Below are 663,081 nucleotides of genomic sequence, written 5' to 3' on the forward strand. Positions count from 1 at the left end.
TTTCTGCATCTAGCATCGTTCCGTGGTAAGTAACCGTTAAGGTAGGATCGCCCATAGTAATCACCAAATCCTGCTGGGTAAGGTCAAAAGCAGCAAAGCCGTCGTTGTTTACATCGCACTCAATAAGGTTTCCGGGAGCCGTGTTAACCGTGGGTGGGGTATCTATAATCAAATCGATACTACGACTGCTATCAAAACAACGGTCATCGTTTCGGTTTTCTAAACGAATATAGACGGTCTCGCCCGGAGCGTTAACAAAATAAGGGTTTGGCAATGGGTTGGCATCGTTGTCTGCATCCACCTGGCTGCCATGATAGGTAATGAAATATCTGGAAGATGGCTCGCCATCAAGTACCAAAGAGTTGAACTCCACTGCTAGATCCACAAACTCGCCGCCATCACCATCAGCATCGCAATAGCTTGCGGTGGCTGGAACCAACCCAGCGATAGCACGGCTGAAGTAAATTTTAAAATCAGTTAAATCAAAACAGCTTCCACTATTATCCTCGATGCGTGCATAAATAGATTGTGGCGATGGGGGTACAATAATATGCACACCGCCAAGGATCTCATTGGTGTCATCAAAACTGTCTTGGAAACTTTGGTAATATTTTATCGTGAACTGCGCAGGGTCCTGAGCACCCAAAATATTTGCGTCGTTGTCTGTTAAATTGAAAACTCCCGCTGTCGTGCCATCATCGCATTGGTAAAGATTTACCGGAGTATTTGCAACGGGCTGGGGTCTAAATGTAATTACAACAGAATTACTATCTACACTACAAATACCATCTACTGCTTCCACTCTATAAATACCATCTGCAGTAACTACCAATGTTGGATTTGTAGCACCGGGAATAGCAATGTTATTTCTAAACCACTGAATATTAAATGGAGGATCGGTAACACCTGAATCTAAAATAACTGGCCTACCCAAACAAGCTGGACCTGGATTAAGAAGAATACCTGCTGTACTTAAATCAACTGGGTAAATATCTTCGTTGTTTGTTTCATCCGTTTCAGATACAATACCAGTTCCGTTTCCTATATCATCAATTACTGCTCTCAAGTTAAAATTGTTGGGAGTGGCAATTGGAATATTTAAAGTTATAGTACCACTTTCAGAACCACCAATAGGAATAATAGTTGTTGTTGTGGTTTGCCCAATAAGTGTTGCATCTGCATAAAATGCAATTGGTGTATTTGCCGGTAATTCATTCGTACTATTGACGTTATAAACTGTGTATTCTACATCCAAGTTATTATTCTCACAAAGCACACCCAAGTCATCAATTTCAATAGTAGCATCGGGAAGTTCTGAGTTTACACTGGTAATAATATTATTCACCATTATAAAATCCTGATGAGACTCTAATTCAATGAGGATACTAGTATCACCAGCAGCCACAATTCCTGATAAATTGTAAAAGTCCAAATCCATATTGTAGTTCTGGACATTTCCGGGAGCCCCGACATAAGAATTTGTTCCGTTGAATGCGTTATTTGCAGGATTTAAAGCATTAGAAATTAATGTTCCATTAATAAAAAGACTTTCTCCATTGGCGATTTCCTGTTCTCCTTCCCAAGCTAAAAACCCTATTTTCGAAAGTACATCCGAACTTACATCTATGTTAGTTAATGTAATACTGAGGTTATTATTATTTGCTGATACACTTTCTAAACCATCAAAAAGACTGATTTGATTTAGCAAAAGCGAAGGGTCTTCGTATATTACGTAAATTGCCCATCCACCAAAGTTAGTACCGCAATAGCCAGGAAGCAAGGCTTGTACGTCCATGTCTGCAAACGTATAAGTGCCATTTCCTGTTGCACCTACAAGAGCGGTAACATCTGAATAGGCCGAAAAGTATGGATTACCATTAAAAGTATGGCTAAAAATACGCTGGGCGCTAATGGGTGTTCCATTCATAGAAACATCAAAATCTCCTGTACCTATAGACCCCCAGTATAAATGAGCTGAAACAAAAGTCTGTCCAGGCGATAAAGATAAACTAGCACTACTCTGTAGCATCTGTCCGCAATACCCATTAAAATTTGGCTGTGAGTTCAGCGTATTACCTACTGCTGTAAAATCATACCTACCATTAAATTGCTGAAATAATGTTACGGCCTGTGAAAAAATAAAAAGTGGAAAAAGTAAGGCTAAGAAAAGTATTAATTTTTTCATAAAACTTGGTATTACAGTGCCAAATATATTGAATACATTGTTTTTCTTTTTATATTTTCGCAAAAAAAACATCTTAATGCCTCAATTTAACATAGATATTTCAAAAACGTCCAATCCGAATATTATAAAATTCGTTGCTAACTCGCTCTTAACCCGCTCCAGTAGCTACGAATTCAAAAATATAGATGAAGCAAAACCGAGCCCTTTGGCGCAGCAACTTTTTTATCTTCCATTTGTAAAAACGGTATATATTTCGCAGAATTTCATCGCAATCGAGAAATATGACATAATTGCATGGGAAGAAGTACAAGAAGAAGTGTCCGAATCCATTTTAGAGTACCTAAATGAAGGAAAATCTGTAATTGCCGAACAAGACACTCCCAAAAAAGTTGCCATAACCATTTATGCAGAAAGCACCCCCAATCCTTCAGTAATGAAATTTGTGGCTAATAAATCTTTAGCAACTGGAGTTTTTGAATTTAAAAACATCGACGATGCCACTCATTCGCCCTTGGCAATGGCATTGTTTAATTTCCCTTTTGTAAAAGAAGTTTTTATTAGCGAAAATTATGTTTCGGTGATGAAATACAACATTTCCGAATGGCAGGAAATTTCAATGGAATTGCGCGATTTTATCCGCAAATTTATTGAAGATGGAAAAACAATATTGAATGATGAAATATTAAATGCAACCACTACCGATGCAAATATTTCATCTACAAATAATACTTCTGAAAATTTTTCGGAGAATCACACAGACTTTGAAAAGGAAATAATTTCTATTTTAGATGAATACGTAAAACCTGCCGTAGCACGCGATGGTGGAAATATTCGTTTTGATTCTTTCAATGAAGAAACTAAAACAGTAAAAGTTATTTTGCAAGGTGCTTGCAGTGGTTGTCCATCTTCCACAATAACTTTAAAAAACGGAATAGAAACTATGTTGAAAGAAATGCTCCACGGTAAAATAAATAGCGTGGAAGCTATAAATGGATAACCTCACCTTATAGCGTTAGAAATCATTACCTTTTAACTTAATTTTCAGAAAATTAGGGCTTAATATTTGTATTTTGAAGTTTCACTATTTTTAACTTAAAACCAAAAATATGGCAGTATTAAAAGTTATTGAAGTTCTTGCAAGTTCAGACAAAAGTTGGGAAGACGCCACTAGAAATGCAGTTAAAGAAGCATCAAAAAGCGTGAAAAACATTCGCTCCGTTTATGTAAACGAACAAAGTTGCGTGGTTGAGGGCGGTGACAACATTACCAAATTTCGCGTAAATGTAAAAATCACTTTTGAAGTGAATTAATAATCTAAAGACCTTAACGGAATACGCTTTTGGAATTCCAAAAGCGTATTTTTGTTTTTCTGAAATCCCGTTATGCGACTACTATTTACACTTTTAGCCTCACTAATTCTACTTGGCTGTAATTCTTCAACTAAAAAAACCTTGGAAACACAAAGCTATACAAACGATTTAATAAAGGAAACAAGCCCTTATTTACTTCAGCACGCACACAATCCAGTTAATTGGAACGCTTGGAACGAAGCTACATTGCAAAAAGCAAAAAAAGAAAAAAAGCTAATGATTATAAGCGTTGGCTATGCTGCTTGCCACTGGTGCCACGTAATGGAGCACGAAAGTTTTGAAGATAGCACTGTAGCCGCTGTAATGAACAAGAGTTTTATTTCGGTAAAAGTAGATCGCGAAGAAAGACCCGATGTAGATCAAACTTACATAAATGCTGTTCAATTAATGACGGGAAGCGCCGGTTGGCCTTTAAATGTTGTTACACTCCCCGACGGAAGACCCGTTTGGGGCGGAACCTATTTCAGGAAAAATGATTGGATAAATGCCTTGGAACAAATACAGGAAGTTTATACCAACGAGCCTGAAAAATTGATCGCCTACGCAAACCGATTAGAAGAAGGAATTAAAAGCATGGATCTAATCCATTTAAATACGGATGAGATTATTTTTAAAGATTTTCCACTTGAAAATATTGTAGCGGATTGGTCGCGGAAATTCGACACGAAAAATGGCGGTTTTCAAGGTGCACCAAAATTTATGATGCCGAACAATCTTGAATTTTTGCTACGGCAAGCCATTGAAAAAAATGACGCCGAGCTACTAAATTTTGTAACGCTAACTTTAGACAAAATGGCTTATGGCGGCCTTTACGACCAGATTGGCGGCGGATTTTCCCGCTATAGTACAGACGAAAAATGGCACGTACCTCATTTTGAAAAAATGCTTTACGACAATGCGCAACTTGTTAGCCTTTACAGTAACGCATATTTGGTAACCAAAAACCCACTTTACAAAGAAGTAGTTGCGGAAACTTTGCAGTTTATAGCGCTCGATTTAACTAACAAAGAAGGCGGTTTTTATTCGTCGCTGGACGCAGATAGTAAAGATGAAAATGGCAAGCTGGAAGAAGGCGCATTCTACGTTTTTACTTCGGAAGAATTGCAGAAGCAGCTAAAAGATGATTTCAATATTTTTAAGGAATATTACAATGTAAACAGTTACGGAAAGTGGGAAAACAACCACTATGTCCTGATTCGCAAAAAGACGGATGCAGAAATTGAAAAAGAATTCGGGCTTACTTCTGAAGCATTTCAACAGAAAAAGAATAATCGGAAAGAAACACTTCTCACCTATCGCAACAAAAGGGACAAACCAAGATTGGACGACAAAACCCTAACTTCTTGGAATGCATTGATGCTAAAAGGATATGTGGATGCGTATAAAGCTTTCGGCAAAAAAGAATACTTAGATGCAGCTTTAAAAAACGCAGCTTTTATCTCTAAAAATCAACTTCGGAAAGACGGGGTGTTATTTCACAATTATAAAGATGGCAAAAGCAACATCAACGGTTTTTTAGAGGATTATGCTTTTACAATTGAAGCATTTGTAGACTTATATCAAATAACCTTGGACGATAAATGGCTCGACCTTTCCAAGAAAATGGCTGATTATACAATTGCTAACTTTTTCGATTCGGAAAAACACATGTTTTATTTCACTTCAAAAAATGATCCGGCCATTGTTACCCGAAACTTTGATTATCGCGACAATGTAATTCCCGCTTCAAATTCTGCAATGGCTAAGAATCTTTTTCTGCTTTCAAAATATTTTGAAGAAACCAATTTTGATGAAATTTCGCATCAAATGCTGAAAAACGTTTCCGAAGAAATAAAACAATATCCAAGTGGTTTTTCTAATTGGATGGACTTGATGCTAAACTTCAAAAGTAGTTTTTATGAAGTTGTTGTTGTAGGCGCTAATGCACCAGAAATAATAAAAGAACTAAATACAAATTATCTTCCGAACATAATTATTGCCGGAAGTACAGGCGAAAAAGATGGCCCACTTTTTGAAAATAGATATGTGCCCGATGAAACCCTTATTTATGTTTGCGAGAACAATGCTTGCAAACTACCCGTTACAGACACAAAAATTGCAATTAAATCATTAAACAAAAAAGAATAAATTTTTATGGAAAAATTTCAAGACTTAGATATTTACCTTGAAAAGTATGGCCAAAAGTTACTCGATTTTTTACCGAGTGCGATTGGAGCAGTTGTAATGTTACTGATTGGCTTTTGGATTATTAAAGTAATAAATCGGTACACAAAAAAGTTTTTCGACAAAAAAGAATACGATCCAACGCTCGAAAATTTTATTGCGAGTCTTATAAATTGGGGTTTAAAAATCATCCTTTTTGTTTTGGTTATTACGCAACTAGGCGTAGAATCTACTTCGCTAGTTGCAATTATTGGTGCGGCAGGATTGGCAATTGGTTTAGCATTACAAGGTTCGCTCGCCAATTTTGCGGGAGGTATTTTAATCCTGTTAATAAAACCGTTTAAAGTAGGCGATTTTATAAGCGCCCAAGGTGTAGATGGAACCGTAAAAGAGATTTCAATTTTCAATACTAGCGTAATCACTTTTGGAAACCAACTTGCTATAATTCCGAATGGACAATTGAGTAACGATAATATTATTAATTATACTATAGAAGGGATAAGACGCGAAAACTTAACCTTTGGTATTAGTTACGATGACAATATAAAACAAGCAAAAGAAATTCTTTTAGCTTTGGTGAATGAGCAAGAAACAGTTTTAAAGATTACAGACAAAATGCCGATGGCTGCCGTTGCTGAATTGGGTGATAGCTCGGTTAACCTTACACTGCGTTATTGGGCGAAGAATGAAGACTTTTGGAACCTGCGATGGCTAATTTTAGAAGAAGGAAAAGCAAGGCTTGAAGCTGCTGATATTTCTATACCTTACCCACAACGCGATGTACACCATTTTAATTTGGAAACACTACAGAAATAAATTGTTATGTTTGTAGAAATATAGCCTATTTTTATATCAATCATTAAAAATTCAAATATGAAAAAAATAATTTTAACCTCGCTTGCTGTTATGCTTTTAGTTCCGGCAATTGCGCAACGTACCAATACCAATTATAATATTTATGATAGAACCATAGATCTTAATCAAAAATCATTGGCTTTCGGACTTACAGAAGCACAATTTGAATCAATAAAAGACGAGGCTTATGCCAATCCCAATTTTGTTCAGGGGAAAATATTTCAAGGAGATCAGCTTGTACAAGATGATGTTCCGATGCGATATAACGCTTTTGCAGATGAAATTGAAATCAAAAAAAATGTGTCTGATGTAAGTTATGGCGCTTTAACAAAGTCACCAGATATATTCGTAAAAATATTTAGAGACATTTATGTTTTTGTTCCATTAGATGGCAGCAACGAAAAAGGCGGCTATTTTAACGTACTTAGCGATGGAAAAACATACGATCTTTACAAGAAGACGAAAGCTGTTTATAGAGAGCCACAGAAAGCTAAAACTAGCTATCAAAGAGATTCTCCGCCAGCATTCCCAAAAACTGTTACCTATTATTTGGTTCAAAATGGATCATTCTTAGAAATGCCAAATGGTAAGTCTAAAATTCTTAAAATGATGGATCGTAAAAAAAGCGAGATGAAAAGTTATATTAAAGACAATAATATAGATTTAGACAAAGAAGCAGATTTAATAAAAGCGATTAGCTACTTCGATTCAATATTATAAAGCAGTGACGCTAACCCAACATAAATTCCTTTAAATAAAAAGGCTCAAAATAAGCGACATTTTCTGTGTCGCTTATTTTGTATTTGGCCTCTGCCAAACTTGCCATACCGGCTGATGACGGAAAATTATTGTCAAGAAAAACTGCGTTTTTATTAGTACACAATTCTTCAAACTTGTTTGAACCATCGCCAAGGAAAATGGTTTTAGATTCTTCTAAATAGTCACTAAATGAATTCTCGTTTACTATTTCAGCTCTGGTTTCTCTAATTTGTTTTTTTTCAGCATTAAAAACTGCTGAATACACTTCCATTCTTCGAGCATCGAGCAGCGGGATAATGTAGCAATCTTTATGATCAACCTGTCGTGCAAGAATCTCTAGCGTTGAAATTGACAGTAACGGAATATCTAAAGCAAAGCACAATCCCTTGGCTGCAGATACGCCAATTCTAAGCCCAGTATAAGAACCCGGACCTTTACTAACTGCAATAGCATCTAATTGATTTTTATCAATTTTAGCTTCTGCTAAAACCTCTTCAATGAAAACATGAAGCTTTTCAGCGTGTGAATATTTTTGATTGTTTTCTTCGCGAATCGCTTTTACCTCACCCCCAACAGAAACAGCAACCGAACAATTGGTAGTAGCAGTTTCAAGACATAAAATTACAGCCATTATTTTTCCTTTTTTTCCGCTTTGGGATCAATAACCTCGACCTTATCACCTTGTTTCAACGATTTGGTAACTGTGTTATAAGGCCCAATAATAACGGTTTCACCCTCTTTTAAGCCTGTTATTATTTCAATATTAGAATCGTCTTGTATACCTGTTTTTACAACGCGTAATTTTGCTTCTTCACCTACTTTAACATAAACCGCCTCAAACTTTTCGTCGCTTGTAGTTGTTGTTTGACTGGTATACAGTTTCTTTGAATCTGTGGTATCTGTTTTTATAACAATTGCACTAATAGGCACACCAATTACATTCTTCTTTGTAGTGGTAATTATATCTACAGTAGCTGTCATTCCAGGTCTAAAAGGTGAATAGCTTTCAGGTTTTCCTTCAGTTAAGGTTTTATAAGAATCTGGAAGAATTCGAACTTTCACTTTAAAGTTTGTTACTTGATCTGCAGTTAATGCACTTTCTGCACTATTTGCAATTTCACTAACTACCCCTCGAAATTCACGTTTTAAATACGCATCTACCTCAACAATTGTTGAATCGCCCACAGAAACTTTTACAATATCATTTTCGTTTACGTCAACTACTACTTCCATATTTTGAAGGTTTGCCACGCGAACAATTTCGGTTCCTGCCATTTGGGCTGTTCCCACTACTCGCTCGCCTAATTCAACCGACAGCTTTGAAATAGTTCCACTCATAGGCGCATAAATGGTGGTACGAGAAAGATTATCTACAGACTGCTTAACATTTGCTGAAGCACTTTGAACGTTGTAAAATGCCGCTTTTGAGTTTGCTTTCGCCATATCATAATCGGTTACCGATTTGTCCCATTCAGCTTTAGAAATAACGCCTTTCTCAAATAGTGATTTGTTGCGATCAAAATTAAGTTGGGCATTCTTTTCGCTCGCTTGGGCCTGTGTTAACTGAGCGCGAACATTCTGCAAACCTGCTTGCGATTGACTTACCGCAGCCTGAATTAAATCTGGGTTTATTTTAACCAAAAGATCGCCTTTTTGTACAGTTTGGCCTTCTTTAACGGGAAGTTCAATAATTTCTCCTGAAACTTCAGAAGAAAGCGCAACTTCTACTTCGGGTTGAATTTTTCCTGTTGCGGCAACGGTTTCAACTATATTGATGGGCGAAATCTGGGTGATTTCAACTTCTTTAAAATCGCCTGTATTACCGAACCAACCTGCTTTCTTTCCAACAAGAAGAACAACTATAAGCAACACAACAACTACAACAATCCAAATGATAGTTTTTTTCTTCATACTTAAAATTTTAATTCGCTAGCTGGAACTCCAAAATACAATTCCAAAACTTTCAATTTGAAAATATATTCAAATTTAGTTCTGTTCTCTTCAATTAAAGAATTATCGTAGCGTAATTTTGATTGACTAAAGTCGAATGCATTGGTTAACCCAACATCAAAACGATCTTTTGCATATTGATATGCTAGCTCTTGCGATTCAAGCGCAACGGTTGCAGATTCATACGCTTTAAGCGCACCATTAGCATCTACATAGGCTTGGTATACACTAGATTCTAAATCTAACCTTGTTTGCTCTAATTGATACTCCGTATTTTTTAAATTTATCTTACTTCGCTTTACATTACTTCTTACGGCAAAACCATTAAAAATAGGAACATTAAGTTGTAAACCATAACCAATACCATCGTTTAAGTAAAGCTGGTCAACAAAATCGGTTTGTAATGGGTCGTTATCTGCATAACGTGTATTGTAACCAAAAAATGCTGAAAGTGTTGGGTAATAGCTACCGCGCGAAATTTGCAAATCTTTCTCAGCCAAGTCTACACTTTTTTGAGCAATCTTTACTTCGGAACGCGTTTCTTTTGCGCTTTCAATTATTTCTGAAACATCTTTATCTGCAATGCCTCCATCGATAATTTTGTACTCCTCGTCAGCAATATCAAAATTTGTATAGTCTTTAATCAATAAAAGTTGCGCAAGGCTTATTAAAGAAATCGTGACAGTATTTTCTGCTACGGCCATACGTTGTTTTTCGCTTGCATCAGTAGCTTTAATCTCTAAAAGATCGCCTCGGGGAAGCACTCCAGCGTCCACAAGATTATTGGTTCTATCTAATTGTTCGAGCGTTACTCTGTTTTGAGAATTTGCAACTTCTAAATTTGCTTTATTCAGCAAAACTTGTAAATATGAATTTGCTACGGTAAGTGCAATATCATCTTTCATTTTGTCTAAACGATACTGAGCTGCTAATTTTGTTAGCTTAGAACGTTGCAATTGGCGCACATTTCTAAGTCCATCAAAAAGTGTAAGCCCTACGTTAATGGAGCCCGAAGCAGATCCAAAAGTAGTATTCTCAAGTTGATTATTTGTAGGGTTTAAACCTAAACCTGTATTTTTTGATGCACTAGCGCTACCGTTTACTGTAGGTAGAAAATTACCAATTGCTTCTAGTTTATCTATTTCGCTGCTCTCTAATTCTAGCTCGCTCTGTTTTACCGAAATATTATTTTCAAGTGCATGATTCACACATTCCTGCAAAGTCCATTGTTTGGTTTGGGCTGAGAGTGAAATACTGAGTATCAAAAAAAAGAAAGGGATTGCTATCTTCTTCATAAGTTTATCTATTGATGAATAAGTCTTTTGCAATGCTAATGCGTTACAAAATTTATGAAATTATAATTTTAAATTGAACTGATTTATATTCTAAAAAGGACGTTTAGCCACGACCACCCGTTACTGGCGCTGGTTTTAATATGTTCCAAACTTTAATGTCGTCATCTTTGGAAACTCCGCTCTTTACCTCAACATCTATTCCGTCGCTCACGCCTAATTCTATATCTCTTCGCTCAAATTTTTGATCGCCAACCATTACCTCAACAAAAGGTTTCTGTGTTTTTGGATCAAACTGAACTAAAGCTTCTTTTATGGTCAACACATTTTCTGCTTTTGCCAAAATAATAGAAGCGTTGGCACTAAGTCCTGCACGAATAAAAGTTGAAGTTGTGTCTAGATTTTTCATCGTTCCCTTTATTTCAAACTGAATTGCGCCATTTTCGTCTATTCCCTTTGGAGCGATATAATCTAGTTGGGCATTGAAAGTTTTTTCAGGAAGTGCGCCCACAGTAATCTCTAACGGAAGACCTTCTTTAATTTTCCCCACTTCGCTTTCATCAACTTTTCCTTCAAAAATCATTTTGTCTACATCGGCCAAAGTAGCAATTGTAGTTCCATCGTTGAAATTATTCGACTCAATTACTTGATTTCCAGTTTTTACAGGTACATCTAGTACCATTCCTGAAACTGTTGCACGAATTTCCGTATTTGCAGAAGAACCCATTCCACTTGTAGTTCCTGTTTTTACGATATCGTAATTTTGACTAGCAGCGGTTAAGCCAACTCTTTCTTGCTTTAATCTTTGCTCGCTTTGATCGTAAGACAATTGTGCGTTGTCAAATTCATTGGCAGAAATTACGCCTTTCTCAAACAATTGTTTCTGGCGGTTATAAATGTTCTTTTGGTTTTCGAAAGCAAGACGCGCGGTTTCAACTTGGGTGCGTACGCTGTTTATGTTGCTTTTGGCGCTGTTTAAAGAGGAAACATTTGGCACCACTTTTACTTTCGCAATTAGGTCTCCAGCTTTTACAATTTCACCTGCTACTACAAAAATCTCGTCAATAATTCCTGAAATGTTTGGTTTTATAAGCACTTCTTCCTTCGGAACAATGCTTCCTGTTGCCACAGTTTTTTTAACAACTGTACCCATTGTTGGTTTTTCAGTTTCATAAATAATAGGGTCTTCTATATTTTTTGAATAGAGCCAATACATAGAAACTGTAAATAGAATCGCAATGGATGCAAGGATGATTATGGTTTTAGTTTTTTTCATTTTGTTGATTGTTGAAATTTTGGTCTTTAATTGATGATTTTTTCAGGTTCATTTATGTGCCCAACAATGGCAAATGCTTAACCTTATGATATGTTAGCGCTAATGTTATACAGTGCTGTAATTCTTTCACTGGTATTTTTTCTTTTAATTTGAAAACGATAGCCCGATTGTCTTCAAAATTGAATTTGTCTTTATAAATTGTTCTAAATGTAGTAACCAGCTTGGATGTACATTTAAAGTAGATTGCAAACTGATCTGGGTTTTTCAACTTCCAATCCATTCGAATGGTGCTTCCATATTTTGTTAAATAACTCGGTTCACTCCATTTGAGAGTTTCCTCCAGTTCTTTAAGTTCATCGATCTCAGATGCCGTTTTTAAAACCAATTCGCGAAGCTGAAGCATTTGTTCCTTCACTTGTTCGGGATAATTTTCAAAAACTGCCACAACTTTTGGATCGCTTATTAATTTCATTACCACTTAATTTATTCTGTCCTTAATGCTTCAACAGGTTTTATTTTTATGGCATTCTGCGCGGGAATTAACCCTGCCAAAAGACCTGAAACAATCAAAATAGTTAATGCTATAAATACAACGCCAATGTTAACCGAAGGGTTTATAAACATCATTTCGCTGGTGTCCATTCCGCTGAGTTGATAATTTACAAGCCAAAGTACCGCAGATGCCAATACAATTCCTGCCATCCCAGAAACGATGGTTAAGAAAATAGATTCTAACAGTATTTGTGAGCGAATGCTTCCCGGCGTAGCACCTAAAGCTCGACGAATACCGATTTCTTTAGTGCGTTCTTTTACTACAATTAGCATTATGTTACTAATGCCAATAATTCCTGAAAGCAACACTAAAATACCTACGAAATAGGCCACAAAATTAAGTGCCGTAAATAGGCCAGATATTTTGCTGTATTCTTGATAAAGATCAAAATTTCCAATGGCGCGATCGTCGTTCGGGTTTATAGTGTGACGTGTTTTTATAACGTCAAAAACTTGCGATTTCAATTCTGTAATTGAATAACCATCTTGAGCGGTAATTGCCATCCAACCTACAATGTCGCCCATATTAAATGCTTGTGAAAACGATGTAAAAGGCACATAAATTTCCTTTTGCATTTCTTCGGGATCGCCATTATTTCCTTTCTTTTTATAGGTGCCAATGACCATAAAATTAACGCCATTAATTTTAATATAAGAGCCTATAACTTCTTCACCGGGATCGTATAACGCACTTTGAACCCCGCTCCCGATTATTGCAACTTTTCGTTTTTCATTTATATCGGAATAGCTAATAAACCGTCCCGAAGTAATATCCATGGGCTGCTGCTCAATAATTTCGGGATAATCGCCATAAACATTAAAAGCACCAGTTTGAAGACCACGTACCACGTTATTACTTCCGCGAAAACCTCCTAATTGATTTCTGGGTGAAACGAAGCGTAAGCCTTGTACATTTTGTTTTAAAGCATCAATATCGCTCGTTTTGAAATTATAACGGCGACCCTTTGGTAATCCTTTATAAGGTTGCGAAGCGGTCTGCGTCCACATAAACATAGAATTAGTGGCCATGCCGTTAAAACCTTGTTTAATTCCGTTTTCTAAACCGTTGCCGGCTGCGAGTAAAATCACCAATATAAAAATACCCCAAAGCACTCCAAAAGCAGTCATTACGGTTCTAAACCAATTGCTGCTAAGAGCTTCAATAATTTCGGCCCAACTGTCTCTACTAAATAATTTACTCATCGCGTAAAGCTTCTATGGGTTTAATATTTGCGGCTCTATAGGCGGGGAAAAAACCAGCAACAGCTCCAGCAACCACAAGTATAATAACCGTTGTAATTGCAACTGAAAAGTCTACTGAAGGGTTTCTGATATAATCTGTTTCAATAAATGGTCCTACTAATTGCAATAGGATGAGACTAAATATTAAGCCCATAAAACCTGCGATTGCGGTAACAAAAATAGATTCGTGAAGTATCATTCCAATGATGGACCAAGGCTCAGCGCCAATTGCTTTCCGGACACCAATTTCTTTAGTGCGCTCTTTTACGATAATTAGCATAATATTACTTACTCCAACTACGCCAGCAATGATAGTACAGATACCAACGCCCCAAAAGAACCAAGTTATCATTTTATTGAGATCGTAAAAGCGTTTTGCATTTTCCAAAGTATTGTTCACATTTACCGCTCTGGTATCATCTGGCGATATAGTGTGCTTGGTTTTTAAATCTGCTTCTAAACCTGCAGAAAAGGCTTCCGAAGCAGCCAATGCATCGATGTAATTGTCGTGCTGTTCAATTGTGAAAGCAAGCGATCTAAGTTTATCGCCAGCATTGTAAACGCGTTGTGCTGTGGTTAATGGGATAAAAATGCGGGTTTCTTCGCGCTCTCCACCTGGGTCTGAATAAACTCCCACAACCTTAAACTGTATTCCTGCAACGTCTATATATTCACCCATTGCATTTTTTCCACCAAATAAATCCAGATAAACTTGGTTTCCTATAATTGCGTTTTTTTCAAATGAATTAAGATCGTTCTGATTTATGTATCTTCCTTCAACTAAAGTTGCGTTTTCAAGAAATTGATAATCGGCACGAACGCCTTCTACTCTATAACTTCCGCTTTCTTTTTTATAAGTAGTTAATTGCCCCCATCTACTGAAAACTCCAGATTTAAGTTCAATTATATCTTCGTTTTTATTAACCGCCATATCATAATCGCGGTTGTCCATTTCTATTATGCGGCCGGGATTCATCCCTTTATATTCTATGGAAGTAACATTTGTCCAAACGCTAATGCGGTTTGCAGCATCATTTTCGAATTGTTTTGAAACGCCGTTAGACATCCCTTGCCCGATGGCTAAAAGAATAACCAATATAAAAATACCAGATGCCACGGAAAGACCCGTTAAAAAAGTCCGAAGTTTGTTTTTGCGGATTGCTTCAAAAATTTCCTGCCAGCGTTCAATACTAAACATAAACCTCGCTTTTTGCTCGTACCTGTTTTACAACAGAGTCGTCAATAATTAACCCATCTTTTAGGTTTACGATTCTTTTGGTCATATGCGCAATATCGTCTTCGTGAGTAACAATTAAGATTGTTTTTCCCTCGTCGTTAATGCCTTGTATTAGTTCCATAACTTCATAAGAAGTTTTGGTGTCTAGCGCTCCTGTAGGTTCATCTGCAAGTAAAACTTTAGGGTCACTCGCTAAGGCGCGGGCAATTGCCACACGTTGTTTTTGTCCACCAGAAAGTTCGTTTGGTAAATGTGAAGCCCAATCTGCCAAGCCAACTTTTTCTAGATAATGCATTGCTCTTTCAGTACGAATATTGCGTTTTACCCCTTGATAATAAAGCGGCATAGCAACATTTTCTAAAGCAGATTTGTAGTTTATGAGGTTAAAAGACTGAAAGATGAAACCAAGAAATTTATTGCGATAGCGGGCTGCAACTTTTTCATTCAAGTTTTTAATTAATGTTCCGTCAAGAGTGTAAGTTCCTTCATCTGCTTCATCAAGAATACCCAAGATATTTAGCAAAGTGGATTTTCCAGATCCGGAAGAACCCATAATGGAAACCATTTCACCTTCAGCAACCGAGAAGTTTATTCCTTTTAAAACATGGAGCGAGTTTTTGCCCATGTGATACGATTTGTGAAGGTCTTTTATTTCTATCATCCTAAAAATTATTGATTTGCAAATTACAAGGGAAATGCCTCGCAAATGTGAAATTCATGTTAAGACTTAAAATCGAAAGTGATTGCAGTCAGGTATAAGACTCCAACAGCTCGAAAGTGTTACAATATCTTTCGATAAACTACAGTGTTTTTTCTGCGCGGGCCTTTTTTCGACTTCTATAAATGGCATATCCGATGGCGGCAATAAGTAGATAAGGGAAAATCATAAGATACACGATTCCGTTATTGATGCCTTTTGCGGTTTGCCCGCCTTCTTCACTTTCTAAAACCGCACGACACATGGCGCACTGAGCTTCAGCGGGAATTGCGATTAAGAGACAAGCAACTAATACTATGAGAAGGGTTTTAGTATTCATTATAAATTTATTTCTGCAAAAAACTAAAGATGAAAAATAATATTAATTAGTATCTTTTTACGTTCTTCTATCTCCTATTCTTAAATATAATATGGCGAAATCATTAAGTAAACAATAACGCCTGTAACGGCTACATACAACCAAAGCGGGAACGTGATTCGCGCAATTTTTCTATGTTTATAAAACTGACCCGAAATACCTCTAGCAAAAGTTACTAATACAAAAGGAATAACGATAATGGAAAGCGAAATATGGGTTAAAAGAATAAAATAATACACATATTTTATAAAACCTTCACCGCCAAAAGGGGTTGAATCTGAGGTCATATGATAAGCCACGTACATTATCAAAAATAAAGCTGATAATATAATAGCCGTTTTCATTAGGCGCTCGTGCAGTTTTCTATTTCCTTTCTTTATTTGAATAACCGCGACTATCAAAATAATTGCGGTAAGTGCATTAATGCTCGCATATATTGGCGGTAAAAAACCCAATCGCTCCACTCCTGGAATTTTTACGGTAAACAACACTGCTACAGCTAAAGGTATAGCGATGGACAGTATCCATATCCATACATTGTAATTTCTAGGTTTTTGAGTGGTTGATTCCATTCGTTATAAAAGTTTTTTAATATCTTCTTTTAGCATTTTAACTGCTTTGTCCTCTAGCCCGTCGTAATAAATAATAGGGTTTTCGTTTTCATCTATCCTAGAGCGAATTTTGCCATTTTGATCAATAAGTGCAAAAAAGCCAGAATGTTCAAAACCACCATCTACTTCAGGAGTCTCGCCTACGTAAAGATTGAAACCTTCATTTGCTAGCTTAAATATTTTCTCCTTTTCACCAGTTAATAGATGCCATTGAGGCTTGGTTATGCCTTTGTTTTGAGCATATTCTTTTAAGATAGCTGAAGTATCGTATTCTGGATCGATAGAAAATGAAGCGATTGCCATGTTTGGATTTCCTAAAAACTCGTTTTGAATTTTTAGCATGCTTTCTGTCATAATTGGGCAAATGGACGGACAAGTTGTAAAAAAGAATTCTACAACATAAACCTTGTCTTTGTAGTCGGCATTTGTAATGGTTTTACCGTTTTGATCGGTAAAGCTAAATTGGGGCACTTCACCAATTGTTGCAAGTTCTGGACCTGAAATTTTATTTATAATTTTTGGCACTACCCAAATTCCAAAAACTAAAATAATGAATGAGATTCCTATGTATGAATAGTTCTTTTTCACGATGAATATTTTATATAATTTTTAATGTTATTGCTTATTACTCTTCCTATTGAGTTCTTAAGGTTTTGAACGTATTAAATTTCTCTGTTGGAATCGTATTTTTTTAAAGCTCTTCTGTATTCTGCCAAAAGCACTTTTACGTCGTCGCTCATTTTATTGTTTATCTCTGCAATGGTACTCGAATCGAAACCATACATTACACCTTCGTCGTCGTCATCGTCGCGACCACGAAGACTGCGCTCTTTATCGATTATAAAAACGTAGGGCGTAGATAAATTGGCATCCAAACTTATGTTTGATTTTAATGATTCGAAAACCATTTTAATATTTTCAGCTGAACCAAAAGCGAAGAACCAAGAATCTGTGGGTGCTATCTGCTTCAGTTTTTCTTCAATGTTTCTAGCCTGCTCCTCTGTGCCTTCGGGAAGTAAAATAACAAATTGAAATTCGTTAAACTGATGGTTTTTTGTGTAGATTTTATGCGCTAAGTTGTAGGCATAGGCGCGATGTGCCTCCAAATCATTTCCGAAGAAACCCAAAACTGTAATACGATTTTCGAGTTGTACAGAACCGCCGTCGAGCGTTTTAAAATTTTGAAGTTCAGTAACAGAAGTGGTGAGTACAGGTAAGGTAGCGAAGTTATTTTTTCCAGAAGCAAAAAAAACATAGACTGTAATAGGCAGTAAAAATAGGATGCCGAGAACCAAATATTTCTTCATTGTTACAATTTTTCACTACTTAAAATAGGGTAAAAGTAGTCTGGCAAAAATACAGGGTAAAACCCCCTTGAGCAATGTTTTGGATGTTAAATTTAGAAATTTGAATCATAAAAAAAGCCCTCACAAAGAGGGCTTTAATATAAATCTGTTTTTCAACTTAGAAGTTAAACTTTATAAATCCGTTTTTATAAACTTCGTGAATATAATCTCCTTCAATAAGAAGCAACAACACCAAATATGCAATAAGGAATATGGTTGTCCAAACCGCTGCTCTACGCAAGGCTGGAGTTTCATCACGCATGTGCATAAAGTCCCAAGTAATGTAGTAGGCTTTAAAGATTGTAAGTAATATGAATATCCAGTTAAGTAAGTTTAATGATAAAAACTTAGTATCTGCCAAAATTTCTGGTCTAATAATACCCAATGCTACTTCAATTATAGTAACAACAGAAAGTACTACAAATACGCCCCAGATTTTGTGAACGTTAGATTTAAACTTTAGAGTTCCTCTAAAGATTGCTAATTTATGTGCTTGCTCGTGTGCCATTTTTTAAATATTGAAATATCTATTATACAAGATAAAAGAATGTAAATACAAATACCCATACTAAATCCACAAAGTGCCAGTATAGTCCAACCTTTTCAACCATATCGTAATGGCCGCGGCGTTCGTATGTTCCTATTATTACATTGAAAAAGATAATACAGTTTAATAATACCCCGATTGTTACGTGAAACCCGTGAAATCCTGTTATAAAGAAGAAAAAGTCTGCAAACAGTGGATGCCCATATTCATTATGGCGAAGATTTGCTCCTTCCACAACCATATTACCATCATTCACAAGTTTTGCAATAGACTCTTCTCTAGACAGAACAATATGCTGCCCGTCTTCACCTTTGTTTGGTATTCTCAGTAAAAGATTGTCGTTTGCCAAAAATCCTTCTTTTACTTGTTCGAATGAAACACTTGGTTGATAAGCTAAATCCTGCTTGTACCAGATTCCTTTCTCTTTAGTTTGTTCTACTCTTAGTCCATTGTTTTCAGCTGCAAAATCAGCAAGCGCTACGCGTTCACCTTCTTTATCTAAAAACTGAAGTATCTGCCCACCGTGAGTTTCAACTGCACCAAAATCACCTTTAATAAAGGTATTCCATTCCCAGGCTTGAGAACCCAAGAAAATGAAACCACCAATAATGGTTAAAAACATATAGAAAATTACTTTCTTCTGCTGCATTTTATGACCGGCATCCACAGCTAATACCATGGTTACAGATGAGAAAATAAGAATGAAGGTCATAAAGGCCACATAGTACATGGGTGCCTCTACGCCGTGCAGAAAAGGAAAGTGTGTAAAGACTTCATCGGCAATAGGCCAAGCGTCAACAAATTTGAATCGAGACATTCCATAAGAGGCCAAAAAACCTGCGAATGTCAATGAATCGGAAACGATGAAAAACCACATCATCAATTTGCCATAATTGGCCTTCAGGGGATCGTTTCCGCCGCCCCAGGTTTTTCCTTCGGTACCTGTTTTTACAACAGTTGCTTCCATAAAAAGAGTTTGGTTTTAAATAAAGGTTCAAAAATACGTTTAATTTTTATTTAACGAAATATAAAAATAAAAACAGGTAAATCCATACAATATCTACAAAATGCCAAAAAGTTGCAGCTAGTTCAACGCCAAGGGTTTTACCGTTTTTATATTTTTGTTTATACTGATTATAAATTACAACCAAAAGCGATATTAGCCCTGCAAAAACGTGAGCAACGTGCAATAGCACCACCAAATAGATAAACGATGTAGTAATACTACTTGTAGGTCCTGTAAAATTATAACCATCTTGAATAATTTCTGCAAATCCTACAAATTGAAAGATAACAAATAATATTCCTAAAATAAAGGTTGAAACTAAAAGGGACAATCCAAGAACGTTCTGTTCTTTTTTGATTGCCTTTAGCGCAAAATGTACCGTCGCACTACTTATTACTATAAGTGCAAGACTTATGTAAAAAGCTGGCGGTATTTTAAAATCGGTCACCCAATCTGGTCGCTCTTTACTTACCACATACGCACTTGTTAGTCCAGCAAAACTCATTGTTAAGCTAATAAGGCCGAACCAAAGCATATTCTTTTTTGCTCTGTTAATTTTCAGATCTTGACTTCCTTGGGTTAAATCCATTTTATTTATTTCTTATATATTCTCCGAAACCAATAGTGTTTCGGTTATCTTAAAAATTTATCTACTACATAAATAATTTGTAGCAAAGTAATATAGCTAACGCTTGCAAGCATAAGCTGCTTTGCGGCGACTGACGTTTTTTCTTTATAAAGTCTAATTGCATAATACAACAACCCTATGCCCAACAACCCTATTAAAGCTCCAGAAACAGGGGTTAAATAAAGTTTCCCCGTTATTCCTAAAACAGGAACTAAAGAAACTAGCACCGTCCATATTGAATATAAAATAATTTGTATCGCCGTTCCTTTATCTCGCTTTCCATTCGGGAGCATAAAAAATCCTGCCTTTTTATAATCTTCAAATAGAAACCAGCCAATAGCCCAGAAATGTGGGAATTGCCAAAAAAACTGAATCATAAACACGGTTCCGGGTTCAATACCAAATTCACCTGTAGCTGCAACCCACCCCAACATAAACGGAATTGCTCCTGGAAAAGCTCCCACAAAAACCGAAAGAGGCGTTTTTGTTTTTAAAGGCGTGTAAAGGCTTACATACATAAAAATTGAAATGGCACCAAACATTGCCGTTATTGGGTTTATTGAATATAAAACAGCAATACCGATAACAGTTAATACACTAGCCAGTATAAATGCCGATTGAACAGTCATCTGTCCAGCGGGTAGCGGTCTGTTTTTGGTACGGTCCATTAGTGCGTCCAAGTCTTTTTCAATTATCTGATTGAAAACATTTGAGGCGCCTACCATACAGTAACCACCTACACATAATAGAAAGAGAATATAAAAATCTATGGAGTCTGCCCCTAAAAGATATCCTGCTACAGAAGAAAATACAACGCTAACGGAAAGCCGAAGTTTGGTAATTTCGGTAAAATTACCAATTAAGGACGGAGTGATTGACTTTGTATTAGTAACAGACAAGTTCTTCTTTTTAAACGGTGCAAAGATACGTCTACTGTATTTTCTCCGCAATATATAATCAACAATCTTCTGCGTTTATTTCAGCAATTGTAGTATTTTAATCCAATATTTCAAACTAAACAAATATGTTCGCAAAAATTACCTTCAACACCATCTTCTTATTATTCGTTTTAACTACATATGCTCAAAGCGATACTGGAGAAAAAAACAATACAAAGCTTATAAAAATAACCAATAAGGTCTATATGCTTCAAGGCAACGGTGGCAATATTGGGCTAAGCTTTGGCAACGACGGCATTTTTATGATTGATGACCAGTATGCCGAGGATATTGAACAAATTCAAAAAGACATTAAAAAAGTAAGCAACAAACCAATTCGGTTTTTGATTAACACACATTTTCACGGCGACCATACCGGCGGAAATGCAGCGTTGGCAGAATCAGGAACGATTATTTTTTCTCAAGAAAATGTACGCGATCGGCTACATAAAATGATAAAAACCGATTCAAAAAAGATTTCTGAAGACATTCTTCCCGTAGTTACTTTTAAAGAAGACCTAACATTTCATTTTAATGGTGAAAGAATATATGCCTTTCACGTACATAATGCACATACAGATGGGGACGCCATGGTTTACTTTCCAGATAGTAACGTGTTACATACTGGCGATGTTCTCTTCAACGGAAAATATCCTTATATCGATACCGAAAACGGAGGAAGCCTAAAAGGTTGCATTACCGCACTTGAAATGGCTTTAAAAATTATTAATGAGGATACTAAAATAATTCCCGGACACGGTAATTTAGCAACTTATGAAGATTTAAAGCTGACTATAAATATGCTTACAACGCTTTACCAACGTGTAAAAACTGAATACATAAAGCAAAAAACTGAGGCTGAAGTTTTAAGTATGACGGAACTCACCAAAACCTATGACGATCGAGGTTATGGCTCAGGTTTTATTAAAACCGAAGCTTTTGTAAAAATGTTATATAGTGAAGTAGCTAAAGAACGTGGGCCTATAGAAGAGATGGAAGCGACGAACAAAGAAGCTTTAAAAAAGTATGAGCAAATGCAAAAGGAAAGAGAAGAAAAACAGAAAGAATAACTTCTTAAAAATCGTAATACCAGTTAAATAAATCTGTTCGCACACCAAAATTCACCCACGTGGTTTGGTTTTCAAAGACCGTTTTAGTGTCAACTTGTGGATTGAAATCCCTAAATATAAAACTGCCATAAATTTTTAAATTTGTGGCAGGGTTTATTATATATCCCGTCTGTAATTCAGCATGGAAAAAATTTGTTGTATTTCCTTGAGCCAATTCATTGCCGTTATCTGAAATACGGTCATCTTCCGTTCCATAAATATCTCCTCCATAGAAGAAAGAATCTTCATCAGTATTAAATTCAAAGCCTCGTTTTGCAACAATAAATTTGGCATCGCCATAAATTCTTCCTCTTTGGTAGCGTGCTATTGCAATAAATTCTGAAAAATTGGCGCCAAGCGTATGGGCTAAAGATTGATTGTTGTGACCATAATTTAGCACCACGGTGTTGTGCGAGTAAGTGTATGGACGCACACGATTATATTCGGCTTGCAGATATAAATTTTTAATTTTGAAGGCATCGTAATATTTAACTCCAAGTTGAAATCCAGTCTTGTTTTTATAGCTTCCTTCCCCTCCAACAACGTCGCTGGCTGAAAATTCATCAATTATAAGTTGCCCATAAAGGTTAACTTTATCATTCACCTTGTATTTTGAGGTGAGCCCGATTAGCGCATTTCCACCACGAGACCCAGTTGAAAATTGAATAGCCTGATAGAAAATAATCGGGTTTAGGTAATTCATATCAAAACCTCGATTATTATCATTCTCCCAAACTACAGATTCAAATAAGCCAATATTCAATCTTTTTGTAATATTATAACTCAGATAATGATTTGCCACAAATTTGGTGCGAAAGGAGCCATCTGCAGTAACTTCCGGGCGTACATCACGAAGGGACATCCAAGTGTTGGTATATTTAAGCTTCCAAAATGTGGTGTTTAATTTAAAAAATGGATACGAGCTCGCATTGTCGCTCATTAATAATGAACGATACCCGTCTCCTAAAAAGGTATTACCATGCCCTAATTGAATATTGAAATATTTTGAAGGTGTATACGAAATATGCCCAGTAGTAATTGGGTAATCGTAAGAGTTCGTTCTATATTCCTTTGCAATACCACGACCAGGAATAATTGCTGGATTACCACCATCGGGACGAATAGACTCTGCATAGCGATTAAAATAATCTGCAAAACGACCTTGGCTTTCATAAATAACCCCGAAGAAGCCAATTTTATCTCCAATACCACCTTGTGCATAAACCAGCCTCGTATTGTTATAGGTATTTAAATCTGCATCAATATCTCTTCCTAATTGTAAATCAACTCCTGGATCTAAGGTTATCCAATAATCTTTTCCTTTTATAGTAACAAAATGTTCATCCCATAATTTGCGGCTAAACCACGAAGTGCCACTTTTGGAAATTTCTTTATTTGCGGCCTCAAAATCATAGTATTTATTTACATCTGAATAGACGTATGGTTTCTGTGCAGTGTGATTGTTTAAACCTACACGATTCAGCGCAGGATCGAACAAACTATAATTATGGTGCGACAATGGAATATTGATATTACTACCGTACTCTTCATTGCTATAAGGCAGGTTCACCATTTCGTCGTACTCTTCGGTTAAGCCTGCCCTTTCGTTATTTACGGTTATTGGCGTGGTCTGAATAATACTTTCGCCCGGAGCCACTAAAGGGATAGCAATGGGAAGCGTAAATTGAACATAGGCCGGACTGCCATTATAAGTTGCGGGAGATACTTCTGGGAGCGATTCAAAAACACGGACTGCCTCTATTTTTAGTTCATCATAAATGGCATCTGTATAAAGCACTTTGAATTTTCCTTCCTTAGTAACTTCAAAAAGCACATTTACATTCCCTTTATAATTTTGCGCAAACACCTTCTCGGGAACTTGAAAATTTTCAAAAATGAATTGTTGCAAGGTAGTTGTGAAACAATTTTCCAAAGCAGCAACTTCGGCCGTTTCACATTCCTCAAAAACAGGATATTTCTCGTACTGCGCAGATGGAATTTGTGCGAAAGAAACTATTGAAAAACAAAGTATAAAAAGAAAGAAAAGCTGTTTCATTGGGTAATGCTCGTTTAAAGTCGAAAGATACAGTTTTTTTATAATGAGCAGATTCAAAAAAAGCTCCCATTTTCTGTGGGAGCTTTTAATATATATATAAAAAATCTTAATGAATTTGAAAAGCAATAGGTACGGTATACATTACATCTACATTTTTATCGCCCTGTTTTCCGGGTTTCATTTTTGGAAGATTATTTACAACACGCTGTGCTTCCTTCTTTAAATTAGCGTTATGTGAATTGGCAACTACGTCTGTAATAAATCCATTGGAATCAATTTTGAAATTCACATAAATTCTGTGGGTTTCATTAGGACTTAAACTCTCTAAATACTCTTTTCTGAAATTTTTATTTATAAAAGAATTAATTTTTGAAGACATACACTCAATCTTCTCGTTGTTTGTCGCTAAACTTTCACAACCAGGAAACACAGGCACAAATTCAACATTTAATACAGATCTAGTAATATTTGAGGCGGGTTCTTCCACGGTTTGTTTAGGCCCCGCTGGCACTTCAACTAAAGGAGCATCGGTTGCGGCTATTGGAGTTTCAATAACTTTAGCACTATCTGGCGCTACAATAAAAACTGAGCTTTTAACTACTTTTTGAATCGGAACTTGCTTCTGTATCACCTTCTTTGCTGGCTCAATAATTTTGGGTTTTTCAATATCCAAAACATAATTAATCATAGCTGGCTCTTCCACGGTTGTTGGAATATAACGTTCTGCCGTTTTTTTATTTATTTCGAAATCAGTTTGCAGTACAAAAAAGACAAGTAGCATACTGGCAATAACCCCAATTTGAAAAAACAAACGTGAGTTCCATTTTATGTTAGTCTGCTTTTTTTCTACTCTTTTGTTTCTGGTACTCTCTACAGTTGTTTTCATAATTAGGTGTTTTAAAGGGTTACACTTATATAAATATCAACTGTTGTGCCAAAATGCAAAAAGCCCTGTCTTTACTAGTAAAGACAGGGCTTTTAAAATTTAAATATTTTATTTACTGAATATCGAAAATTATAGGAAGTGAATAAAGAACCCCAACTGGTTTTCCTCTTTGCTTTCCAGGCGTCATATTAGGAAGTGAATTTACCACGTCCATTGCTTCTTTTTCAAGTCTTGGGTGTGGTGCACGAGCACGTACATCTACAACTTTTCCGTTTCTATCAATTTTGAATTGAACTGCAATACGCTGTCTTCCTTCCAAACCTAGATCTGATGCAAGGTTAGAGTTAAATTTCTTATTAATGAATTCACTAATCTTAGAAGACATACATTTCTTCTTAGCATCGTTAGATTTTTCTCCTTCACAACCAGGATATACAGGAACATTTTCAATTACTGCAAAAGGTACATCAGCAATTTCTTCCTCTACTACCTCTTCTTTAATCTCTTTTACCTCTACAATTTTTTCATCTTGTTTCGCTTCCGTAGATTCTATGATAGTTTCTTCCTCCTCAGCTTCGTCTTCAATAACGTCAATAATTTCTGGCGCTGGCGGTGGTGGTGGTGGTGGTGGTGGTGGTGTTAATTGTTGTGTTACTGGAATTTCTTCTTCAAGTTCGTCACCTACGTCAAGTTTTCCGTAGTCGTTATCAGACTTGTCATAAGATTTCCATTCAATTGCTTGCCATGCAAGAAAAAGCATTACGACCATACCAAGCTGAAAAAACATCATGCTTCTACGGCCTACGTCTGATTTTGGATTTTTTTTGGGTTCCATAATAGTGGGTTTAACTAGTTGCTAAAATATAGAAATTATCGTTCAATATAAAACTTAATTAAAATTTTAAAAATTTAATTTTTGTTTTATGCTTTTGAAAAAAAAGATACCGAGTGTTGCGCCTAATAAATTTGCTGCAACATCTAAAATATCTGCACTGCGTGAATTTGTGAACAGCTCTTGAGATATCTCAATTATTATGCCATATAGCAATACCGAAAGCAGTAGTATTAAAATCCATCTATTTTCGAACCGAAAGCTATTCTTAACATAAAAATAGAGCAACCAAAGGTTAACAAGAATAAAATAAATGAGCAGATGTATTAATTTATCTGCTTCATAAATTTGGGTTTTAGGCAAATCTTGACCCGAAACAAAAAATAGACCGGTAATTGTTATAGTATAAAATAGTGCTATTAACAGTAACGGTTTATCCGCCAATAAGCGTTTTATAAGCGGCATCATCAAGTAATTCTGCTATTTCATCTGGGTTTGAAATCTTCATTTTAATCATCCAACCTTCTCCGTAAGCGTCAGAATTCACCTTTTCGGGCTCAGACTCTAGGTTTTCATTGAATTCAATTATTTCACCTGTAAGCGGCAAAAACAAGTCGGAAACTGTTTTTACAGCTTCTACTGTTCCAAACACTTCGTCTTTATCCATAGTGTCTCCTACGGTTTCTACTTCCACATAAACTATATCGCCTAGCTCGCTTTGAGCAAAATCGGTGATACCGATAGTTGCGACATCGCCTTCAACTTTAATCCATTCGTGGTCTTTAGTGTATTTTAAATTTGTTGGTACGTTCATAACAATTATTATATATGCGATTATTTTTTAATTTCCAAAATTATACCTCAATGTAAACCCACTTCTAATAGTAGTTTGTGGGAAAGCCGTAGAAATGGCATATTCAGAGAAGGTATGGTCGTAATAGAATAGTGCGGTTAGATTTTTGCTCAGTGCATAATCTATAGAAAGCTGTGCTCCATAAATGGTTTGGCCAGCAGTGGTTTGGTTATTTAGAATATCTAAATACCTAACAATTGTAATATTATCTCTTCGGGAAAGATCTATTTTAAAGTTTAAATCGCTTACTATAACAGATTTTTTACCTCCAAAATTAGTCGCAACTCGTAGATCCTTTATTCGGTATCCAAACCCAACAATATACTCGTTTCCTTTTATTTCAGTAAGCAGGTTGTTTGCAAAACTTAAGGATAAAGCTCGATCTTTCCGCATTTCAGCAAGTATTTTGACTGAATTTTTCATTTCAAAATCCACTCGTAATAATGGCGAAAATTGTTCGGTTAAATTCACATTGGTCAATAATGTTTTCACCTTAAAGTTACCAGCCTGATCTACATCTTCCGGTGCATTAGCATCGTAATCTAAATTAGACTGAAATTGGTTTACAGTATAACCTGCGCGATATCCATGTGTAAGTGAAAAACGTTTGAAATTTTTCTTAAACCAAGCAATATTCATTAAACCAGTATATTTAATATCCCAGTTTGGAAGTGGTATATCTCTAAAAATTCCGGTTTTTTCTTTTGAAGCATCGCTGCCTTTATATGCCGCAAGAAATGATGGTAATAAAACGTCTTGACTGTTTCTTCCAAATCCTACAGGATACCCCAAGGAATCGCGTGGAATTGCTGCACCTTGATAATGATCTTCGGCAAGCCTATTTGCCACTGTCAATCTATTTGATCTGAAATCGTCAAAAGCAGCCGAAGTGATTTCATCACTAGTACCAAAAGCAGTTTTGATTAATAAGGTTGAAATAGTAAAGTTACCAAAGGTGTTTGGCGTCAATGATTGGTATAAATCGTCTTGAACTATAAAATTTTCTGAATAGTTTTCTGAATAAATTCGGCTTCCATTCACATCAACAGTTAAATCATTAATTGGTTGCAAATTGGCCTGAATATCCATTTGGCGACTTTCAACTTCAGTGTACTGTTCGTTAAATTCTGGATATAATGTTAACCAACCTTTACGCGCCGCTAACTCTCTTACTTCAGCCTGACTTCCTAAAACAAAACCTGTTGTTGGTTTTAATGTTCCAATAAACCCTATTGAAGGTAGATAACCCGGTAAGAAAATACCATTGTTTTCCTGATAGTTAAACTGTACTTTCCTAAGCATAGTTGCTAAACCTATAAATGTATTAATGGCTTTATCACCAGCATTAAGCCCGCCGCTGGAGTTTGCACCACCATTAAGAACACTCGGAGTATTATTTTTCCCGCCTGATAATGAATTATTTTTCTCTGCCTCTAGCTTACCTTCTCGCTCGTTTTTGCCTTCGTTTCCAGATTTTGAATTCGCCGCTCCACCGCGTTCATCGCCCGCAGATTTTGAGGTTTTACTTTTTCTAATTTTAGTTAGTCCCACATAACGGTAAAAACCATTCATGTCTAAACTAGAATTAATTTGATGTGTACTTGCGTTCTGAATTGAGTTTCCTAGATTATAAACATTTCTGCTTCCGTCACTAAGCTCAATTTCAATCTCGTTAAATTGATTACTGCCGCGCTCCCATTGATAGTCACCTGTATATGAATAGGTAGTTCTTAAGAATTTTAGAAACGGAAACTTGCTGAAAGGCAAATCGTAATTTAGTTGCAACGACTGAAAATGTTGGTTTGGATTACCCACATCGAAGAAACCATCCCAAACACCAATTTGATCATCAACAAGACCATTTTCGTCTAAATAATTATTTACAACCATATTGTTGGAAGACGTAAAATTGAATCGCAACGATTTGGTTAAATTATGGTTGACGGTGTATTGCCAGTCAAAAAGATAATTACGTTGATATAAAATTGGTAATCCCTGATTGCCCGCAAGCAAATCGAGTTCTCTAAACTTCTGCTCGTTGTATTGACGCGTAATATTGGAACTAATCGATATATTGGTAGGCAAATAATTAAAGTTGAAATCTTTTAAAAACTGCCAATATTTACCTGTAAATAGCGAGTCAATCTTTTTGAAAGGCTCCACCGGCTTTGCCGTAAAGTTATAGTTGTAAGTAGCTCCGGCTCGAACGTTTTGTTCCAGTGCATCTTCTACTTCAAAATCGTGATGATCTGTTTGATTATATGAAAAAGAACCCGTTAAATTTTCTACATCGTACACTTTGGGTTTACCCTCACCGCTTCTTTCTTTTCGAACACCAATAAAGTTTATACTTTGACGCTTCGTATAATCTACTGCTTGTTCCTTTATTCGATCCTTGTCTTCTTGGCTCTCCGTGTTATCAAGACGTGCATCTAATTCAATATCTTGAAATTCGGGATCGTATTGCGGTGTAATAAGTTCTTCGGAACGACCATAATTGAATGGCAACTGAATACCCCATTTTTTCGGAAGCAGTTGACCAAGATTTACATTTGTAACTACATCATATTGCTGAAAGTCTTCACGACTACGTTGATTTGGCCCTTGTTCAATAGATCCAAAACCAATGGTGCTTTTCTTACCTGTTGCACTTATAGTTGCAAAGTCGGCTATGTTAGCATCCATGCTTACTACCGCAGCCCAACCGCCTTCATTTTTAAGTTCAGACATTCTTAGTTCATTGAACCAAACTTCTCCACATAAATCGTTATTGGTACTGTTTCTTACCCCAATCATAATTGTCCGAACGTTTCCGAAACTTGGGTTACCTTTTATACCTATTGTAAGTTCATTCTCTCCGCCCGAAATACTTCCTTCAAGTTCCGATTGTGTGTAGAAAACTACATCGGTTGAATTTAAAGGCGTACGTGTTTTTACTTCCTGCAATAATTCTAAAGGCAGGTTTAATCTGTTTGCAACAGGCCAAATGTCTTCAGCAGATGTTGCTCCAAAATTAGTTGGGTTTAATGGAATTCGAACTTCGTAATAGTTATTTGTAAGGTCGTTACCCAAACGCATAAATGCTACTAATTGACCATTACCCAGCGCCGTTTCATTCTGCAACGATTCTGCGTGAATAAACATTTCCAGATTTTTATACTGGCGCATGTCGACATTAAAATTTTTATAAACAGAACGTCCATCGTTTGGCTCTAAACCACATACGCGCATAGCAAGAGATTGCTCGTTTTCACGTATAATATTATTGTTGTTGTTTAACTCTTCACGTTCCAATCCTGGAGGAAGTCTGTAAGGAATTGGCTCACGATTTTCGTTTTCTTCAATACTTACGGCTTCTACTTCAAATAAAGTATCGTCGTTTGAAGGATCTTCGAAAGTTACTTCGTCTAAAGTTTTTTGATATTTTCTGTAATCGCCACGCACTAATTCCATGGTACCAAAACGCAGTATCGTATTTTGTGAGAATTGAGAAAGGAACATTCGCATAAAACGAATAGATCTGTAATCTGAAATACCCCCTTTTGCTTGGTCTGGTTTATTAATTGGAACTTTAAACTGAACCCAACGCACCGGAAGTACATTATTATCTTGTGTCGTGATTTCCAACTCTTTTACATCGGAAATATAAGAGTTGTTTTGTCTGTTCATTCCAGGATAAACAGGCACATTGTATTCAAAATAACTGTTAATCGTATTCATAGTATTATCACGATTAATATCTTCTACATCGGGCTGGGCTGTGCTTCCACGGTTTGTATTTGTAACTTCTACAGGCGAATTTCCTTCGGTTCCATTATATTTTAAATAGCGATCCAAAAGACTTCCTTCTGCTTGTAAAAAGTATTGGTAATCATCGTTTGAAGGATCATTGCCAAATTCTGCTCCAAATTTTGCGATTTCTTGAGCATTGCTTAAACCATCGAACCCCACATCTTGATTGGCGCGTTCATCTCCTTGGGTGTCAAAAGTATAAACAAGAGATTGGTTTAAAGGCACTTTACCCCAAGCGGTTGAAGTAGTATTACCCGTCTCTCCATCTGCTGGCAGACCGTTTTCATATTGTTTTCTTCCATCTTTAAGAAGATCTTCAGAAACGCTTCCTAAGTTGAAATTTATATTTCCTCCTTGGTTGCCGCTGGTTTCATCGTAAATAAAAGGGTCCATTACCCAAAACTGAATATACTCAACGTTAGACTGTTCAAAATCTGTAGTTGTAAGCGGTCTCATTATTCCACCAAAATTGTCTGCTGGACTCGGAAGCGGCTCACCGTTAGCGGCTGCGGGATTATAATTGTATTCCCCACGTTGGGTTGGGTAATATGCCAAATCTAAAGTAAATAATGCCTGTGTTTGACCTTGAATAATATCTTGGTTCGGGAAAATTTCATCTCTAAAAACACGACGGGTAAATGGTGAAGATAGCTCTTCATCATTAATTCCTTCGGGGCGTTGGCTACTGTAAAATATAGGATCAATAGTATACCAAGCTAATTTAGCACGTTTATAATTATAGCGAAGATTATCATTCTCCAATTCCCCTCCATAATCTAGCGGTGTACTCGCCAAAAACCAACTTGAAGGCGAGCTAATGTCGTTTCCAGTTTGCGAAGCTTCAAAATCATCTACATAAACCGTGGTTTTTCCATCAAAATCTGCAACTTTTGGAGCTCCCGGTTTTAGATATGCAAATTCCCCACGCAAAGAAAGATTAGATTCTACATCTGTATCTATGTTTGGAAGTTTATTCACCAATCGGGTAAGAAACGGAACCTCGGTCGAATAATTTAGGTTCATACCATAAATGGTATTGTTTATAGGCTCAACACCGTAAGAGGATTTTTGAGTTAAAGGACGTTCGTTAAGATTTAAATAAGTGGCGCCCATTAAAAACTTATCGCTGAATTTATGCTCCACATTCAAACCTGTAAAGCGTTTGCTCTGTTGCCCGAATAGTGAATTATTTTCAGTACTTACTGAAATTGGAATATTACTATTTAATAAAGATGGATCCAAAATTTGAACGCGTCCCAATTGATAGTTTACGGTATAATCAACTCCTTCAACCAATGTTCTTCCACCAGCAGTAACAGTAACCGAACCCTGTGGAATATTGAAAGCTCCAATAGGAATTCCGTCTGCCCCTGTAGATTTGTATGAACCTTTTAATTGAAATTTATTTTTTTCACTTTCCTCTTGTTCAGCTTGTGTTTTTGTTCCGGTATAAAGTGTTCTAAAAACATACTTTGCCTGATTAGGGTTGTAAGTTTCTGGCATAGAATAATTAGCCGGCGCGGTGGCCAAACTCAACTTTTCAAACAAATGCTCACCAAAAGGCTCGACTGATGTAAAAATAATTCGCCCGTTTTGTGCATCTACCGTAATTCCTGGTAAGAAATCAAAGAATCCATCGCCACCTTGTTGCGGGTCGTTATTAAAGTTCAATCTATCGAGATTGAAGACTTTTAATAGAATTTGGTCTTTAACATCTTCCGGTAGTTCCGCTCCAGCCGCCGTTAAATAGTTTAACGGTGAAGGGTCAGTATAAAGAATATTAAGTTTGAAATCTTCCTTTTCTAGTTGGTATGCTCCAATTGGATAGATGTTTTTCATCATCAAATCCCAAATTGGTTCATTCACATTTGTAATGCTACTTTTCAAAAGTTTAACCACAAGATTTTGAGCAAGCCCAGTTTCTTGTTCAGGTGGAATTCCTGTTCCACCGCCTTCTTCTGGTAGCGTACCTCCGTTTGCTTCAACACCATCGCTAGAAAATTCACCAACTTGATAAACTTTTCCGTTTACGGTATATTGAAATGAAACCGCTAATACTTCATCATTGGTTAAACGTTGATTTAACGAGATATAACCCAATTGCGAGTTTAAGGAATATTCTCCCCCATCTAATCTTCGGGCACTTTCTAAGGTTACATAATCTATTCCTTCACTTACATTAACACCAGTAAAACCTTGTCTTACCGTGGCAACATCACGAATTAATGGGTTTAACAACGTTTGCGCTCCGCCATTTATTCCGAAAGGGTTAAAATCGTTATTTCCGTTGTCAGGATATGCATTTCGAGAAGCGTTTATAAAACCTCCTGGAGGCATATTTAAACCAACATTTAGTGGATTAGACTCACCAATATCCTGCAATGCTACAATGTTCCGAACATTTTCGGTACGGCTGGTACGGTTGGTAATCCAAACTTCCATTCTAGTAATTTGAACGTTACTATTTATGAATGGATATTGCCCCAAGGCACGGTTATAATTATCTCTAAAGTAATGTGATAAAAAGAAGTGACGATTTTCGTCATAATCTAAAGCGAAAAGCTCAAAGTCTGTAATTGTTGCACCACCCTCCGCAGCTACTGTACGGGTCTCAGATTTTTGTTCAGAGAAAACTCCCGTAATAGTGGTTTTACCAAATTGAAGCTGTGTTTTTACTCCAAAAAGACTTTGCGCCCCTTGAATTAAAGAACTGTTAAGTGGCATACTTACGTTACCTACTTCAATTTTTTGAATAATATCGTCTTCCGTTGGAGTGTACTCCAACTTAATTTGGTTTTGAAAATCGAAAGTGCTTTCGGTGTCGTAGTTTGCGTTAACCTGAAGTCTGGTTCCAACTTTTGCCAAAAGGCTTAAACTAATCCGTTGGTCAAAATCAAAAGAAAAATTACTTCGATTTCTTGGAGAAAATGATGGGTTATCCTGTTTTGTATAAAGAAGTCCAAGATCCATTTCTACAGAACCTTGTGGAATTACCTCGATAGAATTTCCGCCGAAAATAGATTCGAAGAAATTTGAATTCACATAAAAAGTAGGTAGTAAGTTTTTTTGTTGTTCTTCCGAACCTTCTTTTCTACCGTCCGCTGCATCAATCTTTTCTTTGAAATATGCCTTCATCTGCTCCTCTTGAATAAGGCGCTGATATTCCTCTGGCGTAAGAATTATGGGGTAGGTAATTTTAAAACTACCCAAATTTTGGGTATAAATGTATCTGTCTGTAATCGGGTCGTAAGTATAGAGGTTTTGAATGCTTGTTGGATTTGGGAGATCCATGCGCCCCATCTCACTACCAACAGCAGTGGAGTCCTGCGCCAATGAAGCATTGCCGACCAATATGAAACTTACAATTGCTAACAGCTTAAAAAAGCCACCCTTGTGAACGTAATTTTTTGCCTTCAAATTTTACAAATTTTTTAAAGCTTGTTTAATGATCATTTCTACCGAAGCATCTGGATTCTCCTTTACAATAGCATCCACTATTTTATCGGACTGTTTACGAACAAAACCTAGCGTCTCCAAAGCAGATAACGCTTCATTTTTGTTAGTATTGCTTGTTCCCGCAGAAATAGATGACAAACCGTATACTTTTAAAATCTTATCTTTTAAGTCCAAAACCACACGTTGTGCTGTCTTGGCTCCTATTCCTTTTACAGATTGAATCGTTGGTAAATCGTTCTGCGCAATGGCATCAAGCACTTGTTCTGGTGCTAAAGAAGACAACATCGTTCTTGCAATACTAGCCCCAACCCCCGAAACACTAATTAACAATTTAAATATTTCTCGTTCCGCAACACTCGAAAATCCGTAAAGCGTATGAGCATCTTCCCGCACTAGTAAGTGGGTAAATAACTTCACATTTTCACTTGAAGGAAGTTCAGAATATGTGTGCAATGAAATATTAATAAAGTATCCCACTCCATTGCAATCTATCACTACATCAGTTGGATTTTTTTCAACCAGTCTGCCCTGTATATGGGTTATCATATGTTAACGAAAACTTAAAGGTTCAAATATAGTATAATTATTTGCAACTGCCATTGGGGTTTTTGCGAAAATATTGAGGGGAAAGCTATGTATTTACTTGCTTCCTTGCTCCCGCACAGCTTTCTCTTTCTGTTGTGCATCTACAACAGCCACGGCACTCATATTTACAATTTCTTCAACACTAGCACCCAACTGCAGAATGTGAACAGGCTTGCGCATTCCCAACATAATTGGGCCAATGGATTCTACACCGTTTAACTCTTTCAGTAATTTGTAATTACTGTTTGCCGAATCTAGATTTGGAAAAATAAGTGCGTTTACTTTTTTACCAGCCAATTTTGAAAACGGAAATTTCTTTTTGAGCATTTCAGGGTTTAGCGCAAAATCAGTTTGTAACTCGCCATCAACAATCATATCTGGATTACTTTTATGAAGCAGGTCTACCGCCTCCCGTACCTTGGTAGCATGCGGATCTTTTGAAGAGCCGAAGTTGGCGTATGAAATCATTGCAATTACGGGTTGCAAACCAAACATTTTCATCGTGTAATTGGTCATTTGTGCAATCTTTGCAAGCTCTTTTGCCGTTGGATCTATATTTATAGATGTATCAGAAATAAACAACGGGCCGCGTTTAGTAAGCATCACGTTTGTGGTTGCTACTTTAGTAACACCTTCAAATCTTCCTACGGTTTCAAAAACTGGCACTACCACAGCTGGGTAGGAACGTGCGTAACCAGAGATCATACAATCTACATCGCCTTCACTCAGCATCATTCCAGCGAAATAATTTCGCTCACGAATAAGCTTTTCGGCAGTGTAAAGTGAAATTCCGCTTCTTCTACGTTTTCCCCACAGTTTTTGAGCGTAATACTGAAGCTTATCAGCATTCTCATCATTTTTTGGATCGATTATTTCAATGTCGGCATCAAAATCTATCTGTTCCATCAACTCGACGATAATTTCTTTTCTTCCCAATAAAACAGGGATGCCAATACCCTCTTCGAAAACAATTTGTGCGGCTTTTAGCACATCTAAATGATCGGCTTCCGCAAAAACAATTCTCTTTGGAGCCAGTTTTGCTCGGTTTACTAATAATCTAATCATTTTATTGTCGCTACCCATGCGCTCATAAAGCTCCTCTTGGTATTCTTCCCAATCGGTAATATTTGTAGTAGCAACACCACTTTCCATTGCAGCCTTCGCTACAGCGGGAGGGACTGCGGTTATAAGGCGTGGATCAAAAGGTTTAGGAATTATATATTCTTTCCCAAATGTTAGTCTGGTTTCGCCATAAGCAATATTTACTTGTTCTGGAACGGGTTCTTTGGCAAGGTCGGCCAATGCTTTTACAGCAGCCATTTTCATCGCTTCGTTTATTTTTGTAGCGCGAACATCTAATGCTCCACGAAAAATAAACGGAAATCCAAGTACATTGTTTACTTGATTAGGATGATCGCTACGGCCTGTTGCCATAATAATATCTTTTCGCGTTTTTACAGCTAGATCGTATTCAATTTCCGGATCGGGATTTGCCATTGCGAAAACAATGGGGTTTAGAGCCATGCTTAGAAGCATTGAAGGCGTTACAATATCTTTAACCGAAAGGCCAACAAAAACATCGGCATCTACCATGGCTTCGTCCAGCGTGTCAATTTTTCTATGTGTGGCAAATTCTGCTTTTTCATCGGTAAGGCTGTCGCGGTCATTACGAATAACACCTTTACTATCCAGCATTACAATGTTTTCATTCTTCGCGCCAAAAGCTTTGTAAAGACGGGTACACGAAACTGCAGCAGCACCAGCCCCACTAATTACAATTCTAGCGTTCTCAATTTTTTTCTCAGATATTTCTAATGCGTTTAATAATGCCGCAGCAGAGATGATTGCCGTACCGTGCTGATCGTCGTGCATTACAGGAATATTCAATTCTTCCTTTAACCTTCTTTCAATTTCGAATGCTTCGGGAGCTTTAATGTCTTCAAGGTTTATGCCCCCAAAAGTTGGTGCAATGTTTTTAACTGTAGCAACAAATTCATCTATATCTTCGGTTCCTATTTCAATATCAAAAACATCTATATCTGCAAAAATTTTAAAAAGCAACCCTTTGCCTTCCATCACGGGTTTTGAAGCTTCGGGACCAATATTCCCCAAGCCTAAAACGGCGGTTCCGTTGGTAATTACTGCAACGAGGTTTCCTTTGTTTGTGTATTTATATGCGTTTTCAACATTTTTCTCTATTTCTAAACAAGGTTCCGCAACACCCGGCGAATACGCTAAAGATAAATCTCGTTGTGTAGAATAACTTTTTGTAGGAATAACCTCAATTTTCCCAGGTCTTGGTTTTGCGTGATATAAAAGGGCTTCTCTACGTTTGCTTTGTTTGCTCATATGTCTATACTATTAATCCGGTGTAACCTTTTTGATACTTGTTATTTCACAATTACCCAAAAGACCTACAAAGTTAGAATGTTAGTTGTAATGACGAAAATTTGAAAGTTAATCTTTCAAGAAGTTTATATTTCGTTTTAAGCCCGAAAATTTAGTCCGTTTTACCGCACTATTCTTGAATATTTTCTGAAAAACATCTTCGGTGATTTCTTCCCAGTCTTTTTTAGACATAGAAAGCATTTCGAGATTTGGGTTGAAAAGTGACTCGTTGTGTGGTTTGCTGAAACGGTTCCACGGACACACATCCTGGCATATATCGCAACCAAACATCCAATCTTCAAAATTTCCTTTTTGTGAAGTTGGGATTTCATTTTTCAATTCAATAGTGTAATACGAGATGCATTTACTGCCATCCACAATTCTATCGCCCACAATCGCGTTTGTGGGGCACGCATCTATGCAAGCGGTGCAACTGCCGCAGTGATCGGTTACGGGAGTGTCATATTCCAACTTTATATCGACTATTAATTCGGCAATAAAGTAAAAAGAGCCCAGCTGTTTTGTAAGCAAATTGCTGTGTTTGCCAATCCATCCCAAACCGCTTTTTGCCGCCCAAGCTTTGTCTAAAACCGGTGCAGAATCTACAAATGCACGACCCTGTACATCGCCTATTTCTTCGGAAATAAAATGCAGCAATTGTTTCAACTTGTCTTTTACTACAAAATGATAATCGGTGCCGTATGCGTATTTTGAAATTTTATAGGTTTCTGAAGTTTGTGCTTCAGAAGGGAAATAATTCAGCAATAAAGAAATAACACTTTTGGAGCCGGGAACCAAAATTGTTGGGTCCAGCCTTTTGTCGAAATGGTTTTCCATATACCCCATTTCGCCATTCATGTTTTTATTAAGCCAGCTTTCCAAACGTGGCGCCTCCTCCTCTAAAAATTCTGCTTTGCTAATTCCACAGGATAAAAAACCGAGACGCTTGGCTTCGGTTTTTATTAACTGCGTATATTTTGAAGTATTCTCTATCAAGTTTTATCTGTAATTAAATTCCAAAATAGCATTTTTTGGCTTAAGCGTTATGAGCGGTTTTATTTCAATTGGCGTGTTTTTTTCAGAAATCTTGTACGTTTTCACTATTTCGGCAATTGCCTGAATCATTTCGTACATCGCAAAATTATTGCCAATACACATCCGTGGACCGGCACCAAAAGGAAAATACTGACCCGAAAAGTGATTGGGATTTACATCTGAAAATCGCTCGGGTTTAAATTTTTGTGGCTCGTCCCAATTTTCAGGATTGGTATGAATTTCTAATATTGAAAATAACAAACTAGAATTTTTAGGGATAAACATATCTCCAAATTCATCGTCCTCAATATTTACACGGTCAATAAAATAAGCCGGCGGATAAAGACGCAACGATTCTTCAATTACATTTTTGGTAAATGGGCAATGCTTTATAAAATCTATTAAGGTTTCTGTTTTTTCTTCCGCCTCGGTAATTTCAGCAAAAAGTTTTTCCTGAATTTCAGGGTTGCGAGCTAACAATTCGCAAGTAAATGTTAGCGCATTCGATGTTGTTTCGTGACCCGCCGTAAAGAGAATTAGTATTTCGTCAATCAGTTGCTCATCTGCCATTGCGCTGCCGTCTTCGTATCTAGCATCCAAAAGCATATCGAGCAAATCGTCTTCCCGCTTTGCCGATTGGCGTCTTTCGTTAACTAGTTTTTTAAGAATATTGCGGGCGTCATTAGTTTCAGAAATATGTTTTGCGATTTTTCCGCTCAGTTTAAACCACCAACCAAGATACGGTTGTCGTAATTCCTTCACCAGCATTTGCTGGGCAGATTCAGTAATGTGCTGAAGTCTGTTAATTTCCTTTTGATCAACGGCGCTACTGAAAAGTGACTTTACAACAGTTTGAAATGCGAGGTCGTTAAAGACAGGAAAAATATCATTGGCGCCAGCTGTTTCAATTTTTATCAGTTCCGCTTTTATGGCACCGTGAATGGTATCCAACAAATTAACCAATTGCTTTTTATGAAAAGCGGGTTGAATAAGTTTTCGCTGTTTTTGCCATAATTCTCCTTCGGAAGTTAAAAGTCCGCGACCTACATATTTAACGAGATCGCGTGTTTGGATGGGCGATTTTGTAAAGTTTTTGTGGTTTTTCTGAAGTGCATATTGCGCAAAACCAGCATCGCGAGAAAAAATAACCGATTTGCCAAAACCAAGTTTCAATCGAAAAGTATCCCCTTTCGTTTCAAAATTTTTATGGTGAAATGGCAATGGGTTTTTGAGTATCTGAGTAGAATGAATCAAAAAACGGAAGGCAGAAACCGACGGAATTTTCTTTGCTTCCATAATAAGTTTTTAAAATAATCCGCCTTGCGATGGGCTTTTCACCTTTCCAAGGTGTTTATATGCGGCATCAGTAACTTCTCTTCCGCGAGGGGTTCGCATGATGAAACCTTGTTGTATTAAAAATGGCTCGTACACTTCTTCAATAGTTTCAGGGCTTTCGGAAACTGCCGTGGCAATTGTTGTTATACCAACGGGGCCTCCTTTAAATTTTTCGATGATGGTAGATAAAATTTTATTGTCCATTTCATCTAAACCATGAGCATCAACGTGCAATGCATCTAACCCAAATCTTGCGATTTTAATGTCAATTTTTCCATTACCTTTTATCTGTGCAAAATCACGGATTCTTCGCAAAAGTGCATTTGCAATTCTAGGTGTTCCACGACTTCGGCCAGCGATTTCCACAGCGGCTTCCATAGTAATAGGAACGTGCAAAATTCCGGCGCTTCGCTCTAATATGGTGGTAAGTAGTTCTGTAGTATAATATTGTAATCTAGAAGAGATGCCAAAACGAGCGCGCATTGGGGCTGTTAACAATCCTGAACGGGTAGTCGCACCAATAAGCGTAAAAGGGTTCAGATTTATTTGAACTGAACGCGCATTCGGTCCAGATTCAATCATAATATCTATTTTGTAGTCTTCCATTGCAGAGTAAAGATATTCTTCCACAATGGGGCTTAATCTGTGTATTTCATCAATAAAGAGCACATCGCGCTCGTCGAGATTGGTGAGTAATCCTGCAAGATCGCCAGGTTTGTCTAATACTGGACCAGAAGTAACACGAATGTTTACACCAAGTTCGTTGGCAAGAATATAAGCAAGGGTGGTTTTTCCCAATCCTGGAGGTCCGTGAAACAGAGTGTGATCCAATGCTTCACTCCGCAAGTTTGCCGCTTGAACAAATATTTGAAGGTTTTCCAATGCCTGATCCTGCCCAGTAAAATCGTCGAAGCTAAGGGGGCGCAGTTTCTTTTCAATATCCAGTTCCTGAGATGAGAGATTTTCTCCAGTAGGATCGAGGTTTTCGTTCATAACACAAATATAGCAATCCTTTGGATGCCCTATAAAAAAATAGAGCCATACTTTTCAGCATGGCTCTTGAAATAAATAGTAGATTCCTCACTTCCTACATATTATTAACTCAATAGTGTAAAGATAAGACAAAACATTTAAAGTTATACTACGTAGTAGTACGCAATTTTTACGTACAAAAAAGCCCTATCAATATTGAAAGGGCTCTTTTGTAAGGAAGTATGTAGGATTATTTAATGATCCATCTCGTCTTCGTTATCTTGAAGTGGGACGTTTTGCGGTATAAAATCCTGTCCAGGAATTACATAATCCGTTTCGTCTTTATTCAGTTTACTGTAGTCGTAAGACCAACGATATACGTGTGGAATTGGACCATCCCAGTTTCCGTGTATGTGTTTTATTTCTGTTGTCCACTCTAGTGTTGTAGCTCTCCAAGGATTCTTCGGGCCAATTTTTCCGAAGAAAATTGAATGGAAGAAGTTGTATAAAAAGACAACCTGAACAGAAATAGTAATGATTGCGAAAATAGTCATCACTACGTTAATGTCTGCCAAATCATCAAAATATGGAAATGCTGTATTACTATAATATCTTCGTGGTAAACCTGCCATCCCCACAAAATGCATAGGGAAGAAAATACCATAAGCACCAATTGAGGTTACCCAAAAGTGAATATAGCCAAGTTTCTTATTCATCATTTTACCTTCAAACATTTTTGGGAACCAGTGATAAACTCCCGCAAGTAGGCCATAAAGTGCAGATATACCCATTACCAAGTGGAAGTGAGCAACTACAAAATACGTATCGTGAACGTTAATATCTAAAGCACTATCACCAAGAATAATACCTGTTAATCCACCAGTAATAAATGTTGAAACGAAAGCTATAGAGAACAACATTGCCGTGTTCATCTGTAAGTTTCCCTTCCAGAGTGTGGTTATCCAGTTAAAAGCTTTTACTGCTGAAGGAATTGCAATCAGAAGGGTTGTAAATGTAAATACAGACCCAAGGAAAGGATTCATCCCAGAAATAAACATATGGTGTCCCCAAACAATAGTTGAAAGGAACGCAATTGCGAGAATGGATGCAACCATGGCGCGATAACCGAAAATTGGTTTTCGAGAGTTTGTTGCCATTACTTCGGAAACAATACCCATCGCTGGTAGAATTACAATATATACTTCAGGGTGCCCAAGGAACCAAAATAGGTGCTCGAACAATACCGGTGAACCACCCTGATGGTGTAATACTTCACCTGCAATATAAATATCTGAAAGGAAGAAAGAAGTACCAAAACTTCTATCCATAATTAACATTAGCGCTGCAGAAAATAAAACTGGGAAAGATACTACCCCAATAATTGCAGTTACAAAAAACGCCCAAATTGTTAACGGAAGGCGCGTCATAGACATACCTTTTGTACGTAAATTAATTACGGTAACAATATAGTTTAGCGACCCCAATAAAGACGATGCAATGAAAATAGCTATTGAAATTAACCAAAGCGACATTCCTGCTCCAGAACCTGGAATTGCCTGAGGCAACGCACTTAAGGGAGGATAAATTGTCCATCCTGCAGAAGCGGGTCCCGCTTCAACAAACAATGAACAAAGCATTACAAAACTTGATAAGAAGAATAGCCAATAGGAAATCATATTCAAGAATCCAGAGGCCATATCTCTTGCACCAATTTGCAAGGGAATTAATAGGTTACTAAAAGTTCCACTTAATCCTGCAGTTAATACAAAGAAAACCATGATGGTTCCGTGAATGGTAACTAACGCAAGGTAAACACTTGGATCCATTACGCCATCGGTTCCCCATTTTCCTAAGAAAATTTCGAAAATGGTGAATTTATGGTCTGGCCAAGCCAATTGTAATCTAAACAATAAAGACATTAATATACCAATAACTCCCATAAACAAACCTGTAATAAGGTATTGTTTAGAAATCATTTTATGATCTTGGCTAAAGATATATTTAGTTACAAATGTTTCTTTATGATGATGCCCGTGATCGTCATGGTGATCTTCTACTGCGTGGACCTGTTCGTGTGCTGACATATCTATTTAAGCTAATATTATTTAGTTTCTTTACTAAGCTGATCTCCTAAGGTAGGCTGTTCTGCCAACCATGCTTTATAGTCTTCTTCAGATTCAACTATAATTTTCATTTGCATGTTGTAGTGACTTATTCCGCAAATCTTGTTACATAAAAGAATGTAATCAAATTCATATGAATCTAGCGCTTCTTCACCGTTGGCGATAAGTTTAACGCTATTTTCTTTTCTGATGTTATTGATTCTTGCAACCTTTTCAACAACGTACTCATCCTGTCTCATTTCTTCCGTAGTAATTGTAGGAGTGAAAGCGAATTGAGTTATCATTCCTGGAACACAGTTCATCTGAGCTCTAAAGTGAGGCATATATGCTGAGTGTAACACGTCTTGAGAACGCATTTTGAACAATACTTTTCTACCAACTGGTAAATGAAGTTCTGTTACTATTTTATCATCTTGTCCGTTCGGGTCTGCAGGATCTACACCTAATTGGTTTATTCCGGCTATCAATCGAACGTTTGCTTCTCCTAGCGTATTATCATTTCCACCGTAACGGGCTTTCCAGTTAAATTGCTGTGCATATAGCTCAACAATTAGTGGATCGTCATCTTTGTCAACATTCATAATATCGGTCCAAGTAAATAGACCGTAGATAATAAGACCGGCAAGAACGATTACAGGAATAATAGTCCAAATAAACTCTAGCTTGTCATTATCTGCGTAGAAAGTTGCTCTTTTTGTTTTGTTACCTCTGTATACAAAAGCAAACCAGTGGAGCAACCACTGTGTAAGGATTCCCACCAAAAAGATGACAACCATAGAGATCAACATTAAATTGTCAATTTCGGATCCGTGCTCAGATGCCGATTGTGGCAATAATGTATCGCCCCAAATCCAAAAGGTCAGTATGGCTAAAATATAGATGAAAGCTAAAAAGCCCATCATTAAATAACCATTCATGTTATTGTCCTTATCCGAAGCTATTTCGGAATGAATTGTTGGCTTTACTTGAGCCAATTGAAATATTCTGTTCATTTGCCAAACAGAAATTCCAAAAAGAATAATTACTAATACAACTAGAAATGCGGTCATCTTACTATATCTTCTTTAAACTAAATGATTAAAAATGGTAGTTTTCACTTTCTTTAATAAACGGATCATTCTTCGGTCTTAAGGATACTTTGCCCAATCCCGTTCCAACAACGAAAATGAAAAGTCCTGCAAAGAATAATAGCGCTGCTATTTCTGGAATTCCAAAACCCCAGTTATGGCCTACTGTTGAAGGCATCACCAATAAGAAAATATCTATATAATGACCTATCAATATGAATACAGCAGCAATAACAACAAACCAAGGCACTCTTTTATAATCGCTATTCATCAATACTAGAATAGGGAATACAAAATTAAGGATAAGCATTCCGAAAAACAACAATTTGTATTCTTGTATTCTTATAATAAAATAGGTTACTTCCTCAGGAATGTTAGCATACCAAATTAGCATAAATTGACTGAACCATAAATAAGTCCAGAAAATACTAAAGGCGAACATATATTTTGCTAAATCGTGCAAATGCTTATCACTTACAAAAGGAATCAATCCTCGACTCTTCAAATGTATTGTTACAAGAGCAAGTACAGTAATTGCCGATACAAACATACTAGCAAAAATATACCAAGGAAATAGTGTGCTATACCAGTGTGGAGTCATAGACATAAACCAATCCCACGACATTGTTGCTTCTGTTAACAAGAAGAACAAAAGGAAAAATATAGACATTTTAAAGTTCTTTCTATATGGTCCATAGTTATTAGCCTCTGCTTGTGCTAACGAATTTTTTCTAGAAAAATGACGATATAGGTTCCATCCTAAAAGGTAAATTACGGCACGAATTAAAAAGAAAGGCAAGTTAAGATATCCAGCTTTACCCTGTAGAATTTTGTCTTCCGCAACTAACTCTGCGTTTTGCCAAGGGAAAAAATGTGTTCCAGCAAATGCTACTATTAAAACAACAATAATAGAACCCGGAAGTAAATAAGACGTAATACCCTCCATAATTCTATAAAGAACCGGAGACCATCCTGCCTGAGATGCAAATTGAATTGCATAAAAAACTAATACTCCTAGCGCCAACATCATAAAGAAGAATGCTGCTACAAATGTTGCCGACCAAGGTCTTGTTTGCATTTGGTGCAAAACATGCTCTTCGTGTGAGCTTGCGCCATGGCCTTCTGGCTTTAAGTCAGTCGCATGCTCCATAGCTGCTTCTGAATAGCCTTCCACTCCACGGGCAGTATCTACAAAATTCGCTGTGCTTTCATCGCCATGTCCTTCGACAGCGTGACTTTCACCGTGTTGGCCTTCCTGTTCGGCCATGATTTTTTTAACATCTTCTACAGTCTTTGGGGTCGTAAGAAAACCATAGGTCATTCCTGCAAGTCCAAGGACCATTATAATGATAGAAAACAGTTTTAATTTACTAGGTAGCGTGTACATATCTTTAGCTATTCTCTTTAATTCCTTACTTTTTATCTACTTCGGATGCATTAACTGCTTCCATATTTTTTCCTGTTGATCCATTTACTGAATCTGTAGCAACACTTGCAGTTTCAAGAATTCCGGGCTCACCATTCAGCGCCGCCTTAAGATCCATAACGTGCATTGCAATTTGCCAGCGTTCCTTTTCATTTACTTGGCCAGCATAAGATCCCATTGCATTTAGACCATAAACTTGAACGTGGTTGATACCTCCAGGTACAATGTTTCGTCCTGCATCGGCATAGCTAGGAATACCTAAAAACTTTTCGCGTGTTACCAAAATTCCTTGTCCATCACCTTTGTCTCCGTGACAAACAGCACAATACACTGTGTAGAGCTGCGCACCAACGGCTATATTCTCTTCGTTAACTGGGTAAGGGCTTTGTGATTCGGCTTTTGCAAGTTCTAATCCAGCTGTACTGTTTTCGTAATCATACGCTGTATAACCACGAGGTATCGTATTAGCCGGTGGATGCATTGCCTCCTGCTGGTCTGGAAAAATTTGATATTCTCCGTATGTTTCATAGCCTACTGGCTCATACATATTAGGAAAATACTGATAATTTGGCTTTTTATCGTTAAAACAAGAAACCATGGTTGCAGAAGCAATAATGGCAATTCCTATGTTTATTAATGTTTTCATATTAATGGTCTTGCTCGTTTTCAATTAGACTAATTTCCGATGCACCAGTATCATACAAGAACTTCGTTAACTTTTCAACATCGTGATTATCGGCATCAACTTCCATTAAAAAATGGTCGTCTGTTGTACGTAAATCTGGATTTTCAGCTTTTTTAAATGGCCAAAGTTTACTTCTCATATAAAACGTTATAACCATTAAGTGAGCTGCAAAAAATACTGTAAGCTCAAACATAATAGGAATAAACGCTGGCATGTTCTGATAAAACGTGAAGCTTGGCTTGCCCCCTATATTCTGTGGCCAGTCTTGAATCATTATAAAATTCATCATAATAACAGCAACACTCAATCCAGTAATACCGTACAAAAATGAAGCTATCGCAAGACGGGTTGGTGCCAATCCTACTGCGTGGTCTAAACCGTGTACAGGGAATGGTGTAAAAACCTCAGAGATATGATAGTTTGCAGCGCGGGTCTGCTTAACGGCCTGTAATAATAGGTCGTCATCAGTGTAAATAGCGTGTATCTTTTTAGAAGCCATAATTAGTTCTTGTTTTTTAGCATTAGTGCCTGTCCAGCCCAATCATCTCTCTTGGCCCTTCCTGGGAATTCACTAATTATCTCGTCCAATAAATCGTATTCGCGGTCAGTCATTCTACTTACCTGCTCAAAGGTGAAAATTCCAAGTTGATGAAGTTTCTGTTCCATTACTGGTCCAACTCCACTTATCTTTTTAAGATCATCTTGTTTTTGAACCGATGGATCAAATGTTCCAACTGCACTCAATAAGTTATCTATTTTACCTCTATGAGCTTCAAAATCAACTTCATTGTTTTCAACATCATTCTCTGGCTCATTGAAAGCAGAATCAAAATCTTTATCTTCAATATTGGCAGATGGTCCAGCATCGGCAGGATACCCCTCTACTGATTGTACATGACTATGATCGTCACCGTGCACGGCACGCAATCTTTTAAAAGACTCTCCAGAAGATTTCAAAATTGTTTTTACCTCTGCTTGTGCAATTACTGGGAAAGTACGTGCATAGAGTAAGAAAAGCACAAAGAAGAAACCAATCGTTCCCATAAAGGTTCCGATATCAACAAACGTTGGTTGAAACATCGCCCAAGAAGAAGTTAAACGGTCTTTACTTAAATCGATAACGATAATATCAAAACGCTCAAACCACATCCCTATGTTAATAATAAGGGCAACAATAAAGGTATAAACAATATTTCTTCTTAATTTTTTCACCCATAGTGTAAGGGGCACAATAAGGTTACAGGTAATTAATGCCCAGAATGCCCACCAGTATGGTCCCGTTGCGGCACCAAAAGAAAGGTAAACGTAATTTTCATAAGGAACACCAGAATACCATCCAATGAAGTATTCAATAATATAAGCAACGGTAACGATTCCACCCGTAAGTAGAATTACCTTGTTCATATATTCAATATGTAAAACTGTGATATAAGCTTCAAGATTTGAAACTTTTCGCATAATAATCAAAAGTGTTTGCACCATTGCAAAACCTGAGAAAATTGCTCCCGCAACAAAGTATGGCGGATAAATAGTACTGTGCCATCCTGGAACTACAGACGTAGCAAAGTCAAAGGATACAATTGTGTGTACCGAAAGCACCAATGGTGTAGCCAAACCTGCCAAAACAAGCGATACTTCTTCAAAACGTTGCCAGTCTTTTACGCGACCGCTCCATCCAAAACTAAGGATGCCGTATATTTTTTTCTGAAATGGGCTATTAGTTCTGTCACGAATCATTGCAAAATCAGGAAGTAATCCTGTCCACCAGAATACAAGTGATACAGAAAGATATGTTGAAATTGCAAATACATCCCAAAGCAAAGGTGAGTTAAAGTTCACCCATAGCGATCCAAACTGGTTTGGAATAGGAAGTACCCAATAGGCCAACCAAGGACGACCCATGTGGATAATAGGGAATAATCCAGCTTGAACTACTGCGAAAATTGTCATTGCTTCCGCAGAACGGTTTACAGCCATTCTCCATTTTTGACGGAAAAGTAGCAATACCGCAGAAATAAGTGTTCCGGCGTGACCAATACCTACCCACCATACAAAGTTTGTAATATCCCAAGCCCAACCAATGGTCTTGTTTAATCCCCAAACCCCAATACCGGTTGATACGGTGTAGATAATGCATCCCAATCCCCATAAAAATGCTATAAGGGCAATGGTAAAAACAATCCACCAAGATTTATTGGCCTTTCCCAGAACGGGTGCCCCAACATCTACACTGATGTCATGATAGGACTTCTCTCCCAGAACCAACGGCTCTCTTATAGGTGCTTCGTAGTGTGACGACATATATAATTCTTAAATAATTGGTTTTTTATTAATTTTTATGCTTCTGATGTATTTTTCACAATAGCGTGATAGAAAACATTTGGTTTTGTACCAATATTCTCTAGAAGATGATACATCCTATCATCTTTTTTCAGCTTTAACACTTCAGAATTTTCATCGTTTTCATCCCCGAACACCATTGCGCCCGTATCGCAAGCTTTTGAACAAGCAGTTTGGAATTCACCATCTTTAACTGGTCTTCCGTCGCGCTTAGCATCAAGGATTGATTTTTGCGTCATTTGAATACACATAGAACATTTTTCCATAACCCCACGAGAACGTACTACCACATCTGGGTTAAGCACCATTCTACCAAGATCGTTGTTCATGTTATAATCAAACTCGTCGTTTTCGTTATACAAGAACCAGTTGAAACGACGCACCTTGTAAGGACAGTTATTTGCACAATAACGAGTACCCACACAACGGTTATAAGCCATTTGATTCTGCCCTTGACGTCCGTGTGATGTTGCCGCAACTGGACAAACAGTTTCACATGGAGCGTGGTTACAGTGTTGACACATTACAGGCTGGAAAGCAACCTGAGGATTTTCCTGTGCCGGAACTTCAACTACTTTATAACTATCAAAAGCAGGAAGATTTTCTAGCATTTCAATTTCATCCTTGAAAGTCTCACCCGCAGAGTAATATCTGTCAATACGCAACCAGTGCATATCACGAAATTTCCGTACTTCTTCTTTTCCTACAACAGGAACATTATTTTCAGCGTGACAAGCAATAACGCAAGCGCCACAACCAGTGCACGCATTAAGATCTATAGAAAGATTAAAGTGATGCCCAATACTTGTATCGAAAGGACTCCAAAGATCTGCTTTCTCTTCACGAACTGATATAGGACTATGATCGTAATCAGTTACTGGAATAGTATTCCAAACTGATTTGTCTTTTGTATTAAAAATTTCAAGGGTAGTTTCCTTAATAATATCTTCACTACGCCCAGCCATTGTGCTTTGCAATTGCACACAAGCAAACTCGTGCATTCCACTAGCCTTTTCAATAGAAACTTTTTGAATATTCGAAAAGTTCTGATAAAGCTGGTATGCGTTTACACCTGTTTGCATTTCTTCTTGAATTGCAGCAGTTTTACCATAACCTAAAGCCAAACCAACAGAACCTTTTGCCTGTCCGGGCTGAATAATTACTGGTATGTTTTCAACTACAACATTGCCCAATTTCACATTTACATAACTCCCGTTCAGGGCGCCATTTGAAACGTGTGTATTTTCAAGGTCTAAAGCTTCCGCATCTGCAGCCGAAACTGTAAGAAAGTTATCCCAAGACGCTCTAGTAATAGGGTCTGGAAACTCTTGTAACCAAGGGTTGTTAGCTTGTTGACCATCTCCTAAACCTGTAGAGGTATATAAAGTAAGGTCATATCCGCCTTCTTGTGAAAGGAAGGAAAGAGCTCCGTTAGTAGTGCTTTCTTCTATAATACCAGCACCTTCAGAAGCAGGAGTTAATTTCTCCATTGATACTTCGGCTTCACTTGAAACAAATCCATCGTGAAGTGCTTGACTCCAAGAACCACCAGCTATAACTGAAGTAGTCCAAGTATCCTTTAAGTAATCGTAATATTTTTGAGTGTTTCCTGTCCACTGTAATATGCTATCCTGAAATTGACGCGTATTGAATAACGGACGGATTGTTGGCTGTGTAAGGCTATAAGTACCTTTCTTCATTTGCGCATCGCCCCAAGACTCCAAATAGTGTGGAGTAGCAGCAACCATTTTTGCCATTGAAGCTGTAGCATCTTGCTTCATAGCAAATGCAAGACTCATTTCAAGCTTTTTGTAGCCTTCAGCAAATTCTTTTGTATTTGGTAATGAATAAACCGGATCAACACCAATGGTAATTAAACCTTTGATACTTCCAGATATCACTCCATTTACAACATTCATTACTTCACTATTGCTTCCTTGTCTAATTAGCAAAGGCTTTTTAGCATCCATCGCCTCACTATTGGCATTGAAATTAAGCGCCATTGTTTGTGAAGCAACGTCTGGTAAATTTGTAATCAATAAAGCTTTGCTTCCAGCTTTTTGAAGTTGTGCTTTTGCTTTGTTAACGGAAGCCGTAATATGTTCTGGCAGCCCCGAAGCGCTTCCTCCTGTTAATGCTTTTAGTATTTCAACTTGTTGTGAAGGTGTAGCTGGCACACGCTTGTCTGCTTTTGCACCAGTTAAAGACATGTTTGCCTCAAACTGAACGTGGCGAGACATTTTACCGTTTTTCGGAATACGCCCTTTTGCATACCCTTTACTATAACTTCCACCTTGCCAATCTCCTAAGAAGTCAGCACCCACTGAAACAATTACTTCAGCTTTTGAAAAATCGTAGTCTGGTAGCGCACGGCTTCCGTATTTATTTTGAAAAGCATCCAAAGCTCCCGAACAAGACACTGTATCATATACAACGTGACGTACATTTGGGTATTTAGCTGTGAATTCAGAAATTAATTTTGACGCAGAAGGACTTGCAAAAGTTTGAGTAAGCAACACCATGTCTTTTCCAGACATTTCGTTCATTTTCTGCGCAACAGCAGTATCGAACTCTGGCCAAGTTACTCCGGCTCCGTCCAACATTGGACCTGTTAATCTATTTTTATCGTATAACGAAAGTACTGAAGCGTGCACACGTGCATTTGCGCTTCCACCATTAATCGCTAAATCGTTTCTTTCAATTTTAATTGGGCGTCCTTCTCGAGTTTTAACCAAAATATTGGCAAAATCGAAACCATCCGCCATGGTAGACGCATAATAGTTTGCAACTCCAGGAACTATATCGTGAGGTTGAACAACATAAGGAATAGACTTAACCACGGGACCCTCGCAAGCTGCTAATGTAGCCGCTGCTGTGGAAAAACCCACATATTTTAAGAAATCACGACGCGTGGTTGAAGAAGATTCTAATGCTCCTTTATTGCCAAGAAACTCGTCTGTAGGTATTTCAGTTACAAACTCATTGTCCTGTAGCGCCTTCACAATTGTGCTGTCTTCGTTCAGCTCCTCAACACTTTTCCAGTATTTCTTGTTTGATGCCATATTGCTATCTGTAATTTTCCTTTAATTTTATTAATAATGACATTTTCCGCATTCCAATCCACCCATCTCGGCGATTGTTAACTTCTCAACTCCATATTTCTTAGAAAGCTCTTCGTGTATTTTGGCGTAATATTCATTATTCGCCATATTAACGTTGGTCTCTCTGTGACAATTAATACACCATCCCATAGTAAGCGGCGCAAACTGCTCTACAATTTCCATTTCTTGAATTTCTCCGTGACAAGTTTGACAGGCAACACCTGCAACTGTAACGTGCTGTGAGTGGTTAAAATACACAAAATCTGGAAGGTTGTGAATACGCACCCATTTAACAGGCTCGGTTTTACCGGTGTACTCTTGATTTTCTGCATCCCATCCTACAGCATTATATAATTTTGCTATCTCGCCGTCATAAAATTCTTTTGAATATTCTTCGGTAGCTGTTTCAGGAGCCACTTCCGAAATATTTTTATGACAATTCATACAAACATTTAATGAAGGAATTCCTGAAGTTTTACTTTTTCTAGCAGAACTGTGACAGAAATTACAGTCTATCTGATTATCACCAGCGTGAATTTTATGTGAGTAGTGTATTGGTTGTACAGGAGCATATCCTTGATCAACGCCAACCTGCATTAAATAACCGTAGCCAAAATAAGCCCCAGAAAGCAACAAGAATATAGAGAAAACCAAAACCAAGAATTGGTTTTGAACAAACGCCTTCCAGATTGGAGTGCGCTTTTCTTTTTCTTCATATACAACACCATTAGCCTCAGCAATTCTTTTAAGTGTATTAGTTACCAAGTAAAGCATTATTACCAATAACAAGAAAATAAGCGCTAGCGCACCTATCACTAAAGTATTTGAAACAGAACCAACACTGCCAGTTGTACTACCGGCACCTGCAGCACCTGGAACAGGTTCCGGGGGTGCAGCTTTTGGCTGATCAACATAAGCAAGTAAATTGTCTATATCGCTATCACTTAGCGCAGGAAAGGCTGTCATTATAGCCTTGTTGTTTTCTTCAAATATTTTTACTGCTATGGCGTCGCCAGATGCAATAAGCGCTTGACTGTTTTTAATCCACTTATTCAACCAATCGCGATCATACTTTTCGCCAACACCTCTAAGAGCTGGTCCAACTGCCTTTTTATCCAGTTTATGACACGCAGCACAATTGGCTTTAAATAAAGACTCCCCTGCAGCAACATCACCTCCAGTACTCGCTGCAGCAGCTTCCGCTGGTGCATCTTGTGAATATATGGTAGTTGAAAAAGTTAGTAAAAACACTAACAAAAGAAGTGGCAATTTTGAGCGTAGATGTATAAAATTCACCTTTTTCATCTGTTGATTATATTGTTTTTTATTGGTATTCGGAATTCGCAAAAAAATCATTTCGGTTTTAGGGCGAAACTCTTTGATGTGCTAATTTCTTTACAAAATGATTAATTTACTGTCGATAGTTTTGGAACAGAATTGGTTACTGATTACTGGAATCTTTAGACTCATTCCGCTCCACAAATAAAGGCACAAAAGTACATTATAAAGTCGATTTTGAAAATGCAAACAAAGTGTTAACTATTAATTTATATCTGTTCTAAATAATAATTTGGCTGTCCACAATGTTATTAAGTTTTACCTTTGCACAAAACAAATAAACTTATGAATCTACAAACCTATTCCAAAATTTTAATTGTCAGCATTTTAATCACTTTTATTTCTGGCAATTGCCTAGCACAAAGTGCTACGTTAACGGTCAATACAGATTCAAAGATTACACAATTGCTGAATTTGAAAAAAGAATTGGAAAAGGAAAATAAACTTTCTGATGGTTTTACAATACAGTTGTATTATGGCGAATTGGACAAAGCGAATCAAATTCTAAGAAAATATCGCGGAAGCCACACAAATTGGCCAGCTTCTATTGAATACGAAACACCTAATTATAAAGTTTGGGCAGGAAATTTTTCTTCGCGAATTGAAGCAGAAAGAGCCCTAATGGAAATTCAACAAAGCTTTTCTGCTGCGTTTATTTTGAAACCGGAACGAAGAAAATAGAACTTATTCTTCGGTAATTTAACTGCTTATATTCCAGCTTTATTTATTTTCTCGTCTCTATCAATATCTCGAGAAGACTGAATTTTGTTGGGCTTTCCAAACCAGTTTTTCATTCTATTGTAATCTACATAGTAACTAATTCGCATTGAAATACTATTCAATTGTGGCTCATCAAATAAATTGCTGAAATTGTTTAAAAGATTAATCTGCGAATCGCGAATATAGCTTTCCATCGCATTTCTATACAAAATTGAAACTTGGCTTCCTGGTGCAAACCACCACGAAAATCTTAAATCTACATTCCAATTATTATAAGTTGCATCTCTATTTTCGTTAAAAACAGTGTTTGCTACAAGCGACCCATCATTCTGTAAAGTTAAAAACTCACTGTATTCCACTTCGGAATAATAATGGCGAAAAGATAAATTAAGCGCCATTTTATTATTGAAAATGTATTGTGACTCCAATGCATTAACTACCGTGTTTCTATCACGTTTTCCGAAAATAATATCATCCGCAGCTAAACCCACAAAACCTTCTTCTTTATCTGAAAGAGCCACATTTGTGCTAAAATAAATTTTCCATTTATCCGAAACTCGATACTGCGGTGCAAACCGAAGATTCAAATTACCACGTCCATCTTCGTCGTATTTATACCAGTCTATATTTACATCAACGGCCAATTTTTTCCGATAATCTGTGGAAAACCAACCCCAAAAATCATAGTAATCCGGTACTTCTACAAACCTTCCATTTACACGCGGCTCATAAATATCGTTACTACCAAAAGGAGTCATTTCAAACCCACCACCAAAAGCAAAAAACTTTTTAGTTGTAAAACTAGAATTGAAGTTGAAGGTGAAATTGTTATAAAGATCTGTCTCCAGTCTGCGTGTATAATTTAAGTTGAAATTAAGATTCAGATTATTTAAAAATCCCTTTGGCTGAAGATATCTATAACCGTAATAGCCGTAGTAATTAATGAAATTCGTTTCGCCAGAATAACCCATATCATTAATATCGTAATCTTGTGTGCGAAAATTGATATTTGCAGATATACGGTTTTTGCCGCTAATCTTCGCCATTCCCGCAAAACCTTCCACCCCAAATTTTGTAGTATCTTCTTCAACCCAACTACCTTCAACATTTGCAGAATAATTAAAAGTGTTCTTTTTATTGGTCAAATCTAAATAAAGCCCTGTTGCATTTGCATCTCTAAAATTGCCTTCGCGAATAACGTTTGTATTTACAATTGAAACCGAAGAGTTATCTCCAAAACGCTGATCTAAAACCATAATATTATAGTTTGCGAAAGGTTCTACAACCTCTTTCCTGGTTTCACCATTTTGGGCATTTCTAATGTCGGCGTAGGTTCTTTCAGTAATTGCATTAAAAACACCTATTCCCAGATTTCCGTCTGTTCTTCCCGAAATTTTAAAGGCATTTATAAGATCGACAGACCCAGCATAGTTTTCAATTTCTTCATTCTCTGCAAGATTCGGATAGCGCGACGGCGAGCCACCTACTCTGCGCGAATAGAAAAGATTTCCTTTTGTGAAAAGCTCAGTTCCCTCTGTGAAAAACGGTCTATTTTCTTCGTATTGCGTCTCAAATGCTGAAAGATTTAATATTTCGGCGTCAAACTTAGATTGTCCAAAATCTGGAATCAAAATCATGTCTAAAGTAAAGGCGTCGTTGATGCCATATTTAAGGTCCATGCCACCGTTAATTGCGGTTTTAGTCGTGTCATCATAATCATCTACATAAACCGAAACGTACGGCTGAAATGAAAGTCTTGTGGGTGATTGTACGTTTTCAATTCCATAAATCTCCCCGTCATAAATTGAAAAGGAGCCTTTGGTATTATCTATTGGACTCCAAGAATAACGTGTTCGCGTTCTTCGCACCTCCCGCTCCATATTTAAGCCCCATTCTTGTATATTTTTATTTGGAAATCGCACTTCAGAATAGGGAATAAAAAGTTCAGCCACCCAGCCGTCGTCATTTATTTGTACTGCACTGTACCAGACACCGTTCCACGAGCTGTCCTCATTGTCGTTTGTCATTTTAGCGTCGTATTGCACTCCTGCGGCAGTTATAATAAACTGTAAACTTTGTTGCCTATCATTGTAACCGTTTAAAAGAACGAAGAAAAAATCGTCGTTACCAATTCCGTCTCTTTCGGTAAGTTCCTTTAAAATTTTATCGGGCTCTGGATCCTTCATCGTTGCACCAAAGTAAATCCCCAAATCATCATAAATAATTTTAACCTCTGTATTTAAGCTATCTGGTATTTTCCTGCCATTGTTTGGTTGGCGCTCCACAAAATCGGTTGCAATTGGTGCATTTTGCCAAGCAGCATCGTTTAAAACACCATCAATTTTTGGAGCTTCAGTTGTACGGAGAATGGTTATTTTTTTTCTTGGAATACTATCACTGGTCTGAGCGAACATTACGCTACTGAAAGACAGAAGCGCCAAGAAGAAAATGCTTTTTGATGAAAAGTACATTGGGTTTGGTTTGCTTAATAGACCACGAAAAAATTGAATTGTTACACCCAATCTGAAGAATTCTAAATTAATTAAATGAAAAACGACCTGAAAAAATGATTTTCAGGTCGTTCTAAAATTTAAATTATGGATTAATTATTTCAGCTTCTTCTTCACTGCAACTTCTTGGAACGCTTCAATAATATCGTTCTCATAAATGTCGTTGTAATTTTTCACCTGAATACCACAATCATATCCTTTAGCAACTTCTTTCGCATCATCTTTGAATCGCTTTAAAGAAGAAAGCTCGCCAGTGTAAACAACCACACCTTCACGAATTAAACGGATATTAGAGTTTCGGAATATTTTTCCGGTAAGAACCATACATCCAGCGATTGTTCCTACTTTCGAAATTTTGAATGTTTCTCTGATCTCAGCAGTTCCGCTAATTTCCTCCTTCATTTCAGGAGAAAGCATACCTTCCATTGCATCTTTAAGATCGTTTATAGCATCGTAGATAATTGAATATGTACGGATATCTATTTCTTCCTTATCTGCAATTTGGCGCGCGTTACCCATTGGGCGAACGTTAAAGCCGATAATAATTGCATCGGAAGCTGAAGCTAACAACACATCACTTTCGGTAATTGGACCAACAGCTTTATGAATTATATTAACCTGAATTTCTTCGGTAGAAAGTTTTTGGAATGAATCTGTTAATGCTTCCACAGAACCATCCACATCACCTTTAAGAATAATATTAAGCTCCTTAAATTCACCAAGTGCAATACGTCGTCCAATTTCGTCAAGCGTAATATGACGTTGTGTTCTTACAGACTGCTCACGTTGTAATTGTGTACGTCTTGTAGCAATTGCTTTGGCTTCACGTTCATCTGCAAACACATTAAATTTGTCTCCAGCCTGTGGTGCTCCGTCTAATCCTAGTACAGATACAGGAGTTGATGGACCAGCCACTTTCACGTTATTACCGCGTTCATCCTGCATTGCTCTCACTTTTCCGCTGTGTTGACCTGCTAATACATAATCACCAACTTTTAGCGTTCCTCCTTGTACTAATACTGTTGAAACATATCCACGACCTTTGTCTAGGAAGGCTTCCACTACAGTACCGTTTGCTTGGCGGTTTGGATTTGCAGTTAATTCAAGTAATTCAGCTTCAAGTAATACTTTTTCAAGTAATTCTTTTACACCATCTCCAGTTTTTGCCGAAATGTCGTGCGATTGAATTTTTCCACCCCAATCTTCAACTAGTAAATTCATCTGGGCAAGTCCTTCTTTAATTTTTTCAGGATTTGCGTTGGGCTTATCTATTTTGTTTATAGCAAAAACTATTGGAACACCAGCTGCTTGCGCGTGGCTAATTGCTTCCTTAGTTTGTGGCATAATATCGTCGTCTGCCGCAACTACAATAATTGCAAGATCGGTAACTTGAGCTCCACGGGCACGCATTGCGGTAAACGCTTCGTGACCAGGAGTATCTAGGAATGCCATTTTTTGACCACCATCTAGTTCAACACCGTAGGCACCAATATGCTGGGTAATTCCACCAGACTCACCGGCAATTACATTCTCTTTACGTATATAATCTAAAAGTGAAGTTTTACCGTGATCAACGTGACCCATTACGGTAACGATTGGCGCACGTGGCTGAAGATCTTCTGGAGCATCTACTTCGTGAATGATAGATTCGCCAATATCGGCCGTTACGAATTCAACTTCATAACCAAATTCATCAGCAACGATAGTTAATGTTTCAGCATCTAGACGTTGGTTCATCGTTACCATCATACCTAAACTCATACAAGCTGAGATAATTTTAGTAACCGGAACATCCATCATCGTTGCCATTTCGCTTGCAGTAACGAATTCCGTAACTTTAATAAGTTTGTTATCGGCTTCCTGTTGTGCAAGTTCATCAGATTTTTGACGGTGCGTATCTCGTTTTTCTCGACGGTATTTAGCACCTTTTCCTTTGGAAGATTTACCTTGAAGTTTTTCCAAGGTTTCACGTACTTGTTTTTGCACGTCTTCTTCGCTTGGCTCTTCTTTTGGTGTGTTACTTCTTCCTTTTCTATTTGCCGCTCCCGCATTAGATCCTGGTCCGCGATTATCTCGGGTGTTTGAACTTCCAGGTTTTGGAGCTTCTTTACTTATGCGGCGTCTTTTGCCTTTAATGTTTTTCTTATCGTCGGCCTTAACATCTTTTTTCTTCTCCGGTTTTTTAAACTGGGTAAGATCGATTTTTTGACCAGTAAAGTTGGGGCCTTCAAGTTTTCGATACTGTGTAGTAACTGTATCTGAAACTTTTGGGGCTTCCGTTGTTTCTTCTTTCTTCGGCTCTTCCTTTTGGACAGCCGGAGCTTCTTTAACTGTTTCTTTCTCTTTTTCTTTAGCAGGCGCTTCAGCTTTAGGAGCTTCTTCTACTTTAGGCTTCTCTTCGGCTTTTGGCTTCTCTTCAACTTTAGGCTTTTCTTCAACTTTAGGCTTTTCTTCCTTAGGTTCTTCTTCCTTAGCTTTTTCTACTTTTTCTACCTTAGCTACTTCCTCTTTTGCCTTTTCTTCTACTACGGGAGGTGCAACAGCTTCAGTTTTTTCAACTTTCACTTCCTCCTTTTTAGCTTCTTTAGGCTCCACTGGTTTCTCTTCAACTTTCGGCTCTTCCTTTTTGGGTTTGCCTGTAGCCAAATCGATTCTTCCAACCTGCTTAGGGCCGTCCAGTTTTGCTCCAGCTCGTATAACGCGAGTAGCTTCTTCCTTCTTCTGCTTTTCTTCAAGTTCGCGCTCACGCTCAAGACGAAATTCTTCTTTCTCTTTACGCTTTTCCTCACCGACCTCTTTGGACTCCATCTTCTTACTCTTGTCGGTCTCAAACTCTTCAAAAAGAACTTTGTATTCTTCGTTAGAAATTTTCGTAGTAGGACGCGCGTCAACTTCGTGACCGTGATCTTTTAAAAATTCCACGGCACGATCCAACGAGATATTAAATTCGCGCAATACTTTGTTTAGCCTTATCGATTTTTCTTCAGCCATAAATGCTTTTTCCTATGTTCTTTTTAAAAAATTTGTATAAAAGTAATTAAAGTTTCAACTACTCTTCAAATTCTTCTTTTAATATATTTATAACGTCGCGGATTGTCTCTTCTTCAAGATCGGTACGTTTTACCAAATCGTTGATGTCGTGTTCTAATACGCTTTTAGCCGTATCCAATCCTATTTTACTGAATTCTTCAATAATCCAACCTTCTATTTCGTCAGAGAATTCTGATAATTCAACATCTTCTTCTGCGCCTTCACGAAGCACATCTATTTCATAACCTGTTAATTGCCCGGCAAGACGAATATTGTGTCCGCCACGGCCAATTGCTTTACTTACTTCTTCTGGGCGAAGAATAACCTCAGCACGTTTTTTAACCTCATCAATTTTTACCGAAGTAACTTTTGCAGGGCTAAGTGCTCTCGTTATATATAAGGTAAGGTTGCTAGTGTAATTAATTACATCTATATTTTCGTTACCCAATTCACGAACAATACCGTGAATTCTAGATCCTTTCATCCCAACACAAGCTCCTACAGGATCAATACGATCATCGTAAGAATCTACAGCAACTTTTGCTTTTTCACCAGGAATACGAACCACTTTCTTAACTGTAATTAAACCGTCAAAAACTTCAGGAATTTCCTGCTCAAATAATTTTTCAAGAAAAATTGGAGCTGCCCTCGACATAATAATCGTGGGTTTGTTCCCTTTTAAATCTACGCTTTCAATAATTCCACGTACGTTATCTCCTTTTCTGAAAAAATCAGAAGGAATTTGTTTTTCCTTTGGAAGTATAATTTCGTTGCCTTCATCATCTAGCAATATAACTGCACGATGACGAATGTGATGCACCTCGGCAGTATAAATTTCACCTTCAAGATCCTTAAATTGCTTGTAAACAATTGTGTTATCGTGTTCGTGAATTTTCGAAATAAGGTTTTGGCGCAATGCTAAAATAGAACGGCGGCCAAGATCTATAAGTTTTACTTCTTCTGAAACATCTTCACCAATTTCAAAATCTGGCTCAATTTTTTGTGCTTCACTAAGAGAAATTTCCTCGTTAGGATCTTCCACTTCTCCATCAGCCACTACTACACGGTTTCTCCAGATTTCAAGATCGCCCTTGTCTGGGTTTACGATAATATCAAAGTTATCATCGCTTCCGTATTTTTTCTTTAGCGCATTTCTGAAAACGTCTTCAAGTATCGCCATAAGCGTTACTCTATCTATTTGTTTGTCGTCTTTAAATTCCGAGAAAGAATCGATTAGTGCTAAGTTTTCCATATCAATTCAATTAAAATGTTATCATCACTTTTGCTTCCATAATATCTTTATAAGGCAATACTGCCTCTTTCTGAACGGTTACTTTTCCTTTACCCACGGGCTTCGGTTCGCGTGCAGTCCATTTTAGAGTGCAACTCTCCTCGTTCGCGGCGGTTAATTCACCTTCAATTATTTCGTCATTTTTGGTTCTTATCTTTAAGTTTCTGCCTAAATTTTTTGTGTACTGCCTTGGCATTGTCAATGGTTCTGAAACACCAGACGACATAACTTCTAAAGAAAAATCATATTCTTCACGATCTAAATTATGTTCTATTTTGCGACTAACAGCCATACAGTCTTCAACTGTAACGCCTTTATCGCCGTCCAGAATGACCCGTATTTTGTTGTCTTCAGAAATATTTAGGTCGATCAAAAACAATGATTTGTTTTCTTCCAGTGCACTTTTCAGCAGTTGTGCTACATTTTCCCGCATCATTTTAAGCTATAAAAAGAGGGGACTTTAGTCCCCTCAGATAGTTTCGTATCAAATTCGGTGCAAATATACTATAATTTTTAATATTATAAAAACCAAGCGCAAACGATTTATTTTTGTAATTTAAGGCTTCTAATAAACACGAAAACAACCAACCAATTTATGAAACGTATCCTCGTACCAACAGATTTCTCCGAACAAGCCGAAAACGCTTTAAAAGTTGCTATTAAACTAGCCCAAAAACACAAAAGCGAAATTTTTGTTCTCCATTCCATGGAAATGCCACTTCACCTCGCTACAACAAGCGATTCGGGCAGTCTTCCAGAGTCGTTTTTCTTTATTAAACTTGCCGAAAAACGCTTTGGCGAACTTAGGGAAAAACCATATTTGGACGGTATAAATATAAACGAAACTATTGGTCACAGCGAAATCTATGAAGATATTGAAGAAGCGTGCTCCAAAAACCATATAGATTTAGTTGTAATGGGCTCTACCGGCGCAAGCGGATTTAAAGAAATGTTTGTGGGAAGTAATACCGAAAAAGTTGTGCGAACTTCCAAAACCCCTGTATTAGTTATAAAAAATAATCATCCAGAATTTGAAGTAAAAGATTTTATTTTCGCAACCGATTTCTCTGAAGAAGGACGTGGCGCATTAGATAAAGCGCAAAAATTCGCAAAAATGGTGGGTGCAAAAATGCATTTACTCTTTGTAAATACGCCAGCTAATTTTAATACTTCTTCAGACGCACAAAAAATAATGGAGAATTTTGTACGCGGAATGGGCGTTGAAAACTACACATTAAATATTTACAATGACACCTCGGTAGAAAAAGGCATTCTTAATTTCGCCAATCATATAAAAGGACAACTTATAGGTATGGGCACACACGGTCGCAAAGGTATTTCCCACTTTTTTAATGGAAGCATTAGCGAAGACATGGTAAACCACGCTAATATGCCAGTAATTACCTTTAAAATTTAATGAGGTATTTACTGCTAGCAATTCCATTTCTATTTCTTAGTTGTAACCAGTACAGCAATAAAAAAATGCCAGTAAAAAATCTGGTAATCGAAGAATCTCCTGCCATTTTAGTCGAAAAACCCGAACTTCCCGAAGGTGCACTAATGGCAGATTTTTTCGGGAATAAAGACTCCATCTTCGCTATTATTCAGAAAATTGATGTTGAGAAACAAACCACGCGTATTGGTTTTCAAAAAAATCGCTTACCCGAAATTTTAATTCCTGAAAGCTTTGGCGCTGATCTAAAAATCTTAAAGCTAAAGAATTTTAAGAATGATGTTTTATTGGTTAACGCGAAGCTAAAAGACACAAATTTTAATGAGTACTATTTATTTGTTTGGAATGATTCTGCTTGGAAACAACCTGTAAACCGCTTTGCAATTCATAAAAGTAATATGATAGATACGTTAATTCCCATAATCAACAACCCAAAAGACAGCACACAATTGTTGCGCTATTATTCTGTATTTAATATGGATAGAAAAAGTGAGAAAAAATTCACTTGGAAATTGATGCAGGAAAGTGTGCCTATTGAAGAATAAATTATTTTCTCCTATCTACCAAATCTACAGGCTTACGGCTTAAGGGCGGAAAACGAAGCGCCTCGATTACTTCATGATTAGCAAATTCAACTTTTGGAGCTACCCGAAGTTTCGCTCTAAAATGATCTTTTATTTTCAGTAATAATTCCTCTGAGTTATTTTCTGAAGCAATTTTAATTAAAATTTCGTCTGTCCCTAATTCATTGTGAAAAATTTCTATAACGTAACTTTCTACTTCTTTAAAATCGTTTAAAATATTATACATCGCAGGCGGATATAGCGTGGTTCCTTTATATTTTATCATCTGCTTTTTGCGGCCTACAACAGGCCCGAGACGTAAAGTGTTTCTTCCACATTTGCACGATTCAGTAAAAGCTTGAACCATGTCGCCAGTTTTAAAACGAAGGAGTGGCATAGCTTCAACACCTAAAGTGGTGATTGTTAACTCTCCAATTTCACCATTTGCGACTGTCAAATTAGCATCGTCAAGAATTTCTGCAATTAAGAGTTCGGGGTGTTGATGACCGCCATTATGCATTTCACATTCGTTGAAAGCGGCACTCATTTCAGTGGAAGCGTAAGTTGAAAACAGTTCAATATCCCAGTCCTTTTTTATTTTTTCGGCTAAAATATTCAATGAAAAATCTTGCTCTCTTATGGGTTCACCAATACAGATTGCCGCTTTCACACCCGTATTTTTTAAGTCTATTTTGTGTTGTTGCGCGTATTCAATTAATTTTAAAAGGAAAGAAGGAACAGTAATTAAATAGGTGGGTTTAAATTTCTTAATAGTATCCCACTGCAACTCTGGTATTCCCGAACCCACACGAATAATACCTGATCCCAATTTTCGTGCGCCCAAAAAATAGGCTAAGCCTGCCATAAAACGGCGGTCCATTGTGGTCATTAATTGTAAAATATCTTCTTTTACAACACCGCTGCAAGCGAAAGAAATAGCTTCATTATAAGCCAATCGTTCCAAATCATTATCTGTTAAAGCAAAAGTAACGGGATCGCCCAAAGTGCCCGAAGTAGTTACATAATCAACGATTTCAGATTTTGGAACACAAATAAAATCATCGTTAAATTGCTGAAGATGATCTTTTGTAGTTACTGGAATTTTTTGAAGATCTTCCAAAGTACTAATTTCAGAAATTACTATTTTATGCTCTTTGAAAGTGCGTTTGTAGAACGCTGAATTTTCATTCAAATATTGAAGCGTTTCCTTTAGTTTTTTCTCTTGAAGAATTTTAATTTCTTCTTTGGATGCTTTTTCTATTTCTGGAATCATTTTGAAAATTTCTTTGCGGCATTTGCGACTTTGCGGTAAATTCTCCAACACAGAAGTGCTAAGAACGCAGTATTATTTTTTAAGTTTTTGGAGATATTTCTCAATTTCCGTTCTATCCGGAACTGTTGTAATCTCTTTTGTCAGTGCCGTTTCAAAAGTCTGTTTTGCGGCGGCATCGTAATTTTTTTCAAAGTAATACTTTCCAGTTAAATAATAGGCTTTCCAGTACTCGGGATTTTTTTGCTGTAATGCTGAAAGGGTTTCGGGCAAAATAATTTCATCTTCCTCAATTGCCGTTTCCACTTCCCGCTCCAAAACTCGGTATTCTTCGTAATCTTTATACGTCTTTGAATACACAAAAGGATCTTCAGGTATATTTTCAACTGAATTAGAAAGAGAGGTTTTAGCCGGATTTCCTTCTCTATTTTTAAATATTTCATCTAAATTATAAGAAACAAATTCTCCCAATTGATACGGATTTGAAGAAACCCAAACCTCTTTGCTTTCTGGTTTAAAAACAATGCCGTGATGTGCTAAAAGCTGATTCAACGCTTTTTCATTTCCGAAACCAATTTCTTTATCGTCCAACCCATTCTTGTTTCGAAGTATGGCAACGGCGCCATCCACATTCAGCTTTTCATCTTCTGATATTAATTCTTCCATCCGTTCAAAACGATACATGGAGTGGCTTTCTGCAATCCATTCGGTATTTCGGTTATCGTTTTTGTAAGCTTCACTTTGAAAGTGATTACTACAAATTAGTTTGTCTGTATTCTCAACTTCATAAACCCCAAAATTATCAGGCGAGACTTCAATAATCGCGGCTTTTTTATCTTTTGCGCTTCCTATAAAAATAGCTTCGGAAACAAAAACTTCACGTTTTTTAGCAATTGCTATAGCTTCTTCAATGGTTGAAGCATATTGCAGAATTTCGCGCGTTACAATAGAAATAGGTGTTTTCGCCGCTTTTGGAATTTTAGATTTTCCAGCATTTATGGTGACCGTTAACCCTTGGTCGTTCATCCCCGACACTACCCCAACCATTCCACCCCAAGTAACAGACATAAATTTATGCCCTTCGGAAGGATTTACGAAGGCAATTATTTTTTCCTTCGCAAATTCATCGCCTGCGTAAAAGTCAAAATTTCTTCCAATAAGTAATTCGCCATCCTCAGTTTTATCATACCAAACTGCAAAAGAAGAACAGCCCACGAGCATCAAATCTTTCATGGCGTGACCAATATCGTGCGCTCCGTGTAGGTAGAGCAACCGTAAATAAGGCTCGGCAATTTCACTAAAACTCGAAGAAGAATATTGCGAAAGCCCATAAATTTCAGCTTTGTACTCCTCGGGAATGTGCAAATACATTTTACGATTGTACCAAGCTAGAAATTTCCGAAGTAAATATTGTTGCGCTTTAGAAGGCACCAAATCTTCCACTTTATTGAAAAAAATAGCTTCCTGCTTTTGCATTAAATCTTGGGTTAAACTTCCAGTTATTTTACCAATTTGCAACGGGTTTCCTTCCACATAAAGTTCCCATTGGCCTTGTTTGTTTTTCAGAAGTGAATTATTGCCCGCTATAAAAGTGGAGTCGTTTATTTTTACTTTTTCAGGAATCGAATCATCGTAGCCACTTACATCTGGGCGATTGTGAATAGATTTTGAAACCCCGCATGAATTCAGAAAGACTATTAATAGCGTAAGTGTTAAAACTCTTTCTGAAAATTTCATCTTAACTATCTTGTTTTTTTCAGTTTTGCAGCCCTATTATTTGTTTGTGTAAAAGCCTTGTTTTCCTTGTAATCCAGCCATTTTTGGCCAAGAGATTTCCTCATTACATTTTCAAAATGCCGCATAAAAAACACATTGTAAAGCATATTTACAATCCTTTTTGGGTGTCTTGGAAACGCACGAAGCGTCATTGAAAAACCACCGTTCAAATATTTTATAAAATGCCAGTAGCCGCTTGGCATATAAAGCGCATCGCCGTGTTTCATTGTTGTGTGAACGCCTTCCAAATATTCTAAAGCCGGATATTTCTCAAAATCTGGATTGTCTAAATCTATGCTTTCTAAATTGTGCACCGCGAAAGGTATTTTGTACAAATATTTAGTTTGTTCGGGGGAAAAAAGCATCACGCTTTTAGTGCCGTGAAAATGAAAATGCACCAAATCTGCCAAATCCATATCGTAGTGTGGTAAAACTTTGGAACCTTCGCCGCCAAAGAAAAGCACGGGCAGCCGTTTGAAGAATTTTAAACCGATATCGGGATATTCAAAATCCTTTAAAAGTTCTGGCAATTTCATCTTTAAATCGTAGAAGAAAATACGCAGATTGGTTGGTTTGGTTTTAATTAATTCAATGTAATCTGCCATTTTCATTTCGGTGGCGGGTTCGGCAGAATTTTGCTTTCCTTTGGTTGGTTCGTTGTTGTAAAGTGGAACAATCTGATCGCCGGCATGCTGCTGAATATAATCTAAATTCCATTTTTGAAAAGCCTCCCAGTCTTCGGTCAAGCCTTCAATTAAAACTGGCTTTTGGGGTTTGTAATAATTTTCAATGAAATCCTCTTTAGAAATATTTCGAATTCTTTGAATTGGTGTTGTTCTGATTATCCCCATATCACAACGCGTTTAAGTAATTTCTTCTGTTTTGGTGGCTTCCAGTATTTTATTCAGCAAATATTCGCCTCCCAATATTTCTGAACAAGTAACCACACCACTAATGGTAACGCCCAAAATACCGTGCATATTTAAACTTTGCCCAGTAAAGAATAGGTTTTTCACTTTCGTGCGGGGCGAAATAAAAGACTTTAAAGGATTGTTTGCATCCTTTACATAACCATACATAGAACCATTATTACTGCCAATATAATCCCGATAAGACAAAGGGGTTGACGCGTAAACAGACTCAATGCAATCACGAAGATTAGGAAATTTTTTCTCGAGTTCTTTAATGATTATCTCAGATTTGTAGGCTTTAAATTCTTCGTACGTCTGCCCTCTATCGTTTTTCTGAGCTGCCGTATTAAAGGTGTCTAACCAAGGTTCCATTTCGCTAAAACGCATATAGGTCATCACCGTCATATTATCGCCAAATTCCTCAGTATCCTTTTTGATTCCCATGGAAACCATATAATTTTCAGGCCAGCTTTCTTGTGTATAATCGTAGGCATTCCAAGTGTTACGATAATCTTTAAAGTGGTAGTAATTGTGATTTATGTATTTAAAACAATCTGGTTTCATTACCAAATAAAGACTAAAAGCCGCGATTGTGCTTTCAATATTTTCGATCCTTCTTGTGAAGGATTTTCTAAAATTTTGTTGTCCAATTAATTGCAGCGTTATTTTTGGATCGATATTCGAAATAAATTTATCACCCTCTATAGTTTTTCCATTCGCTGTCTCCACCGAAGTAACCACTCCATTTTCCGTGTTGAATTTAGTTACTTCGTGCCTTTTAAAAGCTTTGCCACCATTTTCGCGCAATCTATCCAAAAGCGCTTTGGTTATTTGGCTTCCTCCGTTAATGCAACGGTAGGAGCTTTCAATGTACGAATTCACCGAAAGCGCGTGCATATAAAAAGGGGTGCGCTCACTTTCTCCAGCATACAGCAAATTGCTTCCGCCTAAAACCGCTCGCAGCTTTTCGTTTTTAGTAAGAGATTCTATAAAATCCTTCGCTTTCAACTCAAATAAGGAGGTGTTTTCATAATACGGTTTTCCAAGTTTTAGCTTGTAAAGCGGAAAACAGTTGCATATTTCCTGCATTTTTTTACAATACGCTGCTATCGCTTTTTTTTCTTCGGGGAAATCGGCAAGTAAGATTTTTTTGAAGTTTTCGTAACCCTGAGCGTGCCTGTATTCTTTCGGATCATTGTCAAAAGTGATAACGTCGAATCCATCTTCGTCCATCTTTTTTAGCGTAATGTCGTCTAGAATATCTAAATACTTGAAATAGCTATACAGATTTTGACCTTCGGAAAGTCCGCCAATGTAGTGCACTCCTGTATCAAAAATAGTTTTGTCGCGAACAAATGTTTGTAGATTGCCGCCAAACTGCTGGTTTTTTTCGAGTACGCAAACACTGTAGCCTTCTTTGGCAAGAATAATTCCAGAAACCAGCCCGCCAAGGCCACTTCCAATAATTACTACATCAAATTTTTCATTCATTCTGCCTTGTTTCCGGATGGTTTAAAGATACTAATATTAGCAGCCCGATACACAATTTGAAATCCTAAAGTATCCATAACTTCTGTGTTGTTTGCTAGAGCATTTTTCAGTAAAACTATCGTATCTATTGGAAGATTGGGGATTTGTTCAATCACCTTTGAAGAGATTTTCGCCGAACTTAGTATTAAAGTTTTTACGTTTGAAGGCAATGAATCTTCCACCGAATCTATAAAGTTAAGTCTCCCGAATTTTTGGGAGATATAACTATTTTGAAGTGTTGATCTAATTTCAGAACTTTCAATTAAACTGAAAATTTTTCGATCGGGTCCATCTAGGGCGAAAAGAAAATCTAACTGCCCAAAATCTTCCGAGATATGTAAAATGTTTCCCCTTTTTTCAACTTGGCGGATAATTTCAAAATACGTTTCCGCACTTTCACTTAAATCCCTTTTTACATTCTTAAAAAGTGTATCGCCTTTATAGCGAAATTCTTCCAAAACAATTTTATGAAAATACGTAGGACCTTCCATCTTTTCACGAAGTTTTAAAAATTCACTTTTGAAAAATGCGCCAACTTTTTTCGCTTGCTGACTATGGTTTTCTCCCAAAGTATTGTCCTCGGCCTTAATTCGCGCTAAAATTTCAACTGTTATACCTCCGTCTTTTATTATAAAACTTCCCTTGGGGTTAACTTCGCTATTTCCGTGTATTAAAACTGGCAGAATATCTAAATTAAATTCATTCGCCAAATAAAACGCTCCTTTGTGAAAACGCTTAATTTTATTGGTTGGGCTGCGGGAACCTTCGGGAAAAATCATCAATGAATACCCTTGATCTATTTTTTTCTGAAGTGGTTCCAAACTGTTTTCGATACCGCTAGAAACCGGATAAAAATCTGCTCGCTGCACAACTTTCCCAAAAACTGGCGAATTATAAACCCAATCATTCACCAAAAAACAAATTTTAGGATGCAACATTCCAACCGCCAAAATATCGAGAAAAGAGGTGTGATTTGCGATAATTACAGCCGGTTTTGAGAAATCTTCGGCAGTTTCATTTATCACCTTTTTCTTTACAAATGGGTTGGTATAAAGAACCGATTTCATATACTTTGAAATCACTTTATGCAACCAACTCATTTTCTTCTTTTTGCTGATAGGCAGTAGCGGCATCACGGTTACGCTGTAAATTGAAAGCAAAATACCACCAAGTCCGAAATAGCCAAATGAAAGTACAGAATGAATAAACATTCTCGGGCTAATGGGACGCTTTGTGCGACTGCCAATAAATAGTTTAAAAAGCAATGGCTGCATCGTAAATGCAGTTATCATTGCTGAAAAAATCCCAATAATCGAAACGATAGAAATAGAATATAAAGCAGGATGTTTCGCAAAAATTAATACGCCAACCCCCAAAATTGTGGTCAACACAGAAAGCATTATGGAGGTTTTGTGTGTTGCCATTACTTTTTCGCCAGTGGCCAATTCTTTCAGCAAACCTTTGGTCATAAAAATGCTATAATCGATGCCAAGTCCAAAGATAAAAGTGGAAATAATAATATTAAAAATGTTGAATTGAATGTGAAAAAGACCCATTATTCCCAAGGTCAAAAACCAAGTTAGAAAAATGGGAGCAGCAGTAACTAGAGTAAGCGACAAACTTCTAAAGAATAGAAGAAGTATCAGTAGCACGGCGATCAAACAATACCCAATTAAACTATTGAAGTCATTTTTTAAATTGCCTAAAAAAGTCTCGTTCATTTCCTGGCGGTCTATTACGAGTGTGTTTGCAATGTTTTTGAAAACACTTTTTATTTCCGAAGTGTTCTCATCTTCTAGTTTTATTACTGTAGTAATTGTGGTAAAATCAGCCTTCGTGGTTATATAATCCTCCAAAAGAACTGAAGGAATTTGCTGATAATCTTCTGGTTTTAGAGTTTCAAAGTCTTTCTCTAAAAAAGTGTAAAACTGCGTGAATGTTGTAGGTTTAAAACCGCGTTTATCACCACTTTCTATTAAATTAATCTGAGTGCTATCTTTTCGGGTTTCGCTCCAAAATTGCTTCCACTCAGCAATTTTTTTACGTTGATCCCACTGCGAATGCACCAATGCACCAATGGAACTAAAACTTTTAATCCTTCCTTCGCTCTTCAACAATTCCAGTTTTTCGTGAATGGAATCATTCAGTTGTAAAGTGCCTTCTACAGACTTGCCGTAGGTTGCGAGATAAATCGATTTTGAAGAAATATCAGTGAGTTCATCCAAATGCTGCATTGCAGCTTTTATTTCTTCGGGTTCATAATTTAATTTTGAAATATCTTTATCGAATTTCACACGTTGAAAGCTGAAAACACTCACAACCAATACAGCTGCTAGACCTATAAGCAACCATTTATTCTTGTGAAAAGGATATTCTGCAACTCTGTCTAAAACGTTGATTTGCTGTTTCCGAGAAAGTGGATTTTTGTAAACCAATGGTATAAAAAATAGCGCAAAAACCGAAGCTCCCAAGACACTAACGGCGGCAAAAATGCCTAAATCTTGCAATGCTTGCGAATCTAAAAACAAGAGACATAAAAACGCTAAAGCAGTAGTTAAGCTACTCATTAAAATGGGTTCGGCTACATCTTTATACAGACTTTCCAGCGTTTCATTATTGCGAATGTGGGTTAAAATATGCAATGAGTAATCTAATGTTACGCCCAGTAAAACCGAACCAATCCCGAGTGATATCGCAGAAATTTCCTGTCGCAGAAAATATAATAAAGTTACCGCTAGCAAGCCTCCAAAAATGGTTGGGATAAAGAGAATAACGGGAACGTAAATTTTTCTATAGTAAAAAATAAACACCAAAATTAGCAGTGTCATTGCGACGCCTACTGTTAATTGAATGTCGCTTTTAATTTGGGCCGCATTGGCAACGGCTATAAGTGCCGCGCCAAAATACTCGCTGCTCACCGTTCCAGAATATTTTTTATTTAACGAATTTTGAAGCGTATAAAGTTTTTCAGCAAAGTGGGTGTTTTCAGCGGTTTCGCTGCTTCCAAATTTTGGGGTTATAAAAAGAAGAATGTTCTTCTCATCTTTACTAATTAGGAAACCGTCTTTCAATATAAAATCATCGGTTACGCCAAGTTCTCGCAATTTCTTTAATGCAATAAAGGAAAGTCCCAGCGGGTCTTTCAAAATAAAATCTTTTGAAACAATGCCCGAAGGTGAAATAAGTGTTCTGAAATTAGCTTCGGTTATGGTGGAAACACTGTCTTTTTGAAGTTTTTCTGCAATAATTTTATAATCTTCCTTTTCTAGAAAAAGCGGTAGATTTTCATACACAAAATTCATCGTGCGCTGAAAATCGTCATCATTTACTTTTCCGCGAATGTTTTTAATGTAATCTCCAGTTTGGGTATTTAAACTATCCAAAAACTCCGTGGCATATTCGGTTAAATCTTGGATTTTAGCATAATCACTTCGGTGGATATTTACTATAATCTTATCGGTAAAATTAACTGTCTTCAGTACTTTTTGAAGATTTTTAGCATCTTCATTAATAGGAATAAGTTTCGAAATATCTTCTTCAAACCGAATTTTGGATACAAAAAAAGCAAGTCCAAAAAGCACCAAAAGCAGCAGCAATACGCTGCCCACTTTATTTTTCAGCAGAAATTGATACCTTTTAAAAAACCATTTACCCATTGTCCAAAATCTTTTTCCTTTCAAAAAACGTCAAAAACACATAACCCATCAATCCACAAAAAATAGACGCTGAAACTGAAAGAACAAAACTGCCAACAATATAGGATTTTAAATATTTCACCAACTCCATACTTGGTTCAATTTCGCTAATGGTAAGCACAAAGTTTTCACCCAACAACCAACTCCCCAATTTTAAGCTGATAAAAAGAATAAGCGGAATGAAAGGCGGAATACTAACGTTACTAAATGCAAAGGCAATTACTTTGTTCAAGTTAAAAAGTATTGCCAAAAAAAGTACCACAACTGTGTGAAAACCCCAAAGCGGTGAAAGACCAATAAAAACGCCAAGTGCAATGGAAAATGCCTTTTTTTCAGCGGAGTCGTCACTTCCCAAAAAGTCTTCCATAATAAAACGCTTGAGACCTTTTTTTTTCAATTTTCTGAAAATATCTCGAGGTTTTATATAAAGAAATGTTAGGATTACTAACCAAGTATTTAAAATGCTGATACGCGTGAAATCCTTAAACGGACGAAAATGCGAAACCCTATCTTCTGTTTCGTAATGAATTTTTATCGGTATGTTTTTCACTTCAATACCGTGCCAAGCCGCTTTTACAATGGCTTCAATTTCAAATTCAAATTTTTGAGTGTAAAATTTCAGCTTTTTCATTGCAAAAAGCGGGTACAGTCGAAAGCCTGATTGGGTGTCCTGCAAGCGCGTTCCCGTTTCAACCCAAAACCAAAAGTTGGAGAATTTGTTCCCAAAACCACTTTTTTTAGGAACGCCCAACTGAGTCATATTCCTCGCTCCGATGAGTAGAATTTCTTTATTTGAATCTTTTTCCAATGCTTCAATAAACGCTGGAATATCTTCGGGAAAATGCTGCCCATCACTGTCTATAGTGATTGCATAATGAAAACCCCAATTATCGGCTTGTTTAAAACCTTGGCGCAGCGCATTGCCTTTCCCCCTATTTTTTGAAATATGTATTTGCGGAATTTGCGGAAACTGAGACAATATCTCTGCCGTAGAATCTGTGGAACCATCGTTTACAACTATTACATTTTCCGTATAAACTAAAACCTCTTCAATGACTCTTTGCAGCGTTTTGGAATTATTGTAAGTGGGTATAATCACGCAGCATTTCAGTGTTTTTAATTTTTCTGAAAATGGTTTTTGGCTCATTGATGATTATAAATTACAAATCTAGTTTGGGTAAAAATATGTTATTCGACTATAAGTTTTCAAGATTTCAGAAAATGATTAAACACCAAAAGGTTCAGCGTTAATCAATCCCAATATTCTTTTCAGCCAGAAATCTATTGTAAATTTTAAGAAATATTACAATTTCTTCGGCTTGATTCTGTTCCATCACCCGAATTACCAATTTCACTTTTTCAACTTTTCCCTTTTTATTAAGAAAACCTACAAATACATTTATGAATGCTCCATTGGAGCGATAAGAAATATCTTGGAAGTCATACGCCCTGGAAAAATCATACAAAACCGGATCAATGTAATACTCATCCAAGCGACTTCTCATAATCCCTAATTTCAAGTAATCTCCTTCAAAACTGGCGCGAAATGGGCGACTAGCACTTTTAAGATCAAAAGCATACGTGTTTATTTTTTGTAAAATTATGGACTTTACTTCTTCAATGGAAAGAGGAGATGGCGGCGGAGCTTTCCGAAAAACTTCAACCGAGCCATTCTCAAAAACGATTTCTTTTATTTCAGATCTTGCAATAGTATATGTAGGTCCGTCAGGGTTTTGTGCGCTTTTATATTTAAAGCCCTCGTCGTTGGCTTCAATTATTTTAGCTTCAATTTTCTTTTCTGATTTTGAAAAGATAATATCCTGGGCAAATACATTTGAACACCCAATAAATAAGAAAATTATTATATACCTCATAATTCAATAACCTTAAAAGTAGCATTCAACTTTAGCGCAACTGTTTCATCGAAAGAAGTAATGTTTTTCACTTTCACTTCTCCATTTTCTTCAGTAATATCAATAGAAATTTTCAATACAGCATTTTTTTTAGGATTAATAATTGCCGTGAATTTAATATTGGACGAAACAGCCAATAATAAATTTTTACCCGTTTTATCTTCAGTCAATTCTTGTATAATTTGAATCATACAAACACCCGGCATTACTGGATTTCCTGGAAAATGCCCTTTAAAAATCGCATGTTTCTCGTTTAATTGAATCGTTGCCAAAATTCCGTCGACCGTAGTCTCGGTACTAATAACTTTATATAATCCTTCTATTAACATATTTGTTTTAATTGAATTATGGAGTTCGGGAATTTCCCGCTTTTTAGAAAATTAATCTCCGGAGATTATTCATTTTTGAATTTTTCCAAGTCTATCGCTAGCTTAATATTGCTGTGTTTTATTGTAATTATCTCCGCAATATTTTCTTCGGAAGAAGTAAAATTAATCACCACTTTTTCTTTCGATTTTGATGTATTTACAATTTTATCGAGCTTATCATTCTTGTTGTTCAGAAAATAAAAATTGAAACTTTTATCTAATTGTGTTTTATAAAGCCTTTGATTTTCGGTTTCATAAACTGTTATAACCTCAGCACTTTCGTTTACTAACAATTTAAAATCGTCCTTTAAAACATTAATAATAAATTTTTTGTCTAAATTTTCCACTACAAAATGCTTCGTAAAAGTATCGTCCTCAAACTGAAAATCGAACAGTTTGCTGCCAAATTCGGTTGTAAAAACAACGCGGTGATTTTCGGGAGCAATTTTTTTTACAATCAATATTCCTCCAAAATTTTTACCATAAACAGCAATTTTCGCCTTATACACATAATCAATTTCTGGATTTGAAAAATAAGGGTTTTCTACTGTAGTTTTCGTGAATTGCACTTGCCGCAATCCTTCGGTAGTTTTTAAAGAACACGACGCCAATGCTACAATTGCGAAAAAACTAATTGCTAAAAACCGAATCATTTACTGTGTTATTTAAAACGCGATTACTGAAAATAATTCGCGTAAAATCCTGCGATGGCTCCACCATTTTTACCTCGTAAACCTGCGCATCATCTTTATTAAAAAGCAGCTCAAAGGACGCTATGTAACCGGCTATTTTTTTGTCTTTCGGAATAAATACTGCTTTTATATTTTTTGAAGATTTAAAGAAGGAAACCGTAAAATCGGCATCATTAAACATATTCCCTTTTACGCTACTTACAATTAATTGGTTCAGCTTTTTGAATAGTTTACTATTACCAATATCCACTTTACTTTTAGTACCGCCATCATTGATGAGCAGTTGATCTTCCTTGAAAATTACACTGTATTGGTATGGGTTTGTGTATTCCCACTTTACCAAATCTGGCGCTTTAAAAACCATTTTTCCCGACGTTTTTACATCTTCCGTTAAAAAGTCGAGGTGTTTGTATTGCACAAAATCGGTCTTTATCGTTTTGGTTGTTTTTGCCGTAGCGATTACTTTTTCTTTAAAAGAAGCAATTTCAGAAGTATTCATTGCAGTTTCCTGCGCTTGAAGCGAGCCGCCAATAATAAAAAATAGTAATAGAAAATAATTACGCATAAGCTTCAATTTCAAGTAAGCGGTCCACCGGAACCGACTGCAATTTGTGCGATTGCAAAAATAGCAATAACTGTTCCAACACAGCTAGCGTTTTTGCACTGCTATCGTGGAGCAGAATGATATCGCCCTTTTTTAGGTTGGTAGTAATTCGTTTTAAGATTTTTTCTTCGGAAATATTTGTGGTGTCCAAACTGCGTTTACTCCAGCCGACTGAAAAATGTTCCGAGCTTTTTAAAGCCTTTTTAATATTCGGATTGGTTACGCCAAAAGGTGGACGAAACATTTTCATTTCCTTCCCCGTGATTTCTTTAAGAATTGAATTGGTTTGTTTCAATTCTGCAACAATTTTTTCTGCAGAATAAAACCCGAAATTTTTGGAATGTGAATACGAATGATTCCCGATTGTGTGGCCTTCATCAATAATTTGACGAACTATTTCCGCGTGGTTTTCCGCATTTTTACCGATTAAAAAGAAAGTAGCTTTTGCGTTGTGCGCTTTTAAAAGCGATAAAACTTTTAGCGTGAAATCTGGGTTTGGACCGTCATCAAAAGTGATTGAAATATAATTTCCTGTAACTTTGTAGTTGTAATTTAAGGATTGAAAATGATAATTCAACTTAATTTGAAAAGACCCGATTGCAGTAATTATAATCCAAATAAGCACGAACAAAACATATAACCAAGCTGGAATATCGCCAAAAAAACCTGCGAGCAGCAATCCAAAAAAGATTACTAAAGCCAACGCGTTTATGGTGTAAAATCTCAACATTTTTTCAGCAGAATTAAACTATGGTTTTCACCGCGGTATTGATTGTAACACAAAACCGTTTTAATTTCGGTAAGCTTAATGGCGTTAATTTTTACGATTTCGGGAATGGTCTGCGATTTCAATATTTTGGAAGCAAGCCAAAGCCCAAAAGCAGAAACAGTATAGTTTTCGCCAACTAAATGTTTGTAAAAAACTTGTTGGTTATTTTTAAAAATTCCTTCTGAAAGTTGCTGGTAATAATCATCAAAATTCACGTTGCCATTGTTGCCCAAAATAACAATATCAACATCGTCCACCGTCAAATTGTTTTGCGCTAAAAAGCTTTCGATGGTTTTTGAAACCTTTTCTTTTTGAAGCGTATTATAAGTTTCAACCGCGAGCAATTCAGCATAACAAGATTGTTTTTTTTCATTTGAAACCACAAAGAAATTTGCGCCTTCACTAAAAACAGCACCTTCGGTTTTAGCGTCTAAAACACTGGAAATAGTTGCGTCTTCACGCTTTATATGGTTAATAATGCGATGAGCTTTTATAGTATGTTCTTCCAATTCCTCAACGCCGCCCACTAATATATTTGCTGCTTCTTCATTTTCTAATTGCATTTTGGCATCGAGCAAAGCAGATTCAAAGGAAATTGCCGAATGCACATAAGTAAAATTATAAGCTTTGCATTCCAATCCCAGCGCAATCTGGCCAGCAACCGTATTGTGCGTACTTTGAATAAAAGCGGTGGGTGTCAAATATTCTTCATTGTTATCGATAATAGCGCTCACAAATTTTCCCGTCTCAATCATACAGCCCAATCCAGTGCCAGTAATAATTGCGTCAACGGTTTCAATTCCGGCTTCAGCCATCACAATTTTTGAAGCGACCACACCCATTTTAATGCCTTTGGCCATTCGGCGGGCAGCAATTGGCGAAATATATTGTTTGTAATCTGGATTTTGGGCGAAAATTATAGGGTCTTTATAATCAATAATTTCATCCAAAAAAGAAGTGTTATCAAAAGTTTTTTGAGGCGAAATAGAAGCGATGCTGTTTATGTAAACTTTCTTCATTACGCTTCTTTTGAAAATATTACGGTTGAACAATTTCCACCAAAACCAAGTGAATTTGAAAGCACCGATTTCAATTCCTTTTCTTTCAATTCCGTTTGCGGTACCAATGAAAATTCCTTCATCGGGGTTTTAAAGTTTAAGTTTGGGAAAATCACATTATTTTGAAGTGCTAAAACGGAATAAACTGCCTCAACGGCTCCAGCTGCTGCCAGCGTGTGTCCCGTAAAAGCTTTTGTGGAACTGAAATCAGGCATCAATTCACCAAAAACTCGTTGCATTGCGCGGCCTTCCGAAAGATCGTTATTGCCAGTGGCTGTTCCGTGAGTGTTAATGTAATCAATTTCTGAAGGTTTTAAAGCTGCAACTTTCAATGCCTTTTCCATCGCTAAAGTTGCGCCTTCTCCATTCTCAGAAGAAGCGGTTTGATGGAAAGCATCATTTGCATTTCCGTAGCCTTTTACATAGGCGAGCACTTTTTTGTTTTCGGCTTTTACAACTTGGTCGCTTTCCAAAACCAGAAATGCTGCGGCTTCACCGAGATTCAATCCTTTTCTGTTTTCGTCGAAAGGAGAATTGTAAGTATCGCTCAAAATCATCAAAGTTTTAAAACCGTTGATAGTAAATTTTGAAAGACAGTCCGTCCCGCCCACCAAAACACGATCCAATTTTCCAGATTTTATTAGTCGGGCGCCAAGCATAATTGCATTCGCAGCGGAAGAACAAGCGGTGCTTATCGTTGTTACCAAGCTTTCTTCAATTCCTAATTGTAAAGCGATTTTTTGGGTAGAATCTCCAGCGTGATGGCTTTCAATGTATTTTTGTAGTGGCTTTTCTGTCAGGTAATCGTAATAATATTTTTCGGTCATATCCATTCCGCCCACGGTGGTGCCAGAAATAATACCTGTTTTGTATTTTTTAATTTCGGTTATTCCAGCGTTCGCAATCGCCTCTTTTGCGGCAATCGCACCGAGCAATGCTGTTCGAGAATAATTGTTTTCTGAGGGAAGGCTGAGCTGCAATATCAATTCATCATTAGAAAATTTTACTTCTCCAACCATAATTTCAGTACGATGAATAGTTTCAATATTTTCAACGCGAGAAATGCCTTGTTTTTCGTTTATGAGCGCATTATAATTTTCCGCCACATTGTTGCCAATGGCAGAAATTATACCCATTCCCGTTATGGCTACGCCTTTGCTCATTTATTGATTGTACTAAAAAATTCGACCGCAAATTGACTGTGCTAAATATGAAACACGCCATCAATTCAAGACTATTTATAAGAATTATTTTGTGCGGTGTTCTAAAATATAATCTGCCATTGACTGTACAGATTCAAAAATTTCTCTTCCTTCTTTTGGGTCGCTCAAGCGGATGCCGTAATCTTTGTCTAGCATCACTATAAGTTCTAAAGCATCAATAGAATCTAAACCTAAACCGTCGCCAAAAAGCTTGTCATCATCTGCAATCTCAGCAACTGAAACATCTTCGAGATTTAATTGTTCAATGATTTTTGCTTTTAATTCTTGCTTTAAGTCACTCATAATTTATTGTATAATCTGTTTATTTCTTCAATGTCGTGTTCAGTTTCGCCCCTTTTTTCAACTAAATAAAGGAAAGCTTCGTAGCTATTTTCATCAAAATCTACCCAGCCACAAAGTACTTTTTCTGCTTTACCACTTCGCAATAAATTGTTGGCGTACAGTTGCAAATGCTCGGCATTAAAGTGATCAAAGATAAAAAAACTATTTTCAGAATACAGGCTGTGTTTGATACTTATCTCGCCCAAACATATATTTGGAAGCGTGTAAACAAAAACCGCTGGACTGGGGTAATATTCAGCATCGTTTTCTATAGCAGTTTGATGTTTTCGGTCTGTATCTAAACTGGAAGCCTTGTTTGAAAAAATAAGGGCTACGTTATTTTCTTTTTCGTTTAAGTTTACATTCTTCAACAATACTTCGGCCGCCAAAAAAGCGAGTTTGCTGAGATTATCCATTTTAAAAAACTTGGGATAATCTGTATTTAAAAATTTGTAAGCATTCTTTATAAAGGTTGAAAAATTTTCGGGAGTATCACTAAAAAGCAGTTTGCCATTTACTGAAACAGTATGGTTTTTAATGTGGGAATAACTTGTTATGTAAAATTTCTCAATCAACTTTTTAAATTTATTTTCTCAAACATTTTATACAAAAGCACACTGGTTAGCTATTTATTTTTGCGAAAATTACCGCGGTGTTGCAACCTCCAAAACCCGACGCGGTTTTTAGGAATGTCTGCAAGTTTTTGGGTGTATTGGTTTTGATGATATTCATATTTTTTGAAACGCCAATTTCGGTAAATCCTTTGGATGAAAAAAGTGTGTTTTTTTCCAAAGAATGCATTCCCACAATGGTTTCCAACAATCCTGACGCCCCCAAAGTATGTCCGAAAAATCCTTTTAAACTGTTAATTGGAACTTGCTCCATTCCCAAACGACTAAAGGCGATAGCTTCCATTTCATCATTAAAAGACGTTGCTGTGCCGTGAGCGGAGATATAATCTATATTTAAAGCATCCATCTTAGCCTCTTTAAGCGCAGCTTTTACACTACGGAAAAGTCCTTCGCCAGTGCGGGAAGGGCCAGAGATATGGTTTGCATCGTTGCAAGTGGCGTCTCCCAAAATTTCAACCGCCTCTTTCGGAAGATTTTCTTTTGAAGAAGTAACCAAAGCACTTGCGGCAACTTCCCCGAGATTTATGCCTACCCTATTTTTATCAAAAGGTTTGCAAGGTTCCGCAGATAAAGCTTGAAATGAATTAAAGCCAGAAAGAATAAACTTTGTTACCAAATCGCCACTGGCTATAAAAACGTGATCGTATTTTTCTTCAGAAATAAAACGTTTTGCCACAGAAATAGCTAAAACTCCCGAAACACAGGCATTGGATACTACAATAGCCTCATTTTTAAAGCCGAAAAAATTCTGAATTACTTTCGCCAATTCGCTTAAATACGCCCGACTTTCAGGGAAATCGCTCTCTTTTTCGAGCACATTAATATTTCCTTTTGTAGTTGAAATTATAAGTCCAACTCTTTCATTTAAAGGTATATTAGAAGCATCAATTACTTTTTTCAAAGAAAGAATTAGCATTTGTTCAAGTTTTGTAAACTTTAAAGCATCCGCAATTTTGTTGAATTCCTCCTTTATTACTTCCGAAGAGATTAGGGAAGCACAGAATGGTTCAGGCAAAAGCGAGCGGTCGTCATGTTTAGCCAAGCCCGAAACTCCTTTCAAAATATTTTCCACAACAGTATGGCTGTCAAAGCCCAAGTTGCTATAAATATTGTTGTATGAAAGATATGTTTTAATCATTTTTTACAGACCCATTTGTTTTTTCCAATGTGCAAAAAAGTCAGGATTTGTCAATGAAAGTTTGCCTTCATTATCTAAAAATACCTGAATGGTTTCGCCTATACAAACCAACCTTTCTTTGGGGTCAAAAATGCTATACCTAAAAATCATTTTTGCCGCCGGCGAATCTATAAAAGTAGTTTTTATGGTCGCAACATCGCCGTAGCGTAGTGGTAGCTTGTGTTCGCAGGAAGATTTTACGATTGGCGAAGTATATCCGTTGGCTTTCTGTTCTAAATACGAAATGCCGTGTTCGCGCCCAAAAGCTTCTCTACCATCTTCAAAATATTGAATATAATTACCGTGCCACACAATTCCCAAGGGATCGGTTTCTGTGAAACGCACGCGTATTTCAGAAGTAAAACTTATTTCTTTTTTAGAATTAGCTAGCATTTTTTTCGACTATAAATTATTCCTGGCAGAATATACAATTAATTTTTTCCCGCTAAAGGTTTCTGCTGTGTGTGTGCTTTAAATTTTGCCCAATACAGTTTTCATTTCGCTGACAGCAACAATTTTACCTTCGCATTCGGTTTGAGCGGTTATCAATGTAACGCCCATAATTTCGTGAAGAATATTTACAGTTGTTTTTAGTTCTTTGCCAACATCCGGAAGTTCAAAAATTTCAACACTTTTAATAGCGCCAATATAACCAGTTGGAGCGGCTTCTTTTCTTAGAAAAAATTGATAACCTGTATAAAGCGCAACAGTTTGAGCCATATGCTCAATTAAACCGGGGGCGGCGAATTTGTTATTTTTCGAAAAAATATTTTCTTCGGAAATAGTTAATCCCGCAACCACTTTTCTCTCTTCAAAATGAAGTAATTTATCTACCATTACAAACGGTGCTCTCTGCGGAATTAACGTTCCGAGGAATTCTTTGTCTGTGATTATTTCGGTGAAAATATTCATTTAAGTTTTTATTTTGAATCGTTATCTGTTTCCCAAAAGTCGAAATAATTAAACCATTGCAAGGGATGTTTTTTCAAAATCCATTCAACGCTTTCAGTATATTTTTGCAACAAACCTTGGGCATCGCGATTTTTTACTTCCGCTTGACGGGCGTATAAATGATAGTGATTGTTAGTTTCTTTCATTACATAAACAAACAACACAGGCACCTTCAATCTGCTTGCCAATAAAAATGGACCAGCGGGAAAATTTGCATTCTTTCCCATTAAGGATCCCGTCAATATTTTTTGATCTTTCATATATCTATCGCCCGTAAAGCAGACCAATTCGCCATTGCTAAGCGCATTGTGGATTTTAAAGATATGCGACATGTCTTCTTCGACCAAAATAAATTTCACCTTAGAACGTACGGTAACTTTTTCCATATATTCTTTGATTTTTACATGTTCGGCATCTGTAGCAACAAGGCTAATTTGCGAACGAGTATCAATTTCTTCGAAAAAATATTCGGCGATTTCAAAGTTACCAACGTGGGCACTAATTAAAATACCGCCCTGTTTTTTGTCTAAAAGGCTTATAATATTCTCGACGCCATCGCACTCGTGTGTAAACCTATCTTTTAAACCAGAAGAAATTGCGGCTTTATCTATGATGGTTTTTCCGAATACGTAATAACTTTTATAAACGCTGAAAAGACTCTTCAGCAAAGAATATTTTAGTCTTTTTCGAAAATAGTAGTAAATGGAACGTGTGCTTTTGCCTGCAAAGAAAACATAATATAACGCAACAAAATAAAGCAGTCCGTAAGCGGCGCGAATCCCTAATTTCCGAATAAAAAATATAAAGATTTTATACCCAAAAACGGTTCCTTTGCTTTTACCTTCCCACTCACCTGCCATAAACAGTTATTGAAAAATTTAGCTTATTTTCGTTTCAATCAGGTCGTAAAAATCTTGAAGTGTTATTACATTAAGGAAATCTTCACCAGTCAATTTTACGCCAAAATTGGCCTCAATGGCAACTACCAAATCCACAAAATCCAAGCTGTCCAACTCTAAAGTTTCCTTTAGATTGGCCTTTGGTTGTATATCATCAGTTTCTACCTCAAACTCATCTACCAAAAAGTAGTTTATCTTCTCAACTATAACTTCTTTATTCATTTTACTAGGTGCACTTTTTAATAATTAATGCGGAATTGGTACCACCAAACCCGAAAGAATTGGACAAAAATACATCTATTTTTTTGTCTAACGTTTTGTTAACAAGGTTTAATTTGGAGGCCGCCTCATCAGGCGTTTCAAGATTAATATTTGGTGCGATAAAGGAATGTTCCATCATTAACATAGAATAAATAACTTCGCTCGCTCCTGCCATCCAACATTCGTGACCAGTCATTGATTTTGTAGAACTTACAAATGGGCCTTTTTCGCCAAAAACATCAATAATTGCAAGCGCTTCGTTTGCGTCGCCAACGGGCGTTGAAGTTGCGTGTGCGTTTACATAATCAATTTTAGCCTTATCGATGTTTGCTTGTTTCAAGGCCATTTTCATCGCTCTTGAAGGACCATCAATATTTGGTGTTGAAATATGTTCTCCATTAGATGAAAAACCATAGCCAATAATTTCACCCAAAATTGGGGCGCCACGTTTTACGGCGCTTTCGTAACTTTCAATTACCAAGGTTGCAGCGCCACCGCTAGGCACAAGTCCGTCGCGGTCTTTATCAAAAGGACGGCTTGCTTTTGTGGGATTAGATTGTGTAGAAAAAACACCTAAACCATCAAAACTACCCATTGCGAGTTCGTTAATTTCCTGCGCTCCGCCAGAAATAATACAATCCTGTAACCCATTTTTAATTAAGAAATAAGCCATCCCAATAGAGTGGGAACCGCTGGCACAAGCGGCACTGATAGTAAAATTTATGCCTTTTAATTTAAAAATTGTAGAGAGATTCATCGTTACCGTAGAGTTCATGGCTTTAAAAATAGCGCCAGAACCAACTAGGGTTGTATCTTTTTTTTCACGAATCTTATCTACAGATTCCATTACAGATTTTACTGTACTATCGTTTCCGTAGAGAATTCCCACTTCGTTTTCATCGAGAAATTGTTGGTCAATTTTGGCATTTTTTAGTGCTTCCGTAGTTGCAGCGTAGGCATAAGCACCTTCTTGCCCCAAACTAATGCGTTCCCTTCTGGAGAGCTGTTCCTTTAAATTAGGCTCTTCTACCCAGCCCGTTAAACAGGAACGATAGCCGAATTCTTTACGCTTTTCATCGTAAATAATACCAGACTTACCGTTATACAACGACTCTTTAACTTCTTCTAAGTTTTTACCAATGCAGGAATAGATGCCCATTCCAGTTATAACTACTCTTCTCACGTCTCCTTCAGATTTATGAATAAATTCCGCCATTAATATTTATTACTTCCCCGGTAATATACGAAGCTTTTGGTGATGCCAAAAAGCTCACCAAATGTGCTACTTCTTCCGCTTCGCCAAAACGGTTGGCTGGGATCAATTTTTTTAGTTCCTTTTCGTCAAGTTCTGCGGTCATGTCACTTTTAATAAACCCAGGAGCTACAGCATTTACTGTTATATTCCGCTTTCCAATTTCTTGCGCCAATGCTTTTGTAGCACCGATAACGGCTCCTTTTGCAGCGGAATAGTTTACCTGGCCTGCAGTTCCCTTTAAGCCAGAAACTGAAACCATATTGATAATTCTTCCATATTTGTTGACCAATAATTTTTGAATCAATGCATTTGTAACATTATAAAAACCATTCAAACTGGTGTTTATTACACTGTGCCAATCGTCTGGTTTCATCCACATAAAGAGACCGTCTTTAGTGATGCCCGCGTTATTTACAAGCACTTCAATTATAGCGTTTTTATTGTTTTCGTGCCATTGCTCCAATGCTTTATTTACTGCGTTGGCATCGGTAACGTCAAACTGGATTATTTCGCCTTTGCTGCCTAATGCTTCAACCTCTTTCAATGTTTGAAGGGCTGCTTCTTTATTGCCGTTATAATTTATAAGAAGGGCATATTCTAAATCCTTTGCCAATTGAATACAAATTGCGCGACCAATACCGCGAGAACCTCCCGTGACTAATGCGTATTTCTGTTTTAGATTTTTTTCTTCCATTGGTGTATTTTGTGGTGAATTATATCTTAGACTCCAAGCTGATTGTCGGAATTATACTATTTCTGAAGTTATTTTGAAAAATCCATCAAAAACTCTTTCACTTTATTCACGTAGGGGTACATTACAACATCTTCCTTAAAAACCGGAACAATTGCACGAATTTCATCATACATTTTCTTGGTTTCTGAAGAAACTTGGTCTTGCACTTTTAGGTATTCTATTGCCTGAACAATTGTTATAAGCTCGATTGCAACAACTTCAAAAGAATTTTCAATTACTTTTTTTGTAATCAACGCAGCGTTTGTGCCCATACTCACAATATCTTGATTGTCGTTATTATTTGGGATGCTATGCACGTACATTGGGTTACTAAGCATTTGGCTTTCGGCAGTTGTGGAAGTTGCAGTAAACTGTACTCCCTGCATTCCAAAGTTTAGCCCCAATTTTCCTAAATTAACAAAAGGAGGTAAAATGTTGTTTAATTTTGAATTGAGCAAATAGTTTAATTGACGTTCAGAAAGCATCGTCATTTTTGCGACGACTATTTTCAGCTTGTCCATTTCTAAAGAAACATAATCGCCGTGAAAATTTCCGCCGTGATATACATTTCGCTTTTCAACATCTACAATTGGATTGTCGTTAGCCGAATTTACTTCTTCAATTAGTACTTTTTCAACAGTATTCAGCGTATCCAAAACAGGTCCTAAAATTTGCGGCACGCAACGAAGTGAATAGTATTCCTGTACTTTTTCTTCAATAACATTCTCGCTTTTTGACCCGTTATAAAGATGATGTTCTCGCTTTCGGGTTAAGCTGCTATCTTTTAAATGAACGCGCATCATCTCTGCAATTTTACGCTGCCCCTCATGTCTTTTTGTTTCATTTAATTCAAATGAAAGGTGGTCGTCATACGCTTTTACAATTTCATTTATTGCAGACGAAGCTTTAATCATCCACTTCAAAATTCGCTTTGTGTAAAGCACATTTACAACGCCAATACCCGTCATTACTGAGGTTCCGTTCATTAAAGCTAAACCTTCGCGAAGCTCTACTTTTATGGGTTGCAGGTTTTCAAGTTTGAAAACTGCTTCGGTATTTTTACGTTCGCCTTTATAAAAAACTTCGCCTTCGCCAATTAAAACCAACGCCAAATGAGCAAGTTGAACCAAATCGCCACTAGCGCCAACGCCGCCGTGTTCGTAAATAAGTGGAATAATATCTCTGTTTAATAATTCGCTCATCAATTCAATAACCGAAGGATGAACCCCACTGTGGCCAAGGCTCAAAGTGTTTAAACGCGCAAGCATGGCAGCCCGAACATATTGCGGAGAAATTATATTTCCGGTACCCGACGCATGGCTGCGGATAAGATTATATTGCAATTGTATGCGCTGATCGTCCTTAATTTTATACTGCGCCATCGGGCCGAAACCAGTGTTAACGCCGTAAATAATTTTATTTTCAGAAAATTCTTTTAGAAAGTCAAAACTTTTTTGAACTCTTTCTAATATATCTTTGTGAAGTTGGACAGTATCGTTTTTGAAGATAATTTCATCAAAATCAGCAATTTCCAGTTTTCCTTTTAATATTGGCATTTAGGCTTGAATCAAATGTTTTGTTAAATTAATTTTTCCAAATACTATGAAAATTTTAGATTGTAAATTTAGAGTTTTTTAATAATCTTTAACTTAATAATTATGAATGATAATGCTGTAGATGTTTTAATAATTGGCGCTGGACCTTCGGGTTGCGTAGCGGCTTCCTATTTAAAAAACAACGGTATAAGCATAAAAGTTGTTGAGAAAAGCGTCTTTCCACGTTTTGTAATTGGTGAAAGTCTTCTGCCTAGATGCATGGATCATTTTGAGGAAGTAGGACTTTTAGATTGTTTGATGGAGCAGAATTTTGAAATAAAGTCGGGCGCCAGATTTTTAAAAAACAATGTAGTTTGTAATTTTGATTTTGGAAAAAAACATACTTCAGGTTGGGATTACACCTGGCAAGCTCCGCGCGCAGATTTTGACCAAACCCTCGCAAACGAAATCGTAAAAAAAGGTGTGGACGTATCTTTCGGACACGAAGTTACTGCGGTTGATTTTGATGAAAAGGGTCATTCAACTACAACTGTAAAAGACGAAAATGGCAACGATTATAAAATAACTGCGAAATTTATAATTGACAGTAGTGGCTATGGCAGGGTTTTGCCGCGATTACTAGATTTGGAAAAACCTTCGACTCTAAATCCAAATTCTGCAATTTTCACCCACTTAAAAGAAACTGAACGCCCCGAAGGTGTTGAAGGCACGCTAATTACTTTTGATGTAGTAATGGACGACGTTTGGCTTTGGGTAATCCCATTTTCAAACGGAAATACAAGTATTGGTTTTGTGGGTCCAACGGAATTTATTGAATCTTTCCAAGGAACAAATACTGAGAAACTCCAAGAAATGCTGAAAATCTCAGACTATTATTACGACAGACTTAAAGATTTAGAATTTCTATTTGAGCCGCATATTATTAAAAACTATTCAAAAGCGGTGAAGCAGCTTTACGGAAAAGGCTATGCCCTAACGGGAAATAGTGCCGAATTTTTAGATCCGGTGTTTTCTTCCGGCGTAACTTTTGCCACAGAATCTGGATTGAAAGCCGCCAAATTAATTACAAAAGAATTAAAAGATGAACCAGTTGATTGGGAAAAAGAGTACACAGACTACATTATGAAAGGCGTAGATGTTTTTAGAACCTACGTTAGCGAATGGTACTCTGGCAATCTTCAGAAAATATTTTTTCACCGTCCTGAAAACCCTGTAATAAAAGAACAAATTTGCGCGGTACTTGCGGGTTATGTTTGGGATGAAACCAATCCTTTTGTAAAAAACCACGACCGACTTGTAAAAACGGTTGCGAAGGTTATTGATATGGAGAATGAGACGGTAAGCTAATATTTGCTTTTTTAAATAGCAATATATTAAAAATTCCCAACCTTTTTCAAGATTGGGGTTACAGCGCGGAAACGACTGAAACACAAAAGCCTGCTGCTTTTGTATTTCTGCCACCCACGGTCACGTGGACCAACAAAATAGTAATTTCAAAAAATACATAAAAAACGAAAAATCCCAACCTTTTTTAAGATTGGGATTTATAGCAAAGGGAACGACAGAAGCACAAAAGCCTACTGCTTTTGTGTTTCTGCCACCCACGGTCACGTGAGCCAACAAAACAGTAATTTCAAGAAATACATAAGAAATGAAAAATCCCAACCTTTTTCAAGATTGGGATTTAATTTTTGTTGGCCCACTAGGGCTCGAACCTAGACTCTTCTGTACCAAAAACAGACGTGTTGCCAGTTACACCATGGGCCAATTCAATAAATTTGGATTTTCATCCACCAAGGCTAAAAAAATATTTTCTAGCTTAGGAGGTGCAAATTTAATACAAAGTTTGTCTTGTACAAACATTTCATTAAAAAAATTTACAGGCATTTTTCACTTTTATCAAATTAGTTGAAAATATCACTTCATATTGCACGTTACCACATTTACATACTTGGGCTATCTATATATTTAGTAAATTCGTCCCATTAAAATTTAAATGCACTTATGGGGTCTTTCAACTTTACAAAATGGAATAAAATTACAGGCTGGCTGGTCTTTGCTATCGCCCTAATAACCTACTGGTTAACCGTTGAACCAACCGCTAGTTTTTGGGATGCGGGAGAGTATATTACAACCGCCAGTAATCTGGAAGTTGGTCACCCACCAGGAGCTCCATTGTATCAATTACTCGGAGCGTTTTTCAGCATCTTTGCTTCTGATGCCTCCCAAATTGCACTTACAATTAACTTAATGTCTGTTTTTTCTAGTGCATTTGCTGTTCTATTTATGTTTTGGTCGCTTACTATTTTGCTTACCAATGTGGTTTCAAAACACCAAGAAATTCAAAAAACTAACGCCATGGCTATTATTGGTAGCGCAGCAGTTGGCTCGTTAGCATTTGCTTTTACTGACAGTTTTTGGTACAGCGCTGTTGAAGCAGAAGTTTACGCTAGTGCCGCATTTTTAATGTCGGTTCTATTTTATACAGCTTTACGCTGGGAACGCGAAATGCTAGAACCTGGCGGCAACCGATGGGTAATTCTTATCGCTTTTATTATTGGACTTTCTTTTGGGGTTCACTTTATGGCTCTGCTAACTATTCCAGCAATCGGATTTTTATATTTCTTTAAACATTATAAAACCGTAACCGTAAAAAACTTTATCGTTGCAAACATTGTGACCGTCGCGATTCTGCTATTTATTTTTATCTTTTTGCTTCCAATGACATTAAAGTTCTTTAGTGCTTCAGAAGTATTTTTTATAAACAGTATCGGTCTACCTTTTAACTCAGGGACTATTATTGCCGGCCTGCTGTTTATATTCGTATTCATATACACTTTACGATTAACTCGAAAAAAAGGATTTGTACAGTTAAACACCCTTTTGCTTTGTATTCTCTTTATTTTTATAGGCTTTTCTAGTTGGTTAATGCTACCAATACGCGCAAATGCCGGAACAGTAATTAACGAAAACAATCCGAACAACGCTCGCGAACTTTTAGCGTATTACAACCGTGAACAATACCCCGAAACACATCTTTTTTATGGGCCGCTATTTACTGAAACCTATGCTGGCTTAGATGAAGACAATCCCTATAAAGACGAAAAACCTAAATACGAAAAAGACGAAGCCACCGGCAAATACATTATTGTAAATAACTATAAAAATGCTGGCCAAAACACCGAAGATTCGCAAAAGGCATTTATGCCCAGAATGTGGAGCACAGAGCACAACGCCAACTACATGGAGTTTACTGGCGGTTTAGACTTTTCGGTTAAAAGTGAATATTTAAGCGAACCTCGATTAGTAGATGAGGTGAATAAATTTAAACAAGCCTACAATCAAGGCCTCGTAGACAAAAGCGATTACGATAAGTTTCTGAAAAACTTTGGCCAATATCTCGACATCCAAAAACCATCCTTTTATCAGAATATGAAATTCATGTTCGAGTTTCAGTTTGGTTATATGTATTGGCGTTATTTTATGTGGAATTTTACCGGAAGACAGGATGATGTGCAAGGCCAATACACAGATCTGCACGGCAATTGGCTTAGCGGTATAAAATTTATTGACGAACTGCGGTTAGGTAATCAGGACATGTTGTCTAGTGATATGACAGATAACAAAGCTCGGAATACATACTTTTTCCTTCCGCTAATTCTGGGAATAATAGGTTTAGTATTTCACTTTAAGAACGATCAAAAAAGCTTTTGGGTGCTATTAGTGTTATTCCTCTTTACAGGTTTAGCGCTGAAGGTTTATTTAAATGAAAGACCTTTTGAACCTCGAGAGCGGGATTACGCGCTAGTAGGAAGTTTCTATGTATTTGCCATGTGGATAGGTTATGGGGTTTACGCTCTTTTCGACATGATGAAAGACTATGTGAAACCTAAAATAGCACTTCCGGTTGTGCTAACCATTTCGGCTTTGGCAGCTCCTATTTTACTTGCTACCCAAAACTGGGATGATCACGACCGCAGCAACCGTTATACTGCCCAATCAATGGGAAAAATGTATCTAGATTCCTGTGATAAAAACGCTATTCTCTTCACAATTGGAGATAATGACACCTTTGCACTTTGGTATGCACAAAACGTGGAAGGCTACAGACAAGATGTTCGTATTGTGAACACGAGTTTGTTCCAAACCGATTGGTATATCGACGATATGAAGAAAAAAGCCTTCACAAGCGACCCTATTCCTTCACAATTAACACACGATAAATATCGCTGGGGAACGCGCGACTTTTTAATCCATCAAAAAACTACACAGGATACCATCGATATTAAAACGTGGATGAATTTTGTGGCCAACGATAGTCCAGCAACCCAAATGGAACTTCCGAGTGGGCAAATGGTGAACACTTTCCCGTCAAAAGTACTTCGTATACCTGTAAATAAAGAAGCAGTTTTGAGAAGCGGAATCGTAGATCCAAAAGATGCTGATAAAATAGTTCCGTATATAGATATTAATCTAAAAGGCGACATTCTGTACAAAAATAGAATGATGATGCTAGATATTATCGCAAACAATAACTGGGAGCGTCCAATTTATTTTAGCGGCGGAAGCTTTGGCGACGACGATTATCTTTGGATGAAAGATTACCTGCAATTAGATGGTGTGGTCTATAAATTGGTGCCAATTAAAACAGCATTAGACAAAAGAAGCCCGTTTGATATGGGTCGAATTGACGCCGATAAAATGTACAATATTGTTATGTCTTGGGATTGGGGTAACAGTGGTAGCCCAGATATTTACCACGATACCGAAACCCGAAGAAATGGTATAACCTATAGAAGTAATTTGGCACGTCTTGCCGAAGCCCTTATAAATGAAGGTAAAATGGACAAAGCTGAAAAAATACTCGATCTTGGTATGGAAAAAATGCCAATAGATTATTTTGAATATTATTCGCTATTGGAGCCATTCGTAATTGGGTATTATGAACTTGATAAGCCTGAAAAAGCTAGAAAGGTATATGAAGATGTTTCAAAAAAATACCAAGAACATCTTAAGTATTACAACAGCTTAAAATTCAACAAGCAGCGCGCTATTGCCGAAGATATAATAAGCGATATGGAACGTTATAGAAGCTTGGTGCAGTTAGTTACCGTGTACGACGAAGAGCAATACGCTAGATCTGAAGCAGAAGAATTCAACGAATATTTAAAACTATTCCGTCATTTCTATTCTCCAGACGAAGCTATGGATTTAGACAGAGATGTAGAAAAAGACTCGACCATCGAGATTCCTTTAGATTCTAATCTTTTAGAATAAATGGAACGTACGCCATCAAATTGATGAAAAACCGGTAAATTAAAACGATTTGCAACTACGCTTTATAAAGATGCCCAAATTAATTCAGTGGTTATACCCTGAACGAATTTGGGCATTTTCGCGTAAAAAGAATGCCGTTTATCTCACTTTTGATGATGGTCCAATTCCTGAAATTACGCCCTGGGTTCTTGATGAACTTAAAAAATACAACGCCAAAGCCACCTTCTTTTGCATAGGCGAAAATGTTCAAAAACATCCAGCGGTTTTCAAAAGAATACTTGCCGATGGCCATTGCGTGGGTAACCACACATTTAACCATTTAAACAGTTGGAAAACACAGACTGCGGAATATGTGGATAATGCAGAAAAAGCGAGTATACAGATGAAGAATGCTTCATCTGAAATAAAGAAGCTTCAATCGAAAATCGTCAATCAAAAACCGCTTTTCCGACCGCCGTATGGTAAAATCACACAAAAACAGGCGAAAATTCTTCAGAAAAAAGGTTTCAAAATTGTAATGTGGGATCTAATTAGCTACGATTATGACGCAAACGTTTCCGAAGAAAAATGCCTTAAAAATGTATTGAATAATATTAAACCGGGAAGTGTAATCGTTTTTCACGATAGTTTAAAAGCAGAAAAAAATCTGCGCTATGTGTTGCCGAAGGTATTAGAATATATTGCAGCGAAGGGCTGGAAATTTCGCTCCATTCAACATTAATCCTTCTTCATTAAACATTAAATCAAACGTACTCATTCACAAGCCCAATTAATGTATTGGCATCTTGTTCCCCACTTTGGCGCCATTTCATTTCGCCATCTTTATAAATCATTAAAGTGGGAAGTCCCTTAACGCGTAGCGCGTCAGCAAGTTCCTTGTTTTTTTCAACATCTATTTTTATAACCCGAGCCTTGTCGCCAAGTGCGGCAGCAACGTCCCTTAAAACAGGGTGCATTTCTTTGCAGGCCTCGTCCCATTCTGTGTAAAAGTCGAGCAGAACTGGAATTCGCGTTTCAATTAATTCTCCAAATTTTGACATTAGCCTAGTATGTTAGTTGAATAACTGTATTACAAATATAATAAAATTAGTGCCTAAAGTACCTATGTGTTCTAAAGTGCTTAAAGATTTAAAAAATGAGGCATTTTAGAATATTTAGCGTGTTAAGTAATAATTTCTTTTTTGGTAGTGAGCGGGCTCTTTCTTTTAAGTTGGATGACAGTAATTTCTGGCCAAATGCCTACTCTCCCTGGATAACCTAAAAAGCCAAAGCCACGATTTACATTTATATATCTTCCAAATTCCTCATAAATCCCCGCCCAGTTTTGGTATCTATATTTTATGGGGCTCCATTTTATAATTCCTGGAATTTCAATCCCAAACTGCATTCCGTGTGTATGCCCACTTAAAGTTAAATGAAAAAAGCGCGGATCTTCTTTTACTTTTGCTTGCCAATGCGACGGATCGTGACTCATCAAAATTTTAAAATCTGTATCTGAAATTCCTTCGCAAGCTTTATCGAGATCTCCAGCTTGTTTAAAACCATTTAAACCCCAATTTTCAACACCAACCAAAGCAATTTTTTGACCGTTTTTTTCGATGTATCTGTTTTCATTCAGCAACAAATCCCAACCCATTTCCTGTTGAAGAATTTTTAATTTCCGAAGATTTTCAGCTTTTTCTGAAGCACTATCCCAATTAACATAATCGCCATAATCGTGATTTCCTAATATGGAAAAAACACCATGGGGAGATTTCAAACTCGAAAAAAGTTGCTTCCAATCGTTCATTTCTTCGGCAATATTGTTTACCAAATCGCCCGTAAAGAGAATTACATCACTTTGTTGATTATTGATAAGATCTACGGCGTATTCCACCTTTTTATGGTTGTCAAAACTACCGCTATGTATATCGCTAATCTGCGTTAACGTAAACCCATCAAATTCTTCTGGCAAGTCATCAAATTCTAAGGCATACTTTAATACTTTGTAATTGTATTTGCCTTGAATCATTCCATAAAGCAAGGAAGCAAAAGGGATTGCGGCAATCCCCAAAGCAATTGTACTCACAAATTTTCTTCGCGAAGCCATAAAACTAGTTTCGTCGCTTCCAGCAACTTTCATAAAAATGCCAACAAAGAACCTTCCAATATCTTCGCCGAACATAAAAATTATTATAATCAGCTTTGGAACAAATACTGCGAGAAAAATTCCGAAGAAATACATTTTTGGCGGCTGCATCATTTTTGCAGTGCCCAGAAAGGAGAGTTCATAAATTAAACCTGCTAAAACTGCCAACGAAATAAAGACGTACCAACCGTGTATCCACGGACTTTTAGTCACAGCTTTAACTGCTTGAAAGGCATAAATATCAACAAGAATATAAATGACAATAAAAATGAACCAACGCATAGAGTAGAAACAATTTTTAAAGATAGTAGGTTTCAAAAAACTGAAACTGTAGTTCACTTTATTTTAACGGTTTTAGTATCTTTCTCAGCATATATATCTAAAATGCGAAACACTTTACCTCTTCTCTTTTTACTTTGTTCAATTTTCTGTTTTTCGCAGGAGAATCCTTCAACCCAAAAACTTAGTTCGTTCGTAAATCCCTTTATCGGCACAGGCGGCCATGGGCACACTTACCCTGGCACGACGATGCCTTTTGGGATGATGCAGTTAAGCCCCGATACGCGTTTGGACGGCTGGGACGGCTGCAGCGGCTACCATTACAGCGATGAATATATTTATGGCTTCTCGCACACTCACCTCAGTGGAACAGGCGTTAGCGATTATGGCGATGTGCTTTTGATGCCTACAAATACAGTGAATTTCAATAATGGCGCCAATAGCGAAAAGGGCTATCGCGCACATTTTTCGCATAAAAATGAAACTGCTTCTCCGGGTTATTACAAAGTTTTGTTGGATGAAACCAATATTGAAGCGGAACTCACGGTTTCAGAACGCAGCGGGATTCACCATTACACTTTTCCGAAAGATTCAAAACAAATTGTAATTTTAGATTTGGAACATCGCGACAAAGTTTTAAGTGCAGGAATTAATATTATTTCCGAGACTGAAATTTCTGGCCACCGACATTCCGATGCTTGGGCGAAAGATCAGCGACTTTTTTACAATATTCAATTTTCTCGACCGTATAAAAAAGTTGAATATTATTCCCCCTCTGGTGACAAGGCAGTCAATCCAACCAAAGCCGCTTTTGAATTTGATGCTTCCGAAGGGAACGAGCTTGAAATTAAGGTTGCAATTTCCGCCGTTGACGAAGCTGGTGCAAAGCAAAACTTAGAAACCGAAATAGGCACTAAAACCTTTCAACAGATAAAAACCGAAGCTGAAATTGCTTGGGAAAAACAGCTGAGGAAAATCGATGTTTCGACTACGCTCAACAACCAATCATCAGCAAACCGGGGACTGAGCCGAGCCGAAGTGCTCAACAATAAAAAAACAATTTTTTACACTGCGCTTTATCACACGATGCTAGCGCCAAACCTTTATCAAGATGTTGATGGCCGTTACCGCGGAATGGATTTAGAAATTCATCAAACAAACGATTTTCAGAATTTCACCGTTTTTTCACTTTGGGACACCTATCGTGCTGCACATCCACTTTATACCATCATTGAAAAAGAACGAACAAACGATTTTATAAATTCACTTTTAGCAAAATACAACGAAGGCGGAATCCTCCCCATTTGGCCATTGGCGGCAAATTACACGGGTTGCATGATTGGCTACCACGCCGTGCCCGTAATTGCCGATGCCTATTTAAAAGGAATTCGTGGCTACGACACCGAAAAAGCTTTTGAAGCAATGAAACACAGCGCAATGCAGGATAAATTGGGGCTGAAAAGTTATAAGGAATTTGGCTTTATCCCAGTGGAAGAAGAAAGCGAATCGGTTTCAAAAACTTTGGAATACGCTTACGACGATTGGACGATTGCAGAAATGGCAAAAGCAATGGGAAACACCGAAGATTATAATAAATTTACTGAAAGAGCGCAGTATTATAAAAACGTTTACGATCCCGAAACCAAGTTTATGCGTGGCCGTTTCCGAAACACTTGGTTTGCGCCTTTTGACCCCTACGAAGTGAATTTTAATTACACTGAAGCCAACTCGTGGCAATACAGTTTTTATGCGCCACAGGACATTTCTGGTTTAATGAATTTAATGGGTGGAAAGGCTGATTTTGAAATTCAACTCGATAAACTTTTTACTGCCGAAAATAAAACTTCGGGTCGCCAACAGGCCGATATTACTGGGCTCATTGGTCAATACGCCCACGGAAACGAACCGAGCCACCATATGGCTTATCTCTACAATTTTGTAAATAAACCCGCGAAAACACAGGAAAAAGTCCATCAAATTTTAACTGAATTATACCAAAATGCTCCCGACGGTATTTCTGGCAACGAAGATTGCGGACAGATGAGCGCATGGTACATTTTTAGCGCATTGGGTTTTTATCCGGTAACGCCCGCAAGTAATCAATATATTATTGGAACGCCTTTATTTGAGAGTGCTTCCATTAATTTGGAAGATGGAAAAACGTTTAAAATAACAGCAGAAAATGTTTCAGATAAAAATAAATATATCGCTTCTGCAACACTCAATGGGAAACCTTTAAAGCGAAGTTTTATATATCATTCGGAAATTATTAACGGCGGAAAACTGGTTTTTAAAATGACCGACAAACCTTCAACTTGGGCAACAAAAGATGAAGATATCCCTAAAACAGAAATCACCGAAAACCTGATTATTCCCTCCCCTTTTATCGCAAAAGGTGATGTTGCTTTTAAGAATGAAACTGAAATTTCACTTGGCGTTGTTGCATCACAAACCGCAATTTATTATTCCTTAAACAATTCAGAATTTAAAAAACACAACCAGCCTTTTACAATTTCGGAAGAAACAGAATTGAGAACTTACGCTTCCGATGGTTATGGAAAAGAAAGTGAAATTCTCACAACTCATTTCTACAAAATAGACCCAAACCTCAGCATAACTTTAGAAACCGAATACGCCAACCAATATAACGGCGGCGGAAAGAACGCCCTGATTGACGGCATTCACGGCGCAAACGATTTCCGGACTGGAACCTGGCAAGGCTATCACGATTTAGATTTGAAAGCGACTGTAGATTTAGGTTCAAATAAAGAAGTGAACACCGTTTCAGTAAGTTTTCTGCAGGACCAACGCAGCTGGATTTTTTATCCCACGGAAATTATATGCTTAGTTTCAGAAAACGGAACCGATTTTACGCAGTTGGCAGTTCAAAAAATAGAAGCCGAAAAACCTTCGGAAGAAACAGAAATAAAAACGATTGAATTTGAAGTTGGAAAAAATATTCGATTCATAAAAATCACGGCTAAAAACTTCGGTAATCTTCCAAAAGGGCATTTGGGCTATGGCGGAAAAGCTTGGCTTTTTGTGGATGAAATTGAAGTGAAATGAACCCCGACTAAACCTGACAGGTTTTTGAAACCTGTCAGGTTTGTCAAAATTATAGTATTATGAAACGCAGAAAATTTATTCAAAATGCATCGCTTTCCACACTGGGAATTGCAGTGGGAACATCTGTTTTTGCTTCTGAAATAAAAACTTCTATTTCCGAAGAAATGAAACCTAAAAATGAAGCTTCTGGTTTCCCGATGGCAATTGCCACTTGGAATGTAAACGATAGCACAGCCGAAGCTTGGCGCGTTTTACAGGAAGGGAACTCTTCGCTCGATGCCGTGGAAAAAGGCTGTATGATTGAAGAAGCCAACGCCGAAGGGCAATCTGTTGGCATTGGCGGTTTACCCGATCGCGATGGAAACGTAACGCTGGATGCCTGCATTATGAATAAAGATGGCGACTATGGTGCAGTGGTTTATCTTCAAAATATTATGCACCCAATCTCTGTTGCTCGAAAAGTGATGGAAGATACGCCACACGTAATTTTGGCAGGAAAAGGCGCAGAACAATTTGCAATTTCAAAAGGGTTCAAACCTGTAGATTTGCTAACCGACGCTTCAAAAAAAGCATACGAGGAATGGAAAAAAACTTCGCAATACAAACCTATTATCAATATTGAAAACCACGATACCATCGGGATGCTCGCCATTGACAAAAACGGCGATATTTCTGGGGGCTGTACCACCAGCGGCTTGGCTTACAAAATGGCCGGCCGTGTGGGCGATTCGCCTATAATTGGTTCAGGACTTTTTATCGATAATGAAGTAGGCGGCGCAACAGCAACAGGTTTGGGTGAAGAAGTATTAAAAACCGTCGGCAGTTTTCTGATTGTTGAATTAATGCGCCAAGGCAAAACCCCGCAACAAGCCTGTGAAGAAGCAATTGGGCGAATTATTAAAAAGACTCCCGATTATAAAGATTTTCAAGTGGGTTATATTGCCGTAAACAAAAAGGGAGAAACGGGTTATTACGCAATTCACGATGGATTTTGGGTAACACGATATCAAAACGATAAAAACGAAAACTTTCCTTCCGATTTTTACGATAAAAAATAAACGCTCTGCGTCCTTTACGACTTTGCGGTTATCTTTTCACCGCAGAGTCGCTGAGAGCGCAGAGAAAACCAAATTCAACAACTAACCATGACCGAAAAAAAATCCTTCCGCTCCGCATTTATCACTGTTACTGTTTTATTTTTCCTGTGGGGTTTTATCACTGTTTTAGTTGATAGCTTGGTTCCGCGATTAAAAGACGTTTTTGAACTCAGTTATTTTCAGGCGGGATTAGTTCAATTTGCTTTCTTTTTGGCGTATTTGGTAATTTCTGTCCCAGCGGGAGCATTGCTTTCGCGAATTGGATATCAAAAAGGAATTATCGTAGGTTTGGTTACTATGGCTTTGGGCTGTTTGCTTTTTTATCCCGCAGCTGCCGACAGACAATTTTGGCTTTTTATGGTTGCTTATTTTACGCTCGCAGGCGGAATTACCATACTCCAAGTAGCGGCAAATCCGTACGTTTCGGTCTTGGGAAGTGAAGATGGCGCATCCAGCAGATTGAACCTTTCACAAGCATTTAACTCTTTAGGGACGGCGATTGCTCCTTTAATTGGCGCTTGGTTTTTGTTGAGCGACACTATAAAATCTTCGGAAGAAATTTTAGTTTTAACAGATATTGACAGAACTTCCTATTACGTTTCAGAGGCTTCTGCTGTACAAATACCATTTCTTTACATTGCCGCGTTTATCGGGCTATTGGCGCTTCTTTTTGTTTTCATAAAACTTCCCGCTATTTTAGAAAAAAGCCCCGTAGGTGGTTACAGAAAACTTCTGAAAAACAAAATAGTAATGTTCGGCGCATTGGGTATTTTCGTTTATGTAGGTGCCGAAGTAGCAATTGGCAGTTATTTAGTGAATTTTATTTTATGAGCATGAATATGTCTGAAATAATTCAACAAAACGATGCTATGCGTTACATAGCCGAGCAATTACTAAACATGGATTTAAGTGCGATAGACAGAAAAGCGATTGTAGGAGCATTTGTGGTTTTTTATTGGAGTGGCGCCATGATTGGAAGATTTGCAGGAGCCTATCTAACTAAAATTATGAAACCCTCCAAAGTGCTTTCAATTTTCGCCTTATTAGTAGTCGTACTGCTTCTAGTTTCAATGAATACAAATGGTTTAACCGCTATGTGGTCTATTCTTGCCGTTGGACTTTTCAACTCTATTATGTTCCCAACAATCTTTGCTTTAACCATTGATGGTTTGGGCGATTTAAAACCACAAGCATCTGGTTTACTTTGTATGGCTATTGTGGGTGGCGCAGTTATCCCGCCAGCTTATGGGTTTTTAACAGATAACGTCGGGTTTAAAATCGCGCTTCTTTTATTGATTGCATGTTATGGCTATATATTTATTTTTGGCAGAATGAAAAGCCGAACCATCCAATAGCGAATTTGCTTCATTCACTAAAAATATCTTACCATTCACTATAAAATTTAATCCTGCAGAGCATCCATGTGATACATTTAGAGTGATTTAACTCCCGAATCCTTAAAATTTCACAAAATGAATAATGCACTTATTTATATTACAGCGGGAGCCATTTTTGACACTTTTGGCGATTTACTCATGAAGAATTGGGTTGTTAGCAGTAGTAAAACCCATTTTGTTGGGGGAATGCTATTTTATATTATTGGGCTAAGTTTTTTAACGTATAGCTTCACGTTTAAAAACATTGTTGTTGCCTCAGTAATTTTCTTAATTTTTAATATCGTTCTACTTTCTCTTGTAAACTGGATAGTTTACAATGAATCACTTTGCGGAAGAGAACTTACAGCCTTGGGACTGGGGTTGGTCTCAATTATATTATTTGAATATAATTGAAAAAAGCCGCGATGGAGAGCGGCTTTCTTCAAAATGATAATTAACAACATTGAGTTTTAAAAGACTCTTATTGTTAGCCTTAAATTTAAAATTGGAAGTTTTTCTTCTAAAATAATCGACAATGATCTCTATTCAGAAAACATCAATTCACCATTGCTTTCCATCTCTTTGAATTTCATTACAAGCTCCAAAGCATCAGGAATTACGTCGCTACAGCAAATTATAAGTGAGCCTTTAACTGCGTTTTTAACGGCGTATGTGATAGCATCTTTTTCTGATGGGATTATTGTAGTTTTTTTATTGGCATCCCTCATTTTAATACCATCATTAAGCATCTTAATTAGTGCCTCTTCAGATTTACCGCGCAAATGCTTGTCTTGACGGATAATAATTTCGTCGAACATATCAGCGGCTATGCTTCCTAATTCATTCGTATCTTCTTCTCTTCTATCGCCCACACCTGCAATAATGCCAACTTTTACAGTTGCTTCCAGATTATCGGTGAAGTTTTTTAGCGCGCGCATACCTGCGGGATTATGGGCATAATCGAGTAAAATACTGAAGTTTTCAAATTTGAAAAGATTCAATCTTCCCGGCGTTTGTGTAGCCGAAGGGATAAAAGTTTCCAACGCCATTTTCATATCTTCAATACTAATTCCGCGAACGTTTGCTGCAATTACAGCTGGAAGAATGTTTTGAATCATAAAAGTAGCTTTCCCACCGTAGGTTAACGGAATGTTTTCAGCTTTCATAATGCGCATTTTCCAAGTTCCACGGCAAAGGGTTACGTATCCATGTTCATATACTGCTGTAATGCCGCCCAATTTCTGAAGTGCTTTAATTCGCGGATTTTCTTCGTCCATAGAAAACAGCGCGAGGTTACAATTTATGGTTCTTCGCATTTCATAAACCAAATCGTCATCGGCGTTAAGGATTGCGTATCCATCTGGCAAAACTGTTTCTGGAATAACTCCTTTTACTTTTGCAAGCTGTTCGATTGTGTGAATTCCTTTTAAACCCAAATGGTCTGCAGCAACGTTTGTTACAATCCCTACATCACATTTTTTGAAACCGAGACCGGCACGTAATAATCCACCGCGAGCACATTCCAATACTGCAAAATTTACCGTTGGGTCTTTTAGTACAAATTCTGCACTTGCAGGGCCCGTACAATCGCCCTTCATCAATAATCTATTTTGAATATAAACACCATCACTTGTAGTATAACCTACTCTGTGACCTTTCATTTTTGCCATATGGGCAATTAAACGAGTGGTGGTAGTTTTTCCGTTTGTTCCAGTAACTGCGATAATAGGAATTCGTCCCGTAGTTCCCTGCGGAAATAATTTATCCACCACAGGAGAGGCAACATTTCTGGGCAAACCACTAGTTGGCGCCAAGTGCATTCTAAATCCTGGACCTGCATTTACTTCTAAAACAGCCCCTCCAGTTTCTTCCAGAGGTTTGCTTATGTCTGTAGTCATAATATCAATTCCGCAGATATCAAGATCTATTATTTTTGAAATGCGTTCGCACATTGATACGTTTGAAGGATGTACAATATCTGTAATATCCTCTGCAGTTCCACCGGTACTAAGATTTGCAGTATCTTTTAAGATTACAACTTCACCTTTAGGCGGAATGGTATCTTCTGTATAACCTTTGGCACTAATGATTGTTCGAGTTAAGTCATTAATCGTGATTTTTGTGAGTACATTTTCATGACCATAGCCACGGCGTGGATCCTTATTTACAATCTCCACTAATTCTGTTATTGTAGATTTTCCGTCGCCCACTACGTTTGCAGGGGTACGTTTGGCGGCTGCTACTAACACATTGTTTATTACTAGCAAGCGGTAATCTTCGCCAGTTATATATTTTTCTATAATTACTTTTGGTGAAACAACTTTAGCTGCGTGAAATGCAACTACTGCATCTTCGTAGTTTCTAATATTTACAGTAATTCCGCGACCGTGATTTCCCCCTACAGGTTTTACAACCAATGGGAAGCCAACATAGCTGCATGCTTCTTCCAAACTACTTTCGCGGCCAATAATATCGCCTCTCGGAACGAGCACTTCAGCTTGCTCTAAAAGGTATTTTGTATCTTCTTTATCGCAGGCAATTTCAACGCCAATACTGCTAGTTTCTGAAGTTACCGTAGCTTGAATTCGTTTTTGATTTGCGCCATAACCTAATTGACAAAGTGAATATTTATTAAGACGAATCCAAGGAATTCCACGTGCTTCGGCTTCTTCAACAATAGATCCCGTACTTGGGCCCAAACGCACCTCTTCACGAATTTCACGCATTTTTTGGATATCCGCTTCCAAATCATAATCTTCTCCGTCTATCAACGATTGACATATATCTACTGCTATTTTTGCAGCATAACGACCTACGTTTTCTTCAATATAACTGAACACAACATTGTAGACTCCACTTTCACCATAATCGCGAGTTCTTCCGAAGCCCGTATCCATATCTGCTAAAGTTTGAATTTCCAACGCAATATGTTCAATAATATGCCCCATCCATGTTCCGTCTTCCACTCTCTGAAAAAACCCACCCGGTGCGCCTACGCTACAACGATGACTGTACATGCTTGGAAACATTGCTTTAAGCCGATCACTAAAACCTTCAATCTTATTGGACGGACGTTCCTCCATTTCCTCTAGATCTAAGACCATTACTATTAATTTATGACGGCGTACAGACCAGTAATTTGGCCCCCGCATGGCGTTGATTTCTCTAATTCGCATATGTTGACGGATTTCTTTGTTTAGTATGAATTTGATAAATATATGATTAATTTTTATAACAATTACCGTATTTTTGCGCTCAAACTAAATAAATTCATGAGCGTAAAAGGCACCCTAATCCCCATAGGTGGAAATGAAGATAAAGGCAACGGAGAAAATGAAAGATATACTCTTGAGTATATTCAGGACGGTATACTTTCCCGCGTGGTTAGAGAGAGTGGCGGCATAGATGCTACTATAATCGTTATTCCTACGGCCTCGAGCATACCTGTTGAAGTGAGTGAAAACTACCTTGATGCCTTCAAAAAACTGGGTTGTAAAAATGTGCATATTATGGACATTAGAAACCGCGAAGATTCTGAAAAACCAGAATTTTTAGAACTGATGCAGAAAGCAAACTGCGTGATGTTTTCTGGTGGCGACCAGTCAAAAATTGTAAAGTATATTGGTGGAACGACACTGAATAAAATTATACAAGAAAAGTACGAAAAAGAAGAGTTTGTTATAGCCGGAACCAGTGCTGGAGCAATGTGCATGAGCGAAGAAATGATTACTGGCGGAGGCGTGCAAGAAGCATTTACCAAAGGCGCTGTTAGCATGGGCCAAGGAATGAGTTATATACCAAACTTTATTATCGATTCGCACTTTATACGTCGCGGACGTTTTGGTAGATTGGCTGAAGCCGTTGCTAGATTTCCTTCAAGAATAGGAATAGGCCTTGCAGAAGATACCGGACTAGTAATTAAAAACCGCAATAACTGCGAAGTAATTGGCTCGGGAATGGTAATACTTTTTGATCCACGCAGACTTATTCACAACAACCAAGCTTCTGTTGAAGAAGGTCAGCCAATGTCTATCACCAATTTAAAAACACATATTTTGGCAAATGGCGACAAGGTTGATATAAAGGAGAAGCGTGTTCATATTTCACCCATTCATCTTGAAATGACCGACGCAGAAACGTTGTAATTGTTTATTGTAAATTACAATGGTATCAGTCCTTATAAATTTCGGTTCCCGTTTTTCCATCCGAAGTTTTAAAAGCGCGGTACATCCCTTCAGTATTGAAAGGCATTGCTATGTTTCCATTGGCATCTACGGCAATTAGGCCACCGTCGCCGCCAATTTCTAAAATTCTTTTATGGATAACTTCTTTAGTGGCTTCTTCAACAGTCATTCCTTTGTACTCCATTAAACACGAAACATCATACGCCACAACAGCGCGAATAAAGAATTCGCCACTACCTGTACAGCTTACTGCGCAGGTTTTATTGTTTGCATAATTTCCAGCGCCAACCATTGGGCTGTCGCCTACTCGGCCCCAGCGTTTGTTAGTCATTCCCCCAGTTGAAGTTGCGGCTGCAATATTGCCGTTTTTATCGCAAGCAACAGCACCAACGGTACCAAACTTACCTTCCTTTTTCATACTGTGATCAAGTTGAAATGTATCGCTATCCTTAATATTTTGCCATTGCTGATATCTGTGCTCGTCATAGAAATACTCGGGAGTTTCCAGCGTATAATCTAAACTTTTGGCAAATCGCATCGCTCCTTCCCCAGCAAGAAAAACGTGATCAGATTTTTCCATAACATCGCGTGCTAAAGAAACAGGGTTTTTAATTCCTGTTATTAAAGAAACCGCACCAGCATTTAATGTCTTGCCATCCATAATGGCAGCATCCATTTCGTGAGTGCCATCGTTTGTAAAAACACTGCCTTTTCCTGCATTAAAAAGTGGTGAATTCTCAAGATGATTTACAGCAGTTTCAACAGCATCCATTGCGCTGCCGTTTTTATCAAGAATTGCATATCCCTTCTCAAGTGCTTCATTTAAAGCCGTTTTATACTGCTCTTCCTTTTCAGGCGTCATCAATCCTTTTACAAGTGTTCCGGCACCGCCGTGGATTACTAGGGAATATTTTTTATTCATGTCACTGCCCGCAAAGGCGGGTATCTTTTAATTAATAGTTCTTTTGTTTCGGACAAAAGTAAAGCTTGTTATCCATAACTAATGCGAAAAATACAAATTGTCAGGAACAATAAATCATTTCAATTATAAATTTCTTTTTCACATAAAAGCATTCAATTGTGAAGGGTTCTTTTTATTTTTGAATCAAGATTTACGAATAAAATTAACTTGTCCGTTCGAGCGCAGTCGAGAACTACTTTTAAGGGCGTTAGTTCTATAAACCTCTCGACTGCGCTCGAGAAGACACTTCAAAAAATGTCAGAAAAAAAACGCTTATTTCTTGTTGATGCTTACGCCCTAATTTTTAGAGGGTATTTCGCTTTAATTAAAAACCCACAAATAAACAGTAAAGGTCAAAATACCTCCGCCATTATGGGGTTTATGAATTCCTTAATAGACGTTGTAAAAAGAGAACGCCCAGACCATTTGGCCGTTTGTTTCGATAAAGGCGGCAGCGAAGCCCGCAACGAAATGTTCCCAGACTACAAAGCGAATAGAGACGAAACGCCAGACGCCATAAGGCTTGCCATTCCTTATATCTATACCATTCTCGAAGCTATGAAAATACCAATTATGGTGAAAGAAGGTTTTGAAGCAGACGACGTAATTGGCACATTAGCAAAAAAAGCCGAAAAGGAAGGTTACACCACTTATATGGTAACCCCCGACAAAGATTTTGCGCAGTTGGTTTCAGAAAATATATTTATGTATCGCCCCGTTTTTGGAGGTGGGTACGAAACTTGGGGGATTCCAGAAGTTCAGAAAAAATTTGAGGTAAAAGACCCTCTCCAAGTAATTGACTTTTTAGGAATGATGGGCGATAGCAGCGATAATATTCCCGGTCTTCCTGGTGTTGGTGAAAAAACAGCGAAGAAATTTTTAGCAGAATTTGGCTCCATGGAAGGTTTGCTTGCAAACACCGCAAAGCTAAAAGGTAAAATGAAGGAAAAGGTTGAAGAAAACGGTGAGCTTGGTTTACTGAGTAAAAAGCTAGCAACTATTATGCTGGATGTGCCCGTTGAATTTAATGAAAAAGATTTTGAAATGTGTCCGCCCGATACTGAAAAAGTTTTAGGGATATTCGATGATTTGGAATTTAGAAGACTAAAAGATAATTTCCTAAACGCGTTTTCTATAGAAGGCATGGCCTCACTGGGTACAAGTCGTGGAAGCCAAGAAAACAACAACACTAGCACCACAAAACCCAAACCAGCTAAAGATACCGCTGCCGGTGAAGGTCAGTTTTCGCTTTTTGGAAACGCTGGCGATACTTCGGTAGAAATAAAAGACTACAACACGCGCGCAACTATTAAAAATACGGAGCATTTCTACCAAACCGTAAAGCCAGGAATGGGCACCAAGTTGTTTCTTCAAAATTTGATGAAGCAGAAAAGTGTGTGTTTTGACACCGAAACCACGGGTTTAAATCCGTTGGAAGCAGAATTGGTTGGCATTGCTTTTTCTTGGGAAAAAGGAAAAGGTTTTTACATTCCATTTCCTGATAATAAGGAAGAGACACAACAACTTTTAGAAGAAATTCGTCCATTTTTTGCAGATGAATCCATTCAGAAAATTGGTCAAAATTTAAAATACGATATTAAAGTATTGGCGAAATACAACATTTCAGTAAAAGGAAAATTGTTCGATACTATGCTTGCGCACTACCTCATAAACCCAGATATGCGCCACAATATGGACGTTTTGAGTGAAACGTATTTAAATTATACGCCCGTTTCAATCACCGAATTAATTGGCAAAAAAGGTAAAAACCAACTCAACATGCGCGACGTAAATGTTGAAAAACAGACCGAATATGCCGTTGAGGATGCAGATGTTACTTTTCAGCTAAAAGAACATTTCGAAAAAGAATTGGGAGAAGCAAACACACAAAAACTTTTTGATGAAATTGAGGTGCCCTTGCTTCGGGTGTTGGCAGCTATGGAATTGGAAGGAATAAATCTAAACGAAGATTTCTTGAAAAAACTTTCTGTAGAATTAGACAAAGACATTCTTCAGCTTGAAAAACATATTTATGAAGAAGCAGACGAAACTTTCAACATTGCTTCGCCAAAGCAGTTGGGTGAAATTCTCTTCGGAAAAATGAAACTGATTGAAAAGCCGAAAAAAACAAAAACCGGTCAATATTCCACGGCCGAAGATGTGCTTTCCTATTTAGCAAAAGATCATAAAATTATTCGCGATGTATTAGAATATCGCGGGCTCGCAAAACTAAAAAGCACTTATGTTGACGCATTGCCCGAACAGGTTGAAAAATCCACTAGCCGTGTGCATACTGATTATATGCAAACCGTTGCTGCAACAGGCAGATTGAGTAGTAATAACCCAAACCTTCAGAATATACCAATTAGAACTGAGCGCGGACGCGAGGTTCGGAAAGCATTTATTCCCAGAAATAACGATTTCGTTTTAATGGCTGCAGATTATAGTCAGATAGAACTTCGAATTATCGCAGCTTTAAGCGAAGAAGACAATATGATTGAAGCCTTTAAAAACGGCGAAGATATTCATGCTTCCACCGCTGCGAAGGTTTTCAATGTTCCTTTAAGTGAAGTAACCCGCGAACAAAGAAGCAATGCAAAAACAGTAAACTTCGGGATTATCTACGGTGTTTCTGCTTTCGGCCTCAGCAACCAAACAGATCTTTCTCGTGGCGAAGCAAAAGATTTGATTGAAACCTATTATAAAACCTATCCAAAACTGCGCAACTATATCAGCGAGCAAATAGATTTTGCACGTGAAAATGGTTATGTAGAAACAGTGATGGGCAGAAGACGCTACCTAAAAGACATAAACGGAAGTAATCAAGTAGTGCGTGGCGCCGCTGAACGAAATGCGGTAAACGCCCCGATACAGGGGAGTGCGGCAGATATCATTAAAATTGCGATGATAAATATCTATAAAAAGCTGGAAGAGGAAAATTACCAGAGCAAAATGCTACTCCAAGTACATGATGAATTGGTTTTTGACGCTTACAAACCTGAGTTAGAAAAACTAAAAACCATGGTAAAGTACGAGATGGAAAACGCTTACAAACTCGCCGTGCCATTGGATGTAGATATGGGCGTGGGAGAAAATTGGTTAGAAGCTCACTAAAATTATTGGCATAAAAAAAGCCGGAAGATAAACTTCCGGCTTTTTACTATTTATAAAAGTAAGTTTACTGTTTTGTGTAAACAAAAGTAATGTCTTCAGTAACCGTAGTAGTTGTTCCGTTATCGTCAACTTCTACAAAGAAACCTTCTTGAATTACATAGGTAAGAGTATTACCTGAAAGTGTTGCAGCTTGGTTTGATCCAGCAATAGTAAGAGTTACATCATTTCCATTTTGAATGTATGCAAAAGGAGTTGACTCATCTTCAGAAACACAAGTTATTGTGTATTCGTATTCGTCAGTTGTACCTGCAACTATTGTAAGTTCAATATCTGCATAGCTAGTGCTTAAAGCAGTACCTGTTGTTCCATCAGCATTGAACGTAAGGGTTTCGTTTTGGTAACAGCTAGTTTCATCCATAACACTTGTTGAAGTCGAACCATCATTATTTAGGTCGTAAGCGTTTTCGGTGTTAAAAGCTGTCAATTTCCAAGTTCCTTCGATAGATGTGTCACTGCTGCTGCTATCATCATCGCTTGAACAAGCAGTAAAAGCAATTGCTAAAAAAAGTAATCCAAATAATTTTTTCATAGTTATATTTTTTTTTGTGGGCGCAAAACTAGATGAAATTAAAGCGAATGAGTTCTATTAAATGTTAAATAAACAAGTGAATATTTGCGCCTAATCAGCAATCTAGTGATGGCGAAATTTGAAAGTGCAGTAAATTTAAATTTTCAAGGCAACGTTTTTATAATATGAAGCATTTCATTTATACTAGTTGTTGATTCTATTTCTTGCTTAAACAAATAGTCCAAATTTGCCAATAGAAAATAAGTGAAATAATAATCAATTTCCTTTTCAAATACATTAAAATGTTCGCGGAAACTGCCAATATTAACAAAAGATGCTGAATGCATAGATATAACGTCTATAGGAGCAAAACTTACAATAAAATTTGATTTGGCAATTTTTCCTCTTTCAGAATTATTATGCTTAAGTTCCGATTTTGCAGATGAGAAAGAGCTCGTGCGAGAATTTTGATTCAAATATTTTTGAAAACCACTATCCTCACCTTCTTGTAATCGTCCATCAATATGAACATTCTTTTTTATTCCTTCTTTGTAATTTAGTGAACGTAAATTATCATTTTCTATATCATCAAGTTTCTTTTGATAAAACTCCTTTAAAATTATAAAATATAGAGTAAATATTAAATCGAAAACACAAATAGAATCATTTTCTAAAATTCTAGGAAATGACTTTTTAAGATAATGTTCATGGGCTAAATTTTCTTCAATATTTTTTAAAATTAAAAATCTATTCAAAACCTTTTTAATTTTTCGTGGATTACTAAATCTTAATGATGAAAAGAATCTATCCAATATATTTGAAATTGACATTTGAGCACCTTGAAAAGAATAAATTGATTCCGTAGGAAAATAATGTAAAAATAATTTTATGCTATTTGAAAATTTCGGAATAGAAAAAGATATATCAAAAATCTTTTCTAAATATTCATCGGATTTAATTATATCCCCGTACTTATTATTTACTGCTTCCCTAACTGCTTTTTTATCAATTCCACAAAAGAAAATAGTCTTCTTTCCGTAAGTGAAGAATAATTTTAAAGCAGAAAGCAGGTTTAACACATTTTCAGGTTCGCAACGGTCTAAATCATCTATAAATACAATATTGTAATTAGGATTTTTCCCTTTTGTATTCAAGTTCTCCCACTTGATAAAATCTTCCTTAAACTTATTCTTAGATTCTAAAAAAGATTTCTCTTTCTTTTCAAATGGAGCTACAAGTTCTTTCCCATTTATATTAAAAACAGGTGATTTTAACGTAATTGATTTAGTAAAACCTTCTAATAAATTTCCCGCAACTTCTTCAATATCCTCAAATAACTTTTTAGATTTTGATTTAGAATTTTCAAGTAAATATTCCATTAAAGAAAGTGGCAAGTTTGAGTCACTTTCAAATTCCCAAGCTTCAAAAAAGAATGTATTAAAAGTTTCTTTAAGATCCTTTTCAAGGTATTTCATCAAAGTGCTTTTACCACTTCCCCATTCACCATAAAGAGTAAACATTTTAATTTCAGTAAATTCTTGAGTATTGCTTTGTAAAAATGTTTTTATTAAATCGCCTTTTTCAATGATCCCTAAGTAATCATTTTCAGGTGTTAAATCCTCGATCGGAAGGTTTGGTAATAACTTTGACATGAGATTAATTTTAAAAAAATGAATTTACGGATTAATAATATACTTTCCGCTAATTGAAATTTTCCTTAAATAAATGATATTATTATTTGAGAACATTACAAACTAGGCCAAGGCGTTTACTATATTCAACTGTATTCTGGGAAAAATGTGGCTTTAAAAAAGTTTGTGAAGGAATGATTCTGAATTCATAATTCTGATTTATTTCAGTCTTATGTCTTAAATCTTACAGCGAAGCGGTCTTACGTCTTTAATGAAATCCATATCTTTAAAAAAATATTTCCCAATGTTATGGAGGACGATAACTACAAACTTATTTCAAAAAAGAAACCGGCTTATCCCATTACAGATGAGCTTTTAAAGTACTTAACCCGTCACGGAAGAACTATTAAAATTCCTATCTATTACGACGATTTATTGCGTTTTCAAGGCTCGGTTTCAGTATTCGATAAAAACGGAAAAGACACTTTGTGGGTGAGCGTTTACTATTCTGAATTTGAAACCGAAGAGATTAATCAGAGCCTAAAAAGAGTTTATTCCATTTTACACTCTGACGGAAGCGACACTATTTTTCCGTACTTAAATATAGATAATATTGATTTTTGCACCTTCGGAAATTCAAAGCCATTTAGAATAAAAGTGCGTAACATTTTGAATGACAACTATCTTTTCTTCTACATTAAAAAAGCCGATGCCTCACGCATCTACGGTTTGGAATTAGAAGATTTACTTTCGCCAAACCACATCAATTTCTTGGTGAGAAAAAACACTTTGATTGAGGAACACATTTCAGGCATTCCTGGTGACGATTTTATAGAAAACCATTTAGACAATTGCTCGCACCGCGATAAAATGGAAATCGCTAAAGAATTTGTAAAATTCAACGAACGCTGTTTTGTACGCTTATTGGGCGATATGCGCTCCTACAATTATGTTATGGTGCTAACCCACGATTTTGACCGAATTCAATATAGAATTCGCGCTATCGATTTTGACCAACAAAGTTATGAGGGGAATGCTAAGGTATATAAGCCTCAATTTTTAAAAGAGAATAACGCGTTGGTAGAAATGACAATGAAGCTGCTGCAGCAAACTTCCATAGATCAGTATATAGGTGAAGAAAGATCGTTATTAGCTAAACGAGCTACAAGCATGAAAAAGAGATTGAAAGGTTTAATGAGTTGCATGAAAAATGACAATATAGCACCACCCGAAAAAATTAAACAATTAAAGATGGATCTTTTTGAATTAACGGGTGATATAAGATTTAAAAAAGCCCGTAATATGGGCGAAGTATTACAAAGCGCGCTAGATTTCGTGATCCGGAATTACAAAAGTGAAAATCCATATATCCTTAGATAGTCTTTAAATAGTTAATTGAAAATGATTCAAAAAACTACATCTAAAATGCTCCTTAAAACTAGAAGCAAAATAAATATTGTAAGTATTATATTATGCACGCATAGTAATTACTATCTTTAAAGCATAATTTCAAATTTAAAAAAACGACTTCCATGAAAATCAAAAAAGTATTGGTTGCCAATCGCGGCGAAATAGCCATACGAGTATTACGTGCGTGTGCAGAAATAAATTTGAAAACGGTTGCCGTTTATACGTACGAAGATCGCTATTCGCAACATCGTTACAAAGCCGATGAATCCTACCAAATAGGTGAAAACGACCAACCTTTAAAACCGTATTTAGACGGTAGTGCCATCATTGCTTTGGCAAAATTGAAGAATGTGGATGCAATCCATCCAGGTTACGGATTTTTATCTGAAAACTCCGAATTTGCACGAAACTGTGCCAAAAATGGAATCATTTTTATTGGTCCAGATCCAAAAGTGATGGATGCCTTAGGAGACAAAATTACAGCGAAAAAGATTGCTGAAAAATGCAATGTTCCCGTTATACAAAGCAACATTAAAAAACTTTCTTCGCTTAAAATTGCACTTTCTGAAGCAGAAATTATTGGCTATCCTGTAATGTTAAAAGCGGCCTCTGGCGGCGGCGGACGCGGCATGCGAATAATCCGCAATGATGACGATTTAAATAATAATTTTGAATCTGCACGAAGTGAGTCGCTTAATGCTTTTGGCGACGACACCATGTTTCTCGAAAAATATGTGGAAGACCCGAAGCACCTGGAAGTACAGATTGTAGCAGATAACCACGGTAACATTCGTCATTTGTTTGAACGCGATTGTTCTGTACAACGCCGACACCAAAAAGTAGTAGAGATTGCTCCTTCTTTTAATGTTTCAGAAAAAGTAAAACAGGAGCTTTACAAATATGCTATAAAGATTGCCGAAGAAGTGAACTACAACAATGTGGGCACCGTGGAATTTTTAGTAGATAAAGAAGACTACGTTTATTTTATTGAAGTTAATCCACGGATTCAAGTAGAACACACGGTAACCGAAATGGTAACTGGAATAGACCTTATAAAAACACAGATTTTTGTTGCTGGCGGCTACAAACTTTCAGACACACAAATAAAAATATACGATCAGGATTCACTGGCAACTTACGGTTTCGCGATGCAGTGTCGTTTAACAACGGAAGATCCCGAAAATAATTTTACGCCAGATTACGGCACAATTACAACCTATAGAAGCGCAGGCGGAATGGGCATTCGGTTGGACGCAGGTAGTATTTATCAATCCTATAGCGTTAGTCCGTTTTTTGATTCTATGCTTGTAAAAGTATCCGCTCACGGACGCACTTTGGACGGCGCCGTTCGGAAAATGTCTCGCGCTTTAAGAGAATTTCGAATTCGCGGGGTGAAAACGAATATTCACTTTCTTCAAAATGTAATTCAAAATGAAACATTTAGAGAAGGAAAAGCAACCGTAAATTTTATAGCCAATACACCTTCTTTATTCGATATTAAACTTCCGCAAGATCGTACTTCAAAAATCGTAAATTATTTAGGTGAAGTAATTGTAAACGGCAATCCAGACGTAAAAACGTTCGATAAAAATAAAATTTTCAGAACTCCAAAAGTTCCAAAGTTTGAAGCTGAGATAGAGTTTCCAAAAGGGACAAAAAATTTGCTCACCGAGCTAGGACCAGAGAAATTCTGCCTTTGGCTGAAGGAAGAAAAAAAGATACATTACACAGACACAACCATTCGCGATGCACACCAATCGCTACTAGCCACGCGAATGCGTAGTTACGATATGTTGCAGGCAGCTGAAAGTTTCGCTAAAAACCATCCCAATACTTTTAGTATAGAAATGTGGGGCGGCGCTACTTTTGATGTTTGCCTCCGGTTTTTAAATGAAAGTCCATGGACACGTTTGCGCGAACTTCGCAAATTAATGCCGAATATACTTTTTCAAATGTTGCTTCGCGGGTCCAATGGCGTGGGTTACAAAGCATACCCAGATAATTTAATTGAAAAATTTATTGAGACTTCTTGGGAAAACGGCATCGATATTTTCAGAATATTCGATTCGTTAAACTGGGTAAAAGCTATGGAGCCAAGCATCAATTTTGTTCGAAATAAAACAGGCGGAATTGCTCAAGCAGCTATAAGTTACACGGGTGATATTCTCGATCCAAATGAAACAAAATACACCTTAAAATATTACACTCAGCTTGCAAAAGACTTAGAAAATGCCGGCGCGCATATGATCGCCATTAAAGATATGGCTGGTCTTTTAAAGCCTTATGCAGCAGCGGAACTTGTTGCGGCATTAAAAGACACGGTTAAAATTCCGTTGCATTTGCATACGCACGACACTTCTTCCATTCAATCTGCTACTTATTTAAAAGCCATAGAAGCGGGTGTGGACGTGGTAGATGTGGCTTTGGGCGGACTTTCCGGACTTACCTCCCAGCCCAATTTTAATTCTATTGTAGAAATGATGCGCAATCAGCCGCGCGAAAATAAATTCGATATTACTAAATTGAATGAATTTTCTAATTACTGGGAAGACGTACGCGAAAAGTATTATCCGTTTGAATCTGGCTTAAAAGCCGGAACTGCCGAAGTTTATCAGCACGAAATACCCGGCGGGCAATATTCTAATTTGCGTCCGCAGTCTGAAGCGCTTGGCCTTGGCAACCGTTTTGATGAAGTAAAAAAAATGTACGCGCAGGTAAATAAAATGTTTGGAAACTTGGTAAAAGTTACGCCAAGCTCTAAAGTGGTGGGCGATATGGCTATTTTTATGGTTACCAATAACCTTACTCCTGAAGATGTAATGGAACGCGGTGAGGATATTTCATTCCCAGAATCTGTAATCAATTTCTTTAAGGGCGATTTGGGGCAACCTATGGGCGGTTTTCCTAAGAAATTACAAGCTATCATTTTAAAAAATAACGAAGCTTATACCGAAAGACCCAATGCGCATTTGGAACCAATAGACTTCGATTCAGAATTTAAAGTTTTCAGTAAAAAATTCCAACAAGGGTTTACAAGACCAATAGAATTTGAAGATTTTCTCTCTTACAGTTTATACCCGCGAGTTTTTGAACAAGCGCACGAAAAATACAAGAAGTACGGCAACCTTGCTATACTTGCTTCGGAAAACTTTTTCTACGGAATGAAACTTCAGGAAGAAGCCATTGTTGAATTAGAACCAGGAAAATCTATTATTGTAAAACTTCTTTCAGTAGGAATCCCGAATGAAGATGGGGTTCGTATTGTTTTCTTTTCGGTAAACGGTGAAAATCGTTTTGTAGAAATTAAAGACCTCTCAATAAAGGTAGAAAAAGAAGTAAACGTAAAGATTGATCCGCAAGACACTAATCAATACGGCGCTCCTTTACAGGGAAGTTTATATAAAATACTAGTGAAAAAAGGACAGGAAGTTAAAAAGAACGACCACCTCTTTATTATTGAAGCCATGAAAATGGAAAGCACGATTACAGCAAATAAAGCCGGAAAAATAAAATCTATTTCTTTAAAACCAGGTACAATGGTAATGAAAGACGACTTGGTGGTGACGGTGGAATGATATTAATTGATCGCTTCAAAATTGAAATTATTCGATTCAGTTTTTATTTATGCGTGAGCTCAAAAAAAATTAAGCCGTAACTTTATGATTAACATTGTTTTGGAATTTTGTAAATTACAACACACTTAATTATTTGGCATGAAGAAGATAATTACGATTCTCGCAATTCTATTTTCTATATTCAGTATAAATGCCCAGGATCCAAACATACTTTGGCAACGAACTATTGGTGGTGGTGATACTGAGGAAATATGGGCTATGCAGGAAACTGACGATGGAGGCGTAGTTCTTGGCGGTCAATCATTTTCAAACATTTCAGGTGAAAAAAGTGAAAATAGCCAAGGAGCATCAGATTTTTGGGTCGTTAAATTAAATTCCTCTGGAGATATAGAATGGCAAAACACGATTGGAGGTAGTGATGAGGAATACCTATATACTTTAGAAAGCACGTTAGACGGAGGCTACATCTTGGGTGGTACATCCCGTTCAGACATTTCGGGAGATAAAACAGAAGATTCAATGGGGCAAGAAGATTATTGGGTCGTGAAAATTGATGCTTCTGGAGAAGTTCAATGGCAAAATACTATTGGAGGTCAAGGTAATGATATATTGACCTCTATTGTTGTAGTTTCGGACGGAACCTACTTGTTAAGCGGACATTCCGACTCTGATATATCTTCAGATAAATCTGAAAATGCTATTGGAGCCACTTTTGATTTCTGGGTAGTTAAAATTGATGCACTTGGAACTATTATTTGGGACAACACTATTGGAGGAACTGGTGACGATAACGCTGGTGCTGCCATACAAGCAACAGATGGGGGCTTTGTGATTGCCGGATTTTCGCACTCGAATATATCTGGAGATAAGACTGAAAATTCACAGGGATTATCTGATTATTGGGTCGTAAAATTAGACGCAACTGGAAACATCGAATGGCAAAATACCATTGGAGGGAGTCAATCTGATTTTTGTTACAAAATAATTAAAGATACGGATGGCGGATACATCGTGGCTGGTGATTCCAATTCGGATATATCTGGTGATAAAACTGAAATCAATCAAGGTAATGGAGATTATTGGATATTAAAGCTGGACAGTGTAGGGAACATTGTATGGCAGAACACCATTGGAGGTAACGATGGAGATAGCTGTTTTACAGCAATCCAAATAGGCGATGGTAAATATATGGTCGGCGGGTATTCAGAATCAAATATTGGAGGTGATAAAACAGAAAATTCCAATGGCAATGCTGATTACTGGATCGTTGAACTTGACAATGCTGGAAATATTTCTGACCAGAATACCATAGGCGGAAATTTTTTCGACATATTAATAACATTAGCAATTAATACTAGCGGCGAACTGCTTCTTGGTGGTGGCTCATCTTCTTCTATTTCTGGCGATAAAACGGAGGCTTCACGAGGCGCTGGTGATTTCTGGGTACTAAAATACGCTATACCCTTAAGTCTTGACGAGAATTTATTAACAGATACTATTACTCTATACCCCAACCCAGTGAAAAACAGTTTGTATATTAATACTCAAAACCAACTAATAGATCGCGCAACTATTTATAACGCTACAGGCAGTCAAATTCTGAAACTGGAAATTGATGCCATTTCAACAACTGTAGATGTTTCAAGTCTCAATTCGGGAGTATATTTCCTGCAATTGCATTCAGAAGAAAAAGTAACTTTGAAGAAGTTTGTTAAAGAATAGCCTAACAGTTACTTAAACTTCAGATAAAATTATATTCTCACCCCTTGCTTTTCAAATAAATAAGATTACATTTGCACCCCTCTTAGACAAAATCCGTTTTGTTTTAGGATGAGAAAACAATGAATTATTAACAATTGACAAAAACTAAATGGATACATTAAGTTACAAAACAGTATCTGCCAATAAGGCAACCGTTGTAAAGGAATGGTTACTGGTAGATGCGGACGGGCAAACATTGGGTCGTCTTGCAAGCGAAGTTGCTAAATTACTTCGCGGTAAGCACAAACCAAGTTTCACCCCACACGTAGATTGCGGTGACAACGTAATTATTATTAATGCTAGTAATATAAACCTTACTGGTAACAAATGGGCAGACAAAACTTACATTCGCCACACAGGTTATCCTGGTGGACAACGTAGCCTTACCGCTACAGAAATGTACAAGAAAGACCCTGCAAGGCTTGTTGAAAAAGCTATAAAAGGAATGCTTCCTAAAAACAAATTGGGCGCGGAAATCTTCAGAAACCTTAAGGTTTATGCAGATGCTAACCACGGTCAAGAAGCACAAAAACCTAGAGCTATTAACTTTAACGACAACAAGTAATGGAGACAATTCACAAAATAGGTAGAAGAAAAACCGCTGTTGCACGTGTTTACCTTAAAGAAGGTAAAGGAAACATTACTATCAACAAGCGTGAGTTTGAGAATTACTTTCCTACTGGAACACTTCAGTATAAAGTAAAGCAACCTTTAGTACTTACAGAAAACGAAACTACTTTCGACATTACAGTAAATGTATTTGGTGGTGGTATTACAGGACAAGCAGAAGCTATTCGTCTTGCAATTTCACGCGCTATGTGTACGCTTAATGACGAAAATCGCGGTATCTTGAAACCAGAAGGTTTACTTACAAGAGATCCAAGAATGGTAGAGCGTAAGAAATTCGGACAGAAGAAAGCTCGTAAGAAATTCCAATTCTCTAAACGTTAATATTACTCAACTCTATTGGGTATCTCACTTGGGATACCCAATTACAGTTGAAAAGTTCATAATCATTATTAATTATTAAGCTGTTAACCCGAATACTTCGGGAGTTAGTTTAGCATCTAAACCAAAGTCTGCTTCGGCGGATGGGTTGCTATCCTTTCACAGAACGTAAACTAAAACAAAAATGGCAAAAAAAGTAGAAGTAAAAGACTTACTTGAGGCTGGTGTGCACTTTGGCCACCTAACTCGCAAATGGAACCCGAACATGGCACCGTATATCTATATGGAGCGCAACGGGATTCACATCATCAACCTTTACAAAACCGCTGCAAAAATTAGCGAGGCTAATGAAGCCCTTAAGAAAATTGCAGCCAGTGGACGCAAAATTCTTTTTGTAGCTACCAAAAAACAAGCAAAAGACATCGTTGCCGAAAAAGCAAAGAATGCAAACATGCCTTACATCACTGAAAGATGGCCTGGCGGAATGCTAACTAACTTTGTAACTATCCGTAAAGCCGTTAAGAAAATGGCTTCTATTGATAGAATGAAGCAAGACGGAACTTTCATGACGCTTTCTAAGAAAGAGCGTTTGGCAGTAGATCGTCTTCGTGCTAAATTAGAAAAAAACTTAGGTTCAATTTCTGATATGAGCCGTCTTCCTGCAGCACTTTTTATTGTTGATACAACTCGCGAGCACATTGCAGTTGCTGAAGCATTAAAATTGAAAATTCCAATCTTTGCAATGGTAGATACCAACAGTGACCCACGTGTTATTGATTACGTAATTCCATCTAACGATGATGCTTCAAAATCTATTGAAAGCATTATGGATTTTGTTTCTGAAGCTATCGTTGAAGGACTCTCTGAAAGAAAATCTGGAAAAGACGAAGAAGAAGAAGGTGATGATTCTGGAATGGCTAAAAAAGCTAGAGTTCCTAAAAAAGAAAAAGAAGAGAAAAAAGCTACGGCTGAAGTACCTTCAACAGACGAAGCTGACGTAGAAACAATGAAAGAGGCTAAAGAGCCTGTAAGTCAGAAATCGAAAAAAGAAGTTCTTAACGAAGAAGAATAATAACAGTATTTAAAAATTTAAAAGTCGTTTGGTTCTTTTCTTGTCTGAAAATAAATTGAACGACTTTTTTAATATTAAACCTAAAAACATTTATACCAATGGCAAACATAACAGCCGCAGAAGTAAATAAACTTAGACAAGCTACCGGAGCCGGAATGATGGACTGTAAAAAGGCATTAGTTGAGGCAGAAGGAAACATGGAAGAAGCAATTACTATCCTTCGTAAAAAAGGACAGAAAATTGCAGAAAAAAGAGCAGATCGCGACTCAAGTGAAGGTGTTGCAACTGCAAAAGTGAATAGCGATAACACAAAAGGTGTTGCTATTTCATTAAACTGTGAAACTGACTTTGTTGCTAAAAACGATTCATACGTTGAAATGGCAAACAAATTGGCTGAAGTTGCACTAACTACTTCTTCTAAAGAAGAATTTTTGGCTGCAGATTTCGGTGGAATGACCGTTGCTGAGAAATTAACTGAGCAAACTGGTGTAATCGGTGAGAAAATAGAAATTGGTGGTTTCGAAATTTTAGAAGCTCCATACGTAGGTTCTTATGTACACGTTAACAAAATTGCAGCTTTAACTGGTCTTTCAAAAGCTGTTGATAATGCTGAAGAGTTAACAAAAGATGTTTCGATGCAAGTTGCCTCGATGGGTGCAACTACACTTTCTTACAAAGATTTTGACGCAGAATTTGTAGCTTCAGAAACTGAAGCAAGAATTGCTGTTATTGAAAAAGACAATATTGAATTAGGCCGTTTGGGTAAAACGCTTAAGAATGTACCAAAATATATTTCAAGAGCACAATTAACTCCAGAAATTTTAGCACAAGCTGAAGCAGACGCAAAAGCAGAATTGAAAGCTGAAGGCAAACCAGAACAAATCTGGGATAAAATTCTTCCAGGTAAATTGGAGCGTTTCATTAGCGACAACACTACAATGGACCACGAAAAAGCATTGCTTGATCAAAACTTTATTAAAGACGACAAAAAGAATGTTGCAGATTACGTAAAAACGTATGGCGATGTTGAAGTTGTGAACTTCAAGAGAGTTTCTCTAGCTTAAGCTATTGGGTACTTATAATACAAAAAGAGGCTGATTAATTTCAGCCTCTTTTTTTTGTATCAAATCCTGAATTTATTTTCAACTTTTTTTCTTTCCACCGCATCAATAATTTTCTTTATTTTTGCGCAGTAAAAATCTTCTATGCACTACAAAAGAATTCTTTTAAAACTTTCCGGCGAAGCCTTAATGGGCGATCAACAATATGGTATTGATCCCATTCGAATTAAGGAATACGCCCAAGAAATAAAACAGATTACTGAAAAAGGTGTGGAAGTTGCCATCGTTATTGGCGGCGGAAACATTTTTAGAGGATTATCTGGAGCCAGCAGCGGAATGGATCGCGTGCAAGGAGACCATATGGGAATGCTTGCAACGGTAATCAATGGATTAGCCCTACAGAGTGCTTTAGAAAATGAAGATGTCCCAACACGTCTGCAAAGCGCGATTAACATTAACGAAGTTGCCGAACCTTTTATTCGCAGAAAAGCAATTCGCCATCTGGAAAAAGGTCGCGTAGTAATATTTGGAGGTGGAACTGGAAATCCTTATTTTACAACAGATTCCGCAGCCGTTTTAAGAGCTATTGAAATTGGTGCAGATGTAATTATGAAGGGAACTCGCGTAGATGGAATCTACACCAGCGATCCCGAAAAAGACAAAAAGGCAACAAAATTCGATTTTATTAGTTTTGAAGACGTATTGCAAAAAGGTTTGAAAGTTATGGACACCACTGCTTTCACTCTAAGCCAAGAAAACGAATTACCAATTATCGTTTTTGATATGAATACCAAAGGAAATCTTTTAAAAGTTGTTTCTGGCGAAAAGATTGGAACGAAAGTAAATTTATAAATCCTTAATCCGCTGCAGTGGGAATTTAGGCGTTTAGAGAATAATATTGAACTTTGAATATTGAATTTTATGGAAGACGAAATAGATTTTATAATTGACGGCGCCAAAGAAGCCATGGATAATGCGTTAAAGCATTTAGACAAAGAATTAGTAAACATTCGTGCCGGAAAAGCTTCTCCATCAATGGTTGGTAGCGTTATGGTAGATTACTACGGAAGCCAAACTCCATTGAGCCAAGTAGCAAATGTAAGCACACCAGACGGGATGACTATTACCATTCAGCCTTGGGAAAAAGGAATGATTCCAGTAATAGAACGTGGAATTCATCTTGCAAACATAGGTTTCAACCCAATGAATAATGGTGAAAGTGTAATCATTAGCGTGCCACCATTAACCGAAGAACGCAGAAAAGATTTGGCCAAGCAAGCTAAAGCTGCTGCCGAAGAAGGCAAAATTGGTGTTCGCAACGACAGAAAAAATGCAAACAACGAAATAAAAGGTTTGGAGATTTCTGAAGATTTAAAGAAAAGACTTGAAGAAGATATTCAAGAAATGACCGACTCTCACATCAAGAAAATTGACGAAATATTGGCCAAGAAGGAGAAGGAAATAATGACTGTATAACACAATTTTCGTTAAACAAAATACAATAGAGCGGCCTAATAGCCGCTTTCTTTTTACTTTTATTCCACTTAAAACCAACTTTTCCGAATGCAAAAAATCCTTTTTCTTGTTTTTTTCAGTGTTGCCTATTACGCTGTTTCACAGGAGCCTGCGATTAAAACTGATAATGATACTATTGCAAATGTTGCAGATAAAAAGGATCACCCCCTTTCATCGGGATATTATCCAATAGGTTTTTTCGACATCGATTTAAAGACCATAATTAAACTCAATAATTATGAAGGCTTACGACTAGGCGTGGGCGGATTAACAAACGACAAACTTTTTGAAAACTATAAACTTGGAGGTTATTATGCCTATGGGTTTAAAGATAAAACTTCTAAATTTAGCTTAGGCGCTAGCGGCCGAGTTAACAGAGAAAAGAAAGCTTGGGTGAGCGTGTATTATGCAGACGATGTAAAGGAAATTGGTACTTACGATTATTTAACCGATGCCCGCGTATATTCTATTTTTGAACCGCGACTCGTAAATATTACCCAATTTTATAAATACCGAAAATGGTACGCCAATATTACCAGCGAACTAACGCCAAAAATGCTGGCGGAGTTTCGTGTGGAGCATAGCAATGTGGAGAATATTGAAAATTATTATTTTATTGACGACGGCGTTCCATACACCGACTATCAATTGGCGGAGGCTACGGTTTCTTTCAGAATAAGTCCGAAGACCAATTTTTTTACTAATGAAGATGGCACCAAAGAATATTTCGACGGTTTTCCGAAGATTAGTGCGCAAATAACGCAGGGCTTTAAAGATGTAGTTGGTAGTGATTTCAGCTATACTAAATTTGGGTTGAAATTGGATTATTTCATAAAACGAACTGATTTATCGTCAACCAATATTCTTTTGGAAGGTTCGCTTGCTACGGGCGATGTGCCGCTTACACACCTGTTTCACTCCTACCCTAACCAGCCAACAAAAGATGAAATTTTACAACGATTCTCGGTAGCTGGGGTTCAAAGTTTTGAAACAATGTATTTTGGTGAATTCTTTTCAGATAAATTGACTACGCTGCAAATAAAACACAGTTTGCGCAGGTTTGATCTCGGCGAAAAATGGAAGCCAGAATTGGTGCTAATTACGCGCCACGCTTTGGGAGATATGGATAATATAGAAAATCATTTCGGGATTCCTTTTAATACGCTGGATAAGCTATATAATGAAACGGGTTTTGAAGTAAACAAAATTCTTTTCGGGTTTGGACTAAGCGGGGCTTACCGTTACGGTTATTACAACCTTCCCAACTTTGCCGATAATATTTCGTTTAAGTTTACATTTTATTTGCAGATATAGACGCAGCTATTTATGTGTTGGATATTGAAATATATATTAATCCGAAACTGTACATAATGTAAAAATGAAAATCTATTCAAAATTATTGACATCGATTCCGAGCATAATGTTTCTTCTGTCCTTATTAGACATGTTAACTATTGAATTAATTTGGAAAACTTTTCCAAGTATGGACGCATATTACACTCAATTTATTTCGATTTATATATTGACAGTGTTATCAAGGATATATTTGATAAGACGACTTTGGAGTTTTAAATTCATTGAAAGAAGCAGACGAATTAATTGGACGTTTTTAATGATATTTATCTTTACCCCAATAACAACACTGTATTATATATGGAATAAAGACGCCCAATTAAATAAAGAGAATAAGCAACTCACCGAAACAACAGATACTGCAATATCATAAAAACACTATGTCCAAAAATAGGCCATATTTCAAAAAATGCCGAGAATTGAACTTCAAACTGAAATAAAAGCCGATAAGAAAGTGGTATTTGACCTTTCTAGAAGTATCGATTTGCATAAAATTTCGACCGAACATACGAATGAACAAGCAATTGCTGGAAAAACAAGCGGGCTAATCGGACTTAATGAAAGTGTGACTTGGAGAGCGAAACACTTCGGGATTTATCAAAATCTGACTTCCAAAATCACGGAATTTGACCGACCAAATTACTTTGCAGACGAAATGGTTAAAGGAGCGTTTAAAGAATTTAGACACGAGCATCATTTTGCAGAATTGAATGGCGGAACATTAATGACGGACTTTTTCGAATATAAATCACCTTTTGGAATTTTAGGAAAATTAGCCGACAAGTTATTTCTCAAAAAATATATGATTGAATTACTAACTAAACGGAATAGAATTGTAAAAGAATTTGCGGAATCTGAAAAGTGGAAAGATTTAATAACTGAATAAAGAATATGACAATGATTGTACAATCTTGGTTTTCCCCTGTTAATGGAAATCTACAAAATCTTTCAAAGCAGTTCGTCTTTTAATAAACCCCATTCCAAAATACCCTTCAAAATAAATCCCCCACTTATCGCAAATAACTACCTTTGCTAATTCTTTAAAAAATTGCTTTGAACAAACTTTTCAGCATTGGGTTTTGGAGCTGGGTGGCCCGTTTTATTTTACGGAACCGTACCTGGATTTTAGTAGTTATTGCAGTCATTACCGTACTGCTCGCACTGCAATGGAAGAATATGCGCTTCACCTATACCGAAGCCAATCTCCTGCCAGACGACCATCCCGTAAATCTTGAGTACGACCAATTTCTTTCGCATTTTGGCGAAGAGGGCAACCTCATTGTAATGGGGGTGAAGGATTCTACCATTTTTACACCTAAGAAATTCGCCGCTTGGAATCAACTTTCTCAAGACATTAACGAATACAACGAGGTAGAACTTACGCTTTCCGTTGGTAATCTGCAAAAGCTCGAAAAGAAAACTGACACCACAGGTTTTGAATTGGTTCCTTTTATAAAAGACTCCATTTTTACAGATGCGAATCTTGCGGCGTACAAAGACGAACTTTTCAACAAGCTACCTTTTTACGACGGACTTATTTACAGTCCGGATAAGCAGAGTATTCGTTCTGCCATTTACCTTAAGAAAGACATTGTAAACACGCCCGCACGAAGAGATTTTGTAGTGGAAGATCTTATTCCGTTAATCAAAAAATTTGAAGAAGATACCGGCGTACAAGTGCACACTTCGGGCATGCCGTACATTCGCACGCTAAATTCGCAAAACATTATTGACGAAATTGGGCTGTTTATTGGTGCGGCGCTTTTTATTACTTCACTTATATTTTTCTTCTTTTTCCGCTCTTGGCGCGCCACGTTTATCTCTATGTTAACCGTGATTATCGGCGTTATGTGGGCCTTCGGGTTTTTAGGATTAATGCATTATGAAATTACAGTGCTTACGGCTTTAATTCCGCCTTTGATAATTGTAATCGGGATCCCGAACTGTATATTTCTCATCAATAAATATCAGCAGGAAATAAAACTGCACGGTAACCAAGCAAAATCTTTACAACGCGTAATAGCCAAAGTTGGTAACGCAACTTTAATGACCAACCTAACAACGGCTTCGGGTTTCGCCACATTTATTTTGGTGAAGAGTGAGCTCTTGAGCGAATTTGGTATTGTAGCTTCCATAAATATTGTCGCTATCTTTTTATTGAGTTTGCTTATCATCCCTATTACGTATAGTTATATGGCGGTGCCGAAAAATAAGCACCTAAAGCATTTAAACAAAACGTGGATAAACGGTTTTGTTAACTGGATTGAACGTATGGTTAAAGAGCGCCGCATTACCATTTATATTGCTGCGGTTGTTTTGTTATGTGCCAGTATTATTGGCATTTTCAATATTAAGATTTCCGGTAGCCTAATTGAAGATATGCCGAAGAACTCTGGTTTCTTTGAAGATATCCGCTTTTTTGAAAAGGAATATGAAGGTATTATGCCTTTAGAAATAATGGTGGATACGAAGAAGAAAAAAGGCGTTATGGGTCTTTCTACCTTAAAACGTATTGACGAATTGCAGGATCACATTAAAGAAATTCCTGAATTTGCGAAACCACTTTCAGTAGTAGAATTGGTGAAATATTCTAAACAAGCTTATTATAACGGCAATCCGGAATATTATCAATTACCAAACAGCCAAGAAAAAACATTTATACTTAGTTACGCTAAAAGCAGCAATACCAACACAAATCTACTAAACAGTTATGTGGACAGCACAGGGCAGTTTGCGCGTATCACTACTTTTATGAAAGATACCGAGCCAGATAGGTTTAAGCGTATTGAAGAAGATTTAAATTCTGAAATTGCTAAAGTTTTCCCGGCAGATCGGTATAATGTTACGGTTACGGGGAAAGCGCTAGTTTTCCAAAAAGGAACCCATTATTTGGTGAACAACTTAATTCTTTCGCTGTCGCTTGCTATTTTCTTGATTGCAATTTTTATGGCGTGGATGTTCCGAAGTTTTAAGATGATTTTAATTTCACTAATTCCAAACTTGCTGCCACTAATTATAACCGCTGGAGTTATGGGCTTTGTGGGTGTTCCTATAAAACCTTCAACTATATTGGTGTTTAGCATCGCATTCGGAATTTCGGTGGACGACACTATTCACTTCCTCGCAAAATACAGGCAGGAATTAATAGCCAACAATTGGAAAATTAAAAAATCGGTTTTTGCGGCTTTACGCGAAACAGCGGTTAGTATGTTTTATACTTCTATCGTGCTTTTCTTTGGGTTTTCTGTGTTTACCATTTCTAGCTTTGGCGGGACTGTAGCTCTGGGTGCCTTGGTATCTATAACGCTACTTTTCGCAATGTTATCTAATTTATTGTTGCTACCCACGCTCCTACTTTCATTAGAAAGAAGTATCGCGAATAAGCAGACGATGAAAAAACCTGCAATCGAGATTTTAACCGATGACAAAGAAGAATTGAATAACCAGTAAGCAGCGGCAGTTTGCAGTCTTTAATAAGATATATTCTCCGTTTGGAATTTGGCGCTTTTCTTTTTTTGAAATTTTTTTAAAAGTATATTTGCTCCCCTTAAAATTAATACTATGCAAAACAAAACTATAGTTGAATTGTTGAAATGCGAACCAAGCCACCACGAAGTAATGGTGCGCGGTTGGGTACGTTCTTTTAGAAGTAACCGCTTTATTGCTTTAAACGATGGATCAACAATTAATACGCTGCAATGCGTAGTAGATTTTGAAAATTTTGATGAAGAGGTTCTTAAAAAAGTAACCGTGGGCGCTGCTATTGAAGTTAGTGGTTTGCTGGTTGAAAGCCAAGGCCAAGGTCAAAATGTAGAAATTCAAGTTTCAAAATTAACCGTTTTAGGCGAAGCGAATCCGGAAGACGTAAAACTTACCATCCTTTCTCCTAAAAGACATTCTTTGGAAACTTTGCGTGAGCAAGCACATTTGCGAATTCGCACCAATACTTTTGGCGCTGTAATGCGCACGCGTTCCAAACTGGCTTTTGCCGTTCATGAATATTTTCAGAAAAACGGGTTTAATTATATGCACTCACCAATTATAACTGGAAGCGATGCTGAAGGTGCTGGTGAAATGTTCCGAGTTTCAAATTTAGATTCAAAAAACCCTCCGCTCGATGAAAGTGGAGAGGTTAATTACAAAGAAGATTTCTTCGAAAAAGAAACCAATCTTACCGTAAGCGGGCAGTTAGAAGCCGAAACCTATGCAATGGCACTTGGGAAAGTTTACACTTTCGGCCCTACTTTTAGAGCCGAAAACTCAAACACTAGCCGCCACTTAGCTGAGTTTTGGATGATCGAGCCAGAGGTTGCTTTTAACGATTTAGCCGATAATATGGATTTGGCAGAAGATTTCATAAAGTACGTTATAAACTATGCTTTGGAAAATTGCGCCGACGATTTAGAATTCCTAGAAAACCGATTATTGGAAGAGGAAAAAAGCAAGCCGCAAGACGAACGCAGCGATATGAAGCTTCGCGAAAAGCTAAGTTTTATTTTGGAAAACAATTTCAAAAGAGTGAGCTATACCGAAGCCATTGATATTTTGAAACGTTCTAAACCAAATCAAAAGAAAAAATTTAAATATTTAATTGAAGAATGGGGTGCCGATCTACAAAGTGAGCACGAGCGATTTTTAGTTGAAAAACACTTTAAATGCCCAGTAATTCTCTTTGATTATCCCGCAAATATCAAGTCGTTTTACATGCGCCTAAACGACGACGGAAATACAGTACGTGCCATGGATGTACTTTTCCCTGGTATTGGTGAAATTGTAGGTGGTTCGCAGCGTGAAGAACGTTACGATGTGCTGTTGGAGAAAATGAAGGTGATGAATATTGACGAAAAAGAATTGTATTGGTATTTAGATCTTCGCAAATTCGGAACGGCTGTACACAGTGGTTTTGGATTAGGTTTTGAACGTTTGGTTCAGTTTACAACAGGAATGGGTAACATTCGCGATGTAATTCCTTATCCAAGAACTCCGGGCAACGCAGAATTTTAAATATGTTGGGTGCTTACTTCTATCACTAGTCTTAAAGCATCCGTCTTCTTCATAACTTTATATTAAAACTGGCTACTTCACTATTTTAGTAGCTGGTTTTTTTTAACTTTATCTGGTAGTAATTATACCTATGTTAAAGCAACAATTAAATTTTAAACTTTCCCAAAAATTATCGCCTCAGCAGATACAGTTGATGAAGATGATTCAACTCCCTACGCAAGCTTTTGAGCAGCGTATATCTCAGGAATTAGAGGAAAATCCAGCATTGGAAGGCGGAAAAGAGGAAAGTGATGACTTTGATGATGAATTTAAAAACGATGAGTACGACGACGATTATGATGAAGGCAACGAAGTAATTGAAACCGACATTAACGTCGACGATTATTTAAGCGATGACGAAGTGCCAAGCTATAAACTTTCGGCAAATAATTACAGCGCAGACGATGAGGAACGGCAAATGCCTTACGCGGCCGGAACTTCATTTACGCAGTATTTAATGCAGCAATTAAATACGTATCGCCTAACGGAAGAAGAAAAAGAAATTGCACAATTTTTGGTGGGTAGTGTAGATGAAAGCGGCTACATACGTCGCGAGCTTCAAGATATTGTAGATGATTTAGCCTTCACGCAGAATGTTTATACTTCCGAAGATAAGGTTGAAAAAGTACTGAAAATAGTTCAGGAATTAGACCCTGCTGGTGTGGCGGCGCGTGATTTACAAGAATGCTTATTAATTCAATTAGAGCGAAAAGAACACAAGCATTCCGTTGCTTTGGCGATTGATATTATTGATGAGTCTTTTGACCATTTCAGCAAAAAACATTACAAAAAACTTATTCAGAAGCTTGATATTACCGAAGACCAGCTTCGAGATGCTATTCACGAAATTGAAAGCTTAAACCCAAAACCTGGCGGAACTTATTCCGGTAATAATAGAATTGTGGAACACGTAGTACCCGATTTTGCAATTAAGATTGTGGACGGCGAATTGGATCTTACCTTAAATGGAAGAAACGCACCAGAGCTTCACGTGAGTCACGATTACACTAATATGCTAAAAGGCTACAAAGAGTCTAAAGAAAAGTCTAAGGCGCAAAAGGACGCTGTAATGTTCATTAAACAGAAGCTAGACGCAGCCAAATGGTTTATAGATGCCATTAAACAACGCCAGCAAACGCTTTTTGTAACTATGAACTCCATAATGCATCATCAAGAGGAATATTTTTTGAGTGGCGATGAGCGCAAGCTAAAGCCTATGATATTAAAAGATATTGCAGATAAAATACATATGGATGTCTCCACAGTTTCACGTGTTGCAAATAGTAAATATGTAGACACGCCATACGGAACAAAGTTGATAAAGGAGTTTTTCAGCGAATCGATGAAAAATGACCAAGGCGAAGATGTATCTACTAAAGAAATTAAGAAAATTCTAGAAATAACTATTTCCGAAGAGAATAAGAGAAAACCACTTACAGACGATAAACTAGCTAAAATGCTACTTGAAAAAGGGTATCCGATAGCACGGCGTACCATTGCTAAATACCGCGAACAATTGGATTTGCCAGTGGCGCGATTACGAAAGGAGATTTAATGAGAATTTTTCTAAAAGCAGCTTCGTATATTTTTCATCCATTGCTGATGCCGCTCATGGGCACCGTACTTTATTTTATTGTTACTCCACGATATTTGGAACCTCAGTTAATGCGTGCCAATCTTTTTGGCATCGCGATTATCACCCTTTTTATTCCAATAGTTGTTTTCTTCCTTCTGAAAAATTTAGGAGTAGTGAATACCATTTATTTGAAAGATGTAAAGGAGCGAAAATTCCCTTTAATGATTCAGTGTATCCTACTGCTACTTATCATTAAAATGATATTTGATCCTTATGATGATCCTGAACTTTATTACTTCTTTGTTGGCTTGCTTTTTTCTGCCTTTAGTGCGCTTGTAATGGTGCTTTTTAAGATGAAAGTAAGTTTACACCAAATGGGAGTAGCGGGTATTTTAATGTTTCTTGTTGGCTTGAGCGCTCACTTTAAAATAAATCTTTTGGTAACTATAAGTTTCTTTTTATTTGTGAATGGCTGGGTTGCTTCATCTCGCTTAAATAGTGATGCGCATACGTATCCCGAACTCGGAATAGGATTTATGTTGGGAGTTATTCCGCAATTGATTTTATTCAATCTTTGGTTATAGAATATAGAAAAGTAAACCCACTTTTAAAGTTTTAAAATCTACACTTTCTCCATCTATGGTTTCAGCATTCTTGAAAAAGGGATTTATACTATAGGAAGCAAAAAAATTAAAAGTATTATACCCCAAGCTGACCGTAGCAGAAAGTCTCACGGGGTCGAATTCTGGAATCTTCGTTTGAGTAACCGAGTTTCCCGTCTGTTTGAAAGTTGATTTGTACCAATATGCATATCCCACTCTAAAACCAGTGTACACTCTCCAAAACTTATAGCTAGACGCAGTTGATGTTCGCCATCTAAACTCTATAGGAGCTTCTATAACCGCCATATTAAAGCGATTTCGTGTATATTCTACGTTATCATCTAAAATTCTAAAGAAGGTTTCGTCGGTCTCCGTTTCACCTATAAAAAGATTTTGTCCAAATTGGTCCAATGCAATACCGGCACCGATGGCAATAGCCAAGTTTCGACGTTTATTGATTGGCATATCTCTTAAAAATCCAAACTGAACTCCTCCAGAAAGACCACGAATAGTTCCGCCAGATGGAAGCCCTAAAGGAACATTATAGGTTACACCAATATAAAATTGGTCTTCACGATATAATGAATCCACACTCGCGGGAGGAATAGTATCCTGAGCTATAGTTTGAAAAGAAACTAGAACCAGAAAGGAAGTAAAAATATATTGAAGTGCTCTCCGCATAATGACCAAAGATAAATGTATTTTCAAGAATATGGGATACAAAAAAACGCCTTGAATCGAAATACGACACAAGGCGTTTATAAAATTAAGTCGATTAACTTATTGGCCTACTTCATTTCCAGGAGTAGTAATATAAATAAGTTTTAACATATTTAAATCACGTAATTCCTGTTTAATATCCGTAACCATACCAGTATTTGTTTTCTCATCAACTTTAAGTGCTACCATTACTTTATCCTGAAGTTCAGGAAGTAGTTTTTGGCGTGCTTCGGTTAATGCGAATTTAATATTGGTTATATCTGTGTATTTATCGCCAATCTGGATTTTAGCCTCAGAACCATATTTATCTTGGTATCTAGAGCTTGGTTTTCCAGCATATATATAAACAGATCGATCTTTTTTCAATTTTTCAACCTGATCTGCTTTTGGCAATTTATTCTGAACAAGCAAATTGTCATCACGCAATACTGTTACCACCATAAAAAAGAATAATAACATAAAGACGATATCTGGCAGAGACGCTGTGTTTACTGCAGGTAATTCGTTACTTTTTTTCTTTCTAAACTTTGACATAGTTGTATTATTATTGTCCAGATTTCTTTGGTTCTGCTTCTGAAAGTTTCAATGGAAAGAGTTTTTGAATATTCTCTAATTTCTCTTGAGTTGCCTCTAAATTCCCTTTAAAACTTCCTTCATCTATGGATTTACTCATTTCGGTAAATTTCCATCCGTAAAGCCTTTCAGCCTCCCTATCTCTCAGAAAATTGTATGCAGCTACCAATTCATTTTGAACGGCAATGTACATTTTATAAGAAGTAAGTCTGTCATTTTGAACAGAGATTACTGCCTTATCTGGGTTATCTGATGAATCTGGATTACGTTGTCCTTTGCAATAATTGCAATATTCTGGGCTGCCTGAAGCTGCTCCACCATTATCAAGAAAAGTGATTGCTGCTTGACGAAGATCTTTAAGCTCCATCAATTTTTCTTCAACTAATAATTGATCGTTCCTGTTTACGTTTACAATAAAGAGGTTCTTTTCTTTAATTTTTGGCGGGTCAACAACATCTTCCTTAGGTGGTAGCTGTCTCGCGATTCCTTTATCCTTTTCAATGGTAGTTGTTACCAAGAAAAAGATAAGTAATAGGAAAGCGATGTCAGCCATCGACCCTGCATTTACTTCGGGTGTTGCTCTTCTTGCCATTATTTTGCTACTTTTTTGATTCCGCTGAAAACCATTGAGCCAACAGCGATTACAGCTAATATGTAAAAGGTGTATAATCCTGTACCAACCCATTTAGATCCGCTTTCAGAAAGCATTTCGCCTTCTTGCATTGCCATTGGATTTGAATCTGCTAAAACGTAAGAGATTACTACTATAAGTACAAAAGCTCCTACAGAGATAAGCGTATTTTTAAGGTTTCCTGCGAAAATTCCTTTTAAAACAAAGAAGAGAACAAACACAAGCGTAATTGCAAATGTAATGTAAGCAACATACAAGAAACCATCAACTCCTTCGCCAGTTGCTGTTACGGCCACGTCACCTTTGGTGATGATCATTGCAAGAAAAATGGTTCCTGCAACGCCTAGAAGCAACGCTACTATTTTTAATATTTTATGTAATGCCATCTTGTGGTTTGTTTAGATTTTGTTTTTTGTTTTGTAGTCGAACAACATGTCGATCAAGGTAATGGAAGCATCTTCCATACTGTTAACGATACTATCGATCTTAGCGATAATATAATTATAAAAAATTTGAAGTATAATAGCCACGATCAAACCAAATACGGTTGTTAAAAGTGCAACTTTAATACCACCTGCCACAAGTGAAGGGTTCATATCACCCGCCGCCTGAATTTTATCGAAGGCAATAATCATCCCGATTACCGTACCCATGAAACCAAGCATTGGCGCAAGAGCGATAAATAGAGAGATCCAAGAAACATTCTTCTCAAGTTGACCCATTTGAACACCACCGTAGGCAACAACTGCTTTTTCAGCAATGTCAATACCTTCGTGGGCGCGGTCTAAACCTTGATAATAGATTGAGGCAACTGGGCCTTTAGTGTTTCTGCACACTTCTTTAGCAGCTTCAATTCCGCCACTGTTTAAAGCGTCTTCAACTTCTTGTGCTAGTTTTTGAGTGTTTGTAGTAGAAAGGTTAAGGAAGATAATTCTTTCAATAGCAATTGCCAATCCAAGAATTAAACACAATAATACGATCCCCATAAATCCAGGACCACCTTCTACAAAACGCTCTTTTAACTCTTGGTGGAATCCTTTATCAGGTTCCGCTGCTGGGGCCGTTTCATCTTGAATAAAGGAAACTGTGGCTGCTGTTACCAAAGCTTGTGAACTAGTTGGCATTGTCTGCGCTGTTGTAGCGTTCGCGTTTAATGTGCCTACAAATACCATTGAGGCAACCGCCATAATAGAAAATAATTTTTTCATTGCTATCGACTTAAAGTTTGTTTTTAGTTAAAGGTTTAAAGATATAAAATAATTTAGTTAATCTGCAAGAATATTAATTTGTATGAAAAGGATGACCTATTTCGTTTTAAAACCGCTACAGGAAGATCTTTTACTTTCAAATTAATTAAGAACTTATACATTTCCATCGGGACTAGCACTAAGACGCTTATCTTAAAATACTATGCTGAAAATACATTTTACTATATAATGACAAAGATTAATTTTTCTCTCCCAAAAAGTATTTGCAGAGAGGAAGGGATTCGAACCCTCGATACGCTTTTGGCGTATACACGCTTTCCAGGCGTGCGCCTTCGACCGCTCGGCCACCTCTCTAAATTTTATTACCTCCGTTCGTCGTCTACTGCGGAAGCACAAATATATTTCAAATATTCTGGGAAAATACCGCCCTTAAAAACTGGGAAAGGCATCTAGCTCGAAACGAGTGCCAAATATCAAAAAAAAAACAACGCAATAAAATAATTTAAGAGGTTAATTTATAGCATTTCTCCGCGCAAAGAGGTTTCAAATATGGTTTTGAAGCTGTTAGCCGAAATATTCTGCCCTAATAAATACATAAGTTTTGCCAATGCTGCTTCGGTAGTGCAATCTTTTCCGCTAATTACACCTATCTTTTTAAGTTCTGTACTAGTTTCATAAAGCCCCATATTAACACTTCCACCCGAACACTGGGTGACATTTATAACAGGAATCCCCTTTTTTATCACAGCTTTTAGCGGATTTAGAAACCAATCGGCATTAGTAATGTTACCTGCACCGTAGGTTTCCAGCACCAATCCTTTCATTTCTGGATAATCAAAAAGATATTTAATTGTAGCTTCATCAATTCCGGGAAACATTTTTACCAAAAGGATATTGCTTTCCAAGATTTTATGAACTTTCAGCTTTTTTCTTCTATTTGGCCTATAAAGCGCTTCATTATTAACTACTAAATGAACCCCACTCTGTACTAGTTCTGGGTAATTAAGCGATGCGAAAGCTTCAAAATGTTCCGCATTTATTTTTGTGGTTCTATTAGCGCGGTATAATTTGTATTCAAAATAAAGACAAACTTCAGCAATTTTTGAAACTCCTTTTTCCTGAAGCGAAGCAATTTGAATGGAGGTTATTAAATTTTCCTTTGCATCTGTGCGTAAGTCCCCAATTGGTAGTTGCGAGCCAGTAAAGACCACAGGCTTTCCCAAATTTTCTAACATAAAACTCAATGCTGAAGCGGTATACGACATTGTATCACTACCGTGCAACACAACAAACCCATCCATTTCGTCATAATGCGCTTCTATAATAGTAGCAATGTCCACCCAATATTTCGGACTCATGTTGGAACTATCGATTGGTTTTTCGAATGTAGTGGTGGTAATATTACAATCCAATAGTTTGAGTTCGGGAATATGGTTCAGCAATTCATTAAAATTGAAATTGCGAAGCGCGCCAGTTTCAAAGTCCTTTATCATCCCGATGGTTCCGCCGGTATATATAAGGAGTATGTTGGGGTTAGTTTTCATTTTGGCACTTTTTTATAGTAATTTATTGCAAATTCTGGGGATGTTCCTCAAGGAAACTTAGCATTTAGGTTTTCAAAAATAACTCAAAAATTGCGGCTTAACGCATTGGTTAAACAAAAACCCAAAAGCACCAACCAAAAAGGCCAGCGCTTCAATTATATTAAATTTAAAAGTGAAAATTGTATTATAGAATAGTAATATTAATTATTATGAAGTCGTCTAATCCAGATTTGAATTTCAATTCATAATCGCCCGGAGTGGAAGCGCTAAAATTATAGGTCGCCGATATTCTGTCTATAGACTGTGTACAGGCGCGACACTCATATTCAGCATTTACAACAATGGTTTGCGAGTTTCCATCGCGAGTTTCTTCAAATTCATTGAAAACACCACAACCGTTTTTAACAATAAAAATAACCTCTATTGGAATGGTTTCACCAACATTGCCAGTGTCTGGAGCGTTTATACTTTCAACATAGGCGGTCTCGAAGGTTGACCCACAGTCATCTTGGTCATCATCATTATTACAGCTAATTAATGATGAAAAAATTACTAATACGAATAAATAATATTTCATTGCTTTATGTTTTTAAAAGTTAGAGCCTAATATTAAATCTTAAAAATATCCTTAGAATTCTCAGTAGTAACCCGAGCTATTACTTCTTCCGAAACATTGTAAATCTCAGAAAGCTTCTTGCAAACAAACGCTAAAAAACTGCTTTCATTGCGCTTACCGCGAAAAGGTGCCGGAGCAAGATAGGGCGAATCGGTTTCCAGAACGATTTTCTTTAACGGAATCTGGTTCAGAAAAGTATCAATTTTTCCGTTCTTAAAAGTAACCACGCCGCCAATGCCTAGTTTCATATTATATGAAATTGCTTTATGCGCCTGTTCCAAAGTACCCGTAAAACAGTGAAATATTCCGAAGAGATCATCGCTTTTTTCTGTTTCTAAAACTTCAAAAATTTCATCAAAAGCATCACGACAATGTATCACGATAGGTAATTTGTACTTTTTCGCTAACTGAATTTGTCTTTTGAAAGCTGTTTTTTGAATGCCCAAAGTAGAAGTATCCCAGTAAAGATCTATGCCAATTTCACCAACAGCGTAAAAACTTCTGCTTTTGAATTGTGCCTCCACGTGAGCCAATTCTTCTTCAAAATTTTCTTTTACCGAGGTTGGATGTAAGCCCATCATTAAAAAAACGTTCTCTGGGAATTCCTTTTCCAAAGCATACATAGCTTCGGTATATCCAGAATCGATGGCAGGAATAAAAAAGCGTTTTACGTCTGCCTCAAAGGCGCGACGCATCATTTTATGACGGTCGTCTGCAAAAGCATCGCTGTATAAATGGGTGTGCGTATCTGTTAACATAGCACAAAGCTACTTATTTTGTTTGCTATCTTTGCACAAAAAAATTAATGCAATTACGCAAATTTATTGAAACGGAGGGTTTTTACCGTGTTCCATTAAAAAGTCTTGCCACGGGACACTATCTGTTTTCCGCAAAAATCAATGGTGTTTCAGGTAATTTTATTTTAGATACGGGCGCTTCTACAAGCTGTGTTGGCTTGATTGATAGCGCACATTTTTTGTTGGTTAGCGAAGAAAGCCTCATAAAAGCCGCTGGAGCCGGCGCCACAAATATGGAAACCATGCTTTCTCGCAGAAATAAATTCAAAATAAAAAATTGGAGCATCAAAAATATGGACTTTGTGCTTTTTGATCTTTCGCACGTAAATGAGGCACTTCAACAAGCTAATGAAGGCCCAATTCACGGAATAATTGGCGCCGACTTTTTAAAAGAACACAGAGCGATAATAGATTATGGTAGAAATTGTTTTTATATTAAATAGAAGGATCCCTCGTGATGCGTTTATTTCCAATAATTTGAGTATTTTTAGCTTCCTCTGATATAACTCAATCGTGCTTAAAAAAATAATAGCATTCCTCCTCATTATTTCAATGTACTCTCTTACAGTACATGGGCAAGATATTAGGCAATTTGAAAAGATTGTAAATACAACAAAAAGCAAAACACAAAAACTTACTGCGCTAGACAGTCTATTAAAGCGCACTTTCTCTACAAATCAAGATGCTTTTATTAAGTATAGCCTAATATACATAGACCTAGCTTTAGAAATAGATAGCATTGAGTTGGCTGCTAAAAAAGCAATGAATCTGCAGTATCCGCTAACAAACTATGCAAACGATCCGTTGAATGCAATCACTATCATTAACAGTGTTTTAGCTCGTAAATACAAAATAAATAACAGCCTTATATTGGGCAGCTTGTATATTAAACGAGGCAGCGCTAATACCAAAGTAGATCTAAACAAGGCTATTGAAGATTACAATACGGCGCTTGAAATAATTCCGCAAGAAAACACTTTGCAAATAGCAGACATCTATTTATTTCGAGGCCAAGCATACTCACAGATGGGGAAGTTTGTTCTAGCGGGTGAAGATTTAACCCGCGCCTATACTATATACGAGCAGAAAAAAGCCTACGATTATATGGTTTATGCACAACAGGGTATTATTAGCATGTTTAGCATGAACGGTTTTTACGAAAAATCGAAAATAGAACGCGATGCGCTCATTAAAAAAATGAAGAGCTTAGAGCTTAATAAATTTATATCCTACGAATATTACAATCAGGCACTTGATTATAAAAAGATGGGCAATACAGATTTAGAGTATAAATCTTTATTATTAGCTGAAAAGAGCTTCGACCATTCCAATACAAATAAAGCAGTTTATGTAGGTATTCTTTCAAGGCTTATAGAATATTATTGCAACGAAAACCAAATTAGCGAGGCTGAGAAATCTTTGACTGCAATAGAAGCCTTAGATTTAAATATCTCAGGAAATCCTGCTGCCGAGCTAAATTATTTAAGCGGAAAAGCAAAATATCTACAAACAATAGGAAGGTATGAAGCAGCATTGGCACTAGCTCAGAAAACACTAAATCTTGCCAAAAAGCTCGGAATTGAAGATGAAATAATGCAAACCCATTCACTGTTGTCTGAGATTTATTTCGACATGGGCGAGTACAAGAAAAGTATTCAGAACTCCCAAGCTGCTACTGAAATAAAAGATTCCATTTATAACCGAAGTACAGCAAACGCACTTGCATATTATCAAACACTCTACGAAACCGAAAAAAAAGAAAAAGAACTAGTAGCGAAAACCTCCAACATAAGTCTTTTAGAAAAGGATAATGAGAGTTTTAAAAAAGCCCTTCTTTTTGGTGGAATTGCAATTCTATTGGGCTTTGGCCTTATCTTGCTCTACAGAAACCAAAGACACTTAAAAAGCCATAAAGTGCTTCAAGAAAAATTTAGTCAGGAATTACTTATATCGCAGGAAAGCGAGCGCAGAAGAATCTCGAAAGATCTTCACGATGGCATTGGCCAGCAACTATTGGTGATAAAAAACAAATTGACAAAAAGCGGCGATGCAGATACCAAGAAAATGGTGAATGACACTATAGAAGAAGTGCGTACCATTTCTCGCGACTTACATCCCTTTCAACTTCAAGAGCTCGGCATTACCAAAGCCATTGAATACAACATCAACTTAATAGACGAAAACACAACCCTTTTTATTTCTGCTGAAATTGATAATATAGACAATATATTCACAAAAGAAGACGAAGTAAATATCTATAGAATTATTCAAGAAAGCCTGAGCAATATCTTAAAACATTCACACGCCGAAGCGGGAAAAGTTTCAGTGAAAAAATTTGCAAGCAACGTTTTAATTTCCGTGCGCGACAATGGCGTGGGTTTCGATTTTGCCGAAAAATATCAAGACGTAAAATCTTTAGGCTTAAAAACATTATTAGAACGTACCCGATTTTTAAAAGGACAAATGAAGGTAACGTCTAAAAAAGATACCGGCACGGTGCTGGAATTTCAATTTCCATTATGAACAAAACTACACCATCTATTATTATTGCAGACGACCATCCCCTCCTATTGAAAGGATTAAGCGACTTTTTAATTGAAAAAGGCTATAATCTTTTAGGAAGTGGCAACGACGGAAGAGAGGCTTACAATCTAATAACCCAGAAAAAACCAGACATTGCAATTCTAGATATTCAGATGCCCTATATGTCTGGATTAGAAATTGCGCAACAATGTAAAGGAGCCAATATTGACACCAAAATAGTTTTAATTACGCTTCACAAAGAAAAGGAACTGTACCAAAAAGCTAAAGAGTTAAATATATTTGGTTACATCTTGAAAGAATTCGCTTTAGAAGAAATTGAAAACTGCATAAAAACAGTTAAAGAAGGCGTTCCTTTTTTCAGCGAAAAGATAAAAGAACTTATAGGTGTCGTGCAATTGGAAGATGGCGAGCTCGATATGCTTACTCCTTCAGAGAAAAAGATTTTAAAACTAATTGCTCAGGACAAAACGAACAAGGAAATTGCTTCGCAACTTTTCATCTCGTACCGAACAGTAGAAAAACACCGAAGCAATATTATCACAAAACTCAAGATTGAACCCAAAACAAATAGTTTGCTTATTTGGGCAAAAGAACATCACGACAAGTTGCTATTGTAATAATTCGAAAAAATAAATTTACGTGTTACCACGTATTTCATATCTCTATTTTATGACGGATATTTACAATATGAAAGATTCGGTATCTATAGAAGATAAGAGAAAGAGTTACCGCAAAATGCTAAAAGGCAAGAAATCTGCTATTATAGTATTAATTGTTTCGATTGTTTTAATTCTTTTATTGAACCTAATCAACACGATTCTTTTTAACTAAAAAATTGTTTACTAGCTAACCAAAAAAATCCGGCTCTAAAGGCCGGATTTTTTATTGATAATTATTTTATTTTGAAATTATAATTCCAAAGCACGTTTTACATCGTCGTTCATCAAAAGTTCTTCAGGACTTTCCAATGCTTCTTTTATTGCTACTAAGAATCCAACAGATTCACGACCATCAATAATTCTGTGATCGTATGAAAGCGCAAGGTACATTACTGGTGCAACTACAATACCACCATCGCGCACTATAGCACGCTCCACAATATTGTGCATTCCTAAAATGGCAGATTGCGGTGGATTAATAATAGGAGTAGAAAGCATACTTCCGAAAACACCACCGTTAGAAATGGTAAACGTTCCGCCAGTCATTTCATCTACTGTAATTTTACCGTCACGAGCTCTAATTGCAAGTCTTTTTACCTCGTCTTCAACACCTCTAAAACTTAAGTTCTCTGCATTTCTAATTACAGGAACCATCAATCCTTTTGGTCCAGAAACAGCAATTGATATATCTTTAAAATCGTAGGTAATCATATAATCACCATCAATCATTGAGTTTACATCTGGGTATAGCTCTAATGCGCGCACCACTGCCATTGTGAAGAAAGACATAAAACCAAGTCCAACTCCGTGCTTTTCTTTAAACTGTTCTTTATATTGGTTACGCAGAGCAAAAATAGCAGTCATATCTACTTCGTTAAAAGTAGTTAGCATTGCGGTTTCGTTTTTTGCAGAAACTAAACGCTCGGCAACTTTTCTGCGAAGCATTGAAAGTTTTTTACGTTCGCTTCCACGGCCACTAGCTCCAGGAGTTCCCATAGATGGAGTAGCATTGTTAGCGTCGTCTTTAGTAATACGTCCATCACGACCTGAACCCTTTACATCTTTTGAAGACATAGATTTTTCGTCAAGAATTTTCTTGGCTGCAGGTGAAGGTGATCCAGTGGCATAGGTTTTTTTATCTTGCTCTTGATTTGGAGTAGATGATTTTGAAGGAGCTTCTTCTTTCTTCTCTTTAACAGGCTCTTCCTTGTCTCCGCCAGGTTTTTTAGCATCTGTATCAATTATGCAAACTACTTGCCCAACTGCTACAACATCTCCTTCTTCAGCTTTCAAAGTAATAATACCACTGGCTTCCGCTGGAAGTTCCAATGTTGCTTTATCACTATCTACTTCAGCGACTGCTTGATCTTTTTCAACATAATCGCCATCTTTTACAAGCCAAGATGCTATTTCAACTTCGGTGATGGATTCTCCCGGAGACGGGACTTTCATTTCTAATGCCATACTATTGCTTTTTAATATAAACCTGAGTTTACAAGTCTTTAAAGTTAATTTCTTTTTGTCTTTCTATAAAATTTTTAGAAAGTCGATTACATATTTTTATCAAAAACATTCTCAATCACTTTAGCGTGTCGTGCTTTTGATCTAACCGTACTACCGGCGGCAGGGGCTGCATACATTTTTCTGCTACAAACTCTAAAATTTCTAGCTTCTTCATAATGCATAATTAAATGTGAATAGGCTCCCATATTCTTAGGTTCTTCCTGCGCCCAAACCACATCGTCTGCGTTTTTGTACTTTTTAATTATTTTATTCATCGCGTCTATTGGCAATGGGAATAACTGTTCCACACGTACCAAAGCCACATCATCTCTTTCAAGTTCTTCTCTTTTTTCAAGCAAATCGTAATAAAATTTACCTGAGACAAAAACAAGTGTTTTCACTTTTGCCACCTTAACTTCAGCATCATCAATCAACATTTGGAAACTTCCGTTTGCAAATTCTTCTTTTGTTGAAACCACTTTTGGGTGACGAAGTAAACTTTTGGGTGTAAAAACGATTAACGGTTTACGATAATCTGTTTTCAATTGTCTTCTAAAAAGGTGAAATAAGTTTGCTGGGGTAGTAACATCTGCTATAAACATGTTGTCCGTTGCACACAATTGAAGGTAGCGTTCCATTCTTGCAGAAGAGTGTTCTGCGCCTTGACCCTCATAACCGTGCGGCAATAGCATTACCAAACCATTTTGCAGTTTCCATTTATCTTCTGCTGCAGAAATATATTGGTCTATCATTATCTGCGCTCCATTGCTGAAATCACCAAACTGCGCTTCCCAAATTGTTAATGAATTTGGACTAGCCATAGCGTAACCGTAGTCAAAACCTACAACGCCGTATTCGGAAAGTAGCGAGTTGTAAATATAAAATTCACCTTGATCGCCCTTTAAATTATTTAGAAGTACTACTTCTTCCTCACTGTCTTCAACCGTTATAACAGCGTGACGGTGCGAAAACGTTCCACGCTCCACATCTTGCCCGCTCATACGTATATCGTGACCTTCATTTAGAAGCGATCCGTAGGCAAGTAACTCGCCCATGGCCCAATCTAATTTATTTTCGTCGAAATACATTTTGTGCCTCGCTTCAACAAGTTTGGCTATTTTTTTAAGGAATTTTTTATCCTCTGGCAATTTTGTAATCGCCTTAGCTATTTCGTCTAACTTTTTCAGGTCGAAAGTAGTATCGACCGTCTGCATCATTTTTTCTTCTTCGGCGTAGTTGTATCCCTCCCACTCGTCCTGCATAAATGGAGTGATGGTAGTTTTGTCTTCTTTTCTAGAATCCTCTAAATTTTCTTCTAGCTTATCTTTATATTCTTGCTCAAGTTTTGCTGTGTAATCTTTATCAATCACACCTTCAGCAATAAGCTTTTCAGCATAAATATCTCTTGGGTTATCGTGTTTCGAAATTGCTTTGTAAAGTTTTGGTTGCGTAAAACGTGGCTCATCGCCTTCGTTATGACCATATTTTCTATAGCCCAACAAATCGATAAAAACATCGCGACCAAATTCCATTCGGAAGTCTAAGGCAAAAAGCATAGCATGCACAACTGCTTCAACATCATCAGCATTTACGTGAAGAATTGGCGAAAGTGTTACTTTTCCAACATCAGTACAATAGATTGATGAACGCGCATCTAAGTAGTTTGTGGTAAAACCTATCTGGTTATTTACTACAATATGAATTGTTCCTTCAGTTTTATAGCCGTCTAACTGTGCCATTTGCACAATTTCGTACACAATTCCCTGTCCAGCAATTGCAGCATCACCGTGAACAATAATTGGCAATACTTTATTTGGATCACTTTTATGGTGGTCATCCTGCTTGGCACGGGCAATACCCTGTACCACTGCCCCAACAGTTTCCAAGTGGGAAGGGTTTGGCGCTATATTTAAATTTATTTCTTTACCAGATTCAGTTGTACGTTTTGAAGTCCAACCTAAGTGATATTTTACATCGCCGTCAAAAATGTCTTGTGCGTAATCTTTTCCGTCAAACTCGCTAAAAATGTCTTTTGCGCTTTTTCCGAAGATATTAGTAAGGGTACTTAAACGGCCACGATGCGCCATTCCCATTACAAATTCCTTCACGCCTCTTTCTGCTGCACTTTCAATTAAAGTATCTAAAGCAGGGATTAAGCTTTCGCCTCCTTCCAAAGAAAAACGCTTCTGCCCTACGTATTTTGTATGAAGAAAAGTTTCAAAAGAAACCGCTTCATTAAGTTTTTTAAGAATGTGTTTTTTGTGCTCGTTCGTTAAACTAGGTTGATTATCATTTACATTCAACTTTTGCTGAATCCATTGAATTTCATCCGGTTTACGAATGTACATATATTCAATCCCGATAGAATCGCAATAAATACTTTCGAGGTGTTTTATAATTTCTTCGAGTGTAGCGTCGCCAATTCCCAAAATTTCACCGGCTCTATAAGTTGCTTTTAGATCGTGCTGTGAAAGGCCGAAGTTTTCTATTGCTAAGGTTGGGGTGTATTTTCTGCGATCACGTACAGGGTTTGTTTTTGTAAAAAGATGCCCGCGGGTACGGTAACCATCAATTAATTTTACAACTTGAAACTCCTTAACAACATCAGAGCAAATAGCTCCCACATCGTATTGTGGTGTTTCTCCAGGCTCATCTGTGCCAAAAAATTCTTGTGCACTATTCTCCTGTCCAAAGTCGAAACCTTGAAAAAACGCTCGCCAACTTGGCTCAACGCTATCCGGGTAGTGTAAATATTTTTCGTAAAGCTCAGCGATTTGAGCTGGGTGAATCGCATTTAAGAAAGAAAATTTATCCATGCTAAATATACAAGTAAGTCATTTTGATAAAACGGTACAAAAATACAACAATTACACAAAATAGCCGACCTGATTTTATATATTTATAGTTGAAAAACCTTAAAGTATTCACAATGAAAAAGACTGGATTTAGCTATGTTGGCAATTCATTTATTGTAATGTTTTTTCTTTTAAGCATAACCTCATGCTTCGGTCAAAACAATACAAATGAATTTTGGCAACATGTGCGTTTTGGTGGAGGAATCGGTCTAAGTTTTGGCGATGGTTTTTTCAGTGGAACACTTGCGCCAAGCGCCATTTATCAATTCAACGATCAGTTTGCAGCCGGAGTGGCGCTAAATGGAACCTACGCCAGCCTAAAAAATAATTACAACGCCACTATTCTGGGCGGCAGCGTTCTCGCACTTTATAATGTAATTCCAGAAATTCAACTTTCTGCAGAATTTGAAGAATTGAATGTAAACCGAAATTATAAATTTGATATTGAAGAATTCACCGAGAATTATTGGTATCCAGCGCTATTTGTTGGTGTAGGTTTTCACAGCAATAATTTTACTATCGGTATTCGTTACGACGTGCTTTACGATAACGAAAAGAGTATTTATGCGAATGCTTTTGCCCCCTTTGTACGCGTTTATTTTTAAACGTTTCGCTCCATCAAATTTTTTCCAAATTCACGTAGTTGTTCTTTTTTCTCTTCTGAAATATTTATTTCGTCTAAAAGAGAATACGCCAAATTACTGTATTTTTCTATTTCAGTTTGTGTTGCTTCCGCAGCACCAGAAGCTATAAACACCTCTTTTACAGTAATGATTTTATCTCTCGGGTCTTTCGGATTTATACTGAAAAGATGCTCCAATTCATCCGACTGAACAGCCGTGCCTTTTTGCAACGCCGTTAAATATAAAAATGTTTTTTTATTCGAAATAATATCTCCACCCACCTGTTTCCCGAAGGTATCCGGATTTCCGAACACATCTAAATAATCGTCCTGTAACTGAAAAGCAATACCTAAATTTCTTCCAAATTGGTAAATTTTGTCTTTATCGCTTTCTGAAGCTTCGGCTACAATTGCACCCATTTGCATTGCTGCACCTAATAGTACTGCAGTTTTGCAGTCTATCATTTTTATATATTCCTCTAACGAAACATCGTCACGGGTTTCAAAATCCATATCGTCTTGTTGCCCTTCACAAACCTGAAGCGCGGTTTCGCTAAATAGTTTTGCAAGCTCCTGAAACATTTGTGGCTCGTAGTTTTCGAAAAAACGATATGCTAAAATTAGCATCGCATCGCCCGAAAGTATGGCTGTGTTTACATCCCATTTTTCGTGGACCGTCCGTTTTCCTCTGCGCAAAGGCGCATTATCCATAATGTCGTCGTGGATAAGTGAAAAATTATGAAATAGCTCAACAGCCAATGCGGCACTCATTGCTTTCTTGAAATCTGAACCGAAAAAATCGCATACCATTAAGGTTAGTGCTGGCCGAATACGCTTTCCACCCAATGAAAGTATATACTTTATAGGGTCGTAAAGTTGGCGCGGCTCTTTTTGAGCAATAGCTTTTTCAAGGTTATTGTGCAGCTCTGTATTGTATTTCCTTAAAATATCCATTCGTCAAAAAAAATTTCGGCTAAAGTAAAACAAGCTAATCAAATGCCCTCAATTAATGTTGAAAAATACTGTGAATGTTAAGGTTCTGTTAATAATATAAAACCAAGGAAACTATTTTTGTTTTTATAGTTTCCGTGACATATATTTGCACCCGATTATGAAAGAAAAAATTGTTCAAAAAGCAACAGGGCTTTTTTTAAAACTTGGTTTTAAGAGTGTTACAATGGATGATATTGCCAATGAGATGGCAATATCAAAGAAAACCATTTATACACATTTTAAAAATAAAACCGACTTGGTGAAGGAATGCACCTGTAATACGTTAAATGAAATTACTCAGGGTATAGACGAAATTTGTTCCCTCAATCAAAACCCAATTGAAGAGATTTACGAAATAAAGAAATTTATAATGGGTAAAATTGAAGACGAATATTCTTCTTCACAATATCAGCTTCAAAAGTACTATCCCGAAATAAGTGAAAATCTTAAAGAAAGTCATTTCGAAAAAATGATGGAATGTACCCGCACAAATCTTCAAAGAGGAATTGAACAGGGGCTTTACCGAAGCAATCTGGACACAGATTTTATTGCACGGCTTTACTTTTTGGGTATTCACGGCACAAAAGACCAAAACCTTTTTCCTGTAGAAAAATTTACACGGAAATTTATTACCGAAGAATATATTGAATATCATTTAAGAGGAATTGTAACATCTGAAGGTTTTATTACACTAAAGAAATTCATAAAAGAGCATCAAACTAATGATTAAAAAAATTCTAATTTTCAGTTTCGTAATGTCTGTTACTTTAGGTTTTTCGCAAGAGCAGAAAGACTATAGTTTCAATTTACAGGAAGCAATCATTTTTGCTTTAGACAGCAATTATGCATCTATAAATGCAAGACGCGATATTGCAAAAGCAATAAAGCAAAAGTGGGAAACTACGGCTTCGGGACTTCCGCAAATTGACGGTACTATAAGCTATCAAAATAATCTAAAACAGCCCGTAACTTTGATTCCGGCTGAATTTGGAGGCGGCGAGCCCGGCACTTTTACACCTATCACTTTTGGAACCAAACAAAGTGCAAGTGCCATTGCCACACTTAACCAACTTATTTTTGACGGTAGCTATCTTGTAGGTTTAAAGGCAGCCAAATCGTTTTTAAGTTATTCTGAAAATACCAACGAAAAAACCCGTTTGGAAGTGCGGAAAGGTGTTATTAATGCCTACGGAAGTGTTTTACTAGCTCAAGAATTAGTAGATATTTTTGGAAAAAACAAGACAAATCTCGAGAACAACCTCAATGAAACCCGTAAAATTTTCGAAAACGGTCTAGCTGAAGAAGAAAGCGTAGAACAGCTGGAAGTAACTCTTTTAGATATTGAAACCCAACTCAATAACGCACGCAGAAGTCAGGCTATAGCCAAACAAATGTTTAATCTTTCCTTGGGAATAGATGTGGAAACACCTGTTATATTAACTGATGATTTGGATGAATTAGCGAAGCAAAATATTAGCCTTGCCCTACTCAATTCGTCATTGAATGTGGAGGATAATGTGGATTATAAAATTGCAAACAATCTTGTAGAGCAACGCTATTTTGAAAATCGTCTAGAAAAGAGCAAATACCTTCCAAGTCTTACCGCATTTGTTAATTACGGAACTTCCGCCAATAGTGAAGATTTCAGTTTTTTCAATGGAGACCAAATATGGTATCAGTCGTCGGTTTTAGGACTGAGTTTAAATATACCAATATTCAGTAGCGGACTTCGAAACGCGAAAGATCAACGCACTAAAATAGCTTTAGATCAAGCAAAAACAGATTTTGAACAAACGCAACAACAGATAAAGTTAGATTTAACAACGGCTCAAAGTAATTATCAATTCGCAATTGAAAATTATGAAAACTCGAAGAAAAACCTATCGCTTTCAGAACGTATCGAAAACAAGAATCAAATAAAATTTACGGAAGGTTTGTCAACGAGTTTCGATTTACGTCAAGCACAAATTCAACTTTATACCGCGCAACAACAATATTTTCAATCTATGCTACAGGTAATAAACGAAAAGGCAAATCTTGAAACCGTTTTAAATATTCCGCAGTTGCGAATTAATTACAAAGAAATTAAAGGACAGTTTTAACCATACCAAACTCATAAACTTTTTAATAAATCAACAATGAAAAAAGCAATTCTACTATTAATAACAATCATCACGCTTGCTTCTTGCGGTGGAGATAACAAATCTGTCGATGCCGTTATTAACGATGGCGATATGGCAGCTGTTAAGGCCAAAAGAACCGAGCTTAATACGCAACAACGCGAATTGAAAAGCGATATCGACAAACTCAACGCCTACATTGATGCAAACGAAAACAAGGATCGCCCAGCACTAATTACCGCAGAAGTTATAACAGACACCATTTTTAAACATTACGTAGAAGTACAAGGAAATGTAGAAACAGACCAAAACGTGGTACTAAATGCAGAATATTCTGGAGTACTTACTAACGTGTATGTTAAGGAAGGGCAAAGTGTATCTAAAGGGCAACGTCTTGCTAAAATAGACGATGGCGGCCTGTCTAGTCAAGTGGCGCAACAGGAAGGACAAATGGCTTTGGCAAAGACCACTTTTGAACGCCAACAAAGACTTTGGGAGCAGAAAATAGGTTCAGAAATTCAGTTTCTGCAGGCTAAGACTACTTATGAAGCATCCAAAAACATTACAAACCAATTGCGCTCTCAGTTGAGTAAAACAATAATAACTGCGCCTTTTAGCGGGGTTGTTGACGAAATTATTTCAGATCCCGGACAAGTTGTTATTCCTGGTCAAAGTCCTATAATTCGTTTGGTAAACTTGAGCAATATGTATGTGAAAGCTAGCATTCCAGAAACCTACCTTAAAAACATAAAAAAGGGAACACAGGTAAAAGTAAGACTCAATTCAATAAACGAAGAGTTTGAGGGAACGGTGCGTCAAGTAAGCAATTATATAAATCCGAATAATAGAAGTTTTGATATTCAGATTGAAATTCCAAATAAAGACGGCCTTGTAAAACCAAACCTCATCGCTGTTGTTAAAGTGAACGATTACAGCGCTGAAAATGCTATTACAGTTCCCGAAAATATATTACAAGAAAATGCAGCAGGCGAAACAATTGCATATCTATACCAACCTGTTACAGATTCTGAAGGAATTGCAAAACGTGTGCTTCTTAAAACTGGTCTTTCTTATGAAAATCATACAGAGGTAAAATCTGGTCTTAAAAAAGGCGACACCATTATTAAAGAAGGCGCAAAAACACTTCGTGATGGACAAAAAGTAACCATCAAAAACTAAGAAACCAATCGCATTATGAGTAAGAATCCGTATAAAGAATTTAGCATTTCCTCTTGGGCAATAGACAACAAAATGACGGTCTATGTGGTTATGGCTATCATCCTATTTTTGGGTGCTTTCGCATATTACAGCATGCCGCGCGAGGCTTTCCCAGAAATTATTGAAACTAAAATTTACATTAGCTCTGTAAACCCAGGAAACTCTGCCGAAGACGTAGAAAAATTTATAACCGAACCTTTAGAAGAAGAATTTAAAGATATTGGTGGTGTAAAAGAAATTACCTCAACAACGCTTCAGGATTACTCTATTATTATTGTTGAATTTGAAGAATCTGTAGAAATTCCTGTAGCTAAGCAGTTGGTAAAAGACAAAGTAGATCAGGTGAAAGCTGAAACTACCTGGCCCACGTTAACAAATGGTGGAAAAGTAGAGCCTAATGTTTTCAACTTAAACTTTTCAGAAGAAGTACCTATTCTAAACATTAACTTAACGGGAGACTATCCTGTTCAACAGTTAAAGGTATATGCCGAATATCTTCAGGATAAAATTGAATTACTTCCGCAAATAAAAGAAGCAACCGTTCGTGGTGCCGAAGAAAAGGAAGTTGAAATAGCCGTAGATATTTACAAAATGACGGCTTCCCAAGTAAGTTTCGACAATATTATAAATGCGGTAAAAGGAGAAAACAGCACTATTTCTGGAGGAAACATTATAACAAATGGAGTTCAGAAAAACATTCGTATTACAGGTGAAATTGAAGATCCAAAAGAGCTTGAAAATGTAGTCGTGAAAAAGGATGATGGTATTATTTTTCTAAAGGATATCGCCGATATTAAATTTAAAGAAAAAGATGCCACAACCTTCGCTCGTGAATACGGGGAGCCAGTTGTGATGCTCGATATTAAGAAACGTGCCGGAAAAAACATGATCGAGGCCGTAGAGCAGATTAAAGTGATTGTTGCAGAAGAAGAGGCAAATTATTTGCCGCCAGGCTTGCAAGTTACCTTAACCAACGATCAATCTATCAAAACAGAAAATCAGGTAAATGATTTGGTGAACAACATCATCTTCGGGGTACTCTTAGTTGTTTTGGTTTTAATGTTTTTCTTAGGTTTTAGAAACGCACTTTTTGTAGGTTTCGCTATTCCGCTATCCATGCTTATGTCGCTGTTTATTCTTTCGGCATTTGGGTTTACGCTAAATACCATGGTGCTTTTCGGTCTCGTAATGGGGCTGGGAATGTTGGTAGATAACGGTATTGTTGTGGTAGAAAATGTGTACACTTTAATGAGTGAAGGCATGACCCCGCGAAAAGCTGCCAAACAAGGTATGGGTGAAATTGCTTGGCCTATTATTGCTTCCACAGCAACTACGCTAGCTGCGTTTTTCCCACTTGGATTGTGGCCAGGAACCATCGGTAAGTTTATGATTTATTTCCCCATCACACTTTCCGTAGTACTTTCATCATCGCTATTTGTAGCCTTGGTAATTAACTCTATGCTTACTTCAGAATTTATGAAAACTGAAGAAGAACCAATGACAAAAAAGAAGCTAATTCGTTGGAGCTTAATTTTACTGGGCATTGGTATTTTACTCTTAGTGGTTGGTTTTGCAATGGATATAGCCGCTTTTCGTGGCTTTGGAAACTTGGCTATTCTAACTGCAATTTTGCTTTGGGTTTATAAATATATTCTTGCAGGCGCGGTAGATTACTTTCAATATAAATCGCTTAAAAAGCTAGAGAATTTTTATGAAGGAATTCTGAAATACGCTTTGCGCGGAAGGAAAGCCTACGTGTTCTTCTTTGGAACATTTATACTTTTAATTCTATCTTTTGTTTTAGTAGGAATCGTTCAGCCAAAGGTGCTATTTTTCCCCGAAAATGAACCGAATCAGATTATTACTTACATAGAATATCCGCAGGGAACCGACATCCAAAAAACGAACGAGCTTACCCAACAAGTAGAGCAACGTGTTTTTAAAGCTATTGAGAAATACGATGACAATGGTTACAATTATATGGTAGAATCTGCCATTTCGCAGGTTGGTCAAGGTGCAGGAAATCCACAGACAGATGGCGGACAAAGCAACGAAATGCCGCAAAAAGGAAAAATAACCCTTTCTATGCGCGACTATCAACTGCGCCGTGGTGTAAAAAGTAGTGATGTTTTAGAAGAAGTGCGCGAGTCTGTAAAAGGATTTCCCGGAGCTTCCATTATTGTTGAAAAAGATGCTGCTGGTCCGCCGGTAGGCTATCCTATTAACATTGAATTGAGTGGTGAAAACTATGAAGAAATGCTTCGCCAAGCTGAAAACCTGCGTTCTTACATTGAAGGATTAGGCATAAGTGGTATTGAAGAATTGAAGATAGACGTTAATAAAAGCAAGCCCGAAATGGATGTAACCGTGGACCGTGAAAAAGCAGGACAATTAGGTATTTCTACAAGTCAAATTGGGCTCACGTTACGTCGTGCTATTTTTGGTGAAGAAGCTTCAACCTACAAAGATGGTGACGACGATTATGAAATAAACGTTCGCCTTTCAGACAAATCGCGTTATGATGAAAGCGCGCTTTTCAACCAACCAATAACCTTTCGAAATAATCAAGGGAATATAGTACAGGTGCCTATTTCGGCAATGGTTACTAAAAATAATACTGCTTCTTTTAGTTCCATAAAAAGGAAAGATTTGAAGCGTACAATTACAGTTTATTCCAACGTAATTGGTGGTTATAACGCCACCGAAATTGTAACCGACCTTAAAACTGAATTGCAGGGTTACGATCTTCCAAAAGGTATAAACCTTGCCTTTACAGGTGAGCAGGAAGAACAAGCAGACAATATGGGCTTTTTGTTAATGGCGCTGTTTTTTGCAATGGGAGGAATTTTGTTAATCCTCGTGGCACAGTTTAACTCGCTTTCCAAACCGGTTATTATTTTAACTTCGGTGGTCCTCAGTTTGGCGGGAGTGTTCCTCGGACTTGTAATTTTCCAAATGGATTTCGTGGTAATTATGACGATGATGGGTATTATATCGCTCGCAGGTATTGTAGTTAACAACGCTATCGTGCTAATAGATTACACCCAAATATTAATAGATAGAAAAATGTACGAGCTGGAAATGGAAGATGACGATATGCTTACGAAACGTCAGTATTTCGATTTGATAGTGGCTGGTGGAAAGTCTCGTCTGCGCCCGGTATTGCTAACTGCAATAACAACCGTACTTGGGCTTGTGCCTTTGGCTATTGGTTTTAATATAGATTTCTTTGGGTTATTTACAGATTACAGCCCTAACATATATATTGGTGGTGACAACGTAATTTTCTGGGGGCCACTAGCGTGGACAGTAATTTTCGGATTGATATTCGCAACTTTCTTAACGCTTATTGTGGTGCCGGTAATGTTCTATTTGGTGAACCGCGCTAAGATTAGATTCAGAAAAAAGCGCAAAATGAAGGAGATTAAGAAGATGAAAGCGAAAGGGCTACCGCAGCGAGAACAGCTGAGTTAGATAGTCACTTTTCTAAAAAACAAATGCCCTTTCTACAATTTTGCGGAAAGGGCATTTATATTCTAAAGAATTCTTTATTGATTTTCGGTTAATGGAATTGGGAATAAAGACCAAACATCATCTTCTGGTCTATCTATTGGCAAGGTGTTCAACCTGCCATAGCGACGCATATCTATCCATCGGTGACCTTCTGCGTATAACGAATATCTTCGTTGTTTCAACATTTCATTAATTAATGCTTCTGTGGTAACAGGGCCTGTATAAGGTGTTAAACTGGCACTGGCCCGTATTAAATTAAGGGCATTTACCGCTTCTGGCATATTTAAATAGATATTGGCCTCAGCGTATAATAAAATGAGTTCTTCATTTCTAATTATTGGTATTGGAGCAGTTCTGGAGGTATATCTGTTTAATGCATAGTTGCCAGACAGACCGTCTTGACTTAAGGGTTCATCCAGTTCAACCACTTTTCCCAATCGGGTATCTCCGGCTTCAGCTTCTGATACAAATAGCGGTTGTACAACTCTCGCATCTGCTGCAGTAAGCCCTTCTATGGAATTAAATAATGAATTTGAAATATCTGTTTGATCTAACGAAAAGGTGTAGAATATACCTGTATTCATATTTGCATTGTCTAAAGTGAAAAACGAATTGTTCAAAAACGTCAATACTGCAGGAAAATCTTCTTGATATGCTGCTACTCGCGCTGCAATAGCATTATTCGCCTTCAAAAAGGTAGATGGTGTATTGAAATCATCAAACCCTGAAGACAAAATAAATGGGAAGTTACTACCCCCACCAGCAAGATCTGCTGCTCCTTCTACTAATAAGCTTCTAATTCCTGCTAAAGCTTGTGCTTTGTTTACAAAGTCGCCTAGGTTATTTTCATCTGCCACATCTAGTCGTATTCCATTTGCATCAGTCAAGTTAAGATTCAACAGAAGCTCATAAGCTTTAAAGGTTTTCAAAAAACCCTTTGTAGCATTTATTTCCTGTGGCGTAAAAAGTGCAGATAAATCTTGGCCTTCAATAAAACCCAGAATTAAATTTGCGTTTTTAACTGTTCTGTAGCGTGCGGCCCAAGGCCCCGTAAGGTAGAACGTATTGTTATCTAGCACTAATCCTTCCCTTCCTAACAAATCTCCCGTAAAACGAGGGTCTGCGCTTGAAAAGCGATAATACTCACGTCCAATTACTCCGTTGTCATCGAAATAATTATCTAATCTTATCCTCGAACTATAGAGAATACCACCTACAAGATCCTGTAAGTCTCCACGAGTAAGATTTTCTTCAAAATTCCCCACTTCTGCATTATTTAGATCCGAAAACTCTTGCACCTCGCAAGAAACTGCCGCTCCTATAATGAGTGTGATTAATATAATTTTATAACTAAATTTTCTCATGATTTTTTCTTTTAAAAATTAACGGATACATTAAATAAATACCTTTTTGAAGAGGGAAATGGTAAAACATCAACCCCTGTAAAAATGGACCCTCCACCAAAATTGGATACTTCTGGGTCATAACTATTATAATCAAAAAAGTTGAGTAAGTTAGATCCAGAAAAGCCGAGTTTAATATTGTCTATGCGTCCGCCCAATAAGTTAGATAAGGTTTTCTTTTGTATTGTATAATACAACCCTATTTCTCGTAAACGCACATATGATGCATCTTCTGTGTGCACATCTGCGTTACCTCCTGGCCTGTATTCTCCATTTACAACAAGTCCTTCAGGATCTACTGTTAGGTCATCAAAATCGTGAGATGTTTGATTTAAATCTGTAAGTAATGTAGTTAGGTTAACGTTATCGCCTCCCTTTTTCCATTGCCATAACATAGATAATTCTACATTTTTATACTTTAGGCCGTTATTAAATCCTACTTGAAAATCTGGTTCGGCATCGCCAACAACTCGTAATTCACCATCAAAACTACCTACAATTTGTGTGGCACTCTGGCCTTCTTCAATTCTGAAAGTACCCAACCCTGCTCCAAATGCGCCTACATTAAAAGGAGGCACTCTCAGTTCGGTTATTTCTGAAGTATTCTTAAAAAAGTTCACTCCAAAATCCCACTGAAAATTAGTTGTTGAAATGGGTGTTGTATTTATTCCAATTTCAATCCCTTTGTTCTGAAGTGTTCCAGCATTAACAAACTGAGAGGTATATCCTGTTGAAGGTTCTAAATTGGCTTGTAGAATTAAATCTTCAATCGTCTTAATATAATAGGTTGCTGAAAGACTTATCTTCCCGTTAAGAAAGGCAAGATCAGTACCAAATTCTAATTCTTTTTGACGTTCAGATTTCAAATTAGCATTTCCTCTAACACCAATCAAACTAATACCTAAAACGCCATCAGTTGAATTTGCGTTATACGAGGTGAACAAAGCACCAAACGGCGGAAAGTTTCCAGCTTCACCATATGCTACACGTAGTTTAAATTGGTTCCAACTTGATGAATCTTTCCAAAAATCGAATTCATTTAAACTAACTGCTAAGGATGCTTTAGGGTAATAGAATAGCTCATTTGCATCTCCGTTGTTAGAAGATTTATCTCCACGCACACCCAAAGTAGCAATCAACATATCTTTATAGTTAACCTCTTCTTGTACAAAGAAACCTGAATCTTCTTGTTTAAGTCTAGTTTGGTCAACACCCGTATTTGCAGCCTGGTCTACATTGGTTCCCGAAGCAACCAAACCAGTAGCAGTAATTATCTGTGTGTTTTGATCAAAATACTCTCGCGTTAAACCTGCTTGCGTTCTAAAGCTAACATTACTATCAGTAAAATAATTATGAACTAGGAAAGCCGATAGGTTGTAGTTTTTATTTTGAGTATTTCCTTGGGCAGAAACTCCGTTTAAGCCTCCATTAGATAGCTTTTGAAATTGTAATTCCTTGGGAAATATCGCTCTAGTTTTCTGTCCGTAAAAATCGAGACCTCCACGTAAAATTAATTCAAGGTTAGAATTTTCTGCTTTATAAATGTCCAGATTTGCAGATCCTCCCATAATTATACGGTCCACCGTTTCATTGTTTGTAACCAAATCTCGGGTTTGTAATGGGTTTGAACTATTGTTAGGATGATCTGGATAAATACCATCTGCATTGGGAAACAATTGATCCCAAGGTCTAGTAGTTGTTAGAGCAATCCCAATAGTAGTACCACTATTATCATTGTTAAAAAATCCTCTATCTGAAGAAGAATTAATATAATTTGTACTCAAAGAAAACTTTAAAAAATCTTCAGGCTTATGGTCTAAGTTAAGGCGTAAGGATGTTTTTTCATAACCTGTCCCTCTTACAATACCATCTTCATTATTATGGGTAACGCCAGCAAAAAATTTAGATTTTTCATCGCCACCACTCATACTAAAGTTGGTAATGCTAATTACTCCGTGTTCGCCATAAACTTCTTTTTCATAATCTATAAGTCTTCCAGCATCTCTAGCAGCAATAAAGGCAGCCAAATCAGCCTCTCCAAAACTTTTTAACACTCGTGCTTCGGTATAATCCCGAACACCTAATAGGTTAATAGCTTCAGTCCAACCTGTAGATTGTGAAAATCTAAATTGCGTTTTACCTGCTTTTCCACGTTTTGTGGTAATAAGTACAACTCCAGCCGCCGCTCTTGAACCATAAATAGCAGCTGCGGAAGCGCCTTTAAGTATTTCAATATTTGCGATATCATCTGGGTTTATATCTGCAATTCGGTTAGTGGGATTGTCTTGGTTAGAAGAACTTCCTCCTTGCGATGCGGCAGAAACAGTATTTAAACCAGCGGCAATGGAAGAGTTATCTACATACACCCCATCTATAATATAGAGCGGTTGTGTATTTCCTTGAATGGAAGTAGCACCACGTAACTTTACAGAAAGTCCCCCACCGGGAGCTCCAGAATTTGCATTTACGATTGCTCCTGCAAATTTACCGTATAAAGCACCGTCTAATGTGGAAGGCGGTGTCCTTCCAGTGAGTTCTTCGGCTGAGATAGTCGCAACGGCATTTGCCGAGTTCGATCGTTTAACCGATGTAGCTAATCCAGTTACAACCACTTCGTCTAAAGCTTGCGCAGATTCTGCAATTGTAATAGAAATTGCACCCGCGGTAGAAGCAGTATATTCCTGCGTTTCAAAACCGATAGATGAAAAGACCAGTGTTGCTGGTAATGATGCCACTTTGATGCTGAAATTACCTTCAGCGTCGGTTGTGGTTCCGTTTGAGGTTCCTTTTTCAATTACATTTAAAAAAGGAACAGTTACATTATTTTTATCTACCACTTTTCCCGATAACTGCGTCTGTCCAAACGCAATACAAGGAAAAATTAAAAATAAAAAAAAGAACCTTCTAATAGTAGTGTATTTTTGTTTCATAAGTAAAGGTTTTTTATTGAATCCCTAAAATAGTGTTAATTTCTTAATGATAACAACAGTATTGAATATTTTTATTCACTATTTATTAGCATTTTCTTTTGTTTATGATGATATGTTTAAAATATAAGCTTCAGCATAAAATGAAAACATAAAGATTCACTCTGTGCAATTTTCTCAAAAGCTAAGTTGCCCCATTAAGTGTATTTAATCATTTATAGTTTCGAATAATAATCCCTTCAAAACCACGCCAATTCATTTAATACTTATTAAATTTGCACCCTTAATTTTTTTCAGAATATAATGTACAGAACGCACAACAACGGCCAGATTCGCTCGGCAGATATCAATAAAGAAGTAACCCTTTCCGGATGGGTGCAAAAAACTCGCGACAAAGGCTTTATGGTGTGGGTAGACCTTCGCGACCGCTATGGCATCACCCAACTTATTTTTGATGAAGAAAGAACTTCAAAAGAAGTGATTGAAAAAGCTTCAAAATTGGGCCGCGAATTTGTAATACAAGTAACAGGAACCGTTATTGAACGCGAATCTAAAAATCCAAACATGCCAACTGGCGATGTGGAAATCTTAGTTTCTGAATTAATTATTCTGAATGAATCTTTAACTCCACCTTTTACGATAGAAGATGAAACCGACGGTGGCGAAGATTTGCGAATGAAATATCGCTATTTAGATATCCGCAGAAAACCAGTGCGCGAAAACCTAATATTTCGTTCAAAGGTTGCAATGGCAGTTCGCAATTTTCTTTCAAAAGAAGGATTTATTGAAGTAGAAACCCCGTATTTAATAAAATCTACACCTGAAGGCGCGCGCGATTTCGTAGTTCCTTCCCGTATGAATGAAGGACAGTTTTACGCGCTTCCGCAGTCACCTCAAACCTTTAAGCAATTGCTAATGGTGGGAGGTTTAGATAAATATTTTCAAATAGTAAAATGTTTCCGCGATGAAGATTTGCGTGCAGACCGACAGCCAGAATTTACACAAATAGACTGCGAAATGGCCTTCGTGGAACAAGAAGATATCTTGAACGCTTTTGAAGGTTTGACCAAACATTTGCTGAAAGAAATTAACGACATAGAAATTTCCGAATTTCCACGAATGACTTACGACGATGCAATGTCGAAGTACGGAAACGACAAACCAGACATCCGTTTCGGAATGGAGTTTGGCGAGTTGAACGAAGTTGCTCAACATAAAGATTTTGGCGTTTTCAATCAAGCCGAATTGGTTGTGGGTATTGCTGTTCCCGGCGGAAATGCTTTAACCAGAAAAGAAATAGACAAATTAATAGACTGGATAAAACGCCCACAAGTGGGTGCTTTAGGAATGGTCTATTCACGTTGTAATGAAGACGGAACCTATAAATCTTCGGTAGATAAATTTTACGATCAAGAAGATTTGGCGAAGTGGGCAGAAGTAACTGGCGCAAAAACTGGCGATTTAATCTGCGTGCTTTCTGGAGCAAAAAATAAAGTAAGAGCCCAATTGAGTGCGTTGCGCATGCATTTGGCAGAACAACTCGGTTTACGTAAAAATGACGAATTTGCACCATTGTGGGTTGTAGATTTTCCACTTTTGGAATGGGACGAGGATACAAATCGTTACCACGCTATGCACCACCCCTTCACTTCTCCAAAACCTGGACAGCTTGAATTATTGGCTATAAAACCTGGTGAAGTAAAAGCAAATGCTTACGATTTGGTTTTAAATGGAAATGAAATTGGCGGCGGATCAATACGTATTCACGATAAAAAAACACAAGCTTTAATGTTTGATTATTTGGGCTTCACACCCGAAGAAGCAAAAGCGCAGTTTGGCTTTTTGATGGATGCTTTTCAATACGGCGCCCCACCCCACGGCGGAATTGCTTTCGGATTGGATAGATTAGTTGCCATTTTAGGTGGCCAAGAAACAATTCGTGACTTTATCGCCTTCCCAAAAAACAACTCGGGCCGCGATGTAATGATAGATGCTCCGGCACCAATAGACAAAAAACAATTGGATGAACTTCATCTAAAAGTTGAAATAAAATCTTAAAAAAAATCCTGCTTCTGCAGGATTTTTTGATAGCTTTAAAGATGCCAACACAAAAACGAAATTTATTTACCCGCTTCCTAATCTGGAGAATAAAGCACATTCCGCAAAAGCAGTTTGTTTTTATTCTGAGTATTGCCGTAGGGCTATTGGCAGGGATTGGAGCCGTGGTTTTAAAAAACCTTACCCACCTTATTCAACATCTACTACAGGGTAAACTTATTGTTCAGTACCAAACTGCTTTCTATTTTATATTTCCGCTTATTGGATTAACCTTGGCATTTTTAGCAATGCGTTATATTATTCGCAATAAAGTTAGTCACGGTATTCCTTCTACACTTTATGCAATTTCTAAAAGAAAAGGTTTTATGCGGCCCTTTCAGATGTTTGGAAGTCTTATTACAGCACCAATAACAGTAGGGTTTGGTGGCTCTGTAGGTCTTGAAGGACCAACCGTTGCTACGGGAGCAGCAATTAGCTCCAATCTTGCGCGTTTTTTCCATATGAATCAGCAAACCAGAACGCTATTGATTGGTTGTGCTGGCGCTGGCGCTATGTCGGCCATTTTTAAGGCACCCATTGCGGCAATTATTTTTGCAGTAGAAGTTTTTAGTTTAGACCTCACCTTGGTTTCAATGGTGCCACTTCTTTTGGCTTCGGTTTCGGCCATTACTACTTCCTACTTTTTTCTTGGAACAGATATTTTACTTCCTTTTGAAATCACTGAAAAATTTACAATTAAAGATATTCCTTTCTATATTTTGTTAGGACTAGTTGCATCGATGGTGTCTATTTATTACACTAAAATGTATTCCAATATTCAGGATTTTTTCGAAAAAATAGCTTCGCCAATTAAGCGTTTATTAATCGGCGGGATTGGTCTCGGTATTTTAGTTTACTTCATCCCTCCGCTTTATGGGGAAGGTTTTGATGTAATAAACAATCTTGTACAAGGAAATCCACAAGCTGCTTTAGAAAACAACTTTTTTAATTTAGATCTTACCAATATTTGGGTTGTTATATTGTTGTTGGCGGGGTTAGTAATTTTTAAAATTATAGCCAGCGCGCTCACATTTGGAGCAGGTGGCGTTGGTGGTATTTTTGCTCCAACCCTATTTATGGGAAGCATTATGGGGAACTGTTTTGCTAAAATTCTCAACAATATTGGCATACTAAATAATCCTGTTTCTGAAAGTAATTTCACACTTGTGGGAATGACTGGCTTAATGGCTGGAGTGTTGCATGCGCCATTAACAGCAATATTTTTAATTGCAGAAGTAACAGGTGGCTATGAACTTTTTATACCTTTAATGGTTACGGCGGCAATTTCATTTTCAATAACTAAATATTTTATTCCGCATTCCGTTTACACTATGGAGCTTGGCCGAAAAGGAGATCTTATTACACACGATAAAGACCACGCGGTATTAACTTTGATGGATATTGAAACCGTTATAGAGCGCGATTTTATAGCTATTTATCCTGAAATGACTCTTGGCGATATGGTACACAATGCTGTGGTAAAATCTAAAAGAAACCTTTTTCCGGTACTCGATAAAGAATCGAATACTTTAGAAGGTGTTATTTTATTGGACGACTTGCGCCCCGTTATGTTCGACCAAAGTTTATACGATGAAGTGCGAGCAAAAGAACTGATGCATAATCCACCAGAATTAATTGATTTGAAAAAGGATAAAATGACAGAGGTTATGAAAAAATTTCAAGACTCAGGCGCATGGAATTTACCAGTTATTTGTGAAGGAAAATATTATGGTTTCGTTTCAAAATCGAAACTGCTTACCGCCTATCGCCGAAAACTAATTGATTTTTCGAGTAAATAATTTTGAAAACAATACAAAAATGAAACTCTTCATCAACATACTTTTTATCGCAGTAGTTATTAGTCTTAGCGTTGGATTTTATATAAAAACAGACGACGAAGCGACTGGGAAATTAATTATTGGCCTAAGTTTAATGGTTGGCTTTTTTATATTGATGCCTTTATTTATCTATCATAGATGGAAAAACAGAGATGTGAAAGAATATATGCTTACCAAAGAAAATATTAAAAAAATGCAAGATTATCAGAAAGAAAAAAAGATTTAGACAAGCTGCTTGCTTATATTATTTAGATCTTTTCTCAGCAAAAAATCGCTTTAAAAGTTGAGATGCTTCTTCCGCCATTACTCCGCCCGTCATCACCGTTTTAGGATGTAATTTTGTTTCTAAATTAATACATCCTCGCTGTTCATCTCTTGCGCCATAAACTATTTTTGAAATCTGACTCCAGAATAATGCTCCCGCGCACATTTGGCAGGGCTCAATAGTTACATAGAGTGTGCAATCGATTAAATACTTTCCACCCAAATAATTTGCTGCAGCGGTAATTGCTTGCATTTCTGCGTGGGCTGTAACATCGTTCAATGTTTCAGTTAGATTGTGCGCACGTGCAATTATTTGATTGTTTATAACGATTACCGCACCAATGGGTATTTCGTCTTTTTCATTGGCCGCTTCAGCTTCTTGCAAGGCGCGTTTCATAAAATAAGTGTCGTCGTAGGGGGCAATTATGTTCAATGTTTCAGGTTTCAGGTTTTGCCCGATTGTATTCGGGGTTCATTTCAAAATATATCGTATTAAAACGAAATTACAAATAAACGAATTCTCTTAATAACAATTTCGCAATAACCGTATCTTTACACCGTGCCAGAAAACATCTTAAATACCATCAATTTCCCCAAAGATCTGCGGAAAATTTCAAAGAAAAAATTGCCGCAATTGGCGAAAGAACTGCGTGAATTTATAATTAATATTATCGCCGCGAAAGAAGGTCATTTGGGCGCTAGCCTTGGCGTGGTAGAACTTACCATCGCACTTCATTACGTATTTAATACGCCAGATGATATTTTGGTTTGGGACGTTGGTCACCAAGCATACGGACATAAAATATTAACGGGTAGAAAAGAGATTTTTCACACCAACCGACAATTGGGCGGGATTAGTGGATTCCCAAAACGCGAAGAAAGTGAATTTGACACTTTTGGCGTTGGGCACAGTAGCACTGCTATTTCTGCAGCACTCGGAATGGCAATCGCTTCAAAATTAAAAGGTGAAACTGAAAAACAGCACATTGCAATTGTTGGCGATGCCTCTATCGCCAGCGGAATGGCTTTTGAAGCTTTAAACCACGCAGGCGTTACAGATACCAATATTTTGATTATTCTAAACGATAACGCTATCGGCATCGACCCAAGCGTGGGAGCGTTAAAGGAATATTTCACTAAGGTGAAACAAAATGGCGCAAAGGATGCAGATAATATTTTTGAGGCATTAAACTTCAATTATTCTGGACCCATAGATGGCCATAATTTGGATTTGGTAATTTCTAAATTGGAGCGATTGAAAGGGGTTTCAGGTCCAAAAGTACTTCATGTAATTACAACAAAAGGAAAGGGTTTACGGCAGGCAGAAGAAAACCAAGTGGTTTATCATGCGCCCGGTAAATTTGATGCGCTTACTGGCGATCTTGCCCCAAAGACTAATAATGTTCAGCCACCAAAATTTCAAGACGTCTTCGGAAAAACGTTGGTGGAACTTGCTTCAAAAAACGAAAAAATTATAGGCATTACCCCTGCAATGCCTACGGGAAGCTCTTTAAAATTTATGATGGATGCATACCCCGATCGCGCTTTTGATGTTGGTATCGCGGAACAGCACGCAGTTACCTTTGCTGCGGGTTTAGCCACACAGGGATTTAATGTTTTTTGTAATATTTACTCCACATTTCTTCAACGTGCGTACGATCAAGTTATACACGATGTTTGCTTGCAAAAATTACCTGTGATTTTCTGTTTAGACAGAGCCGGAATTGTAGGTGAAGATGGACCTACACACCACGGTATTTTCGATTTAGCATATTTAAATTGTATCCCCAACCTCATCATTTTTGCTCCTCGCAACGAAATTGAATTGCGAAACATACTATTTACTGCACAAGAGGGATTGCAGTTGCCAATATTTATAAGGTATCCACGCGGAAGAGGAACGATTTTAGATTGGCAAAAACCTTTTAATAAAATTGAAATAGGCAAAGCCGAAATACTTCGGGACGGTAGCGAAATTGCAATATTAACTATTGGAAGCATGGCAAATAATGCGCTGGCTGCAATAGAAATGCTACCCACGCTCCAACAAGATAAAGTTGGACTTGTTGACGTGCGCTTTTTAAAACCGTTGGATAAAAGCTTGCTGCACGAAATTTTCACGAAATATAAAACTGTTATTACAGTTGAAGACGGTACTATAATAGGTGGCCTGGGTACTTCGGTTGTAACTTTTGCTTCAACTTATAAATATAATAACCCAATACAAATTTTGGGTATTCCAGACGTATTCCCAGAACACGGAACTGTTGAAGAATTACAACAACTTTCGGGCATTTCTTCAGAAAAAATAAATCAGACACTTCAAAATTTATTATAAAAAAAAGAGGCTCTTTCGAGCCTCTTTTCAAATTCAAAATATAATAATTATTAGTTGATAATCAACTTGGTTGTTTGTGAACGATCAGCGCTTTCGATCTGCATCAAGTAAATACCTGAAGTAAGACCGGATGCATTGATAGTTGCAGACTGGTGAAGTTCTATATTTTGGTTGAATACCTTTCTTCCGTTAATATCAAAAATAGAGATGGTAGCTTCTCCTACATCTACGCGAGACATAATGCTAAGCTGACCATTTGAAGGATTTGGATAAACAATAAAATTATTTTGAATACTTCCATTGTCATTCACACCTAATTGGCATTCCAGTGGCACATCAAAAGCTTCCGTACCATCAGATCTACTATTGGAACTTCCTTGAATTGCCGAAAATCCTAACCCTCTTCTTGCAAAAGCACGCCAGATTATACATCTGTTTGCGCCTGCATTGGCTAATAAGTCTGCTTCAATTATAGCATTCCTTCCATCTACAAAACCTGGACTACAAGGCTGAATTTTCAATCCATCTGTCACCAATTGCAAAGCAATATTATTACCGCCACTACCATTGTATATGTCGGCATCAAAACCGTGCTCGTCTATTAGATCCCAGGTCATTTCCCACAACATGGCCGCCCATACTGAGCCAACACCGTGTGGGACAGCTTCAGATTTTATATCGTCATAGGTATGAGGGTTTACACCAAAATTAGTGCTGTAAGGATACGTTCTGATTCCGTTCGGCGCGCCAGAAGCATAAGCTCCAACTGGTCTAACGGTTGAGCCTTGGTCTCCGGGGTAAATGGTCATTACCATACCAAAATAATCACTCCAACCTTCTCCCATTTGCTCCTCATTTTGCAAACAACCTACATTAAAGCGTCCACCCGTAAGTCTGTTTGAGATTCCGTGGCCATACTCGTGTAGCACAATTTCCGTATCCAGGTCACCGTCCTTATTGGACGGAACATTTGTTCCATTGATGGTTCCATTTACAGAGCCTCCTAGAAGTTCAGCAATAATTGGGTTACCATCCACATCAGATATTGCAAATGCAGGAATAGTAACTTGGCAACCAACAACGCCGGCTCCCATAAGAGGTGGTGCACCGGCCACATTGTTCACTATAATTGCAGCAATGGCTCCGTTGTTTTGGGCGGCCAAAACTTTAAATCCGAATTCACATTCGCCCCTACGTATCACAACAATTTTACCGTTTAAGGCACCGCCATTGGTTATATTATCGCAACCGTCATTTGGATCCGTGGATGGGCCTGAATTGTCATCTTGTATCAAGGCCAAATCTCCTGTTAAATTTAAAGGGATACCACCGCCAAAACCTGCCGGAACACCGCTATAAACGCCTGCCAATGGGCCACCGTTTATTGAGAAAATATCAGAGATAGGGCCTCCTGCGCCTCCCGTCCAAATGTACATTTGCATTCTCGGATTGCTTCCGTCTGGTGGGGTTCCAAAATTTGCATTGTTGGTTCCGCCGCCATCTTGTCCTTCTGCATTTACAGAATCGCCTTCGGAGCCGCCATTGCCGTAATTATTTTCCTGAAAATTTCCGCTGGCCTCATCAAAACCATATTGATACATCACGTCGTGCACAATATTATTCAAATAGAACAAATTTGTGGTGGCAGCATCCCTAAAATCGGCTGGGGATTGTGGTAAATTGAAAGGAAAATCAAAATGTAAAGAAGCACCTCCATCTGGCGAAGGACCCGAATCTGTATTACACAGGTCTAAATAGGCATAGGTGTTATTCCCTCTTGTTATTGTAAATTCTGCACCTGCCGCACCATTGGTATCGTGCCATCCATAAGGGGATGCTGTTGCGTCTTGGGGATCTATTTCCAATGTATCTGGACCATCATCAGGGCTTCTGAGCGGCAATGCAAAAACTCTATATTGAGCATTGGCAAGATTGGTTTCTACAACCTTGACGCTATTTTCAAATAAAACACTTTCGCCCTTATTTGAAAAATGGTTGTGCTTTGCGTTAAAGTCTGGCAATTCGCACTGCGAAACCCAATCCATGGTTTCTAATAGTTCGCCAGTAAGGGCGTCTATACGGACGTTGTAATAATGGTCTGCGCTCAACAAATAGATGCTCAGGTCCCAAGCCAATTTTAAGCTGTTGGTAGCTTCCATTTTCTGAAATACCAATTGTACAGGAATGTTTTCCAAAGAAATATTTCCTTTTGAAAATACATAGGAATGATCTATTCCCGTTTCAAGCAAAGTTAGGTTGGTAGGAGCTCCTAGCCCAAGAATTCCTGCTGCTTTTACTATTGCCATATTAGGAGTTAATACCGAGGAAGTGGCATTCACTTTAGAAGCAATATTTTGAACAAAAGAAACTTTCGCCATTGAAACGGCACCATCCTTTATAACAAAAGGCGAAGTGGAATTGAATACCTTAATGCCTTGATAACGTTGTTCCACATAAACAGTATTTGCTTTTAGGCTTTTGGAAAAACTCTGTGATGCAATGTTAACGTCGGCAATATCCTGAGGTTGCAACGCAAATTGTGATCGGTTGTTCTGCAGGTACGTATTTACCGCAGATGAATAATCTTGCGCAAAGGAAAAATTGAACGCAAGAAAAATAAGAAAGTAGAAAAGTTTTTTCATATGAATTAGTTTAAATTAAAAATTAAGGAATAGGTTGTTGAAATTTTCACTTCTAAAATTATCATAATAACATGGCTTTACAATCTGAAAATCACTATTTAACATTCCTGAGAGTAAGATTTTATTGATTCTTCTTTAATTTCTAAAAATCTTGAGCACATTTCCTAAAGTCAATCGGGAATTGTCATTACAAAGAAATAGACCATACGCGTAAATTTATTTGTTTTTGGCAAACTCAACATCAAATAATATATGTGAAAATTTGTAAAACTGCGAGTGCATCTACTTATGCCAATCTATTCTGAGAAGTTGTTAAGCAATATGGGGCAATAATAACCCGATAAATATTTTTGGAATCCCAGCTATTTTCTCCGAGCAAAGCAATGTTGTAGAATTACAACAACTTTTGGGCATTTACTAAGAAAAATAAAGCAGACGCTTCAAGATTTATTATAAAAAAAAGAGGCTCTTTCGAGCCTCTTTTCATATTCAAAATATAATAATTCTTAGTTGATAATCAACTTGGTTGTTTGCGAACGATTGGCACTTTCAATTTGCATTAAGTAAATACCCGTGTTAAGTCCACTTGCATTTACATTAGCAGTTGTGTGTATTTCAAGTTGCTGAGTAAATACTTTTCTACCATTCATATCGAAGATAGAAACAGTTGCATCACCTACATCTAAGCGAGATTTTATAGTAATTTCTCCATTAGAAGGGTTTGGATAAACAAGGAAATTATTTTCTAAGTTTCCGTTATCAGCAGTACCTAATAAACATTCTACTGGAACATCAAAAGCTTCTGTACCATCAGATCTGCTATTTGAACTTCCTTGAATTGCGCTTAAGCCAAGTCCTCTTTTAGCGAATGCTCTCCAAATAAGACATTTGTTTGCACCACCATTTGCTATTAAATCTGCTTGAATAATGGCATCGCGACCATTAACAAAACCAGGACTACAAGGTTGTAATTTCATTCCGTCAAGTACAAGTTGCATAGAAATGTTATTTCCACCAGTTCCATTGTAAAGATCTGGATCAAAACCGTACTCGTCAATTAAATCCCAAGTTAAATCCCATAACATTGTAGCCCATACTGAACCAACTCCGTGTGGTACTGATTGTGATTTAATATCGTTATAAGTAAAATCATTTACCGCGAAATCTGAGCTATAAGCTTTAGCTCTTAATCCTAAACCTGATATTCCTTGGCCTATTGCATAAGTTCCAGTTCCACGTGCGTCATCTCTAGTATCGCCAGCTTTTATGGTCAATATAAATCCTAAGTAATCACTCCATCCTTCGCCCATTTGCTCTTGATTTTGTAAACATCCGGATTGTGCTGGACCACCAGTTAAACGGTTTGAAACACCATGACCATATTCATGTGCAATAATAACGTTATCTAAATCGCCATCGCGCTGAAAGTTATCAGTTCCCGATCCATCATCTACTAAAGTAGCATTAATAGTATCTCCGTTAAGAAGTGAAGTTATAAGCGCTTCTCCGTCTGATTTATAAATCATAATAGCAGGAATTGTAATCTGCGCACCATTTCCACCCATAGCGGTTGGATCTGTAGGCGTATCATTTACTACAATTACGGCTACTGCACCTTCGTTTTGTGCGTTAAGTACTTTTACAGTAAAATTACAAGTTCCTCTTCTCACTACTGCAATTTTCCCAGTAATATTCGCTCCATTTGTAATAGCATCACAACCGTCATTAGTATCTGTAGAAGGGCCTGCATTGTCATCTTCTACCACAACAAGATCTGCAGTGATTGGTGTATTTGTAAGTGGTGGCGCAAATGTAGAATCCATAGCGTAATACTGACCAGAAAGCGGGCCAGTGTTAACTGTTAAATATGTTCCTAAAACAGTCCCTGGAGCGCTCCATAGATACATTTGCATTCTTGGTTTTCCACCATCAGGAGGTGTGGAGAAGTTTGCATTATTCGAGCCACTACCATCTTGGGCATCTGCTAATACAAAATCGTTTTCTGAACCAAGGTTTGTGTAATTTTTTGATTGAAAGTTACCACTAACCTCATCAAAACCGTACTGATACATTACATCGTGCATCATATTGTTCATATAGAACAAATTGGTAATTGCTCCATCTCTAAATGCTGCTGGAGCTCGAGGCAAGTCGAAAGGAAAATCGAACGTAAGGGTTGGACCACCTTCTGCGGTATCACCAGCACCATTATTTCCATTTGCATCTTCCATAGCTAATACATTATTACCGCGTGTATGCGTATATTCTTCGCCTACAACGCCATCAGTATCGTGCCATCCAAAAGGAGATGCAACAGCATTTGATGGGTCTGGCACTAATTGATCTGGGCCATTATTTGGTCCTATTAATGGTAATGGGAATACTCGGTAAGCGGCAACAGCAGTCGTCATTGACATGCTAGGCTCACTAGTAGTACCGAACAAAACGCTATTAGAAGTAGCATGTGAATGTGCCTCTTCGCCAAAATTACAGCTAACTACCCAATCCATTGTATCTAATAATTCACCAGTCAGAGCATCTATACGAACACTGTAGTAATGTGATGCATCTAAAGGATAAATACTAAGGTCCCAAGCTAGTTTTAAAGCTTCTGTTCCTTCCATTTTTTGATAAACCAATGCTACAGGAATATTTTCTAATGAAATATTTCCGTTAGAGAAAACATAACTATAATCTGAAGTAGTTTCTACTAAATTTAAGTTTGAAGGACCCTGCAAACCAAGTGAAGTTGCAGCTTTTCCTATTGCACTTAATGCAGAGATTGAAGGTGTGGTACTATTTATTTTAGCAGAAACATTTTCTGTAAATGAAAGTTTTGCACTATAAACTGCTCCATCTTTAATAACAAAAGGAGAAGTAGAATTAAAAACCTTAATACCTTGGTAACGTTGTTCTACATATACATTGTGAACCTGCATATTTTTTGAAAAACTCTGCGAGCTTATGGATACATCTGAAATGTCTTGTGGTTGCAGCGAATACTGCGATCGATTTTGTTGAAGGTACGTTTTTACCACATTACTGTAATCCTGCGCATAGGATGCATTAACAGCAAAAATGATAAGTAAGTAGAGAACTTTTTTCATAAGCTTTAAGTTAAGTTTTTAGGTGAATTTAATTTTAGATACGAGATATCTAAAGGATTTTGTTAAAATTTCCTCAAAAAAGGAATGATAAAAATATCATAAATTGACAATATAACAGTCTAAACCTCAATTTTTAACATTTAACTTCAACATAATTTGCGGATTATTACATTCCTCCTTTAATCTTTTGAAAAATCTGTAGGGCATTTCCGTCTGTTAATCGTGAAATGTAATTACAACATTCCATTAAATAATTATAAACTGACGGCGACTTTTCAAGTTCAAAATCGATAGTTCGTAATAAAAGTTTATCGTAGTGACGTGCCTTACCATTATGCTGATTTTCAAATGCAGTAGTGAATGTATCCAGCAATGTGGTTAAAATTTTATATCCAGCAATTTCTTTCTCAGAAACTTCTGTGCTTTGATACACCTTTTCAATACTAATTTTTATGATGTCGGCAATTTGCACTTTGTACTCACTTTTATCCAACAATGCTTCTGAAAATGTTCCCTTTAGAATTTCCTCTTCGTTCGCAATAAAAATTGTTGCTGCTTCGGCAATTAACGTATTTATTGCTAATGACCGTAAATAAGCCAATCTATCCTGCGATGTTTTTAATGCTGAATACACATCTGTTTTTAAGGTGTTTCGCACTAAATTGATTAAATATTCCAGCGCCATTTCTTCTTCAATCAAACCTAGATTGATGCCATCTTCAAAATCAATAATAGTATAACATATATCATCTGCCGCCTCCACAAGATATGTTAGTGGGTGGCGAGAATAGCCATCATTACCTCTACTTATAAGACCTAATTCTGAAACTACTTCATTAAAAAATTCAGTATCACTTTGAAAAACGCCAAATTTTTTATCGGCAACATGTGTTGTAGGTTTTTGTGGAAGTGATTGTTTTGGATATTTCATAAACGCACCCAAAGTGGCGTAGGTTAGTCGAAGCCCGCCTTCAACCCCATTTTTAGATTCCGTCAAAATTTTAAAACCGTTGGCATTTCCTTCAAAAGCTACCAAATCCTGATATTCCTTTTCGGTTAGCAGCTCTTTGAATCGCTTCCCATTTCCGTTTAAAAAATAATCGCCGATTGCTTTTTCGCCGCTGTGTCCGAATGGCGGATTACCAATGTCGTGTGCCAAAGCAGCCGCAGCCACAATTGCACCAAAATCGTTAAACTGATACCCGTGCACATTCTGTAATTGTGGATGTTTTTTCAGAATTGCTTTTCCTACCGTTCTTCCCAAAGAGCGCCCAACAACGGAAACTTCCAAACTATGTGTTAATCGCGTGTGTACAAAAGAGGTTTTAGACAAGGGAATAACTTGTGTTTTGTCTTGCAAGCTGCGGAAAGCCGAAGAGAAAATAACGCGGTCATAATCTACTTCAAAACCCAAGCGGGTTTCGTTTTCTTCAATCCGTAGTCTTTTGTTTTTATCTCCGTGCTTTCGTAGCGAGAGCAACTGTTCCCATTGCATCATAATTATAAAGTTTTGAAGGCAAGATACTATTTTCAAAAAGCAATGCAAGCATATTTTTTTGGTTTCCGCTTAACCTTTAGCTAACCCTAAAATGACCAATTGGTAACAGCCAATTAACACCTTCTTTACACAAGCACGGTTTCTTTGCACCAATAAATCAATCGACAAAAATGAAAACAATAATTAAACTTTTAATCTTCCTTTTTACCGCTACGAGCTTTGCTCAAGAAAATGGTTCTATAGCAGGTAAACTGACAGATACTGATTACAATAACGAACCGCTGCCTTTTGCAAACGTATTTATTAAAGGTACTACTATAGGTGTAACCTCAGATTTTGACGGCCTATATGCAATTGAAAATATAAAGCCAGGAAACTACACAGTGGTTTTTAGCTTCGTGGGTTATGAAACTGTTGAAATTCCAAACATAACAGTAACCGCTAACAAAATTACAAATATAAACGTGCCAATGAGCGCGAGTGCGGCAGCTCTGGACGAGGTGGTAATTAAAACCACAATTAGAAGAGAAAGCGAAGTAGCTTTATTATTAGAACAGAAAAAAGCAATCGCTATAAAAGAAAGTATTGGCGCCGAACAATTATCGCAACTTGGTGTTTCTGATGCTGCGGGGGCAACAACTAAAATTTCCGGAGTTTCGAAAACAGACGGCAGTGGGGCTATTTTTGTACGTGGACTGGGTGATAGATATCTATTCACTACTTTAAACGGACTCCCTATTCCGTCAGACAATATTGAAAGGAAAAATATTAATCTGAATCTTTTCCCAACGCGACTCATTCAAAGCATTGACGTAAGTAAAACCACATCGCCAAATATTTCTGCAGATCAGGCTTCGGGAAATATTGACATCAACACAAAAGAACTTTCGGGCAGCAATCTACTTTCAGCAAGTGCAAGCACTTCTATTAACACTAATGTAATGAGCAACGGTGTTTTTAACAACTTTAAAGTTTCACCAAATTATAACGATGTATCCTTCGGGTTTTACCAAAAAAGTATTCCAACTAATCGCGCCATTACAGCACAAAGTTGGAGTCCAGAAGTTGTAGATTTTCCTATAAATAGATCTTTTTCTTTAAGTGCTGGAACACGAATTGGCAACAAGTTGAGTGTTCTTTTTACCGCTGGTCAGTCTGAAGAATTTGAATACAAAGAAGGTGCTTTTAAACAATACCGCTCCAACTTTCTCGACGATGTAATTCCTGATGCAATTACTTGGAATAAAGAAGTAGCAACTTCTGGCTTGTTTCATATTAGATTTAGAGCAGATGACAACAACGATTTTAAATTCAACACTTTACTAATAAACAAAATTGAAGATGAAGTGTTTGAAGGCGGACGTTCTGGGGAAGCCATTATTTTTGAAGAAACTGATCCCGCAGAAGATTTATCGCAATTTATACGCGACCAAAACTTAAAGAAAACTTTGCTTTCTGTAACCCAACTTAGCGGGGAGCATAAAATTGGTGAAAGAAACGAATTAGATTGGGCGGCTGGTTACAACTATTTAAGTGCAGATGAGCCAAACCGTATTCGCAACGAAGTTAACTTTAATGACGAAACCGTTCAACTTGGTCGTACGGGTGGATTTCAGCAACGAAAAAGTATTCAGAAAATTAAAGACACAGAATACAATGGCCGTTTAAACGATTTAATAAAAATTATTAACGAAGAAGAAAATCTTTTTCACATAAACATTGGCGGAACGTTCCGTAACAAAACCCGTGATTTCGGTTCGCAATTTTTTGGAGCTGAAGAAACCGTAACCAATGCCATTAATCCTAATTCCATTGATGAAATTTCAGATATTTTCACCGAGGAAAATTTCAATAACGGCTTATTAAAAAGAAATACACTATCTCCAGATTTTTACACCGGCGAGTTACAATCTACAGCTGGTTATACAAATGTTACTGGAGTTAGCGGAAAAATAACCGTACAAGCTGGATTAAGATTTCAGAGAGATGAAATTGATGTAAACTGGGATGTAAACAATTTCGCTGGAAGAATAGGAAGCGTCAACAAAGATTACCGCAGGGTATTTCCTTCTTTCAATGTAAAATATGCGCTTAACGAAAAGAACAGCATTCGTTTTGCAAATAGCTACACTACTACCCTTCCCGAATTTAAAGAAATTGCACCTTTTGAATATGTTTCTACAGTGGGTCAGGTTACTCGTGGTAATCCAGATATTGAAGCCTCTCTAAATAGAAACTTCGATTTAAAGTGGGAATTCTTCCCTACAAATGATCAATTGCTATCGCTTACAGGTTTCTACAAAGTAATTGAAGACCCAATCAACAAAGTTCAGGATAGAGGTTCAGCAGGTGTATTTTCTTACTTCAATGCTGGTAACGAAGCCGAAGTTTACGGATTAGAAGTTGAAGGTCGCTTAAATCTAATTTCGGGCGATGATAGACCTAATTTAAAACTAAATGTAAATGCTTCTAGAATGTGGCATAAACAGGATTTAAAAGAGGTTTTTGACAACGATGGAAACTTTGTAAGAACTTTTAGATACAAAGGCTTAACTGAAACAGATCTACAAGGAGCATCGAACTGGATTGTAAATGGTTCCTTAAATTTTAATACAAATACCGAAAATCCTTTTGAAGCTACCATCTCCGGAAATTATGCTTCAGATAGAATTTATGCATTGGGAGCTCCAGAATTTCAATCCTCGGGAGATATTAACTACAACGACGCTATTATTGAAAAAGGCTTTGTTTCGTTGGATTTAATTCTAAGTAAAAAGATAACCGAAAATTTTAAAATAGGTATTTCAGGAAAAAACATTTTAAATCCTGAAATAAAAAGAACTCAATTAATTAAACCCAGTACCACAAATGTTGAAACGGAAGAAACTGTTCTTTCATACACGCGGGGTGCGCAATTAGGCTTAAACCTTAATTATACTTTTTAAACACAAAATGTCTAACTTCAATTAACAATTAAAATGAAAAACTTTAAAAAATTTGCATTATCAATTGCAGTAGTAAGCACGCTATTCCTTACGGGTTGTAGTAGCAATGATGATTTTACATCAGGTGAAGAGGAACCTGTAGAAAACACACAACTTACAGGTTCATTGGAATCTGATCGAATTTTAGATTCGTCTGTTCAATACTCCGTTACCGGACCTTACCTTGTAAAATCTGGCGCTAAACTTACTATCCCTGCTGGGACAGTAATTGTTTCACAAGACGGAACAGATAAATACATTGCCATTGAGCAAGGTGGAAAAATCGATATTCAAGGTACTTCTTCAAGTCCTGTTGTAATGCGTTCGGCAAGTAATAACCCTGGCGATTGGGGTGGATTATTACTTTGCGGGAAAGCAAAAACTACTGAAGGCACAAATGTAATTGCTGAAGTAGGTGGTCTAATTTATGGAGGTAACGACGACTTGGACAACTCTGGTAGTATTCAATATTTAATAATTAAAAATGCCGGGGCTCAAATTAATACGGAGTCTCAATACAATGGACTTACGCTTTATTCAGTAGGCTCAGGAACTCAGATTTCAAACGTTGCGGTTATTGATGGCGCAGATGATGGTGTTGAGTTTTTTGGTGGAACAGTTTCTGCTTCAAACCTATATTTTGAAAACAACGAAGACGATTCTGTAGATTGGACTGAAGGTTGGAATGGTACAATTACAAACACTTATGTAAGTCATTCAAAGGCTTTTTCAACTGCAATAGAAGCAGATGGCGATAACAACAATCCGAAAATTGTAAACTTCACGGCAGTATCTACTGTGGGTGGAACGGCGCTTCAATTCAAAAAACAATCTGGAGCAACTATTACTGGGCTTTCTCTTTTAGGGTACACAACTAGAATTGATATGAAAGACAACGGTCCGTTGGCAAATGTGATTATTGAAGGTGAGGCTGCAAATCCAGCAAATGGTTATGATCGTCCTGCAACGGTAGCTTTATCTTTATTTGCTTGGGCAACTGAAAACATTTCAGACACTGCGGTACTTCCTAGCGCCATTACTGGCACGACAGAATTAAACCCATCACTTGTTTATCTACTTCAAGGTACAACGCTCGTAAAATCTGGTGGAAAATTAATTATCTCTGCAGGAACTATAATTATTTCAGAAACAGGTACAGACAAATACATTGCGGTAGAGCAAGGTGGAAAAATAGAAATTAATGGAACCAACGAAAACCCAGTTGTAATGAAATCTGCAGGTGGAAATCCGGGAGATTGGGGTGGACTTTTACTTTGTGGTGAAGGTATAACTACGGAAGGTGTTGATGCTATTGCAGAAGTTGGCGGCCTAATTTACGGCGGAACAAACAATAACGACAATTCTGGAAGCATAGATTATCTTGTAATTCGTGGCGCAGGCGCACAGATTAATTCTGAATCGCAATACAACGGGCTTACACTTTATTCAGTTGGTGCTGGAACTTCAATTAAAAACGTAGCAGTTATTGATGGTGCTGACGATGGAATTGAATTTTTCGGCGGAGCTGTTTCTGCATCAAATTTATATTTCGAAAATAATGAAGACGATTCAGTAGATTGGACAGAAGGCTGGAATGGAACAATTACTAACACTTATATTCTTAATAATGGTTCAAGTTTCTCTACAGCTTTAGAAGGTGATGGCGATAACAACAATCCTTCTTTCGTAAACTTAACGGCTATTAACACTAGCAGCCCAGGGAGCGGAATTGCCCTTCAATTTAAAAAACAATCTGGAGGTACGTTTACCAATATATTACTTTCTGATTACGGTACCCGTGTAGATATGAAAGACAATGGGCCAGTACAGAATATTATTGTTAATGGTACTCCTTTAACATCTGCACAAGACGATGTTTTTAACGGTACCCCAGTAGATATTTCAGAGTGGAATTGGATTAGCAAGTAAATAAAATTTTTAATTCTACGACTAAAAAAAGAGCCTCTTTAATTTAAGAGGCTCTTTAATTTTGAAATAGTTTTAGAATTACGGATTGTTTGAAACAATGTTTGTATCAGTCATTTTCCAAGTTTCTACTTTGGCAATTCTCGAATCGCGGTAAGAAACTTCACGTTTAGTATCTCCTTGGTAAAAAACCCAAGTACCTACCTTTTCACCGTTCTTATATTGCGCAATAGCAGTTTTGTTGCCATATAGATCATAACTTATCCATTCTCCAGTAAGTTTGTTGTCTTCGGTGTAATAACCTGTTTGGGCTACGGCTCCATTATCGTGATATAAAGTGGCTTCAATAATATCTCCGTTTAAGATATAGGTATTCTTCTTAATTTCTTGTGCTACAACTATTGTAGTCAATAAAAGGAGTGCTAGGGTAGATAGTATATTTTTCATTTGTGTAGTTTTTAATAATGCAGGATATTCAAATTTACAAAATTAACGCTTACGAAACCTTTTGGTAACCTTATGATAACATTAAACTTACAACAAGTTAATTTTGTGGTTGTTACGTTTGTAATAATTAACACTAATTAATAACTTAATGATTTAGTAAATCTAAATTCACACAAAATGAACATTTGATTATTTTCTTTGCATCTGTCTTATGTAAGGCAAATTTTAAAATCGTTTAGTTTTTGTCGACTAGATTTTAATCGGGCTGTTCCAATTTGGGCAGCCCTTTTTTTTGCCTATTGAAATGCCTAATCAAGCTATTAATGATAATATTTAGGAAACATTCAGTTAACATTAAATTAAGTTATTTGCAGTGACAAAAACTAAAATTGATTTAAATGAAACTTAAAATATTTACAGCTTTATTGCTGATTCTATCCATTAATGCCTTTTCACAAGAAATAGAAGGCCCGAAATTTGGAAAGGGAATTCTAAACATAGTAGGAAAAGACAGCACTTGGGCAATGAACTTTGCGGCTAGGATGCAATTTCTCTCCACAACCTCTTGGGATTACGATGGAGACCAATACGGAAAAGCCGAATCAAATTTCTTAGTGCGAAGAGCGCGTTTAAAATTTTCCGGTTTCGCATACAGCCCAAAACTTAAATACAAACTTGAATTAGGACTTTCAAACCGAGATCTTGCTGGAGCTTCAGAGTTTACCAGTAATTCCCCTAACTATATACTAGATGCAGTTGTAATGTGGAATTTCTACGAAAACTTTGAACTTTGGGTGGGTCAGACTAAATTACCAGGAAACAGAGAACGGGTAGTTTCATCTGCCAATATGCAATTTGTAGATCGTTCGTTGTTAAATAGCAGATTCAATATAGACCGAGATTTAGGACTTCAGCTAAGGCACCAAACCGATTTTTCGGATAGCTTTGTAATGCGCGAAATGATAGCAGTATCGCAAGGTGAGGGCAGAAACGTTACCACAGGCAACCTTGGTGGTCATCAATACACTGGCCGACTTGAAATTTTACCCTTTGGAAATTTTAGCAATAAAGGCGATTACGTTGGAGGCGATCTACAGAGAGAGCCTAGTCCAAAACTTGCCTTGGGCGCTACCTACGATTTTAATCAGAATGCGGTTAAAAACCGAAGCAATCAAGGATCTTATATGGTAAACGATGCCGGTTTTTACGAAACCAATATCTCTACCCTATTTGTAGATGCCATGTTTAAATACAGTGGTTTTTCACTAATGGCAGAATATAGCAACCGTGATGCAGAAGATGCCTTAGCCAAAAATGCCGATGGAAGTTTAACTGGAGATGTAGTTCAGGTGGGCAATGGTTTAAACCTTCAAGCAGGTTATTTATTTAAAACAAATTGGGAAGTTGCTGGTCGATACACTACAATAGATTTAGATCAAAATATAACTGGTAAAGATGTAGAAAACCAGTACACGCTGGGTGTTTCCAAATACATTGTTGGCCATAAACTAAAGGTACAATCTGATATTAGCTACACCTCCATTGGCGGCGAAAATGACAACTTGATGTACCGTCTTCAACTGGATGTTCATTTTTAAAATTTCATAATTAAAACTCAAAACTAGTACGGTAATAATTGCAATTTGTTCATCTGCAATTAATATTCAGATAACATAGATAACGGTTCTTTGTAGTGCAAAAACTAAACATAATAGAAATGAAAAAAGCAATTACAATCCTCGCACTGGTTTTTATAATAGCAGCTTGCGGTGATAAAAAAGATCAAAACGCAACTTCAGAAAATGATTCTGAAAACTTAGAAGGAACCATTAAAGTAGACGGTTCTAGTACTGTTTTCCCAATTACTGAAGCAGTTGCAGAAGAATTTAGAAGTATTCAACCAAATGTAAAAGTTACTATTGGAGTTTCTGGAACAGGCGGTGGATTTCAGAAATTCTCAAGAGGAGAAACCAATATCTCCAATGCCTCCCGCCCAATTAAGGATAAAGAAATTGAAGCCAGTGTAGCAAACAATATTAAGTATATACAGCTTGAAGTAGCTTACGACGGACTTGCAGTTTTGGTAAACCCAGAAAATGATTGGGTAGATAGTTTTACCGTTGAGGAGCTAAAGAAAATTTGGGAGCCAGCGGCTCAAGGCACAATAATGAAATGGAACCAGATTCGTCCGGAATGGCCCAATGAAGAAATTCATTTATACGGACCCGGAATTGCTTCTGGAACTTATGACTACTTTACTGAAGCCGTTGTTGGCAAAAGCGGTTCGAGCCGCGGAGATTACACTGCCAGCGAAGACGACCACGTTTTAGTTCAAGGTATTATAGGAGATAAATTCTCTTTAGGATTTTTCGGATTAGCTTATTATGCCGAAAATCAAGACAAGTTGAAATTGATTGGTGTAAACAATGGAACCGAAGTTGTAAAACCAACTTTAGAAACTGTTAGCAACGGAACTTACGCGCCACTATCCAGACCATTATTTATTTATGTGAATAGCACTTCGGTAAAATCTCCAGAAGTAATAGCATTTGTACACTACTATCTTGAAAACGCTGGAGAATTAGCTACAGATGTGGGTTACATTCCGCTTCCATCAGAACTGTATGCAAAACAGAAGAAAGATTTCCAAGCCTTTGTTGAAAGTAACAAATAAACAAAGTTGGATTGGGAAAATTCGGGTGTCCATCCGGACACCCGATTTCCTTAAAAAATTTTACTGATGCAAAAAATAAAAGAACTAGTCATTGAAAGAGCGCTTTTGGCGAGTTCGTTGATTACCATCGCGGTTACCATCGGAATTGTACTGGTATTATCCATCGAAGCATTTCAGTTTTTTAGTGAAGTTTCCATTTTCGATTTTTTCACAGATACGCAATGGACTCCGCTATTTACCGAAAAACACTTTGGAATTCTCCCGCTTTTAACGGGAACCATGCTAACTTCGTTTATCGCAATTGCGGTAGCGCTTCCAATTGGACTCACCATAAGCATCTACTTAAGTGAATACGCTCCGCGTTCTTTCAGAAAAATAATAAAACCCATATTAGAACTTCTGGCATCAATCCCGACAGTGGTTTACGGATTTTTCGCATTGATTGTTGTAACTCCTTTTTTACAGCAATTCATTCCAAGTCTTTCAGGTTTTAACTCGCTTTCCGCAGGTATTGTAATGGGTATTATGATTATTCCATACATTTCTTCAATAAGCGAAGATGCGCTGCACGCTGTGCCGCGTTCATTGCGAGAAGCTTCGTTCGGAATGGGTGCCACAAAACTTCAAACCGCTTTTAAAGTAATTGTACCCGCCGCCTCTTCGGGGATTATTGTCTCTATTATATTGGCAATTTCTCGGGCTATAGGCGAAACAATGATTGTAGCAATAGCCGCAGGACAACAACCTCGGTTCACTTTAGATCCTACCGTTCCCGTAGAAACCATTACAGCATATATTGTGCAAGTAAGTTTGGGCGATGTGCAGCACGGGTCCTTGGAATATCGCACAATTTTCGCTGCGGGTATCACCCTTTTCGTTTTCACCTTTTTACTTAATACTATCAGCTACAGAATCCGTAAAAAATACCAAGAAAAATATGAATAACATCCGCAAAAACAGGTTGAAAGACCAGATGTTTAAATTCTGGGGAATCTTTTGTACGCTCATAGGTTTGGTGTTGCTTGTAATTTTTATTGGCGATATATTAATTGATGGACTTTCCAGAATTAACTGGGATTTCATCACGAATCTACCTTCTCGAAAACCTGAAAATTCAGGAATTTACACCGCTTTAATGGGAAGTATTTGGATATTACTTCTCACTACAATCATTGCATTTCCTATTGGTGTAGCCGCTGGTATTTATTTGGAAGAATATTCAAAAAAGAACAGGCTTTCGGGATTATTAGAAATAAACATATCAAACCTAGCCGGTGTTCCCTCAATTATTTACGGGCTTTTGGGACTTGAAGTGTTTGTTAGATTAATGGGTCTTGGCGCCAGCGTTTTAGCAGGAAGTTTAACATTGTCTCTGCTAATACTTCCTATTGTAATTGTTGCAACTAGGGAAGCGATTAAAGCAGTTCCTTCTTCAATAAAAGATGCTTCAAATGCTATGGGAGCATCCAAATGGCAAACCATTTGGCATCAAATTTTACCAGCATCGGGTGGCGGAATTTTAACAGGGGTAATTCTTGCCCTTTCACGAGCAGTGGGCGAAACAGCGCCTTTAATTGTAGTTGGCGCTTTGGCATACGTGCCCTTTGCTCCTCAAAATCCAATGGACGAATTTTCAGTAATGCCTATTCAAATATTTAATTGGATATCTCGACCACAAGCAGGTTTTATTGAAAATGCAGCGGCTGCAATTATTATCCTGCTCGCTATAACTTTTGTAATGAATGGAATCGCTGTGTATTTCAGAAATAAATGGCAGAAAAAATGGAAATAACTATGGAACCTTCTATAATGAAAATTAATACATTAGATAGAATAATTGACCCATCCCTAAAAAAAGTACCTAAAATAGACATTCAAAATGTGAAGGTATGGTACGACGATTTTATGGCTATTAAAGGAATTGACATGACCATAAAACAAAATACCGTTACAGCATTTATTGGACCTTCAGGCTGCGGAAAATCAACTTTTTTACGGATGATAAACCGAATGAACGACTATGTGGATGGATATAAAATGGAAGGAAAAATAAAGATAGACGGCGATAATATTTACAAGAAAAGAGTAAATGTTGAAGAGCTTCGAAAAAAAGTAGGGATGGTATTTCAAAAACCAAATCCATTTCCCAAATCCATTTTTGATAATGTTGCTTATGGACTAAAAATCCAAGGTATAAAAGACAAAGATTTTATTGCTGAAAAAGTGGAATCCTCTCTAAAACAAGTTGCTTTATGGGAAGAAGTTAAGGATGATTTAAAAAAATCTGGAATGGCATTATCTGGAGGGCAGCAACAACGTCTCTGTATTGCCCGCACTTTGGCAGTAGAACCATCCATTATTTTGATGGACGAGCCAACTTCGGCACTCGATCCAATTTCAACTGCAAAAATTGAAGATTTAATTTTTGAACTGAAAGAAAAATATACCATTGTAATTGTTACTCACAATATGCAACAGGCAAGTAGAATAAGCGATTATACTGCCTTTTTCTATATTGGAGAACTTATTGAATTCGACAAAACAAAAAAAATCTTCACAAACCCAGAAAAAACACAAACCGAAAATTACATAACCGGTCGTTTTGGTTAAAAAATAAAATTATGGTTGTAAACGCAGAACAACAAAGAGAAGTATTGAATCAGTATGGTTTAGAAATGCTTACACTTTGCCAATCTCAGTTGGAAAAAGCAAAAAATGCTTTTGTGAATCACGACGGCGATTTGGCAGAAGAAGTAATAAATACTGAAAAACGTGTAAATGCGCTGGATTTAAAAATAGAGAAAGATTGCGAAAAATTCTTGGCGCTCTACACCCCCGTTGCCATCGATTTGCGCTTTGTTATGGCAATACGCAAAATCAATTTCGATCTGGAAAGAATAGCAGACCATGCAGAGGGCATTTCTCAATATGTGGTAGAAGAGAACAAACCCATTGAAGCAGCACTATTAGATGCTTTAAAGTTTGAAACAATGTACGAAACGGTAAACTCCATGTTCGAACTTATTACTACAGCTTACGAGGACAAAGACGTGAAAACCGCTCGAAAAGTATTTAAAATGGACAAAGTGCTTGATAAAATAAACCGTAAGTCCTTTAAGCTCATTGAAGCCGAAATAAGAAACAATATCGAAATAACTGGTCAGGCGTTAATACTTTTCTCCGTGATAAAAAAGATGGAACGGGTGGGCGATTTATTAAAAAACGTAGCCGAAGAAATCATCTTTTTCATAGAAGCAGAAGTAGTAAAACATAAAAAGAAAAAATAAATGCTCGGCCTTATATTTAAAGGGTTTAGCGGTATTTTCATAATTTGGTAACCTTTTCGTAACATTGATAAGCGTATTTTAAAGTAATTTTGCGCCGTTACTTTCAATAAAAAATCAATGGATAATATCTACTTATTAATGATTGTCGCGCTTGCAGCGCTCGCCATAGCAGATCTTGTGGTAGGGGTAAGCAATGACGCCGTAAATTTCCTTAACTCTGCCATAGGTTCTAAAGCCATCTCTTTTAGAACCATTTTAATTATTGCCAGTTTAGGTATTTTCATAGGAGCCGTCTTCTCTAGCGGGATGATGGAAGTGGCTCGAAAAGGAATCTTCGTTCCCGGAGAATTCTATTTTGATGAAATCATGATTATTTTCATGGCGGTAATGATTACCGATATTTTACTGCTAGATTTCTTCAACACTATTGGGCTACCCACGTCTACGACCGTTTCAATTGTTTTTGAACTCTTGGGAGCAGCAGTAATTATGGCACTTATAAAAATTGGCCATAACGATGCAGAAACTATTTCTTCTCTTTCTAAATATATTAACACTGAAAAAGCAGTAGAAATTATAATAGGAATACTCTTGTCCGTGGTAATTGCATTCACCATTGGTGCCGTAGTTCAGTATCTGTCAAGGCTACTGTTCACTTTTCATGTGGAACGTAAAATGAAATATTTCGGCGCTATTTTTGGCGGTGTGGCTTTAACTTGTATTAGTTATTTCATCCTAGTTAAAGGTTTAAAAGGAACTCCTTTTTATAGCAGTTTCCACGAAATTATTGATGATAAGCCTTTATGGATAATTGGTGGAGGACTGGTTTTTTGGACTATTTTCTCCGAGCTTTTTATGAAGATTTTCAAAAAGAGCATACTCATAATTGTAATAGCAGTTGGTACATTCAGTCTCGCTTTAGCTTTTGCGGGGAATGATTTGGTAAACTTTATTGGAGTTCCAATGGCGGCATATCATGCCTATATAGATTGGGCTGCATCTGGTGTAGCTGCTACAGATTACAATATGTCTAGCCTAGCAGAAAAAGTGCCAGCAGAGCCTTTACTACTATTTATTGCCGGTGGAATTATGGTGCTAACATTATGGTTTTCAAAAAAAGCACGTACCGTTTCGGATACTGAAATAGACCTGGCGCGTCAAGGAGAAGGCCACGAAAAGTTTAACCCAAATATGCTTTCAAGATTTTTGGTTAAATCTAGCACCCAGATTTCCCTTTATTTGGATTTTATTCTTCCAAAGTCACTTCAGCAGAAAATAGACAAGCGTTTTGAAAAACCTGTTGTTAATCTTCCGAAGCATAAAACGTACGAATTACCTGCTTTTGATATGATACGCGCTTCCATAAACCTTATGGTTGCAGGTATTTTGATCGCTACAGCAACTTCTATGAAATTACCACTTTCCACAACCTATGTAACATTTATGGTTGCTATGGGGACCTCACTAGCAGATAGAGCGTGGGGTCGCGAAAGTGCCGTTTACCGCGTTGCTGGTGTACTAAATGTTATTGGCGGGTGGTTTTTTACTGCCTTTGTAGCCTTTACTGCGGCAGGAGTTTTAACCTATTTAATTTTTATAGGAAGAGGCGCAATGATAGCTGTTTTATTATTATTAGCCATTCTGCTTTTAGTGCGTAATTATATTTCGCACAAAAATAAAGTGAAGATTAAACAAGATAAAAGCGGTTTAAAGAAAACCGAAAGTAAAACTGTACAAGGAATTATTTCTGAAAGTGCCGAACACATTAGTAATGTTGTTTCGCGCTCGAATAAAATTTATACCGATATGCTTCGTGGGCTTGCGAAACAAGACACTAAAAAGCTGAAAAAGAGTAAAAAAGGAGTTAAAAAATTGAACGATGAAGTTGAAGAATTACGTGATAACATCTTCTATTTTATTAAAAACCTGGATGACACTAGCGTTCGCGGAAGCAATTTCTACATAGTTATTTTAGGATATTTAACAGATGTGGTGCAGTCTTTAGAGTTTATATCTAAAGCCAGTTACAAACACGTAAATAACAATCACAAAGCGCTTCGTTTTAACCAAATAAAGGACTTGCAGGAGATAGACCAACATTTGGAAGAACTGCTAAATGAAATTGAAGATATTTTCATCAAAAAGGAATTCAAGCGAATTGGTAATGTACTTGAGAAAAAAGATGAAATCTTTGAGAGCCTTTCTAACAAAATTGAAAAGCAAATAGCACGTACCCGAACCGAAGAATCGAGCCCGAAAAACACAACGTTGTATTTCAGCTTATTGCTTGAAACCAAAGATTTGGTAACTGCTTTGATGAATTTGATGGAAGCATACCATTCAAGTTTCAAGAAAGCGTAGTGCCAATAAAATTCATTTAAATAAAAAACCCCAACGGTCATTTAGACTTTTGGGGTTTTACATTTTTAAGAAACGTTTAGATTTAGATTACGATCCGCACATCAAACAATCGTCTTCCGGAGCGTCTTTAGATTGCGCTAACATTTCACGAAGTTGCTGTGGCGTCATAGGCTCTGTTGATGCTTCTTCGGTGATAACAGCTTTAACTTCGGTTCCAACAGTTTTCTTTTTCTCTTCTTTTTTAAGCGTGAATTTAATCGCATCCACAGCACTTTTTGTGCGTAAATAATACATTCCAGTTTTCAATCCACTTTTCCACGCATAGAAATGCATCGAAGTAAGTTTTGCCATGTTTGCGTTTTCCATAAACAAGTTTAACGACTGGCTTTGGTCTATAAAATAACCGCGATGACGGCTCATATCTATAATGTCTTTCATAGAAAGTTCCCAAACCGTTTTGTACAATTCCTTCAATTCCTGTGGAATATTATCCACATCTTGAATAGAGCCGTTGGCATGCATAATTTCTTCTTTCAAATCCTCGTTCCAAAGTCCAAGTTCCACCAAATCATTTAAAAGGTGTTGATTTACAACAATGAATTCTCCAGAAAGAACACGACGTGTATAAATATTTGAAGTATAAGGTTCAAAAGCTTCGTTGTTTCCAAGTATTTGGGAAGTTGAGGCAGTTGGCATAGGTGCAACCAAAAGCGAGTTTCGAACGCCGTTCTTTTTTATTTCCTTTCTAAGTTTGTCCCAATCCCAACGGCCGCTGAGTTCTTCGTCTTTTATTCCCCATAAATTATGTTGAAATAATCCTTCGGAAATCGGGGAGCCTTTGTACGATTCATAAGGACCATCAGTTTTCGCCTCTTCCATTGAAGCAGTTAAAGCGGCAAAATAAAGCGTTTCAAAAATCTCTTGATTTAGTTTTTTAGCTTCATCACTTGTAAATGGCATGCGAAGCATAATAAACGCATCCGCCAAACCTTGAATTCCCAAACCAACTGGGCGATGGCGGAAATTTGAATTCTGCGCTTCAATTACTGGATAGTAATTTCGGTCAATTACCCGGTTTAAATTTTTGGTAACACGTTTGGTTACTCTAAAAAGTTCTTTGTGATCAAACTCGCCATTTTTTATAAACATTGGCAAAGCGATTGAAGCCAAGTTACAAACCGCCACCTCGTCTGGCGAAGTGTATTCCATAATTTCAGTACACAAATTTGAAGAACGGATGGTTCCTAAATTTTTCTGGTTGCTCTTCCGATTGGCTGCATCTTTATAAAGCATATAGGGTGTTCCTGTCTCTATTTGAGACTCAAGAATTTTCTCCCAAAGTTCGCGTGCTTTTATCGTTTTTCTACCTTTATTTTCTGACTCATATTTATGATAAAGCGCTTCAAATTCTTCGCTATGGCAGTTGTAAAGATCTGGGCATTCATTCGGGCACATCAGCGTCCATTCTGCATCGGCCTGAACACGTTCCATAAAAAGGTCTGGAATCCACATGGCGTAAAAAAGGTCGCGTGCACGCATTTCTTCTTTTCCGTGATTTTTCTTTAAATCTAAAAAGTCGAAAATATCTGCATGCCAAGGCTCAACATAAATAGCAAATGAGCCTTTTCGCTTTCCGCCACCTTGATCTACGTAACGCGCCGTATCGTTAAAAACACGAAGCATCGGCACTACTCCATTCGATGTGCCATTTGTGCCAGAAATATAAGATCCCGTAGCACGTACATTGTGAATTGATAATCCAATTCCCCCTGCAGCCTGCGAAATTCTTGCTGTTTGTTTAAGCGTATCGTATATGCCGTCGATACTATCATCTTTCATTGTAAGTAAAAAGCATGAAGACATCTGTGGCTTCGGCGTTCCGCTATTAAAAAGTGTGGGTGTGGCGTGTGTAAAGTATTTTTTAGACATCAGCTCATAGGTTTCCTTTACCGACGCCAAATCATTCATATGAATTCCAACGGAAACCCGCATTAGCATATGTTGCGGACGTTCTGCTATTTTTCCGTTTAATTTCAACAAATACGAACGTTCCAAAGTTTTAAATCCGAAATAATCATAACCAAAATCACGGTTATAAATTATTGTTGAATCAAGATCTTCAGCATTTTCTTTAATTACTTCATAAACCTCATCACTCAATAATGGAGCTTTTTTTCCGGTACGTGGATTTACATATTCGTAAAGATCCGTCATTACTTCAGAAAAAGTCTTTTTTGTGTTTTTGTGAAGGTTAGAAACAGAGATTCGCGCAGCCAAACGTGCATAATCTGGGTGCGAAGTAGTTAATGTTGCGGCAATTTCTGCAGCCAAATTATCCAGTTCGCTGGTGGTTACACCGTCGTAAAGCCCTTCAATAACGCGCATTGCAACTTTTACTGGGTCTACCAATTCGTTTAGCCCGTAACACAATTTGCGTACACGTGCCGTAATCTTATCGAACATTATGGGTTCTTTACGACCATCTCTTTTTACTACGTTCATTTTTTTAATTTTTGTTGGTTAGATACTTTTGATGCTATGGATACTGTTGATACTATGGATGCTATAGATTTTATGGATATATTTTACAATAGAATCCACTTAGAATCGACAGTATCTACCTAGTATCAATAGTCTAAAATTCTGCGTCGAAACTAATTTTGTTCGATTCTTTATCTTTATTGGTAACACCAGCTTTTTGGTATTCTCCCACGCGCTTTTCAAAGAAATTTGTTTTCCCTTGAAGCGAAATCATATCCATAAAATCGAATGGGTTTGTAACATTGTATTCCTTTTCGCAATCCAATTCAACCAAAAGTCTATCTGTTACAAACTCTAAATACTGCGTCATTAATTTAGAATTCATTCCAATTAAACTTGCCGGAAGAGATTCAGTTATAAATTCACGTTCAATATTTAAAGCGTCCACAAGTATCTCGCGAATGCGTTGTTTTGGCACTTTGTTAACCAAATGGTGGTTATGAAGATGTACCGCAAAATCGCAATGCACGCCTTCATCTCTAGAAATTAATTCGTTCGAAAAAGTAAGCCCAGGCATTAATCCGCGTTTTTTCAACCAGAAAATAGAGCAGAACGCGCCAGAAAAGAATATGCCCTCCACTGCCGCGAAAGCTATTAAACGCTCGGCAAACGAATCGCTTTCAATCCATTTTAAAGCCCAATCGGCTTTCTTTTTAATTGCTGGAAAAGTATCGATAGCATTAAAAAGTTGATCTTTTTCCTTTTCGTCTTTAACGTAAGTATCTATAAGCAAAGAGTACGTTTCACTGTGAATATTCTCCATCATTATTTGGAATCCGTAGAAGAATTTTGCTTCACTATATTGAACTTCATTTACGAAGTTTTCTGCAAGATTTTCATTCACAATTCCATCAGAAGCAGCAAAAAACGCTAAAATGTGTTTTATAAAATAACGCTCATCGTCATTCAATTTTCCTGACCAATCGGTAAGGTCTTGGTGCAAATCAATTTCTTCGGCAGTCCAAAAACTAGCTTCGCTTTTTTTGTACCACTCCCAAATATCGTGATGTTGGATTGGGAATATTACAAATCTGTTTTTGTTTTCTTGTAAAATTGGTTCAATTGCACTCATATGTCCTTTGAATTATAGATTAAAATTACTGTTACTCGGGACTAACAAATATGAATAAATTAAAGGGTTATTTGGGAAGAAATGAAGTGTGTTTTTCAACAAGTTTTCAACACGTGATTCTCAATTGTTTACAAATTTTAGAAATTGAAAATATTCAATTAATTGATTTAAAGAGACTTGAAGTTATTTTATAGGCGTTCCGGAAGAAAAATGTTTACAAAAAACGCAAACAAATCACTCGTTTTGAAGACTTTACTTTAACTGAAGTTTGAGAAAAAAAGCCACGAATGCACGAGTTTAAAAGGAATATTTCAATTGAAAAAAGGTCTCGACCTCAGATTATACTAAGCGAAGTGGAAGGATTGGACCAGACTTTTAATTCGTGAATTCGCGGCGAAAGAATTTAGTTTATAAAATTGAAACCACAATAAGGAACCAAAACTTCTGGAATTTTAATTCCATCTTCGGTTTGGTAGTTTTCAAGAATTCCTGCTAATACTCTTGGCAATGCTAATGCACTTCCGTTTAAAGTGTGCGCAAGTTTATTCTTTCCATCCGTATCCTTAAAACGAAGCTTTAATCTATTGGCTTGAAAAGTTTCAAAATTTGAAACCGAAGAAATCTCCAACCAACGATCTTGAGCGGTTGAAAATACTTCAAAATCATAAGTCAAAGCTGCAGTAAATCCAAGGTCACCACCACAAAGACGAAGTATTCTATAAGGTAATTTCAGCTCGCGAAGAATTCCTTTAACGTGCTCCACCATTCCGTCTAAAGCAGCGTATGAATTATCGGGATGTTCAATACGAACGATTTCAACTTTATCAAATTGGTGCAAGCGATTTAAACCACGAACGTGGGCGCCATAACTTCCAGCTTCTCTACGGAAACAAGGCGTGTAAGCTGTACAGGTAACTGGAAAATCTACATGATTCAGCAAATTACCTCGAAACATATTTGTAACGGGCACCTCAGCAGTTGGAATTAAATAAAGGTCGTCAACTCCCGCATGGTACATCTGCCCTTCCTTGTCTGGCAATTGACCCGTTCCATAACCAGAAGCTTCATTAACCAAATGTGGAACTTGGTATTCTGTATAGCCTGCAGAAGTATTTTTATCTAAAAAATAAGCAATTAAAGCACGCTGCAATCGCGCACCTTTTCCTTTATAAACAGGAAAACCCGCCCCGGTAATTTTTACGCCGAGTTCAAAATCGATGATGTCGTATTTTTTGGCAAGTTCCCAGTGCGGCAATGCACCTTCTATAAGCTTTGGAATTTCGCCTTCTTTATAAACTTCTTCGTTGTCGTTTTCATCAGTTCCCGCCGGCACTAAATCGTTTGGGATATTTGGAAGCGTATATAAAAGCTGTTGCAACTTTTCGGCAGCAGCTAACATTTGGTCATTCAGTAGTTTTGAAGATTCCTTCAATTCAACTGTTTTTTCTTTTAGCTCGTTTGCTTTTTGTACTTCACCACTTTGAAAAAGCTTTCCAATTTCTTTTGAATAGGAATTACTTTGCGCCAACACCTCATCTAATTGCGCTTGCGAACCACGACGTTCTTCATCTACTTTTAAAATTTCTTCTAAAGTAGAAGTAGCATCAATGCCACGTTTGGCAAGGGCTTTTACGTAATTATCTTTGTTTTCGCGGATGTCGTTTACTTGTAGCATTTTCCTATATTATTTTGAAGCGCAAAGTTAGGGAAATCAGCCTATTTTTTAACAGACTTTTCATCATAATCCTTAGGAGACGGCAATATCCATTCACTATGCTTAAATGGGTGCCATTCTTCTGCAGCCAAATCTACATTTGGATTCGTTAATGGATGGTAAACACCATTATTAACACGAACCGTAGCTTGCATATAAACAGCCACATCTCGTCCTTTTTCAGCTTCAACGGCTTTTATTTTTTGGGCTAGCTGCCACATTATATCTGGCTTTGTTGCCACGGACCCCTGCTGTTTGGTTCCGAGCAGGATTCTGTAATTGTAAGGTTTTCTTTTCCCAGTTTCTTTATCGGCAACATAGACGGTTAATGATCCACTTTTGGAGCGAAGCATCATACGCCAACTAAGGCGATGGCCTTCTTCAGTCCAAAGCACATCATCCTTAAAAAACCAATGTCTAAGCGGAAGTCCAAGCTGAAACAGAAAGTAAATCGAGAATACGCCAACAATCAAATTTTTGTGCTTCGGTACGATTATTTCATCTTCCGTGTAGAGTATTTTCTTCGGAAGAAAACGCTTTTTAAGTATTTCGGGCGAAAAGAAAAACAATGCAAAAGCGATGGACATATATGGAAAGATGCCAATTTGAAATATAATTGAGTTGAAAAGATGAAAAAATATAGAAATTACAAAGCCCAATACACGTGTTCGTTTCCAAAGTAATAAAGGCACGATTAGCAAATCGAAAAAGATTCCAGAATATGCAATAGCCCAATGCACCCAGTTTTCTTGAAGCAAATCGCCAATTAGCCAATAATGCTTTCTACCTTCCAATAATAATGCGGCCATTGAAGCATCAAGCCAGTCTGGATAGAATTTTGCAACCGAAGCGTATGTGTAAACAATCCAAACTTGCAGAATCAAAATCAACAAAACCCAGCAAGGCATAGCGGGATTTTTAACTTCCGGATTTATTTTCGCATCGAGGGAAAACCAACGGTTTGCGGGTAGAAATGCCATAATCCAGCATAGCAACATCATTAAATAATAGTGATTATTGTAACTGCTTTTTTGCATTAAATAAACGGCGGTCCACATAATTGCGTAGGCAATCATGCTAAATTTATATTTGTAGCCCAGCATCACAAAAATGCCGAAGATGCCCATAATAACGAAGTAATAATACATTAAATCGCCTTGTAGATACTGTAGAAAATCGAAGCCAATAAAGTTGAAGGTGAAGGGCGGTTCTACCAAAGTACGCCGTACCCATCCTGTAAATATTGCGCCAAAAGCTTCAATAGTAATTAAAAGACCGAACACTGCCCGAAAAAGGACAAGCCCAATATTATCTACTTGTTTAAATAGAAATTTATTCACGCTCTTTTAAATATTGAATTGCGAAAAGTTCATCCTTTAAAATTTCTTGACGTAGTACTTCTAAAGAATCGAAGTTTTCTTCGTCTCGAATAAATTTTAAAAATTCTATCGTTATTTCTTTATCGTATAAATTTTGATTGAAATTGAGAAAATGAGTTTCTATAGTTTTCTCCTTTCCGCCAACGGTCGGATTGGTACCAATACTTGTAATTCCGAAGATTTTTTCTCCGCCGATTATAGATTGCACAATATAAACGCCGTTTTTTGGAACCAATTTGTAATTCTCTTTTAACTTCAAATTTGCCGTCGGGTAATTAATGGTACGACCAATAGCTTTTCCTCGAATAACCTCGCCGGAAAGTATATAATTATAACCCAAATAACTATTTGCTGTTTCAATATCGCTTTCAGTTAAAGCTTTTCGAATTTTTGTGGAACTAACGGCTACATCATCAATTTCTTTAGCCGAAATCTCTATTACTTCAAAATCATACGTCCGTCCAAATTCTTTTAAATCTTCAATACTGGCGTTTCTGTTTCTTCCAAAACGGTGATCGTATCCAATAATTATTTTTTTCGCTTTTAAGCTATTTACCAAAATATCGCGCACATATTCTAAAGCAGTCAATCGTGAAAAAGCGTGTGTAAAGGGATGAATTACTAGATTATCGAGGCCTGTGTTTTCAAGCAATTCTGTGCGTTCTGTAATTGTATTTAAAAGTTTGATGTCTAGATTTTGTTGAAGCACCATCCGTGGGTGCGGAAAAAAAGTAAGTACAGTAGAATCTAAGTTTTCCTTTTTGGCGGTTTCAACGAGGCGTTTCAAAATAGCTTTATGACCAATGTGGACGCCATCAAAAGTGCCAATGGTAACCACGCTTGGGCGGTCATTTTTAAAAGCGGAAGCTGCCGAATATTTCTTCAAAATTATTTTCCGTTAAATGTATTCATAGTAATGTTAATTCCTGCGAGTGCAAAAGATTCAATAATATTACAACTTAATTCCAAACGTTCTGGCAGTTGTTTATCTTCTTCGGCTTCCCAATCGCCCAGCACATAATCTACTTGTCTTCCTTTTGAAAAAGCATCACTAATTCCAAAACGGAAACGGTTGTAATTTGTGGTTTGCAGCGTGTTTTGAATATCTTTCAAACCGTTGTGGCCGCCATCGCTACCTTTTGTTTTTATTCGAATAGTACCGAAAGCCAAATTTAAATCGTCTGTAATAACCAGCATATTTTCCAACGGAATTTTCTCTTTTTCTAGCCAGTAATTTACGGCCTTTCCGCTTAAATTCATAAATGTACTTGGTTTCAAGAAAATAAAAGTTCTTCCTTTTACTTTATGCGAAGTAACATCGCCCAATTTAGCAGTTTCCCAAGTAAGTGCATTTTTTTCGGCATAAAAATCAAGTACTTTAAAACCGATGTTATGACGGGTATTTGCATATTTTGGGCCAATATTCCCGAGTCCTACGATAAGAAATTTTTTCATTGGATCTTTTTCTTCTGTAATAATATCGGTCTTCTTTACCGAAAAAAGGGTTTTGAAAAATGAAAACATAATGTTTTTAATCTTGGGTAAAAATAAAAAAAGCACCCCGAATTAACAGGATGCTTTTTACTTATCTTAAAAAAAGAATTTATTCGCTTACTGCAGCAGCATCATCAGTTTCTGTAGCTGGAACTTCTTCTCCTTCTGCACCTTCAACTTCTTCTTCAACTTCATCCACAACTGCGGTACGTGAAGTTCTAACTTGACAGATAACAGTGTTATCTGGATGCATAATTTTATAATTATCTGTTTTAAGAGATTTCGTGTACATTTTAGCACCAATACGCATTTCGGTAATGTCTGCTTCAATAAAATCTGGAAGATTTTCTGGCAAAGCTTTTACACGAAGTTTACGCGTAACAATACGCAAAGTACCACCGTTACGAACACCACGTGCGTTACCTTTTGTACGTACAGGAATTTCCATAGAAACTTCTTTTTCGTCGAAAATTTGGTAAAAATCAACGTGAAGAATACGGTCAGTCACTGGGTGAAATTGTATGTCCTGAAGGATAGCATTCATTTTTGTGCCACCTAGGTTAATTACAACCGTGTGTACGTCTGGAGTGTAAACCAAGTCTTTAAATGCAATTTCATCTGCTGTAAAGCTGATTGGTTCTTCCCCTCCGTAAACTACGCAAGGAACCATTCCAGCATTACGTAGGGCTTTCGTTGCCTTTTTGCCCACGCTTTCTCTTTGTGATCCTTTAATTGTAATAGATTTCATTTTTTCTAAAAGTTATTTATTAATAATAATCCCTAAAAAGCTGTTTTTTAGGGAGTGCAAAGATAGATTTTATTTTGGAATTACGTTTTGCGTTTTAATTCTTTTTGAATCAAGACGAAATAAATAAGGAAAAGGGATTTAAGAGATTCAAGAAAATAAAGGTTAAAAACGAAAATCCTTCAATTTACTTTGAATTACCTAGTTACTTAGCTCCCTTAAATCCTTGGTTCCAAATAGAAGTTACATCAAAAACTTACCGCTAATAGATTTGTTCGCGTTTACGCTAACCATAACATCAGCGAAAAGTTTAGCACAACTTATTACTCTAATTTTTTTGCTCGGTTTTGTTGGAATTGAATCTGAAACAATAAGTTCTAACATTTGCGATTTTTCTATTCGCTCGTAAGCATTTCCAGAAAGAAGTGGATGTGTACAAACGGCACGAACGCTTAAAGCACCGCGCTCCATCATTAAATCTGCAGCTGTGGTTAGCGTACCTGCAGTATCTACCATATCATCCACCAGCACAACGTTTTTTCCTTTTACGTCGCCAATAAGTTCCATGTGCGAGATAATATTCGCCTTTTCACGCTGCTTGTAACAGATTACTACATCGCTATTTAAAAATTTTGAATAAGCGTACGCACGTTTTGAACCACCCATATCTGGTGATGCTATGGTAAGATTATCGAGATTTAAACTGCGTAAATAGGGAAGAAAAATAGTTGAGGCAAAAAGGTGATCCACAGGTTTTTCAAAAAACCCTTGAATTTGATCTGCGTGCAGATCCATTGTTATAATTCGTGTAGCGCCTGCAGTTTCCAGCATTTTTGCAACTAATTTTGCTGCAATCGGAACGCGAGGCTTGTCTTTTCTGTCTTGGCGCGCCCATCCAAAATAAGGCAACACAGCTGTAATATGACGTGCAGATGCGCGTTTTGCTGCATCAATCATCAATAGAAGCTCCATTAAATGGTCGCTATTTGGGAATGTTGAACCTATTAAAAATACGCGACTTCCGCGAACAGATTCTTCAAAAGAAGGTTGAAATTCGCCATCACTATAATGGGAGGTAATTACTTTTCCCAGTGGAATTCCGTAGGCATCTGCAATATCTTGTGCTAGGGCTTCACTTTGTTTACATGCAAAAATCTTGGGGTCTGGTGCGAGAGTGGACATTTTTTGTGGTTTTTGTTAAATAGGTTACAAAGGTAAAAATTAATAGTGAGCGATATTTAAAAAAATAGGGAGATAAAATTTAAAGTAATTTATAATTATTTGTTTATTTTTGCCTCCCGTTTGCTCGAGTGGCGGAATTGGTAGACGCGCTGGATTCAAAATCCAGTGTTTTAGGACGTGCGGGTTCGATTCCCGCCTCGAGTACAAAAGCCTTAACAGCAATGTTGAGGCTTTTTTAATGCTTTTATTTTAATGTTTAAATATTCCGGAATTCCCCGAATCTTCTGGGACGCCTCGAGTAAAACGTAAAGCTATTAAACGAATCCCCAGTCGATTTTGCCAACTTTAATTATTCCAAAAACTAAGCTATTTTTAATGAGAAATCTATCTTACATTAGCTATATTTGGGCAAATCCTCAAAACGCTATTCCCAATGACAGATTTCTGGTTGTATTTTAATCTTGGCCTTCAACATGTATTGGATTGGAAAGCCTACGATCACATTCTATTTTTGATAGTTTTGTGTGCTGCCTATAATTTTTCTTCCTGGAAAAAATTATTAATCTTAGTTACAATGTTTACCGTTGGGCACACGCTGTCGCTTCTTTTAGCTACTTATAATGTGGTTAGTGTCTCGGGAAAAGTTATTGAATTTTTAATCCCTGTCACCATTTTGGTCACCGCGCTCTTTAACCTGTTTACTGCTGGAAAGGAAAAGAAAATGGAGAAGATGGGCATACTTTATATTACTACCATATTTTTTGGGGTAATTCACGGTCTTGGTTTCGCTTCCTTTTTTGCGGCACTGGACAGTAGTAAAGAATTACTTCCGTTGTTAGAATTTGGCTTAGGTATTGAAGGTGCTCAAATAATAATAGTTATACTCTTTTTAATTATAGCTTTCATTTTTCAAACCATATTCCGTTTCAATAAAAAAGATTGGGTTTTAGTTGTTTCATCTCTGGTTATAGGAATGGTGATACCCATGCTAATAAACAACTGGAATTTTTGAGTATACGGTAATTCTTGAAAGATTCAAAGTTTACATTCGAAGACTTCAAAAAAACAGAATAGCTGGCGTTTTCAGAGGTAATTTTCAAAAAAACAAATTCCAACTTCCTCATTTCATGGATGCCTCTGTGCATTTGGCAATAACTTAACTACATTTTTTTTGGCAGTGGCGTAACTTCAAAGTAATTTCGTTGCCGATTTAAAAGAATAAATTGCCATTAACTATATAGTAACCAACCGAAATGAATAAAATAAACATGCTCCCTTTTCCTTTCTCAAATATTTTAGGAAGATGAAAGAAATGAAACAACGCAAATACGATATTGCGTATCTCAGAATGGCGCAGGAATGGAGCAAACTTTCCTATTGCAAAAGAAGACAGGTTGGCGCGCTTATTGTAAAAGACAAAATGATTATAAGCGATGGTTACAACGGAACCCCTACAGGTTTTGAGAACATTTGCGAAGACGATGAAGGCTATACAAAATGGTACGTTCTTCACGCAGAAGCAAATGCTATTTTAAAAGTAGCCTCGAGTACACAGGCGTGCCAAGGTGCAACACTTTACATTACTATGTCGCCCTGCAAGGAATGCAGCAAATTAATTCACCAAGCGGGAATTAAAAGAATGGTTTATCTAAACGAATATAAAGACAACTCCGGCATCACCTTTTTAGAGAAGGCAGGCGTTAACATACAGCACATTTCAGATTTGGAATTACAATAATGGAAAATCAAACTTCGACAACAATTAGCAAACAAAAAAAATACTTGCCACTGTGGATTGGATTGGCGCTAGCAGTAGGTATTTTTATTGGGTCGAAGCTTAATTTTAGTGACAGCACAGAAAAAATATTTGCTACAAATTCTAAGAAGGACAAACTCAACAGACTCATAGATTATATAGATTATGAATATGTTGATGATGTAAACACAGACAGTATTGTAGATGTTACCGTTTACGGAATTCTCGAAAACCTCGATCCGCATTCCGTTTATATTCCCAAAAAAGAATACCAGCACAACGCAGACGATATGCGCGGCGCTTTTATTGGCATTGGTGTAAGCTTTTATATTTATAAAGATTCCATTGCGGTAATTCGTTCTATTGAAGGAGGTCCCGCAGAAAAAGCCGGAATTAAAGGTGGCGATAGAATTATTTATGCCGACGGCAAAAAACTTTTTGGCGAATTGGTGCAGCGCGATAGCATCTCCAATTATTTAAAAGGTGAAATAAATAGTAAAGTTTCACTCGATGTTTATCGCCCTAGCGAGAAGAAAGTTTTGGAATTTAACGTTAGAAGAAAGCAAGTGCCGCTTGTAAGCGTAGATGCATCCTATAAAATAGATGCAGATTTAGGCTACATTAAAATAAATCGTTTTTCCGAAACTACGTTTAAAGAGTTCGAATCTGCTCTCGAAAAATTGAAAGATCAAGGTGTTACAAAATTAGTTTTGGACCTTCGTAATAATCCCGGAGGTTATATTTCGACGGCTGAGCGTATTGTTGATGAATTTTTGGAAAACGACAAACTTGTTTTAATCACAAAAAACAAAAGTGGCGATATAAACAAAACCTATGCTACACGCCGTGGCGATTTTGAGCACGGAAAATTGTATGTGCTTATTAACGAAAACTCCGCCTCTGCGAGTGAAATTGTAGCTGGCGCTTTGCAAGACAACGACAAAGGAACCATTATTGGTCGCCGTTCTTTCGGGAAAGGATTAGTGCAACGCGAAATGTCGCTTGGCGATGGCAGTGCCGTCCGTTTAACTATTGCGCGTTACTACACTCCTACTGGCCGTTCTATCCAGCGTCCGTATGGTAAAGGGAATGACACCTATTACAGCGATTACGAAAAACGTTACCGCAATGGCGAATTGATTCACGCAGACAGTATAAAAGTAGCAGATTCACTAAAGTACAAAACGCCTAAAGGAAGAGTAGTTTATGGAGGCGGGGGTATTATACCAGACGTCTTTGTTCCCAAAGATACTAGCGTAGAAAATGAAACACTTCAATATGTTTCCCGAAGTGGGTTTATGAGTTATTTCATTTTTGAATATCTCGAAAAAAACAGAAGTTTATTTAAAGGGATGAATTTTGAAACCTTCAGAAAAGACTTTAAGTTAGATGATAATGTTTCGAAAGAATTTATTGAATACGCCAAATTCAACGAGGCGCAGATAGATTTAACGAACTATGCCGAAGATCTAAAAAGAACACTGAAAGCAAACATTGCTCAACAACTCTTTGGACCAAATGAGTATGAAATTATTCTAAACGAAAACGACCTAATGCTCCTGAAAGTTTTGGAGCTGGAAGCAAACAATCGTTTGGATAAAAAGTAGCCTTTTTACTTTTTAGATTGCGCTTCTATTCTTCTAGAAATAAGCAAGATTGTTAACAGCAACATTCCACAAAGCCCTGCCAATATACATATAAAGGCAATCGCACTATCCCCTACTAAAAGGTTATCGAAATCTAATTTGGTCATGTTAAAAACTGTCATTCCAGCGGCCAACGCAATCAATATATAAATAAATATTTTCATTCTATTTTAGTTAAATAGTTCCTGAATATTTGAGGTGAAAAGCTTCACCGCAATTGCCAGCAAAATTACACCAAATATCTTTTGAATTACCGCAATTCCGTTCTTTCCTAAAAAACGTTGCAGCTTCCCCGACGTTTTTAAAACGGCGTAAATTATTATGATGTTTACAAAAATGGCGACAATTATATTTTCAATAGCATATTCGGCACGCAAAGACAGCAAGGTTGTTAAACTTCCTGGCCCCGCAAGCAACGGAAAAGCCAACGGAAAGATGGATGCCATGTCTGGACTGGTATCTCCTTCCTTAAAAAGAGTAACTCCAAGAATCATTTCAAGAGCAATAAAGAAAAGAATAAGCGCACCTGCAACAGCAAACTCATTTACGTTTACACCAATAAGCTTTAGTATGCTTTCACCCAAAAAAAGAAAAACCACCATTACAATAGCCGCAATTATAGAAGCTTTCGCAGAATTAATATGACCGGCCTTTTCACGGAGCCCAATGATAATAGGAATATTCCCTATAATATCAATTACCGCAAAAAGCACCATTGTAGCCGTTACTATTTCTTTGAAATTTAATACCATACCTTTTTTTTCGATTTGCAAAATTAGGTAATATAATTGTTAAGCCTAAAACAAAAGGAGGTTAATAAAAGCACAATTTCTTCTATGTAGATAGCGGAAACAATTTATCTTTGCCGGATGTTTCAACTGGGAAAGACAATAGTTTCTGAAGATATAATAGAAAAAGATTTTGTGTGCAATCTTCATGCATGTAAGGGTGCTTGTTGCATTGAGGGCGAGGCAGGCGCTCCTGTAACAGAGGAAGAGATTTCAATACTTAAAGAAATCTACCCAAAAGTAAAACCTTTTCTTCGTCCCGAAGGGATTGCCGCAATTGAAAAACAGGGTACGCATATTAAGACCGATATGGACGAACTGGAAACTCCATTGGTTGACGGAAAAGAATGTGCCTATGTAACTTTTACCGACAGCGGTATTGCAAGTTGTGGTATTGAAGATGCTTTCAACGCTGGTGCCACAGATTTTATGAAACCTATTTCGTGCCATCTATATCCTGTGCGAGTGCAAGAATACAGCGAGTTTTCTGCGGTAAATTATCACCGTTGGCCTATTTGCGACGACGCTTGCACTTTGGGTAAAGAATTACAAGTACCGGTATATAAATTCGTAAAAGGTGCACTTATCCGAAAATTTGGCGAAAACTGGTACACCCAACTAGAAAAAGTGGCTTCAGAAATGTAACGCTTCAAATTACCTTATTTTTATATTAAAAAAATCTTGCTAGTAAAGTCCAATTAGCACCCCTTTTATATAGGCATTGTTTTTGATAATTTTTATAAGAATCCTATACCTATCAGGTCATTTGCTTATATTTACGGCATGCGGAATATTCTTTTCATATTATTCTTTTTTACTTTAACAGCAAGCTTTTCACAGAGCGAAGCATTGGCAAAAAACTATTTTGAACAAGGGGAGTTTGAAAAGTCGTTGCGTATTTATGAAAAACTTATTGTAGAAAACCCATATAGGCTAGACTATTTTATGGGGTTGGTACAAAGCAATCAACAACTTGAAAATTTCACTGAAGCTGAACGACTCATAAAAGAAAAATTAGACAACGGCAGAAATTTTCCGCAACTTTATATAGAATTAGGCTACAACTTTTCGCTTCAAAATAAAACAGAACTCGCCACCTTAAATTACAATAAAGCAATTGAAGTAATAGACGTTAATCCCAACTTTTCGTATAGTATTGGTAAGGGTTTTGAAAAATTCAGCCTACTCGATGAAGCTATTGTAGCTTATGAAAAAGCAATGGCATTAAGTGAAAAGTTAGATTTCAACATGCAGCTTGCTCAGATTTATGGCGAACAGGGTAAGTTAGAAAAAATGTTCGATAGCTATTTGGGGCTTGTAGAAAAAAACACTGAATTTAAAAGTTCAGCGCAACGCTATTTTAGTCTTTACACAACAGAAGATGCCAACAATGAAGCCAACCTGTTGCTTAAAAAAATACTCTTGCAACGCTTGCAGCAAAACCCAGAGATACTTTACAATCAATTATTAAGTTGGTTATTTATTCAGCAAAAAGAATATAAAAAAGCTTTTATACAGGAAAAAGCTATTTACAAACGTCTTGGCGACAACCTAGGCGGAATCACCGATTTGGCATATATTTCTATTGCCGATGAAGATTATGAATCTGGAAGAGAGATTGTAAATTACATAATTGAAAATTCGTTTACGCCACAAAATAAACTTCAGGGTAACCAGATACTTATGAAAATGGAGGTGAAAACTGCTACCACAAAAGAATATCCCGAAGTAGAAAAAAAGTTTGAAAAGCTTTTAGATGAATTTGGACGAAATCGTGACACATACTTGCTGCAAATAGATTACAACCACTTTTTAGCTTTTCAATATAACAAAAAAGAGTTGGCAATTGAAAATCTAAAAACTTTAGGAAAGCAAGATTTAACAGCCTACCAAGAAGCTCGCGTAAAAATGGAACTCGCAGATATTTTGGTTTTTGATGAAAAATTTAACGAAGCCCTTATTTACTATTCACAAATACAGAAAAAAGTACAGAGCGATGTTTTGGCACAGGACGCACGTTTTAAAGTAGCACGCACCAGTTACTTTAAAGGCGATTTTGAATGGTCGCAGGTGCAACTAGATGTATTGAAAAAATCTACTTCGCAGTTAATTGCCAACGATGCAATGGAGCTCAGCCTGTTAATTCGCGACAACTCTTTGGAAGACTCTACGCAAACCGCACTTAAAAAATACGCGCGCGCAGATCTTCTGTCTTTTCAAGATAGAAACACAGAGGCAATCGCTGTTTTGGAAGATATTTTAACCAACCATAAAGGCGAAAAAATAGAGGACGAAGCACTTTTTAAGCAAGGAACGGTTTATGAAAAGCTTCACGAATACACAAAAGCTGAAGCCAACTATTTAAAAATTATAGAATTTTACAGCGACGATATTTTAGCCGATAATGCCCACTTTCGACTAGCGCAGATTTACGAAGAAAAATTAAATCAGCCCGACAAAGCGAAAGCGCAATACGAAGCGATAATCTTTAACTTTGCAGACAGTATTTATTTTGTAGAAGCACGAAAGAGGTTCAGAGAGCTTCGAGGCGATGCAATTAATTAGAAATCAGATATTATAAAATGTACATTTATACCGTAACCACAAACATAGAAGAAACTATCCAAGACGCTTGGCTTCAGTGGATGAAAAGTGAACATATTCCCGCTATGTTGGCCACTGGAAAATTCAGTAAAGCATTGATGACCCGCGTAATTATTGAAGAAGAAATGGGCGGCATTACTTATTCCGTACAATTTTATACAGACAGTAAAGAAACACTTAATAAATATTACGCCGAAAATGCAAAAGAACTTCGCGCGCAAAGCAAACCTTTTGAAGGAAAGTTCGTAGCCTTTCGCACCGAACTTGAAATTATTGGCGAAGCTCACAACGAACATTTTAAAAAAAATTAAAACCCGCTGCGCCCTTTGCAAAAAACCTTTGCGTACTTTGCGGTTAAACTCTTTTCAAGGTTTTTAAATGAAAAAGAAAAACCCAAACCCACAGAAAGATTCTAAGGATTCTGGAGCCGTACGCGCCAAAAAACACTTAGGCCAACATTTTTTAAAAGATGAAACTATTGCCGAAAAAATTGGCGATACACTTTCGCTTGATGGCTATAAAAATGTGCTCGAAATTGGCCCCGGAATGGGCGTGCTTACCAAATATTTAATTCAAAAAGATATAGACGTAATTGCAATGGATCTCGACACCGAATCTATTGCCTTTTTGAAAGAAAATTACCCGAATAAAAACCTGAAAATAATTGAAGCAGATTTTCTAAGATACGATCTTACTCAGCTTTTTGGTGATGAACAATACGGCATAACTGGCAATTTTCCGTATAATATTTCAACACAAATAGTTTTTAAAATGTTGGAATGGAAAGAGCAAATTCCAGAATTTACAGGAATGTTTCAAAAGGAAGTAGCACAACGTATATGCGAAAAAGAAGGCAGCAAAGCCTACGGTATTCTGTCAGTTTTGGCACAAGCATTTTATGATGCCGAATATCTTTTCACTGTCCCGCCTTCGGTTTTTAATCCGCCACCAAAAGTAGATAGCGGTGTATTGAGACTTCGACGTAAAGAAAATTTTACGATTGCTTGTGATGAAAAGATGCTTTATAAAGTTGTAAAAACCGCTTTTCAGCAACGTAGAAAAACACTTCGCAATAGTTTAAAATCGTTTAATCTTTCAGATAAAATAAAAGAAGATACTATCTTTGGCCAACGTCCGGAACAACTTTCCGTATCGCAGTTTATAGCGCTTACCAAAAAACTAGAAAATGATGCAATTTCAACTGACAGATGAGTTTATCGAGCAGGTTGAACAGCTTATCGCCAATAATAATGGTGATGCGCTGGAAGCGCTATTGGTAGAGTTTCACTTTGCTGATATTGCAGAATTACTTCAGGAACTCAACACAGAAGAGGCTACTTACATCGTAAAATTACTGGACAGTGAGGTAACCAGCGAAGTGTTAATTGAGCTGGATGACGATTTCCGGGAGCGCATTTTAGACAAACTTACCCCTTCTGAAATTGCCGACGAGCTGGATGAAATGGACACCGATGATGCTGCAGATATTATTGCAGAGTTGGATGACGATGTTCAAAGACAAGTTATTGGCCACATTGAAGATGAAGAGCACGCGGCAGATATTGTAGACTTGTTGCGTTATGACGAAGACACTGCAGGTGGTTTAATGGCGAAGGAACTTGTGCGGGTTAAAGAAAGTTGGACCGTTGCAGGATGCGTTCGCGAAATGCGCCGACAAGCCGAAAATGTAACCCGAGTTCATTCTATATACGTTACCGACAAACACGGAAAATTAAAAGGCAGACTTTCATTAAAAGATTTACTTACCGCCCCTGGTCGTGCACATATAAGCGAGATTTACATACCAAAAGTAGATTATGTATACGTGCACACCGAAGCCGAAGATGTGGCGCGAATCATGCAGAAATACGATCTAGAAGCCATCCCCGTTGTTGACGAAGAGGGAATATTAGTGGGAAGAATTACCATTGATGATATTGTAGATTTCATTAAAGAAGAAGCAGAGAAAGATTACCAAATGGCGGCTGGTATTAGCCAAGATGTAGAGGCAGATGATGGTATTTTTAAACAAACACGGGCCCGCTTGCCGTGGCTTTTAATTGGAATGTTTGGAGGTCTAGGAGCAGCCAGTATTATTACGGGTTTTCAAGACATGATGAGCACTTTTCCAAAAATAATAATTTTTGTACCGCTCATTCAAGCAACGGCAGGGAATGTGGGAGTTCAAAGTAGTGCTATCGTAGTGCAGGGTCTCGCCAATAATTCATTAAAAGGCAATCTTTTTGCACGTTTGCTTAAAGAATCTACTTTGGCTTTGGTAAATGGAAGTGCAATCGCACTAGTAGTATTAGTAATTAGCCATTTTCTGTTTTTCACTACTTATTTGGAATCTATCAGCATTGGTATTGCAATTATATCTGTTATTATTTTAGCGGCTTTAATTGGAACTTTTATACCCATCCTTTTGGATAAAAGAGGTATTGACCCAGCAGTTGCAACTGGGCCATTTATTACTACCAGCAACGATATCTTCGGAATACTTACTTATTTTCTAATTGCAAAAATGATTTTAGGATTTTGAAATCAGACATCTTTAAAAACCGCTTTATTGTTCCGCCCTCAGCTATTGATGGGCTCAACCACGTAAACAATATTACGTATTTGCAGTGGTGTCTTGAAACTGCAGAAGAACATTGGATTTCCAGAACTTCAGATGATCAGCGTGCGCAAAATGTTTGGGTAGTTTTAAACCATTTTATTTCCTATAAACATCCTTCTTTTTTAGGCGAAGAATTGGAAACCCAAACGTGGATTGAAAAATATGAAGGTGTAAAAAGCGAAAGGCATTACAAAATCATACGTATTGCAGACGGTAAAACAATTGTAGAAGCGCAAACACTTTGGTGTTTCTTAGATGCAAAAACCTTTCGACCTACTAAGATTACTGAAAAAATCTCTAATCTTTTCCTGTAAATAAAGTGGGGAAACAATTCAACCTCAAAACCATTATTTTCAATACTTTTGTTCGGCTTGCTAGGTTTTCCTATCGGCAATAATTCTGTAAGATTTCGAACAACTTTTAAGTCTTAAAACTGATACAATTGAGCGTTTTCAAAAAACTTTTTAAACAAACTTTCATTTACGGTCTTGCCACAGTATTGCCTAGATTGCTCACAGTTATACTTGTGCCTCTTTATGTGAAAGTACTGCTACCAGAGGAATACGGAATATATTCTACCGTAATGGCTTTCCTTATTTTAGGAAATGTTTTGCTGAGTTATGGAATGGAAACTGCCTTTTTTAGGTTTATCACCAAACACACTTCGCAGCAAAAAATTGTGCAATCCACCACGCTCAGCTCGCTCACAATTTCCACCATAATTTTTTTAGGAATTACGCTGCTATTCAGAAATTTTATAGCAGAAGCTTCCGATTTTAAACCAGAGTACGTAACCTACGGCCTAATAATTCTCGCATTGGACGCTTTAGTGGTTTTACCATTTGCGTGGTTTCGCGTTAATGAAAAACCTACGCGCTATGCGGTAATTAAAATTTTTAATGTTGTTATAAATCTTGCTTTCAATGTTTTTTTCCTTTTAATATTACCCAAACTAGCGGAAACTAGTACGTATTGGAATGCATTGTGGTTCCCCGAAAACAAAGTGGCCTACGTTTTCATCGCAAATTTAATTGCCAGCGCAGTAACGCTTTTGGTACTGCTTCCACTCTATGTGAAAATAGGTTTCAGATTTAATAAAACCATTTGGAAACAGATGATGAAATATGCCATACCAGTTCTTTTTGCCGGTATTGCTTTTAGTATAAATGAAGCCTTTGACAGAATTCTTCTGAAATATTTACTCCCCGAAAATATTGCCGAAGTACAAGTTGGACTTTACTCTGCTTGTTACAAATTGGGTATGTTTATGACGCTTTTCGTGATGGCATTCCGTTTGGGGATTGAACCGTTTTTCTTTAATCATTCTGAGCATAGCAATGCAAAAAACACCTACGCTACTATTACCAAATATTTCACGCTTTTTGGCTGTTTAATCCTTTTGTTCGTGGTAGTGTATATTGATATTTTTAAACGAATTTTAATTCCAAATAGCCAATATTGGGAAGCGCTTAAAATTGTGCCACTCATCCTTTTGGCTAATCTGTTTTTAGGAATTTACCACAACCTTTCCGTTTGGTATAAAGTTACTGACCGAACAAAATACGGCGCTTACATTTCGGTATTTGCCGCTGTAGTAACCTTGGTTTTGAACTACATTTTAATTCCATATATTGGTTATATGGGTTCAGCAATTGCAACACTTGCGGCCTATGGCAGTATGATGGTGCTTTCGTATCTTTACGGACGTAAATATTACGACGTGCCCTACGAAGTGAAAAAAATAAGCGGCTATTTGCTGTTGGCCATAGGTTTTTCGGCAATTTCGTTTTATGTTTTCAACGGAAATATTTGGGTAGGAACTGCGTTGTTAGTAGTGTTTGCAGCAACTATGTTCTATTTTGAAAAGAATGAATTTTTGAAAATAATCAGAAAATAATCATTTCGGCTCCGCTCAATGACCAGGTTTGTTCCCTGAGCGGAGTCGAAAGGAACTATTAAAAAATAATATGAAAATTAAAATAATTAATAAATCCAATCATCCTTTACCGTCCTACGAAACTATTGCTTCGGCAGGAATGGACCTTCGCGCAAATGTTGATAGTCCTTCAACTTTAAAACCGTTGCAGCGAGCCATTGTAAAAACTGGACTTTTTATTGAATTGCCAATTGGTTACGAGGCGCAAGTTCGCCCACGAAGCGGTTTGGCAGCAAAAAAGGGAATCACCGTTTTAAATTCTCCCGGAACCATCGATGCAGATTATCGCGGTGAAATAGGTGTGATTCTGGTAAACCTTTCCAACGAAGATTTCACCATTGAGCATGGTGAACGTATTGCACAATTGGTAATTGCAAAACACGAACGTGCCGTTTGGGAAGAAGTTGAAGAATTGAGTGATACCTCACGCGGAGCTGGGGGTTTTGGTTCGACTGGAACAAAATAACAAATTCCTGCGAAGGCAGGAATCTCTGATCGGCATATAATGAAATTATGGTATGTTTATATAATGACAAACAAAACAAATTCCGTCTTATATGTTGGAATTTCAGATAATATAGAAGAACGCGTAAAAGAGCACAAACTCAAAAAATATCCTGATAGTTTTACAGCCAGATATAATTGCAACAAATTAGTTTATTTTGAAGAACATAAAACTGCGGAATCTGCTATTATAAGAGAGAAACAACTCAAAAAGTGGAAAAGAGATTGGAAAATCAATCTTATAAAAGATATGAATCCACAATGGAATGATTTGACAACAAATTGGAATTTAAAGAAAATAAGTTTAATAACTAATTCCTGTTTTCTCAGGAATGTAAATAGAGACCCCTGCCTTCGCAGGGGATAGATATGAAAATAATAGTCCCAATGGCAGGCCGTGGAAGCCGTCTTCGCCCACATACACTTACAGTTCCAAAACCTTTAATCCCCGTTGCTGGGAAACCAATCGTTCATCGTTTGGTTGAAGATATTGCTGGAGTTTTAAATGAAGAAATAGACGAAATTGCTTTTATTTTAGGCGATCCTGCTTTTTTTGGAGATGATGTAATTAAAGAGCTTAAAGAACTTGCTCAAAGTTTGGGCGCCAAACCTTCTATTTACCGTCAACTCGACCCTAAAGGTACTGGACACGCTATTATGTGCGCCAAAGATTCGCTTACCGGACCAGCGGTAATTGCGTACGCAGATACTTTAATTCGTGCCGATTTCGATTTAAACAAAGATGCAGATGCGGTAATTTGGACTAAGAAAGTAGCAAATCCAGAAGCTTACGGTGTGGTAAACCTCAACGAAAAGGACGAAATAATCGAGCTTGTTGAAAAGCCAAAAGAATATGTGAGCGACCAAGCCGTTATAGGTATCTATTATTTTAAGGATGTGGCGCAGCTTAAAAATGAATTGCAGTACGTTTTGGACAACAACATCATTAATGGAGGTGAATACCAAATTAACGACGGTATTAAAAGAATGATGGCAGCCGGAAAAATTTTCAAAACTGGAACGGTTGACGAATGGATGGACTGCGGAAATAAAGAAGTAACGGTAGAAACAAACCGAAAAATGTTGGGCTTCCTTTCTGAAGCAAACCGACCTTTGATTTCTGAAAATATCAGTAATGAAAATTCAAAAATAGTTGAACCTTGCTTTATAGGCAAAAATGTAAGTCTTAAAAATAGTACTGTTGGCCCATACGCCTCTATTGGCGAAGGCACGGTAATTGAAGATAGCACGGTAAAAAACAGCATTATTCAAACCAATGCAACAATCAAGAACGCAAATTTAGACAATGCAATGATTGGCAATTACGCTACTTTTGATGGCGAGTTCACCAATGTGAGCATTGGCGATTATTCTGAATTAAAATAAAATTCCTGCGAAGGCAGGAATCTCATGATTTGAAACTAAAAGTTATATATATCGCTCTATTTCTCTTCGGAATAATTCTTCCGCAGCAATTTGTTGCGCAGGAAATTAAAAGCGATTCCATTCAAAACCCAATGGATGAATTGGGCGATGTTACCGATGCTTTTCAAGAAAACTTTTTCGAAGCGTTGAAGCAAAAAGCAATAGAAAATTACGAACTGGCGCTTACAGCTTTGCACAAAGCCGAAAAAGCGGCTAAAAGTGAAGAAAACAAAGCTGTTGTTTATTTTGAGATGGGGAAAAATAACACCTACTTAAAACAGTACGCTGAAGCAGAGGCAAACTTCAACAAAGTTGTAAAAACACAAGGCGATAGATTAGATGTTTTGGAGCAACTTTACGAGTTGTATCATCAACAAAAAGAGTACGAAAAGTCCATTCCATTGGTGCAACGGCTAATTCCTTTTGACGAAGATTACAAAGAAGATTTAGCAAACCTTTTCGCTCTTACAAAGCAATATGACAAAGCTTTGGAGCAGTTAGACGAACTTGACCAAGTTTGGGGCGAAAGCGATATTAGGAATGCGCTGCGAGCCCAAATTTATCGCGCCACCGGCAATGCCGAAGGTGCTATAGAAAATTTAGAAGAAAAGATTGAAAGCAATCCTAAGAACGAAAAGGAATATTTAAACCTCATCTATCTTTATAGCGAACAAGGGAATAAAGAAAAAGCCTTCGACGCAGCAAAGAACCTTTTAAAAAGCAACCCGAAATCGCAACTCGTTCATCTGGCGCTCTATAAATTTTATTTAGATGGCGGAAATGCTGAAGAAGCAATAAAATCCATGAAAATTGTTTTTGCTTCAAATGAAGTTGACAAAGAAACTAAATATAAAGTATTGGGTGATTTTATTCAGTTTGTAAACGACAATCCAACTTTTGAAACTGAATTAACAGCAATTGTAGATAAATTTTCAGTTGAAAACGGACGTGTTTACGAAAAACTCGGAGATTATTATTCTGCGAAAAACAGAAAAGAAGACGCGCTAAATGCCTATGAAAAAGGCATTTCTCAAGATCCAGACAATTACAACCTTTTGCGAAATACGTTGCTCTTTCAAATTGACTTTAAAAAATATGAAGCTGCCGCAAAATTGAGTTCCGAAGGTCTCGAGATTTTTCCGGCGCAAGCGCTTTTATACTTGTTAAATGGTGTTGCAAATAATGGACTTGAAAAAAGTGACGCAGCTATCGAAAGTTTAGAAATTGGCTTAGATTTTATTTTAGGAGACCCAAAAATGGAACGGGACTTTTACGAACAACTTGCTTACGCGTATGCTAAAAAAGGTGATTCAAAAAAGGCCAAAATGTATACTGATAAAGCCGCAACAACCCAAATGCCGAAATAAAATTTATGAAACTGAAACCGTTTTACCTCTTGTTTTTATTGGTTCTGGCTTCCTGCGGTGGAGCCAAGAAAATTACAAATATTGAAAGCACTTCTGCTAAAGAAGTAATTTCTGCCCATAAAGCTGCAGCCCCAGATTTTAAAACTTTAGCAGGCCGTGTACAATTGGTTTATGAAACCGACGAAAAACTGCAAAGCATTACGGTAAGTCTTCGGATGGAAAAGGACAAAAATATTTGGATAAAAGCTTCTCTTTTGGGAATTACCATTGCTAAAGTTTTGATTACGCCTACAAGTGTGAGTTATTACGAAACCATCGGAAATACTTATTTTGAAGGCGATTTCGCTTTATTGGGCGAATGGATTGGGACTTCAATTAATTTTCAACAAGCCCAGAATTTACTTTTGGGACAATCAATTTTCACTTTAAATCCTTCGGAATATAAATCTGAAATTGTTCAGAAAAAATTCAAAATTCAACCTAAGCAGCAGCCTCAAAATTTTATACATTCGTTGTTTTTAAATCCAGAAAATTTCAAAATAGCTTCCGAATCACTATCGCAGCCAAACGCTGAACGACTTTTAAGTATTCGTTATGGCGATTATCAAAAAATTGAGGAACAATATTTTCCCACATCAATTTTAATAGACACTTCAGAAAAAGGTTCGAAAACGAAAATTGAAGTTAATTATAAAAAAATAGATTTAAATGCAAACGTGAGTTTTCCATTTGAAATTCCACAGGGTTACGAAGAAATACAACTTAATTAAATGAAGCATTTGCGCACCTATCTTTTTTTATTCGTCTGTTTAATTACGGTTTCAACGCTTTCTGCGCAAGTAGATAAACAAAAGGAACTCGAGGAAAAACGACAGGCCATTCTTGCTGAAATAAAGCAGATAAATTCTCTTCTTTTTAAAACCAAAAAGGAGGAAAAATCTGTGCTTTCTCAGGTTGAAGATCTTAATCAGCGTATTTCGGCTTCAGAAAATTTAATACGAGTTACCAATCAACAGGCCAATTTACTTACCCGAAATATTAATAGTAATATTGAAAAAATTAGCGCACTGCGCAAAGAATTGAAAATTATGAAGGCCGATTATGCGGCAATGATTCAAAAGTCGTACAAAAGCAAAAACCAGCAGAGCCGAATTATGTTTTTATTGTCTTCGCAGAATTTTTTGCAGGCATATAAACGTGTTCAATATATGAAGCAATATGCTAAATTCAGAAAAAAACAGGGCGAAGGCATTAAGGCGAAAACAGAAGAGCTTCAGCAATTAAATGGAGATTTAATTGCACAGAAAAAAACCAAACAAAAGCTAATAGCCGAAAACGAAGTAGCGAAATCGCAATTAACTAACGAACGAAAAGACCAGCAGGCATTAGTGGCAACGTTGAAAAAAGACGAAAGCAAATTTGCTTCACAAATTAGAACAAAACAAAAACAGGCAGACGCGATAGACCGACAAATAGATGACCTTATTAGAGCGGCAATTGAAGAAGCAAACAGAATTGCACGGGAAAAAGCACTTGCCGCAGAAAAAGCAAAGGGGAATACAACACCGACAACAACGACCACAAAGAATGTAATTACCAAACCAGCAAAATCTGATGAGTTCGCATTAACAGCGGAAGACAAAGCGCTTGCGGCTAGTTTTACAAACAACAAAGGCAAACTGCCTTGGCCAGTTGAAAAAGGGATGGTTGTAAAAAGTTTTGGAACCCATCAACACCCACAATTTCCGAATGTTACAACAAACAGTAGCGGTGTGGAAATAGCAACGGCAGATAACGAGCAAGTACGTTCTATTTTTGAAGGACAGGTTATGTCTATTCAAATAATAAAAGGAGCTAACAAAGTAGTCTTTATTCAGCACGGTGATTATATTACGGTTTATAGTAATCTGGCTACAGTGTCCGTTAAAAAGGGCGACAAGGTTTCCACCAAACAGACAATAGGTACTGTGGCGAAGAGTTCTACAGAAGGAAGAACCGTTTTGAAGTTCTATATTTATCAAAATAAAACAAAAATAAATCCCGCAGATTGGATTTATAGAATGTAAAAAGGGAGCCAAAATGGCTCCCTTTTTTTTATATAGAAATTAGTAATTCTTACTGAACTATTAATTTTTTGGTTGCAATCTTCTCACCTGCTTTTATTGTAATAAAGTAGATTCCACTAGCATAGGTTGAAACGTTTAAGACGCCTACCGTTTTACCAGCCATTTCGTTTTCAGAAATAGTCTGTAACCTTTGACCCAAGCTATTGAACAATGTAATTGAAACATTGTCTTGCACTTGGTTATTCAAATTAATAAACACTTCACTTGACGATGGGTTTGGATAAATTGACACATTCGTGAAATCTTGTTCAGTAACACTCAAAACACCACTTACATTTACGTTGTCTATAAAAGTACCGTTTCCATAACCGTTGATGTTCACAAAACGAAATTGAACATTTTCACCTAAATAAGGAGCTAAATCTATGGTTTCGTTACGCCAATCACCTGCCGAACCTGGCGTCCAGTTTCCTGTAACATATCCAGAAACTGTAGATAAATCAAGTCCTTCTTTATAATAAATTTGAGTAAAACTAGCGCCACAATCAATCGACACATCTACTCTAAGAGCATCAGACAAACCACTAGAATATTGGGCTTTTGCCAAATCAAAATCCAATGCTGCCGAACTTGCCATAGTTAAATCGATAAATAGCGTTTCCAAAGCATCTTCTTCTCCAGCCGCATTGTAGTTAAAATTGTCCATAAATGCCGTAACCGTTGGCGAACCACCGCTTCCAGGAATATTTGTGCGCTCTTGCCATGTATCGTTGTTGTCTGGGTTAAGTAAATTCCAGCCAGAAGGAGGCACACCGTTTACATCAAATGGTTCAGAATAATCTAACTGTTCAGCTTCCGTAGCCGCGTAAAACGCAAGGGCATCGGTGTCGTTATTTGAGTTTTCATCCCCGCTCAAGTTTACAGTAACTGTAAGTGTGTAATTGCCCGAGTTCGTAATATTTAAAGGCGTGGCAAAATTGAATACAGTTTGCTGGCCAGAAGCTACAGTTCCTGTAAAAGTTTCAGTAACTACAGGATTACTGTCTAACTGATAAGTAACATCAAAGTTACCTTGTGAAGCCACACCCGTATTCAAAATTAAAATTGAAACAACCGTAGGACCAGGATTACAAACTAAGTTGAAATCGCTGGGTTGATTGTTACTTTCTACTCCCACATCGTTTCCTAGAGAACAATTTAATAATCCACCTGCGTAGTAGGTGGCAATTGTTCTTCGGCTTTCCCAACCAGCTGTAGCATTTTTGGCAACGGCCGCAAACCACATAGCATTGGTAGGATCTGTAATTGGAACTGTAATACTGTTAGTTGTAGAAGTACCTACAACTTCCATGTATTTTGTGCCTAACATATAAAAATCGTAAGATTCTGCACCTGCAACTACATTCCAAGCAAAGGTTGCTTCATCTGGACAAACTTGATTTGCTTGCACATTTGTTACTAAGGGTGCAATAGAGAAATTCTCATCACTAACGTCTTGCGAACCACCATTACTAACTCTAATTAATGCATTTCCGGTAACCGAGTTAGGTACACTCCATCCATAATTAGTTGTAGTATTAGGAACAGTTGCAATAGCATTCCAGCTACCACCATTATTTGTAGAATATTCAAGTACAAAATCTGAAGTAGTATTTACTGGAACAGCATCCCAATGAATAGATTCTGTTTCACCTGGAACGAAGCTTTCGCCTGCGTTCGGATAAGTAACAGTTACATTATCTGAAATGATTTCGTAAACCACAAAATATTCCTGCGGACCAACGGGAACGTTGAAACCTGCAATATTTACAGTATAATTACCCGAAGCTGGATTATTAATAAGTACTTGCTCCACGTTATTTAAATGGTCTGGGCCATTAGTTGCAGGCAAATCTAATGTAACCACATTGGGAGTTGGATCCAAAATATAAGGTTCCAAAACGTTGTTTGAAGGGTCTGTAACTAATAAATCTAAATCGTTTACCAATGCCGGACTAGCACCTGGTGCAGCTGGAGTATCACTCCAATACACCATAAACCTTACTTGCTTGGTACCAGCAGGTACAGAAATACTGTGGCTCTTTGAAACACCTTGCGAAACTTGATCAGACAAGAAGCGATTTTCTTCAACAAGCTTTGCGGCGCGAAGTCCGTTTACAATTCCCCAACCAAATTTGAAATCTGGTCCAACATTTCCAGCATCATTCGCAGTATTAAGTAAAGTTGCCTTTATTAATGCAGATGGAGGTAATACATTCCCGTTTGCTTCAGAATATGCTTGATAAAGTTGTGCTGTAATACCAGCTATTCCTGGTGCCGCTCCTGAAGTTCCACCAAAACTTTGATACGTATTGTTTTCAGAAGTAGAAATTTGGTTTTGACCATTTGCTGCAATATCTGGCTTAATTCTTCCATCATGCGCTGGACCACGACTACTGGAGTTAACTAGCGAGCCATCAAAAAATACGTTTGCAGTTGCAATTACGTTTTTTCCCTGTTTATGTCCGCCAGTTATGTTTCCCCATTGGTTTCCTGCTCCGTATCCACAATTATTATTGTTAGAGTTACCCGCAGAAAATACATGCTGTAAGTTTGGCAATGTTTTTACCTGTGTGTCTACCGTTTGAGTAATTGTAGTATAACCTGCGTTGCAACCATTACTATAAGAAGAATTGGTAATAACCGCATCCCCGCTATTAATAAGCGAAACTGTTTGAGAATCTAAAAAGCTAGGCTGGTAATTCACTACATATAACAACGATCCTGCCGCCATTCCTCTATTGGAAGGGTTAAGGTTTCCAGCGCCAGACATAATGCCTGAAACACCATCGCCGTGAGTTTGGCCAGTGCCACTTGCGTTTGAATTATCTATTCTACCCTGAAAATCGATATGTGGACCAACAATACCATCATCGCGGCAAATAACACCTATATCTAAGCCTGTATAGTTTCTTCCAGCAGATGTTTGAGTATCAAGATTGCTTGAACGGTGTAAACTTCTTCCACGGGTATCATCTGGAATCGATGGGGCTACAATTAGCTCAACCCATTTAACGAACGCTAGGTTTGTTAAATCTTCCAAGCAATTATCCGGAATGGAAAGGTCTATATTATTAGAACCTTTATATTGTTGTTTAACCGCTATTTGGCGTTCGGCTAATTGCTGAATAACAAATTCGGCGGTAACGTGTTTATGAAATTGAAGTGTAACCAAAATGTTATTGCCATCCATCGCCCAGTTATCGAATGGCGGATTTTTTAAATCCGTAGAAAGTTTTACGATAGATTGTACAGGAGTTATAGAGCGCACACCGCTATTTCTAAGAAAACTCACAGAAGTGTTCTTAGGAAAATAGAATAGGTAAGTTTTATGTGGAATGTATTCTAATAATTCTAGATTGTTGTTTTTAAAAGAATCTTGGATTTGCTGTGTCGGCGTTTCATAAAATTGAACCCACCCCACATATCCATTTGCCATTCTTGCAGATTCCGGCATTTGGCTCCATTGAAAATTGGCAATATTTTCAGGCATTTCGATTGTTTCGCCTTGAAAATTAATGTTAGAAGAATTTTGACCGAAAGACATTGAAAATACCAATGTTAAGGCTAAAAAAAAGGAACTCCGAAAAGAAAGAATTGTAGTTTTTCCCATAGTTGAAATAGATTTTATATTAGATTCGAAAAAATCCTTTTTTGAGAGATTCGTGAGAATTTTTCAAGAAAGGATTTCAAATATATTTAATACCTCTATTAAAGCAGTCAAGAATATGCAAAAATATTCCGCTTTTAACATAAATATGTTCGTTAAAAACCAACTGTATCAACTAATTGAGAAAACAATGTTGTTTTATTGAAATAAGGCTCTAAGCTCCGTAGCATCTTTCGGCTTCATTTTACCAGCAAGAACGAGGCTCAATTGCTTTCTTCGAAGTGCGGCTTCAAAACGCAATTTTTCAAGTTCTGTTTCAGGAACTATTTCGGGTACGCGTACCGGACTGCCCATTTCGTCTACAGCTACAAAAGTATAAATGGCTTCGTTGGAAAGGCTTCTTTCGCCACTTTCGCGATCTTCAATAAAAACGTCCATATACACTTCCATAGAACTAGTAAAAGCTCTCGATACCTTGGCTTCAACAGTTACAACACTTCCCAACGGAATCATTTTGTTGAAAGCAACGTGGTTTACTGAAGCGGTAACTACAATTCTGCGGCTATGGCGACGGGCTGCAATACTAGCCGCGCGATCCATTCTTGCTAATAGTTCGCCTCCAAACATATTGCCAATCGGGTTTGTTTCGCTAGGCAATACCATATCGGTATAGATAGTTAAAGAATGTTGAGGTGTTTTGGGTTGCATCTTTATTTTTTTTTGCAAAGATACCGAAGAATAGAATAATGAAAAGAGAAAACAGAATAAAGAAATAACCCGCGCTGTTTACTAAATACTGAATATTGATTACTTAATTTCCTGCACTAAAAGCCAGGCATCAGCATTTTCGGAACGCTGAATTTCTAGAAGTTTCCGCTCTGCTTCCGTTTTGTCGTCAAAGCTAGCATACAAAACTTGGTGAAGTCCGTAGCGATTGGCTTCCATTTTTAGCGGGGTATATCCCTTTTCTCGCAATTGCGCTACTTTTTTGGAAGCATTTTCTTCCATTCGGTACGCGCCAGCGACAAGATGATAAATTCCAGTGTGTTTTGGAACTTGTAAACTCAATACAGGCAACGGATTTTCAATTATAAAAGTGGCTTCCTGTATTTGGTTTTCAATTAGTGAATTGGCCTTTTCTCTTTCGGCGTAATTAAATTTTTGCACCTGATTTTCATAAACTTTCATGCCTCCAAAACTGATAGCGGAAAGCGCAATTACTGCAATTGCAGCATATTTTAAATATGGTTTTGCGGCTCTTCTTTCTGGTGTAAAATGTATTGGCGCTTTTTCTTCCAAAGCTGCAACCTTTTGTTTGTATGCTTCGCGCGTTATTTTTGGTGAAACGAATGAAGAAAGACCAAAAGCCGTAGTACTATAATTGTGTTGTTGCAATGGTTCAAACTGAAGCGATTTTTCTTCGTTCAGTATAAATTCGCCTATATTTTTAAATGCTACCGTTTTACCTTCGTAAAGCTCTTTGGAAATTTGAGCCGTAAAATTTCGGATTCGTTGCAAAGCCGTTTCATAACTACATTTTTCAACTGATGCAACATAGTTTGCAAACAAACCATCGTTCGCCTGTAATTGTTTATTAAAAGAAACAATTTTTGAAGGCGGATGAAATGTATTTGAGGCATCGTCTATGTGTGCAGATTTATAGCGCGTTAAAAATGCGCCAAACCCAGGAATAATAACACATTCGTATCGATAAAGTAAATCGGCTAAGTAGGTCGTGAGTTGCATAAAAACAAAATTAGCCTTTTTTGAAAGCAATCCAATTTTTGTTTTGGTAATTTATTAACAACTTAAAAAATTGTATTTTTAAATAATCTCCCCTCCTAAAAATTTTAAATCATGATTTCGAAAGACGAACTGCGTTATACGCTTGCCTTACAGCGAATTCCTAATCTGGGTGATATTTCGGCTAAAAAACTTTTGCGAAAAATGGGTTCTGCGGAAGCGATTTTTAAAGAGAAAAAAAGTAATCTCGCCAAGATTGATGGCATCGGACTTTTGCGATTAAAAGACCTAAATCTGAACCGGCAATTGGAAGAAGCCGAAGAAGAAATGCAGTTTATTGAAGCTAACAATATTGAATACAGTTATTTCAAAGACAAAACCTATCCTGATAAATTGAAGCATTGTTTAGATGGTCCCATTCTTTTTTTTCACCGAGGCAATATAGATTTAGTTGGAAAAAAAATAATTAGTATCGTTGGCACCCGAAAAATTACTAGTTATGGCAATGCTTTTTGTAAAAGTATAATTGAAGAAATCGCGCCACTAAATCCTGTAATTGTTTCGGGCTTAGCGTATGGAGTTGATATTTGTGCACACAAAGCAGCTATTGAAAATAAGTTGCAAAATATAGCATGTTTAGCGCACGGCTTAAATCAAATATATCCAAAAGATCATAAAAGATACGTTCAGAAAATTGAGGAAAATGGCGGGTTCATTTCAGAGTTTTGGAGCAGCGATGCTTTTGATAGAAACAACTTTTTAAAACGCAACCGAATCATCGCAGGTCTTTCTGAAGCTACAATAGTTATAGAATCTGCAGAAAAAGGTGGAAGTTTGGTAACGGCTGATATTGCAAATTCATACGACCGCGAAGTTTTTGCCGTTCCGGGAAGAGCAACGGATAGCCAAAGTCGAGGCTGCAATAATTTAATAAAACAGCAAAAAGCGCAATTGCTTACTAGTGCGGCAGATATTATTTATATGCTGGGCTGGGAATTGAAAGAAAATCAAAAACCCAAACAGACCCAATTATTTGTTGAACTCGATGAGGAAGAAAAAGTAATATTCCGCTTTTTAAAGGAAAAGGAAAAGGTGTTGTTAGACACTATTGCACTGGAATGCAACATTCCAGCCTATAAAGCCGCTAGCATTTTAATGAATATGGAATTGAAGGGAGTTGTGCGTCCGTTGCCGGGGAAATTGTTTCAGTTGGTTTAATACCCCACCTTTTCTCGAACTCTTTTTAAAACACCATCAGCAACTATTCTAGCCTTTTCTGCACCCGAAGCTAAAGCTGCATCAATTTCGGGAAGGTTTTCCATATAATAATTATAGCGTGTTCGCTCTTCCGAATATTTTTCGACTATTAATTCAAACAAAGCTTGTTTTGCATGGCCGTAGCCGTAATTTCCAGCTTCGTAGTTTTTTCGCATTTGCGCAATTTCTTCTTTTGAAGCCAGTAATTTATAAAGTCCAAAAACATTGCAAGTATCTGGATTTTTTGGTTCTTCCAGCGGTGTGCTGTCAGTTTCAATACTTAAGACTTGCTTCCGTAGCTGCTTGTCGTTCAAAAATAAATTAATAATATTCCCTTTCGATTTACTCATTTTAGCACCATCTGTTCCAGGAATATACATCGTTTCTTCCTGAACTTTCCCAGAGGGCATTACGAAAGTTTCGCCCATCTGCGCGTGAAAACGAGAGGCAACATCGCGGGTTATTTCAATATGCTGCATTTGATCTTTCCCGACGGGAACAATTTCGGCATCATACAAAAGTATATCCGCAGCCATCAACATGGGATACGAAAAAAGTCCTGCGTTTACATCTTCCAAACGATCTGCTTTATCCTTAAAGGAATGTGCCAACGTTAATCGCTGAAACGGGAAAAAGCAACTTAAATACCAAGAAAGCTCCGCTGTTTGTGGCACATCACTTTGGCGGTAGAAAACAGCACGTTTAATATCTAATCCGAATGCTAACCAAGTGGCAGCAACACTATAGGTATTTGCGCGAAGGGTTTCTGCATTCTTTATTTGCGTTAGCGAGTGCATATCTGCAATAAAAAGAAAAGAATCGTTCTTTGCGTTGTTTGCCATCTCAATGGCGGGAACGATTGCCCCTAAAAGGTTTCCGAGGTGTGGGGTTCCGGTGCTTTGTATTCCTGTAAGTATTCTGGACATTGTTCTAAAAAATTTCAGCAAAGGTACTTTATTTGATTTATTTGCATCGTTCAAATCGTTACTTTTGACCCTCAATGAAACTATTTCAACAAATTTTCGCGACCTTTTATCGCATCTGGTTCTATTTAATAATAGCCTTGGCAACCATATTGCTTTTCCCCTTTCTTATTATCAGTATTTTAAAACGTTCATGGTATCCCCTTTTCTTTAAGGTTGCACGAACTTGGTCTGTATTTATAATCTACGGAATTGGTTGCTACCCAATAATTAAACACGAAGTTGGATACGAAAAAGGCAAGAGTTATATGTTTGTGGCTAACCACACTTCGATGACAGATATTATGTTGATGTTTTATGCAACCAAAAATCCCTTCGTTTTTGTCGGCAAAAAGGAATTAGCGAAAATTCCACTTTTCGGATATATTTATAAACGCACTTGTATTTTGGTAGATCGCGGCAACACAAAAAGTCGTGTTGAAGCTTTCCGAAGAGCCGAAATACGTTTGAACGAAGGATTGAGTGTTTGCATTTTTCCGGAAGGTGGTGTGCCCGAAGATCTTTCGATGATTTTAGACGAATTTAAAGATGGTGCTTTTAGGCTTGCAATTGAGCATAAAATACCGATTGCTCCTATGACATTTCACGACAATAAAAAACGTTTTCCATATTCATTTTTTAGGGGCAGGCCTGGAAAAATGCGGGTGAAGATTCATAAACTAATCCCGACTGAAGGTTTAACTTTAGAAAACCGAAAGGAGTTAAAAAAGGAAACGAGAGAAGTGATTTTGAATGAATTGTTGGAACCAACGGTTTGAAATAGTTCATTGCCTCATCCTAATGGACTGCGCAATACTACGCTGTTTTTTGAAGTTAAATTTCCAGCCATTAGTTTACCATTAGTTCTGAAACAGACTCTTGAGATTCCTGCCTTCGCAGCAATAAAAAAACCGTCCTATGGCGCAGAACGGTTTCTTCTCTCAATCATTTTGTCTGAAGTATAATCAAACAAGTTCAACTAAAAACTAACCTAAAATTTAAAACTCAATCCGCTATAAACACCCAAGTAATAGGGTTTGAAATCTACAGACGAATCGGTATAAGGGTTGAGCTGGTATTTAAACATGGGTTCAATATTAAACGTAAATTTTTTGGACAATTTGTAGTCCAAACCCAGCCCAACGTTAGTTGAAAAACTTACTGTGGAGAGATTATTAGCTTCTCCCAACACACTATTAAAATCATCAGCTTTTACTGAAATTTCGTTATTGCCTAAAAACAGAGTGCTTACACCGCCAATTATGTTTACGCCAAATTTACTGTCAATTACTGCGTATTTAAGTTCCACCGGCACTTCGTAATAATTTATATTTTGAATAAGTTTAGCGTCCCCTTGCGTAGATTTCAGCATAACATCTCCAAATCCATTTGACGGATTTGCGTTTGCCAGAGTCCCTTTGTCTACGGCGGTAATTACGATATCCCTACCCCCATAATCTACTGATTGTAACGCTAACGCTACAGGACCTGTGCCCACGTCAATACCAGAAGTGCTATAACTTAAATCTACGTTATTAACACCTGTACGAACACTCAACCTATTATTTAAAGCATAACTTACCTGAACTCCATAGCTCATATTTACATCGCCTTGCTGCGCATTGTCTCCAAATGTTGGGTCTATGGAAGAACCATTGCCAAGACTACTATAATAAACTGGCGCTACGTTTGGCGCAACAATCCAGCGGCGTTCGGGCTTTTGTTTAATTTTCTTTTCGGAAACTGTTTCATCCTCATTTTCTGCTATAGCTTCGAAAATTGATTTTTTATTTTTGTTTTCTTTAGCTATTTGCTCCTCGGTTTTAACCAAGCTTTTTTCAGAATTTTCCTTTTTTGAATTTTCATTTAAAGCAACGCTCTCCTTTTTGGAGTCGAAAATAGTTGCGTCCTTATTTATAATATTCTCGTTGGTTTTTTCTTCGTTATTATTCGAAATAATCTTTTCAGATATATTTTTCGAAGTAGCTACACCTTCTTTTAAAGTATTCTTTGAAGTTTTTTCTTGAATCAAATTTTTATTCGAATTCGCATTCGATTGTGAAGCCTTCTTTTCAGTACTATTGGAAGCAACAACAGAATTATTTACGTTTTCAGAAGAATTTTTGAAAGCTTTATTTGAGGTTTTTGTTTCACCTTTATTATTTGAAGATTGATCTTCAGAGGTATTTGAAACCTGTGTAGCATCATTCTGAAGCATTTTATCTTCCGAAGCTACTTTAATATCGTTCGATTGATTTTCAATTTCAGATTTATTTTCTTGAAGTTGCTTTTCAGCTCCTTCAATATTCTGATCAGTAATTTCAGTGCCAACAATGGTATTGGAAGAATTGTGAAGTGAATTACCAACCGTCAATAACAAAGCAACTAACGCAGCAACACCGCCAAGTTTAATCCACAGTGGAATAACCTTACGATCTTTTTTCTCCTCTTTCAACGACGCTTGGATATTTTCCCAAATGCGCGGCGAAGGAGTAGCTTCAAAATTCTTGAAACCTTCGTTAAAAATGTTGTCTATGTTTTTCTTTTCTTTCATTCGTATTCCTATAAAAGGAAAATTTTTTGAAAATCCCCTACCCTAAAGCAGGGGGTTTTCTTTTTTCAATCTAAACAATCATACAATGCTTTAAGTGTTATAATTTGTAGCATTATAATCTTCAATTTTATTTTTCAAAATCGTTCTGGCGCGTGCCAGGTTTGACTTAGACGTACCATCGCTGATTCCTAACAATTCTGCTATTTCTTTGTGCTGATAGCCATCCATAACATACATACTAAAAACTAATCTGTATCTTTCTGGCAGCTCTTGCACAATTTTCAGTAAAAAATCCAGCGGAATTTCTTCGCTTTCAATTTCAACCTCAGCTTCATCTTCAATTTGGCCCTCATCAACTATTTGAAAAGTGCGTTGTTTTCGGTATTTCTGAAGAACGGTATTTACGGTAACCCGTTTCATCCAACCTTCAAAAGAACCTTTGCCATTATACTGCTCAATCTTTTTAAAAATTGTTATAAAAGCATCCTGCAAATTGTCTTCTGCCTCTGTGTAATTAGGCGAATAGCGAAGACAAATAGCGAAAAGAACTCCGTTGTACTTTTTGTACAATTCGCCCTGCGCCGTTGCATTCTGCTTTTTGCATTCTATTATGAGCTCGTCTAATGTCAAATGCGGTACCTTGAGTTATCGTTCCGTTGTAAATACCTCTTTATTTAGAGGGCAACCGTACTAATCAAGGTTCCTACATTTTGTAGATACCAGAGTATCAAAAGGGTTGCGTGGTTGGCTGAAAAATTATTGATTTAACGCTGCAATGGCGTCCTTAATTTTCTTTTCCAGTTCGTCCATCAATTCTGGATTGTCTAGAAGAAGTGCTTTTACAGCGTCGCGACCCTGACCAAGTTTTGTATCGTCGTAGCTAAACCATGAACCTGCTTTTTTGATGATTTCAAAATCAACGCCAAGATCAATTATTTCACCAACTTTGGAGATTCCTTCGCCGTACATAATATCGAATTCCACTTGTTTGAATGGTGGGGCCACTTTGTTTTTCACAACCTTCACACGGGTTTTGTTACCCATTGCGTTACTATCGCTATCTTTTATTTGTGTAGAACGGCGAATATCCAATCGCACCGAAGCGTAGAATTTTAGTGCGTTACCACCCGTTGTAGTTTCCGGATTTCCGAACATCACCCCAATTTTTTCACGCAATTGGTTAATAAAGATTACCGTACATTTTGTTTTGCTGATTGAACCCGTAAGTTTTCTAAGTGCTTGACTCATTAAACGTGCGTGAAGCCCCATTTTGCTATCACCCATTTCGCCTTCAATTTCGCTTTTTGGCGTTAAGGCAGCAACAGAGTCAATTACAACGATGTCTATTGCCCCACTGCGTATTAAGTTATCGGCAATTTCTAGCGCTTGTTCCCCATTGTCGGGTTGCGAAATAATAAGGTTTTCTACATCTACGCCAAGTTTTTCAGCATAGCCACGGTCAAAAGCGTGTTCTGCGTCAATAAATGCCGCAATTCCACCTTTTTTCTGCGCTTCAGCCATTGCGTGAAGCGTAAGTGTAGTTTTACCCGAAGATTCTGGGCCGTATATTTCAATAACTCTTCCGCGCGGATAACCGCCAACGCCGAGTGCTACATCTAAGCCAAGTGAACCGGACGGAATTACTTCCACATCTTCAACAGCGCGATCGCCCATTTTCATTACAGTTCCCTTCCCGTATGTCTTGTCTAATTTATCGAGAGTAAGCTTTAAAGCTTTCAGTTTTGCGTCTTTTTCAGTGCTCATTTTCAGTGTGTTTTATAATGGAATTTTAGTTAGCTAAGATACTATTTCTTTGCGCTTGAGGCAAAATTTAAATCTAAAGGGGGAAGGATTTTTGTTAACAAAAATGACGGCTTGAACCATAGCTTGTCCCGACACTTTATCGGGAACGGTTTGAAACACGACTTTTTGAAATATGATGTTTTGAGGTTCTATACTAAATTTGACAAAGATGCGAAAAGTAAAAGAAGCTTTCTAAAAAGTAGTTTTGATGGTCAGTTCGAGCGCAGTCGAGAACTTAAAGTTTCTGACTTATAATTAGGACTCGACTGCGCTCGACCAGACAAAACGATCGATTTTACTTTTCAGACAGCCTCTTCCTTGTCTTTTGTTATCGCTTTTATTCCTTTATAAATTTTTTAATTGTTGAATTACCGCTTCCATCTTCAATATCCAAAAAATAAATTCCACTGGAAAGATTGGAAACATCGACAGAAACCTGTTTTTCAAACTCCAAGGTTTGGGTGCTTAACAGTTTGCCTTCTATATTGAAGATTTTTACTTTTAGGTTTCCTGTGCTGCTTTTTGAAGTTAAAAACAGTTCGTTTTTGGCGGGGTTGGGATGGATTAAAAAAACACTTTCTTCTTCGGTAGAAATACCCAATATGCAATCTTCTGAATAAACAAAATCTGCAGCTATGACCCAGCTATCGTAAGGAGGTGCGTGATTTGTTGCAGCCGTCTCATCATCTACTTTTACACAATCCAGCTCTGTAAGTTCGCAGGGCTCCCCTTCAAACTCACAAGGGAGGGTTATATTGAGTATGGCATTGTTGCCGTTTTTTGCATCGAGGGTTTCCAAAAAGATTAAATTTTCACCAAATAATATTTCTAAAAGGCTATTATTGGATAAGTTTAAAGAGCTAATAAGCATATTAAAACCTGCCGAATCACTACTACAGTAGAGTTCTTTTAGCTGAAGATTATCACTAACATCCAAAACCGATAAGTAGTTTCCCGTGACATCTAAAATTTCCAATGCAACAAAGTCTTCAATACCGGTAATGTCATTTATCCCTTTGTGATTAAGATTAAGGGATATGACCATTGCTACATCACTCGTCAAAACTTGTCCATTTACAATGCCGTCACTGTCAATGCCTAAATCAATCAGAGCTTGTTCAAATATTGGGTCTGGAATATTTGTGGTTTGTGCAAAAGATATTACGCTAATATTGAAAAGCAGGACGTATAGCAGTGTTTTCATAATCTATTGTTTTAAAAATTTTTCAACTATTAAATTACCGTTTCCATCTTCAATATTCAAAAAATAAATTCCGCTGGAAAGACTGGAAACATCTAAGGAAACCTGTTTTTCAAAATCCAGGTTTTGGGAGTATAATAGTTTGCCTTCTATATTGAAGATTTTTACTTTTAGATTACCAATTTCTACTTGTGAAATTAAAACAAGAGCGTCATTTACAGGATTGGGATATACGATGAATTCCTTCTTATAAAAGTCTTTATTTGATAGTGTATAATTCTTAAAAACAGCCGTTCCGCCTAGTGGAGTACCCAGTGTAAGGACAATATCTCCTCCTTCTTGGGTGATATCGTACCAAAATTCATTTGAAATAAAACCGAAATAAGAATCCTCAAAAAGATCGTGTATTTGTTCACCACAATTATTGGTGGTTGCGACAAAACCAGTCGCCGTTAAGTAATTTGGCAGATTAAAGCTATATGTGCCGTTAAAGGTGTTGCAGGCCCCTTCACCATTAAAATTAAAATCTTCTGATATCAATAGATATGGGGCAATTGGAGGATCAATTTCAGCAACATTGTACAAGACCGCCAAATCATCCCTTTGAACGGTTCGTAAATACCACGTATTTTCAAAGAGTTGGGTGTCTTGTGCAAGGCAAATTGAAAAAGAATGTAAACAGATAAAAAAATATATTTGTTTCATATTCAATAAATTTAGAACAATTTACAACAAGTATCCTTTTTTAATCAATGGGGTTTTCCCTGTACCGTTGTGCTATTTTTCCTACGAATTAACAATTTCTAGGCTACTACCCTCTTCTTTCAAAAAAGTAGCTTTTCCAATTTTATTAAAAAATGTACTTTTGCAACTTTATAAATTAATTCTTTTCACTCTAAAAAAAGTATAGCATGCAACTGTACAATAAATTAAGTGCAAAAGAGAGGGAAACACTTTTGGAACAGGCCGGCGAGGAACGGCTAACCCTTTCTTTTTATCAATATGCCAAGATTGGCAATCCACATCTTTTCAGAAATCATCTTTTTGTAACCTGGCACGAGCAGGATGTTTTGGGCCGTATTTATGTGGCTCACGAAGGCATCAACGCCCAACTTTCCGTTCCGGCAAAACGTTTTAAGGAATTCAAGGAATTTCTGGACGGAATTTATTTCTTGAAAGACGTTCGTTTAAACATCGCCATTGAACAGGATTTAAAATCGTTTTTAAAACTGAAAGTAAAAGTCCGCGATAAAATTGTGGCCGATGGTTTGAACGACGATTCTTTTGATGTTACCAATAAAGGAATTCACGTTGATGCCCTAAAATTCAACGAACTTATTGAAGATCCAAACGTTGTTTTGGTAGACATGCGAAACCATTACGAAAGCGAAATCGGCCATTTTAAAAACGCTGTAACACCAGACGTTGATACGTTTCGCGATTCTTTAGATATTATTGAAGAAGATTTAAAAGATCACAAAGAAGATAAAAAACTGGTTATGTATTGTACCGGAGGCATTCGTTGCGAAAAAGCTAGCGCTTACTACAAACACAAAGGTTTTAAAAATGTATTTCAGCTTGAGGGCGGTATTATTGAATATGCACGCCAAGTAGAAAACCAAGGTTTGGAAAATAAATTCATCGGGAAAAATTTCGTTTTCGATCACCGTCGTGGCGAACGAATTACCGAAGACGTTATTTCGCACTGCCACCAATGCGGCGAGGCCTGCGACGAGCATACAAACTGTGCAAACGAAGCCTGCCACTTGCTGTTTATTCAATGTGAAAAGTGTGCGATAGCAATGGAAAGCTGTTGTTCTGAAGAATGTGTTTCAATAATTCAATTACCCGAAGAAGAGCAGAAAAGACTACGCCAAGGCATCCTGAACAGCAACAAAATTTTTAAGAAAGGACGTTCGGAAAAGTTGAAGTTCAAGAAATAGTCCTAAGTCCCCCTTACCCCCAAAGGGGGAATAAAAATTTTGCGAATCCCCTCCCCTTTGGGGAGGGTTAGGGAGGGGACTTCAAAAATCTAAAATCGCCAATATAAAATCGTAAATTTTATTGGTATCTTTACTGATTAATTATTTGTTTAATTTTCGTCCCTTTTCAATTGGAAAAGGGCTTTATATATAAAAAATATGGGCTGTACCAGCTGTGCCACGGGTGCCAACGGACAGCCAAAGGGATGCAAGAACAATGGTACTTGCGGAACCGATGGCTGTAATAAACTGACGGTGTTCGATTGGCTTTCAAATATGCAACTTCCTGCCAATATGGAACCGTTTAATGCGGTGGAAGTACGCTTTAAAAACGGAAGAAAAGAATTTTTCCAAAATCCTGAAAATCTTACTCTCAGCATTGGCGATGTTATTGCTACTGAAGCTTCACCCGGCCACGATATAGGCATTGTAACGCTTACCGGTGAATTGGTTCGGGTGCAAATGAAGAAGAAAAGGGTGCCAATAAAAATTGAAACACTCTTAAAAGTTTACCGAAAAGCTTCGCAAAAAGATATTGATATCTGGCAAGGCGTTCGCGACAAAGAGGCCGATGTACAAAAACGTTCGCGCGAAATTGCTATCCGCCACGGGTTGCATATGAAAATTAGCGATGTAGAATTTCAGGGCGATGCTTCAAAAGTTATTTTTTATTACACCGCCGAAGAACGCGTAGATTTCCGTGAATTGATAAAAGAATTCGCTCGTACTTTCAACACGCGTATTGAAATGAAACAAGTTGGTTTTCGTCAGGAAGCTGCTCGTTTGGGTGGAATTGGAAGTTGTGGCCGCGAACTTTGCTGTTCTACTTGGTTAACAGATTTTCGTTCGGTAAATACTTCCGCAGCGCGTTATCAGCAGCTTTCACTAAATCCGCAAAAACTTGCCGGACAATGTGGTAAGTTGAAGTGTTGCTTAAATTATGAGTTAGACACTTATATGGAAGCGTTGGATTCTTTCCCAAGTACAGAAATAAAACTTCAGACTGAAAAAGGAACTGCGACTTGCCAGAAGATAGATATTTTCAAAGGCTTGCTATGGTATGCCTATGAAAAGGAGTTTATGAATTGGCACGAATTAACTGCAGAAAAGGCCAATGAAATAATAGAACTCAACAAAAAAGGTAATAAACCTTTGGCACTAGAGGAATTTATTATTGAAGTGCCAAAAGAGGAAAAAGAACCATACAGCAACGTTGTAGGTCAAGATAGTTTGACCCGTTTTGACAAACCTAAACAAACAACTAAAAAACGCCGAAATAAAAGCAGGAACAAGAAAGAGAAGACTGAAGCTACTACCGGCAATGCTCCTAAAACCAACCAAAGAAATAAACCTACAAAAAAACCAGGAAATAGACCGAGCAATAAAAACAGAAATTCCAAGCCAAAAAAAGATGAATAAATTACTGGCTATTTTATTGACTGTTGTTCTTTTCGCTTCTTGCGAGTCTGACACGGTTTTTAGTGAAATCCGCGCTATGGACGATCATTGGGGCGCTAATGAAGTGGTGGCATTTACGCTACCACAGATGGATTCACTAAAGCAGTATAATCTCTTTGTAAATATTAGAAACACGAACGAATATAAATTCAATAATATATTTTTGATTGTTTCAATAAATTTTCCCCACGGAAAAACGGTTACCGACACCCTTGAATACCGCATGGCAAATCCCGATGGTTCGTGGATGGGCCAAGGAATTGGCAATGTGAAAGAAAACAAATTATTGTACAAAGAACACGTACAGTTTTCTGAAGAAGGCAATTATACAGTAGATATTGCCCAAGCAATGCGCAATAATGGCGAAGTGGAAGGCGTTACAAAACTCGAAGGCATTACAGATGTTGGTTTCAGCATTGAAGAAGCTATCAAATAGTAAACAAATATGGCAACAAAAAAGGCAAGTCCTAAAAAAAAGAAACAGAACGATGTAGGTCGTCACATTAAAACTTTTTGGAAAATTTTCGCAGGGTTTATACTCGTGATTATATTGTTCTTCTTATTTGCATCTTGGGGGCTTTTTGGAAGCATTCCTGATGAAACCAGCCTCGAAAATCCAGAAAAAAATCTCGCTACGGAGATTATTTCTTCAGACGGAAAAACAATCGGTAAGTTTTATAAAGAAAACAGAACACCAGTTCCGTTCGATTCTTTGCCCGATCATTTAATAAAGGCTTTAATAGCTACTGAAGATGTTCGTTTTTACGACCATTCCGGTATTGACGGAAGAGGAACTGTTCGCGCCTTTGCATTTTTGGGTACTCGTGGTGGTGCAAGTACTATCACCCAACAATTGGCAAAATTATTTTTTACAGACCAAAGAGCATCTAATAAACTAGAAAGAGTTCTTCAAAAAATAAAAGAATGGATTATTGCTACCCGTTTAGAGCGTCGTTATACCAAAGAGGAAATAATTACAATGTACTTTAACGAGTACGATTTCCTAAATCAAGCCGTAGGAATTGAAAGTGCATCACATATTTATTTTGATAAGCCACCTTCGCAATTATCAACTGCAGAAGCTGCAATGTTAGTTGGAATGTTCAAAAATTCCTCTCTTTTTAATCCTAACCGACGTCCAGAAATGGTTCTCGAAAGAAGAAATGTTGTTTTGGCTCAAATGGAGAAATACAGTTATATTTCTGAAAAGGTAATGGATTCGCTGCAAGCCCTTCCGCTAAACCTAAAGTTTACACCACAAGGTCACGATGAAGGAAGTGCAACTTATTTCCGCGAATATGCGCGTCAATTTATGGAAGACTGGATAAAGGAGCATCCAAAAGCAGACGGCACCAAATACAATATTTATGAAGATGGTTTAAAGGTTTATGTAACGATAGACAGCAAAATGCAGGAATATGCAGAACAGGCAGTAAAAACCCATATGGCGCGACTGCAAGAAACTTTTGACGAGCAAAACATAAAGAACAAAACGGCACCATTTCGCGATATTACTGAAGAAGAAACCGAAAGCATTTTAAATTCCGCAATGCGAAAAAGCGATCGTTGGCGCGAAATGAAAAAGCAAGGAAAAGATGAAAAAGAAATCATAAAAAGCTTTAAAAAGAAAGTCGCGATGCGCGTTTTTTCCTGGAAAGGCGATATTGATACTATTATGACGCCGCTGGATTCCATCCGTTATCACAAATCATTTTTGCAAGCAGCAATGATGTCCATGACTCCACAAACTGGCGAAGTAAAAGCCTGGGTTGGTGGCATTGATTACAAACATTATAAATACGATATGGTGAAAAAAGGAAAACGCCAAATAGGTTCCACCTTTAAACCTTTTGTTTATGCTACTGCAATGGACCAAATGCATATGTCTCCATGCGATACTTTGCCAAATACCATTTATACTATTCCAGCAGGTAAACACCATTTATTACAATCGTGGACCCCTAAAAACGCAGGTGGCGGATATGGTGGAATGGTGACACTTAAATACGCACTAGCAAATTCCATAAATACAATTTCAGCAAGATTAATAGACCGTGTTGGTCCAGAAACCGTGATAGATTTGGTGAAAAAGATGGGTGTAGATACATCAAACATGCCCGCTGTACCTTCAATAGCACTGGGAACTCCAGACGTTTCAGTATATGAAATGGTGGGTGCATATAGCACTTTTGCAAATGAAGGGGTCTATATAGAACCTATATTAATTCAAAGAATTGAAGATAAAAACGGAACAGTATTATATCAAAACGTACCAAAAACGAAAGACGTTATTAGTAATGAAACGGCATATGTAACTGTTAGTTTAATGGAAGGTGTAACGCAATCTGGAACCGGCGCCCGTTTACGAGGCACTTGGGCAAAAGACAACGCCTATTATAAAAGTGTAATAACAGGATATCCGTATGATTTCAAAAACCCTATAGCCGGTAAAACTGGTACAACCCAAAACAATAGTGATGGTTGGTTTATGGGAATGGTTCCAAACCTCGTTACAGGCGTTTGGGTTGGTGGAGACGACCGAGCAACACACTTTAGCTCCACACGTTATGGCCAAGGCGCAACTATGGCATTGCCTATTTGGGGAAGCTATATGAAAAGCTGCTATGCAGATGAAGATTTGGGCGTTTCAACGGGCGATTTTAAACGTCCTGCGAATCTCTCTATTGAAACCAATTGTTCCAAATGGCGCGAAGGAGACCCAGACGTAGAAGAAATTCCAGATGAATTCGATTTCTAGAAAAATATCTCTTTAATAAACTGAAACCTCGCATGTATTTGAAAACCTGTGAGGTTTTTTTATAGAATGGAATTTCGTAATTTTCAGAAAATTTTAAAAATGATAAAAAAGACAGTTTCAAACGTTCGCGAAGCCTGTGAAGGCATTCAGGACGGAATGACTTTTATGCTCGGTGGCTTCGGTCTATGCGGCATTCCCGAAAATATTATTTCTGAATTGGTTCGAAAGAATATCCAAAATGTTACCTGTATTTCAAACAATGCTGGCGTGGATGATTTTGGACTCGGCCTCTTACTGAAAAAACATCAAATAAAGAAAATGATTTCTTCCTATGTGGGTGAAAACGCTGAATTTGAGCGACAAATGCTCAGTGGCGAAATGGAAGTTGAGCTGTTGCCGCAAGGCACTTTGGCGCAACGATGCGAAGCTGCGCGAAGCGGAATTCCTGCGTTTTATACTCCCGCAGGTTACGGAACCGAAGTTGCCGAAGGAAAAGAAACTCGCGAATTCCACGGAAAAATGTATGTAATGGAAAAAGCATTTGAAGCAGATTTCTCCTTTGTTAAAGCTTGGAAAGGCGACGAAGCCGGAAATCTTATCTTTAAAGGAACCGCCAGAAATTTCAACCCTGCAATGTGCGGTGCTGGAAAAATTACTGTCGCCGAAGTGGAGGAATTGGTTCCTGCTGGCGAATTAGATCCAAATCATATTCATATTCCAGGAATATTTGTCCAACGTATTTTTCAAGGAGAGAAGTACGAAAAAAGAATTGAGCAACTAACGGTTAGAAAAAGAAACTAATGGCACTTTCAAAAGAACAAATAGCACAACGAATTGCAAAAGAGGTTAAAGACGGCTACTATGTAAACTTAGGAATCGGTATCCCGACACTCGTAGCCAACTTTGTACGAGACGACATTAATGTAGAGTTTCAAAGCGAAAACGGAATATTAGGCATGGGACCTTTCCCTTTTGAAGGAGAAGAAGATCCAGATTTAATTAATGCGGGAAAACAAACCATTACTGCCCTACCCGGCGCTTCGTTTTTCGATTCTGCGATGAGTTTTGGAATGATACGCGGGCAACATGTTGATTTAACAATCCTAGGTGCAATGGAAGTTTCGCAAACTGGAGACATCGCAAACTGGAAAATTCCAGGGAAAATGGTGAAAGGAATGGGCGGCGCTATGGATTTAGTTGCATCTGCAGAAAACATTATTGTGGCAATGATGCATACTAATCGCGAAGGTGAATCTAAACTATTAAAGGAATGCAGTTTGCCACTCACTGGTGTAAAATGTGTGAAAAAAATAGTGACCAATCTTGCAGTACTCGAAATAATTGACGGACAATTTCATTTACTTGAACGTGCTCCAGGAGTTTCTGTTGAGGAAATTCAAAATGCAACTGAGGGAGATTTAATTATAAAAGGAGATATTTCAGAGATGAAATTTTAAGAATTAAACGATTCTTTGCTTTCCTAAAACCATGATTTTCATGGTTTTTTTACGTCAAAAAAACACGAAAAAGCTGTCAAATGTTAAAATATAGTGCACTTCATCGAGTTTATATGCTTTTAGTCGTTTTAACCAAACATTGTTTCTATATTCGTCATCCCAAATCTTACCAACTTAACCTCACATGGAGAAAGTAATCAGATCATTAAATAGCACTAAAGAATTGTTACGCAATGTGCTTTTCATTTTAAAAAAAGTGTTTTTATTGAACTGATCTTTTTCTTATGGTTTTTGCCCCAAATCTGTCATAGGCAGAGATATAATTAAACCCGTTCCTTCGTGAGGTTAGAACGGGTTTTTTGTTTTTAAGATTTTCTTCTAAATAGCTTTTTGCTTTCAAAGGCCTAAAAATTCCAGATTTTATTAATTCGAAAAACATCCAAACAATATTGTGTGTGATGCCTACATAATATTTCACCGGAAACCATAATATTTCAAAATTCTACAAAAAGGAAATTTAGCTAAGCAAGTAGATTTAAAGGAAAACAGAGTTCAGTAAATCTAAAATTTTCACATATATTTTGGATAACGAACCACCAAATTATAAGCAAAAGTTAAAGTTTTATGCGCTTTATCGATTAATTGTGCATTTAGTCGTTTTATATTGATAATGTTCTCATATTTGAAGTCCCAAATCTTACCAACTTAACCTCATATGGAGAAAGTAATCAGATCATTAAAAAGCACCAACGAATTGTTACACAATGTGCTTTTCATTTTCAAAAAAGTGTATTTATTGATCTGATCTTTTTCTTATGGTTTTTGCCCCAAATCTGTCATAGACAGATACTATTAAACCCGTTCCATCGTAAGATTAGAACGGGTTTTTTTTTAAAGATTTTCTTCTAAATGCCTTTCGGAATAGCAGCAATTAATTTTTTTGAATATTCAGTTTGCGGATTTTCATAAATCTCATCGGCATCGCCCAATTCTTCTATTTTGCCTTTATTCATAACCAAAAGTTGGTCCGACATATATTTTACCACCGCCAAATCATGTGATATAAAAATATAGGTAAATCCAAAATCGGTTTTTAGCTCATTCAACAGGTTTAAAACCTGGGCTTGTACCGAAATATCTAAAGCAGAGACAGACTCATCGCAAATAACAAGTTTAGGTTCCACAACGATGGTACGTGCAATGCCAACACGCTGTCGCTGCCCACCGGAAAGTTCATGTGGATAACGATAAAAGTAGGTTTCATCCAACCCAACCCTTTCAAGCAATGTAAGCACCCGCTCCTTTCTTTCCTTTTTAGATTTGCCCAAGCCGTGAACCTCCATGGGTTCCATTAATGCTTGACCAATCATCAATCGTGGATTTAATGACGAGTATGGATCCTGAAAAATAATCTGTATTTCCTTCCGAAGGTTTCGAATTTCTGTTTTGGAAAGTGTAGTGAGCTCCTTTCCTCTATATTTTATGCTGCCCGCTGTGGCTTTTTCGAGCTGGAGAATAGCTCTTCCCAAAGTAGATTTTCCACAACCAGATTCACCAACAAGCCCCAGAGTTTCACCTTCAAAAACTGAAAAGCTAATATTGTCAACTGCTTTTATCGTTTTCTTTTTAGAAAAGAATCCAACGCTGCTAAAATAATATTTATCTAAATTGGAAACCTCTAAAATTGGTTTCTGAGTATAAATTTGTTTGTGTCTTTTGGCGCGTTCCACCGGTTTTACTTCCCTAGGTTTAAAACTTTTATCGGCGATGGAGGCGATGGTTGGTAATTTTGCTAAACGAACATTTAACGAAGGTCGCGATGCCAAAAGCGCCTTGGTATATTCCGCCTTCGGGTTTTTGAAAATTTCAATAGTCGTTGCTTTTTCAACAATGGCACCTTTATACATTACCACTACGCTGTCAGCAATTTCGGAAACCAAACTTAAATCGTGCGAAATAAAGAGCATCGCCATTTTAGTTTCCTTTTGAATACTTTTTAATAGTGAAAGTATTTCCTTTTGAACCGTTACATCAAGCGCCGTAGTAGGTTCATCTGCAATTAGTAGTTTAGGTTTGCAGGCAATGGCCATTGCAATCATAACCCGTTGCATTTGTCCGCCACTTATTTGGTGCGGATAGCTATTAAATATTTCCGTTGGTCGCGGTAGTTTAACCTTTTCAAAAAGTGAAATGGTTTCCTTTTTTGCTTCCGAAGAATTCATTTTTAAATGAAGTTGGAGTATTTCAGCAACTTGAACACCGCATTGCAGCGATGGATTTAAAGCACTCATGGGTTCTTGAAAAATCATTGCAATTTCACTACCTCTTATTTTTCTCAAATCCTTTTCTGAATTTTTCAATAAATCTTTTCCATTAAAAAGTATACTCCCAGTAAGTGTAGTTTGCTTTTTGGGTAGCAACCCCATAATGGAAAGGGAGGTAACAGATTTCCCCGAACCAGATTCACCCACAATCCCGACAATTTCATTTTCAGAAATGTTGAAAGATATGTTATGTAAAACAGCAACGTTTTTGTCTTTATTTCCGAATGAAACAGATAAATCTTGAACTGAAAGTAGGGGTGAAATTTTCATAGTTTTCAAAGATAGGACAAACGAAAGAAATAAAACTTTAACTGCAGTTCGTCGAATAAAATTGCATTTCATCAATTATTGTTGTTCTTTTAAATGTTTTTAATAATAAATCGAACCTTTTTATTCACTTAATTTATATTATTATGAAAAAAATTAACAAGTTCGTTTTTCTTTTCACACTAGCAATTTTTGCCTTTTCTACGGTGGTTACCGCTCAAGACAAAAAAGATGAGAAGAGGAACGTTAAGCAACCACCAAGTCTAATAGTTTTTGACGCTTCACAATCGTACTCGCTTCAAAATTCTACTCAAATTTTCAAAGAAGTTTTAAATCCCTCACCACAAACTTCGTTCACATCGCTAAAACAAGAAAACGATCCTTTAGGATTTACGCACCAAAAAATGCAACAGTATTATAATGGTGTAAAAGTAGAATTCGCAACGGTAACACTTAGCAGCAAAAATGGAACGGTACAAGCATTAAATTCTGCGTATTCCCCAATTGCTGAAGATTTTAATGTAACTCCTTCAATTAACAAATCGCAAGCTTTAAACAGTGCTATGGCACATGTTGGAGCTTCAAAATACTTATGGCAAAATACTGCCGAAGCAACTTTGGCAGATTACCAAGAACCAACGGGCGAATTAGTAATATTTCCTAAAATGGAAAATATTACTGAAACTAATCGTCTTGCCTACAAATTCGATATTTATGCCACCGCGCCTCTTTACAGAGCCGATGTTTATATTGATGCCAAAACAGGGCAGTTTATTATGGAAAACAAAAAAATCCACCACGCAAATGTGCCAGCAACCGGAACCAGCCTTTATAATGGTAACGTTTCCTTTACAGCAGATAATGCCTCTGGACCTTACCGTCTGCGCCAAACGGCCGATGGGAGTGGAATCCAAACTTTTGATTTAAATAATGGTACCAACTATAACAACGCTTCTGATGTTACTAGCGGTTCAACTAATTTCACATCGAACGCAACGGGTGTTCAGGCTCACTTTGGTGCTGAACGCACACATAAATATTTCAGCCAAAAGCACGGCAGAAATTCTTACAACAACGCTGGAGCGGTTATAAAATCGTACGTTAGCTACTCTTCTAATTATGTGAATGCTTTCTGGGATGGAAGCCGCATGACTTATGGCGATGGCGATGGTACCAACTACGGACCATTAGTATCATTAGATATTTGCGGTCATGAAATTTCACACGGTGTAACTGAATATTCTGCAAATCTTGTGTACAGCTACCAATCTGGCGCATTAAACGAATCATTTTCTGACATTTTCGGAGAATCTATTGAAAAATTTGCTTCAGGAACTAACGACTGGTTAATGGGAGATGACATTGGTGCTGGCGGTAGCGGTGGAGCTTTACGTTCTATGAGCAATCCAAATGCATATGGCGACCCAGACACCTATCAAGGAACAAATTGGTATGCCGGTTCTGGAGATTCTGGAGGAGTTCACACAAATTCTGGGGTGCAAAACTTTTGGTTTTATATTCTGAGTGTTGGTAAAACCGGCACTAATGATAAAGGAGACAGCTACAACGTTACCGGTTTAGGGATGGATAAAGCAGCTGCAATTGCTTACAGAAATCTTACCGTTTATTTAAATACTAACTCGCAATACAGCGATGCCCGAAATGGTGCTATTCAAGCAGCAAAAGATTTATATGGTGCAGATAGCCCAGAAGAAATAGCAACTACAAATGCGTGGTACGCAGTAGGTGTTGGTGCAGCATACGGTGGTGGTGGCGGAAGCGGTTATTGTGCTTCACAAGGAAACAGTGTTAGCGACGAATATATTAGCCATGTACAATTAAACACTATTAACAATGCTTCGGGCGCGCAGCTTTATTCAGACTTTACAAGTATTTCTACTTCATTGAATGAAAGCGCTACTTACACTATTACTGTTACTCCAACTTGGACCGGAACAGTTTACAGCGAAGGTTACGCAGTATGGATTGACTATAACGGTGATGGCGATTTTAACGATGCAGGTGAATTGGTTTGGTCTAAAGCCGCATCAACAAATACCCCAAATAGCGGAACGTTCACAGTACCTTCGGGAACAATGGGCGGAGAAACTAGAATGCGGGTTTCTATGAAGTACAACGGAATTCCAACTTCTTGTGAAACCTTTAGTTATGGTGAAGTGGAAGACTATACAATCAATTTAGGAGGTGCAGGACCAGATACTCAGGCTCCGACAGCACCATCAAGTTTGGTTGCTTCAAACGTTGCAAAAACTACACTTACACTTTCGTGGAATGCTTCCACAGATAATATAGGAGTTACAGGTTATGAAGTTTTCCAAGGTAGCACAAGCTTAGGAACTGTAACAGGGACATCGGCTAATATTACTGGACTTACCGCTTCAACTGCATATTCATTTAAAGTTCGTGCAAAAGATGCGGCTGGCAATAATTCGCCTTATAGCAATACCGTAAATGTAACAACACTTTCAAACACGGTAACATATTGCTCATCGCAAGGAAACAATACAAACGACGAATATATAGATCGAGTTCAACTAGGAAGTATTAATAATCTTTCTGGCAACAATGGAGGTTATGCAAATTTCACGAGCATTTCTACTACCTTAACAAAAGGAAGCAGTAACACGATTACCATTACTCCAAAATGGACTGGAAGAACATATAATGAGGCATACAGAGTATGGATTGACTATAACCAAGATGGTGATTTTGATGATTCAGGAGAACAGGTTTATTCACGTTCAAAAACTACAGCTTCTTCTATCTCTGGAAGTTTTACAGTACCGTCATCTGCACTTTCGGGAGCAACAAGAATGCGTGTTTCTATGAAATACAATGCAAACTCTTCTCCTTGTGAAACATTCACCTATGGCGAAGTGGAGGATTATACTGTAAATATTAGCAGCTCTGTTAATCAAGGTATTACTGGAGAAACTAGATTTAACAGTACGGATATGTCTATCTATCCAAACCCTGTTAAACACACGCTAAACGTTGCGTTGATTGACGCATTAGGTACAGATTACGTAATTTACAATGTAATAGGCCAGATTGTTAGCAAAGGAATGTTTACTGAAAGTTTAGATGTTACATCATTGCAAAGCGGTGTTTACATCATTGAAGTAAATACTGAAAACAATAAACTTATGAAACGATTTGTAAAAGAATAAGTATAGTTAGTTGAATGTAAAACGGCCCGCTTCTTAGTTGAAACGGGCCGTTTTTTTAGTGTGGAATATTTTTTAAAGTGGGTCGCCTACTTTAATATCGCATCTGTGTCCCGGTTGTCCGTGAGCTGGATTTATGCCATTTCCAGAACCTGTAATTGGCACAGCATTCGTATTATTTATTACTGGTGCTTCGTTAGTACTTCCCGCAGCAGCGTTCAATGGCGCACCTACAGGAATATCACAACGGTGACCAGGCTGACCGTGAGCTGGATTTATTCCGTCTGCGGTAATTGTAGTTGTATTATTTGAATTTGGAACTACATTTTGTAGCGCCTGTTTCTTTTGGTCTAGTGTTGCTTCCTGCACTGTGGCAGCTGCATTTTCTTCAGTGGTGGTCTTTTTGTCATTACATGAAATAGAGAACATTGAAACAGCGAACATCGGGATCAAAAATAATTTTGTGTTGAATCTTAGAATTTTCATAGAAGTATATTTTGAATATGGCTGGTAAAGCTACTAAATTTTCGATAGAACTCCCACCGAAAGGTTTAGCTTCAAAAAAAAATCTAAACAGAAAGTATTTCGTCCTGTACTAGAAGCGCTTCATTCCGAAGTTTTAAGAAGATTTGTGCAACGGTAATGGTGTCTTTTTCGCAGTATAAAATAATTCTGTCAATATCCTTTTCTACATAAAACACACTGCGCACTTGGCTCCCGTCAATATCGTCTTTTGGCGAAGGAATGCCTAAAACGTGCGCCATCAATTTAAGAGAAGTAAAGGTTTTGTAATCACCAAATTTCCAAAGTTCTAGCGTATCTAAATGCGGAACCTCCCAAGGCTTTTTCCCGAAAAGATCAAGTTTAAAGGGAATATCTACACCATTAATAATCATCCTTCGGGCAATGTAGGGAAAGTCAAATTCCTTCCCGTTGTGTGCACAAAGTAAATGATGCGGCTTGTTGAAATGTGTTTCGAGCAGGGTTTTAAAATCCTTCAGTATTTTTACTTCATCGCCGTGAAAACTGGTTACACGAAAATTACGAACATCGCCTTTCATCACAAAGTAGCCTACCGAAATGCAGACTATTAAACCAAACTCTGCCCAAATACCTGCACGTTCGTAAAAGTCTTCGGCAGAAATATCATCTTTTCGTTGATATTTGCTTTTCAACTCCCAAAGTGTTTTTGAAGTGTCGTCCAATTCGGCATAATGTTCGTGCTGCGGAACTGTTTCAATATCCAGGAAAAGGATATGTTCCAAATTTATACGCTTAATCATAATTCGAAAATTTCAATCGGGGAGAAGTTTAAAGCTACGGAAAATTATTGATTTTCACCAAGCATCTTATATACCTCATCAACGTAAACATAAAAATCGGAACTAAAAGGCATTCCAGTTTTACCTCCACGCTGATGCCCCAACCTTACAATAATCAAATCATCCTCGGGAATTACAATTACATATTGCCCGAGAATTCCACGCATCACAAAAATATCTTTCCCCAAAAAGTCGCTTAACCAAAACCCATAACCGTATTCGGGGCTTTTCGCAAAACGAGGCTTTATTGATTTCGCCACAAAAGCAGAATCCAAAATTTGCTGGCCGTTCCATTTACCGTAATCTTTATACAATTTTCCGAAACGCGCAAAATCCCTCGCGTTGCTGCCAATACAGCAATAGGCCTTAACCAACCTGTTCTTTTCATCATCAATTTGCCACAGTGCTGGTTGTTCAAAACCCATCGGTTTCCAAAAACTTTCGTGTAAATAGTCACTCAAATCAACACCTTCGTTTTGAAGCGATTTTTGAATCACCATCGCCAAAAGTTGTGTGTTTCCGCTTAAATATTTAAAACTTTCGCCTGGTTTTTCAACAACTTTTAATTTCAAAATGATTTCTGCCAAATCAGCGTCATAATACGCCCGTGCGGTCATTCCAAAGGGATTGGAATACGATTCATCCCAATCTAAGCCCGAAGCCATAGAAGAGAGATCGCCAACTGTCAAACCCGTTTCGGCGTATTGTGGGTAAAAATCGCTAACGGGTTGATCCAAAGCTTTTATAAATCCATCGTCAATGGCTTTCCCCAGCAATGCAGAAGTAATACTTTTCGCCATTGAAAAAGAATTAGTCTGCGAGTTTTTTCCAAAGCCATCAAAATACTTTTCAAACCAAATACTATCATTCTTAATAACTAAAAAAGCAATTGTCCCCAACGTATCGTTCCTTTCAGAAAGCGTTTCGGTAGCTTCTACGGAGTTATAATTTTTATGAATAGGCCAAGGCTGCAGTTTGGTACTCGCAGGAATTTCTTCGTTTTCGAAAAATCCAAAGTCATTAATATAGGCAGTGGTGTGCCCGTGCAGATAAACCACCCAAACGCCTTTCAAAATATAGCCGTAGCCCGAAATATAAAGCCCGATTACCGAAACGATTAGCAGTATAAAGATCCATTTGAAAAATTTCGCAAGTCTTTTCATCTAAAACAAAGATTGCTGCGGCGAAGGATTTTCGTGCTCCAACAACCACTTTTTTCGGTGTAAGCCACCGGCATAACCCGTGAGTGATCCATCGCTACCAATAACGCGATGACAGGGAATGATAATTGAAATTGGGTTTTTTCCATTAGCAGATGCTGCAGCGCGAATTACTTTTGGATCGCCCAATTGGTTCGCCATTTGCTGATAGCTAGTAGTTTTTCCAAAAGGAATTTCCTGTAATTGGTTCCAAACTCGTTTCTGAAAATCGGTTCCATTCGGTGAAAGTTTTAAATTGAATTCCTTCCGCTTCCCCTCAAAATATTCATTAAGTTGGGTAACCGCATCTTTCAACTCTTCCGGAATTATTTCAGAAATAGTATCCGTTTCAGCATCCTTAAAAAGCACGGATGAAAGTCCTTCCGCATCTCCTTTTAGTTCCAAAACACCTACTGGAGTTTGTATAAAAATTGTTTCCATTATTCATTATTCTCGTTAGGTTCGGAGTCTTCATTTATTTGAATTCCCATGCGTTTTGCACGTTTTTCCCAGTTTTTACGGGCTTGCAGTTGCATATCTTCAACATTATCACTCTCGTCCATTATTTCGAGGCCTAATAATGTTTCAATAATATCTTCCATTGTAACTACTCCAATGGTATTTCCAAAATCATCAACAACAGAGGCAATATGCATTCTATGTTTTATAAAAGTCTCAAAGAGTTCCGGAATAGGTTTTTCGGCAGAAACAACAAAAATTTCTCGTCTAATATCGCTCAAAAGTTTATCTCCTCGTTCTTCTATAATTTCTTCCAAAACATCATCGCGTAACACAAAACCGGTAATATTATGTGTTTTGCCTTTATAAACAGGAATACGTGAAAATCGTAGATTTTTATGCAATTGATGAAATTCTTGCAGGCTTGTGCTCTCATCTTCTTGGGTAACCACAGTAAAGGGTGTCATTACATCCATCGCTTTTACAGATTTAAAGACGAGTAGATTTTTAATTACCGTTGTTTCGTTTTCCTCAAAAACCCCTTCCTCTTCCGCAGCATCGGTTATAGCCATAAACTCTTCGCGACTCATGGAACTTACATGCGCAGATTTACCAACCATGCGCGTAACGAGCATCAATACCCAAATTATACCTGTATATTTTAAAGGGAAAATTATAATTTTTAAAAAAAGTGCGGTAAAGGATCCTAATTTTTTCCAATAGGTAGCACCTATTGTTTTAGGTATAATTTCTGAAATCACTAAAATAAGCATCGTCATTATGGCTGAAACAACCCCAACGATATTCATCCCAAAAAATTCAACTTTATAAGGCAATTTTTCGGCTTCAACACCTACCAGTATCGCACCAACTGTGTGTGCCACTGTGTTTAGCGTTAATATTGCGATTAATGGTTTGTCAATGTCTTTTTTAAAGTTGGTAAGTGTTTTTGCGTAGCTTTTACCTTCTTGGGTTTTCATCCGCAAATAAGTGGGCGTGAAGCTTAGCAGCGCCGCTTCCATTATAGAGCATAAAAACGAGACAAATATTGAAATAAACGCATAGACTAATAGTAAGGTCATAGTTGGTTTTAATTTTCAACTAAAATAAAGATTTATAATACGCTCTACGTGTAACACTTTGTTAATACATAAAAAAAACCGCCAAGTGTGGCGGTTTTTCAATTTTCATTGCGAATTTAATTATGAAGCTTTCAACAACGGTTTTAGCGTACTTTCCCAACGCTTGGCGTCTTGCAGGCATACAAACGGGTCTCTAGTGTACTCTTCGTCATTAGACTCTATGTAAAATGGTATTTCACGACGACCCGTTTTTTCTACAAATTCTAGTCCCACCCAATCAAGTGTTTTTTTGTTTTGATTAATACTTTTAGCGCGACAATCCTGCACTTCTTCCATATTAATAATCTTAAAATCGCCAGTGGGATTTGTCTTTGAAGAATAGACCAGTTTTTTTGAAACCTCATCTACTGCTATAATGCAGTTACCAATAAAGTCGATATTTTTTAATTGAATTCCGTTGTTTTGAGAAAGTTGCGAAATAGTTTTTCGTATTTTCTTTTCTTTGCCACCTGCAGTTATTATTAAATAAATTACAGGCACAACTATTAATAGCATTAGGACTACCCCAACAAGGGTTATGTTTATTTCCATGATGAAAAAATTTTTAGGTGAAATATTTGATTGAAAAAATGGCTTGAAAATCAATTCAAACGAGCTGAATAAATTAATTCAGAATCACCAAAAAAAATGGAAAGGAAATATATGACGGAAGATAAGCTCCCGTTTGTCTTTTGAAGAATAAAAGCTATTATCAGTTGAAGAAACACTGGCTAAAGAAAAATTTTGATTCGAGACATATCCTCGTACAAAATCCAAGCCCAAGTATTCATTCTGCGAAACAGTTTGTGAAACCTCACCTGTGGCTAAATCATTAAAAACAAAAGGCTTGCCGTGATTTTTTTCCTGAAGACCAGACACAACTGCCGACTTATCGCTGAGGTGTAAATTTTCTCCAGCAGTTGCAACATTGCCGAAAACCAAAAATATGGCAGCGGCAACCAACAAATTATTTATATGTTTTTCAACATGTTTCACGGGGCAAAAGTATGTCAATTTTGAATTGACAAAGCTAAAATTTTGCTAATTATTTATTCTTAAATATTACCAACCTACATACTTAGGTGGTTCTATATTTTTAAGATTTAGATAAACTATTAATTGCCCACGATGGTGCGTAACGTGATCTTGCAGAAGATTCAAAATTTGAAGTTTGCTTTTGGAACCCGCAAAAAATTCGACGGTTTCTTTCAACTCAGAAACATCTGTTTTTTCAAATGCTTGATAGGCGTTGTTAAATGAATTTTTTAAGTTCTGGATAATTCGCTGTTTTTCATTTTCAAATGTTGAGATTTCAGCTTCTTCCTTTTTAAAATATGTAGCTGCCAGCCAATCTATATTACTTTGAATATGGATTAGCTGTTCCGCAAAACTCATTTGACGCTCTGTAGGTTTAAAAGCATAATCCTCTTCGGGCATTGCCTCGGCAATAGCTACCAGATAATCTCTTGAGTTTTGCCATTTTTCAAGAAAAGCTTCTTTCACATCACTTTGCTGCGAAAAACCAAAACTTGAAGTAAGTAATAAAAAGATTAGCGAATATTTCATAGCTTGATTATGATATCAGTTTTACAGCATCCTTTGCGAAGTAACTTGCAATCATTGAAGCACCAGCACGCTTTATGGCGGTTAACTGCTCTAACATTACCGCATCATGGTCCAACCATCCTTTTTCGGCAGCGGCTTTCAGCATTGCATATTCGCCACTAACTTGATAAACTGCCACGGGAACATTTACCGCTTCTTTTATATCGCGCACAATATCTAAATAGCAAAGTCCTGGCTTAACCATAACAATATCTGCCCCTTCATCAATATCCATCAGCGTTTCTCTTACTGCTTCATCGCGGTTTGCATAATCCATTTGGTACGTTTTCTTATCCTTCGGAATATTCTTCGCATCCACCGGTGCAGAGTCTAAAGCATCGCGAAATGGTCCGTAAAATGCAGAAGCATATTTAGCACTGTAAGCCATAATTCCAGTATCAAAGAAGCCTTCGTCTTCTAAAAGTGTTCTAATTTCAAAAATGCGGCCGTCCATCATATCGCTAGGAGCAACAATATCTGCTCCAGCTTGGGCGTGGCTTAAAGCCATTTCGGCCAAAACCATATTAGAGTCGTCGTTCATTACTTTTCCATCAGAAATAATTCCGTCGTGTCCGTAACAAGAAAATGGGTCCAAAGCAACATCCGTCATTACAACCATTTCTGGCACTGCATTTTTTACGGTCTTTATAGCACGCTGCATCAATCCATCAGCATTTAGAGCTTCTTTACCACTATTATCTTTTAATTTTTCATCAACCTTCACAAAAAGTAACACAGACTTGAGACCGAGGTTCCAAATTTCCTTTACTTCCTTTTCAAGTATGTCTAAACTAAGCCTGTAATAATTTGGCATGGAAGCAATTTCTTCTTTCACACCCTTACCTTCCACCACAAAAAGTGGTACAATAAAATCATTTGGACTAATAATAGTTTCTCGAACCAAGCTTCGCAAACTTTCATTGGTTCTCAATCTTCGGTTTCTTCTTAATGGGTACATAATCTTAAATTTTCTGTCAGGTCGAGCGCAGACGAGACCTATTTATTTCTCAATATTTTATAAAAACCTCTCGACTGCGCTCGAGGGGACAAATCTTTAAATCCAGTTTTTTGGCTTTCTTAATACTTCAACCAATTTCTCTTCCTCGCTTCCAGGCTCGGGATGATGGTCGTATTTCCACTGGACATGTGGTGGCAAACTCATTAAAATACTTTCGATTCGTCCATTGGTTCTCAATCCGAAAAGCGTCCCTTTATCGTGTACCAAGTTGAATTCAACGTAACGACCACGGCGTATTTCCTGCCAATTTTTGTTTTCTTCGGTGTAAGAAAGATCTTTCCTTTTTTGAACAATTGGCAGGTAGCTTTCAATAAAACTATTACCCACTTCGGTTACAAAATTATACCAATTTTGCATTGTCATTGAATCTGTTTCTTTTAAATAATCAAAAAACAATCCTCCAATGCCTCGTGCTTCTTCGCGATGCGTGTTCCAAAAATATTCGTCACAACGCTTTTTATAGGTCTCATAAAACGCTGGATTGTGTTTGTCGCACGCGGATTTACAAACTTGGTGAAAATGTTTTGCGTCCTCTTCAAATAAATAATAGGGCGTTAAATCTTGTCCGCCGCCAAACCAACTATCTACAATGTTTCCTTCGGAATCGTACATTTCAAAATAGCGCCAGTTCGCATGAACTGTTGGCACCATTGGGTTTTTTGGGTGAAGCACCAAACTAAGGCCGCAAGCAAAGAAATCGGCATCTTTTACACCAAAATATTGCTGCATGCTTTCCGGCAGTTTTCCGAAAACTTCGCTGATGTTTACGCCGCCTTTTTCAAAAACGTTACCATTATCAATTACACGCGTTTGACCGCCACCACCTTCTGGACGTTTCCAAAGGTCTTCTCTGAATTTTGCTTTTCCGTCAATTTCTTCCAAAGAGGAAGTGATTTCGTTTTGCAAATTTTTTATATATGTTACAAATTGTTCTTTCATTTTCATGCCCGCGAAGGCGGGTATCTTTTAATTCGAATCTAATTCGTTATTTATAATTTTTCGTTTTGATGTTTCCAAAACCTTTAAAGTCTCCGTGCTTGCCGCAGTAACCGATAATGGTAAAACCAAAATTATCCCAATCACAGGAATCAAAAGCATTAGCATAAAAATCATTCCGTTACCAATAGCCAAACCTTTATTCCTTTTCACAAACTGAATGCTTTCCGAATATTTATAATGCCGTTCCAGCGTGTAATCCATATTTCCGAAACCTGCATAATAGCTTTGTACCAAAAACAATAAAACCGAAGAAATAATGCCTATTACTGGTATAAAACCTATCAAAATTATCGGAATTGTTAGTAATAGTTCCATCACTAAATTCCGAACGTTTATCCGAACTCCGCGCCAAAGTTGTGATGCGTTTGAAGTCTTTCTGTGCACGTGGTTTATTCCAAAAAGATGCTTTTCAATTTTTTCTGAAACAGGACTCATAAACGGGGCGCTCAATGCCATAACAATATGACGGTAAAGAATAAGCCCCAAAACAATAATTATAAGCGCACCAATAAACTCGCTGATGGTTCTAAAAGTTTCTGCGCCCCATTCCCAAAACCAAATTTTTGAAATGAAAGCGCCAAGATTATCACTCAGCCCCCAAGCAGAAAAACCAATGGCAACCGCGGTGAAAAAACTGATGGCCATAGGCACCATAAAGTATTTCCAAAGCCCAAGTTCATTGATGAGCTTGAAAGTTCCTGTGTATGCCTTTATGCCTTTTAGTATGTTTTTAATCATATCCCATTCCCGCGATATCGGGAATCTTTTAATTGTTATTTTGCTATATATACAAGCTTCAATTCCACACTTCCAACTTCACCAACACTTTCAATTTTCACAGCTTCTGAAGCCTTTTGTTTTAAATATGAAATGGTTCCCACTTCATTTTCATCCTTTACATTTTCGTAAAGAAAGATTCCCACTTTATTATTGTGCAAATCCATTGCTCTTTCTAAAGCTTCGTTAGGTGAAAAATCTTCGTGCCAATCGGTAAATTTCTTTGCCCACTCTTTTGCCAATTCTTCGTTATTGCGCCATTTTAAACATCTTTTGATTATTAAAATTACCCAAAGCGCATGTCTAAAAGCGTTCGCTGGATTGCTTAAATGGTGTTTGCTGCCGTATTCTTTATAGGCAATATTCATACATTTCCGTGTTGCTAAAATAGTTGGAAACGCGTAAATAGGATTTTTCAGAAATAACCACAGCAACCCAAAAAGTTGCTTAAAATCCAGCCTCTTTAAAATCCGCCAAAGCATCTAATCTTGTTTGTATTCCTTAACCGCATCAATAAACGCACCTGCGTTTTCCAAGGGAATATTTGGCAAAATACCGTGACCTAAATTTACAATATATCGGTCTTTTCCAAATTCATCTATCATCTGTTTTACCATCTTTTTTATTTCTGATGGCGGACTAAATAGACGCGTGGGATCAAAATTTCCTTGAAGGGTAATTTTTCCGCCAGTTAAATAACGTGCGTTTTTAGGCGAACAAGTCCAATCTACACCTAATGCAGACGCACCACTCTTCGCCATTGTATCTAAAGCAAACCAGCATCCTTTTCCGAAAGCAATTACATGCGTTTCATCTTTTAAGGCATCAATAATTTGCTGCATATACTGCCAACTAAATTCTTGATAATCTGTTGGCGAAAGCATTCCGCCCCAACTGTCAAAAACTTGTACCGCATTTACGCCAGCTTTTACTTTTTCTTTTAAATATAAAATAGTGGTATCGGTAATTTTCTGAAGTAATTGGTGTGCGGCAACAGGTTGTGTAAAACAAAATTCCTTCGCTAAATCGAAGTTTTTACTTCCCTGACCTTGCACGCAATAACACAAAATAGTCCACGGACTTCCCGCAAAACCAATCAACGGTATTTCGTCATTCAGTTTTTCTTTGGTCATTTTTATGGCCTCCATTACGTAACCAAGAGTTTCGTCAATGTCTGGCACAATTACGCGATCCAAATCTTTTAATGTGCGAATTGGATCTGGTACCCAAGGACCAATCCCCGGTTTCATCTCCACGTGAATATTCATAGCCTGTGGAATTACCAATATATCGCTAAACAAAATTGCCGCATCCATTCCGTATCTACGGATTGGTTGCACGGTAATTTCACTTGCAAGTTCTGGTGTTTGGCAGCGGGTGAAAAAGTCGTATTTCGCTTTTATTTCTTGAAATTCTGGCAAATATCTTCCAGCTTGGCGCATCATCCAAACGGGTGGTCGTTCCACGGTTTCACCGCGGAGGGCTTTTAAGAATAAATCGTTTTTAATCATAAGTTCTCGTTCCAAACCTGACAGGTTTTTAAAACCTGTCAGGTTTATTAATTTACATTATTCAATATTTTAACCGTTTTGGCAATTACGCTTTCCACGGTTGTGGTATTTGCAATTTGTACGTTGATTGTATATTTTTTTGCTTCCTCGGCAGTTGTGGTGCCTATGCAAATTGCTGCGCTCGTAATAATTTTGTTTTCTGAAAAAAAGCTTCGCACGCCGCTCGGGCTGTAAAACAAAACCGCATCGAAGGGTCTTTCAAATTTTTTCGGATTTAAGCTAGTTCTATAAACTACGATTTCCTTAAAAGAAATATTATTTTCTTTCAGTTTTGAAGGTATTTCATCGCTGCGAATATTTCCGCAGAAAAAATGAAACGTATCATTTTTATGATTTTCCACCAAATACTCCGATAATTCTGAAGCATATTCGGTCATTTTAATCACGTTTAGGCCATTTTCTTCCAAAAGAGATTTTGTTTTTTCGCCCACGCAATAGCAATTCTGAATTTTGGATTTTGAATTCTGAATGGATAAAACAGCATTTTGACTGGTGAAAATGGCGTTTTTAACATTTTCGGGAACTTTAAATGGCTCGAAATCAATTTTTATGGCATTATAATCCACTAAGGAAACAGCAGCATTTATCAACAATTCTCTTTGAGAAGGACTCAATTTTTTAGTTGAAAGAACGCTTTTCATTTAAAGTGAAATTAGTTGCTGATCTGCGATTTAATTTGCGCCATCAATTCACTCCCGCCCCTTTTTAGAATTTGCAAGGCACAATCCTTCCCGAAACCTTTGTAATTTGAAGTTAAAACTGTCTTTTCAATTTCTAGTTTTGTCTGCCCATCTAAAGAGAAAAGACATCCTTTAAAGAGGATCTCATCGCCTATTATTTCGGCGAAAGCGCCAATAGGTGCAGAGCATCCGCCTTCTAAGGTTCTCAAGAATTCACGCTCAATATGGGTGCAAATTTCGGCAGTAAAAATATTTAATTTTGAAGTGGCTTCTTTGCAGAAATCATCATTTTCTAAAGCTACAATTACCATTGCGCCCTGTGCTGGCGCTGGAAGCATCCAGTTTAAAATAGTTGCTTTACCTTCAAAATCGGAGCTTTTAATATACTCCCCGTCTATAAAACCTAAGCGTTCCATTCCGGCTTTTGCAAAAATTGCTCCAGCCCAGTCATTATCTTTTAACTTCTGTAGTCGCGTGTTAACGTTTCCGCGTAAATCCACAACTTTATGATTTGGATATCTATGAAGCCATTGCGCCTGTCGTCTTAAGCTACCCGTGGCAATAGTGTTTGGCATTTCATAATCCATTTCTTCGCTGCTGCTTACTAAAATATCTTCTGAAGAAGCGCGTTCCAAAACTGCCGTTTGTACAATTCCATTTGGCAATTGCGTAGGCACATCTTTCATGCTGTGAACAGCTATGTCTACTGTGCCATTGATCATTGCCACATCTAAGGTTTTGGTGAAAATACCAGTGATGCCCATTTCATATAAGGGCGTATCTAGCACTAAATCGCCAACAGATTTTACGGGCACGAGTTGCGAGTTATACCCTAAATCTTCAAGTTTTGATTTTACAGTGTTAGCTTGCCAAAGTGCAAGTTGACTATCGCGAGTACCAATTCTAATTGTTCTTTTCAAGATTAGGCTGTTTGAAGTTGGAAAACTCTTCTTATGAGTTCTATACTTTCGGCGGAACCTTCTTCGCCCTTTAAGTGATTAGCGAAGTGAGTAGTAATTTTTTGAATAAGGCGGTCGCTAATTATTTCGGCTTGCTCCTCATTAAAACCATCAATTTTTTTACGTTGATAGTCTATTTCACCTGCTTTAATTTCAACAAGTTTATTCTTTAATGCATTTATGGTTGGCGCATATTTTCTGTGATCTGCCCATTGGTTGAATTCCTTTTCAATTTCAGCAATAATTTTTTTCGCTAAAGGCAATTGCGCCGCACGTTGTTCTAACGTTTGGTCTGTTACCGCAGAAAGATGATCCATATGTACTAACGTCACCAATTCATTCTCCAAAACATCTTCAGAAACGTTTTTAGGAATTGAAAGATCTATAATTAGCAATGGTCTTTTTAGATACAGTAATTCTTTTGAAATAGTAGGTTGCTGCGCTCCAGTTGCTACTATTAGCAGATCAGATTGTGCAATTTCACTTTGAATATCGGCGTAGTCTTTAACGATTAAGTTAAATTTACCCGCAACTTTTTCAGCCTTTTCTTTGGTGCGGTTTATTAAAGTAATATGGTCGTTTTTAGTGTGCTTAATTAAATTTTCGCAAGTATTTCTGCCAATTTTCCCAGTTCCGAAAAGCAAGATATTTTTTTCAGAAATGTAAGGCACACGAGCCATAATGTATTGTACGGCAGCAAAACTCACCGAAGTTGCACCCGAAGAAATTCCAGTTTCATTTTTTATTCGCTTGCTAGCCTGAATAACCGCATTTGCAAGTCTCTCCATAAATGGATTGATAATATCGTGCTTTTTAGATTCGCGAAAAGCATTTCGCAACTGACTAATAATTTCAAAATCGCCTAAAATCTGACTGTCAAGTCCGGTGCCTACAGTAAAAAGATGCGACACAGCGTCGTGGTTTTTATAAATATAAGCTACTTTTTCAAACTCTTCAACGGTGCCGTTAGTGTGTTCGCAAAGTAATTTTATAAGTTGGTATGGATGCTGTGCAAAACCGTATAATTCTGTACGGTTGCAAGTGGAAATTACAGATAGGGTTGGAATTCCATCTGCCTTAGCTTGCAATAATATTTTTTCTTTTGCTATATCATTAATACTGAAATGACCACGAATTTCAGCATCGGCCTTTTTGTAGTTGAGCCCGATGGCATAAAAATTACCTTCGAGTGATTCCCCAGAATATGACTTCAAGTTATTTTTCATCAACAATATATTTGAGAAATGAGAATGCTTTTCAGACGTTCTAATTCGGAATGCAATGTCTAAAACACTCCTTTTGGTTAATTTATAATTTATTGGTTGACATTATATTTAAAAACTGAGCAAATGTAAGCGCATTGTTTTTTAAAAAATAACGCCAGCGGTATCTTTTATGTCGGTGTTAGTTAAAAATGGTCGAAAACTGATATTTATCATACATATGCCCTAAATTCGCGGTTCCCGACCTACAATAGTTATGTTTTATTTAGAACTATTCTAAATAAAATCAATTTAAATGCACTATGGAATTACATAAAAATGTCGCTCAAAGTTTTTACGAAGAAACCAAAATTGAACCAGGGTTTTTTATCTTAAAATTCAACAACGAAAGTGATGAAAATCAAACTTTTATGCGCGAGGTGAGCTCTACTTTCATTCAGTTTCACTTTTGTATAAAAGGAGCCGCATCCTTTCTTTTTAATGAAGGCAGTTACACGCTTCCAATTACTGAAGAAAACTCGCTACTACTCTATAATCCACAGCGCGATTTGCCCATGAACATTATGCTGGAAAAGCATTCTTGGGTGATTTCTGTTTTGCTTCCTATCAATAAATTTCACAGTCTTTTTTCTACTGAAGCAAATTATATTACTTTTTTAAGTGAAGAAAACAAAGACCGGAAATATTATAAAGATGGTCGCATTTCGCCATCTATGGCAATTGTGCTCAACCAATTGATGAATTACAACCTGCATCCAACAATAAAACCACTGTATTTTAAAGCGAAAGCCTACGAATTACTGAGTTTGTATTTCAACCGGCCCGCAGATGCAGATGTGGAACAATGTCCGTTTTTAGCAGACGAAGACAATGTGGTTAAAATAAAAAAGGCAAAAGAAATAATGATTGCGAGAATGGCAGAACCACCCACGCTGCAAGAATTAGCAGACGAAATAAACTTGCCTATAAACCGCCTAAAAGAAGGTTTTAAACAAATTTATGGCGATTCCGTTTTCAGTTTTTTATTCGATTATAAAATGGAAGTGGCGCGCCAACTTTTAGCAACAGGATCGCACAATGTAAACGAAGTGGGATTAAAAGTGGGCTATAGCACCTCGAGCCATTTTATTGCTGCATTTAAAAAGAGGTTTGGCACTACGCCCAAAAAGTTTTTGATGGGGTTGAATGCATAGTATTTACAAAGTACTACCAATTACTCATGTCTCATCTTTAGCGTATTTTTACATTTCCAACTCCATTCATGACACCCGAAACTGAAATTATATCCATCATTTTTAAAGACCTTACCTTCACCCCCGAAGAAAGCCAGCTTTTAGCGCGCACTTTTAAAAAATTACAACTTCCCAAACACAGCCTTCTTTTAGAAGCAGGCCAGCAGGTTTATGATCAATATTTTGTGGTTAGTGGATGTCTGCGTACATATTATATAGATCCAGAAGGAAAAGAACACACCGTACAATTCGCGATTGCAGATTGGTGGATTAGCGATTACACCGCCTTTTTTAACAGCAGCACTGCCGTAATGCATATTGAGTGCATACAAGATGCAACTCTTTTCAAAATTTCAAAACAAGATATGGAAATGCTTTATGAAGCCATGCCGCATCTTGAATCCTACTTCCGTAAAAAGATGGAGCGCGCCTTTGCATCTTTTCAAAAAAGAATTATCTCCAACTTAGCACAATCTGCCTCCGAGCGTTATTTAAATTTCATTCACACCTATCCCAATATTGAGCAAAACGTTAAAAACTACCATATTGCTTCCTATCTAGGCATCACTACTCAAAGTCTTAGCCGTATTCGTAAAGAGCTGGTTCAAGGGTAGTTTATTACCATAGGTCAATTTTTTTTGTGGTTTATACAGCGTAACTTTGTTTCAATTAAAAAAGGCATTGCAAAAGCAGCATGTTATACGCTGCACTACTAGAAAAATTGCACGCTAAACTATTCAGTATGAAACAAAAATTGATATTTCTAACGGTGATAATCGCCGCTTTGGTTGCTTCTTGTGGAAACTCACAAGAAAACAAACCTACAGATGAAGAAACAAAAACATTAAAAGAAGAAAAGATGAAAAAGGTATTATTTGTATTAACAAGCCATTCAGAATTAGGAAACACGGGTGAAAAAACAGGATTTTGGATAGAAGAATTTGCTGCACCTTATTACTTATTAAAGGATAAAGGTGTTGAAATTACTATTGCTTCGCCTAAAGGAGGGCAACCACCGATAGATCCAAATAGTGAAACAGAAGATGCACAAACACCAGCAACTGAACGTTATAATAATGACAAAGAAACTCAAAAAATTCTTGCCAATACCGTAAAGTTAGAAACGGTTGATCAAGCAGATTTCGACGCAGTTTTCTACCCAGGAGGTCACGGTCCGTTGTGGGATTTAGCAGAAGACAAAAACTCCATTGCACTTATTGAATCTTTCTATAAAAATAACAAGCCAGTTGCAGCAGTTTGTCACGCTCCAGCAGTGTTTAAAAACACAAAAAATACAGATGGCACTCCATTAGTAAAAGGCAAAAAAGTTACAGGTTTCACTAATAGTGAAGAAGAAGCCGTGCAACTAACAGATGTTGTTCCATTTTTAGTAGAAGATATGCTGAAAGAAAATGGCGGTATTTATTCTAAAGGTGATGATTGGGCAGTGTACGCCGTAGAAGATGGTCTATTAATTACTGGTCAAAACCCAGCTTCTTCTGAACTGGTTGCCGAAAAATTATTAGAAAAATTAAATAACCAACAATAGAAAATTCACTTATGAATTTAATAGAAGATTTAAAGTGGCGTTACGCCGCAAAGAAGATGAATGGCAAAACCATTCCGCAAGATAAATTAGATTATATATTGGAAGCTGCACGATTAGCTCCTTCCTCCTCTGGGCTTCAGCCTTATAAAATATTTGTAATCACAAACAAAGACCTTCTGCAGAAAATTAAACCTGTGGCTTGGGATCAAAGTCAGATTTTGGATGCTTCGCACGTATTGGTGTTTGCAGCTTGGGACGGGTATACTTTAGACAGAATAGAATCTGTTTTCGAATACACTTTGGAACAACGCGGCTTACCTCCAGAAACAATGGATGCTTACAAGGAAAAACTTTGGGGCTTGTATGAACCATTAAGTGATGACTGGCATGCAAATCACGCTGCAAAACAGGCTTACATTTCTTTCGCGATGGCAATTGCAGCAGCAGCCGAGCAAAAAGTAGATGCAACGCCGATGGAAGGATTTACTCCCGAAGCAGTAGATGAATTATTAGGCTTAAAAGAACAAGGATTGAAAAGTGCTTTAATTTTAACTCTGGGCTATCGCGATGAAGCGGAAGACTGGTTGGTAAATATGAAAAAAGTGCGCACTCCGAAAGCCGATTTTATTACAGAATTAAATTAGAGTTGAGTTAATAATTAGTTTAGGTTGAGTACGATTGAATTTTTGATTAGATACATTTTTAGTTAATAGATTTATTAGATTGTTCCTTCGTGAAACCCCCGCTTTTCCTTGAGAAAGAAAATGTTGGGGGTTTTGTTTGTTCTAGAAAATAATAGATTACAAAATATAAATTTTAACAATACGCTTATAGTTTTAAATACCGCTTCACCTTTTGAAGGTTCAACTTTAAAAGAGTAATTTTGTTTCTTTAAAATTTTGCCCTTATGAAAGGAGTACTCCTAGTAAATCTCGGCTCGCCAGACAGCACCGATCCTAAAGATGTTAAAAAATATTTAGATGAATTTTTGATGGACCCTCGGGTAATCGACGTGCCGTTTATGCTTCGTGCTTTTATCGTTCGCGGAATTATCTTAAATACGCGCCCTAAAAAATCTGCCGAAGCTTACCAAAAAATCTGGTGGGACGAAGGCTCGCCATTAATTGTACTTTCAGAAAGACTTCAGAAAAAAATTCAAGAAAAAACAACTGTACCCGTTGCTTTGGCAATGCGTTATGGCAGCATGACTCTTAAAAAAGGGTTGCAGGAATTGGTGGATCAAGGCGTAGATGAAGTGTTAACTATTCCATTGTATCCGCAGTTCGCAATGGCAACTACCGAAACTATTGATGTGAGAGTTGAAGAACTTAAAAATGAATTTTTTCCTCAGCTTAAAATTACTTCGCTTACCGCTTTTTACAACAAACCAGAATACATTGAAGTACTTTCCAAAAGTATTGGAGAAAAACTAGAAGGCCTGGACTACGAACATCTTTTGTTTAGTTATCACGGTGTTCCAGAAAGACACATTTATAAGCGCGACATTACAAAAAGTCATTGTAAAATTGACGGCAGCTGCTGTATCACGGAATCTCCGGCACACGAGTTTTGCTATCGCCATCAATGTTTAAAAACCACTGAATTAGTTGCAGCAAAGTTGAATTTACAAGCTGGAACCTACTCCACTTCCTTTCAATCGCGTTTAGGTTTTGACCCATGGTTAAAGCCGCCAACAGATAGAACTATTGAACGTATGGGATTAACCGGCGTTAAGAAAATGGCAATTGTAACCCCAGCTTTTGTAAGCGATTGCTTAGAAACTTTGGAAGAAATTGCGATGGAAGGTCAAGAAATTTTTCACGAAGCAGGCGGTAAAGATTTTACAGTAATCCCGTGTTTAAACGACCGCGATGACTGGGCACAAGTTGTAACTGGCTGGATAGATCAATGGCGCATCGTGGATGTAAAAACTGCAATTGCTTAATTATTAAGAATTATCTATTGTTATTTTTTATTAGGGTAAAATTTAATTTGAAAGAAATAGAAAATAATAATAAACAATGAATAATAAATCAGCGGCCCTCGGCACCGAACCCATCGGTAGCCTTTTGATAAAACAAGCTGTACCAGCTTCCATTGGTATTTTAGTGATGTCGCTGAATATTTTGGTGGACACCATTTTTGTGGGCAACTGGATTGGTTCCATCGCTATTGCCGCAATCAATGTGGTTTTGCCGGTTTCATTCTTTATTGCTGCGCTGGGAATGGCTATTGGTATTGGTGGTTCTTCTATGATTTCGCGAGCATTGGGTGCTGGTAATAAAGATCGCGCTTTAAAAACCTTCGGAAATCAAATTACTTTAACGCTGTTGCTTTCTACGGCAATGGTAGTTTTCGGTTTAATATTTATAAACGAACTTATTCCTGCCTTTGGTGGAAAGGGCGACATCTTTGAACCCGCAAAAATTTATTACCGTATTGTACTTTATGGAGTGCCACTTTTGGCACTTTGTATGATGGGCAACAATGTAATTCGCGCCGAAGGGAAACCAAAGTTCGCGATGATTGCCATGATTATTCCGTCGGTAGGGAACCTTATTTTAGATTATATTCTTATTTATCATTTTGATATGGGAATGGCCGGCGCCGCTTGGGCTACGACTGTTTCTTACGGTCTGTGTTTTCTGTATGTGCTTTACTTCTTTTTAAGCGGTAAGTCTGAACTGCAAATACGACTGCCACATTTCGGACTCGATTTACCCATTTTAAAGGAAATGTCTGCCCTCGGTTTTGTAACCCTTGCCAGACAAGCTGTAGTGAGTGTTACTTATCTTTTAATGAATAATATTTTGTTCGATATTGGTGGAGAATCTTCCGTAGCATCTTATGGAATTATCGCCCGAATGTTGATGTTTGCACTCTTTCCTGTTTTAGGTGTTACCCAAGGATTTTTACCGATTGCAGGTTACAATTACGGCGCACACCAGTTTACTCGCGTTCGCGAAAGCATCAACAAAGCAATTCTATACGCAGGTGGTTTGGGACTTGTTATTTTTATTGTAATTATGAGTTTCCCCGAAGCCATTGTATCAATATTTACTAATGATCCCGCCATCCTTTCTGAAACACCCCATTATATGCGTTGGGTATTTGCAGCAACCCCGGTTATTGCAATTCAGTTAATTGGCTCGGCGTATTTTCAGGCTATTGGGAAAGCTGTTCCCGCGTTGCTGCTCACTTTAACGCGACAAGGATTTTTCTTTATTCCGTTAATTTTTATTCTTCCGTATTATTTTGGTGAATTGGGTGTGTGGATTTCTTTTCCGGCGGCCGATATTCTTTCAACTATTGTAACGGGATATTTTTTGAATAAGGAAATTCGAAAGACGCTGGTATAACTTTCTATGTCTATCATTTAAATTGACTTTTCCCTTTTCATTTTTAGCAACAATCTTAGTTTAATATAAAATACTATATTTAGCGATTCGTAAAAACCTTAAAAATAAATCATGAAAAAACAATTGATGAAATTTAGCCTTATTGCCTTCATAACTTTACTAGCCGTTGCTTGTAGTAGTGATGATGATTCTAGCGATAATAATGGTGCAGCAAACGGAGAATTGGTTGCAAAAGTTGATGGCAACGAATTTAAAGCTTCAACCCAAGTGGGCGCCACTCTTTATAATGGAACATTTAATATTACCGCAATAAAGCCTTCAACTGGAGAAACCATTGTAATCTCCGTGTCTAATGCAGTTGAAGGAACTTTTGATTTGGGCCCAGATGGAAATGCCCAAAGTGGTGCTGTATATATGATAGCTGGCGAAAACGCATATGGTTCGGTTGCCGAAGGAGGTAGTGGAACAATCAATATAACCAATATCGATTTAGACAATGAAACCGTTAGTGGCACATTTAGTTTTAGAGCTCTTCGCGATTCAATAGATGGTAACGGTGTTATTATTACTGAAACTGTTGAAATCACTGATGGGGCATTCAATAATATTACACTTGCAACTACAATTGCTGGCGGCAACAGTACGCTTGTAGCAAAAGTTGACGGAAATGATTTGAACGCTGATAGTGTTACTGCCTTGGAAATCTCCTTTGGAGGAGATACAACTATCGCTATATCTGCTAACAACAATACCACACATCAAAATCTTTCATTAAGTTTTTCAGACCAATTAACTGTTGGTACCTATAGCGCTGCTTCAGACTTTGTGGGTATGTACAATCCAAGTTTGGGAGGAGCAACAAATAGTTATGCTGCTGAAACAGGTACTTTAACTATCACTGCCATCGATCTTAATGCAGGAACCGTTGAAGGTACATTCAGTTTTACTGCAAAACGTTTGGATCCAAATGACCCAGACGTTACTTATGAAATAACCGCTGGAAGTTTTTCTGCAGAAATTCAATAAAAAAACAACTGTCTATTTTTTAAAAAGCAATGGGACTTCCCATTGCTTTTTTATTTGCACGAAATCTGAAAAAACAGATACGGAAATCACTTGTCGAATAAAGGTGAAATTTCAGTATATTTAATTACTAATCTTTCAGTTATGAAAAAAGTTCTACTTCTCTTCACTATTGGTTTTTCAGTCCTGACTTCATTTGCCCAGCCTGCTGGCATGTTGAATGAAACTTTCAATTTAAAATTTATTGAAACCGACGATCTTTATTTTACCCCAAATGGAGAATCCCCGAATCTAACCATTTATGATACTTCCGGCGATTATTATGTGGAAGCTAGTGGAATATTTAATATGTTGAATGCTGAAGCAAATTTTAACGGTAATTCATTGACACTACATTCTAGTGGGGTTACCCTACACGAATGCGTAGAACCTAATTGTTATTATGAAGACCTTTATTTCTATGAAATTTTAACCACTCCAACCCATGAACCCAAAACCTTCACATATAATTATAACGAGAGAAACGGTTATAAATACCTATCACTAAGGGATGCAGATTTTAATTGGGCATATTTTAGTACAGAACCAGCCCCAGTACCGGATGCAAGGTTATTTAAAACTTGGTATCTGTATATGACGGAAGCAGATTTAGGCGATCGGGTTTATTATACTGGTCCAAATCCGCCACAGTTTACCATAAATCCAGATTTTACCTATACGGGCATTGAAAGTTGTGCATTAATAAGCGGGGATCTTATTCTGGGAAATGGGGAAGATTATGAGTTTAAATTACAATCTCAAAACTACCAACAAGATGAAAGCAATTGCCCACCGGGACCAGTGGAATATGCATTGTTTGATCTGATGTATAGAAATCCACCTATGGGTTGTACTTTATATACGGGCAACGATGGGGTAGAATACTTTGAGTATGAAACCTATGCAGGTTTTATTTCCTATTTCTCCAATCAATTATTATCGGTCAATGAAAATAGTTTGGCCAATTTGAAGATTTATCCAAATCCAGCCCAAAATAAATTGATTCTTCAATCTGCTATTAATGATTTCGAATCTTTTTCTATTTCAGATATTAACGGAAGAATAATAAATTCAACTAAAAATATGGTTTCAAACGAAATAGACATTTCGGCATTAAAAGCGGGAATGTATTTTATAACTATTACTTCTTCCGAAGGAAACATCACCAAAAAATTCATTAAAAAATAGTTCTTTTGTAAATCGAAAAGGAAAATACCATGAAAACCGAAGACCTAAAAAAAGCGCTGATTTCAGAAATTGAAAATTGCCAAAACAACGATTTATTGTTGGAAGCATTGCTGCTTTTAGTGGGGCCACCACCTTCGCAATACGATAATTCAAAAGTAAATGAGGCTGACACTGGATACAAAACAGAATATACTTCTAATGTCCCCCAAGAGCATTATGATTTGCTGAAAGCTGAATTGGAAGATTTCTTAAAAGGAAATGCAACAGCGGTTTCTTGGGAAGAATTTAAAAAGGAATTGTTTGAAGAGTTATAAAATAGTACTGCTTCTTCGAGCAAGAAGAGAAATTTTGGAAGCCAAGAAATTTTACGAAGTCCGTAGAAAAGGTTTTGGAAGGCTTTTCTCCTTAGAATTGCAAAACGAAATAGAACGAATTAAGCAAAACCCATATTTGTTTAAAAAGAATAAAAATGGTTTTTATGAAATAGTAATGAAACGTTTTCCGCATCTGATAATTTATTCTTGCATTGAAGAATTAATAATTATTTCCTCTATTTTCCACACTAACCGAAACCCAAACCAGAAACCAAAATAAGTTTACCTTTACCATTTATGGAAGCATACTATCCCTATATAAAATCTCTTCATTTAATATTTGTAATCACATGGTTTGCCGGGCTTTTTTATATTGTCCGCCTTTTCGTCTATCAAATTGAAGCCTCCCAAAAACCTTCTCCCGACAAAGAAATTTTGGGCGCCCAACTTAAAATAATGGCTTCTCGTTTATGGAATATCATTACATGGCCAAGTATGATTTTGGCGCTTATTTTTGGAATTTGGCTGCTTGGCATGCGCACTTTTTTTCTTGCCGATGCTTGGATGCAAGTAAAACTGGTTTTCGTTGTGGTGTTAGTAATCTACCAATTTAAGTGTCACCAAATTTTTAAAGAACTTCAAAACGGTGTGGTGAAACATACATCAAACTATATGCGTCTTTTTAACGAAGTGCCCACTATCATTCTATTTGCCGTGGTTTTTTTAGTGATTCTAAAAGATGGAACAAACTGGATTTATGGAACAGTCGGAATTATCGTTTTTGCCATCTTACTGATGATGGGTTATAAAATCTATAAAAGAATTCGAGAGAAAAAAAATTCATAATTCTGAATTCAGAATTCAGAATTAAAGCGGTTTAATTATTGCTATCTTTCTTTCTTCAAAATCATGTAAATGTACTTTTACAAAAAATCACTTCGCACTCGTATATTTTTATCCCTGTTCCTTTTAGTTTTAGGAGCATCGGTGCTTATTGCTATTGTTACCGTTTATCAATATAAAGAAGAAGCGCAAGATTATCACCGCGATCGCTTGTTACGGAAAGAAGCCGCTATTCGCGAAAACATAAATTACATATTAAAAACAACGACATATCCAGTTGAAACAGCGCAAATACCGCTAATTTTTAAGGATAAAATCTACGAAATAAAAGATATTCACGGTCTCGAAATTTTTCTTTACGATCTTAACGGTAATCTTTTAAAATCATCAAAACCTTCGTTTTTTAAGGAACCCGCTTCGCCAAAGATAAACGAGAACGCGCTTAGCGAACTTCAAAATTCGCCTACAAAAAGCTATATAAAAGAGTTTGAGGAAGATGGGCAAGAATACCAATCGTCTTACACTTACATTACGGATAGCTATTTTAAACCGTTGGCAATACTCAATTTGCCGTATATTGAAGATGACGGTTTTATTACCAAAGAACTTACCGAATACATGTATAGGCTTGGTATAGCTTACTTTTTTATGTTGCTAGTTGCAACCATAATGTCCTATTTTCTTTCAAAATACATTACTCGTTCGTTAAAGGAAATAAGCGATAAACTTTCTGAAACCCGTTTTGACACTCGCAATAAGAAAATCTACATTAGCGATACACCCCAAGAAATAGCTGTTTTGATAAATAGTTATAATCAGATGATAGACGAGCTCGAAAAAAGTGCCGCCCAACTTGCAGTCAGCGAGCGCGAAACAGCATGGCGCGAAATGGCAAAACAAGTGGCGCACGAAATTAAAAATCCATTGACGCCAATGCGACTTACGGTACAAAGTTTTCAACGAAAATTTGATTGTGCCGATGCCGATATCGATAATAAAATGGCGGAATATACAAGTACGCTGCTTCAGCAAATAGATACTTTAAGCTCTATTGCATCAGCATTTTCTACCTATGCAAAAATGCCGGCACAGCAGGATGAAACGCTAAATGTGGTTAAAATAAGCAAGCTGGCGCTAGATATTTTTAATGAAGATTATATTTATTTCTTTTCGGAAGAAGACACGATTCGCGCTCGTTTTGACAGAACGCAGTTAATTCGTGTGGTAACCAATTTGGTGAAAAATAGTATTCAATCTATTGAACAGAAAAACCCTACAGAACCAAGAATTGATGTAATCGTAAAAATTGAAAATACGATGATACATATTTCAGTTACCGATAATGGTATTGGGGTTCCCGAAGAAAATAGGACGAGTATTTTTGAACCGCAATTCACAACAAAAAATAGTGGAATGGGACTTGGTCTTGGAATGGTAAAAAATATTGTTGAAACTTACGGCGGCTCAATAACACTTGATTCATCAGAAGAAAAAACCACTTTTAAAGTTTCATTTCCTACAATACTTTAAGGTTTTTAGTAGCTTTGTGAAGTTACCACTCACGAAACGGCGAAGCATCAATTTCTTTGAACTTCATATAATATATTAGGTCTCGACTGCGCTCGACTTGACATATTATTCGAGTATTCGTGGTAAAAAGAGCACATAAAATATCAAAAAAAATACAAAATGAAATACGAAAATATACTTTCTGAAACAAACGGTGCAATTACTACAATTACCATTAACCGTCCCTCAAAACTAAACGCACTAAACCGCGATACAATCAAGGAATTGCGCGATGCATTTGAAGAAGCAGACGATTCTTCGAAAACAAAAGTGATTATCATTACCGGGAGCGGCGAAAAAGCTTTTGTTGCTGGCGCAGATATTAGCGAATTTGCAGATTTTTCGGAAGAAGAAGGTGCGAAACTAGCGGCAAAAGGACAAGAATTACTTTTCGATTTTGTAGCTCATCTTTCTACACCCGTTATTGCAGCTGTAAATGGTTTTGCGCTTGGTGGCGGATTGGAATTGGCAATGGCGGCTCACTTCCGTATTGCTTCCGATAACGCAAAAATGGGACTTCCCGAAGTTTCGCTAGGCGTTATTCCTGGTTACGGAGGCACTCAACGTTTACCCCAATTGGTAGGCAAAGGCCGCGCCATGGAAATGATTATGACCGCCGGAATGATAGATGCAAATCAAGCACTTCAGTATGGTTTAGTAAACCACGTTACAAAGCAAGAGGAACTTCTTGAATTTGCAGAAAAATTAGCAGGAAAAATCATGAAAAACTCTTCCGTTGCTATCGCTTCAGCAATAAAAGCCATCAATGCAAATTATGAAGATGGCGAAAACGGATTTAATATTGAGATTGAAGAATTTGGCAATTGCTTTGGTACTGAGGATTTTAAAGAAGGAACTCAGGCGTTTCTTCATAAAAGGAAGGCTGATTTCCCTGGGCGATAGAACTTTTTAGTTGGTAATCTGATTTGGTTTTGTACTTTGGCAATCTTTTAACCAAATCTAACCATCAATGAAAAAAATACTACTTCTTTTAATTTTTATAGGTTCATCTCTTACCTACGCCCAAGATATTTCAATAAAGGCAATTACAAGCGATATTTTTAAGGACGATAAGAAAAACACCACGCTCCTTTACTCCGAAAGCGATGGGCAGGGAGGCTTCATTACAATTCGTCAATACAGAGGTGGCATGCTTCAAATGCCAAAAGGGTACTATATTGACCATTATGACGCTAATTTAAATCAAGTAAAGGAAACGGAGCTTGAAATTGACAATAACGAAATAAAAGGTCTCATGATAAATAATGGGACTGTATTTATTTTAGAAACCTTGCACGATAAAAAGGCAGACACTTTTAATTTCAATATTCTTGAAAGTTCGCTGAGCAGTTTCGATTTTCAAAAAAGAACGCTTTTTTATTTGAGTGAAGACGAAGTGAAAAAATATTTTGGTATTGGTCTCAGCGTTTTTTTTATCAGTAATGGTTTCGACCAAATGGATTCCAATCCTTTTGGCGAAGTTACTTTTTCAGCGAAAAAGAATTTCTTTTGTGTGAATTTCGACATAAAAGATAAAGAAGCCCAAACACAGCGGCTGTATGTTTACGACAAAGATTTTAATCCGGTTTTTGATCGGGAATTTAAAAGAGATATAAAAGACAGGCTTTTTCAGTACGAAAATATAGACGTTGACGATGAAACGGGAAATATTTATTTACTGGGAAAAGTGTTTGAAAATAATTCTACCAGATCAAAAAAGAAAGGCAAGGCAAACTATAACTACGAACTTCACAAAATTACAGCTACAGATGAAAAAAGCGTGAGTTTTTCACCCGATGAAAACTTTATCGGCTCCCTATTCACCGTGCGTGGCAAAAATAGCATTAGCTGTGCGGGTTTTTATTCCGAAAAAAATGATCATCGCTACAAAGGAGTTTGTCGTTTTAATTTAGATCCTGAAACCCTTGCAATTACGAAGCAAAGTTATATGCCATTTTCTGAAGATTTTATTAAAGATAAATACGGGAAAGTAAAAGACAAGGAACTTAAAGACCTAAGCTTTAGAAGTGCATTTATTAACGATAAAGAAGATATCGTGCTGAACGCAGAGGAGTTTTACATCACCGTACATACGCATTCAAGTCCTAATGGAGGAATGAGTACTACTACAGTTTACCATTTTAATGATATTGTTTCCGTAAAAATGAGCCGCGATGGCGAGTTGTTGTGGGCACGAAACATCAATAAACGGCAATCAACCTCGGGTGCAGTAATTGAATATTTGTCGTTCACCTCTTCTGTAATCGGTGACGACACCTATCTTTTTATCAATTGTTCAGATAAAATAAGAAAGATTAGCAACGACCGTATCGAGTTTAAACAAGGCAATATGAAAAAAGCCAATCTGTACGCTATAAAAATTGATAAAGACGGAAATTACACCTTTAAGAATATTGTAGATTCGGATGATTCTGATGTTTCTTATTTCGTGAAACAGGGTATTCATACTGCCTTAGATGGTAGCGAAATGGTTTTTATAGGAAGAAAAAAATCTAAAAAGCAATTTCTGAAATTAAATATTCAGTAAAATAAATTCTTTGAATACTGTTTTTTACAAATACAGTCCGAGTATAAATATTAAAGCAAAAGAGCCTTTCGAGAATTCGAAGGGCTCTTTTATTTCTTGAAATGCCGAAAGCAATAACAAACTAATGATGGTGAAATTAGCTTTTTAATTCTAAATTGTTTCATTTAAAGCTCTTTAGCTTTCAGTAAGATTCTTAACTTTAGAGATTTCTATTCAGAAATTCTATTTTAAAAATTATGAAACAATACTTTCTATTATTTGCCGCTTTTTTATTGACTATTTCTTCAATAGCCCAAGAAAAAGCCGAGCCTTGGTTTAAAGATGGCGAAGCACAAATTGTTCCAGCTTTTGAAAATGCTTCAGACTGGATTCGTACAGATTTATGGGTTGAAACCACTTTTGACACTGATGGTGACAACAAGCCAGACCGAATGCACGTTGACGTTACCAGACCGAAACAAACCGAAACTGACGGTTTAAAACTTCCCGTTATTTATGAGTCTAGTCCATATTTTGCGGGGGTTGCACCAGAAACAGAAGGAGCATTTTACGATGTGCATCACGAATTAGGCGAACAAAGTAAGGAGATAGTTCATCCGTCTGTAACTAGACGCGGAGAACGGCCCATAATTTCTAACTCTCAGATTCATACTTGGGTGCCGCGTGGTTTTATAGTTGTTCATTCTTCTTCACCGGGAACGGGACTATCGCAGGGCTCTCCAACTGTAGGTGGCGATAACGAATCTTTAGCGCCAAAGGCAGTAATCGATTGGCTAAACGGCCGTGCAAAAGGCTACACTACACCCGACGGAAACGAAGAAGTTAAAGCATATTGGGCTACTGGAAAAGTAGGAATGACGGGTACTTCGTATAACGGTACAATTCCGTTGGCGGCCGCAACCACAGGTGTTGAAGGGCTTGAAGCAATTATTCCGATTGCACCAAATACTTCATATTATCACTATTATCGTTCCAATGGATTGGTGCGTTCGCCGGGCGGATATTTAGGCGAAGATGTTGATGTGCTATACGATTTTATCCACAGCGGCGACGAATCTAAACGAGCACACAACAATGCGAAATACCGCGATGACGAAATAATAAATGGCATTGATCGCGTAACAGGCGATTACAACGAGTTTTGGGCAGGACGTGATTATTTAAACGATATGAAACCAATGAAAGCCGCATTATTTATGGCGCACGGTTTTAACGATTGGAACGTAATGCCGGAACACAGTTATAGAATTTACAAAGCAGCCGAAGAAATGGGCCTTCCGGTAAAAATCTATTACCATCAAAGAGGTCACGGCGGACCACCACCGTTATCGATGATGAACAAATGGTTTACAAAATATCTTTTCGGAATTGACAACGGGATTGAAAATGGGCCAAAAGCTTGGATTGTACGCGAAGATGACGATAATGACAATCCAACCGCATACACCAATTACCCAAATCCGGAGGCTGAAAAAGTTACGCTTCATCTAAATTCTACAGCCCCAAATGAAGGGGTTTTGGCTATCAAAAAGAAGAGTACAGTTCAACTACAAGCTATGTTGAGAGATGACTATCATTTTTCTGGAGATTCACTCGCGCAACTTCCAAATTCTATTCACAGATTATTATTTGTAACGCCCGTTTTAAAAGAAGATTTACATCTTTCAGGTCTTTCAAAACTGAATATAAAATTGGCGAGTAGCAAACCAGCCGCTAACCTCTCTGTTTGGATGGTTTCCTTGCCTTGGAACAAAGATCCAAACGCAAAAATAACAGATAATATTATCACTCGCGGTTGGGCAGACCCTCAGAATTATAAATCCATAACCGAGAGTGCTCCTTTAAAACCTAGGAAATTTTACGAAATGTCTTTCGACTTAATTCCCGACGATCAAGTAATACCAGCTGGGCAACAAATAGGTTTAATGATTTTTTCGAGCGATAATCAATTCACATTATTGCCAAAACCGGGAACTATTCTAACTGTTGATCTTGACGAAACCACAATTGAAATTCCAGTTGTTGGAGGTGAAAAGGCGTTTAAAAAAGCTATTGAATAATCAGGATTATTTCCAAATTAAAATGGATTATTTCCATTATATAATTAACTTTGAGAATTCAAAACCTTCAAAGTTTTTTTATGTCTGATAATGTTTTAAAAGGCCGTGGCGCACAGAAAAATGTACACAACCGTTTCTTCGAAAACAGCCACGAAGTTTTGGATGAATATTTAAATTTCTGTGAAGCTGAAGGTGAAGAAGCAGACAAAAACAAAACAAGCTACATTGAAGTTTTTCCGAAAACCTTTGTAAATAAAGTAAATAGCCCAGATGTTGGAATGGGCTACTCTGCAAATCCGTATCAAGGTTGCGAGCACGGCTGTGTGTATTGCTACGCCCGAAATAGCCACGAATATTGGGGTTATGGCGCAGGATTAGATTTTGAACGAAAGATCCTCTTCAAAAGAAATGCGCCACAACTTTTAGAAGAAAAAATAACGTCGAAGAATTGGGTAGGAGAAACTATCATTTTTTCTGGAAATACAGATTGTTACCAACCTTTGGAACGCAAAATGGAAATAACCCGAAAATGTTTGGAAGTAATGCTTAAGTGGAAGCACCCAACGGGCATCATTACAAAAAATTCACTGATACTTCGTGATCTGGATATTTTGAAAGAAATGGCGAAGTTGAATATTATTTCAGTCAACATTTCTATTACTTCCCTTTCCGAAGACACACGCAGATTGCTGGAGCCGCGAACAGCGAGCATTAAGCAACGTCTTAAAACTGTTGAAATTCTTTCAGAAAATGGCATTCCTGTTCGGGTGATGATGGCGCCAATTATTCCTTCGTTGAACAGCCACGAAATTCTTCCTTTGGTAAAAAAAGTGGCAGAACTTGGAGCGGTAGATGTAAGCTACGCCATTGTAAGATTAAACGGACAGATTGCAGAAATTTTTAAAGATTGGGCGCATAAAACTATCCCCGATAAAGCGGAGCGTATCTTAAACCAAATTGCGGAATGCCATGGTGGAAACCTCAACGATAGCAATTGGGGACGCCGGATGAAAGGCGAAGGTACTATTAGCGAGCAGGTAAAAAATACGATGGCAATTGCCAAGAAAAAGTATTTAAAAGATCGAAAAAGAGAGCCCTTAGATACTTCGCATTTCCTTGAGCTTAAAAATCCGCAGCTGCGTTTATTTTAATTAGTAACTTTGGCCCTGTCCATAATGGCCGAAATTGCGACTAATAAATTTATGACTATTATTAAAAATCTACTTGTTTATTGCTTTGTATTAAATTGTTCTTTCTTTTTTGGACAAGAAACAACCGATATTTCTCAACAGTCATTTGAATCTATTAGTGACTCTATTAACAAATATCTATTGAATGATGTTCCTAAGGCTGTTGATGCATCCAACGCCTTTATTTTAAAAGCAAAAAGAGAAGGCGATACGAAAAAAGAATGGCAAGGAATTCAGGCTCTTTCAATTATTTACGAACGCCACCACGAGTTAGATAAAGCACAAATACAGTTTGAAAAAGCCTTGGGTTTTGCTGAAGAAAACAAACTAAAAGGAGAGATTGTTGGTTCCTATCTTTTGGGAGCGCAAGTGCAAATGAGTCGTGCAAACGTCTCTAAAGCACTTGAAATTTTAGAAACAGCGCTTTTAAAATCTGAAGGAATAGAAAACGAATTTTGGAGGGAAAATGTATTGCAGTACATTTCATATATCTTACAAATGTCTGGCGACACTCAAAAAGCTATAGACATTCGTAAAAAAACCATTTCAATTTATATAAATAAACCAATTGACTCAGTTTTTACTAGCGATACAAAAAGGACTGTTCTGGTTAATATCTACTCTGAGCTTTCTGGGTCGTTTCTTAAAATTAAAAAAGCAGACTCGGCCAAATATTACACAAATCTAATTTCAAAATTAGTTGTTCCAGGAGATAGCTGTAATCAACGAATATTATACGAATCGCGAGCTGAGATTGATTTTTTCGAAAAAAAATATAGTGAAGCAAAGAAAAATTTTAAAGCCGCTTCAAAACTTTGTGACCTCAATTCACCTTTGATGGATTTACGGATGAACTATGATTTGGGAAAGGTAGCGCACGGCGAAGGCAATTTTAAGGAAGCAATAGCGCTTATGCAAATATCGCTGGACAATTATGACGTAAAGCCTATGGAAGAAGGCTATATGGATGATTACTATAAGCTATTAGCAGACAGCTACAAGGAAACCGGCAATTTAGAAAAGGCCAATTATTATTTTGAAAAATATATTAATTCCACTTCAGAATTCAATAAAATAAAAAGTGATATTAAGTCACTAACAAAAGCACAGGAAATTGAAAAATATAGAAATGAATTAAAATCACTTGAAGCAGAAAAGGACCAAAAACAAATTTACCTCAATTACCTACTTTTGGGTGCCTCGGTGATTATTTTAATTCTATTATTCGCACTGCTTCGCTTTTACAAAAACAAAAAGGCTAACGAGCTTAAATTTGAAGCATTACTTGCAAAAATGAAAAACTCTTCTGAAAATGATTTAAGCATAATCGATACAAAAGACGAAATTTTAGAAGAAAAAAATAATGCTGATGTTCCCGAGAATATAAAACAGCAAATTTTAGAAGGGCTCAAAAAACTTGAAAATCAAGAGTATTTTCTAAAACAGGATTGTAACTCATACAATGTTGCAAAAAAGATAAATACAAACACTAGTTATCTTTCAAAGGTAATTAACTCGCATTACGGCAAAAACTTCAACACTTACATTAACGATCTTCGAATAAACTACACTATTATTCGTCTTAAAAACGATGTTGTTTTTAGGTCGTATTCCATCCAATCCATCGCCGAAGAAGTGGGTTATAAATCTGCTGATTCTTTTACCAAATACTTCAAAAAAGATACAGGTTTAAATCCTTCTTTCTACATTAAGGAAATCAAGAATATTGCCTAAAATATTGATTAGCACCCTAAATTTATAAATTTAGGGCTGGCATATTCATTTTACTTCAGAATTGTAAAAATAGTTTGCAACCGCACTGTTTTCAACGGATACCAACGTTTATATACTTCCCGATATTCTTAAATCTAGGGATGCTTCTCTTTTATAAGGTTGTTTTTCATTGCACTTTTGTTTCAGAAATTAACCGCTAAATCATTATTTAATGGACACACAAGAATTTACTTCTGAAGAAAAAAACAAAAAAAAGCAAACTTTTAAACCAACACGAATTCAGTATATTAAATTTGCAATTGGCGTTGTAGCAGGAGTTTCAATTTATCTAATCTTAAAATTAATCTTTTAAACCAATCAAATATGACAACATTAATGAAATTTTCGATCGCATTAACGATGCTATTTCTGACGGGATCAATAAACGCTCAGGAATTAAACGGCTCGTACAGCGGAACTCTGGAAGTACAGGGCATGCAAATGGAACTTATTTTTAATATTACACCAACTGCCGATGGTTATAGCGCAACGCTCGATGTTCCTGCTCAAGGAGCAAGTGGAATAGAACTCGATTCTGTAGTTTTGCAGGACAAAAATGTTACCATTTCTTCGGCCAAAATGGGATTGACCTACACAGGTTCAGTTTCTGGGGAACTTATAGAAGGAACCTACGAACAAATGGGACAGAAATACCCACTTACATTGAAGAAAACCATAAAAACAAAACCCGGAAATACAGCCTTACCATCAACCGATGAACAATTGGCAAAATTAGTCGCAAAAGCTAAAGGCGATTATAAATACAACGTTGCCGATTACTTTAAAACACCAGAAGCTTATTCCTTCCAACTTTCCCCAGATGGCATGTTTATAAGCTATATGAAAAGAAGAGAAACTGGCGAACGCGATTTGTATTTAAAGGAAACCGCAACCCAAAAAGAAACGCTACTTATTGAGCAAAAAGAAGATGTAATCCGCGGCTATTTTTGGGCAAACAACAGTAGAGTTTTGTATTTACAAGACAAGGGAGGTAACGAAAATCATCACGTATTTGGCGTAGATGTTACAGGCCAAAATAAAAAAGAGTTAACTCCATACGAAGGCGTTAAAGTAAATATTATTGAGTCTTTAAAAGAAGACGACGACCACGTAATTGTACAGATGAACAAAGATAATCTGCAACAAGAAGAACCGTACCTACTCAACATAAATACAGGTGAAGCCACAAAATTATATACTGTAAAAGCTGGCGACCCGCCAGTAAGCTCATACGATTTTGACCGAAAAGGAAATCTTCGTGCCATTAACCGAATTGTTGACGGTATAAATATGGAATTGTTATATAAAATTGATGGAGAATTTAAGCGTGTAAAGCTTACTGAGTTTGGAGATACTTTTGGAATTACTTCTTTCAATCCAAATACCGAAAACCCAGATGATGCCTATGTTATTTCGAATTTAGACGATGATAAAATTGAAATTCAATTGTATGATTTAAAAACGAATAAAAAAATTAAAACGATTTTTAGCAATGATACTTTTGATGTTTCGGGCGTATCACTTTCCAGAAAAAGAAATTACGAAATAGATTATTTCAGCTATACGGGAGAGAAAACTGAAATTGTTCCAGTTAGCGATACTTACAAAAAAATCTATGCGCGCTTGCAAAAGGAATTTGGAGATAAGCAATTCTTCACTTTGGGTAAAACGGACGATGAGTCGCAATATATGGTTGCTGTAACGAGCGATAAAATTGTGGGCGAATATTATTTATATAATGTTGAAAAAAACACAGTAACCTTACTTTACAAGTTATTGCCACATTTAAAAGCTGAAGATATGGCTACAATGAAGCCTATCAAATTTAAAAGTCGCGATGGGTTAACTATATACGGTTACATTACGTTGCCAGCCAATTATAAAGAAGGACAGCGAGTGCCACTAATCGTAAATCCACACGGCGGACCGCAGGGTATAAGAGACACTTGGGGATTCAATCCGGAGGCGCAGTTATTTGCAAGTCGCGGTTATGCTACTTTACACGTAAACTTTAGAGTTTCGGGTGGTTACGGAAAAGCATTTTTAAAAGCAGGTTTTGGTGAAATTGGCCGTAAAGCAATGGACGACGTTGAAGACGGAGTAGATTATGCAATAGCGCAAGGCTGGGCAGATAAAGACAATGTTGCAATATACGGAGGTAGTCACGGAGGTTATGCCGTTTTACGCGGAATGACCAAAACGCCAGAAAAATATGCTTGTGGAGTAGATTATGTTGGCGTAAGCAACTTGCATACATTTATGGGTACAATTCCTCCATATTGGGAAAAGTATCGTGAATTGCTTTACAAAATTTGGTACAACCCAAATATCCCTGAACAAAAGATTATTATGGACGAGATCTCACCAGCATTACATGTTGATAAAATAACGAAACCATTATTTGTAGTGCAAGGTGCAAACGATCCCCGAGTTAACATTAACGAGGCAGATCAAATAGTTGAAACACTCCGGGTAAAAGGCGTAGAAGTACCATATATGGTTAAATACGACGAAGGTCACGGTTTTGCAAAAGAAGAAAACCAATTAGCTCTATATAACGCGATGATGGGCTTCTTTGCTGAACATCTTAAAGTAGAAAAAGTAGGTTCAGTTAAAAAGTAAGACATTCAAATCCTCTTTAAATTAAGTAATGCCGATGCATAAAGCATCGGCATTGCTATTTATAGTATACAGATATTTCAGCTCTTTATTTTTTCACCAACCACAGTAAATGAAATCTGATCGTGAAACAACTTTCGAGTTTTCATAAAAGTAAAAATTTGAATAATTAACGGGATAACCAAAATATACGAATAGGCTGTCAACAAACGGAAGATATTTCTCCAAAAGGCTTTAAAAAAAGAAACTCGGTGTCCGCTTCTATCTGTAATTTCGAGCTTTAAAATTTGCTTGCCAAATGTGCCTCGATATTTCGACGATTCGAAAAAAGCGCAAATAATAAAGTAGAAAAATAGACTGAATATAAGCATAAATATTGCTTCAGTGTCTGACACGTCTTCAGGGTTATCAGGATAAAGCGATACCGAAACAATTGCCCATAATACAAAGGCTAATAACACAGCGGGAATAGCGGTAATTATATTGTCTAGAAAATACGCTAGGGCTCGTTTCCACAGTACGTTTTTGTAATATTTCTGCCGCCATTCTACGTCCATGGCTACATTGTTAATATTCTTAGGTTTTGCTTTAGAGGATTTCTGTTTAGCATTTGTGAATTCTCCTTTCGCTCTAGTTTCTTCAACAATCGGGTTTTCCCCTCTATTTACTGGCTCAACGTTTTCATTTTCATTGGACGCCTTATTTATATGCACATCGTCCCCTACCTCAGTTGCATTTTGATCAGCTTGTTCTAATTCTAACTGACTTTCATAGGTAAAATTCTCAATAGACTCATAAATATCTGTCACCACTGCAGTAAGTGCGTCGTCCTCACTATTCCAAAATTGTTTGTTATTTAAAGGCTGGTAATTTTTAGGTAATAGGGCGAGATTTACAAAGGGCGTAGATTTCCACATACAGTTGCGCACCAGAATAGGAAGCATAATAGTTTCGTTTCTATTGTATCTTTCTATTACCTTTTGCGTACGGGAATATATTTTATCGTCATTAATAAAATCTGAGCTTATAAAGGCTATAACGATTTCTGCTTCGTATAATTTCTGTTTGTACTCTTCTACATCTTGGCCGGGTGGAATTTCAAAATCGTTTTCAATTTCAATAGGTCTTTTTGAACTTCTTATAACAGGCGTAAGATATTTTTTAATTGCCATAACCTGTTTTTCATCTTCGGGCGCGGCTAAAAAATAGATATTTATTGCATCTATTTCCATGGTTGTTTCAGATTTATTGGTTGCCATTTTCAATTACATTAATGGTTAGTAGTTAGATATTTAATATGAATTAAAAAGTAAACTTGAACAATGAATTAATTTGCAATAATGTGGTCTACAAGCCTTTCTATTCCTTCTGCTACTTCGGTAAAAGCGACATCGCGATCTGGATAATCTAAAATTGGGCGGGCGTTTCGAGGCAGCGCTTGCAGTTTTGCGTAAGGCAAAGAAGTCCACTTACAGTTTCTAAGAATGATAGGCACCACATATGCGCTACCCTCTTCGTGACGACGCATGGCTTCTGCTAACTCTTTGTCCCAAATAAAATCTGAAGCATTAAAATCAACACTAATTAAGAGTAGAATTACATTGGCTTTCCGCAGTTCATCCATAATACCTGCATTCCATTCCTGCCCAGGAATAAGTGCTCTGTCGTTCCAATCTTCAATTTTTCCGGAGCGTTTTAATACCTTTAGGTATTTGTCCATTTCATTTTTTAGCTCCTCATCTTCGTGTGCATACGAAGTGAAAATGCGAACCTTTTCTGGTGAAGTATCTGCCATAATCCAAACTTTATACAATTTAATTATCCTCCAAAGAGTGGAGTTTTTAATTTGTCAAGTGAGGAGACTGATTTGTTTAATAAATAATATTGAAAGACTAAATTTAAGTAAATTATTACAAATAGAATTACTTAATGTTTTTTTAAATCGTTTGGAATAAGTGAAGTATAGCCGCTAAAACGATAAAAATATTTTGAAAATGATAAGAAAAAAGAAAATATCTATCAATTTTTACCTTCCCATTCTGCATAAAACTGTTCCAGAAATTCTTCCATAAACGTATGCCTATCTGCGGCAATTCGCTTTCCAGTTTCAGTATTCATACGGTCTTTTAAAAGAAGTAGTTTTTCGTAGAAATGATTAAGAGTTGGATTATTTGAAGCTTTATATTCGGCAGGAGTCATCTTCAAATTCGGCTTAATATCTGGATCGTAAAGCTTCCGATTTTTAAAGCCGCCATAGTTGAAAGTACGAGCAATACCAACAGCGCCCAACGCATCTAATCTGTCTGCATCCTGCACTACGTCTAATTCTATAGAATGAAATTCCTGCTCTTTATTCCCTCCTTTAAAAGAAATATTTTCAATAATTTTTATAACGTGTTCAATAATTTCTTCGGCCTCCGCTTCGTGGCTAGAAAGATTTTGTGTTTTCAGAAATTCACGGGCTTTCTTTGGGCCAACAGTTTCGTCGCCAGCGTGAAATTTTGAATCGGCTATATCGTGAAGCAACGCGCCTAAGGCAACAACTGTTTTATCTACTTTTTCGCTTTCGGAAATGAGCAATGCATTTTTATAAACCCGTTCAATATGAAACCAATCGTGGCCTCCTTCGGCGTTTTGCAATTCATTTTTAACGAAAGCAATTGTATTCTGAATTATTTCTTCAGCAGTAAATGACACCATTATTTATGAACTTTTGATGTAACTGTTTCTTCCACTTTATCAATTAATATTTCCAAATCGTAATCTGCAATTTTTATGGCGGGATGCGCAATCATTTCTAACCGCACGCCCATTTGTATGGGAAACATGCCATGGCGCTGCAGCCTCCACGAATTATTTATGGTAACGGGCACCACATATCCGTCCGGGATCTTTTTGAAAAGTGTTTGCAACCCACTTTTGCGAAAAGGTTTTGGAACGCCAGTTTTACTTCGGGTTCCTTCAGGAAAAATAACCCCACTCCTTTTAAAAGTTTGAAGATATTTTGAAAATTTAACCAATTCAACTATTGCTTGTCGCGGGTTTTTGCGATCTATTAAAATGGAACCGCCGTGACGTAGATTGAAGGAAACAGAAGGAATGCCCTTGCCTAATTCTACTTTCGAAATAAATTTGGGATGAAATTTCCGCAGGTACCAGCTTAAAGGTGAAATATCCCACATGCTTTGGTGATTTGAAACAAATACAATAGGCACATTCTCTGGAATATTGGCGTTTATATCTACGTGAAAAGTGGTTCCTAAAACGTTTAAACACCGCAACAGCGTCCAGTTAAAACAATCAACTGTCTTTTTGTGAGCATTGTAACCAAACCAGTTAAAACTAATCCACTGAATAGGATGAAAAACCAAGATTGTTAAACCAAAAAGTAGGTAAAACAATACTGAAAAAGGATAGCTTATAATTTTTGAGAGTGCCTTCATTATTGTTCAAAAGTAAGAAAACCGCCTTAAAAAAGACGGTTTTTCCATTTGCTTATTTCAATCTCTAGTTTTGAAAACTTTAATTTTTCAATTTAGTTTTTGACTTCGATTTCGATTTGTTCTTTAAGGTATTGTTATCTATTTGAATGTAATTGTAAACGCATAATGCAACAATTAACATCCAAAACGCTCTATACAACCAATCACTGATTTCTTTTCCGAACAAATAAGAAACTTTCGGATTTTCGTAAAAATTATAACCTAAAGCTCCTAATGCCAAGATACCTACAATTACAACCAGCGGTTTACTCAACTTCATAACAAATTAGCTTAACAGCTTAACAATATTCGTTATAGGCTCCTTTCAAGTTTTCGGCTATCATTTGTGCTGGGCGGCCTTCAATATGATGGCGCTCTAACATATGCACCAATTCGCCATTTTTGAACAACGCCATAGACGGTGAACTTGGAGGAAAAGGAACCATACTCGCTCTTGCAGCATCAACAGCTTCGCGATCAACTCCTGCAAAAACGGTTACTAAATGATCTGGTTTTTTATTATTGTCTAGAGACATTGCTGCTCCCGGACGCGCATTTGCAGCTGCACAACCGCAAACAGAATTTACAACCACTAAAGTTGTTCCTTCATTTTTTAATGCTGTTGCAACGTCAGCTGCTGTATGTAGTTCGGAAAAACCTACATTCGTAAGGTCTTCGCGCATTGGTTTTACTAGTTCTGGTGGATACATAATATTATATATTTAAAGTGTAATAAAATTTGACTGCAAAGATACTAATTTTGAGAAGGATAAAATTTCAAATATTTCCCAAATAACACGGGGTAAATGCCAAAAAACGACAAAACATTTTCCTTTTTAGAATTCCTCATTTGAAAATTAGCACTTTAAATGGTTACCTTTGTCGCCGCTTAAAAAGAAAAATTACAAATTTATGATTCGTTGGTTATTAGCCGTTCTTGGTTATTTTATATATCGATTTCCAGGTGCTGTCGCTGGTTTTATTATAGGCAGTTTACTAGACAACATTAGCGTAAAAGGTAAAACCTTCCAAACTTCATTCGGGTCTTCGCAACAGCAAGTTACGCCTGCAGATTTTGAATTGAACCTACTATCGCTAGCTTCTTTAGTGATTAAGGCAGACGGGCAAGTAAGCCAGACCGAACTAGATTACGTACGTCAGTATTTTGTGCAAGCCTATGGACGGGAGCGCGCGAATGCAACTTTCAAAGTTTTTAATGAAGTAATTAAGAATCGTGAAATTTCTGCGCAAACCATTTGCACCATTTTGAGCCAGAGAACGCGTTACGAAAGCCGTTTGCAAATTCTTCACTTTTTATTCAGTATTGCAAATGCCGATGGCAGCGTTTCGACCGCCGAAGTAAATGAAATAAACCGCATCGCTGGATTTTTAGGAGTTTATGCCCGCGATTTTGAAAGTATAAAAGCGATGTTTTTCAAAAATCCGGACAGCGCCTACAAAATTTTGGAGATTGACAGAACAGCAACGACTTCTGAAATAAAAACAGCGTACCGAACAATGGTCAAAAAATACCATCCAGATAAACTACAGCATATGGACGAAGCGCATCAAAAAGGAGGCGAAGAAAAGTTCAATAAAGTGCAGGAAGCTTACGAGCAACTTCAGAAAGAGCGCGGGTTCTAGCTTCAGTATCTCTCAGCTTCCGAGTATTCGGTAAATTCAAACAAAACCTAACGGGTCTCAATGACTTGTTAGGTTTTTTTTTGCAAATATCTTTCAGCTAAACACAAATATTTAGACTTGCCTAAAAATAAAATATAGGTATGTGTAAAAATATTTTTACCTTTGTACTTATGTTTACATTAGCTGAAGAAAATTACTTAAAAGCAATATTTCATTTAGAACATGAAAGTGCCGGTGATATTAGTACGAATGCAATTGCTGTAAGCATGGAGACAAAACCATCTTCGGTTACAGATATGGTACAAAAACTGGCCGAGAAAAAACTGCTTGTTTATAAACGCTACAAAGGCGCGAAATTAACCGAGAAGGGTAGAAAAATTGCGGCTAATGTTATAAGAAAACACCGTTTATGGGAAGTGTTTTTAGTTGAAAAACTAAATTTTCACTGGGATGAAGTTCACGAAATAGCCGAACAATTAGAGCATATTAAATCTGACGAGCTTATAACCCGTCTCGACAAATTTTTGGGCAGTCCAGATTTTGATCCACATGGCGATCCAATTCCTGATAAGCACGGCGTATTAAAGCGCACCGAAAAGAAATTACTTTCCGAAATAGAAAAAAATCAAAAAGGCGTGTGTGTGGGTGTAAAAGAATCTAGCGCAGAATTTTTGCAATATCTCGATAAAAAGAAAATTAGCATCGGCACCAAAATTACAGTTCTTGGCAAGGAATTTTTCGACGGTTCTATGGTGATTTTAGTTGGAAAGGATCAGTCTTTCATATCGAAAACCGTGGCAGATAATTTATATGTTCAAACGCTTTAAACATGCTGATATTAGCACGTTCCCCTCAAAAAAAATAAAAATGAAAAAATTTATATTCTTAATTACTGTAATTCTTTTTGTTGGTTGCAAAAATGCTTCAAAAGATAACGGAAAAATTAAGGTCGTTACTACAACGACCATGATCACAGATTTAGTTTCAGAAATTGGTGGAGAGCACATTTCATTACAAGGATTGATGGGAGCCGGAGTAGATCCACACCTTTATAAGGCAAGTGAAGGCGATGTAACAAAACTCTATGAAGCAGATATTATTTTCTACGGAGGGCTTCATTTAGAAGGAAAATTGGTAGATATTTTTGAAAAAATGGAAGGTTCAAAGCAAACCGTTTCATTAGGCGATAGGCTTCCTAAAAACGAGCTAATTCCTTCAGAATATTTTGCTTCTAATTACGACCCGCACGTATGGTTCAACATTCAATTCTTTAAACAGTTTGGGCAGATTGTTACAGATGAACTTTCAAAAGCCGATGCTAAAAATGCTCAAAGCTATTTAGAGAATAATAAAATATATCAAGCAAAACTCGATTCACTTGAGCGTGAAGTAAAAGCAATTATAGCGACTTTGCCCGAAGAAAAACGTATTTTAGTTACCGCTCACGATGCGTTTAATTACTTCGGAAAGGCTTATGGATTTAATGTGGTTGGTTTGCAGGGAATTTCCACTGCAACTGAAGCTGGTGTAAAAGACGTTCAAAATCTTTCAGAATTTATTATTCAAAATAACATAAAAGCCATCTTTGTTGAGAGCTCCGTACCCAGACGAACCATTGAAGCACTGCGAGAATCTGTGCTATCAAAAAATCATATTGTTGAAATTGGCGGTACTCTATATAGCGATGCATTAGGAAATTCGGGAACCGAAGAAGGCACATACATAGGAATGTTTAAATACAACGTGAACACTATTGTAAACGCACTTAAATAAGGTTTAAACAATAAAACATGGACAATCAAAAACTGGCAGTACAAGTAGACGATCTTACCGTAGCCTATAACTACAAACCCGTGTTATGGGATATTGACCTGTCAGTTCCCGAGGGCGTTTTAATGGCGATTGTTGGCCCAAATGGTGCAGGAAAATCTACATTGATAAAAACAATTTTGGGCATCATAAAACCTATTGCGGGCAGTGTTTCTATTTACGGAAAACCTTATGAGAAACAGCGAAAATTAGTAGCCTATGTACCCCAAAAAGGAAGCGTAGATTGGGACTTTCCCACAACAGCTTTGGATGTAGTTATGATGGGCACTTACGGTAGTTTGGGATGGATAAAACGTCCTGGCCAAAAGGAGAAAAAAATTGCTTTAGAGTCTATGGAAAAAGTGGGAATGCTCTCCTATAAAAACAGACAAATAAGTCAATTGAGCGGCGGCCAACAGCAACGTGTTTTTTTGGCGAGAGCTTTGGCACAGGATGCTTCCATTTATTTTATGGATGAACCTTTTCAAGGCGTTGATGCCACTACCGAGATTGCTATTATTAATATTTTAAAAGAATTGCGAAAAGCAGGCAAAACGGTCGTAGTTGTTCATCACGATTTGCAAACTGTACCAGAATATTTTGATTGGGTAACATTTTTAAATGTGAAGAAAATCGCAACCGGACCGGTGAAAGATATTTTTAACGATGACAATTTAACCAAGACTTACGGGATTAATTATAAGGTTACTGTTAATAAATAGTGGTGAGAGGTGAGTAATTGAGTTGTAACTATAAATTAAATAAATACTATTTAATAAACACTAACGCCAAATAACTACCGACTACCGACTAATAACAAAAAAATGTCAATAACCGAATATTTCAACTTACTCTGGACAGACTATACGCTGCGTACCATTACTTTGGGCACGGCGGTATTGGGTGCAATTTGCGGTATGTTGGGTAGTTTTGCAGTGCTTCGGAAAGAAAGTTTATTGGGCGATGCTATTTCGCACGCTGCCCTTCCCGGAATTGCACTGGCATTTCTAATTACCGGTGCTAAGGATTCTGGAGTGCTACTATTGGGAGCTTTGGTAAGCGGATTGGTGGGTACGTTTTGGATAAGAGGAATTACTTCAAAAACGCATCTTAAAAGTGATACGGCACTGGGGTTAATACTCTCTGTATTCTTCGGTTTTGGAATGTTGTTGCTAACATATATTCAAAAACTGCCGAATGCAAACCAAGCTGGATTAGACAAATATCTTTTTGGTCAAGCGGCAACCCTTGTAGAAAGCGATGTACAATTAATGATTATTGTTACAGGAATTTCACTTGTTGTAATGCTACTTTTTTGGAAGGAATTTAAAATACTTCTCTTTGATGCCGATTACACAAAAACCCTAGGTTTCAACACTAAATTTATAGATGTATTAGTAACCTTTTTAATAGTGTTGGCTATAGTTTTAGGTCTACAAACCGTGGGTGTTGTACTTATGAGTGCTATTTTATTGGCTCCCGCTGCCGCAGCCAGACAGTGGACAAACAACCTAGGAACAATGGTTATATTGGCAGCTTTCTTTGGTGCCTTTTCGGGAGTATTTGGCACAGCCATTAGCGCGAGCCAAAAAAATCTATCTACTGGACCTGTAATTGTATTAGTGGCTGGTGTCTTTGTATTATTCTCTTTTATATTTTCTCCCAAGAGAGGACTTTTATTTCGAGAAATTAGGTTTCGAAAAAACCGCACCGACTTAAAACTGATGAAAACACTTCAGTTTATGTATGGCGTTGTGCAGGATCACGAAAATATTTCGCATCCGCACGCCATTCGTATCCTGAATAATTTTCAAGGATATACAAGAGGTTCACTAAAAAAATTAGAAGATGAAGGCTGGATAGCAATCCATGGACAGCAATGGGCAATGACACCGAAAGGTTATAAACAAGCACAAGAAATGTATAATCAACAAATAGGCAATGAGTAATCCGCAACTGGAAATTCAAATTATTGCAGCCGTCGTGGCAGTGGCATGCGCCATTCCTGGGGTGTTTTTGGTGCTTCGGAAAATGGCTCTAATTAGCGATGCGATAAGCCACTCGATTTTACCGGGCATTGTTATCGGCTTTTTTGTAACGCAAGATTTAAATTCACCACTTCTTATTCTTTTGGCGGCTCTTTTCGGTGTTATCACGGTCGTCTTGGTAGAATTCATCCAAAAAACTGGACTGGTTAAAGAAGACACCGCCATAGGTCTGGTTTTTCCCGTGTTATTCAGTATTGGAGTTATACTTATTTCAAAAAACGCAAATGATGTACATTTAGACGTTGATGCCGTTTTGTTAGGAGAACTTGCCTTTTCTCCATTTAATCGCTTAATGATTTCTGGTGCAGATTGGGGACCAAAATCATTGTGGGTAATGGGAAGCATTTTACTAATCACTTTGAGTTTATTAGTGTTGTTTTTTAAAGAATTAAAAGTAAGCACTTTTGACGCCGGGCTTTCTTCGGCATTAGGTATTTCACCAGTTATTATGCATTACGGACTTATGTCTGTTTCGTCTATTACCGTTGTTGGCGCATTCGATGCCGTTGGCGCCATATTGGTTGTTGCTTTAATGATTGCGCCTGCCGCGACAGCCTATTTGCTTACCGAAGATCTGAAAAAAATGATTGGGCTTTCTATATTATTCGGGGTGTTTTCGGCTATTTCGGGATATTGGGTAGCCCATTTTCTCGATGCTTCCATCTCTGGCTCCATCGCCACAACCTTGGGAGTTATATTTTTAATGGTTTATTTATTCGCTCCAAAAAAGGGACTCATATCTGTGCTGTATCGTCAAAAACAACAGCGTATTGAAGTATCGCTTATTACTTTTCTTTTACACTTAAACCGCCATGAGGAAGAAAGCGAACGACATATAAATCACTTACAGGAACATATTAATTGGCGAGCGGTACGAGCCAGAACGGTATTGGATTTGGCCGAAAGAAACAACCTCGTTGAAATAAAAAACGATGTGGTATTTCTCACTAAAAAGGGATTGACATTCACCGAAAAATCATTGGAATACATTATCAACAATAGAGATGAAAAAATCGAACCGATGAAAGAAGATTTTTTCCTTTTTAGGGGCTAGCATCTTTTCCGTTTTTCACTTCCCCTGTTTTCTGGCACTGTTTTTTATACTATCTTTAAAATTGAAAAAACACAAAACAATGAAAAATTCACTTTTAGCAGTCATCATTCTTTTTTCATCCTTTGCTTTTGGGCAAAACGATTCAGCCGAAACCCCTAAAATTGTAGTTAAAGTGCCAAAAGGCGAAACTATAGTTATGAAGGGTGTTTCTATAAATTTTATGGAAGTTGTAGAAGATTCTCGCTGCCCTACAGGAGTAGATTGTATCTGGGCTGGACGCGCGAAAGTGAAGGTATCGGTAACTTCAAACGGAAAAACTGAAGAAAAAATCTTGATTTTTGGAGCAACTAGAGCGGGCGAAGATGCTAACACCAATCTTTACAGTTCTGAAAAATTTGCAATTAATGGCTTAAAATTAACGCCATATCCTACCTCCGAAGATAACGGAAGAAATAAAAGCTACGTGTTGTTAATTTGTGAAGAGAAGAATAAATAGAATAAATAGATTAGTGGCAACCACAGTCTTTCTTCCCACATTTGGTATTCCCGCCATCTAGCGTGCCAGTTGAGCTTTGACGCGCTTCAAAAATAGGATTCCACACAAACTTTTTAAGCAAAAAGCCTGCGGCAATAGAAAAGGTTACTAAAACTAATATTGTTTGCATACGGCAAAGATACTCAATAGCCAGCTATTTCCCAAAGGAGAATTACTTCGCAAAGGAATCTGCAATTTAATGCAAACTACAGCTCCCGCAATCTGAATGGTCGCCAGGTTTCCCCGATGAACTTTTGCTAGTTTTAAATGGATTCCAAACAAATTTTGTAATCATAAAAAATACGGCGAATGCGAAGGTTATTAATACTAATACTGTTTGCATAACTAAAAATATTTTTATTCTACTTCAAAAATTGATAAGCAGCTAAAGCCACAACGTAAGCAATACCGCTCATCACAAATAATTGCCACATAGGCCATTTCCAACTGTTTGTTTCGCGTTTTACAATGGCGAGGGTACTCATACATTGCATAGCAAAAGCGTAAAACAATAACAGTGAAACCCCACTGGCAAAATTAAACAGTGGCCCTCCCAGAACTGGGTTAACCTCCGCCGCCATTCTATTCTTGATGGTTTGTTCGTCGTCGCTACCAACGCTATAAATGGTGGCTAGGGTGCCTACAAATACTTCGCGCGCGGCAAAAGAACTTACTAGCGCAATCCCTATTTTCCAGTCGTAACCCAAAGGACGCACCGCTGGTTCAATAGCGTGACCAATATGACCAATGTATGAGTTTTCCAGTTTGTAGGAATCTACGTGCATCTCAAATTCTTCTTCTGAAAGATTTTGCGAAGCGTATTTCGCTTGTATAACTTCTTCGGCGTTATTGAAATCTCCAGGACCATAAGATGCCAGCACCCACAAAATGACTGAAATGGCGAGTATTATTTTTCCCGCTCCAAAAACAAATGCTTTGGTTTTTTCAATTACGGTAATAATTACGTTCTTAGGTAGCGGAAGTTTATAATTGGGCATTTCTACCACAAAGAAACTTTTGGAACGGATTTTTAAAATCTTATCGAGCAAGTATGCCGAAAAAATAGCAGCTCCAAAGCCCAGAATGTACATAAACATTAGGGTTAGTCCCTGCAAGCTGAAGATTCCCAAAACGCGGGTGTCGGGAATTACTAAAGCAATAATTATTAAATAAACTGGCAAACGCGCAGAACAAGTAGTAAAAGGTGTAACTAAAATAGTTATTAAACGCTCCTTCCAGTTTTCAATATTTCGGGTAGCCATAATTGCTGGAATGGCACAGGCAGTACCTGCAACGAGCGGCACTACACTTTTTCCGCTTAGTCCAAAACGGCGCATTACTCTGTCCATTAAAAAAACCACGCGGCTCATATAGCCTGTTTCTTCTAAAATAGATATGAAAAGAAAAAGGAATGCTATCTGAGGAATAAATATTACAATTCCGCCCAAGCCCGGAATAATTCCTTCAGCTATTAAATTTGTGAAATCACCTACGGGTAAAGTGTTTTTTGCCCATTCGCTTAACGAAGCGAAGGAACTATCTATAAAGTCCATCGGGTATGCACTCCAATCGAAAATAGCTTGAAAAATGAGGAGTAGAATTCCGAAGAATATCACATATCCCCAAACTTTATGAGTCAATACACGATCCAAACGACTTCTTAAATCCTTGGCGTTTGCAGTATCTACGTGAAGCGTGTCCTTTAATGTTTCATTTATAAATTTATAACGAGCAATGGTTTCTTTCTGCTGCAGCCGTTTTAGGTTACTAACAGATTCCGTTTGAAAAGATGCAACCCCTTTCAATTCATTTCGATTCAATTTTCCAAAATTTACGTCTTGCGTTATTACCAACCACAATTTGTAGAGATCTTGATTGGGAAACGCCTTTCGCAAACGGTCAAAATATTCAGTTGAAATATTTGAAGCGTTCAAGCAAGGTTTTGTAGAAAGCAGATTATAACCTTCAATCAATTCCTTTAAATTATCAAATCCAAGATTTCTTCGGGAACTGATAAGTGCAATTTTAGTCTGTAATTTTTCTTCCAGCAATGCTACATCCAGCGTAATTGCCTTCCGTTTCATCCTGTCAGACATGTTTATGGCGAGAATTGTTGGAATGCCCAAATCTTTAATTTGGGTGAAAAGCAACAGGTTTCTTTTAAGGTTTTCTACATCGGCTACTACAACCGCAACATCGGGAAAATCTTTGTCGTTTTTATTTAGTAGTAATTCAATCACCACATTTTCGTCTACCGAAGATGCATTCAAACTATAAGTTCCTGGCAAATCGAGAATGTGAACTTTGCAAGCACGACCAAATTTGCAAGTGCCTTGTTTTTTTTCGACGGTAATGCCGGGATAGTTACCCACTTTTTGATTCAGCCCAGTAAGCCGATTAAACACAGAGGTTTTTCCGGTATTGGGGTTTCCTATAAGTGCAACGTTTATGTGTTTTGCCATATTTCGACTAGCTCAATAACCTAATTTCGAATTCACTGAACGGCTGTTATTTTTCGCAGCTCAAATACCGTATTTAGGCTCCGCTTGGTAGACGGCGGAATGTTTTAAAAATTAAATCAGTTCAATTTCAATCATACAAGCCGTTTCTCTGCGAATGGCGAGATGGCTTCCATTTATATTTAAATATAGCGGATCGTTGAATGGCGCAACCTGAACCAAACACACTTCATTACCAGGTAAGCAGCCCATTTCTAATAGTTTCAAAGGAACTACATCTACAGAAAATTCCTTGATAATGCCGCGTTGGCCTTTTTTCAATGAAGCGATTGTAATCACCGTCTTTTTATTTAGATTGATTTTAAACAACGCAAAAGTAAGTGATTTAATTTAGAATGAGGAACTCAGAATTGAGAATTATTTTCAATGTTTTTAAAAGTTTATTTTTGATTTCAAAAACCTTGTAAATACGGGTTAAACAAACATACTAGCTTGATAATATAGCTTTCGAATTAGCTCAAAATTTTGCGCTTTACGATTAATCTTCCAGTTTCAGGACTTTAATATCGTGCAGAAGTGATTCAATGGCTTCCGGATCTGTACCGTCATAAAAACCGCGAATGCGCTTCTTTTTATCTACCAATACAAAATTTTCAGTATGTACAAGATCGTTTTCCTGATAAGGCACATCTTTGGCAGCTAAGTACGATTTTCTGGCAAGGTCATATATTTCTTTTTTATCGCCAGTAACCAGATTCCATTTAGCGTCATTCACGCCTTTTTCTAAAGCGTATTTTTTTAACTGAGCAACGCTATCAATTTCAGGTGTTACGGTGTGTGAAAGTAAAAGTACGTCATTGTCATTTTTAAGATCTTCCTGAATTTTCACCATATGATCTGTCATTATCGGGCAAATAGTTTGGCAAGTAGTGAAGAAGAAATCTGCTACGTAAATTTTATCTTTATAATCGTTTTGCGTGATAGTTTTTCCATTTTGATTGGTCAAGCTAAAATCTGCAATAGTGTGATACCTTTTTACATACTGAAGGGTAGTATCCACAAGCTCTACCGCAACATCTGCCGGTTGAAATACTCTCAGCACTTCTTTGGGTTTCATTATTTGGTAAATAAAACTAATAATGATAGCAGATAGCACCAATAAAACTACTGCGAAGAATTTATACTTTTTGAAAAAAGTAAGCATTGCGTTAAATTTTAGACTGAATAGATATATTCGCCCGCAAAAATAAGGTCTAAAACTATCAAATTGAATACATTTAACATTCGAATTGTTATATCGAAATATTCTACTTTGACTTCTCCTTTTTTCAGAAACCAGACAGTCATGTTCCTTTATCTAAATTGTAATTAAAATATTTTTCTACGATGAAAACATTATTACTTCCCGCTTTATTTCTTGTTTCTCTTTTTTCCTTTTCACAAAATTTTCAATCAGATAACATTAGTGAAGCAGAAGCTAAAGCAGCTACAGGCTGGTTTGGCAAACCTGTAAATTTAAATACAGGCAATTACGACCTTAAATACCACAGATTAGAATTTACGGTGAATCCATCGCAAGCATTTATAAATGGTAAGGTGACTTCATATTTTGAGGCAAAAGAAGATTTAAACACCGTAACCTTCGAACTTGTAGATAATATGACCGTTTCCCAAGTTACTCAACGTGGAACGACCCTAAGTTTTACACAGAATAATAATGACGAAGTTGTTATTACACTTCCACAAATGCAAGCACAGGGCGTTTTAGATTCGTTGTCGGTTACCTATTCGGGCAATCCCGTTAGTTCTGGTTTTGGTTCGTATGAAACAGACACCCATAACGGCCATCCCGTAATGTGGACACTTTCTGAACCTTTTGGCGCCAAAGCTTGGTGGCCTTGCAAACAGGATTTGAACGACAAAATTGATATGATTGATGTTTACATTACCACCCCACGTTTCGACCCTACAAATGAAGAATATGTTGCTGTATCAAACGGTTTAGAAATGGGACAGACTATAAATGGAAGCAATAAAACCACACATTTTAGACATCAATATCCTATTCCTGCTTACTTAATTGCAATTGCCGTTACCAATTATTCGGTCTATTCGCACACGGTTGCAAACAATGGAAATCCTTTCGAAATTATAAACTACGTTTATCCGGAAGACCTGTCGTATGCGCAAGCGAGTACGCCTGTTACCGTTGATATAATGAACCTGTTCTCAGATCGCTTTGAGCCGTATCCGTATGCGAATGAAAAATACGGTCATGCGCAGTTTGGTTGGGGTGGCGGAATGGAACATACTACAGTTTCATTTATGGGTGGTCTTAACCGCGGATTAATTGCTCACGAACTCGCACACCAATGGTTCGGAGATAAAGTTACTTGTGGCAGCTGGCAAGATATTTGGCTAAATGAAGGCTTTGCAACGTATTTGTCTGGATTGGTAATTGAAGATTTTGACGGCACTGCAGACTTTAAATTTTGGAGACAAGATAAAATTTCTTCCATTACCAGCAATTCTGATGGTTCGGTTTACATTCCAGCGCAAGACACCACTTCTGTTAACCGAATTTTCAGCAGTAGATTAACTTATAACAAAGGTGCAATGGTGTTACATATGCTTCGGAAAAAACTGGGCGATGCAGTTTTCTATCAAGGATTGAAAGATTATTTGGCAGACCCTGCTCTTTCTTATGGCTATGCAAAAACAGGCGATTTGGTTAGAAATATGGAAGCCGCCAGTGGCGAAAATCTTTCAGAGTTTTTTAGTGATTGGATTTACGGAGAAGGCTTTCCTAGATATACTATTCAATGGAATCAAGTTAATGCGGGAAGTATTTATCTGAAAATTTCACAGACCCAAAGTCATCCTTCGGTTTCATATTTTGATGTACCCGTGCCATTACGTATTACCGGTACGCAAGGTGAAACATTAGATATTATTTTGGATAATAACGTAAACAATCAAACCTACCAACCCGCGGTAAACTTTACCGTGCAGAGCGTTCGCTTTGACCCAGAATACGACATAATTTCCAGCAACAACAACGTTGTTTTGGGTACAGATGAATTTGCGCTCGAACAACAAATTGTGTTTTACCCCAACCCTACTTCAGACATAATTAATCTTCAAAAACCAGCAAATTTGGTGGTTGAAAAGGTTCAAATTTTTAATGCATTGGGACAGGTTTTATATTCCGAAGGTGTTTCAGAAACAGTTGACGTTTCAAAATTTGCAAAAGGAATTTTGTTCTTTCGCCTAGAAACTGAGCAGGGAGTTGTGAATAAGACAATCTTGAAACAATAAATTTTTCGCCAGAAATTCGCGAATCTTTTCGTTTAAAATTTCGTGAATTCGTTGTAGTAAGCTTTTCACCTAAAACATAAAAGCATCATAAATAAGCGGGAACACACCCGCTTATTTTTTTTGCACGTTCTAAAAGAGTACTTTTGTGCGATTTTTTACTGAAACCATTGATTATTTAGTGGAGCAGAAAAAGATTAGACAATATCAATTTAGCCTCCATTTAAATGATGAGTGCTTTAAAATTGAGACCATTTTATTAAAATTTCTATTTAAAAACATATGACTCCATTTGCTGTTAAAGCTATACAACTTCTTTTAAGTTTATCCTTATTAATCGTTCTGCATGAATTGGGACATTATATTCCCGCCAAACTTTTTAAAACTCGAGTTGAGAAATTCTACCTTTTCTTTGATGTGAAATTTTCACTTTTCAAAAAGAAAATTGGCGATACCGTTTATGGTATTGGCTGGCTTCCTTTGGGCGGTTATGTAAAAATTGCCGGAATGATAGATGAGAGCATGGACAAGGAACAAATGGCTCAGCCACCACAACCGTGGGAATTCCGAAGTAAACCAGCTTGGCAACGTTTAATAATTATGCTTGGTGGTGTTACAGTAAATATTATTGTAGGCTTCGTTATTTATATGGGTATTCTTTATTTCTACGGAAGAGATATTACCACAAATACAGATCTACCGCAAGGCTTTGCAATAACACAACAATTTAAGGATTACGGTTTTCAAGATGGCGATCAGATTTTAACTATAAATGGAGAGCCTTTAGATGATATACTTGAAATAAACCGCTACATTTTTGTTCGTGATATTTCAAATGTAGAAGTAAAACACGCAGATGGCAGCATCGAGATTATACAAGTGCCAGACGATGCAGGCTCAAAAATGTTTGAAAGTGGTATTATGCCAGCTTTTACCCCACGACAGGAAATTACAGTCGATTCGGTATTTGGACCCGCTAAAGAAGCCGGAATGCTAGCGAATGATGAGATTGTTTCGATCAATGGAAAAACAGTACACTACCGCGATGAATTCCAAAATATTATTGATGAAAACAAACTTGACGCAAAACAGATTGTTTTTTCAAGAGGAAATACTATTGACACCCTAAATATAACTGCTAACGAAGAAGGGCTAATTGGAATTGGATATTCAAACGAAAAGTTAATTTCACAATTAGGTCAAACTAAGATAGATTATACCTTTGGCGAAAGTATAGTTGGTGGATTCGGTTTTGGTTATAATACCTTAAAAGATTATGTAGTCCAGTTCAAGTATGTATTTACAAAGAAAGGAGCCACCAAAGTGGGTGGTTTTGGAGCCATTGGAAACCTTTTCCCGGGTGTTTGGGACTGGCAGAGCTTTTGGGCAACCACCGCTTTAATATCGATTATTCTTGCGTTTATGAACATTCTACCCATACCAGCATTAGATGGTGGTCACGTAATGTTTCTTTTATATGAAATTGTATCAGGCCGTAAACCGAACGATAAGTTTATGGAATATGCGCAAATGGTAGGTTTCTTTATTTTAATTGCCTTGGTGCTCTTTGCCAACGGAAACGATATATATCGCTGGTTGTTTGAGTAAAACATCCTAGCTTATCACTTTAAAAAAATACTTCGGAAAACCACCGAGGTATTTTTTTTTGAAAATTTTTGATGACGTTTCCCTCCCTTTTACGATGTATATAAAAAGGACACGTTGCTTCTTGTCAAGTTAATTCAAACATTTTGGCGATAAGGTTTTGTTCTTTAAAACGAAAAATGTGTCAGTTTATCCAGAAAATTTAAAAAAAATAGGACAATTGTATATATATCGTATCTTTCTGTATTGTTTTGGAACAAATGCATAAAGAAAACAAAAAGAATTTTTACATTTTACCCGCTAACGAAACAGTTTTGCTCATCAAACAAAATGACGCAGCCACGCTGAAAAAATTGTATTTAACTAATTTTTCAAAGGTGAAACGTTATGTACTTAAAAATAGCGGGAATGAGCAACAAGCAAAAGACGTGTATCAAGAAGCATTTGTAGCTATGTGGCGAAATATTAAAAACGATAGGTTTTCCGCTAATAACCAAAGTGTAATTAATGGATACCTTTTTAAGATTGCAAAATACAAATGGTTAGACCACCTGCGATCTGTTAAATACAAAAATACTACGTTCATAAACCGCGATATTGAATACGATGAGCCCGATTTTGAGGTTGACGAAGATAAAATTCAAAAAATTCAAATAATTATGGACTGCCTTAGTAATCTTGGCGAACGCTGCCAAACATTGCTAAAGCTATTCTATTTTGAAAGAAAATCTTATAAAGAAATAGCCCAAATATTGGCAATGGATGAAGCCTCCGCACGTAACGCAAAGTATCGATGCCAGGAACAATTAAAAAAAATGACCCAAACAATCCCCAATGGAAGTTAATAGCCAAATAGAGAACAATCAAGAAAATCACGAACTAATAGATGCATACTTATTAGGAAATCTTGACACCGACGAACTTGCCGAATTTAAAAAGCGGATGAAAATCTTTCCAGATTTTAGGAATGCAGTGAAAGAACAAGAAGCCGCCATGCAAGCTGTGGAAGAAATTAATCTTAAACCTACACTCGATGATTTTCACGAAGAAGTAAAAGATGAGCCCGTGAATATATGGATGTCGCGCGGAAGGTTGGCTCTAGCTGCATCTTTTTTAATATTAATTGCCGTAAGTAGTTGGGCTATTTTGAAATATGGAAATTCAGCCGAACGAGTTTATGACGCAAATTTTAGACCGGATCCTGGTCTTCCCACTACGATGGGAACCTCATCAGACTACAATTTTTATTACGGAATGGTGAATTACAAGCGTAAAGAATACGCTGAAGCCATTACTAGATGGGAGCTTTTATACGCTGCTGATCCAGAAAATGACACTTTAGTATATTTTCTGGGCGTTGCAAATTTGGCCAACGGTAATCCACGACAAGCCGAAAAATATCTTCAAATTGCCAGAAATGATAGTGAAAGCGTTTTCTTCGAAGAAATAAAACATTATTTAGCATTATCACTATTGAGAAAAAACAATATTTCAGAGGCAAAAACGCTGTTGCAAAAAAGCAAAAATCCAGCAAATATTGCGCTGCTCAAGGACTTACAGGGTCTCTAACAATTCTATACTTATAGTCTCGCTGATAGTACGGAAAACAAATATTGAGAAAGTTTCAAATTTTATTTTGATGGAAATAAAAAATAGGTATATTTGCAACCGCTAACGCAAAATTCCTCCTTAGCTCAGTTGGTTAGAGCATCTGACTGTTAATCAGAGGGTCCTTGGTTCGAGCCCAAGAGGAGGAGCACAGTTAGACAAAGCCTTTACAGAAATGTAGAGGCTTTCGTGTTTTTGGTGGGTACCTATCTATCAAATTTAGGGAGTCAATACAGGCTATTCTTTCCTCCTATTATTATTTCGTCTTCTAAAATCTCTTAAAGAATCTAATATCAATGATTTACGATGTGTTAAATGCTATATATATAACAATTAAATCTTAAATTATCACATTTTAATTACACTTTATTTGCATTTTAATTACAATGGAGGTAAATTGGGTATATGAAATTTGAGCCCAATTTAATTATCACTCCAAGCCAGACGAAAAATTTGCTAGAGATAGAAAGACATAAAGAGGCGCTAATTATTTTTCCCATTTCGGCACCATTTATCGTTTCGCTACGTGTAACTTCACAATTGCTTTCAACGCACTTTTCAACTCAAATAGGAGGAAATTCACTCACACAAAGTGATGTAAAACAGATAATTGAAGGTAATGATGAAGAATTTTTAAGTCAGGATCACGATATTCGAGAAGTGCGAAACTATTTTAAAGCATTGGAATATGTAGCCCAAGAATGTAGAAAAAAAACAGCTATCGATGAAAGACTGATTAGCACAATACACAGCTTGGTTTTTACAGGAGCCAAAATAAATAGCCCTTATAGGAATAGCGATAATGAAATTAAATATGGTTCCACAGGCAGTATTGTATATATGCCGCCTGAAGCAATTGAAGTAGCTTCTTTAATGAAAGAACTTGTTACGTGGATTAATGATTCAATACTCGCCGAAGAGCTACCCGCTCCCATTATAGCTGGATTGGCGCACTATCAATTTGCAACCATTCACCCCTATTACGATGGCAACGGTCGCACAGCCCGATTACTTACCACATTTATACTCAATATCACTGGTTACGGAATAAACAGTATCTATTTTTTGGAAGCATATTATGCGAAGAATCCGTTAGATTATTATAAAGCATTGACTACCGGAAAGAGCCAAAATTATTATGATGCCCCCGCAGAAACAGATATGGCTCCTTTTTTAGAATATTTTCTGAGCGGAATGGCAGTTTCGCTTAAAAGCGCTCGAGATATAGTACAGCAAATGATCAAGGAAGAAAACCTTGGATCCCTTGAAAGTTACAATGAAAAACTACGGGAACTAAGCCCACAACAACGCCAACTTCTTTCGTTGTTTTTAAAACATAAAGAAATTTCGATTCAAGACGTTGCAGATTTCTTTAAACTTAATACACGCAGTGCATATGGCTTGGTCAAAAAATGGATTGATGGTGAATTTATAGAAATAGGAAATACATCTAAAAAAGCCAGAACCTATATGCTCACCCCACAATGGGAACAATTGATTGTTGAAGGAAATTTGGAATTATAAGAAATTTAATACAAACCCTTGCCGCACTTAACTTAGCAGATTTATAAATACACTTGGCAATTCCTCGAAATATTTAAAACTCGTAAGAAAAACATAAATATAAATCAAGAAAGAGATTTTGTTTTATTACCTATTCTTCTTTCGGAACAATAATTCGAAAATAACTAAATTTGGTCTCCAATAATTCTGGCCTCATAGTTCAATGGATAGAATAGAAGTTTCCTAAACTTTAGATCCAAGTTCGATTCTTGGTGAGGCTACAATACATATTTCAAGTTCCCCCGAAATTTCGGGGCCCTCTCAAAACGCACCACTATTTTATAATAATTTTAAGGAGTGCTCAGTTTTATTTCACTTAATTTATACCTTTATTTTATTTATTAGTTATGAACGAAAATAGAATTGCCTTTTTTATAATTACTGGTGTCCTCGCTTTTGTAGGAATCCTTTGGTATGCTTTTGAAAACCCAGCATTGAATCCTCGTTTGGAAGAAGAAACATATACGATAATACGCAAATGGGATATGCCCGTGGAACTAAATGAAATATCCGGGATTACTTGGATTACTAAAGATAAAATTGCCTGTGTTCAAGATGAAGAGGGAATAATTTTTATTTTCAACCTCAACACAAACCTTATTGATAAAAAAGTGAATTTCGCCAAATCTGGTGATTTCGAAGGGCTCGCCATCTTAGATAGCACCGCTTACGTAATGGAAAGCAGCGGCCGCCTTTTTGAAATAAATAATTATCTAAAAGCTAATTTTCAAGTAAAAGACTACCAAACTCCTTTTGCTGGAAAAAACAATATGGAATCTCTTGTAGCAGATTCACTCAAAAATAGATTGCTGTTTATAGCAAAAGATAAAGATCCGAATAGTGACGCATTTAAAGGTATTTATGCCTTCGATTTAACCACTAAAAAAACAAAATCGCTACCTGTTTCTAAGATTCCGCTAAACCATACAATTTTTAAATCTAAAGATGCAGATGATGATGTGGAAGCTACAACAAACTTTTATCCATCAGATATGGCTATAGACCCGATAAGTGGGAATTTCTATATTATAGAAGGGAAAAATCAGCGATTATTAATTATGGACAGCATTGGCAAACCAATACGAATACATAAATTACACAACGAATCCTTTCCACAACCAGAAGGAATAACCTTTGCTCCAGACGGAACACTTTATATTTCTAACGAGGGAAAAAATGGAACTGCAAATATTCTAGAGGTTGAATTTGATAAGTAAGAATTAATACTTATCCTTCAAATTTGTTAACATAATCTCGGTCATTTCATCTAATGAAATTTGGCTTTTCCAGCCCCAATTCTTTTGCGCTTCACGATCATCTATGCTTTGTGGCCAGCTATCTGCAATAGCTTGTCTAAAATCTGGCTCGTAGCTAATTTCAAATTCAGGAATATGCTTACGAATGCTTGCTGCTACTTGCTCCGGATCAAAAGTCATACCTGCAAGATTATAGCTATTTCTAATCTGAATTTTCTCTTTTTCAGACTCCATAATTTTTACGGTGGCTCTAATCGCATCGTCCATAAACATCATGGGTAATGTAGTTTCAGCATTTAAAAAACAAACATATTTTTTGTGTTTTAATGCTTTGTGATAAATATCTACCGCATAATCTGTAGTACCACCACCAGGCATAGTCTTGTAACTTATAAGTCCAGGATAGCGTATACTGCGAACATCTACTCCATAGCGATTAAAGTAATACTCGCACCAGCGCTCGCCAGTTTGTTTACTTATTCCGTAAACCGTGCTAGGCTCCATTATGGTGTGTTGTGGCGTATCAGTTTTTGGTGTTGTGGGTCCGAAAACCGCGATGCTGGAAGGCCAAAATATTTTGTCAATCTTTTTTTCCTTCGCTAAATTTAAAACGTGAAAAAGTGAATTCATATTCAGATTCCAACCTTTCATAGGGAATTTCTCTGCAGTGGCGGAAAGCATCGCTGCCATCAAATAAACGTCGGTAATTTCGTGGCGAATTACCACCTCCTCTACCGCATCATAATCCATAGCGTCCAAAATCTCGAACGGTCCACTCTTCATAAGCTCCTCGTCTCCTTCACGAATATCGCTAGCTATTACTTTATGGCTACCGAATTTTTCGCGTAAGTAGATTGTTAACTCCGTACCTATTTGTCCGCAAGCCCCTATAATTAGAATCCTTTTTTTCATCTCTTTATTTTTTCAAAAATGTGATGTAAATATACGTATTATGAATTCGCTCAGAAGTTAAAAATTTTATGTGCCATTTCACTTATAACCAGTATCTTTGAGCATTTTCTAACAGATATGAAATTAACAATCTCACTTTTATTAGTCCTCGGCCTAGCTTTTTCTTGTAAAAATGCTTCCGATGAAAACAATAATCAAGCTCCAACCAACGATGCTTCTATAATTTTTGGCGACAAAAATTATAATTTCCCACCACTTTCAGAACCCGCAAAAATACAAGCTGTAAATTGGGGTGTTTTAGAAGATTTTCTTGCCGAAGCAAAAAATGCGAATGGAAGTAACTATCAAGACCTGCGCAACAGCACGGAAAATTTAAGGCAATATGCAGATTCGTTATTAAAAAAGATTCCAGATACGCTAGACACAAAACCTATTTATAGTAGATTGATGGTCGTAAAAACACGTACCGTTTTGCTTCATCAAATTTCGCATCAAGCAGCTATTGATTCGCTGAAAGTAAAGGAAAGTTTGGACGAAATGAACATAGCTGTAACCAATCTAATTATTCAACTTAACGAGAAATTTCAGAAGGATAACATAGATTTCCAAAGAAAAGATAATGAGGAAAGTGAGCTAAAAAAGCAACAACGTTACAAAGACTCTATCATGAATTTAGAACTTCAGGATAAAAAGAATAAAAAAGTGTAACATTCGCACTGAAAGTACAACTTATACTTTCAATATAATTTCGAGAACGAAAAATACTTCTAACAAAACTTATACAATGAAAACAAATTTTTTGAAACCTGTTGTGGCTTTTGCAGTTATTGCCATTGCCGCAACCGCATGTAAAGAAAAATCTGATGTGGCTGTAACAGAAAACGAACCACACGGAATTATTCTTGCAAACATGGACACCACTGTTAGTCCGAAAGCAGATTTTTACAATTATGTGAATGGAAACTGGATGAAAAACAACGAGATTCCAGACGACCAAACTAGTTGGGCTGGATTCACCATTCTAAGAAAAAAGACTGATGCCGATATGCTAGATATTTTGGCAAGAGCCAAAAAAAGCGGAAAATACGCAGCAGATACAGACCAAGCCAAAGCTTTGATGATTTATGAATCTAAGCTAGACACGGTTGCAAGAGATAAAGCTGGAATTAATCCACTTAAACCTGCACTCGAAAAAATTGCTTCTATAAAAAACATGGCAGATTTTCAAAAAGTAATGAGTGAAGATGCTGTTGCTGTTTCGCAACCATTTTTGGGTCTTGCAGCTTTTTCAAACCCAAGTAACAGTGCTATTAACTCGGCTTATGTTACGCCAGGTAGTTTAGGTCTTCCAGATCGCGATTTCTACACAAATACAGATCCTGCTTCGGTTAAAATACGTCAGCAGTATGTAGATCACATAACACGTATGCTTCAGTTTTTAGGCGATAATGAGGAATCTGCTCGCAAGCAAGCAGAAACTATTTTAGCTTTTGAAACAAAACTTGCTTCACCAAGATTGGATAAAGTTGCGAGTCGCGATTTCAGAAACTTCAACAATCCAAAGAGTATGGCTGAACTTCAAAATATGCTTCCGCAGATTAAGTGGGAAGAAGCTTTTAAAGGTATGGGCGTAACGAAAAAAATGGATACGCTTATCGTAATGCAACCAAAGTATATGGAAACGTTGAAGCAAATGTTCGCGAAGCCAGATTTTGATACTTGGAAAACAGTAATGCGTTGGTCAACATTAAACAATTCTGCAGGAATGTTGACTACAGAAATAGAAAAAGCAAATTTCGATTTCTATGAAACTACTTTAAAAGGAACTAAAACACAGAAACCTGCCGACGAACGCGCGCTTGCTACCGTAAACGGAAGCGTAGGCGAAGCTTTGGGTAAATTATATGTAGATGAAATGTTCCCGCCAGAAGCAAAGCAAAAGGCAGAAGCAATGATTACTAATGTAATTGCAGCCTACAAAGCCCGCATAAAGGCGTTAACTTGGATGAGCGACAGTACGAAAGTGAAAGCTATCGAAAAGCTAGACAAGTTCACCGTAAAAGTGGGTTATCCAGATAAGTGGAAAGATTATTCTTCAATGGCTGTTAAAACAGGTAACACATATTATGACAATATGGTAGCCGTACAAACTTGGGGCCTAAAAGACAATCTTGATAAAATAGATGAGCCTGTAGACCGTACAGAATGGGGAATGAGCCCACAAACAGTGAATGCTTATTTTAACCCTTTTAACAACGAAATCGTTTTCCCGGCAGCAATACTTCAGCCACCTTTCTACGATTACAAAGCAGATGAAGCCGTTAACTACGGTGGAATTGGGGCAGTAATAGGTCACGAAATTTCGCACGCTTTTGATGATAGCGGCTCACGTTTTGACTCCAACGGAAATTTGGTAAACTGGTGGACAGAAACAGATCTTAAAAACTTTACCGAGCGTGGCGATAAGCTTGCCGAGCAATACAGTAATATTGAAGTTTTAGATAGTGTATATATAAATGGTAAATTCACTTTAGGTGAAAACATTGGCGATCTTGGTGGCGTTCTTGGCGCATACGATGGTTTACAACGTTTTTACAAACAAAACGGACGTCCAGATAACATTGACGGTTTTACGCCAGAGCAACGTTTCTTTATGAGTTGGGCCACAGTTTGGCGCACCAAATCTCGTGATGAAGCTTTACGCAACCAAGTAAAAACCGATCCCCATTCTCCAGGAATGGTTCGTGCTACACAACCACTACTGAATGTCGATGCTTTCTACGAAGCTTTTGATATTAAAGAAGGCGACCCAATGTATGTTGCCCCTGAAAATAGGGTTCGTATTTGGTAATATGACTATTGTCACATTGAGCGCAGTCGAAATGTTTTAAATGAAAAAGGAGCTGTAAAAGGCTCCTTTTTTTATATTTTATGGATTTGAATTTTATCACTCATTTACTTAACTTTAAGAAATATGATTTTAAAACCTTCAATATGAAAAAATTAACTATTGTCTTGTTTTTTCTTACCATTAGCTCTTTCTGCTCTGCACAGTTCACGGCAATACCGGACCCCAATTTTGAAAACTACCTAGAGCAGAACGGCATGGGTGATGGAGTGCCGGGCAATGGACAAGTGCTCACCGCAAACATAAATACGGTAACGGAATTGTTGGTAAATATCCAGAATATTAGCGATCTTACAGGCATTGAAGATTTTGTGGCCTTGGAACTTTTAGGTTGTGCATTTAATCCATTGACCACATTAGACCTCAGCAATAACCATCAGCTTATTGAGCTGTACTGCACCTCTGGTAGCATAGAAAGTTTGAACATTACCCAATGCCCAAATTTAGAGATTTTGTATTGTGATGAAAATTTTTTGACAGAACTGGACATCACCCAAAACCCAAACCTAATCGAGGTGTATTGTGATTGGAACCTATTGACATCATTGGATATTAGCCAAAATCCTGATCTATATCTGTTGTGGGCGGACCATAATGCCATTAGTGGTTTTTTTGATACCTCCCAAAATATTGAATTGAATTATTTCACCTGTCTCGATAATAACATTACAGGTTTCGATCTTTCACAAAACATAAATCTGGAAACATTTGGGGCACCATCAAACCCGATAGAGATATTGGACGTCCGCAATGGTAACAATGCTAATATGCAGACATTTGACGTCACCGATTCCAATGGTTTAAAATGCATCCTCGTGGACGACGCCAGCGCCACCTATTTGGACGACTGGCTAAAAGACCCCGAAACCACCTTTGTAAACAACCAAGCAGAGTGTGATGCGCTGGGGGTGGCAGAGGCAACGCTCCAAAATTTCACAATGTACCCCAATCCCACATCCAGCACCGTTGCAATAAACCTCCCCAACCAACGAGTTGATGGGTTGGTCGTTACGGTAACTAACAACTTAGGGCAAGTTATGGAAAGAAAAGAAGCATTAGAAAATACAACTGTTATTCCCTTGGATGTTTCGGGCTATGCCGCCGGAGTCTATTTTGTGACACTTAAAACAGTAAATGAAACAACCACAAAAAAGTTGGTGGTACAGTAAGATTTGGAATATATAAAACTAAAAACAGTTGCTGGAATTAGAATTGAGAAAGTGATTCTTTAAGTAAATTTAATATGTGAGTCTGAGCTTGCCGAAGACCTTATGATTGGCGCTTCGACAAGCTCAGCGTGACATAAACTAAATAGACGTTTTAAATGAATAATTCAAAATAGTATTCAAATTCTCCGAATCCACCTGCTTAAAAATTTCATTGGCATCTCCTTCTGCAAAGGATGGCGGTTCCAAATTGAGTTCTTTTGCTTTTTGAATGTAGTAGTCGGATTTTTTAGGATGGTTTGGATTTACAGCATTAAAGACTTTTCCGAAGGCATCTTGCTTTAAAATTTCAACTAAAATATTGATACAATCATCACGGTGAATTAAGTTTACCGGCGCATTGCCGTCGCTTAAATCTTTTCGCCCCGCTAAATATTTTGCGGGATTTCTGCTCCCTCCTATCAAACCGCCAAAACGCACAACGGTAGTATGCAATTCTTCCGAATTAATAAATAACTTTTCCACTTGCCGCAATTGCTTTCCGGCAATGGTTTGGGGTTTTGGCTCGTCCATTTCAGTAACGTTTCCCTGCGAATCGTCATAAACCGAAGTGCTGCTAACCAAAATTATTTTTTTGACCGCAGATTGCTTTATTGCTTCCAAAAAATGAGTCATTTTTAAAACGTAATCTGCGCCCGTGTTCCTTCGCAGTCCGGGCGGAATCATTATCATTAAACAATCCACATTTTTTAGCAGGGCTTGCACTTCACCCGCAACTCCGCTCTCTGAAATCTCCAAAGGATAGGCTTCAAAACCACTATTTTGTAGCATAGTGGCTTTTTCAATTGTGGTTACCGAACCTTTTACAGAATAGCCCAGCATATCTAAACGATAGGCCAAAGGTTGTCCGAGCCATCCTAGGCCACTGATTGCGATATTTTTATTCATTTTCAATATTATTTTGAGGATTTATTATAAGCGTATCTGAAACTTTCTTTTTTAAAGAATCAATTGAAAAAGTTCTCTTTACAGCAATCGCATCCGTAATTATAAATGGTTTTGGCATCGTGTAATCGGGACGTTTGGCTAATTCAAATTCAGGATTCGTCATTAAATCGAAAGAATATTCCATTACTTTAAACGAAACCGCCGCATCTTTTTCTACGGAAAACTTCACTTTTAAAGAATCATTTTTGGAAACATAATAATTAATAAGCGCATTATTCTCCGTTCCGCGATAGTCGTTCGATACTTTTGAAATTGGCATGGTTTGCCCATTAAATTCCAAAGATTTAAAAACTGTATTGCCCACAGGGTATAAATCTATTTTATTCACATTTCGCTTTGGAACAATAATAAATTTTATGTTCCGAAGGTTTTCAATTAAAGTGTCATTCTCTAAAATCACTTCAAAATCTGGAATATTTTTTTTGGGTGCTGAAGCTGCATAACTAAAATTTGCACCGTATTTATTATACGCTGCTTTATTTATAACCTCGGAAGCATTTTTGGGTTTTTCACCTAGATATTGTTGGGTCCATTCGTCAATTTCTTTATCGTATGTAAGCCAATACGTTTTATTTGCATCTGCGTCTTTGTAATAAACAAGGCTGTTTGGCTTTCTTCTTTCTCCGGAATAATCACTTTTTGAATGCGCTATTCCGAAGAAAAGTACCGCAAGTAGCAAACACAAAATTGAAAGTAAATCTTTCATTTTATAATAACCGAAAACTGGCCAAAGCAACGCAAAAAGCAACACGGTGAAAACACAACTAATAACGAGCATTTTTAAGCCCAACCCTACGGGGAAAAACTGAATAAGCGGTGCAAAAAGAAAAAGCGCCGGAGCTGCCAAAAGCGCCATTGCTAAAAGATTTGGGCGTTCCTGCCGAAGCATTACAAAAAACGACACCAACCCAAAAAACACAGGAATTATAAAGAACGCAGCGCCTTTCAGAATAATAAAAACTGCTACATTTATTAAAAGCCAAAAAAGTAGTGGCGCAACGTAAAAGGAAGACTCGTTAAATTCTTGAGTACATTTTTTATAAATAGCAAACGTAATTGCCAGCGACAGGAAAACGAAAAACGCAATATACCAATGCCCGTTATAGGTAAAACCTTGTTGAATTTCGGTGTACTGCGGGTAAAGTGCCAAAATCAATTTCCAGCCGAAGAACCCAAGAACGCCGCAAACGATTAACGAAAATAAAAACGGAAGAAAGCCCCGCGCGATGGCTTTACCATTCAGTTTTCTTTTGTGGAGTCCGTAAAAAATTAAAACTATAAATAGTAAAGTCGTCAAAATGAGCATCGGCAAAATCCACGAAAATGGGTAGCTTATCATTTTTACCAACGGCACGTTTACGTAAACATCGTCCGTATCCGACTTCATTTTTGAGAGATCAGCGTTGCCAAAATAATGCATTAATGGTAGCAAATAACTGCCTTGGTGCGCTAAGCTGTTATAAGATAAATGATACATGTTATCGTTGGCTGTGTGATAATTAAAATGGCTGTCAATAAAGGCGAAGAAAAAACTATCGATGTCGCCGTCTTCCCTAAAAACAGTGGAGTCTGTATCGTTCGGAAGCATTTTGTAAACGCTGTACATTAACGAAGAAGCCACCGGAAAATCTGGGTTTGCTTTTATAAATTCTTTCACCAAATTTGAATTTCCGCCGTTGGTTTCTAAAATCATATTGCTTGGGCCGCTCGTGCCACGCGCTTCAAAATTTAGCACCAAGCCTACTTTTTTTGCCCAAGGATGTTCGTTCACAAAAAGTTTTGCACCGTCCAACCCAATTTCTTCGGCATCAGAAAAAAGAATTATAATATCGTTTTTAGGTTGTTCTATTGAAGCCAAATAAGCGCGGACGCTTTCCAAAATTGTAACCAACCCACTTCCGGCATCGCTCGCGCCAAAAGATGGTACAAGTGCGCTGTCGTAATGAGATAATAGCAAAAGTGCTTTGCCGTCTTCAGACCCTTTTATTCGGCCAACAATATTTATGGGTTTGTTTAGCGTTTTAGATTCTGGATTTAGGCTAAACCCTTCTTGAATGTGCGGCTCGAGACCTAACTTCTCTAATTCAGAAATTAATAATTTACAAACTTCTTCATGACCTTCGGAACCTAAATAGTGTGGTTTTTTTGAAATTATGGCTAAAGGCTCTAGTGCCTTATCTACGGAAAACTCAGTGGCAGAGGGCGTTTCATTTTCATCGTAATGCGGCATCAATCCATAAAAACTGTAATAGACAAATGCAATTATAAGCAGCAATGAAAGGATGGCGCCAAGTTTTTTCATGGTTGGTTAGTTTAAGTTGATAAAAGTACAATTTTAATCGTGTTAAGTTAAACGGTAACGGACTATTGAAGCCGCAACATTCAAGAGCGAATAACACAACTATTCAATAGCCTAAAGCCATAATAATTTTGTTTAATAAAAATGATTATATTAGAAGTTCGCAAAAATTTGATATTATGGGTATAAAAAGTTTTATTGGCAGACGGGCAAAGCCCCAAAAAGGTTCTTCGGAAAAAGTAAAAGTTTCCGATTATATGACTCGCAACCTAATTACATTTAGACCCGAACAATCCATTCTGGAGGTTATGGAAATACTTTTGAAAAAAAGGATTTCTGGTGGTCCCGTTGTAAACGAAAAAAATGAATTAGTAGGAATTATTTCTGAAGGAGATTGCTTGAAAGAACTGAGTGATGCACGATATCACAACCACCCAGTGGAAGACGTAAAAGTGGAAAAACACATGATTAAAAACGTAGATACCATTGATGGCGAAATGAATGTTTTGGATGCTGCTAATAAGTTTTTAGAATCAAAACATCGTCGTTTTCCTATTTTAGAGAATGGTAAACTTGCCGGACAGATTAGTCAGAGTGATGTGCTGCGCGCTGCCATGGCTTTGAAGGGTCAAAGTTGGTAATCTACTCATTTAATGCTGGCTTATTCTCTGGCTTTAAAAATAATTTCTATCCGTTTATCAGGTATTAACCACAATAACGCAATCAAAATATAGAGCGCTCCCGCAATCCATGTACTATAGAATGAACTAATAATAGCTACGCCATAAATTATTGGCGAGGCTTTTCCCTTTATATCTTTTCCTAAGGCTTTATTCAAAATTGAATCCTTTCCTTGTACGGCCAATATACTTCGCTGTAAAATGAAATAGGCAATCGCAGCCATTAAAAGTACTCCGCCATAAAGTGCCATTGGCAATTCGGCAAAATGATTTTCACCCACCCATCCCGTTACAAAAGGAATCAATGAGAGCCAAAACAATAAGTGAAGGTTGGCCCATAGTATCGCTCCATTTACTTTTTGCACAGTATGCATCATATGGTGATGGTTGTTCCAATAAATTCCCACGTAAATAAAACTCAGAATATAACTCAAGAAAACGGGCAACACAGGTATTAATGACTCTATATCTGTACCGTGTGGCACTTTCAATTCCAGAACCATAATGGTAATTATAATTGCGAGTACACCATCGCTAAATGCTTCTAATCTGTTGCTGTTCATAACCAATTTTTAAGAATGGGTTTAAATTATCTCTTTTCAACAGTTCAAATTACGGAAAAATGATTTATTTTTTTTGAAATTATAACTAATTGTTTATCAATAAGTTAAAAGTTATTTATTCAATTACAAACGCTTACAAACAACTATAAACGAAAGTAAATAAGTAACAACCAACTAGAATTTGGAAGCCAATGTAAGTTTGTCCTGTCGAATAAAATATAGTTCGATAGTATCAATTGTTTAACGCGTTTGCCATCGGGCAGACATTAAATTTTAGAAATTATGAGCACACTTAGAAACAAAGTACAGTTGATTGGAAACTTGGGAAACGACCCAGAAATTGTAAATCTTGACGGCGGAAAAAAATTGGCAAAGTTTAGTATTGCTACAAACGAAACCTACAAAAATCAAAAAGGTGAAAAGATTACAGATACCCAATGGCACAATGTGGTTGCGTGGGGAAAAACAGCCGAGATCATTGAAAGTTACGTTACCAAGGGAAAAGAGGTAGCAATTGAAGGAAAGTTAACCTCCCGATCTTATGACGATAAGGAGGGTAACAAAAAATATATTACAGAAGTAGTATGCAATGAGCTAGTCATGCTGGGGAGTAAATAAATAGACTAGCTAATCAAGCCCTCACTCTTTGTGGGGGCTTACTTTTCTTAAATTTTGAATCGCAATTTTCACAAAAAATGAAAACTACCACTCACCGAAATATTCTCGATTTGCTCAAAACGCAATTCGGCTACGACAAATTTCTTCCAACTCAGGAAGGAACGGCGATAGTGCCTAAGCAAACTTAGGAATATTTTATTCTATATAATGTCCAATTGTCCTTCCACCAATAGGTTGAACTGGTCTAAAATTATCATGTAGAATACTTGAAAACGCATTTATTTGTGTTTGAGACGCTTCTAAGGGAGTTTCCATAACAATCCATTCTACAATTTCAGAACATGGAGGAGTTGTTAAAGACCCGTTATAGTTAAAATAATTATGCTCTGTTGGCAATAAGCTTAAAGCATTATAACTTAGGCTTACATCTGAGTAAGTATCGTCTTCATGTGTTGGTAAATTTGCCATGAATTGAGTTAAAAATGTGTTTTCCTCCCCTTCGTCAAAGAAAACACCAATTACAGCTAAGTTACCTGAAATACTTGCGTGTACCAGATGCGCTTCTAATGGATGGTGTGTACCTGCAACAGTGTGTTCACTTTCTGAATGAAAATGAAATTGTATTAGAGAATAAACCTCTCCTTCAAAATTTAAGGTTGCTGCTCCATTGTAATTAAATTGTACTGTATGCCCATTATTAATAATATCTGTAGTTGAATTATTATAGGTTGTAGATAAAGCTAACAAAGTAGTGTCATCAATAGAATTCACAATGTTAATAGGTGATTGCCTAACTGTACTACCACATTCGTTTACCACTCCAGCTGTCACGCAATAATTTGCCCAATTTGCTGGACCTTCATGTGTAGTATCGTCATAATTAAAATGTTCAAAACATATTTCTTCATTAATATTATCATCATCACTATTACATGAAGTTATTGAAATTGTCAAGAATAAAGCAATAGCCGTTACTGTTATAAATTTGATTGTTTTATTTCCTTTTGTTTTTATTCTTGATTTCATTTGGTTTTGGGTTTTCATTTGTTTAAAATTATAAATTCACTATACTATTATTAGTTTGGCACATAGTTTCACTTCAATCATGCCATATAAAAATACGTTAACAAATTGATTAATACGAGAATTTGATAGTAATCATCGTTCGCACAGGTTTTATAAAGATGAAGAGTAAGTAAAATAACTGTTAAACAAGCCCTCTCTTTTTGCGGGAGCTTTCTTTTCTTAAAATTTGAATCATTATTTTTGCAAAAATGGAAACAACCACCAAGACAAATATGCTCGAACTGCTTAAAACACATTTCGGCTACGACAAGTTTCTTCCAAATCAGGAAGAAATCATAAATAACGTATTAAATAAAAAAGACACTATTGCCATAATGCCAACAGGCGGTGGTAAATCGCTTTGTTTTCAATTGCCAGCATTGGCTTTGGAAGGAACGGCGATTGTAATTTCGCCATTAATTGCTTTGATGAAAGATCAAGTGGACGCTTTAAAAGCAAACGGAATTTCTGCTACTTTTTTCAATAGTTCACAACCTTATGATGAGCAACAACAGGTTTTAAAAGATCTGCAAAACGGAAATTTAAAATTGCTATATGTAGCTCCCGAAAGTCTTCCGCAATTGAATTTTATTCTGAATTCGATTGAAATAAGTCTTTTCGCCGTAGATGAAGCGCATTGTATTTCCAGTTGGGGTCACGATTTTCGCCCTGCCTACACACAACTTAAAAGTGTAAAAGAGCAATTTCCAAATGTTCCTTTAATCGCGCTTACGGCTACTGCAGATAGACCTACTCGTGTAGACATTGCCAACCAACTTTCCATTCCCAAAGCAAAAACATGTATTGCTTCCTTTGACAGACCCAATCTTTATTTAGATGTTCGGCCGGGTCAAAATCGCAATCAGCAGATTCTAAACTTTATTGCCAAGCGCGGAAAACAAAGTGGTATTATATATTGTTTGAGCAGAAAAAGCACCGAGAAATTAGCGGCAACACTTAAATCTAAGGGTCATGTGGCAGAGGCTTATCACGCAGGACTTTCTTCGGAAGAACGAAGTACAATTCAAGAAAATTTTGTGAACGACCGAACACCAATTATTGTAGCAACAATTGCCTTTGGTATGGGAATCGACAAAAGTAATGTGCGTTGGGTTATCCATTATAATATGCCAAAAAATCTTGAAGGATATTATCAGGAAATTGGCCGTAGCGGAAGAGATGGATTGGCTGCTCATACATTACTTTTTTACAGTTTTGCTGATGTAATTATGCTTCGGAAATTTGCCGAAGGCACCGAAACCGAAGCCTACCAACTAGCCAAACTTGAAAGAATGCAACAATATGCTGAAGCATTAAGTTGCAGAAGAAAAGCGCTACTCGGATATTTTGGTGAACACATTACAGAAGATTGCGGCAATTGCGATATCTGCAAAACTCCGCCTAAATATTTTGACGGAACACTCATCGCACAAAAAGTATGCTCTGCAGTAGCCAGATTACAGGAACAAGAAGCGCTGGGGATGGTTTTAGACGTACTTCGTGGATCGCAAAACGCACAGGTATACGATAAAGGCTACCAAAATATTAAAACTTTTGGCGCCGCAAAAGAAATTTCCTGGATTGATTTACAACAGTATATTATTCAACTTTTAAATCAAGGAATTTTACAAATTCATTTTCACGAAAACGGCAGATTACTGCTCACTCCATTCTCAAAACAAGTTTTGTATGAAGATAAAACAGTGCGTTTGGCAAAAGTAATTAAGGAAACGGAAAAAGTAAAAACAGAAAAAACTACTCGAAAACGAGCAGACCTATTTGAAAAATTAAAAACGCTTCGATTAAAACTAGCGCAAGAGGCAGGTATGCCAGCATATATCGTTTTCAGCGATGCAGCTTTAGAAAATATGGAGCATAAAAAGCCAAGAAACCGCGAAGAATTTGCGGAGATTTCGGGGGTTGGAGAAGCGAAACTTGATAAATATGCAGACGATTTTCTAAAAGTTATAAATCGCCATTTAGATAATGCGGAAAGTATTTTGCCTACGCACGAACGCAGCTACAAAATGTTTACGCAAGAAAAATTTTCACCTGCTGAAATTGCAGCTCAACGTGGTCTTTCGGAAGATTCAGTATACGGACATTTTATAAAAATGCATCAATTGGGAAGTGATTTCGACTTTTCGCAATTCATTACAACTGCTGAAATTAAGAAGATAAAAGAAGCAGAAAACAAACTTGAAAATCCGGAAGCACTAAAACCCTATTTCGAATATTTCGAAGAGAAACTACCGTATTGGAAGATAAAATTGGGGTTGTATTTGTAAAATCCAATGGCTAAACATTTGGAAATTAGATAAAAAATACCTCATATTTGCAACATAATGCTAAACACTAATTTATATACTGCACCAACAGGTCTGATTTTTCAGCCAGAATATCGCAAAATGGATGATTCATTTTTACGATATGGAGCGTTATGTTATTATTTTTTGAAGTGATTTAGCACATATAAAAAGATATTTTCAGGCGCTCGAAACATCGAGCGCCTTTTTTTATAGATTTTTTTAAAAAATTAAATGTATTTGAAAAGCAGATAAGCAAAATAGCGGTTGAATAATAAGCAAATGATAGACAGTAAGTTGCAGATTATTCCAAAGTTCGTGAAAAATCGAACAGGTATTCCCATTCTTAAATTTTAAGCTATATAACTGACAGTCAATTTATTAAATTGACATTTTATTTGCGTATTTCAAAAAAGCATTTAATATTTGCACCGCAGTTTTAGAGAAAGAAACTTTCAACTGCAAAGCAAAAATTAATAATTACTAAACTAGAAGCTATGTTTTACCTAGTACACGCCAAGGAACAAAACTGGATGGATGATTCTCCAGAGAACCAGCTTCGGAAATTTTATAGTTAATACAAAAGTACTCCTATGAAAATCCGAAGCAGAACCAACTGTTTCGGATTTTTTTATGTCTTTTTTTGACATATCTCTCTTCGTTACGGTTGCAAAAAAGAATTCAGAACCTATTCTGAAAAACACTTAACAATTAACCGTAATGGACACAAATACACAAAACATTTATTTGTTTAAAGCCTTAGACGCATATCCTTTTGAACTGGAAACAGCCATTGAAGCCTTAAATTATGCCTTGTCTTATGACGACAAAAATGTACAGGCATTGTGCTTAATGGCAAATTTACAAGCAGATCAATTAGGAGCTTATGAAACCGCCAAGCAATATTTTGAAGCCGCAGTTGCTAGTAAAATGGAGCTTCCAAAGATTTATCCAGATTACGTTTACACATTGATTCGTAATGAGGATTTTGACGAAGCGCAAAAAGTATTGGACTACGCATTACTATTAAAAGGTGCGGACAAAGCATTGCTAAACCTGTTGCAAGGCCAGCTTTTTGAAGCGCAACAACGCAATAAAAAAGCACTGAAAGCTTACAAGCGTGGACTAAAATTGGGCTTAAACAATCACCTTATAACTTTCGCCGAAAGCGAAATAGAACGGGTAAAGAAGAAACTTCCGAAAAAAAGGAAGGCAAAGAAAAAAAGTAAAACTAAAAGAAAGGAGAAAAAGACAAACCGCTCCAATAAATAATGGAGCGGTTTTATAGGAGCACGCCGGAGCTGGAGATCCGGGGCAGACTGTAAATCTGCTGCAAATGCTGAATAGGTTCGAATCCTATTGCTCCCACAATAGTACCGTAGTTCAAAGGCTAGAGCGCCCCACTGTCTATGGGGAAGGTATGGGTTCGAGTCCCATCGGTACTGCGAATTGATTTCAAATTGCAGGTTGCAGATTTTTGGAATTTAAAAAACGAACAGTAGCAAAGTTGGTCTATGCGCCGGACTGAAAATCCGGAGATACAGGTTCAAATCCTGTCTATTCCACATCAAGCAAGTCTTGTTGCGTGTTTCATTATAGCACCATTGTATAAACCGTTGCAGAAATGCATCGCGGTTTTATATCCAACTTGATTTGAAGGATTGGTTGTTATCCAAAAAACAATCGCACTCTGTAAGTCGTGGGTTCGAATCCCACACTCAATTCGGTTTGAGGTAGTTCAGCGGTTAGAACAACAGAAGTAGCTGTCACCGGTTCGATTCCGGTTCCCGATGCACAATCGGGATAGCTCAGTTGGTAGAGCACTGCGCTTTTAACGCAGGATGTGGACTCATAATCCATTCCATGAAAGTAGGTCAACTTTTAAAAAAGACCACCAGCCTGTCACGCTGTAAAATTGTGATGAAAATAGTAAAGGACAAATCGGTTGTTATTTCTTCGGAAGTAATAACAGTCCAAAACGTACTTTGAAATACTGACAAATTTAAAAACAGAAAACAGTTGCTTTTCGCAATCGGGTTCTTTTGAAATTAGTATTCATTTTTTTGAATATTAATTCAGCGTATCCCTTCGCATAAAACCATTTGATTTCTTTTTAAATTCTCAGTATTTCCGTGCCGGAAGGACGATTTCCCTTTACTGTTTTCTTTTTAAGTAATAAAAGTGTTTTAAAAAGCACCCAAAATAAACTTACCCAAAAGCAGCACCGGTAGCTTGAAAAGTAAGTGGACATGCCTTGACGGGCGCTGTCAAATTAATTAATGTAGAACTAAAAATGTAGAAATAATGAAAAGAGTAAGAATCAACGCTGGAAACGTCGGATTGGTTTTTAAAAATGGTGATTACAAAGGGGTAATCACTCAAGGAGTCCACTGGTTGGGTTTTGGCAATTCGGTGCTGCAATACCGCATGGCAAGTGTCTTTAACGCACCGAAGGAATTGGAACTTTTGCTGAAAGACGAAAAACTAAAAGCTATGCTTCACATAATTGAGGTGAAGGATAACGAATTGGTTTTGGTTTACAAAAGCGGAAGGTTCAACCAAGTATTAAAGTCTGGACGTTATGCTTTTTGGAAAGGTTTGAAGGAATACGAATTCACAACTGTAGATTTAAGTAAAATCTACATAACAGAGAAAATTGATAAAGCACTTTTCAGCAACCCTGAATTGAGCAAGTATATCAGGATTTTTGAAGCAGCAGCTTTTGAAAAAGCCGTTTTTATTGTGGACGATGTGTATGTAAAAACTTTGGAAAGCGGTACATACCGTTTCTGGAAGAACGACATAACCATCAAAATTGCAAAAGTAGATTTGCGTCAATTGCAACTTGAAGTCTCCGGACAGGAATTGTTGACCAAAGACAAAGCAGCAATCCGTATCAACTTCGACACTCAATACAAAGTAATTGATGTTGAGAAAGCGTTGTTGGACAACAAAGATTTTGAAAAACAATTGTACGTTGCATTGCAGTTAGCCTTGCGTGCCTACGTGGGGACATATACACTTGATGAGCTTTTGGAAAACAAAGCGCAAATTGCGAATGCTGTGTTTGAAGACACAAAAACAGCCGCGGCCAAGTTGGGTGTAGCAATATTAAACTGCGGTATCCGTGATGTAATTTTGACCGGTGAAATGAAGGATATTATGAACCAAGTATTGGTAGCGCAAAAGAAAGCACAAGCCAACGTAATTAGCAGGCGTGAAGAAACAGCTTCTACCCGAAGCTTACTAAACACTGCCAAGTTGATGGAAGAAAACGAAATGCTTTACAAATTGAAAGAGATGGAATTTGTTGAAAACATCGCCGATAAAATTGGTGAAATCACAGTTTCTGGAAACGGAGGTATGGTAAAGCAGCTAAAGGAAATATTTGCTTCAGGCAAATAACCTACTATAAAAAGGTCGTCTTAAAGGACGGCCTTTCTTTTTTATAATTCAAAAGAAAATCTCCTGCGCCATTCGAAACGTGTTTGCATGCGCATCAATAATAGTTTTAATTTCTGGAGAATAACCACCGCCCATACTAACCTCAACCGGAATTTGTAAATCTTTGCATAATTGCAGCACAAAGCGATCGCGTTCTTTGCACCCTTCAACAGTACAGTTTAACCTTCCCAATTTGTCGGTTTCCAAAATATCTACTCCACTTAAATAAAAGATGAAATCTGGCTGCTGTTCTTCAAGTAACTTTGGCAAAGTTTCTTTTAATTTCTGAAGATATAATTCATCACCACTGCCATCGGGAACGGCAATGTCTAAATCACTTTTTTCCTTCTTAAACGGATAATTGCCCGCGCCGTGCATAGAAAAGGTAAAAACTGAATTATCATTCTCAAAAATCTTAGCTGTTCCGTTTCCTTGGTGCACGTCCAAATCTACAATAAGAATTTTTTTAATGAAAGTGGAATTTTTAAGAAGAAATCGTGCTGCAATAGCCTGATCGTTCAGCAAACAAAAGCCTTCGCCGTGATCTGCATAGGCATGGTGAGTGCCACCAGCAATATTCATTGCAATACCATATTTTAAAGCATATTTACAACAATCAATCGTTCCTTGCGAAATAACTCTTCCTCTTTTAACCAAAGTTTCGGAAAGTGGAAACCCAATTTTTCGGGCAGCACTTTTTTCCACAGTAAGATTCAGTAAACTATTGAAATACTTTTTAGTGTGCACTGCAAGAATATTTTCTTCAGAAAGAATTTCAGGCTCAAAAAAGTTTTCAGCAGTGCAAGTACCTTCGTGCAAAAGCTGTTGTGCCAGCAGTTCATATTTTTCCATCGGGAAACGGTGTCCTTCTGGCAATGAGTATTTATAAATTGGGTGGAATGCGACCTTGAGCACTAAATAGTTTTAGGAGACTTTTTTACAAAAGTACTAAAACCCAACTTCTTTGAATAAAAAGTAATGCGAATTCCAAACAGTAAAATAATACCTCCAACAATCATTTGTAGGGTCACTTCTTCATTTATAAACATCCAAGCAAAGATGGTCGTTAAAACTGCCTGTCCCAACAAACTAACGGAAACACGTGTTGCGCGCATATGTTTGGTAGCATAGCCCAACAACAGCCAAGCGGCTAATTGGCATATTAATCCTTGAATTAGTAAGGAAATCCAACCCATTTCAGCAAAACCTGTAAAAGGTTCATTTATTGTGAAGCTGAGTATTCCCAAGAAAACCGCAGAAGACAAGGTGCTAAGGGTTATAAAAGGTAGTACTTCAACATCATAAAGCACAAATTTACTCACCAACATATATATGGCATAAAAAACGCCAGAAAGGATTGCAAAAATAAAGGCAAGATCAAAATCCAGGTTTACAAAAAAATGGAAGCCAACAAGGGTTATCATCCCGAAAATGGCAATTGCGGTGCCTATCCAGAAATTAGTTGTTGGTTTATTTTTTAGGAAGAAAAACGCACCAATCCCAACCCAAACGGGGGAAAGGTTTGTAAGTAGGGTTGCTTGGGTAGCCGTGGATTCTTGGATGGCAATATTCCATACCGCAACGTCCAAAGCAAATATAAAACCACATAAAATGGTTAGTAATAGCATTTTTATTGAAGGAAATTTAAATTTCCCCGAAATAAAGGTAAAGGGTACCAAAACGGCAGCGGCTATAGCCATTCTATAAAACGCAGAAACAATGGCAGGTGATAACTTTAATTTTACCAAAATTGGAAAAATAGAAATACAAATAATTCCAATGACAAGGGCAATCCTGGGCTTTGTCATAAAAATAAAATATAGAAGAGATTAATTATAAAAGCGGCAAAATTAATCTATATAAACCGATAAAAGCCAGTTTATAAACAGAAGAATAACAGATTTACCCTAAATTTAATTACTTGTGAAGCTTTAGTTGAATTCGCTTTCGCACAACATCCACTTCAAGCACTTTTACAATTATTTGCTGGTGTAAATGCACGTGCTCGCTAACATCCGAAACGTACGCATCTGCTAAATTTGAAACGTGAATTAAGCCGCTTTCCTTTATCCCAACATCCACAAAACAGCCGAAATTAGTAATGTTATTTACAATTCCCGGTAACAATTGTCCTTCCTGTAAATCGGTTATTGTTTTTATATTTTGGTTGAAAGTGAAAACTTTAGCCTCTTCTCTAATATCAATTCCAGGTTTTTCAAGTTCTTTAATAATATCTTCTAAAGTTGGAAGACCCGTTTTTTCGGTTACGTATTTTTCAAGACTTATTTTTTGAAGCAATGCCTTATTCCCTAATAATTCTATAACTTTTACACCTTCATCCTTCGCCATTTGTGAAATAACCGAATAACTTTCGGGATGCACAGAAGAATCATCCAGCGGATTTTTACCATTTTTTATTCGAAGAAATCCAGCTGCTTGTTCAAAAGCTTTTCCTCCCAAACGCGGAACATTCAATATATCTTTTCGTGAAGCAAATGCGCCATTTTCCTCACGATAGTGCACTACATTTTCAGCTAATTTTGGGCCGATTCCAGAAACGTAACTCAGCAACGGGACACTAGCGGTATTTATATTTACACCCACTGCATTAACACATAATTCCACCGAAATATCCAACGAACTTTTCAATTTTGCCTGATCCACATCGTGCTGATATTGACCAACCCCGATGGATTTAGCATCAATTTTTACCAATTCTGCAAGCGGATCCTGCAATCGGCGGCCGATGGAAACTGAACCGCGAACGGTAACATCATAATTTGGGAATTCATCTCGCGCAATTTTTGATGCTGAATAAATTGAAGCCCCCGCCTCGCTCACCACATATACCTGTATTGGATTTTTAAAGTGAATTCGTTTTATAAATTGTTCCGTTTCTCGCGAAGCCGTTCCGTTACCTATTGCAATTGCTTCAATTTTGTGAGCATCGGCTAGCGAGCTTATCTTTTTCATCGCGCCTGTGGCGTCGTTTTTTGGCGCGTGCGGATAAATAGTTTCGTTATGTTGTAAACCGCCCTGAGCATCGAGGCAAACCACTTTGCAACCACTCCTAAAACCTGGGTCAATCGCCAAAACACGCTTTTCACCAATAGGCGAACCCAGCAAAAGTTGTTTTAAGTTTTTGGCGAAAACGTTGATTGCGGTTTCATCAGCTTTTTCCTTTGCGATAGTGAGCGCTTCGTTTGAAAGTGCCGGAAATAACAGCCGTTTATAGCTATCCTCAATCGCAAGTTTTATTTGTTTGGAAGCTGCATCTTTCGATTTTATAATGCGATCTTCAATTTTTGAAAGTGCCTTTTCATCATCCACTTCTATTTTTTGACGAATAAATCCTTCGGAAGTTGCACGAAGAATTGCAAGCAATCTGTGTGAAGGAATTCGGTTTAAAGCTTCGTTCCACTCAAAATAATCTCGGAATTTCTGCGCTTTTTCGTCGTCTGCATACTTCTTTACTACTTTAGTTGAAATCGCTCCGAAACGTTCCAACTCGTTTCTCAACATATTCCGAATGTCGGTACGTTCGTTTATCCATTCAGCAATAATGTGGCGCGCGCCTTCCAACGCGTCATCTTCAGAATTCACCTCTCCCTTCACATATTTTAATGCAAGCGAAGAAATTTCAGAACTTGAAATACTTCTAGTTTGCGCCATTATAATTTTTGCCAACGGCTCTAAACCATTTTCTCGCGCCGTGTCGGCCTTTGTTTTTCGCTTCTTTTTGTACGGCAAATACAAATCTTCCAAAGCGATTAAATCTGTTGCTTCTTCAATTTTTTTCTGAAGTTCGGCCGTTAAAACCTCCTGTTCTTCTAAAGATTTTAGAATTGCAAGTTTTCGCTTTTCAACTGCCTCAAATTGCTCCTTAAACTTTACGATATCGCCAATTTGAACCTCATCCAAATTTCCTGTAAGTTCCTTTCGGTAGCGTGAAATAAAGGGAATGGTGCAATCTTCGTTTAAAAGCTTTACAGTGTTTTGTACGCTTTTTAGAGGAAGTTGGGTTTGGGAAGTAATAAAAGATATTAAAAAATCTGGCATAATTACATTTCAATAATCTTTAATAATTTTTCTTTCAAATTATAATATGAAAAGTATACTTTACCATCGTGAATGAAAACATCTTCAGCAGATTCGTATTGAATTACCTTTTTGAATTCCTTAATTCTATCAAAGATGTTCTCGCTTTCTTCTTGAGCCACGTAATTAAAATCAGCATCTAAATGTGTGTTGAAAAATGTTGATTTTGTTGAAGTATAGGTAGAATAGGAATAATAAGTAGGACTCTGATATTGAACTATTGGTATACCACCAGTTGTAGAGCCTGTAAAACCATAACCGCCGCCCATCATCATCATACCGCCCCCACCGCCAGACGATTCAGTATAGCCGCCAATTGTGAAGAAATAAAGGTCGCCATCTTTATACCCAGTCAAACCAATATTTCCAGATGAAACCTTTCGCAAATACTGAGAAGTTTCTTCTAATTCACGGTGGTTCACGAAAGGAACAAATGTTTGACCATCCTGAATGATTGGGGAATTCTTAAATTTGATTGGTTGGTTTTTCTCTATATAAAATTCTTTTAAAATTTCGCCTTCAAAATTCTTTACAGAGATTTTCATTTCATCCTTATTAATTCCCAATTGAAATATTTTATCATCCAGAATAAAGGAATTGTATTTTTTGAAATCCCAGATTCTACCTTTAGGATATTCATAAATAGCCTGTTCCATACTCAGGTCATCTAAATCTATTTTATAAAATATTGTCTGAAGGTTATCACCATCTTCAATAGTTAAGTAAATTAAATTATCCTTTTGATAGAGCTTGTTATTTTGAGCTGTTTGCTCAATTGCATTAGGAACACGATTATCAATTTTGGTAACATTTGATTTTAAACTTCCAAATAATTGCTCTCGCTTTAAAAGTTTTTGTTTTCGATTTACATCGTAAAATTGGTCGGAAGTAGTTGGGTTTAAACTAACTAATACATGATCAAAAAAAGATTCTATACGATTTTCAATCTGAAAAGACTTTAATGTTTTAAATCCATCCTCGCCTAATTCTCTTATAATAAACACATTCTCTTTAGTTGAAGTAAACAAAAATAACTGGTTATTGTAATGAACGGTCTCAAGATATTTTTCATCATCAAAATCAAATTTGAATTTATTTTCTGAAACATTTTTAGAATCAAAATCGATATTTAGTATCTCAAATTTATTCTTAGAATTATTTGAAAACAAAATTTCATAAGTGTTCCCAATGATTTTATAGCCTAATATGTTCTCGTGTTTTGGAGGGTCGAATGTTATGGCACCTTTTTCGTTAAAATCTTTATCGAAAAGATTAGCGAAACCCATTTTCCTATCAATCATTACAATCAACAAATCCCCATTTGTGGTATTCAAAAAGTTAAACCCTTCCTTTGATCGTGGCAACATTGAAGTATTATCATCAATTTTCAAAGACAAAACCTCATTTTGGGAAAAGCTTTTAAAGCAACCTAAGAATAAGAGAAGTAAAATCGTAATTCTAAAAGTCATGGATAAAGATTTATTACAATGTTCTAATTAATAGTCGCTCCATTCTCAACCCCTTCTACCCCCGGACTCACAAAAACAAGTTTACCTTCGGCGTTTTCAGTCATTAAAATCATTCCTTGGCTTTCTACGCCACGAAGTGCGCGTGGCGCAAGATTTACCAAAACTGTAACTTTTTTGCCTATTATATCTTCAGCTTTAAAACTTTCTGCAATACCTGAAACAATAGTTCGCACATCAATTCCGGTATCAACTTTTAGCACTAAAAGTTTATTTGCTTTTGGCATTTTTTCAGCTTCAATGATGGTTCCCACTCGCATATCGAGTTTTGTAAAATCGTCAAATTGAATAGTTTCTTTTTGTGGAGTTACTTTTTTGTTGGCAATTTCATTCATCTTTTTACTGGCTTGTAGTTTGTCTAATTGTGTTTGAATTTGTTCGTCTTCTATTTTGCTGAAAAGTAATTCGGCTTTATTTACTTTGTGCCCAGGTTTTAAAAGTTCCGATTTCGAAGAAACATCGTTCCAACTCAAAGAGTTCTCGACTCCGCTCGAACGGACATTGAGCATATTTTTAAGTGTTTCAGACGTGAAGGGCAAAAACGGTTCGCTTAAAACAGCCAAAGCTGATGCAATCTGCAGTGCGACATACATAACAGTTTTGGTGCGCTCTTCGTCAGTTTTGATGGTTTTCCACGGTTCTTCGTCTGCAAGATATTTGTTTCCGAGACGGGCAACATTCATCAATTCTCCCTGTGCTTCGCGGAAACGGTAGCGCTCAATTGAACTTGCAATTACTGCGGGGTATGCTTTTAATTCAGATAAAGTCTGTTCGTCAATTTCTGAAAATGTTGAAGGTTCTGGCACAATTCCCTCGTAATATTTGTCTGTCAAGACCATTACGCGATTTATGAAATTTCCGAAAATGGCAACCAATTCGTTATTATTTCGCGCTTGAAAATCTGCCCACGTAAAATCGTTATCCTTTGTTTCTGGTGCGTTTGCAGTTAAAGTGTAACGCAAAACATCTTGCTGATTTGGAAAATCTTCCAAATATTCGTGTAACCAAACCGCCCAGTTTTTACTGGTCGAAATTTTGTTGCCTTCAAGATTCAAAAATTCGTTTGCCGGAACGTTTTCAGGAAGAATGTAACTTCCCTCCGCTTTCAACATTGCTGGGAAAATAATACAGTGAAAAACGATGTTGTCTTTCCCTATAAAATGAAGCATTTTGGTTTTATCGTCTTTCCAATAATCTTCCCAATTTTTGCCTTCGCGCTCTGCCCATTCTTTAGTTGAAGAAATATAACCAATAGGTGCATCAAACCATACGTAAAGCACTTTCCCATCGGCTCCTTCTACTGGCACTGGAATTCCCCAATCCAAATCGCGAGTTACTGCACGCGGGCGTAAACCGTCATCAATCCAGCTTTTGCACTGGCCGTAAACGTTGGTTTTCCAATCTTTTTTATGGTCTACTAAAATCCACTGTTTTAGAAAATCTTCGTATTCATTCAAGGGTAAAAACCAGTGTCTTGTTTCTTTCAAAATAGGTTTATTCCCAGAAATGGCACTTCGCGGATTTATCAAATCCATAGCATTATGGCTGGTTCCACAGTTTTCACATTGATCGCCATAGCTTTCTTCAAAACCGCATTTTGGGCAAGTACCAACTATAAAGCGGTCTGCCAAAAATTGGTTGGCTTCTTCGTCATATAATTGTTCGGTAACTTCCTCAATAAATTTTCCGTCTTCGTAGAGTTTTTTGAAAAATTCTGAAGCAGTTTTATGATGTATTTCCGCAGAAGTACGCGAATAATTATCAAAAGAAATTCCGAAGTCTTCAAAACTCTTTTTGATAATTGCGTGATATTTATCTACCACTTGCTGTGGTGTAATACCTTCTTTTTTTGCTTTTATAGTAATAGGCACGCCGTGTTCATCGCTACCACAAATAAAGGCAACATCTTTATTTTGAAGTCTTTGATAACGTGCGTAAATATCTGCTGGCACATAAACGCCCGCCAAATGGCCAATGTGAACGGGGCCGTTAGTATATGGCAAAGCGGCGGTAATTGTATACCTGTTTGGGTTTTGATCCATAATTTTTTTTGAGACAACAAAAGTACATATAAATGTAGTAATTTGTGGGTTTAAATAGATTCATGATTACACCAAACAGACTTCAAAAAGGTGATGCCGTTGCCATAGTTTCCACGGCACGAAAGATTTCTAAAGATGAATTACTTCCCGCACTTCAATTACTAGAAAGTTGGGGTTTAAAGACCGTTTTAGGGAAAACCATCGGTGCCGAAGAAAATCAATTTGCGGGAAGCGATGATTTGCGCGCTGAAGATTTTCAAACAATGTTGGACAATCCAAATATAAAAGCAATTTGGTGCGCTCGCGGCGGTTATGGAACAGTTCGAATTATCGATGAATTAGACTTTTTAGATTTCAAAAAAAATCCGAAATGGATTGTTGGTTACAGTGATATTACTGTTTTACACTCACATATTCACAATTTAGGAGTTGAAACCTTACACGCGCAGATGCCGTTGGAAATTGAAAAGAAAACTGAAGAAACCAGAGAATCTATTCGGCAGGTTTTGTTTGGGGAAGATTACAGCATAAAGATTGAAAACACAGATTCTCGCGCTAAACTCGGAACTTTTTCTGGTGAATTAATTGGCGGAAATCTTTCCGTTCTCTATTCGCTCTGCGGAAGTAAGTCTGCGATAAACACCGATGGAAAAATTCTGTTTATTGAAGATTTAGACGAATACTTGTATCATATTGACCGAATGATGATGAATTTAAAACGCAACGGAATGCTCGAAAATCTTAGGGGATTAATTGTTGGCGGAATGACGCAGATGAATGACAACACAATTCCCTTCGGAAAAACTGCAGCGGATATAATTTTGGATGCAGTAAAAGATTATAATTATCCCGTATGTTTTAACTTTCCAGCTGGGCATATTCCAGATAATCGCGCTTTGATTTTGGGAAGAAAAATATCTTTAGAAATTCAGAATTCTAAAGTAACTTTAAGTTTTAATTAAAAAGATCCCCGCCTTCGCGGGGAATGATATGGCCAGTCACAACGAACTTGGAAAATTAGGAGAAGAATTAGCCGCTCAATATTTATTGAAAAACGGTTATAATATCTTACACCGTAATTTTTATTTTGATAAAGCAGAGATTGATATCATTGCCCAAAAAGAAGAAAACACCGTCGTGATTGTAGAGGTGAAAACTCGCAACAGCGACTTTTTTGGAGACCCGCAAAGTTTTGTAACTCCCGGTAAAATTAAAAATTTGGTGAAAGCGGCTAACGAATATGTTATTTCGAATGAGCTAAATGTGGAAGTGCGCTTCGATATTATTGCAATTCTGAAAAACCAAAAAATAGAGAAATTAGAGCATTTTGAGAATGCATTTTATCATTTCTGAAAGAGATTCTTCTTTATCATTTCTGTAATTTTAGAAGGGAAAAATCGACCTCCCTAACTTCAGTGAAAATGTTATCATTATGAAAGAAGAAATTATTGAAGCCATTCAAAAGCAGAAAGAAAATCCTAATTTAAAATACCGTTTAAAGGAACGCACAGAAGAGTTTACAAATCTTTTATTTTATACGCTGTTTGATTCGGAAACTTCCGTTGCAAACAATTTAGAAATTTTAGAATCACTTTTTGAAGAACTAGCAGATATTGCGTGCTGGCTCCCAGAAAAACCGTGCAAAAAGTTATGGAATTCATATCTTGAAAAACTTCCTGAAATTTTAGAAAAATTGAATAAAGACGCAAAGGCATTTGTAGATAATGATCCCGCCGCTAATTCAATCGAAGAAATATACTTATCGTATCCCGGATTTTACGCAATTGTAATTTATAGGTTAAGTCACGAACTGTACAAAGTAAGAATGCCTTTAGTGCCTAGGCTTATGAGCGAATATGCTCACCATATTACCGGAGCCGATATAAATCCAGGGGCGCAAATAGGCGAATCATTTTTTCTGGATCACGCTACGGGCACTGTAATTGGAGAAACAACTATCATTAAAAATAATGTGAAAATTTATCAAGGCGTAACATTGGGAGCACTTTCTGTAGCTAGAAATTTACGCAATACAAAACGCCATCCCACGGTTGAAGACAACGTAGTTATTTATGCAAATGCAACAATTTTGGGTGGAGAAACTACAATTGGTGCAAATAGTATTATAGGTGGAAATGCGTGGATAACCAGTTCAATTTTACCAAATTCATTAGTGACTAATACCAATCAAGTAAAAATTAAAACCCTAGATAATGTATAAAACCATCGTAGATACTATTGGTAATACCCCATTAATAGAAGCTAAAAGTTTAGTGAAAAACCCAAATATAACTTTGCTTTTAAAGATGGAAGGTCATAATCCGGGCGGGAGTGTAAAAGACCGGGCTGCTTATAATATGATTGTTTCTGCTTTAGAGAGAGGTGAAATCGATAAAAACTCTAAACTAATTGAAGCTACAAGTGGTAATACAGGTATTGCTCTGGCAATGATAGCTGGTATATTCAAACTAAATATAGAACTCGTTATGCCCGAAAATTCTACCAAAGAAAGGGTTCAAACTATGCGAGCGTATGGTGCCAAGGTAACTTTAACCTCAGCAGATATAGGCATTGAAGGTGCGCGAGACTATGCAGAGCAAAAGGTTGCGGAAGAAGGTTATTACTCTTTTAATCAATTTGCAAATGATGATAACTGGAAAGCACATTACAAAACCACAGGACCTGAAATTTGGAATGACACCAATGGAAAAATAACCCATTTTGTTTCAGCAATGGGAACAACCGGAACGATTATGGGAACATCTACTTTTCTAAAAGAAAAGAATAAAAACATTCAGATTGTGGGCGCACAACCAAAAGACGGCGCTAAAATACCAGGAATTAGAAAGTGGCCAGTAGCATATTTACCTAAAATATTTAATCCTAAAAAAGTAGATCAAGTAATAGAAGTAAGTGAAGAAGAGGCTACCGCAATGACGAAACGTTTAGCAGAAGAAGAAGGTGTTTTTGCTGGAATGAGCAGTGGTGGAAGTGTTGCTGCAGCTTTAAAACTAGCTGAAACTTTAGAGAGCGGAGTAATTGTAGCGATAATTTGCGATCGAGGCGACCGTTATCTTTCATCTCCTTTATTCGATTAGTATTTTTGATTAAAGAGAATTAAAATTGTTTTAAATAGTAACCTATTCCTCCGATTCCGTTTTCACTAATTCTCCAATTTTATAGAGTAAAATAATTTGTAGAAGCACGGAAGGAATTAAAAATATGAGACCCAACCACGCCATAAAAACCAAGATAAAAAGGACGCCGCTCGCTATTTCAAATCCGCCAGCAATTTGAGAAATATTGCCCATTGGTTTTACCAATCGCAATAGCGCAAAACCAAAAATAAAGCTTCCTATTCCGCAGAAAATAGATTGAGTTACCAGAACATATTCTAGGTAAAATGGTTCAAAGTATAGCGAAACCATATCATAGCCATAAAACAAAACGGTAGTACCTATTAAAATAAAAGCACCGATTTTCAACAAATAATTACTAAAAATTTTACCACTCAGAACAAAGCCCCACATAAAATAAATGTAAGCGATGAGCACTATAAATTTCATGCTGATGTAAGCACCTTTTGAAATTATAAGCTCGTTTTCATAAAACCGGGCATAGTCCACAGCAAATTCAACAAAGCCAGAAAGGAAATAAATAATTCCACAAATCCAAGCTAGTTTTATGTACCAAATAGAGAATCCAATATTTTTTAACGCAAAACTATCGGTAACTGATGACTCGGGATTTTTCAAATTTTCTAAGTCTTCACCCAAGGCATTTAAGATCGTTTTGAGTGTAAAACTTCGTGGGGTAACTTCCCCGGCTTCAATGCGCTGAATGGTTCGCACATTTATATTGCATTGTTCCACAAGTTCTTCCTGCGTAAAGCCTTTTTGCTTTCGTAGTTCTACGATTTTGCGACCGAGTTCGGGCTGTTTCATGATTTAGAATTTTATGAAGCAATAGTACGATGGCAATAAAGATAGTGCAATCTTTTCAAGTGAATTTTGCCCGACATTTACCCGACATTCGCATTTCGATAAGTAATTCACCAAGAGTGGAGGAATATTTCTGAAATCGCAAAATTTTCCCATCCTGCAAGGTTTTCAAAACCTTGTAGGTTTAAACCCCCAACAGGAATGAATACCAACAAGGTAGGCTTCGACAATACCTTGTAGCAAAATGAAAACGGAAAATGACAATAAATGAAATGCTTCTTTATTCCGAAAATGGTTCTAAAGCCCGAAGCGCTTTATCTGCGGTAGAAATTCCTTCAAAAGTAAGTAACAATCGCAGGCCGTTGCGAGTTTGTTTCTCCTTCATGGATACTTGTTGTGGGTGGCTTTGCACATACTGTAGCACTTTAGTGAAAGATGAACTTTGATAAAAAGAACTGTCCTGGTCTGCCACAAAATAGCCGACTAGTTTTTTCTGTTTCATAATAATTCGCTCTAAGCCCATGGAAATGGCAATCCATTTTATGCGAACGCTATTCAGCAAATCTGCTGCCTGTTTAGGCAATTCTCCAAAACGATCCAGCAGTTCTTTTTCAAATTTCTGTAGTTCCGTTTCGGTTTTAAGCTGGTTTAGTTTTGTGTAAAGATTGAGTCTTTCAGTAATATTATTCACATAATCATCCGGGAACAGCAATTCGAAATCTGTATCGATAGTCATTTCTTTTACGAAACTTTTCTTCGGCCCTTCGGTTTCTTCATAAAGATTTTTAAACTCTTTATCTTTTAATTCATCAATCGCTTCAGAAAGAATTTTCTGATAAGTTTCAAAACCAATTTCGTTTATAAAACCACTCTGCTCGCCACCAAGTAAATCGCCAGCACCACGGATTTCCAAATCTTTCATCGCGATGTTGATACCGCTTCCTAATTCAGAAAATTGTTCTAAAGCTGTAATTCGTTTTCGTGCTTCATCTGTCATTGCAGAATATTCTGGGGTGATGAAATAACAGAACGCTTTTTTATTACTTCTACCCACACGACCACGCATTTGGTGCAAATCTGAAAGTCCAAAATTATTAGCGCTGTTAATGAAAATAGTATTCGCATTCGGCACGTCCAAACCGCTTTCAATAATAGTTGTTGAAACCAAAACATCAAACTCATTATTCATAAACCGAAGCATTAAATCTTCCAGTTTTTTGCCCTCCATTTGCCCGTGACCGATACCTATTTTGGCATCTGGCACCAATCGCTGAATTAATCCTGCGACCTCTTTAATATTTTCAATTCTATTGTGAACAAAGAAAACCTGCCCGCCTCGAGATATTTCATAACGAACGGCATCGCGGATGGTCTCTTCTCCAAAACGAACAACATGCGTTTCCACAGGATAACGGTTTGGCGGTGGCGTAGTTATAACCGAAAGATCGCGTGCAGCCATTAAACTAAATTGCAACGTACGCGGAATTGGTGTCGCCGTTAACGTAAGCGTATCCACGTTTTCTTTAATTGTTTTCAGTTTGTCTTTTACAGCAACGCCAAACTTTTGTTCTTCGTCAATAATTAAAAGACCCAAATCCTTAAATACTACAGCTTTGTTTACTAGTTGGTGCGTACCGATTACAATATCGAGACGACCATCTTTTAAGCCTTCCAAAACAACTTTCCTTTCTTTCGTAGTTCTAAAACGATTTAAATAATCCACTTTCACGGGCATTTCTGAAAGGCGTTCCGTAAAAGTTTTAAAATGTTGAAATGCTAAAATAGTTGTAGGCACTAAAACGGCAACTTGTTTGCCACTATCTACAGCTTTAAAAGCTGCGCGAATGGCGACTTCTGTCTTTCCGAAACCTACGTCGCCACAAACCAGTCGGTCCATTGGGCGCTCGTTTTCCATGTCCCTTTTTACGTCTTCGGTGGCGGAGCTTTGGTCTGGCGTATCTTCGTAAATAAAAGACGATTCTAATTCAGCCTGCAAATAACTGTCCGGATCGAAAGCGAAACCTTTTAACGTGCGACGTTTTGCGTATAATTCAATTAAATTGAAAGCAATTTCTTTAACCCGCGTTTTAGTTTTTTGCTTCAGCTTTTTCCACGCGTCGCTCCCCAATTTATAAATTTTGGGCTCTCTCCCGTCTTTACCGTTGTATTTTGAAATCTTGTGAAGACTATGAATGCTGAGATACAAAATATCGCGTTCGCCATAAAAAAGCTTGATAGCTTCCTGCATTTTTCCTTCAACATCAATCTTTTGCAAACCGCCAAATTTCCCAATTCCGTGGTCAATGTGCGTAATATAATCGCCCACTTCCAGATTGGTAATTTCCTTTAAAGTAATTGCCTGTTTTTTAGCGTAACCGTTTTTAAGTTGAAATTTATGGTAGCGCTCAAATATTTGGTGATCTGTATAACAAACAAGTTTTAAATCGTCGTCAATAAAACCTTGAAAAAGCGGAAACACAATGGTTTCAAACTGTTCCACATTTTGTTTCGCATCTTCAAAAATGTCGTGAAAACGTTTTGCTTGTTGTTCGCTACTACAAAAAATATAATTTTTATAACCTTCCGCTGTGTTCTCATTCAAATTGTCAATCAGTAAATTGAACTGCTTATTGAACGACGGTTGTGGTTTGGTTGAAAACGAAATAGAATCTGAAACAGCTATTGAAGTATTTATTAATTGAACTTTTGTAAAATCGTGAAGTTGCAGATTTAATAATTCTGAAGTACAGAACAATTCTGAAGGTTTTGCACGTTTTATTTCTGAATCGATTGCACTAAAAGCTTCGGTTGCCTTTTTGAAAAGCGAATCGAGAGCACTGCTAAAAAGTTCTTCATTTTTCAGAAAAACTACCGTTTTGGACGCTATGTATTTCAGAAAACTTTCTCGACTTTCATCTATCATTTTGTTTTCCACATTCGGAATGATAGCCACTTTTTTAACCTGCTCTAATGAAAGTTGTGTTTCCACATCAAAAGTTCGGATACTATCAACATCATCGCCAAAAAATTCAATTCGATACGGTTCATCATTACTGAAACTGAATACATCCAAAATTCCTCCGCGAACAGAAAATTCGCCTGGTTCAGTAACAAAATCAGTGCGTTTAAAACGGTATTCAAACAAAACTTCGTTTACAAAATCTATTGAAAGTTGATCGTTTACCGCAATTTTCAGCGTATTACGCTCCAATTCTTTTCGGGTAACCACTTTTTCAAAAAGTGCTTCGGGATAGGTTACAATAAATGCCGGTTTTTTACGAGAATTTATTCGGTTTAAAACTTCGCTTCGCAGCAAAACATTAGCGTTGTCCGTTTCTTCAATTTGATACGGACGGCGGTAACTTCCCGGATAAAAAAGCACATTTTTATCTCCCAAAAGATTTTCCAAATCGTTTAAATGGTAGGCCGCTTCTTCTTTATCATTTAAAATTAGAAGAAAGGGCAATTCAGTATTTCGAAAAGTTTGGGCCAAAACTAATGAGAGCGAAGAACCCACAAGACCCGAAACCGATATGTTTTTTTGAGATTGGGCAATAGTTTCCTCCAGTTTTCGGGTTTGCGAAGACTTTGAATAAAGTGAAGTAACGAGGGTTTTGCTCATTGAGCGGCAAATATAGCACGACGTTTTATTTTTCAAACCGCAAAATGGAACTTTATCATTTTGATAACACAAATAGCATATCGCATTACCTATTTTTAAAAGATAGATTTAATTAAAATTACCCGCCTTCGCGGGCATTATTATGTCAATAAGAGAATACGATGTTTTTGTAATAGGAACCGGAACCGCCGGGAAAAGTGTAGCATATGAATGTGCTGCCGAAGGTCTGAAAGTAGCTATAGCCGATAATCGGGAGTATGGCGGCACCTGCGCCAATCGAGGCTGTGACCCTAAAAAGGTTTTGGTTGGAATTACTGAAGCCATACATCTATCGGAAAATTTAAAAGGAAAGGGAATTGTTTCCGTTCCAAAAATTGATTGGCAGGCGCTCCAAAAATTTAAAGCAACTTTTACAAGTGCTATTCCTGCAGCAACTGAAAGAGATTTGAAAGAAGCTGGAATTGAAATGTACCACCAATCGCCTAAATTTATTGATGAAAACACGCTTTCAGTAGAGGGAAAAACAGTGAAAGCGAAGAAAATCGTTATCGCTACAGGACAGAAACCGATGGAGTTAAAAATTCCTGGCAGAGATTATTTAAAAGTGAGCGACGATTTTTTGGAATTGGAACAACTGCCCGAAAGTATTGTATTTGTTGGCGCGGGTTACATCGGGATGGAGTTCGCGCATATTGCAGCTCGTTGTGGCGCAAAGGTTACTGTTATTGAATTTGAAGACAGACCATTGGGGCCATTTGAAGCCGATATAGTTTCGCACCTCACAAAAGCTTCGGAAAAGCTTGGGATAGAATTTATATTTAATGCGAGGGTTTCCGAAATTGAAAAGCTTCAGAAAAATTACCGCGTTTCATTTCAGAAGAACGGGAAAACAGAAACTGTTGATACCCGAATGGTTTTCAATACTGCCGGCCGCGTGCCATCAATTGACGATTTAGATTTGAAAAAAGGAAATGTCGCTTTCGAAAAAGGCGGAATTTCTGTTAATGAATTTCTTCAGAATACTACGAATAAAAGTGTGTATGCCTGCGGCGACGTTTCGGCTAGCGGATCACTTCCACTTACACCAACTTCTTCGCAGGAAGCGCGAATTGTTTCATTGAATATTCGCAAAGGAAATCATACAAAAATGGATTTCCCGCCAGTGCCTTCAGTGGTTTTCACAATTCCTCAGATTGCTTCCATCGGGTTGACGGAAGAGCAAGCAAAGGAAAAAGGTTACGACTTTGTAGTGGAGTACAAAAGCGTACCAAAATGGTTTAATGCAAAGCGGATTAACGAAGAGGTTTACGCCTATAAAACCATTGTAGATAAAGAACGAAACCTGATTCTCGGGGCACATATTATTGCTTCGGAAGCTGGAGAAATGATTAACCTTTTTGTTTTAGCAATGTGTGGAAAACTAACTACAGAAAATTTAAAATCTATGATTTTTGCCTACCCAACTTGGGGGAATGATATTAAAGGAATGGTTTAAAGAGTTCGAAATCGGAAGTAAGAAATACGCAATTATCTGTTTAAATATTCTTTGTATTTAGTCGCCGGACTCGTGTCGCGATTTTTGAAAGCGTGATAACCACTGCTTACAAAAAGCACCGCCGCCACTCCGATTGCGGCATATGCAACTGTTTGGCTTACTTCCCAATTTGCTACGGCGATGGCTGCCAAAGCCCAAACTCCGACGAGCGCAAATTCACGCATATTGCGTTTCCAGGTAACAAACAGATTTATGATACCTGCAATAATAATCATAGTAACAGCCCAGGAAGCTTCACTATAACCCCAACCATTCCATTCGGTGCTCGTTAAATAGGCAGCAACATTTGCGATACTTGCAACAGTTACCCAACCGCTATAAAACACGAACGGCCACCAAACAAAGACGATGACAGAAATTGGCGCATCCCAAAGTTCCATTCGGTTATTCATAACAATTTTAAAAAGTGAATATAGCAGTACAAAAATCGCCAATACTGAAAATTCCATATAACTGTAAAGCCAAAAAGTGATCCACATAATATTTGCGAAACAGGAAAGCACAAACCACCAGCCAGTTTTTAGAATGAATTCGTCATCGCGTACTTTTGTGAAAAGGCTCCGACTTTGATAAATTATAAAACCCAATAACAACAAATAAATAAGTCCCCAAATGGAAAAGGCATACCCTGCAGGTGTGAAAAGATTTTTAGATGAATTTGAAATTTCCCCAATGGTGGTGCCATTTATAGCTCCTGAATTGGAAAGATAGTTTATAAAAACTGTTGCCACGAAGGCAATGATATTGGCTATTTGTAGTGTTTTTTTCATAAAGATGACTATTTATGTCCGTTCGAGCGCAGTCGAGAACTTAAAATTTCAATCGTTAAATTAGGTCTCGACTGCGCTCAACCTAACAATACAGTTATTTCGAAACACAAATAACCTCTCCTTCCACAATTACAAAAACCTCATCCTTTTCTTTAGGTTTTAAAATATGTTTCCCCGTAAAGTTACCGAAAGCGGGGAGAATAAGGCTGTTAAGAGTTTTATAAAAACAAGGGAGACGCAAAAATTGTCTACCCACGCCTTTCATCCTTATTCCGGGGTGAATGTGGCCAGAAAAATTGAATTTGTCTGCTTTTTCTGTTGGATGATGTGTTAAATAAAAACTGTCTAAAAGCAACTCATCATAGACTTTTACGCCCAAATCTTCATATAAATATTGTGGAATAATATCGTGATTGCCCGAAATTAGCATTACTTCAGCTTTGCAGTATTCCACCCATTTTTCAAAATCATGCCATTCTTCGTTTAGTTTACTGTGGAATAGATCTCCAAGAAAACATACAGTTTCTGGATCAAAATGATTTGTTACTTCAGTGAGTTTTTCAAGATTTTTATAAGCCGCATTTGCTGGAACTGGCGCGCCGTGTTTTCTGAAATGTGATACTTTTCCCAAATGCACATCGGCAATTAAAAGCATTTTTTTTTCTTCCCAATAAATAGCGCCGCTGGGATGTAATTTGAAATCGTTATTTTTTATTTCTATATTTTGAATCATTTCTCCAATAATAAAGTCATTCTCTTAATCCTGTCCGCCAATTTTTCCGAAGAAAGTTTTGCCAGTAGTCTATCTGTTAATTAAGTGTTTGAACTTTTAGATTATTCAAGGTGTATTTGAACGACAGATTTAACTTGAGTTTTTCTTTCATCAAAAGATTTTAATATTACAAAATACCATTTTCTATCACCTTCAACATATTCAGCAAAAAATAGATCGCCTTTCTTATGATTTTTTATGGCATTCTCAAATGAAGCTACCATTCTACCTGAAGGAAACCAACCTAAATCACCACCATCTTTTGCAGATGTACCTTCCGAATATTTTTTTGCTAATTCTGAAAATGGTACATTATTATTAAACTGGTTTTTAATGACATCTCTCAAAGAATCTATTTTAGTCTTTGGCATTTTATTTCCGTTTAGATAAATATAATTAACTCTAAACTCCAAAATAGAATCCCTTTGAAGGAGTTTTTCTTTAATAGAATGTGTTTTATTATTAATATCCCTCAATCCATTACTATCATAAGTCAAAGCATTTGAATCATCAGGAGAATATGTGAATTCGGTAATCTTCCAATTTGGATGAGCATTTTTTAATGAATCTATTTGGTGTAAAAAAGTTATTTGTTTTAATGCTCGCTTCGCTTCTTTATTGCTTTGCCCATATGACACTATATAAAAAAACAATAAGGTTATTATGCAACTAAATTTCATAGAGGTTAATTTTTAGTAAATATATACCCATCACTTCATTAATTGAAGTGTCATTCGTTTAATTCTATCCGCCAATTTTTCCGAAGAAAGTTTTTCTCGGAGCCTATCAGTAATTATTGGGAAGCTGAAAGGCGTTGCTTTTTCGCACTGTTTCCAAATAATTTTTTGTGAATTAATTCGCTCCAAAGCTTGCCGCAAACGTCCTTCTTCCAACTGATGCTCAAAAGTTTCGCGATAGGCTTGAAGATACAAAAGATTGTCCGGCTCATAATCTCGAAAAACATCAAAGAGCAACTGACTATTGCTTTGCAAGTGTTTTGTTTTTATCATTTTATTCGGATATCCTTGAAAAACCATTCCGCTAATAACCGCTATATCACGGAATTTTCGACGCGCCAATTCGGTAGAATTCAAACTTTTTTGAAGGTCATCAAAAAGATATTCCGCAGAAAAAAGATTGTTGTCCAAAACGGTTTGGACATCTAAATACTGATCACTTAACAACTCAAAACCGTAATCGTTATACGCTAATGAAAAAGTAATTGGTGACAACAAACTAATTCTGTATGCCAATAAACTACTCATTGCTTCGTGTACAAACCGACCTTCAAAAGGATAAAAAATAGCGTGATAACCTTCCCGAGTTTTAAAAGTTTCAATCAAAAATTCATTTTCTCCGGGTACAATGCTCTCACGTTCTTGCCGATCAAATATGTGACTCAAGGCTTTTAATTCGGGAGTATTGCGCTTGTGGTCTGCTTCACTTTGCATTTCTTCTCGCAGAATTTTACTCATTTGCGAAGATAGTGGCAAGCGACCGCCCATAAAACTTACAATATTTGTGGTGCGTTTACTAGACTTTCTAACCTGCGCTTGCATTTGCCGAATCCGAACTAATTCCAAAGTTCTTCCTGCAAAAACGAAAGTATCGCCGGGTTTCATTTTGCTCAAAAACCATTCTTCAATAGTACCAATAAAACCGCCAGAAACATATTTTACCTGCATCATGGAATCGCTCACAATCGTACCAATACTTAATCTGTGCATCATTGCAATTTGTCTGCTTTCAACTTTAAAAAGGCCTTCGGGCGTGACTTCTACTTTTTTATATTCATCGTAAGCCTTTAAACTTTGACTTCCCAAAGTGATAAAATTTAGGCACCAATTCCATTGTTCCTCGGTAATTCCCTGAAAGCAAAAGGTGCTTTTTATTTCGGGGAAAATTTCCTTCGGAAAAAATCCGTTGCTCACCGCTAGGCTTACCAAATATTGAATCAGTACGTCGAAACTGAGTAAATACGGTATTCTATCTTCAACTACTTCATCCTTTACAGCACGTTTTAAAGCTGAAGCTTCTAGCAGCTCCAAAGCGTGGGTGGGTAAAAAATAAATTATTGAAGGTTCACCCGGACGGTGATTGCTTCGTCCCGCACGTTGTAAAAATTTTGCGACGCCTTTTGGTCCGCCGATTTGGATTACGGTTTCTACAGGTGCAAAATCTACTCCCAAATCCAAACTTGAAGTTGCTACAACCGCCAACAACGATTCGTTTCTGATTGCCTGTTCCACCCAAAGTCGCGTGTCTTTGCCAATACTTCCGTGGTGCATTGCAAGCTCACCTGCAAATTCTGGATGCTTTTCCAATAACTTCTGAAACCAAATTTCGCACTGTCCACGGGTATTTGTGAAAATAATCGTGGTTTTACTGGCTTTAATTATTGGAACTATATCTTCCAAAAGATGAAGTCCTAAATGTCCGCGCCACGGAAAGGTTTCCATTTTTTTGGGAATAATGGAGCGGACTTCAATTTTCGATTTCTGTTTGGCTTTAATTAAAACTGCATTCCCCCGAAGGCGGGAATCTATCCCCAGTAATACATCCATTGCCTCTTCAAGATTACCGATGGTGGCAGAAATTCCCCAAATTCGCAATTTAGGCGAAACAGTTTTTAATCGTGAAAGTGCCAATTCCATTTGTACACCGCGTTTGCTTCCCAAAAGTTCGTGCCATTCATCCACCACCACAGCTGTAAGGGTTTTGAATGTTTTGTCATAGTCTTTGGAAGCTAATAACAGCATCAAGCTTTCAGGTGTTGTAATCAACAAATCGGGCATTTGTCGTTTTTGTTTTGCGCGCTCACTTTGTGACGTATCGCCAGTACGGATTCCTACCGTCAGTCCCGTTCCCAAATCATCCGCAACACGTTGTGCTGCTTGCTGAATTTCTACAGAAAGTGCACGTAAAGGAGTAATCCAAATGGCTTTTATGCCTTTTATATGCTTTGTTTTATAATCAGGGTTTTCCTTTAAATATTGTAGTACAATTGGAAACCAAAGTGCGTACGTTTTCCCGCTTCCTGTTGGCGCGTTTAGCAAGCCGTGTTTGCCATCGAGAAAGGCTTTCCACGTTTTTTTTTGAAATGGAAAGGCTGTCCAAGATTTGGACTCGAACCAAGAGTTAGCTATATCTATTTGTATCTTATTACTCAATCTTTAATTTATTTTTTAAAAAAGCCCCTCCCCTTTTAGAGGGAAGGTGTCAGCTTTGCTGACGGAAGGGTTAAAATCAACTTTTAAAATGATCTTTTATATCCTTTAAAACAGATGGCAATAAATCAAAAACCATTTTATTTTCAAATCGAATTACGGTGAAGCCTAAATTCTTCAACTCCATTTCTCGCCTTCGGTCATATTCCTCTGCCGTATTGTTTAAATGTACTTGTCCATCAAGTTCTACAATCAATTTTTCTGAGGGACAGTAAAAATCAACGATGTAATGTTTTATACTGTGCTGTCTTCTAAACTTTCTGCCATCAAGTTTTGAACCTTTTAAATACTTCCAAAGAAACGCTTCGGCTGAGGTTGAATTATTCCGAAGAGATTTACGATAAACCTCCATTTCCTTCAAATTATGAATTCGCTTTTTCATAATTTAAATTTAATCAAAATCCAGCTTTAACCACCCCGTCTCGCAAGCGAGCCACCCCTCCTTGAAAATATGGAGGGGAATTAACTATTTATTTTGGGATAAGTGCTTTTAGGTCCGAAAGTGTATTTGCCTCTTCAATGGGTTTGTCTTTTCGCCATCTTAAAATCCTCGGAAAACGCGTTGCAATGCCACTTTTATGGCGACTGCTTTCAGCGATTCCTTCAAAAGCAATTTCAAAAACGTGCTGTGGCGTAACGCTTCTTACTGGTCCAAAACGCTCTAATGTGTTTCGTTTTATCCACGCATCTACTTGCCTAAATTCAGCGTCGGTCAAACCAGAATAGGCTTTTGCGAAGGTGACCAATTCTCCCTCATTCCAGAGTGCGAAAGTGTAATCGGTATAAAGATTGGCGCGTCTTCCGTGGCCTCGCATTGCATAGGTTAAAACTGCATCAATCGTGAACGGATCGATTTTCCATTTCCACCAATCGCCCTTTTTTCTTCCTACCAAATACGGTGAATCTTTTCGTTTTAGCATTAAGCCTTCGCTGCGTTTTTCTCGGGAAAGTTCTCTTTCCGCGGCAGCTTCTTCCCAAGTTTCAAAATTCATTGTTTCACTTAAATACAAACCAATTTCAATGCTATTGCATTTGCCAATAAGCTCATCCAAAATTTTCCTTCTTTCTGAAAAAGGCTTTTGGCGAATATCCTCGCCCTGCCATTCTAGTAAATCGTAGGCATTTAGAATTACAGGTGTTTTCTTCAAAAGTGCTTTTGAAATATTTTTGCGGCCAATGCGAGTTTGAAGCGCATTGAAATTGCCGATTTCCCCTTCCCCGAAAGGCAAAATTTCACCATCCATAACCGTTCCGTTAGGAATTTCTTTTAAAAAATCTTGAAACTCGGGATATTTATCGGTCACCAATTCTTCGCCTCGCGACCAAACGAAAACCTCATCGTTGCGAATGATTACTTGACTTCGGATGCCATCCCATTTATGCTCAAAACTCCAATCTGAAATTGGTCCCAAATCCTCTTGAAACTTATCTTCAACTGCATATGCCAAATAAAAAGGATAGGGTTTACTGAGATAATCTTCTTCATTTTGCTCGAGGATTAATTTTTTATAGGTGGTTTTTTCTGGCGTCCAATCGCCCATTAATTTATAGGCGAGAATATCTTCATCAATCGCCGTGGCTTTGGATAGGGCGCGTGTCATTAATTTTTGACTTACGCCGATTCGGAAACTTCCAGTAAGAATTTTATTGAAAACGAAACGTTCAAAATAATTTAGCTTCAACCAATTAGCATGTAGATATTTCTTCTTTTCTTCTTCGGAAAGTGTTCTCAATTCAATAATTTCTGAAACAAATTGCGAAAGTGATTTTTCGGAATGCTCCTCGGAGGTCGGTAAAATAAGCGCAATCGTTTCCGCTAAATCGCCGACAATATGATAACTCTCCTCAAAAAGCCAAAGCGGAATGCCGCTTATTTCTGTTGCCCAAAGTCGAAGTAAAGTCGTATTTACGGGACGTTTCGGTCGTCGATGCGAAAGTATAGCAATCGTCCACAGCTTATCTTCATCGTTTGCATTTTGAAAATACGCAGTAAGCGCCGCCACCTTTTCATTGGTTTTGTTCGTACTGTCAAGCTTTTTTATGAGTTGGGCGAAATCTTTCACGGCTTAATCTTCGTTTTCAATTTTCTGTTTACTGAGCGAAGCCGGAGTTTCGGTTTCAGAACTTTCTTCTTCGTATTGCGTTTTTTCTGTTCGAGCGTCATAACCTAATTCTTCCCTTAAGTAGCGCGAAAAGATATCAGTATATCCGTGGGTAGCGATTATTTTTTCGCAACCCGTCGCTTCAATTGCAGAAAGCAAACCCTCCCAATCGGCGTGGTCGCTTAATACAAATCCACGATCGATTGCTCTTCTTCTTCGCGCGCCGCGAAAAGTCATCCAACCGCTTGCGGAAGCTGTAACATACGGTACAAACCTTCTGATCCAAGTACTGCCGTGTGAGCTGGGCGGTGCTACAATTATATTTCCTTTTATTTCTTCTTTTGAAGTATCGCGCGTTATTAAAGTAGTTTCGGGCAAGTCGTAAAAAGGGCGAACCACATCGGTCATATTTTCAACGGCGCCGTGGGTATAGATTATTCCGATGGAAGTGTCTAAATGTTTCAATATACGCTGGGCTTTGCCCAAACTGTAACCAAAGAGAATCGAGGTTCTGCCTTCACTTTTATTGGTTGCCCACCATTCGTTTATATCTTTAAAAACTTCAGTTTGTGGTTCCCATTTAAAGGCGGGCAAACCGAAAGTACATTCCGTGATAAATGTGTGGCATTTTACGGGTTCGTAAACTTCGGCCAAGCCATCATCTTCGGTTTTAAAATCGCCCGTAAAAACCCATACTTCACCTTTATACTCCACGCGTACTTGTGAAGAAGCGATAATATGTCCGGCGGGATGCAATGAAAACTTAACCCCTTTAATCGTAAAACTTTCATTCCAAGCCTTCCCAGTAACCTCAATATCGCCAAGTCGGTGCTTAATTATTGGAACATTATTGGTGTGTGTAATATATTGTTTGTGGCCCCAACGACTGTGGTCTGCATGGCCGTGGGTTATGATGCACTTATCTACTGGCCGCCAAGCGTCAATGTAAACATCTGCCTTTTCGCAATAAATACCTTTGTCGTTGAAGACTAATAATGGTTGATTCATAAATATCTTTTCACAAGCAGTTTAAAATTACTGAAAGCTTGCTTTTCGACATTCGCCATTAAGAAAAGTTTAGGGTGGATAACTAATAAAAGACTTTAATGGAAAAACATGAACAGATTGCTTCGCATTGCTCGCAATTCGTTTTATATTTGCAGCATAAAAATCAATTTATGGCATTTACAGATTTATTCGAAAGTGGGGAACATTCCCGAAATTTAGGACACTTTGCATCTATTGCAAATATTGCTTCGGTTAAAGGTTCCATTAATGCGGAAGAGGAAAGGTTGTTAAAGCGCTTTGCCCGTAAACTTGATATTGATGAGTCTGAATATATCGAAGTTTTAAAAAATCCAGCGAAATACCCAATCAATCCGCCTAATGATTCAGAAAGACGTTTGGAGCGTATCCACGATTTATTTCAGATGATTTTTGCCGATCACGAGATTGACGACCAAGAACGGTTTTTAGTTGAAAAATACGCTATAGGCCTTGGGTATGACTCTGCCACAGCGCAACATTTAATAAAAAGATCTATTGAAATTTACACCGGCGGTCTAGATTTGGAAGATTACAGATATTTATTGAATAAGAAATAATGCCCCCTGACCCCGCCGCGGCGGGGGAACTCTTACTCTTGTAAAGAATTAAAAAAGCTCCCAATGGGAGCTTTTTTATTAAAGATTATATTAATTCCGCCGCGGCGGAGTTAGTGGCTATTTGGCTTTTTCCATAAATTCCTCTGCTTTCTCTACCATTTTAATGCTTCCGCAGAAAAAGGGAACACGTTGATGCAAACTAGTAGGTTGAATCTCTAAAATTCGCTGAAAACCGTTACTAGACTTTCCTCCAGCTTGCTCTGCAATTAAAGCCATAGGGTTGCACTCATACAAAAGTCGAAGTTTTCCATTTGGATCTTTAGACGTATTGGGGTAAATATAGATACCGCCTTTTATCATATTTCTATGAAAATCTGAAACCAGAGAGCCAATGTAGCGAGACGTATATGGGCGGTCGTCTTCTTCCTTTTGGCAGTATTTTATATAGTCTTTTACACCTTGTGGAAAGTGAACATAATTTCCTTCATTTACCGAATATATATGGCCATCTTCTGGAAATTTCATATTTGGGTGAGAAAGGTAATAAGTTCCAATGGCAGGATTAAGTGTAAAACCATTAACACCGTGACCGGTTGTATAAACAATCATTGTTGAAGTGCCGTAAACAATGTATCCAGCTGCAACCTGATTTACACCTGGTTGTAAAAAATCATCAATAGTAACAGGAGTTCCCGAAGGTGTAATTCTTCGGTAAATTGAAAAAATAGTCCCGACAGAAACGTTTACATCAATGTTTGATGAACCATCTAAAGGGTCTATTAAAACCACATATTTATTATCGTTCTTTTCGTTTCGACCTTTTATTGTAATAAAATCATCTTCTTCTTCGCTGGCAATTCCGCAGACAATTTCACGATTTGTAAGTGTATTTATAAAAACTTCATTCGCAAAAACGTCAAGTTTTTGCTGGTCTTCACCTTGAATATTCATATCTCCGGCTGCGCCCAAAATATCTACCAGTCCCGCTTTATTAACTTTGTGGTTTACAACTTTGGCTGCTAAACGAATTGAGTTTATAAGCCGTGAAAGCTCGCCGGAAGAGTATTTGAATTCGCTTTGATTTTCAATTATAAACTCGCCGAGAGATTGATTTATTTTTGACATAAGGTTGAAGGTATCCTGAATTTCACGCAAATATCGGGATTTTTAAGAAATTGAACCGATATTTGTTGAAGTAAAACCAAAGTGAAATTTAATTCGAAACTGAATCTCAATAAATAAGCACTAATGAAAGTCAGAAAAGCTGAAATAAAAGACATGCCAAAGGTTTTAGACCTTATAAAAGAACTTGCAATTTTTGAAAAAGAACCCGACGCAGTTGAAATTAATGTTACTCATTTAGAAAAAGAAGGTTTTGGCAAAAACCCATTGTTTACCTGTTTCGTTGCAGATGCTTCGAGTATGCTAAGCGACCCAGATTCAACCGAAATTGTGGGAGCAGCCTTGGTTTATTATCGTTTTTCCACCTGGAAAGGCAGAACCCTTCACTTAGAAGATTTAATTGTGAAGGAAGCTTATCGCGGCAAAGGAATTGGCGAAGCACTTTATAAACAAGTAATGCAATTTGCCCACGACAGCGGATTAAAGCGTGTTGCCTGGGATGTGCTGGACTGGAATGAAGGTGCAATTAGGTTTTACCAACGCAGTGGAGCAACAATTATGAAAGAGTGGCGCGTAGTGCATATGGACGAAAAAGGTCTAAAAAACTTTATACAGAAATCAAATTCAAACTAAATATTACAACCAATACACGAATCATGTTTTAAAAAATTCGTGTTTTAGTACTTATTAATTAATGCATATGAAGATCTTTAAATTTGGAGGCGCGTCCACAAAAGATGCTGAGAATATAAAAAACGTAGTTTCCGTAATAAACCAAACTGGAGAAAAGGATTTGGTGGTTGTGGTTTCGGCGATGGGAAAAATTACCAATGCTTTAGAAGAAGTGGTAAACAATTATTTCTCTGAAACGGGAGATGTAAAAAACGCATTACGCACCGTTTACGATTTTCATTATAACATACTTACGGGTCTTTTTTCTACCACTTCCCATCCTGCTTTTATAGCGCTAGATAAGACTTTTAAAGAGCTTAAACATTTTTTAGAAACAAATAAATCTAAAAATCACGCCTTTGTATACGATCAGGTAGTTTCATACGGCGAAATAATTTCGTCAACAATAATTTCGTCTTACTTTGCTGAAAATGGTATAATAAACAACTGGTTAGATGTGCGTCAGTGCATAAAAACAGATGCCAATTATCGCGAGGCAAAAGTAGATTGGGAAAAAACACAACAAAAAATTTCAGAAAAAGTAAGTGCGAATGGAATTACCGTAACCCAAGGATTTTTAGGTGCTGAAAACACAAATAATTTTACCACTACTTTAGGCAGGGAAGGAAGTGATTATACTGCCGCAATTTTCGCTTACTGTTTAAATGCCGAAAACGTTACTATTTGGAAGGACGTTCCGGGCGTTTTAAATGCGGATCCGCGCTATTTTACTGAGACGCAACTTTTCAACCATATTTCATATCGTGAAGCAATTGAATTAGCATTTTACGGTGCTTCGGTAATTCACCCAAAAACATTACAACCTTTGCAGCGCAAGGAAATTCCACTGTTTGTGAAATCTTTTTTAAATCCCACAGCACTCGGAACCTGTGTGGGTAAAGGAGTTTTACTAGATCCGTTTATCTCTTCTTTTATTCTGAAAAGAGATCAGGTTTTAATTTCGCTTTCGTCTTTAGATTTTTCATTTATGATGGAAGACAACATTGGCGATGTATTTAAGCTACTTCACGAATTCAAAATGAAGGTGAATCTTATTCAAAATTCGGCCATTAGTTTTTCGGTATGTGTTGATAATAAATTCCGTAATTTGGAACCTTTACTAGCAAAACTTCGAGAAAACTTCAGTGTTAAATGGAATGAAAACGTTACGTTGTACACAATTCGTCATTTTAACCCTGCTGAAGTAAAGGCACTTGCTGAAAACAAAAATGTACTTTTAAAACAAGAAAGCAAAGAAACGGTACAGTTGGTAATTAAGGAATAGTATCAATCGGTTTCGTTATCTTTGTTAGATACAAACAACCAAAAAATTTCATGGGATTAGTCAATGCAAAGGAAGTTGCAAAAGCAATAAACGTCGATAAATTTGGCTTTCTGGGCACATTCATGGGTTGGTCTCTAATGAAGATACTCAACATTTCTACTCTTAATAAAATCTATGACGATAACAAACATTTAAACGACCTAGAATTCATAAACGGATTGATGGAAGCGTTTGAGATTAAGTTTGAAATTCCTGAGGAAGATCTTCGTAGAATACCAAAAACAGGTGCTTTTATAACAATTTCTAACCATCCGTTGGGTGGCATTGACGGTATTCTGCTTTTAAAATTATTGCTGGAACACCGACCCGATTTTAAAATAGTTGCAAATTTTCTTCTCCACCGCGTAGAACCGTTGAAACCGTACGTAATGCCTGTAAATCCTTTTGAAGATAGAAAGGACGCAAAATCGAGCATTTCAGGTTTTAAAGCGGCAATTTTACATTTGCGCAAAGAACATCCACTGGGAATTTTCCCAGCAGGAGAAGTTTCTACTTACAGAGACGGAAAATTAGTAGTAGACAAACCTTGGGAAGAGGCCGCAATGAAACTGGTGCAAAAGGCAGAAGTGCCTATAGTACCAATCTATTTTCACGCTAAAAACAGCAAATTGTTTTATCGTTTGGCGAAGTTGAGCGATAAGTTGCGTACTGCCAAATTACCTTCAGAATTGCTAACCCAAAAAGAACGCTTAATTAAAGTGCGAATTGGGAACGCAATTTCGGTTGAAGACCAAAAAGAGCACGAGTCGCTTGCTTCATTTACAGAATTTCTTCGGAAGAAAACCTATATGCTTTCCAATGCTTTTCAGAAGAAAAAATTATTAGACAGTATTCCTAAAACACTGAAGTTCCCTAAACCACCCAAGAAAATTGCGGGACCAATACCTATAAAAGCCATGGAAGCTGAAATTGAAAAGCTTCGTGAAAATGATAAAAGACTTCTTATAAGTAAAAATTATGAAGTGTTTTTGGCCGAAGCAAATTCCATTCCTTACATCTTACAGGAAATAGGAAGACTGCGCGAAATTACCTTCCGCGAAGTGGGCGAAGGCACAAATAATAGTACTGATCTCGATAAATTTGACAGCTATTACCACCATATGTTTTTATGGGATAATGAGGCGCATAAAATGGCTGGCGCCTACCGCATGGGGTTAGGTTCAGAGATTTTTGCCCAATATGGAATTGACGGATTTTACTTGCAAGATCTTTTTAGGTTTGAACCCGAATTGTATGATATGATGAGCAAATCCATCGAAATGGGACGTGCTTTTATAATTAAAGAATACCAACTCCGGCCTATGCCATTGTTTTTACTTTGGAAAGGAATTGTACACACAACCTTGCGCTATCCCGAGCATCGCTATTTAATTGGTGGGGTAAGTATAAGCAACAAATTTTCGGAGTTTTCAAAAAGCTTGATGATCGAGTTTATGAAATCAAATTATTACGATCCGTATGTGGCGCAATACATCAATCCAAAGAAAGAATACAAAGTAAAACTGAAGGATGCCGACAAAGATTTTATCTTCGATGAAAGTGAGGCCGATCTTAATAAATTCGATAAAATAATTGACGAAGTAGAACCGGGAAGTCTTCGTTTACCGGTACTAATAAAAAAATACATCAAGCAAAATGCAAAAGTTGTGGCCTTTAATGTAGACCCGCTTTTTAATAATGCTATAGACGGTCTAATGTACATTCGAATTGCAGATTTACCTGAAAGTACTGTAAAACCTGTGATGGAGGAATTTCAAGCCGAACTTGAGAAAAAATATTCAGACAAAAACAATGAAAATTGTGATGCCGAAAATTCCAAAGAAGAAGTAAAACCAGAGTAATGATTTAAAAAACTGATCCATTATGGCCGCAACAAATATTAATGAAGTTATTGCCCGATTGGATAGTATAATTGATGCCGAGTGCCTCCAGAATTCTTGTTTGGCATACTTCCCTATTCTTTACAGAAAAGTTACCATTCGCATAAAAGAAGGTATTTTAAACAATGAGTTTGAAAACAACCAGCGAATGGAAAAACTCGACGTGCTTTTTGCAAATCGCTATGTAGATGCTTACGATTCTTTGGGAGCCAATAAACCTTTTACGCAAAGTTGGAAAAAAGCTTTTGAAGCTTCCAAAACCGAAAAGTTGTTAATTATGCAACATTTGCTGTTGGGCATCAACGCCCATATTAATCTCGATTTGGGAATTGCAGTTGCGCAAACCGTTGGCGACTATGGAGATTTAATGAATTTCGAAAACGATTTCAATAAAATTAATGAAATTCTCGGTTCAATGATTGCCGACGTTGAATCTAAAATAATCTCAGTCTCTCCCCTATTTGGGTTGCTCGATAAATTCGGAAAAGGGCGAGAGGATAAACTCGTTAGTTTTAGTATAAATATTGCTCGAGATGGTGCTTGGCTTTTTGCAAACCAGTATCACATTTCACCAAATAAAGAAGAAGAATTAAAGTGTCGCGATGTAATTATAGCCACATTGGCTGAGAAATTGGTGTATCAGAAAAGTTGGATATTGAAGTATTTAGTAAAAACCATTTACTTTTTCGAGAAGAAAGATGTCTCTCAAATTGTGGCAGTGCTTAAAAAAGAATAATTTAAACAGGATTATATATCCGCCGTGGGTGGCGAAATTTCGAAGGCGCCAAGGAACAAAAGTAAATCATAATGCCATCCGTGCCTCAGTTAAAAATACAAAAGCCTTTGAAAAAAAATCCAAAGGCTTTTTAAATGTTTAGAACCATCCTTTTTTACCAACCTGATAGGTTTGGTAAAATTCTTCGTCGCTTTTGGTTAGATAAATAATTCCTTCAATAAGAGGAACGATTCCTCCAATCCCACAAGTTACGAAGGTGATTACTATTTGTATTATACCTTCTTGAGTGTATCCAAGGATAAATTTGTGTATTCCTAAAGACCCGATTACAATAGCTAGAACGCCAGCTAGTACCTTTTTATTTTCTTGTCCGTGAGTGGCCTGATTCCAGCTTTCATTAAAATCATTGGCGCTCTGTCTCGCCCGCTGTTCGGTATTATCCGTTTGCCTTTTTGTGCTGTCGTAACCTGAATTTTGTTGTTCTTCCATAATATTAATTAGTTGGTTATTATAGTGATATGTTATTTGTAAAATTAAAGAAATGCCTTGTCTACAGGTTCCCAAAGTTCAATTTTGTTTCCTTCAGGATCTAGTATCCAACCAAATTTTCCGTAATCATAAGACTCCATTTCACCTACAATTGTTACACCTTCTTCTTTTAAAACTTTTAATAATTCCTCAAGATTTTCTACGCGGTAGTTAATCATAAATTCTTTTTCGCTGGGCGAAAAGTACTTGGTATCGGCACTAAAAGGACTCCATTGCGTTGAGCATTTATTGCCGTCTTCGTCTTGCCACCAAAAGGTGCTGCCGTAATTATCCGTATTTAAACCAAGATGATTTTTATACCATTCCTTCGCTTTATCGGGATCTTTTGTTTTAAAAAAAATTCCTCCAATGCCTGTAACTCTATTTTTCATTTTATTGATTTTTGAACTTTTGAATAATCTTTTCAGCGATCACCGCTGCAAGTTTTTCCTTGCTTTCCACAGTCCAACCAGCAATATGCGGACTCAATATTACATTATCCATCGCGAATAATTCTTTTAGGGAATTTGGGAGATTATCGGAATCAAAAAGTGTTTCAAAAGAAAGCTTTTCAAATTCCAAAACATCCAGTCCGGCACCCAAGATTTTGCCAGTTTTTAACGCCGAAACAAGATCTGCAGTAACCACACTTTTTCCACGTGCGGTATTTATAAGCCAGAACGATTTTGAAAATGAATTGATAAATTCTGAATTAATCATTTTATCTGTTAACGGCGTCCACGGCGTGTGAAGACTTAGCACATCTACTTTTTGCTGAAAGTCTGTAAGTGACACCTGTTTTGCATTTTCATCGCCCACATTTTCCTTTATATCGTAACAAAGTACTTCGCAGTCGAAACTACGTAATTTTTTAGCGAACGCTTTGCCCATGTTGCCATAACCAATAATTCCCACCGTTTTTTTGTCCAGCTCTATTCCTCGGTTGGCCTCGCGATTCCACAAGCCATTTTTAACCTCTCTGTCGGCTTTAATTAGATTGTTGAATAGCGAAAGAAGCATGCCTAATGCATGTTCGCCTACGGCGTTGCGATTGCCTTCTGGTGCAGCAATTAGTTTTATGCCAAGTTTGTCTGCATAATCCGTATCGATGCTTTCTAGACCGGCGCCTACCCGTGCAATAAATTTTAAGTTTTTAGCGGCATCGAGAAATTGTTTGTCAATATTGAAGCGGCTTCGGATAACAATGCCATCATAATTCGAAATGATTTCTTCCACTTCAGATTTTGTGGATTTGTAGTTTTCCTCGTTTAAGAATCCCGCTTCCGCTAACATTGTTAGTAATAACGGATGGTTACTATCGAGGTGAAGAATTTTCATAATTTAGATTTTGGGATAATCGGCAACAGTTTTTTCAGAAGTCACATTTCCAGTATGTTTCGTTGCAATTTTTTCAAAAAGAAGCACGTGCACCTCTTCGCCATTTTTGGTTTTCGGACAATGCTCTACGCCTTTTGGAACCACAATTATTTCACCTTCATTTATAATTTCAACGGAATTTCGAAAATGCATTTCCAAAGTTCCCTTTTGAACAAAAAATAGTTCGTCTTCTTCTTCGTGCTTATGCCAAACAAATTCATCTTTTAGTTTTGCTAAAAGTACTTGCATATCGTCCACGACCGCTATTTGATGTGGATGCCAATGATTTTTGAAAGTTGAAAACTTATTTTGAATATTGATGGTTTGCATGCCTATTCGTGCGGATTTGTTTGTGGATATGGAATCATATCTTTCTGAGAAAGACTGGCAATTTTATAATAATTTTTAGTTCCGTTGAATAAATATTCTACCACAGCTTGGTTAGTTTCCAACTTAAACGGGAAGTCTTTTGCAGGCGTATTTTGAGCTTCTTTCATTGGATCAGCATCCATAACCAGGTCGCGCTGATTAGAATTTAAAAGGTAGCCTACGTAATGATTGGGCTCCACCGTGGTATTTTTTGCTTTCAGAATCTGATTACGGAAATAGATATTCTGTATAACAACGTCAGGTTCAATTTCACTCAAAATGATATGCACGTTGGTACCCGAGCCACCGTCTTTTACCCCAGCAACCCAATCTTGAAAATAGGTTTCAGAAATTTTAAAAGGAGGGTTTTGGACAAGCGATTTTTGGTCGTTCGCAGTTTGAGTTCCGCCACAGTTCGTTAAGCTAAAAAGCAGTATGGGCAGCGTTAAAATTATGGCTATTGTTTTCATTTTTTTAATCATTCACGAAATTTACGAATAATATAGAACAATAAATGCATCGGTTTCAACTTGTACACCCAACTTTTTCTGAATAGTAAAAGGCTTAGCAATAAATTATAATTTATATGCAGCACCTAAAAACACTGCTACTCCGCTGGCGGCATCAACATTTAGTGTAATATTTTTGGCGTTGAAATACGGTAGCTGTAATTTTAAAAATAACTTTTCTCCAATTTTATAATGCGCGCCAGCACCAATATTATAAACCGTTAGCGCGCTATTTTGAATATATCCCTGCGTTTGGTCTTCAAATCCATAACCATAACCGAGCTGTGCAAAAACATTCCATTTTTCTTTATTCAAAACGTAATATTGAATAGACGGAATGAAGCCGTAGGAATGAATAGTGACATCGCTATTATTTTTAAAAAGAGTATTGTTTGAAGTGAAAAAACTTCCGGAAAGTGATGCATTTTTGAAAACGAAAAATTCAAAACTAACCAGTCCCAAAGCTCCGAAGTCGTCTTCATTATTTGTTGTAGTGGGATAGGGAGAAACCGATACGGAAAGTAACATTTCTCCTTTTTGGTTTTGGCCAATAGCGTTCACGAAAAGTAGAAGAGCGAATACAAAGAACAGTTTTTTCATTTGTGTAAAATTTTAATGAAGATACTTAAAATATTAAACCAAAAAAAAAGCCTCTCGTAAAACGAAAGGCTTTTCAAAATAAAATAATTTAGTACTATCCTGCCAATGCTTCGGCACCACCAACAATCTCTAAAATTTCGTTGGTAATTGCAGCTTGACGTGCTTTGTTATATTTCAATTTTAAGTCGTCGCGAAGTTCGGTTGCGTTGTCGGTTGCTTTATGCATTGCCGTCATACGGGCTCCGTGCTCACTTGCAGCACTATCGCGAAGAGCTTTGAATAATTGTGTTTTTAAACTCTTTGGAATCAAGGCTTCAACAATTTCTTCTTTTGAAGGCTCAAAAATATAGAAAGTGTCGTTAGTTTTTACTCCTTGACCTTCTATTTGTTTTGGAGGTAAAATTGGCAGAAACTGTTCTGTCATCACTATTTGTGTAGCAGCATTTTTGAAACTGTTGTAAACTATAACAATTTTATCATACTTCCCTTCTAAGAAAAGAAGCATTAATTTTTCAGCAATTGTTGCAGTATTATCAAAAGAAAGGTCGTCGAAAATACCGTTGTTATTTTCTAGTATCGTTCCCGTTTTCTTCAGAATATCGTTTCCTTTTTTTCCAAGGGTCATAAAATCTACTTGCTTGCCAGCATAAGTATTTGCAGCCAAGTTACGAGATTGTTTTATGATGTTGTTGTTAAAAGCTCCCGCCAAACCACGGTTACTGGTAATGGCAACCACTAAAATTTTGTTTACCTCGCGTTGTTCTGAATACTTGCTCCCGGAATCGGCATCAAGCGTAGCGCTTAGGTTTTGCAAAAGTTCTGTAAGTTTTTCAGAATAGGGACGCATTGCTGTAATGGCATCCTGAGCCTTTTTCAATTTTGCAGCAGAAACCATTTTCATGGCACTGGTAATCTGCATCGTTGAACCTACGGATGATATTCTGTTACGTATTTCTTTAAGATTCGCCATTTTTTTAATTATGTTACTCTGCGTTCTCTGCGCCTTTGCGGTAGTAAATAAAACCGCAATGGCGCAAAGGTCGCAAAGACTTTTTACTTCTTATACTTTGCTGAAAGTTCACTAGCAACAGTTGTCATTACATCTATTGCATCGTCAGTAAGTTTTCCTGCTTTTAAGTTATCCAAAGTATCTCTGTGCTTTACGTTAAGCATTTCAAGATAATCTCTTTCAAATTCTTTAATCTTATCAACTGGAACGTTACGCATTAGGTTTTTAGAACCTGCGTAGATAACTGCAATTTGATCTTCAACTGTGTAAGGATCATTTTCAGCTTGCTTTAATAGCTCTACGTTACGTCTTCCTTTTTCAATTACATTTAAAGTTGCCGCATCTAAATCTGAACCAAATTTTGAAAACGCTTCCAATTCACGGAAAGCTGCTTGATCCAGTTTTAAAGTACCTGCTACTTTTTTCATCGATTTAATCTGTGCGTTACCACCTACACGAGATACCGAAATACCTACGTTAATAGCCGGACGAACACCCGCGTTGAACAAATCTCCATCCAAGAAAATCTGACCATCGGTAATAGAAATTACGTTTGTTGGGATATACGCCGAAACGTCACCCGCTTGTGTTTCAATAATTGGAAGTGCAGTTAATGAACCACCACCTTTTACAATTCCTTTTAAAGAAGCAGGAAGGTCATTCATTTCTTTTGCGATTCCATCATCTGCAATAATTTTTGCAGCACGCTCTAATAATCTTGAGTGCAAGAAGAAAACATCTCCAGGATAAGCCTCACGTCCCGGTGGGCGACGAAGCAAAAGCGAAACCTCACGGTATGCTACAGCTTGTTTAGAAAGGTCATCAAAAACAATTAATGCTGGACGACCAGTATCGCGGAAGTACTCACCAATTGCAGCACCTGCGAAGGGAGCATAAACCTGCATAGGCGCAGGATCTGATGCGTTTGCAGCAACAATAGTTGTGTAAGCCATTGCGCCTTTTTCTTCTAAAACGTTTGCAATGTTTGCAACAGTTGAAGCTTTTTGCCCAATAGCAACATATATACAGTATACAGGTTTTCCTGCATCGTAAAATTCTTTTTGATTCAAAATAGTGTCGATACAAACGGTAGATTTACCAGTTTGACGGTCACCAATTACAAGTTCACGCTGACCACGGCCAACAGGAATCATTGCATCAATAGACTTAATACCAGTTTGAAGTGGCTCAGTTACCGGCTGACGGTAAATAACCCCAGGAGCTTTACGCTCTAATGGCATTTCGTAAGTTTCACCAGTGATTGGACCTTTACCATCGATAGGCTGACCTAATGTATTTACTACACGGCCAACAATTCCTTCACCTACATTAAGCGATGCAATACGTTGGGTACGTTTTACAGTAGAACCTTCTCTAATTTCTTTTGAAGGACCTAAAAGTACAATACCTACATTGTCTTCTTCAAGGTTCAATACAATACCTTCAAGACCACTTTCAAAGGCTACCAATTCGCCGTATTGAGCATTTGAAAGTCCGTATGCACGAACAATACCGTCACCCACGGTCAAAACAGTTCCTACTTCATCCAGGGAAGCAGTTGCTTCATAGCCTGTAAGTTGTTGCTTTAATATTGCTGATACTTCAGCTGGTTTTACTTCTGCCATTTTGATTTAGATATTAGATGCTAGATTTAAGACGTTAGACTAAACCTAATTTCCTTATTATATTGATTTACTGAATTCTCTTTTTAAATTTCCTAATTGGTTTGCGATACTTGCATTATACTGAATATCGCCAATACGAAGAATAAATCCTCCGATAATTTTAGGATCGGTTTCACTTTTCAATGTTACCTTTTCACTACCCGTTAATTCCTTAACTTTAGCCATTACCTTAGCTTCCATATCTGAAGTAAGAGGCACAGCAGTAATTACCGTAGCTGCTTTTACTCCTTGTTGGTCGTTGTAAATATCTACAAAGCTTTTTGCTACCTTGCTCAACAATGAAGTACGTTTATTAGCTACAAGTATATTAATAAGTGAATGTGTAGCTTCAGATTGTTCGTTGAAAATTTTCAACAAAGCGTTCTTTTTATCGTTGGCTTTAATAACCGGACTTTGAAGCACAGCTTGTAATTCACGGCTGTCTTCAATAGTTTTATAAACAGATTGCATATCGCCAAATAAAACAGCTTCTGTACTGTTTTCGTTTGCTTTCTGCAAAATTGCTTTCGCGTATCTTATCGCTGCTCTGCTCATTGGATATTAGTTTAATTTGGCTTCACCCAACATTTCATTTACAAGCTTCATTTGCTTATCGCTATCAGAAAGTTCGTGTTTTACCACTTTCTCGGCAATTTCTAATGAAAGGCTTGCCACTTGTTGTTTCAATTCAGCAATTGCAGCTTTCTTTTCGCTTACAATAGCGGCTTGTGCTTGGGCTACCATTTTATCAGCTTCAACTTTGGCATCTTCCTTAGCATCGGTGATCATTTTTGCTTTCAATTCACGAGCTTCTTTCATCATAGCTTCGCGTTCTGCGCGAGCTTCTTGAAGCAATTTTTCATTGTCAGCATGTAAGTTTTGCATTTCAAGTTTTGCCTTTTCGGCAGCTTCTAATGCATCGTTAATGGAAGTTTCGCGAGTTCTTACGGCACCCAAAATTGGTTTCCAAGCAAATTTTCGCAAAAGAATCAAAAGCAATAAAAATATGATGGTGGTCCAAAATATTAAACTCTCTGGTGCTACTATATTCATTTGATATAATTTTTTTTAAAATTTTTTCATTTAAAACAACATCTCGTGGCCAACCGCCACGAAATGTTGAATTTTAAAAATTAGGCAATCAATGCCACAACCACTGCGAAAAGTGCAACACCCTCTACAAGGGCCGCTGCAATAATCATCGCGGTTTGAATTTTTGCTGTAGCTTCTGGCTGTCTTGCGATCGCGTCCATTGCTGAACCACCAATTCTACCAATACCAATACCGGCACCGATTACGGCCAGTCCTGCTCCTACTGCTGCTAATGTTCCTGTCATAATTGAAACTTTTTAAAATAATTAAACAAAAATTAATGATGCTCCTCCACTGCTTGACCAATAAACAGCGCCGCAAGTAATGTAAATACATAAGCTTGAAGTGCAGCAACTAAAAGTTCCAGCACGCTCATGAAAAGTACAAATGCAATTGACACCGGCGAAATGGCGGCAGTTTCGAAAATAAAAATCAAGCCAACAAGGCTCAAAATTATGATATGCCCAGCAGTAATGTTCGCAAATAAACGAACCATAAGTGCAAAGGGTTTTGTAAACATCCCGATAATTTCTATCGGGATCATAATAGGGTATAATGCCTTTGGCACATCTGGCGTAAGGATGTGTTTCCAGTAATATTTATTTCCACTGAAAATTGTAACTACGAAAACAATAACAGCCATTACCAAGGTAAAAACGATGTTTCCAGTTACGTTTCCGCTAAAAGGGAAAAATGGAATAAGACCAATTAAGTTATTTAACCATATAAAGAAAAAGATGGTTAATAATAGTGGCATGTATTTTTGATATTTGCTGCCAATGTTTGGCACTGCAATCTCATCGCGCACGAAAAGAATTACTGGCTCTAAAAGCCCAGACAAACCTTTTGGCGCCTTTTTATTTTTCTTGTAAGAACGAGCTGCCCATCCAAAAACTATAAACAATAACAATGAAACAAAAAGCATTGAAAAAACGGTTTTTGTTATCGAGAAGTCTAACGGTCTGTCTTCGTAAAGAAAAGGACGTCCCATGGTACTGGTTGCCTCAAATTTCTCTTGATCGAAACGATCTGCGTAAAAAATATGCTCACGGTATTTAACGAAGCTATGTCCGTTGGCTTCTACTACTGTAGTACCACTATTATCGTGATGAAATTCCGACGATGGAAAAATGGTAAGACCATTTTCCGTCCAAAGTATTATAGGCAAAGCTAAAGTTATGGGATGCCCAGACCAGTCGGCAATATGAAATTCGTGCGAATCCCATACGTGACTATTGATCAATTCCTTCGGGTCAAATTTCCCACCACCCTCTTCTGGGTTTGGGTCCGATGCGGTACCTATAAAGGGCATCAATAAAAAAATAATTAATGCTAAGCTACCGATAAGTGTTTGAGTAAGCCTCATATGTTAATAACTATAAAAAATTGTGCTCGTTAAAATTTGTGCAAAAGTACAACTTTTAACGACAAAAAAAAGGGGGTAAGTGTGATTGTTTTATTTTTCTGAAATAAATTGAGACTACTTAAGTTGTAGATTGCTTTAAAAGCCTCAAAGCGAGAATGATCTCTATGAAAAGATAAATGAAATATGGGGTGAAAAAGGATATAAAATCTGGAATTTTTGATACATTTTCCATTTTTATAAGTGGAATTAAAAACACAATCGCGGCAACCATCTTTAATAAGATAAAGCCTAAAAAAGCGAAGCCAGTATAGTCTGGGGCCTTTTTACTAACAAGATAAAGTATTGACAGAATAATAAGTGTTACTACAAAATGAAACACATAAATGTTGAAAACGGAGTAAAAGAAGTTATAGCTATCAGAAATACTGGCAACCGCCCAATTCTGTATAAAATAGAGCAGCGCTGTAACTAAAATTAAAGTTGTTGGGATATAATAAAACCTATCTGATTTCAAATTTTTCAATCTTTATTATTCATATTTTGAAGTTGCTTTATCACAGCGTAGAGAGAGATAAAAACTCCTAGAAGCGAAAATATAATAGTATAAGCAGAATATTTATTTGGATAACTTTCGTCTAGTTTTTGGCCAATAAAAACTCCGATGCCAATGGTTACGCCCATCTGTACCGCAATACCAGAGAATACGGCCCATTTACGAAGGTTATTATTATCTGCCATTGGTACTTTTGGTATTTTAATTTTAAGAGTCTGCTACTCTTTTAATCTGCTGTTGACGTTCAAACGGATTTACTTTGGAAGTATCAACATTTGATTGATTAATTGTGGATACATTTTTTGGTTTGCCTCCTTGCATTACACAAGAAGCATTCATAGTAGCTCCTGGCTCTACAGACAATTTGCCTACAGTTACATCGCCTTCAATTATAGCTGTAGCTCTTAACGTGAGGGTTCCTGTTACTTGTAAATTTCCTTCAAATTTGCCTTCTATATCTGCGTTTTCACAGCTTAGCGTTCCTATTATCACTCCTGTTTTTCCTAAAACAACCTTTGACGGTGTTTTTACGTTACCTTCAATAGAACCATCAATTCTGAAAAATCCTGTAGAAGACACATCGCCTTTTAGTTTGGTGCCTTCATTGATTCTATTTTGAGCGGTTCCTGGTTCGGAAGTTATTCGTTTTTCTTTTTTATCGGAAAACATAGTAGTTGGTTTTTAATAAAGATTACTATTCTGTTATTCGGTTTGTCGAGGGCTGTTACTTGGTTACATCCTTCAGTAAATAATCGTCCAAGTTTTTGTGGATCTGAATGATTTTATAATTTGGAGTTGAAATCTCAAAGAAAGGATACTTAATTTTATACTCTTTCTTTTCTTTCAAAATATCGCCAAACCCTTGTGCGCCCAGCTTAGTGTTTAAACCGTGAACAATTACAAGTTTTGTTCCTGGCGTGTAGTAGTCAATAGAAGTTACCATATTTGTATAACGAAAATCTTCTATAGCCTTATCAAGCTTTTCTTTCAGCTTTTGCGCGGCTTCGCCTTCTTCACTGGTAAATTTATAAACCAGTTTCCAACTTTTTGAGTCTTCGTCTGGCGCAAAATCTTTCCCGGCTAAAAGAGGTAAAGTACTACTATAAATTTGCTGAGCCTGTTTACCTTCATCGCTATTAGGATAGTTGAGCGAAATAAAATTTAAAGCCTTTTTGTACGCTTCAAAACCTTGCTGACGAGCAATTGCAGTAGCTTTCAACAATTCAAATTTTGGCACAATATCATTGCCGTTATACACTATAATGAAATCATCACTCTTTTGAATTACATCTTCATATTTGGCAGCTTCAAACTCCTTATACAATTGTTTGTATTTAAACTCAGGGCTAGACTCATCTGTTGGCAATTGTGAATTTGGATTGCGAAGAATTTCCGCATAGCGCGTATCGGAGTGATTTGTTAGTACGTCATTTCTATATCTGTCTGCAGCCGATGAATTTTCTAAAGTTTCATAAATCTTAACCAGATTGTACTTTGCTGGAACAACCAATCGCTCTTCAGGATTAAAAGTTAGCAGTTTTTCAAGTCTGTTTATAGCACGATTATACTCTTTAAATTTTTCTTTATAAATCAATCCTAGTTGATAGTATGCAAAGTTTCTATCCTTTGCCAAACTATCAATAACCTTTTGTTCCGTTGGAATCTTGGATATATAAGTTTGTGGCTTGTAAAGTTCGTTTTCGGCAATCGTTGTTTCTTTGACCACCGCTACATCTTCTGTTATTAGCGAACTTCTTTTACTTGAAAGTCTCCAATTGTCTTCCAAATTTCGCTCTCCCCATGTTTTTCGGAATTCACCTTTACCATAAGCTACGGTAGAAGTATTGTAAAAATAGAAAGTGCTTCCTTTATTTGGGCCTGAAGCAGTTTTTCCCTTTTCATAAAATTCTTTATTGGCAATTTTTTCTTCAATTTTTATGGCAGCCAAAGAATCTTTTACCGCTTGTTCCTTCAACCTTGTTGTGAAATCTGTGAAAAATGCAAGCTGTTCAGACTCGCTCATTTTTGTTAGTTTTAGGATACTATCATTCGCGGTTGCAATTTCTTCGTACTTTATAACATCGTCTAAATTTTCACGCTTTTTCTTTATACGGCGCCACTGGCGGCTATTCTCTTGTAGAAAAGTGAGCGTGCTATCGTAATAAGCTCCGGCATTTCTATATTCCGCTGCATCAAAATTAATGAGTGCAAGGGTTTGGTAGTTTACAGACTGAAGAATTCTGTCCTGCTTGAAAGCTTTCAGCGATTTGTTATAATATTTTACCGCCGTTGCTATACTATCACTGTTATAATAATAATCTCCAAACTGATTGTAGATTTTATCTAAAAACGGTCGGTTTTCACGATTTTTTTCAAGGTCTTGTAATAGCTCTAAAAATGCAGTGCGATCTCCCTTTTCGTAGTCGAAGTTTTTTCCTCTTTCCAAATAGGCATTTATCATATAGATTCTAGAAGTCTTGCGGTTCATTGCTATAACCTCATCAAAAGCAACGTTGGCACTGTCTTTATCGCCTAAACGATTATAAAGCTGGCCTTTTATAAATGTGTACCTGCCTTTAAGTTCATCATCATTAACATTATCTGTTGCAATCTTAATATAATCCAGCGCTGGCTGTAATGAATCTAGATTTATAAAAGCCTGTGCCATCATTGCTGCACCTTCCGCGGTTTCTTCTTCTGTAAGATCGGCCTGATTAAACATTTTTTTGAGGTTTTCTATTGCGTAATCCTCATTTTTTAAACGAATGTTGGTCTTAGCCTTCCAAACCTTTGCAACATTTATGTTGTTACTGGTAGGATAACGATCTAAAATAAAATTAAAAGCATCTAAAGCAGGAATAAAACGGCCATCGTAGTAACGGGCTTTCCCGAGTAACATATAAGCTTCGTCTATTTGTGGATTATATTCCTTGCCATCTATATACATGGAATGTTTCTGAATAGCCTTCGCAGCTTTTTCTTCGGCGCGATTAAAGCCTCCTCCGCCTTGTTTATTGGCGCCGGGAGCTTTAGTTTCAGCTTCTTGAACATCAATGCGCTCTACAGGAAGTACTTCCCAGAAATTATCTCGGAATCCATAAGCTAATTGTGCTTTGGCTTCGGTAAAAGCCACGTCGCCATTGTAAAGCGTATTATATTCCGTACTAACCGCTTGTATATTGCGACTTAGGAAGGTATTTTTTTTTCGAGAACAAGCTGCCAAAAAAACAACAGCGAGAATAAATAGCGTAAATTTATATGTGCCTTTCATCTATATTTTATATCGATTATTGAAAGATGGAATTCGCTGTTCCACATTTTTTATTTGAATGAAAAGATAAGTCCTGGCTCATTTCAAAATGCTTTTGGTTTATATAATATTGTAACTTAAAAGGTTCTATTTTAGTATGTAGAATCACCATAGAGCGGTAAAAATACGTTTCTTTTTAATATCTGCTTAAAGAAACGTCGAAAAAATGCTTCACATTAAAGCCGTTGAAGCTTTGTTTCCTTGATTTCCTTCGTACTTTTGCAAAAAAATTTTACTATTATGAGCGACTCTCATACGCTTACCGTTTCCGAAGTGAAAAAAGAAACGCCAAACTCCGTTTCAATTACTTTCAATATACCCGAAAATTTAAAAACTGCATTTGCTTTTAAGGCTGGGCAGTATATTACTGTAAAACATCTTAAAGATGGAAAAGAACTTCGCCGCGCTTATTCTATTTGCTCTTCGCCAAAAAGTGGAGAAGTGAAAGTTGGGGTGAAAAGGGTAGAAAAAGGAACGTTTTCAGAGTATGCAAATAATGAACTAAAAGCTGGAGATACGTTAAAAGTGATGCCTCCCACGGGGAAGTTTACGCTGGAGCCAAATCTTAAAAATTATGCTGCTTTTGCCGCGGGAAGTGGAATTACACCCGTACTATCGTTGATAAAAAGCACTTTGGAAGAAATGTCGCAAAGTTCGTTTCTACTTATTTATGGCAATCAGACGAAAGAAGAAGCGATGTTTTATGACGAAATTGTTCAGTTACAGGATAAATACCCAAAGCGGTTTGATGTTGAATTCGTATTTAGTCGAGAAAAGGAAGGCGATGCACAATTTGGAAGAATAGGTCGTTCACTGGTTAATTTTTACCTGAAAAATAAATACCGCGACAGCTCTTTCGAATCTTTCTATCTCTGTGGTCCCGAAGAGATGATCGATGATGTTTCCGCTACCTTAAAACAAAATGGCATCAACTCAAAACAAATTCATCACGAGCTATTTTCTACTGCTGAAAAAGGACTTCTGGTTGAAAAGCACGATGGTTTTACGAGCATTACAGTAATTTTGGACGATGAGGAAGAAATATTTGAAATGTCGCAGACCAAATCTATTCTCGAAGCAGCATTGGATAAAGGTTTAGATCCACCTTATTCTTGCCAAGGCGGTATTTGCAGTACATGTATTGCGCGCTTAAAAGAAGGTAAAGCCGAAATGCGAAAAAACCAAATACTCACAGAAGCTGAAATCGCAGATGGTTTAATACTTACTTGCCAAGCGCATCCCACAACGCCAAAGGTTGTAGTGGATTATGATGATGTGTAGCTTCGGCTCCGCTCAGCGACCTAAACCATTTATTTCAAGCAACGAAAAAGACCTCAAAGGTTCTTAAAACCTTTGAGGTCTTTAAATGCGTTGATGTTGTTATAAAACTTCCTTTATTTTTGAAACAACCATTTCGGGTAAAATGGTTTCCATTGCGTCGTCATATCCTTTAGGAAACTTGTTACCGTAAATAGAGGTAGGAATAAGTGGGTATTTTTCTCGATCGGCTACCAATTGATGGTTTTCTGGTTGATTAAAAGGAACAAACCCAGCGAATGGATGCGTTACACCCCAAAGTGTAACTACTGGCACGCCGTACATTGCCGCCAAATGACCGTTGCCGCTGTCCATAGAAAGCATCAAATCTAAATTTGAAATCAGGGCAAGTTCTTCTTCAAATGTTAGTTTTCCCGCTACATTGGTAACGTTAGCAAAAGGGTTTTCAAATTTCTGAAGTTGGGTTATTTCCTTTTTTCCGCCACCAAAAAGGAAGATTCGGTATTTGTCTGTTTTATCCAACCCACGAATTACTTCGGCCATTAAACCCAACGGATACATTTTACTTTTATACGCAGCAAAAGGGGCTATACCAATTAGTTTTTTTGGCTCCACGCCAATGAGACCGTTTAGTTTGGGAACTAATCGTTTTTGTGGTGGAGCAACATAATTTTTTAAATCGATTGGAAAACCGAGTTTTTCAAAAACATCAGCATAGCGCTGCTGCGTTGTTTTTAATTGTGAAATATTTTCACCTCCACTAGACACCAAAGCTTTTTTTTCTGCTCTGCCTTTATCGATTGTCGCAGTTGCAAGACCTTTAAACTTTAAATATTTCGCGATTATTTTTGAACGAATAACGTTGTGCAAATCTGCCACAGCATCGATGCCTAATTCCTGCGCCTCCTTTGCTAATTTCAGTAAGCCGAAGCGTTTGTGTTTCCCATAAACATCAGCTTCTAAAAAATCCAGATTTGGAATTTCTTCAAAGAAAGGTTTAAAAAAAGGTCGGGAAAGTACCGTAATTTTTAATTCAGGATAAGTCTGCGCCAAAACGTGCAGCACAGGCACAGTCATTGCCACATCGCCCATTGCAGAGAGACGGATTACTAATATGTGTGAAGGTTTGGACATTGGGATTCTAAAAACCTAATAGGTTTTGAAAACCTGCTAGGTTTAAAAATAGTTCTATTTTTTTCCGCGAAGAACGGGGTTCAATTCATCGTCATTATACATTTTCATCTGTTTGTAGACTTTCATGTATTTTCTGCCGTGAGCAATATCGTCTAAAAGTTGGTTAATGGCAGTACTTAAATCCACAAGTTGTTCTAACAGTATATTCAACTTTGCTTTGCAAGCAATTTGGTGTTCTTGAGAAGCATCGGTACGCGTTGCCTCTTCATTCATATGATACACTTTCAAAGCTAAAATTGATAAACGATCAATTCCCCAAGCTGGGCTCTCAGTATTGATAGTAGCTTCATCATTGACTTTTACATCCTTAAATTTTTCGAGGAAATAACTATCAACATATTCAACCATATCTGTGCGATCTTGGTTGGAAGCATCTATTTGGCGCTTTAATTTAAGTGCCGCAACAGGATCGATATTTGGATCGCGAATAATATCTTCATAATGCCATTGCACGGTATCAATCCAGCATTTTCGGTATAACAAATGTTCAATTAAATCACTGTCTTTATCGTACGGATTGCTGAAAGGTTGATCCACGGTATTTATTTCGTGATACTTGTTTATTACTTCTGCGAAGATTTTGTTGGCTTTGTCTGAAAACATTATCTATTAATTTATTGTTGTTTATGTGTCTTCGATTCCGCTCAGACACCGACTTTATTTCTTTTCTAAAATATGCAAATATTCAAAAGTTTCTGTGGCTTTATGGTTTCGGTTTTCGGTTTTGTCTGCTTTAAAACGTTGATATTTTTTAGTTTTTAAAGTATATTTTCCGAAGCGCTCCATTACCGTTTGCACTTCTTTTTGAGTCATTAATCCTTCATTATTATAACTCAGGAAAATGTAGGGAAATTGTGCGTTTTCAATCAATTCCTCAAAACTTTTAAGGACTTCTCCAGTTCTGCACCAATCGCTTTTGTAGTAATCGCGCAGGCCTGTTTTTCCCTTTGGCACAAAGGTATCATATTTTGCGATAGTATTTAGCAAATGATAATTTGCACCGTATTGGCGGGCATTGTAAGGAGGATCTAAATAGAGAATATCTCCCTTAATTTTTTTAATTAGTGTGTTACTATCCTGTTGAAAAACTTGGTGTGTATTTTCTGTTTGCTGAAAAACGGCAGGTTTAATTACCATATTTTTTGCAGCGGAAGTTTTAATGTGTTTTAAATAAGCGCCATAAACTGAAGCCGTATTCGCCACTTTATCTGCACTTTCTAACAATGAGGCAAGTAGAAAAAAGAATTGGTATTCGGATATTTTTGAAGTTTCTTTCCACGCTCCAATTTGAAGCCGAGCCGCGTCAATTTTCTGTCCGTTTTCTGAAGTAAAATAGTTTCTTCCAGCTTTTCCACCTTCGGAATAATTTTCGAAAACGAAGCCTTTTTCACCTTTTAGAGTATTCAATTCACTTAAAGGGTCTTCGTAATCAAATTCAGCATGATTGCCAATATAATTTCGGTTCAGTACAAAACTGTAATATTCCACATCGTTGGCAATTACCTGTTTTACGTGAGTTTTAAAATTTCGGCCCACGATTCCGGTGCCTGCAAAAAGGTCGCAAAATACTTTTTTGGAAAGATCGTTTCCGCAGATTTCGGTAACCGTTTCAAAAATGAAGCTGGAAAGTTTGTGTTTAGAGCCTATATAATTCATTGCGAAACCCAGATAATATCACTGAAAGTTTTTTGTTCGTTAGCAAAAGTAAAGGAATGAAGTTGCTCCCGCTTAAAGCTTGCAACATATTTTTGAATGGCTTTTTTAAGCATTGAAATTTCAGCCTTTAGTTTCCAATGTTCGCCGTTTTCAGCATATACAACTATAAAAAGACGGTTTTTTAAATGATGTCTTTTTTGGGCACTTTGATTTTTATAGAGCCATTCTATCAATTCTGCTTTATGGCTTTGTGCATATGTAAATGATTTGTTGAATTGCTTCGGAAAGACAGATGTTTTATGGTCAAAAGGTATTCCGAAGAGATAAAAATCTTTTTCAGAATCTTTTCTTTCGGCCACAGGTTCAATACCTTCAATTTCAGTAAAAATTTGCTCTACCGCTTTTGCACTCCAGAAATTATACCATCGGTTTGCAGCGTATTGAAAGAGATGTTGTTCGTTAAAACCGTGAATATCCGTAAGCGTAGCAATTTTCTGAATAAGTATGTCCCAATTAGAAATTTGATAAATAAAATTTGTGTGATTGTCCCACGCATCGTTTTGTTTGCGAAACCATTTATACGAATATGAATGTCTCCGTTTAAGCTCTTTTTCAATATTTTGAAGTAAAAAAGTCATAATAACATAAATACAAAAGGCAAAAGCACAACCAACCAAAGCATAACTTCTTTGAACCAAAACTCTGAAGTGTCAGTTTTATGATAATCCTCTCTATAAGAAATTTCAATATAATTTGCGCAAATAATTGAAACTGGAGCTAAAACAAAAAGTATCTCGGCACCATTTTTTTCCGGAGCTCCCAATGCAATTAAAATCGTTGTAATACTAACGTATATAAGCAATATGAAATTTGGCTTTTCTTTTAAAGGAATTACAGGAATTTTTGAAACCCGATAAATACCCGTCCAAATATAAAACGCCGAAATAATGGTAACAGGAATTAATATTGATACCGAATTATACACCGAAAAATCTAGACTGATGTCGTCTTTCCAATTGTAAAGCCAAGCAAACGTATTATTGCTTAAAAGTTGATACGTGGTATATAAAACAACGATAGTAAAAAACCCCACGAATGGCACCAGTATTTGCTTGTAATTAGCATTTGGCTTTTGCATTATTGCAATCCAAAGCGGTATAAAAAATAATAGACTCCAAAAATAAAACAAAGCAGCCAAGGTAATCCATAGGCTAGCATCAAGTATTTTTTTTGTCGAATTTTTATCGCTTCGCAAGCTCATTAATCTCCGTAGCGCTAGCAACAGAAAGGCATTCGCAAGTATTATTTTATATTGAAGAAAAATTATTGGTAGCATTACCATAAAACAGGTAAAGAATAAAATGGCGTATGTATTGTTTTTTGTTAAATAATTCTTCCGAATAATAAAATCTAAAAGCAGCATTGCCAATACGCTAAGAAGGATAAAAAACAGATGGATAAAAATGCTTGAAAAGGAAATAAAGACGGCATTTCCCGAAATTTCCGCATACAAATAACCCAGAATAATAAAAACACCGAGAATTAAATAGTTTATTGGGTTAGATTTTCCAAAAAAGCTTGTCAGCATACGGGGTTATTTTATATTTTTGTCTTCTAAAGATTAAAGATATGACTTGGAAAGGTTTTTGGGAAGTAATAGCTTCCCTTTTTGAAGATATTCTGTTTATTCCCTATGACGCTTTGATGAAGCTGGAGCTTGAAAGCTGGTTGCTAGCAAATATTGTTTCTTGGGTATTTTTGTTAATTGGCGCTTCTGCTTTTATATACTGGTTGCTTCAATTGAAAGGTTTCAACGAAAACACCGAAGTAACTTATACTTTCGACGAAAATCCGTAATTTTCTAAAGGTCGAAACCTATATCATTACGATACTGCATCCTGTCAAAAGATAGTTTTTCTATGTTTTGATAGGATTTTTTTAGTGCCTTTCTGAAATCATCATCCAAAGATGTAACCGCTAAAACGCGTCCGCCGTTTGTAAGTGTTTCACCGTTTTCAAACTTTGTTCCAGCGTGAAAAACAATAGAACCTTCCACCTTTTCTAAACCTGAAATAACTTTGCCTTTTTCGTACGCTTCAGGATATCCGCCAGATACGAGCATAACCGTAGTTGCGGTTCTGTCGTCAATTTCAATATTGATATCATTGAGTTTTTTATTATAAGTCGCCTCAAATAAATCTACCAAATCGGTTTTTATGCGCGGTAGCACAACTTCCGTTTCAGGATCGCCCATACGCACATTGTATTCTATTACATACGGTTCGTTATTCACATTTATAAGACCGATAAAAACAAAACCTTTGTAGTCAATATTTTCTTCGGACAGACCATTAACAGTAGGCTTAACAATTCGATCTTCAATTTTTTTCATCAAAACTTCATCTGCAAATGGCACTGGGGAAATGGCGCCCATTCCACCAGTATTCAATCCAGTATCACCTTCGCCAATGCGTTTGTAATCTTTTGCAGTAGGCAGCAATTTATAATTTTTACCATCTGTTAAAACAAAAACACTTAGTTCTATTCCGTCTAAAAATTCTTCGATAACCACTTTAGAGCTGGCTTCGCCAAATTTGCTATGGGCGAGCATATTTTCAAGCTCCTGTTTGGCTTCGTCTAAATCATTCAAAATTAAAACACCTTTTCCACCGGCTAAACCGTCGGCTTTCAAAACATAGGGAGGGTTCAATTTTTCAAGAAATAATTTCCCAGCTTCCAGAGATTTTGCAGTAAAACTTTGGTAAGCAGCCGTGGGAATGTTATGCTGCATCATAAATTCTTTAGCACGCTCCTTGCTTCCTTCTAATAATGCGCCCCTTTTTGAGGGACCAATTAGCATCACATTTTTTAACTCGGCAATTTCGGCGAAATAATTGGCTATTCCTAGCACCAAAGGATCTTCGGGACCAACAATTACCATTTCAATATTATTTTCAAGAACACAATTTTTCACCGCTTCAAAATCGGTTACTTTTAATTCCACATTTGTTGCGATGGAAGCAGTACCGGCATTTCCGGGAGCTACAAAAAGTTTATCGCAGCGTTTGCTCTGCGCAAATTTGTATGCAAAAGTATGTTCGCGACCACCGGAACCAAGAATAAGGATGTTCATAATTGAAATGTTTTGTTTCGGTGTCAAAAATAATTGTTTGTAAATTGACACCCTAATATATTCCAAAATGAATTTGTTTGAAAATACATTAAAGCTTAATGGCTATCGCATTGATGAGGCAAAAGCGAAGCTTAAAGAAATTCAACAAATTCCAGAAACCGATTTTAAAAGCTATATTTTAAAAACCCGTGAAGAAATAGTTCGATATCACTTTCAAAATAATTCTTTTTATCGCGATTTTATTGGCACTGATAATTTAGCTTGGGAAGATATACCTGTCTTAACAAAAGGCCATCTTCAGCAACCTTTAGAAGATAGACTATCCGAAGAATATTTAAAGAAGTCTATCTATATAAGTAAAACTTCAGGTTCCAGCGGGACGCCATTTATATTCGCGAAAGACAAATATTGCCACTCCTTATCTTGGGCAGAATTTATAGACAGTTATGGGAATTTGGGAATCGATCTAAACTCATCGTTACAGGCGCGATTTTACGGCATTCCATTAAATTTTCAAGGATATTACAAAGAACGGTTTAAAGATTTTTTGAGCCATAGATATAGGTTTTCTGTTTTTGATCTTTCAGAAGAAAAAATGGAAAAAATTTTAATTCTTTTCAAACATAAAAAGTTTGATTACATCAATGGATATACAAGTGCAATTGTCCTTTTTGCCAAGTTTTTAAAAGAAAGAAATATCATTCTCACTGAAGTTTGCCCAACTTTAAAATATTGCATTGCAACCAGTGAAATGCTTTTTGAAGACGATAAAGAATTGATGGAAAACGTTTTTAATATTCCTATAATTAATGAATATGGAGCTTCTGAGTTAGGATTGATAGCTTTTACAAATTCAGAAGATGAATTAAAAGTGAATAGCAGTACGATGTTCATCGAAATTCTTGACGAAGATGACAAACCAGTTCCTTTAGGTAGTTCCGGACGGATTGTAATTACAGCATTATACAATAAGGCGCATCCCATGATTCGTTATGAGATTGGCGATATTGGTGTTTTAGCCAAGTCGAGCACTTACAAAAATCCTGTTTTAGAAAAGTTAATAGGCCGCAAAAACGATATAGCCAAGTTGCCGAGCGGGAAGATTGTGCCAGGACTTACCTTTTATTATGTTACTAAAAGTGTAATCTCCAATGATGGTAATGTAAAAGAATTTGTTATCGAACAAACCAAAATAGATACTTTTAAAATTCAATATGTTGCTCATAAAGAACTCGTACCCCAAGAAAAACTTGAAATTCAAAAGTCAATTACAGAATATTTGGAAAAGGATTTAAAGCTTGTTTTTGAAAGAACAGCTATTTTGAAACGAAGTAAAAGCGGCAAATTAAAACAGTTTATTTCATTAGTTAAACCTAGTGAATAAAGAAATAAATTGAAGTAATCTGTTCAGTAAAAGCGTTAACTTTCTATTAGTGGAATGTATTTCTTTTTAAACTTAATCATCAGTGCCACCGCTCTATATGCAACCCAAACTATCAGTGCGGCCCAAATACCAATCAGCCCCCAATGCATATATTTTGAAAGAAATAGCACCGGAATAAAACCGAATACTGTTGCTCCTAAAAGTACGTTTCGCAAATAGCGCATTTCTCCCAATCCTTTAAAAATAGAATCTAGCGTAAAAGCCAAGGCATTAAAGGGTAAGCAAAGCAGAACCATAAAAAACATATTGTAAAAAATACTGAGCACTTTTTGGTCTTTATTAAATAGAAGTCCCAAGGGCTCATAAAGAAGGGAGCCTGCTAAAACCAGTAATGCGGCGACTCCTATATTATATAGATTTACTTTCTTCGTGAGTTCCCAAAGTGAACTATAATTGCGTTCGCCCAGCAGTTTTCCTCCTAAAATATTTCCGGCTGCACCATATCCATCAATAAAAAAAGCGGTGAAAATCCAGATATTAAACGCGATAGTGTGTGCAGCAATATATTCTTTCCCTAAATCTGCAGCCTCTCGCGTTGCCAATATTAATGCGGTGTTTAACGCTACAGTTCGCAAAAATAGATTCAAACTCATATTTATCAAACGCTTTATTTCGGGGTGTAGCGGGAAAGTAAGTTTTAAAGAAATTTCAGTTTTCTTTAAAAGAAAAATCAAGGCCAATATCGCCATGACCGCTTGCGAGAAAAGACTTGCCCATGCGGCGCCTTTAATTCCCATTGGCGCAACATAGCCTTCAACTCCGTATACCAAAGCGAAGTCTAACCCTATGTTTAACGCTGCACCGATTGCAGCGATAATCATTGGCCAAAATGTATTTTGGAGTCCTCGGAACAATCCAAAAACTGCAAAAGTGAAAAGCGTAAGTGGAAAACCCCAAACGCGAATGTTGTAATAGTCTATGCTGAAAGACAGTATCATGCCTTCGGCATTGAGGAATTTAAAGATTTCTTCTACAAAGAAATAGGTAGAAAACAGCACGATAATACTCAGCACAATATTGAAATAAATTGCCTGCGCTGGAAAGTTATGTAGATCCTTCAACTTTCCTGCGCCAAGGTTTTGCGACACAATTGTTGAAATAGCGCTTCGAGTCTGACCCAAAATCCAAATAAGAGCAGACAGAAATGCCCCAACAATCCCTACCGCTGCGAGCGACTCAATACCGAATTCACTTATATTTCCAACTACTGCTGCATCGGTGGCAGATAGCACGGGTTCGGCAATTCCTGCAATAATAGCTGGAATTGCGAGCTGTTGAATTCGTTTAAATGATATATCGGTGTGCTGCATTTTCGAAAAAGCAAAACTACGTAAAATGAAAAAAGCCAACAGGATTGATAGGCCTTAAAGTGATATAATTTATGCAAAATGTGAAAGTTTGATGAGTCGAAGAATAATTACGTTAATTTTGTATTCATAAATTAGAAGTTTTCACCATATGAAAAATATTTTGGTTCCCGTTGGCTCTTCAGCAAACTCAGTTAGTAATTTACAATACGCCATAGATTTGGCCGAATCGATAAACGCGAATGTATATGTAGTTTCTGTATTTCAGGAACTTTCAAAAGTTGGCAGTCTTTCAAAATTGAATAACATTTTAAAGGAAGAATCTGAAAATCGATTAAATGAAATTCTCTCTCAAGTGGACAGTAAAAACGTACACGTTACTGCCCATCCTGTTAAAGGCGAAGTTTTGGAGGGATTGGCTCGAATAAGCAGACAAGTTCCAATTGATTTAATGGTACTATCGCCGCGAAGTAATTCCATAAAAGAAGAAGTTTATTTAGGTAAAACTTCAGGTAAATTGCTGAAGCAAACCAATATTCCAATCCTAGTTGTTCCCGAGGGAGCCAAGTTTGCCCCCCCAAAAACCATGCTCATGGCTTTTAAAAATGGAACATTTGAACACGATGATTTATTAGAAGTCGTTGCTAGATTCAAAGAGAGTTTTGGTACTGAAGTTCACGTACTTCACGTAGAAACTCCAGAAACTACGGAAGAAATGAAAAACGTAACTAACAACTTAAAGGCGCTGCAAACTTCGTATACACAAGTTGAAGCCGCTACCACTTTTCAGGCAGTAATTGAATATTTTCAACAGTATAATCCAGATATGCTTTGCGTTGTAAGAAGAAAACGCGGTTTCTTTAAAAAGCTTTGGGAAAAGAATGAAATCTTGAAAAAAGAATTTTATACTAGCAAGCCGCTATTAGTTTTACCGGTTCAGGAATAGGATGCAGTACTCAAAATAAAATTACAGTGCTCGATTACAGAATTAACCTGACATCGAAATCTCTAAACAAGATAAAAACAAAAAACCATCAGCTTAAACTGATGGTTTTTTTGTGGAGAATATCGGAGTCGAACCGATGACCTCTTGCATGCCATGCAAGCGCTCTAGCCAACTGAGCTAATCCCCCGTCGTGTTCCAAAGCTCTTAAAGCGTAAGAACATTTGCTGATTAGGATGCCAAAAATAGTGAATTTTTTAATACGAAGTTGATTTTAAAAAATCAATTGTTTTTGCAGTTACATTTCTAAGTTGGGTTGGCAAAATGCTTTCATCCCAAGGGTGTATAGCGTTAAAAACGTGATCTGCATTTTCAATTATTTCAAATTCACTTTCTAGATTCCACGAATGAATAGCCTGCGCTTCTTTTAAAGAAACCGTAGGATCATCGCTTCCGTGAACAATAAGTAAAGGTATTTTTAAACTCTTTACTGCACGGTGAATGGAGAAACGTTCCTCGTTATTCTTGAAATCTCTATAAAATTGAAACTTATGGGGTAACATTTGCTTCGTTCTGCTGTTTTCAACGTGCGTAACTCCTGTTTCTTTCCAAGCTTCAAAACCTTCCGTCTCTTCTTGAAATCTCGCTTTAAAATCGCTTACACTCGCCCAAGTAATCACTTTATTAATTCGACTATCTTCTTCGGCTTTAATTAATACAATTCCGCCGCCGCGACTATGACCAATCAAAGAAATGGTTGAAATCTCTTTTGGAAAGTTTTCGTTTCCTTTTTCAATTTCGTTTAAAATTCTATCCAAATCATCCAGCTCCAAACTAAAATTGTTTTCGGCAAAAGCTTCCAAATCGGGGAAATCTATAGGCTGTTCCATCGTTCCGCCGTTATGCGAAAAGTTGAATTTTACGAAACAAAATCCAGCTTGGGCAAAAGCTTCAGCTACCAAACGCCACGCACCCCAATCTTTGAAACCCTTATAACCGTGACTAAAAATAACAACCGGCAATGGCTTTGCACTTTCGTAATAATAAACATCGTATAATATTGGCTTCTTGTTTTCGGAAGCGAGAATTTTGTTCTTTCTAATTATCATTAATTTATTTCTTTTTCGGTGAAAGGAATATTTGCGTCACAAATTTCCAAAATTAATTTCTTTAATTCTATTGTAAAAGTTTCCAAAGTATCAGTGTTTATCTGCTGGTCTCTTTTACTGTAAGCTGAAGTTTTTGTTCCAAATTTCAGAAATCCACTCCCTAAATTTTTAAATGAAATAATGCCTGCTTCAGCATTTTTAATAGGTATTTCATTATTCATCATCAAAGCATACGTCAAAATCTGAAAAGCTTTACTGAATTTATAATCTTGGTTTAATTCTTCCCAATCAATTATTTCAACATCGCCCTGGTTTACCAAACCTGTTTTGTAGTCTATAATTCGAAGTTGACTATTGTATTCATCTACCCTATCTACTTTTCCATGGATATTTACTGGAAAATCAAGCTCTGAAAAAGGAATTTCCAAAGTTAGATTTGTTTCAATTTTGATGATTTTTATTGTATTTCCAGCTCCAACATCAGATATTTCGCGATCAATAAAGTTAGAAATATAGCGCTTCGCCACTTCAAAAACAATGAGGTTTTTTCCTTTTGTAAATGTGCCTCCCTTAAATGTTTTTTTGAATTGCGAAGTTACTTCATCGTGGATTCGCGTCTTCATTTCACGCAAATTCTGAACTGTTAGCAAAGTATCCTCCAATGGCTGATAGAATATTTCTAGCGTGTCGTGAACGATGGTTCCAAGCGTATTTGCTGCTACATTTTCTTCAACTTCCTCAAATTCGTTTAGCCTCAAAATTTTCTGAAAATAAAACTCTAAAGGATTACGGATATAGCTGGTTAAGGCAGAAGGTGAAAATCCTTTGGAAGCAATTTCGCGCAACCGCTGCATCACGGCTTCAGTTTTTGAAATCTCCCGTAAAGTTTGCTTTTTTATTTGCACTTTGGGCGAGAGAATACGCTTGTTAAGCGTGTGATTTGGTTGTAGTTCTATTTCTAATTGTCTTATAAAACGGCTCTTTTCACCCGTGTTCATCCCCTCGGAATGATTGTTATAAATTAAGGTAATCTTTTTTGCTCGATGCAACAATCTGTAAAAGTGATACGTATAAATAGCGTCTTTATCATTGAAAAGCGGCAGCTTGAATTGCTGTTTTAAATCGTAAGTAATGAACGAAGAGTTCGATTTTCCGGAGGGAAAAATACCTTCGTTTACCGAAGTAATAATTACATTTTCGAAATCGAGCACGCGCGTTTCCAACACTCCCATCAACTGAAGACCGTTATAGGCGTCGCCTTCAAAATCTAGCGAAGTTGCAGAAGTTAATTCTGAAAAAAGCGTCAGAACACTTTTGATGGATTTAAGGTGTGGATACTTTTGATTCAGCGCTTCAATTTTACCAAAAACCTTGCTGAGTTGATGCAGTACGACACTTTCAATCGTGCTAGATTTGTTGGTTTGTTGAAGTTCTTCAATAATCTTTAAGGATGATTCTATAGCGATATTGCTATCATCTTTCCAATTTTCGAATAGAAGCTGGAGCATCTTATTTTCAGCAGCATCTGAAAGTTGAATTAATTCACTTGCGGTAATATGTGTTATGTTGTCACGCGTTAAATTTTGAGAGATCTCGCTTGCATTCGCTATTAATCCCTTCCCCAAAGGGTGATTTAAGATTGAAAGTACATCTTTATAATAAAGCGATCCCGCATCGCGGTGATGGATGGAAAAAAGTAATTCGAAAAATACTACGGCAGGAAAATTCTTTAGCGATACACCCATTGTAAGGTTCACGCTCTTTACGTTTTCCGGCAATGAATATAGTAATGGAATCAGCAAATTCTCGTCGCCCAATACAATGGCCGTTTTATCGATTTCTTCTTTAGTCAGCGTTGAAAGCAATTCCCCAACATACTTTGCTTGACCAATATTTTTTTGAACTTCTACAAGTTGAAAATGTTTTGGTGTATGATAGTTTTCAGCGATAAACTTGGGGGCTTCGTTCTGAAAATATTTCCATTCATTTATATATTTCCGTATAAAATGTGAAGTGCTGTGTTTAGCGTCTTCGTAAAAAACTTGATCTGTATCCCAATAAACTTGGGTGTTTTCAGCTTCAAGTAACTCTTGAATAATATTCTGTTCTGCAGCATTCAAAGCATTAAACCCGATGAAGACATGCTTTTTGTTTTTACTACTATTAATATAGTGTTCAATATTTGCTGCCGCCTCGCGATAGACCATTCCTTGATACCCGATATTTTCTTTTAGAAGTAGCGCTTGAATATTGTCATAGAACAAAGGCAGGCTTTCCCAAAAGCGGAGATAATTTGCTATTAGCTCCGTTTTTTCATCTTCTATTCCCCATCTTTCCAAAGTTTTGATACTGGCCAGATAACCAAAAAAAGGTGTTGGTTCCACCAGATATCTATCTATTTCATTAAAATCGTTTAATAGCGTAATTGCCCAAGTTGAATAGGTTTCGAAATCTTCTTTATCGGGAATACTAGCTGTTTTTAAATAGGCTTCATAGCTTTTAAATATCAGTTCGGTATTATCTATAATTTTAAGATTGGACAGATCTTCTATAAATTCTTCGATACTGCAAATGCGTGGAGCAAACTGCGTATTCTCGATGTTCTTTTTCAATTCATTCATTAGGAATCCACCAGCTCTTTTACTGGGGAGAATGAATGTAATTTCTGAAATATTGGAACCCGAATTCTTTATGTCGGCTAGGGTTTCTTGAAGGAATGTTAGCATAGCCTAAAAATAAGAAACGCCCCCGAAAATCGGAGGCGTTTCAAAATAATTTATTAAAACTTTTGGTTGAAAATTATTTCACTAATGAAATTTCAACACGACGGTTTTGTTGTCTTCCAGCTGCAGTATTGTTTGTTGCAATTGGTCTAACTTCACCAAAACCTTTAGAAGTCAATCTTGAACCATCCATACCAATTGTGGTCAAGTAATCTCTTACAGAAGAGGCTCTTTCGTGAGACAATTTCTCGTTGTAAGAATCACTACCTCGGCTATCAGTATGTCCTTCAATTAAGAAGCTAGCGTTAGGATATTCTTTCATTATGTCTGCAATACTTTGAAGTGCAGAATAAGATTCTTTTCTGATAGATGCTTTGTCATAATCAAATAAGATAGTTTTAGAGTAATCGTTCAATTGCTTGATGATTTCTACAGAAACTTCAGGACAACCTTTATTTGCTACAGTACCAGCAACATCTGGACACTGATCATCTTTGTCAAGAACACCGTCACCGTCTCTGTCTTTGTAAGGACAACCGTTGTTAGCTTTAGGACCAGCTTCGTTAGGACAAGCATCGTCTTTATCAGCGATACCATCACCGTCAGCATCAGGACATCCGTTAAGAGCAGCTAAACCAGCTACAGTAGGACATTCATCCTGTGGATCAGCGATACCATCACCGTCAGTATCAGGACAACCGTTGAATTCAGCTAAACCAGGAGTGTTAGGACAAGCATCATTTCTATCTTCAATACCGTCACCGTCAGTGTCAGGACATCCGTTAAATTCAGCTAAACCAGGAGTTTCTGGACATTCGTCATCTTTATCATATATACCATCACCGTCAGTATCTTTTCCTCCAAATTGGAAAACAACACCAGCTGAATGCTGGAAGTGAGTGATTCCGTAAGAATCCTCGAAAGAATGCTTATAAGTAGATTGTAAGTTAAGAGCTAGGTATTCGTTGAACCAGAACTTAACACCAGCAATTGCATTACCAGTACCAAATCCTATATCATCAACCCAAGTATAACCCCCACCGATACCGATAGAAGGATCAAACCAGCTGCTGTTTAATGCATTTTTGAAGCTGTATTTAACTTCACCATCTGCACTGTAGTAGCTAAGATCGTCTGCAGGAAGATCACCTAATCTGTCGATTTGGTTGATAGAACCTGCTGCAGTGAATACAAAACCGCTTCCAATATATCTACTGATAGCTAGTCTTGAAACCGATGGAAGAATGTTCCAGTGGTCATTTGCATTAAAATACTCGTCAAAGATATCCCCTTTAGCACCTGCTGGGATACGTACTTGGTCTTCGTTGAGACCAGCTGGATAAACGTCAACAGCGTTTACACCAATCTCAACAGCCCAAGGATTGTTTTCGTCTTGCGCGTTCGCTACCCCGATTCCCATAAATAGGACAGCAGCAACTAATAATCTGGTAAGATGTTTCATATTCGATTGTTTAATTTTTAAGTGTTAATTAAGAGCAAAAGTAAGTTGTTAAATTTTATAAACAAAAGCAAATCTAATAAAATTTTCCTAAAATCGGTGCTATTGATACGTAAATAAAGGATTTAGACGGCAATAACGTTTAATTCTTTTCCCACCTTAATAAAGGCGCGGATTGCTTTGTCTAAATGCTCCTTATTATGCGCCGCAGAAAGCTGCACGCGTATTCTTGCTTTGTCTTTTGGAACAACTGGAAAGAAGAACCCAATTACGTAAATTCCTTCTTCCAATAATTTGTCTGCCATTTGTTGTGAAAGCTTTGCATCATATAGCATTACGGGCACAATTGCCGAATCGCCATCAATAATATCAAAACCAGCTTCTTTCATCCCTTTTTTGAAATATGCAGTGTTTTCTGCAAGCTTATCTCTTAATGAAGTATTGTTTGAAAGCATTTCAAAAACCTTGATTGATGCACCAACAATTGCAGGCGCCAACGAGTTTGAAAACAAATAAGGTCGAGAGCGCTGGCGAAGCATTTCAATAACTTCCTTATTACCGGTAGTGTAACCACCCATAGCACCACCAAGTGCCTTTCCTAGCGTTCCTGTAATTATATCAACACGACCCATTACACCTTTTTCTTCTAAGGTGCCACGACCTGTTTCGCCTATAAAACCTGTGGCGTGACATTCGTCAATCATTACTAAAGCGTCATATTTATCTGCTAAATCGCAGATTTTATCAAGCGGAGCTACTAAACCATCCATGGAAAATACCCCGTCTGTAACTATAAGTTTAAAACGAGCTCCGTTTTCATTTGCAGCAATAAGTTGCTTTTCTAAATCTTCCATATTACTATTTTCATAGCGATAACGCGCAGCTTTGCACAAGCGTACACCGTCAATAATAGAAGCGTGATTTAGTGAATCTGAAATTATAGCATCCTCTGCGCCAAGCAGTGGTTCAAAAACACCACCATTTGCGTCAAAACAAGCGGCATATAATATAGTGTCTTCAGTGCCGTAAAAATCGGCTATTTTTTGCTCCAATTCTTTATGAATATCCTGTGTTCCACAAATAAACCGAACAGAAGACATCCCGAAACCGTGCGTATCCATTGCATCTTTGGCAGCTTGAATAACTTCTTTATTAGCCGAAAGCCCTAAATAGTTATTCGCACAGAAGTTTACAACCTTTTGGCCAGTAGAAATCGTGATTTCAGCATCTTGGGGCGAAGTTATAATTCGCTCTCTTTTGTAGAGTCCATTCTCCTTTATTTCTTCAAGTTCTTTCTGAAGGTGTTCTTTAATTTTTCCGTACATTTTCTCTGATTTTTAAAGTTCAAAATTAAACTTTATTTATTAAAATTTCATCCTCGTTACTATATATAAGTATTTTTTCGGAGACCGAAAAACCCATTTCATGTAGCGCATTCGCATAATCTATTAGTTGTTCATTGTGCCAAATACTTGAACTTCCTGTTTTGTAATCAATTATAACGGCCGCATTTTTTTCGTCGATGTTTATTCTGTCGGGCCGTAAAACCAAACCATCTTTTGTAATTATATTTCGTTCGTTATAAACTTTATCTTTTCCGTCAAACAGTTTTTCTAAATTGGGGTGTTTTATAATTTGATAAACCGTTTTCTGTAAGCTCTCAAATTCTTCCCTCGGAATTATTGCGCGCTCCTCCAATTCCATCAAAATCTTTTTTGCATCCGCTTCCGAGTAAATTTGAGCCATGGTTTCGTGGAGCAGATTTCCCGCCGAAATAGCAGCGGCAGTATCTTCTTCCAAGTAAATTTCTTGGGAAGAAACTATTTTCAAACCGTGTGCTTTTGGGCTACTTGAAAGGTAAAGTGGCTCCATCTGCACAACAACTTCCTTTACTTTCGAAATTTTCTCCAAATCATTTCCGAATTCATATAGCATTTGATCGGCATTCCACATTCCCTTTTGTTTCAAAAATTCCATAAAAAGCTGGTTGTAACTTGAAGGAATTCCATCTTTAGATTCTTTGGGCATTTCGGAAAAAACATAGAGTTTTTCAACCGCCCGAGTTAACGTAACGTAGAGCAGATTTATGTTGTCTAACTCTAACTGACTTCTATGTTCATTATACATTTTTTCACCAATTTCGCTATAATTTGCAATTTCAGTTTTGTAATTTATTTGTGCTTCTATAAAGTTGAAATCATCATTTTCCAACGGATACCACAGTTTGTCAAACTTTCCATCATACAATTGAATATCGGCAAACGGAAAAATTACTACTGGAAACTCAAGTCCTTTTGCTTTGTGAATTGTCATTAATTGTACAGCGTTGGTTCCTTCGCTGGCAGGAATTGAAGCGCTTTCTCTTTTTGTTTCCCAATGGTCTAAAAACGAAATTTTATCTGCTTGCGGTTTTTGTTCAAATTCATAAACCAAATCCATAAATCCGAAAAGATATGCGTCCGCCACCTCAGCAATTTTAAATTTTTCGATGCAGTATTCAAAGGCTTCATAAAGCGAAACGGAACGCATTTCGGCAAAGGCGAAATCAATTTTATATTCGGTTAAATTTTTAGTAAAATGTTCTTCTGAAATATTCAGAAATTTTGCGAAAAAAGTATGTTTTTCTTCTGAAATATTTAGGTGGTCGTGCAGTAAATCCAGTAGGTGAATTTTGGCTTCATCATTTTTTGGAAACAAACACACTTGCAGCGCAAAAACCAAAATTTGCACCAAAGGCGAAGATTGTAACAATAATGTTTCCGATGAAATAACTGAAACGCCCTGCGCCATCAAAAAGGAACCGAGCGCAATTCCGTCTGCCTTCCGCCGTGTTAAAATACAAATATCACTTTCTTCAAAACCTTTACTCTTTGCGCTGCGGATAGCATCCCAAACAAGGTTTGAATACGCGTCATCCTTTTCAGATTTCTTTTGTTTTTCAATGAATTCAAATTTTACAAAACCGTCCTTTTTGTCGTTGCAATTTTGATTGTTGCCTTCGAGATACAATTTTCCGTGGCCCGCATTAGCAAAATAAGTAGAAGTAAAAGTGAAAAATTCGTTATTGAAATTTACAATTTCGGCACAACTGCGATAATTAGTGGCTAATGGATAAACTTCTTTTTCGCGCTGAAACGGATTGGCATTTTCATAAAGATCCATAAACTGTTCAGGTAATCCGCTACGCCAACGATATATTGATTGTTTGGCATCGCCTACCAATAAAAGGCTGCCGGAGCTTGGCTCTATTTGTTGCGACAACGCGTTATCAATCAGCGGAATCAAATTTTCCCACTGTAATTTTGAAGTATCTTGAAATTCGTCAATAAAAAAGTGGCGGTATTTTTCGCCCAATCGTTCGTAAATAAATGGTGCCGGCTGATTTTTTATTTCTTTATTAATAAGCGAATTAAATTCTGAAATAGGTAACACATTTTTTTCCGCCTTTATCGTTTCAATTTCTTGATTTACAAGGTTTATTACCGAAAGTGGAGTTATGTTTTTTAGGATTGAATCGTACAGGGTGTAATTGTTTACTTTTTCCTTTATTTCAATATAATTGGAAAGAAGTTTTGGAACCAAACTACTTATTGTATCTACGATAAAAGCGGCTTCCTTTACTTTATAAAGTCCTTTTTCTGTTTCGAGGTTTTCTTGAAGTTTATTGCCATAAGCATCATAGTTTCCCGCTTTTAATTTTAAAAAATGATTTGGCAATGTGCTTCTCGTAAAATCGGAATGCTCCAAACCGCTTTCTTCAATAAGTTGAAGTGTTTCCGAAGCGATCGATTCTATTTCTTCGGAAAATCGCTTCTTTTTTGAAACCAATTGTTTTTTGAATTGTAAAAAATCATTCAAAGTTTTCTGTTTCAAAATTGAAACATGATCCGCGTCATTTTCGTCATAAAGCAATCTAGCCGCACTGGCAATGTCTCTCGAAATATCCCACGATTTGTCGTCGTCCGTTTTTTCCAAAGCAAAGTCGAGCAAAACTTTTGTGATTTCTTTATTTTCACCAGCTTTACTCAACAGTAAATCTACGGCCTCGGCCAGAAGTTCGTTAGTTTCGAGAGTAACTTCAAAATTGGTTGCTAATTTTAAATCGCGCGCAAAAGTGCGAATAAGCCTATGGTTGAATCTATCAATAGTTTCGACGCTAAATGCCGCATAATTATGAAGTAGATTTTTTAAAATTTTTCGCGAGCGGATTTGTATTTCTTCAATACTCGTATTAGTTTCTTCAGCAATTTTAAGCATCATTGGCAAAGGCGCTACCACACTTTTTTCATTGCTGAAATTTACTAGCGTTTCTACGATACGCTGTTTCATTTCGGCCACCGCTTTATTAGTAAACGTGATGGCCAACAGATGTTTAAAATAATCATCGTTTGTTGACGAGAGAATTTGTTTTAGATATTCCTTTACCAGCGTAAAAGTTTTCCCGCTTCCAGCTGCGGCGTTATAAATTGAAAAGGAGGATTTTTTTTCCAAGGAAGTAACTTTTTGCACTAAAATACTGCTTTTATGTCTTTGAAATCAAATTAATCTATACCTATATAGAAATCTTATAAAACCTATAACACATTTAAGATAAGAGAATGCTTAAATTTGGGTAAAATTAGTAGTAACCAATAAAAAACGATATAATTATGTCTTTCGAATTACCAAAATTACCGTACGCATTTGATGCTTTAGAACCAAACATTGATGCCAAAACGATGGAAATACATCACGACAAGCACCACCAAGGATATACCGATAAATTGAACGATGCCATTCAAGGCACCGATATGGAAGGTAAAACCATTGAAAATATATTGATTAATTTAGATATGGAAAATAAGGCCGTTCGCAACAATGGCGGAGGGTATTATAACCACAGTCTATTCTGGACAGTAATGTCTCCAAATGGCGGGGGTAAACCTACAGGTAATATTGCGAAAGCCATTGATGATTCCTTCGGAAGCTTTGAGGCTTTTCAAGAAAAATTCTCTAATGCTGCTAAAACTCAATTCGGCTCTGGATGGGCTTGGCTTTGCGTGCATGAAGGCGGAAAGTTAGAAGTTTGTTCTACGCCAAATCAAGATAACCCGTTAATGCCAGGAGTAGGATGCGGCGGAACACCAATATTAGGATTGGATGTTTGGGAACACGCATACTATTTAAAATATCAAAACAAACGCCCAGATTATGTTGGTGCATTTTGGAATGTGATTAACTGGGAAGAAGTAACTTCTAATTATGCCAAGAATAAATAGGGCATAAATAAACAATTTTAATAAAATCCGCAGCCAATTTTAGGGCTGCGGATTTTTTTTTGTCAGAGTTTTTGATGAATCCCTTCTAAAGATGAAACTAACAAACACAAGTTTTAAATGGAAGGAAACGACTCGTTATAACGGGTATTGAAAAATAATGGAAATTGATGCCCTATACTCCATTGAGTTTGGAAAAGTGAAGTCGTTCAATTTAAAATGAAACAAACAAAAGTTTTAAGCTGAGGGAAACGGCTCGCTATAACAGGTATTGAAATATAATAGATATAGTTGCTCGCCACCCCGTTGAGTTTTGGGCATAAAAAAAGACAAACAAGAGTTTGTCTTTTTTTGCCCCAAATCTACCATGAACTTAACCTACTTATGCTAATGGTATGCCCAAATATATAACATTATGTAACTCAAAAATACGGTTTTAGATGAATTGCTTGTTTATTCGTTGAAAAGCTAAATTGGTTTCATTTTGATACTAAAGCTAACATTTTAGTTAAAATTTTAACATATTGGATGGTAGCCCAAAATAAATTATAAATGTCGAAGTTTTTATAAATCAATAACAAAAGCATACAACCAAAGAGAAGGATGAAACCTAACAAAAGCAGGCCTTAGCTGCAGGAAAAAGGAAACGGCTCGTAACAAAATGTGAAACACAACAGAAAAAGTGATGTGCTCGCCACCCCAATAGATTTGGAAAAATGAAAAAAGGCAGGCTTTCACTACAGGAAAGAGAAAACGGCTCGCAACAAAATGTGCAACACAAAAAGAAAACGTGACGGTGTTCGCCACCCCGAAAGATTTGGAAAAATGAAAAAAGGCAGGCTTTCGCTACAGGAAAATGGAAACGGCTCGCAACAAAATGTACAACACAAAAAGAAAAGGTGACGGTGCTCGCCACCCCGAAAGATTTGGAAAAATGAAAAAAGGCAGGCTTTCGCCTACCTTTTTTGCCCCAAATCTTACCATAGACCTAACCTACTTACGTCTTATGGTAAGCGTAAATATAATTCAAGTTTTGACTATAAAGTATTGTCAATCAAGATATTCGATTAAGTGATGTAGAATCTCGTTAAACGGTTTTCGGACTGTTAAAATTTTAAAAATTAATAGGCACGATCTGGGTTACCTTCATAGAAATTTATGTAAGCCCGATTCACAACCCTGTTGCCTCCCGCTGTAGGATAATTACCTGTAAAATACCAATCTCCAAGATTTTTTGGACAGGCTTTATGCAAGTCATCTACTGATTGAAAGATAAGTTTTACCTTGGATTTTATATTTTCATCACTAATTATTTCAGCTATTTTATCAGAAATTTCCTGATCTTCAAAAGGTGCATATAATTTTTTAACATGATTTATTACTGAAGTATCTTCCATTGCAACCTGTTCTTTACATTGATGGTATATTTCTTCAACAACGTTATAAGTTCCGCGATCTTTGTGTAATTCCAATGCTGCTTGAAAAGCAACTAAATGCTCAAGACGTGCCATATCGATTCCATAACAATCGGGGTAACGAATTTGTGGTGCCGAAGAAACTACTACAATCTGCTTTGGCTCCAGCCTATCGAGCATTTTCAAAATACTCTTTTTTAATGTAGTTCCACGTACTATGCTGTCATCAATAATAACCAGATTATCCTCGGGCTTCACAACACCGTAAGTAACGTCGTAAACGTGTGCAACCAAATCGTCTCGACTACTATCGTCGGTAATAAAGGTTCTTAGTTTAACGTCTTTAATTGCTATTTTTTCGGTTCTAATTTTATGTGTTTGTATTTTATGAAGTCGCTCTACCGTTAAGCTGTCCTTTTCATTCAGAATTGCTTCATTTTTCTGCTTGTTCAGCTCATCTTGAGCTGCTTCCAGCATTCCATAAAAGGAAGTTTCGGCAGTATTCGGAATAAAAGAAAAAACAGAATTCTCGGTGTCGAAATCTATTGCCTTCAACACTTTAGGCATTACCAATCTTCCTAACATTTTACGCTCTTGATAAATCTCGGCATCACTTCCGCGAGAAAAATAAATACGTTCAAAAGAACAAGATCTTCGCTCCAAAGGCGCTAGTATCTCAGAGAGTTTAACCTTACCGTTTTTCTCTATTATTATGGCATTACCCGGCTCAAGCTCTTTTACTTCTTCAAAAGGCACATTAAACACAGTTTGGATTGCAGGTCTTTCGGACGCTACAACAACAACTTCATCATCCTGATAATAATATGCAGGGCGAATTCCCGCAGGATCGCGCAATACAAATGCATCTCCGTGGCCCAAAAGTCCAGCCATTGCGTAACCGCCGTCCCAATCTGCTGCAGATCTCCGAAGAATTTTCGCAACGTTTAGGTTCTTGGCTATATAGGGAGAAGCTTCTTGTTTATTCAACCCTTTGGCTTTTGCTTTTTTATAAAGTTTGCGAACTGCATCATCTAAAAAGTGACCTATTTTTTCCATTACTGTAACGGTATCGGCCTTTTCTTTTGGATGCATTCCGAGTTTTATGAGGTTATCAAAAAGCTCGTTAGTATTCGTCATATTGAAATTTCCCGCAATAATCAAGTTGCGGTGCATCCAATTATTCTGACGTAGGAAAGGATGAACGTTTTCCACACTATTTATTCCGAAGGTACCATAACGCACATGACCCAGAAATAATTCACCTATATAAGGAATGTTCTTTTTTTGCGCAGCAACATCATCTTTATATTCTGGATGTTCAGAAAATTCTAGATTTATTCGCTCATTTATTTGTGCAAATATATCCTGAATAGGTTGCGCTGCATTGGATCGAACTCTGCTTATGTAGCGCTCGCCAGGATTTACGTCTAATTTAATACTTGCAAAACCAGCCCCGTCTTGACCACGGTTGTGCTGCTTTTCCATCATTAAATACATTTTGTTTACACCGTAGAAAGCTGTTCCGTATTTTTCCTTGTAATACTCCAAAGGTTTTAACAGTCTTACCAGTGCAATTCCACATTCGTGTTTTAACGCGTCGCTCATTTTAGAAGATAATATTTATGATTAAAAGTTATTAGTTTGCTCGTACGCTCCCATTCTAACTTTAAATTAAAATTACAAAAAACGCCCTGAATTTTCAGGGCGCGTATTTAGGTTAATTTGATATCAAATTGTGTTAAGCTTTTAAATTGCTGAATACGCTCGTGCACTTCCTTTTTTGTGAGGTTTAGCAATCTTTCTGGTCCAAACTTTTCCACACAGAATGAAGCCAGCGCGGAGCCGTTTATAATAGCATTCTTCATATTCTCATAACTATAATCGCCAGTTTTTGCTAAGTATCCAGTAAATCCACCTGCAAATGTATCGCCAGCTCCAGTAGGGTCAAAAACTTCGCGCAATGGCATTGCGGGAGCAAAAAACACATCGTCATCACCAAAAAGCAACGCGCCGTGCTCACCTTTTTTAATCACCATGTATTTTGGCCCCATCTCCATAATTTTGTTCGCTGCTTTTACTAGTGAATATTCACCGGAAAGTTGTCTTGCCTCCTCATCGTTTATAGTAATTACATCTACTTTGGCAATAACTTGCATCAGTTCATTTAAAGCGCTGTCCATCCAGAAATTCATGGTGTCCAGTACAATTAATTTTGGTGAATTCATTTGCTCAATCACTCCTAATTGGACGAGTGGATGTAGATTTCCTAACATTACCACTTCAGCATCGCGATACTCATTTGGAACTTGTGGATTGAAATCTGCGAGTACATTTAAATCTGTGATTAAAGTGTCTCGAGTATTCATATCGTTATGATATTTTCCGCTCCAAAAGAAGGTTTTTCCATCTTCAACAACTTCAAGTCCGGTAAGATCCATACCTTTTGCTTCAAGCATTTTAAGATCTTCCTTCGGAAAGTCACCACCAACAATAGAGACAATTGCACCTTCAACATTAAATTGTGAAGCTGCTAAGCCTATATAGGTAGCGGCACCACCAAGAATTTTATCGGTTTTCCCGAAAGGGGTTTCAATAGCGTCAAAGGCAACAGTGCCAACGATAACGAGTTTGCTCATAAAGGGTTTTTGAAATGAGGTGCAAATTTAAGGAATTTAATGATAATAGAATTGCCTTTTAACAGCTTTCAAAAAAATAAGGCACAGTTCTTACTTCCTGCCAAAATCTGCAGGAATTTCGCCCCAAGCTTTGGTTTCCCATTTTACGATTTTAGTTTCGTATTTGTTGGTTTTAAGCCAAGTTTCGGCTCTTTCAACCAATTCAAAAAGTGTTTTGTTTTTTGCGGATTGTTTCAGTTTTGTGTTGCATTTTTTCTTCTTCACCCAGCCCGTTGCAATGCGCGAATCTGTATAAAGAATTCGGTCACTTCCTTTTTTTTGAAGAAAAGCCAAACCGTGTACTAGCGCCAAAAACTCGCCAATATTGTTTGTGCCCTGCTGAAAAGGGCCTTGATGAAAAAGTTGTTTGTGTGTTTGCGTATCCACCCCGCGATATTCCATAATTCCAGGATTGCCGCTAGAGGCTGCATCTACAGCAATAGAATAAAGGTTAGGTTCACCAATTCTTAGAAGCTGTTCTTTTGAAATTGTTTTCTTTACAGTCTTCCCTTTATAATCGGCGAAACTCTTACTGTATGCAGTTTTGGCTTCTGCAAAGGTCTCGAAGCTTTTGTATTGAGCCCCTTTTACACCATCTATTGAACGTTTACATTCTTTCCAACTTTTAAAAATACCTGCAGGATTGCCAAACCAAACCACATAAAATTTTTGCTTTTTACCCATTGCGAAGTATTTCTTCAATTATTTGTGGAAACCACTCATATTCTAAGTTGTGAATTTTTTCAGCCACCGTTTCTGGAGTTTCTGTTGTCGAAAGGGTCACTGTTTTCTGCGAAATAATTGCGCCTTCATCATAATTTTCGTTCACATAATGAATTGTAATTCCTGTTTCAACGTCTTTATTTTGCACCACAGCTTCGTGCACAAAGTTGCCATACATTCCCTTGCCACCATATTTCGGAAGCAGCGCCGGATGAATATTAATCACCTTATTCGGGAAACTTTTTAGAATAATGTCGGGAAATTTCAGCAGAAAACCAGCCAAAACAATTAAATCTGGGTTCGTTTCATTTAAAGTATTTAAGACTCCTTCTTCAGAAAAAAGCTCTTCTTTTGTAAAAAACATTGCCTTTACTTTAAGCTTATTGGAGCGCTCTAACACTTTGGCACTCTTCTTGTTTGAAAGAACCAGAACGACCTCGGCAAACTGGGTTCGTTGAAAGTATTTAATAATGTTCTCGGTATTGGTACCGCTACCCGACGCAAAAATTACAATCCGCTTCTTCATTCCCGTTTCCAAAAGTTTTTCTCGAAGTTAAATATTATTAAATAAAACAACAAAAGTACGGCAATAGGGTTTTACTTCGCCTAAATTTGTTTAAATTGGTTAGTCAAAATTTGTTGCACAGTGTGAAAGTAAAAATCATCTTGTTCACATTTTCAACATTAAATGGTGTTTTCAATTAAAATATTTTATTTTTGCCACTTATAATTAAATTTAAAAATCAAGAATTATGTCAGACATTGCATCACGAGTAAAAGCGATTATCGTAGACAAATTAGGTGTAGACGAAAACGAAGTTGTAAACGAAGCTAGCTTCACTAACGACTTAGGAGCGGACTCCTTGGATACTGTAGAGCTTATAATGGAATTTGAAAAAGAATTTGATATCCAGATTCCAGACGACCAAGCAGAAAACATCGCAACGGTAGGTCAAGCAATTTCCTATATAGAAGCAGCAAAATAACAATTCTTCTATGGAATTAAAGCGAGTTGTAGTTACAGGCCTTGGTGCCCTTACCCCTATTGGTAACAATATTCAAGAATATTGGGATGCGCTAATTAGTGGGAAAAGTGGCTGTGGGCCCATAACATATTTTGATGCTGAAAAGTTCAAAACTAAATTCGCTTGCGAATTGAAGAATTTCAACGCAGAAGATCATTTTGATAGAAAAGAAGCCCGAAAGCTAGATCGATTTGCCCAATACGCCCTCGTTTCTTCAGACGAAGCTATTATAGACGCAGGAATTAACCTTGATGAGGTTGATAAATTCCGCGTTGGTGTTATTTGGGGAGCCGGAATAGGCGGGTTGGAAACTTTTCAAAATGAAGTAATAAACTTTGCACAAGGGGATGGAACACCACGTTTCAACCCCTTCTTTATTCCTAAAATGATTGCGGACATTGCGCCCGGAAACATTTCTATTAAGCACGGTTTTATGGGGCCAAACTATACTACGGTATCGGCCTGTGCCTCCTCTGCTAATGCAATGATTGACGCACTAAACTACATTCGTTTGGGCCATTGCGACGTTATTGTTACAGGCGGAAGCGAAGCAGCAGTAACTATGGCAGGAATGGGTGGTTTTAACGCCATGCACGCCTTGTCTACCCGCAACGATAGCCCAGAAACTGCCTCGCGTCCATTTGATGCGACACGCGATGGATTTGTTTTAGGTGAAGGTGCTGGAGCATTAATACTAGAGGAATACGAACACGCTAAAAAACGTGGCGCAAAGATTTATGCCGAAGTGGTTGGCGGTGGTATGAGCAGCGATGCTTACCATATGACGGCCCCACACCCAGACGGTATTGGCGTGGAACGTGTTATGATTAACACACTGCGCGATGCTAATATGAGTTCAGATGAAGTGGATACTATAAATACCCACGGAACCTCAACACCACTTGGCGACGTTGCAGAATTGAAAGCTATTGTAAAAGTTTTTGGCAAACACGCTAAAGACATCAATATTAATTCAACAAAATCTATGACCGGGCACCTGTTAGGCGCTGCAGGTGCTATTGAAGCAATTGCCTCTATTTTAGCAATGAAACACGGGATTGTTCCACCTACCATTAACCATACAACGGTAGATGAAAACATTGATCCATCCTTAAATCTTACTCTTAATAAAGCTCAAAAACGCGACATTAAAGTTGCAATGAGCAATACATTTGGGTTTGGTGGGCACAATGCATGCGTGCTCTTTAAAAAACTTGATGCCTAAAACAATTAATGGCTTCCATTAAAAACATATTTTCTTCCCGTACAGATAAAAACGGGGAATTTTTTAATTCCTTAAAGAAAATATTAGGCTTTAGTCCCAAAGACATTTCCATTTACGAAACTGCCTTTACACATCGTTCCACCAACGAAAAAAATACAAGCGGCCGACCACAAAATTACGAACGGCTAGAGTTTCTGGGCGATGCCATGCTGGGTGCGGTAATTGCCGCACACTTGTTTAAAAAAGTACCCGAAGGAAACGAAGGTTACCTAACTAAAATGCGAAGCAAAGTAGTAAGCCGCGAGCATTTGAATGAGCTGGGTCGCGATTTAAACCTTGTTAAATTTTTAAAAACAACCATTCCCACGCAACAATTCAGTGGGAATATTTACGGGAACGTTTTTGAAGCATTGGTTGGTGCTATTTATTTAGACCGCGGATTTAAGTATTGCGAAAAATTTATTCAGAAAAGGGTTATTAAACCTTATGTGGATATAAAAAAACTGGAAGGGAAGGTTATCAGTTACAAAAGTCTCTTTATTGAATGGTGCCAAAAACACAAAAAACAATTCAATTTTGAGGTCTACGAAGACAATGGCAAAGATGAGTTGAAACATTTCGCTGTTCGTTTAAAACTCAGTGACGAAGTAGTTGCAAAGGCTCGTGCTACTTCAAAAAAGAAAGCTGAGGAGCGCGCGGCAAAAAGAGCGTTTTATAAACTTCATATAAAAGTTGATTCAGAAACCCCCTAAGTCAATAAGTTATATTTACGTCAAATTTTTCAATAGCAACTCTGTATTCTAGCTAATACCTTTAAAGTTGCTTATTTTTGTGAGTAGATATCTTTCAACGGTATCCAACATTAATAAAAATATTGAAGATGAATGGCGAACCTCAAATTAATTTTTGACGAAGATTTTGAAGAGCCTTATGCGCTCATTGCAATCCATTGCAGTGAGGAAGATTATAAATTGGCATATTTAATAAATCGCCACCTCAATATGAGGTTAAAGCGAAAAAAAACTGATCTCGACTTTTCAACGGAAGGCTTACTAATAACATTTCCGTTGTACAATTTTGAGGATGTACATAAATACACCCACTTTTACTTATTAGCCAACAAATGCAGGTCTGTTGAAGCTGGTTTACAGAGTTCTGGCGGCCTTTTTGCTGAAATGGCTACCGAAAAATCAAGGGTTCATTATCTACTTCCTGAATTCAAAAAAGTAGATTATTTTCTGAAAATTTATTCAGATTTTGAAACTTTGCCTTTGCGAAAAATTCTTTCAGAAATAAACGATATAAAACAGGTAATCTCTGCCTATTCAGTAGAAATAGAGAATATAAAATCAAGGAATAATTTAATTTTCGATTAAATGTCAAATCAAAAAAGAACCAAAATAGTTGCCACACTTGGCCCATCTACCTCGTCTAGAGAAATTCTAAAACACATGATTCTAGAAGGCGTAGATGTATTCAGGGTTAACTTTTCGCACGCAAACTACGATAATGTAAAAGAGAGCATTAAAACAATCCGCGAACTGTCTGAAGAGTTAGACACGCACGTAGCTATTCTGGGCGATTTACAAGGTCCAAAATTGCGCGTGGGGATGATGAAAGAAGAAGTGGTTGTGCAACCTGGCGACGAACTTTACTTCTGTACGGGTGAAGAATTTGAAGGAACTCGAGAAAGGGTTTATATGAATTACGACAATTTTCCGAGAGATGTGAATCCTGGAGAACGCGTACTATTGGACGATGGTAAACTTATTTTTGAAGTACTTGAGACCAACCGAACAAACGAAGTAAAAGTAATGGTAGTCCAAGGAGGCCCATTGCGTTCTAAAAAAGGAGTAAATCTTCCAAATACAAGTATTTCCCTTCCTGCACTTACTTCCAAAGACAAGGAAGATGCCGTTTTCGCAATTGAACAAAAAGTAGATTGGATGGCGCTTTCATTTGTGCGTCACGCAGAAGATTTAAAAGAATTGCAGGCGCTAATTGAAGCGCATTCAGAATATAAAATTCCTATTATCGCTAAAATTGAAAAACCTGAAGCTGTTGAAAACATCGATAAAATCATTGCCTTTTGCGATGGTTTAATGGTTGCTCGTGGCGATTTAGGCGTAGAAGTTCCGGCAGAAGAAGTACCGCTTATTCAAAAAGAATTGGTGCTTAAGGCAAAACGTGCACGTATTCCAGTAATTATCGCGACTCAAATGATGGAAACGATGATAACTTCTTTAACACCAACCCGCGCCGAAGTAAACGACGTGGCAAATTCAGTAATGGACGGTGCCGATGCCGTTATGCTTTCGGGGGAAACTTCCGTAGGAAATTATCCAGTTGCCGTAATAAAAACGATGACAAAAATATTGAAGAGCGTGGAAACCTCTGAATTAATTCGCGTTCCACAAGACCCACCACAGATTAAAACCAACCGTTACGTTACAAAATCCATTTGCTATCACGCAGCACTTATGGCAAACGAAATTGAGGCAGAGGCAATTTGTACATTAACGAACAGTGGTTATACAGCATTCCAGATTTCGGCTTGGAGGCCTTCGGCGTATATTTTAGCCTTTACTTCCAACAGACTCATTCTTGCTCGTCTAAATTTACTTTGGGGCGTAAAAGCGTTTTATTACGATAAATACGTAAGTACAGATGAAACTGTAGACGACGTAAATAGAATTGCTTTCGAAAAAGGATATGTGCACAAAGGCGATTATTTAATCAATCTTGCGGCTATGCCAATAGTAGATAAAGGAATGGTGAACACGTTGCGAGTAACGCAGGTTAAATAATTAATCTGCGACTTCAACTTTCTCAATTTTCATCACGTCAGCTTCTTTGGTAATAGTAACCGTATAACCAAACCCTGTAGTTTTGTAGTTATAAACTATTTTCTGAAGTGCATTGTCGCTTCTAGAAATTTGTAGCGCGCTGAGAAAATCGGTTTTCTTTTTATTGCCGTTTTGTTGGGTTTCACTGTTGGAACCCTTTGGATTTGGAAAGGCAAATTCTTTTGGAATTTCAAAAAGCTGCTGAGCCGTAAAAAAAGCTTCGTGCCATTTGTCGGTTGGTAAAATTAAGGTTTCGGTTTTATTGGGATTACTTGCCGAACCGCCGGTGGCTTCAGAATAATTTACCTTTGGAAAATCTTTTTTCAATTCTTCGGCATAATTTTTTGCTGAAGAATCTAATCCCGGAGGAGAAAATTTAGACAGAAAACCACTAAAGGCAAATCCTTTATTGTTGTTGTATTCCACTTCATCCATCGCGCCATCAATTCCCCCAACATTCATCGTTGATTTATCTTCGGCATTCACAATTTTTACTTTCGTACCCAATGGCATTACTGCAAGTTTTGCGCTTTGTAGATTTGGAAATTCGCGCAGCGTTAATCCACTAACCGCGCTAACATACATAAACCCCTGAGTAGTTTCTGCGGGAATGGTATCTGTTACAACAGTTTGCGCGTCTTCATTGTTTTTAGCGTCGTTTTTACAGGAAGAAAGTAATGTAATGCCTGCAAGAAAAAGAATTGAAAAAGCTATGGTCTTCATAATCTGGAGTTTTTAATTAGTTAAAGATAGGTAGCTTTTTTACATATATAAAATTTATGATTCGCTGTCCTCCAAAGGAGGGGCATAAACTCCCTTCCCTAAGGGAAGGGCTGGGGCTGGGACTAAAATTCAAGTTTCAATTGCACATCAATTGTTTCCTTCGGAGGATCTTTTTTCTTTGGGGTTTCGTTGTTTAGATTTGAAATTGAAATGCCCAATAATCGTACCGATTCCTTCATTCTTTCCTGAAACAATAATTCTTTAACCACTTCCATTATTAATTCTTTGGAAGAAACAAAAAGCGAAAGCGTTTTGCTACGAGTTTGTTGTGAGAAATCACGATACTTTATTTTTAAAGTTACGGTTTTACCCGCTAGTTTGCTTCGTTTTAAACGGTTTTCGACTTCTAAAGCAATTTCTTCTAAACGTTCCAACATGAAAATTTCCGAAGAAATATTTTCAGAAAATGTATGTTCGGCTGCAAGGGATTTCTGCGTTCGTGTGGGTTTTACTTTGCTATTGTGAATTCCACGAACCACCTTATAATAAAATCCGCCACTCTTTCCGAAGTGCTCTTCTAAAAATTCCAACGATTTATTTTTTAAATCTAAGCCAGTAAAAATTCCCAAACGGTACATTTTCTCCTTGGTGACTTTTCCAACACCGTAAAATTTCTTTACATCCAGCGTTTCCAAAAACGGCTCCACCTCTTCTGGTCCCAGTGTTTTTTGTCCGTTGGGTTTGTTGATATCGCTAGCAATTTTTGCTACAAACTTATTCACCGAAATTCCAGCCGAAGCATTTAATCCAGTTACTTCTTTAATTCTTTTACGAATTTCTTCAGCAATCATCGACGCACTGGGATTGCCTTTTTTGTTTTCGGTTACGTCCAGATATGCTTCATCTAAAGAAAGCGGTTCTACTAAATCTGTATATTCTAAAAATATTTTCCTAATCTGTTTCGAAACCTCTTTATAACGATCAAAATTGGTTTTAACAAAAATAAGTTCCGGGCAAAGTTTTCGCGCCATTGCGCCACTCATCGCACTTCGAACCCCAAATTTTCGCGCTTCATAACTAGCCGCGCTCACCACGCCACGGGCTGAACTTCCTCCGACAGCAACAGCTTTTCCCCGCAATTCGGGATTATCCAATTGCTCAACAGACGCATAAAAAGCGTCCATATCTACGTGAATAATTTTGCGAATTTGGTGTTCGGCCGGCATACTGCAAAAATAGTATCTTAAATGGTTACCAAACCCCAAAGATTTTTAAAACCTTGTAAGTATCTTTATATTATGAAAACAGCAATTATTTTAGGAGCTACTGGATTAACCGGAAGTATTCTTTTAGAAAAACTATTGGCAGATGCTTCTTTTGAAAAAATAATTCTCTTTTCACGCAGTTCCGTAGCAAAGAATTCGCCTAAAATTGAAGAGCATTTGATTGATATGTTTCAATTAGAAGCCCATTCCGAATCATTTAAAGCAGATGTAGTTTTCTGCTGTATTGGTACTACAAAAGCCAACACCCCAGATAAAGAAACTTATAAAAAAATTGATTACGGCATTCCCGTTACCGCTGCAAAACTTGCAAAACAGAACGGAATTAACACATATATTGTAATCTCGGCATTAGGCGCAGATGCAAACAGCAGCGTTTTTTACAACAAAACAAAAGGTGAAATGCAACGCGATGTGTTAAACCAAAATATTGAAAACACTTACATTTTGCAACCTTCGTTAATTGTTGGCGATAGAGATGAAAACCGTTTGGGTGAAAAAATTGCGATATTTTTTATGAAGAATTTCAGCTTTTTAATTCCGAAGAAATACAAAATGATTAAAGCTGAAACGATTTCAGATGCAATGGTAGTTTTGGCGAAAGAAGGGTATCCTGAAAAAATTATCCCTTCGGAAAAAATACAAATGATTGGAAAATAAGATGTAAGATTGAGTACAGTCGAAACCTCCCATTAGTTCTCGAATGCGCTCGAACAGACAAATCTTTATAAACGATGTATGCAAGAAATAGAACGCAAATTTTTGGTGACTTCCGAAGCTTTTAAAAATGAAGCACACAAACGCACACGTATTGTTCAGGGTTTTTTAAACACCAATCCGGAGCGCACAGTTCGTGTTCGCGTGCAGGGAAGTGATGGTTTTATTACTGTAAAAGGTAAAAGCAATAAGTCGGGACTGTCTCGTTTTGAGTGGGAAAAACAGATTTCACTCGCGGAAGCTGAAGAACTACTTCACCTTTGTGAACCGGAGATTATTGAAAAAACGCGATATGAAATTTCAAGCGGAGATCATACTTTCGAAGTTGATGATTTTATGGGCGAAAACATAGGTTTAATTATTGCCGAAGTTGAGCTCGATGCCGAAGATGAAACTTACATAAAACCCGATTGGGTGGGAAAAGAGGTTACTGGCGATGTTAAATATTACAACTCAAATTTGAGTAAAAATCCTTTTAAAAAGTGGATTTGAAGAAAGTTGCAGTTGGCAGTTGCAGTTAGCAGTTTGCTAATTCAAAAGTTGACTAATTTTCACAATTGTTTCAACATCTGAAGTTGCCACAATTCCCTCTTCAAAAAAAGCTTCGCCGTGCATTGAAACATTAGGTTTTTTAGGAAGCATTTGCTTTTTTGTTGTTGCGGAAAGATGAATGCTTTTAAATCCAGCTTCTTTAAATTTTAAGGCGTTTTCTAAATTAATTCCGCCGCCAGGCATAATTTCTATTTCTCCTTTTGAATTGTTTAAAACCTCTTTCAAAAGTGAAATTCCTTCAATTGCTGACGGTTTTTGTCCCGAAGAAAGCAATCTATTCACTTTTAAATTGATTAAATTTTGAAGTTCTTCCAAAGGATTTTCAACCCAATCAAACGCTCGGTGAAAGGTAAATTCCATTCCATCGGAAGCCGTAATTAACTGTTTCGTTTTTTCAATATCGATTTTGTTTTCTGAAGTTAAAAATCCGCTTACAATTCCTGCACAACCCAACTTTTTGCAGAAGGCAATGTCTTTCAACATTACATCCAATTCTTCTTCGGAATACGTAAAATTTCCACTTCGCGGACGGATTAAAACGTGGGTTGGAATCTCCAATTCCGAAACAACTTTTTCAATCAAACCGTGGCTTGGCGTAAGGCCGCCCACTGAAAGTTCAGTGCAAAGTTCTATTCGGTTTGCGCCAGCAAGTTGCGCAGCTTGGGCGCTTTCAAAACTGTTTGCACATATTTCTATAATCATATTTATAATAAATTTTAATGTCAGGTTAAGCGCAGTCGAAACCTCATTCTATAATAATTTCGTCAATAAATGTCCATGCTTTGTTGCCCGCGCCTTGTTGGCCTTCGGGAATAGTTCCGTAATTTGGAATTTTAACATGCACAACACTGGTTGTATAAGGTTTATTTTTAATGGATAAATCAACTTTTACCGCTTTTATATTTGGTTGTAGATTTTGCAAATATTTGGTGGAACTAGTGAACTTTTTTCCTTCCGGATTAAAGCAAAAACTTATAACCTCTTTCGGTGCGTGAATCCACTGTCCAGGCGCATCATAAAATCGAAGGTTGACGGAATTGATTTCAATTTCCTTTCCAAAATCAATTGTAATCTCCAAATTATCGCCCCAAAACCCCAGCCATTCTTTATCGCCGTAGCGCGAATCACTACCCTCAATTCCGTTAATTAAAGCTTCTTTTCCTCCAGCGGCATACGCAGGATTCGGCGTTACGTTCAATGAGATTTTTGCTGTAATTCCTTTGTGATATTTTATTTCTTCAGAAAAATCGCTTCCCACTTTTGCACCGTTTTTAAAAACGTTTGCCGTAATTTTTGAACTTTCTTCAATCAAAATGGGTTTCGAATAAACTTCACTTTTAGAATCATTTAAAGTAAATCGAATCTCTTTTCCCGCTGTTGGCGTAGTCATTTCATAAAAAACTTTGGCGTCAGTTTTCAAAATATTGCCTTCAATTTCGTATAAATGGTTTGCGTAATTAATATTCAAAGCATCCAAACGCGGCATAAAACCTTCAACACGAGAAACAAAATTTGGGTAATCCTTTTCAAAATTTTCTGAAGGACCGTTCCACGTAACTTCACTCATTGCAAGGATTCTCGGAAAAACCATATATTCCACTTGCTGTTCATTAGGAATATATTCTGTCCACAAATTGGCCTGGGCGCCGAGAATATATTTTGATTCTTCAGCATTTAATTCTTTGGGAATTGGATTAAAAGAATACACTTTTTTCAACGGAAGAAAACCGCCAATCGCCACAGGTTCATCTGCGTTATCGCTTTGATAATAATCAAAATACGAATGCGAAGTAGGCGTCATAATTACGTTGTGTTTTTGTTTTGCAGCATCAATCCCGCCCTGCATACCGCGCCACGACATTACCGTTGCGTTTGGCGCAAGACCGCCTTCCAAAATTTCGTCCCATCCAATTATTTTTTTTCCTTTACTATTCACAAATTTTTCAATCCGTTGAATGAAATAACTCTGCAAACCGTGTTCATCGTTTAAGTTTTTGTCCTTTATTAATTTCTGGCAGTGGGCACAATTTTTCCATTGAATTTTTGGCGCCTCGTCGCCACCAATGTGAATATATTCCCCAGGAAACAAAGGAATAACTTCACTTAAAACATTTTCTAAAAAGGTGAAAGTTTCTTCTTTTGGGCAAAAAATATCATCAAAAACGCCCCAAGTGGTTGCAACGGGAATCTGTTTGCCCGTACAACCCAATTCAGGATACGAACTAATGGCAGCCTGTGCGTGGCCAGGCATTTCAATTTCTGGAATAATAGTTACGTTTTGGGTTGCGGCAAAGGCAACCACTTCTTTTATGTCTTCCTGCGTATAAAAACCGCCGTAGCGCTCGCCGTCGTATTTTTGTGGACTGTCATTATAATGACCAATTAACGTTTCTTCGCGAAAAGCACCTTTTGAAGTAAGCTCTGGATATTTCTTTATTTCAACCCGCCAACCTTGGTCGTCCGTAAGATGCCAATGAAAATAATTCATTTTGAGCAATGCGAGATTTGCAATGTATTTTTTTACAAATTCCTTATCGAAAAAATGTCGGGAAACGTCTAAATGCATTCCGCGATATTGAAATTTTGGAAAGTCTGTAATTGTTAATTGAGGAAGAGAATAACTAATATTCTGCTTTGATGTTTTTTGTTCCAATTCCGTCGGAAGCAATTGCCTTAAAGTCTGAATTGCATAAAAAGCGCCACTCGCATGACTAGCTTTTATATAGATTTTTGAATTTGAAATATTTAAAAAATACCCTTCGGAAGGTTGGGTAGCATCTTTTTCGAAAACTATATTAGCCTCTTTTTCTGAAGTTTTTATAAGTGAAAATCCAACGCCATTTTGAAGAAAATCATTTAAAAAATTTCCTGCTATCTCAAATTTCGTTTCAAAATAAATTGTTGTGTTTTTATCAATGGTAAAAGTTCCGTTGCCAAGTTCTATTTGCTGGGGTTTTGGAATTAGTGTGATTTCATTGTTCTGCGAAAACATTCCAATGGAAATTATAAATATGAAAAAGAAAAGATTTTTTCGCATCGCTATTTTTTAAATTGGTTTATGGCTTTATATTCCAGTGTTGGTGCAGTCTTGCTTTCGGTAGAAAAAAGAATTGTTTTTGGTCTATTTGGTAATAAATCAAAGAAATTATCTTCAAATTTTCCGTTCTCATCTGTTGTTAAAAATACGTCTTTCTGTAAAGTTTTTGAGTTGTGAGTTACCAAAAATCCTTCTTTTACCTTTTCGATTTTGGTTTCAATTTCAGCGCTCTTCAACTTCAAATCTTTCGGTTTCGCAAAATAATGCAAATATTCACTTTGCCCGAAATCGATTTTTAAAACACTAAATGATTTATCAAATTCTAAAGTTTTCAAAGGAAGTGAAAAAAGGATTTTACTACTGTTTTCAAGGCTTTCGGCTATGATCTGTTTTTCATAAATTACCTTTCCATCGAAATCCATTAACTTCAAATAAAGTGAATCTTTAATAGTTTCAAAAGTATCGTTCACCAAAAATATTTTCAAAGAATTATTTTTTACTTCCGTAGAAACCAAAACATTTCCAAAAGCTTTTTTTGCTTTATAATGAAGTGCTTTCCAATTGCCCAAATAGTCAATACTCGACCACGATACGGCCGGCCAACAATCGTTTAATTGCCAGTAAAGCGTTCCCATATTATAGGGTTTGGCCCGGCGCTGGGCGTGGATTCCTTTTGTAATTCCATAGGCTTGCAAAAGTTGGCTCATATAAACGTAGTCCGCTGCATTCTGTGGAATTGGGAAGTCGCGCGCCATATAATCTTCAATAATTTTAAAGCCACGAGAATGCTTTTGATGGTTTGCAAAAAGTGGATCATTCATTATAACCGAATCTCTTCCAGTTGCGTACTGAATGGTTTTAACACTCGGGAAAGACTGAAACCCAAACTCGCTCATAAACCGCGGTACTTCTTCTTCAAAATGCTCAAATGGATAGCCGTCGTGCCAAACCCACCAGTCGTGCGCATCGCCTTCAAACTGATAGCGTTTATCGCCACGACCATATTTTGGGGAACTCTCCCAATAGGATACACTCGGGTTTAAACTGTCCACTGCGCGCGGCAAAATATGATTAAAAACAGCGTAATAAACTTCCCAAATTTCTTGCTTTTGTGCTTCGGTTTTATCGTCTTGCCATCCCCAACGCTGCCAACCTTCGCTATTTTCATTATTCCCGCACCAAAGCGCAATACTTGGATGGTTTCGCAAGCGTTTTATATTTTGAATGGCTTCCTGTTTTACGTTCTCCAAAAATGCCGCATCGCCGGGATACATGGCGCAAGCGAACATAAAATCCTGCCAAATTAAAATTCCTTTTTCATCACACAATTCGTAGAAATAATCGTCTTCATAAATTCCTCCGCCCCAAACACGAAGCATATTCATATTTGCATCAACTGCATCATCAATGAGTTTTGAAAATTTTTGCTGGTTTACCTTCCCTTCCAGCATTTGTTGGGGAACGTAGTTGGCGCCTTTCATATAAACGGGTTTTCCGTTCAGTTTGAAATAAAAACTTTCGCCTTTGGAATCTTTTTCTGTTATCAATTCAATAGAGCGTATTCCGAGTTTTTTTGAATGGGTTTCTAATACAGTTTTATTGTGTTTCAGCTCAATTTGAATGTCATATAAAAAGGGTTCACCCAAATTATATGTCCACCAAAATTTTGGGTTTTTTACTTTAAAAGGTATTTGATATTCGTTTTGTCCCGCTTTGGTTTTAAAGGTTGAAGCAAAAGTTTCGGAGGTGTTTTTATTTGTAATTTGAACGCTTATTTCTTCCTCTTTTACTGTTTCAATTTCAAACGCAGCAACTATTTCTGCTACTGTATCGTTGATAGATTTTGTTTGAAGAAAAGTGTCTTTTAATCGCCCAATATTATAACTAATCAATGAAACATCACGCCAAATGCCCATTGTTTTTATGGTTGGTGCCCAATCCCAACCATACTGATATTGTGGTTTTCGGGTGAAAACGCGGTTGCCTTCGGGCAGTTGATAATTGAGCTTTTCGGCCTCAATTTTTTCTATTGAATCCGGGCTTTTAAAAATGACCAAAAGTTCGTTTTCAGCTTTTAAGGCATCACTAATATCTAACTCCCAACTTCGGAAGGCGTTGTTTGCGGAAAGAATTAAACTATCGTTTAGAAAAACTTCGGCGTAGGTATCTAAACCTTCAAACTTCAAGAAATGTTTTGTTCGTTTTAAAATTTCTTCGGAAACGAAAAATTGTTTTTTAAACTGCCAGTTTTTAGTAGAAATCCATTGAATGGAGTCTTCGTTATTCTTTAAAAATGGGTCGGGAATTTCTCCCAACCTCAGCAAATCTGCTTGTACTGTTCCCGGTACTTCTGCAGTTTGCCAATCTCTCTTTTCCGTTTCAGAGAATTGCCAACCTTCATTTAGTGAAAGTGTTTCGTTGGGCTTTTCTTCACAAGAAAGGAGGGAAATTAAAATTATAAAAAAAGCGTATTGCATTTTTCTCATTCAACTAAAATAGCTGTTTTAAAAATAGCACATAAAAAAAATCTGCCTTGAAAAAAATTCAAGACAGATTTACAATCAACAATAAAAACAATGAAAAAAACTATTGCCAACCACCACCCAAAGCTTCGTATAAATCTACGATGGATTGAAGTTGGATATTTTTTGCGTTTATTAAATTTAAACTAGAATTTAAAGCATTTTCCTGCGCAGTCAACACTTCTAAATAGTTAGCGAAGCCACTATTTAAAAGATCTTCAGAATAACCAGTTGCCAAATTATAGGCGTTGTATTCTTTTTGCTTCACCTCTATTTTTTCTGTGGCTGATTCATAATTGTACAATGCGTCCGAAACCTCTTTGCTGGCATTAATAATTGCATATCTAAAATCTAAATATGCTTGCTCTTGCTTGGCTTGCGAAACTTCGTACTGTGTACGTATTTGACGCTTGTTAAAAATAGGCTGCGTTAAACCCCCGATGATAGTTGCGAATAATGAATTAGCATTAAATAGCTTATCAATTTCAAGATTTTGCAAGCCACCACTTGCCGAAAGCGTTAATGTTGGGTAAAAACTTGCGCGTGCGGCATTTGTAAGTTCAAAGGCATTCATTAAACTGAATTCAGCTTCAATAATATCTGGGCGGTTTCTTAATAATTGTGTGGGAACTCCAGTGTTTAAAGGTGTATTTATTACTTGATTCTCTAACGCTCCACGGGTAATTTCCTGCGGCGCATTTCCCAATAAAATGGACATTGTGTTTTCCATTAAACGCGTTTGGTTTTTTAAATCGATTAAAATTCCCTGTGCTGTGTATAATTGGGCTTCCGTCTGTTTTACGCCTACTTCGGTAAGGTTTCCGGCTTCCTTTAGCGCTTGTGTGGTTTCTAAACCTTTAGCGCGCGTTTCAATAGTCTCTTCGGTTACACGAATCTGTTCATCGAGTGACAACAATTGATAATATACAGAAGCGATATTTGCAATCAATCTACTTTTTACTGCTTGGTGGGCTGCAACACTTTGAAGGTATGTAGCTTGATAAGCACGATCATTACTGCGAATTTTTCCCCAAATATCTGCTTCCCAGGAAAGACTTCCGCTTAATTCATATTGATCTAAAGATGAAAACTGGCTCCCAAACTGACTTCCACTCGAAAATTCTTGATGCGTGTATTGTCCCTTTCCGCTCAGCGATGGAAAATAACTTGCCTTGCCCTGTTTTACATAAGCTTCTGCAATTCGAATTTGCTGAAGGGCAACACGAATATCAATATTGTTATTCAATCCTTCTTCAATATAACTTTGAAGCGAAGGATCTGTAAACAACTCTTTCCAAGAAACCGTTGCAATGCTTAAAGTATCCTGCGGAAGGTTATCTGTTCTGTAATTTGCTTCGTTTACAACTTCTGGCCGTTCGTAATCTTTTGCCGCAAAGCAGGAAACGAGCAGAAGTGGAACGCCTATTATTAACAGCAATGAATAAATTCTATTCGTTTTCATCTGTTTGGTTTTATGGTCTTTTAAGGATGAATTTATTTGATTATTCATTGTTATCAGTATTTTCAATTAATTTATCGCCAGTTTCAATATCCAGCAACTCTTCATTGTCTGTAGGCGCTCCCGTAATTTTTTCTTGTAACCATTGGAAGAATATAAACAGAATTGGAATCACGAATACTCCTAAAATAGTTCCAACTAAGAGTCCACCAACGGCACCCGTACCAATAGAACGGTTACCTGCTGCACCTACTCCATTAGAAAGTACCAACGGCATTAATCCAAAAATAAAGGCGAAAGATGTCATCAAAATTGGACGTAATCTAGCTTCAGCACCTTCAATGGCGGCATCAACGATAGACTCACCGTGTTTTCTTCGCTGTAAAGCAAATTCTACTATAAGAATTGCATTTTTCGCCAAGAGCCCAATAAGCATTATTAAAGCTATCTGGAAATAGATATTATTTTGCAGCCCCATGAGTTGCGTTGTAACATATGCTCCAAAAACTCCGACGGGTAAAGAAAGTAATACCGAAAAGGGCAATAAATAACTTTCATATTGTGCTGCGAGTAAAAAGTAAACGAACACCAGCGACAGAATAAAAATGGTTGTTGTTTGGTTTCCGGCGTTTTTTTCTTCCAAAGTCAATCCAGAATAAGCAATATCAAAATTACTTGGCAACGTTTGTTTTACTTCTTCCACAGCATTAATAACATCACCTGTACTAAATCCTGGAGCAGTAGCGGCTGTAATCTTTGTTGAATTAAAAAGGTTGAATCGCGTTACCGATTGCGGGCCATAAACTTTTTTCAGTGTTACGAATTGCGTTATCGGTGTCATTTCACCACTTGCGGTGCGCACGTAAATGCTATTTAAATCACTTTCAGTGGCTCTATCTTCTGGTAAAGCCTGTACATAAACACGATATTGCTTTCCGAAGCGGGAAAAATCTGCTGCAAATACACTTCCTATATATCCTTGAAGTGTTGCAAAAATACTTTGCACCGAAACGCCAACCTCTTTTGCTAAAGGTACATTCAGCGTCATTTCGTATTGTGGATAGCGCGTGTTGAATGATGATTGCGCATATTGAACTTCGGGTCTTGCGGTTAGCTTCGCAATAAATTCTTGATTGGCCTGATCTAAATCGGAAAAGCTTCCTCCCGAACGATCCAATAAGTTCACTTCTGCTCCGGCCGAGTTTCCAAAACCTGGAATACTTGGGGGTGAAAAGAAGATAATCTGGGCCTCAGGAATTTGGGCTGCAATTCCGAAAAGTTGACCCGTTATTGCTTGCACGGAAAGTGATTCATCTTCACGATCTGCCCAGTTATCAAGTCTAATAAATCCAAGACCATAATTACTTCCTGCGCCACTAATTAAACTTCGTCCATCAATTACAGATGCTCCTTGCACTCCCGGTAAGTCTTTAATTTTGGAGTAAAGAATTTGGTTAACCTCGTGTGTTCTATCAACTGAAGAACCTGCTGGAAGTTCCACATTCATAAAGATAATTCCACGATCTTCATCAGGCACAAAACCTGTTTTGAGCGTTGCAGAAGACCACCAAATACCTAAAACGGCCAAAATTAAAATAAGCACAGTGATCCATTTATGTCTGTAAAGAAAATGAACCGATCTGCCATAACGATTTACAGTTGCTTTAAAACCACTGTTGAAACCGTTGAAAAATTTCTGTATAAATCCTGGTTTTTTACTGTTCTGTTTGTCATCGTGTCCCTTTAAAAACAGCGCACTCAAAGCTGGCGTCAACGTTAAGGCATTTACTGCAGAAATAATAATAGCAACAATAAGTGTAACCCCAAATTGTTCGTAAAACACTCCCGTTGGCCCTTTAATAAAAGTCACTGGAATAAACACAGCAGCCATCACCAATGTAATAGAAATAATAGCTCCCGAAATTTCGTGCATTGCCTTCAAAGAAGCCTTTTTGGCACTCTTTTCTCCTTCATCAATCTTTGAATGGACTGCCTCGACGACGACGATTGCATCATCCACCACAATACCAATTGCAAGAACCAATGCGAAAAGCGTCAACAAGTTAATAGAGTATCCAAATAAATTCAGAAAGAAAAACGTTCCAATAATCGATACTGGAACCGCAATAGCTGGAATTAAAGTTGAACGGAAATCTTGTAAAAAGATAAAAACAACTAAGAAAACCAAAAGGAATGCTTCAACTAAAGTCATTACCACCTTTTCTATGGAAGCATTCAAAAAGTTATTGGTATCGTAAGGAATATAATAAGTGATTCCATCTGGCAAGTCGCGTTCTACGCTTGCTAGCTCAACCTTTATGGCATCAATAATTTCCTGTGCATTGGAACCTTTGGTCTGAAAAATACCCATATTCACTGCAGGATACCCGTTAGTTACGGAACCTCCGGAATAAGATTGTGCCCCTAATTCAATTTTGGCCACATCACTCAATTTCAAAAATTCACCGTTGCCCAATGCTTTTATTACAATGTCACTGTACTGTTGTTCGGTTTTATAGCGGCCTGGATATTTAATAGTATATGAAAATGCTTCACCATTATTTTCACCTAAAGACCCGGCAGCAGCTTCAAGACTTTGTTCTTGTAAAGCAGCAATAACGTCAGTGGGCATCAAACTATAAGCAGCAAGTTTTTGTGGGTTCAGCCAGATGCGCATCGAATAATCTTTTCCTCCAAAAACTGTTACATCTCCAACACCATTTACCCTTTGTAATTCAGGAATTACGTTTATTTTTAAATAATTTTGAAGAAAGGTGTCATCATAATCCTTGTTTTCACTATAAAACGAAAGGAACATCAATGCACTAGTCTGTTGTTTTGAAGTTGTAACCCCTGTTTGAATAACTGCCTGTGGCAATAAAGGATTGGCTCGTGCCACCCTATTTTGTACGTTAACCGCAGCAATATCTGGATCCACATCTTGATCAAAAAATACGCTAATGGAAGCTGTACCGTTGTTTGTGGCAGTAGAAGTTAAATAAGTCATTCCTTCCACCCCATTTATTTGCTCTTCCAGTGGAATTATTACACTTTCTAGAATCGTTTCAGCGTTTGCCCCTGGGTAAGTAGCATTTACCTGAATAGTTGGCGGTGCAATATCTGGATATTGTGTAATGGGTAGATTAGATAGTCCCAAAACTCCAAGAATTACTATAATTATCGAGATAACCGTCGATAGTACGGGTCTGTCTATGAATGTTTTTAGCATGGTTTTTTTCTTATGAAGGGTTATCTAAAAACTTTTTCGATAGGTTTGGCAATGCTGTCAAAAGGCATTTCCTGTGGGTTTATTTTTGAATTACCGCGTAGTTTATTAGCGCCTTTCGCTACAATTTTATCGCCTTTCTGCAATCCAGAAGTAATAACATAAAGGTTTCCAACTTCAGCATTTTTTTCAATTCTGGTTGAAGTTGCCATTCCATCTTCCCCAACTTTATAAACATAGAAACTTCCTTGTTGCTCATAAGTAGCTTCTTGAGGAACAATCACGGCATCTGTAAATACTTTTGGAAGTTTAATTTTTCCACTATTTCCATTCGTTAAAATGCGCGAAGGATTGTCAAAAACAGCTCTAAAAGTAATAGAACCTGTATTTGCATTTACTTGTGAATTGATAGTTTCAATGGTTCCTTCTTCTTCGTAAAGACTTCCGTTTGCCAACAGTAACTGCACTTTTGGAAGGTTTTTTATTTTTTCTTCAATCGTTTTTCCTTCTGCATTCAGAATAAAGTCTAAATATTCCTTTTCATTCATTGCAAAATAAGCGTACACTTTACTGATGTCTGCAACCGTTGTCATCGGAATTTGTGATGAAGGGCTCACCAAAGCACCTTTCCGAAGATTAATTGAGCCCACATAACCATCTACAGGACTTTTTATATTTCCGTAATCAATGTTTGCTGCAATGCTATTGTAGCCACTTTTAGCTTGTTGAAGTTTCGCTTTTGCGGTTTCAAGTTGTACGTTGCTGATTATATTTTTGTCAACCAAAGGTTTTAATTTATCAACCTCAACTTGGGCAGCATTCACATTTGCACTTGCGGCGGCAGCATCTTGGCTCAAAGTCTGAGTTTCCAGACGGAAAAGAGTTTGACCTTTTCTTACTTTTTGGCCTTCATCCACAAGAACATCTGTAATGTAACCCGAAATTTTTGCGTTTACTTGGCTATTTACAATTCCCTCAATACTTGCGGGATACGTAGTAAATGCCGTCACTGTTTTAGTTGGAATTGTTACTACAGGCAATGTTGGAGCCTGGGGTGCACCTTGAGCTTGTTGCGCACTCTTGTCGTCACCACAAGAAGTTAGCATTAGTAAAAACCCTAAAACTAAGGCAAGGGAATAAATTAAATTTTTCTTTTTCATTGTTGATTTTATTAGTCGAATTATTGCTTTTCAGTAAGTTTTTTTTGAATTTTTTCAATGGATGCACTTGCTTGCGAAAGAAATTCCACATAATCTTTGTGAAATTCCATATCGAAAATTTCAGGACAATCCGTTGGAAGTTCTGAATTGATCTCCTTTTTATATTCCATTATTTCAAGATGCAAAACGCGTTCATTTTTCCAATTTTTAAGCATTACGCTCATTGAATTTATCATTGCGTCTGGAACAAGTGTGAAATATTTTTTGCGATCACCGCATTTAGTGTGATATGTTATGCGGTTTGCAGCCTGTAATGTGGTTAAATGTGTTGAAATTGTACTTTTGCTTGCACTGAGTTCACAAACCAAAGATTCAAAAGTCACACCCTTTTTACCAGTCAAAATTAAGGTAGAAAGAATTCTCGCGGCCAATGGGGCGATTTGTTCCTTACCCTCAATGTGCACACCCAATTTCTCAATTAAGTTTTCTTTTTTTGTCAAAATATGAATTATGAATTATTATGTGGGCACAAAAGTACGTTTAGTTCGGAATCATCCGAACTAACCAGTATTAAGTTTTTGTTAAATAAAATTTAGTGGGTTTCTGAAGCAGATTTTATCTCGATTGACTCTCGAAGTTCGTTGCCGTCTTGGTCGGTTGCCGTTAACATATATTTCCCTGGTTTGGGTGAAACAGCCAATTCATGAAAAGTTTCCGTTTTACCGATATATTCTGAATCCAAATACCAATACACAGTATTCTCTGGCGTACGATGTGCGAGTTTGAAAATAACCTCGTTCACATTTTCGTCAAAGTTCTTTGGAAGTAAAACCGCTTCATTTTTTTTCGGATAAATAAACGCCATTAATTTTTCGCCTTCCTGCAAACAATTGGGCGCAAAAGGCGGCAAAGGATGATATTCTGGGTGAAGCGATGCGTAGTAGTATTCCATAACTGGCGGTAACACAAACCAGTTTTTTTGAACCATTTCCGAAAGCGGATAGCACGAAGAATTAACCCGATAATTCTCCGTCCCGATACCTCGGGATAAAAATACAGTTTGGTGGTACGGACAAGCTTCGGTTCGCGCGCCGTTTTTTGGAATCCATTCCATTTTTATTTCATCACAAAAAAGTCCGGCGAGATGGCCGCTTTTGGTACAGATTTCAACCTCAACCAATTCATCGTACGGAATGTTGAACCAACCACTTTGTGGCAAAACATTCAAAACATCGAACAACACAGGTGCCGCAGCTTGAATTCCCGTTAAACCCGGACGACCTTCGCCATCGGCATTTCCAACCCAAACGCCTATTGCGTATTTCGGTGTTACACCAACTGCCCACGCATCTTTAAAACCGTAACTCGTTCCTGTTTTCCACGCCAACGGCTGACTACTTGTGAAAAATTCCCAATTTTCCTCACCGCTGGGGCGGTTCACTTTTTCCATTGCATCGAAGGTTTCATAAATTGCTCCTGCATTCCAAACGGAAGGTTTTTGCTGAATTTTTCCGAAATCAATTTCTTCGTGTTCATACACATAAACAGGTTCCATAAATTCATTCTTTCGGTATTCGCTGGAAGAAATGTTGAAGAAATTTAAGGTTGAAGCCATTCCTGCATAGGCTTTCGTTATATCCCATAAACTGCTTTCCGCACCGCCCAAAATCAGTGACAATCCATAATAATCTGCAGGTTTGTCCACGGTTCTTTGATTCATTTTTCCAAGAATATTATAAAAACGCTGTAAACCGAAATTACGCAACATTCTCACCGCTGGAATATTTAGCGAACGCGAAAGTGCCACGCTTGCTGGGACTGCCCCATTAAATTGTTTGTCGAAATTTTCTGGAGTATATCCATTTACTGTAGTTGGAATATCGGCCACCAATGTATTCGGGAGAATTTCGCCCGCATCGAGCATTGAAGCAAAAAGAAATGGTTTTAAAATACTACCTGTGCTTCGCGGTTTTTCGATGATATCTACATAATTATTGTGCTCTCGAGTAGTTGGCGAATTGCCCACATAAGCCAAAACTTCACGCGTGTTTACGTCCATTACCAATACAGCGAGATTGTGGATTTGGTTTTGAGCCAACTGATAATGCTGCTCTTTCACGATATTGTTCACCTTTTGTTGAAGTGAAAAATCGATTGTAGTTTCAATGCGTTTGCCGCGATGTTCCTTTCGTATTTTTTCAGTTATATGAGGTGCATATTCTGGTAAAGGCAACGGTTTTCCGGGTAGTTTCTCATCCAAAGCTAATTGATAGGTAGTTTCATCAATTACTTCATTTTTGAAAAGTTTCAGCAATAAAGCATCTCTTTTTTGCTTTAAAATTTCTTCGTTTTTCCCAGGAAAAATAAGTGAAGGCGCATTTGGAAGAACCGCTAACGCAGCCGATTGTCCCCAACTTAAATCGCTGGCAGGAAGCCCAAAATAACGCCAAGACGCAGTTTCCAACCCAACCACATTTCCTCCGAAAGGCGAATACGAAGCGTATAAATTCAAAATCGATTTCTTTTTAAAACCCGCTTCCAAACGCGTGGCTTGAAAAATTTCAATTAGTTTTTCAAAATAAGTTCGCCCTTTATTTTGCCTGGAAAGACGGATTACTTGTTGGGTAATCGTACTTCCGCCGCGACGGGAATCTGTGGTGAGATTATTCCAAAGTGCTTTTGAAATGGAAACCGGATTAAAGCCGGGATGCCAATAAAAATGCTCGTCTTCAAAATAAAGAATACATTTTTCAAAGCGGTCTGGTACTGAATCCATTTGCGGAAATCGCCACTGACCGTCATCGGCAATTCGAGCACCAAGCATTTGCCCGCTGCTACTTTCCGCAACGGTTGCGGTGGGAACATCAAATAATGGCGAAGGAAGGCAGAAGAGCCAAACCATAAATAAAACTAGCGCGATACTGAGTTTTATTTTGTGGGTTTTAAGGAAGAAAACGGTTTTATTATTCATATTATTTCTACATCAGTCTCCGCTCTAAAATCCATACTTAATTTTATTTAAACTATCCTTTTTTTGTTGTAGGTCCAATGGTGCTAAACCAATCGAAATTCTATTACTATCCACTTTTTTCAAATCATCTATCATATTTGCACCTCTAATAGTTCCATAAATTTGAGGCTCTTTATGATAGTAATAATATTGATCAATCATAGCTCCCACATAATATGGTGATGCCTCGCCTTTTCGCACAAATTCCCTGACCTTTGGCACGAAATAATTCATACGGATACTATCATCTGTGTGAAGCAATATGGGACCTATATCGATATGTCTACCGTCTAATGAAGTCGGACCTACCATTTCGTCATTAGGAAAACCTACGCTTTCAAAAAGTTCGATCAATCTTAATTCGTGCAATTTATCAATGCTGTCAACCTTTTTCCAATCCGCTTCAGAACCTTTGCTCCTAACTCCTTGATCAGCATAACGCATTAAAATTAATTCGTCCCTCAACTTTAAATCCATCTTATCCATAAACTGACTACGTAAAGTATCGTACTCCAGTTCTAATTGCTTCCCGTATTTTGAAGCCAGAAATCCTTCAAAACTTGTATTATTTTGAAATCTACTTAATTCTGAACCGCTCAGAATTGATTTTTTCAAAAACTCATAAGTCAATTCATGCTTTTTTAAAATAGCAGTAGTTTCTGCGAACTTTTCAATTTCATTATAACCTAGCGTTGTTATTGGCTCACAAGAATTAAATGCAGTTTGATACAAATCAAATGCTCTTTGGTGATTTTTAGTTTCAAATTCGTAATCCGCCTTATAAATTGTTTGATAGTAATCTGTAATATAATTGCATTCCGTTTTTTTGTTAACAGAACAACTGAAAAGAACCGAAAGTAGAAGTAACACAGCTAATCTCATAGTTTAGTTATTAAAAAAATTGAGCAAGAATTACACTTCGAGTGTAAACCTACAAGGTGGCCTACTAGTGGTTAAAATAGAATAGCATTTACCCCTTCCGTCTTTTCAAAACTGCTCTCTGGCAGTTTTGAAAATCCACCTTCCCCTAAAAAAGGGGAAGGAACCAAAATGTAATTGTCATAATTCTAGATTTACAATTCAACAGTTACCCACATTCCTTTATTCCGTGCAAAATACGAGTTGTCATACATCGCCTCAACTTGCGTTCCGGGCAAATAATACGTTCCTAAATAGGACGCATTTAGTTTCACAGTGAACGTCTTCGTTTGATTGCTATTTAAATCGAAGAAGAAGTTTACACGGTCGTCGCGAATATCAGTATATCGTGCGTCTCCGCTTGCGCCTCCGCCCAATGCACTAAAACTGGTGTTTACAATTTCCCAACCGCTTGGGAATATTTTTGAAAGTGCTACATTATTTATCCAATCGTTGGAAGTATTGGTAATACTGACCTTTGCAATTATTTCTGTTCCTTGTCGCAATTTTGATACGTCGATTGGTTTTCCATCACCACCCAAATATTCAGATCTTATGGAAAGATTTCGCTTTTCTGCAAGTTCTTTTCCTAATGGTAATTTCCCTTGTTGTGAAAGCGAAACGTAAACAATATTTCCTTTTTTATTGGTTACTGAAACAGAATTGTTTCCCATCACAAACGACAGATCTCGTTGTGCAATGGCGCGGTCGGTTTTAACCTCAACCGATTTCCCGCCATTTGTAAACGTAAGTTCCATTGCTTTTCCGCCGTTCTTTTCAACCATTTTTGCCATCGTCATTAAAGCATACGAAGTTTCCTGCGTGTTGTACCAATTTCTCGAAGACAAATCTTTCGCCACGGAAATTGCCATTTCACGTTGTTTCGGATCGCCCAATAAAACCATGGTTTCCAAAGCCATAACACGGTTTCTGAACGGAGAACCGTACGTATAATAGTCAGATTTTTGGGGAACAAAATTAATATTCGCCGACTGTGCAATTTGCTCAGCAACATTTTTCTTTCCAGCCAAAGCATAAGCCGCAGCCAGTCGCCATTTAGCATCGTTACTCAATTCTTTGCTTTCGCGAAGTCTGTTCATTGCAGCTAATTCAGGTTTTCCTGCCAATGCTAAAGTGTAAAGTCTATAAGCCTGTGTTAAACTGGAGTTATATACCGCATAACTATTTCGCCATTGGCGAGCCGTATTTTGCTGATACAGCAACCAATTACTCATAAAACTTATCGGCAAAGCGTATCCTTTTTGCTTCGCTTCAAGCATAAAATGACCCGCATAAGTTGTGCTCCATTCATCTGCTTCGCGTTCGCCGGGCCAATAGGAAAGCCCGCCGTTGGAAAGCTGGAATCTGCCCAAACGAGCAATAGTTGCCTTCACATTTTTTTCAATTACTTGTTTTTTGTCGAAAGTAATATCGAAAACATCTGCCAAATACAACTGCGGAAATGCAGAAGAAGTACTCTGCTCCAAACATCCATATGGATAGTGAATTAAATATTCCATCCGTTTGCCAAAATCCATCGGTGGCAAAGTTGAAAATTCAAGCGTCGCCGTATTACTTCCGGCTAAGCCAAAAGTTTCAAAATTGATGGTTTGTGAGCCATTTTCTGAAATTGTGTATTGCGTAGATTTTTGCGAAATCGGATTCGGATTTTCCACATCAATTTCAACTTTGTAACTCGCTTTTTCACCGTTGCCGGAAGCGGTTACTTCTATGGTTTGAAACTCTTTCGTTGGAAGTACTTCGAATTCAAAATTTACAATTTGTTCTCCCGGTTCGTTGAAAGAAACAGTTTTTGAAGAACCATTTATCGGTTTCAACGCATCGCCAGTTTTCACAGTAATTGTGGCGGTTTTCACTTTATTTTCCATTGCAAAAACGGTAACAGGAAGCGTAACGGTTTCACCCGGCGATAATTTCCGCGGAAGCGAAGCCAAGACCATTAAAGGCGTACGTACGGGTGTGGTTTTTTCAACACTGCCGTAAGCACTTTTGGTTTTATAGCCCGCAATAACCATTGTGCGAACGGAACCGATATAATTTGGCATCATTATATTGTGCGATGCGGTTTTTCCGGCAGCAAGTTCAAACGGGCCGAGGTATTTTACAACAGGTTTAAAACGGTCTGCTTTTCTGTTTTTCGCGCCCAATGCAGCATCGCCACCACCAATTGCATAAATATTATCGACACTGCCCGAATAAGCACCAATTACATAATCAAACATATCAAACGTTTTTACACCCAAAGCTTCGCGACTGTAAAACGCTTCGTGAATATCTGGTGTTCCAAAGCGCGTTAAATCCAGTAAACCTTCATCAACAATCGCCAAAGTGTAAGTCATTGGTTTGCCTTTTTCTTCGGAAACTTTTACGGTGAATTGTTTCTCTGGTTTTAATACTTCGGGCATCGAAATTATTGGGTGAAGTACCGTTGAAGGATCCTCCACCAAAAGCGGAATTACACCGTAAAGCCTCATCGGTAAATCGTTTTTTGTTTGGCTGTGTGGCTGCAGTAGCGAAATATTCACATAAATATTCGGCGCCATTTCCTTCGTAATTTTTATCGCAGCTTTGGTTTCTCCTTTTTTGGTTTCAATCCAATGCGTTGCCAAAACTTCGGTGCCGTTCTCAACGCTAATTAGCGCGTGACCGTCGCTTCCCGAAGGAAACGTTATAAACGCTTCTTCGCCTACATTATACTTTTCTTTATCTGCAGAAAAGACTAACATTTTTGCGCTTTCCGCATCGCCATCGCTTGGACGCTGCGACCAATTTCTATAGAAATAAGTGATGCGTCCCGTTGCGTGGCCAGATTGTTTATCGATTACTCTTATTAAATAACGTCCGCCTTCATCATCGGGAATATTTACGGTGAATTTTCCCTTTCCGCTGCCATCAGTTTTTACGGTGAAATCTTTAACTGGACGATGCACGGTAGAATTTTCATAAGTTGAAAGATTATCCGAACCTCGGTTCCACCACCAGCGCCATTCAATCTGAAATACTTTTACTTCCAGCTCGCGATTAGCGGCAGCTTGGCCTTTAGTATCTACGGAAACCACATCAAAATTTGTATTTTCATCTGTAAAATAAGAACCGTAGCGACCAGCTTCGGGCGATTTTAACCCAACAAAATGTGTGAACGGCGCCAAATCTTTTGAAAAAATATCCATTGAAAAGTCGCCTCCGCCTTCATAGACTTTCGTTAAAAAAGTGGCTTTCAACATTCCGGGTGCATTATTTCCAACTTCCATCTTTTGGCTAAAAGAAACAACGCCTTCCGAAGAAAGTTGCGTATCCAAAACTGGGATTTCTACTTCATTAAAGCTACGAATAGGATCCGTGAAATTATATTTTGGAAACTTCGGAAAAGCTGTATTGCTCGCGCGAAGTGTGGCCGTCATATCGATTTTTAAATTTCGCGCAGGCGATCCGTGAAGCCACGTGGCGCTTGCCATTCCTTTTACGGGTTTTGTTGCATCTAGAATTTCATCGTCAAAATCGAGTTTTATTTTTAGTCGATTTGGTTTTATGGTTGCCACTTTTAACGTGTGACTAAATTGCGCGCCGCCGACGGTTATTGTTGCGTTCCAATTTCCAGTTGGGGCGGATGCGTCTGTGGCGATTGGGAAATAGTAAAAGTCTCCCAGCCCCCTAGCCTCCGAAACCCCTCCGCCTTCGGCACCTCCTCTTGAAAAAGGGGAGGAACTGTTTCCTATGGTATTTAAGACTGAGCGTTGAACCAATTTTCCTCGGGCGTCGGTTACAGAAAGTGTTACGGGATGATTTTTGGGAAGCGGATTTGCGTTGTCGTTTAAGACAAAAGTTAAGTGAATACTGTCGCCGGGACGGTAAACGCCGCGTTCGGTGTAAGCGTAGCCTTTTAGACCTTTTTGTAATTCTTTCCCGGAAATATCGAAATTACTCATGGAAAGCGCATTTCCGTCTTCCAATTTTATATATGCAAAATTGTTGCCTTTCTGTGCTACTGCGAATGCCGCATTTTTTTTGCTATCATAAAGCGTAGAACCATCACTTTCGGTGGTTACGGTTTCAATTAGTTGTTGTTGATAATTGAAAAGTTTTATTTTCACCCCACCCTCAGCTTTCGCCGAAACTAGGTTTGTAGCGAAAAAATGATAGGAACGGTTGTTGCCTTTTTTCACAATCAAGCCCAAATCCGAACCAAGAATATTTGCCGTAACTACGCGCTCTTCGTTATAATATGCGGGATGGCACGGATTGTCCTGCTGCTGCCAATTATAGGTGTAATTTCTCCAGCGGTAAATTTCATTGTCCCAATAACGCTCTTCACGAAGTTCTTCATCTTCGGAAGAATCGGTAGCGTAATAAGAGTCTTCTTCATAGTAATCGCCGTAATATTCGTCGCCTTCTTCTTCATTTTCATCGGTATTTTCTGAAGCAGTTTCAGCACAATCATAGCTTATATAATCTTTTTTGAAACTGATTTCTAATTGATAAATGGCGCCCGGATCTGCTTTAAAATATTCCGAAAGATTGATAGCATAGGCTTTCCAACTACCATTATTTCCCAAATCTTCATTTTTAAGATTGATGGTTTTTTTAGCTATTCTTCGTCCAACTCGTTTAATATCGTAGGTGTTATTGTCATTCAAATTATAACTTTGAAGAAACTGCAACACGTTGTTTTCGTAAATTTTTATTACGCGAACGTCAACTTTTGAAAGATTTACCGCTTCAAAATAAACGGGCGTAGAAGCGGAGTTTGGAAGAATCACGCCTTTTGATATCATCCGCACGGCGGGTTTTAATTGTTCAAAAGACACCAATTCTGAAAATTCGTTTTTTAAGCCGAAACCTTCGGTATTTTTAATTCCAGTGAAAACGGTGACTTTTACGTCGCCGACTACTCTGTTTGGCGGATAAACATTTAAAACGTTTCCATTTACTTCGTATTGTAAATTCTGTAAATTTTCAATAGTAACTAAGCCAGCGAAATCCTGATTTTCAATCAACGGGTCAGAAAAGTTGATGCTTAAAAGTGCAGCCGGCGCCAAAGTGCTACTAATATCTACGATTGTAAAGTTATTTTGTCCCGGAATTGCGAACGTATTTTCGCCTTTATTTTCTGCATTGATTGGTTTTCCGTCCCATTGAATAAGAATTTCCGAATCTTCAATTTTCCGAGTAATGCTATCGATTGTAAAGTTGAAAAAGCTAGCATCTGTTTCTTGGAATGACCATTTCAGCTTAAGATTTTTGCCATCTTGCGAAGCCGAAACTAATTGTTTGGCTTTTTCAAAAGAAATAACATCTGAAGCCTTAATGGATGCCTCAACATATTGCCATTGCTTGCTGTAGCTTTGAAGTTTACCAACTTCAACTTTGAAATTTGGCGTAATAGTATGAAAACTGAACGTGTAGGATTTAAATTCGGGAGCAATGTTTTCATAAAACTTATTCAACTTTACGGTTATGGTATATTCGGTGTCTGGATTTAAATTTGCGGCCGGTTGAAAAATTAGAGTTTTGCCGTTTTCAACTACAAATTTCCCTCCGGTTTTTGGAGAAATACTCAAATATTCATCTGCCGAAAGTTCTTGAGTCATCTCAAATTGCTCCACAGGTTTGGCAAGTTCAACACGAATGTCTGTTGTGATGGATTGGTTTCCGTAGGTGTTATACGAAATATAATCCTTGAATTTGAAAAGGTTGTCTGTTTCGGAGTGTTTGTCTTTGTCTTTGCAGGAAAAAACGAGAAGTAATAAAACAATGGATAGAACCTTGAGTGAGGTTTTCATAAGCGATGGTTATAAGTATTTAAAAATAAGCCAAATTCATATGCTTACAAAGCAAAACTGTTTTAATATCTTATTCAGAAATTTGACATTTAGAAGGTAATTAATACAAAAAGCAAGCTGATGATTCTCTTGCCTATTTCTTGAACAATTTATTATAGGCCATATATTCGGGGAAATTCCAAGATAAAAAGCTTTTAGATTCCCAATCTTGTTTAAAAATTTCTTTCCTAAATTTAATACGTTTATGATATTGTTCTGCATTCATAAAGTCTGTTTCGTAAGAGAATAATTCTTTTTGTATGTTTTCTATTCTCGTTAATTCTGAAATAGGTTTGTCTAAATAGGGTAGCGATTTATCTGATAAATCTGCCAAATAATCAAAATGCAAAAAAGCTGTATCGGCGTGGGCAAAATTATATTTCGCAATTAAACTATCCCAATTAACTGTGCTGCTTAGTACCAATATTACATACAATATCAAGGCATTTGTGCGAAAAAGATAAAACCCAGATTTTACATTTCTTATTTTTTTGAAAACTGAATATAGACCGTATAACGTTAAAATCAAGAAAATTGCGACACCAATTCTTTTATAGGCTAATGAAAAATATTCTATGTACCAATAGTTGCGAACACCTACAGAAATTGCCAAAATTGCATTTTGGAATAACCATAAATAGCTTAGTTTTTTTAAGAGTTTATTTTTAGCGTAAAAATTAATATTCCCCCTAAAGAAGTAAAGAACTATCGTAATTGATATTATAATAGAGAAAATTAAAAGATAAGTTCCCTCGTGTACAAATTGTTTTAAGGTTTGTCCGTCCCACTCAAAATTGAACCAAACCAAATATATATCTGTAATATTCAGTATTAACAAAATTAAGTTCAGGATGAAAAGCAGAAACAAAGCGGCTTTTAATTCATTTTTTAAACTTAGTGTTTTAAAACTTCTTATGCCTTTTCGTTTTCTTCTTATTAATAGATCATTAGCACTAGCATCTGTCTTTTCAATTGATGAATTTTTTGTTCTGAAGAATAATATATTGCTAATTAACAAGCCTAGCAAAAGCGTTACTATAAATAGAATTTCAATATCCTTAAAAATAAAGTTGAAGGCGTTTTGAAACTGCATACCCATATTCACCGTCAATTCATCAAAAATTGGATTTGAAGCTCTGTAAATGGCCACAAAAATAAAAATAACTGCTGCGGGAATTATAAAAATTCTGAATTTCCAAAAGGTATTTCCAATACTAGTGCCTTTCACTCTTGAGCTTATTATGCTATTTAAAAATTCAATTTGAGACTGAAATATTGATTTTACTGAAATTAAAGCAGCAGTAATAATTGATTTTGCATACAGATAATTAAGAACTCCCACGAAAATAAATGCAGCTATAAAATGAATAACATACGAAAAAACAGAGTGTGTAAGTACTGTAAATACTGATGTTAATAAGAATCCTAAAGTTGTAATAACTTGAATTTTATTTGAAAAGTTAAACTGTTTAGTGAGAATCAAATAAATAATAAACGCGGTCTCAAAGATTATTAGGTTAAGACCCAAATCGTGATTGTAGAATAAAATTGAAAAAAGTATTGCACTAAGAAAAGTTACTGGAAGTAAGTTTTTTACCAACATCTATTTGAAAATTAAGAATTAGATGTAGTTTTTTTCTATGCTTGCTTTTTTAGGAAATTTAGTAGTAATGTTATTTAGATAGTAATATCATGAAAAGGTTGCGTTACTATTAGGGTATCTACAATTTAATTGCATTATTTAAGAATTCATACTCTCTCTCAACTTTACAAATCCTAACCTTATAATATGTATACCACTTTTCTCTTCCCTTTTTCTGCGCAACCAAATGATCCATATTTGCTTTCCAATTCTTAATACTTTCAAGGCTTTGCCAGTAACTAACGGTTATGCCAACTTCATTTCGCGCACTTTCAATTCCTATAAATCCAGATTGTTGTTTTGCAAGCGATTCCATTAATTCGGCCATTTCAGAATAGCCTTCAATGTTTTCACTTTGGGTTGACGTAAAGATTACTGCGTAATACGGTTGTTCCATTTATTGTTCTTTATAAATTTTAATAACCAATTCTCCTTCAGAATTCATACTAGCGCGATACATACCAGCAGTGTTGAATTCCATTGCCACATTCCCGTCTTTATCGATGGCAACAATGCCACCGTCGCCACCAATGGCTGGTACTTTCTTCTGAATAACTTCGCGAGCTGCCTCTTGTAGTGTCATTCCTTTGTATTCCATCAAAGCGGAAATATCATGAGCAACCACGGCGCGAATGAAATATTCTCCCCATCCAGTTGCAGAAACCGCACAAGTAGCATTGTTAGCATAAGTTCCCGCCCCAATAATGGGCGCATCGCCAATACGGTTCCAGCGTTTGTTAGTCATTCCGCCAGTTGAGGTTCCTGCGGCAAGATTTCCGTGTTTGTCTAAGGCAGCACAACCAACGGTGCCAAATTTTGAATCCTTTATAAATGAGTCTTCAAAAGAGACTTTCTTATCATTTGTGTTTTTTTCCCTTTCCAAAACCTTTTGCAAAGATTCGTATCTATTTTTGGTGTAGAAATAGGATGTATCCATCATTTTGTAGCCTAATGTATGCGCAAATTCTTCCGCTCCTAATCCATATAACATTACGTGTTCACTCTTTTGCATAACGTCGCGAGCAAGATCTATTGGGTTTTTTATATGTTTTATACCCGCAACTGCGCCAGCGTTTAATGTTGCTCCGTCCATAATTGAGGCATCAAGTTCGTTGGAGCCATCGTGAGTAAATACAGCACCTTTCCCCGCATTAAAAAGCGGTGAATCTTCCATTACATTAATAGTATGAGTAACGGCTTCCAAAGAAGTACCGCCATTTTTCAATATTTTATACCCTACAGAAATAGCTTCTTCCAATTTTAACTTATAAGCAGTCTCAAGGGAGTCGCTCATATTTTCTTTTAAGATGGTTCCAGCACCTCCATGGATAACAATTCCGAAGTTATCTCCCGTTTTTGTAGATTTTTCGGTTGCATTAATAATCGATAAAGTGCTCTTTTCATCGTTTTTACACCCGAAAAACAGAAAAATAATCATAAAATATGTTAAAGTTTTAATCATGGCCGATATTTTTTATTCACCTACAAGATACGCGAAAAACACAATGTTTATAGTGGCTCAGCAAATTTTTATTCAGAAGAAATAACTCATTTTATAGCCATATATCCGATAAAGTGTAAGATTTATACGATTAAATACATTTTTATATGATTTATTTTATATATTTGTCCCAGCATCATGCCCCAAATTTGATGTCCCCAAAATTATGAGTTTACTAAAAAGCAACCTACTTGCATTAACGTTAATATGCATACTATTTACCTCTTGTTCAAAAGAGGATTCAGTTGAAGTTGAAGCCACCAAATATGATATTGATTTATCATTGGCTCAAAAAAATGACAAACAAATGTCATCAGATATATTAACTTTAGTAAACAACTATAGGACATCTATTGGACTCCCTATATTAAAAATGGACAATCAGTACGCTTCAGCGTTCGCTGTAAACCATACAGATTATATGATTGATAAAGAGCAAATAAACCACGATAATTTTGGCTTTCGTTCAGAAGGTATTAAATATCACGATGACGCCCAAGTGGTTGGCGAAAATGTAGCTTATGGCTACGATACTGCTGAAGCTGTAGTAAACGCTTGGCTAAAGAGTCCTGGACACAAATCTATTATAGAAGGTAATTTTACCGATACTGGTTTTGGGGTAATGAGATGCCCAAAAGGACGTACCTATTACACACAATTATTCTATAGAAAGTAATACCCTAGATTCCCCTTTTCTACTTGTTTCCAATTGCCGTATTTATAGCGCCCCCAAGCTATAGATGCGGCAATTGCCTTTATACTTTATTTGTATTTAAATAGTATAATTTAGAATTGCTATCTATTCCACTTTTACATGCCATAATTTTAAGAAGCATAGCATTTCACCTACTCCTTGATTATTAAATGAATTTTAATGACTTCTGATCAACCGTTCTACACAAATTATAACATTATACCTTCAGTAAATTCTTATCGATTATACCTTCCATAAATAGCTTTTCCTAATTTTAACTAATAAGTAGTTCATAAATAGGCTTGCTATTGTGTTTCGAGAAAGGTTGCCACACCTCCGTTAATTGATTTTTTTAATATTTTTTACCAATTTGCAATCATTCAAAATATAATAATTATCGATTAAGTGCATCTTTGACCGTTATTAAACATCGATAAACGGTAAAATCTCCCAAAATATGTTAATTTTTATATTTTCGCTTGTAATTTTATTTTCTGAGAAAGACTTGCGAAAAACGCAATGCTCATAGTAGCTAAGGGCTATTTCGAATTAGTTTAAATATAAAAATAACACCTAATATCCGATTAAGTGTAAACTTTTTTCGATTAAAAGCATTTTGGTTTAATAATTTTTATATATTTGAACCAGCATCATGCCCCAAATTTGATGTCCCTGAAATTATGTACCTACTAAAAAGCAACCTACTTGCAATGGCATTATTATGCCTCTTGATAACCTCTTGTTCAAAAGAAGATTCTTTTGAAGTTGAAGCAGCTAAATACGATATTGATTTAGCCTTAGCAGCAAAGAATGATGCTCAAATGTCGACGGAAATTTTAAGGTTGGTAAACGACCACCGCATTTCAGTAGGACTACCTGAACTAATAATAGACACTCAGTATGCATCAGCATTCGCTGTTAATCATACCGATTATATGATTGAAAAAGAAAAAATAAATCACGACAACTTCGGATATCGTTCTGAAGGAATCAAATTTCATGACGACGCTAAAGTTGTTGGCGAAAATGTAGCCTATGGTTACGACACTGCTGAAGCCGTAGTAAACGCTTGGCTAAAGAGTGCAGGACATAAAGCCATTATAGAAGGCAATTATACTCACACTGGTTTTGGAGTAATGAAATGCGAAAAGGGACGCACTTACTTCACACAACTATTCTATAGAAAATAATACCGAGATTCCTCCTTTCTACTTATTTAAAATTGCCGTATTTTTACCTAAACAGTTAAAAATACGGCAATGTCTATTAAAAAACCTTTCAACTTAAATAAATGGATTGAAGAAAATCGAGATCTTCTAAAACCACCAGTTGGCAATAAGAATCTATATATAGAATCGGACGATTATATTGTAATGGTAGTAGCAGGGCCCAACGCTCGTAAAGATTACCATTATAATGAAACCGAAGAGCTTTTTTACCAGCTTGAAGGAAATATTCAAGTTTCAATTCAGGAAAATGGAACGAAAAAAGTAATGGAACTCGGCCCAGGCGATATGTACTTACATCCCGCAAAAGTGCCCCACTCTCCGGGCAGAAGCGCAGGCTCAATAGGTTTAGTTATTGAAAGAAAACGCACCGATCTTGATGGAAAAGATGGTTTACTTTGGTTCTGCGATAATTGCAATAACAAATTATACGACGTCTACTTCCCCCTCAGCAATATTGAAACAGATTTTCTTAAACATTTTAAACATTTCTACGCGAGTAAAGACTTGCGCACTTGTAACGAATGTGGCACTGTAATGGAAACAGATAAACGTTTCGTTTCTGAGGAATAACCATTGAATTTTGTTATTTTCGCAATCGGTAGATTATTAATAAGAAAAAAATAAAAATTGATGAGTGAAATTGCAAAAAAATTTGGAATTGATAAGGCCTTAGAAGAGTTAGGCTTAAATAAGGACATAAACTTCGGTACTTCTACTGGAAAAGATTTTTTTGGAAACGGAGAGATTATTGAATCTTATTCTCCTGTAGATAATGCCTTAATTGGTAAAGTGAAGTCTACTACCAAAGAAGATTATGAAAAAGTAATAACCACAGCAAACACCGCTTTTAAAGAATGGCGCACAATGCCAGCTCCGCAACGTGGTGAAGTTGTTCGTCAATTTAATGACGAATTGCGTCGCTTAAAAGAACCACTTGGAAAGTTAGTTTCTTACGAAATGGGAAAATCTTACCAAGAAGGTTTAGGTGAGGTTCAAGAAATGATTGATATCTGTGATTTCGCTGTCGGACTTTCTAGACAATTACACGGTTTGACTATGCATTCTGAACGTCCGGGACATAGAATGTACGAACAATATCATCCACTTGGCGTTGTAGGAATTATTTCTGCGTTTAACTTCCCAGTAGCAGTTTGGGCTTGGAACACTGCCCTAGCTTGGATTTGTGGAGATGCTTGTATTTGGAAAGGATCTGAAAAAACACCAATGACTAGCGTTGCATGTCAAAATATTGCAGCTCGTGTATTCTCTGAAAATGGATTGCCAGAAGGACTTTCTTGCTTGATTACAGGCGACTATAAAGTTGGCGAAATGATGACAACCGACGCTCGCGTACCATTAATTTCTGCAACCGGATCTATTAAAATGGGAAAAATTGTAGCCCAAGCGGTTGCTAAGCGTTTAGGAAATTCATTATTGGAACTTGGTGGAAACAATGCTATTATCGTTACACCAGATGCCGATGTTAAAATGACTGTGATTGGTGCTGTTTTTGGAGCTGTAGGGACTTGTGGCCAGCGTTGTACTTCTACACGACGTTTGATTATTCACGAAGACATATACGATAAAGTAACAGCTGCAATTGTAGCTGCTTATAAGCAAATTAAAATTGGTAATCCGTTAGACGAAAAGAATCACGTTGGACCATTAATCGACAAAGATTCGGTTAAAAATTACCAAACAGCATTAGAGCAAGTGGTAAAAGAAGGCGGTAAAATTTTAGTTGAAGGTGGCGTATTAGAAGGCGAAGGTTACGAAAGCGGTTGCTACGTAAAGCCAGCTATTGCTGAAGCAGAAAACCATTATGACATCGTACAACACGAAACATTTGGACCAGTTTTATATATAATGAAATACAAAGGCGATTTGCAAAATGCCTTAGATTTACAAAACGGCGTAAAGCAAGGTTTATCCTCAGCAATTATGACGAATAACTTACGCGAAGCGGAACGTTTCTTAGCTGTAACAGGATCTGATTGTGGAATTGCAAACGTAAATATCGGAACAAGTGGTGCCGAAATTGGCGGTGCATTTGGTGGCGAAAAAGAAACTGGTGGCGGCCGCGAAAGTGGAAGTGACGCTTGGAAAGTTTATATGCGTAGACAAACAAATACAATCAATTATACAACTGAGCTTCCTTTAGCGCAAGGAATTAAGTTTGATTTGTAATAAAGTAATTCTTAGTTAAAAAATTAAACCCCAAAGGTCTTCGAGACCTTTGGGGTTTTTTAATTCGTTTCCGCAACAATTCCCCTTTTGGGGGTAAGGGGACTATATTATCCCATTCGGCTCAACCCATTTAAAACGGTTGGCATCTTGCGGTATTTTAATTCTTTCTGCAATACGAAGCATTCTTGAAGGTAACCTTACAAGATAATCACGCGCTTTTTCTGCCTCATCGGTAAGATTTCCCATCTTGGAAATTTCCCAATGAGCATTTAATTTTTCAAGAATATCAATATAATCGTATGTGGTATAAACACCCAAACGCTGTGCTGCGTTGCTGAAATCATCAAATGCTGAGGCCATTTTTCCACCACTTTGGCGAAGGTTTTGGGCAGGCATAATAATTTTTTTCTGCATCATATCTGCAAATGCAATCATCATTTCGCTGGCGTCGTATTCAAAAATAGTTTTAACAAATTGACGATATGCCAAGTGATGGCGCATCTCGTCGCCAGCAATAATATTGCACATTTTTGCAAGCGATTTATTTCCTTTTTGTTTGGCAATTTTTGCTACACGATTGTGTGAAACGTTAGTAGCAAGTTCTTGAAAACTGGTATAAATAAAGTTTCTGTAAGGGTCACGACCCGTGCCTACTTCAAAACCATCATTAATTAAATGTTGTGTGGTTTTTTCTACTTCCTTCATATTTACCCTTCCAGATAAATATAGGTATTTGTTCAATGTGTCTCCGTGACGATTTTCTTCACCCGTCCAATGGCGAATCCATTTGCTCCATCCATTACGACCGTGCTGGTCTACGCCTTCCATATCCATCAACCAACTTTCATAAGTTGGCAATGCTTCTTCCGTAACCATATCGCCCACAAGAACAATCCAAAAATCGTAGCCCAATTCTTTGGCTTCTTCTCTAATTTGCAATACTTCATCCATATAATTTTCGCCTTGAAAATTAGGAAGTAAATCACTCGGTTGCCAAATTTCATCAACAGGGATAAGGTATTGGTCTATATAACTGTCAATTTCTTTTTCAACAGTTTGCATTACTTCGAGTCGGATATTTTTAAGTGCCATGGCGTGTCTTTTGAGCTAACTACAAATATAGTGAGTGAGTACTGAAATTAATAATAAAGTAATCTTAATTCCTGCCTTTTTCGTTTGGATACAATGTGTATACCGGTTCGCTTTGCCAAAACTCCTTAGAATCTACATCGAGCATCGAGATTTTTCCTTTGAATGCGGCACCAGTATCAATGTTCCAAACATTGGCAAAATTTGCAGGTTTATCGTGACCCACACGAGTTACAGGCGTATGGCCGATAAAGATTTCTTTGAAAAGTTTTAACCGTTTTGGATACCTGTCATCGTCCATAGAAAGCGTAGTATCGATCGAACATACCATTTCCCAAAGGGTGCGATCCCAATAGACCAAGTTTGGATAATATTCGTGCTGCGGTCCGCGTTGATTGGTGAAACCTGCGTGCAGAAAAAGTCGGTTTTTTGAATCTATATGATAGTTAGTAAGATTTTCTAAGAAACGAAGATGAATTTCTATTTCGGTTTTAGCCAGTTTTGAATAGCTCTCAACACTACTTTCACCGCCTTGACTGAGCCACATTGAATTGCTCTCGCCAAATTTTAAATATTTGTAAAGCAGCTCATCGTGATTACCGCGAAGGAAGATGCAATCATTTTTTTGCGAAAAGCCAAATAAATACGAAATAACTTCGGCCGATTGACTCCAACCATCTACATAATCGCCCACAAAAATATATTGCGTATTTTTTGAAAGATTTGCGCTTTCAAGCAATTGTTTCAAAGCTTTAAAACCTCCGTGAATGTCTCCTATTACTACTGTTTGCATACTTTAATTATAACTAACTTTTCTCAAAATACGAAGTGATTCCTTCGTAAGCTGATACGCTCCCTCGTGGTAATCTCTTAAATATTCTTTTGCTTCCTGCAATTTATCTTTGGCATCTTCAAAATCGTTTAAATAACAAATAAGGTACGTTGACGGAAGGTTTCGCAAATCCTTTTCTTCGGAAGCGTTCAGCGGAATATTCTTTTTCAATTTTTCCAGCACGGCATTATTCGCATTATAAATATGAAAAAGTGTTTTTTTATTGAATTTAGGAGCTTCAAAAATAAGTTTTGAATCCATTTGATACGAACCGTTTTCTTGAAAATGAATAGTCACCTCTTCCAACGGATAATATTTAAATTGTTCATTCAACCCCAAATGCACATATTCAACCGTTCTAAAATAATCATCGGTAAACTCAATGCTCACTTCATCTAAAGCCGAATAAAAAAGGCGCACCTGCTCGTTAATAAGCTCAATATCCACACGAGAATAGTAACTGTTATTTTTCATCCGCTTAAGATTTCCAGCCCAACAAACAACAAACTGTTCTTTGAAAACCTTATAATGGCTATCCAAATCTTTATGCCGATAGTTTATAAAATCCATTACGCCGTCCAATGTAAGTTCAATATTATTCTTGGCGGCGTTTTCGATAGATTTTACAATCTGTGAATTGACATCTTTAATTTCAATATCGAAATCTTTCGGCATAGAAATGCTACCATCGCGAAGAAAAATAGAGCCACCCCAATACTTCCAAATATTTTTGCGCAACGAAGTTATTTTTCCATTGGGTCTAATTGTAACCAATCCCACCACTTTATCTAAAGGCAAATTTGGAAACGCCACGTTTTCATAAATAATCAACGGCGCATTAGTAAGATAGGCGTTCACCAGATTTTGAATTTTGCTATCGTCAAAAAAATCTACACCTCTAATTTCATTAGTTTCATCCTCAACACCCACAACAATAAAGGAGTTATTCGCGGGATTGCTATTGCTAAGCGCACAAATATGTTTCAAAAACTTCGCTTTTCCTTCTTTGTTGCCAAGATCAATTTTTCGCTTTTTATCATAGAAACTACTCTCGTCGTTATGGGCGAGTAGGTTTTTTATGAGTAGTCGTTTGTTGATCATAATTCCCGCGCAGACGGGAATCTCTTCCCAAACTGCAATATTTTAAATCCTTTTCAGAGAATGAAACCCTGCAAAGAATGATTAAATTAATTTTTATTCACAATCGTACTACTTGCCTGATCCAAACACATAACCGTTAAATCTGCAATATTTACGTGTGGTGGTCGTGTAACGGCAAACCAAATAATATCTGCAATATCTTCGGGTTTCAAAGGTGTAAAACCTTGGTACACTTTTTCGGCTCGGTCGCTATCACCTTTAAAACGCACTTCGCTAAATTCTGTTTCAACCAAACCTGGATTTATGGCACCAACTTTTATTCCTTTTCCGTTTAAGTCAATTCGCATTCCTTGGTTAATTGCATCCACGGCGTGTTTGCTGGCGCAGTAAACATTGCCTTTCGGATAAACTTCTTTTCCAGCTGTGCTGCCAATGTTTATGATGTGGCCGCTTTTGCGTTCAATCATTTTCGGAATAATTGCTTTGCTAACATACAGCAAACCCTTCACATTAATATCGATCATCGCATCCCAATCGTCGGTATTTCCTTCGTCAATAGCATCCATTCCATGGGCATTACCGGCATTATTTATTAAAATATCTATGTCTGAAAAATTCTTCGGAAGTGATTGTATCGCTGAAAATACTTCTTCTTTATTACGAACGTCAAAACTTAAAGTGTGAACTTCCGTCATCGTTGAAAGTTCATCTGAAAGCTTTTTTAATCGTTCTTCCCTTCTTCCGCAGAGAATTAATTTTACTCCGTTTTTGGCGAAAAGTTTTGCAGTTGCCATTCCAATTCCAGAGGTTGATCCAGTAATAAAAGCCGTTTTATTTTGCATTTTAAGTTTTTTCTAAAAGTACATTTATGAATTCTTTAGAAGGTTAAATTCTGTTAATATATAGGTTAATAATTCCTAACAGACATAAAACTCCAAAGCCGAGACAATATGTTTGTAAAACTAATTCTAAAAACATAAATATGAAATCCCTATTAAAATTAAGTTTAATTGCATTAGTATTTATAGGATTTGCATCCTGCAGTAGTGATGATGATTCCAATAATAGTGAAGGAAATGCAAAATTGGCAATTCGCTTGACAGACGCTCCTGGCGATTATGATGCTGTCTTCATTGATGTTGAAGAAGTGGTAATAAAATATAATAACGGCCAAGACGATGTTGTTCTAGGCATTAATGCTGGTGTTTACGATCTATTAGAGTTAACCGCAGGTGTTAATGTACTATTATTTAATGATGAAGTTCCCGCTGGAAACATTAGCCAAATTCGTTTGATTTTAGGTGAAGAAAACACTATAGTAGTAGATGGACAAACCTTACCTCTTGCAACCCCAAGTGCGCAACAATCTGGTTTAAAAATTCAGGTAAATGAAAATCTCGAAGCTGGAATTTTATATGAATTCATGCTCGATTTTGATGTTGACAAATCTATTGTTTCACAAGGAAACGGAGAGTATAGCCTAAAGCCAGTAATTAGAGCAAGCACTGTTGCTGAAAGTGGTGCCATTTCTGGAAATGTGCTTCCTGCCGGAATGTTAACCATGGTTACAGCGGTTAATGGACCTCTTGAAATTTCAACTTATACGAATCTTCAGGGTAATTTTCTGCTAAGCGGAGTACCAAACGGAGTTTATACCGTAACAGTTCAAGCAGATTTAAGTTTGGGAATTCCCCCATTGGTTGTTGATAATGTTACAGTTGTTCAAGGTGAAGTAACAAGTATGGGCGAAATTAATTTATAACCGTAAAATTTCAAAATAATACATTTTTAAAGAGAGGAAAACTTAATGTTTTCCTCTCTTTTATTTTAACCAATTGTTAACAGGCTTTTAATCAATAAATTTTCAATTTGCACCGTCTTTTTAATAGGCATTCTACATTGAATCTAAATACAGTATGGAAAATACAAATTCGACCTTTGATATCGGGGCATTAAATGAAAAAATTGAAAGGGAAAGTGCCTTTGTGGACGTTCTTTCAATGGAAATGAACAAAGTAATCGTAGGCCAAAAACACATGGTGGAGCGGCTAATGATAGGTCTTTTGGGCCAAGGACACATCCTTTTAGAAGGTGTTCCTGGACTAGCAAAAACACTGGCAATCAACACGCTTGCAAAAGCGGTTCACGGATCTTTTAGTCGTATACAATTTACACCAGATTTGCTTCCGGCAGATGTTGTGGGAACGATGATTTATAATATGAAGGTGAATGACTTCAGCATTAAAAAAGGTCCCATCTTCGCCAACTTTGTACTTGCTGATGAAATTAACCGTGCTCCCGCAAAAGTGCAATCGGCTCTTTTAGAGGCGATGCAGGAAAAGCAGGTTACTATCGGCGAAACTACTTTTAAACTAGATAAGCCATTTTTGGTAATGGCAACACAAAACCCAATTGAGCAAGAAGGAACTTATCCGCTGCCCGAAGCCCAGGTTGACCGTTTTATGTTGAAAACGGTAATAAAATACCCTAAAATTGACGAAGAACAATTAATTATTCGTCAAAACCTAAAAGGCGATTATGAACAAATTAATCCCGTTGCAACGGTCGAACAAATTTTAAGAGCACAAGCTTCTGTTCGCGAAGTTTATATGGACGAAAAGATTGAAAAGTACATTCTCGATATCATTTTCGCCACAAGGAATCCTGAAAATTATGGCCTTGCAGACTTAAAACCACTTATCAATTTTGGAGCTTCCCCTCGTGGAAGTATCAACCTTGCAATTGCTGCTAAATGCTATGCCTTTATCCGCCGTCGTGGTTATGTGGTTCCCGAAGATGTTCGCGCAATCGTTCACGATGTACTTCGCCACAGAATTGGAATTACTTACGAAGCCGAAGCTGAAAATATTACTTCCGAAGACATTATTAACAAGATTGTTAATGTAATTGAAGTACCGTAAAAAGAGTATGCAGTGTTCAGTGGCAGTAGGCAATAAATATTTTATTACGCGCCTACACTGCTAACTGTAACTGCCAACTGGCTACTACAAAGAAATGGATACAAAGGAACTTCTTAAAAAAGTACGTAAAATCGAGATCAAAACGCGACGCTTGAGCGATCACGTGTTTGGTGGCGAGTATCACAGTACTTTTAAAGGTCGCGGGATGACGTTTAGCGAAGTGCGCCAATACCAATTTGGTGACGATGTTCGAAATATTGATTGGAACGTTACCGCCCGCTATAACGAACCTTTTATAAAAGTTTTTGAAGAAGAGCGCGAACTAACTTTAATGCTGATGGTAGACATTAGCGGTTCCGAATTTTTTGGAACGCAGGAACAATTTAAAAATGAAATTATTACTGAAATAGCTGCAACGCTCGCTTTTTCAGCAATGCAGAATAATGACAAAACAGGATTGATTCTTTTTTCAGATGAAATTGAATTATATATTCCACCGAAAAAAGGAAAATCGCACGTACTCCGAATTATTCGCGAATTGATTGAATTCAAACCAAAAAGCAACAAAACAGATATCGCAAACGCACTTAAGTTTTTAAGCGGCGTAATGAAAAAGAAAGCAATCGTTTTTGTGCTTTCAGATTTTATAGCAGACAATTACCGAGATACTTTGAAGATTGCCGCAAGAAAACACGATGTTACGGGAATCAGGGTTTACGACAAGGCAGAAGAAAACATCCCAAATTTAGGAATGGTGCAAATGCAAGATCAAGAAACAGGAGAGCTTTTATTGGTAAACACAGGATCAAAAAGTGTGCGAAATCAATATTATAGCTATCACCGCGAACGTGTAGATTATTTCACCGAAGCCTTTACAAAAAGTGGCGCAGGTGCTTTAAGTAGTAGAGTTGACGAAAGTTATGTGAAAAAATTATTGGGTTATTTTAAAAGACGCTAAATTTTAGATGTTAGATTTTAGACAATATATTAATTTGAACAACAGAAATTTAAATTTTCAGGGCAACCGCTATTTTCTATTTTCTCTGTTCTTCTCTCTTTTCTCTTTCATCGCAACCGCTCAAGTAACTTCTTCGGTTGATTCAACAAAAATTAAAATTGGTGAAGAAATTCTTTACACCATAAACGTACAAATAGATTCAACCGACATAGTAGTATTTCCAGAAGAGCAAACTTTTGCGCCATTGGAAATGATTGAGTCCTATAAAACAGATACAACTTTTGAAGGCGCAAAATATCGCCTCATTAAAAAATACGGATTAACGCAGTTTGACAGTGGCAAATACACCATTCCGCCGCAGCGTATTTTCATCAATAACAAACCGTTTTTAACCGATTCAATTTATGTAGAAGTGAAAGATGTTGTTGTTGATACCACCAAGCAGAAAATGTTCGACATAAAACCTTCGGTTGAAGTAAATGGTCCTCCGTTTAATTGGTTGTTGCTACTGTATTGGTTACTGCCACTTCTTTTAATTGTTGGGATAGCCATTTATTTATTCCAAAGAAAAAAACGTAGAGACGCCGCAGAAAAGCAATTGCCACCATACGAAGAAGCGATTGTCGCGCTGAAATCTTTAGATAACAGCCAACTTCTAAGTGAAAATAAAAGCAAAGAATATTATAGCAATCTAACAGAAATTGTAAAACGTTATTTAGATCGCGAGGTAGATGAAGCGGCACAGGAAAGTACCAGTGATGAGCTTATTTCGCGTTTAATGATGCACAAAGACGCTGGAAGTTTTGACTTTGATTTGGAAACAATTCGAAAGCTAGATTCAATTTTTAAACGTGCCGATTTGGTGAAATTTGCTAAAATGAATCAAGAATCTGGGCAAGCCGAAGTGGATAGAAATACCATTGAGGAAATCATTAACGAAACCCACGAAGCTGTTCCGGAGCCTACCGAAGAAGAGCTTTTGAAAAATCAAGAATACCTTGAAAAACTTCGTAAAAGACGCAAACGCAGAAAATGGATTTTGGGTATTTCGGGCGTCGTGGCAGCTGTTATTTTGGCAGGAGCTATCTACGGTGCAGTTACTGGTTTCGATAATCTAAAAGATAAAGTATTAGGAAACGAGCTCCGCGAACTTGCAGAAGGAAGATGGATTAAAAGTGAATATGGAAATCCTGCCGTGATTTTGGAAACTCCCGAAGTTCTATTAAGAGTGGAAGTGCCGGTTACAGATGCTTCTAAAAGTGCGGTGAGCGGAAGAGATATTTTCACTTACGGCGAAATGAATTCGCCACTTTACATTATGATTACTACAATGCAGTTTAGCCAGAAACAAGACATTGCTTTGGATACCGCGCTGGATGCTGTTTTGGACGATTTAGAACAAAGTGGCGCTAAAAACATGATTGTAAAACGCGACGATTTCGAAACTGAAAAAGGTATAAAAGGATTAAAAGCTTACGGCGAATTCAACGTACAAGTTTCAGATAAAAATATATTGAAAGAGAAAAGCACGTATGAATTGTTGCTTTTCGCACAAGAAAATGGTTTGCAGGAAGTTTTGATCGTGTATCAAAATGACGGTAAATACGCCGAAGAAATATTAAAAAGAATTGAAGCTTCCATAGAGCTTGAAATTTCAGAAAAGAAAGATGGGCAGTAATTTTGAATTTGTAAATCCGCAGTTGTTCTGGTTGTTTCTTATACTTCCGGCGCTTGTGCTTTGGTATTTATGGAAGCGGAAACAGCAATCTGCTTCTCTAAAAATATCAAGCGTTAGCGGCTTTAAATCTGGAAAAAACTGGCTAGCAAAAATAAAACCACTGCTTTTTGCACTGCGCCTTTTGGCTCTTTCGGCATTAATTATCGCAATGGCTAGACCTAGAACTGTTGACGAAACCACAAAAACAAAAACCACTCGCGGAATAGATATTGTCATGGCGATGGACCTTTCGGCAAGTATGCTAGCTCGCGACTTAAAGCCAAACCGTCTGGAAGCTTTAAAAACCGTTGCGGCGCGTTTTATAAACAGCCGGCCAAACGATCGTATTGGCTTGGTTGAATATGCGGGAGAAAGTTATACCCGTACACCTTTAACCAGCGATAAAACCATTGTTTTGTCTTCATTAAAAAGTATGTCTTACAACACTGTTATTGAAGGTGGAACGGCAATTGGTTCAGGATTGGCAACGGCGGTAAACCGTTTAAAAGACAGTCGGGCAAAAAGTAAAGTAATTATATTATTAACAGACGGAGTAAACAATTCAGGGTTTATCGATCCAAAAATAGCAAGCGAACTTGCGGTTGAATTTGGCATAAAAGTTTACACAATCGGTCTTGGAAGTAATGGAATGGCAATGTCGCCAATAGGAATTCGTCCCGACGGAGGTTTTCAATACGGAAATGTGCAAGTTGAAATTGATGAAGCATTGCTTCAGGAAATTGCCAAAAAAACTGGCGGACAATATTTCCGCGCGACTAGCAATACAAAATTAGAGCAGATTTATGAAGAAATAAATAAGCTTGAAAAAACTGACATCGAAGAGTTTAAATACACAAATTATAACGAAATGTTTCGCCCTTGGGCAATTTTCGCTTTGATTTTGACTGCATTTGAATTTTTACTGCGAACCACAATATTTAAAGGATTTATTTAAAAATGTACCAATTCGAACAACCCATATATTTCTATGTTCTTTTCGCCATTCCGGTGATAGTGGTACTATTTCTCGCGGTTTTGGTTTGGAAAAAAACGGTTCAAAAACGATTTGTAGATAAGGAACTGCTGAAAAAATTGAGTCCCGATCGTTCATTCTTCAAAGCTGTTTTAAAAGTTTTGGTTCTTTGTTTGGCAATTGCTTGCTTAAGTTTTGCATTAGTAAATCCAAAAATTGGAACCAAAATAGAAACCGTAAAACGTGAAGGTGTCGATATTGTTTTTGCGTTGGATGTTTCAAAAAGTATGCTTGTTGAAGATATTGCACCAAACCGTTTGGATAAATCTAAACAACTCATCACCCAAATAATTAATAGTCTTGCTGGCGATAGAGTTGGTATAATTGGTTATGCTGGTAGCGCTTTTCCGCAGGTTCCAATTACCACAGATTTTGCATCGGCAAAACTGTTCTTAAACGGGATGAATACAGATATGGTTTCTTCGCAAGGAACGGCTATTAATCAAGCAATAGAAATGGCGCAGACATTTTATGACGATGAAAGTCAGACCAATCGCGTTATGTTTCTAGTTTCAGACGGAGAAGACCACGGAGGCAACATTACCAGAATTGCCGATGAAGCTTCAGAAAAAGGTATCAGAATATTTACAATTGGTGTAGGATCATTAGAAGGTGGTCCCATTCCCATTAAAAAGAATGGTGTGCTTCAATATTACCTTCGCGACCAAAATAACGAACAAGTTGTAAGCCGTTTAGGTGAAGAAACTCTTAAAGAGATTGCAAAAACAACTAATGGTGAGTATCTTAACGGCGCGAATACTAAAGCTGTTGTAGATCAAGTAAAAGCCATTTTAAATGGAATGGACAAAAAAGAAATTGAGGCAAAGCAATTTACCGATTTTAAGGATCAATTTCAATGGTTCCTTGCTGGGGCATTGTTTTTGTTAGTATTAGATGTTTTCCTATTAGAGAGAAAAACCGCCTGGCTAAAAAAGTTGAATTTATTTAATGAGGCGAAAAAATAAACAGAATCTAAACCTGACAGGTTTATTGATTGATTAATGAAGCAATGAAAATTTCAGAAGTAAAAAATATTAATTTTATAATCAACAAAACCATATTATTGGTAGTGTTGCTGGTTTCCGTTTCCAGTTTTGCGCAACTACCCAAAGAGCAAAACAAGGAATTGAAAGCCGCACAGAATTTTATGAGCGAAGCTCAACAGTCGCTTATGGAGGATAAATTTCCTACGGCAGAAGCAGATTATCGGAAAGCTATTTCTTTAAACCCGAAAAGCGAAACCGCTAAATACAATTTAGGAACCGCTTACTACGGAAAGCAAAAAAATGCTGAGGCTATGCTACGTTTTAAACAAGCTGCCTCTACTGCAGCTAGCAAAAATGAAAAGCATAAAGCTTTTCATAATTTGGGGAATACGTATATGAATGAAAAAAAATATACCGAAGCCGTAGAGAGTTATAAAAATGCACTTCGCAACAATCCAAATGATGACGAAACTCGTTATAATTTGGCGTTAGCGAAAGATATGTTGGATAAAAATCCGCCACCACCACAAGACGACAAAAAAGACGAGAAGGATAAGGACGATAAAAAGGATCAGGATAAAAAAGATCAAAACCAAGACAATAAAAATAAAGAAGGCGACAAGGGCGACGAAAAGGAAGATAAAGACAAGGGCGACCAAAAAGAAGATAAAAAAGAAGGCGATAAAGATAAAGACCAAGGTAAGCCTGACAAGCCAAAAGACGAAGAAGGCGATAAGCCACAGCAGCAACAACCAGTGCCAGGACAACTTTCGCCTCAACAAGTAAAAAGCCTTTTAGAGGCAATGAATAACGAAGAGAAAAAAACGCAGGATAAGATAAATGCTGAAAAGCAGAAAGGTGCGAAAGTGCAATCGGATAAAGATTGGTAGATTATGAAGACGAAGAATTTTTTATTCCTATTAGTATTTGTACTGTGCGGTTTGACCGCCACGGCTCAGATTCAGTTTGATGCCAAAGTGAGCAAAAAGAGACTCGGAATAAACGAACGTTTGCGAGTAGATTTTGAAATGAACCAAGATGGCGACAATTTTAGACCGCCAAGTTTTGAGGGTTTTCGCGTTGTAGGCGGCCCAAACCAATCTATTAGCAATTCTTGGATAAATGGTAAAAGAAGCTTTTCAAAAACATATTCTTACTTTTTATCTCCACAAACCCGCGGAAATATTACTATTGACCAAGCCACTATTGAAATAAATGGCGAAACCTACAAAACACTCCCAATTGAAGTGCAAGTAACTGCCGCCGTAGAAGTTCCGAAAGACGGCAATAATGCAGAATATGTAGCTAGTGAAAACGTACATTTAGTAGCAGAAATCTCTAACGCTAGTCCGTATTTAAATGAAGCACTTACTGTAACTTACAAATTATACGTTTCACACGACGTGAGCATAACGAGCCAATGGCGTGAGATTGACACTCCAAAATACGCTGACTTCTGGAGCCAAAATATAGATAATCAAAATAATTTTAAAGTTTCCGAAGGCAAATACAATGGCGAAGATTATCGCTTTGTGGTTTTAAGAACGACAGTACTTTATCCGCAAAAAACTGGCGAGTTAGAAATAGAACCACTCACGCTGGATGTTCCAATAGACGTTCAAGGCAATCGTCGCGACATTTTTGGCCGCAGAGTAATGGAACGTGTTAATAAAACCATTTCGGCCGGAAAGCGCACTATTAATGTAAAACCGCATCCTTTAGAAGGAAAACCTGATGGCTTCAATGGCGCAGTTGGCGATTTCACTTTTAATATAATTACAAACAAAACAACACTCAACGCAAACGAATCGTTGCAACTTGATGTGAAAGTTTCAGGAAAAGGTAATTTAAAATTATTTACTGCTCCCACTATAAAACTTCCCAGCACACTGGAAGTTTATGAGCCGGAGCACAGTGAAAGTGTAAATATTACCACTGGCGGAATGCAAGGTTCCATTATGGACTCGTATACTATCGTGCCGCAGTTTAAAGGCACCTACCCAGTTAACCCGATTACCTTTTCGTTTTTCGATCCAAAGACTGAAAAATATAGAACCATAATTTCAAAAGAGTTTACGATTGAAGTTGAAAACGGGCCAATATCTTCAAACCCTACTAACAATATAAACGACACGAAAAAGGAAGTTGTTTTTTCAAAAGACAACTTTAAATACATAAAACTAAATGCAAATTTGCAGCCAATTGCGCAGCAAAGTTTCTTTAAATCTCCCTTATTTTGGTCACTTTTAGGCGGTCCCTTTTTGTTGATTCCGCTTTTTATACTTGCGGGTAAAAAACGAAAAGCACGTTTAAACGATTTGGAAGGAAACAAACTTCGTCGCGCAAATAAACTTGCAAAAAAATTCCTTTCAGAGGCAAAACGAAATATTTCAAATCCAGTTGCATTTTACGAATCTATGGAACGCGCGCTTCACAATTATTTGAAAGCGAAATTGAATATTGAAACTTCAGAAATGGAAAAGAGTCTTATTTCAAAAATGTTGCTCGAACGCAATGTGGAGACTTCAGTTGTTGAAAATTTTGTGGATTTACTGAAAAGCTGTGAATTTGCACGCTACGCATCTTCGTCTGAAGCTACTGTGCAACAAGATTATTCTAAAGCAGTTGAAGTGATTTCAAACATTGACAAACAAATACAGTAAAAACGAAGAAGATGAAAAAGCTGCTGTACATATTAATTTTACTCATTTCCTTCTCGAGTATTGCTCAAAACCAAAACCTTTTCGACCAAGGAAAAGAGCTGTATAAAAACGGAAAATATCAACAAGCAATCAATGCTTGGATGCAAATTTTAGACAAAGGCGAACATTCTGCCGAACTGTATTATAACCTAGGAAATGCGCAGTATAAACTGAACCACATTGGGCCAAGTATTTATTATTATGAAAAAGCGCTACAGCTTTCACCAAACGATCAAGACATACAAAATAATCTTGCCTTTGCCGAAAATGCACGAATAGATTCTATTGAACCACTGCCGAAAACGGTTTTTTCAAAGTGGTACAAAAGCATTGCTGGGGTTTTTACTTTTAATGGCTGGGCTATTTTGGCTGTTGCTTTTTCAATATTTTTTGTGGCTTTATTTCTGTTTTACTATTTCGCTTTTACCGAAAGAAGAAAACGTTTACTATTTGCCAGTTCTATGTTTATCGGGATCTTTTTAGTTGCCTCGTTAACAATGGCATTTTTAACTTATGGCGATTCTTCCAAAAAGCAACCAGCAATTATTTTTGCTTCAGAAATTGAAGTTAAAACCGAACCATCTATGGGAAGCAATGTGGCTTTCACGCTTCACGAAGGCACTAAGGTTCAAATTTTGACACAGGATGGAAACTGGTATAGAATTACTTTAGCAGACGGAAAAGATGGTTGGATTCCCGCTACAGACCTAAAACAACTTTAGAATTAGTATTTACTTAACAGGAAATTGAGTGAATTCTGCTATTTTTGCTTTTTCTAAAAAATCGCGATTGAGATTAATCAGTATTTTTCTTTTAATAATATTTACAAGTTTTCTTGTAACGCCTGCTATTATTAGTATTTCGGGTAATCAAAATGATTACTCGACCTTTTTTTCAATGAATGAAGAAGAGAATTCAAACAAAATGCCGAAGAGTAATTTTGTTTTCGATACTGAAAAACTTCAATCTAATTACGACAGCTTAGAATTTCTGAAAAAACAGAGAAACCTAGACGGTTTTCAAATTGATAATTATTCCAAAGTCTTTTTAGACGTTACTTCGCCACCTCCGCGAATGGTTTAATACTTTCCAAAAACACCCTTATTTTATTTTTCCAAAAAAAATCCATTGCGTAAAGCAACTGGATAACCTTGTCAATTTTCTTGATTTTGGAAAAAATCCCTATCAATTTAAAAAAATATTCAGATGAAATTATACGATACACTTATAGAAAACAACAAAAATTGGGTAGCAAGCAAATTAGATCTTGACCCAAATTATTTTACAAATCTTGCAAAAGGCCAGAGTCCGCCAGTACTGTGGATTGGTTGTGCAGATAGCCGCGTGCCTGCAAACGAAATTATTGGCGCTCAGCCAGGCGAAGTGTTTGTGCAACGCAACATAGCAAATATGGTTGTGCATACAGATATGAATATGTTAAGCGTTCTAGATTATGCTGTTAATGCCCTAAAAGTAAAACACGTAATTGTTTGTGGTCATTATGGTTGCGGTGGCGTAAAAGCTGCAATGCAGAACCAATCTATTGGGTTAATAGACAATTGGCTTAGGCACATAAAAGATGTTTACAGACTTCATAAAGATGAACTGGATGGAATTAATGATGAAGTAGCGCGATTTGATCGCTTTGTGGAAGTAAATGTAAAAGAGCAAGTTTTTGATCTTGCAAAAACGTCTATTGTTCAGAATGCGTGGCACAATAATCAAGAGCTATATCTGCACGGTTGGGTATACGGTCTCGATTCTGGATTGATTAAAGATCTAGGGGTAAATGTGAGCAATGACTCTGAACTGGATAAAGTATATCAGTTAAATTTTTAGGATTTCCTAAAGTTTGTAACGCATCCATTTTAGATTAACTTTTAATTAAATAGCTATGACTAAAAATATATTTTCTAATTTTCGGGGTAACCTATTTGGTGGAATTACTGCCGGTATTGTTGCTTTACCACTAGCACTTGCGTTTGGTGTTCAATCAGGACTTGGGCCTGATGCAGGTTTATACGGCGCAATTTTTATTGGTTTTTTTGCTTCACTTTTTGGCGGAACCAACACTCAAATTTCCGGACCTACAGCCCCAATGACAGCTGTCTCCATGGTCATGATTGCCGGTATTATTGCTGCAAACAATGGCGATGTAGAAAAAGCGATACCTTACATTTTACTTGTTTTCCTCATGGCGGGTTTAATGCAGGTTTTGTTGGGAATAACAGGCGTTGGGAAGTATATAAAATACATTCCCTACCCAGTGGTTTCAGGATTTATGACGGCAATTGGTGTAATTATTTTAATCACTCAATTGTTGCCAGTGTTAGGTTATTATACTGAAGAAGACACTGCATTTATTGAAACCTTTAAACCTAAGGCCGAAGAAGTAATGATGAATAAAATTCTGCAAGATGAAGCTGGTGAAGGCATCTTGGTTCTCGAGGATTTTAGAGAAACTATAAGCAGGTCTGAACAGATTACCGAAGAAGAAATTCTTCAAGAATCTAAGACACTCGCAAAGGCGGAAAATTCTGGTGTAGCTGGAGCAATTACGGCCCTTCCGCGAGCAATTGCAAACATTAATTGGTTGGAATTCATTTTGGCTTCGCTAACAATTTTTATCATTTACGGTTTCAAAAGAATTACCACAAAAGTACCCAGTACATTGGTGGCGCTACTTGTGGTTTCCGTCGGGGCGTATTTGTTGAAACTAGATTACCAACCAATTGATCAAATTCCGGGTGGTTTCCCAATTCCAAATTTAGATATGTTCAGTCAATTTCAGTTCGGGCAAATTTCACCCTATGTATTTACAGCACTAACGCTAGCGTTCTTGGGTAGTATTGATTCGCTTTTAACCTCTGTGGTTGCAGACAATATGACCAAAACAAAACACAACCCAAACCGTGAATTAATGGGTCAGGGAATAGGGAATAGTGTAGCTGCAATATTTGGTGGAATTCCAGGAGCTGGTGCAACTATCCGTACTGTAGTGAATATAAAATCTGGAGGAACAACAAAACTTTCGGGAATGATTGCAGCATTGCTATTGTTAGTGATACTGTTGGCTTTAGGGCCCGTGGCATCGCAAATTCCAGCGGCTGTACTCGCAGGAATTTTAATAACCGTTGGTATTGGGGTAATGGATTACAAAGGCTTAAAAGCAATTCCAAAAATGCAGAAAGCTGAAGTTACTATTATGATTGTGGTATTACTACTTTCCGTGTTTTGGAACTTGGTTTATGCCGTAGGAATAGGTTTAATTTTGGCCGCTATAATTTTTATGAAAAAGATTGGAGACCTTACTGCCGACCATTCTAAAGTTATGCCTTTAAAAAGTTCTGACGAACTTTCAATGGCCTGGAGCGACGAAATGAATTTTCCTGAAAAACTTAAAGAAGAAGTTTTTATTAAGCGTTTGGAAGGTCCGTTATTCTTTGGTTATACTTCAGATTTTCAGCAATTGGCAAATCAAATTCCTGATACTGCAACCCACGTAATAATACGATTGGGTAAAACCACATATATAGATCAATCTGGGCTTTATGCAATGGAGGAAGTGCTGATGAATATTTCAAAAAGAGGAATTACACCTATTTTTGAAGACCTACAGGCACAACCGCGTGTAATGATGGAGAAGATAGATATTATTCCAGATTTGGTTCCTAAAGAACTTATTTTTAAAGACTTTAAAGAAGCGATTACTTATGCACGCGATAATGTGAAAAATATAGTTTAGGCTAATTTTACTCAGAAGGAAGCTCCGTTTCGGCGGGGCTTTTTTCAGGAGTAAATTCTACATCTTCAATATTTAGATCATTTACTTCCTTCATTATTGTGGGTAATAAAGTTGGCGCAATAGCTGCCACCGGCGTATAAAGTATAGAGGAATCTCGTTTCTCTTCACTAAGGATTCTATAATTTTCTGATGCGTTTACAAACATAAAAACCACGCTTAGCAAAAATGCATATTTCAGCAAATTAAAAATTCCACCAAAAATTTTATTGAAAATACCCAGCATTGCAAAGTCCGCCACTTTGGTTAAAAGCCTTCCCAATAACCCAAAGACGAACATTATTATGAAAAAAGTGATTAAAAAGGAAGCGATACTAGTTAAATCTTCGCTCCAATCAAACCATCTTTCAATATAAACTCGCACATAATCTGAAAAAAACATGGCGCAGTAAACGCCAACAACAAGGCCTATTAACGAAGCAAATGATCGTAACAGCCCCTTCCGGAAACCAAGGAAAAAAGCGATGATTAAAATTACTCCGAGAACGATATCTATAGTATTCATGGTTTAAAATTTTTCATAAATATACCATTTTCAAATTCTGAATTCTGTATTCACAATTCAGAATTGTAAAATGTATCTTTGCAGACTAATTTATTTATAAAAAATGGCACGCGACGAACAATTAAAGATACAATGGGAAGCTGTGGTAAAACTACTGAGCAACCGCTTTGCAGATGGTGATGTTTTAGATTTGGACGCAATTATCTATTTAATTGGTTTGCAGGAATTGGGTCAATTACACCGAAAATTTAAAAAAGACGAAAAATTAAACTTAATGCACATTGCCATATGCCGAGTGCTAGAGCCTTACGGCTACTATCAATTTGACTATGTTGACGAAGAAGGCTGGCCGCATTACCACGTTTTAGAACAATTGCCACCATTAAAAGCTGGCGAACAAAGCGTTTTAATGAAAGAAGCGATTGTACATTATTTTGTGGAGAAAGAGGTTATAATATAATACAACCATAAGTTTTATAAAAATAAGTAATTGGTGATTTTGTAGCCAAAATATATTGAAATGATAGAAACAATAAAAAATCACATAACCGAAGTACAAGCATTTTCTTCAATTAGTAAAGAAGAAATAGAAAACTTCCGCATAAAATATTTGGGTAAAAAAGGAATCTTAAACGACTTTTTTGCAGAGTTTAAAAACGTGCCAAACGAACAGAAAAAAGAGTTTGGACAAGTAATAAACACGCTTAAAAACGCAGCTCAGGAAAAAGTAGATTTGCTTAAAGACGCCTTAGAAAGTAAAACTGAATCTAAAGGCGTTTATGGCGATCTTTCCCGTCCGGGCGAAGTGATCCCATTGGGCTCTCGTCACCCTATTTCCATCGTAAAAAACAAAATAATCGATATCTTTTTACGTATCGGTTTCAATGTTTCGGAAGGACCAGAAATTGAAGACGACTGGCATAATTTTACGGCATTAAATCTGCCCGAATATCACCCTGCCCGCGATATGCAGGATACGTTTTTTGTACAAACAGATCCAGATGTTTTGTTGCGCACGCATACTTCGTCTGTGCAGGTTCGGTATATGGAAAATAACAAACCGCCCATCCGTACAATTTCACCGGGTCGCGTTTATAGAAATGAAGCTATTTCAGCACGCTCACACTGTTTTTTCCACCAAGTGGAAGGTTTATATGTAGACAAAGGTGTAAGCTTCGCAGATTTAAAGCAAACGCTGCAATATTTCACTACTGAAATGTTTGGAAAATCTAAAATACGATTGCGTCCATCCTATTTCCCGTTTACGGAACCAAGTGCCGAAGTAGATGTTTATTGGGGTCTGGAAACCGAAACTGATTACAAAATGACCAAAGGCACGGGATGGCTAGAAATTATGGGTTGTGGAATGGTAGATCCTAACGTTTTAAAAAATTGCGGTATCGATCCAGAAATCTATTCTGGCTTCGCATTTGGAATGGGTATAGACAGAATTGCCATGCTTTTACACCAAATTCCAGATATCAGAATGTTTGCTGAAAATGACGTTCGCTTTTTAGAACAGTTTAAAAGTGAACTATAATATGCGATGAGAAATGGGTCAAATCTACTGCAAGCTATTGCGGACGAAAGAGGCTCATTGCTCATAATAAACCAAAGGTGTGTTAGTTAAAAATTTAATTATTTTAAAACGTACGCTATGAAAAAATACCTCGTTATCGCCCTACTCGTAATTGTAGGTTTAGCTTTTGCTTATCTTACTTTTATAATTGCAGCCATCAAAATTATAATTGGTTCTATTTTGCTGGGCGTTGCGGCAATTGCACTGATGGCGGTATGGATTATGTGGAAAATTGATGATTAATTATGAAAAAAGATATTGAAATTCCTAAAGCCGAAAACATTCACATTGTTGCAGTAAAGGAATGGGATAAAGATTTTACCGGACAGCAATGGAATATTTATTTTGTTAACGACCGTGAAGACGAAATTTCTACCGTATTAGTTATGTCTCGTGGAAAAAGTGACGACAGAAAAACCTCAACATTGCGTCATGGCTTAGGAGATTTGCAGCCAAAAACATCAGTGAAAGTAGAATTGATTCCCGAAGAAGTTTTTGGTTTTACCAACGAATATTTGGTTACTTTCTTTGCCGAAAATAAGCTCTACGAACGAAAATTTATCTTTGAACCCAACAGTATTTCTGAAGAAAACGTAGTTGCTTTACCCGTTATGGAAAGCAAAGGAATTTTGGCAAAATAAAATTTCACGAAATGCTAAAAGTTGAAATCGATTCCTTTTCATATTCCGAAAAAACCATTTTAAAGAATATCGCTTTTACTTTAAATCCTGGCGAGCACCTCAGCATTCTCGGTGAAAGCGGCTGCGGAAAATCTACACTTTTACATCTTGTTTACGGCCTACTTCATTTAGAAAATGGAAGTATTTATTACAACGAAAAGAAGCTATTCGGACCCACCAAAACACTTATTCCGGGTGAGCCATTTATGAAGCTCGTATCGCAAGAATTCAATATTATGCCGTTTACAACCGTTGCCGAAAATCTTGGTTCGCATCTTTCAAAATTGGATGAAGAAAAAGATGAAAGAAGAATAGACGAACTTCTGGAAGTTGTTGAAATGGAAACTTTCAAAAACACATTGGTGAAAAATTTAAGCGGCGGACAAAAACAACGCGTAGCCTTGGCGAAAGCGCTAGCAAACGAACCCAAAATTCTTTTGTTGGATGAGCCATTCAGCAATATTGATACTTTCAGAAAAAATAAATTACAGCGAAAAATTTTCAGTTATTTAAAAGAAAATAAAATCAGCTGCGTAACCGCAACTCACGACAGCGAAGAGGCTTTGGCATTTTCTGACACTATTATAATGCTGAAAAACGGAACCGAGGAAATGTTCGGAACACCACAATATATTTACGAAAATGTTTCAACTGAATATCAAGCCGGTTTTTTCGGTGAAGCGAATCTGCTTCCAAAAAACATCTTTTCCTCCGCAAATACTTCCGAAGAAGTTGTTATTTTTCCACACCAATTAGAAATTTCTGAGGAAAAAACTAGGCTTAATGTATCTGTAAAAAAATGCTATTTTAAAGGAAGTTATTATTTAATTGAAAGTGATTTTAATAACAAAACTATCTTTTTTAATAATTCACATCTCGTTAAAAGCGGAGAATCGTTTTGGCTTAAAATCTCTGTTTAGCTTAAACTACAACTATCATCTTTCCTTTATTTTTTCCATCAAACAGGTCAATAAACGCTTGTGGAATATTTTCAAAACCTTCCACAACTGTTTCCAAATAGTTGAGTTTATCTTCTTCCATCCATGTGGCAAGTTGTTTTTGGGCGGGGCCAAAATCTTTTACAAAATCGCGTACCGTAAAGCCTTGCATTAAAACACTTTTTTTAATTAGCGTAGTTTCAACTCGTGGACCCGTTGGAGTTTCAGTTTTATTGTAAAGTGAAATCGCGCCACAGTTTATTACACGGCCGTACTTGTTCATATTTGCTAAAGCTGCATCCAGAATTTCGCCACCCACGTTATCGAAATAAACATCAACGCCATCGGGACAAGCCGCTGCAATCGCTTTTTTCATATTATCCGTGGTTTTATAATTTATCCCCGCGTCAAAGCTGAATTTTTCTTGAAGGCGATCAATTTTTTCTTCGGTGCCTGCAATTCCCACAACACGGCAACCTTTTATTTTTCCTATTTGGCCTACAACGCTACCAACGGCACCCGCCGCGCCAGAGACTAAAAGTGTTTCTCCTTTTTGTAGTTTTCCTATTTTTTCTAAACCTAAATAAGCTGTCAGACCAGTTAACCCCAAAACGCCCAAATACGCTTTTAGCGGTGCTTTTTCGCGATCAACTTTGTTTAGTCCAGTTCCGTTAGAAGTTTGAAATTGTTTCCATTGAAGCATTCCATTTACAAAATCTCCCTTTTTAAAATTCTTATTGCTTGATTCTACAACTTCAGCAATAATGCCAGATTCCAAAGGTTTACCAACTTCAAAAGGTGCTATGTACGATTTTTCGTCGCGCATTCTTCCGCGTAAATATGGATCTACAGAAACATATTTCATTTTAAGTAATATTTCGCCTTCTTGGGGTTGTGGTTTTTCTTCTTCGGAAAACTCAAAATCATTGAGTGAAGGTTTTCCTTTTGGGCGATTTTTCAGCAAAATTATTTTGTTCATCAGAATTGATTTTAAAATTTAAAATAAAGTTTCCTAAAGTTAAAGCTAATAAAAGCATCGGCAACACCGCTTCCACTTATTTAATAAAAGAATAACAAACTTACATTTCTGAAAAGATTAACGAACTTCGCTTATATAGACGATATCTTTGCACGTTCTGAAAAACCATTAATTGAAATTTTCTAAAAACATAGTAGCCACATCTATAAAGGACCTTTCGGAGTTCTTTAAAAGTACCGATTTTTCAAAAGCCATACTTTTAGGAATTGCGCTAACACTTCCTATTGTTGCTGGTGTAAAACTTGATGCACTACATATTGGTATTACCATTACGGTTGGGGCTTTGCTATCATCACCAAGCGATGTTAGCGGTAGTATACGCCATAAAATAACAGGTATTTTATTTGCTACTTTATTGGCAATGATTGTGAGTTTGGTGGGAGGATATCTGCATCTTTCGCTTTGGTTGCTATTCCCGATTTTAGGGTTTTTAATGTTCTCTATTTCCTATATTTCAATCTATGGTTTTCGTGCCTCGCTTATAAGTTTCTCAGGTCTTTTTGCTTTGGTGTTAAGTTTTTCAACCGTTTCTGGCGGAATGGAGCCTTATGAAAGAATGTTGCTCGTTGGTATTGGTGGAGTTTGGTATGCTTCATTAGCCTTGTTGTGGCATTTTATTTTTCCGAAGGCACCTACAGAATATTATCTTTCAAAAACGCTGAAACTTACAGCAGAATATTTAAAAACTCGAGGCGAATTAGTTGCTGAAATCAACGACCGGACAGACCTTTTAAAGAAATTGTTAAACACCCAAACCGAGTTAACCACTATTCACGAAACGCTACGCGATATTTTAATTGCAAGCCGAAAAGGTTCTGGTAAAAGTGATTATGAAGGCAAGCGATTGCTCATTTTTGTGCAGTTAGTAGATATGTTGGAACTTGCAATGGCTAATCCCGTTAACTATTCCAAAACCGATGAGTTTTTCGAAAAGAAACCAGAGCAGTTGGCAGATTTTCAAGGTTTACTTTTTGCAATGAGTAACAGATTGAATGTTATTGCAGATAATATTTCCACCCCTAAAAGACTTCGGAAAAACACTACAATAGAAGAGTTTCAAAAAAAGATTAGAAAGGATATTTCAGAATATACTTCCTCTTCAAACGAAACTTTTGACGAAAATTTGTTGCTTCTCAAAAATCTTTTCAAATATCAAAAAGAGCAAATTAAAAAGATTGAGAAAATTGAATGGTTGTTGCAAAACCCCGCACAACGAGAGCTATCATTGCTTAAAAAAGAAGATTCTCGAAGATTTTTAACCAAACAAAATTACGATTTTGAAATACTCGTAGAAAACTTCAATCTCCGCTCCCCTATTTTTAAACATTCGTTGCGGTTAGCTGTTATGACAATGATAGGTTACGGCGTAGGTATGTTGTTTGCAGTACAAAATCCGTATTGGATTTTACTTACGCTAATTGTAATTATGCGCCCAACTTTTGGGCTTACAAAAACACGTTCCAAAGAAAGAACTATTGGAACTTTAATTGGCGGTGCATTGGCGGTAGGTATTGTATTTCTAACTCAAAATACTACCGTTTACGGCATTCTGGCCATCACCACATTGGTTATTGCGTTTTCAATGATACAACGCAATTACAAAGCTGGAGCTACTTTTATTACGCTGAGTGTCGTTTTTATTTATGCGCTAATACGGCCAGATATTTTCAATGTAATTCAGTTTAGGGTGATGGATACGTTAATTGGAACTGGATTAGCGACTCTCGGAAACTTATTTCTTTGGCCTGCCTGGGAAATTCAGGGTATGCAAAAAACCTTGTTGGAAACCATTAAAGCCAATAGAATTTATTTGGAAGAAATCATAAACTTTTATACAAAAAAAGGTACTGTTCCTGGGGAATATAAATTAGCTCGAAAAAAGGCTTTTTTGGAATTGTCTAATCTCAGCGCCGCCTTTCAAAGGATGACGCAAGAGCCGAAATCTAAGCAGAAAAATCTAGACAAAGTTTACGAAATTGCTGTGCTAAACCACACTTTTTTATCGTCAATGGCTTCTTTAAGTGTCTATATTTTGAACAACCCAACGACACCTGCTTCCAAGAATTTTGAAAAGGTTTCTGAAAGAATAATTCAAAATTTGGAGGAGGCGGAAAGAATTTTGACTGAAGAAATAGCGAGTAATCCTACTAAATATAACTCGGAAGAAAACGAAATAACTTCATCATCTGAAGATCTTTTTGATGCTACTTTTGGACAAAGTCTTATATTTTCGGACGAAGAAAAAGCATCCAAAACAGAAGGGTTTCATTCAAAAATTGAAGAAGCACATTTGGTTCGCGAACAATTAAAATGGTTACTATCTATGAGTGAAAAAATGCCAAAACTTTTACGAGAAACGGAATTTTAAAAACAAGTTTATTTCACGTTCGTAATTGAATAAATAGTCCCGTTAAGGTTAAACTCATCGCCTTTTTTCTTCCCAGATAGTAACACGCCAACTGGCGAATTTAAAGCCACGCAAAGATAATCTGTCTTTCCAATTGCTACTGTACCAATAGAAATACTGATGAAATAAATAAACTTATCTGTATAAACCAAACTTCCCAATCGCGCATAATCTGAGACAGCTTTTACATCAATTTTTTTAAGAATCTGAACCACTTTTTCAATTTCCTGCAACTGTTTTCCTGCATTTTCACGATCTATTTGAAGCATTGCGCGACCAGTTTCATGCTTATCGCCACTGCTACTTTTTGATTCTTCAAGTAAAGATTCTTCAATCCCACTAATGGTTTGCTTTATTCTGGAATATCGGTTGTCAACCTGATTTTGGCAGTGTTGCAGCAATTCGGTTTTAAGTTCTACTGCGGTCATTTTTTCTTTTTATTAGTCTCTACTTTAGCTTCTTGTTTTTCCAGTCTAAAAGGGCCGTAATAGCGCATCTGTCGCACAATCCATTGTGTTCTTCGCGCCACATACGGACCAGGCGGATTAGCTTTATAGCGCTGTGGACTCGGTAAAATTGCAGCTATTGCGGCGGCATTTTCGGCTCTCAAGTTTATTGCAGATTTTTTAAACCAATATTGCGAAGCAGCTTCAGCGCCAAATACGCCGTCACCCATTTCAATGCTGTTTAAATATACTTCTAAAATGCGCTCTTTACTCCAAAGGGCTTCTATTAGTACTGTAAAATAAGCTTCCAATCCTTTTCTAAACCAAGTGCGGTCAGGCCATAAAAAAGCATTTTTAGCAGTTTGTTGCGAAATGGTACTTCCGCCACGAATTTTCTTCCCTTTTTCGTTGTTCTTTAGGGCCTTTTCAATTGCTTCGCGATCAAAACCGCTGTGACTTAAAAAGGTTTGATCTTCAGCGCAAATAACGGCGAGTTTTAAATTTGGTGAAATTTCGTCAATCGAAACCCAATCGTGGCGTGTTTTGTAATCTTCACCGCCTTCTATCGAGCGAATTGCCATTAATGGCGTGTACGGTACGGGAACGAATTTATACAGTAAAACCCATAAAACAGTAAGCCCGATGAACCAAAGTATAATTTTAAATAGAAATTTGAATAGTTTTTTAATCATATTTTTTCTCTGTGGATTTCTGTGCTTTCTTTGTGTAGCTCTGTGAAACCGCTATTACACAGCGAACCGCAAAGTTACTCAGAGAAACATGTTTTTAATCAATTAATTCTGACAGTTGTTTTCCAATGGAGCTCCCAATAGCCACGCCCATTCCCCCCAAACGCACTCCACAATATACATTTTTTGAAACCGCTTTTAAAATAGGTTTTTTCTGTTTTCCAATGCCCATAATACCACTCCACCGCTGTTCAATTTCGAAAGATTGGTTTGGTAAAATTACGGTTTTAAGCAATTGCTCCAACTCGTTTTGCACCAATTGTGTCACCTCCATTTCAGTGGTTTCTTCAGTTTTAAAATCTAAGTTTCTACCACCTCCGAAAAGAATTCTATTTTCAATATTTCTGAAGTAATAATAACCTTTATCAAGATGAAAAGTGCCTTTTATTTGTAAATTTTCAATCGGTTTAGTTACCAAAACTTGTGCTCTCGCCGGGATTACATCTTCCTTTAAAAATTGCTTTGCAAAACCATTGGTAGCGATAAATACCTTTTTTGCGCTAATTACTTCTGAGGCGTTTAGTTGAAATGAAACAGATTCTCCAGTGTCTGAAATATTGCTTATTTCGGAAGAATTTAAAATTAAAATATTTTCTTCCGAAGCTTTTTTAATAAGGCCAAGCATCATTTTTCCGGTATCTATCTGACCTTCAAATTTGCTGAAAATAAGTTTTGGTTGAATATTTTTAAAGCCAAAAGGGTTTGTCTTTTCTAAAAAAACGTCTGCTTCAAATATGAATTTTAATAGTTCATTTACATAACCAATCTTTGAATTACAGGTTTCAAAAAGCGCTTCGTCTTCCTTTGTAAAAAGTTCATAACCACCGTATTCTTTGTAATCTAATTGCTGGTCTCCTAAAGTATTACGAAGCAATTTTAAGCCTTCCACTCTGCTTTTTACAAGCTGGATAACTTCTTCTTCCGAATGGGTTTTTAAATCGTCTAATATTTCAGAAATACTTCCGAAACAAGCAAATCCAGCATTTTTACTGCTCGCACCACTTGGAAGCATCCCGCGTTCAAAGACAACGATTTTACTTTTTGGAAATCTTTTCCGAAGAGAAAGGGCACAATTTAATCCTACAATTCCACTTCCAATCACCGCAAAGTCGATGTTTGAAAGCCAAGTATTGCGTTCCCAAAAGCTAAAGTTCATCATAAAATATATTCAAATTTAAAAAGCACCAAGATCCAAAGATAGTTTTTTGGAAATTGGTGCTTTTAAAAAGTTGTAGTTAACAATAAGACAGTGTCTATTGCCACTGCCTACAGATTTATTCCTCTTCAGGTTCGTTCATTTTAAATGTATTCATAAACGCTGTGGTGTAATTTCCGGCTACATAATTTGGCTCATCCATCAATTGACGGTGAAACGGAATTGTAGTTTTTATACCTTCAATTACGAATTCGTCCAGAGCACGTTTCATTTTACTTATTGCCTCTTCGCGTGTTTGTGCAGTTGTAATAAGCTTTGCAATCATAGAATCGTAATACGGCACAATAGTGTAGCCAGCATAAACGTGTGTATCTAGACGAACACCGTGTCCTCCCGGTGCGTGTAAAACGGTTATTTTACCCGGCGAAGGGCGGAAGTCGTTATACGGGTCTTCTGCGTTAATTCGGCATTCTATTGAGTGCAATTGTGGTGTGTAGTTTTTACCTGAAATTGGAATACCAGCAGCCACTAAAATCTGCTCACGAATAAGATCGTAATCTATTACTTGTTCTGTAATTGGGTGTTCTACTTGGATACGCGTATTCATTTCCATAAAGTAGAAATTGCGGTTTTTATCCACCAAAAATTCGATGGTTCCGGCGCCTTCATATTTAATGAATTCGGCAGCTTTTACGGCGGCGTTACCCATGTCTGTACGAAGTTTTTTCGTCATAAATGGACTTGGCGTTTCTTCGGTAAGTTTTTGGTGACGACGCTGAATGGAGCAATCGCGCTCACTTAAATGGCAAGCTCTACCCGTGCTATCGCCTACAATCTGAATTTCGATATGGCGTGGTTCTTCAATAAGCTTTTCCATATACATGGCATCATTTCCGAAGGAGGCAGCAGCTTCTTGACGAGCACTATCCCAAGCCTTTTTAAGCTCTTCCTTTTTATATACGGCACGCATACCTTTTCCACCACCACCAGCGGTGGCTTTCAGCATAACGGGATAACCAACTTCTTGCGCTAGTTTCTCACATTGCTCGAAATTTTCTATAATTCCCTCGCTTCCTGGAACTGTGGGAACTCCGGCGGCTTTCATTGTAGCTTTCGCAGAAGCTTTGTCGCCCATGCGTTCAATCATTTCTGGAGAGGCGCCAATGAATTTTATACCGTGTTCATGACAGATTTTTGAAAACTTGGCGTTTTCTGAAAGAAATCCGTAACCAGGGTGGATTGCGTCTGCATTTGTAATTTCTGCGGCTGCAATAATATTAGACATTTTAAGGTAACTCAGGCTGCTAGAAGGCGGTCCAATACAAACGGCTTCGTCTGCAAAGCGTACGTGTAGGCTTTCTTCATCTGCCGTAGAATAAACCGCAACTGATTTAATACCCATCTCGCGGCATGTGCGAATAATTCGCAGTGCTATTTCGCCCCTATTTGCAATTAATATCTTTTTAAACATAAGGTTTCTTAAATAACAAATTTCAAATAGCAGATTCCAAAGGTTTGGAATTTAGGATTTGAGATTTGGAGTTTATACTAAGATGGATCTACTAAAAACAAAGGTTGATCAAATTCTACTGGTGAAGAATCATCGACCAAAACCTTCACAATTTTTCCTGAAACTTCGCTTTCAATTTCGTTGAAAAGTTTCATCGCTTCAATTACACAAAGCACATCACCTACGTTAATGTTATCTCCAACTTCAACAAAAACGGATTTGTCTGGAGAAGGTTTTCTGTAGAAAGTACCTATTATTGGCGACTTAATAGTTATGTATTTAGAATCTACAGCATCTGTTGCTGGAGCATCTGTTGCAGGAGCTGTTTGTTGAGTTCCTGTAGCAGTTTGAGGCTGCATTTGCATTTGCGGTTGCCCCATTGTAGGTATTTGCTGAATGTAAGTTGTTTCACCTTTAGCGTCTTCAGATCCTGTTTTAATGGTGATCTTTATGTCTTCAGTTTCAAGTTTTACTTCGCTGGCACCACTTTTTGCCACAAACTTGATCAAGTTTTGAATGTCTTTTAAATCCATATTACAAGTATTAATCTTTTGAGTTATAAATTATTTTGAATCATAGGCCCATTTCACATAAACGGCGCCCCAAGTGAAGCCTCCTCCGAAGGAAGCAAATATCAAATTATCTCCTTTTTTAAGCTGTTTTTCATAGTCGGCCAAACACAGTGGCAAGGTTGCAGAAGTTGTATTGCCGTATTTGTGAATGTTAATCATTACTTTTTCTTCAGGTAATTTCATACGTGAAGCAGCCGCATCAATAATGCGTTTATTGGCTTGGTGAGGCACTAACCAATTTACGTCCTCTCCTTTTAAGTTGTTCCGAAGCATCACTTTTTCGCACACATCTGCCATGTTTGAAACTGCGAATTTGAATACGGTTTTTCCCTCCTGAAAAACGTAATGTTGTTTATTTGCAAGCGTTTCAGTTGAAGCAGGAAGTAAAGAGCCGCCGGCATCAATTTTTAAGAATGGTCTACCCACACCATCAGAACGCAGGTACTCATCCTTTACTCCTAAACCTTCGGTATTGGGTTCAAACAAGACTGCTCCGCCGCCATCACCAAAAATGATACAAGTAGTTCTATCGGTATAATCAATAATTGACGACATTTTATCTGCGCCAATAAGTAGTACTTTTTTATATTTTCCGGATTCAATGTATCGCGCAGCAGTTGACATTCCGAAGAGAAAACTGGAACAAGCTGCAACTAAATCAAAAGAGAATGCATTTACTGCTCCAATTTGTGTAGCCACATAAACGCCTGTTGCCGCCACTGGCATATCTGGCGTTGCTGTTGCCATGATAACCATGTCTATTTCAGCAGGGTCTGTGTTACTTTTTTGGAGAAGGTCTTTAGCTGCTTGTATAGCAAGAAAGGAAGTGCCTTTGTCTTTATCCTTTAATATTCTCCTTTCCTTAATTCCGGTCCTGCTGGTAATCCAATCGTCGTTGGTATCTACCATAGTTTCCAGAATTTTGTTGGAAAGTACGTAATCTGGAACGTAACTGCCTACAGCGGTAATAGCTGCCGTGATCGTATTCATAAAGCTGAATTAAAATTCACAAAAAAGACCAAAAATCTTTTAAAAAGAGTGAAAAATACTAAATTTTACTTGAAATTCGGCACTAATTAAGTTGTTTTTGACTTTTTGCAAAGTTAAAAAACAAAAAAACCCTCACGGTCGGGTGAGAGTTTTGAATAAGATTATTGAATGTTATGCTTCTACCTGCTCAGTTGCATCAATTACAACTTGACCACGATAGTACATCTTGCCTTCATGCCAGTGTGCTCTATGGAAAAGATGTGACTCTCCAGTTGTAGGGTCTATTGCAAGTGTAGGGGCAGTAGCCTTGTAATGCGTTCTTCTCTTATCTCTTCTGGTTTTCGAGATTTTTCTCTTAGGATGTGCCATTGCTATTTATTATTTATCCGTTAATAGTTTTTTTAATGAATCCCAACGGGGATCGGTATTGTCGTCTTCGGGCGCTTCTTTTTCTTCTATCGCTTTTAGACTAAGTTCTTCAAGTTTATCAAGTATGTCACTTTTTAATGTGCCGTCTTTTACTCCGGGATGAATTTTTCGGGAAGGCAAAGCCAACACGATAGATTCATATATATATTGCTGAATATTCACTTCGTAAGTTCCGTGAGGCAGAATGAGTAAATCTTCATTTTCATCATTATATTCCTCACCAAATTTTACTACAAAACTATAAGTACCTGAGATCGCTAGATCAAAAGGCTCATTTGTTGTGTCGCAAGCAACGTTTACAGTTCCATTATATGTTAATGTGAACTCTAACAACGTGCTCATTTTTTCCAGCAGTACATCGAGATTAATGGCAGCGTCATTAAATTCGTCATACTCAAAATGCTCAAAGAACGCTTTATTTAATTCAAAGTTAAACTGGTGTTTGCCTAATTTTAGCCCTACGAAAGGGATGGTAAACTCTTTCAAATCCTTCATTTTCACACCTATTTAAGACCTTAACCTTACGGATAAGGCGGGTGCAAAGATAAAAAATTATTTGAATAGCAATTAGTTTTTCTATTTCTTTTTTGAGAAGCCTCTTTTACGGTTAGTTTGAAGCGGATTTTTTGAGATTTCTGTGTATTGTTCGCGGGTCTCAAAAATTGAAATAGCACTGAAAACAGCTTCGCGAAAAGATTCAAAATTGGCAGTATTTTTACCAGCCAAATCGAAGGCGGTACCGTGATCTGGCGAGGTTCGGATGCGGTTAAGACCTGCAGTAAAGTTTACGCCTTTTCCAAAAGCAAGCGTCTTAAAAGGTATCAAACCCTGATCGTGATAGGAGGCTATAATGGCATCAAAATTTTTATAATTACCCGACCCAAAAAAGCTATCTGCAGCGTACGGACCAAAGACCATTTTGCCATTTTTGCGAATATTATCTAAGGCAGGACGCAAAATTGTGTCGTCTTCATCGCCAATTACACCATTATCTCCTGTATGAGGATTAATTCCTAAAACAGCAATTTTTGGTTTTTCGATTCCAAAGTCTTCAACTAAAGTATGGTAGATGGTATTTATTTTTTTATCGATGCGCGCTCGGGTGATGTTTTCTACCACATCTTTAACCGGCACGTGATCTGTTAAAAGACCGACGCGAAGATTTTCAGAAATTAAAAGCATTAAACTATCGCCTTCAAGTTCTTGTGCTAAATAATCTGTGTGGCCAGGGAAATTAAAATTTTCAGATTGTATGTTTGATTTGTTTATGGGCGCAGTAACTAAAGCATCAATCTTTTTTTCTTTTAAAGCTGCAACGGCTGCCTTTAAAGATTTTATAGCATATTCTCCACCTGTTGGAGTTTCTTCGCCAAAAGCAACATCAACATGTTCCTTCCAAACATTCAAAACATTTATTTTCTTCGGAATAAGATCTTCTATTTTATCAATTCCGTGGAAGTTTATATCGGTTTCGTATTGTTTTTTATAGAAAGACATCAACTTAACAGAAGCAAAAATAACGGGCGTACAAAATTCTAGCATGCGCAAATCCTCAAATGTTTTCAGAATTATTTCACTTCCAATGCCATTGATATCTCCAATGGAAATACCCACCACTATTTTATCTTCTGTGCTCATTATGTTTGGCTTTTTAAATTGTTACTTTTGCAGTACAAATGTAACCAAATACTACGATGTTTACAGGAATTATTGAAACCGTTGGCGAAATAACCCAACTTACACAAGAAGGTGAAAATCTTCATATAGAAATAAAAAGCCCTTTAGCGACGGAGCTTAAAATAGACCAGAGTGTATCTCATAATGGAGTGTGTTTAACCGTGGTAAAAACACGTGATGCATCTTATATAGTTACCGCTATTAAAGAAACTTTGGACAAAACAAATCTGAAAAACTTAGAAAAAGGCGCTTTAATAAACTTGGAGCGTGCAATGAAAATGGGTGACAGACTAGACGGCCACATAGTTCAGGGCCATGTAGACGGGGTTGCTATTTGCAATAATGTTGAAGAAGCAGACGGTAGTTGGGTTTTCACTTTTCAATATAAAAACACAGATTTCAGTACTGTTGAAAAAGGTTCTATTACCGTAAATGGCGTTAGCTTAACGGTGGTAAATTCTAAAAAAGACGAATTTAGTGTTGCTATTATTCCCTACACTTATGACAATACAAATTTTAAAGAAATTAAGGAAGGAAGCGAAGTAAATTTAGAATTTGATATTATTGGGAAGTATGTAAAAAACCTTATGATGCCTTATTTGTAGTTTGATTGCGATTGTAAACTACATAAAATCCAAATGACAAACCGGCTATTAAAAGAATCCAAATATGATCATCTATAGGCAACTGCGGTCCAGGTGGAGGCAGATCATTAGGGGGTTCAGGCAACGAATCCGAAGCCTGTAATGCCAATAGAATGAAGCCATATATAAATGAAAACATGGTTAAGTTTCAACAATTTGGGATCGTTAGAATCTGCTAAAATACTAAAAAAAAAATATACAGTAAATAAAAAATGAATTATCGCAACAGTAATAACTCACTATTACACTGTAAATTGTACAGTAAATATATTTTTTATTAGCTCGTTATTGAACAATAACTAGTTTGGTATTTTAAGTCGATATACTTAACATTTTTAAGAACATTCTTCGAGAGCGCTAATTGCAGACTTTTTAATAAAAAGTAATAAATCGCTCGTTTGATGTTAATAATTGCAAAGAAATTGGATATCAATCAACTTTCATTCGGAAAAAATGTGGTCCCACATGGGCTCGAACCATGGACCCCCTGATTATGAGTCAGGTGCTCTAACCAGCTGAGCTATGGGACCTTTATAATATCAATATTTCAATTATCTGCCTAAACTTATACCAAAGCGAAAACACTAATGGGTAGGTTTAAGGTTTGCAAATGTAAAACACTTTACAAATACAGCAAAACTATTTTTAGTTATTCTCAATTTCTTGGCACAATTCGATCAAAACTCCATTTGAAGACTTAGGATGAAGAAAGGCTACTAGCTTATTATCAGCACCTTTCTTGGGTTCGTCGCTCAGTAAAATAAATCCTTCATTTTTCAGCCTATTCATCTCTGCTTTAATATCCTTCACTGCAAAGGCTATATGGTGTACGCCTTCCCCTCTTTTATCGATAAATTTCGCAATCGCACTGTCCGGGTTAGTAGCCTCCAAAAGTTCAATTTTGCTTTCTCCGCATTTAAAAAATGAAGTTTCAACACTTTCGCTCTCCACTTTTTCGCTCTTGTAGGGGGCACTTCCTAACAAGGCTTCATATATTTTATTAGCATCGGCGAGGTTTTTAACCGCAATACCAATATGTTCTATTTTTTCCATCAAGAGTTTTAAATTTCAATTCCACGAGGGTGGAAATACCTATTAAAAACGTAAAAATACAAACTTAATTCTATTGAATTTCAACAAGCTTGCCACTTCATTAACATTCCGTACGGTTTTATATTCTATTTTTGCACTATGGAAGAAACTAACAGACAGAAAAAAATAGGTAGCGTTTTGCAGAATGATCTTGCAAACGTATTGCAGAGTATGCTTCGCGAAGCTGGTCAAATGGGCATTATTATTTCGGTGAGCAAAGTGAGCACAACTACAGATCTTTCCATTGCGAAAGTTTACGTAAGCATTTTCCCCGCAGATAAAGCAGAAGCTATTGTGGCAGAACTGAACAAATTAAAACCAAACATAAAACACCAAATTGCGCAATTAACAAAAAATCAACTGCGCAAAATGCCCGATCTTTCCTTTTATAACGATGATTCTTTGGAATATATTGAAAAGATTGATAGAGCCGTAAAAGGCGAAGAAAACCCACTAAAAAACCCAGATTTGCTTCCGAATAGAAAAAAATCGTAAGTTGAATTTTTCGCTCTACATCGCCAAACGCTATTTGTTTTCAAAAAGCAGCAACAATGCCATCAATATTATTACAGGTATTGCAGCCTTGGGCGTAGTTGTAGGCGCAATGTCTTTGTTTATAGTTCTTTCGGGCTTTTCGGGTTTGAAAGATTTCAGCCTTCAGTTTACGAACCAATTTGATAGTGATCTTAAAATACTTCCCGAAAGCGGAAAAACAATCGTTTTTTCTGAAGCACAAAAATCGCAGCTGAAAGATATTGAAGGAATTGAAAACTTTTCTGAAATAATTGAAGAACGTGTTTTTCTTCATTATAAAGGAAAAAATCACATTTCGTACATAAAAGGAGTGGATTCACTTTACGGTAAAGTAACCCAATTAGACAGTATAATGTATTACGGCGATTGGTTGGTACCCCACGAAAATGAAGTGGTAATTGGCCTTTCCACCGTTGCAAAATTATCTTTGGGCGTTCGCGATTATGGCGAATTGCTAGAAATTTACGTTCCAAAACCTGGTACGGGACAATTAAATGCGTTGGATCCTACCGATGCGTTTACCCAGGAAAAGGTGGTGGTTTCCGGCGTATATCAAGTAAACGAAGATTTAGACTCTAAATATGTTTTTTCCGATTTAGAATTTGCTCGCAACTTGTTGTCGTTAGACAGTACTAAAATATCCGCTGTTGAAATTAAACTGCTTCCAAACGCTTCTGAAGAAAACGTACGAGCCAAAATTGAATATATTTTTACGGAGAAAATTATCATCAAAAATCGAATTCAGCAAAACGACGCGCTTTACAAAATGCTGAATACTGAAAATATTGCGGTATATTTAATCTTCACTTTAGTGTTAATAATTGCGCTTTTCAATGTAATAGGTTCCATAATAATGATGGTTTTGGACAAACGGAAAAACATAAAAACACTCTATAATCTGGGTGCTTCGTTACCCGAAATACGCCGCATTTTTTTCTTACAAGGCACGCTAATGACCGTGCTTGGCGGTTTACTGGGAATATTCTTAGGAATTCTTGCCGTACTTGCGCAATTAAAATTCGAGTTCGTGGCTATTACCAGCACCTTGCCCTATCCTGTAAAAATGGACTTCCTAAATGTTGCGATTGTTTTTGTAACGATAACAGTTTTAGGGGTTATCGCTTCAAAAATTGCATCGAGTAGAGTTAGAGAAAAGCTGTTGGTTTAATACCACTGGTTTGCACCGTGCCTATTTAAACGATTAGGAATTCCGGATCTGCTCCCAAACTTACTAAGGCTGCACAAATCTCTTCAGTAAAAATCTTGGGACCACATACGTAAAAGCGAGAATTAAAATCGCCAATGGTCTCTATTAGAAATTTTCGATCAATTCTGCGCTCGCGAAAACCAATTACTCCCTCTTGGGTAAACACATTTCTATAGGCAGGTCCCAACATGTTCGTCAATTCATCGTGCAAAATTATATCCTCTTTGGTTTTATTTGAATACAAAAGCGCGAGATTCCGCAGATTTCCACTCTCCAAAAGCGCTCTAAATATTGCAATAAAAGGCGTAATACCTGTTCCGCCAGCAATAAAAATGCCCGGTCCTTTATATTGAATTGTACCATAAACGTCGTGAAGTAGCAACTCGTCGCCCGTATTGAGCTTACCCATTTGCGACGTAACGCCTTTATGGTCTTCGTAAATTTTGACTATAAATTCTAAGTAATCCCAATGTTGTAACGAAGTAAACGTAAACGGCCGAATCTGTTTCTCCCATTCCGGCAGATTAATAGAAATATGTGCAGATTGTCCCGGAGTATAAGTAAACTCCGATGGTTTTTCTAGTACAAAGCGCTTAACGTTGTGAGAAATAAAATGTGTGTTGAGTATCTTGAGCCGCTGCATGACGATAGTTTGGTCCCCAAAGATAGAAGGATTTATAAGAAAAACAGTTTAGAGGTTAAGACACTTAAAAATTGTTATTCATTTAAGCAAACTCAAAATCACTAAACACTTCCAAAACCTCATCAAATGCTTCAAATACCGACGCAGAATCATCGCTGGTAACCATCTTCATTCGGTATTCTTTAAAATTTGGAATGCCTTTAAAATAGTTTGTATAGTGACGGCGTGTTTCAAAAACGCCTAGTGTTTCACCCTTCCAGTCAATCGCCATTTGTAGGTGACGTTTGGCGGCATAAACACGTTCAGCCATTGTGGGTGGCGGTAAATGTTCGCCAGTTTTAAAATAGTGTTTTACCTCTTTAAAAAACCAAGGATAGCCAATACTTGCACGGCCAATCATTGCGCCATCTAAACCGTATTTATCGCGCATTTCCATTGCTTTTTCGGGCGTATCAACATCGCCGTTTCCGAAGATTGGAATGTGCATTCGTGGATTGTTTTTTACATCTGCAATCGGTTTCCAATCGGCATCGCCTTTATACATTTGAGCGCGCGTTCGACCGTGAATAGACAAAGCTTGACAGCCAACATCCTGCAAGCGTTCGGCAACTTCCATAATTTTTATGGAATCGTGATCCCAGCCCAAACGGGTTTTTACGGTAACCGGAAGTTTGGTGTGCTTCACCATTGCTTCGGTTAGGCTTACCATTAAATCGATATCTTTCAAAATACCAGCACCGGCACCTTTTGAAACTACTTTTTTTACCGGACAGCCAAAATTAATATCAATCATATCTGGGCCGCTGGCTTCAACTATTTCTACACTACGAAGCATAGATTCTAAAACAGCGCCGAAAATCTGGATACCCACGGGGCGTTCCTTTTCGTAAATATCTAGCTTCATCACACTTTTGGCGGCATCGCGAATAAGTCCTTCCGAAGAGATAAATTCAGTAAAAACCACATCGGCGCCCTGTTCTTTGCAAAGTGCGCGGAATGGCGGGTCGCTAACGTCTTCCATTGGTGCAAGCAGCAATGGAAAATCTGGCAGTTGTATGTTTCCTATTTTTGGCAATTCTTTTGTTTTTGGAACTGCAAAAGTAGTAAATATCAACTAATAAGCGATGAATGAAAAAGCTTGATAACTATTAAGGTTTGTCGAAGCCAAAAAAACTGAATCTTCTCTAGCAATCGGTCGGGGTTAGTTTTATTCAATAGCGAAGAAATTAGCTATCCTTTAAGCCTATCGCCCTCATCAGATTGTATTTGCTTGTTGTTATCGCGAAGTCGCGCATTTCCGAAGTTATACTTGAATCCTAAACGAAATAACCTACTCTCTTGAAAACTGGTAAACCGATTGTCTTGATTGTAATATTTTGCAACAGATTCAACATTGTTAAGTGTATCGAAAACATCATCTACACCAACGGTTATACTTGCACGCTTATTCCAAAATTCTTTTCTAAAAGAAATATTTACAAAATTCTGGTTTTTGAAATAGCGGTTTCCGAAGACAAAATTAGAAATATAAAGGGCGGTAACATCTGCAGTAAACGATCGATCTTTCGTAAGCGTAAAGCTGTTATAGGTTTGCAGATATTGCCCAAAAGTATCATTAGTATAAGCATCTTGTGAACTTTCCAATGCTTCAAACTTATTCGATAAATAGAAAGATGAGGTGGATAAATGAAAATACCACCAAGACGTTAGCGAATTAAAGTAACCAATATCAAAACTGTACTGATACGCTTCAATTAAATTTGCATTCACGCTCCGTAAAACGCTTTTTTCATTATCCTGAAAAGACAAGTAAGCCAATTCGTTGTTTACGTTTTCATAATACAAATCAAAGAACCACTTATTATTTAGGGAATAAGTTAAAGTAATTTTATCTTTTATAGATGGAACTAGATTAGGGTTTCCGCCTATGTAATTATTTTCGGTTATAAAATATTTAAAAGGGTTTAAGCTTTCATACCTCGGGCGTTGGATGCTTCGGTTGTAAGCAAGACCAATGCTGTTATTATCATTAATACTATAATTTACCGATGCCGATGGGAAAACATCAAAATAGTCCTGATTGCTTGTTGATCCAAGCCTACGCGAAATAGCATTAGTTTCTGTGTATTCCGCACGCAGTCCGGCAGTAAAGCTCCATTTCTCCCATTCCTTTTCGAAGTTTATATATTCGGCGTAGATATTTTCATTATAATTGAAATCATCTGAAAGTGCATTATTGAAAGTATTTATATTATTAAGAGTATTAAAAAAGTCTATTTTGCTTTCAGTATCTATATTGCTCACTTTAAAACCAACTTCCAATTTACCACCCCAATAACCTGTAGAAACATCTGTTTGTCCCGTAAAAATATTGCTCTTCTGTGCTGAATTTGTAAAAAAGCTGTAGTTCCGTAAAAACTCATTGTCTGCCAAAAAGTAATCGGTGCTTAAACCTTGATCTTGATAGCTGTTGTAATAAATATAATTGGCCGTTGCAGAGATAGTTGCTCCGCTTTCGTTTAATTTTCTTTGATAATCTAGGGCAAAATTTAAGTTATCCTTTTTATAATTCACCTCGCTCATGGTAGTGTTTATAGAGTCTAACTGTTTTTTGGCATCATAAATAGAGGCATTCCCATTGTTATAATACGTACTTGTCGGAGCCACCGAAATACTTGAGGTTAGACTAAGTGTATTTTTTTCATCTAAGGAGAAATCTAAAACTATATTTCCATTATGATTTTCAGAATTTGTAGTTCTATTAAATTCTGTTTCCCAAATAGATTTTGTAGATACCTCATCTGGCTCAAAAAAACGGATGAAGTTATCGTCTTCTTTATACTCCTTTTTGGTATTGTAATTATAGCTGGCGTATAGGTTCAGCCATTTGTTTTTATAGAAATGTGAAGTTCCGAAATTATATTTCGGATAAATACCTTGGGTGTATGTAGTGTTTACCGAACCTTTATAACCTATTGAAATTGCCTTCGAAGTAACAATATTTAGTACTGTTCCCGCCTCGGCATCGTACTTTGCAGTAGGGTTTGTAATAACTTCAATAGATTTAATATTTGTAGCATCGGTATTTTCCAAAAGTGAAGTTACTTCCGAATCTGAAAGATAAACCCGTTTTCCGTTAATATAGATAATCGGAGATGAAAACTTTACTTGAATACTTTCGCCAATAACGACGACACCGGGCGTTTTTTTAAGAAGATCCATTGTACTGCCAACGGAAAGTGAAGTATTCTCAACATTGAAAACTAATTTCCCGACGGTTTTTTTTATGGTTGGTAGTTTTGCAACAACCACGGTCTCGTCCAGCATTTCTTGACTTGCTTTTAGAGTAATATTTCCCAAGTTCTCGTTTGAAGAAAGTTCGACGGTTTGCCGATAGTCTTCAAAACCAATATAACTGAAGATAATGCTATAGCTTCCAACTGGTAAACCCTTGATAAAAAAAGAACCATCCTCATCTGTGGTAGTTCCCTTAAATGGGCTTTCGGCTTCGGCCTTATAGACCAACACGTTTACAAAAGATAATGGAGTTTTTTCTAAATCGCTCACCTTCCCAGAGACTGTTAGGTCCTGAGCCATCATAACACTTGCCTGAAGGCAGGATAAAAATATGAATAATCTTCTCATAACAATAAGTAGACATCTGGGGCGATACCCGTTACTATGACTTTAACTTGGGGAGAAAATGATAAATCTAGCTGAAATATATCAACCGTACTACAAATATGTTAAAAATATATTCAAAACAAAATCTTGAAGGCTATTTTTTTAACTCTTAGAATGATAATAAATATAGTCACTCTTTTAATATATATTTGCAACTTATAGCACGAGAAGGAATTTTTATGAAGAACATCCGCAATTTTTGCATTATAGCCCATATAGATCACGGAAAAAGCACCTTGGCAGACAGACTTTTGGACGCCACCGGTACAGTGACAGATCGCGAAAAACAGGCCCAATTATTAGACAGTATGGATTTGGAGCGCGAGCGTGGCATTACCATTAAAAGCCACGCCATTCAAATGGACTATGTTTATAAAGGCGAAAAATATACTCTTAATTTAATTGACACTCCCGGACACGTAGACTTTTCATACGAAGTTTCACGATCTATTGCTGCTTGCGAAGGTGCGTTGCTTATCGTTGACGCGGCACAAAGCATACAGGCGCAAACCATAAGTAACTTGTATTTAGCGTTAGAGAATGATTTAGAAATTATTCCGGTGCTAAACAAAGTAGATCTTCCTTCAGCAAACATAGAGGAAGTAACAGACGATATTGTTGATCTTTTAGGCTGTAAAGCTGAAGAAGTAATTCCTGCAAGTGCAAAAACAGGTCTTGGAATCGATGAAATTTTAAGCGCTATTATTGAACGTATTCCGCCGCCAAAAGGTAATCCGGATGAATCTTTACAAGCTTTGATTTTTGATTCTGTTTACAATCCTTTTAGAGGAGTTGAAACCTATTTTAGAGTCCTTAATGGCGAAGTAAGAAAAGGGCAACACATTATGTTTATGGCTACCGGAAAAAGCTACTACGCAGATGAAGTGGGAACTTTAAAACTGAAACAAGTACCAAAAGATGTTATTAAAACAGGCGATGTAGGTTATCTAATAACAGGTATTAAAGAAGCCAAAGAAGTAAAAGTTGGTGATACAATTACAGATTCTAAAAGCCCAACAGTCAATATGATTGAAGGTTTTGAGGATGTAAAACCAATGGTTTTTGCAGGTATCTATCCTGTTGATACTGAAGAATACGAAGAGTTGAGAAACTCGATGGAAAAACTACAACTTAACGATGCTTCTCTCGTTTTTGTTCCAGAAAGTTCTGCGGCACTTGGTTTCGGTTTTCGTTGTGGATTCTTAGGAATGCTTCACCTAGAAATTATTCAGGAAAGGTTGGAAAGAGAGTTTAATATGACGGTAATAACAACCGTTCCAAACGTATCTTACCACGCCTTTACCAACAAACAACCGGATACAGTAATTTTGGTAAACAACCCTTCAGATTTACCAGAACCTTCATCTTTAAACCGCGTTGAAGAGCCTTATATTAAGGCTACAATTATTACAAAATCAGACTTTGTTGGTTCGGTGATGTCACTTTGTATTGAGAAAAGAGGTGAAATTACCAATCAAACATATTTAACAACAGAACGGGTTGAATTAACTTTCGACATGCCTTTAGCAGAAATTGTTTTCGATTTTTACGATCGTCTAAAAACTGTTTCAAAAGGATATGCTTCTTTTGATTATTCACCAATTGGATTGCGACAGTCGCACCTTGTGAAAGTAGATGTGCTACTTAATGGAAACATTGTAGATGCACTTTCTGCTTTACTTCACCGTGACAATGCTTACGATATTGGTAAAAGAATTTGCGAAAAATTGCACCAACTTATTCCAAGACAACAATTTGATATTCCAATTCAAGCGGCTATCGGCGCAAAAGTTATTGCCCGTGAAACTGTAAAAGCATTGCGAAAAGATGTTACTGCAAAATGTTACGGTGGAGATATTTCACGTAAACGTAAACTTCTTGAAAAGCAGAAAAAAGGAAAGAAGCGAATGCGCCAAGTGGGTAATGTGGAAATTCCACAGGAAGCCTTTATGGCAGTACTTAAGCTAAACGATTAATTATAAAAGCCCAGAATTTCTGGGCTTTTTCATTATATAATTTTAGTAGTTTTATTCGAAATTTTACTGCCCACAAGTAGCTCCCGCTTCTTGTAAACCTTGAATATAGACATCATAAGGTGTTCCCGTATTTTGGCCGTTAACAGATGCATTCCCATTACTTTCTTCGCAAACTTGAAAATCTGCCGTCTCAGGAGAGGAACAGGTAGTACAACTGCCGCCATCATCCTTCTTGCAAGATATAACTGACAGACCGCAAATAATAGCTATAATTAAAAAAGAGTTTTTCATTAAAAAGTAGTTTCTATGAAAACGTTTGTATTTCAAATTTATTTCTAAGCCTTTCCTTCGTTTTCGGTTCTGGTGGCGTTTACAACATCTTCAAAATCCATTGGTTTTCCTAAATATACAAGACTGCACCCAACTTCAACCTCAAGTTCTGATGGTGCATTTAAGAGGTTTAAATATCCCGTTTCGTGTTTTAGGAAAAGTGGGATCGCATTTTCGTTTTCACTTATAATATTTAGCACTCTTAAAAATTGATTGTGATTTTCCACAGGAATTTCTTGAATAGAAGGGAAGTCTTGAGCAACTTGTGTAAACTTTGTATAATCGTGGGTGTGCGAAAATAATTCTTTGGCAGAGAGCGTTTGTCTTTTCTGCATTTCATCAGAAGTCATCAATCTAAAAGTACCATTTTCACCAAAATATCTTCCAAAACGGTTAATAGCTTGTTTGTTAATTTCGTCGCTCCCAGTCATTGCAAGTAAATAACCTACATCGTTCAATTCTATATTATCTGTTAGATCGTCTGCATAGATGTTTGCCGTAAATGCCTCTAAACCTAATTCTTTTGCTCTGTTTATATTTAATTGGTTGGAATCAATAAGCACAACATGTCGGTTGTTTTTGTGTAAATACGTTGCAATAAGTCTTGATGCTTTTGAAGCACCAACCATTATAATTCCTTCAGATTTTTTTAAATAGACTCCTAGCCAGCTTGCAACAACTCTAGCTGTTGTGGCGTTCATAATTACAGTTATTAAAACCACTGCAAAAACTAAAGGTGTAATATATTCTGCTCCAACTACACCTTTTGAAACCAACTTGGTACCAAATAGTGAGGATATACCTGCAGCAACAATTCCGCGAGGGCCTACCCAACTTATAAACAGCTTTTCATTGGTTTTAAGCGAGGAGCCAATGGTACTGGCAAAGACCGTCAAAGGCCGAAGTATAAAAATTACTATTGCCAATAATATTGCTGTTTTCCAATTATAAACTAGCAATAAGTCTTCAACACTTATGTTTGCCGCAAGTAAAATGAATAATATAGAAACCAATAAAACGCTTAGTGATTCCTTAAAATAAAGAAGCTCCTTTAGGCTTGGCAAATCGCTATTACCAAGAAACATTCCCATTACCACTACAGCCAAAAGCCCAGATTCGTGTGCGAATAAATCACTTATAACAAACACTGCCATTACTAGCGAAAGAGATACCACATTTGATAAATAGTGCGGTACGAGTTTCTTTTTTATAGCGAAATAGAGCGCGTACCCTGCAGTAATTCCGAAGGACATTCCTATTAAAACAATTTTTCCGAAATCTAACAATGCCTGTTTAGTATAGCCAGAATCACCTTCTACACTAATAAATTCGTATACAAGTACAGCAACTAAAGCACCAATGGGGTCAATGAGAATTCCCTCCCATCTAAGAACAGCAGCCACATCTTTTTTAAGTGGAATATTTCTTAAAATAGGAGTAATTACGGTTGGTCCCGTAACAATTATTAAGGCCGAAAAAAGAAAAGCAATACGCCAATCGAGTCCAAACACATAATGAGCAGCAACACCAGCACCTATAAAAGTGATGGCAGCACCAATACTAATCAACTTACCAATGGATGGTCCTACTTTTGAAATTTCGTCTCTTTTTAAGGTGAGTCCACCTTCAAAAAGAATAATTCCTACGGCCAAAGACACAAAATAGAAAAGATTTTCACCGGGAAATAATCCCTTTTCGCCATTCCAAATAGGTTGAAGCCATTGAGTTCCATCTTCTGACAAAAATGTGGAAATCGGACCAACTAGTAGTCCTATCAAAATTAAAGGTAAAATAGCCGGGATTTTAAATTTCCATGCGACCCACTGGGCCAGGATTCCGAGAATTATAATTCCTGCAAGTTCTACCATTCAGTTGGGTTTTCGGTAAAAATAAAGATTTTTCGCTTCCACGAAACACTAATGAATTGTTAAAAATAGTATAATTAAGTTATACTTCGGTCTTTGGTCTCTAAGGCTTTTGTTAATTTGCGATTCATTTCTTCAAATTATGAAATTATTCCCTATTGAATCCGGCAATTTTAAACTAGATGGTGGCGCTATGTTTGGCGTTGTACCAAAAACTCTTTGGACCAGAACCAACCCAGCTGATGTAAATAATATGATAGATATTGCCGCGCGATGTCTTCTTATTGAAAACGGCGATCGGCTAACGCTAATCGACACTGGAATGGGTAATAAACAAAACGATAAATTCTTTAGCTACTATTACCAATGGGGCGATCATAATTTGGACGATTCCCTTAAAAAATATGGGTTTCATCGCGATGACATAACAGATGTTTTTATGACGCACCTACACTTTGACCATTGCGGAGGAAGTGTACAACGGAATAAAGACCGAACGGGTTACGAGCCAGCCTTCAAAAATGCTACATATTGGAGCAATAAAGATCACTGGCAATGGGCAACCGAACCCAACCGACGGGAACAAGCTTCCTTTTTAAAAGAAAATATCATGCCCATGCAGGAAAGCGGGCAGTTAAAGTTTGTGACGCAACCCAACTCAGATTTTGCAGAGGCAAGCGAACTCGATTTCGGAATTTTATTTGTTGACGGGCACACAGACAAGCAAATGATTCCGCATATAAATTATAAAGGAAAAACGCTGGTATTTGTGGCAGATTTATTGCCTACAGCGGGCCATTTACCACTTCCGTTTGTGATGGGTTATGATACTCGACCGTTGCTGACACTTCCCGAAAAAGAAAAATTTCTAAACAAAGCAGCGGAAAACAATTTCTATCTTTTAATGGAACACGATGCTCACAACCCAATAATTACCGTAAAAAATACTGATAAAGGTGTTCGTCTAAACGAAACATTATCACTCACCGAATTTTTTAATTAATTCCTTATTTCAAAAATGAAAATTTTTAAGATCACTCTTTTTGCAGTTGCATTATCAACTGTATTTGCAAGCTGCGGTAGTGGAGCAACTATTGTTGCCACACCAATTTCAAACATTGATTCAAACCCCATAAAAATAGTACCGCTTACAGATGCGCAACTTAAACACTGGCCAGCGATGGATTTAGTGAAAGATACCGTTCCAGGTATGAGCGTAGATAAAGCCTACAGCGAAATAATTAAAAAACGTAAAGGCACAAAAGTAATTGTAGCTGTAATTGATAGTGGAGTAGACATTGAACATGAAGATCTTAAAAACGTAATCTGGACCAACCCAGGCGAAATAGCCGGAAATGGTATTGACGACGACAATAACGGTTTTATAGACGATATTCACGGTTGGAATTTTCTTGGCGATATTACCGATGAAAACATGGAATATGTGCGTATCATCAGAAAATTGAAGCCAAAATTTGAAGGGAAAAGTGAATCTTCAATTAGTGCTGCAGACCGCGAAGATTACGCATTGTATCTAAAAGCAAGTGCTGAATACGAGAAGGAAGTTTCAGAGATAATGGCTAATAAAGAACGTTACGGGCAGATTGTTTCGCAACTGAAGCCAACGCACCAATCAATGGCTAAGAAACTTGGTAAAGAAAATTATACGCAAAAAGATTTAGCCGCTATAACTAATCCTTCACCACAAGAAAAGCAACAAATAGCAATGCTTAACCAAATGCTGAACTTTGCAGAATCCGTACCTGAAGTTTTGAAAGAACTTGAAGGCGGTTTAAAATATTTCGACGGAAGATTGAAGGGTAATTTTAATATGACTGAAGATTTTCGTGGCGTTTTAGGCGATGATCCAGACGATATTACGGATAATGTTTATGGTGATAACAATGTAGCAGGACCAGACCCTACCAAAGAAAATGTAAAACACGGAACTCACGTTGCAGGTATAATTGCCGCAGAACGCAACAACGGTATTGGTATGGACGGCGTTGCAAATAATGTAGAAATTATGGCTGTTCGCGCAGTTTCTGAAGGCGATGAGTATGATAAAGATATTGCGTTAGCAATTCGTTATGCCGTAGATAATGGTGCGAAAGTAGTAAATACAAGTTTCGGAAAATACTATTCTCCACATGCAGACTGGGTTTATGAAGCTATAAAATACGCAGCTTCAAAAGATGTTTTAATTGTGAACGCTTCTGGAAACGACGGTTTCGACTTAGATACCGTAAACATTTATCCAAACGATCAGATTGATAATGGAACCGAAATGGCAGATACATTTTTATCTGTGGGTGCACTTAACTTTGAATATGGAAGCGAAATTGTGGCAAACTTTTCAAACTACGGAAAAACAAACGTAGATGTATTTGCTCCAGGCGTTAAAATTTGGGCAACCACACCATTAAACACTTATGAATATTTACAAGGAACTTCAATGGCATCTCCTGAAGTTGCTGGAGTAGCTGCAATGATTCGTTCGTATTATCCAAACCTTTCCGCAAAACAAGTAAAGCAAATTTTGATGGATAGTGGACTTTCAATAAATACAAAAGTAATCTTGGCTGGTGAAGCTTCCAATACCGAATCTTTCTCAAATATTTCAAAATCTGGTAAAATTGTAAATATGTATAACGCCTTAATAATGGCCGATAAAATGTCTAAATAATGAAGCTAATTGTAAATCTATTTTTCTTATCAGCAGTATTTTTTTCGGCTGTAGCTCAAAATAACACTAGCTATTGGCAGCAAGAAGTTGATTATAAAATGAACGTTCAAATGGACGTGAAAACCTTTCAATATAAAGGTACGCAAGAGTTGAAATACACAAACAACTCTCCCGATACTTTAAACAAGGTTTTTTATCACCTTTACTTTAACGCCTTTCAACCCGGAAGCGAAATGGATGTGCGTTCGCGCAATATTGCCGATCCAGATAGCCGAGTGACGGATAGAATTTCAAAATTGTCTCCTGAAGAAATTGGGTATATTAAACCTACATTATTCACTCAAAGTGGTGTTGCAGCAAAATATAGAATTAAAGGAACAGTGATGGAAGTTATGCTTAACCAACCCATCCCACCAGGCGAGAGCACCGTATTTAATATGGAATGGGATGCACAGGTTCCATTGCAGGTTCGTCGTTCAGGCAGAGATAGTTCAGAAGGTGTTGCATTAACAATGACGCAGTGGTACCCAAAACTAGCAGAATACGACTTTGAAGGTTGGCACGCCGATCCTTATATTGGCCGTGAGTTTCACGGGGTATGGGGTAATTTTGATGTTACTATCACTATCGACGCAGACTACACTATCGGTGGAACTGGTTATTTACAAAATCCGGCGGAAGTTGGCCACGGCTACACAGCCCCCGGACAAAAATGGATGAAACCTAAAAAAGGAAAATACACTTGGCACTTTTTAGCGCCAGATGTTCACGATTTCGCCTGGGCGGCAGATAATGAATATGTGCACGACACTTACCCAGGACCCAATGGCGTAACGCTTCATTTTTTCTATAAAAATGATCCTGAAATTGCCGAAAACTGGAAAAATCTTCAGCCTAAAACTGCAGCATTAATGGAATTTTTCAACGAGCAAGTTGGGCAATATCCTTATGAGCAGTATTCAGTAATTCAAGGTGGAGACGGTGGAATGGAATATGCCATGAGCACGATGATTACCGGTGGTCGCGAGTTTGGAAGCTTAGTGGGAGTAACAGCTCACGAGCTGGCACATTCTTGGTTTCAATTTGTTTTGGCAACAAACGAACTTAAGCACGAGTGGATGGATGAAGGTTTTACCTCATACATTTCAGACGAAGCGATGAATTATGTTATGGAGGAAAACAAGCCAAATCCGCATGCTGGTTCATACAGAGGTTATTTATACATGGCCACTAGCGGAAAGGAACAACCACTAACCACGCACGCAGATAGATATGCTAGCAACCGCGCTTATGGCGTAAATGCATATAGCAAAGGCTCTGTATTCTTAACGCAATTGGGGTACATTATTGGCCCAGAGAATCTTTCAAAAACGTTGAAGCGCTATTACTCAGATTTTAAATTCAAGCATCCAACGCCAAACGACTTTATTCGCACTGCGGAAAAGGTTTCAGGATTTGAGTTAGATTGGTATTTAATGGATTTTACGCAAACAACAAATACCATAGATTACGGCATAAAAGCTGTTGAAAATGAAGGAGAAAACACGAAGATTACTTTGGAAAGAAATGGTTTAATGCCATTGCCAATAGACCTTTATGTAAATTATGAAGACGGGACGCAAGAGTTATTTTACATTCCATTGCGAATGACTTGGGGCGAAAAACCAAATCCGTTTACAGATTTAAAACGAACTGTTTTAGAAGACTGGGCGTGGGCATATCCAACCTATACTTTTGAAATAAAAAACGGTAAAAAAATAAAAAATATGATGATTGATGCCACACGACGAATGGCCGATATTAATCCTGACAATAATTTATGGGAAGCCCCCTAGCCCCCAAAGGGGGAAATTGTTGAAATGACATTAGACCTCAAAGGTTTTAAAAACCTTTGAGGTCTTTCTTTTTATATATTTACAGCGTGAACCAAAAATTTCCAAAACCTCAAAAATTAAAAAGTTCTAAAACGATTGAAAAATTGTTTTTGGAAGGTGAAACGCTTTTTAAATTTCCTATAAAAATATTTTTTCTTCCGAAGGAAAATATTGAAACTCACCTTGCCGCATTCGCTGTTCCGAAACGGAATTTTAAATCTGCTGTGGATCGAAATCGGGTAAAAAGACAGCTTCGCGAAGCATACCGACTTAACAAACATTTGCTTGAAGAAATTCACGGCAAGAAATTTGTGATGCTCATTCTTTATTTAGGAAAAGTAAAACCGCAGTATGCCGAGCTGGAAAAAGCAATGCAAAAGCTGCTTAAAAAATTAGGGGATGAAAATAATTAGCACGTTACTTTTATTGTTTGTCTTGGGATGTTCGGATGGAAGTTCCAATAAAAATTATGCGGGAGATTCTTCAATGGCAGATGTAAAGATGATGACAGAAGCTTCATTTACGCAGCAACTCACGCCTCCGCCACAAGAAGAACAGAAAATAATTAAAACTGCCCGCTTAGCTTTTGAAACAATTGATGTAGAGGCCACGCACAAAAAAATTCTTCAGCTTGCATCGCAATACAAAGGCTTGGTGCAAAGTGACAATAGTGGAAAAGATTACAACCGTCTTTATAAAAACTTAATTGTTCGCGTTCCCACAGAAAACTTTCAACCCTTTATCGATGGTGTTTCTGAAGGGGTGGCTTATTTCGATAGTCGCGAAATTAACCGACAAGATGTTTCCGAAGAATTTGTAGATCTGGAAGCGCGTTTAAAAGCAAAACGCCAACTTGAAAGCAGATATCTGGAATTGCTGAAAAAAGCCAACAACGTAAAAGATATGCTTGAAATAGAACGCGAACTTTCAAATATTCGTGAAGAAATTGAAGCAAAACAAGGGCGTTTGCAATATTTGCAAAGTCAAGTATCTATGAGTACCGTGAATATTGAATTCTATAAAACCACTGCCGAAACTGGAGTTACTCAATCGTACGGTCAAAAAATGAAAAACGCTATGCAAGGCGGCTGGAATGGTATTTCGGTGTTTTTCTTAGGCATTTTATACCTTTGGCCTTTATTCCTCGTTGCAATTGTAGTTGTTGTCATTCTTCGTATATTGTTAAAAAAGAAAAGGAAAACGCATTAAAATTTCAGAAAACTGCAGGGTCTTTTTCCCGACTTTGTAGGTTTCGAGATCAGTCATAAAGACCTACAAGGTTTTTGAAACCTTGCAGGATATATAAATTTCAACAAAATGAAAAAAAGAATAATAATTCCCATTGTGGCCCTTGGTATATTTTTTACCACGGTAAGTTTTAAAAGTGACTTTTTCGAAATTGCCAAACAGATTGAAATCTTCACAACGCTATTCAAAGAATTGAACATGAATTACGTGGACGAAGTTACTCCTGCCACGCTTATGGACAAAGCCATAAAGGGAATGTTGGAAGATTTAGACCCTTACACTGTCTATTGGAACGAACAGCAAGTAGAGGACGCTAGAATCAATAATTCGGGCGTTTATACAGGCATTGGCGCAATTGCACAAAGCAGAAAGGATAAAATTATTATTGTTGAGCCTTATAAAGATTATCCAGCCGATAAAGCAGGTTTAAAAGCTGGCGATGAAATTGTAAAAATTGGCGATATTACAGTTGCCGATTTGCAAGACGATGCTGGCGAATTATTAAAAGGTGCCCCAGGTTCTAAAGTAGAAGTAACTTACAAACGCCAAGGAAAATTAGCCACAACCATCATTACCCGCGACGCGGTAGATATTAAAGCTGTACCCTATTACAAACTAATAAATAGCGACATTGGTTATATCGTGCTTTCGCAATTCAATAGTAAAACTACAATTGAAACCAAGGCGGCGCTGGTAGATTTAAAGTCGCAGGGAGCCACAAAAATTATATTGGATTTACGCGGAAACCCTGGTGGATTGCTGAATGAAGCTATAAATGTGGTAAATCTTTTTGTTGATAAAGGCGAAGTTATTACAACTACAAAGTCTGTAATTGAAAAATACAACCAAGTTTATAAAACCAAATACGACCCAGTTGATAAAGAAATTCCTGTTGTGGTTTTGGTAAATGGAAGAAGTGCTTCCGCTAGCGAAATTGTTTCCGGTGGCTTACAAGATTTGGACCGCGCAGTAGTTGTGGGCGCACGTAGTTTCGGAAAAGGATTGGTGCAACGACCAAAAAAACTAACATACGGAACGCAGTTAAAAGTTACCATTTCTCGTTATTACACGCCTAGTGGCAGGTCTATTCAGGCTTTAGATTATTGGCATCGCGATGAAAATGGAGACCCTATCAGGAAAGATGCAAAAGAATACAACGCGTACAAAACCAGAGGCGGCAGAACGGTTTATGACGGCGGCGGAATCCTTCCGGATGTTGAATTAAAGTCGGCTGTTTTTAGTCCAATCACCACAGCACTTTTGAAAGACAATGCTATTTTCGACTACGCAACAAAATATTATTACAGCCACCAAATGGCAGATTGGAAGGATTTTAAATTCACCCAAGCCGATTTTCAAGATTTTCTTAAGTTTTTAAAAGACAACAATTTTGAATACGAAACCGAGACAGAAAAGAAGTTTGCAGAAGGTTTAAAAATTTCGGAAGGTGATGATATGAGTAAAGAGATTGCGACGAGTTACAACCAACTTATGGCCGCAATCGACAATGCAAAAGATAAAGCCGTTATTGACAAAAAAGTAGAAATAGAGTCTTTATTAATTGATGAAATTTTGAAACGATATTTCTATAGAGAAGGATTGTATAATTATCAAATTGAGCACAATCCAGAGATTTTAGAGGCTGTTTCAGTTTTGAATGATGCAGGGAGGTATAAGAAAATTTTGAAGTGAATTTTGTCTCGGTCGAGGTCAGTCGAGACCTATTAAGGTTAAAAATTTTGATTTTGAATCTATACTTAAAATGTCCGAATTGTAAATACGAGAATAGCTTTAAATCTACTACAGCTACTCGTGTTGAATATGCAATGAAGTATGGAAAAACTAAGACACTAAATTGTAGCAAGTGTAATTCGAAAATTAAAACGCGATTGAATAAAATTTATGCTAAGGAATCAAAATTGGCATATCTATTAGCTGGTACTATTTTCTTAATCGGTTCAATTTTGGTTTTGGTATTTTGGTTAAAAGTTCTAAGATATTCTAATAATTCGATGGGATTGTATGCAGTTGCTTTAATTTTTTTAATTCCTGTTTACATCTTTATAATAATAGAAAAGGAGGAAAGAAATAGAGTAAATACTTTTAATCATTCTTATGTTAGTGAGTAGTACTAATTAAAAACAAGCAAAACAATATATTGTGTCTTTATGCGAAAATAAAGGCTGTTTTTAAAAAAGTTGCTTTCGGTTTTAAAGGATTCCAAAGCTTAAAAGAAAAAACTATTCCTTTATAATTTTAAATGAATTCGACGCTTTTTCCCCAATTTTTAAAATATAATTTCCCGTAGACAATTCCGAAACGTTAATGGTTGAATGTTGGGCTGAGAGCGTACCTTCCTTCACTTTTTTTGTAGCAGAATCAAAAATGATATAATTTAAAGGAAACAAATTTTGAGTATCTACAATTTCAAGCAAGGAAGTTGTTGGGTTAGGAAATATTTTAAACTGCTCATTATCTTCAATTGATAAAATGCTAAGATGTTGATCTAAATACGGAGTAAGGTATAAAGTGTGCAATTTTTGGATTGTTCCCGTGCTGTCAAATCTTTCGTTAGAAATATAATAATTTAGACCGTCACTGGTGGTAATTCCTTCTACTTGATGAAATGGCAAGTTTATACCTAGTTTCCGTTTGTTCGCCCCAAAAAAGTTCTCTCCAAAATAATCATATAACAGAAAAACAAAAGGTTGTAAAAAGTTGCTATAGCCTGAAAGAGCAATAATGTTTTCATCTTTTTTATATACTGCACCAGTTAATAACCCATCAATATCATATGTATCTTGTAATTCAGCCTGATATGTACCAGGGATCTTAGGGATTTTATAGAGCCTAGTTTTATTACTTACCCATTCCTTTGTAAAAAGAAAAATAGCATCAGTAGTTACAATAAAAGCTTCACAGTCATAATCGGTATTATTGGGTTCCTGAGGAGTAAAATCGACCTGATCTTCATATGCAAAATTTATAAAGTCAAATTCAGGCGTTCCAGCTTGTATTGAAACCTTGGTAACGCGAATAATTTTTAAATCTATACGATTGCCATTGAGATTATTCCCAAAATCCCCCAAGTATATATAATCGTCATCTTGCGATATTTCCTCCCAATCTACATTTATTAGAGGTTCTAAGGAAATTTCACTCTCAATTGAACCATTTGAAGGGTTAAGTTTATAGAGATTGTTATCGTCACTATCATTATGCGTCCAGAGGTTCTCCTCCCAATAAATTAGTCCCGAAGTTTCTGCAAGTTCGGCGTCCAACTGATAGCTATTTGTAGTAGAAACTGCTACAGAATTGTACGTACAACTCCCATCGTTTTGCATAGCATCCGGATTATAATTATTAGCTAGAGGATCTGTACAGCCCGTTTGGGAATAAATTTGACCCATTCCCATAAAAAGTATAGAAATAGAAATCGTAGTTATTTTGACCAATGAAATATTCACAATTTTAAATGATTTAATATATTATGCTAAAGTACTTTTTAGAAATTACTCCTTCCCGAATGACAATATCATTTCGAATAGATTACTTGGATAATTTCATTTAAAAAATAAAATGAAACCATCAATATATATATCCCTAACAAAACTTTTTCTTCACTTAACATAAGCTTAACTCACTGTTTATCAATATTATCGTACTTTAGGCCTTATGTTAAAAGTAGACAGAGATGAAAATATGGAGATTCTAAAAGAATCTGTAGCCTATTTAGAGAACAGGGGTTTTGAACACATTCAGGCTGATGTGGACGGTTATGAAACTCCAAAATCCTATCATAAAAAAGATAGCGATGTAGTAATTACCCCAGACATTGTTGCTGATCGTGCTGGCATAAAACATTATTTCGAAATAAGTTTAAAATCAGCAAAACCGCGATTGCTTAAATCGAAATGGCAATTTTTAGATACTTTAACGCGAATGAGAAATCAGCGTTTTAAAATAATTACCCGTCGTGGTCATTATAAATTTACAGACGAAATGCTGAAAGACCTTAATTTGGAAAAAAACCTTATTAAGCTCTAACCATAGCAATGTGCGGGATTCCATCCTCCATATAACGGTCGCCAATAGTTTTAAAACCGTGGCTTTCGTAAAAAATGACTAAATAAATTTGAGCCGATATCTTAATGGTATTGGCTTTATAATTTGTTTTAATAGCCTTTATGGACGCTTTAGTAATTTCATGCCCATAACCAAGTTTTCGATAATTTTCACGCACTAAAACTCTTCCTATAGATGCTTCATCAAAATAATCGCCAGCTTTAAAGCAGCGCGTATAAGCAACTAATAATTCATTTTCCCAAGCCATAACATGCAAAGCACGTTCGTCTTTTCCATCAATATCTTGATAGACGCAATCTTGCTCTACTACAAATACTTCACTTCGTAATTGCAAAACTTTGTACAGTTCATTTATGCTTAATTCCTCAAAATTCTTTACGTCAATTTCCATAGCTTTTTAAATAAAATCAATCTTGAACAATTATATCCTTTGGGTCGTCTTTTTGATGTTCGGGCTGAATAGTAACGTGATTAATTCCGTAATCGCGATAAAGAACTTCCTCAACCTTCGTAAGCACAGCGTCAAATTGTGAAAGGGTTACGTCTTCATAAAAATCGATATGTGCTTCTAAATGTGTCTCATCTTCATTGAGCTGCCAAATATGCATATGGTGCACGTTTTTTATCTCAGGAATTTCACAAAGCGCATCACTAATAACAACCAAATTTAAATCTCCGGGAGTAAATAACATTAAAACTCTGAAAGAAGTTTTAAGTAAATCGTAACCCATTACTAATAAATATAGTGCTATTAAAACTGTTAGTAGGCTATCCACCCAAAACCACTCGTAATACTTCATTAATAAACCGCCAATTAAAACAGCTACTGATGCAGCCATATCAGTAATTAAATGAAGATATGCTGAGCGCATATTCATATTACTTTTTGAATCTTTAAAAAGTAATAAAACACTAAAACCATTAAAGAAGATACCTAAAATAGCTAACCAAATAACTAAGTTACTTTCAATAGCTTGTGGATTGAAAAAACGAATAGAAGCTTCGTAAATTAGATAAATCGCAACTACTATTAAAGTAGCAGAATTTACAAAAGCAGCTATTATTTCGGCGCGTTTGTAACCGAAAGTCTTTTCTACAGATGCCTCTTTTTTTGAATATCTATCGGCAATATAACTAACCACCAATGAAAGCACATCGCTAAAATTATGAAGCGCATCAGATAACAACGATAAGCTACCAGAAATAATACCACCAATTGCTTGTGCAACGGTAATACCAATATTTAAAAGAATGGAAAGCAATAACTTTCTTCCTTTCAAATCTGGATGTGAATGGATGTGAGAGTGTTCGTGATTGTGAGGCATTTTAAACGGTTATGAACAGGCAATTTTTTCTACCCGGTTTTGATGACGACCGCCTTCAAATTCAGTTGCTAAAAAGGTTTTAACCATTTCTACAGCTTGTGGTTTGCTAGTGAATCGTGCCGGAATACTTAAAATATTTGCATCGTTATGTTGACGTGCAAGTTGGGTAATTTCCTTTGTCCAGCAAAGTGCCGAACGCACTTTTTGATGTTTGTTAGCGGTCATATTAGCGCCATTACCACTACCACAGATTATAATACCTAAATCTACTTTTTGGTTTTCAACATCATCTGCTACTGGATGTACAAAATCTGGATAATCAACACTCGATTCAGAATCGGTTCCATGATTAATAACAGTGTGTCCTTCCTTTTCAAGAAACGAAATTATTTCATATTTATACTCTGTGCCTGCGTGGTCGTTACCGATGGAAATTTTCATAATATCTATTTTTTTTCAAAGGTAATGATTTCGGATTCAGAAATTTTCTTACATAAAATTTTAAGAGTAAAAAATTATATTTTAATCACTATTGAAGACAAAGTCAGTGAACCCGTTTTAACCAATTGGTTTTAAAATAGTAATGATTTCTTAACCACAACTTCACATTATAGTTAACAACATTGTTGATATTTGTTCACTGAAATACGACAACTAAAATTGCAGATGTGGTTATTATTTACAATAGGTTCAAGTATTTTAATAAACCTAAATAATAACTCCTTTTTTACATATTAGTTGTCATCAAAAATTCTTCCCTTCCAAACAACATTTCTAAAAAAACTTATAACAATTCACTTATCAAATTACGTTGTTCACAGTTGTTAATTACTATTTCTATTCTATTATTTTCAAGGCTATTAAATCTTAAATCTATGTTAACAACCTATTATTAAAAGAGGATAAATTAATTTCAAAACAAATCTTCAAAAAGTTATTGTACATATTAACACCCCATAATCATCACCATTTTTTATTTTAATAATTTCAAAAAAACAAATGATGTATTAATATATGTTGATAACTCAAAAAAGGGATTTATAATGAAATTTAAGATGAAGGAATAAATGAAAATTGTATTACGCACTTTATTAAACTATTTTAAGATTGGAAGGATGATCAAGATTTTTAATAATTTCTTCAGCTTCTTCTATATCTTCAATATGAACTTGAAGTCTAATACCACCCATAGCGTTAGAATAGAAAGGAAAAACACCAATCATGGTTTCATTTTGAAAGAAATACCGAATTTCCGCCTGATCAAACAAAAGTTGAAGCACCGCGTATTCTGCAGGATATTGAAAGATTGCTATGGTTTTAAAATGCTTCATTTTCGGTTTACTGAAATTATAAAATAATATATAATCAATTCAAAATATGTCTAACTTTTCAAAAATATAATTTAAAGTGGTGGGGTTACTTAATTATTTAGACGAAACCCTAATTAACTACTAACTTAATAAGCTATTAACCTACCATAAGGTACTAAATCTTTGCTAATGTAAACACGTCATTCTACGAGAAGTAGTACTTTTACGATTATTACAAAATATACTATGCCAAAACAAAAACGAAAAAAGAATAACAATAAAATTGAAAATCTTTCCCAAACCATTTTAAACATTCTTCGGAAAGATCATTCACAAGCTTTCAACTACAAACAAATTGCCGCAAAATTACAACTGGACGACGCCAGTAGCAGAAACCAAATAGTAAAAAAACTAAAGGATCTGCAAGGAAAAGGTAGCATTCAGGAAATTGAACGCGGCAAATACATACTTACCCCTTCACAAAATTATTATACCGGAAAAGTAGATATAGCTGGCCGTGGCCAAGGTTATATTATTGTTGAAGATTTAGAAGAAGATATTTATGTGAAAAATCAAAACTTAAACAAAGCGCTAAATGGCGATATTGTTGAAGTTTATGTTTTTAAACGCAAAAAAGGCGGCAAGACTGAAGGTGAAGTAACAAAAATTATAGAACGCAAACGAACAGAATTTGTAGGTACCATTCAAGTACAAGAAAATTTTGCCTTTGTTGATGTTACAGATTATAAAATGTACACCGATATTTTTGTTCCAAAGAATAAAATAAACGGCGCTAAAAATGGCGAAAAAGTACTAGTTGCAATGGAAGATTGGCCAGAAAAAGCTGATTCTCCTTTCGGAAGTGTTATAAAAGTTCTGGGAATGCCAGGAGAACACAATACTGAAATTCATTCTATTTTAGCACAATACGGCTTACCGTATGATTTTCCACCAGAAGTGGAAGATTTCGCTAATAAAATTGATACTTCAATTAAAGAATCTGAAATTAAAAAGCGTCGCGATATGCGAGAGGCGTTAACTTTTACTATAGATCCGAAGGATGCGAAAGATTTTGATGATGCCCTATCTTTTGAAAAATTAGACAACGGAAACTACGAAATAGGAATTCATATTGCAGACGTTTCACATTATCTTACTCCAGGAAACGAGTTGGATAATGAAGCTTACGAACGCGCAACCTCGGTTTATTTAGTAGATAGAGTAGTGCCAATGCTTCCGGAAATTCTTTCAAACAACGCTTGTTCACTTCGTCCAAACGAAGAAAAATATACTTTTTCTGCAGTATTTGAAATGAATCAAAAAGCAGAAGTTGTTAATCAATGGTTTGGAAAAACGGCAACGTATAGCGATGCCCGTTTTGCGTATGAAGAAGCACAACATGTTATTGAGAATCCTAAAGAAGAAACACATATTATTCCTTCAAATATTTCAATTACAGATACGGAATACACGGTTAAACCAGAAATAGCTTCGGCTATTATAGAAATGGATCGTTTAGCTAAAATATTACGTACAAAACGTATGCGAGCTGGCGCTATCTCTTTTGATAAAGTGGAAGTAAAATTCATTTTAGACGAAAAGAGTAATCCCGAAGGTGTTTATTTTAAAGAGAGTAAAGACGCCAATAAAATGATTGAAGAATTTATGCTTTTGGCAAATAGAAGTGTAGCTGAATTCATAGGAAAACAACAACCAAAAAAGACTTTTGTGTACCGTGTTCACGATGAACCGGACGATGAAAAGATAGCAGCTTTAGAAAATATTATAAAGCGTTTTGGTTATAAATTAAACACCAAAGACCGTCATACTACAGCTACTTCAATGAACAAGCTTTTAAAAGATGTTCAAGGTAAAAAGGAACAAAACTTAATAGACACACTTACCATCCGAAGTATGAGTAAGGCTATGTATACCACTCACAACATTGGTCACTATGGTTTGGCGTTCGATTACTATACGCACTTTACTTCACCTATTCGTCGTTATCCAGATGTAATGGTGCACCGTTTATTGCAGCATTATTTAGAAAATGGAAAAACTGCAAAAGAGGAAGAATTCGAAGAAAAATGTAGCCATAGTAGCGATATGGAAAGCCTAGCTACTAATGCTGAACGCGATAGTATAAAGTATATGCAAGTAAAGTATATGCAGGACCATAAAGACGAAGAATTTTTAGGTGTAATTTCTGGAGTTACTGAATGGGGTATTTATATTGAAATTATTTCGAATAAATGCGAAGGAATGGTCAGATTACAAGATTTACAGGATGACCGTTACGAATTTGACAGAGACGAATTTGCAGTAATTGGTCAACGAACGAACAACGTTTATCGCCTTGGTGATGAAGTTTATGTGAAAGTAAAAAATGCAGATTTAGTTAAGAAACATTTAGATTTCACGATGATTGGTCATCAAAACTAAGTTAAAAACTAATAAATAGTACCGATGAAAAAACTGATTTTAATAGCTATACTTTGCGTATCAGCTATTTCATTTTCACAGCAAACCACAGAAGTTGGCGATTTTAGTGAATTGAAAGTTTACGATCTAATTACGGTAAAACTTGTACCTGCAGACAAAAACGAAGTAGTTGTAAACGGCATTAATTCAGATTATGTAAAAACAATAAACGACAACGGTGTTTTAAAAATACGAATGCAGTTGGAAGAACGTTTTGATGGGAACGCAACCAATGTAACGCTTTACTTTAAAAATATTTCGGTTATCGATGCTAACGAAGGTTCGGTTATTTATTCAGAATCTGAAATAAAAGTACCTTCACTAGTACTTAGGTCCCAAGAAGGCGCTAAAATAAATGTAGAAATTTCTTCTGAAAATATCATTATAAAAGCTGTTTCTGGTGGAATTATTGAAGCGAAAGGAGTTGCAAACAAACAGGATATTACAATAAATTCTGGTGGAGTTTACGAAGGTTTAAATCTTATTACTGCAGAAACAACGGTTAGTGTAACTGCCGGTGGAGTTGCTAATATTTATACTACTGAAAAAATAGATGCCAAAGTAACTGCAGGCGGTTCTATTAAAGTTCACGGTAATCCCGAAGACATAAAAAGGAAAAGACGTGCAGGCGGAAATATTGAAATAGTTAAAGCTAAAAATTAAAATTTTAAAGCGTTTGGGTAAAAGTAATTTGTATTTTTACCCTTACTATGTTTGACGGTTTACTCTACGCAGCATTTTACGGATTTTTATTGGCATTTGCAGTCGGACCAGTGTTTTTTACATTGATTGAAACGGCAATTACCAAAGGAATTAAAGCCGCTATTTTTTTTGATCTCGGGGCTCTTGTTGCTGATGTTATTTTTATATTAATCGCTTTTTACAGCACCAGCAGAATTCTTGAAAAAGTTAAGAATGATCCAGGGTTACTTATCTTTGGAGGGGCTATTTTAATAGCTTACGGAATCATTTCCTACATACGTACTAACAAATCTATTTTCAAAATTGTCCGCGAGCATTATGCGGTTAAGGTGAAGAAAAATCTTGGTGGTTTATTCCTAAAAGGCTTTCTTTTAAATTTTGTAAACTTTGGTGTTTTAGCTGGTTGGATAGGTACATTAATAATGGCCAATGCGCTAACCACTTCAGATAATGGAGTGTTTCTGTTTATTGCTACGGTGTTGGCTACATTTTTTCTCACCGATCTTTTAAAAATGATTTTAGCAAAAAGACTGAAGAATAAAATGACTCCCCGCGTAATTTTCAAAACCAAAAAATGGATTAGTATTTTAATACTGGCGTTTGGTATATTACTACTTACCCAAGGAATTTTCCCAAAAGGAGTGGAGGCGGGACTTGAAAAAATTCCTGTAAATCAGCATCCGCTGGAGAAGCCTATTCCACCTATTGAAGAGCCGTTATAATATTATAATTAGTAGATTATTAATTTCTGTAATTATATTTTTTACCACCGTCCTGTATTTCTATTTGCACAATGCTATCCATAGGAATTTCTCTCGTTAAACCTTGCAAAAATCGCGAACGCACACCTTTCAATGTATCATTTTCCAAAATAACTGTATCAAAATAGAATTGATATTTTTTTGAATTTACATCCGTAACCCGCAGTTCGATTGATGGTGAGTTGTCTAAAAATGTTGTATTCCCATCTTTATCGGTTACAATAATTTGTCTGATATTATTTGAATTATATTTAATATCCCGATGAAAAAGTGGGTTATTAATTTGGGTGTTTTTTACATTTTCCGAAGTTTCACCAATCATTTGTTCTCGAAAACTTTCTACCGGAATTGTATAGGTTTTGCAGGAGATAACCATAAGTAAAACTCCAATTGCCAATAATCTATTTTTAAATCTTTTCATATTTCGAAATTTATAATAAATAGAAACACCTTCCAAATTTATATTGAAGGTTTCGCGGGGAACGATTGTAACACTTCTTAAAAATAAAAAAACCCCAACGTTATGTTGAGGTTTTGTAGAGGCATCGAGCGGATTCGAACCGCTGTAGCAGCTTTTGCAGAGCTGAGCCTAGCCACTCGGCCACGATGCCTTATTAAGGCTTGCAAATGTAAAAAAATTAAACTTAAAAATCCTATTAAAAAAGCAAATTACCTTTTCCTTTTCAATGTAACGCTCACTTCGGCTACATCGCCTCCAGTTGGCGGATTTCTTTTGGCTACAGAAACTTTTACTTCAGTTACCATTTCAATTTTTAAAAGAATGGAATCAATTATTCTTTTTGCAACCTGCTCTAAAAGTTTGGCGCGAACCGCCATTTCTTCGCGAACAATATTTTGCAGCATAACATAATCTACGGTATCTGCAAGCTCATCAGTGTTTGACGCATTTTTTAAATCTGCTTTCACAGAAACGTTTACTAAATAGTCTGAACCTATTTGCCCCTCTTCAATTAAGCAGCCGTGAAAGGCATAAATCTTTATGTTTTTTAAGCGAATAGTTCCCATGTAATTAGTTTTCGCAAAGATACTTTTTTATGTTATTTGGTTACCTTTGTAGCACTAAAATCAAAAGCATTATTTACAAGACAGTTTACGTCTTTAAACTAAAATATATGACAAAGGAAGCCGCGCCGCTGAATTTTATAGAGCACATTATTGAAGAAGATCTTACAAAAGGTTATAAAAAAGAAGAACTGTGTTTTCGTTTTCCACCAGAGCCAAACGGTTATCTGCACATTGGTCATGCCTCATCTATTTGCTTAAATTTTGGTTTGGGTGAAAGATACAATGCCCCCGTTAATCTACGTTTTGACGATACAAACCCAGCAAAAGAGGAACAAGAATTTGTTGATTCTATAAAACGCGATATTTCGTGGTTAGGGTATGAATGGGCTACTGAATGCTATGCTTCAGATTATTTTCAGCAGTTATATGATTGGTCAGTTCAACTCATAAAAGATGGAAAGGCATATGTAGATTCACAAACTTCTGAAGTAATTGCAGAACAAAAAGGAACACCAAATACTCCTGGAAAACCTAGTCCGTTTAGAGCGCGTTCGGTTGCCGAAAATTTAGAATTGCTTGAAAAAATGAAGAATGGCGAAACCAAAGAAGGTGAACACGTACTTCGTGCTAAAATAAATATGGAATCGCCAAATATGTTGATGCGCGATCCTGTTATGTATAGAACTATTAATAAGCATCACCACCGCACAGGTACAGATTGGAAAATCTTCCCAATGTATGATTGGACCCACGGTGAAAGCGATTACATCGAACAAGTATCTCATTCCTTCTGTACGCTCGAATTTCTACCCCATAGAGAGCTTTACGATTGGTTTTTGGACCAAGTGTACGAAAAAGAAAAATTACGCCCTAAGCAGCGCGAATTTGCCCGTAGAAATTTAAGTCATACTTTAGTTAGCAAACGTAAACTTGCACAGTTGGTAAGTAGCGGTGTTGTTACTGGATGGGACGATCCGCGAATGCCAACAATTTCTGGTCTTCGCAGAAGAGGATATACGCCAGAATCCATCAAAAATTTTGCAAATAGCATTGGTGTTGGTAAGCGCGAAAATTTGATAGATGTTTCACATTTAGAATTCAATGTTCGTGAAGATTTGAACAAAAAAGCACCTCGAATAATGGTGGTTTTAGATCCGGTGAAATTAATTATAGACAATTACCCTGAAGGCAAAACCGAAATGCTGGAAGCAGAAAATAATCAAGAAGACGAAAGTGCAGGCTATCGCGAAGTTCCTTTTTCAAAAGAACTTTTAATTGAAAGAGATGATTTTCTTGAAGAAGCGAATCGTAAATTTTTCCGTTTAACAATTGGGAAAGAAGTGCGTTTAAAGAATGCATATATTATTAAAGGCGAAAGTGTAGTTAAAGATTCCGAAGGAAATATTACTGAAATACATTGTACCTACGATCCCGACAGTAAAAGTGGAAGTGGTTCTGAAGCTTCACTTCGCAAAGTAAAAGGCACGCTTCACTGGGTTTCTGCGCAGCACGCATTAGCTGTGGAAGTACGTCTTTACGATCGTCTTTTTACTGAGGCATCTCCAGATACCCATAAAGAAAAGGATTTTATGGATTTTATAAATCCAGACTCATTACAAGTAATTACAGGCTATGCAGAACCAAGTGTGAAAGATTCTATTGCGGAAGATAAATTTCAGTTTCAACGTTTGGGCTATTTTGTGGTTGACCGTGATTCAACTGCGGAAAAAGTAGTTTTCAACCGTACAGTTCCGCTACGCGACTCTTGGGTAAAATTGTCTGAATAATTAACATTTAAATTTGAAAATAACTCATATTTTAAGATAATTTGGCTATAATTTGCACTTTTTAAGAGAAATTTATAGTTTAAAAATTAACTATTAACCGGTTGTTAACAACAAGATGAAAGTCCGTTAACTACCTTTGATGTTATTAACTAATAAAATTATAAAACAATGGCATCAAATACAGGTCAAACACTTCTTGCATTATTAACAGGCGCAGCAATCGGTGCTGGTATCGGAATTCTTTACGCACCAGATAAAGGTTCAAAAACAAGAGATAAACTTAGCAAAGAAGCTAAGAATGCGCAGAAGCAGTTAAATAAGCAAATACAGGAAACAACAAGCACTTTAAGCGAAAAAGCCCAACGTGCTCGTCATAGTTTTGAAGAAAAATTAAATGAGACACTCTCATCTGCTAGTTTTAAAGCTGATGATATATTGTTGGCAATGGAAGACAAGTTGGAAGCATTAAGAAAGCAAAATGCTAAGTTTCATACAGAGGCTTCCGTAGATAAGGCCAAAGCAAAGGCCAAAAAAGTAACTTCATAATATGGCGTTTAGCGACTTAAAAGAAAGTCTAAATCGGGTAACCGAGAGATTAGAAGATTATAGTGTAAGCATGGCGGAGTACTATAAACTCCGCCTGTTTAAGTCTGCTATGAAGGGCTCTATATCACTAGTTAACTTACTTGTATATGGCAGTCTTACACTTTTTGTTATGCTTTTCTTTTCAGTAGGCGCAGCATATTGGCTGGCAACTTTTTTTGATGAAGTCTATATTGGTTTTTTATTAGTTGGAGTCTTTTACGGGATAATCCTAATATTCATGTTTATTTACGGCAGAAAAATTATAGAACGTAAACTTCTTATAAAATTCTCTGATATTTTATACGATGAAGATGATATTACTCCAAAGGCGGCAGCGGAGAAAGAAATTGAAGAATATCAAGAAATCCTGGAAGAAGAGGAAAATAGTAAATAAAACACTTCAAATCAACTTTTATGAAGCGATACACTACTTTTGAAGAAATAGATAGAGACTTAAAATATCTTAGACTTAAATCTCAAATAGATCTTGAAGAATTTAAACTTGGTATAAGCGAAAGCAAAAACACTATAAGTGAAGCATTTTCGCCAATCAATTTTATTGCAAATACAGTTGGCTCTATTCTTAAGAAAGCTTTTGTTTATAAGATAGTAGATAAACTGGTAGGAATAAAACCAGTTAAAAAGGAAGAATACGAAGATTAATTATTTTCAAACAATAATACTTCAATAAAATAGAAGCGCCCCTCAATATTTTGAGGGGCGCTATTGTTTTTACAATTGTTCTATTTTAATAATTTAAATCATCACCTTCTTCGGCTCTTGGCGGTGTTTTACGTTTAGATTTCTTTTTTATAACAATGCCATTTTCAATGTTCTTTTTCTTCATTTCCTCACCAATTTGATTACTTGCCACGAAGGACGCAATCATATTATTCAGCATTTCGCTACCTGCTTGTGGTGAATTTGGCATAAGTATAAGATTTGTATTAGTTGCTTCCCCTATAGATTGTAGCGTATCGTAGTGTTGGGTAACTACAATCAAAGCTGAAGCTTCTTGCGAGTTGATTCCAACATTGTTTAAAACGTCTACACTTTCCTCTAAACCACGCGCAATTTCGCGACGCTGGTCTGCAATACCTTGACCCTGCAAACGCTTACTTTCGGCCTCTGCACGCGCTTTGGCAACAATTTTTATTCTTTCCGCTTCGGCTTCAAATTCTGCCGCAACTTTTTCGCGTTCGGCGGCGTTAATTCTATTCATCGCTGCTTTTACTTGAATATCCGGATCAATATCTGTAACTAAAGTTTTAATAATGTCGTAACCATAGGTGCTCATAGCTTCGTTTAATTCTGCTTTCACAGCAATTGCAACGTCATCTTTTCTTTCAAACACATCATCGAGTTTCATTTTAGGTACCTCTGCACGAACCACATCAAAAACGTATGACGTTATCTGATCGTGCGGATTTTCCAGTTTGTAAAAGGCATCATATACCTTCTGTTCCAAAACCTGAAATTGCACTGAAATCTTCAATCTAACAAAAACGTCATCCTTTGTTTTAGTTTCAACAATTACATCTAATTGCTGAATTTTAAGGTTGATACGTCCAGTAATACGGTCTACTAAAGGAATTTTTAATTGTAATCCCGAATGGCGTATACTTTGAAACTTTCCAAACCTTTCTACTATTGCGGCCGTTTGTTGTTTCACGGTAAAAAAACTCGCAAAGAGAATAAACAAGCCAATAATTAAAATTGGCACTAAAATAAACCCACCCATATTTCTTAAATATTTATAAATTATACGTTGTGGAAGATACAAAATTAAAGCTATTTTCACGGTCAAAAATATCCCCAAGCATGAGTTTTAAAAAAATACTATTTGTTGCGTCATTATTATTTATTTGGCAAAATTCTTTTGCACAGCGAAATTATAGGGGCTATAATCTTTTGGGAATACAGGGTGGAATTGCCTTTTTTAATATACAAACTGATGATTTGGTTACCGAACAACGCCAAGGTATAACCGCAGGATTTACTACGCGTGGCGCATTTAGAAATAACTTCGATTTAATTTATGGACTTAGTTTTGAAAGTGCAACTATTGGGGTTGAAGGTCAAAATGTTTTAGGAACCGATACTCAGAATATCGGGTATGCCATTCAAGGGGTGCATCTAAATTTATTAGGGAGTTATAATATTATTGTGCAACATTTAAGCTTAGAGTTTGGACCTGTTTTCGGACTAAACGGTAAGATGAAATTAGATAATGACAAATTTGAAGATTATATACTTTCAGGTTATAACACCCTAATAGCAAAAGAAATTCAGGATATTTCTAAATTTAATGTTCGCCTGGCAGCTGGTGTTACTAGTGGCTTTGAGCATTTTAGAATAAGTGCACAGTATCAATACGGCCTAACAAATATGCTAGGCGGATTAAACGAGAGAAGTCTAGAATACAACAATTTTAAAGGCAATAGTTCCACCATTATTTTGATGGGTATAATTTACTTTTAACCTATAGTTTGAATTGCCTTTTCAATGCGTGAAATACTTTCTTCTTTTCCTAAAATTGAAATTATATCAAACACATCTGGTCCTTTCATTTCGCCAACTAAAGCTAAACGCAAAGGCATCATCACTTTTCCAAAACCTATATTTTCTGAAGTAATCCATCCTTTTGTTTTTTCAGATAAGTTGGTTACTGAAAAGTCGTCGGCTTCCTTTAAGATAGAAACTACATTTTGCAATAATTCGGGAGTTTCAGGTTTGAAAGCCTTTACCGAAGCTTTTGCATCGTAAGTTTGTGGAGCTTCAAAAAAGAAACTTCCCTGTTCCCAAAGATCGCTAACGAAGGTTGCGCGTTCTTTTAAAAGTGAAACAATCGTTATTAGGTTGAGCGCAGTCGAAACATTTTTCTCACTTAAATATTTGGAAAAATCTTCCGCGAGCTTTTCATCTTCAACAGTTTGTAAATATTGATGTTGAAACCACTTTGTTTTTTCTGGGTCGAATTTAGCACCTGCTTTATGAACACGTTCTAATTCAAAAGCGGCTATCAATTCGTCCAAACTGAAAATTTCCTGCTCTGTACCTGGATTCCAGCCTAAAAAGGCCAACATATTAACTACAGCTTCTGGTAAATAACCATCTTCACGATAACCTGAAAATTCATCGCCTTCGGCAGTTTTCCATTGTAGTGGAAATACGGGGAAACCCATTTTATCGCCATCGCGTTTGCTTAGTTTTCCGCTGCCGGTTGGTTTCAAAATTAGTGGTAAATGTGCAAATTGTGGCGCATTCCAACCAAAAGAACGATACAACAAAACGTGTAATGCCAAAGAAGGCAACCATTCTTCGCCACGGATAACGTGGGTAATTTCCATTAAATGGTCGTCTACAATATTTGCCAAATGATACGTTGGCATGCCGTCACTTTTAAAGAGAACTTTATCGTCGAGAACATTGGTTTCAACTTGCATACTTCCACGAATAATATCGTTTAAATAGAGTGTTTCATCTTCCGGCGTTTTAAAACGAATTACGTATTCTTCGCCATTGGCTATTTTTTGGTGTGTTTCTTCCGCAGAAAAAATGAGGGAGTTTTTTAATTTTAAACGGTTGTGCCAGTTGTAAATGAAGGTTTTTCCCTTTGCTTCATGGTCTTTTCGGTGTGCGTCAAGTTCTTCCGCAGTATCAAAAGCGTAGTAAGCGTTGCCTGATTCAAGCAATGTATCTGCGTATTGTCTGTAAAGATCTTTACGCTCGCTTTGGCGGTATGGTCCGCAATCGGCTTCTTTTCCCGGACCTTCATCGTAGGGAATATTTAGCCAGTTTAAAGCCTCAATTATGTAAGCCTCAGCACCTTCTACATAACGGTTTTGGTCGGTATCTTCAATTCGTAAAAGAAAATCGCCACCGTGCTTTTTCGCAAATAAATAGTTGAATAAAGCGGTGCGAACACCACCAATATGTAAAGGACCTGTTGGACTTGGGGCAAAACGCACCCGAACTTTTTGAGACATAATCTGCATTCTTTTTATGAAGGTGCAAAGGTACAATTATGCGACGTAATTTTAAAGCTATTGCGCTATGTGGTTGTTTCTTTTTTTGGTGTAGGTTTTGGGAGGTGTTAGGAACAAAATATTATTGTATTTTTAGCCTCCTGCAAGGTTTTTAAAAACTTTGTGAGATAAAAAGTTGGATAGAACTAAAAATTACACAAATGGAAATAATTTGGGTTATAGCATTAGCAATATCACTATTTTTTATTTACCTATTTCTTTTTTGGAGGTGTACAAAAATTCCACTAATAAAAGAATATGGTAAAAAATCGTGGATAAACTGGCGTTCAAGGCTATATTATTGGCAAGCGGCAATATATATTAGTACAGGATTTACATTTGTTACATTGTTCCTTTTAAGATGGAGCAATGTATTGACTTTTTGAAGTCTATATACCAATAAAAACAGAAGCTTTCAGTAGCAATTAAACAGTTTTGAAAATTTGAAGTTCTAATTTTATGATATATAAAATTTCCTAAACGTTTAGGAAATTTTACAGAAAAAGAATATTTATTTATGAGCACTTTTAACATCATCCAGCAAAAACTGGAAGAATTTATTAAGAAATACTACACCAATGAGCTTATAAAAGGAGCGATTCTTTTTTTCGCCATTGGCTTGCTGTATTTGTTGCTCACCTTGCTTGTTGAATATTTTTTATGGCTTAGCCCTCTAGGTAGACAGCTGCTCTTTTGGGCTTTTGTAGTTGTTGAATTGGGTTTATTCGTTCGTTTCATAGCTTTTCCGCTTGCAAAACTCTTTAAACTTCAAAAAGGAATTGATTACACCGAAGCTTCAAAAATAATAGGGAGTCACTTTCCGCAGGTTAACGACAAATTGCTGAATGTAATTCAGCTAAATCAAAATCAACGTGAAAGTGAATTACTCGCTGCAAGTATTGACCAAAAAGCTACCGAATTACAACTGGTACCCTTTAAAAGTGCCGTTAATTTTCAAAAGAATGCCAAATATTTAAAATACGCTGCCATTCCGGTTTTTGTGTTTTTGGCGTTTAGCGTCTTAGGCGGAATGGATATTTTTTCTAGCAGTTACGAGCGTATGGTGCATTATGACACGGCTTTTGAACCGCCAGCGCCATTTTCGTTTATTGTGATGAATGAAAACTTGAACGCGGTAGAGAACAAACCTTTCACTTTAAAAATCCGAACTCAGGGAACCGCAGTTCCAGAAAATGCAAGCATTAATTACAATGGCGAAACGTATTATATGCAGCAAACTATGCCTGGTTTGTTCGAATATACTTTTCAGCAACCTGTTGAATCTCTTGATTTCAACTTAAAAGCGAACAAAGTAAATTCACGCAATTATACTTTAGATGTTGTAAAAACTCCGTCTTTACTAAATTTCGAAATGGTATTAGATTATCCTTCTTATACAGGGAAAAGAGATGAAACCTTGAAAAGTACCGGAAACGCTACAATTCCCGAAGGAACAAGGGTGAAATGGAATGTTACTACAAAAAATACACAAGCAGTTACTTTGAAAACTTCGGACACGGCGTTTTTCTTTAATTCAAAAAAAGAAAACTTCAGTTTTGAAAAAGGTGTTTACAACAAACTAGATTATGCCATTACCACTTCCAACGAAAAATTAAAGGATTACGAGAATTTAGCTTTTACTTTAAATGTTGTAAAAGATCAGTTTCCTGAAATTGATGTTCAATCAAAACAGGACAGTACCAACAGTCAGCGTGTTTTCTTTTTAGGACAGATTTCCGACGATTACGGACTAACAAAACTTCGTTTGGTGTATTTTCCTGAGGGCGATGAAAAGCAGGCTAAAACGCAAGGTTTACCGCTTAACAAAACTAATTTCGATCAATTTACTTATACCTTTCCAGGGAACCTTTCTTTGGAAGAGGGCATTGCTTACGAGTACTATTTTGAAGTTTTTGATAACGACGCTATTCATAATTACAAATCGTCAAAATCTGGTATTTATTCATTCAGAAAACTTACAAATGATGAATTGGAGGATGAGCAACTTCAAAATCAACAAGACGCAATAAAAGGTTTAGACAAATCTTTGGAAGAGTTTAAGGACCAAAAGCAAACTTTGGAAGAATTGTCCAAAACTCAAAAGGAGAAGAATGAACTTAATTATAATGATAAAAAGAAACTTGAATATTTCTTAAAGCGCCAAAAGCAGCAAGAGGAAATGATGAAGAATTTTTCAAAGGAATTGAAAGAAGAACTTCAGAATTTTCAACCTGAAAAGGAAGAGAAGGATTCGTTTAAAGAAGAACTTGAAAAACGTTTGGACGAAAATGAAGAACAATTAAAGGAGAATGAAAAATTGCTTGATGAATTGGAGAAGCTTCTTGAAAAAATTCAGAAGGAGGATTTAACCGATAAACTTGAAAAGCTCTCGAAGCAAAATAAAAATCAAGAGAAAAATTTAGATCAATTGCTTGAATTGACTAAAAGATATTACGTTGAAAAGAAGGCTGAAAAACTAGCTGAAGAACTTTATAAACTTGGTGAAAAACAAGAAAAACTCGCCGATAAGCCAGCTGAAGAAAATACGAAAGAAAAGCAAGAGGAGCTTAATAAAGAGTTTGAAGAACATAAAAAGCAGATAGATGAGCTTCAAAAGGAAAATGAAGATTTAAAGAAACCGTTGGATATTCCAAAGGATAAACCCGGCGAACAAAAGGTTGACGAAGAGCAAAAGAAAGCCACGGATAAATTAGAGGAACAAAAGCCAAAAGAAGCGGGTAAAAGCCAGAAGAAGGCTGGTGAGAAAATGAAAGAAATGGGCAAGGCGATTCAAATGCAAATGAAGTCTGGCCAAATGGAATCGATTGATGAAGACGTGAAAATGCTTCGGCAGATCGTTGATAATTTGGTGGTTTTCTCCTTTCAGCAAGAAGATTTGATGGAAGTCTTCAAAAAGATTGAATATGGAAATCCAGTATTCGGGAAGAAGTTAAATATTCAAAACGATCTAAAAACCAATTTTGAACATATTGACGATAGCTTGTTTGCACTCTCGCTTCGTCAACCATTGCTTGGAACACAAATAAACTCCTCATTGACTGAAATTCAGTATAATATAGATAAATCTTTAGACCGTTTAGCACAGAATCAAGCACGTCAAGGTATTGGCAATCAGCAATATACAATTACTGGTTCCAATGATTTGGCCGTTCTATTAAGCGATATTTTAAGTAATATGCAAATGCAGATGTCCATGTCGTCGGGCTCTGGTTCGGGTAAAGGAATGCCAAGTCCTGGATCTGGTAGTGGTGAAGGTTTTCAACTTCCAGACATTATTAAGAAACAGGAAGGATTGAGCGAAAAAATGGAGGAAGGTATTAGTAAAGGAAAGAAAGGTTCAAAAGGAGAAGGCGAAGGAGAGGGTGAAGGAAAAGGCGAAGGTGAAGGTAGTGGAGACGGTAAAGGTAAAGATGGCAAGAATGGAAAGGATGGCGAAAAAGGTGATCAAAAAGGAGATGGTAAAAATGGGAAAGGTGAGAGTGAAGATATGAATGGTGAACTTTATGAAATTTATAAGCAACAGCAGGATTTACGCCAGCAACTTCAAGACAGGTTAAGCAAGGAAGGATTGAAAGGAATTGGTGGCGATCTTCTGAAAAAGATGGAGGGTATTGAACAACAATTATTGGACAAAGGTTTTAATCAAAATACACTCGAGAAAATGCGTAATTTGAATTATGAATTATTGAAACTTGATGAAGCAGACCTTGAACAAGGACAAGAAAATAGAAGAGAATCTAAAACCAATAGAAGAGATTATCGCAATAATACGCAGCTAGCTCCAGAGGACATTAAAAAATACTTTAATACTACCGAAATTTTGAATCGTGAGGCCTTACCTTTGCGCCAAGATTACAAAAATAAAGTACAAGAATATTTTAAAGAAAGCAATGATTGAATTTAATTTTGAAACAGATTTTCAATTAGAAAATGAACCGAAACTTATCCAATGGATTTCCGATATTATTATTGAGGAAGGTTTTGAATTAGGTGAAATATTATACGTTTTTTGCGATGATGAATATCTTCTCAAATTGAATATTGAGTTTCTAAATCATGACACTCTTACGGATATATTAAGTTTCGATTATTGTCTGGGAAAACTAATTAATGGTGAAATTTATATTTCAGTGGATCGAGTTGCGGATAATGCAAAAGATTTTAAAACAGAATTTATTGACGAACTTCACCGTGTAATGATTCATGGGATTCTTCATTTCTGTGGTTATAAAGATAAGAGCGACACTGAAGAAGCACTTATGCGAGAGAAGGAAGAGGAATCCCTTAGAATTCTTTCCAAATTGTAGCATCAACTTGTTTTACTTAAAAGCTTTATAATAAGATATTTATTGTAATTTTGCACCCCCGAAAAAAATTGATATTGTTAAATGTTCCACGTGGAACAATTTAGAAAATTTATGTTTCAAGAAGAGTATGATGTTATTGTAGTAGGAGCGGGTCACGCAGGATCTGAAGCAGCAGCTGCGGCTGCGAACTTAGGATCTAAAACCTTATTAGTTACCATGAATTTGCAAACCATTGCCCAAATGAGCTGTAATCCGGCTATGGGTGGTATTGCTAAAGGCCAGATTGTACGTGAAATTGATGCAATTGGTGGTTATAGCGGGATAGTTTCCGATAAAACCGCAATCCAGTTTAAGATGCTTAATAAATCGAAAGGTCCCGCAATGTGGAGTCCCCGTGTTCAAAGTGATCGCATGCGTTTTGCTGAAACTTGGAGATTAATGTTAGAAGGCACCCCAAACTTAGATTTTTATCAAGAGATGATTTCGGGTATTATTGCCGAAAATGGAATTATTAAAGGCGTAAGAACTTCACTGGGTTTAGAGATTCGCGGAAAAAGTGTAGTACTAACAAACGGTACTTTTTTAAATGGTTTAATTCATATTGGTGAAAAACAATTTGGAGGAGGTCGTGCAGGTGAAAGGGCTTCTACTGGTATTACAAAAGATTTAATCGATTTAGGCTTTGAATCTGGAAGAATGAAAACAGGAACACCGCCAAGAGTAGATGGACGTTCTTTAGATTTTTCTAAAATGATAGAGCAGCCAGGAGACGAAATTCCAGAAAAATTTTCGTTTTCTGATGAAACTACAACGCTCAAAAAGCAACGTTCTTGCCATATGAGTTATACTAGTCTCGAAGTTCATAATATTTTGAGAGAAGGTTTTGATAGATCTCCTATGTTTAACGGATCAATTCAAAGTCTTGGACCAAGATACTGTCCTTCTATTGAAGATAAAATTAATCGTTTTGCTGATAAAGATAGACACCAACTTTTTGTTGAACCTGAAGGTTGGGATACTGTAGAATATTACATTAATGGCTTCTCCACTTCATTACCAGAGGATATTCAATTTAAAGCTTTGAAGCAAGTAGCTGGTTTTGAAAAAGTGAAATTTTTCCGACCTGGTTATGCTATTGAATATGATTATTTTCCGCCTACACAATTAAAACATACGCTAGAAACTAAATTGGTTTCCGGTCTTTATTTTGCTGGTCAGATTAACGGAACTACGGGTTATGAAGAAGCTGCGTCACAAGGTTTAATGGCCGGTATAAATGCGCATTTAAAAGTACACGAAAAAGAACCTTTCATTTTGCAACGAAATGAAGCTTACATAGGTGTATTAATAGACGACCTTATTACAAAAGGAACGGAAGAGCCTTACCGAATGTTTACCTCTCGTGCTGAATATAGAACCTTGCTTCGTCAAGATAATGCAGATTTTAGGTTAACTCCTAAATCATTTGACATTGGTTTAGCTAGTGAAAAACGTTTGAGAAAAATGGAGGAAAAGAAAGAAAAGTCTGATGCTTTTGTTCAGTTTTTTAAAAACACAAGTGTCGCACCCGAAGAAATGAATCCTATTTTTGAAGCTAGAGAATCTGCGGTTGTGCAGCAGAGCGATAAAATGTTCAAGTTCTTTTCGCGTCCGGAAGTAACTATGGAGGATATGAAAAGTATTTCTTCGGTTGAAAAGTATATTAATGAAAATGATTTGAATGTTGAAATGATAGAACAGACCGAAATTCAAATTAAATATTCTGGTTATATAGCGAAGGAAAAAAACAATGCAGATAAATTAAACAGATTAGAAGGTTTGAAAATTCCGGCTACGTTTGACTATTCTAAATTGAAATCACTTTCCTATGAAGCCAGAGAAAAACTCACTAAAATAAAACCTGCAACAGTTTCGCAAGCTTCACGAATTAGTGGTGTTTCTCCAAATGATGTTTCTGTGCTTCTAGTGTATATGGGGCGTTAGCCTCATTGTTTCACGTGGAACAATGGAGCGTTGCAAAATCTAAACTTTCAACACTACTTCTTAAATAATTCAAATTTTATTTCTTGCAGAATCACGAAAATATATACGTATCGGTCAAAGACTATTTGGTCTCCGGAGAAACTTTTAGTTTAGTCTACGACGAAGATTTAGATTTTTTGAAAACTACCCCAAAGCCAAAGGAGGAAGATCTTTCTAAATATTACGAGAGTGAAGATTATATTTCGCACACAGATGAAAAGCGTGGTTTGCTTTCTAGCTTATACCAATTCGTAAAAAAATGGTCGCTTCAGAAAAAAACTAATTTGATATTAAATCAAAATAAACGAGTTGGATCTTTATTAGATGTTGGTGCAGGAACCGGAGATTTTTTAAAAGTTGCTAAAGAAAAAGGTTGGGATGTAAATGGGATGGAACCAAATAAAAGTGCTACTGAGTTGGCATTAAAAAAAGGAATTCAACTTGAACCTTCTTTAAACGAATTCTCAGGAAGCGTTTTCGATGTTGTTACAATGTGGCATGTTTTAGAACACGTTCCAAATTTGGAAGAGACTATTTCTACTCTATCAAACTTAGTTCAAAGTGGAGGAACGTTAATTATCGCTGTTCCAAATTTTAAAAGTTTCGATGCAAAGCATTATGGCAAATTTTGGGCAGCTTACGATGCTCCTCGACACCTTTGGCATTTTACTAAAGAATCGATGGGAAAACTTTTTGCAGAAAATTTTATTCTTCAGAAAATAGAACCAATGATTTTTGATTCGTATTATGTTAGTTTACTTTCAGAAAAATATAAAACGGGTAATAAATTTTCTTTAAAAGCTTTTTGGATAGGATTGTTGTCAAATCTTAAAGCTACTCGTTCAAAAGAGTATTCTTCGCACATATACTGCTTCAGAAAGAGGTAATTCGGCTTTTTGAAGAGATTTGAGGCGATTTTGGAGTCAAACTAGTGTTGCGCTTGCTGCCTGCAGAAATAATCTCACAGAATCGCTAATAAAGCGTTGTTTTTAATTGAATATCTCTATTGTAAATATAAATTTAATAGATATTATTTATACTAATTCTTTCTTATGAATTAGCCGAGTCAATATAATAGAAAGGTCGGTAAAAATTATTTTAGCATTTCCGTTTCTTTCAATATGGTAAGAAGCATCCTCCAATGCTTGGGTTATTTCAAAAATATTATTTTGATGTACAAAAGGCGCAAATTTTTGAAGCGAAAATGTTGCATCAATCGCTTCAAAAAATAAAAGTGAATTGGCGCCGTAGTTATTTAGCAATGCTTGTCTAAAAACTTCGGTACAATATGAAAGAAATTTTTTCTGTGTTTCGCGACCTTGTTTTGCCAGTTCTTCGCTCCAATCAAGTAAATTGTTGATTGCACCTTTATTTCCTTTCGCTCTAAATGCGGTACGCACCCAACTAATAAACCACTTCTCGAAAATTTCGTCTTCCCCAGTTTCTTCAAGTAGTTGTAGCGCTTTATTATAATCGCCGCGCGATCTACGAGCGGCGTGGGTAGCAACACTCTCTTTTATTTGCAAATTTTGAATTAAACTCTCGGCAATATCAGCTTCTGAAAGGAGTGGGAACGTTATTTTTTGGCAGCGGGATTTAATTGTAGTGATAATTTGTTCTTCTTTTTCGGTTAAAAGTAAAAGCACAGTTTTGTCGGTAGGCTCTTCAACTAACTTTAAAATTTTGTTGGCACATTCACCATTCATATTATCTGCCATCCAAATAATCATCACTTTATAGCTGCCCTCGAAGGCTTTTAATGAAAGTTTTTTAGAAATATTTTCAGCTTCATATTTACTAATATTTCCTTGTTTATTTTCAATACCAATACTTTGCAACCATTCAAAAAGCGACGCATACGGATTGTCTAAAACGAAATTTCGCCAACCTTCAGCATAATTATCCGAAACAGCATTCTTTTTCGCTATATCACTTGTGTTTACTGGGTAAACAAAATGCAAATCTGGATGCACCAATTTTGAAATTTTACTTTTACAGGAAAGATATTCGGCACTTCCTTTTTCATAGCGACTACATAATAATTCTGAAGCGTATGCAATGGACATAGGCAGTAAGCCACTTCCGTTAACGCCAGAAAAGAGTTGTGCGTGCGGAATTCGACCGTTTTCGATAGTTTTTATAAGATGCGATTTTATATGTTGCTGCCCTATTACTTCTGAAAAATCCATCGGCAAATCTAATCAATTTAAAGCTTTTTCTCTCGATTGATATTTTTCAATAAATGAAATTATCTAATTTAAGAAAGTGAATTTCTATGCAGATATCGAAATGATTTTAAATATCAAAATAAGTATATTTGCTCGCTAAATTTATAAAGATGAAAACCGTAAACGACATAGATTTTAAAAATAAAAAAGCTTTGATTCGAGTAGATTTCAATGTGCCGCTCGACGATGATTTTAAGGTAACAGACGATACACGTATTCGTGCGGCAAAACCTACAATTTTAAAAATTTTAGAAGACGGCGGAAGCTGTGTTTTAATGTCGCATCTTGGTAGACCAAAAAATAAAGAAGCAGAATTTTCGCTTCAACACATTTTAAAATCACTCTCGGAAATTGTGGGAGTTCAAGTAAAATTTGTGGATGATTGTGTGGGGCCTAAAGTAGAAGAGGCGGTAGCGACTTTGAAAACTGGAGAAATTCTTTTACTTGAAAACCTACGTTATTACGAAGAAGAAACGAAAGGCGATCGCGCTTTCGCAGAAAAACTTTCAAAATTTGGTGATGTTTACGTGAATGATGCCTTTGGAACCGCACACCGTGCGCACGCTTCCACGGCGATAATCGCTGAATTTTTTCCTGTGAATAAATGTTTTGGTTTATTACTAGCTTCAGAAATAGAAAACGTAAAAAAAGTATTGGAAGCTAGCGAAAAGCCCGTTACTGCTATCATTGGTGGCGCTAAAGTTTCTTCAAAAATTACGATTATTGAAAACATTCTCGACAAAATTGATCATTTAATTATTGGCGGTGGAATGGCTTTCACATTTATAAAAGCACAAGGCGGAAAAATAGGTAATTCTTTGGTTGAAGATGACAAGCAGGATTTGGCACTTGAAATTTTAGAAATGGCCAAAAACAAAGGTGTGGCAGTACATTTACCAGTTGATGCTATTATCGCTGATAGTTTTTCAGAAACTGCAAATACACAAATATCGGCTATAAATAATATTCCTGATGGCTGGATGGGTCTCGATGCAGGACCAAAAACAAATGAACTTTTTGCCGAAGTACTTGCCAAGACTAAAACCATTTTATGGAATGGGCCCGTTGGTGTTTTTGAAATTGAGAAATTTGCAGAAGGCACTAAAACTCTAGGAAAAAATATCGCTAAAGCCACTGAAAATGGAGCTTTTTCGTTAGTTGGTGGTGGCGATTCGGTTGCGGCAGTTCAGAAATTTAACTTAGCAGATAAAGTTAGTTACGTGTCTACAGGCGGAGGCGCAATGCTCGAAATGCTTGAAGGAAAAACATTACCGGGTATTAAAGCACTATTATAAGAAAAGTTAAATGTCAGCGTATTAGACTTTTGAGTCTAAAATTTGCGTAGTTTCGCGAAATCATTATTTTTGATAAAATTTTTTATTGAAATTTACGTTACAACTCTTGAAGTATATTAAAAGCGCCTCATTTTAAGGAGTAATAATCAGGCGAATTTGCCTTTATCCCCAAACGCAATAAATAACTGATGAAACTAAACAAAATCCTTCCCCTTATGCTGTTGCTGGCCTGCAGTATGAGTTTTGCCCAACAAGGTAAAAAGCAGACCAACAAACTGAATACAAAAAAAATTCAGGTTGTTGATTCCATTAAGGTTTCTAAAATCGCCAAAGAATTGCCCACAACAGTGGTAGCTACTTCTTTTAAAGACAGTATTGTCTATGATTTAAAAGACATAGCTTCGGCACGTAAAAAAGACAGCCTTTGGTTAAAAGAACTCTACAAATCTGATCTTTTTGAAGATATATACAATAGCGTTGCAAACCAAGATTTCACTCCTGTTGACTACGACGAACTCCCTACTGAGCTACTTAAGCAACGACTAAAAGAACTAGATGCGCGTACGCCGTTTAACGTAGAATACAACCCTTCGTTAGAAAGTGTAATTAAGCAATACCTTAAGAACCGCCGCAGAGGTTTAGAGCGATTAATGGGATTAAGTGAATATTATTTCCCTTTGTTTGAACAAGAATTGGACAAAAATAACTTGCCTTTAGAATTAAAATATTTAGCTGTAATTGAATCAGCTTTAAATCCGAAAGCACAATCTAGAGTTGGAGCTACCGGGCTTTGGCAGTTTATGTTTCCTACTGGTAAAATGTTCGGATTGGATGTAAGCTCTTATGTAGATGAGCGTTCCGATCCATATTTAGCAACAGAAGCCGCTTGTAAATATTTAAAAAGCTTAAATAATAGTTTCAACGATTGGGATTTGGCGCTTGCAGCCTATAATTCTGGCCCAGGAAATGTTTCAAAAGCAATTCGTCGCTCTGGTGGACAGACGGATTATTGGAAACTTCGCGATTATCTTCCACGTGAAACTGCAGGTTATGTACCCGCATTCTTGGCTACCATGTATATTTTTGAATATGCACAAGAGCACGGCTTTAAAAAACAAACTGCGAGAATTCCTTTCGTAGCTACAGATACCATCCGTGTTAAGCAACAAATTACTTTAGAGCAAGTAGCAAAACTTACTAATCTAGACATAGAAGAGCTTGAATTCCTTAATCCAGCTTACAAACTGGGTATCATTCCAGTTGTTAAAAATGAAAACTACGTATTGCGTCTTCCGCTAACTGCTGTAGGTGCTTTTGTAAATAATGAAGATGCAATTTATACTTTTGCAAAGGAAGAAGTTGAAGAGGCTAAAAAGCCAATGCCTGAATTATATGAGCAACCCGAAAAACTTCGCTACCGTGTAAAAAGAGGAGATTATCTGGGAAGAATTGCAGACAGGTACGGTGTTAGTATTAGCCAAGTAAAGAATTGGAATGGTATGCGTAGCAATACTGTAAAAGTTGGCCAAAACTTAATTATTTACCCTAAAAAAAGTACACAGGATATTGCTAGTAACGAACCAGTACAAGCCACAAAATCTTCAGAAAAAACGTATACTGTTCGCAACGGAGATTCACTGTGGAGCATTTCTCAAAAATTTCCAGGGGTTTCAGTCCAAAATATCAAAAAATGGAACGATATTAGTGGTACTAACTTAAAGCCTGGAACTAAACTTAAAATTTACAAAGGATAGTTCCCGATAAACATCCTTTAAATGAAACTATTCACTATTGCATTGTTTTCGCTATTCGTTGCATTTACTTCTTGCAACGGAGGCGGCACCAAAGACAAATCACTTGTTCCCAATTCTGTAGGAAACATTAATGCGCTTCAAATTATCACCCCCAACAATCTATGGAACGGCGTGGTGGGAGAAGCCATTCGAAATAATTTTGCAGCTCCCGCAGACGGACTTCCGCAAGACGAGCCGCTTTTTTCTATGAATCAAATGCCGCCAGATGCTTTTTCGGGGTTCGCCCGTAGCAATCGGCTTTTTTTATATGTGGTTTTAAGTGAAGACGACAAGGTAACTGTAACCACTGATGAATACGCTAAACCACAATCTGGAGCAATTATAAAAGCTTCTTCAGAAGAAAAACTGGTAGAGCTTATCAATAAAAATGCTGCGCAAATTATTGCATCTTTTCACGCTTCCGAAATAAAGGAACGCCAACGCAGAACCGCTATTTCGCTAATGGCAACCGATTCGCTAAGAAAAGTAATGGGCGTTAGCTTGCAAATTCCGAGTGCCTATAGAATTGCAAAGGCAACCGACAGTTTTTTCTGGATGCGTAAAGATCTTAAAGATGGCACTACTAACATACTTATTTATGAAGTGCCTTTATCTATGATAACCAATGACAGTACGGCTGTTGGCGACATTATAAAGATTCGCGATTCTATAGGAAGTAGATTGCTGCCCGTAGAAGATGACGGACAGTTTGTTACTGAAGACGCTTATGCTCCGTATCTTTTTACTACAAAGATTGATGGAAAATTTGCTTATGAAACCAAGGGAACTTGGGAAGTAAAAGACGACTGGATGGGTGGCCCTTTTGTAAACTACGCCGTTCGCGACGAGAAAAACAATCGTTATTTAATTTTAGAAGGTTTTACGTATGCTCCAGCAGTATCGAAAAGAGATCTTCAATTTGAATTGGAATCTATATTGAATTCTGCCAAAATAGAATAATCTTAATAATAGACCCAAAAAAAGAGCCTTTCAGTATATACTGAAAGGCTCTTTTTTTAAAATAGAAACGAGATTTTATTTTTTCTCGTCTATCTTGTTTTCTGTTGGTTCTTCTTTAGAAGCATCCTTGAATTCTTTAAGACCGCTACCCAAACCACGCATTAGTTCTGGAATTTTCTTTCCACCGAAAAGCAATAGTACGATTACAACAATCAATATAATTTGCCAAGGGCCAATAACACCTAAAGTAATAAGTAATGCATTCATAATTTTGATAATTTAATTAAGCAAAGGTAACAAGAAATGTTTAGATAGAACGTTTTGAGGATAACTTTAGCGTGTGGCGCTTTAGTTTATTTTATATTTGTAAAAAGCAATTGCATATTATGATCCAAAAAGAAAAAAGAGCCAAAAAGTTTAGAAAAAAGCTATTGCACAAATACCGATTGGTTATTCTAAATGAAGAAACTTTCGAGGAGCGTTTTTCATTTAAGCTCAACAGGTTTAATGTGTTTGTTTTCAGCACCCTTTTTGCGTTAATTCTTATTCTTTTAACCACTTTTATTATCGCTTTTACACCACTCCGCGAATATATTCCTGGCTATTCTTCCACTGCGTTAAAAAAGAACGCCACACAATTAACATACAAAACAGACTCGCTGCAGCAGATTATAAATGTAAATGAGCAATACCTTGCCTCAATCAAAAAAGTGCTTACAGGCGACGTTAAAACAATAAATTTCAATAAAGATTCCATCATTGAAGTAGCTAAAACAGATCCTTCGGTTTTAATACGAACTTCAAGAAAAGATTCATTACTCCGCCAAGCTGTGGCAAAGGAAGATAAATACAATCCGCTAACTGCACCTCAGGTTCAGACATACGCACTTTTTGCTCCGGTTAAAGGAACCATTACTGAAGGTTACGATTCAAAAACAAAGCATTACGCAGTAGATGTGGTTACAATAAAAGATTCTCCAGTAAAAGCCGTTGCCGACGGCACAGTAATTTTTGCAGAATGGACTGCCGCTACTGGTTATGTTATTATTTTGAAACACGATAATAACTTAATTTCAGTCTATAAACACAATGCAATGCTCACTAAAGAGCAGGGCGAAATTGTTAAAGCTGGCGAAGTAATTGGCACCGTTGGCAATACTGGCGAACTCACCACTGGGCCACATTTGCACTTTGAATTATGGCGCGATGGCTTCCCCGTTAATCCAACTAGTTTTGTAGATTTTAATTGATTAAACTATGTCCTTAAAATCCTTCGGTGCTAAAATATTTGCTAAAATTGAAGTAAATAAAATTCACAAATGGGTTGTAAACCCTATTGAAACCCAGCAAAAAGTTTTTGAAAAACTGCTTTCCGATGCTAAAAATACAGCCTTCGGAAAAGATCATCATTTTGAAAATATCAACTCCTTTAAAGAATTTGCGAAGCTCGTTCCAATTCGTGATTACGAAGAATTGAAACCCTACGTAGATCGTGTGGTTTCTGGTGAAGAAAACGTTTTATGGCCCGGAAAACCGCTCTATTTTGCTAAAACTTCGGGTACAACTTCGGGTGCTAAATACATTCCGTTAACTAAGGAATCAATGCCGCATCATATTCAAGCTGCTCGAAATGCAATTCTGTGTTATATAAATGAAACTGGAAAAGCAGATTTTGTAGACGGCAAAATGATTTTTTTACAAGGAAGCCCAGAAATGCAGGAAAAGAACGGCATTAAGTTGGGCCGACTTTCAGGAATTGTTGCACATTATGTTCCTGCATATTTGCAAAAAAACCGTTTGCCTAGTTGGGAAACAAACTGCATTGACGATTGGGAAACCAAAGTAGATACCGTGGTTGAAGAGACTAAAAATGAAGACATGACCGTTATAAGCGGTATTCCGTCGTGGGTGCAAATGTATTTTGAAAAACTTCAGAAAGATACTGGGAAGAAAGTTGGCGACCTTTTCAAAAACTTCAATCTGTTTATTTATGGCGGCGTAAATTTTGAACCGTATCGCGCCAAATTTGAAAATTTAATAGGAAGAAAAGTAGATAGCATCGAGCTTTTTCCTGCCAGTGAAGGGTTTTTCGCCTTTCAAGATAGCCAGAAAGACAAAGGAATGTTGCTGCTTTTAAATTCAGGAATCTTTTATGAATTCGTTGAAGCTTCATCCTTTTTTGAAGAAAACCCAAAACGATTAACAATCGGCGAAGTTGAAATTGGCGTCAATTACGTGATGATAATTTCAACAGACGCGGGACTTTGGGCGTATAATCTGGGCGATACCGTGCAGTTTACTTCAACTAAACCGTATCGTGTTATTGTTTCGGGAAGAATAAAACATTTTATTTCTGCCTTTGGCGAACACGTAATTGGCAAAGAGGTTGAAGAGGCGATGAAAAAAGCAATAACAAAATTCAACTTTACTATTACAGAATTCACCGTTGCTCCGCAAATAACGCCATCTGAAACAAATCTTCCATATCATGAATGGCTTGTTGAATTTGACGAGGCTCCTGAAAATCTTCAAAAAGTGGTTGAATTTCTCGATGCAGAAATGCAACAACAAAACTCGTATTATTTCGATTTAATAGTAGGAAAAGTGCTGCAGCCGCTTAAAATTACTTCACTTAAAAGAGATAGTTTTCAGCATTATATGAAATCGCAAGGCAAGCTTGGCGGACAAAATAAAGTGCCGAGACTATCTAACGACCGCAAAATTGCAGATGCCTTAATTAAAATTCAGCCTTAAAATTAGTGTTATCTTTGCACCCAATGAATAAATTAAAATCACACACACGTACCCGCGCACAAGAAAGTACACAGGCCATTGAGCGACTGTACATAACCATGCGCCACCTTTTTAACCGTGGATTTTACAAGCCTATGGGGGTCTCTGGAGAAACGCTTCGCGAATCTTTATTAACGCTTCGACCTGAAATTTATGGCTCCATAAAAGAAGACAAAATTGAATTACAGGGCTTGCTTTACGTTATGGACCGTTTACCCTACGGAATAGAGGAATGTAGATTCATAAACTTAACCAGCGATGAAGGCTATAAAAATTCACATTTTGAGCCTATCATTCCGCTGAAACGTCGCAGAAATTGTTACCGGATAGATTCGGAACAGATGAATATTGAAATCACTCGTGGACGTTCAGAAATCTATGATATTCTTACACACTTAACTTTCCTTTTCATTGAATCGCACAAGATTATGAAGCAGGTGCTAATCGATGAGAGTGGAGAAGTAATCCGAGATTGGAAGAAGTTGGAACAAGCCGTACTAAAGAAAGGCAAGTTAACACAGGAAGAAAAGGAAGTAGCCTTAACGCACACCGCCAACTTCCTTGGAAGAACTTTTCAGGAGGTGAAAAATGTGTATCCTTTTTTCGCCAGTGAAAAGAATGAAAATCGTTTTTTCAATATTATTTACTTTTTAGGGAAATTGGCAATCCAGGAGGTTCTGGCAGACAATAAACGTATAATTACGTTTAGCCCGGTATTGCGTGAGCGTTTGGGGCATCATATTCACGGAGAACAATGGGCTTTTAGTATAAAACAAAGACTGCAGCAAGAGGGCTTGTTAGAGCGGCCAGTGCATATTATAAGTGCAAATATGCACAGTGTTATGAACAGCTTGTACGCTCCCACTGCGATTGCTAGCGAGTTTTTAAAGAAGAAACCTATGGAGGTTTTTGAGGCGCTGAGCAGCCCCGTTAATTTAAAATTACGCGAAAAAGTTACTAAAACAGCATTGGCAGAAGGAATGATTTTTATTGAAGATCAGAGCGGAACCAATATCGACATTCAGATTATAGACACTGCTAAAATAAAGGAAAGTGCATACACTGAAGGATTAAAAGAAGTTGAAGATTCAAAAAAACCCGTAATTGTTGTAATGGATTACGCTTTTGGCGAACAAGCCTACGAAACGATGGACGAGCTTTTAAAACCATACATAGATGATAATAAAGAACGACATTTATTAAATGTAGTTTCTGTCTCAATTATGGGAAAAGCAGGAATTTTAGAAGGTGGAAAAGGCGACATTATGATTCCGTCTGCCCACGTTTTTGAAGGAACTGCAGATAATTATCCGTTTAAAAATAAATTGGAAAAGGCAGATTTTAAAGATGATTCCGTAAATGTTTGTACTGGAACGATGATTTCTGTTTTGGGAACTTCGCTTCAAAATAGGGATGTGCTTAAGTTTTTCCACAATTCTACTTGGAATGTAATTGGGCTAGAAATGGAAGGCGCACATTATCAAAAGGCAATACAAGCTGCTGCAAAAATTCGCCGAAGTATTAGCCCAAAAGTGAAGGTGCGTTATGCGTATTACGCCTCTGATAACCCATTGGAAACAGGAAGTACTTTAGCATCGGGCGGATTAGGAACAACGGGTGTAAAACCCACCTATTTAATTACTGAAAAGATGTTAAATCAAATTTTAGACACACCTAAAAAATAACTTCAATGAATGATAAAGTACTGATTACCGGAGGTGCAGGATTTATAGGCTCTAATTATGTGCACTACTTTCTGAAACACTCGAAAGATGAAATTTTTGTACTGGACAAGCTCACTTATGCCGGAAACTTGAAGAATTTGGAGGCCGTTTCAGATAAAATTACATTTATAGAAGGAGATATTTGCGATGACGAATTGATTCAAAAACTATTTTCGGAGCATCAATTTCAGAAGGTTGTTCACTTCGCTGCGGAAAGCCATGTGGACAATTCTATCACTGGTCCTTCGGAATTTATTCAAACAAATATTGTAGGTACGTTCAATTTGCTGCAAAGCGCATATAAAACATGGATGAACGGGCCGAACGATTTAAAAGAAGAATTCAAAAACGCCCGTTTTCTACACATTTCTACTGATGAGGTCTATGGAACTTTAGGCGAAACAGGTCTTTTTACGGAAGAAACATCCTATGCACCCAATAGCCCGTATAGTGCTTCTAAAGCTTCCTCAGATTTTATTGTGCGCAGTTATTTTCACACTTACGGTTTACCTGTTGTAACTACCAACTGTTCCAATAATTACGGATCTTTTCAGCATAAGGAAAAATTAATTCCGACAATAATTCGTAAAGCAATTTCGGGAGAAGCTATCCCTATTTACGGCGATGGAAAAAACATTCGAGATTGGCTCTATGTAATGGATCACTGTAGTGGCCTGTATTTAGCTTTGGAAAAAGGAAAGCTCGGAGAAACCTACAATATTGGCGGCCGCAATGAGCGTGAAAACCTCTATATTGCAAATGTTATTTGTGAATTGCTGGACGAAATGCTCCCTAAGAATACTTCGTATAAAGAACAAATTACCTTTGTAAAGGACCGTCCCGGCCACGATTTTAGATATGCAATAGATGCTACAAAAATTGAAGAAGAATTAGGTTGGAAGGCAGAAGAGAATTTTGAAACAGGAATTCAAAAAACCATTGCTTGGTATTTAAAAAATAGAAATAGATTATAATTTTGCGCCACAGATTCACAAATCATTGTTTAATCGTGAATTAGTGGTAAAATAACAATATATGAAAGGAATAATTTTAGCAGGAGGATCAGGTACACGTTTACACCCAATTACATTAGCAGTAAGTAAACAATTAATGCCAGTGTACGACAAACCGATGATTTATTACCCGTTGTCAACACTTATGATTGCTGGTATTCGCGATATTTTAATTATTTCTACACCGCAGGATTTACCGTTGTTTAAACAACTTTTGGGCGATGGTAAAAAACTGGGCTGCAACTTTGAGTATGCTGAACAGGCAAACCCCAACGGCCTTGCAGAAGCCTTTGTAATTGGCAAGGATTTTATCGGAAATGATAAAGTCGCTTTAATTCTCGGCGATAATATTTTTTACGGTTCGGGTTTAAAAGAATTATTGCAATCCAATAACAATCCCGATGGTGGAGTAATCTATGCCTATCACGTTTTAGACCCCGAACGTTATGGCGTTGTGGAATTCGATAAAAACGGAAAAGCTCTTTCAATTGAAGAAAAACCTAAATCGCCGAAATCTAATTACGCCGTTCCAGGAATCTATTTTTACGATAACAGTGTGGTAGAAATTGCTGCAAACATAAAACCCAGCGACCGTGGAGAACTAGAAATAACAGATGTAAATAATGAATACTTAAAACTGGGCAAATTGAGCGTGAGCATACTCGATAGAGGTACGGCTTGGTTGGATACCGGAACATTCGCTTCATTAATGCAGGCCGCGCAATTTGTGGAGGTTATTGAGGAAAGACAAGGCCTAAAAATCGGCGCGATAGAAGAAGCGGCCTATGAAATGGGCTACATTTCAAAAGAGCAATTAATAATTTTAGCCGAACCATTACTAAAAAGCGGTTACGGAAAACATTTACTTCAATTAGATTAGATTTGGAAATACAAAAAACTCCCTTAAAAGATTGTTTTATACTTAAACCGGCCGTGTTTAAAGATGAGCGTGGCCTATTTTATGAAACTTACAACAAAAAGGTCTTCGAAAAAACTACAGGTTTAAACGTAGATTTTGTGCAAGATAATCAATCTGTTTCCTCAAAAGGGGTGTTGCGCGGACTTCATTTCCAGGATGGAGAAATGGCGCAGGCAAAGTTGGTTAGGGTATTAAAAGGCAAGATTTTAGACATTGTGGTAGATATTAGGAAGGATTCTGAGACTTTCGGAAAATCATTTTCCATTATTTTGGACGATGTAGACCATCTGCAGCTTTTTGTACCAAGGGGTTTCGCACATGGATTTATTACCCTTTCAAAAGAGTCTATATTTTCGTATAAATGCGATAATTATTATGATAAAGCTTCAGAAAATGGAATCATTTATAACGACGCAACCTTAGCGCTGGATTGGCATCTTCCAAAGGAAGAATTTATTATTTCCGAAAAGGATTTGGAACTTCTCACTTTCGAGGAAGTAATTTCATGAAAAAAATATTAGTAACAGGCGCTAACGGACAATTGGGAAGATGCATAAAATATGCGGCTACCGAATATCCCGACTTCGAGTTTGTCTTTGTTTCAAAAGAAGAACTGGATATTGAAAATGCCGAATTGCTTTCAGGATACTTCTCCAAGAATAACTTTTCACATTGCATAAATACAGCTGCTTACACGAATGTTGAAAAAGCAGAGAGCGAACCTGAAAGTGCTTTCGCCGTTAATGCTGAAGCAGTTAAAAATATTGCAGAAACTTGTAAAGAAAACGATGTCGTTTTGCTGCATATTTCTACAGATTATGTTTTTGACGGCAAAAAAACTTCACCTTATTCCGAAACAGATATCACCAACCCCTTGAATGTTTATGGTGCTTCCAAATTAAAGGGCGAGGAATTTATTCAAGATATCTGCAATAAATACTTCATTTTCCGAACCTCGTGGCTTTATTCGCAATACGGGCATAATTTTTTAAAAACCATTTTAAAATATTCCGAAGAAGGAAAAGCACTTACTATTACCACCGAACAGACGGGAACCCCTACAAATGCAAATGATTTGGCCATAGCGCTTTTAAAAATAATTGCACAAGATTCAGTAGATTATGGCGTTTACCATTACAGCAATAAAGGTGAAACTACTTGGTTTGGATTTGCAGAAGCGATACTTCAGCAAGCTGGAAAATTAAAAGATACAAATCTTGCAAAAACCAACCATTACCGTACTTTTGCCGCGAGGCCACAGTACAGTGTATTGGATAACACTAAGGCACAGAATAAGTTGAATTTAGACTATGCAAATTGGAAAGAAAGTTTACAATTTGTATTAAAACTAGATACCAATAATTTATAAAATTTTATTTATGGCACAGCAAAACTCATCGGAAGAGGTTGATTTAGGGTATTTATTTCGAAAATCGAATAATTTTTTAAAGCAATTGGCTAGAGCCCTTTTTCAGGCCATGGACTTTATAAAAAAGTACTTTATTATCCTGCTTGTTCTCGTGCTTATAGGTTTTGGATATGGATATTATAAGGATTATAATTCTGAAAAAATCTATGACACTGAAATTATCGTTATTCCAAATTTTGAGAGCGTAGATTATATGTACGGAAGAGCGGAGGCTATTAATATTAAAATAGCCCAAGGCGATTCAATCTATCTTAAAAATATTTTTGGCAACGATTTTAAAAAAATCCGATCCATTGAACTGAACCCCATTGTAGACATTTATAATTTTATTTCAAAATCGTATAGAAATTTTGATGTTTTAAGGCTTATTGCTGAAAACCAAGATTTTTCTAAGTATGCAGAAGATCTTGCAACTAGTAAGTATTATAAATATCACCGCATGAGTATTGCAGTTCGTGGAAACGAAGCTTCTAAAATTGTAAGCAAATTGCTCCAATATTTAAACGACAATGAACACTTTAAGGATTATCAAAAAATCTATAAGGAAAACAATGAGCTTGACATTAAGGAACATTATAATATGATTGCCCAAATTGACTCTGTTATGAAAATGAACGGTATTGCCAATAGTGGCGGTGCTAATGTTTCAATTAATAACGGAACCGATTTATTTAATCTTATTGACAGAAAAAGGCAATTGATAGAAGAAATAGTGGAACTTAAAATGCAGGCTATAGACTTTAACGTACCTATTAAAATGATAAGTGCCGATTATAATTTGGAGTCTAAAAAAATCTTTCAGGTATCAAATAAAATTAAATATCCCATATACCTAGTTCTCCTGTTTTCGCTAGTATTTTTCGTTATGTACGTCTTTAAAAATTTAAAAAAATATTCATCCCAATAATGGTGCTTTAATCATCGCATTTAGTTAAAAATATTTTTTTTAAAGAATAATTTAATGAAAAAGAAAAATCTAATCGTTTTTGGAACAAGGCCAGAAGCTATAAAAATGGCTCCCTTGGTTCAAAAATTTTTAAAGAACCCAAATTTTATCACCAAAGTCTGCGTTACCGCACAGCACCGTGAAATGCTAGATCAAGTTCTTGATTTTTTCGAAATAACTCCAGATTTCGACCTAGATTTAATGCGGCCAAATCAAAATCTGTATTCCTTAACGGCAACCATCATTGAAAATATGAAGGCCGTATTGGACGAGGTAAAACCAGACTATGTTTACGTTCACGGAGATACTACAACTTCTATGGCAGTTGGTATTGCAGCCTTTTATAGCGGCGCGAAAATATGCCACGTAGAAGCTGGTTTACGCACCTTTGATAGGCAATATCCTTTCCCCGAAGAATTTAATAGGCAGCTAACGGGAAAAATAGCAGATTACCATTTTTCGCCTACTGAACTTTCCAAGAAAAATCTTTTGGCCGAAAACACAAAAGAGGAAAATATTTTGGTAACTGGAAATACAGTAATCGACGCACTTCTATATGGAATTGATAAGGTCAATGCCGAAAACTTTAAAGACGCCGAAATTGAAAATTTAAAAACTTTTTTAAATTTTCAGAAAAAAATAATCCTGGTAACAGGCCATCGAAGAGAAAATCATGGAGATGGACTTATTAGTATTTGCGCTGCCCTGAAAACCATTGCAGAAAATAATCCGGAGGTGCAAATAATATATCCAGTTCACCTAAATCCAAACGTTATAGGCCCCGTAAATGAACTTCTTGGAGGCATCGATAATATATATTTAGTAGCACCATTGGCATACCCTGCATTTATTTGGCTAATGGAAAAATCCTATCTTATAATTACGGACAGCGGCGGAATACAAGAAGAAGCACCCAGCTTGGGAAAACCGGTTTTAGTTACTAGAACAACTACCGAGCGCCCAGAAGCGGTAGAAGAAGGCACTGTAATTTTAATAGGAACGGATGCCGAAAGAATTATTGAAGAGACTGGAAAATTATTGAAAAATCACGATTATTATAAGAGTATGAGCATGCTCCATAACCCTTACGGCGATGGGCAAGCAACGCAACGAATCGTAAATTATATAGAAGCATTAAAAGATGGAAAATAAGCCCACTGTTGTAATGATGGGGTTAGGCTATATAGGCTTACCCACTGCCGCTTTAATAGCGAGCAAAAAACTAAATGTAACTGGTGTAGATATTTCACAAAGTGTAATTAATACAATTAACGAGGGGAAAATTCACATTGTTGAGCCCGATCTCGACGGCCTGGTTCATCATGTAGTGAAGCAGGGCTATCTTAAAGCTTCCACAGAGCCAATTGCGGCAGAAGTTTATCTCATTGCGGTACCAACACCCTTTAAAGAAAATCATGTGCCAGACCTCTCTTATGTAGAGAGCGCGGTTAAAAAAATAATTCCTACGATCAGTAAAGGGGCTTTGGTTATTTTGGAATCAACCAGTCCTGTAGGTACAACCCATAAAATCCAAGAAATAATTTTTGCGGAACGCCCAGACCTAAAGGGCGAAATTTACATAGCTTATTGCCCAGAGCGTGTTTTGCCCGGCAATGTAATTTATGAATTGGAGCAAAACGATCGCGCAATAGGGGGAATAGACGACGCCTCTACCGAAAAAGCTGTTTGGTTTTACAAGCACTTTGTTAAGGGAGAACTACATAGAACCAATTCACAAACCGCTGAAATGTGCAAATTGGTTGAAAACGCATCGCGCGATGTACAAATAGCCTTTGCAAACGAGCTTTCCATGATTTGCGATAAAGCAAATATAAACGTGTGGGAATTGATCCGTTTGGCAAACAAACATCCACGTGTAAATATTCTTCAGCCAGGAACGGGTGTAGGCGGGCATTGTATAGCGGTGGATCCATGGTTTATTGTTTCTGAATTTCCGGAAGAATCTAAAATAATTCGCTCTGCTCGCGAAATCAATAATTACAAAACAGAATGGGCCATTGAAAAAGTAAAGAATGCGGCACTTCAGTTTAAAATTGCAAAGGGCAGAGATGCAACTATTGCGTGTATGGGCCTTGCATTTAAACCAAACATAGATGATTTAAGAGAATCTCCAGCGTTACACGTTGCAGAAGCGCTTAAAAATGATGGTTTTGCAGTTTTATTTGTGGAGCCTAATTTAAATAAACACAGCAAATACCCGTTAACTGAAACCAAAGAAGCTACAGAAAAAGCCGATATCGTTGTGTTTTTAGTCGCGCACACCGGGTTTCGCGGGCTAAAGTTAAAAGAAGATATAGAGGTTTTTGATTTTTGTGGCGTACTCAATTAATAATTTGAAAAATAAATGCTTGTAGAGAAGGTAAATTGGGATAGTGATTTTTTTGGCTATAATGTGGGCAAATTAGTACTATCTAATAATTCAGACTTCAACTGGGAAACATTTCAGAAAGCAAGCGAAGCATTTAAGTTGGTGTATGTTTTTTCCGAGAAAAAACTGAATTATGCACCCTTAAAACTAATGGATGAAAAGGTTGTATTTCAACACAAACTTGATTTTCCAAAAAACATAACTTCCCATAAATGCATAAGCTCTTTCAAATTTTCTGAAGAAGGCTATGAACAATTAAAACAACTTTCTTTGGAAAGTGGGCTATATTCTAGATTCAACCAAGATGAGAATTTTCGAAATGATGAATTTAAAAGAATGTATCTACAATGGATCGAAAATTTGGTTATTAAAAACGAAGCCTTTGAAATAATTGTATACTTAGAAGGCAACGATATTCTAGGTTTTGCATCTTTAAATAAGAAAGACGATACTATTGCAAATATTGGCTTAGTTGCGGTTAGTAATAACGCACGAGGAAAAGGTATTGGTGCCCTAATCATTGAAGAAGCAATACATAGTGCTGCAAAATATGGTTATAAAAGTGTTGAGGTTGTAACACAAATAGATAATCAAGCTGCCGTTGGACTTTATAAAAAATGCGATTTTAAAATAAAATCAATTACAAATATTTATCACTACTGGAATCTATGATACCTTTTAACAAACCATTTCTTTCCGGAAACGAACTTCAATATATATCAGAAGCTGTAACCTCTGGCAAAATTTCTGGAAACGGCATTTTTACTAAAAAATGCCAACATTTTTTTGAGGAAAAATTTGGTTTCAATAAAACGCTATTAACAACCTCTTGTACAGACGCGCTAGAAATGGCAGCGTTGTTAATCAATATAAAGCCTGGAGACGAAATAATTGTACCATCTTATACATTCGTTACCTCCGCCCTCGCTTTTGTGCGTGAGGGAGCTAAAATTGTTTTTGTAGATAGCAGAACAGACCATCCTGGAATGGACGAGCAGAAAATTGAAGCTGCCATTACCCCAAAAACTAAAGCTATTGTAGTTGTGCATTATGCTGGAGTTGCTTCAGATATGGATGTTATAATGGATGTGGCCCTTCGCCACAACTTGTATATTATAGAAGATGCAGCCCAAGGTATAGATTCATATTACAAACAAAAACCCTTAGGTGGCATTGGCCATCTAGGTGCTTTTTCTTTCCATGAAACGAAAAATATTATCTCTGGCGAAGGTGGATTACTGACTATAAATGATAAGAAATTTATGGACAGATCTGAGGTTGTTTGGGAAAAAGGCACCAATCGCTCTGCTTTCTTTAAAGGTGAAGTAGATAAATATGGGTGGGTAGATACTGGTTCTTCATTTTTACCTTCAGATATTATTGCAGCATTTTTATATGCTCAGCTAGAAAATCTAAAAACGATACAAACAAAACGAAAAATTCTGTGGAATACCTATTTTGAAGGGCTTCAAAATCTTCAAAAATCTGGAAAAATTACACTTCCCTCCATCCCCGAATTTGCCACCAATAACGCCCACATGTTTTACGTGGTTACTGAAAACCCGAAGCAACGCGATGGGTTGATTGCATTTTTAAAAGAAAAGGGTGTACATGCTGTTTTTCATTACCTTTCACTTCATAAAAGTTCATTTTATGAAGGATTATACGGCAAGACCGAACCCCTCCTTAACGCAGATAGATATTCCGAGAATTTAATTAGACTACCCTTGTTCTATGAATTAGAAATAGCACAAGTGGAATATATTGTACAGTGCATTTCCGATTTTTATAAAAATTAGTAACAACTTTGCCATAGCATCAATTAAATTCAAACCCTTTGAAAATACTTCATATAACTTCAGATGAAAAGTTTATAAATAGTATTTACTGGCAGTTCGAGAATGTTTTTCCGGGAAAAAATGAGTTTGTGGTTTTTTTGCCCAAAGGAATTACAAAGCCAAAATATGTCGCACTAGAGAATAATCTTCAAATAATTTCTGAAAATGCGCAGGGACTTGCACATTGCTTGAGCACGATTAATAAGTTCGATTTAGTTATTTTTCATGGCTTGATGTACTTCCAAAGCTTAGTTTTTTTGAAATCGAAAAACCCTGAAAAATTTGTTTGGTTTTTTTGGGGTGGTGAACTTTACGACAATCCGGCCGCGAATTTTGCCAGTACAATGGGAGCCAAAACGATCAAAACCCAAACCCGTGAAAGTATTAAGGGTAAAATAAAAAAGGCTATAAGACCCTTCTATTATCAATTAAAACATGCCTCCCTAACTCCTGAAAAATCTGTTTTAAAAGCTGCGCGGCAAATAAAGAATTTTGGGGTAATCCACGAAGAAGAAGTGGCGTTGCTGCAATCAAAACAGTTATTGCGCAAAGATGTAAGGCATATTAAGATGTCTTATTACCCAATTGAATATATCTTTAAAGGAATTGAGAATAGCACGGTTACACAGCAAAATATACTGGTGGGCAATTCCGCTTCCCGAACGAACAATCATTTGGAAGCTTTCGAGATTTTAAAAATGATGCCATTAAACAATACTAAAATAATTGTACCGGTAAATTATGGCGATATGAATTATGCAGATAGAATCGTAGAAAATGGAAAGAGCCTTTTTGGAGAAAATTTTCACCCTATTACTACATTTCTGCCTTTACAGGAGTATAATACATTTATTGCCCAATGTGGCATTGTAGTGATGAATCATTACAGGCAACAGGCCATTGGTAATATTCTGGCAATGTTGTGGATGGGCGCAAAGGTATATTTGGATGAAAAAAATACATTTTATCATTATCTAAAAAGAAAACAGCTTCATATATATTCCATAGAAAAAGATTTGCGCCCAGAGAATACGGAAGCTTTGACAAATCTGGAAACAGAAAAAGTTGCCCATAACAGACAAGTTTTAACGACCGAAATAAGTTTTGAAACCTTAGAGACAGACCTTCAAAATCAATTGACAGCAATAGTGAATGAGTATTAGCAAACAGGCAATAAACGGTGTAAAATGGACCACGGTTGCAACCGCGACCATTGCTATTTGCATGTTGTTGAAAATTTCAGTTTTAACCCGGTTTTTAGATAAGGCCGACTTCGGGCTAATAGCACTGGTTACCTTTATTCTCGGATTTATGGATTTGTTTATGGATATGGGCATAACTTCTGCCATACTCCACAAACAGAATATACAAAAGAAGGAATATGCAAGCTTATACTGGCTGAACGTAATTTTTAGTTTAATCCTCTTCGTGCTAATTATTGCATTAAGCCCCCTTTTAGCAGGTTTCTATAATGAGCCATTATTGGTGCCGCTTATTACCCTTATGGGAGTGGGCATCATCTTTTCGGCCGTTGGAAGGCAATACAAGACTATTTTACAAAAGGAAATTGAATTTAAGACCATTGCCTTGGTAGAAATTATTGCCGCCGTAATATCGTTAATTTTGGCTATTGTATTGGCCATAGAAAATTTTGGCGTCTATGCCCTAGTTTATTCTGCCTTGGCGCAATACTTTATTAGCAATGTTTTGTTTTTTATTATTGGGATAAAGAAACAGCCTCTATTGTTTCATTACAATTATGCAGAAACCAAACCTTTTTTAAAAATAGGAATATACCAGGTTGGAAGTCAGGTGGTAAACTATTTCAACAGAGATTTGGATATTTTAATTGTAGGGAAATTTTTCGGAACAGATTTATTGGGTGGCTATAGCCTTGCGAAACAACTTGTATTTAGACCTGCCCAAATATTGAATCCAATTTTTACACGCGTTGCCAGCCCAATTTTGGCAAAAATGCAGAGTGATATTCAATTACTAAAAACAAATTATTTAAAACTGTTGAATGCCGTTAGCAGCATCAATATTCCAATATATACGGGTATTATAATTTTTGCGCCACTAATAGTTACCATTTTATACGGCGAGCAATACCTCAACATTGTTCCCGTGGTTCGGATACTTAGTATTTATATGATATTTAGGGCCATCGGAAACCCTGTGGGTAGCCTGGTTATTGCTACCGGAAGAACAGATTTGGAATTTTTCTGGAATGTTTTCACGCTAATCTTTTTGCCAATTGCTATAATTCTTGGCGCACAATTTTCAATAGAAGCGGTAGCAATAGCAATTACAGTTGCAATGGCAATATTGCTGGTGCCAAGTTGGCGGTTTTTGGTTTATAGATTAACGGGTGCCTCGCTCAAGGAGTACCTAGTTGCTATAATCCCAAAGTTTAAGTATGCTGAAATAAGGGCACTTTTAAAAAAGAAATAAACGTACCAATTAAATTATAAGCTAGCTATTTTCACTAATCAACAGCCTCATATTCTAATTCTATTATTACATTTTGCTGAGGGATAGTTATTTTACTCGGATAATTAGCAGCATTGTATTCATATTGAAAAGTAGTGTACACCTCCCCGTTCACTTTATATTCTGTGGGATTATTTGTATTGTTGAAATTATAAAAGTGTGGAATTTGGTTTAGCCAAACTAATTGGATTGGAAAATATATAAACCCACCAATGTCCCTAGCAGCATGCCCATAAATACTCGGTAGATATCCACTTCTATAGGTATGCCAATTATTGGCCTCATCATAGGTTATTTCTGTAACATTAGAGCCATTGGTTAATTTGGTTAAATTGCCATTATCATATTCAAAATAGACTCTATCTACGTGTGAATTATCTATATTAAGACAGGTATACTTTGTAATATTGTTATTGCTGTCAATTTCAAGCGTTACTTCATAATTAGAAATATAGATTTCTGGTGGACCGCCATCGAACAATTCGTAAGTATGTGTATATCTATAATTTAAAGGGGCATCAAATTGGAAGTCGGTGTCCGAAAGAATATCTTCCCCAGTTTGATGTCTTGTAAGACCCGTCAAGGTAGTATTGGAATACTCGTAAGTTGATCTAGCCGATGGATTTCCTGTGGCATCCCTATAACGGGAATATTCGGTTAGAATCTTGTTGTTTTGATTGTAAGTAAAGTCAATGTTTGTATATCCTGTTGGGCTGGGGTCGCCTCTATAGGTTAATAAGCCCTGAGCGTTATAATTCAATATAAATTCATAATTACCCTGACTATAACTTTTAAGCCTTAAATTAGTAGTGTTATCCGAAGTGTTTGGATCATCTTCGCTGCAGGCTACCACAAATAATAGTAATGCCAATGACCATATTAAATTATAGGTTTTTGAAGTTTTCATAATTAATATGTTTTGGGGCTAAGACTTTATAAACTTTTTTGTGATGGATTTTCCCTGAAAAGAGGCATTTAAAAAATATAATCCAGAAGCTAAATCTGAAATATCCAACGTAGTATTTGACGTTGTTCTAATTAGCACACCCGTGGTAGTGTAAATTTGAATAAGTTCCGGAGTTTCTTTGGCTTTGATAATTAAAATATCTCTTGCAGGGTTAGGAAATAAATCGAAAGTTGCTAAATTTTGTTCGTCAACCCCAAGTACACATTCTTCACTAAAATTTGCTGTTGTATCTTTGCACCAACCCACCATAGGATCGCCACGGTAACACTGTCTGTTATTTGCATTTACAACATTATCAACTTTTATACATTGAAGATTTGGATTATTTTCCGCATCCATATATGGCATATTTATATTATTACCATTTTTAATATTCAAATATGTTAATTGATTATTATAACAATCTAAAGCAATTAAATTTGGGTTTTGACTGAGATCTAAATGCGTTAGGTTTGCATTACTAAAAGTTATGTATCTGAGTTTAAAATTTTGGGTCACATCTATGTTAGAAAATTGAGTATCTTTAAAACTAAGGCCTTCTAGATTTGAGTTTTGACTAACATCTAGACTGGTTAATTGTGTTGAATCACAATGTAACTTTTTAAGACTGGAGTTGTGTGTTACATCAAGAGTGGTCAATGGGTTTATAGAAACCCATAACTCTTCCAAGTTTGGGTGCTGAGTTACATCTATATTCGTTAATTCATTGTGATAACAAACAAGCAACTCCAGATTCAAGTTCTGCGATATGTCTAAATTCGTTAATTGGTTCCATGAGCAACGTAATTTTTTTAGGTTTTGGTTTTGTGAAATGTCAAGGACCGTCAATGAATTGTCGTGACAGTTTAAATCTTCAAGATTCACAAAACTTTGAATACCATTTAAGGCTTGTATTCCTTTGTGTTCAATAGTTATTATTAGAGTAGCTTCAGCTTCAGTTACTTGTATTTCTCCATCACCATTTGTATCAATTATTGGCGAATGGTTCAGTAATGCGTTTTTAAAATTCGCATCTGGAATATTCACGATTTGGGCTTGAGCAATACTGCTTATAAGGAATAGCGTAATTATGTAGTAAATCTTCATTTTGATTTTTTTTTGATTAATCTTTTAAAACCTTTTTGACTACGGTTCCTTTACTAGTTTGGATTTTTAAATAATATACTCCAGCGGAAAATGATTTAAAATCTATTTTCTCAAAATTATTATATAACGTTTTAAGTTTTTTACCAAATATGCTGAAAATGGTTAGCTCTTTAATATACAATCCATTTGTAGTCTCTATGTTTATAAAGTCAATTATGGGGTTAGGATATACTGCTAAATTTAGAATTGAAAAGTTATCTTCCACCCCCATCAATTCACATTCTGTTTGCCCTTCCTCTTCTACATAAATAGTAGTAGGATCAATATCGGTCCAGTTTATCGTACTATAACTACAATCGTCAACATAAATATACGGAAGGTTTGGGCTGTTTATTACTACAAACTCTTGAATTACGGTATTATTACCATTTCTTATATCAACTTTTACCAAAGTATTATTTTGACCAAAAAGGCGAACTTCCCTCAAGTTTGGATGATTTGACAAATCTAATTCTGGAAAAGAATTTTCGCCACATGTTAAATACATCAAACCTATATTGTTGCTTAAATCTAAACTATTAATAAGATTGTTAAAACAACTAAGTTCCGTTAAATTTGTATGTTGACTAAGATCTAATGCGGTTAATTGATTATTATTGGCCGTCAATGCGCTTAGATTAACATTTGGATGCAAAGGAATATTAGAAAAATTATTATTACTTGCATCTAATGTTATTAAACTAGAAAAATCCTCTAGTCCCGTAAGGTTATCAATATTTTGATATTGGATATTTAAAAAATTAACATTTGAAATATTACTAGTCAACACATAATCGTCTAGAATATCATCAAATCCTAAATCAATTAATCGTTGCTCAAAATTGTCGTCAGGCACATAAGTAGTTTGCGCATATACTGTTAAAAAGGGCATAAGGATAATTAGGAATACAAACTGAAGTCTCATTATATTTAAAATTTAAATTTGAAGATACTAAATTTTATATACTCCGTAGAATAAAGCTAAATGGTATTTTTTTCCATCTTTGGAAAATTGAATTGTGCGGTCCTTTATCTGGATATTAGAAACAGAATTTTTGTATAATTCAGATTATACCTAAACCCCGGAAGTTAATCTATTGCAGACCTTTCGCTTTTTCACCTATGGTAAGTGCGTAAGTGAATATTGAAGCCTAGATATGGAAATTTCTTTTGCCGTAATTTTGTCATTATCACTGAATGATTGTTCAACGGACTTAATGTTTTTTGGAAACAAAACCGTTATTACATTATTCTATTAAATACGCTGTAATCGACTTTGTCATCCCCAAAAACTTTTCTTTGTAGATTTCAGAACTGGGAAACAGTGCTTTCATTTTCTTTTTTGAAACAAGAATTATTTGCTCCGCCTGATCTTTTGCTTCTTCAGTAGAAATTTTTGTACCTCTGGAAAGCTTCGTTTTACTCAGCACAAAAACCTTTGCTTTTTTAGGTAGAAACTGAAAATAGGGCAGTAAATAATGAGGTTCTACAAAGAAGTATTTATAGGGTGTTTGTATATAAAAATTCTTCCCTACTCGTTGCACTTCCTCTGCCATTCGAATCTGATTCTCTTGGGTGTAAAGATGTTCAATGACCGAATTAGAAAAAACGAGATCAAATTCTTTATCCTTAAATTCTGAAAGATTGCAGGCATCTCCTTTAACCGAAATCATATTGGAATAATGCGTATCGAATTTGGTAAGATTTAAAAGAGTAATCTGCACATTCGGTTTTTTATCATAGCCCCTATTTACCCAAAAAGATTCTGTACCCCCTACGTCCAGGATGGTTATGGTTTGGTTGCCTTCCAGTTTTTTTAGTTGCCCTTCAAAAAAGGCAAATCTTTTATTCCTAAAGCGGTTTGCAAGTGAATTTTTATTGTTGTAGTTGGCTAGATCATTTATAAAGGACATGTATTTGAAATTTTAATGTGAAAGCACTAGCTGATAAAGAAAAGAAATTTTTATAAATATTTTAAACAATTTTAGGCAAAAAAAATACGGTTACCTCATTTTAAAAATAGATTTCTTGCCGTCTTTTATGAAATGTATTGAATTCCCATGAATAGTACAGTTTACAATGGGCGTTTTATATAAGTCTGATTGTATTTCAATTATAGTAATTAGCTTATTACCTTCTTTTCGCACTTTTACCTGTGGTATAGGCGTAAGCGAATATTGAATCCTCGATCTGGAAATTTCTTTTGCCGTAATTTTATCATTATCGCTAAATGATTTTACAACTGCCTTAATGTTTTTTGGAAACAAAACCGTGGCACTATTCTCTGAAATGGTAACATTTAAATTCGCCTTTTCACTAAAATTAAATTGTTGGCTTATACTTTTAATGAGATTTGCATCTTTGGATTCTGCCCAATCCTCGAGCACAATAACGTTCGGTTTTATAAAATACAAATTGCGTTTTACTTCTATAGAATCATACATATTGTGTTCGGCAGAAATTATGTCTATATCGTCACTTGTATAATATCCCGTAAGTTTTGAATATTGGCCCTCTTTACCCAATTTATAATCCGCATCGTTAATAGCAATGGAATTATGTGCAAAAACTGATGTTAAAAAGGGCCTATATGTATTTTCATATCCATAATAACCTTGATCTGTAAGAATATCAATTCCAAGTGTTTGAAAGATGAATTGTAAATCATCATTGTGTTTATGGGTCAGGGAGTAATAATTTGCAAAAAGTGCTACATAACTGCTGTCATCTGCTTGAGTGCGTAACGTAGCAATGTTGTTTTCAAAATTAACCATGGATGGCAATCTTTTGCCAGACATAACGTTTAAAATGCGTTGGTCATTACCAAAACTTTCTGCCAAATGTTGGTTTAAATACTCAATTTCACTATCGCCCCAAATAGGAAAAGTAAGGTCTGGCTTCACCAATTGCAAGAGCACATCATTCTTTTTCAATAATTTAAGCTGAAAAGCAGGGTTGATATCTTTTTTTTCAATAAGGTCTATTATTTTACGGTCCAGATTGTGATTAAAGATGTGGTAAGTTGTGGCATGTTCTTTTGCCAAACCACTATCATCAATTATATAATCAATATTTTTTAATGTACGGGTAACAGTGGGCTCGTAAATAGCTTTGTATAATTGAGTGTTCGCTTTTGTAATTTTTGCCAACGCCAAAAGACTTCTATCCATTATCAATGCATGGTTTGTAGGTTGGTAATTCTTAGGATCCAGCATATACGTGGCATTGAGCGATAGGAGATCAAAAGCCTTTTGAATAAATTCAGTATCTGGATCATCCTGTTCTAATTCATTGTACAAAGTTTGTAAAAGATGTCCCGTCCGCATGCCCACTGTTCCCATTTCCCAAGTTTGATCTGAGGTTTTTTCCTCGAGAGATTTGTGTGCCGCTACATAGCTTAAAACATAGGCTTTCGCTTTTTCGTGATATTGCTTGTCGCCATAGCTGTGGTAGGTATGATTTAAAATAGATACAAAAAATAGATTTTCAAAATACGCTTGCCAACTAGCATTATTCTCTGGATTTTCTGTCCATGTAATTTTATTTAGAGGAATATATTGGGGTTTAAAGGAATGTAAAACAACTAATGAATCCTTTAAAATTAAATCTGCATATTTTTTCGTTTGGATGGAATCATAGGGCACGGTTCTGGGTATTTCATCAAAATTTATCGATTCCGAAATATCATACAAACTAAGGGCGTAGTTTTTTTCACCCAAACGGATTTCAATAGCGGTGTCTTTTAATTTTTCGGTTCTTGATTTATTACAGCTTAGAAAAAGCAGGGCAAGAAAAAGACACATTATAAATTTACTAATTTTCATAGATGTTAATTAAGCCAAAAATTGGTTGCTATTTTTATTTCAAATCTACATAAAATTAAATCTAGAAATTTTTACGAGCATTACATTTATATATTTGTTACCGGTTATGATAAAATTTAAAAAACAGTAGCTTTGTGGCAACACTGGAAAGCGCTAAATTTTCCATAAACTTTTGCATTGAAGTCTATATATCAAATTATACTGATCGTCCTTTTTTTAACTGTTAGCACTCTTAGCTTCAGTAGTCTCATGGCATTATGCCTAGTGCTTCTTTTGGCTGGTGCATGGGTGGTCGCAAAAAAAGGAAAGCTTGAAGTACCGCACTATGTTATTATTGCGGGCTGTTTATATGTACCATTTTTAATTTTGGGTTTAATTCACCAGTATCCTAATCCTACAATAGATATTAAATTTCAGTTCTACGGCCTTATTTTTTACCTGTTCTTGGTAAATGTGAAGGACTTTAAGTTACTGCGGTTACTCTTTATTTTAAATGCCGTAGTGGCTGTGGTTTATATAATGAGCTATTTAGGCTTTGTGCCCAGTCTGTGGAATATAGATACCACAGGTAAAGGTGGCCGTGTGTATGGTCCGTCTATTATACCTATAGTGCTTATTGGGTTTTACTACTTATACAACAGAATGTCTCTTGACATGCCCCTCGCTATTTCGTGGGTAATTGCCTTGGTTTACCTGTTTCTTACTTCAAACTTACAGAACCTTGTAACTGCAGGAGTCTTGCTTTTGTTGATAATAATAAATGTGAAAAAACTTTTTAACCCAGCTTTTATAGTAGGTTTTTCGCTGATGATTGTTGTGTCTGTAGCATTCTTTAATTCGAAATATGCGCCAGAGGCAATTAAGGAAAAATTGCCCTATGTTCTAAAACCTTGGGAATATGAAAGTTTGAAAATTCGTATTCAGGATTTAAACACGGCCCTTATAACAGAAAATTTTACCTGGTCTGAAAAAATAATTGGGAAAGGTTTTGGCGTAAATACAACAGTTTATCGCGAAAACAAAATAGCGCAATATTTTAGCGGGAAATTTACATTTCTGGAAATAGACAATGGATTTTACTATATCTATCACCGAGGTGGATTTCTATTGCTATTTATATTTTTATTAGCCCATGTTTATCTGGTCTATAAAATACCTTCTATGAAGGCAAAACTCGGATTTATGGCCATAGTACTAATTACAAATCTGCTATCCATTCATTATTTTACAAACGTATTCTATTTAATTGTGCCATTTTTAATTCTTGAAACCGAGATTCGCAGCAAGCAAAGGCTCCTTAAAAACCCAGGTAATGAAGAATAGTTTATACGTTGTGCCCAATCTGAAAAAGATTTCCGGTGGACCCATTACCCGTATCAATTTGTTTAAAAACACCTTTCAGAAAAATGGAGGCAAAATAATAACGGGAGGAAACAAATTGAAATCGATATTTAAAAGTCGCAATTTGTGCTATGTTGAATCTGCCACTAATAGAATAAGCTTAATCGACGTTTTGCCACTGCTGTTTATAAAATTCAGATCAAAAAAAGTAATTGTTTTTATCCGCGATATTTATATCGAACTTTTCCCTGAAGATTATAGTGGTTTGCGTAAAAAAGTTACGTTTTATTTAAACAAACTGAGCAATTTTTACCTTACTTGGGTCTCTACTTCTATGGTGTTTCCTACTACGGAAATGGGTGAAGTATTTTTCAAGAAAAATAAAATTTTTCCAACACGTCCATTTTCCGATTTGCCGCCCGGAACCTATAATATTACAGAAAATGTGCAGCCTCCGGATTTTTCTAAAAAACTGGGGCTTTTATATTTGGGAAGTATTGATTATAAAAATTCTGGGTTTGAAGCTTTTGTTACCTTTTCAAAAAAATATGCCCAACACTACAATTTCTTTGTGTTATCTGGAGCAGTCAATATTCAGGAAATGGTAGAAGGCAGTCCGATAAAAGCTACAAAGGTTCCCAGAAATGAAATTTCGCAATTTATTCAAAATAACAATATTGCTTACGCGCTGCATACGCGGCCACGAAATATGTACGACGATCTAACGTTTCCTATAAAAGTGTTCGATTTTTTAAGTTTTCAGCTGCCATTTTTTACTGAAAAACATATTCCTTTACAGAAGCTTTTAAGCAACGATTATCCTCTTTTTGCATCTTTTGAAAATATAGATGCAATACACCAACAAATTCAAAAAATAGGAGCAGCAGAATACGAAGCCTTGCTGCAATCCCTAAAAAAAATAGCCTTTAACAACACCTATGATAAACGGTATAAAAAGTTACTGGATCAATAATTCGCCACGGCGAGTTTTTTTTGAGGCCAGCACCTATCTATTTGTCGCCACTTTACCGTTGTGGGAAAATTTGAATACAATTATATTATGGTTTTTTATTGCCTCCTCCATATTTCTGCTAAAACCAAAGGAGCGATTTCAGAATCTTAAAAAAAACAAAATTGCTTTTTACTTTTTGGTGGCCCTCTTTTTATTGTTTGTAATGGGCTGGTTTTTTTCAACGAATGTAAAAGACGCACTTCGGGATATAGAGCGTAGCTTAGGCCTTGTTTTAATTCCTTTTATAATTCTGTCGCATAAACGCGAAGACTTTAATCTAAAACGAACTTATATTTTCTTTGGAATAGGCCTATTTACCGGAATGGTAATATGCTGGGCGTATATTATTGAATCCATTTTAACCAATGCCACCCCGTGGGTACAGGCAGGATATTTTTTTAAGTGGATATACAATGGGTGGAATGCCTTAATACCTTTGGAGGCGCACCCAAGCTATTTTGCAGTAATGCTGGTAATCTTTATACTGGGAATTATACGAATGCCTGAATTTATTAATTTAAGGAAAAACAAATTGAAACTCGTGCTACTATTGGCGCCGTTCTTTCTGTTTTTGATAGAAACCAGTAGCCGAATTGGAATTATTTGTTTGGTAGTAATGATTGTTATAACCATTTTTAGAAAGCTGGAAATTAAAAAGATATTCTATTTCATAGGTTTGGTAATACTTTTGGCAATTTTGTCTTTAAAGTTTGATTATTTAGGAACCAAATTCTCCGCAATTGTCGATACTCAAGGCAATGTAACCCTGGACAGATACCCAAGGTGGATTGCAATTCTCTCTGAATTCGATGACCGTGGCAACTATATTTTTGGGGTGGGCACTGGCGACTCCCAAGCGTTGTACAATTTAGCTTATAGCAAGGGCGATTTTACCATAGCTCTAAACAATAAATACAATGCCCACAACCAATATTTGGAATTTCTTGTTTCAAACGGGATTTTGGGATTGCTCATTTTTCTTATTGTTTTACTCATTTTTTATAAAAAAACTAGGCTTACAGGAGAAGCATTGAGCTTCTTTATAATTGTTGCTCTATTTTCATTTTCAGAAAGTATATTCGGAATAAGTAAAGGCGTTTTTATTTTTGCGTTTTTCTATTCCTTTTTTATTCTTTGGTATCCAAATACCAAAGAACTTAACCAAAACGAAGCAAACGAACGTCTATGTGTGGAATAATTGGTTCTATTAATAAACCGTATAATTTAGATGCGCTAAAACTAATAGCGCACCGAGGGCCCGACGCTTCAGAAATTGAAAGTTTTAAGGTTGCCCAACACGATATTAGATTGGGCCTTGTACGGCTTGCAATTGTTGAACTTTCCGATGCGGGAAGGCAACCCATGATTTCTTCCTGCGGAAAATTCGCTATTACGTTCAATGGCGAAATTTATAACCATCTGGATTTAAGGAAAAAACTAAAAGAGGTTGAGTTTAAAGGCCATTCCGATACTGAGACCATTCTTTATTACCTAAGAAAATATGGCATAGACAGCGTTAACGATTTCAATGGAATTTTTGGATTTTCATTTTTAGATATTGAAAATGAAAAATTGTATTTGGCTCGCGACCATTTCGGGGTAAAGCCAGTTTATTACTTTAAAGACGATACAAGCTTTATTTTTTCCTCTGAAATTCGCCCGGTTAAAAACTTGATGGATAACGCTGCGCCAGATTTTAATAACCTGCCAACCTTACTACGTCTTCGTTATCTGCCTTCACCATTAACCCTGCACAAGGATATTCAAAAACTAAAGCCTGGCCATTATATTGAAGTAGATTTGGCTTCGAAAACTTTGCATTTTAAGGAAAAGTATTTTGTAAAGGAATATATAACACCTCAAAAAATTACAAAACAGAATACGCTGGAAGGCTATGAAACGCACATTGAAAATGCCGTAAAAAGGCAATTAATGGCCGATGTGGAAATAGGCATTTTTTTAAGCGGAGGTGTAGATTCGGCAGTTGTTGCGGCGATAGCGCAGAAACATTCCGACAAAAAACTAAAAGCCTTTACCGTAGGTTTTGAAGGCTTGCACGAGGAAGATGAAATTGATGCCGCCGCCGAAACAGCCGAAATTTTGGGCTTGGAGCATTTTTCAACCAAAATAAATTTTGATAATTTTCTTTCCATTTTTGAAGAGACTACACGAATAATTGAAGAACCCTTGGCTACAACATCGGTTATCCCAATGTATTATCTTTCCCAATTGGCTTCAAAATATGTAAAAGTTGTGCTCACTGGGCAAGGTGCAGATGAGCCTTTGGGAGGGTACCAAAGATACCAAGGCGAAGTTATTTCTGAAAAAATTCCACGGGGGCTTATTCATTCGGCAAATAAAATCATTCCCCACATTGGCGTTAAAAATGAACGCATTTTGCGCTCCGTAAATGCACTTGGTGAAAAAGATGACGTGCAGCGATTTTTAAATGTGTATTCTATTTTCACGCAGAACGACATAAAAAAGTTACTGAACGTAAAAGAGGAAAAAGCATTTGGGTTGATTTCTTATTTCTATAATACGCTTAATTGTAGCCGAAAAAAAACCTCGGCAGAGCGGATGATGGCTATAGATGTACGCATGAATCTGCCAGACGATTTGCTTCTGTATACAGATAAAATTACGATGAATTTTTCTTTGGAATGCAGAGTGCCAATGCTGGACACCCATTTAGTAGGTTACATTGAAGCGTTGCCAGCAAAAGAAAGATTGGCCTTTAGACAGACAAAAATTATACATAAAGAATACGCGAAGAAAATGTTGCCGGAACGAATCATTAACCGCAAAAAATTCGCCTTTCAATCGCCAACTAAAATTTGGTTTAAAAATTATAACGATCAAATTTTGGAAAAGCTTTTGAACCCTGGTCCATTTACCGAAATATTTAATAGGGAAGCTATTAAGAACGTACTGGACGAGCATTTAAAAGGTTACAATAAGGAAAAGCAAATATTTCTATTGTTGAGTATTTATTATTGGCTGCAGGATAACAAATAAATTTAAGAAACTGAAGATGAAAATATTCCTAATTTCAAATATGTACCCTTCTTCAAAGGATTCTCTCTTTGGGGTATTTGTGAAGAATTTTAGGCTCGAACTTGAAAAAAAGGGAGTTGTTTTTTCAGCAGTATCCGTTATTAAGGGCAAAAAACCGAACAACCTTAGCAAGGCAGTTTCCTATCTAAAATATTATTGTTCCATTTGGTATAATTTTATCTTTAAGAAATACGATCTTTTGTACGTGCATTTTATGTCGCACAATGCGCCAGCCTTGGCTTTTTTGTTATTTCTTTTCAAAAAGAAAAAACCTTTGGTTATAAACGTACACGGAGATGATGTAACAAATTCAAAAGGCAAAAAAATTGATGTGTTGAATAAGTTCATTTTAAAAAAGGTGGATTTAGTGGTTACGCCTTCAACCTATTTTAAGGAAATGATGCTGGAGAACTATCCTTTTTTAACACAAAAACAAATTTTTGTTTCCCCTTCTGGAGGCGTGGACGCAACAAGGTTTTATCCAATGGAAAGAACCAGTAATGAAGTACCAATTCTTGGAATGATTTCCAGAATTGATGAAGGAAAAGGATGGGACGACTTTTTAAAGTCCTTAAAAGTTTTAAAGGAGAAAGGCGTAAATTTTAAGGCGATTATAGCCGGTCAAGGACTTCAGGAACCTATAATGAAAAGGATGATCAACGATTTCGGGCTCCAAAACAACGTAGATTTTCTTGGACTTATAAAGCAGGAGCAATTAGTTCATCTTTACAATAAAATGGATGTAATGGTGTTTCCTACAAAGCGAGAAGCAGAGAGTTTAGGGCTTGTTGGCCTTGAAGCAATGAGTTGTAAAACACCTGTTATTGGCGGCGATATTGCAGGGCTAAAGACGTATATTGAAAATAACTTAAACGGGATGTTATTCGAACCTGGGAATGTTTTAGAATTAACCATTTGCATCGAAAAATATCTTAACTTTTCAAAAGAAGAAAAAGAAAAAATGAGGCTAGAGGCTTATAAAACTGCTACAGCCTATGAAAGCGAATTTGTAATGCAAAACCTACTTGCTCAACTAAAAATAGTATGTACAAGAAATTAATATTGGCTTTTTACTATGGTGTAATTTACCATTTGCCGCATTCAAGATTTATTTCTTTTACGAGGCCTATTCGTTCTTGGTATGTTTCAAAAATATTGAAACTGATGCCTTATGGCGACAAAAGTTTTATAGAGAATAACGTATACCTATCTAATGGCGAAAACCTGAAAATTGGCTCCGGTTGCCAAATAAACGAAAATGTATTTATTCAAAGTGCCTTTATTGGCAACAATGTAATGATTGCGCCAAATGTTGCAATATTAAGTACTTCCCACAATCATTTAAGCACCGAAATTCCTATGGCAAATCAAGGGGAAACAGCACCCAATCCGCCAATTATTGAGGACGATGTTTGGTTGGGCAGAAATGTGGTGGTAATGCCAGGTATTAAAATAGGAACCGGTTCTATTATTGCGGCAGGTGGAGTAGTTACAAAAGATGTAGCACCATTTTCAGTGATGGGTGGGGTGCCGGCAAAACTAATACGTTCTAGAAAATGAAAAATTTGTGGCTCTTAATTTTTTCACTTTTATTAATGGCCTCCTGTGCAAAACCTAAAGTTATGTTTGTACTTGCCGGGCAAAGCAATGCCGTACATTTGGGAGATACACTTGCATATCATTATAAGAAGTTGACGGGCAGTGAAATTTATATAATACAATGCGCCAAAGCTGGGAGTGCGTTAAATGCAAAAGCCGAAACAAATAATTGGGGAAATTGGAGCCCTACCGGAACTTTATTGGATGCAAGTTTTGATGAAATAGATAAAAGACTTTCCTTCATTTATCCTCCTTACAATAAAGAAGATACTATAAAGGCAGTAATTTGGTCCCAAGGAGAAAACGATGGCGAAGCAATAGGAAAAAGTATTTTAACAGCTGAAGAATACAAGGCTGATTTAAAAAACTTAATTTCAGAATATAGAAAAAGATATGGTTCCACTTTGCCCTTTATCATAATTGAAACGGGAAGGCATGCCACTTGTAAGGAATGTGACGAGGGATATACCGTTGTTCGAAAAATTCAAGGAGAGGTTGCAACAGAAGATGAGTACACTTACATAGGTTATAATGAAACAAAGGACTTTATTGACCGCAAATGGCTAACGGACCCCGTACATTATAACCCAGAAGCCCTTAATGATATTGGGGAAAAATTAGCTAATTTTATGGTAGCGAACGGTATTCAGTAAATATTATTCATTACATTTATTTCTAATTAAATTTAACGTTATGAGAATTTCACCCTACTTTTTAATCATCTTTCTTTTTATAGGATGTACAAATAGCGATAATGTTACTGAGGAATCAGAAAGCCCATTAGTAATAACCAGTTTTTCTCCAGTTGAAGCATCCGTAGGAGATGAGATTGTTTTTCTAGGCGAAAATATTGATCCAGCAATTATATATAGAATTTCTTCAACGGAATTGAAAGTGAAACCACAAGCGTAACCGAAACCCAACTTATTACCACAATACCGCAAGGCGCCACTTCTGGCGAGGTGGTTATAGCTTATGAAGATTTCACACTAATGGTAGGTACCATCGAGATTGTTGAAATTATTGAGGAATTGGATAAACTATACGGATACCTACCAATTCAGGGGGGTGGATGTGATGTTTTGAAAATCTATAATCTAGATGTTAATACAGGAATGTTGATAGATGAAATTGGCCAGCTGCATAATCAATCTTGTTATGAATATCATTCTTCAAATTTTTATAGAGAAGCAAATATTTTCGTACACACCTTCATTATACGTTATGGTCAAGGAATGCCATATGGTAAAGGATGTAGCATTTTAAATTTAACTACTGGGGCTAGGCCAGTGGACATTAAATGACGGCGGAGATAGAGATGGCAGCATCTTAGCTGCTATTAATAATAAAATATACTACATATATCGCTATTATGATAGTATTGATGATATTTATGAAATTAGATCGGCCAATATAAATAAAACCGATGTTTCAATACATTATGAATTTCCCACAGATTTTATTTACGACATAAAACATTCTGGATTTCTTCCATCTACAAATGAACTGCTTCTCTTCACCACAAATAATACTGGGCAACCTATTTTAATGAAATTTAATGTTGACACTTCTAGTCTTAACAGTACTAACATTTCTGATACATATACGCATATATTTATAACTGCTACTGAAAGAATTTTTGGCGTTAAATCATCGGGGGGCTCCAATCACGAAATCGTTGAATTGGATAAAGCAACTGGAAATATTGTAAGTTCAATTGCTCTTGTTTCAGCAAGGGAGGTTCAAAAAATAGATTATTCTCTTTCTTCAAATAGTATCTACGCCTTAATCAAAGAAGCAAATAATGAGCAGTACCTTTATAAATTGCATCTTGATACTGGGGCGATATCAATAGTTCTTCTAGATGAACAAAATCAACATTTAGATTTTGAAGGTATCTATTTAAACAATTAGGTCTAATAAATACTATCTTTGCTCGCAAAAAAATAATTGTGAGTAATCGCCCACGTATAAATATCCTAAACACCGCCATAGACAACCTCTCCATGCAGGAAACTCTTGCCTTGGTGCAGGAAAAAATACAAACCGGCGAACAGCTACACCATGTAGTTGTAAATGCAGGAAAAGTGGTGGCTATGCAAAAAGATGCAGAACTTCGCCAAAGTGTAAATCAAAGTCATATAATAAATGCCGACGGCCAGTCTGTAGTATGGGCCTCACGGTTTTTAGGGAAACCGCTCAAGGAACGCGTCGCTGGGATAGACTTAATGGTGGGTCTTGTGGAAATGGCACATAAAAATCACAACAAAATATTCCTTTTTGGAGCAAAGGAAGAAGTGGTGAAAAACGTAGTCGATAAATACTCTGAAATCTACAGTCCCGAAATTATTGCTGGTTACCGCAACGGTTATTTCAACCCTTCTGAAGAAGAAGAAATTGCCCAACAGATTGCAGACAGTGGAACGCAGATGCTTTTTGTTGCAATCTCATCTCCCATTAAAGAAAATTTTCTCTATAAATATCGAGATATCCTTAAAAACGTAAACCTAATTATGGGCGTTGGCGGTAGTTTTGATGTAGTTGCAGGAAAAACAAAACGCGCCCCTGCTTGGATGCAAAAGGCTGGCTTGGAATGGTTCTACCGCTTCGCCCAAGAGCCAAGACGCATGTGGAAACGATACTTGGTAGGTAATTCAAAATTTATCTTTTTAGTTTTAAAAGAGAAATTTTCAAAATAGCACCCCGCACTTTTTACATTTTTTCTGAAACAGAATTTTTCTAATACAGCTATTGACAAGAGAATATCGAAGCCCAATTCATATCTAATATCTCCTATCAAATATCTAATATCTCCTCAGAGTTTTCTATCTTCCCCTAAAATTTAGAAATTAGATTACTGAACAATGAGGATACTGCTCGCTGCCATATACCCCTATGCTTTTTTATTGCTCTATCTCATTATTCCATTTGATAATTACATCAGGGCGCTTCCTAATATCCTTTTAGCAATTTTGGTAATTGCCTTTCCATTTATTGTAAAAAAGGAGGATTTCAAAAGACTAAAATCACTTCCTATTGCAGTATTCCTGTTACTTTTTGTATACCTCTGCGTTAATTCGTTTAGCAGCGGTAGGTTGCCTGAAGATTTCAACATAATCAAAAAAGTTTTAATTGCTGTTGGGCTCGCAATTCTTTACATCCCAATTGCAGATGTTAAAAAGATTAATAGTGCAGTAATATTTTCGGCGCTAGCGGCTATTATTTTCTCGGTTTATAATTTTGTGCTGATTACGGATGCAACGGGAAGTTTCGCATTAGGTGACTCCCCACAAGTTATAGAATCGTTATTGATAGATAGACTGTATTTAGGGCTTTTAAGTACCTTCAGTATTTTAATTTCCTTTCAGGGAATTCAGAAAAAATACCACCCAAATAACAATTATTATTTAGCAAATATCTTGGTCAATGCATTATTTATCATTTTGATTGCTTCTAAAATTGCCGTTATTTCTTTATTTGTGCTAATACTAGTTAGACAATTTTACGGGCAGCGGAAAAAATGGAAAATTGGAATTGCCATAGCAACAATTGCAGCTATAATAAGTTTGTTCTTTTTAATTAAGAACGAAAAGAGTATTCAATTAAGTCAAGTAGGAAACCCACGACATACGCCGGCCTTTATAGAAAAATCGCTGACCTATGATTTGCGCGCCGTGGTTTGGAATTGCGCACAAACCATTATAAATGAGGAAGGATTTATTTTAACAGGCTTTGGTTTTGATGCCACTAAAGATGAGTTGGTATCTTGTTATGAAACCCAAATTTCCGATTTAAATAAAAGGGAAAGATTTATTTCCGAACGTTATAATACCCATAATCAGTTTGTGGATTTTTATCTAAGTGCAGGTTTTATAGCGCTGTTGCTTTTCATAATATTTATTACCGTAAGTTTTATATCAACCAGAAAACAATTTTTCCCTACGGCAATGTTGGCAATATTGCTAATGTATTGTATGGTTGAAAATTTATTTCACAGACAAATTGGAGCTTACTACGTGGGGTTCATTTTAATTGTTCTAATAACAACTGCTAAAACAGCGGAAAACAACGACCTAAAAAAGATATAAAAAGAATTGCAAATTGTACTTTTGCAATCGTTAATTTAAAAAAATACCATCACAATTTTCCCTAGTATCGCTCACTGATTAAAACTGATTAAAAGCGAAGGGTAGTTGAAGGGTAAACATAATTATGAAAATTTCAGTAATAGGAACTGGCTATGTTGGCCTTGTAACGGGAACTTGTTTAGCCGAAACAGGAAACGATGTAGTTTGTGTTGATATAGATAAAGCGAAAGTGGATAAAATGCGCAATGGCGAAGTGCCCATTTATGAGCCACATTTAGATGTTCTTTTTGAAAGAAACATAAAGGCCAATCGTTTAAAATTCACAACTTCGCTCGATGAGGGATTGGAGCACGGCGAAATTATTTTTCTGGCCCTTCCAACACCTGAGGATGAAGATGGGTCTGCAGATCTTTCATATGTTTTGAATGTTTCGGAAGAAATAGGTAAAAAAATTAAAGAATACAAAGTAATCGTAGATAAAAGCACCGTGCCAGTAGGTACTGCAGAAAAAGTACGTAGCATTATTGCGAAAAATGCCTCCTGTGAATTTGATGTTGTATCCAACCCTGAGTTTCTTCGGGAAGGATTTGCAGTAGACGATTTTTTAAAGCCGGAACGCATCGTTGTCGGTTCAAGTAGTGAAACAGCAACTGCGCAAATGAAAAAGCTTTACAGCCCGTTTGTACGCTCTGGAAATCCAATAATAATTATGGATGAAAAATCTGCTGAACTCACAAAATATGCTGCAAACTCATTCTTGGCTACCAAAATCACTTTTATGAACGAAATTGCCAACTACTGCGAAAAAGTTGGTGCCGACGTAGATATGGTTCGTGCAGGAATGGGAACCGATAGCCGTATTGGAAGACGTTTTCTTTTTCCAGGAATTGGTTATGGCGGCTCTTGCTTTCCAAAAGATGTAAAAGCGCTCAAAAAGGCTGGAAAAGATGAAGATTATGATTTCAAAATTTTGAATTCGGTAATTGAAATCAATTCAGCACAAAAAACAATTTTGTTGCCCAAAATTGATACTTATTTCAACAACAATTTAAAAGGTAAAACAATCGCTATTTGGGGATTGGCCTTTAAACCCGAAACGGACGACATTCGCGAAGCCCCTTCAATAGATATGATGGAAGGATTGCTGAAAGCAGGTGCAAAACTTCAGGTTTTCGATCCTGAGGCAATGAAAAATATTGAGAAACGTTTTGGAGATAAATTAAAATATTCTGAATCTATGTACGCTGCGTTAGAAAATGCAGATGCTTTGTTAATCTGTACCGAATGGAGTATTTTCCGTACCCCAGATTACAGCAAATTGAAGGAATTATTAAAAAATCCAGTTATTTTTGACGGAAGAAATTTATACAATGTAAATGATATGGAAGCAGAAGGATTTACCTATGTTTCTGTTGGAAGAAAGGCAGTGAATTTATGAAGAAACGCGTCCTAATTACTGGTGCTGCTGGATTTTTAGGCTCGCACCTTTGCGATAAGTTTATTGCCGAAGATTTTCATGTAATAGGGATGGACAATCTCATTACTGGCGATCTTAAAAATATAGCCCATCTTTTTAAGCTGGAAGCTTTTGAATTCTATCATCACGATGTTACTAAATTTGTACACGTTCCTGAAAAAGTAGACTATATACTTCACTTTGCATCGCCAGCAAGCCCAATTGATTACTTAAAAATACCGATCCAGACCCTAAAAGTTGGGTCATTAGGTACTCACAATCTTCTTGGTTTAGCAAGAGAAAAAAATGCTCGAATCCTTATTGCTTCAACATCTGAAGTCTACGGAGATCCCCAAGTTCATCCCCAAACTGAGGAGTACTTCGGAAACGTAAACACCATTGGCCCTCGAGGAGTTTATGATGAGGCAAAGCGATTTCAGGAATCTATTACAATGGCCTATCACAGATTTCACGGTTTAGAAACACGTATTGCGCGTATTTTTAATACTTATGGACCTCGCATGCGACTAAATGACGGTCGAGTAATACCTGCCTTTATTGGGCAAGCTTTACGTGGAGAAGATTTAACAGTTTTTGGCGATGGCTCTCAAACTCGTTCATTCTGTTATGTTGATGATGAGGTTGAAGGATTATACCGATTGCTAATGAGCGATTACCCATTGCCAGTAAATATTGGCAATCCTGAAGAAATTACCATTCTTGATTTTGCGCAAGAAATAATCAAATTAACTGGCACACAGCAAAAAATTGTTTTTAAACCATTACCTCAAGACGACCCCATGCAACGCGAGCCAGATATTTCTAAAGCGAGAGAAATATTGGGTTGGGAACCTAAAGTGTCAAGGGAAGAAGGTATGAGAAAAACATTCGAGTATTTTAAAAGTCTTTCTAAGGAAGAACTAACAAAAAGCGAACACAAAGATTTTTCAAAGCATAATAAATAATTTAAATGTTTAAAAGCGGAAGATATTCAGGATTGTTAAGGCCTATTTCATATGGAATAGACTTGTTCTTTATCCATTTTTTTGCGTTTGAGTTTTTCGATCAGCCTTTTCCTTATTTTAACTATGTAATGTTTTTAACAGTTGCATGGCTATTACTATCAACGCGTTCAGGATTTTACGAAATATATCGATTTACACATCTCGCAAAAATTATTTCGCTTATTGGAAAACAAGGAATCATTTTCGTTCTGATGGTTTTTTCCTTTTTTGGTTTTTATAATGAATTGCCAACTTCGGCCTCTACAATTTTTGAATACATTCTTTTAGTACTGATATGTGTTACAATAATGAAGTTGAGCGTTTTCTTTCTTCTCAAGAAATATCGTTTGCATCTAGGTGGTAACGTTAGAAAAGTAGTAATTATAGGTCTTAATCAAAAAACCGACTTACTGCGCAAGTTCTTTCTCGACAATCCAGTCTATGGTTATAAACTTTATAAAACCTTCGATTTAAAAGGTCCTAACAAGGTTTCTATTGAAGAGTGTATGGAATATATTATGAAGGAAAATATTGATGAGGTTTACTCTTCAGTTGCAGAAATCGGCAATAAGGACCTTATAAAATTGATTGATTTTGTAGATAATAACCTCAAAATTTTAAAATTTCTTCCAGATAATAAAGAGATATATAGTAAAAAACTTGACTTTTCATATTACGGAGTGCTGCCTATTCTCTCTATGCGAAGAATACCTATAGACGAACCTTTTAACAAGTTTTTAAAACGGAGTTTTGACATTATTCTTTCCCTTTTAATTATTGTTGGAATACTGTCCTGGCTCACACCCCTGCTCGGTTTGTTAATTAAGTTAGAGTCCAAAGGCCCCGTATTTTTTAAACAAAAAAGAAACGGATTAGACTACAAGGAGTTTTATTGCTATAAATTTCGAAGTATGATCCCCAATCCAATGGCTCACTTACACCAAATTACTAAGGGCGATGAACGTGTAACAAGGGTCGGTAGAGTTATTAGAAAAACTAGTATTGACGAATTACCGCAATTTATTAACGTACTTAAAGGTGAAATGTCTGTAGTAGGGCCACGCCCGCATATGGTTAGTCATACACATATGTATGCAGAAAGAATAGATAAATTTATGGTGCGCCATTTTATTAAGCCAGGAATTACAGGCTTAGCGCAAATAAGTGGATTTCGCGGAGAGGTAGAAGATGATAATCATATTATTAACAGAGTTAAGTTCGATATTTTTTACCTTGAAAACTGGAGCCTATTCCTCGACATAAAAATCGTTTTCCAAACTATCATCAATGCAATTAGAGGGGAAGAAAGAGCGTATTAATGTAAAAGAGAACCCGCTTGTTTCAGTAATAATGCCGGTTTATAATTCTTCAAAATTTGTTGCGGAAGCTATTGAAAGTGTACTTGCACAAAGTTATAGTCACTGGGAACTTATTATAGTAGATGACGCATCTACCGATGGCACCTCAAAAATTATTGATAAGTTATCTTTCTCACACCCCCGAATCCAATTCTTAAAATTATCAACCAACCACGGTCCTGGCTATTGTAGAAATAAAGCCACAGAAATGGCTCAAGGCGATTATATAGCATTTTTAGACTCGGATGACCTTTGGGCGCCAAATAAACTTTTAGTTCAGCTAAGCTATATGCAAGACGCGAATTGCGCCGTTTCTTTTACAAGTTATCTTCACATAAATGAAACGGGAAATCTGCTCGATAGACGGGTTAAAGCAATGTCCGTGCTTACTTATAAAAAGCAACGCCGTAATAACTATATCGGTAACCTAACCGGCATGTACCATGCCTCCAGCATAGGAAAAATCATGTCGCCAGAAATACCCAAAAGACAAGATTGGGCGCTGTGGCTCGAAGCCATTAAAAGAAGTAAAAAACCAGCAAGGGGAATCATTCAAGATTTAGCATTTTATAGAATTAGAAAAGATTCGATGAGTGCAAATAAAATAAGTCTTTTAAAGCACAATTTTAATTTTTATAAAACTCATTTGGGGTATTCAATACCCAAATCCCTCTTTTTTATGAGCTTGTTTTTATGGGAATATTTTTTTATCCGCCCAAAATTTATTGAAAGTTTTGATGTTTCTACTCTTGACTCTTAATACATGTTCCCTATTTAAAAATGCTTAAAAAGAGAAAAACTAAATAAAATTGTAGAATGGTTTTATCGTTTTAAAAAAATCCAAGACGCAAGTGAAAACCTTACTTGAAGGTAATCCAAAATTCATATATTTGGTTTTGAAAGAATGATGTTTATAAATAATTACACCCTTTTATTCTTTAAATAATTGAATATGGATTGGTTAAAATTTATCGGTGGCCCTGGCCTTTTTTTAATATTGGCAGTTTTAGTAATTGCCGTAGTTATTTATCAAAAGCTGAAAAAACGCTAAATTCTTTGTATTTTTTACTTTGAAAATATATCGTCGTGAAAACACCTTCTGAAATCTTCAAAAACAATCCCGAATTGCTGGAAAATTCTTCTGTAAAAGAACTTGTTTCGGAATATGAAGGAGTCTGCGATGCACTTATAGATTTGCAGCAGGTTTCAGAAATGAACAAAGAAAAATACCTGAAAATTCTTTTACTCGAAATCCGTCAAAGTATTTCGATGGAGTTAAAACGCGATTTGGAAGCTGAACGCTTTGGTGAAAGTGAGCGTGTAAATTTTAAAGAAGCCATAGAAAATCTTCAAGATTACATAGCCGAATACTGCCGCGATCACAAGATTTACCTTTAATCTCTCATATCTAGTTAGCGCGTTTTCAGCCAACCTGTTATGCTCATGCGCTCCGAAGCTTTTACCACTTTTACTTCGTGTTCCAAAATTTGACTTTCAAAAATAACCACCCGCCCAGGGAGCGGTAAAATATCCAACGCCTCATTTTCCTTGTAAATCGTTAGCTCTCCTCCATTTTCGCGCGGCCAGTTGTCTTCGTTTAAATAGCAAACAATAGAAAGTTTGCGGCGGTCGTCGTTTTGAAATGTGTCTAAATGTCTTTTGTAAAAAGTCCCTTTTGGATAAACAGCGTAATGAAACTCTTGGCGAAGAATGCCCAAAAAGCAAGTTCTGTTGAGGTAATTAACCAATTCATTTATTTTTTTGAAGAATAACTGCTCTGCTTCATTGGCGTTTTTTTCATCCATCCATAGAATAAAATCGCCACGGATGGTTTTGTCAATTTCTTCGTTTGTGTGATTGCCAATAGCCGATTTTTTAAAGCGATCTGCTTCGTATTTTGCATGTAACGAATTGCGCAAAATAGCAACTTCTTCCGAAGAGAAAAAGTCGTTTACAATACAATATTGCTGTTGAAGCAAGTTGTCTATAATAGTTTCGAACAACGGATTTTCAACAAATTCTATTTGTTCAAAGAGTTCTTGGGTCATTTATTTTACTTTAAAAAAGCGGGCAAATATAGTGTAGAAATCGGTGATTTTATACAAGTGTAAAAAGAAGCATTTTTCTTCCGAAAAAATTTACATTTTTACAGATTTAACTACTGTTGCTTTCAGTCAAAACTACACCTTATTTTTTCGAGCGCTATGGGCTAAAGTCTGGGCGAAGAAAATTGTATCTTTGTTGCCCAATTTTACTTTATGAATAAGATACGCATCACCAAGATTTTTTCTTTTGAAACGGGACACGCACTTTACGGTTACGACGGTAAATGTAGAAATGTGCACGGCCACAGTTACAAACTTTCGGTTACCGTAATCGGCAATCCAATTGCCGTTAGCGACAATGTAAAGTTTGGGATGGTGATAGATTTTAGCGACCTTAAAAAGATAGTAAAAGAAGAAATTGTGGATGTTTTTGACCATTCAACGGTTTTCAATAAAAACACCCCACACGTAGAATTGGCGAAGGAATTAAGCGATCGCGGTCACAGTGTGCTTTTAGTAGATTATCAACCCACCAGCGAAATGATGGTAATTGATTTTTCTGAAAAAATTAAAAGCCGTTTGCCTAAAAACATTACTCTTCACTCCCTAAAACTTCAGGAAACCGACAGCAGTTATGCACAGTGGTTTGCTGGGGATAATTAAATTTACACCTTTACTCTGACCACAGTTGAAGGGTCTTTTTCACTATATTTACCCAATGCAAATTCCACAAGGCAAAAAAATTTACTTTTCTAGCGACAACCATCTTGGTGCGCCTACACAGGCCGAAAGCTTGCCACGCGAAAAGATTTTTGTGAAATGGCTCGACACCATAAAACACGATGCCGAAGTAATTTTTCTACTTGGCGACCTTTTCGATTTTTGGTTTGAATATAAAACCGTTGTGCCAAAAGGTTTTGTTCGCGTTTTAGGAAAACTCGCGGAACTTCGCGATAGCGGAATTCAAATTCACTTTTTTGTGGGAAACCACGATTTGTGGATGCACGATTATTTTGAAAAGGAACTAAACATCCCTGTTTATCACGATCCGAAAGAATTTGTTTTCAATAACAAACATTTCTTTATTGGTCACGGAGATGGAAAAGGTCCGGGAGATAAAGGCTATAAACGGATGAAGAAAGTTTTCACTAATCCATTTTCGCAGTGGCTTTTCCGCTGGTTGCATCCCGATATTGGGGTGCGCTTAGCACAACATCTTTCTGTAAAAAATAAATTGATTTCGGGAGACGAAGACAAAGAATTTTTGGGAGGAGAGAAGGAATGGTTAGCGCAGTACGCCAAACGAAAATTAGAAACTCAGCATTTTGATTATTTCATCTTCGGTCACCGCCATTTGCCTATGGAAATAAAAGTGGGTGAAAATTCAGCTTACTACAATTTAGGCGATTGGATAAATCATTATACCTACGGCGTTTTTGATGGGAAAAATTTTGAATTAAAAGAATTTAAATCACAATAAATATTTTGTTTTTGTCGTAGTAGGGTCAAGGCATGCCTTGACCCTACTACGACAAAAATGTACCAAATATTATTCCCGAATATCCTTTAACCGTAATTGCAAACTCACATTCCCTTGCCATTCGTTTTCATCGATGCAAAAGGCCGCTTTAAATGGTTTTCCGCTGCAAGCGATATCGCTTTTTTCAGCCATGCTAAAACCTATCCCAGTAAATTGATTGGAATTCCCCTGCTTCACCACAACCCGTAGATGCGTTTTATCTTCGCCCACACATTTTCCCCAACCAGTGTCCATTAAATTTTGTGTCATAAAAGTTGGCGTCATATTTCCTGGGCCGAAGGGGGCGAATTGTTTTAAAATTCTGAAGAATTTTGGAGTAATGTCTTCCAGGTTTATTTCTGTGTCTATTCTAATTTCGGGAGTAAGTAAATGAGGATCGATGGTTTCTGAAACCACGCGTTCAAATTCATTTTTAAAGTTTTCGTAATCTTTTTCGAACAACGTCAAACCCGCGGCATACATATGTCCGCCAAATTGTTCAATATGTTTGGCGCAGCTTTCCAAGGCATTATAAACATCAAACCCTTTTACGGATCGGGCGGATGCAGCAAGCTTTTCGCCACTTTTAGTGAAAACTAAAGTTGGGCGATAATAGGTTTCTGTCAAACGGGAAGCCACGATGCCAATAACCCCTTTATGCCAGTTTTCTTGATAAACCACGGTGGTCATCCGTTCTTCCTCTTTATTTGCAATTATTTGTTGAAGCGCTTCTTCGGTAATTTGTTTGTCGGCCTCGCGTCTGTCTGTATTAAAAGTTTCAATTTCCGAGGCAAAAGTTTCGGCTTTTTCAGAATCAGTTTCCGTTAATAATGTTACGGCATGATTGCCGTGTTTCATTCTTCCGGCGGCATTTATGCGTGGAGCGATGATGAAAACCACATCGGTAATTGTGAGGGTTTCCTTTTTTACTTGCTTTAAAATTGCCAAGATTCCCGTTCGCGGATTGCTGTTAATTACTTTCAATCCATAAAAAGCTAGGATTCTGTTTTCGCCGGCCATAGGAACTATATCTGCAGCAATTGCAGTTGCAACCAAATCTAAATAAAGCAGCAAATCCTCAATTTGTAAGCCTCTTTTACCAGCCAAAGCTTGGATCAATTTAAATCCAACACCACAGCCGCAAAGTTCTTTGTACGGGTATTCGCAATCTTCCCGTTTTGGATCGAGGACTGCAACGGCTTTGGGAATTTCCTTCCCCGGACGGTGGTGATCGCAGATTATAAAATCTACATTTTTTTCGGAAGCATACGATACTTTTTCAATGGCTTTTATGCCGCAATCTAAGGCAATAATAAGTGCAAAATCATTGTCCTGAGCGTAGTCAATTCCTTTATACGAAACTCCGTAACCTTCGTCATACCTGTCTGGAATGTAGGTTGAAACATTCGGATAATAACTTTTTAAATAGGAAGAAAGCAAAGCTACACTCGTGGTTCCGTCAACATCATAATCGCCGTAGATTAAGATGTTTTCTTCGTTTTCAATTGCCTTTTCAATTCGGGTGACAGCTTTATCCATGTCCTTCATTAAAAATGGATCGTGAAGATCTTCCAAACTTGGGCGGAAAAATTTTTGTGCTTCTTCAAAAGTTTCCACACCGCGCTGAATTAAAAGTGAAGCAATAATTGGTTCAACTTTTAAGGCTTTTGAAAGTGAATTCACTTTTTCGGAATCGGGTTTTGGTTTTAGGGTCCAGCGCATAAACTTCGTAAATTCCAAATTTTGGAATGGTTGTGAGTATTAAATAAAGGGAGAGCTGTAAAATTACAAAATTTCGAGAAGCGGGTGGCTATTTCTAATAATTGATAATTTACTATCTTGTACGTATAATTCTCCCCATAATCTTAAGTTTTAAAATTATGAAATCACTTTTACTTTTTTTTGCGGTATTAGCTACTACATTTGTGGGAGCCCAAGATGGTGGGATAGACACTTCTTTTGGCAACAATGGAACTGTGCAAACAGATATTGATGGCGATACAGACTTAGCTATATCAATAACCCAGCAAGCGGATGAGAAACTTTTAGTGGCGGGGCAGTTTAAAATACAGGGACAAGCTTTTCCTTCCATCGCCAGATATAATCTTAACGGTACTTTAGACACTTCTTTCGGAACTAATGGCGTATCAATTTTTAGTGGTTCAGGTTATGAGGATGAATATTATAGAAAAGTTTTAAGCCAAAGTGACGGTAAAATTGTTGCTAGCGGATTATTTTCTTCGACCGCTAATTCTGAGTTTGTAGTCAACAGGTTTTTAGCCGATGGCTCAGTAGATACTGGTTTCGGGAATAATGGTGAACTAATAGTATTTCCGGAAAACATTTATAGCGGCGAGATGGTACTTTTTAATGATGATTCGCTTCTAGCAGCGGGTAGGTTATTTGAAAATGGAATAGCTAAAATTGGTTTAAAAAAATATTTGCCCGATGGAACTTTAGACCTTTCTTTTGGAAATAATGGAGTGGTGATATCAGAAGTTGGGAATGAATCAAACAGCGCAAAGAAGGCCGTTATAACTACGGATAATAAAATAGTGGTGCTTGCAGAAAGTCAAGATAATGGCGTGTCTTCTCAAGTGTTATTGCGCTACTTGCCCAATGGTGCGCTGGATACTTCTTATGGCAGTAATGGGATAGTGAGCATAGTGAATGACCCCGATTTTTCATCAAAAAATATTGCACTTTACGATGATGGTAAAATTGCAGTTCACAGTTCCTTTTTTGATTGGCAATCGAACGTAATTACTAATCTAATTTTCAGATTCCTACCCGATGGAAGTTTTGATACATCTTTTGACAGCAATGGATATTTAAACCCGAATAGGAATAATTTAGCTATCAGTAAAATTGAAATTCAACAGAACCAACGATTATTAATTTTTGGAGAACTCACTGATTTTTTTGAGGGTGGCGGACCGTTTTTTATAAAGCGGTATTATATTGATGGTAATGTAGATACAGGTTTTAACTTCGTCATAAATTCTTCTGAGTATTTTGTAGCCGATATGTTAATTCAACAGGACGGTAAAATTACGTGTTTGGCCAATACGGCATGGTACAACGGGCAAGAAGATATAATTATGGAGCGTTACATTAATGATCCATTATCAACTCCAGAATTTGAAACTAATAAAATAGCTATTTACCCAAACCCCTCAAACGGAATTTTTACTATTGAACGTGAAATATTTTCTGAAACAACACCTTTCCAAATAACAGATATTACAGGAAAAATCATCACTTCGGGTGAATTGACTGAAAAGCAATCACAACTAAATCTTTCTGCTGTACAAAGCGGCGTTTATTTTCTGAAAACTTCAAACAGTGTGTTTCGTTTACTGAAGAATTGAGTTGAAAAGAGTTTCTTCGGAAGCATCAAAACTTGAAAATTATGAAAACACTTCTACTTTTTTTAATAGGAATAATTTCAACACTTACTTATTCGCAGGATGGCACATTGGATACATCTTTTGGGAATAATGGCTATGTTGTAACAGATTTTTTTGGAAGAGGAGACAGAGGCTCTTCAGTTGCAATTCAAGCCGATGGTAAAATTGTTGTTTATGGAATTGCAATTCATCCAAATAATTATTTTGTTTATGGTCTTGTTCGTTATACTCCGGATGGAACTTTAGATACTACTTTTGGCACAGATGGATTGGTAACTACACAAATAGGAAATAACTATCACGAGTACTTTAATTCACTACACATTCAGCCCAATCAAAAAATTATAACCTCCACCACATTTTTTGAAAACGGAGAAGTAGGTTTTCTATTAGTCCGCTATTTGCCGAATGGCGATTTGGACACTTCTTTTGGGATAGACGGAATTGTTAAAACAACTTACGCTGAAGATTATCTAAGCGCTACTGTTTTACTTCTCGACGATAAAATATTGGCTGGAGGAAGTTCTACAGATGGAGGTGACAAATCCATTTTATTAGTAAAATATTTGCCCGATGGATCACTAGACACCTCATTTGGCATTAATGGAAGTATCACACAATTTATAAATAATGACTCTTTTAAGGTTTTTGGAATTAAAGTGCAAAGCGATGGTAAAATTTTAGTCCCTTATAAAACCGAAGTGAATTTTGTAAAAAAATTCCAATTTGCCAGATTTTTACCAAATGGCGATTTGGACAATGATTTTGGTGTAGATGGCATTGTTGAAATAGAGTCGGCGAGTGAGGTATTTCATTCATCTATTACTATTCAAGACGATGGAAAAATACTAATGTCGTTGAGAACACAACCCGGAACTTCAATAAAAAGAATGCTGCCAACTGGTGAAATTGATGTTTCTTTTGGGGACAATGGTACGGTAGTTATTGACGGCGATATATTTACTGCGCTTAAAATTTTGGTCCAGCCAGATAACGCCATCATTGTTTTTGGTATCACGTTTGGCTTTGAACCCGATTTTAATCGTACCTATAGATTTAATTCTGATGGTATACTTGACACCACTTTTGGCACAAACGGCTTCACTGAAATGGGTTTCGAAGGTGCCGATATTGCTTTACAGCAGGACGGAAAACTAGTAGTGGCGGGCAACACATTTTTTTATAGCGGTAGCGAAAGTTTTGCTGTGGGAAGGCTTAACAATGGCCCTCTAAGTGTTTCTGAATTTGAAAAGGACGATTTAACTATTTACCCAAACCCCTCAAACGGTATTTTCACTGTTGAGCGCGAAATATTTTCTGATAAAACAGCATTCCAAATAACAGATATTACAGGAAAAATTATTGCTTCGGGCGAATTAACCGACAAGCAATCACAAATAAATCTTTCTTCAGCACAAAGCGGATTATATTATTTAAAAACTTCGAATAGTGTTTATAGACTGCTGAAGAATTAAAGGCTTTTTTGGAATTTGGAGATTATCTTTTGGTATTTGCCATCGGCAATTCCTATCTTCGAATAAAATATCTAAAAATTACCGATGGCTTTAGTAACACCACTTTCCCCAAACCACGACGCCGATACAAAACAATTGGCCGAATTTTTCAATGAAACACTTGGTTTTTGCCCCAACAGCGTGCTCACTATGCAGCACCGTCCGGCGATAAGCAAAGCTTTTATCAACCTCAACAAAGCCGTAATGGCGAATGAAGGCAGTGTTTCTTCAGCTTTAAAACGAATGATTGCGTGGGTAAGCAGCAACGCAACTGGTTGTCGCTACTGCCAAGCACACGCCATTCGCGCTGCTGAACGCTATGGAGCAGAGCAGGAGCAACTAGATAATATTTGGGAATACAGAACCCATTCTGCTTTTTCGGAAGCTGAGCGTGCTGCGCTCGACTTTTCTTTAGCTGCGAGCCAAGTGCCAAATGCTGTGAATGATGAAATTAAGCAACGACTTTACAAATACTGGAACGAAGGTGAAATTGTAGAAATGCTCGGTGTTATTTCGCTCTTTGGCTATCTAAACCGTTGGAACGATTCTATGGGAACTTCAATTGAAGATGGCGCAGTAGAAAGTGGCGAGCAATATCTTGGAAAGCACGGGTGGAATAAAGGGAAACACGGCGAATTTTAGATTTACGATTGTAGATTTTTGATCGCAGAAGTGCTTTAAAAAAATTTTATTTCTTCCCCGAAACAACAACAACTATCTCCCCTTTTGGCGGCTTATTTTCAAAATGTTTTAAAACTTCTTCCGCAGTGCCGCGAACGGTTTCTTCGTGTAGTTTTGTGATTTCTCGGGAAACAGAAACTTGTCTTTCGGCGCCAAAATATTGCACAAAATGGGCAAGAGTTTTCAGCAGTTTGTGTGGCGATTCGTAAAAAATAATGGTTCGGGTTTCTTCGGCTAAAAGTTCGAGGCGAGTTTGTCTGCCTTTTTTCACAGGAAGAAATCCTTCAAAAACAAATTTATCGTTCGGAAAACCGCTGTTTACCAATGCTGGAACAAAAGCGGTAGCGCCGGGAAGACAGTCAACTTCAATACCCGCTTCCACACAAGCTCGGGTTAATAAAAATCCAGGATCGCTGATGGCTGGAGTTCCTGCATCGCTTATTAGCGCAATGTTTTCACCACTTTGAATTCGTTTTACAATGCCTTCCACCGTTTTATGCTCGTTGTGCATGTGGTGCGAATGCATTTGGGTGCCGATTTCAAAATGTTTTAAGAGTTTTCCGCTATTGCGAGTGTCTTCGGCGAGTATTAAATCTACTTCTTTCAGCACTTCTACGGCGCGAAAGGTCATATCTTTTAAATTACCGATTGGAGTAGGTACTAAATAGAGTTTTCCCATAGTTTATGCGCGAACAGTTTTTCCGAAGAAATAAGAGGTAAGTAATAGTAAAATTCCTATCAAAGGGAGCGTTATTCCAGGGTCATCAATTCTGTAATGGGCAAAGCAAGCCAGAACCATATCGAAAAATAGTCCGGCATAAGCCCATTCCATTACCCATTTTGGCTTTCTAAGTAGGATAAAAACAATAGCAAAGATTTTCGCTAGTGCCATCGGAATAACCAAATAGGTGGGATATTGATAGTCTTGATAATAACCTTCAATCACCGCTGTATCGGTTAAATACATGATGGCAGAATACAGAAATAATGCGCTAAGCAGCCCTGTGGCTATCCAGTATATTGTTTTTTGAGGAGTCATACGTTGGGAATTTAGTTGAAACGTTTTTCAATAATATTCATAAACCGCTCTGAATATTCTTCTTTATTGAGCCAATAATTGTAGTCTGGTTTTACTTTTCCTTTTATAAAACTTTGCGCTTCATCAAAATTCCCCATTGTATTAATCTGTGAAAGTACGCGGGTATAATCTTCGGCTTGTCCTTCAAAAAGATGTTTTATGAATGCCAATCGATCGTTTAGCCCAATGTTTAATCCTTTGTTTATAGTGTCGTTTAACGATTTAGCGCGAGATTCACTCATCGTTTTGCTAGCCTCAGTTCCTTCAACAGATTTTGGGAAGAGTTCGGTATTTTTTCTTTCAAATTCGGGCATTTGCTGATAGTTTGAAGCAAATTCTTCCAAATCGTTTTTAATATATTTTACAGCTGCTATTTCTTCCTCCTCTTCTTCCTCTTCCTCCACTTCTTGCTCCAATTCATCTTCCACTTCAGTAGGAATAGTTTCTCTGATTTTTGGAAGCATTTCTTCCAGAAGTTCATCTATGCGCTCGCTCTCTTCAGGCATTTGCGCAACAATATCCTTTATCTTTTCCATTAAAGGCTCGATGAGGTCTTCTTTATGTTGCGGTTGTGGTACAGGTTCTGGTTCTGTAAACCAGTTTCCTTCACGGAAACTTTTGGAGTCCATAGACGCAGAAGTTGGTTCTTCGGAAGGGTCTTCTATTTGATTTTCAAGATACTCAAGAATTGCCAGTTTTTCGTGTAGCGCTCCCACCAATCCCTTTACATAAGCGGTTTTAAACGTTTTTTCTTCTTCAATTAGTTGCTTTGCAAGCACTGTTACCTGCTCGCGGAGTTTCTTTTTCATATCTTAATAAATTAAACTGAATTTCTATTTTGTTTTTATAAATTTACGCATCCTATATGTAAACGTCAACTATTTCTGTTTTCTTGTCTAAAATCATTGTTATACAAAGGTTTCAGACAATATTGAAGTTGAGCATACTGATGGATATCGTATTAGTGCCAATGTTTCGCGTAAAATTAAACTATGTTTCTTGAAAATACCGTAAATCAGAAAGAACAATTTGGTTGGATTGAAGTAATCTGCGGTTCCATGTTTTCAGGGAAAACCGAAGAGCTTATAAGAAGGCTGAAACGCGCCAAATTTGCGCGCCAAAGAGTGGAGATATTTACCCCTTCCATAGATACTCGTTATGCCGAAGACTCGGTAACGAGTCACGATAGCAATCATATTCGTTCCACACCCGTACCTGCAGCTGCCAACATTCCAATCTTGGCAGATAATTGCGATGTAGTAGGAATAGACGAAGCACAATTTTTTGATGACGAAATTGTAAAAGTTTGCAACGACCTTGCCAACCGTGGCGTTAGGGTTATTGTTGCTGGGCTTGATATGGATTATAAAGGCAATCCTTTTGGCCCCATGCCAGCTTTAATGGCAACTGCAGAATATGTTACGAAAGTACATGCCGTTTGCACTCGCACCGGAAATCTTGCCCATTTTAGTTACCGCAAAGCAAAAAGCGAAGCACTCGTTTTGCTCGGAGAAACTGAAGAATACGAACCTTTAAGCCGTGCCGCCTATTACAAAGCACAACTTCGAGATAAAGTTGTAAAACTTGAAGTGAAAGATGCTGAAGAAATAATTGATGAAAAAACTTCCCGCCACGACGGACAGGCCGAAAAAACGGGAAAACAAGCATAACATGCCCAAAGCCACTGAAACTTTATTGGAGATCGACCTAAACGCGCTCGATGCAAATTACAAATACATTACTTCAAAGTTAAAGCCCCAAACCAAAGTTCTTGCTGTAGTAAAAGCCTTTGGCTATGGAAGCGATTCTGTTGCTGTGGCAACGGAACTTGCAAATTTGGGCGTTAATTACTTTGCTGTGGCATATACTAACGAGGGCGAAACGCTTAGAAATGCTGCGATAGAAACCCCAATTTTGGTATTGCATCCGCTTCCTGTAAATTTTGAAGCAATTGTGAACCGCTGTTTGGAACCGAGTATTTATTCCCGAAAAACTTTAGAAGAATTTATCGCTTTCGCGGAAGAAAAAAAACAGACTAATTATCCTATTCATCTAAAATTCAATACTGGTTTAAATCGCTTGGGTTTTAATGAAAATGATATTTCGTTCATTGCAGAAAAGCTTTCTAAAACAAAAAGTGTAAAGGTAAAATCTGCTTTTTCGCATCTTGCGGCAAGTGAAGATTTAAAGCTAAAAGAGTTTACGCTAGGTCAAATTGTAACGTTCCAAAATATTTCAGAAGAATTAATTTCCAAAATTGGTTATAAACCATTGCTTCACTGTGCTAACACTTCTGGAATTATCAATTATCCGGAAGCGCATTTTGACATGGTACGCACTGGCATTGGGCTTTATGGTTTCGGAAACGATAAAGAAGAAAACAAACATCTAAAACCCGTAGGAACTTTAAAGACGGTTATTTCGCAAATTCATCAAATTCAAGAAAATGACAGCGTGGGTTATAATCGCGGTTTTATTGCTGAAAAACCTACGCGTTCGGCAACACTTCCTATAGGCCACGCAGACGGCATTCCACGTTCATACGGAAAAGGCAAAGGCTGGGTAACCATAAATGGAAAGAAAGCACATATTCTGGGCAATGTATGTATGGATATGATTATGGTAGATATTACAAATATAGCCTGTGAAGAGGGAGACGAAGCCATTGTTTTTGGCCCTTCAACCAGCGCGGAAGAATTATCTTCAGCTATCAACTCTATTTCATACGAATTAATTACGGCAGTTTCTCAAAGAGTGAAAAGAATTATTTGTAGGAATTAACCCTATTTGGTAAGAATTATTTAAAAAATACATTGTTTTTAAGTAAATTAGCTAACATTAACCCTTAAACGCTAACTAATATGTTAAAAGAATTCAAAGATTTTATTATGACAGGCAACGTCGTAGACCTTGCCGTTGCCGTAATTCTAGCTGGAGCCGTTGGGCTCGTTGTAACCGGATTTACTAACGACATGATTATGCCAATAGTAGGGCATTTTGCTGGCGGAATGGATTTTGCCGACCTTAAAATTGTTTTAGATGCCGCAGTAGTTGATGCTAATGGCGAGGTTGTAAAACCTGAAAACGCTATTATGTGGGGAAAATGGGTAAACTCTCTAATTAACCTTGTAATTGTTGGTTTTGTACTATTTATGATGGTAAAAGCTTACGCAAAAACCAAAAAGAAAAAAGTTGCAGCTCCTGTTGCAGATCCGGGACCATCCGAAAAAGATTTGTTGATGCAAATCCGTGATGAGCTTAGAAAAAAATAAATTTTAGCTACCGTTACATTACATATTCTAACCCTAAACCCTCGCTAGTTTTCTACTAGCGAGGGTTCTTTTTTTGTTTATATTTTGAAATATTCGCATAGCAACAACTAATTTTACCACAACCACTTTGTGCACTTTGCGAAAAACTTTGCGACCTTTGTGGTTAATTAAACGAATCCCGAAAATATGAAATTAGCCTTGGTTGGTGCCACCGGAATGGTTGGCGAAGTAATGTTGAAAGTGTTAGCGGAACGCAATTTTCCCTCTGATGAATTATTTTTAGTCGCTTCAGAAAAATCTGTTGGAAAGGAAATTTCCTTTAAAGGCAAAACATATAAAGTTATTGGTTTAAAAGAAGCAGTGGCTGCAAAACCCAATATTGCTCTTTTTTCTGCTGGCGGAAGTACTTCTTTAGAATGGGCACCAAAGTTTGCTGAGGTAGGAACTACCGTGATAGATAATTCTTCAGCTTGGCGTATGGAGCCCGACAAAAAACTCATCGTTCCTGAAATTAATGCGCACCTATTAACAAAAGACGATAAAATAATTGCCAATCCTAATTGCTCAACTATACAATTAGTGATGGCTTTGGCGCCGCTGCACAAAAAATATAAAATGAAGCGAGTTGTTGTTTCCACATATCAATCGGTTTCGGGTACGGGCTTGAAGGCGGTGCAGCAAATGGAGAATGAAATGGCTGGTATAAAAGGCGAAATGGCCTATCCGTATCCAATTCATAAAAATGCTTTACCGCATTGCGATGTTTTTGAAGAAAATGGATACACAAAAGAAGAGATGAAATTAGCTCGTGAGCCACAGAAAATATTAAATGATCGTACGTTTTCAATTACTGCCACTGCAGTGCGGATTCCTACGGCAGGCGGGCATAGCGAATCGGTAAATGTTCAGTTTGAAAATGACTTCGAATTGGGGGATATTCGCAAAATGCTGCACGAAACACCTGGTATTGTTCTACAAGACAATCCAGACACCAATACGTATCCAATGCCAATTTACGCGCACGATAAAGACGATGTTTTTGTGGGAAGAATACGCCGAGACGAAACACAACCAAATACTTTAAATATGTGGATTGTGAGTGATAACCTTCGGAAGGGAGCGGCAACCAACGCAATTCAAATTGCGGAATATTTAATAGAAAACAGCTTGGTATAGTATTTTTAGAAAAAAAATAGAGATATATTTAAATTATTGTTAAAAAAACGCACTTTATTTAAAGGTGCGTTTTTTTATTTTCAGTATCTTTAAAGACTAACCATTAATACTTAGCTTATGAATTCAACTTTTACTAAAATCCTAAGAATTATTTTAGGCTTAGGATTACTTTTTTTTGGACTGAGTAAATTAATTCACTTCAACATCATGCCCACGCATATCTATACGGGTGAGGCGGCAATATTTATTGACTCGCTCAGTGATACTGGATATATTCTGAAAGTAGTTGGAGTTTTTGAAATGCTGATCGGAGTGCTTTTACTAATAAATAAATGGGTGCCGTTCGCGCTTCTTTTATTGGCTCCTATAACGGTCAACATCTTATTATTCCATTTATTCTTGGACACTCCAGGACTGGTAGCGGCAATTATCATTGTAGCTTTAAATGTTATTCTTATCTACAAACATTGGAAGATTTATAGACCTTTGTTTCTTTGAAACCCGTCAGTTATAGCAAATTAAAGGCTTCCGTTAAGGAGGCCTTTTTGTATTGCGGACTATTTTATTTTCAGTTAAAAGCAGTACATTTACGTTTCCAAAAAATAAATTTTATGAAGTTTACAATCGTTCCTGCAATTCTTATTCTTGCCTTTGTAGGCTGTAAAGAAGAACCAAAAAAAGAAAAAATTTCTGTGACATATCCACAAACAAAAAAAGTTGATACTGTAGACACTTATTTCGATGTTGAAGTAAAAGACCCATATCGTTGGTTAGAGGATGACCGCAGTGAAGAAACTGCTGCCTGGGTTAAAGCAGAAAACGAAGTAACTTTTGGTTATTTAGAAAAAATACCATTCCGTGAAGAATTGAAAAATCGTCTTTCTGATCTTTGGAATTACGAAAAAGTAGGAGCCCCTTTCCATGAAGGAGACTATACTTATTTCTATAAAAATGACGGCCTACAGAACCAGTACGTTCTTTACCGTTATAAAACTGGAGAAGATAAAACCACTGCCGAAATATTTTTAGATCCCAATACTTTTAAGGAGGACGGAACTATTTCTTTGGGTGAAACTAGCTTTTCCAAAGATGGCAGCAAGTTAGCTTATAGTATTTCTGAAGGCGGTAGCGACTGGCGAAAAGTACTCGTAATGAGCACCGAAACAAAAGAATTAATTGGCGATACATTAAACGACATAAAATTCAGTAGTCTTTCTTGGAAAGCTGAAGATGGATTTTACTATTCTAGTTACGACAAGCCCAAAGGCAGTGAGCTTTCTGCAAAGACTGATCAGCACAAAGTGTATTACCATAAAATGGGAACTGCACAGAGCGAAGACAAAATAATTTTTGGAGCAACGCCCGAAGAAAAACACCGCTATATTGGCGCTTCTGTAACTGAAGATAACAACTATTTAATAGTAAGAGCTAGTACTTCTACTTCTGGAAACAAGCTTTTTATTAAAGACCTTACTAAGCCAAATGCTGAATTTGTTACTATTTTAAACAATACAGAAACTGACACTTTTATTCTTGAAAATGTAGGTTCTAAGCTATATGTGGTGACAAATATGAACGCGCCGAACAAGAAAATCGTTACAGTAGATGCTAAAAACCCTAGTCCTGAAAACTGGGTAGACTTTATTCCTGAAACAGAAAATGTTCTTTCACCGAGTACAGGAGGAGGTAATATTTTTGCAAATTATATGGTAGATGCAGTTTCAAAAGTGATGCAGTATGATTATGACGGGAAGTTAATTCGAGAAGTAAAACTTCCGGGAGTTGGTTCCGTGGGTGGTTTCGGCACTAAAAAAGAAGAAACAGAACTGTATTACTCTTTTACCAATTACGTTACTCCAGGCAGTATCTATAAATACGATATTGCAAGTGGTAATTCTGAGTTATTTATAAAACCTGAAATTGATTTCAATCCAGAAAATTATGAAAGCCAACAAGTTTTCTATAATTCAAAAGATGGAACAAAAATACCAATGATTATCACCCATAAAAAAGGATTGAAAATGGATGGTAAAAATCCAACGCTACTTTACGGTTACGGTGGGTTTAATATCAGTTTAACGCCAAGTTTTAGCATTGCAAATGCAGTGTGGATGGAACAAGGTGGTATTTACGCAGTACCAAACCTACGCGGTGGTGGAGAATACGGAAAAAAATGGCACGATGCAGGAACCCAAATGAAGAAACAAAATGTGTTTGATGATTTTATAGCTGCAGCCGAATATTTAATTAAAAATAATTATACTTCAAGCGATTATCTTGCAGTTCGCGGAGGTTCTAATGGAGGCCTACTTGTGGGCGCCACAATGACCCAGCGTCCAGAATTAATGAAGGTTGCTCTTCCTGCAGTTGGCGTTTTAGATATGCTTCGTTATCATACTTTCACTGCAGGTGCAGGTTGGGCTTATGACTACGGAACAGCAGAAGATAGCAAAGAAATGTTTCAATATTTAAAAGGTTATTCGCCTTTGCACAATGTGAAGGAAGGCGTTGAATATCCTGCAACTTTAATTACTACGGGTGACCACGATGACAGAGTAGTGCCTGCACACAGTTTCAAATTTGCCGCTGAACTTCAAGCAAAGCAAACTGGCAGTAACCCTGTTTTAATTAGAATTGAAACCGATGCCGGCCACGGTGCTGGAACTCCAGTAAGCAAAACCATTGAACAATATGCCGATATTTTTGGTTTTACATTATTCAATATGGGTTTTGAAGAATTACCAAATAATGTCAAATAAGAAACCAAATAACAAAAAAAGCCCCGTATTATTTACGGGGCTTTTTTTTAATCTAACTTTTCAGTTAATTTTTTAAAGGTTTTCTTGGGATCTTTATTTTCGTAAAGAACCTCGTAAACTGCATTTATTATTGGAGTCTTTGCCTTTTTCTTGCCCTTCTGCTGATTTAGGTTATAGGCACTATTTGTAGCGTAATATCCTTCGGCAATCATACTCATTTCAAGTTGGGCGCTTTTTACCGTGTAGCCTTTCCCAATCATCGTTCCGAAGAGTCTATTTCGGCTAAAAACGGAATAACCAGTAACAAGTAAATCTCCTAAATAGGCGGAATCATTTATATCGCGCTTCATTTTATGTACCTTTTTCACGTACTTTTTCATCTCGCGAATAGCATTACTCATCAGTACACTTTGGAAGTTATCTCCGTACCCTAAACCATGTGCAATTCCTGCAGCAACAGCGTATATGTTTTTAAGCATTGCAGCGTATTCAATTCCCAATACGTCATCGCTGGTAGTACATTTTATGTAATCGCTGCTTAGCACCTCTGCAATCATTTTTGCTTTTTCATCATCAGCACTTGCAATGGTTAGATACGAGAGTCTTTCAAGGGCAACTTCCTCTGCGTGGCATGGCCCAGAAATAACCCCAATATTATTAAACGGAACTTTATAATGCGTATTAAAATGGTCACCAACAATAAGGCTAGTTTCTGGAACAATACCTTTAATTGCCGAAAAGACTATTTTGTCTTCCAATGAAACCGTCAATTTTTCTAACTCTTTATGAAGAAATGCAGAAGGCACCACAAAAATTAGTACATCTGCGTCCTTAACTGTTTCATTAATATCGTTACTGAGTTTTAATTGCTTTAAGTTAAACTCTACCGAACTAAGATAGTTGGGATTATGGCCGTGCTTTTTAAGGTGTTCTAAAGCGTAATTATTGCGCATATACCAACCTACTTCATCGAGATTTTCGCAGAGCATTTTTACAATGGCCGTGGCCCAGCTTCCACCGCCAAAGACCGCATATTTTGGTTTATCAGACATTTATATGGTTTAGAAATATATTTTAATGTAAGACTACTTCGTTGATTTTTAGGACATATTCTAAAAACTTTAGGATTTAAGTCTAAAATCAAATATAGCTAAGCTAATAGCTTATTTCAAAAGTACACAATTCATGCTTAAACATTTAACAATAGCTTAATAATGGCTGTGCAATGTTTACTAGTTTAAGAACGTTATTTGCATTGATTATTGAGATGGTTTACCCATCAATACGAGAATAGTTTCAATGATTTTGGTTGGTTATTTAGTTGAGGCCGCTCCCCAAGTGTTAATTTGGTGGGGCGGTTTTTTAATGCCTGCGAAGGCAGGCATCTCACTAACATGCGTAATCTACTTATAAAAATTCATTTCATCCAAATAAGTCCAAACTTTAGAAGAAAGCATTGGACGAATGTTTTTTCCAGTTTTAATACCCTTCCGAATAAATGTTGAAGAAAGCTCAATAATTGGAGCATCAACGGCTTTAATCTTTTTATGATTGTCGAATTGTGTTTCTACAGTTCCTTCAGAAATTCTCGGATACACATAAATTGAATAGCGCTCCAAAATAACCTCATAATTTTTCCACTTGTGAAGGCTCTTTAAATTGTCTTCACCCATAATTAAGCTGAAATTATTTTCGGGGAATTTTTCTTCCAAATGGGCTAAAGTATTCACCGTATAATTGGGTTGCTGAAGGTCGAATTCTACATTACTGGCTTGTAGTTTTGGGTAATCTTCAACAGCAATTTGTACCATCGCTAGCCTGTGATGATCCTCTAGTAACATTTTCTTTTTTTTATGCGGATTGTGTGGCGTAACCACAAACCAAACTTCATCCAAATCGCTGAACTCTACCATATGGTTGGCAATAATCAAGTGCCCAATATGTATTGGGTTGAAAGTGCCAAAATAGAGTCCTGTTTTTTTTGTCATTTGTATGCTCTTGGAGATGCTCTGCGGTTGTGGAGTGGAGACGCAATGCATTGCGTCTCTAATTTGTTTTTATGAAATTTTCAACCAGATCGTGCGCTTCGTTTAAGGCAGTTTGCAGGTCGTGGTTTTTTATAATATAATCAAATTGTGGCGCTGTAGCTAGTTCCACCGAAGCTTTTGCAATACGCATATTAATACGTTCATCGCTTTCGGTTTTACGTTTCTTTAAGCGAATTTTAAGTTCGTCAATACTTGGGGGTTTCACGAAAACAGCAAGTGTTTTGTCTGGATATTTCTTTTTAATGCGAAGTCCGCCAACTACATCAATATCAAAAATGACGTTTTTGCCGTGACTCCAAATACGTTCTACTTCACTTTTTAATGTGCCGTAAAAATTATCGCGATATACTTCTTCCCACTCCAAAAAATCATCGTTTTTGATGTGTTGCTTAAAATCTTTTAGTGAAATAAAATAATAATTTTCCCCGTGTTTTTCATCGCCACGAGCTTCGCGAGAGGTACAAGAAACTGAAAACTCTAAGTTGAGGTCTTCTTGTTTTAATAGATGCTGTACGATTGTGGTTTTTCCGCTGCCTGATGGAGCAGAGAACACAATTAATTTACCGCCTTTTTTTGAATTCATTTTAAATTATAAAAAATTTGACTTAAGACTGAAAGACATAGTACGTAGGACCATTTCTTTTTTAAATTAAATTCCTACTACCTAGTTATAGTACGTTTAGGGCTTGTTCTTTAATTTTTTCCAACTCGTCCTTCATTTGAACAACTACTTGCTGCATTGGCGCATAATTTGCTTTACTACCAATAGTATTGATTTCGCGACCTATTTCCTGCGTAATAAAACCTAGTTTTTTACCGTTGGAATCGTGCGATTTTAAAGATTCTTCAAAATATTCTAAGTGATTTTTTAGTCGAACTTTCTCTTCAGTAATGTCATATTTTTCAAGATAATAGATCAATTCCTGCTCAAAACGGTTTTCGTCTACTTTTTCTTTTAAATCTGAAACTGCTTTGCGAAGCCTTTCTTTTACCGCATCTACACGTTCCGGATCTATTGCAATTACTTCGTCTAATAAATTCGAAATGGTTTTTGAACGTCCCCAAAAGTCATTTTCCAATACCAAACCTTCGTCGGTTCTATATTTGTTGATTGCTTCCAGTGCTTTGTCAATTCCTTTTAAAATGACTTCATATTCCTTTTCGTCAATTTCTTCACGCTCAGTTTTCAATGCGTCTGGCATACGAACTGCCATTTTTAAAAGCTCCACAGGGTCACCATTTACCACGTTTGCTAATTGTTTTATATATTGTTTTACAACAGTTGCATTGAGTTGTGTTGTAACTTCCTCGCCAGTAACTTCAATATAAAGTGAAAAATCTACTTTTCCGCGTTGCAGCGATTTTGCAAGTAGATCGCGAATTTCAAGCTCCTTTTCACGATAAGCCGAAGGCACGCGCGTATTAAGGTCTAGCCCTTTGCTGTTTAACGATTTAATTTCAATAGTAATGGTTTTGGAAGGCAATTGAACAACTTCTTTGCCGTAGCCCGTCATGGATTGGATCATATTCCTAATTTTGTGAAGGCAAAGGTAGTAAAATAGTCTTTAGTCGGTAGTGGGGATACGTTAGTAAAACAACTTAGCTTATTCATTCAAAAACTGCACAGCTCGCTCTTCGCTATAATACAATTTATTGCTTTGATGAAAACCTACGTGACCGCCATATTTTGGTATTTCGAAGTGGATGTTTTTCATTTTTGAAGCTAGTTCTCTGGGATAACAATCTGCAGAAAGGAAGCTATCGTTTTCGGCATTCAAAATATAAACGGGAATTTTAATATTCGGAAGAAATTGCAGACTGCTATTCTTTTCGTAATAATCAAGCGCATCTTTAAAACCGTGCGCAGGTGCGGTGTAAACGTTGTCGAATTCTAGTAGTGACGTGATTTTTTGGTAATCTGAAGGCGTCATTTTTTCAGGAAAATCCTTCATTTTGACTTTGTATTTTTTCCGAAGATTATTAAGAAATGAATTTCTGTAAACCCAATTTGAAAACGCATTTAATGATTCTAAAGAACCTTTTAAACTCAAGGGAGTGGAAATGGCAACGGCTTTTTTTATTTCCTTCGGAAAAGATTCGCGCTCACCCAAATATTTCAAAAGTAAGTTTCCACCAAGACTGAAACCCAAAAAATGGATATCGTTGTATTGGTCTTTTTTCAAAATAAAATTAATAACCGCCTCCAAATCGTCGGTTTTCCCTGCGTTGTAAGATTGGTATGAAATATTTGCCTCGCCACTGCAACCTCTAAAATTTATTGCTGCCACATCCCAACCATTTTGGTTTAAAATTTTTGCTTGGCCTTTCATATAAGTTCGCTGCGCATTTCCCTCCAAACCGTGAAGTAAGATTGCAACTTTTTGGGAAGCCACTTTAGCAAACGACCAATCAATATCTAAAAAGTCGCCATCGGGCAATTCTAAGCGCTCGCGTTGCTGAACTAGATGTGGTGTAGGACGAAGCTTGGCGGAATAAATTGTAGAAAAATGCGCGTTTCTAAAAAGACTTGAAGGCTCAAAAGTACTGGAAATTAAAGGCATATTTATTTTAGAAATTATAAGCGATTACTTAACAATTACATCTATATCGAAGAAGATTCTGGCTTGGACTACGCATAGCCGCCAAACCTAAAAACATTTAACAGAAACTAAACACATTTACTATGCTTGCATAACAAAAGTACTTTAAATTTGTAGAAAAATTTGACGATGTACACAAAACAATTTGAAATACGCTGGAGCGATGTAGATGCAAATCGCCATTTGCGCAACAGTGCTTTTATAGATTACATGAGCCACACCCGCATGAGTTTTTTAATGGAAAGCGGAATGGATCAACGGCATTTGGCAGAGCATAATTTAGGGCCGGTGGCTTTTTATGAGCACATGTATTATTTCAAAGAATTTTTTCCTGGGAAGCCGGTTACTGTTTCACTTCAATTAAGAGGCTTGTCTGAAGACGGAACCTACTTTGAATTTCTACATAATTTCTACGACGAAAACGGGAAAAACTACGCACGTTGTGAAATGATGGGCGGTTGGATAGATTTAAAAGAACGCAAACTGGTGGGGCTTCCGAAAGAATTTTATGATAGATTCTACGCACTAGAAAAGACGGACGATTTCAGAATTCTTACTAAAGAAAATACCCGAAAGTTTAGTCAGCGTCCGAAAGATCTTTAGTCGGAATTCTTTCGCACACTTTTTATTGTAGAGAGATAAACGCCCAAAAATATTAAAGCTGCAGCGCCTATTCGCAATGCGGTAATACTGTCTGCGCCAACTATTATTGCAAAAATTACTGCAATTACTGGTTGCAGATAAATAAATGCGCCAATAGTAGAAGGGCTTAATTGTTTGAGCGCGTAAATATTCAATAGATAAGTCATTACAGTTGTGCAGACAACTACAAAGCCAAGTCTCCAAATGTCTTCGAAAGGAAGGCTGCTCCAAGCAACATCTGTAAATTCTGAAATTCCGATTGGCAGATTTATTAAAAATCCAAATAGGAAGAGAAACTTCATTAATGTAATGGAGCTATATTTTGATACTAAGGGTTTTACTAAAATTAAATAGATAGAATAGGAAGTTGCATTCACAATAAAAAGAAGGTTTCCAATTGGAATATTTGGTGCATTTGGTTGTTCTTTTAATCCAAAAAGAATTAATACCAATGCTCCGCCAAGGCCTAAAAATATACCGAGACTTTTTACCCAAGTTATTCTTTCCTTTAAAATAAAGGCAGAAAGCACCAAAAGCAAAACTGGTGAAAGTGTAATAATTACTGAACTATTGATAGGTGTGGAAAGACTCAATCCTTTAAAAAAGGCGAGCATATTTAAAACCATTCCGAAGAAAGCACAAGCTACAAACCTAATCCAATCGCGACGCGCCACTTTTTCTGAAGGAAAAAAAAGACTGAGGATCCAAAATATTACCGCTGCGCCGGAAACTCGCAAAAATATAAAACCGAATGGTTTAATAACATCTGGCATTAACCCCTTGGCAATTGTATGGTTTATACCATAGATAATGCTGACAGTGGTTGCCGCCAAAAGCGCAAAAATACGTTGTTGGGTCAATTTTTAAGAATAGATTTTTTACCAGCAGCAACAGTTTTCGGGCTGCTTCCTATAAATATTTCGTCGTTATTTACAATAACGGGACGCTTCAAGAAAGTATAATGTTCTAAGATTAGATCTTTGTAATCTTCTTCAAGCAAGTTTTCACCTTTTAAATTTCGCTCTTTGTATAGTTTTGCTCTGCGGCTAAATAATTCTTCAAAACTATCGGTAAGGTTGAAAAGCTCATCCAATTCTTCTTCGGTGATGCCTTGTACTTTTATATCCTGTTTTATAAACGACGAAGGAATTTCTATTTCGTCCATCACGCGTTTACAGGTATCACAACTTGATAAATAATATACTTTTTGCATGGTCCAAAATTAATCAATACTTAAGAAAGGTTCAGCTTCTTTTAAGCCTATTTTTAATTCAATTGGTCCATCTGCGTAACTTGCAATATCGTATTGATTGTAGATGAATATTAGGCTGTCCTGCGTAAAACCTACACTTTCGGGAAGATGAAATGTATCATTTTCAAACCAAAACTTGGTGTCGTTAATTCCTTGTTTCTCGGCTATTTTTTGTTGCTCGCGGAATTTCTTTTCAGCAAAAACGGTAAGTTCTTTTTGGTTTTTAAAAAGCTCTTTTAGCGTAAGCTCTTCGCCAGTTTTTGGATCAATATTTAAAAATGTTGTAGCACCGTAGCCGTGTGCGCCACCAGTAAAAAGATACTGGCGCATTTCAAAGGATAAAAGCTCTTTGGAAGAGTAAATTTCGTTTACTGAAATTTCAGCAAAGTATTCGCCCGCCATATCCGGAAATTGCGCTTGGTCGGCATTATAAGCTTCAATAAAACTAGTTGCGGCTTCTGCTATTGTTTTTGCTGTGGGCGTAGTGTCTTCGCCCATCATAAGCGAAGCAAATATGAAATCTTTTATCTTCTTATTTATTTTTTCTGAAACTTCACTATCTCCAAAAACTTCAATATAATTGATAGTTACTTCTGGGCATTTGCTGTTTTCGCAAATTTTAAGCTCCTTTTCAGTAAAACTCTCTGAAGAAATTTCGATGTTTTTTTCTTGGTTACATCCCACAATGATTAGGGCAAAAAGTGCCAAGATTGTAATTCTGTTATTCATGCGTAAAAAGGAATAGATGGTTAGCTATCACAAATGAAACTCTTAAATTTGCATTTCAAAAGTAATAACTTTAAAATCAGCTATTGTGAAAGTTATATTAAATCATAAAATAGTTTTGATAATGCGAATTATCACTTTAAGATAAGGGCATTCCATCTTTCATTTTATATAATATTTTATTCAGATGAAATTCAACACAAAAACAATACACGGTGGCCAGCACAATGTAGATCCAGCTTATGGATCTGTAATGCCACCAATCTATCAAACAACAACATTTTCGCAAACTACACCCGGTGGGCACAAAGGTTTTGAATATTCGCGGAGCGGAAATCCAACGCGTGCAGCTTTGGAACGAGCTTTTGCCAGTATTGAAAATGGCGAATTCGGACTCGCCTTTGGAAGCGGACTTGCGGCAATTGATACAGTAATGAAGCTTTTAAAACCCGGCGATGAGGTAATTTCAACCAACGATCTTTACGGCGGAACCTATCGTTTATTCACCAAAATTTTTGAAGGTTTTGGAATTAAGTTCCATTTTGTCGGGATGGAAAATGCAGATAACATCGAGAATTATATAAACGATAAAACAAAACTGATTTGGGTAGAAACGCCAACCAACCCAATGATGAATATAATAGATATAAAAAAGGCAGTTTCAATTGCGAAAAAGCACAACGTTTTGCTTGCGGTAGATAACACTTTTGCAACGCCGTATTTACAACAACCGCTCGATATGGGTGCAGATATAGTAATGCATAGCGCCACAAAATATCTTGGCGGACATAGCGATGTGGTTATGGGAGCCCTAGTAGTAAGAGATAAAGAGCTTGCAGATAAACTTTATTTTATCCAAAATGCAAGTGGTGCCATTTGCGGACCGCAAGATTGTTTTCTTGTATTGCGTGGTCTAAAAACGCTTCACATCCGTATGCAACGCCATTGTGAAAATGGTAAGGCGATTGCCGAATATTTGGCGAAACATCCTAAAATTGAAAAAGTTTATTGGCCAGGTTTTGAAAGTCATCCAAACCACGATATTGCTAAAGAGCAGATGAAAGATTTTGGTGGAATGATTTCTTTTGTACCCAAAGGAAACAATTACGGCCAAGCTATTAAAATAGTAGAGAACCTGAAAATTTTCACCTTAGCAGAAAGTCTTGGCGGCGTAGAAAGTCTCGCCGGACATCCTGCAAGTATGACGCACGCAAGCATTCCGAAAGAGGAGCGCGAAAAGACAGGCATTGTAGATTCGTTAATTCGTCTTTCAGTTGGGATTGAAGATGTAGACGATTTAATTGAAGATTTAAAGCAAGCACTTGGATAAGATGAGATTTTAGACGAAATACAAAAAGGGTCGGGTTTTTAAAAAACCTGATCCTTTTTTAATGCTGTAAAAATTCGTTTAATTGATATAATAAATATACCCAACGTTCAGCCAATAAATCCATTCGTTGGCTTTGTTTTCAGGAACTGGGGTGGTTCCATTATTTTCAAAAGACGGTTTTAGACCATCTACCCAATCTGAAAAGTAAAAATGCCAACGGCTGTCCAGCATTAAATCGCTTAAAGGAGAAAGTTTGTATCTAATTCCAACACTTCCCACTACCGCCCAAGTGGTAGCCGGTTCTTGCTGAAAGGCGTTAAAATATTTATCTGGCGTAGTTGTGGGGCTATTTAGCCCTCCTAATGACGAGGAAACTTCAGGGTCAAAACTTACCCAGTGCGCTCCCAAACTAATAAAAGGTGCAATTTTATATTGTCCCGCTGCAAAATCACGAATGCTAAACGGGAAAAATTCAAGTTGAGAACCTACTTCAACAACAGTAGTTGAGCCACTCATTGCTCGAAGTTGGTCTGCAAATAAGGAAGTGTGGTCTGGTGCTACCCATTCGCCAAAATGGTTCAAATTTGTTTTGTGGTAGTCAATTTCAGTACGAATTTTAAAGTGATCATTAAAATAAACAGCCCGCGTATAACAGTTACAATCTGCACTGTACGAAAAATTGATATAGTGAATAAGACCAATTCCGATAGTGGTATTACCGGAGTTTGTGTCAAAATCATACCGCTGACCAAAGTCTGAATAAAAGACTACGGGTCCGGTAATTATACCAACTTCCTGCGAAAAGCCGTATTGGCTGAACGCTTCTTGTTTCGAAAAAAACAAAAGGAAAAATACCAATAAAAGGAATTTGGTATTCATTAAAATTTTAGATTTAAGTGTGAAACACAACAAATATATAAAAACATAATCACCATTAAAGTTTAATAGCTCTATTTAGCTAATTTGTAAAAAATTGACGCCCAGTTTTTATCATAACGCTTATATTTGTGCCGTCCTTATATAATGGTTTACTATAATCTGTTTTAGATTATAACTTTCACATTACAACGGAATTCGCTAAAAGTAAAATAAAATTTGAACCAATGAAGCAAAGTATAAGTGATTTCATTTCTGAAGTCGAAAAACTCAATCCTAATGAGCCTGAATTTCTTCAGGCGGTAACTGAGGTTGCCGAAACTGTAATCCCTTTTATTGAAAAAAACGAAAGGTATGCCAACAAAATGTTGTTGGAAAGAATGGTAGAGCCAGAGCGCACTATTCTTTTTCGTATTCCTTGGACAGATGACAATAATGCAATTCAAGTAAACAAAGGGTATAGAATAGAGTTTAACTCTGCTATCGGCCCATATAAAGGCGGTTTGCGTTTTCACCCTTCTGTAAACCTTAGTATTCTTAAGTTTTTAGGATTCGAGCAAACTTTTAAAAACAGCCTTACAACTCTTCCAATGGGAGGCGGTAAAGGTGGTGCTAATTTTGACCCAAAAGGGAAAAGTGATGCAGAAATAATGCGTTTTTGCCAAAGCTTTATGACGGAGCTTTTTCGTCATATTGGCCCAAATACTGATGTTCCTGCGGGCGATATTGGCGTTGGTGGTCGCGAAATTGGCTATATGTACGGTCAATACAAACGCATTCGTAATGAATTTACGGGAGTGCTAACTGGAAAGGGGCGTTCTTATGGCGGATCTCTTATTCGTCCAGAAGCAACGGGCTACGGAAACGTATATTTTGCAAAAGATATGCTAGCAACTAGAGGCGAAAGCTTTGAAGGCAAAACCGTAGTTGTATCTGGTTCTGGTAACGTAGCACAATATGCAGCCGAAAAAGCAATACAGTTTGGCGGTAAAGTTGTTACTTTTTCAGATTCTGCTGGATATATTTATGATTCGGAAGGTATCAACGCAGAGAAACTGGCCTTTGTAATGGAATTGAAAAACGAAAGACGCGGACGTATTTCAGAATACACTGAAAAATATACGGGTGCAAAATACGTAGAAGGAAAACGCCCTTGGGAAGTAAAATGCGATATAGCACTTCCTTGCGCAACCCAAAACGAATTGAATGGCGAAGAAGCAGAAATGCTTTTGAAAAATGGTTGTTTTTGCGTAGGCGAAGGCGCCAATATGCCTTGCACACCAGAAGCTATTGAAGCATTTCAGAAAGCGAAGATTTTGTTTTCACCAGGTAAAGCATCTAATGCTGGTGGTGTTGCAACCTCTGGTTTAGAAATGTCGCAAAACTCTTTACGTCTAAGTTGGACAGCTGAAGAGGTTGATGAAAAACTTCATAAAATTATGAACGATATTCACGCCGCATGCGTAGAATACGGAAAAGATAGCGATGGTTATGTAGATTACGTAAAAGGAGCAAACATTGCAGGCTTTGTAAAAGTTGCCGAAGCTATGTTAGCACAAGGCGTAGTTTAATAGTTAGACTTCATTTTAAGAAAGCCTTTCCAAATTATCTTTTTCATTATAAAAGATATGGAAAGGCTTTTTCAATCATATACCGCAATAAATAGTATTTTAGCGTGTTAATAAACAAAACCATATTTATGAAGCGGTGGGCACTAGCTTTACTATTACTATTTCCCTTTCTGGCGAGCGCCCAGAATTTTGAAGACCGCTGGACGGGTCATTTTTCATACGTATCTATAAAAGATATTTCGCAAGGAGACAACAAGATTTTTGTGGGAGCCGAAAATGCGGTTTTTACGTATGATCTTTCTACTCAAAAAATAAAAACCCTTTCCACCGTAAACGGACTTTCGGGAAATGCAATAACTACCATTCATTATAGCGAAGACTACAATTTACTTATTATAGGCTATGAAAATGGACTGATAGAAATAGTAAAAGAAGGAGAGATAAACGTATTAAAAGTGGTTGATATTTTAGAAAAACAAACCATTCCGCCCGATAGAAAGCGAATAAATAATTTCAACGAATACGACGGAAACCTTTACATCTCCACGCAATATGGAGTTTCAGTTTATGATGTGGCACGGCTAGAATTTGGCGATACTTATTTTATTGGCGATGGCGGTAGCCAGATTGATATTATACAAACAATTGTAAAAGAACCCTATATTTTTGCAGCGAGCTCTACCGACGGAATACGACGGGCGCTCGTAGCAGATGATAATTTAATCGATTATCAAAACTGGACTACCATTATGGGTGGCGGATATAGAGCAGCAGAAAAACTTGGGAACGAACTATACGCAGCAAACCTTTCAAACACCGTTTTGCGGTTTACGCCAACTGGAGTTACAACTACAGTGCGGAATTTTACTTCGGAAGTACTAAAATTTAGACTTGCTGACGATTTGTTGACAATTACTACCAAGAATTCTATTGAAGCTTATTCTGAAGGATTTTTTGAAGAAGCTGCAGTAAATAACGTTTTAGATTTTGATCTCGATTTACTTTCAGGCTACAGTTTTGGAGATAATTTTTACTTAGGAACAAACGAGGATGGTCTTTTAATTGTACCATTTGGAACCATGCAAGCCGATCAAGTTTTACCTAACGGCCCAAATAGAAACAGACCTTTTTCAATTGATGCCTCTCCCGGACAACTTTGGGTAAATTTTGGTGAAATAGATAAAGATTACAACCCATACCCACTTTCACGTTTCGGAATAAGTGTTTTAAAAGATACACTGTGGACGAATATTTCATACGAAGATCTAAGTGCGGCAGTGGGTGCAGAACCTACAGATTTGGTGAATATTACCATTAATCCAAAACTGCCGAATGAGGTTTATATGAGTTCATTTCAACAAGGTCTTTTAAAAATTGTTGATGATACACCAACCATTCTTTATGACGACACCAATAGCCCGTTAGACAGGGTTCTCATTCCATTACCCGGTGGCGGCAACGCAGATGCCGGACTTAGAATTTATGGTTCTGATTTTGACCCACAAGGCAATTTGTGGTTTGCACAGACAAAAGCAGATGAGGGTTTAATAAAACTAACCCCTGGCGGACAATTTCAAAAAATCGACTTGTCCGATATAATTATTCCTACAAGTGAATTGGCCTTGACACAACTAGCAATAAGTCGTGAAAACTATGTATTCATGGGTAGTTACAGTAATGGTTTAATAGGGTATAATCCCACTACAAATAGGCTTAATAAAATTGGTTTTGGTCCAGGCAATGGAAATCTACCTTCGGCTGTAGTAAGAACAATTGCATTCGATTCTCAGAATAGATTATGGATTGGAACCCTTAAGGGATTGCGCGTACTTTTTAGTCCTGGCAGTTTTTTCGAAGATGGAACTACACCAGAATCACAGGCCATAATTATACTTGAAGATGGTGTGCCGCAAGAACTTTTGTACGAACAAACCATTACAGATATTGAAGTAGACGGCTCTAATAACAAATGGATAGCGACCACCTCTTCGGGGGTTTTCTATCTTTCGCCAAACGGTCAGGAGACTTTGCTTCGTTTTACAAAAGATAATTCTCCTTTGCCTTCAAACACAGTTCAAGACATTTCTATTGATCCATTTACGGGAGTGGTTTATTTTGCTACCACCCAAGGACTCGTAGCTTATAAAGGAACTGCTACTGCACCGAGTGATAATTTAGAGAATGTTCACGCTTTTCCCAATCCTGTGCGACCAGGATTTTCTGGAAATGTAACAATAGATGGTCTCACTGCGCAAGCCAATGTAAAAATAACTGACATAACAGGAAACCTTGTTTTTGAGGAAACTTCTGAAGGAGGAAGTATACTTTGGGATACAACCGCTTTTGGTAGATATAAAGTGCGCTCTGGGGTATATTTAGTGCTTGTTACCACAGAAGATAACCTAGAAACCAAAGTTTCTAAAATAATGATTATTCGCTAATGGTAGTTGCTACCAAAGCCATCGTTTTTTCCGCAATCAAATACTCAGAAGCAGATTTAATAGTAAGTTGTTATACCGAAATTGCAGGCGTAAAAAGCTATTTACTTCGCAGTATTCTGAAATCGAAAAAAGGTAAATTAAAAGCATCTTATTTTCAGCCGCTCACCCAATTAGAACTTATTGCAGATCATAAAAACAAAGGCACTTTAGAATATATTAAAGAAGCTAAAGTCTTTCTGCCGTACCAATCATTACATACCGATATTGTAAAATCTGGTCTTGTTATGTTCTTATCTGAAATGCTTAAAAACTGTATCCGCGAAGAAGAACCAAATGAGGAACTTTTCCACTTTTTGGAACGCTCTTTTCAATGGCTTGATGAAAATGATGAGATTGCTAATTTTCACATTTTCTTTTTAATGCAGCTTAGTTTGTACTTAGGCTTTTTCCCAGATGCATCAAATATTGAAGATAGCTATTTCAATATTATGGAAGGAAATTTTCAAGCGAAGAACACTTCTAACTATTGTATTGAAGGCGAACAAATAGAAAATTTTAAACTGTTTTTCGGATTGAATTTCGACACCTTAAAAACAGTGAAACTCTCGAAAAAACAACGCAAAGATTTGTTGGAATTAATTTTGGCTTACTACAGTTTTCACGTGCAAGGCTATCAAAAACCGAAATCGCTGGACGTGCTCAATCAATTATATTCGTAGTAAATCAGACTTTTATTTAAGTAAAATTCAACTTACAAATCAAGTTGTAAATGTTCGTAAATACCATCACCAAGCTGCTTTTTCCCTACACTTTTAAACCCAAGTGATAAATATAATTTTTTGGCATGAGGGTTTTCAAAATCTACCAATAGTCCAATTTTTTTATGACCTTCAGATGTAGCTTGAGTTATTGCTGCAGCCAATAATTGTTTTCCTATTCCTTTTCCTTGATGGTTTGGAGAAACGCTTACGGTATCTATATAAACTTCTTCAGAATTGGTTTCGTCTTCAATCACTAAATTTTTCACTTGGTATTTTTCTGCGATATATTCTAAAAAAGGTTTGCGGTATTCTGGTAACAACTTTCCTTCATAAAAAATTATTGACCCCATGATTTCGGCTCCTTCCGAATATACTAAAGTATGCTCAAAACTATACTGATTTGCAGTTTGCTGAAAGAAGTATTCAAACAATGGATACGAGTTTTCGGGAAGATCTGTGTTGGCAAATGTACACGCCAAATCTTCCATAGCTTGAACTATTAATCGCGCTACCTGTTTGTAATCTTCGGGGCGAGCGGGGCGGATGTTCGGATGTGAGCTAGTATTCATTCGAACAAAAATAGGCTATTGATTGCCCATTTTAAAAGACTTTATAAAATTGTTTCCAATTGCGATGGCTCGGTTTCACTTTTATAAAGCGGATAAAAGTCCATAACATTTCTAACGCCATCTAGCGAACATAAATACGCAACCGCGGCACAAAGGCCTTTAAAAGTGATTTCTTTGGAAGTTGGGTTTTTGGGCTTAGCATTTCTATAATCTAAAGGAAGTTTATAACCGCAACCTTTTAAGAATGCTGTTTCAATATTTAGGAGTTCCAAAGGCGAATACCCGTGAAATTTGCGCCCTAATTTTTCGTGCACGTGCCCAACATAGTTTAATTGTAGCGAGCCGTGATCGTCGCTGAGGTGCTTCCAGCTATCGGTATTATTACAAATATTCCCCACCGCACAATGCTTGCAGCACTCCGGATTTAGAGTGTTGTTATGAAAAGCGGTGTAAAGTTTTTCTAAGGCTGCGTCCAGTCTTTTTGTAGTTTTCATAAGCGCTGTTCTTTGTACCTATGAAATTAATAAATAATGAAAAGAAAACCGTTTGTTTTATAATTTTTTTGGAAGGAGGGAAATTGTTGGGATGCGAATGCAGGAATGTCTATTCTTTGTGGATGAACTATTTCTTATTTATATTAGCACGACAATATTCTATAAAAGGCGTGTCACGTTCTTCACAATTAATTAAATAATATAAGTATATATGATAATACTATCAACGATTGGTCCTTGGCAGATTATTTTAATCTTAGTCTTTTTATTTCTTATACTTCTGCCTATAATAGCTTTAATTAACATTCTTCAGAATGAATTTACTGGCTCTAATAAACTAATTTGGGTATTGGTGGTTTTATTACTTCCATTTTTTGGTTCAGTTCTATATTTCCTTATTGGAAAAAGTCAAAGATTGAAAAAGTGATTAGTAAACTATTTCACTTTCAAAAACTCCAAATCCTGAAAATCATAACTGAAATCAGTTAATGGGGAAATGGCGCTGATTGTAAAACCATTCGCTTTGCCTTCGGTATCTAAACTGAAATTTACAAATGCATCAGCTTTTAACGAAGCATCATCCCAACGCACTACGTAAGTAGTTCCCTTGTAGAAAATAATTTTTCCTTTTAAGTCTAATGCTTTTTCGGCTTTAAAATAAAGACTTCCGTTTTGGTCGCTGATGTTTACTTTGCCAAACCACGGATCTTGGTAGGTACCAACTACGTTTGCTGTGTTCGGCTTTGGCGATTTGTTTTTCAGCAAGGCTTTTATATCTGCTTCTACTTTCTTGGTAATACTGTCTTCTTTACGTTCACCAGCCAAACGGCGCTCGTTGTATTGCTTAATTCTGTCTTCACCTTTTATGTTGAAATAACCGTCTTTAATTGAATTGGTGATTGCAGTAAAAGCCGCACCACTTTGTTGGTTTGTGAGTACGATAATTCCCAAATCTAACTCAGGAATTAAAGTTACTTGACTTACAATTCCCAATAATCCTCCCGTATGTGTTACTTGAAAATAGCCACTTACATCGCTTAAAAACCAGCCCAATCCATAAGCTGAAAAGTGAGTGTTGTACGGCCCGCTACCACTTTTTATAAGCGTTTGCGGAGTCCACATTTCGCGATGTACTTTTTTGCTGAAAAGACTATCGGTTAATTTTTCGCCATATTTTCCGTCATTTAACTGCGCTTGCACCCAGGTGCTCATATCGGTTATTGAGGCATAAATGCCGCCAGCTGGCGTTGCGAGTTGGGTAAAAGTATTGCCCGTTACTTCTAGTTTTCCATTTACGGGAGCGTGTCCATCAATGCGGTTTTTATCTGCTTCAATGGCTGGAATAGAAAGCAAAGAGCGATTCATCTCTAAAGGTTGAAAGAAATGATTTGTAATATAATCGTCAAAATTTTCACCTGAAACTCGCGCCACAACTTCTCCAGCTACAATATAAAGTAGGTTGTCATAATCAAACTTTGAGCGGAAAGAAGACACAGGTTTTAGATAGCGAAGGTTGTGGATCATTTCGGCTTTGGTAGTTGTATTATTTGCCGGAAAAATCATCAAATCGCCAGCTCCCAACCCTAATCCACTACGGTGGGTTACTAAATCGCGAACGGTAAATTCGCTAGTTACATAGGCGTCGTTTAATTTAAATTCAGGGATTACGTCGGTTACTTTGGTGTCCCAAGCTAACTTACCTGCATCTACAAGTTGAGCGAGTGCTGAGGTTGTAAACGCCTTCGTGTTTGAAGCCACGCCAAAAAGTGTGTTTTCGTTTACTTCGGCATTCGTTTTTAAAGAGCGAACGCCATAAGTGTTTTTATGATAAATATTTCCATCTTTTAAAATCGCAACCGCCATCCCGGGCACGTCGAAAGTATTCATGGTTTTCTGCACCAAACTGTCAATTTGAGTGCTACTTAAAACTTGCGCTTTTCCGTGTAAATTGAAAAAGAAAATAGTAAAAAGGAGGGCAATTGTTTTGAGTGAAAGAGTTTTCATAATAATAATTTGAATTGTAGAAATATCAGCTTTTATAGAGCGGAACAAGTTATAACTTTTTGTAATGTGAATTGAAAAGCAATCATAAATTCGTCCCATACTTTTGTTAAAGCAGTTAGAATTTGTGCAGCGTAAAAGCGAAGTTTCAAAAAGCAGGGAATTGTATTTAATTGTGAATTGCGATAACTTTCGTAATTTACAACTACACAAAAAAAATTCAAAAACCATGAAATCATAAATATATGATAGCAGCAGTAACCTTATTTTTAGTTGTAGCCCTTTCAGCATTAATTACAAAAATTGCGACCATTGCTTTAATGCACACTGGTCTATCTACACAGAGCGCGAGGTTTCAGGCTCGTTCGGCATACACTGGTGCTGGCTTTACCACCTCAGAATCTGAAAATATAATGAATCACCCCGTACGTCGGAAAATAGTGTTTAACCTAATGCTAATTGGAAACGCGGGGATTGTTACGGTAATGTCGTCGTTGATTTTAACCTTTGTGTTGCCAGATACATTATCTTCTAAATTATACGGCTTTGGTATTGTGGTTGTTGGCTTGAGTTTGGTTTATTGGGCGGTAAAAAGTGAGTGGGTAGACAAGGCTTTATCTAAACTTATAAATAGAATGCTAAAAAAATACACAGACCTTGAAATTCTGGATTATGCAGCGGTTCTTCACTTAAAAGATGACTATAAAATTAGCGAGAAAAAAGTGGAAGAAGATAACTGGATGGCGAACAAAACATTAAAAGATCTGGATTTGCGTCACGAAGGAATTACCATTTTAGGGATAGATCGTGTAGGTTGCGACTATATTGGTTCGCCCACGGGAAGTATTTATATTCTTCCAAAAGATGTAATTACGGTATATGGAAAGGCAGATGTAATTAAAAGTTTATTTTCCCGTAAACAGAATTTTGTGGCTACTATGGCGCATAATCGCTATGTTGAAAAGGAGAATGAAAGAATTGAAAAACAAGAAGCGAATCGGGATGAAAATAAAGAACAATAATTAGATTGGGAAAATTTACTTTTGCATTTCTGAAATAACTCAATGACTCCCAAACTCACGAATCCCGTTTTATATTTAATGAGTATTTCTGCTGGTCTAATAGTAGCAAATCTCTACTACAACCAGCCTTTGCTCCATCAAATTGCAGTTACCTATGGCGTAACAGAATCTGCCGTTAGTAACGTGGCGCTCAGCACCCAATTGGGCTATGCTTTTGGATTGCTTTTTATTATTCCACTGGGCGACAAGATTTCTAACCATCGTATTTTAAAGTTTGACTTTTTATTAATGGTGCTTTCGCTGATTGCCGCAGCAACTGCTAATAGTTTGCTATTACTAATCATCAGTAGTTTTTTTATTGGTGTTACCTCTGCCATTCCACAGCTATTTGTGCCCATGGCGGCGCAGCTTAGCGACGAAAAAGGTAGAGGACGCGCTATTGGAATTGTTATGAGCGGTCTTTTAATTGGTATTTTAGGAAGCCGAGTTATTAGTGGTTTTGTAGGCGAACAATTTGGCTGGCGAGTTATTTATTATGCCGCAGCAGTTTTAATGGTGCTGTTATTTTTTATTCTGCAGGCAAAATTACCTAGATTAAATCCACACTTTCCCGGAAGCTACGGCAGTTTATTAAAATCTATTTTTCACTATTTTATAACAGAACCAGCTTTGCGTCTTGCCGCGCTTCGAGGGGCATTGGCTTTTGCAGGTTTGAGTGCGTTTTGGACAACTTTAGTTTTTTTAATGGAAGACAGTTTTGGCTATGGCAGTACTATTACTGGGCTTTTTGGCCTTTTGGGAATTGTCGGCGCGCTGGGAGCCACAGTAGTTGGAAAATTAAGCGATAAGTTCAACAAAGACAAAATCATTATTTTCTCTTCGCTTTTACTGATTGTTTCTTGGATTATTTTTCTGGTTTCGGGAAACTCTATTTTTGGTTTAATAGTTGGCGTAGTACTAGTAGATTTAGGATTGCAAGCGCTTCACATAACGAATCAGAATATCATTTTTTCAAAAAATCCGGAAGGTAGGAATAGAGTAAATACCGTTTATATGGTTTCATTTTTCATTGGAGGCGCTTTGGGTACCACTTTGGGAGCATTAGCTTGGCAAGAATACGCGTGGATTGGTGTTTCTGTACTTGGAATATCTCTTTCATTATTCATTCTTGCAGCGCACTTATTGTTTCGTAAATAGTGAAAGCTTTTATAATTTCTTCAAAAAAGGGGCTTTACTAAAATTGTGGCTCACTTCGTGCAAAACGGCTAAAGCGTTATTAAAACCTTCACTTTAATTTAGCTTTTCACTAAGATTAATTTTGAAATATTAAGCTTAGTTTGCTGAGTGTATGTTTTAATGATTTCGAAAAAAGACACTTTAAATTTAAATATAAGAAATATAAAATGATGAATTTCAATCTTTTTGCAGCTGCGCTTGCGGCAATTTCACTTTACGGCTGTGGAATTACTCAGAATAAGGAAATCAATGACAACAATGAAATGGACAAAGTAACCATTACCGAAACTCAATGGATTTTAGAAACTTTAGATGGTCAAAAAATTGACGCTCCACAGGACAGAGAGGAAATTGGTTTTACCTTAAATTCCAATGAAAATAGTATTTCTGGTTATTCTGGCTGCAATCGTTTTTTTGGAACTTATTCGCTCGAAACTGGGAACCGAATTAAATTTTCGGCAATGGGAGCTACAAAAATGGCCTGCCCAGACAGTGCTTTTAGTGAATCGGAATTTTTAGAAATCTTTAGTTTGGCTGATAATTATAACATTACGGGCGACAAACTTGGGTTAAATGTGGGAAAAAGAGCGCCACTTGCAGTATTCAAAAATGCTAAAGTTGTTTCAGAACCCATAACCCAAAAATATTGGAAACTTAAAACTTTGGAAGGTCAGGAAGTAAAAATGGAAGATAATCAAGCTAAAGAAATATACTTTATGCTGAAAACCGATGAAAATCGGGTTACTGGTTTTGCCGGTTGTAACGGCATTATGGGTGCCTATACTTTGGAAGCTGGAAACAGAATTCATTTTTTACAAATGGCTACAACGATGATGGCTTGTCCAGATTTAAAATTTAATGAATCTGAATTTCTAAAGGTTTTTGAATTGGCAGACAATTACACAATAAATGGCGATACCTTATCACTTAATGTAGGCCGTAGAGCGCCCTTAGCGGTATTTGAAGCGGTCTATTTTAATTGAAAAAATTTATAATTTCAACCTTTAAATCAGTAAGTATGAAAAAATATATTTTGTTATTATTATTGATAATGTGTTTTCAGATGAACGCACAAGATTGGAAAACCCCAACAATTGAAGGCTATGGAAAGATTGTTGATTACGAAAATGTTGCAATTAAACCAGACCCAAAATTAGAATACAAAGTGCTTTTTGCTATTACAACAGATGAAGAGCGCGAAGGCGTAAACGTTTCTCTTTGGAAAATAGCCCGACTTATAAACCTGTTAGAAAACGATGGAGTGCCTAAGGAGAATATTCATATCGCTGCTGTTATAAGCGGTTCCGCAACTAACGTAACTCTTTCAGATAAAGTTTATTCGAAAAAAATGGCTAAGAGCAACCCTAATCTTGAGTTAATGGAAAAACTTACTGATTATGGCGTCCAAATTCATTTATGCGGTCAAGCAGCTGCAGCACACAAAATAAATCCAGATATAGATTTGAACCCTTTTACAAAACTAACCTTATCTGCAATTATCGATATTCCTACATTTTCAATGCAAGGATATGTGGTCATGTTTTAAGTATATTAGCATCACCTGAACCGAACGAATTAAAATTTTACAAATGAACTACTTTCTATTTATACTTTACTTTCTTATTGTAAGTCCACCCAATGATACCAATACACTAACTATCAATGTTACGAATATTGAAAATATTGAAGGAACTTTAGAAATTGCAATTTTTAATTCCAACCAGCGCTTTTTAGAAGAAGGTCAAGCGCTTAAAACTATTTCGGTGAAAGTCGAGGCTAAATCTCACACTGTAGCCTTTAAAGATCTTCCAAAGGGTAGCTACGCAATTTCTATGTATCACGATGAAAATGATGATGGAGAATGCAATCGTAATTTTATGGGTATTCCCAAGGAGCCCTATGGGTTTTCCAACAATTTTCATCCTAAGTTTTCTGCGCCTACATTCAAAGATTGTGAGTTTTATTTGGATTCAAACAAAACTTTAAAAATTGAATTGAGAGGATAATCGCTTTTATGAAGTACGGTTTTTTAACGCCTTACTTTTTTTCATTTAAAATCTACTATCAAGTTTTGGCAAACTTAGCGCTAACATATAATTTGCCTTGTTTCAATTTTTCCCAATAAATATTCATGTCTGTATTTATCTCTGAAGATAGAATGTATAATCCTATAATATTTGGAAATGACATTGCTAAAATCATCATATCGGCAAAACTAAGTACGGCGCCTAGGCTTACTGAAGCTCCTAAAACTACAAAGCACAAGTACAATATTTTATAGAGTAATTCTCCTTTCTTGCTTCTCCCAAACAAATAGGTCCAAGAGCGCATACCGTAATAAGACCAAGAAACCATAGTAGAGAATGCAAACAAAAACACGGCAATTGCCAATACAACAGGGAACCACGAAATTACACTTCCAAACGCGGCAGAAGTAAGTTCTACGCCTCCCATGCCTCCACCTACATCGTGCTTTCCGGTAAAGATTAATACTAAAGCGGTCATAGTACAAACCAACATAGTATCGATAAAAGGTTCTACTAAAGAAGTAAATCCGTCTGCAATAGGATTATTAGTTTTGGAGGCACTATGTGCAATTGCTGCCGACCCAACGCCGGCTTCACTAGAAAAAGCTGCACGTTGTAAACCAATTATTAACACACCAATAAATCCACCTTTTAAAGCATCTGCAGAAAAAGCGCCGTCATAAATGGCAGTAAAAGCGCTTCCAATGCTTCCAAAATTAAATCCAATTACTACCAAGCAACCCAATACATACAAAATTGCCATAATTGGTACAACTCGTTCAGTAACCTTAGCGATACTTTTTATACCGCCAATTATTACTACTCCCACAAGAATTGCGAAACCAATTCCAAACCAAAAACCTTGTCCTTGCAGAATCGGTATTTGTTCAGACACTATTTTAAATGCTTGATTAGACTGCAGCATATTTCCACCTCCAAAAGAAGCTCCTATTCCTAAAATCGCAAAAAATGCAGCTAGAAATTTTCCTAATCGTTTCAGATTTCGTTTTTCAAGTCCGTAGCGTAAATAATTCATGGGACCACCAAAAATGCGGCCATCGCTATCAATAAATCGATATTTCACACCCATGCTACATTCAGCAAATTTTAAAGACATTCCGAAAAAACCAGCTAAAAACATCCAAAATGTTGCCCCTGCACCACCCAAAGAAATTGCTACTGCAACTCCGGCAATATTACCTAATCCCACTGTTGCAGATACAGCTGTTGCCATCGCTTGAAAGTGGGTGATACTTCCCGGTGCATTAGGATCGTCATATTTTCCTCTTGCCAAATCAATTGAGTGTCTAAACCCACGAATATTGACAAACTTTAAACGAATAGTGAAGAAGATGCTACCTAAAATTAACCAAATAACGATAAACGGGATTGTACTTGTAACCTCATCTCCATTTGGGTGTAATAATGCTTGTGGGCTATCGAATTTAATGCTTCCGAGCAACACCTCATCATCTGCTTTGGCTCCGCCTGAAGTTGTTACAACAGGAGTGCCTTCTTCAATAATATGCTGAAGTTTTCCATCGTTTTTCGAATATACTATTGTTTGCCCCTTATCATTTTCTAAGAGCAAAATTTCTTGATCTTTTTTCACCAATGCTCCATCGGGAGAAAGCCATTCCTTCAGTCGGTATTGTTCTTCAGCTTTACTGGATTGTGGGAGTGTAATATCTTCCTGTGAAATATAAACTACTGGATCGTAAATACCAGAGGTAGCAAAAGGATCCCAAAATAAAATAGCACCTAAATAATCCACGGCTGGTTGTACATTGCTATTAAAAATCTCGACAATTGATTCTGCAGGAATTGTAAATGTTCGTGAAACAGTATTCTTGTTAGCATCGGTTATAATAACCGAATGCTCCATTCCTTCTATTAAACCTTTTGCTCGGCTGGAATTTAATGAAGTGCTTGGATTGGTCCATTTATATTTATAGGGAGGTTTTCCTCCTTCAACCTGAACTTGCGCAGTTCCATTGTTGATTTCAGTTGAAGGGTTATTCAATGTAATACTAATCGATAATTCATCCGTAGATTCAGTTGGTGTTTGAGCATTGACGCTGGTTACCAATAAGAAAGGAAGTATAAAGAATAGGATGGTCTTTACCATTAATCTGTTTATTTTAAAAATTTTTTGTGGAAAATTACAATTTAAGGATAAGAATAAAGCCTTCCTAGATATTTCGATAGTTTCTCGGCTTGGAGGGTTTTATGTAATGATAACTTTATTGCTTTTCTAAGTGTATTAGTCCATTATATTCAAATTAATTAGTGCGGCATTTGTCCGCATTAATAAACAGTTTAGCGCAGTCGCAGAAATAAAAGACTTAAATTTGTGCACTCAATTATTGCCTCAACGATTGCTAAATAATACCTTTTTATAAATGGGAAAAATTTTTGAAAATAAATGGTTCCTGCTTTTAATAATTGGGCTTACTTGGGGTAGTTCCTTCATTTTAATAAAGAAATCACTCCTTGTTTTTACGCCTTATCAAATTGGAGCTTTTCGCGTTGGAATTTCAGGTTTATTACTAGCTTATATTGGTTTTCCTGCGCTTAGGAAAATGAATAAAAACACATTGATGTGGGTAACTTTGACGGGTTTTTTCGGGAATTTTCTGCCCATGTATCTTTTTCCTATTGCACAGACGCGTGTAAGTAGTTCGATGGCTGGAATTTTAGATTCGTTGGTGCCCATGTTCGTATTGGTTTTAGGCTTTTTCCTTTTTGGAATAAAGAGTAAATGGCTGCAAGTTTTTGGAGCAATAATTGGTTTCTCTGGCGCTGCATTGCTCATGTATTTTTCTGAAACTACATCCGAAGAATCGAAACTTGGGTACGCACTTTTGGTGGTTTTAGCAACGGCTTGTTATGCAGTTGCTGGATTAATTATAAAAGAAAAACTTCAGCATATTCCATCCGTAAAACTTTCGGGAGCAGTTTTTTCTGTCTGGATGTTGCCTTCTTTACTTATATTGGTTCTTTCAGGTTTTTTCAAAGATTTTACTGCCAATCCCCAAACTTGGGAAGCACTGGGTTATCTAAGTATTTTAACCATTTTAGGAACCGCAATTGCCATAATTTTATATTATAAATTAATACAGAAAACGTCGGCAGTTTTTGCAAGTACTGTTACTTATTTACTGCCACTAGTCGCCGTAATTTGGGGTTTATTGGATGGCGAAAAATTTAGTTTGTGGTATGTAATTGGTGGATTACTTATATTATGGGGTATTTATTTAATACGCGAAAAAAAGAATAAAAGTGAAATTGTGCATCGCTAAATATTTATAATTAGTAGCTTGAACATTAAAGATATGGATACTATAATGAGTTTTTTTGAAGAATATAAGTCCGATGTTATTTATGCATTAGTTGTAATTAGTTCCGTAATAATTTTACATTTTATTACCAACCTGATTCACAAATGGTGGATAATTCAAGAGAACAAAAAATACCCTGGCGAAAAGCCCAGAGCAATTCATTTGGTAAAACGAATTCTAAATGCTCTTTGGGTGGTTTTGGGTGTTATAGCTTTAAGCGTCCTTTTTGTAAATGAAGAAAAATATAGTGTGCTTCAGCATAATTTTAATCTCATTCTTTATTTAGGAACCGTTGCAGTAGCTACCATTGTTGGTGCTGCTTCTTCGAACCTTTGGTTTAAGATGAGTATTCAAAGAAAAACGCAAAATCTTGAAGATCCTACAAGTTTTAAATTCCTTAAATATATTGCTGTTATCGGCATTTATACTACTGGAGTACTCTTTGCGCTCCTGGCATTTCCTTCTTTAAAAGGAGTAGCGCAAACTGCCCTTGGAGGCGCAGGAGTAATAGCTCTTATCGCTGGGGTTGCCTCACAAGAAGCCCTTGCAAACTTAGTGGGTGGTGTGTTTATTATTTCATTTAAACCTTTTAAGATCGGCGATATAATTAAAGTAACCGATAATATGGTTGGGACCGTTGTAGATATTACGCTGCGGCATACTGTAATTCGCAATTTTGAAAATAAAATGATCGTTATTCCAAACGCAATAATCAATAAAGAGAAACTTATTAATTATGATTTGGGTGAAATGAAAATATGCGAACGAATCGAGTTTCAAATTTCATACGAAAGCGATTTAGATTTAGCTAAAAAAATAATGCGCGAAGCATGTGAAAAACATCCACTGATTATTGATAATCGTTCGGCAACAGATGTTTTAGACGGAAAACCGAAGGTGCGTACGGCACTTATTTCACTCAATGAATCTACAATAACTGTTCGTGCTTGGACGTGGGCAAAAAACTATGACGACGCATTTAATATGCGATGCGATTTGCTGGAAATTATTAAAAAACGTTTCGAAGCTGAAGGAATAGATCTCGCCTATCCGCATAGAACGCTTGTTTTTAAAGATGAAAATGTATTCAAAAGTAAAAAACAAGAAAGTTGAAAATTTGTGGTTTGAAATATTTTAGAAATTAAACACACATTACAATGAAAAATAGCGACAGCGATAAAAGTACTATTATAAAAATAGTATTTATAGTCGTAATGGTGCTTTGTATATCGGGCTATATAAGCAGTCCAGTAGCTTTAGTGGGCGGATTTTTATTTTCCTATTTTTTAGGTCATCCATTTATAAATCTAAATAGCAAAGCGGTAAACTGGTTGCTTAAAATTGCAGTTGTAGGCTTGGGTTTTGGAATGAATCTAAAAGAAACACTTGCCGCTGGAAAAGACGGTTTTTTACTCACAGTTTTTTCAATTTCTGCTACTTTAATTCTCGGTTATTTTTTGGGAAGGCTCTTAAAAATGAATCGAAAAAGCAGTCATCTCATTTCTTCGGGAACGGCTATTTGTGGTGGTAGCGCAATTGCCGCAATTTCTCCTGTAATTAATGCTTCAGAAAAAGATATTTCAATTTCGCTGGGTGTAATCTTTTTACTGAATTCTATCGCGCTAATTGTTTTTCCACCTGTGGGTCATCTCTTAGATTTGACCCAACATCAGTTTGGGCTTTGGTGTGCCATTGCCATTCACGATACTAGTTCTGTGGTTGGTGCGGCTTATACTTTTGGTGAAGAAGCTTTAAAAGTGGCTACAACCGTAAAACTCGCAAGAGCGCTCTGGATAATTCCACTTTCAATACTTTCTGTATTTTTATTTAAAGGAAAAGGTAAAAGTGTGAAAATTCCATATTTCATCTTCCTTTTTATATTGGCAATTATTTTGAATAGCTATTTGCCAATTCCTCAATTTTTAACCAGCGGAATTACAAGTGTTTCGAAATCATTGTTGGTGCTTACACTCTTCTTAATAGGCGCCGGACTTTCTGTGGATAAAATAAAATCGGCAGGCTGGAAACCTATGATTCTAGGTTTTTCTTTGTGGATTTTTATTTCTGTGAGTGCTATTTTAGTGATTCTGGCGCTGTAATAACTTTCAGTATTATTAAATCAACTTCAACTGATTTACAATTTCCTGTAAAGAAACCTTCGCATCGCCAAAAAGAATACTGCAATTATCCAACCCAAAAAGGTCGTTTTGAACACCAGCGTAGCCTTTACCCATACTGCGTTTCATAACGATTACCTGTTTACTTTCATAGGTGCGAATTATGGGCATTCCATAAACAGGGCTGTCAGGATTATTTTCGGCAGCAGGGTTTACAACATCGTTAGCTCCAATTACCAAAACCACATCGTACTGCTCCATGTTTTCGTTGCCTTCGTCCATTTCTTTTAAGCGCGAATAGTCTACGTTTGCTTCGGCAAGAAGTACGTTCATGTGCCCAGGCATACGGCCAGCGACTGGATGAATTATGTAATCTACTTCGGTGTTTCGTTTTTCTAGCAATTGCTGAAGTTGTCCACAAATGTGTTGAGCTTGGGCGACTGCAAGTCCGTAACCCGGAACAATAGCCACTTTCTGCGCAAAGGAAAGAGACATCGCTGTTTCAGAAATACTAATTTCTTTTATTTCCTGCTCTTCTTCAACTGCTCCGTTTTTACTCTTTTTAAATGTTCCAGCAAGTACTTTAAACAGCGAACGGTTCATTGCTTTACACATTAAAAGCGTGAGCAAGATTCCTGCTGCGCCCACAAAAATACCACCGGCAATCATCGCTTTGTTTCCGTACACAAATCCTGCTAATGCGGTTGCAATACCAGTAATACTATTTAAAAGTGAAATTACAACGGGCATATCTGCGCCGCCAATAGGAAGCACGAAAAGCACCCCATAAATCATTGCTATTGCTGCCAAAGCATACATAAAGCCTGTAAAACTAATTGGGATTATTCCGAAGAAATATAGCGTTGGTAATAATACCATCAATCCTAAAAGTATTCTTGCCGAAAAAATAACTGTTTTGCTCCGTCTGTCTTTTACTTTTCCGGCTAATTTTCGCTCGGCGATAATACTACCTGTTAAGGCAACGGCACCTGTTATTAAACCTGCAATAAGTAAAATTTTATTCCCCAGAATTGCGGTCGTAATATCCATCTGATTGGCTTCCATCAATCCTAAAAGCATGGCGCATCCACCACCAGTTGCGTTAAATAACGAAACCAATTGCGGCATTCCCGTCATTTCTACTTTGTCTGAAAGTCGTTTGCCAATTACAGTGCCAACGGCAATTGCCAAAAGCATAATTATTAAATTGGTATAAGGCACGGTTGCTGTTACAGCGGCTACAAAGGTTAATACTACAGCAAGCACCATTCCCATTGCTGCTATTAAATTTCCTGTTTTTGCATTTTTAGGGGAACTCATAAATTTTAATCCTCCCAAAAAGGAAAGAGTTGCAATTAAATAACCTACTTCGATGATTGCGTACATGGTTGTTTTATTCTGAAGTTGTGTTTTTATTGGAAATTGAAACATCTAAAAAGACCAAAAACATAAGACACTAATTTTTGTGAGGCGTCTTATGTTTTTAAATCTTTCAGAATTGAATCAATAAGCTGAGGAATTATTTTTTTGGACTGAACATTTTAAGCATTCTTCCCGTAACAAAAAATCCTCCCGAAATATTAAGGGTGCCTAGAAATACCGCAATTCCACCAAAAGTGAGGTTGAGGTAATCGTCTGCTGGTACTCGAAGCATAACAATAATTGCACCTACTAAAATAACGCCGCTAATAGCATTCGCGCCACTCATTAGCGGCGTGTGCAAAATAGCAGGAACATTGGCAATTACTTCTATACCAATGAAGACACAGAAAATAACAAAGTAAATTTCTTGAATATGTTGATTTATAAAATCCATAATTAAGCTGGTTGTAGTTGTTTTGTAAAATGTGGGTGCGTCCATTCGCCTTCGTTCATAATTTGCGATGCAGATAATAATGGATCATTTTCATCGCTTTCTGCTTTCTGTTTATATTTCAGAAACGAGAAATAATTATTTGAAAGCAATTTTGAGGCTGCAGCAGGTATTTCCGCTGAAAGACTTGAGTTTCCTAAAATGGTAACTCCGTTGTGTTTTATGATCTCTTTGTTTATTGAAAGTTCGCAGTTTCCGCCTTGTTCGGCTGCTAAGTCAATAATTACACTTCCGGGCTGCATCGCTTCCACCGAGCGTGTTTCAATTAATAGTGGTGCTTTTCTACCTGGAATATTTGCAGTACTAATTACAATATTGGCAGAGCGTATGTGGTTGTGAATTAGCTCTTTTTGCTTTTTTTGATATTCTTCGCTTTGCTCCACAGCATAACCTCCAGCATTTGAAGATTCTGTATAACCTTCTACTTCAATAAAAGTTGCACCGAGGCTTCGCACTTCTTCTCCGGCAGATTTACGTACGTCGAAAGCTTCTACTACTGCGCCTAAACGACGAGCAGTGGCAATAGCTTGCAAACCTGCAACTCCGGCTCCGAGAACTAAAATCCTTACGGGTGTTAACGTTCCGGCTGCTGTTGTAAACATTGGGAAAACGCCGTTATAAATTTCTGAAGATTTTATTACCGCTCTATAACCAGCTAATGAAGCCATAGATGAAAGCACATCCATAGATTGCGCTAAAGTGGTTCGCGGTAGAAGATCTAAACTGTAAACAGTAGCGCCATATTCTTTGTAAATAGCGAATTTAGAATCATGAAAGAGGGGATTGAAAATACCAATGAAGCAACAACCCCCCTTCATTTCCACTTCGCTAAAAGTATGACTTATGGATACAATGGTATCCGAATTTTTAAAAATTGATTCACGAGATTGGCAAGTGGCGCCTGCCAGTACGTATTCTTCGTCTTCAATTTCTAGCGAACTGCCGAACCCTGGCTCAAAAAGAACATTGAGCATTAACTCCCCGGTAAGTCTTTTAACTTCTTTGGGCAACAAACAAACCCGCGGATCGTCTGGGGTTTTAAGGATTCCTATTGTCTTGGGCTGCGGCTGCTCGCTCATAAATTTTTATTGAAATTGTTTTCCTTTTATTATTTACTTAATACAGCGAAGTATGCTTCCTTAACTTTTCTGTATCTCTTTAAATGCGCCGAATATGTTTTTCTAAATTTCTCGTGTTCAGCTACGTAAAACATATCGCAAGCAACATCTTCACATTCTGCGGCTTTCGGCAAGCTTAGTTTATATTTTAAAAAAGCGTCTATAGCAGCAGCGTTTACTTCTTTTTCACGATCCAGTTTATCGAGTATGCTCTGAGAATTAAAGACATTCGATAGTTCTTTTCTTCCAAGATTCAACAGATTGATTATTTCTTTTTCGATATAATTAAGATGCTCAATCCAATTTTCCAATTCAATGTAATTGTTCTTAAAGGCTATTGCTTCTGGGGAATCGTGATTATAAATTTGCATGATGTTGAATAAATATTTTTAATGATAAATACTACAAGAGTACGTCTATATCAATAGGTCTTTCAGCTTGATTAACGCTGATTATTTTTAGTTCTTTGGTGCCGTTCGGAAAATTCCATGTTACGGCATCGCCTTCGGCATAGCCCATTACGGCCGAACCCATTGGGGCTAATATTGAAATTTTATTTGCGGCAATATCGCGTTCAGTTGGAATGACCAACTGAAACTCTGTTTGCCATGTTCCAGATTCTACTGTAACCCTGCTGTTAAAGCGAATTACATCTGCGGGCATTTCTTCGTGGTCATAAATGATTGCACTAGTTAGCTCCCCGCTTAATTTTTTAAGAGAAACTTTGGTGTTTTCGTCTTTATAATAGCCAGTTACATTCAGTAATCGCTTTAAAAAAACGTACTCTTTTTTCTCTAATATCAAATTTCCATATTTCATGGTTTCTATTTCATTATTATTAAAGATGGAACACCCTTTCAACTGAAGGAATTGTGGAAGGATGTTCCATCTTTACGGGTTCTAATTAATTATGGGAAAATACCTCTTAGGATATAAGCTTTTTCAATGCGCTCTATAGCAATGCTGAAAGCTGCCGTACGCATATCCACGTCATTTTCTTCGGAATAAGCGGTAACCTTTTTGAAGGTTGTTCGTAGCTTTTTCTCTAGTTTCTCTAATATTTCATCAAGTTGCCAAAGCTCTCCGTTACGGTTTTGAAGCCATTCAAAATAACTTCCTATTACGCCACCCGAGTTGCACATAATGTCTGGAATAATTGTTATTCCGCGCTCCATCAATATTTTTTCACCTTCAACATCTGTTGGACCATTGGCGCCTTCAGCAACTAAAGAAGCTTTTATTGAGTGTGCATTATTTTTTGTAATCTGGTTGCCCAATGCTGCAGGAATACAGATATCGCAATCCAAGGCAAAAAACTCTTTGCCGTCCATAGCAGTAGCTTCTGGAAAACCAACAATGCTACCTTTATTTGCAATTCCATAGTTGAAAAGATCTTCAACTTTAATTCCTTCTTTATTTTGAACACTTCCGAAGGCATCCTGTACACCCACAAGTTTTGCACCTTCAAGCTCAAGGAAATGTGCAGCCCAATAGCCCACATTGCCAAAACCTTGAACGATAAACGTTTTTCCGTCAAGACTCTCGTTATTTTTTTCTGACCAGAATTTAATGGTCAAAAACACTCCGTAACCAGTGGCACGGTCACGACCTTCTAACCCACCGCTACCTACAGGTTTTCCTGTAACTACGTGTTGGTTTTTAGAACGCTCGCTAGTGCTTTTTGTACTCATATAAGTATCTGCAATCCAAGCCATTGTTTGGTCGTTGGTATTTACATCTGGAGCGGGAATATCGTGCTCTGGGCCAATATTTTCACCTAAAGCATAAGTGAATCTACGTGTAATACGTTCCAATTCATTTTTTGAATATTTTGAAGGGTCAATCTGGATGCCTCCTTTAGCACCTCCGTAAGGCAAACCTGCTAAAGATGTTTTCCAAGTCATCCACATGGCCAACGCACGTGCTGCATCAATATCTACAGTTGGGTGGTAACGAAGCCCACCTTTGTATGGTCCAAGTGCATTGTTATGTTGCACACGGTAACCTGTAAATATTTCAACATCGCCATTGTCCATTCGAACTGGGAAGTGAATAATAATTTCAGTGTTTGTGATGCTAAGAATTTTGCGAACGTTTGGGTTCAAATTTATTTTGTCGGCAGCGTGGTTGAATTGCTCCAACACATTGTCTAACATTCCTCTTTTTACAGGTTGCGGTTTCTCCACGGTTTGTGTATTTGTCATTTTAATATTATTTTAAATAGTTGCCAATACTTGTTCTCTTTGTCTAATTTTCATAAGCGGTTTGGGAATTTGTTGTTGCAATTCCTCAAATTCGCTACAAGAAAATACCATGTCATGATTGTGAGTTAACACGCAATAGGAAGCGTGTGCACATTCACGACATGGGTTTATAGGATTTGCAGTCATAGGTACTTATTGTTTGGCTTTCCTAATGGCAAGGGATGTGCCATCAAAGCCAAATTATTTGTAAACATTATTAATTAACTGAAAGTCAGTAGATTATTAATGTTTAGCGAATTTTTTGAAGATGAAGTAGTTGGGGAGTTTTTTCCGCCATGGGGAGAAATTACCCACATTTAAGAAATCGAAATCGAAATCGAAATCGAAATCGACGTTGAAGTTGATAGGTTTTTTGAAAAGACTAGTTCTTAATCCTTAATTTTTCCACGGAGGGTTTTTCGGTCTATATTGAGGATTTCTGCGGCTTTGGTTTGGTTATTAGCCGTTGCGGCGAGTACTTTTTCAATATATTTTTTCTCCATTGCTTTTAAGGGAAGTAAGCCGTCGTCTGGAAAATCTATTTGGTATTTTAGTGTTTCAGGAAGATCATTAACACCTATGGTGCGGTCGCACATAATTACTGCGCGCTGAATTACATTTTCTAACTCGCGAATGTTTCCGGGCCAATCGTAACGCTGCAAAAGCGACTGTGCCTCAGGATCCATAGTTATATAGCGGTCTTTGTATTCGTTGCCATATTTAAAGAGAAATTTATCTGCCAGTAATGGAATGTCCTCTTTTCTATCGCGTAGAGGGGGCACGTTTATTTCTACAACGGTTAAGCGATAATATAAATCCTCGCGAAAGGATTCCTTTGCAATCATTTCTTTTAAATTGCTATTTGTTGCAGCAATTACGCGGACGTCTATTTTTTCCGTTTTGCGATCACCAACTTTCATTACCTCTTTTTCTTGCAAAACTCGCAATAGTCTGGATTGCACTGCCAGAGAAGCATTTCCTATTTCATCTAAAAAAATAGTTCCACCATCGGCAGCCTGAAAGAAGCCTTCGCGATTATCGTTGGCTCCAGTAAAAGCGCCTTTTACGTAACCAAATAACTCCGACTCCAAAAGGTTTTCGGGAATGCCGCCACAGTTTACCGCAATAAATGGTGCGCGAGAAAACTTACCGTTATAATGAATAGAGCGAGCCACAAGTTCTTTACCCGTTCCGCTTTCGCCACTAATAAAAATGGTGGCTTTGTTATCTTTAACGCGTTCAATTATTTGGGTTACCTCTTTAATAGCGTCGCTTTCGCCAATAATTTCGTTGTATTTTTTTGCTTCGGCCTGCCCACCGTGAAGCGAAGTTTCAGCTAAAGTCTTTTTCTTAGATCTTGTTGAAAGCGATTTCAGCACGCCCTGTTTTAATTCTTCTTTGGTAAACGGTTTCACTAAATAATCTACCGCGCCAGATTTTATTGCTGAAAGTGCATCTTGTACAGAAGGATAGCCTGTAACCACCAATTTGGGCATATTTGGGTAATGTTCTGAAGCAAATTGGATTAGTTGAAAACCATCCACTTCGGGCATTTTTAGGTCGGTAATTAATAAATCTATTTCTGTGTCGCGTAAAATAGCGACAGCCTCTTTCACGGAAACTGCTTTATAGGTGTGATAATCTAATGAATGGAGATGGCGCTGAATCAACTCTAAAATGTTGATGTCGTCATCTACTATTAATATGTTTTCCTTTTGCAGCATCTGTTTTATTGTTTCGGAAAAGTAATAATAAAAATGGCACCTGTGGGATTGTTGGGCAGATAATCAATCGTGCCGCGATGGCTGCGAATAATGCCGTGCACTACGCTAAGTCCCAGCCCGGAGCCATCTCCCACGGTTTTTGTTGTGAAAAAAGGTTGAAATATTTTCTGAACGTTTTCAGCCGAAATACCCGGGCCTTCGTCAGAAATCTTCAGGATTACGTTTTTCTTTGTTTCTTCTAAATTAATCTCAATGAGACCATTTTTAGGTGAAAAGTAAATGGCATTCAGCACTAAATTGAAAATTACTTGCGTTAGCTGAATGGTGTCGGCTTTTAGCAGAACGGAATCTTGTGGCAGCTTAAGTTTATATTTTACTTCGTTCTTTTTAAAGGTTGGATCCAGCAAGTTTAGCGCATCGTTTATTACGGGTACAATGTCTGTTTGCCCCAAGTTCTGCGGCATTTCGCAGGCAAAAAACATTAACTTTTTCACTACTTCGCGTGAGAAAATGGCGCTGTTTATAATTTTATCAAGGTCTTGATTTGTTTGGCTATTTTCAGATTCTTTAATCTTTAGGAGCTCGGCGAATCCTAGAATATTTGCCAAAGGTGTGTTTAACTCGTGTGCTATTCCCGCAGTAATTTCACCCAATATACTTAAACGGTCTGCATGCTCCATTTTTCGTTTTATGACGGCTTCATTTTCACGAATTGAAACACGTTCTAATAAATCGCCCACATTAATGGCCACGTTTTTAAGTAATTTTTTTTCTTCGGTTAAGAAATCTTTTTTAGTGAATTTATCTGCTGGATAATGAATTTTGATAAAGCCTTTTGGCTCGTTAAAAACATTAATATCATTTTCAATCGACACCGTTTTTTTTGAGATTGTAGAAGAAATAAGATGGAAGGGTTCTGCGCTAATTTCAACAGATGCAAATTTACTGTATTGCAAAGATTTGCGAAGGCTGAGGGTTATTGAATACAGTGTTTTGTCGAGTTCTCTAAAATCGTTATTTACGATAATGGACGAAACTTCGTATAAACATGTAAGCTCTTTTATGCGTTCTTTTAGGTTTTTCTCCAGTGTCATTTTTCCTGCAATCTTTTTTCAAAGGTATCAAATAAAATTTCGAGAAAATCTACTCATTTTCGTTTTTGCCATTTAGCTTATAATCTGATTATCAAATACAAAATCTTTAATATTTGTTAAATTTACGTGGCACCACGTACGTATTATTAAATTTTTTGTAATAACTTGCAGTAATAACAATTTTTAACACTGCTTTTCGGATTTAATTAACTAAAATCTCTTTTTCAAATAAGATTTCAGTTAAAACCAAATAATCAAATTATGAAAGAAACTACTTCGCGAAGACTCTTTATGCGCAATACATCCATTGCCGTTACTGGACTCGCAATATTAACTCCGGCAATATCAAGCGCTTTTTCAACTTCTGAAAATCCTTATGCAGGATATAATCCATACGCCGAATCGACACGTGATTTAAGAACTGGTATTTTCAATACTAACACAATTGCAGTTAAAGGAACCATTTATCAAAAAGATGGGGTTACTCCTTTAAAAGATGCTTTGGTTGAAGTGTGGCACCTTTCGCCAAATTCTAGTAAATATAGACATCGTGCAAAACTTCGAACAGATGATGAAGGTCGTTATGAGTTTCTAACTGATTTCCCCAATAAAGAAGAAGGGAAAGCCACACGAATTTATTTTAAAGTTTCGAGTTTAGAAGATACAACTTTTACCGAACTATTGTTTAGCAGTTCTGGAGCTCATATAACTGGGGAACACTGGGAAAGAAATCAAAAATTAGGAGCTAAACTTTTTCCTAAGAAAACTGAGTTTTTAAACAATACTACAATTCAATTTAATCTATCAATTTAAACTAACTAAATATTTTTAATATGGAACCATTTATAGGACAAATTCAGGCATTCGGATTTAATTTTGCGCCCCGCGGTTGGGCGTTTTGTAATGGACAATTGTTGGCCATTTCACAAAATACTGCACTCTTCTCATTATTAGGCACAACATACGGTGGCGATGGCAGAACGACTTTTGCTTTACCTGATCTTAGAGGAAGAACTGGGTTACAGTTCGGCTCAGGACCTGGACTGAGTAACATTACCCTAGGGGAAAGAGGTGGAGCAGAAAATCACACGCTCACGACTCCTCAATTGCCATCTCACAATCACATTGTTGCACCTGGCGGAAAGGAAGAAGGAAATTCTGACGATCCTACCGGAGCTTATGTTGCAGGAGATGGAACCACTGCCTTTGGAAGCACTTCCGATATTACTATGGGAGCTTCACAGAGTGGAAACACTGGCGGTAATCAACCATTCGGAATTAGAGACCCGTATTTAGGAATAAACTTTTGTATAGCCTTAGTAGGTATTTTTCCATCTAGAAACTAGAATAAATCTGTTAAAAAGATGCTGTTGCTCCCCAAATTCATCATTAAATTTTGAAATCATGAAAAAAATTACCCTCATAGTACTCCTGTTGTTAACCGCAATATATGGTTACGGACAAACAACCTTAACTGTTGGCGATATTGCCTTTGTTGGTAGTAATTCAGACGGTGCAACCAATGCCGATGATACAGTAGCCTTTGTTCTTTTAAAAGATATAGACGCTGCAACCACCATTATTTTCACCGATATGGGTTGGAATGATGGCACCGGTTTTTACGCCACGGCGGGTGATGGAGAGTTTACTTGGACTTCTGGAGCTGCGATGACCGCAGGAACTGTTGTTACTATAAATATGGCGCCATTGTTACCAGCATCATATAGTATTATTGGTGATCAGCTTTTTGCGCTTCAAGGATCCACTGCCGCACCACAATTTATTGCAGGGCTGCAATTTAACGATGCCCCGGGCAATGATGCCAACTGGGATGGAGCTGCAACTACTAATTCTACATCGGCCTTACCCGATGCTTTAGTTACTGGTGTTACAGCTGTACGTTTAGTACCCGAACAAGACAATTGGCAGTTTAGCTGTGTTACGGCAGGAGGGAGCCCTATTACAGGCACTGCAAATGATATTCGTTTAATAGTAAATAACCGAGTAAACTGGGTAAGCGATAATGACAACCCATATGTTCCCGCACTGGAAGCTGGATGTACCTTTACGGTTACTGCGGGCGGAGATACTACGCCACCCGATATTACGTGTGCGCCAACACCTGCTGACATTACCGCAGGTAATGATGGATTGGCAGCCATCCCAGATTTGGTTACAGGAACAACGGCTACCGATGCTAGTTCTCCACCTGGAATTATTACAATTACACAATCGCCTACCGCGGGTACAATGTACAATGCGGGGGTATATCCTGTTATTTTAACAGCTACGGATGAATCAGGAAATAGCGCCACCTGTACAATTAATGTTACAATAAAGGAACCACCTTTTACAACATTAGTCGCTGGAGATATAGCTTTTGTAGGTTTTAATTTAGATGGTAACGACGGTTTCGCATTTATACTTTTGAAAGATATAATTGCAGGAACACATATACGATTTACAGATTGCGGAGTAACTAACCCCAATACAATTAGTTGTGTTGGAGCAGGAGACGACCATACTACATGGTATGCATCTGCTGCAATGACGGCAGGAGATATTGTTACTTTGCCCGGAAGTTTTATGTCTGCTAGTATTTTAGCATCCATTGGCGACCAATTATTTGCTTATCAAGGCACTGCAGCTGCACCCACTTTTATTGCGGGAATACATAGCAATGTAGATGTAGGCGTAACAACAGATGCTGATTGGGATGGAGCAAATACCACAAATTCAACTTCGGCTTTGCCAGACCAATTAACTAATGGTGTAAATGCTATTAGACTTTATGCTGCTGGCCCTCCAGAAATGGAAGTGGACAACTGGCAATTTGACTGTAGTTTAGTGCCAGGAGGACTACCAATTTCGGGAACTCCTGCAGAACTTGCAGCTATAATTAACGATATACAATATTGGACGAGTAATGATGTATCTGAATATGTTCCTACTGCAATGGCAGGGTGTACTTATTCAATACTCCCACCAGTTGATGATACCGATATAACGCTTGCTGCAGGTGTATTAATTATTGAAGATACTATAGATAAAGATGATGCCATAACCATTAGTTATTCTGGTGGCGTTTACACCATTACAGATAATAATGGCGGACCAATATCTTGTAGTATTCCGGGTTCTACTGGCGACGGTACTAGTATAGTAACAGTTCCTGACACAGGGATAACAAGTATTTTATCAAGAACCTTAGGTGGCGATGATATGTTTACGATAGATTTTTCAGGCGATGATTTTACCGTTCCTGTAAATTATGAAGGCGGAACGCAAACTACAGGTGATGCACTTACCTTAACTGGAGGTGGCACATTTGCAGATTCTACATACGAATTTTTAAGTGAAAACGATGGAAGTATAGACCTTACTGGTAATGGTACAATTACTTATACCGGTTTAGAGCCAATCATTGACCTTACTATAGCTGCCAACCGTACATTTAATTATACGGGTGGAGCAGAAACTATTTTGCTTAGTGACGATGCCAATGTTGGAGATAATATTTCATTCATTGATAGTACAATTGGTGAGAGTGTTACATTTTTAAATCCAACCACAAGTCTTACAATTAATACTGAAGTGGCCGGTGGTTCGGGTGCCGATATAATTAATGTTCAAGGCCTAGACAGTCTTTTCGATGCAGATCTAACTATTAATGGCGGTACTGACGATAACGTATTTTTTCAAACTAATTCAACCAGTATTGGTACGGGTAATTTTGATATAAATGGGCAAACAATTACCGCATCAGAGCAAGTAAGCACTGCTTCCACGGGAGCGATTACATTTACTGCTTCACAAAATATTTTGGTACATTCAACAGCCCAGGTATTTTCAGTAGATGGTGATATTACATTCAATGCAAATGCACCGGGTACATTGGCTGGTGTAGATACAGATGCCATTCTAATTAATGGAGCATCAAACATTACAACTTCTGGTGCAGGAAATATAAAATTCACAGGAATAGGTGTAAGTACTGGTGGAACAAACTTCAATTTTGGAGTACAAGTAGCGGGAGGTACAAGTATCATCACCACTGGTTCTGGCTCAATTACTATAGAGGGTACTGGTGGTAATGGTTTTAATATAAACCATGGGGTGCGTATTGATAGTGCTGGAACTTTAGTACAATCTAATGGAGGAGGAATAAATATTACAGGAGTTGGAGGAGATGGAACAGGAATAGATAACATTGGCGTTCTATTGTTAAATGGTCCTGTTATTCAAGATATTTCTGCTACAGGTACAATTTCCATAACAGGAAATGGAGGTACAGGAACTAACGATAATCGTGGAGTACAAATATTTGGTATCGACACTTCAGTTATTGCGAATGGTGGAGATATTTCTATAAATGGTACAGGAGGGAATGCTCCAGGGAACAGTAATTTTGGAGTCTTCATTGCTGCAGAAGCCAAAGTGCAAAATAATGCAAGTGGAAACATAATGCTTGATGGTACTGGTGGTAATGGATTAGATAGTAATACGGGAGTTAATATAAATAGCGGGACTATTACCAGCACTACTGGAGCTATTACAATAACCGGAAATGGAGATGGTTCAGGAGATCATAATAATGGTATATATTTTAATGGAAGTTCAAATGTTAATTCAACAACGGGAGATATAACTTTTACAGGAAATGGAACTACCTCAGGAACCGGAGCATTTCATTTTGGTATTCGTGTAGACAACCCTACAAACATACAAACTGTAGATGGCGTCATTTCATTAAATGGAACTGGCGGTGATGGAGATGGTATTTTCAATTCTGGTATAGCGGTACTTTTTGGTGCTTCGGTAAAAGCTACCGGTACAGGGTCAATAGATATTATCGCTACGGGAGGGACCGCAAATGATCAACCTTTTGGATTTTACATACAAGATACTTCAATCATTGAAACCAATGGTGGAGGTGTAATAATTGACGCCATTGCAGGAACTTCAACAGGAAATGGTGCTACTGGATTTGTTTCAAGTAATCCTGGAACTATTATTCGTGACATTAATAATGGGAATATAACTATTACAGGTACTGGAGGAGATGGAATAAATGGAAGTCAAGGTATAGGTATCTTCAATGATTTAAGCCTTACAACCAACAATGGCGATATTGCTTTAAACGGTATTGCAACAGATAATACAGGTATAAATAATGAAGCAATTTTTATACAGAATACCCCGCAAATAGCCACTACAAATGGCGCCGTTACAATTAATGGTACAAGTGCGGGAGCAACTTACCCTGCCATAGATATAGTATCCTTAGGAAGTCCTATTACCGCTGGTGGAAATATAACAGCAACAGCCAACGTAGGTGAACTTAACACCCCAGTCGGAATACCAGGATATTCGGTATTCAATGCAGCAAATTTAATAATTAATGGAATCCTTGCGCCAGGACAATCGCCGGGACAAGTAACAGTAAACGGAAACTTTGCCGTTAGCGCTGGTGATACAGTTGAAATAGAAGTTGACGATATCAATACCCCAGGTACAGAGTACGACCAAATAGTTGTAAACGGGACAGTAGACATAACTGATGCAACATTAACTTTAGTAGATAATTTTGCAGGAACAATGCCTTCGGGTAGCTTTTTAACAATCATTGATAACGATGGCGCAGACCCTGTGGTTGGAACATTTAATGGTCTTCCAAACAGCACTGCTTTTACTTTCAATGGGCAAAGTATAATTATAAAATATGATGGCGGCGATGGTAATGATGTTGTTTTAGTGGCAGATTCGCCACCAACAGCTGTTTGCCAAGATATTTCAGTACAATTAGATGGTACTGGTAATGTATCTATTGTTGCTTCACAAGTAGATGGTGGTTCTAGCGATCCTGATGGACCGGTAACCTTATCTATTGACATATCATCTTTTGACTGCTCAAACATAGGTCCAAATACTGTAACACTTACTGTAACCGATAATACTGGAAATACAGCTACGTGTACAGCTACAGTTACTGTTGAAGACAATATTGCCCCGGTAATCACTTGTAAGGCCAATGCAACTCGCAATACCGATCCAACCTTATGTCAGTACACCGTACTAGGCACTGAGTTTGACGCCACATTTACAGATAATTGTACTGGCGGAACAATCACTAACAATTACAATGGAACGGCTACATTAGCTGGAGCAGTACTTCCAAAAGGAGTAACTTCAGTTATTTGGACAGCTAATGACGGCAATGGCCAAACAGCTACTTGTACCACTGTAATTACAGTGGAAGATAACGAAGCTCCGGTTATTACTTGTGTGCCGAATGCAACAAGAGATACCGATCCGGGCGTATGTGATTACACTGTAATAGGAATCGAATTTGACGCAACTTTTACAGATAACTGTCCTGATGGAATAATAGGTAATAACTATAACGGACTTGCAACTCTTGCGGGCGCAGTTTTCCCTATAGGAAGCACCTCCGTAGTTTGGGCTGTATTTGATGGAAATGGTCAATTGGCTTTTTGTACTACCATAATTACAATTGAAGACAACGAAGCTCCGGTTATTACTTGTAAGCCGAATGCAACAAAGGACACAGATCCAGGAGTATGCCAGTACACAGTTATAGGTACCGAGTTTGATGCCACATTTACAGATAATTGTACTAGTGGGTCAATTTCTAATGATTTCAACGGAACGGCTACTATGGCGGGCGCAATACTTCCAAAAGGAGTTAACACCGTAGTTTGGACAGTAAATGATGGTCACGGCCAAACTGCTACTTGTACTACCATAATTACAGTTGAAGACAATGAAGCTCCGGTTATTACTTGTATGCCCAATGCAACACGAGATACTGATCCGGGATTATGTCAATACACTGTAATAGGAATTGAATTTGACGCAAACTTTACAGACAACTGTCCCGACGGCAGCATCACAAACGATTTCAACGGAACAGCTACTATGGCGGGCGCAATACTTCCAAAAGGAGTTACTACCGTAGTTTGGACAGTAAATGATGGCAATGGACAAATTGTAACTTGTACTACAGTAATTACAGTTGAAGACAATGAAGCTCCGGTTATTACTTGTATGCCAAATGCAACACGAGATACCGATCCGGGATTATGTCAATACACTGTAATAGGAATTGAATTTGACGCAACCTTTACAGATAACTGTCCTGATGGCAGCATCACAAATGATTTCAACGGAACGGCTACAATGGCTGGAGCAGTACTTCCAAAAGGAGTTACTACCGTAGTTTGGACAGTAAATGATGGTAATGGACAAATTGTTACTTGTACTACTGTAATTACAGTTGAAGACAATGAAGCTCCGGTTATTACTTGTATGCCCAATGCAACACGAGATACCGATCCGGGATTATGTCAATACACTGTAATAGGAAACGAGTTTGACGCAACCTTTACAGACAACTGTCCCGATGGAAGCATCACAAACGATTTCAACGGAACAGCTACTATGGCGGGCGCAATACTTCCAAAAGGAGTTACTACCGTAGTTTGGACAGTAAATGATGGCAATGGACAAATTGTTACTTGTACTACTGTAATTACAGTTGAAGACAATGAAGCTCCGGTTATTACTTGTATGCCCAATGCAACACGAGATACTGATCCGGGATTATGTCAATACACTGTAATAGGAATTGAATTTGACGCAACCTTTACAGACAACTGTCCCGACGGCAGCATCACAAATGATTTCAACGGAACAGCTACTATGGCGGGCGCAATACTTCCAAAAGGAGTTACTACCGTAGTTTGGACAGTAAATGATGGCAATGGACAAATTGTAACTTGTACTACAGTAATTACAGTTGAAGACAATGAAGCTCCGGTTATTACTTGTGTGCCAAATGCAACAAGAGATACCGATCCGGGATTATGTCAATACACTGTAATAGGAATTGAATTTGACGCAACCTTTACAGATAACTGTCCTGATGGCAGCATCACAAATGATTTCAATGGAACAGCTACTATGGCTGGCGCAATACTTCCAAAAGGAATTACTACCGTAGTTTGGACAGTAAATGATGGCAATGGACAAATTGTTACTTGTACTACTGTAATTACAGTTGAAGACAATGAAGCTCCGGTTATTACTTGTATGCCCAATGCAACACGAGATACCGATCCGGGATTATGTCAATACACTGTAATAGGAATTGAATTTGACGCAACCTTTACAGACAACTGTCCTGATGGCAGCATCACAAATGATTTCAATGGAACAGCTACTATTGCTGGAGCAGTACTTCCAAAAGGAGTTACTACCGTAGTTTGGACAGTAAATGATGGCAATGGACAAATTGTTACTTGTACTACTGTAATTACAGTTGAAGACAATGAAGCTCCGGTTATTACTTGTATGCCCAATGCAACACGAGATACCGATCCGGGATTATGTCAATACACTGTAATAGGAATTGAATTTGACGCCACCTTTACAGACAATTGTCCTGACGGAAGCATCACAAACGATTACAACGGAACAACAACAATGGATGGAGAAATTCTTCCAACTGGTGTTACCACCGTAGTTTGGACTGTTAATGATGGTAATGGACAAATTGTTACTTGTACTACAGTTATTACAATTGAAGACAATGAAGTACCAACCATTATTTGCCCAGCAGATATTACTGCCAACACAGATCCGGGAGATTGTTTTGCTACGGTAACCTTTGTAACCCCAGTAGCTTTTGACAATTGTGGCATTGCTACTATTATTCAAACAATGGGCGATCCAAGCGGAAGTGGTTTCCCAGTAGGTGTAAATACTATTGAATTTACTGCAACCGACGTTAATGGAAATACAAGCACTTGCAGTTTCAATATTACAGTGACCGATAATGAAGCTCCGGTAGCTGTTTGTCAGAATATCACCATCCAACTTGATGCAGCTGGTAACGCAACGATTGTTGCAGCAGATGTTGACGGTGGAAGCACAGACCAATGTGGTGTGGCGAGTATTGCGATAGATATTAATACTTTTGACTGTAGCGATGTTGGAGACAACAACGTGATATTAACGGTAACTGATGTTAACGGAAATACCTCAACCTGTACGGCTGTAGTAACTGTTGAAGATGTAACGGCGCCAGTAGTGGTTTGCCAAGACATTACAGTAGTTCTCGATGCTTCGGGTACAGTAACCATCGCAGGAATAGACGTTGACGGCGGTAGTACCGATGCCTGTGGCATTGCAAGCTACGATCTTGATATGGATACTTTCGATTGTTCAAACGTTGGAGCAAACACGGTAATATTAACCGTAACCGATGTAAACGGAAACACGTCAACTTGTACTGCTACAGTAACGGTTGAAGATAATACTAGCCCAGTACTTGTTTGTCAAGACTTCACTTTAGAACTTGGTGCAGATGGTACTGCTATCCTTGACCCAAGTAATGTGATAGCCTCTAACGATGATGCTTGTGGCATCTTTGCTTCGGCAGTAGATATTACAGCTTTCGATTGTTCAGATATTGGCGCGCCAATTACGGTTCAGGTATTTACAATAGATGTAAATGGCAACCTTGCAACTTGTACTGCAGAAGTAACAGTTGTAGATCTATTAGCACCAGTAATTACTTGTCCAGCAGATCAAACTGTTGATCCAGGACCTGGAAATATTTTCTATATTCTTCCAGATTACTTTGGAACTGGTGAAGCTACAGCTATCGACAACTGTACAGATCCTGTAACAGTAACTACACAGAGCCCAGCTGCAGGAACACCACTTTCTGATGGTACGTATACAATCACGCTAACAGCGACAGACGAATACGGCAACACTAGCACTTGCGACTTCGAGCTAATAGTAGAAAGTGTATTAGGAGTAGGCGATAATAACCAAAACCTTGGAAGCATTAAAATGTATCCAGTGCCAGCCAAGAATATTCTAAACATCAGCAATCCGCAGAGTTTAGAATTGGAAAGACTGGAGATTTATGACCTAAGAGGTAGATTGGTTCAAAGCGCAGACCTTCGTGGAATGGGTAATGTAAAAACCCTAAACATCGATCAACTTGCCGCTGCTTCTTACTATGTTAAGATTAAAGGCGCCAATGGCGAAATAACTAAACGACTTATAAAAGAGTAGTTCGTTAAATTGTTGATTGTTAAATATAAATCGCCCGGATGTTTTCCGGGCGATTTTCTTTTTTTATATCCTATAACTTAATTCAGAGTAAACTTCGCATGTCTTTGCGTGATTATAAATGAGAAGAAAAACTGTGTATTATAACTGGTAATATTCTACCTACTTAAGATCCTTTTTTACTAAAAGATAAAAGTCATTGTCTAGTGGAAGATAGCCTTGATCGTATAAGTAGAAATAGGTGGAGCCCGATTTGGTAGTATAAATTCCCGTGAAATGCTCAAAACTGAAACCCATCCGCAGTAGTCTGTCTTTGGTAGTTTTCGTTTTCTCGTCGGTATTTAGCGTTTCTAGAATGCGATAATTTTTTCGAAGGAGGTTATTGATATTTCGAACCAAGTTTTTATTGTCCTTGTTCAATGAGTTATTGTGTGCATTGCGGCAAGCGTCGCTACAAAACTTTTTGTCTGCACGCCCAATAATCTTATCTCCACATTCTGGGCAATTTCTTTCCATAACCTAAAGATAGAAATTTTTTATTGGAATTTAATTTGAATTGGACTCTCCGGTTTCAGATTTATTGCCAATATGAAATCTGTAAATAGCTTCAAATTTAAAAAAAACACCTCCATTAAGTGAAGGATTTAATTGGGTGCGGTCGTCACCAAAACTGAAAGCAGAAACACCTAAATTCATCTTTTCACCTTCGGCATACATTTCATAATTATTACTAGAATAGCCCAGTTTCGCACGTAATAAAACACTTTCTTCTAAGGCATTGAACTGTAAGTAGCTCGCAAACTCCAAAGAGCTTAGGTCCGCATAAAGCGTTGGCGAATTTTCATAATTCACATTATAGCTGCGGCCAATGCCGAAATAATCCACCCCAACGGTTGTTGTTCCTAATTTATAACTCACATCTGCCGAAATAGGCAAGCTCATATCCATTTCAAACCGCTTATTCGGGCTTAAATAGTACCAACCAATAATTGGAGTGGTAAAAAGTCCGAAAGCTTCCTGCGAAGCATATACGCCAAAACGATATTTAAGATTTTCATTTTTCTTTAATTTCAATAAAGCGAACCCACCGAGGTAAAAATCATCACTCGAAATATTTTTGTAATCTGAAGCGATCTTCGGAAGTAAAACAATTGTGGTGCTCCATTTTTCAGACCACGTAGAAGCAAGCCCTAGTTTTATATTTGTGCTGTAAAGACTCGTAAATTCGGCTTCGGGAAAAAGTTGAAGATTATTGCTGCTGAAATCTGCTCCAGTAATAAAAGCGTGATTTTCATTTAGAACCACTGGAAATGTTAAACTTGCTTCAAAAGATTTCACAGATGTACTACTGTCAGTTCCTTCAAAATTATTGTTGAATGTTTGCCCATAACCTATTCGGAAAAGATCCACGTATTCTTGGGCAGAAACGAAGCAGGGTAAAAGTAGCGTGAGAAATAAAAGTTTTTTCAAATTTGTAGGGCTAACTCGTGGCAATTATATTTTTATCGTTTTAAAGATAAAATAAATAATCGCTAGAAAGTGAACCAATGATCCATTTTATTAGCAGTAACCTCCTGCTTATGAAAAAACTCGTTACTCTTAGGATTGTAATTATACTCTTTACTCCATTCTGAAAAATTTTCAGTCAATTGCGTAATTGCATCGCATACATATTCAACTTCCGCATCGGTAGTTGTTGGGTGCATAGACATCCGGATCCAGCCTGGTTTGTGGGTTAAATCTCCACCATCAATTTCGCAAGTAATACTGTTTGATGTTTCTTGATCTACGTGAAGCAAGTAGTGGCCGTACGTTCCAGCGCACGAACATCCGCCGCGAGTTTGAATGCCGAAACGGTCGTTAAGTAATTTCACTCCTAAATTAAAATGCAGACCTTCAATATAAAAACTTATAACCGCTAATCTTTCTTTAGTTTGGGGTGCCAGAAGTTTTAGATTTGGCACATCGCAGAGTTTGTCGAAAATAATAGCTAAAAGCTCGTGTTCGCGCTCTAAAATATTATCGACCCCCATTTTTTCTTTCAATTTAATAGAAAGGGCGGTGCGGATAGTTTGAAGAAATCCGGGTGTTCCACCATCTTCACGAGTTTCAATATCGTCAATGTATTTGTGGTTTCCCCAAGGATTAGTCCACGAAACGGTTCCGCCTCCGGGATTATCAGGAATAGTATTTTTGTAAAGATTATTGTTGAATACAAGCACGCCACTAGAACCTGGTCCACCTAAAAATTTATGAGGTGAAAAGAAAATAGCATCTAGGTGTGCACCTTCTTCCTCTGGATGCATATCTATGGAAACATAAGGAGCAGAACAAGCAAAATCCACAAAACACAAGCCGTCATTTATATGCATCAACTTTGCAATTTCATGATACGGAGTTCGAATTCCCGTTACGTTTGAGCAACTTGTGACAGCCGCAATTTTTATAGGATGGTCTTTATATTTTTCAAGCGTTTTGGCGAAAGTTTTCATACAAACCAAAACTTCGTCGTTTGGCGGAATTACCACCACGGTGCCAATAGTTTCCAACCAAGAGGTTTGATTACTGTGGTGTTCCATATGTGTAACAAAAATTACCGGTCGTATCTCGTCAGGAATCTTTGTATATGGTTTTATATTTTCAGGAATTTTCAATCCTAAAATACGCTGGAACTTGTTGATGGCACCCGTCATGCCGCTTTCGCAGGTAATGAGTACATCATGGTCGTTGGCGTTTACGTGTTTTTTTATAATGTTTCGCGCTTCGTGATATGCCTTGGTCATCGCCGTGCCAGTAACCGAAGTTTCGGTATGGGTGTTTGCGACAAACGGGCCGAAATCTTTCAGCATTTTTTCTTCAATAGTTGTATAAAGTCGGCCACTGGCAGTCCAATCAGTATAGATAATTTTTTTCCTTCCGAAAGGAGAATCAAATTCTTGATTGATGCCTACGATATTATTTCGAAAAGGTTCAAAATACTTTTCGAGTGAAGTTGTTACTTCATTTTCTTCCGAAATATTTTTAGCCTCGATCATTGTACCTTTATTTAACTACTATTCAAAATTAATCAATGCCTCTCAAAATGAGTGGCTTAGATGCTTTTATTATTTAAATGCTGCTGTTCCTTTTTTAAGCCAATTGTAATATTCTTCAACATCGGGAGTATAGCCCACCGGAACAATAAGATTTTCTTCGTCGTGGCCCATCAAAACATAAAAAGGTTGCGAATTGGTTTTATACTTTATGGTTTGCAACTCGCTCCATTTTTGACCAATATACTTCAGTTTTTTCCCTGGTTTTAATTCCGAATCTACCACTTCATCATCATCCAACTTTCGTTTGTCATCCACATACAACGAGATTAGAACCACATCATTTTTTAAAATCTCAAGTACATTCGGCTTTACCCAAACGTTCTGTTCCATCTTTCTGCAATTTACACAGGCTTTTCCTGTAAAATCAATCATTACTGGTTTGCCTACTTCTTTTGCATAAGCTAATCCCTTGTCGTAATCATTAAAAGCAATAATATCGTGTGGTGCTAATAAATGAGCGCCATCGGGAACCTCGACTTGGGCGCTACCGCCTCCGCCAAGTTTTGAGAAACCAACGCCATAAGGCGATTCGCTATAATGTTGTGGTGGCGGGAACGCACTAATTAAATTAAGTGGAGCGCCCCAAAGTCCTGGAATCATATATATTGTAAAGGTTAATACTACAAGCCCTAAACTTAAACGCCCAACTGAAATATGCGTTAATGGCGAATCGTGTGGCAATTGTATTTTTCCGAAAAGGTATAATGCTAAGGTTCCAAATATAGCAATCCAAATTGCAATAAATACTTCGCGCTCAAATAAATGTAAATCTAGAACCATATCGGCATTCGATAGAAATTTAAATGCTAAGGCTAATTCTAAAAAGCCCAATACTACTTTTACTGTGTTTAACCAGCCTCCAGATTTTGGGAGTGAATTCATCCATCCCGGGAAAGCAGCAAATAATGCGAAAGGCAAAGCTATAGCCATAGAAAACCCAAGCATACCAACAATAGGCCCTATTTGACTACCCCCTGCAGCTGCTTGAACTAATAGTGTGCCTACAATTGGCCCAGTACATGAAAACGAAACAATAGCTAACGCAAGTGCCATAAAGAAAATGCCTACTAGGCCTCCTCTATCTGCTTGCGAGTCTACTTTATTTGCCCATGAATTAGGCAGCATAATTTCGAAAGCACCTAAAAATGATACTGCAAACACAATTAATAACACAAAGAAAATTATATTAAACCAAACATTGGTTGATAAGGCATTTAGCGCATCGGCTCCAAATATTAAACTTACTAGAATACCCAGTAAAACATAAATAATAATTATTGAAGCACCATAAATAATAGCGTTTTTGATACCCTTTGCTTTGGTTTTACTTTGTTTCGTAAAGAAGCTTACCGTCATTGGTATCATTGGGAATACACAAGGTGTAAGTAATGCGGCAAAACCTGAAATAAAAGCGATAAAGAAGATAGCCCAAAGCCCTTTTTGGTCTTGTTTTTTTGTTGCGTCGACTGCTGCTTCAGAGGTTTCGGAATATTGGATATTTTCTTTTACAATTTCTGTAGTGTCAGTGGCAATTATGTCTTCTAGATCTTCGGACTGAACTTCGGTGATTTCAGAATTGTCTGTAGATGCAGGAATTACTGCAGTTTCAGCGCCTTTCTTCGGAGCGGGAATTTTAAAAACTAATTCTACATAGTTGGGTGGTAAACAACGTGTGTCATCACACACCATAAATTCTACTTCTCCTATAATTGTGGTGCCTTCACTGCCTGTTAACGCAATACGTTTGGTAAATGTGGCGGTATGCGAAAAGAAGGTAATAACCATATCAAACACCGGATCGTGTTCAGTAATACCTTTACTTTCTTTTACTTTACCTACAGATTTGTATGCGCTATTTTCTTCAAAAGTGAAAACTGTTGGCAACGGGCCATCCGCTGGAACTACTTGCGAATATAAATGCCAATTATTTTCTATAGTTGCTTTAGCAACAAGATCGTATTCTGTTTCCGAAATTTTCTTAATGCTTGTAGACCACGATACTGGATCAAGAATTTGGGATTGAACAGATGTAAATGAAATTGTAGCAAGGAGTAGGAAAAGATATAATTTTTTCATCAGTGGACTAATTTGTATTCGCAAAATGGATGTCAAATGTGGGATAAAAAATGTAGTAATCAAAATAAAGATGCTGTTTTAGATTAAAACTTTCAAAAAAACAAACACAAATATAAATATACTTAGAGAGTAAGTAATTGAAATGGATTGGAAATGTAATTTTGAAGAATTTAAATTCTGCTTTTTTGCGAAGTCATTTTTTAATTCTTATAAAATTTAAAATTCAACATAAAAACATAATAAATAACCCAATTAGATGTTTGTATTGGAAATGGTGTTATATTCGCCGAAAATTTAAAAAAACGCTAACATTATGAAATTCAAAAAATTAATCTTCCTTTTTGTCCTTTCTCTTGCAGTTATTAGCTGTAGTAGTGATGATGACAACAATCCAGAGCCTTATACGCTTTCTACAACAAATTTTGTTGACACTTTCAAATTAAAATTCTTGGAGCTTAGAGAAGTTGAAACAATCACTTTTACTAACGGAACAACTTCTACATCATCTGCAGTAACTGTAGGTAGTGTTTTTCAAAATGTAAACTTTGTGTTCAACTCAGACAATACCTACACAGCTAGTGGATTGTTTAACACAGTAACTACGGTAACTAATGCAGATGGTAGTACTACAGTTGGCGATACTGTTATTGTAAATTTAGATGAGGCTGGAACCTACACTTTAAGTGTTGGGAATAGTACTTTAATAGTTACAGACAGTGACGGAGAAGTAACATCTTTAGAAATTAGAGACTACACAGAAACTGGAATGACAATCTATTCTGAAGAAATAACTGTTTCTAATAATAGTACGATTGTTACTACTTTAGAATACAGATTTTCTAGATAGAACTCTTGATTAAATAATAATAGAAGACGCCACTTTTTTAAGTGGCGTTTTTTATTAATAAATTCTGTGAAATCACTAAGGCTTAAGAAATCAATTAATTCTTCAAAAAACCTTACTTTTGCACACTTTATTGCAATACCCACATTATGAGCAAGAATTTTAAAGAATACAAAGGGCTTGACCTCCCTAAAATGGCAGAAGAAATACTCAATTTCTGGAAAGAAGAAAATATTTTTGAAAAGAGTATTTCCATTCGCGAGGGTGCGGAGCCGTTTGTGTTTTTTGAAGGCCCTCCATCTGCAAACGGGCTTCCTGGTATTCACCACGTAATGGCGCGCGCCATTAAAGATATTTTCTGTCGTTACAAAACCCAAAAAGGTTTTAAAGTGGATAGAAAAGCAGGATGGGATACGCACGGTTTACCTATTGAACTTGGTGTCGAAAAAGAGTTGGGCATTACCAAAGAAGACATCGGCAAAAAGATTTCTGTTGAAGAATACAATGCGGCTTGTAAAAAAGCGGTAATGCGCTACACAGATGTATGGAACAAAGTTACTGAAAGCTACGGCTATTGGGTAGATATGAGCGATCCTTACATTACCTACGAGCCAAAATATATGGAAACCGTATGGTGGCTGCTTAAAGAGATATACAATAAAAATTTAATTTATAAAGGATATACAATTCAGCCATATTCTCCGAAAGCGGGAACAGGCTTGAGTTCGCACGAGCTTAACCAGCCGGGAACCTATCAAGATGTTACAGATACAACTGTAGTTGCGCAGTTTAAAGCAATGGCAGAAACATTGCCAGATTTCTTAGCAGAAGAATCAAACAATATTTGGTTCCTTGCTTGGACCACTACGCCTTGGACGCTTCCTAGCAACACAGCCTTAACGGTTGGCGCTAAGATTGATTATGTTTTGGTGAAAACTTTTAACCAATATACTTTTCAGCCCATAAATGTTGTGTTGGCGAAAAACTTGGTTGCGAGTCAATTTGCAAGTAAATACGAAGAAAAACCAAATGAGGAATCTTTAGAAGCTTTTACACAAGGCGACAAAATGATTCCATATTTTATTGCGAAGGAATTTAAAGGTGCCGATTTATTAGGCATTCGTTATGAACAGCTGCTAGATTATGCAAAACCTCATGACAATCCTGAAAATGCTTTCAGAATAATTGCTGGCGATTTTGTTACTATTGAAGATGGAACAGGAATAGTTCACACCGCGCCAACTTTTGGTGCAGATGATGCCAAAGTTGCGAAGGAAGCAGTGCCGGAAATACCGCCATTGCTAGTAAAAGACGAAAATGACAACTTAGTTCCGCTTGTGGATTTACAAGGAAAGTTCCGTCCAGAAATGAAGGAACTTGCTGGTAAATACGTAAAAAACGAATACTACGAAGATTCCGAAGTTCCAGAAAAATCTGTAGATGTTGAACTCGCAATAAAAATGAAGACTGAAAACAAAGCCTTCAAAGTAGAAAAATACGTTCACAGCTACCCAAATTGCTGGCGTACAGATAAGCCAATTTTATATTATCCAATGGATTCGTGGTTTATAAAAGTTACTGAATTCCGCGATAGAATGTTCGAGCTTAACAAAGGAATTAACTGGAAGCCGAAAGCAACTGGTGAAGGTCGTTTTGGAAACTGGCTTGCAAATGCTAACGATTGGAATCTTTCGCGTTCGCGCTATTGGGGTATTCCGTTGCCAATTTGGAGAACCGAAGACGGAAAAGAAGAAATAATCGTTGGTTCTATTGAAGAATTAAAAGCCGAAATGCAGAAAGCTATTTCAGCTGGATTGATGGAGAAAGATATTTTTGAAAGTTTTAAACCTGGCGATTTTTCAGATAAAAACTATGCAACGGTCGATCTTCACAAAAATATAGTAGATGGAATAACACTTATTTCAGCAAGCGGAAAACCAATGAAGCGAGAAGCAGATTTGATAGATGTTTGGTTTGACAGTGGAAGTATGCCGTATGCACAGTGGCATTACCCTTTTGAAAACAAAGAAAAGGTTGAAGATACTTGGAGAAAAGCAGATTTTATTGCCGAAGGTGTAGATCAAACGCGAGGTTGGTTTTATACACTGCACGCAATTGCAACCATGATTTTTGACGATGTTGCTTATAAAAACGTAGTTTCAAATGGACTTGTTTTAGATAAAAACGGTCAGAAAATGAGCAAGCGTCTAGGCAATGCTGTAGATCCTTTTGAAACCTTAGATGTTTATGGCCCGGATGCAACGAGATGGTATATGATAAGCAATGCCAATCCTTGGGACAATTTAAAATTTGATCAAGATGGTATTTCTGAAGTGCGTAATAAATTCTTCGGAACTCTTTATAATACATATAGCTTTTTCAGTCTTTATGCCAATCTCGATAATTTTCAGTATCTTGAAAAAGATCTTCCGTTGGAACAACGTCCAGAGATCGACCGTTGGATACTTTCAGAATTACACTCCCTTATCCAAAAAGTAGATGAATATTACGCAGACTATGAGCCTACGAAGGCAACGCGTGCTATTTCGGAATTTGTTCAGGAAAATTTAAGCAACTGGTTTGTTCGCTTAAGCAGAAGAAGATATTGGAAAGGAAGTTATAACGACGATAAAATTTCGGCTTACCAAACACTATACACTTGTTTGGAAACCGTTGCAAAATTAGGCGCTCCCGTGGCTCCGTTCTTTATGGATAGACTCTATAAAGATTTAACGATAGCAACGAAAACAGGCGGAAAGGAATCGGTGCATTTAACAGATTTCCCAAAAGCAGACAGTTCTTTCATCAATAAAAAGTTAGAACATAAAATGCAGAAAGCACAGACCATTTCATCGTTAGTGCTTTCGTTACGTCAAAGAGAGAAAATAAAAGTGCGTCAACCGCTTCAAAAAATAATGATTCCAGTTTTGGAAGATGCTGCAAAAGAAGAAATTTTAGCGGTTTCAGATTTAATAAAAAGCGAAGTAAACGTAAAGGAAATAGAATTGATAGATGAAGGGTCTGGAATGCTGGTAAAACAAATAAAACCAGATTTTAAAGCTTTAGGACCACGTTTTGGAAAAGACATGAAAGCAGTGGCAGCAGCCATTTCAGACTTTGATCAACAACAAATAGCAACTTTAGAAAAAGACGGGGAAATATCAGTTTTTATTAATCAAAAAAGTACTACTTTGGCGCTTGCAGACGTTATCATAAGTTCTCAGGATATTGAGGGTTGGTTGGTTGCAAACGCTAACGGAGTTACAGTGGCACTAGATGTTACAATAACTCCGGAATTAAGAAATGAAGGGATTGCCCGAGAGTTGGTAAATAGAATTCAAAATCTGCGTAAAGACAGCGGTTTTGAAGTCACAAACCGAATTGAAGTAACAATTCAAAATAACGATGCACTAGAGGTAGCAGTTAGCCAAAACCTACAGTACATAAAAGAAGAAACATTAACGGAGGTTTTACAGTTTCAGTCAAATATTGAACAAGGAACAGAAATTGCATTTGATGATATTGTAACACTGCTAAGCATTAAAAAACACTAGATCATGACAGAAACAGAAAGAACCAGATATTCAGATGCCGAGTTGGAAGAATTTAAAGCACTTTTAAACGAAAAAATAAAAAAGGCAACAGAGCAATTGGAGTTGATCCAAAGTTCGTATAAAAACGACAGTAATAACGGTACAGACGATACTTCGCCTACTTTTAAAGCTTTTGATGAAGGCAGCGAAGTAATGAGCAAAGAAGCAAATTCGCAACTTGCCATTCGTCAAGAAAAATTTATCCGCGACCTTAAAAATGCCTTGGTTCGAATAGAAAACAAAACCTATGGTGTTTGCCGCGTAACTGGTAAATTAATCAATAAGGAGCGTTTAAAATTAGTGCCTCACGCCACTTTAAGTATTGAGGCTAAGAATTTACAGAAGTAATACCCAGCATAACTTCCCGCAACGGGAAACGATGGATATGGAATTAAAAGCCTCGAAATTTTTCGGGGCTTTTTTATTGAATATTCTGGCTATTTTGCGAATGCCGATAGCTTTACACTTGTGATTATAACTATGCGCTATTTCTTTTTCATATTAACTTTTTTGTTCTTCGGAAACCTTTGCTGCGTGGCCCAAAAAGTTATTGAAAAGGAATTTTCTGCCGCAGGACTTCATTCACTTTTTATTGAAGATGACGCTATTTTCAATATAAAAATTACAGCTACTGAAAGAGAATCTATCAAGTTGAAGGTTCATATTTCTGGGGAAAATTCTGAAGCTATTATTATAGAAGAAAATTTTACAGAAGGGAAACTTTCATTGAAAACAGGATTGCTGCCTTTTTTTTCTTTTCAGAATGATAAACTAGCTGCGCATAAAATAATAGCTGTTGAAATGGAAATACTTGTTCCGAATACAATTTCAATTGAAGTTAAATCAAAACTTGCATCTTTAGAAACTATCGGGCCATTGGCCAACCTCGCTGTTTTTCTATACAACGGAAACTGTGCTTCTAAAAATTTTAGGGGAAATGCTCATATAAAAACAGTGAATGGTAACATTATGGTTCAAGCTGCTACTAATGTTTTAGGTACTGCCATTTCGGAAAATGGAAAGGTTGAAAATCTACTTAAAAACAGCGGTAAATTTATCGTGAAAGCAGAAAGTATCAATGGCAATATTATGCTGCTGCAAACCAAATAATATTGCTATTTTTGCAGCGCTCTTAAAAGCCTCGGCGAAGGAGAGCCTCACACTCCGAAGCTTAAGTGAAGGAGTATCTTCTCTTTTCAAAATAGTATTTGTAGAGGAGAAAAGTATATAAAAATATGAGCCTAAAAAAAGCTTCCATCATTATTGTGCTGATTCTATTAATAGATCAGATTTCAAAATTTTATATTAAAACACACTTCGCTTTAGGCGACGAAATACCTGTGTTTAGTTGGTTTCGAATCCTTTTTGTTGAAAATGAAGGGATGGCTTGGGGCGCAAAAATTCCGGGTGAATACGGCAAACTTTTCTTAACACTTTTTAGAATTGTGGCAATTGGCGGTATTGGATATTGGCTGTGGGATTCGGTTCGAAAAAACATGCCTGGAATCCTGATTTTTTGCGTAGCATTGATTTTTGCAGGCGCTTTAGGAAATATTATCGACTCTGTTTTTTACAGTATCATATTTAATGATAGCCATCATCAAGTTGCTACTTTATTTCCAGAAGCTGGTGGATACGGCACCTTGTTTCATGGAAAAGTAGTAGATATGCTTTACTTTCCGCTATACGGTGGGACATTGCCAAACTGGGTTCCTTTTTGGGGTGGGGAGTATTTTACCTTCTTCGATCCAGTTTTCAACATTGCAGATTCTTCTATCAGTGTTGGTGTTATTTTATTACTTCTTTTCAATAAAAAAGCATTTCCGAAGAAAGAAATTTCAGAATAGTTTTAGCTTGTAGGAGCAAGTAAGTTGAAAGGATAAAAAGGCAAGTTTCTAAGTACCCAATAAAGAATCGCTAATCCGAAATACCCGAAAATAAACAGTTTGCTGTAAAAAAGCATAAATCTGTAGCTGGTGCCAAAGATCCAATTGGTAATCGTTATTCCCAATCCATAAAGTAAAATTGGCAAGGTTAGTACCATTAATGGATTGAACCTAAAAGCTCCAATTACGTTCCCATGCAACAATAAATGAATAGCCCGTTGTGAGCCGCAGCCTGGGCAGTAAAAGCCAGTTACATAATAAAGAGGGCACGGAATAAATAAGTTTGTAGACGGATTGAAAAAATAATAAACGATTATAAAGCCTACAGCCAAAGAAGCTATTAGTGCTATTTTATAGAGTTTACCCATCCATCAAAGTTGCGAAGGCACCCATTGCGAATAATATTATTACGGGAATTACGATTAAAACGAACGCGCCTACAGCTCCCCAAATAGTTAGTTTTTTAGCGTCTTCCGAAGCTTTCTGAGCTCCGGCCACATCGCCTAAGGCCCACAATTCTCTTACTTTCGTGGCTTTTATAATGGCAAAGATTCCAACTGGCCAGCAGCAAAATATAGTCATCATAATTGCAAAAATGAGATAGTTTTCTGGAGGATTGCCCAGTGGTTGATTATTTGAAGATTCCATGGTTTATTGTTCTTTTATTGGCTGTTTTGATCGCTAAAGATAACTTCTTATTTTTTAAAATCGATGATCGCATTCGGTGTAACACAAAAATCCAAAGGAACATCATTTGAATCACTAAAAATTGTTGGCTCTGCGTCAAAGAATGAAAGTCCAACAAATAATGTTTTGGAAGTGCATTTTGCTAAAAATCGGTCGTAAAATCCTTTTCCATAACCCACACGATGCCCTTTTACATCATAAGCAAGTAATGGAACGAAGACAACTTCAATTATTTCTGGGGCGATTTCAATTCCAGAAACTGGCTCGGGAATGCCATACGATGAGGTTTTTATAATTGTGTTTTCTTGCAATAAAATATTTTGCATTTCGCCAGACTTAAAATCTGCTTTTGAAACAACAATACTCTTATCTTTTCCTTGTAGAATGTGCATTAAATACTCGGTATTCACTTCTTTTTTATCAGAAATAGGAAGAAAAATATGGTAGTAGGTTTGTTGCCAAATAGGAAGCTTTAAAGCCTGATTTGCAATCTGCAGGCTCATTTCTTCTATAGCATCTTCCGAAATATTTTCACGAAGTTTTTTATATTTTGTACGTAAAGTAGCTTTGTTCGCCATAGTTTTTAGAAAGACCTACAAGGAGATTGCTTCGTGCCTCGCAATGACACCTTGCAGGAAAATAATTGAATTTATAATTCCCCCTTTGGGGGCTAGGGGGCGTCAATCTTCCATTTCTTCATCATCCGTATTCACGGTATTTATAGTGGAAATATGAAAAATAGCGTCACCTTGATTTACAATGGGCGATTGGTTTACATTAATAATGTAGCCTTCATTTGGTGAAGTAACCTTGAAGCGCATTTTACCGTATGGATCTGTAATTGTAGCTAAAAACTCGCCTTTTTCTACGTGTTTGTTACACTCTATTTTTACGTGTAGCAAACCGCTTCGGTAAGCGCGTATCCATTTACTTTTTTCAATAATTACAGTTTTCGCATTTGGTTCTGGAGCAACAATTCTTTTACCCAACATATCCAAATGTTCTAGAAAACGCAAAATACCATCAACGCCTTCTTTTGCAATATGTTTGTTGCTTTCACGACTTTTTCCGCCTTCAAAAAGAAGTGTTGGAATGCCCATTTTATAACAGGTATTTCTATATGATTTTTCAAGTGTGTTTGAATACACAGTAAACGGAGCATTAAAAGCCTTCGCCAACTCGAGAAGTCTGTCATCACCAGGTTTTATCCGAATTTGCGCAGCGTTAAAACGGCTGGCTCCACCTGTGTGAAAATCCAAACAATAATCTGCATGCGGCAATACTTTTTTAGTAAAATGATACGCTACTCGGCTCGCTAATGAACCCGATTTAGTGCCCGGAAAAACTCTATTGAGGTCGCGCCCATCCGGAAAGGAACGGTCGCCATTTAAAAATCCGAATACGTTGAGAATCGGGATACATATAATGGTGCCGCGTTTTGGTTTGTTTAGTTTTCGAGCTATTAGCTGACGTACAATTTCAACGCCGTTTATTTCGTCGCCGTGAATGGCGGCGGTAATTAAAACCGTTGGCCCTGGTATTTTGGAACGCTCAATAATAATTGGAATTTCAACTTTCGTTGAAGTGTAAAGCTTAGCAATGCTGAAATCAATTGTTTTGCTTTCGCCAAGTGCTACGTGCTCGTTTAATATTACTATATCGCGTTCGTCCTTTTTCGCCATTTTTATACGTTCCGTTCAATGTATTTTATAATGGAGTTTGCAATGTCTTTTCCGGTAGCCTGTTCAATTCCTTCCAAACCTGGAGAAGAATTTACTTCTAAAATAAGTGGTCCACGTGCAGATTGAAGCATATCGACTCCAGCAATTCCAAGCCCCATTGCTTTTGCAGCTTTAAGTGCTGCGGTTTCTTCTTCATCGGTAAGTTTTATTACTGAAGCCGTTCCTCCGCGGTGCAAATTACTTCTAAATTCACCTTCTTTTCCTTGTCGCTTCATTGCGCCAACAACCTGTCCATCCACTATAAATGCACGAATATCTGCGCCTCCAGCTTCTTTTATAAATTCCTGAACAATAACACGAGCCTGCAAATTGTTGAAAGCTTCAATAACCGATTCTGCCGCTTTTCTACTTTCAACTAAAATTACGCCGATGCCTTGAGTACCTTCTAACAATTTAATAATTACAGGCGCGCCACCAGCTTGGTCTACAATTTCCTTTACGTTTTTAGAATAATTGGTGAAAACGGTTTTCGGTAATCCTAAACCAGCGCGAGAAAGAATCTGTAAACTTCTTAATTTGTCGCGCGAACGTACTAATGCTTGCGATTCTGTAGTTGTAAAAACGCGCAACATTTCAAACTGTCGCACTACGGCCGTACCATAAAATGTTACAGATGCTCCAATTCTTGGAATAATTGCATCTGTGTGGTCTAACCTTTGACCTTTATATATTATTACCGGATTTTTCTTCTCAATTACAATATCACACTTGGCGTGGTTAATTATCTCCACGTCGTGTTTTCTTGCTTTTGCCGCCTCAACAAGACGTTGAGTGGAGTATAGGTTTGCATTCGCCGATAATATTCTAATTTTCATTTTTTGGTTTTTAGTTTAAAGGAAAGGTTGGTTTTGTTAATATCTACTATATATTTCTTACTTAAAAAATTTCGTCCTAAAAGTACAGGAAAACGCATTTCTTCTCGGTCGCTCAATGTTAAATAAATAGGTTGCAACTTTCCAAAAAGCAGTATTTCAGTTTTAATTCTGTATCTGGTTTCAGATTGGCCGTTGCTACTTTTAACTACCTTAACATCATATTCGTCAAATACGATTTCTTTTTCGTGATAACTTGGGTGTTCTTCATCTAAAAAATTGCATTTCAGATAACTATCTTCAACTTTCATGTTTTTGCAATGAATTGAAGAAGTATAGGCGCCCGTATCAATTTTTACTTCAATATCGAACAAATTTAGAGATGGAAAATCTGCTTTGTCTATTCTGCCAATGTTTCTAATCAATGTAATGGGGATTTTATTAATGCAAGATAATTAATAAAAATTCCAAAAGACAAATTTCTAAAAACAAATAAATTCAATTGGGAGGGTACGCAATATAATATGGATACGCGATGCATCGCGTAGCTACTTGTTGCGTTCGATGAATCCAATTACACTTTTTGAAACATTTTTTCCAGAAGTATTTTCAATACCTTCCAAGCCTGGTGTGCTGTTAATTTCTAAAACTAATGGCCCATTTTTAGATTGCAGAATATCTACGCCACAAAATCCGAGACCCATTGCTTTTGCAGCTTTTATAGCTATTTTTTCCTCTGCGGAAGAAAGTTCTATTATTTCTGAAGAACCGCCGCGATGCAAATTACTGCGGAAATCTCCAATTTTACATTTGCGTTTCATTGCCGCAACCACAACGCCATCAACTACAATTGCACGTACATCTGCGCCATTTGCTTCTTCAATATATTCCTGAAGAATAAATTTTACACCCGCTGCATTCAAAGTTTCAATCGTTGCCAAGGCATTCTGCGGACTTTCGGAAAGAATCACTCCTTCGCCGTGCGTGCCTTCCAAAAGCTTTATTATTATTGGTTTGCCGTTGAAGGTTTTTAGCTGCTCTTCAAATTCAAAAAATGAAGCATACATCGTACGTGGCACTGGAATTTGGTGTTTCGCTAATATTTGGAACGACATCCATTTATCGCGACTATTTATAATTCCTTCAGAAGTAACCACAGTAAAAACGCCCATCGCCTCAAAATGACGCACAACATTGCTTCCAAAATAGGTGTTTGAAGCGCCAATTCTTGGAATAATTGCGTGAATATCTTCTACTTTTTCATTTTGAAAATAGAGCGCCGCTTTTCCATTTTCTACGGCAAGATTGCAATAGGAAGGGTCTAAAACTTCCATAGTATGGTTGCGCGCTTCGCCAGCACTTAAAAGACTTTTTGTGGAATATAATGCTTCCCCACGGGAAAGAATGGCAATGTTCATAGATGATTATTGATGGTGCAATTTAACTAAAAAGAGAAAGAGGCATTGAAGCACTTAAAAACTTTAATCCATTATTAACATATAGCTTCGAAAAACCCTTCATATAAAATTTTCAAACAAGTATCTTTGAGGCTATGGCCAATGCTTCGGTAACTCTTCAAATTTCAACACTTCCCGATTCGCCCGGTGTTTATCAATACTACGATAAAGATGGGAAATTGCTGTATGTGGGCAAGGCAAAAAATCTAAAAAAAAGGGTAGCGTCTTACTTCAACAAAACGCAGGAGAATGGCAAAACCCGCATGCTCGTAAAAAAAATTGAAACCATAAAGCACATCGTAGTAAAAACCGAAACCGATGCACTTTTGTTGGAAAACAATTTGATAAAAAACTATCAGCCACGCTATAATGTGCTGCTGAAAGACGATAAAACGTATCCGTGGATTTGCATTAAAAACGAACGATTTCCACGTGTTTTCCCAACACGGCGAATGATAAAAGACGGAAGCGAATATTACGGGCCGTACACGAGTATGAAAACCGTGCACACGCTGCTCGATTTAATAAAAGGGCTTTATCCGCTGCGTACTTGCAACTACGATCTTTGCGAAGAAAAAATTAGGACAGATAGATATAAAGTGTGTTTGGAGTTCCATTTGGGAAACTGTTTGGGCCCTTGCGAAGGCTTTTATTCTGAAAAAGAATATCACGAAAATATTGAAGCCATCCGTAATATTGTAAAAGGAAATTTTAAGGATTCGCTTTATAAATTCAAAAGTCAGATGAAGGAATTGGCGGCCGATTTAAAATTTGAAGAGGCGCAGCGCGTAAAGGAAAAGATTGATGTTTTGGAGAATTATCAGTCAAAATCTACGGTTGTAAACCCGAAGATTAATAATGTAGATGTGTTCACCATAATTTCTGATGAGAGTTATGGGTATGTAAATTTTCTTCAGCTTTCGCACGGCGCGATTATTAGGTCGCATACTTTGGAAATAAAAAAGAAGCTTGATGAAACCGACGAAGAGTTGCTTCAGCTTGCCATTATAGAATTGCGACAACGTTTCAATTCACTTTCAAATGAAATTTATGTACCTTTTGAAGTAGAACTGGGTGAAGACATGAAAGTACACGTGCCAAAGCTGGGTGATAAAAAAGCAATCCTCGACCTTTCTGAACGGAATGCAAAATACTTCAGAATGGATCGTTTTAAGCAGGCTAAAATTGTAGATCCGGACCGTCACGAAAAGCGCATTATGGCGCAGATGAAAAAAGATTTAAGGTTAAGCGAAGAACCACGACATATAGAGTGTTTTGATAATAGTAATATTCAGGGTACAAATCCCGTTGCTGCTTGTGTGGTTTTTAAAAATGGAAAACCGAGTAAAAAGGATTATCGTAAATTCAATATAAAAACGGTTGTAGGGGCAGATGATTTTGCTTCGATGGAAGAAGTTGTATATCGCCGTTATAAAAGATTGCTGGAAGAGGAGCAACCATTGCCGCAACTAATCATCATTGATGGAGGGAAGGGGCAGCTTTCTTCTTCTTTAAAAAGTTTAGACAAGTTGGGTTTACGCGGAAAAATTGCCATAGTTGGAATTGCAAAACGCTTGGAAGAATTGTTTTACCCCGACGATCCCATTCCGCTATATTTAGACAAAAAGAGTGAAACTTTAAAAATAATACAGCAATTGCGAAACGAGGCGCACCGTTTTGGAATTACCTTTCACAGAAGTAAGCGCAGCAAACAGGCACTGAATACGGAGTTAGAAACCATTCCCGGCATTGGCGAAAAAACAGTAGTGGAGTTGTTGAAACATTTTAAAAGCACAAAACGAATTGCTGAAGCCAATTTTGAAGAGCTTTCAAAAGTTGTGGGCGCCAGCAGAGCAAATAAGTTGCTGGAACATTTTAATAATGAATAATGAAGCTTTTTAATAATCCAAGATTCAAAGAAGTACAATAGATGAAACAAATACTTTATATAGTATTAATTTTAATTTCAACCTTTTCTTTTTCGCAAGAAAATCAGAAGGATTTAAAAGTAGGTCTTGTACTGAGTGGTGGTGGCGCTAAAGGTTTGGCACACATTGGAGCATTGAAAGTTATAGAGGAATCGGGAGTACGCATAGATTACATTGGCGGTACAAGTATGGGCGCAATTATAGGGGCACTATATGCGGCTGGATATTCTGCAAACCAGTTAGACAGTATTTTTAGGCAAACGAATTTTAGCCAATTAATACAGGACAATATTCCGCGAAGCGCAAAAACTTTTTACGAAAAAAAAGAGTCTGAAAAATATGCATTGGTGCTTCCTTTTGATGGTTTTAAAATTGGTTTTCCGTCTGGACTTTCCAAGGGGCAGAATGTATATAATTTGCTGTCAAAATTAACCAGTCATGTAAGTACTGTTTCAGATTTCAGCGAGTTGCCAATTCCGTTTTTCTGTGTTGCCACTAATGTTGAAACAGGGAAAGAAGTAATTTTAGATCGAGGCTATCTGCCGCGTGCAGTTATTGCCAGTGGCGCATTACCATCCCTTTTTAGTCCGGTAATTATAGATGGAAAAGTGCTAATAGATGGCGGAGTTGTGAATAACTATCCTGTAAACGAAGTACGTGCCAAGGGAATGGATATCATTATTGGCATAGATGTGCAGGACAGTCTAAAAGCACGCCAAAAATTAAAATCTGCTTTTGATGTTTTGGTGCAGATAAATAATTTTCGCACAATTAACGATATGATTGACAAACGTGGAAAAACCGACGTTTACATTCATCCAAATATTAAGGATTTTTCGGTGGTTTCTTTTAACGAAGGACAAAAAATTGTTGAGTCGGGCGTAACTGCTGCAAATTCGTACCGAGAAGAACTTAGCCAAATTGCCGCACAACAACTTCCATTCAAAAAAAGCGAAATGAAGTTTGAAACTCAAGATTCGGTTTTTATAAAAGAAGTGAGAATTGAAGGAAATGAAAAATATAGCCGAAGTTATGTTTTGGGTAAACTTAAGCTTCGTACCCCAGATAAGGTTAGTTTTAAAGATTTTGGCGAAGGCATAAATAACTTATCTGCCACCGGAAATTTTCAAGATATTAATTACAGATTCTTTGAAGACGATAATAACCAAAACACCCTATTATTACAATTACGTGAAAGTAACTCGTCCCTGATGCTACGTTTTGGTGCACATTATGACGATTTATTTAAAACCTCTGCTTTGGTTAATATTACCCGAAAACGACTTTTTACCAATAACGATATTGCTTCATTAGATTTAATTGCGGGCGACAATTTGCGTTATAATTTTGAATATTATATAGACAAAGGTTTTTATTGGAGCGTGGGTTTCAATTCTAAATATCACTTTGTTGAAACAGATGTGCCACTAAGTTTTATTGATGCAGATATAAACGCCGAACTAACCATACCAATTAACAAACTTTCTATAAAGTATAGTGATTTCACTAATCAGCTTTATTTTGAAACGCTCTTCCGCAGAACTTTTATTTTTGGTTTAGGAGGAGAGCACAAATACCTTCGTTATCTATCTGAAACAATCGGGACAGACGATCAGAATATGCCGCGCACCGTTTTTGAGAGCACCAATTATTACAGTGCTTTAGGGTATTTGAAGTACGATACGTACGACAATAGTTTCTTTCCAAAATCTGGCGCCTATTTTTCGGGCGATTTTCATTGGTATCTTTTGGCGCAAGGCCGCAATAAAGAGTTTCAGCCTTTCTCTGTAGCGAAGGCAAAAATAGGATATGCTCATACCTTTTTCAATGCATTTTCGGCACATATAACTGGCGAGGGAGGTTTTAAATTGGGTGGTCCCGAAACCACAACGCTCGATTTTGCTTTGGGAGGTTACGGTTTTAAAGAAATGAATAACATTATTCCTTTTATGGGTTACGAAGCTATTTCGCTACGAGGGAATACTTATCTTAAATCTACTCTGACTTTTGATTATGAAATAGTTAGAAAAAATCACATCAATATTTCTGCGAACATTGCCAATATTGGCAACGACCTTTTTGAAACTGGTGAATGGATTAACGGGGTAGATTATTCGGGTTATTCTTTGGGCTACGGTTTAGAAACAATCTTGGGGCCAATGGAAGTTAAATATTCCTATTCGCCAGAATTGGATCGCAGCGAGTGGTATGTTGTGTTGGGGTATCGGTTTTAGTATTTATAAGAAAGCTTGAAGATTATCGTTCTTGGCTGAATAAATATTTGGGTGTCAGTTACAATAAACTGGCTGAAAGTATTTTCATTCTTTAATTTTACATCAAATAGATTGGTTGCTTCAACTTCAAAGCCCCAAGGGCTATCTTCTCTGTTATAAAATAATGAGGCATTTCCTAACTGAAAATTATTTTTTGTAGTATTGGTTCTGTTTTTATACTGTGAAAAAGAGTAATCTGTTTTTAGAATAAACCCATCTAAAAAGTCATATTCTAGATTTAAATAGGGGTCAGTTTGAATAAAGTTACTTTCTATTGTTGCCGAAGAAAAATTACTGAATCCTTGACGTAAACCAATCTCTATGTTTGGGAATTCCTTAAAATAGGACTCTGCTTTTATAGTATAATTATAGTTACTGCTTTTATATTTTGTTAGTGAATTATTTACGTTTCTAGAGTAGTCCGAAAACGAAGTATTAGCTGCAAACGTATATTTAATTTTCTTAATTTTTTTTGAAAAGGAGGCATTCACAACAAATCTATTTTCGGGCAAATCTGAATAAAATGTAGTATTTATTTGGTCAATTCCATCTAAGATTGTTGTGTTTTGGATAGTTTTTACTTTTTTGGTATAATTAATATTTGCATTCATAAAAAGCCCACGGAGCAGACTGAATTTATAATAGGACAACGAAACACGATGCGCCAATTCATTTTCAATATTGGTATTTCCTTTGTAAAGTGTATTAAAACCCTGCAAGCGTAATCTGTTTGAAAAAAATGAAACATCATTGAAGCGGGAATCTAAATTGTATTTAAAGTTTACCTTTTCACTGCTTTTAAGCTCCCAATCTATTTTCATTTCTGGCAATAGTTGTGTTTTATATTTTGATACTTGGGGAATTGAGTCTTGATAAACTTTCCAATAATAATAATGATACACCAATCCGGGTTTAAAGATAAAATCTCCTGTTTTAAATTTATATTGAAACCCAATATAAGAATCGTTTAGCAGAAGTTCAGTTTCATTGTTGAAACCGGAATTTGCAAAACTATTTGTTCCTTCACTAATTAATTGCTCATCTCTTGTGTCGTATTCCTGTTTTGAAAAATTGTAGCCGACTATGGGATATATATGGTTAAAATTGTTGAGCACCCAATAATGCTTTATGGCGAAAGAAGCATCATAAATTCTGGAGTCTATTTTTTGTGATAGTAAAAAAGGTCTTTCGCCTTGCAATGGAACAATTCCATTAAATATTGTGTCTGAAAACTGCCAAACTGTACTATTTTTATTTGAAGAAACGTTTAAATTTGCGTTTAAGGTTGTGGTATGATTATATGAAAATCGTTTACTATACCCTAAATTTTGGTTCAATTCAAAAGAAGTAGGATTTAATTTGGATACTACAAAATTACTATCTAAGAAACTGAAAGATTCCAAACGCTCATTTGTTGTACCTTCCGTACTTTTTATAACCAACTCATAAGTTAAGTCTTCATCAGTATTAGGAACATATTTAGTAGTGATTTTACTTAGTGTAAATAAATTGTCTGTCTTTGTTTTAATACTCCTACCTTCAATATTTGTAACTATATTTTCCAACAAATAAGTATTGTTGTTTTTAACTTCAGTCTCAGTATTGCTAGCATTAATAATACTATAGGCATTTACTGAAGTTGTTGCAGATATTTGTTGTGAAAGTGAAAACGCACCAAAAGTATTTCGGTTATGTACAAAATCGTTATTTGAGAGGTATTTTGTAAAATTGCTGCTCAATAAATTTTGATAGCCTGTGGGATTATCTATTAATTTTGTAAATCCGCCTTGGAAATTGATGTAATCGTTAAGGGTGAAACTTTTTTTGCCAGTGTTATTGATATCTCCAATAAAATTTATATTGGTTTTTGGACTGTAATAAAAGAGGCTTGGGTGCAATAGATATTTTTCTTCAACACCGCCTCCGATCTCTATGTCGCCAAAGATAAATTTTTTCTTCCCCGCTTTTAATTTTATGTTCATAGCCATTACATCGCTGTCGCTTAAATCTTTTAAAAATGCAATTTCACTGTAATTTTCTAATACCTCAACTTCATCAACAGCATCTGCAGGGATGTTGTTTACACCTAGTTTAGTATCGCCTGTAAAAAATGGTTTACCCTCTACTAAAAACTTATCCACCTTTTTTCCGTTTACTTTTACATTGCCATCACGATCCACCTCAACCCCTGGTAGTTTCTTTAGTATTTCCCGCAGTTTCCGCTCTTCGCCCGTGACAAACACATCAGTCCGATACGTTATGGTGTCTTTTCTTGCATTAACAGCCAGTCGTTGTTTTAAAATTACTTCTTCGAGGTTTTCATTGCTTGGCTGCAGCACAAAATCTCTCGTGGTGTTTTCGATTAGGGTTATGTCTGAACTGATTTTTTGAAAACCTAAATAACTTATTTCTATTGTATATAAGATGTTTTTTTTAAGATACAACTTGTAATGGCCTTTGTTGTCGCTAATAGAAAAAACAATATTTTCTTTAGGACTCTTGGGTATAGCAAGCACATTAGCATATTCTAAAGGCTTTTGCAGGCTATCATGTAGTTTGCCTTGTAAAGAAACTTCCTGAGCCTGTAACGAAAAAAATCCTGTTAAAAACAGGACTAAAAAAACAATATTTGAATTTTCAAAATTAATTTTTTCTAGATGCTTCCATTTCAGTTGCAGTAGCATCAACAAGTGTATTAAATTTTTCAAGAGTAATTTTTTTCCCCGTTGTAGGCTTGAGAACCCATACATTTGCATCTTCCATAATTGAATCTGCAGTATATATTATTTTATTATTTTGGACAAGTTGCAATATTAATCCCGGCAAACCATGATAGCCTTTTGGTCCAAATTGGAAGGGTAACTTGGGAGCATACCAAGCTACAACCTTTAATGATTTACCATGTTCTGTAGATATGTATTCTGCTTTTAAACATTCAAAGCCCAAAATTTGTTTTTTTTCATTTTTTAATGTCCATTGTATTTGATTAGAGGGAGCTGTTATAAGAAATTCATCCCCTTGAAATTCTTTTTGGTTAATATACTCGCCAGCATCGATGTAAAAACGCTCATTTTTTTCAACTGCGGCAACATAGTTTTCTCTTTTGCCTGGGGCATTTAGTTTGTTAATCATAGAAAACTCACTCTTGGTCCCATCTACGCGTAGCTCATACTCCATGCTTTCAATATCCTTTTTCAATTGTTCAGCAAAATACAATGCTTGCGAGCTTGGCTTGTTTTCTGCATTTATGTTCTCAGAATTCCAAGATGATGTAGTAGAATAATGAACAACAAATTTATTATTTGATTGTGCGTAAGTAGTAAGAGTAAATATTAAAAAAGTAAAGTATAGTAAATTCTTCATGTTAAAATTGTTATTCCCTAAATCTTAAAATAAGATTTAGGGAAATTTAAAGTTTAATAATTATTACCGAAAGCACATTGCTCAAATACTCTTCTAGCAATCTCTAATGCTGTTTCAGTAGAAAAACCAGCTTCAAGAGCACCGTTATATGCAGCGGTCCATTCACCAAAACAATTAACAATTAGTGAACTTTCGTCTATGTTGCCAGTTAAGTTTGTTGAAGCATTAGCGGATACTGCCATAAATAAGCAAATAGACGCCGTTAAAAATAATTTTTTCATAAAAATATGGTTTTACGGTTAATAGTTTATCAAAGACAAAAAAAAAAAAACGACATTGCCAAAACTTTAACATTTTCATCTTTCATTTTATGAAATACGTTATTGATTATCAGGTCAATAATCAATATTTCGTTTTCATTAATAAATTTTTAAATTTTCAATAATAGTTGAAACAGGTTTTTGTTTTTTCTTATTAAACTAAATAGTATATTTTTCCGATATTTGTAGAGAAGAGTTATTAAGTGGTTTGGTTGCTAAGATATTAGGAAAAACTTTAATCACAAATTCATATTTTGCGATAAATTAATGAACACAATAACTCAATAACCCATTAACTTAAAAAGATGCCTTTCTATCACAAACTGGGCAAAATACCGCCTAAACGCCATACCCAATTTCGGAAACCTGATGGGAGCCTTTATTCCGAACAGCTTTTCGGGACTGTAGGTTTCGATGGCATGTACAGCAATATTTATCATGAATATCGCCCTACACAAGTAAAGGAAATTAAGAAACAATACAACGTTGCCCCTAAGATTGCGCGCACCAATAATATGGAATCGCTTCGGTTAAAGGGTTTCGACATAAAACCTGAAAAAGATTATCTCAACAGCCGTAAAACGGTACTCACCAATAGCGATTGCAGCATAATACTTGCCGCGCCGCAAGAATCGCAAAAAGATTATTTTTATAAAAACACCGATGCTGATGAAATGATTTTCATCCACAAAGGCAGCGGAAAACTGCGAACTTTTTTAGGCAATCTCGATTTTAAATACGGCGATTATTTAATTATTCCCCGCGGAATTATCTATCAAATAGATTTTGATACGGAAGACAATCGATTATTTATCGTGGAATCTCGACGTCCCATTTACACTCCAAAACGATATAGAAACTGGTTTGGGCAGCTTTTAGAGCATTCACCTTATTGCGAGCGAGACATTCGCAGACCACAAGAACTTGAGCACCATAACGAAAAAGGGGAGTTTCTAGTAAAAGTGAAAAAGCAGGATGATATTTTTGAAATGGTTTACGCTACACATCCTTTTGATGTAGTGGGTTATGACGGTTATAATTTTCCGTATGCTTTATCAATTCACGATTTTGAACCAATTACAGGCCGCATTCACCAACCACCGCCAGTGCACCAAACTTTTGAAACAGATGCGTTTGTAGTATGTAGTTTTGTGCCACGTCTCTATGATTATCACCCGCTAAGTATTCCTGCGCCGTATAATCATAGCAATATTGACAGTGATGAGGTGTTATATTATGTAGATGGTGATTTTATGAGTAGGAATGATATTGAAGCTGGTCAAATAACGCTTCACCCGGCGGGAATTCCACACGGGCCGCACCCAGGAGCCGCAGAGCGAAGTATTGGAAAAACGAAAACAGAAGAACTTGCCGTTATGGTAGATACATTTAAACCGTTACAAGTAACTGAGGACGGTTTGAAACTTTCAGATGGAACGTATTACCAAAGTTGGTTAGAACATTAAAATTTTAAAGATTTAATTATGAGCAAAGAAGTAAAATCGGTCGATTACGGACTGGAGAAAATATTTGAAGGAGCAGAAGATTTTCTGCCATTATTGGGAACAGACTACGTAGAATTCTACGTTGGAAACGCAAAACAATCTGCACATTTTTATAAAACAGCTTTTGGCTTTCAGTCTCATGCTTATAAAGGTTTAGAAACTGGTTCGCGCGATTCTGTGAGTTATGTTTTAACACAGGATAAAATAAAACTTGTGCTTACCACCCCATTAACCAGTAAATCTCCAATAAACGATCATATTGTAAAACATGGCGACGGTGTAAAAGTTATTGCCCTTTGGGTAGATGACGCAACAAGTGCTTTTGAAGAAACTACAAAACGCGGTGCAAAACCCTTTATGGAACCCACCGTTGAAAAAGACGAGCACGGCGAAGTTGTGCGAAGTGGAATATACACCTACGGCGAAACAGTGCATATGTTTGTAGAGCGAAAAAACTACAACGGAGCATTTTTACCAGGTTTCCGTGAATGGAAAAGCGATTACAATCCAACTCCAACTGGTTTAAAATATATAGATCATATGGTTGGCAACGTAGGTTGGGGTCAAATGAATAAATGGGTAAAGTGGTACGAAGACGTTATGGGATTTGTAAATTTCCTTTCGTTTGACGATAAGCAGATTCACACTGAATATTCGGCATTGATGAGCAAGGTGATGAGCAATGGCAACGGACGTATAAAATTTCCTATTAATGAACCGGCCAAAGGCATAAAGAAATCGCAGATTGAAGAATATCTAGATTTTTATGAAGATTCGGGAGTGCAGCATTTAGCTGTTGCAACAGATGATATTATTAAAACTGTAAGTCAATTGAAGGATCGCGGAATTGAATTTCTACCACCGCCACCGCAATCGTATTATGATGATATTCCACGTAGATTGGGCGATCACATGAGTATGATGAAGGAAGACATCAACGAACTAAAAAGACTTTCAATTATGATCGATGCCGACGAAGATGGGTACTTACTTCAAATATTCACAAAACCTTTGGAGGATCGACCAACATTGTTTTTCGAAATAATTCAGCGAATGGGTGCAAAAGGTTTTGGAGCTGGAAACTTTAAAGCGCTTTTTGAATCTATAGAACGCGAGCAAGAACAACGAGGAACACTATAGATATGTAACATTATTGAAACCCCATCGTCTTATTCAAGGTGGGGTTTTATTTTTTTTTGGAATGGTAGTTGTAATTCCTAGAATCATTAAAAACCCCCTTAAGTTATATCTATGAAAAAGCTGTTCGCGGTTTTAATTATTTTAGGCAATTTCGTTTCTTTATCTGCACAAGAAAGATCTTATGGCGATGGAGAATATTTTAAATTCCGCGTACATTATGGCTTTGTAACCGCAGGTTATGCAACGCTCAAGGTGAATAATTCCACAATTAAAGGAAAGGAAGTTTTTCACGTTAAGGGCTATGGCGAAACAGTAGGCGTGTCAAAGTGGTTTTTTAAAGTAAAGGACGATTATCAATCGTATATAGACAAGCAAAAAGATATTCCATATCGATTTATTCGCAAAATTGATGAAGGTGGTTACACCAAAGATATTGAGATAGATTTCAATCATTCCACAAAAAAAGCTACAGTAAACGATAAAAAAAACAATGAAACTGGTGTATTTTCGTTTCCCGAAGATACCCAAGACATGATCTCGGCTTTTTATTATCTTCGGAACCATTTAGACACCGAAAACATAAAAAAGGGAGACGTGATAGAGATGAATATGTTTTTTGATCAAGAAAATTTCAAATTCAGGTTAAAATTCCTTGGAAAAGAAATTTTAGATACTAATTTTGGGCGTGTACAAACGCTTATTTTTAGACCATACGTTCAGTCTGGTCGCGTTTTTAAGGAAAAGGAAAGCCTAACTGTTTGGGTTAGTGATGATAAAAACAAAATACCGTTGCTTATAAAAGCAGATTTGGCCGTTGGTTCCTTAAAAGCAACTTTAACCGAATTCAAAGGATTGCAACACTCCTTTAAAATAATTGCAGATTAAGAATAAATAATACAGAAAACACCCCAACATTGAAGAAATTAATTTTAGCTGTACTAACCCTTATCCTACTTACTACCGCTTGTGAAAAAACAAAAGATGACGTTGCCGATCCTAATGAAATTGCACAAGAAGCAACAATAGAGCAATACGGTTATATTTTAAACGATTTTAATGTTGTAAGAGACACTATTCGTAAAGGCGATACCTTTGGCGATATACTTTTTGCAAACGGTGTTCCACAAGATAAAATAATGGAGGTAGCTACCAAATTCCGCGATAGCTTTGATGTTCGTAGAATTATAGTTGGTAAACCTTATGTGCTGCTCAACTCCAAAGACTCCTTAAACCGTACCCAAGTTTTTATATACGAATCTAATAAAGTGGATTATGCGGTTGTAGATTTTAGAAACAACTTAAGTATTTATAATAGCCAAAAACCGGTTCGTTATGAAGAAAGAGAAGCTTCAGGTATAATTACTAGTTCGCTTTCGGCAACTATGGAGGAACAGAATTTGAGTCCTTATATGTCTGATCAGTTAGCGAACATTTATGCTTGGACTATCAACTTTTTTAAACTACAACCTGGAGATCGTTTTAAAGTAGTTTATACCGAAAAATTTATAGACGATACCATTCCCGGTGGGCTTAAGGAAATAAAGGCTGCTTACTTTGAGCATGGTGGCAAAAAGCTTTATGCCTTTAAGTTTTCTTCAGATTCTTTGGGGAAAATAACTGGCTATTACGATGAAAAAGCAAATAACTTAAAACGTGCATTTCTAAAGGCACCGGTTCAATTTAGCAGAATATCTTCGCGATATAACCTTACACGACGTATAAAATATTACGGTTTCAAATTACGTCCGCACCGTGGTACAGATTTCGCAGCGGCCATCGGAACCCCAATATTAGCTACTGCAGACGGAGTTATTACAAAATCTGAAAGAAAGGGTGGAAATGGCAACTATGTAAAAATACGGCATAACGGCACCTATGAAACCCAGTACTTACATATGAAAGCTCGTAATGTAAAAGTAGGCCAGCACGTAAGCCAAGGAGATGTGATTGGTTGGATTGGTATGACGGGAAATACCGGTGGTCCTCATGTTTGCTATCGTTTCTGGAAAAATGGAAAAGAAGTAGATCCTTTTAAAGAAGATACTCCTTTTTCGCAACCACTTGCTAAGAATCTACACGAGCAATATTTCGCAAATCTGCGTCCGCTGAAGGAAAAATTAGACTGTATTGTTTTTTAAATTTGTCATAACCTTAACATGTTAATAACGTTGTTATTAATTAACTCTCGATAATTCAACCTTTTATCCTTTAAATTTTATCTTTAAACTAAAGTATTTTTCTTAATGATATCTTAATGACTTTTGTTGGCGAGAAATTAGATAAGATTGTATTTTTGCCGAAATTTTTAAACCTAAAATTTAAATTCATGAGAAAACTTTTACTTCTTGTTTTTTTACTAGGCGGTTTTGCCGCTTTTTCACAAACTACGGTTACTGGAACAGTAATCGATTCTGAATCTAACAGTCCATTGGCAGGAGCCAATGTGGTTGAAACTGGCACAACAAATGGTGCCATTACCGATTTTGACGGAAACTTTACATTACAAACTTCTGCTAAAACGGGTACACTTACCATTTCATACATTGGGTATACCATTGAAAAAGTTCCTTTTAAAGCTGTAGGTACAACTGCTGTAATTGGCAACATTAAAATTACAGTAGATGCAGATGCTCTTGAAGAAGTAGTAATTGTAGGTAGAGGAATTATTGACTTAGCAAAAGACCGTCAAACTCCAATCGCGGTTTCTACAATCTCTGCAGCTGAAATTCAGGCAAAAGCAGTTGGAAACGTAGAATTTCCAGAAGCTATAAAAAGTACTCCTAGTGTGTACGTTTCTAACCAAGCTGGTGGTTTTGGAGATTCACAAATGTTTTTACGTGGTTTCGATCAAACAAACACAGCATTCCTTTTAAACGGGCAACCAATTAACGGAATGGAAGATGGTAGAATGTACTGGTCTAACTGGTCTGGTATATCAGACGTTGCAAATGCAATTCAAGTTCAACGTGGTTTGGGCTCATCAAAACTGGCTATTTCATCAGTAGGTGGAACAGTAAACATTGTATCTCGCGCTGCGGGTAGAAAAGAAGGTGGTTTTGCACGTTTTATGACTGGTAACGATAGTTACTTTAAAGGAACTATAAGCTACGACTCTGGTTTAAAAGGAAAATGGGCTTACTCATTTTTACTTGACCACTGGCAAGCACATAATAAATATTCATTGGGTACAGCTGGACAAGGTCAAAATTATTTTATTGGAGTGGGTTATGTGCCAAGTGATAAGCATTCCTTCAACTTCTTGTTAACAGGTGCTCCACAATGGCACGATCAGAACTTCTCAAAATCTTTGGAAGATTATGATCAATACGGAAAACGCTACAACAGCAACTCTGGATTTTTAGATGGTGAGAGATATACTATTAGAAGAAATTACTATCACAAGCCAATCGTTAACCTTAACTGGGATTGGACTATAAGTGAGAAAACTAACTTGTCTTCTGTTGCTTACGCTTCTTTTGGTCGCGGTGGTGGAACAGGACCTGCAGGTAGCTCAAGAAACATTATTCGCGATAATAATGGCGAAATAGATTTCAACGCTATTATAGACAGTAACATTGAAGGCGCTGACAACGGAATTGGAGGCTTTGGCTCAGGTTCGCTTGCAAGAAGAATGTCTGTTAACAATCATAACTGGTTCGGTTTCCTTACAAATCTTGAAAGTGCAGTAAGCGATAACTTTACATTAAACGTTGGTCTTGATTCACGTCTTTACAAAGGAAGCCACTGGTACCAAATGAACAACCTTTTAGGTCTTCAAGGGTATGCAGATAACTTTGGTTACGGTGATTCTAGAGATAGTGATTACGTAATAAGCGAAACATTTGAAGCTGATCCTTGGGCTGCATTATTTAACTCTGCAGACGAAGGACAACGTTTCAATTATGACTATTCAGAATACATCAACTACATAGGTGGTTTCAGTCAAGCTGAATATAAAACAGATAACTTTTCAGCCTTTGTTCAAGGAGCAGTTTCTACACAAAGCTACCAAAGAGAAGGTCGTGCTGAAGGTTCAGAAGTAGAAGGCGTTAATGGTCTTGGAAAATCTGAAAAAGTAAATAAAATTGGCTACAATGTTAAAGGGGGTATGGGCTACACAATTGTAGAAAACAGCACTCTTTTCGCAAATGCAGGTTACTACTCAAGACAACCTTTCTTAGATAACATTTTCACAGACATCAGAAATTCAAACTATATTCTTGAAGGTGAAAACGAAATTGACAACGAGGAAATTTTAGGCCTTGAAGTTGGTTATAGAATTCGTGCTGGTAAATTTAGCTTAGATTTAAACGGATATTACACCACTTGGGGTAACCGTTTCCTTTCTGGAGGATTTATTGAAGCAGATCCAACATCTTCTAACCCAGTTGAACAAAAAGATCGTTACCAAAGATTTACTGATATTACTCAAGTTCACAAAGGTTTTGAATTTGAAGGTAAATACCGTTACTCAAGCGATTTTATGTTTAGAGCTTTTGGTAGTATTGGTAACTGGAAATATGACGGAGAAACACCATTCCAAACAAGAGAAGACAATACGAATGCATTGTTAGAATCTGGAACAGTAGATTTAACTGGAACTAAAATCGGTAATGCACCACAAACCTCTTTCGGTTTTGGTTTCAAATACAATATTATTGGTGGTCTTTCTATAGATGCTGATTATAACATTTATGCAGATTTATACGGTTTCGTAGATGCAGAAGATGTAGTTGATGCTTCAATTGCTGGCGATGTTTATCAAGCAGAGCGTTTACCTGCATACAGCGTACTTGATGCTGGTATTACTTACAAATTTGCCTTTGGAGGTAACGACTTTACATTTAGAGCAAACGTTTACAACGCAACAAACGAGATGTATTTAGGTCAAAAAGATTCATTCGGTTACTATTACGGTAACGGAAGAACTTGGAATGCTAGCTTGCGTTACGACTTCTAAAAAACATTTGATTGTTTACTAAAAATGCCCCAAACTTTTGGGGCATTTTTTTTGTTTATAAACCTTATATTTGAAGCACTACAAAATCAATCTACTATGTACACAACTTTTCAATTTATTCATTCTTACTGGGCTTATTTAGTACTTCTTGTTCTGCTACTTGCAGCTTTTAATGCACTCGTAGGTTTTTTCTCTAAAAGGGAATATGCGGCTAAAGATTTCAGAATTTCACTATTTGCACTTATTGTAACACACATTCAACTGCTTATAGGTTTAATCATCTATTTTATTTCTCCTTTGGGACTGCAGAATATTATCAATTCTGGTATGGGTGAAGTAATGAAGAATTCCGAATACAGACTCTATGCGGTAGAGCATCCATTTGTAATGATTTTAACCGTTATTTTCATAACAATTGGATATTCTAAACATAAAAAGAAATTACTCTCGCACGGCAAGTTTAAAACCCTAGCGATATTTTATACTATCGCTCTAGTTTTAATGCTCAGCAGAATTCCGTGGAACCAATGGTTTTAATGGAAATATTTTTATAATTAATACGTAAGCGCGCGATTAATCGTGCGCTTACGTATTTTAATTGGTAGCCTTTTTTTCTTTTATCAAATAGATAAATACAGGAAAGTGATCGCTATACCCACCTGTAAAACCATTCACAAAACTTCTGAAAGGATAGCCTTTGTATTGCCCACGTGGGGTTACCAAATAATTTTTGTTGAAGATTCCGGCTTTATAAAAACGATAGCTCGAATAGTCTTTTTTCGCAAATTCTGTAGAAATAATAATTTGGTCAAAAAGATTCCAGCTGTCGCGATATGCTAAGGTGCCCAATCCGTTTTTGAAGAGTTCGGCCATAGGATTGTACAATTCTTTAATTTCCATGTTTTCGCGGTCGCTTTTAGCTTTTAATACGTCTTTAACGCTGGGGCTAGTTGGGTCGTCATTTAGATCGCCCATGGTAATAATTTTTGCATAGGGGTTTTCACTGAATAACGAGTCCAATATTCTCTTATTGAGTTCTGCTGCTTTAATACGTTTTGGTCTGCTACGTGCTTCTCCGCCACTTCGCGAAGGCCAATGATTTACAATTATGTGTATTTTTTCGCCATCCAACATACCGCTCACCAATAACTGATCTCTGGTGTAAATGCGTTTACTGCTGTCTTGATCGTCATAGATTACAAGTTCGTAGGCTTTGTAATTAGTGGGGGTAAAAAGCCGTTTTTGGTATAATAGCGCCACATCAATACCGCGACGATCTGGGCTGTCAAAATGAACAATGCCGTAATCTTTTTCAACTAATGACTTTTGGTTTAGTAAATCTTCGAGTACACGTCGATTTTCTATTTCGCTAACACCGATTAACGCGGGTGAAGTGCCCGTTATATCTTCTCCAATTTCAGAAATAACTTTCGCCATGTTGGCCAGTTTTGCTTCGTATATTTCCTGTGTCCAACGATCTTTCCCTTCTGGGGTACGGTCATCGTCGAACGTAATAGGATCGTCTTCGTAATCAAATAAATTCTCAAGATTATAGAAAGCAATGGTATTTACTTTATAATCTTTCTCTGATTGGGAAAATGAAATTGAATTATAAAGAAAACAAAGTAACAATAGCAATTTAATTAGCTTCATATAATAGGTGTAAATGTTTATAAATTAAAAAGTTAACTATAATATTTCGTAAATATTTAATTTTTTTATTAATTTTATAAACTATCCTTAAATTTCTCCCCAATACTTCTCCCCTCTAAAATTCATTTTAAAGATGAAACGATTCATTTTTATAGGGTGTATATTATTTTTTGGTGGATTAACTACATTCGCTCAGGATGCTATTATAATGGGTAGAATTGTGGATACCAATTCTAGCGAACCTATTTCAGAAGTTCAAATTAATATTTTAAATAGTAAGTATTCTACCTCTACGAATGCCCAGGGGACTTTTATTTTTTCACAGCAAGGTCTCCCCAAAGGCGAACAGATTTTAGAAATATCCAAATCTGGGTACGTCACTTTGAGAATTCCTATAAAAATTCAAGATGATGCTCGCGTTACGTTAGAATCAATCTTAATGGAAGTTGATTTGTCTGCCATAGAAGCACAAATTGGCGTAATCAGTCTATCAGACAACGAATTGGATGATGATGACGGTACATCCTATAATATTTCTGGACTGTTGCAAGCTTCAAAAGACGTTTTCCTGAATGCAGCATCGTATGATTTTAGTACAACATTCTTTCGGCCAAGAGGCTATGATTCTAGTGATGGAAAAGTTCTTATAAATGGTTTAGAAATGAATAAATTATATGACGCGCGACCGCAATGGTCCAACTGGGGTGGGTTAAATGATGTGCAACGAAATCAAATGTTTTCTATGGGTATTTCTGCAAATGAATATTCGTTTGGAGCTCTAGCAGGAACTACAAATATAATAATGAGAGCCTCTCAATATCGACAAGGAGGACGAATTTCGTACGCCACGAGCAACAGAAGTTATCGCGGAAGAGTTATGGGGTCCTATAACAGTGGCTTACTATCAAGTGGCTGGGCATATTCTGTATTAATAGCAAGACGCTTTGCCGATGAAGGCTTTAATGATGGTACTTTGTATGATGCCAATTCATTTTTTGCTTCTGTGGAAAGAAGATTAAATGAAACCAACAGTCTGAACTTTACAGCTTTTTATACCCCAAATAGAAGAGGAAAATCTTCGCCAAACACTCAGGAAGTATACGATCTTAAAGGCACGCGGTATAATGCATATTGGGGTGAACAAGATGGTGAAATTCGCAACTCGCGAATTAAGAATGTGGAAGAGCCCATAATTATGTTAAACCATTTCTGGGATATTTCAGAAAACACGCAGTTAAATACCAATTTAGGATATCAGTTTGGAAAAACTGGAAACAGCCGTTTGGGTTATGATAATGCGCCAAATCCAGATCCTAGTTATTATCAAAAAATGCCTAGTTACTTTTTCGCAGATCCTAATGGAATAAATTATGAAGGTGCTTATCAAGCATATTCAAATTTTGTAAATGATGGACAAATAGACTGGCAGGAAATGTATGAAACCAATATTTTTTATGGCGGCACATCGCGTTACTACTTGTACGAAGATAGAAACGATGACACCCAACTTTCAGCAAATACTATCCTGAATTCAAAATTAACGGACAATTTAACTTTAACGGCTTCTTTGAATTATAGAAATTTAAATTCAGTCAATTTCGCTAATATGATAGATTTGCTCGGTGGAAATGGTTATTTAGATGTAGATACCTTTAATTCTGGAGATGAATCGCAAAGTGATTTAAACAACCCAAACCGTGTTGTGGGCGAGGGCGACAAAATTAAATACAATTTCGAACTCGATGCAACCGATTATAATGGTTTTGTACAGGGTCAATTTTCCTATTCAAAAATGGATTTTTACTTGGCTGGTAAGTTTGGAAAAACTAGCTACCAAAGAAAAGGTCTTTATCGCAACGGAAATTTCCCTGAAAACTCTTTCGGCGAAAGTGAAAAACTAGATTTTACAACATTCGGCGGTAAAGCTGGAATTACCTTTAAAATTTCTGGCAGACATATTTTGGAAGCAAACGGCGCTTATTTTACCGATGCGCCAACACTTCGAAATTCATTTTCTAATTCACGCCAAAACAATGCAACGGTTATAAATTTAACCGAAGAGAAAAATTTACATATTGATGGTGGTTACATTTTCCGCACGCCGATTGTAAAAGCACGTTTAACGGGCTATTATACCTTAATGCAGGATGCTTCGGAAATTTCTTTTTATTACGCCGACGGTATTTCGGTGCCCGGTAGAAGTGCCTCCACCGCTTTTGTGCAGGAAGTGTTGACGGCGATAGATAAGAAAAATGTGGGTGGCGAATTTGGAATTGAAGCGCAAATAACTCCAACAATCAAGTTGAAAGGGGCTGCGGCTTATGGACAAAACACCTATAATAACAATCCGCAACTTTACTTAACATCTGATGATTTTACTGATGTTCCTGGAGGAGTTGTAAATTACGGAGAGTCTTCTTTAAAAAATTACAAAGTGGCTGGCGGTCCTCAGCAAGCGTATCAAATTGGTTTTGAATATCGCGATCCAGACTTTTGGTGGTTTGGCGTAACGACAAATTATTTTTCTAATGCGTATGTAGATGTTTCACCACTCACAAGAACGGCGAATTTTTATTTAGATACCGATGGAATTCCTTTCAATGATTACGATCCAGAAATTGCTCGCGAGCTTTTAAAACAGGAAAAGTTTGACGATTATATTTTGGTAAACGTAATTGGCGGAAAATCGTGGAAAATTAAAAGCTATTATCTTGGCTTCTTTGCCAGTATCAGTAACATTTTAGACCAAGAATATAAAACTGGTGGTTTTGAACAAGGCCGAAGTGCAAACTACAGAACGCTTTCAGAAGATACTGCAAACGACACTCGTGTATTCGGGCCTAAATACTGGTACGGCTACGGAACAACTTACTATGTTAACTTTTACGTCCGATTTTAATTGATGCAAAAAGCATTTAAATATTATAAAGATGAAAAATTCAATAACCATAAAACTGTTAAGCATCCTAATTTTATTAGGAGCGATTGCGACCTCCTGTGTGCATGACGATGATTACAGCATACCCGAAATAAATGTTGAAGAACCCATTGTAGATGTAAATGAAAACATCGTTTCCGTGAAAGCTCGATACCGAGGCTATGAACCAAAAATTATTGAGGCGGGAGAAGGGTCAAGTAGGGCCCTTTATATTGAAGCTTATGTAATTTCAAGTGATGAAACAGGTAATTTTTATAAAACATTGGTTATACAGGATAGCCCAGAAAATCCAACTGCTGGGGTTGCTATTTCTACCAATGCGACAGATCTTTATACAAAATTTGAACCCGGTCGTAAAATCTATTTCCGCGTAGATGGGCTGTATATTGGGCAGTATGCTGATCTTCCTACAATTGGTACACAAGATGGAGATGAAATTGGAAGAATAAATATCGATGACTTTGAAGAACGCATATTGCGCTCCACCGTAACAGATTCGCTTGTTCCACAATTGGTAACTATTGCTGAAGCAGGAGATAATGATAACAATGCGGCACTTTTAAATACGTTGGTAAAATTTGAAAACGTGCAGTTTCCCGATGGACTTGCAGGGGTAGCGCATTATGCGAATCCTGATAATACCTTCGGTGTAAACAGAGATGTTCAGAACTGTGAAGACGAATTAATTTCCCTCAGAACAAGTGGTTTTGCAGATTTCAAAGGTATTTTGCTGCCCGAAGGCAATGGGACTTTAACCGTTGTACTAAGCCGCTTTAATAATGATGTGCAATTATTTATACGCGATATTGATGACGTGCAAATGGACGGTACCCGTTGCGACGAAGGCGGTGGTGGAACAGGAGGTGCTTTACCCTTGCCATTTTCAGAAGATTTTGAAGGTCAACCAGCCGATGTTGCCGTAACTATTGATGGATGGACAAACATAAATGTAAACGGAGGCGCAAAACTATATAGTGTACAAGAATTTAATTCGAACAAATATGCGCAGATGTCTGCGTATAATTCAAACGAAAATCCTTGCGAGGTTTGGTTGGTTACGCCAGGATTAATTTTGCCGAGCGGCTCTTCGCCAATATTAACTTTTGAAACAAATGATGGTTTTTATGATGGCGCTGGGCTATACGTGAAAATTTCAACAGATTTTGATGGAGACGTTTTAACTGCTACTTGGGCAGATTTAAACGCCGTTATTTCCAGTGGACACACCAGTAGTTATGGTACCGAATTTACACCTTCGGGCAATGTTGATCTCTCTGCCTACGAAGGGCAAGTGGTTTATATTGCATACCAATATCTAGGAGCGTCAAACGGTGTTTCTACAACCTATCAAATAGATAATATTTCGGTGGTTGAATAGCTTCTGAAATATTATTACTTGTGAAAAGACCGTTTTTGGATAGGACGGTCTTTTCTATTTTTTCATTTAAAATAAATTTGAAGGTATTACTTTTATGAAAATTCTGAACAATATGAATTCCAATAGATTAATTTTCACCCACTACATCGAAGCAGATTTTGATGACTATTTTGAATTGGTAAGCAACGCCGATGTTATGAAAATGATAACTGGCAGACCTCTCACCAAAGATGAAACTCGTGAACGATTTGATAAGATGTTGCAAATAAATCTTGAGCACCGTGAAATAGGTCACTTTAAAGTTGCGCTAAAAACTGATAATGACTTTGTGGGGCATTCAAAACTGGTGATGACTGAAAATAACGAAGCAGAAATTGGTTACGTTCTCTCACCGCAATATTGGAGAAAAGGGTTCGGAAACGAAATAGCCGAAACATTAATTAATTTAGGAAAAGAAGTTAAAACAATTCATAATTTAATAGCCATTATTGACCCTGAAAACACAGCTTCCAAAAGGATTTTGGAAAATCAAGGCTTTCAATGGGATTATGATGGCGACTACATAGGGCTACCGGCGGCTTATTTTAAAATGAAACTATAAAAAAAACCCTCACAATATTTGATTGCTCAAATATGCAAGGGTCATTTTCTGGTTGGTTACCAGGTTTTGATTTTAGATGCTTATTTCTTCACAACAATAAAATCTGAACGTCTGTTCTTTTGGTGTTGTGCTTCGGTGCAGTTTGCGCCACAATCCACGGCTGGTTTGCTTTCGCCAAAACCTTTTCCGCTAATTCTATCTTTAGCAATTCCTTTTGAAATTACGTACTGAACTGTACTTTTCGCACGTCTATCAGATAGGTTCAAGTTGTATGCATCCGAACCGCGATTATCAGTATGACCTTCAACTTTAATTACCATTTCTGGGTTTTTCTTCATCAATTGTACAAGCTTATCTAGCTCAAAAGCCGCTTGTGGTTTGATGTTGTGTTTGTCATAATCAAAAAGAATTGGATTCAATTTTACTAAATCGCCTTCAATAATATCGTCTATTGGGCGAAGCGCTATTCGAATGTTTTTCTCTCCTTCTTTTGAAGATGGAACCGTTTCAGCATTACTTTCATAACCAGCTTTAAACGCTTGCACCACGTGATCTTGATCGCAGGCTGCAGTTATTTTGCCTATTCCATTTGTTTCCGTAGTTTGGCTTTTCAGTTTATTTTCAAGATTGTCAAACAGGTCTAATTGTGCGCCAGCTATTGGTTGGTCTGTGGTGGCATCAACTACCATAACATTCAGGATTACATCACAAAATTCTAACTTTTTAATTTTGTAAATATCATCACTTCCCATTCCGCCAGCTCTATTAGAAGAAACATAACCTTCTTCCGTAGCTGGATCGTAAGAATAAGCAAAATCATCTTCGCTACTGTTAACACCAAGTCCAAGGTTTTTAACTTCCCCGAAAGCAGCACCATTTGCATTTGCTGCAAAAACATCTAATCCGCCCATTCCTAAATGTCCATCACTAGCGAAATAAAGCGTGCCATTTGCATCTACAAATGGGAAGCCTTCTTTGCCTTCGGTGTTAATATTGTCGCCCAAATTTATTGGTGTTCCAAAAGTACCGTCAGCAGCAACTGCTACTTTATAAAGATCTGCCTTGCCTTTTCCACCGGGACGATCGCTAGTAAAATAAAGCGTATTTCCGTCTGGGCTTAATGCAGGATGACTGGTAGAATAATCGTGGCTGTTAAAAGGTGCAGTTTGTACATCTTTCCATTGGCCATCAACGTTTTCGGCATAATAAATATTTAATTGATTTATACCTGCCTCGTTCTTTTTGTATTTTCCGTTGTGGTAATCGTTTCTATCAAAATACAGGCGTTTGCCGTCAGCAGTAATAGTTACGGTGCTTTCGTGGTATTTTGTGTTTACGTCGCCTTTAAGCAATACTTCATTCTTTTCAACACCCCCAACATTGGTGGCTTTGTAAATATCTAAAAAGGGTTCTTCGTTCCATCCGTACTTTTTACGAGTTGTATTTCTGGCAGAAGTAAAATAGAAATCTTTCCCAATAGCTAATCCTCCAAAATCTGAATATTTTGAATTTAAAGCTTCAAGATTTGTTGCGGCATATTTCTTCGTGCTTTCGTCAACAATTTTAGGAAGATAATCTGGATTCTTCATAAATGCGATAGCGCGAGAATCGTTCGGTTTCACTTCAGCAAATTGCTTCATATAGGTGTTGTAATCTGCGAATTTACCGTTTGCCTTCAGTGCTTGCGCATAGTTATAAACCGTTTCAGGATCTACATCTTTTCTTTTAACCACTCTTTTATAATAGGTTTCTGCCTTATCGGTATTGTTAATAAAGAAGTAGCTATTTCCCAGTCGTTCAAAAACGTAGGTACTGCCTTCGCCTTTTTTCAGCAGTTTTCCATAGGCTTCGGCGGCATCGGTATATTGCAGTCGGTCGTAATATTGATCGGCTTTTTTTGTTTTACTATTTTGCGCGGTAACCATAGAGGAACTTACCGCAATGAGTAAAAGGATTGTATATATTTTATTCATCTTAAATGAAGTTTTTTTAGTTATTAGAAGAATCTTGGTGAACGTAAAATACGTGGCTTAAAGAACAGATCGAATGTTAGCACCACTTCGTGCGATGCTGGCCCTACTGTTTTAATATCCGAGGTTACGTGGTCGTAAGCGTAGCCTATGCGAATGTTTGGATTAATTTGAAACCCAACCAAACCGCTAAACGAATCGTCCAGTCTGTACGATGCTCCAAGTTCAAACCTATCATAAAACAATGCGTTTAGGTTTCCGTCGTAAGAAACTGGTGCGTCGAAAGCCGATTTAACCATTACGGAAGGCTTCAACTTTAAGTTTTCTGAAACCTGAAAAACATATCCCGCTGTTGCGAAATAATGATTTGTTTCAGAACCGTACTTAATACCGTTTTCATCTAAGTGAACAGATTTCAGCATATTTGGAACCGATAAGCCTACGTAAAATTTATCGCCATAAAGAAATGCACCTGCACCAACGTTTGGATAAGTATTGTTTATGTCTTCATTAAAAAATGGATCGTTAGGATCTTGCAGCTCTAAACTTGAAAGGCCTACATCGTGAAAAGTAACTCCAGCCTTCAAACCCAAAGCAAGTTTTACCGAACTGGCAACTTGTAAAGTGTATGAGAAATCTGCGTAAACGTTTGTTTCACTCACGGGGCCTAATTCATCTTTAATGGCTGAAAGACCGAGTCCTATTTTGTCGCTAATTGGCGTATGTGCCGCAAAGGTGAAGGTTACAGGATTATCGTCCATTCCGGACCATTGGTTTCGGTAAAGTGCGGTGAGGGAAAGACTTTCCTTAGAACCAGCATAGGCAGGGTTCACCACGTTCATATTGTACATGTATTGGGTGTATTGAGGATCTTGTTGCGCTTGTGTTTCCTGAAAGAGCAACCCTGCCATCAATACAATTAGGATATATATATGTTTTTTCATCTGTATAAAATATTTTATAAAGTGGAAGATGGAATGCCCATTCCGATTGTGATCGGAAAATATTCGTTTGTTGTGCGAATTGATAATGGGCATTTCATATTTATCTTTTTGGTAGTTAGAAAGTATTTAATGGTTGTTAGTTAGCTTTTTGGTTAAGATAAATCCAACCTGTGGCTTGTGGGCCATATACAGCATCGTTACCTTCAAGATCAATTACATAGAAATATGTTCCAGTAGAAAGGTCGTTGCTATTTTTATCTTGGCCTCTCCATTGGTTCGTGTAATTGTTCTGTTCAAAAACCAGCGCTCCTAATCTGTTGAAAATTTGAAGCTTTCTAATTCCAGTTCTATCGTTTAGGAAGGTAAGGTCCAATGTGTCGTTGAAACCATCTCCGTTTGGAGAAATTCCTTGTGAAATTGTACAGTTACCAATAGGATAAAGTGTAACATCTACCGAATCTGTAGCAGTACAATCGCCAACACTAATTTCTACACTATATGTCTGTGCGCCCATTAGTCCACCATCCAAAGAAATTTCTAAGGTGCTGTTGGTTTCATTTGAAATTGGTGTTCCATTTAGAAACCATTGATAGGTTGCGCCTTCTTCTGTCGTGGTAGCCGTTAACACCTGAAGTTCATTCGGACAAGTGTTGAAATCTTCATTAACTACTACTTCAAGATCCTCTCTATAAGAAACTAGCACGCTATCTGTAGCAGAACAGCTGCCAACAAATACCGTTACGGTATACGTTCCAACTTCACTAATTATTAAGGTGGAATTAGTTTCTCCTGCTATAATAGTTCCTTCAAAGCTCCACTCGTATGTGGCATCAGGATTTTGTACAGTCAGGTTAGCTTGCAATTCTACTTCAGATTCAAAACAAGTTAAGAAATCATCATTTAGAACTACTTCTATATTTTCCAAACCAACTACTACACTGTCTGTTCCCGTGCACGAATCTGCTGTAACAGTTACCGAATATGTTCCGACTTGTGTAATAATAAGTGTTTGGTTGGTTTCGCCAGTTAATAACGTTCCATCTAAAAACCATTCGTAAGTTGCGTTTTGCGGATCGCCTTCTACTGTAGCAGTAAGCGTAGTTTCCGTGTCAAAACAGCTTAAGAAATCTTCGCCTAAATCTACAATAACAGGTTCTGAAATAATAATATCAATACTATCTGATACTACACAAGGTCCAACGGTTATTTCTAAAGTATAGGTTCCGCTTTCGCTTACCGTAATAGTTGGCGTGGTTTCACCCGTGCTCCATAAATACGTTATATCTGTCGTGTTTCCGGTAATTACTGGCACAATTTCAAAAGAAGAGCCGTTGCAAAGTATCTCATCCGGACCTAAATCTAATACAGGCGGATCGTTTACAATTATATCTACTATAAAAGTTTCTTCGCTACAAGGAGGATACGTTACAGTTACACTGTAAGTGTCGCCAGAAGTAGGCGTAAAAGTTGCATCAGTAGAAACCGTTGTGCCGCTTCCGTCCATCCAGTTGTAAGTAACTAAAGTTAAATCTACATCAGGATTTATAGGGGTGGCATCCAGTAATGGAAACGCGTCGCCCAAACATAATACTACTTCTGTTGGCAAGTTTCCGCCAAGATCTTCAGGTTCGCTTAAAAGAAGCTGGAATAGAACAGTACTAAAACAAGACGGTTCTGAAGCTTTTTCTACGCGTACATAAATAATTTCAGGAATCGAAGTGTTATCGTAAGCTCCCGGAGTTGCGATAGCATTTTGATTTGATTCAGCATCAAACTGCGATAAGTGGAAAGAAACATTAAACAATGCAGGATCTTGCCCATTTAAAATCGTCGGGATTTGATCTTCCAAATTGAAAGTTTCTACTCCGTTGCCGTCACCATCGCACTCAGTTAAGTCTGGTGGGGTTACAATTTGTGGTTCTAAGTTTTGTAGGTTTAACGTAATATCGTCAATAGCCAAATCATTTCCGCAGCCACCAATAGAGTTATTAATAAGTACCAGCTGAACATCTGTATTGTTTGCAGTATTGAAAACAATAGCGAACTCTTGCCAATTAGGCTCAGCTTCGTTTTCTATATCGCCAGTATTTGTTTCGGCGATTAGGTTTCCAGCTGGATCTTCAATTCTAAAAATTACGTTTGAAGGAATTCCAGTTCCACCACAAATACCAGTATCTGTATCGTAAACCGTAGTTATCCAAGCGTTGAATGTATATTCTATGTTTTGGTTTAGTGTGATTGTTCTTCTGTAAAATTCATCTGGTGCGAAGGAAGCATTTACAAAAAGCATACGTCCATCAACATCGCCTACGGTATGGTCTTCCATATCTGTAAACCAACCAGTATTTAATCCTGCCGAAGTATTGGAGATTGTATATTCTCCATCATCTACTTGCGTAGTACCGTTAAAAGTATAATTGGTAAAAGGTGTAGAGACCCTTCCTGTTCCTGTGCCGAAGTTTTCTTCAAAATCAACACCTGCACAAACAGATTGAACAGTACAACCACCCCCAAATAGAAGTGTAATGTTTACACTGTCGCTAGCAGGGACAGTACAATTTACGCCATTGGCAATAACTTCATAATTTCCAGTTTCGGTTACAGTAAGATTTTCGCTGATTTGTCCTGGAATTATTGCACCATCTTTATACCACTCATAACTTTCGATTGGTCCTGTAAAAGTGGTTGTAATTTCAAAACTTGGCACATCGCAAAGAATTTGATCTTCTTCATTGATTGTTACGGCGCAGTCAAAAACAATGTTACAATCTGTACTACCGTTACCACCCGTTTGTCCAAGTTTAATATAACCTGGGCTCTCGTCGTAGTTGGTTATTACCAATACATAAATCTCTCCCGCTTGAGCATTGGGGATAGTGAAATTTTCGATTGGATCTATGGAGAAGCTACATGCAATCTGGTTGATAGGTTGTAGCTGAGTATAATCGCATAGGTCATCGCCAATTGCGAATGGACCCCAAGCTATAAAATCTACATCTAGTCCTGTTCCTGTTGGGTTTCCGTTAACGTCGAAAGCTGTATTTTGAATTATTTCAAAATCAAGTGTTCCACCTTGGTCTATTTGTAAATAAAACCACGCGGGATAAGGTTGAGAGCCTAAACAACCATAATCTGGGCCAGGTTCAGCATCGGGCGTACAGCTAGGATCTTGATCATTACAGTTTGCGAAAATAAGAGAACCGTTTCCTGCGCAAAATGGTTGAATGTCTGCACATGTTCCACCTCCACCTCCTTGAGCAAACAATGGCCCAGAGGTAGCGAATAACAGTAAAAGTGTAATTAGAGGAATGAGTGCTTTAAAGTTGATCGTAAAAGTAGAATGGCAACTTTGTGAATAGAGGAGTAATTTTTTATTCATAGTTTAAATTGGTGATTAGTATATCTTTAAATCGTTAACTAAATTTTAACAGCGAAATATAAGTATTTTTGAAGTATTTCATAACCATAATGCACAATTAAAAATGTTTCAAAAAGTCAAATGAAATAGAGTCGAAGGTTTAATTTCGGCTATAACCTGCTTCATACACGCTTTAGCGAGTATTATAATTTTTAAAAAGGCTGTTAATAAAATTTTCATCAATTAAAAGGTTCACCTTTTTTACGTTTTTTGATAATAATCGACGAAATGATGTTAATTGCTTGTAAAGTAGAAAATAGTGTTGCTAACTGTTTTGTACATTTGTCTTATAAACACTTTTATGATAGAACAAGCGGACATTTCATACGAAAAAGCAATATTAATCGGACTGGTTACAAAATTTCAGGACGAAGTAAAATCTGAAGAATATCTTGATGAACTTGAATTTTTGGCTTACACAGCTGGAGGCGAAGTACTAAAACGCTTTACTCAAAAAATGGACGTTCCTAATCCAAAGACTTTTATAGGTACTGGAAAACTTGAGGAGGTACGAATATTCGTAGAGGAGCATGAAATAGGGGTTGCCATTTTTGATGACGAGCTTTCGCCAGCTCAACAAAAAAATATTGAAAAGATTCTTGATTGCAAAATAATTGATCGTACCCATTTAATTCTCGACATTTTTGCGCAGCGTGCCCAAACTAGTTATGCTCGCACGCAAGTAGAATTGGCGCAGTACCAATATTTATTACCTCGATTAACAGGTATGTGGACTCACTTAGAGCGGCAGCGTGGTGGTATTGGAATGCGTGGTCCTGGAGAAACAGAGATTGAAACAGATAGACGTATAGTACGCGACAGGATTGCATTACTAAAAGAAAAGTTGAAGAAAATTGACCGTCAAATGGAGGTTCAACGTGGTAATCGTGGATCTTTAGTTCGTGTGGCGTTAATTGGTTATACAAACGTGGGGAAATCTACGGTTATGAATGCAATCAGTAAAAGTGAGGTTTTTGCCGAAAACAAACTGTTTGCAACTTTAGATACAACGGTTCGTAAAGTAGTAATTGGCAACCTCCCATTTTTGCTTACAGATACGGTTGGTTTTATTAGAAAATTGCCAACGCAATTAGTGGAGTCTTTTAAGGGTACGTTAGACGAAGTACGCGAGGCAGATTTACTGCTTCATATTGTAGATATTAGCCACCCTTCTTTTGAACATCATATTGATTCCGTAGATAAAATTTTAGAGGAAATAGGAAGTGCAGACAAACCAACAGTTATGGTTTTCAATAAAATTGATGCTTATAATCCCGAGGAAATTGAAGAAGATGATTTAATAACTGAAAAGACCAAAGCCCATTATACTTTGGAAGAATGGAAACAAACTTGGATGGCAAAACTAAACGGGGACGCTATCTTTATTTCGGCATTGAACAAAGAAAATTTTAAAGAATTCAGAAAGTTAGTTTACGAAAAAGTAAAGGAAATTCACACCACTCGCTTTCCGTACAACAGTTTTTTATATGACGAATACAAAGAAGAAGAGTAATCTATACACTACAAAACACCTGTTTTATTGTAGTTAAATAATCAAAAAAAGCTGTCAAGATTCAACTCCTGACAGCTTTTTTTATTTTCGTCTCACGTCTCACGTCTCACGTCTCAATACTAGAATCCGTAAGATAATCCCACGCCCAAAGTTTCTCTAATCTGAAAACCTTGAACGGCATTATCATCGTAAATAGCTTGGAAAGTTATATTTGAAGAAATGTATTTATTTACCTTCATTACAAGGTTGAAAGTATAATCTACATCTACGTTTTGTGGATCTTCAAGATAATTTGAATACAGATTCAAAATGTTTTCTGCGGAAATATTAGCCATCACATTAAATTTAGCATAAGCCGAAACTGAAGCGCCAAACTCGAAGCGGCTGCTTTCATTAGCATCTACTCCGAAATATTTGTTTGCGTTATAAGCATCCAACGCGCCAGGCACGGCTTCATTTACAGCAGTGAAATCTTTGTCTACAAGTATAAATTTTGCTGTTGCTGGAGAAATATTTACGTACAGATTGTCGCTTTTTTTCCAAAGCATACCTGGGCCAAACTGAATGTAAGCAGGCGATAAAATATGTGTAGTTTCAGTACGGTATCCTTCGTCTTCTGGGTTTAGATTGCTGTTAAATTCATAACCTTTGGCGAATTGCGTTTTAAAGTTGAAAAACAATGAATAGTACCAATTGCTTTCTTTTACCTGTCTTCCCAGAATTGAATTCAACTCCAAACGATCGTTGGTTTTGCGAGAATACTTATCGTCTTTATTTTTGGTTATTCCATATTCACCAGTCAAACGATTGTTCCAAGAAATTTTGTTGTACTTATAGTTGAAATCATAAGTAAGGGAAAGGTTTCCGGAATAATTGGAAGTTCCACCGCCAGTCCATTCGGCATTAAAAGCGGCTTGGTTAAATAAAAGTGAAAGATTTCCTGCACGTGTCCAACCATTTGGAACAGTATCTTTTGCGGTTTCTTCTTGGGCGATTAAGACCATTGGTGCAGTAAAAAGTACTGCAAGAAGTAAAAGTTTTTTCATTGAAATGAGATTTTTGGTTTTTGCAAAAATACTCACACTTTTGAGGATTTATCAAAAAATTAAGTTAATTCGACCTTCTCATTAAGAATTCAAAAGGGAAAAGAATAATCTACTTCTTTCTTTTAAATAGTGGAACCGAAGAGCAGGCTTCACCGTACATAATGCTTTTTGCAACTGATTGAAGTTTTTGAGCCAAAAGCACATACGCATTCTGCGGAATTGGTTTATGAGCACAACCCTTAATAATTACGGCTCTGTCTGCATATTCTGAAACATCTAGATTTTGAAGTATTTCAGCAAAAAGAATACTTTCCAATTCTTCTAAACTTCCAACAGTAACTTTTTTAGCAAAAGGAGCCAAATGAAGCGATAATAGTAAATAAGCCCAACCGGGAACAATAGCATCTGTACTGCAAAAAAGCGCTACATATTTATTTTCGTATTGGGACCAATCGTGAGTTGCTGCTTTTTCACGAAAATCACTTTCGCGAAGCACAATGCCTTCCAGCAACCACTGCGAAATATCAAAAGCAATCCTTTCGCCTTTCGGATATAAATCCTCAAGGTTAAAAGTTACAAGCTTACTGTTTGCTACGCGATTTATAATTTCTTCAGACATTATATTGATACTATTGATTCTCTGGCTATGATTATGTTAATTACGAATAAGGATAACTGGCAACTACCACTGAATACTGAACAGTGAACACGCTTTTAAAGCATTCCCAATTCTAGCCTAGCTTCTTCGCTCATTAATTCTTGGGTCCAAGGCGGATCGAAAGTTATTTCTACTTCGGCGTCTTTTATCATTTTCATCGATTTTATTTTATCTTCCACTTCCTTTGGTAGGCTTTCTGCCACCGGACAGTTGGGAGTTGTAAGGGTCATCAATATTTTTACTTCGTAATCTTCATTTATGAAAACGTCGTAAATAAGTCCGAGTTCATATATATCAACTGGAATTTCTGGATCGTAAATAGTTTTTATAACGGCGATTATTTTTTCGCCCAATTCGGCCATGTCTATTTTTGTATCTGTTTCCATTTGTCTATTTATTTACTTGTGTTTGATATGCCAACGCATACATTTTCATTTGTTTTATCATTGAAACCAAACCATTTGCGCGAGTAGGCGAAAGGTGTTCTTTGAGGCCGATTTCATCAATAAAATCTGTATTTGCATCTAGTATTGCCTGTGGTTTTTGATCTGAAAAAACACGTACTAAAATTGCAATTATTCCTTTGGTAATAATGGCATCGCTATCTGCAGTGAAAATGATTTTATCATCTTTCATTTCAGAATTGAGCCATACTTTGCTCTGGCAGCCTTTTATTAGTTTATCGTCGTTCTTTAAATTTTCGTCAATCAGCGGAAGCGATTTACCGAGATCTATCATATATTCATAACGCTGCATCCAGTCGTCGAACATTGAAAACTCATCGATTAATTCTTCCTGTATTTTTTCAATCGTCATAAATCTCTTTTAATTATTTCCGTCTTTTTTTGCGCTTAGCAAAACACCTCTGTCTGTTTTGGAATATAATGTAAGTATGCCATTCTCTATTGCGTACGAACCTGTATTATTAAGCGCCTCCAAAAAGTCACGCTCTGTTTTCATAATATCTTTTTCGGTACACATTTTTTCACTTACGGCAAGATCGCTAAAATCTATAGCATACAAATTCAGGGTATAATTCCCAAAAACTGAATTACAACCAGTTGTCCCTCGGAACGAATTGTCTAAAGCAGACATTGTAAATGTTGGGTTTGTAGTATTGGTAAGTTTCTTTCCGTTAATTGCAGAAACAGTGTAACTACCCGTTAGTTGCACGCTTCCAGCAACGTCAATTACTCTTTTAGTTTCATCGCAACTAGTAAAAAGAACTGTAAAAATCAAAATGGATAATGTGGCAAGTGTTTTCATTATGGTGTGATTTAGAGTTAAACAGTCAAAGTTCAGCTTTTAAGCATTAGTTAATATTCAACTTAACATCATTTTAGCCTTTTTTACAGCATTTACTAATGCATCTACTTCTTCTAAAGTATTGTAAAATGCAAAAGAGGCACGAACGGTTCCGGGAATTTTATAAAAATCCATAATAGGTTGTGCGCAATGATGCCCCGTGCGCACTGCAATACCTAGTTTGTCTACAATAGTCCCAATGTCGTACGGATGTATTCCTTCAATGTTGAATGAAACTACCGAGGTTTTATCTGGGCCAGTACCATAAATTTTTAAACCTTCAATTTCTAAAAGTTTCTCTGTGGCGTATTTTAAAAGTTCGTTTTCGTGCTTTTCAATGGCCTCAAAACCAATGGTATTAAGATAATCTATGGCTGCACCAAATGCAATTCCGCCACAAATATTGGGCGTTCCGGCTTCAAATTTATGTGGGAGTCCAGCATAGGTTGTTTTTTCGAAAGTAACTTCGGCTATCATCTCGCCACCACCTTGGTAAGGCGGAAGTTTATTACCCCATTCTTCTTTCATATAAAGAATGCCGATTCCCGTTGGTCCGCACATTTTGTGAGCCGAGGTTACGTAAAAATCTACATCTAATTTCTGAAGATCGGGTTTAATATGCGAACAAGATTGTGCGCCGTCAATAAGTACAGCGGCTCCAACTTGATGCGTCTTTTCAATTATTTTTTCAATTGGGTTTATGGTTCCCAATGCGTTTGAAATATGATTTACAAACACAAGTTTTGTCTTTTCGGAAAGTAGTTTTTCGTATTCTGAAAAAATTAAACCACCTTCTTCATTCATCGGAATTACCTTCAAAATGGCTCCAGTTTTCTCACAAAGCATTTGCCACGGCACTATATTGCTGTGATGCTCCAGTGCGGAAACAATTATTTCGTCGCCTTTCTTCAAAATTTCAGAAAAACCACTAGCAACTAGATTTATTCCGTGGGTTGTGCCTGCGGTGAAAATAATTTCGTAAGCTTCCTTCGCATTAAAGTGCTTTTGAATTTTTTGACGCGCAGTTTCATAAGCGTCCGTAGCTTCTTGCGAAAGCGTGTGCACGCCACGATGGATGTTTGCGTTGTAATTACTGTAATAATCTACAATGCTATCAATAACCTGCTGCGGTTTTTGGGATGTCGCAGCATTGTCCAGATATACCAATGGATAGCCGTTAACCTTTCGGGAAAGGATTGGGAAATCGCTACGTATTTTTTGGATGTTGAAGGACATTAAAGATTATATATTTTGTAATTAAGAGTTGAAGTTTTGCCGCCAATTCACGAACAATGAATTTTTAAAATCGAAATTGTGAATTCGCGGCAACCTTTATAAACTATAGCTGAAAGCCTAAACTCACTCCAATTTTATTGGCAATAAGTTTGTTGATTCTAACTTTCAATTCCGGAATTTGTACACTTTCCAAAACGGTGTTTGCAAATGCGTACATCAGCAAAGCACGAGCTTCTTTTAAACCAATTCCACGGCTACGGAGGTAGAATAAAGCATCTTCGTCAAACTGGCCAATTGTGCAACCGTGCGAACATTTAACGTCGTCGGCAAAAATTTCCAACTGTGGTTTGGCGTTTATGGTAGCTTTATCGTCAATTAAAATATTGTTATTCTGCTGAAAAGCGTCAGTCTTCTGAGCATCTTTTTCAACAACAATTTTTCCGTTAAAAACACCAATAGATGATTCTGCAAAAAGACCTTTATAATCTTGGTGACTTTCACAATTTGGTGCAATATGGTGTACCAAAGTGTTGTGGTCTACGTGTTGTTTCTTTTCAAGAATTGTAATTCCTTTTAGCGTAGAATCGCAATGCTCACCGTATTGATAAAAGTTGAGATTGTTGCGAACTAATTTTCCGCCAAACGAAAAAGTATGCACGCGGCAAACCGTATCGCGTTGTTGCGAAATATATGTATTGTCTATTAATGAAGCAGTGGCTTCATCGTTTTGAATTTTATAGTAGTCAACATAAGCGCGCTTTTCGGCAAAAATTTCCGTTACCGAATTTGTCAAAACCTCATTACCTGAAAGGCTCTGGTGACGCTCAATAATTTGAACATGTGCGTTTTCACCAACAACAATTAAATTTCGTGGTTGAAGAAACATTGCAGCTTCATTTCCGGTAGAGAAATTGATGATTTCAATAGGCTTTTCAACCTCTTTGTGCGCGGGAATATGAATGTAAGCACCTTCTTTTGTGAAAGCTGTATTCAGCGAAGTTAAACTATCGCTTTTGGCTACTTTGTTGAAATAGGCTTCAATAACAGGTTTGTACTTGCTTTTATTTAAAGCTGCAGACATTAAACAAACATCCAGTGTGTCGTGTGTTGTTTCCGAGAGAAACGAATTGTAAACCCCGTCTACAAATACAAGTTTGTACGTATCTATTTCGTGAAGAAAATACTTGCGAACATTCTTAAGTTCAACGTTTCTTTCTTTATCTGAATAGATGCTGAAATCTGTCTTTAACAACGAATTTAATGAAGTGTATTTCCAGGCTTCATCCTTTTTAGTAGGAAACCCTTTTTCCTCGAATATTTTAATGGCGTTGTTTCGCACATCGTGCAAAGGCGAATCAAACTCTAAGTGATCCTCGAGCCCAATATATGATGATAATAATTTGTCTTTAAAACTCATTTCTTTTAATTCAGAATTCATAATACGCAATTCAGTATTCAAGATAACCTTGAACTTTGAATCTCGAACTTTGAATTATTAAACCAATTCTTCCTTAATCCAGTCGTATCCTCTTTCTTCTAGCTCGTAAGCAAGTTCTTTGGTGCCGGATTTTACTATTTTTCCATTCATAAGTACGTGTACGTAATCTGGAACTATATAATCCAATAGACGCTGATAATGCGTAATTAAAAGCACTGCGTTGTCTTTGCTTCTCAACTTGTTTACACCGTTGGCAACAACCTTTAACGCATCAATATCCAAACCTGAGTCGGTTTCGTCAAGAATAGCCAGTTTTGGTTCTAACATTGCCATTTGGAAAACTTCGTTTCTTTTCTTTTCACCTCCAGAAAAACCTTCGTTTAAAGAACGCGAAAGAAACTTACGATCTATCTCTAGCATGTCTGCTTTTTCCTTTATTTTTTTCAGCATTTCAGAAGCTGGCATATCTGCTTGACCTTGAGATTTGCGTGTTTCGTTAATTGCTGTTTTTATAAAGTTGGTTACTGAAACACCAGGAATTTCCACAGGATATTGAAACGAAAGAAAGATACCTTTGTGTGCTCTTTCCTCTGGATCTAATTCTGAAATATCCTCGTTTTCAAAAGTTATATAACCTCTTGTAACCTCAAACTCATCTTTGCCCGCAACAACTGAAGCTAACGTACTTTTTCCTGAACCATTCGGGCCCATTATTGCGTGCACTTCACCTGCTTTCACTTCTAAATTTATACCTTGCAGTATATCTTTTCCTTCTAGTCCGGCGTGTAAATCTTTTATTTTTAACATGTTAATTTTTCTTTGCTGTTTCTTCAAATTTTATATCTGCTTCTGAAGGTTTATCGCTCACCCTCATAATTTCATTAATTGTAATTACTTCTTCCCATTCGCTGTCGGCATCTGTATTTTTAGATACAATACCTTTTACAACTACATTCACCATATCAAACTCATTCTTCTTAACGGCAGAAATTTGCTTAGAAAGTTGGTCTGAAACTTCATTACGTTTTACACCGTAAATAAAGTTTGTACCCATTAATACCAAAGCGCCGTTAGAATCTATATAATCACCTTTGTAGGCTTTAGTCCCCTCTGCGTCGGTTGTATTTTCTGTCGTGATTTCATCAGCATCCTTATTTTTTTCTTCGGAATTTTTACAAGAAAAAACGGCTGCCGAAAGCATTAGCATCAAAATGAATTTTTTCATAATCAAGAGTTGTTTTTTAGAAAATTATTTAAATTTTAGAAAAAACTGTTATCCAACAGATCCTTCAAGACTTATTTCCAAAAGTTTTTGAGCTTCCACGGCAAATTCCATCGGAAGCTTATTTAGAACTTCTTTGCTAAAACCATTTACAATAAGCGCAATTGCTTTTTCGGTATTAATACCACGCTGGTTGCAATAGAAAATTTGGTCTTCACCAATTTTACTAGTAGTAGCCTCGTGCTCTATTTGTGCGGTTTTATTTTTAACTTCTATGTAAGGGAAGGTGTGTGCGCCACAACTATTCCCCATTAAAAGGGAGTCACATTGCGAAAAGTTTCGGGCATTATCTGCATTAGGTAAAATTTTCACCAATCCACGGTAACTGTTTTGCGATTTCCCTGCTGAAATACCTTTTGAAATAATGGTACTTCTTGTGTTTTTACCAATATGAATCATCTTTGTACCCGTATCAGCCTGCTGAAAGTTATTTGTTACAGCAATAGAGTAAAATTCACCAATAGAATTATCACCCTTTAAAATACAGCTAGGGTACTTCCAAGTTACTGCACTTCCTGTTTCAACTTGTGTCCACGAGATTTTAGCGTTTTTCTCGCAAATTCCGCGCTTCGTCACAAAATTGAAAACCCCACCTTTTCCTTCTTTATTTCCTGGAAACCAGTTTTGCACAGTTGAATATTTTATTTCGGCATCATCTAATGCTATCAATTCAACCACTGCTGCGTGTAATTGGTTTTCGTCGCGGCTTGGAGCCGTACAACCTTCCAAATAACTAACGTAACTTCCTTCATCAGCAATTACGAGGGTTCTTTCAAACTGTCCTGTATTTGCTTGATTTATTCTGAAATATGTAGAAAGCTCCATTGGGCAACGAACGCCTTTCGGGATGTAGCAAAAAGAGCCATCACTAAACACTGCGCTATTTAAGGCAGCGTAAAAGTTATCGCGCTGCGGAACAACAGTACCCAAATATTTTTTTACTAATTCTGGATGCTCTTTAATTGCTTCAGACATAGAACAAAAAATAATGCCCTTTTCTCCCAAAGTTTTTTTGAAAGTTGTTGCAACAGAAACTGAATCCATTACTATATCTACGGCAACGCCAGCAAGTTTCTTTTGCTCGTCTAAAGAAATTCCGAGTCTTTTGAATGTATCCAAAAGTTCGGGATCTACTTCGTCAATGCTATCGTACTTTGGTTTGTTGTTTGGCGCAGAATAGTAAGAAATTGCTTGAAAGTCGGGTTTTTTGTAATGTACATTAGCCCATTCTGGTTCAACCATTTCTTGCCAATAACGAAAAGATTCTAATCGCCATTCGGTCATCCATTCGGGCTCTTCTTTCTTTTTTGAAATAGCACGAACCACATCTTCATTCAATCCAACAGGGAAAGTGTCAGATTGTATATCTGTATAGAAACCGTATTCGTATTCTTTGGTTTCTAATTCTTTTTTTAAATCATCTTCAGTATACTTACTCATCTTCAATTAATGTTTTAAAGTGAAAAAGACTCTCCGCAGCCACAGGTGCGGTTTGCATTCGGATTATTGAATACGAATCCTTTTCCGTTAAGGCCGCCACTGTACTCCAGGGTGGTGCCAACTAGATATAAAAAGCTTTTTTTGTCTACAGCTATTTTTACTTGATCTTCTTCAAAAAGTTTATCGTTTTCACCTAAACTATGATCAAACTTCAATTCATAGCTCAAACCAGAACAGCCGCCGCTTTTTACACCTACGCGCACAAAATCATCTGCAATATTGAAGCCTTCTTCAGCCATCAATTGTGCGATTTTTGATTTGGCGTTTATACTTATCTTAATCATATGTAGATTAATTCTAAATTAGACGGCAAATATACATCAAATGGAACTTTTAACCATAGAGAAGCGGGAAATTAAACCTATGGTGCGATAGTTTTAAACAATAATTAACACCTTGGTTTTTATTGCTTAGTTGAAGAAGGAAAAAGGGCTGAAATTAATTGGGATCGTGAAAATTTGGGTTGTTGATAAAGGAGGGGTCTGAAAGTGAAAGAAGGAACGCTTTTAAGTCTGCTTTGTCGAGCTCAGTTAACTGAACTCCGCCTCGAGAAACGGCTTTCATTAACGGATCTATAGTTCTGGAATAGACAAGACCTTCGCTATAATGATTTATTACTTCATCTAAAGTTTCAAAGCGACCGTCGTGCATATAAGGCGCAGTGTAAGCCAAGTTGCGAAGTGATGGCGATTTAAAAAGCCCGTCGTCGTAGGGATCGCCGGTTACATTACCCAATCCTTTGTCCGAAATAATAGCATCCAAACCGTTGTTGTGGAAAATATTGTCGCTCCAAAGCGGACTGTTTTCATTACCGTGACAGTGAAAGCAGTCTCCGCGAGATTCGTCCATAAATATTTGGAAACCGTTCAATTCCTGCGGTGTTAGTTCACTTTCGCCTAAAAGATGTTTATCAAAAGGTGAATTTGCCGAAATAATTGTTCTCTCAAACTGTGCAATGGCTTTTGCTGTAAGCTCTTTGGTAATAGTGGTGGTGCCGAAAGCTTTATTAAAAAGTTCAGGATACTGGCCGTTGTTCTGTAAACTACCCACGGCATTCTCCCAAGTATTGTGCATTTCAATAGGATTGGTAACGGGTTCTAAGGCTTGTAATTCAATGCTCATGGCACGTCCATCCCAGAAAAATTTGTTGTCTCTATTCCAAGCCATGTTAAAGATTGGCATGGAATTCCGTGTACCTTCTACACCGTCTATCCCAACACTGAAACGATTATCGTCAGTAAAAGATTTGGCGGGATTGTGGCAAGAGGCACATGCTTGTGTTCCATCCCCCGAAAGAATTGGGTCAAAGAATAGTTTTCTTCCTAACGCAATACCTTCTACAGTTTGTGGATTGTCTGCTGGAATAAAAGGCGGCGGAAGTAATCGTTCAAGAATGGGCGGAACCGTCAATGCTTTTGGAGTGGGGGTGTACTCATCGATAGGTTCCTCTGAAGCTGAATCATTCGAAGAACACGATAAAACAAGGCACAATGCTGTTATCCCAAATACTAATTGATAAATTCTCACAGGGCCTATTTTCATCTTTATTGTGTTACTTCTCCAATACTGAATACGGAAGCACCGTTTCTTTGCATATCTTTTTGAGCAAGATAATTCATCATAAGATCTGTACTGCGATCTTCTAAATTCCACGTCAATGGATTTTTGTACCATTCTGAGATATCCATTTTTATTTCGATAGTAGTATCATCAGTAATTGTAAAGTTTTTATCAAAATTTAATGCTATAAAATTCTGCTCAAAAACACCATCACTTACTCGAGCAGTACCATTGTGAAAATTATAAGGTTGAGGTGCACCCGCTGCGTCATCAAAAGTGCCTTCCATTTGCATGAAATGATATCCGCCTCCTGCCATAGAAGGCCAATTCCAATTCCCATCATTTAAATCTGGGTAAGCACCGCTAACATTGTCTGCTTCATTAAACCCGTATATAAAAGCGATTCCAGTATAATCTCCAGTTATTACAGGTATTGCTGGTGAAAACGATAGCGTGTTACGGTCTGAAAGATCTATTAAATTGTATTCGTCAAAATTGATTGTAGTACCATCAGCTTTTATTAGTACGATTCTTGAAATTAAATAGCGAAGTTTAGTAATCTTAATTAAATTTCCTGCTTCATTTAGAAATTCTGTAGCGTTAAAATCTGCCTCTGTTACTGGGTTTCCCGCCCAGTTTTGTGTAAAAAGAATAGTTGCACTTTTTTCGTATGTGCAGGAGCCATCGTCTGTATTTGCCGCGGGATTGTAATTAAGTGAACTAAGATCCATACATCCCAGGACTTCAGTCTGTGGCTCGTCGCTACTGCTACAGCCAATAGCCACAAAAGTCATGATAAGTAAAAAAGCGAGTGTTTTCATAATTTCAAAAACGTGTATTAGATAATATTAGTTCAGTATAATCAATAAAAAATCTTTTGATCCCTTGTTTAAAGGAATGTCCAAATCATTACTTTCACTATTGCCAACGGCCACAATTTTGTTGTCTGTAGTTTCAATTGCTTCGGAAGCAAAATCGATACTCGAGCCGCCAATGCTCTTTTGAAATTTTAAATTTCCGGTTGCATCAACCACAAATACCCAAACGTCGTTTAGACCATTATTATTTTGTAAATCGCCATCTGCGCTTCGGCTGTGTCCACTTAAAATATAATCTCCGTTGTTGCGCTGTACGATACTATGAGCGGTATCGAACTGTAAACCACCAAAAGATTTTTGCCAGATTTTGTTGCCATTGTCATCAAATTTTACCATCCAAGCATCCGCATTACCCCGCGGATTAGTTACGTCTTGGTCTGCACTTCGCGAGTCGCCAACCATTATATAATTGCCGTCATCGGTTTTAATTGAAGCGTACGAATTATCTATTTCTTCGCCTCCAAAAGACTTTGTCCACAGCAAATCGCCAGTTGCTGTTAAGCGAACGGCCCAATAATCATAACTTCCTTTAAAGTCTGTTTTGTCATAATCTTCACTTTCAGAAGTGCCGGTCATTAAAAAACCGCCGTCTGCTGTTTCTAGGGCGTCATAACTTCTATCGTTATTGCTTCCGCCAAAATACCGTCTCCATTGAGTGGTACCGTCGGATTTCAGCTTAATGCCCCAATATTCGCCTACACCGTGCATGGCGCCTTTATTAAAATCATTACCAGCGCCGCCACTTGCCGAAACATCAAAATAGCCAGTTATAAAATAACCACCATCTGAAGTTTGAAAAGCCTTAGAGGCCTGATCGCTGCCTGAAAATCCAAAATTTTTCTCCCAAATAATACCACCGGATGCATTTATCTTTACGACCCAATAATCTTGAAAACCTGCATTTTGGTTAACATCGCCATCGTTGCTGGTAGTATATCCAGATAGCAGAAAACCACCATCATTAGTTTTGGTAATTCGCGAAGCATTTTCATCATCGCTGCCGCCATAGGTTTTGCTCCAAATAATATCTCCAGTTTTCGAAAGTTTCAACAGCCAGAAATCGCTGTCGTTACCAGCGCGATCTGTGATATCGCCGTCTGAGCTTCGGGTAGTCCCCAAAACCAGATAGTTGCCATCTGCTGCTTCAACCACCGAGACCGCTTCATCAATTCCGCTTCCACCGTAGGTTTTCACGAGTTCAACTTCACCGTTAATTTCAGGCTCAGGTTCGTTACCGTCATCTTTTCCGCAAGAAAAAAGAAGGAATGAAAATGATAGTAGAAAAAGAAGTGCTTTAAATCTATAAATTTTAATAATTAGCATAAAAGGAATGCTTGTTTTTTAGTCTATTAATAAACGTTTTGTTGTAGTTGAATTTATTTTCATCACATACATTCCCGATTGTAATTTCGAAATATTTAAACTTTCTGAAAGACTATTTGTAAAGCTCTGTTCCATTACTTTTTGACCAAGAACATTGTAAATTTCAATTTTGTTTATCGGTTCTACTTTAGAAGAAACTGTAACTATCTCCTTCGCTGGGTTGGGTGCAATTGCAAAATTTGTAACAGCATTATCATTAACTCCCAACAATGGATCTCTAACTATAAATAGACCTCTGTCAATATCGCTAATAACAATATTACCACTCGCAAAATATGGATACACACTCCAAGCTCCGTCAAAACGAGCTGAATTGCTTGAAGGGTAAGTGTCGAAAAATTTAGTTTCTACCATATTTTGGTTTTCAATATCACTAATATCTAAAACTCTTAAGCCTGCACGGTAGCTAGAAAGGTAGAATTCATCTCCTTTTACATATCCGTTATGGTCTATTGCTGCCACATCTGCTTCGTACTCAAAATGAACAACTGGATTGTCTAAGTCCGATACATCAAAAACGATGGTTCTAGTATTAAAACCGAAGTTGGCTTCGTCTAATTCGTCTCCAATAATAAAGAAACGCTTATCCTCTGTTAACCAACCTTGGTGTGTGTAATCTACACTTCCATAAAAACCTACTGAAATGCCTACAGGATTATTTTTGTTTGTTACATCTACAATTGAAATTCTGTCTTCATTACTTCCAAAAAGAATTTCGCGACCTGCGTAATCTGCATCTGGGCCATCATACATTACTACTTGGGCATCATGACTATAGTTGTCTCCAGTAAATTGTCCCTCTTGAATTGGGTTTAAAGGATCCTGAATATTTATAAAAATAGGACCTCCATTATTTCCGTCAGATCCTACCGCATAGGCATAACCTGTTTCTTCATTAATTACTATGTTATGACAGTTTCCAAAACCGCTGAAATGCGCATCCTCAGTAAAAGTCTCTGGAGCATTTGTTACATTACGAAGGCGAGTAAGATCGAAAATTTGCATTCCGTGACTGCCAGAATTTACATCGCTTACTATAAATGCATAATTATTATATACTTTAATATCTCTCCAACTGCTTGAACCAGTGTGAGTAGGTAGTTTTCCAAGATATACAGGATTTACGGGATCTGTAATATCTACAAATGCAGCCCCATTCCCAAGGCCCATTATAACGTATTCTTTTCCATCTTGTGGGTCTGTCCATCCCCAAGAATCGTTTCCTCTATCTGAGCCAAAAACATTAAGGCCAATATTTGATTGTAAATCTAGGCCATTACAGGGATACTGCCCTGCCATGCCATTTACACAGGGTGTTTGTGCTACAGTAATTATACTAATTAATAGTGCTAAAAGGGGTAGTGCTTTTTTCATTGGTTTGTATGCTAAATTTATATGAGGGGCTAAATGTACTCATATTTTAAGCCTCTTTACAAGCGTAAGAGGTTAAATATTAATGTCATGCTATAATATTTTTTATAAGAAGGGTTATAAATATAAAATACCATTATTTATGATTAGCTTTTTTATTGCTATTTGAAACTGTATTTTTGCAGAAAATTGCAATAAATCTATTTTATGTTTGAGAATAAAGATAATTCCGCAACCAGTATTGGAAATTTGGGCGAGTTTGGACTAATTGAGCACCTCACGAAAAATTTCAAAATAAAACAAAAATCGACTGTCAAAGGGATTGGAGACGATGCCGCTGTGATTTCCTGCAATGCTAAAAATGAAATTGTAGTTACTACAGATTTATTGGTGGAAGGAGTTCATTTTGACTTAAGCTATATGCCCTTAAAGCATTTAGGATACAAGGCTGTGGTGGTAAATATTTCAGATGTTTTCGCTATGAATGCCGAACCTACGCAGATTACGGTAAGCATTGCAGCTTCAAATAGATTTCCGGTGGAAGCATTGGAAGAACTTTACGCAGGAATTACAGCCGCGGCAAAAGTGTATAATGTAGATGTAATAGGTGGCGACACAACTTCTTCAACTACAGGTTTGTTGATAAGCATAACCGCTTTAGGTACAGTAAATAAAGGAGAAGCTATTTATAGAGACGGCGCGAAAGAAAATGATTTGCTGGTAGTTACTGGCGATCTTGGCGCAGCTTATATGGGCTTGCAAATTTTAGAACGCGAAAAGGAAGTTTTTAAAGTGAATCCTAACTCGCAACCAGATTTGGAACCTTATTCCTATTTGGTGGAGCGCCAATTGAAACCCGAAGCACGAAAAGACATTTCTGGTTTGTTGAAAGAACTAGACGTGAAACCTACTGCAATGATTGATATTAGCGACGGACTTTCTTCAGAAATACTTCATATCTGTAAAAGCTCTAAAGTGGGTTGTAATGTATACGAAGATAAAATTCCACTAGATCCGCAAGTTATTTCTACTTGTGAAGAATTTAATCTTGATAGTACAACTATAGCTTTAAGCGGTGGCGAGGATTACGAATTGCTCTTTACAGTTAAACAGGAAGATTTCCCGAAAATAAAAGCTAATCCGCACTTCTCTATTATTGGTCATATTACGAATGAAAAAGAAGGCGTGCATTTAATTAGCCGCGCAGGAACAAAAATACCATTGATTGCAAGGGGTTGGAATGCGTTGAATAATGACGACTAAATTTCGGAAAGGCGCGTAAGGGGATAATTCCTAAGTAAGAAATTCTATTATTTTGAAAGTTGTAAGTAGCATTTTAGCGTATTAATCGCTTTCTCCTTTTTCTGAAAAAACGCAATAGCTTCTCATTCAGTTTGCGACGTTTTTGAGTAAGCTTTTCAAGTTTACCAAAACGATTGTTCGAAACCTCCTTTCCGCAACAAGCACATTCATATTCGAAAATTTGATTGTTGATTTTGCGGATTACAATGTAATCGTGGCCAAATGCAATACATATTAGGCTTAAGATTGGAGGTCGTCTTTGGGGCACGACATTTTCCATCTTTAAGAAATTATTTTGGGGTTAACATACCAAAATTAATAATTTTTCAGATAAAACGCAACTTTTAGCCGATTAAGTGCAGGTTATTCGCAACGGCATCTTTATTTTCAATTACGCTCATATGTCCTCCTTTAATAATTGCTGTTGTGGCTCCACAATGCTCAGCAAGTTTTATTGCCTCCAATAGTGGTAAAATAGGGTCTTCTTCAGAAAAAATAAGATGTTTTTCTTTTGCGAAGTTTTTCAGTATTTCTGTGCGGTCCTTTCGGTCGCGCATTCCTCTAATGGCTGCCTTTATACCTTCAACGGGGAAAGTATATGCTTCATCTTTTAAAGCTTCAATTTCCGAATTGAATTTTTCGCGGGACGATTCAGCAAATAAATTTCCAATAGCCATACTAATAAATGCTTTTGGATTTTTATCAATAACTTTAATTGCTCGATTTCGATTTTTCTTTCTTTCTTCGGAATCTGCCGCGGGAGATGAATTAAGAAGAACTAATTTATCAACCTTTTCAGGAAATAATTCGGCGAAAGCCAAAGCAACATAACCGCCCATTGAATGCCCAATGAATGTAGCTGAGGTTATTTGTAAATGTTGTACTATTTCATCAACCACTTCTGCCATTAATTCCATAGTGTGGATTTCAGAAATAACATCACTTTTTCCGTGGCCGGGAAAATCTATTGTAACGACAGTATTGTTTTCAGTCAGCTGTGGCAACAATGGTTTCCACATTGTAGCGCTCTCTAAAAAACCATGAAGCAATATTATTGCAGGCCCTTTTCCAAGGGTTTCGTAATGGATTGGAATGTTTTTGTAGTTAAAAATCATATGCTTAAAAAAAGACCCACAAGGTTTAGTAAACTTTGCAGGTCTTTATTCTTTAATATTTATTCTGTACTCTATTTGTTCATGATATCTTCAATCTCTTCTGCATCAATAGGAATGTTGCGCATTAGATTGAAAGGCTCGCCGTTTTTCTGAATAACTACATCGTCTTCCAAACGAACTCCGAAACCTTCTTCAGGAATATAGATTCCTGGTTCAACAGTGAAAACCATATTTTCATCCATTTTTTCCCAAAGCACACCATAATCGTGAGTGTCTAGACCAATGTGGTGGCTGGTGCCGTGCATAAAGTATTTTTTATAAGCAGGCCATTTTGGGTCTTCGTTTTTTACATCTGCTTTGTCCAAAAGTTTTAAACCGAGAAGTTCCTTAGTCATCAATTTGCCAACTTCTTCGTGAAATTCTTTCCAGTAAGCTCCAGGAACGAGCATTTTTGTAGCGTCGTCTTTTACGCGTTTTACTGCATCATAAACTTCGCGTTGACGCTTGCTGAATTTTCCGCTTACGGGAACGGTTCTAGTCATATCGCTAGAATAGTTTGCGTATTCTGCGCCCACATCAAGCAATATTAAATCGCCTGCTTTACATTGTTGATTATTTACAACATAGTGAAGCACATTTGCGTTGTTTCCGCTTCCAATTATAGGAGTATATGCGAAACCACGCGAGCGATTTCTTAAAAATTCGTGCATATATTCGGCTTCAATCTCGTACTCCCAAACGCCAGGTTTTACGAAATCTAAGATTCTGCGATGTCCTTTTTCAGTGATATCGCACGCTTTCTGCATTATATCTAATTCTATTTGATCTTTCACAGAACGCAATGCTTGCAAAATAGGATTGCTGCGTTCCCAACTGTGTGCAGGAAATTTTGCTTTTGTAGTGTTTATAAAACGATCTTCGCGAGTTTGGGTTTCAACACTTTGACGGTAGTGCTCGTTGGTGTTGAAATAAATGCGCTCTGCTTGCGTCATTACTTCATAGAAAATCTTATCGAATTCTTTTAACCAGAAAATAGACTCAATTCCGCTTACTTCAGTACCTTTTTCCTTGGTTAGTTTTTCACCTTCCCAAACTGCAATATGGTCGTTGGTTTCGCGAACAAAAAGCATTTCGCGGTGCTCTTTATTTGGTGCGTCTGGAAAAAGAACCAATATAGTTTCCTCTTGATCTGCGCCCGATAAATAGAAAATATCTCGTGCCTGCTGAAAAGGCATAGTGCTATCTGAGCTAATTGGATAAATATCGTTACTGTTAAAAACTGCTACACTTTTCGGCTTCATCTGCGCCATAAAGTTTTTGCGATTTTTTACAAAGAGTTTGCTGGGTATTTGATCGTACTTCATCTGAATGTTTTATGAATTTCTTCAAAATTAATTATTTCAAAGTTATTGTAGCGGAGTAGAGGGTTAAAAGTGTATTAATTGTTTTTATGAATGCTTTTCTTCTTCCTGTAAATCAACAACAACTGAATTAGCCACAAAATCGTGAATGGCTTTTTTCTTATTATTACCACTTATCGTTAAAAAAGATAGCCATCCTAAAAGTGATTTAAATACAAAACGAAGCAGTGCCATGGGGAATGATATTTTTCTATTGGTACTATCATCTCTTCTAACCCCGATTCCGTTATACGAATGTCCAATTGTTCCACCAAATAGACTTGTAAACAAAGGGTCGTAGAACAGAAATATAAAGAGGATAACAATAACCCTAAAATAATTTGGAACACTTTCAAAAAGCCCGAAAATTTCGCTGGCGGCATACATTATTCCTATTATAATAATAGAATCTATAAAGACGGCTTTTATGCGGCTTAAAAGTGTGGAGTATAATAAAGTCATAGGGTTTTGAATGGTTTATGCTAGATTCTTACTCTACTTTATAAATAGTTTGGGTGGCAACAAAGTCTATTCCGTCTATTTTGGCTTCGAAGGTGTAATTGTCATCTTCAGTCGAAATAATTTTTACTTTCAGTACATTGTCTTTATAAAACTCCACTCGCTCTGGGCGACCTTTAATCATTTGTAGCGTGTATTCGCAAGGATTTGTCCATACCACTTTGTAAGTGAATTGCTCGCCAGTACCTTCAACTGTTTCAATTTGAATGGAATCATTTCGGGTGATGGTACAGGCAAAATCCAATTCGGGATTGCTAATTTTAAACGTTCCGTTTTTAAATTTTTCGCAATCGTTTTGGGCGGAAATCGTAAAGAATGGAGCAAGTAGGGCAAGAAGTAAAAGTTGTTTCATAAGTTTTGGTGTTTGAAAAGTTTGAAATTAAAAGAGGCTAATATTTAAAATTTATTTCGTAAAAATTATTCCTTTATCCATGCGGCAAAGGCTGCAAGTTTTTCTTCATTTTCGACTAGCCATGTTTCGGCTTTTTCGTTTCCGCTTTGCGAAATATACATGCAGTATGTTTCCAAATGGTCGCTCTTGGCTAGATCATAAAAGAAAGGGACATAAAAATTCCAATAGAGACCTTTTGACTTCTTCTTTTTCAATTCACCCAATACCTGAAAGAACGAATCGGTATTTTCCACAAAAAGTTCTTCGGCAGTTTTATTTGCATTCTCGGGCAACATATTCGAGGCACCCATAAGACCCAGCATTAGTGCAGCAGCAGAAAAGGGGTCGTCGTCGTCGCTCATAGAAATATTTATAGTGATTGCATTGTCTTTATCTTGAGTTACGTTCCCACCAGAATTTTTACGAAGCATAGTATAAGCTTCTAAAGAGCGAGAAGAATTTGGTTCTAATAAAAGGAAATAATAGTTAGCCAACAACGATTGAACGGTATTGCCTTTGGCAAATTCTATGTTTGCCAGCATCCAGTGACTACTGCCGTGGTTTGGGTTGTTGTCAATGGCTTTAATTACATTTTCATGGGCTTCGGCCATTTGGTTCAGTTTGTAATGATTCAGAGCCAAATTATAATGAAGTAAGTAATTATTGGGAAATTTCCGGATGGCTTTTTCAAAAAGTTTGATAGACTCCTTCACTTTTCCCATCATGTCCAAGGCTGAACCTTTAATAAGATAGGCATTGACTAGATTGTCATCTTTTTTGTCAATTATCATATCTGCGCGAGCAATCGAATTTTTATAATCCTTTTTCTTAAAATAGCTCAAGGCCATTTCATAGTTTACGACGGTAGATTGTGGGTCTAGTATTAAGGCTTTGTTGTAGGCTTCCAAGGCCTTGTCATAATCTCCTTGGTCGTGATACGCTATACCTTCTTCTATATAGGAATTTATATTGTTTTGGGAATGAAGCGTTGTTAAGCAAAGGATAATTGTGAGGAGTAGTATTTGTTTCATATATCTGTTTATCAATTTGGTATATTTTATTTTAGTTGTTTTTGAATGCCATTTTATTGTGAAAAATTGTTCCGTTTTTTAATCCGCTTGTTACTGAATTCGGTTAAGACTCTTCTTATTAAATGTAAAAAACTTAAAATTCCGAGCGTATAACATATAATTACCCAAATCAACTTTGCTTAGTCAAGTCCTTCTTTAATCTGTAAGCCTAGAATAATAATGTCACAAATTAATAAAGAAATGTGTTGTTTTTTACCTCAGTTCTTTGTTACCTGTAGTTTTTCAATCGTTCGTTGAACCATTCTATTACTAAATCATTCAATTCATTTTTCTTTTCAGTAAAATAATGGTCTGTATCGAATTTCCTTAATTCAAAATCATATTCCACTATTTTTAACTTGTCAGCAATTTTGTCTGCTTGTTCAGGATTTACTCTTTTGTCATTAGTACCACACAAAATTAAAAGACTGCTACTTTTGTTTAATTCGTTTGCCCAATAAATTGCTGAACGTTTTTTTAATTCTGATTCTTTATTTTGATAATAATTTGGAACACATTCCGCAATAACATTAGATTCCATTTTAGGTCTTTCAGAAATTATTCCAAACAAATCAGTTGGACCATTTCCAATAATAGCAGTTTTTATTTTATCGGATTTTTGAAGTGCCAAATATGTCATCATTCCTCCTCGCGACCAACCAAACATTCCTATAGAATTAGAATCGGCTTTTTCAATTTCTTTTACGGTTTCGGTCAAATTAAGAACGTCATTTATTTCTAAACCTCCGAATTCGTCGTTTTCTCGATAGTTACTTCCGATTATTACATAACCTTGTTCGGCTAATTTTGAAGTATACATTATTAAATTTCCAATAGTCAATTCGCCAAAATCTCTATTTCCACCTCGATTAAAAATTACAACGGGAAATTTTCCTTCTTTTTTTGGCTCAACAATTATTCCTCGAACTTTTAAGCTGTCACTTTGATAAGTAATAAAATAAAAATCCAACTTTTTTAAATGCTCAAAATCTGAATGTAATTGGTTGTCTTGAGAAATCCTTTCCCAAATCGGTGTTTGGGAAATATTCACTAATTCTTTTGACAGTATTTTTCCATTTTGTGCAAATCCCAAACTTGTAAAAAGTAAGAAAAATATTGAAGTTAAAAATCTGTTCATAGGTTTTCTTCAAATTACAGGTAACGTGTTTGTGTATAATTAGTTGCGTGGTTAAGCGAGAGAGTTAACAAATATACACGACATAGAAAATCCGCGAGGATTTTCGTGAGTAAGCTAAAACCAAGCAATTATAACATCTATGAAAAAGCAGCGAGTCTCGTATCTTTAAAGTTCACCAAAACAATAAGATATGAAATTAGAACCCACTGCCCAACCAAAGTTATACATTGGCATCGACATTCACAAGCGGAGCTGGAAAGTTCATTGCGCCACCGATCTGTTTGGAGAAAAGTCCTTCGCGATGCCCCCAATACCTGAAGTGCTGCAACAATATGTAGCCAAACATTTCCCAGAACACGAGGTTTTTACTGCCTATGAAGCTGGCTGTTGCGGCTATTACGCCCATCGCAGTTTTGAGCAATACG

General features: G+C 37.0%; 567 protein-coding genes, 13 tRNA genes and 3 pseudogenes. 275 read left to right on the plus strand and 308 right to left on the minus strand.

What is annotated here, in order from left to right; all coding sequences use genetic code 11:
• The coding region (locus tag AC3RVF_RS00005) for a CARDB domain-containing protein (RefSeq protein WP_489692474.1) at positions 1-2,185 on the minus strand (2,185 nt) is incomplete at its 3' end.
• Between the two features lie 76 nt (positions 2,186-2,261).
• Between AC3RVF_RS00005 and AC3RVF_RS00010 the strand changes: the two genes are divergently transcribed.
• The 5 genes from AC3RVF_RS00010 (at position 2,262) to AC3RVF_RS00030 (ending at position 7,293) form a co-directional block, all read left to right on the plus strand.
• The gene (locus AC3RVF_RS00010) at positions 2,262-3,182 is read left to right on the plus strand and encodes a NifU family protein (RefSeq protein WP_489690700.1); all 921 of its coding nucleotides are present in this window, start codon (positions 2,262-2,264) and stop codon (positions 3,180-3,182) included.
• A 109-nt stretch (positions 3,183-3,291) separates the two neighbouring features.
• Complete coding sequence (locus AC3RVF_RS00015) at positions 3,292-3,495, plus strand: dodecin family protein (protein WP_489690699.1); 204 nt, start codon at positions 3,292-3,294, stop codon at positions 3,493-3,495.
• Positions 3,496-3,567: 72 nt separating this feature from the next.
• Positions 3,568-5,682: a thioredoxin domain-containing protein gene (locus tag AC3RVF_RS00020; protein ID WP_489692475.1), complete on the plus strand. Its 2,115-nt coding sequence runs from the start codon at positions 3,568-3,570 to the stop codon at positions 5,680-5,682.
• A gap of 6 nt (positions 5,683-5,688) precedes the next feature.
• On the plus strand, positions 5,689-6,534 hold the full coding sequence (locus tag AC3RVF_RS00025; protein WP_489690697.1) for a mechanosensitive ion channel family protein: 846 nt from the start codon (positions 5,689-5,691) through the stop codon (positions 6,532-6,534).
• Positions 6,535-6,591: 57 nt separating this feature from the next.
• On the plus strand, positions 6,592-7,293 hold the full coding sequence (locus AC3RVF_RS00030; RefSeq protein ID WP_489690696.1) for a hypothetical protein: 702 nt from the start codon (positions 6,592-6,594) through the stop codon (positions 7,291-7,293).
• 10 nt (positions 7,294-7,303) lie between these two features.
• On the opposite strand, the gene tsaB is transcribed toward AC3RVF_RS00030, so the two are convergent.
• The 16 genes from tsaB to cyoE form a co-directional block, all read right to left on the minus strand.
• Entirely contained in the window at positions 7,304-7,963 is a 660-nt protein-coding gene (tsaB, locus tag AC3RVF_RS00035) for a tRNA (adenosine(37)-N6)-threonylcarbamoyltransferase complex dimerization subunit type 1 TsaB (protein ID WP_489690695.1), read from the minus strand.
• Positions 7,963-9,243, minus strand: a complete 1,281-nt coding sequence (locus AC3RVF_RS00040) for an efflux RND transporter periplasmic adaptor subunit (RefSeq protein WP_489690694.1) — start codon at positions 9,241-9,243, stop codon at positions 7,963-7,965. Before AC3RVF_RS00040 ends, tsaB begins: the two co-directional genes overlap by 1 nt.
• A 2-nt stretch (positions 9,244-9,245) precedes the next feature.
• Positions 9,246-10,577: a TolC family protein gene (locus tag AC3RVF_RS00045; RefSeq protein ID WP_489692476.1), complete on the minus strand. Its 1,332-nt coding sequence runs from the start codon at positions 10,575-10,577 to the stop codon at positions 9,246-9,248.
• 103 nt (positions 10,578-10,680) lie between these two features.
• Entirely contained in the window at positions 10,681-11,850 is a 1,170-nt protein-coding gene (locus AC3RVF_RS00050; RefSeq protein WP_489690692.1) for an efflux RND transporter periplasmic adaptor subunit, read from the minus strand.
• A gap of 52 nt (positions 11,851-11,902) precedes the next feature.
• Complete coding sequence (locus AC3RVF_RS00055; RefSeq protein WP_489690691.1) at positions 11,903-12,322, minus strand: DUF1801 domain-containing protein; 420 nt, start codon at positions 12,320-12,322, stop codon at positions 11,903-11,905.
• An 11-nt stretch (positions 12,323-12,333) separates the two neighbouring features.
• Positions 12,334-13,605, minus strand: coding sequence for an ABC transporter permease (locus AC3RVF_RS00060; protein ID WP_489690690.1), 1,272 nt, complete (start codon positions 13,603-13,605; stop codon positions 12,334-12,336).
• Positions 13,598-14,842, minus strand: coding sequence for an ABC transporter permease (locus AC3RVF_RS00065; protein WP_489692477.1), 1,245 nt, complete (start codon positions 14,840-14,842; stop codon positions 13,598-13,600). The genes AC3RVF_RS00060 and AC3RVF_RS00065 overlap by 8 nt, the downstream gene beginning before the upstream one ends.
• On the minus strand, positions 14,835-15,542 hold the full coding sequence (locus AC3RVF_RS00070) for an ABC transporter ATP-binding protein (RefSeq protein ID WP_489690688.1): 708 nt from the start codon (positions 15,540-15,542) through the stop codon (positions 14,835-14,837). Before AC3RVF_RS00070 ends, AC3RVF_RS00065 begins: the two co-directional genes overlap by 8 nt.
• A gap of 139 nt (positions 15,543-15,681) precedes the next feature.
• A complete protein-coding gene (locus tag AC3RVF_RS00075) occupies positions 15,682-15,918 on the minus strand; it encodes a hypothetical protein (protein ID WP_489690687.1) in 237 nt (78 codons plus the stop codon).
• 80 nt (positions 15,919-15,998) lie between these two features.
• The gene (locus AC3RVF_RS00080; RefSeq protein ID WP_489690686.1) at positions 15,999-16,529 is read right to left on the minus strand and encodes a DUF420 domain-containing protein; all 531 of its coding nucleotides are present in this window, start codon (positions 16,527-16,529) and stop codon (positions 15,999-16,001) included.
• Positions 16,530-16,532: 3 nt separating this feature from the next.
• Positions 16,533-17,156 carry an SCO family protein gene (locus AC3RVF_RS00085; RefSeq protein ID WP_489690685.1) on the minus strand — a complete coding sequence of 208 codons (624 nt, stop codon included), beginning with the start codon at positions 17,154-17,156 and terminating at the stop codon, positions 16,533-16,535.
• 74 nt (positions 17,157-17,230) lie between these two features.
• The gene (locus tag AC3RVF_RS00090) at positions 17,231-17,875 is read right to left on the minus strand and encodes a hypothetical protein (protein ID WP_489690684.1); all 645 of its coding nucleotides are present in this window, start codon (positions 17,873-17,875) and stop codon (positions 17,231-17,233) included.
• Between the two features lie 157 nt (positions 17,876-18,032).
• Positions 18,033-18,422 (minus strand): cytochrome C oxidase subunit IV family protein, encoded by a 390-nt coding sequence (locus AC3RVF_RS00095; protein ID WP_489690683.1) that lies wholly within the window; start codon positions 18,420-18,422, stop codon positions 18,033-18,035.
• Positions 18,423-18,444: 22 nt separating this feature from the next.
• Positions 18,445-19,428, minus strand: coding sequence for a cytochrome c oxidase subunit 3 (locus tag AC3RVF_RS00100; RefSeq protein ID WP_489690682.1), 984 nt, complete (start codon positions 19,426-19,428; stop codon positions 18,445-18,447).
• Between the two features lie 46 nt (positions 19,429-19,474).
• On the minus strand, positions 19,475-20,056 hold the full coding sequence (locus tag AC3RVF_RS00105) for a cytochrome c oxidase subunit 3 (protein ID WP_489690681.1): 582 nt from the start codon (positions 20,054-20,056) through the stop codon (positions 19,475-19,477).
• A 44-nt stretch (positions 20,057-20,100) separates the two neighbouring features.
• Positions 20,101-20,994: a heme o synthase gene (gene cyoE, locus AC3RVF_RS00110; protein ID WP_489690680.1), complete on the minus strand. Its 894-nt coding sequence runs from the start codon at positions 20,992-20,994 to the stop codon at positions 20,101-20,103.
• A gap of 125 nt (positions 20,995-21,119) precedes the next feature.
• Between cyoE and AC3RVF_RS00115 the strand changes: the two genes are divergently transcribed.
• Positions 21,120-22,103: an MBL fold metallo-hydrolase gene (locus tag AC3RVF_RS00115; RefSeq protein WP_489690679.1), complete on the plus strand. Its 984-nt coding sequence runs from the start codon at positions 21,120-21,122 to the stop codon at positions 22,101-22,103.
• Between the two features lie 4 nt (positions 22,104-22,107).
• Here AC3RVF_RS00115 and AC3RVF_RS00120 read toward each other — a convergent pair whose 3' ends face one another.
• The 19 genes from AC3RVF_RS00120 to AC3RVF_RS00210 form a co-directional block, all read right to left on the minus strand.
• The gene (locus AC3RVF_RS00120; RefSeq protein ID WP_489692478.1) at positions 22,108-24,198 is read right to left on the minus strand and encodes a gliding motility protein RemB; all 2,091 of its coding nucleotides are present in this window, start codon (positions 24,196-24,198) and stop codon (positions 22,108-22,110) included.
• A gap of 106 nt (positions 24,199-24,304) precedes the next feature.
• Entirely contained in the window at positions 24,305-25,084 is a 780-nt protein-coding gene (locus AC3RVF_RS00125; protein WP_489690677.1) for an energy transducer TonB, read from the minus strand.
• A 112-nt stretch (positions 25,085-25,196) separates the two neighbouring features.
• Positions 25,197-25,919: an energy transducer TonB gene (locus AC3RVF_RS00130; protein ID WP_489690676.1), complete on the minus strand. Its 723-nt coding sequence runs from the start codon at positions 25,917-25,919 to the stop codon at positions 25,197-25,199.
• 66 nt (positions 25,920-25,985) lie between these two features.
• Positions 25,986-26,384, minus strand: coding sequence for a VanZ family protein (locus tag AC3RVF_RS00135; RefSeq protein ID WP_489690675.1), 399 nt, complete (start codon positions 26,382-26,384; stop codon positions 25,986-25,988).
• Complete coding sequence (gene gcvH, locus AC3RVF_RS00140; protein ID WP_489690674.1) at positions 26,350-26,730, minus strand: glycine cleavage system protein GcvH; 381 nt, start codon at positions 26,728-26,730, stop codon at positions 26,350-26,352. Before gcvH ends, AC3RVF_RS00135 begins: the two co-directional genes overlap by 35 nt.
• Positions 26,731-26,757: 27 nt before the next feature.
• Positions 26,758-33,978 (minus strand): T9SS outer membrane translocon Sov/SprA, encoded by a 7,221-nt coding sequence (sov, locus tag AC3RVF_RS00145; RefSeq protein WP_489690673.1) that lies wholly within the window; start codon positions 33,976-33,978, stop codon positions 26,758-26,760.
• A 3-nt stretch (positions 33,979-33,981) separates the two neighbouring features.
• Positions 33,982-34,563, minus strand: a complete 582-nt coding sequence (gene ruvA / locus AC3RVF_RS00150) for a Holliday junction branch migration protein RuvA (protein ID WP_489690672.1) — start codon at positions 34,561-34,563, stop codon at positions 33,982-33,984.
• Positions 34,564-34,656: 93 nt separating this feature from the next.
• Positions 34,657-36,951 (minus strand): NADP-dependent malic enzyme, encoded by a 2,295-nt coding sequence (locus AC3RVF_RS00155; RefSeq protein ID WP_489692479.1) that lies wholly within the window; start codon positions 36,949-36,951, stop codon positions 34,657-34,659.
• Positions 36,952-37,059: 108 nt separating this feature from the next.
• Positions 37,060-37,986 (minus strand): tRNA epoxyqueuosine(34) reductase QueG, encoded by a 927-nt coding sequence (gene queG, locus AC3RVF_RS00160; RefSeq protein WP_489690670.1) that lies wholly within the window; start codon positions 37,984-37,986, stop codon positions 37,060-37,062.
• Positions 37,987-37,989: 3 nt separating this feature from the next.
• The gene (locus AC3RVF_RS00165) at positions 37,990-39,321 is read right to left on the minus strand and encodes a cytochrome P450 (protein ID WP_489692480.1); all 1,332 of its coding nucleotides are present in this window, start codon (positions 39,319-39,321) and stop codon (positions 37,990-37,992) included.
• A 9-nt stretch (positions 39,322-39,330) separates the two neighbouring features.
• Complete coding sequence (gene ruvB, locus AC3RVF_RS00170) at positions 39,331-40,353, minus strand: Holliday junction branch migration DNA helicase RuvB (RefSeq protein WP_489692481.1); 1,023 nt, start codon at positions 40,351-40,353, stop codon at positions 39,331-39,333.
• 233 nt (positions 40,354-40,586) lie between these two features.
• Positions 40,587-42,416 (minus strand): cytochrome c oxidase subunit I, encoded by a 1,830-nt coding sequence (locus tag AC3RVF_RS00175; RefSeq protein ID WP_489690667.1) that lies wholly within the window; start codon positions 42,414-42,416, stop codon positions 40,587-40,589.
• A 17-nt stretch (positions 42,417-42,433) separates the two neighbouring features.
• A complete protein-coding gene (locus tag AC3RVF_RS00180) occupies positions 42,434-43,504 on the minus strand; it encodes a cytochrome c oxidase subunit II (protein WP_489690666.1) in 1,071 nt (356 codons plus the stop codon).
• Between the two features lie 28 nt (positions 43,505-43,532).
• The gene (locus AC3RVF_RS00185; protein ID WP_489690665.1) at positions 43,533-44,909 is read right to left on the minus strand and encodes a quinol:cytochrome C oxidoreductase; all 1,377 of its coding nucleotides are present in this window, start codon (positions 44,907-44,909) and stop codon (positions 43,533-43,535) included.
• 25 nt (positions 44,910-44,934) lie between these two features.
• Complete coding sequence (locus tag AC3RVF_RS00190) at positions 44,935-45,594, minus strand: c-type cytochrome (RefSeq protein WP_489690664.1); 660 nt, start codon at positions 45,592-45,594, stop codon at positions 44,935-44,937.
• A 1-nt stretch (position 45,595) separates the two neighbouring features.
• Positions 45,596-46,132, minus strand: a complete 537-nt coding sequence (locus AC3RVF_RS00195; protein ID WP_489692482.1) for a DUF3341 domain-containing protein — start codon at positions 46,130-46,132, stop codon at positions 45,596-45,598.
• A 2-nt stretch (positions 46,133-46,134) separates the two neighbouring features.
• Positions 46,135-47,934, minus strand: a complete 1,800-nt coding sequence (gene nrfD / locus AC3RVF_RS00200; RefSeq protein ID WP_489690662.1) for an NrfD/PsrC family molybdoenzyme membrane anchor subunit — start codon at positions 47,932-47,934, stop codon at positions 46,135-46,137.
• Between the two features lie 35 nt (positions 47,935-47,969).
• Positions 47,970-51,035, minus strand: coding sequence for a TAT-variant-translocated molybdopterin oxidoreductase (locus AC3RVF_RS00205; RefSeq protein ID WP_489692483.1), 3,066 nt, complete (start codon positions 51,033-51,035; stop codon positions 47,970-47,972).
• A 30-nt stretch (positions 51,036-51,065) separates the two neighbouring features.
• Positions 51,066-52,379 carry a c-type cytochrome gene (locus AC3RVF_RS00210; protein WP_489692691.1) on the minus strand — a complete coding sequence of 438 codons (1,314 nt, stop codon included), beginning with the start codon at positions 52,377-52,379 and terminating at the stop codon, positions 51,066-51,068.
• Positions 52,380-52,697: 318 nt separating this feature from the next.
• Between AC3RVF_RS00210 and AC3RVF_RS00215 the strand changes: the two genes are divergently transcribed.
• Positions 52,698-53,093, plus strand: a complete 396-nt coding sequence (locus tag AC3RVF_RS00215; protein ID WP_489690660.1) for an SPOR domain-containing protein — start codon at positions 52,698-52,700, stop codon at positions 53,091-53,093.
• A gap of 26 nt (positions 53,094-53,119) precedes the next feature.
• Here the strand turns inward: AC3RVF_RS00215 and AC3RVF_RS00220 are convergent, their stop codons facing one another.
• The 4 genes from AC3RVF_RS00220 to rimP all read right to left on the minus strand — a co-directional run bounded on the left by AC3RVF_RS00220 (position 53,120) and on the right by rimP (position 60,399).
• Positions 53,120-55,603 carry a DUF5916 domain-containing protein gene (locus AC3RVF_RS00220; RefSeq protein ID WP_489690659.1) on the minus strand — a complete coding sequence of 828 codons (2,484 nt, stop codon included), beginning with the start codon at positions 55,601-55,603 and terminating at the stop codon, positions 53,120-53,122.
• 135 nt (positions 55,604-55,738) lie between these two features.
• Positions 55,739-58,633, minus strand: a complete 2,895-nt coding sequence (gene infB, locus AC3RVF_RS00225; RefSeq protein ID WP_489692484.1) for a translation initiation factor IF-2 — start codon at positions 58,631-58,633, stop codon at positions 55,739-55,741.
• A gap of 58 nt (positions 58,634-58,691) precedes the next feature.
• Positions 58,692-59,924, minus strand: coding sequence for a transcription termination factor NusA (gene nusA / locus AC3RVF_RS00230; protein WP_489690657.1), 1,233 nt, complete (start codon positions 59,922-59,924; stop codon positions 58,692-58,694).
• A gap of 10 nt (positions 59,925-59,934) precedes the next feature.
• A complete protein-coding gene (gene rimP, locus AC3RVF_RS00235; RefSeq protein ID WP_489690656.1) occupies positions 59,935-60,399 on the minus strand; it encodes a ribosome assembly cofactor RimP in 465 nt (154 codons plus the stop codon).
• 159 nt (positions 60,400-60,558) lie between these two features.
• Here rimP and AC3RVF_RS00240 point away from each other — a divergent pair, with 159 nt between their 5' ends.
• Both AC3RVF_RS00240 and AC3RVF_RS00245 read left to right on the plus strand, forming a co-directional pair.
• A complete protein-coding gene (locus tag AC3RVF_RS00240) occupies positions 60,559-61,380 on the plus strand; it encodes a universal stress protein (protein ID WP_489692485.1) in 822 nt (273 codons plus the stop codon).
• Positions 61,381-61,445: 65 nt separating this feature from the next.
• Positions 61,446-61,961, plus strand: a complete 516-nt coding sequence (locus AC3RVF_RS00245; RefSeq protein ID WP_489690654.1) for a hypothetical protein — start codon at positions 61,446-61,448, stop codon at positions 61,959-61,961.
• 1 nt (position 61,962) lies between these two features.
• Here AC3RVF_RS00245 and flxY read toward each other — a convergent pair whose 3' ends face one another.
• From flxY to flxA, 23 genes are all read right to left on the minus strand, one after another.
• A complete protein-coding gene (flxY, locus tag AC3RVF_RS00250; protein ID WP_489692486.1) occupies positions 61,963-63,252 on the minus strand; it encodes a flexirubin biosynthesis putative acyl-CoA ligase FlxY in 1,290 nt (429 codons plus the stop codon).
• 72 nt (positions 63,253-63,324) lie between these two features.
• Entirely contained in the window at positions 63,325-64,986 is a 1,662-nt protein-coding gene (locus AC3RVF_RS00255) for a C45 family autoproteolytic acyltransferase/hydrolase (protein ID WP_489692487.1), read from the minus strand.
• A gap of 5 nt (positions 64,987-64,991) precedes the next feature.
• On the minus strand, positions 64,992-65,876 hold the full coding sequence (locus AC3RVF_RS00260) for a cupin-like domain-containing protein (protein WP_489692488.1): 885 nt from the start codon (positions 65,874-65,876) through the stop codon (positions 64,992-64,994).
• Between the two features lie 12 nt (positions 65,877-65,888).
• Entirely contained in the window at positions 65,889-67,427 is a 1,539-nt protein-coding gene (locus AC3RVF_RS00265; RefSeq protein ID WP_489692489.1) for a phytoene desaturase family protein, read from the minus strand.
• Positions 67,424-71,122, minus strand: a complete 3,699-nt coding sequence (locus AC3RVF_RS00270) for an MMPL family transporter (RefSeq protein ID WP_489692490.1) — start codon at positions 71,120-71,122, stop codon at positions 67,424-67,426. The genes AC3RVF_RS00265 and AC3RVF_RS00270 overlap by 4 nt, the downstream gene beginning before the upstream one ends.
• Complete coding sequence (locus tag AC3RVF_RS00275) at positions 71,115-72,308, minus strand: DUF2062 domain-containing protein (RefSeq protein WP_489690648.1); 1,194 nt, start codon at positions 72,306-72,308, stop codon at positions 71,115-71,117. Before AC3RVF_RS00275 ends, AC3RVF_RS00270 begins: the two co-directional genes overlap by 8 nt.
• Positions 72,309-72,408: 100 nt before the next feature.
• Complete coding sequence (locus AC3RVF_RS00280; protein WP_489692491.1) at positions 72,409-73,035, minus strand: hypothetical protein; 627 nt, start codon at positions 73,033-73,035, stop codon at positions 72,409-72,411.
• The gene (locus tag AC3RVF_RS00285; protein ID WP_489690646.1) at positions 73,032-73,403 is read right to left on the minus strand and encodes an ApeI family dehydratase; all 372 of its coding nucleotides are present in this window, start codon (positions 73,401-73,403) and stop codon (positions 73,032-73,034) included. The genes AC3RVF_RS00280 and AC3RVF_RS00285 overlap by 4 nt, the downstream gene beginning before the upstream one ends.
• Before the next feature lie 65 nt (positions 73,404-73,468).
• A complete protein-coding gene (lolB2, locus tag AC3RVF_RS00290; RefSeq protein ID WP_489692492.1) occupies positions 73,469-74,095 on the minus strand; it encodes a flexirubin biosynthesis protein LolB2 in 627 nt (208 codons plus the stop codon).
• Positions 74,073-74,699 carry a flexirubin biosynthesis/transport protein LolA2 gene (gene lolA2, locus AC3RVF_RS00295; protein ID WP_489692493.1) on the minus strand — a complete coding sequence of 209 codons (627 nt, stop codon included), beginning with the start codon at positions 74,697-74,699 and terminating at the stop codon, positions 74,073-74,075. The genes lolB2 and lolA2 overlap by 23 nt, the downstream gene beginning before the upstream one ends.
• Complete coding sequence (locus AC3RVF_RS00300) at positions 74,692-75,468, minus strand: polysaccharide deacetylase family protein (protein WP_489692494.1); 777 nt, start codon at positions 75,466-75,468, stop codon at positions 74,692-74,694. The genes lolA2 and AC3RVF_RS00300 overlap by 8 nt, the downstream gene beginning before the upstream one ends.
• The gene (locus tag AC3RVF_RS00305; protein ID WP_489692495.1) at positions 75,462-76,526 is read right to left on the minus strand and encodes a beta-ketoacyl synthase N-terminal-like domain-containing protein; all 1,065 of its coding nucleotides are present in this window, start codon (positions 76,524-76,526) and stop codon (positions 75,462-75,464) included. The genes AC3RVF_RS00300 and AC3RVF_RS00305 overlap by 7 nt, the downstream gene beginning before the upstream one ends.
• Entirely contained in the window at positions 76,526-77,728 is a 1,203-nt protein-coding gene (locus AC3RVF_RS00310) for a beta-ketoacyl-[acyl-carrier-protein] synthase family protein (protein WP_489692496.1), read from the minus strand. The genes AC3RVF_RS00305 and AC3RVF_RS00310 overlap by 1 nt, the downstream gene beginning before the upstream one ends.
• 84 nt (positions 77,729-77,812) lie before the next feature.
• A complete protein-coding gene (locus AC3RVF_RS00315; RefSeq protein ID WP_489692497.1) occupies positions 77,813-78,070 on the minus strand; it encodes a phosphopantetheine-binding protein in 258 nt (85 codons plus the stop codon).
• Positions 78,067-78,684 carry a 3-oxoacyl-ACP synthase gene (locus AC3RVF_RS00320; RefSeq protein WP_489692498.1) on the minus strand — a complete coding sequence of 206 codons (618 nt, stop codon included), beginning with the start codon at positions 78,682-78,684 and terminating at the stop codon, positions 78,067-78,069. Before AC3RVF_RS00320 ends, AC3RVF_RS00315 begins: the two co-directional genes overlap by 4 nt.
• A 46-nt stretch (positions 78,685-78,730) precedes the next feature.
• Positions 78,731-79,879 carry a beta-ketoacyl synthase N-terminal-like domain-containing protein gene (locus AC3RVF_RS00325; RefSeq protein WP_489692499.1) on the minus strand — a complete coding sequence of 383 codons (1,149 nt, stop codon included), beginning with the start codon at positions 79,877-79,879 and terminating at the stop codon, positions 78,731-78,733.
• 3 nt (positions 79,880-79,882) lie between these two features.
• Positions 79,883-80,311 (minus strand): acyl-CoA thioesterase, encoded by a 429-nt coding sequence (locus AC3RVF_RS00330; protein WP_489690637.1) that lies wholly within the window; start codon positions 80,309-80,311, stop codon positions 79,883-79,885.
• Positions 80,312-80,389: 78 nt separating this feature from the next.
• Positions 80,390-80,830 carry a hotdog family protein gene (locus AC3RVF_RS00335; protein WP_489692500.1) on the minus strand — a complete coding sequence of 147 codons (441 nt, stop codon included), beginning with the start codon at positions 80,828-80,830 and terminating at the stop codon, positions 80,390-80,392.
• 8 nt (positions 80,831-80,838) lie between these two features.
• Positions 80,839-81,729, minus strand: coding sequence for a lysophospholipid acyltransferase family protein (locus AC3RVF_RS00340; protein WP_489692501.1), 891 nt, complete (start codon positions 81,727-81,729; stop codon positions 80,839-80,841).
• 18 nt (positions 81,730-81,747) lie between these two features.
• A complete protein-coding gene (locus AC3RVF_RS00345; protein ID WP_489692502.1) occupies positions 81,748-81,990 on the minus strand; it encodes an acyl carrier protein in 243 nt (80 codons plus the stop codon).
• 4 nt (positions 81,991-81,994) lie between these two features.
• The gene (locus AC3RVF_RS00350) at positions 81,995-83,245 is read right to left on the minus strand and encodes a beta-ketoacyl-[acyl-carrier-protein] synthase family protein (RefSeq protein WP_489692503.1); all 1,251 of its coding nucleotides are present in this window, start codon (positions 83,243-83,245) and stop codon (positions 81,995-81,997) included.
• The gene (flxB, locus tag AC3RVF_RS00355; RefSeq protein WP_489692504.1) at positions 83,226-83,978 is read right to left on the minus strand and encodes a flexirubin biosynthesis SDR family reductase FlxB; all 753 of its coding nucleotides are present in this window, start codon (positions 83,976-83,978) and stop codon (positions 83,226-83,228) included. Before flxB ends, AC3RVF_RS00350 begins: the two co-directional genes overlap by 20 nt.
• 68 nt (positions 83,979-84,046) lie before the next feature.
• A complete protein-coding gene (gene flxA / locus AC3RVF_RS00360; protein WP_489692505.1) occupies positions 84,047-85,573 on the minus strand; it encodes a flexirubin biosynthesis tyrosine ammonia-lyase FlxA in 1,527 nt (508 codons plus the stop codon).
• Positions 85,574-85,675: 102 nt separating this feature from the next.
• Here flxA and AC3RVF_RS00365 point away from each other — a divergent pair, with 102 nt between their 5' ends.
• The gene (locus AC3RVF_RS00365) at positions 85,676-86,920 is read left to right on the plus strand and encodes an NAD(P)/FAD-dependent oxidoreductase (protein ID WP_489690630.1); all 1,245 of its coding nucleotides are present in this window, start codon (positions 85,676-85,678) and stop codon (positions 86,918-86,920) included.
• Between the two features lie 347 nt (positions 86,921-87,267).
• Here AC3RVF_RS00365 and AC3RVF_RS00370 read toward each other — a convergent pair.
• Positions 87,268-87,340: transfer RNA gene (locus tag AC3RVF_RS00370), tRNA-Gln, on the minus strand.
• 237 nt (positions 87,341-87,577) lie between these two features.
• Here AC3RVF_RS00370 and AC3RVF_RS00375 point away from each other — a divergent pair.
• Together AC3RVF_RS00375 and AC3RVF_RS00380 are read left to right on the plus strand one after the other, a co-directional pair.
• Positions 87,578-90,850, plus strand: a complete 3,273-nt coding sequence (locus AC3RVF_RS00375; protein ID WP_489690629.1) for a protein O-mannosyl-transferase family — start codon at positions 87,578-87,580, stop codon at positions 90,848-90,850.
• A 70-nt stretch (positions 90,851-90,920) separates the two neighbouring features.
• Positions 90,921-91,571, plus strand: a complete 651-nt coding sequence (locus AC3RVF_RS00380) for a polysaccharide deacetylase family protein (RefSeq protein WP_489690628.1) — start codon at positions 90,921-90,923, stop codon at positions 91,569-91,571.
• 22 nt (positions 91,572-91,593) lie between these two features.
• Here the strand turns inward: AC3RVF_RS00380 and AC3RVF_RS00385 are convergent, their stop codons facing one another.
• Both AC3RVF_RS00385 and AC3RVF_RS00390 read right to left on the minus strand, forming a co-directional pair.
• Positions 91,594-91,890, minus strand: a complete 297-nt coding sequence (locus AC3RVF_RS00385; protein ID WP_489690627.1) for a thioredoxin family protein — start codon at positions 91,888-91,890, stop codon at positions 91,594-91,596.
• Between the two features lie 122 nt (positions 91,891-92,012).
• Positions 92,013-93,260, minus strand: coding sequence for a metallophosphoesterase (locus AC3RVF_RS00390; protein ID WP_489690626.1), 1,248 nt, complete (start codon positions 93,258-93,260; stop codon positions 92,013-92,015).
• A gap of 102 nt (positions 93,261-93,362) precedes the next feature.
• Between AC3RVF_RS00390 and AC3RVF_RS00395 the strand changes: the two genes are divergently transcribed.
• The 4 genes and pseudogenes from AC3RVF_RS00395 to AC3RVF_RS00410 all read left to right on the plus strand — a co-directional run bounded on the left by AC3RVF_RS00395 (position 93,363) and on the right by AC3RVF_RS00410 (position 99,210).
• Positions 93,363-96,323, plus strand: a complete 2,961-nt coding sequence (locus AC3RVF_RS00395; protein ID WP_489690625.1) for a GH92 family glycosyl hydrolase — start codon at positions 93,363-93,365, stop codon at positions 96,321-96,323.
• Between the two features lie 59 nt (positions 96,324-96,382).
• Complete coding sequence (locus AC3RVF_RS00400) at positions 96,383-97,381, plus strand: isoaspartyl peptidase/L-asparaginase family protein (protein ID WP_489690624.1); 999 nt, start codon at positions 96,383-96,385, stop codon at positions 97,379-97,381.
• Between the two features lie 87 nt (positions 97,382-97,468).
• A pseudogene (locus AC3RVF_RS00405) lies at positions 97,469-98,775 on the plus strand (sugar MFS transporter).
• A gap of 117 nt (positions 98,776-98,892) precedes the next feature.
• Entirely contained in the window at positions 98,893-99,210 is a 318-nt protein-coding gene (locus AC3RVF_RS00410) for a hypothetical protein (protein ID WP_489690622.1), read from the plus strand.
• A 128-nt stretch (positions 99,211-99,338) separates the two neighbouring features.
• Here the strand turns inward: AC3RVF_RS00410 and cphA are convergent, their stop codons facing one another.
• Entirely contained in the window at positions 99,339-101,972 is a 2,634-nt protein-coding gene (cphA, locus tag AC3RVF_RS00415; protein ID WP_489690621.1) for a cyanophycin synthetase, read from the minus strand.
• 96 nt (positions 101,973-102,068) lie between these two features.
• Between cphA and AC3RVF_RS00420 the strand changes: the two genes are divergently transcribed.
• Positions 102,069-102,941: a cyanophycinase gene (locus tag AC3RVF_RS00420; protein WP_489690620.1), complete on the plus strand. Its 873-nt coding sequence runs from the start codon at positions 102,069-102,071 to the stop codon at positions 102,939-102,941.
• Between the two features lie 25 nt (positions 102,942-102,966).
• On the opposite strand, the gene AC3RVF_RS00425 is transcribed toward AC3RVF_RS00420, so the two are convergent.
• Complete coding sequence (locus AC3RVF_RS00425; RefSeq protein ID WP_489692506.1) at positions 102,967-103,902, minus strand: isoaspartyl peptidase/L-asparaginase family protein; 936 nt, start codon at positions 103,900-103,902, stop codon at positions 102,967-102,969.
• Positions 103,903-104,196: 294 nt separating this feature from the next.
• On the opposite strand from AC3RVF_RS00425, the gene polA reads away from it, so the two are divergent.
• Positions 104,197-107,055: a DNA polymerase I gene (gene polA / locus AC3RVF_RS00430; protein ID WP_489690618.1), complete on the plus strand. Its 2,859-nt coding sequence runs from the start codon at positions 104,197-104,199 to the stop codon at positions 107,053-107,055.
• A 64-nt stretch (positions 107,056-107,119) separates the two neighbouring features.
• On the opposite strand, the gene AC3RVF_RS00435 is transcribed toward polA, so the two are convergent.
• On the minus strand, positions 107,120-107,644 hold the full coding sequence (locus AC3RVF_RS00435; RefSeq protein WP_489690617.1) for a lipocalin family protein: 525 nt from the start codon (positions 107,642-107,644) through the stop codon (positions 107,120-107,122).
• Between the two features lie 143 nt (positions 107,645-107,787).
• On the minus strand, positions 107,788-109,275 hold the full coding sequence (locus AC3RVF_RS00440) for a KAP family P-loop NTPase fold protein (protein WP_489690616.1): 1,488 nt from the start codon (positions 109,273-109,275) through the stop codon (positions 107,788-107,790).
• A 288-nt stretch (positions 109,276-109,563) separates the two neighbouring features.
• Between AC3RVF_RS00440 and AC3RVF_RS00445 the strand changes: the two genes are divergently transcribed.
• From AC3RVF_RS00445 to AC3RVF_RS00515, 15 genes are all read left to right on the plus strand, one after another.
• Complete coding sequence (locus tag AC3RVF_RS00445; RefSeq protein ID WP_489690615.1) at positions 109,564-110,634, plus strand: hypothetical protein; 1,071 nt, start codon at positions 109,564-109,566, stop codon at positions 110,632-110,634.
• 152 nt (positions 110,635-110,786) lie between these two features.
• The gene (locus AC3RVF_RS00450) at positions 110,787-114,239 is read left to right on the plus strand and encodes a pyruvate carboxylase (RefSeq protein ID WP_489692507.1); all 3,453 of its coding nucleotides are present in this window, start codon (positions 110,787-110,789) and stop codon (positions 114,237-114,239) included.
• 138 nt (positions 114,240-114,377) lie between these two features.
• The gene (locus AC3RVF_RS00455) at positions 114,378-115,961 is read left to right on the plus strand and encodes a T9SS type A sorting domain-containing protein (RefSeq protein ID WP_489690613.1); all 1,584 of its coding nucleotides are present in this window, start codon (positions 114,378-114,380) and stop codon (positions 115,959-115,961) included.
• A gap of 148 nt (positions 115,962-116,109) precedes the next feature.
• Positions 116,110-116,565 carry a 50S ribosomal protein L13 gene (gene rplM / locus AC3RVF_RS00460; RefSeq protein WP_489690612.1) on the plus strand — a complete coding sequence of 152 codons (456 nt, stop codon included), beginning with the start codon at positions 116,110-116,112 and terminating at the stop codon, positions 116,563-116,565.
• Positions 116,565-116,951 carry a 30S ribosomal protein S9 gene (gene rpsI / locus AC3RVF_RS00465; protein ID WP_014781730.1) on the plus strand — a complete coding sequence of 129 codons (387 nt, stop codon included), beginning with the start codon at positions 116,565-116,567 and terminating at the stop codon, positions 116,949-116,951. Before rplM ends, rpsI begins: the two co-directional genes overlap by 1 nt.
• Positions 116,952-117,132: 181 nt before the next feature.
• Entirely contained in the window at positions 117,133-118,020 is an 888-nt protein-coding gene (gene rpsB, locus AC3RVF_RS00470; RefSeq protein ID WP_489690611.1) for a 30S ribosomal protein S2, read from the plus strand.
• 98 nt (positions 118,021-118,118) lie between these two features.
• On the plus strand, positions 118,119-119,084 hold the full coding sequence (gene tsf, locus AC3RVF_RS00475; protein ID WP_489690610.1) for a translation elongation factor Ts: 966 nt from the start codon (positions 118,119-118,121) through the stop codon (positions 119,082-119,084).
• Between the two features lie 141 nt (positions 119,085-119,225).
• Positions 119,226-119,933, plus strand: coding sequence for a UMP kinase (gene pyrH, locus AC3RVF_RS00480; protein ID WP_489690609.1), 708 nt, complete (start codon positions 119,226-119,228; stop codon positions 119,931-119,933).
• Between the two features lie 69 nt (positions 119,934-120,002).
• The gene (frr, locus tag AC3RVF_RS00485) at positions 120,003-120,557 is read left to right on the plus strand and encodes a ribosome recycling factor (RefSeq protein WP_489692508.1); all 555 of its coding nucleotides are present in this window, start codon (positions 120,003-120,005) and stop codon (positions 120,555-120,557) included.
• 87 nt (positions 120,558-120,644) lie between these two features.
• Entirely contained in the window at positions 120,645-121,910 is a 1,266-nt protein-coding gene (locus AC3RVF_RS00490) for a hypothetical protein (protein ID WP_489690607.1), read from the plus strand.
• Between the two features lie 448 nt (positions 121,911-122,358).
• The gene (locus tag AC3RVF_RS00495) at positions 122,359-122,835 is read left to right on the plus strand and encodes an SRPBCC family protein (RefSeq protein WP_489690606.1); all 477 of its coding nucleotides are present in this window, start codon (positions 122,359-122,361) and stop codon (positions 122,833-122,835) included.
• A gap of 167 nt (positions 122,836-123,002) precedes the next feature.
• Positions 123,003-125,399, plus strand: coding sequence for an efflux RND transporter permease subunit (locus AC3RVF_RS00500; protein ID WP_489690605.1), 2,397 nt, complete (start codon positions 123,003-123,005; stop codon positions 125,397-125,399).
• A gap of 111 nt (positions 125,400-125,510) precedes the next feature.
• The gene (asnS, locus tag AC3RVF_RS00505; protein ID WP_489690604.1) at positions 125,511-126,953 is read left to right on the plus strand and encodes an asparagine--tRNA ligase; all 1,443 of its coding nucleotides are present in this window, start codon (positions 125,511-125,513) and stop codon (positions 126,951-126,953) included.
• Positions 126,954-127,083: 130 nt separating this feature from the next.
• Positions 127,084-128,547, plus strand: a complete 1,464-nt coding sequence (gene rpoN, locus AC3RVF_RS00510; RefSeq protein WP_489690603.1) for an RNA polymerase factor sigma-54 — start codon at positions 127,084-127,086, stop codon at positions 128,545-128,547.
• Positions 128,547-129,152 (plus strand): hypothetical protein, encoded by a 606-nt coding sequence (locus tag AC3RVF_RS00515; protein ID WP_489692509.1) that lies wholly within the window; start codon positions 128,547-128,549, stop codon positions 129,150-129,152. Before rpoN ends, AC3RVF_RS00515 begins: the two co-directional genes overlap by 1 nt.
• Here the strand turns inward: AC3RVF_RS00515 and AC3RVF_RS00520 are convergent.
• The 9 genes from AC3RVF_RS00520 to AC3RVF_RS00560 all read right to left on the minus strand — a co-directional run bounded on the left by AC3RVF_RS00520 (position 129,147) and on the right by AC3RVF_RS00560 (position 135,220).
• Positions 129,147-129,851: an outer membrane beta-barrel protein gene (locus AC3RVF_RS00520; protein ID WP_489692510.1), complete on the minus strand. Its 705-nt coding sequence runs from the start codon at positions 129,849-129,851 to the stop codon at positions 129,147-129,149. The two genes, AC3RVF_RS00515 and AC3RVF_RS00520, sit on opposite strands and share 6 nt — an antisense overlap.
• 99 nt (positions 129,852-129,950) lie before the next feature.
• Entirely contained in the window at positions 129,951-130,424 is a 474-nt protein-coding gene (locus AC3RVF_RS00525; RefSeq protein WP_489690600.1) for an ExbD/TolR family protein, read from the minus strand.
• A 10-nt stretch (positions 130,425-130,434) separates the two neighbouring features.
• Complete coding sequence (locus AC3RVF_RS00530) at positions 130,435-131,055, minus strand: ExbD/TolR family protein (protein WP_489690599.1); 621 nt, start codon at positions 131,053-131,055, stop codon at positions 130,435-130,437.
• Positions 131,055-131,480, minus strand: a complete 426-nt coding sequence (locus AC3RVF_RS00535) for a hypothetical protein (protein WP_489690598.1) — start codon at positions 131,478-131,480, stop codon at positions 131,055-131,057. The genes AC3RVF_RS00530 and AC3RVF_RS00535 overlap by 1 nt, the downstream gene beginning before the upstream one ends.
• 12 nt (positions 131,481-131,492) lie before the next feature.
• Complete coding sequence (locus tag AC3RVF_RS00540) at positions 131,493-132,302, minus strand: MotA/TolQ/ExbB proton channel family protein (protein WP_489690597.1); 810 nt, start codon at positions 132,300-132,302, stop codon at positions 131,493-131,495.
• Positions 132,303-132,568: 266 nt separating this feature from the next.
• Positions 132,569-132,656, minus strand: a tRNA-Ser gene (locus AC3RVF_RS00545).
• Positions 132,657-132,817: 161 nt separating this feature from the next.
• Positions 132,818-133,846, minus strand: coding sequence for an asparaginase (locus AC3RVF_RS00550; protein WP_489692511.1), 1,029 nt, complete (start codon positions 133,844-133,846; stop codon positions 132,818-132,820).
• Positions 133,847-134,030: 184 nt separating this feature from the next.
• Entirely contained in the window at positions 134,031-134,423 is a 393-nt protein-coding gene (locus tag AC3RVF_RS00555; RefSeq protein ID WP_489692512.1) for a hypothetical protein, read from the minus strand.
• A gap of 32 nt (positions 134,424-134,455) precedes the next feature.
• A complete protein-coding gene (locus AC3RVF_RS00560) occupies positions 134,456-135,220 on the minus strand; it encodes a TatD family hydrolase (protein ID WP_489692513.1) in 765 nt (254 codons plus the stop codon).
• A 47-nt stretch (positions 135,221-135,267) separates the two neighbouring features.
• Here AC3RVF_RS00560 and AC3RVF_RS00565 point away from each other — a divergent pair, with 47 nt between their 5' ends.
• The 3 genes from AC3RVF_RS00565 to AC3RVF_RS00575 all read left to right on the plus strand — a co-directional run bounded on the left by AC3RVF_RS00565 (position 135,268) and on the right by AC3RVF_RS00575 (position 138,420).
• Positions 135,268-135,702, plus strand: a complete 435-nt coding sequence (locus AC3RVF_RS00565) for a retropepsin-like aspartic protease family protein (RefSeq protein ID WP_489690593.1) — start codon at positions 135,268-135,270, stop codon at positions 135,700-135,702.
• A gap of 109 nt (positions 135,703-135,811) precedes the next feature.
• Complete coding sequence (locus AC3RVF_RS00570; RefSeq protein ID WP_489690592.1) at positions 135,812-137,782, plus strand: ATP-binding protein; 1,971 nt, start codon at positions 135,812-135,814, stop codon at positions 137,780-137,782.
• Positions 137,779-138,420, plus strand: coding sequence for a response regulator (locus AC3RVF_RS00575; protein ID WP_489690591.1), 642 nt, complete (start codon positions 137,779-137,781; stop codon positions 138,418-138,420). Before AC3RVF_RS00570 ends, AC3RVF_RS00575 begins: the two co-directional genes overlap by 4 nt.
• Before the next feature lie 291 nt (positions 138,421-138,711).
• Here the strand turns inward: AC3RVF_RS00575 and odhB are convergent, their stop codons facing one another.
• Both odhB and AC3RVF_RS00585 read right to left on the minus strand, forming a co-directional pair.
• Positions 138,712-139,926, minus strand: a complete 1,215-nt coding sequence (gene odhB / locus AC3RVF_RS00580) for a 2-oxoglutarate dehydrogenase complex dihydrolipoyllysine-residue succinyltransferase (RefSeq protein WP_489690590.1) — start codon at positions 139,924-139,926, stop codon at positions 138,712-138,714.
• An 86-nt stretch (positions 139,927-140,012) separates the two neighbouring features.
• Positions 140,013-142,781 carry a 2-oxoglutarate dehydrogenase E1 component gene (locus tag AC3RVF_RS00585; RefSeq protein ID WP_489690589.1) on the minus strand — a complete coding sequence of 923 codons (2,769 nt, stop codon included), beginning with the start codon at positions 142,779-142,781 and terminating at the stop codon, positions 140,013-140,015.
• Positions 142,782-142,894: 113 nt separating this feature from the next.
• Between AC3RVF_RS00585 and AC3RVF_RS00590 the strand changes: the two genes are divergently transcribed.
• Positions 142,895-143,425 carry an alpha-ketoglutarate decarboxylase gene (locus AC3RVF_RS00590; RefSeq protein WP_489692514.1) on the plus strand — a complete coding sequence of 177 codons (531 nt, stop codon included), beginning with the start codon at positions 142,895-142,897 and terminating at the stop codon, positions 143,423-143,425.
• On the opposite strand, the gene AC3RVF_RS00595 is transcribed toward AC3RVF_RS00590, so the two are convergent.
• Complete coding sequence (locus AC3RVF_RS00595) at positions 143,422-144,396, minus strand: polyprenyl synthetase family protein (protein WP_489690587.1); 975 nt, start codon at positions 144,394-144,396, stop codon at positions 143,422-143,424. The two genes, AC3RVF_RS00590 and AC3RVF_RS00595, sit on opposite strands and share 4 nt — an antisense overlap.
• A gap of 157 nt (positions 144,397-144,553) precedes the next feature.
• On the opposite strand from AC3RVF_RS00595, the gene AC3RVF_RS00600 reads away from it, so the two are divergent.
• From AC3RVF_RS00600 to AC3RVF_RS00615, 4 genes are read left to right on the plus strand one after another with little or no spacing between them, the layout of a single operon-like run.
• Entirely contained in the window at positions 144,554-145,165 is a 612-nt protein-coding gene (locus AC3RVF_RS00600) for a TetR/AcrR family transcriptional regulator (RefSeq protein ID WP_489690586.1), read from the plus strand.
• Positions 145,158-146,537 (plus strand): TolC family protein, encoded by a 1,380-nt coding sequence (locus tag AC3RVF_RS00605; RefSeq protein WP_489690585.1) that lies wholly within the window; start codon positions 145,158-145,160, stop codon positions 146,535-146,537. The genes AC3RVF_RS00600 and AC3RVF_RS00605 overlap by 8 nt, the downstream gene beginning before the upstream one ends.
• Before the next feature lie 36 nt (positions 146,538-146,573).
• The gene (locus AC3RVF_RS00610) at positions 146,574-147,734 is read left to right on the plus strand and encodes an efflux RND transporter periplasmic adaptor subunit (RefSeq protein WP_489692515.1); all 1,161 of its coding nucleotides are present in this window, start codon (positions 146,574-146,576) and stop codon (positions 147,732-147,734) included.
• Between the two features lie 15 nt (positions 147,735-147,749).
• The gene (locus tag AC3RVF_RS00615; protein ID WP_489690583.1) at positions 147,750-151,247 is read left to right on the plus strand and encodes an efflux RND transporter permease subunit; all 3,498 of its coding nucleotides are present in this window, start codon (positions 147,750-147,752) and stop codon (positions 151,245-151,247) included.
• 74 nt (positions 151,248-151,321) lie between these two features.
• Here AC3RVF_RS00615 and AC3RVF_RS00620 read toward each other — a convergent pair whose 3' ends face one another.
• Positions 151,322-152,650, minus strand: coding sequence for a RagB/SusD family nutrient uptake outer membrane protein (locus tag AC3RVF_RS00620; protein WP_489690582.1), 1,329 nt, complete (start codon positions 152,648-152,650; stop codon positions 151,322-151,324).
• Positions 152,651-152,661: 11 nt separating this feature from the next.
• A complete protein-coding gene (locus AC3RVF_RS00625) occupies positions 152,662-155,619 on the minus strand; it encodes a SusC/RagA family TonB-linked outer membrane protein (protein ID WP_489690581.1) in 2,958 nt (985 codons plus the stop codon).
• A 300-nt stretch (positions 155,620-155,919) separates the two neighbouring features.
• On the opposite strand from AC3RVF_RS00625, the gene aspS reads away from it, so the two are divergent.
• Genes aspS through AC3RVF_RS00640 form a run of 3 tightly spaced genes read left to right on the plus strand, consistent with a single transcriptional unit; the run spans position 155,920 to position 159,777 of the window.
• Entirely contained in the window at positions 155,920-157,674 is a 1,755-nt protein-coding gene (gene aspS / locus AC3RVF_RS00630) for an aspartate--tRNA ligase (RefSeq protein WP_489692516.1), read from the plus strand.
• Positions 157,675-157,715: 41 nt separating this feature from the next.
• A complete protein-coding gene (locus tag AC3RVF_RS00635; protein ID WP_489692517.1) occupies positions 157,716-159,512 on the plus strand; it encodes a chloride channel protein in 1,797 nt (598 codons plus the stop codon).
• 19 nt (positions 159,513-159,531) lie between these two features.
• A complete protein-coding gene (locus tag AC3RVF_RS00640; protein ID WP_489692518.1) occupies positions 159,532-159,777 on the plus strand; it encodes a hypothetical protein in 246 nt (81 codons plus the stop codon).
• Positions 159,778-159,795: 18 nt separating this feature from the next.
• Here the strand turns inward: AC3RVF_RS00640 and AC3RVF_RS00645 are convergent, their stop codons facing one another.
• A complete protein-coding gene (locus AC3RVF_RS00645) occupies positions 159,796-160,242 on the minus strand; it encodes a nucleoside deaminase (RefSeq protein WP_489692692.1) in 447 nt (148 codons plus the stop codon).
• 132 nt (positions 160,243-160,374) lie between these two features.
• Between AC3RVF_RS00645 and AC3RVF_RS00650 the strand changes: the two genes are divergently transcribed.
• The gene (locus tag AC3RVF_RS00650) at positions 160,375-162,153 is read left to right on the plus strand and encodes a 1-deoxy-D-xylulose-5-phosphate synthase (RefSeq protein WP_489692519.1); all 1,779 of its coding nucleotides are present in this window, start codon (positions 160,375-160,377) and stop codon (positions 162,151-162,153) included.
• Positions 162,154-162,203: 50 nt separating this feature from the next.
• On the opposite strand, the gene AC3RVF_RS00655 is transcribed toward AC3RVF_RS00650, so the two are convergent.
• From AC3RVF_RS00655 to AC3RVF_RS00665, 3 genes are all read right to left on the minus strand, one after another.
• On the minus strand, positions 162,204-164,795 hold the full coding sequence (locus AC3RVF_RS00655) for a T9SS-dependent M36 family metallopeptidase (protein WP_489690574.1): 2,592 nt from the start codon (positions 164,793-164,795) through the stop codon (positions 162,204-162,206).
• 506 nt (positions 164,796-165,301) lie between these two features.
• Complete coding sequence (locus AC3RVF_RS00660; protein ID WP_489692520.1) at positions 165,302-167,902, minus strand: T9SS-dependent M36 family metallopeptidase; 2,601 nt, start codon at positions 167,900-167,902, stop codon at positions 165,302-165,304.
• Positions 167,903-168,068: 166 nt separating this feature from the next.
• Positions 168,069-169,397 carry a deoxyguanosinetriphosphate triphosphohydrolase gene (locus tag AC3RVF_RS00665; RefSeq protein WP_489690711.1) on the minus strand — a complete coding sequence of 443 codons (1,329 nt, stop codon included), beginning with the start codon at positions 169,395-169,397 and terminating at the stop codon, positions 168,069-168,071.
• A 173-nt stretch (positions 169,398-169,570) separates the two neighbouring features.
• On the opposite strand from AC3RVF_RS00665, the gene AC3RVF_RS00670 reads away from it, so the two are divergent.
• Together AC3RVF_RS00670 and AC3RVF_RS00675 are read left to right on the plus strand one after the other, a co-directional pair.
• Positions 169,571-172,345: a TonB-dependent receptor gene (locus AC3RVF_RS00670; protein WP_489692521.1), complete on the plus strand. Its 2,775-nt coding sequence runs from the start codon at positions 169,571-169,573 to the stop codon at positions 172,343-172,345.
• A gap of 33 nt (positions 172,346-172,378) precedes the next feature.
• Positions 172,379-174,313 (plus strand): hypothetical protein, encoded by a 1,935-nt coding sequence (locus AC3RVF_RS00675; RefSeq protein WP_489692522.1) that lies wholly within the window; start codon positions 172,379-172,381, stop codon positions 174,311-174,313.
• A gap of 78 nt (positions 174,314-174,391) precedes the next feature.
• Here AC3RVF_RS00675 and AC3RVF_RS00680 read toward each other — a convergent pair whose 3' ends face one another.
• Positions 174,392-174,757 (minus strand): toxin-antitoxin system YwqK family antitoxin, encoded by a 366-nt coding sequence (locus AC3RVF_RS00680; RefSeq protein ID WP_489690570.1) that lies wholly within the window; start codon positions 174,755-174,757, stop codon positions 174,392-174,394.
• 398 nt (positions 174,758-175,155) lie between these two features.
• Here AC3RVF_RS00680 and AC3RVF_RS00685 point away from each other — a divergent pair, with 398 nt between their 5' ends.
• From AC3RVF_RS00685 to AC3RVF_RS00715, 7 genes are all read left to right on the plus strand, one after another.
• On the plus strand, positions 175,156-176,355 hold the full coding sequence (locus AC3RVF_RS00685; protein ID WP_489692523.1) for a porin: 1,200 nt from the start codon (positions 175,156-175,158) through the stop codon (positions 176,353-176,355).
• A gap of 119 nt (positions 176,356-176,474) precedes the next feature.
• Entirely contained in the window at positions 176,475-177,431 is a 957-nt protein-coding gene (locus AC3RVF_RS00690) for a PstS family phosphate ABC transporter substrate-binding protein (protein ID WP_489692524.1), read from the plus strand.
• Positions 177,432-177,497: 66 nt separating this feature from the next.
• The gene (pstC, locus tag AC3RVF_RS00695; RefSeq protein ID WP_489690567.1) at positions 177,498-178,376 is read left to right on the plus strand and encodes a phosphate ABC transporter permease subunit PstC; all 879 of its coding nucleotides are present in this window, start codon (positions 177,498-177,500) and stop codon (positions 178,374-178,376) included.
• A complete protein-coding gene (gene pstA, locus AC3RVF_RS00700; protein ID WP_489690566.1) occupies positions 178,369-179,223 on the plus strand; it encodes a phosphate ABC transporter permease PstA in 855 nt (284 codons plus the stop codon). The genes pstC and pstA overlap by 8 nt, the downstream gene beginning before the upstream one ends.
• 17 nt (positions 179,224-179,240) lie before the next feature.
• On the plus strand, positions 179,241-180,041 hold the full coding sequence (gene pstB / locus AC3RVF_RS00705; RefSeq protein WP_489690710.1) for a phosphate ABC transporter ATP-binding protein PstB: 801 nt from the start codon (positions 179,241-179,243) through the stop codon (positions 180,039-180,041).
• Positions 180,042-180,052: 11 nt separating this feature from the next.
• On the plus strand, positions 180,053-180,718 hold the full coding sequence (gene phoU, locus AC3RVF_RS00710) for a phosphate signaling complex protein PhoU (protein WP_489692525.1): 666 nt from the start codon (positions 180,053-180,055) through the stop codon (positions 180,716-180,718).
• A gap of 117 nt (positions 180,719-180,835) precedes the next feature.
• Positions 180,836-183,079, plus strand: a complete 2,244-nt coding sequence (locus AC3RVF_RS00715) for an inorganic phosphate transporter (RefSeq protein WP_489690564.1) — start codon at positions 180,836-180,838, stop codon at positions 183,077-183,079.
• A gap of 87 nt (positions 183,080-183,166) precedes the next feature.
• Here AC3RVF_RS00715 and AC3RVF_RS00720 read toward each other — a convergent pair whose 3' ends face one another.
• The 8 genes from AC3RVF_RS00720 to AC3RVF_RS00755 all read right to left on the minus strand — a co-directional run bounded on the left by AC3RVF_RS00720 (position 183,167) and on the right by AC3RVF_RS00755 (position 193,206).
• On the minus strand, positions 183,167-185,581 hold the full coding sequence (locus AC3RVF_RS00720) for a ribonucleoside-diphosphate reductase subunit alpha (protein ID WP_489692526.1): 2,415 nt from the start codon (positions 185,579-185,581) through the stop codon (positions 183,167-183,169).
• A gap of 133 nt (positions 185,582-185,714) precedes the next feature.
• Positions 185,715-186,692 (minus strand): ribonucleotide-diphosphate reductase subunit beta, encoded by a 978-nt coding sequence (locus tag AC3RVF_RS00725; RefSeq protein WP_489690562.1) that lies wholly within the window; start codon positions 186,690-186,692, stop codon positions 185,715-185,717.
• Between the two features lie 403 nt (positions 186,693-187,095).
• A complete protein-coding gene (gene serS / locus AC3RVF_RS00730) occupies positions 187,096-188,367 on the minus strand; it encodes a serine--tRNA ligase (protein ID WP_489692527.1) in 1,272 nt (423 codons plus the stop codon).
• Positions 188,368-188,408: 41 nt separating this feature from the next.
• Positions 188,409-189,746, minus strand: a complete 1,338-nt coding sequence (locus AC3RVF_RS00735; RefSeq protein ID WP_489692528.1) for an HTTM domain-containing protein — start codon at positions 189,744-189,746, stop codon at positions 188,409-188,411.
• A complete protein-coding gene (locus tag AC3RVF_RS00740; RefSeq protein WP_489692529.1) occupies positions 189,739-190,671 on the minus strand; it encodes a bifunctional riboflavin kinase/FAD synthetase in 933 nt (310 codons plus the stop codon). The genes AC3RVF_RS00735 and AC3RVF_RS00740 overlap by 8 nt, the downstream gene beginning before the upstream one ends.
• Before the next feature lie 2 nt (positions 190,672-190,673).
• Positions 190,674-191,309, minus strand: a complete 636-nt coding sequence (gene pth / locus AC3RVF_RS00745) for an aminoacyl-tRNA hydrolase (RefSeq protein ID WP_489690556.1) — start codon at positions 191,307-191,309, stop codon at positions 190,674-190,676.
• A gap of 79 nt (positions 191,310-191,388) precedes the next feature.
• A complete protein-coding gene (locus AC3RVF_RS00750) occupies positions 191,389-192,027 on the minus strand; it encodes a 50S ribosomal protein L25/general stress protein Ctc (RefSeq protein ID WP_489692530.1) in 639 nt (212 codons plus the stop codon).
• A 240-nt stretch (positions 192,028-192,267) separates the two neighbouring features.
• A complete protein-coding gene (locus AC3RVF_RS00755; RefSeq protein WP_489690554.1) occupies positions 192,268-193,206 on the minus strand; it encodes a ribose-phosphate pyrophosphokinase in 939 nt (312 codons plus the stop codon).
• Between the two features lie 122 nt (positions 193,207-193,328).
• Here AC3RVF_RS00755 and AC3RVF_RS00760 point away from each other — a divergent pair.
• The 4 genes from AC3RVF_RS00760 to AC3RVF_RS00775 all read left to right on the plus strand — a co-directional run bounded on the left by AC3RVF_RS00760 (position 193,329) and on the right by AC3RVF_RS00775 (position 196,569).
• Positions 193,329-193,410, plus strand: a tRNA-Leu gene (locus tag AC3RVF_RS00760).
• Positions 193,411-193,639: 229 nt separating this feature from the next.
• A complete protein-coding gene (locus AC3RVF_RS00765; protein WP_489692531.1) occupies positions 193,640-194,218 on the plus strand; it encodes a HupE/UreJ family protein in 579 nt (192 codons plus the stop codon).
• Positions 194,219-194,509: 291 nt separating this feature from the next.
• Positions 194,510-194,944 (plus strand): deoxycytidylate deaminase, encoded by a 435-nt coding sequence (locus AC3RVF_RS00770; protein ID WP_489690552.1) that lies wholly within the window; start codon positions 194,510-194,512, stop codon positions 194,942-194,944.
• Positions 194,944-196,569, plus strand: a complete 1,626-nt coding sequence (locus AC3RVF_RS00775; RefSeq protein WP_489690551.1) for a S41 family peptidase — start codon at positions 194,944-194,946, stop codon at positions 196,567-196,569. The genes AC3RVF_RS00770 and AC3RVF_RS00775 overlap by 1 nt, the downstream gene beginning before the upstream one ends.
• A 5-nt stretch (positions 196,570-196,574) precedes the next feature.
• Here AC3RVF_RS00775 and AC3RVF_RS00780 read toward each other — a convergent pair whose 3' ends face one another.
• Both AC3RVF_RS00780 and AC3RVF_RS00785 read right to left on the minus strand, forming a co-directional pair.
• Positions 196,575-196,772 carry a hypothetical protein gene (locus AC3RVF_RS00780; RefSeq protein WP_489692532.1) on the minus strand — a complete coding sequence of 66 codons (198 nt, stop codon included), beginning with the start codon at positions 196,770-196,772 and terminating at the stop codon, positions 196,575-196,577.
• Between the two features lie 6 nt (positions 196,773-196,778).
• On the minus strand, positions 196,779-197,360 hold the full coding sequence (locus AC3RVF_RS00785) for a MarC family protein (RefSeq protein WP_489690549.1): 582 nt from the start codon (positions 197,358-197,360) through the stop codon (positions 196,779-196,781).
• A 117-nt stretch (positions 197,361-197,477) separates the two neighbouring features.
• Between AC3RVF_RS00785 and AC3RVF_RS00790 the strand changes: the two genes are divergently transcribed.
• The 13 genes from AC3RVF_RS00790 to AC3RVF_RS00850 all read left to right on the plus strand — a co-directional run bounded on the left by AC3RVF_RS00790 (position 197,478) and on the right by AC3RVF_RS00850 (position 209,918).
• Positions 197,478-198,041, plus strand: a complete 564-nt coding sequence (locus tag AC3RVF_RS00790; protein ID WP_489690548.1) for a DUF3109 family protein — start codon at positions 197,478-197,480, stop codon at positions 198,039-198,041.
• Between the two features lie 138 nt (positions 198,042-198,179).
• A complete protein-coding gene (locus tag AC3RVF_RS00795) occupies positions 198,180-199,961 on the plus strand; it encodes a tetratricopeptide repeat protein (protein WP_489690547.1) in 1,782 nt (593 codons plus the stop codon).
• A 17-nt stretch (positions 199,962-199,978) separates the two neighbouring features.
• Positions 199,979-200,311, plus strand: coding sequence for a DUF4286 family protein (locus AC3RVF_RS00800; protein WP_489692533.1), 333 nt, complete (start codon positions 199,979-199,981; stop codon positions 200,309-200,311).
• Between the two features lie 67 nt (positions 200,312-200,378).
• Positions 200,379-201,212 (plus strand): 16S rRNA (adenine(1518)-N(6)/adenine(1519)-N(6))-dimethyltransferase RsmA, encoded by an 834-nt coding sequence (gene rsmA / locus AC3RVF_RS00805; protein WP_489690545.1) that lies wholly within the window; start codon positions 200,379-200,381, stop codon positions 201,210-201,212.
• Positions 201,187-202,542 (plus strand): magnesium transporter, encoded by a 1,356-nt coding sequence (mgtE, locus tag AC3RVF_RS00810; protein WP_489690544.1) that lies wholly within the window; start codon positions 201,187-201,189, stop codon positions 202,540-202,542. The genes rsmA and mgtE overlap by 26 nt, the downstream gene beginning before the upstream one ends.
• Positions 202,539-202,934, plus strand: coding sequence for an acyl-CoA thioesterase (locus AC3RVF_RS00815; protein WP_489692534.1), 396 nt, complete (start codon positions 202,539-202,541; stop codon positions 202,932-202,934). Before mgtE ends, AC3RVF_RS00815 begins: the two co-directional genes overlap by 4 nt.
• A gap of 128 nt (positions 202,935-203,062) precedes the next feature.
• Positions 203,063-204,517: a lipopolysaccharide biosynthesis protein gene (locus AC3RVF_RS00820; RefSeq protein ID WP_489692535.1), complete on the plus strand. Its 1,455-nt coding sequence runs from the start codon at positions 203,063-203,065 to the stop codon at positions 204,515-204,517.
• 70 nt (positions 204,518-204,587) lie between these two features.
• Positions 204,588-205,022: a dUTP diphosphatase gene (gene dut / locus AC3RVF_RS00825; RefSeq protein ID WP_489690541.1), complete on the plus strand. Its 435-nt coding sequence runs from the start codon at positions 204,588-204,590 to the stop codon at positions 205,020-205,022.
• Between the two features lie 39 nt (positions 205,023-205,061).
• Complete coding sequence (locus tag AC3RVF_RS00830; RefSeq protein WP_489690540.1) at positions 205,062-205,427, plus strand: GIY-YIG nuclease family protein; 366 nt, start codon at positions 205,062-205,064, stop codon at positions 205,425-205,427.
• Between the two features lie 2 nt (positions 205,428-205,429).
• Complete coding sequence (locus AC3RVF_RS00835; protein ID WP_489692536.1) at positions 205,430-206,446, plus strand: sugar phosphate nucleotidyltransferase; 1,017 nt, start codon at positions 205,430-205,432, stop codon at positions 206,444-206,446.
• 29 nt (positions 206,447-206,475) lie between these two features.
• Positions 206,476-207,852, plus strand: a complete 1,377-nt coding sequence (locus tag AC3RVF_RS00840) for a tetratricopeptide repeat protein (protein ID WP_489692537.1) — start codon at positions 206,476-206,478, stop codon at positions 207,850-207,852.
• A 5-nt stretch (positions 207,853-207,857) separates the two neighbouring features.
• Positions 207,858-208,622, plus strand: a complete 765-nt coding sequence (lolB1, locus tag AC3RVF_RS00845; protein ID WP_489690537.1) for a lipoprotein insertase outer membrane protein LolB1 — start codon at positions 207,858-207,860, stop codon at positions 208,620-208,622.
• Complete coding sequence (locus tag AC3RVF_RS00850; RefSeq protein WP_489690536.1) at positions 208,623-209,918, plus strand: murein hydrolase activator EnvC family protein; 1,296 nt, start codon at positions 208,623-208,625, stop codon at positions 209,916-209,918. It abuts the gene before it with no gap.
• Between the two features lie 49 nt (positions 209,919-209,967).
• Here AC3RVF_RS00850 and AC3RVF_RS00855 read toward each other — a convergent pair whose 3' ends face one another.
• The 3 genes from AC3RVF_RS00855 to AC3RVF_RS00865 form a co-directional block, all read right to left on the minus strand.
• Positions 209,968-213,570 (minus strand): S8 family serine peptidase, encoded by a 3,603-nt coding sequence (locus AC3RVF_RS00855; protein ID WP_489692538.1) that lies wholly within the window; start codon positions 213,568-213,570, stop codon positions 209,968-209,970.
• A gap of 195 nt (positions 213,571-213,765) precedes the next feature.
• Positions 213,766-214,275, minus strand: coding sequence for an acyl-CoA thioesterase (locus AC3RVF_RS00860; RefSeq protein ID WP_489690534.1), 510 nt, complete (start codon positions 214,273-214,275; stop codon positions 213,766-213,768).
• Between the two features lie 99 nt (positions 214,276-214,374).
• Entirely contained in the window at positions 214,375-215,313 is a 939-nt protein-coding gene (locus tag AC3RVF_RS00865; protein WP_489690533.1) for an HU domain-containing protein, read from the minus strand.
• A 111-nt stretch (positions 215,314-215,424) separates the two neighbouring features.
• Here AC3RVF_RS00865 and dprA point away from each other — a divergent pair, with 111 nt between their 5' ends.
• The gene (gene dprA / locus AC3RVF_RS00870) at positions 215,425-216,528 is read left to right on the plus strand and encodes a DNA-processing protein DprA (protein WP_489690532.1); all 1,104 of its coding nucleotides are present in this window, start codon (positions 215,425-215,427) and stop codon (positions 216,526-216,528) included.
• Here dprA and trpS read toward each other — a convergent pair.
• Positions 216,525-217,493, minus strand: a complete 969-nt coding sequence (trpS, locus tag AC3RVF_RS00875; protein ID WP_489692539.1) for a tryptophan--tRNA ligase — start codon at positions 217,491-217,493, stop codon at positions 216,525-216,527. The genes dprA and trpS overlap by 4 nt on opposite strands.
• A 74-nt stretch (positions 217,494-217,567) precedes the next feature.
• Between trpS and AC3RVF_RS00880 the strand changes: the two genes are divergently transcribed.
• Positions 217,568-218,308, plus strand: a complete 741-nt coding sequence (locus AC3RVF_RS00880; RefSeq protein WP_489692540.1) for a lysophospholipid acyltransferase family protein — start codon at positions 217,568-217,570, stop codon at positions 218,306-218,308.
• A 212-nt stretch (positions 218,309-218,520) separates the two neighbouring features.
• On the opposite strand, the gene AC3RVF_RS00885 is transcribed toward AC3RVF_RS00880, so the two are convergent.
• The 5 genes from AC3RVF_RS00885 to AC3RVF_RS00905 all read right to left on the minus strand — a co-directional run bounded on the left by AC3RVF_RS00885 (position 218,521) and on the right by AC3RVF_RS00905 (position 223,792).
• Positions 218,521-220,083, minus strand: coding sequence for an outer membrane beta-barrel protein (locus tag AC3RVF_RS00885; protein ID WP_489692541.1), 1,563 nt, complete (start codon positions 220,081-220,083; stop codon positions 218,521-218,523).
• Positions 220,084-220,173: 90 nt separating this feature from the next.
• Positions 220,174-220,713 (minus strand): RNA polymerase sigma factor, encoded by a 540-nt coding sequence (locus AC3RVF_RS00890; protein ID WP_489692542.1) that lies wholly within the window; start codon positions 220,711-220,713, stop codon positions 220,174-220,176.
• Between the two features lie 126 nt (positions 220,714-220,839).
• Positions 220,840-221,847, minus strand: coding sequence for a recombinase RecA (gene recA, locus AC3RVF_RS00895; protein WP_489692543.1), 1,008 nt, complete (start codon positions 221,845-221,847; stop codon positions 220,840-220,842).
• Between the two features lie 376 nt (positions 221,848-222,223).
• Positions 222,224-223,090, minus strand: coding sequence for a T9SS type A sorting domain-containing protein (locus AC3RVF_RS00900; protein WP_489692544.1), 867 nt, complete (start codon positions 223,088-223,090; stop codon positions 222,224-222,226).
• Between the two features lie 3 nt (positions 223,091-223,093).
• Positions 223,094-223,792: a T9SS type A sorting domain-containing protein gene (locus AC3RVF_RS00905; protein WP_489692545.1), complete on the minus strand. Its 699-nt coding sequence runs from the start codon at positions 223,790-223,792 to the stop codon at positions 223,094-223,096.
• A gap of 206 nt (positions 223,793-223,998) precedes the next feature.
• Here AC3RVF_RS00905 and trhO point away from each other — a divergent pair, with 206 nt between their 5' ends.
• From trhO to AC3RVF_RS00935, 6 genes are all read left to right on the plus strand, one after another.
• Positions 223,999-225,030 (plus strand): oxygen-dependent tRNA uridine(34) hydroxylase TrhO, encoded by a 1,032-nt coding sequence (gene trhO / locus AC3RVF_RS00910; protein WP_489692546.1) that lies wholly within the window; start codon positions 223,999-224,001, stop codon positions 225,028-225,030.
• Positions 225,031-225,228: 198 nt separating this feature from the next.
• Positions 225,229-226,488, plus strand: coding sequence for a PSP1 domain-containing protein (locus AC3RVF_RS00915; protein WP_489690523.1), 1,260 nt, complete (start codon positions 225,229-225,231; stop codon positions 226,486-226,488).
• Positions 226,481-226,963 carry a gliding motility lipoprotein GldH gene (locus AC3RVF_RS00920; protein ID WP_489690522.1) on the plus strand — a complete coding sequence of 161 codons (483 nt, stop codon included), beginning with the start codon at positions 226,481-226,483 and terminating at the stop codon, positions 226,961-226,963. Before AC3RVF_RS00915 ends, AC3RVF_RS00920 begins: the two co-directional genes overlap by 8 nt.
• Before the next feature lie 9 nt (positions 226,964-226,972).
• The gene (locus AC3RVF_RS00925; RefSeq protein ID WP_489690521.1) at positions 226,973-229,285 is read left to right on the plus strand and encodes a penicillin-binding protein 1A; all 2,313 of its coding nucleotides are present in this window, start codon (positions 226,973-226,975) and stop codon (positions 229,283-229,285) included.
• Between the two features lie 99 nt (positions 229,286-229,384).
• Positions 229,385-230,086, plus strand: coding sequence for a CoA transferase subunit A (locus AC3RVF_RS00930; RefSeq protein WP_489690520.1), 702 nt, complete (start codon positions 229,385-229,387; stop codon positions 230,084-230,086).
• The gene (locus AC3RVF_RS00935) at positions 230,086-230,742 is read left to right on the plus strand and encodes a CoA transferase subunit B (RefSeq protein ID WP_489690519.1); all 657 of its coding nucleotides are present in this window, start codon (positions 230,086-230,088) and stop codon (positions 230,740-230,742) included. The genes AC3RVF_RS00930 and AC3RVF_RS00935 overlap by 1 nt, the downstream gene beginning before the upstream one ends.
• Before the next feature lie 905 nt (positions 230,743-231,647).
• Here AC3RVF_RS00935 and AC3RVF_RS00940 read toward each other — a convergent pair.
• On the minus strand, positions 231,648-233,336 hold the full coding sequence (locus AC3RVF_RS00940; protein ID WP_489690518.1) for an ABC transporter ATP-binding protein: 1,689 nt from the start codon (positions 233,334-233,336) through the stop codon (positions 231,648-231,650).
• Positions 233,337-233,479: 143 nt separating this feature from the next.
• On the opposite strand from AC3RVF_RS00940, the gene AC3RVF_RS00945 reads away from it, so the two are divergent.
• The gene (locus AC3RVF_RS00945) at positions 233,480-236,524 is read left to right on the plus strand and encodes a M4 family metallopeptidase (RefSeq protein ID WP_489692547.1); all 3,045 of its coding nucleotides are present in this window, start codon (positions 233,480-233,482) and stop codon (positions 236,522-236,524) included.
• Positions 236,525-236,596: 72 nt separating this feature from the next.
• Here AC3RVF_RS00945 and AC3RVF_RS00950 read toward each other — a convergent pair whose 3' ends face one another.
• The 16 genes from AC3RVF_RS00950 to hemA all read right to left on the minus strand — a co-directional run bounded on the left by AC3RVF_RS00950 (position 236,597) and on the right by hemA (position 249,457).
• Positions 236,597-237,007 carry a hypothetical protein gene (locus tag AC3RVF_RS00950; RefSeq protein WP_489692548.1) on the minus strand — a complete coding sequence of 137 codons (411 nt, stop codon included), beginning with the start codon at positions 237,005-237,007 and terminating at the stop codon, positions 236,597-236,599.
• 83 nt (positions 237,008-237,090) lie between these two features.
• Positions 237,091-237,804, minus strand: coding sequence for a 3'-5' exonuclease (locus AC3RVF_RS00955; RefSeq protein ID WP_489692549.1), 714 nt, complete (start codon positions 237,802-237,804; stop codon positions 237,091-237,093).
• A 44-nt stretch (positions 237,805-237,848) separates the two neighbouring features.
• Entirely contained in the window at positions 237,849-239,006 is a 1,158-nt protein-coding gene (locus AC3RVF_RS00960; protein ID WP_489690514.1) for a serine hydrolase domain-containing protein, read from the minus strand.
• On the minus strand, positions 239,007-239,483 hold the full coding sequence (locus AC3RVF_RS00965) for a methylated-DNA--[protein]-cysteine S-methyltransferase (protein ID WP_489690513.1): 477 nt from the start codon (positions 239,481-239,483) through the stop codon (positions 239,007-239,009). It abuts the gene before it with no gap.
• Positions 239,483-240,583, minus strand: a complete 1,101-nt coding sequence (locus tag AC3RVF_RS00970; protein ID WP_489690512.1) for a CNNM domain-containing protein — start codon at positions 240,581-240,583, stop codon at positions 239,483-239,485. The genes AC3RVF_RS00965 and AC3RVF_RS00970 overlap by 1 nt, the downstream gene beginning before the upstream one ends.
• A gap of 120 nt (positions 240,584-240,703) precedes the next feature.
• Positions 240,704-241,174 carry a hypothetical protein gene (locus tag AC3RVF_RS00975; protein ID WP_489690511.1) on the minus strand — a complete coding sequence of 157 codons (471 nt, stop codon included), beginning with the start codon at positions 241,172-241,174 and terminating at the stop codon, positions 240,704-240,706.
• A gap of 84 nt (positions 241,175-241,258) precedes the next feature.
• Positions 241,259-241,636 (minus strand): hypothetical protein, encoded by a 378-nt coding sequence (locus AC3RVF_RS00980; protein WP_489692550.1) that lies wholly within the window; start codon positions 241,634-241,636, stop codon positions 241,259-241,261.
• 48 nt (positions 241,637-241,684) lie between these two features.
• Positions 241,685-242,188 carry a DinB family protein gene (locus AC3RVF_RS00985; RefSeq protein WP_489690509.1) on the minus strand — a complete coding sequence of 168 codons (504 nt, stop codon included), beginning with the start codon at positions 242,186-242,188 and terminating at the stop codon, positions 241,685-241,687.
• Positions 242,189-242,195: 7 nt separating this feature from the next.
• Complete coding sequence (hemB, locus tag AC3RVF_RS00990) at positions 242,196-243,185, minus strand: porphobilinogen synthase (RefSeq protein ID WP_489690508.1); 990 nt, start codon at positions 243,183-243,185, stop codon at positions 242,196-242,198.
• 96 nt (positions 243,186-243,281) lie between these two features.
• Entirely contained in the window at positions 243,282-244,184 is a 903-nt protein-coding gene (gene hemF / locus AC3RVF_RS00995) for an oxygen-dependent coproporphyrinogen oxidase (RefSeq protein WP_489692551.1), read from the minus strand.
• A 27-nt stretch (positions 244,185-244,211) separates the two neighbouring features.
• Positions 244,212-244,982, minus strand: a complete 771-nt coding sequence (locus AC3RVF_RS01000; protein WP_489690506.1) for an EI24 domain-containing protein — start codon at positions 244,980-244,982, stop codon at positions 244,212-244,214.
• A 35-nt stretch (positions 244,983-245,017) separates the two neighbouring features.
• A complete protein-coding gene (locus AC3RVF_RS01005; RefSeq protein ID WP_489690505.1) occupies positions 245,018-245,503 on the minus strand; it encodes a DUF6973 domain-containing protein in 486 nt (161 codons plus the stop codon).
• Complete coding sequence (hemE, locus tag AC3RVF_RS01010; RefSeq protein WP_489690709.1) at positions 245,504-246,532, minus strand: uroporphyrinogen decarboxylase; 1,029 nt, start codon at positions 246,530-246,532, stop codon at positions 245,504-245,506. It abuts the gene before it with no gap.
• A 47-nt stretch (positions 246,533-246,579) separates the two neighbouring features.
• Positions 246,580-247,233 (minus strand): uroporphyrinogen-III synthase, encoded by a 654-nt coding sequence (locus AC3RVF_RS01015; RefSeq protein ID WP_489692552.1) that lies wholly within the window; start codon positions 247,231-247,233, stop codon positions 246,580-246,582.
• 11 nt (positions 247,234-247,244) lie between these two features.
• A complete protein-coding gene (gene hemC / locus AC3RVF_RS01020; protein WP_489692553.1) occupies positions 247,245-248,192 on the minus strand; it encodes a hydroxymethylbilane synthase in 948 nt (315 codons plus the stop codon).
• A gap of 2 nt (positions 248,193-248,194) precedes the next feature.
• Entirely contained in the window at positions 248,195-249,457 is a 1,263-nt protein-coding gene (gene hemA / locus AC3RVF_RS01025; protein WP_489692554.1) for a glutamyl-tRNA reductase, read from the minus strand.
• Between the two features lie 299 nt (positions 249,458-249,756).
• Between hemA and AC3RVF_RS01030 the strand changes: the two genes are divergently transcribed.
• The 19 genes from AC3RVF_RS01030 to AC3RVF_RS01120 all read left to right on the plus strand — a co-directional run bounded on the left by AC3RVF_RS01030 (position 249,757) and on the right by AC3RVF_RS01120 (position 270,763).
• On the plus strand, positions 249,757-250,647 hold the full coding sequence (locus AC3RVF_RS01030; RefSeq protein WP_489690501.1) for an AraC family transcriptional regulator: 891 nt from the start codon (positions 249,757-249,759) through the stop codon (positions 250,645-250,647).
• Between the two features lie 68 nt (positions 250,648-250,715).
• On the plus strand, positions 250,716-251,300 hold the full coding sequence (locus tag AC3RVF_RS01035) for a Crp/Fnr family transcriptional regulator (RefSeq protein WP_489692555.1): 585 nt from the start codon (positions 250,716-250,718) through the stop codon (positions 251,298-251,300).
• 128 nt (positions 251,301-251,428) lie between these two features.
• Positions 251,429-252,235 (plus strand): type 1 glutamine amidotransferase domain-containing protein, encoded by an 807-nt coding sequence (locus AC3RVF_RS01040; RefSeq protein ID WP_489690499.1) that lies wholly within the window; start codon positions 251,429-251,431, stop codon positions 252,233-252,235.
• A gap of 11 nt (positions 252,236-252,246) precedes the next feature.
• Positions 252,247-252,879, plus strand: a complete 633-nt coding sequence (locus AC3RVF_RS01045) for a nitroreductase family protein (RefSeq protein WP_489690498.1) — start codon at positions 252,247-252,249, stop codon at positions 252,877-252,879.
• Between the two features lie 263 nt (positions 252,880-253,142).
• Positions 253,143-254,180 (plus strand): ferrochelatase, encoded by a 1,038-nt coding sequence (hemH, locus tag AC3RVF_RS01050; protein WP_489690497.1) that lies wholly within the window; start codon positions 253,143-253,145, stop codon positions 254,178-254,180.
• 76 nt (positions 254,181-254,256) lie between these two features.
• Positions 254,257-255,594 (plus strand): MATE family efflux transporter, encoded by a 1,338-nt coding sequence (locus tag AC3RVF_RS01055; RefSeq protein WP_489690496.1) that lies wholly within the window; start codon positions 254,257-254,259, stop codon positions 255,592-255,594.
• Positions 255,595-255,705: 111 nt separating this feature from the next.
• Entirely contained in the window at positions 255,706-256,620 is a 915-nt protein-coding gene (locus tag AC3RVF_RS01060) for a DUF6252 domain-containing protein (protein ID WP_489692556.1), read from the plus strand.
• A 141-nt stretch (positions 256,621-256,761) separates the two neighbouring features.
• Positions 256,762-257,844 carry a T9SS type A sorting domain-containing protein gene (locus tag AC3RVF_RS01065; RefSeq protein ID WP_489692557.1) on the plus strand — a complete coding sequence of 361 codons (1,083 nt, stop codon included), beginning with the start codon at positions 256,762-256,764 and terminating at the stop codon, positions 257,842-257,844.
• A gap of 29 nt (positions 257,845-257,873) precedes the next feature.
• A complete protein-coding gene (locus AC3RVF_RS01070; protein ID WP_489690493.1) occupies positions 257,874-258,158 on the plus strand; it encodes a hypothetical protein in 285 nt (94 codons plus the stop codon).
• Entirely contained in the window at positions 258,145-258,438 is a 294-nt protein-coding gene (locus AC3RVF_RS01075) for a type II toxin-antitoxin system RelE/ParE family toxin (RefSeq protein WP_489692558.1), read from the plus strand. The genes AC3RVF_RS01070 and AC3RVF_RS01075 overlap by 14 nt, the downstream gene beginning before the upstream one ends.
• 17 nt (positions 258,439-258,455) lie before the next feature.
• Positions 258,456-259,004: a CopD family protein gene (locus tag AC3RVF_RS01080; RefSeq protein ID WP_489690491.1), complete on the plus strand. Its 549-nt coding sequence runs from the start codon at positions 258,456-258,458 to the stop codon at positions 259,002-259,004.
• Between the two features lie 69 nt (positions 259,005-259,073).
• Positions 259,074-260,531 carry a sensor histidine kinase gene (locus AC3RVF_RS01085; protein WP_489692559.1) on the plus strand — a complete coding sequence of 486 codons (1,458 nt, stop codon included), beginning with the start codon at positions 259,074-259,076 and terminating at the stop codon, positions 260,529-260,531.
• A 159-nt stretch (positions 260,532-260,690) separates the two neighbouring features.
• The gene (locus AC3RVF_RS01090) at positions 260,691-261,473 is read left to right on the plus strand and encodes an enoyl-CoA hydratase/isomerase family protein (protein ID WP_489690489.1); all 783 of its coding nucleotides are present in this window, start codon (positions 260,691-260,693) and stop codon (positions 261,471-261,473) included.
• Between the two features lie 67 nt (positions 261,474-261,540).
• Complete coding sequence (locus tag AC3RVF_RS01095) at positions 261,541-263,118, plus strand: hypothetical protein (RefSeq protein ID WP_489690488.1); 1,578 nt, start codon at positions 261,541-261,543, stop codon at positions 263,116-263,118.
• 236 nt (positions 263,119-263,354) lie between these two features.
• A complete protein-coding gene (locus AC3RVF_RS01100; RefSeq protein ID WP_489692560.1) occupies positions 263,355-265,178 on the plus strand; it encodes a Xaa-Pro dipeptidyl-peptidase in 1,824 nt (607 codons plus the stop codon).
• Between the two features lie 80 nt (positions 265,179-265,258).
• Positions 265,259-266,329, plus strand: a complete 1,071-nt coding sequence (locus AC3RVF_RS01105) for a PA0069 family radical SAM protein (RefSeq protein WP_489692561.1) — start codon at positions 265,259-265,261, stop codon at positions 266,327-266,329.
• A gap of 9 nt (positions 266,330-266,338) precedes the next feature.
• Positions 266,339-268,102: a helix-turn-helix domain-containing protein gene (locus AC3RVF_RS01110; RefSeq protein ID WP_489692562.1), complete on the plus strand. Its 1,764-nt coding sequence runs from the start codon at positions 266,339-266,341 to the stop codon at positions 268,100-268,102.
• Between the two features lie 211 nt (positions 268,103-268,313).
• Positions 268,314-268,454: a hypothetical protein gene (locus tag AC3RVF_RS01115; RefSeq protein WP_489692563.1), complete on the plus strand. Its 141-nt coding sequence runs from the start codon at positions 268,314-268,316 to the stop codon at positions 268,452-268,454.
• A 23-nt stretch (positions 268,455-268,477) separates the two neighbouring features.
• The gene (locus tag AC3RVF_RS01120) at positions 268,478-270,763 is read left to right on the plus strand and encodes an alpha/beta hydrolase family protein (RefSeq protein ID WP_489692564.1); all 2,286 of its coding nucleotides are present in this window, start codon (positions 268,478-268,480) and stop codon (positions 270,761-270,763) included.
• 77 nt (positions 270,764-270,840) lie between these two features.
• Here the strand turns inward: AC3RVF_RS01120 and AC3RVF_RS01125 are convergent, their stop codons facing one another.
• From AC3RVF_RS01125 to AC3RVF_RS01150, 6 genes are all read right to left on the minus strand, one after another.
• The gene (locus AC3RVF_RS01125; protein WP_489690484.1) at positions 270,841-272,019 is read right to left on the minus strand and encodes an RDD family protein; all 1,179 of its coding nucleotides are present in this window, start codon (positions 272,017-272,019) and stop codon (positions 270,841-270,843) included.
• Between the two features lie 68 nt (positions 272,020-272,087).
• Positions 272,088-272,555 (minus strand): toll/interleukin-1 receptor domain-containing protein, encoded by a 468-nt coding sequence (locus AC3RVF_RS01130; RefSeq protein ID WP_489690483.1) that lies wholly within the window; start codon positions 272,553-272,555, stop codon positions 272,088-272,090.
• Positions 272,556-272,779: 224 nt separating this feature from the next.
• Positions 272,780-273,460, minus strand: coding sequence for an HD domain-containing protein (locus AC3RVF_RS01135; RefSeq protein WP_489690482.1), 681 nt, complete (start codon positions 273,458-273,460; stop codon positions 272,780-272,782).
• A complete protein-coding gene (locus tag AC3RVF_RS01140) occupies positions 273,460-274,203 on the minus strand; it encodes a lysophospholipid acyltransferase family protein (protein WP_489690481.1) in 744 nt (247 codons plus the stop codon). Before AC3RVF_RS01140 ends, AC3RVF_RS01135 begins: the two co-directional genes overlap by 1 nt.
• A gap of 79 nt (positions 274,204-274,282) precedes the next feature.
• A complete protein-coding gene (locus AC3RVF_RS01145; protein ID WP_489690480.1) occupies positions 274,283-274,522 on the minus strand; it encodes a hypothetical protein in 240 nt (79 codons plus the stop codon).
• 19 nt (positions 274,523-274,541) lie between these two features.
• Positions 274,542-274,952 (minus strand): BrxA/BrxB family bacilliredoxin, encoded by a 411-nt coding sequence (locus AC3RVF_RS01150; protein WP_489690479.1) that lies wholly within the window; start codon positions 274,950-274,952, stop codon positions 274,542-274,544.
• Positions 274,953-275,154: 202 nt separating this feature from the next.
• Between AC3RVF_RS01150 and AC3RVF_RS01155 the strand changes: the two genes are divergently transcribed.
• From AC3RVF_RS01155 to AC3RVF_RS01185, 7 genes are all read left to right on the plus strand, one after another.
• Entirely contained in the window at positions 275,155-275,886 is a 732-nt protein-coding gene (locus AC3RVF_RS01155) for a TerB family tellurite resistance protein (RefSeq protein ID WP_489690478.1), read from the plus strand.
• A gap of 170 nt (positions 275,887-276,056) precedes the next feature.
• Entirely contained in the window at positions 276,057-276,713 is a 657-nt protein-coding gene (locus AC3RVF_RS01160; protein WP_489690477.1) for a metal-dependent transcriptional regulator, read from the plus strand.
• A gap of 40 nt (positions 276,714-276,753) precedes the next feature.
• The gene (locus AC3RVF_RS01165) at positions 276,754-277,659 is read left to right on the plus strand and encodes a metal ABC transporter solute-binding protein, Zn/Mn family (RefSeq protein ID WP_489692565.1); all 906 of its coding nucleotides are present in this window, start codon (positions 276,754-276,756) and stop codon (positions 277,657-277,659) included.
• Positions 277,660-277,676: 17 nt separating this feature from the next.
• A complete protein-coding gene (locus AC3RVF_RS01170) occupies positions 277,677-278,417 on the plus strand; it encodes a metal ABC transporter ATP-binding protein (protein ID WP_489692566.1) in 741 nt (246 codons plus the stop codon).
• A 102-nt stretch (positions 278,418-278,519) separates the two neighbouring features.
• Positions 278,520-279,644, plus strand: coding sequence for a metal ABC transporter permease (locus AC3RVF_RS01175; protein WP_489692567.1), 1,125 nt, complete (start codon positions 278,520-278,522; stop codon positions 279,642-279,644).
• A complete protein-coding gene (locus AC3RVF_RS01180; RefSeq protein WP_489690473.1) occupies positions 279,637-280,797 on the plus strand; it encodes a metal ABC transporter permease in 1,161 nt (386 codons plus the stop codon). The genes AC3RVF_RS01175 and AC3RVF_RS01180 overlap by 8 nt, the downstream gene beginning before the upstream one ends.
• 79 nt (positions 280,798-280,876) lie before the next feature.
• Positions 280,877-281,293, plus strand: coding sequence for a hypothetical protein (locus AC3RVF_RS01185; protein ID WP_489690472.1), 417 nt, complete (start codon positions 280,877-280,879; stop codon positions 281,291-281,293).
• A 10-nt stretch (positions 281,294-281,303) separates the two neighbouring features.
• Here the strand turns inward: AC3RVF_RS01185 and AC3RVF_RS01190 are convergent, their stop codons facing one another.
• From AC3RVF_RS01190 to AC3RVF_RS01205, 4 genes are all read right to left on the minus strand, one after another.
• Positions 281,304-281,462 (minus strand): hypothetical protein, encoded by a 159-nt coding sequence (locus AC3RVF_RS01190; protein WP_489690471.1) that lies wholly within the window; start codon positions 281,460-281,462, stop codon positions 281,304-281,306.
• Between the two features lie 232 nt (positions 281,463-281,694).
• Entirely contained in the window at positions 281,695-283,794 is a 2,100-nt protein-coding gene (gene feoB, locus AC3RVF_RS01195; RefSeq protein WP_489690470.1) for a ferrous iron transport protein B, read from the minus strand.
• Between the two features lie 111 nt (positions 283,795-283,905).
• Complete coding sequence (locus AC3RVF_RS01200; RefSeq protein WP_489690469.1) at positions 283,906-284,130, minus strand: FeoA family protein; 225 nt, start codon at positions 284,128-284,130, stop codon at positions 283,906-283,908.
• 199 nt (positions 284,131-284,329) lie between these two features.
• The gene (locus tag AC3RVF_RS01205) at positions 284,330-284,995 is read right to left on the minus strand and encodes an SCO family protein (RefSeq protein ID WP_489690468.1); all 666 of its coding nucleotides are present in this window, start codon (positions 284,993-284,995) and stop codon (positions 284,330-284,332) included.
• A gap of 182 nt (positions 284,996-285,177) precedes the next feature.
• On the opposite strand from AC3RVF_RS01205, the gene AC3RVF_RS01210 reads away from it, so the two are divergent.
• From AC3RVF_RS01210 to AC3RVF_RS01245, 8 genes are all read left to right on the plus strand, one after another.
• On the plus strand, positions 285,178-287,109 hold the full coding sequence (locus AC3RVF_RS01210; protein ID WP_489690467.1) for a M1 family metallopeptidase: 1,932 nt from the start codon (positions 285,178-285,180) through the stop codon (positions 287,107-287,109).
• Between the two features lie 279 nt (positions 287,110-287,388).
• Positions 287,389-288,714 (plus strand): RIP metalloprotease RseP, encoded by a 1,326-nt coding sequence (rseP, locus tag AC3RVF_RS01215; protein ID WP_489692568.1) that lies wholly within the window; start codon positions 287,389-287,391, stop codon positions 288,712-288,714.
• Positions 288,715-288,971: 257 nt separating this feature from the next.
• Positions 288,972-289,556: an RNA polymerase sigma factor gene (locus AC3RVF_RS01220; RefSeq protein WP_489690465.1), complete on the plus strand. Its 585-nt coding sequence runs from the start codon at positions 288,972-288,974 to the stop codon at positions 289,554-289,556.
• Positions 289,546-290,280: a hypothetical protein gene (locus AC3RVF_RS01225; RefSeq protein ID WP_489690464.1), complete on the plus strand. Its 735-nt coding sequence runs from the start codon at positions 289,546-289,548 to the stop codon at positions 290,278-290,280. The genes AC3RVF_RS01220 and AC3RVF_RS01225 overlap by 11 nt, the downstream gene beginning before the upstream one ends.
• 114 nt (positions 290,281-290,394) lie before the next feature.
• Positions 290,395-290,468 (plus strand) — tRNA-Asn (locus AC3RVF_RS01230).
• 256 nt (positions 290,469-290,724) lie between these two features.
• A complete protein-coding gene (locus AC3RVF_RS01235; RefSeq protein ID WP_489692569.1) occupies positions 290,725-291,843 on the plus strand; it encodes a Fic family protein in 1,119 nt (372 codons plus the stop codon).
• 188 nt (positions 291,844-292,031) lie between these two features.
• Positions 292,032-292,103, plus strand: a tRNA-Arg gene (locus AC3RVF_RS01240).
• Between the two features lie 126 nt (positions 292,104-292,229).
• Positions 292,230-293,099, plus strand: coding sequence for an SdiA-regulated domain-containing protein (locus AC3RVF_RS01245; RefSeq protein ID WP_489692570.1), 870 nt, complete (start codon positions 292,230-292,232; stop codon positions 293,097-293,099).
• 3 nt (positions 293,100-293,102) lie between these two features.
• Here the strand turns inward: AC3RVF_RS01245 and AC3RVF_RS01250 are convergent, their stop codons facing one another.
• Positions 293,103-294,050, minus strand: coding sequence for an NAD-dependent epimerase/dehydratase family protein (locus AC3RVF_RS01250; protein WP_489692571.1), 948 nt, complete (start codon positions 294,048-294,050; stop codon positions 293,103-293,105).
• Positions 294,051-294,167: 117 nt separating this feature from the next.
• On the opposite strand from AC3RVF_RS01250, the gene AC3RVF_RS01255 reads away from it, so the two are divergent.
• The 3 genes from AC3RVF_RS01255 to AC3RVF_RS01265 all read left to right on the plus strand — a co-directional run bounded on the left by AC3RVF_RS01255 (position 294,168) and on the right by AC3RVF_RS01265 (position 298,127).
• A complete protein-coding gene (locus tag AC3RVF_RS01255; protein WP_489690443.1) occupies positions 294,168-294,758 on the plus strand; it encodes a hypothetical protein in 591 nt (196 codons plus the stop codon).
• 76 nt (positions 294,759-294,834) lie between these two features.
• Positions 294,835-296,901, plus strand: coding sequence for a M13 family metallopeptidase (locus AC3RVF_RS01260; RefSeq protein ID WP_489692572.1), 2,067 nt, complete (start codon positions 294,835-294,837; stop codon positions 296,899-296,901).
• Positions 296,902-297,044: 143 nt separating this feature from the next.
• Entirely contained in the window at positions 297,045-298,127 is a 1,083-nt protein-coding gene (locus AC3RVF_RS01265; protein ID WP_489692573.1) for a T9SS type A sorting domain-containing protein, read from the plus strand.
• Positions 298,128-298,265: 138 nt separating this feature from the next.
• Here AC3RVF_RS01265 and AC3RVF_RS01270 read toward each other — a convergent pair whose 3' ends face one another.
• A complete protein-coding gene (locus AC3RVF_RS01270) occupies positions 298,266-299,072 on the minus strand; it encodes an NAD(P)H-binding protein (RefSeq protein ID WP_489692574.1) in 807 nt (268 codons plus the stop codon).
• A complete protein-coding gene (locus AC3RVF_RS01275; protein ID WP_489692575.1) occupies positions 299,065-301,434 on the minus strand; it encodes a M28 family peptidase in 2,370 nt (789 codons plus the stop codon). The genes AC3RVF_RS01270 and AC3RVF_RS01275 overlap by 8 nt, the downstream gene beginning before the upstream one ends.
• 176 nt (positions 301,435-301,610) lie before the next feature.
• Here AC3RVF_RS01275 and AC3RVF_RS01280 point away from each other — a divergent pair, with 176 nt between their 5' ends.
• Complete coding sequence (locus AC3RVF_RS01280; RefSeq protein ID WP_489690439.1) at positions 301,611-302,072, plus strand: CBS domain-containing protein; 462 nt, start codon at positions 301,611-301,613, stop codon at positions 302,070-302,072.
• Positions 302,073-302,092: 20 nt separating this feature from the next.
• Here the strand turns inward: AC3RVF_RS01280 and AC3RVF_RS01285 are convergent, their stop codons facing one another.
• Positions 302,093-302,674, minus strand: a complete 582-nt coding sequence (locus AC3RVF_RS01285; protein ID WP_489692576.1) for a TMEM175 family protein — start codon at positions 302,672-302,674, stop codon at positions 302,093-302,095.
• Positions 302,675-302,956: 282 nt separating this feature from the next.
• On the opposite strand from AC3RVF_RS01285, the gene AC3RVF_RS01290 reads away from it, so the two are divergent.
• Positions 302,957-303,292: a single-stranded DNA-binding protein gene (locus AC3RVF_RS01290; RefSeq protein ID WP_489690437.1), complete on the plus strand. Its 336-nt coding sequence runs from the start codon at positions 302,957-302,959 to the stop codon at positions 303,290-303,292.
• 195 nt (positions 303,293-303,487) lie between these two features.
• Here the strand turns inward: AC3RVF_RS01290 and AC3RVF_RS01295 are convergent, their stop codons facing one another.
• Positions 303,488-304,336, minus strand: coding sequence for a carbonic anhydrase (locus AC3RVF_RS01295; RefSeq protein ID WP_489692577.1), 849 nt, complete (start codon positions 304,334-304,336; stop codon positions 303,488-303,490).
• A 230-nt stretch (positions 304,337-304,566) separates the two neighbouring features.
• Here AC3RVF_RS01295 and recQ point away from each other — a divergent pair, with 230 nt between their 5' ends.
• From recQ to AC3RVF_RS01335, 8 genes are all read left to right on the plus strand, one after another.
• Entirely contained in the window at positions 304,567-306,645 is a 2,079-nt protein-coding gene (gene recQ, locus AC3RVF_RS01300) for a DNA helicase RecQ (RefSeq protein ID WP_489690435.1), read from the plus strand.
• Between the two features lie 738 nt (positions 306,646-307,383).
• Positions 307,384-307,935, plus strand: coding sequence for a tetratricopeptide repeat protein (locus tag AC3RVF_RS01305; RefSeq protein WP_489690434.1), 552 nt, complete (start codon positions 307,384-307,386; stop codon positions 307,933-307,935).
• A 15-nt stretch (positions 307,936-307,950) separates the two neighbouring features.
• Positions 307,951-308,031 (plus strand) — tRNA-Tyr (locus AC3RVF_RS01310).
• Between the two features lie 4 nt (positions 308,032-308,035).
• Positions 308,036-308,108 (plus strand) — tRNA-Asp (locus tag AC3RVF_RS01315).
• Positions 308,109-308,156: 48 nt separating this feature from the next.
• Positions 308,157-308,228: transfer RNA gene (locus AC3RVF_RS01320), tRNA-Phe, on the plus strand.
• 167 nt (positions 308,229-308,395) lie between these two features.
• A tRNA-OTHER gene (locus tag AC3RVF_RS01325) sits at positions 308,396-308,455 on the plus strand.
• A 6-nt stretch (positions 308,456-308,461) separates the two neighbouring features.
• Positions 308,462-308,531 (plus strand) — tRNA-Lys (locus tag AC3RVF_RS01330).
• A gap of 436 nt (positions 308,532-308,967) precedes the next feature.
• Positions 308,968-310,068, plus strand: a complete 1,101-nt coding sequence (locus tag AC3RVF_RS01335; RefSeq protein WP_489690433.1) for a slipin family protein — start codon at positions 308,968-308,970, stop codon at positions 310,066-310,068.
• A 48-nt stretch (positions 310,069-310,116) separates the two neighbouring features.
• Here AC3RVF_RS01335 and AC3RVF_RS01340 read toward each other — a convergent pair whose 3' ends face one another.
• The 5 genes from AC3RVF_RS01340 to metG all read right to left on the minus strand — a co-directional run bounded on the left by AC3RVF_RS01340 (position 310,117) and on the right by metG (position 317,773).
• Positions 310,117-311,022: a histone deacetylase family protein gene (locus tag AC3RVF_RS01340; RefSeq protein ID WP_489692578.1), complete on the minus strand. Its 906-nt coding sequence runs from the start codon at positions 311,020-311,022 to the stop codon at positions 310,117-310,119.
• Entirely contained in the window at positions 311,022-311,915 is an 894-nt protein-coding gene (locus tag AC3RVF_RS01345) for a DMT family transporter (protein WP_489692579.1), read from the minus strand. Before AC3RVF_RS01345 ends, AC3RVF_RS01340 begins: the two co-directional genes overlap by 1 nt.
• 109 nt (positions 311,916-312,024) lie before the next feature.
• Positions 312,025-314,166 carry a Tex family protein gene (locus AC3RVF_RS01350; RefSeq protein WP_489692580.1) on the minus strand — a complete coding sequence of 714 codons (2,142 nt, stop codon included), beginning with the start codon at positions 314,164-314,166 and terminating at the stop codon, positions 312,025-312,027.
• A 2-nt stretch (positions 314,167-314,168) separates the two neighbouring features.
• Positions 314,169-315,602 carry a hypothetical protein gene (locus tag AC3RVF_RS01355; RefSeq protein ID WP_489692581.1) on the minus strand — a complete coding sequence of 478 codons (1,434 nt, stop codon included), beginning with the start codon at positions 315,600-315,602 and terminating at the stop codon, positions 314,169-314,171.
• A 95-nt stretch (positions 315,603-315,697) separates the two neighbouring features.
• On the minus strand, positions 315,698-317,773 hold the full coding sequence (metG, locus tag AC3RVF_RS01360; protein ID WP_489692582.1) for a methionine--tRNA ligase: 2,076 nt from the start codon (positions 317,771-317,773) through the stop codon (positions 315,698-315,700).
• 62 nt (positions 317,774-317,835) lie between these two features.
• On the opposite strand from metG, the gene AC3RVF_RS01365 reads away from it, so the two are divergent.
• The 4 genes from AC3RVF_RS01365 (at position 317,836) to cysM (ending at position 320,871) form a co-directional block, all read left to right on the plus strand.
• A complete protein-coding gene (locus tag AC3RVF_RS01365; protein ID WP_489692583.1) occupies positions 317,836-318,735 on the plus strand; it encodes a S66 peptidase family protein in 900 nt (299 codons plus the stop codon).
• A 28-nt stretch (positions 318,736-318,763) separates the two neighbouring features.
• The gene (locus tag AC3RVF_RS01370) at positions 318,764-319,126 is read left to right on the plus strand and encodes a YraN family protein (protein WP_489690425.1); all 363 of its coding nucleotides are present in this window, start codon (positions 318,764-318,766) and stop codon (positions 319,124-319,126) included.
• A gap of 79 nt (positions 319,127-319,205) precedes the next feature.
• Positions 319,206-319,994, plus strand: coding sequence for a serine O-acetyltransferase EpsC (epsC, locus tag AC3RVF_RS01375; RefSeq protein ID WP_489692584.1), 789 nt, complete (start codon positions 319,206-319,208; stop codon positions 319,992-319,994).
• Positions 319,987-320,871 carry a cysteine synthase CysM gene (gene cysM / locus AC3RVF_RS01380; RefSeq protein ID WP_489692585.1) on the plus strand — a complete coding sequence of 295 codons (885 nt, stop codon included), beginning with the start codon at positions 319,987-319,989 and terminating at the stop codon, positions 320,869-320,871. The genes epsC and cysM overlap by 8 nt, the downstream gene beginning before the upstream one ends.
• Positions 320,872-320,913: 42 nt before the next feature.
• On the opposite strand, the gene AC3RVF_RS01385 is transcribed toward cysM, so the two are convergent.
• Together AC3RVF_RS01385 and mfd are read right to left on the minus strand one after the other, a co-directional pair.
• A complete protein-coding gene (locus AC3RVF_RS01385) occupies positions 320,914-321,717 on the minus strand; it encodes a helix-turn-helix domain-containing protein (RefSeq protein WP_489690422.1) in 804 nt (267 codons plus the stop codon).
• Positions 321,718-321,994: 277 nt separating this feature from the next.
• Positions 321,995-325,336: a transcription-repair coupling factor gene (gene mfd, locus AC3RVF_RS01390; RefSeq protein ID WP_489692586.1), complete on the minus strand. Its 3,342-nt coding sequence runs from the start codon at positions 325,334-325,336 to the stop codon at positions 321,995-321,997.
• 142 nt (positions 325,337-325,478) lie between these two features.
• Here mfd and AC3RVF_RS01395 point away from each other — a divergent pair, with 142 nt between their 5' ends.
• Positions 325,479-326,831 (plus strand): dihydrolipoyl dehydrogenase family protein, encoded by a 1,353-nt coding sequence (locus AC3RVF_RS01395; protein WP_489690420.1) that lies wholly within the window; start codon positions 325,479-325,481, stop codon positions 326,829-326,831.
• Positions 326,832-326,863: 32 nt separating this feature from the next.
• On the opposite strand, the gene AC3RVF_RS01400 is transcribed toward AC3RVF_RS01395, so the two are convergent.
• The 7 genes from AC3RVF_RS01400 to AC3RVF_RS01430 form a co-directional block, all read right to left on the minus strand.
• Positions 326,864-327,661, minus strand: coding sequence for a tryptophan-rich sensory protein (locus AC3RVF_RS01400; RefSeq protein WP_489692587.1), 798 nt, complete (start codon positions 327,659-327,661; stop codon positions 326,864-326,866).
• Positions 327,662-327,755: 94 nt separating this feature from the next.
• Positions 327,756-328,394 carry a ligase-associated DNA damage response endonuclease PdeM gene (gene pdeM / locus AC3RVF_RS01405; protein WP_489690418.1) on the minus strand — a complete coding sequence of 213 codons (639 nt, stop codon included), beginning with the start codon at positions 328,392-328,394 and terminating at the stop codon, positions 327,756-327,758.
• 101 nt (positions 328,395-328,495) lie between these two features.
• On the minus strand, positions 328,496-329,113 hold the full coding sequence (locus AC3RVF_RS01410; protein ID WP_489692588.1) for a peptidylprolyl isomerase: 618 nt from the start codon (positions 329,111-329,113) through the stop codon (positions 328,496-328,498).
• Positions 329,114-329,143: 30 nt separating this feature from the next.
• Complete coding sequence (locus AC3RVF_RS01415; protein ID WP_489692589.1) at positions 329,144-331,603, minus strand: ligase-associated DNA damage response DEXH box helicase; 2,460 nt, start codon at positions 331,601-331,603, stop codon at positions 329,144-329,146.
• A 76-nt stretch (positions 331,604-331,679) separates the two neighbouring features.
• On the minus strand, positions 331,680-332,042 hold the full coding sequence (locus tag AC3RVF_RS01420; protein WP_489690416.1) for an endonuclease domain-containing protein: 363 nt from the start codon (positions 332,040-332,042) through the stop codon (positions 331,680-331,682).
• A gap of 88 nt (positions 332,043-332,130) precedes the next feature.
• Positions 332,131-333,723: an ATP-dependent DNA ligase gene (locus tag AC3RVF_RS01425; RefSeq protein WP_489692590.1), complete on the minus strand. Its 1,593-nt coding sequence runs from the start codon at positions 333,721-333,723 to the stop codon at positions 332,131-332,133.
• 3 nt (positions 333,724-333,726) lie between these two features.
• A complete protein-coding gene (locus tag AC3RVF_RS01430) occupies positions 333,727-334,770 on the minus strand; it encodes a ligase-associated DNA damage response exonuclease (protein WP_489690414.1) in 1,044 nt (347 codons plus the stop codon).
• A gap of 170 nt (positions 334,771-334,940) precedes the next feature.
• Here AC3RVF_RS01430 and AC3RVF_RS01435 point away from each other — a divergent pair, with 170 nt between their 5' ends.
• The gene (locus tag AC3RVF_RS01435; RefSeq protein WP_489690708.1) at positions 334,941-335,366 is read left to right on the plus strand and encodes a TerB family tellurite resistance protein; all 426 of its coding nucleotides are present in this window, start codon (positions 334,941-334,943) and stop codon (positions 335,364-335,366) included.
• Between the two features lie 117 nt (positions 335,367-335,483).
• Here AC3RVF_RS01435 and fbp read toward each other — a convergent pair whose 3' ends face one another.
• The gene (fbp, locus tag AC3RVF_RS01440; RefSeq protein ID WP_489690413.1) at positions 335,484-336,491 is read right to left on the minus strand and encodes a class 1 fructose-bisphosphatase; all 1,008 of its coding nucleotides are present in this window, start codon (positions 336,489-336,491) and stop codon (positions 335,484-335,486) included.
• 123 nt (positions 336,492-336,614) lie between these two features.
• On the opposite strand from fbp, the gene AC3RVF_RS01445 reads away from it, so the two are divergent.
• From AC3RVF_RS01445 to AC3RVF_RS01460, 4 genes are all read left to right on the plus strand, one after another.
• The gene (locus AC3RVF_RS01445; RefSeq protein ID WP_489690412.1) at positions 336,615-337,121 is read left to right on the plus strand and encodes a GNAT family N-acetyltransferase; all 507 of its coding nucleotides are present in this window, start codon (positions 336,615-336,617) and stop codon (positions 337,119-337,121) included.
• A 67-nt stretch (positions 337,122-337,188) separates the two neighbouring features.
• Complete coding sequence (locus tag AC3RVF_RS01450; protein WP_489690411.1) at positions 337,189-338,445, plus strand: aspartate kinase; 1,257 nt, start codon at positions 337,189-337,191, stop codon at positions 338,443-338,445.
• A gap of 50 nt (positions 338,446-338,495) precedes the next feature.
• Positions 338,496-340,346: a GNAT family N-acyltransferase gene (locus tag AC3RVF_RS01455; RefSeq protein ID WP_489690410.1), complete on the plus strand. Its 1,851-nt coding sequence runs from the start codon at positions 338,496-338,498 to the stop codon at positions 340,344-340,346.
• Positions 340,347-340,368: 22 nt separating this feature from the next.
• The gene (locus AC3RVF_RS01460) at positions 340,369-341,121 is read left to right on the plus strand and encodes a DUF5995 family protein (RefSeq protein ID WP_489690409.1); all 753 of its coding nucleotides are present in this window, start codon (positions 340,369-340,371) and stop codon (positions 341,119-341,121) included.
• 138 nt (positions 341,122-341,259) lie between these two features.
• On the opposite strand, the gene AC3RVF_RS01465 is transcribed toward AC3RVF_RS01460, so the two are convergent.
• From AC3RVF_RS01465 to porW, 16 genes are all read right to left on the minus strand, one after another.
• Positions 341,260-341,610, minus strand: a complete 351-nt coding sequence (locus tag AC3RVF_RS01465) for a TM2 domain-containing protein (RefSeq protein WP_489690408.1) — start codon at positions 341,608-341,610, stop codon at positions 341,260-341,262.
• 44 nt (positions 341,611-341,654) lie between these two features.
• Positions 341,655-342,041 (minus strand): VOC family protein, encoded by a 387-nt coding sequence (locus AC3RVF_RS01470; protein ID WP_489690407.1) that lies wholly within the window; start codon positions 342,039-342,041, stop codon positions 341,655-341,657.
• Between the two features lies 1 nt (position 342,042).
• Complete coding sequence (locus AC3RVF_RS01475) at positions 342,043-342,987, minus strand: 2-hydroxyacid dehydrogenase (RefSeq protein WP_489690406.1); 945 nt, start codon at positions 342,985-342,987, stop codon at positions 342,043-342,045.
• A gap of 3 nt (positions 342,988-342,990) precedes the next feature.
• A complete protein-coding gene (locus tag AC3RVF_RS01480; RefSeq protein ID WP_489690405.1) occupies positions 342,991-343,356 on the minus strand; it encodes a cupin domain-containing protein in 366 nt (121 codons plus the stop codon).
• Positions 343,357-343,358: 2 nt separating this feature from the next.
• A complete protein-coding gene (locus tag AC3RVF_RS01485; RefSeq protein WP_489690404.1) occupies positions 343,359-343,865 on the minus strand; it encodes a hypothetical protein in 507 nt (168 codons plus the stop codon).
• Between the two features lie 105 nt (positions 343,866-343,970).
• Positions 343,971-344,504, minus strand: coding sequence for a hypothetical protein (locus AC3RVF_RS01490; RefSeq protein WP_489690403.1), 534 nt, complete (start codon positions 344,502-344,504; stop codon positions 343,971-343,973).
• A gap of 94 nt (positions 344,505-344,598) precedes the next feature.
• The gene (atpG, locus tag AC3RVF_RS01495; protein ID WP_489690402.1) at positions 344,599-345,474 is read right to left on the minus strand and encodes an ATP synthase F1 subunit gamma; all 876 of its coding nucleotides are present in this window, start codon (positions 345,472-345,474) and stop codon (positions 344,599-344,601) included.
• Positions 345,475-345,557: 83 nt separating this feature from the next.
• Positions 345,558-347,138: a F0F1 ATP synthase subunit alpha gene (gene atpA, locus AC3RVF_RS01500; protein WP_489690401.1), complete on the minus strand. Its 1,581-nt coding sequence runs from the start codon at positions 347,136-347,138 to the stop codon at positions 345,558-345,560.
• A gap of 57 nt (positions 347,139-347,195) precedes the next feature.
• Positions 347,196-347,732 (minus strand): ATP synthase F1 subunit delta, encoded by a 537-nt coding sequence (atpH, locus tag AC3RVF_RS01505; protein WP_489690400.1) that lies wholly within the window; start codon positions 347,730-347,732, stop codon positions 347,196-347,198.
• Between the two features lie 6 nt (positions 347,733-347,738).
• Entirely contained in the window at positions 347,739-348,230 is a 492-nt protein-coding gene (locus AC3RVF_RS01510) for a F0F1 ATP synthase subunit B (protein WP_489690399.1), read from the minus strand.
• A gap of 80 nt (positions 348,231-348,310) precedes the next feature.
• Positions 348,311-348,514 (minus strand): ATP synthase F0 subunit C, encoded by a 204-nt coding sequence (atpE, locus tag AC3RVF_RS01515; protein ID WP_237601234.1) that lies wholly within the window; start codon positions 348,512-348,514, stop codon positions 348,311-348,313.
• Positions 348,515-348,546: 32 nt separating this feature from the next.
• Positions 348,547-349,635, minus strand: a complete 1,089-nt coding sequence (gene atpB, locus AC3RVF_RS01520) for a F0F1 ATP synthase subunit A (RefSeq protein WP_489690398.1) — start codon at positions 349,633-349,635, stop codon at positions 348,547-348,549.
• Positions 349,636-349,753: 118 nt separating this feature from the next.
• Positions 349,754-350,158, minus strand: coding sequence for a DUF6168 family protein (locus AC3RVF_RS01525; RefSeq protein ID WP_489690397.1), 405 nt, complete (start codon positions 350,156-350,158; stop codon positions 349,754-349,756).
• Positions 350,155-350,373, minus strand: a complete 219-nt coding sequence (locus tag AC3RVF_RS01530; protein ID WP_489690396.1) for an AtpZ/AtpI family protein — start codon at positions 350,371-350,373, stop codon at positions 350,155-350,157. Before AC3RVF_RS01530 ends, AC3RVF_RS01525 begins: the two co-directional genes overlap by 4 nt.
• Positions 350,374-350,395: 22 nt before the next feature.
• Positions 350,396-350,857 (minus strand): bactofilin family protein, encoded by a 462-nt coding sequence (locus AC3RVF_RS01535; RefSeq protein ID WP_489690395.1) that lies wholly within the window; start codon positions 350,855-350,857, stop codon positions 350,396-350,398.
• Between the two features lie 55 nt (positions 350,858-350,912).
• On the minus strand, positions 350,913-353,459 hold the full coding sequence (gene porW / locus AC3RVF_RS01540) for a type IX secretion system periplasmic lipoprotein PorW/SprE (RefSeq protein WP_489690394.1): 2,547 nt from the start codon (positions 353,457-353,459) through the stop codon (positions 350,913-350,915).
• A gap of 279 nt (positions 353,460-353,738) precedes the next feature.
• Here porW and AC3RVF_RS01545 point away from each other — a divergent pair, with 279 nt between their 5' ends.
• Positions 353,739-354,779 carry a 2Fe-2S iron-sulfur cluster-binding protein gene (locus tag AC3RVF_RS01545; protein ID WP_489690393.1) on the plus strand — a complete coding sequence of 347 codons (1,041 nt, stop codon included), beginning with the start codon at positions 353,739-353,741 and terminating at the stop codon, positions 354,777-354,779.
• 99 nt (positions 354,780-354,878) lie between these two features.
• On the opposite strand, the gene AC3RVF_RS01550 is transcribed toward AC3RVF_RS01545, so the two are convergent.
• Genes AC3RVF_RS01550 through AC3RVF_RS01570 form a run of 5 tightly spaced genes read right to left on the minus strand, consistent with a single transcriptional unit; the run spans position 354,879 to position 359,214 of the window.
• Complete coding sequence (locus AC3RVF_RS01550; protein ID WP_489692591.1) at positions 354,879-355,910, minus strand: glycosyltransferase family 9 protein; 1,032 nt, start codon at positions 355,908-355,910, stop codon at positions 354,879-354,881.
• 54 nt (positions 355,911-355,964) lie between these two features.
• On the minus strand, positions 355,965-356,573 hold the full coding sequence (locus AC3RVF_RS01555; RefSeq protein WP_489690391.1) for a DUF4254 domain-containing protein: 609 nt from the start codon (positions 356,571-356,573) through the stop codon (positions 355,965-355,967).
• Between the two features lie 54 nt (positions 356,574-356,627).
• On the minus strand, positions 356,628-357,626 hold the full coding sequence (locus tag AC3RVF_RS01560; RefSeq protein WP_489692592.1) for a DNA adenine methylase: 999 nt from the start codon (positions 357,624-357,626) through the stop codon (positions 356,628-356,630).
• Entirely contained in the window at positions 357,623-358,264 is a 642-nt protein-coding gene (locus tag AC3RVF_RS01565) for a hypothetical protein (protein ID WP_489690389.1), read from the minus strand. Before AC3RVF_RS01565 ends, AC3RVF_RS01560 begins: the two co-directional genes overlap by 4 nt.
• A complete protein-coding gene (locus AC3RVF_RS01570) occupies positions 358,261-359,214 on the minus strand; it encodes a DUF6427 family protein (protein WP_489692593.1) in 954 nt (317 codons plus the stop codon). Before AC3RVF_RS01570 ends, AC3RVF_RS01565 begins: the two co-directional genes overlap by 4 nt.
• Positions 359,215-359,255: 41 nt before the next feature.
• Between AC3RVF_RS01570 and AC3RVF_RS01575 the strand changes: the two genes are divergently transcribed.
• Positions 359,256-359,483 (plus strand): DUF6341 family protein, encoded by a 228-nt coding sequence (locus AC3RVF_RS01575; RefSeq protein WP_489690387.1) that lies wholly within the window; start codon positions 359,256-359,258, stop codon positions 359,481-359,483.
• Between the two features lie 4 nt (positions 359,484-359,487).
• On the opposite strand, the gene purD is transcribed toward AC3RVF_RS01575, so the two are convergent.
• A complete protein-coding gene (gene purD / locus AC3RVF_RS01580) occupies positions 359,488-360,759 on the minus strand; it encodes a phosphoribosylamine--glycine ligase (RefSeq protein ID WP_489690386.1) in 1,272 nt (423 codons plus the stop codon).
• A gap of 67 nt (positions 360,760-360,826) precedes the next feature.
• On the opposite strand from purD, the gene AC3RVF_RS01585 reads away from it, so the two are divergent.
• A complete protein-coding gene (locus AC3RVF_RS01585) occupies positions 360,827-362,143 on the plus strand; it encodes a phenylacetate--CoA ligase family protein (protein ID WP_489692594.1) in 1,317 nt (438 codons plus the stop codon).
• Between the two features lie 35 nt (positions 362,144-362,178).
• Here the strand turns inward: AC3RVF_RS01585 and AC3RVF_RS01590 are convergent, their stop codons facing one another.
• A complete protein-coding gene (locus tag AC3RVF_RS01590; protein ID WP_489692595.1) occupies positions 362,179-363,513 on the minus strand; it encodes an MATE family efflux transporter in 1,335 nt (444 codons plus the stop codon).
• 148 nt (positions 363,514-363,661) lie between these two features.
• Between AC3RVF_RS01590 and AC3RVF_RS01595 the strand changes: the two genes are divergently transcribed.
• Positions 363,662-364,456: a universal stress protein gene (locus tag AC3RVF_RS01595; protein WP_489692596.1), complete on the plus strand. Its 795-nt coding sequence runs from the start codon at positions 363,662-363,664 to the stop codon at positions 364,454-364,456.
• Positions 364,457-364,569: 113 nt separating this feature from the next.
• Here AC3RVF_RS01595 and AC3RVF_RS01600 read toward each other — a convergent pair.
• The 6 genes from AC3RVF_RS01600 to AC3RVF_RS01625 form a co-directional block, all read right to left on the minus strand.
• Positions 364,570-364,643: transfer RNA gene (locus AC3RVF_RS01600), tRNA-Ala, on the minus strand.
• Between the two features lie 67 nt (positions 364,644-364,710).
• A complete protein-coding gene (locus AC3RVF_RS01605; RefSeq protein WP_489692597.1) occupies positions 364,711-365,562 on the minus strand; it encodes an alpha/beta hydrolase family protein in 852 nt (283 codons plus the stop codon).
• Positions 365,562-368,288 carry a PD-(D/E)XK nuclease family protein gene (locus tag AC3RVF_RS01610; RefSeq protein WP_489692598.1) on the minus strand — a complete coding sequence of 909 codons (2,727 nt, stop codon included), beginning with the start codon at positions 368,286-368,288 and terminating at the stop codon, positions 365,562-365,564. The genes AC3RVF_RS01605 and AC3RVF_RS01610 overlap by 1 nt, the downstream gene beginning before the upstream one ends.
• 73 nt (positions 368,289-368,361) lie before the next feature.
• The gene (locus tag AC3RVF_RS01615; RefSeq protein ID WP_489690380.1) at positions 368,362-369,747 is read right to left on the minus strand and encodes an OmpA family protein; all 1,386 of its coding nucleotides are present in this window, start codon (positions 369,745-369,747) and stop codon (positions 368,362-368,364) included.
• A 122-nt stretch (positions 369,748-369,869) separates the two neighbouring features.
• On the minus strand, positions 369,870-371,069 hold the full coding sequence (gene kbl, locus AC3RVF_RS01620) for a glycine C-acetyltransferase (RefSeq protein WP_489690379.1): 1,200 nt from the start codon (positions 371,067-371,069) through the stop codon (positions 369,870-369,872).
• Positions 371,070-371,094: 25 nt separating this feature from the next.
• Positions 371,095-374,235 (minus strand): UvrD-helicase domain-containing protein, encoded by a 3,141-nt coding sequence (locus AC3RVF_RS01625; RefSeq protein WP_489692599.1) that lies wholly within the window; start codon positions 374,233-374,235, stop codon positions 371,095-371,097.
• Between the two features lie 158 nt (positions 374,236-374,393).
• On the opposite strand from AC3RVF_RS01625, the gene AC3RVF_RS01630 reads away from it, so the two are divergent.
• On the plus strand, positions 374,394-375,002 hold the full coding sequence (locus AC3RVF_RS01630) for a superoxide dismutase (protein ID WP_489690377.1): 609 nt from the start codon (positions 374,394-374,396) through the stop codon (positions 375,000-375,002).
• Between the two features lie 1,118 nt (positions 375,003-376,120).
• Here the strand turns inward: AC3RVF_RS01630 and AC3RVF_RS01635 are convergent.
• The 4 genes from AC3RVF_RS01635 to purN form a co-directional block, all read right to left on the minus strand.
• Positions 376,121-378,019 (minus strand): amidophosphoribosyltransferase, encoded by a 1,899-nt coding sequence (locus AC3RVF_RS01635; protein WP_489690376.1) that lies wholly within the window; start codon positions 378,017-378,019, stop codon positions 376,121-376,123.
• Positions 378,020-378,126: 107 nt separating this feature from the next.
• Complete coding sequence (locus AC3RVF_RS01640; RefSeq protein WP_489692600.1) at positions 378,127-379,050, minus strand: PfkB family carbohydrate kinase; 924 nt, start codon at positions 379,048-379,050, stop codon at positions 378,127-378,129.
• A gap of 90 nt (positions 379,051-379,140) precedes the next feature.
• Positions 379,141-379,773 (minus strand): ribonuclease H1 domain-containing protein, encoded by a 633-nt coding sequence (locus tag AC3RVF_RS01645; protein WP_489690707.1) that lies wholly within the window; start codon positions 379,771-379,773, stop codon positions 379,141-379,143.
• Positions 379,766-380,338: a phosphoribosylglycinamide formyltransferase gene (gene purN, locus AC3RVF_RS01650; protein ID WP_489692601.1), complete on the minus strand. Its 573-nt coding sequence runs from the start codon at positions 380,336-380,338 to the stop codon at positions 379,766-379,768. Before purN ends, AC3RVF_RS01645 begins: the two co-directional genes overlap by 8 nt.
• A 226-nt stretch (positions 380,339-380,564) precedes the next feature.
• On the opposite strand from purN, the gene AC3RVF_RS01655 reads away from it, so the two are divergent.
• The 5 genes from AC3RVF_RS01655 (at position 380,565) to pyk (ending at position 384,869) form a co-directional block, all read left to right on the plus strand.
• Positions 380,565-380,798: an acyl carrier protein gene (locus AC3RVF_RS01655; RefSeq protein ID WP_014781833.1), complete on the plus strand. Its 234-nt coding sequence runs from the start codon at positions 380,565-380,567 to the stop codon at positions 380,796-380,798.
• Between the two features lie 10 nt (positions 380,799-380,808).
• Entirely contained in the window at positions 380,809-382,062 is a 1,254-nt protein-coding gene (gene fabF / locus AC3RVF_RS01660; RefSeq protein WP_489690373.1) for a beta-ketoacyl-ACP synthase II, read from the plus strand.
• Positions 382,063-382,070: 8 nt separating this feature from the next.
• The gene (rnc, locus tag AC3RVF_RS01665; protein WP_489692602.1) at positions 382,071-382,814 is read left to right on the plus strand and encodes a ribonuclease III; all 744 of its coding nucleotides are present in this window, start codon (positions 382,071-382,073) and stop codon (positions 382,812-382,814) included.
• Between the two features lie 132 nt (positions 382,815-382,946).
• Positions 382,947-383,438 (plus strand): IPExxxVDY family protein, encoded by a 492-nt coding sequence (locus AC3RVF_RS01670; RefSeq protein WP_489692603.1) that lies wholly within the window; start codon positions 382,947-382,949, stop codon positions 383,436-383,438.
• Complete coding sequence (gene pyk / locus AC3RVF_RS01675; RefSeq protein ID WP_489690370.1) at positions 383,439-384,869, plus strand: pyruvate kinase; 1,431 nt, start codon at positions 383,439-383,441, stop codon at positions 384,867-384,869.
• Here the strand turns inward: pyk and AC3RVF_RS01680 are convergent, their stop codons facing one another.
• The gene (locus AC3RVF_RS01680) at positions 384,870-385,631 is read right to left on the minus strand and encodes an SH3 domain-containing protein (protein ID WP_489692604.1); all 762 of its coding nucleotides are present in this window, start codon (positions 385,629-385,631) and stop codon (positions 384,870-384,872) included. It lies immediately after the preceding gene.
• 122 nt (positions 385,632-385,753) lie between these two features.
• Positions 385,754-386,857 (minus strand): DNA polymerase IV, encoded by a 1,104-nt coding sequence (dinB, locus tag AC3RVF_RS01685; protein WP_489690368.1) that lies wholly within the window; start codon positions 386,855-386,857, stop codon positions 385,754-385,756.
• Between the two features lie 69 nt (positions 386,858-386,926).
• Here dinB and AC3RVF_RS01690 point away from each other — a divergent pair, with 69 nt between their 5' ends.
• Both AC3RVF_RS01690 and AC3RVF_RS01695 read left to right on the plus strand, forming a co-directional pair.
• Positions 386,927-387,574, plus strand: a complete 648-nt coding sequence (locus tag AC3RVF_RS01690; RefSeq protein ID WP_489692693.1) for an NAD(P)H-binding protein — start codon at positions 386,927-386,929, stop codon at positions 387,572-387,574.
• A gap of 78 nt (positions 387,575-387,652) precedes the next feature.
• Positions 387,653-388,123, plus strand: a complete 471-nt coding sequence (locus tag AC3RVF_RS01695; protein WP_489690367.1) for a CYTH domain-containing protein — start codon at positions 387,653-387,655, stop codon at positions 388,121-388,123.
• Between the two features lie 36 nt (positions 388,124-388,159).
• Here AC3RVF_RS01695 and AC3RVF_RS01700 read toward each other — a convergent pair whose 3' ends face one another.
• From AC3RVF_RS01700 to AC3RVF_RS01760, 13 genes are all read right to left on the minus strand, one after another.
• Positions 388,160-388,885, minus strand: a complete 726-nt coding sequence (locus AC3RVF_RS01700) for a copper homeostasis protein CutC (RefSeq protein ID WP_489690366.1) — start codon at positions 388,883-388,885, stop codon at positions 388,160-388,162.
• 43 nt (positions 388,886-388,928) lie between these two features.
• Complete coding sequence (locus AC3RVF_RS01705) at positions 388,929-391,220, minus strand: beta-N-acetylhexosaminidase (protein ID WP_489690365.1); 2,292 nt, start codon at positions 391,218-391,220, stop codon at positions 388,929-388,931.
• A gap of 2 nt (positions 391,221-391,222) precedes the next feature.
• On the minus strand, positions 391,223-393,706 hold the full coding sequence (locus tag AC3RVF_RS01710; protein ID WP_489690364.1) for a beta-mannosidase: 2,484 nt from the start codon (positions 393,704-393,706) through the stop codon (positions 391,223-391,225).
• A gap of 100 nt (positions 393,707-393,806) precedes the next feature.
• A complete protein-coding gene (locus AC3RVF_RS01715; protein ID WP_489690363.1) occupies positions 393,807-395,204 on the minus strand; it encodes an efflux transporter outer membrane subunit in 1,398 nt (465 codons plus the stop codon).
• A 40-nt stretch (positions 395,205-395,244) separates the two neighbouring features.
• Complete coding sequence (locus tag AC3RVF_RS01720) at positions 395,245-398,430, minus strand: efflux RND transporter permease subunit (RefSeq protein ID WP_489692605.1); 3,186 nt, start codon at positions 398,428-398,430, stop codon at positions 395,245-395,247.
• 20 nt (positions 398,431-398,450) lie between these two features.
• Complete coding sequence (locus AC3RVF_RS01725; RefSeq protein WP_489692606.1) at positions 398,451-399,587, minus strand: efflux RND transporter periplasmic adaptor subunit; 1,137 nt, start codon at positions 399,585-399,587, stop codon at positions 398,451-398,453.
• Positions 399,588-399,607: 20 nt separating this feature from the next.
• On the minus strand, positions 399,608-400,087 hold the full coding sequence (locus tag AC3RVF_RS01730) for a GbsR/MarR family transcriptional regulator (RefSeq protein ID WP_489690360.1): 480 nt from the start codon (positions 400,085-400,087) through the stop codon (positions 399,608-399,610).
• Between the two features lie 92 nt (positions 400,088-400,179).
• The gene (gene pbpC, locus AC3RVF_RS01735) at positions 400,180-402,558 is read right to left on the minus strand and encodes a penicillin-binding protein 1C (RefSeq protein ID WP_489692607.1); all 2,379 of its coding nucleotides are present in this window, start codon (positions 402,556-402,558) and stop codon (positions 400,180-400,182) included.
• 24 nt (positions 402,559-402,582) lie between these two features.
• Complete coding sequence (locus AC3RVF_RS01740) at positions 402,583-403,479, minus strand: hypothetical protein (protein ID WP_489690358.1); 897 nt, start codon at positions 403,477-403,479, stop codon at positions 402,583-402,585.
• Between the two features lie 191 nt (positions 403,480-403,670).
• Positions 403,671-409,316: an alpha-2-macroglobulin family protein gene (locus AC3RVF_RS01745; protein WP_489692608.1), complete on the minus strand. Its 5,646-nt coding sequence runs from the start codon at positions 409,314-409,316 to the stop codon at positions 403,671-403,673.
• 133 nt (positions 409,317-409,449) lie between these two features.
• Positions 409,450-410,958: a DUF4153 domain-containing protein gene (locus tag AC3RVF_RS01750; protein WP_489692609.1), complete on the minus strand. Its 1,509-nt coding sequence runs from the start codon at positions 410,956-410,958 to the stop codon at positions 409,450-409,452.
• 118 nt (positions 410,959-411,076) lie between these two features.
• Complete coding sequence (locus AC3RVF_RS01755; RefSeq protein WP_489690355.1) at positions 411,077-411,394, minus strand: antibiotic biosynthesis monooxygenase family protein; 318 nt, start codon at positions 411,392-411,394, stop codon at positions 411,077-411,079.
• Complete coding sequence (locus AC3RVF_RS01760; protein WP_489690354.1) at positions 411,395-412,459, minus strand: isoaspartyl peptidase/L-asparaginase family protein; 1,065 nt, start codon at positions 412,457-412,459, stop codon at positions 411,395-411,397.
• Positions 412,460-412,664: 205 nt separating this feature from the next.
• On the opposite strand from AC3RVF_RS01760, the gene AC3RVF_RS01765 reads away from it, so the two are divergent.
• From AC3RVF_RS01765 to amaB, 4 genes are all read left to right on the plus strand, one after another.
• Positions 412,665-413,174, plus strand: a complete 510-nt coding sequence (locus AC3RVF_RS01765) for a CAP domain-containing protein (protein WP_489690353.1) — start codon at positions 412,665-412,667, stop codon at positions 413,172-413,174.
• A 698-nt stretch (positions 413,175-413,872) separates the two neighbouring features.
• Positions 413,873-414,382, plus strand: a complete 510-nt coding sequence (locus AC3RVF_RS01770; RefSeq protein ID WP_489690352.1) for a CAP domain-containing protein — start codon at positions 413,873-413,875, stop codon at positions 414,380-414,382.
• Positions 414,383-414,451: 69 nt separating this feature from the next.
• Positions 414,452-414,991 (plus strand): 3-hydroxyanthranilate 3,4-dioxygenase, encoded by a 540-nt coding sequence (locus AC3RVF_RS01775; protein ID WP_489690351.1) that lies wholly within the window; start codon positions 414,452-414,454, stop codon positions 414,989-414,991.
• 60 nt (positions 414,992-415,051) lie between these two features.
• Positions 415,052-416,608: an L-piperidine-6-carboxylate dehydrogenase gene (gene amaB, locus AC3RVF_RS01780; RefSeq protein ID WP_489690350.1), complete on the plus strand. Its 1,557-nt coding sequence runs from the start codon at positions 415,052-415,054 to the stop codon at positions 416,606-416,608.
• Between the two features lie 102 nt (positions 416,609-416,710).
• On the opposite strand, the gene AC3RVF_RS01785 is transcribed toward amaB, so the two are convergent.
• The 4 genes from AC3RVF_RS01785 to AC3RVF_RS01800 form a co-directional block, all read right to left on the minus strand.
• Entirely contained in the window at positions 416,711-417,700 is a 990-nt protein-coding gene (locus tag AC3RVF_RS01785) for an acyl-ACP desaturase (protein ID WP_489690349.1), read from the minus strand.
• Positions 417,701-417,764: 64 nt separating this feature from the next.
• A complete protein-coding gene (locus tag AC3RVF_RS01790) occupies positions 417,765-418,490 on the minus strand; it encodes a metallophosphoesterase family protein (RefSeq protein WP_489690348.1) in 726 nt (241 codons plus the stop codon).
• A gap of 3 nt (positions 418,491-418,493) precedes the next feature.
• Positions 418,494-419,630, minus strand: a complete 1,137-nt coding sequence (locus tag AC3RVF_RS01795; RefSeq protein ID WP_489690347.1) for an ATP-binding protein — start codon at positions 419,628-419,630, stop codon at positions 418,494-418,496.
• A gap of 86 nt (positions 419,631-419,716) precedes the next feature.
• A complete protein-coding gene (locus AC3RVF_RS01800) occupies positions 419,717-420,472 on the minus strand; it encodes an SDR family NAD(P)-dependent oxidoreductase (RefSeq protein ID WP_489692610.1) in 756 nt (251 codons plus the stop codon).
• 140 nt (positions 420,473-420,612) lie between these two features.
• Here AC3RVF_RS01800 and AC3RVF_RS01805 point away from each other — a divergent pair, with 140 nt between their 5' ends.
• The 12 genes from AC3RVF_RS01805 to AC3RVF_RS01860 all read left to right on the plus strand — a co-directional run bounded on the left by AC3RVF_RS01805 (position 420,613) and on the right by AC3RVF_RS01860 (position 433,692).
• Positions 420,613-421,392 (plus strand): DUF4382 domain-containing protein, encoded by a 780-nt coding sequence (locus AC3RVF_RS01805; protein ID WP_489692611.1) that lies wholly within the window; start codon positions 420,613-420,615, stop codon positions 421,390-421,392.
• A gap of 154 nt (positions 421,393-421,546) precedes the next feature.
• On the plus strand, positions 421,547-422,551 hold the full coding sequence (locus AC3RVF_RS01810) for an AAA family ATPase (RefSeq protein ID WP_489690344.1): 1,005 nt from the start codon (positions 421,547-421,549) through the stop codon (positions 422,549-422,551).
• Between the two features lie 94 nt (positions 422,552-422,645).
• Entirely contained in the window at positions 422,646-423,509 is an 864-nt protein-coding gene (locus AC3RVF_RS01815) for a DUF58 domain-containing protein (protein ID WP_489690343.1), read from the plus strand.
• Between the two features lie 7 nt (positions 423,510-423,516).
• Positions 423,517-425,187 (plus strand): DUF4381 domain-containing protein, encoded by a 1,671-nt coding sequence (locus AC3RVF_RS01820; protein ID WP_489692612.1) that lies wholly within the window; start codon positions 423,517-423,519, stop codon positions 425,185-425,187.
• Entirely contained in the window at positions 425,177-426,181 is a 1,005-nt protein-coding gene (locus AC3RVF_RS01825) for a vWA domain-containing protein (RefSeq protein ID WP_489690341.1), read from the plus strand. The genes AC3RVF_RS01820 and AC3RVF_RS01825 overlap by 11 nt, the downstream gene beginning before the upstream one ends.
• Positions 426,182-426,183: 2 nt before the next feature.
• Positions 426,184-427,224, plus strand: a complete 1,041-nt coding sequence (locus AC3RVF_RS01830; protein WP_489690340.1) for a vWA domain-containing protein — start codon at positions 426,184-426,186, stop codon at positions 427,222-427,224.
• Positions 427,225-427,268: 44 nt separating this feature from the next.
• Positions 427,269-428,135, plus strand: coding sequence for a tetratricopeptide repeat protein (locus AC3RVF_RS01835; protein ID WP_489690339.1), 867 nt, complete (start codon positions 427,269-427,271; stop codon positions 428,133-428,135).
• A 3-nt stretch (positions 428,136-428,138) separates the two neighbouring features.
• Positions 428,139-429,908, plus strand: coding sequence for a BatD family protein (locus tag AC3RVF_RS01840; RefSeq protein ID WP_489690338.1), 1,770 nt, complete (start codon positions 428,139-428,141; stop codon positions 429,906-429,908).
• Between the two features lie 11 nt (positions 429,909-429,919).
• Positions 429,920-430,669 carry an SH3 domain-containing protein gene (locus tag AC3RVF_RS01845; protein ID WP_489692613.1) on the plus strand — a complete coding sequence of 250 codons (750 nt, stop codon included), beginning with the start codon at positions 429,920-429,922 and terminating at the stop codon, positions 430,667-430,669.
• Positions 430,670-430,736: 67 nt separating this feature from the next.
• Positions 430,737-431,030, plus strand: coding sequence for a hypothetical protein (locus AC3RVF_RS01850; protein WP_489690336.1), 294 nt, complete (start codon positions 430,737-430,739; stop codon positions 431,028-431,030).
• A gap of 123 nt (positions 431,031-431,153) precedes the next feature.
• Positions 431,154-431,786, plus strand: coding sequence for a carbonate dehydratase (gene can / locus AC3RVF_RS01855; RefSeq protein WP_489690335.1), 633 nt, complete (start codon positions 431,154-431,156; stop codon positions 431,784-431,786).
• 55 nt (positions 431,787-431,841) lie between these two features.
• Entirely contained in the window at positions 431,842-433,692 is a 1,851-nt protein-coding gene (locus AC3RVF_RS01860) for a SulP family inorganic anion transporter (protein ID WP_489690334.1), read from the plus strand.
• A gap of 7 nt (positions 433,693-433,699) precedes the next feature.
• On the opposite strand, the gene AC3RVF_RS01865 is transcribed toward AC3RVF_RS01860, so the two are convergent.
• Positions 433,700-434,254 carry a CvpA family protein gene (locus AC3RVF_RS01865; protein ID WP_489690333.1) on the minus strand — a complete coding sequence of 185 codons (555 nt, stop codon included), beginning with the start codon at positions 434,252-434,254 and terminating at the stop codon, positions 433,700-433,702.
• A gap of 103 nt (positions 434,255-434,357) precedes the next feature.
• Here AC3RVF_RS01865 and AC3RVF_RS01870 point away from each other — a divergent pair, with 103 nt between their 5' ends.
• The 5 genes from AC3RVF_RS01870 to AC3RVF_RS01890 all read left to right on the plus strand — a co-directional run bounded on the left by AC3RVF_RS01870 (position 434,358) and on the right by AC3RVF_RS01890 (position 437,433).
• On the plus strand, positions 434,358-434,714 hold the full coding sequence (locus tag AC3RVF_RS01870; RefSeq protein ID WP_489690332.1) for a hypothetical protein: 357 nt from the start codon (positions 434,358-434,360) through the stop codon (positions 434,712-434,714).
• Between the two features lie 60 nt (positions 434,715-434,774).
• Complete coding sequence (gene pheS / locus AC3RVF_RS01875; protein WP_489690331.1) at positions 434,775-435,794, plus strand: phenylalanine--tRNA ligase subunit alpha; 1,020 nt, start codon at positions 434,775-434,777, stop codon at positions 435,792-435,794.
• A gap of 117 nt (positions 435,795-435,911) precedes the next feature.
• Positions 435,912-436,076, plus strand: coding sequence for a hypothetical protein (locus tag AC3RVF_RS01880; protein WP_489690330.1), 165 nt, complete (start codon positions 435,912-435,914; stop codon positions 436,074-436,076).
• 2 nt (positions 436,077-436,078) lie between these two features.
• Positions 436,079-436,474 carry a hypothetical protein gene (locus tag AC3RVF_RS01885; protein WP_489690329.1) on the plus strand — a complete coding sequence of 132 codons (396 nt, stop codon included), beginning with the start codon at positions 436,079-436,081 and terminating at the stop codon, positions 436,472-436,474.
• A gap of 11 nt (positions 436,475-436,485) precedes the next feature.
• Entirely contained in the window at positions 436,486-437,433 is a 948-nt protein-coding gene (locus AC3RVF_RS01890; RefSeq protein WP_489690328.1) for an ABC transporter ATP-binding protein, read from the plus strand.
• A 1-nt stretch (position 437,434) separates the two neighbouring features.
• Here the strand turns inward: AC3RVF_RS01890 and AC3RVF_RS01895 are convergent, their stop codons facing one another.
• Positions 437,435-438,430, minus strand: coding sequence for an NADP-dependent oxidoreductase (locus tag AC3RVF_RS01895; protein ID WP_489692614.1), 996 nt, complete (start codon positions 438,428-438,430; stop codon positions 437,435-437,437).
• A gap of 172 nt (positions 438,431-438,602) precedes the next feature.
• On the opposite strand from AC3RVF_RS01895, the gene AC3RVF_RS01900 reads away from it, so the two are divergent.
• Positions 438,603-440,858, plus strand: a complete 2,256-nt coding sequence (locus AC3RVF_RS01900) for an FUSC family protein (RefSeq protein WP_489692615.1) — start codon at positions 438,603-438,605, stop codon at positions 440,856-440,858.
• 8 nt (positions 440,859-440,866) lie between these two features.
• Here AC3RVF_RS01900 and AC3RVF_RS01905 read toward each other — a convergent pair whose 3' ends face one another.
• From AC3RVF_RS01905 to pdxA, 9 genes are all read right to left on the minus strand, one after another.
• Positions 440,867-441,325, minus strand: coding sequence for a 3-oxoacyl-ACP synthase (locus AC3RVF_RS01905; protein ID WP_489690325.1), 459 nt, complete (start codon positions 441,323-441,325; stop codon positions 440,867-440,869).
• A complete protein-coding gene (gene mtgA / locus AC3RVF_RS01910; RefSeq protein WP_489692616.1) occupies positions 441,322-442,035 on the minus strand; it encodes a monofunctional biosynthetic peptidoglycan transglycosylase in 714 nt (237 codons plus the stop codon). Before mtgA ends, AC3RVF_RS01905 begins: the two co-directional genes overlap by 4 nt.
• 94 nt (positions 442,036-442,129) lie before the next feature.
• Complete coding sequence (locus AC3RVF_RS01915; protein ID WP_489692694.1) at positions 442,130-443,248, minus strand: NAD(P)/FAD-dependent oxidoreductase; 1,119 nt, start codon at positions 443,246-443,248, stop codon at positions 442,130-442,132.
• A gap of 118 nt (positions 443,249-443,366) precedes the next feature.
• Positions 443,367-444,719 carry an acetyl-CoA carboxylase biotin carboxylase subunit gene (gene accC / locus AC3RVF_RS01920; RefSeq protein ID WP_489690323.1) on the minus strand — a complete coding sequence of 451 codons (1,353 nt, stop codon included), beginning with the start codon at positions 444,717-444,719 and terminating at the stop codon, positions 443,367-443,369.
• Between the two features lie 77 nt (positions 444,720-444,796).
• Complete coding sequence (gene accB / locus AC3RVF_RS01925; protein WP_489690322.1) at positions 444,797-445,291, minus strand: acetyl-CoA carboxylase biotin carboxyl carrier protein; 495 nt, start codon at positions 445,289-445,291, stop codon at positions 444,797-444,799.
• Positions 445,292-445,321: 30 nt separating this feature from the next.
• Complete coding sequence (locus tag AC3RVF_RS01930; RefSeq protein WP_489690321.1) at positions 445,322-446,320, minus strand: beta-ketoacyl-ACP synthase III; 999 nt, start codon at positions 446,318-446,320, stop codon at positions 445,322-445,324.
• Positions 446,321-446,491: 171 nt separating this feature from the next.
• On the minus strand, positions 446,492-446,689 hold the full coding sequence (gene rpmF, locus AC3RVF_RS01935; protein WP_111843057.1) for a 50S ribosomal protein L32: 198 nt from the start codon (positions 446,687-446,689) through the stop codon (positions 446,492-446,494).
• A 9-nt stretch (positions 446,690-446,698) separates the two neighbouring features.
• Positions 446,699-447,244 carry a YceD family protein gene (locus tag AC3RVF_RS01940; RefSeq protein WP_489692617.1) on the minus strand — a complete coding sequence of 182 codons (546 nt, stop codon included), beginning with the start codon at positions 447,242-447,244 and terminating at the stop codon, positions 446,699-446,701.
• 81 nt (positions 447,245-447,325) lie between these two features.
• The gene (gene pdxA / locus AC3RVF_RS01945; protein ID WP_489692618.1) at positions 447,326-448,387 is read right to left on the minus strand and encodes a 4-hydroxythreonine-4-phosphate dehydrogenase PdxA; all 1,062 of its coding nucleotides are present in this window, start codon (positions 448,385-448,387) and stop codon (positions 447,326-447,328) included.
• Positions 448,388-448,443: 56 nt separating this feature from the next.
• On the opposite strand from pdxA, the gene AC3RVF_RS01950 reads away from it, so the two are divergent.
• Entirely contained in the window at positions 448,444-449,031 is a 588-nt protein-coding gene (locus AC3RVF_RS01950) for a riboflavin synthase (protein WP_489692619.1), read from the plus strand.
• Between the two features lie 495 nt (positions 449,032-449,526).
• Here the strand turns inward: AC3RVF_RS01950 and AC3RVF_RS01955 are convergent.
• Both AC3RVF_RS01955 and mce read right to left on the minus strand, forming a co-directional pair.
• A tRNA-Ile gene (locus AC3RVF_RS01955) sits at positions 449,527-449,600 on the minus strand.
• Between the two features lie 115 nt (positions 449,601-449,715).
• The gene (gene mce / locus AC3RVF_RS01960; RefSeq protein ID WP_489690317.1) at positions 449,716-450,123 is read right to left on the minus strand and encodes a methylmalonyl-CoA epimerase; all 408 of its coding nucleotides are present in this window, start codon (positions 450,121-450,123) and stop codon (positions 449,716-449,718) included.
• Positions 450,124-450,261: 138 nt separating this feature from the next.
• On the opposite strand from mce, the gene rbfA reads away from it, so the two are divergent.
• Together rbfA and AC3RVF_RS01970 are read left to right on the plus strand one after the other, a co-directional pair.
• Positions 450,262-450,657: a 30S ribosome-binding factor RbfA gene (gene rbfA / locus AC3RVF_RS01965; protein ID WP_489690316.1), complete on the plus strand. Its 396-nt coding sequence runs from the start codon at positions 450,262-450,264 to the stop codon at positions 450,655-450,657.
• 1 nt (position 450,658) lies between these two features.
• Complete coding sequence (locus AC3RVF_RS01970; RefSeq protein WP_489692620.1) at positions 450,659-451,864, plus strand: FtsX-like permease family protein; 1,206 nt, start codon at positions 450,659-450,661, stop codon at positions 451,862-451,864.
• Between the two features lie 25 nt (positions 451,865-451,889).
• Here AC3RVF_RS01970 and AC3RVF_RS01975 read toward each other — a convergent pair whose 3' ends face one another.
• The 3 genes from AC3RVF_RS01975 to AC3RVF_RS01985 form a co-directional block, all read right to left on the minus strand.
• Positions 451,890-452,546, minus strand: coding sequence for an FAD-binding oxidoreductase (locus tag AC3RVF_RS01975; RefSeq protein ID WP_489690314.1), 657 nt, complete (start codon positions 452,544-452,546; stop codon positions 451,890-451,892).
• Positions 452,547-452,628: 82 nt separating this feature from the next.
• A complete protein-coding gene (gene dusB / locus AC3RVF_RS01980) occupies positions 452,629-453,621 on the minus strand; it encodes a tRNA dihydrouridine synthase DusB (protein ID WP_489690313.1) in 993 nt (330 codons plus the stop codon).
• A 155-nt stretch (positions 453,622-453,776) separates the two neighbouring features.
• Positions 453,777-456,191, minus strand: coding sequence for a TonB-dependent receptor domain-containing protein (locus AC3RVF_RS01985; RefSeq protein ID WP_489692621.1), 2,415 nt, complete (start codon positions 456,189-456,191; stop codon positions 453,777-453,779).
• Positions 456,192-456,409: 218 nt separating this feature from the next.
• On the opposite strand from AC3RVF_RS01985, the gene lepA reads away from it, so the two are divergent.
• A complete protein-coding gene (gene lepA / locus AC3RVF_RS01990) occupies positions 456,410-458,206 on the plus strand; it encodes a translation elongation factor 4 (protein WP_489690311.1) in 1,797 nt (598 codons plus the stop codon).
• A 63-nt stretch (positions 458,207-458,269) separates the two neighbouring features.
• Here the strand turns inward: lepA and AC3RVF_RS01995 are convergent, their stop codons facing one another.
• Both AC3RVF_RS01995 and AC3RVF_RS02000 read right to left on the minus strand, forming a co-directional pair.
• On the minus strand, positions 458,270-458,497 hold the full coding sequence (locus tag AC3RVF_RS01995) for a hypothetical protein (protein ID WP_489690310.1): 228 nt from the start codon (positions 458,495-458,497) through the stop codon (positions 458,270-458,272).
• A gap of 44 nt (positions 458,498-458,541) precedes the next feature.
• A complete protein-coding gene (locus AC3RVF_RS02000; protein ID WP_489690309.1) occupies positions 458,542-460,404 on the minus strand; it encodes a cation:proton antiporter in 1,863 nt (620 codons plus the stop codon).
• 139 nt (positions 460,405-460,543) lie between these two features.
• Between AC3RVF_RS02000 and AC3RVF_RS02005 the strand changes: the two genes are divergently transcribed.
• From AC3RVF_RS02005 to AC3RVF_RS02030, 6 genes are all read left to right on the plus strand, one after another.
• Complete coding sequence (locus AC3RVF_RS02005) at positions 460,544-461,404, plus strand: MBL fold metallo-hydrolase (RefSeq protein ID WP_489690308.1); 861 nt, start codon at positions 460,544-460,546, stop codon at positions 461,402-461,404.
• 15 nt (positions 461,405-461,419) lie between these two features.
• On the plus strand, positions 461,420-463,087 hold the full coding sequence (locus AC3RVF_RS02010; protein ID WP_489690307.1) for a S8 family peptidase: 1,668 nt from the start codon (positions 461,420-461,422) through the stop codon (positions 463,085-463,087).
• A complete protein-coding gene (locus tag AC3RVF_RS02015; protein ID WP_489692622.1) occupies positions 463,087-464,922 on the plus strand; it encodes a M1 family metallopeptidase in 1,836 nt (611 codons plus the stop codon). The genes AC3RVF_RS02010 and AC3RVF_RS02015 overlap by 1 nt, the downstream gene beginning before the upstream one ends.
• An 86-nt stretch (positions 464,923-465,008) precedes the next feature.
• On the plus strand, positions 465,009-465,374 hold the full coding sequence (gene rnpA / locus AC3RVF_RS02020) for a ribonuclease P protein component (RefSeq protein WP_489690305.1): 366 nt from the start codon (positions 465,009-465,011) through the stop codon (positions 465,372-465,374).
• Positions 465,361-466,170 carry a DUF4349 domain-containing protein gene (locus AC3RVF_RS02025; RefSeq protein ID WP_489690304.1) on the plus strand — a complete coding sequence of 270 codons (810 nt, stop codon included), beginning with the start codon at positions 465,361-465,363 and terminating at the stop codon, positions 466,168-466,170. Before rnpA ends, AC3RVF_RS02025 begins: the two co-directional genes overlap by 14 nt.
• A 108-nt stretch (positions 466,171-466,278) precedes the next feature.
• The gene (locus tag AC3RVF_RS02030) at positions 466,279-467,901 is read left to right on the plus strand and encodes a S41 family peptidase (RefSeq protein ID WP_489690303.1); all 1,623 of its coding nucleotides are present in this window, start codon (positions 466,279-466,281) and stop codon (positions 467,899-467,901) included.
• 548 nt (positions 467,902-468,449) lie between these two features.
• Here AC3RVF_RS02030 and AC3RVF_RS02035 read toward each other — a convergent pair.
• A complete protein-coding gene (locus tag AC3RVF_RS02035; RefSeq protein WP_489692623.1) occupies positions 468,450-469,676 on the minus strand; it encodes a T9SS type A sorting domain-containing protein in 1,227 nt (408 codons plus the stop codon).
• 208 nt (positions 469,677-469,884) lie between these two features.
• Between AC3RVF_RS02035 and AC3RVF_RS02040 the strand changes: the two genes are divergently transcribed.
• Complete coding sequence (locus tag AC3RVF_RS02040; protein ID WP_489690301.1) at positions 469,885-470,256, plus strand: hypothetical protein; 372 nt, start codon at positions 469,885-469,887, stop codon at positions 470,254-470,256.
• Here the strand turns inward: AC3RVF_RS02040 and AC3RVF_RS02045 are convergent.
• From AC3RVF_RS02045 to AC3RVF_RS02060, 4 genes are all read right to left on the minus strand, one after another.
• Positions 470,246-470,686, minus strand: a complete 441-nt coding sequence (locus AC3RVF_RS02045; protein ID WP_489690300.1) for a GNAT family N-acetyltransferase — start codon at positions 470,684-470,686, stop codon at positions 470,246-470,248. The two genes, AC3RVF_RS02040 and AC3RVF_RS02045, sit on opposite strands and share 11 nt — an antisense overlap.
• Before the next feature lie 16 nt (positions 470,687-470,702).
• Positions 470,703-471,620: a cation diffusion facilitator family transporter gene (locus tag AC3RVF_RS02050; protein WP_489690299.1), complete on the minus strand. Its 918-nt coding sequence runs from the start codon at positions 471,618-471,620 to the stop codon at positions 470,703-470,705.
• A 9-nt stretch (positions 471,621-471,629) separates the two neighbouring features.
• Positions 471,630-472,061: a ribose 5-phosphate isomerase B gene (rpiB, locus tag AC3RVF_RS02055; protein WP_489690298.1), complete on the minus strand. Its 432-nt coding sequence runs from the start codon at positions 472,059-472,061 to the stop codon at positions 471,630-471,632.
• 650 nt (positions 472,062-472,711) lie between these two features.
• Positions 472,712-472,951 carry a DUF2007 domain-containing protein gene (locus AC3RVF_RS02060; protein WP_489690297.1) on the minus strand — a complete coding sequence of 80 codons (240 nt, stop codon included), beginning with the start codon at positions 472,949-472,951 and terminating at the stop codon, positions 472,712-472,714.
• A 225-nt stretch (positions 472,952-473,176) separates the two neighbouring features.
• On the opposite strand from AC3RVF_RS02060, the gene rnr reads away from it, so the two are divergent.
• From rnr to AC3RVF_RS02075, 3 genes are read left to right on the plus strand one after another with little or no spacing between them, the layout of a single operon-like run.
• On the plus strand, positions 473,177-475,372 hold the full coding sequence (gene rnr / locus AC3RVF_RS02065; RefSeq protein WP_489692624.1) for a ribonuclease R: 2,196 nt from the start codon (positions 473,177-473,179) through the stop codon (positions 475,370-475,372).
• A gap of 24 nt (positions 475,373-475,396) precedes the next feature.
• Entirely contained in the window at positions 475,397-476,074 is a 678-nt protein-coding gene (locus AC3RVF_RS02070) for a head GIN domain-containing protein (protein ID WP_489690295.1), read from the plus strand.
• A 47-nt stretch (positions 476,075-476,121) separates the two neighbouring features.
• A complete protein-coding gene (locus AC3RVF_RS02075) occupies positions 476,122-476,835 on the plus strand; it encodes a LysE family translocator (RefSeq protein WP_489690294.1) in 714 nt (237 codons plus the stop codon).
• 19 nt (positions 476,836-476,854) lie between these two features.
• Here AC3RVF_RS02075 and AC3RVF_RS02080 read toward each other — a convergent pair whose 3' ends face one another.
• The 3 genes from AC3RVF_RS02080 to folB all read right to left on the minus strand — a co-directional run bounded on the left by AC3RVF_RS02080 (position 476,855) and on the right by folB (position 477,900).
• Complete coding sequence (locus tag AC3RVF_RS02080; protein WP_489690293.1) at positions 476,855-477,295, minus strand: hypothetical protein; 441 nt, start codon at positions 477,293-477,295, stop codon at positions 476,855-476,857.
• Positions 477,296-477,414: 119 nt separating this feature from the next.
• Positions 477,415-477,485 (minus strand) — tRNA-Cys (locus tag AC3RVF_RS02085).
• A gap of 58 nt (positions 477,486-477,543) precedes the next feature.
• Positions 477,544-477,900 (minus strand): dihydroneopterin aldolase, encoded by a 357-nt coding sequence (gene folB, locus AC3RVF_RS02090; RefSeq protein WP_489690292.1) that lies wholly within the window; start codon positions 477,898-477,900, stop codon positions 477,544-477,546.
• Positions 477,901-478,007: 107 nt separating this feature from the next.
• Between folB and AC3RVF_RS02095 the strand changes: the two genes are divergently transcribed.
• The 4 genes from AC3RVF_RS02095 (at position 478,008) to AC3RVF_RS02110 (ending at position 480,935) form a co-directional block, all read left to right on the plus strand.
• Entirely contained in the window at positions 478,008-479,687 is a 1,680-nt protein-coding gene (locus tag AC3RVF_RS02095) for a glutamine--tRNA ligase/YqeY domain fusion protein (protein ID WP_489692625.1), read from the plus strand.
• A 168-nt stretch (positions 479,688-479,855) separates the two neighbouring features.
• Entirely contained in the window at positions 479,856-480,233 is a 378-nt protein-coding gene (locus AC3RVF_RS02100) for a YtxH domain-containing protein (protein WP_489690290.1), read from the plus strand.
• A 1-nt stretch (position 480,234) separates the two neighbouring features.
• Entirely contained in the window at positions 480,235-480,666 is a 432-nt protein-coding gene (locus tag AC3RVF_RS02105) for a phage holin family protein (RefSeq protein WP_489692626.1), read from the plus strand.
• A gap of 20 nt (positions 480,667-480,686) precedes the next feature.
• Positions 480,687-480,935: a hypothetical protein gene (locus tag AC3RVF_RS02110; protein ID WP_489690288.1), complete on the plus strand. Its 249-nt coding sequence runs from the start codon at positions 480,687-480,689 to the stop codon at positions 480,933-480,935.
• An 85-nt stretch (positions 480,936-481,020) separates the two neighbouring features.
• Here the strand turns inward: AC3RVF_RS02110 and AC3RVF_RS02115 are convergent, their stop codons facing one another.
• Positions 481,021-482,013 (minus strand): SPFH domain-containing protein, encoded by a 993-nt coding sequence (locus AC3RVF_RS02115; RefSeq protein WP_489690704.1) that lies wholly within the window; start codon positions 482,011-482,013, stop codon positions 481,021-481,023.
• An 80-nt stretch (positions 482,014-482,093) separates the two neighbouring features.
• Between AC3RVF_RS02115 and AC3RVF_RS02120 the strand changes: the two genes are divergently transcribed.
• Positions 482,094-482,753 (plus strand): outer membrane beta-barrel protein, encoded by a 660-nt coding sequence (locus AC3RVF_RS02120; RefSeq protein ID WP_489690287.1) that lies wholly within the window; start codon positions 482,094-482,096, stop codon positions 482,751-482,753.
• On the opposite strand, the gene gltX is transcribed toward AC3RVF_RS02120, so the two are convergent.
• A complete protein-coding gene (gene gltX, locus AC3RVF_RS02125; RefSeq protein WP_489690286.1) occupies positions 482,750-484,261 on the minus strand; it encodes a glutamate--tRNA ligase in 1,512 nt (503 codons plus the stop codon). The genes AC3RVF_RS02120 and gltX overlap by 4 nt on opposite strands.
• Before the next feature lie 556 nt (positions 484,262-484,817).
• On the opposite strand from gltX, the gene AC3RVF_RS02130 reads away from it, so the two are divergent.
• The 4 genes from AC3RVF_RS02130 (at position 484,818) to AC3RVF_RS02145 (ending at position 491,537) form a co-directional block, all read left to right on the plus strand.
• Positions 484,818-488,219 carry a hypothetical protein gene (locus AC3RVF_RS02130; RefSeq protein ID WP_489692627.1) on the plus strand — a complete coding sequence of 1,134 codons (3,402 nt, stop codon included), beginning with the start codon at positions 484,818-484,820 and terminating at the stop codon, positions 488,217-488,219.
• Positions 488,212-488,628: an rRNA maturation RNase YbeY gene (gene ybeY, locus AC3RVF_RS02135; protein ID WP_489690284.1), complete on the plus strand. Its 417-nt coding sequence runs from the start codon at positions 488,212-488,214 to the stop codon at positions 488,626-488,628. Before AC3RVF_RS02130 ends, ybeY begins: the two co-directional genes overlap by 8 nt.
• Positions 488,629-488,739: 111 nt before the next feature.
• Positions 488,740-490,611: a tRNA uridine-5-carboxymethylaminomethyl(34) synthesis enzyme MnmG gene (mnmG, locus tag AC3RVF_RS02140; protein WP_489692628.1), complete on the plus strand. Its 1,872-nt coding sequence runs from the start codon at positions 488,740-488,742 to the stop codon at positions 490,609-490,611.
• Between the two features lie 83 nt (positions 490,612-490,694).
• Positions 490,695-491,537 carry a class I SAM-dependent methyltransferase gene (locus AC3RVF_RS02145; RefSeq protein WP_489692629.1) on the plus strand — a complete coding sequence of 281 codons (843 nt, stop codon included), beginning with the start codon at positions 490,695-490,697 and terminating at the stop codon, positions 491,535-491,537.
• Positions 491,538-491,684: 147 nt separating this feature from the next.
• On the opposite strand, the gene AC3RVF_RS02150 is transcribed toward AC3RVF_RS02145, so the two are convergent.
• Positions 491,685-492,839, minus strand: a complete 1,155-nt coding sequence (locus tag AC3RVF_RS02150; RefSeq protein WP_489692630.1) for a DNA polymerase III subunit — start codon at positions 492,837-492,839, stop codon at positions 491,685-491,687.
• Positions 492,840-492,988: 149 nt separating this feature from the next.
• Between AC3RVF_RS02150 and AC3RVF_RS02155 the strand changes: the two genes are divergently transcribed.
• The 3 genes from AC3RVF_RS02155 (at position 492,989) to AC3RVF_RS02165 (ending at position 496,926) form a co-directional block, all read left to right on the plus strand.
• Positions 492,989-494,173: a phosphoglycerate kinase gene (locus AC3RVF_RS02155; protein ID WP_489692631.1), complete on the plus strand. Its 1,185-nt coding sequence runs from the start codon at positions 492,989-492,991 to the stop codon at positions 494,171-494,173.
• Positions 494,174-494,361: 188 nt separating this feature from the next.
• On the plus strand, positions 494,362-495,927 hold the full coding sequence (locus tag AC3RVF_RS02160; RefSeq protein WP_489692632.1) for a LysM peptidoglycan-binding domain-containing protein: 1,566 nt from the start codon (positions 494,362-494,364) through the stop codon (positions 495,925-495,927).
• Positions 495,928-495,948: 21 nt separating this feature from the next.
• A complete protein-coding gene (locus AC3RVF_RS02165) occupies positions 495,949-496,926 on the plus strand; it encodes a DUF4837 family protein (protein WP_489690278.1) in 978 nt (325 codons plus the stop codon).
• A gap of 75 nt (positions 496,927-497,001) precedes the next feature.
• On the opposite strand, the gene tatA is transcribed toward AC3RVF_RS02165, so the two are convergent.
• Positions 497,002-497,193, minus strand: a complete 192-nt coding sequence (gene tatA, locus AC3RVF_RS02170; protein WP_489690277.1) for a twin-arginine translocase TatA/TatE family subunit — start codon at positions 497,191-497,193, stop codon at positions 497,002-497,004.
• A 119-nt stretch (positions 497,194-497,312) separates the two neighbouring features.
• Here tatA and AC3RVF_RS02175 point away from each other — a divergent pair, with 119 nt between their 5' ends.
• From AC3RVF_RS02175 to AC3RVF_RS02240, 14 genes are all read left to right on the plus strand, one after another.
• The gene (locus AC3RVF_RS02175; protein ID WP_489690276.1) at positions 497,313-498,176 is read left to right on the plus strand and encodes a M23 family metallopeptidase; all 864 of its coding nucleotides are present in this window, start codon (positions 497,313-497,315) and stop codon (positions 498,174-498,176) included.
• A 7-nt stretch (positions 498,177-498,183) separates the two neighbouring features.
• Positions 498,184-499,680, plus strand: a complete 1,497-nt coding sequence (locus tag AC3RVF_RS02180) for a GH3 auxin-responsive promoter family protein (protein WP_489690275.1) — start codon at positions 498,184-498,186, stop codon at positions 499,678-499,680.
• A 23-nt stretch (positions 499,681-499,703) separates the two neighbouring features.
• Positions 499,704-501,404, plus strand: a complete 1,701-nt coding sequence (locus AC3RVF_RS02185) for a DUF6909 family protein (protein WP_489690274.1) — start codon at positions 499,704-499,706, stop codon at positions 501,402-501,404.
• Between the two features lie 5 nt (positions 501,405-501,409).
• Positions 501,410-502,417, plus strand: a complete 1,008-nt coding sequence (gene rfbB, locus AC3RVF_RS02190; RefSeq protein ID WP_489690273.1) for a dTDP-glucose 4,6-dehydratase — start codon at positions 501,410-501,412, stop codon at positions 502,415-502,417.
• Between the two features lie 61 nt (positions 502,418-502,478).
• On the plus strand, positions 502,479-503,336 hold the full coding sequence (rfbA, locus tag AC3RVF_RS02195) for a glucose-1-phosphate thymidylyltransferase RfbA (RefSeq protein ID WP_489690272.1): 858 nt from the start codon (positions 502,479-502,481) through the stop codon (positions 503,334-503,336).
• Between the two features lie 2 nt (positions 503,337-503,338).
• The gene (gene rfbC / locus AC3RVF_RS02200; protein WP_489692633.1) at positions 503,339-503,884 is read left to right on the plus strand and encodes a dTDP-4-dehydrorhamnose 3,5-epimerase; all 546 of its coding nucleotides are present in this window, start codon (positions 503,339-503,341) and stop codon (positions 503,882-503,884) included.
• Positions 503,881-504,744, plus strand: coding sequence for a dTDP-4-dehydrorhamnose reductase (gene rfbD, locus AC3RVF_RS02205; RefSeq protein ID WP_489692634.1), 864 nt, complete (start codon positions 503,881-503,883; stop codon positions 504,742-504,744). The genes rfbC and rfbD overlap by 4 nt, the downstream gene beginning before the upstream one ends.
• 10 nt (positions 504,745-504,754) lie before the next feature.
• A complete protein-coding gene (locus tag AC3RVF_RS02210; RefSeq protein WP_489690269.1) occupies positions 504,755-505,711 on the plus strand; it encodes a hypothetical protein in 957 nt (318 codons plus the stop codon).
• A 54-nt stretch (positions 505,712-505,765) separates the two neighbouring features.
• Positions 505,766-506,902 (plus strand): non-hydrolyzing UDP-N-acetylglucosamine 2-epimerase, encoded by a 1,137-nt coding sequence (gene wecB, locus AC3RVF_RS02215; RefSeq protein ID WP_489690268.1) that lies wholly within the window; start codon positions 505,766-505,768, stop codon positions 506,900-506,902.
• Complete coding sequence (gene wecC, locus AC3RVF_RS02220) at positions 506,892-508,100, plus strand: UDP-N-acetyl-D-mannosamine dehydrogenase (protein ID WP_489692635.1); 1,209 nt, start codon at positions 506,892-506,894, stop codon at positions 508,098-508,100. Before wecB ends, wecC begins: the two co-directional genes overlap by 11 nt.
• A gap of 15 nt (positions 508,101-508,115) precedes the next feature.
• Positions 508,116-508,811, plus strand: coding sequence for a GNAT family N-acetyltransferase (locus tag AC3RVF_RS02225; protein WP_489692636.1), 696 nt, complete (start codon positions 508,116-508,118; stop codon positions 508,809-508,811).
• A complete protein-coding gene (gene rffA, locus AC3RVF_RS02230) occupies positions 508,808-509,938 on the plus strand; it encodes a dTDP-4-amino-4,6-dideoxygalactose transaminase (protein WP_489690265.1) in 1,131 nt (376 codons plus the stop codon). Before AC3RVF_RS02225 ends, rffA begins: the two co-directional genes overlap by 4 nt.
• Positions 509,939-509,976: 38 nt before the next feature.
• A complete protein-coding gene (locus tag AC3RVF_RS02235; protein WP_489692637.1) occupies positions 509,977-511,140 on the plus strand; it encodes a TDP-N-acetylfucosamine:lipid II N-acetylfucosaminyltransferase family protein in 1,164 nt (387 codons plus the stop codon).
• Entirely contained in the window at positions 511,130-512,431 is a 1,302-nt protein-coding gene (locus AC3RVF_RS02240; protein WP_489692638.1) for an MOP flippase family protein, read from the plus strand. The genes AC3RVF_RS02235 and AC3RVF_RS02240 overlap by 11 nt, the downstream gene beginning before the upstream one ends.
• Positions 512,432-512,465: 34 nt before the next feature.
• Here AC3RVF_RS02240 and AC3RVF_RS02245 read toward each other — a convergent pair whose 3' ends face one another.
• The 5 genes from AC3RVF_RS02245 to AC3RVF_RS02265 form a co-directional block, all read right to left on the minus strand.
• Positions 512,466-513,377, minus strand: a complete 912-nt coding sequence (locus AC3RVF_RS02245) for a hypothetical protein (RefSeq protein ID WP_489690262.1) — start codon at positions 513,375-513,377, stop codon at positions 512,466-512,468.
• Between the two features lie 18 nt (positions 513,378-513,395).
• Entirely contained in the window at positions 513,396-514,523 is a 1,128-nt protein-coding gene (locus AC3RVF_RS02250; protein ID WP_489692639.1) for a T9SS type A sorting domain-containing protein, read from the minus strand.
• Positions 514,524-514,539: 16 nt separating this feature from the next.
• Entirely contained in the window at positions 514,540-515,454 is a 915-nt protein-coding gene (locus tag AC3RVF_RS02255; protein ID WP_489692640.1) for a T9SS type A sorting domain-containing protein, read from the minus strand.
• Between the two features lie 355 nt (positions 515,455-515,809).
• Positions 515,810-516,475: a methyltransferase domain-containing protein gene (locus AC3RVF_RS02260; RefSeq protein WP_489692641.1), complete on the minus strand. Its 666-nt coding sequence runs from the start codon at positions 516,473-516,475 to the stop codon at positions 515,810-515,812.
• Between the two features lie 90 nt (positions 516,476-516,565).
• Positions 516,566-518,386 carry a heparinase II/III domain-containing protein gene (locus AC3RVF_RS02265; protein WP_489692642.1) on the minus strand — a complete coding sequence of 607 codons (1,821 nt, stop codon included), beginning with the start codon at positions 518,384-518,386 and terminating at the stop codon, positions 516,566-516,568.
• A gap of 249 nt (positions 518,387-518,635) precedes the next feature.
• Between AC3RVF_RS02265 and AC3RVF_RS02270 the strand changes: the two genes are divergently transcribed.
• From AC3RVF_RS02270 to AC3RVF_RS02350, 17 genes and pseudogenes are all read left to right on the plus strand, one after another.
• Positions 518,636-519,709 carry a hypothetical protein gene (locus AC3RVF_RS02270; RefSeq protein WP_489690257.1) on the plus strand — a complete coding sequence of 358 codons (1,074 nt, stop codon included), beginning with the start codon at positions 518,636-518,638 and terminating at the stop codon, positions 519,707-519,709.
• Positions 519,699-520,700: a hypothetical protein gene (locus tag AC3RVF_RS02275; RefSeq protein WP_489690256.1), complete on the plus strand. Its 1,002-nt coding sequence runs from the start codon at positions 519,699-519,701 to the stop codon at positions 520,698-520,700. Before AC3RVF_RS02270 ends, AC3RVF_RS02275 begins: the two co-directional genes overlap by 11 nt.
• A 70-nt stretch (positions 520,701-520,770) precedes the next feature.
• Positions 520,771-521,937 (plus strand): O-antigen ligase family protein, encoded by a 1,167-nt coding sequence (locus AC3RVF_RS02280; RefSeq protein WP_489690255.1) that lies wholly within the window; start codon positions 520,771-520,773, stop codon positions 521,935-521,937.
• Complete coding sequence (asnB, locus tag AC3RVF_RS02285) at positions 521,925-523,757, plus strand: asparagine synthase (glutamine-hydrolyzing) (RefSeq protein ID WP_489692643.1); 1,833 nt, start codon at positions 521,925-521,927, stop codon at positions 523,755-523,757. The genes AC3RVF_RS02280 and asnB overlap by 13 nt, the downstream gene beginning before the upstream one ends.
• Positions 523,758-523,773: 16 nt before the next feature.
• Positions 523,774-524,856 carry a glycosyltransferase family 4 protein gene (locus AC3RVF_RS02290; protein WP_489690253.1) on the plus strand — a complete coding sequence of 361 codons (1,083 nt, stop codon included), beginning with the start codon at positions 523,774-523,776 and terminating at the stop codon, positions 524,854-524,856.
• Positions 524,857-525,194: 338 nt separating this feature from the next.
• Positions 525,195-525,350, plus strand: a pseudogene (locus AC3RVF_RS02295) (DapH/DapD/GlmU-related protein); the annotation flags it as partial.
• A 68-nt stretch (positions 525,351-525,418) separates the two neighbouring features.
• Positions 525,419-526,048, plus strand: a complete 630-nt coding sequence (locus tag AC3RVF_RS02300) for a sialate O-acetylesterase (protein WP_489690252.1) — start codon at positions 525,419-525,421, stop codon at positions 526,046-526,048.
• A 40-nt stretch (positions 526,049-526,088) separates the two neighbouring features.
• On the plus strand, positions 526,089-526,307 hold the full coding sequence (locus tag AC3RVF_RS02305) for a hypothetical protein (protein WP_489690251.1): 219 nt from the start codon (positions 526,089-526,091) through the stop codon (positions 526,305-526,307).
• A gap of 80 nt (positions 526,308-526,387) precedes the next feature.
• Positions 526,388-526,699 (plus strand): hypothetical protein, encoded by a 312-nt coding sequence (locus tag AC3RVF_RS02310; protein ID WP_489692644.1) that lies wholly within the window; start codon positions 526,388-526,390, stop codon positions 526,697-526,699.
• Positions 526,700-526,943: 244 nt separating this feature from the next.
• A complete protein-coding gene (locus tag AC3RVF_RS02315; RefSeq protein WP_489692645.1) occupies positions 526,944-527,309 on the plus strand; it encodes a hypothetical protein in 366 nt (121 codons plus the stop codon).
• A gap of 38 nt (positions 527,310-527,347) precedes the next feature.
• On the plus strand, positions 527,348-528,094 hold the full coding sequence (locus AC3RVF_RS02320) for a WecB/TagA/CpsF family glycosyltransferase (protein ID WP_489690248.1): 747 nt from the start codon (positions 527,348-527,350) through the stop codon (positions 528,092-528,094).
• A gap of 165 nt (positions 528,095-528,259) precedes the next feature.
• A complete protein-coding gene (locus tag AC3RVF_RS02325; RefSeq protein WP_489690247.1) occupies positions 528,260-529,483 on the plus strand; it encodes an O-antigen ligase family protein in 1,224 nt (407 codons plus the stop codon).
• A gap of 124 nt (positions 529,484-529,607) precedes the next feature.
• Entirely contained in the window at positions 529,608-530,921 is a 1,314-nt protein-coding gene (locus AC3RVF_RS02330) for a UDP-glucose dehydrogenase family protein (RefSeq protein ID WP_489692646.1), read from the plus strand.
• Complete coding sequence (locus tag AC3RVF_RS02335) at positions 530,918-531,904, plus strand: UDP-glucuronic acid decarboxylase family protein (RefSeq protein WP_489690245.1); 987 nt, start codon at positions 530,918-530,920, stop codon at positions 531,902-531,904. Before AC3RVF_RS02330 ends, AC3RVF_RS02335 begins: the two co-directional genes overlap by 4 nt.
• Positions 531,905-531,909: 5 nt before the next feature.
• The gene (locus AC3RVF_RS02340) at positions 531,910-533,262 is read left to right on the plus strand and encodes an exopolysaccharide biosynthesis polyprenyl glycosylphosphotransferase (RefSeq protein WP_489690244.1); all 1,353 of its coding nucleotides are present in this window, start codon (positions 531,910-531,912) and stop codon (positions 533,260-533,262) included.
• Complete coding sequence (locus AC3RVF_RS02345) at positions 533,231-534,061, plus strand: glycosyltransferase family 2 protein (RefSeq protein WP_489692647.1); 831 nt, start codon at positions 533,231-533,233, stop codon at positions 534,059-534,061. The genes AC3RVF_RS02340 and AC3RVF_RS02345 overlap by 32 nt, the downstream gene beginning before the upstream one ends.
• A gap of 326 nt (positions 534,062-534,387) precedes the next feature.
• Positions 534,388-534,699: a hypothetical protein gene (locus tag AC3RVF_RS02350; protein WP_489690242.1), complete on the plus strand. Its 312-nt coding sequence runs from the start codon at positions 534,388-534,390 to the stop codon at positions 534,697-534,699.
• A 14-nt stretch (positions 534,700-534,713) separates the two neighbouring features.
• Here AC3RVF_RS02350 and AC3RVF_RS02355 read toward each other — a convergent pair whose 3' ends face one another.
• Positions 534,714-535,349 (minus strand): 2OG-Fe(II) oxygenase, encoded by a 636-nt coding sequence (locus AC3RVF_RS02355; protein ID WP_489690241.1) that lies wholly within the window; start codon positions 535,347-535,349, stop codon positions 534,714-534,716.
• A gap of 210 nt (positions 535,350-535,559) precedes the next feature.
• On the opposite strand from AC3RVF_RS02355, the gene AC3RVF_RS02360 reads away from it, so the two are divergent.
• On the plus strand, positions 535,560-536,009 hold the full coding sequence (locus AC3RVF_RS02360; protein ID WP_489692648.1) for a 6-pyruvoyl trahydropterin synthase family protein: 450 nt from the start codon (positions 535,560-535,562) through the stop codon (positions 536,007-536,009).
• A gap of 55 nt (positions 536,010-536,064) precedes the next feature.
• Positions 536,065-536,826 (plus strand): UDP-2,3-diacylglucosamine diphosphatase, encoded by a 762-nt coding sequence (locus tag AC3RVF_RS02365; protein WP_489690238.1) that lies wholly within the window; start codon positions 536,065-536,067, stop codon positions 536,824-536,826.
• Between the two features lie 69 nt (positions 536,827-536,895).
• Here AC3RVF_RS02365 and recJ read toward each other — a convergent pair whose 3' ends face one another.
• Positions 536,896-538,587 carry a single-stranded-DNA-specific exonuclease RecJ gene (recJ, locus tag AC3RVF_RS02370; RefSeq protein ID WP_489690237.1) on the minus strand — a complete coding sequence of 564 codons (1,692 nt, stop codon included), beginning with the start codon at positions 538,585-538,587 and terminating at the stop codon, positions 536,896-536,898.
• 158 nt (positions 538,588-538,745) lie between these two features.
• Between recJ and AC3RVF_RS02375 the strand changes: the two genes are divergently transcribed.
• The 3 genes from AC3RVF_RS02375 (at position 538,746) to AC3RVF_RS02385 (ending at position 542,431) form a co-directional block, all read left to right on the plus strand.
• The gene (locus AC3RVF_RS02375; protein ID WP_489690236.1) at positions 538,746-540,236 is read left to right on the plus strand and encodes a T9SS type A sorting domain-containing protein; all 1,491 of its coding nucleotides are present in this window, start codon (positions 538,746-538,748) and stop codon (positions 540,234-540,236) included.
• A gap of 41 nt (positions 540,237-540,277) precedes the next feature.
• Complete coding sequence (locus AC3RVF_RS02380; RefSeq protein WP_489690235.1) at positions 540,278-541,750, plus strand: T9SS type A sorting domain-containing protein; 1,473 nt, start codon at positions 540,278-540,280, stop codon at positions 541,748-541,750.
• Between the two features lie 84 nt (positions 541,751-541,834).
• Positions 541,835-542,431 (plus strand): carboxymuconolactone decarboxylase family protein, encoded by a 597-nt coding sequence (locus tag AC3RVF_RS02385; protein ID WP_489690234.1) that lies wholly within the window; start codon positions 541,835-541,837, stop codon positions 542,429-542,431.
• 46 nt (positions 542,432-542,477) lie between these two features.
• Here the strand turns inward: AC3RVF_RS02385 and rsmI are convergent, their stop codons facing one another.
• The 3 genes from rsmI to AC3RVF_RS02400 are packed head-to-tail and all read right to left on the minus strand — an operon-like array spanning position 542,478 to position 544,357.
• Entirely contained in the window at positions 542,478-543,149 is a 672-nt protein-coding gene (gene rsmI, locus AC3RVF_RS02390; RefSeq protein ID WP_489690233.1) for a 16S rRNA (cytidine(1402)-2'-O)-methyltransferase, read from the minus strand.
• A 3-nt stretch (positions 543,150-543,152) separates the two neighbouring features.
• On the minus strand, positions 543,153-543,509 hold the full coding sequence (locus tag AC3RVF_RS02395) for a DoxX family protein (RefSeq protein WP_489690232.1): 357 nt from the start codon (positions 543,507-543,509) through the stop codon (positions 543,153-543,155).
• A gap of 11 nt (positions 543,510-543,520) precedes the next feature.
• Complete coding sequence (locus AC3RVF_RS02400) at positions 543,521-544,357, minus strand: DUF8457 domain-containing protein (RefSeq protein WP_489690231.1); 837 nt, start codon at positions 544,355-544,357, stop codon at positions 543,521-543,523.
• A 183-nt stretch (positions 544,358-544,540) separates the two neighbouring features.
• Here AC3RVF_RS02400 and AC3RVF_RS02405 point away from each other — a divergent pair, with 183 nt between their 5' ends.
• The 6 genes from AC3RVF_RS02405 to AC3RVF_RS02430 all read left to right on the plus strand — a co-directional run bounded on the left by AC3RVF_RS02405 (position 544,541) and on the right by AC3RVF_RS02430 (position 550,755).
• Positions 544,541-545,218, plus strand: a complete 678-nt coding sequence (locus tag AC3RVF_RS02405) for a thymidine kinase (protein ID WP_489690230.1) — start codon at positions 544,541-544,543, stop codon at positions 545,216-545,218.
• A 1-nt stretch (position 545,219) separates the two neighbouring features.
• Complete coding sequence (gene alr, locus AC3RVF_RS02410) at positions 545,220-546,329, plus strand: alanine racemase (RefSeq protein ID WP_489690703.1); 1,110 nt, start codon at positions 545,220-545,222, stop codon at positions 546,327-546,329.
• A gap of 80 nt (positions 546,330-546,409) precedes the next feature.
• On the plus strand, positions 546,410-546,820 hold the full coding sequence (gene mscL, locus AC3RVF_RS02415) for a large conductance mechanosensitive channel protein MscL (protein ID WP_489690229.1): 411 nt from the start codon (positions 546,410-546,412) through the stop codon (positions 546,818-546,820).
• Between the two features lie 186 nt (positions 546,821-547,006).
• Positions 547,007-547,996 carry an aspartate-semialdehyde dehydrogenase gene (locus tag AC3RVF_RS02420; RefSeq protein ID WP_489692649.1) on the plus strand — a complete coding sequence of 330 codons (990 nt, stop codon included), beginning with the start codon at positions 547,007-547,009 and terminating at the stop codon, positions 547,994-547,996.
• A 117-nt stretch (positions 547,997-548,113) separates the two neighbouring features.
• Entirely contained in the window at positions 548,114-548,494 is a 381-nt protein-coding gene (locus AC3RVF_RS02425) for a DoxX protein (protein WP_489690227.1), read from the plus strand.
• Positions 548,495-548,607: 113 nt separating this feature from the next.
• On the plus strand, positions 548,608-550,755 hold the full coding sequence (locus tag AC3RVF_RS02430) for a prolyl oligopeptidase family serine peptidase (protein ID WP_489692650.1): 2,148 nt from the start codon (positions 548,608-548,610) through the stop codon (positions 550,753-550,755).
• Positions 550,756-550,802: 47 nt separating this feature from the next.
• Here the strand turns inward: AC3RVF_RS02430 and AC3RVF_RS02435 are convergent, their stop codons facing one another.
• The 5 genes from AC3RVF_RS02435 to AC3RVF_RS02455 all read right to left on the minus strand — a co-directional run bounded on the left by AC3RVF_RS02435 (position 550,803) and on the right by AC3RVF_RS02455 (position 555,364).
• Entirely contained in the window at positions 550,803-551,807 is a 1,005-nt protein-coding gene (locus AC3RVF_RS02435; protein ID WP_489692651.1) for an NAD(P)H-dependent glycerol-3-phosphate dehydrogenase, read from the minus strand.
• A gap of 351 nt (positions 551,808-552,158) precedes the next feature.
• On the minus strand, positions 552,159-552,743 hold the full coding sequence (gene nadD / locus AC3RVF_RS02440; RefSeq protein ID WP_489692652.1) for a nicotinate (nicotinamide) nucleotide adenylyltransferase: 585 nt from the start codon (positions 552,741-552,743) through the stop codon (positions 552,159-552,161).
• 58 nt (positions 552,744-552,801) lie between these two features.
• Complete coding sequence (gene gmk, locus AC3RVF_RS02445) at positions 552,802-553,386, minus strand: guanylate kinase (RefSeq protein WP_489690223.1); 585 nt, start codon at positions 553,384-553,386, stop codon at positions 552,802-552,804.
• An 85-nt stretch (positions 553,387-553,471) separates the two neighbouring features.
• Complete coding sequence (locus AC3RVF_RS02450) at positions 553,472-554,329, minus strand: YicC/YloC family endoribonuclease (protein ID WP_489692653.1); 858 nt, start codon at positions 554,327-554,329, stop codon at positions 553,472-553,474.
• Positions 554,330-554,407: 78 nt separating this feature from the next.
• Positions 554,408-555,364: a YheT family hydrolase gene (locus tag AC3RVF_RS02455; RefSeq protein WP_489692654.1), complete on the minus strand. Its 957-nt coding sequence runs from the start codon at positions 555,362-555,364 to the stop codon at positions 554,408-554,410.
• A gap of 168 nt (positions 555,365-555,532) precedes the next feature.
• On the opposite strand from AC3RVF_RS02455, the gene AC3RVF_RS02460 reads away from it, so the two are divergent.
• A complete protein-coding gene (locus AC3RVF_RS02460; protein ID WP_489692655.1) occupies positions 555,533-556,006 on the plus strand; it encodes an acyl-CoA thioesterase in 474 nt (157 codons plus the stop codon).
• Here the strand turns inward: AC3RVF_RS02460 and AC3RVF_RS02465 are convergent.
• Genes AC3RVF_RS02465 through AC3RVF_RS02475 form a run of 3 tightly spaced genes read right to left on the minus strand, consistent with a single transcriptional unit; the run spans position 556,003 to position 558,026 of the window.
• Positions 556,003-556,905 carry a DMT family transporter gene (locus AC3RVF_RS02465; RefSeq protein WP_489692656.1) on the minus strand — a complete coding sequence of 301 codons (903 nt, stop codon included), beginning with the start codon at positions 556,903-556,905 and terminating at the stop codon, positions 556,003-556,005. The genes AC3RVF_RS02460 and AC3RVF_RS02465 overlap by 4 nt on opposite strands.
• Positions 556,902-557,258, minus strand: a complete 357-nt coding sequence (locus tag AC3RVF_RS02470; RefSeq protein ID WP_489692657.1) for an arsenate reductase family protein — start codon at positions 557,256-557,258, stop codon at positions 556,902-556,904. The genes AC3RVF_RS02465 and AC3RVF_RS02470 overlap by 4 nt, the downstream gene beginning before the upstream one ends.
• A 9-nt stretch (positions 557,259-557,267) precedes the next feature.
• On the minus strand, positions 557,268-558,026 hold the full coding sequence (locus tag AC3RVF_RS02475) for a DUF3298 and DUF4163 domain-containing protein (protein ID WP_489690217.1): 759 nt from the start codon (positions 558,024-558,026) through the stop codon (positions 557,268-557,270).
• 184 nt (positions 558,027-558,210) lie between these two features.
• Here AC3RVF_RS02475 and AC3RVF_RS02480 point away from each other — a divergent pair, with 184 nt between their 5' ends.
• Positions 558,211-559,353: a cystathionine gamma-synthase gene (locus AC3RVF_RS02480; RefSeq protein WP_489692658.1), complete on the plus strand. Its 1,143-nt coding sequence runs from the start codon at positions 558,211-558,213 to the stop codon at positions 559,351-559,353.
• Between the two features lie 78 nt (positions 559,354-559,431).
• Here AC3RVF_RS02480 and AC3RVF_RS02485 read toward each other — a convergent pair whose 3' ends face one another.
• On the minus strand, positions 559,432-560,232 hold the full coding sequence (locus AC3RVF_RS02485; RefSeq protein WP_489690215.1) for a THC0290_0291 family protein: 801 nt from the start codon (positions 560,230-560,232) through the stop codon (positions 559,432-559,434).
• 224 nt (positions 560,233-560,456) lie between these two features.
• Between AC3RVF_RS02485 and gdhA the strand changes: the two genes are divergently transcribed.
• The 3 genes from gdhA to recO all read left to right on the plus strand — a co-directional run bounded on the left by gdhA (position 560,457) and on the right by recO (position 564,960).
• A complete protein-coding gene (gene gdhA / locus AC3RVF_RS02490; protein ID WP_489690214.1) occupies positions 560,457-561,800 on the plus strand; it encodes an NADP-specific glutamate dehydrogenase in 1,344 nt (447 codons plus the stop codon).
• Between the two features lie 128 nt (positions 561,801-561,928).
• The gene (porZ, locus tag AC3RVF_RS02495) at positions 561,929-564,241 is read left to right on the plus strand and encodes a type IX secretion system anionic LPS delivery protein PorZ (protein WP_489692659.1); all 2,313 of its coding nucleotides are present in this window, start codon (positions 561,929-561,931) and stop codon (positions 564,239-564,241) included.
• Positions 564,241-564,960: a DNA repair protein RecO gene (gene recO, locus AC3RVF_RS02500; protein WP_489690212.1), complete on the plus strand. Its 720-nt coding sequence runs from the start codon at positions 564,241-564,243 to the stop codon at positions 564,958-564,960. Before porZ ends, recO begins: the two co-directional genes overlap by 1 nt.
• A gap of 32 nt (positions 564,961-564,992) precedes the next feature.
• Here recO and AC3RVF_RS02505 read toward each other — a convergent pair whose 3' ends face one another.
• Both AC3RVF_RS02505 and AC3RVF_RS02510 read right to left on the minus strand, forming a co-directional pair.
• Positions 564,993-565,571 carry a GNAT family N-acetyltransferase gene (locus AC3RVF_RS02505; protein WP_489690211.1) on the minus strand — a complete coding sequence of 193 codons (579 nt, stop codon included), beginning with the start codon at positions 565,569-565,571 and terminating at the stop codon, positions 564,993-564,995.
• A 41-nt stretch (positions 565,572-565,612) separates the two neighbouring features.
• Entirely contained in the window at positions 565,613-566,065 is a 453-nt protein-coding gene (locus AC3RVF_RS02510) for a Na(+)-translocating NADH-quinone reductase subunit F (protein WP_489690210.1), read from the minus strand.
• Positions 566,066-566,276: 211 nt separating this feature from the next.
• Here AC3RVF_RS02510 and AC3RVF_RS02515 point away from each other — a divergent pair, with 211 nt between their 5' ends.
• Positions 566,277-566,492 carry a PLDc N-terminal domain-containing protein gene (locus AC3RVF_RS02515; RefSeq protein ID WP_489690209.1) on the plus strand — a complete coding sequence of 72 codons (216 nt, stop codon included), beginning with the start codon at positions 566,277-566,279 and terminating at the stop codon, positions 566,490-566,492.
• An 8-nt stretch (positions 566,493-566,500) separates the two neighbouring features.
• Here the strand turns inward: AC3RVF_RS02515 and AC3RVF_RS02520 are convergent, their stop codons facing one another.
• Positions 566,501-568,069, minus strand: coding sequence for a serine hydrolase (locus AC3RVF_RS02520; protein ID WP_489690208.1), 1,569 nt, complete (start codon positions 568,067-568,069; stop codon positions 566,501-566,503).
• Between the two features lie 242 nt (positions 568,070-568,311).
• Between AC3RVF_RS02520 and AC3RVF_RS02525 the strand changes: the two genes are divergently transcribed.
• From AC3RVF_RS02525 to AC3RVF_RS02545, 5 genes are all read left to right on the plus strand, one after another.
• The gene (locus tag AC3RVF_RS02525) at positions 568,312-569,088 is read left to right on the plus strand and encodes a TrkA C-terminal domain-containing protein (protein WP_489692660.1); all 777 of its coding nucleotides are present in this window, start codon (positions 568,312-568,314) and stop codon (positions 569,086-569,088) included.
• Positions 569,089-569,130: 42 nt separating this feature from the next.
• A complete protein-coding gene (locus AC3RVF_RS02530) occupies positions 569,131-570,285 on the plus strand; it encodes an MFS transporter (RefSeq protein ID WP_489690206.1) in 1,155 nt (384 codons plus the stop codon).
• 206 nt (positions 570,286-570,491) lie between these two features.
• Positions 570,492-571,307 (plus strand): META domain-containing protein, encoded by an 816-nt coding sequence (locus AC3RVF_RS02535; RefSeq protein ID WP_489692661.1) that lies wholly within the window; start codon positions 570,492-570,494, stop codon positions 571,305-571,307.
• A gap of 35 nt (positions 571,308-571,342) precedes the next feature.
• Entirely contained in the window at positions 571,343-571,870 is a 528-nt protein-coding gene (locus AC3RVF_RS02540; protein ID WP_489692662.1) for a DsrE family protein, read from the plus strand.
• A 43-nt stretch (positions 571,871-571,913) separates the two neighbouring features.
• Positions 571,914-572,330: a DUF2141 domain-containing protein gene (locus AC3RVF_RS02545; protein ID WP_489690203.1), complete on the plus strand. Its 417-nt coding sequence runs from the start codon at positions 571,914-571,916 to the stop codon at positions 572,328-572,330.
• A gap of 58 nt (positions 572,331-572,388) precedes the next feature.
• Here AC3RVF_RS02545 and AC3RVF_RS02550 read toward each other — a convergent pair whose 3' ends face one another.
• Positions 572,389-574,479, minus strand: a complete 2,091-nt coding sequence (locus AC3RVF_RS02550; RefSeq protein ID WP_489690202.1) for an amino acid carrier protein — start codon at positions 574,477-574,479, stop codon at positions 572,389-572,391.
• 274 nt (positions 574,480-574,753) lie between these two features.
• Between AC3RVF_RS02550 and AC3RVF_RS02555 the strand changes: the two genes are divergently transcribed.
• Genes AC3RVF_RS02555 through AC3RVF_RS02565 form a run of 3 tightly spaced genes read left to right on the plus strand, consistent with a single transcriptional unit; the run spans position 574,754 to position 577,791 of the window.
• Positions 574,754-575,653, plus strand: a complete 900-nt coding sequence (locus tag AC3RVF_RS02555) for a DMT family transporter (RefSeq protein WP_489692663.1) — start codon at positions 574,754-574,756, stop codon at positions 575,651-575,653.
• Positions 575,654-575,686: 33 nt separating this feature from the next.
• Positions 575,687-576,805 carry a mechanosensitive ion channel family protein gene (locus AC3RVF_RS02560; protein WP_489692664.1) on the plus strand — a complete coding sequence of 373 codons (1,119 nt, stop codon included), beginning with the start codon at positions 575,687-575,689 and terminating at the stop codon, positions 576,803-576,805.
• 44 nt (positions 576,806-576,849) lie between these two features.
• Entirely contained in the window at positions 576,850-577,791 is a 942-nt protein-coding gene (locus AC3RVF_RS02565; RefSeq protein ID WP_489690199.1) for a YeiH family protein, read from the plus strand.
• Between the two features lie 15 nt (positions 577,792-577,806).
• Here AC3RVF_RS02565 and AC3RVF_RS02570 read toward each other — a convergent pair whose 3' ends face one another.
• The 8 genes from AC3RVF_RS02570 to AC3RVF_RS02605 form a co-directional block, all read right to left on the minus strand.
• Complete coding sequence (locus AC3RVF_RS02570) at positions 577,807-579,195, minus strand: NAD(P)(+) transhydrogenase (Re/Si-specific) subunit beta (protein WP_489692665.1); 1,389 nt, start codon at positions 579,193-579,195, stop codon at positions 577,807-577,809.
• A gap of 133 nt (positions 579,196-579,328) precedes the next feature.
• The gene (locus AC3RVF_RS02575; RefSeq protein ID WP_489692666.1) at positions 579,329-579,670 is read right to left on the minus strand and encodes an NAD(P) transhydrogenase subunit alpha part 2; all 342 of its coding nucleotides are present in this window, start codon (positions 579,668-579,670) and stop codon (positions 579,329-579,331) included.
• A complete protein-coding gene (locus AC3RVF_RS02580; protein WP_489692667.1) occupies positions 579,628-580,761 on the minus strand; it encodes an NAD(P) transhydrogenase subunit alpha in 1,134 nt (377 codons plus the stop codon). The genes AC3RVF_RS02575 and AC3RVF_RS02580 overlap by 43 nt, the downstream gene beginning before the upstream one ends.
• Before the next feature lie 29 nt (positions 580,762-580,790).
• The gene (locus AC3RVF_RS02585) at positions 580,791-581,171 is read right to left on the minus strand and encodes a hypothetical protein (protein ID WP_489690195.1); all 381 of its coding nucleotides are present in this window, start codon (positions 581,169-581,171) and stop codon (positions 580,791-580,793) included.
• Between the two features lie 31 nt (positions 581,172-581,202).
• Positions 581,203-581,619 (minus strand): GreA/GreB family elongation factor, encoded by a 417-nt coding sequence (locus tag AC3RVF_RS02590; protein ID WP_489690194.1) that lies wholly within the window; start codon positions 581,617-581,619, stop codon positions 581,203-581,205.
• Between the two features lie 89 nt (positions 581,620-581,708).
• Positions 581,709-583,004 (minus strand): Glu/Leu/Phe/Val family dehydrogenase, encoded by a 1,296-nt coding sequence (locus AC3RVF_RS02595; RefSeq protein ID WP_489690193.1) that lies wholly within the window; start codon positions 583,002-583,004, stop codon positions 581,709-581,711.
• A gap of 428 nt (positions 583,005-583,432) precedes the next feature.
• Positions 583,433-584,767: a sigma-54-dependent transcriptional regulator gene (locus tag AC3RVF_RS02600; RefSeq protein WP_489690192.1), complete on the minus strand. Its 1,335-nt coding sequence runs from the start codon at positions 584,765-584,767 to the stop codon at positions 583,433-583,435.
• A 5-nt stretch (positions 584,768-584,772) separates the two neighbouring features.
• A complete protein-coding gene (locus tag AC3RVF_RS02605) occupies positions 584,773-585,861 on the minus strand; it encodes a sensor histidine kinase (protein ID WP_489690191.1) in 1,089 nt (362 codons plus the stop codon).
• A 261-nt stretch (positions 585,862-586,122) separates the two neighbouring features.
• Between AC3RVF_RS02605 and AC3RVF_RS02610 the strand changes: the two genes are divergently transcribed.
• The 3 genes from AC3RVF_RS02610 to AC3RVF_RS02620 are packed head-to-tail and all read left to right on the plus strand — an operon-like array spanning position 586,123 to position 595,971.
• Entirely contained in the window at positions 586,123-586,674 is a 552-nt protein-coding gene (locus AC3RVF_RS02610) for a hypothetical protein (RefSeq protein WP_489692668.1), read from the plus strand.
• A gap of 20 nt (positions 586,675-586,694) precedes the next feature.
• Entirely contained in the window at positions 586,695-587,207 is a 513-nt protein-coding gene (locus AC3RVF_RS02615; protein WP_489690189.1) for a phage tail protein, read from the plus strand.
• 58 nt (positions 587,208-587,265) lie between these two features.
• Positions 587,266-595,971, plus strand: a complete 8,706-nt coding sequence (locus tag AC3RVF_RS02620; protein WP_489692669.1) for a T9SS type A sorting domain-containing protein — start codon at positions 587,266-587,268, stop codon at positions 595,969-595,971.
• A gap of 159 nt (positions 595,972-596,130) precedes the next feature.
• Here the strand turns inward: AC3RVF_RS02620 and AC3RVF_RS02625 are convergent, their stop codons facing one another.
• The 4 genes from AC3RVF_RS02625 to AC3RVF_RS02640 form a co-directional block, all read right to left on the minus strand.
• Positions 596,131-596,484 (minus strand): DNA gyrase inhibitor YacG, encoded by a 354-nt coding sequence (locus AC3RVF_RS02625; RefSeq protein WP_489690187.1) that lies wholly within the window; start codon positions 596,482-596,484, stop codon positions 596,131-596,133.
• Between the two features lie 30 nt (positions 596,485-596,514).
• The gene (locus AC3RVF_RS02630) at positions 596,515-597,438 is read right to left on the minus strand and encodes a DUF6268 family outer membrane beta-barrel protein (protein ID WP_489690186.1); all 924 of its coding nucleotides are present in this window, start codon (positions 597,436-597,438) and stop codon (positions 596,515-596,517) included.
• A 62-nt stretch (positions 597,439-597,500) separates the two neighbouring features.
• On the minus strand, positions 597,501-599,003 hold the full coding sequence (locus AC3RVF_RS02635; RefSeq protein ID WP_489692670.1) for an aminotransferase class V-fold PLP-dependent enzyme: 1,503 nt from the start codon (positions 599,001-599,003) through the stop codon (positions 597,501-597,503).
• 69 nt (positions 599,004-599,072) lie between these two features.
• Positions 599,073-601,139 carry a protein-disulfide reductase DsbD family protein gene (locus AC3RVF_RS02640; protein WP_489692671.1) on the minus strand — a complete coding sequence of 689 codons (2,067 nt, stop codon included), beginning with the start codon at positions 601,137-601,139 and terminating at the stop codon, positions 599,073-599,075.
• 313 nt (positions 601,140-601,452) lie between these two features.
• Between AC3RVF_RS02640 and AC3RVF_RS02645 the strand changes: the two genes are divergently transcribed.
• The 5 genes from AC3RVF_RS02645 to AC3RVF_RS02665 all read left to right on the plus strand — a co-directional run bounded on the left by AC3RVF_RS02645 (position 601,453) and on the right by AC3RVF_RS02665 (position 607,423).
• Entirely contained in the window at positions 601,453-601,986 is a 534-nt protein-coding gene (locus AC3RVF_RS02645) for a hypothetical protein (protein ID WP_489692672.1), read from the plus strand.
• Between the two features lie 146 nt (positions 601,987-602,132).
• Complete coding sequence (ileS, locus tag AC3RVF_RS02650) at positions 602,133-605,537, plus strand: isoleucine--tRNA ligase (protein WP_489690182.1); 3,405 nt, start codon at positions 602,133-602,135, stop codon at positions 605,535-605,537.
• Between the two features lie 3 nt (positions 605,538-605,540).
• The gene (locus AC3RVF_RS02655) at positions 605,541-605,924 is read left to right on the plus strand and encodes a TraR/DksA family transcriptional regulator (RefSeq protein WP_111843283.1); all 384 of its coding nucleotides are present in this window, start codon (positions 605,541-605,543) and stop codon (positions 605,922-605,924) included.
• Between the two features lie 186 nt (positions 605,925-606,110).
• Positions 606,111-606,686, plus strand: a complete 576-nt coding sequence (locus AC3RVF_RS02660; RefSeq protein WP_489690181.1) for a hypothetical protein — start codon at positions 606,111-606,113, stop codon at positions 606,684-606,686.
• A 125-nt stretch (positions 606,687-606,811) separates the two neighbouring features.
• The gene (locus AC3RVF_RS02665; RefSeq protein WP_489690180.1) at positions 606,812-607,423 is read left to right on the plus strand and encodes a lipoprotein signal peptidase; all 612 of its coding nucleotides are present in this window, start codon (positions 606,812-606,814) and stop codon (positions 607,421-607,423) included.
• 2 nt (positions 607,424-607,425) lie between these two features.
• Here the strand turns inward: AC3RVF_RS02665 and AC3RVF_RS02670 are convergent, their stop codons facing one another.
• The 7 genes from AC3RVF_RS02670 to AC3RVF_RS02700 all read right to left on the minus strand — a co-directional run bounded on the left by AC3RVF_RS02670 (position 607,426) and on the right by AC3RVF_RS02700 (position 612,121).
• Positions 607,426-607,830, minus strand: a complete 405-nt coding sequence (locus AC3RVF_RS02670) for a DUF2752 domain-containing protein (protein ID WP_489690179.1) — start codon at positions 607,828-607,830, stop codon at positions 607,426-607,428.
• Positions 607,823-608,110 carry a CD225/dispanin family protein gene (locus AC3RVF_RS02675; protein WP_489690178.1) on the minus strand — a complete coding sequence of 96 codons (288 nt, stop codon included), beginning with the start codon at positions 608,108-608,110 and terminating at the stop codon, positions 607,823-607,825. Before AC3RVF_RS02675 ends, AC3RVF_RS02670 begins: the two co-directional genes overlap by 8 nt.
• Positions 608,111-608,157: 47 nt before the next feature.
• On the minus strand, positions 608,158-608,727 hold the full coding sequence (locus tag AC3RVF_RS02680) for a 5-formyltetrahydrofolate cyclo-ligase (RefSeq protein ID WP_489692673.1): 570 nt from the start codon (positions 608,725-608,727) through the stop codon (positions 608,158-608,160).
• Between the two features lie 102 nt (positions 608,728-608,829).
• Positions 608,830-609,831 carry a succinylglutamate desuccinylase/aspartoacylase family protein gene (locus AC3RVF_RS02685; protein ID WP_489690176.1) on the minus strand — a complete coding sequence of 334 codons (1,002 nt, stop codon included), beginning with the start codon at positions 609,829-609,831 and terminating at the stop codon, positions 608,830-608,832.
• 2 nt (positions 609,832-609,833) lie between these two features.
• The gene (rimK, locus tag AC3RVF_RS02690; RefSeq protein WP_489690175.1) at positions 609,834-610,706 is read right to left on the minus strand and encodes a 30S ribosomal protein S6--L-glutamate ligase; all 873 of its coding nucleotides are present in this window, start codon (positions 610,704-610,706) and stop codon (positions 609,834-609,836) included.
• Positions 610,703-611,128 (minus strand): ATP-dependent zinc protease family protein, encoded by a 426-nt coding sequence (locus tag AC3RVF_RS02695; protein WP_489690174.1) that lies wholly within the window; start codon positions 611,126-611,128, stop codon positions 610,703-610,705. Before AC3RVF_RS02695 ends, rimK begins: the two co-directional genes overlap by 4 nt.
• Before the next feature lie 123 nt (positions 611,129-611,251).
• Positions 611,252-612,121: an ATP-grasp domain-containing protein gene (locus AC3RVF_RS02700; protein ID WP_489690173.1), complete on the minus strand. Its 870-nt coding sequence runs from the start codon at positions 612,119-612,121 to the stop codon at positions 611,252-611,254.
• A gap of 134 nt (positions 612,122-612,255) precedes the next feature.
• Here AC3RVF_RS02700 and uvrC point away from each other — a divergent pair, with 134 nt between their 5' ends.
• Complete coding sequence (gene uvrC, locus AC3RVF_RS02705) at positions 612,256-614,049, plus strand: excinuclease ABC subunit UvrC (protein ID WP_489690172.1); 1,794 nt, start codon at positions 612,256-612,258, stop codon at positions 614,047-614,049.
• A 41-nt stretch (positions 614,050-614,090) separates the two neighbouring features.
• On the plus strand, positions 614,091-616,322 hold the full coding sequence (locus tag AC3RVF_RS02710) for a patatin-like phospholipase family protein (RefSeq protein ID WP_489692674.1): 2,232 nt from the start codon (positions 614,091-614,093) through the stop codon (positions 616,320-616,322).
• Here AC3RVF_RS02710 and AC3RVF_RS02715 read toward each other — a convergent pair.
• The 3 genes from AC3RVF_RS02715 to AC3RVF_RS02725 are packed head-to-tail and all read right to left on the minus strand — an operon-like array spanning position 616,319 to position 620,005.
• Positions 616,319-619,069 carry a carboxypeptidase-like regulatory domain-containing protein gene (locus tag AC3RVF_RS02715; protein WP_489692675.1) on the minus strand — a complete coding sequence of 917 codons (2,751 nt, stop codon included), beginning with the start codon at positions 619,067-619,069 and terminating at the stop codon, positions 616,319-616,321. The genes AC3RVF_RS02710 and AC3RVF_RS02715 overlap by 4 nt on opposite strands.
• The gene (locus AC3RVF_RS02720; protein WP_489690169.1) at positions 619,005-619,724 is read right to left on the minus strand and encodes a GLPGLI family protein; all 720 of its coding nucleotides are present in this window, start codon (positions 619,722-619,724) and stop codon (positions 619,005-619,007) included. The genes AC3RVF_RS02715 and AC3RVF_RS02720 overlap by 65 nt, the downstream gene beginning before the upstream one ends.
• 53 nt (positions 619,725-619,777) lie before the next feature.
• The gene (locus AC3RVF_RS02725; RefSeq protein ID WP_489690168.1) at positions 619,778-620,005 is read right to left on the minus strand and encodes a hypothetical protein; all 228 of its coding nucleotides are present in this window, start codon (positions 620,003-620,005) and stop codon (positions 619,778-619,780) included.
• A gap of 344 nt (positions 620,006-620,349) precedes the next feature.
• Here AC3RVF_RS02725 and AC3RVF_RS02730 point away from each other — a divergent pair, with 344 nt between their 5' ends.
• The 6 genes from AC3RVF_RS02730 (at position 620,350) to AC3RVF_RS02755 (ending at position 628,186) form a co-directional block, all read left to right on the plus strand.
• On the plus strand, positions 620,350-621,510 hold the full coding sequence (locus tag AC3RVF_RS02730; RefSeq protein ID WP_489692676.1) for a homogentisate 1,2-dioxygenase: 1,161 nt from the start codon (positions 620,350-620,352) through the stop codon (positions 621,508-621,510).
• Positions 621,511-621,528: 18 nt separating this feature from the next.
• Entirely contained in the window at positions 621,529-622,689 is a 1,161-nt protein-coding gene (hppD, locus tag AC3RVF_RS02735; protein ID WP_489692677.1) for a 4-hydroxyphenylpyruvate dioxygenase, read from the plus strand.
• A gap of 111 nt (positions 622,690-622,800) precedes the next feature.
• Positions 622,801-623,574, plus strand: a complete 774-nt coding sequence (locus AC3RVF_RS02740; protein ID WP_489692678.1) for a DUF3108 domain-containing protein — start codon at positions 622,801-622,803, stop codon at positions 623,572-623,574.
• Between the two features lie 29 nt (positions 623,575-623,603).
• Positions 623,604-624,827, plus strand: a complete 1,224-nt coding sequence (locus AC3RVF_RS02745; protein ID WP_489692679.1) for a M23 family metallopeptidase — start codon at positions 623,604-623,606, stop codon at positions 624,825-624,827.
• Positions 624,828-625,015: 188 nt separating this feature from the next.
• Entirely contained in the window at positions 625,016-627,649 is a 2,634-nt protein-coding gene (locus tag AC3RVF_RS02750) for a TonB-dependent receptor (RefSeq protein ID WP_489690163.1), read from the plus strand.
• A 96-nt stretch (positions 627,650-627,745) separates the two neighbouring features.
• Entirely contained in the window at positions 627,746-628,186 is a 441-nt protein-coding gene (locus AC3RVF_RS02755) for a hypothetical protein (RefSeq protein ID WP_489690162.1), read from the plus strand.
• 57 nt (positions 628,187-628,243) lie between these two features.
• Here the strand turns inward: AC3RVF_RS02755 and AC3RVF_RS02760 are convergent, their stop codons facing one another.
• Complete coding sequence (locus tag AC3RVF_RS02760) at positions 628,244-629,302, minus strand: endonuclease/exonuclease/phosphatase family protein (RefSeq protein ID WP_489690161.1); 1,059 nt, start codon at positions 629,300-629,302, stop codon at positions 628,244-628,246.
• A 133-nt stretch (positions 629,303-629,435) separates the two neighbouring features.
• On the opposite strand from AC3RVF_RS02760, the gene AC3RVF_RS02765 reads away from it, so the two are divergent.
• From AC3RVF_RS02765 to AC3RVF_RS02775, 3 genes are all read left to right on the plus strand, one after another.
• The gene (locus tag AC3RVF_RS02765) at positions 629,436-632,201 is read left to right on the plus strand and encodes a carboxypeptidase-like regulatory domain-containing protein (RefSeq protein WP_489692680.1); all 2,766 of its coding nucleotides are present in this window, start codon (positions 629,436-629,438) and stop codon (positions 632,199-632,201) included.
• 31 nt (positions 632,202-632,232) lie between these two features.
• Positions 632,233-633,618: a DUF5689 domain-containing protein gene (locus AC3RVF_RS02770; protein WP_489690159.1), complete on the plus strand. Its 1,386-nt coding sequence runs from the start codon at positions 632,233-632,235 to the stop codon at positions 633,616-633,618.
• A 112-nt stretch (positions 633,619-633,730) separates the two neighbouring features.
• Complete coding sequence (locus tag AC3RVF_RS02775) at positions 633,731-634,219, plus strand: GNAT family N-acetyltransferase (RefSeq protein ID WP_489690158.1); 489 nt, start codon at positions 633,731-633,733, stop codon at positions 634,217-634,219.
• A gap of 80 nt (positions 634,220-634,299) precedes the next feature.
• On the opposite strand, the gene AC3RVF_RS02780 is transcribed toward AC3RVF_RS02775, so the two are convergent.
• The 3 genes from AC3RVF_RS02780 to AC3RVF_RS02790 all read right to left on the minus strand — a co-directional run bounded on the left by AC3RVF_RS02780 (position 634,300) and on the right by AC3RVF_RS02790 (position 640,512).
• Positions 634,300-636,192 (minus strand): OmpA family protein, encoded by a 1,893-nt coding sequence (locus AC3RVF_RS02780; protein WP_489692681.1) that lies wholly within the window; start codon positions 636,190-636,192, stop codon positions 634,300-634,302.
• A 23-nt stretch (positions 636,193-636,215) separates the two neighbouring features.
• Complete coding sequence (locus AC3RVF_RS02785; protein ID WP_489690156.1) at positions 636,216-637,133, minus strand: PorP/SprF family type IX secretion system membrane protein; 918 nt, start codon at positions 637,131-637,133, stop codon at positions 636,216-636,218.
• A 136-nt stretch (positions 637,134-637,269) separates the two neighbouring features.
• Positions 637,270-640,512: a T9SS type B sorting domain-containing protein gene (locus tag AC3RVF_RS02790; RefSeq protein ID WP_489692682.1), complete on the minus strand. Its 3,243-nt coding sequence runs from the start codon at positions 640,510-640,512 to the stop codon at positions 637,270-637,272.
• A 340-nt stretch (positions 640,513-640,852) separates the two neighbouring features.
• Between AC3RVF_RS02790 and hflX the strand changes: the two genes are divergently transcribed.
• Positions 640,853-642,064: a GTPase HflX gene (gene hflX, locus AC3RVF_RS02795; RefSeq protein WP_489692683.1), complete on the plus strand. Its 1,212-nt coding sequence runs from the start codon at positions 640,853-640,855 to the stop codon at positions 642,062-642,064.
• 119 nt (positions 642,065-642,183) lie between these two features.
• Here the strand turns inward: hflX and AC3RVF_RS02800 are convergent, their stop codons facing one another.
• The 15 genes from AC3RVF_RS02800 to AC3RVF_RS02870 all read right to left on the minus strand — a co-directional run bounded on the left by AC3RVF_RS02800 (position 642,184) and on the right by AC3RVF_RS02870 (position 655,724).
• A complete protein-coding gene (locus AC3RVF_RS02800) occupies positions 642,184-643,110 on the minus strand; it encodes a DUF3078 domain-containing protein (RefSeq protein WP_489690153.1) in 927 nt (308 codons plus the stop codon).
• 109 nt (positions 643,111-643,219) lie between these two features.
• Positions 643,220-643,729 carry a DUF2480 family protein gene (locus AC3RVF_RS02805; protein ID WP_489690152.1) on the minus strand — a complete coding sequence of 170 codons (510 nt, stop codon included), beginning with the start codon at positions 643,727-643,729 and terminating at the stop codon, positions 643,220-643,222.
• A gap of 95 nt (positions 643,730-643,824) precedes the next feature.
• Positions 643,825-644,154: a DUF59 domain-containing protein gene (locus AC3RVF_RS02810; protein ID WP_489690151.1), complete on the minus strand. Its 330-nt coding sequence runs from the start codon at positions 644,152-644,154 to the stop codon at positions 643,825-643,827.
• 4 nt (positions 644,155-644,158) lie between these two features.
• Positions 644,159-644,584 carry a SufE family protein gene (locus tag AC3RVF_RS02815; protein WP_489690150.1) on the minus strand — a complete coding sequence of 142 codons (426 nt, stop codon included), beginning with the start codon at positions 644,582-644,584 and terminating at the stop codon, positions 644,159-644,161.
• Between the two features lie 9 nt (positions 644,585-644,593).
• Positions 644,594-645,034 (minus strand): META domain-containing protein, encoded by a 441-nt coding sequence (locus tag AC3RVF_RS02820; protein WP_489690149.1) that lies wholly within the window; start codon positions 645,032-645,034, stop codon positions 644,594-644,596.
• 57 nt (positions 645,035-645,091) lie between these two features.
• Positions 645,092-646,309 (minus strand): aminotransferase class V-fold PLP-dependent enzyme, encoded by a 1,218-nt coding sequence (locus tag AC3RVF_RS02825; RefSeq protein ID WP_489692684.1) that lies wholly within the window; start codon positions 646,307-646,309, stop codon positions 645,092-645,094.
• Positions 646,310-646,412: 103 nt separating this feature from the next.
• Entirely contained in the window at positions 646,413-647,726 is a 1,314-nt protein-coding gene (gene sufD / locus AC3RVF_RS02830) for a Fe-S cluster assembly protein SufD (RefSeq protein WP_489690702.1), read from the minus strand.
• A gap of 78 nt (positions 647,727-647,804) precedes the next feature.
• Positions 647,805-648,554: a Fe-S cluster assembly ATPase SufC gene (gene sufC / locus AC3RVF_RS02835; protein ID WP_489690147.1), complete on the minus strand. Its 750-nt coding sequence runs from the start codon at positions 648,552-648,554 to the stop codon at positions 647,805-647,807.
• A 1-nt stretch (position 648,555) separates the two neighbouring features.
• On the minus strand, positions 648,556-648,972 hold the full coding sequence (locus AC3RVF_RS02840) for a hypothetical protein (protein ID WP_489690146.1): 417 nt from the start codon (positions 648,970-648,972) through the stop codon (positions 648,556-648,558).
• Between the two features lie 48 nt (positions 648,973-649,020).
• Positions 649,021-650,469 (minus strand): Fe-S cluster assembly protein SufB, encoded by a 1,449-nt coding sequence (sufB, locus tag AC3RVF_RS02845; protein WP_489690145.1) that lies wholly within the window; start codon positions 650,467-650,469, stop codon positions 649,021-649,023.
• Between the two features lie 14 nt (positions 650,470-650,483).
• Positions 650,484-650,813, minus strand: a complete 330-nt coding sequence (locus AC3RVF_RS02850) for a HesB/IscA family protein (protein ID WP_489690144.1) — start codon at positions 650,811-650,813, stop codon at positions 650,484-650,486.
• Between the two features lie 154 nt (positions 650,814-650,967).
• Complete coding sequence (locus AC3RVF_RS02855; RefSeq protein WP_489692685.1) at positions 650,968-652,071, minus strand: cytochrome-c peroxidase; 1,104 nt, start codon at positions 652,069-652,071, stop codon at positions 650,968-650,970.
• Between the two features lie 2 nt (positions 652,072-652,073).
• Entirely contained in the window at positions 652,074-652,910 is an 837-nt protein-coding gene (locus AC3RVF_RS02860) for an MbnP family protein (protein WP_489692686.1), read from the minus strand.
• Positions 652,911-652,937: 27 nt separating this feature from the next.
• Positions 652,938-654,290 (minus strand): hypothetical protein, encoded by a 1,353-nt coding sequence (locus AC3RVF_RS02865; protein WP_489690141.1) that lies wholly within the window; start codon positions 654,288-654,290, stop codon positions 652,938-652,940.
• 18 nt (positions 654,291-654,308) lie between these two features.
• Positions 654,309-655,724, minus strand: coding sequence for a choice-of-anchor B family protein (locus tag AC3RVF_RS02870; RefSeq protein WP_489690140.1), 1,416 nt, complete (start codon positions 655,722-655,724; stop codon positions 654,309-654,311).
• A 204-nt stretch (positions 655,725-655,928) separates the two neighbouring features.
• On the opposite strand from AC3RVF_RS02870, the gene thiL reads away from it, so the two are divergent.
• Positions 655,929-656,984, plus strand: a complete 1,056-nt coding sequence (gene thiL / locus AC3RVF_RS02875) for a thiamine-phosphate kinase (protein ID WP_489690139.1) — start codon at positions 655,929-655,931, stop codon at positions 656,982-656,984.
• A 73-nt stretch (positions 656,985-657,057) separates the two neighbouring features.
• Here thiL and AC3RVF_RS02880 read toward each other — a convergent pair whose 3' ends face one another.
• The 7 genes from AC3RVF_RS02880 to AC3RVF_RS02910 form a co-directional block, all read right to left on the minus strand.
• Positions 657,058-657,303 (minus strand): DUF1660 family phage protein, encoded by a 246-nt coding sequence (locus AC3RVF_RS02880; RefSeq protein ID WP_489690138.1) that lies wholly within the window; start codon positions 657,301-657,303, stop codon positions 657,058-657,060.
• A gap of 64 nt (positions 657,304-657,367) precedes the next feature.
• The gene (locus AC3RVF_RS02885) at positions 657,368-658,138 is read right to left on the minus strand and encodes an alpha/beta fold hydrolase (protein ID WP_489690137.1); all 771 of its coding nucleotides are present in this window, start codon (positions 658,136-658,138) and stop codon (positions 657,368-657,370) included.
• 71 nt (positions 658,139-658,209) lie between these two features.
• Positions 658,210-659,502 carry an aminopeptidase P family protein gene (locus AC3RVF_RS02890; protein ID WP_489690136.1) on the minus strand — a complete coding sequence of 431 codons (1,293 nt, stop codon included), beginning with the start codon at positions 659,500-659,502 and terminating at the stop codon, positions 658,210-658,212.
• An 84-nt stretch (positions 659,503-659,586) separates the two neighbouring features.
• A complete protein-coding gene (locus tag AC3RVF_RS02895; protein ID WP_489692687.1) occupies positions 659,587-660,000 on the minus strand; it encodes an RDD family protein in 414 nt (137 codons plus the stop codon).
• Positions 660,001-660,028: 28 nt separating this feature from the next.
• Positions 660,029-660,409, minus strand: coding sequence for a hypothetical protein (locus tag AC3RVF_RS02900; protein WP_489692688.1), 381 nt, complete (start codon positions 660,407-660,409; stop codon positions 660,029-660,031).
• A gap of 65 nt (positions 660,410-660,474) precedes the next feature.
• Complete coding sequence (locus tag AC3RVF_RS02905) at positions 660,475-661,479, minus strand: tetratricopeptide repeat protein (RefSeq protein WP_489692689.1); 1,005 nt, start codon at positions 661,477-661,479, stop codon at positions 660,475-660,477.
• Positions 661,480-661,747: 268 nt separating this feature from the next.
• Positions 661,748-662,656 (minus strand): alpha/beta hydrolase family protein, encoded by a 909-nt coding sequence (locus tag AC3RVF_RS02910; protein WP_489692690.1) that lies wholly within the window; start codon positions 662,654-662,656, stop codon positions 661,748-661,750.
• Positions 662,657-662,846: 190 nt separating this feature from the next.
• On the opposite strand from AC3RVF_RS02910, the pseudogene AC3RVF_RS02915 reads away from it, so the two are divergent.
• A pseudogene (locus AC3RVF_RS02915) lies at positions 662,847-663,081 on the plus strand (IS110 family transposase); the annotation flags it as partial.

This window comes from Aequorivita sp. IT1183 (genome assembly GCF_058068265.1).

Excerpts from the sequence above, each read along its gene's own strand:
- AC3RVF_RS01585 (WP_489692594.1), top strand. The coding sequence starts at position 360,827 with ATGAATTTGTTTGAAAATACATTAAAGCTTAATGGCTATCGCATTGAT.
- dinB (WP_489690368.1), bottom strand. The coding sequence starts at position 386,857 with ATGCCGGCCGAACACCAAATTCGCAAAATTATTCACGTAGATATGGAC.
- AC3RVF_RS02425 (WP_489690227.1), top strand. The coding sequence starts at position 548,114 with ATGAATTCAACTTTTACTAAAATCCTAAGAATTATTTTAGGCTTAGGA.
- gcvH (WP_489690674.1), bottom strand. The coding sequence starts at position 26,730 with ATGAACGTACCAACAAATTTAAAATACACTAAAGACCACGAATGGATT.
- AC3RVF_RS01815 (WP_489690343.1), top strand. The coding sequence starts at position 422,646 with ATGGATACAAAGGAACTTCTTAAAAAAGTACGTAAAATCGAGATCAAA.
- AC3RVF_RS00800 (WP_489692533.1), top strand. The coding sequence starts at position 199,979 with ATGTACATTTATACCGTAACCACAAACATAGAAGAAACTATCCAAGAC.
- rfbA (WP_489690272.1), top strand. The coding sequence starts at position 502,479 with ATGAAAGGAATAATTTTAGCAGGAGGATCAGGTACACGTTTACACCCA.
- recJ (WP_489690237.1), bottom strand. The coding sequence starts at position 538,587 with ATGCGCTGGACCCTAAAACCAAAACCCGATTCCGAAAAAGTGAATTCA.
- AC3RVF_RS00750 (WP_489692530.1), bottom strand. The coding sequence starts at position 192,027 with ATGAAATCTATTACAATTAAAGGATCACAAAGAGAAAGCGTGGGCAAA.
- ruvA (WP_489690672.1), bottom strand. The coding sequence starts at position 34,563 with ATGATAACCCATATACAGGGCAGACTGGTTGAAAAAAATCCAACTGAT.
- AC3RVF_RS00955 (WP_489692549.1), bottom strand. The coding sequence starts at position 237,804 with ATGATTAAGCGTATAAATTTGGAACATATCCTTTTCCTGGATATTGAA.
- AC3RVF_RS00025 (WP_489690697.1), top strand. The coding sequence starts at position 5,689 with ATGGAAAAATTTCAAGACTTAGATATTTACCTTGAAAAGTATGGCCAA.
- AC3RVF_RS01820 (WP_489692612.1), top strand. The coding sequence starts at position 423,517 with ATGTTAGATTTTAGACAATATATTAATTTGAACAACAGAAATTTAAAT.
- AC3RVF_RS02475 (WP_489690217.1), bottom strand. The coding sequence starts at position 558,026 with ATGAATAACAGAATTACAATCTTGGCACTTTTTGCCCTAATCATTGTG.
- AC3RVF_RS01870 (WP_489690332.1), top strand. The coding sequence starts at position 434,358 with ATGGCACGCGACGAACAATTAAAGATACAATGGGAAGCTGTGGTAAAA.
- hemA (WP_489692554.1), bottom strand. The coding sequence starts at position 249,457 with ATGAAAAATAACTTGAAGTCATATTCTGGGGAATCACTCGAAGGTAAT.
- frr (WP_489692508.1), top strand. The coding sequence starts at position 120,003 with ATGGAAGACGAAATAGATTTTATAATTGACGGCGCCAAAGAAGCCATG.
- AC3RVF_RS01235 (WP_489692569.1), top strand. The coding sequence starts at position 290,725 with ATGAAATTTGAGCCCAATTTAATTATCACTCCAAGCCAGACGAAAAAT.
- AC3RVF_RS02160 (WP_489692632.1), top strand. The coding sequence starts at position 494,362 with ATGAAACTAAACAAAATCCTTCCCCTTATGCTGTTGCTGGCCTGCAGT.
- AC3RVF_RS01825 (WP_489690341.1), top strand. The coding sequence starts at position 425,177 with ATGGGCAGTAATTTTGAATTTGTAAATCCGCAGTTGTTCTGGTTGTTT.
- AC3RVF_RS00515 (WP_489692509.1), top strand. The coding sequence starts at position 128,547 with ATGAGAATTTTTCTAAAAGCAGCTTCGTATATTTTTCATCCATTGCTG.
- AC3RVF_RS02855 (WP_489692685.1), bottom strand. The coding sequence starts at position 652,071 with ATGAAAATAGGCCCTGTGAGAATTTATCAATTAGTATTTGGGATAACA.
- AC3RVF_RS01475 (WP_489690406.1), bottom strand. The coding sequence starts at position 342,987 with ATGAAAATTCTTCACCTCGATAGTAACCATCCGTTATTACTAACAATG.
- AC3RVF_RS01145 (WP_489690480.1), bottom strand. The coding sequence starts at position 274,522 with ATGAAGTTGAGTAAACCGCTGGTTGTAATTGTAGGTATCTTGGCATTA.
- AC3RVF_RS00210 (WP_489692691.1), bottom strand. The coding sequence starts at position 52,379 with ATGAAAAAGGTGAATTTTATACATCTACGCTCAAAATTGCCACTTCTT.
- AC3RVF_RS01430 (WP_489690414.1), bottom strand. The coding sequence starts at position 334,770 with ATGAATCAACCATTATTAGTCTTCAACGACAAAGGTATTTATTGCGAA.
- AC3RVF_RS00395 (WP_489690625.1), top strand. The coding sequence starts at position 93,363 with ATGCGAAACACTTTACCTCTTCTCTTTTTACTTTGTTCAATTTTCTGT.
- AC3RVF_RS00340 (WP_489692501.1), bottom strand. The coding sequence starts at position 81,729 with ATGGCAGGTGAGTGGGAAGGTAAAAGCAAAGGAACCGTTTTTGGGTAT.
- AC3RVF_RS02460 (WP_489692655.1), top strand. The coding sequence starts at position 555,533 with ATGTACACAAAACAATTTGAAATACGCTGGAGCGATGTAGATGCAAAT.
- AC3RVF_RS02655 (WP_111843283.1), top strand. The coding sequence starts at position 605,541 with ATGACAGAAACAGAAAGAACCAGATATTCAGATGCCGAGTTGGAAGAA.
- AC3RVF_RS02595 (WP_489690193.1), bottom strand. The coding sequence starts at position 583,004 with ATGACAAATACACAAACCGTGGAGAAACCGCAACCTGTAAAAAGAGGA.
- AC3RVF_RS00115 (WP_489690679.1), top strand. The coding sequence starts at position 21,120 with ATGTTCGCAAAAATTACCTTCAACACCATCTTCTTATTATTCGTTTTA.
- rseP (WP_489692568.1), top strand. The coding sequence starts at position 287,389 with ATGACTCCATTTGCTGTTAAAGCTATACAACTTCTTTTAAGTTTATCC.
- rfbD (WP_489692634.1), top strand. The coding sequence starts at position 503,881 with ATGAAAAAAATATTAGTAACAGGCGCTAACGGACAATTGGGAAGATGC.
- AC3RVF_RS01695 (WP_489690367.1), top strand. The coding sequence starts at position 387,653 with ATGCAAGAAATAGAACGCAAATTTTTGGTGACTTCCGAAGCTTTTAAA.
- AC3RVF_RS00135 (WP_489690675.1), bottom strand. The coding sequence starts at position 26,384 with ATGATGCCGCTTATAAAACGCTTATTGGCGGATAAACCGTTACTGTTA.
- AC3RVF_RS02815 (WP_489690150.1), bottom strand. The coding sequence starts at position 644,584 with ATGACGATTGAAAAAATACAGGAAGAATTAATCGATGAGTTTTCAATG.
- AC3RVF_RS01335 (WP_489690433.1), top strand. The coding sequence starts at position 308,968 with ATGAAAAGAGTAAGAATCAACGCTGGAAACGTCGGATTGGTTTTTAAA.
- AC3RVF_RS02710 (WP_489692674.1), top strand. The coding sequence starts at position 614,091 with ATGAAACAAATACTTTATATAGTATTAATTTTAATTTCAACCTTTTCT.
- AC3RVF_RS00260 (WP_489692488.1), bottom strand. The coding sequence starts at position 65,876 with ATGGGGATAATCAGAACAACACCAATTCAAAGAATTCGAAATATTTCT.
- AC3RVF_RS00935 (WP_489690519.1), top strand. The coding sequence starts at position 230,086 with ATGGCACTTTCAAAAGAACAAATAGCACAACGAATTGCAAAAGAGGTT.
- AC3RVF_RS02755 (WP_489690162.1), top strand. The coding sequence starts at position 627,746 with ATGTACACAACTTTTCAATTTATTCATTCTTACTGGGCTTATTTAGTA.
- AC3RVF_RS02775 (WP_489690158.1), top strand. The coding sequence starts at position 633,731 with ATGAATTCCAATAGATTAATTTTCACCCACTACATCGAAGCAGATTTT.
- AC3RVF_RS00455 (WP_489690613.1), top strand. The coding sequence starts at position 114,378 with ATGAAGAAGATAATTACGATTCTCGCAATTCTATTTTCTATATTCAGT.
- AC3RVF_RS02900 (WP_489692688.1), bottom strand. The coding sequence starts at position 660,409 with ATGAAACAACTTTTACTTCTTGCCCTACTTGCTCCATTCTTTACGATT.
- AC3RVF_RS01570 (WP_489692593.1), bottom strand. The coding sequence starts at position 359,214 with ATGCTGACAAGCTTTTTTGGAAAATCTAACCCAATAAACTATTTAATT.
- AC3RVF_RS02665 (WP_489690180.1), top strand. The coding sequence starts at position 606,812 with ATGAGCCTAAAAAAAGCTTCCATCATTATTGTGCTGATTCTATTAATA.
- AC3RVF_RS00595 (WP_489690587.1), bottom strand. The coding sequence starts at position 144,396 with ATGGATATTTTAAGGAAATACAATACAGAGCTGCACAATAACCTTGAA.
- AC3RVF_RS00940 (WP_489690518.1), bottom strand. The coding sequence starts at position 233,336 with ATGAAAATTTCACCCCTACTTTCAGTTCAAGATTTATCTGTTTCATTC.
- AC3RVF_RS02100 (WP_489690290.1), top strand. The coding sequence starts at position 479,856 with ATGGCATCAAATACAGGTCAAACACTTCTTGCATTATTAACAGGCGCA.
- AC3RVF_RS01885 (WP_489690329.1), top strand. The coding sequence starts at position 436,079 with ATGAAAAAAGATATTGAAATTCCTAAAGCCGAAAACATTCACATTGTT.
- asnB (WP_489692643.1), top strand. The coding sequence starts at position 521,925 with ATGTGTGGAATAATTGGTTCTATTAATAAACCGTATAATTTAGATGCG.
- AC3RVF_RS02720 (WP_489690169.1), bottom strand. The coding sequence starts at position 619,724 with ATGAAGAATTTACTATACTTTACTTTTTTAATATTTACTCTTACTACT.
- accB (WP_489690322.1), bottom strand. The coding sequence starts at position 445,291 with ATGGATTTAAAAGACATTCAAAACTTGATCAAGTTTGTGGCAAAAAGT.
- AC3RVF_RS02180 (WP_489690275.1), top strand. The coding sequence starts at position 498,184 with ATGTCCTTAAAATCCTTCGGTGCTAAAATATTTGCTAAAATTGAAGTA.
- AC3RVF_RS00660 (WP_489692520.1), bottom strand. The coding sequence starts at position 167,902 with ATGAAAAAAGTTCTCTACTTACTTATCATTTTTGCTGTTAATGCATCC.
- AC3RVF_RS00010 (WP_489690700.1), top strand. The coding sequence starts at position 2,262 with ATGCCTCAATTTAACATAGATATTTCAAAAACGTCCAATCCGAATATT.
- AC3RVF_RS00775 (WP_489690551.1), top strand. The coding sequence starts at position 194,944 with ATGGAAAATCAAACTTCGACAACAATTAGCAAACAAAAAAAATACTTG.
- AC3RVF_RS00855 (WP_489692538.1), bottom strand. The coding sequence starts at position 213,570 with ATGGGAAAAACTACAATTCTTTCTTTTCGGAGTTCCTTTTTTTTAGCC.
- thiL (WP_489690139.1), top strand. The coding sequence starts at position 655,929 with ATGTTTGAGAATAAAGATAATTCCGCAACCAGTATTGGAAATTTGGGC.
- AC3RVF_RS00065 (WP_489692477.1), bottom strand. The coding sequence starts at position 14,842 with ATGTTTAGTATTGAACGCTGGCAGGAAATTTTTGAAGCAATCCGCAAA.
- hemH (WP_489690497.1), top strand. The coding sequence starts at position 253,143 with ATGAAAGGAGTACTCCTAGTAAATCTCGGCTCGCCAGACAGCACCGAT.
- AC3RVF_RS00665 (WP_489690711.1), bottom strand. The coding sequence starts at position 169,397 with ATGCAATGGGAACAGTTGCTCTCGCTACGAAAGCACGGAGATAAAAAC.
- pstB (WP_489690710.1), top strand. The coding sequence starts at position 179,241 with ATGAAAATTAATACATTAGATAGAATAATTGACCCATCCCTAAAAAAA.
- AC3RVF_RS00425 (WP_489692506.1), bottom strand. The coding sequence starts at position 103,902 with ATGAATAAAAAATATTCCCTAGTAATCCACGGCGGTGCCGGAACACTT.
- AC3RVF_RS00560 (WP_489692513.1), bottom strand. The coding sequence starts at position 135,220 with ATGTTAACAGATACGCACACCCATTTATACAGCGATGCTTTTGCAGAC.
- AC3RVF_RS00310 (WP_489692496.1), bottom strand. The coding sequence starts at position 77,728 with ATGAGCAAAGGCGTAGCCATAACGGGAATGGGTATAATTTCTGCCATT.
- AC3RVF_RS02865 (WP_489690141.1), bottom strand. The coding sequence starts at position 654,290 with ATGCTAATTATTAAAATTTATAGATTTAAAGCACTTCTTTTTCTACTA.
- AC3RVF_RS00865 (WP_489690533.1), bottom strand. The coding sequence starts at position 215,313 with ATGCAACTCACGACCTACTTAGCCGATTTACTTTATCGATACGAATGT.
- AC3RVF_RS00280 (WP_489692491.1), bottom strand. The coding sequence starts at position 73,035 with ATGAGGTATATAATAATTTTCTTATTTATTGGGTGTTCAAATGTATTT.
- AC3RVF_RS00120 (WP_489692478.1), bottom strand. The coding sequence starts at position 24,198 with ATGAAACAGCTTTTCTTTCTTTTTATACTTTGTTTTTCAATAGTTTCT.
- pbpC (WP_489692607.1), bottom strand. The coding sequence starts at position 402,558 with ATGAATAATAAAACCGTTTTCTTCCTTAAAACCCACAAAATAAAACTC.
- AC3RVF_RS02015 (WP_489692622.1), top strand. The coding sequence starts at position 463,087 with ATGAAGCTAATTGTAAATCTATTTTTCTTATCAGCAGTATTTTTTTCG.
- AC3RVF_RS01105 (WP_489692561.1), top strand. The coding sequence starts at position 265,259 with ATGTCTGATAATGTTTTAAAAGGCCGTGGCGCACAGAAAAATGTACAC.
- AC3RVF_RS02245 (WP_489690262.1), bottom strand. The coding sequence starts at position 513,377 with ATGAAAACTTCAAAAACCTATAATTTAATATGGTCATTGGCATTACTA.
- AC3RVF_RS01445 (WP_489690412.1), top strand. The coding sequence starts at position 336,615 with ATGAAAGTCAGAAAAGCTGAAATAAAAGACATGCCAAAGGTTTTAGAC.
- AC3RVF_RS01000 (WP_489690506.1), bottom strand. The coding sequence starts at position 244,982 with ATGATTAAAAACATACTAAAAGGCATAAAGGCATACACAGGAACTTTC.
- flxY (WP_489692486.1), bottom strand. The coding sequence starts at position 63,252 with ATGATTCCAGAAATAGAAAAAGCATCCAAAGAAGAAATTAAAATTCTT.
- mnmG (WP_489692628.1), top strand. The coding sequence starts at position 488,740 with ATGTTTCAAGAAGAGTATGATGTTATTGTAGTAGGAGCGGGTCACGCA.
- AC3RVF_RS02575 (WP_489692666.1), bottom strand. The coding sequence starts at position 579,670 with ATGGACGCACCCACATTTTACAAAACAACTACAACCAGCTTAATTATG.
- AC3RVF_RS02890 (WP_489690136.1), bottom strand. The coding sequence starts at position 659,502 with ATGAAGTACGATCAAATACCCAGCAAACTCTTTGTAAAAAATCGCAAA.
- AC3RVF_RS02115 (WP_489690704.1), bottom strand. The coding sequence starts at position 482,013 with ATGGGTGGGTTTATTTTAGTGCCAATTTTAATTATTGGCTTGTTTATT.
- AC3RVF_RS01350 (WP_489692580.1), bottom strand. The coding sequence starts at position 314,166 with ATGCCAGATTTTTTAATATCTTTTATTACTTCCCAAACCCAACTTCCT.
- pth (WP_489690556.1), bottom strand. The coding sequence starts at position 191,309 with ATGTTTTCATTTTTCAAAACCCTTTTTTCGGTAAAGAAGACCGATATT.
- AC3RVF_RS00440 (WP_489690616.1), bottom strand. The coding sequence starts at position 109,275 with ATGTCAAAGTTATTACCAAACCTTCCGATCGAGGATTTAACACCTGAA.
- hemF (WP_489692551.1), bottom strand. The coding sequence starts at position 244,184 with ATGAAAGAACAATTTGTAACATATATAAAAAATTTGCAAAACGAAATC.
- AC3RVF_RS00100 (WP_489690682.1), bottom strand. The coding sequence starts at position 19,428 with ATGGAAGCAACTGTTGTAAAAACAGGTACCGAAGGAAAAACCTGGGGC.
- AC3RVF_RS02680 (WP_489692673.1), bottom strand. The coding sequence starts at position 608,727 with ATGGCGAACAAAGCTACTTTACGTACAAAATATAAAAAACTTCGTGAA.
- AC3RVF_RS01995 (WP_489690310.1), bottom strand. The coding sequence starts at position 458,497 with ATGAAAAACTCTTTTTTAATTATAGCTATTATTTGCGGTCTGTCAGTT.
- dut (WP_489690541.1), top strand. The coding sequence starts at position 204,588 with ATGAAAATTAAAATAATTAATAAATCCAATCATCCTTTACCGTCCTAC.
- pyk (WP_489690370.1), top strand. The coding sequence starts at position 383,439 with ATGTCAAATCAAAAAAGAACCAAAATAGTTGCCACACTTGGCCCATCT.
- AC3RVF_RS02300 (WP_489690252.1), top strand. The coding sequence starts at position 525,419 with ATGTTTGTACTTGCCGGGCAAAGCAATGCCGTACATTTGGGAGATACA.
- aspS (WP_489692516.1), top strand. The coding sequence starts at position 155,920 with ATGTACAGAACGCACAACAACGGCCAGATTCGCTCGGCAGATATCAAT.
- AC3RVF_RS00075 (WP_489690687.1), bottom strand. The coding sequence starts at position 15,918 with ATGAATACTAAAACCCTTCTCATAGTATTAGTTGCTTGTCTCTTAATC.
- pdxA (WP_489692618.1), bottom strand. The coding sequence starts at position 448,387 with ATGAGCACAGAAGATAAAATAGTGGTGGGTATTTCCATTGGAGATATC.
- AC3RVF_RS02095 (WP_489692625.1), top strand. The coding sequence starts at position 478,008 with ATGACAAAGGAAGCCGCGCCGCTGAATTTTATAGAGCACATTATTGAA.
- feoB (WP_489690470.1), bottom strand. The coding sequence starts at position 283,794 with ATGGCAAAACACATAAACGTTGCACTTATAGGAAACCCCAATACCGGA.
- AC3RVF_RS01635 (WP_489690376.1), bottom strand. The coding sequence starts at position 378,019 with ATGAGCGACGCGTTAAAACACGAATGTGGAATTGCACTGGTAAGACTG.
- AC3RVF_RS00155 (WP_489692479.1), bottom strand. The coding sequence starts at position 36,951 with ATGAGCAAACAAAGCAAACGTAGAGAAGCCCTTTTATATCACGCAAAA.
- AC3RVF_RS02625 (WP_489690187.1), bottom strand. The coding sequence starts at position 596,484 with ATGGAAAGAAATTGCCCAGAATGTGGAGATAAGATTATTGGGCGTGCA.
- AC3RVF_RS02860 (WP_489692686.1), bottom strand. The coding sequence starts at position 652,910 with ATGAAAACACTCGCTTTTTTACTTATCATGACTTTTGTGGCTATTGGC.
- atpH (WP_489690400.1), bottom strand. The coding sequence starts at position 347,732 with ATGAGCAGAGCAGCGATAAGATACGCGAAAGCAATTTTGCAGAAAGCA.
- AC3RVF_RS02510 (WP_489690210.1), bottom strand. The coding sequence starts at position 566,065 with ATGAAAACTACAAAAAGACTGGACGCAGCCTTAGAAAAACTTTACACC.
- AC3RVF_RS02325 (WP_489690247.1), top strand. The coding sequence starts at position 528,260 with ATGAGGATACTGCTCGCTGCCATATACCCCTATGCTTTTTTATTGCTC.
- ileS (WP_489690182.1), top strand. The coding sequence starts at position 602,133 with ATGAGCAAGAATTTTAAAGAATACAAAGGGCTTGACCTCCCTAAAATG.
- AC3RVF_RS01115 (WP_489692563.1), top strand. The coding sequence starts at position 268,314 with ATGGACACACAAGAATTTACTTCTGAAGAAAAAAACAAAAAAAAGCAA.
- AC3RVF_RS00605 (WP_489690585.1), top strand. The coding sequence starts at position 145,158 with ATGATTAAAAAAATTCTAATTTTCAGTTTCGTAATGTCTGTTACTTTA.
- AC3RVF_RS01015 (WP_489692552.1), bottom strand. The coding sequence starts at position 247,233 with ATGAAAAGCGTTCTTTCAACTAAAAAATTGAGTCCTTCTCAAAGAGAA.
- AC3RVF_RS02130 (WP_489692627.1), top strand. The coding sequence starts at position 484,818 with ATGAGCACTTTTAACATCATCCAGCAAAAACTGGAAGAATTTATTAAG.
- AC3RVF_RS00620 (WP_489690582.1), bottom strand. The coding sequence starts at position 152,650 with ATGAGAAAATTTAGTTATAAAATTATATTAATCACACTCATTATAGGA.
- purN (WP_489692601.1), bottom strand. The coding sequence starts at position 380,338 with ATGAAGAAGCGGATTGTAATTTTTGCGTCGGGTAGCGGTACCAATACC.
- AC3RVF_RS00640 (WP_489692518.1), top strand. The coding sequence starts at position 159,532 with ATGAAACTCTTCATCAACATACTTTTTATCGCAGTAGTTATTAGTCTT.
- flxA (WP_489692505.1), bottom strand. The coding sequence starts at position 85,573 with ATGCCAATATTAAAAGGAAAACTGGAAATTGCTGATTTTGATGAAATT.
- lolA2 (WP_489692493.1), bottom strand. The coding sequence starts at position 74,699 with ATGCGTAATTATTTTCTATTACTATTTTTTATTATTGGCGGCTCGCTT.
- AC3RVF_RS02790 (WP_489692682.1), bottom strand. The coding sequence starts at position 640,512 with ATGAATAAAAAATTACTCCTCTATTCACAAAGTTGCCATTCTACTTTT.
- AC3RVF_RS01745 (WP_489692608.1), bottom strand. The coding sequence starts at position 409,316 with ATGAAAACCTCACTCAAGGTTCTATCCATTGTTTTATTACTTCTCGTT.
- AC3RVF_RS01285 (WP_489692576.1), bottom strand. The coding sequence starts at position 302,674 with ATGAACAGCAACAGATTAGAAGCATTTAGCGATGGTGTACTCGCAATT.
- AC3RVF_RS01860 (WP_489690334.1), top strand. The coding sequence starts at position 431,842 with ATGACTAAAAATATATTTTCTAATTTTCGGGGTAACCTATTTGGTGGA.
- AC3RVF_RS02645 (WP_489692672.1), top strand. The coding sequence starts at position 601,453 with ATGAAATTCAAAAAATTAATCTTCCTTTTTGTCCTTTCTCTTGCAGTT.
- AC3RVF_RS01035 (WP_489692555.1), top strand. The coding sequence starts at position 250,716 with ATGACACCCGAAACTGAAATTATATCCATCATTTTTAAAGACCTTACC.
- AC3RVF_RS00190 (WP_489690664.1), bottom strand. The coding sequence starts at position 45,594 with ATGAAAACATTAATAAACATAGGAATTGCCATTATTGCTTCTGCAACC.
- polA (WP_489690618.1), top strand. The coding sequence starts at position 104,197 with ATGTCAGAAAAAAAACGCTTATTTCTTGTTGATGCTTACGCCCTAATT.
- AC3RVF_RS00050 (WP_489690692.1), bottom strand. The coding sequence starts at position 11,850 with ATGAAAAAAACTAAAACCATAATCATCCTTGCATCCATTGCGATTCTA.
- AC3RVF_RS00670 (WP_489692521.1), top strand. The coding sequence starts at position 169,571 with ATGAAAACAATAATTAAACTTTTAATCTTCCTTTTTACCGCTACGAGC.
- AC3RVF_RS02615 (WP_489690189.1), top strand. The coding sequence starts at position 586,695 with ATGGAACCATTTATAGGACAAATTCAGGCATTCGGATTTAATTTTGCG.
- pyrH (WP_489690609.1), top strand. The coding sequence starts at position 119,226 with ATGCACTACAAAAGAATTCTTTTAAAACTTTCCGGCGAAGCCTTAATG.
- AC3RVF_RS00130 (WP_489690676.1), bottom strand. The coding sequence starts at position 25,919 with ATGGAACCCAAAAAAAATCCAAAATCAGACGTAGGCCGTAGAAGCATG.
- AC3RVF_RS00975 (WP_489690511.1), bottom strand. The coding sequence starts at position 241,174 with ATGGAAATAAACATAACCCTTGTTGGGGTAGTCCTAATGCTATTAATA.
- AC3RVF_RS01165 (WP_489692565.1), top strand. The coding sequence starts at position 276,754 with ATGAAAAAATTTATATTCTTAATTACTGTAATTCTTTTTGTTGGTTGC.
- AC3RVF_RS00550 (WP_489692511.1), bottom strand. The coding sequence starts at position 133,846 with ATGAAAACTAACCCCAACATACTCCTTATATATACCGGCGGAACCATC.
- AC3RVF_RS01065 (WP_489692557.1), top strand. The coding sequence starts at position 256,762 with ATGAAAAAAGTTCTACTTCTCTTCACTATTGGTTTTTCAGTCCTGACT.
- AC3RVF_RS02505 (WP_489690211.1), bottom strand. The coding sequence starts at position 565,571 with ATGAATACTAGCTCACATCCGAACATCCGCCCCGCTCGCCCCGAAGAT.
- AC3RVF_RS02060 (WP_489690297.1), bottom strand. The coding sequence starts at position 472,951 with ATGAAGCATTTTAAAACCATAGCAATCTTTCAATATCCTGCAGAATAC.
- AC3RVF_RS02580 (WP_489692667.1), bottom strand. The coding sequence starts at position 580,761 with ATGAGCGAGCAGCCGCAGCCCAAGACAATAGGAATCCTTAAAACCCCA.
- AC3RVF_RS00345 (WP_489692502.1), bottom strand. The coding sequence starts at position 81,990 with ATGAATAAAGAAGTTATAGTTGAGAAGATAAACTACTTTTTGGTAGAT.
- AC3RVF_RS02780 (WP_489692681.1), bottom strand. The coding sequence starts at position 636,192 with ATGAATAAAATATATACAATCCTTTTACTCATTGCGGTAAGTTCCTCT.
- AC3RVF_RS00615 (WP_489690583.1), top strand. The coding sequence starts at position 147,750 with ATGAGTAAGAATCCGTATAAAGAATTTAGCATTTCCTCTTGGGCAATA.
- atpB (WP_489690398.1), bottom strand. The coding sequence starts at position 349,635 with ATGAGGCTTACTCAAACACTTATCGGTAGCTTAGCATTAATTATTTTT.
- AC3RVF_RS00270 (WP_489692490.1), bottom strand. The coding sequence starts at position 71,122 with ATGGGTAAATGGTTTTTTAAAAGGTATCAATTTCTGCTGAAAAATAAA.
- AC3RVF_RS00555 (WP_489692512.1), bottom strand. The coding sequence starts at position 134,423 with ATGAAATATTATTTATTCGTATTAGTAATTTTTTCATCATTAATTAGC.
- AC3RVF_RS01060 (WP_489692556.1), top strand. The coding sequence starts at position 255,706 with ATGAAAAAACAATTGATGAAATTTAGCCTTATTGCCTTCATAACTTTA.
- AC3RVF_RS01270 (WP_489692574.1), bottom strand. The coding sequence starts at position 299,072 with ATGAATAAAAATATCGCAATCAGTGGCCTAGGATGGCTCGGACAACCT.
- AC3RVF_RS01590 (WP_489692595.1), bottom strand. The coding sequence starts at position 363,513 with ATGCAGCACACCGATATATCATTTAAACGAATTCAACAGCTCGCAATT.
- AC3RVF_RS01470 (WP_489690407.1), bottom strand. The coding sequence starts at position 342,041 with ATGAAAAATAGAGTTACAGGCATTGGAGGAATTTTTTTTAAAACAAAA.
- mtgA (WP_489692616.1), bottom strand. The coding sequence starts at position 442,035 with ATGATTAAAAAACTATTCAAATTTCTATTTAAAATTATACTTTGGTTC.
- AC3RVF_RS00400 (WP_489690624.1), top strand. The coding sequence starts at position 96,383 with ATGAAACGCAGAAAATTTATTCAAAATGCATCGCTTTCCACACTGGGA.
- AC3RVF_RS02050 (WP_489690299.1), bottom strand. The coding sequence starts at position 471,620 with ATGCCTCACAATCACGAACACTCTCACATCCATTCACATCCAGATTTG.
- AC3RVF_RS02480 (WP_489692658.1), top strand. The coding sequence starts at position 558,211 with ATGAAATTCAACACAAAAACAATACACGGTGGCCAGCACAATGTAGAT.
- AC3RVF_RS02175 (WP_489690276.1), top strand. The coding sequence starts at position 497,313 with ATGATCCAAAAAGAAAAAAGAGCCAAAAAGTTTAGAAAAAAGCTATTG.
- AC3RVF_RS00185 (WP_489690665.1), bottom strand. The coding sequence starts at position 44,909 with ATGTACACGCTACCTAGTAAATTAAAACTGTTTTCTATCATTATAATG.
- AC3RVF_RS00835 (WP_489692536.1), top strand. The coding sequence starts at position 205,430 with ATGAAAATAATAGTCCCAATGGCAGGCCGTGGAAGCCGTCTTCGCCCA.
- rnr (WP_489692624.1), top strand. The coding sequence starts at position 473,177 with ATGCCAAAACAAAAACGAAAAAAGAATAACAATAAAATTGAAAATCTT.
- AC3RVF_RS02400 (WP_489690231.1), bottom strand. The coding sequence starts at position 544,357 with ATGAAAAAGAAACTCCGCGAGCAGGTAACAGTGCTTGCAAAGCAACTA.
- AC3RVF_RS00960 (WP_489690514.1), bottom strand. The coding sequence starts at position 239,006 with ATGAAAAGACTTGCGAAATTTTTCAAATGGATCTTTATACTGCTAATC.
- AC3RVF_RS01565 (WP_489690389.1), bottom strand. The coding sequence starts at position 358,264 with ATGACTTTTTTACTTCAAAATATTGAAAAAGAGCTTAAACGGAGACAT.
- AC3RVF_RS02385 (WP_489690234.1), top strand. The coding sequence starts at position 541,835 with ATGGCTTTAGTAACACCACTTTCCCCAAACCACGACGCCGATACAAAA.
- AC3RVF_RS01705 (WP_489690365.1), bottom strand. The coding sequence starts at position 391,220 with ATGCGAAAAAATCTTTTCTTTTTCATATTTATAATTTCCATTGGAATG.
- AC3RVF_RS01040 (WP_489690499.1), top strand. The coding sequence starts at position 251,429 with ATGAAACAAAAATTGATATTTCTAACGGTGATAATCGCCGCTTTGGTT.
- AC3RVF_RS00985 (WP_489690509.1), bottom strand. The coding sequence starts at position 242,188 with ATGAAATATTCGCTAATCTTTTTATTACTTACTTCAAGTTTTGGTTTT.
- AC3RVF_RS00165 (WP_489692480.1), bottom strand. The coding sequence starts at position 39,321 with ATGGAAGCAAAGAAAATTCCGTCGGTTTCTGCCTTCCGTTTTTTGATT.
- mgtE (WP_489690544.1), top strand. The coding sequence starts at position 201,187 with ATGATGCAATTTCAACTGACAGATGAGTTTATCGAGCAGGTTGAACAG.
- cphA (WP_489690621.1), bottom strand. The coding sequence starts at position 101,972 with ATGCGAATTAGAGAAATCAACGCCATGCGGGGGCCAAATTACTGGTCT.
- AC3RVF_RS01770 (WP_489690352.1), top strand. The coding sequence starts at position 413,873 with ATGTACCTACTAAAAAGCAACCTACTTGCAATGGCATTATTATGCCTC.
- AC3RVF_RS01615 (WP_489690380.1), bottom strand. The coding sequence starts at position 369,747 with ATGAAACATCTTACCAGATTATTAGTTGCTGCTGTCCTATTTATGGGA.
- AC3RVF_RS01605 (WP_489692597.1), bottom strand. The coding sequence starts at position 365,562 with ATGATAATTAGAAAGAACAAAATTCTCGCTTCCGAAAACAAGAAGCCA.
- AC3RVF_RS02375 (WP_489690236.1), top strand. The coding sequence starts at position 538,746 with ATGAAATCACTTTTACTTTTTTTTGCGGTATTAGCTACTACATTTGTG.
- AC3RVF_RS01710 (WP_489690364.1), bottom strand. The coding sequence starts at position 393,706 with ATGAGAAAAATGCAATACGCTTTTTTTATAATTTTAATTTCCCTCCTT.
- AC3RVF_RS01550 (WP_489692591.1), bottom strand. The coding sequence starts at position 355,910 with ATGTCCAAACCTTCACACATATTAGTAATCCGTCTCTCTGCAATGGGC.
- AC3RVF_RS00690 (WP_489692524.1), top strand. The coding sequence starts at position 176,475 with ATGAAAAAAGCAATTACAATCCTCGCACTGGTTTTTATAATAGCAGCT.
- AC3RVF_RS02535 (WP_489692661.1), top strand. The coding sequence starts at position 570,492 with ATGATGAATTTCAATCTTTTTGCAGCTGCGCTTGCGGCAATTTCACTT.
- AC3RVF_RS01545 (WP_489690393.1), top strand. The coding sequence starts at position 353,739 with ATGAGCGACTCTCATACGCTTACCGTTTCCGAAGTGAAAAAAGAAACG.
- AC3RVF_RS01450 (WP_489690411.1), top strand. The coding sequence starts at position 337,189 with ATGAAGATCTTTAAATTTGGAGGCGCGTCCACAAAAGATGCTGAGAAT.
- AC3RVF_RS02555 (WP_489692663.1), top strand. The coding sequence starts at position 574,754 with ATGGGAAAAATTTTTGAAAATAAATGGTTCCTGCTTTTAATAATTGGG.
- AC3RVF_RS00495 (WP_489690606.1), top strand. The coding sequence starts at position 122,359 with ATGCCGAGAATTGAACTTCAAACTGAAATAAAAGCCGATAAGAAAGTG.
- AC3RVF_RS02515 (WP_489690209.1), top strand. The coding sequence starts at position 566,277 with ATGATAATACTATCAACGATTGGTCCTTGGCAGATTATTTTAATCTTA.
- AC3RVF_RS02185 (WP_489690274.1), top strand. The coding sequence starts at position 499,704 with ATGAATAAATTAAAATCACACACACGTACCCGCGCACAAGAAAGTACA.
- AC3RVF_RS02800 (WP_489690153.1), bottom strand. The coding sequence starts at position 643,110 with ATGAAAAAACTTTTACTTCTTGCAGTACTTTTTACTGCACCAATGGTC.
- AC3RVF_RS00655 (WP_489690574.1), bottom strand. The coding sequence starts at position 164,795 with ATGAAAAAACTTTTCTACTTTCTTATTTTTCTTGCGTTCAATTTTTCC.
- AC3RVF_RS01975 (WP_489690314.1), bottom strand. The coding sequence starts at position 452,546 with ATGCAGCGGCTCAAGATACTCAACACACATTTTATTTCTCACAACGTT.
- AC3RVF_RS02075 (WP_489690294.1), top strand. The coding sequence starts at position 476,122 with ATGTTTGACGGTTTACTCTACGCAGCATTTTACGGATTTTTATTGGCA.
- AC3RVF_RS01345 (WP_489692579.1), bottom strand. The coding sequence starts at position 311,915 with ATGACAAAGCCCAGGATTGCCCTTGTCATTGGAATTATTTGTATTTCT.
- AC3RVF_RS00445 (WP_489690615.1), top strand. The coding sequence starts at position 109,564 with ATGGAGGACGATAACTACAAACTTATTTCAAAAAAGAAACCGGCTTAT.
- AC3RVF_RS02590 (WP_489690194.1), bottom strand. The coding sequence starts at position 581,619 with ATGAAATATGGAAATTTGATATTAGAGAAAAAAGAGTACGTTTTTTTA.
- AC3RVF_RS01100 (WP_489692560.1), top strand. The coding sequence starts at position 263,355 with ATGAAACAATACTTTCTATTATTTGCCGCTTTTTTATTGACTATTTCT.
- AC3RVF_RS02355 (WP_489690241.1), bottom strand. The coding sequence starts at position 535,349 with ATGACCCAAGAACTCTTTGAACAAATAGAATTTGTTGAAAATCCGTTG.
- AC3RVF_RS02760 (WP_489690161.1), bottom strand. The coding sequence starts at position 629,302 with ATGAAGCTAATTAAATTGCTATTGTTACTTTGTTTTCTTTATAATTCA.
- nrfD (WP_489690662.1), bottom strand. The coding sequence starts at position 47,934 with ATGTCGTCACACTACGAAGCACCTATAAGAGAGCCGTTGGTTCTGGGA.
- AC3RVF_RS01765 (WP_489690353.1), top strand. The coding sequence starts at position 412,665 with ATGAGTTTACTAAAAAGCAACCTACTTGCATTAACGTTAATATGCATA.
- infB (WP_489692484.1), bottom strand. The coding sequence starts at position 58,633 with ATGGCTGAAGAAAAATCGATAAGGCTAAACAAAGTATTGCGCGAATTT.
- AC3RVF_RS00860 (WP_489690534.1), bottom strand. The coding sequence starts at position 214,275 with ATGCAACCCAAAACACCTCAACATTCTTTAACTATCTATACCGATATG.
- AC3RVF_RS00780 (WP_489692532.1), bottom strand. The coding sequence starts at position 196,772 with ATGAAAATATTTATTTATATATTGATTGCGTTGGCCGCTGGAATGACA.
- AC3RVF_RS01915 (WP_489692694.1), bottom strand. The coding sequence starts at position 443,248 with ATGAACTTTAGCTTTTGGGAACGCAATACTTGGCTTTCAAACATCGAC.
- AC3RVF_RS01055 (WP_489690496.1), top strand. The coding sequence starts at position 254,257 with ATGAATAATAAATCAGCGGCCCTCGGCACCGAACCCATCGGTAGCCTT.
- AC3RVF_RS02250 (WP_489692639.1), bottom strand. The coding sequence starts at position 514,523 with ATGAAGATTTACTACATAATTACGCTATTCCTTATAAGCAGTATTGCT.
- AC3RVF_RS00285 (WP_489690646.1), bottom strand. The coding sequence starts at position 73,403 with ATGTTAATAGAAGGATTATATAAAGTTATTAGTACCGAGACTACGGTC.
- AC3RVF_RS02570 (WP_489692665.1), bottom strand. The coding sequence starts at position 579,195 with ATGTACGCAATCATCGAAGTAGGTTATTTAATTGCAACTCTTTCCTTT.
- AC3RVF_RS02885 (WP_489690137.1), bottom strand. The coding sequence starts at position 658,138 with ATGATTTTTAACTACAAAAACATTCCAATCCATTACGAAACCCTTGGA.
- uvrC (WP_489690172.1), top strand. The coding sequence starts at position 612,256 with ATGGCCAATGCTTCGGTAACTCTTCAAATTTCAACACTTCCCGATTCG.
- wecB (WP_489690268.1), top strand. The coding sequence starts at position 505,766 with ATGAAAAAGAAAAATCTAATCGTTTTTGGAACAAGGCCAGAAGCTATA.
- amaB (WP_489690350.1), top strand. The coding sequence starts at position 415,052 with ATGAGTGAAATTGCAAAAAAATTTGGAATTGATAAGGCCTTAGAAGAG.
- AC3RVF_RS01030 (WP_489690501.1), top strand. The coding sequence starts at position 249,757 with ATGGAATTACATAAAAATGTCGCTCAAAGTTTTTACGAAGAAACCAAA.
- AC3RVF_RS02395 (WP_489690232.1), bottom strand. The coding sequence starts at position 543,509 with ATGACTCCTCAAAAAACAATATACTGGATAGCCACAGGGCTGCTTAGC.
- AC3RVF_RS02805 (WP_489690152.1), bottom strand. The coding sequence starts at position 643,729 with ATGTCTGAAGAAATTATAAATCGCGTAGCAAACAGTAAGCTTGTAACT.
- AC3RVF_RS01810 (WP_489690344.1), top strand. The coding sequence starts at position 421,547 with ATGGAAAATACAAATTCGACCTTTGATATCGGGGCATTAAATGAAAAA.
- AC3RVF_RS00530 (WP_489690599.1), bottom strand. The coding sequence starts at position 131,055 with ATGGCAAGAAGAGCAACACCCGAAGTAAATGCAGGGTCGATGGCTGAC.
- AC3RVF_RS02010 (WP_489690307.1), top strand. The coding sequence starts at position 461,420 with ATGAAAATTTTTAAGATCACTCTTTTTGCAGTTGCATTATCAACTGTA.
- AC3RVF_RS00770 (WP_489690552.1), top strand. The coding sequence starts at position 194,510 with ATGAAAGAAATGAAACAACGCAAATACGATATTGCGTATCTCAGAATG.
- AC3RVF_RS00900 (WP_489692544.1), bottom strand. The coding sequence starts at position 223,090 with ATGAAAACACTGCTATACGTCCTGCTTTTCAATATTAGCGTAATATCT.
- tsaB (WP_489690695.1), bottom strand. The coding sequence starts at position 7,963 with ATGGCTGTAATTTTATGTCTTGAAACTGCTACTACCAATTGTTCGGTT.
- rpiB (WP_489690298.1), bottom strand. The coding sequence starts at position 472,061 with ATGAAAATTTCCATCGGTAACGACCACGCAGGCACAGAGTATAAATAT.
- AC3RVF_RS01555 (WP_489690391.1), bottom strand. The coding sequence starts at position 356,573 with ATGTTTTCAGACAAAGCCAACAAAATCTTCGCAGAAGTAATAAACAAG.
- AC3RVF_RS01490 (WP_489690403.1), bottom strand. The coding sequence starts at position 344,504 with ATGAAAAAACTGTTCTTTGTATTCGCTCTTCTACTTTTCGTGAACGCT.
- AC3RVF_RS01260 (WP_489692572.1), top strand. The coding sequence starts at position 294,835 with ATGAAAACAAATTTTTTGAAACCTGTTGTGGCTTTTGCAGTTATTGCC.
- AC3RVF_RS01845 (WP_489692613.1), top strand. The coding sequence starts at position 429,920 with ATGAAAAAGCTGCTGTACATATTAATTTTACTCATTTCCTTCTCGAGT.
- AC3RVF_RS01190 (WP_489690471.1), bottom strand. The coding sequence starts at position 281,462 with ATGCAAACAATATTAGTTTTAGTAACCTTTTCTATTGCCGCAGGCTTT.
- purD (WP_489690386.1), bottom strand. The coding sequence starts at position 360,759 with ATGAACATCCTTATTCTTGGTTCCGGTGGTCGCGAACATACTTTTGCA.
- AC3RVF_RS01205 (WP_489690468.1), bottom strand. The coding sequence starts at position 284,995 with ATGCTTACTTTTTTCAAAAAGTATAAATTCTTCGCAGTAGTTTTATTG.
- AC3RVF_RS02765 (WP_489692680.1), top strand. The coding sequence starts at position 629,436 with ATGAAACGATTCATTTTTATAGGGTGTATATTATTTTTTGGTGGATTA.
- AC3RVF_RS02435 (WP_489692651.1), bottom strand. The coding sequence starts at position 551,807 with ATGTCTGATAAACCAAAATATGCGGTCTTTGGCGGTGGAAGCTGGGCC.
- AC3RVF_RS02700 (WP_489690173.1), bottom strand. The coding sequence starts at position 612,121 with ATGAACATTGCCATTCTTTCCCGTGGGGAAGCATTATATTCCACAAAA.
- AC3RVF_RS02585 (WP_489690195.1), bottom strand. The coding sequence starts at position 581,171 with ATGCAAATTTATAATCACGATTCCCCAGAAGCAATAGCCTTTAAGAAC.
- AC3RVF_RS02455 (WP_489692654.1), bottom strand. The coding sequence starts at position 555,364 with ATGCCTTTAATTTCCAGTACTTTTGAGCCTTCAAGTCTTTTTAGAAAC.
- AC3RVF_RS02165 (WP_489690278.1), top strand. The coding sequence starts at position 495,949 with ATGAAACTATTCACTATTGCATTGTTTTCGCTATTCGTTGCATTTACT.
- AC3RVF_RS01655 (WP_014781833.1), top strand. The coding sequence starts at position 380,565 with ATGTCAGACATTGCATCACGAGTAAAAGCGATTATCGTAGACAAATTA.
- AC3RVF_RS01305 (WP_489690434.1), top strand. The coding sequence starts at position 307,384 with ATGGACACAAATACACAAAACATTTATTTGTTTAAAGCCTTAGACGCA.
- rimK (WP_489690175.1), bottom strand. The coding sequence starts at position 610,706 with ATGAAAATTAGAATATTATCGGCGAATGCAAACCTATACTCCACTCAA.
- AC3RVF_RS02640 (WP_489692671.1), bottom strand. The coding sequence starts at position 601,139 with ATGAAAAAATTATATCTTTTCCTACTCCTTGCTACAATTTCATTTACA.
- AC3RVF_RS00330 (WP_489690637.1), bottom strand. The coding sequence starts at position 80,311 with ATGCTAGCTAATTCTAAAAAAGAAATAAGTTTTACTTCTGAAATACGC.
- AC3RVF_RS00830 (WP_489690540.1), top strand. The coding sequence starts at position 205,062 with ATGAAATTATGGTATGTTTATATAATGACAAACAAAACAAATTCCGTC.
- AC3RVF_RS00585 (WP_489690589.1), bottom strand. The coding sequence starts at position 142,781 with ATGGATAAATTTTCTTTCTTAAATGCGATTCACCCAGCTCAAATCGCT.
- AC3RVF_RS02405 (WP_489690230.1), top strand. The coding sequence starts at position 544,541 with ATGTTTCTTGAAAATACCGTAAATCAGAAAGAACAATTTGGTTGGATT.
- recO (WP_489690212.1), top strand. The coding sequence starts at position 564,241 with ATGGTAGTTGCTACCAAAGCCATCGTTTTTTCCGCAATCAAATACTCA.
- AC3RVF_RS01135 (WP_489690482.1), bottom strand. The coding sequence starts at position 273,460 with ATGGTGTCATTTACTGCTGAAGAAATAATTCAGAATACAATTGCTTTC.
- AC3RVF_RS00915 (WP_489690523.1), top strand. The coding sequence starts at position 225,229 with ATGGGCTGTACCAGCTGTGCCACGGGTGCCAACGGACAGCCAAAGGGA.
- AC3RVF_RS02685 (WP_489690176.1), bottom strand. The coding sequence starts at position 609,831 with ATGGCGAAAAAGGACGAACGCGATATAGTAATATTAAACGAGCACGTA.
- AC3RVF_RS02820 (WP_489690149.1), bottom strand. The coding sequence starts at position 645,034 with ATGAAAACACTTGCCACATTATCCATTTTGATTTTTACAGTTCTTTTT.
- AC3RVF_RS01455 (WP_489690410.1), top strand. The coding sequence starts at position 338,496 with ATGGGATTAGTCAATGCAAAGGAAGTTGCAAAAGCAATAAACGTCGAT.
- AC3RVF_RS01940 (WP_489692617.1), bottom strand. The coding sequence starts at position 447,244 with ATGAAGGATTTGAAAGAGTTTACCATCCCTTTCGTAGGGCTAAAATTA.
- AC3RVF_RS02335 (WP_489690245.1), top strand. The coding sequence starts at position 530,918 with ATGAAGAAACGCGTCCTAATTACTGGTGCTGCTGGATTTTTAGGCTCG.
- atpA (WP_489690401.1), bottom strand. The coding sequence starts at position 347,138 with ATGGCAGAAGTAAAACCAGCTGAAGTATCAGCAATATTAAAGCAACAA.
- AC3RVF_RS01800 (WP_489692610.1), bottom strand. The coding sequence starts at position 420,472 with ATGCAAAATAAAACGGCTTTTATTACTGGATCAACCTCTGGAATTGGA.
- AC3RVF_RS00680 (WP_489690570.1), bottom strand. The coding sequence starts at position 174,757 with ATGAAAAATATACTATCTACCCTAGCACTCCTTTTATTGACTACAATA.
- ruvB (WP_489692481.1), bottom strand. The coding sequence starts at position 40,353 with ATGAACGAAAACCTCGATCCTACTGGAGAAAATCTCTCATCTCAGGAA.
- AC3RVF_RS00715 (WP_489690564.1), top strand. The coding sequence starts at position 180,836 with ATGGATAATATCTACTTATTAATGATTGTCGCGCTTGCAGCGCTCGCC.
- AC3RVF_RS01790 (WP_489690348.1), bottom strand. The coding sequence starts at position 418,490 with ATGCAAACAGTAGTAATAGGAGACATTCACGGAGGTTTTAAAGCTTTG.
- AC3RVF_RS02275 (WP_489690256.1), top strand. The coding sequence starts at position 519,699 with ATGAAGAATAGTTTATACGTTGTGCCCAATCTGAAAAAGATTTCCGGT.
- AC3RVF_RS01480 (WP_489690405.1), bottom strand. The coding sequence starts at position 343,356 with ATGCAAACCATCAATATTCAAAATAAGTTTTCAACTTTCAAAAATCAT.
- AC3RVF_RS00535 (WP_489690598.1), bottom strand. The coding sequence starts at position 131,480 with ATGGCATTACATAAAATATTAAAAATAGTAGCGTTGCTTCTAGGCGTT.
- fbp (WP_489690413.1), bottom strand. The coding sequence starts at position 336,491 with ATGTCAAAAATAAATCAATCTCTCGGCGAGTTTATAATTGAAAATCAA.
- AC3RVF_RS00795 (WP_489690547.1), top strand. The coding sequence starts at position 198,180 with ATGCGGAATATTCTTTTCATATTATTCTTTTTTACTTTAACAGCAAGC.
- AC3RVF_RS02305 (WP_489690251.1), top strand. The coding sequence starts at position 526,089 with ATGAGAATTTCACCCTACTTTTTAATCATCTTTCTTTTTATAGGATGT.
- kbl (WP_489690379.1), bottom strand. The coding sequence starts at position 371,069 with ATGTACGGAAAAATTAAAGAACACCTTCAGAAAGAACTTGAAGAAATA.
- AC3RVF_RS00375 (WP_489690629.1), top strand. The coding sequence starts at position 87,578 with ATGGGGTCTTTCAACTTTACAAAATGGAATAAAATTACAGGCTGGCTG.
- AC3RVF_RS02605 (WP_489690191.1), bottom strand. The coding sequence starts at position 585,861 with ATGACACTGGAGAAAAACCTAAAAGAACGCATAAAAGAGCTTACATGT.
- AC3RVF_RS02810 (WP_489690151.1), bottom strand. The coding sequence starts at position 644,154 with ATGGAAACAGATACAAAAATAGACATGGCCGAATTGGGCGAAAAAATA.
- AC3RVF_RS02040 (WP_489690301.1), top strand. The coding sequence starts at position 469,885 with ATGTTAAAAGTAGACAGAGATGAAAATATGGAGATTCTAAAAGAATCT.
- AC3RVF_RS02610 (WP_489692668.1), top strand. The coding sequence starts at position 586,123 with ATGAAAGAAACTACTTCGCGAAGACTCTTTATGCGCAATACATCCATT.
- AC3RVF_RS00925 (WP_489690521.1), top strand. The coding sequence starts at position 226,973 with ATGGCAACAAAAAAGGCAAGTCCTAAAAAAAAGAAACAGAACGATGTA.
- AC3RVF_RS02120 (WP_489690287.1), top strand. The coding sequence starts at position 482,094 with ATGAGTTTTAAAAAAATACTATTTGTTGCGTCATTATTATTTATTTGG.
- AC3RVF_RS01070 (WP_489690493.1), top strand. The coding sequence starts at position 257,874 with ATGAAAACCGAAGACCTAAAAAAAGCGCTGATTTCAGAAATTGAAAAT.
- AC3RVF_RS00015 (WP_489690699.1), top strand. The coding sequence starts at position 3,292 with ATGGCAGTATTAAAAGTTATTGAAGTTCTTGCAAGTTCAGACAAAAGT.
- AC3RVF_RS02620 (WP_489692669.1), top strand. The coding sequence starts at position 587,266 with ATGAAAAAAATTACCCTCATAGTACTCCTGTTGTTAACCGCAATATAT.
- odhB (WP_489690590.1), bottom strand. The coding sequence starts at position 139,926 with ATGGCATTAGAAATGAAAGTCCCGTCTCCGGGAGAATCCATCACCGAA.
- AC3RVF_RS01740 (WP_489690358.1), bottom strand. The coding sequence starts at position 403,479 with ATGAGATTAGCTGTGTTACTTCTACTTTCGGTTCTTTTCAGTTGTTCT.
- AC3RVF_RS02225 (WP_489692636.1), top strand. The coding sequence starts at position 508,116 with ATGCTTGTAGAGAAGGTAAATTGGGATAGTGATTTTTTTGGCTATAAT.
- wecC (WP_489692635.1), top strand. The coding sequence starts at position 506,892 with ATGGAAAATAAGCCCACTGTTGTAATGATGGGGTTAGGCTATATAGGC.
- AC3RVF_RS01830 (WP_489690340.1), top strand. The coding sequence starts at position 426,184 with ATGTACCAATTCGAACAACCCATATATTTCTATGTTCTTTTCGCCATT.
- AC3RVF_RS02105 (WP_489692626.1), top strand. The coding sequence starts at position 480,235 with ATGGCGTTTAGCGACTTAAAAGAAAGTCTAAATCGGGTAACCGAGAGA.
- AC3RVF_RS00950 (WP_489692548.1), bottom strand. The coding sequence starts at position 237,007 with ATGAAAATTCTAAGATTCAACACAAAATTATTTTTGATCCCGATGTTC.
- asnS (WP_489690604.1), top strand. The coding sequence starts at position 125,511 with ATGCAAAACAAAACTATAGTTGAATTGTTGAAATGCGAACCAAGCCAC.
- AC3RVF_RS01805 (WP_489692611.1), top strand. The coding sequence starts at position 420,613 with ATGAAATCCCTATTAAAATTAAGTTTAATTGCATTAGTATTTATAGGA.
- AC3RVF_RS01715 (WP_489690363.1), bottom strand. The coding sequence starts at position 395,204 with ATGAAAACGAATAGAATTTATTCATTGCTGTTAATAATAGGCGTTCCA.
- AC3RVF_RS01895 (WP_489692614.1), bottom strand. The coding sequence starts at position 438,430 with ATGAACAAAATAATTTTGCTGAAAAATCGCCCAAAAGGAAAACCTTCA.
- AC3RVF_RS01645 (WP_489690707.1), bottom strand. The coding sequence starts at position 379,773 with ATGGGTAAAAAGCAAAAATTTTATGTGGTTTGGTTTGGCAATCCTGCA.
- AC3RVF_RS01755 (WP_489690355.1), bottom strand. The coding sequence starts at position 411,394 with ATGGAACAACCGTATTACGCAGTAATCTTTACGTCAACCCAAAGTGAA.
- AC3RVF_RS01275 (WP_489692575.1), bottom strand. The coding sequence starts at position 301,434 with ATGAAAAAACTTGGCGCCATCCTTTCATTGCTGCTTATAATTGCATTT.
- AC3RVF_RS00045 (WP_489692476.1), bottom strand. The coding sequence starts at position 10,577 with ATGAAGAAGATAGCAATCCCTTTCTTTTTTTTGATACTCAGTATTTCA.
- atpE (WP_237601234.1), bottom strand. The coding sequence starts at position 348,514 with ATGACAGGAACATTAGCAGCAGTAGGAGCAGGACTGGCCGTAATCGGT.
- gmk (WP_489690223.1), bottom strand. The coding sequence starts at position 553,386 with ATGAATTCAAAAAAAGGCGGTAAATTAATTGTGTTCTCTGCTCCATCA.
- folB (WP_489690292.1), bottom strand. The coding sequence starts at position 477,900 with ATGGGAACTATTCGCTTAAAAAACATAAAGATTTATGCCTTTCACGGC.
- AC3RVF_RS01370 (WP_489690425.1), top strand. The coding sequence starts at position 318,764 with ATGGCCAGTCACAACGAACTTGGAAAATTAGGAGAAGAATTAGCCGCT.
- AC3RVF_RS00220 (WP_489690659.1), bottom strand. The coding sequence starts at position 55,603 with ATGTACTTTTCATCAAAAAGCATTTTCTTCTTGGCGCTTCTGTCTTTC.
- AC3RVF_RS00600 (WP_489690586.1), top strand. The coding sequence starts at position 144,554 with ATGAAAGAAAAAATTGTTCAAAAAGCAACAGGGCTTTTTTTAAAACTT.
- AC3RVF_RS02485 (WP_489690215.1), bottom strand. The coding sequence starts at position 560,232 with ATGAATACCAAATTCCTTTTATTGGTATTTTTCCTTTTGTTTTTTTCG.
- AC3RVF_RS00265 (WP_489692489.1), bottom strand. The coding sequence starts at position 67,427 with ATGAATGAAAAATTTGATGTAGTAATTATTGGAAGTGGCCTTGGCGGG.
- AC3RVF_RS01245 (WP_489692570.1), top strand. The coding sequence starts at position 292,230 with ATGAACGAAAATAGAATTGCCTTTTTTATAATTACTGGTGTCCTCGCT.
- AC3RVF_RS00055 (WP_489690691.1), bottom strand. The coding sequence starts at position 12,322 with ATGAAATTAATAAGCGATCCAAAAGTTGTGGCAGTTTTTGAAAATTAT.
- tatA (WP_489690277.1), bottom strand. The coding sequence starts at position 497,193 with ATGAATGCATTACTTATTACTTTAGGTGTTATTGGCCCTTGGCAAATT.
- nusA (WP_489690657.1), bottom strand. The coding sequence starts at position 59,924 with ATGGAAAACTTAGCACTAATCGATTCTTTCTCGGAATTTAAAGACGAC.
- AC3RVF_RS00755 (WP_489690554.1), bottom strand. The coding sequence starts at position 193,206 with ATGTCCACTCTCGCACCAGACCCCAAGATTTTTGCATGTAAACAAAGT.
- AC3RVF_RS01170 (WP_489692566.1), top strand. The coding sequence starts at position 277,677 with ATGGACAATCAAAAACTGGCAGTACAAGTAGACGATCTTACCGTAGCC.
- sufB (WP_489690145.1), bottom strand. The coding sequence starts at position 650,469 with ATGAGTAAGTATACTGAAGATGATTTAAAAAAAGAATTAGAAACCAAA.
- AC3RVF_RS02070 (WP_489690295.1), top strand. The coding sequence starts at position 475,397 with ATGAAAAAACTGATTTTAATAGCTATACTTTGCGTATCAGCTATTTCA.
- pstC (WP_489690567.1), top strand. The coding sequence starts at position 177,498 with ATGCAAAAAATAAAAGAACTAGTCATTGAAAGAGCGCTTTTGGCGAGT.
- AC3RVF_RS01435 (WP_489690708.1), top strand. The coding sequence starts at position 334,941 with ATGGCATTTACAGATTTATTCGAAAGTGGGGAACATTCCCGAAATTTA.
- AC3RVF_RS01280 (WP_489690439.1), top strand. The coding sequence starts at position 301,611 with ATGGGTATAAAAAGTTTTATTGGCAGACGGGCAAAGCCCCAAAAAGGT.
- AC3RVF_RS00245 (WP_489690654.1), top strand. The coding sequence starts at position 61,446 with ATGCCAGTAAAAAATCTGGTAATCGAAGAATCTCCTGCCATTTTAGTC.
- trpS (WP_489692539.1), bottom strand. The coding sequence starts at position 217,493 with ATGTCCAGAATACTTACAGGAATACAAAGCACCGGAACCCCACACCTC.
- AC3RVF_RS02340 (WP_489690244.1), top strand. The coding sequence starts at position 531,910 with ATGTTTAAAAGCGGAAGATATTCAGGATTGTTAAGGCCTATTTCATAT.
- can (WP_489690335.1), top strand. The coding sequence starts at position 431,154 with ATGAAATTATACGATACACTTATAGAAAACAACAAAAATTGGGTAGCA.
- pdeM (WP_489690418.1), bottom strand. The coding sequence starts at position 328,394 with ATGATTCAAAATATAGAAATAAAAAATAACGATTTCAAATTACATCCC.
- AC3RVF_RS01400 (WP_489692587.1), bottom strand. The coding sequence starts at position 327,661 with ATGAAAAAAACACTACAAATAGCCAATATCATTGCCTTCGTGGCAACA.
- AC3RVF_RS02270 (WP_489690257.1), top strand. The coding sequence starts at position 518,636 with ATGGCATTATGCCTAGTGCTTCTTTTGGCTGGTGCATGGGTGGTCGCA.
- AC3RVF_RS02675 (WP_489690178.1), bottom strand. The coding sequence starts at position 608,110 with ATGGAATCTTCAAATAATCAACCACTGGGCAATCCTCCAGAAAACTAT.
- rimP (WP_489690656.1), bottom strand. The coding sequence starts at position 60,399 with ATGATGCGGGAAAATGTAGCACAACTGCTGAAAAGTGCACTGGAAGAA.
- ybeY (WP_489690284.1), top strand. The coding sequence starts at position 488,212 with ATGATTGAATTTAATTTTGAAACAGATTTTCAATTAGAAAATGAACCG.
- AC3RVF_RS01775 (WP_489690351.1), top strand. The coding sequence starts at position 414,452 with ATGTCTATTAAAAAACCTTTCAACTTAAATAAATGGATTGAAGAAAAT.
- AC3RVF_RS00490 (WP_489690607.1), top strand. The coding sequence starts at position 120,645 with ATGCAAAAAATCCTTTTTCTTGTTTTTTTCAGTGTTGCCTATTACGCT.
- rsmI (WP_489690233.1), bottom strand. The coding sequence starts at position 543,149 with ATGGGAAAACTCTATTTAGTACCTACTCCAATCGGTAATTTAAAAGAT.
- AC3RVF_RS01160 (WP_489690477.1), top strand. The coding sequence starts at position 276,057 with ATGTTTACATTAGCTGAAGAAAATTACTTAAAAGCAATATTTCATTTA.
- epsC (WP_489692584.1), top strand. The coding sequence starts at position 319,206 with ATGAAAGAAGAAATTATTGAAGCCATTCAAAAGCAGAAAGAAAATCCT.
- AC3RVF_RS02545 (WP_489690203.1), top strand. The coding sequence starts at position 571,914 with ATGAACTACTTTCTATTTATACTTTACTTTCTTATTGTAAGTCCACCC.
- AC3RVF_RS02110 (WP_489690288.1), top strand. The coding sequence starts at position 480,687 with ATGAAGCGATACACTACTTTTGAAGAAATAGATAGAGACTTAAAATAT.
- AC3RVF_RS01630 (WP_489690377.1), top strand. The coding sequence starts at position 374,394 with ATGTCTTTCGAATTACCAAAATTACCGTACGCATTTGATGCTTTAGAA.
- AC3RVF_RS02290 (WP_489690253.1), top strand. The coding sequence starts at position 523,774 with ATGAAAATATTCCTAATTTCAAATATGTACCCTTCTTCAAAGGATTCT.
- rpmF (WP_111843057.1), bottom strand. The coding sequence starts at position 446,689 with ATGGCACATCCTAAGAGAAAAATCTCGAAAACCAGAAGAGATAAGAGA.
- AC3RVF_RS02045 (WP_489690300.1), bottom strand. The coding sequence starts at position 470,686 with ATGGAAATTGACGTAAAGAATTTTGAGGAATTAAGCATAAATGAACTG.
- AC3RVF_RS02825 (WP_489692684.1), bottom strand. The coding sequence starts at position 646,309 with ATGTCCTTCAACATCCAAAAAATACGTAGCGATTTCCCAATCCTTTCC.
- AC3RVF_RS01985 (WP_489692621.1), bottom strand. The coding sequence starts at position 456,191 with ATGAGAAGATTATTCATATTTTTATCCTGCCTTCAGGCAAGTGTTATG.
- AC3RVF_RS01560 (WP_489692592.1), bottom strand. The coding sequence starts at position 357,626 with ATGAATTATATAGGCTCTAAACACAAACTTTCCAGCTTCATTTTTGAA.
- AC3RVF_RS01185 (WP_489690472.1), top strand. The coding sequence starts at position 280,877 with ATGAAAAATTCACTTTTAGCAGTCATCATTCTTTTTTCATCCTTTGCT.
- AC3RVF_RS01220 (WP_489690465.1), top strand. The coding sequence starts at position 288,972 with ATGCATAAAGAAAACAAAAAGAATTTTTACATTTTACCCGCTAACGAA.
- AC3RVF_RS00930 (WP_489690520.1), top strand. The coding sequence starts at position 229,385 with ATGATAAAAAAGACAGTTTCAAACGTTCGCGAAGCCTGTGAAGGCATT.
- rnc (WP_489692602.1), top strand. The coding sequence starts at position 382,071 with ATGGCTTCCATTAAAAACATATTTTCTTCCCGTACAGATAAAAACGGG.
- AC3RVF_RS00385 (WP_489690627.1), bottom strand. The coding sequence starts at position 91,890 with ATGTCAAAATTTGGAGAATTAATTGAAACGCGAATTCCAGTTCTGCTC.
- AC3RVF_RS00180 (WP_489690666.1), bottom strand. The coding sequence starts at position 43,504 with ATGACCGCATTTCTAGTTGTATTAGTAATTATTCTTTTTGGAATTTCT.
- rsmA (WP_489690545.1), top strand. The coding sequence starts at position 200,379 with ATGAAAAAGAAAAACCCAAACCCACAGAAAGATTCTAAGGATTCTGGA.
- hppD (WP_489692677.1), top strand. The coding sequence starts at position 621,529 with ATGAGCAAAGAAGTAAAATCGGTCGATTACGGACTGGAGAAAATATTT.
- AC3RVF_RS01950 (WP_489692619.1), top strand. The coding sequence starts at position 448,444 with ATGTTTACAGGAATTATTGAAACCGTTGGCGAAATAACCCAACTTACA.
- AC3RVF_RS01175 (WP_489692567.1), top strand. The coding sequence starts at position 278,520 with ATGTCAATAACCGAATATTTCAACTTACTCTGGACAGACTATACGCTG.
- AC3RVF_RS02380 (WP_489690235.1), top strand. The coding sequence starts at position 540,278 with ATGAAAACACTTCTACTTTTTTTAATAGGAATAATTTCAACACTTACT.
- AC3RVF_RS02150 (WP_489692630.1), bottom strand. The coding sequence starts at position 492,839 with ATGGATTTTTCAGAAGTAATAGGGCAGCAACATATAAAATCGCATCTT.
- AC3RVF_RS02600 (WP_489690192.1), bottom strand. The coding sequence starts at position 584,767 with ATGCTGCAAAAGGAAAACATATTAATAGTAGATGACGACATCAACATT.
- AC3RVF_RS01385 (WP_489690422.1), bottom strand. The coding sequence starts at position 321,717 with ATGAAACAGCCCGAACTCGGTCGCAAAATCGTAGAACTACGAAAGCAA.
- AC3RVF_RS01265 (WP_489692573.1), top strand. The coding sequence starts at position 297,045 with ATGAAAAAATTAACTATTGTCTTGTTTTTTCTTACCATTAGCTCTTTC.
- sufC (WP_489690147.1), bottom strand. The coding sequence starts at position 648,554 with ATGTTAAAAATAAAAGATTTACACGCCGGACTAGAAGGAAAAGATATA.
- AC3RVF_RS00410 (WP_489690622.1), top strand. The coding sequence starts at position 98,893 with ATGAATAATGCACTTATTTATATTACAGCGGGAGCCATTTTTGACACT.
- AC3RVF_RS00675 (WP_489692522.1), top strand. The coding sequence starts at position 172,379 with ATGAAAAACTTTAAAAAATTTGCATTATCAATTGCAGTAGTAAGCACG.
- AC3RVF_RS01225 (WP_489690464.1), top strand. The coding sequence starts at position 289,546 with ATGGAAGTTAATAGCCAAATAGAGAACAATCAAGAAAATCACGAACTA.
- AC3RVF_RS02080 (WP_489690293.1), bottom strand. The coding sequence starts at position 477,295 with ATGAAAAGATTTAAAAATAGATTATTGGCAATTGGAGTTTTACTTATG.
- AC3RVF_RS02330 (WP_489692646.1), top strand. The coding sequence starts at position 529,608 with ATGAAAATTTCAGTAATAGGAACTGGCTATGTTGGCCTTGTAACGGGA.
- tsf (WP_489690610.1), top strand. The coding sequence starts at position 118,119 with ATGGCAAACATAACAGCCGCAGAAGTAAATAAACTTAGACAAGCTACC.
- AC3RVF_RS02870 (WP_489690140.1), bottom strand. The coding sequence starts at position 655,724 with ATGAAAAAAGCACTACCCCTTTTAGCACTATTAATTAGTATAATTACT.
- pstA (WP_489690566.1), top strand. The coding sequence starts at position 178,369 with ATGAATAACATCCGCAAAAACAGGTTGAAAGACCAGATGTTTAAATTC.
- AC3RVF_RS00720 (WP_489692526.1), bottom strand. The coding sequence starts at position 185,581 with ATGAACGTAGTAAAAAGAGATGGTCGTAAAGAACCCATAATGTTCGAT.
- AC3RVF_RS00095 (WP_489690683.1), bottom strand. The coding sequence starts at position 18,422 with ATGGCACACGAGCAAGCACATAAATTAGCAATCTTTAGAGGAACTCTA.
- AC3RVF_RS00305 (WP_489692495.1), bottom strand. The coding sequence starts at position 76,526 with ATGAAGAAAGTTTACATAAACAGCATCGCTTCTATTTCGCCTCAAAAA.
- rpsI (WP_014781730.1), top strand. The coding sequence starts at position 116,565 with ATGGAGACAATTCACAAAATAGGTAGAAGAAAAACCGCTGTTGCACGT.
- AC3RVF_RS00215 (WP_489690660.1), top strand. The coding sequence starts at position 52,698 with ATGAATCTACAAACCTATTCCAAAATTTTAATTGTCAGCATTTTAATC.
- AC3RVF_RS02255 (WP_489692640.1), bottom strand. The coding sequence starts at position 515,454 with ATGCCCTTTTTAACAGTATATGCGCAAACTACTTATGTGCCTGACGAC.
- AC3RVF_RS00300 (WP_489692494.1), bottom strand. The coding sequence starts at position 75,468 with ATGTTGAGATTTTACACCATAAACGCGTTGGCTTTAGTAATCTTTTTT.
- AC3RVF_RS01140 (WP_489690481.1), bottom strand. The coding sequence starts at position 274,203 with ATGAAGGCACTCTCAAAAATTATAAGCTATCCTTTTTCAGTATTGTTT.
- rpsB (WP_489690611.1), top strand. The coding sequence starts at position 117,133 with ATGGCAAAAAAAGTAGAAGTAAAAGACTTACTTGAGGCTGGTGTGCAC.
- AC3RVF_RS01180 (WP_489690473.1), top strand. The coding sequence starts at position 279,637 with ATGAGTAATCCGCAACTGGAAATTCAAATTATTGCAGCCGTCGTGGCA.
- AC3RVF_RS02840 (WP_489690146.1), bottom strand. The coding sequence starts at position 648,972 with ATGAAAAAATTCATTTTGATGCTAATGCTTTCGGCAGCCGTTTTTTCT.
- AC3RVF_RS00575 (WP_489690591.1), top strand. The coding sequence starts at position 137,779 with ATGAACAAAACTACACCATCTATTATTATTGCAGACGACCATCCCCTC.
- AC3RVF_RS01090 (WP_489690489.1), top strand. The coding sequence starts at position 260,691 with ATGAAATACGAAAATATACTTTCTGAAACAAACGGTGCAATTACTACA.
- AC3RVF_RS00590 (WP_489692514.1), top strand. The coding sequence starts at position 142,895 with ATGAAAAAGACTGGATTTAGCTATGTTGGCAATTCATTTATTGTAATG.
- AC3RVF_RS02550 (WP_489690202.1), bottom strand. The coding sequence starts at position 574,479 with ATGGTAAAGACCATCCTATTCTTTATACTTCCTTTCTTATTGGTAACC.
- AC3RVF_RS02005 (WP_489690308.1), top strand. The coding sequence starts at position 460,544 with ATGAAATTATTCCCTATTGAATCCGGCAATTTTAAACTAGATGGTGGC.
- AC3RVF_RS00335 (WP_489692500.1), bottom strand. The coding sequence starts at position 80,830 with ATGAATATTTTCACCGAAATAATCACAGACAAAGAATTCCTCGGAACG.
- AC3RVF_RS02670 (WP_489690179.1), bottom strand. The coding sequence starts at position 607,830 with ATGGGTAAACTCTATAAAATAGCACTAATAGCTTCTTTGGCTGTAGGC.
- AC3RVF_RS00380 (WP_489690628.1), top strand. The coding sequence starts at position 90,921 with ATGCCCAAATTAATTCAGTGGTTATACCCTGAACGAATTTGGGCATTT.
- AC3RVF_RS00450 (WP_489692507.1), top strand. The coding sequence starts at position 110,787 with ATGAAAATCAAAAAAGTATTGGTTGCCAATCGCGGCGAAATAGCCATA.
- AC3RVF_RS02785 (WP_489690156.1), bottom strand. The coding sequence starts at position 637,133 with ATGAAAAAACATATATATATCCTAATTGTATTGATGGCAGGGTTGCTC.
- AC3RVF_RS02880 (WP_489690138.1), bottom strand. The coding sequence starts at position 657,303 with ATGGAAAATGTCGTGCCCCAAAGACGACCTCCAATCTTAAGCCTAATA.
- lolB1 (WP_489690537.1), top strand. The coding sequence starts at position 207,858 with ATGAAACTGAAACCGTTTTACCTCTTGTTTTTATTGGTTCTGGCTTCC.
- AC3RVF_RS01410 (WP_489692588.1), bottom strand. The coding sequence starts at position 329,113 with ATGAAATTTAGTTGCATAATAACCTTATTGTTTTTTTATATAGTGTCA.
- mfd (WP_489692586.1), bottom strand. The coding sequence starts at position 325,336 with ATGAGCAAAACCCTCGTTACTTCACTTTATTCAAAGTCTTCGCAAACC.
- AC3RVF_RS02910 (WP_489692690.1), bottom strand. The coding sequence starts at position 662,656 with ATGAACAGATTTTTAACTTCAATATTTTTCTTACTTTTTACAAGTTTG.
- flxB (WP_489692504.1), bottom strand. The coding sequence starts at position 83,978 with ATGGAAGAAAAAAATCTAAAACAGAAATACGCATTAGTCACGGGAGGT.
- AC3RVF_RS02155 (WP_489692631.1), top strand. The coding sequence starts at position 492,989 with ATGAAAACCGTAAACGACATAGATTTTAAAAATAAAAAAGCTTTGATT.
- AC3RVF_RS01150 (WP_489690479.1), bottom strand. The coding sequence starts at position 274,952 with ATGTATCCACCAGAACTAGTAAAACCAATGCGCGAAGACCTTACGAAT.
- porW (WP_489690394.1), bottom strand. The coding sequence starts at position 353,459 with ATGAAAGGCACATATAAATTTACGCTATTTATTCTCGCTGTTGTTTTT.
- AC3RVF_RS01610 (WP_489692598.1), bottom strand. The coding sequence starts at position 368,288 with ATGCTAACATTCCTTCAAGAAACCCTAGCCGACATAAAGAATTCGGGT.
- AC3RVF_RS01530 (WP_489690396.1), bottom strand. The coding sequence starts at position 350,373 with ATGGCAGATAATAATAACCTTCGTAAATGGGCCGTATTCTCTGGTATT.
- AC3RVF_RS01760 (WP_489690354.1), bottom strand. The coding sequence starts at position 412,459 with ATGATTAAAACTTTAACATATTTTATGATTATTTTTCTGTTTTTCGGG.
- AC3RVF_RS00070 (WP_489690688.1), bottom strand. The coding sequence starts at position 15,542 with ATGATAGAAATAAAAGACCTTCACAAATCGTATCACATGGGCAAAAAC.
- AC3RVF_RS02450 (WP_489692653.1), bottom strand. The coding sequence starts at position 554,329 with ATGATCCAATCCATGACGGGCTACGGCAAAGAAGTTGTTCAATTGCCT.
- serS (WP_489692527.1), bottom strand. The coding sequence starts at position 188,367 with ATGCTACAAGTAAACGACATCCGCGAAAACAAAGATAATTACGTAAAA.
- dprA (WP_489690532.1), top strand. The coding sequence starts at position 215,425 with ATGATTTCGAAAGACGAACTGCGTTATACGCTTGCCTTACAGCGAATT.
- AC3RVF_RS00850 (WP_489690536.1), top strand. The coding sequence starts at position 208,623 with ATGAAGCATTTGCGCACCTATCTTTTTTTATTCGTCTGTTTAATTACG.
- AC3RVF_RS00020 (WP_489692475.1), top strand. The coding sequence starts at position 3,568 with ATGCGACTACTATTTACACTTTTAGCCTCACTAATTCTACTTGGCTGT.
- AC3RVF_RS02750 (WP_489690163.1), top strand. The coding sequence starts at position 625,016 with ATGAGAAAACTTTTACTTCTTGTTTTTTTACTAGGCGGTTTTGCCGCT.
- rfbB (WP_489690273.1), top strand. The coding sequence starts at position 501,410 with ATGAATGATAAAGTACTGATTACCGGAGGTGCAGGATTTATAGGCTCT.
- sufD (WP_489690702.1), bottom strand. The coding sequence starts at position 647,726 with ATGAGTTTTAAAGACAAATTATTATCATCATATATTGGGCTCGAGGAT.
- AC3RVF_RS02310 (WP_489692644.1), top strand. The coding sequence starts at position 526,388 with ATGGTAGGTACCATCGAGATTGTTGAAATTATTGAGGAATTGGATAAA.
- AC3RVF_RS02540 (WP_489692662.1), top strand. The coding sequence starts at position 571,343 with ATGAAAAAATATATTTTGTTATTATTATTGATAATGTGTTTTCAGATG.
- AC3RVF_RS00685 (WP_489692523.1), top strand. The coding sequence starts at position 175,156 with ATGAAACTTAAAATATTTACAGCTTTATTGCTGATTCTATCCATTAAT.
- trhO (WP_489692546.1), top strand. The coding sequence starts at position 223,999 with ATGCAACTGTACAATAAATTAAGTGCAAAAGAGAGGGAAACACTTTTG.
- AC3RVF_RS02260 (WP_489692641.1), bottom strand. The coding sequence starts at position 516,475 with ATGTCCTTTATAAATGATCTAGCCAACTACAACAATAAAAATTCACTT.
- fabF (WP_489690373.1), top strand. The coding sequence starts at position 380,809 with ATGGAATTAAAGCGAGTTGTAGTTACAGGCCTTGGTGCCCTTACCCCT.
- AC3RVF_RS00255 (WP_489692487.1), bottom strand. The coding sequence starts at position 64,986 with ATGAAATTTTCAGAAAGAGTTTTAACACTTACGCTATTAATAGTCTTT.
- AC3RVF_RS01640 (WP_489692600.1), bottom strand. The coding sequence starts at position 379,050 with ATGAGCAAACTCGTTATCGTTGGCACTGTTGCCTTTGACGCTATTGAA.
- AC3RVF_RS01460 (WP_489690409.1), top strand. The coding sequence starts at position 340,369 with ATGGCCGCAACAAATATTAATGAAGTTATTGCCCGATTGGATAGTATA.
- AC3RVF_RS01005 (WP_489690505.1), bottom strand. The coding sequence starts at position 245,503 with ATGCTTTGGCGGATTTTAAAGAGGCTGGATTTTAAGCAACTTTTTGGG.
- AC3RVF_RS00790 (WP_489690548.1), top strand. The coding sequence starts at position 197,478 with ATGTTTCAACTGGGAAAGACAATAGTTTCTGAAGATATAATAGAAAAA.
- AC3RVF_RS02520 (WP_489690208.1), bottom strand. The coding sequence starts at position 568,069 with ATGAAAACTCTTTCACTCAAAACAATTGCCCTCCTTTTTACTATTTTC.
- AC3RVF_RS00905 (WP_489692545.1), bottom strand. The coding sequence starts at position 223,792 with ATGAAACAAATATATTTTTTTATCTGTTTACATTCTTTTTCAATTTGC.
- AC3RVF_RS02725 (WP_489690168.1), bottom strand. The coding sequence starts at position 620,005 with ATGAAAAAATTATTTTTAACGGCGTCTATTTGCTTATTTATGGCAGTA.
- AC3RVF_RS01125 (WP_489690484.1), bottom strand. The coding sequence starts at position 272,019 with ATGGCAACCAATAAATCTGAAACAACCATGGAAATAGATGCAATAAAT.
- hemB (WP_489690508.1), bottom strand. The coding sequence starts at position 243,185 with ATGTACCCATTAAGAAGAAACCGAAGATTGAGAACCAATGAAAGTTTG.
- AC3RVF_RS02470 (WP_489692657.1), bottom strand. The coding sequence starts at position 557,258 with ATGCAAAAAGTATATTATTTATCAAGTTGTGATACCTGTAAACGCGTG.
- mce (WP_489690317.1), bottom strand. The coding sequence starts at position 450,123 with ATGGAAAAAATAGAACATATTGGTATTGCGGTTAAAAACCTCGCCGAT.
- AC3RVF_RS00240 (WP_489692485.1), top strand. The coding sequence starts at position 60,559 with ATGAAACGTATCCTCGTACCAACAGATTTCTCCGAACAAGCCGAAAAC.
- AC3RVF_RS01485 (WP_489690404.1), bottom strand. The coding sequence starts at position 343,865 with ATGAAAACAATAGCCATAATTTTAACGCTGCCCATACTGCTTTTTAGC.
- hflX (WP_489692683.1), top strand. The coding sequence starts at position 640,853 with ATGATAGAACAAGCGGACATTTCATACGAAAAAGCAATATTAATCGGA.
- AC3RVF_RS00920 (WP_489690522.1), top strand. The coding sequence starts at position 226,481 with ATGAATAAATTACTGGCTATTTTATTGACTGTTGTTCTTTTCGCTTCT.
- AC3RVF_RS01535 (WP_489690395.1), bottom strand. The coding sequence starts at position 350,857 with ATGTTTTCCGATAAAAAAGAAAAACGAATAACTTCCGAACCAGGAACC.
- AC3RVF_RS02240 (WP_489692638.1), top strand. The coding sequence starts at position 511,130 with ATGAGTATTAGCAAACAGGCAATAAACGGTGTAAAATGGACCACGGTT.
- pheS (WP_489690331.1), top strand. The coding sequence starts at position 434,775 with ATGATAGAAACAATAAAAAATCACATAACCGAAGTACAAGCATTTTCT.
- AC3RVF_RS02850 (WP_489690144.1), bottom strand. The coding sequence starts at position 650,813 with ATGATTAAGATAAGTATAAACGCCAAATCAAAAATCGCACAATTGATG.
- AC3RVF_RS02025 (WP_489690304.1), top strand. The coding sequence starts at position 465,361 with ATGAAAATAATTAGCACGTTACTTTTATTGTTTGTCTTGGGATGTTCG.
- AC3RVF_RS00175 (WP_489690667.1), bottom strand. The coding sequence starts at position 42,416 with ATGTCAGCACACGAACAGGTCCACGCAGTAGAAGATCACCATGACGAT.
- AC3RVF_RS01750 (WP_489692609.1), bottom strand. The coding sequence starts at position 410,958 with ATGTTGGTAAAAAACTTACTTCCAGTAACTTTTCTTAGTGCAATACTT.
- AC3RVF_RS01210 (WP_489690467.1), top strand. The coding sequence starts at position 285,178 with ATGAAAACATTATTACTTCCCGCTTTATTTCTTGTTTCTCTTTTTTCC.
- AC3RVF_RS02420 (WP_489692649.1), top strand. The coding sequence starts at position 547,007 with ATGAAATTAGCCTTGGTTGGTGCCACCGGAATGGTTGGCGAAGTAATG.
- AC3RVF_RS00030 (WP_489690696.1), top strand. The coding sequence starts at position 6,592 with ATGAAAAAAATAATTTTAACCTCGCTTGCTGTTATGCTTTTAGTTCCG.
- AC3RVF_RS00525 (WP_489690600.1), bottom strand. The coding sequence starts at position 130,424 with ATGTCAAAGTTTAGAAAGAAAAAAAGTAACGAATTACCTGCAGTAAAC.
- AC3RVF_RS01365 (WP_489692583.1), top strand. The coding sequence starts at position 317,836 with ATGATTACACCAAACAGACTTCAAAAAGGTGATGCCGTTGCCATAGTT.
- AC3RVF_RS00080 (WP_489690686.1), bottom strand. The coding sequence starts at position 16,529 with ATGGAATCAACCACTCAAAAACCTAGAAATTACAATGTATGGATATGG.
- AC3RVF_RS01130 (WP_489690483.1), bottom strand. The coding sequence starts at position 272,555 with ATGGCAGATACTTCACCAGAAAAGGTTCGCATTTTCACTTCGTATGCA.
- AC3RVF_RS00520 (WP_489692510.1), bottom strand. The coding sequence starts at position 129,851 with ATGCGGAGAGCACTTCAATATATTTTTACTTCCTTTCTGGTTCTAGTT.
- AC3RVF_RS00610 (WP_489692515.1), top strand. The coding sequence starts at position 146,574 with ATGAAAAAAGCAATTCTACTATTAATAACAATCATCACGCTTGCTTCT.
- AC3RVF_RS00205 (WP_489692483.1), bottom strand. The coding sequence starts at position 51,035 with ATGGCATCAAACAAGAAATACTGGAAAAGTGTTGAGGAGCTGAACGAA.
- AC3RVF_RS01725 (WP_489692606.1), bottom strand. The coding sequence starts at position 399,587 with ATGAAAAAGAAAAATTTAATTTATTCCCTTGCCTTAGTTTTAGGGTTT.
- AC3RVF_RS01890 (WP_489690328.1), top strand. The coding sequence starts at position 436,486 with ATGCTAAAAGTTGAAATCGATTCCTTTTCATATTCCGAAAAAACCATT.
- rbfA (WP_489690316.1), top strand. The coding sequence starts at position 450,262 with ATGGAAGAAACTAACAGACAGAAAAAAATAGGTAGCGTTTTGCAGAAT.
- AC3RVF_RS01420 (WP_489690416.1), bottom strand. The coding sequence starts at position 332,042 with ATGAAAAAGCGAATTCATAATTTGAAGGAAATGGAGGTTTATCGTAAA.
- AC3RVF_RS01905 (WP_489690325.1), bottom strand. The coding sequence starts at position 441,325 with ATGACCGCAGTAGAACTTAAAACCGAATTGCTGCAACACTGCCAAAAT.
- lolB2 (WP_489692492.1), bottom strand. The coding sequence starts at position 74,095 with ATGATTCGGTTTTTAGCAATTAGTTTTTTCGCAATTGTAGCATTGGCG.
- porZ (WP_489692659.1), top strand. The coding sequence starts at position 561,929 with ATGAAGCGGTGGGCACTAGCTTTACTATTACTATTTCCCTTTCTGGCG.
- AC3RVF_RS00625 (WP_489690581.1), bottom strand. The coding sequence starts at position 155,619 with ATGAAACAAAAATACACTACTATTAGAAGGTTCTTTTTTTTATTTTTA.
- AC3RVF_RS02635 (WP_489692670.1), bottom strand. The coding sequence starts at position 599,003 with ATGATCGAGGCTAAAAATATTTCGGAAGAAAATGAAGTAACAACTTCA.
- AC3RVF_RS02360 (WP_489692648.1), top strand. The coding sequence starts at position 535,560 with ATGAATAAGATACGCATCACCAAGATTTTTTCTTTTGAAACGGGACAC.
- AC3RVF_RS00275 (WP_489690648.1), bottom strand. The coding sequence starts at position 72,308 with ATGAGCCAAAAACCATTTTCAGAAAAATTAAAAACACTGAAATGCTGC.
- AC3RVF_RS01155 (WP_489690478.1), top strand. The coding sequence starts at position 275,155 with ATGATTCGTTGGTTATTAGCCGTTCTTGGTTATTTTATATATCGATTT.
- AC3RVF_RS00765 (WP_489692531.1), top strand. The coding sequence starts at position 193,640 with ATGACAGATTTCTGGTTGTATTTTAATCTTGGCCTTCAACATGTATTG.
- AC3RVF_RS00390 (WP_489690626.1), bottom strand. The coding sequence starts at position 93,260 with ATGCGTTGGTTCATTTTTATTGTCATTTATATTCTTGTTGATATTTAT.
- phoU (WP_489692525.1), top strand. The coding sequence starts at position 180,053 with ATGGTTGTAAACGCAGAACAACAAAGAGAAGTATTGAATCAGTATGGT.
- AC3RVF_RS00420 (WP_489690620.1), top strand. The coding sequence starts at position 102,069 with ATGAGCGTAAAAGGCACCCTAATCCCCATAGGTGGAAATGAAGATAAA.
- cysM (WP_489692585.1), top strand. The coding sequence starts at position 319,987 with ATGTATAAAACCATCGTAGATACTATTGGTAATACCCCATTAATAGAA.
- AC3RVF_RS00540 (WP_489690597.1), bottom strand. The coding sequence starts at position 132,302 with ATGAAAAAATTATTTTCTATTATGGCGGTTGCCTCAATGGTATTTGTA.
- AC3RVF_RS01880 (WP_489690330.1), top strand. The coding sequence starts at position 435,912 with ATGAAAAAATACCTCGTTATCGCCCTACTCGTAATTGTAGGTTTAGCT.
- AC3RVF_RS00315 (WP_489692497.1), bottom strand. The coding sequence starts at position 78,070 with ATGAGTGACTTAAAGCAAGAATTAAAAGCAAAAATCATTGAACAATTA.
- AC3RVF_RS01295 (WP_489692577.1), bottom strand. The coding sequence starts at position 304,336 with ATGAAAACCCAAAACCAAATGAAATCAAGAATAAAAACAAAAGGAAAT.
- AC3RVF_RS01840 (WP_489690338.1), top strand. The coding sequence starts at position 428,139 with ATGAAGACGAAGAATTTTTTATTCCTATTAGTATTTGTACTGTGCGGT.
- AC3RVF_RS00350 (WP_489692503.1), bottom strand. The coding sequence starts at position 83,245 with ATGGCGGAATTTATTCATAAATCTGAAGGAGACGTGAGAAGAGTAGTT.
- AC3RVF_RS00880 (WP_489692540.1), top strand. The coding sequence starts at position 217,568 with ATGAAACTATTTCAACAAATTTTCGCGACCTTTTATCGCATCTGGTTC.
- AC3RVF_RS00435 (WP_489690617.1), bottom strand. The coding sequence starts at position 107,644 with ATGAAAAAATTATTTGGATTACTTTTTTTAGCAATTGCTTTTACTGCT.
- AC3RVF_RS01720 (WP_489692605.1), bottom strand. The coding sequence starts at position 398,430 with ATGCTAAAAACATTCATAGACAGACCCGTACTATCGACGGTTATCTCG.
- AC3RVF_RS00090 (WP_489690684.1), bottom strand. The coding sequence starts at position 17,875 with ATGAAGAAATATTTGGTTCTCGGCATCCTATTTTTACTGCCTATTACA.
- AC3RVF_RS01575 (WP_489690387.1), top strand. The coding sequence starts at position 359,256 with ATGACTTGGAAAGGTTTTTGGGAAGTAATAGCTTCCCTTTTTGAAGAT.
- mscL (WP_489690229.1), top strand. The coding sequence starts at position 546,410 with ATGTTAAAAGAATTCAAAGATTTTATTATGACAGGCAACGTCGTAGAC.
- AC3RVF_RS02430 (WP_489692650.1), top strand. The coding sequence starts at position 548,608 with ATGAAGTTTACAATCGTTCCTGCAATTCTTATTCTTGCCTTTGTAGGC.
- AC3RVF_RS02770 (WP_489690159.1), top strand. The coding sequence starts at position 632,233 with ATGAAAAATTCAATAACCATAAAACTGTTAAGCATCCTAATTTTATTA.
- AC3RVF_RS01465 (WP_489690408.1), bottom strand. The coding sequence starts at position 341,610 with ATGGAAGAACAACAAAATTCAGGTTACGACAGCACAAAAAGGCAAACG.
- AC3RVF_RS00325 (WP_489692499.1), bottom strand. The coding sequence starts at position 79,879 with ATGATTAAAACATATCTTTCATACAACAATATTTATAGCAACTTGGGC.
- AC3RVF_RS01865 (WP_489690333.1), bottom strand. The coding sequence starts at position 434,254 with ATGAATACTATAGATATCGTTCTCGGAGTAATTTTAATCATCGCTTTT.
- AC3RVF_RS01085 (WP_489692559.1), top strand. The coding sequence starts at position 259,074 with ATGTACTTTTACAAAAAATCACTTCGCACTCGTATATTTTTATCCCTG.
- AC3RVF_RS00785 (WP_489690549.1), bottom strand. The coding sequence starts at position 197,360 with ATGGTATTAAATTTCAAAGAAATAGTAACGGCTACAATGGTGCTTTTT.
- recQ (WP_489690435.1), top strand. The coding sequence starts at position 304,567 with ATGGAAACAACCACCAAGACAAATATGCTCGAACTGCTTAAAACACAT.
- AC3RVF_RS02895 (WP_489692687.1), bottom strand. The coding sequence starts at position 660,000 with ATGACTTTATTATACTCCACACTTTTAAGCCGCATAAAAGCCGTCTTT.
- AC3RVF_RS02905 (WP_489692689.1), bottom strand. The coding sequence starts at position 661,479 with ATGAAACAAATACTACTCCTCACAATTATCCTTTGCTTAACAACGCTT.
- AC3RVF_RS01510 (WP_489690399.1), bottom strand. The coding sequence starts at position 348,230 with ATGAATATAGTAGCACCAGAGAGTTTAATATTTTGGACCACCATCATA.
- AC3RVF_RS02740 (WP_489692678.1), top strand. The coding sequence starts at position 622,801 with ATGAAAAAGCTGTTCGCGGTTTTAATTATTTTAGGCAATTTCGTTTCT.
- AC3RVF_RS02365 (WP_489690238.1), top strand. The coding sequence starts at position 536,065 with ATGCAAATTCCACAAGGCAAAAAAATTTACTTTTCTAGCGACAACCAT.
- rplM (WP_489690612.1), top strand. The coding sequence starts at position 116,110 with ATGGATACATTAAGTTACAAAACAGTATCTGCCAATAAGGCAACCGTT.
- AC3RVF_RS02210 (WP_489690269.1), top strand. The coding sequence starts at position 504,755 with ATGGCACAGCAAAACTCATCGGAAGAGGTTGATTTAGGGTATTTATTT.
- AC3RVF_RS00965 (WP_489690513.1), bottom strand. The coding sequence starts at position 239,483 with ATGGAAACAATTTTTATACAAACTCCAGTAGGTGTTTTGGAACTAAAA.
- AC3RVF_RS00040 (WP_489690694.1), bottom strand. The coding sequence starts at position 9,243 with ATGAAGAAAAAAACTATCATTTGGATTGTTGTAGTTGTTGTGTTGCTT.
- AC3RVF_RS00970 (WP_489690512.1), bottom strand. The coding sequence starts at position 240,583 with ATGACCTTACTATTAGTCTATGCGTTTATTTCAATATTTGTCTCGTTT.
- AC3RVF_RS01290 (WP_489690437.1), top strand. The coding sequence starts at position 302,957 with ATGAGCACACTTAGAAACAAAGTACAGTTGATTGGAAACTTGGGAAAC.
- AC3RVF_RS00635 (WP_489692517.1), top strand. The coding sequence starts at position 157,716 with ATGCCAACACAAAAACGAAATTTATTTACCCGCTTCCTAATCTGGAGA.
- AC3RVF_RS02525 (WP_489692660.1), top strand. The coding sequence starts at position 568,312 with ATGATAGCAGCAGTAACCTTATTTTTAGTTGTAGCCCTTTCAGCATTA.
- rpoN (WP_489690603.1), top strand. The coding sequence starts at position 127,084 with ATGTTAAAGCAACAATTAAATTTTAAACTTTCCCAAAAATTATCGCCT.
- AC3RVF_RS02530 (WP_489690206.1), top strand. The coding sequence starts at position 569,131 with ATGACTCCCAAACTCACGAATCCCGTTTTATATTTAATGAGTATTTCT.
- AC3RVF_RS02030 (WP_489690303.1), top strand. The coding sequence starts at position 466,279 with ATGAAAAAAAGAATAATAATTCCCATTGTGGCCCTTGGTATATTTTTT.
- AC3RVF_RS00570 (WP_489690592.1), top strand. The coding sequence starts at position 135,812 with ATGTACTCTCTTACAGTACATGGGCAAGATATTAGGCAATTTGAAAAG.
- AC3RVF_RS01395 (WP_489690420.1), top strand. The coding sequence starts at position 325,479 with ATGTCAATAAGAGAATACGATGTTTTTGTAATAGGAACCGGAACCGCC.
- AC3RVF_RS02345 (WP_489692647.1), top strand. The coding sequence starts at position 533,231 with ATGCAATTAGAGGGGAAGAAAGAGCGTATTAATGTAAAAGAGAACCCG.
- AC3RVF_RS00195 (WP_489692482.1), bottom strand. The coding sequence starts at position 46,132 with ATGGCTTCTAAAAAGATACACGCTATTTACACTGATGACGACCTATTA.
- AC3RVF_RS02315 (WP_489692645.1), top strand. The coding sequence starts at position 526,944 with ATGAAATTTAATGTTGACACTTCTAGTCTTAACAGTACTAACATTTCT.
- AC3RVF_RS02730 (WP_489692676.1), top strand. The coding sequence starts at position 620,350 with ATGCCTTTCTATCACAAACTGGGCAAAATACCGCCTAAACGCCATACC.
- AC3RVF_RS01930 (WP_489690321.1), bottom strand. The coding sequence starts at position 446,320 with ATGAATACGATCACGGCAGCTATTACCGCTGTAGGCAGTTACGTTCCA.
- AC3RVF_RS01700 (WP_489690366.1), bottom strand. The coding sequence starts at position 388,885 with ATGATTATAGAAATATGTGCAAACAGTTTTGAAAGCGCCCAAGCTGCG.
- AC3RVF_RS02265 (WP_489692642.1), bottom strand. The coding sequence starts at position 518,386 with ATGAAAATTAGTAAATTTATAATGTGTCTTTTTCTTGCCCTGCTTTTT.
- accC (WP_489690323.1), bottom strand. The coding sequence starts at position 444,719 with ATGTTTAAAAAGATATTAATTGCAAATAGGGGCGAAATAGCACTGCGA.
- AC3RVF_RS01835 (WP_489690339.1), top strand. The coding sequence starts at position 427,269 with ATGAAAATTTCAGAAGTAAAAAATATTAATTTTATAATCAACAAAACC.
- AC3RVF_RS00060 (WP_489690690.1), bottom strand. The coding sequence starts at position 13,605 with ATGAGTAAATTATTTAGTAGAGACAGTTGGGCCGAAATTATTGAAGCT.
- AC3RVF_RS01670 (WP_489692603.1), top strand. The coding sequence starts at position 382,947 with ATGGCGAACCTCAAATTAATTTTTGACGAAGATTTTGAAGAGCCTTAT.
- rffA (WP_489690265.1), top strand. The coding sequence starts at position 508,808 with ATGATACCTTTTAACAAACCATTTCTTTCCGGAAACGAACTTCAATAT.
- AC3RVF_RS00945 (WP_489692547.1), top strand. The coding sequence starts at position 233,480 with ATGAAAAAAATTAACAAGTTCGTTTTTCTTTTCACACTAGCAATTTTT.
- AC3RVF_RS00725 (WP_489690562.1), bottom strand. The coding sequence starts at position 186,692 with ATGAGTGCAATTGAACCAATTTTACAAGAAAACAAAAACAGATTTGTA.
- AC3RVF_RS01255 (WP_489690443.1), top strand. The coding sequence starts at position 294,168 with ATGAAATTAACAATCTCACTTTTATTAGTCCTCGGCCTAGCTTTTTCT.
- metG (WP_489692582.1), bottom strand. The coding sequence starts at position 317,773 with ATGGATCAAAACCCAAACAGGTATACAATTACCGCCGCTTTGCCATAT.
- AC3RVF_RS01785 (WP_489690349.1), bottom strand. The coding sequence starts at position 417,700 with ATGGCACTTAAAAATATCCGACTCGAAGTAATGCAAACTGTTGAAAAA.
- AC3RVF_RS01595 (WP_489692596.1), top strand. The coding sequence starts at position 363,662 with ATGAAAAATATTTTGGTTCCCGTTGGCTCTTCAGCAAACTCAGTTAGT.
- AC3RVF_RS01045 (WP_489690498.1), top strand. The coding sequence starts at position 252,247 with ATGAATTTAATAGAAGATTTAAAGTGGCGTTACGCCGCAAAGAAGATG.
- AC3RVF_RS01795 (WP_489690347.1), bottom strand. The coding sequence starts at position 419,630 with ATGATCAACAAACGACTACTCATAAAAAACCTACTCGCCCATAACGAC.
- gltX (WP_489690286.1), bottom strand. The coding sequence starts at position 484,261 with ATGTCTCAAAAAGTTCGGGTGCGTTTTGCCCCAAGTCCAACAGGTCCT.
- AC3RVF_RS01120 (WP_489692564.1), top strand. The coding sequence starts at position 268,478 with ATGAAATTTTCGATCGCATTAACGATGCTATTTCTGACGGGATCAATA.
- AC3RVF_RS00105 (WP_489690681.1), bottom strand. The coding sequence starts at position 20,056 with ATGGATTTAACCCAAGGAAGTCAAGATCTGAAAATTAACAGAGCAAAA.
- alr (WP_489690703.1), top strand. The coding sequence starts at position 545,220 with ATGCCCAAAGCCACTGAAACTTTATTGGAGATCGACCTAAACGCGCTC.
- AC3RVF_RS00885 (WP_489692541.1), bottom strand. The coding sequence starts at position 220,083 with ATGAAAGAAAAGAAAAACATAGACAACATTTTTAACGAAGGTTTCAAG.
- AC3RVF_RS01680 (WP_489692604.1), bottom strand. The coding sequence starts at position 385,631 with ATGAAGACCATAGCTTTTTCAATTCTTTTTCTTGCAGGCATTACATTA.
- hemE (WP_489690709.1), bottom strand. The coding sequence starts at position 246,532 with ATGATTAAAAACGATTTATTCTTAAAAGCCCTCCGCGGTGAAACCGTG.
- AC3RVF_RS01095 (WP_489690488.1), top strand. The coding sequence starts at position 261,541 with ATGAAAAAAATACTACTTCTTTTAATTTTTATAGGTTCATCTCTTACC.
- AC3RVF_RS02560 (WP_489692664.1), top strand. The coding sequence starts at position 575,687 with ATGGATACTATAATGAGTTTTTTTGAAGAATATAAGTCCGATGTTATT.
- AC3RVF_RS01250 (WP_489692571.1), bottom strand. The coding sequence starts at position 294,050 with ATGAAAAAAAGGATTCTAATTATAGGGGCTTGCGGACAAATAGGTACG.
- AC3RVF_RS00365 (WP_489690630.1), top strand. The coding sequence starts at position 85,676 with ATGAATGATAATGCTGTAGATGTTTTAATAATTGGCGCTGGACCTTCG.
- nadD (WP_489692652.1), bottom strand. The coding sequence starts at position 552,743 with ATGACAAAAAAAACAGGACTCTATTTTGGCACTTTCAACCCAATACAT.
- AC3RVF_RS01080 (WP_489690491.1), top strand. The coding sequence starts at position 258,456 with ATGGAAGCATACTATCCCTATATAAAATCTCTTCATTTAATATTTGTA.
- recA (WP_489692543.1), bottom strand. The coding sequence starts at position 221,847 with ATGAGCACTGAAAAAGACGCAAAACTGAAAGCTTTAAAGCTTACTCTC.
- AC3RVF_RS02000 (WP_489690309.1), bottom strand. The coding sequence starts at position 460,404 with ATGGTAGAACTTGCAGGAATTATAATTCTCGGAATCCTGGCCCAGTGG.
- AC3RVF_RS02565 (WP_489690199.1), top strand. The coding sequence starts at position 576,850 with ATGAAAAATAGCGACAGCGATAAAAGTACTATTATAAAAATAGTATTT.
- AC3RVF_RS00565 (WP_489690593.1), top strand. The coding sequence starts at position 135,268 with ATGCAATTACGCAAATTTATTGAAACGGAGGGTTTTTACCGTGTTCCA.
- gdhA (WP_489690214.1), top strand. The coding sequence starts at position 560,457 with ATGAAGCAAAGTATAAGTGATTTCATTTCTGAAGTCGAAAAACTCAAT.
- atpG (WP_489690402.1), bottom strand. The coding sequence starts at position 345,474 with ATGGCGAATCTTAAAGAAATACGTAACAGAATATCATCCGTAGGTTCA.
- lepA (WP_489690311.1), top strand. The coding sequence starts at position 456,410 with ATGAAGAACATCCGCAATTTTTGCATTATAGCCCATATAGATCACGGA.
- AC3RVF_RS00125 (WP_489690677.1), bottom strand. The coding sequence starts at position 25,084 with ATGAAAACAACTGTAGAGAGTACCAGAAACAAAAGAGTAGAAAAAAAG.